Source organism: Oceanicola sp. 502str15 (genome assembly GCF_024105635.1).
GTDB lineage: Bacteria > Pseudomonadota > Alphaproteobacteria > Rhodobacterales > Rhodobacteraceae > Vannielia.
This window is the reverse complement of record NZ_WYDQ01000001.1, coordinates 1-900,832: the sequence shown is the minus strand read 5'-3', so window position 1 is coordinate 900,832 and position 900,832 is coordinate 1. Positions and strand designations below refer to the sequence as shown.

Genomic DNA, 900,832 nt, shown 5'->3' with positions numbered 1-900,832 from the left:
ACTCCGCCATCCAGGCCCGGTAGAGCTTGGCCGGCTGGGCCGAGAGGATATCGGCCCGGAACAGCCGCAGATAGTTGCGCAGCGAGGTCTTCTCGGGGCGCGAGGGCGGCTTGGGCGGCAGATGCGGGCAGGTCATTGAGCTGTCATCCTCGGGCTCGACCCGGGGATCTCTTGCCGGTGGAGATCCTCGGGTCAAGCCCGAGGATGACCTGCGCCGCGCAGCAGCTCATGCCGCCCGCGAGGTATAGCGCGAGGCGGGCGTCTCGATCCGGCTCTTCGACGGCAGCCGCTCGGCGTAGCGCGTCGCCAGCGAAAGCGGGCCAGCGGTGATGAGAAAGTAGTCGTAGTCCCCGGGCCGGTCGAAGGCGCAGAGATACTGAAAATGCAGCCGGAAGAACCGCCGCTTGATCGCCTTCCACCGCTCCGGGCTGAGGGTCTGGGTGAAGGCGGCCGAAAACACCAGCGGCCAGCGTTTGCCACTCTCCGGCGCAACCCCCGTCACCGCCACCGGATCGCAGAGCGCAAAGGCGCAGCCATCGCCCGGCGCGGTCACGTCGACCCATGTAATCTGGTCCCATTGGCACAGGTCGTGCAGATCGGCCCTGAGCCTGTCGGCCTTCGGCAGAAAGCTCACCATCGGCACCACATGCCCCAGCGTCAGAAAGCCCAGCCGCGGCCCCTCGCCCCGGCGCCACCCGCCGCGCATCAGGTCCGCCAGCACCGACACGCCGATATGCGCGCCCGAGGAATGGCCCACCACCAGCACCTCGTCCACATCGCTCGCCAGCGCCTCCTCGATCCGGGCCCGAAACGCGGCCATCCGTTCCTCCAGCTCGGGCGGGTTCGCGCCCTTGTGGCGGGCCGAATAGCTGTAATCATGCATGAGGTAATAGGCAAAAAACCGGTTGTCCCGCTTGCGAAACCAGCCGAGCACACCCCATGTGACCGCCGCAAAGAGGATCAGCCCCAGCATGGTGCCCGTCGTGCCCAGATGCACCTTCACCGGCAGCTGCAACAGCGCCCAGGCCCCCAGCCGCGCCGCGCCGTAGCCAAGCGCCAGCGCCAGCACCAGCTGCCCGAGCAGAAAGACGATCGGGTAGAGCGCCGCAATCACCGGCCCCTTCCTGAGCCGCATCAGCCGAAACAGCGCCCCCGAGGCGATATAGGTCCATGCCGTGCGCACCAGCATGGCATAGGTCGCCGGGATCGAGGGGTTCATCGAGGCCTTCACGATATCCGACCAGAGCAGCACCTCGATCTGCGCCTCCGTCTCGACCCCCTCCACCACGCTCTCGACACTCCAGGCAAAGGGCCCCTGCCCCTTCAGGGCGCTCTGGCGCATCTCGTAGCCCGAAATCGCCCCCTGCTCGGCGCTTTCCTTGCGGTAGAGTTCGCGGTAGCGGCGCGGATGAAACGGGTCGTAGCCGGGGATATAGATCACCCGGCGGCGCCTCACGTCCTGCACTGCCTGCTCGTTTGCCATGGCTCTCATCCTTGCCGTTCCGGCGCTCTTAGCAAGGGATTTTGGCGGAAATTGGGAGGGTGCGGCCTCAGCTCAGCACCCGCGGTCCCGCCGGCGTGTCGATCTCGGCGCGAAAGCGCGTTTCGGGGCCCGGCACCAGCCGCGGCGGGCGGTCGAGCTCCAGTTCCGCAAACAGGGCTTCGATGCGCGCAGGATCGGGGTGGTGCAGCTCCCATCGGGTCAGTCGCGCCCCGAGATCGGGCAGCGCAGCGATGTAGGCCGTATCGCCGCGGTGGTCGATGAGCGAGGGCGCGGCGCCGTCAAGCGGCAGGCGCCCGTCGTCGCGCAGGGTGAAGCCGAACTCGGGTGCCTCGAAGGGCAGGCCCGCGCAGGCGCCGAAGATCTCGCCGTGCTGCGCGAGGACGCGGGGGATATCGGCGCAATTGGCCACCCAGCCGCGCAGCCGACGGCCCGCCGCCCAATTCGCCGCGACCTGTGCCGCGTCGTCGAGGCCAAACCACCGGGGCCGCCCCGGCGGGAGGCCGTCCGGGTCGACCGCCACGATCTCGAGATAGACGCCCTGCCCAAGCTGCATCCGGTGATTGTGGGTGCCCATGTAGAGGTGCCGGCCGCGCTCTGGCACGGAGAGGCCGAGGCAGCCCTGCACATGGGCCAGCCCCTCCGCAAGGCTTGGTGCAATGACCGTCAGATGATCGAGCCTCAGCACCGGGCCTCTCACCCCACGGTCGCCAGCGCCGGGAAGATCTCGAGCAGCCAGTAGGAGAAATCCGAGAAGGCGCCGGTGAGCATCAGCAGCCCGACCGTCCAGAGCAGCAGCCCCATGATCCGCTCGATCTGGCCCATATGCCGCTTCATCCAGCCCATCAGCCCCTTCAGCCGCGGGAAAAAGGCCGCCACCGCGATGAACGGCAGGCCCAGTCCCAAGGCATAGACCGCCAGCAGCAGCGCGCCCCGGGCCACATCGCCCTCCATCGCCGCCATCGACAGGATCGCCCCGAGGATCGGGCCAAGGCAGGGCGTCCAGCCAAAGGCAAAGGCCAGCCCCAGCACATAGGCCCCCAGCGCCGACCCGCCCCGGTCGCCCGCGTCGATCCGCGCCTCCCGGTTCAGGAACGGCAGGGTGAAGATGCCCAGAAAATGCGCCCCGAACACCATGATCACCAGCCCCGCCGCCATGGTGAACCACTCGCGGTTCTGCAGGAACAGCCCGCCCATGGCCGAGGCCGCCGCCCCCAGCAGCAGGAACACGGTCGACAGGCCGAGCACGAAGAACCCCGCCGCCACCAGCACCCGCCGGCGCCCGCCCCGCGCGCCCTGGCCCTCCATCTCGTCCATCGAGATCCCGCCCATATAGGCAAGGTAGGGCGGCACGATGGGCAGCACGCAGGGGCTGATGAAGGAGATCAGGCCGCCCACGACGGCGATGAAGATGGCCGGCAAAAGCGCGGCGTCCATGATGTCGATGCCAAACATGCCTTCCCCTTTAAGCCCCCGGCCGCAAAGCCGGAAGCCCCCAGCCCCTCACAAGCCCGTGGCGCATCACCGCGCCCCCCTGTTCATTTTCTTGCTGCAAATATCTCCGGGGGGTGCGGGGGGCTGGCCCCCCGCTGCGCACCGCCGCCGCACGCTCCACGCCAAAGCGGCCAAAAGCCCCCTTCCGCCCGGCACGACCATCCGCTACCCCTGCCCCATGACCCACCACGCCGCCCTCGACGCCACCGGCCTGCTCTGCCCGCTCCCGGTGCTGAAAACCGCCAGGCGGCTCCGGGCGCTGGCCTCGGGCGAGGTGCTCCGGGTCGAAACCGATGATCCCGCCGCCCTGATCGACATGCCCCACTTCTGCGCCGAATCCGGGCACAGCCTTCTGTCGCAGGAAGAAACCGCCACCGGCATGATCTGGCACCTGCAAAAGAAATAGGGGCGCGCCCGGCAGGCACGCCCCCTTCATTTTCAAACCCCTGTCGCCTCAGCGACCGAGCGACCACCAGCCCTTGCGCTTGGGCTTGGACGGCTCGTCGCTGGCCTCGGCCTCGGCGGTTTCCAGCACCGGCTCCTCGGCGGCAGGTTCGGGTGCGGCCTCCGGTTCGGGGGCGGGCACAACCTCGGCTTCGGCCTCGGGGGCAACCTCGGAGGCCACTTCCGGCGCAGCCTCGGCAGGTGCCTCTTCGGCCACCACCTTCTTGCGGGTGCGGCGGCGCTTGGGCTTCTCCTCGGCTGCGGGCGCCTCTGCGGGGGCCTCCTCTGCCGGAGCCTCCTCCGTCGGGGCTGCCGCTTCGGCAGGGGCCTCGGGCGCGGCCTCTGCACCTGAGGCGTCAGCAGTTGCAGCTTCAGCCGGCGCATCCTCGGGCTTCTTGCGCGAGCGACGGCGACGGGTGCGCTTGGGCTTCTCCTCGCCAGTCTCTTCGCCCTTCTCCTCGCCAGCAGCTTCGGCCGGGGCCTCGCCAGCAGTCTCGGGCTGGGCTTCGGCCGGGGCCTCTGCGCTCTCGCCTGCCTCGGCGCTCTCGCCCTCGGCAGCCTGCGCCTCGCCGTTCTGGCTCTCCGCGCCGTTCTCCTCGCCACCGTTCTCACCGCCGCCACCGCGACGCCGACGACGCCGACGGCGCTTGCGCTTGGGCTTGTCCTCGCTGCCTTCGGCCTCGGTGGTCTCCACCTCGGCCTCGGCCTGATCTTCCTCTTCCTCGTCGAGGTCGGGCAGATCGGTGGTGTCGATCGAGATCACCGGGGCCGTCACCTCGGCGATGCTCCGGGTCGCGGTCTTGAACTTCTCCAGCGAGAAGTCGGGCGAAATCAGATGCGCATCCGCCTCCAGCCGCACCGACAGGCCATAGCGCGCCTCGATGCTGGCCACATGCTCGCGCTTCTGGTTCATCAGGAAGTTGATGATCCCCACGGGCGCCTTCAGCAGAACCTCGCGGTTCTTGCCCTTGGTGCCCTCTTCCTCGATCTGGCGCAGGATGGCGAGACCGATGCTGTCATCCGAGCGCAGCAGCCCGGTGCCATGGCACGAGGGGCACGGCTGGGTCGTGGCTTCCAGCATCCCCGGACGCAGCCGCTGGCGCGACATCTCCATCAGACCGAAGCCCGAGATCCGGCCCACCTGAATGCGGGCCCGGTCGGTCTTCAGCTTGTCCTTGAAGCGCTTCTCCACGGCGTTGTTGTTGCGCCGTTCCTCCATGTCGATGAAGTCGATCACGATGAGGCCGGCAAGGTCGCGCAGGCGCAGCTGGCGGGCCACCTCCTCGGCGGCCTCCAGGTTGGTCTTCAGCGCGGTCTCCTCGATCGAGCCTTCCTTGGTGGCCCGGCCCGAGTTCACGTCAATGGCCACAAGCGCCTCGGTCACGCCGATCACGATGTAACCGCCCGACTTCAGCTGAACCGTCGGGTTGAACATCGCCGCCAGGTAGCTTTCCACCTGGTAGCGGGCAAAGAGCGGCAGCCCCTCGCTGTATTGCTTCACGTTCTTGGAGTGGGACGGCATGATCATCTTCATGAAGTCCTTGGCAGTGCGGTAACCCGCCTCGCCTTCCACCCAGACCTCGTCGATCTCCTTGGAATAGAGATCGCGGATCGACCGCTTGATGAGGTTGCCCTCTTCGTAGATCGGCGCCGGGGCGACCGATTTCAGGGTCAGCTCGCGGATCTGCTCCCACAGCCGCTTGAGATACTCGTAGTCGCGCTTGATCTCGGTCTTGGTGCGCTTGGCACCCGCCGTGCGCACGATCAGGCCCGCGCCCTGGGGCACCTCGATCTCCGAGGCGATTTCCTTGAGCTTCTTGCGGTCGGCAGCATTGGTGATCTTGCGGGAGATGCCACCACCACGGGCGGTGTTGGGCATCAGCACGCAGTAGCGACCGGCGAGCGAGAGATAGGTGGTCAGCGCGGCACCCTTGTTGCCGCGCTCTTCCTTTACGACCTGTACCAGAAGGATCTGGCGAACCTTCACCACTTCCTGGATCTTGTAGCGCTTGGGCCGGGGCTTGCGCGGCTGGCGGATCTCTTCGTGCACGTCCTCTTCGGCAACCGACTCGATGTCTTCATCCTTGTCGGCGGCCGTGGTCTCGTCGTCGTCCTCGCCGTGATCGTCCTGATCGTCGTCGCTCTGGTCGTCGTCGGCCTGATCGCTGTCGGCGGCGTCGCTGGCGCTCTCGGCACCGGCGTCGGCCCGGGTCTCGCCCTCGGCGCCCTCTTCGTTCACCAGCGTGTCGTCGGTCTCTTCCTCACCGAGGTCGACCACGTCCATGCCGCCAATCTCGCCATCCACATCCTTGGTGGCGACGGCATCGTTGCTGTCGGACTTCTTCGAGCGCGACCGGCGGCGGCGCGACTTCTTGGGCGCCTCCTCCTCGGCGGCCTGTGCCTCGGCATAGGCCCGCTCTTCCTCCAGCAGCGCCTGACGGTCGGCCACCGGGATCTGGTAGTAGTCGGGATGAATTTCCGAGAACGCGAGGAAGCCGTGGCGGTTGCCGCCATAATCCACAAAAGCCGCCTGAAGCGAGGGCTCCACGCGGGTCACTTTGGCGAGGTAGATGTTGCCGGCTAGCTGGCGTTTGTTGACAGTCTCAAAGTCGAATTCCTCAACCTTGTTTCCGTCGACCACCACAACCCGAGTTTCCTCGGCGTGGGTGGCGTCGATAAGCATTTTCTTAGCCATATTAACTCGTTGCACGGCGTTCTTGCCCCACGCCCTGGCGGGCGGGAACTGGAAAGGCCGTGTCTGGATAGGGCGAATGCGCGGGACATGCGTGGCAGGGCGCGTGCTGTTGCAGCTTCCCTTGCCTGCTCGTCTGTCCTCACGCGTTGCATCGCGGTTTGTCTCCGACGCGTCCCGGCCTTGCGGCGGTCGCGCCCGTTTGGGGGGGCCGTGGCCTGCGTGGTGCGAGCCGGGCCAAGTGGCCCCTCAAGTTTGATCTCTCGGGGCCGGTTAACTCTGGCGGACGCATCGCGGCGGCGCTTGTTGGCTCCGCATCTGCACGTCCCTGCCAGGGAAATCGCTCCGGACCATCTCAGGGCACCCGCCCCGGACCGTCCGTGGATCGACCATAACGGAGGGGCGTGTTGAAAGACAATGCCTAAAGCGCGTGGGGCCTGAAACGATTGGGGTTAACGGCCCCGTGCCACGGCACCCTGACCCGAGGGCACCGCGCCGCAGTACCGGAGCCCGCCCGTCGCGGCCCGCTCACGCCTCGCTCTGGGACTGTTCGGCGCCCTGCCCCTCAGCGGTAGAGCAGCGACTGGCCGCCGATGAACAGATGCACCTTCGCCGGGTCCGCCGCCAGCACCACCTCGCCGCCCCGCATGTCGCGGTGCACGCCCGGCAGCTTGGCGATCACCTGCCCGTGGCCATGCTGCGGCTCGAAGTAGAGCAGCGTCACTTCTCCAAGGTTTTCAGTGTATTCCACCACGCCCTTGAAGCAGCAATCCGCATCGCTCCCCTGCCGCAGGTCTTCCGGGCGGATGCCGATGTTCACCTCGGCCCCCATGTCTCCCGCCTCGGTCGGCACCGCCGAATGGGCCACCACGCCGCTCTGCAACTCCACCGCCGTCACCGCGCCGGTCTCCACCACCTTGCCGGGGATGAGGTTCATCGCCGGGGAGCCGATGAACTGGGCGACAAACTCGTTTCGCGGGGTCTCGTACAGCTCCAGCGGCGTGCCGACCTGCGCGATCCCCTTGTTGGCCAGCACCACGATCCGGCTGGCCAGCGTCATCGCCTCCACCTGGTCGTGGGTCACATAGACCATCGTGCTCTCGGGCATCTGCTCCTTGAGCTGGGCAATCTCGATCCGGGTCGCCACCCGCAGGGCGGCATCGAGGTTCGAGAGCGGCTCGTCGAAGAGGTAGACCTTCGGGTCGCGTACGATACTGCGCCCGATCGCCACCCGCTGCCGCTGCCCGCCACTGAGCGCCTTGGGCAGCCGGTCGAGATATTCGGTGAGTTGCAGCTTGGTCGCCGCCGCATCCACCGCCGCGTCGATCTCTTCCTTGCTCTTCTTGGCCAGCTTGAGCGCAAAGCTCATGTTCTCGCGCACCGTCATATGCGGGTAGAGCGCGTAGCTCTGGAACACCATGGCGATGCCGCGCTCGGAAGGCGGCACATCGTTCACCACCTGCCCGTCGATCTCCAGCGTGCCGCCGGTGATCTTCTCGAGACCCGCGATCATCCGCAGCAGCGTGGACTTGCCGCAGCCCGAAGGCCCGACGAACACGATCAGCTCACCGGTCTCGATATCGAGGTTGATGTCGTTCAGCACGTTCACCGTGCCGCCATAGGTCTTGGCCACATCCGTCAGTTTCAGTTCCGCCATGGCGGTCTCCTCCCTGGTATTCGTTCAGCGACCCAGCAGGGCAAAGCCCCAGGCCCCCAGCGTGACGCGTTCTCCTTCAAGCGGCGCGGCGCCCAGTGCGGCAGCCTCCTCCAGCGCCGTCCATCCCGCGCCCACCTCGTGCGATACGGGGCCCTCCGCGAGGTTGAACAGCGCCAGCACCTCCCGGCCCTGCCCGGTCCGGCGGATCACCAGCAGGTCGCCCTGCGCCGCGATCTCCTGCGCCCCGCCGCGCAGCACCCCATGGGCCTTTCTCAGCGCCACCGCCCGGCGGTAATGGGCCAGCATCGAGGCGCTGTCGCCCTCCTGCTCCTCCACCGCCCGCGGCAGGTGCTCGGGCGCCACCGGCAACCATGGCCGCGCCTCGTTGCCGTGCGAAAACCCGCCATGCACCCCCGCATCCCAGACCATCGGCGTGCGGCAGCCGTCGCGGCCCTTGAACTCGGGCCAGAACTCGATGCCATAGGGGTCCTGCAAGTCCTCAAAACTCACCTCGGCCTCGGGCAGCCCCAGCTCCTCGCCCTGATACAGGCAGGCCGAGCCGCGCAGGCACATCATCAGCACCACATAGGCGCGCGCGGCGGTCTCGCTCAGACCCCAGCGGCTGATGTGGCGCGGCACGTCATGGTTGGAAAACGCCCAGCAGGCCCAGCCATCCGCCGCCACCCGCTCGACGCGGTGCATGGTCTCGGCCACATATCCGGCGGTCGGCTTGTCCTTGGCCAGCAGCTCGAAGGCGTAACACATGTTCATCATGTCATCGCCCGCCGTGTACTGGCCCAATATCTCCAGCCCAAGCTGGGCATCCCCCACCTCGCCCACGGCCGCCGCGCCATAGGGCTTCATCACCGCCCGCAGCCGCTTCAGGAAGGCCAGGTTCTCGGGCCGCGACTTGTCGTACAGGTGCTCCTGCCAGTTGTAGGGGTTCACCGCAGGCGCCGTCTGATCATTTCGCAGCGCCGGATCGAGCGCCGGGTTGTCGCGCAGCTCGGCGTCGTGAACGTAGAAGTTGATGGTATCGAGCCGAAAGCCGTCGACCCCGCGATCAAGCCAGAACTCCGCCACCCGCAGCAGCTCGTCCTGCACCGCGGGGCAATGAAAGTTGAGGTCCGGCTGCGAGGTCAGGAAGTTGTGCAGATAATACTGCATCCGCCCGCCATCCCACTGCCACGCACTCCCGCCGAAGATCGACAGCCAATTGTTCGGCGGCGCCCCGGTCGGCTTGGCATCGGCCCAAACATACCAATCCGCCTTGGGGTTGGCATGATCCTTCCGGCTCTCCTTGAACCACGCATGCTGATCCGAGGTATGCGAAAGCACCAGATCAATCAGCACCTTCAACCCCAGCTCATGCGCCCGCGCAATCAGCGCGTCGAAATCCGCGAGGCTGCCGAACATCGGATCGACCTCGCGGTAATCGCTCACATCGTAACCGAAATCCTTCATCGGGCTCTTGAAGAACGGGCTGATCCAGACCGCATCGACCCCGAGCGAGGCAATATGGTCGAGCCGCGAGGCAATGCCCGCAAGGTCGCCCACCCCGTCACCCGAACTGTCCTGAAAGCTGCGCGGATAGACCTGATAGATCACCGCCCCGCGCCACCAGTCGGGATTCTCCACACGAGCTGCAATTGCGGCCTGCACGTTGCTCATATCGTTCATTCTTTTCTCACTTCACCGAGCCGGCCAAGAGGCCGCGCACGAGGTATCGTTGCATTGCGAAAAACACCAGAAGCGGCACCGAGATGGAGACAAAGGCCGCCGTGGCCAGAATCTCCCAGTTGCCGCCCCGGGTGCCGAGGAGTTCGACGATCTGCCGGGTCATCACCGTGGTGTCGCCCGAGCTGTCGATCAGGAAGACCAGCGCCACCAGCAGGTCGTTCCATGTCCAGAGAAACTGGAAGATGGCGAAGCTGGCCAGCGCCGGAAAGGACAGCGGCAGCACGATCCGGGTGAAGATCTGGAAGTCCGTCGCCCCGTCCACCTTGGCATTCTCGATGATGTCGCGTGGCAGCCCGACCATGTAGTTGCGCAGGAGGTAGATCGCCAACGGCAGCCCGAAGCCGGTATGCGCCAGCCAGACCCCGATATAGCCCTTCCCGATCCCGATCTCGTTGTGGAACTTCAGCAGCGGGATCAGCGCCAGTTGCAGCGGCACCACCAGCAGCGCCACGATGGCCGCAATCAGCAGCGCCCGCCCCGGAAACTCCATCCACGCCAGCGCATAGGCCGCGAAGGCCGCCACCAGGATCGGGATGATGGTGGCCGGGATCGTCACCGTCAGCGTGTTGAAGAAGGCCTTGGCCATGCTGTCGGTGCGGTCGCCCGAAAACAGCACGCGCTCGTAGTTCGCCGTGGTGAACTCCGGCGGCGTGGTGGTGGTCACAAACACCCGCTGCCCCCGCCCGCTGATCTGCTCGTCGCTGCCGCGCCATGTGTAGCTGCCGTCTTCCTCCACCGTCATGCTCTCGCCATCGCCCATGTCGGCCGTCTCGCCGGGCCCGAAGGCCCCCACATCGCGCGACGACACGCCGAACGCCGAAATCTCGCCGCCCTCCTCGCCAAAGAGGTTGCCCGTCACCACAAAGCCCGCACCCTCGGCCACCCGCAGCTCGTCGGGGTCATCGGTGCGCAGCTGTACCACCTGCTCGGTCGGAAACAGCGCCTTCCACCAGCCGGTCGCGCTGATCTGGTCGGCGGTGCGGAAGGACGACACGAAGAGCCCGACCGTCGGAAAGATCCAGAGCAGCACCAGCAGCACCACCGAGATGTTCACCGCCCAGCTCAACGAAGATTTCTTGCCAGCAATGTTGTCCATGTCAGCGCATCTCCTTGCGGGCGTTGTAGACGTTCCACACGAGGATCGGCGTCACCAGCAGCATGATCACCATCGCCGCCGCCGAGCCGACGCCCCAATCGTTGGCGCGGAAAAGCTTGTCATACATGTAGTTGGCCAGAACCTGCGTCTCCCATTGGCCGTTGGTCATGGCAAAGACGATGTCGAAGATCTTCAGCACGACGATGGTGATGGTGGTCCAGACCACCACGATGGTGCCCATGATCTGCGGCACCTTGATCTTGAAGAAGATCTGGAAGGGGTTGGCCCCGTCCACGATCGCCGCCTCCACGGTTTCCTCCGGGATGCCGCGCAGGGCGGCGGAGAGGATCACCATGGCAAAGCCGGTCTGGATCCAGATCAGCACCGCCATGAGGAAGAAGTTGTTCCAGAACGGCACCGTCAGCCAGGCCGTCGGCTCGCCGCCGAGGCTCACCACGATGGCATTCAGCACCCCGATCTGCTCCTCGCCCGAGGCGCGGTAGTCGTAAACCAGCTTCCAGATCACCGCCGCCCCGACGAAGCTGATCGCCATCGGCATGAAGATGATCGACTTGGCCACCGCGCCCCATTTGATCCGGTCGGTGAGCTGCGCGGCCAGCAGGCCGAAGGCGGTGGAGAGCGCAGGCACCACGATCAGCCAGAGCATGTTGTTCAGCAGCGCCTCCATGAACTTGGGATCGTTCCACATCTGCACGTAGTTCGAGGCCCCGGCCCATTCATAGCCCCCGCCCGGCACCCGGTTGGTAAGTGAAAGCCGCAGCGTCTCGACCACCGGATAGGCAAGGTAGAGCCCCAGCGCGATGACCGCGGGCGCCAGAAACAGCCATGGCCGGATCAGGTTGGCACGGTTGATGTTGCGCCCCGCATGGGGGCCGCGCGGCGGATAGAGCACCTTGTCGAGAAACAGGTTGGAGGCCCAGAAGTAGCCCACGCAACCGCCGACCCCGACGATGATGGTGATAAGCCCTTGTAATGCCGGATGCATGGCGCCCCTCCCCGGTTGCCGTGTCCGGGCGGCCCTGTGCGGCCACCCGCAGAGTGGGCACCTCAGCCCACCGTCGTCGCGGTCACGTCGCGTGTCCCGCCCGTGGGCTGTGCCCCACCTGTCGCGCGCCGCCCCGAACCCGCGTCCGGGGCGGCGGCGCTCATCACTTCACCGCGTCCCAGCTCTGCTGGATCTCTTCGGTCACGGTGGCAACGTCCTTGCCGCCGACATAATCGACCATCCCGGTCCAGAAGCTGCCCGCGCCGACGGCGCCCGGCATCAGGTCGGAGGCGTCGAAGCGGAAGGTGGTCGCGCCCAGAAGGATCTCGTTCATCTTCTTCAGGGTCGGATCACCGAAGGCATCGGGGTTCACCCCCTTGTGCGGCGTCAGGAAGCCCTTGCGCGCCATCCAGATCTCATGCGCTTCCGGGGTCTTCAGGAACTCGATCAGCTCATGTGCCGCCGGGCTGTCGTTGGTGATCGCCCAGAGCGTGCCCGCGCCCAGCACCGGCTGGCCGAGGTCGCCCTCGCCCGAGGCCGGGAAGTAAAAGAAGTCCACGTCCTCGCCCACAACCGAGCCTTCCGGGAAGAAGCTGGGGATGAAGCTGGCCTGGTGGTGCATGTAGCACTTGGGCGGGGCGTCAAAGAGGCCCTTGGGGCTTTCGCGGAAGTCGGTGGTCGCCACCGCGCCCGCGCCGCCCGCAACCCAGTCGTCGTTCAGCGCGAACTCGCCGAAGGCCTCGATCGCGCCCACCACGGCCGGATCGGTGAAGGGGATCTCGTTGCTCACCCACTTGTCGTAGACGTCAGGCGCCTGGGTGCGCAGCATCATGTCCTCCACCCAGTCCGTCGCCGGCCAGCCCGTGGCGCCGCCCGAGCCGAGCCCGATGCACCACGGCGTCTCGCCGTCTTCCACGATCTGTGCGCTCAGAGCCTTCAGGTCTTCCAGCGTCTCCGGCACCTCGTAGCCCGCATCCTCGAAGTTCTCCGGGATGTACCAGACAAGGCTCTTCACATCGACCTTGTAGAAAAAGCCGTAGAGCGCATCGCTGCCATCCGGCCCGGCATAGGTGCCCAGATCGACCCAGCTCTGCCCGGCGGTATAGTTTTCCTTCACCCAGTCGCCGGTGCCCTCGGCCAGCGGCGTCAGGAAGCCGCGCTCGGCCATGACGGCGGCAAGCCCGGGCTGCGGAAACACCGCCACGTTGGGGGCCGATCCGGCCTCGGCGTCGATCACGATCTGCTGTTCGAAGCTGTCGGAGCCGGTGTAGCGCACGTCATGGCCCGAGGCCTCGGCAAAGGCCGCCAGCACCGCCTGCACATGATCCTCGTCGGCGCCGATCCACGGGCCCGCCACGGTGATCTGCTCGGCAAGCGCCGGAGCGCTCATCAGCGCCAGCACGGCGCAGCTCGTCTTGATGGAATGTCTCATGAAGGTATCCTCCCGGTTGTAAAGCGCGGGCTCTGCCCGGCGCTGTCGTCTCTCCCCCGCCTTGGTCACAAATCCCGTTCCGACTCGGGGCTTCTCAAAGCGCTTTGGACAGCACCACCATGACCGATCCCAGCCCACAGGTCAACCAAGCCTCATTCTACCTGCCTGTTTTAATCGTGTTTTTCGCAGTCGCAGCAATTTCACGCTGCAACTGCAATGCTTTGACGACCCCGCCCTTCCCCGCTAGTGTCTCCTCAAGTTGAAAGCGCTTTGGGAGGGTGCTGGCACAATGAACCTGAAGCAGCTCGCCGCGAATCTCGGTCTGTCGCAAACCACGGTGAGCCGTGCGCTGAACGGCTATCCCGAGGTTGCGGAGGCCACCCGCAAGCGCGTGCTCGCCGCTGCAACGCAGCACAACTATCGCCCCAACACCCGCGCCCAGAGCCTCGCCACCGGCCGCGCCATGGCGATCGGCCACGTCATCCCCATCTCCACCCGCCACGAAATGATGAACCCGGTCTTCGGCGACTTCATCGGCGGCGCCGGCGAGATCTATGCCCGCGCCGGCTACGACATGATGCTCACCGTCGTCCCCGACGATGCCGAAGGCACCGCCTACCGCTCCATGGCCCAGCGCAACTCCGTCGATGGCGCGGTGATCCACGGCCCGCGCGCCGGCGACCCGCGCATCGCCCTGCTCAAGGAGGTCGGCCTGCCCTTCGTGGTCCATGGCCGCGTGCCCGTCGACGAGTCCGACTACTCCTGGGTCGACGTGAACAACCGCCGCGCCTTCGAGCGCGCCACCCTCCACCTCGCCGACCTCGGCCACCGCCGCATCGCCCTGCTGAACGGGCTCGAAACCATGGATTTCGCGATCCGCCGCCGCGAGGGCTTCGAGGCCGCGCTCGCCGCCCGCAGCCTGCCCTTCCTCCCGGCCCTCCACCGCGCCGAGGAAATGACCGAGAGCTACGGCTACGAGGCCGCCAGCACCATGCTCTCCCTGCCCGAACCGCCCACCGCCTTCCTCGTCTCCTCGCTCATCACCGCCATGGGCGTGCGCCGGGCGATCGAGGCGCGCGGCATGGTGATGGGGCGCGACGTGTCGATCATCACCCATGACGACGATCTCGGCTACTTCAAGAACGGCGGCGAAGTGCCTGTTTTCACGGCCACCCGCAGCTCAGTGCGCGAGGCGGGCCGGATCACCGCCGAAATGCTGCTCGGCCTGATCGAGGCCCCCGACAACGGCCCCCGCCAGCACCTGCTGGAGGCCGACCTCACCCTCGGCCTCTCCACCGGCCCCGCGCCCTGAACCGCGCCCGCCCCTGGACTCGCCCGCCCTTCTTTTAAGATACATGCCCCCAACCCCGCGCCCCATCAGGATTTCGCCCCATGCTCCGCCACAGCCGCGCCGACTTTCCCGAAGGTTTCCTCTTTGGCACCGCCACCTCGGCCTATCAGATCGAGGGCCACGGCATGGGCGGCGCAGGCCGCACCCAATGGGATGATTTCGCCGCCACGCCCGGCAACGTGGCCCATGCCGAGCACGGGCAAACCGCCTGCGATCACTTCAACCGCTGGCCGCAAGACCTTGATCTGATTGCCGATGCCGGGCTCGACGTCTACCGCTTCAGCCTGTCCTGGGCGCGCGTCATGCCCGAGGGCACCGGTCCCGCCAACCCCGAGGGGCTCGACTTCTACGACCGCCTCGTCGATGGCATGCTCGAACGCGGCCTCAAGCCCGCCGCCACGCTCTACCACTGGGAACTGCCCTCGCCCCTGCTCGACAAGGGCGGCTGGCGCAACCGCGACATCGCCCGTTGGTTTGCCGATTACACCTATACCGTCATGGCCCGCCTCGGAGACCGCATCTGGTCCGCCGCGCCGATCAACGAGCCATGGTGCGTCGGTTGGCTCTCCCATTTCATGGGGCTCCACGCCCCCGGCCTGCGCGACATCCGCGCCACCGCCCGCGCCATGCACCACGTCTGCCTTGCCCATGGCGAGGCGATCGGGGCCATGCGCAGCCTCGGCATGGGCAACCTCGGCGCCGTCTTCAACTTCGAATATGCCCAGCCCGCCGACGAGAGCCCCGAGGCCGAGGCCGCCGCCCGGCGCTATGACGGCATCTACAACCGCTGGTTCCGCTCGGGCATCTTCAAGGGCGAATACCCCGCCGATGTGCTCGAGGGCCTCGGCCCCCACATGCCCGAGGGCTGGCAGCACGATTTTTCCACGATCACCGCCCCGCTCGACTGGTGCGGCCTGAATTACTACACCCGCAAGCTCATCTCCCCCGACCCGCAGGCGCCCTGGCCCCATTACATCGAGGGCGCGGGCGACCTGCCCAAAACCCAGGTCGGTTGGGAGATCTACCCCGAGGGCCTGCTGCACTTCCTCAAGGATACCGCCGCCAACTACACCGGCGACCTGCCGCTCTATGTCACCGAGAACGGCATGGCCTGGCCCGATATGCCCGGCGTCCCCGACGATACCCGCATCGCCTATCTCGACGCGCACCTCGCGGCGGTCAAACAGGCGCTGGCCGAGGGCGTGCCGGTGAAGGGCTATTATATCTGGTCGCTGATGGACAATTACGAATGGTCTCTGGGCTACGGCCCGCGCTTCGGGCTGGTCCATGTCGATTACGACAGCCTTGAGCGCACCCCCAAAGCCTCCTATGAGGCCCTGAAGGCCGCGCTCAGGAGCCCCCAAGGATGACCCACACCGCCTTGATCGCCGATATCGGCGGCACCAACACCCGGCTCGCGCTGGCCCATGGCCCCGAGCTCGATGCAGGCTCGATCATGCGGTTCCGCAATGCCGAGTTCGCCGATTTCGAGGCCGTGGTCGCGGGCTACCTGCCCCGGGTCGGCACGCCGCAGATCTCGGGGGCCTGCGTGGCGGCGGCCGGGCCCGTGGTCGATGGCGTGGCCGAGCTGACCAATATCGACTGGGTGCTCGACATTCCCACCATCGCGCGGGCCGCGGGCACCGACGAGGTCGCCCTGCTCAACGATCTCCAGGCCCCCGGCCACGCCATCGGCCGCCTCGCACCCGAAGGGCTCGAAACCATCCTCCCCGCCGCCGCGCCCCCCGCGCCCGGGGCCACCGGCCTCGTGGTCAATGTCGGCACCGGCTTCAACGCCGTGCCGGTCCATTCCACCCCCACCGGCCGCCTCGTGCCCGCCTCCGAGAGCGGCCACGTCAACCTGCCGATCCGCACCGAGGCCGACCTGCGCCTGAGCCATTACGTTGATGACAGCCACGGCTTTCCGGCGGTCGAAGAGGTGCTGTCGGGTCGCGGTCTGGAGAACGTCTATCGCTGGCACTGCGCCGAAACCGGAGCCGCGCCCGAGCTGCGCGGCAGCGAGATCATCGCCGCGGCCGAGGCAGGCCGCAGCCCGCAGGCCGGGGCCGCGGTGCAGACCTTCCTGCGCTTTCTGGGCACCGTGACGGGCAACCTCGCGCTCGAGCATCTGCCCTTCGGCGGCATCTACCTCGTCGGCGGCGTCGCCACCGGGCTTGGCGCGCTGCTGAAGACCGGCACCTTCGCCGCCGGGTTCCGCGACAAGGGCCGCTTTGCCGGGTTCATGGAGGATTTTCCCGTCACGCTGGTGCGCGATGACCGCGCCCCCCTGATCGGCTGCGCCAACCACCTGCACGAGCGCCGCACCGCCTGATCCCCCGTCTCCTGCGGGGTGGCCCCGAGGCAATGACGCTTTCCTTGCGGCGGCGTGCGATTTCCTCACGGCGTGTAAGTTAATCTTAAGACCTCTGGGGCATCTCTTCCTCATCCAACCGACCGGATGAAGGAGTCGTTTCATGCTTGTGCCCTTCGCCCCGCCGATGCGGGGGCCTGCCCGATGAGCGAAGCCAGCCAGCGCGTGCCCCTGCCCGAGCGGCTCGACCTGCCCGCCGCCGCCCCCCTGCGCGAGGCGCTGCTCGGCCATGCCGGCAGCCCCGTGGTGATCGACGCCAGCAGCTGTGAAAGCATCGGCACACCCGGCCTCCAGGTGCTGCTCGCCGCCGCGAAAAGCTGGCGCGAGGCGGGGGCCGAGCTGTCGGTCGATTCCTTGTCGCAGGAGTGCGAGGCCCAGCTTGCGCTCTTCGGCCTCTCCCCCGGCGATCTTTGCAGCAAGGAGCCAGCCGAATGAGCCTCAAGATCCTCGCGGTGGATGACAGCCGCACCATCCGCGACATGCTCAAGCTCGCCCTCGCCCAGGCCGGCTTTGCGCCCGAGGTCGCCGAAGACGGCGTTCACGGGCTGGAGGTGCTCGAAGAGATGGCACAGGACGGCACCCCGCCCGACGCGATCATCACCGACATCAACATGCCCCGGATGGACGGTTTCGGCTTCATCGACGCCGTGCGCGCCAAATCCGCCCACAGCGCCGTGCCCATCCTCGTGCTCTCCACCGAAAGTGCCGCCGAACTCAAGGCCCGCGCCCGCGCCTCCGGCGCAACCGGCTGGATCGTCAAACCCTTCGATCCGGTCAAGCTGGTCAAGGCCATCAACATGGTCGCCGGAAAAGGAGCCGCCTGATGCCCGAAACAGATCCGATGGCCGAAATCCGCGCCAGCTTCTTCATCGAATGCGAGGAGCTGCTCGAAAGCCTGCAGGACGGGCTGACAGCGATGGACGATGGCGATACCGACAGCGAAACCATCAACGTCTGCTTCCGCGCCGTGCACTCGATCAAGGGCGGCGCCGGGGCCTTCGGGCTCGAGGAGCTGGTGCGTTTCGCCCACCGCTTCGAGACCGTCATGGACGAAATCCGCAATGGCCGGCTCGATCCCACCCGCGACACCATCGCCCTGTTCTTCCGCGGCGCCGACATCCTCTACGACATCGTCCGCGCCTCCCGCGATGGCGAAACCCTCGACACCACCACCACCGAGGCCGTTCTGGGCGACCTCGAGGCGCTGGTCGGCGGCGTGATCGAGGAGGAGGTCGAGGAAGAGATCGACTTCGCCCCGATGACCCTCTCGCTCGACCCCCTCGGAGATGACGACGGCGAAAGCAGCGATGCGGCAGATGACTCGCCCCCGGGCTTCGCCATCTCCTTCCACCCCAACGCCGAGCTCTTCGCCTCCGGCAACGAACCCCGCCACCTCCTCGCCGCCCTGCAGGATCTGGGCGAGATGACCACCACCTGTGACCTCTCCAAGCTCCCCGCCCTCGAGAACCTGCACCCCGAAGAGGGCGCCATCGGCTGGCACATCGAGCTCACCACCCCCGCCCGCGAGGAAGAGGTGGCCGAGGTCTTCGAATTCGTCGACGGCCTCTGCGAGCTCACGATCAAGGCGCGCGGCAATGCCGCCCCCGGCCTGCCCGACCTCGACAGCATCGTCATTCCCGGCACCGCCGACGATGGCGACGGCCCCACCCCCGATCCGGCCCCCGCCACCGCCGAGGACGACGAGCCAGACCCGGAGCCCGAGCCAGTGAGCGCGGCCCCCCAACCCACGCCCCCCAAACCCGCGCCCACCGCCGGCGCAGGCAAGGATAGCAAACAGGCCGCCGCCGGCCCCAAGGCCACCGTCCGCGTCGACCTCGACCGGATCGAGCGGCTGGTCAACCTCGTCGGCGAGCTGGTCATCAACCAGGCCATGCTCTCCCAGAGCGTCGTCGAAGCCGGCATCCCGGCCAATTCCACCGTGTCTTCCGGGCTCGAAGAGTTTCTCCAGCTCACCCGCGACATCCAGGAAAGCGTGATGATGATCCGTGCCCAGCCGGTCAAATCCCTGTTCCAGCGGATGAGCCGGATCGTGCGCGAAAGCTCCTCCATGGTCGGCAAATCGGTCCGCTTCGTCACCGATGGCGAGGCCACCGAGATCGACAAGACCGTGATCGAACGCCTCGCCGATCCGCTCACCCACATGGTGCGCAACGCCGTCGATCACGGGCTCGAAACCACCGAGGGCCGCCTCAAGGCCGGCAAACCCTCGGAAGGCGTCGTCACCCTGACCGCCGCCCACAAATCCGGCCGCGTGGTGCTGGAAATCAAGGACGACGGGGGCGGCATCAACCGCGAAGTGGTCCGTGCCAAGGCCGAGGAGAAGGGCCTTATCCCGCCCGGCGTGCCGATGCAGGATCAGGAAATCGACAACCTCCTGTTTCTCCCCGGCTTTTCCACCGCCAAGGAGGTCTCCGACCTCTCCGGGCGTGGCGTGGGCATGGACGTCGTGCGCTCCTCCATCCAGGCCCTCGGTGGCCGCGTCACCATCACCTCCGAGCCGGGCGTGGGCACCACCTTCTCCATCTCTTTGCCCCTCACCCTCGCCGTGCTCGACGGCATGGTCGTGGAGGCGGGCGGCGAAATCCTCGTGGTGCCGCTGGGCTCCATCTCCGAAACCCTCACCCTTCAGGCCGCCGACATGGAGCAACTCGGCGCGGGCACGAAGCTCGTGCGCATCCGCGAAGAGTTCGTGCCCATCCTCGACATGGCCGTGCAGCTCGGCTTCCGCCCCGCCCTCGAAAGCTACGAGGGCTCCTCGGTCCTGCTCATCACCATGGAGGACAACACCCGCTCCGCCCTCGTGGTCGACCGGATCGTCGAACAGCGGCAGGTGGTCATCAAGGGGCTGCAAGAGAGCTATGGCCGCATCCCCGGGATCGCCGCGGCCACCATCCTCGGCAATGGCCGCATTGCCCTCATCCTAGACCCGGCCGATCTGATCGCCTCTGCCGGCAGTTCGCGCAGCTTGCAAACCTTTGACCTCGCAGGATAATGCCATGACATCCCCCAGTGAAGAAACCGCCCACGACCCCACCCGCCAGGAGCTTCTCAGCTTCCACGTCGGCACCCAGGAGTATTCGATCGACATCATCTCGGTCCGCGAGATCCGCAGCTGGACAGAGGCCACTCCCCTGCCCCATGCCCCGCCCTACGTGCGCGGCGTCATCAACCTGCGCGGCACGGTGCTGCCCATCATCGACCTCGCCAAGCGCCTCGGCATCGCCGCGGGCGAAAAGAACGACCGCAACGTCATCGTCGTGGTCCAATCGGGCGATGACACCGTCGGCCTGCTGGTCGATGCCGTCTCCGACATCTTCGCCGTCTCGGAGGCCGAGCTTCAGGCCCCGCCCGACATGTCGTCGGACGGCTCGCTCAAATGCGTCCGCGCCCTCACCATCCACGAAGAACGCATGCTGCGGGTGCTCGACCTCGCCGCCGTTCTGCCCAATGTCGATGCCGAGGCCGCGTGAACACGGCCCAGGCCATATCCCCTGCCGCGCCGCCCAAGCTCGCTGCCGCCGCCATGTCCTCTGCGCCGATGTCGCCGCAGAAGCAGGCGCAGTTCGAGGCGATCGCGCGCATGGCCCGCGAGGCCGCCGGGCTGCACATCGTGCCGGAAAAATCCGCCATGGTCTTCTCGCGCATCGGCAAGCGGCTCCGCGCCCTGAAGCTCGCCAGCGTCGATGACTACATCGCCCTGGTGCAGAGCCCCGGGTCGGGCGGTGAGCGCGAGCATCTGATCTCGGCGCTGACCACCAATGTCACCAGCTTCTTCCGCGAAAGCCACCACTTCGAGCATTTCGCCAGCGAGCTGCTGCCGGGGCTCGCCGAGCGCGCCCGCGCCGGGGGCCGCGTCCGCCTCTGGTCATCGGCCTGCTCTTCCGGCCAGGAGGCCTACAGCCTTGCCATGGTGGTGCTCGAGCACTTCCCCGAGGCCGCCCGCCACGATCTCCGCATCCTGGCCACCGACATCGACCACCAGATCCTCGCCGCCGCCCGCGCCGCCACCTATTCCTCCGAACTGGTCGCCCCGCTGGAGTCGCGCGGCTATCAAAGGTTCCTGCGCCCCGCCGAGGGTGGCGATGTGACCATTGCCGAACCCCTCCGCGCCCTCATCGCCTTCCGCCACCTCAATCTCATGGGCGACTGGCCGATGAAGGGACAGTTCGATGCCATTTTCTGCCGCAACGTGATGATCTACTTCGACCAGCCCACGCAAAACCAGCTGGTGTCCCGCTTCGCAGGCGTCTGCGCTCCCGGCGCCATGCTCTACCTCGGCCACTCCGAGCGTATCGACGCCGCCGCCAACGCGCCGTTCCACCAGGTCGCGCAAACAACATTCGCCTTCGACCCCTCCCCGAAGGCCCGAGTCACGCCGCCCCCCGGCACCCATCAGGAGTAACCCGATGTCCCTCCGCGAAAAACTCCACGTCATGGTGGTCGATGACATGTCCACCAGCCGCGGCCTGATCCTTCAGGCGCTCGATGCAATGGGCGTGACCAATGTGCGCTACACCGCCGACGGAAACGCCGCCATGGCCGAACTCGAAAAGAAGCCGGCGCATCTGGTGATCTCCGACTACAACATGCCGGGCATGGACGGGCTGCATCTGCTGAAGGCCCTGCGCACCCACGCCAAGCTCAAGGGCATCGGCTTCATCCTGATCACCGGCAAGGCCGACAAGCAGGTAATCGACACCGGCCGCGCCCTCGGGATGAACAACTTCATCAAGAAACCCTTTGAGCCCAAAGACCTGCACGCCTGCATGGAAGCCGTGGTGGGCCGCCTGTGAATGCCACCGCCTCCCCCGACACAGCCACCATGCCCGTCGCCACCGACCTCCCGATCTCGGCTCTCCTGTCGCGCCTCGCCGAAACCCTCGATGGCCTCGCCAGCCGCACCGCGCAGATGCAGGACGACCTTGGCGCCTTCCTCACCCAGGCCGGCCACCCGACCCGTGCGCAACTGCGCGAACTGCAGGGCCTCGACCTTATTCACCAGACCCTCGACGACCTTCGCGCCGCCGCACACCTGGCTTCTGACGCCGCAGTTCGCCAGGACCACATCGACATCGTCGCCCTCGCCGACCTCCTGCGCCTCGAAAGCTGCCGTATCGCCCTGCTCCAAGGCGGCGAGGCGGCCCTGCAGCAGGAAAAGCCCACCGGAGAAGTCGACTTTTTCTGAAGCCTCCGTCCGCAAAACACAGTGCGTTCAGGCTTCGCCGGCGTGGGCGACACGACCGCTCTTTACACAATAATTGCCGTCAGATTCCTGATCGGCCCTCTCCCGGCATGGTCTTCCATGCCGGGACAAGTCAGCCTCCGCCCGCGCCGGATCAGAACAACTCAAGATCATCCTCTACCGCAGCGGGGGCCGGAGCCTTCACCGGGGTGATAGGCTCCTCGAACTTCGAGATCAGCATCTGGCGCGCCCGTCCACTCTCCGGCCAGAACTGCACCCGGCGGCCCTGCGTGCCACCCAGGGACTGGCCGGAAACCGGGATATTCTCGCGCTCCAGAAACTCCAGCACGAACGCCCCGTTCCGGGCCCCGATGTCCGAGCTGGCCTTAATCATGCGCGCACCACCAAAGAGCTTGGCCTCCAGCTTGCTGCGCCGCGCGCCCGCCTTCAGCATGCCGTTGATCAGCAGCTCCATCGCGTTCGCCCCGGCGGCTGCTTCGTAGAGATCTGTGCCACCGCCCGGCAGCAGGATGTGGTTCATCCCGCCCAACCGCGTCTCGCTGTCCCAGAGGCAGACCGAAACGCAGCTGCCCAGAATCGTGGTCAGCAGCGTCTCGGGGTCGCCGGACACGCCGAACTCCCCCTGCGCCACATGCACCGTCGCCCCGTTCCCGATCATTGCACACCCTCCCTGCTGCGGCCGCAGATCTCGAGGATCCGGCCACCTATACTGCCAAGCGGCACCTGTTCCTCGGCCGCGCCGGTCTCCCAGGCCACCCGAGGCATGCCCCAGACCGTGCTGCTTTCGCGGCTCTGCGCCACGGTCCGGGCGCCCGCCGCGCGCAGCGCCAGCATCCCCTCGGCCCCGTCCCGGCCCATACCGGTGAGCAGAACGGCCAGCAGGCGCGGGGCGAGCGCCTCGAGCGAGTGGAACAGCCGGTCGACCGAGGGCCGGTGTCCCGAGACCGGCGGCCCTTCGACCAGCCGGCAGAGCGGCAGTTCGCGTGAGGACGATGCCGGTTGAAGCTCCAGATGATGCGACCCGCCGGGCGCGAAGACGACCATCCCCTGGATAAGCGGCAGCCCGTTGCGGGCCAGGGTGACCCTCGGGGCAATGAGACCGGAGAAGCGATGTGCGAGGCTCTCCATGAACTGGGGCGGCATATGCTGGACGATCACGATCGGGGGCGCGTTCGGTGGCATGGCCCCGAGAACCCGCTCCAGCGCTTCAACCCCGCCAGTGGAGGAACCGATCAGCACGATCCGCCCGTTCCAGTGAAACCGGCTGTGTTCTTCCGCGACCGGGCGTGACGCGCGCGGCTCGACCCTCGCGAGGGAGGCTTCGTAGATCCGGTCTGCCGCATCCGCGGCCCGATCGGGGCGATCGAGCCCCTGCTTGCCGAGGCAGTCGATCGCGCCGAGCGCCAGCGCCTCGACCGTGATGTCGCTCCCGGGGCCGATGCCCGACGAGAGCATCACCACCGGAAGCGGCCGCAAGGACACGATTTTTTCCAGAAAGCTCAGCCCATCCATGCGCGGCATCTCGACATCCAGGGTTATGACATGAGGCCGGGTGGCCTTGATGACCGCGCGCGCCTCGAAGGGATCTCCGGCCACGCCGGCCACGTCGAAGCGCCCGTCTTCCACCAGCAGCCGGGCGAGCATGGCGCGCATGGTGGCACTGTCATCCACGATCACCACCCGCCTCTTTTCGGCCACCCCGGGCACGCGCGGGCTCCGGGGCTCTTCCGGCGGGCTCAGAACTCTTCCCAGTCTTCATCGGCCGGGTTCACCGCGAGGGCCGTATTGCCCTGGGTCGCGGGCGCGGGGTTGCGGCCACTGCGGAAGGTCGGCTCGGGGGCCGGGGCTTCGGCAGGCTTGGCCGCCGGAGCCGCCTTGGAGGCGGCCACCGCTGCCGGGGCCGGCATTGCATCGCCCGGCGCGGTGGCGGTGTTGGCGACCACGTCCCCGATGCGGAAACGGCTCATCGTGCTCTTCAGCGTATCGGCCTCGGAGGTGAGCGACTGGCTGGCGGCATTGGTCTCTTCGAACATCGCCGCATTTTGCTGGGTCACATGGTCGAGCTGATTCATCGCCGTGTTGATCTCGTCGAGCCCACTGGCCTGCTCCTTCGCAGAGCGGGCGATTTCCGAGACATGGCCGGCAATGTTGGTCACGCTGGTGACGATCTCGCTGAGGGCGACGCCGGTCTGGCCAACCAGATCGACCCCGCGCCGCACGTGATCGCCCGAGGAGGAGATCAGCCCCGAGATCTCGCGCGCCGCATCCGAGCTGCGTTGGGCCAGCGCCCGCACCTCGGAGGCGACCACCGCGAATCCGCGCCCGGCTTCGCCCGCCCGCGCCGCCTCGACGCCGGCGTTCAGCGCCAGCAGGTTGGTCTGGAAGGCAATGTCCTCGATCACGCTGATGATCTTCGAGATCTGGTCGGAGCTCTGCGAAATCTGGCCCATCGCGGCCACCGCTTCGCTCACCACCTGGCCGCCCTGTTCGGCGTTGCCCCGCGCTTCGCTCACCATGGTGTTGGCCCGGTCCGCCCCTTCGGAGGCGGAGCGCACGCTGGAGGTCAACTCGTCAAGCGCCGCGGCGGTCTCTTCCAGCGTGGTGGCCTGGCGTTCGGTGCGGCGTGACAGGTCGTCGGCAGAAGAGGCGATCTCGCCCACCTCGCGGTGGATGACCCCGGCGTTCTCCATCACCATGGCAATCGCCTCGCGGAGCTTGCCGGCCGCCTCGTTGAAATTCAGGCGAAGCTCCTCGTATTCCTCGGCAAATTCCTCCTCCAGCAGCCGTGTCAGATCGCCCTCGGCCAGTGCCGTGAGCCCCACGCGCAGGCCGTCGACCACCTGCGCCTGCGCCTTGGCCACGCGCTGCTGCTCCTGCTCGGCGGAGACGAGCTTTTCGCGGTCTTCGGTGATGTCGGAGCCCATGAAGAGGAACATGGCGGGCTGGCCGTCGGTATCCAGAACCGGAGAGAACCCGCCTTGCAGCCAGCGGGGGCTGCCTTCGGCCCCGCGCAGGCGGAACAGGCCGAAGACGTTTTCCCCGGCTTTCAGCCGGTCGAGCACCTCGCCGCGTTCGCCGGCAAGCGCGCCATCGAACTCGAACACCTCAACCGCCGCCTTGCCCGTCAGCGCCGCGGCAGGGCAGCCCAGCACTTCGGCCATGGTGTCATTGACCTCGAAGACCTTCGCCTCGCGGTCCATCTTGATGGTGGCGAGGAACTTGTCGATCGTGCCCATCAGGGCGCGGTCCATGAAGTCGCGGGTCGCATTGGCCAGTTCGACCACCGTGCCGATGCTGCGCCCGGCCTCATCGGCCACCGCCCCGACCCGCATCGAGAACCGGGTGTCGCCGAGGCGGAAGAACAGCGTGCGGGGCAGCTCTTCGGGGGTTTCAAGCGCCCTGCGCAGGGTGTCAGGGTTGGGCATCAGCCGGTCGATCCCCTGCCCGGTCAGCGCGCCCGCGCCATCGTGGAGCCCGCTCGCGGCGTAGATCTCGCCATGCGCGTCGAAGAACTCGGCCGCCGCCGCATTGGCGTAGGAGACCTTCATGTCGCTGTCGAGCATAAGCATCGGGGCCGAACTGGCCTGAAATCCTGCACCGCGGAAGATGTTGTCCTGCTCGGCGGCGCGGGCCGCCTGCAGGGTTTCGCGCAGCTTCTCGGCGCTGCCGGCCATCTCGCCCAGCTCGTCGCCGCGGCTGCGCCCGGCGATCGGGTGGTCGTAGCTGCCCCGCGCCAGTTCCTCGAGCCCCTGTCGCATACCGTTGACCGGGCGGACGATGCCGCGCGACAGGGCGAATCCGAGCAGCGTCGACACCACCAGCAGCGCGCCGCCGCCGATGGCGCTATGGGTGATGAGCCGGTTGATCGCCCCGAAGGCCTGCGCATTGGTCATTTCCACCGAGATCGCCCAGGTGAAGGCCCCGAGGTTCACCGGCCCGTAGACTGAAAGCCCCTCTGCCCCGTCCGAAAGCACGCCCTGCAGATGCCCGCGCTCGCCCGCCAGCGCCCGGGTCAGCCCCTCGGTCTCCACCGGCTCCAGCCCGGCCTCGCCGACCCGGTTGCGCGGCATCCCATCGGGGCCGATGACAAGCGCCTTCACCCCCTCGTTGCCCTTTGAGACATTGTCCAGCAGCGGCGCGATCTGGTCGGTGGGCATCTGCACCGCCAGAACGCCGCGCAGGGTGCCGCCCTCATCGGTGATGGCGATGCCGGCGAAGCCTGCCGCCGCCCCGTGAGAGGGCCCGTAGGGGGCAAAATCCACAAACACGACCGGATCGTCGGACCCCGCCCGCGCCACCGCCCCGCGAAACGCCTCGCCCAGCCCGCTCTGCGCCCAGGGCCCGTCCATCAGGTTGGTGGCAAAATCCAGCTCCTTGAACACCGTGTAGATCAGGTTTCCATAGGGATCGAAGAGGAAAATGTCGTAATAGCCGCGGGTCTGCTGCTGGGCGCGGAAATAGCCATGAAACCGCTTGTGCGCGATCGAGTAGCCCGAGCCGTCGCGGGCGAAGTCGTACCTGTGTTTCTCCCCCAGTGGATGCGGGTTTTCCTCGATATAGTGGCGCTGCAGCTCGGCCGTCACCCCCGCACCCATCGCGCTGTAGGCGCCGGTGAACTTCTGCAGCGCCGACAGCACCGTGGCCTCCGCCGCATTCACCACCAGGTCCGAGCGGATCTGCTCGACCCAGCCCTCGACCGCCTGCCGATCCTCCTGCAGGGTGCGCTCCAGCCGGGCCAGCGCCGCCTCCTCCGCGTTTCGCCAGCCCTGCCAGGCCAGCAGGCCCAAAAAGCCGACGACCGTGAGAACCACGATGAGAGAAATCAGAAGCGGCAGTTTGATCCGCAGTTTCAGGCTGTGCAGCAGGGGCATCCGCAGGGGCATCCATAGTCTCCAGGTGCTCAAGGTGCGGCCCCGACGACAACAGGAGACCGGCACTCAAACCCGGAAATGCCCCAAGGGTGCTAAAATAGGTTTAACCCGACCCGGAAAACCTTGGCTCAGGCGGTCTGGCGCACCCGCGCCAGAACCACCCATGCCAGCGCCGCCGCCGACAGGCCGCAAGCCGCGATCGCGCCCACCATCGGCACCGCGGTGCCGTCGTGGAACGGCCCGGCAATCGCCACCGCCACGCCGCCGGCCACCATCTGCAGGGTGCCCCCGAGGCTCGAGGCCATGCCGGCGTTGTCGCCATGATCGTCCAGCGCCATCACCATGGTCGTCGGGATCACGAGGCCGAGGAAGGCGTTGCCGATGAACAGCCCCGCCATCACCACCACGAGGCTGCCGCCCCCGCTCGCCACCACCGCGAAGAGCGCCGCCGTCGCAAGGCCAAAGCCACTCGCCCCGGCCAGCACCACCCGGGTCAGCCCGAGCCGGTCGGCCAGCGGGCCGGCGGCCTGGCTGGCGCCGAAGAAACCGGCGGCATTTACGGCAAATGCCAGCGAAAAACCGGTCGGGCTGAGGCCGAACTCCTGAGTATACACATAGGGCGCCAGCGAGATGAACACGAAGAAGCTCGCCATCCCGAGCCCGCCCACAAAGGTCAGCCCCATGAACTTGCCATCGCGCACCAGCATGCCCGCCACGCGGGTCAGGGCGGCCACGTTCACCTTCACCCGGCGCTCGGGCGGAAGCGTTTCGGGCAGGGCAAAATGCATCAGCGTCACGCAGGCCAGGGCGGCCACGGCCAGCACCCAGAAGATCGCGCGCCAGCCCGCGAGGGCGGCCACGCCCGAGCCCGCCAGAGGCGCCAGCATGGGCGATACCGAGATCACCAGCATGATCAGCGCCATCATCCGCGTGGCTTCCGGGCCGGTGTGCAGATCGCGGATGATCGCGCGCGGCACCACCATCACGGCCGCCCCGCCGAGCCCCTGCACGAAGCGCCAGACCACCAGCGCCTCAAGGCTTCCCGCCATCGCCGCGCCCACCGAGCCGATCGCAAACACCCCGAGGCCGAAATACACCGGCATCCGCCGCCCGGCCTGGTCCGCCCAGGGGCCATAGACCAGCTGCGCAAGGCCGAAAGCGATGAAATAGCCAATGATCGTGGCCCCCATCGCCGCTTCGCTGACCCCGAGCGCGGCGCCGATATCGGGCATTGCCGGCAGGTACATGTCGATCGCGAAGGGGCCGACCATCGACATCAGCCCGAGTATGAGCGCAGAGCGGAAAAGTCCCTCGGCCTTTGGCATCACGTATCCTTTCAGAGTGCAGTCCGCGCAGTTTCTGCACCGCGGCGTTGCGGCATACCTAGCAAAGTGAACCGCTCCGTCCAGAGCCCTGCGGAAAAATTCTTGCGCCCGTCATGCATCTGCTGACAAATGCGCCGCATGACCACCCTTCCAGCCCCTTTCGCCAGCCATCGCATCGCCGGACACGGCGGCATCGAACTCGCCGTGTCGGAGTATGGCGCCCCCGACGGGCCGCCGCTCCTCTTCGTGCATGGCTGGTCGCAGTCGCACCTCTCCTTCGCCCGCCAGTTCGCCGCGCCCGAGCTGTCGCGGTTCCGCATGGTGGGATTCGATCTGCGCGGGCACGGCGCCTCGGGCAAGCCGACCGATGCGGCGGCCTACGAGGGCTCCGAGCCATGGGGCGGCGACATCGCGGCGGTGATCGACAGCCTCGGCCTCACCCGCCCGCTGTTGCTCGGCTGGTCGATGGGCGGCAAGGCGCTCTGCGACTACCTCGCGCTGCACGGCGATGCGGCCTTGAGCGGCACCGCGATGATCGGCACCGGGCCGACCTCGGGCAAGTTCATCCCCGAAGAGGCCCGCGCCCTGCGCGCCGGCGATTCCGCCGTCGTGGCCAGGGGCATGCTCTCGCCCGACCTGGGCGAGAACCTCACCGCCACCGAGGCCTTCCTCCACGCCTGCTTCCACCAGCAGCCCACGCCCGAGGATTTCGCCCTGATGATGGGCTTCAACATGATGTGCCCGCCCGGGATTCGCGCCGCCTCGCGCCAGCGCCACGCCGATTATCGCCCGGCCGCCCGTGCCACGGCACACCCCTGCCTCGTGGTCTGGGGCGCCCATGAACGGGTCATGCCGCGCCCGATCTTCGAGGAATGCGCCGCCGAATTCGCCCATGCCGAGCCCCATGTCTTCGAAGCCTCCGGCCACGCGCCCTTCTGGGAGGAGCCCGCCCGCTTCAACAGCCTTCTGGCCGAGTTTGCCGGCCGCCTCGATCGCTCGGGCGGATAGGTCCGGGCCGCGCATCGCCCGCTACCCCTTCACCGCCGCCTCGATCTTCGCAACGTCGATCTTTCCCATCTCCATCATCGCCGCAAAGGCCCGCTCCGCCACCGCGCCGCCCGCGGCCATGGCATCGGTCAGCACCCGTGGCGTGATCTGCCAGTTCAGGCCCCAGCGGTCCTTGCACCAGCCGCAGGCGCTCTCCTGCCCGCCATTGCCCACGATGGCCTCCCAGTAGCGGTCCGTTTCCGCCTGGTCGTCCGTCGCCACCTGAAACGAGAACGCTTCCGAATGGGTAAAGACCGGCCCGCCGTTCAGCCCGATGCAGGGAATGCCCAGCACCGTGAACTGCACCGTCAGCACCTGCCCCTTCGTGCCGCCCGGAAAGTCGCCCGGTGCCTTGTGCACCGCATCCACTGAGCTGTCGGGGAAGGTCTTGGCGTAGAAATTCGCCGCCCCCTCGGCATCACTGTCGTACCAGAGGCAGATCGTCGATTTGGCCGTGGTCATGGTGAGTCCTCCATCTATGTTGATATCAACACTCATATCTGGAGGGGGGTGAAGTCAAGCCTCTTGCGCGCCATGAGCGGGAGTTTGCAATGCAGCCGCAGCACCCGAATTCTGACTCCGCGTATGCACGGGATGTGTACGGGATGTGTACCGGATGTGCCTCAGGTATTTTGCTACCCCATTTGCAACAAGTTCGCCCGCTATCCCCCTGAAACTGCTTTGATAATCCGCCTCACCGGCAGATCGCCCCTACCATCCCGCTCTGCGCCGCAGAAACTTTGCAAACTCCACATAACCCATTGACGAAGCGCGTAAATTCTCCACACTCACCAAATATCAACGAGTTTGCCCTATCATCCACTGACCTCGCGGATAAAACGCATGAAAGGCAAAGGCGAACATCAGGTCATGCGCCACGTCCCGGCCCTTGCCATCGCGCACCCGGATATTGCCCACGTCGCGCCCCTTCGAGATCGCCGCATCGTCCAGCGCGCTGGCCTGTCCGGCCGCCCATGAAATGACCACCCCCGCCTCGCGGATCTCGCCCGCCTGCGCCACCCGCGGCAAGGGCCAGGCCCGCGTGCCCACGCGCACCACACGCACCAGCGGCGGCACCCCGTGCGGCGGCATTTCTCCATTGAAAAGAAAGGGCTTTTTCGAGCTGTCATAGCCCTCGTAGGGGTTGCGCCCATAGGGCCGATTGTGGCGCGGCTCGGCCATCACCTGCCCTTTGGGATGGCGCTGCGCAAAGCTCTCCCAGCTCTCCATCCAGCTCGGCACCTGCCGCAATTCCCGCCCCGTCAGCGCCCCGACGATCCCCACCCCCAGGGCCTGCTGCCACCAGCTCTCGGTCTGGCGGTCGTACATCACCATATCCGAGTGCCGCAGCTTGCCCGTCACGCCAAACTCCAGCACCCGCCCGCCCAGCCTGCGGTCGAAGACCAGTGCAGAATTGCAGAGCGGACAATAGGTTACGGCAATCGGCACGCCGCCCATCTCGTCGTTCACGATCTCATGCCAGATCAGGTAACGCAGCGGATAGGCCCGCGCCCTGCCCCCGATCTCCACCGTGATCACAGGCTCCCGCGCCGAAAGTCCGGCCCCTTTGACGGCCCTGAAATCCGGCCCGCTGATCGCCGGAATCCCGTCCTTCCCCGGCCCGCCCGAAAGGATCTCGACCCAGCTTTCAAGACTCGTGCGCGAAAAATCCGTGCGCGGCCACTCGTGCTTCCAGAACCCCGGATCGGCCGCTGCGCACCCGGCCCAGAAAACCGCACAAACCACTGCCCGCAAAAGAAAACCCATGGCACCCTCCCCCTCTGAGGGGACAAGGATGCCATGGGCTCCAGATCTCACAAACCCCGCTCACGCAGGGTTTATTTCACTCTTGAACGGTCACGCGCTCCATGACGTCCGGCTCATTGGTGACAACGCCGCTCCCCGGCATGCCGAGGGTGATCTGATCGACCACCTCCATCCCCTCGATGACATTGCCCACAACCGTGTAGCTCCCATCCAGATGCCCCGCCGCGGCGAAGGTGATGAAAAACTGGCTGTTGGCGCTGTTGGGCTGGGCGGTGCGGGCCATGCCCACGGTGCCGCGCTCATAGGGCGCATCGGAGAATTCCGCAGGCAGATCAGGCAGATCCGAGCCACCGGTGCCGGCGCGGCTCAGGTCAGGCCCCTTGCCGAACTGCACATCGCCGGTCTGCGCCATGAAGTCCTCGATCACCCGATGAAACACCACGCCGTCATAGGCCCCGGCCTTCGCCAGCGCCACGATCCGCTCCACATGCAGCGGCGCGAGGTCGGGGCGCAGGTCGATCACCACATCGCCCTTGCCGGCCACCGTGATCACAAGGTTCGGCCCGGCGGTGTCTTCCGCCGCCGAGGCCTCGCTCACCGTGCCGTTGGTGAACAGGAAGAAGGCCGCCAGAAAGGCCAGCCCAACGGCAAAGATGCCGCCCGCAAAGACCCGGCTGTCAGACATCTGCGGCCACCTTCACGCTCTTCATCACACCCGGGTTCGCAGGCGGCTCGCCGCGCGGGATCGCATCCACATGCTCCATCCCGTCGATCACCCGGCCATAGACCGTGTAATTGCCATTGAGGAAGTGAACATCATCAAAACAAATGAAAAACTGGCTGTTCGCGCTGTCGGGGTTCTGGCTGCGGGCGGCGCCAATGACGCCCCTGTCGAAGGGCAGCTTGTTGAACTCGGCAGGCACATTCGGCAGATCGCTGCCCCCCGTCCCGGCCCGCCGCGTGTCGCCACCGGCCTTGCCGTGGGCCACGTCGCCGGTCTGCGCCATGAAGCCTTCGATCACGCGGTGGAACACCACGTTGTCATAGGAACCGGCGCGCGCCAGCTCCTTCATCCGGGCACTGTGCTGGGGCGCCACATCGGGCAGCAGCTCGATGGTGACGGTCCCGCCCTCGAGTTCGATCAGGATGGTGTTTTCGGGGTCTTTGATCTCGGCCATGCGCGCCTCCTCATATTCAAAGTCGCGCGCACCCTATGCGGCGCGGCTTCAAAGGGAAAGGGGCGCGTTGACGCCTGCGATCAAACCGGCGAGAACGGGGCAACAGATGGAGGTGGCGATGCCCTGGAAAACCCTTGATGACATGGACCTGAAGGGCAAGCGCGTGCTGGTGCGGGTCGATATCAACGTGCCGGTCGAAGACGGCAAGGTGACGGACACCACCCGCATCGACCGCATCGTACCCACCGTGCAGGACATTCTGGCCAAGGGCGGCAAGCCGATCCTGCTGGCCCACTTCGGGCGGCCCAAGGGCAAGGTGGTGCCCGAGATGTCGCTCGAAATCGTGGTGCCCGCCCTTTCCGAAGCGCTCGGCCGCAAGGTCGCCTTCGCCGAGGGCGGCTGGGATGCCGCCGTGGCCACGCTCTCCGAGGGCCAGGTGCTTCTGCTTGAAAACATGCGCTTCTTCCCCGGCGAAGAGGCCAACGATCCGGAGTTCGCCAAGGAGCTTGCCGCCCTCGGCGACATCTACTGCAACGATGCCTTCTCCGCCGCCCACCGCGCCCACGCCTCCACCGAGGGCGTCGCCCACCTGCTGCCCTCCTGTGCCGGCCGCAACATGCAGGAAGAGCTGGAGGCGCTGGAAGGCGCGCTTGGCGACCCGATCCGCCCCGTGGCCGCCGTCGTCGGCGGGGCCAAGGTCTCTACCAAGATCACCCTGCTCTCCAACCTGCTCGACAAGGTCGATCACCTCATCATCGGCGGCGGCATGGCCAACACCTTCCTGCTCGCCCAGGGCCACGAGATCGGCCAGTCGCTGGCCGAGGCCGAGATGGCCGATACCGCGCTGGAAATTCTGGAGAAGGCCAAGGGCTCGGGCTGCACGATCCACCTGCCCGTGGATGTGGTGGTGGCCGAGGAGTTCAAGGCCCGCGCGCCCCACAAGGTCTACCCCGCTCAAGAGTGTCCGAGCGAGGGCATGATCCTCGATGCAGGCCCCAAGACCGTCGCCAACATCTGCGAAATCTTCGACAGTTGCGAAACCGTCATATGGAACGGCCCGCTCGGCGCCTTCGAAATCATGCCCTTCGGCGCGGCCACCTACGCCGCCGCGCGCCAGGCCGGGGCGCTGACCGACCGGGGCGAGCTGATCACCGTGGCCGGCGGGGGCGACACCGTGGCCGCGCTGAACAACGCCAAGGCCAGCTACCAGTTCACCTATATCTCCACCGCGGGCGGCGCCTTCCTTGAATGGATGGAAGGCAAGCCCCTGCCCGGCGTGGCGGCCCTCGACGGCTGAGGCTCTCAGCGTCATCCTCGGGCTTGACCCGAGGATCTCTGGCCGAGAGACCCTCGGGTCAAGCCCGAGGGTGACGTCCCGAAAGCGCGCCCGCGCCCTTCGTTAGCGCAACCACCTTTGCACTCCCCCGCAGCCCCGGCTATCCCTCTGCGCAACGGTCAGACCATGACTCAGACAACACGGGGAACATCATGCCGAACGCCGAGCAGAAACAGAAGATCGCCGCAGGTCAGGGCTTCATCGCCGCACTCGACCAGTCGGGCGGCTCCACCCCCAAGGCGCTCAAGCTCTATGGCATCGACGAAAGCCGCTATGCGTCCGACGAGGAGATGTTCGACCTGATCCACCAGATGCGCGCCCGCATCGCCACCTCCCCCGCCTTCACCGGCGACAAGGTGATCGGCGCGATCCTGTTCGAAAAGACCATGGACCGCGACATCTCGGGCAAGCCCTCGGCCCAGTTTCTCTGGGAAGAACGCGGCGTGGTGCCCTTCCTGAAAATCGACAAGGGGCTGGAAGAAGAGGCCAATGGCGTCCAGCTCATGAAGCCGATCCCCGGCCTCTCCGATCTGCTGACCCGCGCCGTCGAAAAGGGCGTTTTCGGTACCAAGGAGCGCTCGGTGATCCATGCCGCCAACGCCGAGGGGATCGCCGCCAACGTGGCCCAGCAGTTCGAACTCGGGGCGCAGGTGGTCGAGCACGGCCTGGTGCCGATCCTCGAGCCCGAGATCAACATCAATGCCCCCGACAAGGCCGAAGCCGAGGCCATGCTGCTGGACGAGATCACAAAGCGGCTCGATACCCTGCCCGGCACCACCGACATCATGCTCAAGCTCACGCTTCCCGAGCAGGCCAACATCTACAAGCCCCTGATCGACCATCCCCGGGTGCTCAAGGTTGTGGCGCTGTCGGGCGGCTATTCGCGCGACGAGGCCAACACCCGGCTGGCGCAGAACACCGGCATGGTCGCCAGCTTCTCCCGCGCGCTGACAGAAGGCTTGGGCGACGGGCAGTCCGACACCGCATTCAACACCACCATCGGCGAGGCCATCACCTCGATCCACGCCGCGTCGGTCGCGGGCTGAGAGCCCAAGCGCGGCGCGCCGCAGGCGACGGGCCGCGCTGTTAACGAATTTGCCACAGGATATGGGCTAATTTCCTTCTGCCGGGGCAGAAAGGGATTCACTTGGCCAACGTTTCGTGCAAAATTGTTTCGACGAGGCCCGCAAAGAGGCCCGCGCAAACGAGGCACAACAACGGCATGGCAGTTTCCCGCAGACGTCCGGCATTTGGAGTGGTGATCTATTTCGCCGTTACCCTGTCGCTCGGGCTCTATTTCACCTTCGCAGCGGTTCAGGGCGATTACGGCCTGTTCCGGCGGATCGAAATCGAGGCCGAGGCGAGCGAGCTGAAGGCCGAGCGCGAAAAGCTGAAGGTCGAGGTCGCGGTGCTGCGCAACAAGACCCACCGCATGTCGGACGACTACCTCGATCTCGACCTGCTCGACCAGCAGGCGCGCGACGTTCTGGGCCTGATCCGCGCCGACGAGATCGTCATCCGCTGACCCCACCCTCTCTGCACCGCAGCATTGCGCCCGCGCCCGCGCTCGACCGCGCGTTCTGGCGCACGCGCCGTTAACCTTCTGGTAACGAAGCAGAAACCTGCCGCCCCTCCCTGCCCTGAAATTTTCATGTGCATCCCCGCAAGGGCGGTGCTAATACATGGTTCAACGTTAAACTACTTTTCAAGACTCGGGGAGGAGAGGCTGCGATGGCGGCTCGTAAGACCACCAGAAAGACACCCGCAAAATCCAACACGTCCAAGGACGAGTTGCTCGCCTACTACCGGGACATGCTGCTCATCCGCCGGTTCGAAGAAAAGGCCGGCCAGCTTTACGGCATGGGCCTCATCGGCGGGTTCTGCCACCTCTACATCGGCCAGGAAGCCGTTGTCGTCGGGCTCGAAGCCGCCGCCGAAGAGGGCGACAAGCGCATCACCTCCTACCGCGACCACGGCCACATGCTGGCCTGCGGCATGGACCCCAAGGGTGTGATGGCCGAGCTGACGGGCCGCGAAGGCGGCTACTCCAAGGGCAAGGGCGGCTCGATGCACATGTTCTCGAAAGAGAAGCATTTCTACGGCGGCCACGGCATCGTCGGCGCGCAGGTGCCCCTCGGGGCGGGCCTCGCCTTTGCCGACAAGTACAACGAAAACGGCCGCGTCACCTTCACCTACTTCGGAGACGGCGCCGCCAACCAGGGCCAGGTCTACGAGACCTTCAACATGGCCGCCCTCTGGAAGCTGCCGGTGATCTTCGTGATCGAGAACAACCAGTACGCCATGGGCACCTCGCAGAACCGCTCCACCTCCACCGAAGACATCCACACCCGCGGCGGCCCCTTCGGCATCCCCGGCGAGATCGTCGACGGCATGGATGTGCTGGCCGTCAAGGCCGCGGGCGAAAAGGCCGTGGCGCACTGCCGCGCGGGCGAAGGCCCCTATATTCTGGAAGTGAAAACATACCGTTACCGCGGCCACTCCATGAGTGACCCGGCCAAGTATCGCACCCGCGAAGAGGTGCAGAAGATGCGCGAGGAGCGCGATCCCATCGAGCGGGTTCGCGCCATGCTGCTCGAAGGCAAGCACGCCTCCGAAGAGGACCTCAAGGCCATCGACAAGGAGACCAAGAACATCGTGAACGAGGCCGCCGAATTCTCGAAGGAGAGCCCCGAACCCGCGCTCGAAGAGCTCTGGACCGACATTTACGCCGACGTGGCGCCGCAGGAAGCCTGAGGGGGAGAACGACAATGGCAACAGAACTGCTCATGCCCGCGCTCTCCCCGACGATGGAGGAAGGCACGCTTGCAAAATGGCTGGTGAAGGAGGGCGACACCGTGTCGTCCGGCGATATCCTGGCCGAGATCGAAACCGACAAGGCGACGATGGAATTCGAAGCCGTCGATGAGGGCACCATCGGCAAGATCCTCATCGAAGAGGGCACCGAAGGGGTGAAGGTAAACACCCCTATCGCCGTGATCCTCGAAGAGGGTGAAGATGCCTCCGCCGCCGAAAGCGCCTCTGCGCCCAAGGCCGAAGAGGCCCCGGAGGCGTCTAATGCGGCCCCTGCCCCGGCAGCAGCCGCGGCCCCCAAGGCCCCCGAGGTCGACGCCTCGCCCGATTGGCCCGAGGGCACCGAGATGGTGCAGACCACCGTACGCGAAGCGCTGCGCGACGCCATGGCCGAAGAGATGCGCGCCGATGAGGGCGTCTACCTCATGGGCGAAGAGGTGGCCGAGTATCAGGGTGCCTACAAGGTATCCCAAGGCCTGCTCGACGAGTTCGGCGCCAAGCGGGTGATCGACACGCCGATCACCGAGCACGGCTTTGCCGGCATCGCCGTCGGCGCCGCCTTCGGCGGGCTTCGTCCGATCGTCGAGTTCATGACCTTCAACTTCGCCATGCAGGCGATCGACCAGATCATCAACTCGGCCGCGAAAACGCTCTACATGTCCGGCGGCCAGATGGGCGCACCCATGGTGTTCCGCGGCCCCAACGGCGCCGCCGCCCGCGTGGGCGCCCAGCACAGCCACGACTACGCGGCCTGGTATGCGCAGATCCCGGGCCTGAAGGTTGTCATGCCCTACTCCGCCGCCGACGCGAAGGGCCTGATGAAAACAGCCATCCGCGACCCCAACCCGGTGGTCTTCCTCGAGAACGAAATCCTCTACGGCCGCTCCTTCGACGTGCCCAAGCTGGACGACTTCACCATTCCCTTCGGCAAGGCAAAGATCTGGCGCGAAGGCACCGATGTGACCCTGGTCAGTTTCGGCATCGGCATGCAGTATGCGCTCGAAGCCGCTGATAAACTTGCGGAAGACGGAATTTCCGCCGAGGTGATCGACCTGCGCACCCTGCGCCCGATGGACACCGGCACCGTGATCAAATCGGTGATGAAGACCAACCGCTGCGTGACCATCGAAGAGGGTTTCCCGGTCTGCTCGATCGGCAACCACATCTCCTCGGTGCTGATGCAGGAGGCGTTCGACTATCTCGACGCGCCGGTCATCAACTGCACCGGCAAGGACGTGCCGATGCCCTATGCCGCAAATCTCGAGAAGCTCGCGCTCGTCACCACCGACGAGGTGATCGAGGCGGTGAAAAAAGTGACCTATCGCTAAGGGGGGAGTGATGAGCCAGATCGACATACTCGGAACCGGCCCCGGCGGGCTGCGGATCGGGCTTGGCCCGGCCCGCGCGCTGGTGCCCAGCGCCCTGCTCGCCCGCGAGATCAACGCCGATTACTCCGCCGCCCAGGCGGAGGAATGGGCCGCCGCGATGAGCCACGACTTGACCGAAGCCATGACTGCGCTGACCTCCGGCCAATCGCCGGACGCGCCTTACAACATGATCCAGCTTGAGAGGGAGGCCTGAGCCATGCCCACCGAAGTACTGATGCCCGCCCTCTCGCCCACCATGGAGCAAGGCACTCTTGCGAAATGGCTGGTAAAAGAGGGAGATACCGTCTCTTCCGGTGATCTGCTTGCCGAGATCGAGACCGACAAGGCCACGATGGAGTTCGAAGCCGTCGATGAAGGTGTGATCGGCAAGATCCTGATCGAGGAAGGCACTGAAGGCGTGGCTGTGAACACGCCCATCGCGGTGCTGCTCGAAGAAGGCGAAAGCGCCGATGACATCAAGGAAGGCGGCTCCGCGCCCGCCCCTGCATCTTCCGGACCCAAGGCAGAGGACAAGCCGAAGGACGCCGCTCCGGCTGCATCTGCGGCCCCTGCTGCGCCATCGAAGGACGGCGAGCGGGTCTTTGCCTCTCCGCTGGCCCGCCGGATCGCCAAGGACAAGGGCATCGACCTTGCCGCCATCAAGGGCTCCGGCCCCCATGGCCGCATCGTGAAGGCCGACGTGGAAAGCGCCAAGCCCGGTGCCGCGCCCGCTGCCGAAGCCGCCAAGGCCCCTGCCGCGGCAGCCGCCGCCGCCCCAGCCGGCCCTTCCACCGAGGCCGTCATCAAGATGTACGAGGGCCGCGAGTACGAAGAGGTCAAGCTCGACGGGATGCGCAAGACCATTGCCGCCCGCCTCACCGAGGCCAAGCAGACGATCCCGCATTTCTACCTGCGGCGTGACATCCAGCTTGATGCGCTGCTGAAGTTCCGCAGCCAGCTGAACAAGCAGCTGGAAGGCCGGGCCGTGAAGCTCAGCGTGAACGATTTCATCATCAAGGCCTGCGCGCTTGCACTTCAGGCCGTGCCGGATTGCAACGCCGTCTGGGCCGGTGACCGGGTGCTGAAGCTCAAGCCCTCGGATGTGGCCGTGGCCGTGGCGATCGAGGGCGGGCTGTTCACTCCCGTGCTCAAGGATGCCGACACCAAGTCGCTCTCGGCCCTCTCTGCCGAGATGAAGGATCTCGCGGCCCGCGCCCGTGATCGCAAGCTCGCGCCTCATGAGTACCAGGGCGGCACCTTCGCCATCTCCAACCTCGGCATGTTCGGGATCGACAACTTCGATGCCGTCATCAACCCGCCCCATGGCGCGATCCTCGCGGTCGGGGCTGGCGTGAAAAAACCAGTCGTCGGGATGGATGGCGAGCTGACCGTGGCCACGGTGATGAGTGTGACGCTTTCGGTCGACCACCGTGTGATCGACGGCGCGCTCGGGGCCGAGTTCCTCAAGGCGCTGGCCGAGAACCTCGAGAACCCGATGGTCATGCTCGCCTGAGCGTCACCGCAGAACACGAAAAGGGCCGCTCAAGAGCGGCCCTTCTTGCTTCTGATGCTGTAAGCTCTGTTAGTCAGCGCCGCCAAGAAGCTGGTTCATCGACACCGACGGCTGTGAGCAACCTGCCTTGCCAACGATCTTTGCAGGCACACCCGCCACCGTGCTCTCGGGCGGTACGTCATGCAGCACAACAGAGCCTGCGGCAATACGCGAGCAGCACCCCACCTTGATGTTGCCCAGCACCTTGGCCCCGGCCCCGATCAGCACGCCGTCGCCAATCTTGGGGTGGCGGTCTTCATCTTCCTTGCCGGTTCCGCCCAGCGTGACCGAATGCAGGATCGACACGTTATCCCCCACCACGGCGGTTTCGCCGAACACGATGGAGTGGGCATGGTCGAGGAAGATCCCCTTGCCGACCCGGCAGGCCGGGTGGATATCGACACCAAAGGTTTCCGACACCCGCATCTGGAAGAAATAGGCCATGTCCTTGCGGCCCTGCTCCCAAAGCCAATGGCCGACGCGATAGGCCTGAATGGCCTGGTAGCCCTTGAAGTACATCAAGGGCTGGATGAACCGATGGCAGGCCGGGTCGCGCTCATAGACCGCCACAAGGTCCGCACGGGCGGCCTGGCCGATCAGCGGATCGGAGGCATAGGCCTCGTCGGCAATCTCGCGCAGCAACTGTTCCGACATCTCCCCCGAAGCGAGCTTCATCGAAACGCGAAACGCCAGCGCCTGCTCCATCGACTTGTGGTGCAGAATACAGGAGTGCATGAGACCGCCCAGAAGCGGCTCGTCGGCAATTGCCTCCTCGCCTTCACGAATGATCCGATCCCAAACGGGATCAACCTCGGTCAGCTTGCTCTTGGTCTGGGCCATGGTCTTGTCCTTGCACGTGCTGCTAGCCTTTTAGCCCAGATAGGCCCCAGTGGCCAATTGCAAAGGGTCATGAAAGGTTAAAGGCATCGTGATGGATGAGGCAGGGCAACAGAAGTTTCGGGAGAGGCTGGCCGCGCGGCTGACGGATCTCGCGGAGGGCGAGGCACTGGGGCGCGACGGCAAGAAAGTTGTCACGCTCGACCAGCAGGCCGTCGGGCGTCTGAGCCGGATGGATGCTCTGCAGTCGCAAGCGATGGCACAGGCGGCCAGCCGGTTGAGGTCGGCGGAAGAACGCCGCGTCAGGGCAGCCCTCGCGCGGCTGGACGAAGGCGAGTTCGGCTATTGCACCGACTGCGGAGAAGAGATCGCGCCCGCCCGCCTAGATCAGGACCCATCCGTCGCCCTCTGCATCTCCTGCGCGAGGGGCTGACGTTCAGGGCATCAGCTCCCGGCCGGTCCTGAACCGGATCACCGCCTCAAGCACCAGCGCCCAACATTGCGCATAGTCGAAATCCTCGAAACTGCGGGCCAATGCCCGGGGCTGGCGGGCCACCGCCGCACCAAGCGTGCCGTCACCCCAGAGCCGATGCAGCCGCCCCGTCGTCTGGCGATGGCGATCCGCCGCATCGGCAAAGGCAATGAACCGCTCCACCGCCTGCGCACGCTCCTCCGGCAGCAATGGCAAGAGCACGCGCGCAACTTCGCAGATATCGCTGTGGTGAAGCGGACGCATCAGAGGTTGGGCAGGTCGATGGAGAAGAAATGCGCGGCAACCCGGATCTCGCCACCAGCAAAATCCCCTCCAGTTGCCGTGAGCTTGAGCGCATTTGCCGAATACCATGTGGTGGGCGCGCCCAGCAGGCCGGTGCAATAGGAGCCCTGCCCAAGTCCGAGCCCCGACCCAAACTGGCTTTCCGAACCACTGATGCCGAAGGTCCAGCTGCTCAAAGTGCCGGTGATCGCGGTGATGACACGCGCCGACACCGCAAAGACCATCGCATTGGCCGGCACCTGAACCGCCGTGGTGTCACTCGACCCCGCAGCAATCACATGATCGAACTCGAGCACCTGCATCTTTGACGCCGCCCCCGAAGGGCTGGCGGCCATCAGTGGCGGTTGCCAAGCAGAGCCGTCCCAAAGCGCGTCCGTCGCCGTGTCGATGATCCAGGCCCGCCAACCGACCTGCGGCGCAACAAAGACCCAGCCGCCATTGTCGCCAATGGCAACCTGTCCGCCCTGCCCGGCCCATGCGTTGACCGCACCGGAGGGCACGAACCAGCATTCACCGTCCACCACCGCACCTGGCGGCGTGGTGGTGCTCGCCGATTGCAACCTCAGCTGTGCCAGCCCGTCGAGCCGCATCAAGGCGGCATTCACCGTCACGTGCTTCTGCGCCTGGCTGGCCTGAAGCAGCGGCAGTTTCAACTGCGTGGTCTCATCCATTGATCTCACCCTTTCCAAAAAGTCCCGGCCCGAAGCGCTCGGAGATCTGCGCGACATGAAGTTCAAAGGCGCCGGTCACCCCGTCGCCCGATTGCACCGCCGCCCCATAGGTCCAGCCCGGGCTGCTCACGGTCGTTTCGCGGATCACCGCGCCGCCCTGCACCACCCGCACCACATAGGCCTCACTCGCCTCCCCAAGCGGCACCTCCGGCACATCCCATCCGTCACCGTCGATCCGCGTCCTGCGCACCCAAGTGATCTGCAGGTCGCCGGTCTCATCGCGGCGCCCGGTGATATGCACCGGCGCGTAGGGCCTAAGCCCATTGCCGTCGAAGGCCTCCTGCCGTTCCACGTAGGACGGATCGCTGAAGGCACGCCCTGCGGGGCCGATGCGATAGGTGCGGGAAAGACGGCGGGCGGCGCTGGCCAGCTCGATCTGGGTGAGGTTGCCGTCAAGCAGCACCACCTGGCTACCAACGGGCCACGCCTGCGGCATCAACCCATCCGTGCCAAGCTGCCCCCTGAGCCGCGCGCTCACCTCATAGGTGCGCTCCGCCACCAGCTCCGCCGTGGCAAACTGGAAGATCTCCCAATTGCCCGCGCTGCCATCCCCGATCGCCATCGCATTGCGCCCGGCAAACACCTGCGCCTCGCTGGCAGAGGAAAGCACGCCCGCCGCGAGCCGCACCCGCAACGGTTCCCCCCGCTCCCACTGCCCGGGGCGACCGGCAACCAACACTGTTTCCGTCTCGCCGATGGTGGCCCGCGCCGAGATCAGCCGGTTCAACTCATACTCCGCACCCGTGGCCGACGCATAAACCGCGACCGACCCGGGCCAAGGCACCGCCGAGGCGGCAACATGCGGGGCATGGGGCACCTCGTCGCCGGTCATCAACGGCAGGTCGAGGAACAGCGGGTAGACCGGCAGCGGCGGCACGAAGGGTACAAGGGTCGCCGGATCTTCTATGGCATCGCTGGGCGTGTAGACACTTGGCTCGACGCGCACCGCGTCGATGATCTGGCTGCCCGCCTGCTCCACCTTGTCCACCCGGTAATCCGCCATCCGGTCTTCCGTCGGCAGCGTGATCACATCGCCCGCCCCGATCGAGAGCATCGACGGCGGCAGGGCAAACCGCGCCGTATCCCGCGCCACCCGGCTCTCCGCAAGCCAGCGCTCTACGATGCCCTGCGCCTCCGACTTCGTGAGCGCCAGCGGCAGTTCAGACTGCGCCACCGCGTAGCTCACCTCGTCGGGAAAGATCGCTTCTGCGGCCCGCACCTCGTAGGCGCCGTTGTTCTCGACGTAGTTCAACCGCACCTTGCCCGCCGTCTCCGCCGCCGGCGCACGCAGCAGGGTAATATCGGCATCCAGATCATCGGTCACAGCAAGCGTGTCGCGGCTGATCTGCCCGCCCGTCAGCCCTGTGCGGCTGGCAAACCGCAGGGTTCCCTCCCGCTCCACGGCATCAAACCCAAAGGCCAGCATCAGCGGTTGTAGCGCCGCCCGGGCACCTTGCAGATCGCTCACCGTATAGCCGCGAACCAACCCGAAGAGCCTGCGAAGGTCGAGCGCCTCCAGCGACAGGCCCGAGCGCAAGCACAGCTCGGCCACAACGGCCGGAAGCGCCTCGCTCGTCACCCGCCCGTTCAGCCAATGCCCGCGCGCGTAGTTGTCGCCATCACTCCACACCTCGAGCGCCGCCGGAAAATAGGGAAAGGGCCGCGCATCCCAGGCCCAGACATGGGCGCGGCTCATGTCCACCATCGGCCCGCCATATGTGGCCGACACCGGATTGTTGCCTACCTCGTCGAAATGCGCCGCCACCGCCCGCAGGTATTGCGCCTGAATCAGGTCGTCGCGGGTGCCGTCCGAAAAATGCGGCAGCCCGCTTTCCGAGCTCTTCGCATCGAGGAATTTGTTGGGCTGGTTGGTGCCCTTGTCGATCGCCGCGCAGCCCAGTTCGGTAAACCAGATCGGCTTGGCCTCGGGCAACCAATCGGTCGGCGCAGCCTGTCGCTGGCCCCCGATCCGCTCGTGATGCACGTTCTGCCACCAGCTCTTCAGGTCCTTGTAGCGATAGATCCAAGGCTCGCCATGCGCCTCATCCGTGATCGGCGTGCGGATCTGGGCCTTTCGCGCGGCGTCATGGGCGTAATACCAATCATAGCCCTCGCCGCCCGCAACATTGCCCTTCAGGTAATCGAGGTCATAAATCGCCCCGGCCCCGGCGTCGGCATGGCTTTCACCATCGCGCCAGTCCGAGATCGGCATGTAGTTGTCGATCCCGATGAAATCTATGTTGGCATCGGCCCAGAGCGGATCGAGGTGAAAATAGACATTGCCCGAGCCGTCCTGCGGATGGTAGCCAAAGTATTCGCTCCAATCGGCGGCATAGCCGATCTTGCAGCCCGCCCCCAGAATGCCCCGCAACTCCGCCGCAAGCGCCCGCATTTCCGCCACCGCCGGAAAGCCGCTCGCGCCCCGGATCTGGGTCAGGCCGCGCATCTCGGAGCCAAGGCAGAAGGCCTCCACGCCCCCTGCCGCCGCGCAGAGATGCGCATAGTGCAGAATGAACCGCCGGAACGACCACTCCTCGGGGCCCCCATAGCTCACCACCCCACCAGCCACCAAAAAGTCGCCCGCCGAAGCCGTGCCGAAGAAGGCCGCCACCTCTGCCTCCGCCGCCGCCGTGCCATCGGGCGAGCCATCCCGGCCTGCGGCGATGGATTGGGTGATCCGCCCCCGCCACGGCAGTTTCGGCTGGTCGGAGGCGCCGCTCCAGGGATCGGGCAGCCCGTTCCCCTCGAGCTGGTCCATCAGAATGAACGGATAGAAGACAACCTCCTGCCCCGCCGCCTTCATCGCTGCAATCGCCTCGAGCACAGCCGCGTCCGCAGGCGTCCCGCCATAGATCGGGCGATCCTCCGCATCTCGCGGGGTCTGCCCGGCCGCACCGCGCGAGAGGCCGCTCACCCGCCAGGGCATCGGCTTGCCGTCATGGATGGCCTGCTCCACTTTGGGGCGCACTTCGCAGCTGCCACAGCGCAGGTCGCTGCCAAACCAGCTCACCACCAGCGAAACCGAACCGCAGGCGGGCAGCTCGTCGCCGAGGGTCTCCAGAGACACCGCAAAATCGGTCTTGCCACTGGGGCTGTTGACGTTGGCCGACTGGCTGTGGCCCTGCCCGAAGTCATAATGCACCGGCGTGGTGGCCAGCGCGTATTCGCCCGTGCCCGGCACCAGCGCCACCGCCTTCACCACGCGGCTCAGGCTACGGGCCTCCGGCGTGTCGACCTCGGCGCTCACCGGACGCACCACCTCGAACGACAGCTGCGGCACCCGGTTGCCGAACTCGCCCAGTTGCAGATCCTCGATCACCACATAGGCCAGCCCGCGATAAGAAGGCACCTGCCCAGCGCCTTCCACGGCCTCCATCTTGGGGTCGGGCAGCTGGTCTTCGGTGCCCGCGTAGACCCGCATGGTCAGATCATCCGGCGCAATCTCCACCCCATCGGCCCACACCCGGCCAACCCGGCTGATCTCACCTTCGCAGAGCGCCACCGCAAGGCTGATGGAGTAAGAATAGCTGCGCACCGTCGGCCCCTTGGGCGCCCCTTTCCCGCCGGTGCTCTCTTCGCTCACATGCTCCTTGAACTGGGTCGCCCAGATCACTTGGCCGCCCACACGCATCCGCCCGAAAACCTGCCCGATCGGCGCGCCCTCGCTGGCCCCGGTGACGCGAAAGCGCTCGACCTTGCCAGCCTCCACAACCTGGCTGCCCTGCCCCATCAGCCGCTGGTCGATCACCCGGCCGAGGGTCGCGCCCACGGCACGGCCGATAACCGCCCCCGACAGGCCCAGAAAGGTGCCTCCCAAGGAGGATCCAAGCGCGGCTCCCGCCGCCGAAAGTAAAATCGTCGCCATCAGCAGACCCCCTCGGGAAATTCAAATCGCGCCGCCACCCGACGCGCCCAGGGGCGGGTAAAGGCGCTTTCCACCACCCCGTGCCCCGAATAGGCGTGAATGAAACTCGCGGCCTCGCCCACCCGCGCCTGAAGGCCCAGGTGCTTGGCCACCGCGCCCTCCCGCATCCGGAAGAGCACCACATCGCCGGGCGCTTCCGGCGCCCGCAGCGGCTTTTCGCGCAGGTGTCGCCGGGCCGCCGCCCATAGCGCCTCTTCCCGCGCGGCCTCCGACCAGTCGCGGCTGTAGGCCGGCACGGCCTCCGGCTCGCGGCCCCAGAGCTCGCGCCACACTCCCCGCAACAGGCCGAGGCAATCGCAGCCCGCCCCCCTGCACGACGCCTGATGCCGATAGGGCGTGCCGATCCAGCCACGTGCCGCCGCCACGATCGCCTCTCGTCGCTGCACTTCCATCTCAGAACCACGGCAAAGCGGAAGGCGTCGCGCCATGGCGGCTCTCCCCGCTGTTGCCTTCCCCGCGCTTGGGATACTTCATCATCCAGTCCTCGCCGGGGATGTGCGGAAAACCGCGAAAATTCAGGAAGTTGTCGAACTTCAGCCGGCAGGTGGCCGCGCGCTTGTCACAGCCCGCCTCCAGCCGCACCATGTCGCCAGCCGCGATCTGCGCCGGGAGTTGCTCCCAGAGTTCCACCTCGCGGCCCTCGTTGGTGAGCCGGTCATTCTTGATCAGCCCCACCAGCCCCTCGGCCTGCCCGCTCATCACCCGCAGGCGGCCGCGCTCGAACCAGCGCAGATCGAACTCTGCCGTGTCGGCAAAGCCAAATACACGGCCCCCCTCCACCGCCTGCACCGCCACCTCGGCACTGTAGCCCGCGGCGCCCAGATCGAACCGGCACATCCCGTCGCCCAGCACCGCGCTGCATTGCGGCTGATACACCCGCCCCTGCGGCTGGTTGAGCGCCTCGGTCAGCCCCCGCAGCTCGGCCTCGAAAGCCCCGTTCGCCCGGCTCACCTCGCCGATCGTGCCGCGAAACAGCAGCAGCCGCGCGCCGGGATCGGCCCAGTTCACCATCCAGGCTTTCACCTCGGCCCCGTCATAGCGCCCGGCCAGAATGTCCGTCTCGGTGATCGCCTCGCTCATCAGCGCCCCGAGCGCCTCGGTGTTGTCGACCGAAAGCCCGGTGCCCTGCACCAGCGCCTTGGCCGTCAGCCCGGTGTTCGCCCTGAACTCCAGCCCGTCGAACGAAAGCCCGGCGTCGTGATCGGTAAAGCCCAACACCCGGCCATCGGCCCGCGTCACGCTCCAGCAGCGGCACACCGTGGTAATGCCGCCGCCCAGATGCGCATGAAGCGCCGCCGCCTCCGGCCCCGCCCCGCTCACAGGCGCAGCTCCACCACCGGCACCGTGGGCACATCGCCCGCCTTGAAGCTCGCCACCGAGGTCTGGATCCTGTCGGTGTCAAAGCGCACCGGCACGTCGAACTCAAAGCCCGCCGTCACCGCAAAGCCGATCGAGGGCGCATCCTCGAAGGTCACCGTGCCAGCAGCCAGATCGACCTCGAAATGCACCCCCTCCTGGTAATACGTCCCCTCGATCCCCGCCGTGACGCTGCCGAACACCGGCTTGGTGATGGGCCGGGTGTAGCTCGCATCGCCCGAGCGATAGGTTTTCGAAAGCTGAAACCTCTTCGTCACCCCGTCACCGGTGCCGATTACCTCGTCCTGCCAATCCGGGGTGGCGCTGGCGGCACCGGTCTTGAAGTCCGACCAGTCCTTCCAGCGAAACCCGTAGAGCTGGCCACGTCGCGCCTCGAAGAAAGCCAGCAGCGTTTCGATGTCGTCGAGCGAGCGCATCCCCAGCCCCGCGTCGTAGCGGCGGCGCGAATGGGCCCAGGGCGTGTTGCGCTCCTCAAAGCCATTGGCCAGCGTCACGATCTCGGTCCGCCGCTCCGGGCCGCCCACCGAGCCAAAGCTCAGGCTGGCCGGAAACCGCACCTCATGAAATCCCATCACGTCATCCTTCCAATTGCTGTCCTGCCCGCCTCAGCGGTTGCGCTGGCCCTGCGCCAGCACCCGGCTCATCTGCGCGGCCACCTGCGCGCGGCTGCGCTCGAAGCCCTTCACATCCGGGGTCGAGATGTTCATCACCAGGTTCACCGGCCGTCCGCCGCCCTGCGTGCGCACCCCCAGCGAGCCGTCCGCGCCCCGTGCCAGCGGCATGATCGCCTCCGGCCCCGCCTCGCCCATCAGCCCGCGCCCGCCCCGCATCGGAAACATCGTGGGCTGGCTCACCACCCCACCCTTGGCAAAGGGCTGCACCCGCCCCTGGCTGAAGGCCCCGCCCTTCTCGAAGGCGAGGCCGCCGGTGATGAAGTTTTCCAGCCCATTGCCAATCAGCCCGCCGAAATGGTCGGTGATCGGCTTCATCGCGGCGTTGTAGGTGGCATTCACCATCGCCTCCGCAACCGTGCGCAGCGCCTCCGAAAGCCGCATCCCGTCAAACACCAGCCCGTCGAAGGCCTTGCGCAGACCCCGCCCGATCTGGCTCGAAAGCTGGCCGACATTGGCCTGCGTCACCGTCAGGCTCGCCTGCATCCGCATCAACTCGCTGTCGAAAGCGGCCACCATCTGCGCCGCGCCGCCAAAGGCGGTCTCCAGCGCGTCCACCTGCGTCTCGAGGGCCTCGGCCCCGTCGTAGTCTGCCATCGGATCAATCCTTCGGTTTGTCGGGGAAGGCGGCGGCCAGTTCGGCCAGCCGCGCCCGTGTCAGCGGCGGGGCGGCCTGCTCCAGCCCCAGCATCACCATCAGTTCCACCGGGGTCAGCGCCCAGAACTCCGCCGGCTTCAGCCGCAGCTCCAGAAGGCCCCGGCGCAGCAGCCCGGCCCAGTCCATTCACGCGCCCTTGGGCAGCGCGAAGGCGCGGGCGAGCAGCTCGGCGGCCACCCGCGCGGCCTCCACGGGGCCGCCGCCGATCTCCACGGTCAGCAGGTCGGCGGCGCGGCCCTGCCAGCCCCCGCCCCTGAGCCCGGCCACCAGCAGCGCCAGCACGTCCCGCGTGCTGAACCGCCCGCCCTCGAAGCGCTCGACCAGCTCCATCAGCGTTCCCGTCTCCAGCGCCGCCTCCAGCTCGGCCAGCGCGCCGAGCGTCAGCTTGCAGCGGTGCTCGGCGCCATCGAGCACCAGCACCGCCTCCCCGGTCCATGGGTTCGCCATCCTCAGATCGCCGTGAAGCTCAGCGCACCCGCCGAAGCCAGCGCCAGCTCATAGGTCGCCTCGCCATCGTGGCTGCCCGCGTATTCGACCGAGGTAATCTGAAACGCCCCCTCCACCACGCCGAAGTCGGGGATGATGACCTGAAACTCCGGCGTCTCCCCGTCAAAGAAGATCTGCCGCGCCCGCTCGTCGCTCGCCTCGTCCCGGAACACGCCCGAGCCGCTGATATTGGCGCTCTTCACCCCCGCCCCGGCCAGCAGCTCGCGCCACCCGCCCTGGCTTTCGAGCGAGGTCACATCCACGCTCTCGGTGTTGAAACTCACCCGCGTCGCGCGCAGCCCGGCGACGGTCTCGAACAGGCCGCTGCCGGTCATGTCCATCTTTATCAAAAGGTCTTTGCCATTCTGGGCAGCCATTTGCGTTCTCCTTCAGGATGAAAGGTCAGTCGTCGATCCAGGCCGCGAAGCGCAGATCAATACGGCGTTGGTTGCCCTCGCCCACTCGGCGGGCACGGGCACGTTCGAACTTGAGGCTCACCAGCCGGCCCCGGCTGAGGGACAGATCGGCCCCCAGCATCGCGTCGCTGATGGCGCCCGCGATCTGCTTGGCGGCACCGAAGCCCGCCGCATCGCTGACAACGCTCACCGTGAACCGGTGCAGCGCGGCCTCGCCGGTGCAGTCGCAGCGCGACAGCACCTCCTCCGGCCCGAGGCTCACATAGGTTCCCGGCGGCGCGCCCGGCGGGGCGGCATCGTAGATGTCGCTGCCCACCAGCGCCGAAACGCCCGGATCCGCGGCAAGGTGCTGGTAGAGCGCGGCCTGTAGCGCCGCAGATGCTCCGTAACTCATGCCGACACCTCCTCGCGGGCATAGCAGGTCAGGTAGCGGCCCCGCGCATCGCGCTCGGCCACCGCCAGAATGCGATAGATCCGCGCCCCCTCCCTGAACCGCTGTTCCGGCCTCGGGCGGCTCGTCGCCCCCGGCGGGGCGGCGCGCACCGTGATCCGGTAGGGCACCGAAGAGACCGTCAGGAACTCGTCCGCCCGCTCCCGCCCGCTGCCCGATTTCACCTCCGCCCAAAGCTGGCCCAGCTCGGCCCAGCTCTGGCTCCACCCGCCCGAGCCATCGGGCAGGCGCTCCGGGGTTTCGAGCACCAGCTTTCGGTTCAGCACCGGCACCACGCTCATCGTCTTGCCCCGGTGATGCGGATCGAGCGCCAGCGTTCGATCAGCGCCGACACGCCGTAGGGAATGACCCCTTCGCCGGGCCGCGCCTCGTGGCGGTAGTCGTAGTAGTGCCCCGCCAGCAGCAGCACCGCCTGCGCCAGATCGGGCGGAATATCGCTCCAAGCGGCGCCAAACCCGGCCCCGAACTCGATCACGATGGTCCCGCCCTTCGGCACCGCCGGAAAGGTGGTTCCCGTGGCCCGGATGTGGGGGCGGTGGGTGTCGGGCTCCAGCCGGTACTTCGCGGGCGCCACGAGGCTCTCCCAATCCAGCAGATCCACCGTCTTCACGGAGGTGATCGCGCTCACCGGCGCCACCGGCAGCGCCATCGCATCCGTCCCGCGCCAATGCGCCAGCACCCACCGGAACTCCCGCGCCAGCAGCACCTTCCCGGTCCAGGCCTCCACCGCCGCCATCGCGGCCCGCAGCAGCGTCTCCAGCAGCCCGTCCTCCGACCCCTCGTCGGAAAATCCCGTGCCCATCCGCAGATGCGCCTTGAACTCGACCACCGGAAGCGCCGCCGCAGGCACCGTGGTCAACTCGGTCAAAATCATCAGTCAGTCTCCCGAAAACCCTCTGCCCGCCCCCGCAGAATTGCGGGTGGCCACGAGCGCACGCCCCATGCGTCACCCGGACGGAGGAGAGCAACATCGGCACCGCATGGTGCGGCCGGTTTCCCGACCGCCCCGGCGCACGCCCGTGTCCCTTTCCGGGCGGCGCACAGGGCACCACCCGGCACTCTCGGCCTCAGGAGGCCGAGAACTTCAGGAGCTTGATCGCCTCGAAGTCGCTCACATCGCCGCCGACCCGCTTGGTGGCGTAGAAGAGCACATGCGGCTTGGCGCTGAACGGGTCGCGCAGCACCCGCAGATCGGGGCGCTCGGCCACGGTGTAGCCGGCGTAGAAGTCCCCGAAGGCAATGGCATGGGCGTCCGTGGCAATGTCGGGCATGTCCTCGGCAATCAGCACCGGATAGCCCAGAAGCCGCGCCGGCTCGCCCGCCGCCAACCCGTCCGACCACATGAACCGCCCGTCCGCATCCTTCAGCTTGCGAATGGCCCCGGCGGTCTTCGAGTTCATCACGAAGGTGCCGTTGGCGCGGTATTCGGCCCCCAGCGCATAGACCAGATCCACCAGCGCATCGGCATCGCCAATGTCGCCATCGGCCCCGGTGGCGATATAGCCCAGCTCGCCCCAACTCTGGCTGCCCTCGGCCACGATGGTGTGGTCCAGAATGCCGGTCGGCTTGTCGGAGCCATCCCCGTTGATGAAGGCCGCCGCTTCCGAGCGGGCGAACTTCTTGGCGATCCGGTCGGCCAGCCAGCCGTCGATGTCGAAGGCGGTGTCGTCCAGCAGCCGCTGGCTCGCCTTGGGCAGCGCCGAAAGCTCGTGGAGCGGAATGGTGATGCGCTCGATCGTCGGGCTGTCGGTTTCCACCGAAGCCCCGGTTTCGGTCGCCCAGCCCGCGCCCAGGTCGGCACGGTCGATGAGCACGTCGAAGGAGGTCGACTCCACCGTCACCACATTGGCAATCGCCCGCAGGCTCGCGGTGCTCGACAGCACCGTCTTGATCGTGGCCGAGGTCTCCGGGTCCACGAGGTAGCCCCCGTCTCCCGCCACCGCGGTCGACAGGCCCTTGCCCTCCAGCTCCAGGCTGCGCAGCCCGTCGTCATCGCCGTTGCGCAGATAGGCGTTGAAGGCCTTCTGATGCGGCGCACCGGCCTCGGTTGCGGCCGAAAGGGCAGGACGCCCGGCGGAAATGGTCTTCTTCTGAAGCATGGTCAGTCGCTCTTCCTGTTTCTGAACGCGAGAATGAAGTTCGCTCTGGAACGATTTGAATTCGCCCAGAAAGCCCGTCAGGGCCTCGGCCACTTCGGCCACGGGGGATGCCGGTTGGGGATCGGTCGCGGGCACGCTCCGCCCGCCCCCGGACCCAGTCTCGGGAGTGCTCATCGCAACTCTTCCTTTCGTTGGGATTGCTCGACGACGGCGCTTCGGCACCGCCGCAGGTTCAGGCCGGCCTCAGCCCGCCAGCTCCCGGCGGGCCGCCTTCAGCGCCTCCGCCAGCTCTTGCCAGCCCTCGTTTGCATCCGGGGCGAGGTCGTCGCCCTTCGCGCCCGAAAGCCGTGCCTCGCGGAGCATCGGAAAGGTGACAAGCGACACCTCCCAAAGCTCCAGATCGTGCAGCAGCCTGCGCCCCTGCCCGTCCTTCTCTGCCCGCTTGGTGCGATACCCGATCGACAGCCCGTCGATGGCGCCCGCGCTGATCAGCGCCGCCGCCTCGCGGGCGCGCGCCACATCGGGCAGCAGGCGGCCCTTCACGTAGAGCCCGCGACGATCCTCGCGCACCTCGTCCCAGATCCCGATCGGCTCGCGCGGGTCATGCTGCCAGAGCATCTTCACCGCCTGCCCCCGCGCCGCCATGGCCTTCAACGAGGCCGCATAGGCCCCCGCCACAACCACGTCGCCCCCCTGGTCCGCCGCGCCGAACAGCGAGGCATAGCCCGAAATCTCGAGGTGCTCCCCCACCGCCAACCTGGCCTCGGGTGCACAGAACTTGTGCTCCAACTGCGGCCCGTAATCCTTTGCCATCGCTCGCCTTTCTCTGCTACGCATCGCCAGCCTCCAGGGGCGGCAGCCCGAGAAGCGCGCGCTTCTCCGCCGCGCTCAGGAAGGCCGCCTCGCTCACCCGCCGCCACTGCGCCTCGCGTTCCGTGGCCAGCGCCGGCACCCCGTCGAGGTCGGGCTTCAGCTCCACCGCCTCGCCGCCGAGCCCGCTCAGCCAGTCGCCAAGCGCACCGGCCACCTTGCCCACCAGCGGCAACACCGTCAGCCGGTAGAAGGCGCGGTTGGCCTCCTGGTAGTTCGCATAGGTCGCCTCGCCGGGGATGCCGAGCATCATCGGCGGCACCCCGAAGGCGGTGGCAATCTCGCGTGCCGCCGCCTCCTTGGTCTTCTGGAACTCCATGTCCGAGGGCGAAAACCCCATCGGCTTCCAGTCCAGCCCGCCTTCCAGCAGCATCGGTCGGCCCGCGTTGGCCGCGCCCTGATGATGGCTGGCCATCTCGTCGAGCAGCCGGTCGTATTGATCCGCCGAAAGCTGCCCGGCCCCGTCCGCACCGCGATAGACGATCGCACCCGAGGGCCGCGCCGCATTGTCGAGCAGCCCCTTCGACCATTTCGAGGCCGCGTTGTGCACATCCAGCGCATTGGCCGCCGCCTTCAGCGGCGACAGGCCATAATGGTCATCCTGCGGGTGGAAGGCCTTGATATGACACACGGGTTTCAGCTCGCCGCTGGCATCGAACCGATGCTTGCGCCCCGCCACCTCGTAATCATAGCCCACCGGCCAGCCATCGGCCCCCGGCACCACGCTCATGCGGTCCGAGCGCAGCACATGCAGCTCGCCCGGCAGGCCGGCCTCGCCCTGCACTGCCTCCACGTAGCCATTGCCCGAAAGCAGGATCTGCCCGAACAGCGCCTCCAGAAATTCCGCCCGCCCCTGCGCCGCATTGGGCCGACGCATCAGGTCGGCCACCGGGTGCAGCTCGTAGCGCCGCTCCGTGTCCTGGCAGATCAGCGGCACCGCCGCCGCCGCTTCGGCGATCAGCTTCACCGCCCTGAAACCCACCGGGTTGCCGGTGAACCCCGTCCGCGTGAGCGACACCGTGTCCCGCGGGCTCCACGCCACCCGGCCCGCCCCGTGATAGGCAATCACGGGGCCCGTGGCCGAGGCCTTTTGCTCGGGCACGGCGCCGCCGCCCCGCTCCCGTCTGAGGAAGTCGAAGACCATCCGTCTCTCCTTTTTCGATTGTCCGTCGCGTGGGCAAACCCACCGATCGCCCTAGAGCGTCCGCATCTTCGGGCGCTGCCATCTTGCCGCCGGAACCAGGATCAGCTCGGTCAGCGCCCAGACGAGCGCATCCACCCGGTCCGGCGAGCCGCTGCCCTGATAGCCCTGTGCCGTCATCCGGCCCATCTCGTCTTCCAGCGCGCCCAGCCCCGGCACATGGCGCACCCGGCCCTGCTCGTAGAGCGCCGCCACCGGCTCGGCCCTTGCAATCTTGCCGCGCGAGGCCCGCACCGCCCGGTAGGGCAGCGTCGGCTCAAGCTGGCGCAGCAGGGTTTCCACAAGGTCGCCGCCCTGGTTCACCTCGGCCACCACCCGCTCGGCATTGTGGCGGTTGGCGGCGTCCAGCACCGCCTGCGCCCAGACCAGCGGCGAGGCGGATTGCACCGAGGCATCCTCCAGCACCACCACCCGCCAATCCTTCGGCTCGCCGCTGCCCGCCTCGAGCCCGGCCACCACGATCCCGCAGGCGTCCGATCCCTTGTGCCCGGTCACCGGCGGGTCCACCGCCACCACCACCCGGGCCACCTCGGGCACCTCGCGCAGCCGCGCCGCCTCCAGCGCCTCATGGCTCCAGAGCGCGCCGTCGATGTCATCGAGCATCACCCCTTCCAGCTCCTGCCGCCCCAGCGAGGTGCCGCCATAGCGCGCCTTCACCTCCTCCAGAAACGACGGCGCCAGCCACGCCCGGTTGGCCTCGGTGGCGGCGCGGGTCACAACCGTGCTCCGCCGTTCCAGAAGCTCGCGCAGCAGCGCCTGCTTGCGCGGCGTCGTGGTCACGCACATCCGCGGGCTGTCGCCAAGGCGCAGGCCGAACTGCAGCATGTCCCACGCCTCCTGCGCCTTCTTCCACTTGGCCAGCTCGTCCACCCAGGCCCCGTCAAACTGCGGCCCCCGGAGCGCCTCGGGGTCGCTGGCCGAAAAGACCTGCGCCACCGCGCCGTTGGGCCACTCAAGCTGCTTGCGGCCCGCCTTCCACTCGGGGCGGCGGTCAGGCGGCGAGCAGGCCAGAATCCCGCTCTCGCCAAAGACCATCACCTCGCGCGCCTGGTCGATGGTCTCGCCCACCAGCGCCATCCGGCGGCAGCGGCCCTCGTCGAAGGGGCCGCTGCCCTCCACCTGCGCCCGCACCCACTCGGCGCCGGCCCGGGTCTTGCCCGCGCCCCGCCCGCCCAGAATGACCCAGGCCCGCCAGTCGCCCTCGGGTGCTATCTGATGGGGCAGCGCCCAGAACTCGAAGAGCCAGGGCAGCGCCGCCAGCGCCTCAGGGCTCAGGCTCTCCAGAAACGCCGTCTGCTCCGCCTGCGGCGCGCAGGCGAGCCAGGCGGCGCCCGATCTCAGCTCTTGCCGCGTCGAGGTCGAGCACGCCGCCCCCGCCCCCGCCTCCGAGCCCTCCGGCCCCTCTCTCTCCGCCCGCTCCGGAAACTCCGGCAGCGCCGCTTCGCTTCTGATGTTCCTCAACACGATCTTTCTCCTGGTAGGCTGCAAGGAGCAAACGCCGCATCCGCCGGAGATCCTCCAGCACCTCCGCGGCCCCGGCCCCCGGCCTGGCACCTCGTCTTCCAATCATCTCCGACAGCGCCCCCGCGCCCTCGGCCACAAGCTGTTCTGCCGCAGACAGCACGCCATCTGCGCCCCCGCCCCAGCGGTCGGGTCGATCATCCATGGTCATGTCTCGCTAGAAGCCGGCGTCCTGAGTGACCGGCATTAAAAAAGCGGCCCACCCCAAAGGGTTGCCGCGCCCACCTCTCTCATCATGTCACAACCTATAGAGGAGTGCGTTCGCAGAGTCAAGCCAAAACGACGAGCACCGCCCGCTAAGCGTCTGTTTCGTTAGGGTTTTCTTAACCTCTGGAGACGCGAGGCGCAGGGCGAAAATCGGCCAAGTCCCTCATTTCGGGGGCCAATTTCCCTCCTTGATCCGCTTCTTCACATCGTTGGGCTCGTAATACTGGCCCAACATGCCCTTCTCGTTCAGCAACTCGCGCACCTTCAGCAGCGCCGGAAAATCCGGGTTGCCCTCCTTCACACGGCTGGTCGCGGCCAGCCACGGCAGGGTCATACCACGCCGGTCCACCGCGCCAACGAAGGCGCCGCGCTCGATCAGGAACACCGCCATCGGCCAGCTGTCGGCCACGGCGGCCTTCAGCAGGGGCGTCGCCCCCTGAAAGCCGGGCACCTCAATGTCGCCGCCCGCATCCAGCAGCGCCTGGATCTTCTCGAACTCCTCGCGCTCGACCCACCAATGGATGATCGGCAGCCCGTCCGGGCCCTTCTCCTCGATGTCGATGGTGCTCATGTTCTCTCCAATCTCGAACGCGCCAAGGCGCATCGCGCCCCACAGCCCCGCACCGCCAAGCACGGCAACGGTCAACACCGCTCCCAGCGCCCAGCCGCTCCGGCTCATGTGCAGCCGTTGTCCTGCTGATCCTGGCGGATCTGGTTTTCCTGCGCCTTCAGCGACCGCTGCATCTCTTCGATCGAGTGAAACCGAAGCTGCTGGTTCCCCTTCTCCTGCGCCGCCTGCTTGGCATCGAGCGCGCGCTGCTCGATGAAATCGGGCACGTAGTTGTCGGGGTTGGCGATCTGGCGCGGCACCCGGTCGCTCTCCGACCAGATCTCCGTCGGCTCCATCTGGCGCCGGTTGCCGAAGGCCTGCGGGGCGAGCCCGTAGCTGTTGTCCTGCAGCCGGTTCAGCGGATCGGTGCGCAGGTAATAGGCCTGCACATCGGCATCCGGATCGCCGCCTTCCATCGAGTTCTCATGCAGCCCGGCCGCGTTGAACGTATAGGCCGGATCGCCCGAGGCCGTCGCCGCCGCGCTGGCCATGCCACCGCCCAGCGAATGGCCGGTGTAGCGCACCTTGCCCGGCTGCGAGGCGCTGGCCGTGCGGCCGATCTCGTTGGCGCGGCGGTAGTATTCGGTCTCCATCCCCGCGCCCTGGCCAAAGTTCGAGCCCCAGTCCTCCGCCGAATCCGGCGTGGTGCCCTCGAAAGCCACGGTATAGGTCTCTTCGCCCGTCACCGGGTTGGTATGCACGAAGACATCGGCGTTGAAGTCGCTGTCGGGCATCGCCGTCAGGTCGTTCTCGCCGTCATGCAGCCCCAGCGCCTCGAGGTCGGCCTGCGTGGCGCGGCGGGTGTTGGCCGGCAGCTCGCCGCCCTCCCCGTCGAGATAGGCCGCGGCAGACATCGCCGCCATGTCCTGCGCCGTCTGGTTCTCGGCCAGCTCCCGCGCCAGCGTGTTGCAGATCGGGCGCGGGTTCATCCCCGGCATCCCGCCCCCAACCCCCGGCGCCACCAGGCCCGGCATGATGCCGATCAGCACGTTGGGCTGCCCTTTGATGATCGCGCCGCCCTTGGCGGTCGGATCACCCATGCGCGCGGCGGGCTGGTTCATCACCAGCACGTTGAACGCCCCGAACACGATCGCATCGACCGCCGCCGGGGGCGGGCCGATGCAGGCGCAGAGGTCGCCCATGCGGGCTTGCGGCAGGTTGCCCGTCAGCACCGTGACGGCGCAGGGCGGAATGATGGGAAGCCCCGGCGAAAGGGCACATGCGTGGTTGTCGCCAATGCGGGCGGCTGGCTGGCTCATGAGAATGTGTCCGTCATAACAATACCTCACATGAAGGCACTCGGACGGCTCATGTCAAGGTTGCCTGCCCTTCCGAGGGGCCGAAAACGTCATCACAGCCCGCGCCGCGGCGGCGGCGAGGGCTCAGTTGTTGCCCTCGGCGCGCTCCGCCTCGATCTCGCGCCAGCGGGCCACGTTCTCGTTGTGCTCTTCCAGCGTCTCGGCAAAGGCATGACCACCGGTGCCATCGGCCACGAAAAAGATGAACGGCGTGGTGTCGGGGTTCAGCGCCGCCTCGATGCTGGCCCGTCCCGGGTTGGCAATCGGCGTGGGCGGCAGCCCGTCGATGACATAGGTGTTGTAATCGGTGCGCGCCCGCAGCTCGCTCTGGCGCAGCCCCCGGCCAAGCGACCCCCGGCCCTGGGTGACGCCATAGATCACCGTCGGGTCGGTCTGCAACTTCATCCCCTGCTCCAGTCGGTTGACGAACACGCTCGCCACCTGCCCGCGCTCCTCGGGAACACCGGTTTCCTTCTCCACGATCGAGGCCATCACCAGCGCCTCCTCGGGGCTGTCGTAGGGCAGCCCCTCGGCCCTCTCGGCCCAGGCTTCGGCAAGGATCGACTGCTGCGCAGACTGCATCCGCTCCACCAGCACGGCCATGTCCGAGCCCCGGCGCACCTCATAGCTGTCGGGCGCAAGGCTGCCCTCCGCAGGCACCTCCACCGTGCCTTCGAGGAAGCCCGCCGCCTTCAGGCTCTCGACCACCTGCCAGCTCGTCACGCCCTCGGCCAGCGTCACCCGAAAGCGCACGTCCGCACCGGCGGTGCCCGTCGCATAGGCGTCCGGCGCCTCTTCCTCGGCCGGGTTGTACTTGGCAACCTCCACGTATTCCTGCGTCGCCGGGTCCAGCTCGCGCATCACCAGCTCGGCCCGCAGAACACCCACGCGATAGTTCACCTCGGTGCCGCAGGTGCTGCGCCCGGCGGTGGTGATGCTGTCGACGATCTCCTGCATCGACGAGCCTTCAGGCACCAGGAAAGACCCCGCCTTCAGCTGCTGCGTCCGGTCGGTGTACTCCGCGCCCATCCGAAAGATCATGCCGTTGCTGACCGCGCCGCGCTCCACCAGCTCGTCACTGACCGCGCCCATGTTGGAGCCGGGCCGCACCTGCAAACAGATCGCCTCCGCCAGCGGGCCGGGCCCGGTGTACTGCTTCTGCGCCCAGGTCACGCCCACGGCGAGACCGATCATCAGAACGATGATGATTGTCAGGCCATTGGAGGCCAATGAACGCCACATCAGTCGGTAACTTTCCGCAGGATAAGGCAGGCATTGGTGCCACCGAACCCGAAGCTGTTGGACAGCGCCACATCAATCTCGCGCTCATGCTTTGCATTGGCGGCAAGGTTCAGCTTGGGCTGCACCGCCGGGTTGTCGAGGTTGATCGTCGGCGGCGCCACCTGGTCGCGGATAGCAAGCGTCGCAAAGATCGCCTCCACCGAGCCCGCCGCGCCCAGCAGGTGGCCGATCGCGCTCTTGGTCGAAGACATCGTCGCCTTGCTCGCCGCATCCCCCATCATCCGCTCCACCGCGCCAAGCTCGATGGTGTCGGCCATGGTCGAGGTGCCATGCGCGTTGATGTAGTCGATATCCTCCGGGCTGATTCCGGCCCGCTTGATCGCCGCTTCCATCGCCCGGTATCCGCCCTCGCCATCCTCGCTCGGCGCGGTGATGTGATAGGCATCGCCCGAGAGGCCATAGCCGATCACCTCGGCATAGATCTTCGCGCCCCGCGCCTTGGCGTGCTCGTATTCCTCCAGCACCACGATGCCCGCGCCCTCGCCCATGACAAAACCGTCGCGGTCCTCGTCATAGGGCCGGCTCGCCGTCTCGGGGCTGTCGCCCCGCTTGGTGGAAAGCGCCTTGCAGGCGTTGAACCCGGCAATCCCGATCTCGCTGATCGGGCTCTCGGTGCCGCCCGCCACCATCACGTCGGCATCGCCCCACTGTATCAGCCGCGCCGCATCGCCAATCGCATGGGCGCCCGTGGAACAGGCCGTCACCACCGCATGGTTCGGCCCCTTGAACCCGTACTTGATGCTCACCTGCCCGCTGACGAGGTTGATCAGCGCGCCCGGAATGAAGAACGGGCTCACCCGGCGCGGGCCACGTTCCTTGATCAGCACGGCGGTGTCGGCAATCGAGTTCAGCCCGCCAATGCCAGAGCCGATCATCACGCCGGTGCGCAGCAGGCTCTCCTCGTCCTCGGGGGTCCAGCCTGCATCCTCAACCGCCTGAATCGCGGCAGCAACGCCGTAGAGAATGAAATCATCCACCTTGCGCCGGTCCTTCGGCGCCATCCAATCATCGGGGTTGAAGGTGCCGTCCGAGCCATCGCCCAGCGGGATCTCACAGGCATAGGTGGTGGCCAGATGGCTGGCATCGAACTTCTGGATCGTCGCCGCCCCCGACTTCCCGGCCAGGATCCGGCTCCAGGTCTCTTCCACGCCACAGGCCAGCGGAGTGACCATCCCCAGCCCGGTAATCACGACACGCCGCGTGCTGTCTGCCATCTGCTCGGCCCCCTTCGACTTCAACAGTCTGTTCTCGGTTGCCCTCAATTACACGGGTTTGGCGGGGGGCGGCAAGAGAGGTCAAGCGCCGCCCTGCAGCAAACTGCCCAATTCCGCTGCTACATGAACCAGTCGCCGCTTTGCGCCCGGAGCGCGTTTCACGCTGCAATACGGGCCGGAATTGCCCCGATTGCCCCGCGCAATGGCAGCATCAGGCCAGCATGACGGGCAATGAATTGCGCGTGAGCGTCACGGAGTGAACTTCCGAAATGAAATCCATCCCCAAAAAGCAAAACGGCGCCCGAAGGCGCCGCATTAATTCGTCCTGAGGCCCTGTGGCTCAGGCGGCTTCGGAGATGAACTTCACCGCGTCGCCAAAGGTCTGGATGGTCTCGGCCGCGTCGTCCGGAATCTCGATGCCGAACTCTTCTTCGAAGGCCATGACCAGCTCGACGGTGTCGAGGCTGTCTGCGCCCAGATCGTCGATGAAGGATGCGTTCTCAGTCACCTTGGACTCTTCAACGCTCAGGTGCTCGACAACGATCTTCTTTACCCGATCAGCGATATCGCTCATGAAATCTCTCCGTCAGTTTCCGGGCTTTACTGCCCGTCCGGTGTCCCTTGCCCCAAGTGTGGAAATCCCCACCAAGGCCCTGCCTGCCAGCGCCACAAGGCCCCGGCTGCTCGAAATGTGCGCCGCCTATAGCACGGTTTCCTGCGGACGCAAACGCTTTCCCAAGGGCGCTTTTTGCGCCCTTGTGCTCAGATCATGGCCATGCCGCCATTCACGTGCAAGGTGGTGCCTGTGGTATAGCCCGCCTCGTCACTCGCAAGATATAGTGCTGCAGCCGCGATTTCAGCGGCCTCGCCCATCCGGCCAGAAGGAATCTGTCCGAGGATCGCGCCCTTCTGCTCCTCGTTCAGCTTGTCGGTCATCGCCGTGGTGATGAAGCCCGGGGCGATGCAGTTCACCGTGATGTTCCGGCTCGCCACCTCGTAGGCCAGGCTCTTGGACATGCCCACGAGGCCCGCCTTGGAGGCGGCGTAGTTCCCCTGCCCGGGGTTGCCGGTGGCACCGACCACCGAGCTGACGTTGATGATCCGGCCCCAGCGGGCCTTCATCATGCCGCGCAGCACGCCCTTGCAGAGCCGGAAGGCGGCGGTGAGGTTCACCTCGATCACCTGCGCCCATTCCTCCTCGCTCATCCGCATGAAGAGATTGTCGCGGGTGACACCGGCGTTGTTCACCAGAATGTCGAGCGCGCCCATCGCCTCGATCGCCTGCTTGGGCAGCGCGTTCACCGCCTCGGCGTCGCCAAGGTTGCAGGGCAGCACATGGGCCCACTCGCCCAGCTCACCCGCCAGCGCCTTCAGAGGCTCCTCGCGGGTGCCGCTCAGCCCCACCGTCGCGCCCGCGCCATGCAGCGCCCGGGCGATCTCGCCACCGATGCCGCCGCTCGCGCCCGTCACAAGGGCGCATTTGCCCGTCAGATCAAACATTCCTGCTCACTCCTTGTTCAGCGAGGCCGCAGCCGCCGCCACATCTTCGGGCGTGCCCACCGCAACGGTGGCCGCCTCCTTCTCGATCCGCCGGATCATGCCGCTCAGCGCCTTGCCCGCGCCGATCTCCCAAAACTCGGTGACACCCTGCTTCACCATGAACTGGACCGACTCCCGCCAGCGCACCCGGCCCGTGACCTGCTCCACCAGCAGCGAGCGGATCGTGGTCGGGCTGGTGCGGGCGCTGGCCAGCACGTTGGCCACCACCGGAACCACCGGCTCCTTCATGTCGACATTGCCGAGGGCGCGGGCCATCGCCTCTGCCGCCGGACCCATCAGCTCGCTGTGGAACGGGGCCGAGACCGGCAGCAGCATCGCCCGCTTGGCGCCGCGCTCCTTGGCCAGCTCGCAGGCCGATTCCACGCAGGCCCGCGTGCCCGAGATCACCACCTGTGCCGGGTCGTTGTCATTGGCGGCCTGGCAGATGCCGTTTTCGCTCGCATCCTTCGCCACCGCTTCCACCGCGGCAAAGTCGAGGCCCAGAATGGCCGCCATCGCGCCCTCGCCCACCGGCACCGCCGCCTGCATCGCCGCGCCCCGCGCCCGCAGCAGCCGCGCGGTGTCGGCCAGCGTGAAGGTGCCCGCCGCGCAGAGTGCCGAGTATTCGCCCAGCGAGTGCCCGGCCACATAGGCCGCATCGCTCACCTTCACGCCCTCGGCCTCCAGCGCCCGCATCGCCGCCATCGAGGTTGCCATCAGCGCGGGCTGGGCATTGGCCGTCAGCGTCAGATCCGCTGCATCGCCCTCCCAGATCAGCGCGCTGAGCTTTTCCCCCAGCGCCTCGTCGACCTCCTCGAAGACCGCCGCCGCCGCCGGATAGGCGTCGGCCAGCGCCTTGCCCATGCCGATCACCTGAGCGCCCTGCCCGGGAAATACAAATGCCCTCATGGCCCCCTCCTTCGTTGTTTTGCCCGTCCTAGCTTGTCGTGCCCGCTGCCACAAGGGAAGCCCGGACCAGAGCGCTTACGCCCCAGCCCCCCGGTTTATTCTGTGCCGCTGCGCACAAGCACCCCTCGCTCAAGCCCACTACTCCCCGGCACCGCACATGGGTATCTATGCGTCAACAACCGGAGTCACCCCAATGCCCCTCGCCAATACGCCCGCCAGCTACGGCACGATATCCAAGAGCTTCCACTGGCTCACCGTGCTGCTCATCCTCGCCCTCTGGCCGCTCGGCTGGTTCGCCAACTGGTGGCCCTACGACACGCAGGCCGCCTTCGACACCAAGTTCCTGCTGTTTTCCCTGCACAAAACCCTCGGCGTCACCCTCTTCGTCATCGCGCTGGCCCGCGTGGTCTGGACCCTCACCCAGCCCCACCCCCGCCACATCTCCGAGAACCGCGCCGAGGGCCTTGCCGCCTCCACCGTGCACTGGCTGCTCTACGGCTCCATCATCGCCCTGCCAATCACCGGCTGGATCGAGCACGCCGCCTCCGAAGGCTATGCCCCCATCCTCTGGCCGCTCGGCCAGGGCCTGCCCTTCATCCCCAAGAGCGTGCCCCTCTCGGTGGCCTTCGCCCATATGCACGTGGCGCTCACATGGGTCATCCTCGGCGCGGTCGCCCTGCACGTGGCCGGCGCGCTGAAGCACGCCCTGATCGACCGTGACGGCACCCTCGCCCGCATGTGGTTCACCCGCCGCACGCCCCCCACGCCGCCCGCCGCCAAGGGCTACGGCCCCCTGCCCGCCCTCGCCGCCGCCGCCGTGCTCGCCGCCGCCATGGCCTTCCCCTTCCTCACCGCCGAAGAGCCGCACGAAGAGAGCGCACCCGCCGTGCAAAGCGAGGCAGATGGAATCCAATCCGAACAAAGCGAGGCAACCGAGGCCCCAACACCCCAAACCGCCGAAGCCGCCCCCCCGGCCGACCAGACCACCCCCGCAGACACCCCGCTCTGGCAGGTCCAGTCCGGCACCATCGCCCTGACCATCCAGCAGATGGGCCAGGCCGTCACCGGCGCCTTCCCCGACTTCACCGCCCAGATCGCCTATGACCCGGATGCCCCCGGCCCCGAAAAAGGTCAGGCCGATGTCACCATCGACATCGCCACCCTCTCCCTCGGCTCCGTCGCCGCCCAAGCCCAGGGCCCCGACTACTTCGACTCCACCCAGCACCCCACGGCCAGCTTCTCCGGCCCGATCATCGCCGATGACGCCGGCAATCTCTCCGTCGACGGCACCCTTACCATCAAGGGCCACAGCGCCCCCGTGCCGCTCCCCTTCACACTCACCATCGAGGGCGACACCGCCACCGCCTCCGGCACAACCACCCTCGACCGGCGCAGCTTCCACGTCGGTGACACCATGACCGACGAAAGCTCCCTCGGCTTCACCGTCGAGATCACCATCAACCTCACCGCCACCCGCGCCGACTGAGCCGGCCACACGGCACACAAAAAGGGCCGCCGGATCTCTCCGGCGGCCCTCTTCATGTCTGGCGCGTCAGGCTCACTCGGCCTTGCCGGCCTCCACCGAGATCTGCACCGCAACCTCGTCGCTCACCATCGGCGCGAAGGCCCCGAGGTTGAAGTCACTGCGCAGCAGCGTGGTGGTGGCGCTGAACCCGGCCCAGGGCTTGCCCTCCATCGGGTGCGCGTCGGTCTGACCGTTCAGCGTGGCGTCCAGCACCACTTCCTTGGTCACACCGTTCACCGTCAGGTCGCCGGTGATCAGCGCGGTATCCTCGCCGGTCACTTCGATCGAGGTGGAGGCAAAGCTCACCTCTTCGCCCGCGTCCCCACCGAAGAAGTCGCCGGTCATGAAGTGCTGGGTGCGCGCATCCCAGCCGGTGATCAGGCTGTCTTCGGGGAAGGTGACGCTGACGCTCGAAGCCGCAGGATCGTCCTTGTCCCACATGATCTCGCCGCCGAAGCCGGAGAACATCGAGGTGGTGGTCGAGAAGCCGAAGTGGTCGTAGCTGAACACGATCTGGCTGTGGCTGGCGTCCAGCGCGTATTTTTCGGTGTCGGCGACAATCGGGGTGGCGGCAACCGCGATGGCGGCGCCGAGGAAGTGGGATTTCAACACGTTATGGTCCTTTCGGGAGGTCATTCACTCCCCCGACAGATCGTATGCCGCAGTGCAGAATACAACATGCACCAGCGCACAGACCCTGTGGCAGCCCGCGCATGTTGTGCAGCGTGACAGGGCTTGCATTGCCCGCGCCGCCGCGCCTCAGACCGCCCTGCGCGTCCGCAGCAGGTCGGCCCCGATCCGCCGCGCCGCGCCCCTCAGCGCCTCGGGTGCGCCGCGCAGCAGCGCCTCCTTGCGCCCGCGCGTCAGCACGAAGAGCGCCCCGCGCCCGGCCCCGCCGTCCACGTCGATGCCCTCGATCGCGTCAAAGCTCCACTGCGCCACCAGCTGCGCCTGCCCGGTCGCGGCCAGCCGCCTGCGCCGCAACAGCCGTTTGTCGAGGTCCACCTCCAACTCCATCCGCGGCGCCGGACCGGGGCGCATCGCGAAGATGCCGCCCAGAACCACCAGCCCGGCCACGATGCCGAGCTTCACCACCATCCCCACGCCCACCGGCACCGCCAGCAGGCCGAGCCCGGCGAGGATCAGGCTGAAGCCCAGAAGCCGGCCCATCGCCTGCGCCGGGGCAATCTCGCCATCCTCCGAAAAAACATATCCCCCGCGCCGCTCCGTGACCTTCAGCCCGTCACGGGGCGCGCGCAATGCGCTGCCATGGATTTCGGTCGCAACCATCGCTCTGTCTGCCTCTTGTGTCGGGGCTTTTCGCCCGCTTGGCCCCATCTTGCCGCCGATCGGCGGAAAATTAAGGGGAAATCCGGCGATCCCCCGCGCAAACCCGGCCCCCGAGTCCTTTGCGCAACAGGGCCAAACCGGGCCGAACCCTCGCACAAGGCTTGCAACCCCGCGGACGTTGTGTAAAAGGCCACATCTCTTCGCAAAGCTATCCACAGCGGAGCCACTCGTGTCCGGGCCGCGAAGAGTGCATGGCCCGGCTTTGAAGCCCGCTCGAAACAAAAGGAACTGCCACATGCCGCTCTACGAGCATGTCTTTATCTCGCGCCAGGATCTTTCCGGCACCCAGGCCGAAGGCCTGATCGAGCACTTCTCCTCCGTTCTCGGTGACAATGGCGGCAAGGTCGTCGAACACGAGTACTGGGGCGTGAAGACCATGGCCTACAAGATCAACAAGAACCGCAAGGGGCACTACGCCTACCTGCGCACCGACGCCCCCGCGCCGGCCGTGCAGGAAATGGAGCGCCTGATGCGCCTGCATGACGACGTGATGCGCGTTCTGACCATCCGGGTCGACGAGCATGGCGAGGGCCCCTCGGTCCAGATGCAAAAGCGTGACGAGCGCGAACCGCGCCGCGAGCGCCGTTGATCCATAACTTGAGAAAAGGACAGTAAGCCATGGCTACCAAACCGTTTTTCCGCCGTCGCAAAGTGTGCCCCTTCTCCGGGGACAACGCACCGGCGATCGACTACAAAGACACCCGCCTCCTGCAGCGCTACATTTCCGAGCGCGGCAAGATCGTTCCGTCCCGCATCACCGCGGTGTCGGCCAAGAAGCAGCGTGAACTGGCCCGTGCGATCAAGCGCGCCCGCTTCCTCGCCCTGCTGCCCTACGCCGTCAAGTAAGGAGAGACCGCAATGGAAATCATCCTGCTCGAACGAGTCGCGAAGCTTGGCCAGATGGGCGAAGTGGTGAACGTCAAAGAGGGTTACGCCCGCAACTACCTCCTGCCGCAAGGCAAGGCGCTGCGTGCCAACGAGGCCAACATTGCCCGCTTCGAGGGCGAGAAGGCCCAGCTCGAAGCCCGCAACCTCGAGACCAAGAAAGAGGCCGACGCCCTCGGTGAAAAGCTGGCCGGCCAGCAGTTCATCGTGATTCGCTCCGCCTCCGACGCCGGTGCGCTCTACGGCTCCGTCACCCCCCGTGACGCCGCCGATGCCGCCACCGCCGAAGGGTTCTCGGTCGACAAGCGCCAGGTCGCGCTCGCCAGCCCGATCAAGGAGCTCGGTCTGCACGAGGTGCACGTCAACCTGCACCCCGAAGTCGAGGTGACCATCACCCTCAACGTCGCCCGCTCCACCGAAGAGGCCGAGCTTCAGGCCTCCGGCAAATCCATCCAGGATCTCGCCGCCGAGGAAGAAGCCGCAGCCGAATTCGAGATCTCCGAGCTGTTCGACGACATCGGCCAGGCCGCCAACGAAGACTTCGGTGACGAGCCCTCGCCCGCCGCCGAGGCTGCCGAAGAGGCCTCCGCCGAGGACGACGACGAGAACAACTGAGTTTTCACAGGCAAGAAAATGTCAAAGGCCGCTCCATCCGGGGCGGCCTTTTTCGTGGCGGAGAGTCATCAGGCCCCTTCGGCAGACGGCCAATGCAGGGTGGGTGAAATCCGCCACCGTCCCGCCGGCACGCTCTCCCTCAATAGCCCACCATCGCGAGCATCTGCCGCATGTCCTGCGTCACAAACATCCAGCCGCCCGCGCTCGCGGCCGCCAGCCCGCCCACCGCAACGCCCTGCAGGGCGCGCAGCTTGAACCAGCCGCGCCAGGCCTCGCGCCGCCGCGCCGCCATCACGCTGCGCCCGGCCACCATCAGCCCGGTCCCCAGCACCTCCGCCGCGCGGCGCAGCTCGCCCGTCAGCACCCGGCTCGGGTGCAGCCCCGGCTGGTCGCTCACCGCCAGACCCTTCATCGGCCGCACGAAGGCCTGCGGAATCACGAAGGCCGCATCGCCATCGCTCCACCCCTCCGCCCGCGCCCGCCGCACCACCCGCCGCAGCCGGTGCCGAAAGCAGAAGGCCTCGGCCCGGGTGATCTCCAGCGCCTGCAACGTGTAAAACCCCGCCTCGAACCGCTCCACCAGCCGCTCCATCGCGCTGGCAATCCGCACATCCTCGCGCGTGCCCATCCAGACTTCGGCGTTGAAAAGGCTCCAGAAAAGCCGCACCGCGTTCGAGCGGTCCAGCTCCCGTCGGCCCACCATCCACTCCAGCGCCCGCGCCTCCGGCGTGCCCTGCTGGCCTTCCAGCCCGCGGATCACATGCGCCCAGACCTCCTGGCTCTGACCGGCCAGCCATTCCGCCAGACAGGCCCCACTGTCCGTGGGCACCTCCTTGAAAAAGGCTTCAACCGTGCCGTGCTGCCCCATGCTCATGCTCCCGTTCCGCGAGTCGTTTGAGGGGCCATCCCAGCATTCCAATTGGGGCAGAAATGGGGCATCCGCGCCCCCGGCATCGGCAATTATCCCCCCTGTCGCCCCGCTGCCTCTCGCCAAGGGGCCGCCACCCTGCCACCCTCTGCCAATGACGACTCGCCGCACAGCCCTCGCCCTCCTCGCGCTCCTGCCGCTCGCCGCCTGCGGCAGCCCCTCCGAACCGGAGCCGGCAACCCGCGGGCCCTTCAACCCGCCGCTCTACCCGCAGGAAACCCCCGAGCTGCGCGCGCTCATCAACAAATATGCCAAGATCCACGACATGCCCGCCGAGCTGATCCACCGGGTCTGCATCCGCGAAAGCACCCACAATCCCCGCGCCCGCAACGGCCCCTATTACGGGCTGATGCAGGTTCTGCCCCAGACCGCCCGCACCATGGGCTTTCGCGGCGCGCCCTCCGACCTGCTCGATGCCGAGACCAACCTCAAATACGCGGGCAAATATCTCAAGGGCGCCTGGCTGGTGTCGGGCGGCGATATCGACGCCGCCATCGGCTGGTATGCCCGCGGCTATTATTACGAAGCCAAGCGCCTCGGCCTGCTCTACGAAACCGGCCTGCGCAGCTGACACACCCCCGTTACAACGCCGGGGCACACCGGCGGTAACACCAACACGAGAGGACCGCCCCCATGCCCATCACCCTGTCACGCCGCAGCTTTCTGGCCTCCACCGCCGCCGGGGGCCTCATCGCCCTCCACCCCTTCTCGCTGCGCGCCGCCGCCGGTCAGGCCCACCTCCGCCTGATGGAAACCACCGACCTGCACGTGCACGTCTACCCCTACGACTATTACGCCGACCGCGAGGTCGATACCGTCGGCCTCTCCCGCACCGCCTCCATCGTCAACGAGATCCGCGCCGAGGCCACCAACTCGCTCCTGCTCGACAATGGCGACTTCCTGCAAGGCAACCCGATGGGCGATTACATCGCCTACGAGCGCGGCATGAAGGAGGGCGACAGCCACCCCGTCATCACCGCCATGAACACCGTCGGCATCGAGGCCTCCACGCTCGGAAACCACGAGTTCAACTACGGCTTGGAGTTCCTCACCAAGGCCCTCGCCGGCTCCGGCTTCCCCGTGGTCTGCGCCAACATCACCAAGCCCGGCAGCGCCGAAACCCTGCTTGAGCCCTACGTGATCCTTGAGCGCGAAATCACCGATGGCGCGGGCGAGTCCCACCCGATCAAGATCGGCATCATCGGCTTCGTCCCGCCCCAGGTCATGAACTGGGACCGCAAGCACCTTGAGGGCAACGTCGAGGCGCGTGACATCGTCACCACTGCCCGCGCCCTCGTCCCCGAGATGAAGGAAAAAGGCGCCGACATCGTCATCGCCCTCTCCCACTCCGGCATCGGCTCAGCCGACGAGACCGACATGATGGAAAACGCCTCCGTCCCGCTCGCCGCCGTCGACGGGATCGACTGCATCCTGACCGGCCACAGCCACCTCGTCTTCCCCTCCTCCACCTACGCCGATTTTGCCGCCGTCGATGCCCAGGCCGGCACCATCCACGGCAAGCCCGCCGCCATGGCCGGCTTCTGGGGCAGCCACCTCGGCTTGATCGACCTGATGCTGGAGCGCGACGGCTCAAGCTGGCGCGTCACCGGCCACAGCGCCGAGGCCCGCCCGATCTCCAAGCGCGAGGAAGACCGCACCATCACCGCGCTGGTCGAGGACGATGCCGCCGTGCTCGAGGCCGTGAAGGCCGAGCACGAGGCCACGCTGGAATACGTCCGCCGCGCCGTCGGCACCACCGCCGTGCCGCTGCACAGCTACTTCGCGCTGGTGGCCGACGACCCCTCGGTGCAGATCGTCTCCAACGCGCAAACCTGGTACATCGCCCAGATGATGGAGGGCACCGAATGGGAGGGCCTGCCCATCCTCTCCGCCGCCGCCCCCTTCAAGGCCGGTGGCCGTGGTGGCCCCGAGTATTACACCGATGTCGCCCCCGGCGCCGTCGCCATCAAGAACGTGGCCGACCTCTACCTCTACCCCAACACCGTCCGCGCCGTGCTGATCGACGGCGCCACGGTAAAGGACTGGCTCGAACGGAGCGCGGGCATGTTCAACCAGATCGAGCCGGGCGCGCAGGATGCCACCCTGCTCAACCCCGATTTCCCCTCCTACAACTTCGACATCATGGATGGCGTCACCTACCAGATCGACCTCTCCCAACCGTCGAAGTACGGCCCCAAGGGCGAGCTGGAAAACCCCGATGCCAACCGCATCGTGAACCTTCAGTTCGAAGGCCAGCCCATTGATCCGGCGCAAAAATTCGTCGTCGCAACCAACAACTACCGCGCCGGCGGCGGCGGCACCTTCCCCGGCGCCGACGGCTCCACAATCATCTTTGAAGGCCCCGACACCAACCGCGACGTGATCGTGCGCTACATCGTCGACAAGGGAGAGATCGCCCCCGCCGCCGATGCCAACTGGACCTTCGCACCCCTCGAAGGCACCACCGTCCTGTTCGAAACCGGCCCCAAGGCCGCCGACTATGCGGCTTCGGTCAAAGGCGTCACCATCGAGCCCGCAGGCGACGGCGCCGACGGCTTCGCCGCCTTCCGCATCACCCTCTGATCCAGCAGCGCCCCGTCTCGGCGGGGCGCTACTTCTTGCGGCTGTTCTTGACCACCTTGCGCACCATCTTGCCAAAGCTCTTGTCGCGCATCCGCCGCTCCGAAAGGCTCTCGGAGTTGAACCTCTCCTCCGCCACCAGCTTCTTCCAGCGCTTGATCCGCGCCCCATCAATCTCGCCCCGCTCCAGCGCCGCCAGCACCGCGCAGCCCGGCTCAGTCTCATGGGCGCAATCGCGAAACTTGCAGCCCTCCCCCAGATCGCGCAGATCTGAGAACAAATCGCCAATCCCCGCCTCCGCATCGGTCATCTGAAGTTCGCGCATCCCCGGCGTGTCCAGCACCGCGCAGCCGCCGGGCACAAAATGCAGCTGCCGCCGCGTGGTCGTATGCCGCCCCCGCGCATCCGCCTCACGGATCGCCTGCGTCTCGATCGCCTCATCCTTCGAAAGCGCGTTGGTCAGGGTCGATTTTCCCACCCCCGACGAGCCCATGAAGGCCACCGTCTGCCCCGGCCTGCACCACTCCGCCAGCGCCTCCGCCACGGCCTCGCCCTTGGCGTTCACAACCACCACCGGCACCCGGTCGGAAATCTTGCGCGCCTCGGCGGCAAAGCTTTCCGGGTCTTCCGCAAGGTCGGGCTTGGTCAGCACGATCACCGGCGCCACCTCCGCCTCCATCGCCAGCGCGATGTAGCGTTCCAGCCGGGCCACGTTGAAATCCTGGTTACAGGAGGTGGCGATGAAGGCCGTATCCAAGTTGGCCGCAATCATCTGCATCACCCGCTCAAGCCCCGCCGCGCGGCGCTTGATGAGGCTGGTGCGCTCCAGCACCCGGCTCTGCGCCGGGGCCTCGCGGTTCAGCATCAGCCAATCGCCCACCGTCGCCTCAGGCCCCGGCGGCACCAGCTCGTCAATCCCGTCGCCCACCACGTGCAGCCCGTTGCGATGCACCTGCGTCACCCGCACCGGCGGCGTCGCAACCATCTCGTCGGCATCGGTCTGCTGGGCAAAGAAATTGCGCCACCCCAGCCCCTGAAGCACCGAACCCGGCGTCTTGCCCGCCCCCGTCGAGGGGCTCAGAAACTGCGAATAATCCCGTGTGATCGGCCCACTCCCCGCGGCCCGCGCGCATTTCGAGCGGGATAGCCCGGTGTAGCGCCCCCGCGCGCCCCGCGCCAGTGCCTCACGCCGCGCCGAACTCTTCCAGCAGCGCCGTCACCTCCCGGTTCGGCGCACGGTAGCTGACCACGGTCACATCCACTCCGGCATTGGCATAAAGCCGGAACGCCCGCCGCATCGCCTCGGTGATCCACCATGTCTCGTTGCTAAAGGCCCTGCCCCCGAGCAGCGTCAGAAACACCGGCACCTCCAGCTTTGCGGCCAGCCCAAGCGTGATCTCATAGGCCTCTTCCAGCACAAGCCGGGCAAAAAGCTGCCACTCCCCCGCGCCGCCATAGGCCACCGGCAGCGCCGAGCAGTACACCTGATGCACCGCGTGCCCGCCGCCCTCCAGCGTCACCTCCGTGTCGCGCTGCAAACCCACCTCCAACAACCCGCGCCACTCATCGAACCGCCCCCGCAGCTTGTCCTGCACCGCCTCCAACCCGCCCGGATGGGGCAGCGCATAGCCATTGCGCATCGCCCAAAGCGCGCCGCCCTCATTGCCAAGCGCCCGCCCCAGCGGCGCAAGGCAATCAATCTGCCGCGCGCACTGGCCCGTAACCCCATCATGCTCCACAAAGTAATTCCGCCAGATCGTCCCGGCGGCACAGGCAATCGCACAGGCCGGTCCCTGCGTCGGGTCGCCCGCATAGCGGGTGATCCCCATGGCCGGCGTCACATCCGGCCCGATCATCTCCAGCAGGTTGAACTGCGAGGCCACCTGAAACAGCGCCCCCGGGTGCGCCAGATGCAACGCCTGCGCATCCCCCACCACCTGGCCAAACCGGCTCGCCCCCCGCTCCGGCACCGGCCCCAGCGCCGCGCTCGTCACCCGCTCGAGCACACCGGGCCGCATCACCCGCCCGTTCACCACCGAGCGCAGCGCGCCGCCCTCCACCACCAGCCCGCGCCGCACCTCCTGAGGCCCGCGCTCCGCAAACCCCGTCAACCGCTCGAAAAAATCCATCCCTCACCCCCCAATGCAAAAGGGCCACCCAAGCGGGCGGCCCTTCGCAATTCGGATAACCGGCAAACTCACTCGTCTTCGAGCTTGTCCACCGCCTCTTTCAGATCGTCCTTCGAAACTTCCTTCTCGGAAACCTCGGCCAGCTCGAAGATGTAATCCACAACCTTGTCTTCGAAGATCGGCGCGCGCATCTGCTGCTGCACCTGGGCGTTGTTCTTCACGAACTCGAAGAACTCGCGCTCCTGGCCCGGATACTGACGCGCCTGGCCCATGATCGCCTGGGTCATCTCGGCGTCGGTGACTTCGATCTTGTTCTTCTGGCCCATCTCGGCCAGCAGCAGGCCAAGGCGCACGCGGCGGGCGGCCAGCTTCTTGTGCTCGTCGGTGGTCTCGATCTCGGGGTGATCGTGGCCCTCGACCTCGGGATTTTCCTCGTGCCAGAGCTGATGCGCGATCTGCCCGGCCTCGGCGTCCAGCAGGCTCGGCGGAAGTTCGAAATCCACCAGCTTGTCCAGCTCGTCGAGCAGGGTGCGCTTCATCACCGCGCGGGAGGCGCCGGCATATTCGGCTTCCAGACGCTCGGAGATCTGGCCCTTCAGGGCTTCCAGGTCATCGGCCCCGAACTGCTTGGCCAGCTCGTCGTCGAGCTTGGCCTTGGCGGGCTTCTTCACCTCTTTGATCTTGCACTCGAAGACCGCGGCCTTCCCGGCCAGATGCGCAGCCTGGTATTCCTCGGGGAAGCTCACTTCCACGTTCTTTTCCTCGTCGGCCTTCACGCCCACGAGCTGCTCTTCGAAGCCGGGGATGAACTGGCCCGAGCCGAGCACAAGCGGAAAGTCCTCCGCCGCGCCGCCCTCGAAGGCCTCGCCGTCGACCTTGCCGAGGAAGTCGATCACGACCTGATCGCCATCCTTGGCCGCGCCCTTCTTGGTCTCGAAGGTCTTGGCCTGCTCGGCCAGCCCTTCCAGCGCCTCGGTCACGGCGGCGTCGTCGGCCTTCACGACCAGCTTCTCGAGCTTCACGCCCTTGAGATCCACTTCGGGGATCTCGGGCAGCGCCTCGTAGGACATGGAAACGACGACATCGTCGCCCTCTTTCCACTCGTCGTTGGTCATCTTCACTTCGGGCTGAAGCGCCGGACGGTCGCCGCTGTCTTCGAAGTGCTGGGCCATCGCACCGTCGATGGCTTCCTGCATGGCTTCGCCCAGAAGGCGCGGGCCGAACTGCTTCTTCAGAAGCGCCATCGGCACCTTGCCCTTGCGGAAGCCCTTCATCTCGACTTCGGGCCGGGCCTCTTCCAGCTTGCCATTCACCTTTTCATCCAGCTCGGAGGCCGGAATGGTGATCTCGTAGCCGCGCTTAAGGCCTTCTTTGAGGGTCTCGCTGACCTGCATCGTCTCGTTCGTCCTTTTCACTTCATGGTGCGGGTGGAGGGACTTGAACCCCCACGCCTCGCGGCGCCAGAACCTAAATCTGGTGCGTCTACCAATTCCGCCACACCCGCATACGCGAACGGGGGCCGCGGAGGCGCCCCGAAATTTCGCGCCCTTCTAACAGTGGGGCGCGGGGTTTGTAAGCCCAAAAGTAAGCACCGGCCCGGGTCGGAATTTTCTGGCCTTAAACCCTTTGTTTACGCTAGCGTGAAAGAAAAACGAGGCAGTTTCAAAAAGAGCGTCCCCATGTCTGACATGACGATGGGAGATCTGCGTCGGGCAGCGCAGGTGTTCACTCCCGATCTCGGGCCGGCGGGCATATCCGCTTCGGCCCGCATTCTCACCGCCGAGGGCGAGCGTCGCCTTGGCGAGCTGGAGCCCGGCGCGCGCATCGTGTCGCGCACCTCCGGCATGGTCCGGCTGGCGGGCCTCACCCGCTTCCGCTGCGAGGCCGTGCCCATCGCCCTCGCCCCCCACGCGCTCGGCAACGGGCGCCCTTCCGACCTCGTGCACGTGAGCCCGGCGCAAAAGCTGCTGCTGCGCGACTGGCGCGCCAAGCTGCTCTTCGGCAGCCCGGTCGCCCTGGCCCCCGCGGTCTCGCTGGTCGACAATGGCTACATCACCCGCACGCCCCGCCTGAAGGGCATGGAGATGGTGACGCTGGCCTTCGACGCCCCCGAAATCCTCTATATCGGTATGCTCGAATGCGCCTTTGAGCCCGATGAAGCCGCACAGGCCGCCTAGAACCGCCGTCATCCAAGCACCGTAATCCTCGGGCCGTCATCCAAGCACCGTCATCCTCGGGCTCGACCCGAGGACCTCCCGCCACGAGATCCCCGGGTCAAGCCCGAGGATTCCATCCCCTATCCAGCCTCCAGCCGCGCCAGCACCCGCGGCAGCACCTCCGGCAAATCCTCCGCAATCAGCCCCGGCCCGAAGTCCCGCGCGCATTCCACATGCAGCCAGGCGGCCGCTTCCGCCATCTGGTGCAACTCCGCCGAGAGCGGCGAGGCCGCCAGCCCGGCGATCAGCCCCGCCAGCACATCGCCCGCCCCCGCCGTCGCCAGCCACGGCACCTCGCGCCCCTAGGCCGCCGCATGAACACTCGCCGCGCCATCAGGCGAGGCAATCACCGTGTCGCCCCCCTTCAGCAAAACGACGCATCCCGCTCGCGCCGCCGCGGCCCGGGCGCGCTCCACCTTGGAGCCGGACCCGGGGCCAAGATCGGGAAACAGCCGCTCAAACTCCCCCTCGTGGGGCGTCAGGATGCAGCGCTCATGCAGCAGGCCGAACAGCGCCGCAGGATCGCCCTCGAAGCTCGTCAGCGCATCCGCATCCAGCACCACCACCGGCGCCCGCCAGTCGCGGTCGCTCTCGCCCCGCGCACAGGCCGCCGCCACGATCTCCCGCGTCCGCGTCCCCACGCCCAGCCCCGGCCCGATGACGAAACCGCTCACCCGCGCATCCACCACCTCATCGAACCCCGAAACCTCGCCCAGCCCGCGCAGCATCACCGCATCCAGCCGGGCCGCGTTCTCGATCAGCGCCGCCTTGGGCGCGATCACCGTCACCAGCCCGGCCCCCACCCGCAGCGCCGCCCGCGCCGCCAGCCGCGCCGCGCCGCCCCGGCCCACGCCCCCGGCAAAGACCGCCACGCTGCCATGCTCGTACTTATGCGCCCCGCCCCGATACCGGCCCGTCAGCTTCAGCGGCCAGATCCGCGCCGGCTCGGGCCGCCCCAGAAACTCCGGCACCACCAAACGCACCCGCTCGCGATCGGGCGGCAGCATGATCATCGCGCGCTCGCGGTCCCGCAGCCCGATGTCCACCACCTTCACCGCCCCGCAGAGCGACGGCCCGTGACCCAGGTAATGCCCCAACTTGGCGGCATGAAACGTCACCGTCAGCTGCGCCATGATGAGATGGCGCGGCATCTCCTCGCCCTCCGCCAGCGGGATCATCCCGTCATCAAGGTTCAGCCCGCTCGGGCCATCCACCGCCACCCGCCGGATCAGATGCCGCTGTTTCCAGCCGTCCGCCCGCTTCACATCCAGCGCCTCGGCCACCGGCTCGGGCAGTGGCCGCGTCAGCCCGGTGCCAAAGACCGCATCCACAATCAGATCAGGCCGCGCACAGCCCGACACTGCCGCCGCGCCCATCTCGGCACTCTCGCCGCCCCAAAGCGCCCGCATCCGCGCCGCATCGCCCGGCAAGGCGCCCGGATCGCCCCAGTGCAGCACGTCCACCGCCCAGCCCAGGCCCTCCAGCACCCGCGCGATCACGTAGCCATCGCCGCCGTTGTTGCCCGGCCCGCAAAGCACCAGCGCCCGATGCGCCGCGCTGCCCAGCTCCGGCCATGCCTCGAACACCGCCGCAACCACCCCGCGCCCGGCCCGCTCCATCAGCGCAAGCCCGGTCGCCTCGCCGGCTTCCATCGCCGCCGCCTCGATGCCGCGCATTTGTGCAGAAGTCAGAAGCTCCATGCGCCCCTCCGCCCGAAATCTTCGCAAACCGCCCATCCAAATAGCGACTTGCATATTTTTTCATCACACCCGAGAATTCCCCCGAGACGCAAACCTGCCCGTGCTGCGGCCCCGTTGCCGCCACTTGCGTAAAGTGTTCTCACCCCTAGCGGAATGGACATCAAGGGAGTCGGCCTGCCATGAAGAAGATCGAGGCGATCATCAAACCCTTCAAGCTGGATGACGTGAAGGAGGCCCTTCAGGAAATCGGCGTACAAGGGCTCTCGGTCATCGAGGTAAAGGGCTTCGGTCGCCAGAAGGGCCACACCGAGCTTTATCGCGGTGCCGAATATGTCGTCGATTTCCTGCCAAAGGTAAAAATCGAGGTGGTGTTGGCTGACGATCAGCTCGACGCCGCGGTCGAGGCGATCATGACGGCCGCCAAGACCGACAAGATCGGGGACGGCAAGATCTTTGTCTCCACGGTCGAACAGGCCATCCGTATCCGCACCGGCGAAGATGGTGAAGAAGCGCTCTGAGCGCGCTTCCCCCCTCGCCCGAGAAACTTTCAGCAAGGAGAAAGAGAAGTCATCATGAGCAACAAGGACGTTCTCAAGACAATCAAGGATGAAGACGTCGAGTATGTCGACATCCGCTTCACCGACCCGCGCGGCAAGCTGCAGCACGTCACGGTCATGTCCGATCAGGTCGACGAGGACTTCCTCGACGAGGGCTTCATGTTCGACGGCTCCTCCATTGCCGGCTGGAAGTCGATCGACAAGTCCGACATGAAGCTGATGCCCGATGGCTCCTCGGCCTACATGGACCCGTTCTATGCCGAGAAAACCCTCTGCATCCACTGCTCCGTGGTCGAGCCCGACACTGGCGAAGCCTACAACCGCGACCCCCGCGGCACCGCCCAGCAGGCCGAGGCCTACCTCAAGTCCTCCGGCATCGGCGACACCGCCTACATGGGCCCCGAGGCCGAGTTCTTCCTGTTCGACGACGTGCGCTTTTCCGTCGAGATGAACAAGGTGAGCTACCAGGTCGATGCGGGCGACGCCGCCTGGAACTCCGACGCCGAGTTCGACATGGGCAACATGGGCCACCGTCCCGGCATCAAGGGCGGCTACTTCCCCGTGAACCCGATCGACGACGCGCAGGACCTGCGCTCCGAGATGCTTTCGACCATGAAGCGCATGGGCATGAAGGTCGACAAGCACCACCACGAGGTGGCCTCGTGCCAGCACGAGCTTGGCCTGATCTTCGACAGCCTCACCAAGCAGGCCGACGAGCTCCAGAAGTACAAGTACGTCATCCACAACGTGGCCAACGCCTACGGCAAATCGGCCACCTTCATGCCCAAGCCCATCGCGGGCGACAACGGCACCGGGATGCACGTGAACATGTCGATCTGGAAGGACGGCAAGCCGCTCTTCGCGGGCGACAAATACGCCGATCTCTCCGATGAGGCCCTGTTCTACATCGGCGGCATCCTGAAGCACGCCAAGGCGCTGAACGCCTTCACCAACCCCTCGACCAACAGCTACAAGCGCCTGATCCCCGGCTTCGAAGCCCCGGTTCTGCGCGCCTACTCGGCCTCCAACCGCTCGGGCTGCATTCGTATCCCATGGGCCGAGTCGCCGAAAGCCAAGCGCGTCGAAGCCCGCTTCCCCGATCCCTCGTCCAACCCCTACCTCTGCTTCTCGGCCCTGCTGATGGCCGGCCTCGACGGGATCAAGAACAAGATCCACCCGGGCGAAGCCATGGACAAGGATCTCTACGACCTGCCGCCCGAAGAGCTCGCCGGCATCCCCACCGTCTGCTCCTCCCTGCGCGAGGCGCTCTCCGAGCTGGAAGCCGACATGGACTTCCTCACCGCCGGCGACGTCTTCACCAAGGACCAGATCGAGGGCTACATGGACCTCAAGTGGGAAGAGATCTACGCCTACGAGCACACCCCGCACCCGATCGAGTACAAGATGTACTACAGCTGCTGATCGCGGCAGGGACAGTGAGACACCAAAGGGGCGCTCTTCGGAGCGCCCCTTTTTGCTGATCGCTCCGTAGGGTGGGTGAAACCCACCAATCCGCCCCCGCCGCCCCCGCATAGGCCGGGGGAGCCCCAGCCCCCCAATTCTCCAACTTCGGCCTCAAAAACGGGCAAACCCGCCCCGCCACGGCGCGATTCCCCCCGAAAACCCGCCAAAACGCCCCGCCCCCGGCCAATCCCTTTGGCCCAATGCCCCCGCCGGTCGCACCCTGATCCTGACGGGCGCGCCATGGGGAGGGCCGCAGCCCGCCGGGGACCGGCCACAAGGGGGCACCGCCAATGTCAGAGCAAACCGCACTCATCTACGGGCTGGAAGACACGCCAGCCCCCGCACCCGCCGCCCTCGCGGCCTTCCAGCATATCCTCGCCTCCATCGTTGGCATCGTCACGCCCACGCTGGTCATCGGCGGGGTGCTCGGGCTCGGGCCCCTGATCCCCTACCTCATCGCCATGTCGCTCTTCATCTCCGGCATCTGCACCTTCATCCAATGCCGCACCATCGGCCCCGTCGGCTCCGGCCTGCTCTCGGTGCAGGGCACCTCCTTTGCCTTCCTCGGCCCGGTGCTGGCAGCGGGCTTCGCGGTGAAAAACGAGGGCGGCACGCCAGAGAACATGCTGGCGATGATCTTCGGCCTCTGCCTCGCGGGCTGCCTCGTCGAAATCGTGCTCTCCCAATTCATCGACAAGCTCGGCCGCATCATCACCCCCACCGTTACCGGCATCATCATCACCGTGATCGGCCTGTCGCTGGTGAAGGTCGGCTTCACCGACTTCGCAGGCGGCGCGCGCGCGGGCGAAAACCTCGGCGCCCCGGTCAACCTCGCCATGGGCGCAGTCGTTGTCATCGCCATCCTCACCATGACCTTCATCGGCAAGCCGATGCTGCGGATCTCGGCCATCATGATCGGCATCGTCGCGGGCACCGTGGTCGCCGCCGCGCTCGGACAAGTCGATTTCTCCACCGCCGGTCAGGGCGACTGGGTCGCCATCCCCCAGCCCTTCAAATACGGGATCGACTTCGACCTCGGCCTCTTCATCCCCATCGCCTTCGTCTTCCTGGTCACGGCAATCGAAACCTCGGGCGACCTCACCGCCAATTCGGTCATCGCCGGGCAGCCGGTGAAGGGCCCGCTCTACATGAAGCGGATCAAGGGCGGAATCCTTGCCGATGGCATCAACTCGGGACTGGCCGCAATCTTCAACACCTTCCCCAACACCACGTTTTCGCAGAACAACGGCGTCATCCAGATGACTGGCGTCGCCTCCCGCCACGTCGGCCTCTACATCGCCGGCATCCTCGTGGTGCTGGGCTTCTTCCCGGTCATCGGCCAGATCTTCCTGCTGGTGCCCAAGCCGGTGCTCGGCGGCGCGACCCTCGTGCTCTTCGGCACCATCGCCGTCGCCGGCATCCGCATCCTCGCCACACAGGAGATCGACCGCCGCAAGGTCTATATCATGGCCGTCAGCTTCGGCCTCGGCCTCGGCGTCACCCTCGTGCCCGACGCCACCCAGCACCTGCCGCCCTTCATCAAGCAGGTCATCGCCACGCCGATCACCCTCGCAGGCCTCTCCGCCATCATCCTGTCGCTGGTCATCCCCGACACCAGCCAAGACGCCGCCGTACCTCCCGTGCAGGACGCCCTTCAGGACAGCATCGAACAGGGCATCTGAACCGGCACTGGCCTCCCCGCCCCCGCCATGGCACCCTCGCGGCACCCAACCCCGCGAGGCCCGCCCATGCTCCACCTTCTCCTCGTCGGCTCCCGCCCCGACGTGATCGCCCAAACCTGCGCCGCCCTCGCGCCCCGCGCCCGGTGCCACCCGGCCACCACACAGGCCGAGGCCGAGGCCGCCATCGCCGCCCACCCGATCGACGCCGTCATCATGGGCGCAGGCAGCCCGATGGCCGAACGCCTCGCCATTGCCGAGGCCGCGCTCACCGCCCACAAAGGCTGCGCCGTGCACCTCAAAGACAAAGCCTCCGGCCCCGCCCGATTTACCGCATGGGTCGAGGGGCTCATCGCCTTCCACGAGGCCGCGCGCGCGTAATGCTGCCCGTCCCGGCCGCGTCCCTGCCCCCGGCGCGCCCAACTAAGGCCAGATTGCCCTGCCATCACCCGCCCCAAGCAGTGAACAAAAAGAGGCAAAACACATGCCCCTTCCGAGCCGGATCGACGCCGCCCTCCTCTACCCCGCCCCGCCGGAGGTGGATTTCGAGGCCGTGGCGCAAAGCGTCAACGCCATCATGGCCCCCTCAGGCATCGCGCTGAAAACCACCACGCTGAAGCCCGGACAGGGCGCCAAGCTGCAAGCCGAGGGCCTCACCCTCACCCTCGCCATGGCCGGCAAGAAGCTCACCCAGAGCCGTCTCACCGCCGCCATGGCCTCCGACTACACCCGCCTCACCGGACTGGACGCGCCCGCCGAGGTCGCCGCCCACGGCGCCTTCATCGCCGTGGTGGCCGAGGCCAAGGGCTTCGAGGCCGGCAGCCAGGACAGCTTCGAAACCCTGCTCGCCCTCGTCCAGATCGCCGCCAGCCACCTCGCCATGGAGGCCGAGCCTCTGGCGATCCACTGGGGCCAGTCCGACCAGCTGTTCTCGCCCGAGCGCTTTCTCGCCATGGCCGACGTGCTGTTTCCGCTGCCGCTCTTCTGCCACCCCCGGCCCTTCTCCTCGGGCCGCGTGGCCGAGGGCACGCAGGTCATCGGCTTCCGCCTCGATCACGCCGAAGAGGTGCTCGGCCGCCCGCTGATCTTCCGCGAGGCCCCGGCCCGCCTGCCCTACCTGCTCGACCGCGCCTATGCCTTCATCGACCACTGCCGCGAAACCGGCCGCATCCTCGGGGACGGCGCGCAGTTCGGCGCCTCCCCCGGCGAGGTCATCGCGGTCGCGATGAAGCCCCCCTCGCCCGAGCACCCCCAGGGCCACATCGAGCTGACCCTGCGCGAGCGCGACGGCGTGTTCCAGCTTCAGCCCGATGGAGCGCACAACCCCGAGGGCCTGGCAGACGCCCGCCCGGAAACCGCCCCCGCCGGCCCCCTGCCCACCGGCGGCAAGACCGGCAACGCGGTCGATGATTTCTTCTCCACCCCCGACAGCACCTCCCTCGCCCGCGTCAGCACGAGTGCCAGCACCGGCACCCCCGCGCTCAACGGCCTGGGTGGTGGCGGCGGCGCGGCCCTCGCCGCCCCCGGCGGCATCGACGCCCTGCGCGAGGCCTCCCGCGAGCGGCTCGACCGCGAAAAGCGCCGCTCGGACGGAAACGTAAAGAACATGCAGCTCGTCGGCTTCCTCTTCGGCGCCGGCATCCCCGGCTGGCAGAGCGCCGCCACCTCGCCGGGCCTTCAGAAGTTCATGCCCTGGCTCGCCGTGGCCGCCACCGCCATGGTTCACCCGATCGCCGCCCTCGTCATGGCGGCCATCCACCTCGCCAAGCCGCTGCCCTACTACGCCTACGGCATGCTCGCGACCGTGGTGATCTTCGGCGCCGTCCTCACCGGCGCCGACTCCAGCCTCGGCTACCTCGACCTGATGCCCCTGCTGATGGGCGACGAGATGTCGATCTTCACCAGCCAGAGCGCCTACGAGCCGACCAACTTCGTCGCCCGCGACAACGCCCTCACCCCCGACACCCAGCCCACCGGCATCGGCACCCTCCTCGGCGGCATCTTCTGACCCCCGGGGCGGACCCCGTCCCGACCCCCGGCCGCTCACCGCGACAGTACCAACACGACCCCCGCCACCATCAGCATCCCACCCGGCACCATCTGCCGTCCCGTAGGGCGGGACTTGTCCCGCCACCCCCGCTTACGTCCCGCGTCCAACGCCCCCACCGGAACAGCGCCGTCACACCCCTCACCACCATCCGAACCCGAACCGGCAACATCTACCACCCCGTAGGGCGGGACTTGTCCCGCCACCCCGGCCGCCCACCCCCTCCAGACGCCCCCCCAAGCCGCGCGCCCCTAACCGCCCACCATATCCCTCTGCTCCGGCGTCAGAGCCCCCGCCGCCACCACCGTCGTATGGATCGAAAACAACGTCGCCCCGCTTTCCGGCATCCGCAGCAACCCCTGCCGCTCGCTCCGAAAATACCGCGCCTCCGCTTCCCATTCCTTCTCCGCCACCTCGCTGCGCGGCAAGAACAGCGTCGGGTCCGAGTGAAAATGCCCGTTCGCCCGCCACAGCCCCACGCCGGGGCGCAGCGCCCCCATCATCCGCTCCACCCGCGCGTTCAGATCCGCGCCATATCCCGGCACCGGGGCGTGAATGCGCAGCATCGCCCGCCCCATCTTCTCCGCCAGCACCCAGCGCGACGGAAAGCACAGCACCGCCCCCACCAGCACCTGCGCCCCCTCGCGCGGCTCCAGCAGGCAGATGTCCTCCGCCACCAGCCGCCCCAGCGTGCCCAGCGGATCGGCCCGGTCGATCTCCACCCGGCGGTCATCGGGGCAGAGCACCGCGCCGCCCTCCGGCCGCCACGCCGCCCGCTCCGCAAGATGCGCCAGCACCATCTCCAGCGCCTCGCCCGCCAGCGCCTCGCGCCCCGGCTCCAGCGCCACCACCTCGGCCCGCCGCTCGCGCAACAGCCGCTCGCGCTCCGCCATCTGCGCCCCATAGGCGTCATCCACCACCAGCCAGCGCGCCAGATCCATCGGCGCCACCCCCGGCAGCCGCCCGAAACCGGGCGGAAGCTCCCCCAGCGCCTTCTGCAGAATCGTCCTCATCCCCGCAGGGTGGGTGAAACCCGCCACCCCCACAAGCCGCCACAACCCGGCAACAATCCGCCATGTCCGCATTGTGACTTGGCCATTCCCCGCCGCCCCTTTACCCTGTCGGAAAGTTCATTTTACCGAGATGTTACCCATGCTCAAATCCCTCCTCACATCCGCCCTCCTCGCCCTCACGCCCGCCGCGGCCATGGCCATCGGCTGCGGCAACAGCGCCAGCGGCTTCGATGCCTGGAAGGCCGATTTCGCACAGCTCGCCAAGCAGAACGGCGTCGGCCAGCGTGGCCTCCAGGCCCTGGCCCAAACCAGCTACGCGCAGCGCACCATCGCCGCCGACCGCAACCAGAAGAGCTTCAAGTACTCGCTGCAGAAGTTCATGCAGATCCGCGGCTCCAACACCATCATCGCCCAGGGCAAAAAGCGCCGCGCCCGCAATGCCAATTACTACAACGGGCTCGAGCAGCGCTTCGGCGTGCCCGCCGGCGTCATCATCGCGATCCACGGGATGGAAACCGGCTTCGGCAACTTCATGGGCGACAGCAACGTGCTCAACGCCACCGTCACGCTGGCCTACGACTGCCGCCGCCCGGCCTTCTTCCTGCCCCACGCCATCGCCGCGCTCCAGATGATCGACCGCGGGATCATGTCGCCCAATGCCATCGGCGCCAAGCACGGCGAATTGGGCCACACCCAGTTCCTGCCCGGCAACGCCCTGAAATACGGCGTCGACGGCAACGGCGACGGGCGGCTCGACCTCAACAACCCCTCCGACGCGCTGGCCTCCACCGCCAACTACCTGCGCGCCAAGGGATGGCAGCCGGGGCAGCCCTACGGCGAGGGCACCCGCAACTACCGCGTGCTGAAAGAGTGGAACGCCGCCACCGTCTACCAGCAAAGCCTCGCCATCATGGGCACCGCGATCGACGGCTGACCTGCGTAGGGCGGGACTTGTCCCGCCTTCCGCTCCCCCGGCGCGGCCTTTTCCTCGCGTCCGCCCGGGGCTAGCCTGCCCGCATGAACGCCGACACCCTCATCGCCCAGCTCGCCCTCTCGCCCCACCCCGAGGGCGGCCACTACCGCCAAACCTGGGTCGAGCAGCCCGCCTCGGGCCGTCCCGCAGGCACCTGCATCTACTTCCTGCTCAAATCCGGCGAGCGCTCGCACTGGCACCGGGTCGACGCCACCGAAATCTGGCACTTCTACGCCGGCAGCCCCCTCACCCTGCGCCTGTCGCCCTCCGAGCACGGCCCCGCCACCACCCACACCCTCGGCCCCGATCTCGCCGCAGGCCAGAGCCCCCAGATCATCGTCCCCAAGGACCACTGGCAGGCCGCGCAGGCGGCACCCGAGGGCTGGGCGCTGGTCGGCTGCACCGTCTCCCCCGGCTTTTCCTTCGAGGGCTTCACCCTCGCCCCGCCCGGCTTCGACATCCCCGGCAGCTAGGCCGCCGGGTCACGCCCGGCCCCTCATCCGCACAAAAAAACCCGGGCCCACCTCCAGCAGGTGAACCCCGGCTATGCCGCCTTCTCGCGGAGCTGCCCTCACAGCCGCCGCAGACCACTCGGGCGACATGACTGCACGCCAACGCCTCAGCGGCAGCGCTTTGCCGTGTAAACCGACTTCGCCGCATCCCGCCGCAACGCCGCATCCTTCACCACGTTGCCGCCAATCTCGGCGGCCACGCCGGCAGCCTTGCCCCGCCCGATGAGCGCGCCCACCACCTGAAGCCCGGTGCCCTTCTCGCGCTTGCCCGCCAGCTTGGCGGCCTTCGAGTATTCCCGCGCGAGCGCCTTGCAGCTCTGCCGGGCGTATTCGCCAACCAGCCGCTGGTACTTCGCCGCATCCTCGCCGCGATAGCCGTGGCTCTTTGCGCTCGCCACAGGGGCCGCGCCCGCCTCGCCGGCCAGCGTGCCGCAGGCGGCCAGCACCGCCAGAATGGTTCCAAGAACTCGCATCATCCGTCTCCTTTCGTCCAGGTCCGTTACCTTGGAAAGAGAGCTATCCGAGCGCCCCGCCCGGGGTCACGTGACGAATGCCGTCATCAATTCGGGGCCGGTCTTGCAAGGGCGTCGGCGTGCGGTCGGTTAACGACCGCTCGTCTTGCAAAAATGCCGTATGCACAGGGTGTGTACAGGATGTGCACGCGATGTGCCTGTGACATCATTGCGGTTAACGCCCCGCCGCAGCGCGGCGCAACGGCATTCATGCAAAGCCCCCCGAAGGCTCCGAAATCACCCCGCCGCCCACTGCCGCCCGCACCCCTGTTGTGCCCGGCCAGGAGGTCGGCAGACCCTTGGCCACGCGCACCGCAAGGTAGGCAAAGGCTTGAGCTTCCAGCATATCTCCGTCCAGCCCCACTGCCTCCACCGGCTCCACAGGGCAGCCCAGGCCTTCCGCGATCATTGCCATCATCACCGGGTTCTTCCGCCCGCCCCCGGTAACGAGAACCCGCGCGGGAGGGGCCGGAAAATGCTGCTGCGCCAAGGCCACCGAAGCCGCCACCGCCGCCGTCAGGGTGGCCGCCGCATCGGCATCGGAAAGCCCCGCAACCTCTTGGGAAAGCGCGGCAAAATCGTCCCGGTCCAGAGACTTCGGCGGCAGCTTGAAGAAGTAGCGATGCTCGGCAAACCGCGCCAATACCGCCTCATCCACCGCCCCCTCCGCCGCCAGTGCCCCGCCCTCGTCATAGGGCAGGCCGCGCCGTGCACCCATGAGGTCGTTCAACGGCGCATTCGCCGGCCCGGTGTCAAAGGCCAGCATCGCCTCCGGCCCTTTGCCAGGGTCGATCCAGGTCACATTGCCGACCCCCCCAAGGTTGAGGAAAACCAAGGGCTTGTCGGCCCTGATGAACCGCGCCAGCGCGTGGTGATAGGCCGGGGCCAGCGGCGCACCCTGCCCGCCCATCTCCACATCGTTGCTGCGAAAATCCCAAACCACGGGCCGGCTCAGGGCCTCCGCCAGCACCCGCCCGTCCCCAGCCTGATGCGTCCCGCGCCCGCCCGGCTCATGGGCCAGCGTCTGGCCATGAAAGCCAACGATATCAACATCCTCGATGAATTCTTCCAGCAGCACCACATGGGCGGTCTCCGCCACCTCTGCCGCCTCCGCCACGCCCGGCTCCCCCGGCCAGCGCCCCAGCGCCGCCTTCAGGCTGCGCGCTTCCGGCCCCGAGTATTCCCGGTAACCGCTTGGCCCGAAGCCAAAAATCTCCACCCCGTCGGTCTCGATCACCGCCGCGTCCACCCCGTCAAGCGAGGTGCCGCTCATCGCCCCCAGCGCCCGCACATGGCCCTTTTTCAACATGGCCTTCCCCTCTTGCCTGCCTGCCAGTATGAGGGGGGCTCACAACCCTTCGCAACATGGAAAAGAGCGATGACCTACCACCCCAAATCGGACTTCATGGCCGTGATGATAGAGCGAGGCTTCCTGGCGGATTGCACCGACTATCAAGGCCTTGACGAAGCACTGGTTGCAGGCGTGGTCCCGGGTTATATCGGCTTCGACGCCACGGCAAAATCGCTGCACGTCGGCTCGCTCATCCAGATCATGATGCTCCGTTGGCTCCAGAAGACCGGCCACCAGCCGATCACCCTCATGGGCGGCGGCACCACCAAGGTGGGCGACCCGTCTTTCCGAGCCGATGAGCGCCCCCTGCTGACGCCCGAGCAGATCGACGACAACATCGCCGGCATCAAGCAGGTGTTTGCGAAATACCTCGATTACGAGGCCGAAACTCCGGCCCTCATGCTCAACAACGCCGAATGGCTTGATGGCCTCAACTACCTGGAATTCCTGCGCGATATCGGCCGCCACTTCTCGGTCAACCGGATGCTCTCCTTCGAGAGCGTCAAGTCCCGGCTCGACCGCGAGCAAAGCCTGAGCTTCCTCGAATTCAACTACATGATCCTGCAGGCCTACGATTTCCTCGAGCTCAACCGCCGCTACGGCTGCCTCGTGCAGTTCGGCGGAAGCGACCAGTGGGGCAACATCGTCAACGGCATCGACCTCACCCGCCGCGTCATCGACCAGCAGATCTTCGGCCTCACCTCGCCCCTGCTGACCACCTCGGACGGCAAGAAAATGGGCAAATCGGCCAATGGCGCGATCTGGCTCAACGCCGACATGTGCGCGCCCTACGAGTTCTGGCAGTTCTGGCGCAACACCACCGACGCCGACGTGGGCCGCTTCCTAAAGCTCTACACGGAGCTGCCCGTTGACGAATGCGAAAGGCTCGGTGCGCTAGAAGGCTCCGAGATCAACGACGCCAAGATCCGGCTCGCCAACGAGGTCACGACCCTCTGCCACGGCGCCGATGCTGCAAGTGCAGCAGAAGCCACCGCGCGCGAGGTTTTCGAGAAGGGCGGCGTCGGCGACGACCTGCCAACCCTCACCGTCACCGCCGCCGAAGTGGCCGATGGCATCTCGGTGGTGCAGCTCATCACCCGCTCGGGCCTCGCCAAAACCGGCAAGGAAGCCAAGCGCCTGATCGCCGACAATGGCGCAAGGATCGACGACGCGCCGCTCACAGATGCGGGCCTGATGCTCGACGCCGCCGCGCTTGCCTCGCCGGTCAAGCTTTCCGCCGGCAAGAAGCGTCACGCGCTCGTGGTGCTGGAAGGCTGACAAAACAAGATGTTACGGCGCGATCCTCACCCGGTCACGCCGTTAACCCATCTGCAAGCACTTGCAATGTTATAACATCACATTTACACCACCTCCGACTCACATCGGAGACTGCCATGCGCCTTGCCCCATCCCTCCTCGCCCTCCTCGCCGCCACCCCCGCCCTCGCGGAACCCAAGGTGCTGGCAGACCTCCCGCCGGTCCATTCCCTCGTCGCCCAGGTGATGGAGGGCATCGGCGCCCCCACCCTCCTCCTCGACCGCGCCACCTCCGGCCACGACCTCTCGCTCCGCCCCTCCCAGGCCAGTGCGGCGCAAGACGCCGACCTGATCTTCTGGATCGGCCCGGCAATGTCGCCCGGCCTCGCAAAACCCTTCGAAACCCTTGGTGAAAACGCCCGCATCATCGCCCTCATGGAGCAGCCCGAAACCCTCGTCATCGACAGCGCCGAGGCCGAGGCCCACCACCATGACGGCGAGGAAGGGCACGCCGATCATGACGACCATGAAGCCCATGAAGACCGCGCCGAGGACCACCACGACCACGGCCCCGAAGACCCCCACGTCTGGCTCGACCCGGCCAACGCCCAGGCCTGGCTGCCCCTGATCGCCGCCGCCCTCTCCGAGAAAGACCCCGCAAACGCAGAGGCTTACAGCGCCAACGCCACCCGTGCCGCCGAAAGCCTCGCCACCCAGTCCGCCGAGATCACCGCCACCCTCGCCCCGTTCGAGGGTCGCGAATATCTCGCCACCCACCGCGCCTTCGCCTACTTCGAAAGCCGCTTCCACCTCACCCCCGCCCATGCCCTCACCGGCATCGACGCCACCGCCGCCGGCCCCCGCGCCATGGAAGAGGTCCGCCACGCCGCCGAAGAGGGCGTCACCTGCCTCATTACCGAGCCCGAAACCTCCGCCGCCACCGTTGCCACCCTCACCGAAGGCACCGGCCTCACCGCCCATCCACTCGACCCGCTCGGGCGCGACATCGCCCCGGGGCCCGACCACTACGGCAAACTTCTCCAAGCAATCGCAGAGACTTACGCGACCTGCCTGAAGTAAGCCAAAGCACGATTGCGCGGCAGCGGCATCCCCCCTAACCTCCCTCAAAAAGGGAGGAACCGATGCCGTTGAACATGTCCCGCGAGGTCTTCGTCACCTGCGCCCTCACCGGCGCAGGCGGCACCCAGGACCGGTCCCCGCACATCCCCCGCTCCCCGAAGCAGATCGCTGAAGCCGCCCGCGACGCCGCCCTCGCCGGAGCCGCCTGCGTCCACGTCCACGTGCGCGACCCCGAAACCGGCGTGCCCTCCCACGACCTCGCCCTCTTCCGCGAAACCGTCGAGCGCATCCGCGACCTCGAGCCCGACCTCGTGATCAACCTCACCTGCGGTTTCGGCGGCGATGTCTTCTTCGGCCCGCCCTCGCAACCCCTTCCGATCTCACAAAAATCCACCGTCCTCTCCGCCGAGGAGCGCGTCGCCCACGTGGCCGACTGCCTGCCAGAGATCTGCACCCTCGACTGCGGCACCATGAACTTTGCCGAAAACGACTACGTCATGACCAACACGCCCGGCATGCTGCGCGAAATGGCCCGCGCCATGACCGCCCTCGGCGTGAAGCCCGAGATCGAGGCCTTCGACACCGGCCACCTCTGGCTCGCCCGCCAGCTCGTCGATGAGGGCGCAATGCTCGCCCCCGCCCTCGTGCAGCTCTGCATGGGCGTGCCGTGGGGTGCCCCGAACGATCTGACCACCTTCAACGCCATGGTCGCCGGCATCCCCGAAGGCTGGACCTTTTCCGCCTTCTCGCTTGGCCGCGATCAGATGCCCTATGTCGCCGCCGCCGTGCTGGCCGGCGGCCACGTGCGCGTCGGTCTGGAAGACAACCTGATGATTTCGCGCGGAGAACTCGCCACCAACGCCCAGCTCGTCGAGCGCGCCGTCACCATTGTCGAAAGCCTCGGGGCCCGGGTGATGACGGCTGGCGAAATGCGCGATAGCCTCGGCCTGGTGAAGAGATCACCCATTTAAACCGAATTTAAACTCTTTCGGAGATATTGCTCATGACCCGCAAGTTTCCCGCGTTTGTCGCCCTCGCCTGCCTCGCCACGCCCGCCGCCGCCGAAATTCCACCATGGGCCGGTTATTGGGCCGCCGATCCGGCCTGGTGCTCGGGCACGACCGGCGAGCAGGAACAGGCGCCGATCTACCTCGCGGACACCGAGTTCATGGGCTACGAAAACGGCTGCGACATTATCTCAGCCGCACCGCTTGCCGCCGGAGACTCCTGGGATGTGAACATGTCCTGCATGGGCGAAGGCGAGGCCTACGAGATCGACGCGATCTTCATGGTCGAAAACGACACCACGCTGTTCTGGTGGGATGACGGGTTCATGACCCATTTCACCAAGTGTCCGTGAGCGACGCGCCCAAGGCGGCCATCCTCGGCACTGGCGTCATCGGCGCAGGCTGGGCCGCCCGCTTTCTGCTCGCCGGGTGGCATGTCGCCGTGCACGACCCCGCTCCCGGCGCCGAGGCCCGGCTGAGCGCCACGCTGCAGGCCGCCCGCCGCTGCCTGCCCATGCTCTCCGAGGTCGCCCTGCCGCCCGAGGGCAAGCTCGAGATGACCTCGCTCGAAGCCGCCGTCGACGGCGCGTCATGGGTGCAGGAAAGCGCCCCCGAACGCCTTGATCTCAAACATGAAATCTGGGGCCGCGTGCTCGCGAAGGCGCCCGCCGCGGCCATCCTCGCCTCCTCCACCTCCGGCTTCACCCCCACCGCGCTCAACGGCGGGCAGGGCCGCATTCTCGTCGCCCATCCCTTCAACCCGGTCTACCTGCTCCCGCTGGTCGAGCTGGTCGGACAAGATACCGCTGCCGCGGCCCGGACCCTGCGGAGCATCGGCATGTATCCCCTTGAGATCGCAGCCGAAATCGACGGCCACATCGCCGATCGCCTGCTCGAATCCCTCTGGCGCGAGGCGCTCTGGCTGGTCAAGGACGGCATCGCCACCACCGAGCAGATCGACGAGGCGATCCGCATGGGCTTCGGCCTGCGATGGGCGCAAATGGGCCTGTTTGAAACCTACCGCCTCGGCGGCGGCGATGGCGGCTTTGCCCAGTTCCTCGCCCAGTTCGGCCCGGCGCTCAAGTGGCCCTGGAGCCACCTCACCGAGGTGCCCGACCTCGACGCCGAACTGGTCGCAAAGATCGCCAACCAGTCCGACGCCCAATCCGGCCACCTCAGCACCGCCGAGCTGACCACCCAGCGCGACAACAACCTCGTCGCCCTCCTTCGTGCCCTCAAGCAACAGGGCACCGCGGCAGGCAAGCACCTGAACACGCACGATAAATCCCTAGCGCCGCCGCCTCCGCCCCCCGGCCCCGAGCCGCTCGTCACCCTGCGCCGCACCATCCCGATCGACTGGACAGACTACAACGGCCACATGAACGAAAGCCGCTACGGCCAGCTCTGGTCGGACGCGGGCGACACCATCCTCGTCGCCATCGGCATGGGCCCCGACAGCCCCGGCGCGCAGGGCGCCAGCTGGTTCACCGTCGACAATCACATCCGCTATCTGGCCGAGGTTCACGCCGGGCAGGCCTGCGAGGTGCGCACCACGGTTCTGCTGGCCGAGGGCAAGAAGCTGCGGATGCACCACGAGATGTGGGTTGGCGAAACCCTCTCCGCCACCTGCACCCAGCTCTTGCTGCACATCGACATGGCCACAAGGCGCTCCGCCCCGCCGGCCCCGCAAGTGGCGGAAAAGCTGGACGAATACGCGAAAGCACACGCGCATCTGGCCGAGGGCCGAGCACGGCCTGAAGGTCCCTAAAGCCCCGCTATCTGGCGCAGCACCCGCCGCACCACCGCCGCATCCTCCGCCGAAACCCCCTTCAGCAACCCCGCGTCATGGGTCTCGGCCAAGCCGGTCAGCACCCCAAAGGCCTCCCGCCCCTGCGCCGTGAGCGAAAGCACCTCCCGCCGCCGATCCTCCTCCACGCCTTCCCGCGTCAAAAACCGCCGCGCCTCCAAAGCGGCCACCGCCCGGCTTACCTTGGTTTTGTGAATCATCGCCCGCTCGACGATGTCGCGCGCCGACATGTCGCCATAGCGCCCGAGATGAAACAGCACCCGCCATTCGGTGCGCAGCATCCCGTAGCGGGCCTTGTATTCCCGTTGAAAATCAAGGCTCGCAGCCTCGGCGGCCTGGTTCAGCAGGTAGGGTAGAAAATTTGTCAGATCAAAGCTCATACCCCTGTGATGCCCCTTGTTAGTTACATTTTCAACTATTATCACCACGCCAAGGAGGACGCGCCATGAACGATCAATCCAAGCCCGCAGGCCTCACCCAGGCCCCGAGCCACATCGGCACCACGCCCGGCTACATGCCCGGCTTCGCCAATGATTTTGAAACCGAGGCCCTGCCCGGCGCGCTGCCGCAGGGCATGAACAGCCCGCAAAAGTGCAACTACGGCCTCTACGGCGAGCAGCTCTCCGGCACCGCCTTCACCGCCAACCCGCCTGAGCGGACGTGGACCTACCGCATTCGCCCCTCGGTCAAGCACTCCCACCGCTACGAGCGGATCGACCTGCCCTACTGGGTCTCCGCCCCCAACGTGGTCGATAACGTCACCTCCCTCGGCCAATACCGCTGGGATCCCGTGCCGCACTCAGAAGAACCGCTCACATGGCTTACCGGCATGCGCACCATGACCACGGCGGGCGACGTGAACACGCAGGTGGGCATGGCGAGCCACATCTATCTCGTCACTGCCTCCATGGAAGACGCCTATTTCTATAGCGCCGACAGCGAGCTGCTGGTCGTCCCCCAGGAGGGCAAGCTGCGCTTCGCCACCGAGCTGGGCGTGATCGACCTGGCCCCTCAGGAGATCGCCATCCTCCCCCGTGGCCTCGTCTACCGGGTCGAAGTGCTCGAAGGCCCGGCCCGCGGTTTCGTCTGCGAGAACTACGGCCAGAAGTTCGAGCTGCCCGCCCGCGGCCCGATCGGCGCCAACTGCCTCGCCAACCCGCGCGACTTCAAGGCCCCCGTGGCCGCCTTCGAAGACCGCGAAGTGCCCTCCACCCTCACCATCAAATGGTGCGGCCAGTTCCATGAGACGCAGATCAACCAAAGCCCGCTCGACGTGGTGGCCTGGCACGGCAACTACGCGCCCTACAAGTATGATCTCAAAACATATTGCCCCGTCGGCGCAGTGCTTTTCGACCACCCGGACCCGTCGATCTTCACCGTCCTGACGGCCCCCTCGGGCGTGCCCGGCACCGCCAACATCGACTTCGTCCTGTTCCGCGAGCGCTGGATGGTGGCCGAAAACACCTTCCGCCCGCCATGGTATCACAAGAACATCATGTCCGAGCTGATGGGCAACATCTACGGCCAGTATGATGCCAAGCCGCAGGGCTTCGTCCCCGGCGGCATGAGCCTGCACAACATGATGCTCCCCCACGGCCCCGACCGAGACGCCTTCGAGGGCGCCTCCAACGCCGACCTCAAGGCCCACAAGCTCGACAACACCATGAGCTTCATGTTCGAAACCCGCTTCCCCCAGCACCTCACGGCCTTTGCCGCCAATGAGGCCCCGCTGCAGGACAACTACATCGACTGCTGGGTGAGCCTGGAGAAGAAGTTCGACGGAACCCCCGGAACCAAATGAGCTAGCGTGGTTGCCACCCCACCTTGCCACAAGGAAATACAATGCCCCTGATGAAATCCTGGGTCACTTCGGCCAACGCCGAAAACCACCCCTTCCCCCTCAACAACCTGCCCTACGGCGTGTTCTCCACCGGCGATGAAGAGCCGCGCTGCGGCGTTGCCATCGGTGACATGATCCTCGACATGGCCGCCGCCGAAGAGGCCGGGCTGGTGACGCTCTCCGACGTGCCGGTCTTCGATCTGCCGTTCTGGAACGAGGTCATGGAGCTTGGCCCCAAGGCCTGGGGCGAGCTGCGCGCCGCGCTCACCGAACTGCTCGCGGAGGGCGCTGCCAAGGCCAGCGTGGTCCAGCCCCTGCTGGTTCCCATGTCCGAGGCCGAGCTTCACATGCCCTTCCTCGTCTCCGAATACACCGACTTCTATGCCGGAAAGCAGCACGCCACCAATGTCGGCACCATGTTTCGCGGCGCCGAAAACGCCCTACCGCCCAACTGGCTGCACATCCCCATCGGCTACAACGGCCGCGCCTCCACCGTGGTCGTCTCGGGCACCGACATTCACCGCCCCAACGGCCAGCTGAAAGCGCCGGATGCCGATGCACCCTCCTTCGGCCCGTGCAAACGGCTCGATATCGAGCTGGAAATGGGCGCCGTTGTCGGCACCTCCACCGAGATGGGCCAGCCCGTAACGGTCGCCGAGGCCGAGAAGATGATCTTCGGCTACGTCCTGCTCAACGACTGGTCCGCCCGCGATATCCAGGCCTGGGAATACCAACCCCTCGGCCCGTTTCAGGCCAAGGCCTTCGCCACCTCGATCAGCCCATGGATCGTGACCACCGCCGCGCTGGAGCCCTTCCGCACCTCCACGCCCCAGCGCGAGAAGCCACTGCTGCCCTACCTCGAAGAGCCGCGCCCGGGCCTCTTCGATATCAAGCTCTCGGCGGCCATCCAGCCTGAAGGCGCGGCATCGGCCACCACCTTCTCCAACACCAACTACAGCGAAATGTATTACTCCGCCGCCCAGCAGCTCGCACACCACAGCACCTCGGGCTGCGCCATGACGGCGGGTGACCTGCTCGGCTCCGGCACCATCTCGGGTGCCGACAAGTCCAGCTACGGCTCGCTGCTCGAAGTTTCCTGGGGCGGCAAGGAGCCGCTGACGCTCGACACCGGCGAGACCCGCACCTTCATCGAAGACGGCGACACGCTCACGCTGGAAGGCCACGCCGAGGGCGACGGCTATCGGATCGGTTTCGGCACCTGCACCGGCAAGATCCTCGGGGCGGTCAAGTGGCCCTAACCCGCCCCCTGCCAGGCTTTCACCGCCTCCAGCGGGTAGAGCAGCATGAGCACGTTCAGCGCCAGCCCGTCGCGGATCATCCATGTGGTGAAGGCCTCGAAGGCCAGCGCCAGCACCACGCTCGCCCAGACCGGCAACTTGCGCGCCAGCGCAAAGCCCACCCACATGGCGGCAATGTCGCTGACCGAGTTCAGCACGGAGTCGCCATAGTAATCGAGCGAGATCGTCACGCTGCGGTAATGCTCGATCACCCTGTCGGTGTTCTCCAGCAGCTCCCAGCCCGCCTCGATCGCGGTGGCAATCGCAAAGCGCCAGCCCAGCGGCAGCTTCCACGCCACCAGCCAGAGCAAGCCGTAAAACAGCAGCCCATGGATGATATGGCTCGGCGTGTACCAGTCGGTGATGTGCTGCGAGTTCTCGCTCGACACCACCGTGCCATGCCAGAGCTTCACATACCCGCACTTGCAGATCGGCTCGCGCCCCCACCACAGCAGCACCGCCGCCATCGCAACAGTGACGGCCAGCGCCACCCAATACCCGTAATGCACCCGTTTCATGGCCCGAGCAAAGCACATCCCGCCGCGCCGGTCCATCGCCCAACCACCTCATTTTCTTGCTGAAAATACTCCCGCCGGAGGCCTCGTATCTCTGGCGCAACGACCAAAGGAAACACACCATGGCCAAAGCCTTCGCCTCCGCCGGAGACATGAGCGAAAAGACAATCAGCTTCACCGAAGTCGGCGAGGGCCTCTATGCCTTCACCGCCGAGGGTGACCCGAACTCGGGCGTCATCATCGGCGACGAGAGCGTGATGATCGTCGAGGCCCAGGCCACCCCGCGCCTTGCGAACAAGGTGATCGACTGCGTGCGGAGCGTCACCGACAAGCCGATTTCCCATGTGGTGCTGACCCATTACCACGCCGTGCGCGTCCTCGGCGCTTCCGCCTTCGGGGCCGAGCAGATCATCATGTCCGACACCGCCCGCGCCATGGTGGCCGAACGCGGGCAGGAGGATTGGGACAGCGAGTTTGATCGTTTCCCCCGCCTCTTCGAGGGCCATGAGAGCATCCCCGGCCTGACCTGGCCCACCACCACTTTCACCGGCAAGATGAGCGTATTCCTCGGCAAGCGCCGGGTCGACCTGATGCAGCTCGGCCGGGCCCATACGGCAGGCGATATCGTCATCCACGTGCCCGACCAGAACGTCATGTTCACCGGCGACATCGTCGAATATCATTCCGCCTGCTACTGCGGCGACGGGCACTTCGGCGACTGGGGCAAGACCCTCGACGCCATCAAGGCCTACGATCTCGACGCCATCGCGCCGGGCCGGGGCGATGCGCTGATCGGCTCCGAGATGGTCAACGCCGCCATCGAGAACACCCGCGATTTCGTCGCCTCCACCTACGCCCCCGCCGCCAAGGTTGCCGCCCGTGGTGGCACGCTTAAGGAAGCCTGGGACGCCATACGCGCCGCCTGCGACCCCAAGTTCGCCGATTACGCGATCTACGAGCACTGCCTGCCCTTCAACGTCGCCCGCGCCTTCGACGAGGCCCAGGGCATCGACACGCCCCGCATCTGGACCGCCGAGCGCGACAAGGAGATGTGGGCGGCGCTGCAAGGCTGAGCCGCGCCGCAGGGAGGACACCATGATCCAGGATCGCTACCAACTCGCCCACCGGCTCTACCCCTATGCCCGAAGCGCCGATCAGGACGCGCCCGCCCCGGTGCGCCATCCGGTTGTCGTGATCGGCGGCGGTCCCATCGGCGTGGCCACGGCGCTTGATCTCGGGCTTCAGGGCCTGCCGGTGGTGCTGATCGACGATCACGAGGGCGTGGGACAGGGCTCTCGCGCCATCTGCTTTTCGAAGCGGACCCTCGAGATCGCTGATCGTTACGGGCTGGGCGAGACGGCGCTCGCAAAGGGTGTGGTCTGGAACCTCGGCAAGGTCTTCCATGAAGATCGCAAGGTCTTCGAGTTCAACCTGCTTCCCGAGGAGGGCCACAAGTTTCCGGCCTTCATCAACCTCCAGCAGCCCTATTTCGAGAAGTTCCTCGTGGAGCGGGTCCGCGAGGCCAATGCCGCCGGCGCTCGGATCGACCTGCGGGGCCGCAACCGGCTAGAGGGGATCACCCCGCAGGCCGGCCATGTCACCCTCGACATCGCCACGCCCGAAGGCCCCTACCAGATCGAGGCCGATTATGTCGTCGCCTGCGATGGTGCCGGCTCGCCAACCCGTAAGTTGATGGGGCTCGACTTCGAAGGCCGGGTTTTTCAGGACAGCTTCCTCATCGCCGACATCACCATGTCTGCCCCCTTCCCCACCGAGCGCTGGTTCTCCTTCGAGCCCGCCCATGGCGCCGGGGCCTCCACCCTGCTGCACAAGCAACCCGATGGTGAATGGCGCGTGGATTTCCAGATCGGCTGGGATGTGGACCGCAAGGAGGAACTGAAGGAGCAGAATGTGCGCCGCCGTCTCGACGCGATGCTCGGCCCGGAGGTTGAATATCAGATTGTCTGGACCTCGATCTACACCTTCCAATGCCGACGGATGAAGGCGTTCCGCCATGGCCGCGTGCTCTTTGCCGGGGACTCCGCCCATCAGGTCAGCCCCTTCGGCGCGCGCGGGGCGAATTCGGGGATGCAGGATGTCGACAACCTCGGCTGGAAGCTTGGCATGGTGCTGCGTGGCGAAGCGCCCGATGCCCTGCTCGACAGCTATTGCAGCGAACGCCGCCACGGGGCCGATGAGAATATCCTGAACTCCACCCGCTCGACCGACTTCATCACGCCGAAGTCGCCGGTCAGCCACATGTTCCGCAACGCCGTGCTCGACCTCGCGGAGCATCACCCTTTCGCCCGCCCCTTGGTCAACTCGGGCCGCCTGTCGCTGCCCTGCGTCTACGATGACGGCCCGCTGAACGGTGCCGACGCTTTGCCCGGCGGCCCCGAGCGCTCCCGTCCCGGGGCGCCCTGCCCCGATGCACCGCTGGGCGATGGCTATCTGCTGGAGCTTCTCGCGTCCGGGGGATTCACGCTACTCTGTATCAACTGCGAAGGGCCCGAATTGCCAGGAGACTTGCCCGATGCCATCGCGGTGCAGGCTGTCACCGCTCAAATTGGCCCCCTCGCCGAGCGATACCTCGGGAATGCCTCTCAGGCCATCTACCTCATCCGCCCGGACCAGCACGTTGCCGCCCGCTGGCACACCGCCAGCGCGGACGAGCTCCGCGCCGCCCTGCACCACGCCCTTGCGATGGAGTGATTCATGCTCAACACCGACCCGAACATTGCCGATCCCGACGGCTTCTATGCCGAGCTGATCGCCACCCATGAAGGCTGCAGTGAAGACCAGAGCGCCGCGCTCAACGCGCGGCTTGTGTTGCTGCTGGCCAATCACATCGGAGATCGGGAGGTGCTGCGCGAGGCGCTTTCGGCGGCTCGCGCAGCGATGCGCTAAGAGGCCTGCGTCACATCAACGGGCGCACACGCGGGCCTTCGTCATCGAGCTTGGCGATCTTGCGCAGTGTCGGAATGTCATGCAGCGTAAGCCGCCCGCCTCGCCACGTCGCCAATTGCCGTTCCCGCAGCTTGGCGAGGCTCTTGTTGGTGTGTACCAGCGACAGGCCGAGCGCATCCGCAAGATCCTGCTGGCGGTAGGGCATCATCATCTCGCCGTTTCGCGTCATTCCCAAGGCGTCACAGCGCTGGTGCATCTTCAGCAGCGCCCAGGCAATCGCCTCAACCGCGTTGCGTTGGCCGACACTCAGCAGGGCCTCGCCCATGAAGTGCTCCTCTTCGGCGGCAATCCAGGTCACGTCGAAGGCCCGCTCGGGGTGAGAGCGGAAGAACCCCCAAAGCGCGTTGCGATCAAAGACGCAGAGCGTCATCGCGGTGCTGGCCTCCACCGAGTGCCCCATCTCGCCCATCACGGCGGCCTGAAGGCCGAGGAAGTCGCCGGGAAAGACGAAATTCACCACCTGGCGCTCGCCGCTTTCCAGCAGCTTGTAGCGCAGGCCCATACCACGAAGTGCGGTGTAAAGCTGGGGGCTGTTGGAGCCTTCCATCAAGATCGGCGTGCCCGGCTCAACCGTCAGCTCACCGGCCTTGAACTCACTCATGAATTGCAATTCGCGGGCCGAAAGCTGTTTGAACAGGGATCTCTTGTGCAGCGGGCAATGCTCGCAATCGGTCGCCATCTGTCAGCTCCTCCGGCCTGTGTTCTGCCCCGCTTGCATTCCGAACAGGAAGGCCTGCGCCAACCCGAAGGGATCGGCCTTGGCAGGGCCGTGTGCCGGTTTGGCAGTATGGTGTGTGGCGGCATGGTGTGAGGCGGGCCGTACACGGGACAGCCCGAGCAGGATGAAGCCGAGCGCAAACCAGATCGCGCCCACAATCAGCGCCGCCGTCTGGGTGGACGTGGTTTCCACCAGAAAGATCCAGCCGGCGACTGTCAGAAAGGCCGCACCGACCAGAAAGCACAGCCCCGCGCCCAGCGAAAAGCCCGCCCGGCGCAGACCCTGCGCCAGGCTCAGTTTCAAAGCCTGCAACATGTTATTTCCGCGACGCGAAATGACCGACCAAAAAGCCCACGGCTGCCGCGATGCCCAGCGCCGTTGCCGGGCGTTCCACGACAAAGTCGTTGGCCTTGCCATAGGCGAACTCAGCGTTCTGCTTCATGTAGTCGGCGCCTTCCTGGGCCTTCGCTTTGGCGTCGGATGCCTTGGTGCGCGCGTAGGATTGGAACTCGGCACCCTTCGCGCGACCAAGGTCGGCGACAGCGCCGGTGAGCCCTGCGATATCGGCTTTCAGGGCTTCGATCTGGGCCGAGATTTCGTCGGACGGGCTGCTGGTGTCGGTCGTCTTGGCCTGTGCCATGTGACGTCTCCTTTTAAATTCCATTGTGTCATTCGACAATTCAACCGGCAGCCCTCTCAAAGGTTCCGGAGAAGTCGTGAAAATAATTCGCGGAACCGTCTCTGGGGATGGCGTGTTGTGAATGCAAGATCGGGAAACAAAGAATTCCCGACCACAGTGAACTGAAAGGAAATCAACCATGCTTGGATGGGCTCTTACCTTCCTCGTGATCGCCCTGATCGCCGCTCTGTTCGGCTTCGGTGGCATCGCAAGCGCCAGTGCCGGTATCGCGCAGGTGCTCTTCTTCGTGTTCCTCGTGCTCTTCGTGGTGGCCATGGTCGCCCGGGCAATGCGCGGACGCACGCCGTAACAGATGTGCACATCGCACGATCGAAGGGGCGCCTCAGTGGCGCCCCTTTTGCTGTTTGCACCGGTATCGCGCGTCACCCTATGAAGGATCGCCGAGGATTTTGTTTCCCGCAACGGCGGAAACATGCCGAATGGCACGGCGTTAAAGGGGCGCTCTAACGCGCAAATTGAAAAATTGTTCCACAACACTTCCGTTTATTTCGCCGGAACATTCCCCCAATTCCTCAGTTCTCTCCCCACAAGCGGCAAAGACACGAGCCGCAATTTCTGAAACCAGAAATCCGGAGAGACCAAAATGAAACGCATTCTTGCAACGACCGCTCTTACGGCGTCGCTGGCGATGCCTGTCTTCGCGCAGGACACCACGGCACCCGAGACAAACACGGCCCCCGAGAACGGTGGCTTCATCCAGACTGCAGACCCGCAGGACGTGATGGCCAGCGACTTCATCGGCAAGCGCGTCTACGCGATGTCGGAAGACGCCGCTGTCGCCGAAGAAGGTGTTGCCGAGGCAGACGCTGCCTGGGAAGACATCGGTGAAGTCAGCGACGTGATCCTCGCCCGCACGGGTGAAGTGGAAGGTGTGATCGTCGACGTAGGCGGCTTCCTCGGCATCGGCGAAAAGCCGGTTGCCCTCACCATGGACTCGCTGAACCTCGTGCCCGACAGCAACTCGCCCGGCACCTACTTCGTGACCATCTCCTCCAGCCGCGAAGCGCTGGACCAGGCCCCGGCCTTCGAAGCCACCCAACCTGCCGAGATGGAGCAGGCCGAAGCCGCTGACGGCACCGTCGCCACCCCGCTGGAAGAAACGCCCGGCGAAGAGGTCGACATGGCCGAAGGCGACGACGTGACCGCCGATCCCATGGCCGCCGATCCGAACTCCTCCGAGGAGATGACGGAGATGGCTGAAGCCGGCGACAATGCCGCCGACGAAGCCGAAGCGGAGATGAACGAAGAAGTTGCCGACGCAGAAGCCACCATGGAAGAGGCGGGTGATACCGCGTCCGAAGAAATGGCTGAAGCAGGCGACGCCATGGAAGAAGCCGGCGACGAAGCTCAGGAAGAAATGGCCGAAGCCGGTGAGACCGTCGAAGCCGCGGGCGATGAAGCCCAGGAAGAGATGGCTGAAGCTGGTGACACCGCCGATGAGTCGATGATCGCTGAAGAAGAAGTGGCCGAAGGTGACGCAGCCGAAGAGACTGTTGCTCCCGAAGCCGCAGAAACCGACATGGCCGAAGCTCCTGCCGACGACGCCGGCACCATGGAAGGCTTCACCCGTGACGGCTACTCGGAAGTGATGGTCACTGAACTGTCGTCCGAAGACCTGAGCGGCCTGCCGGTCTACGACTCCGAAGACAACCGCGTTGGCGAGATCTCCGAAGTCCTGATCTCCTCCGATGGCATGGTGACGGACGCCGTGATCGACGTTGGCGGTTTCCTCGGCATTGGCGAAAAGCCGGTTGCCATCAGCTTCGACGGCATCTCGCTGCAGAAGCAGGCTGAAGGCGACGACCTGCGTGCCTACGTCAACACCACCGAGGAGCAGCTGAAGAGCTTCCCCGAATATGAGGGTGGCTGACACCACCAAAAGCAGAAACGCTCCCTATGGGGGGCGTTTCTAGCGTGCTATATACTGCCCGGCACCGGCCAGACCGGTTGCCGGGCAGATTTCATCGTGAGCGGCCATTTCGACCCAGCCGGATCGCCAGTTATCCCTCGTTCCCTTGCCACCGAGGAGTCACCAGAACATGACAAGCTCCCGCTTCGTCACCATGCCGTTGGCGATCATCGCCGCCATTCTCACGGTCGCCGCGATGAAGGTCGCCGCGCCCCTGCTGGCGCCGATGGTGCTGGCGCTCATCACCGGGGTTATTCTGTCACCCGCCATCGCCTTTCTATTGCGCCTTGGCCTGCCGCGATCTGCCGCTGCAGGTGGGGTGCTGGCCTTCGTGCTCGTTGCTTTCACCGTTCTAGCCCTGCTGTTCGAGCCCGTCCTCTGGCGGGCACTGGAGCAGCTGCCGTTTGTCTGGCAGGAGTTGCAGGAGACCCTGCGCCAATTCCAGGATGCCCTGCGCGGCCTCAACCAGATGACGGAGGACGTGAAGGAGGCAATCAGCCCCGACGCGGTGCCCGGCATGGCCGGAGCCGACAACGGCGGCGAGAGCGCCGTCGCCCTGCCCTCGGCCATCGACGCCATCGCCCTCGCCCCGACGATCGCGGCACAGCTGATGATCTTTACCGGCGTCCTGTTCTTTTTCCTGTTCACGCGCGACAGCGTCTACACGTGGGGGGCGAAGGCCCTGGGCGGGCGTGCAGGCAGCGAGCGCGAGCGCTACAAGTCTTCGCTCATGGCCGCCGAGCATATGGTTTCGCGGTATTTCATCACCATCACCCTGATCAATGCGTGCCTTGGTGTGGCCGTGGCCGTGGCGATGACCCTGCTTGGCATGACCTCGCCCATCCTCTGGGGGGTGGCTGCCTTTGCCGTCAACTTCGTGCCCTACCTCGGCCCCGCGATCTTTGCGACGGTGCTGCTGCTGGGCGGGATCGTGTCGTTTGACGGGGTGATGGCGGTCATGCCGGTGGGGATCTACCTTTGCATGAACGTGACCGAGGGCCAGTTCGTTACGCCCTCGCTCGTCGGCAAGACGCTCAAGGTGAACCCACTGCTCATCTTCCTGTCGCTGGTGTTTTTCCTGTGGGTCTGGGGCCCGCTGGGCGGCTTTGTGGCCATTCCGGTGCTGCTCTGGCTGCTTCTGGTCGCCGATCTGATGAAGCCGGACGAAGCGCTGATGGCGGTGGCCAAGCAGCGTCAGGCCGAGGAGTTGGAACGCGAAGAGGAACACCAGCAAGCCCAAGCCGCCCGCGCCGCGGCGAGCGAATAGACGGCTGGCTCAGACCATCTCTTCGGGAATCCCCGGCACCGCCATTCCGAAACGGCGGCCGGGGCGCATGTCGTAGGGTAGCAGAAGGCCCGCCCGGTCCTCGGGCGGGCGGGCGGCGTCGTCCCTGGCGGCCCGCGCCCAGGCCTTAAAGGCGGTCTTCGGATCAACCATCTCGTCGCGCGCCGCGCCTTCGCAATCGGGATACCAATGCGAAACGACCTGAGCGCGCATGCCCGCCACGATGGCCGGCTCGGCCAGCTCCACACCGGCCTCGGTATCCCAATGCAGGCTGCGCCCGTTGAGGTTGGCGGAGGAGACGATGGCGCAGTCCTGATCGAAGATCGAGACCTTGGCGTGCACGTAGATCACCGGCGCGCCAAGCAAGACCGCGCGCCCGTGGGCACTGGCCTCTGCGGTGGAGCCGTCAGGCGCCCCCACGGCCTCTTCGCCCGCTTCCTCCTCGGCGCCCTTGGGCTGCCGACGTTGCGCCGGGGAGAGCACCATGAGCCGCTTGCCGAAGGCCTTCTTGACGATCCGCAGGCACCGGGCCTGCAGGAACTCACCGTAGCGGGCATCGCTGCCGCCGCTTGAAAAGGCTACCTCTTCCGGGGCGGAGGGCAACACGAGGATCAGGCATACCCCCGGCTCCAGCCGGGCGCGCTCGGCCAGGGCCTTGGCAAGGCGCCGGTCGCGGAAGTACTGGGTTTCGATGTAAATAAGGTGCCGCGCCTCTGCGGCCCGCGCCTTATGTGCCCGCAAAAGGCCGGTCGACAGGCTCTTTGGCGAAAAGCGCAGGGGCGCAAAGCGTGCCGGGGCCGAGAGTGTGGACAGAAACCGCCGGCTCCGCCCCTCGCTTGCCTCACCGCCCTGCCCGTCTTCAACCGGCTTCTGCCCGGCGGTCTGGGCGAGGAATGCGTTCAGATGGCGCTCGGCCACCTGCGCCAGCGCCGGGTCATGAAACAGCATCTGGGTATCGTGCCAGGTGTTTCGCGCGGGCTGGTCATGAAGCGGTCCGTCCCAGCGCCGCTCGTCCAGATCTAGCCCGCCAATATAGAGCGTTTCGCCGTCGATCACCGCCAGTTTCTGGTGATGCGTGACCGGCGTGAGCCGAAAGCGGTGGGCAAAGTCGGGCCGCACCCGGCCCTCGGGCGTATCGTCGACATGAAGGTTCGGCCTCAGGCGCGGCGCTTCGGACAGAAAGCGGCGGCGTTCGCCCGCCGGAAGCTCGTTGAGCATGCGCGCCGCCTTGCGGAGCCTGTGGGCGGCCACCGGCCAGAGCAGCGTGCCCGGAACCGAGCCGATCCGCGCGGGATGGCGGGCCGCGATCACCTCGAGATGGCCGGTTCCGGCCTCACCGGCGATTTCGCGCAGGCCGGCGCATTGCCGCATCGTGCGCCATGTGCCGCGATGCAGGTCGGGCGCGCCGAGCGGGTCGAAGTCCGCAATGACGAGGCGAATGTCGACCCCGCGCTGCAGGGCATCGGCCAGCAGGTCGGACCAGCTCTGACCCACCACCTGCGCCTCGGCGCTGTGCAGCCTGGTGCGCAGGTCGAAGATGCGGAAGCTCATGTTGATCCGCTCCCGCGCGGCGAGGATCGCCCGCTCGAAGGCCGGATAGGCCGCCGAGGCGGTAATGAGCATGCGCGGAGGATCAGCCGTTGAAGACGCCGGGGGCACGTTCTGGCCCGACGGGTTCATGCCGCGCCACCCTCCTCGGGGGAGAACGGCAGCGGGGTCGGTGGCACGGTGCGTTCGCCGGGCGCCACCTCTGCCTCGGGCGCACCTTGGGGCTGGTCTTCGATCGGGAAGGTCACGGACAGGTGGTACTGCCCATCGCGCTCTTCCACCTCAAGCTTGCCACCGAGCTGCGCGGCAAAGGCCCGGATGAGTTGGCTCCCCAGGCCGTTGCTGGAAGGTGGCGTGAAATCTCCGGTCAGCGGGCTTCCGGTGGAGTTTTCGACGGTGAGCCGGGCGCGGGAATGCAGGGCATCTTCCATCTCGTCATCGCTGTGTGGCACCGGCTCCAGTTCTTCGAGCCGGATGGTCAGCCAAGCGGTGCCGGGGCCCTCGGGATGCCCCATGTGCTTGGTTGCGTTCGTCACTGCCTCGGTCGTCAGCAGGGCGACGGGCACGGCTTGGTCGGGCGCAAGGGTCAGCCCCTCGATCTCGGTCTTCGGCCGCACGCCGGCCTCTTTCGGCAGGGCCGTTGAGAGGGTTTGCCGCAGGATCGCACCCAGCAGGGCATCGGCATGAACGATCGAGAGACGCGAGGTCTGATAGAGGCTCGAATGCACCGTGGCGAGGCCGAGCACCCGGTCGAGGATGCGGCGCAGGGTTGCGCGGGTGTCGTCGTCGCTGGCCTTGCGGATCTCCATGTTCATGATCGAGGCGATGAGCTGGAGGTTGTTCTTGACCCGGTGGTGCACTTCGCGCAGCAGCAGGTTCTTCTCGTGCAGCCCGTCTTCCAGCTCGGCCTCGTCGTGCAGGATGGTGTCGGCCATGCTGGCAAAGGTTTCGTTCATCTCGCGCAGCTCGGAGGGGGCCCGGTTGGAGATGTCGTCATTGGGCCTCATGCTGCGATGACCGGCCGCAAAGCGGATCATCCGCGCCCTCAGGCGGCGGATGTGGACCAGCACGAGGCGGTGCACGGCGATATAGGCAACCCCGAGGGAAATCAGCCACATCAGGATCGGAAAGACCGCCCCGCCATACCAGTTGATGCCGGTGGGGGACTCGTCCTGCCAGATGGCGATGGCGTGCACGAGGCCGGGGATGATCGGCACCAGCGTATAGACCCGCGCCTCGCCGCCGACGCTCTGGGACGAAAACGCCGTGACGCCGCCGCCCGCCAGGGAGCGCAGCGAGACATCGGCCGGGAGTTCGGCCGCCAGCTCGTCGCCCTCGATGTCCGACATCAGAACCTTGCCTTCGTCGGTGAAGGTGATCAGGTCGATGGGTTGAAGCTCTTCAGTGCCCTCCAGCGGCGTGTCGGCCTTGGCTTCCTGGCGCGACAGGTCCTCTTCGTCGATCGAGATCGAGACGAACCCGAGGTATATGCCGTCCTGGTAGACCGGATAGGCGAGCACCATGACCTCGGCCCCGGTAACGCGACCACGGGCCAGCAGGTCTGCCATGGGCACGCGATTGAGCGTCATCGTCTCAGAAAACTCGGAGCCGGTCAGGTCGATGGACCTGCCCTGCGAGTTGCAATTGCTCTGGTAGTTCTCGTCGACGAACATCGCGAGGGTGAAGACGACGCTCCGGTCGACAAGCTGGCGCATGAGGTCGACGCAGGCGGCAGGGTCGTTGCGCAGGCCGACGACGGAGGTGGCCAGCACGCGGGCGGAGGCAAAGCCGCCGTGCAGCAGATCGCGCATGTCCTCGGCATCGGCCACGGTGCGGCCGAACAGGGCCGAGCGGTTCAGCTCGGAGGCCTGGCGCGAGACATTGGCCGTTTGCATCAGGGCGATGATGCCGACAGGCAAGAGGGCCACCGACAGCATGACGGCGACCCTGAAGACCAGCGATTGGGTAAGAGACTTCACATGCCCCTCGCTCAACCGAGCGGGGTGATGCTGGCGGCAACAACCGCCATGGTGCTTTGATCTGTAAGCTCCAGCTTCTCGTCTTCCTTCAGATGCAGCATCTCGGCCAGGCGTGCCCGTGCCCGGTTGGCCCGGCTCTTCACGGTGCCCACGGCGCAGCCGACGGTTTCGGCGGCTTCATCGTAGGACATGCCGAGCGCGCCGACCAGCCAGAGCGTTTCGCGCTGTTCGTCCGGCAGCGTGGTAAAGGCCCTCTGGAAATCGGCAAGGGCAAGGCGACCGTCATGATCAGGCTTGGAGGCAAGGCTGCCGGCCATGACACCATCGACATCGGCGACCTCACGGCCCGATTTGCGGCGGGCGGAGTAGAAGGTGTTGCGCAGGATGGTGAAGAGCCAGGCGCGCAGGTTGGTGCCGGGTTTGAACTTGTCGAAGTTGCTCCAGGCTTTCACCACCGAATCCTGCACCAGATCGTCGGCCTGAGCGGAATTTCGGGCGAGGCTCATTGCAAAGGCCCGCATGGCAGGCAGATGCTCGACGATCTCCTCGCGGGGATCGACCTTGTTCTGTTCGTCTGAAGGGCTGTTCATTTTTTAGATCCGCCTTCACCGTCCTGAGCACGCAGGCGGTTCAGCAAATCCGTAAATCTGTCAGGCACGTCTTCTTCGACCTGCGCCTGGAACACCCGGCGCAAGTTTTCATCAATCTGCCGGCGCAGTCCGCCGTTTGTGTCTTTTTGCTGCTCTTTCATCTCTTCCGTCTTGCCTTTCCACTGCCCCGCGCTGCACCGTCGCACAGGGTATCCAAGGCCTAAACCCCCATGGCCGCGATAGGTTCCCAAAAAATTTGGAACCAAACGTTTTCCGGCGAGTTTGGTTCCGGAACGCCAATAAGAAAATGGGTAAGGCAATATGAACAGTGCACCTTCCGAAAGCTTTGCTGACGGTATCGCGCGAGAACTCCCCTATCTGCGACGCTACTCGCGTGCGCTGACAGGCAGTCAGAAATCGGGCGACGCTTATGCCGCCGCAACGCTGGAGGCGATGCTGGACGATCCGGACCTGGGCGACCGCTCCCGCAGCCCGCGGGTGGCGCTCTTTTCCGCCTTCCACGCAATCTGGACCAGCTCCGGCGCGCCGGTGGAAGCCTCCGAGGGCGACAGCTTTCTGGCCGCGCAAGCCCAACGCCACATGGCGCCGCTGACACCCGGCACCCGTGAGGCGCTGCTGCTCTATACCATCGAGCAGTTTTCCTATGCGCAGATCGGCGAGATCACCAACTGCACCGAAACGGAGGCCGAAGAGATGGTGGCCACCGCGCAGGAAGAGATGGCCAAGTCGATCAGCGGCAAGGTGATGGTGATCGAAGACGAAGCGATCATCGCCATGGATCTCGAAACCGTGGTCGGCCAGATGGGCCACCGCGTGACGGGTGTGGCCCGGACCCACAAGGGTGCGGTTCAGCTGGCTCAGCAGGAACGCCCCGACATGATCCTGGCCGACATTCAGCTGGCCGACAACAGCTCGGGCATCGAAGCGGTGAACGACATTCTGGGCGAGTTCGGCGAGATGCCGGTGATCTTCATCACCGCCTTCCCCGAGCGCCTGCTGACCGGCGAAAAGCCGGAGCCGGTGTTCCTGATCACCAAGCCCTATACCGAAGAGCAGGTGCGCCTTGCCGTCAGCCAGGCGATGTTCTTCGCCTCGACGGTGACGCTGGTCGCCTGATAGCCATCACGTTCCCTCGTGAACAGGCGGGACCGGCGCTCAGTCGGTCCCGCCTTTTTTCTGGAACAGGCGATAGATTGCCTTGCAGCGCGCGATCGGCGTGTCGCCATCCGATATAAGCGCTTGAGTAAACAGCATTTTTCCGGTCCGCTTGATCACGACCGGGGTCGCTTCGATCCAGGCGCCGGGGCGGCCCGGGCCGAGATAGTCGATATCCAGCGTGATCGTCGCCATCTTGCCCACCAGCGGCGAGGCACCGGGCCGGCCGCTGTAGGTTTCGTTGAACACGCGGGCGAGAATGTCGGCAAACGTGGCCGTAACCCCGCCGTGGCACACCCCGTTGACGTTGAGGTGCTTGTCTTCGATCCGAAAGCCCACGGTGCGCGAGCCATCGTCATTTTCGCGCACGAACCACGGCCCCATCGCCTGATCGACGGGCGAGAGCACCGCAAGAGCGTGAAAGCCGGAGGGCGGAGCGGGTGTTTGTGCACTGTCGATCATCGGCGTTACGCTGCCCCGCCCCCGGAGCGGCGTCAATACGGGGAGAATGCCCCAGAATTGCAAATGTCTCGTTAATGCCCAGTCAACCTTCCCACGGCGGGCCGGTGAACTCGGTGTCGATGGAAAAGATCACCTCGTCGGAGACGCCCATGGTGGTGCCGGGGGGCGGCAGGCCCACGTCGAACCCCACGGCGGAGCGGCTGAAGCTGCCCTCGGCGTGAAAACCGATCCTTGCGTTGGGGTCGTACTGATTGCCCTCCCAGCCGCCGAGCGCGGTGACAGTCATGGTGATTGGGGCCGATTTTCCGTTTATTGTCAGCGTTCCGGCCAGTTGCGCGTTGCGCGCCTCACCCAGGGTGATGGCGCTGCTCTGCAGCGTGATCTGCGGGTGATTTTCGGCGTCGAACCAGGGCGGGGCCATGAGCATGGCGCGAAAGCCCTCGGGCTCGGGGGTTGGAATGTCGAGCGAGGTGACGTCGATGCTGGCGGTCAGCTGGGCGGTGGCGGGGTTGGCGGGGTCCAGCTCCAGCGTGACGGTGAAGCTGTCGAAGCTGGCGCGGAAGGTGGAAATGCCGATGTGGTTCACCTCGAAAATCAGGCTCGAATGGGCCGGATCGAGGGTGTAGGTGCCAGCCTTCAGCGTGGCGAGATCGGTCTTGGTGAGGTCCATCGCCATGTCCTGCGCCGCGCCGGGGCCGGCCGCCAGAAAGGCCATGATTGCAAGCGTTTGGCGGATCATGCCACGGACCCCTCCCCCCAGGACACCAGCGGCTCGAAGCCGCCCCACATCATCCGCATTCCATCAAACGGCATCGCGGGCATCTCCTTGCCCTCCATGTCCTTCATCATCTGTTCGGCGGCCTTGTCGCAGGTGGCCTTGTCGGGCCAGACCACCCATGAAAACAGGCAAACCTCGCCCTCTTCCATCTTGGTGGCCATGGGGAAGCTGGTGACCTTGCCGTCGGGCACGTCGACTCCCCAGTTTTCCTGCAAGCCGATGCAGCCGTAGCCCTTGAACATCTCGAGCGCCTGCTCGGCCATTTCCTTGTATTTCGCCTTGTTTTCCTGCGGAACGGCGAGCAGGAAGCCCTGAATGTAAGCCATTGCATTCAACTCCATGATGACGCATTGCGGGCTCAGCTTGACATGGATTACAGTTGACATCAACATAAGGCATGATGGACCCGGACCTCCCCCTTGACGTGACCCATGAGGTCGGATGGGCCTGCCTCTGCCTGCGGGCGCAGCGGGCGGCGCGGCAGTTGGCGCGGGTATTTGATGAGGTTTTTCGGTCACTTAACCTGACCAACGGGCAGTTCAGCCTGTTGATGAGTCTCAACCGCCCTGCCCCGCCGCGCCTCACCGATCTGACCGGGCAGCTCGGAATGGACCGCACCACCCTCACCGCCGCGGTGAAGGTGCTGGAACGGCGTGGCCTGATGCGGCAGGAGCCGGACGAAAAAGACAAGCGAGCCAAGAGGTTGCTGCTCACCGACGAGGGCCGCGAGCTGCTGAAACAGGCGCTGCCGATCTGGCGCGAGACCCATGCGAAGATCGAGGCGGAGCTTGAGCGGATCACCGCTGCCCAGTTGCGCGACGGGCTGGACCAGTTGGCGGGGCGTTAACCACGAAAAACGGGAGTCACAACCCGTGCACAACCCGTACACATCCCGTGCATACATTTTTTGACATAGCGTACGCTGATAACGCCCCGTTCAGAACGAGAGGGTTGCCTTAACCGCGCGCCGCCAGCGGGCATACTTCTCTTCGCGCTCCGCCTCGGGCATCTGGGGCGCAAAGCTGCGATCGAGCGCCCAGGTTTCGGCAAAGCCGACCTGATCGGGATAGACCCCGGCCCGATGCCCGGCGAGCCATGCCGCGCCCATCGCCGTGGTCTCCAGCACCTTGGGGCGGTCGACCGGGGCACCGATGATGTCGGAGAGAAACTGCATGGCCCAATCCGACGCGCTCATGCCCCCGTCTACCCGCAACGCGGTGTCCTCCGCCCCGCTCCAGTCGGCGTGCATCGCCTCCAGCAGATCGCGGGTCTGGTAGCCCACGCTTTCCAGCGCGGCGCGGGCAAACTCCGCCGGGCCGGTCGCCCGCGTCAGGCCAAACACCGCGCCCCGGCAGTCAGCATCCCAATAGGGCGCGCCGAGGCCGGTGAAGGCGGGCACCATCACCACCCCCTGCCCCGTGTCGGCGGTTTCGGCCAGCGGCTGGGTCTCGCCCGCCTCGCGGATCAGCTTGAGGCCGTCGCGCAGCCATTGCACCACCGCCCCGGCCACGAAGATGGAGCCTTCGAGCGCATAGGTCGGCTTGCCGTCGAGCTGGTAGGCGATGGTGGTGAGCAGGCGGTTCTCGGATTTCACCGGATCGGCGCCGGTATTGAGCAGGGCAAAGCAGCCGGTTCCATAGGTGGATTTCATCATGCCGGGCTGGAAGCAGGCCTGCCCGACGGTGGCGGCCTGCTGGTCGCCCGCGACGCCGAGGATCGGGATCTCGTGGCCGCCGAAAAGGTCGGGGCGAGTGGTGCCGAAGTCTGCGGCGCAGTCCTTGACCTCGGGGAGCATCGACATGGGAATATCGAGGAGCTTGCACATCTCTTCGGACCATTCGCCACGGCGAATATCATACAGCATGGTGCGGGCGGCGTTGGTGGCGTCGGTGACATGGGCCTTGCCGCCCGTCAGGTGCCAGATGAGCCATGAATCGACGGTGCCGAAGGCCAGCTCGCCGGCCTCGGCCTTGGCGCGCGCGCCTTCGACATTGTCGAGGATCCAGCGCAGCTTGGTGCCGGAGAAATACGGGTCGAGCAGCAGGCCGGTGGCTTGCGTCACCGCGTCTTCGTGGCCCTTCTCCTTGAGATCACGGCAGAAATCGGCGGTGCGCCTGTCTTGCCAGACGATGGCGTTGTGGATGGCGCGGCCCGTGGCGCGCTCCCAGACCACGGTGGTTTCGCGCTGGTTGGTGATGCCGATGGCGGCGATGTCGGCGCTGCTCGCCCCGGCCTTCTCGATCGCGGCGCGGCAGGTGGCGGCGGTGGTGGACCAGAGGTCGGAGGCCTCGTGCTCGACCCAGCCGGAGGCCGGGAAATGCTGGGTGAACTCCTGCTGCGCGGTGGCGGCGGGGCGCAGGGCCTCGTCGAAGAGGATTGCGCGGGAGGAGGTGGTGCCCTGGTCGATGGCGAGAATGTAGGTCATGGGGGATCCTCCCTGTGGGTCAGCGCGGGGTTGGGGCCGCGTATGGGGCGCAGCTCAGCGCAGGCGCAGGCCGAGGTGTTCTGCATCGAGCGGCAGCAGAAGGAAACCGTCGAGCCACATGGCCCCGGCCTCTTCCAGCGCCTCGGGCGGCGGGCTTTCGGGCATGGCGATGGCCTCGATCACCAGCCGGTGCAGCAGCCCGCCCTCCAGTGCCACGCGCAGCACGCAGCTGAAGGCATCGGGGCGGGTTGGCGTGGCGGTGCCCATCAACCCGCGCCAGGCGCGCTCGTGGCGCGAACAGAGCATGGTGTAGGGCTTCAGCCCCGGCCCCACCGGCATGGAGACCGGATCGCCCGAGGGCGACAGCGCGGCCAGCGCGCGCCCGTCGAAGGCATGGAGCATGTCGTCGGCCATGGCCTCGCGCGGCGGGCGGGTGCGCCCGACGAAGGGCGCGGCCACGATCATGATGAGCACCACGGCCACCACCACGATTGCGGCGCGTTTCAGGAACACGTTGCGCGGCGGCGGTGCGGGGCGAATGTGCAAGGTGGGGCTCCGTCATGGCAGCTTGGCTTGCGGAGCAGGGTGACGGGTGCATTGCGGGCCTGTCAAAGCAAAAGCGGCCGGGGCCACCCTGATGGGCAGCCCCGGCCTGGGGAGGTAACTCAGTTCCAGGAGGCGATCAGCTCGTCGTAGCTGATGGTCTCCGGGGTCGGATCCTCGTTGTCGAGCTTGGCCTTGGGCGCGCCGGGCGCGTCGAGCCATTCCTGCGGGTCCTTCTCCTCGTTCAGCACCGGGCCGAGATCGCCCTGAACGCCTGCGCGCTCAAGCCGCTCCAGCACCCGCTCCTGATCGGCGCAGAGCGAGTCCAGCGCCTCCTGAGGGGATTTTGCGCCCGACATTGCGTCACCGATGTTCTGCCACCAGAGCTGTGCCAGCTTCGGGTAGTCAGGCACGTTGGTGCCGGTGGGCGACCACTGCACCCGCGCGGGCGAGCGGTAGAACTCGACCAGACCGCCCAGCTTGGGGGCGCGCTCGGTGAAGCTCTCGTCCTGGATCGTGCTTTCGCGGATGAAGGTCAGGCCGACGTGGCTTTTCTTCACGTCCACGGTCTTGGAAGTGACGAACTGGGCGTAGAGCCAGGCCGCCTTGGCACGGTCGATGGGCGTGGACTTCAGCAGCGTCCAGCTGCCGGCGTCCTGGTAGCCGATCTTGGTGCCCTCTTCCCAGTAGGCGCCATGCGGCGAGGGGGCCATGCGCCACTTGGGCGTGCCGTCCTCGTTGAGCACCGCGGAGGCACCGTCACCCACCATGTCGGCGGTGAAGGCGGTGTACCAGAACATCTGCTGGGCGATGGAGCCCTGTGCCGGCACCGGGCCGGCCTCGCCGAAGGTCATGCCGGCGGCTGCCGGGGGCGAGTACTTCTGGAGCCACTCGATGGCCTTGGTCACGGCGTAGACGGCGGCGGGGCCGTTGGTGGCGCCGCCACGGGCGGTGCAGGAGCCGACGGGTTGGGAGTTTTCGTTCACACGAATGCCCCACTCGTCGACCGGCAGGCCGTTGGGCTCACCCTTGTCGCCCATGCCGGCCATGGACATCCACGCGTCGGTGTAGCGCCAGCCGAGGGACGGGTCTTTCTTGCCGTAGTCCATGTTGCCGTAGACGCCCTCGGACGGGCCGCCGGCGTAGGACATGTCACGCCCGGTGAAGAACTCTGCGATGTCTTCATAGGCCGACCAGTTGACCGGCACGCCAAGGTCGTAGCCATAGGCTTCCTTGAAGTCTGCCTTGGTCTTCTCGTCGTTGAACCAGTCGTAGCGGAACCAGTAGAGGTTGGCGAACTGCTGGTCGGGCAGCTGGTAGACCTTGCCATCGGGGCCGGTGGTGAAGCTGAGGCCGATGAAGTCTTCAAGGTCGAGGCCGGGGTTGGTGACGTCTGCCCCCTCGCCCGCCATCCAGTCGGTCAGGTTGTGGGCCTGCTGGTAGCGCCAGTGGGTGCCGATCAGGTCGCTATCGTTGATGTAGGCATCATAGACGTTCTCGCCCGACTGCATCTGGGTTTGCAGCTTTTCAACCACGTCACCCTCGCCGATGAGGTCGTGGGTGATCTGGATGCCGGTGATCGCGGTGAAGGCCCGGGCCAGCACCTGGGCCTCGTACTCGTGGGTGGTGATGGTTTCGGAGACCACCTTGATGTCCATGCCGGCAAAGGGCTGCGCGGCATCGACGAACCACTGCATCTCGGCTTCCTGATCTTCCCGGCTAAGCGTGGAAAGATCGCCGATTTCGGCATCGAGGAACTCGCGTGCCTCGTCCATGCCTGCAAACGCCGGCATCACGGCGAGGCTGAGCGCCACCGCGAGGCCGCCGGTAAAGGCGGTGGATGATCTGAGATTGAGCTTCATGTTTTCTCCTCCCTTAAGGGTTATGAAGCGCCGCGTTGGTCGCGGCCGTTATTCCTGCGCTAGACCCAGCGGAACACCGCTGCGGCATAGATCAGGCAGAGGACCAGCGCCCAGGGTTGGGCGATGCCGGTCAATCCGAGCCAGGCCAGGTTGATGAAGGCCGAGCCGAGAAGGGTGATGAAGAGGCGGTCGCCCCTTGTGGTTTCGATCTGGAGCACGCCCTTGCGAGGGGTCTCGGGGTAGCGGATTGCCAGAACGGTGAAGGTGATCAGCAGAGTTGCGATCACGAGGAAGAATATGGCGGTGGGCCATGTCCATGCCATCCAGTCCATGTCAGCGGCTCCCTTCGGTGTGATGGTGCGCACTGCTGTCATCCTCGGGCTTGACCCGAGGATCTCTTGTGGCTGGGCGCGAGGGTTGGCGGGAGATCATCGGGTCAAGCCCGAGGATGACGGGCGTCAGGCCCGGGCGTCGGCCCCCGCCTCGGGGCAGATCTCGTACCAGAGGTCTCGCCAGTCGGGGTTGGCCTTCTCGATCAGCTCGATCTTCCATTGCCGATACCAGCGCTTGAGGGATTTCTCCCGCTGGAGCGCGGTGGTCGGCGCCGCATGCATTTCGTACCAGGCCAACTTGTCGAGGTTGTAGAGGTCGGTGAAGCCCGGCAGCGCGTGGGTGCGGTGCTGCCAGACCCGCCCGATGAGTCCTCCCGTCACGCCGATGTAGAGCGTTCCGCGCGGCTTGTTGGTCATGATGTAGACCGACATTTGCTGTTCCATCGCGCCGTTCTCCACCGTCATTCTCTGGCTTGACCAGAGAATCTCGTTGGCTGGAGATCCTCGGGTCGAGCCCGAGGATGACGGCGGGAGGGTTAACAAAACGTTGCATCACACCCTCCCCAGGGCGAAGCCCTTGGCGATGTAGTTGCGTACGAAGTAGATGACGAGGGCGCCGGGCACGATGGTGAGCACCCCTGCTGCCGCAAGCACGCCCCAGTCGAGGCCGGAGGCGGAGACGGTGCGGGTCATGGTGGCGGCGATGGGTTTGGCATCCACCGTGGTCAGGGTGCGGGAGAGCAGCAGTTCGACCCAGCTGAACATGAAGCAGAAGAAGGCGGCGACGCCGATGCCGCTGGCGATCAGGGGCATGAAGATCTTCACGAAGAAGCGGGGGAAGGAGTAGCCGTCGATATAGGCGGTTTCGTCGATCTCTTTTGGCACGCCGCGCATGAAGCCTTCGAGGATCCAGACCGCGAGGGGGACGTTGAAGAGGCAGTGTGCGAGGGCCACGGCGATATGGGTGTCGAAGAGGCCGACCGAGGAATAGAGCTGGAAGAAGGGCAGCGCGAAAACGGCGGGCGGGGCCATGCGGTTGGTCAGCAGCCAGAAGAAGAAGTGCTTGTCGCCGAGGAAGTGATAGCGGGAGAAGGCATAGGCCGCGGGAAGCGCCACGGCGACCGAGATCACCGTGTTCATCACCACGTAGATCAGCGAGTTGACGTAGCCCATGTACCAGCTCGGGTCGGTCAGGATCACCATGTAGTTGGCGAAGGTCAGATCCTGCGGGAAGAGGCTGAAGCCGCCAAGGATTTCGGCGTTGGTCTTCAGGCTCATGTTCAGCAGCCAGTAGATCGGCAGCAGCAGGAAGAGCAGGTAGAGGCCCATCACGATGGCCGAGCCCTTCACCCGCACCTTGGGCGCGCTCATGGCGGGGGCGTTTGCGGTTGCGTCCGTCATTTCGCGTCCCTTTTGTCGAGGTTGGTCATGACCGTGTAGAACACCCAGCTCACCAGCAGGATCACGAGGAAATACATGATCGAGAAGGCGGCCGCCGGGCCGAGATCAAACTGGCCGATCGCCATTTTCACGAGGTCGATGGACAGGAAGGTGGTGGCATTGCCCGGGCCGCCGCCGGTGACGACGAAGGGCTCGGTGTAGATCATGAAGCTGTCCATGAAGCGCAGCAGGATCGCGATCATCAGCACGCCCTGCATCTTGGGGAGTTCGATGAAACGGAAGACCTTCCAGCGCGAGGCCTGGTCGATCTTGGCGGCCTGGTAGAAGGCATCGGGGATCGACTGGAGGCCGGCGTAGGCCAAGAGCGCGATGAGCGAGGTCCAGTGCCAGACGTCCATGACGACCACGGTGATCCAGGCGTCGAGCACGTCGCGGGTGTAGTTGTAATCAATCCCGATGGCTTCGAGCGTGTGGCCGAGCAGGCCGATGTCGACGCGGCCGAAGATCTGCCAGATGGTGCCGACCACGTTCCACGGGATCAGCAGCGGCAGCGACATGAGGACGAGGCAGACCGAGGCCCAGACGCCCTTCTTGGGCATGTTCAGGGCAACGAAGATGCCGAGCGGAACTTCGATGGCGAGGATGATGCCGGAGAAGGCCATCTGCCGCCAGAGCGCGTTCCACATCCGGTCGGAGTGGAGCATTTCCTCGAACCATTCGAGCCCGGCCCAGAAGAACTGATTGTTGCCGAAGGTGTCCTGCACGGAATAATTGACCACGGTCATTAGCGGGATGACGGCGGAGAAGGCGACGAGGATGAGGACCGGGAGGACGAGGAACCAGGCCTTGTTGTTCTGGGTCTTTTCCATCAGGCGGCTCCTGCGGTCGTCTTGTGGGAGTCATCCTCGGGCCTGACCCGAGGATCTCTTGAAGGATGGTCCGCCCGGTTGAGGGAGATCCTCGGGTCGAGCCCGAGGATGACGGGATGGCGGGGGGAGAGTCCGTGGTGCATCATGCCGCCACCTCCGGGCTGACGCGCCAGTCGTCGGCGTAGACGTTCACATGGGCGGGGTCGAAGGCGACGCGGGTCATGTCGGCGCCGATCTCGTCCCCCTCCCCTGCGATCACGTTGATTTCGTTGCCGAAAAACTCGGCGCGCACGATCTTGTGGCGGCCCACGTCTTCCACCCGGCGGACCTTGACCGGAAGGCCCTCGGTGGCCGAGAGGCGGGCGTATTCGGGGCGGACGCCGAGGGCGACCTTGCCTTGCGGGGCGCCATAGCCGTGGGCCAGCGACAGCTCGGCGCCGTCGATATAGGCGCGGTTGCCCTCGACCTTGGCGGGGATCAGGTTCATCCCCGGGGAGCCGATGAAGTAGCCGACGAAGGTGTGTTCGGGGCGCTCGAACAGCTCTTCGGGCGTGCCGATCTGGACCACCCGGCCATCGTGCATGACCACCACCTTGTCGGCGAAGGTCAGCGCCTCTGTCTGGTCGTGGGTGACGTAGATCATCGTGTGGCCGAAATCGTGGTGAAGCTGTTTGAGCTGGGTGCGCAGCTCCCACTTCATGTGGGGGTCGATCACGGTGAGCGGCTCGTCGAAGAGCAGCGCGTTGACGTCCTTGCGGACCATGCCGCGGCCGAGGGAGATTTTCTGCTTGGCGTCGGCGGTGAGGCCGCGGGCCTTCTTTGCCAGCACCTCTTCCATGCCGATCATCCGGGCGATCTCGCCCACGCGCTCGGCGACGTAGGCCTCGTCATGGCCGCGATTTCGCAATGGAAACGCGAGGTTATCGCGCACGGTCATGGTGTCGTAGACCACCGGGAACTGGAACACCTGGGCGATGTTGCGCGCGGCGGTGGGGGCGTGGGTGACGTCCTGATCGCCGAAGAGGATACGGCCCCGGGACGGCTGGAGCAGGCCGGAGATGATGTTGAGCAGGGTGGACTTGCCGCAGCCGGAGGCGCCGAGCAGCGCGTAGGCGGCGCCGTCTTCCCAGACGTGGTTGAGCTCCTTGAGGGCAAAATCATCCTCGCTCGCCGGGTTGGCGAGGTAGGAATGGGCGAGATTGTCGAGCGTTATCTGTGCCATAAGCCCCTCTCAGGCCGCCGCCGCATAGGAGGCCGGGGCAACCAGCCCGCCCTCGGCGTCGAAGATGTAAACATGGGCGGGGTCGAGCCAGACCGTGAGGTCGGTGCCCGGCGCAAGGTCATGCACCCCGTGGATCAGCCCGACCCAGCGCTCGCCGGCGTGGTCGAGGTGCACGAAGGTTTCGGAGCCGGTCAGCTCGGTGACGGAGAGGCGGGTGTTGAAGTGCATCGCCTCGGGGGAATGTTGCTTGATTTCCAGATGGTTGGGGCGGAAGCCGGCAAGGTAGCGGCCATCGGGCAGCTCGGAGAGCTTGCCGGCGGCGGGGGCGGATTGGCCTTCGCCGAACATCAGCTTGGTGCCGGTCTTGGAGACCTGAAGGAAGTTCATCGGCGGGTCGGAGAAGACGCGGGCCGTGGTGGCATCGACAGGGCGGCGGTAAACCTCGGGCGTCGGGCCGAACTGGGTGACGCGGCCTTCCCAGAGCGTGGCGGTGTTGCCGCCGAGCAAGAGCGCCTCTTCCGGCTCGGTGGTGGCGTAGACGAAGATTGCGCCGGATTCTTCGAAAATTTTAGGGATTTCGACGCGCAGTTCCTCGCGCAGCTTGTAATCGAGGTTGGCCAGCGGCTCGTCGAGCAGCACCAGCCCTGCCCCCTTCACCAGCGCCCGCGCGAGGGCGCAACGCTGCTGCTGGCCGCCCGACAGCTCCAACGGTTTGCGTTGCAGCATGGGGGTGAGCTTCATCATGTCGGCGGTTCTGTTCACCGCCGCGTCGATGGTGGCGCGGTCCTTGCCCTGAAGGCGCAGGGGGGAGGCGATGTTGTCGTAGACGGTCATCGAGGGGTAGTTGATGAACTGCTGGTAGACCATGGCAACCTGCCGGTCCTGCACCCGCATCCCCGTGACATCCTCGCCGTTCCAGAACACCCGGCCCTCGGAGGGCGCATCGAGCCCGGCCATCAGGCGCATGAGGCTGGTCTTGCCCGAGGAGGTGGGCCCGAGCAGCACGTTCATGGTGCCGTTCTCCAGCCGCAGGTCCGTGGGGTGGATGTGCGTGTCGCGCCCCACCTGCTTGCTCACGGATTTCAGTTCCAGAACCATGCCTCTCCCCTATTCTGCCGCAGCCGGGCTTGTATCGCGCGCTTCTTTTCTGGCGCGGCTCTTCATGTATGTCTCGAGCGCCCCGGCCTGCTCGGCAGAGAGCCGCAGGCCGAGCTTGCTGCGCCGCCACAGGATGTCGTCGGCGGTGCGGGCGTATTCATGGGCCATCAGCCAGTCGACCTCGGCCCCGGTCAGCCCGGCGCCGAAGTCCTGCCCGAGATCGGCCGCGGTGGTGGCGGTGCCAAGGAAGCGGCGGGCCTCGGTGCCATAGGCGCGGATCAGGCGGGCGGCCTGGGCGGGCTGGAGGAAGGGGTAATCGGCAGCGAGCGCATCGGTGAGCGCGGAGGCGCCGTCGTGTGGGAAATCGCCGCCGGGCAGCGGGGCGGTCTCTGTCCACTTGCGGCCAAGGGTTTGGAAATGCGGCGCGATCTTTTCGAGCGCGGCCTCTGCGAGGCGGCGGTAGGTGGTGATCTTGCCGCCGAAGACGTTGAGCACGGGGGCGCCTGCGGAGGTGTCGACCTTGAGCGTGTAGTCCCGCGTGGCCGCCGTGGCGGAGGCGGCGCCCTCGTCGTAGAGCGGGCGGACGCCGGAATAGGTCCAGACGATGTCGTCGGCGGTGATCGGCGCGGCGAGGTAGCGGCCGGCGAAGTCGATCAGGTAGTCGCGCTCGGCCTCGGTGCAGCGGGGCGGCTCGTCGGGGCTGTCATGGTCGCATTCGGTGGTGCCGATCAGGGTGAAATCCTGCTCGTAGGGAATGGCAAAGATGATCCGCCCGTCCTCGCCCTGGAAGAAATAGGCCTTGTCGTGGTCGTAGAGCCGGGGCGTGATGATGTGGCTGCCGCGCACGAGGCGCACGCCCTCGGTGGAGTTGGAGCGGATGGTGTGGCTGAGGATCTCGCCCACCCAGGGGCCGCCGGCGTTGACCAGCATCCGGGCATGATGGGTAGTGATCTCGCCGCTTTCGGTATTTTGCGTTTCGACCCGCCACTGGCCGTTTTCGACCCCGGCGGAGAGCACCTTGGTGCGGGTCAGGATGCGGGCGCCGCGGGCCTCGGCATCGCGAGCGTTGAGCACCACGAGGCGGGAGTCCTCGACCCAGCAGTCGGAATACTCGTAGGCGTGCAGGAAGCGCTCCTGAAGCGGCGCGCCCTCGGGGGAGCCGGGCAGGCTGAGGGTCTTGGTGGCGGGCAGGATCTTTCTGCCGCCGAGGTGATCGTAGAGGAAGAGCCCGAGGCGGATGAGCCAGGCCGGGCGACGGCCCTTCATCCAGGGCATGGCGAGCGAAAGCAGGCGCGAGGTGGGCGTGGCCTTTTCGAAGCGCATATCCTTATGATAAGGCAGCACAAATCGCATCGGCCAGGAGATGTGGGGCATGTTGCGCAGCAGGATTTCGCGCTCCTTGAGCGCCTCGCGCACCAGCCGGAACTCGAAGAACTCGAGGTAGCGCAGCCCGCCGTGGAACAGCTTGGTGGACGACGAGGAGGTGGCCTGCGCGAGGTCGCCCATCTCGGCCAGCGCAACCGAGAGGCCACGCCCCGCCGCATCACGGGCGATGCCGCATCCGTTGATGCCGCCGCCGATGACAAACAGGTCAACAGGCTGTGCAGGTGCCCCCTCTGACACGAAATCCTCCCATGTGTCGTTGCGGCAGTTTATGCACCGAGTCGCGCCGGAACGAAAGCGAAAATGTTCGTTTCTTTTCGCTTTCGGATTTTCGCAGCACGATCATGGGCTTGCCGCAGGGCAGCAGCCCGGCGCCGCATTGCAGCGAAGCCTCTGAGCAACAACAGGAAATCACCACGAAAAGGCCCTCCCCCTGCCCTGCCGCCGCAAAATCAATTGCCCAGCTACGCGAGCCATGCGAAAAGAACCGAAAATGCGAGACCCGAATGAGTCAGGCCTTCCGCCATCCTGAAATGCTCGAAATCATCCGCCGCGACGGCAAGGTCACGGTGGACGGGCTGGCCGAACATTTTGGCGTGACGCTCCAGACCATCCGCCGCGACCTGAGCGAGCTGGCCGAGGCGGGCCAGATCGAGCGGGTGCATGGCGGCGCGATCCTCGCCTCGGGCACCCACAACATCGGCTACGAGGAACGGCGCTCGCTGAACCTTGAGGGCAAGGCCGCCATCGCCCGCGCCTGCGCCGCGCAAATCCCTGAAAACGCGAGCATCTTCCTGAACATCGGCACCAGCACGGAGGCCGTGGCCCGCGAGCTGATGCACCACCGCAACCTGCTCGTGGTGACCAACAACATGAACGTGGCCAACATCCTCGCCGCCAACTCGGACTGCGAGATCGTGGTGACGGGCGGCACGCTGCGCCGCTCGGATGGCGGGCTGGTGGGCAAGCTGGCGAGCGAGACGATCCAGCAGTTCAAGTTCGACCTCGCGGTGGTTGGCTGCTCGGCGATCGACCGGGAGGGCGACATGCTGGATTTTGACATTCAGGAGGTCGGGGTGAGCCAGGCGATCCTGGCCCAGTCCCGCCGCACCTTCCTGGTGTCGGACCACTCGAAATTTCAGCGCTCGGCCCCGGCGCGCATTGCCTCGCTCGCCGCGATCGACCGCTTTTTCACCGACGCCCCCCTGCCCCACGACCTCGCGCTGCGTTGCGTGGAATGGGGCACCGACGTGGACGTGTGCGGCTGACGCCTGCCCCTTGTGCGCCGCCGCCGATCCGGGCAGGTCTGTGCGGGAAGGGAGCCCGGATATGCAGACTGATTTTGACGTTGCCGTCATAGGCGGCGGAATCGCGGGGGTGTCGGCCGCCGCCGAAATCGCCAAGGGCGCCTCGGTGGTGCTGATCGAGGCGGAGCGGCAGCCCGGATACCACAGTTCGGGCCGCTCGGCGGCGCTGTTTGCGCCGGGCTACGGCAGCCCGGCGATGCAGGCGCTCACGGCCCTTTCGCGGCCTTTCTTCGACGCCCCGCCCGAGGGATTTGCCGAGGCGCCGCTGCTCACCCCGCGCGGGTTGATGCGCACCGCGAGCGAGGATCAGCTGGCTACGCTGGAGGCCCTGCCGGGCCACATGCGCGACCCGGAGCGGCTGATCTGGATGAGTGGCGAAGAGGCCGAGGCGCGTGCGCCGATCCTGCGGCCGGGCCATGTGAAGCGTGCCTTTCTGGACGAGGGCGCAAGCGACATTGACGTGCACGCACTGCTTCAGGGGTTCTTGCGGCAGGCGAAGGCGGCGGGTGCGCAGATGCGGATGGGCGCTCCGGTGACGGAGCTTGCGCGCGAGGGGGATGGCTGGCGCGTGAGCGTGGGTGACGACAGCCTGCGGGTGGGCGTGGTGGTGAATGCCGCCGGCGCCTGGGCCGACGATCTGGCCGCGCTGGCCGGTGTGGCCCGCGTGGGCCTTCAGCCCAAGCGGCGCACGGCGATCACCGTGGCCGCCCCCGAGGGGATCGACGTGGCCGCCCTGCCAATGATCGTGGACGCGCCGGAAGACTTTTACGTGAAGCCGGAAGCCGGGCGGCTGCTTGCTTCTCCGGCGGATGAAACGCCCTCCGCTCCCTGCGATGCCCAGCCCGAGGAGATGGACGTGGCGATTTGCGCCGACCGGCTGATGACGACCTGCGCCGTCGAGGTGCGCCGGATCGAGAGCAAATGGGCCGGGCTGCGCAGCTTTGCGCCCGATCATCTGCCGGTGGTGGGGTTTGCGCCGGGGGCTCCGGGCTTCTTCTGGCTGGCCGGACAGGGCGGCACGGGGGTGCAGACCTCTCCGGGCGCGGCCCGGCTCGCGGCGACGCTGGTGCTGGGGCGCCCGGCCGAGGAGGCGTTGGGCGACACCGGCCTCAGTGCAGAGACCATCGCCCCTGGCCGCCCCGCGCTGGCGGGCTGAGGGGGTTCAGAATTCGATCACCTGCCGGATCGCCTGCCCCGCCGCCAGCCGCTCGAAGCCTTCGTTGATGTCGTCGAGACGGATCTTGTGGGTCATCAGCTTTTCGATCGGGAGCTGGCCCTGCTGCATCATCCGGGCAAAGCGCGGAATATCGCGCTTGGGCACGCAGGAGCCGACGTAGCTGCCGCGGATCGTGGCGTCGCTAACGGTGAGCGCGGCCACCGGCACCTCGAGCACCTTGGAGGGGTGCGGAAGGCCCGCGGTGACGGTGACGCCGCCGCGGCGGGTGATCTTGCAGGCGAAGTCGAGCGCGGGCACCACGCCGGCGAGTTCTACGGCCAGGTGGACCCCGCCGCCGGTGGCTTCCTTCAGCTTTTCGACCGCGTTCGGCTCGGCCGGATCGACGGCCAGATGCGCGCCAAGCTCCAGCGCAAAGGCGCGTTTGTCTTCGGCGATGTCACAGGCCACCACGGTGCCCGCGCCCGCCGCGATGGCGCCCAGAAGCCCGGCCAGCCCGACGCCCCCCAGCCCGACGATTGCGCAGCTCTGGCCCATTTCGAGCTTGCCGCCGTTGATCACGGCGCCAACCCCGGTGAGCACGGCGCAGCCCAAGAGGGCGGCCTTGTCGAGCGGGATGTCCTTGTCGATCTTCACCGCCGAGCCTTCGGCCACCACCGCGTGTTCGGAAAAGGCGGAGACGCCGATGTGATGGTTTACCTTGGCGCCCTCGACGGAGATCTTCTTTTCGCCGCTCATCAGGGTGCCTGCCGCCGCCGCCACCGCGGCTGGCTCGCAGAGCGCGGGGCGGCCCTCGGCGCAGGGCAGGCACTGGCCGCAGGTGGGCACGAAGACCAGCACCACGTGATCGCCGGGCGCAAAGCGGGTGACGCCGGGGCCGACCTGCTGCACCACGCCGCTGGCCTCGTGGCCGAGGGCGACGGGCATCTCGCGCGGGCGGTCGGCGTTGATGGTGGAGAGGTCGGAGTGGCAGAGCCCGGCGGCGGCCATCTTGACCAGCAGCTCCCCCGGCCCCGGAGGAGCCAGTTCGGCCTCGACGATCTGGAGCGGTTTGCTTTCGGAATAGGGCCGCGCGGCCCCCATTTTGCGCAGAAGCGCCACCCGCGTTTTCATTGGCATTCCTCCCTCCCCTCGTTGCCCGCACCATTGCGCCGCGCCCCGGGGTTGTCCATCCCCGCTTGACATTCCTTTCGCGCCGCGATGAGAATGTAATCGTTTACAGGGGAGAGCCGCCGAGGGACTCGCCGCGCGATGTAAACGATTACAGAGAGCATCGGCGGCGAGAGGGAACTGCATGATCTGCACAATGCTGCCGGGAGCCTTCGGGTGAGCGGGAACTTCGAGGGCAAGCAGGTGCTGGTGATCGGCGCCAGCCGTGCCGGGATTGGCGCGGCGATTGCGCGGGCGTTTCAGGACTCGGGCGCGCAGGTGGCCATTACCGGCGTGGAAGCGGCCCCTGCCCCCGAGGATGCGGCCCGCTTTGCCTACCACCAGCTTGACGTGACCGACATGGGCGCCGTCGAGGCGCTTTCTGCCGCCATGCCCCGGCTCGACGTACTGGTGAACGGCGCGGCGATCACGGCACGGGGCGAGGAAACGGCGCCGGAGTTCTTTTCCAAGGTGCTCGACATCAACCTGACCGGCTCCATGCGCTGCGCCCTCGCCTTCCACCCGCAACTGGCGGCCGCCAAGGGCTGCCTGATCAACATTGCCTCGATGTATGCGGGCTTCGGCAGCCCGAAGAACCCGGCCTATGGCGCCTCGAAGGCCGCCGTGCAGCAGCTCACCAAATCGCTCGCCATCGCCTGGGCGGAGGACGGCATAAGGGTGAACGCGGTGGCGCCGGGCTTCATCGTTACGGCGCAATCGGCGCGGAGCCGCGAGGACGCGACCCATGTGGCCAATGTGAACGCCCGCACCCCGCTGGGGCGCTGGGGCCAGCCCGAGGACATTGCCGGGCCGGTGCTGTTTCTGGCCTCGGAGGCGGCGGCATTCATGACGGGCGCATGCATTCCGGTTGACGGGGGCTATTCGGTTGTTTGAGACTTTGACCAAGGGAGGCGCCCCGCTTTGGGGCGAAACGCGATGATGGATTTCTCGCGCATCGGCGTTGCCGTGATCGGCACCGGCTTTATCGGAACGGTCCATGTCTGGGCGCTGCGGCGGCTGGGGGTGGATCTGCGCGGGGTGCTGGGCTCTTCGCCCGAGCGCGGAGCGAAGGCGGCGGCCGGGCTGGGCCTGGCCTCGTTTGACACGCTGGAGCAGCTCTGCGCCGATGAGAGCGTGCAGGCGGTGCATGTGACCTCGCCCAACCACCTGCACTACCCGCAGGTGAAGGCGCTGATCGAAGCCGGCAAGCATGTGGTTTGCGAGAAGCCCCTGACGATGACGGCAGAGGAATCGGCGGAGCTGGTGGCGCTGGCGGAGGCCTCGGGGCTGGTGTGCGCGGTGTGCTACAACATCCGCTTTTACCCGCTGAACCAACAGGCGCGGGGCATGGTGGCAGCGGGCGAGTTGGGCGATCTGCGGCTGATCACCGGGCATTACGTGCAGGATTGGCTCGCCAAGCCGACCGACTGGAACTGGCGGCTGGAGGGCGACAAGGGCGGTGAACTGCGCGCGGTGGGTGACATCGGCACCCATTGGGCCGACCTCACCAGCTTTGTTGCGGGCGAAAAGCCGGTGGAGGTGCTGGCCGAGCTGAGCACCTTCCTGAAGGAGCGCGAGAAGCCGACGGGGCCGGTGGAAACCTTTAGCGCGGCGAGTGGAGCGACCGAGAAGGTTTCTATAACAACGGAAGATACTGCGCTGATATTGCTGCGCTATCCCTCCGGGGCGCGAGGCTCGGTGACGGTGAGCCAGGTCTCTCCGGGGCGGAAGAATTCGCTGCGCTGGGACATTGCCGGGAGCACGGCCAGCGCGGAGTGGAACTCGGAAACGCCGGATCACCTGTGGATCGGGCATCGCGACGGGCCGAACCAGATCTTGCAGCGCGATGCGGCGCTGATGAACGCCACGGGCGCGGCGGCGGCGCATTTGCCGGGCGGGCATGTGGAGGGGTTTGCCGATACCTTCTTTGCCCTGTTTTCACAGGTTTACGGCGACGTTCTGGCGGGCGGGCGACAGGCGGATTCGACCTGGGCGAGCTTTGCCGACGGGCATTTCGAGATGGAATTCTGCGAGGCGGTCCTTGCCAGTGCGCACAGCGGCGCATGGGTGAAGATCGGCGGATAAGACAAGGATAAGACACATGAAACTTGGCATTCTGACGGCCCCGTTTGAAACCGCGCCATTGATGGAGGTGGCCAGATGGGCCGCCGAGGTGGACATGGGCGTGCTGGAAGTCGCCTGCTGGCCGGCCTCGGGTGGAGAGGCGCGGCGCTATGCGGGGACCTCGCATATTGACTGCAACGGGCTGTCGGAGGGCCAGGCGCAGGAAATCACCGGCGGGCTGGCCGAACACGGGGTGACGATCTCGGCGCTGGGATACTACCCCAACCCGCTGCACGCGGAGGCCTCTCACCGCGAGGAGGTGATCGGTCATCTGAAACATGTGATCACCGCCGCCGCCACACTGTCGGTGCCGGTGGTCAACACCTTCATTGGCGGCGACAAGTCACTGAATGTGGACGGAAACTGGAAGCGGGCGCAGGAGATCCTTGCCCCCGTCGTCGCCCATGCAAAGGACGCCGGCATCAGGCTCTGCTTCGAGAACTGCCCGATGATCTTCAGCTATGACGAATGGCCGGGCGGGCACAACATTGCCTACTCCCCCAAGATCTGGCGCCGCATTTTTGAGGAATGGGGCGAGGCCGTGGGGATGAACTTTGACCCCTCGCACCTTGTCTGGCAGATGATCGACCAGGACAGATTCATCAAGGAATTCGGGCCGATGATGGCCCATGTTCATGCGAAGGACGTGATGATCGACCGCGACGGGCTCTACGAGAACGGGGTGATGAGCGCGGGCATGGGCTGGCAGGTGCCACGGATGCCCGGGCTGGGCGACGTGGACTGGCCCGGCTTCTTCTCCGGGCTCTACCGCGCCGGATACGACGGGCCGGTGATCATCGAGCATGAGGACAAGGTGTTCGAGAAGGATGACGCGGCGGTGAAACGCGGCTTCCTGCTCGCTCGTGACGTGCTGCAACCTTACATCAAGTGACACGCGTAACCATCTGAATAATAACCGATCCCAGGGAGGGAAAACCATGAAGACACTACTGAAAACCACCACTGCCGCCGCCGGGCTGACGCTTGCCCTGAGCGGGATGGCCGCAGCCGAATACACCATCGGCATTTCCAACACCGTGCAGGGCAACGGCTGGCGCGAGGAGATGGTCTGCGCGATGAAGGCGCAGGCGCTGGTGTCGGGCAAGGTCGACAGCCTCAACATCGCCCACCGCAACACCGATGCGGCGGGCCAGTCGGAGGACATCCGCAACCTGATCGAAGCGGGCGTCGATGCCATCGTGGTCAACCCCGCCAACCCCGACGGCATTGCCGACGCGGTGAAGGAAGCCACCGACAAGGGCATCGTCGTGGTCGCGGTCGATCAGGGCGTGAACGCGGATGCGGCCTATGTGCTGTCCAACAACCAGGAGGAATACGCCTACCTCGGCGCGAAGTGGCTGTTCGAGACCATCGGCGGCTCTGGCGAGGTGGTCTACATGCGCGGTGCGGCGGGGGCTGCGGCCGATGACGACCGCGACAAGGGCTTCAAGCGGGCGCTTGAGGAGTTCCCCGATGTGAAGATCGCGCAGGAGGTCTTTACCGGCTGGCAGCAGGACAAGGGCAAGCAGCAGATCCTTGACTACATCGCCACCGGCATTCCGTTTGACGGGATCTGGACGAGCGGGATCGACAACGTGATCGTCGATGCGCTGGTCGAGAGCGACGTGGATCTCGTGCCCGTGGTGGGCGCCGACAACGCCGGTTTCGTGGGCCAGCTCGCCTCGGTCGAGGGCCTCACCGGCGCGGCCGTCACAAACCCCGGCTCGATCGGCGGCGCAGGGGTGACGCTGGCGCTGCGCATCCTCGATGGCGAGACCCCCGAAGAGCGCGTGGTGCTGGTGGACCCGAGCCTCTGGGCCAACAATGACGAAGCCGGCAAGGAGCTGATCGCGGGGGCGCAGAACCCCGACCTCGACCCGGAATGGCCGGTATCGGTGCAGATCCCGGGCTGGACCGATTACTCGATGGAAGAGATCATCGCCTGCAAGGGCCCCGGCGAGTAAGCCACTCTGGCCGGGCACTTGAAGGTGCCCGGCCAACCTTCTGGAATACAAGACAGATGAGGCGATATGTCGGATGAGGCTCCGCTGCTGGATGCGAGCGGCGTAGAGAAGCGGTTTGGGGCGGTGGTGGCTTTGAAGGCTGCCGCTCTGACGATCCGCCGGGGCGAGATCGTGGCCCTGATGGGGGCCAATGGCGCGGGCAAATCGACCTTTGTAAAGATCCTCACCGGGGCGCTGAAGGCCGATGGCGGACATGTGAAGATCCGCGGGGCCGAGCGGGCCGTGGGTTCGCCCGCCGAGGCGCGCAAGAGCGGGCTGGTGCCGGTGTATCAGGAGCCTTCGCTGATCCCCGATCTGGACGTGGCCGACAACCTGCGGCTGGGCGGGACCGATCCGGCCAAGTTTAGCGCGTGGATGGGGGAGCTGGGCTTTGCGGGATTCGACCTTTCGGCGATGATCCACAGCCTGCCGCTGGCGACGCTGCGCATCATCGACCTTGCGCGTGCGCTGGCCTCAGAGCCCGACGTGCTGCTGCTCGACGAGATGACGGCCGCCCTGCCGACCGATCTGGTGGAGGCGGTGCTGAAGGTGGTGCAGCAGCAGGCCGAGGCCGGGCGCTCGGTGATCTATATTTCGCACCGCTTTGCCGAGATCGCGCAGGTCTGCCAGCGGGCCGTGGTGCTGCGCGATGGTGCCACCGTTGGCGAAGTGCCGATTGAAGAGGGCGCCGAGGAGCGGATCGTGGAGATGATGCTGGGCGAGGCGATCAAGCCCGGCGAAACCGCCGCAGAGCGGGTGGCCGCCGCGCCGCAGGGCACGCCCCGCGTGGCGGTGAAGGGGCTTGGCGCGGGCGGGCAGTTGACGGATGTGAGCTTTGCGCTCCACCCCGGCGAGGTGCTGGGCGTGGTGGCGCTGGAGGGCCAGGGGCAGGATGAGCTCTTCGAGGTGCTGGCCGGCGCGAGGAAGCCCGACCGGGGCGTGATCGAGGTGGAGGGCACGGCCCGCCGCTTCGCCCACCCTGCCGATGCCATTGCCGCCGGCCTCGCCTTCGTGCCCGGCAACCGGGCGGATGCGCTGGCGATGCAGCAATCGGTGCGCGACAACCTTGCCCTGCCCTTTTCGGCCCGTGCCCGCGCATGGGGGCCGATCTCGATGAAGCGCGAGGGCGAGGTGGTGGGCCGCACCATCGAGCGGCTTCAGATTGATACTCGCGCCCAGGGCGAGGTGGGACGCCTGAGCGGCGGGAACCAGCAGAAGGTGACCATCGGGCGCTGGCTGGCCCACGGCTGCGACACGCTGCTGCTGTTCGACCCGACGCGGGGCATCGACGTGCGCACCAAGCGCCAGATCTACCCGTTGGTGCGCGAGCTGGCGGAGGGCGGCGCTTCGGTGCTGTTCTACTCCTCGGAACTGGAGGAAATCCAACTGGCCTGCGACCGCTGCATCGTGATCTTCAATGGCCGCGTGGTCGATACCATGCCCGCCGCAGAGGCCGACGAGCCGCGCCTGATGCGCGCCGCCTACGGGCTGACGGGAGACGCGGCATGAAGGCGCTTCGCAAACACGCATGGATCACCGGGCTTGCGGTGATCCTCGCCGCCCTCTTCGTGGCGACCAAGCTCATTCAGCCCAGCTTCGGCGCTTCGGGGCTGGAAAGCCTTGCCCGCGCCGCCCTGCCCTTTGCCTTTGCCACCGTGGCGCAGGCGGTGGTGGTGATTGCCGGGGGCATCGACCTGTCGATCGCCTCGATGATGGCGGTCTGCTCGGTGACGGCGGCGGTGCTGATGGAGGGCAACGGCGGGGCGATCTCGGGCGGGATCGTGCTGCTGGTGCTGGCTATGGGGGCGGGCATGGGCGCGCTGAACGGGCTGCTCATCAACATCACCCGCGTGCCCGACATCGTGGTGACGCTGGCGATGCTCTTTGTCTGGGAGGGCGTGGCGCTGCTGATCCTCAACGCGCCGGGCGGCGATGCGGCGGACTGGCTGCGCGGGTTCATCATTGGCGGCCTGCCGATCCCCGGGCTGGGCGGCGTGCCGCGCTCGCTGGTGTTTCTGCTGGTGCTGGTGGCCATCGTCTGGCTACCGATCCGGCGCTCGCGCACCGGGCTTTCGCTTTACGCGGTGGGCTCGGATGCGCTGGCGGCCTTCCGTTCTGGGGTGAACGTGGGGCGCACCCGGATCGTGGCCTATGCGCTGGCGGGGGTCTTTGCCGCAATGGGAGGCCTCTCGCTGACGCTGTCCACCGGCATCGGAGAGCCGATCCCCGGGCCCTACCTGCTCGCCTCGGTCGCCGCCGTGGTGCTGGGCGGCGTGGTTCTGGGCGGCGGCAAGGGGGGCCTGCTCGGCCCGCTGATTGCCGTGTTCATCCTGCGGCTGGTGCGGATGGATCTGACGCTGCTCAGCGTCGATCCCAATGTTTCGGCGATCATCGAGGGCACGATCATGGTGGTTGTCGTGATGATCGGCGGGCTGCTCGCGGCACGGGGGAAGCTGTGATGGACAGGCTCAAGGCGCTGCTGCGCGATCACCCGATTATTCCGCTGCTGGTGCTGCTGGCGCTGCTTGTCGGCATCCTCGAAATCATGCGCCCCGGCATCGTCGGCGAGCGCTGGATTGCCAACACGGTGAAATTTGCCATCCCGCTCGCCATGCTCGCGGCCTGCCAGACGCTGACCATGCTCACGGGGGGCATCGACCTTTCAGCGGCCATCGTCGCCACCATCTCCAGCTTCGTCATGGCCACGCTGGTGCCCTTCTACGGCCCTGCGGGGGCGATTGCGCTCTCGCTCGTTCCGGCAGTGCTGATCGGGCTGCTGAACGGCATCGGCGTGGGCTTCTTCCGGGTGCATCCGCTGATCATCACCCTCGGCTCGGGGCTGATCGGCACCGGCTGCCTTCAAGTCTACCAGAGCACGGTGATTGCCACCGGATCGGTGGTGCCGGACGGCCTCGCGTGGCTCGGCACCGGGCGCACATGGGGTTTTCCGAACGCGCTGGTGCTGTTTGTGCCTTTCGCCGCGCTCATCCTCTTTGCCCAGCGGCGCACCGGCTTTGGCCGCCTGCTCTATGCCATGGGCGACAACGAGGGCGCGGCGCGGCTGGCCGGGGTGCGCGGCTGGCAGGTGCACCTTGCGCTCTACGCCCTTTCGGGACTGATCGCGGGGATGGCGGGGCTGGTCTACGTGGGCCTCATCAAGGCGCCTTCGCTGTCGCTCGCGGTGCCGCTGATGCTGCCCTCGGTGGCGGCGGCGGTGATCGGGGGCACCTCGATCTTCGGCGGGCGCGGCGGCTATGCGGGCACCATCGTGGGCGCGCTGATCCTCACCGTGCTCGGCACCATGCTGACCCTGCTGCACATGCCCGAGGGGGCGCGGCGCATTCTCTTCGGTGGCATCATCCTTGGCGTCGCCGCCATTCACCTGAGGCTGACCGACACGAGGTAGCGTGATGAAGATCGCCGGAATTTCCTTTGACCACATGCACATGGGCGACCTTCTGCGGATGGTTCACGAGCACCCCGAGGCGGAGATCTGCGCGCTCTACGACCCGGACCGCGCGAGAATGCAGGCGGCGGTGGATGCCTTCGGCGTGCCGGAAGAGCGCGTGTTCACCGAACTGGAGCCGGCCCTCGCCACCGCCCCCGACCTCGCAATCCTCTGCTCCTCCACCGCCAGCCACGCCGAGATGGCCGAGCGCATCGCCCCCACCGGCACCAACCTGATGGTCGAAAAGCCCTTCGCGGCCTCTGCCAGCGATGCCCGCCGGATGATCGCCGCCATGCAGGCGGGCGGCGGGCGCATGGCGATCAACTGGCCGCTGCGCTGGGTTGAGAGCCACGTGACGGCCAAGGCCCTGATCGAGGCGGGCGAGATCGGCGAGCTGCTGGAGGTGCGCAGCTACGGCGGCAACCGCGGCCCGCTGTTTCACCTCGCCGACAAGGTCGAGGTGACGCCCGAGGAGGTGGAGCGCCAGAAGCCCGGCAGCTGGTGGTACAAACGCGCCTCTGGCGGCGGCTCCCTGCTCGATTACCTCGGCTACGGCGCGACGCTGGGCACATGGTTCATGAACGGCGCGGCCCCGTTGGAGGTGACCTGCGTGGTCGACGAGACCCCGGGCATCGAGGTTGATCAACACTCCATCACCATCTGCCGCTACGCGCGCGGCCTCAGCAAGATGGAAACCCGCTGGGGCACCTTCACCGACCCCTGGATCACCCAGCCCCAGCCCGCCTGCGGCTATACCTTCATCGGCTCCGAGGGCACGCTCACCAGCCTCGATTACGCCAACCACGTGACCCTGCAAACCCGCGCCCAGCCAAAGGTGCATGCGGTGCCGGTGCAGCCGCTGGCGGAGGGCGAGCGCAACCCGGTCGAGTTCATGCTCTCGCGCCTGAAGAGCGCAGGCCCCATCGACGGCCCGCTCGACCCGGCGCTCTGCCTCACCGCCCAGCGGATCATCGACACGGCGGCGCAGTCGGCGGCCGAGAAGCGCACCCTCGCGCTGCGGCCATGAGCGCGCCCGAGGCCGACGACTACGCCTTGAAATCCACCGAGGCGGCCGAGATCCCCGCCCCCGAGCTGCCCTACCAGCCGCCCATGCCACAGACACCGCCGCCCATCGCCCTTATCGGCGCAGGCGGCATCGCGGGGGCGCATCTGGAGGCCTACCGCAGCGCCGGCTGGGAGGTGGCCGCCATCTGCAACCGCACCCTGTCGCGTGCGCAGGCCCGCGCCGATGCGTTCTTCCCCAAGGCGCGGGTGAGCGACGACTGGCAGAGCGTGCTGGCCGACCCCGCGATCAAGGTGGTCGACATCACCCCCCACCCCGCCGACCGGCTGCCGATCATCGAAGCGGCGCTGAAGGCGGGCAAACACGTGCTCTCGCAAAAGCCCTTCACCGAAAGTCTCGACGAGGCCGAGCGCCTCATCGCATTGGCCGAGGCCGAGGGCTGCCAGCTCGCCATCAACCAGAACGGACGTTGGGCGCCCCACCTCGCATGGATGCGCGAGGCCACCCTGGCGGGCCATATCGGCACCCTCACCTCGGCCCATATCCGCATGGCCTGGAACCACGGCTGGATCGCGGGCACCCCCTTCGAGCAGATGCCAGACCTCGTTCTCTACGATTTCGCCATCCACTGGTTCGACTTTCTCGCCACGCTCGTCCCCGACCGCCTGCAAAGCGTCACCGCCAGCGCCGCCCGCGCCGCCGGGCAAGGTGCAAAGGCCCCGCTGCTCGCCCAGGCCATGGTCGCGCTGGAGGGCGGGCAGGCCTCCTTCGCTTTCGACGGGACCACCGCCCATGGCCCGAACGACAGCACCCTTATCACCGGCACCGAGGGCACGCTCCATGCCACCGGCCCCGACCTCGGCCAGCAGAGCGTCACCCTCACCAACGCGCAGGGCCGCGCCACCCCAAAATTAAGTGGCACATGGTTCAACGACGGGTTTCGCGGCGCCATGGGCGAGCTGCTCTGTGCCATCGAGCAGGCCCGCCCGCCCGCAAACAGCGCAGTCAGCAACCTGCCCACCCTCGCCCTCACCTTCGCCGCCGTCGCCTCGGCGCGTGAGAACCGCGCCGTCGAGATCGGCAGCATCCGACACCTGCCGCGCTAGCCCGACCTGCTCATTTTCTTGCTATAAATATCTCCGGGGGGTGTGGGGGGCTGGCCCCCCACTCCGACACGTCCCTCAGGCGAGCCGCTGCAACAGGGAGAGCGAGGGCTCTCCCGTCACCGGCAGCCCGTTGGCCTGCTGATAGCCGCGGATCGCGGCGGCGGTCTTGTTGCCGAGCACCCCGTCGGGCGTGCCCGCATCGAAGCCCGCCCGCGTCAGCCCCTCCTGCAGGGCCATCCGCTGGCGCTGGGTCAGGCCGTAGCGGTCGGGGCCAAACTCGGCCTGCAACCCGCCGCGTCCGGCGATCCGGTCGCTGAGGTAGCCCACCGCGAGGGCGTAGTTGTCGGAGTTGTTGTAGCGCTTGATGACGTTGAAGTTGTGCCCCACCGCAAAGCGCGGGCCGCCCGGGTCGGGCTGGAGGCCGCCGCTGGTGGTTTCGCTGCCCCAGCGCTCGCCGCGCCGCCAGCCGTTCCTGGCGAGGTAGGCGGCGGTGGAGGCGAGCGCATCGGAGGGGTCGTCGCTCCAGATGTCGCGCCGCCCATCGCCGGTGAAATCCACCGCGAAGAGCTGGAAGCTGGTGGGGATGAACTGGGTGTGGCCCATCGCGCCCGCCCAGCTGCCCACCATCCGCTCGGGCGTGGTGTCGCCCGCCTGAAGGATTTTCAGCGCCGCGATCAGCTGCTTCTCGAAGAAGGCCCCGCGCCGCCCCTCATAGGCCAGCGTGGCGCAGGCCGAGATCACCGGAATATCGCCGCGCCGGGTGCCATAGGTGCTCTCGACGCCCCAGATCGCACAGCAGATCTCGGCGGGAACGCCGTATTTCGCCTCGATCGCATTGAGCCGCCCGCGCTGGGAGGCAAAGGCCGAGCGGCCCATTGCCACCTTCTTCTCGGAGGCGACCAGCGAAAGGTAATCCTCGAAGCTGCGCTTGAACTCGGCCTGGTTGCGGTCGCGCTCGATGACGCCGGGGATGAAGCCGGCCCGCGCGAAGGCGCGGTCGACCACGCCCTGGTTGATGCCCGCGCTCACCGCCCGGCCCTTGAAGCCCGAAACCCAGGCGTCAAAGCCCGCGTTGGCCACCGGGCGCATGGCCGGATCGGGGGCGGAGGGCGCGACGGCGTCAAAGCCGCCCGGTCCGCCGCAGGCGCTCAAAAGCCCCGTTGCCGCTGTGGAAATCAGGAATCCGCGCCTGTTCATTGCCGCTCGCATCATCGGGTGTCTCCCCGTTTTGTGACTGCTTCGTTACGGCAAACCTAGCCGATCTGTCGCCACTCCCCAAGGGCCATGATGCGCCCCGGCAGGCAACCGCCGCAGGCGGGGCGGCGGGCGGGTCTCAGGCCATCCATGCGGCTTTGCGCTTGGCGAAGAAGGCGGCGATGCCCTCCCCCGCCTCGGGGCTTTCCCAGCGTGTCACCAGCGCCTCGACACTCGCCTCCACCTCGGCATCCGAGGGGGCGGCGCCGAGCTTGAGGGCCAGCGCCTTGGCCTCGGCCACCGCACCGGGGGCGCAGGCGAGATAGGGTGCGACCTCGGCTTCGACGGCCGCGTCGAGCTCGGCTTCGGGCACCGTTCTGGCCACCACCCCGAGGCGCAGGGCCTCAGCGGCGTCGAAGATCCTTGCGCTCATGAAGACCCGGCGTGCCATCGCCTCGCCCATCCGCGCCAGCACGTAGGGGCCGATGGTGGCCGGGATCAGCCCGAGGCGGGTTTCGGTGAAGCCGAAGCTGGCCCCCTCCACCGCCACCGCCACGTCGCAGACGCAGGCCATCCCCACCCCGCCGCCGAATGCATTGCCATGGATGCGGCCCACCACCGGCTTGGGGCAGGCGTTGATCGCGCCGAGCATTTCGGCCAGCCGCCAGGCCTCGGACGCCCGGGTTTCGCCGTCGGCGGCCATCTGCTCCTGCATCCAGCCAAGGTCGCCGCCGGCGCAGAAGCTGCGCCCCTCGCCCGCCAGCACCACCACGCGCACGGCGGGGTCGGCCCCGAGGCGTTCGATGGCGCCGTGGATCTCGTCGATCAGTTGCGCCGAGAGGGCGTTGTGTTTTTCCGGGCGGGCCAGCCAGAGCGTGGCCACGCCGCGTGGGTCGATCTCAATTCGTGTCGTGCTCACTGCATATCCTCCTGCGCAGAAGGCCCCGGCCCGGGCACCCCCTCACTGCTGCCGCATGGCCCGCGCCATCTGCGCCGCTTCCGCGACCACATCCATATCAAGCCCGGTGTCATATCCCAGCGCCGCGAGCCGCTCCGCCACGGCCTCGGTCGCCACGTTTCCTGCCGCGCCGGGCGCATAGGGGCAGCCGCCGAGGCCGCCGACCGCCGCATCGAAGATGCGCAGGCCGCGTGCCAGCGCCACCTCGATGTTGTCCAGCGCGCGGCCGGAGGTGTCGTGGAAGTGGCCCGCGAGCTGCCCCGCGTCCACCTCGCCCAGCACCGCCGCCAGCATGGCATCGACCCGCTCGGGCAGGCCCCGCCCGAGGGTTTCGCCCAGCGAGACCTCGGTGCAGCCCATCGCGCGCAGCGCCCCGGCCACGCGCGCCACCGCGCCGGGGTCGACCTCGCCCTCGAAGGGGCAATCGGTGACCACGGAGACATAGCCGCGCACCGGCAGGCCATCGGCCCCGGCGGCCGCCATCACCGGCGCGAAGCGCTCGAGGCTTTCGGCCACGGAGCAATTGAGGTTGGCGCGGCTGAAGCCCTCGGTGGCGGCGGCGAAGACCGCCACCCCGTCGCAGCCCGCCGCCCGTGCGCGCTCGTAGCCCTTGAGGTTGGGGGTCAGCGCCCAGTAGCCGACACCGGGTGCGGGGGTGATGCCCGCCATCACCTCGCCGGAGCTGGCCATCTGGGGCACCCATTTGGGGCTCACGAAACTGGCCGCCTCGATCCGGGCGAAGCCGGCGCGGGAGAGGCAGTCGACCAGCGCCACCTTCTCGGCCACGCCGATCACCCCGGCCTCGTTCTGCAACCCGTCGCGCGGGCCGACCTCGAAGATCTCTGCCTTCACCACGGCGCGTAGAACTCCTTGCTGTAGAGCGATTGCGTGCCCTTGGGGGGCAGCGATGCGGCGAAGGCCTCGCGGGTTTCGAGCCGTGCCCACCAGTCCGATAGCGCGGGGAAGGCCTCAAGCGAGACGAAGCGCCGGCCCATGTAGACGGATTGCCCAACAGCCACGTCGGCGGCGGAGAAGCCGCTGTTCAGCAGGTAGCTCCGGTCCGAAAGCCGGGCGTCGAGCGCGGCGAAGCACTTGCCGAGGCGCGCGGCCTCGAGCTTCATCACCACCGGGCTGCGCATGGTGTCGTCGTAGAGCATGATGTGCTGCTGGGTGAGCGCGGCGATGTGCTGGCTGGCGGTTTCGGCGAAGTGCAGCCAGATCAGCCAGTCGGCCCGCTCGGCCTCGCCCGGGGCACGACCGAGGCCGGGGCCGGGGTAGCGCTCGCAGAGCAGCTCGATGATGGCGCCGGATTCGAACCAGACTTCGCCGTCGATCTCCAGCGCGGGCACCCGGCCCGCTGGGTTGAGGGCGAGGTAAGACGGGTCGCGCAGGGACTTGTCGAAGGGGTGCACCACGAGGTCGAAGTCGACGCCGAGCTCGTTGAGCAGCCAGAGCACCCGCATGGAGCGGGTCTGGTGGCAATGGTGCAGGCGGATCATGGGCGCGGCCCCCGGAGGCGGTGGCGGAGGCTGCCGCCTGCCGCGCGGGGGGCTGGGCGCGAGGCCATCATGCCTCGGCCTCGATCCGCACGATCAGCGCTCCGGCTTCGAGCTGGTCGCCTGCCGCCACGCCAAGCTCGGCCACCACACCGTCGTGGGGGGCGCGCATGACGTGCTCCATCTTCATGGCCTCCATCACGGCGAGCCGATCGCCCGCCCGGACGGTCTCGCCCTTGCGGACGTGGAGCGAGCGCACCACGCCGGGCATGGGCGCCAGCAGGGCCCCCTCGCCTGCCGCCTCGGCGCCTGCCGCCAGCGGATCGGGCAGATCGAAGACCATCGGCTCGGCGCCGAAGAGGTGCACGCGGCCCGCGATCAGCTCGGCCCCGGCCGTCATGCTGCGGCCCTCGACGCGCCAGCCGGAGGCCGCGCGCTCGGCCCGCAGGTCGGCGCCGCCGATCTCGACGCGATAGGCCCCGCCCCCGAGCGCCGAGACCCGGCCCTCGATGCGCGCCTCGCCCCGCAGCAGCGCGACCGGCCAGCCGAGCGGTTCCCAGAGCGCGAAGCCCTCGCCCGGCGCGGGCGCGTTCAGGCCCAGCGCGGCGAGGGCGGCGAGCGCGAGAAGCTCGGGCGTTTCGCAGGGCGCGGTGAGGGCTTCGAGGTCGCGTGCGATCAGGCCGGTCTCGACATCGCCGGAGCGGAAGGCGGCATGGTCGATCAGGCGCCCGAGGAAGCCGAGGTTGGTGACGACCCCGGCCACCTGCGTTGCGGCCAGCCCCTCGGCCAGCGCGGCGCGGGCCTCGGCGCGGGTGGCGCCATGGCAGGTGAGCTTGGCGATCATCGGGTCGTAATGGGGGCTGATGGTGTCGCCCTCGCGCACCCCGGTATCGACCCGGCCCGGCCCGAAGACGAGCCGTTCGAGCCGCCCGGTGGCGGGCAGGAAGCCTGCGGGCACATCCTCGGCGTAGAGGCGGGCCTCCATGGCGTGGCCGGTGATGCGCAGGTCGTTTTGCTGCGCGGGCAGAGGCTCGCCCGAGGCCACGCGGAGCTGCCATTCCACGAGGTCGATGCCGGTGATCTCTTCGCTGACGGGATGTTCGACCTGAAGGCGGGTGTTCATTTCCATGAACCAGAAGCCATCGGGCCGGAGCCCGCCTGCCCCGTCGACGATGAACTCGACCGTGCCTGCGCCCTTGTAGCCGATGGCCTCGGCGGCCTTGACCGCCGCCTCGCCCATGGCGGCGCGGACCTCCGCGGTCATGCCCGGCGCGGGGGCCTCCTCGATCACCTTCTGGTGGCGGCGTTGCAGCGAGCAGTCGCGCTCGAAGAGATGCACCGCGCGGGTGCCGTCGCCGAAGACCTGCACCTCGATGTGGCGCGGGTGCTGGATATATTTCTCGATCAGCACGTCGCCGTTGCCGAAGGCGCCCAGCGCCTCGATGCGGGCGGATTCCAGCGCTTCCTCGAAGTCGCGCGGTGCTTCGACCAGACGCATGCCGCGCCCGCCGCCGCCCGCCACCGCCTTGATCAGGACCGGGTAGCCGATCTGGGCGGCCTCGGCCTCGAGCTTGCCGGGGTCCTGGCTTTCGCCGTGGTAGCCGGGCACGACCGGCACGCCTGCCTTCACCATCCGGGCCTTGGCGGCGTCCTTCAGGCCCATCGCGCGGATTGCCTGCGCGCTCGGCCCGATGAAGGTGACGCCGGCCTTGTCGAGCGCCTCCACGAAGTCGGGGTTTTCGCTCAGGAAGCCGTAGCCCGGGTGCACTGCCTGTGCGCCGGTGTCCTGCGCGGCCTGCACCACCTTGGCGATGTCGAGATAGCTCAGCGACGAGGCCGCGGGGCCGATCAGCACCGCCTCGTCGGCCATGGCCACATGGCGGGCATCGGCATCGGCCTGAGAGTAGACCGCGACGGTTTTCACCCCGAGCCTGCGGCAGGTGTCGATCACGCGGCAGGCGATCTCGCCCCGGTTGGCGATCAGGATCTTGTCAAACATCTGCGTCTTCCTCGTCTTCTGCCAGGTAGCGGTGGCGATAGATCAGGTTCACCCGTTCGCCGGTGAGCAGGTAGAAGCCGACCACCACGGCCACCACCGCCTCGGCCAGCGACCAGACCACCATGTTGCCCTTGGCGAAATCGACCAGCACCAGCGCGCAGACCGTCAGCCCCAGCCAGGCCCCGGGCGGCAGGCGGAAGAACTGGGCCAGGCCCGCCAGCAGCGCCAGCAGCGCCTCGACGAGATACCAGAGCCCGCCGAGCTGGCTCCAGAGCGCGAGGCGGAAGGCCCCGAGCGCGGCGAAGGCCAGCACCACGGCATAGAGCGCCAGCCCCAGCCGTCCCTTGGGGTGGCCCAGCGCCATCTGGCGGCTGACATGCACCCAGCGCTGCCCGCTGACCGGATCGACCCGTCCCTGCACGAAACGGCCTTCTTGCGGCATTCCCTTCATCACGCGCTCCTCACATGCGGAAGACGCCAAAGCGCGTCTCTTCGATGGGGGCGTTTAGCGCTGCCCGGAGGGAGAGCGCCAGCACATCGCGGCTCTTGCGCGGGTCGATGATGCCATCATCCCAGAGCCGGGCGGAGGCGTAGAGCGGGTCTGACTGCACCTCGAACTGGTCGAGGACGGGCTGCTTGAAGGCGGCCTCCTCCTCCTCGCTCCAGCTGCCGCCGCCGCGTTCGATGGCGTCGCGCTTGACGGTGGCGAGCACCCCGGCGGCCTGCGCCCCGCCCATGACGGAGATGCGCGAGGTGGGCCATGTCCACAGGAAGCGGGGCGAATAGGCGCGCCCGGCCATGCCGTAGTTGCCCGCCCCGAAGGAGCCGCCGACGAGGAGGGTGATCTTGGGCACCGCGGTGGTGGCGACGGCGGTGACCAGCTTGGCGCCGTGGCGGGCGATGCCCTCGTTCTCGTATTTCCGGCCGACCATGAAGCCGGTGATGTTCTGCAGGAAGACCAGCGGAATCCGGCGCTGGGAGCAGAGCTCGACGAAATGGGCGCCCTTCACCGCGCTCTCGGAAAACAGCACGCCGTTGTTGGCGATGACGCCGCAGGGCATGCCCTCGACATGGGCAAAGCCGCAGACAAGGGTTTCGCCATAGCGGGGTTTGAACTCGTCGAAGCGGGAGCCGTCTACCACGCGGGCGATGACCTCGCGGATGTCCCAGGGCTGGCGCGGGTCTGCCGGGACGATGCCGAGGATTTCCTCGGGGTCGTAGAGCGGGGCTTCGGGTGGCTGGAGGGCGGAGGCCGCCCCGGCACCGCTGTAGCCTTCGAGCGAGCCGACCGCCTGGCGCGCCAGGGCCAGCGCGTGGGCGTCATCCTCGGCCAGCATGTCGGCCACGCCCGAGAGGCGGGTGTGCACATCGCCGCCGCCGAGCTCCTCGGCACTCACCACCTCGCCCGTTGCCGCCTTCACCAGCGGCGGGCCGGCAAGGAAGATGGTGCCCTGCTCCTTCACGATGATCGACACATCCGACATGGCCGGCACATAGGCCCCGCCTGCCGTGCAGGAGCCCATCACCACCGCGATCTGGGCGATGCCCTTGGCGCTCATCTGCGCCTGGTTGTAGAAGATCCGGCCGAAGTGGTCGCGGTCGGGAAAGACCTCGTCCTGGTTGGGCAGGTTCGCGCCGCCGCTGTCGACGAGGTAAATGCAGGGCAAGCGGCAGGCCTCGGCGATCTCCTGTGCGCGCAGGTGCTTCTTGACCGACATCGGATAGTAGGTGCCGCCCTTCACCGTGGCGTCATTGGCCAGCACCATGACCTCGCGGCCCTTCACCCGGCCGACCCCGGCGATCATGCCGGCCGCGGGCGCGGCGCCCTCGTACATGCCATGGGCCGCCGTGGCGCCGACCTCGAGGAAGGGGCTGCCCGGGTCGAGCAGCCCGGCCACCCGGTCGCGGGGCAGCATCTTGCCCCGGCCGGTGTGGCGGGCGCGGGACTTTTCGCCCCCGCCCAGAGCCGCCGCCTCCGCCGCCGCGCGGGCGCGGGCAAGGGCGGCCTCGGATGCGGCGCGGTTGGCGGTGAAATCCTCCGACTTCGCGGAGAGCTGGGATGTGATCTTCATGCGTTTTCCTCTGGAGCGGGCAGGAGCTGGCGGTGCATCAGCCAGCGCAGGCGAAAGCCGTAGCGGGCCGCCCGTGAAACGTCGGTCTGAAAGCTGGCGTTGACCCCGGCGCCGATGGCGGCGCCTGCGAGCGGCACCACCTGGGCCGCCTTGCGCTTGAGGAGGTCGGTGCCGAGGCCGCGGGCGACGCGGTCGACCACCTTGTCGACCACCCAGTCGGCGCCCTTCTCGAGCACGTAGCGCACCTCGGGGCTTTGCAGTTCGCGGGCAAGCTGGTTGACCTTGCCGAGGCTTTCCTTGCGCCCCTCGAGCCCGCGCACCGTGGCGAGTTCGAGCACCATGAGGCGGAACACCAGCTCCTCCTCGCCCTCCCCCACAAAGCCGTAGGACGCGCCGGTGGCGCGCACGGTGCGGGCGGCGAGGCTGATGGTGGCGGGGATGTCGAGGGTCATGCCGAGGCCGCCGAACCAGCCCGCGGCCCCGCCCGAGGCGGCGCCGGTGCCTGCCGACCAGCCCTGCACCCGCAGCGCGGCGGCGTCGCAGGCGGCGAGGTCGTCGGTGTCGTGGGAGACGGCGGGCAGGGTCAGCCCGGCGCCGCGATCGGCCAGAACGAGGGCGCGGCGCAGCACGCCCGAGGGCACCACCCGGCGCAGCAGCCCGCCGAGCGGGGCGGTGGCCTTCTCGGCCCCGCGCCCGAGGCGGGAGTAGCGCTTGTCCTCGTATTTCTTTTGCTCGGCCATGGCGGCCGTCAGCGCCGCCTCCATACGGCGGTCGCGGTCGGGGAGATCACCGGTGCCGCTCACAGGTTGTTTCCGTGCAGTTGCAGCCAGAGTGCCTGCCGCCCGGTCTCGTCCATCAGGCAGGAGAGCATGGCAGGCCCCTGCCCTGTGCCGCCGGTCCATTGCGCGCGGATGAAGTCGCATTTGGCATCGCGGAAGGCGATCCAGGCGCGCTGCATGTCGCGCAGGGTGTCGGCGGTGGAGAGCAGACCGTTTTCGGCGGTGGCCATGTCGGCATCGAAGGCCTTCGCCCGTGCCATGGCTTCGCGGTAATGGGCGTTAAGTCGGCCGTCCCAGTATTGCCACTCGGCCTCGAGGCAGCCGTTCATGCCCATGGTCGAGCCGCCGCCCTCGGTGTTTTCCATGCAGGCATTGGCCGCCGTGCCGATGCATTGCGCGCGCTCGGCCAGTTCGGGGCGGCCTTCCTCGCACTCCTCGATCAGAAGCGGATCGAAAGAGAGTTCCTGCGCCATGGCAGGCGGCGCCGCCAGCATCATCGCAACCGCCGCCGCCAGACCTGCCAGCCTCATGAGGTATCGCATCGGTTTTCCTTTCTCACGCATCACGCTTCACTCGCCCCGCGCCCCGTCAAGCGCCTCTCCATAGGCCCGCGCAGTGCAGGCCTCCGCCGCCAGATCCGCCATGCAGCGCTGGCCGACCGCGAGGCTGATCCGCGCCTGAAAACTCTGCGCCAGAAACCGCATGCACCCTTCGTAATCGCCTGCCTGGCCGCAGCTCTCCAGCGCCGCCTCCACGCAGCCCTCCGCGCCGCTCCGGATGCAGCCATCATATCTGCCCACGATCTTCTCGTATGTGCCCGGCTCCTTGATACCCTGCGCGCAGAGCGGCCCGCACAGCAGCACAAAGGCAATCGTGGCGCGGATCATCATGAGCGATACTCCGGGTTGTCATGGTCGATCTCCACGCCCTCGCCCAGCTCGCGCCGGTCGTTGCCCGCATTCGGAATACCGCCCGCCAGCAGCCGCGCCAGATGCAGCAGATTCCACGCCATGATCGTGGTGTTGCGCCTTGTGAAAGCGTTGTCGAAGCCCGCCCGGCTGCCATCTTCCATCTCGTCGCCATAGCTCGGCCCCGGCCCGGCCTCGCCGATCCAGCCGCAATCGGCCTGCGGCGGAATGGTCAGCCCGAGGTGGTTGAGCGCGAAGCCAACGGTCATCGCTGCGTGCTTGATGCCGTCTTCATTGCCCGTCACCACGCAGCCCCCGACCTTGCCGTAATAGATCGACTGGCCCTTGTCGTTCAGCTCGCCTGACATGGCGTAGAGCCGCTCGATCAGCACCCGGCAGACGGAGCTTTCCTCGCCCAGCCAAAGCGGCGTGCCGACCACGAGGATATTGGCCGCCTTCACCTTCTCCCAGAGCATCGGCCAGTCGTCCCGCGCCCAGCCGTGCTCGGTCATGTCCGGGTAAACCCCCGGTGGCACCTCGTGAGAGAGCAGGTGCACATGTTCCACCTCAACCCCCTCGCCCGCAAGGATGTTGCCCACCGCGTTCAGCAACAGCTTGGTGTGGCTCTCCTCGGGGTTCTTCTTGAGTGTGGTGTTGAAGATCAGCGCGCGCATCACATCGCCCCCATCAGTTCCCGCCCCACCAGCATCCGCCGGATCTCGGAGGTGCCCGCGCCGATCTCCATCAGCTTGGCATCGCGGAACAGCCGCGCCACCGGGGCATCGGCCAGAAAGCCCGCGCCGCCCATGGCCTGCACCGCCTGATGGGCCTGCACCATGGCCTGCTCGGAGGCATAGAGGCAGCAGGCCGCCGCATCGGCGCGCGTGACCTCGCCCCGGTCGCAGGCCTTGGCGACCTCGTAGACATAGGCACGCGACGAATTCAGGGCCACGTACATGTCGGCGATCTTGCCCTGCATGAGCTGGAAGCTTCCGATGGGTTTGCCGAACTGCTTGCGCTCGGCCATGTAGGGCATCACCTCGTCGAGACATGCGGCGATGATGCCGGGGCCGATGGCGGCCAGCACCACGCGCTCGTAATCGAGGCCGCTCATCAGCACGCGCACGCCCCCGCCCTCCTCGCCCAGCACGTTCTCGAAGGGCACTTCGACATCCTCGAACACCAGCTCGGCGGTGTTGGAGCCGCGCATTCCGAGCTTGTCGAAATGCTTGGAGGTGGAAAAGCCGGTCATGGTCTTTTCGATCAGGAAGGCGGTGATGCCCTTGGAGCCCGTCTCCGGGTCGGTCTTGGCATAGACCACCAGCGTGTCGGCGTCGGGGCCGTTGGTGATCCAGTACTTGTTGCCGTTGAGGCGGTAGTGATCGTTGCGCTTTTCGGCCTTGAGCTTCATCGAGACCACGTCGGAGCCTGCCCCTGCCTCGCTCATCGCCAGCGCCCCGACCTGGGTGCCGTTCACGAGGCCAGGCAGGTACCTGGCCTTCTGCTCGGGCGAGCCGTTCAGGTTGATCTGGTTCACGCAGAGGTTGGAATGTGCCCCGTAGCTGAGCGAGACCGAGGCCGAGGCGCGGGCGATCTCCTCGACCGCGACGGCATGGGCGAGATAGCCCATGTCTGCCCCGCCGAACTCTTCGGGCACGGTCACGCCGAGAAGGCCGAGATCGCCAAGCTCGCGCCACAGCGCGGGCGGAAACGCGTTCTGGGCGTCGATGTCGCCCGCCATGGGGCGGATGCGCTCCTGCGCGAAGCGATGCACCATTTCGCGCAACGCCGCCACTTCGTCGCCGAGGTCGAACTTCAACTGTCCTGCAAACATGTGCCTGCTCCTCCCTTTATTGAACAAGCGTTCAAATAGTAGAAGAGCATTGCGAGCCGGTCAACGCCCCTTGAAAAAGAAATGAGCGGTCGGCGGAGGCCCACCGCTCGGCGCGGGGACGTGCGCTTGCAGGCAGGGCGCGCGCGGGCGGGCTCAGAAGTTGATGAGCACGCGGTAGCGCTTGCCCCGCTCCAGCACCCGCGGTGCACCATCGACGAGCAGGTAGCTGGGGCTGGCCGCATCGGCGCGGTAGAAGATGACACCGCGGGACCGGGGGTTGAAATCGAGCGTGCCGGGCGAGAGCACCGGGCCCTTGGCGTTGCGGGTCATGAAGACGGTGACGGCGCCCTGCGGGTCGACGCGATAGCTGTTTGCGCCGAGCGCCCCGGTGATCTCGGCACCCCGGATGCTGGCGGCCACGTCGGACCGGCTGGTGCCGGTTGCGCCGATGACGGTGAGGCCGGTGCTTCGGCGCAGGGCGCGGGTAGAGAGAGAGCGCCGTGGGGATGGGTGCCCTTGCTGGCGGACATGGTGGAGAGGGTGCTGCGGGGAGCCTTGGGGGCGGCGCGGAGATATTTGCGGTTGACCCAGCCGAGTCTGCCGGCGCTCTGCACCCGGCACCAGCGCGGCGTGGCGCAGTCGAGCACCTCGACCGCCTGACGCGCGCGCAGCACATGGGTGACGGGCTGGCCGGTGCCGGGACCGGCGCGCATGTTGAGGCCTGTGGAGGTGACGGCCCGGTCAGCGAATGCCGGGCTTATGGAGAGGATTCCCGCGATGAGGGCTGCGGAGGTGATTTTGGAGATCATGAATCAGGTCGCTTTCACGTTGAGCAAGCTTTACAAACTGCTCCCCTCCCGGCTTCGGACGCCTGAGCGCCCTCCTCCTGTGCCTGACCTGACTGCCTCGTTTCCTGGTTATGCTTTCAGACTATCCAACCTGCGGGGGGGCACCAGTGCGACGCCTGACATCTCAGTGGGTTACACTGCGTAACGATGCCGGTTTCGCGCAATCCGGTGCCCCGGTGCACAGGGGTTCAGCGGTTGATGAACACCGTGGTCTGGGTGCCGGGCTTCAGCACCCGGGTCTTGCCGTCGATCGTGAGATAGCTGACGTCGCTGCCCGGAACGCTGTGCACGCTCACGCCGGCTTCGCTGTCGCCCAGCGCAACGCCCTGGCCATCGCGGGGGGTGTCGGGGCCGGCGCGGCGGGTCATGTAGACGGCCACGGCGTCTTCCGGGATCTCGACCAGCGGGGCGACCTCTTGAGGCGCGTCGACCAGCGTGCCGCTGACGACGGCGGCGTCGAGTTCGGCGGCGGTGGTGTCTTCATCCGGGGTGACGGTGATGGAGGGGGCGCTCACCGGGCGAAGGATGCGGGGGCTGCCGCTCAGCTGGGTGCTGTGGGCCCAGCCGGTCTGGGAGCCGACGCGCAGGCGGCACCAGTCGGTGGCGGCGATGCAGCCCTCGACATCGGCCTGCTGGCTGGCTGGCAGGGTGCCGATGACGGCGTAGTCCATGCCCGGGCCGACGCGCAGCGCGGTATCGGAGGTGGCGGTTGCGGTGGCGGCCATGGCCGGGGCGAAGGCGGTGATGCTCAGGGCGGCGACGGCGCCGGTCATAAAGGTATTCATGGAAAAGTCCTCACTCGTTGCGGGGGCGACGGAGGACATGCCCCCGTGTGCTTTGAAGACCCAACTGCGCGAGGGGCCCCGAGGTTCCCGCAAAACAAAAGGGCGACCCGCGAGGGCCGCCCTTTCCTGCCTGATCTGCCGCGCCTTAGCGGTAGATGTAGACGATCGTCCGGTCTTCACGCACCAGCACGTCCTGGCCGTTCACGTTCAGGTAGCTGTATTCGCTTTCCGGAACGGGGTAGATCGTGACGTCTTCGGGGATGCCGGCACCGAGCACGACTTCACCGTCGAGGTAGATCGGGTCCACCGGGTTTTCGGTGACATAGGTCACGGTGCGGGTTTCGGGGGCGGGCACGGCGTTGCCGCCGGCATTGGCACCGAGCACGACGCCGGCTGCGATGGCAGCGGGGCCGCCGATGATGGTACCGAGCACGGCGCCACCGGCCACGGCACCGGCAGCGGCGCCTGCACCTTCGTTGCCACCTTCACGGGTGTAGGTGACGGTACGGGTGGTGGTCACTTTGGTGGCTTCGGTCGCGGAGCCGCTGAGGTAGCTGCGGTGCGCCCAGCCGGTCTCGCCGTTGTAGCTGATCTTGCACCATGCACCTTCTTCCATGCAGCCTTCGACTTCGGCCTGCTCGAGGCCGGGGATCACGCCGACGACGGCAAATTCAGGGCCGGGGCCTTCGCGGAAGTTGAGATCGGTGGTGGCCGTCGCTTCGGCGGCCAGCATCGGGGTGGCCGCAACGCAGAGGGCAGCGGCACTGAGGGTGAGCTTCTTGAACATCGAAAGTCTCCGTTCGTCTGTTTTGGTCCGCCGGGTCTTCTGCAAGCGATCCTCGCCGCCCGGCTGGTATGGGGCCACAACAGGCGGGAGGGCAGAAAGGTTCCGCGCCTCGGCAAAACGCAACCCAGACGCGAAAAACGCTTTTATTTCAAGGGAGAACACGTTTCAGCCAGTCACGAAACGTGAAGGAACAAAAGCCTAGCGCGCCTGGAACACGGCCCCCACCTCGGCCCGGATGATGCGGGCGATCTGCTCGCAATCGCCGATGGAGAAGGTGAGTGGCAGGCGCATGTCCATCAGCCCGGAGAGCACGCCGTCAGTCCGGGCCAGCTCGGGGCTCGGGGCGTAGCGCCAATGGGCGTAGCGCGAGGTGAAGCCGGTGGGCTCGGCGCCGCCGAACCATTTGAGCTCGACGCCGCGCTTGAGGCAGCGCTCCAGCACCTCGCCCACGGCCGCCCCGCTCCAGCCCTTCAGCAGGAACTGGATCGAGGAGCCGACGAAGCTTTCTTTCGCGGGGCGTTCGACAAGGCTCAGCCCCGGGGTGCCGCGCAGCCCCTCCTCCACCACCCGGTAGCGCTCGTTCCAGCGGGCAATCTGGCGGGGCAGCTCGCGCAGCTGGGGGCGCAGGATGGCGGCGCGCAGGTTGTCCATCCGTCCCGAGATGTTGGGCGTGTCCATGCGGTGGCGGGCAAAGACCTCGGGGCCGGGTGCGGCGGTGTGGCGCTCGTAGAGCATGTAGCTGCCCGAAAGCAGAACGGCTCGGGCGGCGATATCTTCATCGTCGCTCACCAGAAGCCCGCCCTCGCCGGAGTTCATGTGCTTGTAGGTCTGGGTCGAATAGCAGGCCACGGCGCCATGCCGCCCGCTCTGCACCCCGTTCCATGTGGCGCCCATGGTGTGGGCGCAATCCTCGACCACGGTGATGCCGGCGGAGGTGCAGATCTCCATCAGCCGGTCCATGTCGGCGATATGCCCGCGCATGTGCGACAGGAGCAGCACCCGCGCCTGCCCTGCCTTGGCAGCGAGATCGTCGAGGTCGATCACGAGGCCGTCCGTGACCTCCACGAACACCGGCTCGGCCCCGAGCGCCGCAATCGCGCCGGGCACGGGGGCGAGGGTGAAGGCATTGGTCAGCACGCGGTCGCCGGGGCGAACGCCCACGGCCCTGAGCGCCACGCCGATGGCAGAGCCGCCGCTGGCCGTGGCAAGGCAGTATCTTGCGCCGGTGAAGGCGGCGAACTCCTGCTCCAGCAGGGCCACCTCGCCCACCTCGCCGGGGGTGAGGTTGTAGCGGTGCAGCCGCCCGTGGCCGAGCACCGCCATGGCGGCCTCGATCGAGGCCTGCGGCAGCGGCTCCTGCTGGGTGAAGTTTCCGGTGAATACCTCGGTCATGGCCGCACCTTGCTCTGGCCCGCCTGCCCGGTCAATCCGCCAGAAGCCGGGTGGCCAGCTCCGGCAGATCATCGAAATGATCGAGCAGCGCCTCGGGCTCCAGCGCCTCGACCTCGCGCCCGTCTGGGCCGAAGGTGACGAGCACGCAGGGAATGCCCGCGGCGCGGGCGGTTTCGCGGTCGGTCTCGGTATCGCCGATCAGGATGCCGCGCGTGCCCCCGGCCCGCTCCACGGCGGCAAAATAGGGCGCCGGATCGGGCTTGCGCACGGGCAGCGTGTCGGCCGCGACCACCGCGCCGAAAAGCTCGCGCACCCCGAGGCTCGCCAGCAGCTTCTCGGTCTGCGCCCCCGGCTTGTTGGTGCAGACCGACACCGCATAGCCCGCCCCCCGCAACGCCTCCACCGCCTCCACCGCGCCGGGATAAAGCACCGTATGCACGTGGATGTTGGCATCGTAATGGGCGAGCAGCGTGGCAAAATCCGTTTCGACCCAGGCCTCCGCCTCCGGCCCCACCCCGGCCCGCTCGAACCCGAGCGAGAGCATCCTGCGCCCGCCCCGAAACGCCCAGCGGGCATCGGCCTGCGGGTCGAGCAGCACCCCCAGCCCGCGCGCATCAAAGCAGGCATTGGCCGCCGCGATCAGGTCCTTGCTGGTGTCGGCCAGCGTTCCATCAAGGTCAAACACCACCGTTTTCATGCGCGGCTCCTGTTACAATCCGTCACCACAAGTGAGCATGGCGCCCCTTGCCGTTCGCAGCCCCTGAGGTAGAACGGGAGCCAAGATCTCCGAAGTAAATCGGAGCAGAGCAGAATAAAAGGGGCACGGGGCCATGGGAGCCAGCCTGATAATCCTCGCAGCGGGGCAAGGCACCCGGATGCAATCGGACATGCCGAAGGTGCTGCACCGCGTCGCCCATGCACCGCTGCTGGCCCATGCCATGCAGGCCGGGGCCGCGCTGGAGCCGGAGCGCGTCGTGGTGGTGGCCGGGCATGGCGCCGAGGCCGTCGAGGCCGCCGTGGCCGAGATCGACGACAGCGCGCAGGTGGTGTTTCAGGAAGACCGGCTGGGCACCGGCCACGCGGTGCTTCAGGCCCGCGCGGCCCTGGAAGGCGCCACGGGCGATGCCATCGTGCTCTATGGCGACACGCCCTTCATCCGCCCCGAGACCCTTGCCGCGATGCTCGATGCGCGCGCCGCGCACGGCGTGGTGGTGCTGGGCTTCGAGCCTGCCGATCCGGCGAGGTATGGCCGCCTGGTCATGAACGGCGAAAGCCTTGAAGAGATTGTGGAATACAAGGACGCCAGCGCCGAGCAACGCGCCATCGGGCTTTGCAATTCCGGCGTGATCTGCGCCGATGCCGCCGAGCTGTTCACCCTGCTCGACGAGGTGACGGACGACAACGCGGCGGGCGAATACTACCTCACCGACATCGTCGCCATCGCCCGCGCGCGCGGCCTCTCCTGCGGCGTGGTGCGCTGCGCCGAAGAAGAAACCATGGGCGTGAACTCCCGCGCCGATCTGGCCGCCGCCGAGGCCGCCTTTCAGGCCCGCAAACGCGCCGAGGCGCTGGAGAATGGCGTCACCCTCACCGCCCCCGAAACCGTGCATTTCGCCTGGGACACCTGGATCGGCCGCGATGCCTCGGTCGAACCCTATGTGGTGTTCGGCCCCGGCGTGACGGTCGAAACCGGCGCCGAGATCCGCGCCTTCTCGCATCTCGAAGGCTGCCACGTGTCGAGCGGCGCACAGGTCGGCCCCTATGCCCGACTGCGCCCCGGCGCGGAACTGGGCAACAACGCGAAAGTCGGCAATTTCTGCGAGGTGAAGAACGCCGAGATCGGCGAAGGCGCCAAGGTCAACCACCTGAGCTACATCGGGGATGCCACCGTGGGCGAGGCCACCAACATCGGCGCGGGCACGATCACCTGCAACTATGATGGCGTGTTCAAGCATCATACCGAAATCGGCGCGCGGGCCTTCATCGGCTCCAACACCATGCTGGTTGCCCCGGTGCGCGTGGGCGATGAGGCCATGACCGGCTCGGGCTCCGTCATCACCTCCGATGTCGAGGCGGGTGCTCTGGCACTGGGCCGCGCGAAGCAGGTGGTAAAGCCAGGCCTTGCGCGGAAAATGTTCGAAAAGTTAAAGGCGGCGAAAGCGGCCAAGGTGAAGGACAAGAGCTAAATGTGCGGAATCGTTGGCGTTCTTGGTGATCACGAAGCGGCCCCCCTTTTGGTGGAGGCCCTCAAAAGGTTGGAATATCGCGGGTATGACTCCGCCGGTATCGCCACGGTGAACGACACGGGCAATGGCGCGGCGCTCGACCGCCGCCGCGCCGTCGGCAAGCTGGTGAACCTCTCCGACCTGTTGGTCCACGCCCCCCTCGCCGGCAAGGCCGGCATCGGCCACACCCGCTGGGCCACCCATGGCGCGGCGAACGAAACCAATGCCCACCCGCACCGCTGCGGCCCAGTTGCCGTGGTACACAACGGCATCGTCGAAAACTTCCGCGAGCTGCGCGAAGAGCTGGAAGGCCACGGCCTGAAAACCGTCACCGAAACCGACACCGAGGTGGTGGCGCTGCTCACCGAGCATTACCTGAAGCAAGGCCTCGCCCCCCGCGACGCCTGCGAGCAGGTCATCGCCCGCCTCACCGGCGCCTTTGCCCTCTGCTTCCTCTTCGAGGGCGAGGACAACCTGCTCATTGCCGCCCGCAAGGGCTCGCCGCTCGCCATCGGCCATGGCGAGGGCGAGGTATTCGTCGGCTCCGACGCCATCGCGCTGGCCCCGATGACCGACCGGATCACCTATCTCGAAGATGGTGACTGGTGCGTGCTCACCCGCCAAAGCGTTGAAATCATGGACGCAAAGGGCAACCGCGCCAATCGCCCGGTGAAGACCGTCAGCATCGACGCCAGCCAGATCGACAAGGGCGGCCACAAGCACTTCATGGCCAAGGAAATCGCCGAGCAGCCCACCGTTCTGGGCGAGGCGCTGTCGTATTACCTCACGGAGACCGGCATCAAGCTGCCCGAGCCGGGCCTCGACTTCACCAAGTTCGACCGCCTCACCATGGTCGCCTGCGGCACCGCCTTCTACGCCTGCCTGACGGCCAAATACTGGTTCGAACAGATCGCCCGCCTGCCCGTCGAGGTCGATATCGCCTCCGAGTTCCGCTACCGCGAGCCTCCGATCCCGGCCCGCACGCTCGCCCTCTTTGTCAGCCAGTCGGGCGAAACCGCCGACACCCTCGCCGCCCTGCGCTACTGCGAAGACAAGGCGATGATCGCCTCCGTGGTTAACGTGCCCGAAAGCTCCATCGCCCGCGCCTCCGACATCGCTCTGCCCATCCTCGCCGGGGCCGAGATTGGCGTGGCCTCCACCAAGGCCTTCACCTGCCAGCTTACCGTGCTGTTCCTGCTTGCTCTCAAGGCCGGGCTAGACCGGGGCACGCTGACGCCCGAGGAGGCCAGCGAACACCTCACACATCTCAAGGCCCTCCCCGGCCTCTTCAACGCCGCGCTGGCCGCCTCGCCCGAAATGGCCGCCACCGCCAAGCAACTCGCCGAAGCGCGTGACATCCTCTTCCTCGGGCGCGGCCCGCTCTACCCGCTGGCCATGGAGGGCGCGCTGAAACTGAAGGAAATCAGCTACATCCACGCCGAAGGTTACGCGTCGGGCGAGCTGAAGCACGGCCCCATCGCCCTGATCGACAAGCACACGCCGGTGGTTTTCATGGCGCCCTCCGATGGGCTTTTCGACAAGACGGTGTCGAACATGCAAGAGGTCATGGCCCGCGCCGGAAAGGTCGTGCTCGTCACCGATGCACGCGGCGCGAAAACCGCCGCCGAGGGCACATGGCGCCAGATCATCCTGCCCGAGGTCTCCCCGGCCCTCGCCCCGATCCTCTACGCCCTGCCCGCGCAGCTGCTCGCCTATCACACCGCCGTTGCCAAGGGCACCGATGTCGACCAGCCCCGCAATCTCGCCAAGTCCGTGACGGTGGAATAGAGCCACCGCCCGATGACGCTGGAAGACGCCCTCGCAACCCTCCGCGCCCTCGCCGAACCCGGCCGGGCGGAGGGCATGGCTGCCTATCACAAGCAGAACCGCGAGGTTATAGGTATCCCCAACCCGGCGCTGAACGATATCACCCAGGGCTGGCGCCAAAGCCTCACCCTGCCCGAGCGCCTCACGCTGGCCAGCGACCTCTGGCAGACCGACATCTTCGAAGCCCGTATCGCCGCCGCCAAGCTGCTCACCCAGGCCCGCATCCGCCCCGATGCCGAAGCCTGGGCGCTTATCCAGAGCTGGCTGCCCGACCTCGACTCATGGGCCATTGCCGATCACGCCATGACGGCCGGTCAGAAGCGCCTCTCCGCCGATCTTTCGCGCATCGAAGCCATCGAAGGCTGGACCACATCCGAAAGCCTCTGGACCCGCCGCGCCGCCCTTGTCGCAACCCTGCCGCTGGCCAAGAAAAGCCACCCGAAGGCGGGTGAAACCGCCGCGCGCGAGCGGGTTTTGGGCTGGGCCGAAAGCTACGTGAGCGACCCGGAATGGTTCATCCAGAAGGCTGTCGCATGGTGGCTGCGCGACCTCTCCAAGCACGACCCAGCCCGGACGGCGGCCTTTCTTGACGGCCCCGGCCAGGGGCTCAAGCCCTTCGCCCGGCGCGAGGCCGGCAAATACCTCTGAACGCGGCCCGCCGCCCCGGCACATTGCCTGTCAGGGCGCGACGAGCTCCGCCACCACCCCGAAGTGATCCGACCCGAGCAGGGGCCGGATGACCACCCGCCCGCGCCACCCCTCGGGCGCAAGAACATGGTCGATCGGCAACCAGAGCTTGCCGCCGAACTGCTCGATCGACAGTCGCGCCTTGCCCACGCGCCTGCCGCCCACGGCCTCGCCCACCCGGGCCATCGCGCCCGACCAGGGCACCATGTTGAAATCGCCGCCCATGAAGACCGGCCCCTCCAGCGCGGCAAGCTCCGGCAGCGCGCGCGCAAGATGGCCGAACTGGCCGTGCGGGGCGGGCCAGTGCAGGTGCATCGACACCAGCCAGACCGGCCCCCCCGGGCGATCCACCCGCATGCCCGCCCAACCGTAGCCACAACGCGTCTCGAGCGCGGGCCACTTCGCCAGCACCGCCTGCCCGCCCACGGCGGAAAAGGCGCAGTAATGCTGGCCCGGGTAGGCCTGGGCCACAGCATCCATAACCGCCCGGTTCTCATCATCCACCTCCTGCAGGGTGATGAAATCGGGCGAAACCTCCCCGATGTCCGCGGCGAGCGGGGCCACATCGGGCATCCGGAAGTTCATGTTCTTCTGATAGAGCACCAGCGCCGCCGTGCCGTCGGGTTCGGGCGCCCACTTGGCCCAGCCCACCGGCGCAAGCGCGGCCAGCACCAGCACCCAGAGCGCCCCGACCCAGCGCCATGTCAGCGCCCCTGCAACCCCACAGAGCGCCAGCCAGACCAGCCCGCCCAACCCGACGAAGCTGCGCGCCACCGCAAGGCTGTCCCCCCAGGCCCACCAGCGCCCGGCAAAACTCGCCCCCAGCGCCGCCAGCCCCAGCAGAACCACTGCCCGCATCACAAACCGCATGCCATCCCTCTCACCCGTCCAGAAGCGCCCCTCCTTTACCCCCGGATGCGGCCGAAGACCCGCCCTGTTCTTCATCTTGGTCCAAATATCTCCGGGGGTATGGGGGCAGCGCCCCCACCCGCTCGCCACGCGCGCGCCCCCGCACTGGACTTCCCCGCCCGAGCGCCCCACTCTCCGCCCCAAAGGAGTGCCAATGCCCCCCCGCAAGATCATCATAGACACCGACCCGGGCCAGGATGATGCCGTCGCGATTCTGCTCGCCCTCGCCTCGCCCGAGCTCGAGGTGCTCGGCATCACCACGGTGGCCGGCAACATCCCGCTTTCGCTCACCTCGTTGAATGCCCGCAAGGTGGTGGAGGTCGCAGAGCGCCGTGACATCCCCATCTATGCCGGCTGCGACGCGCCGATGAAGCAGGCGCTCACCACTGCCGAACATGTGCACGGCCAGTCCGGGCTCGACGGCTACGACCTGCCCGAGCCCGCCCTGCCGCTGCAAGACACCCACGCGGTCGATTTCATCATCGACACCCTGCGCAGCGCGCCGGCGGGCACCGTCACCCTCTGCCCGCTCGCGCCGCTGACCAACATCGCCACCGCGCTGCAGAAGGCGCCTGACATCGCGCCGAGGATCGCCGAGATCGTGCTGATGGGCGGGGCCTATTTCGAAGTGGGCAACATCACCCCGGCAGCCGAGTTCAACATCTACGTCGACCCGGAAGCGGCTGAAATCGTGTTCGGATGCGGCGCGCCGATCACCGTGATGTCGCTCGACGTCACCCACAGGCTGCTCGTCACCCCGCCCCGGGTCGAGGCCATCGCGGCGCTCGGCAACCGCACCGGCGAGGTGGTCGCGGGCTGGATCGGCTTTTTCGAGCGCTTCGACACGGCGAAATACGGCTCGCAGGGCGCCCCGCTGCACGACCCCTCGACCATCGCCTACCTGCTCGACCCCACCCTCTTCACCGGGCGGCATATCAACGTCGAGATCGAAACCCGCAGCCCCCTCACCCGCGGCATGACCGTGGCCGACTGGTGGGGCGTCTCGGACCGCCCGGCCAATGCCACCTTCATGGGAGATGTCGACGCCCCGGGCTTCTTTGCCCTGCTCACCGAGCGGCTGGCGGTGCTGCCGTGAGCGCGCAGATCCACCTCGCCGGGCCGGCGGACGCCGAGCGCGTGCTTTCCATGGTGGCCCGCTTCCACGAGGAATACGAGCTGCCCCTCTCCGACGAGCACCGCGCCGCCGCCGTGCTGCCGCTGCTGGAGGGCAACCCGCTCGGCGCGATCTACCTGATCGGCCCGCGCCGCTCGCCGGTCGGTTACATCTGCATCTGTTTCGGCTGGGCCATAGAGCTTGGCGGCATCGACGGTTTCATCGACGAGTTCTGGGTGCGCCCCTCGGTCCGGGGCCGCGGAATCGGCATGGAGGCGCTGCAAAAGCTGCTGCCCGCGCTGGCCGATGCAGGGGTGCGCTGGATGCATATGGAAGTCGACCGCGACGACGAGAAGGCGCAGCGGCTCTATGCCCGCGCCGGCTTCAAGTCTCGGGAACGCTACATGCTGATGAGCAAGGAGCTCTCTACGCCGTAGCGCCGGTGGTTGGGCCGCTAGCGGGCCAGCACCAGCTCTGCCTTCAGCCCGCCGAGGGCCTCGCTGTCGCCCAGCCGCAGGGTGCCGCCGTGGCTGCGGGCGACATCGAGAGCGATGGCCAGGCCAAGCCCCACACCGCCACCGGCATCCTGATTGCGCGCCGCGTCGAGCCGGGTGAAGGCCCGCATCGCCTCTTCGCGCCGCGCCTCCGGAATGCCCGGCCCGTCATCCTCAACGGTAAATCGCACCATCCGCTCGCCGAGGTCCAAGCTTAGTTTTGCCTTCGCCCCGTAGCGCCTTGCGTTGGAGAGCAGATTGTCGAGCGCGCGTTCGACCGACAGCACCCGCAGCGCGATTTCGGCCGCCCCCTCGCCGCGCCGCTCCACCTCCACCTCGCCCCCGGCCCGGCGCGCCTTCTCGGCCACCCGCTCGGCCAGTGCCGGCGCATCGACCGGCTCCGCCGCCTCGCCCGCCTCGGAGCGCACGAAGGCGAGAAAGCCGTCGAGCATGGCCTCCATCTCGCCGACATCGCGGGCGAGATCCTCGATCTCGGCGCCATCGGCCTCGGCCAGCGAGAGGCCCAGCTTCATCCGGGTCAGTGGCGTGCGCAGGTCGTGGCTGACGCCCGAGAGCAGCATGGTGCGCTGCGCCGTCTGCCGCTCTATCCGGGCCCGCATGTCCAGGAAGGCATGGCCCGCCGAGCGCACCTCGACCGCGCCCGCGGGCTTGTAGGGCTCGATCCGCCCGCGCCCGAAGGCCTCGGAGGCCGCCGCCAGCCGGGTGATGGGCCGCAGCTGGTTGCGCAGGTAGATGAAGGCGACCAGCGCCATCACCACGCCGACGAACCCCATCAGCACAAGGAACTGGTGCGGGTTGGAGGCACTCACCCGCCGCCGGTCGAAGCTGATTCCGAGAGGCCCGTGCCGGGTGGAGACCTGCAGCAGCACCCGCCGCGAGTTTTCCGACAGGTCGACCGCCTCCACCCCGTCGAGCCCGCCCCGAAGCTCCGAGATCACCGTGGCCCCCGACACGTCGTAGAACGGCCGGCGGAAGCCGTGCATCGCCTCGGCGGGCAAGGCGAGCTCCAACCGCAGCGCCTGTGCCAGCGGGGCCACCTGCGCCAGCGCCGCCGCCGCATCGGGCGCCGCATCCACCTCGTTGGAGAGGTAGCGCAGCTCCAGCAGCAGCGAGTCGGTCATCTGCTGGGTCACATCCTCGAAGTGGCGCTGGATGAACACCACCGAGACCACGACTTGGAGCACCACGATCGGCAGAAGCAGGATCAGGGCCGCCCGGCCGTAGATCCCCTTGGGCATCGAGCGTTTCAACCACGAAAAATCCATGCCAGAAGGTTACGGGCGGCAGGCAGGGAGCGAAAGATGCAAAGCGCAGCGGGTGAGCCGGTTGAACTCGAGCCGGGTGTGGTGCGTGTCATTGCGCCCAACCCCTCGCCGATGACCCTCTGGGGCACCAACAGCTACCTTGTGGGCGAGAGCGACCTAGCCCTGATCGACCCGGGCCCCGATGACTTCGCCCATGCCGAGGCCCTGCTGGCGGCGCTGAAGCCCGGCCAGCGGATCAGCCATATCCTCTGCACCCATTCCCACCTCGACCATTCGCCCCTCGCCGCCCGGCTTTCGGCGCGGACCGGCGCGAAGGTGCACGCCTTCGGCACCCACCTCGACGGCCGCCGCCCGGTGATGGAGGCGTTGGCGCGTTCGGGCCTTGCTGGCGGTGGCGAAGGAATCGACGCAGGCTTTGCCCCCGACATCCGCCTTGCCCACGGCACGGTGGTTTCCGGGCCGGGATGGCGGCTGACCGCGCTGCACACCCCCGGCCACATCGCCAACCACCTGAGCTTTGCCCTCGATGGCCCTGAGGGCGAGGCCGTGTTCACCGGCGATCACGTGATGGGCTGGTCGAGCTCGCTCATCAGCCCGCCCGATGGCGACGTGACCGCCTTCATGGCCTCGCTGGCGCTGCTGGGCACCCGCGACAGCCGGGTCTACTACCCCGGCCACGGCGGCCCGGTCGAGGCCCCGGCCGACCGTCTGGCCTGGCTGGCCGCGCATCGCAGGCAGCGCGAATCCCAGGTTCTGAAGGCCCTTGCGGCAGGCCCCGGCACCCCTGCGGAGCTGACCGCACGGGTCTATACCGACGTCGCCCCGGCCCTCATCCCCGCCGCCACCCGCAACATGCTCGCCCAGCTCGTGGCCCTCGTCGAAACCGCCCAGGCAACCGCCACCCCCACCCTCTCCGCCACCGCGACCTACGCCCTAGCGTAAACAGCCGAACTTTTTCCGCGAAACCCTCTGGACGCCCCCCCGACCCGTTGCTACAAGCCGCGCCAGTGTTCCGGCGTAGCTCAGCGGTAGAGCAGTTGACTGTTAATCAATTGGTCGTAGGTTCGATCCCTACCGCCGGAGCCAAAATCTCTCAATAAGATCAGAGATATAGGCAATAGGTCGCATCGGGCAGCCTTTCGCCTTTTGGTCTGAATCGCCACGGAGTCGCCACGTGGTGTCACTGCTTGACGACAAGTAGCGCTTCACTTGCCAGATGCAGCGCGCCTTCTGCGCACTGCTATCAAATCAGCGACGTGATGAATCGACTGTTCTTGCGAAGGTTGCCACGCGCGCACGATCCACGGCCAGTGGGCGGCTGTAAGACGGATCGCTCCGGTCACGAGAGGTTTGCGGACCCTCCTGCATCAGCCTCTTCACCCCGTCCGGCAGGTTCTTCACGGCGGTCATGCTTGATTGGTCCAGCGAGGCCGGAATCGCCTCGAGTGGCGCCCAGTCCCGCAGGCAGACCCGATCCGCAATCGCCCACCTGCCGTTGCGTTTCTCCAGACGGTCCAGATAACGCCCGCCCGACTGTGCCAGTGGTTTGCCATCCCGGTTCATGCCGACAAACATGTAATAGCTCTCGGTATGGGCCACCTCCCCGTCCAGATCCACGGAGACGTTGAAGATGCAATGCTGGTGCGACATATGGGTTCGGCTGTGCATGTCGATCACCCAGTCAGCAAAAGCCTCCGGCCCGCCCACGAACACGCCGTGATCGTCTACCGCGTCGTCGTGATAGACCGAGAGGATCAACTCTCGGTCCAACCTGTCCACGCCGCGCGAATAGCGCATCAGGCAATCATGAATATCCTGACGGTCCTTCAGTTCGCGCAGAGTGCGTTCGAGTTCGTCGGAGGGCATCGCCAAGTCCTTCTATCTGGGGGGTGCGGCCGGATCACGCAAGCAACCCGCCATCGACCACAAGCGTCTGGCCGGTGATCATCGAGGCGCCTTCGCTGGCCAGAAAGGCAATGACGCTGGCAATCTCGGCAGGCTCCGCGATCCGGCCCAAGGGCACCTTCGCCTCGGTCTCCGCCACGCGTTTGGGATCATTGGCCAACCGGTCGATCATCGGCGTGCGCACATATCCCGGTGCAACGCCGTTGACCCGAATGCCGTACCCGGCCCATTCGATCGCCAAGGCACGGGTCAGGTTGACCACGCCGCCCTTCGAGGCCCGGTAAGAGGGGTTCGGATTGCCGCGGCCGGTCGTCGCCGCCGACAACCCGCCAACCGAGGCCACGTTCACGATCGACCCGGCCCGACCGGCCCGGATGAGCGAGCGCGCAGCCAAGCGCGATGCCAGAAACACCGCCCCAAGGTTCACGTCCAGCACCTTGCGCCAGAGATCCATATCTTGGTCGACGCTCGGGCTGGAACGGTTCAGCGCCGCACTGTTGACCAGAATGTCGATACATCCAGACCGGGCCTCGATCCGCTCGAAGGTGTCTTCGACAGCCGCGAAGTCCGCAAGGTCCACCGGCAGCGCAGTCGCCTCTCCACCGGCCTCCAACGCCGCCGCCGCGTTCTGGCTCTCGTTGGCATCGAGATAGTAGGTCGCTGCGCCGAGCTGGCAGAACATATCCGCCGCCGCCTTGCCGATTCCGCTGGCCGCGCCGGTCACAACCACCGTCTTTCCGGCAATCGGATAGAGCTGGGCGAGAAGGTCGGAAGGCTGCTGCATCTGCATATCCTGTTGCCGCCTGCGATCACATTGATCGCAGCAGAACCCGAGGCAGTCCGGGTTGTCGCGCCGAGCTTAGAGCGCCGGTTTTCGGCGTGACCACACCGCTCTTTGCAACGTTGCGTTGCAGTTGAAATCCACCCCGTCCAGAGGCGACGAAACCGGCAAAGCAGCGTTGCAGCCTTTCGCCTCCCGGCACCGCGCGCCCTGCCGCCACGGCGCGCCAATGGACTACTGAATCGCAAGCAAGCACCTGTTTTGAATATGTTTTTCAGAAACACCCGCAGAGCTTTCCGCTGCCCCGGATCCGCATATGTCTGCCTGCCGCCCCACCCCGCGCAGCCCTCGGCGCGTGATTGACAGCTCGAGGCTCAGACCCTGAAGTGAGGCCAGTTTCATAGGGCGTGAAATCGTTGAGCGAAAGGCTCCGAGCCCAAGAGGCGCTCCGCGTCTCCGCCCGTCTCCGCGCATTGAGAGGATACAAAGATCATGGCCGACACCGCAGCTCCCACCCCGGACCCAACCCTTGCGGCAGATATCGAAAGCATAGACATCGAAGCACTGCGCGCGAAATACCGCGAGGAGCGAGACCGCCGTCTGCGGAAGGACGGTCTAAAGCAGTTCGTCGAAGTCGAAGGGGCCTTTCGCAAATACGTCGAAGACCCCGATGCAACGCCGGGCGCCAGCCGGGCGCCTCTGTCCGATCATGTCGACCTACTGGTCGTCGGCGGCGGCTGGAGCGGCATGTTGGCCGCCGTTCGGGCACTACAATCGGGCATCCAGAACGTCCGGATCGCCGACAATGGCGGCGGCTTCGGCGGCACCTGGTATTGGAACCGCTACCCCGGCGTCCAATGCGACATTGAATCCTACATCTACATGCCTCTGCTGGAAGAGACCGGCTACGTCCCGAAGGAGAAATACTCATTCGGGAAGGAAATCCGCGAGCACGCCGACCGGGTGGCCAAGCACTTCGGGCTGGAGGAGCGCGCCCTGTTCCACACCCAGATCACCGGCCTGCGATGGAGCGACGAGGACGCCCGCTGGCAAGTCAGTTCGAACCACGGCGACAGCTTCACCGCCAGCCATGTGGTGCTGTCCTGCGGTAGCCTCAACCGCCCCAAACTGCCGGGCATCCCCGGCATTCTCGACTTCGAAGGCAAATCCTTCCACACCAGCCGCTGGGACTATGACTATACCGGCGGCGACACCACGGGGAACCAGCACAAGCTTTCCGACAAGCGCGTGGCCCTGATCGGCACCGGCGCAACCGGCATTCAGGTGGCGCCCTTCATCGCCAAGAGCGCAGAGCATCTCTATGTGATCCAGCGCACCCCTGTCGCTGTCGGCCCACGAGGCAACAAACCGACCGACCCGGCATGGCAAGGAAGCCTCGGCGAAGGCTGGCAGGAAGAGCGCAGATCCAACTTCCAGAAGCTCGTCTCGGGCGTTCCTCAGGAGAAGGATCTCGTCAGCGACGGCTGGACCGATCTGATGAAGATCCTCGGCGCCATCGCCTTCCGCGTCCAGAGCCACGACGACATGACCGATGAAGAGCGCGATCGGTACATGGAGATCGCCGACGCCCAGAAGATGAACGAGATCCGCTCCCGGGTCGAAGAGTTCGTGCAGTCCGAGGACACCGCCGAGGCGCTCAAGCCGTGGTATCGCTTCTTCTGCAAGCGCCCCACCTTCAACGACAACTACCTGCCCATGTTCAACCGCTCAAACGTAACCCTGCTCGACACGCAGGGCCGGGGCGTGGAGCGGATCACCGCCAAGGGCCTCGTCATCAACGGGCAGGAGGTGGAGGTGGATTGCATCATCTTCGCAACCGGATTCGAGGTCGGCACCGAGTATACCCGCCGCGCCGAGATCGAGGTCTACGGTCGTGATGGCCTGCCCCTCAGCACCCATTGGGCCGACGACTACCGCACCCTGCACGGCGTCACCTCCAACGGCTACCCGAACCTCTATTTCATGGGGCCCGCGCAGGGTCCGGGCGACGTGAACTACCTCTACCCCGCCGAGCTTCAGTCGCAATATATCGCCCGTATCCTCAAGCAGGCCAAAAGCGTCGGCGCCTCGGTCGTGGAGCCGACCGACGAGGCAGTCCAGGCCTATGTCGACCACTTCCGCGAGGTGGCGCTCGACAACATGGATTTCTACCGCGAGTGCACGCCCAGCTATTACAACAACGAGGGCGACCCGAGCAAATATCGCGGGTTCCTGTCACAACGCTACGGCGGCGGCTTCGCCAAATATCGCGAGATGGTCCTCACATGGCTCGACGAGGGCATGCCCGGCCTGAAGATGACCGCGCTGGACTGACCCACCCGAGCCGCCCAGGCCCGGGCAAGGGGGAAGCTGCAATGCTCCGTTGCGACCTACGTTGTTGGAAAAACGCCTTCCGCGACTGAGACTTGTCAGGCGAAAACCCGTCCCGGGTGGCCTCGAAAGCTCACCGAGCGTCCACCGCCCGACGTGCTCGAATACACCTTGCTCCCTGCGGGGCCGGCGACACAGCCGGAGACCGGGAGCAGGACGAATGACGAACGAAAAACAGTTTTGAATCTTGGGAGGAACAGATGCAAACGAAAATCCTAAAACGGGCCTGGAACTGGGCGGCACGGCGCTCGATGATGGCAAGCGCCGCCGCGCTCTGCTGCCTTGCTCCGGCGGCGCAGGCTGAAATCCGGTTTTCCATTCCGCAGGCCGATGCCAACGCGGTGACCAAGGCCATCGCCAAGAACATCGCCTATCTCAACGAGAACAGCGATATGGAGATCAAGCAATACGGCGAGGCGCTGCTCAAGCAGTCCGAAGTTGCCGGTGGCCTTCGAGACGGCATTGTCGGCATCGGCTTCGTGGTAACGGCCTACCTGCCGGCCGAATATTCCGAGATGAACCTGATGGCCAACCTCTCGATGCTGGCCACCTCGGGCACGCCCGCGAAATCGCCCGGCGCGGCGGCGACCGGCGCGATGATGGAATATGTCCTGCTGAACTGCCCAGAGTGCCTCGCCCAGTTCAAGGCGCAGCGACAGGTGTTTCTGTCCCCCGGCTCCACCAACCCCTACGACCTGCTCTGCGAAGGCTCGGTGACGACCCTGGAAGAGCTGAAGGGCAAGAAAATCCGCTCCGGCGCCGCAAACTTCGGCCGCTGGGCCGAGTCGGTCGGCGCCACCACGGTCTCGATCCCCTCCGGCGACGTGTTCGACGCCATGTCGCAAGGCGTGCTCGACTGCAACATGCTGAGCACCGCCGACATCGTGTCCAACGGCCTGCTCGACGTGGTGGATACCGCCCTCCTTGGGGTGCCCGGCGGCGTCTATTCCGGATTTGCCAGCAACACGGTCAACATCGACACATGGATGAGCCTGTCCGAGGAGAACCGCAAACTGCTCTTCAACACCTCGCCCGTTCTCGCGGCTGACATCAACGTGGAGCAGCACAACAACCTCGCGCAGGCCACCAAGGCTGCCACCGAGGCCGGCATCACCATCAACGAGATCGGCGAGGATCTGCGCCAGCACACTGCCGACTTCGTGCAGGCCGATCTGGCCATCATCGCCGAGCAATTCAAAAGCCAGTATGGCGTGAGCGATGTCGATCGCAAGATCGAGCTGGCCGCGTCCTTGATCGAAAAGTGGAAGGGCCTCACCAACGAGATCGACCTTATGGACCGCGACGGCTACGCCGCCCTCTATCAGCAAGAGATCTACTCCAAGATCGATCCCGCGACCTACGGCATGGACTGACCATCGCCCGCGCAAGCGATCCCCTCAAACCTGCGCCTCACTCCGAACGGACACCCCGGGGTGAGGCCCCTCTTCCGCCGAAGGCACTCCCATGACCAGCGCCCCGAAATCTTCGCTGTTGGAAACGCTCACGATCGCCGTGGCCGGCACTGTCGTGGCGGTCATGATCCTCCATATCTGCATTGACGTGATCGGCAAGTTCTACTTCGGCGCCCCTGTGGTGGGCACCATCACCATCGTCACCGAGTATTACATGCCGGTCATCACCTTCATCCCGCTCGCGCTGGTGCAGAAGTATGACCAGCACATCGCGGTCGAGGTCTTCACCGGCAACCTACCGCGGCTTTTCCAGCGCCACCTGCGGGCCTGGATCAACCTGTTTTCCTGCGTCATCTTCGCCCTGCTGGCCTACTACGGCTGGGGCGAGGCGATGACAAAGTTCCGCTCTGGCGCGTTTCTCATCGAAGGCGGCATGCGCTTTGAAACCTGGCCCGGGCGGTTCTGCCCGCCCATCGGTTTCGGCCTGATCTCGGCCTATCTGCTCGCCCAGTTCTATTGGTACATCCGCGGCACCGACAGGCCCGCCGCGGTCGAGGAGTGATCCGCCAGTGCCGCGCCCTGCCTCCTCAATCCAGCATCACAGGTAACACCAGATGAATGAAGCAATCGGGTTCATCGGCCTTGCCGCCCTCTTCGTCATGATCGCGGTCCGCGTGCCAATCGGCATCGCGCTGATCACCGCATCTTTCGGGGGGATTTGGGCGCTGATCGGGCTTCCTGCGGCCACCAGCACATTGAAGATCGCACCCTACGGCTTCGCCGCGAACTGGCAGTTGAGCTCGGTGCCGATGTTCCTCTTCATGGGCTTTCTCTGCTACCACGCAGGCATTACCCACGGGTTGTTCAACGCCGCGCGCGTCTGGCTTGTGCGGCTGCCCGGAGGGCTTGCCATCGCCAGTGTCTTCGGCTCGGCCGGCTTCGCCGCGATTACCGGCTCCTCGGTCGCCTGCGCTGCGGCCATGGGGCGCATCGCGGTGCCCGAGATGCTGCGCTCCAACTACAGCCCGAGCCTTGCCACGGGCACCGTCGCCGCCGCCGGCACGGTCGGCGCGCTGATCCCGCCCAGCATCATCTTCATCATCTTCGGCATCCTCGCCGAGCAGCCCATCGGCAAGCTGTTCCTCGGCGGCGCCATGGCGGGCCTCCTGACGGTCCTCTCTTACATGCTCGTGATCGTCATCTGGGTGCTGCTCAAGCCCTCTGCTGCCCCGCGCCTCACCGAGCAATACACCATCCGCGACCGCGTGCGGACCCTACCCTCCATCCTCCCCGCCATCGTGCTCGCGGGGGCGGTTTTCGGCGGCCTCTTCACCGGCCTGTTCACGCCCACCGAGGCCGGAGCGGTCGGATCGGGCATCTCGATCCTCGTCGCCCTCTTCATGCGCACCCTGACCTGGGTCAATTTCCGCAAATCGCTGGTCGAATCCTTCACCACCTCTGCGACCCTCTTCATCATCGCCATCGGCGCCAACATGCTGACCCGCTTCGTCTCGCTGAGCGGCGCCGACGAGGGCATCGCCGCCTTCGTCATCCAGATCAGCGGCGATCCCATGCTGCTGCTGGCCTTCATCGCCCTGATCTACCTTGTCCTCGGCATGTTCCTTGACCCGACGGGCGCGATGCTGCTCACCCTTCCCATCCTCATCCCGGTCGCGGCCAATGCCGGGTTCGATATGATCTGGTTCGGCGTGATCATCGTCAAACTGCTGGAGATCGGGATGATAACGCCCCCTGTCGGGCTCAATGTCTTCGTGATCAAGTCAGTGCTCGGCGAAGGCGTGACCCTTGGCACGATCTTCAAGGGGGTGGTCTATTTCCTAATCGCTGATGCAATCGTTCTGCTGCTGCTCATCGCCTTCCCCGACATCGTGTTGCTGCTGCCCGAGATGTTCGGCTAGCGACCCCTCTCCGGGGCCGCCACCGGCGCCCGCAGCACCTCTCAGATCCGGTAGAACCGCCGCGCCGTGCCCCCCATGAAGGCAGAGGCCTCCTCCGGGCCAAGTTGCCCGGCCAGCCGCTTCATCGCATTCACCTGGTTGGGGAGCGACATTGCCGCCTTGTCGACCGGGAAATTCGAGCCGAACATGCAGCGCTCCGGCCCGAAGGCCTCCAGACAATGTTCCGCCCATGGGGCAAACTGCGCGGCAAGGGCCACCGAGCCCGGCGCTTGCGCCCCGCCCTCCCGCGCCACCAGCCCGATACGGGTGATCGCGAAACCGCCGATCTTGATGAAGACGTTGTCAAACGCCGCCAGTTTCGAAATCCCCGCCGCCCACTGCTGCCTCACCTCCGCGCGCCGTTCGCCATACCGACCGACATGTATCGGCGCGCCGCAATGGTTCACCACGATGGGCAGGTCCGGCATCGCGCGGGCAAGCTCTGCAACCTCCGCCAACTGGGTATGGAACAGGTAGACATCCAGCGAAAGCCCGAGCCTTTGCAGCGCATCAATTGCCGCCCGGCAGTCCTTCTGCCCCAGAAATCCCGGCGGCGTGCCGCCCGGTCCGTAGGTTGCCGCCGGATCATCGTCCCAGGCGGCCCGAATGCGCACCCCGCGAAACCGCCCTGCCCCGGCCTCGATCTGGCCCTCCAACACCGGCATCACCCCATCGCCAAGTGTGGCATCCACCCAGCCGACAATGGCCGAACCAAGCCGGACCCCGCCGGACGGCTGCGCCTCCGCCTGCGCCCGCGCAAACTCGACCTCGCCAATCGGCCGTTCTGCCGCCGGGCCGGTTTCGCGATAGCCCATGGTGCATTCCACATAGACCGCCTCCGCGATCCCCGCCGCGCGGGCGTCGGCACCGTAGCTGTCGCCAAAATATGGCGGGTCGCTGAAATCCCAGAGGTGGATGTGAGAATCCACAACCTCATAGGGCACAGGCAATGGCGCTTCCACGCCCTGCGCCAGCCAGTTTGTATCGGTCGGCGGAACATGGGGCTTCTTCTTCGGGGCGAGTGCAGACATACGTCCTCCTGATGCTCAAGGTGCGGGTCGATCTGCAAGGGCGGGGTCCGGTGTTGCGGGCCGCCGGCATGACCACCACCGCCATGGCGCAAAGGTATCGGCGCACCCCGCCCCTGCGCAGCCCGAAAGCTGCAAACGATGTTTGCAGAACCGGGGTTTGAGATTCTGCCCCGCCCGCGCTTCGCTTCGCAGCAGAACCGGCGCGGAAGGGAAAAAGCACCATGTCTGAGCAAAACGTGGCCATCGTCACCGGCGGCGCGGGCGGCATCGGCCTTGCCACCGCCCGCCTGTTGGGCCGCGACGGCCATGCCGTCGCCCTCGTCGAACCCACCCGAGAGCGCGCCGAAGCCGCTGCCAGCGCCCTGAGGGAGGCGGGCATCGAAACCATGGCCCTTGGCTGCAACGTCGCCGATGCAGCAGAGGTCGAACAGATGATTTCTGAAGTGATCGGCTGGAAAGGCCGCCTCGACCTGCTGGTCAACAATGCCGGGCTGTCCCAGCACGCGGCATCGCTCAAGGTCTCGCCGCAGGAGTGGCAGCAGCTCATTTCCGTCAACCTCGAAGGCGTGTTCCTGTGCGCCCGCCACGCCCGGCCCGCCCTGCGCTCCTCCGGCCATGGGGCGATCGTCAATGTCGCCTCGGTGTCCGGCGTGCTCTCGATTCCCCAGCGCGCCGCTTACAACGCCTCCAAACACGGTGTCGTCGGCCTGACCCGCTCCTTCGCCGGAGATCTCGCGGCCGACGGGATACGGGTAAACGCCGTTGCCCCCGGCATGATCCATACGCCGATGACGGCGGGCTATCTCGATGAGCCGGAGATGCAGAGCGCGCTCGAGGCCTCTATCCCGCTGGCGCGGGCCGGACGCCCCGAAGAGATCGCCGAAGCCATCGCCTTTCTGGCCTCGCCCAAAGCCTCCTACATCACCGGCGCGGTGCTCGTGGTCGATGGCGGATTTTCCGTCGAGAAAAGTTTCGCGCCGCGCTCGGTAACAGGCTTCTCCAAATTACCCAGCGGGTGATCAGCCACCGCCTGCGGGCGCGATGGAGATCACCACCTTGCCAAAATGCCCGCCCGCCCGCATCAGCGCAAAGGCTTCCTCGGCCTGCTCCATCGCAAAGACCCGATCCACCACCGGACGCATCTTGTGTAACGCGATGGCCCGGTTCATTTCAGCGAAGCCTTCGCAACTGCCCACCGAAATCCCGATCAGCCGAATGGCGCGTCCCACGATCAGCTTCGGGTCAAGCCCCTGCCCCTCGGTCACGAAGCCCACGCAAACGATGGTGCCTCCGGTGCGCACCGAGAGCGCCGAGTTGGTGAGCGTGCCGGTGCCACCGATCTCCACCACCGCATCCACGCCATCACCGCCCGTGAGCCGCCGCACCGCCTGATGCCAGTCTGGCTCTGCGGTGTAGTCAATCACCTCATCGGCGCCAAGCTCCAGCAGACGGGCGCGCTTGGCCGGGCTGCTGGTGGTCTGGATCACCCGCAATCCCATGATCTTGGCAAATTGCAGAGCCATCACCGAAACCCCGCCCGAGCCGAGCAAAAGCACGCTCATGCCGGGCCGAAGCTGTGCCGCCTCGCACAGCGCCGTCCATGCGGTCAGCCCCGCGCAGGGCAGCGTTGCCGCCTCCTCGTCGCTCAGGTGGGGCGGCACCTCGATTGCCGCATGCGCTGGCACAACGGCATATTCCGCCAGCATGCCCGGCAGGTTCGCCCCGAACGAGCGGCCCCGCGCCGTGGCCGTGATCGCGCCGCGTTGCCAATCGGGAAAGAACGCCGCCGCAACCCGCTGGCCAATCCGCTCTTCCGGCACGTCCGGGCCGGTGGCCACGATCCGCCCCGCCCCGTCCGAAAGCGGAATCTCCCGCCCCGGCGGCGCGTTGTAGAAATTCTGCATGACCAGCAGATCGCGGTAATTCAACGATGCCGCCCCAAGGCGGATCAGCACCTCGCCCTGCCCCGGTTCGGGCGTAGGCCGCTCAACATGGTAAATCCGCCCATCCCCGGCACCGGGATCAATCTCGCAGGCGCGCATCATCGAAAGCACCGCGCGCCCCTAACCCAAATCTTTCATCGTGCCGGTGTCGGGCTTGTGGTCGATCGCCGCAAGCGCCTCAACCGCCAGCCCTGTTTCCAGCCCCTCCGCCAGCAGCCGCTTGAAGCGCTGCGTGAGAGCAACCCTTGTGTAGCGCAGGGTCAACGTCGAATGCGCTGCCATGGCGTGAGCCAGTTCCATGGCCCGGTCCATCAGCCTGTCGGCGGGCAACACCTCGGAGACGGCGCCGAATTCCAGCGCGGTCTTCGCGTCCAGCTCCTGCCCCGTCAGCAAGAAATACCGGCCCCGGTTGAAGCCAAGCAGGTTGGTCCAGACCACATGCGCCCCGTCCCCCGGCACGATCCCCGAAACGAAATGCGGCGCGTCCTGAAACATCGCCGTCTCCGAGGCCAGAACCACATCGCTCATTACCGGGATCTCCGGGTGGAAGATCGCCGGGCCGTTGACCGCGCTGATCACCGGCACCTCGATGTCCATCAGATTCTTCAGCAGACGCCGCCCCTCCCAGTAGACAACATCCCATTCCGCCGAGTTCGAGAGCTTGAAACTCGCCGCATCGATGCCGGTGCACCACGAATCTCCGGTGCCGGTCAGCACCACCACCTTGTTGGCCCGGTCCGCGCCGATATCGGTGAACAGCCAGCCCAACTCGTTGTGCACTTGCGAACTCCAGATCAGCGGGCCGCCATCGGTGTGCAACCGCACAAGCAACACGCCCGCCTCATCGCGGCTGAGTTTCACGCAGTCATACTTGTCCTTGTAGCGCTCGAATGCGGTGTCAGGGGCTGGCATGTCGGTTCTCCTCCTTGGTTACGCAAACCCTAAGCCGCCCTCCAGCGCACGGGAATGACCCGGCGCTGCAATATTGCGTTGCAAGGTTAGCGCTGCACGGCGCCCGGGCTCGCCCGATCCGAAGCGGCGCTCAGGTCGCAGCCAGCTCCCCGCCCATAGCCTTGCGCAGCTCCGATTTCAGGATCTTGGCGTAATCGCTCTTGGGCAGTTCATCCATGAAGCGATAGAGTTTGGGGCGCTTGAAGCGGGCGATGTGGTTGCAGACATGCTCATCGAGCTCCGCCTCGCCCACCTCGGCCCCGCCTGCCCTGACCACGCAGGCCACAACCGACTCGCCCCACTCCGGGTCAGGAATGCCGATCACCGCAACCTCTGCCACGGCAGGATGGGTCAACAACGCCTCTTCCACCTCACGCGGATAGATATTGGTGCCGCCGCTGATGATCATGTCCTTGGAGCGATCGACAACATGCAAGAGCCCGTCCGGATCGCAAAAGCCGAGGTCACCGGTGCACAGCCAGCCCTCGCGCAGCGCCTTGGCGGTTGCCTCCTCGTTCTTCCAGTATCCCAGCATAACCGCCTCGCCCTGCGCGCATATCTCCCCGGTCTCCCCGAACGGCAGCTCTTCGCCGCTGTCCGGATCGCAGATCCGGAAGGCATAGCCGGTGCGCGGATAACCGCAGGATGAGAGCAACCGCGCGGACTCCGGCAAATCCGTGCGATGCAGGCGCTGAGGCAATCCACTCACCGTCATCGGACTCTCGCCCTGCGCGAAAAGCTGAAACAGGCGCGCTCCGAACACACCGATCGCGCGCTCGAGGTCGGCCACATACATCGGCGCACCGCCGTAAACGATGGTCTTCACGTTCTCGAGTGGCACTTCCGATCCGCCCCATGCCGCCACCAGCCGGTTGAGAATGGTCGGCACCGCGAAGAGCGAGACCTTCTCGTTATCGCGCACCACTTGCTCCGCCTCGGCAATGTCGAAGCCCGCAGAGATGACCACATGCGCGCCCTTGAGCAACGCCGCCAGCAGGTAAAGGCCCGCCCCGTGCGAGGCCGGGGCCGCAACCAGCATCGTATCGTCCGGGCCAAGCTGGTCGATATCCGCATAATAGGCATTCGCCATCGCCAGCAGGTTGCGGTTCGAAAGCATTGCCCCCTTCGGGCGTCCGGTGGTGCCTGAGGTGTAAAACAGCCAGGCCAGATCTTCCGGTGCGGTTTCCGCCAGCGCCTTGATCGGCTCCGTGCCAAGCAGGCCCTCATAGGCCGCCCCGCCGCAAGCCACCGTCTCCACATCGCTCTCCAGATCCGGCACCCCTGCACTGGTAAAGACCAACCGGGCCTGCGAGTTCTCCAGAATATGCTCGACCTCCCGGGCATGCAGCTTCGCGTTGACCGGCACAACGACCAGCCCCGCGGCCCATGCCCCGATCAGCAGCTCGGGATATTCGCCGCAATTGTGCATCTGAAGCAGCACCCGGTCGCCGGGCAACAGCCCCCGCTCCAGCAAGCCCGCAGCAAGCCGCCGCGCCCTGTCCGCCAGCGTGCCATAGGTCACCGTGCTGCCTTGAAAGCTGATCGCCCGCGCCTCCGGCTGAGATGCGGCGGCGTTCAATATCAGAGTGCCGAAGTTCATCTTGAACTCCCCGTATTGAGGGTTTTCAGTTGCCCGAACGCTACTTCCCTTGCGCCTTTGGAACAACATCAGGACTTGACGATCCCGGCCCGGAGCTCGCAAAGCAGCATTACGTGAATCTGCCAACTCGCCCGTCCTTAGCAGGGGAAAAACTGCTAACCTCACCCTACAACCCCTCTGCCCGGACCTGCCGGGCCTGTGACTCTTGCTATTGAAGGACTGTGGATTTGAAAGCCGCCAGCGCGTTTGACCGGGAAGACCTCCGTCGCCGCCGGAAGGAAGAAGTTCTTCGAACCGCCGCGATGGCCTTCAGCAAGAACGGGTTCGCCAATACCTCGATGGGTGACGTGGCCTCCAGCCTCGGAATCTCCAAGGCGACCCTCTACCAGTATTTCGACAGCAAACAGGCCATCCTCTACGAATGCCACGTGGTCTCCATGCAGCACGGCGAGTCCGGTCTCGAAATGGCGGCCAAACACAGTGGCAACGGTCTTGAGAAATTCCTGATCTATCTGCGCCGCTACATGCAGGGCGCCTTTGGCGAACTGGGAAACCTCGCCATGCTGACCGATGTGAACTCCCTCGCCCCCGAACTGCGCGAGGTCGTGGTCAAACGGCGCGCCGCTATCAGCCATGCCACCGACGAACTGATCGAACAGGGCGTCTCCGACGGCTCGATCCGGCCCTGCGATCCCAAGATCGGCAAGCTCTTTTCCATGGGCGTCGTCAATTGGATTCCGGCTTGGTACAGCAATGACGGCGCGCGCTCAGCCGATGAATTCGTCGAAGCCTTCATCGACCTGTTCCTGCGCGGCTTTCAGGCCGATACCAGCGAAGCGCGGGCGTCCTTGCCCGAAAGCCATGCTTCCGGGCAAGCCAGCCGTCAGTAGTCGACTGCTTCGAACTCGGTCATCGGCACGAAGGCCGTATTGGCAAAGTCGTTTCGGATGATCCGAACCTTCTGATCCGAGAAGCGCACACCGGGGCCAAAGGTCGTTGGCGCCATCGCGCCGGTCTCGATGTCCTTGGCGCCCTCCAGCTTTTCGATCACGCAGGCCTGCGTCAGCTCGGCCTCGCATTGGGCCATCGCATCAAACAGCACCTTCGCCCCGGCATAGGCCGCCAGAGTCGTGCGGTTGACAGCGGCCCGCTCATCCGCGCTCAGGAACTCATCCGCCAGCTTCAGGATCGGCTGCGCGGCGCTCTCGTCCAGAACCGAGGTATATTCGGCAAAGACGGCATCCTGAGCAGGCGCGCCCATCAGGTCGCGGACGGCGTCAAGGTGGATGGTCCACATCATACCGAAGTCGATATCCAGCCCGAACTTCACCGCCTCGCGGGCAATCGAAACGTTCTCGGTCGAGATCGCGCCGGAAAACAGCGCCGTTGCCCCAGCCTGTTTGACCCGCAGCATCTCTGCCGAAAAATCCTTCTGGCCCCGGTTGTAACGGATCGTCAGCGCGGAGTCCTTGCCGAGCTGCTCCAGCGCCCGCTCGGCACCTTCGACGAGGTTGTCGCCGAAGTCGTCATTCTGCACGATGATCGCCCAAACTGCATTGGGGTCTTGGGAGTCGATGTATTTCACCGTCTGGAACGCGAGCTGCGGATAGCCCTGCCCAATTGAGAAGATGTTGTCTCGTGGAGGGGTCCAGAGGTTGGTGTTGTTGACGAAGGTGTTCATCATCACCACCGGCGCCTCGTCGATCATGTCGACCACACCGAGCGAGCCCGCGCTGCTGGAGGTGTTGAGGATCGCAAAGACCTTGTCCACGTCGATGAGCTTGCGCACCGTCTGAACCGTGCGCGACGGCACGTAGCCGTCATCTTCCTGGATCAGCCGAACAGTGCGCCCGCCGATCCCGCCATTCGCGTTGACCTCGGCCACCGCCAGCTTGGTGCCGATCGCATGGGCCAGCCCGACGCTCGCCGCCGGGCCGCTCAACGGATCGCTCTCGCCGATCACGATCTCCGTATCCGACACCCCTTGTTGCTGCGCCCATGCTCCAGACGCGGCCAGCGCCATCGCGGCACCTATCAGCAGTTCTCTCATTGGTCTTCCTCCCTTTGAAGCACCCCGCCTTGAGCGCGTGCTATTTGGCATAGGGCCACTGCGACCATATGCGTTTGGCTTCCCGCCAGATCCCGGCAAACCCATCCGGTTCGAACCTCAGGAACAGGATGATGACGAGCCCGAGGATCACGCCGCGCACCTCGAGGGCATTGGTCGAAAACACCGCCGTCAGATCGGGTCCGAAAAGTCCGAGCACGAGGCGGATGAGTTCGGGCAACAGCATCAGGATGACCACGCCCGCCACCGACCCCAGCACCGAGCCGAGCCCGCCCGCGATCACCATGGCGATGGCTTCGATCCCGATGAAGGGGCTGAAGTTGTCGACGTTCAGATAGCTCACGTAATGGGCATAAAGCCCGCCCGATATCCCGATGTAGAAGGAGCTGATGACAAAGGCGTAGAGCTTGTATTTCCACAGGTTCACGCCCATCGCGCGCGCGGCGATGTCATATTCGCGAACCGCCAGAAAGGCCCGTCCGATCCGGCTGCGCCCGAGGTTCAGCATGGTCAGCCCCGCCACCGCCGCCACCCCAAGGCAGACGTAGTAAAAGCTGCGCGTGCCGCTCAGATCCACGCCCAGAATGGTCAGGTCCGGCACCAGAATGCCCGCCGATCCGCGCGTCAGGTCGCCGCCCTCCACGATGCCGTGGTTGACGATGAAGGCAAAGGCCAGCGTGGTGATCGCCAGATAGAGCCCCTTGAGCCGCAACGATGGAATGCCGATCACCAGCCCGGCCAGCGCCGCCGCCACCCCGCCCAGCGGGATCGTCACCAACATCGGCAGGCCAAGGTCGATATGCAGGATCGTGCTGGCATAGGCCCCGATCGCCAGAAACCCCGAATACCCGAGCGAAATCAGCCCCGCATTGCCCACCAGCAGGTTGAGCCCGAGAATCCCGACCACCTGTAGGCAGATACTGGTCGCAATCGACAGCCCGTAGGCATCGACCACGAAAGGCAGGACGCAGAGCGCAACGCCGAACAGCACGCACCAGCGCCAGACAACCGCATTGTCCGTGAGTTGCACGAGCCTGCCATAGGAGGCTTGGAAATGGCCGTTTCTCATCAGACTCTCTCAATATCCTTCTGGCCGAACAGGCCCCACGGACGGATCATCAGCACCAGAATGATGATGACGAAACCGGCGATTTCCTTGATGCCCGAGCCGATGTAGCCCCCGGCGAGGTTTTCGATGACGCCGATGACGAGGCCGCCAAGGGTGGAGCCGAGCACCGAATCCAACCCACCCAAAATCGTTGCCGGAAACCCCTTGAGACCATCGGCGTAAAGGGTCGGCACCAGCGTGTAGATCGAGGCGCTCAACATGCCCGCCAGACCGGCAATCACCGTCGACATGACCCAGGCCACCGTCTGCACCCGCCGCACCCTTATGCCCATCAGCATCGCCGTGGTCTCGCGGCTGGCAGTGGCCCGCATCGCGAGCCCGAAACGGGAGTAGCGGAAGAACACGAACACTCCGGCCGAGGCCACCACGAAGAGCCCCGCCATGCAGATTTGCCCGTAAGACAGCCCGACACCAAAGACGTTGACATAGGTGTCCGGAAGCCCGGTGTTGGAAGGTCTCGGCAGGGCGCCCCAGATCAGCACCACCAGCGAGCGCAGCAGGATCGCCAGGCCGATCGTGGCCATCACGATCGAAAAGAGCGGCTCCGACTGCATCGGCCGGATCACCAGAATCTCTACGATCAGGGCAATGGCCCCGGCAATCACGATGGTGGCCAGCACCAGCGGCACAAAGCCAAGGTCGAGATACCCCTGCAATGCGAAGGCCGTGTAGGCGGTGAGCATCATCATCTCGCCGAGGGCGAAATTCACCACCCGGGTCGCCTTGTAGATCACCGCGAAGGCCATGCCGATCAGCCCGTAGAAGGCTCCGACGATCAGCCCGGGAACGATCAGATAAAGGGCAATGTCCATGCTCAGGCCGCTCCGTAGATTTCTTCGAGCTCGCGGGCAAAGCGGGTCTCGATGATATTGCGGCGCACCTTCTGGGTCGCCGTCACCTCGCCGTCATCGTGGTCAAGCTGCTTGTCGAGCAGCACGAACTTCCGGATGTTCTCGACCCGCGCAAAGCGAGCGTTGACCTCGTCCACGATCTTGCCGATCAACTCCCGCACTTCCAGTTTGCCCGCGAGATCCTTGTAATTGGTATAGGCCAGCCCCTGTTGCTGCGCCCATTTGCCGACCGTCTCGATATCGATCTGGATCAGGCCGCCCAGAAAGTTGCGCCCCTCGCCCACCACGATGGCCTCGTGAATGAACAGCGACTCCTTCAGCGCGTTCTCGATCTCGGAGGGCGCGATGTTCTTGCCGCCCGAGGTGATGATGATCGCCTTCTTGCGGTCGATCACCCGCAACTCGCCACCTTGCGAGAACTCCACGATATCGCCGGTCCTGAACCACTCGCCGTCAAACACATCCGCCGTCGCGACCTCGTCGTGCAGGTAGCCCGCGAAGACGGTCGCGGAGCGGATCAATATCTCGCCATCCTCGGCCACCCGGTATTCCACGCCCTCCAGCGGCAGGCCGGAACAGCCGTTCTCATGCCGCTCATCGGTCTGCGAAAACACGATCCCCGAGGTCTCCGTCATCCCGAAACACTGCCAAACCGGCAGGCCGATGACCGCGAAGAACCGGAGCGTCTCGGGAGAAACGGTCGCGCCGCCGCAAAACCTGTAGCGCGAGCGGCTCAGGCCCATTTCGAGCTGCACATTCCGGAACACCACCAGATGCAACAATTTGCGCAGCACCCGGATGCGCAGCGTTGCACCCGTTGTTTCCTCCTGCTCCAGCAACCGCGATCCAAGGCGGAAGGCCCAATCAAAGATCGCCGGTTGCGGCGCCCGCGCCTCCTGCAACTTGATCAAAGCCCCGGCCTGCAACTTCTCCCAGATCCGCGGCACCCCGAGAAAGACCGTCGGCGCGATCTCCCGCAGGTTTTCGTTCACTGTCTCAAGCGACTCGGCAAAATTGACCTCACCGCCGGTCAGCAGGTGAAACACGATCGAATAAACCCGCTCCGCGACATGGCACAGCGGCAGGTAGCACAGCACCTTGTAATTCGTGTTGTCGAGCCCGTAGAGCCCGACAAGAGACCGCCCCGCAGCCACCAGATTGGCCTGCGTGAGCATGGCGCCCTTCGGCTTGCCCGTCGTGCCCGAGGTGTAAACCACCACGCAAACGTCATCGGGCCGCACCTGCGCGATCATGGCGTCCAGCGTCGGTGCACCTTGGTCCTCGGCGCGAATTTTTCGACCGCGCTCAACGACTTCCTCGAAGGACTTCAAGCGCCCGTGCGGGTAGTCCCGCAACCCCCGCATGTCGATGCACAGAATATGCGTCAACTGCTCCAGCGCGCCTTCCGCCTCTTCTGCGTCCAGCACCTTGTCGACCTGCTCCTGATCGGTGCAAACGATCACCCGCGACCCGGAATGCTCCACGATATAACGCAGCTCGGGCCAAGGGTTTGTGGGATAGATTCCCACCACCTTGCCCCGGAGCGCCTGCACGGCGAGGTCGGCGACCAGCCACTCGGGCACATTCTCCCCGGCAATGGCCAGCGCATCCTGCTCCCCGAAACCGAGGTCTTTCAGGCCAAGCGCGAAGGCTTCGATCCGCTCGCGATACTCCGCCCAGGTTACCGGGTTCCAGATCCCGAAATCCTTCTCGCGCATGGCGACGGCGTCGGGGCATCTCTGCGCCCACTCCAGCATCAGGCCGGGCAGCGTCTCGGCGGTGGCGTTTGGCCGGCGCGATACCCTCATGCCGTCATCTCCTCTGCGCCGACATAGGCCTCGATCACACGCGGGTCGGCAGAAACCTCTGCCGGAGTGCCCTCGGCGAGCAAGGCGCCGAAGTTCATCACATAAACCCGGTCCGACAGGCCCATCACCATGCCAAGATCATGCTCGACCATCAGGATCGAAGTGCCAAACTCGGCCCGCGCATCCAGCAGGAAACGGGCGATATCCTCGGTTTCCTCAAGGTTCATCCCCGAAACCATCTCGTCGATCAGCAGCAACCGCGCCTCGGTTGCCAGTGCCCGGCCCAGTTCCACCCGCTTTTGCAGCCCGTAGGGCAGGCTCCCCACGACCGCATCGCGAATTTGCTCGATCTCCAGAAAATCCACGATCCGCTCCACCGCCTCGCGGTGCGCAATCTCTTCCGCCCGTGTCTTCCGGGTGTAAAAAGCCGAACCGAGCACCGAAGATTGCATCAGCCCGTGCCGCCCGACGAGGATGTTTTCCACCACCGTTCCGCTGTGAAACAACGCAAGGTTCTGAAAGGTGCGGGCAAGCCCAAGGCCGGTCACACCATGCGCAGGGCACTTGAGCAGGTCTTTCCCGGCAAATCGAATGTCTCCCTCACTGGGGCGCAAAACGCGGGAAATCAGGTTGATACAGGTCGTCTTTCCGGCGCCGTTCGGGCCGATAAGCCCCACGATCTGCCCCTCTTCGACACGCAGCGCCATGTCGGATACGGCAGTCAGCCCGCCAAAACGCTTGGTCAGCCCGGTGACCTCCAGCAGCGCGCTCATGACAGCCACCTCTTGCGGCGCTTGTAATGCTTGATGTTGCGAAAATCGCGTGACCGCCCGCCATCCGAGAGGCCAAGATAGAAATGCTTGATGTCGTCGTTCTCGAGCAGTGCGGCGGCGGTGCCATCCATCACCACGCGCCCACCTTCCACAACGTAGCCGCGGTCCGCGATGTTGAGCGCAACCCGCGCGTTCTGCTCGATCACCAGCACCGAAATGCCCTGATCCCGCCGCAGCTCCACCAGCGTTTCGAAAATCCTCGCCACGATCTGCGGCGCAAGCCCCAGCGAGGGCTCGTCCAGAACCAGCAACCGAGGCCGCGCAATCAGGGCCCGCCCGAGCGCCACCATCTGCTGCTCGCCGCCCGACAGGAACCCTGCCGCCACATTGCGCCGCTCTCGCAGCACCGGGAAGCGGTCATATATCTCTTCGACAGCGCCCCGCAGCTCGCCCTTGGGCCGCCTGTGACCGCCGACCAGCAGATTCTCGGCCACCGTCAGGTCGATGAAAAGCTGCCGCCCCTCAGGCACCTGCACCACCCCCGCCTCGACGATGGCCTCGGGTGGCAGTTCGGCAATCGAGCGGCCCTCAAGCCGGATATCCCCGCCGATGATCTTGCCGTCCTCCGGTTCAAGAACGCCAGACAATGCCTTGAGAACCGTTGATTTTCCGGCACCGTTCGGCCCCAGAAGCGCAACGATCTGATTGGCCCCGACCTCCAACGAAACATCGCGAACGCCCTGAACGGCTCTCCCGTACATCACCTGAAGGTTGCTTACCGTGAGCACAGAAACCTCGCTGTCTCAAACCTTGGCATTGGAGGTCCCGCCTTTCGCGCCCTCGGCGCGCCCGAGGATCACGGCAATCTCGTCCTGCGACAGCGAGGTCATCGCGCCAAGCACCTCGTAGGTGTCTTCACCCAGTCTGCGGCTCGGCGGAATCGTCATCGGGGTGAGCCCGTCAAAGCGCATCGGCGATTGCTGCACGATGATCTCGCCATATTCCGGGTGGTCCTGATGCTGAAGCGCACCCCGCGCGTGCATGTTCTCGTCATGCACCACCTCATCGAGGTTGCGCACCGGGGCGCCGGGCACACCGGCCTCCATCAGCGCCGCGAAAATCTCCTGCTTCGTGCGCGTCCGCGTCCATTCGCCAACGATGGCATCCACCTCGTCGATATGCGCCACCCGCGCCGCCAGATCGCCAAAGCGCGCATCCTCCTGAAGCTCGGGCTTTCCCATCAGGGTGCTCAGCCGCTGCCAATGCACCTCACCAACGCAGATGATCGCCACCCAGCCATCCGATGCGGGGTACACGTTATAGGGCGCCTCGGCCATTCCGGCATGGCGGTTTCCGGTGCGCGGCGGCGCGTCCTTGCCGCCATGCCCACCCCACCACAGCCCCAGACTGGAACTGAGCGAGGCATAAACCGCATCCTGCATCGCAACCTCCACGCGCCGGGCGGTGCCAGTCTTCTCGCGGTCAAAGAGCGCCGTCATCACTGCCGAATGCAGATGGATGCCGGCAAAGAAGTCGCAGAGCGCCGGCCCGGCCTTGACCGGCGGGCGATCGGCGAAGCCGGTGGTTTCCATAACCCCGGAAATGGCCTGCACCGTGAGGTCCATCGCCGGATATTTCTTGTAGGGGCCGGTGCTGCCGAAGCCCGAACTGGCGGCGTAGATCAACCTCGGGTTCAACGCCTTCAGCCGGTCATAGCCAAGCCCCAGCCGGTCCATCGTGCCGGGCGAGAAGTTCTCCACCAACACGTCCGCCTTGCCGATCAGCTCCAGAAAGGCCTTGCGCCCCTCTTCGCTCTTGAGATCGAGCGCGAGCGATTTCTTGGCCCCGTTCAGCATCGCAAAGGGCAGCCCGGCGCCCCCGACCACGCCGCGTCGCCGCAACGATTCCCCGCCCGGCGGTTCAATCTTGATCACCGTCGCGCCGTTCAGCGCCAACAGGTAGGTGCAATAGGGGCCGTTGTAGATCTGCGTGAGATCCACGACCAGAAGGCCCTCAAGCGGAAAGTGAGACATGGTGGCCTTCCTTTGTGGATATGTGGAGCGCGTGCATCTTCGACTCAGGACCAATGCGCCATCGGGTAGCCCGCTACCGGCACCTTCAGCGCCATGATCCCGCTCAGGCCGAGCCCCCCGATATAGAGGGTCTTCAGATCGCTGCCCCCGAAGGCGAGGCTCGAGAAGTTCGCCGCCCGCTGGCCCTTCGCCTCCACGATCATGTCGCGGGTCATGCGACCCTGCGCATGGGCCTCCGCGATCCTGTCGAAATCGGGCGATAGGTCTTCAAAGATCACCTTCCATTCGCCGTCCGGGCCGAGCCGGATCAGCCGGTTGGACACCACGCAGGCCGACCACAGCCCGCCCTCTGCATCAAAAGCCAGCCCATCGGGGAAGACCCCTTTGGGATAGTTCGTGCGATGCGGGTTCGACAGGCTGCCATCGGCGCCAAGGTCATAGCGGGTCGTCCGGCAGGCGAAGGTCTCGTTGACATACAGATGCCGCCCATCCGGCGAGATCCTCAACTCGTTGGTCCATGTCAGCCCTTCGGCCATCACCCGCACCACGCCGTCCTCCAGCAGCAGGATCTGCCCGGTGGTCTCCTCGGCGGTGAAAAAGCTGTGGTTGCGCGACGAGGCGCTCACCGTGATCCATATGCGCGCGCCGTCGATCAGCACAAAGTTCGCCGGCGGGATCGGGCGGCCCTCAACCTCGCGCGCCACGGCCACCGCCTCGCCGCGACGGCCAACGCGCCAGACGCCCCCCGCTGCGCCGAGATTGGCAAACAGAAACTCGCCCTCCCCGGTCATCGCAATGCCATTGGGTAAAAAACCCTGCCCGATCAGATCGGCCTCGATCGCGGGCGCAACCGTTCCGTCCGGCGCCACCTCGGCGATGCCCAGTGTCCAGTCACCCGAATAGAGCCTGCCATCGCTGGCCGCCAAAACGCATTCGGGCCGGTTCAACCCCGCGCCGATCACCTCGAGGTCCTCGGCAGAAAAGGGCGAAATCTCTGTCAGTGTCATACGATCATCTCCCTGTGCACCGCCCGGCCCCGGTCCGGGCGCTTCGGCGTTTTCGCCGGGGCCTGCCGCCTCGTGCATTTCGCGGGCGCGCATGCTCGCTTCTCAGGATCGGCCTCCGAGGGGGTTCACTCAAGCCCTGCAACGGCAATGCACCGTTGCAACATTATGCCTCGAAAGCCCCGGCAGGCGGTTTGCTGCGGCGCCCGAAGGCGCCGCACGCAGCCCCTAAAGGCCCATTTCCTTGGCAATGATGGTCCGCTGGATCTCCTGCGTTCCCCCGCCAACCATGCCGTGCTTGGCCTCGCGGAAGTATCGCTCCATGTCATACTCCGCCAATTGCGCGTAGCCGCCCAACGCCTGCATTCCGTTGAAGGCGATGTTGAAGGCGGTTTCGGCGGCCAGAACCTTGGCCATCGACACCTCCTTGAGCGCGTTCTCTCCCCGCGCCAGCCGGGTCGCGGCATCGTAAACCAGCAGCCGCGCCGCCGAGAGTTCCGCCTCGTTCTGCGCCATCCGGTGCTTGAGGACCTGGAAGGAGGAAAGCGGCTTGCCGAACTGGGTGCGCTCCTTGGTGTATTTGATGGTGTCATCCAACGCGGTGCGGGCGTTGCCCACATAGGAGGCCGCAAGACTCATCCGCTCGAGCTGAAGATGGCTACCGATGATCTTCCAGCCCTCGCCCTCCTTGCCCAGCGTGTTGGTGACAGGCACGCGCACATCGGTCAGGAAATATTCGGTGGTCCCGAGGCTCTTGCGCACCATCGTCGGCATCTTCTTCATGTCGATGCCCTTGGTGTCATTGGGCAGCAGGATCGTGGTCATCCCGCCATAACGGTCCTCTCCGGTGCGGGCGAGCAGAACGATGGTCGTGTTCGGATGATGCGCCCCCGAGCACCAGATCTTGTTGCCGTTGATTACCCACTCGTCGCCTTCGCGCACCGCCTTGGTGCGCACCGAGGCCGCATCCGACCCGGCTCCGGGCTCGCTGATCGACACGCTGAAACGCAGATCGCCCGCCAGAAACCCCGGCACGTATTTTTCCTTCTGTTCCTTGGTGCCATTGGTCGCGATATTCTGAAGCGTGAACATCGAGGTGATGAAACAGGCGGTAAAATCCAGACTGAACTTCGAGATCGCCTCCACGAAGATCGCATACATCACCGGGTCAAGCTCCAGCCCGCCCAGTTCTTCGGGCACGAGCAGGCCAAGCCAGCCCTGCTCCGCAACCTTGCGATAGGCCTCCTCGGGAAACTCCCGCGCAGCTTCCTTCTCGCGGGTGTATTCGCGGCCAACTTCGTTTTCCATGAAGCGGTCCAGCGTGTCGCGCCACATGCGATGCTCATCGGTGAAACGGAAATCCATTGCTCTCTCCTGACGTTTCAGCTGCCGCGTTCCGTTTCCGGACGATTGTATCGCGGTGTGCGTTTTTCGATCGCAGCGTCGACCCCCTCGCGGAAGTCGGCGCTGTATTGCAGCGTGTGGGTGGCCCAGTAGCTCATGTTCAGCGCCCCCGGCAGATCGCTCTGCCAGCTGGCGCGCAGCAGCTGCTTGGTCGCCATCAGCGCCTTGCGCGGCTTGCTCGCGAGGCGCGAGGCCAGCGCCAGAGCTTCATCCTGAAGCCTGTCATCTGGGACCACGCGGTTCACGATCCGCCACTCCAGCGCCTGTTCGGCAGTGATCAGATCGCCGGTAAAGGCCAGCTCCGCGGCAAGGGCGCTGCCCACGAGCCGAGGCAGAAACCACGCGCCACCATTGCCCGGCGCGAGACCGAGGTTGATGTAAGTCTCGCCAAACCGGGTCGAAGTGCCCGCAAGGCGCATGTCGCAGGCAAGGCTCAGGTCAAACCCGCCCGCCGTCGCAGCCCCGTTCACCGCCGCCAGCGTCGGCAGGCTCAGCCCGGCAAGCCGCTGGGTGAGCGGATGGAGCAGCCGCGCATTATAAGGCTCTTCGAGACGGGGCAGATCGTTCTCGACATAGGCCTGCATCCCAGGAAGGTCAGCCCCGGCGCAGAAGTTGCGGCCTGCGCCGGTGACGATGAGCACGCGCACCTCGGTGTCGGCCTCCACCCTGTCGAGGGCCGCCATCAGATCGCGCACAAGCTCCGGCACCACCGCGTTGCCGCGCTCCGGCCGGTTCAACGTGAGCCGGGCCACCCCCTCGGCGGGACTTTCCAGAATGGCCGTTTCCATCTCGCTGCGTTCCATCGCCCTGCCCCGCTAACCCGCTGCCAGAATTGTCGAAACGCCCACCGCATAGGTGCCGCCAATCCAGCCGCCGGCATTGGCCGCCAGCCCCACGCGCGCGCCCTCCACCTGCCGCCCGCCAGCCCGGTCCCGCAGGTGCTCGCAGATCTCGAAGAGCTGCGCGCATCCGGTGGCGCCCAGCGGATGCCCCCGGCTCATCAGCCCGCCGCTGAGGTTGACCGGGCAGCGCGCGCCAAGCTGCGTGGCACCGTCGCGGATCAGCCGGATGCCCTCACCCGGACCACAAAGCTGGAGATCCTCATATTGGATCAGCTCCGCAGGGGCGGCGGCGTCATGCAACTCGACAAGCTGCATGTCGTCCGGCCCCAGCCCGGCGGTCTCATAGGCAAGCCGTGTCGCATCGCCCAGCGGGCTGGATCCCTGCCCGCGTCCGGGCGCGATATGGCTCGCCAGCACCCTGATCCCGGCAATCCCGCGCGCCTTGGCAAATTCGGCCGAACACAGCACGAGCGCGGCCGAGCCATCGGTGATCGGCGAGCACATAGACAGCGTCAGCGGCGGCGCAATGGCGCGCGCGCCAAGCACATCCTCCATGCTCTGCGAAGTCTGGAAATGCGCCCTCGGGTTCAACTCGCCATGGCGGCGGTTCTTCACCGCAACCCGGGCAAAATCCTCCGCCGTTGCGCCGTATTCGGCCATGTAGTCGCGGCCTTCCTCGGCGTAGCACTCCATCAGTGCCGATTGTCCCGGCGCCGATGTGGCGGCGTCTTCCTCGCCGATCTCCGCAATGTCCATCGACCCACGCAACGCCTGCACCGAGCGCTCGCGGATCTCGTGCGAAAGCTGCTCCGCGCCAAGCGCCAGAACCACATCCGCCGAGCCCGCCCGGATCGCCTCGATCCCCAGCATCACCGCGCTGCTGCCCGAGGCGCAGGCATTCTCGACATTGATCACCGGCACCGCGTTCAGCGGATCATGCCGGAACGCCACCTGACCACGCACCATGTCCTGCCGCGTCACGGTCGCGCCCGCCGCATTGCCGAAGTAGATCCGGTCGATATCCGACACCTCCAACCCGGCGTCCTTCAACGCCTCGCCGGCAGAAGCTGTCGCCAGCTTCCGCAAGCCAAGGCCCGGCGTCTTGCCGAACCGGGTCATGCCGGTGCCTGCGATGATTATCTCGCGCATTGCTGCCTCTCCTCTGTCATGGGCCCGCGGCGGCCGGGCCGCCCCGGACGCATGGGGTGTTCACGTATCGGCAAGGGCGAACCATGCGACCGGACGTTCCTTGCCGCCCGCGGGGGGCTCGGGCGCAAATTCCACCGGCGCATCGCAGGCGTATTTGTCCCAGTCTCCTGTCGCGGCATCCGGCGCCAAACGGCCCATCAGCTGCACGCCTTCCTCCAGTTTCACCACGCCAAGCCCATAGGGCAGCTCGTCCTCGAAACCGGCGGGCGGCACGGCGCGCACGATGGTGAAGGTGTGCAGCACACCCTTGCCGCTCGATACCGTCCACCCAAGATCATCTGAGCCGCAGGAAATGCAGCGGTGACGGGGATACATCATATGCGTTCCGCAGGCCTGGCAGGTCTGAATGCGCAGCTCTCCCTTGCTCAGTCCCTCGCGAAATCCCTCGACGATAGCGCTCATTGAATCTCTCCCTTCTCGATCCGCTCCAGCAGAAGCACCTGGGCGTCCATGTAGCTGCCGCCCGATCCGCCGATGATGCCCCGGCGGGCGTTCTCGACCTGTCGCGGCGCATCGGCGCGATGCAGCAACTGACGGATGCCTTCGACCAGCAGCGCCATCCCGCCGCCCACGCCGGTATGACCGGCCGAGAGCAGCCCGCCGTTGGTGTTGATCGGCAGCTTGCCCCCTGGTGAGGCATGACCGGCCCGGCAAAACCGTGCCCCCTCGCCCGGCGGCACAAGGCCCAAGCCCTCGAGCCCGATCGTCGTCACCGCGGCATAGCTGTCGTAGATCTGGGCGAAATCGGCTTCTTCTGGCCCCCAGTCGGCATGGGTGTAGGCGCGGTCTGCCGCCACCTTCCAACCCAGCGTGGCCGCGTCGACTTCCTGCCCGAGGCTGTAATGGCTCACACAGCCGCCCGAGGCATTGATCCGCACCCAGCTGTCGCTGTGCTTGGCGGCATTCTCGGCGGTGGTCATCACGAAGGCCGCGCCGCCATCGGCGAGCATCGGGCACTCCTTGGCGTGCAGCGGATCGCAAACCATCTTGGAAGCGATGATCTCCTCGATCGTCAGCTTGCGGTCTCGATACATCGCGTTGGGGTTCAGATTCGCCCAGTCGCGCAGGGTCACGCAAACCGAAGCCATGTCCTCCGGCGTCGACCCCGAGACCTCCATGTAACGCTGGTGGATCATCGCGCCGATGGCGTTGAAGGTGATCCCCGAGGGCTGCTCCCACTCCTGCGGAATGCCGTTGAGCGTGAGCATCGTCACCATCTCGGTCAGATCGGCCGACCCCCAGCGCTCCGCTTGAAGCACCAGCACGTTGCGCGCATGTCCCGATGCGATCAGCCCCGAGGCGATCCGCACCGCGTTGTCGCTGGTCGAGCCGCCGGAATGGGCCATCATGCTCGCCTTCGCCTTGCGCGAAAGCCCCAACTCCTCGACCATCCGCGAAAAGATCAGATCGGCCTGATCGGCAAAGGAATGCAGACAGGGGATCAGCAGGATGGTGTCGATATCGTCCCGCGTCATCCCGGCGTCCTTGATGGCACGATGCGCCACTTCGGTCAGATCACCGATAAACGAGCGATCCGGGTAACGCCCGGACGGGATTTCTCCGACCCCGACAAACACCGGATCGTTCGGCGAACGCTTGTCGGTGGAGAGCTTGGGCAATGTCTCGGTACTCATATTTGGCTGTCTCCTCAGGCAGTTTTCTTCTTGGCGAGCATGGTCTGCAAAAAGCTCATGACCTGCTCGTCGCGTTGGTTGATGACGGCGTAGCGAACCGCGATCAGCCCCGCCTTGTCGCTCTTGCTTCCATCGGCCAGCTCCACCACCGCACGCACATGCAAGGTGTCGCCCGGCAGCACCGGGGCGGTCGCGCGAAGCTCGGAAATCTCCTTCAGCGCCACGATCGCGTCGCCGTAGTAGCCGGTCATCCCCACCAGCCCGACGGCCAACGAAAAGGTCAGCGGCCCGTGCGCGACCCGCGACTTGAAGCGCCCCTCCGCACAGGAGACGGCGTCAATATGGAGCGGGTAGAAATCGCCGGTCAGCGCGGCGAAGTTGAGGATGTCGCTCATCTCGACCGTGCGCCGCCGCGTCGTCACAACGTCGCCCTGCTGGAAGTCCTCGAAGACCTTCTCCACCGGATCGCTGAATTCTCTCGCCATAGCCAAGGGCTCCCTCTTTCCGCAGCTCCGGCGCGGACCTTCAGACAAGCATCGCCCGGCCCCGGAAACACGCGGTTGCCGGGCTCACCGAGCCAGATCGAAGCCTTCGGAAAGGTCGGACCGGCAGACATCGCTGCCCAAATCTTTCTCTCGTCCGAGGATACACTTTGCCCCCCCGGCAGAAAGATCGCACTGCGCAACGCAGCATTACGTGCCCCGCCGCCTGGCCAATCGTGCTGTCCCGGCGGCCCGAAACGCCCTTCCACGCAGGCCCGAAACGTAGGCAGTCAAGATGCGCGCTTGCTTTTTGAGTAATAAGGAGTAACTTGCAAAACCATAGGTTCTGATAGAAAACTCATCGGTTTTCTGAAGCGCGGTGCGCGGGGGCGGCTTCACCGAATTGTCTTGGGGAGAGACAGGTGAAACAGGCTCCCTGATCGTCACCGCCTGACCAGGGAGGAAGACATGGATACATTGCACAGCCTGCGTCATTTCGCAGAAGCGGTTCGAGTCGGCAGCCTGTCGGCGGCGGCGCGCGAACTGGGCATATCGCCCGCAACGGTGTCGCGCAGCATCGACAGCCTCGAGCGGCAACTCGGCTTTAACCTACTGGCCAAGACCAGCCGCAAGCTCGGTCTGACCGAGGCCGGGGAGGCCTATCTGCCCAAGGTCGAACGGATTCTCGCCGATCTCGAAGAGGCCACCGCCTACGCCAAGGGCGTGCATTCCGAGCCGAAGGGCATGCTCAAGGTCCACTCCCGCGTGGCCATCGGCAACATTTGCGTGGCCCCGCTGATCCCGCTATTCCTCAAGGAAAATCCCGAAATCTCGGTCTCCATTTCCATGACCAACGAGCATAACATCGACATGCTTAAGCACGGCATCGACGTCGACATCAGAACCGGCGTTCTTCAGGATTCCATGCTGATCGCCCGCAAGCTGGCCGACTCGCGCCGCGTTATCGTCGCCAGCCCCGAGTATCTTGCCATGCACGGCGAGCCGACCACGCCCGAAGAGTTGAAGGCGCACAACTGCATCGTCTGCAAGATGGATGCCAACCCGGTGGTCTGGCGCTTCCGCGATCCGGGCGGCGAGGAATACGTCATCGAACCCGAGGGCCAACTCACCACCGACAACGGCTCGATGATCCGGCGCTCGCTGCGAAGCCATGTCGGCATCGGCCATATGACCGACTGGTCGGTGCGCGAAGACCTCCGCAGCGGGCGGCTGGTAGAGATCCTCACCGACTTCGAAGTCACGGTCGACGACTTCAACCACGGCATCTACGCGGTCTTCATGCCCAGCCGCAGCCAGTGCAAGAAGGTCCGCACCTTCATCGACTTCATGGTGGAAAGCTTCAAGCGCCAGTCCTACTTCGATCAGCAGGCCCCGCTCGCCCTCGCCGCTGGCGAATAGTCGCCACGCAGCGGGCGGAGCGCTCAGGGCGCGCGGGCTCACCCCCGCGCGCCTTTTCTATCTGGAGCGCCGTGTCAACACGATCGAAAGCAGCACGATCGCCATCATCGAAAAGGTGACCACCGTGGCGAAGGCCGCCAGCGGCGGGAAAGACCCGTTGGTCCACAAATCGAGGATCACGAAACCCGCTACCGGATTCCGGCTGCCCGCCAGCATCGACGAGGCGGTGATGTCGCCCGCGATCAACACGAACAGCATGGTCCAGCCCGCCATCAGCCCCGGCGTCATCAGCGGCAGCGTCACGTTGAAAAAGCTGCGCCCCAGCCCGGCCCCGGCCACCAGCGAGGCTTCAATCAGGCTCGGGCCAACCTGCACAAGCGCGGCATTGCTGGTGAAGGTGCTCTGCGGCGTGTAGAGCACGATATAGGCCATGAACAGGATCGCCAGCGTGCCATGCAGGTAAAAGGGTGCTCCCGCATAGGCGGCGATGAAGGCGATCCCGATCACCAGATGCGAAAGCGCCGCCGGCAGCTTGGTCACGCCATCCACCAGCGCCGCCCGCCGCCTGCCCCGGTTGCGGTCGACCCAGTAGACAATGACCGCCGCGATGAACATGCCCACCGTCGCCCCTGCGATGCCAAGCGCAAGGCTGTTGCGCAACCCATCGGTGACAAAGCTGCTGTCGAAGAGGTCGCGGTAATTGTCGAGATCCAGCCGCGCCCAGATCACCTTCGGGGTCCAGAAGGCCTGCAGGCTGACAAGGATCAGCGCCCCCACCGGCAGGACCGAGGCGATCAGCACGTAAAGCCCCACCATGATCCGCGCCGGCCAGCGCAGCACGCCAAGCCGCACCCGCGCGACCCGCTGGCCCTTTCCGGCGATGGTCGCAAAGGCACCCCGCGCCAGCACCCGGCGCTGCACCCACCAGCACAGGCCAATGGCAGCCAGGATGACCATGCCGAGGATAAGCGCCTCCCCGGTGCGCGGCGGATAGGAGACCGTCATCAGATGCACGATCCGCACCGAAAGCACCTCGATCCCGGCCTGCCCGCCCACCACAAGCGGCACCGAAAAAAGCGCCAGCCCGGTGATCAACGCGAGGATACCCCCGGCGATCACCTGCGGCAGCACCGCCGGAAGCGTCACCGTCCGGAGCGTGGCGAAGGCCCCCGCCCCGCTAACCCGCGCCGCCTCTTCCAGCGAGGGGTCGAGATTGCGCAGCGCCGCAGTGACGGTCAGAAAAACATGCGGCACCAGATAGATGACATAAACGAAGATCAGCCCCTTCATCGAAAAGATGTCGATGATCGGCACCTCCATCGTCATGCCGAAGCGCTCCAGAAGCGCCGCCGTCCACGCGTTCACAAACCCAGACCGGGGCGCCGCCAGCAGCACCCAGCCGATGGCACCAGCAATCGGTGGCACCATCAGCGGCAACACCGGCAACGCCGCGCCGAGCGTGTTCAGACCAAGGTCGCCGCGCTCCGTGAGCCATGCAAAAAGGCTGCCGATGAACACCGCCAGCACCGAGGCCGTCCCAACCGCCAGCAGCGTATTCGCCAGCAAGCTGCCCAGCCCCGACTCCGCCACCGCCTGAAACGCCTCCACCGCAAACCGCCCGCCCGGAAAGAAGGTCGTCAGGAAGACATTTATCAGCGGATAGAGGATCATCGCCGCAATGGTCAGCGACAGCAGCCCGGCAAACAGCGTAAAGCCGCCGTGCCAGCGCCTGCGAGGGGCGGCAGTGCTGGCCGCGCCCGTCATGCAGGCTCTGCCGCAAACAGCATCGGCCCGTCCGGCTCGATCAGGCAACTCACCTCGGTGCCCACAGCAAACCGCGTGACTGCCCCGCCGCGGATCAGCAAGGTCAGCACCTCGGGACCCGCGGTTTCAAGCTGCACCACATGTTCCATCACCGGCCCCAGAAAGGCCGAAGACACCACCCGCCCATGCAGCCCCTCCGCGCCACGGGGCATGATGCGCCACTGCTCGGGGCGGCTCAGCAGGATCGCATCCCTGCCACCGCCTCCGGGCGGCGGCGCCGCAACCCTCACCTGCCCGGCCGGCGTTGTCAGCGCGCCGCCCTCGCCGATTTCCACCGGCAGCTCGTTGGCGGTGCCGATGAAACGCGCCACATCCAAGGTGGCCGGCTGCGCATAAATCTCTTCGGGAACGCCGTATTGCACCACCTGCCCGGCATCGACCACGGCAATGTGGCTGGCCAGGGCCATCGCCTCTTCCTGATCATGGGTGACGTAAAGCGCGGTAAAGCCGAACTCGCGCTGCATCGTCAGGATCTCCAGCCGCAGGTGCTCGCGCACCTTGGCATCGACGTTCGAAAGCGGCTCGTCGAACAGGATCAACGGATCGCCGCACACCAGTGCCCGCGCCAGTGCAACGCGCTGCTGCTGCCCCCCGCTGATGGCTGAAGGATAGCTCGGCCCAAGATCGCCGATATGCATCTTCTGAAGGATCTCCGAAACCCGCCGGTCCCGCTCGCCTTTCGCCACGCCGCGCATCCGCATCGGGTAAGCCACATTGCGCGCCACCGTCATGTGCGGCCAAAGCGCATAGCTCTGAAAAACCATGCCCACCTGACGCCGCTCCGGGGCCAGATCCAGCCCAGCGGCACTGTCGAACAGCGGGCCGCGCGGCACCGCAATCCGCCCCTCGTCGGGCGTTTCCAGCCCGGCCACGGCCCGCAGCAAGGTGGTCTTGCCGCAGCCGCTCGGCCCCAGCAGCACCACGAAGTCCCCCTGCCCGACCCGCAGCGACACATCGTCGATCGCCCGGACCATCCCGCCATCGGACCGGCGGAATGTCTTCCTGAGGCCAGTCACCTCCAAGGCCAGCCCGGAGGTGGCCTCTGCCATGCTTTCCTGCCGCACGTGAGATCCTATTCCAGCTTCAGAAGCCTGACGATTTCCGGCGCGTCATCCCCGATCGAGGCGATATCCGGATCGACGTAATCCCCCGGCATCGGCGCGGTCTCGTCGTAGGCCTGCTTGGGGGACACGCTGGTGAGCCCGTTGTAGGCAATCTGCCCCTCGTCCGAAAGCAGGAAGGACAGGAAACAGACCGCCGCATTCGGGCTGTCGGCGCCCTGCGAGATCATCGTCTCGAACTCGTTGCCGGTGGTCAGCTCGGGGGCCGTAAAGTCAATCGGCGCACCCTCCTCCTTGAGCACCCGCACCACGGTCATCACGTTGGGCAGCACGATCGCCACCTCTCCGGCAGCAAGCTGCTGGGTGGCGGGCACCACGCTGGGCACGAGGACCGGTTCCTGCTCGGCCAGCCGCGTGAGATAATCCTCTCCCAGCTTGTCCTTCAGAATGCGGAAAAGCGCCATGTAAGAAGGCACGTTGCGCGGATCGCCAAGGATGATCCGGCCCTTGTATTCGGGCTTCAGGATGTCCTCCCAGCTCACCGGCGCAGCGTCTCCCGCCTGATCGGTGTTATAGGCAAAACCCAACATGCTCAGGCTCGTGGTCACCGCGTTGTTCTCGAGCCACGCATCGTCGAACCCGGCCAGCGCAGGGATCTCCTCCTTGGAGAGCGGAGCAAACCACCCATCGGCGTTGCCCTGCGCGATGAACACCGGATCGGCCAGCGAGATGACATCGGCGTAGATGACGCCCGCGTCCCGCTCCGTGGCATAGCGCGTTGCCAACTTGCCGGTCGAGAGGCGGAAATGCTCGATCTCGATCTCCGGGTTGGCGGCGGTAAAGGCCTCTGCGGCGGCCTCGTTCCGGGACGGATCCTGCGAAGAATACCACACCAGCGGCGGCTCCCCTGCGGCGGCCGCGCAGGCCTCGGATGTGGCCTGCGCAAAGGCCGGCGCGGCAAGAAAGGTGGCACAGGTTGCCAGCAAGATCGGTCTCATATCGTGTCCTCCCAGACTCCGGGCGCCGCGACTTGAGGCGGCGCATCCCCGGTGAGCATTACAGTATCGGGCGATCCCGCCTCCATCACCGCCAAAGGTCGCAACGCTGGTATGCAGAGCCCGCCGCCAATCCGCCCGGCCCGGCGCTTCCCACCGGCCTGCACGGGGCTTCTCCAATGCATGCCCGGTGCCCCGCCCGGCGCTCTCTGCCGGCCCGCTCCGCCATGTCAGGAAAACTGAAATCCCCGGTAGCCGTTATCGCGCACGTCTTCGCTATACTGGCGAAACTTCGGGTTGCCACCAACAAAAAGCAGCGTCTCCCGCTTGTCGCGGCCCTCGATATTCTTGTTGATCCCGGTAAACCACGAGTTCGTCTGCCCAAGCAGCATCCGGCTCATCAGCTTGTCGCAATAGCCGGTCCAGGAGTCGATGGCCGCGCTCTCCGGCTCGATCCGGCGGATGCCCTCTGCCCTCGCGTGCTCCATCATCTCGCTCAGCCAGTCGACCACCACAGCCGAGCAGCGCGGGATGTTGCAGAAGGTCGCCGGGTTCTGCGGCCCAACCAGGGTGAAGAAGTTGGGAAAACCGCCGCATTGAAGCCCCAGATAGGTCTTCACGCCCTTGTCCCATTCGTCCTTCAGCTTCAGCCCGCCCTTGCCCCGCACATCGATGCGGTTCCACGATCCCTTGATCGCATCAAACCCGGTGGCATAGATGATCACATCGAACTCGTGCAACGCCTCGCCGGTGCGGATGCCCTCTGGCTCGATCCGCGTGATCGGTGTTTCGTTGAGATCCACGATCGACACGTTGTCTTGATTGTAAACCTCGTAATAGCGGGTCTCCAGCGGCACGCGCTTCATTCCGAAGCCGTGATCCTTGGGGATCAGCTTTTCCGCAACGGCCGGGTCTTTGACCCGCTGGCGGATCTTTTCGGCCACGAAATCGGAAACGTATTTATTGGCCTCCGGGGTCATCAGCACATCCTGATAGGCCCCGAGCCAGAGCGAGAAACCGGGGCCGTTGTAAAGCTCTTCCAGCTTGGCGTCGCGCTCCTCCTTGGGCACATCGAAAATGTCGCGCTCGATGAACTCATGGGGAAACCCGGCTATCGAACGGTCGCACTTGTCGATGAAGCTGCCGTAATCCGCCTTGATCGCCGCCATCCGCTCCGCGCTCATCGGGCCGTTTCCGAGCGGCGTGCACCAGTTGGGCGAGCGCAGGAAAACCGTCAGCTCCCCGGCGATCTTCGCCATCTCCTGTATCACCTGCACCCCGGAAGAGCCGGTGCCGATCACCGCGATCCGCTTGCCCTTCAGGTCCAGCTTGGCCGGCCCCAAGCCATCGGGATCACGTGGCCACTGGGCGGTGTGAAGGCTGGTGCCCGTGAAGGTATGCACGCCGGGCACATTGGGCATCTGCGGCGCCGAAAGCGGGCCAAGCGCCGAAAACACGAAGCGCGCGGTCAGCGGCGCCTTGCCGCCATCCTGAAAGGTGATCGTCCAGAGGCCGCTATCCTCGTCAAAAGCCGCCCCCCCGACCCGCGCGTTGAACATGTAGTCCTTTCGGATATCCATGTAGTCATTGGCGCGGTGGATGTATTTCAGCACCTCGGGCTGGGCCGCGAACCGCTCGCTCCAGTTGAACTCCTGCATCAGCTCTTCATTCCAGAAGTACCCGTATACCTCACTCTCGGAGTCGATGCGCGCGCCGGGATAGCGGTTCTGGTGCCAGACCCCACCGATATCGTCGGAGGCCTCAATGCCGCGCACGCTGTATCCCAGCTCGCGCAGGCGATATGCCATGTAAAGCCCCGTCAGGCCGGCGCCGATCACCACCGCATCGAAATCGGGCTGCTTGTCCATCTCAGTTCTCCTTCGCGCCGGTGTTGGAATACCGGCTGATCATCTACCCCGGTGTAACCCGGCACGGGCCGCCTGCTACAGGGCGCAGGCAGCCCTGAGGCGGCAACGGAGCTTTGCAGAACGCGCCGCTACGCGATCCGCTCAACCTTGTGCTCCTGCCCGACCTCGACATCCGAAAGCACCACGGTCAGCCGCCCGGTCGCCACCAGCTTGCCGTCCGACCCCGTCACCTCCACAGAAGTCGTGCAAATCCTGCGCCCCAGTTTGACGATGCGGGCGAGCGCAACCATCGTGCCATGGGCCGGCCTCAGGTAATCGACCACGAGGCTGATGGTCGAAAGCCGCCGGTTGAGGCGCGCGATCAGCACGTAACAGCCCGCCGCGTCGATCAGGCTTCCCACCGCGCCGCCATGCAGCCGCTCGACCTTCGGCGTGCCCAGAATTTCCCGCCGCTGGGGCATGCTCAGGGTCACGCTGTCCTCGCTCACCGCCTCCACCGTCAGCCCGAGCCAGCGGTCGAATTCGCAGGTGTCGATGACATCCTGAAGTTCCTTGATCGTATGGGTCATTATCTGCCTCGCCTGTTGTGAAAGAACCGGGCCGTCACAGCCCCAGCTTCTCCCGTGCATATTGCGCCAGATGCACCCGCCGCGCGCGACCGGTCGCGGTGAAGGGCACATCCTGCGCCGTCACCGGAATGACGAATTTCGGAATCTTGAACCTCGCGATCCGGTCGCGGCAAAACCCGTCCAATGAGGCGGCATCGGGGGCCGCGCCACCCTTGGCGACGATCAGCGCACAGCCAACCTCGCCCATCCGCGCATCCGGCACGCCAACCACATAGGCCGCCTCGATCGCCTCATGGGTCCGCAGAAAGTTCTCGACCTCCTCGGGCATCACCATCTCGCCGCCGCACCGATAGGATTCCTTGATCCGCCCGAGCAGCGTCACGTAGCCCTGGGCATCCACCGTCCCCACATCGCCCGTTTTCAGCCAGCCATCTGCCGTCATCGCCCGCGCGGTCTCTTCCGGCTTGCGATAATATCCCGGCGTCACGCAGTAGCCGCGTACCAGCAATTCGCCCTTCTCGCCCGGCGGCAAATCGGCGCCGGTCTGCGGGTCCACCGCCTTGTAAACCGCCAGCCGTCCGCCGAACTCGGCAAACCCCGCGCAGCCGGCCTCCTTCAGCCGCCCGTTGCTCTGGCTCAGCCACTTGCGATCGCCCTCGGGCAGGCAGCAACAGGTCGAAGCGGTGGTCTCGGTCATGCCGTAGCCGGTCAGCAACTCGCGCGGGCGAAAGCTCTCGCGGATCGCGTCCCAGATCTCCGGCGGGTTCACCCCACCCGAGTTGAAATAGGCAATCAGCGAGGGGCAATCAAAGCCGCCCCGCGCTCGCACCGCCTCCATCATCAGGTTGGTCATCACCGGCACGCAGGTGATCTCTCCCACCTGAAAACGCTCTGCCGCCTCCACCATGTCATTGGCATCGAAGATCGGGCGCGGCACGATCGCGCCGCCAAAGAACATCGCCGCGATCATGCACTCCACGTAGCCGAACACATGGTAGAGCGGCAGCGCGAACAGCAGCCGCCTGCCCTCCTCGCGCGCCATCGCGTAGTTGGAGGCGTAGGCCGTGCGCAGCACCATGTCATGGGTAATCATCGCGCCCTTGGGCTGGCCGGTGGTGCCCGAAGTGTAGAGTATGTCGCAATTGGCCTCCGGCGCGGCCTCGGCATCGGCGGCTCTGACGGCCTCTACCTGCGCCGCGCTCGGCTCCCATGCCGGGTCAATGAGCGCCCGCGCGCCGTCCCGGCCCTCGCCCTCGATCCGGCAAAGGTAGATGTTGCGCAGCTTGGGAAATTTCGCGCCGCCAGCCTGCTCCACCCAACCGGGCATGATCGCATCGAGATCGGCCAGATGATCGTGCCCGCGAAACGCATCCATCGTCACCAGCGCCACGCAGTCCGACTGCTCCAGCACATAGGCGATCTCGGTCTGCCGCAACATGAAGTTGAACGGAACCGCCACCGCACCGATCCGGGCAATGGCGAATTTCGCTATGACGAACTCCACATAGTTGGCCAGCCACAGGCCCACGTGATCGCCCCCCGAAATCCCGTCTGCCAGAAACCGTGCCGCCAGCTTGTCGGCGGCATCGCGGATCTCGCCGTAACTCCAGCTTTTCTCGTCGGTCAGGCAGAACGGGCGGTCAGCATATCGCGCGCAGGCCCGGTCCAGCGCCTGCGCAATCGTCATCGGCTCCCATGTGCCGGTGATGGCTTCAAGCGCCTTGCGGCGCTGCGCCGGTGCATCGAAAACCGGCCGGGCCGGGTCTTGGGCTTCAGGTGTCATGGCGGGTCCGATCAGCAGTTCTTTCCGCTTGAGAAGGTCCCGTGAAACATGCGGGCCTGAACGCCCGGTGCCAATGCCCCCTGCGCCCTTCGGGCAGCAATGCAGCGTTGCAGAACCAGCGTGCCCCCTGGCTTCACCCGGCCGAACATGGCGCGAAAACCTGCAACGATGCCTTGCGCGACCTGCTCTGGACGAAGCCTCCGCAGGGCCTCACCCTGTCGCAAATGAAATCCGGCAGGGGAGCCACTGCAATGGCATTACTCGACAACAAGACCGCCGTCGTCACCGGCGCGGGCCGCGGACTGGGTGCTTCGATGGCCCGGCGTTTCGCACAGGAAGGCGCCACGGTCATCGTGGTCGACATGGACGCCAGTGCCGCTCAGGAGGTGGTCGCCGAGATCGAGGCCAACGGCGGCACCGCCCGGGCCGAGGCGCTCGACATCACCTCGCGGGATGATGTGATGGCCTTCGGAAAACGCATCTCCGAGGCCTTCCCCTCCATCGACGTGCTGGTCAACAACGCCGGGATCTCGCCCCGCGTCAGCCTTGATGACCCTGACCTCATGAACAAGTGGGATCACGTCATAGACGTCAACCTGCGCGGCCAGTGGGACATGACAATCGCCTTCCTGCCCGCGCTGCGCAAGAGCAGTGCCAGCCTCATCTTCACCGCCTCCATCGCCGCCTTCACCGCGCCGCGCTCCAGTGCCGCCTACGGGGCAGCCAAGGGGGGCATCCGCTCGCTGATCCAGTATTTCGCCCAGCAACTCGGCCCCGACGGCGTGCGGGTCAACGGGCTCGCGCCGGGGCGCATGCTCACCGACATGACCTTCAAGGCCGTCAAGGGGCCCGCCGGGGCCAAGTTTCTCGAGCGGGTAGCGCTCGGGCGCAACGGCGAAGCCGACGAGATCGGCGGCCCGGCCCTGTTTCTTGCCTCCGAGATGTCCTCCTACGTCACCGGCGTCGTCATCCCGGTCGATGGCGGCTTTCTGGCAATGTGACCCGCTCGCGGGGCGCAATCCGCGCCCCGGCCCCGGTCTTTGAATCTCCCAACCATTCGAAAGGGCGTGCTGCCAATGAAGGTGCTAGTGCCTGTGAAACGGGTGATCGACTACAACGTGAAGGTCCGGGTGAAGTCGGACGGTTCCGGTGTCGATCTTGCCAACGTGAAGATGTCGATGAACCCCTTCGACGAGATCGCAGTGGAAGAGGCGATCCGGCTGAAGGAGGCGGGGACGGCCGAAGAGGTTGTCGCCGTATCCATCGGCGTGAAACAGGCGCAGGAAACGCTCCGCACCGCGCTCGCCATGGGCGCCGACCGCGCGATCCTCGTGGTGGCCGCCGATGATGTCCACCAGGACATCGAGCCGCTGGCGGTCGCCAAGATCCTCGCCAAGATCGTCGAGGAAGAGCAGCCGGGCCTCGTGCTCGCCGGCAAGCAGGCGATCGACAACGACATGAACGCCACCGGCCAGATGCTCTCGGCCCTGCTCGGCTGGTCGCAGGCCACTTTCGCCTCCGAGGTGAAGGTCGAGGGCGATCATGCCGTGGTGACCCGTGAGGTCGACGGCGGCCTGCAGACCATCAAGGTGAAGATGCCCGCCATCGTCACCGTGGACCTGCGCCTGAACGAGCCGCGCTACGCCTCGCTGCCCAACATCATGAAGGCCAAGAAGAAGCCGCTGGATGAGAAGACCGCCGCCGACTACGGCGTCGACGTCTCCCCGCGCCTCGAAGTGGTCAAGACCTCCGAGCCCGAAACCCGCCAGGCAGGCGAGATCGTGGCCGATGTCGATGCGCTGGTGGCGAAACTCAAAGAAAAGGGGGTTATCTGATGGCTGTTCTCCTTCTTGCCGAAGTGACCGATGGCGAGCTGGCGATGGACGCCACCGCCAAGGCCGTCTCCGCCGCGAAGTCGCTGGGTGATGTGACCGTGCTCTGCGCCGGGGCCTCTGCCTCTGCCGCCGGTGAGGCCGCTGCCAAGATTGACGGCGTGGCCAAGGTGCTCGTCGCCGAAGACGCTTCGCTGGGCCACCGTCTTGCCGAGCCGACCGCCGCGCTGATCGTCTCGCTTGCGGGTGACTACTCGCACATCGTCGCCCCCGCCACGACCGATGCAAAGAACGTGATGCCCCGCGTCGCCGCCCTGCTCGATGTGATGATCCTCTCGGACGTGTCCGGCGTTGTCGACGCCGATACCTTCGAGCGCCCGATTTACGCCGGGAACGCGATCCAGACCGTGAAGTCGAAAGATGAAAAGAAGGTTATCACCTTCCGAACCTCCACCTTCGACGCCGCCGGTGAGGGCGGTTCGGCCTCGGTCGAAACCGCCTCCGCAGCCGACAACCCCGGCCTCTCCGAATGGGTCGAAGACAAGGTGGCCGAGAGCGACCGCCCCGAGCTGACCTCCGCCGGCATCGTCGTCTCCGGCGGCCGCGGCGTGGGCTCGGAAGAGGACTTCGCGCTGATCGAGAAGCTCGCCGACAAGCTCGGCGCCGCCGTGGGTGCCTCGCGCGCCGCGGTCGACTCGGGCTTCGCCCCGAACGACTGGCAGGTCGGCCAGACCGGCAAGGTGGTCGCCCCCGACCTCTACGTCGCGGTCGGCATCTCCGGCGCGATCCAGCACCTCGCGGGCATGAAGGACTCCAAGGTGATCGTGGCGATCAACAAGGACGAAGAGGCCCCGATATTCCAGGTCGCCGACTACGGCCTCGTCGCAGACCTCTTCACCGCCGTCCCCGAGCTGATCGAAAAGCTCTGAAAGGCGCCCCATGATCGACTTCACGCCAAACGACGACCAAATCGCCATCCTCGAGATGACAGAAGGGTTCGCGCTCAACGAGCTGCGCCCCAAGGCTGTTGAATGGGACAGCCTGAAACACTTTCCCACCGATGTTCTTGCCCAGGCCGGAAGCCTTGGCCTCGGCGCCATCTACACCCGCGAAGATGTCGGCGGCTCCGCGCTCGGACGTGTCGATGCGGTGATGATCTTCGAAGCCCTCGCCAAGGGCTGTCCCACCATCGCCGCCTATATCTCGATCCACAACATGTGCTGCTGGATGATCGACAGGTTCGGCTCCCCCGAGCAACGCGCCCATTGGTGCCCGAAGCTGGCCACCATGGAAACGCTCGCCAGCTACTGCCTGACCGAGCCGGGCGCGGGCTCCGATGCCTCGGCCCTCTCCACAAGGGCCACCCGCGAGGGCGACGAGTTCATCCTGAATGGGCAGAAGCAGTTCATCTCCGGCGCCGGCACCTCCGATGTCTACATCATCATGGCCCGCACCGGCGCGCCGGGACCGAGCGGCATCTCCGCCTTCCTCGTGGAGCGCGACACACCGGGTCTGAGCTTTGGCGCCAACGAACAGAAAATGGGCTGGAACGCCCAGCCCACCCGTACCGTGACCATGGACAACCTGCGTATCCCGGCCAGCAACATGCTTGGCGCCGAGGGAAAGGGCTTCAACATCGCGATGGCCGGGCTGGACGGCGGGCGCCTCAACATCGCCGCCTGTTCGCTGGGCGGTGCCCAGGCCGCGCTCGACGCCAGCCAGCACTACATGCGCGATCGCAGGGCCTTCGGCAAAGCCCTCATCGACATGCCCACGCTGCAATTCCGCCTCGCCGACATGGCCACGGACGTCGAGGTCTCCCGCACCATCCTCTGGCGCGCTGCCGCTAGCCTCGATGCAAAATCCCCCCGCGCCACCACGCTCTGCGCCATGGCCAAGCAATTCGTCACCGACCATTGCTTCCGCGTCGCCAACGAGGCGCTGCAACTGCACGGCGGCTATGGCTACCTCTCGGAATACGGGATCGAAAAGATCGTGCGCGACCTGCGGGTGCACCAGATCCTCGAAGGCACCAATGAAATCATGCGGCTCATCGTGTCGCGCTCGCTCGTTCCGGGCGAATGAAGGACAGCGCCCCCATGCCCGAACCCACCGTCATCATCAGCCGCGACGGCAGCCTAGGACGGCTGCACCTGAACCGCCCGAAGGCGATCAATAGCCTGACACTGGAGATGGTTCACCTGATCAATGAGGGGCTGACACGCTTCGAGGCAGACAACACGGTCGCCGCGGTGCTCCTCACCGGCGAAGGCGAGCGCGGGCTCTGCGCGGGCGGCGACATCATCGCGCTCTACAACTCGGGCAAGGCCGGTGACGGCATGGCAGCCGAATTCTGGCGCGACGAATATCGCCTGAACGCCCGGATCGCCGAATACCCCAAACCCTATATCGCCGTCATGGATGGCATAACCATGGGCGGCGGGGTCGGCCTGTCGGCCCACGCCAGCCAACGCATCGTGACCGAGCGCACCCGGCTCGCCATGCCCGAAACCGGCATCGGCACCTTTCCCGATGTCGGCGGCACTTGGCTGCTCTCCAATGCCATCGGCGAAGCGGGCACCTATATCGGCCTCACCGGCTCGGATATCGACGCCGCCGATGCCATCCATACCGGCTTTGCCGACCACTTCCTGAGCAGCGCGCAGATCCCGGCGCTGGCCGCCAGCCTTGCCAGCCTGCCGCCCGATGCCAGCGAAGGCGCGGTCGAGCTGGCCATCCGCGCCCTCGCCGAAGTGCCACCGGCCTCCGGCATCCAGCACAATCAGGCCCTGATTGACGCAGCCTTCGCCGCCGACAGCGTGGAAGAGATCCTCGCGGCACTCTCCGCCCAGAACACCGCATTTTCCGATCACACAGCCCAAACCCTCGCGGCGAAATCGCCGACTTGCCTCAAGCTCACCCTGCGCCTGCTGCGGGCCGCCCGTGGCAGCCATGGGCTGAAGGCCTGTCTGGATCGGGAATATGCCGCCACATCCCTCATCCTGAGCTGGCCGGATTTCTATGAGGGCGTGCGGGCCGCCGTCATCGACAAGGATCGCGCGCCAAAATGGCAGCCGCAGGAGCTGCGCAGCGTCACCCTCCCGCCGCTGGAGGCTGTCCTCTCACCGCCCCGCAGCCTGTTCGAACATCAAAGCTGACCAAAGGACGCCACAATGAGCAAGACAATCGCATTCATCGGCCTCGGCAACATGGGCGGCCCGATGTCGGGCAACCTCGTGAAGGCGGGCCATGTCGTTCAGGGCTACGATCTTTCCGAAGCCGCGCGCAGGGCAGCCGAGACGCAGGGCGTCCTGACATTTCAGGATCTCAAGGAGGCCGTTCAGGGGGCCGACGCGATCATCACCATGCTGCCCAACGGCCCCCTCGTGCTGGACGTCTGGGGCCAGCTTGCCGAGATTGTCCCCGCTGGCACCATCCTGATCGACAGTTCCACCATAGATGTCGACAGCGCCATCGCAGCCCACGAGCTTCTTACAAGCAAAGGGTGCCTGACCCTAGATGCGCCGGTCTCCGGCGGCACCGGCGGGGCCGAAGCCGGCAGCCTGACCTTCATGACGGGCGGGTCCGAGGCCGCCCTCCAGTCCGGCGCCCCGCTGCTGGAGCCGATGGCCGGGCGCGTGGTGCGTTGCGGCAGCCCCGGTGCCGGACAGGCCGCCAAGATCTGCAACAACATGCTGCTGGGCATTTCGATGATCGGTGCCTGTGAAGCCTTCGCGCTTGGCGAAAAGCTCGGGCTCGAACATCAGGCCCTCTTCGATGTCATCTCCACCTCTTCCGGTCAGTGCTGGTCGGTCAACACCAATTGCCCGGTGCCCGGCCCGGTCCCGACCTCCCCTGCCAACCGCGCCTATCAACCGGGCTTCGCCGCCGCCCTGATGCTCAAGGACCTCCGCCTTGCCCAGCAGGCCGCCCTGTCGCGCGGCGCACAGACGCCCCTCGGTGCGGAAGCGGCCCAACTCTACGGCATGTATGACGCCCTCGATGAAAAAGGCTCCGACTTCTCTGGCATCATCAGCCTGCTGCGTGGCGCGGCGGACAGAGCCTCCAAACCATCCTGACGTTCGGCTACACGCGACCCTTTCGGCACAAGTTTCACGAGGCATTCCACCCAATCAAAAGGCCCGTTTCGGTGAGCTACTTCCACGTAACGAAGCATGCAGGATTACACTGAAGCAGTTGCTCGTTCTGTTAATCAATTGGTCGTAGGTTCGATCCCTACCGCCGGAGCCAATTTCCTACGAAAATCAGCGTTCTAGCTGCGGGTCAGCCATAGGCTTGCTTGTGGCTTCTTGCCGTTTTGCGACGCTTTGCAGGTGGGCGGGTCCGTAGGGCTTTGCGTTGATCGGGTGGCGGCTTGCAGCTTGGCGGAGGCGTTCGCCGGGTGCTGTGCGGCGGGCTTGCCGGGCTGGCGCGGAGGGGTTGGTGCAGAGGCGGTTTCGGGCATTTGCTGGGACGCGAAGGATTCGCTGCTGTCGCTTCCTCCAGTCTCCCCTGAGCAGAGTGCGGGCGCGGCAATGCGCGCAGCGGAAGAACAGGGTTCCTGCTCTTCCCATGCGGAAGCGAAACAATTGCCCTGCTAAGGTGCGATTGAGGGATTGTGGCGGGAATATGTTCCAAACTTGTTGATTTTCGGCAAGATTTCGCGCATAGTGGAGACCGTTCCTTTTCAAGAACCAATTTTGATCACTGGGGGGTGTCATGAATTTCTATCACGGGCGCACTGCGTCCTTACTCATCTCTGCTGTCACGCTGGCTTTCGGATCTTCGGCCCAGGCGGCCGACACGAAACGATGCACCAGCCTGACCACACTCAGCTCCGCCGAAGCTCTCTGCGGATGCGATGTCGTTACCCGCGGGTTCCTCCGGCGGGTTCAAAGAAATCCGCAATTCCCTGAACTGCTGAACTCGGTCGAAGCACTCTGCCCGAAGCTCGCGCTTGTTCTGACCGATTTTCCCACGGCGGCGATCGGTCCGGGCACGGGTGGCGATGGCGCTGGCGGTTCGGGCGGGTCGGGCGGTGGGGCCGGATCCGGTGGGTCTGGTGACACGGGCGACGACGAGGGTGACGACACCGGTGATGACGGCGGTTCCGGTGGAGACGGTGGCTCCGGCGGCGGCGGTGGCTCCGGCGGAGGCGGTGGTGCTGGTGGCGGCGGTGGTGCCGGCGGCGGCGGTGGTGCTGGTGGCGGCGGTGGTGCCGGCGGCGGCGGTGGTTCCGGTGGCGGCGGTGGTTCTGGTGGCGGCGGTGGTGCCGGTGGCGGCGGTGGTGCCGGTGGCGGCGGTGCCGGCGGTGGTGGTGGTGCCGGCGGTGGTGGTGACACTGCGAGATCCGGCAATCCCGGCAACGACAAGAACGTCGGAAAGGCTGGCGAGAATCCAGGCCCCGGCGACTTTGGCGGCGGCAGCCGGGGACGCTCGGATGGCGAGAAGTCCAACGGCGGCGGTCAGGGCAAAGGCAAGGGAAAGGGCAACTGACCCTTCATTTTCCCTCGCCCCTAAATACAGAAACGCAATTCGAAGGAAGGAGAGTCAACAGCATGTCCACAGGCCTCCCGGCCGGGTCAGGTCCAGCCGGGGAGAGACAGGGGGACAGATGCACCACATTCGTCAGCTGGTTTTTCACAGTCAGGGTGAAAACCCCGTGAAAACAGCCTCGCATTGCGTGAATTGAAGCGCTGGGGCGTGGCACTGCAGCCCGCCCCGCGCAACACTCTCACCCATTGCTTCAAATTTTTCAGACCTCAAGAAGGAGGATTTCAAATGTCTCGTTATCTGACACGCTCCACCAGGGCCCTTGTTACCGGCTTCGGCATCGCCATTCTGGCCGCCGGCTCGGCTTCGGCCCAGAAATGCACCGCAGGCTCTGCGAGCGGCATGGGCTCGGCGGCGGAACTCTGTGGATGTTCCGTTGTCACCAAGGGCTTCCTGCGGGCCGTGAGCCGCAAGGACAACTTTGGCGGCCTGCTCTCTTCGGTGCAGTCGACCTGTCCGAAACTGGGTGTTCTGCTGACCGACCTGCCCACCGCAGCGGCGACGCCGACCATTCGCAACCCGCCGAGCGGCCGGGCCGAAGTGACCACTGCAGCAGCGGCGGTTGAAGAGGAAGAGCCCTGGGATGATGGCTGCTACTACAACGACTACAACAAAGACAAGGTTGCGGTCCGCCAAGAATGAGGATCAGGACGCCCGCGCAGAGCGCCGCTTTGGTGGCGAGGCCCGCGCAAAGTGCGTCCTGAACCTGTAGGGGTTCTGCGCTAGCGCGTAGCGAACCCCGAGACCCAACGGCGCGGATCGGCCGGGTTCTGCATACGCAGGAACACGTAGCCGGTCTGCTGCCATCCGCGCAGGCTGTCTGTCTGGTTGTCGAGCACCAGATCGCCGCCGGCGCCGCGATAGATCAGAACCGCGTGGCTGCGGCGCTGCCGGTCGAGCGCGGTTGCGATGAGCAGACGCGCCGGGGCCACGCCCTGCCGGATCAGCTCGCGTTTCTTGACCAGCGCAAAATCCTCACAGTCGCCACCGCGCTTGGTGGGAAGCGCCCAATGCTCTTCGCGGGCGTATTGGCTGCGGTCCGACACCTCGCGCGTGGTGGCATTGATGGCGCGGTTCACACGCTGCACGAGGGCCACCTCGGAGGGCCGCTCGGGCCCGGAACGGGCCTGGCAGGCCCAGGCGAACTCGGCGCAGAGCCGCTTGGCGCCGCTCGGCGCCGGGGCAGAGCGCGCGGCGACCAGATAGAGGCCCGCCGCGGATGCGGGGGCCACAGGGGCCAGCGCCGCCGATGCAAACAAAAGTCCGACAATGACAGATCGTGCCATGTTCATGGGCCTACCTCATTCGTTCACGCTGCTGTTTTCAGCATTGAGACCCTGCTCGATCAGGGCTTCGGCCTCGTGGTGTACACCGTGGTTGAGACCGAATTATGGGCGTGAAGTGACGAATTTTCGGTTAAGGCGCAAGCAAAGGACACAACCTTGGCGCGATTGGGCGGAAATGCGCCCCTTGCTCAGAGCCCCTCGGGCACCACGAGGTCGGCGACGGAGCCCTCGACATGCAATGTGGCGCCGGTGACGGATTGCAGGGCCTCCATCGACAGGCCCGGCAGCCTCTCGCGGAGCACGAAGCGCCCTTCCTCAACGTCAATCACCGCCAGCGAGCTGTAGATCCGGCTCACGCAGCCCACCCCCGTCAGCGGGTTGGTGCAGCGCTCCACCAGCTTGGGCGCGCCGTGCTTGGTGACATGCTCGGTCACAACCGCCACGCGTTTTGCGCCCGTGACCATGTCCATCGCGCCGCCGACCGCGGGCACGCCGCGGGTGCCGATGCGCCAGTTGGCGAGGTCTCCGTTCTCGGCAACCTCGTAGGCCCCGAGCACCGCAAGGTCGATATGGCCGCCGCGCACCATGGCGAAGCTGTCGGCGTGGTGAAAGATGCTCGCGCCGGGGGTCAGCGTGACGGCCTTCTTGCCGGCGTTGATCACGTCCCAGTCTTCCGCGCCCGGCTCCGGTGCGGGGCCCATGCCGAGAATGCCGTTTTCGCTGTGGTAGGTCACGTGCCGGCCGGCGGGCTGGAACTGTGCCACCATCTCGGGAAAGCCGATACCGAGGTTCACATAGGCACCGTCTTCGATGTCCTGCGCCGCCCGCCAGGCGATGGCGGCGCTGCTGAGCTTGTCCATCAGAAGGCCTCCCCTGCCCGCACCAGCGCCTCTTCCTGCGCGGGTTCGGGCACCTCCACCACGCGGGCAACGAAAATGCCCGGCGTGACCACCTGCTCGGGCGCGATTGCGCCCGGAGCCACCAGCCGTGTGGCCTGGGCAATGGTCTTGCGGGCGGCCATGGCCATGATCGGGGCAAAGTTGCGCGCCGCGAGGCGGTAGGTGAGGTTGCCGAGCCTGTCGGCCAGCTCGGCCTTTACCAGCGCCACATCGGCCTTCAGCCAACGTTCGCGCAGATACATCCGGCCCTCGAACTCTTCGCAAGGCTTGCCCTCGGCCAGCTCGGTGCCGACGCCGGTTGAGGTGTAGAAGGCGGGGATGCCTGCACCACCGGCCCGGATCCGTTCGGCCAGCGTGCCCTGCGGCACCAGCTCAAGCGCCACCTCGCCCGCCTCGTAGCGCCGCGTGAAGGCCTCGGGCTGGGAGGAGCGCGGGAAGGAGCAGATGACCTTGCCCACCATCCCCGCATCGAGCATGGCGGCAATGCCCACGGCCCCCGTGCCCGCGTTGTTGTTGACCACGGTCAGATTGCCTGGATGGCCGGTGTTCCGGAAGCGCGCCACCAGCGCATGGACCAGCTCCACCGGGATTCCCGAGCCGCCGAAGCCGGCGATCATCACCACGTCGCCATCGGCGATATCGGCCACAGCCTCGGCCAGACCGGCCACGGACTTGTCCATGCACTCTCCTCCTCCCGGCCACCCTAGCGGGCGGAGGCGCGCTCAGAAATACCCCTTCTTCGGTGCGGTGCCATGGGGGGCGGGCATCAGCAGGGGCCAGGGCGAGCCATCCGAGCCGCGCGCCTGCTTCACGCAGATCAGCGCCGGTTCATCCCGCTCGATGGCCGCCTTCACCGCCACCTCCAGCGCCTCCGGCGTGTCGGCGCGCTCGGCGTGCAGGCCGAAGCTCTTTGCCATGGCCACGAAATCGGGGTTGCCCAGCTCGGCCCCCAGCCTGCGGCCCTCGAACTGCGTGTCCTGATCGCGCAGCACGTTGCCATAGGCGCCATTGTCGAAGACCACGACCACCACCCCGATCCGGTGCTGCGCCGCCGTCGCCATTTCCTGCGCGCCGAACAGGAAGCCGCCATCGCCGGTGACGGCGACCACGGCCTTGTCGGGGTTGGCCACCTTCACGCCGAGGGCGGTGTTGTAGCCGAAGCCGAGGTTTTCCTGGTAGGCGGAGGTGACATAGGTGCGCGGTTCGTAGACCGGAAAGGCAAAGCGGGCGGTAAAGCCGACCTGGCTGATCTCTTCCACGAAGAAACCGTCGCGCGGCAGGGCGGCGCGGATCGCCTTGAGGAAGCCGACCTGCGGCTGCACCTCGTCGATTTTCGCCTCTGCCGCCTGCCGCGCCGCCTCGATTGCCCCGGCCCGGTCGGGGCCCTCGTCCACGCGGGTCAGCAGCGCGGCGCAGGCCTCGGCGGCGTCTCCCAGCAGGAAGGCATCGGGCTTGAGGCGCACCGCCTCGGTCGGGTCGATGTCGATGCGCAGCACCTTCAGCCCCTCGGGCTTCCACTGCCAGCGCATGAACGGGAGTTCAAGGCGCGAACCGATGCCGATCACGAGGTCGCATTCGCGGTAAAGGTCGTAGCCCGCCACCATGTTGACGGCGAGCGGGTCATCCTCGGGGATCACCCCCTTGCCGGAGCGGTGGGCCACCACCGGCACCCCCAGCTTGCGGGCCAGCGCCAGCACCTCGGGCCCGGCATCCATCGCACCGAAGCCGACGAAGATCATCGGGTTCTCGGCCCCGGCAATCATCTCTGCCGCCTGCGCGAGCTGATCCTCGTCCAGCGGCGGCGGCAGCACGGTTTCGGGCTCAAAGCCGCCGCGCACGGTGCCCTTGGAGGCCATCACGTCCCAGGGCGCCTCGATCGCCGCCGGGCCGCCCCTGCCCCGCGCCATCTCGGCAAAGGCCCGCCCGAGCATACGGCCGGTTTCGCTGGCGTGCTCCACCCGGCCGGTCCAGCGGGTGAGGGAGCCGAGCGTGGCCAGCTGGTCGGGGAGCTCATGGAGCTGCCCCCGGCCCTGCCCGATCAGGTTGGAGAAGATGTTGCCGGTGACGCAGAGCACGGGCGTGCCCCCGGCGTAGGCCGTGCTCAGGGCCGCGCCCGCGTTGAGCACGCCGGGCCCGGGCACCACGGTGAACACGCCGGGGCGGCCGGTGGAGCGCGCATAGCCATAGGCCATGTACCCCGCCCCCTGCTCGTGGCGCGTGTGGATGAAGCGGATCCGCCCCGCCTCCCGCGCCAGCGCATCGTTGAAGGCATACATGTGCGCCCCCGGAATGCCGAAGACCACCTCTGTCCCCGCCTCTGCCAGCCCCGCGGCCAGCGCTTCCCCTGTCGTCCGTTGTGCCTCGTTGCCGCTCATCAGAGCCTCCCCAGCTTCATTACTTCACATGTTAATAACACACCTGGCCACGCCAGAACAGCCCCGCGACCTTCCTGCCACACCTCCCGGAATGGCGCCAATTCTAAGATACTTGCCCCATTTTGGTCACATTCCCGGCACCCAATATCCGAACAAAGGGGCAAAGATCCCATATCTGAGGCAGGAACCATCGCCCGGCAGAGTCCGTTGGGGTGGTAACTTTACAAGGGAATAGGGCAATGGCACCGAAGAAATCCGCCAAGCCGGAGATGAAAACCGAAGAGCGCGCCGCCACTGACAAGCGGCAGCGAGAATCAGCGTCCGACATCTGGGATATCTCTCCCGATGGCGACACCGATCAGAGGTATGTCATCACCGACTGGGCCAGCATCTGAGCGAACGAGCCGCGTAGGCCGGGACGGCGCGCGCCCCAGAGAGTGATTGCGACACCGCCCCTGACATTGCCTGTCAGCAATGCCGCCCGCGGCCCTGTCTGGCGCCGAACTTCGGCGCTAAACTGCGGTCGATATGGCCGTGAAACCCTCCCCCGTTTCCTCAATCCGCAATCTCGGCCCCGCCATGGAGGCCTCCTGCGGCCGCGCGGGCATTCATTCTGCCGAGCAGCTGGCCGAACTCGGCGCCGATGAAACCTATCGCCGCCTGCTGAAGATCGGCGTGCGCCCGCATTTCATTGCCTACTACGTCATCGAGATGGGCCTTCAGGGCCGCCCTTGGAACGATTGCAAGGGCGTCGAGAAGGAACGGCTGCGCGCCCGCTTCGATGCCATCGTGGCCGAGGCCCACGACCCCGGCCTGTCGGAGCTGGAAAAGATGCTCGACCGGATCGGCGTGCGCGCGCGGTGACGCGAAAATAATGTAAATACCCTTCACATGGGCGCATTCCCCCCCCATATGAAAGATATGACCGCCGAGAGCCCCCTTTCCGACGACCCTGCCCTGCACGGCCCGGCGATTGATGCCGAAATCGCCGCGCTGCACCGCCTTGCCCGGCGGATGGATGCGATCTTCCGCATTCCCGGCACCTCGGTGGATGTTGGGCTCGATACCTTTCTCGGCCTAATCCCGGTGGTTGGCGACACCCTCGCCGCCGCGCCCTCTGCCTATATCATCTACAAGGCCCACCGGCTCGGAGCGACGCCCGGCGCCCTGGCCTACATGGGGTTCAACATGGCGCTCGACTGGTCGATCGGCTCGATCCCGGTGATTGGCGACATCTTCGACGCCGCCTATAACGCCAACATCCGCAATGTCTCCCTGCTGGAGAAGAACCTTGCGAAGCAGGCCGCCCGCGCCCGCGATGTCTCGGCCCGCCGCCCCGAGATCCGCCTCGGCTAGATCGGGGGCCGGCGCGGTGTTTACTGTGCGGAAACTATCGCCTAGGTTGCGCCCATTCGTTCACTCTCAAGTCATTAAGGAATACCCGATGGGCACACGATTTTCCCCCAAGTACGGCTATGGAAACGGCGGCGGCGCAGATGACTTCATCCGCGAATCCTGCGTCGGCTGGGGCAACCCGGAGCTGACCTTTCCCGGCGTCTCCTCCTGCTCCACGATCACCCTGCGCGACGGTGCGGGCAACCTCTCGGCCGTGCATCTGACCAAGGCCGACAGCGTCATCACCGCCGCCCGCCTGCTCGAAACGGCCCGCGCCAACCTGCCCGGCGCGATCACCGGCATCCTTCATGTCGGCGGGCTCAATCTTGAAGGCAGCGGCTGGGTCAGCCAGCCCGATTTCGTCTGGCCGCAACGCGCCGCCACCATTCGCAGGCTGCTGCAGGTCCCCAATGCGGCCACCTACTACATCGACACCGGCCTTCATGCCTCCGATGTCAGGGTGGTCGCCAGCGCGGGCGGAGCCTTCGACGTGTCGATGAAGCCCGAAAGCCACTACCCAGCCGACTACATCAACGGCTGGAACCCCTATCTCTCGCATCGGCTGGTCTGAGCCAGCCTCCCCCAAAAGCAAAGGGGGCGCCCCTCAGGAGCGCCCCCGTCTGGCGGAACATGTCCCGCCGATGTTCTGAGCGTCAGCCCACCAGCTCGAGGCCGGAGAAGAAGTAGGCAATCTCTTCCGCCGCGGTCTCGGGGGCGTCGGAGCCGTGCACCGAGTTCTCGCCGACCGACTCGGCAAACTCGGCGCGGATGGTGCCGGGGGCGGCGTCGGCGGGGTTGGTCGCGCCCATCACTTCACGGTTCTTCAGGATGGCGCCCTCGCCTTCCAGCACCTGCACAACCACCGGCTCGGAGGCCATGAACTCGCAGAGTTCGCCGTAGAACGGGCGCTCGGCGTGTACTTCGTAGAACTTGCCGGCCTGCTCGATCGAGAGCTTGATCCGCTTCTGGGCGACGATCCGCAGACCGGCCTCTTCGAACTTGGCGTTGATCTTGCCGGTGAGGTTGCGGCGGGTGGCGTCGGGCTTGATGATCGAAAGGGTGCGTTCGGTGGCCATGAGGCGTCTCCTTGATGTGCCGGGCGCGCCGCCCGGTCCGAATTTCGCGGCTGCGGTAACATGGGGGCCCCGCATTTGAAAGCCTCCTTTTGAAAGCGCGCCTCCGCGCCCTAGCTTCGCCGCATGACCACCGCCCCCCTCCTGATCTTCGGCGCAGGCGCCATCGGCAGCGCCATGGCCGAGGCCGCGCAGGCCGCCCCCGGTGGCCCGCCCGTCCATGTCGTCAGCCGCCGCCCCGGCGCGCCCGAAGGCACCACGGCCCATATCCTCGATGCCGGCGATGCCACGGCGCTGGAAGGTCTTGCCGGTGCGCTGCCCGCGATCTCCGGCCTGCTCATCACAACCGGCACCCTCCATACCGAGCGCTACGCGCCCGAAAAGTCCCTCAAGGCGCTGGACCCCGAGGCCATGGCCGAGGTCTACCGGGTCAACACCATCCTGCCCGCGCTGATCTTCAGGCACTTCCTGCCCCGCCTGCCCCGTGACCGGCCCGCCTTCGCCGCCGCCCTCTCGGCCCGGGTCGGTTCGATCTCCGATAACGCCCTTGGCGGCTGGGTCAGCTACCGCGCCTCCAAGGCGGCGCTGAACCAGGTGATCCGCACCTTTTCCATCGAACTTGCCCGCACCCACCCGGAGGCCCGGCTCCTCGGCCTGCACCCCGGCACCGTGGCCACGCCACTCTCCAAACCCTACCGCGGCAATGCGCCCAGGGTCTTCACCCCCGCCGAATCCGCCGCGCTCCTCTGGCGGACGATCGAGGCCAGCACTCCCGAAGACAGCGGCAAACTTCTCGCCTGGGACGGGCAGGAAATCGCGCCCTGATCATTTTCTTGCTGTAAATATCTCCGGGGGGTGCGGGGGGCTGGCCCCCCGCTCCGAGGGTGCCGCCAGAACCCCGCTTCCCATGCTTCGCCAACCCTGCTACCCCCCGCCCCATGCTGCGCGTATCCGATATATCCTTTGCCATGGAGGGCCGTCCGCTCTTCGAGCACGCCTCCGCCGCCATTCCCGAGGGCCACAAGGTTGGCCTCGTCGGACGCAATGGCACGGGCAAGACAACACTCTTCCGGCTGATCCGGGGCGAGCTGGCCCTTGAGGGCGGCGATATCTCCCTGCCCTCGCGCGCGCGCATCGGCGGCGTTGCGCAGGAGGCGCCGGCCACCGACGAGTCGCTGATCTCCACGGTTCTGGCCGCCGATGTCGAACGGGCCGCGCTGATGGCAGAGGCCGAAACCGCCACCGACCCGCACCGCATTGCCGAGGTGCAGACCCGGCTGGCGGATATCGACGCCTGGTCGGCCGAGGCTCGCGCCGCCTCGATCCTTTCCGGCCTCGGCTTCTCCCATGCAGACCAGCAGCGCCCCTGCGCCGACTTTTCGGGGGGCTGGCGGATGCGCGTGGCGCTCGCCGCCGTGCTGTTCTCGCAACCCGACCTGCTGCTTCTCGACGAGCCGACCAACTACCTCGACCTCGAAGGCGCGCTCTGGCTCGAGGCTTACCTCGCCAAATACCCGCACACGGTCATCGTCATCTCCCACGACCGCGGCCTGCTGAACCGCGCCGTCGGCGGCATCCTCCATCTCGAGGACCGCAAGCTGACCTTCTACCAAGGCAATTACGACAGCTTCGCCGAAACCCGCGCCGCCCGCCTCGCCGTGGCCGATGCCGAGAATCGCAAGCAGGAGGCTCGCCGGGCCCACCTGCAAAGCTTCGTCGACCGCTTCCGTGCCAAAGCCTCCAAGGCGGTGCAGGCCCAGTCCCGCATCAAGATGCTGGCCCGCCTGAAGCCGATCAGCACGCCGCAGGAAGCCGCGCTGAAGGCCTTTACCTTCCCTGAGCCCGAAGAGCTTTCGCCCCCCATCATCAACATGGAAGGCGCCGCCGTGGGCTACGACGGCACGCCGGTGCTGCAACGCCTCTCCCTGCGGATCGACCAGGATGACCGGATCGCCCTTCTGGGCCGCAACGGACAGGGCAAATCCACGCTTTCCAAGCTGCTCGCCGGCAAGCTCGAAGCACTCTCGGGCCGCATGATCTCGGCGCGCAAGCTGCGCATCGGCTATTTCGCCCAGCACCAGCTCGACGAGCTGCGCCCCGAGGAGACCCCTCTGGAGCACCTGCGCCGGATGAAGCCCGACGAGCTGCCCGGCAAGCACCGCGCCCGCCTCGCCGGCTTCGGCGTGATGGCCGCACAGGCCGAAACCCCCGTGGGCAAGCTTTCGGGCGGGCAGAAGGCGCGGCTTTCGCTGCTGATCGCCACGCTGGACGCGCCCCACATGCTCATCCTCGACGAGCCGACCAACCACCTCGACATGGAGAGCCGCGAGGCGCTGGTCGAGGCGCTGACCGCCTACACCGGCGCCGTGGTTCTGGTGAGCCACGACATGCACCTGCTCTCCCATGTGGCCGACCGGCTCTGGCTGGTCGACGGGGGCACGGTGAAGCCCTTTGATGAGGATCTCGAAGCCTACCGCCGCCTGCTGCTCGCCGCGCCCGAGAAGGCCGGCAAGGAGAAGGAAAAGCCCAAGCCCGCCAAACGTGTCAGCCAATCCGACATCCAGGCGCTGCGCTCGGAGCTGAAGAAGGCCGAGGCGCGTGTCGCCAAGCTGGAGGAGATGCGCGACAAGCTCGCCACCAAGCTGGCGGATACCGCGCTTTACGACGATGCCCGCAAGGGCGAGCTGGCCACCTGGAACGGCAAATACGCCGAGGTGATGGAAGCCCTCGAGCGGGCCGAGGCGATCTGGCTGAGCGTGTCGGAAAAGCTGGAAGCAGCTCAGGCCGCGGCTTGAGGCAAAGCTTCAACTGATCGCCACACTGCACTGATTACAAATTGAAAAGGCCCGCACCAGATGGTGCGGGCCTGATCTTTTCGCGATGTGCGCAAGGCTCAGAGGCCGAGCGCTTCCTTCACCTTGTCCAGGGCCCCCGCAAGCGCCTCGGGGTTGTCCTTGGCGGCCTCGACGGCCTTGACCAGCGCGGTCTTCTGGAAGGTGCCGAGGTCGGAGCCCTCGATCATCTCCGTCACCTTCTCGAGGTCGAAGCCCTCTGCGGTGAGCGCGGTCAGATCCATGCCCTCGGCGGCCTCTGCACTGCCATCGGCCATGGCGGTGGCGCTGTCGGCCGCTTCACCGGCGGTGTCGGCGGTGGCGTCTGCCGTGGCGGTCGCGGTGGAGGTGGCGGTATCGCCGGCGGCCTCGACGGCCTCGGCGGCTTCGTCCATCGCCTCGGACGCGGCTTCCATCGACTCGGAGGCCGCCTGCATGGCGTCGCTGGCGGCTTCGGTTGCGCCCTCTTCGGCGGCCTCGACAGCCTCTTCGGCCTGCTCCATCGCCGCATTGGCCGCGTCGCCCGCGGCCTCGACGGCGGTTGCGGTGTCTTCCACGACCTCGTCAGCCGTTTGCGCCGCAGCATCGCCCGCATCGCCGGCAGCCTCGGCGGCCGCATCGGTTGCGCCCTCCATCGCGGCCACGGCGTCGCCGGTGGCCTCTTCGGCGGCTTCCATCGCCTCGCCCGCGGCCTCTTCGACGGCCTCGGTCATCTCTTCGGCGGCTGCGGTGGTGTCTTCCACGACGGTTTCCACGGCCTCTTCGATGGCGCTCTCACCCTCGGCGGCGGCTTCTTCGGTCGCCTCTTCGGTGGTTTCCTCGACCGCTTCCGCCTCTTCCGTCACCTCTTCGGTGGCTTCGGTGGCCTCTGCGGCGGCCTCGGCTTCGGGGGCCGGCTCGTCGCTGCTCTGGGTTGCGTAAATATATCCGCCGATTGCAAGGGCAGCTACAACAACGCCGCCGATCATCTTGTTATCCATAGGGTAATTCCTTGTCCCGCACTTGCCTTCAAAAAGGCCCGCCCTATCCTATGCCGCCTACCCGGCAAAGAAAAGCGCCATTGCGGCAGTGCGGCATTTCCGGCGCCGCCGCGCCGCATCACCCGATCTGCATCGCCCACCCCGCAATCCGCTTGAACCGCGCCTGCCCCGCGTCTATTTTGCCCGCCATTCGACCCAAGGCTGAAACAGGAGACATCCCATAGCCCGCAGACCCCACAACGCCCCGCCGGTGCGTGACACAGGCCCCCGCGTAAATGATCGCATCACCGCCAGTGAAATCCGGCTTATTGGACACGAAGGACAGAACGTGGGCGTCGTGACGCCCCAGCGTGCGATGGAGCTTGCCGAACAGGTCGGCCTCGACCTCGTCGAGATTTCGCCCAACGCCACCCCGCCCGTTTGCAAGATCATGGATTTCGGCAAGTACAAGTACGAAACCCAGAAGAAAGAGGCCGAGGCGCGGAAGAAGCAGAAGATCATCGAGATCAAGGAAATCAAGTTCCGCCCCAATACCGACACCCACGATTACGAAGTGAAGATGCGCAACGTCTTCAAATTTCTGGAGAATGGCGACAAGGTTAAGATCACCCTGCGCTTCCGGGGCCGCGAGATGGCCCACCAGGATGTGGGCCGGGCCCTGCTTCAGCGGGTGGCCGAGGACATCAAGGAAATCGGCAAGATCGAGTCGATGCCCAAGATGGAAGGCCGTCAGATGGTGATGATGATAAATCCGCTGCCCAAGTAAGCGCAGCTCCAGCAATGACGATCAGGGCGGCCAAGGGGCCGCCCTTTCTCGTTTCTCACGCCGATTTCACACCGTTCCGCGCAAAAACCCCCTATGGTCGCTGCATTCCTCCCGCTCCGGCGGCCCAGTCATTTTTGACATGTCTCGATATCAGGAGCCCGTCCGTGGCCCTCAGCACCTCAGAGATCTCCCGCGCGCTCGCGAAGGGTTCGAAAATCCAGCAGGACGACATCGCCCGCTACCTGATGATGAACGCGACCTCCGCCGACATCTCCGCGCTGGAGGCCGAAGGGGCGCTGATGCTCTACAACGCGCTGGCCTACGGCAACAGCCAGGTTGCCCAGAACCGCCATGCGCTGACCCAGATCCAGCTCTACAGCCGCTTCTCGATGCCGCAAAATCCCCCCGACGAGGCCGCCGCCGAGGTGGTGGCCAACATTCCCGGGGTGCACGCGGTGCAGGCCCATCTGACCGGCACCGCCATTTCGAACATCTACGTCGAAGAGGGCAAGCGGCTGAACTGGCTGGAGCGCAGGGGCATCGACGGCGACAGCATCGGGCGCGGCCAGCTGACCCAGAAGGCCTATGACGAGGTGCGCAACAAGGCCTTCCCCGGAAGCTACCGGGATTGGGTCGAGCGGGTGGCGGTCGGAATGCGCCTGCAGACGGGCATCTGCACGCCGGGCGCCAAGTGGGGGCCGGACTTCACCACCGTCGCTCCCCACAGCGACTATGCCGGCGTCATCAACGAGCCGCTGATCGAGGACTTCGTGGTCGGGGCCTATCTCGCCTTGCAGATCAAGTATTCCGAAAAGGCCGGGCGCGCGCCCAAGGATGCCGCCCGCTTCGGTGCGGGGCGCTACTTTGGCGCTTACGAGAGTATGAGCGAGGCGCAGGAGGGGCTTGGCAAGAACGCGCTGCACTGGCCCTTTGTCGCCTTGAAGCTGCGCATGTCGTTGAAGGGCGATATCGCGGACTACTGCGAGGGGGTCTTTCCGTGAGGTGGCTGGCGGTGGCTGCTGGCCTGCTCTTGGTGGTGGGCGGCTTGGCCTGGGCGGCCGGCGCGGCGGAGATCCTGCGCGAGTGGCTCACCCCGGCGCGCGCCACGCTCTACTTCCGCTGCCCCGACGCGCCCCCTGCCCTTGCACTGGCCGTCAGCTGGGAGGGTGGCGAGACATCGGGCAACTTTCCGGCTCTGTGCTCCGGCGGGCTGGTGCTTGAGGGCTACCCCATCGACATGCCGGTGGCTCTGACCCTCACCCTCGACGCCGCCGAGGCCCTGCCGCTCACCCTGCCCCCCGACGCCATGGAAAGCGACCCGGCAGGCCGCGTGTCGCTGCTGCGCCTCACCTTTGATCCACCGGCGCTGGTGCCAGACCGGCTGTAGCCGCTGGCGGAGGCCCTAGCGCCCTTCCCGGGGCTGCGGCCTGATCGGGATTTCCTTCAGCAGCCCGCCCACGCCCATCGCGGCGAAGTCCTCCGGCCCCGGCACCATGCCGCAGGCGACCCGTTCCAGCACCCAGTCGGCCCCGTTCAGGGCCGGCGAGCGGGCGCAGCCGGGCAGGCCGATGACCGGCACCTCGCCGAGCGCGCCGAGAAACAGCAGGTTGCCCGGGTCAACCGGCATCCCGAAGCGGTCCACCCGGCCCCCGGCATTGCGCAGGGCCTGCGGGGCTACGTCATGGGCATCGGATGTGGCGGAGCCGGTCAGGATCAAGGCGAGGTCAGCCGAGAGCCCGCCAAGGGCGCGCGCCACGGCCTCGGTGTCATGGGGCACCACCTCCACTGTCGCGGCCTCGATCCCCAGCGCCTCCAGACGCCCGACCACGGCCGCGCGGCCCTTGGTGGTGATGCTGGCCTTCTGGCCCGGCACCTCGGTCAGGACCACGGCGGCGCGGCGCATCACCACCGGGGCCAGCCGCATGGCGCCCCCGGCGACGGCGCAGGCCGCCTCCAGCGCGGCGCCCGGCACCGCATAGGGGATCACCTTGACCGTTCCGGCCAGAAGCCCCGAGGTGACGCGGGTGAGCGGGGCCAGCGTGGCCAGCGTCAGCCCCGGGTCGATGGCGTTGATGGCGCGCACCTTCTCGGCGTCGACGACGAGCACACCGGGGCGCTCGGCCTTGAAGTTCACCCGCCCGGTATGCGCCTTGGTCAGCTTCAGCCCGCTGCCCTGCACCGCTCGCGCCAAAGCCTCTGCGGCCACGTCCTCGGCCACGTCGCCCGGCTCGAGCCGCGCCACGATCACCTCGGCCAGCCCCTCGGCCTGCAATGCCGCAATCGCCTCCGCCCCCAGCACGGCGCCCTTTTTCACCACCCGGCCCGCCGCACGCACCGAATGGGCGAGCACCGCGCCTTCGGCGTCGCTCAGGGGCACCGGGCCAAACTTCACCGCTGCCCCCTGAGCACTTCGGTGACCTGCGCCAGAACCGATACGGCAATTTCCGCCGGGCTCTTGGCCCCGATATTCAGCCCCACAGGCGCGTGGATCCTTGCGATCTGGTCCGCATCGGCCCCCGCCGTCTGCAACCGCTCCACCCGCTTGGCGTGGGTGCGGGTCGAGCCGAGGGCCCCGAGGTAGAAGCACTCCGACGCCAGCGCCGCCGCGATGGCCGGATCGTCGATCTTGGGGTCGTGGGTGAGGGTCACGACGGCGGTGCGGGCATCAAGGCCCCAGGCCGCCAGCGCCTCGTCGGGCCAGTCGTGGCTGATGGTGGTGCCGGGAAAGCGCTCCGGCGTCGCGAAGGCCTCGCGCGGGTCCACCAGAAACGGGTCGTAGCCCGCCATCCGCGCCATCGGCACGAGGAACTGGGCGATGTGGACGGCGCCCACCACGGCCATGCGGAGGGGCGGATTGTGGATGCCCACGAAGGTCTTGCCGTCTTCTTCGAAGCCGGAGCGGTCGGCGCGGAAACGCTCGGCAAAGCCCTCGGGCCCCACCACCCGCGCCGCCCAGCTCTCGGTATCCACCACGTAGGCCACCGGCCGGCGCGCTTCCATGGCGCCCACCACCTCGGCCAGCGCCGCCTCGCTGATGCCCGCCCCGACGGGCTGCACCAGAATGCGGATGGTGCCGCCGCAGGCGAGGCCGACGCCGAAGGCCTCGTCATCGCTGACGCCATAGGTCAGCAGCTTGCTCTGCCCGGTTTCGAGCGCCTCGAAGGCCTCGGCCACAACCGCGCCCTCGACACAGCCGCCCGAAACCGAGCCTTCCAGCGCCCCTGCCCCGCTGATCGCCAGATGCGCGCCCACGGGCCGGGGTGCCGAGCCCCAGGTTTCAACCACGGTGGCCAGCACCGCGCCCTTGCCCTCGCGGTGCCAGGCCAATGCCACACCGGGGATGTTGTCGGAAATCTCAGCCATCATGCGGCCCTCCTCGCCGGCAGAACCTAGCACGCAGGCGGCAAATGTCTCGCCCACCTTGGTCGCAATCTCGCGCCGGGTCGGAGGGCCCGAGAGGTGGACGCCCGGCAAGGCCCCTGAGGCCTGCCCAAATAAAAGAGGCGGACCCCGAAAGGCCCGCCTCTGTACTCGTTAACGAAGGGGTTCGTTACGCTGTGGTCGGGGTCTTACGAGCCCGAGGCGATCAGCGGGGTGATCCGGCGCACGGCGGCGCGGCGGTTCGCCCGTTCATCGGTCAGCGTGCGGATCTTCAGATCGCTCTCGCCATAGCCCTGAACCACGAGGTTTTCCGGCGGCACGTCGAAGTACTCGGTCAGTGCCAGCGCCACGCTCTCGGCACGGCGGTCCGACAGTGCGAGGTTGTAGGCCGCATTGCCCACCGCATCGGTGTGACCTTCGACAAGGAACACCTCGCCGGGGTTCTGCTCCACGTAATCGCGGATCAGGTTGCCCAGCTGGCTCAGCTCTTCGGCTTCCTGCGCGTCGATCACGGCGCTGCCGGTGCGGAAGTTGATCGCGTCGAGATCAATTGCCGGGGCCAGCTTGCGCACCCGCTCGATGTTGCGCACCTGGTAGAGCGCAAAGCGGCGGTCGGCGATGCTCTTGGTCGACAGCGCGGCCCGCAGGGCCTCGGCATCGGAATTGGCATCGACCTGTTCGTACTCGACCGGATCGGGCAGCGCGGCAACGTCAACCGGGTCCACGCTGGTGGTGTCGTCGATCAGCACCGTGCGGTTGCCGTCGGCGTCGATCCGGGTGCGGCGCAGAACGCGCAGCTCGGGGTCGCGGATGGTGACGATCTGCACACCGTTCTCACGGGTCACGGTCGTGCGGGTCGACCCGTCGTTGAAGGTCTCGCGGCGCACGGTCGAGCCGGGGCGTTCGATCAGCTCGTTGTCGTCGCGGATCACCCGGTAGCGGCCATCTTCGAGCACCACCACGCGGTCATCCGACTTGGTCACGACCTGTGCCTTGTCGTTGCCTTCCAGCGCCTTGCCGACGACAACTGCGCCGAGGCCCACCAGAAGCGCCTTTTCGAGGTCGCTCAGGCCGCCATCCTTCTTGCTGCCGGCAGAGGCGGTGGCTGCACCGCTGACCTTCTGGTCGAACTCTTCGGAGCTGGAGCGCGAGGAATCTTCCGTCACGGTCTCTTCCTCGACCTCGGCCACTTCGGCGTTCTCGTCCGACGCGGCGGAGGCTTCCGGCGCTTCGTTCTCGGCCACGGCCGCCTGCTCTTCGGGGTTGGCCTCTTCGGCCGACTGGGCTTCGATCGCCTCGGTCAGCTCTTTCAGCGGGTCGGGCATGTCGGGGTTGGCCGCAGCATCCGCCTCAACCGCTGCTTCCGCTTCGGCATCGGTTTCCGTCTCGGCTTCGGCCATCGCCTCGTCCGTTTCGGTCGTTGCTTCGGCATCCGCCTCGGCTTCGGCCGTCACCTCGGCTTCCATTTCGGCTTCGCTCTCGGCTTCCGCGGCCATCTCGGCTTCGGCTTCGGCCTCTGCCTCGGTTTCGGCGGTGGCTTCGGCTTCTGCCGGCTCGTCACCGGTCAGCGCGCCAAGGGCTTCGGAAAGCGCATTGCCCTCGCCTTCGGCTTCGGCCTCCGGGGCGGCTTCTTCAGCCATCTCGGTTTCGGCTTCGGCTTCCGGTTCGGCTTCTGCGGTGATCTCCGCCTCAACCTCGGCTTCCGCTTCGGCTTCGGCAGTCGCCTCGGCTTCGGCTTCGGCTTCGGCAGGCTCATCGTTGCCGGTCACGGCATCAAGCGCGCTTTCGAGCAGGCCCTTGTCTTCGGTGTCCGCCTCGGCGGTCTCCTCGGCCTCGGCTTCAACCTCGGCTTCGGCTTCCGCCGTCGTCTCGCCGGTCATTTCAGCGTCGCTCGCCTCTGCCTCGACCGCCATGACGACATCGGCCTCGGAGGCGCCCATCTCTTCGAGCTCGGCCATGGTCATGCAAAGTTCCGGCTCGTCGCCGAAGGTGCTCACGATCACGTCATCGGTGGAGGCTTCGCCCTCAAGCGCCGCCTTCTGGGCGTCGGTCAGGGTCAGTTCCAGCTCGGAGGCCACGTCGGCAGAGATACCGATCGAGCCCGCCTCGCAGCGGTCGACCATCTGCTGCGCTGGGGCAACTGCCGGAATGGCAAGGGAAAATGCGGCCACGAGGGCCGTGGTGTTGCGGATCTTGGTGGTCATCTAGACTGCTCCTCCAATGGGATGTTCGTTGCGGCCTCAACGCCGCCCTGCCCATTGGGTTCCGCCTAGTCTTGCCCCATCATCGCCATCAGCCTCGCCTTTTCGCCCCCGCCATCGGGGCGAGAGAGCGCCTCTGCAAGGGATTCCAGCGAGGCGATGTTGTGCCCGGCCCGGAAGCTGGAGACATGGGGCAGCATCGCGGCGATACCGGCGGCCCTGGGGGCAAACCCGTCCCAGCGGAGCAAGGGATTCACCCAAATCAGGCGCCGCGCCGAAAGCCCGAGGCGCTCGGCCTCGCGCCCCAGCCGCTCGGGCTCGCCGCGATCCAGCCCGTCGGTGATGAGCAGCACCACCGCGCCCCGGCTCAGCACCCGGCGCGACCAGTCGCGGTTGAAGGCGTGAAGGCATTCGCCGATCCGCGTGCCGCCCTCCCAATCCTGCGCCTCCGCCCCGGCGGCGGCGAGGGCGGCATCCACGTCGCGGGTGGCGAGATGGCGGGTGATGTTGGTGAGCCGCGTGCCGAAGGTGAAGCCATGCACCCGCGCCCAGCCCGCCCCCTTGGTATTGGCGGCCGCGTGGAGAAAATGCAGGACGATGCGGGAATACTGGCTCATCGAGCCAGAAATATCGCAAAGCGCCACGAGGTCGGGCCAGCGCTCGCGGCGGTTTCGCCGGGCAAACTGCTGCACCTCGCCCCCCCGCCGCAGCGCCTCGCGCATGGTGGCCCGCCAGTCGGCCAGACTGCCGCGCGCGTCGGCGCGGGTCCGGCGGCTCACCAAGGGGCGCACCGGCAAGGCGATGCGGGCGATCATCCGCTTGGCCTCGGCCACCTCCGCCGTGCTCATTTGCTCGAAATCGAGGCTCTTCAGCCGCTCCTCGCCGCTCACCGTGGCGGAGGCGTCGATCTCGATCTTCTGCTCTTCCTCACTGTCGGGGATCTCGGGGGCCTCCCGCTCCACCCCGTCGAGCAGCGCCTCGGCGGCCCGCTTCTCGGCGGCCTTGGCCAGCCGCTCTTCCTGCACCCCGCGCACCGAGGGGAGCATCATGCTCATCATGTGTTCCAAGAACCGCGGATCACGCCAGTAGAGCCGGAAAACCTGTGCAAACACAGCGCGTTGCTCCGGCTTGCTGACGAAGCAGGCCTGCAACGCGTGGTAGAAGTCGGCGCGGGAGGTGAACCCGGCCGCCTCCACCGCCCGCACCGCCTCGATCACCCGGCCGGGGCCAATCGGCAGCCCGGCCTTTCTCAGCGCCCGCGCGAACCAGGTGATGTTCTCCACCAGACGCGGGTGCTCGGGGATGTCGAGCGGGGCGAGCCCTTCCATGGATTACCAGCTCATGGCCTGAACCTGGTTCATCCAGACGTAGTAGTTCACCCGCATGTTGGAGCGGTTGTTCTCGGGGATCGCCTCGATGCGGGGCTGGCGCAGGTAGGCCTCCTTCACCCGCACCGGGTCATTGCCGTAGCCGGCCACGCCCAACGCCAGAAAGCGCCGCCAGCGCGGCTCGAGGCCCAGGTCGACCGTGCGCGGCTCTTCCACGCCGATCACCAGCAGAACGCCGGTGATCGCGCCGGGCACAAGGCACTGGTCGGCGGATTCGGTGGGCGGATTGCGCAGCGTCGCCAGCACGCGCTCGCGGTGATACTGATACCACTGCTGCCGCGCCTGGTGCATCACCGCCCTGTTCATCTGGCTCTGCATGAAGCTGGCGAAGAGGTCCACCGCCCCGCCGATGCCCTTGCCGAGCCCGTCGCTTTCCAAACCCATAACTCAGTCCTTTCAATGACTTGTCCGGCGCATCGGCCGGCTCACATGTGCAAGGGATTCCACAGCCCTCAGGCAGGTGCAAGCTCGGCGCGCACTTCGTCGAGCAACCGGCTGGCCTCCGCGCCCTGCAGCTTGGCGATGTCGTCCTGATATTTGAGGATCGCGCCCAGCGTGTCGGCGATCACCTCGGGGCTGATCGTCATCACGTCGAGCGCCAGCAGGCATTTGGCCCAGTCGATGGTTTCGGCCACGCCGGGCTTCTTGAACAGGTCCTCGGTGCGCAGCTTCTGCACGAAGGCCACGATCTCGCGGCTCAATGCCTCGGCCGCCTCGGGCGCACGGGCATGCAGGATCTCGAGTTCGCGTTCGAAGGTCGGGTAATCGACCCAGTGATAGAGGCAGCGCCGCTTCAGCGCGTCATGCACCTCCCGCGTGCGGTTGGAGGTGAGGATCACGATGGGCGGCTCGGGCGCCTTGATCGTGCCAAGCTCCGGGATCGTTACCTGAAAATCGCTGAGGGCTTCCAGCAGGAAGGCCTCGAAGGGTTCATCGGTGCGGTCCAGCTCGTCGATCAGCAGCACGGGGGGGCCGCCGGGCTGGGGGCGCATGGCCTCGAGCACCGGGCGCTCGATCAGGTAATCCTCGGCAAAGAGCTCGCTCTTCAGCGCCTCCCGCTCGGCCCCGCCGCCGGCTTCGGCGGTGCGGATGGCGATCATCTGGGCGGCGAAGTTCCACTCGTACACGGCCGATCCCGCATCGAGCCCCTCGTAGCATTGCAGCCGGATCAGGCGGCGGCCCAGCGCGGCGGCCATCGCCTTGGCGATCTCGGTCTTGCCGACGCCCGCTTCACCTTCGAGAAACAGGGGCCGCCCGAGGCGAAGGCTCAGAAACACCACCGTCGCCAGCGCGCGCGAACACACGTAGCCCTGCGCGCCCAGCGCGGTCTGCACCTCGTCGATCGAATTCATGGATGTCATTCCGGCCCGTCCTCCTGCCCGCCCCATGCTGCATTTGCCGGGCGCAGGTGCAAGGGCGACCAAAGCACCACGCCGCCCCGGGGGCAGCAGCGGCGCCGCCTGCCCGCAAACGAAAGGGGGCGCGCCCAAGCGGACGCGCCCCCGATCAAGTCGATAGCCCTGGGCCGATCAGTGCGCCACGGCACTCCCGCCTTCGCCACCCTTGGCGGCGGCAGCAGCGGCAGCGGCGGCCTCTTCGGCTGCCTCATCCCACTCGATCGCCTCAGGCTCGCGCACCAGCGCGTGCTTCAGCACATCGCGCACGTGGCTGACGGGGATAATCTCCAGCCCCTCCTTCACGTTGTCGGGGATGTCGCGCAGGTCCTTCTCGTTCTCTTCCGGGATCAGCACCGTCTTGATGCCGCCCCGCAGAGCCGCGAGAAGCTTCTCCTTCAGCCCGCCGATGGCGGTGGCATTGCCGCGCAGGGTGACTTCGCCGGTCATGGCAATGTCGCGGCGCACCGGGATCTGGGTGAGCACCGACACGATGGCCGTCACCATGGCAAGGCCCGCGCTCGGCCCGTCCTTCGGGGTTGCCCCGTCCGGAACGTGCACGTGAATGTCCCACTTCTCGAACCGGGGCGGCTTCACCCCGATCTGCGGGCTGATGGAACGCACGTAGGACGATGCCGCCTCGATGCTTTCCTTCATCACGTCGCCGAGCTTGCCGGTGGTCTTCATCCGGCCCTTGCCGGGCAGCTTGAGCGCCTCGATCGAGAGCAGGTCGCCGCCCACCGAGGTCCAGGCCAGGCCGGTGACAACGCCAATCTGGTCTTCCATCTCGGCCAGCCCGTAGCGATGCCGTTTGACGCCGAGGAAATCCTCGAGGTCATCCACGCCGACATCGACCGTCTCGTCCTTCTTGCGCACGATCCGCGTCACCGCCTTGCGGGCCAGCTTGGCGATCTCTCGCTCGAGGTTCCGCACCCCCGCCTCGCGGGTGTAACGACGGATCATCTCCGTAAGTGCCTCATCGGAAAGCGAGAACTCGGCCTTCTTCAGCCCGTGGTTCTTTTTCTGCTTCTCGATCAGGTGCTGCTTGGCGATCTCGCGCTTCTCGTCCTCGGTGTACCCGGCAAGGGAGATGATCTCCATCCGGTCGAGCAGCGGCCCCGGCATGTTGTAGCTGTTGGCCGTGGTCAGGAACATCACGTTGCTGAGGTCGTATTCCACCTCGAGGTAGTGGTCGACAAAGGTGCCGTTCTGCTCGGGATCGAGCACCTCGAGCATCGCCGACGCCGGATCACCCCGGAAGTCCTGCCCCATCTTGTCGATTTCATCGAGCAAGATCAGGGGGTTGGTGGTTTTGGCCTTCTTCAGCGCCTGGATGATCTTGCCGGGCATCGAGCCGATATAGGTCCGCCGGTGGCCCCGGATCTCGGATTCGTCGCGCACACCGCCGAGCGAGATGCGAATGAACTCGCGCCCCGTTGCCTTGGCCACTGACTTGCCGAGCGAGGTCTTGCCCACGCCGGGAGGGCCGACGAGGCAGAGGATCGGCCCCTTCAGCTTCTTGCTGCGCTGCTGCACGGCAAGATACTCCACGATCCGCTCCTTGACCTTCTCGAGGCCATAGTGGTCGGCATCGAGGATCTTTTCGGCGCGGGTCAGGTCTTTCTTGACGCGAGACTTCACGCCCCACGGAATGGCCAGCATCCAGTCGAGGTAGTTGCGCACCACCGTCGCCTCGGCGCTCATCGGGCTCATGTTCTTGAGCTTCTTGATCTCGGCATCGGCCTTTTCGCGGGCTTCCTTGGACAGCTTGGTCTCGGCGACCTTCGCCTCCAGCTCGGCCACCTCGTTCTGGCCTTCTTCGCCGTCGCCCAGCTCCTTCTGAATGGCCTTCATTTGCTCATTCAGATAGTACTCGCGCTGGGTGCGCTCCATCTGGCTCTTCACCCGGGTCTTGATCTTCTTCTCGACCTGCAGAACGCTCATTTCGCCCTGCATCAGCCCGTAGACCTTCTCGAGCCGCTCGCCCACGTCGAGGGTCTCCAGAAGCTCCTGCTTCTGATGCACCTCGACGCCGAGATGGCCCGACACGAGGTCGGCCAGCTTGTCGGCGGCATCGGCCTCGGACACGGCGGCAAGCGCCTCTTCGGGGATGTTCTTCTTCACCTTGGCGTAACGCTCGAACTCGTCGGCCACCGAGCCGGTCAGGGCCAGCACGGTCTCTTCGTCGCCCGGCATCTCGGTGAGCAGCGCAGCGGAGGCCTCGAAATATTCGTCGTTATCGATGTACTCTTCGATCCGCACCCGCTTGCGGCCCTCGACCAGCACCTTCACGGTGCCGTCGGGCAGCTTCAGCAGTTGCAGGACATTGGCCAGCACCCCGGCCTTATAAATGCCATCCGTGGTCGGCTCGTCGACGCTCGGGTCGATCTGGGAGGCCAGCAGGATCTGCTTGTCGTCCCCCATCACCTCTTCCAGCGCCCGCACCGATTTTTCGCGGCCCACGAAGAGCGGGACGATCATGTGCGGAAACACCACGATGTCGCGCAGTGGCAGCACTGGGTAGGATTGGCTCAATTGCTCGTGCATGTCAGTTCCTTGTTATTGGCAAGGAGGCACCGGCCCCAGCCCTCTCGGGCATAACGCGGCAGCCACGGCCCCCTCCGGTCTGAACCATCAATTGGGGCCTCATACCCGCTTTTCAAGCACAACCGTTCCAGCACCGCCATCCTGCCCGTGCCCTCGTCGGGGCACAAGCTGAGATCTCGCCGGATTTGAGCGAAAATACCTGCTCCAGTCATGCAAAATGCCGCAGCTCGCAGGGTTTCACAGGCGTGTTATTGCCCCGCCGCGCGGCCCGGGTGCCGCGCCCGCCGCCCGAGATCGCGCCCCGGCAGCAAGGCACGAACAATCCGCCGCCCGCCGCCCGACTGTTGCTGCCGCAGGGTCAATATACCACCAAATTCCACAACACCCGCCGTCTCTTCGCCGCAATCTCCCAGCACCTTGGAGGAAACAGGAAATGTGTGGGTTCTTTCGATGCTTCTCGTTCTTTCGTCCCAGCGCCGCCGGATCGCGTATTTTGCCGTCACAATGGCCATCGGCCTGCTGCTGATCGGGCTGCTGCCGGGGCTGCGCTGGTACACCAAGGCGATCTCCTTCGTCCTTGCGCCTTTCGTCATGGCCGGGGTCGCGGCGGCGGTGCTGGCCTGGGCGCCGTCCAAACGGGGCTGGCTGGAATGCATCGGCACCGGCGTTCTGCTCGGGGGCATCCTCGGCGCCTTCACCCGCTTCGACGGGCTGATCGGCCTGCCGCTGGCCGTCCTCATCTCGGCCGGGCTGGTGATGGTGCTGCACGAAGGCTGGGCCGAGCGGCTGCCGCTCAAGCTCACCTTCTCCACCTCCGCCTCCGGCCACCTGCGGGCCGACGGGGCCGAGCTGTGGTCGGCGCTGGTGCCGGGCGCGGGCGCGGGCCTCGTGTCCGAACGGCTGATCGACGTCGAGCCCTGCCCCGACGACCCCGAGCGCAAGACCTTCTACTGCGCTTTGATGGCCTGCGGCGAGCTGGCCGAAGAGGCCACGCTGACCGTGCTCGAACGCGACAGCTCGGGCACCGCCCGCATCCATATCGAGGGCGAGGATGCCATGGGGGTGATGTCTTCGGGCATCCTGAGCCTCAAGATCACCGAGATGGACCCCGAGACCACCCACCTCGACCTGCAGGAAAGCCGCGAGGGGATGCAGGCCGGCGAGGTGATCGAACGCTGGTTCGATGATGTGCTGGGCGGCGAGCTGCGCCACCTTCAGGCCCATTTCCTCGCGCTGAACCCGCCCGAACCATCGGACCGTGATGCCGAAGACGCCGCCGCGCTGCCCCCTGCCACCGCCTCCCGCGCGGCCCCGGCGGCCGAGTCCGGCCCCTCGGGCCAGCTGCGCCCCTCCCAGCGCGGCACCGCCGCTGCCGAGGCGGCCGCCGCGCTCCATGCAAGGCCCCAGGCCAAGCAGATGAAGAACCTCGCCCGGCTGCCCGACGATCACCTGACACTGGAAGCCGTGCGCAAGGCGGTGGGCGAGTAGCCGCGTGAGCGACACCACCCCTGCCTTCCTCTCCCACGAGCAGCCCGCCGCGCCCGGCCCGCTTTCGCGCCTCTCCGCCCGGCTGATCCGCCTCAGCCACAGCCGCGGCCGCATCATCTTCGCCCTGCTGGCGGCCCTGCTGACCGGGCTGGTGATGAGCGGCCCGCTGCAGGCGGTCCTCGGCCTGCTCTGGTTCGTCACCGAAGGGTTTTCGGTCCACCCCGAACTGATCCGGCCCACCATCATGTGGTTCAGCTTCACCGTGGTCGTGGGCCTGATCTATGCCGCCCTCTGGGCAACGACGATGCTGCTCTGCCTGCCGCTGCGGGGCATGACCGAATGGGCCGCGACGCTGGTGTTCCTCCAGGCCACGCTCAAGCAATACGCCCCAGCAATGATCGAGGCGGTGCCGAACTGGGCCTTCGTGCTGCTGATGGGCACCTGGGTGGTGAACTTCCTGCTGATCAAGACCGGTCTTTCCTTTGCTCCCCTGCCCTGGCTTACCCGTCACCACCGCACCCGCTTCACCCTGCCGATGCCGCCACTGGAGGCCTACGAGCGCCTGCGCGCCCACCCGGGCCGCCCCTTCTGGGATGCCGGCTACACCGAGATCACCGAAGTCACACCGGGCGACGACAGCCACCTGAAGGTCGAGGTCCGCCGCCGCCGCGGCATCGCCTATACCCTCTGGCTGCGCTTCAGCGCCGAGGTGCCGGGCAAGAGCCTCACGATCCACGCCACCGACCGGCCGGACCGGCTGGAGGGCCCGCGGCGCCCGGCGCAGACCCTCACCCTCACGGCACAGGGGCACGGCAGCACCCTTGTCGAGGTCCGCACCCACGAGCCCCACACGCTCGCCACCCTCTCCGCAGACCCGATGGAAGACCGCGAAACCGATTACTGGGCCCATGCCGCCGCCGAAATTTCCGGCCGGCCCAACGGCACCTTCTCGGCCGCGCTCCTGCGCCCCGCCGGCAGGGCCTGAGCGCAGGCACCCCCGGTGCCTTGCGCCTCCGTTGTGGTGCTTGATCCAACCACCCACTACCGATAGACTTGAACGCAATAATAAACATGTCGACTCGTGGGATTGAGCAGCAGTGCTTTTTGGGATCGGAAGCTTGGCCTTGTTGGGTCTCCTCGGAGCCGTGGTCTCGATCGGTGTGGTCGTGCCGCCCGAGGAGGAAGACGACGCCTTCGACGATCACGCCGATGATCTCGACACGCCGCCCGAGGGCGGGCCGGAAGGGTTTGCATCAGCCTCCTTCGCCCACCCCGAAAGCCTCTGAACGCCGATGAACGCGCCCAGCCGCGGCCCCACCCCCGGCGCCCTCTCGTCACAGATCCGCAAGGCCCTCACCGCAAGCGCCCCGCCGCTCTCGGTGATCCTGCCGTTCTTCGACGAAACCGCCTTTCTGCCCACGGCCCTGCGCTCGATCCGTGCCCAGCGCATCGAGGGGGTCGAGGTGATCGTGGTCAACGACAATCCCGACCAGTTCTCCCGCGCCGAGGTGGAGGCACTGGCCGAGGCCGGATGGCCCGGCTGCACGGCCGAGGACGGGCCGGTGAAGCTGCTCTGCCATGACGCCAACCAAGGCCTCTCGGCGGCCCGCAACACCGGGCTGGAGGCGGCCTGGGGCGATATCATCGCCTTCCTCGATTCCGACGACTACTACGTGACCGACGGGCTCTCGGCCCAGCTCGACCTCGCCCGCCGCTCGGGCGCCGACATCACCCACGCGCCCTGCTTCATCTCCGAGCCGGGCAGCCCCCGGCTTTCGGTCCTGCACCGCGACGCCGCGCTGCACATGGAGGCGCGGGTGACGGACGGGCTGCGCGACGGCGAGGAGGCGCAGTTCATCGTTTCCTCGTGGTCCTCGGTCTACTCTCGCCGGTTCCTCGACGAGCACCGCCTGCGCTTCGACATCGCCCAGCCCCGCTTCGAAGACCGCCTCTTCGTGCTCCAGACCACCACCCGCGCCCGCAAGATCGCCTACCTCGGAGCGCCCGCCCGGGTCTGGCGCCGCCGCGCAGGCTCGATTTCGGTCACGCAGGTCACCCCCGAAACCCTGCGCCTACAGGTTCAGCTGCTGGAAAAATGCCTTGCCGTCGTGCGCGCGGAAGTCGCCGCCGACCACCTTCCGCCCCGCTTCGAGAAGCGCGAACTCTTCAACTGCGTCTCCCGCCTGATCTGGGACATGGAGCTGATCGAGCGGCTGGCCGATGCGCCCGAGGAGGAGACCGCCGCCCTCGGCCCCCGGGTGCAGGCGCTGCTCGGAGAGGACAGCTTCGCCAACGCCTTCTTCGAAGATCCGATGGTGCTGAAGACCTCGCGCATCGGGATGAAAACCCGGCGCGGCCGGATCACCCGGCTCGATTTCTTCGAGCTGCATCGGATGATGCGCGAAGGCGACTGGCCCGCCGCCGCCGCCCTGCTCTCCGCCCGCAGCAGGATAGCACCGGCCAACCCCGCCACGCCCTGCCCGCCCCTGCCCGGCCGCCTCGTGCTGCACCTCGGCCTGCACAAGACCGGCACCACCTTTCTGCAGCACGCACTTCTGTCGCGCCGCGAGGCGCTGGCACGGGCCGGGGTGCTGCTTCCCGAAACCGGCCTCGCCGAACCCGACGCCGCCCGGCCCCGCCCCGGCGGCTTTCCGGGCCACCAGGGGCTGCTGGCCGCGCACCGCAGCGGCGATGCTGCGACGTGGAAGGCGCTCTACCGCGAGATCATCGCCGCCGGCAGCGCCACCACGCTGATTTCCTGCGAGAACATGCTGCTGCCCACCGACCCGGCCCGCAGCGAGGTGATCGCGGCGCTGATGTCCCGGCTCTCGGGCTTCAGGGAGATCGAGCTTGTTGGCTTCGGCCGGCGCGCCGATGCCTATGCCGAGGCGCTCTACAAGGAATGGGTCACCGATGGCGGGCGGGGCGGGGCGCGCCGGATCGAGGAGTTCCTCGTCGATCACGGCGAGGCGCTCACCAACTGGCCCGCGCTCTTCGCCCCTTGGGAAGAGGCGGCCGGCACCAGGGTGAAGCTCGCCGACTTCGACGCGCTGAAGGCCGAGGGCAGGCTCTGGCGCGGCTTTGCCGAGCTGGCAGGTCTGCCCGCCGACATTCCCGCGCCCTCCGGCCTGCCCCGCTACCCCTCACCCGACCGCGAAAGCACCGAGCTGATCCGCCTCGTCAACCTTCTGACCCCGGACCGCGCCACCCGGCGCGAGATCATCCGAGGCTATTTTGCCCTGAACCCCACGCCGAACGACCGCGCCAGCCTGCTGCCCCCCACGGCCCGCGCCGCCCTCCTGTCCCGCTTTGCCGACACCAGCGCACCATGGGCCGAAACCCGAGGCTACGCCGCCGACACAGCGGCGATGGTCGCTGCACTCGAATCCCAGAGCTGGGAGCCCCTGCCCCCGCTCGATCCCACCCGCCTCGCCGACCTGCTCCACGCCGGAACCGCCAGCGCCGCCCTGCTCTCTGTGGCCCCGGCACCTGCCCCTGCGCCGAAGCGCAGCGCCAGACCCCGCACGCGCGCCGAGAAAGACCCCAAGCTGGTGATACGCCTCCGCCCCTGGGCGCGGCGGCTGCTGGCACGCTGGCTCTGAGCCCTCACCGGGGCGGGCTGTCGGTGGCCTCGCTGCGCTCGGCAGGCGGGGCCGCTGGCGTGGCGGGTTACGCCGAAAGCGGGCCAGAAGAGATTTGAGGCCTCCGGCGGGAGATATTTGGAGCAAGAAAATGAACAGGGGCGCGACCGGGCGCGGGCGTTTGGGCCTGTGTCTGCGGGCTCGCCTTCTGCTGGACGTCGCAGGATGGCGCCTCGGGCGCACCGAGCCGCGCGTGGCGGCGCGGGGTGGGCGGGTGGGAGCGCCGCTGCGCGCGGCGTCGCCATGCGCTCAGAGTTGGGGAATGTCGCCCTCGGCCCGCAGCGCGTGAAACTGCGTCTCGAACCGCTCGAACTGCCCTTCGGCAATCGCCCCCCGCATCTCGGCCATCAGCTCCTGATAGTAATGCAGGTTGTGCCAGGTCAGGAGCATCCCCGCGATCATCTCGCCGGCGCGGTAGACATGGTGCAGGTAGGCGCGCGAGTAGCTCCGGCAGGCCGGGCAGCTGCAGGCCTCGTCCAGCGGGCGCGGGTCGTCTGCGTGGCGGGCGTTCTTGAGGTTCACCTGCCCGCGACGGGTCCAGGCCTGCCCGGTGCGCCCCGAGCGCGAGGGCAGCACGCAGTCCATCATGTCCACGCCCCGCTTCACTGCGCCCACGATGTCATCGGGCTTGCCCACGCCCATCAGGTAGCGCGGCTTGTCCTCGGGCAGCTGGCCCGGGGCGTAGTCCAGCACCCCGAACATCGCCTCCTGCCCCTCGCCCACGGCCAGCCCGCCGATCGCGTAGCCATCGAAGCCGATCGCCTTCAGCGCCTCCGCCGACTCCGCCCTCAGCGCCTCGGTCACACCGCCCTGCTGGATGCCGAAGAGCGCATGCCCCGGCCTGTCGCCGAAGGCATCGCGCGACCTCTGCGCCCAGCGCATCGACAGCCGCATGCTCTCGGCCACCGCATCCTCTGTGGCGGGCAGCGCCGGGCATTCGTCAAAGCACATCACGATGTCGGAGCCGAGCAGCCGCTGGATCTCCATCGAGGTTTCCGGGCTCAGCACATGTTTGGAGCCATCGACATGGCTGCGGAAGGTCACCCCTTCCTCGGTGAGCTTGCGCAGCTCGGCGAGGCTCATCACCTGAAAGCCGCCCGAGTCGGTCAGGATCGGCTTGTCCCAGTTCATGAACCGGTGCAGCCCGCCCAGCCGCGCCACCCGCTCCGCCCCGGGCCGCAGCATCAGGTGATAGGTGTTGCCCAGCAGGATATCGGCCCCGGTGGCCGCCACGCTCTCGGGCAGCATCGCCTTCACCGTGGCGGCGGTGCCCACCGGCATGAAGGCGGGCGTGCGGATCTCGCCGCGCGGGGTGGAAATGGCCCCCAGCCGGGCCTTGCCGTCCCGCGCCGTGACCTCGAAGGTTACTCTTTCGCTCATTCCGCCCTGATTGGCGATCCGGGCGCGGAACTCAAGGGGTTTTGCGCGCCCGGCCATTCGCCGCCCCTGCGGAGGGCGCTCGCGCGGGCCGCTCGTGCGCCATCTTGCGGGATCGGGGGACGCCCTGCTGGGTCGGGGGCCGCCGATGAGGCCGAAGACACCAAAGCCGCCCGGGTGCAAGCGGCCAGCGCCCATGCCAACGCGCGGCGGCGACCTCGCGCCTGCGGCGTCCCGGCAGTGCGCGGCGGGCGCTGTGCAGCCGACCCTCGGGCCGCCCCGATCCAACCCCGTGCCGCACCTTGCCGCACCCTCCCCCATGGCCAGCGCCCCCCGCGATGGGTTACCAACGGCCCGAGCGCCGAATCCCGGACCGTCACACTCACCCCCTCCCGCCCCGCCAGCTTCAAGGACGCACGATGAGCCCATCCGAGCCCCTCGCCCCCCTCCAGTTCGGCTGGGAAGAATGGGTCGCACTGCCCGCCCTCGGCCTGCCTGCGCTGAAGGCCAAGGTCGATACCGGCGCCCGCACCTCGGCCCTCCATGCCTCCGAGATCGAAACCTTCGGCCCCCATGGCAAGCCCAAGGTCCGCTTCACCGTGCACCCGATTCCGGGCCGCGAGGATCTGACAATCCCCTGCTCCGCCACCATCCTCGACCGCCGCGAGATTACATCCTCGAACGGCGAGAAGGAGCTGCGCTACGTCATCGAAACCGCGATCGAAGTGGCCGGCCAGAGCTGGCCCATCGAAGTGACCCTCACCGACCGCTCCACCATGGCCTCGCGGATGCTGCTCGGGCGGCAAGCGCTGCGCGAGGGCATCGCCATCAACGCGACCGACCGGCTCTGCCAACCAGAGCTGGACTACGATGTCTACCACTCCCCCGCCGTGCGCACGGCCCAGCCGCCCCGGGCGCTGCGCATCGCGGTTCTCAGCCGCGAGAACAACTACTCCACCCGCCGCCTGATCGAAGAGGGCGAGAAGCGCGGCCACACGGTGGAGGTGATCGACACCACCCGCTGCTACATGGCCATCTCCACCCTCGCCCCCGAGGTGCATTACGACGGCAAGCGCCTGCCCCGCTACGATGCGATCATCCCCCGCATCGGCGCCTCCGTCACCACCTACGGCACCGCCATCGTGCGCCAGTTCGAAACCATCGGCACCTTCTCGGTGAACCCCGCCCACGGCATCACCGCCTCGCGCGACAAGCTGCACGCGCATCAGATCATGTCGCGCGCCAAGGTGCCCATGCCCGACACCGCCTTTGCCGCCTCGCCAAAGGACACCGCCAACCTCATCACCCTCGCCGGCAACGCGCCGCTGATCGTCAAGCTGCTGCAATCGACCCAGGGCAAGGGCGTGGTGCTGGCCGAAACCCGCAAGGCCGCCGAGTCGGTGATCGACGCGTTCCGTGGCCTCAACGCCAACTTCCTGGTGCAGGATTTCGTCAAGGAGGCGGCGGGCGAAGACATCCGCTGCCTCGTGATCGGCGGCAAGGTCGTGGCCTCGATGAAGCGCACCGGGGCGGAGGGCGACTTTCGCTCCAACCTGCACCGGGGCGGCACCGCCAAGACCGTGCGGATCTCGCGACTCGAGCGCGAAACCGCCACCCGCGCCGCCCGGGCCTTCGGCCTCGGCATGGCCGGGGTGGACCTGCTGCGCTCCGAAACCGGGCCCAAGGTGCTCGAGGTCAATTCCTCGCCCGGCTTCGAAGGGATCGAGGCGGCGACCGACAAGAACGTGGCGGCCAAGCTCTACGACGAAATCGAGCATCACGTCCGCCCCAAGCAGGTGCGTCGCCGCAAGTCGTAGGGCGGGACTTGTCCCGCCTTCCGGCGCCACCCCGGGCGATGCCGCGCCGCAGCACGCTTTCGCGCTTGACGCCGCCCCCCGCCCCCCGCAAAAACCGGCCCCATGGGTACCGGGCAGTTAACCATTGATCTCGACGCCATTGCGGCGAACTGGACCGCGCTTGACGCATTGTCGGGCAGCGGCACCGAAACCGGTGCCGTGGTCAAGGCAAACGGCTATGGCCTCGGCGCCGGCCGGGTGGCGCGGGCGCTGGCCCATGCCGGTGCACGGCGCTTCTTCGTGGCGCAGGCCGAAGAGGGCTCGGCGATCCGCAACGCGCTCGGGCGCGGGCCCGAAATCTACGTGTTTTCCGGGCACATGCGCGGCGACACCGACATGCTGGGCGATCTCGAGCTGATCCCGATGCTGAACTCGATCGACCAGCTCACCCGCCACCTCGAAGCCCTGCCCCAATCGCCCTTCGGCATCCAGCTCGACACCGGCATGAACCGGCTGGGCATGGAGCCCGGCGAGTGGACGGCGGTGCGCGACGTCGCCGTGCCCCGCAAACCGCGCCTGATCATGAGCCACCTTGCCTCCGCCGACGAGCCGGAGAGCCCGCAGAACAAGGCGCAGGTGCAGCTCTTCCGCGAACTCACTTCGGGCTGCGGCATTCCGCGCTCGCTCGGGGCCACCGGCGGCATCCTGCTGGGCGCTGATTATCACTTCGAACTCACCCGCCCCGGCATCGGCCTCTACGGCGGCCTGCCCTTCCGCGACGCCCGGCAGGCGGTGCAGCTCGACCTGCCGGTGATCCAGACCGGCGTGGTCCTCAAGGGCGAGTCGGTCGGCTACAACGCCACCTGGCAGGCCCCGGTCGACACCCCCACCGCCACCGTCGGCGCCGGCTATGCCGATGGCATCCTGCGCGGGCTCTCCGGCAAGCTGAGCCTCTGGGCCGATGGCGTCGAATGCCCGGTCTTGGGCCGCGTCTCGATGGACCTCGTGGTGGCCGACATCTCCGGCCTCAGCCACGAACCCCGCGTGCTCTCGCTGCTCTGCCCCGAACAGGGGATCGACGCCGTGGCCGCCGCCGCCGACACCATCGGCTACGAGATCCTCACCGCGCTCGGCCCCCGCTACGCCCGCCGCTATTCCGGCCGGGCGGGCTGAGCGGGCCTTGACGGCGCTCCTCACCCCGCTTGCCATTCTCGGCCGGGCCACCCTCGCGGCACTGGCCTCGGTCGGCCGGGTTGCTCTGTTTCTCTATGCCACCCTCAGCCACATCGTCCGCCCGCCATTCTACTTCAAGGAACTCTGGCAAGCCATTCTGAACGTAGGGTATTATTCGCTCCCCGTTGTTGGCCTCACCGCCGTGTTCACCGGCGGCGCCCTGGCCCTGCAGATCTACTCCGGCGGCTCGCGCTTCAACGCCGAGGCGGTGGTGCCCCAGATCGTCGCCATCGGCATGGTGCGCGAACTCGGGCCGGTGCTTGTGGGGCTGATGATCGCCGCCCGCGTCACCTCCTCCGTGGCCGCCGAAATTGCCACCATGAAGGTGACCGAGCAGATCGACGCGCTCGTCACCCTCTCGACCCACCCGATGAAATATCTTACCGTGCCCCGCGTGCTCGCCGCCCTCATCACCGTGCCCCTGCTCGTGGCCGTCGGCGATGTGATCGGCGTGATGGGTGGCTTCCTGGTGGCCACCGAGCGGCTCGGCTTCAACCCCACCGCCTACCTGCAGAACACCTGGAATTTTCTCGAGGCGCTCGACATGATCTCCTCGCTGGTGAAAGGGGCCGCCTTCGGCTTCATCGCGGCGCTGATGGGCTGCTACTACGGCATGAACTCCGGCCGCGGCGCCCAGGGCGTGGGCAGCGCCACCAAGTCCTCCGTCGTCGCCGCCGCGGTGCTCATCCTCGCCGCCAACTTCCTGCTCACACAGGCGTTTTTCTCCGTATGATCGAGCTGAGCAACGTTCATAAGTCCTTCGGAACCAAGGATGTTCTGCGCGGCGTCGATCTTTCGGTCGGCAAGGGCCGCTCCATGGTCATCATCGGCGGATCGGGCACCGGCAAGTCGGTGACGCTCAAGTGCATCCTCGGCCTCGTCGCCCCCGACCGGGGCAGCATCACCGTCGACGATGCCCCCGTCGCAGCCGTCAAGTCCGCCGCCGCCCGCGAGGCCTTTCTGGCGCGCTTCGGCATGCTGTTTCAGGGCGGTGCCCTGTTCGATTCGATCCCGGTCTGGCAAAACGTCGCGTTCCGCCTGCTGCGCGGCGCCCTCAAGCGCCCGAAGCCGGAAGCCCGCGAGATCGCCATCGAAAAGCTCCGCCGCGTCGGCCTCGGCCCCGAAACCGCCGACCTCTTCCCCGCCGAGCTGTCGGGCGGCATGCAAAAGCGCGTCGGCCTCGCCCGTGCCATCGCAGCCGAGCCCGAGATCATCTTCTTTGACGAGCCCACCACCGGCCTCGACCCGATCATGGCAGGGGTCATCAACGAGCTGATCCGCGAGATCGTGGTCGAGATGGGCGCCACCGCCGTGACCATCACCCACGACATGACCTCGGTGCGCGCCATCGCAGATGACGTGGCCATGCTCCACGCCGGCAAGATCCGCTGGACCGGACCAGTCAGCGAAATGGACGCCGCATCAGACCCTTACCTGACGCAGTTCATCCACGGCAGCGCCGAAGGCCCGATCGAAACCCTGCGCTGAGCCCGCGCCTCGGGCTTTCCGGCGCAAAACCTGCTAACCTCCGTCATCCGCCGCCCCCAGACCCGCAAAGGCGCGCCATGGCCCTGCTCCTGCTGATCCCGCTCCTGATCCTCGGCTTCGCGGTCAGCGCCGTGGCCATCCTTGTGCAACTCATCCGCCTGCCCCGCCGCGCCGCCCGCCTGCTCGCCCTCCTCGGCGTCCTGCTCCTCACCCTCGCCATCGCCTATTTCGCGGTCGAGGAATTCGCCTCACGCGCCTTGGGCCGCTGGCTGATCGAGCACAACTTCCGCCTCCTCGCCATCGTCAACGGCGCCGCCATCCTGCTCTGGACCATCGCCGTCATCCCGGTGCTGCACCGCGCAGGCCGGCCGCTCGGATGGGTCATCACCGCGCTCACCTGCCTTGTGTTCTCTGCCGCCATCGCCGCCACCCTGCTCAGCCTCACGGTGCCTTACTGATCGGTCGCGACCACGGTTGCGCAACTGCCCGAAAATCCGGCACGGCGCCCGTCACTGTCTCCACCGGCGAAACAATCATCCCACCCCATCAGCACTGTCCCAAGAGAAACAGATTAACCAAACGGCAATCCTCCGCTAAGCTACCCGTGCTGGGAAATTACCGTTTCGGTCCAGAGGTTTGGGCCACACGTGTGAAGGGGGATATCATGAACGCAACCAACGAGACGCCCGCAGACCGTCTGTTTCAGGCGCTGCGTGCGCTGTCACTCACCGCCATCGCGATGCTCGCCATCGGCCTCATCGGGGCGACGCTGCTTGCGGCCTTCGGGGTGCTGCCCTGGCTGGAGGCCTCCCTCACCTTCGGGGAAACCACCTACGCCAATGCCGGCATCTGGATCCAGTCCGGCCTCGCCGTCTTCGCCCTTGCGCTCTGCACCTTCCTGCCGGCCAACCGCCACATCCTCGCGCTGCAGAAGAGCCACCGCGACTTCCACCTCTCGATGGACGATATCGCCCGCGCCTACGCCGTCTGCCACGCCGCCGACCGCAACGGCGCATTCTCGATGAGCTCCGAGTTCGACGCCGTGCGCGAGCGCATGGCCTTCATGCGCCGCCACCCCGACCTGCGCGGCCTCGAGCCCGGCGTGCTCGAAGTCGCCGCCCAGATGAGCCAGGTCAGCCGCGACCTCGCCACCGTCTATTCCGACGAGAAGATGGAACGCGCCACCACCTTCCTGCGCCAACGCCAGGAAGAGATCGACGCCTTCTCCGACCGTCTGACCCTCGCCCAGAAGACCACCGACGAGATCAAGCGCTGGTCGCAGCAGATCAACGTGGAAGAGAGCATCCAGGCCACCCAGCTCGCCCAGCTCGAGAAGGACCTGCTGGAGCTTCTGCCCGAGCTTGGCTTCGACGTCGAGGAAGAGCCCCTGCCCCCGAGCGACAGCGAGGAGCGCAAGGTGGTGCCGATGGCCGCCAAGCCCCACCCCGGCAAACCCCATCCCGCCAAGCCACAACCGGCCACGGCGAGCCCCGCCGAATAGCGCGTCGCGGCCGCGGCGCGCGCGGGCCCAAGGGGCGGGAAACCTTCACATTCCGCCCCCCCGCCCCTATGTGACAGGCAACGCCCCTTGCCCTAAGGCCCGCCCTTGCAGCTCGCCCTCAAGCTCGCCAACCTCTCGCTTCTGCTGCTGTTTCCGGTCGCGTGGTTCGCGCCGCTGCTGCGCGCCGGGCTGCTGCCGCTCTTCGGCCTGTCGGAAATCTCGGTGATCTCCGGCCTGCAGGAGCTCTGGGGCAAGGACGTGTTCCTTGCCCTCCTCGTCACCGCCTTCGCCCTCTTCGCCCCCTACCTCAAAACCATCGGCCTCGCCCTGCTGCACTTCGGCCTGATGCACCGCAAGGTGCTGCCCGCCCTGCAGGTGCTGGGCAAGCTGGCGATGGCCGATATCTTCCTGATTTCGCTCTACATCGTCGTCGCCAAGGGCATCGGCGTCGGCCGCGTCGAGGTCGCCTGGGGCCTCTATCTCTTCACCGCCTGCATCCTCGCCTCGATCGCCATCTCCTGGGCCACCGAGAAGAGCCGCAAGCGCCTGCCCCCGCCGCGGCCCGCCGCCACGCTCCATCCCGCCGCGGAGCCGGTTGCCCTAAGCCCCACCGCCGAGTGACGCTTCAAGCCCCGCCGCGGTTTCCGGGCAGCGCTCGACCGCCCCGTCGGAGCTGCCGCGCTGGTACTTCCAGCCGGTGGAGATCTCCCGGCAATGGGCAAAATACTGGTCCCTCGCCCGCGCGATCCCGTTGAACTGGTAGCGCCCGACCCCATGCACATCCCAGCCAAACCAGCGCAGCGGCCCTCCGGGAACAATGCAGAACTTCTCCTTGCACAGCGCCTCGGGCACGTCCCGCATCACGTGCTGCACATGGCGCGGCGGCCCCTCCTGCTGCGCACGGCTCCGCCAGTGCCCTTGCGCCGTCACATAGCCCAGCCGGCTCTGCTCCGCCGCCTCGAAGATCGTGCGCCCGCCCCGGCTCAGGAACAGCTCGTCAATGTCGTTCACCGCCACCGCCGCGGCGCGCGGAAGGGCCCAATGCCGGGCAAGGTTCAGCGTGGCGGACTGGAAGAACAGCGCAATGTGGTGCGGCGGTTTCACCGCGGTCGGCCCGAAGGGCAGGTCCGCGCTCACGACCGTCGCGGCCTTCAGCCCGCTTGCGGCCAGCACCTCCGTCACCTCCTCGGGCGCATAGGCGGTTGAGCCGTTGTCGAACAGCACCACGCCCTCCGCGCCCTGTGCACGCACGTGGTGGCGCGCCCAGTCTGCAATCCACGCCAGATCATTGTCCTTGCTCTTGGTGGTCAGGCAGCGCAGCCCGTCAAAGACCGGGCGCCGTGTCATCACCGTGATGCGCCGCACCGCCCCGCCCGCAGCCTCCGGCAGCACAACCTCCAGAACCGGCCCCGGCTCGCCCCCCGAAATCCAGACCTCGTCATACCGCCGAAACCGCCGCATTCCGCGCCAGCGCAATGCCCCGCCCGCTCCGGCAATCCGCGCGTCCCGCAGAACCTGCGCCAGCCGCCCGAGCTTGGGGCACACCAGCACCACCCCGCCGCGCGCCCTCACCGCGCCATAGGCGAGCGTACGAAAGTCGAACATCGTATCGTAATCCGGCCCCCGCCCCTCGGTCGGGGCCAGCCGCACGCGCTCGAGCGGTGCGTCCTTCGGAAGCCTCAGCGGCTCCAATATCACTGTCTCGAACATCCCCCCGCATAGCCCGCCAGCCCGCCCCCCGACCAGCCCTGTTCATTTTCTTGCTCCAAATATCTCCCGCCGGAGGCCTCAAATCTCTTCTGCTGCCCCCTTCCCAAGCCGCGCCACAGCGGGCAAAAGGCGCCATGGCCAAAGCCCTCGCCTTCACCTGCACCGCCTGTGGTGCCTCCCATTCCAAGTGGTCGGGGCAATGCGATGCCTGCGGCGCATGGAACACCATCACCGAAGAGGCACCGCTGTCCTCCGGGCCCAAGGGCAAGGGGCTTGGCGCGCGCAAGGGCGCGACCATCCCGCTGGCCGATCTTTCCTCGCCCGAAGCCCCGCCCCCCCGCACCACCTCTGGCATCGACGAGTTCGACCGGGTGCTCGGCGGCGGCCTCGTGCCCGCCTCCGCCATCCTCGTCGGCGGCGATCCGGGCATCGGCAAGTCCACCCTCCTGCTCCAGGCCGCCGCCCGCTTTGCGCAGGCCGGGCAGAAGACCATCTACATCTCCGGCGAAGAGGCCTCGGCCCAGGTCCGGATGCGCGCCCGCCGCCTCGGGCTCGCCGATGCGCCGGTGAAGCTCGCCACCGAAACGAGCCTGCGCGACATCCTCACCACGCTCGACGCCGAGCGCCCCGACCTCTGCATCATCGATTCGATCCAGACCATGTGGAGCGACACCGTCGATTCCGCTCCCGGCTCGGTCTCTCAGGTCCGCGCCGCCTGCCACGAGCTGACCCAATTCGCCAAACGGCGGGGCACCGCCGTCATTCTCGTGGGCCATGTCACCAAGGAGGGCCAAATCGCGGGCCCCCGTGTGGTCGAGCACATGGTCGACACGGTGCTCTACTTCGAGGGCGAGCGCGGCCACCAGTTCCGCATCCTGCGCGCGGTCAAGAACCGCTTCGGCCCGGCCGACGAGATCGGCGTCTTCGAGATGACCGGCGCCGGCCTCTCCGAAGTCTCCAACCCCTCCGCCCTCTTCCTGTCGGACAACGAAAACCCCGCCCCGGGCACCGCCGTCTTTGCCGGGATCGAGGGCACGCGCCCTGTGCTGGTTGAGTTTCAGGCCCTCGTCGCCCCCGCGCCCGCCGGCCAGGCGCGGCGCTCGGTGGTGGGCTGGGACTCGGGGCGGCTGGCGATGATCCTCGCCGTGCTCGAGGCCCGCTGCGGCATCCCCTTCGCCGGAATGGATGTCTATCTCAATGTCGCCGGCGGGCTGCGCGTCAATGAACCCGCCGCCGATCTCGCCGTTGCCGCCGCCCTGCTGTCCGCCCGCGAAGACGTGGCGCTGCCCAAGGGCATGGTGATTTTCGGCGAGATCAGCCTCACCGGCGCCATCCGCCCCTCCTCGCAAACCGAAAACAGGTTGAAAGAGGCGCAAAAACTTGGTTTCTCCTGCGCAACGCTGGCAGAGGGGTCCAAGACGACCTCCAGCGGGGGCATGGACCTGCGGCGCATGGCAGACCTCACGGGCTTCGTGGGCGAGATGTTCGGCGCAGGCTGAGAGACCGGAAAGGCAAGAAGAGAGCACATGGAAGGCTTCACCATTTTTGACGCGGGCGTGGCCGTCGTCATCGTTCTGTCGGCGATCCTCGCCTACTCCCGCGGCTTCGTGCGCGAGATCCTCGCCATCGCAGGCTGGATCGGCGCCGCCGTCCTGGCCTTCCTCTTCGCGCCCCAGGCCGTGCCGCTGGTCAAGGAAATCCCGGTGGTGCAGGACTTCCTCGACAACTGCGAACTTGCAACGGGCGCGGGCTTCGTCGTGGTCTTCGCCATCGGCCTCGTGATCTTCGCCCTCTTCACCCCGCTCTTTGCCAGCCTCGTGCAGCGCTCGGCGCTCAACGCGCTCGATCAGGGCCTCGGCTTCGTCTTCGGCGCCCTGCGCGGCCTGATCCTCATCGCGATCGCCCTGGTGCTCTACGATTTCATCGCCGGAAGCGAGAGCCTCGCCTTCGTCGACGACAGCCAGACCGCCAAGCTCTTCGGCTCCGCCAAGGGGCGGATCGACGGCGAGATTGCCGACCAGGAAGGCGTGATGAACTGGTTCCGCGAGAAGTTCGAGAGCCTGACCGACCGTGCCTGCGGCGCCCCCGCAGCCGCCCCGGCAGACCCGACCGCCCTACCCGAGCAGCCCGCGTCCGAGTGACGCGCGGCCCGGGCGGCGTGCGCAACGCACCGCAACCGTGCAGCCCTTAAAAACCGGGCACCCCGCCCCCAAGGGTGCGCAATCCCCGCGCACCCCGCCGCCCCCGCGTCAATCAGGCGTCACTCATCCGTGACAAAGGGATGACAGCGCCCGCGCCAAGGGTTAAACGGGGGCCAACGCTCACATAGCCGGATTCGGAGCTGCCCCTTGCCCGACGATCAGCACGGCCAACCTGCCATGCCCCCCGCGCACCCCTTTGATGATGACAAGCTCCGCGAAGAATGCGGCGTCTTCGGCGTGATCGGCGTCGAACAGGCCGCCAACTTCGTGGCCCTCGGCCTGCACGCGCTGCAGCACCGCGGACAGGAGGCTGGCGGGATCGTCAGCCACGATCCCGAGCACGGCTTCAACTCGGCCCGCCGCTTCGGCTACGTGCGCGACAACTTCACCAAGGCCTCGCTGATGGACACGCTCCCCGGCGGGCTCTCCATCGGCCATGTGCGCTATTCCACCACCGGCTCCAAGGGCAACACCCAAATCCGCGACGTGCAGCCCTTCTTCGGCGAGTTCTCCATGGGCGGCGCGGCGATTGCCCACAACGGCAACATCACCAACGCCGGAGCCCTGCGCAAGGAGCTGATCGAACGCGGCTCGATCTTCCAGAGCTCCTCGGATTCCGAATGCATCATCCACCTGATGGCCCGCTCGCTCCAGCGTGACGTGCCCGCCCGGCTGGAAGATGCGCTGCGCCGGGTCGAAGGCGCCTTTTCCATCGTTTCCATGACCCGCACCAAGCTGATCGGCGTGCGTGACCCGCTGGGCGTGCGCCCGCTGGTGCTCGGCAAGATCGGCGACGGCTGGGCGCTGGCCTCCGAAACCTGCGCGCTCGACATCATCGGCGCCGAATTCGTCCGCGAGATCGAGCCGGGCGAGATGGTGGTGATCACCAAGGACGGCGTCGACAGCCGCCACCCCTTCCGCGCCAAGAAAAGCCGGTTCTGCATCTTCGAACATGTCTATTTCTCGCGCCCCGATTCCATCCTCGGCGGCCGCTCCGTTTACGAGACCCGCGAGGCGATTGGCCGCGAGCTGGCCAAGGAAGCCCCGGTCGATGCCGATCTGGTCTGCCCGGTGCCCGACAGCGGCACACCGGCCGCCATTGGCTTCTCGCTCGAAAGCGGCATTCCCTACGCCATGGGGATCATCCGCAATCAATACATGGGCCGCACCTTCATCGAGCCGACCGAGCAGATCCGCAACATGGGCGTGCGCCTCAAGCTCAACGTCAACCGGGCGCTGATCAAGGGCAAGCGGGTGATCCTCGTCGATGACTCGGTCGTGCGCGGCACCACCTCGCGCAAGATCAAGGAAATGATCCTCGATGCGGGCGCCGCCGAGGTCCACTTCCGCATCGCCTCGCCGCCCACCGCCTGGCCCTGCTTCTACGGGGTGGACACCCCCGAGCGCAGCAAGCTGCTGGCGGCCAACATGAGCGCCGATGAAATGGCCGACTACCTCGGTGTCGACAGCCTCAAGTTCATCTCGCTCGACGGGCTCTACCGCGCCGTGGGCGAGGCCAAGGGCCGCGACCCGAAAAGCCCGGCCTATTGCGATGCCTGTTTCTCCGGCGAATACCCGGTCGAGCCTGCCGACATGATCGAACAGGGCTTCGAGATGAAAACCGCCGCCGAGTAACGGCGTGCCGGCCACTGGCTGTCATCCTCGGGCCTGACCCGAGGATCTCCCGGCGGCCAACAAGAGATCCTCGGGTCAGGCCCGAGGATGACATCGCCCACCGGCGGGTCCGCTCCCGGCCGCTGCTAGCGCCGAAAATCCTCCGCCTTCAGCCCGTGCCGCGCCAGCTTGTCGTAGAAGGTCTTGCGCGGCAGCCCCAGCACCGCCGCCGTGGCGGTGGCATTGCCGTTCTGCCGCCCCAGCGCGGCGGCGATCAGCGACTTCTCCACCCGCGCCATCTGCTCGGCCAGCCCAAGCTCGGCGGCCTCCTGCACCTCGCCCGGCATGCCCAGCACAAAGCGCATGGCGGCGCTCATCAGCGAACGGGCATTGCCCGGCCAGTCCTGCGCCATCAGCCCGGCCAGATGTTCCTCGCTCACCTCCGGCTCCGGAATGCCCGCCTGCTCCGCCGCCTGCGCCACGTAGTGGCGAAACAGCACCGGAATATCCTCGCGCCGCTCCTCCAGCGTCGGAATCCGCACCTGCATCACATCGAGCCGATAGTAGAGATCGGCGGCAAAGCGGCCCGCCGCCATCTCGGCCAGGAGGTCGCGGGTGGTGCCCGCAATGATCCGCGCCTCCCCCGGCGCCTCCAGCCGATCCAACAAGACCAGTTGAACCGCCGCCGGCAAGGCGCTGATTTCATCCAGAAAAAGGGTGCCTGCGCCCGCCGCCTCAATGGCCGCATCCAGCCGCGCCTCATCGAGCGAGGCGGCGAGGCGCTTGACGAAAGGCTGCGGCGAGGCGGGCGACATGATGTGAATCACCTCGGCAATCTTCGCCGTCTGCGAGCCCGGTCCCCCCGTCACCATCACTTCCGCCCCGGCGCGTGCCACCGCCCGTACCTGCCGCCGCATCCCCTGCGCCTCGGCGGAATGGCCGAAGATCATCCGCGACGCCGCATCGCCCCGCTCCAGCTCCCGCTTCAGCCGCCGGTTCTCCAGCACCAGCGCCCGCGCCCGCAGCGCCTTTTCCACCGCGCCCACCAGCTCCTTGGGGCCGCAGGGCTTTTCGACAAAGTCGAAGGCCCCCTCGCCAATCCCCTTCACCGCCATCGGCACATCGCCCTCGCCGGTGAGCAAGATCACCGGCAGCTCCGCATCGCGCCGCCGCGCCTCGGCCAGCAGAAAGAACCCGTCGCGCCCCGGCATCCGGATATCGCTCACCACCACGCCGTCGAACTCCGGCCCGATGTGGTCTTTCGCCTCGATGTAGCTGCCCGCAAGGATCGGCTCGATATCGGCCAGCTCCAGCGTCTGCCCCAGCGCCTCGCGCACCGCCGCATCGTCATCCACCACCAGCACCCGCCGCGCCGCATCGCTCATGCCGCCACCTCCATGTCGGCAGGCTGAAGCTCCACCGTAAATTCCGCCCCGCCGCCTTCGCGGTTCACACCGCGGATATTGCCGCCAAAGCTCTGCACCAGCCCGTAGCTGATGGAAAGCCCCAGCCCCATGCCCTCGCTCGCCCCCACCTCCTTGGTCGAATAGAACGGGTCGAAGATCCGGTCGGGCTCGGCAATGCCGGGGCCGGTGTCGCGCACGACGAGCCGCACCGGGGTGCCGGGCATCACCGCAATGCCAAGCTGCGCGCCCTCGCGCCCGGCCATCGCATCAATCCCGTTGCTGACAAGGTTCAGCACCACCTGCTGAAGCCGCACCTCGCCGCCCCGCACCATCACCGGCGCCTCGGGCGCGGCCCAGTCCAGCGCCACGCCCAGCTGCCCCATCCGGCCCTCCACCATCTCCAACACCGTCTCCACCACCGCGCCCAGGTCGACCCGGCCGATCGGCTCGCTCTCCTGCCGGGCAAAGGCCCGCAGGTTGCGGATGATCCGGCCCATCCGGCGCGCGAGGTCGCCGATCCGGCCAAGGTTCTGCGCCGCCTTCTCCGGGCTGCCGCGCTCCAGAAAGCTCTCGGCATTCTCCGCAAAGGAGCGGATCGCCATCAGCGGCTGGTTCAGTTCGTGGCTCAGCCCGGCGCTCATCTGACCGAGCGCCGAGAGCTTGCCCGCCTGCACCAGCTCCGCTTGCGCGCGCCGCAGCGCCGCCTCCGCCTCCTTGCGCTCATGCACCTCGCCCTCGAGGCGCACATTGGCCGCCTGCAACGCCGCCGTGCGCTTCTCGACGCGCGCCTCCAGCACCGCATTGGCCCGCGCCTCCACCCCGAGCCGCTCCGCCAGCGCCCGCCGCCGCTCGCTGAGCAGAAACAGGAAGGCCCCGAACCCCAGGCAGAGCGCCGCCACCGCCGCCGCCGCCAGCGCCCCGAGCCGCAAGGCCGGCGAGAGCGAAATCAGCGCCTCGCCCCGCATCCCGATCACCGGCAGATCCTGCACCAGGTGCAGCGCCGCGCCCGGAATGTAGGGCCCGCCATCCACCCACCACAGGTCGCGCCCCTCGGCCTGCCATGGCCTGAAGCCAAAGAACGGCTTCACCTGCGCCCCCTCATGCACCGCCTCGCCCCCGGCCCCCTCGCGGCTCATGAACAGCAGCTCGGTGCGGTTGGCCACAAAGACGATCCCGTCACTGTCGGTAAAGAACACCGGAACCGGATCGCCCGCCCAGTCCAGCTCGATCAGCCGCAGATCGGCCCGCACCACCACCATCCCCATGACCGGCCCGGCCGGGGCAAAGATCGGCGCGGCGTAGGAATAGAGCCGCTTGCCGCTCGCCTGATCCACCCGATGGCTGCTGCCCAGCGCGCCCTGCCGCGCCCGCACGATCTCGGGGCCGTTCAGCAGCGCTGGCCCCTCGGCCTCGGTCGAGCCCAGCACGCGGCCCGCCTCGTCGGTCAGGTAGATGGCCGCGCTGCCGGTCATGTCGGCATGGCGCTGCAACAGGGCCGAAATCCACTCCTTCGCGCCCCGGCCCGCCACCTGCGCCCGCGGCTCGGGCCGGTCGGCCAGCGCCACGGCGAGCTCGGCATAGCTCTGCAACTGGGTCGTCAGCCGCTGCGATGTCAGCCGCAGATCGCTCTGCCCGCGCCGCTCCACCTCGTCGAGCGCCGAAACAAAGCCACCCCAGCCCGCCGCCGCACTGAGCAGCGCCGCCGCACCGAGGTAGAGAAGGATCACCAAAAGCCGTCGCGTCATCCCCAACCTTCTAGACAATTGCCGAGGCCTCTGAAAGCGTCGCCGCCATGCGCGCCCTCTCCCAATCCCCGACCGATCCGGCCTTCGTGCAGGACCCCTACCCCTTCTACCACCGCGCCCGCGCGGCCGGAGAGCTGTTCTGGTGGGAAGACTACGGCCAAGTCGCCTGCGCCGGCTACGCCACCGTGAAGCGCCTGCTGAAAGATCGCCGCTTCGGCCGCGAAATGCCGCCCGACCTCGCGCCCCCCGTGCCCGCGCGTCTGCAACCCTTCTACGATGTCGAGGCCCACTCGATGCTCGAACTGGACCCGCCCCGCCACACCCGCCTGCGCGGGCTGGTGCTGCGCGCCTTCACCTCGGCCACCGTCGAGGCCCAGCGCCCGGCGCTCGAGGCGCTCTGCGCCCGGCTGATCGAGGCCTTCCCCAGCGGCCCCTTCGATCTGATCGACGCCTTCTGCAAGCCGCTCCCGGTCATCACCATCGCCACCCTGCTCGGCGTCGACACCGCCCGTGCCCCCGACCTGCTGGCCTGGTCCAACGCCATGGTCGGCATGTATCAGGCCGGGCGCACGCGGGCGATGGAAGACGCCGCCATCGCCGCCACCCGCGCCTTCACCGCCTTCCTCGCCGACGAGATCGCCCGCCGCCGCGCGACCCCCGCCGACGACCTGATCTCCCAGCTCATCGCCGCCGAAACCGAGGGCGAGCGCCTCACCGCCGCCGAGCTGACCTCCACCGTCATCCTGCTGCTGAACGCGGGCCACGAGGCCACGGTTCACAGCCTCGGAAACGGGGTAAAACTCATTTGCGAACAGGGCCTTGAAGCCCATGCTTCATCCCCCGAGGAGGCCCCGCTTCTGTCCGAGGAAGTGCTCCGCTTCGCCCCACCCCTGCACATCTTCGAGCGCATCGCGCGCGAGGATGTCGAGATCTGCGGCCATGCCTTCAAACGCGGCGACAGGCTCTCCTGCCTCCTCGCCGCCGCCAACCGCGACCCCGAAGCCTACCCCAACCCCGACAGCTTCAACCCCGCCCGCCGCGGACCTTCCAACATGTCCTTCGGGGCCGGGCTGCACTTCTGCGTCGGCGCGCCGCTGGCCCGGCTCGAGTTGCAGGTCGCCCTGCCCGCGCTCTTCACCTCCTGCCCCCACCTCGCCCTCGCCGCGCCGCCCCGCTTCGCCCCGGTCTACCACTTCCACGGGCTGGAAAAGCTGCTCGTCACCGCCTAACCTTCCGGGCATTGTTTCAAGAGTTTTCCATGCGCAACGCCCTTCTTTGCCTCGCCCTCACCGCCCTTCCCGCCAGCGCGCAGGAGCGCGTGCTCTCCCCCGAGCGCGCCTCGGGCTACGACGGCATCCTCACCCAATGCGTCACCTTCACCCGCGCCCAATTCGCCAACGACATGTGCGCCCCACTGGCAACCTCTGTCGCCGGCATGGCCGCACAGGCGGGCCTGAAACACCGCCACCTTGGCCTGATCGAATGGGGCTTCGGCACCGACCAATACGCCCCGACCCCCGATGACCTCGCCTTCATCGCCCCGCTCAACCTCACCTTCTACATCCGCGCCACGACCGACCCCGACAGCGGCGCCGTCTGGGCCTCGCTCTACCGCGAAGTCCCCGAGGGCCGTCTGGTGATCTGGGAAGACTGGGGCATCGGCGCAGGCGAGCAATCGGTCATCCGTGACGGGCTCTCCACCGGCCTCGCCCGCAAGCTCGAACCGGTGTTCAAGGCACTTGAAGAGGCGAATTAACTACGCCCCATAACGTGTTTATTTTATTATCTTAAATCTCTCGTTGGGCGCGCGGGCTGCGCCCCCGCTCCAAACCCGCCGAAAACCGCAACGCGCCTCCGCAGCGCACCACCTCACTCCGCCCCGACAGGCAGCGCCGTGGTGCTCTTGATCTCCTCCATCGAGAGCAGCGCCGTCACGTTGTGGATCTTCACCTCCGAGATCAGCGCCTGGTAGAATTCGTCATAGGCCCGGGCATTCGTCACCTGCACCTTGAGGATGTAATCGATATCCCCAGCCAGCCGATGCGCCTCCAGCACCTCGGGGCGCACACGCAGCGCCTCGAGGAACCGTTTCTGCCAGTCCGCCTCATGCTCCGAAGTGCGGATCAGCACGAAAAAACAGGCCTCCAGCCCCAGCGCCTCGGCATTGAGCAGCACGGTGTTCTGCCGGATCACCCCGGCCTCGCGCATTTTGCGCACCCGATTCCACACCGGGGTCTTCGACGAGCCCACTTTCTTGGCAATTTCGTCGAGCGATTGCGCTGCGTCACTCTGAAGTTCCGCAAGGATTTTCCGGTCGATCCTGTCGAGGCGGACAGACATTCGCATTTCTCCCTGTTTGGTGGAATTACAGCCCATATAGGCAGATCGGTAGAACGTTTTTCCCTAACTGCCGCGAAGCACTGCCATTTACCAGAACAAAATTCTATATCCTTGGGCAAGCCACAGGAGTACGCCGCCATGCAGCATTTCCCGATCTTCCTCAACACCCGCAATGAGCGCGTGGTGCTTTCGGGCGGCGGCGAGGCGGCGCTGGCCAAGCTGCGCCTGCTTACCAAGACCGAGGCCGCGCTGCACGTCTATGCCGAGGCGCCCCACGCCGATCTCGAAACGCTGGCCGATGAGGGCGCCATCACCCTGCACCGCCGCGCCGCCCGCGCGGGCGACTTCACTGGCAGCCGCCTTGCCTATGGCGCCAACGAGGACGCCGCCGAGGATGCCCGGATCAAGGCACTGGCCGAGGCCGAGGGCGCGCTGGTCAACATCGTCGACGATCTGCACAACAGCCAGTTCATCACCCCCGCCATCGTCGACCGCGACCCGGTGACGGTGGCGATCGGCACCGAGGGCGCGGCCCCCGTGCTCGCCCGCGCCATCAAGCGCGATCTCGAAGAGCGCCTGCCCGCCTCTCTCGGCCTGCTCACCCGCATCGGCAAGAGCTTCCGCAAGGCCGCCGATGCCCTACCCATGGGCAAGAAGCGCCGCGACTTCTGGGCCGACTATTACTTCAACGAGGGCCCCAAGGCGCTGGCACAGGGCGAAGACAGCGCTCGCGCCGCGCTCGACACCCTTCTCGCCCGCCACCTCGACGAGGCCCCCGAGCCGGGCGAAGTCGCCTTCGTCGGCGCTGGCCCCGGCGACCCCGAGATGCTCACCCTCGCCGCCCGCCGCGCGCTGGATGAGGCCGAGGTCATCATGCACGACGGTCTGGTCTCCCCCGCGATCCTCGAACTCGCGCGCCGCGAGGCACTGATGATCGACGTTGCCAAGCACGGCTTCGGCAAGTCCACCCCGCAGGAGGCGATCAACGCGCTCATCGTCGGCCATGCGCTGAAGGGCGAAAAGGTCGTGCGGCTCAAGGCGGGCGATCCCGGCATTTATGGCCGCCTCGATGAGGAGATGGAGGCGCTTGCCCCCCATGGCATCGCCACCCGCATCCTTCCCGGCATCACCGCCGCCTCCGCCGCCGCGGCCTCCATCGGCCAGAGCCTCACCAAGCGGGGTCGTAACTCCGACCTGCGATTTCTGACCGGGCACGACACCAAGGGCTTCACCGAGCAGGACTGGCACGCGCTGGCCGCGCCCGGCGCTGTCGCCGCCATCTACATGGCCAAGAAGGGCGCGCGCTTCCTTCAGGGCCGCCTGATGATGCACGGCGCCTCCCCCGCCACCGATGTCACCGTGGTCGAGAACGCCTCGCGCCCCGATACCCGCATCCTGCATACCACCCTTGCCGCCCTGCCCGAGACGACCGAGGCCCTTTCCGGCCCCGCCGTCCTGCTTTATGGCCTCGCCCCGCGTGAGGCAGCCACCGAACTCAAGCTGAAAGCCGCCCAGTAATGCCCAAAGCCTTTACCCCCAAGGTCGTCACGGCCAACGCGCTCATCGAGGGCGACGTGATCTATCTCACCGAGTCCGGCAGCTGGTCGCGCAGCCACACCGATGCCCGTCTCTTCACCGAAGAGGGCCCGGCAACGGCCGCGCTCTCCGCCGCCGAGCTGCAAAGCTCCGAGATCGTCGGCGCCTACCTGGCCGATGCCGAAGCCTCGCCCAAAGGCCCCAAGCCCACCCACTTCCGCGAGGCCTTCCGCGCCACCGGCCCCTCCAACTATCCCCACGGCAAGCAGGTGGAAAATGTATAACTACACCGACTTCGACGAAGCCTTCGTCCGCTCCCGCGTCAGCCAGTTCCGTGCCCAGGTGGAGCGCCGCATCGACGGCTCGCTCACCGAGGACGAGTTCAAGCCGCTGCGCCTGATGAACGGCCTCTACCTGCAACTGCACGCCTACATGCTGCGCGTGGCGATCCCCTATGGCACCATCTCGGCCCGCCAGATGCGCCAGCTCGCCTATATCGCCGACACCTGGGACAAGGGCTACGGCCACTTCACCACCCGCCAGAACATCCAGTACAACTGGCCCGCCCTGAAGGACGTGCCCGACATGCTCGAGGCGCTGGCCGATGTGCAGATGCACGCCATCCAGACCTCCGGCAACACCATCCGCAACGTGACCTCCGACCACTTCGCCGGTGCCGCCGGTGACGAGGTGGCCGACCCGCGCCCCTATGCCGAGCTGCTGCGCCAATGGTCCACCGACCACCCCGAATTCCAGTTCCTGCCCCGCAAATTCAAGATCGCCGTGACCGGCGCCGAGGCCGACCGCGCGGTGATCCGCTCGCATGACATCGGCCTTCAGCTTCTTGAGCAGAACGGCGAACGCGGCTTCAAGGTCATCATCGGCGGCGGCCTCGGCCGGACCCCGATGATCGGCAAGGTGGTGCGCGACTTCCTCCCCGAAGCCGACCTGCTGCCCTATTGCGAGGCCATCGTCCACGTCTACAACACGCTCGGGCGTCGCGATAACAAGTACAAGGCCCGCATCAAGATCACCGTCCACGAGAACGGGATCGACACCATGCGCGAGCTGATCGAGGCCCGCTTTGCCGAGATCCGCCCCGAGTTTTCCGGCGTCGACCAGGAGCTGCTGGCCGCCATCAAGGCCCAGTTCGCCACCCCCGCCCTGCGCGAGGGCGACACGGCCGCCTACGACTCCGCCTATGCAACCGACCCGGTCTTCCGCGCCTGGGCCGACACCAACCTGGCCGCGCATCGCAAACCCGACCACGCCATTGTCACAATTTCGATAAAGGCCCACGGTAAGACCCCCGGAGATGCAACCTCCGACCAGATGCGCCTGATGGCCGAGCTGGCGGAAGAGTATGCCCACGGAGAGCTTCGCATCAGCCACGAGCAGAACGTCATCCTGCCCCACGTGCACAAGGGCGACCTGCCCGCGATCCACGCGGCGCTCTCGGCGGCTGGCCTCGGCACCGCCAACATCGGGCTGGCCTCCGACATCATCGCCTGCCCCGGCATGGACTACTGCGCGCTGGCCACCGCCCGCTCGATCCCGATCGCGCAGGAAATCGCCACCCGCGTCGACGAGCTGAAGATCGAGCACGAGGTCGGCGAGCTGAAGATCAAGATCTCCGGCTGCATCAACGCCTGCGGCCACCACCACGTGGGCCATATCGGCATCCTCGGGCTGGATCGCGCCGGCGTCGAGAACTACCAGGTCACGCTCGGCGGCGATCACACCGAAACCGCAGCCGTCGGCACCCGCATGGGCCCCGGCTTCTCCGCCGACGAGATCGTGCCTGCCATCGAACGCCTGATGCTGGCCTATCTCGACCTGCGCTCCGAGAAGTCCGAGACCTTCCTGCAAACCTTCCGACGGTTGGGGGATGCGCCCTTCAAGGCCGCCCTCTACCCAGAAAGCGAGGCTCGCAATGCCGCGTGATACCGTCACAGGCGTCACCGACGAGGTGGCCGAAGCCCGCGCGAGCGCCGAGGCCCGCGCACTGAACGAGAAGTTCGCCGGGGCCACGGCACAGGAGGTGCTGCGCCACGCCCTCACCGATCCGGCCATGGGCCGCATCGCCACCGTCAGCTCCTTCGGGGCCGAGTCGGTGGTGCTGCTGCACATGATCTCCGAAATCGACCGCGCCGCGCCGGTTCTCTTCATCGACACCCAGATGCTCTTCGAGGAAACCCTGCAATATCAAACCGATGTTGCCGAGAAACTCGGGCTGACCGGCATCGAGCAGATCCGCGCGCCCCAGGCCACCCTGGCCGAGGCCGACCCCGACGATACCCTGCACCAGCGCTCCACCGATGCCTGCTGCGACCTGCGCAAGACCGTGCCGCTCGCCAACGCCCTGCTGGCCTATGACGGCTGGGTGACGGGCCGCAAACGCTTTCAGGCCGAGGCCCGCGCCACGCTCGACTACTTCGAGAGCGAAGGCCCGCGCATCAAGATCAACCCGCTCGCAGGCTGGTCGGCCACCGACCTCAAGGCCTACATGGACGCCCACGACCTGCGCCGCCATCCGCTTGTCGCCAAGGGTTACCCCTCGATCGGCTGCTGGCCCTGCACCACGCCCGTCAAGGAGGGCGAAGACCCCCGCGCCGGCCGTTGGCGCGGCGAGGACAAGGAAGAATGCGGCATCCACTTCATCGACGGCAAGGTGGTCCGAGGCCCCCTGCCCGCGCCCGAAAGAAAGAGCGCCTGACATGACCGAGACAGCAAACACAATCGTCACCGACACCGGCTTCTCTCTCGAAGACTGGACCCACGGCTTCACCCCGCTCGAAGAGCTGGGTGAAAGCCCCGCCGCGCCCGCGCTGGCGGTCGATCTCGGCCCCGCCGACGACCCGGCCACGCTTTCGGCCCGGCTCGACCAGATCGACCTGATCCGCGTCGCCTTTCCCAGCTTCGCCGATGGCCGTGGCTTCACCCATGCCAAGGCCCTGCGCCGCATGGGCTTTGCCGGTCGCCTGCGCGCCGCCGGTCACGTGATCTCGGATCAATACGCCATGGCGCGCCGCTGTGGCTTCGACGAGGTCGAGATCTCCCCGGATCTCGCCGCCCGCCAGCCCGAGGCCGAGTGGAAATTCCGCGCCGACTGGCAGGCGAACGACTACCAGTCGCGCCTGCGCGGCTGAGACCCATCGCAGCCATCCGCCAACCCTGATACAGATCAAAGCACCAAGGAGCCGCGAGGCCGAGACTGCCCGCGACAGATGCCCATGACCGAACAGAGCCCCGTGACCCAAGCCCAAGCCCAACCCGTCAAAGCCGCCCCCGCCCTGCCCGACGCCCAGACCGTCACGCAGGTAAAGCACTACACCGATCGGCTGTTCAGCTTTCGCTGCACCCGCCCCGCCTCCATGCGCTTCCGCTCCGGCGAGTTCGTGATGATCGGCCTGATGGGCGATGCTGACCCGAAGACGGGCAAGCAGAAACCGCTGCTGCGCGCCTATTCCATCGCCTCCCCCTCCTGGGACGAGGAGCTGGAATTCTACTCGATCAAGGTGCAGGACGGCCCGCTGACCTCCAAGCTCCAGCACATCCAGCCCGGCGACGAGCTAATCCTGCGCCCCAAGCCCGTCGGCACCCTGGTGCACGACGCCCTGCTGCCCGGCAAGCGCCTCTGGTTCTTCGCCACCGGCACCGGCTTCGCGCCCTTCGCCTCGCTGCTGCGCGAGCCGCAAACCTATGAAGACTATGATGAAATCGTCATCACCCACACCTGCCGCGAGGCCGGCGAGCTGACCTATGGCCGCGAGCTGATCGAAAGCCTCAAGGATGACGAGCTGCTGAACGAGGTGATCGGCGAGGGCTTCTGGAAGAAGATCCGCTACTACCCGACGACGACCCGCGAGGAGAGCGCAAAGATGGGCCGTATCACCGACCTGATGCGCAGCGGCGAGGCCTTCACCGACCTCGAATGCACCCCGCTCAACCCCGAGACCGACCGCGCCATGATCTGCGGCAACCTCGCCTTCAACCTCGAACTGAAGGAGATGTTGGAGGGATACGGGCTCGAAGAGGGCGCCAACTCCAAGCCCGCCCATTACGTGGTCGAAAAGGCCTTTCTCGACTGAGCTTCCCGGCGCGGCGGCTCTTGCCCCGCCGCGCCTTTCGCCCTAGTCGGGGCAGATGGATACCGCCTTCCTCATCTCCGCCTTCGTCACCCTCTTCGTGGTGATCGACCCGCTCGGCCTCGCGCCCCTCTTCGCCGCCCTCACCCAGGATGACAGCCCGGCCCGCCGCCGCGCCATCGCCTTCCGCTCGGTGGCGATCGGCTTCGCCCTGCTCTGCCTCTTCGGCATCGCCGGCGAGGCGGTGCTCGGCTTCGTCGGCATCTCCATGCCCGCCTTCCGCATCGCCGGCGGCCTGCTCCTCTTCCTCACCGCGCTCGAAATGCTCTTCGAGCGCCGCACCAAGCGCCGCGAGGACCAGACCGAGGAAGACCGCCCCGATCCCTCGATCTTCCCGCTGGCCACCCCCCTCATCGCCGGACCCGGCGCCATCGCCTCGATGATCCTTCTGTCGGGCGCCCCCAACGCCACGTGGTCCTCCACCCTTCAGGTGATCGCCGTCATGGCCACGGTGCTCGCCCTCGTGCTGATCCTCTTCCTCGGCGCGGGCCTGCTCCAGCGCCTCCTCGGCAAGACCGGCATCAACGTGGCCACCCGCCTCCTCGGCATGCTGCTGGCCGCCCTCTCGGTGCAATTCGTCATCGACGGGCTGCGCGACCTGTCCCTGCTCTAGCAAACCCGCCGTTCCCGCCCTAAGTATTTGGTATGGACGGCGATACCCTCGGACGGCTCACCTATCTCATCCTGCTCGGCGTCTTCGTCGGCGGCTATTTCTTCGTGTCCGGCCGCACCAACTGGGGCCAGACCGCGCGCCACGCCGCGCTCTGGGTCTTCATCTTCCTCGGCGTGATCGTGGCCTACGGCCTCTGGGACGACGTGAAACGCGAGGTCGCCCCCCAACAATCCGTCTTCGAGGGCGATGGCCGCGTCGAAGTGCCCGTCTCCTCCGACGGCCACTACTACCTCACACTCGACATCAACGGCGCCCCCACCCGCTTCGTGGTCGACACCGGCGCCTCCGACATGGTGCTGAGCCAGGACGACGCCCGCGCCGCCGGGATCGACCCCGAAACCCTCGCCTACATGGGCCGCGCCAACACCGCCAACGGCGAGGTACGCACCTCTCTGGTGCGCCTCGACGAGGTCCGCCTCGGCGCCATCACCGACCGCAACGTCACCGCGCTGGTGAACGACGGCCAGATGAACGGCTCCCTCCTCGGCATGCGCTACCTCGAGCGCTTCGCCTCCGTCAGCTTCTCCCGCGGCGAGATGATCCTCCAGCGCTGAGCACCCCCTCGCATTTTCTATGCGCTGCGCATGTTTTCAATTGGCGAAGTTCCCGCCCCGGCCTGACGCTGAGGCAACGCGCCGGGAGGGCGCGCCAAGGGAGGAACCTTCATGACACGCACCCGCTTTACCGCGGCCGCGCTGCTGCTCGCCACCAGCCCCGGCCTCGCCACCGCCGCCCCCGATGCCAAGGGCTGCACCGCCCTGCGCGGCCTCGCCGTGCCGCCCGAGGCCATCGGCCTGCCCAGCGGCGGCGCCGACATCCACACCGCGACCTTCGTGGAAACGCCCACGCCCTACTGCCAGCTGAACGGCGCCATCGACCCGGTCGACCCGGCGGCCCCCGACATCAACTTCCAGGTCAACCTGCCCGCCGACTGGAACGGCAAGGCCCTCCACTACGGCGGCGGTGGCTACAACGGATCGCTCGTCACCGGCCTTGACCAGGCCAAGTTCAACCCCGAGAGCGAGCCCACCCCGCTCGAAAAGGGCTACGCCACATGGGGCAGCGACAGCGGCCATCAGTCCGGCTCCTCGCTCTCCGGCGAGTTCATGCTGAACGAGGAGGCCCTGCGCAACTTCGGCGGCGAACAACTGAAGAAAACCCGCGACGCCGCCATGGCCGCCCTCACCGCCTTCTACGGCGAGGAACCTTCCCGCACCTACTTCCAGGGCAGCTCCCAGGGCGGCCACGAGGCGATGATCGCCATCCAGCGCTGGCCCGATGACTACGACGGCGCCCTCGTCACCCACCCCGCCAACCCCTTCGTCGGTCTCCAGCTTTCAGGCATCCGCGCGGGCCAGGCCTTCTACGCCGAGGGCGCCTACATGTCCCCCGCCGATGTCGAACTGCTGAACGGCGCAGTTTTCGCCGCCTGCGATAGCCTCGACGGCGCAGAAGACCGGCTGATCGGCAACATCGCCGCCTGCGAAGCCGCCTTCGACGTGCAAAGCCTCGCCTGCGAAGGCGACACCGCGCAAGAAGGCCAATGCCTCACCCAAGCCCAGATCACCGCGCTCGACGTGATCGCCACCCGCACCGAAACCCCGCCCCTGCAAGGCGGCGCAACAGGCTTCTCCGGCTGGCCCATCTACCTCGCGGGCGACCTCTACGGCCTCTGGGGCATGGGCAAATCGCCCGAGCTCACCAACCCGCCCACCCCGGTCGCCAATTTCGGCCTTGCCGTGCTGGCCGACCCGATGATCCGCTACGGCGTGCTGGCCGACCCGAACGCCAACACGATCGAGTTCGACCCACAGGCCCACGCCGCCCGCCTCACCGAGCTGTCGGAAATCACCGATGCGGTCGAGGCCGACATGTCCGCCTTCGCCGCCAAGGGCGCCAAGATCCTGCTGATGCACGGCACCACCGATTTCGCCATCCCCTTCGGCAACACCGTCGACTGGTATGACCGCGTGGTGGCGGAAATGGGCGAAGACGCCACCCGCGACTTCCTGCGCTTCTGGTTGGTGCCCGGCTTCGGCCACGGCTCCGGCGAGTTCCAGATGCGCTGGTCCAGCCTCGATGCGCTCGACGCCTGGGTCGAAGAGGGCACCGCTCCCGAAAGCCTCACCATGACCGACGCGGCGCAAGCCACCGCAGGCCGCAGCCGCCCGATGTGCGAATACCCCGGATTCGCCCGGCTGAACGACGGTGCCAACGACCTCGATGCCGCCACCAGCTACAGCTGCGTCACCGAGTAGCCCGTGTCCATTTTCTTGCTGTAAATATCTCCCGCCGGAGGCCCAAATCTCTTCCGGACCTCCGGCAACCCCGGCCACCGACATGGCCGAAACTGCCCGCCCGCGCCTCAGGCGTAGGGCGGGACTTGTCCCGCCACTCCGAACAGCCGCTACCCGCCGCTCTCGGCCTTCTTCTCCCAGCGCCCGCTCTCTTCCGACCAGTATTCGGCCACGGCCCCCGCCCCGGTCAGCGCCTTCCACTGGCCCCGCGCGTGCTGCACAGCGTCGGGGTCATGGCCGTCAAACAGCACGCAGACCCGCTCCAGCGCCGCAACCTCCTCCGGCTGCACCCCGGCCCCATCCACCGCCATCAGGCAGGTGGCCCCGTTCGGCATTTCCGCGCTGGTAGTCAACAGCACCGGCTGCAAGGCATCATGCGGCCCACCGGCCCGGCCATGGGCCAGAAAGGTCTCATCCGGGCCGGCCCAGAGCTTCTCGTCCAGCCAGCCCATCCGCCCCTCGTCCCGGCCCCGCACCGCCACCCGCCAGCCTGCCGCGAGGCTGCGCTCCAGCAGCACCGGCAGGGTGGCTTCCAGCGGGCGCTGGGTCAGGTGGTAGAACATGGCCTTGCCCACGCCGGTCAGCCCTCGTAGCCATCCGCGATCAGCCGGTTCAGCGCCAGAACGCCCCAGCCCGAGGCCCCCTTCGGCCCCAGCGCGGGGGCCTCGGCGGGCTGGGCCACACCGGCAATGTCGAGGTGGATCCACGGCGTCTCGTCCTTCACGAACCGGCGCAGGAACTCCGCCGCCGTGATCGACCCGCCCCAGCGGGTGCCCACGTTCTTCACATCCGCCTTCCGGCTCTTCAGCAGCTTGGCGTAGCTCTTGCCCAGCGGCATCCGCCACGCACCCTCGCCCTCGGCGGCGGCGGCCTTCAGGAAGGCCCCGGCAAAGCTGTCATCGTTGGAGAAGACGCCCGCGTTGTCATGGCCCAGCGCCACGATGATCGCGCCCGTCAGCGTGGCAAGGTCCACCATCGCGGCAGGCTTGAACCGCTCCTGCGCGTACCACATTACGTCGGCCAGAACGAGGCGGCCCTCGGCGTCGGTGTTGATCACCTCCACCGTGTCCCCCTTCATGCTCTTCACGATGTCGCCGGGCCGTTGGGCGCGGCCATCCGGCATGTTCTCGACGAGGCCGACAAGGCCCACCACGTTGGCCTTGGCCTTGCGCGCCTTCATCAGCTGCATCACGCCGCTGACCACGCCCGCGCCGCCCATGTCCATCGTCATGTCTTCCATGCCGCCCGCAGGCTTGAGGGAGATGCCGCCGGTGTCGAAGACCACGCCCTTGCCCACCAGCGCCAGCGGCGGCTCGTCGCCACCGCCGTTCCACTGCATCACCACCACCTTGCTCGGGCTCTCCGAGCCGATGCCCACACCCAGCAGGCAGCCCATGCCGAGCTTCTCCAGCTCGTCCTCCTCCAGCACCTCCACCGTAAGGCCATCGCCCTCCAGCGCCTTCAGCCGGTCGGCGAAGCTGGTGGTGGTCAGCACGTTGGCGGGGGCGTTCACGAGGTCACGGGTAAAGGCCACGCCCTCGGCCATGGCCTGCACCACGGCCCCGTCGATCTCGTCGGGCTTGTTCACCATCACCGTGATTTCGGGCTGCGGCTTGGGCGCCTTCGAGGTCATCTCCACGTAGTCATAGGCCCCCAGCATCGCGCCGAGCAGCACCGCGTCCACCCGCTTTGCGCCCCCCGCCAGCACCAGCACCGGGCCCTCGCCCGCCGCCTTGCCGATCGCGGCACCGGCGCGCCGGGCGTCTTCCAGCGAGGGGCGGCGCGACAGCCGCACCACCTGCACCGCCTCGGCCTCGAGGCCCGCAGGCCAGGCCAGATCCTTTGCCTCGCCCTCTTCCAGCTTGGCAAAGGCCTCGCTCTCCACGAAGCGCTTCAACGCCCCCTTGGCGAGCCGATTCACCCGCCGCGCCGCCACGTCGAGCTGGCCGCTCTCCGGCACAAGCACCGCAATCCGCCCCCCTGCACCGGCAATGGCGTCGATCTCGGTTTCCTTGAGGGTAAAACGGGGCAGTTCGGTCATTGGGGCGACTCCTTTGGGTTCTGGCTGCAATAGCTAGGGCAGAAAGCGGCAAAAGGAAAAGGGGGGCCATCCGCCTGCCCCGCCATTAACGGTTTCCCCGCCGCCTCCGATCAGATAGCTTTGCCGCCAATCAGAACACCACCCCTGGGGCAGCCGGTGCCGCGATACGACCGTTACATCCTTGCGCAACTGCTGGTGCTCTTTGGCTTTTTCTCGCTGGTGCTGGTCTCGGTCTACTGGGTCAACCGGGCCGTGATCCTGTTCGACCAGCTCATTGCCGATGGCCAGTCCGCCGGGGTCTTCGTCGAATTCACCGCACTCTCGCTGCCCAACGTCATCCGACTCGTGCTGCCGATGGCGGCCTTCGTGGCCACGGTCTATGCCACCAACCGGCTCGCCTCGGAGAGCGAGCTGGTGGTGGTGCAGGCCACCGGCTTCTCGGCCTGGCGCATGGCGCGCCCGGTGCTGCTGTTCGGCATCTTCGTGGTGGTGCTGATGGCGGCGCTGGTGCATGTGCTGGTGCCCGCCTCACGCGGACAGCTCGCCGAGCGGCAGGCCGAGATCGCCAACAACATCACCGCCCGCTTCCTCACCGAGGGCCAGTTCCTGCACCCCGCCTCCGGCATCACCTTCTACATCCGCGAGATTTCCCCCGAGGGCGAGCTGCGCGACGTGTTCCTCTCCGACGCCCGCAACCCCGAAGAACGCACCACCTACACCGCCGCCCGCGCCTTCCTCGTGCGCCAGGAGACCGGGCCCAAGCTGGTGATGTTCGACGGCGCGGCCCAGACCCTCTCGGCCGAAACCGAACGCCTCTTCACCACCTCCTTCTCCGACTTCTCCTACGACATCGGCTCGCTCATCACCTCCACCGCCTACGCCCGCACCGACATTCGCCACTACCCGACGCCCGCGCTCTTTGCCCCCTCCCCCGAGCTGCTCGAGATTACCGGGCGCAGCAAGGCCGAGTTCACCTACGAGGCCAACCTGCGCATCGCCCAGCCCTTCACCGCGCTGATCGCGGCGCTGATCGGCTTCGCCACGCTGATCACCGGCGGCTTCTCGCGCTTCGGGGTCTGGCGGCAGATCCTCGTGGCGGTCGGGCTGCTGATCTTCGTGCAGGTGCTCGAAACCATGGCCGCAGGGGCCGCGCGCAAGGATGCCGCGCTCTGGCCGCTGGTCTACCTGCCGCTGTTGGTGGGGCTGGTCATATCGGCGGGGCTGCTGTGGTATGCCGACCGCCCCTTCATCTTCACCCGGCGGCGCAAACCCCGGCCGGAGGCGGCGACATGAAGCTGCATTTCTACTTCGCCCGCAAGTTCGCCCTCGCCCTCGCCGGGGTCTTCGCGGTGTTCGCCATCCTGCTGACCCTGCTCGACATCGTCGAACAGCTCCGCCGATTTTCCGATGCCGATATCACCTTCGGCGGCGCCTTCGCGCTCTCGCTGCTCTCGGTGCCCCAAACGCTCTACCGCATCCTGCCGCTCATCGTGCTGCTGGCCACGCTGGTGCTGTTTCTCGGCCTCGCCCGCAGCTCCGAGCTGGTGGTGACACGGGCCGCCGGGCGCTCAGCGCTCCGGGCGCTGGTGGCACCGGTCATGGTGGCGCTGCTCCTCGGCGCGCTGGGGATCGCGGTGATGAACCCGATCGTCGCCGCCACCCAGGTGCGCTACGAGCAGAAGGCCGCCGATCTCTCTTCGGGCGGCGGCTCAGTGCTCTCGATCTCCGGCGAAGGCCTCTGGATGCGCCAGGGCGGCCCCGAGGGGCAAACCGTCATCCGCGCCGCCCGCGCCAGCCTCGACGGCACCTCCTTCGAAGGCGTCACCTTCCTGAGCTTCGCCCCCGAAGGCGGCGCGGTGCAGGGGCCGGTGCAGCGCATCGAGGCGGCGGCGGCCCGGCTCGAACCCGGACGCTGGGTGCTGGAAGACGCAAAGGTCTGGCCCCTCGTCGGCGTGGCCAACCCCGAGGCCGCCTCCACCCGCGCCAGCGAAATGGAGCTGGCCTCCGCCCTCACCCTCGACCAGATCCGCGACAGCTTCGGCACCCCCTCCGCCATCCCGATCTGGGAGCTTCCGGGCTTCATCGCCAACCTCGAGGGCGCGGGCTTCTCGGCCCGGCTGCACCGGGTCTGGATGCAGATGGAACTCGCCCTGCCGCTCTTTCTCATGGCCATGGTGCTGGTGGGAGCCGGCTTCACCATGCGCCACACCCGCTTCGGCAAGACCGGGCTGATGGTGCTGCTGGCGCTGATGCTGGGCCTTGCCCTCTACTTCATCCGAAACTTTGCGCAGATCCTCGGCGAGAACGGCCAGATCCCGGTGCCCATGGCCGCATGGACCCCGCCGATCGCCGGCATCCTCGCCTCCCTCGCCCTGCTCTTGCACCTGGAGGACGGCTGATGCGGCGGCCCCTTTTCGCCTCTCTCATAGCGGCAGCGGGCCTCTGTGCCCTGCTCCTCGGCCCGGCCCGTGCGCAACAGGCCGATGATGCCGTGCTGCTGGCCGACCGGGTCGAGATCGCCGGCACCGACAGGCTGATCGCCACCGGCAACGTCGAGGTGCTGCAAGGCACCACCCGCCTCACCGCGCGCCAGATCATCTACGACCAGAGCACCAACATGCTGGTGATCGACGGCCCGATCGCCCTGACCGATGGCCCCGACACGGTGATCCTCGCCTCCGACGCCGCCCTCTCGACCGACCTGAGGAACGGCCTCCTGCGCTCCGCCCGCATGGTGCTGAACCAGCAGCTCCAGCTCGCGGCAGCCGAAATCAACCGGGTGAACGGGCGCTACACCCAGCTCTACAAAACCGTCGCCTCCACCTGCCAGGTCTGCGGCAAGCGCCCGGTGCCGCTCTGGCAGATCCGCGCCAAGCGGATCATCCACGACGAGCAGGAACGCCAGCTCTACTTCGACGGTGCCCGCTTCGAGGTCGCCGGCGTGCCGGTCATGTATCTGCCCCGCCTCCGCCTGCCCGACCCCACGCTCAAGCGCGCCACCGGCTTCCTGTCGCCCACCTTCCGCTCCACCGACAAGCTCGGCTTCGGGGTCAAGATCCCCTATTTCATCACGCTCGGCGATCACGCCGACCTCACCCTCACGCCCTATCTCTCCACCAATTCCACCCGCACGCTCGAGTTTCGGGCCCGCCGCGCCTTCCGCGCCGGCACTCTGAGCTTCGAAGGGGCGGTGTCGGAAGACGATATCCGCGAGGGCGAGCTGCGCTCCTACGCCTTCGTCGCGGGCCAGTTCGACGTCGGCCGCGGCTACGCGCTGAACTTTGATATCGAGACCGTCTCCGACACCGGCTACCTGCTCGACTACGGCTATTCCGACAAGGACCGGCTCGACAGCGCCGTCGAGATTGCCCGCACCCGGCGCGACGAGAACTTCCGCGCCAACATCACCGCCTACCGCTCGCTGCGCGACGGCGAAAGCAACGAGACCCAGCCCACCATCACCGCCGACCTGCACTGGGAAAAGCGCTTCACCCCTGCGCTCATCGGCGGCTCGGCGGGCTTCACCTTCGACCTGCACCACCACTACCGCCGCTCCGACCTCGCCTTCGACAGCGCCGATGCGGACCTCATCGTCGATGGACGCGATGTCACCCGCGCCTCGGCCCGGCTCGACTGGCGGCGCGACTGGCTGCTGGGCAACGGCATGATGATCGGGGCGCTCGGGGCGCTGAACTTCGACCACACCAGCATCAGCGACGATGCCGCCTACTCCGAAAGCGAGTTTGTCGTCACACCGCAGGCCGCCGTCGAGCTGCGCTGGCCCTTCATCCGCCGCTCCGCCTTCGCCACCCACATCCTCGAACCCATCGTGCAACTCGCCTGGACCCCCGAGAGCGACGTGGCCCTCCCCAACGACGAAAGCACCCTGCTCGAACTCGACGAGGGCAACCTCTTCTCGCTCGACCGCTTCCCCGGCGGCGACGTCTACGAGCGCGGGCTGCGCGCCAACCTCGGCCTGCGCTGGACCCGGTTTGACGCCGACGGCTGGACCCTCGGCGTCACCCTCGGCCGGATCATCCGCGCCGACGATCTCGGCCAGTTCACCGGCTACCCGGGGCTGGAGGGCACCAAGTCCGACTGGCTCGCCGCCGTGCAGCTCCAGCTTCCCAACCGGCTGACGCTGACCAATCGGGCGCTCTTCGATGACAACTTCTCCTTCGCCAAGAACGAGCTGCGCGCCTCCTGGTCCACCGACCGGCTCTCGCTTGCGGGCTCCTACATCTGGATGGAATCCAACCCCCTCGAAGACCGCCCCCTCGACGTGAACGAACTCACCCTCGACACCGCCTGGCAGGTCGATGACAACTGGCTGCTCTCGCTCGACTGGCGCTACGACGTCGAGCAGGACCGCGCCGCCGAGGCCACCTTCGGCATCGAGTGGCGCAACGAATGCGTCGAGGTCGATCTCGCCGTGTCCCGCCGCTTCACCTCCTCCGCCGCCGTCGACCCCACAACCGATATCGCGCTTCAGGTCTCGCTCTCCGGCTTCGGCGCGGGCCGCGCCTCCCAGCGCCATCTCGCCCGGGGCTGCCGGGGCTGACCCGCCCTTCACGGCCACCCCCGGACTCGTTATCCAGAGCCTTCTAGGGATGACAAACCTCCGCACCTTTGCGATAAGTCACCAACAATGACGAGAACAGCTTGCAGGCACCCATGATGACATCGCGTTTCCCCCATTTGCTGCGGTCGGCGTTGGCCCTCCTTCTGCTGCTCTGCCTGCCCGCCAGCGCCCAGGTCTCCTCCGCCGACCTGTTCAAGCCGGTGGTCACGATCAACGGCAAGGCCGTCACCAACTTCGAGGTGCAGCAGCGGATCGTGATGATGAAGCTGTTTCGCACCCCCGGCGATGTCGAAAGCCAGGCCCTCGACGCCCTGATCGACGACCGCCTGCGCTTCCTTGCCGCCGAAGACCTCGGGCTGTCGCTGACCGAAGAGCAGATCCAAGCCGGCGAAACCGAGTTTGCAGGCCGCGCCGAGCTCACCCGTGACGAGTTCCTCCAGGCCCTCGCCGGGGCCGGTGTCGCGCGCGAGAGCTTCCGCGATTTCGTCGCCGCCGGCCTGCTCTGGCGCGAAGTGGTCGGCCAGCGCTTCTCCGCGCAGGCCCAGGCCCAGGTCAACGAGAACGACATCCAGCACGCCATCTCCGCCACCTCCCGCCGCGGCGGCGGCGTGAAGGTGGACTTCGCCGAGATCATCCTGCCCGCCAACACCCCGGCCGCCGCCGCGCAGGCCCAGCGCATCGCCGCCGAACTCGGCGGCACCACCATGTCCGAAGCCGCGTTCTCCTCCGCCGCCCGGCGCTACTCCGCCTCGCCCTCGCGGGGCCGCGGCGGGCGCGTGCCCGAGCCGGTGCCGCTCGGCAACTTGCCCGCACCGATCGCGCAATCCTTCCTCACCCTGCCCCCCGGCGGCGTGACCGAGGCCTTCCCGATCCCCAATGCCATCGCCATCTTCCAGCTCCGCCGCCTGATCGACACCGACGATCCCGGCGAAGAGCCGATCGCGCTGGAATACGCCCGCTTCCTCATCCCCGGCGGCCGCACCGAGGACACGCTGGCCCAGGCCGCCAAGATTCGCGCCCGCGTCGACAGCTGCAACGACCTCTACGGCGTCGCCAAGGGCCTCCCGCCCGAGCGCCTGACACGTGAAACCAAGGCCCCCGCCGATGTGCCCGGCGACATTGCACTCGAGCTGGCCAAGCTCGACGCCGGCGAAAGCTCCACCGCCCTGACCTCCGGCAACGCGCTGGTCTTCCTCATGCTCTGCGGCCGAACCACCGCCACCCTCGCAGATCCCAACTCCAACGACAGTTCCGCCCCTGCCGCCACCGCCAACGCGCAGGAGGCCGCAGAAGCCCGCGCCGGCGCAGAGGCCCCCGAGGCCTCCGAAACCGCCGTCGAAGGGGTGCCCGAAGTGCGCCGCGCCGCGGTGCGCGAACGCCTCGTGAACCAGATCATCGCAGGCTACGCCGAGGGCTACCTCGCGGAGCTGAAGGCCAATGCCATCATCCTCTACCCCTGAGGTGGGCGCAGATCCCGCCTCGGACCGGGGCACACCGCGCCCCATAGCCCTCTCCTGCGGCGACCCGGCCGGCATCGGCCCCGAAATCGCGGCTAAGGCCTGGCGGCGCCTGCGCGGGGCGCGGCCCTTCGCCTATATCGGCGCCCGCCACCAGCTGCCCCCCGGCCTGCCGGTGCAGCCCGTCGCCAACACCGCCGAAGCCGCCGAGGTGGCCGCCGAGGCCCTGCCCCTGATCGAAATCGACTTCCCCGGCGCCAGCCGCCCCGGCGCCCCCGACCCCGCCGATGCCCCCGCCGTCATCGCCGCCATCGAGCGCGCCGTGCAGGAGGTGCAGCAGGGCCACGCCGCCGCCCTCACCACCTGCCCGATCTCCAAGCTGGCGCTGATCGAGGGCGCGGGCTTCGCCTTCCCCGGCCATACCGAGTTTCTGGCCCACCTCGCAGGCGGCACCCACCGCGCGGTGATGATGCTGGCCTCCGACAAGCTGCGCTGCGTGCCCGTCACCATCCACATCCCGCTCTCCGAGGTGCCCGAGGCCCTCTCCCCCGGCCTGCTCACCGACACCATCCGCATCACCGCCGCTGCCCTGCGCAGCGACTTCGGCCTGCCCGCCCCGCGCCTCGCCATCGCCGGGCTCAACCCCCACGCGGGCGAAGGCGGCAAGATCGGCACCGAAGAGCTCGACTGGATCGAGCACACCCTCGACGACCTGCGCGCCGAAGGCCTCGCCCTCGCCGGCCCGCTCCCCGCCGACACCATGTTCCACCCCGCCGCCCGCGCCCGCTACGACGTGGCGCTCTGCATGTATCACGACCAGGCCCTGATACCGGCCAAGACGCTCGCCTTCGACAGCGCCGTCAACGTCACCCTTGGCCTGCCCTTCATCCGCACCTCGCCCGACCACGGCACCGCCTACGACATCGCGGGCAAGGGCATCGCCACCCCCGCCTCGCTCTGCGCGGCGCTCGAAATGGCCGCCTCCATGGCCCGCGCCAGAGGTCTCCATGCCCCCGATTGACAGCCTCCCCCCGCTGCGCGAGGTGATCGCCACCCACGGGCTGGCGGCCAAGAAGTCGCTCGGCCAGAACTTCCTGCTCGATCTCAACCTCACCGCCCGCATCGCCCGCGTGCCCGGCGACCTCACCGGCGCCGATGTGCTCGAGGTCGGCCCCGGCCCCGGCGGCCTCACCCGCGGGCTGCTGGCCTCCGGCGCCCGCCGCGTGCTGGCGATCGAGAAAGACAGCCGCTGCCTGCCTGCCCTCGCCGAGATCTCCGCCGCCTACCCCGGTCGGCTCGAGGTGATCGAAGGCGACGCGCTCGAGATCGACGCCCGCGCCCACCTCTCCACCCCCATCCATGTCGTGGCCAACCTGCCCTACAACGTCGGCACCGAGCTGCTGATCCGCTGGCTCACTCCCGCGGCGTGGCCGCCCTACTGGCAGAGCCTCACCCTGATGTTCCAGCGCGAGGTGGCCGAGCGCATCGTGGCCCAGCCCGGCGGCAAGGCCTACGGCCGCCTCGCCGTGCTGGCGCAATGGAAGGCCGAGGCCCGCATCGCCCTGACGCTCCCGCCCGAGGCCTTCACCCCGCCCCCCAAGGTCTCCTCCGCCGTGGTCCACCTGCGCCCCCGCCCCGAGCCCGCCTTCCCCGCCGATCCGGTGATGATGGAGCGGGTCGTGGCCAAGGCCTTCAACCAGCGCCGCAAGATGCTCCGCGCCGCGCTGAAAGGCATGCACCCCGAGATCGAGGCCAAGCTCGAAGAGGCCGGCATCAAGCCCACCGACCGCGCCGAAACCGTCCCCATAAAAGGCTTCGCCGCCCTCGCCCGCGCCCTGAGCTGACCCCGCCCCACGCCTCCGCAAACCTGCCCACTGGCCCGCGCCACGCGCCAGCCCAGGCGAACCTCCAAGCCCCTCCGCCGGCCTCCCCCTCAACGCCCTCACCAGCCCCGACCCCAAGCCCATTCTCCCGCAGCAATCTCTCTCGGGGCCACGGCGAAAACACCCCCACACAAACACTCCCCACCACCCACGAGCCGCCCTGAAAAGCCGCCCTCGCCCCCCCAACCGACGCGGCACCAGAACCGCCCGGCCCCCGAACGCCCCCACTCCCCAACCCCGTCCATCCCTGCATCCTTGTTCCGAGCATCGCCACAGGCACAAAATCAGATCCCCCGCGCCTCCCCCCAAAACCACCACCAGCAGCCTCCCCCCTCCCCGAAGCCCTCCTCCCGCGCATTAACCCTAACCCCCATTAACCTTAACGCCCGCGCCGCACCCCCAACCCCAAACCCCATTTTCTTGCTGCAAATATCTCCGGGGGCGTGGGGGCAGCGCCCCACTCCAACCCCCGCCCTAGGCGCCTCCCCTCAAAACCACCACCAGCTGCCTCCCACGGCCCCAAAGCCCTCCCCCCAAACGCATTAACCCTAACCCCCCTTAACCCTAACGCCCGCGCCCCAACCCCAACCCAAAACCCCATTCTCTTGCTGCGAATATCTCCGGGGGCGTGGGGGCAGCGCCCCACTCCACCCCCCTCCCCACGCGCCACCACCAGCAACAAGCCGCCGCCCCCCGCGCCCACAACCTTCACCCAACACAGCACCCAATTCGCCCATCCCACCGAATGCTCCCGCTTCCGCCCACACCCACGCCTCATGTTCCAAGCAACACCGGGAGCACCACACCCAGAGCCCAATGACCTCCCCACCACGCCCCCGCGCACCAACCTAACTCTGCCCGCAAACCCTCCACCCCCGCATTAACCCCAACCCCCGTTAACCCTAACGCCCGCGCCGCACCCCCACCCCAAACCTCATTTTCTTGCCGCAAATATCTCCGGGGGCGTTGGGGCAGCGCCCCCACTCCCGGCCCCTCCCCACGCGCCACCACCCAAAACCCACCCCCCAAAACGCAAAACGCGCCCCAAAGGGACGCGTCTCACAAACTCTGAAAAGGCAGGCCCCTACTCGGCGGCCTTGGTCTCCGGTGCAGGACCTGCGCCCTCGCCCCCCGCATCGCCACCACCGGTATCGGCGGGCTTGCGGGTGCGCTTGCGGCGCGGCTTCTGCGGCTTGCTCTCCGGCGTCTCCACCAGCCCGCTGTCGCCGCTCTCGGCCTCCATCACGTCCATCACGTCAGAGCCGGCCCCGCCGCCCTGGTTGCCGCCACCCTGGTTGCCGCCCTGGTGTCCACCACCCTGGTTGCCACCCTGATTTCCGCCACCCTGGTTGCCACCGCCCTGGTGTCCACCCTGGCCGTTGCCACCCTCTTCGCCCTGCTGGCGGTCCTGGCCGTTGCCACCCCCCTGCTGCGCGTTGTTGTTGTTCTGGTTGTTGTTCTGCTGCTGGCGTTCCTGCTGCTCACGCATCGCCTCGCCCAGCATACGGATGTAATGCTCGGCGTGCTGCTGGAAGTTCTCCGCGGCCACCCGGTCATTGCCGAGTTGCGCATCGCGAAACAGCTGCTGGTACTTGTCAATGATCTGTTGCGGGGTGCCGCGCACCTTGCCCTCGGGCCCCGAGCTGTCGAAAACCCGGTTTACGATATTGCCCATCGAGCGCGAGCGGTTCCCCTTGGAACGCGAACGTGACTTGGAAGATCTCATGTATTAACGGTCCGCCTTGTTGCGGTTTTTGCCTGACCCGGCCGCGGCTTGCGGTCTTGAAAATTCTGGTCGGCGATTGGATGACAGCGCGAGGCGGTGCGCCCAAGCACCGCGCCTCTGCACTCTTGTTATATGTGCCTTTCGGCCCGTGACAAGTGAAAAATCGCGTGAATGCGGCACATAAGCGCCGGTTTCGGCCCCATCCCGCCGGTTTCGCCCGCGCCCCTCAGCCCCGCGCCGCCACCACCCGATCGCGCCCGTCGAGGTCGGGCAGCACCCGGATCTCGCCCAGCCCGGCCGCCGCGAAGAGGGCCGAGACCGCCGCGCTCTGGCTCGGGCCGATCTCCACCAGCACCCGCCCGCCCGGCGCCAGCCGGTCGCCCAGACCGGCGGCAATGGCGCGATAGGCACTCAGCCCGTCGCCCTCATCGGTCAGCGCCATGCGCGGCTCGTGAGACAGCTCGCGCTGCAACCCCTCCATCTCCGCCAGCGCAATATAGGGCGGGTTCGACACGATCAGGTCGAACCGCCCGCGCAGCCCGGCCCACCAGTCCGTCTCGATGAACCCGGCCCGCCCGACCAGCCCCAGCGCCGCGGCATTGGCCCGCGCCACCTCCAGCGCAGCGCCCGAAACATCGGTGCCCACGCCCCGCGCCGCCTCGCGCTCTGCCAGCAATGTCAGAAGGATACAGCCCGACCCTGATCCAAGATCGAGCACGTCGGCAAAGGGCTCCTCCAGCGCCGCGGCAATCAGAACCTCGGTCTCGGGCCGCGGGTCGAGCACCCGCGCATCCACCGCAAAGCGCCGCCCCCAGAACTCCCGCCAGCCCCGCAAATGACTCATCGGCTCCCCCGCCGCCCGCCGCGCCGCCAGCGCCATCGCCTGCGCCAGGGCCCCGTCGTCCAGCACCTCGCCGCGGCTCAGCGCCAGCCGGTCGCGTGGCAGGTCGAGCACATGGGCCAGAAGCATCGCCGCCTCCCGGCCCGCGCCCTCCACGCCCCCCTCGGCCAGCACCGCGGTCAGGGCGGCCAGCCCCGCCTCCACCGTGCTCACCCGCCAAGCTCCGCCAGCTTGCGCGCCTGGTCGTCGGCCACCAGCGCCTCCACGATCTCGCCCAGCTCGCCCTGCATCACCCGGTCGATCGCATAGAGCGTCAGGTTGATCCGATGGTCCGTCACCCGCCCCTGCGGAAAATTGTAGGTTCGGATCCGCTCGCTCCGGTCGCCAGAGCCGACCTGGCTCTTGCGCTCGGCGCTGCGCTCGCTGTCCACCCGTTGACGCTCGAGGTCATAGAGCCGCGTGCGCAGCACCTGCATGGCGATCTCGCGGTTGCGATGCTGGCTCTTCTCGCTGCTCACAACCACCACGCCGGTCGGCAGATGGGTGATCCGCACCGCCGAATCGGTGGTGTTCACATGCTGCCCGCCCGCACCGCTGGCCCGCATCGTGTCGATCCGGATATCCCCGGCCGGAATGTCGATATCCACCGCCTCCGCCTCCGGCAGCACCGCCACCGTCGCCGCGCTTGTGTGAATCCGCCCGCCGCTCTCGGTCTCGGGCACGCGCTGCACCCGATGCACCCCGCTCTCGAACTTCATCCGGGCAAAGACCCCCTCGCCCTTCACATGGGCCGTGGCTTCCTTCACCCCGCCCAGCTCGGTCTCGGCCAGCTCCAGCACCTCAAAGCCCCAGCCCTGCGCCTCAGCATAGCGCTGGTACATCCGCAGCAGATCCCCGGCAAAAAGCGAGGCCTCCTCGCCCCCGGTCCCGGGCCGTATCTCCAGAATTGCAGGGCGCGCATCGGCGGCATCCTTCGGCAGCAGCGCTAGCTGCAACGCGCCCTCGATCTCGGGGAGCCGCGCGCGCAGGCCCGGAAGCTCCTCCTGCGCCAGTTCCGCCATCTCCGGGTCGTCCAACATGGCCTCGGCCTCGGCAATATCGCCGCGCACCTGCCGCCAGGCCCCGATCTGCTCCACCACCGGCCTCAGCTCGGCATATTCGCGGCCAAGCTGCGCAATCTCCTCGCCGCTCACGCCCGCATTCATCCGCGCTTCGAGAAACTCGAACCGGGCGGTTATCTCTTCCAATCGCTGTTCCGAAACCATGGCACCCTCTCCCCCATCAACGCGCTTTGGTCAAGAGCGCCCCCGTGCTACCCTGCGGGGATGAAACGCCTTCTCGCCATGCTCGCGCTGCTGGCCACCCCCGCCGTGGCCGATGGCACCATGGGCGGAAAGACGATTGATTGCTATTGCACCGACAGCACCGGAAGCCGCGTCGAACTGGGCCAGAACATCTGCCTCACCGTCGGCGGGCGCAGCTTTACCGCGCAGTGCCAGATGTCGCTGAACGTGCCGATGTGGCGCGAGATCTCGCCCAATTGCCTCAGCTCTTCCCTGCGTCCAGGCCAGCTTCCGCAATCCACCGCTCCAGCCTCTTCCGGTTGACGCCAAGATCGCCCTTGCCGATCACCAGATGGGCATGGATGTGCAGCGCGCCCGCACCGTCACGCCAAACCCGGGTCACATCCGGAAATTGCCAGATCGCAGAGCGCGTCACATAGGTTCCGGGCGCGGGCGAGACGGTGCGCAGATCGTCCAGCGCCACCTTCTTCAGCCGCGCTTCGGCGTCTTCGGGCGCGTTGGGCAGCACCAGCTTCACCCCGCCCTCCATCGCGTGCCACCCCGGCCCCTCCGGCCCGGGCCGCGCCGCGAGCCGCTCGGCCGGGATTGGCCAGAGCCGCACCGCGAGGCCCAGCACCATCAACACGGCCCCAAAGGCGATCAACGTCCAGAACATCACAGTCACACCCCTGATTTCTCAAGCCCCCCTTACTCGGAGGGCGCTGCGCTTTCGGGCGCATCCGCAGGTGCGTCCTCTGTCTCCGGTGCCGCGTCCTCCACCGGCGCAGCCTCCGGCGCATCCGCGCTGGCAGGCGCCTCGGGCGTGGCTTCTTCGGCCCCGGCCTGCGCCGCCGAAGCCGCCGCCGAAGCCTCAAGCGCGGCCTTCAGCGCCGCAATCTGCGCATCCTGCGCCGCAATCGCCTCTTCCAGCCGGGTCACGGCCGGGCCGACCTCGTTCATCGCGGCGCCCACCGCGTCGACGTTTTCGCGCAGCACGTAGTCGGCCACCAGAAAGGCTATCACCCCGGCCCCGACCCATGTGATCGCCAGCCGCACCAACCATGCGGTTGCAGTTGCCTTGAACATCGAAATCCTCCGTAGGTCGGGATTTATCCCGACTTTTCAATAGCCTCAGCCCTTGCGCCGGCCGGCGCCCCAAAGGCAGATCAGTTCCATCGCCACATGCGCCCCGGCCACCGCCGTGATCCCGGCATGGTCGAAGGGCGGGCTCACTTCAACCACGTCGCCCCCCACCACGTTCACCCCGGCCATGCCCCGCAGGATCGCCGCCGCCTGCGCGCTGCTCAGCCCGCCCCATACCGGCGTGCCCGTGCCCGGCGCAAAGGCCGGGTCCAGCCCGTCGATGTCGAAGCTCACATAGCAGGGCGCATCGCCCACCCGCTCGCGCACCATCTGCGCCACCGCCTGCGGGCCAAGGTCATGCACCTGCGGCGCGTCGATGATCTGGATGCCCATGGTATCGGGGTTCACCGTGCGGATTCCCACCTGCACCGCCTTCTCGACGTCGATCAGCCCCTCCTTCACCGCCTTGTAGGCAAAGGTGCCATGGTCGATCCGGCTTTCGTCGTCATCCACCCATGTGTCGGTATGGGCATCGAACTGCACATAGGCCAGCGGCCCGTGCTTCTTCACATGGGCCCGCAGGATCGGCAAGGTAATCGAGTGATCGCCCCCCAGCGTGATGCAGCCCGCGCCCGCCTCGAGAATGCCCGCCACATGGGCCTCCAGCGCCGCCGGAAACTCCCAGACCTTGGCATAGTCGAAGGCCATGTCGCCGTAGTCCGCAATCGCCAGCTCCTCCAGCGGGTCATAGTCCCAGCCATAGGGCGGATCATAGGGTTGCAGCGTGCTCGCCTCGCGGATCGCGCGCGGCCCCAGCCGCGTGCCGGTGCGGTTGGTCACCGACTGGTCGAAGGGCACGCCGGTGATCGCAAGGTCATAGCCCGCCAAGTCCTTGGTGTAGCGCCGCCGCAAAAAGCTGGTGGCCCCGCCAAAGGTGTTCTCAAAGCTCGCGCCGCGCCGATCCTTGCGCGTAAACGCCTGATCTACCTGTGTCTTTGCGTCTTCCAGCGCCATGCCTCAGGCCTCCACCGGCTGCGCCCGCTCCACGAGCCGGGCAAAAAAGCTCGCCCCCACCGGCGCGACCTTGTCGTTGAAATCATATTTCGGGTGATGGAGCGAGGGCCCCTCGCCCTGCCCCAGAAACAGGAAGGCCCCGGGCCGCGCCTCCAGCATGTAGGAAAAGTCCTCCGCCCCCATCTCCGCCGTGCCCTCGCGCTCGACCCGCCCCTCGCCGCTGATCTCCTCGGCCACATCGGCGGCAAAGCCCGATTTCTCGGCATCGTTCACCGTTGCCGGGTAGCCCTCGTGATAGACCAGCTCCGCCTCCACGCCGTAAGCCGCCGCCTGCCCCTCGACGATTTCCGCAAGGCGGCGGCGCACCATCGCCCGCACGTCGGGCTGCAGCGTGCGCACCGTTCCGTTGATCCAGGCGCTGTCGGGAATGATGTTGTCCGCAGAGCCCGCATGGATCTGCGTCACGCTCACCACCAGTTCCTCCATCGCGTAGTGGTTGCGGCTGACGATGGTGTTCACCGCGCTGACGATGCCCACCGCCGCCACGATCGGATCGCGGGTCTGATGCGGCATCGCCCCATGCCCGCCCACGCCCTTCACCGTCACCTCCCAGCTGTCCACCGCCGCCAGGATCGGGCCCGGCGTCGTCAGAAACTCGCCCTCCTCCATCCCCGGCGCATTGTGGATGCCGTAAACCTCCGTAATCCCGAACCGGTCCATGATCCCGGCCTTCACCATCGCCTCGCCGCCCGCACCGCCCTCCTCGGCAGGCTGGAAGATCAGCGCCACCGACCCGCCAAAGTTACGCGTCTCGGCCAAGTATTTCGCCGCGCCCAGCAGCATCGTGGTGTGCCCGTCATGGCCGCAGGCATGCATCTTCCCCGCCACCGTGCTGGCGTGCTCCGCCCCCGTCGCCTCCTCGATCGGCAGCGCATCCATATCCGCCCGCAGCCCCAGCCGCCGCGTCGAGTCACCGCGCCCGTGGATCACCGCCACCAGCCCGCTCTCGGCAATCCCCTCGTGGATCTCGTCCACCCCGAACTCCCGCAGCTTCTCCGCCACAAAGCCGGCCGTCTCATGGCAATCGAACCCCAGCTCGGGATGCATGTGGATATGCCGCCGCCAGGCGGTCATCTCTTCGGAATATCCTGCGATCCGGTTGACGATGGGCATGGGCTGGGGTTCCTCTCTGCTGAGACGCTGCCACCAAATCCCATCCGGAGCCCCCCCGCAATGGCCGACCCGACAGACCCGCTGATTTTCGACACGCAGGAAGATGACGCCCGCCAGATGCAGCGACTTCTCGCCATCATGGCCTGCCTGCGCGACCCTCAGCGCGGCTGCCCTTGGGACATCGAGCAAACCTATTCCACCATCGCCCCCTACACCATCGAGGAGGCCCATGAGGTGGCCGATGCCATCGAGCGCCAGGCCTGGGGCGAGCTGGAAGGCGAGCTGGGCGATCTGCTGCTGCAAGCCGTCTACTTCGCCCAGATGGGCCGCGAAGACGGGCATTTCACCTTCGCCTCCATCGCCCGCAACGTCGCCGACAAGATGGTCTCCCGCCACCCCCACATCTTCGGCTCCGAATCCCGCGACAAATCGGCCGAGCAGCAAACCGCCGACTGGGAAAGGCAGAAGGCCGCCGAGCGCGCCGCCAAGGGCGAGACCCGTACGCTGGACGGCGTCGCCCTCGGCCTCCCCGCCCTCACCCGCGCCCTCAAGCTGCAAAAACGCGCCGCCCGCGTCGGCTTCGACTGGACCGATGTGAAGGACGTCCTCGCCAAGCTCCAGGAAGAGGCCGCCGAACTGGCCGAGGCCGAAGGCGACGCCGATGCGATGGAAGACGAAATGGGCGACATGCTCTTCGTCCTCACCAACCTCGCCCGCCACAAGGGCATCGACCCCGAAGCCGCCCTGCGCCGCACCAACGCCAAGTTCACCCGCCGCTTCGCCGCGATAGAAGACGCGCTCGCCGCCCGGGGCAGCACCCCGCATCAGGCCACGCTGGACGAGATGGATGCCCTCTGGACAGCCGCCAAACAGGCCGAGTAATCCCCCCCGCCCCATTTTCTTGCTGCAAATACTCTCCCCAACCCCTCCCCCCGCGCCCCCTCACCGCAGCGCCCCCGCGCATGGCAAGACGGGGTGGGCGGGCGGGCGTCTTGCCATGCGCGGCCCTCCACCCATCCCCGCCCGCAAAACCCGAGCAAAAAACTCACCCATTGACCCAAGCAAAAGAGTCAGGTTTAAGCGCCGGCGACACAAACCGGAGGACATCATGAAACCTGCCCTGCCCCTGCTTCTTACCCTCGCCGCCACCCCGGCGCTGGCCGATGAGATCAACGTCTATTCCTACCGCCAGCCCGAGCTGATCGCACCGCTGACCGAGGCCTTCACCGCCGCAACCGGCATCGACGTCAACGTCGCCTTCCTCAACAACGGCATGGTCGAGCGCCTGCAGGCCGAGGGCGACCGTTCCCCCGCCGACGTCGTGCTCACCGTCGACATCTCCCGGCTGAACGAGCTGGTCGAGGCCGGCGTCACCCAGCCGCTCTCCTCCCAGGCCCTCACCGACCACGTGCCCGCCGCGCTGCATGGCCCCGATGGCCAGTGGTGGGGCGTCACCACCCGCGCCCGCATCGTCTACGCCTCCAAGGAGCGCGTGGCCGACGGCGAGGTGACCACCTACGAAGATCTCGCCGACCCCAAGTGGAAGGGCCGCATCTGCACCCGCTCCGGCACCCACGCCTATAACGTGGCGCTGGTCTCGGCCATGCTGCACCACCACGGCGAAGACTACACAAAGACCTGGCTCGAAGGCGTGAAGGCCAACCTCGCCCGCAAGCCCGAGGGCAATGACCGCGCGCAGGTCAAGGCGATCTGGGCCGGCGAATGCGACATTTCGCTGGGCAACACCTACTACATGGGCGCCATGCTGGCCGACCCCGAGCAGGTGCCATGGGCCGAGAGCGTCCGCATCGTCTTCCCGACCTTCGAAGATGGCGGCACCCACGTGAACCTCTCCGGCGTCGCCCTCACCAAGGCCGCGCCGAACCGTGACAACGCGGTGAAGTTCATCGAGTTCCTCGCCTCCGACGACGCGCAGGAAATCTACGCCGAAAAGAACAACGAATACCCGGTCGCCCCCGGCTCCGAACCCTCCGAGCTGGTGAAAAGCTGGGGCGAGTTCACCCCCGACGACACCAACCTCGTCGACATCGCCAAGCTCCGCCCGGCGGCCATCAAGCTGATCGAAGAAGTCGACTTCGACGGCTGAGCCATCCCGTAGGGCGGGACTTGTCCCGCCCCGCCACGCGCCTTCCAAAGCCCCGCCCGGCCCCCAGCCCGGCGGGGCTTTTCCTTGCGGCAATCTCTCCCGCGAAGGCCGCCCCCGGCCCCCCGGTTTACATTCGCGCCCCCACCTGCGACCCTAGCTGCCGAAATCCGGGCACCTGCGCCGCGCAGCCCCGACAAACCCACCCTCCCCCTTCCGAAAGGACATCCCATGACCCAGGCAAAGCCCGGCGACACGCTCCATATGCACTACAAGGGCACGCTCGATGACGGCACCGTCTTCGACAGCTCCGAGGGCCGCGACCCGCTGACCTTCGAACTCGGCGCAGGCCAGATCATCCCCGGCCTCGATGCCGGCGTCACCGGCATGGCCGTTGGCGAAAAGCGCTCGGTGCGCGTCGAGCCCGCGCAGGCCTACGGCGAGCACGACGCCAGTCGCGTCCAGGCCGTCGACCGCGCCTCCGTCCCCGACAACATCCCGACCGACCCGGGCACCCAGCTCCAGGTGCAGACCGCCGAAGACCAGGTCATGCCGGTCACCGTCGTCGAGGCCACCGAAGAGCACCTCATGCTCGACACCAACCACCCCCTCGCCGGCAAGGCCCTCACCTTCGACGTGGAACTGGTCGAGATCGCCTGAGCCCCCGCGAATGGCGGGGCCCACCCACCCTACAGGCTTTCGCATCCGTTGACGCGACCTGAAGGGTGGGTGCTATCCCATCACCGCAAACACCGTTTCAATACATCGACTTGCGGTAGGCCTCCTCCAACCCAGCGTCGATCTTCTCCATCTCCCCTGCATCCTCCGGCGCCCCCGTGGTCTGCTCCAGGATCATCTTGGAAAGGCTCGGCATCTCCGAACGGTCCTGCCGCGCCGCCGGGTCCCAGAGCTTCGAGCGGCGGAACGCCTTGGCGCAGTGCAGGAACACCTCCTCAACCGCCACCACCACCGCCAGCCGCGGTTCCCGCCCGTTCACCGCCATCCGCTCCAGCAGCTCCGGCGCGCGCACCAGCCGCGCCTGCCCGTTCACCCGCAGTGTCTCGTCAAACCCCGGCACCATGAAGAGCAGCCCCACCCGCGGGTTCGCCAGAATGTTGGACAGGCTGTCGAGCCGGTTGTTCCCCGGCCGGTCCGGGATCGCCAGCAGCCGGTCGCCCAACACCTCCACAAACCCCGGTGCATCGCCCCGCGGGCTCACATCGGCCGTCCCGTCGCCCCCCTGCGTCCCGAGGCAAACAAACGGCGAGCGGGCAATGAAATCCCGCGCATGCCGGTCGAGCGCCGGCAGCGACTTCACCTGCGCCAACGGGCTCACCGGCGGAAACAGCGCCCTCAGCGCCGCCTCATCCGCAATCACATCCTGCGCGTCAAATCCATCCATGCCGCAAATCTCCTCTCTCCGCCCCACCCAACGCCCCCGCGCGCCCCGGGTCAAGAACCGCCCACGCACACACGCCCCCCTTGCCCTTGCCGCCCCCCTGAGGCACACCTTCCCCCGACACCAACAACAAAGCCCAAAGCCACATGCTCCGCCCCCTCCTCGCCCTCGCCGCCGCCCTTTCCCTCTCCGCCTGCGCCGAACTCACCGATCCCTCCGGCCTCTCGCCCGAAACCCGCGCCCTCTATGCCTCGGTGCAGGACGGCGACATCACCGTGCCCGCCGTGCCCGATGAGTACATCACCGAGGCCACCGCCCGGCAGGAGGTGAACTACTTCGCCCCCCAGGCGCCCGGCACCATCATCGTCGATCCCGGCGCCAAGCGGCTCTACCAGCTGCTGGGCAACGGCCGCGCCATGCGCTACGTCGTCGGCGTCGCCCGCGCCGGACGCGGCTTCTCCGGAAACGCCGTCGTCTCCTTCCAGCGCGACTGGCCCTACTGGACCCCCACCGCCAACATGGTCCGCCGCGACCCCGAACTCTACGGCCCCATCCGCAACGGCAAACCCGGCGGCCTCGAAAACCCCCTCGGCGCCCGCGCCCTCTACCTCTATCGGAACGGCAAGGACACGCTCTACCGCATCCACGGCACGTCAGAGCCCAAGTCCATCGGCATGCAGGCCTCCTCCGGCTGCATCCGCATGTTCAACCAGGACGCCATGCACCTCGCGGCCAATACGCCCAACGGAACGCGGGTGATCGTGCTGACCCAGGCCCAGTCCGGCCAATGGGCCGACCCCGCCGACATGCCCGCCCCCGAACCAAGCGAAGCCCTGACGGCGGGCAGCAGCCCGCTTGAGGATACGTCGACGCTGTAGGGGGTATCTTTGCCCGTAAGATAGTTGGAACCCTACATCCGCATCTGAAGAATGGGCGGGAAGCGCGCGTTCGCTGCGATTGCGAAGGTGCCTTCATTCGCGATCAAAGCAGACTTCCAAGTTCCAGTCTATTCGCCGGCATCTTCGCCCTCTGGAAATTTCCAATGGAACCCCAAGAACCAGACCATCCGCGCTTTTTCAAGGTGTCCCGCTTCTTCGGCAAGTGCTTCCAGTTTAGTCTTAACGGTCTTTGCCCAGACTACTTCCTCTAGGAAATTGTTCGGGCGGTGCCGGTCAGCCAAGGCTTTCAGCTGCCCACCGATAACTTCGAATCCACCCGAAGTCACGTAGCCAAAGACCACTTCTGCGAATTCGTCGGCATCAATCTGATTGAGAATTTCCGTTTCATAGAAACCTGAGCCACCGTTGTTCCAAGAAAACTCGCGCCCAAATGCGTCCAGATCGACGCGCAAAAGTTTCAGCAATCGCTTCGCTTCGTGCACCCGTGATTTCTCGAAGGCTTTGATTTGAGCACCCCTCATCGATTCAATGATTGGCATAGTTAGCTCGTTTGGTGTGAACCCGTATCCCCCGAACGAGAATGTGCCCAATTCATCGCTCCACCCGTAGTTCCTCCCATGTCCAGCAGGAGGAATCTTGTCATCTTTCGCAAGTTTCTCTATCTGATGCTTTATCTCATTTGCGATCTTGGAGCCATCTCCGGCCCCATTTTCAGCAATGGTAATCAGGTCATGCGCTATGTGTAGATATGGACCTGGCATAATCTCTTCGCTATCAAAGATGTAAGACTTCGCTTCTTGAGAGGCCTTTTCTAGATCGTCTCGAGACATGAGTCTCCAATTGACAAAGCGCGCCCACAAAGGAGTTTCTTCTTTTCCATCAAACTGCCCTGTGGATCGGAGAGCACTGTTTATCTTATCGGGATCTTCGTAACCGACTCCAATGAGAGAAAACCCAAGATCCAGCGGGAGAATGCTTGCAGCGTTTCCCGCATAGATCTCGGCCTCGGGGTGCTGTAGGAAGCAAGTGTACAATGGATGCGAATTTTCGCTCCCTTTCGGCCTCATAACGCACCGGTGATCGCTTCGCTCAAGCAGTTGTTGCGAGTTAACTTCGCCGGTTGCAACCGCCATTGACAGAGCAAGAAAGGTACGCACAAACCGGATCATGGATTCTGTTGAAATGCGTATCTCTTCATCCAGCACATCGATCACCCGCCCGCAATCGTGGAGGCACTGGCGCAGAACTCTCAAGTTGCTGTGCGTCGCAGACGAGAATACTTCAAGCACCAATCCTTCTTTGGAATTGAACCACTGTTTCCCATGGCCGTCAGGCATTGCTAAAATGAACTCTGGAAGCGCGCTGCGCGCATCAGCCACGATTTTGACGGTGCGACCGACAACTTTTTCTTTGCGTGATAAAAAATCGTCCCGTTTTTTCAGATTGCCATCTGCATCGTCGCGCTCGATGAACGCACAAAGCACCACGTTCTTGGATTGATGTTCAACAAACTCGTTGATCAAGCCCAATAGTTCGCCCGGCGACATTTCGCAACGTTCGACATCGTCGAAGATCAAGAGATCGGACAGATTGTTAATCAACCTATCTTCAACGGCGTCTTGGACAAAACTTCCTACATTCCCTACTTTCGCAAGCTTGCCAACGACGTCGCCGAACTTTCCAGCGGCATCCATTAGCTTTGCTTCTGACGTATTAGCGAGAAGCGCACGCCGGAACGACTTTCGATCCGAGACGCCATTCAACGTTACATAGCGCGCTTTGTCCGACGAAAGGACATCCTTGAATTCACGCTTCACCAGATAGGTCTTCCCTGCTCCCCACGGTGCCTCGATCATGAAGGCATACCGGGGTTTCTTGATCCCAGCATACTCATGGAGTGCGCTGACTGCTGCTACATTTTGATCCACATTTTCACCTTTTGCGATGACACATCGCTCTGGATAATCAACTTACGCCGCTACACCAAATCATAATCCGTTTGTCGGGAATGTAGCTAGCGACTGCTTTGGGAGAGCCGCACCGCCGCGTAGAAGCCGCCGGTGAACGCGGCTCTGGGCCGTTCGCTCTCATACCGTTAGGCCCCCCCCCCAACCTTGCCCCCTCCCCCCATCACCCTACCTCCCCCGGCATGACCCGCTGGCTCCTCCTCCCCCTCCTCCTCCTCGCCGCCTGCGCCCCCGGCGTCCCTGACAACGCCCGTATCGTCGTCGCGGGCGACTCCGTCATGGCCTGGAACCGCAGCAGCGGCGCCTCCGTCGCCCGCGCCCTCCAGGCCCGCCTGGGCGAGCCCGTGGGCGATGTCTCCCTGCCCCTCGCAAAACTCGCCGGGGGCAGCGGCTCCCTCAACATCCCCACCCAGCTCAACGGTGTCAGCGCCCCCTGGGTCGTGCTGAACGGCGGCGCCAATGACATCTCCACCAGTTGCGATTGCACCCGGTGTGGCCCCGTGCTCGACCGGCTGATCTCCACCGATGGCCGCCGTGGCGCGATCCCCGCCCTCGTCGCCTCCCTCCGCCAACGCGGCTCCCGCGTCATCTGGGCCGATTACTACACCTCGCCGCGTTTCGCCGGCACCGCCTGCGTCGCCCCCTACCGCGAGCTGGAGGCCCGCCTTGGCCGCATGGCCGCCCGCGATCCTGGCGTGTCGCTGGTCGACATGGACGATGTCTTCAGCCCCGCCGACCTCTCGCTCTTTGCCTCCGACCGCACCCACCCCTCCCCCAAGGGCTCGGCCCGCATCGCCGCCCTCGTCGCGCCCCTGCTGCGGCGCTGAGGCGATCCGCCCGCCCGATCCGTTAACCTCTCTTCGTTTTGCAGAAATGCCGTATGCACAGGCTGTGCACAGGATGTGTACGCAGTGTGCCTGTGACATTTTTGCGGTTAACGCCGGATCGCACCCCCTCGTACCTGCATTTCTGCAAAACCCGGTTTCCGGGGTCGGGTCGCCGCCTTACCCGCCTGAAATCGCAAAGAAAAAGGGGGGCCGAAGCCCCCCAGTTTCGCCGTTCAGGCTCATCGTTGATACCGCCCGGTTTATTTGCCTGCGGCCTGAACTGCGCCAGGGACGAGCGCACCCGCCCCGGAATCTTAACTATTGCACCCGCGCAAGGCTGATCCGCCCTTCCCAGATGCAGTCTCCACCCGCTTTGGCGTAGAGACCGGCGCGCGTCTCGAACGCCTCGCCGCTCTCGGCCTTGAAGTGGAACCCCTTGGGATTCATCGCGAATTCCTCGAGGTGTTCCTTGGGCACCACCAGGGCGCCCTTGGATGTTTCTCTGCCGCCCTTGAAGCAGGGTTCAAGCTCGCACTGCGCCTCGAACTCCCGCCCGGAGGGGGTTTCGACGATGCCGCAGATCACTTCCTTTGCCATCGTCCGTTAACCTCAGCTGCAGCCGCTCGTGCCGCCACAGGTGTTGCACTTCATGCAGGTCCCGTTGCGCACCAGCGTGTAGTTCCCACACTCCCCGCAAGCCTCGCCTTCATACCCCTGCATCTTCGCCTTCGCCCGGGCATCCATCCCGTTGGAAACGCTCACAGAAGCCTCCGGCACCAGGGTCTCCAGCGCCACCACCGGATCAACTCCGGCGTCCAGCGCCACGGCCCCCGAAAGGTGGCCGCCAAGCCCGCCCTGCAGCACCACCAGATCGCTCGGAAGCCGCTTGCGCAGGTAGCCCGAGGAGCTGATCTGCTTGAGCACTTCCAGCGACTTGCTCGCCGCGCTGTCGCTCACAGACGTGACGTTCGAAACGCCCTCTTCCTCGCCACGCCCCAGATCGTCGAAGGCCGCGCCTTCGGGCTTCACATGGGCCAGATCGGTCCGGTCGAGGTAGCTCACCGCCAGCTCGCGGAAGATGTAGTCGAGGATCGAGGTCGCATTCTTGATGCTGTCGTTCCCCTGCACCATCCCGGCCGGCTCGAACTTGGTGAAGGTGAAGGCGTCGACGAACTCCTCCAGCGGCACGCCGTATTGCAGGCCAACCGACACCGCGATGGCGAAGTTGTTCATCATCGCCCGGAACCCGGCGCCTTCCTTGTGCATGTCGATGAACAGCTCGCCGAGCTTGCCATCTTCATACTCGCCGGTGCGCAGATACACCTTGTGCCCGCCCACAACCGCCTTCTGGGTATAGCCCTTGCGGCGATGCGGCAGCTTCTCGCGAGCGGCCTTGGCCACCTCCTTGATGATCACCTTCTCGATGATCTTCTCGGCCAGAACCTGCGCCTTTTCGGTCGGCGCGCCGCTCTCCAGCACCTCCTGTGCCTCCTCGTCGTCCTCCACCAGCGCAGCCGCGAGAGGCTGCGAGAGCTTGGAGCCGTCGCGGTAGAGGGCGTTCGCCTTGATCCCCATCCGCCAGCTGCGCTCGTAGGCTTCCTGGCAGTCTTCGATGGTGGCGTCGTTCGGCATGTTAATGGTTTTGGAGATCGCACCTGAGATAAAGCTCTGGGCGGCGGCCATCATGTCGATGTGGGAATTGACCGACAGGAACCGCTTGCCCTTCTTGCCACAGGGGTTGGCGCAATCGAACACGCTCAGATGCTCTTCCTTCAGGTGCGGCGCACCTTCCAGCGTCATCGTTCCGCAAACATGGTCGTTGGCGGCCTCGATCTGCGCGCGGGTGAAGCCCAGCGACGAGAGCAGGTCGAAGCTCGGGTCGTTCAGCTTTGCGGCCGGAATACCCAGCACGCTCGTGCAGAACTCCTCGCCCAGCGTCCACTGGTTGAAGACGAAGCGGATGTCGAAGGCCGAGGCCAGGGCGGCTTCCACCTTGTCGATCTCGGCCTGGCCAAAGCCGTGGCCCACCAGCGCGGTGTGGTTGATGCCCGGCGCATTGCCCAGGCTGCCGTGGCCCACCGCGTAGGCGATGATCTCGGCAATCTCGGCGTCGCCGTAGCCCAGCTTGGTCAGCGAGGCGGGAACCGAGCGGTTGATGATCTTGAAGTAGCCGCCGCCGGCCAGCTTCTTGAACTTCACCAGCGCGAAGTCAGGCTCGATGCCAGTGGTGTCGCAATCCATCACCAGGCCGATGGTGCCGGTGGGGGCGATGACCGAAACCTGAGCGTTGCGGTAGCCGTGCTTCTCGCCGAGCGAAAGCGCCTCGTCCCAGGCTTCCCGGGCGAGCGCAACCAGCGTGGCGTCGGGGCAGCCGGCGTGATCGAGGGCCACCGGGTTCACGTTCATCGCCTCGTAGCCCTCGGTTTCGCTCCGGGCGGCGCGGCGGTGGTTGCGGATGACGCGCAGCATGTGCTCGGCATTCTTCTTGTAGCCCGGGAAGGCACCCAGCTCACCAGCCATCTCGGCGGAGGTGGCATAGGACACACCGGTCAGCAGCGCGGTCAGCGCGCCGCCAAGGGCCCGGCCCTCGCGGCTGTCGTAGCCGTAGCCCATGTTCATCAGCAGGCCGCCGATGTTGGCATAGCCAAGGCCCAGCGTGCGGAAGTCGTAAGAGCGCTGCGCGATTTCCTTCGACGGGAACTGCGCCATCATCACCGAGATCTCCAGCGTGATGGTCCAGAGGCGGGTGGCGTGCATGTAGTCTTCCGCCTGGAACACGCCGTCCTTCAGGAAGGTCAGCAGGTTCATCGAGGCAAGGTTGCAGGCCGTGTCGTCAAGGAACATATATTCCGAGCAGGGGTTGGAGCCCCGGATCGGGCCGTCTTCCGGGCAGGTGTGCCAGGCGTTGACGGTGTCATGGTACTGGATGCCGGGATCGGCGCAGGCCCATGCGGCATGACCGATGTCTTCCCAGAGCTCACGGGCGCTGATGGTGGCAGACACCTTGCCATCGGTCCGGTTCACCAGCTCCCACGGCAGATCATCCTTCACCGCTTTCAGGAAGGCGTCGGTGACGCGGACCGAGTTGTTGGAGTTCTGGCCGGAGACGGTGGCATAGGCCTCGCTGTCCCAGTCGGTGTCATAGGTCGGAAACTCGATCGAGGCGTAGCCCTGCCGTGCGTAATCGAGCACGCGCTTGATGTAGGTCTCGGGGATACGGGCCTTCTTGGCGTCCTTCACCGCACCCTTCAGCGCGTCGTTCGCGTTGGGGTCATAGGCCCCCTCTTCCGAGCCGTCGAAGGCCCGGATCGCGGCGAAGATCGCGTTCAGCTTCTCTTCGTGCATCTTGGAACCGGCGACGAGCGAAGCAACCTTCTGCTCCTCCTTCACCTTCCAGTTCACGTATTCCTGGATATCGGGGTGGTCGGCGTCGACGATCACCATCTTGGCGGCGCGGCGCGTGGTGCCGCCCGACTTGATCGCGCCCGCGGCCCGATCACCGATTTTGAGAAAGCCCATCAGGCCAGAGGACTTGCCCCCGCCCGACAGGCCCTCACCGGCGGCACGCAGGGAGGAAAAGTTCGTGCCGGTCCCGGAGCCGTATTTGAACAGGCGCGCCTCGCGGACCCAGAGGTCCATGATGCCGCCGTCATTCACGAGGTCATCGCTGACCGACTGGATGAAGCAGGCATGGGGCTGCGGATGTTCGTAGGAGGATTTGGACTTGGTGAGCTTGCCGGTCTTGTAGTCCACGTAGTGGTGGCCCTGTGCGGGGCCGTCGATGCCATAGGCCCAGTGCAGGCCGGTGTTGAACCACTGCGGCGAGTTCGGCGCGGCGCGCTGGGTGGCCAGCATGTGGCGCATCTCGTCGAAGTAGGCCTTCGCGTCGGCCTCGGTGGTGAAGTAGCCACCCTTCCAGCCCCAATAGGTCCAGGCGCCTGCGAGGCGATCGAACACCTGCTTGGCCGAGGTCTCGCCGCCGAAGCGCTCGTCCTCGGGCAGCTTGGCCAGCGCCTCCTCGTCGGGAACCGAGCGCCACAGGAACGAGGGAATGCCCTTTTCCTTCACCGCCTTCAGCTTCGCCGGCACGCCCGCCTTGCGGAAGTATTTCTGCGCGATCACGTCAGAGGCAACCTGGCTCCAGGCCTTGGGCACTTCGAGGTTGTCGAGCTTGAAAACAACGGAGCCGTCCGGGTTGCGGATTTCCGACGTGGTCGTCGTGAACTCCAGCCCGCCATAAGCAGCACCTTTGGACGTGGTGAACTTGCGTTCGATCTTCATTGTCACATGCCTCTTCTACGTTCGGCGCCTTGTTCCGGCGGCACCTTCTGGTTGCGTCCCGGCACGGCTCAGGCCGCGCTCGTTATTCCCGCCAACAAGGCGCAGGAGGTTGACCGCCGAACATGCGCGTTCGGGCGTGACAGGCTGTGCGCGGCCTGCCTCTCGGCTGTTTTGTGGTCAAAAGACCGTCCCTCTTGCGACCGTTCCCGCCTGCCGCCGGTTGCCCGGTGGCCGCGTCGTGTGCAGCAAGTGACAGAAGGCCGGTTGGCGCGCGCTGCGCCCTTGTGTCCCCGGTCCCGGGTTGCCCCGGGTATGCCCCCTGCCGCCTCGCCGTTGCCCCAACATCTTGTGGCGGCTCAGTCAGCCCCCACAAGAAACCCGATTGGGGGGTGCAGCGTCAACGCTAAAATCTGCACCGAATGCCATTCTTTTTTGTTGACGGATCGCGGCGGCACTGAACCGCCTCACGGCCCCGTGATTCACTCACAGCGGGAGAGCGCCCACCACCAGATGTAGGGCTTTCGGCCAACCCATACGAAATATGGTGGTTTTTTGCAATGCCGCGCCAAGGCTGACCCTAGTGGAACCCCGCCCTTCTCCACAGGCCCGCCCCCAAAGATCCCGCCCCGGGCGTCCGCTCGAGGGGTGTGCAAACAGGGCACAGTGGCAAGCCCCCGCCCACCTCCTTTCGGCCCCTTTGCCCAAATTTTGGGCGGCGCCCCAATACTACATGTTGTGGTCCCGCTCCCCACATTTTTGCAATCCACCCCGCCGCTCCCGAATCCTCCCGACCCCGCCCCGTCCCGCAGAAACCTCCTGTTGACTCGCAATAGTTTCCTAAATAATTATCAAGGTAAGTAAATTGCAGAGGGGAGGCCACCGTGACCAACAGTCAGAACTCGCAGCAGACGAGCCAAACCATCAGCGTGCCCGCAACGGATCTGGGCCTGGCCTATCAGGCCGACATCGTCGTCGTCGGCGCCGGTCCCGCAGGCTTCGCGGCGGCGCTCAAGGCGGCGCGGATGGGTGCGAAGGTGGTGGTGGTCGAAAAGCTCGACATGCCGGGAGGGGTTCACACCTCAGGGCTCCAGGGGCACGCCGCCGAAGGCATCGGCGGCATCCACTCCGAGCTGATGGACCGTTTCGCGGACCACGGCTACATCTACCGTGCCGATGCCTCGACCCATGCCGACTGGGCCGGCAACCCCCTTTCGCACTATGAGCGGCGCAAGGAGCCGGGCGACGACTTCATCCGCCTGTCCTTCAACGCCGAAGGCTCCGGAAGCGTCATGGCGCAGATGCTTCACGAGGCCGGAGTCACGGCACTCTACGACACCCGCTATGTCGCCTGCATCGTCGAGGGCGGCCCGGGCGATGCCGCGATCAGCGCCATCATCGTCGAAAACAACAGCGGCCGCTTCGCGATCTCCGGGCGCATCTTCATCGACGGGTCCGGCACGGGGATGCTCGCAGCGTCCGCCGGCGTTCCATACGTGTCGGGCGGCGGTGGCCAGCCGGAAGGCGCCGACTGGGACGGGGTGGCGCGGCCAGTGCCGGGCGGTCTGCTCTGGACCATGCACGGCGTCGACCTGCCCGCCCTGATCCGCCACCAGGAGCAGGCAAAAGACCCCCTCCTCGAAAAAGCGATCGCCGAAGCGCGCGCTGCGGGCGACATACCCGAAGGCCTCTATCGCCCCGCCATGAAGGGCAAGAACGTCTACGCCAGCATGTACATCGGCCACCCCACCCTCGACATGAGCCCGATGGCGGCGCCCGGCACATACTGCCTGTGGCAGAACGTGCCCTATGAGCTCGGGCTGCACATGGACGAAAGCGGCGAAGACAACTCCTTCGCCATGCGGCTGCTGAGAGGTTACGTCGATGCCGAAGCCCGCTTCCTCAAAAAATACGTGCCCGGTTTCGAGCGGGCCACCATCGGCAACGTGGGCCGCTATGTCGGGGTGCGCGACGGGAGGCACCCCATCGGCGAGCATATGTTCTCGCTCGAAGATGCCCGCGCGGGCCGGGTCTTCCGCGATGCCGTCACCGAACCGATGGTGAAGCCCTTCTACTGGGACGAATTCGCGCGCTACACCTTCACGGTGCCCTACCGGAGCTTCCTGCCCAAGAAGGTCGGAAACCTGCTGCTCTCGGGGGCCTCGCTCTCCTTCACCTACGAGACGATCTTCATGGTCATGCGCAATTTCCCGTGGTCCACCCTCACCGGCGAGATCGCGGGCTTTGCGGCCGCCCAATGCATCGAGAAGGGGATCGGCCCCAAGGAGCTGGAGTGGACGGTGCCCTACGGTCCGGGCGGTTGAACCGGGGAGCGGGTCAGATGGGGGTGTTTCACCGGCAGGTCGATCAGCACTTCGAGGACCTGCCCCAACTCGGGCAGAAGCTCGGCTTCGGGCGTTGCCTGAAGCTCGGCCGTCCGGGCCTCGATCAGCTTGCCCACGCGCGTCGTCGCCGCCTTCCCCTCGGGCGTGAGCGATACCTGCGCGCGCCGCTGGTCGGTGCCCGAAGCCGTGCGCGTCACGAGGCCCAGCTTGGTCAACTCGTTCAGCACCCGGCTGACATTCGGCGGCTGCATGAAAGAGCGCAGCGCAAGTTCGGAGGGTTCAAGGAACGGCTCGTCGAACAGGTTGCGAAGGACACGCCACTGGCGCTCCGAGATGTTGGCGTCGCGAAACAGCGGCCGATAGAGCTGCATGATCGCCTCGCGGGCGCGCAGCAGCCGCACCGGCAGCGCCTCTGCCAAACCGGTGGCCGGAACCCAATCCTCCGGACCACCCGCAGCACCTTCGATCTCGGTTCCCTTGGAATCTGTCGTGTTCACCGTCCGCCTCGCCAAAAAGCCTGCAAGCCACCTTACCGGACCTCTCCTGTATCATGAGCGGCTTGATCTCATCAACTTATGATAATAATTATTACGGAAAGCAAATTCCTGCCCGGCGGGGGCTTTCCCTTCACTGCGGAGGCTGTCGGCCGTGTCTCGGGGGAGCTTCATGCTGAAAGTCATCAACCTTCTCGACACCGCGTTGATGGTCATTGCCGCCGTCATGCTGGTGATGATGCTCGGGCATGTGTCGTTGGAGGTGATCCTGCGGCTGTCGGGCGTCAGCGTGCAGCTCCAGACCATCACCTACGTGTCGGCGTGGTACATGGTTGCGCTGGTCTTCTGCGCCCTGCCCTGGGCTGAGGGCCACGAGGGACATATCAGCGTTGATGCCTTCACCTCCATGCTTCCGGCTGGCGTCCGCGTGGCCATGCTGCGTGCCTTCGATGGCATCACCGCGCTCTGCCTCGGCTTCCTGACCTGGCTTTCTACGCTTCAGGCCTGGGACAAGACGATGGATGGCGAGATCTGGGAAACCTCGACTGGCTACTTCCTCGTCTGGCCGGGCCGCTGGGCAATCGTTCTCTCCTTCGCGGTGCTGACCCTGCGCTATGCGCTGCGGTGCCTCACCAACAGAGCTGCCCTCACCCCTGCCCCTGCTGGCGAGGGAGACTGAGATGGAGGGCCTCTGGATCGGCTTGGCGGGCTTTGGCGTCGTTTTGCTCCTCGTCGCGCTGCAATTTCCGGTTGGCGTGGCCCTCGGCCTGGTCGGCGCCGTCGGGATCTACCTGCAGATCGGCTATCGGCCGATGGTCGGGATCCTTGAGTCGACGCCCTTCGAGTTCACCGCAAGCTGGTCGCTCTCGGCCATTCCGCTCTTTCTGCTCATGGGAAGCGTCATCCAGCGGTCCGGCTTGGCAGGGCATATCTACACTGCGGCACGGATCTGGATGGGAAGGCTCCCCGGCGGCCTTGCGGTGGCAACCAATGTCGCCTCGGCGGGCTTTGCGGCGATGTCCGGCTCCAGCATGGCCACCTCTGCGGCCATGGCACGATTGGCGGTGCCCGAGATGCTCCGCGCCGGATACGACCGCAAGCTCGCCACGGGCTGCGTTGCCAGCGCCGGCACGCTCGGGGCGCTCATTCCGCCCAGCATCCTCATGATCCTCTATGCCATCTTCGCGGAGGTCTCGATTGCCAAGATGCTGGTGGCAGGCATCCTGCCCGGGCTGCTGACGCTGGCCGTCTACGTTGCGATGATCATGCTGCGCAGCCACCGCGACCCGACACTGGCCCCCGGGATGGTGGCACGCGCCAGCCTGCGGGAGAAATTCGCCAGCCTCGCTCCGGTCTGGCCCCTGCCCCTTATCTTCTTCGGTGTACTCGGCGGCATCTACGGCGGCATCGTCACGGCAACCGAGGCCGCCGCACTGGGCGTGCTGCTCTCGCTCTTCGCGGCCCTGCTCGCCGGCGGGTTCTCCTGGGATCTCGTGTGCGGCGCGCTGATCGAGACGCTGGGCAGCACCGCACGCATCTTCTTTGTCGCGATGGGCGCGATCATCTTTACCAAGTTTCTGGCCCTCACGGGCATCTCGACCACGCTCGCCCGAAGCTTCTCCGGCTTTGCCGACAACTACCTGCTGCTGGTGCTCGCCGCCTCGCTGCTGTTTCTCGTGCTCGGCATGTTCCTGGACCCGCTCGGCGTCATGCTCATCAGCCTCCCGATCATCCTGCCGGTCTTCAAGGCCGTGGACGCCGACCTGATCTGGCTCGGCGTGATCGTGGTCAAATACATCGAGATTGGCCTGCTCACCCCGCCGGTCGGGCTCAACGTCTACGTCGTGAAGAGCGCCCTCGGCGGCGACGTTCCCCTCGGCGACATCTTCCGCGGGGTCACGTGGTTTTTGGCCTGCGAGGTCATCATCATGGCCCTGCTCATCGGCTTTCCGGAAATTTCACTCGTCCTGGCCAACAGGCTGGGTCTCTGACGCATCTCAAGGGAGGAGACCATGCGTTTCACATCAAGAACTGCCCTCGCAACAACGCTGACGCTGGCTGTGTCGGTCACGGCCGCCACGGCCCGCGACCTTCGCTACGCGGCCTTTGTCGGCACGCAACACCCCTCGTTGAGCGTGTCGCTGGAGCCCATGTTCGAGCGTCTCCGTGAAGCAACGGATGGCGAACTGAACTTCACCACCTTTCCGCTGGGCCAGCTGCTCGGCGCCCGTGCGATCCTCGAAGGCATAGATGATGGCGTGGCCGACGGCGGCATGGTCGTGCCGCATTGGTATCCTTCCGACATTCCCTCGGTGGTGAACTACGCAAACATGGCCGTCTACGGCACCGACCCCTTCGCTATCGCGGGCGCGGTCAGCGAGGCCATGCTGCTCAACTGCCCGGAGTGCGTGGAAGAATACGCCGAGGCCGGGGCACGGATTCTCGGCGCCTACTCCACCACGCCCTTTGTGCTGCAATGCACCACCCCGGTAAGCTCGCTGGCCGATCTCGACGGGCTGCGCGTGAAGACCACCGGCATCATGGGGCCGCGCCTCGAACGGCTTTCCGCGGTGCCCTCCAACATTCCCTCTCCCGAGATGGCCGAGGGATTGCAGCGCAATCAACTCGACTGCGTGCTCGCGTCGATGGACTGGTATTCGTCCTACGGGCTGCAGGGAATTGTCACCGACGTCACCGAGGCGCCCCTGGGCACCGTGCGGGGCATGTCCCTCATGGCCTTCAGCACCGAGACCTGGGCCGAGCTCTCGGATGAGCACCGCGCCCTCATGCTGCGCGAAATCTCCTATGCGGTGGCCGACATGATGATCGGTCAGGAAGCCCTGGTACAGGATTCGCGCGAGAAGGCCGCGGCGCAGGGCGTGACCTTCCACAAGGGAGACGAAACGCTGGTTTCCGCCCTCGCCCCTTCCGCCGTGGACGAGGAACTGATCGCCGCCTACGCCGCGGACATCGGGGTCGAGAACTATGCCGAGCAGGTCGAGGCCTTCAAGACTGCTCTCTCCAAGTGGGAGGCAATCGTCGCCAATACGGGCCGCGACAGAGAGGCCTTTGCACAGGCGCTTTACGACGAGGTCTATAGCAAGCTGAAGTGACGCCGGGAGCGGGGCAATCTTTCTTGAAACGAGAAAACTGATAGTCATTTTTCTCTGCTATCAAGAAAGATTGCCGGAGGTAGCCTGATCGAACAGCCAGCATTCCTGGGGAGGAGAGATGCAGCTAACCGACACCGAAAAAGCCATGCGCGACGGGGCCAAAGGCCCTGCCGTGGCCCGTTCGATGGACCTTCTGATCCGCTATGGCGAAGCGCTCGGCGCTGAACGGCTGGTGGAAACGCGCAACGTCGCGGGGGCCTACAACGCCTCCACCCCCTCGGTGCGCAGCCTCGCCGAAGAGGGGTTCGACCGGGTGTTCTCCGAGCTGAACCTCGACAGTGACGAGGTGGTGGACGTGCCGCGCATGGCCGTCCCCACCTGCCAGCTCATCACCGGGATCGACCTCGACAATCACGAGCTTCAGGGCGCCGATCCGGCGCTGGTCGAGATGCAGAGGGCCGGAGAGAAGTACCTCGGCAAGCGCGGCGTGAACATGATGTGCACCTGCACCCCCTATCAGGTCGGCAACGTGCCGGTGCAGGGCGAGCATTGCGCCTGGATGGAAAGCTCGGCGGTGATCTACTGCAACTCCGTACTGGGTGCGCGCACCAACGTCGAGGGCAAGGAAAGCACCGGCGCCGCCGGGCTGACCGGGCGCATCCCCTACTGGGGCCTGCACCGCGCCGAAAACCGCCATGCCAACCGTCTGGTCCGCGTCGAGACCGAGGTGAACGACATGGCCAACTGGGGCGTGCTCGGCTATTTCACCGGTTTCGAGGTGGAAGAGAACAAGCCCGCCTTCGAAGGGCTGACCCACCTCCCAGACCTGATGAAGCTCAAGCACTTCGGCGCCGCGGCCGCATCTTCCGGCGGGGTCGAGATGTATCACATGCCGGGGATCACGCCCGAGGCCCCGACAATGGATGCGGCCTTCGGCGGCGCGGCCCGGCCCGAGGCGATCGTGTTTGGCGAGGCCGAGAAGCGCCGCACGTGGGCACGGCTGCAAAACGCAACCGACCGCAAGCTCGATTTCGTCATGCTGGGCTGCCCGCACAACTCCATCGAACAGATGTCGCTGGTGGCCGAACTGCTGGAGGGACGGAAGATTCACCCCGACACGGCGCTCTGGGTGCATACCCCCCGCGCCATCCGGCAAATCGCGGATCGCTCGGGCTATACCGACATCATCCGCGCCGCCGGTGGTGAGGTGATGTCCGATACCTGCCCCTCGATCTCGCGGCGGATGCCCGAGGGCGTCCGCGTGATCGCGACCGACAGCGCCAAACAGGCGCATTACCTGCCGGCCATCGGCAAGGTGCAGGGCTGGTTCGGCTCGGTGCAGCAATGCGTCGACAGCGCCGTGGCCGGCGAGTGGCTGGGGGTGGTTCAATGAACGAGGCCGCCGCGCAGCCGCGCGTCATCACTTTGCGGGGCCGCAAGGTGGTGGGCGGCAAGGCCCGCGCCGAGGCGCTGGTGACCACGCAGACTATTTCGGGCTGGGGCGGGATCAACGAGCGCGACGGCTCGGTGATCGAGCTGCACCACGAGTTGAACGGGCAGAGCTTTGCCGGAAAGGTGCTGGTCTTTCCCGGCGCCAAGGGCAGCTCGGGCTGGTCCGCCTATTTTCACATGTGCCGCCTCAACGGCACCGCCCCTGCGGCGATGATCTTCACCCGGATGACCACCAAGATAGCGCTCGGCGCAGTGGTCACCCGCGTGCCCACGGTGACCGAGCTCGACGGCGACCCGTTCGAGCTGATCGAAACCGGCGACCTCGTCGAAGTCGATGCCGACGCCGGCACCGTGACCATCACCAAGCCGCCGGGCTGACAGAGAGTGCCGGACCGGCGCGCCTGGGAGGGTGCTGCGCCGGAAGAACCGGATGAAAGGGGGCAGAACAGCCCCGCACAACAAGGAGGAGACCCAAGAGATGCTGAAACGCGCAACCAACCTGCTGGCAGGTGCCGCCCTTGCGATCGGGCTGACCACGGCAAGTGCCACCGCACAGGACTACACATGGCCCGACTACTTCTCGGTGGTCACGCCGATTGTGGGCACCGCCAATCACTCGCTCGCCGTGGCCTGGACCGCAGAGTTCTCGGCTCAGACCGCCAGCCGCGCACGGGTGCTTCCCGCGCCCAACGGCTACGCCCGCGCCGAGTGGCTGAACACCGGTGAAGGGCTCGTGGCCATGGTTCAGGCCAGCGACTACTTCGACATCATGGACGCCAACGAGGGCTATGCCACCCCCACCAGCGGCCCCGCCGACAGCCGCGTGGCGGTGATGAACATGATCACGCCCTGGGGCTACATGGTGCGGGGCGATAGCGATATCCAGAGCTTCGCCGACATCGGCCCGGGCACCCGCATCGCCTTCTCGCCGTCCTCCTCCTTCCTCGTGGCCGGCGTCGATGCGCTTCTGGCCTATCGCGGGCTGACCCGCGATGACGTGGAGCTGGTGGAAGTGGGCAACTACGGCGCCAACACCCGGATCACGGTCGAGGGCCGCGCCGACGTGACCTTCACCTCGCCGCTTTCCGGCACCAGCTACGAGGCCGAGGCAAACCCGCAGGGCATCCGCTGGCTGCCCCTGCCCAAACGCGAGGACGACCCCGAAGCCTTCGCTCGCTACCGTGCGATACAGCCCGGATACGTGCCCTCCGAGATCACCTCCGGCGTGCCCAGCTCCCAGGGGCTCTACATGGACCACGCCTATCAGGCCAACCACGTGCTGGCCGATGGCGACGAGGAGTTCGTCTACCAGCTCGCCAAGTGGCTCGACGAGCACCATGGCGACTTCGAGAAGGACTTCACCCACGCCAAGATGATGTCGATGGCAAGCCTCGAAAGCTTCCTGAACGTCGGCGCGCTCCAGCCGATCCATGCTGGCGCGATCCGCTACCTGAAGGAAAAGGGCGTGTGGACCGACGCGCATCAGGCCCGGCAGGACGCCCTCGTCGAGCTGGCCGAGGCCCGCGTGGCGCTCTGGCAGGAGACCCTGGCCGAGGCGGAGGAAAAGGGCATCGACGTCTCGCCCGACAGCGCCGAATTTGCCGAGCTCTGGACCGCCAAGCGCGACGCCGCGAGCGGCGGCAAAACCTATGGCGAGTTGGTTCTCTCGATCGAGTGAGCCCTCACCTGCCGCCCGCGTTCCCCCAGAGACGCGGGCGGCGATATCTCCAAACATTCCACCCGACATCGCGTCGAAGGGCCAGACATGAGCACCGACCAGACACCCCAATCCAGCGCTCTCACCGATAACGCCGAGGCTGCCGCAGCCGCAGCCGCAGCAGCCGTGCCGCAGAGCTTTCGCGATCAGGCCGAGGAACGCTGGCTTTCGATGCCCCGCTGGGTGCGGGCCCTCGTGTTGGCCATGTCGGCCGGCGGGGTCGCGCTTTCGGTGGCCTACATCTTCGCCATCGTCCCGATGCTGGACCTCACCTACTACTTCCTGCTGATGGCCGCCTTCCTGCCCGTGGTCTACCTGCTGCTCCCGGCATGGACGAGCGAGGACCGGGTGACCTGGGCCAGCTACCTGCCGGCCATCGCGATCTGCGGCCTGACGCTCTTCATGGCCTACCAGGCCCGCGGCCTCGTGTTCGGAACATGGGTGCCGGTCAAGGAAACCTGGCAGCTCGTCGTGGCCTCTGCCATCTTCGTGCTGATCCTCGAGGCCGCACGGCGCTCCGGCGGCTACATCTTCCTCGTCATCGTCATCGCGCTGGCGCTCTACCCGGTCTATGCCTTCTACATGCCCGGCATCCTCTGGGGGCCGCCGACCTCGCTGTCGCGCACCATCGCCTTCAACGTCTTCTCAGGCGATGCGATGCTCGGCGTCGTCACCCGGGTTGTGGGCGAGCTGATCATCGGCTTCCTGATCCTCGCGGCCCTGATGGTCGCAACCGGCGCGGCAGACTTCTTCCTCAACCTCGCGATGGCGCTGATGGGCACCTCACGGGGCGGCGCCGCCAAGGTGAGCGTGCTGGCCTCGGGCTTCTTCGGTTCGCTCTCGGGCTCGATCTTCGGCAACGTGGTCTCCACCGGCTCGGTCACGATCCCCTCGATGAAGAAGGCGGGATTTCCCAGCCACTACGCGGGCGCGCTTGAGGCCTGCGCCTCCACGGGCGGCATGCTGATGCCCCCGGTGATGGGCGCGGTGGCCTTCATCATGGCCGACTTCACCAACACCGAATACCGGGTGATCGTGCTCGCCGCGCTCATCCCCTCGCTGCTCTACTACTTCGGCCTCTACTGCCACGTCGACGGCTTTGCCGCACGCAACGGCCTGAAGGGCCTCAAGCGGGCCGACCTGCCCCGCGTTGCTGCGGTGCTCAAGGACGGCTGGCCCTTCCTTGTGGTGCTTGCCTTCCTCGTCTGGGGCCTCGTCTTCATGCGCTGGGAGCGGCTGACGCCCTTCTATGCCTCCGCCCTCCTGCTGGTGCTGACAACGCTCCACCCGCGCCTGCGCATCCGCCTGAACCGCGTCCCCGAACTGTTCTACCAGATCACCAAGCTGCTGAGCCAAACCATGGGCCTGCTGCTGCCCACCAGCTTCATCCTCGGCGGTCTCATGGCCACCGGCGTAGCGCCGGTCATTGCCGCCTCGCTCGTGCGGATGGGCGGCGACGGGCTGGTGCCGGTGCTGGCCATCGGCATCGGCGTCTGCCTGATCTTCGGGATGCTGGGCATGATCGTGGCCGCCTACCTGATGCTGGCGCTCACCCTCGCCCCGGCGCTGGAGCAGATCGCGGGCCTCAATACCCTCGCGATCCACCTCTTCATCGCCTATTACGCCTCGCTCGCCGCAATCACCCCGCCGGTGGCGCTGGCCGCCTTCCTCGCCTCGCGGATCTCCGACAGCGACCCGATAAAGACCTCGGTCCACGCCGCACGGCTCGGCATCGTGCTCTACTTCGTGCCGATCTTCTTCCTCTTCGAGCCGGCGCTGATCCTTCAGGGGCCGTTCTACCTGACGGTCATCTGGACCGCCTTCAACATCCTCGCCGTCATCACCATCGCCGCCGCCTCCGAAGGCTACGTGCCATGGCGCGGCAGGCTGGCGGGATGGGCGCGATGGCCGCTCTTCGGCTGCGGGCTGATCATCGGCTTCCCGGAATGGACCAGCACCGCCATCGGCCTCGCCCTCGCCGCCGCGCTGGTGCTGCTCGGCAGCCGCGCCGACGCACGGGACGCCCCGGCTGGAGCCACCTGACACGAAAGCGGGCCAACCGCCCGCATCACCACGAACCCAATTTCAACGGAGTCTATACGCATGTCCTACGGTCGCCCGATCAACCCCGCCACAACCGTGGTGCGCCACAACGGCGAAACCCTGCACCGCGAACTGGAGGTGGACCTCTGCGTGATCGGCGCGGGCATTTCCGGCACCACCACGGCGCTGGAAGCCGCGAAGCTGGGCAAGAAGGTCGCCATCATCGACGGCCTTCCCGCGCTCGGCGGACAGGCGGTGAACTCGATCATCGGCACCTTCTGCGGCCTCTACCAGAACGGCACCCACGGCCACCGCTACACCTTCGGCATCGCCGACGAGATGCTGGCCTACCTGGAGGCCAACGATGCCTGCTACTATCGCCACGGGCCCATGACGACCGTGGTGCATTACAACGAGGTCGCCCTCTCCCGCTGGGTCGAAACCTCGCTCGACGCGGCGGGCGTGATCCCGATCACCGGCGCGATCCTGCGCGAAGTGGAGCGTGACGGGCGGCGGATCACCGCGGCCAAGCTCGTCACCCGCTACGGAGATGTGACGGTGCGCGCCGAGGGCTTTGCCGATTGCTCCGGCGATGCGGCGCTGGCCTACCTCGCCGGCCTCGAATGCCGCGAACCCGATGAAAAGGTCTACGGCACCCAGCAATGCGTGGTCGAAGGCCTGAACATAGACCTCGAGCCGCCCGAGCGCGACGAGCTGTCGGAGCGCATCGCCCAGAAGGCCGAGGAGTATGGCCTCATCCGTCACGGCGGCATCGCCTTCTACTTTCCGGGCAAGGAGGTGGCAGTGCTGAACATGACCCACATGGAAACCCCGCTCGACCCGCTGGAGGCCTCGAAGATGGGCCAGATCGGCAAGGAGCAGGTGGACCGGGGCATCGCTCTGCTGAAGGCCGAATACCCCGACTTCTTCGGCAACATCCGCGTGCGCAGCTACGGCTTCCCCGGCATCCGCCAGACCCGCTGGATCAAGGGCGCGCATCACCTCGTGGTCGACGAGGTGGTTGAGCAGAAGAAGTTCGACGACGCCATCGGCCGCACCGCCTGGCCGATCGAGCTGCACAACGCGCCCGAGGGCTTCGTCTGGGAAACCTTCGACGAGAACCACACCCATTACATCCCCTTCGGCTCGATGATCTGCCCCGAGGCCGACAACCTCGTTGCCGTGGGCCGCTGCATCGACGGCGACCCGGCGGCACTGAGTTCCGTCCGGGTGATGGGCCCCTGCATGGCACAGGGCATGGCCGCCGCGCAGGCACTCGACCTCGCCGGCTCCGGCTCGGTTCACCAGCTCGACATGGCCGCGCTGCAAGAGCGGCTTTCCGACAACCTGACCCGCACCGACGGTGTGGCCCCGTAAGATGAGATGAGAGGAGACTGACCATGGAAACCAGACAGATCGAAGACGGCTTCGGCGTGGAGATCACCGGCGGGCTCGACGTGCTCGCGCCGCTCACGCCTGCGCAGATTGCCGAGGTGGATGCGCTGATGGATCAGCACTCCATCGTCGTCATCCGCAACCAGCCAATGAGCGTTGATGAGCAGCTCGCCTTCACCCGCCAGTTCGGCCCGCTCGACCAAGGCTTCCGCAAGATCGTCGCCAAGAAGAACACCAACACCCAGGTGACCCACGCCGAGGTTGGCGACATCTCCAACATCGGCAAGGATGGCAAGCCGGTGCCGCGCACCGACAAGCGCGTGCTCAACAACATCGCCAACCAGATGTGGCACTCCGACAGCTCGTTCCAGAAGCCGGCGGCCAAGTATTCGATGCTGCACTCGGTGCGCAATCCGAGCTGGGGCGGCGATACCGAGTTCGCCGACCTGAAGGCCGCCTACGATGCGCTGGACGACCGGATGAAGGAGTTTCTCGATGGCCGTGAGGCCGAGCACTACGCCCTGCATTCGCGCTTCCTCTTGGGCGACGACAGCTACGACGCCGAGCAGAAGGCCGCGATCGAGCCGGCGTGGTGGCCCATCGTGCGGGTGAACCCTGCGACCGGGCGCAAGCACCTCTTCATCGGCGTCCACGCCCGTCAGATCGACGGGCTGACCGTGCCCGAGGGCCGGATGATGCTGGCCGACCTGCTCGAGCACGCCACCCAGCAGCAGTTCATCTACCGTCACAAGTGGCAGACCGGCGACACGGTGATCTGGGACAACCGGGCCACCCTGCACCGGGGCCGCCACTTCGACCTCGACGAGCCGCGCGAGTTGCGCCGCACCACCACGCTCGACGATCAGGCCCCCGAGCTCTCGCTCGCCTCCTGAATCAAATCAGCGGCGGGGCGCCCGGCCCCGCCGTAACGCACCGCCTCAAAGCCGCGGCACCGGTTCGGTCTCCCAGGGAGCCTGCTCGAACTCCTTCTTCAGAAACTCCAGCAGCGCCGCCACCTCGGGCCGGTGCAGCTTGTTGTTGGGCACCATCGCCTTGAACCAGAGCTGCACCACCGGGAACTCGGGGATCACCTCCACCAGCCTGCCCTCCGCCAGATCCTCCTGCACAAGGAAGCCGGGCGCGATGCAGATGCCAAGGTGGTGGCGCGCCGCGAAATGCAGCAGGCGCGAGTCGTTGACCGTGAAGACCGGGTTCACCGTGACCGAAATCGGCCCGCCCTCGCTCTCGAAGAACCATGTCATCCCGGCGGCGACGTAGATGATGCAGCGATGCTCCACGAGGTCGCCCGGCGTGTTCGGGGTGCCATTTTCGGCAAGATACTCGGGCGTGGCCACCAGAACGCGAGGATAGTAGCAGAGCGGCGTTTCATGCACGCTGGCAAAGCTCTGCGGCAGCCCTCCAAGCGCGATGTCGAAGCCCTCTTCGAGCGGGTTCACCGCCCGGTCGATCAGCATCAGCTCGGTGGTGATGGCGGGATTCTGCGCCATGAACCGGGCGACCGACCGCCCGGCAAAGAGCGTGCCCAATGTCGTGGGCGCCTTGATCCGCACGTGACCCGCAAGCCCGGTCTCTGGCGGCGCGGCACCCTCGAGCGCATCCTCCAGCTGGCTTACGAGCATTTGCAGCCGCGGACGCAACCGGTCGGCCTCCGAGGTCATCACCAGCGCCCGCGTCGAGCGGACGAAAAGCCGGTTGCCGATGTGATCCTCCAGCCGCCCGACCCGCTTGGTCACCACCGAGGGCGCCACCCCGATTTCGCGCGCGGCGGCCGAGAAGCTGCCGGTGCGGGCAGTGGCGAGAAAGGCCTTTATGTCAACGAGAAGCGTCATGTCTCGGGCCTCGTCTGCTGTGATGCGCCGGCCTCCAACAATGACCACGAGCGCCGCGCGTTGCAACGCGCAAAGTACGAAACATCCGCCGCCTGCTTGATCATCGGCGAGTATCGGATTTTGTGCGGCGACTCATGAAAGCCCCGTGACGAAGCCGAAGGTCGGCCGACCCACGAACTGCCTGCCGGGACCGAAACAGGCCCGGCAGCCCACGCCGTGAGAGGCCCACGGTATCGTTCTTTCTGGCTTGAATGGTCGGGGCGGAGAGATTCGAACTCCCGACCCTCTGTTCCCAAAACAGATGCGCTACCAGACTGCGCTACGCCCCGACGAGGCGCGGTTTAGCCTGAGCCGCGCCGGAAGGAAAGAGGCTGCGATCATCGCGGCGTTTCCGCGGCCCGGTCACTGCCCCGCGCAGGGCCATGCCGCCGCGCTGCCGAAGGCTGGATGCAGCATCTGTGCCCCGGGCGCGATGCCGAAGGCCTTGGCCAGCCCGCCGTTGATCTCCAGCACCGCCAGAATGCCATCGCCCCCCGAAATCGGGGTTTCGTCCAGAGGCACGGCGTTGGAATGCACCCGCTGCACCACCCCGCGCGCATCCAGAAAGATCATGTCGAGGGGAATGAGCGTGTTGCGCATCCAGAAGCTCACGGGCGCAGGACGCGGATAGATGAAGAGCATCCCCGACGACCGGGCCATGCTCTTGCGATGCATGAGGCCCTGGCTCCGTTCGCCGGCGTCATCGGCAATTTCCACAGAGAACCGCGCCTGCCCGCCGTCCCAGCGCAGCCGCACTTCTCCGCTCTCGCACCCCTGCAGGGGCGCGACCAGCGCATCTCCCGCACCATCGGGCACGGCGGCAAACGGCGCGGCCTCGCGGCTGCCGCCAAGGTCGAGTTGTCCGCCGGCCTGTGCATGAAGCGCGGCCGGGGCACAGAAGCTCAGAACTGCTGCAAGGGTGAGGAAGGGCATGGCGCGCAACCGATCAGGCTGCCAGCGCCATGCCCTCAATCCTTCTTTTCCTTGAGCGCCGATTCCCATGAAAGCACCTGTGTCGCCATTCTGCCCCGTCGCCCTTCGACGACTTTCAGACAGATTGCCTCGCCCGGTTGCAGGTCTGCAAGGCCGGAGCGCCGAAGCACTTCAATGTGAACGAAAATGTCCTCCGGGCGGCGGAAGACATTGGCAAAGCCGAAGCCCTTGCCCTTGTCGAACCATTTCACCCGTGCAGGCTCCATCGGCAGCGCGGCAAGCTCCTCGGGATCGAGTGCAGCCACGTCATCGAGCGGTGGTGCGTCTCCGGGCTCGGGCGGGTCGATCGCAAAGACCTCCACCGCCTGCTGGCCCCGGTTGGTATCCTGGGTGCTGATCTCTATCCCGGCCCCGTCGGCCACCGAGCTCTGCCCGAAATTGCGCAGAACATTGGCGTGCAACAGGATGTCCGGACCACCTTCGTCGGCGATGACAAAGCCAAACCCCTTGGCAGGGTCGAACCATTTGACACGGCCCCTCACCCTGTGGTGTGCGTTGTTGTCTTCTTCTTCCATTCCAGCTCAGTACTGTCCTCATGGCACATGCCGAGCCTTGGCCCGACAGGCGCACCGCCCCACTAACAAAAGGGCATTCCCCTACCGCTTAAACAGCACCGTCCGATCCGCGAGTGTTACGGATAGAGGCGCTGTACCTGCCAGTCACGATCCGTCACGGCGGAACGAGTCCACCTGAAGCGGTCGTGAAGACGAAAAGCACCATCCGCCCAGAATTCGATCTCGAGTGGCAAGATGCGAATTCCGCCCCAGAACGGAGGGCGCTCGGGATTCTTCCCATGCTTTGCCGTCACCTTTGCAACCTCGGAAATGAGCGTCGCGCGCGATGACAGGGGCGTGCTTTGCCGTGAGGCCCAGGCGCCCAACCTGGATTTGAGGGAGCGGGAGGCAAAATACGCGTCGGCCTTCTGGCCGTCTTCCCGTTCCGTTACGCCCCGGACGCGAATCTGTCGCCTCAGGGACTTGGCGTGCCAAACGAAAGCCGCCTTTCCGTTAACGTCAACCTCTTGTGCCTTAGCGCTACCCCAGTTGGTGTAAAAGAGGAAGGCGTCTTCTTCGATTTCTTTCAGCAAAACCATTCTGGCGTTGGGCATTCCGGCCTCGTCAACCGTGGCGAGTGCAATGGCATCGGGGTCGTTGAGCTCACTGCCCTCAGCTTCCCCGAACCACCCCCGCGCCAGGGCGAAAGGGTCGTCGCCTGCAAAGATACCGCCACGTTCCGACATAGGCTGTCGTTCCTGATCGAGGCGGGCTAGCCGCCGTTCTTCTGTGCTGCAAGGGCTGTCGCGACGTCAGCGGCGGCCCCCTCACGGCGCCCTGCGGGGAGCCGTTGCATGTTTCGCGCATATCCATGCCCTGTTGCGCCGGTGCTTGCAACCTCGCCCTGCCATGTCCTAAAGGGAGCAAGGCAAGAAGCGACGGAGGGGTCGATGACTTCACAACTGATGGCGGGCAAGCGCGGGCTTATCATGGGTCTCGCCAACGACAAATCCATCGCATGGGGCGTGGCCAAGGCGCTCGCCGATGCCGGCGCCGAACTGGCGCTCACCTACCAGGGCGATGCCTTCAAGAAGCGCGTCACCCCGCTGGCCGATCAGCTCGGCTGCACCCTCATGGCCGATTGCGACGTGACCGACATGGACAGCGTCGATGCCTGTTTCGCCCAGATCGAGAAGGAATGGGGCGGGCTCGACTTCTATGTCCATGCCATCGGCTTCTCCGACAAGAACGAGCTGCGCGGCCGCTACGTGGACACCTCGCGCGAAAACTTCCGCATGAGCATGGATATCTCCGTTTACTCCTTCACCGCCTGCACCGCGCGGGCCGAGAAGCTGATGAAGAACGGCGGCTCCTGCCTCACCCTCACCTATTACGGCGCCGAAAAGGTCATGCCCCATTACAACGTGATGGGCGTCGCCAAGGCCGCGCTTGAGGCTTCGGTGCGCTACCTCGCCGAAGATCTCGGCAAGGACGGCATCCGCGTCAACGGCATCTCCGCCGGCCCGATCAAGACGCTGGCCGCGTCGGGCATCGGCGACTTCCGCTACATCCTCAAGTGGAACGAGCTGAACTCGCCCCTGCGCCGCAATGTCACCATCGACGATGTGGGCAAATCGGCGCTCTACCTGCTCTCGGATCTCGGCTCCGGCGTGACCGGCGAGATCCACCATGTCGACGCCGGCTACCACGCCGTCGGCATGAAGGCGGTGGACGCGCCCGACATCGACGTGGTGACCAAGCGCAAGGACGGCTGACCCCGCCGTGCCCGAGATCGTCCCCGTCTTCGACCCCGATGACCCCGCGGTCATCGGCGAGGACTACGTGGATCTCGCCATGTTTGACGGCCCGCCCTTCTCCGACATCCTCATCGACGCGGGCCTCGCCCCGCTCGAGGCCTACATCGGCATGTCCGAGTGGCAATTCGACGAGATGACCCAGGCCATGCCCGAGAACATGCGCCGCCCCTACGTGCCCGAGCGCGACAGCCCGTGGTTCCCGCCCGAAGCCATGCTGGAAATCTGCGCCGCCCTCCGCACCGCCCTGCGCGAGCAGCCCGAGCAGTTTACCGGCTGGCCGAAGATGGACGAGCACGTTGCCGATTTGCTCGACGAGACAGAACGCGTGTTCAAGCGTGCCGTCGAGCGAGGCGTCGCCTTCCGGCTCTCGGTCCTGCCCTAGCGCCGATTGGTGGGCTCCAGCCACCCTACAGCCAGCAACGACCCTCCGTAGGGTGGGTGCAACCCACACCATCCCTACCCCAGGTGTATCTGCCCCTCCGGATAGCGCACCCGTGGCACGCTCCGTGTCGCCAGGAAATACCCCAGTGTGAGCGGCCCCACCCGCCCGAGGAACATCACCACCTCGAACACGCCCCGGCCAAACTCGGTCAGCTCCGGCGTGTAACCCCGGCTGAGGCCGACCGTCGCAAAGCAGCTCACCACCTCGAAGGCGATATCGAGGAAATGCCCGTCATGGCTGGCCACGACCAGAAAGACCGCGACGAACACGAGGATCACGCTGATCGCCGTCAGCGCCATCACCTTCAACACCTGTTCCAGCCCGATCGAGCGCCCGAAGGCCGAAAGCTGGCTCTGGCGCCGAAAAAAGGCCACCGTCGCCAGCAGCATCACCACGAAGGTCGTCACCTTGATGCCCCCCGCCGTCGAGGTCGGCCCGCCGCCGATGAGCATGAGCGAAATGAACATCAGCGCCGTGCTGTCATGCATTCCGGCAATGTCGGTTGTGTTGAACCCCGCCGTGCGCGGGGTGACCGCCTGAAACCAGCTCACCGCCAGCCTTGCGGTGGTGGACTCCAGCGCCCCCAGCGTGGCCGGGTTGTTCCACTCCAGCACGGCGAAGGTCAGCATCGCCCAGGGGATCAGGATCGCCGTGCCCAGCAGCATGATCTTTGTGTGCAGCGTATAGTGCCGCCATCCGGCACGGCGGAACAGGTCGTCGAGCACCACGTAACCGATGCCCCCGGTGATGAAGAGCGCCGGGATCACGATGTTGATGACCGGATCGGTGGCAAAGGGCACCAGCCCCTCGGCATAGGTCGAGAACCCGGCATTGTTGAAGGCCGAAACCGAATGGAACACCGAGGTCCACAGCCCCGCCCAGACCCCCTCGTGGGGCACGAAGGTCAGCGCCAGAAACAGTGCGCCGGCCACCTCGCAAGCCAGCACCACCTTCAGGATCGTGGCCAGCAGGTGCTTGAGCCGCGCCACCGATGACTGCCCGAGGTCCTCCTGCAGGTAGGTCGAAGAGGTCAGCCCCACCGGCAGCCCCAGCAGCGACAGCACCAGCACAGCAAACACCATCAGCCCCAGCCCGCCGACCTGGATCAGCAACACCAGCACCAGCTCGCCCCAGAAGGTCAGCACCGAGCCGACGTCGAAGACCGAAAGCCCGGTCACCGTGACGGCGGAGGTGGCGGTGAAGATCGCGTCGCTCCAGCCGATCGGCTCGTGGCTGGTGAAGGGCAGCCGGAACAGCACCGCCCCGAAGGCCACGAAGAGCGCATAGCCGCAGGCAAGGATCAGCGGCGCCGGTACGCCGGTCAGGCTCTTCAGCAGCCCCTTCGCCCGCTTCCTGACCCGCCTGCGGCTCAAAGCGCGTCGCCAAAGGCGCGTAGGTCAGTGCGTTTGCCCAGCACGATCAGCCGGTCGCCCGCCGCCAGCTCCAGCGCATTGTCGTTGCAACTCATGAAGGTGGTGCCCCGCATCAGCCCGAGAAACCGCAGTTCCTCTCCCGCGATGGTGCGCAGCGCATTCAGCGGCGTCCCCTCCTTACGCTCGGGCAGGTGGATGTTGACCACCGAATACCCGTTGCGCAGGCTGGCATAGTCTTCGACCACCGGGTTGTTGAGCATCTGGCTCACCCGCTTGCCCATGTCCTGCTCGGGCAGGATCACCCGGTCGGCCCCGAGCTTGCTCAGGATGCGGTGATGGGTCCGGTTGGCCGCCTTCACCCAGATCGTCTCGACGCCCAGCATCTTCAGGTTCATCGTGGTCAGAATGCTGGCCTCGATATCCTCGCCGATCGCCACCAGCGCCACATCGTAGCGGTCCACGCCCACCTCGCGCAGCGCCGCCTCGTCGGTGGTGTCGAGGATCACCGTCGCCGCCAGCGCATCGGCATGGCGCGACACCCGCGTTTCGTCATTGTCGATGCCCAGCACGTAATTGCCGAACTGCGCCAGCTCCAGCGCCACCGAGCCGCCAAAGGCGCCAAGCCCGACCACCACGAAGCTGCGTGTTTCCTTGCCCATCTGTCCCCCTGGGTCGCTGCCCGCCCAATCTGCGCCTCAGCGCGCGGGAGGGTCAAGCTGACCCAAACGCGGCAAATTCCCTTCGGTTCCTCTCGACGACAAGGCCAAGGCAGGGCTAATAGAGGCAAAACGCTGCACGAGGGAACTGCCATGTCCGACCGCCTGCCCCACGAAAAAGGCTTTCACGTAAGCTGGGATCAGATCCACCGCGACAGCCGGGCACTGGCCTGGCGTCTTGACGGAAAGGGCCCCGACGACGGCGCATGGAAGGCGGTCGTGGCCATCACCCGTGGCGGCATGGCCCCGGCCATGATCGTGGCGCGCGAGCTCGACATCCGCACGGTCGACACGATCTCGGTCAAAAGCTACGACCATCAGGACCAGGCCGAGGCCAAGGTGCTGAAGGCCCCCGATCCTGCGATGATGGGCGATGGCACCGGCATTCTCGTGGTCGATGACCTCGTCGACACCGGCAAGACGCTGGAACTCGTCCGCAACCTCTACCCCAATGCCCATTTCGCCACCGTCTACGCCAAGCCGCAGGGCGAGCCGATGGTGCATACCTTCATCACCGGCGTCTCCCAGGACACATGGATCTTCTTTCCCTGGGACATGGCCCTGCAATACGTCGAGCCCTACCGGGGCAAGGACTGAGCGGTTTGCCGGCACGGAGCGGCCAGCTTGTCGAATGGCTCTATCGCCTGAGCCTGCTGGCCAAGGGGCTGCTCGGCCTGGCACAGATCGCGGGCAGCCTCGTGCTGCTGATACTGCCCGCCGCGACGGTGCCTGCCGCCCTGCACTGGCTCACCCGCTCCGAACTCACCGAAGACCCCGCCGATCCGATTTCGCTCGCCCTCGCCCACTGGGCGCTGCGTCTCGATCCGGCGGCCACGCATTTCTACGGCGTCTACCTCCTCAGCCACGGCGCGTTGAACCTCGGCGTGGTGGTCGGCCTCGTCCTGCGCATCCGCTATGCCACCGAGGCCTCTCTGGTGGTGCTGGCCTGCTTCGTCGCCTACCAGTCGGCGGAATGGCTGCGCACCCATGATCCCGCCCTCCTGCTGCTCACCGCCATCGACCTTGCGGTGATCGCGCTGGTGGTGCTGGAACGTCGGGGCCGCCGGGTATAGCGTCGCCCCGATCCACTTCAGCGAGCCTCCATGACCCATCAGCCCCCCACCTCCCGCACCTTCGCCTCGCCCGTCGTCGAGGCCAAAAGCTGGCTCGCGGGCCTCAGCTTCGGCCCCGATCGCCCGCTGATCGACGCCGGCCAGGCCGCGCCCGCCGAGGCCCCGCCCGAGGCGTTGCGCCGGCACATGGCCGATCTGGTGCTCACCGACACCTCCGCACATCTCTACGGCGCGGTGCTCGGGCTGGCGCCGCTGCGCGAGGCGCTGGCGGCCAACATTTCGTTCACCTACGGCGGCGCGGTGTCTCCTTCGCAGCTCGCCATCACCTCCGGGGCCAACCACGCCTTCTGCGCCGCGCTCGCCTCGCTGGCCGCGCCGGGGGATGAGGTGATGCTGCCAACGCCTTGGTATTTCAACCATAAAATGTGGCTCGACATGGCCAATGTCACCACCCTCCCGCTGCCCTGCGGCGCCAACCTCCTGCCCGACCCGGAGCAGGCCGCCGCCCTGCTCACCGATCGCACCCGCGCCATCGTGCTGGTCTCGCCCAACAACCCGACGGGGGCCGAATACCCCCCCGCCCTGCTCGACGCCTTCCGCGAGCTTGCCCGCGCCCGCGGCATCGCCCTCATCCTCGATGAAACCTACCGCGATTTCACCGCCACCCCCGGCGCCCCACACGGCCTCTTTGCCGACCCCGACTGGGACGACACGCTCATCCATATCTATTCCTTCTCCAAGACCTACCGCCTGACAGGCCACCGGGTCGGGGCGCTGGCCTGCTCGCCCTCGCGACTGGCCGAGATTGAGAAGTTCATCGACACCGTCACCATCTGCCCCACCCCGCTTGGCCAGAAGGCCGCGCTCTGGGGGCTGGAGAACCTCTCCCAGTGGGTCGCCTCCCAGCGCGACGAGGTGCTCGCCCGGCAATCCGCCATGCGCGACGCCGCCCCCCTGCTGGCCGACTCCGGCTGGCACCTGCGTGGCCTCGGCGGCTTCTTTGCCTGGATCGAGCACCCCTTCGACACCGACGCCACCAAAGTCGCCAAGGCCCTCACCCGCGAGGCCGCCGTGCTCGCCCTGCCCGGCACCTTCTTCACGCCCGACGGCGATGCCACCGGGCGCGGTGCCCTGCGCTTCGCCTTCGCCAACCTCGACGCGCCCCGCATCGGCCAAATGGCCGCCCGGCTTGCCGAATTCAAAGGCCCGTGACCGCCCCCGCTCTTGCCCCCCGGCCACGGCCCGGATAACAAATGCCAACTGCGAACCAAGCAAACGGGCGGAGCAATGGCACAGAGCGCGGGCAAGAAACTGGGCAACATCGTGATCTGGGTGCTGATGGCGCTTCTGGTCGTCGGCCTCACGGGCTTCGGCGTCACCAGTTTTGGCAGCTCCGTCAGCTCCGTGGGCGAGGTCGGTGACGAGCCGATCCCGGTCAACGACTACTTCCGCGAGGTGGTCTCCGAAATCGCCGCCGAAGAGCAGCAGCAGGGCCGCCAGATCTCGATTGCCGAGGCCGAACAGGCCGGCATCCTCACCCGCGTCCGCACCCGCCTCACCAACCGCGCCGCGCTCGACAATGAAGCCGCCCGCATGGGGCTTTCGGTGGGCGACGAGCGGGTCCGCGAGCAGGTCGTCTCCGCCCCCGCCTTCCAGGGCATCGACGGCAAGTTCGACCGCGCCGCCTACCAGGGCGTGCTGCGCAACCGGGGCATCTCCGTCACCGAATTCGAAACCGGCGTGCGCAAGGACACCGCCCGCACCATCATCCAGGGTGCCGTCGTCGGTGGCGTGCCCGCTCCCAAGGTGCAGATCGACACGCTGCTGGGCTACTTCGGCGAACGCCGCAGCTTCCGCTGGGCCACCTTCGGCCCCGACCAGCTGGCCGAGCCGCTGCCCGAGCCCTCCGAGGAGGAGCTGACCGCCTTCTACCAGGCCAACACCCCCGATTTCACGCTGCCCCAGATGAAGCGCATCACCTTCGCATGGGTGCTGCCCGAAATGATGATCGACAGCGTCGAAATCGACGAGGACGCCGCCCGCAAGCTCTACGAGAGCCGCAGCGCCGAGTTCCAGCGCCCCGAGCGACGCCTGATCGAACGGCTGATCTTCCCCACCGAGGAGGCGGCCGCCGCGGCCAAGGCCACGCTCGATGACGGCTCCGCCACCTTCCAGTCGCTGGTCGAGGCCCGCGGCCTGACCCTCGAAGACGCCGACCTTGGCGAACTGACCCAGGCCGAGCTGCCCACAGAGGCCGGCGAGGCGCTCTTCGCCCTCACCGAGCCGGGCGTCGCAGGCCCCTTCCCCACCGATCTCGGCCCCGCGCTTTTCCGGATGAACGGCATCCTCGCCGCCGTTGACACGCCCTTCGAGGAGGCCCGCGCCGAACTGACCGAAGAGCTGGCACAGGACCGCGCCCGCCGCGTGATCTCCGACATGGAAGTCGAGGTCGAGGACCGTCTGGCCGAGGGCGCCACGCTCGAAGAGCTGGCCGAAGAGAGCGACCTCGAGCTTGGCACCATCGACTGGTGGGACGCCTCCGGCGAAAGCATCGCCAGCTACGACGAGTTCCGCGACGCCGCCCTCACCCTCACCGAAGATGACTTTCCCACCGTGATCCGCCTGTCGGACGGCGGCATCTTCGCCATGCGCCTCGACGAGATCCTCGAGCCCCGCCTGCAGGAAATCTCGGAGGTCCGCACCAAGGTTCTGGCCGGCTGGGAAGCCGAGCAGACCGAGGAGCGCCTGCGCGTTCAGGCCAGCGAGCTTCAGGCCCAGGTCGAGGCCGGTGCCCCGCTCTCCTCCTCCGCCGCCCCGGTCGACGATGCCACCGGCCTCACCCGCGACGGCTTCATCGACGGCACGCCCCCTGCCCTCGTCTCCACCGCCTTCGAGCTCGAAGAGGGCGGGCTGGCCATTCTGGAGGGCTTCGGCAACGTCTACCTCGTGCAGCTCACCTCCATCGCCGCGCCCGACCCCGAAGACGAGCGCATCTCCCTGCTGACCCAGCTGCTGTCGCAACAGGCCACCCAGTCGATCTCGCTCGACCTCTACTCCGCCTTCGCAGAAGCCCTCGGCCAGACCGCAGGCGTCAGGATCGACAACAGCACGCTGGCGCAGATCCACACCCAGATCGCCACCCAGTAGACCGCCCATGAGCCGTATCGAACCCAGCTACGAAGAGTTTGCCCGCGCCTGGGAGGCCGGCGAAAACCAGGTGGTCTACACCCGCCTCGCCGCCGACCTCGACACGCCCGTCTCCCTGATGCTCAAGCTCGCAGAAGCCCGCGAAGACAGCTTCATGCTGGAATCGGTGACAGGCGGCGAGGTGCGCGGACGCTATTCGATCATCGGCCTCAAGCCCGACCTGATCTGGCAGTGCCACGGCCAGAGCGCCCGCATCAACCGCGACGCCCGCTTCGACCCCGACAGCTGGCAGCCCGAAGAGGCCGCCCCGCTCGACAGCCTGCGCGCCCTGCTGGCCGAAAGCCGCATCACCCTGCCCGCCGATCTGCCCTCGGCCGCCGCCGGGCTCTTCGGCTACCTTGGCTACGACATGATCCGCCTTGTCGAGCACCTGCCCAACATCAACCCCGACCCCCTCGGCCTGCCCGATGCGGTCATGATGCGGCCCACCGTGGTGGCCGTGCTCGACGGAGTGAAGGGCGAGGTCACGCTGGTCTCCCCCGCCTTCACCACCTCCGGCCTCACGGCGCGCGCCGCCTACGCCCAGGCCGCCGAACGGGTGATGGACGCCCTGCGCGACCTCGACCGCGGCCTCTCCAGCCAAAGCCGCGAGCTCGAAGCGGCGGATGAAACCCCCGAGCCCGTGTCCAACTTCACCCGCGAGGGCTACAAGGCCGCCGTCGAGAAGGCCAAGGACTACATCCGCGCCGGTGACATCTTCCAGGTGGTGCCCTCGCAGCGCTGGTCGCAGAAATTCACCCTGCCGCCCTTCGCGCTCTACCGCTCGCTGCGCCGCACCAACCCCTCGCCCTTCATGTTCTTCTTCAACTTCGGCGGCTTCCAGGTGATCGGCGCCTCGCCCGAGATCCTCGTGCGCCTGCGCGAAGGCGAGGTCACGATCCGCCCCATCGCCGGCACCCGCAAACGCGGCGCCAACGAGGACGAGGATCGCGCGCTCGAGGCCGATCTGCTCTCCGACGAAAAGGAACTGGCCGAACACCTCATGCTGCTCGATCTCGGGCGCAATGACGTGGGCCGCGTCGCCAAGATCGGCAGCGTCCGCCCGACCGAAGAGTTCATCGTTGAGCGCTACAGCCACGTCATGCACATCGTCTCCAACGTGGTCGGCCAGATCAACGACGGAGAAGACGCGCTCTCCGCCCTGCTCGCAGGCCTGCCCGCCGGCACCGTCTCGGGCGCACCCAAGGTGCGGGCAATGGAAATCATCGACGAGCTGGAGCCCGAAAAGCGCGGCGTCTACGGCGGCGGCCTCGGCTACTTCTCCGCCGATGGCGACATGGACATGTGCATCGCCCTGCGCACCGCCGTGCTGAAGGACGAAACCCTTTATATCCAGGCCGGTGGCGGCGTGGTCTTCGACAGCGACCCGGAAGCCGAGTTCGTCGAGACCGAGAACAAGTCGAAGGCGATCAAGGCCGCCGCCGACGACGCCGCCCGCTTCATCCGCCGCGGCAACGGCTGACCCGCCACCGGCCTATCCCGATCCTGCACATTTTCTTGCTGCAAATATCTCCGGGGGGTGTGGGGGGCTGGCCCCCCACCGCAAGACAGGTCAGCCAGACACCACGCCAAAAGGTCCGCGCAACCTCGCCACTTCCGTAGGTCGAGACTTGTTCCGACTGCCCCCCGACAAACCTCGCAAGGCGCGGCCAGCCTGGCCACCCACCCGGCCGCCTACTGCATCAGGATCGCAGAAACCGGCGCCAACGCCACGCTCTGGCCTTTGGTGCCCGCGGCCCAGTCCAGCAGGCTCGTCACCGTCTGGCTGAAGCTGTGGCCCATCACCACCACCTCGCCGTCCTGACCGGCCCGAAAGGCGGCACGGTCCAGCGTGCGCCCGATCGCGCCCGCGTTCTCGCCCTCACCGTCCAGCACCTTCCACACCAGCGTCGCAGGCAGGCCGGCGCTTTCCGCGCCCCGCTGCGCCGAGTTCAAACCGCTGTCGACAAAGACCAGCCCGTGCCCGGTGTCGCCCGCAATCGCCAGCAGCTGCCGTGTCAGCGCCGGGTTGCCGTTCACCCCTTCCTCGCCGGTGTCGAGCAGCCCCGCCGCACCGGGAAACCGCCCGAAGTGGCTTTGCAGAGTGGTTTCCATGTCCTGCGGTGTTGCGCCCCTCGGCAGACCCGACGGCAGGATCAGCACCTCGAAGCCCGCATCGCGGTAGCCCTGCGCCGTCTCGGCGGCGCCCGGGTCGGTCGGGTCCACCGCGAAGGTGACCGGAAAGTCGATCGCCTTCAGCGCCGTGCGGTCCAGCCCCTTGTCGCCCACGTCAAACAGGATCACCGAAACCAGCGGCTTGCCCTCCTCGTTGCTGAAGGGCGCGGCATTGGCCTCAAGGGCCGAAAGCTGCGGCGCGGCGTCGGCCTCGCCCTCGGCGCTTGCCCCGATCACGGGCAGCCGCGAGCCGGGCTTGTTGCGCTCGGTCAGCGGCACCACGCGCTTGCCGAAGCCCCCGCCGCTCTCGCCATTGGTGACGATCCGGCGCGGCAGGCCCTCGTTGCCGCCCGCCCCCGTGCGCGGCTGGCGCTCGGTGATCGGCACGCTGGCCGGTGGGGCAGAAGGCTCTGCCGGAAGCTCGGTTTCGCGGCGCGCACCGGGCACCTCGGCCTCGGGTGTCTGCGGGGCCTCTGCCACCTGTGCCGGGCTCTCGCGCTCGGGCCGGGCCGTGGCAACCGATGCATCCTTACCCGCGCCCTCCCGCACCGGAACCGCAGGCGTCTCCGCCACCGGAGCCTCGGATTCGGGCGCAGGCTGCACCGCAGCTTCCGGCTCGACCTCGACAATCTCCACAACCTCGGGCCCGTCTTCGGCAGCACCTGCATCAGGAGCCTCCACCTCTGCCACGGCCACCCCTTCGGGGGCCTCCGGGGCCACGGTGTCCAGCTCGGGGGCCACTTCGGCCACCGGCGCAACCGCATCGGCCTCCGGCGCGGCCTCGGCCACAGGCTCCCTGCCCGTCACCACCTCGGCCTCCGGCGCGGGCGCTGCGGCCACCTCGGCCTCGCCTGCCCGATCCGCGGTTTCGCTCCCCGCAACCCGGGCCACCTCGCCGTCGCTGGCCGGGGACACCGTCGCCACCTCCGGCGTCGCCTCGCTGCCCTCGGCCTGCACCGGCACGGTGCGCTCGGCGGCCTCGCTGGTGGCCACCTCGGCCTCCGCCACCGGGGCCACCTGACTGTCTGCCGCCACCACGGCCTCGCTGTCGCTCGCCGGGGCGGCAACATCTTCGGCGCTCACCGCCTCGGGGGTGCTGCGCGGCACATCGGGCGCGGCCTCTGCGCCCTGCGGCGCATCGCCGGTCTCGGGCTGCATCGCTGCGTCCGGGGCCTCCGCCTCTACACCGCCGGTATCGCCGCCGCCAATCACCGGCGCGCGCTCGTCGGCCACCGGGGCAATGGGCGCATCCACGCCCTCGGTCGCGGTCTCGGGCACGGCGGGCGGGGCGGTGTCAGGCGCCGGGGCCTCGGCCACGGCAACATCGGGCTGTTCGGGCACGCTCGGGGCGACCGGCTCCGCCTCGGCCTCCGGCGCGGCGGGCTCGGTATCTTCTCCGGCCCGGGCAAATTCGGAACCCGGCGGCGGGGTCAGCTCGGTCTCCGCAGTGGTTTCGGCAGGCTCGACGGGGGCGATCTCCGGCGCCTCGGGCGCGGCATCGGCCTGCGGGGCCTCAAGGCCACCGCCACTGCCCGCAACGCCCTCCGCGCCCTCTGCCGCCGCATCCGCATCGCGCAGCGCAGCCACCTCCTCGGGCAGCGGCGCCAGAACCGACGCGCCCCCAAGCACCAGCACGCTCGCCAGCGCGCCCCATGCAACACCCGACAGGAGTCCCTTGCCCATATGCCCGACCTTTCGCCTTTTATCGCCGCACGCGCCCGATTTCCAAACGCGCCCCGCATGTTACGCCCCACCGCGTGATGGGCCAGGGATGGGCTTGACCCCGGCGGCGGGCTGCGGGCAAGTATAGCGCCAACCGTGCGGCGGATCACCCCCCTTGCGCACCTTCCATGACCCGAGGGCCAAATGCTGCTCCTGATCGACAACTACGACAGCTTTACCTACAACCTCGTCCACTATCTGGGCGAGCTTGGCGCCGATGTGCAGGTGCACCGGAACGATGCGCTCGACACCCAGTCGGCAATGGCGCTGAACCCCGCCGCCATCCTGCTCTCCCCCGGCCCCTGCACCCCCAACGAGGCGGGCATCTGCCTCGATCTGGTCCACGCAGCCGCCGAGGCCCGCATCCCGCTGATGGGCGTCTGCCTCGGGCACCAGTCCATCGGGCAGGCCTTTGGCGGCAAGGTGGTGCGTGCCGGCGAGATCGTGCACGGCAAGCTCGGCGCGATCCGCCACACCGGCAAGGGCGTCTTCGCCGGGCTGCCCGACGGCGAGCTGAAGGCCACCCGCTACCACTCGCTGATCGTCGAGCGCGAGAGCCTGCCCGACTGCCTCGAAGTCACCGCAGAGCTGGAAGACGGCACCATCATGGGCCTGCGCCACCGCGAGCTGCCCATCGAAGGCGTCCAGTTTCACCCCGAGAGCATCCGCTCCGAGCACGGCCACGCCATGCTGCAAAACTTCCTCAACATGAGCGCCCTTCCCGCATGAGCGATACCATCCGCCCCCTGATCGGCACCGCCGCCGAACGCCCGCTGACCCGCGCCGAGGCCGAAGCCGCCTTTGCCGCGCTCTTCGAGGGCGAGGCCACGCCCAGCCAGATCGGCGGCTTCCTCATGGCGCTCCGGGTGCGCGGCGAAACCGTCGACGAAATCGCCGCCGCCGCCTCCGCCATGCGCGCCCGCTGCAAGCCGGTCATGGCCCCCGCCGGGGCAATGGACATCGTCGGCACCGGCGGCGACGGCAAGGGCACGCTCAACATCTCCACCGCCACCGCCTTCGTGGTCGCCGGGGCGGGCGTGGTGGTGGCCAAGCACGGCAACCGCAACCTCTCGTCCAAGTCCGGCGCCGCCGATGCGCTGGGGCAGATGGGAGTCGAGGTCATGGTCGGCCCCGAGGTGGTGAACCTCGCCATCGCGGAGGTCGGCATCGGCTTCATGATGGCGCCCATGCACCACCCCGCCACCGCCCACGTCGGCCCGACCCGCGCCGAGCTCGGCACCCGCACCCTGTTCAACATCCTCGGCCCGCTGACCAACCCCGCCGGGGTGCGCTTTCAGCTCTCCGGGGCCTTCTCGCCCGACTGGCTGCGCCCCATGGCCGAGGTGCTGCGCGATCTGGGGTCGCAAGCCGCATGGATCGTCCACGGCGGCGACGGCACCGACGAGCTGTCCATCGCCGAAGCCTCCAAGGTGGCCGCGCTCGAGGATGGCGCGATCCGCGAGTTCGAGGCCCACCCCGAGGAGTTCGGCCTGCCCGTCCACCCCTTCGAGGCGATCCTCGGCGGAAGCCCGGCCGAGAACGCCACCGCCTTCCGCGGCCTTCTGGCCGGCGAAAAGAGCGCCTACCGCGACGCCGTGCTGCTCAACGCGGCCGCCGCCCTGCTGATCGCCGGGAAGGCGTCCACCAAGTCCGAGGGCGTGGCGATGGCCGCCGAAAGCATCGACAGCGGCAAAGCCCTGGAAAAGGTGCAGAAACTGGCCCGCATCACCGCACCCAAGATCTGACGCCTCCGGGCCCTTCGCCCGCCCGCCGCGGCCTTCCATTGGCCACGCCCGGGTTGACCGCTCCCCCCTCACCCGCTTTCCTTGCCCAAGGGGAATGCGGGAGACGGCAGATGTTCAGATGGTTCAAAGGCGGCGGCTGGCTGGTGCTGCTCTGCCTCGCAATCGGGGCCATCGGCCTCTGGGTCTGGATCTCCGAGGGCGCAAGGGGCCGCGAGTTCGCCCGCTCCGGCATCGAAACCACCGCCCGCGTCGTCGAACGCGACCGGCGCGTGCGCATCGGCGGTTCCAAGACCCCGACCACCGACTATCTCGTCACCGTCACCTACACCACCGGCACCGCCCCCGATCTCACCTTCCACCGCGCCACCGAAACCGTCTCCTCCAACTTTCACGCCTCCGTCCGCGAGGGCGACAGGATCACCGTCAAGACCCTGCCCGGCCGCCCCGACGAGGTCGAGATCGAGCCCGGCGGCGTCTCCGACAATGCCTTCTGGGCCGGCATCGTCGGCACCGTGTTCGTGGCAATCGGGCTGCTCGCCGCCCTTCTCTTCCACCGCATCGGCGCCGCGGCCCGCAGCCTGCGCCGCCACGGCAATCGCACGCAGGCCGAGATCGTCGAGCTGCGCGCCGTCGGCAACCGCACCGCCCTCACCGTGCGCTACACCACCAGCACCGGCCAGCCGCAGCAGGCCGAGGTGCCCCCCTCTCCCACCAGGCTCGTGATGGGCGCGAGGCCGGGCGACCCGATCGCCATCACCTACGCCCCCGACCGCCCCGGCCATGCCTTGCTCACCGCCACCCTCGACTAAATCGCCATTGCCCTGCCCCTGCCTGCGCAATAAGTGTTCGCCATGAGCCAGACCATTCTTGACCGCATCCGCGACTACAAACTCGAAGAGATCGCCGCCGCCAAGGCCGAGCGCTCCACCGAGACCATGCTCACCGAAGCCGCCGGCGCCCCCGCCGTGCGCGGCTTCCGCGACGCCCTGATCGAACACAGCCGCCACGGCTACGCGCTCATCGCCGAGGTAAAAAAGGCAAGCCCCTCCAAGGGTTTGATCCGCGAAGACTTTGACCCCGCCGCGCTCGCAAGGGCCTATGAAGAAGGCGGCGCAGCCTGCCTCTCGGTGCTCACCGACGGCCCCAGCTTTCAGGGCGCGCCCGAGTTTCTCACCGCCGCCCGCGAGGCCACTTCCCTGCCCGCGCTGCGCAAGGATTTCATGTTCGACACCTACCAGGTGCTCGAGGCCCGCGCCTGGGGCGCCGACTGCATCCTCATCATCATGGCCGCCGTCGACGACACGCTCGCCCATGAGCTGGAGGCCGCCGCCGTCGAGCAGGGCATGGACGTGCTCGTCGAGGTCCACAACGAGGAAGAGCTGGAGCGCGCCATGCGCCTCGACTCCCGCCTTCTGGGCATCAACAACCGCGACCTGCACAGCTTCGAAACCACGCTCGACACCACCAAGCGCCTCGCCCGGCTGGCTGAGGCCAATCGGCTGCTGATCTCCGAAAGCGGCCTCGCCACCCCCGCCGACCTCGCCGAGCTGGCCCAATACGGCGCCCGCTGCTTCCTCATCGGCGAAAGCCTGATGCGGGCCGATGATGTCGCCGCGGCCACCCGCAACCTGCTGGCCGATCCGTTCTCGGCCGGCCCCTGACATGTCGCAGGACAAGGCCCTCACCCACTTCGACGCCGAGGGCAGCGCCCATATGGTCGATGTCTCCGCAAAGGCGGTCACCGACCGTGTCGCCGTTGCCGAGGGCTGGGTGAAGATGACACCGGAAACCCTTGAAATCGTTCAGCAAGGCAGCGCCAAGAAGGGCGATGTTCTGGGCGTTGCCCGGCTTGCAGGCATCATGGCCGCCAAGCGCACCCCCGATCTCATCCCGCTCTGCCACCCGCTGCCGATCACCAAGGTCGCCGTCGAGCTCGAGGCCGACCCCGACCTGCCCGGCATCCGCATCGCCGCTACGGTCAAGACCACCGGCCAGACCGGGGTGGAGATGGAGGCGCTCACCGCCGCCTCCGTGGCCGGGCTGACGGTCTACGACATGCTCAAAGCCGTTGATAAGGCGATGGAAATCGGCGGCATCCGGGTTCTGCTGAAGGATGGCGGCAAGTCGGGCCGCTATCAGGCCTCTTGATCTCGGTCGAAGACGCGCTGGCCAGGGTCTTTGCCCTCGCCACCCCTCTGCCCGCCGAGCCCGTCCCCCTGCGCGCCGCCGCAGGCCGGGTGCTCGCGGCCCCGGTCATCGCGCCGCGCGACCAGCCCCCGTTTTCCGCCTCCGCCATGGACGGGTATGCCGTGGCCGGCCCCGTCAGCCCCGGGCAGCGCTTCACCGTGATCGGTGAAAGCGCCGCCGGACGCGCCTCGGGCCTTGCGGTCGGGGCGGGACAGGCGGTCCGCATCTTTACCGGCGCGCCCTTGCCAGACGGCGCAGATCGCGTGGTAATTCAAGAGGATGTCGAGCGAAGCGAAAGTGAAATCACGCTGCGCGACAAGCTCGATGACGCCACCCACATCCGCCCCGCCGGAGGCGACTTCAAGGCCGGCGACAGGCTTGAGCCGGGCCGCATCCTCACCCCCAACGCCCTCGCCCTCGCCGCCGCCATGGGGGCCTCCAGCGTCACATGCACCCGCAAGCCCGTGGTGTCGCTCATGGCCACCGGCGACGAGCTTGTGATGCCCGGCGACACCCCCGGCCCCGACCAGATCATCGCCTCCAATTCCTTTGCCCTGGCCGCCATGTTCGAGGCCGAGGGCGCCGAATGCCGCCTGCTCCCCATCGCCCGCGACACCCGCGAGAGCCTGCGCGCCGCCTTCGCGCTTGCCGCCGGCTCGGAACTTGTGATCACAACCGGCGGGGCCTCGGTGGGCGATCATGACCTCGTGTGCGAGGTCGCCGCCGATCTCGGGATGGACCGCGCCTTCTACAAGGTCGCCATGCGCCCCGGCAAACCGCTGATGGCCGGAACGCTGAATGGCATGGCCATGGTCGGCCTGCCCGGAAACCCCGTGTCTTCAATCGTTTGCGGACATGTCTTCATCCGCCCGCTCCTGCGCAAGATGCTCGGCCTCGGCGAGGCCCCGGCGCCCCGGCGGCCCCTGCCGCTCTCCGCGCCCCTGCCGCCCAACGGCCCCAGGGCCCACTACATGCGCGCCGTGATCACATCCGGCGAGGTGGCCGCGCTCGAGCGTCAGGACTCCAGCCTGCTCACCGTGCTCGACGCCGCCAACGCCCTCATCGTCCGCCCGGTCAACGACCCCGCCCGCGCCGCCGGAGAGAGTGTTGAGGTCATCGACCTCTGATCCCCCACGATCAGAACGCTTGACACAAAACGTGAACTTTGCCAGAACATCTGCAACCGAGGCCGAGCATGGAGAGCCCGATGCTGACCAAGAAGCAGTTGGATTTGTTGAAGTTCATCGACGGGCGGATGCGCCGCGACGGTGTTCCCCCCTCCTTTGACGAGATGAAGGACGCGCTCGATCTGCGCTCCAAGTCCGGCATTCACCGCCTCATCACGGCCCTCGAGGAGCGCGGCTTCATCCGGCGGCTGGCTCACAAGGCCCGCGCTATCGAGATCGTCAAGCTGCCCGAGGCGCTCGAAAGCAAGCGCAACGCCGGTTTCCAGCCCACCGTCATCAACGGCGACCGCCCCGATGCCGCCCCGCCCCCCGGCGCCATGGCGGTGGAAGCCGCGGCCATGGAGCTGCCCGTCATGGGCCGCATCGCCGCCGGTGTACCGATCGAGGCGATCAGCCAGGTCAGCCACCACGTTGCGGTGCCCGGCTCCATGGTGGGGCGCGGCAAGCACTATGCGCTTGAAGTCAAAGGCGATTCGATGATCGACGCCGGCATCAACGACGGCGATGTGGTGGTGATCCGCGAAGGCACCACCGCCGACAACGGCGATATCGTCGTGGCGCTGGTCGAAGATCAGGAAGCCACGCTCAAGAAGTTCCGCCGCAACGGCAACTCCATCGCGCTGGAGGCCGCCAACCCGGCCTATGAAACCCGCGTGTTCCGCGACGATCAGATCAAGGTTCAGGGTCGCCTCGTCGGGTTGATCCGCACCTATTGAACGCGTCCGGGCGGGAGAGATCCCGCCCTAGGGCGCCCAGGGCCGCCGCCCCGCACGATCGGCGGCGGTCACCAGCTTTCCATCCTGCATCACCGCCAAGGCGCCGGTGTCGCGCATCCGGGAGGGGCTCCATAGGTCGCAATCGCCTTCAACCGGCGGTTTCGGCTCTACGCTCACGATCAGCAGCCCCTCGCCGCAAAGCCCGCCGGCCCTCGCCGCAGCCCCCCGCCCCGACACATGCACCACCGCGTGCCCTGCCGCCTCGAACCGCAGCACACCGCCCTCTGCCGCCGCCATCCGCGCCGCCGCCACCTCCTGCCGCGCGCCGTCACCATCATTTTCCAGCCAGACCTCGGCCGTAAAACTCTCGCCCTTCGCCTTCGAAAGCGCCCGCCCCTCCGGCCCCAGCAGCCCCACGAGCCCGCCCCGGTCGGACACCAGCAACACAGGCCGTTCGGCCCCACTCCAGAGCCACAGCGCCAGCACCAGGCCGCCCAGCCCTAGCCAGCGCCCGCCGCCGCGCCAGAGCACCAGCCACAGCCCGCCGAACGCCAGCACCGGCAGCACCCACGGCCCCGGGCTCACCACATGGGTCACCGCGCCCGAAAGCCCTGCCACCCAGGCCGCCACGCCGAGGATCCAGGCGCAGCCCCAGCCCATGATCTGCAACGGCAGCCAGCTCAACCCCAGCGGCGCCAGCACCCCCGCCACCAGCGCCCAGGGCATCACCCAGAGCCCCATCACCGGCACCGAAGCGAGGTTGGCGATCAGCCCGTAATCCGCGATCCGGTTGAAATGCGCCGCCGCAAAGGGCGCCGTCGCCGCGCCCGCCACCGCCGAGGATATCACCAGCGCCGCCACCCCCTTCAGCGGCGCCGGCCAGCGCGCGCCAAACCCGCCGCCATCGCGGATCGCCCCGAACACCGCGACCAGCGCCGTGGTGGCCGAAAAGCTCATCTGGAACCCGGGCGACAGCAGCGCCTCCGGCCTGCGCACCAGCACGATCACCGCCGCCAGCGCCACCGCCCTGAGCGAGATCGCCCGCCGCCCGATCAACACCGCGCCCAGCATCACCGCCACCATGATGAAGGCCCGTTCCGTGGCGATGTTGCCGCCCGAAAGCCCTAGGTAGCCCGCCCCCGCAACCAGCGCCACCACCGCCGCCAGCCTGCGCGTGTCGAGCCGCAGCGCCAGCCACGGGATCAGCGCCAGCAAGGCGCGGATCGCGGCAAAGATCGTGCCCGTCAGCAGCCCCATGTGCAGCCCCGAGATGGCCAGCAAATGCGCAAGGTTCGAAGCGCGAAGGTCTTCCAACGTGCGCTCCGACACCGCCGAGCGGTCGCCGGTCAGCAGCGCGGCGGCAAAGGCCCCGGGCTGGCCGCCAAGCCGCTCCCGGATCGCCGCAGACAGCGCCACCCGCGCCCGGAACATCACGAGGCCGGCGCGGCTGTTCTCTGCCGGGGCCATCGCAAAGACCGGCGTGCGCGTGTAGCCGACCGCGCCGATCCGGTCGAACCACGCCTGCCGGCGAAAGTCGTAGCCCCCCGGCTCCACCGGCCCCGGTGGCGGCGACAGGTTGGCGGTCAGCATCACCTGCAGGCCCGGCTCCGCCACCAGCCACCGTTGGTCGCCATGGAGCGATACCCGCACCCGTTCGGGCACCCGCGCGGGCGCCATGTCGCCCAGCCGCACCCGGTCCAGCGTCAGCCGCACCGCGTCGGAGGCCGAGCGGTCGATGTCCACGATCCGCCCTTCTACCGGCCCGTAGTAGCGATAGCCCAGCACCGGCGCCGCCACATCCGCCGTGCGCGCCCAGGCCAGCACCCCGCCGAAAAGCACCAGCGCCAGCGCCGCGAACACCGGGGCCAGCCCTTCGCCCGCCAGCCGTGCGAGCAGCAGCCCGGCCAGCGCGGCAGCCCCCGCCAGACCCACCTGTGCGCCCGCAGGCTCCTGTAAAAGCGAGAAATATCCGCCGATTCCCAGCCCGAGGCAGACCGGAGACCAAAGCAGCAGGTGCCCCCGTTGGGCAAGGAGCGGCAGCGCCAGCCTCCCCATAAGTGGTGGCCTTGCCCTGCCTGAGCCGATTGCATACACGTCTCCCAGCAGAGACAAATCTTCCTTTATAAAAGGTTAACGCCGCCCATGCCCTCGGACGCGCCCGCTCAAGTCGTCACTCGCATCGCTCCCTCGCCCACCGGGTACATGCACATCGGCACCGCGCGGACCGGCCTGTTCAACTGGATCTTCGCCCGCAAGATGGGCGGCAAGTTCCTCCTGCGCATCGAAGATACCGACCGGGCCCGCTCTACCCCCGAAGCCACCGACGCAATCTATCGCGGCATGCGCTGGCTCGGGCTCGACTGGGACGGCGATGCGGTCAGCCAGTTCGAGCGGGTGCCGCGCCACGCCGAGGTCGCCCGCGAGATGCTGGCCAATGGCACCGCTTACAAATGCTTCGCCACGCAGGACGAAATTGCCGCCTTCCGCGAGCAGGCCAAGGCCGAGGGCCGCTCCACGCTCTACCTGTCGCCCTGGCGCGATGCCGACCCGGCCAGCCACCCCGATGCGCCCCACGTGATCCGCCTCAAGGCCCCGCGCGAGGGCGAGACCGTCATCAACGATGCGGTGCAGGGCGACGTGACCTTCAAGAACTCCACGCTGGACGACATGATCCTGCTGCGTTCCGACGGCACGCCCACCTACATGCTCGCCGTGGTGGTCGATGACCACGACATGGGCGTGACCCACGTGATCCGCGGCGACGACCACCTCAACAACGCCGCCCGCCAGTGCCACATCTATACCGCCATGGGCTGGCCGCTCCCGGTCTACGCCCACCTGCCCCTGATCCTCGGGCCCGACGGCAAGAAGCTCTCCAAGCGCCACGGCGCGACCGGCGTGGAGGAGTACCAGAAGATGGGCTACCCCGCCCCCGCCATACGCAACTACCTCGCCCGCCTCGGCTGGAGCCACGGCGACGACGAGTTCTTCACCGACGAGCAGGCCCGCGAATGGTTCTCCCTCGACGGCATCAACAAGGCCGCCGCCCGCTTCGACTTCAAGAAGCTCGACAATCTCTCCGGCCAGCACATCGCCGCCATGGACGACATGGACCTGATGGGCGAGATCGAGGCCTATCTCACCGCCATCGAGGCAGTGGAGCTGACCGAATCTCAGAAGGACGGGTTGCTGCGGGCGATGTATTGCCTCAAACCCTCCGCTCGCACCCTGCCCCAACTGCTCGAAAAGGCCGCCTTCGTGGTCGGCACGCGGCCCTTTGTTCCCGACGAAAAAGCCGCCAAGGCGTTGGACCCGGTATCCCGTGGTATACTGTCGGAATTGACGCCGCACCTGCAAAATGCTAGCTGGAACCGCGAGGCGCTGGAGGCTGCGCTCGGAGAGTTCGCGGAGAGCAGGAACAGCAAGTTCGGACAGCTTGCAGCCCCCCTTCGCGCAGCACTTTCGGGCCGGGCGGCAACGCCGAGCGTGTTCGATATGATGCTGGTGATCGGCCGGGCTGAAACTTTGGCACGGCTGCAAGACGCGGCGACTTGAGGCCGGTTAAATCCGTGCTAACTGTGTTGCCGTAAAGAGGAACAAGATCCTCATGCGAGGCCTGTTCTACAAGGGCCTGCGTGCGCCCGTGACCACTGAAAGGGACTTTCATGGCAGACACCTCCAAGACGGCAAATCTGACATTCGACAACAAGTCGATCGAGTTGCCGATTCACACACCCACCGCTGGGCCCGATGTGATCGACATCCGCAAACTCTACGCTCAGGGTGATGTCTTCACTTACGATCCGGGGTTCACCTCCACAGCCGCTTGCGAGAGCACGATCACCTTCATCGACGGCGAGAAGGGCGAATTGCTGCACCGCGGCTATCCGATCGACCAGCTCGCCTCCAAATCGCATTATCTCGAGGTCTGCTACCTCCTGCTCTACGGCGAACTGCCCACCGCCGAGCAGCTCGAGCACTTCGAATTCACCATCACCCACCACACCATGCTGCACGAGCAGATGCAGTATTTCTTCCGCGGGTTCCGGCGCGACGCGCACCCGATGGCCGTGATGGTGGGCGTGGTCGGCGCCATGGCCGCCTTCTACCACGACAGCACCGATATTTCCGACCCCGAGCAGCGCGAGATCGCCTCGCACCGGCTGATCGCCAAGATGCCGACCATCGCCGCATGGGCCTACAAGTATTCCGTCGGCCAGCCCTTCGTCTATCCGCGCAACGACCTGAGCTATGCCGAGAACTTCCTGCACATGTGCTTTGCGGTGCCGGCAGAAGAGTACAAGGTCGACCCGATCCTGAGCCGCGCGATGGACCGGATCTTCACCCTCCACGCCGATCACGAGCAGAACGCCTCCACCTCCACGGTGCGCCTGGCCTCCTCCTCCGGCGCCAACCCCTTCGCCTGCATCGCGGCCGGTGTGGCCTGCCTCTGGGGCCCGGCCCACGGTGGCGCCAACCAGGCCTGCCTCGAGATGCTCAAGGAAATCGGCTCGCCCGAGAACATCCCCGAGTACATCGCCCGCGCCAAGGACAAGGAAGACCCCTTCCGCCTCATGGGCTTCGGCCACCGCGTCTACAAGAACTTCGATCCCCGCGCGACGGTGATGAAGCAGTCTGCCGACGAGGTGCTCGATCTGCTCGGCGTCGAGAACAATCCGATCCTGGCCACCGCCAAGGAGCTGGAAAAGCAGGCCCTCGCCGATCCCTACTTCGCCGAGAAAAAGCTGTTCCCGAACGTCGATTTCTACTCCGGCATCATCCTCGAGGCGATGGGCTTCCCCACCTCGATGTTCACGCCGATCTTCGCGCTCTCGCGCACCGTCGGCTGGGTCAGCCAGTGGAAAGAGCAGCTCGCCGATCCGACCATGCGCATCGGCCGTCCGCGCCAGCTCTACACCGGCGCGCCGTTCCGCGACTACGTCGAGGTCGAAGACCGCTGATCGCGCAACAATCCAACCTGTCAGGGGCCGCCACGTGCGGCCCTTTTCATGTCCGGCGCCCACCCCGCGCAACCCTCAGATGTATCCGGCGCGGCCCTCGGAAACAATCTCGCGCGCCTCTCGATCCCGCTATTCGGCCCCTTTGAAACATGGTAAATCCCGCCCGCCAGGGCCCCGATCGTGGTGGCCCTCCAGAGGTTGCACCATGTGGGTCTTCTTGCTTCCCATCCTGCTGTCCGCGGGCGCCATCGCCGCCCTTATCAACAACAATGACGACGACGACGATGACGCCGCGCGCGATGCCGAAGAGGGCACCGAGGGCGATGACACGGTCACCCTCACCGATGGCGCCGATTACTTCGACGGCCTCGCGGGCGACGACACCATCGACGGCGCCGCCGGCCACGACAGGTTGCTGGGCAACACTGGCAACGACACCCTGATCGGCGGGCCGGGCAAGGACACGCTCGAGGGCGGCCCCGGCAACGACCTGCTCGACGGCGGCGACTGGGACGACACCCTCTCCGGCGGGCCGGGCGACGATACCCTCCACGGCGGCCCCGGCAATGACACGCTGAACGGCGACGGCGGCCGCGACCTGCTCTTCGGCGATGCTGGCGACGACACGCTCGACGGCGGCGCGTGGCACGACGTGCTCTCCGGCGGCAGCGGCAACGACACCCTGAGCGGCGGCGCGGGCATCGACCTGCTGCTCGGCGGGGCCGGCAACGACACGCTCGATGGCGGCGACGGCGACGACCTGCTCTACGATGCGCAGGGCAGCAACACGCTCTCGGGCGGCGCCGGAAACGATGTGATCTTCTCCGCTCGCTCCAGCTTCTCCGCCGCGCTCGACACGCCGGGATACACTCTCAACGCCGAGGTGGCCGAAGATCTGCTGCAAAGCCTGCTCCAAAGCGCCGATGGCGGTGCCAATGCCGATATCGTATCGGGCGGCGCCGGCAACGACCTGCTCCTGCTCGGCGAGGGCGACACCGCAAACGGCGGGAGCGGGTTCGATGCCTTCGCTCTCGGCAAATGGATGAAGGGCGCCGCCACGATCGAGGATTTCACCCCCGGCGAAGACGACATCCTCGTGCCCTATCTCAACACCGGCACGGCCCCGGTCGTCTCCACCGCGCTCACCGCGACGGGTGCCACCCTCTCGCTCGACGGCTCGGTGGTCGCCGTCATCACCTCGCCGGGCCTCACCCTCGCCGAGCTCAACGCATCGGTGCATCTGATCCCGGCCTGACACGGCCCCCGGCACCTGCCCGCAACCGGGGCGGGTGCCACCCCCAACATGTTGTTATCAGGCCCGCCTCAACCGGCAGATGTGACTGGTAACGATATGGAAACAATGGATTTCCACAGCACGCCACATGTGGACACAATCCCTTCACATGTTAGCCTTGTTTCAGTGGGTTTCGCCAGATTCGGCGTCCAATGGGGGTTCTTTGACATGTGGATTTATATCCTTCCTACACTTCTCGGTCTCGGCCTGATCGCGGCGCTCGTCGATGACGGCAGCGACAATGACGATTCCTCGGCTGCAGAGCCGACCGATACCGAGGGGACGGAAGGCCCCGATGACGTAACGCTCACCGACGGCGCGGATTTCTTCGACGGCCTCGGCGGCAACGACCGGATCGACGGCGGCAATGGCTTCGACCGGCTGTCGGGCGGCGAGGGCAACGACATCCTGATCGGCGGCAACGGGCAGGACGTGCTCAACGGCGACGCCGGCGACGACTTCATCCAGGGCGGCGACTGGGACGACACCATCAACGGAGGTGAAGGCAACGACACGCTCGAAGGCAACAACGGCAACGACACCATCAACGGTGACGGCGGCGCCGACACCATCGCCGGCGGCCTCGGCAACGACACCATCGACGGCGGCACCGGCTGGGATACCATCCTCGGCGGCGACGGCAGCGACACCATCAACGGCGCCGGCGGCAACGACACCATCGACGGCGGCGAAGGCCCCGACACGATCTACGGCGGTGAAGGCGACGACACCATCGACGGCGGCCTGCGCGGCGACACCATCTTCGGTGAAGGCGGCAAGGACACGATCATGGGCGGCGGCGGCGCCGACACCATCGACGGCGGCGACTGGCACGACACCATCGACGGCGGCGAAGGCTTCGACACCATCTTCGGCGGCTCCGGCAACGACGTCATCACCGGCGGCCTCGGCAAGGACATGATCGACGGCGGTCTCGGCAACGACACCATCTCCGGCGGCATCTGGGACGACACCATCCTCGGTGGTGACGGTGCCGATGTGCTTTCCGGTGACGAGGGCAACGACGTGATCGACGCCGGCACCGGCGCAGACACCGTCGACGGCGGCACCGGCGCCGACATCCTGATCGGCGGCGAAGGCAACGACACCATGGACGGTGGCGCACAGGCCGACATGCTGGTCGACGGCGACGGCACCAACACGCTAAACGGCGGCGACGGCAACGACATCATCTTCTCCGAAGCCAGCGTCATCACCACTCTGCCCACCGCCTCCAACCTCGCCACCCGCGAGGCCCTGCTCGACGAGCTTCTGGGCGAGCTCGTCACCAACGGCGGCAACGGCTCGGCCGACACCGTCGATGGCGGCGAAGGCAAGGACATCCTCGTTCTGGGCGAGAACGACACCGCCACCGGCGGCGCAGGCGCAGACGATTTCTTCGTCGGCACCTGGCAGGACGGCTCCGCCGAGATCACCGATTTCGACCCGGCGGAAGACGAGATCATGGTGCACTACGAAGATGGCACCACGGCCCCCACCGTCACCACCGCGCTCTCCGCCACCGGCGGCACGGTCTCGGTCGATGGCACCGTGGTGGCCACCGTCACCTCGCCCGGCCTCACCCAGGCCCAGCTCGACGCAGCGGTCTCGCTCGTCGCGGTCTGACAGGGCCAGCCCCCAAAGCAAACGGCCGCCGGATCCTTCCGGCGGCCGTTTTCGTTTTTGCGCCCGAGAAGCGGCTCACCGCCCTTCGTAACTGGCCGGCCGCTTCTCCAGAAAGGCCATCACCCCTTCCTGGAAGTCCCGGCTCTTGCCGCACTTGCCCTGCAACTTCGCCTCCAGCGCAAGCTGTTCCTCAAGGCTGTTGTCATAGGCGCTGCGCAGCGCCCGCTTGATCTGGCGATAGGCCAGCGTCGGCCCGTTGGCGAGGTGCTGCGCCCGGCCCCACCAGTGGTCGGCAAAGCCCTCGTCGGGCACCGCCTCCCAGATCATGCCCCACTCCGCCGCGTCCTTCGCGCTCACCGGCTCGGCAAAGAGCGCCGCCCCCATCGCCCTCGGAAAGCCCACCTGGCGCGGAAGCCACCACGTGCCCCCGGCATCGGGAATGAGCCCGATCCGCGCGAAGGCCTGAAGGAACACCGCGCTCTCGGCGGCAATCACCACATCGGCGGCCAGCGCAAGGTTGGCCCCTGCCCCCGCGGCATGGCCGTTCACCGCGCTGATCGTCGGCACCCGGCACTCGTAGATCGCCTTCAGCATCGGCTCGTATTCGTCGATCAGCGTGCGCTCCATGTCGGCATCGCTGGCCGAGGCCCCTTCGCCCAGATCCTGCCCCGAGCAGAAGGCAGGCCCCGCACCGGTCATCACCAGCACGCGCGCCTCCGCCTCCGCCGCTTTCACCGCATGCAGGATCTCGGCCCGCATCTGGGTGTTGAGGCAGTTCATCTTCTTGGGGGTGTTGAGCGTGATCACCGCCACGTGGTCACGCACCGAGTAGCGGATCGCTTCATATATCATCTTGGGGCTCCCTGAATTTCTCAGGGACAAGATAGTGAACTTATCGGTTCAGAAAAGCCCAAACGGCGCGTCACATGTCTTTGCCCAAAAGCTCGTTCAGCCGGGCTTCCTCCTGCGGGTCCAGCGCATCGGGGGATTTGCCCGCATTTCTCTGCCGCTGCCGCTGCGCCCCCACCGCGACGCCAAGCCCGGCCAGCAGCAGCGCCGGCCCGGCCAGCCAGACAATCAGGTTCCAGCCTTCCTTGGGCGGGTTCATCAGCACGAAGTCCCCGTAAAGCCGCAGGAACTCCGCCTTCACCTCCGCATCGCTCGCGCCCGCGGCGATCATCTCGCGCACATGGGCGCGTGCATCGCGCGCCCAGTCGGCATTGGAAGAGGCGATGGATTCGGCCTGGCACTTCACGCAGCGCAACTCATAATCCAGCGCCCGCGCCCGCGCTTCCAGCGCCGGATCGTCGAGCATCTCCGAAGGGTCCAGCGCCAGGGCCATCCCGGCCCAGAGAGCAAGGATCAAGGCTGTGGGGGCGGCAGCCCCCGCCATGCGCCGCATCAGCCTCATTCCGCCGGCACCCCGTCTGCCCGCGCCCGGCGCGAAGCCCCCGCCGCCAGCCGGAACCGCCGGTCGGAGAGCGACAGGAAGCCGCCCAGCGCCATCAGGATCGCCCCGCCCCAGATCCAGTTGGCAAAGGGCTTGATATAGGTCCTGAGCGCCCAGCCCCCGCTGGCCTGCTCATCGCCCACCGCAAGGTAGATGTCGCGCCAGAGCCCGTTCCTGATCGCCGCTTCCGTCGTCGGCATCGCCTGCACCGGATAAACCCGCTTTTCCGGGTGCAGCACCGCAATCTGCTGGCCGCCCTGCGACACCGCCACCGCCGCCATGGTGCTGAAGTAGTTCGGCCCCTGCACCCGCTCCACGCCCTGTAGCTCGATGGTGAAGCCGGCCACCTCATAGGGCTCGCCGGGCTTGGCCACGCGAATGTCTTCCACCTGCCACGCGGTGATCGCCGCCACCCCGAGGATGGTCACGCCCAGCCCCGAATGGGCAACGAACTTGCCCCAATCGGCGCGCGGCAACCGGCCCAGCCGCGCGATGCGCCCGGCAAGCGGCCCGCGCCCGGTGCGGCTCATCATGTCCACGACACCGCCCACCACGATCCACACCGCCAGCCCAAAGCCCACAGGCGCCAGCAGGCTGCGCCCGCTCTGCACCGCCCAGACCAGCCCCAGCGCCGCCAGCGCCAACACCAGCGCCGGCATCACCGCGCGCAGGCTCCGGCCCAGCTTCGCCCGCTTCCACGGCAGCATCGCGCCAATCGGCAAGATCACCGCCAGTGCCACCATGAAAGGGGTGAAGGCGGTGTCGAAGAACGGCGCCTGTACGCTCAGCTTCTTGCCCAACGCCAGCTCCGCCACCAGCGGCCAGACCGTGCCGACAAACACCAGCAGCGAGGCCACCGAGAGCAGCACGTTGTTCAGCACCAACGCCGTCTCCCGGCTCACCGTCGCAAACAGCCCCTTGGCCTCCATCGACCCGGCCCGCAGCGCAAACAGCAAAAACGCCCCGCCCACGAAAACCCCGAGGATCACGAGGATGAACACCCCCCGCTCCGGGTCATTGGCAAAGGCATGGACACTGGTGATCACGCCCGAGCGCACGATGAAGGTGCCGATGAGCGAAAACCCGAAGGCGGTGATCGCCAGCAGGATCGTCCAGGCCTTCAGCGCCTCGCGCTTCTCCACCACGATGGCCGAGTGCAGCAGCGCGGCGGCAAAGAGCCACGGCATGAAGCTCGCATTCTCCACCGGATCCCAGAACCAGAAGCCGCCCCAGCCAAGCTCGTAATAGGCCCACCACGAGCCCAGCGCGATCCCGATGGTCAGAAACACCCATGCCGCCAGCGTCCATGGCCGCACCCAGCGCGCCCAGGCGGCATCCACCCGGCCCTCGATCAGCGCGGCCACGGCGAAGGAGAAGGCCATGCTCAGGCCAACGTATCCGAGGTAGAGAAACGGCGGATGAAAGGCGAGGCCCGGGTCTTGCAGCAGCGGGTTCAGATCCTGCCCGTTCAGCGGCGGATCCGCCAGCCGCAGGAAAGGATTGGAGGTGAAGAGGATGAAGGCATAGAAGGCCACGCCCACCGTTGCCTGCACCGCAAGCACCCGCGCCCGGAAGGTCTCGGTCAGGTTGCCGCCAAACACCGCCGCCGCCGCGCCGAAACCCGCGAGGATCAGCACCCAGAGCAGCATCGAGCCCTCGTGGTTCCCCCAGACACCGCTGATCTTGTAGAGCATCGGCTTGAGGGTGTGAGAGTTCAGCGTGACCAGCCGCAGCGAGAAATCGCTGGTGACGAAGGCCCATGTCAGCGCCGCAAAGGAAATGCCCACCAGCACGAACTGGAACACCGCCGCAGGCTCGGCCATGGCCATCCAGCCGCTCCAGCGTTTGGCAGCCCCGATCTGGGGCACCACGGCCTGCACCACCGAAAGAACGGCGGCAAGGATCAACGCAAAGTGGCCCAGTTCAGCTATCATACCCGCGGTTCTAGGCTATCCGGGTGCCGCCGCCAATTCCCTGCGCTCACCCGTCGCAGGGAAGTGACCTTGCGCCCCTACCCTACTCCAGCGCCATTTCCGCCCGATAGGCCGCCACCGCCGCCCTCGACGCCTCGCGCACCTCCGAAGACAGCTCCCCCGTCACCCCGCGCAGCGCGCGCGCTTCGTCACGCGCCCGCTTGTTCAGCGCCGCCGCGCAGGCGGCGCCGGGGGCCCCGCTCTCCTCCGCTGCCTTCATCGCCCGCAGCACCGCCATCTGCCGCTCCGTCGGATCGTTGCGCTTCACGCATTTGGCCAGTTCGAGGTAGGCATCGTAATAGACCTTGGCCACACGGCCCGCATTCAGATGCACGCAATAGCGATAGCGGGCCAGTTGCGCCTCGGTCTCCTTGATCGCATCGAGCTGGCGGCGCAGCTCCCGGGCATCCTTGGCCGGATAGTAGGTGCCCCCCGCCGCCGCCGCGATGGCTTCGAGCTGGGCGGCGGTCCCTGCGTCCACGTCAAAGCCGATGGTGTTCACCACCGTCTTCACCCCCGCCTCGTAAAGTGCCCCGGCCGCCGCCACAGGATCGCCCTCGCAGGTCTCCTCCCCGTCCGAGATCAGGTAGACCACCGGCGCAAGGTCGCCCTCCTCCTCCTTCGGCGCGGGCAGGTCGGCCACCAGCCCGGCCGAATATTCCAGAACCCCGCCCAGCGGCGTCCACCCGGTCGGGCTGAGATCGCGAATGCTCTCCTCCAGCTTGCCGCGCCGCGCCCCGAAATCATGCACCAGCTCCGAGGCCGCACAGGACTCCGCCTTGCCGTCCTCCTTGTTGTTGCCCCGGTGGCCATAGACCACCAGGCCAACCTTCACCTCCTGCGGAATGTCCTTCAGAAACGCCAGCGCCTCACGCTTGGCCGCCGCCATCTTGCTCTCCCCGCCCACCTGTCCGGCCATTGAGCCGGAGGCGTCGATCGCCAGGATCATGTGGCTGGTCGGACGGCGGGCGATCTCCGCTGCCGGCGGTGTGCACTGGTCCAACGTGGAGCTGCCGTATTGCGGCGTGCAGCTCTTCAGGTCGATCGGCGTGTCGGCGGTGATCTCGGCATAGAGCGCGTCGCAATCCACCGCCCCGTCACCACCCTCCTGCTGCGCCGTGGCACTCCCGCCGGAGGCCAGCACCAGGCAGATCCCTCTCAAGAGCCATTTCATCGCACACACCCCTCGCCAATTGTTCACCACGCCAAGCCTAGCCGCAGGCGGACGTTCTGGCAAAACCTGCGTGCCGTAGCGGCACCTTTGCGCCACCGCCATTCCGTCCCCCCCGCCTGAACAACTCTCGCCGCCCTGCCCTTGCCGCACCCGCCCCTTTCTCCTATGTAAACACTCAGGAACAGGAACCCCCTAGGAACCCAATGTCAGAGCCCACGCCTCCCCTTGAGGGCACCCCCCTCATCAAGCCCTCTTCCACCGACCACCCGCTCTACGAGCAGGTCGTCGAAGCGTGCCGCACGGTCTATGACCCTGAAATCCCTGTAAACATCTACGATCTCGGCCTCGTCTACACGCTCGACATCTCGCCCGAGAACGAGGTGAACGTGACCATGTCGCTCACCGCACCGGGCTGCCCCGTGGCCGGTGAAATGCCCGGCTGGCTGGCCGATGCCATCGAACCCATCGCCGGGGTGAAGCAGGTCGACGTCGAAATCACCTGGGAGCCACCCTGGGGCATGGAGATGATGAGCGACGAAGCCCGCCTCGAGCTCGGATTCATGTAAACGCATCAGCGACTTGCAGGACGTCACGCGACTGTCACCCAAGCGTGGCCTGCCCGTCATGGTTCGACCCTCTCTTGCGTCCATCGCAAACAAAGGAGTCGCACCAAATGCGCCATACCCCTCTTCTCGCCGCCCTGCTCCTCGCCACCGCCGCCCCGGCGCTGGCAGATGCCGCACTCACCGGCTACGGCCCCCGCCCGGCCTACCTGATCGGCAAGCTCCCCGAGGGTGAGCTGAAATCCAAGCTGCAAAGCTGCATTGGCCAACCCATTGCAAAGTCGGAGTTTTCCATCGCCCACCGCGGCGCACCGATGATGTTCCCCGAGCACACCGCCGAGAGCTACCGCGCCGGGGCCGGCATGGGCGCTGGCGTGGGCGAATGCGACGTGACCTTCACCAAGGACAAGGAACTGGTCTGCCGCCACGCGCAGAACGACCTGCACACCACCACCAACATCCTCGTGAGCGACCTCGCCGCTTCCTGCACCACCCCCTTCTCTGCCGCTGCGGGAGAGACCAAGGCCGCCGCCGAGTGCCGCACCTCCGAGCTGACCCTGGCCGAGTTCAAGTCGCTCATGCCCAAGATGGACAGCGCCGACAGCGCCGCCACCACCGCCGAAGAGTATCAGGGCGGCATCGCCGGATGGCGCACCGCGCTCTACGTTCAGGAGCCAACCATCCTCACCCACGCAGAGTCGATCGAGCTGTTCAAGGAACTCGGCGTCAAGATGACCCCCGAGCTCAAAGGCCCCTCCGTCGACATGCCCTTCGACGGCTTCACCCAGGCCGATTACGCCCAGAAGATGATCGACGAGTACAAGGCCGCCGGTGTCGACCCCTCCCAGGTCTTCCCGCAAAGCTTCAACCTTGAAGACGTGCTCTACTGGGTCGAGAACGAACCGGAATTCGGCAAGCAGGCGGTCTTCCTCGTGGAACCCGACGACAGCTTCGACGAGCAAGACCCCGAAACCTGGAAACAGGACTTCGCCGACCTCAAGGCCAAGGGCGTGCAATACCTCGCCCCCTCGCTGAACATGCTGGTCACCCCCGAAAACGGCACCTACGCCGCCTCCGCCTATGCCAAGGCCGCCAAGGACGCCGGCCTCAATCTGATCACATGGTCGCTGGAGCGCTCCGGCCCGCTCGCCTCGGGCGGCGGCTGGTACTACAACTCGACCAATGAGATCACCGACAGCGACGGCGACATCTACGAGCTGGTCGATACCCTGGCCCAGGACGTCGAAGTGGAAGGCATCTTCTCCGACTGGCCCGCCACCGTCACCTTCTACGCCAATTGCATGGGCCTCTGAGCAGGCACCACAACCACACGGGCGCCCCGCTGCAATGGGGCGCCCCCTTGAGCCATGGCCCCTCCCGGCCTACATATGCCTCAAAGGAGCACTCCACATGTTCGGCATTCCCGGCAAGCAAGCCGTCACCATCACCCCCCGCGCCGTCACCGAAATCGCTCGGCTGATGCAGCGCGACGGCCACCAGGGCCTGCGCATCGGCGTCAAGAAGGGCGGCTGTGCCGGCATGGAATACACCATGGAATACGCTGATATCGTTGACGAACACGATGAGGTGGTCGAGCAGGACGGCGCCCGCGTGATGATCGCGCCGATGGCCCAGATGTTCCTCTTCGGCACCGAGATCGACTATGAAACCTCGCTGCTGGAGTCCGGCTTCAAGTTCAACAATCCCAACGTGACCGAGGCCTGCGGCTGCGGCGAGTCGATCAAGTTCGCGGAGATGTAGGCCGGGCTTGACCCGCCCCCCGCGCGCGCCCACCCTGCCTCCATGTTCCTGCCCTTCTTCCAGACCCTCCGCAAAGCCGGAGTGCCCGTCACTCTCCGCGAGCACCTGAGCTTTCTCGATGCCGTCTCGGCCGGGCTGACCACCTACGACATCAACGCCTTCTACTACCTCGCCCGCACCTGCCTCGTGAAGGACGAGCGCCACCTCGACCGCTTCGACCAGGCCTTTTCGCAGGCCTTCAAGGGCCTCGAAAGCATCCCGCTCGAAGCCGTTCTGGAGGCCGTCGACCTGCCCGAAGACTGGCTGCGCAAACAGGCCGAAAAGCACCTCTCCCCCGAGGAAATGGCCGAGATCGAGGCCATGGGCGGCTTCGAAAAGCTGATGGAAACCCTCCGCGAGCGCCTCGCAGAGCAGGAAGGCCGCCATCAGGGCGGCAACAAGTGGATTGGGACAGCGGGCACCTCCCCCTTCGGCGCCCATGGCTACAACCCCGAAGGCGTGCGGATCGGGCAGGAGAGATCACGTCACCAACGCGCCGTAAAAGTCTGGGACAAAAGAGAATTCCGCATTCTCGACGACTCTGTCGAGCTCGGCACCCGCAACATCAAGGTCGCCCTCAAACGCCTGCGCCAATGGGCCCGCGACGGCGCCCATGAGGAGCTCGATCTCGACGGCACCATCCGCGCCACCGCCGAGCATGGCCACCTCGACGTCATCACTCGCCCCGAACGGCGCAACGCCGTGAAGGTGCTGCTGTTTCTCGACGTCGGCGGCTCGATGGACCCCCACATCAAGGTCGTCGAAGAGCTGTTCTCCGCCGCCCGCGCCGAGTTCAAGCACCTCGAATACTACTACTTCCACAACTGCCTCTACGAGGGCGTCTGGCGCGACAACCGCCGCCGCTGGTCCGAGCAGACGCCGACCTGGGAAATCATCAACAAATACGGTCCCGACTACCGTGCCATCTTCGTCGGCGACGCTTCCATGTCGCCCTACGAGGTCGCCTACCCCGGCGGCGCCAACGAGCACTGGAACGAAGAGGCGGGCAGCACATGGCTCACCCGCGCCCGCCAGCAATGGCCGCAAAACCTCTGGATCAACCCTGTCCCCGAAAAGCACTGGGGCTACACCCAATCCATCGCCATGATCCGCGAGATCTTCGAAGCCCGCATGGTCCCCATGACCCTCGAAGGCCTCACCACCGGCATGAAAAGCCTCACAAAATGAGCACCCGACCCACCGCGCCAGCACCGTCATCCTCGGGCCCGACCCGAGGATCTCTCACCAGCCAGGTCCAACTGTCCCCCTCACGGCAGACCCAAAGCCCCCTCGCCACACCCGCCCCGGCATGACCCTCCTGCGCCGCCACCCGATCCTCACCGCCGCCTTCGCCCTCGCCCTCGCCGCCACCCTCTTCTTCGGCATCCGCACCGTGCAGCGCACCCTCTACTGGATGGACCCAGCCCACCAGGCCCAGGCGCTCGAGCCCTGGATGACCCCGCGCTACATCGCCCACTCCTGGCTGGTCGACGGGCGTGACCTCGCCCGCCACCTCGGCGTCCCCCCCGACCCCAAAGAGCGCCCCACCCTCGAAACCATCGCCCAAAAGCGCGGCGTCCCCCTCGCGCAGGTCCTCACCGAAGCCGAGGCCTTCCTCGCCCTCCACGCCAAGCGCCAGGCGCAGGAGTAGCGCCCCGGTGTCGGATCTCCTCTTCGAACTCCTCGCCGCCTACGGCGTGCCCATCCTCGCCTGCATCACCTTCCTCTCCTGCCTCTGCGTGCCCGTCCCCTCCTCTCTGCTCATGCTCACCGGCGGGGCCTTCACCGCCACCGGCGACCTCTCCCTCGCCCCCGTCGCCCTCGGCGCCTTTTCCGGCGCGGTGCTGGGCGACCAGATGGGCTACCAGCTCGGCCGCGGCAGCGGCGCCTGGATCGACCGCAGGATGGCCAGCCGCCCCAAACGCCAGCACCTCTTCGCCCGCGCCCGCGACTTCACCCTCAACCGCGGCGGCCCCGGCATATTCCTCACCTGCTGGCTCTTCGCCCCGCTCGGCCCCTATGCCAACCTCGCCGCCGGGGCCAGCGGCATGCGCTGGCTCACCTTCACCCTCTGGGGCCTCGCCGGAGAGGCGGTCTGGGTCGCCATCTACGTCGGCCTCGGCCGCGCCTTCGCCCAGAACCTCGCGCTCGGCGCCCAGATCGCCGGACAGGCCCTCGGCTTCCTCGCCGCCCTCGGCCTCACCCTCTTCCTCGGCCTCTGGCTGCTCCGCCTCGCCCGCCGCAACACAGACCGCTGACCTGTCATTTTCTTGCTGAAAATATCTCCGGGGGTCCGGGGGCAGCGCCCCCGGTCCACCACCCCGTTACGTGCTGGACCCAAACCCGCGCCACACCGCCGCAACACCCGTAGGGCGGGACTTGTCCCGCCCTCCCGCAAGCCTCACCGCGCCGCCACGCGTCTCGCCGCATGGCCAAGCTCGCCCCAGGCCGTCGCCGCCATCGAGCGGAAGGTATAAAGCCGGAACCCTCCGCCAACCCGCAAAACCGCCACCGGCATATGCCCCAGCAAGCTGCGCGCCACCGCGCCCTCTGCCATTACCGCGCAATCCAGCGGCACGAGGCGCGCCAGCACCTCCGGCGCCCCCGCGCCCTCCAGCGCAAAGCCGACCCAGCCGTCCGACTGGTCGACCACCGCCGCGCCATCCACCGCGCCCGGCTCGCCGCCGATCAACATCGCCTGCCCCGCCCCCCACCAGCAAAGCCGCGCCGCCCCCTGCGCCACGCTCGCCCCCGCCGCCGGAAACTCCAAGCCACCAACTTTCACCCCGGCCCCACCCAGCGGCAGCACCGCAAACATCGCCCCCGCCTCCAGCACCGACAGGCGCAGATCCCCCGCCTCGACCACCTCCGCCGCAGAACTCTCGGCCCGCAGGGAGGGAGAACCCCACCGCCCCGCGCCCTCCACGGCCCCGCGCATCCGCTCCCCCTCGGGGTCGAAAAACACCGGATCGCAAATCTCCACCGCCGCCCGCACCCCGCGCAGGTGATCGACGAAGAGCATCCGCTCCCCATGCCGCGCCCGCCCGTCCTTAACGAAGCCCAGCGCCAGCCCGCACTCCAGCGTCGGCGACCAGCAGGCCGAGGTGGTGTAGCCCTGCGCATTCTCCCGGCCGGCCTCCGCCCCTTCCTCGAACAGAAACGCCCCGGCCGAAAGCGCCTGCACCGCCCCCACCGGGCGCAGCCCCACGAGCTGCTCGCGGTGCGGCCCGTCCGCCAGCCCCTCACGCTGCGCCATCACCTTGCCGATGCAATCCTTCGCAGGGCTCACCATGCCGCCCAGCCCCACATCGCCGGCCGTCACCCGGCCATGGATCTCGGCATGGGTCACAAAGCCCTTCTCGATGCGCAGAACGTTCAGCGCCTCCACCCCGTAAGCCCCGCCGCCCTCGCCCTCCGCCGCCGCCACCAGTGCGGCCCACAAGGCAGCCCCGAACCGCGCGGGCACCGCAATCTCCCAGCCCGCCTCGCCCGAAAAGCTGATCCTGAAGAGCCGCCCGGCCACGCCCGCCACATCCACCGCCGCACAGCCCATGAAGGGCAGCTCCGGCACCTCCTCCAGCACCGCGCCCAGCACCGCCCGCGCCCGCGGCCCGGCCACGGCAAACTGCGCCCAATGCTCGGTGGCCGAGATCATCTGCACATCCAGCTCCGGCGCCAGCACCTGCGCGGCAAAGTCCATGTGCCGCACCACCGGCCCCGCCGCCCCGGTCGTCGTCGTCACCAGAAAATGCTCGGCCCCGAGCCGCGCCACCGTGCCATCGTCCATCACGTGGCCGTCCTCGCGCAGCATCACCCCGTAGCGCACCCGGCCCTCCTTCAGCCCCGACATCCGGCCGGTGTAGAGCAGGTCCAGCAGCGCCGCCGCCCCCGGCCCCTGCACATCCACCTTGCCCAGCGTCGACACATCGCAAACCCCCACCGCGCCGCGCACCATGCGCACCTCCCGGTCGCAGGCCTCGCGCCATGTGGTCTCGCCTGCGCGCGGAAAATACGACGCCCGATACCACAGCCCCGCCTCCACCATCGGCGCGCCCGCCGCCACGGCGGCGGCATGGCTCGTGGTCTCGCGGACCGGCGCAAACCCGCGCCCGCGCCCGCCTGCCCCCATCGCGCCAATGCTCACCGGTGCGAAGGGGGGCCGATGGGTCGTCAGCCCGGTCTCCGCCAGCGTCCGCCCGGTGGCCTCCGCCAGCACCGCCATCGCCGCCTCGCCCGAAACCCGCCCCTGGTCCGGCGCCATGCCCTGCGTGGTGTAGCGCTTGGTGTGCTCGGCCCGCGCAAACCCCTCCTGCGCGGCAAGGCGGATGTCCTTCACCGTCACGTCGTTGCCCATGTCCAGAAAGGCCCTGCCCTTGAGGTCGACAAAATGCGGTGCCGCCTCGCGCGGTGCATCCTCCGCCTCCGGCAGTTCCACGCCCCCGGTCAGGCCCAGCGCCGTCACCGCCGCCTGCGCCCCCGAGGCCAGCGCCTCATGCGTGCCCGCCAACCCCGAGGCCGCCCCGGCCACGACCATCCCCGGCACCGCACCCTCGGGCGCCAGAAACATCCCGTCGCGCCAAACAGGCTTGGCCCCCAGATGGGTCGCCAGCTGCACCTGCGGCACCCATCCGCCACAGACCGCCAGCACATCCGCCCCGATCTTCTCACGCCGCCCGCCGGCCTGCACCGTGACCGAGGTCAGCCCCATCCGCCCCTGTGTCGCGGCCACCTGCCCGCCCGCGAAGAAGGGCGCATCCACCGGCGCCTCGCCGCCCGCACGGGCGTCGATCACCGCCACCGGCGGCAGCCCCACCGCCGCCAGCTCCCGCGCCGTGCGCGCCACGCCCGCGCCGCCGCCGAACACCGCCACCCGAGGCCCGGCAAGCACGCCCCAGCGGTTCAGGTAGGACCGCACCGCGCCGCCTGCCATCACCCCCGGCCGGTCGTTGCCCGGAAAGGCCACCATCCGCTCCACCGCGCCCGTCGCCAGCACGCTCGCGCCCGCCACGATCCGCCAGAAACAGCTCGCCACCAGCCCCGCGCCCGGATGCGCCAGATGCTCCCCCACCCGCTCCACCGCCGCAAAGGTTCCGTGGTCATAAACCCCGGTCACGCAGGTCCGCGCCATCACCCGCACGTTCTCCATGGCCGCAAGCTCGGCCACCACCCCTGCCGCCCAGAGATGGCCCGGCATCCCGCCCACCTCCTCGCGCTCGCCCAGCAGCCGCCCGCCAAAACCGCTCTGCTCATCGCAGAGGATCACCCGCTTGCCGGCCCGGCCCGCCGCAAGCGCCGCCATCAGCCCGGCAGGTCCGCCACCGATCACCAGCAGGTCGCAAAAGGCAAAACCCTTCTCATGGGGCGTCTCATCATGCGCCCGCGCCAGCGCCCCGATCCCGGCGGCCCGGCGGATGACGGGCTCATAGAGCTTCAGCCAGAGCTTGGGCGGCCACATGAAGGTCTTGTAGTAGAACCCGGCCCCCAGCCACGGATGCAGCATGTCATTCGCGCCCAGCAGGTCGAAGGCGAGCGAAGGCCAGCGGTTCTGGCTGGTGGCGCAAAGCCCCTCGTAAAGCTCCGCCATGGTCGCCCGCTGGTTGGGCACCGCCCCCCACGGCCCCTTCACCGTCACCAAGCCATTCGGCTCTTCCGGCCCGGCGCTGAAAATCCCCCGCGGGCGATGATACTTGAACGAGCGCGCCACCACCCGGCAGTCATTGGCCAAAAGCGCCGAAGCCAGCGTATCCCCCGGATGCCCGTGCATCAGCTTGCCATCGAAGGAAAACGGAACCGTCCGCCCCCGGTCCAGCGCATGTCCGCGCCCCTGAATCCTCATGCCAGCGCCCCGCAGAGCGGCGCCCGTCGCGCCGTGCCAAAAGCCCTCACCGCGCCGTCTCCCGGGCAAGGCTCACCGAGAGCACCTCGTGGCTCGCCGTGTCCCGCTCCACCACCAGCCAACTCGCGCAGCCCGCGCCGTGATACCAAAGCTCCCGGCTCGGCCCGCAGATATTCGCCCGGTTGTGCAGGTAATCGTCCCATGCCGCCGCCCCCGCCTCCGGCTCGGGCCGCGCCAAAAGCTCCGCCCCGCCCACCGGCGTGAACTCCCGGCTGTCGCGCGCGCCGCAGAGGGGGCAGGCAATCCTCACCCCTCGCACTCCGCTTCCGCCGTGCCATCCAGCCGGAAGGTCGTCACCGCGTAGCCACCCGCCGCGCTGCGATCCGCCAGCACCGCACCGCCATCGCAGGCCGAGGTGTTTCCATGCAGCCCCAGCCCGAAACTCCGGATCAACAGCCTGCTGTCACTCTCCTCCACGATCTGCACAAAGCCCTGATCGCAAAGGTCAAAACAAGTCTCCGCCGCCGGGTCCGCCCCCTCCACGGCAGGCCCGCCCGCCTCGCAGCGCATGTCGGAATAATACCGCTCTCCCACCTCGCCCGATGCAATGCCCTCGGCCTCGGGCGAAAGCTCCGCCCAAAGCTGCACACCCCGCCCGCCCGCGTCGAGCGGGTGAAAATGCAGCACCAACCCCTGCACGCCCTGCAACGGATTGGCCGCCATATGCGCATCCGGATAAAACCGCTGATAGCAATCCGGCCCCGCCATCGCAGGCCCGGCCCCCAGCGCCAGAAGCACCGCCGCCCGGATCATTGGCACACCCCCGGCGGCGCGCTCTCCAGCTTGTAGGTCGTCATAACATAGCGCTCCGGATTGCCCCTCATCACATCGGCCACCATTGTCGAGCCGCAGCCCTCGCCGTCGCTCACCGCCACCCCCTCGGTGCGGATCACCAGCGCCCCCGGCTCCAGCTCCGCCACCTGAAAGAACCCGCCATCGCACTCGCCCTGACAGGTCATCTTCCCGGCCTCCAGCCAGTCCGGCCAGCCTGCACCACCCTCGTGAAGACTGCACAGCAGGATGTTGGAATAGCTCCGCCCCGCCGTCCCATCCGCCTGCGTATAGGGCGTGTCGGCCATGGTCGCGCGGATCTCGGCCACCCCCGCCGTGCCCTCCCACGGCTTGAAGGCAATCCGCAGCCGCTCCACCGTCTGCTCCGGGTATTTCGCCAAGTGCTCGGCGCTGTAATCCCGCGCCCAGCACTCGCCTCCAAACTCCTGCGCCCCGGCCACTCCCGCCGCCAGAACCACGCTAATGAAGATTATGCTGCGCACCCGTCCCCTCCTCATCCATCAAGCCCCGCCCTGTCCTGAACCGATCCAGCCGGAAGCCCGCCGCATCCGGATGGGGCTGTCCCGTCGCCATCAGATGCGCCAGCGCAAAGCCCGAGCCCGGCACCGCCTTGAACCCCCCGTAACACCAGCCGCAATCCAGATAGAGCCCGTCGATCGGCGCGCGGTCGATAATCGGGCTGCCATCGGGCGTCATGTCCATGATCCCGCCCCAGGAGCGCAGCACCTTCGCCTTGCCGATCATCGGCATCAGCGTCATCCCGGCCTCCATCACATGCTCGGCCATCGGCAGGTTCCCCCGCTGGGCATAGCTCGGGTAGAAATCCAGATCGCCGCCAAACACCAGCCCACCCTTGTCGGACTGGCTGATATAGAAATGCCCCATGCCGAAGCTGATCACATGGTCGATCACCGGCTTCAGCCCCTCGGTCACGAAGGCCTGCAACACGTGGCTCTCGATCGGCAGCCGCAAACCGGCCAGCGCCGCCACCTGCCCGCTGCGCCCGGCGGTGACGATCGCCACCTTCTTCGCCCGGATCGCGCCCCGCGTGGTCTGCACGCCCGTCACTCGGCCGCCCTCCACGTCGATCCCCGTCACCTCGCAGTTCTCGATGAGGTCCACACCCCGGCTGTCGGCGCCGCGCGCATAGCCCCATGCCACCGCATCATGGCGCGCCGTGCCGCCCCTCGGATGGTAGAGCCCGCCAAAGATCGGAAACCGCCCCTGCTCGAAATCGAGATAGGGCAGATGCTTGCGCACCCCCTCCCGGTCCAGCAGCACCGCATCATCACCCTGGTTCACCATCGCATTGCCGCGCCGCGCAAAGGCATCGCGCTGCCCGTCGCTGTGGAACAGGTTGATCAGCCCGCGCTGGCTGTGCATCACGTTATAGTTCAGATCCGCACTCAGCCCCTCCCAGAGCTTGAGGCTCATCGAGTAGAACTCGGAGTTGCCGGGCAAAAAGTAATTCGCCCGCACAATCGTGGTGTTGCGCCCCACGTTGCCAAGCCCCAGCCGCCCCTTCTCCAGCACGGCAATATTCTTCAGCCCATGCTCGCGCGCGAGGTAATAGGCAGTCGAAAGCCCATGCCCGCCGCCCCCGATGATCACGATGTCATAGGCCGCCTTCGGCTCCGGCCGACGCCACGCAGGCCGCCAGCCGCGATTGCCGGTCAGCCCTTCGGTGAGGATTTTCAGTGCATTGTAGCGCAAGCGGCAGCCTCCGTTGCCCCCAGCAAACCAGCCAGCCCGCGCAAAAACAAGGCCATAAGCGACCCCTCATGTCGCTCTCCGCCCCTGCCCATTTTCTTGCTCCAAATATCTCCCGCCGGAGGCCTCAAATCTCTTCCGGCGCCACGCCCAAACCGCAGGCTCCGGGTCGATCGGCGCCGCCCCCACCGGCACAATTCCCCCATCCCGACCCAAAGGAGCCACCCCATGTCCTTCCGCATCACCGGCCTCGATCCGGCCCCCTTCCGCCCGCTCTACGGGCTCTCCGAGGCGCAGCTCGCCCAGCGCGGCGCAACCCGCATGGTCGTCACCGACCACCCCGGCTTCCCCGACCGCATCACGCTCGAAGATGTCCCGACAGGCGCAACCGTCCTGCTGCTCAACCACACCAGCATGAAGCGCGCCACGCCCTACCGCGCCACCCACGCGATCTTCGTGCGCGAAGGCGCCCTCAGGCCCTATGACAGCACAGACGAACTGCCCCCGGTGATGCAACGCCGCCTGCTCTCCCTGCGCGGCTTCGACGCAAACGGCATGATGCAGGCCGCCGAACTGGCCAGCGGCGCAGAAATCGCCCCCGCCATCGCCCGCCTCTTCGAAGGCCCCGAGATCACCGAAATCCACGCCCACAACGCCGCCCGAGGCTGCTTCTCCGCCCGCATCACCCGCGCCTGACCCACACCGCCCGCAAGCGCCCGAAGCGGCACGGGTGGGTGGGTGGGGTGACGCTTCGGGCGCCTTCCCCGCCGCCCAAGGGCCCAAGCCACGCACCCGAGCGGATCACCCGGCGCCATCGCGCCAACAAGTCCAACTCGCTCCAAAGGCACGCCGTCCCCAGGCGCCCGAAGCGGCACGGGCGGGTGGGTGGGGTGGCGCTTCGGGCGCCTCCCCGCCAGCCCTAGAGCCCCTTGGCCCGGTAGCTCGCCGCCACCTTCTGGATCGAGCAGAGATAGGCCGCCGTGCGCAGGTCGTGCACGTCTCCGCGCTCGTGCCAGACCTCGCGCATCGACTGGTAGGCCGTGCGCATCGTGTCATCGAGGCCCGAGCGCACCAGCTCCAGCTCATCGGCCCCGCGCAGGTACTTGCTCTTAAAGTCCGGCGTCATCGACCACTTGTCGCCCAGATGCGCGCTGAGCCGCTCCAGCTCGGCCACGATCAGCTCGTGGCGCGCCTCCTCCTGGCGCCGCTGCATCCGGCCAAAGCGGATGTGGCTCAGGTTCTTCACCCATTCGAAGTAACTCACCGTCACCCCGCCCGCGTTGGCATACATGTCGGGGATCATCACCACCCCCTTCTCGCGCAGCACCTCGTCGGCGCCCGCCGTGATCGGGCCGTTGGCCGCCTCGATGATGAGCGGCGCCTTGATCCGTGCGGCGTTCTCGAGGTTGATGACCCCCTCCATCGCCGCCGGAATGAGAATGTCGCACTCCTCCTCCAGCACCTTGGCCCCTTCGGCCACATGCTGCGCATCCGGGTAGCCGCTGACGCCGCCGTGCTTCACGATCCAGGCCCGCACCGCCTGCACATCCAGCCCGTTCTCGCTGTAGAGCGCCCCGTCATGCTCGATGATCCCGTCGATCCGGCAGCCGTCCTCGTTCTGCAGGAACAGCGCCGCGTGGTAGCCCACGTTGCCAAGCCCCTGCACGATCACCCGCTTGCCGTCGAGCTTGCCCTCGAGCCCGGCCTCCTTCACGTCCTCGGGGTGGCGGAAGAACTCGCGCAGCGCATATTGCACGCCCCGCCCGGTGGCCTCGGTGCGGCCCTGAATGCCGCCCGCGTTGATCGGCTTGCCGGTCACGCAGGCCGCGCCGTTGATGTCGGTGGTGTTCATCCGCTTGTACTGATCGGCAATCCACGCCATCTCGCGCTCGCCGGTGCCCATGTCGGGGGCGGGCACGTTCTGGGCCGGGTTGATGAGGTCGCGCTTGATCAGCTCGTAGGCAAAGCGCCGGGTGATCCGCTCCAGCTCGTCCTCGTCATAGTCGCGCGGATTGATGCAGAGGCCCCCCTTGGAGCCGCCGAAGGGCGCCTCGACCAGCGCGCACTTGTAGGTCATCAGCGCCGCCAGCGCCTCCACCTCGTCCTGGTTGACGCTGAGCGCATATCGAATGCCCCCTTTCACCGGCTCCATGTGTTCGGAATGCACCGAGCGGTAGCCCGTGAAGGTCTCGATCTTGCCCCGCAGTCTCACCCCGAAACGCACCGTGTAGGTGGCGTTGCACACCCGGATCTTCTCCTCCAGCCCCGGCGGCAGGTCCATCAGCGCAACGGCGCGGTTGAACATCATGTCAACGGATTGGCGGAAAGTGGGTTCGTTCTTGGGTGCCATGGCACGTCCCTCCCTTGGTATCGCGCGAGGCGCGCGCTCGCGCCCCCCGCCTGCCCGGATGCTATCGTCCCCCCGAAGCAGAAGACACAGGTTTTCTGAAATCGGCGCCAAACCCGGCGCAGCCCCGCAGACACCCCCGATTCGAGGCCGCCCGCCGGACATGGCGCAACAATAGCCACGGGATTGTAAATTGTTTCCCAAACCCCGGAGAATTCTCCGGGATTTCCGCCCACTCCGCCCGTCGCCCCCCGCGCTGTGGCCGCCCCCGCAACAATGCGCCGCGCCCCCTCGCACGTTCCGCGCGACCCATGCCATAGCCAGCGCGAACCGGGGCGTGGGGACGCACTGAACGAGAAAGAACGGCAGTTTATGTCTCTCTACAGGTGTGCCCGCCGCTTGCGGGCCCGGTCCAATGCCTTCCTCGCGGACGAGGGCGGCACGCTCATCGTCGCCTCCCTCTTCTTCCTGCTCGCCATGGTGCTCGTCACCGGGCTGGCGATCGACCTCATGCGCACCGAGCTGATGCGCACCCGCCTGCAGATCACCGCCGACAATGCCGCCATCGCCGCCGTCGGGGCGGGCCGCAGGGCCGACCCCCGGCAGGTGGTGCAGGATCACTTCGCCCGCGCCGGGCTCGGCACCAAGCTCGAGGCGGTCGAGGTGGCACGCTCCGGCCCCGAGGACCGCCGCGTCTCGGTCTCCACCGACAGCAACCTGCCCACCCTCTTCCTCGGCCTCACCGGCATCGGGCAGCTCCACGCCCGCTCCACCACCGCCGCCGTGGCCGAGGTGGAAGAGGTCGAGCTGTCCCTCGTGCTCAACATCTCCGGCTCAATGGGCGAAAACGGCAAGCTCGGCGGGCTGAAGCAGGCCACCACCTACCTGATCGACGAGCTGTTGGGGCCGGGCGCGCCCGGCGGCATCAGCATCAACCTCGTGCCCTTCTCCGATCAGGTGAGCGTCGGGCGCGGGCTGCTCGACCAGCTCGGCGTCAGCCCGCTGCACGAATTTTCCAACTGCATCGACTTCGCGCCCAACGCCTTCGGCTCCACCCGCCTCGTCGCCACGCCCGGCCTCGCCCACACCCAGCACTTCCAGCTCGCCAGCACCCTCTCCGTGCCGATCGACACGCCGCTCTGCCCCAACCGCGCCCCCGAACAGGTCGCGCCGCTCTCGCAGGACGGTGCCGCGCTGAAGGCCCAGGTCGCCGCGCTACGCCCGCGCGGCGGCAGCGCCCCGCAGATCGGCCTCAAATGGGCCACCGGCCTGCTCGACCCGGGCTTCCGCCCCATCGCCGCCAACCTCCCCCTGCCCACCCCGGCGGGCCGCCCGCTCGACTACGGCCGCGCCGCCAGCCGCAAGGTGCTGGTGCTCGTTACCGACGGCGGCCCCGAGCCCACCCGCCGCCTGCGCCCGCGCTGCTACGACTCCCTGCTCGACATCCTGCTGTGGAACCGCGTCTCCGTCCTCGCCCGCGCCCTCCTGCTCGGGCAGGATCCCGACAGCTTCCTCGAAACCCGCCAGAGCGCGGCCCAGAACGCCCGGATGTTCACCAGCCTCTGCGCCTCGGCCAAGCGGCAGGGGGTGGTGATCTACACCGTCGGCCTGCAAACCGACCCGCGCACCCGCGCCATGCTCTCCGCCTGCGCCAGCTCTCCGGCCTATCATTTCGACACCACGGGCGCGGGGCTGATTGTGTCATTTTCCACCATCGTGCAGCGGATCACGACGCTCAAACTGGTGCGGTGAGGCCAAAACAAGGCAGCGGAATCACCCGCGCCATTGCCACGCCGGAAACAGTCCGGGGCGCGGCGCGGGAATTGGTTCCGCCGCCGCGCCACAATTCGCCCTGTTTCATGGAGAAATCCGGGGTTTGAGCCGCAATTCGGGCGGATCTTCCCCTTTTTGACAAATTTCAATTGAATTAGGGCAGAAGCATGTCCTAATTAATTCCAGTCGATGGGCGGGGGCGCCTAGACAATTACGCCGGTGCCCAGCCAATGACCGAGATCACGGATACCAAAATCAAGGCCAACCGCTTCACTGCCTTCGCACGTGACGAGGACGGCGGCCTGATCATCTTCTCGCTCTTTCTCTTCGTCTGCATGATGCTCGCCGTGGGCATCTCGATCGACGTGATGCGCACCGAAATGGCCCGCACCCGCCTGCAGAACACCGCAGACGCCGCCGTGCTCGCCGCCGCCTCGATGGAAAACACCCTCTCGCCGGAAGCCGTGGTCAACGACTACTTTACCAAGGCCGGGCTCCAGAGCCAGCTCGAGAACGTCTCCGTCATCCAGGGCGTCAACCACAAGACCGTCACCGCCACCACCAACACCAAGCTGCCGATGTACTTCCTCGGCATGGTGGGCATCGACAAGATGGAAGCCAAGTCCAAGGGCAAGGCCACCGCCGGCTACACCGATGTCGAGGTCAGCCTCGTGCTCGACATCTCCGCCTCCATGGGCAGCAACAACCGCATGGCCAACCTCCAGAAGGCCGCGCGCGAGTTCGTCGACACGGTGATCGACCCGGCCCAGCCCGGCTCGGTCTCGCTCAGCCTCGTGCCCTATACCGCACAGGTCAACGCCGGCCCCGCGATCACCGACCAGCTCAACGTCAGCTACACCCACGGCTACAGCCACTGCGTCGACTTCAACTACGCCGACTTCGCCACCACCGCGATCAACCCCGGCCAGAGCTACGGGCACATGCAGCATTTCCAGCACCAGCCCGCCACCTCCAACCCGATCGACAACCCGAGCTGCCCGCAGCAGACCTACGAGCGCATCACCGCCTTCTCCGAGAACGCCGATGCCCTGAAGGCCCAGATCACCCAGCTCGTGCCGCGCCACAACACCGCCATCCACCTCGGGATGAAGTGGGGCGTCGCCCTGCTCGATCCCGCCTTCCGCCCGGTCGTCGACCAGCTCATCGCCACCGGCGAGTCCGACGCCTCCTTCAGCGGCCGCCCCTACGCCTGGAACCGCGACAACACCACCAAGGTCATCGTGCTGATGACCGATGGCGACAACGTCGACACCATGCGCATCCGCGACCAGTATTACGACAGCACCAAGGAGCGCGAGCGCTGGAACAGCCACGCGATCTACGACTACGCCCAGGCCAACGGCCAGAACTGGACCAGCTACATCACCACCAAGTACTCCGCCTCCCAGGCCGACCAGATGCTCTCCAACGTCTGCTCCGCCGCCAAGGACAAGGGCATCGTGATCTTCACCATCGGCCTCGAAGTCTCCACCCACGGCGACGGCGTGATGAAAAACTGCGCCTCCACCCCCTCGCACTACTTCGACGTCGAAGGCACCGAAATCTCCGACGCCTTCGCCGCCATCGCCCGCCAAATCAGCACCCTGCGCCTCACCAACTGAGAGCGCAGGCCCCTGGGGGGCCAAAGACCCACGCAGCCTGGGGGGGCCGCGTGGGTCTTTGTGGTTTATGGGGGGCCCGTGCCGACAGTCTTCTGGAAGACAGCCTCTCATCGCAGCAAGATCGTCCCGCTCACGCACTCGCTCCGCCCAGCTTTAAAGTGAACCGCATGAAGAGCGGCCCACGGGAGCAAACCCTCGTCCAGACCGGAAACGACCACGGGTCTATCAACGAGGGGCAGGACTGGTCTTAGCTCGAGTGCAGCCTGCCCCCCTCACCCGCAGCATCGACCACCTGATCATCCACCTCACCAGCCGCAAGTCACGGCTTGCCAAGGTGCTGACCGAGGTGAGCGAGCGGGTGCCCGGCGCGATCGAGTGGGTCGGGCTCGATCCGCAAGCCCAAGTGGCGGCCCGCGCCTAGGCCCGAGTGCCCCGCGGCGCACAGATGCGAATCGCCCCGCCGCCACATTTCAATTCAACAATTTCCGCAGGCTAATTCACTGTTTCCAATTCGCTGCCGAATGAACCGTGAATTATGGCGAAACCGCCCCATTCATGGCGCCTTTTGGTTGTTTTTCCGGCTTCCCGCCACTTTCCTTAACAAAACGTGACGCAATTAAGGCAGTATCATCTCATTACCCGGGTGGGGGCCCGAGTTTCGGCGGTGACTGCCATGACGATGAATACCAGACCAAATGCCTTTTCCCGCTTTACCCGCGACGAAGACGGCGGCCTCATCATCTTCTCTCTCTTCCTCTTCGTCTGCATGATGCTCGCCGTCGGCATCGGCATCGACGTGATGCGCACCGAAATGGCCCGCACCCGCCTGCAAAACACCGCCGACGCCGCCGTGCTCGCCGCCGCCGCCATGGAAAACGAGCTCGACCCGACCGCGGTGGTCAACGACTACTTCGAAAAGGCCGGGCTGGCGGACAAGCTCGAGGGCGTCACCGTCACCCAGGGCGTCAACTACAAGACCGTCGTGGCGCGCACCAACACCAACCTGCCGATGTTCTTCCTCGGCATGGTCGGGATCCCGAAAATGGAAGCCAAATCGGCCGGCACCGCCACGGCGGGCTATACCGATGTCGAAATCTCCCTGGTGCTCGACGTCACCGGCTCGATGGGGCGCAACAACAAGCTGCCCAACCTCAAGAATGCCGCCAGCGAGTTCGTCGATACCGTGCTCGACCCGACCCAGCCCGGCTCGCTCTCGCTCAGCCTCGTCCCCTACTCCGCACAGGTCAACATCGGCCCCGAGATGATTGGCCAGCTCAACGTGCCGCTTCAGCACAGCTATTCCCACTGCGTAGACTTCGAAGAAGCCGACTTCCGCAGCGCCGCCATCTCGCTGACCAAGCCCTACGCCCAGATGCAGCACTTCCAGTACTACAGCTCGGCCACCCTGCCGATCGACAACCCCGGCTGCGTGCAGGCAGACTTCGAGCGGGTCACGCCCTTCAGCCAGGACCGCACCGCGCTGAAGGCCCAGATCAGCCAGTTCAAGGCCCGCGCCAACACCGCCATCCACCTCGGGATGAAATGGGGCGTCGCCCTGCTCGACCCCTCGATGCAGCCCGTGGTCGCCTCCCTTGCCGCCTCCGGCAAGGCCGACAGCTCCTTTGCCGACCGTCCCTACGCCTACACCCGCCCCAACACCCAGAAGATCGTGGTGCTGATGACCGATGGCGAGAACGTCGACACCGTCCGCCTCAAGCCCGAAAACTACGACTCCGCCGACGAGATCGAGCGCTGGCGCAACTACTCCGTCACCGGCTACGCCTCGGCGCTCGGCCTGAACTGGAGGAGCTTCGTCACCACCAAGTATTCCGCCCCCAAGGCCGACACCATGCTGGCCGACATCTGCGACGCGGCCAAGAGCGCCGGGATCACCGTCTTCACCATCGGCTTCGAGGTGTCGGCCCATTCCGGCAACGTCATGCGCAACTGCGCCTCCACCCCCTCGCACTACTTCGACGTCGAGGGCACCGAGATCTCCGACGCCTTCGCCGCCATCGCCCGCCAGATCAGCACCCTGCGCCTCACCAACTGATCGCCCATGCACCCCGCCCGCGCCCTGCCCTCGCCAGGCCCGACTCACCGGGGTGCGGTTTACGCTAGGTCAGGTCGGCCTGTTGCATCCTTTCAACCAAGTTGGTTTCAGGCGGAAAGATGGCAAAGCGCAGGGTTGCCACCCCCGCCAACCCGCTGCCCCCAGCGCGGCACATCACTTTGCTCATATTCCCTTCGATCGCGCCTCAACCCCAATATCTTGGGGTGCCACACCAAAGGCGTCAATTTTCCACGAATTTGGGCAGAAGTCGGGCGAAATTATCCCGATCCTGGGCCGGGGCCCATTTTTCTGTGGTGTGAAATGCACGCAACCCTTCGCGCTCCGCGCGTACCCGCTCGCCTCGTCGCCTTCGCCCGTAACGACGAAGGCGGCCTCCTCATCTTCTCCCTCTTCCTCCTTGCCTGCATGATGCTCTCGGTCGGTCTGGCCATCGACGTCATGCGCGCCGAGATGGCCCGTACCCGCCTCCAAAACACCGCAGACACCGCCGTGCTCGCCGCGGCGGCGATGGAGCAGACCCTCGATCCCCGCACCGTGGTCGAAGACTACTTCGCCAAGGCCGGCCTCGCGAGCAACCTCGAGAGCGTCTCGATCACCTCCACCGCCAACTCCCGCACCGTCACCGCCAACACCAACGCCCGCCTGCGCACTCTGCTGCTGGGCATGGTCGGCATCCCCGTGATCGAGGCCCGCTCCACCGGCACCGCCACCGCCGGCTTCACCGATGTCGAGGTGTCGCTGGTGCTCGATATCTCCAACTCGATGTCCGAGAACGGCAAGATGGCCAACCTCCAGAGCGCCGCCCGCGAGTTCGTCGATACCGTGCTCGACCCCGACCAGCCCGGCACCATGGCCCTCTCCATCGTCCCCTACACCGCCCAGGTCGCCGCTGGCCCCTCCATCCTGAACCAGCTCAAGGTCACCTCCACCAACAGCTGGGCGAGCTGCGTCGACTTCAAGACCTCCGACTACACCGACACCGCCATCAGCCCAACCACCTCCCTCACCCAGGCCCAGCACTTCCAGCACCAGCCCGCCACCTCCAACCCGATCGACAACCCGGGCTGCCCGCAGCAGACCTACGAGCAGATCATGGCCTACTCCGGCAGCGCCACGGCGCTGAAAACCCGGATCAACCAGCTCAGGCCCCGCCACAACACCTCGATCCAGATCGGCATGAAATGGGGCGTCGCCCTGCTCGACCCGGCCTTCCAGCCCGTGGTCGCCAAGCTCGTCTCCAAGGGCGAGGCCAGCCCGCAATTCGCCGAGCGCCCCTTCGCCTACGACCGTCCCGGCACCATGAAAGTGGTGGTCCTCATGACCGATGGCGAAAACGTCGACACCTGGCGCATCAAGTCGAGCTACTACGACACCACCTCCGAGCGCAGCCGCTGGCACAGCTACGCCGTCTACGACTACGCCGCCTCGAAAAAGCAGAACTGGACCACCTACGTCCAGACCGACTACACCGCCTCCCAGGCCGACCAGATGCTGTCCAACATCTGCTCTGCGGCCAAGGCGCGCGGCATCCTGATCTTCTCGGTCGGCTTCGAAGTCACCCCCTACTCTGCCAGCGTCATGCGCAACTGCGCCACCTCCCCCTCGCATTACTTCAGCGTCGAAGGCACCCAGATCTCCGAGGCCTTCGCCGCCATCGCCCGCCAGATCTCGATGCTCCGCCTGCTCTACTGACCCCTCAACCCCGCACCGGGAGCCCTCACGATGACCGCTGCACAGCCCGCCACCACTCCACCGGCCAGCCCCCTCGGGGGCGCCGGAACACCTTGCAATCCGGTTAAGATTCCTGATTTGCGGCGGGCTTTCGCCCCATTTTCGACACCCTCATCCCGCCATATGCCCCTGCGCAAACTGCGTCCAATGAACGGCAATTCGTCGTTCACGGGGCAGGCCAGCGCCGAAATACAGAGGACAAACCGGGATGTCTCAAATGGAACGTCGGATCACCGCGGGGGCGGATACTACCAAGGCGGCAACGCCTATGGGTCAGCGCCTCAAACGCTTTTCCGAAGAGGCAGACGGCGGCCTGATTGCCTTCTCCCTGTTCCTGATCGCCTGCATGATGCTGTCGGTCGGCATTGCGATTGATGTCATGCGCTTCGAGATGACCCGCACCAAGCTGCAGAACACGCTCGACAGGGCGGTGCTTGCGGCCGCCGACATGGACCAGACCCTCGAACCCGAGGCCGTCGTGGCCGACTACTTCGAGAAGGCGGGGCTGGGCAACTTCAACGTCGACATCGACGTCGACGAGGGGCTCAACTACCGCAACGTCTCCGCCACCACCGAGGCCGAGATCCGCACCCTGCTGCTCGGCATGGTCGGCATCAAGCACTTCACCGCTCCCGCCGCCGGCACCGCCGAGGAGCGGGTGTCCAACGTCGAAATCTCGCTGGTGCTCGACATCTCCGGCTCGATGGGCTCGAACAACAAGATCAACAACCTGCGCAACGCCGCCAAGGACTTCGTGGACTCGGTCGTGGTGGATGACGCCGAAGGCCAGATCTCGCTGAGCCTCGTGCCCTACACCGCCCAGGTCAACGCCGGTCCCAGCATCTTCAACCAGCTGCGCAAGTCGTCCAACGGGCGCCACAACTACTCGCACTGCATCGACTTCGACAGCTCCGACTTCAACAGCACGACGATCTCGATGACGAAGTACTACCAGCAGATGCAGCACTTCGAGTGGTCGAGCGAAAACTACCGCCCGATCCGCAACCCGGGCTGCCCGATGCAGGACTACGAGCGCATCGTCGCCCTGAGCAAAAACACCACCGAGCTGAAGAACACCATCGGCAACTACCGTGCCCGCGCCAACACCGCGATCCACCTCGGCATGAAGTGGGGCACCGCCCTGCTCGATCCCTCGATGCGCACGATCGTCAACAACATGCGCGCCGCCGGCGAGATCGACGATGCCTTCATCGACCGTCCCGCCGACTACGACGACGAGGAAACCCTCAAGGTCGTGGTCCTCATGACCGACGGTGAGAACGTGGATACCTACCGGATCCAGGAATGGGCCTACAACTCCAACTCCGAGTACCAGCACTGGGATACCTACCCGCTCTGGTACTACCTCTACCGCTACGTCAACAGCCGGAACCGCTCGCAGTACTACTACCGCAAGTATTCCTCCGGCCAGGCCGACAACATGCTCGACAACATCTGTAGCGCCGCCAAGGGGGCCGGGATCACCGTGTTCACCATCGGCTTCGAGGTCACCAACTACTCCGCCGGCGTCATGCGCGACTGCGCATCCTCGCCCTCGCATTTCTTCCGGGTGGAGGGCACCGAGATCTCCGAAGCCTTCTCGGCGATTGCCCGGCAGATCAACCAGCTGCGCCTGATTAACTGATGGGGGAGGCAATGCAGACAGAACGATTTCCGAAGGGGCGGTTGTGGCACCTGGCCACCCGCCTCCGGCAGTTCCGCAAACGCGAAGAGGGCAACTCCACGATCGAGTTCGTGATCCTCTTCCCGATCTTCATCGTCGTGTTCATGTCCTGCTTCGAGATGGGCATGTTGATGACCCGGCAGGTCATGCTGGAGCGCGCCGTCGACCTCTCGGTGCGCGACCTGCGCCTCGGCCACTGGTCGCCGCCCACCCACGACGAGCTGAAGCGCACCATCTGCAACCGCGCCGGCATCATCCCCGATTGCATGAACTCCATGCTGATCGAGCTGCAACCGGTGAAAAAGGATACCTGGACGCCGCTGCCCAAGCAGGCGACCTGCAATGACAAGTCGGCCCCGGTCCAGCCGGTCACGGCCTTCAACGGCGGCGACGAGAACGAGATGATGATCGTGCGCGCCTGCGCCATCATGAAGCCCTGGTTCACGGCAACCGCCTACGGCCTCAAGCTGCCGCTGGTCGATGGCGAGAACTACGCCATCGTGTCCTCCTCGGCCTTCGTCAACGAACCCGGTGCAGGAGGCTGACGCCATGAAGACACTTCACCTCATCCGTGCCCGCCTCGCCGCCTTCCGCGACGACGCGCGAGGCTCGCTCTCGGTCGAGGCCGCGCTGATCCTGCCGCTGCTGTGCTGGTTCTACGTGTCCGCCTTCGTCTGGTTCGATGCCTATCGCACCCAGAACGCCAACCTGAAGGCCTCCTACACCCTCGCCGACATGCTCTCGCGCGAGACCGACCCGGTGACGGAGAGCTACCTGAAGGGGCTGAACAAGGTCTACGACTACCTGACCACCACCAATCACCCCACCTACATCCGGGTGACGACGGTCAAATGCGTGTCCAACTGCGACAACAACTCGCGGCACCTGCACGTCGACTGGTCCTATGCCACCGAGGGGCGCCCCTCGCTGACCCACGCGACGATCTCGGACTACTACGACAAGATCCCGCTGATGCCCCAGGGCGACACGGTGATCCTGCTCGAGACCTTCATGGCCTACGAGCCGCTGTTCAACGCCGGCATCCCGGCCAAGAGCTTCGAGAACTACATCGTCACCCGGCCCCGTTTCGCGCCCCAGCTGCTCTACGCCGGCGCAGGCACCTGATCGGGCGCGGGCCGCGCGGGGTCTCGCCCCGCCGCCGTCTGGCAGAAAATCATGAGCGAACGGGCCGTTTACGCGGTCCGTTTTGCATTTTTGCCGTATGCACAGGGTGTGTACGGGATGTGCACGGGATGTGACTCGCGATTTTCGTGGTTAACGAGCGTCGTCGCTTGCCGCGTCCGGGGTTTTCTGCAAAGCCGCCTCGGCCATGGTGGCCTCGATCATCTGCCCCATCGCCTTGCCTGCGGAGGGGTGCAGCACACCGCCCACCGCCACCGTCTTCCCGCGGATCCACCACAGGCCCGGAGCCCAGCCAAGCTTCTGTTTTTCCTTCATCTTCAGAACGAACCCGCCAGCCGGCTTCATCGCAAAAGCGCCGCGCTCGACCCGCGCGATCTGGTCCAGCCGCGCCAGCACCTTGCCGCTGTCGGTCTCCAGCGTCTCCGCTTTCAGCACCAGCCCGCCCTCGGTCGCCTGCCAAAGCCAGACCCCCATCGCCACGACAGCCCCCCCGAACCCCACCAAAAGCGCCCGCCCCCACAGCGGTCCGTCGCCGGAAAAACCCATCTTCAGAAGGACATAGGCCAGCAGCGCGAACATGGCGGCGGCAAAGATACGGCGCAGGAGCGAGGCCCCGATGCGGAAGTCTGGTTGCTCTGTCATGCCCTCTCATAGCAGCCCGCCCGCTCCACGCAATGGCCTGCTGATAGCTGTGCACAAATGCACTCCCGTCAGGCATCCGGCGCATATCTGCGCTTATTGATGCAAACCCTCCCGCCCCCTATCTTGGCGGGGAAAGGAGACATCCCATGTCCATCCGTCCCGTCACCGAAATCCGCCCGGCCCAGCCCACCCTCGAGGGCGCCGGCGTCAAGCTGCACCGCGCCTTCGGGTTCCATAACCCCAAGGAACTGGACCCTTTTCTGCTCTTCGACGACTTCCGCAACGAGCGCCCCGAAGACTTCATCAAGGGCTTCCCCTGGCACCCGCACCGCGGCATCGAGACCATCACCTACGTGCTTGCGGGCACCGTCGAGCACGGGGATAGCCTCGGCAATCGCGGCGTCCTCGGCCCGGGCTCGATCCAGCTCATGACCGCCGGCTCCGGCATCATGCACCAGGAAATGCCCTCCGGGAACGCCCAGGGCCAGATGCACGGCTTCCAGCTCTGGGGCAACCTGCCCGCCTCGCTGAAGATGACCGCGCCCCGCTACCAGGACATCGAAGGCACCGAACTGCCTGAAATCGTTGATGATGACGGCACCCGCATCAAGGTCGTGATCGGCGACTACCGCGGCTACAAGAGCCCGGTCGACGGCATCGCCGCCGATCCGCAGTATCTCGACATCTCGGTGCCCGCCGGCGTGAGAAAGACCTTCAAGGTCGACACCTACCGCCGCGCCTTCGCCTATGTCTTCGACGGCGACGGCCGCTTCGCCGACGCCTCCGCCCCGGGCGGCGTGTTGCTTGAAAAAGAGGTCATGGGCGAAGAGGTGAACATCCGCGACCTTTCCGGCGACCGCACCCTCGTGCGCTTCGGTTCGGGCGACGAAGTGACTGTTCAGGCAGGCGAAAAAGGCATCCGCTTCCTGCTGATCTCCGGCGCGCCGATCGAGGAGCCGGTGGCCTGGCACGGGCCGATCGTGATGAACCGGCCCGAAGAGTTGCAGCAGGCAATGGCCGATCTGCGCAACGGCACCTTCGTGAAACCGGCACACTGAGCCTTGCCGTCATCCTCGGGCCCGACCCGAGGATCTCCCACCAACGAGATCCTCGGATCAAGTCCGAGGATGACGGTCCGTCGCGCGGTTTACGCAGAATTAACCGGCGGGCTGGATACTGGCGCAACCTCGAAGAAAGGATCACGCCCCCTTCACAGCCCGCCGCACCATGTTCCAGTAAATCCGCTCGACCCGCTCCTGGCTCAGGCGTCCACCTTCCCGATACCAGGTGTTCACGCCGTTGAGCATGGCAATCACCGCCATCGTCGCCAGCCGCGTGTCCGGAATCTGGAAAACATCCTTCTCCTGACCGTCGGTCAGAACCTCCTCCACCGCATCCTCGTAGCGGCGGCGCATGGCCGAAATCACCTTGCGGTTTGCAGGCTCTAGATTGCGCAGTTCCATGTAATTGATGAACACGCCATCCTTGTGGCTGAGGTTGTAGCCGATGTGGTAGCGCACGATCCATTCAAGCCGCTCGCCCGGGCTGCCCTCGGGCATCTGCGCCATACCGGCCAGAACCTCGCTCATGTGATCATGCATCAGATCAAACAAAAGCGCTTGTTTATCAGAGGTATAGGTGTATAGCGCCCCGGCCTGCACGCCCACTTCGCGGGCAATCTGGCGCATCGACACGGCGGCATAGCCGTATTGCGCGAACAGCCGCAGCGCCGCCTCTCGCACCCTCGGGCCGGTGATTTCTGCATGTGAACCGGTTTTTCTCGCCATGCCGTCCAGCATCTAATGAACGCGTGTTCAATTCAAGCGCCGATCTCCATCGCCCCACATCCCGCTTCCCTCCCCCTGCCCCAGCCGATACCCTGCCCGCCATGACCCGCGCCGCGCTCCTCCTCTGCCTTGCCCTTTCGGGCTGCACCCAGTTCCCCGAGCTCGATGCCGTGGTGAGCGCCTCGGCCAAGTCCGCCGCCTACCCGCGCCTCCAACCGCTCGACGGCATCCTGGCGCAGGCCAACGCCTCCACCACCGACCCGGCCGCCGTGCGCGGCGATCTCTCCGCCCGCGTCGCCGCCCTGCGCGCCCGCGCCGCCCGAATGCGCGGCCCCATCGTGGAGCCGCCCGTGCGCGCCCGCATGAACGACGCGCTTCGTCGTCACGCAGGCAGCCATTCCGGTTGAGCCTCCCCGCGCAACCCGCTATGCCCGGCGCAGATTTTCGATCCACGGAGGCCCGCCATGTCTGACCCGCTTCGCCTTGGAATCGCAGGGCTCGGCACCGTCGGCACCGGCGTCGTCAAGATCATCCGCCGCCACGCCGCCCTGCTCGAGGCCCGCACCGGCCGCCAGATCACCATCTCGGCCGTGTCCGCGCGCTCCCGCGACAAGGACCGTGGCGTGCCGCTCAAGGATTATGCGTGGGAAGACAACGCCGTAGAGCTTGCCGCCCGCGATGACATCGACGTTTTCGTCGAGCTGATGGGGGGCGAGGACGGCCCCGCGAAAGCCGCCACCGAGGCCGCGCTGAAGGCCGGCAAATCGGTTGTGACCGCCAACAAGGCCATGCTCGCGATCCACGGTCAGGCGCTTGCCGAGGCCGCAGAGGCCGGCGGCATCCAGATCCGCTACGAGGCCGCCGTCGCAGGCGGCATCCCGGTGATCAAATCGCTCACCGAGGGCCTTGCCGGCAACGAGATCACCCGCGTCATGGGCGTGATGAACGGCACCTGCAACTACATCCTCACCCGTATGGAAGCCACCGGCCAGGGCTATGACGCGCTGTTCGACGAATGCGCCAAGCTCGGCTACCTCGAGGCCGATCCCGAGCTCGACGTCGGCGGCATCGACGCCGCCCACAAGCTGGCCATCCTGTCGTCCATCGCCTTCGGAACACAGGTGAATTTCGAGGGAATCGAGATCGAGGGCATCCAGCGCATCACCCTCTCCGACATTCGCCACGCCGCCGACATGGGCTTTCGGATCAAGCTGCTCGGCGTCGCCCAGATGACAGGCCGCGGCCTCGAGCAGCGCATGACTCCCTGCCTCGTTCCCTACGACTCGCCCCTCGGCCAACTCGAAGGCGGCACCAACATGGTGGTGATCGAAGGCGACGCCGTGGAGCAGATCGTGCTGCGCGGCCCCGGCGCCGGCGAGGGCCCCACCGCCTCCGCCGTCCTCTCCGACATCTGCGACATCGCCCGCGGCAGCCGCCTGCCGGTTTTCGGCAAACCCTCGAAAATGCTCGAAAAAGCCCCCGCCGCCCGCTCCGCCTCCGCCGCGCCCTACTACCTGCGGATGATGTTGCATGACAAACCCGGCGCCATGGCCAAGGTCGCCGCCGCACTCGGCGAGGCCGGCGTGTCGATCGACCGGATGCGCCAGTACGGCCATGACAACGAGGCCGCCCCGGTGCTTTTCGTCACCCACAAGACCACCCACAGCGCCCTCGCCGCCGCCCTCACCGCCATCGGCACGACCGGCGTTGTCGTCGGCGACCCGGTGGCCCTGCGGATCGAACATCTCTAGGCCCCGCGCCCGCTTGCGCTAACAACGGCCCCGAGGGTTGCGCCGCCCATGGGGTAAGGCTACCCAATCACTAAATCAGCCAGCCAAGAGGGGCACCCGATGACCAAGAAGCCTGAATTTCATGACCGGATGCTCTCGCTCGGTCTCGCCCGGGTCTCGGAAGCGGCGGCCCTGGCTTCGGCCAAGCTGATCGGGCGCGGCGACGAGAAGGCCGCCGACCAGGCCGCCGTCAACGCCATGCGCAACCAGTTGAACGCGCTCGATATTCGCGGCACCGTGGTGATCGGTGAAGGCGAGCGTGACGAAGCCCCCATGCTCTACATCGGCGAAGAGGTCGGCAGCGGCACCGGCCCCGAGGTCGACATCGCGCTCGACCCGCTCGAGGGCACCACCCTCACCGCCAAGGACATGCCAAACGCGCTGACCGTCATCGCCATGGCCCCGCGCGGCTCTATGCTCCATGCCCCTGATGTCTATATGGAAAAGCTCGCCGTCGGCCCCGGCTACCCCACCGATATCGTCAGCCTCGATCAATCCCCCGCTGAGCGCGTCCGCCTTCTGGCCGCCGCCAAGCAGGCCACGACGGCCGATATCACCGTCTGCATCCTTGAGCGCCCGCGCCACGAAGATCTGATCGCCGAAGTCCGTTCCACCGGCGCCGCGATCCGCCTCATCACCGATGGCGACGTGGCCGGGGTGATGCATTGCGCCGAGCCGCAACAGACCGGGATCGACATGTACATGGGCCTAGGCGGCGCCCCCGAGGGCGTTCTGGCCGCCGCCGCGCTCAAATGCATGGGCGGGCAGATGTGGGGCCGCCTGACCTTCCGCAACGAAGACGAGAAGGGTCGCGCCGCCAAGGCCGGGATCGAGGATCTCGACAAGATCTACAGCCGCGACGAGATGGTGCGCGCCGATGTGATCTTTGCCGCTACCGGCGTGACCGATGGCTCGATCCTCTCGGGTATCAAGCGCGAGGTGGGCTATCTCACCGCCGATACGCTGCTGATGCGCTCCAAGACCGGCTCGGTGCGGCGCATGCAGTATCGCAACCCGACCTCGGCGATGTAACGGGCTGAACGGCATGGCGGCCTACCTCGGCGTCGAAGAGTCCCTCACCGGGCGGCGCTGGGTCGGCCCCGCCGCCGAGGAGGACCGGCTGGCCGAAGCCATGGCCCAGTCCACCGGCCTCCCCGGCCCGCTGGCCCGTCTGCTGGTGCAGCGCGACGTGGCCCCGGAAGAGGCCCAAGGCTTCCTCGCGCCCTCCCTGCGCGACCTGCTCCCGGACCCGCGCAGACTGCACGACATGGAGCCCGCCGCCGCCCGGTTGAACAAGGCCGTGGCGCAGGCCGAGAAGATCGCGATCTTCGCCGATTACGACGTCGACGGCGGGGCCTCGGCGGCCCTGCTGATCCGCTGGCTCCGCACCCTCGGCCGCGAGGCCACGCTCTACGTGCCCGACCGTATCGGCGAAGGCTACGGCCCCAACGCGCCCGCAATTTCAGAGCTTTCCCAGAGCCATAGCCTGATCATCTGCGTCGATTGCGGCACCCTCTCGCATGAGGCGCTGGCAGCCGCCGGCGATGCCGAGGTTCTGGTGCTCGACCACCACCTTGGCGGCGAAACGCTCCCGCCCGCGCTGGCCGTAGTCAATCCGAACAGGCAGGACGAGAGCGGCGAGCTGGGCCACCTCTGCGCCGCCGCCGTGGTGTTTCTCTGCCTCGTCGAAGCCAACCGCCAGCGCCGCGAGGCGGGGCAGAGCCCCCTGCCCGACCTCATGGGCCTGCTCGACCTCGTGGCCCTCGCCACCGTGGCCGATGTGGCGCCCCTCATCGGGGTCAACCGCGCGCTCGTGCGACAGGGTCTCAAGATCATGGCGCATCGCGCGCACCCCGGCCTCTCCGCCCTCGCGGATGTCGCCGGGGTCGACCGTGCGCCCACGCCCTATCACCTCGGCTACCTGCTCGGCCCCAGGATCAACGCGGGCGGGCGCGTTGGCCGCGCCGACCTTGGCGCAAGACTTCTGGCCACTGATGATCCCGGCGAGGCCCGCGAGCTTGCCGAGCGGCTCGACACGCTCAACAAGGAGCGCCGCGAGATCGAATCTGCTGTGCAGCAGGCGGCGATGGCACAGGCGGAAGAGCGCGGGCTAGAGGCCCCTCTGGTCTGGGCCGCCGGCGAGGGCTGGCATCCGGGCGTGGTCGGCATCGTCGCCTCCCGCCTGAAAGAGGCCACCGGCAGGCCCGCCGTGGTGATCGGGATGGAAGGGAGCGCTGGCAAGGGGTCGGGGCGCTCGGTCAACGGTGTCGATCTGGGCGGCTGTGTGCACCGGCTCGAAGCCGAGGGCCTGATCACCCAGGGCGGCGGCCACAAGATGGCGGCCGGCCTGTCGCTCACCGTCGATCAGTTGGGGCCCGCCATGGCCCGGCTCTCCGAGCTTCTCGGTCGCCAGGGCGCCGGTGCGGGCGGCCCACGGGACTTGCGGCTCGACGGGCTGATCCTGCCCACTGCCGCCACGGTCGACCTCATCGAAGCCCTTGAACAGGCTGGCCCTTTTGGTGCCTCCGCCCCCGCGCCGCGGTTTGCGCTGCCCGAGGCAGCACTCTCCGATGCCCGCGTGGTGGGTGACGGGCATCTCAAACTGTCGATCCGCACGGCCATGGGCCAGCGGCTCGACGCCATCGGCTTCCGCCTCGCCGACACGCCGCTCGGCAAGGCGATGCTCGAGTCCCGTGGCGGGGCCTGGCACCTCGCCGGACGGCTCGAGGTGAATCACTGGCAGGGCCGTTCTCGCCCGCAACTCCGGCTGGAAGACGCGGCCCGCGCATGAGCGCGCTCGTGGTGCTGGCAGGCCTCCCGGGCAGCGGCAAGACCACCGTTTCCCGCGCCCTCGCCCGCCTCTCCGGCGCGATCCACCTGCGGATCGACACCGTGGAAACGGCAATCAGCGCCTCCGTCCTCGCTCCCGAGGACGTTGCAGATGCGGGCTACAGGGTGGCACAGGCGCAGGCGCGGGATTTTCTGGCGCAGGGGCATTCAACCATCATCGACTGCGTGAACCAGTGGCAAATGACCCGCGACTGGTTCTGCGAAATCGCCACCGGGCAGACCCGTCTGGTCACATGCGAGATCACCTGCAGCAACGAGATCACCCACCGAAAGCGCGTCGAGTCGCGCCGGGCCGACCTGCCGGGGCACAAGCTGCCCGACTGGCAGGCGGTTCTGGAGCGCGACTATAATCCCTGGGCGGGCGCGGAGCTGCACATAGACACGGCCACCGCCTCACCCGAGGCCGCGGCGGGCCTGATTTTCAAGGCGATGAGCGCGGTTTGAAAAATCGGTGCAGCAGCGCGAAGAATCTTCTTGCGCTCCCCCCACGCTTTTCCTAAACACCCCCCCACGGCTGGACCCTGCCCCGTTCGTCTATCGGTTAGGACGCCAGGTTTTCAACCTGGAAAGAGGGGTTCGATTCCCCTACGGGGTACCAGCCGTTTTACTCCCCCCAACACCCGTCCGCCGAAAGGTGATGTTGCTCGCAGGCCCAAGCCCGTAGCGCAGGCAACCCCAGATCACCGCAAGGCTCAGCACCAGCCAGAGACCGCCCCAAAGGATCGTCGCGCCGCCGAATTCTTCGGCCAGCATGCGGGCATCCGACCGCAGGGCGCTTCGGCGCAGGGTGTCGTCGAAGATGTCGTAGGGCACGTAGATCAGGCTGGTGAGGCCGATGATCCGCAGCAGCAGATCCGAGACCTGGTGCGGCAGATAGCGCGCCGCGGCGAGCATCACTGCACCGGCCGCCAGGCAGAAGACGAGCGCAAAGGGGCTGCGGATCCAGAAGGCGGCGACCACGATCAGAACCAGCCCGCACAGGGCTAGGGCGCCCCGGTCGGCACGGGTGCGCAACGCGGTGACAAGGATCAGCGCCCCGAGCAACAGCGAGCCGAGGTAGCCCGCCGAGAGGGTGACAAAGCGGTTGCCGCCCCGGATCAGCGCATGGCCACCCTCCTGTGCGGACAGCGAGATTTCAACGATGCTGCCCCCCGTCGCCAGTCCCGCGAGGCCATGCGACAGCTCATGCAGGAAGATCACGAAGATTCGCAGCGGAAACACGACCGGCGTGCGCCAGAGCGCGAAGACCAGCGCAAGGATGAGCAGCAGTTGCCAGTGGCCTTTGAGAAATGACATGCCCCATGGGGCCGCTCCATGCGGCGGAAGTCAATCGGCGCCGGCATTCTCGCCAATGGCCGGAAGGTCGGGCGAATACACTGTCACCATCCCGCGCCCGCCCCGCTTGGAGGCATAGAGCGCGGTGTCGGCATGCTGCATCATCTCCTCGGCATTGGTGACCGTGTAGAAGTCGCTCACGGTCAGGCCGATGGAGCCGGAAATGCGGCAGGTTTCACCCTCGAAGGGGATCGGCTCTTCCAGCCGCGAAATGATCCGGCGCCCGAGGGTGGCCAGCCGATCGGGGTTGGAAAGCCCGACAAAGACCAGAACAAACTCATCCCCACCGGCCCGAACGATCACATCGGCGGCGCGGGTCTCGGCGCGCAAGATATCGGCCACCTCCCGCAGCACATGATCGCCTGCTGCATGACCCAGCGTGTCATTGACCGATTTGAAGAAATCGAGATCGAGGTTCATCAGCCCGAAAGCGGTCTTGGCTTTGGTCAGCCGGGCCAGAACCTCTTCCATCGCGCGGCGGTTGGCGAGGCCGGTAAGCATGTCGGAGGAGGCCTGCTTCTCGGCCGTGGTCATCGCGCCCTGAAGCCGCTGGTTGAGCGCCTTCCACTCGCTGAGCGCGGCGGTCTTGGCCTCGACGAGGTAGAGCATTTCCACCGCCAGGTCGGTGGCGGCGAAGTCGGCGCTGGTCAGGTCATGGTTCTGCACCGCCTCGATGATGTTGAACCCGAAGGAGAGGTTGACGATCAGCCCCTGCTCGCCCGGCAGCGGCGCAACCAGCCCCACCAGCCCGGTCCTCGGTGCGTCGCGAAACGCCAGCTTCAGCCGCCCGCCCTCGGCATTGGCCATGTCCGAAACTCGGGTGGTGGCCCCCGGCCGCTTCAACTCGAAAATCTCCAGAAAACGCCGCCCCGCAATCGGTTGACCGGGCAGCAGCTTTTGCAGGCTTGGCCCCGCATGGGCGATGTGGCCGGTGGGGCGAAGTTGCAAGTGCATCGGCATCAACCGATCGAGCACGGCACAAAGGCCCGGCTCCACCAGAGCAGCGCCCTCCCCGCCCGCCGCGGCGAGCGCTTCATGTCCGATTTCGGCACTCACCCCGCGCCCTCCACCCGCTGGCCGTGGCCGCGCCCGAGGTAGAACTGCTTTGCCTCGGCAAATTCGGCATCCAGCAGGTCGATCAGGATCACTTCATGACGCCCCATGCCGCCCTGCAACTCCAGAAAGGCCAGAGCGCCGTAGTCATCGGCAAGCGCCCGCAGGATACCCGTCAGCACCGGTCCATAGCCTCCGTGGCTGGCCGTGACCTCCAGCTTGTAGCGCCCGGGCCGAACCTCGATCAGGGCAAGGGCCGGAAGCTCAAGCTCGGGCACCGCCAGCCCGGCGCGATCAGGCAGGTCGTCGAGCGAATGGAGAAGTTCGGCAAAGCTCTGGCCGCCAAAGCGGAGCAGTCGGCGGATGGCACGGGTGTTGGGGTGGGCAACGAGGTAGGTGCCAAGGTCTTCCAGAATATCCTCGACCGGCCTTTGGCGCTGATGCGACAGCTGGTCGAGCATCTCGAACGTCACGCTGTCCTCATAGGTCAACATGGCCTCGAACCCTCGGCTGCCGATGCCCATGGCAGCGCCAAGCTCGGCCCATGCCTCAGGCCCATAGATGTCGCGGACAAAGCATTGCACCGCACGATTTACCAGACCATGCATCTCTGAACCTGTTCAACCTGTGACGCAGCCTAGCGGCGGCAGGTTAACAAAGGCCAAAGTTCAGCCCCAGCCATGGCACCTCAGATCAGAAATCGGTCGGTGCGCCGCCCTCTGCCTTGCGCCGGGCCACGAAGGCCTCCAACTCCTCGCGGATAGAAGGGGCCATGGGCGGTGGCTCGAAACTGTCGATGATCCGGTGAAAGGTGGTGTGGGCCCGCTCTGCCGTCCAGACACCGCCCTTGGCCTGCCACGCCTCGAAGTTGCTCCAGTCCGAGACGATGGGCTGGTAGAAGGCGGTTTCGTAGCGGGCTTGCGTGTGCTCGATCCCGAAGAAATGGCCGTAATGTCCAACCTCGGCAATGGCGTCGACAGCAATGTCATCGGGCGACGTCGCCACGACATCGGGCTCGAAGTAGCGCTGGATCATCTGGATAACTTCGCAATCCATGATGAACTTCTCCGGCGAGGCCACCAGCCCGCCCTCCAGCCAGCCCGCCGCGTGGTAGACGATGTTCGTGCCAGACTGCACCGCCGACCAGAGCGAGTTGGAGGTTTCCCACATCGCCTGCCCGTCGGGCACATTGGCCGTGCAGGCCCCGGAGGCGCGCAGGGGCAAGCCGTAGCGACGGGCCAGCTGGCCGGTCATCTGCGTGGCGCGCATATACTCGGGCGTGCCAAAGGCCGGGGCGCCGGATTTCATGTCGACGTTGGAGGTGAAGGTGCCGATCACGCAGGGGCAGCCCGGGCGCACGTATTGAAACAGCGCGATGGCGGCCAGCGCCTCGGCGATGCTCTGGGCCACGGCCCCGGCCATTGTGACGGGCGCCATCGCCCCGGCCAGCGTAAAGGGTGACACGATCACCGCCTGCCCGCGCCGGATGCAGCGCAGGCAGCCGTCGATCATCGGCCAGTCATGCTTGAGCGGCGAGGTCGAGTTGATGTTGGTGTACATATGCGGCGCAGCTTCGAACTCCTCGTGGCTCAGCCCGGCAGCGATCCGCACCATCTCCATCACGTCTTCCACCCGCTCCGGCCCGAGCGAATAGGCGTGCGGCACCTTGTCGGTCAGGGTCAGCTTGTCGAAGAGCACATCGAGGTGGCGGGTGGCGGGGTGCAGGTCGACCGGCTCCACCGGATAGCCGCCGGCAAAGTGGATGCAGTTGAAATACTGGGTAAGCTTGAGCAGGTTGGCGCATTGCTCCCGGTTGCCGGGCACCTTGGAGCCGAGCGAAAGATCCCAGTAGTTGGGCGGCGAGGAGACATTGCCGAACAGGATCGCCTTTCCGCCGACCGGCAGGGCGCGGGCCGGGTTTCGCGGGGTGATCGTAAACTCGGAGGGGGCCTTGGCCACCATCTCCATCACCCAGTCGCGCCCCATCCGCACCACCTGATCTTCGACAATGCAGCCCGCCTCGGCAAAGATCGCGCAGGCCTCCTCGTTGAGAAAGACGATACCGATCTCTTCGAGAATGCGCATCGCGCCTTCATGGATCGCTTCCACGCCCTCCAGGCTCAGCGGCTCGATCGGCGCATCCGTGTTGATCGGAATCCGCCACGGGCTCTGCGAGATCACCTCGGGCCGATTGCGGCGCGGGTTGGCGGCGCGGCCACCCGCGCGGCGGCGTTTTGTCGGGGTGTCGTCCATGCTGCGGCTCCTGGGCTCTTCAACTCAGGTTGCGTCCGCCCGGGGCGTCGCGTTTTTCCGGATGCGACGCGAAGTGTCGCAAAAGGCCGATGGAGCGGCGAAAACATTCAGAGGCTGGCGAGCCATGCGGGCAGATGGCCGATATCCGGCAGAACGACATCGGCGTGGGGGGCCAGTTCGACGTCCGGTGCAATGCCGGTGAGCACCGCAACGCAGACCATGCCCGCCGCCCGCCCGGCGGCGAGGTCGTGCAGGCTGTCTCCGATCATGGCGCAGTCGCCCGGTGCAAGACCCGTAGCCTCTGCGAAGGCCAGGCACATGCCCGGGCCAGGCTTGGCACCGTGCCCCGAATCATAGCCCGCCACATAGCTGAAGGCCTCGGCAACCCCCGCTTGGGCGAGATGCGCCTGCGCGGCCGCTTCGGCATCATTGGTCGCGATGCCCAGCACGTGCCCGCCCGCGCGCAGCCGGTCAAACAGGAGCGTCAGATCCGTGGCTGCAACCTGTGGCGCAACCGCGGCGCCAGCGTTGATCCGATCGGTCAGAGCAGCCGCCGTCCAGCCGGGCAACAGCGGCAGGACCGGCGCAATCGCCTCCTCAGGCGTGCCGGCGACAATCGGGCTGTCTGGCGCGAAGCGGGCGGTTACCGGGTCGATCCCCATCGCTTCGGCGAGGGCCTGCGCAAGGGCGCTGTCGCCCTCGGCAAGGTCGTGGATGAAGGCCAGCGTGAAGCCGCCCCAACTCTTCTGGTAGTCGAAGAGGGTGCCGTCCTTGTCAAAGAGCAGGCCCGGCAGCACGGGGGCGCTCATGTCCAGCTCGGCAGGTCGCCGCCCGGAAGGGCCATGCGGGCGCGCATGGGCAGGGTGTAGTCCAACCCCGAGTCGTCGCAGAACCCGGTGATCCAGGCGTCATCCATGGCCAGAAAATCGAGCACCGAGGCAAGAAACTCCGGCTCGCCCGCCCGTGCGCGAACCTCTGCCTCCGAAACGCCGGTGGCGCCCAGAAATACCGGTAAAAGCTCATCATTCCCGGCCAGCCAGCCCAAGGCCCTGAGCGCAATCGTCTCGGCGCTATCACGATCCATTCGCGGCCTCGTTAACAAATCGAAAGGTTTTATTAACCAACTCCATACAGAATACGCCCCACAGGGGAAAGGCGCGGACACGCGCGGAAGGATAAGGCGATGCCAGGGAAAGTCCTGATCGTGGATGATGTGCCGACCAACCGGGTCGCGCTGAAGGTCAAGCTCGCGGCGGCCTGCTACGATGTTGTGGCCAGCAGCACCGGGCAGGACATTGTGAGCCTCGTACGCACCATCCGACCGAGGCTGGTGATGCTCGACGCCGACCGTCCGGGCGCGCCGGGACTGGCGGCCTGCCGGGCCCTACGGGCCGACGAGGAGTTGAGCGGCATTCCCATCATCGCAAGCGGCGCCCCCGCCGAAGGTGTCGCCCGCGCCGAGTTGATGCGCGCTGCGCTGGAGACCGGGGCCGATGCCTTTCTGCCGAAACCCATCGAGGAAACCCAGTTGCTCGCCCGCATTCGCAACCTGATGCGAATGCGCGAGGTCTCCGAGGAGCTGAGGCTGCGCGATACCACCAGTCGCGCTCTCGGCTTTGCCGAGGAGGCAGAGGAGTTTGCCCGCCCGGCCCGGATTGCGCTGGTGGCGCGGGACATTGCCACCGCCCAGAGCTGGCGCGATGCTTTGGCCAGTCTTCTGCCCCATCGCATCAGCGTGCTCGACCGCCACTCCGCCCTCAATGAAACAACGCCTGCGCTACAGGACATCTATGTCATTGCTGCGGATCTGCGCCACGAGGGTGACGGGTTGCACCTGATGAGCGAACTGCGATCCCGGCGCTGGTCACGCCACGCCGCGGCCCTCGTCGTCCTGAGCGGCCCCGATCCGGCGCTCGCGGCGATGGCGCTCGACCTTGGGGCCGCCGACCTGATCGAGGCGCCGGTGGATGGGCGCGAACTGGCCGTGCGGCTCACCACACTCGTCGCCCGCAAACGCGAGCACGACCGGCTCCGTCGGCGCGTGCGCGACGGGCTGAAACTGGCGGTCACGGACTCGCTCACCGGCCTCTACAACCGGCGCTACGCGCTCTCGCACCTCGCCCGGCTCAGCGACCGCGCCCGCGAAACCGGAAAGTGCTTTGCGGTCATGGTGCTGGATCTCGACCGCTTCAAGCTGGTGAACGACAGGCACGGTCATGCGGCTGGTGACATGGTGCTGCGCGCCGTGGCCAGGCGGATCTCGGACAACCTGCGCAATGTCGACATGGTGGCGCGGATCGGCGGCGAGGAGTTTCTGGTGGCAATGCCCGACACCACTGAGGAAGAGGCCCGCGCCGCAGCCCACCGCCTTTGCCGCCTGATCGACGCCGAGCCCATCGCCCTGCCCGGCTCCGCAGCTGCCGGACGTATCCGGCAGACGGTGTCCATTGGCGTGGCTGTCGGGGATGGTGCGGGCCGCACGCTGGTGTCTGGCGGAGAAGAGAGCAACTTGGCCCTGGAGGCGATGATCGACAAGGCCGACAAGGCGCTTCTGCTGTCCAAGGCACAGGGCCGCAACACGGTGACCTTGGGGCGCGATGCGGCTTAGCCTTTGGCGCTCAGTCCTGTGAGAGAGAAGCTCTGCGCCGACGCTGCCGCCGCGCCACGCCTTCGGATGTCCCGCGCCCGAACGCGCGGCGCAACGGCGTGCCCTGTTCTTGAATTGCCTTGCCAACTAACCCTCCCGACAATCGACAATGGGAAAGTTGGCGCGGCGGTTGGCGAGCCTGGTCAGAGGCCCGGAAGCCAAAGGATAAGCGCCGGAAGCGCGAGCAGCAGGGCAACATGCACCACATCGGCCAGAACGAAGGCCGCCGTGCCCCTGAACATGGTGGACAGAGGTATGTCGCGGGCCACCCCGGAGAGCACATAGACGTTCATGCCCACCGGTGGCGTGATCAGCGCGATCTCCGTCATCCGTACCACCAGCACCCCGAAGAACACCGCCTTGGCCCCCTCGCCCACCACCCAGAGGTCCAGCCCCATGATGAGCGGGAAGAAGAGCGGCACGGTCAGGGTCATCATCGCGGAGGCATCGAGGATCATGCCGAGAAAGAAATAGACCAGCAGGATCAGCAACAGGACCGCCAGAGCGGGCAGGCCTGAGCCCGTCACCCAGCCGACCACGTGGTGCGGAATGGTGGTGACGGTGACAAAGGCATTGAACACCAGCGCCCCGAAGAGGATGCCAAAGATCATGCCGGTGGTCTTCAGCGTGTCGTAGACCGCCTCTCGCACCTCCGAAAATCCGAGCCGCCCCCGCAATCCGGCGATCAACAGCGCCCCGAAGGCGCCCATGGCCCCGGCCTCCGTGGGGGTGAACCAGCCCCAGATGATCCCGCCCATGACGAGGAAAAACAGCAGGATCACATCGCCCGTGCGCTTCAGCCCGTCCCAGCGCTCGCGCCATGAAAACCGCGGCCCCGCCGGCCCTGCCGCCGGGTTGATCCGGCAGCGAATGGCGATGACGGCCATGTAGAAGAGGGCGAGCAGCACGCCGGGCACGATGCCGGCGGCAAACATGTCGCCGATCGAGGTTTCGGTCAGGATGCCGTAGATGATGAACATGCCCGAGGGTGGAATGAGCGAGCCGATCGTGCCGCCCGCCGCCACGGACCCGGCCGCCAGGGCGTTGGAATAACCGTGCTTGCGCATCTCCGGCAGCGCCACCAGCCCCATGGTGGCGGTGGTTGCGAGGGATGAGGCGTTGACCGAAGCAAACCCCGCCGAGGCGCCGATGGTGGCCATGGCCAGCCCGCCGCGACGGTGGCCCAGGCAGCGGGCGGCAAAATCGTAGAGATCGCGCCCGATGCCGCTGGCAAAGAGGATATGCGCCATGAACAGGAACAGCGGCACCGTGCCGATGGCATAGTTGGTGGACAGGTCGAAGGCGACCACCCCCACCTTGATGAGCGCGGCCTTGAAGGTGAGCAGCATGGCAAAGCCGAAGGCGCCGACCAGCCCCATGGCAAAGCCGATTGGCATACCGAGACCCAGCAGGCCGAACAGCAGGGATACGCCAAGGAAACCGGCAGCAACGGGGGTCATTCTGTGGGTTCCTGTCCGAGAGCGGCCTGAAGGGCGCGAAAGAGGAGGACGACGATCAGCAGCCCGAGGGCCACGACCATGAGCCAGCGAAACGGGGCGACGGGAATATCGAGCAGCGGCGTGACTTCGCCCTGGGCGCCATGTTTCAGAGCATCTTCATAGGCGGAAAAGGCGACGAAGCCCCAGAAACCGCAGCCAGCCGCCAGCATCAGCCCGTTGAGTGGCCCCGAGATCCGGCGCGGAAGCCGGTCTGTCAGCAGCTCCACCCTCGTATGCGCGCCACACCATGCGGCATAGGTCAGCGAGAAGGCCACAGCCGGGATCAACAGCAGCTCGGCCAGAACGTAAGTGCCCGGAAAGGCCACCGAAATGGCCCGGAACGTGACAGTTACCACCGTCAACGCCATCAGCGCGACCAGAGAGGCCACACCGATAAGCGCCGCCACGGCAACGATCCGACCCAAGATGCGTTCTGCTACCTGCATGATCTGCCTTTCCTCGGCACCGGCGGAAAGCGTGGCCTTCCGCCGGTTGCCAGCATCCTACATCGCGTCGCCGTGGGCGGCGCGGATGGCTTTGAGCACTTCGGTGCCGGGCTTGCCTTCCGCGTCGAGCTTGCCGGCCACTTCCTCCATCGCCGGGGCGAACTTGGTGGAATACTCGGTCTTCATCTCGTCCGACACGTCGTTGAACACCACGCCCTTCTCCTCGCCATAGGCCCGGCCGGCGTCCTCTGCCTCCTGCGCCAGTTCGAGGGTGCGCAGCGAGAGCCATTCGACGTTGTCCATCAGCACCTGCTGAATGTCTTCGGGCAGCTTGTCCCAGGCGGCTGTGTTGATGCCCCGGCTCGGATAGGCGCCGCGGCTGTGGGGCAGTTCGGAGTAGAACCCCACGACCTCTGCAAAGCTCAGGGATTTGAGCGCCTCATAGGGCGCGATTACCCCGTCGACCACGCCCTTTTCGAGCGCCGGATAGGTTTCTGTCATCGGCATTGTCACGCCCTCGGCGCCATAGGCCGCCAGCGGGCCGATGAAGTCGACCGCCGAGCGGATGCGCAGGCCTTTCAGGTCTTCGAGGCTTTCGACCGGCTTCTCGCGCAACAGCAGGTGCATCGGGGTGCCAACGTTGTAGCCGAGCACTTTAACATCGCCCAGTTCTTCAGCGAAAACAGGATATTCGTCCCAGAGCTTCATGTAGACATCGAGCACATCCTTGGGCTCGGTGTAGCCATAGAACATGCCCGGCACGAGGCGGTTCATGTCATAGCCGGAGCGGGCGTAGATGGGGGCGATATAGGCCATGTCGGCCACCCCGGCGGCCAGCTCATCGACCCCTTCGCGCGAGGTGATCAGCGAGCGGCCCCAGTAGGGGGTGATCTCCACCCGCCCGCCGGTCTGCTCTTCGATCCGGGCGATCCACTCGGCATCGGCCGCGCCGTAGGGGTGGGCCTCGGTGTAGGGCGAGGCGTAGGTGAGCGTGAAATCGGCCGCGAACGCAGGCAGCGCGGCCAGTGCGGCGGTCATGGCGGTGAGGGTGCTGACAAGTTTCATAAGGTTCCTCCCTTTATGTCAGGTCTTCTGCGGAGCGCCGTAAAGCGCGGTAATGGCTTTTGCATCGAGTCCGAGGCTGGCGAGCACGGTTCGGGTATCCGCGCCGGGAAGCTGTGCCGGTGTCGGCCGGGGCTCTCCACCGAGCCGGACCGGCGGGCCGAGCTGCGTGAGCGCCCCGCCCGGGGCCTCGACCTCCACCACCATGCCACGGGCGCGAAAATGCGGCTCGGCAAGGGCTTCGGCGACATCGTTGACCGGCGCAAACTGGGTTTCGGTACGCTCGAAGAGCGCGAGCCAGTGACTGCGCGGGTGGGCCGCAAAGAGCGATGCGAGCGCCTCGCGGATCTCGTCACGACGCGAGGCGTCCATCTGTGCATCGGCAAACTCCGGCGTGCCCATCGCCTCGCAGAACCGTGCCCAGTAGCGCGGCTCCATGTCGGTGGTGCAGATCCATTTGCCATCCGCGCATTTCCAAAGGCCAAGATCGGCCCGGCGGGCGCCGCGTGGCGGGGCATCGGCAGGATTTTCGTGGCGCGACAGGATGTTGGCCACCATGGTCATGGAGCAATCGGCCATCGACACATCCACATGCCGCCCCTGCCCCGTCGCCTTGGCGGCATGCCAGGCCGCCATGGCAGCAAAGGCGGCATGCGCGCCGGTGGCGATATCGGCCGCGGGGATACCGGGCAGCCCCGGAGCCTCCGGATCCTCTCCGCAGCGCGAGAGCACGCCCGACAGGGCGAGTGCCACAGGGTCATGCCCCGGTTTGCCCGCCAGCGGGCCGGTGGCCCCGGTGAGGGTGAGGCTCACGTAGACCAGTGCCTTGTTGTTTGGCGCCATGTCTTCATAACCCAGCCCGAGGCCGTCGAGCACGCCCGGGCGATAGTCTTCCACCACCATGTCACAGCTGGCCGCAAGTTGGCGCAGCGCCTTCTGGGCCGCCGGATCGCCCATATCGAGCATCACCGATTTCTTGCCGCGTGCCAGCATGTCGCGCCCGCGTTGTCGGGCCATCTGCTCGGGCGAGAGCCTGTCCCAGCCAAAGACCCTCGCCTGCTTGGCCAGCTCGCGAGGGTTTTCGACCCGGATCACCTCCGCCCCCTGATCGGCCATCAGCCACGTGCAGTAGGGGCCGGGCAGCAACCGGGAAAAGTCGAGCACACGAAGCCCAGCGAGGGTGCCTGTCATGTCGGCACCACGGGCGGATGGGTTTGAAACAGCGGGCCGGGCAGACCGTCGCGAAACAGGCCGCGCGCCTTCAGGTGCGCGCTGTCGCGAACCTCCGGCAGAGTTACAATTGTCGAAAGGCCCCAGCCCTGCTCAAGGGACCACCCCCCGAGTTCGGCCCGGGTATGGGCGGCAAAGAAGCTCGCGACGAGGGCCTGCCACCTGTCGATCGTGGCCTGCTCGGTCTCGGCCACGAGGATGCTATCCCAGTCGATACCAGAGAGTTCACCGGCTGCACCCTCGACCTCCATCTGCCGCACGACGGCCCGCATCATGCCCGGGTTGTCGACCATCGACCACGTCACGAAGCCGTCCGCACAGGGCCAGACCTGCCGCACTCCTGAGCTGCCGCGCACCAGTAGGTTGCCCTTTCGGGTGCCGATGCGACCTGTCCAATCGTACATCACCGCCTCGCGGTAATTGGCCAGAGCCGCGGATTGCAGCGCCGAAACCGTGATGCGCTGCCCCTTGCCGATGCGCCGACGTGCCGCGAGACCCATCAAAGCGGCGGTTGCCACCTGAATGCCGGTGAGCGCATAGGCCTGCTCTCCGGGCAGACGCAGCGGCGGGGCCTCCCTGGTTCCGGTTACATGCATCAGGCCGGATTCGGCCATCAGGGTCAGGTCGGTCACGGGGCGGGGGTCGCCCTGCGGAAAGCCGGTGGCGACCACATGGACAAGCGAGGGGTTTGCAGCGGCGAGGGCATCCACCTCGGGGCGGTCCGTTTCGGTGCGGCGGTCATCCAGAAGGATATCGGCCTTGGCCAGAAGGTCGGGCAGCGCCTCGTCAGCGGTTGCAAGACCCCGGCGCCACGCCAGAGCCCGCTCGTGCGTCAGCCCATCCCCCGCCTGCGCCAGCACCACCTCGGCCCCGAGCTCTGCCAGCATCCGGGCACCAAGATCCACCAGCCTGTCTGCCAGCACCACCACGCGGATCCCGTCGAGCTGGCTCATGCGATCACCCCCGCCTGCTTCAATCGGTCGACCTCGGCGCGCTCCATCCCGAGAACGCCCTCGAACACCTCCGCATTGTGCTCCCCAAGCAGCGGCGCAGGGCCGACGGCATGCGGGGTGGCCTCCATCACCATGGGTGGCGCGGGCATGGCGGAAGGTCCAAGTACCGCGTGCTCGACCTCCACAAAGTGGCCGGCCGCCCGCAACGCCTCATGTTCGGAAAGCGCCTTGCCGTCGCGTACCGGGGCGGCAGGGACGCCGGCAGATGCGAGCCTTTCGGCGAGATCGAAGGCATCGTGCTCACAGGTCTGCTCCGCGAGGTCGCCTGTGCCCAACACCGCTGTCAGCGCCGCCCGCTGCTGGTCATTTTCGCAGGCAATGGCAATCCAGCGGTCGTCGCCTCGGCAGGGAAACACCCCGTGCGGATGCATCAGCGGGTCGGCATTGGCGGGCTTGTCCGCGGGCATCCCGGCAAAGAGATCGGCAATCACATGGGCCATGGGCTCGATCTGGCTGACGTCGACCCAAGACCCCTGCCCGGTGCGCTCACGCTCTTCGAGCGCCGAGAGGATCGCCACCGTCAGGAACATGGGCGCCACCACATCGCCGTAGGCATAGGGCGGCATGTGCGGCTCCGACCCTGGCCAGCCGGTCATGTCAGCGTGGCCGGAGTGCGCGGCGGCCGAGTTGCCATAGCCGCGAAAGCCAGACATCGGGCCGGTGCGCCCGGCGACTGACACGGACGCAAGGATGATGCCCGGTTTGATCTTGCAGAGTTCCGGCCAGCTCAGGCCGATGCGCTCCATGTAGCCCGGCCCGAAATTCTCCACCACCACATCGGCCCATGCTACCAGACGCCGTGCGAGCGCCTGCCCTTCCGGTTCGGTCAGATTGATGGTGACGCTTTTTTTGGAGGTGTTGGTCTGGGCAAAGAAGGCCGAGGCATCCGGGTTGGCTCGCTCGCCCCGCGCGAAGGGTGGCGACTTGCGGCCAAGATCGAGGCGCTTGGCGCTCTCGACCTTCACGACCACGGCGCCATTGTCCGCCAGATCCTTGGTGGCGCGCGGTCCGGCCCCCACCCAGCTGAAATCGGCGATCCTGAGCCCTGTCAAAGCCTGCATGGCTGACCTCCCCTCGACCCTGACGACTCCTCCTCGCCCGGGCCACTGTTGATAGGTTGGTTCACATAGTGAACTATGTCAATCCGAGTCATAGTGCCTCCAGCGCCTCCGACACCTTTGCCTCTGCCTCGGCACGGTTCCATTTGCGCGGGTCCACCATGTCGGACCAGATCTCGACGACCTTCACGCCTGCTTCTTCCAGCGCCTTCTTCGCAAAGAGCGAGCCGTAGCCGGAAAAGCGGTCGTGCTCGGGGATCAGCATCAGCGCCACGTCGATGCGGGCACGCTTGGCTTCGCGGACCATCCAGGCATTGACCCAGGGCGGCTGATGGAGCTGTTCGTTCATCGCGCTGACGCGGGCCGCGAGCGCCCTGAGCGGGTCGCCGTGGCTGGCACGAATGTAGCCATCGGCGGCGAAGGGAAGATACATCGACCAAGCGAACACCGCCCCGTGGCTCTCTTCGAAGGCCCGGTAGAAATCCGTGTCGAACCAGAGGCCTGCGCCGATCCACATCATGCGGATGCGCTCGTTTTCACAGGGCCCTTCGCCGCGCTCGATCCGGCCTGCAACCTCGCTTTTGAAGGCACCCGCATGAGAGAGCGCCCAGTCGGTGCCGCGATGCCACTGCGGGATCATCACGTTGGGCATCTGCTCGCCGATCCCCATGGGCACGCGCGGCGCGCCTGCGATCATCTCGCTGACCTCCTCCAGAATTTTCTCCTGCCGGTCAATGGCTTCCATGTAGCGGGCGAAACCAGCCTCATCAAAGCGCCGGCCTGTGAGCTGCTCCAGCGCCACGATCAGCTCTCGCATTTCCGACACCACGAGATCCAGCCGGGCGGTGCCGTAGAAGCCCTCCCAATCGTCTCGCGCCAGGGACCACCAGTCGGGCGCAGGGTCCGGCACGGCGGGGGCCGAGATCAGGTGCAGCGGGGCGCCGGTTTCTTCGGCCCAGCGTTGAAAGATGCGGGGGTGCTCATCAGACGATGCCCGTGCGCAGAGAAGCGCAGGCGCGGGCAATCCACCCCATGGCTGACGCGACGTGTCACCCTCGATCTGCGCCATGAGGCCAAGGGAGGAGTAGCGCGGCAGATGGGCGTGAAAGCCCTCTTCCTCCATGAAATCAAAGTAATACGGCGCCTGCTGCTTGGCCGATATCACCGCGGACCACCACTGGTTTGTCACCATCGGCACGTCCATGAAGTGAAACAGCTCATGAGGCGTGTCGGCATTCACGAAGGCGAAGGGCTCGCCTGCGGTGATCTTGCCGCGCAGACCCTTGAGCCAGTCGCGTTGATAGCCGGTGGCGTCTCGGGCACAGCTCATTGCAGGGCCTCCTCGATGCGGGCGCGGGCCTTCGAAAGCCAGTCCGGGCCGGGGCGGAACGGGCGGAACCCGAGGTCGACCAGCGGCACGGCGAGGCTGCGGCGCAGGCGCGGGATTTCCCATCCGAAGCTGTCATCATTGCTGTCGACCGAGGCGATCACGAGGTCGCAGTCGGAAAGCGCGGCATCGAGCGCGGCATTGAAACGGGCGGGTGGATTGGTGCGGATGTTCAGGGGCTCTTCGGCCACCTTGCGCAGCAGGGCCGACAGGTTGGCCGGGCCCGCGTGGCAGCCGGGCCAGATCCGGCCGTAGGGCGATTGGTCAGTCACGGCGAGGCCGAGGGTATCGCAGAGCCCGTGCAGCGCAGGTGTATCGGCGGCGGTGCCGATGAGTGCTGCGCGAGGCTTCCGGGTGGGTTCGGAAGGCTCGAACGTGGACAGCAGAGCGGCGTGATGGCCCGGCTCCAGCCATCGCCCTGCATTGCGAAAGATGAAGTTATCAGAGGCGCTTGAGGCGGAACCTTCAAGCGTTGCACAAGCCTTCTGCCGCAGGCTTTCGGCCGCCATGGCCGCCTGCATCCGGTCTTCGTCCGCCTGTGGACCCAGCGCCTCGTGCAGCTCTTGCAGCGCCCGTTCGGCCTCGGCCATGTTGAAGCGATGCAGCGCCTCACCTGTGCCATGGGCAAGGTTCCATAGGATCAGCCGCGGCCCCGGTCCGACCATCCCCTGACGCCGCATTTCCAGCGCGTATTGGTAGGCCGCGAGGGCCGCCACGTCGTCTCGGCAGAAGAGGATGGCGGCGTAATTGCTGAACGCGCCGGCGGCGAAGCGGTGCAGGAAGTGGCTGGCGAAGGCATCCATGAAGGGCTCGATCACCCGGGCGATGCCGGGATCATGCGCGATCTCTCCGAGCGGCGGCGCCTTGACCTCTACGGCCCGGCCCCCTGCCCCGGCAATGAGCGCCTCCGGGCAGCCGTCACCGAAAAGGCCCACCAGCGGCACGGCGCCCGTGACCACCGCCTCGGCGCGGCCCTCGAACGCCGCAATCAGATCCTCCCTCGCGCCCACAAATCCTCCACAGGCAATTTAGTTCACTTTGGAAACCATTTGAGCGCGGCTGTCAACTCCCGAGTTTGACAGGCTTTCTTCCTGACTGTAGCTCAGGCGGGGGCTGAACAGCGGATCGAAGGGGCGGAATGAGCGACGAAATCCCGAAAGTGGAGCTGACACTGGGGCCGCTCGCCCGTGACCTGTCCTTTGCCACCCGCGCGCTGCGTGCGCATCTTCGTGGCCACAACGAGCGCGTCTTCGAGGAGCATGACGTGCCCTCGGGCGGCATTGCCGTCATCAGCCTCATCGGCCTCAACCCCGGCGTCTCGCAGAAAGACCTGGCCGGGGCCGTGGTGCTGAAGAAGTCCGCCCTGACCAAGCTGGTCAACGAACTCGAAAGCACCGGGCTCATCGAACGGCGCAAGGGCGACGGCGACAGGCGGTACAACGCGGTGCATCTGACCGCGGAGGGCCAGAAGCTCTATGACGAGGTGATGCCGGACATCACCGCGATGCAGGACGCCCTGCTTGCGCCCCTCTCGCCGGCCGAACGCGAGCTCTACTTCGACCTGACCTGGCGGCTCATCTCCCACCTCGACCAGCGGACTGCTTGACCGGCCCTGCCAAATAGTTTCTAAAATGAACTATGTGAGCCCGATCCTCTCGGGCCCGTTCAGGGATGGAGAAACACATGGCCCAACCGCTGGCCGGGCTACGGATTGCAGATTTCAGCCATGTCATCGCCGGACCACTGGCAACGCAGTTTCTGTGCCTCCTCGGCGCTGAAGTCATCAAGGTCGAGCCGCCGCAGGGCGACGCGATGCGGTTTTACACCCGCGATCCGGAGCGGCGTGGCATGGCCGAACCCTTCATTGGTGCGAATGCTGGAAAGAAATCTGTCATACTGGACTTAAAATCTGATGAAGGCCGCGAAGCGGCGCTGGCGATCATCGCGCAGTCGGATGTTTTTGTTGAAAACTTCCGCCCCGGCGTGGCCGAGCGGCTGGGCCTGGGGGCGGAGGCGCTGAGAAAGGCCAATCCGGGGCTGATCTGCTGCGCGGTTTCGGGCTTCGGCCAGGACGGGCCGATGCGCGATTTTCCGGCCATCGACCAGGTGATCCAGTCGGTCTCGGGGCTGATGACGCTGACCGGAAGCCCCGGAAATGAAAAGCCTTTGCGGGTCGGCTTCCCGATCGTCGACACCTATTGCGCCCTGCTCACCGCCTTTGCGATCCTGGCCGCCGTCACCCAGCAGCGGGCCGATCCGGAGGGCAAGGGGCAGGTCATCGACGTGTCGATGCTGGATGCGACCATGGTGATGATGAGCTCGGTCGTGGGGGCGATGCTCATCAACGGCACCCCGCCCAGCCGCAGCGGGAATCGCGGGTTTTCGGGCGCGCCGACGGCCGATACCTTTGCCTGCGCCGACGGGCAGATCACCATTGGCGCGGTGCAGCAGGTGCAGGTGGAACGGCTGATGGCGGCGCTGGGGTGCGAGGCGCTTCTGGACGACCCGCGCTTTGCCACGCCGGAGGCGCGGATGGTGCATGACGAGGCGCTTCAGGCGGCGTTACAGCCCTATTTTGCCAAGGAAAATTCCGATGCACTGGAGGCCCGCCTTGCCGCCGCGGGCGTGCCCGCGGGCAAGGTGCGCAGCGTGCTGGACGCGATGGAGCTGGAGCAGCTGGAGGGGCGCGACCTGTTTCTGGATGTGCCGGCCGATGGCGGCCGGGCAACGGTGCTCAACGCCGGGTTCCGGTTTGCCCATGACGGGCCGGGCCATGCCCGGGGCGCGCCGAAACTGGGCGAGCATACCGAGGAAGTGCTGGCCGCGCTGGAGCTGAAATCGGCGGCACAGTAGCCGCTAGGCGAGCCGGGGGCCGAGCCGTTCGAGCATGGCAAGGCATTGCTGGAGCTGCGAAATTTCAAGGTATTCGTCGGGCTTGTGGGCCTGCTCGATGGAGCCGGGGCCGCAGACGATCACGTCGATCCCGAGCTGCTGGAAGATCCCCGCCTCGGTGTTGAACGGCACAAGCGCCCCGCCGTTGGAGCCGGTGAGCGCGCAGGCGAGCGCGGCGGCCTCGCCCTCCGACATCGGCATGAGACCCGGGGTCTCTCCGACGGTTTCGGTCCAGATCGCGGCCTCGGGCGCGATGGCCTGCATCTCGGGCAGGAGCATCTCGTTGATATAACGCTGCAATTCACCGCGCACGAAGCTCGCGTCGCCCTCGGCCACCGGGCGCATCTCCCACTGCACCTCGGCCTGCGCGGGGATCACGTTATGGGCGTGCCCGCCGATCAGCGCGCCGGTGTTGATGGTGGTCCAGGGCGGCTCGAAGGGGCTGGCGGGCGGGGTGCGGGCCTTGAGGGTTTCGCGCAGCTCCATCAGGCGGGCGATGTAGCGGCTGGCGTATTCGACGGCATTGACGCCCGCGGCCGGATCGGAGCCGTGGCCGGAGCGGCCCGAGAAGCGGGTGGTGTACTCGCAGCAGCCCTTGTGGCCCTCGACGACGCGCATGGAGGTCGGCTCGCCGATGATGGCGACGGAGGGCAGGTTCTCGCGATTTTTGAGCTGGTCCGCCAAGGACTTGGCGCCGAGGCAGCCGACCTCCTCGTCATGGGTGAAGGCGAAGTGGAGGGGGCGGGAGCTGGCCTGTGCGGCGAGTTGGGGGGCCATGGCGACGCAGGCAGCGATGAAGCCCTTCATGTCGCAGGTGCCGCGCCCGTGGAGGCGACCGTTGGCCTCGGTCATGGCGAAGGGGTCGCTGCTCCAGTCCTGGCCCTCGACGGGCACCACGTCGGAATGGCCAGAGAGCAGGATGCCGCCTTTAACATCGGGGCCCAAGCTGGCGTAAAGGTTGGCTTTTTCGCCCGTCTCGTCCTTGAAGACCTCGACGCGAGCACCGGCCTTTTCGAGCCGTTCGGCCAGCATGTCGATGCAGGCAAGGTTGCTCTCGGAGGACACGGTGGGACAGGCCACCAAATCGCCCAGAAGTTCCAGCGTATGATCAAGTTCGCTCATGGAGCGACCCTAGCCCTGCGCCGCCTCTCCCGCCAGTCCAAGCGGACGCTCGCCCGCCAGAAGCGGGGCGTGGGCGGCGAAGAGGGCGGAGATGCGGCGGCTGACCTCGCGGATCTCGGGGCGGTGACGGTCATCATTATGGGTCACGAGGTGTTGCCGCTCGGTTAATTCGTCGATCAGCGGGCCTGCGCGGGTCAGGCGGGGGTCGGCGTCGGCGATGAAACAGGGCATGACGCCGATGCCGGCGCAGCCGCGCACGAGGTCGTGGAGGGTGGAGACGGAGGAGGCCCAGGCCACGACCTGCACCCTCTGGCGCAGCACCCAGCGGGCGGCGGGATGCACCGCGTGGGCCGCGTCGACGGCCACCCAGCCCGCTCCTTCCAGCTCGGGCATGTGGCGGGCGCGGAACGGGGCAAAGCGCAGGGTTTCCAGAGGCTTGGAGGCGAGGTTGCCGCTGTCGGGCGGGGCGTTGCGAATGCCGATGTCCACCTCGCGGTGGGCAATGTCGAGCCGGGCTTCGGTGGTGCAGAAAGTGATGCGGAAGGGGTCTTCGGGGCGCCAGAGCTCGGTGAAATGGTCGGCCATGAAAGCGGAGGTTGCGGTGCCGGCGGAGATCCGGACGGCGGGGCGATGGGCGGTGGCATCGCGCCATTGTTCGAGCGCGCGGAAGGCGGCGGCCATGGGGCGGGTGCGGGCCAGGAGCCCCTGCCCTTCGGGGGTTATTTCGTAGCCATTTCGGGACCTTACAAAGAGAACTTGACCCAGTTCCTGCTCCAGCGCGAGCATCCGCCGCCCGAGGGTGGCGGGGCTGGTGGCGGTTTCGCGGGCGGCGGCGGAGAGGCCGCCGGACTCGGCCACGTGGAAGAACAGGCGCAGGTCATCCCAGTTTATCATTTTTGAAAAGAAGCCTCCGATATTGGCCGATTTCACAGGCCAATCATGGCGGTATCTTTTCATTATCGCAACTCAGGAGGCCGAAATGACACCCATTCTGACCCTCTTCATCCGCCCCGATCCGCGCCGCAAGGACACGCCCGAGGAGATCGATGCCTTCTACGAGCGGCACGGCGTGCGGTGGTTCAAGCTTTTTGCAAAACGCAAAGCTGTGGCGGAGAGATCACAGGCACAAGCTGTACACAGGCTGTACACACCCCGTGCATACCCGAAATGCAAAGCCCCGGCCCCCTGAGCCGTCAACCATTCGGGACGGTGGGGCAGGACATCGTTCACGATTGCCGCAGACGGGCGGCGGCGGCGTCAGTCGTCCTCGGGCGGGTCTGTCCAGATCACGAAGAACTGGTAGACGCACCATGCCCCGGCGGCGGCGAAGAGCGCGGCCCAGGCCGGGGCGCCGGAGGCATATTCGACCCCGGCCCAGGCGAAGGCGATGGCGGTGACGGCGATGCGGCGCCAGAGCTGGCGGAAGAACGGGTGCTGGAGGTCGAACATGTTCTTCATGCCGGGCGCTCCGGGCGGGGGGCACGGCGCGGGACGCAGGCTTGGGGCGGGCGATGGACCAAGGCGGAGGGCTCCGGGTTGGGGATTGGGCAGCGTGGGGGGCATTCTTGCGGCGGCGGGGGCGAGATATCAAGCGCCGGGGACGGGCGCGGCGCGCGCAGGGTCAGCCCGCGAGAGGGGCTTCAGTTGCGGCCTGCTCCATCAGCTCGCGCCATTGCACCTTGCCGGAGGGGGAGCGCGGGAGGGACTGCACGAAGACGATCTCCTTGGGCACCTTGTAGGCGGCCATGTTGGCGCGGCACCAGCTGGTGATCTCCTCCGCCGTCACCTCGCCCTTGGGCACGATATAGGCGCGCACGCGCTCGCCGGTGCGGGGGTCGGGGCGGCCGATGATGCAGCATTCGGTGATCTGGGGGTGGGCGTGCATGAGCCCTTCGACCTCGGTGGGCCAGACCTTGAGGCCGGAGACGGAGACCATGCGCTTCACCCGGTCGACGATGTAGAAGAAGCCGGTTTCGTCGTAGCGGCCGATATCGCCGGAGCGCACGAAACGCTTGCCGTCGATCTCGATATGGGCGGCTTCGGTTTCTTCGGGGCGGTTCCAGTAGCCGAGGAAGTTTTGCGGCCCGTGCATGATGATTTCGCCCGGCTCGTTTGGGCCGAGTTCGGCGCCTGTCTCCGGGTCGATCACGCGGGAGTCCACGTCGAATATGGGGATGCCGAGGCATTGGCGGCGCGGCGCGTCGAGCGGATTGATGTGCGACGGCGCCATGGTTTCGGTCATGCCGTAGCCTTCGATGTAGTCGAGGCCGGTGAGATCCTTGAGCTTGGCCGCCACCGCCTCGGGCATGGAAGCGCCGCCGCCGCCGATGACTTCGAGGCTGGAGAGATCGTAGCTGTCGAGGTTGGGGTCGTTGACGAGGTCGATGGCCATGGTGGTGATGGAGCGCCAGCGGGCGACCTTGTGGTGCTCGATGAGGTAGGCGGCAAGGGCGCGGTCCCAGCGGGTCATCAGGATGATCGGCTCGCCCTTGAGGATCGGCGCGTTCATCGAGTTCTGCATGCCGGTGACGTGGTAGAGGGGAAGGCTCGCAAGGGTTGTGCCGTTGCCGCGCGTGGGGTTCCAGACGGTGTTGCCGATGCAGGTGCTCATGACGGTGCGGTGCGAGTGCATGCAGCCCTTGGGCTGGCCGGTGGTGCCGGAGCTGTAGGGGATGAGGGCGAGGTCATCAGGCGCGGCGGTGATCGGGCCGGGCTGGTGGCCCTGCGCGATGGCGGCGGACCATGGGGTGACGCGGGGGTCGTCGCTGGGGGTTGGGGGGGCGTTCAGCGGCTCGGGGAGCTGGAAGGGGAAGGAAGGATCGGTGTGTTCGGCGTAGGCGGCGGCGAGGATCTGGCGCAGGGGCGTGTCAGCGAGGTAGGGGAGAAGCTCTTGCCCGGCGAGCGCCACATCGGCGCCGGTGTCTTCGCAGAGGTAGGCGAGTTCGGCGGCGCGGTTCATCGGGTTGACCGGTACCACCACGGCATCGGCGCGCAGGATCGCGTAGTAGCCAGCGATGAACTGCGGGGAGTTCTGCATGTAGAGCAGCACGCGGTCGCCCTTGGCGACGCCCTGCGCGGCGAGCCAGCCTGCGAGCGCATTCACTTCGGCGGCAAGCGCGCCATAGGTGATGTGGCGCCCGTAGTAGAGGATCGCCGGGCCCTCGGGGGTGGCTTGCGCGGTGAGCGCGAGGTTCTGTGCCATGGAGCGGGCCGGGATTTCGATGTGGAGCGGCACGCCCTTGGGCCAGCTGGAGAGGTGGCGGGTGAAGGGGGCCATCAGCTTTTGCCTGCCTGCTTCGACCGCTCCCGCAGCTGGGTGACGGTGACATAGGCCGAGATCGCCTCGGCGGAGGTGGCCACGCAGAGCAGGGCCGCGCCGGGGTGGGCGAGGAAGGCGGTGACGGTGGCCTCTATGTCGTCGCCCGGGGCGAGGGAAAAGCTGGCGAGGCCGAAGCTGGCGGCCCATGCGGCGAAGTCGGGGTTGTCGAGGTCGGTGCCGGAGATGCGGGCCGGAAAGTCGCGCTCCTGATGCAGGCGGATGGTGCCATAGGTGCCGTTGTCGGCCACGACGATCTTGGGGGTCGCGCCCTTGGCCTGAGCGGTGGCGAGTTCGGCGCCGGTCATCAGGGTGCCGCCGTCGCCTGCGAAGCCGAGCACGCAACGGGTCGGGAAGCGCAGAGAGGCGGCCACCGCGCCGGGGATGCCGAGGCCCATGGCCCCGCCAACCGCGCCGACGGCAAGCTGGCTGCCGTCCCAGGGCCAGAACTGGTGGACCCAGCCGGAGAAGTTGCCCGAATCGGTGGTGACGATGGCATCGCGGGGGGCCTGCCGGGCGAGTTCGGCGGCGACCACGCCGAAATCGAGCCCGTCCTGGCGGGGTTTCGCCTGCGGGTGCAGCGCCAGCGCGGCGCCGTTGCAGCGCGCGGCCCATCCGGCGCGGTCGGGCGGCTCGGGCGCGGCCTGCGCGAGGGCGGCGGCGAAGGCCGACGGCTCGGCGGGCACGGCGAGGGTGGCGTGGTAGAGGCGGGTGAGCACGGCCGGGTCGGGCCAGACGTGGATCAGCGGCTGGGTGGGCTCGGGGGCGGCGGGGATCTTGTAGCCCTGCGTCGGCACATCGCCCAGACGGGTGCCGAGCGCAAGGATCAGGTCGGCTTCGGCGAGGGTTTTCCAGAGCGAGGGCGGCACCTTGAAGCCGAGGTTTCCGGCGTAGAGGGGCGAGAAATTATCGAACACTTCCTGATGCTTGAAGGTGGTCGCGACCGGAATCCCCTGCCCTTCGGCCAGCGCCTTGAGCGCGGCGCGGGTGGCGGGCGCGGCAAAGCCGCCGCCGGCGATGATGAGCGGGCGCTCGGCCTTGGAGAGCATCTGCGCGGCGCGGGTGATGTCGGCCTGCGAGGGGCCGGGGACGGGCACGGAGATGGGGGGGATGACGGCGGCGGTCACGTCATCGGTCAGCATGTCTTCGGGCAGGGCCAGAACCGCCGGGCCGGGGGTGCCGGATTGGGCCGCGGCCCAGGCGCGGGCGAGGGCTTCGGGGAGGCGGAAGGCATCGGTGACCTCCTCAACGTGCTTGGCGAAGCTGCCGAAGACGCGGGCGTAATCCATTTCCTGAAACGCGCCGCGGCCGCGCTCGAATCGGGCCACCTGCCCGACCAGAACCACCAGCGGCACGGCGTCCTGCTCGGCCAGATGCAGGGCGATGGCGGCGTTCATGGCGCCGGGGCCGCGTGACACCGCCAGAAGGCCGGGCTTGCCGGTGAGCTTGGCGTCGGCCACGGCGGCCATCCCTGCCCCGCCTTCGTGGCGGCAGACGACGACATCCACCGCCTCCTGCCCGTGCAGCGCATCGAGCAGCGCCAGGTAGCTTTCGCCCGGAACACAGAACAGCCGGTCGGCCCCATGGGCCAGCAGGCACTCCACCAAAAGATCGGCGGCTCGCACCATTTTGCATCTCCTCCCCTCATGGGTCTTCGGGACATGGCGACACCGCGTGTTCGCTGCCTCTCCCTTCGGGCGACCGCGAAACGCGGGGCCCGACCCCGGCGGTTTCCCGAAGACCGTAAGCGTCTTGACCGACGCCCCATCGTGATAGATGCTCCATTTGCGAAACGCAATTCCGCAGAGCGCACCGAGCGCCGGACGGGAGGCGGAAGACGCGGGAGGAGGAGACCCGGGCCAACCGGGGCTGCCCGCACCACATGGGAGGAATGAATGAAACAGACGATCGCAATGCTCGCCGGGGTGATGCTGCTGGCCACCCCCGTCGCGGCGCAGGAGACGGCGCTGCCCAAGCAGATGAGCTGGACGGCCTATGACACCGGCTCTGCGGGCTACAACCAGGCCGTCGCCATTGGCGCGGCGCTTCAGGACACCTACGGGATCAACCTGCGGGTGCTGCCCGGCAAGAACGATGTGAGCCGCACCGAGCCGCTGCGGCAGGGGCGCGTGGAGTTCAGCGCCACGGGCGTTGGCGGCAGCTTCATGTCGCAGGAAGGGGCCTTTGACTTCGGGGCCGAGAACTGGGGGCCGCAGCCCATTCGGGTGATTGCCGCCAACAACGGCGGGGCGATCAACCTGGGCGTCGGCGTGGCCGCGGATCTTGACATCAAGGAGTTCAGCGACCTCAAGGGCAAGCGCGTGGCCTATATCGTCGGCGCACCGGCGCTGAACGTGAACACCGAGGCCTACCTCGCCTATGGCGGCCTCACCTGGGACGACGTGGAAGTGGTGGAGTTCGGCGGTTTCGGCGCAAGCTGGAAGGGGCTGATCGAGGGCCAGGTGGATGCTGCCTTTGCCTCGACCAACTCGGGCCTCGCCTATGAGGCCGCCTCCAGCCCGCGCGGGCTGTTCTGGCCGCCGATCGACCCCGACAACGCCGAGGGCCTTGCCGCGATGCAGGCGATTGCGCCCTTCTTCGTGCCCAACGTGGCTTCGGTGGGCGCAACCATCGACGGCACCGACGGCTACGCGGGCGCGGGCTATGCCTACCCCGTGCTGGTGGGCACCGCCTCGACCGACGAGGAGATGGCCTATGCCATGACCAAGGCGATGGTGGATCTCTACCCGAGCTTCGAGGGCAAGGCCCCCGGCATCAACGGCTGGGCGCTGGACAAGCAGGACATGGAGTGGGTCGCCCCCTACCACGATGGCGCGATCCGCTACTACAAGGAGGCCGGCCTGTGGAATGACGCCGCGCAGGCCCACAACGACAAGCTGATCGCCCGCCAGGCCGCGCTGGCCGCCGCGTGGGAAGAGCTGAAGGCCGAGGGCGCGGACAACTGGGAAGAAGCCTGGGCCGAAAAGCGCCGTGCCGCACTGGCGGACGGCGGCTTCGAGGTTGTGTTCTGATCCGTTGACCCGGAGGTGACGAGTTCCGTCGGGGCACGTGAATGCTGCGTGCCCCGGCGCTTTTGGGCCCATCGGCCCCGACATCCCACAAGCGCCCCAGGCAGGATTTTTCCGCATGACAGCCGATCAGGCATCCGACATGAGCACCGACAGGGTCACAGACCCCGAAGCCGCCCCCGCCGCCGGGCAGAGCCGTGCCGACAAGGCGGCCCGCTGGGCCATCGGGCTGGCCACGGGGGCCGGGCTGGTGATGGTGATTCACCAGCTTTTCAACCTTCAGATCGGCGGGCTGGTGCTGATCGAAGGGCGCTATCTTTATCTGCTGGGCGGGCTGTTTCTGGCCGTGGCCTTCCTTGTCTTCCCGATGCGGGGGCTGCGGGGCGACACGCCGGGGCTGATCGACTGGCTGCTGGCCGCCGCCACGCTGGGCTGCACCGCCTACCTGACCGCCACCGCGCAGCGCAACCTGTCGGAAGGCTGGGAATACGCCGCGCCGCAGCTCGCCGTTTGGGTGAGCTATGGCTTCATCGCGCTGGTGCTGGAGGGCACGCGGCGGGCCGGGGGCACGGTGCTTTTCGTGATCGTGCTGGTCTTTGCGCTCTATCCCACCTTTGCGAGCCATGTGCCGGACCCCTTCTCGGGGTTCCAGAGCAGCTTTGGCGAGGCGGTGAGCTACCATGTTTATTCGTCCGAAAGCTCCTTTGGCATTCCGATGAAGGCCTTTGGCGGCGTTGTCATCGGGTTCATCCTGTTTGGCGCGGTGTTGCAGCGCACCGGGGGCGGGCAGTTTTTCAACGACCTCGCGCTTGGCCTCGTGGGCGGGTTTCGGGGCGGGGCGGCGAAGGTTTCGATCTTTGCGAGCGGATTCATGGGGAGCATGTCGGGCTCGGTGATCTCGAACGTGCTGACCACGGGGGCTGTGAGCATTCCGGCGATGCGGCGCACCGGCTTCTCGAAGGAGACGGCGGCGGCGACGGAGGCCTGCGCCTCGACGGGCGGCGTGCTGATGCCGCCGATCATGGGGGCGACGGCCTTCGTGATGGCCTCGTTCCTGTCGCGCCCCTATGTGGAAATCGCTATTGCGGCGGCGATCCCCTCGCTGCTGTTCTACTTCGGCCTGTTCGCGCAGATCGACGCCTATTCGGCCCGGCGCGGGCTGAAGGGCATTCCGCGCGCCGAGCTGCCGCGCCTGGGCCGCGTACTGAAGGAAGGCTGGCTTTATGTCAGCGTCTTCGCGCTGCTGATCTTCATGCTGATCGTGCTGCGGCGCGAGACCTCTGCACCCTTCTATGCCACCGCCCTGCTGCTGGTGGTGAACCAGCTGCTGCCGGGCAACCGGCTGTCGCTGCGCGGGCTTGGCCAGATGTTCGTGGGCGTGGGCGCGGGGCTGGCGGAGCTGACCGCGATCCTGCTCGGCGTCGGGCTGATCGTAGGTGCGTTTTCGGCCACCGGGCTTGCCGGGACGCTGGTGAACGAGCTGGTGTTCATTGCGGGCGACAACACGCTGGTGCTGCTGCTGATGGGGGCCGTGACCTCCTTCATCTTCGGGATGGGGATGACAGTGACGGCCTGTTACATCTTCCTGGCCGTGGTGCTGGCGCCGGCCCTCGAACAGGGCGGGCTGAACCAGCTCGCGGTGCATCTGTTCATTCTCTACTGGGGCATGGTGAGCTACATCACCCCGCCCGTGGCGCTTGGCGCCTTTGCCGCGGCCACCATGTCGGGCGCCTCGGCCATGAAGACCGGGCTTGAGGCGATGCGGCTTGGCGGGGTGATCTATGTGGCGCCCTTCTTCTTCGTGCTGAACCCGGCGCTGATCGGCGAGGCTCCGGCCCCGGAAGTTGCAGTGGCGCTGGTTTCGGCGCTGACCGGGGTGGCGCTGCTGAGCTTTGGGTTGCAGGGCTATGTGAGCTTTCTGGGGCCGATCCGGGGGATCTTCGCGATCCCGCTTCGGGTGGCGCTTTGCGCGGGCGGCGTGGCCTTTGCGATCCCCCATACAGAGGAGACCGGGCTTGGCTACGGGGCCACCGCCCTGATCGGGCTGGCGCTGGCCGCCCTGCCCCTTGCGGCTGCGGCACTGGCGGGGCAGCGTGCGGCACAGGCGGAACGGACAGGACAGACAGGGACGAGCAATGCAGGTGAATGACGTCATTTCCATCGAACGCGAGGGGCCGCTGGCGCTGATCGTGATCGACAACCCGCCGGTGAACGCCGCGGGCCATGCGGTGCGCGAGGGGCTGTGGAAGGCTGTGGAGGCCGTGGAAGCGGACGCGGGCGTGGAGGCGGTGGCGATTTACGGCAAGGGCCGGGCCTTCATTGCGGGGGCGGATATCAAGGAATTCGGCGGGCCGCGGCTGGAGCCGATCCTGACGGATGTGGCGGGCCGGATCGAGGCGTGCACCAAGCCTGTTGTCGCCGTGCTGCATGGCTCGTGCTTTGGCGGCGGGCTTGAGGTGGCGATCGGCTGCCATGCGCGGGTGGCTATACCGGGCGTGAAGGTGGGCTTTCCCGAGGTGACTCTGGGGGTGATCCCCGGCGCGGGCGGCACCCAGCGTGGGCCACGGCTGATGGGGATTGGCGCGGCGCTGTCGATCATCACCACCGGCGAGCGGCTGGGGCACGAGGATGCGCTGAGCTGCGGGCTGGTGGACCGGATCGAGGAGGGCGCGCCGCGCGATGTGGCGCTGGCGATGGCCGAGGAAGCGCGCGTGGGCACCCTGCCCTGCCGCAAGACCGGCGAGATCGAGGTGACGCCCGACGAGGTGGCGCTTGCCGACACCAAGGAAAAGCTGGAGGCCACGCAGGCGCATCTGTTTGCGCCGCACCGCGCGCTGGAAGCCGTGGCCGCCTGCACCGGCCCGCTCGATGCGGGGCTGGCGCTGGAGCGCGAGAAATTTGCCGCCTGTATCGACAGCCCGCAGCGGGCCGGGCTGATCCATGCCTTCTTTGCCGAACGCGCGGTGGAGAAGATCCCCGAGGCGGGGGCGAGCCCGCGCGATGTGGCCGTGGTGGGCGTGATCGGCGGGGGCACGATGGGCTCGGGCATTGCCACGGCCTGCCTGAATGCCGGGCTGACGGTGCGGATGAACGAGCGCGACGCGGCGGCGCTGGAGCGGGGCCGCGAGACGGTGGCAGGCAATCTTGAGGGCGCGGTGAAGCGCGGCAAGATGAGTGCGGAGGCGCGCGATGCGGCGCTGGAGCGGTTCAAGCCCTCGGTGGCGCTGGAGGATTTTGCCGATTGCGATCTGGTGATCGAAGCGGTGTTCGAGGACATGGGCGTGAAGCGCGATGTCTTCGGGCGGCTCGATGCGATCTGCAAGCCGGGCGCTGTGCTGGCCTCGAACACCTCTTACCTCGATGTGAACGAGATTGCCGCCTGCACCGCGCGCCCGCAGGATGTGGTTGGGCTGCACTTCTTCTCGCCCGCCCATATCATGCGGCTGCTGGAGGTGGTGGTGGCCAAGAAGACCGCGCCTGAGGTGGTGGCGACGGGGTTCGCGCTGGCCAAGAAGCTGCGCAAGGTGGCGGTGCGGGCGGGCGTGTGCGACGGCTTCATCGGGAACAGAATCCTCAGCCATTACAAGAAGGTGGCCGATTACCTGATGCTCGACGGCGCGGCGCCCGAGGAGGTGGACGCGGCGATGGAAGCCTTCGGCTTTGCCATGGGGCCCTTTGCGGTGAGTGACCTTGCCGGGCTTGATATTGGCTGGGCGCAGCGCAAGCGGCTGGCCCCGGAGCGGCCCGAGCAGGAGCGCTACGTGGCGGTCGCCGACCGGATCTGCGAGGCGGGCAACTATGGGCGCAAGACCGGGCGCGGATTTTACATTTACGAGGGGCGTGACAAGCGGCCCGACCCGGAGGTGGCGGCGATCATCGCGCAGGAGCGGGAGACGGCGGGGGTGACGCCGCGCAGCTTCAGCCCCGAGGCGATTCAGGCGCGGTTCATGACCGCGATGATCTCGGAGGCGACGCGGGTGCTGGAGGATGGCATCGCGCTGCGGCCCATTGATATCGACGCGGTGTTTCTCTTTGGCTACGGCTTTCCGCGCCACCGGGGCGGGCCGATGCACACCGCCGATGTGATCGGAGCCGAAGAGCTTGTGGCGCGGATCGAACGCTACGCCGAGGAAGACCCCTATTACTGGCAAGTGCCTGATCTGCTGCGTAAAATGGCGGAAGACGGCAGCACCTTTGCCGAGATGAACTGAGGACAGCCGATGGACCTGAGCTATTCGCCGCAAGAACAAGCCTTTCAGGAAGAGGTGCGCGCCTTTCTGGCCGATGAGCTGCCTGCCGAGATCGCGGAGCGGGTGAAGGCGGGCGAGGAGGTTTCCAAGGAGGATACCGAGCGCTGGCACGCGATTTTGCAATCGCGCGGCTGGCTGGCGCAGACCTGGCCCGAGGACCATGGCGGCCCCGGTTGGGGGCCGGTGGAGCGGCATATCTTCGACGAGGAGGCGGCGCGGGCCTATGCGCCGCGCATCCTGCCCTTCGGGTTGCAGATGCTGGGGCCGGTGCTGATCAAGTTCGGGAGTGACGAACAGAAGGCGCATTACCTGCCCCGGATTCTGGACGGGACCGACTGGTGGTGTCAGGGCTATTCCGAGCCGGGGGCTGGCTCGGATCTGGCGTCGCTGAAGACGAAGGCGGTGAAGGACGGCGATGAGTATGTGGTGAACGGTCAGAAGACCTGGACCACGCTGGGCCAGCACGCCGACTGGATTTTCTGCCTTGTGCGCACCGATGCGGGGGCGAAGCCGCAGGCGGGGATTTCGTTTTTGCTGATCGACATGAAGACGCCGGGCATCGAAGTGCGCCCGATCAAGCTGATCGAGGGCGGGCATGAGGTGAACGAGGTGTTCTTTACCGATGTGCGGGTGCCGGCGGAAAACCTTGTCTGGAAGGAGAACGACGGCTGGACGGTGGCGAAATACCTGCTGACCCATGAGCGCACCGGGATTGCGGGCGTGGGCTTTTCCATCGCCGCTTTCGAGCGGGTGAAGGCGCTGGCGGCGCGGACCATGCGGGGCGGCAGGCGGCTGATCGAAGATCCGCTGTTCGCGGCGCGGCTGGCCGAGGTGGAGATGGACCTTGAGGCGATGAAGATCTTCAACCTGCGGATGCTGGCGGAGGCGCAGCGGGTGGGGCATCCGGGGGTGGAAACCTCGATGCTGAAGATCCGTGGCACCGAGGTGCGGCAGGCGCTGAACGACCTTTACCGGCGCGCCCTCGGCCCGGCGGCGGCGCTGATCCCCGGCGAGGCCCCGGGCGGCAATGCCGCGCTGGTCGCGCCCGAGGATGAGGCGGCGGCGGCGAGCTATTTCAACAATCGCAAGATCTCCATTTTTGGCGGGTCGAATGAAATTCAGAAGAACATTCTGACCAAGGCCATGCTGGAGCTCTGACATGAACTTTGAAATGACAGATGACCGCCGGATGCTGGCTGACAGCCTGAGCAAGCTGCTGGGCGACCGTTACGGAATCGAACATCGCAATGCCGTGGCCTATGAAGCGCCGTTCCATGACAAGACGGGTTGGAACGCATTGGCGGAGCTGGGGATTCTCTATGCCTTCGCCCCCGAGGATGCGGGGGGCATGGGGGGCAGCGGCTTTGACCTGCTAGCAGTTTTCGAACAATTGGGCGCGGCGCTCTGCCCCGAGCCGCTGCTTGGCGCGGTGATGGCGGCCCCGCTGCTCACCGAGGCAAAAGAAGACCTCGAGCCGCTGCTTTCGGGCGAAGCGATCTATGCGCTGGCGGTGGATGAGCCGGAGGCGCCCTGGGACGCGGGGGGCGGAACCTGCGAGGGCGGCGACACGCTCACCGGGCGCAAGACGGCGATCTACGGAGCCAATGCGGCGACGCATTTTCTGGTCAGCGCCCGGCGCGAGGGCAAGCTGGCGCTTTATGAGGTGAAGGCCGAGGATGCCGCCGTTACCCCCTGGGGGATGATCGACGGCGGCGGGGCGGGCGAGCTGATGCTGGATGGCACCCCTGCCCGCTGCCTGATCCCCGATGCCGGGGAAGCGATCGACGCCGCGCTCGACCGGGGGCGGCTGGCGCTCTGTGCCGAGGCGGTGGGGGCGATGGACTGGTGCTATGCGACCACGCTCGACTACCTCAAGAGCCGCAAGCAGTTTGGCCGAGAGATCGGCAGTTTTCAGGCGCTTCAGCACCGGATGGTGGAGATGAAAACCGCCATCGAGCAGGCCCGCTCGATCACCATTCTGGCCGCCGACCGGATGGATGCCCATACAACCGCCATGGCCAAGAGCCTTGTGGGGCGCACGGCGCGGAAGGTGAGCGAGGAGGCCATCCAGCTGCATGGCGGGATCGGGATGACCTGGGAATATCCGCTGAGCCATTATGCCAAGCGGCTGGTGATGCTGGATGCGCAGCTCGGGGATGCCGATTTTCACACCGCGCGGGTGGCGGCAAGCTACGCCTGAGGCGTGCGGTAGCGGAGGACGCCGGTGGCGGTGGCGACCAGCGTGCCCTGCTCGTCCGTCAGGCGCGCCTCGGCGAAGAAGGTCTTGCGCCCGCCCCCGGTTTTGCGCCCCTCCGCGATCAGCCGGGTGCCCTGCCCCTGTCCCTGAAAGTTGACGGTCATCGAGAGGGTCATGGCCATGCGTTTCTCGCCCGGATCGCCGGTGAAGCTGCCCGCGTAGCCCATGGCCGTGTCGAGCAGCACCGAGAGCGCGCCGCCGTGGGGGATGCCGTGGCGGTTTTCGACCGGGTCCAGAGGCGAAAGCTCTACCCGCGAACAGCCCTCGCCCCAGCCGGTGATGGCAAAACCCATGAGCGACTGGAAGGGATAGGGCGGCTCGATCAGCTCCGGCGCGATGGCCGGCACCTGCGGCCAGATCATGCGCCGGCCCGGCGGCTAAGGGCGGCGGCGGTGGCAAGGAGGCGGTCGGCGTAGGCGTCGCGCAGCTCGTCGGAGGAGACCAGAAAGGCCGGGCCGCCCACGTTCATGGCAAAGATCCGGTCGCCGTTGAGCGAGACCACGGGCACCGCGATGCCGTTGATCTCGGGGCGCCAGTCGCCGTAGCCGGTGGTGTAGCCGTATTTGGCGTAATCTTCGAGCGCCTTGGCCAGCGAGGTGCGGTAGCGGGGCACATCATCGGGGCGTTCGCGCTTGGCGAGTTCGAGGATGTGGGCGTGTTCCTCCTCGGTCATGGCGGCAAGGATGGCGCGGCCGATGGCGGAGTGGAACAGCGGCAGGCGGGCGCCGACGTTCATGGTGAGCGACACGGCCTGCTGGCTGCGCTGCACGCCGACATAGACGGCCTGCAGGCGGTGGCGCTCGGCGAAGGCGGCGGTGACGTGGGGGTTGGGCCCCTCGCAGAGGGCGCGCATCGGGTCGCGGGCGCGCTCGGAGGTTTCCATGCCCGCGAGCACGCCGTAGCCCAGCGCCAGAACCCCCGGCCCCAGCCGATAGGTGCCGCCGCGCTCGGAATGCACGAGGTAGTCGAGCTTGCGCAGGGTATAGGTGAGCCGCGAGATGGTGGCCTTGGGCAGGCCGGTGCGGGCGGCGATTTCCTGATTGGTCAGCTCGGTTTCGGAGGGGCGGAAGCAGCGCAACACCTCCAGCCCACGGGCCAGCGCGGTGATGAAATTGCGGTCGTCGCTTTCGAGCGCGCCGTCGATTTGGTCAGTTGCGTCCACGTCTTCCCCTAGATCGCCGTCAGCCCGCCGTCGATGGCGAGGGCCTGCCCGGTCATGAAACTGTTTGCTGGCGCGCAGGTCCAGAGCATGGCCTGTACGACTTCGTCAACTGTGGCCACGCGGCCCATGGGCACGCGGGCGGTGATGCGGGCGCGGGCCTCGGCGGCATCTTCGCCGGTGCGGGCGCCGAACTGGTCGGCCATCTCAGCGAAGAGCGGCGTTTCGGCGAAGGCCGGGCAGAGCGCGTTGACGCGGATGCCCTTGCCGGCCAGCTCGTCGGCGGCGGCGCGGGTGAGGCCGACGACGGCGTGTTTGGCGGCGGCATAGGCCGCGAGGTGGCCCGCGCCGGTGAGGCCTGCGGCGGAAGCGATGTTGAGGATCACTCCCTGCCCGGCCGCCTGCATCGGCGGGATCTGGTGCTTCATGCCCAGAAAGACGCCGCGGGCGTTGGTGGCCATGATGCGGTCGAAGTCGGCGGCCTCGGTGCGGGCGAGCGGGGTGAAGGGCTGGCCGAGACCGGCGTTGTTGATCGCCACGTCGAGCTGACCGAACTCGGCGAGGGTGGCGGCGATCAGGGCGGCATGGGCGGCCTCGTCAGTGACATCGCCGGGCCGGGCGAGCACCTCGGTGCCTGCGGTGCGGAGCGTTGTTGCGAGGGTTTCGAGCCGGGGGGCGTCGATATCGCAGAGCACCAGCCGCGCCCCTTCGGCGGCGAAGGCGCGGGCGGCCCCTGCCCCGAAGCCCGAGGCGGCGCCGGTGATGAGCACCACGCGGGAGGGCGAAGGCTCAGGCATCTGCCGCCGCCTCCAGCCCGGCCTCTGCCAGACCGGGCACCAGCGCGCCCAGTTGCAGCCCCTTCTCGGGGTTGGAGGCGTTGCCGTCGAGCGCGCGTTTCTTGACCCCTTGCAGGATGCCCGCCATGCGGAAGTTGGCGAAGGCGAGGTAGAAGCCGAAGGCGGGGATGCCGGGCAGGCCGCGCCGGGTGCAATAGCTTTCGATGAAGGCGTCGTCGGTGGGCAGGCCATGGGCGGCGCGTTCGAGCCCGGCGAGACCCCTGCCCTCCGGCCCCGGCGGGCGCTGCCATTGCATGATGACCTGCGCGAGATCGGCATAGGGGTGGCCGAGGGTGGAAAGCTCCCAGTCGAGCACGGCGGTGATGCGGGGGGCATCCGGGGCGAAAAGCATGTTGTCGAGCCGGTAGTCGCCATGGGTGAGGCAGACCTGCCCGTCATCCTCGGGCACGTTGGCGTCGAGCCATGCGATGAGGGCATCCATCGCTTGAATCGTTTCGGTTTCGGAGGCGCGGTATTGGGTGGTCCAGCGGTCGATCTGGCGGCGGTAGTAGTTGCCGGCGCGGCCATAGTCGGCGAGGCCGGTGGCGGCGAGGTCGACCTCGTGGATGGCGGCGAGGACGCGGTTCATTTCGTCGAAGATGGGGGCGCGGTCGGAGGCGGAGAGTTTGGGCAGGTGGGGCTGGTTGAAATGGCGGCCCTCGATGTGCTCCATCAGGTAGAATTCGGAGCCGATGACTGCCGGGTCGTCGCAATAGGCGATCATCCGGGCGACGGGCACCGGGGTTGCGGCCAGCGCGCTTTGCACGCGGAACTCGCGGTCGACCGCATGGGCGGATTTCAGCAGCTTTCCCGGGGGTTTGCGCCGCAGCACAAGGCTGCCCTGCGGGGTGGTGAGGCGAAAGGTGGGGTTGGACTGGCCGGTGGCGAACTTCTCGGCTGTGACGGGGCCGGTGTGGCCGGGGGCATGGGCGTTGATCCATGCGGCGACGGCGGCGGTGTCGAGGGTTTGCGCGGTCATGAGAAGGTCAGCATATGGGCTGCCTCCGCGTCGATGTGGGGTGTTTCGTTGAAGCCGGTGAGGAAGGTTGTGTCGCCGGTGGCGAGCAGGCGGTTGACGGCGCAGTTCTTCATCTGGAGTTGCAGCTCGATCATGGTCTGCGCCGGGGCGCGGACGGCGGCGGCGAGCATCCGGCAGATTGCGCCGCCGGAGGAGACGGCGAGCACGGGGCCATTGTGGGCGGCCATGGCGGATTGCGCCTGCATGACCCGGTCGGTGAAGGCGGCGAAGCTTTCGGGGCCGTCGATCTCGCCATTCTGCCACGCCACCACGGCCTCGCGCAGGCGGCGGAAGTGGGCCTTGCGGTCGGACGGGACGCCGCCGCCGAAGGAAGCCAGCAGCGCCTTGCTGTCGAATTCATTCAGGCCCTCCTGGATGGTGGGCGCGGGCAGGTCGAGTGCGGTGGCGATGCCCTCGAGCGTTTCGCGGTGCCGCCGCATGGCGCCGCGATAGACGGCGACGGGGGCGAGGCCCTGCCGTTTGAGGGCCATGCCCAGCGCGCGGGACTGGGCATGGCCGAGGTCGGAGAGCACGTCATAATCCGCCGCCCCGAAGGAGGCCTGTGCGTGACGGATGAGGACGAGTTCGGGCACTCAGATCTTCTCGTTGGAGTATTTGCGCAGCTCGGCGCGGGCGACCTGGCGGCGGTGGACGGCATCGGGGCCGTCGACCAGCCGCAGGGTGCGCAGGTTGGTCCACATCGCGGCGAGCGGCGTGTCCTGGCTGATGCCGGTGCCGCCGTGGACCTGCATCGCCTCGTCGACGACCTTGAGGGCCATCATCGGGGCGGCGACCTTGATCTTGGAGATCCAGGGCTGGGCGGCGCGGGTGCCTTGGGTGTCCATCATCCAGGCGGCCTTCAGGCAGAGCAGCCGGGCCATTTCGATCTCCATCCGGCAGTTGGCGATGATGTCGTAGTTGGCGCCGAGGTCGACGATCTTTTTCTTGAAGGCCTCGCGGGTCATGGCGCGTTTGCAGAACAGCTCCAGCGCCTTTTCGGCCTGGCCGATGGCGCGCATGCAATGGTGAATGCGGCCCGGGCCGAGGCGGCCCTGGGCGACCTCGAAGCCACGGCCGCGACCGAGCAGCATGTCTTCGGGGGCGACTTTCACATTGGTGAAGCGGATGTGCATGTGGCCGTGGGGCGCATCATCATGGCCGAAGACATGCATGGGGCGCAGGATTTCGATGCCCCCGCTGTTGGCGGGCAGGACGAACATGGAGTGGCGGGCGTGCTTGTCGGCCTGCGGGTCGGTCTGGGCCATGAGGATGTAGACGGCGCAGCGCGGGTCGCCGGCGCCACTGATCCAGTATTTCTCGCCGTTGAGCACCCAGCCGTCATCAGTTTCCTTCGCCTCCAGCGAGATGTTGGTGGCGTCGGAGGAGGCCACGCCCGGCTCGGTCATCACGTAGGAGGAGCGGATTTCGCCGTTCAGCAGGGGTTTGAGCCAGCGTTCCTTGTGGGCCTCGGTGCCATAACGCTCGAAGACCTCCATGTTGCCGGTGTCTGGCGCGCCGCAGTTGAAGACCTCGGCGGCGATGCGGACCTTGCCCATTTCCTCGGCGAGATAGGCATACTCGACGGTGGAAAGCCCCTGCCCCTTCTCGCTGTCGGTGAGCCAGAAGTTCCACAGGCCCTTGGCGCGGGCGCTGGCCTTGAGGGTGCTCAGGATTTCGAGCTGGCGGTCGGTGAGGGCGAAGCGGTCGCCCGAGGGGTGCTGGCCGACTTCGGCCTCGAACTCGCGGTCGAGCGGCTCGATCTCTTCTTCCACCATCTGGCGCACGCGGGCGGCCAGTTCCTTGACGCGGGGGGTCATCCCGAGGTCCATCATATTCTCCCTTACAGAACTTCAAAGAGACCAGCGGCCCCCATGCCGCCACCCACGCACATGGTGGTGACGATGTATTTTGCGCCGCGGCGTTTGCCCTCGATCAGCGCGTGGCCGACCATGCGGGCGCCCGACATGCCGTAGGGGTGGCCGATGGAGATGGCCCCGCCGTTGACGTTGAGCAGCTCGTCGGGGATGCCGAGGGTATCGCGGCTGTAGATCACCTGACAGGCGAAGGCCTCGTTCAGCTCCCAGAGGCCGATATCGTCCACGGTCAGGCCATGGGCGGCGAGCAGCTTGGGCACCGCGAAAACCGGGCCGATGCCCATCACGTCGGGGGCGCATCCGGCCACCGCCATGCCGACGTAGCGGCCCAGCGGGGTGAGGCCCCGGCGCTCGGCTTCCTTGGATTCCATCAACATTGCGGCGGAAGCGCCATCGGAGAGTTGCGAGGAATTTCCGGCAGTTATGAAACGACCTTGATCTAGGTTGATGCCTTTTTCGAACACCGGGGCAAGATTGGCGAGGCTTTCGGCAGTGGTGCCGGGGCGGTTGCCTTCGTCCTGTTCCAGGGTGATTTGCCGGTCGGAGACTTCGCCGGTGTCGCGGTCTTTCACCTTCATCACGGTGGGCAGCGGCACGACCTCGTCGGAGAACCTGCCGGCCTGCTGCGCGGCGGCGGTGCGGGCCTGGCTTTGGGCGGCGTAGGCGTCCTGCGCCTCGCGGGAGATGCCGTAGCGGGCGGCGACGGTTTCTGCCGTTTCGAGCATGGTCATGTAGATTTCGGGAACGTGCTCTTGCAGCCATGGGTCAGCGTCGCGGCGCATGGCCGGGGTCTGCACGAGGGAGATGCTTTCGACCCCTGCGCCGATGGCCATATCCATGCCGTCATGCACCACCTGCTTGGCGGCGGTGGCGATGGCCATGAGGCCCGAGGCGCATTGGCGGTCGAGGCTCATGCCTGCGACGGTCTCGGGCAGCCCCGCGCGCAGGGCGCATTGGCGGGCGATGTTGCCGCCCTGAAAGCCCTGTTGCAGCGCCGCGCCGAGCACCACGTCACCGACCTCGCCCGGCTCCACCCCGGCGCGGGAGACGGCATGGGCGATGGCGTGGCCTGCCAGCGCCTGCGGCGTGGTGGCGTTGAAGGCGCCGCGATAGGCCTTGCCGATCGGCGTGCGGGCGGTGGAGACGATGAGGGCTTCGCGCATGTTTGTTCAGTCTTTCTCTGTTCCGGGCCAGTCGAGCGGCAGGCCCTGCGCTTCGGCGGCCTGTCGGGCGAAACGGCGGGTTTGCGAGAAGGCATCGGGCAGCTCTTCGGCGCCGTCCGGGTCGGTGAGCAGGGCCGCGCCCTCGGCGATGGCCTCGGGGGTGATCTCGCCGCCTGCGAGGTTGAGGCCGAGGGTTTCGGTGATCTGCGCGACGGAGAAGACCCCGCCGCCTGCGGCGAGGATGGTGCGGGTGGGGGCCTCTTCACTCACCAGCCAGAGCAGGCCCGGCGTGATGCTTTCGGGCGTCAGCAGGGCGGCGGCATCGGCGGGGAGCAGGCCTTCGGTCATGGCCGTGGCCGCCGTGGGGGCGAGGCAGTTGACGCGAATATCGTTGCGCGCGCCCTCCAGCGCGAGGGTGTTCATCAGCCCGACCATCCCGGCCTTGGCGGCGGCATAGTTGGCCTGCCCGAAGTTGCCGTAGAGCCCGGAGCCGGAGGTGGTGAAGACCACGCGGCCGTAGTTGCGCTCGCGAAAGTGGGGCCAGAGCGCGTGGGTGCAGAGCGCCGAGCCGGTGAGGTGCACGTCGATCACCTTTCGCCAATCGGCCATGTCCATCTTGGCGAAGGACTTGTCGCGCAACAGGCCGGCGTTGTTGACGAGAATGTCGACCTGGCCCCAGGCCTGCATGGCGGTGGCGACCATATCGTCCACGCAGGCCTCGTCGGAGACATCCGTGCGGGTGGCCAGCGCGGTGCCGCCTGCGGCTTCGACCTCGGCCACCACCCCTGCCCCATCGGCCATGTCGGCCACCAGCACCTTGGCCCCGCGCGCGGCGAGGCCCAGTGCATGGGCGCGGCCCAGCCCGGCGGCGGCGCCGGTGACGATTGCAACCTTGCCGTCAAAGCGGATCATGCGGCCTCCATGTATTTCTTGTTCAGCCAGCGGGCGACGACCACGGGCTTGGTGGCGCCCTCGGCCTCCATCGTCACATCCCATGCCAGCGTTACATCGCCGGGGCGCTTTTCGGTCAGCTCGGCGAGGGTGAAACGGGCGCGGATGCGGGCGCCGGAGGGCACGGGCGAGAGAAAGCGGATGCGCTCGAAGCCGTAGTTGATGCCCATGGTCTGCCCTTCTACCTCGGGCTGGCCATCGTAGGCCATGGCGGAGAGCATCGACAGGGTGAGGAAGCCGTGGGCGATGGTGGTGCCGAAGGGCGTGGCGGCGGCGCGGGCCGGGTCGGTGTGGATGAACTGGTGGTCTTCGGTGAGATCGGCGAAGGCGTCGATCCGGGGCTGGTCGATGGTGAACCAGCGCGACACGCCAAGCTCCTCGCCGATGCGGTTTTTCATGTCGTCCAGCGTCACGGTTTGCCCTCGGCGAAGATATCCGGGCCGGTCTGGACGTTGATGCCGCCGGAGACGGGGAGGATGGCGCCGGTGACGTAGCCGCCGCCGGGGCCGCAGAGGTAGAGCAGCGCGGCGGCGATATCTTCGGGGCGACCGACGCGGCCAAGGGGGACTTGCGCGCCGACGCGGCTGCGCATGCTGTCGTCGCCGGTGGCGAAGGCTGTCATCTTGGAGACGAAGGGGCCGGGCGCGAGGGCGTTGACGGTGATGCGGCTGGCGGCCAGTTCCTTGGCGAGGATTTTGGTGAGGTGGTGCACGGCGGCCTTGGAGGCGGCGTAGGAATAGGCGTCATCGCCCATCGGCACCTCGCCCATGACCGAGCCGGTGTTGACGACGCGGGCGGGGTTTTCGTCGCTCGCGGCGGCGCGCAGGAGCGGCAGCAGGCTGCGGGTGAGTTCGAAGAGGCCGGCGACGTTGAGGCTCATCACCTTGTCCCACGCGGCATGGGGGAAATCGCTCAGAGGGGCGCCCCAGCTTCGGCCAGCGTTGTTGAAGAGGATATCGAGGCGTGAGGTGCGGGCGTGAACCTCGGCGGAGAGCGCGGCGACGCCTTCGGCGGTGGAGACATCTCCGGCGAAGCCCTCGGCCTGCCCTGCCGCGCCCAGCGCGTTGAGGCGGGCGGCGACGGCCTCGCAGGCCTCGCCCCGGCGAGAGGCCAGCAGCACATGCGCCCCGGCCCGCACCAACCCTTCGGCGGCCATTTCGCCGATGCCCGAGGAGCCGCCGGTGACAAGCGCAAGCTTGCCGGTGAGGTCGAAGAGTTTCGCCGCGTCCATTGTTTCCTCCGCTGGCGCGCCTCCCCGCGCGCCCGTTTCGCAATGCAGAATACAATTCCGCACCTGCTTGACAAGCCCGCCCTGCCCCCTGTCTGCTCGCGCATGAGGAGGACGCTATGGGCGATCTGTTTGATCTTACGGGAAAGGTGGCGCTTGTCACCGGTTCGACGCGGGGCATTGGCCGGGCGATTGCCGAGGCGATGGTGGCGCGGGGGGCGCAGGTGGTGATCTCGTCGCGCAAACCCGAGGCCTGCGCGGCGGTGGCGGCGGAGATCGGCCCGGCGGCGGTGCCGATTGCCTGCAACGTTTCGGATGACGGGGCGATTGCGCAGCTGCTGGAGCAGGCGGAGGCGCGGCTGGGAGCGGTGGATATCCTCGTCTGCAACGCGGCGGTGAACCCCTATATGGGGCCGTTCCTCGATACGCCGGACGAGGCCTTCGACAAGACCATCGCGGTGAACATCCGGGCCAACATGCGGCTCTGCAAGGGGGTGATTCCGGGGATGCAGGCGAAGGGCGGCGGGGCGATCGTGATTGTCAGCTCGATTGCGGCCTTCAAGGGCTCGGAGCATCTGGGGATTTATGCGGTGACGAAGGCCGCCGATACGCAGATCGTGCGGAACCTCGCGGTGGCCTATGGGAGCGACAACATCCGGGTCAACGGGATTGCCCCGGCGGTGGTGAAGACCGATTTCGCCCGCGCGCTCTATGAAGACCCGGAGAAGGCGCGGCGCACGGCGGAGAGCTATGCGCTGAAGCGGCTCGGGGAGCCGGAGGATATTGCCGGGGTGGCGGTGATGCTGGCCGCGCCGGCGGGGGCCTGGATGAGCGGACAGACCTTGATCGTGGATGGCGGCTGGTCAGCGATGGGGTGAACGGTGCGTTGCGCAAGGCGGCTAGCGGGGGGCCCACCTTGGCAGGTGTTGCAGGGGTGGCCACGGCGCGCCTAGGCTGAGGACAAACGCGGCGGGGAGGCCGTGAAACAGGGAGGAGAGGTCATGGAAGGCCTGATGATGCACCGTCCGCTGCGGATTGCGGATATTCTGACCCATGCGGCGCAGGTCTACCCCGGGGAGGGCCTCGTTTCGGCCCGCACCGAGGGCGACATTCACCGCCAGAGCTATGCGCAGACCGCCGCGCGGGTGGCGCAGCTTGCCCATGGGCTCATCGCGGCGGGGGTGAAGCCCGGCGACCGGGTGGCGACGCTGGCGTGGAACGGCTACCGGCATTTCGAGCTTTACTACGCGATCAGCGGGATCGGGGCGGTGTGCCACACGATCAACCCGCGCCTTTCGGCGGAGCAGATGGCCTATATCGTGGGTCATGCCGAGGACAGCCTGCTGTTTTTCGACACCACCTTTTTGCCGATCATCGAGGGGCTGAGCGGGCAGTTTCCGCCCGCGCTGCGCTATGTGGCGATGGTGGATGAAGACAGGCAGCCAGAGAGCAAGGTGGAGCTGCTGAATTACGAGGCAATGCTGGCGGGGCAGCCGGAGTGCTACGACTGGCCGGAGTTCGACGAGACCACCGCCGCTGCGCTCTGCTACACCTCGGGCACCACCGGCAACCCCAAGGGCACGCTCTATTCGCACCGCTCGACGGTGCTGCACGCGCTCTGCACCGCGATCAGCCTGCCCAAGGTGCTGCGCGAAGGCAGCCGGATCCTGCCGGTGGTGCCGCTGTTTCATGTGAACGCCTGGGGCCTGCCCTATTCCGCCCCGCTCACCGGGGCGTCGCTGGTGATGCCGGGGCCGGGGCTGGACGGGCCTTCGCTGTTTGCGCTGATGGACGCGGAGAAGGTCTTTTCGGCCTGGGGCGTGCCGACGGTCTGGCTCGGGTTGCAGAAGGAGATTGCGGCGCAGGGGCGGCTGACGGAGGGGTTCGGGCACCTCGTGGTGGGCGGCTCGGCGGCGCCGCGGGCGATGATCGAGGCCTTCGAGAGCCGGGGCGTCGATGTGTGCCACGCCTGGGGCATGACCGAGATGAGCCCGATCGGCACGGTGGGCAACCTGCCCCCGTCGATGGCGGATGCGCCGCTCGCCGACAGGCTCGACGTGAAGCAGAAGCAGGGGCGGCGGGCCTTTGGCGTGGAGATGAAGATCATCGGGGAGGATGGCAGCGCCCAGCCGCAGGACGGCAAGGCGGAGGGCGAGCTTTTCGTGCGGGGCAACACCATTGCGGCGGGGTATTACAACAACCCTGAGGCCAGTGCCGAGGCGATTGACGGCGAGGGCTGGTTCGGCACCGGCGACATTGCCCGGATCACGCCGGATGGGACGCTCTCGATCACCGACCGGACGAAAGACCTCATCAAGTCGGGCGGCGAGTGGATCAGCTCGATCGACATGGAGAATGTGGTGATGGGCCACCCGGATGTGGCCAATTGCGCCGCGATTGCCGTGCCGAGCGAGAAATGGGGCGAACGGCCGATGCTGGTGGTGGTGCCCAAGGGCGAGGCGCCGGAGGCGGAGGCGCTGCGCGAGATGCTGGCGCCGCATTTTGCCAAGTGGCAGCTTCCCGATGACATCCTCTTCGTCGAAGACCTGCCGCTGACCGCGACGGGCAAGGTTTCGAAACTGACGCTGAGGCGGCAATACGCGCCCGCGGGGTGAGCCGATTTGCAGCACAAGCAGTTACGACAGCGTGAGAAAGCGCACAAAGGGCTTGGGTTTCTGCGGTGTTTTGGGCATGTTCGCCCAAAATTGCCCAAGGTTCGAGTGATATGAAGAGAAGAGACTTTCTGGCAGGCAGCGCTGCGCTGGGTGCCGGCTTTGTGGCCGGGGCCCCTGCCCTTGCCTTTGACGAAACCCTGAAGCCCTACGGGCTGCCGATCAACCTGCTGCCGCATTATGTCAATGTTTCCGAAGAGTTGCCGGCTCAGGAAATTCACGTGAGCCCGAGCCGCTTTGCGCTGTTCCTCACCCTCGGCAGCGGACGTGCCATTCGCTACACCTGCGGCATCGGCCGCCCCGGCCTGTATGAGCCCGGCACCTTCTTTGTCGGCGCGCGCAAGCAGTGGCCGGCATGGACCCCGACGCCCGACATGATCGAGCGTTCGCCCGAGCAGTACAAGAAATTCGAGGACGGGATGCCCGGTGGTCCGGCCAACCCGCTGGGCGCGCGGGCGCTCTACCTGTTCAAGCCGCAGATCGGCGATACCTTCCTGCGCATCCATGGCACCAACGATCCGCGCACCATCGGCAAGCGGGTTTCCAACGGCTGCGCGCGGCTGGTGAACAACCAGATCGTGCACCTCTACCGGCGCACCCCGATGAACGCGAAGGTGGTGCTTTACCCGGCGGCGGAGAACGGCGGCGTGGATCTGTCGGCGGAGCCGCAGGTGACGCAGGGCTGAGCCCGCAGTACCGGGAAGACCAAACCGGAAATACGACGGGTGGGGGCGTTCAGGCGCCCTGCCCTGCCACCCCGGCGGCACCCGAGCCGTCGAGGCGCGCCACCCCCTCCGGCCCGTCGGCCAGAAGCTGGGGCAGGATGACCTTCCAGGTTTCGATCATCGAGCGGAAATAGGCGGGATCGTCCTTGAGCACGGTCTGCACCCCCATGCCGCGCACGAGGCAGACGGTCATGTTGAGCGCCACCAGACGGGCCTGCGGCTGGCCCTCGGCCTGACGCTCGAACTCGATCCAGATGCTGTCGAGCGCGGCGTGAAAATCCTTGACCACCGGCATCATCCCGGCCCGCAGGTCGGCGTCGGTGCGGGCCTCGTTGATGAACTCCAGCGAGAGGTAGAAGACCCGGCCCGAGAACATCTCCCAGAGAAATTCGATGAAGTCGCCAAGGCTGACCTCGGTGAGCGCGACCTTGGCGGCGACCTCGCGGATCTCTGCGGTGGCCTCCTCCAGCAGCAGCTCCATGGCGGCGATGATGATGGCGGAGCGGGTGGGAAAGTGGTGCAGCAGCGCCCCGCGCGACACCCCGGCGGCCTCGGAAAAATCGGTGGTGGAGGCGGAGTTGTAGCCCTTTTCGAGGATCACATCGAGCGCGGCCCGCACCAGCTTGTCGCGGGTGGCGATGCTGCGGGCCTGCGCGGGCCGTTCGCCGCGTTGCCGGGTTTTCCGGGCTGCCGTCATGCCGCGTCCTCCTCCTCCTCGTGCCGAGGCGTTACAATGCAATCAATACGCGAGCGACGGCAACCAGAGCGTCAGGATCGGGAAGGCGATGAGGATCACCAGCGTCAGCATGTCCATCGCGAGGAACCATGTGATGCCGCGGAAGATCTCGGGCAGGGTCACGCGGTTGTTGAGCGCGCCGTTGATCATGTAGACGTTCAGCCCGATCGGCGGGGTGATGAGGCCGATTTCCAGCAGCTTGATGACGATGATGCCGAACCAGACCGGGTTGATGCCCGCCTCGTTCACCAGCGGCACGAGGATCGGCAGGGTCAGCAGCAGCAGGCCGATGCTGTCGATCAGCATGCCGAGCACGAGGAAGATCACGGTGACGGCGAAGAGGATCCACCAGGTTTCGGTGCTGACCGAGAGGATCGCGTCGGAGAAGGCGCGCGGAAAGCCGGAGAGCGCGAGGAAGCGGGTGAAGAACAGCGAGCCGATCAGGATGATGAAGATCGACGCGGTGGAGACCACGGCCTGCGACACCGCCTCGAACATCGCGGCGCGGGTGAGCTTGCGGCGCAGGGCAGCGATGACGAGGGCGGCGCAGGCGCCGAGCGCCCCGGCCTCGGTGGGCGAGAAGATGCCCGAGAAGATGCCGCCAAGCACCACGAGGATGAGCGTGGGCAGCGGCCAGACATCGCGGAAGGCTTCGCGCCGCTCCTCGGGGGTGGGGTTGAACTCGACATTGCCTGCGAGGCTCGGCTTCAGCTTCACCCGGATCACGATCATGGCCATGTAGATCAGCGCCGAGAGCAGGCCGGGGATGAAGCCGGCCATGAAGAGCTGGCCGACGGAGACCTGCGCATAGACCCCGTAGAGGATGAGCAGCACCGAGGGCGGGATCAGCGAGCCGAGCGTGCCGGAGGCGGCAATGGTGCCGGTGGCGAGGCCCCTGTCATAGCCGTTGTCGAGCATTTCGGGCACCGCCATGCGCGACATGGCCGAGGCGGTCGCGACCGAAGAGCCGGAGGCGGCAGCGAAGAAGGCGCAGGCCCCCACCGAGGTGATCGCCAGCCCGCCCGGCAGGCGGGCGAGGTAAAGGCGCAGGGCGAGGAAGAGGCCGCGGGTCATGTCGGTGGAGGAGCAGATGAAGCCCATAAGCAGGAACATCGGCGCCGCCGAGAGCTCCCACTGGCCGACGTAGTCGAAGGGGGTGGCCGAGATCATGCCCCAGGCCACGTTCATGTTGAACATCACGCCGATGCCGAGGATCGACACCAGGCCGAGGGCAATGCCGATGGGCACGCGGATGGCGATGAGGACGAGGGCGGCGACGACGCCGGCGATGCCGATTTCGAGGTTGCTCATTGGAAGGCCTCCGAGGGCGCGGTCGGGGATTGCATCAAAGCGCCTGCCGCCGGGTGAGCGCACGCAGGAGATTGGAGAGGACGGCCAGCAACGCCCCGGCAAAGCCGATGGGCAGCGCCCAGCGGGCGGGCCAGATCAGGAAGCGGAAGTTGCTCATGGCCTCCTCCGCGTTGCGGGTGGCGCGGAGGGCGTCGGAGAGCGACTGCCAGAACAGCATGCCGAAGAAGATCAGGCCGAGCGCGCAGGCAAAGACGTAGAGGCCGAGCTGCACGGGCTTGGGCATCATCTGGGCGAAGAGATCGACGCGGATGTTCTCGCTCTTCAGCTCGACATAGCCGAAGGCCAGGAAGACCAGCGCGACCATGTAGTAGAAGGAGACCCATTCCAGCGTGCCGACGATCTGGCCGTTGACGAAGTAGCGCACGCCCACGTCGAGGGTGATATGGGCCATCATCAGCAGCATGACGAGGCAGGCCGCCGTGACCGTGCCGATGTTGAGCCAGCGGATGACGCTGTGGAGGAGTTGCATCGAGCTTCCCGGGTTGGCGGGCGGGCCTGCGCCGAAGCACGGGCCCGCCCGGTTTGGTTCAGTTCACGCCGTAGGTGGCGGGGTCGATCTTGGAGAAGATTTCCTGCATCGCCAGGGCGGTCAATGCATCTTCGTCGGTGGGATCGACGTCGGCCAGCAGGTCGGTCCATTTCTGCATGGTGGCCTGGAAGTCGCCGATCAGCGCCTCGGGGTCGGCCACGCCGAAATCGGTGCCGGCCTTCTCGACGGCGGCGGCGGTGGTGCGGTCGCGGAACTCGGCGACGTGATCGGCCAGGTCCTGCTCGGGCTCGTAGACGTTGCCGCCGGCGGCCTTGGAAGCCTCGAGGCCGGCATCGACCTTGGAGCCGTAGGCGATGACGATGCGGGCCATGGAGCGGGCCGAGGCTTCCATCAGCACCGAGCGCTGCTCAGGCGTGAGGCTGGCCCAGAAGCCCGGGTTGTAGCCCCACTGCGGGCCGGAATAATACATGCCGGTGGAGAGCAGCGTGGTGTGCTCGGCCACTTCGAGCAGCGAGCGGTCCACAAGGTCGCTGGCGGCGTTGGTGGCGCAATCGAGGGTGCCGCGCTCGAGGCCGGTGTACATTTCGGAGGACGGCACGTTGACGGGGATGCCGCCGGCGTCCTCGACCCAGACCGACACGGCGGAGCCGGCGGTGCGGATGCGCTTGCCCTTCATCTCTTCGAGGTTGCGCACCGGGCTGGAGCACATCAGCACGTAGGCCGGGGTGGCGTAGGCGCCGAGGTAGACCACGTTCTTGTCGGCCCATTCCTGAAGCTGGACTTCGTTGTTCATCGAGAAGTCGGTGACGGCGAAGATCGCGGCGAGCGGGTCGGAATAGGCAAAGCCCAGCTCCTGCACGGCGTTGGCGACCGGCATGTCGGAGGGGGTGTAGATGGCGGCGTGGTGTGCCACCTGAACGACGTTGTCCTGAATGCCCTGAAGCGAGGCGCGGGGCGCCAGCAGCACGGTGCCGGTGAAGACCTCGGGGACGAGATCGCCATCGGAAAGCTCTTCCACCAGTTCGGCCCAGCGGATGTAGCCCTCGCCCGACATCGGCACGGCGCCGTCATAGAAGCTGTTGGCGATGAAGTTGGTTTCCGCGGTGGCGGCGCCGGTCATCAGCATGCCGGCAAGGGCGGTGTAGGAGAGAAGTTTCTTCATGTGGAGTTTCCCAGTTGGTTGAGTGGTGGGGGTGGCCGCCCGGAGTTCTGCGCAGGGGTCGGCCGGGGGTTAAGCTCAGATCTTGCCGCTTTCGTGGGCCTCGGCCATCTCCTTCATGGAGTTGAAGCGGAAGGTGTTTTCGGCCAGGTCGCCCGGGTCCATGGTGGCGCCGAAGCCCTGTTTGGCGTGGCGGCGGTAGATCCAGGCGTTGTCGAGCCCGTTGGCACGGCCGGGCACGTGGTCATGGAACATGCTTTCGGCAGTGTGCAGAAGCTCGGACTTTTTCAGACCCATGCGCGCGACCCCTGCGAGCAGGTAGTCGAAATTGCGCTGGTTGGGCTTGTAGCTGCCCACGTCTTCGGCGGTGAACACGCCGTCCCAGTCGATCTTGAGCCGCTTGGCGGAGCCCGCGAAGCTGCGGTTGTCGACATTGGAGAGCACGATCATGCGGTAGTGCTGCTTGAGGTAGGCGAGTGCCTCGGCGCTGTCTTCGAAGGCGGGCCAGTCGGGCACCGAGGCGCCGTAGCGGGCGCAGGCCTCCCAGTCGGCGGCAAGGCCCAGCTCCTCGGCGCAGCGGCGGTAGACCGTGGCGAGGATGTCGCTATAGGCCCGGCCCGGGGTTTGCGCCTGGGCAAAGCTCTCGTTGCGGGCGTGCATCTCGAGCACCGCATCGTCGGAGATTTCGGTTTCGAGTTGGTCGGTCAGCGGCTTGAGGCCGGTGAGCATGCCGCTCTCCCAGTCGATCAGCGTGCCGTAGACGTCGAAGCTGAGGGCGGTGTAATCGCGCAGGGCAGCCATCAGAGCGACGCGGCCTGCTTGACCGCCTCCCCGCCTTTGAGAATGAGCGGCATGTGTGCCCCCTGGTTCATGAGAAGATCGAGATTGTCGAGCGGGTTGCCCTCGACGGCGATGATGTCGGCATGGGCGCCGGGGGTGATCGCCCCGATCTCGCCTTCCATCCGCAGCACGCGGGCGGCATCGACGGTGGCCGAGCGGATCACCGCATCGGCGGGCAGGTAGCGCCCGCGCAGGCCGAACTCGCCGGACTGCTCGGTCTGCATGCCGCCCAGAAGGTCGGAGCCGTAGCCCATGAGCACGCCGGCCTCGTGGAACTTTTCGAGCCGCTCCAGCCCGGCCTCGCGCACATCGGAGATCTTGGCGACCGACTCGGCCGGCAGGCCGAACTCCGCGCCCGAACGGTGCAGCACGTCGTAGGTGATGTTGGTGGGCACCACCGGAATGCCCTCGCGGGCGATCCGGGTGATGGTGGCATCGCCGATCAGATTGCCGTGCTCGATGCACTCGAAGCCGCAGTCGAGCGCGCGCACGATGGCCTCGTCGGAGTAGAGGTGGCCGGTGGCATAGGTGCCGAAGCCCTTGGCGATCTCGACCATGGCCTTCAGCTCGTCGACCGAGAACACCTGGTAGCCGACCGGGTCGGAGGGCGAGGAGACGCCGCCGTCGGCCATGACCTTCACGAATTGCGCGCCGTTCTTGATCTCTTCACGCGCGGCGCGCTGGACCTCGGGGATGCCGTCGCAGACCCGGCCCATGGCGCCGAGGCTGGAGGGATACCACGACACGTCGCGGTTGCTGTAGGGGCCGCGGTAATCGGTGTGGCCGCCGGTTTGCGACAGGGCCTTGCCGCAGATCACGAGGCGCGGGCCGAGGAAGGCCCCCTCTTCGACCGCCTGCTGCAACCCGCGATCGGCGCCGCCGAGGTCGCGCACGGTGGTGAAGCCGCGCATCACCATGTCGCGCATCAGTAGGCTGGAGCGCGCGGCGATGAGGGAGGAGGGCAGCGAGGCGTTGAGGCCGAGGTTGGCGGTGGTGGCGATGACATGCACGTGGCAGTCGATCAGACCAGGCATCACGGTGAGCCCCTCGAGGTCGAGCACCTCGTCAGTGTCGGCGATGGCGCCGGGCGCGACCTCGCGGATCTTTCCGTCTTCGATGACGATGCCCATGGGCTCGGTGGGTTCGAGGCGGGTGCCATCGACGATCCGCGCGTTCTTCAGCAGTCTTACTGTCATTCTTTCCTCATTGTGTCGGACCGCGGACCTGCCGCGCCCTCTTCATTATGTCTGTGGCGGGCCCCTGCCCTGCTCAGGCGGCGGCCTGCGCCGCGTTCCAGCGGTCGAGATAGGCGAGCACGTAATCGAGATCGACCACGTCGACGTAGCGGCGGCCGAGGTCGCGCAGGTTGTCGCGGTGGGGCTGCTCCTCGATGTCGCCAACGCAATCCTCGGGCACCAGCGTGCGGTAGCGGTGGCTGAAGGAATCGATGGAGCTGGCGCGGATGCAGCCGCTGGTGTTGCAGCCGGTGACGATGACGGTATCGACCCGCTCCTTTGCGAAGTAGTCGGCCACATCGGTGTTGAAGAAGATCGACGGCCCCTTCTTGCAGACCACGAGATCATAGTCGGGGTCGTAGATGCGCGGGTCGAGCGCGGCGCTGGGGTGGTCGTGGCGGAAGGTCTCGCGGACGGCGGTGATCTTCCAGTAGGGCATTTCGCGTTCGTTCATGTAGGCGGTGTTGCAGCTGGCCACCGGCACGTTCATGGCGCGGGCCACTTTCAGCAGCTTCTCGGTGTTTTCCAGCGCCCGCATCACCAGCGGCGCCCCGCCCAGCGGGTACTGCGACTCGGTGAAGCCCTTCTGGAAATCGACCACGACGATGCCGGGCTTTGCGCCAGTTCCGACCGGAATTTCGCCGTAGCTGCGCTGCTTGTAGTCGTCTTCGCTGGTCATCTGGCCATCCCCTCTGTCAGTCAGGGGGTCAGAATGCGCCACTTAAAAAAACAGTCAAGACTGTTTGTATTGTTTTCCCGGCGGGCGCGGTGCGGCGCACAAATATTAGGCACCTCACCCGGGGGATGGGTGCGGGTTTTGTCGCTTGCAGCTTGGCGCGTGGCCCGAGGGTGGGCTCAGATCAGCGCCATCTCTTCGGTGTCGGAGAGGATTTCGCTCAGGGTGATGAGGGCGCGCACCAGCGAGTCGGTGGATCGGGCGGCGCCGAGGCACAGCCTCAGCCCGTCGCGGCCGCCGGAGGTGGCGCTGAGGGGGTTGGGCGGCACGAGGGTGACGTCGGACAGGGCGGCCTGCGCCGAAAGGCCGGAGGAGGTGCGGCCTGCGGGCATGTTCAGCCAGACGTGGAAGGCGGGAACCGAGACCTTTTGCAGGTGATGGCCGAGGATGTCCTGCGCCAGCCCGGTGCGCTCTGCCGCCGCCGCGCGCTTGCGCACGATCTGGCGGTCGAGCTCGCCCGAGCGGATCATGCGGGTGACGGCCTCGGCCATGATGGCATTGGCCATCCAGCCGGTGGAGCGGATGGCGTTGATGATGCGGTCGCGGAACTGGACGGGCGCGGTCATCGCGCCGATCCGCAGGCCGGGGGCGAGGCATTTGGCAAAGCTGACCACGTAGAAACTGCGCTCGGGCAGGAGCGAGGAGAGCGTGGGCGGAGGTGTTTCGCAGAGGAAGCCGTAGGTGTCGTCCTCGACGATCCAGGCGTCATGCCTGCGCACGATCTCGGCCACCTCGCGGCGGCGCTCGGCGCTCATGATCGCGCCGGTGGCGGCCTGAAGAGTGGGCGTGCAGTAAAGCACGGAGGCGCCGGTCTGGGAGAAGGCGGCCTCGAGCGCGGCGGGAATGAGCCCCTCCTCATCCATCGCGACGCCGGCGAGATTGTAGCCCTCCATGATCGCCAGCGAGGTCATGCCGGAGTAGGTCATGTTCTCGACCAGCACCGGCGATCCGGGCCGCGCGAGCAGGCGCATGGCGACGGAAATCGCGTGCTGGGCGCCCTGAGTGATGTAGACGCCGGTGGCGGCGGTGGGCGAGTGCACCTCGGAGAGCCAGTCGGCCACGATTGTGCGGTGGGCTTCGAGGCCCTGATGGGGGAGGTATCCCATGAGCCGCGAGAAGTTCGGGTCGGCGGCGATCTCGGAGAGGGTGGCGGCCAGCGCCTCGGATTCGCCGGTGTCGGGCGGCGCGTTCAGCGCCAGATTGACCCGCTGCGACTCGTTGGTGGCATTCTCGGACACGCCGATATCGGGGGTGGAGGGCGACACGAAGGTGCCACGCCCGACCTGCCCCGAGATCAGCCCGCCGCGCTCGGCGGCGGCATAGGCCTTGGAGACCGTGCCGACGCTCAGCCCCAGCTTTGCAGCCATTTCGCGATGAGTCGGGAGCCGCTGGCCGGAGGCGACGGCCCCGGTGGCAATGTCGTTGCGCAATGCCGCAACGATCTGCAGATAACGGGGGCCTTCGCCAAACGGCAGGGTCGGGTACCAATCCATAACAGTCCTCTTGTGTTGGCCAAGAAATAGGACAATCCGCCGATTGTCGCAACACCTTTCCAAATAAAACGCATTTTCAAGTGGTTCCGCAGGGGTTTTTGCAATGCGGCGAGGAATATTACTGCATTGCAGCACCCCAATAGGGCAAATTATCCCACCTTTTGTGTATCTTTCGATTGACCGCGCCGAATTGTCCCCCTACCCTCCGCAACGAACACGATGACAATTCCTGGGGAGGAGCCAGCCGCGTGCTGTATGAACTTCGTATCTACGAACATGTTGAAGGGTGCGCCGATCAGGTGCGCGAGCGCTTCGAAAAGGAAGTGGCGACACGCTTTCCGGACCACGGAATCGAGCTGCTGGGGGCCTTCACCGACGAAGCCACCGGGATGCTGAACTACCTCACCCGCTTTCCCGATGCCGAGGCACGGGAAAAGGCGTGGGGCTCGTTCGGCAGCGATGCCGGGTGGCTGGCGGCCAAGGCGGCCTCGGAGACCGACGGCCCCCTGATCGCGAAGCAGCACAAGTCGGTGCTGCTGCCCGTGATGCCCGACCTTCCGCTCACCTGAGTGCCGTTTAGCAAGGACTGTTGACCGCCGTGAAAGCTGCTCCGTTCTCATACTATCGCCCGTCCACACTGGCCGAAGCCTGCGAGGCCATGGCCAGTGACATGGAGGCGCGCGTGATCGCCGGAGGCCAGACGCTGGTGCCGATGCTGGCGATGCGCCTGTCGCGGCCCTCGCAGCTGGTCGACATTGCCCGGCTGTCCGAGCTGCGCGGTATCGACGACAGCGGCGCGCATGTCGCTATCGGCTCGGCCGTGCGGCAGGCGGAGGCGCTGACCAACCCGCTCATCGCGCAGCAGGTGCCCCTGCTGGCGGCCGCCCTGCCCCATGTCGGCCACCCGCCGACCCGGGCGCGCGGCACGATCGGAGGCTCGATCGCCCATGGCGACCCCTCCGCCGAGATCGCGCTGGCTGCGACAATCCTCGAGGCGCAGATCGAATTCAGGACCGAGGACGAGATGGAGACCTTCTCGCCCGAGGAGTTCTTCATCGGCCCGACCGTGACAATGGCGCCGATGGGCGGGCTGCTCACCCGGGTGCTCTTTCCCAAGCGCCCCGAGGGCGCGCTGGGGGTCGGCTTTCGCGAGATCGCGTCGCGGCGCAGCGACTATGCCTTTGCCTCGGCGGGCGCACAGATCGTGCTGGCGGAAGACGGCACCTGCACCGAGGCCCGGCTGGGCATCGGCAGTGTCGGCGATGTGCCGGTGGCGGTGGACGTTGCCGGCCTCGCGGGCAGCCGCCTGACGGGCAAGGACATTGCCGGTGCCGTCGAGGCCGCGCTGGCCGATCTGGACTGCGTGGACGACCTGCACGCCACATCAACCTACCGCCGCCGCGCCGCCGCCCGCCTTGCAGAGCAGGCGATGGTGCAGGCCCGCGACCAAGCCATTGGAGCCGCCGCATGACCCGCCCGATGAAAACCGACCTGAAGGTGAACGGCGAGCTGCGCAGTGTCACTGTCGAGCCGCGCATGACGCTGCTCGACACCCTGCGCGACGAGTTGAACCTGAAGGGCACCCACGCGGGCTGCGAGCATGGCGTCTGCGGGGCCTGCACCGTGCTGGTGGACGGCGATGCCGTGCGCTCGTGCCTGATGTTCGCCGTGCAATGCGAGGGCATGGAGATTTCGACCATCGAAAGCTCCGCCCCGACCGAGGGCGAGATGGACATCATCCAGGACAGCTTCTGCGAGACCCACGGGTTGCAGTGCGGCTACTGCACGCCCGGCATGGTGCTGGCGGCCAAGTCGCTGCTGGCCCGCGAGGCCGACCCGACCGACGAGGACATCCGCGAGGCGATCTCGGGCAATATCTGCCGCTGCACCGGCTACGGCCAGATCATCGAGGCGATCCGGCTGGCCGCCAAGCGCCTGCGCGAAAGCAACATTGCAGCCGTGCCGGAGGCGAGCCGATGAACACCCCCGCAAACCGCTTCATCTCGTCCAGCCGCCGCGTGCGCGAGGACAGGCGCTTCGTGGTCGGCAACGGCAGGTTCGTGCAGGATATCGAGCGCCCCGGAATGCTCCATGTGGCGCTGGTTGCCGCGCAGCACCCCTCTGCGAAGATCCTGAAGATCGACGCTTCCGAGGCGCTTGCGATGCCCGGCGTCGTCGACGTGGTCGACGGGGCCGAGCTGGCGGGCGCGACCAACCAGCTCATGAACGGGCTCGACACGCCGAATGTGCGCCGCTACCCGCTCGCCGTGGGGCAGAACCGCTATGCGGGCGAGTGGATTGCCGCCGTTGTCGCCGAGAGCCGGGCCGTGGCCGAGGACGCCGCCGAGAAGGTGCGCGTGGAGGTGGAGCCCCTGCCCTACGTGATCGACGCCGAGGAGGCGCTGAAGGAGACGTCGGCCCCGGTCCACCCCGATCACGGCTCCAACCTGCTGCTTGACCGCACCTTCGACTGGGGCCCGGTGGACGACGATTTTGCCGCCAGCGACGAGACCCTCAAGCTGCGCGTCACATGGGGCCGCAATTCGACCGTGCCGATCGAGACCTTCGGGGTGATTGCCGAGTGGAACGCCTGGGAGAATGTGCTCGACGTCTGGGCCTCGATCCAGATGCCCAAATACGCCGACCAGATCGCCCGCGCGATGAACCTGCGCGGCAATGATGTGCGGGTGCATTACGATGTGGACGTGGGCGGCTCTTACGGCGTGAAGCGCGGCATCAAGCACACGGTGCTGGCCGGCTACCTCGCCCGCAAGCTCTCGCGCCCGGTGCGGCTGATCGAGGACCGTCTGGAGAACATGCGGGCCGGGGATGCGCATGGGCCGGAGCGGATTTTCGACATCGAGGTGGCCTTCAACAAGGATGGCCGGGTGAACGCGATGAAGATGCGCGCGCTCGACAATGCCGGGGGCTACGCGGGGCGGGCGCCGTTCCAGCTTGGCAAGCCGATCAGCGCCATCGTGGGGCCCTATCAGATCAAGTCGGTGCAATACCGGGCAATGTCGGTCACCACCAACAAGACGGTGCAGGAGGCGGTGCGCGGCTTCGGCCAGTCGCCGACCAACTACGCCATCGAGACGATGATGGACCGGGTCGCGGCGCATCTGGGCATGGATCGCATCGAATTTCGCCGCAAGAACCTGATCCGCGCCGACCAGTTCCCTTACGAGATCCCGTCGGGCAGCAAATACGACTCCGGCGACTATCACGCGGTGATCGACAAGGTGATGGCCCATGTCGGCTATGACGCCCTTGTTGCCGAGCGCGACAAGCTGCGCGCCGAGGGGCTTTGTGCGGGCATCGGCATTGCCGCCTGCCTCGAGCCGTCGGGGGGCAACTCCTCCTTCGAGCCGCTGCTGAACCCGAAGAACCGCACTTCCACCTGGATGGAGGGCAGCCGGGTGAACGTGGATGCGCTGGGCGATGTGACGGTGTCGATCCACACCACCTCCTCGGGGCAGGGCCATGAGACGCTGGCCGCCACCGTGGTGGGCGAGGTGCTGGAGATGGACCCCGACAGCATTCGTGTGGTGCGCCCGGACTCGCTTGGCTCGCTGCCCGGCAACTCGCCGGTCGGCTCGCGCATGGCGATCATGCTCGGCGGGGCGGCGGCCAATGCGGCGCGGCAGATCAAGACGCAAGCCATTGCAATCGCGGCGAAACTGCTCGATGCGCCGGCGGACACGCTGAGCTATGCGCAGGGCACGGTGCACGCGCCCGACGGGCGGACGATTGGCTGGGACGAGATCGTGGATGTTGCCCATCGGCGGTTTCACGATCTGCCCGAGGGCACCAACCCGGGCCTCACCGCTTCCTTCATCCAGCAAGTGCCCACCGGCACGGCGCTGCCGAAGGACGACAAGGTGCAGATGTATCCCTGCTACTCCTTCGAGTTCCACCTCGTGCTCATGGTCTTCGACCCGGTGCTCGCGAAGCCCGAGCTGCGCCGTTACGTGATGGGGCATGACTGCGGCGTGGTCATCAACCCGCATATCGTGAAGGGCATGACGCTCGGGGGCATTGCCCACGGGATCGGCGCGGCCCTGCTCGAAGAGTTCGCCTATGACGGCGAGGGCCAGCTGATGACCCAGAGCTTCCTCGACTACCTCATGCCCTCGTCCCACGAGGTGCCCGAGGTGGAGATCGTGCACCATTGCACCCCCTCGCCGCTCACCGAGTTTGGCCAGAAGGGCTCGGGCGAGTCCGGCTACCTCGGCGCTCCGGCGGCGATTTCGGGCGCGATCCACGATGCCCTCAGCCCATGGGGCCTTCACCTGAACAAATTGCCCATCCGCATGAGCGCGATCAGTGACGCGATCGCCGCCGCAGAAAAGAAAGACTGACCCGTGATCATTGACGCCCACGCCCACCTTGTGCCCCCTGCCCTGCTGGAAGAGCTGCAGGACCGGAAGAGCGAATTTCCCAGCGTCGAGATGACGCCGAAGGATGGCAGCCTGAGCTTTTCCTTTGCCGGAAAGAAGGCCACGCGCCCGGTGTCGCCGGGGCTGACCAACATTGCCAAGCGGCTTGCCTGGATGGACGAGAACGGGATCGACCGCCAGGTCGTTGCCGGGTGGCTCGACATGTTCGGCAATGACCTTCCCGCCGAGGAGGGCGCGGCCTGGGCGCGGACCATCAACGCGCACATGCTGGCGGCCGAAAAGGACAATGGCGGCCGCTTCTCGGGGCTTGCCGTGGTGCCGACCCAGAGCGGAACGCTGGCCGCCGAGGTGCTGCGCGAGGCCCATGGCGCGGGCATGTCGGGCACCATGATCGGGACCCAGCCCGACAATGGCGGGGCCGAACTGGACGCCCCGGAGATGACCCCCTTCTGGGAGGCCGCGCATGAGCTGGGCAGCATCGTTGCGATCCACCCGGTGTTCGACGCCGGCGACGCGCGGGTGCGCGACTTCGGGATGCCCAACGCGCTCGGCCGCATCACCGACAGCCTGATTGCGGTGACCCGGATCATCTATTCCGGCCATGTCGAGAAGTATTCCGGCGCCAAGATCGTCATCGGGATCGGCGGCGCCGCCCTGCCCTATGTGATCGGGCGCCTGCGCCACAACCACGCGCTGCACCCCGAGGACATGGCCGACCCGGTGAAGGCCATGTCGATGCTCTACTACGACACCCTGGTGCACGAGCCCGCGGCGCTGCAGCTGCTGATCGACACCGTTGGTGCCGACCGGATCATGCTGGGCTCGGACATGCCCTTTCCGATCGGCGACCCGGTGCCGCGCGCCATTCTCGACAAGATCGAGCTTTCACCCGCCGACCGCGCCAGCATCGAGAGCGGGCTGGCCCTGAAACTGATGGGAGAAACCGCATGAAGATGGATCTTTCGGGCAGCGAGGAGATCGCCGCCTCGCGCCTGCAGCTCTGGGAAGGCCTGCAAGACCCCGATGTGCTGACCAAGTGCATTCCGGGCTGCAAGGAGATGACCGAGACCGGGCCGGATGCGTATGACGTGAAGATGCAGCTCAAGGTGGCTGCGGTCGGCGGCACCTTCGACGGCAAGGTGAAGCTGTTCGACAAGGACGCGCCCACCACCTGCCACATCACCGTCTCCGGCGGCGGATCGCTCGGCACCGGCGAGGGCCGCGCCAAGTTCACCCTCACCGAGACGGGCCCCGAGACCACCCAGCTCGACTACGAGGGCTCGGGCGAGATCGGAGGGCTGGTGGCCGGGGTTGGCCAGCGGGTGCTGGGCTCGGTTGCCAAGCACCTGACCAAGCAATTCTTCAAGGCTTTGCGAAAGCACTACGAGGACGTGAACGCGACCGCGTAGGGCAAGACCGCAAACCGCTGAAGGGGAGGACAGCGATGCACGACCAGACCAGAACAATCGAGACCGCGGGGGGCCATGCGCTGCATGTGTCACTGCGCGGGGCTGGTGGGCTGCCCGTGCTGTTCATCAATTCCGTGGCTGCGGATCACCGGATGTGGGAGGCGGTGCGCGCCCGGATGAGCCGCCTGAACGTGGCCTATGACCCGCGCGGGCATGGCCAATCGGAGGTGACACCCGGCCAGATGACCGTGGCGGGGTTTGCACAGGATGCGCTGGACGTCATGGCGGCGACCGGGCTGGAGCGCGCCGTGCTCTGTGGCCTGTCGCTCGGCGGGCTGACGGCGATGAAGGCGGCGGAGCTTGCGCCCGAGAGGGTGGCCGGGCTGGTGCTGGCCAATACCGCAACCAGCTTTCCACCGCCCAGCCTCTGGCAGGACCGGGCCGCCGCAACGCGGGCCGACGGTTGGCCGGGGCTGGTGCAACCCACGTTGGAACGCTGGCTGGGCGCGCAGTGGCGCGAGGCGAACCCGGAGGCCACCGGGGACGTGCGCGCCATGCTGGAGGCGATGCCGCCCGAAGGCTACGCCGCCGCCTGCCACGCGCTTGAAACCGGAGATACCACCGCCGCCCTTGCCGGATACCCCGGCCCCACCCTGGCGATTGCCGGACGGCACGACCTGTCGGCCCCGGTGGCGCGCAGCGAGGAGCTGATGGCGACCGCGCAGAGGGGCGAGATGGTGGTGCTCGACACCGCGCATATTGCGGCGATCGAAGATGCCGAAGGCTTTGCCGCTGCGCTCGAAGGCTTTGTGGCCGGGATCGAGGCCGCCGATGGCTGAGAAAAAGCGCGTCATCATCGGGATCACCGGCGCCTCGGGCACCCTGCTGGGCATCCGGATGCTGGAGCTGCTGCGCCCGGTGGAGGAGGTCGAGACCCATCTGGTCATGTCTCCGGCCGCGACCCGCACCATGCTGATCGAGACCGACTACACCGCCGAGCAGGTGCAGGGGCTGGCCGATGTGGTGCACAGCTTCAAGGATATCGGCGCCTCCATCGCCAGTGGCTCCTTCAAGGCGGAAGGCATGATCATCGCGCCCTGCTCGGTGAAGACGATGGGGGCCCTGGCCTCCTGCCTGACCGACGACCTGATTTCGCGCGCTGCCGACGTCTGCCTCAAGGAGCGGCGCCGGGTGGTGCTGATGTTCCGCGAGACGCCGCTGCACGCGGGCCATATCCGCGCCATGGCCGATGTGACGGCCTCGGGGGCCATCGTCATGCCCGCGGTGGTGGGCCTCTACTACAAGCCCGCCAGCGTGATGGAGATGATCGACCACCTTGCCGGCCGCGCGCTCGACCTGCTGGGCATCGACGCCGGCACTGTCAGGCGCTGGCAGGGCCAACCGGGCAAACCCTCTGAGGGAGACGTGAAATGAAAGACCAACCGGATCGCAACTACCGCGACCTGCATGACCACATCGACGCGCTGGAGGCGGCCGGGCTGCTCAACCGCATCGACCGGGTGATCGACAAGGACGCCGAGATGCACCCGCTGGTGCGCTGGCAATATGTCGGCGGGCTGAAGGAGGAGGACCGCAAGGCGTTCCTGTTCACCAACATCACCGACGGCAAGGGCCGGACATACGATATTCCGGTGATGGTCGGCGGCATGGCGGCCAACCGCGATGTCTATGCCACCGGGATGGGCTGCGATCTCGACGCGATTGCCGGGAAGTGGGCCGAGGCGATTGCCAACCCTATCAAGCCGGTCGAGGTGAGCGAGGCGCCCTGCCACGAGATCGTGGAAGAGGGTGCGTCGCTTTCGGAGGAGGGCCACGGCATCGACATCCTGCCGATCCCGGTCTCGACGCCGGGGTTCGACTCGGCCCCCACCCTTTCGGCCACCAACGTGATCACCGCCGACCCGGAAGACGGCATCCAGAACATGGGCACCTATCGCTGTGCGCTGAAGGCGCCTGACCGGATGGTGGTGCGGATGGCCACCCGCGTTGGCGGTGCCGGGGGGTATCAGCATTACCTCAAGCACCAGGCCGCCGGAGACACCGAGATGCCGGTGGCCATCGTGCTGGGCTGCCCGCCCTACGTGGCCTTCATGGGGCCGCAGAAGCTGCCGATCGGCGTGGACGAGTTCGACGTGGCCGGCGGGCTTGCCGGGGCGCCGATCAACGTGGTGCGCGCCCGCACCGTGCCGCTGATGGTGCCCGCCGAGGCCGAGGTGGTGATCGAGGGCTACATCGACGTGACCAAGGTGGAGCCCGAGGGGCCCTTCGGCGAGAGCCACGGCCATGTGGCGCTGGAAGAATACAACATGCCGATGCGGGTGACGGCGGTGACACGGCGCAGGGATGCGGTCATTCCGAGCTACATCAGCCAGGTGGCGCCTTCGGAAAGTTCTGTCATCAAACGCGTGGCTTACGAGCCGCTCTTCACCCATCACCTGAAATCCACCCTGTCGATCAAGGGGGTCAAGAAGGTGTCGCTGCACGAGCCGCTGACCGGCCTGCTGCGGGTGACGGTGGTGACGGTGGAGCCCGGCACCCCGCGCACCGAGATCTGGCGCGCGCTGCATGGCGCGGCCTTCTTCAAGGGCGACTGCGGCAAGATCTGCATCGCGGTGAACGACGATATCGACGTCGACAGCCCCGACTCGATCCTCTGGGCGATGGCCTATCGGACCAACCCGGTGGAGGACATGCAGACCATCGCCCACCGCGGCCAGGGCCACGGCCCCAAGCGCGAGCATGACGGCGAGGAGGACAGCACGCTTCTGGTCGATGCGACGATGAAATCGCCGATGCCCCCGCTCGCCCTGCCCGGGCGCGAATACATGGAGCGCGCGAGGGCGATCTGGGAAGAGATGGACATGCCGCGCCTCACGCCGCAATCGCCGTGGCACGGCTACTCGCTCGGGGCATGGCACGAGATCTGGGATGCCGCCGCCCAGCGCGCGGCCGCGGGCGACTATCTCGAGAACGGGCGGATCAGCCTTCAGCTTCAGGTGCCCGGGCTCAAGCCCGAAAGCCGCGTCGACCCCGAGGAGAGCCTGCGAAAACTGCGAAAATAGCGCAGGGCCGCCCCTCGCCCAGCCATTCCTCCCTCACGTCATGAAAGGAAACTGCCAGTGACCGAACTGCGAATTTGCTCAAGAGACGAGATACCCGATGGCGGTGTTCGCATCGTCGAGGTCGACAATCTCGAGATCGGCGTGATCCGTCAGGCGGGCAGCTTCTATGCCTATCGCAACCTCTGCCCGCATCAGGGCGGACCGGCCTGCGAGGGGGTTCGGATGGCGGGCGTGTTCGACGATGTCGATGCCGAGGGCAACTTTCATGGCCAGAAGTTCGACGAGGCGGAGATGCACATCGTCTGCCCCTGGCATGGCTACGAGTACCGGCTCGAGGACGGGGTGAACGTCTGCGATCACAAGCTCAAACTGCGCAAGTTCGATGTGACGGAAAGGGACGGCGATGTCTTCCTCACCCTCTGACCGCTTCTCCACCGCCGCCAGCGAGATCGCCGCGCTCGTGGATGACGCCGTGGCCGATGGCACCCTTGAGGCGCTCGACAACGACGCACTCGGACAGGCCCTCGCCGCGCTGACCCGGCTCTATGTCGCCAAGGCGGAAACCGGCGCCAAGCTCATGCCCTTCGGGCGCAACACTGCCGTCACGCCGACCGAGATCGCCATTGCCTCGCTTGCAATGCTGGACGCGGGCCGGATGGAGATTTTCGAGCTGGGTCTGTGGGAGCAGATGACCAACATCCGCCCGGCCCGCGCGACATCGCTGGCCGATCTTCCCGAGGAGGCCGTGGCATGAACAGGCAGATCACCGGGCAGCGCGACCTGACGAGCGAGCCCTTCGACACCCGCACCCACCTTGCCCATGCCCGACAGCAGGCGGAGGCGCGCAACTACGACGACTTCCTGATCGTCGATGTGGACAGCCACCACTACGAGAACGAGGCCAGCGCCGAGATTGCCGAATACGTCGCCAACGACGTTCTGCGCAATGAAATCAAGTATCAGGGGATCTCGCGCAAGGGCATCTCGACCGGGTTCGGCCAATACCAGGACCTCGGCGGACGGCTGGTGCGCTACCCCGAGCGCAAGGGCGAGGCGGTGCCGGAGAAGCCGCACCGCGACGTGACGCTGATGCGTCGCTGGATGGACTCGATGGGTGTGGACATTGCCTGCATGTTCCCCACCCCGCTGCTGAACCTCGGCCTCAGCCCGCGCGTCGACCTCGAGGTGGAGCTGGCGTTCGCCTACAACCGCTGGCTTTGCGAGCGGGTGCTGAGCGAGGACAGCCGGCTCAAGTCGATGCTCTACCTGCCGTTCAACGACCCGGAAGCCTGCCCGAAGATCATCGAGGAGTTCGGCGATCATCCCGGTGTCATCGGCTTCATGGTCACGACGACGCGCTACAAGGGGGTTTACGACAACGCCTATACCCGCACCTACAGGATGCTGGAGGAGCGCGGGCTGCCGCTGGGCTTTCATACCGGGCTGGGCGGGCAGGAGCCGGGGCTTTCGACCTGCAACCGCTTTCTGACGCTGCATGCGCTGGGCTTTGCGTGGCACAACATGCTGCACCTCGGGAACTGGGTCATCAACGGCCTGCCCGAGCGCTTTCCCAAGCTGAAGGTGCTGTGGATCGAGGCCGGGCTGGCGTGGATTCCCTTCATGATGCAGCGGCTCGACAACGAGTACATGATGCGCCACTCCGATGCGCCGCTGCTGAAGAAGAAGCCGTCGGAATACATGCAGGACATGTTCTACACCTCCCAGCCGATGGAGATGGTGGACAACGCCCGCGCGCTGGAACTGACCTTCGACATGATGAAGGCCGAGAGCCAGCTGCTCTACTCGTCCGATTACCCGCACTGGGACATGGACCTGCCCAGCGTGATCTACGACCTGCCGTTCCTCGATGAGAGCGCGAAGCGAGACATTCTTGGTGGCAATGCCGCCAGGCTGTTTGGCCTCGAGCACAAGCTCAGCGACTGGAAGCTGGAACGCCGGCGGCAGAAGGAGGCCGAGAAAAATCGCAGCTGATCGGGCGGTCGGTTTCCGCTTTTCGAGAGGCTGCGAAATGCACCGCGGACAACGCGGGCACCCGACGCCGGAGGCCATCATCGGCCCCCGGCCACGCAACATGAATGTGGAGGAGAACACATGAAACGGAAGACCTTTCTGACCGGCGTCGCTGCAACGGCGGCCCTGTTGATGACCGGGATCACGCCTGCCGTGGCGCAGGACTACCCCACCAAGCCGATCCAGCTTGTCGTGCCCTTCGGGCAGGGTGGCGCCACCGACCAGCTTGCCCGCATGTTCGCGCCCGCGCTGGAGGAGAAGCTCGGCCAGCCGATCGTGATCGTGAACCAGCCCGGTGCCGGTGGTGCCGTGGGTCTGGCCAACCTCGCGCTGGCGCGGCCGGATGGCTACACCATCGGCGTGGGTTCGGACTCCACCCTCGCCGCGCGCCCGATCATGGACAGCTCCGGCTATACCGGCGAGAGCTTCGACACGATTGCGCGGATGGTCTCGATCCCCTCGGGGATGGCGGTGGCCAAGGACAGCCCCTACGAGACGATCGGGGACCTCGTCGACGCGCTGAAGGCGGGTGAAACCCTGACCTGGTCGGGGTCCGGCATCGGCTCGGGTCCGCATCTCGCCATGGCGGTGTTCCTTGCGCAGAACGATCTGAGCGCGACCTACGTGAACTCCAACAGCGGCGGCGAGGCCATGGTCAAGCTGCTCTCGGGCGAGGTCGACTTTTTCTCGGGGGGCGGTTCGAACTACCCGCCGATGATCGACGATGAGGGCAACAGCGACATCCGGGTGCTGGCCCTGGCCTCCGAGGAGCGCTGGAAGTACCTGCCCGATGTGCCGACCCACACCGAGCAGGGCTTCGACTACCTGCGCTCCCAGTGGTTTGGCCTGGTTGCGCCCAAGGGCATTCCCGAGGAGGCGATCACCAAGATCTCCGCGGCGGTCGAAGAGACGCTGGCCGATCCGGGCTTTCAGGAGAGGCTGGACCAGTTCTACTTCAACCCCGCCTACCTGAACTCGCAGGACATGCGGGCCGCGATCGACGAAGAGGCCGAGGCCTTCCGTCCGATCCTCGAAGAAGCCGGGCTGGCCGAGAAGTAAGCCCGCCCCTGCCCCCGTTCTGCCCGCAGACGCCTGATCTGCGGGCAGACCCCACCGGCACCCGGTTCTGCATGAGGTTATCATGGCACTAAAACACGAAGACACTGTCGCCGGCGCTGCGCTCGCCTTCGTTGGCACCACAGCCGCCTGGTTGTCGCTGGGCATGGGCACGGGTGCTACAGGGGCCACGCTGCCGCCCAACTTCTTTCCGCTGCTCTGTGCAGGCGGCCTTCTGATCTGCGGGCTGGTCCTGCTGGTGCGCGGGTTGCGCGCTGAGAGCGGGCCAATGCCCACGCTGGTTGACAGCCGGGTGGCCGTGGTCGGTGGGCTGACGATCCTGTTCTACTGGTTCTTCGCCTATATCGACTTTCGCGTCGGGGCGATGGTGCTGGCTTTCGCGACAATGTGGATGTTCTCGATCCGCTCGGTCCCCCTTCTCATCTTCCTGCCGCTCGGACTGGCCTTCGGCCTCTACTACGCCTTCACCCGTGGCTTCAGCATGGTACTGCCGACATGGATCTGATCACACATCTCGCGGCGGGTGCCGCCGCAATCGCCGACCCGCTGGTGCTGCTCTTCCTGCTGCTCGGCGCGGTCGTGGGCATGGTCTTCGGGGCTGCGCCCGGGCTGACGGCGACCTCCGCCATCGTCCTCTTCCTGCCTGTCACCTACGCGATGGGCCCGACCACCTCGATGGCGCTGCTGCTCGGGATCTATTGCTCGGGCTACTTTGCCGGCTCGATCCCGGCGATCCTGCTCAACACGCCGGGCGCGCCGGGATCGGCGGCGACGGCGCTGGACGGATACGCCCTTGCCCAGCAGGGACAGGGGGACAAGGCGATCGTGACGGCGGTGCTCTCCTCCTTCGTCGGCGGGCTGTTCTCGCTGACCATGCTGGCCCTGCTCGCCCCCTCGCTCGCCCGCGTGGCGCTCAGTTTCACCTCTGTCGAATACTTCACCTTCGCGCTGGTCGGGATTGTCTGCGTGGCCGGCATTTCGCGCGGCTCGATGGTCAAGGGCATGGCGGCGGCCTTCATCGGCATTCTTGCCTCTACCGTGGGCCTCGACCCGGTGTCGGGGGTCGGCCGGTTCCTGTTCGGCCAGCCCAACCTGATGGGCGGCATTCCGACCACCGCCGCTCTGATCGGCCTTTTCGCCATCGCCCAGATGATGCTGCTGACGGTCAGGAAGAAGGACGACTCCGAGGTGCTGCCCGTGCAGGCGACAACGCCGATCTCGGAGATCCTCGGGACGATGGTGCGCAACAAGTGGCTGATGTTCAAATCCGCCTGCATCGGCTCGCTGATCGGTGTGCTGCCGGGCACCGGCCCCTCGATTGCCTCCTGGGTCAGCTACTCGGACGCGCTGCGCACCGCCAAGCCGGGCGACAAGTACGGGGAAGGCGAAGTGAAGGGGGTGATCTCCTGCGAGGTGGCCAACAACTCCGTCACCGGCGGGGCGCTGGTGCCGTTGCTGACGCTCGGCATTCCGGGCGACCCGGTGACCGCCGTGCTGGTGGGCGCGCTGATGATCCAGGGGTTCGAGACCGGGCCGTTCTTCATTCCGCAGAACACCGAGCTGTTCTACTCCATCCTCTGGCTGCTGCTGATCTCCAACGTCCTGATGCTGGTGCTGGGCATTGGCGGGCGCAGGCTGGCGGCGAAGGTGCTGGAAATTCCTCATGGCATCATGGTGCCCTGCATCCTCGTGGTGGCCGGGGCGGGGGCGTTCTCGCTCGCGTCCAACCCCTTCTACCTGAAGCTGGTGGTGATCTTCGGGCTGCTCGGCTTTCTGATGGTGCGCTTCCGCATCCCGACGGCGCCTGCGGTGCTGGGCATCGTGCTGGGGCCGATCCTGGAGCAGAACCTGCGCAACGCGCTGACCGCCAACCAGATGGACGCGACGATTTTCCTGACCCGGCCCATCAGCGCCGTGACGCTGGCCTTCATGTGCCTGCTGCTCTGGGTCTGGCTCAAGCCTGCCAAGGCGGAGAAAGGCACCGAGACCGAGGAGGATCTGGCCCAATGACCCTTGCCCAGCCCCCCCTCGCCGCCGCGGAAACCAACGCCAGAAGCGCCGCGCATCACCTGTTGCAGGCGCTCGTGGATTGCGAGGTCGATTACATCTTTGCCAACCTCGGGACGGATCATGCGCCGATCATCGAGGAGCTGGCCCGCTGGAAGGCGGAGGGGCGGACGCCGCCCAAGGTGATCCTCTGTCCGCATGAGAACACCGCGATGCACATGGCCCTGGGCTACGCCTTTGCCACCGGGCGCGGTCAGGCGGTTCTGGTGCATGTCGACGTGGGCACAACCAATGCAGCGACCGGGGTGCACAACGCCTGCCGCTCGCGCCTTCCGGTGCTGCTGATGGCGGGCAAGGCGCCTTACACCAGCCATGGGGAGCTGCCCGGCACGCGCGACAACTACGTGCACTTCATTCAGGAGCCGCAGGATCAGGGGGCCATCGTGCGGCCCTACGTGAAGTGGGAATACACCCTGCAAAGCCCGGTGCATGTGGGCGAGGTCGTGCGGCGGGCGCATACGGTGATGCAATCGGGCGCGCGCGGGCCGGTCTACCTGATGCTGCCGCGCGAAGCGCTGATGGCGGAGTCCGATGGGGCCGCCCTGCCCGGATTTCCGGCGACCAAGCATGGTGCTCTCACCCCCGGCACGGTGCCGGATGCGGATCTTGAGACCCTCGCCGATCGGCTCCTCGCCGCAGAGCGGCCGCTGATCGTCACCTCCTACGGCGGCCACACGCCGGGCACCTCGGAGGCGATCGAGCGGCTGTCGGAGCTGGTCGGGGCGGCGGTTGTACAGAATGCGATGGTGTCCAACGTCAATCACGAGATGGCCTGCTTTGCCGGCGGCCTGCCCGGCGAGCGGCTGCCGGCGGCGGATGTGGGGCTGATCGTCGACAGCGACGTGCCTTGGCTGCCCTCGCAGGGACAGCCCGACCCGGAGGCCTTCTGGGCGCATATCGACGTGGATGCGCTGAAGATCAGCTCGCCGATCTGGAGCTTTCCGGCGGACCTTCGGCTGGAGGGCAACAGCGCCCGGATCGTCACCCGGCTGGCCGAGATCATCGAGACCCGCCGGAGCGAGGCACAGGCCGCCGCGGCTGGCGCGCGTGTGGAGGTGCTGCGCGAAGGCGGCGCCGCACGGCGCGCCTCGGCCCGGGAGGCCGCCGAAGACCCGGGGCAGCCCGGGGCGCTGAACCCTCATCACGTGCTGCGGGCCCTCGGGGAGCGGCTGCACCCGGAAGACGTGATCTTTCATGAAGCGGTGCGCAACCAGCCGGTGATGGTGCGCCAGATCCCCCGCCCCGTGCCGGGAACGATGACCCGCACCGCTGGCGGCGGGCTGGGCGCGTCGGGCGGGATGGCGCTGGGCTACAAGCTGGCCCGGCCCGAGCGGATGCTGGTGCAGATCGTGGGCGACGGGGCGTTCTACTACAACTGCCCGGCCTCGATGCTGGCCGTTGCCCGGCAATACGAGCTGCCGGTGCTGACGGTGGTGCTCGACAATGCGGGATGGTCGGCGGTGAAGGAATCGACCCTGCGCGTCTACCCCGACGGGGCCTCCCATGCTTCGGGCGATTTTGCCTCGGATTTCAGGAATGACACGCGGTTTGCGGCCATGGCCGAGATGTTCGGCTTCAAGGGGCTGACGATGGACCAGCCGGAGAGCGTGGGCGCGACATTCGACGAGGCCATTGCCACGGTGCGCGGCGGGAACTCAGCGCTGGTCCACGTTCGCCTGCCGCGCCACTAGGACCAGCCGGGCACAGAGCGCATCGATGATCTCGAGGGCAATCGGGCTGGCAAGGATTTCGCCGTAGGCCGCGAGGTTTGCGCGCCCGGCCTCTTCGATATCTGCCTGCCGCTCCGGCGTGGCCGCCACGGCTTCGAGCAGGGTCTGCTCAACCTTCTCGGCGGAGAGTTCGACTGCTTTCACCTTGCTGCGGAAGGCTTCCAGCGCGTCGGCGTCGGCCAGCATGTCGGAGCCCTTCAACCTGCGGCGCAGACCGCGCAGCAGGGCGACGACCTCGGTGCGCCATGGGGCGACCGATGCCTCAAGCGCCTCTGCCCCGGCCCGGCCCAGCACCTTGCCCTCGCGCGCATGCCAGAGCAGGCAGAGGGCGACGTTCACATCGCCGCCGTGACTGTCCTGCAAGGCGAGGCAGGCCTCCTGCACCGGGGCATCGGCGTAGAAGCGGAGCGAGAACGGCCAGAGTCCTTCAGGCATCCCAGCTTTCCTCGCCGGCTTCGCGGCTTTCGAGCCATGTGACCGCCGCCGCGCTGACCATGCGGATGTGCTTGCCAAGGGCGTTGGCGGCGCCTTCGGCGTCGCGCGCCACGAGGCAGGCCACGATCTGGTCGAGCTCGGCGGCCCGCGCCTCGGCCCGCACCTGCTGGCCCAGCGAGCGCGACCGCAGGAAGCCGATGCGGTGGAAAAGCTGGTCGAAGACGCTGTGAATCGCCGGGTTGCCCGCATGGGTGAAGAGCACGTCGTAGAAGGCCTGTTTCACCGCCAGCCGCTCTACCAGATCGCCGGTGTCGAGGGCGGCGCGAAAGCGGGCGGCCAGCGCCTGCAACTCGGCGCAGGCGCTTTCGGGCGCGCGCGCGACGAAGAGACGGCCAGCGGCGCATTCGAGCACCTCGCGGAACTCGTAGATCTGGCGGGCCTTCACCGCCGTCATCTCGGCCACGAAGGGACGCCCGCGGGGGCCGACCTCGACGAGACCTTCAATCTCGAGCTGGCGCAGCGCCTCGCGCACCGAGGTGCGGCTCACGTCCAGCGCGTCGCAAAGCTCCTTTTCGAGCAGGCGCTGCCCGGGGCGATAGCGGCCCGCGACGATCGCCTGCCGGATCCGCGCGAGCACCCTGTCGCGCAACAGCTCCTGCGGGCGGTCCAGTGACAGGTCTTCGGGCAGCTCAGATCCCATGGGCGGGTTTCCTCAGTCCAGCGATGTGATCACCTCGACAACGGCAACCTCGCCCCTTTTCACCCGCGCCAGCGCCTCGTGCAAGGCGGGGGCAAGGGCGTCGGGGTCTTCGATCGGCCCAGAACTCCATGCGCCGAAGCCGCGCGCGATGGCGGCAAGATCGCAGATCGGATCTTCCGTGCGCTGGCCGATATGGGCGCGGGCCACGTCGCGGCCACGGTGTTTGGCGACCTCGCGCTGGTGGAGCTCGTCGTTGCCCCAGGAGCGGTTGTTCATCAGCACCAGAAGCAGGGGCGCGCCGTGGTGAACGGCGGTCCAGAGCGCGCCGGGCGCCATCATGAAGTCGCCGTCGCCGATGATTGCCACCGGCAGGGCGCCGGTATCCTTCAGCGCCAGCGCCGCCCCGACGGCTGCGCCCGGACCGTATCCGACGCCGCCGCCGCCATCGCCGCCGAGGTACGACCCGCAGCCGGGGAAGTCCCAGTAGCCATCCTGCCAGCTGCGGTGGTTGCGTACCACGAGGCGCCAGTCTTCGTCCTTCACCGCCTGATAGACCTCGTGGGTCAGGCGCTGCATCGAGACGGGGCTTTCGGCGCGCCGCTCTTCGAGCTTTGCCGCCGAGACGGCCCGGCAGGCGGCGTGGCGGTCGCCCAGCGCCGCACGGCGCGCCGCGATCCTGGTGCTGTCGCCGCCCAGCCGCTCGGCGGCCTCGGCGAGCGCTTTGAGGGCGCGCAGGGGATCGGCGGCGATCTGGTCGTCGAGCGGCGGGGTCGGCCCGCCGAAACGGGCCCAGGAATTGCCGAACCAGTCGTTGAGCGACACGTCCACCACATGGGCACCCTCGCTGCCCGCGCCGATCCCCATGATCTGGCTTCGCCCGGTGCCGTAGCCCTTGGTTGCAAGGGTCAGATCATGGACATCCAGTGCAACGATAACATCAGCTTCGGAGCGTATCTTTTTGTCGCCGTTGAGATTTTGCGGGTGGAGGGTGGGCAGGCAGACGATGCAGCGGTCGTCGAGATAGGCCGCGCCGGTGGCCTCGACCAGCCGCACGAGGGGCGCGGTTGCGCGGGGGTCGATGCCGAGCCTGCCGCAGACGATCAGCGGGCTTTCGGCCTCCAGCAGCGCGCGGGCCACGCGCTCCACCGCCTCCGGGTCGGGGGCGACGGGATGGGGCGGGCGGTAGCGCGGCAGGTCGGCGCCGGTCCCGCGGCCGGGCTCCACCACCTCTTCCTGCAGGCCCGCATCGAGCGACACGTAGACCGGCCCCGGAGGCCCCGTGCGGGCGATCCTGCCGGCGCGGAGCATCGAATCCATGGCGCCGTCGAGTGTGGCCGGCTCGTCCGTCCATTTCACGTAGGGGCGCACCAGATCGCCCTGTGTATTGGCCGAATGCGCCCAGTCGATGAAGCGCCGCTGTGCCGGGTCGGCGGGGCCCGAGCCGCCGAGGATGACCATGGGAACCTGATCGCAGAAGGCGTTGAACACCCCCATCGAGCCGTTCATCAGCCCGACGAGGTTGTGCAGGATCGCGTAACCGGTCTTGCCGCTCGCCTTGGCATAGCCGTGCGCCATCGACACCGCGATGGCCTCGTGGGTTGCGAGGGCGATCTTGGGCTTCTCGTCACCGAGGTAGTTCACCAGAGAATCATGGAGCCCGCGAAAGCTGGAGCCGGGGTTGAGAAAGACCCACTCCACCTCCTGTTCGCGCAGCGCCTGCGCCATGAGGTCGGAGCCCCACCCTATCGTCTGCTTGCCGTCGCTCATGCCGCCATCTCTCCCGTTGCGCTCTCTCATATTACGTATTACGTAATACGTATGATCTGCAAGCACATCAGGGAGCAGCGGCCATGAATCATCTCGGCGACACCTTTATCAACGGCGCCTGGCGCCCGGCCGGCGGCACGCAGCTCGATGTCATCAACCCCGCAAGCGAGGCCGTGGAGGCGACGATCACCACCGCTTCGGCGCAGGATGTGGACGATGCGGTGGCCGCGGCCCGCGCCGCCTTTGACGGCGGCTGGAGCACCAGCGACCCGCAGGAGCGCCGCGCCGCGCTGGAGCGCATTCTGGTGGAATACGACAAGCGCGCCGACGAGATGGTGGAGGCGATGACCAGCGAGATGGGGGCGCCGCTCGGGTTTTCGCGCAGCGTGCAGATCGCCATGCCGCGCGAACGCTTCGTGATGGCGGCCAAGATCCTGCAGGATTACCGCTTCGAGGAGCAGGTCGGCACCTCGCTGGTAGTGCGCGAGCCTGTCGGTGTCTGCGCCTTCATCACGCCGTGGAACTGGCCGCTGAACCAGGCGGCCTCGAAGATCGCCTATGGCCTTGCCGCCGGGTGCACGATTGTCTGGAAACCCTCCGAAGTCTCGCCGCTGAGCGCCATCGTGCTGACGGAGGCGATTGCCGCCGCCGGGCTGCCGGAGGGCGTGTTCAACATGGTGCAGGGCGACGGGCCCTCGGTCGGCGCACAGCTTTCGTCGCACGGCGACGTCGACATGGTCAGCTTCACCGGCTCCACCCGGGGCGGCATCGCCGTGGCGCAATCGGCCGCGGCCACGGTGAAGCGCGTGCATCAGGAGCTGGGCGGCAAGTCGGCCAACCTGATCCTGCCCTCCGCCGACTTCGCAAAGGCGGTGGCCGCGGGCACCAAGCTCTGCTTCCGCAACACCGGCCAATCGTGCCAGGCGCCGACGCGGATGCTGGTGGAACGCAGCCGTATGGACGAGGCCGCCGAGATTGCCGCAAGGGCGGCGGAAGAGATGAAGACCGGCGATCCGCGCGAACAGGGCACCGACCTTGGCCCGCTGGTCTCGAAGGTTCAGTGGGACCGGGTGCAGGGGCTGATCGAGAGCGGCCTTTCGGAGGGTGCGACCGCCGTGACCGGCGGACCCGGCAAACCCGAGGGGCTGGACACCGGCTACTACGTGCGCCCCACGGTGTTTCGGGACGTGACCAACGACATGAGGATTGCTCGGGAGGAGATTTTCGGGCCGGTGCTCTGCCTGCTCGGCTATGACAGCGAGGAGGAGGCCTGCGCCATCGCCAATGACACGCCCTACGGGCTGGCCACCTATGTGTCGGGCAGCGACCCGGAGGCGCTGAAGCGGGTTTCGCGGGCGATCCGGGTGGGCCGGGTCTATCTGAACTACGCGGCGGCCAAGGGCGACGTGCCCTTTGGCGGCTACCGCCAGTCGGGCAACGGGCGCGAGCAAGGGGTGCACGGGCTGGAGGACTTCACCGAGCTGAAGGCGATCCTCGGCTACGCGGCGGCATGAGGCCGGGCCACAGTGCTGGGGCGGATCGGCTGCGGGGTGATCCCCCCTCCCCGCCGGCCCTCGCCCCGCGCCTTTTCGCCAGGCCCGGCCATCGCGTTCGGGCCGACCCCCGCAGAGTGACCTCTTCGGCCCTCCCGTGATCTTCGGCATCACTCCTTTCGACGCGCTCACGCCCCTGCAGATCACCTTGCTGGTCAGTGTCTACGCGGCGGCCTTCTTCGTGAAGGGCGTCTTCGGCTACGGAGCGGTGCCGTTCCTGATCGTGGTCGGCTCCTTTCTGGTGGAGCCGCATCAGGCCGTTGTGCTCGCCGCGCTCTGCAACCTGATGCTGCACTTGCCCTACATGCCCGACGGGCTGAAGTACGGGCAGCGCGACCTGACGCTCCGGATGGGGGTGTTCCTGCTGCCGGCCATCGCCTTCGGGGTCTGGGTGTTCAGCCGGATCGACGGGGCGTCGCTGGGGATGCTTGCGGGCGGTGTCATCATGTTTTCGGTGATCGCGGATGCGCGCGGGCTGCTCGATCCGCTGGCTCCTTGGGTGCGCAGCCACAAGCGGCTCGCGGCGCCGGTCTTTGGTGTTGTGGCCGGGTTGATCTCGGGGATCATCGGGGCGGGCGCGGTGGCCTTCATCTCGCTTTTCGTGCGGATCTTCGCGCCTGACCGATACAGCTTTCGCGGCACGATCATCCTTGTGACGGCGGTGATCCTTGTATGGCGCACCACCATGCTCTCGGTCTCCGGCCATGTGACCCTGACGGTGTTCTGCGAGGCGCTGCTGCTGCTGCCCGGCGGCATGGTCTGCGGGTTCATCGGGGCGCGGGTGGCGCGAGGGATGACGGACACGCTGTTCTTTCAGGCCTACCGGGTGATGCTGGTGGTCGGGGCGGCGCTGATGTTTCTGCGCAGCGCCTTTGCCACCTAGCCGGCAACGAGCGCGCCCACCGCCCGCCACAGGAGCGCGCCCGCCGTCCAGCCCAGCACCAGCAGCACGAGACGGTCGAAGAGCACCGGGTCGACCCGGCGCGCGAGGCGATCTCCGAGATAGAGGCCGAGCGCCACCGCGGGCAGGCCGACGATGCCCACGAGGGCCTCGCTGCCGCCGAGGACGCCGGTGGCCCCCAGCATGGGGATCTGCACGAGGGTGAAGCAGAGGAACATGACGCCCGAGGCCAGAATGAACTGCGGGCGTTGCAGCCCCTGCGCATGGAAGAAGGTGATGCCGATGGGGCCGGAAATGCCGGTGGCCCCGTGCAGCATGCCCGCCGCCAGCCCGACCGGCAGCGCCCCTGCCCTCGCCCTGCGGCCGGAGAGCGCCCAGCCCGGCTGGGCCACGCGAAAGACGATATAGGCGACCAGCATCGCCGCGAGGGCCAGCTCCAGCACCACTTCTGCCACGGATACGAGGATGATCGTGCCCAACGCCGTGCCCAGCGCCCCGGCGCAGACGAAGGGCAGAAGCACCGGCCAGATGCCCTCTGTCCGGCGATAGAGCCAGACCTGCCAGAGGTTGGCGGCGGCGACAGGGATGCTGACCATGGCCAGCGCCGTGGGCAGGCCGAAGACCAGCGTCAGTCCGGGGATCGCCACCATGGGGAGGCCGATTCCGAGCAGGCCCTTGATGGTCGCCCCCGCGGTGAGAAGGCAGGAGGCAATGAGGACGGCGAGGGGATCAATCATGACTTTGCCATCTCGAAAAGTGTGACAATCTTGGATTCCAGGGCGAGGAATGCTGCAATTGCGAAAGCGCGAATTGCGGAAAACCCCTTATAATCCGCAAACCTCACACCCATGATCGCTTTCGCAGCACAGATTGTACCACAATACACACCGCACCCTCCAGATTGACACACATTTAAATTGACAATTTTGATATATTGCCCCTAAAGTGTTAGCGCAATGACCAAGATGTTCCCATCCTGATGCGCCTTGTGGCGATTGGTGACAGGGCAGGACGGTCAGCAATGGGAGGACTACATGACTCAATACAGCATAATTGCGCTGGCTGCGGCCGCGCTTTCAATCGGCGCACCTGCGATGGCGCAGGACACGCCCACCGAAGTGTCCATCGTGGTGTTCGGCCCGCCCTCGCTCGGGGCCTTCCTGCCGCCGGTGATCAAGGCGCAGGGGTTCGATACGGCCAATGGCCTCGACATCACCTTCGAGGAGCGCACACCCGACGCCTATGCGGCGCAGTTCAACTCCGGTGAGTTCAAGGTTGGTGGCAGCGCCGCCCTGCTCACCGTCGGACTGGCCGAAGCGCGCGGTGTAGAGGCGACCTACCTCTTCAACCTGTTCAACTACTGGGGCGCGGTGGTGACCACCCGCGACGACGTGCAGACCCTTGCCGACCTGCAGGGCAAGGACCTTGCCGCCGCGACCGGAACCACCAACTACCAGATGTTCCGCTGGCTCGCCGGGCAGCAGGGCGTCGACCTGTCGAAGGTGACGGCCGTGAACACCGCGCCTCCGGGCCTCGTGGGCTATGCGATGGCCGACCGCGCCGCCGCCGTCCAGCTCTGGGAGCCGGCCTTCACCTCGCTTTCGGCACAGAACCCGGCGATCCGCTCGATCGACCTCAACATCACCAGCGCCTGGGAAGACTTCGCCGGCTCCGATGATATTCCCTACCTCGGCGTGGCTGCGCATACCTCCTGGGTTGCCGAAAACCCCGAAACGGTTCAGGCGCTCTACGCCGCCTATAGCGAAGCCGCCGAGTGGGTCACCGCGAACCCCGAAGAGGCCGCGACCATCATCGCACGGGACGGCACAGAGGACGTGAAAACCAACTACGTCAACCTGATCGAGCAGAATGATCGGCTGGGGCTGAACGTGGCGATGGCGTCGGATCTCGTCGAGGAGATCAGGAGCGTCTACAAGGTTGGCGTCGAGCTGGAATACCTGCCGAAGATGCCCACCGACGCAACCATCTACTCCGGTGAGGGCAACTGATGACCGACGTTACGCCGGGACAGCACCCCTACGCCGGTCCGGCCTTCGGAGCGGCGCGGCGGATCTTCTGGATCGCCGCGCCCTTCGTGCTGATCGCCGCCGCATGGCAGATCGCTGCGGCGTTCTTTCCGCCGTTCCTGTTTCCATCGCTGATCGATGTCTTTGCCCGGGTCTGGGAGATCCTGACGACCTGGTCGCAGTTCTCCAGCGTTCTGGCCACGGCCCTGCGCATTTTGGGCGGTCTTGCCGGGGCCTTCGTGATCGGCGCGATCCTCGGCATCACGATCACCAACTTCCGCATTGCCGACAAGCTGCTGACGCCCACACTCACCTTCTTTCAGGGCATCCCTGCCCTGTCCTGGGTGGTGTTTGCGATCATCTGGTTCCACGGGGTCGAGTTTCGCATCATCTTCATCATGATCATGACCACCCTGCCCGCCTTCACCTTCCAGACGGTCGGTGCGCTGCGGGGCATGGACAAGGATCTGTCGGAGATGGTGATGAGCTTCCGGCCCGGCCGGGTGAAATACTTCACCTCGATGGTGCTGCCCGCCGTGCTGCCCGAGATGCTGACGGCCTGGAAGGTCAACCTCGGAAATGCCAGCCGCGTGGTCGTGGTGGCAGAGCTCGTCGGCTCCTCCGGCGGTGTCGGCTACCAGCTGCTCCAGCAGCAGCAGTTGTTCGACATGGCCGGTGCCCTGGCCTGGACCTTGCAGCTCGTCTTTTTCGTCCTGCTGTTCCAGTGGGTTCTTTCCCTCATCGAGCGCGCCGCTTTCCGCTACCGCGCCATTTCAGAGCGCCACTGATGGAGACCGCAATGAACATCCGCGACGCAGCCCCCACGGAAACTGCCAGCCTCGAAACCGAGATCAGCTTCACCAATGTCAGCAAGCGTTTCGGCGCGCTGACGGCGGTGGACGACCTCAGCATCGAGATCGGCAAGGGGCAGCTCGTGGCGCTGCTCGGCAAGACCGGCTGCGGCAAATCCACCATGTTCAACATGATCTCGGGGCTCACCTCGCCCACCGAAGGCACCGTCGAGGTGATGGGCCGCGCGCCCTTCGCCAACTTCGACTGGTATCGCGGCAAGATGGCGATCGTGTTTCAGAACGACAGGCTGCTGCCCTGGCGCACCGCGGTCGACAATGTCGAGCTGGGGCTGGAGATGCTGAGCATCTCCAAGGCCGAGCGGCGCGAGAAGGCGCTGTACTGGCTGCACAAGCTGGGGCTGGAGGGGCATGAGAACGACTACCCCCATGCGCTCAGCGGCGGCATGCGCCAGCGGGTCTCGATCAGCCGGGCCTTCGCGACGGATGCCCCGCTGCTGCTCTGCGACGAGCCGTTCTCGGCGCTCGACGAGATGACCTCGAAGCGGCTGCGCACCGAGTTCGCCCGGCTGGTTCGGGAGAACAACAAGACGGCGGTGTTCATCACCCATTCGATCCAGGAAGCCTTCGACATCGGCGACCGGATCGTGGTGCTCAAGCGCCCTGCCGAGATTGCGCATGACATCCGCATCTCGCGCGAGACCGCGCCGGCGGAGCTGGACGAGATCCGCGAGACGATCCTGCGGTCGCTTTCGGCCTGAGTGGCCCCCGATCTGGCGGGCAGCCCCCGCCAGATCACCGCTGCGCGCCGGGTGAAGCGTGTATTTTTCCTTACCGGCGGTGCCTGCGACAACGGCAGGGCCTGCACCGGCCCGGGCGGAAGGCCCACCTGCACGGGTTCGGAGAGCCGGAGCCGTGTCCTGAGGGCGCGGCTCTGCGGTGACTGCCGCCCTGCCCGGCCGTCTAGCCCTGCTCCTCATAGACCACGACACCGCAGCCCGTGACCGCGGGAAAGGTATGGTAGGTGTAGACTTCCGCGACCTCTTCGGAGAGCGCGGCCCGCATCGCGAACCAGATCGCCAGTTCCGAGGCCTCCGTGCCCCCCAGCCGCATGAAGTCTTCCTGCGGGGTGTCGACCAGCATCTGCGGGTCGTTTCGCAGGTGGCGCAGGAACCACCTGTCGAGGCCTTCGTTGGCGATGCCGAAGCGGGCACCGCTGATCTGGTGCGACATGCCGCCGGTGCCGACCACCACGACCCGCTCGTCGCCGGGCATCTCGCGCAACGCGGTGCCGATGGCCCGGCCCAGATCCCAGAGCCGCTGGCTGGTGGGGATCGGGTGGCGCACCATGTTCACCGCCAGCGGGCAGACCGGCACCTGCCACGGTGCATCGAGCAGGTAGGGCAGCCAGGAGTATATGCCGTGATCGACCGAGAGGTCCTGGCAGACCGTCAGGTCGAAGCCGCCGCGCACGAGGCGTTCGGTCATGTGCAGCGACATGGCGGTGTCGCCCGGCAGGTCCGGGTAGGGGCGCGGCCCCCAGCCCTCGTCGGCCTGCGGGTAGGTGTCGGAAACGCCGATAGCGAGGGTTGGACAGGCAGAGAAGTCGAAGTGGTTGAGGTGGTCGTTGTAGACGATCATCAACCGGTCCGGCGCCATTCTGTCGAGCCAGTCCTTCACCGGCCGGGTGCCGTCGAACCATGGCTTCCAATGCGGCGCCCAGTCGCCCGCGATGCCCTTGTCGAACTCCAGCCCCATCGAGGGGGTGTGCGAAATGCCGAAGCCGCCGACGATGCGCGCCATCAGCCCTCCTCCCCCGGTATGGCGCTGATCCTGCGCGGGCAAATGGCCATCAACTCCTCCACGGTCATCCCGGAGTTATGCGCGCCGATGTGCCAGAGGTTCTGCCCCACGGTCGCGGCCACCTTGAGCATGGCCTGAAGGTGGCCACCCGCCGCGATGAGCGCGGTCCAGTCGCGGGAAAGAACATGGGCGATCTCGGTGTCTGAAAGCCCGTGGCGGCCCATGTATCCCGCCTCATCGGCGAGGAAGGCCTCGCGGTTGTGCGCCCGCCTCAGCGACAGGCCGAAGGCGGTGAGCCGGTGGCCCTTCAGCGCCATCTCGGCTGTGTAGACATAGGTGCCCGGCGGATCGAGCGTGAGGTCCATCGAGTTGCTCATGGCTGGGTCTCCTCCTCTGGGGTGCCGTGGGTGGCGAGAAATTGTGCGAGGGCGGTGTTGAAGGTCTCGGGGGCTTCGAGGTTCACCATGTGGCCCGCACCTGCGATGCGCGTGAGGCGGGCCGTGGGGATCTCGCGGGCGAGCGTGGCGGCGATGTCGCGGTAGCCCTGCAGGTCGCGGTCGCCGGAGATTACCAGGGTGGGCACGGACAGGTCGGCCAGCGCACCGGCATCCGCGATCCGCGCCGCGCGACCGGGCGCGCGCCAGTGCCAGAGCGCGTAGTCCGCGACCTGCCGGTGGACCGAGGCGCGGGCTTCGGGTGCGTCGGCGAGCGAGGCAAAGAGCGGGTGGGCGAGCCAGAAGGCGCGTGCAGCCTCCGGCCCCTGGGCTTGCGCGACCTGAAGGGCTTCTTCGGGCGGGCGCGGTGCGCCGCCCCAGTCGTGCCCCGCAAGGCCGCTGGAGGCCAGGACGAGACCGGCCACGCGCTCCGGGTGGCTGGCCGCATAAGCGCGGGCCACATTGGCCCCGAGCGAAAGGCCGACGAGACTGAAGCGGTCGAGGCCGAGGGCCGCCCTCAGGGCCTCCAGATCGGCCACGTGGTCATAATCGCCCTGCGGCAGGCTGCTTTGCCCGAAGCCGCGCAGATCATAGGCGATGCAGCGGTGCCGCGCGCGGAAGGCGTTCATCTGCGGCTCCCACGACCGATGATCGAGCGAGAACCCGTGGAGGAAGACCACGGGCGCTCCGGCGCCCTGATCTTCAACCGCGAGCCAGCCGCCGGGAACCTCGATGCGCCGGGTCATTGCTGCGCCTCGCTGCCGGTCGCCACCGGAGCGGCAATCTCTGGATTGCGGAAGATGGGCGTGATGATGCGCCGGGAGATACGCCAGCCTTCGGGGGTGCGGAGGCAGTCGTCTTCCACATCGGCCACGAGAAAGGGCGTGCAGCCCGACACAGGCAGCGGCCCCGCGCCTGCGAAGGTGAGCCAGGTGCTGCGAACCCGCGCCGTGTCTGCCCCGGTGAAGGCAATGTCGAGCCCGCTCATCAGGTGGCGCGAGACCCGGCCCGCCGCCGCCCGCGCCTCGAAGAAGTCGCGCAGCGCCGCGTGGCCCTGAAGCACCCGCCCGCCGCTGCGGTAATCCACATCCTCGGTGAAGATCGCCAGAAACTGCTCCACAGTGCCGCCGTCCAGCGCGCGGGCGAATTGCAGGTTCAGCGCCTCGATCTCGTGACGGTCGAGGATTTGTTGCAGTGCGGCTTCGGTCATTCGGTTTGCCCTTCGATCTCGGAGACGCGCCCGGCCTCTTGTGCCAGCGCCTTCAGGCGGCGCACCAGCGGCAGGGGGTCCGGCACGGCGCGCAGGAAATGGGTGATGCCGAGTGTCGCCACCAGCCGCCCGCCGGAGAAAACGGGCGCGGCCAGTGTCATGGTGTCGGGTTCCAACGCAGGGTCGCGCCGGGCCACGCCGCTGGCGCGCGCCGAGGCCAGCACCGGGGCGATCTCTGCCTGCAACCGCGCCACCGGCCCGGGGTGCTGCCCCTCCGCTACCAGTTCCTCCAGCAGCGGCGCGCGCTCGGCCTCATCGCACCACGTCAGCCAGGCCCTGCCGTGGGCACGGGTGAGCAGGCTGAGGCGGCGGTTGATGGTGGAATGCTTGTGGGCGAGCGGGCTGTTGGAAATGGTCGAGAAGCGCACCACCATCGCCGTCCCCTCGCGAGTGCAGATCGAGGCCGGCCAGCGCAGCTCGGCGGTCAGCGTTTCGGCGGCGGCGCGGGCGGCGGGGAGGATCGCCGGAAGCCCGTGCAGGCCCACCGCGAGGCGCCCTGCGCGCTCGGCAAGGCAATAGCCTGCCCTGTGGGGGAGCCGCGCGGCGTAATTCATGGCGCAGAGGGTTTCGAGCACCCGCACCACCGTGGGCGCCGGGATGGCCGTGGCCTGCGCCAGCTCGCGGACCCGTCGTGCAGGGTGTCGGCTCAACTCCTCGAGGATTGCCATGGTCTTTTGCACCGACTTGAGCGGCGCATAGCACCCCGATGCCGGTGCTGCGGGGGCGGCGGGGGATTTCAACATGTGAAACGCCCCGCCGTCCCCGCCCGCGCGGGCGCCGGCCCACCTAAGCTGGGCGACGAAACCGCATGGAGGAGACCGGAATGAAACTTGCAACTGCCCATCTCGAGGGCCAGCCCAACCGCCTGTGGCGCGACATGGGCGAGGACCGCGCGCTTGATGTGACCTCCGCGCTGCCGGACGTGCCGCTGCGCGACCTCGGCGAGCTGCTGGAGGCGGCGCAGGACGACCCTGCCCTGCTGGACCGTGTCGCCGCGCTCACCGGTGAAACCGTGGCGCAAGCGGCGCTGATCTACGCGCCCCCGGTGCGGCGGCCCTCCAAGATCCTCGGTGTCGCCTTCAACAACCGCGAACTGATGAAGACCGCGCACCACGACCCGGGCGTGCCCAACTTCTTTCTCAAGCCGCCCTCCTGCCTCATCGGTCACGGCGGCACCATCGAGGTCGCCCCCGACTGGGGCCCGACCATCCCCGAGCCCGAGATCTGCGCGATCATCGGCAAGCGCGCCTCGCGGATCTCCGAGGCCGAGGCGCTCGATCATGTCTTCGGCTGGACCATCCTCAACGATGTCACGTCGCACGGGCTGAAGTTCGGCAAGGATTCCATCGCCGTCACCTATGCCCCCGACCTCGCGCATCCCGAGTTCTACAAGTGGCGCAACCTGCAAGGCCCCGAAGACCGCGATGTCTTCTACGTCTATCACACCCGCTCCAAGGGCACCGACACCTTCGGCCCCGTCGGCCCCTGGGTGACACCTGCCGCCGAGGTGCCCGACCCCAACGCGCTCGCCGTGGTGGCCGACATCGACGGCGAGGTCTTTGCCCGCGACAACACCGGCAACTACCGCTTCCGCGTCGAGACCTGCATCGCCGAGGCCAGCCGCTACTTCACACTGGAGCCGGGCGACATGATCTCCTTCGGCACCACCGGCAAGGGCGAAGGGCGCTTTCCGCGCGGACACAAGAGCCTGCTTCTGAACAAGGTAACCGGGCGCATCGGGATCACGGTCGAAGGCCTCGGACGGCTGGAAAACGATGTCTCGCATATCGCGGCTCCCTGATCGGAGAAGGATGGCGGGGCGCGGCCTGCGTCCCGCCAATGGCTCAAAGTTGCGTATCGGGCAGCGTCACCACCGCGCCCTCGGGCAGGTCGGCCACCCGTACCTGGCAGGACAGTCGGCTGGCGGCCGTGGCCTCGACGGCGGCAAACTCCAGCATGCCCTCCTCGTGCTCGTCAGCAGGCTCCAGGGCAGCCTGCGCCGCCTCGTCGACGAAGACATGGCAGGTGGCACAGGCCGCGGTGCCGCCGCATTCGGCCACGATCCCGTCGATGCCGGCATCGCGGATCGCCTCCATCAGCGAGGTCGACGGATCGGCCTCGACGGCGCGGCTTTCGCCTGCGGGGGTGATGACGGTGAGCTTGGTCATTTCGGGCTCCATATGGCTGGCAGGGAAAGCGGGCCGCGAAAGACCCAGCCCCCCATGCGGGGCGGATTTTGGGGATCGAGGCGCAGCTCCGGCAGGGCGTCGAGCAGCGCGGGCACGGCGATGTCGCCCACCATCGAGCGGGCCATCCAGGTGCCGAGGCAGAAGTGCGGGCCCGAGCCGAAGGCGAGGTGCTGCGCCTTGGGGCGGTTCATGTCAAACCGCCCGGCACTCTCGCCAAAGTGGCTTTCATCGCGGCAGGCCGAGGCGGCGCTGAGGCCGATGGCGGTGCCTGCGGGCAGCACGGTGTCGGAGAGCACGGTTTCGCGCGCCACGCGGCGCGGATACATCCCGATCGGGGCCACCCAGCGCACCGCCTCCTCGAAGGCCTTGCGGCCCAGCGCCGGATCGGCCTTCACCGCCTCGAGCTGCGCCGCATCGGACAGCAGGCCCAGCAGCACCGTGCCGATGGAATCGCGCGGCTCGTTCAGCCCGCCGCCGATGATCACCTTGATATCGGCCCGGATGCGCTCGATCGGCCAGCCCGCGGCCACCATGGCGGAAAGCGCCGAGGGGTTGGGCGCCTTTGCCCAGAGCGCGGCGTGATGGTCGATGGCGGCGTCGATCCCCTCGCTCGCGCGGGCGCAGCGCTCCCACGGCTCGGGCAGGTCGGCGTAGTTGCCGGTGGCGTCGATCAGCGCCTGGCTCCACCACAGCAGGTCGCGCCAGTCGGTTTCGGGGATGCCGATGATCTGCGCCAACGCGCGGGCCGCCATGGGCGCGGCGAAATCGGTGAAGAGGTCGCCCTGCCCCCTTGGCGCGATGTCGCCCACCAGCTCATCAGCGATCTCGCGGAACAGCGGCGACCAGTGGCTCTTGACCATCGGCGGGCTGAAGGACTTCACCAGCACCGCCCGCTCGGAAGCGTGCTCCGCGCCGTCGCGCCGCATCAGCGAGTGGCCCATCGAGCGGATCTGAAGGCTGCGCGGGTCGTTGGCGGGGAAGGTCTCGTCATCGCGCTCGATGGCGATCATGTCATCGAAGCGGGTGATCAGCGCGATATTGGCGGGCGCCAGCCACGCCACCGGCGCCTCCTGCCGCAGCCGCGCGTAGATCGGATAGGGATCGTCGTACATCTCGGCCAGCGACACGTCGTCGATCACAGGCAATGGCCTGGGCATGGTCTCCTCCCTGAAGTCTCCCTTGCCTCCGATCTGCACTGGCCTCATGTATCGAGCAATACGAAGTAGGGGATAAGAGATATGGATGATCTCGATATCATGGGGCTGGACCTCAAGGCGCTGGGCTTGCTCTGCAAGATCCACGAGGCCGGGTCGCTGACGCTCGCCGCAGAGCGGGCGGGCATTGCGCAATCCACCGCCAGCTACACGCTGGAGCGCCTGCGACGGGCCTTTGGCGACAGTCTCTTCCACCGGGCGGCGCGCGGGGTGGTGCCCACGGTGCGCTGCGATGCCATCGTTGCCGCACTGCGCCCCGCGCTCGACGATCTGCGCGAGCTGGGGTCGGAGGGCAGCTTCGACATGGCCCGCGAAACCACGCCCTACACCATCGCCGGCAACTTCTACGAACGCAGCCTGCTGCTGCCGCCGCTGCTCGCCAAGCTCCGTGCCGCCGCGCCACTGATGCCGGTGGCGATGGTGCCTGCCAGCAATGCGCCGCAGCGGATGTTGCAGGACGGGCAATGCGACGTGGCGATCTCGCCGGTGGCGCCGGGCGCGCACAAGCTGCGGGTCGAGCGGCTGTTTCGCGAGCATTACACCTGCTTCGTCGATCCGGCCTCTTCCATCGCCCGCGAGGGGCTGACGCTGGAGCGCTTTGCCACCGGCCAGCACCTGACCATCGCCTATTCCGAGGGCTGGCGGCCGTTCTGGCAGGACGAGATGCTGCGCCTCGGCATCCGCCTCACCCCCGCCGTCACGGTGCCCTCCTTCGGCGGGGCCGAGCGCCTTCTGGCCGGCTCCGACCTGATCCTGACGGCCCCCTCCGGCCTCGCCCGCCTCTTCACCCCCGCGCTGAAGGCGGTGCCCACGCCGTTCGAGTGCAGCTTCGACGTGAACATGATGTGGACCCCCCGGACCGACAACAGCGCCCGCCATCGCCGCATCCGCGAGATGATCCGCGAGGTCGCCAACGACCCGCCGCTGCCGCTGCCCTCTCCGGGCGCAGGATGAGTCAGGCCGCGGCGGAGGGGTCGCGGATTTCGGGGTCGGGCAGTGCCGCCGCGATCTCGCGCATGCGCTGGCGCAACCAGAGATGGGCCGGTGCCCGGTGCGTGCGCCCGGCCCAGGCCATGTGCACCCGGAACGGCGCCTCGAACGGCGCGCGCACGGCAACCACGCGGGGGGCATAGATGCGGGCAAAGCCCTCGGTCGCGGTCAGGATCAGATCGGTGCCGCTCACGATCCTGTCGATCTCGCCGAAGGACGACACCTCGATATGCGGGCGGATCTCCACCCCGAGGCGGGAGAGCTTGGCAAGGTAGTAAGGCCGCCAGTTGGGGGCGGGCCGCACCATGATGTGGCGGGCGCCGGAATAGAGCTGAAGGTCCAGCCCCTCCTCGGCCCAGCGGCTTTGCGGGCAGACGAAGCAGCCGTACCGCTCCGACAGCAGTTCCTCCGAGTAGAGCCCCGAGACCCGCGCTGGCACCGGCGAGATGCAGAGATCACAGTCGTTGCGCTCGAGCTGGGCCAGCCCGTCGCCCACCGCCGAGACGATGGACAGCGTGACGCCGGGCGCTTCCACCGCCAGTTGGCTTACAAGCTGCGGCAGCAGGCTCGCGCGTTCGTAGAAATTGCAGGAGATGGTGAAACGGTCGGTCGCCCGGGCCGGATCGAACCGGGTGGGCACCACCATCTCCTCGTAGTGCTGGATCAGCCGCCGCGCCTCCTCGGCCAGCCAGTCGCACCGCTCGGTGGGGCGAATCCCCCGCCCCAGCCGCACGAACAGCGGGTCCGAAAACACCTCGCGCAGCCGCTCGATGGTGTAGCTCACAGAAGATTGGCTCAGCCCGAGACTGTCAGCGCCCGCGCTGATCGAGCCTTTGTCGTGCACGGTGATCAGCACGCGCAGGCTGTGGAAATCGGCTTTGAGATGCAGGTCGCTGGTCATGGCAAGGCACAAGGTACTCGAAGGTTCAGCCGCCTTTCCATCGAATTCGTCGATACCACAATTCGGCCCCGTCCCGTTGCTCGCGGCCCCTCGCATCGCCCAGAAGGGTGCCTACGGGGCGCATGCTGGAGGGCATGCCCGCCGGCCCCCGGGGCCGGCCACCCCGCAAGGGAGGATACCAGATGACCGATTACCCGATGATCATCGGCGGCGAAACACGCATGGCCGACAGCACGTTCGACGTGACCGACCCGGCCACCGGCGACGTCGCCGGGCAGGCCCCGAACGGCACGCTCGCCGATCTCGAAGATGCCGTGGCCGCCGCCAAGGCCGCCTTTCCGGCCTACGCCGCGCTGCCCGACGAAACCCGCCGCGGCTACTGCTCGCAGATCGCGGCCGCCATCGAGGCCGAGACCGAGGCACTGGCCCAACTCATCACCCGCGAAACCGGCAAACCCCTGCAGGGGCTCGGCTCGCGCTTCGAAGTCGGCGGCGCCTGCGGTTGGGCCGGCTACGCGGCCTCGCTCTCGATGGAGCCGGAGATGATCCAGGACGACAACGAGGGCCGCGTCGCGATGCACCGCAAGCCGGTCGGCGTCGTCGGCTCCATCACGCCGTGGAACTGGCCGATGCTCATCGCCATCTGGCACATCATCCCCGCAGTCCGCTCGGGCAATACCATCGTGGTGAAGCCCTCGCCCATGGCCCCGCTCTCCACGCTGCGGCTGGTCGAGATCATCAACACCATCCTGCCTGCGGGCGTGGTCAACGTGGTCACCGGCCCCGACGAGATCGGCGCCGCCATGTCGGCGCATCCCGACATCGCCAAGATGGTCTTCACCGGCTCCTCGGCCACCGGGGTGAAGGTCATGCGCTCGGCTGCCGACACGCTGAAGAAGCTGACGCTTGAACTTGGCGGCAACGATGCGGGCATCGTCCTGCCCGACGTGGACCCGGCCGAAATCGCCGAGGGCCTCTTCTGGGGCGCCTTCATCAACACCGGCCAGACCTGCGGCGCGCTGAAACGGCTCTACGTGCATGACGATGTCTATGATGCCGTCTGCGACGAGCTGACCAAGCTCACCGCCGCCATGCCGATGGGCTCCGGGCTGGACGAGGCCAACGTGCTCGGCCCGCTGCAAAACCGGATGCAGTTCGACAAGGTCGTGGCGCTGGTCGAAGACGCCAAGGCGCAGGGCGGCCGGGTGCTGACCGGCGGCGCGCCGTCCACCGGCCCGGGCAACTTCTACCCGATCACCCTTGTGGCCGATGTCGACAACGGGGTGCCCCTCGTCGACGAAGAACAGTTCGGCCCCGCCCTGCCGATCATCCGCTACAGCGACATCGACGAGGTGATCGCCCGCGCCAATGACAACCCCAACGGGCTGGGCGGCTCGGTCTGGACCCGGGATCTCGAAAAGGGCCGCGCCCTCGCGCTCCGGCTCGAATGCGGCTCGGTCTGGATCAACGCCCACGGCGCGATCCGCCCCGACGTTCCATTCGGCGGCACCAAGCAATCCGGCCTCGGCGTCGAGTTCGGCCAGGCCGGCCTCGATGAATACTGCGACCGTCAGGTCGTCTTCGGCTGACCCGCCACTCTCCCCGACCGGGCGGCGAAAGCTTGATGCGCCGCCCGGCCCCACCCTACCCACGCCCACCCTATCTACGAAGGACCCCGCGATGAGCGAAAAATCCCCCGAAGTTCTCGGCCTCGACCTGCGCCGCCAGATGTTTGGCGTCGAAGGCGCCGAAGGCCAGACCGAAACCTGCACCGATTTCATGAAGCCCCTGCAGGATATCGTCACCCGCATCTGCTTCGGCGAAGGCTGGCAGCGTGAGGCGCTCGACCTGAAGACCCGCTCGCTGGTGACGCTGGCCATGCTCGCCGCGATGGGCCGCACCCACGAGATCAAGATCCACACCCGGGGCGCCATCGCCAACGGCGTGACCCGCGCCGAGTTTCAGGACCTCTTCCTGCACTCCTACCTCTACTGCGGCATCCCGCTGATGGTGGATGCGATGAAGGCCTGCGAAGAGATCCTCGATGAACTGGAGGTGAAATGATGGTGCGGGTCGGCTTTATCGGCCTCGGCAACATGGGCGCCCCGATGGCAAGCTGCATTGCCGCCAAGGGCTTCGAGCTTACCGTCTACGACACCGACACCGCCCGCGCCGAAGCGCTGGCCGCTAAGATCGGCGCGAAGGCCGCCGCCAGCCCCAAGGCGCTTGGCGAAGCCAGCGACGTGGTCGTCTCCATGCTGCCCACCGGCGCCATCGTCAAATCGGCGGTGCTCGAGGGCGGGCTGGCCGAGGGCCTGTCCGAAGGCGCAGTGATCGTCGACATGACAAGCTCCGTGCCCGCCGTCACCTGCGAGCTGGTCGAGGCACTGAAGCCCATGGGCATCGGCTTCATCGACGCGCCGGTCTCGGGCGCGGTGCCGCGCGCCACCGATGGCACGCTCTCGATCATGGTGGGCTGCGCCGACCCCAGGCACCTTGAAATCGCCCGCCCCGTGCTGGAAGCCATGGGCAACCGGATCTACGAGACCGGCGGACCGGGCACGGGCGATGCGATGAAGGCGCTCAACAACTACGTGGCCGCAGCCGGCTTTGCCGCTGCCTCCGAGGCGATCATCCTTGGCAAGCGCTACGGGCTCGACCCGGCCAAGATGGTGGAGATCTTCAACACCTCCACCGGGCGCAACTTCTCGACCGAGATGACCATTCCCAACGAGGTGGTCCAGGCGCGCTTTGCTTCGGGCTTCCAGCTCGGGCTGCTGGCCAAGGACGTGCACATCGCCGCCGAGCTCTCCACCGAAAGCGGCGCCAACCTGCCGCTGGTCGCCCAGACCGACAAGTGGTGGGACTCGGCGCTCTCGGCCACCGAAGGCACCCTCGATCATACCACCGCTTACCGCCACTGGGAGGAAAAGGCGGGAAGCTGAACGCAAGGGCCGCCCGGTTCGCGTCGGGCGGCATCACACCCAAGGGAGGACTACACCAATGAAACTCGTGAAATCGGGCCTCGCGGCCCTGCTCATCTCCGCCGCCGCCCTGCCGGCCGCCGCCGAGACAAACCTGCTGGTCAACAGCTGGCTGCCGCCGACCCATTCGATGAACACCGGCATCTTCGAGCCGTGGTTCGCCGCAGTCGAAGAGGCCACCGGCGGCGAGGTGAAGATGCGCTTCACCGATGCCTCGCTCGGTGCCCCGCCGCGCCAGTTCGACCTTGCCGTTGACGGCATCGTCGACATCTCCTTCGGCGTCACCGGCTACACGCCGGGCCGCTTCGCCCTGCCCGCCGTCTCCGAGCTGCCCCAGATGGGCACCAGCGGCGAGGCCCTCAGCGTGGCGCTCTGGCGCACCCACCAAGAGTACTTCGCCGAGGCCGGCGAGTTCGACGAGGTGGTTCTGCTCGGCTTCTACTGCAACGGCACCGGCCATATCCTCTCCACCGAGGGCAAGGGCGCCGTCACCTCGATGGACGACTACCGGGGCACCAAGTTCCGCGTTGGCGGCGGCATGGTGCAGGAAATCAACACCACGCTGGGCGGCGTCAACGTGGCCGCGCCCGCGGGCGAGATCTACGAGATCCTCGAACAGGGCGTGGCCGATGGCGTGCTGCTGGCACCCGATGCCTACACCTCCTTCGCCCTGAAGGACGTGATTGCCCATGACACGATCATCCCCGGCGGTTTCTACACCTCGGCCTGGTTCGTGGTGATGAATCGCGCCAGCTGGGATGGCCTCTCGCCCGAGGTGCAGGAGCAGATCATGTCGGTCTCCGGCGAGGCGCTGGCCAAGATGGCAGGCGCCCAGCAGGACGCGGGCGATGCGGCCGCCGTGGAGCAGATGAAGGCCGATGGCGTCGAGATCATCGAGGCCGACGAAGCCTTCATGACCGAGTTCCGCGACACCACCGCCCCGCTGCACGAGGCCTGGATCGCCGCCGCCACCGAGAAAGGCGTCGACGGTCAGGCCGCCTTCGACTTCTTCCGTGCCCAGACCGCGGAGCTCGAGGCGGCTGAATGAGCCACGAGGATGACACCACGCCGGCCCCGGAGCGTCTTCCGGGGCCGGTGACCTGGCTCGACACCGCGGCTGTGGTGATCGCGGGCCTTGTGCTGTTTAGCATGATGTCGATGACCTTTCTCGACGTGCTGGGCCGCTACCTGCTCAACGCCCCTCTCGGCTTTGCCTTCGAGATGACCGAGATCGGCATGGCGGTGCTGGTCTTCGCCGCCCTGCCCTCCGTCACCCTGCGCGGCGCGCATGTGACCGTCGGGCTGTTCGAAACCTTTTTCCGGGGCCGGCTCCGGCTGGTCCGCGACCTTGCCTGGCACCTGGTGATCGCCGCCTGCTTCGCGGGGGCCGCCTGGAAGCTTTCAACGCTGGCCGCCCGCTTCCTGCGCTATGGCGACCGCACCTCCGTGCTGCATCTGCCCGTGGGCTGGATCACCTGGTTCGGGGTGGTCTGCCTCGCCCTTGCGGCGCTGGCCTCTCTCACCCTCGCTGCGCTGCGCCTGCGCCGGTATCTCTCTGTGGACACATCCCCCAAATGATCGCGATCTACGGCTTCGTCGCCCTCTTCGTCCTGCTGTTCTTCGGCCTGCCGCTGGCCTTTTCGCTGAGCGTCGTGGGCTTCGTCGGCTTTGCGATGCTTACCGCGCTTCAGCCTGCGGGCGCGATCTCTGCCCAGATCGTCTGGGACACCCTCAGCTCCTACTCGCTCTCGGTGCTGCCGCTCTTCGTGCTGATGGGCAATCTCGTCAACCACGCCGGGCTGTCGCGCGATCTCTACCGCGCCTCCAACGCCGTGGTCGGACGCTTCAAGGGCGGGCTGGCGATGGCCACCGTCTTCGCCTGCGGCGGTTTTGCCGCGGTGTCCGGCTCCAGCCTTGCGACGGCGGCCACGATGTCTTCCATCGCCCTGCCCTCGATGAAGAAATACGGCTACTCCCCTGCCCTCTCCACCGGCTCCGTGGCGGCGGGCGGCACGCTGGGCATCCTCATCCCGCCCTCTGTGATCATGGTGATCTACGGCACCATGACGCAGACCGGCGTGGGCCAGCTCTTCATTGCCGGCGTGCTGCCCGGCCTGCTGGGCATCGCGCTCTACGCGCTGGCGGTGCGTGCGGTGGTCTGGCGTGTGCCGTCCGCCGGGCCTGCGGGCGAGGCGCTGCCCTTCGGCCAGACCATGCGCGAGATCGGCCGCGTTTGGCAGGTCCTGCTGCTCTTCGCGCTGGTGATCGGCGGCATCTACCTCGGCGTCTTCACCGCCACGGAGGCTGCCGGGGTCGGTGCGGCGGGCGCCTTCGTGATCGCGCTCGCCAAGCGCACCCTCGACGCCGCCGCGCTTTTCCGCATCTTCGCCGAAACCGTGCGCACCTCCGCCATGCTGATGGCGGTGCTGGTGGGGGCGCTGATCTTCTCGGGCTTCATCAACATGGCCGGTGCCCCGCGCATGATCACCGAGGCGATCCGCGCCACCGGCCTCGGCCCCACCGGCGTGCTCATGCTGCTGATCGTCTTCTACCTCATCCTCGGCTGCGTCTTCGACAGCCTCGCGATGATCCTGCTGACGGTGCCGGTGGTCTTTCCGCTGGTGCAGGAAATGGGCTACGACCCGATCTGGTTCGGCATCCTTCTGGTGGTGGTGGTCGAAATCAGCCTGATCACCCCGCCGATCGGGATGAACATCTTCATCATCCGCTCGGTGAACCCCGAAATCCCCACCACGACCATCTTCAAGGGCGTTCTGCCCTTCGTCGCGGCGGATGTGCTGCGCCTCGCCCTTATCCTGTTGTTCCCGGCGCTGGTCCTGTTCCTGCCGGAGCAGATGGCGAATTAGGCGGGGAGCGGTCGCGCGCGTTCGCTCGAAAAACGGGCGCGCCCCCGCTGCCGGGGCAATTCCAACCGAGTTGCGCTCATGCACCTAATCCCGCAAGGTCGCCGGGAATGCGACGGCAGAGATCCCCGGCCCGGGATCGGGAATGTGTCGCCGAAGGGGGACCCTTGACCAAGAGCGGCGACAACATCGGAGGTCTGGAAAAAGGGCTGGCCATCATTGAAGTGTTCTCGACCGACCGGAAACCCTTGACCATTTCTGCTGCGGCCCAGGCCACGAACACCAGTCGCGCGAGCGCAAGGCGCAGCCTGTTGACGCTGTTGAACCTAGGCTATGTGGTACAGGTGGGGTCGGCCTTCCACCCTGCCCCGCGCCTGCTGCGGCTCGGCGATGCGTACTTCCAGAACGCCTCGCTTCCGCAACTGGCGCAGGCACATCTCGAACATGCGCGGGACGAGGTGCAGGAGTCCGTTTCGCTGGCCGTGCTCGACAATTACGAACCGGTCTTCGTCGCGCGGGCGGAAGCCGAAAAGATCGTGTCGTCGCTGGCGCGTGTCGGTCGCCGGCTGGTCGGCTACTGCTCTGCCACCGGGCGCGTGCTTCTTGCCGACCTGCCTGACGACAAGCTCGACACCTACCTCGAGCAGCTCGATCCGAAGCCGCTCACGCGGCACACCGTCACCGACAAGAGCCGGCTGCGCGAGGTGATCCTGAAGGTCCGCGAAGAGCGGGTGGCGATCACCGATGAGGAGCTTGAAGACGGGATGGCCGCGCTGGCCGTTCCCGTGGTGGACCGCGACGGCAAGACGATTGCCGCAATGAGCGTGTCCGCCTCACGGGCGCGGGTGTCGGCGGCGCAGATGAAGAGCGAGCTGCTGCCGGTGTTGCGGCGCTACGCCGAGGCCCTATCCCGCAACTTCTGAGTGGCGCAGCTTGTCTGCCGCCGCGCCCCTCTTCTGCAGCATGTAGAAGGCCGCAAGCAGGACCGGCGCAGCCAGCGCGACGGCCCAGTGATACTCCACGAGGAAGATCGCGGCGAGACCGGCGGCGAGGGCCGCAGCCCGGAGCCAGGGCGCCACGGGCCGCACGAAATGGCCCACCAGCGCGAAGGAGAGCATGAACACGCCGGCAACCCCGGCAACGATGGCGGCCGCGATCTCGCCCCATGTTCCGACCAGCAGGTAGCCGGTGTTCAGCACGAAGGCGAAGGGAATGATGTAGGCCACGACCGCGAATTTGAGCGCGTGCATCGCGGTTCGCATCGGGGCCGATCCGGCGATGGCCGCCGCGACGAAGACCGATAGGCATACCGGCGGCGTAAGGAACGACAGGGTGCCGAAGTAGAAGATGAACATATGGGCCGCCAGCCGGTCGATCCCGAGTTCTTCGAGCGCGGGGCCGATCAGGATGACGAGGATGATATAGGTGGCCGTCACAGGCACCCCCATGCCCAGAACGATGCAGCCCAGCGCCGAGAACATCAGCAGCATCCAGATGCTGTTGCCCGAGATCGCCACGAGGTTCTGCGACAGGCTGGAGCCCAAGCCGGTGAGGCCGAGGCAGCCCACCACGATGCCTGCCACGGCGCACATGATTGCAATGAAAACGGCAGCCTCGCCCGCACCGGCAATGGTCTTGAGATAGCCTTTGAAGGAGCGCCGCCATTTCGGCAGGGCGAGCGAAAGCAGCACGGTGGCCAGCGCACCTGCGAAGGCTGCGGCGGCGGGGTTCCAGTTGAGGCCGAAGAGGGCATAGAGCAGCACCGCAAAGGGCACGGCGACGGGGATGATCCGGATCGAGGCGTCGCGCAGATCGGGCAGATCCTCGCCCCTTGCGCCCGACAGCCCAGCCTTGCCGGCCTCCATGTCGACCTGGAGGTAGAGGCAGAAGTAGAAGAGCAGCGCGGGCACTGCCGCCGCAAGGGCGATGGTGGCATAGGGCACGCCGAGGAACTCGGCCATCAGGAAGCCGGTGGCGGCCATCACGGGGGGCAGGACCAGCCCGCCGGTCGAGGCAACGGCCTCCACGGCAGCGGCCTTCTCGGCGCTGTAGCCCACGCGCCGCATCAGCGGGATGGTGAGGATGCCGGTTGTCGAGACGTTGGCAGAGGCGCTGCCCGAGAGCGAGCCGAACAGCGCGCTGGAGACGATGGAGACCTTGGCAGGGCCCCCGCGCCGCTTGCCCATCAGGGCCAGAGCGAAATCGGAAATCGCATCTCCCCCGCCCACCAGAAACAGCATCTGTCCGAAGATCACGAAACTGGTCACGATGGTGGCGGCGACGTAGAGCGGCGTGCCGAAGACGGCGCCGGCGTTCAGGTAGTTGTAGGTGACCAGCCTGTCCCAACGGATCACGCGGGTTTCGAACATGCCTGAAAGGTTGTGGCCGAAGAACGCATAGGCGAGCGCCAGCAGGCCGACGCTGACCATTGCCCAGCCCGCGTGCCGCCGTGCGGACTCCAGCAGCAGGACGAGGCCGATCACGCTGACGATCACCTTGTCGGTCGTGATGAGGCCGAGATTGCGGACGATGGTTTCGTATTCGATGAAGATGTAGCCGCCCACGGCCAGGGCCGCGAGGGCGCAGAGAAGGTCGATCCAGCGCAGGGCGAAGACCTCACGGCGCAGCGCCGGCTTGGTCAGAAAGGTGATCGCCACGCAGAGGGCGAGAAAGAGCGCGAGGAACTGTTCCTTGTAGATGATGATGCCCACGCGCGGCAGGAGCTGAAGCGCATAGACGACCGAAGCGAGCGGGATCAGCATGGCCAGAGCGAAGACCGCGAGTCTCCAGACTCCGGAAAGGTGACGCCTGTTGTCCATTTTACTCTCGCTTTCCTCGACGGCCACGGGTGCGCGCACTCCGGGCCGGATGGTCTGGCTGGAAGGGGGGGCCCTCCCGCCCATGGCGGAAGGGCGAATTGCGTTACTGGCCGGAGACTTCCGCGTTGCGGGCCTCGACCTCATCGGTCCAGACGCCCTGCTCCTTGTAGAAGGAGACGGCCGCCGGGTGGTAGGGCACCATGGTCTGGGTGCTGGCAAAGCGGTCCGGTGTCCAGGTCGCAAGCGACGGGTGGATGGCCTTCAGCTCTTCGTAGTGGTCCCAGACGGCCTTGAGCACGGTTGTGACCGTTTCGTCGGACAGATCGGGGCGGGCATAGAGCGTGGTGCCATAGCTCAGAACGAAGATGTCCTCATCCGCGCCCACCGGGCCCGCCTTGACCTCGAGCGGCACGAAGGCGGCGCCGATCTCGCGGGAGCGCGCCATCGCCTCGTCGGAGGGGTCGATGGAGAGGAGCTTGGCGCCTTCGGCGGCATTCAGCTGTTGCAGAATGCCACTGCCCATCGAGCCCACGGCGGCATCGGCCCTGCCCTCGATCACGGCACTTACCCCTTCGGGGTAGCTCGACACGCTGACCACCTCGACGTCATCGGCGGTAAGCCCCGCGTTGGCGAGCGCGGCTTCGGCGGTGATCGACGAGCCCGCGAAGGCGCCGTAGTCGGCCACAACGCGTTTGCCCTTCAGGTCCGCAAGGGTCTCGATGCCGGCATTGCCGCGCACCACGATCGACAGCCGGATCGGCGAGCCGATCATCAGCGTGGTCAGCGGGTAGCCCTCGCCGCCGTTGGCGCCCTCGTAGGGGCCAATGGCCCGCGCCGCGAAATCCGCCTCGATCGGGCTCGACAGGCCGATGTCGGCCTCCTGCGTCATGAACATTGGAAAGTAGACCGTGGGCGACTGCGGCAGCACATCGACACGAATGTCGGTGTGCTTGCCGATCACTGCGCCGATGGCCTGGCTCTGGGCGTAGAACAGGCTGCCCTCCGGGTTGCCGCCCATGACGACAATCTCGGCCTCGGCCCGCGGCGCGGCGACCATGGCGGCGGCTGCAAGAGCAAGGCCGGCCACCACTGGCTTGAATGTGTTGAATTTGAACATGTTTCCTCCCTGGTTTTGCGCGTTTCAACGTTCGGTTTGACTGGGTAACAACGGAAAAATCTGTGCCTGCTTCATGGCAGCACCGCCTCGATCAGGAGCGGGCCCTGCCGGGTCGCTGCACTGGCTATGAGCGTTGCCAGCCGGGCTGCGTCCTCGACGCGCTCCGCATCAACCCCGAAACCGCGGGCGATGTCGACCCAGCCGATATCGGGCCTGTCGAGACTGAGCATTCCGCGGGCCCGAGCGCCCATCTCTGCCGTAACACCGACATTTTTCAGCTCGGCATCGAGAATATTGTAGCGGCGGTTGGAGAAGATGATGGTCGTCACGTTGGCCTGTTCGCGAGCCTGCGTCCAGAGGCCCTGCACCGTGTACATCGCGCTGCCATCGCCTTCGAGGTTGATCACCGGACGATCCGGGCAGGCCAGCGCCGCGCCCAGTGCGACGGGTATGCCGTTGCCCAGCGCCCCGGCGGGCAGTTGCAGGTAGTCGTGCGGCAGAGCACCCTGCGACAGCGGAAAGAAGTTACGCCCGGCCGATATGCTCTCGTCGACGATAATGGCCTGCGGCGGCATCGCGGCAGCGACGCATTGCAGGATCGCATCGGGGGTGAGCGCGCCGTCCGGAATGGCCAGATCCTGCGCCTGCTCCACCGGCCCGTCGGCTTTGGCGCCCAGCACCTCGCAAAGCGCCTCCAGTGCGGCGGGCGCCAGCGCCGGGTCGTCGCAGAGCCTGTGGAAGGTCGTGCCCGGATCCTCCATCGCACGCGGCTTGTCGGGATAGGCGAACATCGCGGCAGGCTTCCCGGTGCCGGCGAGGATCACGTGGCGGATGCCGGCAAAGGCCTTGCGGGCCGGGTCAATGAGCGCGGGCAGCCGCTCCACCCGCACCCGCCCGGCGCCGCGTTCGAGCCTGCCGATGCCGTAGGGTGTGGCCAGCCTTGCGCTGGTGGCCGCGGCGATCCGCCCCGCGCACGCGAGCGATACGGCACGCAGGGCGCGGCCCCCGAGCACGAGCATTGTCGGCTCACCGGACATGAGCGCCTTGGCGGCGGCTGAAATGGCCTCTTCATCGATGGCGGGCTCCGGCGCGGGCGCGGGTGGGGCGGCTACGATGCCCCCCTCCGACCAGGCGGTGTCTGCGGGCAGGACCAGGGTTGCCACCTGTCCGCCGCGCGAGCGCGCCGCTGCAATGGCTTCGGTGGCATCGGAAGACACATCGGCGGCACTGCCGCTGGTCTTCACCCAGTCCGACATCGGTTTGGCCAGCGCCTCGACATCGCTCACCAGCGCCGAGCCGGAGGCGCGATGCCAGGAGGCATGATCGCCCACCACGTTCACAACCGGCGAAGGTGCCTTGCGCGCGTTGTGCAGGTTGGCCAGCCCGCCGGAGAGCCCGAAACCCAAGTGCATCAGCGTCGCAGCCGGTTTGTCGGCCATCCGTCCGTATCCGTCCGCCGCGCCGGTGGCCACGCCCTCGAACAGGCAGAGCACGGGCCGCATGTCCTCGAACCTGTCGAGCGCGGCGACGAAATGCATCTCAGACGTGCCGGGGTTGGCAAAGCAGGTGTTCACCCCGCCCGCCAGCAATGCCCGCGTCAATGCCTCCGCTCCGTTCATCCCTGCGCCTCCTCCCCGCCGCCGGTCATGCCGAGAGCGCCTCCGCATCACCCGACGGCACGAAGGCATCGGAGAAGAACATCTCCGGGTCGAGCCCTGCCTTGGCGCAGAAGTCCCGCTGCGCCGCTTCGATCATCACCGGCGCGCCGCAGGCATAAACCTCCATCCCGCCCATGTCGGGGTAGTCCTGCAGCGCGGCGTCGTGCACCAGCCCCCGGCGGCCGTTCCAGTGGGGGTCGTCGCCGGAGACGACGGGCGTAAAGGTGAACCACTCATGCCTTGCCGCCAGCGCCTCCATCTCGACGCGCTTGTAGAGATCACCCGCCGTGTTGCCGCCCCAGTAAAGATGGAGCGGGCGCGCGCTGCCGCTGCGCACCTGGTTTTCGATGATGGAGGCAATCGGGGCAAAGCCGGTTCCCGTGGCAATCAGCAGCGCCGGAGTGTCGGCCTCGGTCAGGGTGAACTCCCCATACGGCAGCTCGACCTCGAGCACGTCCTTGGGTGCCAGGCCCGACAGCACCGCTTCCGAGAACTTGCCGCCCGGAACGTGGCGGATGTGAAGCTCCAGGCCATCGTTCTTTTGCGGCGGGTTGGCCATTGAGAAGTTCCGGCTGTCTCCGTCGGGGAGGATCACCCGCAGGTATTGGCCCGCACGAAACGGCGCGCGGCGCCCGTTGGGAAAGCGCAGGTGGATCACCGCGACGTCCTCGGCAGGGTTCTCGATCTTGCGCACCTTGCCCTCCAGCACCTTGCGCGCCACCGGGTCGACCCTGCGGATGCGCGCTGGCGCGATCTCGATGTCGGTCAGTGGCCGGGCCTGGCACAGCTTCACGCCCTGCTCGGGGCCGGTCAGATGGCCCTGCCCCCGCACCTGCGCCTCTCCGGCACAAAGGCCTCCCTCGCAGGACGCGCAGACGCCTTTCCGACAGGAGTAGGGAATGGCGAAGCCGGCGCGCTCCATCGCGTCCAGCACGGTTTCGCCTTCGTCGCACTCCACGGCGATGTCTTGGCCCTGCACGGTAATGGTGTGGCTCATTGGATGCCTCCGATCAGTCGTATCGTGCGCAGGATGGCTTCCGGGTCGGCCCGGTTCTGCCCTGCGATGTCAAACCCTGCCCCGTGCCCGACACTGGAAAACAGCACGCCACCGCCCACTGCCAGCGCCGAGGCGGTGCGCCCGGCCTTCAGCTTGACCGGGATGTGCCCCTGGTCGTGGTACATGCAGACGAAGGCATCGAAGCCTTCCATCGCCAACATGGTGTCGGCCCCGGTTGGCCCTTCCACGTCGAGCCCTTTCGCACGCAGGCTCTCGCGCGCCGGGGTCACGATTACAAGGTCTTCCGGGCCGAAAAGCCCGCCTTCACTGGCGTGAGGGTTGAAGCCGAAGAGGCCGATCCGGGGGGCCGCAATACCCATCGCCTTCAGGGCATCGGCGCCCGCAAGGGTGGCGCGCTCAATCAGCTCCGGGGATAGCCTGTTGAGCGCCCCCTTCAGCCCCTCGTGCAAGGTGACGTGAATGATGCGCAGGCCGCCTCCCACCAGCATCATGAAAACCGTGTCCGGCCCAGTACCACGCAGCTCTGCGATGAGCGGCGGGTAGCCTGCAAACTTGCGCCCGGAGGCGTTGACGGCGGTTTCCGAATGCGGGCAGCCCACGATGGCACGGCCCGTGCCACCATCGACCAGCGCCAGGGCCGCCTCGACATAGGCCACGGTCGCCCGGCCCGCCTCGGCACAAACTGCGCCCGGTGTGTGATCGGCTTTCGAAAGCGCCTCCACGGGCGCCACATCGACCGCGCCCTCCGCACCCCAGGCCCCCGGCCCTTCTGCCAGTGCAAGGCCCACGGCCTGGGCCAGCGGTGCGATCACATGGGCATCGCCCACCAGCACCGGCCTGAGCGCGGGCTCGCCCGCCAGCGCGGCGGCGGCCTTCACCGCCACCTCCGGGCCGATGCCGTTCGGGTCGCCGATGGACACCAGGATACGGTCGCGGGTGAAATCCATCAGAGTGGGAAACCCAGCAGCGTGTCGATGTAGCCGCTGTCCAGCACGACGATGCGCTTGACGATGAGCGCCTGCTCGTCGGACAGCCGCCAGCGGTCGATGTAACGCCCGGTGGCAAACAGCATCGTCGGCCCTTCGCGGGTGATCCGCGCGACCATGAAAGAGCTTTCGCACTCCACCTCGTCGCCCTCGATCGAAGTGATAAAGGGCTGGCCGATCATGTGCCGGTAGCTGTGCCGCTCGTAGACGTTGGCCTCGAAGAGCGACAGGATCCGGTCGTGCAGCATGGCCTTGCTGTCGAGCCAGATGATCCCTGCCTCGAGGTTCTGTGCGAAGTTGTCGGCCGTGGTGACCATGTAGAAGCAGTCATCCACGAAGAACTCGGGCCACTCCACGCAGTTGCCATCGTCGATGGTGTGCACATAGCGGGCCTGAGCCTCGGCGATGCGGGCGGCGGTGGCGGCGGTTTGCACGTAGTCTCTCACAGGCCCGTCCTCGCGCGGTACTCCGCCCAGAACCCCCGGATCGAGGCCTCGGTGATCCGGTCGTTGCCGGACCCGATGTCATATCCGCCCATCGCAAGCACCGCCCGCTCGCCCGAGGCTGTCGCCGTGGCACGCTGAACGAAGCCGCCGATGCAGCCGTCTTCCATGGAGACATATCCCCCCGGGCCAACGAGGTTGGCCTGCTTCAGGCGGATCTTCCGCTCTTCCGGGGTATCTTCCTCGAAGCCGAAGTAGGTCCAGTGCAATTGGGTGCTGTCGGTGGCGGTCGGCTGCACCCGCCGGACGGCCAGGCTGTTCTGGATCTGCTGCAACACGAAGTTGGGGAAGACCGTGAGGATCTGCAGGGTGATATCGTCGGGGAATTCCTTGAAGCCCTGAAGCATCGAGGTGTCCTGAAGCGCGATATCCTTGTCCGAGCGGATCTTCTGCTCGGCATAGAGGCTCGCGTTTTTCTTCTTCTCCTCGGCATCGCGGTCGATCATCGAGTAGCTGACGTGGCAGCCCCCCTCCTCGCTCACGATGATCCCGCCCTTCTGGGAGAGCCGGTTCAATTCGAAGGTGGTAAAGAAGGTGTGCAGGATCGAGGCGTGGTAGCTGTCCTTGGTGTTCTCCACGTAGAGCTTCCAGTTGTTCGGCAGGATCTGGGTGAAGCGGGCCAGCACGACCGGGGTGCGCCCGTTGAAGACCCGTGCGATCCGTCCGATCAGCTCCTCCCCAAGGTAGTCCTCGAGATCGTCCACATCCTCGTCGAAGCTGCCGAAGATCATGCCTTCGACCGTCTGCACCCGCAGCTTGCGCGGGCCGTACTTCGACATGTCGAAACCTTCGGCGATGCCACCGCAGCCCTTGATGCCATCCTTGAAGGCAATGCCCACGAGGTCGCCCTGCAGGCTGTGCGTCCAGGCGTGGTAGACGCAGGTGAAGTCTTTCACGTTGCCCCGGTCTTCCAGTGCCAGAAGCGAGCCGCGATGGGCGCAGCGGTTCTCGAAGGCATAGAACTGGCCGTCCGCGTCGCGGGTGACGATCACCGGGGTCTCGCCGACATGGACAGCCACAAAGTCACCCGGGGCGACGAGTTCGCATTCGAGGCAGAGATAATTCCAGCAAGGCCCGTGGAACACCTTGTCGGTCTCCAGCCGCCGCACGTCCTCGCGCTGGAAAACCCAGTAGGGCACACGTGTGCCGCCGTCTTCTTCGGCCCAATGGGGCGTGGTTTCGGAAGTTGGCCTGGCACCATCCATCGTCGCATGTCCTCCCTTGGCAGTGGTCATCCCGCGATGTGCGATATGCGAACACTGTACCCTCTTCGCACTTTTGTGTTTACGTATGGTGCCCAGCAGTGTCAAGACACGGCATGAGCAACGCAAAAGACCAGACAAGAAGGACACCCATGCGCACCCTCCTTTTCCTTTCGGGCAGCAGCCTTCGCACCTCGCTGAACGCGCGCCTCTCCCTCGCGGCCGCGCGTTTTGCCGAGACCAGGTTCGACGGTCAAATCAATGTCCTGACGGTCGACCTCATGGAGTACGACCTGCCCCCCATTGAGCCTTCCGCCGCCGATGATCCGAGCGTCGCAGCGCTCACGAAACTCTTCGACGGGGCCGATGGCTTCTTTGTCAGCGCCGACGAGTACACCGGCGCGTTCTCCACCCAGTTTCGACTCGCCCTGAACTGGCTGATGCTCGCAAAAGCGGCTCCGCACCCCGTCCTCTCTGGCAAGCCGACCGCACTTGTCGGAGCGGCCCCGATGGGCGTTGGAGGCATGCGGGGGCTGCCCGCGCTGAAGCATCTGCTCCAGGTCGCAGGCATGGACGTGCACATGCAACAACTCCGCCCCGACACCAGCGGCGGTCCGGTTGACGGCAACGGAAACCTGACGGCCTCTGCCGAAAACCTTATGTTGGAGGGCGCATTGGGCCGCGTTGCCGAGCTGCTGCAGGCCACGAGCCAGGATCAGGGCTGACATGTGGATGCGGCTCGGGGCGCGGTCAGGCGGAGCGCCCGGCCCTCTCGCGTGCCGTTATGGCCCGCATCCCATGGCCCACTCTGCGCGACCCCGTCGCGGAGACCCTGAAAGAGAAGCAGAGATGATCGCCGCGCCGTTTTTCAAATCGCGTTCAGCGAAGGGCGACCCTAACCGATCCAGAACCCACCGTTGATATCAAGCGTCGCCCCGGTGACATAGCGCGCTTCATCCGATGCGAGATAGGCGACCAGTCCACCGATCTCAGTGGTCTGCGCCAAACGCCCCAGTGGAATGGCAGAGGTGACCTTCTCGCGCATGGCCTCGCTCATGTGCTCGCGGATCAGATCCGTATCGACAACACCCGGCGCAATCGCGTTCGCTCGGATGCCATGCTGCGCCATCTGGCGTGCAAGTGTCTTGGTGAAGGCGAGGATGGCGCCCTTCGACGCGGCATAGTGGATCCCTCCATTCATCGCACCCTGACGGGCCACGATGGAGGAGGTCGAAATGACGGAGCCGCCACCGCGCTCGATCATCGCGGGAAGGGCGGCCTTCGTGCAGAGGAAAACACTCTTGAGGTTGATCTCCATAAGGCGATCCCACTCCGCCTCCTCCATCTCCAAAATGGGCACCGCGCGATCGATGCCTGCATTGTTCACCAGAATATCAATGCCACCGAAGGTCTCGACGACTTGCGCAACCATTGCGCTGACCGCCTCCGACCGGGACACGTCGGCCTCGATCCCGATGGCGTTGGCGCCCATTTCGGACGCGGTGCCCGCAGCCGTCTCGTGATTTACATCAACCACGGCGACGCGCGAGCCGCGTGCATGAAGCGCCTTTGCGATAGCCGCGCCGATGCCGCGCCCTGCCCCCGTCACGATGGCAACCTTGCCTGCAAGGGACCCGTCCGGGCGTTCCGATAGCGTCATGTGCTTGGCTCCAGTTTCACGCGGCGGTCGTCTCGGAATCCGCAAATTCCCGATAGTCCGCTTCGCCGATCTCCACCCCGTGGCCTGCGCCTGAAGGCGGAAGCGCGCGGCCCGTCTCGTCGAAAGTGACCTGCGCGCCGAGCTGATCCCTGAGCGGGTTGGGCAGGCGATTGACCTCGAATGTCGACACGTTTCCGAGCGCTGCCGCGAGGTGCAGGCTGCAGGAAACGGCGACATTCCCCCCGACGCCGTGAGGCGCAATGGTCGCGCCTCGGCGTTGCGCCATCCCGTTCACCTCCAGCATCGCGCTGACGCCGCCAATGCGGCTCACGTTCGGCTGGATGATCCGAAGCCCCGCCTCGCCCATCAGCCGGTCCAGCGCCTCCGGTGTAAATTCGTTCTCGCCTCCGGCCAAAGGAATATCCGTGATGCGGGCGAGCTTGCGCAGCCCCTCCGTATCTTCCGGCGGCAACGGCTCTTCCAGCCATGCAATGTCGAGCCCGGCAAGCGCGCCCACCAGCTCGCGGGCGCCGTCGAAGTCGTAGCCGCAATTGGCGTCCAGCATGAGCTTCTTGTCGGGGCCTATGGCCTCTCGCACGGCGACGATGTGGGGCATATCCTCGGCCGCGCTCTTGCGCCCGATCTTCAGTTTCATACCGGCGAAGCTGGCGACCAAACGGCGCGCCGCCTCTGCCGACTGCTCAGGCGTCGGCAGGAACGGCACGGGGCTGACATAGGTCTCGATTGGCCGGGGCGCGGCCCCGAGAAGCGTGGCGAGAGGTTTGCCCGCCCGATGGGCGTCGAGATCCCAGAGTGCGATATCGACACCACTCAGCGCTTCCATGGCCGGGCCCCGGGTGTGACCGAGCGCGAGGAAAAACCGCTTGAGCGCCGCAGTCATCGCAGACGGCGTTTCGAGGGGCATGCCGATGAGGGCCGGGGCCATGACGCGATTGATGAACTCGGCCACCGGATAGGGCGTCGGCAGCCCGAAACACTCGCCTACCCCCTGTGCCCCGTCCGAGGAGGTTGCCAGCACCAAAGTGCAATATTGCCCCCTGCGCGGGATCGACTGGAAGTGGCTGGCCGGGCGCAGGATCTCCTGCGGAATACGATCCTCCCCACCGTAGATCGCAGCGAAGGATGCCGTCAGCGGCACGGCCCGGATGGTCTCAAGCTTGACGGTCATGATCTATTGTCCAACTAGATTTGGCAGGAATGTGGTGAGGGCCGGAAAGACGATGAGCAGCCCCAGCAGAATGAGCAGCGGGATATAGAGCGGCATCATCGCCACCAGCAGCCGCGACATCGAAACCTGCGCGACGTCCATCATGATGAACAGGATCATCCCGACCGGGGGCGTCGTGATGCCGATCACGACATTCACCACCACCACGACACCGAAGTGGATGGGGTCGATCCCCACGGCCTGGATCAAGGGATATACCATCGGCACCGCAATCAGCAGGATCGGCGTCGGCTCCATGACCATGCCGGCCACGAAGAGACCTGCGCTGATGATTAGCAATACGGTGAGCGGATCGGAACTGAGGGCGAGGATGCTGTCGGTCAGGATCGCCGGAAGATTGTTCACCGCGATGATCCAGCCAAACGGGATGCCCACGGCAATCATGAAGAGGATCATCCCGCAGGACACCACGGTTTCACGCAGGGCAAACTGCAGACGCCGCCAGGAGAGCGTGCGGTAGAGCAGCCCCAGCAGAAGCGCGTAGAGGCAGGTCAGCGCGCCCAGCTCCGTCGGTGTTGCCACGCCAAACAGCAAGCCGCTCACGAGCAGGACCGGCGCAGCAAGGGCAGGCAGCGCGCGCAGGAAGGCGCGCCCGATGTCGGGCACCTCGGCGCGCTTGCGCAGCGGTGCTTCGATCCGTCCGGTGACGGCCAGGATATAGACCGTAATCATCAGCGCAGCGCCCATCAGCAGGCCGGGGATGATGCCTGCGAGGAACATGTCGCTGATCGAGACCTGCGCCATGACTGCGTAAACCACCATGATGACGCTCGGTGGGATGATCGGACCGATGATGGACGAAGCGGCAGTGATGGCCGCGCTGAACTCCGCGCTGAAGCCCGCCTTCTTCATTGCCCGCACCTCGATGGCACCGAGCCCGGCAGCATCGGCAGCAGCAACGCCCGAGATTCCGGCAAAGATGATGCTCGCCATGATGTTCACATGCGCAAGGCTGCCGCGAATGTGTCCGACGAGAGACAGGGCGAAGCCGAAGATCCGCTCGGCCACTCCGGTCTGGTTCAACAGGTTGCCGGCCAGAATGAATGTCGGGATCGCGAGAAACGGAAAGCTCTCCAGCCCCGGGGCCATGCGCTGGATGATGATTGTGACCGGGAAAAGCCCGTCGATCAGCATGTAGGCCACAGAGGAGGCCAGCATTGCAAAGGCCACCGGCACCTCGAGGACGAGGAGGAGCGCGAAGAGGATCAGCATTACGACAAGGGGGCTCATGCACCATCTCCGCGCGCAGTCTGTGCATCGAAAATCGCATCCGAGAGAGACGGGTCTTCGATCGGCGCGAGAATGGGGGAGACGCCTCCCCTCGCCGCGTCCGCCGCGTAGAACAGGGCGGTGAGCGTCATGGATATGAAGGTGACGAGTGTTGGCACCGTGAAGAACCAGTGGAGCTTGATGTCGACCGGCAGGCCAACCGTGCTCTGGAGCCGCTCGGTGCGCATGGCGTCGGGGATGTAGGCGATGACGGTGAGCAGAACCGCCGCGATGATCAGGTGGATGACAACATGCGTGAGCGCTCGAACGCGCGGGCCGACAAATGTTGCGTAGGTCTGGATCGCGATGTGGCGCTTCATCTTGTAGGTGACGGAGGCCGCGACGAAGGCCAGCCAGATCAAGAGATAGGTTGCCAGTTCCTCGGCCCATATGGACGGCTGACCGAGGATGTATCGCGAGAAGACCTGGTTCAGCATGATCACGATGATGACGGACAAGGCGATGATCGCCAGCGCCACTTCAAGGCGACCAAGCAGTCGCAAGCCAGAGCGACCGAAATCTAGCAGGGCCATGAGAGGCATCTCCATGCGGTGAGCGGCACCTTGGCCGCGATAGACAGGATGTATCGCCGGCCTTTGGAATGGCCGGCGATTGAAGCGATTGGATCAGAGACCCTGAATTTTCTGCCAGAGACCGGCACTCCACAGCCCCTCGGCTTCCATCTTCTCCACGGCACCAGCGACCTTGTCCTGGAAAGGCTTGATGTCGATGTCGGAAATCGTTGCCCCGTCGGCTTCAAAGCCTTCCAGAACCGTCGTCGTTTCCTTTTCGGCCTGAGCCATGCCCCAGTCCGTCGCGGTCTCGGCGATCTCCTTCATCTTGGCGCGCTGCGCCTCGTCCAGGGTCGCCCAGGCGCGCTCGTTGATCGAGATGTGGACGGTGGAATAGAGGTGATCGGTCCGCGTTACAAAAGGTGCGGCCTTCTGGAAGTTCTGCTTGCCGGCATCGCTCGGCGGCCCCTCAGCCGCGACAACGACGCCCGTGTTGAGCGCAAGGTAGACCTCGCTCCAGGCCACCTGTGTGGGTTGTGTGCCAATGGCCGTCCAAAGCTCGAGGTAGGATTTGAGCTGCGGCACCCGCATCTTGATGTTCTGCAGATCCTCGAGGCCGTTCACCTGCTCCTTGGTGAAGAGCATGCGGGGCTGGGTCGGACGCGCGCCCAGAATGCGCACCCCCGCGGCGATCGCCTGTTCTTCCAGCGGATCGAAGAGGTCGCTCTCGATGAAGGCCACCATGTGCTGCGGGTCGCGGAACGTGAAGCCCCACCCCAAGATCTGCATGTCGGGCACGTAGTTCGCGAACCATACCAGCTCGTTGCAGAAGATATCGATCGTGCCCGAGACGTGCTGCTCCATGACCGACTTTGCCGAGCCAAGCGCCTCGCCCTGCACGAAATTCAGCCCGACATCGGGAAGCTCCTCACGGACCCCATTCACGAACTCCTGGCACATCCGATCTTTCAGCGAGCCGACCGGGTCCGCCGCAGCGACCACCAGATCACGCGCCTGCGCCGGCAAGGCCATCGCGCTCAAGACCAATGCGCACATCGTTGGTTTCAAATTTCTCATTGCATCCTCCCTAGCATGTCCATATTGTGGACACATGTTCATAATGTGAAACTAGGTTATGCAGGGCCTAGCCGCAATCCAAATTTGCGCCGGAGGAGGAAATGCAATGGCTCCCGACGAGACCAAAGGCGCTGGATCGCTTCGCAAGGCATTGAAACTGTTGAGCCTTGTGAAGCAGAAATCCGGCGGCGCAGATGTTCGCAGCCTCGTAGATCAGTCCGGCCTGACCCGCCCCACAGTCTACAGGATGATCGCCGCCCTCACCGAAGAGGGCTTCCTGAAACAAGATGATTCGACGCGCAAGGTTGCGCTGGGGCCCAAGTTTCTGGAATTGGCTCAGGAGGTCTGGAGCGACAACGACCTGCGCGGCGCCGCGCGAGCGGACCTCCAGCGGCTGGCAAGGGAAACCGGCGCGGCCGCATTGCTCATGGTGCGGTCCGGACAGGTCGCGAGCTGTGTCGAACTGGTCCAGGGGCGCCATGGCGCACACGGCTGGCACCTCGGAATGGCACGCCCGGTCGAGGACTGCGCCGGGGGCCTAGCCCTGCTGGCCTATGACGACTGGACCGACCTCGACAATGGCTCCGACAATCTCGCCTTCGAGGCACGCCGCCAGCTCAAGTCCCGCCTCGGGGTGGTGCGCTCCCGCTTCTATGCCGTCGATACCGCAGTCGGTGAGAACAGCAGCCAAGGCGTGGCCGCGCCCATCTTCGATGTCGCTGGTCGCCCGATTGGAGCGCTTTGCCTCTACGGAGACACCGGAGCCCCCCTCCACGAGTACGGCGCGGCTGTCGTTCAGGCCGCCCGCGACATTTCGAAGGCCCGCGGCGGCTACCCGTTCAGCATCTCCCTGCCCAGCACTCCTATCGACCCCTCCCCCGCCGGCGTCGACCTGCTCTCAGACTGCAATTGCCTGATAGGCGACAACCCCTGCCTTGATGGCAATCATCTCTACTGGATCGACATCCTCGGCCCTGCCCTCTACCGCTTCGATCTGGCAACCAAGACCCTCACTTGCCTGCATCAGAACGAGGTGACCGGAGCGCTTCTGCGCCTGAAGCCCGGAAGGTTTCTTCTGGCGCAGCAGACCACCCTCACGGTGCTCGATGCCGAAGGAAGAGCCTTGGAGCATCGGCAGGTATCGGGCCTGCCGCCCGGCTTCCGCTACAACGACGGCGCCGTCGACGCCGCAGGCCGTATCGTGCTCGGCGTCATGGATATGGCCGTCACACGCGGGACCGGCATGTTGCATTGCTACGAGAGCCTCAACGCAGCGCCAACCACCCTGCCCGGCTTCAGCCTCCCGAACGGCATCGCCTTTACGCCGGACGGCACCCGGATGCTCGTTGTGGACTCGATGGAAAAGTCACTGAGCACCTTCGCCTATGATCCGCTCACCGGCGCCGCGAGCCTTGAAGGGCGAACCCCGCTTCTGGACGGCCTGGAGGGCCGCCCGAGCGGCCTCACCCCCGGCCCGGATGGCACGTTTTTCATCTGCCATTGGGATGGCGGTGCCGTCCTCCAGATTGATCAAGACGCTCAGGTTCTGGCGACCCACAAGGTCCCGGTCCCGCGCCCTTCCGGGGTTCACCATGATGCGGCAAACAATCGGCTCATTGTTACCTCCGCTCGAGTACGTCTTTCCGAAGCGGATGTTGATGCCTTCCCTCATTCCGGCAGCACGATGACCTGCGCCCTCTGAGACGGCGCTGGCCTTAGCAGTAATGCGTTCTGGGCCATGCAATGTGCCGCGTGGATCTTGGGCCAGTGCGCATGCTTAAGAGCACGCCCAAGGCAGGGTAAACGCGCGCTGCGAGTGAGAAGAGCTGGATTCAGGTGATTTTCGCTGCAGCACAGTAAGCTGCGTGGGAGAAATCAGGCAACCTACTGGGATAGGCATAAGGGCCAATCTCATCAGGCCAGACAGAATAGGCGTCGCCCCCTCCCGATTGCAGGGCGATCTAAACCGAACAAAAAAACCGAAAATCCGCAATCAACCAGATTGGAAAAATGCTCTTTCATGGGGGAATTGGCGGAGGAGGTGGGATTCGAACCCACGGTACGCTTTCACGCACGCCGGTTTTCAAGACCGGTGCATTCGACCACTCTGCCACTCCTCCGGCATCGGCCTGCGCGGCCCAGAAACACGCGACCCGTAGAAAAGGCAACACCCCTCACGCCGATTTTTGCCACGGCACGATATCTCGGGTTTCCATGCGGCCCTCACCTATGTATTGTGACGTTCAAGAGCAGTTCAGCCGGAAAACCGGCGGCAAATTCAGCCACGGCGGGCAACGATCCCGACCGAAGGCGGACAAGGGGGCGAAGCATGGGCAAGGGCAAACTCCTTCATGTGGGCGTGGTATCGGTGTCGGTTCTGGCACTGGCGGCCTGTGAGGATGGCGCGGGGCTTAAGTTCGGCGGCAAGAAGGCCGGCACGGAAGTGTCTGCCGCAGCCAGTCGCCCGGCGGCCACCAAGCTGGTGGAACGCGATGTCGAGGCGCCCGAAGTCTTCTCGAAGAACGAAGCCGGTCTGTGGGACGGTCGCCCCTCTCTGGGTGGCGTCTGGATCGCCCACCCCGATGTGAAGGAGCCCGAGCGTGTCATCATCCGCAACGAGGCCAACGGCAAATTCGTGATCGGGGCGCTGTTCAAACGCGAGCGCGACAACCCGGGGCCGAAGCTCCAGGTGTCGTCCGATGCCGCCAATGCGCTCGGGCTGCTGCCCGGTGCGCCGACCAAGCTGAACGTCGTGGCGCTTGTGCGCGAGGAGGTGCCCGAGCAGGCGCCCGCCGCTGTTGCCGCCGCGCCGACCGACGCCGCAACCATCGCCAAGCCGGAAGATATCGAGCAGAAATCGCTCGATGCGCCGCTGGCCGCCGCCGAAGCCGCGATTGCCGCGGCCGAAGGGGCCGGCACGGCCGGTGCCGGGGCCGCAGATGCGGCAGTTGAAACCGCCGCCGCCACACAGGCGCAGCCGGAGAAGGCCAAGAAGGGCTTCTGGAACCGGCTGAAAGGCAAGAAATCCCAGCGCAGCAAGGCCGATGCGACGATCTCCGCCGCCGCCGATGCCGCCCCGCCCACGGCGCCGGTCGCCGTGGCCACACCCGAGATCTCCGCCGCGCCGCTGGCCCCCACGGCCGCAGCCGCCCCTGCCGCCGCGCCCAAGGCCGCGGGCCCCAAGCCCTCCGGTGGCAAGAACTATATCCAGATCGGGATCTTCTCGGTCGAAGGCAACGCCAACCGCACCGCCGCCAATATGCGCAAGGCGGGCGTGGTGCCCACGGTCTACGAACAGCAGAGCGCCGGCAAGACATTCTGGCGCGTCGTGATCGGCCCTGCGCATAGTGCCGCCGATCGCGCGGCTCTTCTCGAAAAAGTTAAGGCGATGGGCTTCCAGGACGCGTATTTTGTGAGCAACTGAGGCGGGACTCAGCCCCGGACTGACATTCGGGCCAGCCCGCCCTGCACCACCCCCGGCCCGCAGGCGCCGGGACCGGACAGGAAAGGACATCCGCCCCATGCTTCGCCTCCGCGGCTTCGCACCGCTCCTCGCCGCAGCCATCATGGCCGCCGCCACAACCGCAGCAGCCGCCTTCGAGACCCGCGCCACCTCGGCCTGGGTGGTCGACGAGACGACCGGCACGATCCTGCTCTCCAAGAACGCCGACACCTCGCTGCCGCCAGCCTCAATGTCCAAGCTGATGACGCTGAACATGCTGTTCGAGGCGCTGCGCGACGGACGGGTGACGCTGGATACGACGTTTACGGTCAGCGAGCGGGCCAAGAACATGGGCGGCTCGTCGATGTTTCTCAACACCACCGACCGGCCATCGGTCGAGCAGCTGATCCAGGGGATCGTGGTGCAGTCGGGCAATGACGCCTGCGTGGTTGTGGCCGAGGGGCTGGCGGGCACGGAAGACGGCTTTGCGCGGCTGATGAACGATCGGGCGCGGGATCTGGGCATGGAAAACTCGACCTTTGCCAATGCCTCGGGCTGGCCGAACCCGGGCCAGCGGATGTCGATGCACGACCTCGGCATCCTGGCGCTGCGGCTGATCCGGGAGTTTCCGGAGTACTACGGCTACTTCGGCATGGAGAAATTCGAGTTCGACGGGCGGGTGCCGACCAATCACAACAACCGCAACCCGCTGCTGAAACTGGGCATCGGGGCGGACGGGCTGAAGACCGGCCATACAACCGAAGCGGGCTACGGGCTCGTGGGCTCGGCCAAGCAGGGCAACCGGCGGATCGTCTTTGTCGTCACCGGCCTGCCGAGCGAGGATGCGCGCAAGCAGGAGGCGATCAACATCGTCAACTGGGCGTTCCGGCAGTTCGTGCAGAAGACCGTGGCCGATGAGGGGACGCGGGTGGCCGAGGCGCCGGTCTGGATGGGGGCCGAGGCCCGCGTGGGCCTTGTGCTGGCAAAGGATCTCGATGTGCTGATGCCAGCGCTCGCGCAGGACAGCCTGAAGGCCGAGGTGAGCTACGAAGGCCCGCTGCGCGCGCCCCTCGCCGCCGGAGACGAGGTCGCCAGCCTCACCGTGAGCCTGCCCGACATGGAGCCGATCACGGTGCCGCTGGTGGCGGAGCGCGATATTCCCAAGGGCGGCTTCCTGCCCCGGCTGAAGACCGCGGCGGGCGTGCTGATGAAGCAGTTCGCGACCCAAGCCGCGCCGCAATAGGGCTGGTCGGAGCGGCGGGACAAGTCCCGCCCTACGCCGCCGTCACGGGTCGTTGCCTGATTGCGGCGCTGTGCAAGCGGAGGCGGTGCGCGATGGCGGCAAGCCCCGTCGCCATTGGGCTCGAACCAATGGCGCCCCCCAGAGATACTTGCCGCAAGACAATGGCCAAGGCCGCCATTCTATTTCATTTTCTTGCGCAAAATATCCCCGCCGGAGGCCTCTTATCTCTTTTGGCGATCTGGTTTGCAGCCCTCCCCCGCGCGGGATAATGTCCGCCCATGTCAACCGCTCCCGGTCTCTTCATCACCTTCGAGGGCATCGACGGCGCCGGGAAATCCACCCAGGCCCGGGCGCTTGGCGCGTGGGCCGAGGCCGAGGGGCGCGAGGTGGTCTTGACCCGCGAACCCGGCGGCTCGGCGGGGGCCGAAGAGATCCGGCGGCTGCTGGTGGAAGGCACGCCGGACAGGTGGTCGGGCGAGACCGAGACGCTGCTGTTCACTGCCGCGCGGCGCGACCACCTCGAGCGGGTCATCCGCCCTGCCCTGAGCGCCGGCAAGGTGGTGATTTCCGACCGGTTTGCCGACAGCACCCGGGTCTACCAGGGCGCGGCGCGCGGTGAGCTGCGCGGCTTTGTCGACACGCTCCACGCGCTCGCCATCGGGCGCGAGCCGGATCTGACGCTCATTCTCGACATGGACCCGGAGGTGGCGCTGGCCCGCGGGCTGGCCCGGCGCTCCGGCGAGGACCGCTTCGAAGAGGAGGGGCTGGCGTTTCAGCAGAAGCTGCGGGCCGGGTTCCTTGCACTCGCCGCGTCCGACCCCGCACGCTGCCGGGTGATCGACGCCTCCCGCCGTCCCGAAGAGATCACCGCCGATGTCATCGCCACCGCGCGGGAGAAGCTGCAATGAGCGCCGCGCCCCTTGGCGTGGCCGAAGAGCTGCTCGAAGCCGACCGGCTGGGCGACTATCCGCACCCGCGCCACACCGAAACCCTCTATGGGCAGGACGAGGCCGAGGCGCGCTTTCTGGCCGCCTTCAACTCGCACCGCCTGCCCCATGCCTGGCTCATCACCGGCCCGCGCGGCATTGGCAAGGCCACCCTCGCCTGGCGCATCGCCCGCTTTCTCATCGCCCAGCCACTGGAGCAGGACGACGGGCTCTTCGGCGAACCCGAAGCGCCCCAGACCCTCGCCGTGGACCCCGCCCACCCGGTTGCCCGCCGCATTGCCGCCGGCTCGGAGGGCAACCTGATGCTGCTGCGCCGCAAGTGGATCGAAAAGCCCGCGCCCGCCCGGTTCAAGACCGTGATCGACGTGGAAAGCACCCGCGATCTCAAACGCTTCTTCGCCTATTCCGCCGCCGAGAAGGCGCGGCGCGTGGTGCTGATCGACTCGGTCGACGAGATGAACGCCTCCGCCGCCAACGCCGTGCTGAAGGTGCTGGAAGAGCCGCCGCTCAACACCGTGCTGCTGCTCATCTCCCACGCCCCCGCGTCGCTGCTGCCCACCATCCGCTCGCGCTGCTCGGTCCTGCCCTGCGCCCCGCTCTCCGAGGCCGCGCTTACCGCCGCCCTGCGCGAAGCCGGCGCCGAGCCGCCCGAGGACACCACCCACCGCGCGGCGCTCTCCGCCCTCTCCGAGGGCTCGGTGGCCACGGCGCTGCAGTTGATCGACGACGAGGGCCTGGCGCTCTATGCCAACCTCGTCACCCTGTTCCGCGACCTGCCACGCCTCGATCGCCCCGCAACCCTCGCCATGGCGGCCAAGTGCGGCGGCCGGGAGGCGCAGGATCGCTTCCGCCTGACCGTGCGCCTGATCGACACCTTCCTCGCCCGCACGGCCCGCAGCGGCGCCCTCGGCCCGCCCCCGCCGGGCACCCCCCCCGCCCCCGAAGCCGCACCCGGCGAGGCCGCCCTGCTGGCCCGCCTCGCCCCCGACACCACCCGCGCCCGCGCCTGGGCCGAACTCGCCGCCACGCTTGGCGCGCGCGCCCGCGCAGGGGCGGCAGTGAACCTTGACGCCCCGGCCCTCATCACGGATATCTGCCTCAAGATCTCCGAGGCCGCCGCCGACATGCGCCTCTGAGCCGGAGCCCCAATGCCCCCTGAGATAACCGACAGCCACTGCCACCTCGACTTTCCCGACTTCGACGGGGAGCTGCCCGATGTGCTCGCCCGCGCCAAGGCCGCCGGGGTCGGGCGGATGGTGACGATCTGCACCCGGCGGGCCGGGCTGGCCAATGTGCAAGCGATCTCGGAGGCCTATGCGGAGGTGTTCCACGCCTTCGGCATCCACCCGATGCGCGCCCATGAAGAGCCCCTGATGACGGTGAGCGAACTGGCCGAGGCCGCCGCCCATCCCAAATGCGTGGGCATCGGCGAAACCGGGCTCGATTATCACTACACCGCCGAGAGCGCCGAGGTGCAGCAACAGAGCCTGCGCATCCACATCGACGCCGCCCGCGAAACCGGCCTGCCGCTCATCATCCATGCCCGCGCCGCCGATGACGACATGGCCGCGATCCTGCGCGAAGGCTATGAGGACGGGCCCTATTCCTGCGTCATGCATTGCTTTTCCAGCTCCGCCGAGCTGGCCCGCGCCGCGCTAGACCTCGGCTTCTACCTGTCGATGTCGGGCATCGCCGCCTTCCCGAAAAGTCAGGAGCTGCGCGACATCTTCGCCGCCGCCCCGCTGGAGCGCATCCTCGTGGAAACCGACAGCCCCTACCTCGCGCCCCCGCCCCATCGCGGCAAGCGCAACGAACCGGCCTATACCGCCCATACCGCCAAGGTCGGGGCCGAGGTCTTCGGCCTCAGCTACGAAGATTTCGCCGCCGCCACCCAGGCCAATTTCGAGCGGCTCTTCTCCAAGACGGTGGCCGCCGCGTGACCTACCGCTTTACCATCCTCGGCTGCGGCTCCTCGGGCGGCGTGCCGCGCCTGCCCGACAACTGGGGAGACTGCGACCCGACCAACCCAAGGAATGCCCGCCGACGCTGCTCCATGCTGGTCGAGCGCGACGGCCCCGAGGGCACGACCCGGGTTCTGATCGACACCTCGCCGGACCTGCGCAGCCAGCTTCTCGATGCGAAGGTCGGCACCCTCGACGGGGTCGCCTTCACCCACGCCCATGCCGACCATACCCACGGCCTCGATGACCTGCGGATGGTGGTCTATAACATGCGCAACCGGGTGAAGGTCTGGGCCGATGGCGCCACCACCGACGACCTGATCGCCCGCTTCGGCTATGCCTTCGTGCAGCCGGCCGGCTCCGATTATCCGCCTATCCTCGATCTGCACCACATCGACGGCCCCTTTACCGTGGAGGGCGCGGGCGGGCCGATCACGCTCACCCCCTTCGAGGTCGAGCATGGCCGGATCGACGCGCTTGGGTTTCGCATCGAGGGGCTCGCATACCTGCCGGATGTGTCCGACATTCCCGAGGCCGCATGGCCTGCGCTGGAGGGGCTGGAGGTTTGGGTGCTGGACGCGCTGCGCCGCACACCGCACCCTTCCCATGTGCACCTGGAAAAAGCGCTGGAATGGATCGAGCGCGCCGCGCCCCGGCAGGCGGTGCTGACCAACATGCATATCGACATGGATTATGCCGCGGTCGAGGCGGAAACCCCCGCCAACGTCACCCCGGCGCATGACGGGATGATCCTGATCCTGCCATCATGAGCGCGCTCACCTCGGTCATCCTCCCCGTCTTCCTCGTCATCGGATTTGGCTACCTCGCGGTGTGGAAACTGCGGTTTCCGGCCGAGTCGAATGACATGTTGATGAGCTTCGCGCAGAACTTCTCTATTCCGATCCTGCTTTTCGCGGCGATGACCCGGCTGGATCTGGCGCAGGGCTTTCAGCCGGCGCTGCTGGTGTCGTTCTACACCGGGGCCTTCGTGAGCTTTGCGGCGGGGATTGCGGGCGCGCGGCTGATCTTCAAGCGCGAATGGGAAGATTCGATCGTGATCGGTTTTGCCTGTCTGTTCTCCAACTCGCTGCTGCTCGGCCTGCCGATCACCGAGCGGGCCTATGGCGCAGAGGCGCTGACCGGCAACTATGCGATCATCGCGCTCCATGCCCCGGTGCTGCTGACCACCGGCATCGTGGTGATGGAGCTTGCCCGCGCGCGCGGCACGCCGCTTTCGGCCCTGCCCCGGCGGGTGGCGCGCAACGTGTTTTCCAACGGGCTCATCCTTGGCATCCTCACCGGCCTTGCCGTCAACCTCACCGGCCTGCCCATGCCCGGCGTCATCATGGACGCCGCCGACCTCATCGCCCGCGCCGGCCTGCCCGCCGCGCTATTCGCGCTTGGCGGCGTGCTCTATCGCTACCGGCCCGAGGGCGACATTCGCGTGGCGCTGATGGTCTGCCTGCTGGCGCTCGGCCTGCACCCGGCGATCACCTGGACGCTGGCCCATTTCACCGGCGTCGACACGCCCGGCCTGCGCTCGGCCACCGTCACCGCCGCCATGGCCCCGGGCGTCAACGCCTATATCTTCGCCAACATGTATGACCGCGCCAAGCGCGTCGCCGCGACCGCCGTGCTCATCGCCACGGGCCTGACCATGCTCACCGCCTGGGGATGGCTCTCGCTGCTGCCCTGAGCCGTTAACCCGAAATCAAGGTTAACGCGCTCCTGTTCATTTTCTTGCTGCCAATATCTCCACGGGGGTCTGGGGGTGTGAAACCCCCAGTCCGCCCTCAGCCCGGTGACATGCCCCGAAGCCGCTCGCTGCGCCGCCGCAGCAGTTCCACTGTCGCCAGCAGGGCGATCGAGATCACCACCAGCAGGGTCGCCACGGCAAGGATGGTCGGGGAGATCTGCTCGCGCAGCCCGATGAACATTTGCCATGGCAGGGTCTTCTGCCCCGCGGAACCCACGAAGAGCACCACCACCACCTCGTCAAAGGAGGTGATGAAGGCGAAGAGCGCCCCCGAGATCACGCCGGGCAGGATCAGCGGCATCTGCACCTTGAAGAAGGTGCGCACCGGGTCCGCGCCCATGGAGGCCGCCGCCCGCGTCAGCGAGCGGTCGAAGCCCACCAGCGTGGCCGTCACGGTGATGATGACGAAGGGAATGCCCAGCGCCGCATGGGCCAGGACCACGCCGATATAGGTGCCCTGAAGCCCTACGCGGGAGTAGAAGAAGTACATCCCCGCCGCCGAGATGATCAGTGGCACGATCATCGGCGAGATCAGGATCGCCATGATCGCCCGTCGGAACGGCACATGTTCGGAGCTGAGACCGATCGCCGCCAGCGTGCCGAAGCCCACCGAGAGGATCGTCGCCACCGGGGCGATGCTCACCGAGTTGCGCAGGGCCTGCTGCCAGTCGGAGTTGGTGAAGAAATCGCGGTAGTGCTTGAGCGAATAGCCCTCGGGATCGAAGCTCAGCATTTCCGGCGTGAAGGTGAAGAAATCTTCCGCGTTGAAGCTGAGCGGGATGATCACGAGGATCGGCGCGATCAGGAAGAAGAAGATCAGCCCGCAGATCACACGGAAACTGTAATACCAGATCCGCTGGCCCGTTGTTGCATATGTCGGAATTGCCATCTGCCCTACCCCAGCTTCACGTTGTCGATGCCCACGATCTTGTCATAGGCCCAGTAGAGCAGCAGCACCGCCGCCAGCAGGATGGTGCCGAGCGCCGCGGCGAGGCCCCAGTTGAGCGAAGTCGAGATGTGGTAGGCGATCCGGTTCGAGATGAAGACCCCCTTGGTGCCGCCCACGAGTTCGGGCGTGATATAGTAGCCGATGGCAAGGATGAAGACGAGGATCGACCCCGCCCCGATGCCCGGCACCGACTGCGGAAAATAGACCCGCCAGAAGGCCACCCAGTTGGTCGCGCCAAGCGACTTGGCGGCGCGCAGGTAGGTGGGCGGGATGGTCTGCATCACCGAATACATCGGCAGGATCATGAAGGGCAGCAGGATGTGCGTCATGGCGATGATCGTGCCGGTGACGTTGTTGATCATCACCAGCCGGTTGGCATCGGAGATGATATGCGCCCAGACGAGGATGTCGTTGATTACCCCTTGGGATTGCAGCAGCACCTTCCAGGCCGAGGTCCGCACCAGAAGCGAGGTCCAGAACGGCAGCAGCACGAGGATCATCAGCAGGTTCGAGGTGCGCATCGGCAGGTTGGCCAGCAGCCAGGCCACCGGGTAGCCGAGGATGATGCAGGAGCAGGTGATGGCGAGCGACATCAGGATCGTGCGCCAGAACAGCTTGATGTAGATCCGCTGGTTCTCGTCCTGCTTCTCGATGCCCTCCGGGGTCAGTTGCAGGTCGACCGAGTTGAGGAAGTAGCCCGAGGTGAACTCGCCCGCGTAGGCCTTGATCGTGCCCCAGACCTCGATGTCTTCCCAGTCGTTATCGACATCGGCCAGCCCTTCGCGCCAGCCCTGGCTTTCAAAGCCGGGCGCGGCCGCGGCAGCGGCTTCGAGCAGGGCGGCATCTGGGCCGTCATAGGCGTCAAGCTGCACCGGGCCGGTGAGGTCGAGCCAGAGCATGGCGTAGACATAGGCCCATGGGTCTTCCTGCGCCGGATCGTCGCCGTCTTCGGTTTGGGTGAACTCGGCAAACTGGCTGTAGGCGCGCGCGGTGTTCGGCAGCGCCCCGGCGATGCCCTCGCGCAGCTCGAAGCTGGCGGAGCGATCTTCGGCGCCGAGCCAGTCGTCGGAGCCCATCAGCCGGGCCCATGTTTCGGGCTCTTCCCACGCCGGGTCGAGATCTTCGAACTGGTCCTGGTAGAGCTCGCCCATGTCTTCCACGCCGCGGCCGGTCTTGCGGAACAGCGAGGAGATGCCGGAGGTCTCGTAGTTCAGGCGCGAGCCGAGGCGGGTGTGGGTTTTGTATTCGGTGGCGACCGAGAGGTCGCGGTAGAGCGCCAGATAGGCCTCTTCGCCGGGAAGCTCGCCGGAGGAGTAATCCCATTCGCCCAGCGCCTCGACCGTTTCGGGAAGCGTGCGGGCGACGATATCGTTCTCGACCGAGCGAAACAGCATATCGGCGATTGGCGCGATGAAGGTGAGCAGGATGAACAGCAGCAGCGGCGCGATCAGCGCCAGCGCGCGCAGCTTCTGGCGGCGCAGGGCGCGGCCTAGGCTGCGCTTGAGCGGGGTGCCGTCGGCGGCAATGAGGCGGCCCTCGGCATCGGTCTCGTCGGGTTGGCCATGCACGGCGGCGGCGGGGGCATCAGACATCCGTGTGGCCTTCCACGAGGATGATCGTGCTCTCGGCGGTAGCTTTGCGGATCAGCGAGATTTCCTGATAGGCTGGGTCTTCATAGGCAGCCTTCGCAGCCTCGAAGCTGTCGAACTCGAAAACCACGTGGCGCTGGCCTTCGGGCACATCGCCCTCGGGCGCCTCGGACTTGCCGCCGCGGACAAGGAAGCGCGCGCCATGGGCCTTGAGAATGGGTGTGTCGCCGGTGACGTAGGCCTTGTAGCCTTCCGGATCGTTCACGACGATATGGCCGATGATGTAGCCCTTGGGCATGGTCGTCCCCCTTGGTGTTCTTGGTGGGGCGGCCCCCGGAAGGGACCGCCCGATCTCGTAGGGTGGGCAATCTGCCCACCGCGCGATGCGCTTACTGCGCGAGCCAGGCCTGGAACTTGGCGTCCAGGTCGTCGCGGTAGTCAGCCCACCATGTGTAGTTGTTCACAAAGGTGTTCTCGGCGTTGTTCGGATCGGTCGGCATATGGGGTGCCATCTCGATGCCGAGCTCGGCGTGCTGGCCCACGAGCGGAGCCGAAGAGGCACGGGCCGGGCCGTAGCTGATGTACTTGGCCTGATCGGCCAGACGCTGGGTGTCGGTGCCGTAGAACAGGAAGTCCTTCACACGGGCCAGACGATCTTCGGGCAGACCGGCGGGAACGACCCAGCCGTCGATGTCGAACATCTGCCAGTCCCAGGCCATGCCGATCGGCTGGTCCTGCTCGACGATGGCCGAGAACAGGCGGCCGTTGTAGGCGGACGCCATGAAGACTTCGCCGTCAGCCAGCATCTGGATCGGTTCGGCGGAGGCCGACCACCAGATGGTCTCGTCCTTGATGGTGTCGAGCTTGGCGAAAGCCTGTGCCTGGCCTTCGTCGGTTTCGAGCGTGTCGTAGACATCCTCGTAGGCAACGCCGTCGCAGAGCAGCGCCCATTCCATGTTGGCGATCGGCTGCTTGTTCAGCGCGCGCTTGCCCGGGTACTTCTCGAGGTCGAACACGTCGCAGGCGCCGGTCGGCGCGTCGGTGCCCTCGGGCACCATGTCGGTGCGGTAGCCGAAGGTGGTCGAGAACACGATCTGCGGGATGAAGCAGTCCGACACGATCATGTCGCCAAAGTCATCCTCGGCAGAGGTGCCATCGGGGGCCTCGGCCAGATCGCCGGCGTCGTATTCCATCGCCAGGCCTTCATCGCAGAGGCGGATGGCGTCGGCGGCCTCAACATCGACCAGGTCCCAGGTGATGTTGCCGGCTTCGTTCATGGCGCGCAGCTTGGCCACAGCCTCGGGCGAGCTTTCGTCCCAGGTGACGGAAACGCCGTCATTCTCGGCCAGATAGGGCTCGGTGTAGGCTTTCTGCTGAGAGGCCTGGTAGGCGCCGCCCCAGCTCACGATGGTCATGCTGTCGGCCATGTTGCCATGGCTTTCGGCAAAGGCGAGGCCGGCCGACATGGTCAGCGCGGTGGTCGCCAGAATGGTTTTCTTCATAGTCATGCAAGTGCACTCCTTGTTGTCATGCCCGTGTTATATCTGCGCCCTCCCCGCCCCGGGCAGGCGGGAGAGCGAGCCGCGCGGCTCAAGCGTCGAGCGCGCGGCAATCTTCGGGGAGCCAGCCGATCTTGACGGTCTGACCCGGTATCATCCGCGCCACATCGGGCGCGTTGCGGGTTTTCACCACGAAGTTCTCGTTGCCCGCCACCTTCAGCCGGGTGCGGAAGATATCGCCCATGTAGATGAACTCGAGCACCTCGGCGTCGAGCGTGTGGGCGTTGTCTTGCAGGCGGTCGGGGTTGGTTTCGACCCGCTCGGGGCGGATCGACACGCGGGTGCGCTCGCCCACCTTGTCGACGTTCACCGCCTTGGCCTCGATCATGGCTTCCGAGCCGTCGAGCTTGACCATGGCGATATCGCCCTTCAGCTCCTTCACCACGCCTTCCAGCGTGTTGTTCTCGCCGATGAACTGCGCCACGAAGCTGTTTTGCGGCGCCTCGTAAAGCTCGTCGGGCGGGGCAAGCTGCTGGATGCGGCCATCGTCGAACACCGCGACGCGGTCGGACATGGTGAGCGCCTCGGTCTGGTCATGGGTGACGTAGACCGTGGTGATCCCGAGGTCATGGGCCAGCCGGGTGATCTCGAACTGCATGTGCTCGCGCAGCTGCTTGTCGAGCGCGCCGAGCGGCTCGTCCATCAGCACCAGCTCCGGCTCGAACACCAGCGCGCGCGCCAGCGCGATGCGCTGCTGCTGCCCGCCCGAAAGCTGGGCCGGACGGCGTCCGCCGAACTCGCCCATCTGCACCATGTCCAGCGCGCGCTTGATCTTGGCTTCCCGCTCCGAGGCGTTCATCCCCCGCACTTCCAGCGGGAAGGCGAGGTTTTCGGCCACCGTCATATGCGGAAACAGCGCGTAATTCTGAAACACCATGCCGATGCCGCGTTTGTGCGGCGGGATGTTGTTGATCGGCTTGCCGGCAAGGCGAATGTCGCCATGGGTTGCCGTCTCGAAACCGGCCAGCATCATCAGGCAGGTTGTCTTGCCTGAACCGGACGGGCCGAGCATCGTCAGAAACTCGCCCTTTGGCATCGACAGGTTGAGGTCTTTCACGACAAGCGTTTCGCCGTCGTAGCTTTTCTGGACGCGTTCGAACTCTACGAAGGCGCCGTCGGCGGACTGATCTAGCAAGGCCGCTCCTTTGTCTGGTCATTTTCGGTTGCCTCCCCAGGCAACCGCTCCCTGTGACCCCAGACTAAAACAAGCCCTCCGCTGCATTACAATGGGCAAATGCGACTATTTTGAGCAATTTCGCGTGCTGTCGTCACAGGTCGGCGCGGCGCACAATTGAGGCGCAGGGCGGCGGCGAGTTGCACCAATCTTGCGCGCAGGCTGAACGGGGCTTTGCGGACGCCTCCTGACACAACCCTGTCACCAGTGGCCCGGTGCGCCCCTGTTCCGCCGCGTCAACGCAGGGTAGCGAAAATCTCCACGCAGCCAAGGAGAGCGCCCCATGAGCACCCCCGTCACCCGCCTCAACCCGAAAACCATGCCCGACAGCACCGCCCTCGGCTATTCCCAGATCTCGGTCGTCGAGCCCGGGCGGATGGCCTTCGTCTCCGGCCAGGTCGCCTCCCTTCCGGGCGGCGCCCCGGTGCCCGAGGGGCTACAGGCGCAGACCCGGGCCGCGGTTGCCAATTGCGCCGCCGCGCTGGAGGCGCTCGGGGCCAATCCGGCGGACATCGCGATGATGCGCCTCTATGTCGTCGGCCTCGACGAGGCCGCGATGGGCGCCTGCTACCCCGATGTGCTGGCCTTCCTCGCCGGCGCCACCCCCTCGATCACCGGCATCGGCGTGGCCGCACTGGCCGGGGCCGACCTGCTGATCGAGATCGAAATGGTCGTGCGCCTGCCCGGCTGACCCGGCGGCGGGAACGTTGACATTCGGTGCCCGCACAGCGAAGCCTCGCGGGCACCAAAGGACGCCGCCCACATGACCCTGACCCCCGCCCTCATCCGCTCCACCCACGCCGCCATCGCCCCCGACACCGTGCGCACCCCCCTCGTGCGCGCCGCCCGGCTCTCGATGCAGCTCGGCTTCGATCTCTACCTCAAGCTCGAAAACCTCCAGCACACCAATGCCTTCAAGGCCCGTGGCGCGCTGGCCAAGCTGCTGACGCTCGATGCCAACCAGCGGGCGGCGGGCGTCATCGCCTGTTCGGCCGGGAACCACGCGCAGGGCGTTGCCTATCACGCCACCCGGCTCGGCATCCCCTCGGTCATCGTCATGCCCGAGGGCACCCCCTTCAACAAGGTCAAGCGCACCGGCGATTTCGGGGCCGAGGTCGTGCTCCATGGCACCGGATTCGACGAGAGCGTCGCCTTCACCCTCGACCTCGCCGAAAAGCGCGGCCTCACCTTCATCCACCCCTTCGACGATCCGGTGGTCGCCGCCGGACAGGGCAGCGTGGCGCTGGAGATGCTGGAGCAGAACCCCGCCCTCGACGTGATCGTCGTGCCGGTGGGCGGCGGCGGGCTGATCGCGGGCATGGCCACGGCGGCGAAGGACATGAAGCCCGGCATCGAGATTGTCGGGGCGCAGGCCGAGTATTTCGACGCGGTGAAGGCCGCCTTCGACGGCACATCCCCCCACACCACCGGCACGACCTTGGCCGAAGGCATCGCCGTGCGCGCGCCCTCCCCCACCAATATCGAGATCATCCGCAACACGGTCGACCGCATCGACGAGGCCAGCGAGGCCGAGATCGAAGACGCGATCTTCGACCTGCTCTCCCACGAGAAGCTGGTGGCCGAAGGCGCGGCGGGGGCCGGCCTCGCGGTACTGAAGAACCATGCCGAACGCTATGCGGGCAAGCAGGTGGGCCTCGTGGTTTGCGGCGGCAACATCGACAGCCGGATGCTCTCTACCCTCATCTTGCGCGGCCTCGTGCGCGACGGGCGCATCACCCGGCTGATCTTCAAGCTCGACGACCGCCCCGGCCAGCTTGCGCAGATTGCAGCGATCATCGGCGAAGCCGGGGCGAATGTGGTGGAGGTGATCCACCAGCGGATGATGCAGAGCGTGGCGCTCAAGCAGGCCGAGCTCGAGGTGGTGATCGAGGCGCGGGATGCGGGCCACGTGGAGCAGATCACCGACACGCTGCGCGAGGCGGGGTTTGCCCTCAGGATTGGCTCTGAGGCGGTCTAGCGCGACACCCGGCGCAAGCCACCTCCACGATGCGGAGCACCCTCGCGTTGGGGCGGCGGGTGTTTTGCGGAGAGATGGGGGCAGCGGGCGAGTGGGGGAGAGATCCTCGGGTCAAGCCCGAGGATGACCCATCGCGGCCCTTCCCGCCTCAGCCCTTGCCGGTCATCCGCAGGATGCGCTGCACCGCCAGCTCGTAGCCCTGCGTGCCGCATCCCACGATGATGCCGTCGGCCCTCAGCGAGATGTAGCTGTGGTGCCGGAAGCTCTCGCGCTTGTGGACGTTGGAGATATGCACCTCCATCACAGGCCCCTCGAAGGTGTTGAGCGCATCCATGATCGCCACGGAGGTGTGAGTATAGGCCCCGGCATTGATGGCAATGCCCAGCCCGTCCTCGCGCGCCTCGTGGATCAGCTCCACCAGCCCGCCCTCGAAGTTGCTCTGCTCGGCCCGGATCTCCACCTCGCCCGCCACCTTGCGGCAGGCCGCGGTCACGTCCTCCAGGGTTTCATGGCCGTAGATGTCCGGCTGGCGCTTGCCCAGCAGGTTCAGGTTGGGGCCGTTCAGAATGTAGATGCGTTTTGCCATATATCCCTCATGCGGTCGTGCCCGCCTTCTCCCCTCCCCGGCGGGCAAGATCAAGCCCGCGCCGCCGAGGCGGCCTACTGGGCGTCGTCGTCGAAGCGGAAGTAGCCCAGCGCGGCGGAGGCAGCATTCTGCTCCTCGGTTCCGCGCTGGCGGATCTCGGCCTGAATGATCGGCATCAGCGAGTTCGTCGGCGTACCGGCCTGCGTGTCGGCGCTGCCGATCTTGCTGTTGGTGGCAATCGCCAGCATCAGGTAGGGCACGATCTCGCGGTCATCCGCCCCCTGCGGCCGGAGCGCCAGCGCAAAGGTCGCGGTGCCATCCTCCTGCGGCTTGAGCCGCGAGGTGAGGTTGTAGGCGCCGCCCTGGCTGTCGATCAGGAAGAGGGTCACGTTGCGCCCGTCGATCAGGTCGATCGTGCCGCGGATCGGATCGCCCGCCTTCAGCACGTCGCGGTCGAGCTTGAGGTTGGGCGGGCGGGCGTCGGAGCGTGTCAGGTTCTTGACGAAGGTGACAACCGAGCACTGGCTCTCGTCCACCAGCCGCACGCCGATCTTGGGTTCGGTGCCGAACTCGTCGCGGAACTGGGTGAGCAGCTCCCAGAACGGATCGACCGAGGTGGCATAGCCTTCGATCTCGAAGTCGTCTGGCACGGCGGAGCGGATGCCGACATGCACGCAGAGCGGGGTGGAGTAGGTGTTCACCCAGGCGATCATGCGGCCGATGGTGCCGAAGTCGATCTGCGCCGGGGTGTCGGTGCTGGCGGCGGCCTCGGCAATCACCGTGCCCTCGCCCGGATCGAGCCCATCATCCACAGCCCCGATCTCGCCGCCCGCAAGCTGCTCGGGCGGGGTGGTGGTGTTGGCGCCATCGCCGGTCTCGGTGCCTTCGGCGGTTTCGGTGCCATCGGTGGTCTCGGTGCCGTCGGTGGTTTCGGTCCCGTCGGCTGTCTCCGTGCCGTCAGCAGTCTCGGTCCCGTCCCCGGTCTCGGTACCATCGCCAGTCTCGGTCCCGTCGGCAGTCTCGGTGCCATCGGCGGTCTCGGTCCCATCCGTGGTCTCGGTCCCGTCCCCGGTCTCGGTCCCATCGGCGGCCTCGGTCCCGTCCCCGGTCTCGGTCCCATCGGCGGCCTCGGTCCCGTCCCCGGTCTCCGTGCCATCCTCGCAATCGTCGATCGGGTTGCCGTTGTCGTCAAAGCGCACGGTGGTGCCGCAACCCGTCGTGGTGTTGCTGCCATCGGCCGTGTTGGTGCCGTCGTTGCGACCCTCGGGCCCATCGGGGTCAACGGTCGGGCCGTCCTCGCCCCCCGGACCGACGCCGGGAATGAAGCCGCCGAAATAGGCCCCTGCCCCGCCGCCGCCTATCAGCACCACGGCCAGAAGCGCGGCGATGAGCCCGCCCTTGCCCTTCTTGGCGGGCTGGGGCGGAGGCAGCGTCTGCGCCGGCGGAAGCGTGGAGCCAACTCCGGTCTGCTGCGGCGGCACCGAGCCGGGGAACGGGCTGTCGGTGGCCCCCTCCTGCGGCGGCATGCTCTGCTGCGGCGGGTTGGTGAAGGCATAGGCCGGAGGCTGCGAAATCACCGTCGCCCCGCCCGCGGGCGGCATCGACTGTTGCGGCGGAATGCTGTGGGGCGGCTGCGAATACTGCGGCGGCATCGACTGCTGCGGCGGCACCGAGGTCGCGGCACCGGCCTGAAGCCCGGCGTCAATCCCGGCGGGCCATGCCGCCAGCGCGGCTGGATTGTCGATCAGCTGCAACACCTGCGACATGCTCTCGGGCCGGTTGGCAGGATCGGGAGCCAGCATCATTTCGAGCAGCGGGCGCAGCTCGTCATGGGCCCCCGAGAGGTCTGGCACGTCCATCCGGCGTTCCACCGCCTCGGCGGGGCTGTCGCCCATGTCGATCGGCTCGCCCCGGCAGGCGGCGGCGGCCACGAGGGCGAGGCTGTAGATGTCGGAGCGCCCGTCGACCACGCCCTTGAAGCGGCCAAGCTGCTCGGGGCTGACATAGCCGTATTTCCCGGCAAACTGTCCGCCCAGAAGCGTGCCGCCCCCGAAGTTGGCCGACTTGGCGATGCCGAAATCGATAATCTTGGTGTGGCTGATCAGCCCGTCCTGAATGACCACGTTGTCGGGGCTGAGGTCGCGGTGGACCACGCCGAGGTCGTGGGCCTTCTGCAGGCCCGAGGCGACGCGGCGCATCATCGTCTTCACATCCTCGACGGGCATCTTGCCCTCTTCGGCGTAGTAGTCGGCGAGAGAGCGGCCCTCGACGAACTCCATCACCAGGCAGGCGCGCTGGATGCCGGGATCGACGGTGAAGAGCATGTAGCGCACGATGGCGTCATGGTGGAGGCGGCCCAGAACGGTGGCCTCCTTCTGGAACAGGCTCAGGATCTTTTCGTCATGGGCCAGCGCGGCGAGCACGATCTTGATCGCCACCGGCTCCTCGGTGTGGATGTTGAACCCGCGATAGACCTCGCCCATGCCACCCGTGGCGATGTGCTCGGTGATCTCGAAGGTGCCCATGATCTGCGTGCCGATGGCCACGCCGGTCGGGGCCGCCGTGCTGATGACAGTCTTCTGGCTGTCGCGCTTGCCATTTTCCTGCTCGTCGCTGGCCATTCGGCTCAGATCCCTTCTTCCGGCAGATCGAAGATCGCCGTCATGGGCGTCACTTCCGTCTTGTCGAAGGCGCGCACCACCACAACCGTGGTATTGTCGGTCGCGCCGCGTTGCAAGGTCAGGTCTAGCAGCATGTCGCAGGCTTTTTGCGGCTGATGCTTCCGTGCAATTTCAAGGATTTCATGATCCTCCACGTGGGCCGTGAGCCCGTCGGAGCAGAGGATGAAGGTGTCCCGGTTCCTGAGCGTGCCATACTTGTGGTCGAGGTGCACATCGGGATGCACGCCGATGGCGCGGGTGATGACGTTCTTGCGCGGCCAGTTGGCGGCCTCCTCGGGGGTGATCGCGCCCCGGTCGAGCAGCTCGTTGGCCTCGGTGTGGTCGCGGCTGAGCTGGGTAAGCTGGCCATCGCGGATCAGGTAGACCCGGCTGTCGCCCGACCAGACGCAGGCAAAGTGCTGCTCGAACACCAGCAGCGACACCACGGTCGAGCCGATGGTCGCCCCCTGGCTCAGCGCATATTGCTGGATCTGCGCATTGGCGCGGTTGATCCGCTCCACGAAGCGGGCCTGAAGATCGGGGGCGGAGGTGGCGTGGCCCACGCTGGCAAGGTGCTGAACGATCACACCCGAGGCAAAATCTCCACCGTGGTGCCCGCCCATCCCGTCGGCCACAACCCACATCCCCCCGTCAGGGTAGGTGTATAGGTTGTCCTCGTTATGGTCGCGGGCGTAGCCGGTATGGCTGATCTCCCCGGTCTCGAACCTGAACTGCTTTGCATTCATAGCGTGGTTGCCCCGGCCCTGGGGCCCTTGAGTGTGGCGGATTTTGCCAAGTTTCCGTTACGGAGGGTCATGGGTCAATCCTTCCCGCGGCCACGCAGGGAGAAGAACCCCCTGAGTCCGGCCTTCTTTTTGCCCAAGCCCTCGTCGTCATCGTCATCGCCTGGGGTGCCGAAGGGGCTGTCTTCGCCCTCCGGCATCTCTTCTTCCGCCGTCGCAGCGGGTGCGTCTGCAAGCTCGGGCACAGGCTCGGGCTCGATCTCCCGCGCCGACAGAGGCTCTTCAGGCGCTCCGGCCGGTTCCTCTTCAGGCTCATCGGGCAGATCTCCCTCGATCGGAAAATCCGCGTCATCCACCATCGACACATCGACCACGGCGCTCAACGACGGGGCGGCCTCCCCGGCCTCCGGCTCATCGGGCAAATCTCCCTCGATCGGAAAATCCGCATCATCCACCATCGACACGTCGACAACCGCGCTCAGCCCCACCGGCGCCGCGTCTTCCGGCGACTCCTCCGCCTGCGCGACCTCGGCAACGGCCTCCGCCTCTTCCTCCGGCACGCCCTCCGGCTCGGCATCGCTCAGGCTGGCATACATGTCCTCGCCCGCGCCCTGCCCGCCGATGCCATAGGGTTCGGGTCCGGCATCGAAGAGATCGTCTTCCGCGGCCTCCTCGGGCTCCGGTTCGGGTTCGGGCTCCTGCTCCGGCGCGGCCTCCTCGGCGGGGCCGGCATCGGGAAAGTCCCAGTCCTCCTCAGGAGCATCGAAGGGGCTTTCGGCCTCGTCGCCGGTGATCGCCGCCGTCCAGGCCGGATCCTCCACCGCGCTCGACGGCGCGGCCCAGGCCAGCTCTTCCCGCGGGGCCTCCGCCCCCCAGGCGGCGGCGGCCTCGGCCTCCTCGGCGTCTCCGATCAGATCGCGCGGCGGCACGGTGGTTTCGCGCGGGCGCTGCCCGGCGGCAGCCCTCGCGCCCGCCTCGGCACCTGCCGCGCCAGCCGCAGCCACGGCGGCAGGCGGCTGGCTCACCCGGGCGGGCGGGCCGAAGCCGCGCAGCATCGCCATGAAGCCGGCCGCATCGGGCATCCCGTCGAGCGCGATCATGCCGGGGCCGACATAGTCGTTGCCCCCGGTCCACCAATAGCTGCGCTCGAAGGCGGCAAGCTGGTGATCATGGTCGCGCACATCCGCCAGCATCTGCCCCAGCCCGTGCTCGCCGTAGGCAAAGAAGGCGTTGCGCCGGTCCTCGCCAAGGGCGCAGGGCGCGGCATTCGGCTCGGGCAGCGAGGCCAGGAAGCCATCGACATCACCATCGAAATGCGCCGTCTTGGCCGCCAGCAGGGCCCGCTCCAGCGTGCCGTACCAATCTTCCATCGGGTCCGAGAGCGGCGGCACCGGATGGGCATGGCCCATCCCCGAAAGCACCAGCGTCAACGGAAACTGCCGCCCCACCTTGTCGACCGAAGCGGTCAGCGCACCGGCAATCGCATGGCCAAAGACCCCGGGACCGATCCAGAACCGCCACACCGGGCTCGCCTCGTAGACCTGTGCCCACTCCCCTGCCAGATGGTGCTTGGCCCCGCTCATCGCCTTCTCGAGCCAGTCCTCCCAGAACGACAAGACCTCGGGCGGCATGGCCCGGGTCATGAAGTCGCCCTTGGCGGGCAGTTTTCCAAAAAGGCCGAGGGGCATGATGCGGTCAGCGGCCTCCCATCACAGCCCGGTCGGGCATTTGAACTCGGTGAGTTCGTTCATGAAGAAGGGGTTCACATCGGTCGCAAGGGTCATCTTGTAGGCAATGTGGCGCCCGTCGATCGTGTAGCGCACCGCGATCGTGTTGCCCGAAACCTTGGGCCGGCCGGTGTTGAGGAACTTCAGGAAGGCCCAGCTTCCGCCCTCGCTCACGTTCGACTTGCGCCCGCGCATGTCGGGCGTGAAGACCAGCTCCACGTTGCTCCCCGACAGGCTGCCGGGCCACGTGACGTTGGCGGGCGTGTTGCCCTTGCGCCGGGTCAGAACCACCTGCCCGTTGATCGTGAGCTGCGCCGTCTCCACCGCGCCATGCAGCGAGGTCGGCACGATCTCCATGTCGACCTGCGGAATGCCGCCCCCCGTAGGGAAATAGGCATCGCGGATCGCCGCCGCTCGCTCGAACTGCTTGAGCGTCGAGGTCGAGAGCTTGCCGGCCAGCGGCCCGCTGTCCTTCCAGGTCCAGGTGGTGCCGTTGATATTGGCGAACTGGCTCAGGTTCTCGAGGAAGAAGCGGTCCATCACGCCCTGCGGCGCGAAGAGCTTGGCAAAATCCACCAGCCCCACGTCGCGGGCACTGGCCTTGGAGAACGGAAACTTGCTGTCCACCACCGCCTGGCACACCTGCGTGACCTGCTGGTTCAGCAGCTCGTTGAGGCGCGCCACCGAGGTATTGGCGGCATCGCCCTCGAAGTCGTCCACCGCCTCCTGGATCATCCGCTCCATCGGGCGCGGCAGGCGCGAGCTGGCCTGCTTGAGCGCGCCGAGCTTGGCGGGCATCTCGCGGTCGGCCACCTCGGGGAAGTCCACGGCGGTGATCAGCGTGCGCTGCATGTCGCCAAGGGTCTGCACCAGAAAGTCGATCCGGCGCTGGGGCGGATCGCCCACCATCAGGTCGTGCCAGTCGGCATAGTAGGCCTCGATCTCGGCCCCCGGCAGGCGCGTCACGCCGCCACCGCCGCCACCGCTGCTGCCGGCGCGCTCCTGGCTCTTGCGGAACACCACGTCGAGACCGATCCGGGCAAGGCCGGACTGGCGGTTGACGAACACCGCCGCGGCCCGCTTGCCGATGTCACCGGCCACGTCCCCCGCAGCGGCAGCTGCGGCATCGGTGTCCATGCCCGCGGGCGGCTCATCGTCGCCCTTGTTGTATTCGGCGGTCAGCGAGGTCTCTTCCACGATCTCCGTGGTCAGCAGCAGAATGGGCGAGGTGCGCGGCGCCGCAGCCGCGGCCAGCGACTGGTAGCTCGGCTTGTCGGCGCTCATCGGGCGCAGCTTGACGAGCCCGAGCACCCGGTCCCATTCCTCGATCCAGTCGTTGGTATAGCGCTGCAACAGCACCGGACCGAGCCCGCTGATCTGGTCCTCGATCTGCGCCTCGGCGGCGTACTCGCCCATCACCCACTGGTCCTCCAGCAGGTTCTCGGCAATCTGGCTGAGCTGCGGCAGGAAGAACTCGTGAAAGCCCGCGTAGGTGTAGAGCGGCGAAATCACCAGCTCGTCCAGCGCCTGCCCGTCGACACTCTCAAACACCAGGTCGGCATCGCGCCCACCCCGCCCCGAGATGGTGAAGGGCTCAACCCCCGAAAACTCGGCCGACGCCAGAATGAGGCTATAGGCCTGATCCTCGATGTTCATCCGCGCCAGCAGCCGCTCGCCCTGGTCGATCAGCGCGCCGTTCAGCTCGAAGCTCGGTTGCTGCGCGGCGTCCAGCTCCAGCATCGCAATCAGGTGGGTTTCCAGCGCGGCACGGGTCTCGTTGTTGGTGCCGGCATAGGTGTTGCGCCGCCAGTCATCGCGGAAATAGCCGATCACCAGTTCGTCGTCGCTCTGCGGCGCGAGGTTGCCGAGCAGCTTGTAAACCTTCAGCGTCTTGTACACCGCCAGCACCTCGCCGGTGCGGATGAAGTTCTCGAGCTGCTGCTCCAGTTGCAGGATCAGCCGCGAGCGGAACATCCGCTCCAGCGCCTGCCGGTAGGTGACCGTGGCCGCCGAGCGCACCGAGCCGCGCTGCGAGAGGCCGAACTTCTCGCTGAGCGGCGCCTCGGTCTCGGTATCGGCGTAGCCCATCGGCATGTTGCGCAGCATCTCGAGGTGCGGCAGCACCTGCAGCAGGTCGATATCCTCGACCCGGCCCGAGTTGATCTCGTCCTGCGCCGCAAGCTCGTAGTCCGCAATCGCGGCCTCGGCGGTGTCGATCAGCTGGCGGTTCTGGTAGAAGCTGAGGCCCCAGAGCCCGAGCATCCCCAGCGTGGCCAGCACGATCAGGGTGATCGTCGAATAGCGCCAGATCGCGGCACGGCGTACGGCGCGCTTGTCGGTGCTCACCCACCCGGCCTCGGCAAAGATCACCTTCTTCAGCAGATCCTGCAGAAAGAAGCTTTTCGCCTTGCCCGACATCTGCCCCTGCGCCATGCCGCCGAAGTTGCGCTGCATCGCCCCCAGCACCTGGTCGATCGGGGTGCCCTCCTGCGTGCCGGAGGTAAAGTAGAAGCCGCGCAGGTTGGCGGCCACCTTGTAGCGGGTGTGCCCGAAGACCCCGCGCATGAAGTCGCCCAGCCGGTCGCGCAGCATGGCAACCTGGCCGGGGAAGGAGAAGATGGCGATGCGGTTGATCCCGTCGGGCTCTTCCTGCAGCCGGTCCGTGACCTCCTCGGAAAGCCGGTTCACCAGCGCGTCATACTCCTCGTTGAAGCGCTCGACCGTCTGTTCCTTCTTGCTCTCGGTCTGGAAGGTATGGCCCCAGACCTTCTGGCGCCGGCTCTGGCTGAACGAGCCGAAGAATTCCATGAAACCGCTGATCAGATCGGCCTTGGTGAACATCACGTAAACCGGAAAATCGACCCGCAGCTCGTCGTTGATCTCGTTGAGACGGGCGCGGATGATCTCGGCATGGGCCTCGATCTCGGCGGGGCTGGCGGTCATCAGCTCCTGAAGGCTGATCGCCAGCATGACGCCGTTGATCGGCTGGTTGGCGCGATAGGTCTTCAGCAGCTTGAGAAAGCTCGCCCAGCTCTTGCCATCGGCCTCGGCGTCGCTGTCCTGCGTGGTGTAGCGCCCGGCGGTGTCGATCAGCACCGCCTCTTCGGAGAACCACCAGTCGCAATAGCGCGTGCCGCCCACACCGGCCACGGCCCCCTCGCCCTTCTCGGCGAGCGGAAACTTGACGCCGGAGTTCAGCAGCGCGGTGGTTTTGCCCGAGCCGGGCGGGCCGATGATCACGTACCACGGCAGGTCGTAGAGAAAGCTCTTCGATCCGCTGGACTTCTTGAGCACGGACATCGCCTCGCCCATCTTCTCGCCCAGCACCTCGCCGTCGCCGGTCACTTCCTGCTCGGTCAGCGCCTCTTCCAGCGCGCGCGCCGCGCGGCGGCGGCGGATGAACTTGATCAGGTAGACCGTGCCCACCGTCAGCCAGACCACGGCAATCAGCAGGATGCGCACCCAGATCGGCTCAAACGGGGTGGCCTCGCCAAAGCCCACCAGCGGGAAGGCGAACCACACCACCACGAACCACAGAATGAGAGAGAGGACGACCAGCGTTCCGATGATCCAGCGTTTCATCTCGCGTTCCTTCCGCCCTGGGGGCGACTAGCGTTCAAACGGCGTCCCTCGCCGTGCAATCAAATTTGTTGTTCCAGCGTCTCTTCGCGCTGGATCATGATTTCCACCCGGCGGTTCAGGGCCTTGCCCTCCGAGGTATCATTGGAGGCAATCGGCTCGTCTTCGCCGCGCCCGTCCACCTCAACCCGCTCCCCGTCCGAGAGCAGCGGTGTAATCACGCCCGCCACGCTCTTGGCGCGCGCCACCGAAAGTTCGAAATTGTTCTTGTACTTGCCCCGGCCCGAGAGCTTGTCGCTGTCGGTGTGGCCGATAAAGCGGATCGGGCCCGGCTCGGCCTCGAGCACCTGGGCAATCTCCTCACCGAGCGGAATGAAGGCTTCCTTCACATCGGCTTTGCCGGAGTCGAAGAGGATCGAGTTGTCGAGCTTGACGATGATGAAGTCGCCCTTGATCTCCACCGTGATCGCATCGTTGCCGGCAAAGGCCTCTGCCAGCCGGTCGAACTGGCTGGTGTCGGGCGGGGCCGCGGGCAACGGCGGCGGCGTCACCGGGCCTGCGGTCCGGCGCACCAGCTCGATCATCTCGCGCGGGTGCAGCTCGCGCATCTCTGTGGTCAGCTCGTTGCCCTCGGTCGTCAGCATCAGCCGCATCCCGAAGTAGCCGCCCGCAAGGATGGCCGAGGCCAGGATCGCATAGGCCCAGACCGGCACCTTGGTAAAGCTGCGCCGCGCGGCCAGCTCGATGCCCTTCCAGCGCGGGCTGATGTCGTCATCGCCGCGCGCCTTCACCCGGCGCAGCGCCTCGTAGATGCCGCGCTTGGTCTGCTGCAGCTTCACGTCGCCGCCCTGCATGGCGCGATACTGGCCCTCGAAGCCCAGTTGCAGGCAGATCAGCATCAGCTCCAGCAGGTGATACTTGTGGATCGGGTTCTGCAGCGCCTTGTCGACCTCCTGAAAGAAGCCCACACCCGCGGTCCGCTTGTTGAAGAACCGCGCCGACATCGAATATTGCAGCCAGACCGAGCGGTCGGTGCCCGGCAAGTTCTGCACCACGTCGTCGGCAAGACCGCAGACGCAGTACTTTGCAATCAGCGCATCGGTCTGGTCGACGCCGCGCTCCAGCATCCGCTCCTCGAAGGCTTCGATCTCTTCGGTCACGTGCTGCATCAGCGGCACCGCGTGCATGTCCACAACCTGGCTGCGCAGCCGCCCGAACAGCACCAGAAGCGAGGCGCAGGAAGCCACGATCGGGTTGGCATCGGCCGACATGCCCGAGGTCTTGGCACTCAGAGCCGCATCGAGGCTGATCTTCTTCACCGGAGCCCGCTGAACCGGCTCCTCCTTGCGCATCTCGGGGAAGAACCCCTCCTGCTGCGGCTTGGCGCCCATCCACTGCCCTGCGTTGGCATGGTCGTTGGGGCCGCCGAAGCCCTGGTTCTGGCCGGGGGGCGGGCCAAAGCCCCCGCCTCCGCCGCCGGGCTGGCCACCGCCAGCGCCTCCGCCACCGCCCCAAACGTCGCCGCCGCCGCTGTCATTGCCGCCAAAGCCGCTGTCCTGGCCGCCGAAGCCTCCACCCTGCCCCGGAGGGGGCGAGGCTGCGGGCGGCGGGCTTCCCCAGCCGCCCTGCGCGGGCATCGAGCCGCCGATCACGGTTTTCTGCGAGCCCGGTCCGGTGGTTTTCTGGCCACCGAAACCTCCGCCCGGCATCGGGCGAATCACGGTCTTGCCAGAGTCCTTCTCATCGCTCATCAGCTATTCTCCTGGATGCCCCAGATCTCCAGCTTGAGATCGGGCCAGTCGCCCGCAAAGTGCAGACCGATCGCCGGGGCCGTCGAGAACTCGCGCCACATCGGATTGTTCTTGTCGATGTTGAAGTAGACGTGGTTGGTGACAGACCGGATCTGCCGCGGCGGCGTGGGCATGTGCACCAGCTCCAGCCCCGGCAGGGCGCTATTCACGATAGCATTCATCTGGGTGTTTGGTCCAACCTTGCAGAGCGCCGGGAACTGCTGCTGGATCTGGGTCAGCGGCTTGTCGGCGCTGACCTCCAGCACGAAGGCGGCATCGCGGAACAGGTTGCGATCGGTGACCTTGGCCATGAAGCTGCCCGACCCGGGGCGCAGCTCTTCGACATTCAGGCGCACGGCACGGCCCACATCACGGCTCAGCAATCGCTGGATGTCGCGGGTGATCGGCTCGAATATCTCTTCGAGATTGTCCTGGTCGTAGGGCGGATACTCGATGGCAAGGCGCTTCTCGTCGAAGGTCCAGAGCTCGCCCACCAGCCGCAGGAACAGCTGATACAGCTCCTCGGGGTGGATGTACTTGCTGTTGCGATAGTGGCGCAGCAGGCCGATCTCGCGGTTCAGCACCAGGAGCATGAAGTAGTCGGTCGCCTGAAGCCCGCCGCCCGAGGAGGGGTCCGAGGCATAACGGGCAAGGCTTTCCAGCTTGGTCTCGACCCAGCCGACAACCCGCTCGATCCAGCCGGCAACGACCGGGTGCGCATGGATGGTCAGCACCGGCGGCGCGAACTTCTCGTCGAAGATCACCGTCTTGTCGCGCACCTCGACCACACGGGCCAGACGCAGGCAGTTGTAGCCCGGCTTCTCGGTCTTGCGCACATCGAACTCGACCCGCGGATGGGCCACCTCGATATCCTGCTCCAGCCGCATAGAGGCGGTGCTGTCGGCCACGGTCTCGGCCGAAAGCCGGTAGCGCGCGGCGCGGGACGCCTCGTCCTCGGTGCCCACCTCGCGCCCGTTCACCTGCACCATCGGCAGCGTCAGCCAAACGGTCTGGCCCTCCGAGCCTTCGGGGATGTCGACGGGGGGCGGCAACTGGCTGGTGCCGGGCATGTCGAAGGGGGTTCCGTCGGGAAAGATGCCGGTGGCGGAGCGCAACCCGAACTTCATCTGCTGCGCCACGTCCCGATCAATCTCGATCTGGGAAAAACCCCACGGGTATGGCGAGGCCAACCGCGTGCGGGCCTCCAGCAACTTCTCAAAATAGCGGTCGCTCTGTTGAAAGTGATGCGGCTGCAGAAACAGCCCTTCCTTCCACGCGACTTTAGAAAACCAGCTCATTCAGGGCTCGCAGCGCATTCCAATGATCGTTTCGCAATATACTGGCAGGATCGGTCCTAACCTGAAAGGCACAAATAACTGACAGGTCCGGCAAATCCTCCCGGACAATGCTCGCGCACCTTGCCAGAAAGAACCGGGGTGCCGCAAGGGCACCCCGGGAATTGTCACGTTTGGCTCACGCCCCTCCACGGGGCCGGGCCGGATCAGAACTGCAACCGGACCTGGGCGGTGAGGCTCAGCGCCTCCACATCCTCCGAGAAGCGCGCATCTGCACGCACCGAGGCGTTCAGCTGCTTGGCCTTGCCCACCTGCCCGTCGAGGATCTTGATGTAGCTCAGGCCGATCGAAAGCTCGCCGAAGTCCCCCAGCGATTCCGTGGTCACCGGCAGCGTCGCCCCACCCGAGGTATAGGTCGCCTGCTGATCATCCGAGAAGTCGCCGTAGTAGGTGGCCGTGATGAACTTGTTGGTCGCGCTGTCGCCCGCCTCGCCGATCGTGGTCTTGGCGATGGTCGCCCCGACAAAGCCGATCTTCGTGGTGTGATCCTCGAACGAAAGACGCCCGGTCTCGGTGCCGCCGGCATCGGTGAACACCAGATCGTCGGTCGACGACCGGGTGATCCCGAAGCCCGCCGTGGGCACCAGCGTCAGATCGTCGGAGAGCGGGTAGCTGTAGCTCACCGAGCCCGAGAGCGTGGTCGACTGGGTTTCGGTTTCGGCGCTGCGCAGGTCGATGCTCGGGTTGTTGAACTCGAACTGGGCATTCTCGAACCGGAGCTGCACATCGGCGGACCATGCGTCCTTGGCCATGGCCACGTAGCCGCCCACGTAGGTCTGCGAGAAGTCCGCAGTTGTGGTCGACTGGTAGGCCCCGAGCGAGGGCGGCGTGGTGCCGAAGTTGGTGGCAAACACGTCCTGCGTGGTCGAGCCGCCGTTGTAGCCGAGGATCATGCCGCCGGCGATGTCGATGGCGCCGTCACCCACGTCGAAGCAGCCGTAGTCCACACCGCCGGTGAAGCCGTAGAAATCGGCCTCCACGGTCGAGGGCAGGTTGGTCACGCCGTTGTTGGTGCGCGCCGTGCCCTTGGCCGAGCCGCCGGTGAAGCGGGCCCAGGAGCCGGTGCCGCAGTTGTCGTCGTCCTCATAGGCAAGCCCGGAGACGAAGGGCGAGGACGGCCGGTTCACGATCGTGCCGATCAGAGACTGCACGAGGCTGATGTTGCCCGCCACCGCAAGGGCACCGGAGCCGGTGTCGGTGACGATATCCACGCCCCCTACTCCGTTGTTCTGGAGCAGGTAAGTGTTGGAACCGCTGGACGTAATTACGTTTCCGCTTGCAAAGCTCAGCCCCGTCGTATCGCCATTGATGAGGTCCAGCGAAACGATACCACCGGTCGCCAGCACATCGGCACTGAACGAGAGCGCGCCGCTGAAGCTCGTCACGTTCAGAACATCCGTGGCCCCCGCACCGGAGAGATCCACATCGAACCGCAGCGTGGCGCCACCGGTGACGGCGCCATTGATGGTGAGAACGTCATCCGTGGTGCCGGTCCCGGCGCTCGCGCCATCTTCGAGATCAATGATGCCGCCCCCGCTGAAGCTCGAAGCGGCATTGCTGACCGTGATGACCGAGGCGGCACCCTGCACCGTCAAAGTACCATTGTTCACGAAGTTGCCGTCGCTGACCGTGATCATGCCACCGTTATCCAGAAGCATATCGCCGTTGGTGATATTGTTGGTGAAGTCGCCGTCGGTGAGCGTCAGCGTAAAGGCTCCGGCGTCATCGAAGGTGCTACCGGCCGCGTTGGTGAAGTTGCCGCCTGCAACACTCGTGGCAGGGGCCTGATCCGGAATGCCGTTGAGCGTCGTGTTGCCATTCAGGTTGAACCCGCCGCCGCTGTTGTTGTTGAAGTCGAGCGCATTCACAACACTGCCCGCTTGGGCGTTGAAGGTGCCGGCGTTGTTGAGCGCCGTGATCCCATGGACGATGGTGTCATCGGTGGCATCCCGTGCATCGCCGTTCTCATCGGCCCCGACCGTGCCCGCATTGGTGAAGTCGCCGGCGTTGACGATCGTCCCCGCCGCGACAAAGCCGCCCGCCTGATTGTTGACCCGAGCATCGGCCGCAACGGTCACCGTCTGGCCCGATGCCAGCAGAGTGGAACCGTTGGCAATGGTCAGATCGTCCGTCAGATCGCCAGGTGTGTCTTCATTGATAGCAACTGCACCCGTGCTCTCCAGAATGCCCCCATCATCAATGGTCAGCGGCGCATCGATGGTCACGCTGGTCGCCGTCAGCCGGTTCCCGTCAAACGTCACGGAACCTGCATCGCCGCCGGTGTTGCCCTGGGTGAAAGCACCGTCGACTTCCAGATCCCCGGTCAGGGTGATCGCGCCGCCGGCCTGGTTGGTCAGGTTGCCGTCGATGCCCTGGGTGATCCCGAGAATTCCGTCGTCACCCGCAAGGCTCATGACCCCCTCGTTGACCACGTTGCCGACGATCAGCCCGTCCGCGGCTGTGCTGTCGAGCGCAAAGTTCGCAGCGCCGCCGGTGTTGAGCACATTGGCCGTCAGCGTCCCCCCGGTGACGTTGAAATCGTCGCTATTGGTAACGCCACCGCTGGCGGTGAGCCCGCCCCCGCTGAGGTTGACCGTGCCGGTCTGGTTCAAGAGTGCCCCGCCCATGGTGAACAGCCCGTCGCTGACATTCAGCTCCGAGCCGGTGCCGGCATTGTCGTAGCTCGCCACCGTGAAGGTGCCCGTTCCCGATTGCTCGACGATCCCGACGTTGTCCAGATCTGCGGAGACGGTGAAGTTGCTCAAGGCTCCGCTGTTTTCCAGCGTGCCTTGGTTGAGGAAGGTCGAGTCGATCACGATCGTGCCGGTGCCGGTGTTCTCTATCGTGCCGAGGTTCTCGTCATCGGAGCCGGTGCTGTCCACCGAGGTGATATCCACTTGACCGCTGCCGGTGTTCGACACGCTGGAATCCGGGCCTTCCATCGTCAGTTCACCCAGCTCGGCAGAGCCGACCCCGGTGTCATCCGAGATCGTCAGGGCAACTGCATCCGCAACTTCCGTGGCAGCCGCGTCGAGCCGCCCGCCGTTCACGTCCAAAGCGGCGTCGATATCCGCGAGCGTCGCGCTGAGCGTGAAACCCGGGTCCGCAGTGGCAGGACCGTTGAAATCAACCGTGCCCGAGGTCTGGGTGAACGTCCCGTCCACACCAAGATCACCGGTCAGCACAGTGGTGCCATCGTTCTCGAAGTCGCCATTCACACCATCGGAGCCGGTGCCTGAGAGGTTGGCAGTGCCGGTATTGTCGAGATCGCCGTTGATCGCGCCGGAGCTGGTCAGGATGCCTACGTTGTCCACGTCCCCGGTCAGCGCACCGGTGTTGTTGAAGCCGTTGACCGACTGGTTGAGGATTGTCGGGGTCGCGTTGTTCGCCTGGATGAGACCATCGTTCTCGATGGCCCCGGACGTCGCGGCAAAGGTCACGGTACCACCGACGATGGAATCGCCATCGTCGAGCGTCAGCGCCTCGTTCGAGGAGTAGGTGAACAGTGCGTCGCTGGTCACAGCGCCATCGCCGGTGGAGAAGTCGAGCGTGCCGCCGCTGTAGGTCACAGCGGCGGTTGCGTCCAGACTGCCCGCCGAGACGATGGTGGTTCCGCCGGTCTGGGTCAGGGTGCCGGTAACGTCAGGATCTTGCCCGCCCGACCCCGATTGCACGTTGATCGTTCCGGTGTTCGTCACGCTACCCACGACCCGGCCACCGTTGAAGTTGAGCGTGCCGGTCGTGTTGGTCAGCGCGGCGGCGGTTGTCATGGTAATCGTGCCGTCATCGAGCTGGGTCACCGCCTCCGCCGTCGCGCCGTTCTGCAAGTAGGTGTCGGCTTGAAGGTCGCCGCCGGTCACGCTGACGAGGCCCGAGGTGTTGGTGACTGAAGAGGCGTCGAGGACGCCATTCGAAACGCTCACAGTGGCCGGAGTGTCGGGACCCGCGATATCGGCGGGGTTACCGTTGTTGACGATCGCGCCCGCCGTCAGGGTGCCAGACCCGGTCTGGTTGAGCTGGCCGTCCAAGATGTTGGTCACGTCGCCAACAGTCATCGTTGTCCCGGCGCCAGTCGAAGCGTTGGTGATCGTCCCAGAGTTATCGTCAAGATTGCCAACGGTCAGAGTGCCACCCGAGCCGGTGTTCTCGATGGTGCCGGTGTTGCCGGTCGCCGTGCCCGTGATGTCGATGCCGCCACCGGCCCCGGTCACTCGGATGATGCCGGCGTTGTTGTTTGCGGAATCCGCCGTCAGCGTGCCGCCCGCGCCCGTATGCTGGACGATACCGTCAGCGTTGTTGGTCACAACGCCCACATCCGAGGTCCCCGCCGTCATCGTGAAGGTGCCGTCGTTGGTGAGCGAGTTCGTCGTCGTTGTTCCAGCGGTGGACACTGTGGCGCCGTTCTCGATGTCGAGATCGCCCGTCCCGGCTGTCGCGGTCAGCGCGGCATTGGCGTTCACGGTCGCGGTGCCTGCGGTAACGTCGATGTCGCCGAGGGAAATCAGCTCGCTCCCCGCGACGTCGTCGATATCCAGGCTCGCGGAGATGTCCACCTCGTTGGCGGTCAGCGAGTTGCCACCGAACGTTACAGTGCCGCCGGAGTGCAGGAACACACCCCCGATAACCGCGTCATCGGTGACCGTCATCGCACTCTGGTTGTCCACATCGCCGATCACAGCGCCGGCCCCGGCCCCGTCCCCGCCAATGTTGAACGTGGCGCTGTTCGTCAGCCCGTCCACGCCGGGGCCAACGTCCAGCACGCCGGTGCCGCTGATCGACAGGGTGCCCGCGGTGTTGGTGAACGACCCGTCGCCTGCCGAAGCCGCGCCCACGTCCAACTCACCCGCCGTGATCTCGACAGTCGCGCCGTTGTTCACGACGTCATTGGTGACGTCAGTCGTCCCGCCGTCCACATCGAAGTCACCGCCCGGATCGAGTGTCAGCGTCGTGATCGTCGCGTTCGCGCTCATCGTCGCGTCGCCCGTCCCCGACACGGCCAAAGTACCCACCGTAAAGGCGGTGCCGTCGTGGTCGAGCATGCCGCCGGAGATGCTCATGATCTCGCCCGTAGCGTCGACCGTCCCGAGGTTGGTAAACGTGCCGCCGGTCTGGCTGATGATATCCGTGGTGGGTGCATCGCCCCCGACATCGGCATCGAGCGTCAGCGTGCTGCCCGCGGCGACGTCGATGTTGCCGGAGTTGATGATGGAGCCTTCGGCATTGATCGTCAGATCACCAGCCGCGTTCGTCCCGACCTGTATACCAGCGTCCGTTGCCGCATGCGCGTTGACCTCGCCGGCATCACCAGCGCTGTTGTTGAAATTGCCGCTGATGACGTTGATCGTCGCGCCGGTGGAATCCACGGTGATCAGCGCACTGTCCTGGTTGATAAAGCCATCGGTGGCATCGCTCGCATTCTCTGCATTGATCGTCGCGTTTGCCGCGTCGATATCGAAAACCCCGTCGTTCTGGTTGACGATCTGTTCGCCGCCCGGACCCGACGTTTGCACCGTGCCATTCGCGGTATCAAACTCGTAAACGCCGTATGGAGCGCCGGCAGTGGCATCGTTATTGATGTTGCCGCCAGTCTCGTCGACCAGCGCGCCAGCAACACCGCTGAGAACCACATGCATGTCGTTATTCGTGGTGTTGCCGGTGCCACGCAGCGTGCCTTCAACAGTCAGCGTGCCGGTCGAGGTGAGGTTCAATGCGCCCGCTTCCAGCGTGGCGCCCGCCTCAACGGTCAGGTTGCCATCACCACTCACCGCGAGGGTGCCCGCCGTCGTGACGGTGCCATCTCCGGACACGGTCGCATCGGCGCCGGAATCGCTGGTCACGGTTATGCCCGTCCCGCTTAGCGTCTGACCGCTGGCAACCTCGATCGAGCCGCCATTGTCCACGAGGATCGCACCGGCATCATTGACCGTACCGTTGACAATGAACGCCCCGCCATTGGTCGCCGTAAGGTCGTTGCCGTTCGCGGTGACGCCCGTGTCGAGAGTAATTTCGGTCACTTCCGGCGCCAAGTCGTTCTGCCCATCCGCGATCAAATCGTAGGTGACATTGCCCGTCACCGTGTGATCGGTCTGAGCCGTCAGCGTCGCCATGTCCGGGCCGAAGGTCAGCGTTCCGCCGTTTTGGGTTTCGCCATCGAATCCGGCGCCCAGAATAACGCTGGCCGCGTTCACGGTGAGGGTTTCACCGTTATCTTGGATGATCGCACCCGCAAGTGTGATCGTTCCGTCAGCGGCGCCGCTCAGATCGGTATCGACGGTGACGACCCGGTCCCCACCCTGGTTGTTGATCGCCGCCAGTGCAGCGCTGCCCGAGATCGAGAGGTCGCCCGTGAGCGTCACGGCGTTCGCGGCATTTGCACTGCTGTCGAAATCGCCGGTGACGATGAGGTCGCCCATAACGTCGAAAGTGCCGCCATCGGATGTGACCGAGCCGGTGATGGTGCCCTGCGCATCCACGTCCCCGCCCGTCTGGGAGACATCGGCAGTCATCGTCGAATCTGCAGCCGTCATCGAAAGCTGGCCGGAACCGCTCACCGCGATGCCGCCATTCACGCCACCACTCTGAACGGTCAGATTTGCGCCGCTTCCACTGCTGCCAAGGGCGAGCTGCCCGTCACTCAGGGCCACGGCACCCGCTGTCGCGGACTGCACATCCACCACGCCGTCAATATCCAGCGTGCCGCCGTCGATCGTGACCGCGCCCGCTCCCGTACCAGTCACATTGAGCGTGTCGCCGGACGTCACTTCGATCTCGCCGGAAGTAACGGTAACACCGCCCACCGTGGAAACACCATCGACATCGAAATCAATCTGGTTGGCACTCGCCTGTGTCAGCGTGCCGCTGATTGCGACCGCCCCGGTGATGTTCACGGTACCACCGCTGTTCGTAACGCTGCCATCGACCCCGGCTGTGGCCCCGGTGCCCGAAAGGTTGAGCACGCTTCCGGTACTGTTGACGACAGAATCCACATCCAGCAATCCGCCCGCAAGGGTCACGGTCCCGCTGTTCTGCAACGAGGAACCCTCGACTTCACCGCCGGTAATGTTGAGTCCCGGCGTATCGGCGGACGAGTTCGTAATCATTCCGGCGATATCGAGCTTACCGTCGGAAACCGTCACCGTACCATCGGTAATCTCCAGCGAGATGCCCTCCAGGGTGCCGGAGCCCGACTGGTTGAGCGTGCCGGCGCTGGTGATCGGCGCATTGACAGAGGAGGTACCGGATGTGCTGTGTTCGAAGGTAGTCGCACTGCCGATATCAAGACCAACCGGACCTCCGCCGAACACTTCAAGCGTGCCGGAGCCGCCCACGGTCGCCACCACCGAGCCGCTGAGGTCGAATGACCGCGCCTCGAAATTCCTTGTCACATCCAGAGTGCCGTCCCCATTGACCTCGACATCGGTAGCCGCTCCGAACACATCAACATCCAGAACGAGCCCGGCCAGGTAGGCACCGGTGATTAAGTCGTTATCGATGAAGATTTGGGTATCGGTGTCAAAGAGCGTGATCGGGTCACCCTGTATCGTCACCACGAGGTCGCCGACACCACCGCCCCCGTAATCGGTCGCGTCGACCCAAATGTCGTTCACGACCACGGCGCCAATCGTCGAATCCACAATCAGCGTCGGGCTGGGCGGAGAGTTTGCTTTCTCGAAAAGAGCATCCCCCGGAGAGTTCCAGGCCGAAGTCGTGCCAGTAACGCTCCAATTGAACGTGGAGTTGTTGCTCCAGATGTTCGAACCCGATCCCGTGTAGGAGTATTCGGTAACCTGTGCGGAAGCTGCGTTCCCGGCCAGCGTTAACGCGGCCGCCATGGCCGTTGTCGCCAGAAAGGCCGGCTTGCGGCGTCGGTTTGCCTGCCCCGCGGAAATTGCGGTCTTGGCTTCGCTGCGGTCGGTGCGGAAATCGCTACGCATGGGAATATGTCCTCTCGCCTTCAAATTATACGGCACGATTCACCCCCCTCCTCGGCAGGTCTCCGCGCACTTGCGCCAGACACTACTTGCCGTCCAGTCATGCGACAACGGTGAATCTGTGCCACTACCCCTTGTGCCCTTCCGCCGGGGCATGCTGCGACCGCTTTGTTGCAGGGTGGCAACAAGTTGGCAGGAAAATGGCAACTTTCGGACGCGGGCGGCACGGCACCGAGCGAGGCGCAGGGCCCGCCCCCGTCCGACCGGGCGCCCGGGCGGCCCCGCAAGGGCGGCAGATCGCGCGCCCGCAGGGTTGCCGCCCCCGCCGCCCGCGACCGGCCGGGCAGACGGACATGCACAACCTCTTGCACGGGCAACGGTCGCTGCCTACATTGGGATCACGTTATTTCAATTATTCCTTCTGGCAACCGATCCATATTTTTGGGACCGGGCCGCAAAAATCAAACTGGGAAACCCCCGAGATGAGCACCGCAAGTAATAGTCAAAGTCAGCGCCTCGGAAAGCTGCACACCGCGCTCGCCTTCAACGACCTCAGCCTGCTCCGCTTTGACGGAATGGATGCCGTGAACGAGTGCTTCGAATATCACGTCGAAGCCGTGACCAACGACGAAACCGTCGCCATCAACCTCGACGACCTGCTGGGCACGCATATGACCGTCCAGCTCGAGGACCTCTATGGCGCCCAGAAGTATTTCGACGGGATCGTCACCGAATGCGGCTGGGGCGGCGACGGCGACACCGGAAACGTCTACCGCTTCACCCTGCGGCCGTGGTTCTGGGTCATGTCCAAGCGCCGCAACAACAAGATCTACCAGAACAAGAGTTTCGAGGCGATCATCAACGAGGTCTGCTCCGACTTCGGCAATGATGCGGCCGGCGGGCTCGATGTTCAGCTCTCTGGCGCGATGCCCCTGGCCAACCAGGAGTACATCGTCCAGTACGACGAGAGCGATTTCCACTTCCTGACCCGGCTGATGGAACGCTACGGCGTCAACTACTTCTTCAAGCACGAGCAGGGCGCGCACAAGATGGTCATCACCGACATGGTGGATGGCTTCGAGCAGCTTCAGCCGACCTCGCGCGAGTACCTCATTCACGAGGGTCAGCACGTCAACGAGGCCGAGCACTTCTGGGACTGGACCCCGCACCGGCGGCTCACCACCGGCAAGGTTGCCCTGACCGACTACAACTTCAAGACCGTCAGCGCCAACATGAAGGGCGAGCAGGAGGGCGACGCCGTCCACGAGTACGGCAAGCTCGAGAGCTACGAGTATCCGGGCGTCTACCTCGACGGAAGCGAAGGCAGCGACTACGCCCGCATCCGCGCCGAGCAGTACCGCGCCCGTGACAAGCACCACACCGCCACCGGCGACTGCATCAGCCTGTCGTCCGGCATGCGCTTCACCCTCGAAGGCAACCACCAGGACGAGAGCCTGCTGGGCCAGGAGTACATCTGTACCCGCGCCATGCACAGCTTCTCGACCGGCGGCTACCGCTCGAGCGGCAGCGGCAGCGGCGGCAGCGAGCACGTCTTTGTCGGCAACTACGAGTTCGCCCCCTCCGCGGTGCCCTACGCCCCCGAACGCAAGACCCGCGAAACCCGGATGACCGGGCCGCAGACCGCAACCGTGGTGGGGGCCGGCGGCGAGGAGATCGACGTCGACGAGTTCGGCCGCATCGTCGTGCAGTTCCACTGGGACCGCCTCGGCAGCAAGGACGAGAAATCCTCCATGCGCATCCGCGTCGCCCAGCCCTGGGCCGGCGCCGGCTGGGGCACGCTCTTCATTCCGCGCATCGGCATGGAGGTGATCGTCGAGTTTCTCGAGGGCGACCCCAACAAGCCCGTCGTCACCGGCTGCGTCTACAACGGCGACAACGCGCCCCCCTACGAGCAGCCCGGCGACAAGAACTGGAACGGCATCAAGTCCAACTCCACCCTTGGCGGCGGCGGCTACAACGAGCTGGTGTTCAACGACACCAAGGGCGACGAGCTGTTCCGCCAGCACGCGCAATACGACATGGAAACCAAGGTGCTCAACGACGAGCGCCGCGAGGTCGATGTCAACCGCACCACCACCATCGGCGGCAACGAAACCCGCACCGTCCATGGCGAAGAGACCCATACGATCGACAAGGACAACACCTACCTGATCAAGGGCGACGAGAACCGGACGGTCAACAAGAACCGCGAAACCAACATCGACATCGACGAAACCCTCAACGTGGGGGGCAACCGGCTCACCGAGGTGCGGGGCACCTCCACGCTGAACGCCCAGAGCGATATCGAAATCAACTCGCTGACCAAGATCACGCTCAAGGTCGGCGGCTCTTCGATCACCATCGAACCGGCCAAGATCTCCCTGTCGTCGATCGAGATCGACGCCTCCGCCGCCGGCGCTCTCAAGACCTCGGGCGGCGGAACTGCCGAGCACAAGTCAGGTGGCATGATGACGATTCAGGCTGCACTGGTTAAGATCAACTAGGGACCGGAAGGGATTCGGCACGTGGGGGACACCACTGAAAAGACGGTCATTGCCGGCGCCATAAAACGGAAGAATCTCCGGTTTGAAGTGGCGCAAGAGCTCTACCAAGCGATCCCCGAGATCGAGGAGGACGTGACGGCGCGGCCCAACGGCCACTCGTCGATCGACTTCATCGGGGCGCTCTCCAAGGGCGACACCCCGGAAGAGGCAATCACCTACTGCGCCTATGTCCTGCCCCGCCGCTTCGCGGTGTGGTGGGGGCACGAATGCCTCAAGCGGATCGAGGAAAAGCTCGACCAGACCGACAAGGACATGCTCGAACTCGCCGCCAAGTGGGTCGGCGATCCCGATGAGGACAAGCGCTACAAGGCGCTCGATGCGGCGATGGAAGCGAAATCCAAGTCACCCGGCGTCTGGATGGCGCTCGGCGCGGGCTGGGCCTCCGGCTCCATGGCCGGCCCCGATGTGCCCCCGGTGCCGCCCCCACCCTTCCTGACCGCGCGTGCGGTGAACGCGGGGCTGCTCTCGGCCCTCGCGCGTTACGATGTGACAACCCGCGCAGAGCACCTCCAGCGCTTCGTGCGCATGGCGCTCATGCTCACCGAAGAGGGCTGAGCCGCCCCACGGGCCCCGCCGCGGGCCACCGCCCGGCACCCCCATGCACCGGCTTCACAAACTGGTTGAAGTTCGGCGGGCAAGTGCTTGATTGCAAATACACCCCGCCCCGCGTCGGGCCCGATCACAAAAGCCGCCGAAGGGCGCGCCCCAAGGCCTGCGGGCTTGCATCAACCCCATCTGGGCCGTAACCCTTGTAGCACCAGAAATTTCAACGCCCCCAGCGGGCGGCATTATCCGAGCGGCGCCGATCATGACCCTGACCCTTCGCATCGACAACTTCCCCTCCCTCTCCGATGGCGGCCCGATCGAGTATTCGACCAACCAGGGCGGCTTCGAGATTGGACGCGATCCGGCGATGGACTGGACCCTGCCCGACCCCAACCGCTTCGTCTCCTCCTGCCACGCCGAAATCCGCTACGAGAACGGGGGCTACTGGCTCTACGACGTCTCGACCAACGGCACCTTCGTCAACGGCGCCTCGATGCGGGTGAAGAGCCCCTACCAGCTGCAATCGGGCGACAAGCTCCAGGTCGGTCACTACCTCGTGGTGGCCGAGGTCGGGCAGGCGCAATCGGCGCAGGCTCCCGCCCATCAGGCGCCGCCCCCGGCCCAGTCCGGCCCCTCGCCCTTCGACGAGCCCGCCCCGCCCTCCGGCGGTGGTGGCGGCGGCGGAGACATCTGGTCTGTCGGCGGGGGTGCCCCGCCCAGCCAGGGCGAGTTTTCCTCGCGCAGCAGCGCCAGCCGCCTGTCGGACTTCGGCGACCAGCACATCGACCTGCCCGACTTCGGCGGTAGCGAAACCGGCACCCCGCCGCCGCCCGCCGCCAGCCCCTCGGGCGGCAGCGCCTCGCCCTTTGGCGAGGCCCCGCCCCCGCCCCAGTCCGCGCCTCCCGCGCCTCCGGCCCCCGAAGAGAGCGCATCGCCCTTCGGTGACGCCCCGCCGCCCGCAGCGCCCCCGCCCTCTGCGCCGCCCCCCGCCGCGCCGCCACAGGAAACCACCGGCTCGCCCTTCGGCCCCGGCCCGGACGCGGCTCCCACGCCGCCCCAGCCGGCCCCGCCCGCCGAGTCCACCGGCTCGCCCTTCGGAGCGTCGCCCCCCGCACAACCGGCACCGCCGCAGCCTGCGCCCCCCCAGCCCGCGCCGCCGCCCGCAGCGCCGCCGGCCCCGGCAGCTCCGCCCCCCGTCAGCCCCACGGCCCCCGCGGCCGAGGCCTTCGCCGCACCGCCCGTGCAGGCCCCCTCCGCGCCCCTGCCCAAGGCAGGCTCCGTCGGCGACGCCTCCGGCCTGCTGGCCGCCATCGCAGATGGTGCAGGGATCAACCCCAAGGCTTTCGAAGGCCCCGACCCCGGCGCCGTGGCCCATGAAATCGGCCGCGCCCTGCGGATCATGGTCGGCGAGCTCGGCGGGCTGCTGAAGGCCCGCGCCGCCACCAAGCAGAGCCTCAAGTCGGGTTCGCGCACCATGATCGGGGCCGATGCCAACAACCCGCTCAAGTTCATGCCCTCCGCCGAGGAGCAGCTCGAGACGATGTTCGGCACCGGCCGCCAGGGCTACATGCGCGGCTCCGAGACGGTTCAGAAAAGTTTCAATGATATCAAGATGCACCAATACGCAGTTCACGCGGCACTTCAGCCTGCGCTGGCACGGCTGCTGGAAGACATGAGCCCCGAGTCGGTCGAAGACAAGGTCGATGCCGGGCGCTTCTCCTCCAAGGACGCGCGGGCCTGGCAGATCTACGTCGAGCGCTGGGACGCCAAGACCCACCCCTACGACAATGGCATGCTCGATGTCTTCCTCGCCTACTTTTCCGAGAGCTACGATGACGTCATGGAAAAGACCGAAAATCAGTAGCTTGCATCGCGAAGCTGCAACGTGACAAAACCGTTAAATTCAAGGGCATTCCTTGACATTTCAGGCCTGTATTCATAGGTTGGGTGCACGGATTTTGACAAAACGGTGATTTACATGCGCAACCTGCTCCTCTCCTCTGCATTGGTGGCCGCCTCCGCGTTTGCTGCCTCTGCCCAATCGTCTTCTCCCTACTCCGCCGATGACGTCGCCAACTTTCTGGTCGACTCCGCGGACCTGGGCCTCAATCGCGGCATCTGCATCGGCACCGCCGAAGAATGCGCCCCGCCCAAGCCCAAGGGCATGGACATGATGATCAACTTCGAACTCGACAGCGCCGAGCTGACCGACCAGGCGAAAGAGACCCTCGCCGTCGTCGCGCAGGCCTTCGAGGACGAGCGGCTCAAGAAGGCCCGCTTCATGATCGAGGGTCATACCGATGCCCGCGGCACCGAAAACTACAACGGCAACCTCTCCGAGGATCGCGCCGCCTCCGTGCAGGCCTATCTGGTCAGCCTCGGCGTCACCGAAGAGCGGCTCTCGGCCATGGGCTTCGGCGAAAGCACGCCCCGCACCGATGATCCGATGGACCCCGAGAACCGCCGCGTCGAGCTTCGCATCGACCTGCAGTGATCACCGGGCAATTCCCCTCGGGTCATGCCCCAAGGTAAGGCACATACGCCGTCCCTCCCCCGGGGCGGCGTTTCTTTTTGGTGAATTTTCCGTTTAACAGGCCCGTGACTCAAATTTTTTGAGTGACCTCCGGGCCTTATCACGCCAGTATCGCCGCCGAATACACGAGGGCGCCCCAGAGGCCGCCCCACCGACCGGGAAGTCAAATGCGTTACGACAATCTCTTCGAGCCCATTTCCGAAGATCAGCCCTGTGGCCCCGATCTGCTGCTTGAAGACGACAACGACTACATCGAGTATTACTTCGAAGCCATCGACAAGGTGCCGATGCGCTACATTGTCAGTAGCGAAACCGGCGAAGTCTTCGACCGCAAGAACATCGACATCAAGAAAGAGACCGCCGCCATCGGCAAGCTGCTCGAAAAGAGCCGCTGCCTGCGCCTGCTGTCGCTCGAGGCGCAGTTCCAGGCGCTGGCCGGGCGGGTCATCGGCTTTTCCGAATGCGTGCAGGCCATCGAGGGCCTGCTGGAGCGCTACTGGGCCGATGTGAACCCCAAGATCGAAGAGGGCGACGCCACCGAGCGGCGCAACGCCATCGAGCTGCTCAACGAGATGGGCCAGGTCATCATGCCGCTCGAGCATGCGCCCCTGCTCGAAGACCGCCGCGCCGGGCGGTTCTCCTTCCGCGACTACCAGCTTTCCACCGGCGCCAAGGAGCCGCGCGGCACCGAGCGGGCCGCGGCCGATGCCGGGGCGATCATGACCGCCTTGCAAAGCGCCGACAACGCCGAGCAGGTCGACAAGCTCTATGCCGCGCTCACCGCCGCCCAATCCGGCTGCGCGGCGATCAAGAACACCTGCATGATGGCCGACAGCGGGGCCTTCTCGCCCCAGTTCGACAATCTCACCGAAGTGCTGCGCGACATGGTCGCCCTCTTCGCAGAGGCCCGCCCCGACCTGTCGGGCGGCACCGACGAGGCCGGCGCCGAAGGCGAGGCCGGCGAGGCCCTGCCCGGCGAAGACGGCGCGCCCGCCCCTGCCGTCGGCGGGGCCGGCACCCGCGTGTCTTCCGGCCCGCCCGTCATGGTCGGCCCGGTGCCCAACCACGCCACCGCCAAGGCCGCGCTGGAGCAGATCGAGGCCTATTTCGCCTCCGTCGAGCCCTCCGCGCCCTCGCTGCTCCTGATTCGCCAGGCGCAGGATCTCATCGGCAAGCCGCTGACCGAGGCGCTCCAGGCGCTGCTGCCCGGCATGTCCAACAACGCCATCGTCGATTTCGGCACCAAGGAGGGCTTCATGCTCGACTTCGGCAAGCTCTCGCAGCTCGCCGCCTACGAGCTGCCCGCCAACGCCACCCAGATAGATACCGGCCCCGCCGAACCCGTCGTCTGCGAGAACCGCGAGCAGGCCGCCGCGCTGATCTCGGCGGTCGAGAACTTCTTTCGCCAGACCGAGCCCTCCAGCCCGGTCCCGGTGCTGCTCTTCAAGGCGAAGACCTACCTCAACCGCGATTTTTCGTCGATACTGAGTGACCTGTTCCAACACATGGACCAACCCGGCTGACGCTCGGTCAGCCACCCCCCTTCCGTGGGGGCAAAACATTTGACAAACCTGGGGCCACGTGGCTTCAATTGCTTAAGTATTAGGGAGATTTTCACATGGCTGATTCAGCAACCCGATTCATCAAACGCAACCGCCCCCCCCGGGTTCAGATCTCCTACGAAGATCCGTACGACAGCGAAAAGAACGTCGAACTGCCCTTCGTCATGGGGGTCATGGCAGACCTGTCCGGCAACTCCTCCGCCGTCGAAAAAGACCCGATGGCCGAGCGCAAGTTCACCCAGGTCGATACCGAGAACTTCGATGACTACATGGAAGCCGTCGCACCCGGCGTCTCCTTCAACGTCGACAACAAGCTCTCCGAGGAAGAGGGCGAAAAGCTCGGCGTCTCGCTGAACTTCAAGAAGATGGCCGACCTCGATCCCGGCGAAATCGCCAAGCAGGTTCCGGCGCTCAAGCAGCTGCTCGACGCCCGCGACGAGCTGGCCAACCTCCAGCGCTACATGAACGGCAAGTCCGGCGCCCAGGACCAGCTTCGCAAGCTGCTCGACGACCCGGCGATGATGAAGCTGCTCGCCGAGAAGCGCGCCGACATCAACGACGACAACGAAGAGGGTGGCGACGACAGCGCGGGCTGACCCCCACGCATTTCGCCTGAGATTTCGAGGCCCCGGCGCTGCTGCAAGACACGCCCCGGCCCCGACGAACCAAAAGACAGGGACGATTGACATGGCAACCGAAGCCCAACAGGAAGCCGGCGCCGCAGGTGGTGAGGTCGATGAACTCGACGCCTTCTCCTCCGCGCTGAAGCAGAACTTCAAACCCCGCTCCGACACCGCCGCCACCGAGGTGGAAAACGCGGTCTCGACGCTGGTGAAAACGGCGCTGGCCGACAGCACCGTCATCAAGGAAGACATCCTCGACACCGTCGACGAGATGATCGCCGCGCTCGACTCCAAGCTGACCACGCAGGTCAACGAGATCCTCCACAGCGAGCAATACCAGCAGATCGAAAGCGCCTGGCGCGGGCTGCATCACATGGTGATGAACTCCGAGCCCGACGCCACGCTCAAGATCAAGGTGCTCAACGTCTCCAAGAAGGAGCTCGAGCGCGAGCTTCGCTCCTTCCCCGGCGCCAAGTGGGACCAGAGCCCGCTGTTCAAACAGATCTACGAGCATGAATTCGGCCAGCTCGGCGGCCAGCCCTACGGCGCGCTGATCGGCGACTACTACTTCGATCACTCCGCCGCCGACGTGCGCCTGCTGCGCGACCTCGGCAAGATCGCCGCCGCCTCCATGGCCCCCTTCATCGCCGCCGCCGACTCCGGCCTGATGAACATGGACAGCTGGAACGACCTCAACAAGCCGGCCGACCTCGGCTCGATCTTCGAGACTCCGGACTACGCCGCCTGGAAGTCGCTGCGCGAGAGCGAAAACTCCCGCTACGTGGCCCTGACCGCCCCGCGCGTTCTGGCCCGCGAGCCCTACGGGCAGAACTCGCTGCCGGTCGAGGCCTTCAACTTCGAAGAAGAGACCGACGGCCACGAAGGCAAGAAATATGCCTGGATGAACGCCTCCTACGCCATGGCGGCCAACATCGCGCGCGCCCACAAGGAGCACGGCTGGACCGTCCGCATCCGCGGCGTGCAGTCGGGCGGCGAGGTCATCAACCTGCCGACCCACACCTTCGACACCGGCGATGGCTCCATCGACCAGAAGTGCCCCACCGAGATCGCAATCTCCGACCGCCGCGAGGGCGAGCTCTCCAAGGCCGGGATCATCTCTCTGGTGCACCGCAAGAACACCGACAAGGCCGCCTTCATCGGCGCCCAGTCGCTCTACAAGCCCAAGAGCTTCGTCGATCCCGAGGCCACGGCGGCAGACAACCTCAGCTCCCGCCTGCCCTACATCTTCGCGGTGTCGCGCTTCTCGCACTACCTCAAGTGCATCGTGCGCGACCAGATCGGCTCCACCAAGGAAGAGGCCGTGCTCGAGCGCGACCTGAAGAACTGGATCGCCCAGTATATCGACGGCGACCCCAAGAACTCTTCCGAAATGGCCAAGGCCAAGCGCCCGCTCGCGGGTGCCGAAATCAAGATCGTCCCCGACGAGGAAAACCCCGGCTATTACATGGGCAAGTTCTTCCTGCGTCCGCACTTCCAGATGGAAGGCATGGACATCGGCATGTCGCTCGTGTCGCGCCTGCCCTCGGGCGGCTGATCTTTCAGAAGGTTCGGGCCCTGTATTCACAGGGCCCGTTCGGTTCCTTCACGATTTCGTAAAAAAAATTGTGGGGGGATCTTGCAACGGGAGGCCCTGCTTCCCATCTTGGTAGGGACCGGGAATTAACGGTCCTTATTCTTAAAAAACGGCAAGTTATTTTGCTTCCACTAGGTAACCACAAGGAGATCAACTAATGGCTACCGCACTTTATATGAAACTCGACGGTGTTGAAGGCGAATGCGTGGTCGCGGGCTACGAAGGCTGGATCGACCTGCTTTCCATGTCCTTCTCCGGCTCGCAGTCCGGCACCATGCACACTGGTCGCGGCGGCGGCTCCGGCAAGGTTGCCATGGGCGACCTGATGGCCACCAAGCTGACCGACAAGTGCTCCACCGACATGATGAAGAAACTCTGCATGGGCCAGCACTACGCCTCTGTCGACGTGCACGCCACCAAGGCAACCGGCGGCAAGCCGCTCCCCTACTTCACCATCAAGCTGACCCACGCCGTTGTGACGTCGCAGAGCTTCGGTGGCGCCGGCGGCGGCAGCGACCAGATGACCGAGAGCTTCTCGCTGAACTACCGTGAGATCGCTTGCGAGTACAAGATCCAGAACGAGGATGGCACCGAGACCGGCACCACCTCCGCCTCGTACAACGTCGCCTCCGGCGAAGGGGCCTGATCCTCGCTGCTGGTCGGATTTTCGAACCAGCTCGGAAAGATTGCAAAGGGGCGCAGCGATGCGCCCCTTTCGCTTTGTTTCGGGCCCTGAATTGGCTCAAAACCCCTTGCATTCAAGCACTTGCGCCTCCATTCTCAGGCCCGTTCCATCAGGTCATTTTCACGGGTCTCACGCGCTTTTCACAAATTTCTCCACCCTCTTCCCCCTTCACGCCCCGGCCCTGCCCCGCTATCGTTGACGCTGCGTCCGGTCCGGGCGCCCCGGCCCCAAAGCGAAGGCTCCGCCCATGGCACGCGAACCCCAGCAGCTCCAGATTCCGATCATGTATGCCTTCCGCGAGGCCCATATCGCCCGCGACGCCAAGATCGACGGCACCAGCTACAAGGACGGCCAGCGCGTGCTGACGGACCGCTCCGCCACCCGCCGCCGCGGTGCCAACGAGGCCCAGCTCAAGCGCAACCTCGAACTCGATCTCGTGCAGCTCGCCAACACCATCAACCTCGATGCGGTGATGGACGTCGACGACCTCGAATATGTCCAGCGCTCGGTGCTCAACTACGGCGTGGTCGACCTCTCCAACCTCACCTCCGAGGACATCCGCGTGCAGCGCGTGCCCCAGCAGCTTGCGCGGGCCCTGCTCAACCACGAGCCGCGCTTTGTCCCCTCCTCGATGGACGTGCAATTGCGCGAGGAATTCGACGACGTGAACCAGAAGCTGATGTTCGACATAAACGCCGAAATGGCCTGCAAGCCGATTGATATTCCGCTCGAATTCGTCGCGGAAATCGACGTAGGCTCCGGCAAGATGAAATTCTCAAATATAGAAGGCGCCGGATGAACCGCGAATTCCTCAACGCCTACAACCGTGAGCTGGCCATCCTCTACGAGCGGTCCAAGGAGTTTGCCGAGGAGTATCCCGGCATCGCCGAGCGGCTCGGCGGGCTGACCGAAGACAAGCTCGATCCCGGGCTCGGCGGGCTGTTCGAGGGCACCGCCTTCATGGCCGCCCGCATCCAGGTGGCCGTGCAGGGCGAGTTCGAAACCTTCACCACCGCCCTGCTCGAACAGCTCATGCCCGACTACCTCGCGCCCACGCCCTCGGCGATGATCGTGCAGGCCAAGCCGGACTATACCGAGAAGGATCTGGTCAAGGGCGAGAGCTTCAACGCCGGCGCCTATCTCGATGCCACCTATGTCGAGCGCGAGCAGCGCGTGTCGGCCCGCTTCCGCCTCGCGGCCCCGCTCACCCTCTGGCCCCTTGATCTCGATACCGCCACCTACATGCCCTCGCCGGGGCCAATGCAGGCGCTCGGGCTCGATGTCATGCGCCAGACCGCGGCCGGCCTGCGCCTGCGCCTCGTGCGCCGCACCGACAACTCCGAGCGCGACCCCGAGCTGCCCCCCAAGAAGGGCGACAAGCCCGCGCTGGTCAACGAGATCCTCGCCAACGAGCTGCCGATCTACCTCAACGGCCCCCGCGCCGACATGGTCACGCTCTACGAACAGCTCTTCGCCGACACCTGCCGCGTCACCCTGCGCTACCTCGACCGCTCCGGCGACCCGGTCTTCCTGCCCTGCCCGCCCGGCATTCTGGAGCAGGTCGGCTTCCGCGAGGACGAGCGGCTGTTTCCCGAGGAAGACAAGATCTTCGAGGGCTTCTCGCACCTGCGCGAATACTGGATCCTGCCGCAGAAGTTCCTCGGCTTCCGCCTCTGCGGCCTCAAGCGCCTCCTGGCCCGCATCCCGGCGCCGATGTTCGATGTCATCATCGAGTTCTCAAAGAGCCAGCCCAAGCTGGCGGCGCTGATCGAGCCCTCCAACTTCCGCCTCTTCGCCGCCCCCGCCGTCAACCTCTTCGAGGAACGCTGCTCCCGGGTGCGCCCCGACCCCAAGTTCAACGAATATCTCGTCGTCCCCGACTCCAGTCCCTCGGTCAATTACGAGGTCCAGCGGATCAAGGAGGTCTACGCCCACTATCCCGGCATGCGCAAAAAGGTCCGCGTCAACCGGCTCTACTCCCAGCCCGACGGCGAGGTGCGCCCGGGCGACGCGCTCTACTACAACCACACCCGCAAGCCCCGCCGCCTGACCGAGAAAGAGCGGCGCTTCGGCTTTGGCGGCGATTACGTCGGCACCGAAACATACCTCAGCATCTACGAGCCTGCCGGGCTGGATGACGAGGAGCGGGTGCAGCGCCTTCAGGTCATCGCGCTCTGCTCCAACCGCCACCTCGTGCAGCAACTGCCGATCGGCCAGAGCCAGGTCGATTTCCGCCTGACCGACGATGTGAACGTGCCGCTGGCCTGCATCTCCGGCCCCACCCCGCCGCGCGTGTCGATCGCCGACCTCGATCACAACGATCCCCGCATCGGCCACCACGGCGAGGTCATGTGGCGGCTGGTCAACCTGCTCAGCTTCAACCAGCTCGGCCTGAAGGACCGCCACTCCGACGACCCCGCCGGCGGTCTGCGCGAGCTGCTGGGCCTGTTCTCCGACATCGGCGATTCGGTCACCGAGCGCCAGATCCGCGGCATCACCGGCATCGCCTCCCGCCCCATCACCCGCTCCCTGCGCCGGGATGACGGCTACCACGCCGCCCGCGGCACCGAGGTCACGCTCAAGTTCGACGAACGCGCCTTCGAGGGCACCGGCATCATGCTGCTGGGCGCCGTGCTCGACCGCTTCTTTGCCGATTACGCCCATATGAACAGCTTCACCGAAACCGTGCTCGTCTCCGACAGTCGCGGCGAGGTCATGCGCTTCACGCCCCGCTCGGGCACCGGGCCGCTGCTGTGAGCGCGCGGGCCAGCTCCGGGGCCGACGAGGCCAAGCCGCTTCCGCTCGAAGAGGCCCGCACCCGGCGTCAGATGCTCGAAACCGAGCCCTACCGCTTCAACCTGCACGCCCTGCTGCGCGAGCTGGAGCGGATGTATCCCGACAAGCCCCGCATCGGGCGCAGCCAGGTGCTGGCGCAGGAAATCGTCAGCGTCGGCCAGGACCCGTTCCTCGATTTCCCCGCCTCCAACGTGAAGGCCTTCGAGGTCCGCGAAGACGAGGTGCCGCGCCTGCGCACCAAGTTTCTCGGCTTCTTCGGCCCCCAGGGCCCGCTGCCGATCCTCACCACCGTCGAGGCGCTGCGCTGGCAGGACGCGGGCGACGACGCCTTCGTCCGCTTCGCCGACATCTTCGCCACCCGCTTCCTCCAGCTCTTCCACCGGGTGTGGGCCGATGCCCGCCCCATCGCCCAGTTCGACCGCCCCGAGGATGACCGCTTCGCTGCCTACGTCGGCTCCACCATCGGCCTCGGCACCGCCCCCTACCGCGACCGCGACCGCGTGCCCGACATCGCCAAGCTGCCCTATGCCGGGGTCATGGGCAGCCGGGTCAAATCCGCCAAGCGCCTCCAGCAGGTGCTGGAGGGGGTGCTCGGCGTCGATGTGAAGATCCGCGAGCGCGAGGGCATCTGGCTCGAATTCGAGGCGGGCGACCTCTCCCGCATCGGCCAGACCGGCGCCGACCTCGGGCGCAACACCTACGCCGGCAGCCGGGTCTATTCGATCAACGACAAGGCCGTCATCGAGATCCGCGCCGAGCAGCTCGACGATTACGAGAGCTTCCTGCCCGGCGGAGACATGTTTGAACGGCTCGCAGATATGGTAAGGTTCTATCTGGGCGAGCAGATTGATTTCGATGTCGAGCTCGCCCTGCCCCGCAAGCTGTGCCCCAAGGCCCAGCTCGGCACCAAGGGGCGGCTGGGCTACACCACCTGGACGCCGCTGAAGTCCGACACGCCGGGGTCAGGTGAGGACGATTATGTTTCAGACGCCCGTTTCAGCCTTCATCAGGCTGTGATCGGCAACATTCAAACCGAGTAACAAGACAAGCATTTCAATAGGGACGGAACAGACATGTCAGACGTGAGCCTCGAAACAGTCGCCGGAAAGCTCAATCGCTCCGGCTACGACGCTTTCATGAAAGCCCACCGCCACGCCCGCAGCGAGGGCAACCGCAATGTCGAGGTGAGCCATTGGTTCTTCCACATGGTCGCCAACCAGAAGAGCGACATTTCGGTCGCGCTCGACAACTACGGCATCGACCGCTCCAAGGTGCTGGGCGAGCTGCAGAAAAAGATCGACGACTACCGCAAGAACGTCACCGAGATGCCCGGCTTCGCCGAGGGCGTCATCGACCTGCTCGATCGCGGCTGGCACTACGCCACCCTGCTCTTCGCAGAACCCCAGATCCGCACCGGCCACCTGCTGGTCGCCACCCTCAAGAGCAAGGAGCTGCTCCGCGCCCTCAAGGAGTGCTCCCCCACCCTCGGCGGGCTGAACGTCGAAACCATGGTCAACGACGCCCGCGGCGTCTGGGCGCTCTCCGAAGAGGAAGACCAGCGCCCGATGGACGGCTCCGGCCTCTCCTCCGGCGGCGGCGGCGAGGGCGGCGACACCGCCTCCAAGGGCACCGGCGCGCTCGATCGCTACTGCGTCGACCTCACCGCGCAGGCCTCCTCGGGCAAGATGGACCCGATCGTCGGGCGCGATGACGAGATCCGCAACATCATCGACGTGCTGATGCGCCGTCGCCAGAACAACCCGATCCTCACCGGCGAGGCCGGGGTGGGCAAAACCGCCGTGGTCGAGGGCTTTGCCCAGCGCCTTGCGAGCGGCGACGTGCCGCCCCAGCTTCAGGGCAACCGCCTGATGTCCCTCGACATGGGCCTGATGCAGGCCGGCGCCTCGATGAAGGGCGAGTTCGAGCAGCGCCTGCGCCAGCTCATCGACGAGGTGCAAGGCTCGGCCACCCCGATCATCCTCTTCATCGACGAAACCCACACCCTCATCGGTGCAGGCGGGGCCGCAGGCACCGGCGATGCCGCCAACCTGATGAAGCCCGCGCTCGCGCGCGGCACGCTCCGCACCATCGGCGCGACCACCTGGATGGAATACCAGAAGTATTTCGAGAAAGACCCGGCCCTCACCCGCCGCTTCCAGCCGATCACCGTCGATGAGCCCGATATCGAGCGCGCCTGCTACATGCTGCGCGGCATCATGACCCCGATGGAGAACCACCACAAAGTGCGCATCTCCGACGAGGCCATCGTCGCCGCCGTCCAGCTCTCCTCGCGCTACATCCCGGCCCGGCAACTGCCCGACAAGGCCGTGAGCCTGCTCGACACCGCCTCCGCCCGCGTGGCGATCTCGCAAAGCACCACCCCCGCCAAGGTGGCCGACCTGAAGGCGACGATCTCCAAGTTCGAGGCCGAGCTTCTGGGCAAGGAGCGCCAGTCCGAACTGGGCGAAACCGCCGACGAGCGCATCGCCGAGGTGCAGGAGGAGATCGAGAAGGCCAAGGCCGATCTCGCCGCCGCCGAAAAGATGTACGAGGACGAGAAGGCCATCGTGCAGGAGGTGCTCGAACTGCGCGCCCAGCTCACCGGCGTGGGCGATGGCAAGCTCGCCGTCGACAAGCCCGGCGAGGTGCCCCCCACCCCCGAAGAGGCGCATCAGGCGCAGGACGCCGCCGATGAGGCCGCCGAAGCCGGAGGCGAGGCCGCCGAGGCGCCCGCCCCCGTCGAAGTGCCCGAAGAGCACGCCGCCCCCGCCACCGGCGACGACGCCGCCAAGCTGCGCGAGGCGCTGGCCGCCAAGGTGGCCGAGCTCGACGCCCGCGATGCCGACGACCGGATGATCTACTCCCACGTCGACTATCAGGCCGTGGCTTCGGTGGTGGGCGACTGGACGGGCATCCCCGTGGGCCGCATGGTCGCCGACGAGCTGCAAGCCATCCTCACCCTCGCCGACCGCCTCAAGGAGCGCGTCTGCGGCCAGGATCACGGGCTGGAGATGATCGCCAAGCGGATCGAAACCTCCACCGCCAAGCTCGACAACCCGGGCAAACCCATCGGTGTCTTCATGCTCGCCGGCCCCTCCGGCGTGGGCAAGACCGAGACGGCGCTGGCGCTGGCCGAGGCGATCTATGGCGGCGAACAGAACGTCATCACCATCGCCATGTCCGAGTATCAGGAGGCCCACACCGTCGCCCTGCTCAAGGGCGCGCCTCCGGGCTACGTCGGCTACGGCGAAGGCGGGCGGCTCACCGAGGCCGTGCGCCGCAAGCCCTACTCCGTGGTGCTTCTCGATGAGGTCGAAAAGGCCCACCCCGACGTCCACGAACTCTTCTTCCAGGTCTTCGACAAGGGCCACATGGAAGACGGCTCGGGCCGCTCGATCGACTTCAAGAACTGTCTGATCCTGCTCACCTCCAACGCCGGCACCGATGTCATCATGGACATGTGCGCGCAAGGAGAGGCCCGCCCCGATGCCGAGGCGCTGGCCGAGGCCCTCAAGCCCTCGCTGCTCGAGGTCTTCCCCCCCGCGCTCCTGGGCCGGATCGTGACCATCCCCTACTATCCGCTCTCCAAGGATGTGCTGGCGATGATCACCAAGCTGAAGATCGGCTCGATCGTGAAGCGGGTGAAGGGCAACCACAACGCCACGATGACCTACTCCGATGCCGTCATCGAGCACATCGTGAGCCAGTGCAACGACCCGGACTCTGGTGGCCGGATGATCGACAACATCATCACCCAGACCATCCTGCCCGACCTCTCCCGCGCCATTCTCGAAAAGGCCGTGGGCGGCGACGAGCTGAAGGAGATCAAGGTCGACGTGAAAGACGAGGCCTTCGACTACCAGCTCGCCTGATCCAACCCGGCCCCTGCCTGCCCTCCGCAGGCCGGGGCCCCCTCACCCACCCCGCCGGACCCGTCCCGCCGGGTGGGTGAACCCCGCCACGCTCCCACCGCAAATCCCACGCCCCGCAAGTGACGCCACGTCACAAGCCACGGTTATGCACCCATAGCGCGAAAATGCCCTCCGCAGGTCGCGTGCATGTCGCCTTTTCGCCTCATTTCCCGCCCAGCGTCTCCCTACGGCAATCAGGGGAGCCCGTAATGGATATTCTGACCTCGATCACCATCGGACAGGTGATCTCCGCCTTCCTCGTCTGCGTGCTTCTGCGCGAGATTCTCTACACCCTGTCGCATGTCCTGCCCGACAGCATCGCCGGTCCCGGCGGCTGGCTGATCGACACCGGCTCCGAAGGGCACGAGGGCGACTAAGCCCCCCGCCCTGCCGCCGACCTGTGCGGGCATGCGCGCTCCACGCGCGATGCCCCCGCCTCACCCACGGCGAATGAGCACCTGAAGATCGGCCACATTGGTGCCGGTCCCCCCGGTGATGAGCAGATCGCCCGTCAGCTTCAGCCCGTGATAGGCATCGTTGCGCGCGAGGTAATCCGCCGGCACCTTTTCCGCCGCCGCCAGCCTTGCGCGGGTGCCATGGTCCACCATGCCCCCGGCCGCATCCGTCGGCCCGTCGCGGCCATCGGTGCCGCCGCTCAAGAACACCCACTGACCCGGCCAGTCGGCCAGCTCCGCGAGCTTCAGCGCCAGCTGCTGGTTGCGCCCGCCCGCTCCGGGGTCCGGCCCCAGCCGCACCGTGGTCTCGCCGCCAAACAGCGTGATGCCCGGCCCAGCCTCGCCCGCCGCCAGCACCACCTGCGCGGCCTCCTCCACATCGCCCTCCAGCGGCTCGGCCATCACCCGCGCCCCCGGCGCGGCCCGCGCCATCGCCGCCACGCTCACCGCGTTGGAGCCGATCACCTCGTTGCGGGCCTCGGGCAAAGGCGGCAGCGCCTCGGCGCGCGCGCCCAGATGCCCGCGCACCGACTCCGGCAAGCCCTCCCAAATCCCGAGGCTCCGGCACATCTGCGCCGCCGCCTCGCGGCTGCCGATCGGCGGGGCGGTCGGGCCGGAGGCGATGGTCGACAGGTCGTCGCCCACCACGTCCGACAGGATCAGCGCCCGCACGCTGGCCGGGGCCGCCGCCCGCAGAAAGCCGCCGCCCTTCAGCCGCGAGAGCTGCTGGCGCACCAGGTTCATCTTGTGAATATCCGCTCCCGAGGCCAGCAGCGCGGCATTCACCGCCGCCTTGTCCTCAAGGCTGACGCCCGCCACCGGTGCGGGCAGCAGCGCCGAGCCGCCGCCCGAGATCAGCGCCAGCACCCTCTCGCCCGCGCCCGCCCGGCCCAGCATCTCCAGCACCGCCTCGCCTGCCGCGAGCCCGCCCGCATCGGGCACCGGGTGGGCGGCCACCATCACCTCCGCGCCCGCCACCTCCTGCGCGTTCTCCGGGTTGGTCACGACCAGCGCCGCTTCCACCGGCCCCACCCGCTCCAACGCGGCGCGCATCATCGCCGGGGCCGCCTTGCCCACCGCAATCACGAAGCGGCCCTGCCAGCCCTCCGCCTCCAGCGCCCGTGCCACCGCCGCGCCCGGATCGGCCGCCGCCACACCGGCGCGAAAGATCAGCTCCGCCTCGGCCCGCATCGCCGCCCGCGCGGCATGTTCCGTTTCGCTTTCCTCTGCCATGCGCCCACCCTCTCCCAAGCCCGCGGCAAGCGCCAGAGCCCATTGCCCGGCCCTCGTCCCGCGGCCCGATTTCTGCTAGCGTGAATAAAGCGTGAAGCCCCCTTCTCAGCTGGCCGAACTCGGTTAACCTTACGTCATTGCCAAGGGGGAGTCCGAATGACTCAGGTCGAAGCGCAGTCAGAGACAGTCGAGGTGCGGGTCGTGTGCATCCGCCTCTTCGGGGTCTTCGCGCTGTCCTGGGAGGACGGCGACGAAATTCGCGTCCGCTCCACCAAGATCCGCGCCATGCTGGCCATGCTCGCCACCGCCCCCGAGGGCACCCGCACCCGCGCCTGGTTGCAGGACATGCTCTGGGGCCGCTCTGGCCACGAGCACGGCCGCGCCTCGCTGCGCCGCGCCCTGACCGATCTGCGCGGCCTCTTCGGCGAAGACTTCACCGAGCTCTTCGAGGTCAACAACTCCGAGGTCCGCCTCCACCTCGAACGCATCCGCATCACTGGCACCCTTGAGGATGGCGACTTTCTCGAAGGCACCGAAATCGCCGAAGACGGCTTTGCCGAATGGATCCAGTCCCAGCGCAAGAGCAACCGCACCATCCTCTCCGCCGTCGCCCGCACCCGCCCGGGGCGCGTGGCGCAGGAAATCATGAACCGCGGGATGCACCTGCATCCCTCCATCGCCATCCTGCCCTTCGCCACCGCCCGCGGCTACCAGGGGCCGGTGCAACTGGGCGACATGATCTCCGAGGAGATCTCCCGCTCGCTCTCGCGCAGCCACATGCTCGACGTCATCTCCCACCTCTCCTGCCGCACCCTCGATGCCCGCTCCGTCGCTCTGGTCGAGATCCAGGAAAAGCTCGACGCCGACTACGTGGTCGCCGGCAACTACCGCACCCAGGGCGACAAGCTCATGGTCAACGCCGATTTCATCGACACCAAGACCGGCCGCATCAGCTGGACCCGCGAGATGCAAAGCTCGCTCTCCGACTTCCTGCGCGGCGGCGAGGGGCTGGTGGCCGGGCTCGCCGGCGAGATCGGCCGCGCGGTGATGGATACCTCGCTCGACCTCGCCGCCTCCTCGCCCCTGCCCGATGTCGACAGCCACGCCCTGCTGATGGGCTCCATCACCCTGATGCACCGGCTCTCGGTGCAGAGCTTCGCCAAGTCCAAGACCTATCTCGAAGAGGTCATCGAGCGAGTGCCCGAAAGCGCCGTGCTGCACGGCTGGATGGGCAAGTGGCACGTGCTCTCGGTGGTGCAGGGCTGGTCCTCGCGGCTCGATGAAGACACCGCCACCGCCCGCGATTTCACCGCCCGCGCCCTCGACCTGCAGGCCGACAACTCCTTTGCCCTCACCATGGACGGGCTGGTCAACAACAACCTGCTCAAGCGCCACGACGTGGCCATGCGCCGCTACGACGAGGCCATCGAACTTGATCCCAACAACGCGCTGGCCTGGCTGCTCAAGGGGGTGCTGCACGCCTTCACCGACGACGGCGACCGCGCCGTCACCTTCACCAACCGCGCCCGCGCCCTCTCGCCGCTCGATCCGCAGGCCTACTACTTCGACTCGCTCTCCGCCGCCGCCCGGCTCGCCGCGCATGATTACGAGGGCGCGCTGGAGCTGGCCGAACGCTCGATGAAGGCCAACCGCCGCCATGTCTCCACCCTGCGGGCGCGGATCGTGGCGCTCTATCATCTCGACCGCATGGAAGAGGCCCGCGCCAGCGCCGAAACCCTCCTGCGCGCCGATCCCGGCTTCAACATCCGCGGCTACCTGCGCGACCACCCCGCCGCCGAATTCGGCTCCGGGCGCGACTGGGCGCGGGCATTGCGCGAGGCCGGCATCCCGAGCTGAGCGAACCGACACAGAAACAAACAGAAACAAACAGCATTCACCAACAAGGGGATAAGGGACATGTCGATTGCATCAGGAGTATCCGGGGTTTCCGGCGTCAGCGGCGTTTCGGGCGTCTCCGGCGTGTCGGGGGTAAGCGGGGTCTCGGGCGTCAGCGGGGTGTCCGGTGTCAGCGGAGTTTCCGGAGTGTCGGGCGTGTCGGGTGTCGGCGGCGGCTATTCCGGCTCGCTCTCGCTGGCCATCCTCACCTCCCGTGACGGCATCTCCGGCCCCTACCAGCCCATCGCCGCCGCCCCCGCGCAACTGCCCGCCAACGAGGTCGCCAACCTGCACCTCTGGGGCGCCGTCGAACGCGTCACCATGATCTCGGGCGAGCTCGTCGGCAGCCTCGCCGTGGCCGGCTCCGACGAGAGCGTTTCGGTCTACACCCTCGAAACCGCCGGCGGCACCGCCACCACCGCGCCCTCGGCCACCTATCACCCGCTGGTCAAGCTCACCCGCCCGACCCCGGATGATTTCCTCGCCCAAACCGCCATCGTCCACAACTACGCCGACCTGCGCCCCGACCGCGCCGGCGAGATCCTCAACCAGGTCGGCTACCCCACCGAGTTCTTCCAGCCCATCCTCGGCCTGCGCGGCGGCCTGCACAAATACACCCTCGAGCTGATCGCGCTGGTGCAGGCCATCGCCTCCAACGTGGTGCTGCAATGCAAGCACCGCCTCGCCTGCATCCGGCCCGATCGCTTCACCGCCCAGCTCATGCCGCTGATCCCCACACCCGGCCACGGGGCGCTGCCCTCCGGCCATGCCACCGAGGCCCATGTCGTCGCCCGCACCCTCGTGCACCTGATGGCCGGCAAGGCCCAGCTCCCCCGCCAGTCCGAACTGCTGCTGGCCCAGGCCGCCCGCATCGCCGTCAACCGCACCGTCGCGGGCGTGCACTTCCCGGCCGACAGCTTCGCCGGCGCGGCGCTGGGGCTGGCCCTGGCCGATTACCTCGCCCAGCGCGCCGGGGCCGCCGGGGCCGAAGCCAAGGAAACCGCCTTCAACGGGCCGGGCATCGGGGTGGAGGATTTCCACCTCTCCAAGGTCTACGACCTCGCCGCCGATGCGCCCGCCGACTTCGGCAGCCTCATCACCCGCGGCGATGCCGTGGGCGGCGTCACCGACGCGCCCCTCTTCGGCTGGCTCTGGGCCAAGGCACGGGAGGAATGGGCCGACGCGTAACTCGCGCCGCCCACCCCCTCCCCTCCCCGAAAGGCCACGCCCATGACCGACGCGCTCACATTCACCCCCGAGGACGACCCCGAAGGCGTTACCGCCATGTTCGACCCCTACTCGGCATGGTCCCTGCGCTACGCCCTCGACTTCGACCTGACGGCCACCGAAGACAGCGACGATCCGCACGACTTCCGTTACATGTTCACCGTCGACACCATGCAGGCCGGCGACATCGAAGACCTCCCCGAGCCCTTCCGGCTGGAGGGCGAAACCGACGTGGTGCTGCTCACCCGCTCGGTCAACATTGACGGCGGGGTGGAGAGCGCGCAGGCCACCTTCCAGTCCATCGCGCCCTTCGATCCGGCGGCCAACAGCTTCAGCGCGCTGGCCCCGGCAGAGGGCGGCGAAAAGCGCCTCGCCGCCGCGCCCCCGCCCGACGAGACCGCCGAAAACGAGGCCGCCGCCGCCGAAGAGGCCGAGGACGAGGCACAGAGCGGCTCGCGCGACACGCTCCGCTTCCGCGCCCCGCTGCGCCGCGTCTCGCTGCCCACCGGCGCGGCCCGCACCATGGAATACACGGCCCAAGGGCTGCCCGAGGCCACCGCCACCATCGTCGGCGTGATCGACGATGGCATAAACCCGCTCCACGATGCCCTGCGCGACAGCGCGGGCGCCACCCGCGTCGATTTCGCATGGGTGCAGGACGCCGCCGCCCCCTCCGGCACCACCACCGTCCCCTTCGGGCGCGAGGTGACGAAGGCCGAGATCGACGCCCAGCTCGCCCAAACCCCCAAGCCCGAAGCCGACCGGCTGGTGGCCCTCGGCCTTGGCGACTTCACCCGCGCCGGGGTGCATACCGTCGCCCAGCGTCTCAGCCACGGCACCCATGTCGCCTCGCTCGCGGGCGGCCACGGGCCGGACCATCTGCGCCTGCTCACCGTGCAGCTTCCCGCCGCCGTCACCATGGCCACATCGGGGGCCTTCATGTCGCCCTTCGTTCTGGCCGGCGCGGCCCATATCCTTGACCGGGCCTGGCTGATGTCGCTGGCCGAGGGCTTCCCGATCCCGGTGGTCATCAACTTCTCCTATTCGCTCTCCGGCGGGCCGCATAACGGGCTGCACTTTCTGGAGCGGGCGATAGATACGCTGGTGCAGGCGCATCTCGAGCGGCTGGCGCGGCAGTTCCCCACCAAGCCCGGCCGGGCCGAGGTGGAGGTGGTGCTGCCCACCGGCAACCGCCTGCTGGCGCGCGGCCACGGTGAGATCGAGGGTGCCCCCGAGGGCCGCACCGTCAAGACCGCGCTCACCCTGCCCTGGCGGGTGCAGCCGGGCGACGAAAGCTCCAACTTCCTTGAACTCTGGATGCCCCGCACCGCCGCCGGCGTGGAGCTTTGGCTCACCCCGCCCGGCGGCAGCCCCACCCGCGTCACCGGGTTGAGCGCGCAGCAGGCCGTGGTCATCCATCCCCAGGGCGACCCGGCCGCGGTGATCGGGCGCATCTCGCTCGACCGCCAGAAGGGCCAGAAGGCGCTCGACGGCATCGCCCGCAAGAAGCGCGTGCTCATCGCACTCGCGCCCTCCTGCATGCCCGCCTCCGTCTCCCGCCCGCCCGCACCCTCCGGGCTCTGGCAGGTGGAGCTGCGGGCGCGCATCTCTGCCGACGAACGCATCGAGGCCTGGATCCAGCGCGACGAGGCCCCGCTGGGCTACCGCCGCGCCGGGCGGCAGAGCTACTTCGACGATCCCGCCTATCACCGCTGGGATGCCATGGGCGGCGCGGCGGTCTATGACAGCGGGCCGTCGGTGGTGAAGCGCGCCGGCTCCCTCAACGGCATCGCCACCGGGCGGCGCAGCACCGTGGTCGGCCCCTCGCTCACCCGCTCCGAGCGGCTCGCCACCGGCTTTCCGCCCCTCGGCGACCTGCCCGGCGCACCCGGCTACACCCCCGCGCCCGTCGCGCCCCGCCGCACCGCCGCGCTCTACGGCGCTGCCGCCGCGCCCCACCAGCGCCAGCCCGATGCCTCCGCCGAGGGCGACCGGTCGCTGGTCGTGACCGGCGTGCTCGGGGCCGGGGCCGCCTCGGGCAGCACCGTGGCGATGAACGGCAGCTCTGTCGCCGCGCCGCAATACGCCCGCCACCTCGCCAACGGCTTTCTCGGCCTCCCCACCTCCCCCGGCCCCACCCTCTGGCCCGCCGCCACCGAGGCCGCGCATCTCTCCCGCCTCGGCCCCCGCGCCCTCGCCCCGCAGGGCAGCGGCACCGGCGGACCGGCGGATCTCCGGTAGGCCTACGTTTGATCGAGCGCCCCCCGGCATGGGGCGCCATGTGAAGGACATTGAGTTTGAGAATTTGCCTCGCCAACGGAGAGTTCGGGCCGCGCCCCGAACCTGTCGTCGACACCCTCCCCCAGGGCGCGCTGCACCCCGGGTATTTCTTCCCCGATGCCGGCTTCGAAGAGCGCCTCGGGCTCAATGCCGCGCTCGCCCGGCTCGGCGCGGCGATGGACAGCGAAGGCAAGGACGCCGCCGCGCCAGACGATGAAACCCTCGCCCTCGTCCCCCTCGCCGCCCAGGTGCTGCTCTGCTTCGTCACCACCGTCACCAGCAAGATCACCCCGCCCGACTTTGCCTCCGAGGCCCTGCTGCCGCTCGACCGCGAGACCATGGGCCACTACCTCGCCCAGGCCCACAGCTTCGCGCCCCGCCCCGACCCGGTGCTGCCGCCCCAGGCCACCAGGCTGGCCGAGGCCCTGGCGCCCCTGCCCTCGCCCGGCGCCGCGCTGCACTGGCTGCTGCTCCACCGCCTGCTGCCCCGGCTCTGCGACAGCGCCACGCTCGCCGCCGTCCGCGCCACCCGCGCGCCGCTCTTTGCCGCCATCCCCGAAGGCCCGCTGCTCCCGCTCGAGTTCGGCGTCGCCCTGCTCTCCGCCGCGCCCTTCCGCCAGCCCTCCTCGCGCCACCTCGCCCTATCTTACTGGTTCAACATCCCCACCGCCCAGGGCGTCTTCACCGCCCTGCGCCAGGCCGATGCCCCCCGCGCCGGCACCGTCCCGCTGCTGCCCCGGCTGGAGCGCGCCGACCTCAACCGCGGCGACTCCGGCGCCGTGCTGGTCGAGCACGACCTGCACAAGCGCACCCCGCTCTGGTTCTATCTCTGGCGCGAAAAGGCCCTGCTGGGCACCGAGGGCCGCCTCGGCCCCCTCGGCGCCCGCCTGCTGGCCGAAGGCATGATCGGCCTGGTCGCCGAAACCGGCAACACCGCCCTCGCCCATTCCGAAGACACACCCCCGCCCCCCGGCACGCTCGAAGCCTGGCAAGCCGCGCTCGGCTGAGGCCCGCCCTCCCCGCGCCCTAGGGCTCGTGAAAGGCGTCGCCCGCCTTGGTCAGCGGCTTGGTGAGGTAGCTCAGCACCGTCTTCTCGCCCACATGCAGCTCGACATCGGCCACGAGGCCGGGGCGCATCTCGACCCCCGCCTGCCGCGCCGTCATCGCGCTTTCGTCGATCTTCAGCACCACCTTGTAATGCGCCTCCCGCTCCGGGCGGCGCTCGTCCTTGAAGGTGTCGGCGCTGACGAAATGCACCTTGCCCTTCAGCGAGCCGTAGATGGTGTAATCATAGGCCGAGAGCTTGATCGTCGCGGGCTGGCCGGGGCGCACCGTCGCAATGTCGCGCGGCTTCACCTGCGCCTCGACGAAAAGCGCATCGCCCAGCGGCACGATCTGAAGGATCTCCTCGCCGGGGCGCACCACCCCGCCGATGGTGCTGACCGAGATCTTGTTGACGATCCCCCGCATCGGCGAGCGGATCTCGGTGCGCGCCAGCTGGTCGGCGCTCACCTTCATCTGCTGGCGCAGGCTGGCGAGCTCCTTGAGGGTATCGGCATATTCATCGGCCCGGCGCAGCTTGGCGGTGCTCACCACCTCCTCGTAGCGGGCGCGCGCGTCCGAGGCCGCCTTGCGGGTGCGGGTCACTTCGATCAGCGCCACAACCTTCTGCACCAGCATGTCTTCCATCAGCGCGTTCTCGCGCTCGGCCTGCTCCATCACCGCCCGCGCGCCCTCGGTGCGCGCGCCGGTGTCACCCTGCCGCGCCGCCAGCAGGGCGCGCTCGGACGAAACGATCTCGGGGCTGCGCTGCGCCAGCGCCTCGGGCACCGCAAAATCGCTCAGCCCCTCCATCTCGGCTTCAAGCCGCAGGCGGCGGATGTCGAGCGCGGTGATCTTGTCGCGGATGTCATCCACATTGGTCTGAAACCCGGTGCCCTGCAACCGCGCCAGCACATCCCCCGGCGCCACCGTGTCGCCCTCGCGCACCGTCAGCTCGGCCAGAATGCCGCCCTCGAGGTTCTGGATGATCTGCGGCCGCGAGGCCGACACCAGCTCCGCCGGGGCGCGCACGATCTCGTCGACCCGGGCAAACCCGGCCCAGAGCAGAAACACCACCAGCGCCGCGCCCACCGTCCAGATCAGCCGCGAGGGCCGCTCCATGCGGGTCTCCATCTGCGCATCAAAGCCCGGCTCGCCCGGGCTGCTCCAGACGCTCATGCCACACCGCCCAGCGGCAACCGCTTGGCCGCGCCGCTCTTCTTCAGATGGGCCAGCACCTCGTCCTTCGGCCCGTCCACCGCAATCCGCCCCTGCCCCAGCACCACGATCCGGCTCGACAGGCTCAGGATCGGCAGCCGATGGGTTGCAATCACCGCCGTCCGCCCCTTCAGCCACTCACTGAGCCGCGCCACGATCTGGCCCTCCAGCGCCTGGTCGAAGGCCGCCGTCGGCTCGTCGAGCAGCAGCACGCCGGGGTTCTGGAGCCAGAGCCGCGCCCAGCCCACACCCTGCCGCTGCCCCACGCTCAGCCCCTCGCCGCCATCGCGGATATCGAGATCCAGCCCCTTGGGGTGGGCGCGCACGAACTGGCCCAGCCCGGCAAAGTCCAGAGCCGCCAGCAGCCGGTCGTCGTCGCGCTCCAGCAAATGCATGTTCAGATTGTCGCGCAGCGTGCCCGCCACCAGCCGCACATCCTGCGCGAGATAGCCGATGCCGCGCCGCAGGTCGGCGGGCGCGATCTGGCCGATGTCGGTGCCATCCAGCATCACCCGCCCCTCGGTCGGGGCATAGAGGCCGGTCAGCAGCTTCATCAGGGTCGATTTGCCCGATCCGTTCGAGCCCAGCACCGCCAGCGTCTCCCCCGCGCGCACCTGAAGCGCCGAGATGTCGAGCACCGGGGCGCTCTCCTCGTCATAGGCAAAGCGGGTGCCGAGCAGCGTGTAACTGCCCTTCAGATACGCGCGGCGCAGATACTTCCGCCCCTCGGCCACATCCTGCGGCGCCTCGGCCACCGCATCGAGCCCGCTCAGCGCATGGCGCACGTTCGACCAGCGCGACATGGTGGCGGCCAGCTGCGACAGCGGCGCCAGCGTGCGGCTCGTCAGGATGCCCACGGCAATGATCGTGCCCACCGTGAACTCGCCCGCAAACACAAGGAAGGTGCCCAGCACCACCGCCGCCACATAGGTCGCCTGCTGAATGCCCTGGCTCCAGAAGGTGAGCGCGGCGGCAAGGCGGCGCTGCTCGGAGGACTTCAGCGAAGACAGCGCGTTCAGCTCCTCCCATGTCCGCATCAGCCGCTCTTCGCCGCGTTGGGTCTTGATCGTGTCGAGCTCGTAGATCGCCTCGTGCAGCACCCGCCCCGCCTTCACGTTGGCGCCCTGCGTCTCGCGGGTGAGCTGCATCATCCGCCGCTGCATGAACCAGCCGGGCAGCACCATCAGCACCCCGCCCAGGATCAGCACCCAAACGACAGGCCCCGCAATCGCCGCCACCAGCAGCAGAAACAGCCCGATGAAGGGCAAGTCGGTCAGCGTGCCGATGGTCCCGGCGGTAAAGAACTCGCGCACCGAGCCGAACTCGCGCATTGTGGCAAACAGCTCCGAAGGGCTCTGGCTCCGCTTGTCCGAGCGCATCCCGATCACCCGGCTCATCAGCAGCCGCTGCACGCTCAACTCGATCGTGCGCCCGCCCCCATCCATCAACCGCGACCGCGCCGCCTTCAACAGGCCCTCCAGCAAGATCGCCAGCCCGGCCCCCAGCGCCAGCACCCAGAGTGTCGCCATGCTCTGATGCGGGATCACCCGGTCGTAGACCTGAAGCGAAAACAGCGCGACCGAAACCGCCAGCAGGTTGGCCACGAGCGAGCCGATGGCGATCTCGGCAATGTAGCGGCGGAACTTGGGGAACTCGCCCCAGAACCAATGAGGCGTCTTGGCGCCGGTGTCATGGGAAGCCGCCACCTCGGCCAGCGTGACCTCGGCCTTCAGCACCCGACCCGCGTAATGCGGGGCAAATTCTTCCAGCGGCACCACGGCGCGGTTGTCGGCCCCGGTCTCGTCATAGATCGTCAGCTCGCCGCCCTGCTGCGAGAGCACCAGCACAAGCTGGCCGCGCTTCATCTGGGCGATGGCGGGCCATGTCGCCGCGCTCGGCTCGCCCTCGCGGCGGATCGTCACCAGCATTCCGGCCTCCGAGAGCACGCCCGCCAGCGCCTCCACCGTCACCGGCCGCCCGGCGCCGCCGCTGCGGGCAATGTCCTCGGCAAGGTCGCGCCCCAGAAGGCGCTTGCCCAGAATGCCCGCATAGGTCGCCGCCAGTGCGGCGCGGGCCTGCAATCTTTCCGCCTCGCTGCGGGCGGCGGTGTCTCCCTCCGCCTGCGCCGCCACCTGCCCGGCAACCTCCGGCGCGGCAACTTCCGGCGCGGCCATGCCCTGCCCGGGCGCCGCATCCTGCTGCGCATCCGCCGCCTCGGGGGCCGCCCCGTGCCGCCCCGCCACAACGCCGACGATCCCGGCCTGGGTCATCTTCAACTTCAGCGAGGTGCGCGGCGCGGATGTCATATGCGGCTCCCGTCCACCAGGAGCCCAAGCTCCGCGGCGATCTTCAATCTGGTCAAGGCGGCCCGATGGGTCAGGGCCACGCGCTTGGTCTCGGCATCCAGCCATGTCTCAAAGGTGTTCACCACCTCGAGCACCTTGCGCTGGCCGCCATCGTACTGCTGCTGGAAAATCTCGTAGTTGCGCCGCGCCTGCCCCGCAAGCTGCCCCTGTTCGGCGGCCTGCCGTTCTCCGGCGGCCAGCTCCTGGCGCAGCCCGGCCAGCCGCCGGGCGCTCTCTTCCTTCGCCTGCCCGAGGCGCGCCTCTGCGCCCGCCTCGGCAGCCTTGATCGCCTGCAACCGCGCCCCGGTGCCAAAACCGAGGCCGTTCTCCGCGCCCACCCGCAGGCCCGGATCACCCCCGCCATCGCCGAGGTTCGCCTGTGCCGAGACGCCGGGCAGGTATCCGGCCCGCTCGACCCGCGCCTCCGCGACCCTGCGCGCCTTGTCGGCCTCGGCCCGCAGCACGCCCAGCGCCTTCTGCGCACCTCCCGGCACGCGCGCCTCTCCGAGCCCGCGCACTTCCTGCAACGGGCGCACCGACATCGCGTTCAGCTCCGCCAGCGCGGTCGCGGCCGCCTCGGTGCCCGCCCGCATCGCGGCCTCCACCTCGGCACGCTTCTGACGCATCACGCTGAGTTCCGACAGGTCCGAGACCCCACCCGCCACGCGCTTTTCCATCACCCATTCAAAATGCTTCATCCGCTCCAGCCCCTTCGCCGCCACCCCCGCCTCGGCACGGCCCTGTTCGGCGGCAAGGTAGAGCGACAGCGCGGTGAGCACCCTTGCGTTGGTATCTTCGGCCAGCACCACGGCGGCGTGTTCCACATCGGCGGCGGCATAGGCGCGCTCGGCCTTCTTGCGGCCGCCCTGCCAGATCACCTGATCCACGATGATCGAGGTCACCAGATCGCCCAGCGACGAGAGCGACACGCTCGGCCCGATGGTGGGCAGCCAGTTCTTCTCGGCGGCAACCGAGCGCAGCCGCGCGGCGCGCAGCTCGGCCTCGGCGGCGCGGGTGTTGGCCGCCAGCACCGCATCGGCCACCCGGCCAAAGGCGCTCTCGGGGGCAATCACCGAGCGGCGGCGCAACAGGTCGGCAATCACCACGCTCCGCGACGCCTCCGCCTGCCCCAGCACCGGGGCCGCCGGATCGCTCGCGCCACGCGAGGCCGCGCCCTCGCCGCCGCCCATGCAGCCCGAAAGCACCGCCGTCACGGCACAGCCCATCCAGAAAGTTCCTCTCACGGGGCGCATCACGCCTCCTGTCCCTGCCTCTGCCCGGGCGGCGCCTCTGCCGTGCGCCGTCCCGATCTACCCATCTCTCCCGCTGGCGGGATCACACCAGCGACGGGTTCACCTGAATGTCGTGGTCGATGACAAGCGTGCCCTCGCCCAGCGTGTACACGTCGTAGCTCTCGCCCTCGATCACCCGGGTCTCGCCCGTGGCCAGCGCGCCATCGGCCCGGATGATGTCATCCTGCCCGCCATGGATCGTCAGCTCGTTGGTAAAGCTCGAAAGCGCCTTGAGCTGCGCCGGGGTGATGGTGATCTCCGCCTCCGAGGCAAACTGCAGATCGACCGCCTGAATGTCGAACTGCCCGAGCCCGGGGTTGGCGAGGTTCACCACCGAATTGCCCGGATCTTCCATCACGAAGAGCGTGCCCGCATGGTTGCCCGCCTGATCGGTCGAGGTGACGACAAGGTTCGAGCCGGTCGGGATCGCCTCGTTGAAGTCGAACACCAGCTCGCCCCACTCCTCGTCGATCTCCAGATCGTAGGCCACGGGGCTGACAGTGCCCGAGGCGTCGATCCGCTGCACCTCGGTGATGTCGTCATTGTGGTCGGTGCCGATCTCGCGCACCCCCGTGCCGCCCTGCCGGAAGCTCAGGATCACCGGCGCCTCGGGGTTCTGGGTGTCCACGTTGATCGTGCTGGTCTCGGTGCGGGTGTTGCCCGCCGCGTCGGTCGCCATCACCGTCGCGACGCCCTCGTATTCGCCGGTCGGGATCTCGCCCGAGGCAAAGGCCACCGTCCAGTTGCCCGCCGCATCGACCGTGGCCGCATGGGTGGTGCCCTCGAAGCTGACGATCACGCTCGACCCGGCCTCGACCGTGCCGGTGAAGGTCACGCCCTGGTCCTGCTCCTTGGCGTTGACGATGTCGTCCTCCGCCACCGTGTCGATGGTCAGCGGCTCGACATAGGTATCAATCCGCACCGAGTCGGTGATCGAGGCGCGGTTGCCCGCCGCATCCGTGGCCACCGCGTTGATCTGCGCAGTGTAATCGCCGTCCGGCACCTCGCCCGGCGCAAAGCTGGTGAACCATGTGCCATCGCTCAGCACCACCGCCTGATGGGTCGCGCCCGCAAGCGAGACGCTCACCGTGCTGCCCGGCTCCACCGTGCCCGAAATCTGGATGCCGGCCCCGTATTCGGCCTGGTTCACGATGTCATCCACCGCGATCGGCCCGTCGAGGGTGAGGCTCATCACCCGGTCCACCTCGATGCTGCCCGTGGCCACCGCCTGGTTGCCCGCCTGGTCCGTCGCCGTCACCGAAACGCTGGCCACCGTCTCGCCCTGCGGGATGTCGCCGGCCTGGAACGCCACCTGCCAGCTCCCGTTGCCGGCCACCGCCGCCGGGCGCGTCACGCCCGCGAAGGTCACCTGCACCACGGCCCCCGGCTCGCCGGTGCCGGTCAGCACGAACCCATCCAGCGCCTCCTCGGCGTTGATGATCCCGTCGCCCTCGACCTGCGTGTTCACGCTCACCGTGGTCTCGGTGTCGATCCGCACCACATCGCTCGCGCTCGAGATGTTGCCCGCCCGGTCGGTCGCCACCACCGTCACCGGCGCCTCGTAGGTGCCCGGCGCAATCTGGCTGCCCGCAAATGTCGCGGCCCAGCTGCCATCGCCCGCCACCACGGCGGCCACGCTGTAGCTGCCCATCTGCACCATCACGCTCGATCCCGGCTCGGTGGTGCCGGTCAGCGTCACCCCCTGCCCGGCCTCCGCCGCATTCACCACGTCATCGGCGGTGACAGGCGCGCCCGAGATCGCAACCCACCCCTGCGTGTCCACCTCCACCGTCGTCGCCGCGGTCGAGCCGTTGCCCGCCGGCGAAACCGCCGAGGCCTCCACCGTCATCTCGTATTCCCCGGCCGGAAAGCTCGAGGGCGGGAAGGTCACGATCCAATTGCCGCCCGCATCCACCACCGCAGAGTGGCTCTGCCCGTTCATCGAAACCGTCACCGCAGAACCCGGCATCGTGGTGCCGGTGAGCGACACCGGCTGCCCGGTTTCCACCGCGTTCAAAATGTCATCCGCCGTCACCGGCTGGCCCGAGAACTCGACAAACCCGAGCGTGTCCACCACCAGCGTCTCGCTCACGCTGGCCGTATTGCCCGCGCCGTCGCTCGCCAGCACCGTGATCGCGCGCGAATAGGCCCCGGTCGCAATCTGGCCCGGCGAGAGCGCCAGGCTCCACGCGCCCGCCGCCGTCACCGTGGCGGCATGGCTCGCATCGCCGATCTGCACAGTCACCGTGTTGCCCGGCTGGGTCGTGCCCCCCAGCACCAGCCCGCCCTCGCGGTCCGCCGCGTTGATGACCCCATCCGCCCCGGCAAAGCCCGGCGTCAGGGTCACGCTGGTCTGGGTGTCCACCGCCCATGTGCCGGTCGCCGTGCTCACATTGCCATGGGTGTCGGTTGCCGTGGCGGTCAGCACCGCCTCGTATTCGCCCCCCGGAAAGGCCCCGGGCGCAAAGCCCAGCGTCCAGCTTCCGTCCTCGGCCACCGTGGCCGGATAGTCGTTGCCGCCAAAGCTGATGACCACGCTCGAGCCGGGCTGCGTCGTACCGGTAAAGCTGATGCCCCCCTCGGCCTCCGCCCCGTTGATCGTGTAATCGCCGCCAAAGGCCAGATCGTCAAAGCTGACAGCCCCCACCGTATCCACCACCAGCACATCGCCATAGGTGGCCGAGTTGCCGATCGCATCCACCGCGTAAACGCTGATGTCGGCCTCATACTCGCCCTCCGGCGCGGCATCGGCACCAAGGGCAATCTCCCAGGTGCCGCTCTCGCCCACCAGAATTTCATGCCCCACACCGCCCACCGTCACGATCAGCGTCGCGCCCGGCTCGGAGGTGCCCGACACCACAACGCCCGCTGCATGGCCCTCGGCGTTGAAGGCATCGCCGGTCGAGACCACGCCCGAGGTAAAGGTCACATCCGGGGCCACCGTGTCGATCAGCACGCTCGGACCGGTCAGCACAACCTCCGCGCCGCCCTGGTCATTGGTCGTCACGCTCACCACGTAAGCGCCGTCATCGGGCAGGGTCTCGCCGCCAAACTCCGCTTCCCAGGTGCCATCCTCGCCGACGGTCACAACCTGGGTCACATCGCCCGCGCTCACCGTCACCTCTTCGCCCGGCACGCCGGTGCCGGTCACCGGAAAGGAGGGCTCGGGGTCATCATCGCCGCCCAGCACCCAATCGCCGGGATCGACCGCCACGGTATGGACCGGGCCGCCCCGCCGCCACCGCCCCCGCCGCCAGCCCCCAGCAGCGCCCCGCCACCGGCCAGCGCCGCAAGCCCGTTGCCGCCGCCCACGCCACCCAGCCCCAGAAGGCCGGTGTCGAACTGCGCCGCCATCACCTCGGGCTCGTCATAATGGATCAGGTCGTCGCTCGGGCTCCACTTCCCCCAAGCCGCCTCGTGCTGGTAGAGCGCATAGAGCTGGTCGTCCGCGCCCTGGCTCAGTTCCACCGCCGTCAGCTCGCCGCCCTTGGAAAGGTAGAGCAGGTTCTCGCCCTCGAAGTATCCCGCCAGCCGCAGCTGCGACCCGTCGGCCAGCTCGATCACCAGATCGTCGCCATCCCGCGTGTAGCCCCGCACGTCCTCGCCGGACAGAAGCAGCGAAATCTGCTGCCCGTCGCCCACCGCCAGACGGGAGCCAACGCCGTCACTTCCGAAAATTCCATTGGAAACATTGCCCGCACCATCACGGACGACAAACTCAATTGCCTGCATCGTAACCGCCATTGTTGTGCCCGGCGTCTTATGCACCAGTGCGTTTTTATTGAACCGCGCCCCACATCTTGTTGGCAGAGCGTCACTAACTACTGTGACTGCCAGATATACAGGATGATTCGAATATTCAAAGCGGAATTTCGCCGAAGGCGCGCCGGGCACCCGCTTGGGTTGAAAAATCCTTCAACCACAAGATGTTGCGCCGGGTTTTCAGGCAGTTTCGGCGGAATTCTTATGCCGCACCGCAGCGGATCTGGCGGAATTCCCCCACCGAATTGGCGCCGAATTGCGGGTCTTCACCCGAGATCACGCCACCGGGGTCAACCGGGTCCGTAGCGTCAGCCGCCCTCGCCCAGCGCCGCACGCACCTTCGCGGCGAAATCCTCGCCGCGCTTCTCGAAGCTGTCGTACTGGTCGAAGCTCGCCGCCGCAGGCGCCAGCAGCACCGTATCGCCCGGCTGCGCCTCCGCCACCGCCCGCGCCACCGCCTGCGCCATCGTGGTGCAAACCTCGGCCTCCACCTCCGGCCCCAGCCGCATCGCAAAGCCCTCCGCCTCGCGCCCGATCACATAGGCCTTCACCACCTTGCCAAGCGCGCCCTTCAGCCCGTCCAGCCCGCCCTCCTTCTCCAGCCCGCCGCAGATCCAGCGGATCGAGTCAAAGGCCGCAAGCGCCTTGGCGGCGCTGTCCACGTTGGTCGCCTTGCTGTCGTTGACGTAAAAGACGCCCCCTGCCTCGGCAATCCGCTGCGAGCGATGGGGCAGCCCCTCAAAGCTCCTGAACGCGCGTTCAATGTCCTTCGGCCCCAGCCCCAGCGTCCGGCAGGCGGCATAGGCGGCGCAGGCGTTCTGATGGTTGTGCGCCCCCGGCAGACCCGGCACATCGCGCAGGTCGATCGAGGCCACCTGCCGCCCCTTGCGCCATTCGGCGAGAAAGCCCTTGCGCACGAACACGTTCCACCCCGCACCCGCCAGCTTCTGCCCCGCGCTCACCCGGATCACCCGGTCATCGCCGGGCCCCTCGCTCATCTGCCCGGCCAGATAGCGCCCCTCCGGCTCATCCACGCCAATCACCGCCCGGTCCGGCCCGCCCTCCGCGAACAACCGCCGCTTGGCCGCGAAATAGCCGCCATAGCCACCGTGCCGGTCAAGGTGATCTGGGCTGAGGTTGGTAAACACCGCCACATCCGGCGTCAGCGCCCGCGCCAGATCGGTCTGGTAGCTCGACAGCTCCAGCACCACCACGCCGCCATCTTCCGCCGGCTCGATGTCCAGCACGCCCCGCCCGATATTGCCCGCCAGCTGGCTCGCCCGCCCCGCCTCGCTCAGGATGTGGTCGATCAGCGCCGAGGTCGTGCTCTTCCCGTTCGAGCCGGTCACCGCAACAACCTTCGGCGCCACGTCGAACCGGTCCCAGTCCTCGGTCGCAAAGCTGCGGAAGAACAGCCCGATGTCATTGTCCACCGGCACCCCGGCCTCCAGCGCGGCGGCAATCGCCGGATGCGGGGCGGGGTAGAGATGCGCAATCCCGGGCGAGGTCACAAGGCAGGCCACCCCCTCGAAGGCCCCCGCCCTGGTCAGATCCCGCAGCACGATCCCCTCGGCCTCCGCCTTGGCCCGCCCGCTCTCGCCGTCGTCCCAGCCAACCACCTCGGCCCCGCCCGCCGCCAGCGCCCGCGCCGCCGTCAGCCCCGAGCGCCCGAGCCCGAGCACCGCCACAACCGCTCCGTCAAACCCGCGCACAGGGATCATCGCACCGCCTCCAAAAGCCTTCGCCCCTGCCTACAACCAAGCGCATCCGCTCGCAATCGCGCCCGAACCCGCTGCATTTTCTTGCTGGAAATATCCCAACCCGAGGCCACCGCAGGCACACCATCCGAGCAGGCACGCAGCGGCGCAGGTCGGGCGGGGTGGCGGCGCGGGGTGGGCGGGTGGGCGCGCCGCCACCCCGCCCCTCACCAATCAATCGGCAGCTTGCGGCGAAAGAACCCGCCCGTCGGCCCATCCTCGCTCAGCGTCGCCAGCCAGATCGCCGTTTCCGCCGCCTGCTCGGGCGTGGTCGGCGCCTCCGGCCCGCCCATCCGCGTGCTCACCCAGCCGGGGCACATGGCGTTCACCTTCACGCAGTCGGGCAAATCGCGGGGCAGCACACAGGTCAGCGCATTCAGCGCCGCCTTGGCCACGCCGTAGCCGTTCGGCCCCTCCATCCCCTGCGCAAAGCTGCCCCAGCCCGACGAAACATTCACGATCCGCCCCCAGCCCCGCAGCGCCATCCCCGGCACCAACGCCCGCATCAACAGAAACGGCGCCTCCACCATCACGGCAAGCGACTCGAACAGCCCCTCGGGGTTTTCAAACAGCGACCCCTGCGGCAGCACGCCGGCATTGTTCACCAGAATGTCGAAAGGCTCGCCATCCAGCAGCGAGAGCATGTCGTCGGGCTGCGTCAGGTCCATCACGAACAGATCCGCCCCAAGCGCATCCGCCGCCCGCTCTCCCGCCGCCTCGTCACGGCAGCCGATCACCACCTCATGGCCCCGCGCAATCAGCCCCTCGGCAATGGCATAGCCGATCCCCCGGTTGCCGCCCGTCACGAGCGCCCGCCGGATGATCCCGTCATCCATCACCGGATCTTCAGCGTCGCCAGACCGATCAGCGCAAGGATCAGCGAAATGATCCAGAACCGGATCACGATCTGCGGCTCGGCCCAGCCCCGCTTTTCAAAGTGGTGGTGCACCGGCGCCATCAGGAACACCCGCTTGCCGGTGCGCTTGAAGTAGAGCACCTGAATGATCACCGAGAGCGCCTCGGCCACGAAGATGCCGCCCACGATCGCCAGCACCAGCTCGTGCTTGGTGACAACCGCAATCGCGCCCAGCGCCCCGCCCAAGGCGAGCGAGCCGGTGTCCCCCATGAACACCGCCGCAGGCGGCGCGTTGTACCACAAAAAGCCAAGGCCCCCGCCGATCAGCCCGGCGCAGAAGATCAGCAGCTCGCCCGATCCGGGCACGTAATGCACGTCGAGATATTCGGTAAAGTCGACCCGGCCCACCGCATAGGCAATCACCCCCAGTGTGCCTGCGGCAATCATCACCGGCATGATCGCAAGGCCGTCGAGCCCGTCGGTCAGGTTCACCGCATTGGCCGCCCCCACGATCACCACCATCGAGAAGGGCACGAAGAAGATGCCGAGGTTCAACAGCACATCCTTGAACACCGGCAGCGCCAGCTGCCCGGTCAGCTCTTCCGGGTGAAACCACGCCGCCGCCGTGCCCGCGCAGGCGGCGATCAGCAGGCCAAGGCCAAATCGCACCTTGCCCGACACGCCCTTGGTGTTCTGCTTGCTCACCTTGGCATAGTCGTCGGCAAAGCCGATCAGGCCAAAGCCCACCGTCACCAGCAACACGATCCAGACATAGGGGTTGTCGAGCCGCGCCCAGAGCAGGGTGGAGAGCGCCAGCGCCGAGAGGATCAGCAGCCCCCCCATCGTCGGCGTGCCCGCCTTGGTCAACATGTGGCTTTCGGGGCCGTCATCGCGGATCGGCTGTCCGCCCTTCTGGCGCTTGCGCAGCATGTTGATGAGCGGACGGCCAAAGATGAAGCCGAAGACCAGCGCGGTGAAAAACGCCGCCCCCGCCCGGAAGGTGATGTAGCGAAACAGGTTGAACGCCCCGCCCCCGTCGCCAATTTCTGCCAGCCAGTAGAGCATGCCCCTGCCCCTCTTTCTCGTTATTTCTTGTCGTTATTTCGGACCGGCTTGGCCCATTTTCCGTATCGCGTCAACAACCCGCGCCAGCCCGGTGCCCAGCGAGGCCTTTACCAGCACCACATCGCCGGCATCCACCAGTTTCGAGACCTCGCGCGCCATCGCCGCGCCGTCGGGCGCATGAAATCCGCGCTGGTCCTCCGGCAGCGCCGCGTGCAGCGCATGGGCCAGCGGGCCGACGGTATGCACCGTATGCACCTGCTCCATCGCCTCCAGCCCGGCCAGCGCCGCGTGCAGGGCCTGCTCGTCGGGGCCAAGCTCCAGCATGTCCCCGATCACCGCGATCCGCCGCCCCTTGCGCACCCGCCCGATCCCGTCACGTGGGGCGGTGGCGGCGAGCATTTCCAGCGAGGCGGCCATCGAGGCCGGGTTGGCGTTGTAGCTGTCGTCAAAGAGGGTCAGGAAGCCGCCCGCACGGGCCGGATCGGTGGTGATCTCCTCGCGCGCGCCGCGCCCCTCGTAGGGGGTCCATTTGGAAAGGTCCGCCGTGGCAAGGCCCAGATCGGCCCCCAGCGCCTCGGCCACCGCAAGGGCGCCCAGCGCGTTCATCGCAAAATGTGTGCCCGGCGTGGTCAGCTTGAACATGGCGGGCTGGTCGTGCAACCGCGCCTCCGCCACCGTCTGCCCTTCCGAGAGCATCACCGTGCCGAGCGCAAAATCTCCGTCTTTCCCGAAGGTTGCAATCCGCCCGCCCGCTGCCTCGGCGGCTTCGCGCAGGATCGGCGTGGTCTCGAGATCGGCGTTGATCACCGCCACGCCCCCCGGCTCCAGCCCCTCGAAGATGCTCGCCTTCTCCCGCGCAATCCCCTCAAGGCTGCCGAAGGCCGCCATATGGGCCGGGGCCACCGTGGTGATCATCGCCACATCGGGCCGCGCCATTCGCGCCAGCGGGGCGATCTCGCCGGGGTTGCTCATGCCGATCTCGATCACGGCAAAATCGGCCTCCACCGGCATCCGCGCCAGCGTCAGCGGCACGCCCCAATGGTTGTTGAAGCTCTTTTCGGCGGCATGAACCACGCCCTGCCGCGCAAGGATGGCCCGCAGCATCTCCTTGGTCGAGGTCTTGCCGACCGAGCCTGTGACCCCCGCCACCTTGGCGCGGGTGCGCGCCCGGCCCGCCCGGCCCAGCGCCTCCAGCCCTTCGAGCACATCGCCCACCACCAGCAGCGGCGCCTCCTCGCAGCCCTCGGGCACACGGCTGACCAGCGCCGCCGCCGCGCCCTTGGCCAGCGCATCGGCCACAAAGTCATGCCCGTCGCGCACATCGGTCAGCGCCACGAACAGCTCGCCCGGCGCAATGCTGCGGCTGTCGATCGAAAGCCCCGTGGCCGCCCAATCACCCCGCGCCTGCCCGCCCGTGGCCGCTGCCGCCTCGGCGGCCGTCCACAGAGCGCTCATGTCATCTGCCCGTCTAGTGCGGCCACGGCCACGCTGGCCTGCTCGGCATCGTCGAAGGGAAACACATCATCCCCCACGATCTGCCCGGTCTCATGGCCCTTGCCCGCGATCAGCAAGGCATCGCCCGGCCCCAGCGCATCAACCCCGCGCAGGATCGCCTCGGCCCGGTCGCCCACCTCGGTGGCCTCCGGGTCGGCTTGCAGAATTGCTGCACGGATCCGCGCCGGATCCTCCGATCTAGGGTTGTCATCTGTCACTATTCGAACATCGGCATGGTCGCGGGCCGCTTCGCCCATCAGCGGGCGCTTGCCCGTGTCGCGGTCGCCGCCCGCGCCGTAAACCACCACCAGCTTGCCCATCACATGGGGCCGCAGCGCCTGAAGCGCGGTCGCCAGCGCATCGGGCGTGTGGGCGTAGTCGACAAACACCGCCGCGCCGCTCTCGCGGGTGGCGGCAAGCTGCATCCGGCCCCGCACCGTCACCAGTTGCGGCAGCGCGTTGAACACCTCCACCGGGTCCGAGCCCGAAGCAATGCAGAGCCCGGCGGCCACCATCACGTTCTCGGCCTGAAAGCCCCCGATCAGCCCCAGCCGCACCTGCCGCGGCATCCCCTCGTGCAGAAACCGCAGATCCTGCCCGGTGGCGTCAAACCGCTGGCCCACGATGGCCAGCTCGAAACCCTCGTCATGGCCCACCCGCAGCACCGCATGGCCCGCGGCCAGCGCGACCTCGGCCATTTCCGGCCCGCGCGGGTCTTCCATGTTGATGACGGCCGGCGCATCCTCGGCCAGCACCTGGTCGAAGAGCCGGGCCTTGGCGGCGAAGTACTCCTCGAAGGTGGCATGATAATCCAGGTGATCCTGGCTGAAGTTGGTGAACCCCGCCGCCGAAAGCCGCACCCCGTCCAGCCGCCGCTGCGCCAGCCCGTGCGAGCTGGCCTCCATCGCGGCATGGGTCACGCCCTCCTCCACCGACAGCGACAATGCGCGGTGCAGCGTGATCGGCTCGGGCGTCGTGTGCTTGAGCGGATATTCCCATGCGCCCTCCACCCCGGTCGTGCCGAGGTTGACGGCGCTCAGGCCCATCGCCACCCAGATCTGGCGGGTAAAGCTGGCCACGCTGGTCTTGCCGTTGGTGCCGGTCACCGCCACCATCACGTCGGGCTGGGCGCCGAACCAGAGCGCGGCGGCCATCGCCAGTGCCCCGCGCGGATCTTCGGTCACCACCAGCGCCACGTCGAATTTCGAGAGTTCCGCCGCCGCGACCCGTGCGCCCTCGGCATCGGTCAGCACCGCCTTCGCGCCCATCCGCAGCGCATAGCCGACAAACTCGGCCCCATGCATCCGGCTGCCGGGAAGGGCGGCAAACAGATGGCCCTCCTGCACATCGCGGCTGTCCACCGAAAGGCCGGTCAGCCGCGCCTCGGCGCCATGCTGGGCGGTCAATCCCAGCTCTGCCAGCGACCTTACCCTTGCTCTATCGCTCATCGCCGGTCGCTCCGTGTGCTGCTTAGTTCGATGTCCGTATTAAAGCAGCTTCGGTGCCGGGTTCAACGCTTGGCCGCAGCCCCAGCAAAGGGGCCACCCGGCGGATCATCTCGGCGGTCACCGGCACCGCGGTCCAGCCGGCGGTGCGGCGCGGCTGCGGGCCGGTCAGCTCGACCGGCTCGTCGAGGCTCACCACCAGCACGTACTTCGGGTCATGGGCCGGAAAGATGGTGGCGAAGGTGGCAATCACCTTGTCCTTGTAATAGCCGCCCCGCGGCTTGGGCTTGTCGGCGGTGCCGGTCTTGCCGCCCACCGCGTAGCCCTCGACCTCGCCAAAGCTGGCGGTGCCCTCGGTCACCACCTTGCGCAACATGATCCGCGACCGCTCCGAGGTCCGCGCGCTCACCACCCGGGGGCCTTCCTTCTTCACGTCCTGCTTGAGGAGCGTCGGATAAACCCTTGTGCCCCCGTTCAAAAGCGAGGCGTAGCCGGTCGCCAGATGCAGCGGGCTGGCCGACAGGCCATGGCCATAGCTGATCGTCATCGTGGAGATCTCCGACCAGTTGGGCGGCAGCAGCGGCTTGCCGGTCGGGGCCTCCACCATCTCCACAGGGGTCGGCTCCAGAAAGCCGAGCTGCCCGAGAAACTCCTGCTGGCGCTGCGCGCCGATGTCCATCGCCAGCCGTGCGGTGCCGATGTTGGAAGACTTCACGATGATCTTGGTCACACTCAGCTCGTTGCCGTAGTTGTGAAAGTCCCGAATCCGGTGCTTGCCCCAGGTCAGCGGGCCCTTGGTGTTGATCACCGTATCCGGGTTCACCAGCCCCAGCTCCATCGCCTGCGCGGCGGCAAAGATCTTGAAGGTCGAGCCCAGCTCGTAGACCCCCTGCACCGACCGGTTGAACAACGGGCTGTCGGACTGGTCGCCGCTGGTCAGCGGGCGCGGACGGTTGTTGGGGTCGAAGTCGGGCAGGCTCGCCATGGCGAGGATCTCGCCGCTGTGCACATCCATCAGCACCGCCGACGCGCCCTTGGCATTCATCAGCTTCATGCCGCCATAAAGCACCTCTTCCGTCACCGCCTGCACGGTGAGGTCGATGGTCAGCTCCAGCGGCCTGCCGGCACGGGCCGGATCGCGCAGCAGCGCGTCGAACTGCTTTTCAACGCCCGCAACGCCCACCACCTCGGCACTATGCACCCCCTCGCGGCCAAAGCTCGCGCCGCCGAGGATATGCGAGGCCAGCGCCCCGTTCGGATAAAGCCGCATCTCGCGCGGGCCAAACAGCAGCCCCGGCTCGCCGATGTCATGCACCGCCTGCATCTGCTCGGGGCTGATCTTCTTCTTCACCCAGACGAACTTGCGCGCCCCGGTGAACTGGCGCTTCAGCTTCTCGGCATCGAGGTCGGGAAAGATCTTCGCCAGCTCCTCGGCGGCGCGCTCCTTCTCCACCATGAGCGGCGGCTGGGCATAGAGCGAATGGGTCGACAGGTTGGTGGCCAGCACCCGCCCCTGCCGGTCGACAATGTCGGCGCGGCTGGCGCTGATGAGCTCGGCCACATCGCCGCTCGTCGGCTCCGCCGGAACCGAGGCCGCCAGGTGCCCCATCCGCGCGCCGATCACCACGAAGGCGCAGAAGAAGCAGACACCAAGCACAAACAACCGCCCCTCGGCGCGGAAACGCAGCCTGTCGCGCTGCGCCTCATGGCGCAGGCGCAGGTTCTCGCGCTCGATCGCATCGGGGTTCTGCCCGCTCTGACGGGCGGCAATCACACGGGCCAGCGGGCGCAGCGGGGTGCGGGTCATGGGTACTGCTCTCCATCCTCGGCATCATCCTGAAGCGTGCCGCTGATTTCCACGGGGTCGGTGATCGGGGCCAGCTCCTCGGCCGGAAAGCCCACCTGGTCGACCCGGCCGAACTGCTCTGCCCCGAAGGGCAGCAGGCCAAGGCGGGTAAAGTTCAGCTCCGCCAGCTCGGTCAGCCGCTCGGGCCGGTTCAGATAGGCCCATTCCGCCCGCAGCATGGCGCGGGTGTCATAGAGATTGCGGATCTCGGCCCTCAGCTTGGCCATGTCCTTCTGCGATTTCTGGGTCTGGTAGTTCTCGTGATAGGCCCAGAAGGCCAGTCCCATGACGGCAAGCGCCGAGATGACATAGAAGAAGCCGCGCATTCTCTCTTACCCTTTCCACCAGTGTTTCGGGCCCGGCAGGCCCATCTGTGCCCTGTCAACCTCGCCCCCCGCTTCGCCAGTGCGCCGCGCCATGCGCAGCTTGGCCGAGCGGGCGCGGGGGTTGGCGGCGGTTTCCTCCTCTGTGGGGGCCACCGCCTTCTTGGTGATCGGCTCGAACGGCGCCGGCGGGGCGGCCTGTTCGGGCGCAAACCTGTTGGCGCGCGGCGCGGCGCCAGAGCGGGCCGCGAGGTAGCGCTTCACCACCCGGTCCTCCAGCGAATGAAAGGTGACCACCGCCAGCACGCCGCCCTCGGCAAGCAGCCCCTCGGCCGCCTCCAGCCCGGCAATCAGCTCGCCGAACTCGTCGTTCACCGCGATGCGGATGCCCTGAAAGCTGCGCGTCGCCGGGTGCACCTGCCCCGGGCGCGGCTTGGGCAGGCAGGACGAAACCACCTCGGCCAGCTCCAGCGTCCGGCTTAAGGGCCGCGCCTTCACGATCGCCTTGGCAATCCGCCGCGCCGCCCGCTCCTCGCCGTAAAAATGAATGATATCCGCCAGATGCGCCTCGTCGGCCTCGTTCACCAGATCGGCGGCACTCGGCCCCTCGCTGGCCATCCGCATGTCCAGCGGCCCGTCGCGCATGAACGAAAAGCCCCGCTCCGCCTGGTCGAGCTGCATCGACGAGACCCCGAGGTCGAGCACAACGCCCGCTACCGGCCCCTCCACCAGCTCGCCCATCTGCGAGAACCGCCCCGGCACCACCTCGAGCCGCGGCGCGAAGGCCTCGACCATCGCCGCCGCCCCGGTGATCGCGCTCGGGTCGCGGTCGATCCCGGTCAGCCGCTCGGCCCCCGCCGCCAGCAGACGGCGCGCATAGCCGCCCGCGCCAAAGGTGCCGTCGACCCAATGGCCCGATACCGGCGCCGCGTGTTCGATCAGCGGATCAATGAGGACAGGAACATGGGGCGCGGCCCCTTGGGACGTGTCTGGCGAAAGGCTTTCGGCCGCCGCCATCGCTCAACCCTCGCCCTGGGCGAGATCGAGCAGCTCCAGCGGGTCGAAATCCTCACCCATGTCGTCGAGCCACTCTTCGTCGTCGACCCCATGGACCTCGTTGTAGGTCTCGGGATTCCAGATCTGAAAGCTGTCGCCGGTGGCGATGAAGAAGGCCTCCTTGTCGAGCCCCACCTTCTCGCGCAGCTTGGCCGGAAGCACCAGGCGCCCGGTCTCGTCCACCTGCGTCGGCAGGGACATACCGGAATAGAGCCGCTCGAGGTAACGCCGCTGCTTGGTGCCGCGCGGCATGGCGGCGATCTTGTCGTCGATCTCGTTGATCGCGTTGACCGTATAGCATTTGAGGTGGTTCTGGCGGTGGTCGCCGTAAACGATCACCAGGTTGGCGTTGTCGCCCGTGGCGCAATCGGGGTCTTCGGCGGCCAGAACATGGCGAAACAGGGCGGGGATGCTCACCCTGCCCTTCGTGTCCACCTTGTGGTGGCCTTCGCCTCTGAACCTGCGACCCAAATCGCCGCTCCTTCACTGTCCCTCAAGCGCCCGCCCCAAACGGGCCCGGGCCCTTGCGTGTCCCCGAAAATGAAAACGGCGGATTGAGCTGCTGCCATGTGCCCAATCCGCCGCCCTCGTCCCATTTCTGGGAATGTCCGGTGCGCGCGCCACCTGGGGGGATGTCTGCTCGCTCGCGCGCCGGATCTCTTCGTTCAGATGAAAGCGGGTGCCTGTATGAAAGCCTGCCTGACTTTGGGAGTTTGCGATCTTGTGTCGCTTTGTGTTCCCGTCTTCATCTTGGGATCAGGTATGCCATGGGAAATCATGGGAGGCAACACCACATTGCCCCCAGAGCCCCAGAATCCCACCAACCAGCCGCAGCCAGTTCCCGCCGATCACGGGGTTTTCAGCACTTTCACGGAATTTCTGGTGAGACTTCGGCCCAAAGCCACTAGATATAGTGGCGCATCGAGCACGCAAAAAAGTCCCCTATTTTCCCAAAAAGCATGGCCCACAGGCCCAATTCGCCTGCCAGAGCGGGTCGTCCGGGGCCAAAATCGAGGTCAAAACCCCTAATCCACCCGGTAACGGCGCCGCGATTCAGCGCGATTCGCCGCGATTCAGCCGTGATCCCATAAAGTCCCATAGCGCGTCCCATGATCTCCCACGGGTGGGGCGCGATCCCGTCGGCGGGGGTGGGCCTCAGCCCATCCCGCCTTCCACGAGACCCTTGGCCAGGGCGGCATAGGCCTCCGCCGCGCTGCCCTCGCCCGCGGCCACCGGCACGCCCTTGTCGCCGCCCAGCCGGGTGTCCAGCTCCAGCGGCAATTGCGCCAGCAGCGGCACGTTCATCAGCTTCGCCTCCGCCGCCACGCCGCCGTGGCCGAACAGATGCGCCTCATGCCCGCAGTTCGGACATATATAAGTAGACATGTTCTCGATCAGCCCCAGCACCGGGGTCTTGAGCTTGCCGAACATGTCGATCGCCTTGCGGGCATCTATCAGCGCCACGTCCTGCGGGGTGCTCACCACCACGGCGCCGGTGATCGGGTAGCGCTGGCACAGCGTGAGCTGCACATCCCCCGTGCCCGGCGGCAAGTCGACGATCAGCACATCCAGCTCGCCCCACTCCACCTGCGTCATCATCTGCTGCAACGCGCCCATCAGCATCGGCCCGCGCCAGATCACCGCCTGCCCCTCTTCCAGCATCAGCCCGATAGACATGAAAGTGACGCCATGGGCGTGCAGCGGCACGATCCGCTCGCCGTCCGGGCTTCCGGGCCGCTTGTTGAGGCCCATCATCCGCGGCTGGCTGGGTCCGTATATATCGGCGTCCAGCAGCCCCACCTTCCGGCCCTGCCGCGCCAGCGCCACCGCGAGGTTGGCCGAGACCGTGCTCTTGCCCACGCCGCCCTTGCCCGAGCCCACCGCAATGATGCGCTCCACGCCCGCAATCTTCGTCGGCCCGGCCTGCGGCGTCGGGTGACGGCCGATCTTCAGGCTCGGCGGCGCCTGCGTGCCGCCCTGGGGCGCGGGCGCGGCGGGCTTTGCCGGGCCGCCGCTATGCGCCGTGAGAAGGGCAGAGACCGAGCTGACCCCCTCCACCGCCAGAACCGCGGCCTTTGCGGCCTCCAGAATCGGCTCCATCCGCGATGCTGCAGCTGCATCATCGGCTTCGATGACAAACTTCACATCCCCACTGTCGCCGATCTGCAACGCTCGAATCATGTCCCGAGATACAAGGTCGCCGCCGTCCGCAAGCCCGACCTTGGCCAAAGCGGTTTGAATTGCACCTTTATCTACAGGCATTTTTCGCTCTTCTCCTTGATTGGAAGGCGCCACAAGTGACGCTACGTTATTTCTTTTATTGCCTAAAACGTAGGCTTAACGCGCTGAATCTCCACCCCTTTTACCTATTCCCTCACTGCATAGCCGCGTTGCGGCGAAAGGGCTTTATGCAGGTGCAGCAATTCCCTAAGTTCATCTCAAGCAACGGGCACAGAACGGCCCACACAGGTACGACACCACTAAGGACACAGCCACCATGGCTTACGCAACCGCACAGAACACCGCGACCACCGGCATCATGGGCCGCATCGAAGCCTTCTTCGAGGCCCGCCGCGAGAACGCAGCAAAACGCCGCGTCTACCGTCAGACGCTCCGCGAACTTCAGGCCCTGAGCAACCGCGACCTCGCCGACCTCGGCATCGCGCCCTCCATGATCCGCTCGGTCGCCTTCCAGGCCGCATACGGCGCCTGACACAGGAACACTGAAGGGCCCGTCCTCCTCCCTGGGCTCTTCGTTACGGCAACGGCACCATCCTCCTCCCGGTGCCCTCGCCGCTTACCCCGCCAGAACGGCGGGGACGAGACAACGAGATCAGAACGTCCGACCTCCTCCCTGGGCGTTCTGAGATTAGGCGGCGATGCTCACCTCCTCCCGAGCATCGTCGCCGCCCAAAGTTTCGGTTTCGGAGCGCCCTCTCCTCCTCCCTGGGCCTTCGAGATCCGGCGGCAGCCCACCTCCTCCCGGGCCTGTCGCCACCCAATTCAGTTTCGGTCCGCCCGACCTCCTCCCTGGGCGCCCCGAAAATCAGGCGGCGATGCTCACCTCCTCCCGAGCATCGTCGCCGCCCAAAGTTTCGGTTTCGGAGCGCCCTCTCCTCCTCGCTGGGCTCTTCGAGATCCGGCGGCAGCCCACCTCCTCCCGGGCCTGTCGCCACCCAATTCAGTTTCGGTCCGCCCGACCTCCTCCCTGGGCGCCCCGAAAATCAGGCGGCGATGCTCACCTCCTCCCGAGCATCGCCGCCGCCCAAAGTTTCGGTTTCGGAGCGCCCTCTCCTCCTCCCTGGGCCTTCGAGATCCGGCGGCAGCCCACCTCCTCCCGGGCATGTCGCCACCCAATTCGGTTTCGGTCCGCCCGACCTCCTCCCTGGGCGCCCCGAAAATCAGGCGGCGATGCTCACCTCCTCCCGAGCATCGTCGCCGCCCAAAGTTTCGGTTTCGGAGCGCCCTCTCCTCCTCCCTGGGCCTTCGAGATCCGGCGGCAGCCCACCTCCTCCCGGGCATGTCGCCACCCAATTCGGTTTCGGACGGCCCGTCCTCCTCCCTGGGCCACCCGATATCAGGCGGGCCCCCATCCTCCTCCCGGGGTGCCCGCCGACCCAATTCGATTTCGGTGCGCCCGTCCTCCTCCCTGGGCAGCCGGAAGCATAGGGGCGGCGCCTCACCTCCTCCCGAGGCAGCCGCCCCACCCTTCCCCGGAAGGGACCGGAATTCAGGCGCCCGACCTCCTCCCTGGGCGATCTGATATTGGCGGCGATGCTCACCTCCTCCCGAGCATCGCCGCTTTTCATTTTCGGGCCCGGGCCGTCATCCTCGGGCCTGACCCGAGGATCTCTCCCTAGCCCCTCCTCTACTGTCATCCTCGGGCCTGACCCGAGGAACTCTCCCAACCAGTCCGCCTTCCGCTTTCGCACCCCGTCGCCCCCGGGTAATCTGCGCCTCAAACCAAGGAGGCCCCCATGCGCATTCTCTTCACCGGCGGCTCCGGCAAGGCCGGCCGTCACGCCACCCGCTATCTCGTCGAACAGGGCCACCGGGTGCTGAACGTCGACAAGACCCCCTCCGACGTCGAAGGCGTCTTCAACCGCATCGCCGACATCACCGATCTCGGCGCCATGCATGACGCGATGCAGGCCTGGGCCGATTTCGACGAGCTCGAGCCCGGCACCGGCGTGCCCTCCTTCGATGCCGTCGTGCATTTTGCCGCCGTCCCCCGGATCATGGTCACCGGCGATGCCGAATGCTTCCGCGTCAACACGCTGGGCACCTACAACGTCATCGACGCCGCGCTCAAAGCCGGCATCCGCAAGGTCATCTTCGCCAGCTCCGAAACCACCTACGGCGTCTGCTTCGCCAACGGCGAGCGCAAGCCCGAGTATATCCCGGTGGATGAGGCCCACCCCACCCTGCCCGAAGACAGCTACGCCATGTCCAAGGTGGTCAACGAGGCCACCGCCCGCAGCTTCCAGTGCCGCAGCGGCGCCGACATCTACGGTCTGCGCATCAACAACGTGATCGAGCCGCACGAATACGCCGAGAACTTCCCCGGCTTCATCCACGCCCCCGAAAAGCGCCGCCGCAACATCTTCGCCTATATCGACGCCCGCGATCTGGGCCATATGGTCGAGTGCTGCCTCCGCACCGACGGGCTCGGCTACGAGGTCTTCAACGTCGCCAACGACACCCACTCCGTCGCCGCCCCCACCTCCGAGCTGATCGATCGATTCTACAAGGGCGTCCCGCAGAAGCGCGAGATGGGCGAGGACGAGACCTTCTACACCACCGAAAAGGCCAAACGCCTCCTCGGATTCTCCCCCCGGCACGACTGGCGAAACGAGATCTGACCCCGGCCCTCCCGGCCCCCCCACCAATACCGTCATCCCCGGGCTCGTCGCGAGGCCCCCCTCGCCACAACCGTCATCCTCGGGCTCGACCCAAGGATCCCCCGCCACATCCGTCATCCCCGGGCCCGACCCGAGGATCCCCCGCCACCACAACCGTCATCCCCGGGCGCGTCCCGAGGCCCCCTCGCCACAACTGTCATCCTCGGGCTCGACCCGAGGATCCCCCACCACATCCATCACCCTCGGGCCGACCCGAGGATCCCCCGCCGCCGCCACCATCCCTGCGCACGGTCCGTAGATTAACGCGCGCTATGTCATTTGATGTATGCACAGCCTGTGCACGGGTTGTGCACGGGATGTGACATGCGTTTTTCGTGGTTAAACCGGCTTCGTGACCCCACCGTTCGCCCTAGAACGGCACGTCATCCGCCGCGCTCGCCGCGGGCACCACAAAGGTCGCCACGACCTTCTTCACCCCGGCCTTCTCGAACCGGATTTCCAGCTTGTCGCCTTCGATCCCGGTGATCGCCCCGTAGCCGAATTTCTGGTGAAAAACCCGCTCCCCGACGCTGTGCACAGACACCGCCTCGGCGTCGATCACCATGTTCCGGCTCTCCTTCGGCTGGCTCATCCCGCGCACCTGTGCCCGCGCCTGAAGCCGCTTCCAGCCGGGCGAGTTGTAGCCATCCGCCCGCGCCGCATCCTCTTGTAATGTCGAGCGAACTTCACCCCCGCCGCCGCCGAGCGTGTTGCCGTACAGCCCCGGCGGGGTCAGCACATCCACATGCTCGCCCGGCAGCTCGTCGATAAACCGCGACGGCAGAGCGCTCTGCCACTGGCCGTAGATCCGCCGGTTTCCGGCAAATGAAATCGTGCACAGCTCCTCGGCCCGCGTGATCCCCACATAGGCCAGCCGCCGCTCCTCCTCGAGCCCCTTCACCCCGCTTTCGTCCATGCTCCGCTGGCTCGGAAACAGCCCGTCCTCCCACCCCGGAAGGAACACCGCCGGAAACTCCAGCCCCTTCGCCGCATGCAGCGTCATGATCGAAACCTTCGGCCCCTCATCATCGCTCTCATTGTCCATGAGCAGCGCGATATGCTCCAGAAATCCCTGAAGGTTTTCAAAGCCTTCCAGCGCCTTCACCAGTTCCTTCAGGTTCTCCAGCCGCCCCGGTGCCTCGGGCGTCTTGTCGTTCTGCCACATGTCGGTATAGCCGGAGTCGTCCAGCATCCGCTCAGCCAAAAGAACGTGGTTTCCGCGAAGAATTTCAATGCAATCACCGACAAACCCTAAGCGAAGTCGGCAGTTCTCGATCTGATATTCGATCTCGGATCTCTTAGGACTGGTATCTTCCGAAGCTTCCGCACTATCAAGTTCTTCAATCTGCGTCGGAAGCGTTTCAAGCAAAGCCGTTAGCTCGCTAAACTGCACCTCAAGCTCTGTTTGCTCGTCACTCCAGCGTTCGATCTCAACCTCGTCGCCAGCATTTTGAACTAGATAACGCCAGTGCGCGAAGAGCTTGAGCAAGCCGTCGGATTGCCCCTTCGCCTTGCCCGTCAGCTCGCCCGACGCCACCAGGATCCGCGCACCTTCAAACAGCGAAACCCCGTTCGCCCGCGCCGCCCGCTGCATCTTCTGCAAAGCCTTCTCGCCCAGCCCCCGCTTGGGCACATTGACGATCCGCTCGAAAGCCAGATCATCGTCCGGCGAGACGGCCACGCGGAAGTATGCCATCGCATCGCGGATCTCCATCCGCTCGTAAAATCGCGGCCCCCCGATCACCCGGTAGGGCAGCCCGATGGTCAGAAACCGGTCTTCAAACGCCCGCATCTGGTGCGAGGCGCGCACCAGAATTGCGCATTCATTCAACCCGATAGGCCGCATCCCCCGGGTGCCGCCGCCCATCGCCTCCAGCTCGTCGCCTATCCAGCGCGCCTCTTCCTCGCCGTCCCAATGGCCGATGAGGCGCACCTTCTCGCCCTCCTCCGCCTCGGTCCAAAGCTCCTTGCCGAGCCGGCCCTTGTTGGCGGCGATCACGCCCCCGGCGGCGCCCAGAATATGCGGCGTCGAGCGATAGTTCTGCTCCAGCCGCACCACATGCGCGCCCGGAAAATCCTTTTCGAACCGCAGGATGTTGCCCACCTCGGCGCCCCGCCAGCCATAGATCGACTGATCGTCGTCACCCACGCAGCAGATGTTCTTGTGCCCCTGCGCGAGGAGGCGCAGCCACAGGTATTGGGCCACGTTGGTATCCTGGTATTCGTCGACCAGAATGTAGCGGAACCAGCGCTGATATTGTTCCAGCACGTCCTCATGGGTCTGGAAGATCGTGACCATGTGCAGCAGCAGGTCGCCGAAATCCACCGCGTTCAGCGTCTTCAGCCGCGCCTGGTATTCCCGGTAGATCGCCACGCCCTTGTGGTCGTAGGCCGCGGCGTCCGCGACCGGCACCTTGTCGGGGGTGAGCGCCTTGTTCTTCCACTGGTCGATGATCCCGGCCAGCATCCGCGCCGGCCAGCGCTTGTCGTCGATATTGGCGGCGGCGACGAGCTGTTTAAGAAGCCTTAACTGATCATCTGTATCAAGGATGGTGAAGTTGCTCTTGAGGCCGACCAGTTCGGCATGCCTCCGCAGCAGCTTCACGCAGATCGCGTGGAACGTGCCCAGCCATGGCATTCCCTCCACCGTCTGCCCCATCAGGCCCGCCACGCGGTTTTTCATCTCGCGGGCGGCCTTGTTGGTGAAGGTCACTGCGAGAATTTCATTGGGCCGCGCGCGCTGCGTCAGCAGCAGGTGCGCAATCCGCGTGGTCAGCGCCTTGGTCTTGCCGGTGCCCGCGCCGGCCAGCATCAGCACCGGCCCGTCAAGCTGCTCCACGGCCTCGCGTTGTGCCGGGTTCAGCCCTTCGAGGTAGGGCGCGGGGCGGGCGGCCACGGCCTGTTGCGACAGGCTCAGCGGGCGGTCTGGCTCGATACTGCTCATGCGCGCGACCATATCGCGTTACGCTTTTGAGGGAAAGAGCGTGTTCACCTTGCGTTCCACATCGCGGCCATACCGGCATTCCCGCAGCTTCTGCATTGCAGCATCTCCCCTTTCCCTTCCGTGAAATCTCCGTAACAATCGGGTCTGCTGCAACGCGGAATAATCGGGGAGCGCCATGGCTGAATTTCAGAAAATCCTTATCGCAAATCGGGGCGAGATCGCCATCCGGATCATGCGGGCGGCCAACGAGCTGGGCAAGAAGACGGTCGCCGTCTATGCCGAGGAAGACAAGCTGGGGCTGCATCGCTTCAAGGCCGACGAGGCCTACCGGATCGGCGAGGGGCTGGGCCCGGTGGCCGCCTATCTCTCCATCGAGGAGATGATCCGCGTCGCCAAGATGTCCGGCGCCGATGCCATCCACCCCGGCTATGGCCTGCTCTCCGAGAACCCCCAATTCGTCGATGCCTGCGAGGCCGAGGGCATCAAGTTCATCGGCCCCAAGGCCAAGACCATGCGCCAGCTCGGCGACAAGGCCTCGGCCCGCAAGGTCGCCATCGAGGCCGGCGTGCCGGTGATTCCGGCCACCGAGGTGCTGGGCGACGACATGGAGGCCATCGCCGTCGAGGCCGAGAAGATCGGCTATCCGCTCATGCTCAAGGCCAGCTGGGGCGGCGGCGGTCGCGGCATGCGCCCGATCAACAAGCCCTCGGAATTGAAGGAAAAAGTCCTCGAAGGCCGCCGCGAGGCCGAGGCCGCCTTCGGCAATGGCGAGGGGTATCTGGAAAAGATGATCACCCGCGCCCGCCATGTCGAGGTGCAGATCCTCGGTGACAGCCAGGGCAACATCTACCACCTCTGGGAGCGCGACTGCTCGGTGCAGCGCCGCAACCAGAAGGTCGTCGAGCGCGCGCCCGCCCCCTATCTCTCCGAGGCCCAGCGCGAGGAGATCTGCAACCTCGGCAAGAAGATCTGCGAGCATGTGAACTACGAATGCGCCGGCACCGTCGAGTTCCTGATGGATATGGAAACCGGCAAGTTCTACTTCATCGAGGTGAACCCCCGCGTGCAGGTCGAGCATACCGTGACCGAGGAAGTCACCGGCATCGACATCGTGCAGGCCCAGATCAAGATCGCCGAGGGCAAGTCGCTGGTCGAGGCCACCGGCACCGCATCGCAGTATGACGTGCGCCTGAACGGCCACGCGCTGCAGTGCCGCGTAACCACCGAAGATCCGCTGAACAACTTCATCCCCGACTACGGCCGCCTCACCGCCTATCGCTCCGCCACCGGCATGGGCATCCGGCTCGACGGCGGCACCGCCTATGCCGGCGGCGTCATCACCCGCTACTACGACTCGCTGCTGACGAAAGTCACCGCCTGGGCCCCCACCCCCGAGGCCGCGATTGCGCGGATGGACAGGGCGCTGCGCGAGTTTCGTATTCGGGGCGTGTCCACCAACATCGCCTTCGTCGAGAACCTGCTGAAGCACCCCACCTTCACCGGCAATACCTACCACACCAAGTTCATCGACGAGACGCCGGAACTCTTTGATTTCAAACGCCGCCGCGACCGGGCCACCAAGATCCTGCGCTACGTGGCCGACATCACCGTGAACGGCCACCCCGAGACCGCCGGCCGCCCCAAGCCCGCCGAGGCCAAGCCGCCCAAGGCCCCCGCCCGCCGCGTCGAGGTGCCCGCTCCGGGCACGCTCAACTTGCTGCAGGACAAGGGCCCCAAAGCGGTGGCCGATTGGATGAAGGCGCAAAAGCAGCTCCTCATCACCGACACCACCATGCGCGACGGCCACCAGTCGCTGCTCGCCACCCGGATGCGCTCGATCGACATGATCCGCGTCGCCCCCGCCTATGCCGCCAACCTGCCCCAGCTCTTCTCGGTCGAATGCTGGGGCGGCGCCACCTTCGACGTGGCCTACCGCTTCCTGCAGGAATGCCCCTGGCAGCGCCTCCGCGACATCCGCGCCGCCATGCCCAACATCATGACCCAGATGCTGCTGCGCGCCTCCAACGGCGTGGGCTACACCAACTACCCCGACAATGTGGTGGTCAGCTTCGTCAAGCAGGCCGCCGCCTCCGGGGTCGACGTGTTCCGCGTCTTCGACTCCCTCAACTGGGTCGAAAACATGCGCGTGGCGATGGATGCCGTGGGCGAGAGCGGCAAGATCATCGAGGGCACGGTCTGCTACACCGGCAACCTGCTCGACCCCGATCGCGCCAAGTATGACGTGAAGTACTACGTTGAAATGGCAAAGGAACTCGAGAAGGCCGGTGCCCACGTCCTTGGCCTGAAAGACATGGCTGGCCTGCTGAAGCCCTCCGCCGCCAAGGTGCTGATCCCGGCGCTCAAGGACGCGGTCGACCTGCCGATCCATTTCCACACCCACGACACCGCCGGCATCGCCTGCGGCACCATCCTCGCCGCCGCCGAGGCGGGTGTGGATGCGGTCGATTGCGCCATGGATGCGCTCTCGGGCAACACCTCGCAGGCCACGCTCGGCACCATCGTCGAGGCGCTGGAATACACCGAGCGCGACACCGGGCTCGACATCGGCGCCATCCGCGAAATCTCCGACTACTGGGAAAGCGTCCGCACCCATTACGCCGCCTTCGAGAGCGGTCTCCAGGCCCCCGCCTCCGAGGTCTACCTGCACGAAATGCCCGGCGGCCAGTTCACCAACCTCAAGGCGCAGGCCCGCTCGATGGGGCTCGAAGAGCGCTGGCACGAAGTCGCGCAGATGTATGCCGACGTGAACCAGATGTTCGGCGACATCGTGAAGGTCACCCCTTCCTCCAAGGTGGTCGGCGACATGGCACTGATGATGGTTTCCCAAGGCCTTACCCGCGCCGAGGTCGAAGACCCCAAGCGCGAGGTCTCCTTCCCCGACTCGGTCATCGACATGATGAAGGGCAACCTCGGCCTGCCCCCCGGCGGCTGGCCGGAGGGCATCCAGAAAAAAGTGCTGAAGGGCGAGAAGCCCCTCACCGAGCGCGCCGGCAAGTCGATGAAGCCGGTCGATCTGGAGGCCACCCGCAAGGAGGTTTCCGAGAAGCTCGGCTTCGAGCTGGATGACGAGGATCTGAACGGATACCTGATGTATCCCAAGGTCTTCACCGATTACGCCGCCCGCCATGAAGAATACGGCCCGGTCCGCACCCTGCCGACCGAAACCTACTTCTACGGCATGGAACCCGGCGACGAGATCTCTGTCGAGATCGACCCGGGCAAAACGCTGGAAATCCGGCTCTCCGCCGTGGGCGAAACAAACGAAGAGGGCATCGTGCGCGTCTTCTTCGAGCTCAACGGCCAGCCCCGCACCGTCCGCATCACCGACCGCCGCGTCGCCTCCGCCGTCCAGGCCCGCCCCAAGGCCGAACTCGGCAACGACAACCACATCGGCGCGCCCATGCCCGGCTCGGTCGCCTCCGTCGGCGTCAGCGCGGGCCAGAAGGTGAGCGCGGGCGACCTGCTGCTGACCATCGAGGCCATGAAGATGGAAACCGGCCTCCACGCCGAGCGCGACGCCACCGTAAAGGCCGTCCACATCCGGGCCGGCGAGCAGATCGACGCAAAGGATCTGCTGGTGGAACTGGAGTAAAGGCGCAAGCCGCCCCAATCAGCCCCCCTGCGCGCCCAACGTAACACGTTGATCCGCAGGGGGATTTGCGCTCAGATGCCACCGTTCGAGGAAGGGCTCCCCATGTTTGCCGTCACATCCATCTACGCAGGCCTGCTGACGATCTTCTTCGTCGGCCTCAGCTATTCCGTCACCGTGCGGCGGCGGACCAAGGGCATCTCGCTGGGCGACGGCGACGACAGCCGGATGCGCGCCCTCACCCGCGCCCAGGGAAACTGCGCCGAATACGCGCCGCTCGGCATCCTGCTGCTGGCCCTGTCCGAGGCACAGGGCGCCCCCGCGATTGCCCTGCACCTCCTCGGCATCGCCCTCCTCGCAGGCCGCCTGCTGCACGCACGCGCCCTGCTTGGCCCCAGAATGAGCCTGCCGTTCCGGGTATCGGGCATGGTGCTGACCTTTTCCGCCCTGCTGCTGATGGGTCTCGGGCTGCTGTTTCACGCCCTGTTCTGAGCCCCCGGAAATTTTTCGCCAATGGGGCCAAATTTCCCCTTGAACCCGCCCCTCCCCCCCGTTATTTGACCGCTACTCAACGGATGCGGGCGTAGCTCAGGGGTAGAGCATAACCTTGCCAAGGTTAGGGTCGTGAGTTCGAATCTCATCGCCCGCTCCAATGAGTAGAATGACCCGAAGGTCATTGCAGGCATTCCCCTTCACCAAAATCAAAGCTTGCTCACAAGTCCGGCTGCGAACGCCCGGCTTCGGCATAGTGAACGGACTCGGCGCTTATTTGTGAAGGCTTGGCCAGATGCTGCGAAGGCATCTACGGCAATTGGCCCTCCTCCCGAGCCACACCCGCATCGAGCTCCCGATAGTCATAATCGTAAATTGCGAATGCCTTATCAGGGACACTGAGAAGCGGCGAAACCGCGCCTGCTCTGTCGCCTCCTGACGCGACACTGGCTTCTTTCGCAGTTTCAAGAGAGTCCGCATCACCAAAGTGGCGGACCAAGAGTCGATCAAGGTTCAAGGAAGCGCTGCGCAAGCGAGCCATTTGGAACACAACAGCTCAAACCCCGCACGCGTTGCCCTTCAACCGAAACGCCGAACCACGCCAAGTGTCAGGTCAGACGGGCATTTCGGTGGTGCCCTCACCGCCGGCCCAAATCACATCGGCTGGCAGCGAGGTCTGTGCGATCAACGCGGCATTGGCGAGGTCGTTTCCCTCGGCTCGGGCGGTTGCCTCCGCCGGCGACAGGCCATGCTCGAGCCAGCGCGCCACCAGCCGCGCGCGCAATATCTCAATCTCGACGGCCACCAGAACGGACAGATCCATGTGCTGGCGCAGGTCGCGCCACAGGGGCCTGTCGAGCAGCAGGTAATTGCCTTCGACGATTACGGTTTCGCAGGCCTCGTCGACAATGCCCGCACCCGCAATGGCGATATCCCTCGTACGGTCAAAGACCGGAAAGACGATCTCGGGCTCGTCACCCAGTCGCCCGACGAGGTGCAGGAAGCCGGCCGCGTCGAAGGTTTCCGGCGCGCCCTTCCGCGCCAGCAGCCCGCGCTCGACAAGGATCGGGTTGTGCAGGTGGAAACCGTCCATCGGCACCACCTGCGCCCGCTGCCCGGCCTCGTTGAGCGCGTCGCAGAACGCGGTGGCGAGGGTCGACTTGCCGCTTGCGGGCGCCCCTGCAAGAGCAACCACCCTGCGGCGGCGCTTCATGGGGGCGTTCAGGACGGCCTGCCCCAACTCGGGCAATGACGTGACCGAGGGGGTCATGCCGCGACCGGCGGCGCCTCTTTTGCGCCCGTCATGAAGGCCACCGCGTCCGACATCGTGTAGTCGCGCGGGTCGATCACGCAGAGGCGGCGGCCCAGCCGGTGCACATGGATCCGGTCGGCCACCTCGAAGACATGGGGCATGTTGTGGCTGATCAGGATGATCGGGATGCCGCGTGATTTCACGTCCTGGATCAACTCCAGCACCCGCCGGCTCTCCTTCACGCCGAGCGCCGCCGTGGGCTCGTCGAGGATGATCACCTTGGAGCCGAAGGCCGCCGCGCGGGCCACGGCAACACCTTGCCGCTGACCGCCCGAAAGGGTTTCCACCGCCTGATTGATGTTCTGGATCGTCATCAGGCCAAGCTCGGTGAGCTTCTCACGGGCCATCCGTTCCATCGTGGGGCGGTCAAGTTGGCGCAGGAGCTTGCCCCGCCAGCCCGGGCGGCGGATTTCGCGGCCCATGAACATGTTGTCGGCAATCGACAGGGCAGGAGACATGGCGAGCGTCTGGTAGACCGTCTCGATGCCCGCCTCCCGCGCGTCGATGGGCGAGGCGAAGTTGACCTCCTTGCCCTCCAGCGTCACCGTCCCCGCATCGGGGATCACCGCCCCCGACACCGCCTTGATGAGAGAGCTCTTGCCCGCGCCGTTGTCGCCGATCACGGCAAGGATCTCGCCCGGCATCAGGTCGAAGTCGCAATTGTCGAGCGCGGTCACGCGGCCATAGCGCTTGGTCAGGCCGCGGCCCTTGAGAATGGGTTCCATCAGGCTGCCACCTTTCTGATCCACTGGTCGACGGCCACAGCCGCGATGATGAGAGTGCCGATAAGCAGGTAGGTCCACTGGGCGTCCGCCCCGGCGAGCCGCAGCCCGAGGGTGAAGACACCAACGATCAGGGCCCCGAAGAGCGTGCCGAGGATCGAGCCGCGCCCGCCGAAGAGCGAGATGCCCCCGATCACCACGGCGGTGATGCTCTCGATGTTCAGAAGCTGGCCCGAGGTGGGCGAGACAGAGCCGATCCGCCCGATCAGGGCCCATCCGGCGAAGGCGCAGATGAGGCCCGCGAGCGCATAAACCGAGATCAGCGTGCGCCGCACGTTCACGCCCGAAAGCTCCGCCGCATCCGGGTCATCGCCCACGGCATAAACATGCCTGCCCCAAGCGGTGTGCCGCAGCACATAGGCGAGGATCAGCACGAGGATCAGCATGAAAACCACGCCAACGGTAAAGACCGCGCCGCCCACGCTAAACTTGGCGCCCATGAGCTGAAGCAGGGGGGCCGCCTCGGCTATGTCCTGGCTGCGGATAGTTTCGTTGGCCGAATAGAGGAAGTTGGCCGCCAGCACGATCTGCCACATGCCGAGCGTCACGATGAAGGGCGGCAGCTTGACCCGCGCCACCAGCCAGCCGTTCAGCGCACCGATGGCGGTGCCGAGGGTGAGACCGGCGACGATGGAGAGGCCCACGGGCACACCGTAGCGAAAGGTGAACTGCCCCATGATGACCGAGGAGATCACCGCGATGGCACCCACGCTCAGGTCGATGCCCGCCGTGAGGATAACAAGGCTCTGCGCGGCGGCCACGATGCCGACGATCTGTACCTGTTGCAGGATCAGCGTGAGGGCGAAGGGCGAGAAGAACCGGGCACCGAGCGTAAGGCCGAAGACCGCGATCGACAGCACCAGCACGATGAGCGGCACGAGCGCCGGCGTGGTGTGCAACAGGTGCTGAAGCCGGTCGATCAGGTTCTTGTTGTGCCCGTCGAAGGACGCGACTTCACTGGGTGCGCTGGAGGCAGAGGCCTCGTAGTTATCAGATTGTGACATGTGTCCCCCCGGGGCAGGCGCGTGTCCTGCCGGTTTGAACAGGGCGGAAACCTCCGCCCCGTTCGTGGTTCAATCGGCTGCCTGCCGGGTCAGCCCCAGCAGAGCTCTGTGCCCTCGGCGGTGTCGATGCTCTCGACGCCCTCGGCGGGCTTGTCGGTGATGAGCGCAACGCCTGTGTCGAAGAAGTCCTTGCCGGGCGTGTTGGCCGGCTTGGTGCCGTCCTTGGCGAAGGCGACGATCGCCTCGATGCCCTTGGACGCCATCAGCAGCGGGTATTGCTGCGAGGTGGCGCCAATCACACCGTCCTTCACGTTGGCCACACCGGGGCAGCCGCCGTCAACCGACACGATCAGCACGTCGTTCTCGCGGCCAATCGCCTTGAGCGCCTCATAGGCCCCGGCAGCGGCAGGCTCGTTGATGGTGTAGACCACGTTGATCTCGGGGTCGGTGGCCAGAAGGTTTTCCATCGCCTTGCGGCCGCCCTCCTCGTTGCCGGCGGTCACGTCGTTGCCGATGATGCGCGGGTCTTCCTCGTCACCCCACTTGTTCGGGTCGCCCAGCTCGATGCCAAAGCCCTGAAGGAAGCCCTGGTCGCGCAGCACACCCACGGTGGGCTGGCTGACGGCGAGGTCGAGCATGGCGATCTTGGCATTGGCGGCCTCGTCGCCCAGCGTGGCGGCGGCCCACTGGCCGATCAGCTCACCGGCGAGGAAGTTGTCGGTGGCAAAGGTCATGTCGGCGGCGTCGATCGGCTCCAGCGGGGTGTCGAGCGCGATCACCACGAGGCCGGCGTCACGGGCCTGCTGCACGGCCGGCACGATGGAGCTGGTGTCGGATGCGGTGAGCAGGATGCCCTTGGCGCCGTTGGCGATGCAGGTCTCGATGGCGGCCACTTGGGTTTCATGGTCACCGTCAACCTTGCCGGCGTAGCTGTTGAGAGTAACGCCCAGCTCGGCGGCCTTCGCCTCGGCGCCTTCGCGCATCTTCACGAAAAACGGGTTGGTATCGGTCTTGGTGATCAGGCAGGCGCCGATGTCCTGGGCCATGGCGGTGCCGGACATGGCGCAGAGTGCGAGCGCAGTTGTTGCGACGAGTTTCTTCATGATTTCCTCCCTGGGAATCGTTGCAGTGTGGATCTCCCATTGATCCGCCCCCGACGGATGACGCCCGGGGTTGCACCGTAAAAAGCGTGATTCCGTTCACCCTGTCAATAAATAAATAAACTTGATTTATTAACGGACGGATGGCCTACTTCCTTTGGGGCGGGAATTTTCGTATGGCCAAGCCGATGGATGGCAGTGAGATCAAGGGGCTGAGCGGCGGGGTCAACCAGTCGGGCGTTCGCAACTACAACGAACGCCTTGTACTGTCGGTCCTTCAGCGGCGCGGAGCCATGGCTGGCAGCGATATTGCGCGCCTCGTGAACCTGTCTCCACAGACCATCTCGATCATCCTGCGTCGGCTCGAGGCGGACGGCATCGTGATGCGCGGCGACCCGAGCCGCGGCAAGGTGGGCAAGCCCTCGATCCCGATGCGGCTCAACCCCGACGGCGTGCTTTCGGTCGGCTTCAAGGTTGGCCGGCGCAGCGCCGACCTTGTGCTCACCGGCTTCGACGGGGTCGTGCGCCACCAGATCCAGGAGCACTACGACTATCCCTTTCCCGAGGCCGTCTTCAGCCTGCTCGAGCGCGGGCTGGCCACCTTCGTCGAGCAGCTCTCGTCCGAAGAACGCGGACGTCTCTGCGGCATCGGCATCGCCGCCCCCTTCGAGCTGTGGAAGTGGCACGACCTCGTCGGTCACACCGCGGAGCGGTTTCGTTCTTGGAAGGACATCGACTTCACCAAGGAGGTCGCCCGGTTCAGCGATCTGCCGGTCTTCATGCTGAACGATGGCACCGCCGCATGCCACGCCGAACATCTCTACGGGCGCGGCAAGGAGTTTCGCGACTATGCCTTCGTTTTCGTGAGCTCCTTCATCGGGGGCGGGGTGGTGCTGAACAACACCGTCTTCGAGGGCAACCAAGGCAATGCCGGGGCGCTGGGCTCGATGCGAACGACGGGCCCGCAGGGCGAGAGCCTGCAACTGATCGACGTGGCCTCAATCCACCTGCTGGAGGGCCGGCTGGTGGAGGCCGGGGTGGACCCGAAGCTGCTTTGGCAGAAACCGCAGGACTGGAGCATGCTGTCGCGCTACGTCGACCCGTGGATGGCCCAGACGGCGCAGGAACTCGCCAAGGCCGCGCTGTCGGTGTGCTCGGTCATCGACTTCGAAGCCATCGTCATCGACGGCGCCTTTCCGGCGGAAGTCCGGACGGACCTCGTCAACCGGGTGCGACGCTACTTGGTCAACCAGGACACGCGAGGCCTGATCGAACCCAGGATCGAGGCCGGCAGCATCGGTGAAACCGCCCGAGGCATCGGCGCCGCCAGCGCCCCGATCTTCTCGCAATTCCTGTTGAACGCCAACGCGGGCCTGACGGCGTATTGACCGGCGCGGGACGTGCGCCGAGAAATCACCGGTGCGCCTGCGCGGCCGTGAAGTTGCCGCCGGTTTCCAGTTTGAAGCTGTGCGATTTTGCGAAGGCATCGAAATTACTCCGCGATGGGCTTGCTCGAAGGCGGGCGAGACGACCCGAAGCGACAAGGGGCATGGATGCCTCCCCTCGCCACAAGAAACAAGCAATCACGGAGCAAAAACCGCCACCAACCAATCGCGCTGCCTCACAACCGCCGAACGGAGGTCCCGCCTGCGATGATCGCGTTGATCATCTCCGCGATGGATCTGTGCTCGGCCATTTCGAGGTCCGTGCCGACGGCATTCTGATGAGACGCCGCGGCGTCGCGCAGAACCCCCACGATCTCGTGCTCCGGCAGCACCCCGCGATCGTGCAAGGCAAGCAGGAGCGCCTCGCAGATCGACAGGGCCGCCTGGCCTGCATGTTCGCTTGCGGTGGACATCCGTGGTTCCTTCCTTGGCGTCATGAACCGGTGTAGGGTGAGGCTCAGATGGATCCGCACTTCTCGCAGGAAGTGGTCTATGCTGGACTGATCCAGAGCAGTGTCCGTACCGCTTTCCGCTTTTCGGGGCGCGACACACCGCGAGGCCGCATGACATCCGTCGATCAAAGCCCCCTCACCCGCAAGCTCTCGGCCTTCGTCGCCCTGTCCGATGATGAGCTGGCCGTGCTTGAGCACCTGCACCAGCGTCGCCGCTTCTTCGTCGCGGGGCGCGATATGGTGCATCAGGGCCAGTCGGCGCGGGCGGCCTATATTCTCTCGTCGGGGTGGGTCTGCTCCTACAAGCTGCAGGCCGACGGAACGCGGCAAATCGTGGATTTCCAGGTGCCTGGGGATTTTCTCGGGCTGCGGAGTGTTCTCCTGCGCGCTTCGGACCACAGCTTCGAGCCCATCGTGGACATCGAAGCCGCCGAAGTGCTGACCAGCGACCTGCTCAACGCCTTCGCCCAGACACCGCGCCTCGCGACCGCCATCCTCTGGGCGGCCTCTCGGGATGAAGCGATGGTGGTGGAACATCTCGTCGGGATCGGCCGGAGAGATGCGGACGCCCGCATGGCGCATTTTCTGCTGGAGCTGGGTGCGAGGCTTTCGCTGGTCGGCATCGGCAGCAAGGACGGATTCGACTGCCCGCTGACGCAGTACCACCTCGCCGATACCCTTGGGCTGAGCGCCGTTCATGTGAACCGCGTTCTGCGACAGCTGCGCGAGAGGGGGCTGGTGACTTTCCGGGACGGCCACGTGACCTTTCACGACCACGCCGGACTGGTGGAGCTTGCCGAGTTCGATCCCGCATATCTGGACCAGACCGGGCCACTGCTGACGTGAAAGGGCCGCCCTCCGTTGCGCGGCAGGCGACCCCGGGTATCACATCCGACGAGGGAGCATGCGCGAGGGCGTGTGTCGCCGCACTGCCCCAGATCAGTCCCGGCGGCTCCTGTGGGGCGATCGCCTCTGCGCCTCACGTCACAGCGGTTTGCTGATGGGACATCCGAAGCCATTTGTCGTCATCCTTCAGATAGCTCGAGGCGCAGAGGGCCTTGTAGGTAGGCAGGTCGGTTTTGTCCGCCGAAGCCCGGTAGGTGAGAAACGTGATATCGCCACAGCGGGTGACGCGCCGTTCGGACATGACGACGCTGCGCCAGCCCGTCCGGTCCCGTAGGTGGGTCCAGATCTGGTCCCCCTGCAGGATGCCGGGCGGATGGGGGAAGATCATGACGGCGTTGGCCGCTGTGGTGTCGCGCACATTGTCGGCGCCGTTGGTCCAGAAGTGCTGCTCCATGTCCCAGAGCACGCCCTGTTCGTGAGTAGACAGGGTGCCGGATGTGTGGGCTGCATGTGCCGGTCTCTTCGCGGTTGCGGTTGATCCTGTCATTCGCCGGACCCCGACCCGCCCACCATGAAGATCTGGAACAGCACGAAGAGGATCCCGAGCACCGGCAGGATCGCCGCGCTTTTCCCCGGGCTGCCTTCTGCGGCGGTTGTTACGGCGCGCTTGAGGCTGCCCGAGGGGCGGCTTTCGGGAAGGAGCTGGCTCAGGTGCCGGGCGATCCTCCCGTGATCGCTGGCGAGCTCGGGGACGTCGCGAAACCGGGCAAGCAGTGCCCCCAATCGCGCCCGCGCGCCGTCGCGCCCGAGGCTAACGAGGTCGGCGGTTTCATTCCAAGGGTCGAGGCCGAGCCGCGCGAGGGCGGAGAGGACCGTGACGATGTATCCGTTCCGGTCTTCGCCGACCGAGGCATACAGAAACCGCTCGAATTCGCGCGGGTGCGGGTTGAGAACAGGGGAGTCGGTCATGCTGGTTTCCATTCCTATGTTGCGGGAACGCCAATTGTCCCGCTTTCCCGCAGTCTACAGGCCCGTCCGCCCCGGCGCCCTTACACAGGTCAGTGCTGCCGATGGCTCCGGTGAAGGCAGAAATCGGCGCGGCGGGCGGGACTAACCTGTGTCAGCACGGACCGCACGATCCGGGCGTAGAACAGAAGAAATCGTTCAACCTGCCAGGCCCGCGATCCGGGGGCCCCTGCAGGGCTGCGCGTCGGATCTGCCAACATCGTGGAGACCAGAGATGAACATGCGGTCGAGCACTTCGACGGTGACGTTTTCGAACCCGTTCACGCTGCCAGGATACACCGGCGAACTGCCTGCCGGCGACTACGAGGTTCTTGTCGAAGAAGAGCTTCTGCAGGGCCTGAGCTTCGAGGCCTACAGGCGGACGGCGACCTATCTGAAGGTCCGGGGCAAGGGCGCCCAAGCAGGGCGGCGTGAGCTGCGGGCGACAACCGAGGGCGACCTCACCAAGGCGCTGCACCGGGACGCGGACGCGACCGAAGCGAACAAACATGGCGATGCGGCGCCTTCTCCGCAGGAGGACACAACATGAATACTCCCGAATGGCTCAAGCCCGGCCTCTATGGCGCCGTGATCGGCGCCGTTCTTGTCGGCGTGGTTGGCTTCACTTGGGGCGGCTGGGTGACCGGCGCCACCTCGAACGACAGGGCGATGGCGATGTCGCGTGACAACGTAGTCGCTTCCATGGTGCCCGTCTGCCTCGACATGGCGCGCTCCGACCCGGCACGGGCCGACAAGCTTGAAACGATCCGCGCCGCCTCGACATACCAGCGGCGCGACGCGCTCATGGAGGCGGGCTGGTCGACCATGCCCGGAACCGAAGCCCCGAACCGCGACATCGCGCAGGCCTGTCTCGCGGAACTCGACCTCTGATCGGGCCGGGGCACTTCACCATCATGCTGCGAAGTGCGGTGCTGGCCGGGACAGAGGCGAAAAATCGTGCGCCCGGGGTTTCAGATCCTATGGCCCGAACGGACCGTAGCGCGCCGCATCTCGTTCACCGGCAAGGCCGTTTCGTGGTGCCGGGCGCATTGCCCCGACGCGAACAGGGCCAGCGCCAGACCGATACCCATTCGAAACACATCATGCGCGCCGTGAGGCTCCTCGGAGACGCGCCCGCGCCCAAGGCGAAGGAGCCGGAAATGACCGTCAAGCAAGATACGCAACCGAAAAACAGTGGGGGACAAGTAACCTCGATGATCCGGCCAAGGCAGCCCCGCGGGGTCGAGCCGCGCGACAGGGGCGGAATCTGGAAGATGCAGGTCGATGGCAAACACCCCGGCGGCAACCACCAGGCGGGACATGCCCTTGCCGCTGCCGCCTTGCACGAGTTGGCACCGCAATGACCGTTAGCACCCATTCGGCAGCTCCCCAGGATTTCGCAATTCAGGCGGCCGAGAACGAGGGCATGCCATCCAGGCCGGCCGTCGGGGGCACCGCGCCCGCGCGCCGGCTGACCGGCACGCTCACGCTCGGACGATCGCGCGGCCGCGTGGCAACCAGCGGACTCTGGTCTGCCAAGGAGCAAGCGGCGATGAGGCGCCCTCTGGCGAGCCTGATCGCGGGCATGATCGCCATGGCCTTCGTGGTCGCGTCCCTCGCCTCCCCCGCCCTTGCGCAGGAGGCCATCGGCGCGATGCCGGAAAACCCCCAGCCACGTAGCTATGGAAGCGGCTGGAATTGCAGCGCCGGTTACCGACTGGAGGGCGCCGAATGCCTCGCCCTCGTCATCCCCGCCAATGCCTACCCGACCGGGCGCACCTACGGGACGGGTTGGGAATGCGGCCGCGGATATGAGGAGGTCGGCGGAAGAACCTGCGACCCCATCGCGATTCCCGAAAACGCCTTCCTCAAGTCTTCCGGCTACGATTGGCAATGCGAACGCGGTTACCGGCAGGAGCGCGATACTTGCGTGTCCATCGACCTGCCCGAGCACGCCTATCTGACGGAGAGCACATCGGGCACAGGATGGACCTGTGATCGCGGCTATGCGGCCGTTGCAGGGAGATGCCTGCCGATTGTCGTGCCCCCGAATGCCTACCTGACCAACGCAACCTACGGCGCCGCTTGGGCCTGCGAGAGAGGCTTCGTCGAGGTCGACGACCAGTGCAACGCCATTGTCTTGCCGGCCAACGCCTACCTCGATCAGGAGTCCTATGGGCCGGGCTGGAGCTGTGAGCGGGGATACGAGCTGCTGAGCGGCGCATGTACCCCCATAGACCTGCCCCTGAACGCCCATCTCGACCGATCCGGCAACCGTTGGCGCTGCGACCGCAGTTTCCAGATTTCGCAGGGAGTATGCACCCTTGGACAGTAACCTGAGCCCTTCTCATCGGGGCATTTCGGCCATGCGCGTCAGCATCGGGTGCCGTTTGCAATACCGCTTTCCGAAACCCACGCCGCTGATCGCATTGCTGAACGTCCATTACTCGTGTTTCAGCGTTCTGGAGCGCGCCGACCATCTCGTGACCTCGCCCAGCGTGCCGCTCGAAAGCTACCGGGACGGCTTCGGCAACTGGTGCACCCGCCTCGTGGCGCCGGCGGGCGACTTCTGCCTGTCGACGGATGGCATCTTTCAGGACACCGGCGCGCCCGACCCGGCATTTCCGGGCGCGCAGCAGCACGCGGTTCAGGATCTGCCATTCGAAACGCTCGTGTTTTTGCAGGGCAGCCGGTACTGCGATACCGACCTGCTGTCGGAAGAAGCTTGGGAGCGCTTCGCAGGCACCCAACCCGGATGGTCCCGCGTTCAGGCGATCTGCGACTTCGTCCACGGGCATGTGCAGTTCGACTACATGCAGGCAAATGCGACGCGCACCGCATCGCAGACTTTGGCCGAGGGGAAGGGTGTCTGCCGTGATTTCGCCCATCTCGCCATTGCGCTGTGTCGATGCATGAACATTCCGGCCCGCTACTGCACCGGATACCTCAGCGACATCGGCGAACCGCTTCCGCATCCGCCCGGAGACTTTGCCGCCTGGATGGAGGTGTTTCTCGCAGGCGAATGGCACATGTTCGACCCACGCAACAACAAGCCCCGGTTCGCGAGACTTCTGATCGCGCGGGGCCGCGATGCCGCCGATGTCCCTCTGACCCAGACCTTCGGGGAGAGCACCTTGACCGGTTTCGAAGTCTGGACCGATGAAATGACCTGACCGACCGCCCCTTCCCTCTCGACGGCCCATCGTAAAGCGGGCCCTGCGTCCCCATATATTCAATACCGCTGCCAGGCATCCCGGTCCGACATGGACGAGGAGCCGGCGCCGGCCAATCAAAGGATCACTGACATGTCTTTCAAGGACCTGACGGACCGCGCTGCGGCCGCAATGAAGCCGAAGCCCGCAGAGGCCGCGAAGACCCCTGCCAAGGAGAAGGCGACCGAGACCACGGGCAAGGAAGGGCCTGCGAAATCCAAGACATCTTGAGCTTCGAGCCGAGGACGCGCCCCATTCCCGAAGGGGGCGCGGACCAACGGCGACATCACCGGGGAGGACCACGCCAATGCAAGATCTGACCACCAATTCCGAAGCGATCATTTCGCCACCGTTCACGGTGTCGCCTGCGGAGGTTGACCGTGCCCGCGCCCGCGACACGCTGACCGGCAGGGCGTTTAACGACCTGTTCCTTGACGAAATGCTGGCCGATCCGCTGGTGCGTCTCGTGATGAAGGCCGATGGCGTCTCTGCGGCGCATCTGCGGCTTCTCTACGCGGGGGGCGGCGCGGCCGAGAGCGCTTCGGCTGCGCCGATCCGGACCGCCGCGAAGGACGGTAAGCCTGCCAGGCTGGCCAGGCCGGTGCCATCGCACCCACGCCAGCTTGTGAAAGAGATGTGATGGGAAAATCTGCCTCTGCCAAGGGTGCCCTGCCGGAGATTGCGACCGTGAGAGCCGTGGGTGACGTTCCACAGGTGCGCCCCTGCCTGAGGTGCGAGGCCCCGTTCTCGAGCGAAGGCTTCGGGGAGCGGATCTGTCGGCGCTGCAAGGGCCTGAACGCCTGGCGAAACGCCGTGCCCGACAGCCCCGGCGCAACTCGCCGCCGCTGAACCGCATCGGCGCACGTTCAGGCTCTCACACCCTACAGCACCTCAGGTGCGTCCTGTCTCGGCGTCAGGCCCGTCCTATCGGCGTCAGGTCGTCAAATGCGATGCCGGTGGCGTCTTCGTATTCCTTCTCGTCCCAGAAGCCGATCAAAATGCCCCCTTCGGCGGCCTTCTTCTGCCGCGCCAGAACGGCAGGGGTCGCCGTGATCCGCGTGTGATGGCGCGTGGCCCAATCCAGCAGGGCGGCTTCCATGCGGGTGCGGACGGCCTTGTGCTCTGCCGCCTCGGATGCCCCCAAGTCGGTCAGTTCATGCGGGTCAGTGTGCAGATCGAACAGAACCGGCCGGAAACCCTCACAGCGAATATACTTCCAGCGCCCGTCGAAGATCATCGTCGTATGGGCGTGTTCCTGCGGTTGGTCGAGCAGACGGGCCATGTCGGACCAGTGATAATCGTGCTGGCTGATGGCATATCGGCGCGAGAACCCGTCAGCCCCCTGCAGGATCGGCGTCAGGTCGCGCCCCTCGATCACATGCGGCTTGGCCGGGCAGCCCAGCGCGTTCATGAAGGTCGGCGCGAGGTCGATCATCTCGACAAGTGCATCCGACACCAGCCCGCGCGTGGCCTCCGCCTCGGGCCGCGGATCTGCGATGATCAGCGGCACCTTCACCGCCATCTCGTGGTAGAAATCCTTGTCGCCCATCCAGTGGTCGCCCATGTAATCGCCGTGGTCCGAGGTGACGGCGATGATGGTGTTTTCGCTCAGCCCCGCCTCGTCCATCCAGGCAAACAGCCGCCCCAGATTGTCGTCGAGCTGCTTGATCAGGCCCATGTAGGCGGGGATCACGTGTTCGCGCACCTCGTCACGGGCAAAGCTCTGGCAGACCCGCGCCTTGAGGTAGGCCTGCATCAGCGGGTGGTCGGTGTCGTGCTCCTCCGCAGAGCGGATCGGCGGCACGATATGCGACTCGTCGTACATGTCGTGGTAGGGCGCAGGCACGATGTAGGGCCAATGCGGCTTGATGTAGCTCAGGTGGCACATCCACGGCCGCCCATCCGCCTTGGCCTCCTGCATGAAGGCGATGGCGCGGTCGGTCATATAGGCGGTTTCGGAATGTTCCTCGGGGACATTCGCCGCCAGGCGGGAATTCTTCAGAAGCCAGGCCGAGAGCAGGTCACCGTCTTCTCCGACGCCCGAGTTGGCGAAGTCTTCCCAAGGGTTTTCAGACTCATAGCCCTGCGACACGAGGTAGTCGTCATAGGCGGACCAGTTCTGCCGCGCGCTGTCGGGGTGCAGCCCGTCGTCACGCTCGAACGGCTCGAAACCGCACTCGGACACCCGCACGCCGATCTCGCTCTCCGGGTCGATGCCGAGCCAGGCCATGCCCTCCGCGTCGGCGGTCATGTGTGTCTTGCCCACCAGCACAGCCCGCGCCCCGACCTCGCGCAAGTGGTCCCCCAGCGTCGGCTCGCCAACGCGCAGCGGCATCCCGTTCCACGTCGAGCCATGGCTGCGCACGTAGCGCCCGGTATAGGCGCTCATCCGCGACGGCCCGCAGACAGGCGATTGCACATAGGCGTTGGTAAAGCGCACGCCACGGGCGGCCAGCGCGTCGATATTGGGGGTATGCAGATGCGGGTGGCCGTAGCAGCTGAGATAATCGAACCGCAGCTGGTCAGCCATGATCCACAGGACGTTGGGGCGTTTGCTCATTTCTGCACTTCCTTGTCGATAATCTGCTCCACCGGAATGCGCAGGAAATCCTCGAGCCGGTCGAGGAATCCCGCGAGGGTGCGAATCTCTTCTTCCGAGAAGGTCTCCCGCAGCGCCGCCCTCCGCCGCGCCATGATCGGGGCGGCCCGCTCATAGGCCGCGCAGCCCTTGTCGGTTATCTGGACGATGGTCTGGCGCCCGTCCCGGCTGTCGCGGTGCATGGTGACATAGCCCTTGTCACGCATGTCCGGCAGCGCGCGACTGAGCAGCGAATGGTCGGACCGCTGGATGGAGGACAGGTCGCGAATCGTCATCGGCCCGGCCTCGTGCAAATCCCAGAGCGTGCGCCATTCCACGATCGAAATGCCGCCCCCGATCTGCAGGAACCGCTGCCCCTGCCTGCGCGACGCGGCATAGACCGCCGGCAGACGCGAAAAGATGTTCAGGCCCTCACGTTCCATGCGTGAGCGCACCTGCCCGGCGTCAATCTTTACCTCTGCGGCCATCGGCTTTCCTCCCATGCCCCCGATAATGCCGAAATATTTTTACGTGACAAGTCATATAAATTTTGCCAGTTTGAAAGCAGGCCCCGAGCAGGGGCAGCGCGGCTTTGGAGGAAGACGCGCGGGATCAAGGGAGGACAACATGATCAGAACAACGATTTTCGGCGCCCTGGCTGCGCTGGCACCGCTCGCCGCATCCGCTCAGGCGAATCTCACCGCAGAAACCACGGGCCCCGGCTCGACCCCGCATTACATCGACACGACGCTGGCCGCGATCCTCGACAGCACCGGCGTGGCCACCATGCAGATCACCGAAGGCGCGACGCTGACCAACTCGGTGCAGGCCGTGGCCGAAGGCCGGCTCGACATGGCCCCCGCGCCGCTGATCCTGCCCTTCCTGCTCTCGAAGGGCATCGGCCCCTACAGCGGCGTCGGCCCCGAGCAAGGCGCCGAACTGGCCTCCAACCTGCGGGTCATCTTCTGGAATTCCGGCTCCGCGCAGATGCTGGGCTACTACAACAACAACCCGATCGAAGACATCCGCAACCTCTCCGGCAAGCGCATCTGGAACGGCCCGCCCCGCGGCGCGGCGCTGACCTCCGGGCGCGCCATGATCCAGCTTCTGTCCGGCGCCAAGGACGGCGAAGACTACGAAGGCATCCAGACGCCCTGGCCCGACACCGTGTCGACCATCACCGGCGGCGGCGCCGACGCCTGGACCATCCCCGAGGGTCTTCCCTCGGGCCGCGAGATCGCCATCGCAGCGGCCGGCGGCATCACCATCCACGATGTGCCCTCCGACCTGCTTGCCAGCGAACTCGGCCAGCAGATCCTCGCCGCGCCTGGCCATGCGCCCTACTCGGTGCCGGTGGAAGACTTCCGCAAGGCCTACGAGGGCAACGACATCACCATCGTGACCGATGACGACAGCTTCGACAGCTTCGCCACCGCCTTCGGCCAGATCGTCCACGCCTCGATGGATGAGGAACTGGTGTTCCAGATCACCAAGGCCTACCTCGAAGGTGAAGATCGCTTCATCGAAGGCTCGCCGCGCGGCCCCTTCGCCAAGCTCAGCTTCGGCGACATCGACGGCACTTCCCAAGGCGCCTGCGGGGCGGTGCAGATCAAGATGCACCCCGGTGCCATTCGCGCCTTCGAAGACGCCGGCCACTCGGTTGCCGACTGCCTGCGTCCGTAAAGCCTGACCACGGAGAGGCCGGGCTTTTCGGCCTCTCCCCACGCCACGCCACGCCCCGGGGGCCCTCTCGCCATGACCACAGATCAGATCACCCTGCCGATCGGCCGGCGCATTGCGATGATCCTCGCCCTGCTGCTGGTCATCGTCGGCATGGCCAACACCATGCCCGAAATTCCGGGGCTTCAGGACTTGGCACGCGACCTCACCGGGCGTCCGTTTTTCCGGGTATCGAACTTTCCGCCCGAGTATTTCTACCCTCCGGTCTTCCTGTTGATGATGGTCATCGTGGCGCTCGATGCCAGCGTCTACCGCGCCTGGAGGCTCGACAAGCCGCACCTCGCGTGGCTCGGGCTGCTGCTGGATGCAGGGCTGCTGCTGGCCGCCTTCCTCGCCGCCTTCGGCTTTCTCGTCGAGATCGACTCGATCTGCCTGCTCGACCAGATCTCCGGCGAGCGTGCCCGACTGATCCAGGAGGCATCAGAGCGCTCGGCGGGCGTGATTCCGGGCATCTCCTTCGAGGCCGAGGTGCCCTCCTGTCAGGCCCGCTTCGGCATCTGGATCCTGCCGCTGCTGTTCACCATCATCACGCTGTTCTTTCTCTACAACATCCGCGTCTGGGGCCTGCCGCTGGTGGCGGTCGCCAGTGTCGTGGTGATCTACACCATCGGCACCGCGCTGATCTGGGTGTTCGACCTGTCCGACAACAATTTCCTGCTGACCAAGCTCGGCGCCGATGGGGGCGATGCAACGGCAGCGGCGATCCAGAAGGCCACCAACGTCTTCGTCACGCCCGACGGCTTCATGGGCCGGTTCATGGATATCGTGGTGAACCAGGTCTTCCCCTACGTCGTGCTCGGCGGCCTTTTCGGTACCTCTGCAGGGGGCACCTCGCTGATCAAGCTGGCGGTGCGTGCCACCCGCAACCTGCGCGGCGGCCCGGCCCATGCAGCCATCGTCTCCTCGGCCATGTTCGGCACCATCACCGGCGGGCCGGTCACCAACGTGCTCTCCACCGGGCGGCTGACGATCCCGATGATGCGGCGCAACGGCTTTTCGCCCCAGTTCGCCGGCGGCGTCGAGGCTGCGGCCTCCTCGGGCGGGCAGATCATGCCCCCGGTGATGGGTGTGGCCGCCTTCGTCCTCGTCGCCCTCACGGCGGTGCCCTACACCAAGGTCATCACCGCCGCCTTCCTGCCCGCGATGTTCTTCTTCTTCTCGATCTTCCTCGCCGTGATGTTCCAGGCCCGGCGCGAGCGCGTCGAAGCAATGCGCGAGGTTCCCGAAGACCTCATCATGCACCGGCAGGACTGGCTGAACCTCATCATTATCGTCGTCCCGATCCTGACGATCCTGTTCCTGCTGCTGGGCAGCAAGGATGCCATCGGCGGCGGACTGCTTGCCATGATCCTGCCCGCCGGAGTGATCCAGACCATCACCAACTCCACCGGTGATGCCGTTTCCGCCGGCTGGTGGGCGGTGGCAATCCTCCTGCCCCTGCTCTTCCTCGATCCCGAAACCCGCGCAAAACCTTCCAAGGTCCTTGTTTCGCTGGCCGATGGCGGGCTCCTGATTTCAAAGCTCTTCCTGCTGCTCTTCGCAGTCTCCATCATCTCGGCCTTCCTCAACGAAAGCGGGCTGACCGGCGAGCTGACCCGCGCCGTCACCTCCTGGCTGGAACATGCGCAGGTCATGTGGATCTTCGGCTACGAGGTGCACATCGTCGGCGGCGTCTACCTGATGCTGGCCCTCACCTGCGCGATGTTCTGCGCCATCCTGCTCGGCATGGGCATGCCCACAGTGCCGGCCTACGTCAACGTCGCCCTCCTTCTCGGCCCGCTGCTGGCCAACCTCGGCGTCAGCTTCTTCACCGCGCATATGTTCGTCTTCTACTTCGCCGTTGCCTCCGCGATCACGCCGCCGGTGGCCGTGGCCGCCTTTGCAGCCGCATCCATCACCGGGGCCGAGCCGATGCGCACGGGTGTCGCCGCCGTTCGGGTGGGCATCGTGATGTTCACGATCCCCTTCATCTTCGCATGGTATCCCGAGCTGCTCCTGATTCCCGAGGCCGTGACGATCACCGACGAAAGCGGCGGGCGAGTCCTGATCGAAGGCTATACCGGCGAGGTGGACATGGCCGCCCTCGCCTGGCTCTCCGCGCGCCTCATCCTTGCGCTCTACCTCGTGGCCTCGGCCTTGGCGCGCTTCGACCGGGGGCCGATGCGGTCATGGGAAATCGCCTGCCGTCTTGGGCTGGCCGTCCTGATCCTGTGGAAGACCGCCCCGGTCATGTGGTTCGGCATCGCGGCAGGGCTCGGCATCATTGCGTTGCATGTCGTCCTCGCAAGAAGGCAGGACGTGCGCGCCACGGCTTAAACGGGCAGCTCGTAATGGGGTGGGCCTTGGTCCGGGTTGCGCGTTGGCACCGCGCAGGCCCAACTCGACAAGGCTCTACCCCTCCGCGTGCACGTCCCCCGGCGCAAAGGCCCGGAACCTTTCTGCCGCGATTCCGGCCTCGCCCAGCGCTTCTGCCAGAAGCTGCACAGGCTCTTCGCGCGGCTCGTCGGTCAGCTGGAACGTGCCCCAGTGAATGCCGAGAGCCTGCCGCGCCTCCACGTCCTTAAAGATCTGCACCGCCTCGTCCGGGCCGACATGCTGGTTGCGCATGAACCAGCGCGGCGCATAGGCGCCGATCGGAATCAGCGCCACATCGGGTTCGCCGTGGCGGGCGCGAATATCGCGGAAAATCGCACCATCGCCATAGCCGGTGTCCCCGGCGAACCAGATCTGCCCCGCCGGAGTATCCAACCAGTGCCCGCACCACAGCGCCATCCGCCTGTCGCCCAGTCCACGGGATGACCAGTGGTTGGCCGGGGTGAGCGCCACCGAAACCTGCTCGCCGAGCGCGATCCGGTCGTGCCAGTCGCCCACCGCCACCCTTGCGCCCCTGATCGCGCGGCGCACGGTGGCATCGGTGCCCAGCGGCATCACCATCAGCGGTGCATGGGCGCGGTGGAGGCGGCGCAGGGTCGCCAGGTCGAGATGGTCATAGTGGTTGTGGCTGAGCAGCACGGCGTCGATCTCGGGCAAAGCCTCAAAGGCGATGCCCGGCGCCGTCACCCGTTTCGGCCCGGCAAAGCTGAGCGGGCTTGCCCGCTGCGACCAGACCGGATCGGTCAGCAGGTTCAGCCCGGCCACCTGGATCAGCACCGAGGCATGGCCCACCATGGTCAGCCGGGGCGCCTCGCTGCGCGCCGGCGGCACTGTCGGCGCAACCGGCACCTCTCGCGGCCACTTCGCCCGCTGCCCGCTGCGTTGCCACGCCCAGACCTCGCGCAACCCCCGGTCCGGCAGCGGTTGCCCGGGCGAGAAAAACCGCAGCCCGTCGAAATTGGCACTGACGGGGCCGGCGTAATAACGGTTCTTCGGCATGGGCGCTCTCTTGGCTCTCGGGGGCTTGCAGAAGGTGGCCTGTCCCCTGCCCCGGCACAAGGGCCGCGGGCGACGCCGCCGCGACGCGGTCGGTTTACCCATGGTTCACTATTGGTTGAAGCGTCGCCGATTTTCGCTAGGCTTGCTTCATTGATTACGCCTGAGGGAATTTGACAGATGTGGAATTTCAAGTCCTCCCTTGCCTGGGGACTGCTGAAGCAAACCGCCGCCTTCACCGGATATCGCCTCGGGGTCTTCCTCGGGATCGCGCTCTGCTATGCCCTCCTCGCCTGGATCGGGCATGTGGTCGGCATGGCAATCGTGCGCGGCGCCATGCTCAACGGGGCGGGCTTCGGCACCGTCGTGGCCCTCGCCCGCACCATGCCCCTGCTCTTCATCCTGCTCTTCTGCGGCAGCCTCGGTGCCGGCATGTGGTTCCTGCGCAAGCATCTCTACTGGTATGTCCGCGCGCCCCACATGGCGCTGATGGCCGAAATCCTCGAAGGCCGCGCCTTGCCCGGGGGCAGCCAGATCAAGGCCGGGATGGAGATCGTCACCGAGCGCTTCGGCGACATGAACCGCCTCTGGGCCCTGCGCGGCCAGATCGAACGGACGCTGTCGTCGATCAACCCTCTCCTGCCCCTGCGCCCACTTTTCGGCATGAAGCCCGAGGGCAAGGGCGTCGGCATCAACCAGCCCTATCTCTGGCTCGCCGAGCGCCCGATCGACGAGATGGTGCTGGCCCACGGGCTGCGCAAACGCGCGGTAAACCCCTATGCCTCCGCCCGCGAAGGGCTGGTGCTTCTGGCCCAGAACGGCAAGCCCGTGGTGGGCAACGCCATCACTCTGCAGGGTCTCGGCTGGGCCTATGGCATGATCGCCTTCGTCGGCTGGCTGCTGGTCCTTGCGCTGTTCATCCTGCTGGCCCCCGGTGCCGGTCTTCTGATGGTGGTGATCTCGGGCATGTTTGCCTGGGGCACCAAGGCCGGGCTGATTGATGCCTTTGCCAACGCCTGCCTGCTACAAATCTACATCGGCGCAACCCGTGGCCAGCGACCCAATCCCGATTGGGAAAGCCGCCTCGACGCGGATTCCGAGGCCTTCGCTGACCTCGGCAAAGAGGCCGCCACCCTGCCCGGCGGTGCCGACCGCACCAGCGCCACAGCCCAGAAGACCGTGATCGGCGGCGACTTGCCAGCACCCACGCCTGCCGCCGCGGCCGTGGCCCCTGCCGTGGCAACCGCCGCAGCGGCCAATCCGGTGCCGACTGCCGAGGAGCAGGCCGGAGCCTCTGCCTTCACGCCGCCCGCGGAGCTGATGCCCAGCGGGTTCGTGCCGCCACGGCCCACACCCGCCGCCGCACCGGCCCCCACGCCGCCCGCCCCCGAAGCCGCCGCGCCCGCGCCTCAGACCGAGGCCGTCGCACCCGCTCCGCCGCAACCCGCGCCACCGCCCCCTGCCACCCCCGCGCCCGTGGCCGCGCCCCCCGAACCAACCCCGGCTCCCGAACCCACTCCGGCGCCGGACCCCGCCCCCCCGTCACCGCCGGAAATCCCCGACGAGCCGCCCCGCGAGGCCCCGCAACCCACGCCGCCAGAGGTGCCCGAGCCGACTCCGCCCCAGGAGTTGCCCCCCTCCAGCCCGCCCGAGCTGCCACCGGAAACCGCAGCACCCGAGGCGGCTCCCGAGGTCACGCCGGAGCCTGTGCCCGACGCGGAGCTGCCGCCACTCACGGCGGCTGACGCCATCACCTCCACCCCGCAGGCGCTCGCCGATGCGCCCGAAACCAGCGCCACGCCGGCTGCCATCTCCGACCCGTGGAGCGCCCCCGAACCCGCCGAGCCGGAGCCCGCAGCCCCGGCCCCTGAGCCCGAACCCGAGCCAGCGCCTGTCGCAGCAGAACCCGCCCCCGAACCGGCGCCTGAACCGGCGCCCGAGACACCCGCAGAGCCACCGCGCGCCGATGTCACGCAGGCCCCGCAGGCCCTCGCCGCAGATCCCGAAACCAGCGCCACCCCGGCCGAGATCGCCGACCCTTGGGCCGCAGCCCCTGCACCCAGCTCGGCGCCCGTGCCGGCCCCGGAGCCGGCCCCCGAGCCAGCGCCGCCCGCCACCGCAGAGCCCGCCGCTGCGCCCGATCCCGCGCCCACACCTCCACCCCCTCCGGCGCCGCCCCCGCCTGCCCCTCCGGCCGCCAGCGCCAAAACGGTCATCGCCCCCCTCCCCGTCTTCGACGACGACGACAAGCCCGGCGGCTGACCCTCTGGCGCAGCCGCGCCACAGCCCCCGCCCCTCCTGCGCCCGGCCTCTTCCCTGCCCGGCGCACCGGCCCTATACCCCAGCCGACGTCACCCGGAGGCCCCGATGCGCACAGCCAGCGTTACCCGCGAAACCGCGGAAACCGCGATCACCGTCGAGATCAACCTCGACGGCACCGGAAGCTACGCCAATTCAACCGGCGTCGGCTTCTTCGATCACATGCTCGACCAGCTCGCTCGCCACGCCCTGATCGACATGAAGATCGAGGCCAAGGGCGATCTGCACATCGACGATCACCACACCGTCGAAGACGTGGGCATCACGCTGGGCAAGGCGCTGACCGAGGCCATGGGCGACAAGCGCGGCATCACCCGCTACGGCTCTTGCCTGCTGGCCATGGACGATGCTCTCGTGCGCTGTGCGCTCGATCTCTCCGGTCGCCCCTACCTGGTTTGGAACGTGGAGCTGCCCACCGCCAAGATCGGCACCTTCGACACCGAGCTGGTGCGCGAATTCTTCCAGGCTTTCTCCACCCACGGCGGCATCACCCTGCATGTCGATGCGCTGCACGGCCTCAACAGCCACCACATCGCGGAAGCGGCCTTCAAATCCGTCGCCCGCGCCCTGCGCGACGCGCTCGAGCCCGACCCGCGCAAGGCCGACGCGATCCCCTCCACCAAAGGCACGCTCTGAGCAGCCGGGCGCACCCCCGCGCCCGGCTCCCTGCCCATGGCCCTGACAACCTTCGATAACATCCTCACCGACCGAGGCTCCAAATACGCCGTCTCCGGCGGCCCCGCGGGCAGCAAGGCCGAGGCGCTGGCCCTGCTCAAAGAGCTGAAACGGCAGAAGAAATTCGCAAAGGCCACCCATAACACATGGGCCCTGATCACAGACGACGGCCCGCTGAAGAATGACGACGGCGAGGCCGGTGCGGGCATGGTGATTCTGCGCATGCTGGAGCGGGCCGGACTGACCGGCCATGTCATCATCGTCACCCGCTGGTTCGGCGGCACCCACCTCGGTGGCGACCGCTTTCGCCGGGTGCAGGATTGCGTTACCCATTATCTCGAGCAGATGGAGACCTGAGCCCATGTCCCTTTTCGGCAAACTCTTCGGCAGATCTACCGCCGCACCCGCGCCCGAGCCGCAAACCCACAAGGGCTTCTCCATCACCGCCACACCGCAAAAGACCGAGGGCGGCTACCGCATCGCGGCTGTCATCGAGAAAGAGGTCGATGGCGAGGCCAAACGCCACCAGATGATCCGCGCCGACGTGATCGGTTCGCAAGAAGAGGCCGCCACCGCCAGCCTGCGCAAGGCCCGTCAGATGATCGACGAGCAGGGCGAGGCGCTGTTCTAGGCGCGTCGCATCCCGCCGTCCGGTCTCAGGCCGGGCCCACCTGCTCCAGACGCCCGCCCTGGCGCACCTGCACCACGCGCTTGGCCAGACCGGTGCGATCATCGGTTTCCACGTAGAGCCCGCACAGCGTCGCCTCGCCCATCGCGGGCTGAAACCGCCCCTTGGCCATGCCGGTCACGAAACGGCGCATCGGCTCCTCGGTCTCCATCCCGATCACCGAATTGTAGTCACCGCACATCCCCGCATCGGCCTGAAACCCGGTGCCGCGCGGAAGCACCTGTGCATCGCCGGTGGGCACGTGGGTATGGGTGCCGACAACCACGCTCGCGCGGCCATCGCAGAAATGGCCCATGCCCATCTTCTCGCTCGTCGCCTCGCAATGCATGTCGACCAGCGAAGCCTGCACCAGCCCGCCCGGCACATGGCTCTTCAGCACCGGCTCGATGGCAGAGAACGGATCGTCATAGGGCTGTTTCATGAACACCCGGCCCAGCACTTGCGCCACCAGCACCTTGCGCCCGCCCGGCGCGTCGAACACCCGAAACCCCTTGCCCGGCGCGTCCTTGGCAATGTTGATCGGGCGCAGCACCCGCGGCTCGGAGCCGATGAAGCTGAGCATCTCGCGCTGGTCGAAGGCATGGTCGCCAAGGGTGATCACATCCGCCCCGGCCTCCAGCAACCCCTTCGCGTGGGCGGCCGAAAGCCCGGCGCCCGAAGTGGCGTTCTCGCCGTTGACCACGACAAAATCGAGCCGCCAATCCTTGCGCAGCCCGGGCAGCCGCTCGGCCACCGCCGTCCGGCCCGCCCGCCCCATCACATCGCCAAGAAAGAGTATCCGCATGACAAAGCCCTAAGCCGCAACGCCGCCCACGGCAAGCCCGCGCCCGGCTCATTTTCGCGCGGCCGGTAACTCCGTGGCTGCGGCCCCTGCTCGGCCCTTGCCACAGCCGCAAGCCCACAGCGGGGCCGCGCCGGGCGATCGGGATGAGTGGGCGGGCGATCGGCCTGCGCGGCCTCAGAGCGAGATCACCCCGGCCTCGGTCACGATCATGTCGAGCGGCGCATCGGTCGGCTCCAGCGGCAATGCCCCGGCCTCCTGCGCGCCATAGGCAAAGCCGACCGCCAGCACCGGGCCCCCGGCCCGAAGCAGCGCCAGCGTGCGGTCATAGAACCCGCCGCCATACCCGAGCCGTGCGCCCTCCCGCGTGAAGGCCACCAGCGGCACCACGACGATCTCAGGGCGCATCTCCGGCCCCCTCGGCTCGAAGGTGTTGAACGGCCCCGGCACCATCTCTGCCCCCGGCTCCCACTGGCGGAACACCAGAGGGCTGTCTTTCTTCACGATGCAGGGCAGCCCCACCGGGCCGTGGGCGGAAGCCTCCTCGAGCGCGGGCAGCGGGTCGATCTCGTCGCGGATCGCCATGTAGCCGGCCAGTGGCACACCGCGATAGCCGGCAAGCACCTCCGAAAGATGCCCGGCCGCATGGCCCGACAACGCCTCATGGGCCGCGGCCCGCCGTGCCAGCGCCGCATCCCGCGCCGCCCGCTTCTCCTCTGCCATGCTCACAGCAGCATCACCGTCGCCAACCCGAGGAAGGCGAAGAAGCCCACGACATCCGTCACCGTCGTCACGAAGGCGCCGGAGGCCAGCGCCGGGTCGATGTTGAAGCGATCCAGCAGAACAGGCACCAGAATACCCGCCAGACCAGCGACAAGCAGGTTGATGATCATCGCCAGCGCCAACACCGCGCCCAGCATCGGCGTGCCGAACCAGAACCAGCCCACCAGCCCCATCAGCGCGGCAAAGGCCAGCCCGTTCAGCAGCCCCACCGAGGCCTCCCGCCGGATCACCCGCCACACGTTCGACCCGGTAAGGTCCTTGGTCGCAATCGCGCGCACCGCCACCGTGAGCGACTGCGTGCCCGCGTTGCCGCCCATCGAGGCCACGATCGGCATCAGCACGGCGAGCGCGACAAGCTGGGTGATCACCGCCTCGAACTGGTCGATCACGAGGCTGGCAAGGATCGCGGTCACGAGGTTCACCGCCAGCCACGGAAAGCGCAGCTTGGTGGTTTCCCAAACCGAGTCCGTCACCCGGCTTTCGTCGCCCACACCCGCAAGGCGCAGAAGGTCTTCCTCCGCCTCCAGGTCCAGCACCGACATCGCGTCGTCGATGGTGATGATCCCCACCAACCGGTCGGAATGGTCGACCACGGGCACCGAGATCAGGTGATACTGGTTGAACGCATAGGCCACCTCGCCCTCGTCCTGATCCACCGGCACGGTGCGAAAACTGTCTTCCTGAATGTCGATCAGCAGGGTCGAGCGCGGGCTCGACAGGATGCGCCCGAGCGCGACATAGCCGATCGGGTGCATCTTCGGGTCGATCAGGATCACGTGGTAGAACTGCTCCGGCAGCTCCTGCCCCTCGGCCCGCATGAAGTCGATCATCTGGCCCACGTCCCAATGCTCGGGCGCGCGCACCACCTCGCGCTGCATCAGGCGACCCGCGGATTCCTCGGGCCAGGACAGCGCCTCCTCCACCGCGATCCGGTCGGCGGCAGGCAGCGCCTCGAGAATCGCCTCCTGCTGCTCCTCCTCGAGGTCTTCCACAAGGTCGACCACGTCATCGGAATCAAGCTCGCGCACCGCCTCCGTCAGCGTCTCCGGCGAGAGGGCAGCGATGATGTCCTCGCGGATGCTCTCGTCGAGTTCCGACAGGATCTCGCCGTCGATGTTCTCGCCCCAGAGCAGGATCAGCTCGCGCCGCGGCCCCTCCCCGATCTGTTCGAGAAGGTCGGCGATGTCGGCCGGGTGGAGCGGGTCGAGCAGCTCGGAAAGCGTATGGGTGTCGTCGTTGAAGGTCGCCTCGAGGACCGCCTGCACAAAGGGCGCCTGAAGCGAGTAATCCTGCTCGTCCCGCAGCTCGGGGCGTTCTTCGGGGCGGTCCTGCGTGGCGGTCTCGGTGTTCGGCTCTTCGCTCATCGTCAGGGCCTCCTTCTGGCGTTGCCGCCAACATATTGGACGCATGGCCCGGCGCAAGCCGCGCATGGGTCTTTCTCCGGGCAGCGTGAAATCGTCACAGAGGACGCCATGTGGATGCGATTCCCGCATTTACCCTCACGCGGGCGGCGCTTAACCTTTGCGCCATGACCGCTGCCGCCCCTTCCACCGCCGATGCTTCGGCGCCCGAGACCCTGCTGTTGGGGCAGATCATCGACTTTACCGACAACCCCTTTTCCGAGCCCCCCGCCGGCTCTGCCCGGCACCTGAGCCGGGGCGCCATCCTGATCCGTGGCGGCAAGATTGCCGAGATCGGCCCCGCCGCCCGACTGATCGAAACCCATGCCTCCGCCCGCCGGGTCGATTACGGCGCGGCGCTCCTGCTGCCCGGCTTCGTCGATGCCCATGTGCACTACCCGCAGACCGGCATCATCGCCTCCTGGGGCAAGCGGCTGATCGACTGGCTCGAAGGCTACACCTTTCCCGAAGAGAGCCGCTTTGGCGATGCGCTCTATGCCGCCACCATCGCCGGGCGCTACCTCGATCTCGCACTGGCCCATGGCACGACCACAGTGGCGAGCTTCTGCACCTCGCACCCCGAAAGCGTCACTGCCTTCTTTCAGGCCGCGCAGGCCCGCAGCATGGCCGTGGTCGGCGGCAAGGTGGCGATGGACCGCAACGCGCCCCCTGCCCTGCGCGACACCCCGGAGCGCGCCTATGACGAGAGCAAGGCGCTGCTGAAGCGCTGGCACCGGCAGGGCCGCGCCCGCTATGCCATCACGCCCCGCTTCACCCCCACCTCGAGCGAAGCGCAGCTCGAGGCGATGGGCACCCTCTGGGCCGAGCACCCCGATTGCGCCATGCAGACCCACCTCTCCGAGCAGGTCGAAGAGATCGCATGGGTCAAGGAGCTTTGTCCCGAGGCCGAGGATTACCTTGCAACCTACGAAAAGCACGGGCTGATCGGCCCCGGCGCCCTGTTCGGCCACGCCATCCACCTCACCGAGCGCGAAAAGGCCCGCATCGCCGAAAGCGGCTCTGCGGTGGTGCATTGCCCGACCTCCAACACCTTCATCGGCTCCGGCGTCTTCGATGCTGCCGGTCTCGCGGCAGAGGGCATCACCGTCGGGCTGGCCACCGACACCGGCGGCGGCTCCTCCTTCTCGATGCTGCGCACCATGGGCGCGGCCTATGAGATCAGCCAGCTCAACGGCGCGGTGCTGCACCCAGCCCAGCTTCTGTGGCTGGCCACCGCCGGATCGGCAAAGGCGCTGCGGATGGAAGATGAGGTCGGCACGCTGGCGCCCGGGTCGGCGGCAGACATCATCGCCCTCGACCTTGCCTCCACCCCCGCCATCGCCCAGCGGGCGGCGCGGGCGCGCGACATCTGGGAGGCGATCTTTCCCACGATGATGATGGGCGATGATCGCGCCCTGAAGGCAGTCTGGGTCAACGGCGTCAGCCGCCGCTAGGGGCAGCCGCCGGGCTCAGCAGGGCCGCGCCAGCACAAGCACCCGCACCCGCCCCGCCTGCCCTTCGCCATAGAGCGTGGCCTCCCGCAGCAGCATGTTGCGATTGTGCCCGCTGGAGCCCTTCCAGCCCGCCACCGCCTGCGCCGCGCCGGGATAGCCGAACGACAGGTTCTCGGCCACGAGGCAGGCCTGCATTCCGGCCCCCCGCACCCGTTGCATCACGCTCGAGCCCCCGCGCCCCTCGTGTCCGGTGCGGCCTGTGGCGGCGAGGTAGTCGGCCTGATCCTGCGCCGCAGCCGCCAATGCCGGGTGCGCGACCAGTGCCGCACGACCTCGCGAAACGCGGTAGGCGTTCACCGCCGGGCCAACCTCGCCCGTCCCGCCGCTCACCGGGGCCTCAATGCTCCCGCTCGTGCCCCCGGGCCCCGGCGGCGACACCGGCGCACAGGCCCCCAGCACCGCAACAAACGCCAACACCATCGCGGCCCGCACACCCCGGCTCACGCTGCAAAACGTCATCCACGCCTCCTCACAAGCAAACCTCACCCGCCATTCGCCAGCCGCTCAACCGCCGCTGCGGCCTCCTGCGCCAGCGCCCGCATGTCCACGCCAAGGAGCACCCCCGCCTGCACCACCGCCCGCCCCTCCACGAAGAGGTCGCGCACCCGCATCGGCCCGGCCAGCAGCAGCGCGGCCCTGTCCCAATTGCCCGCGGCTTCCACGCCGCTCATGTCCCACAGGGCAAGGTCCGCCCGATAGCCCGGCGCAAGCCGGCCCAGATGCCGGCCCCGCCCCAGCACCTCCGCCCCGCCTCGGGTGGCAATCGCAAGGGCCTCCCGCGCGGGCATGGCATTGGCCCCATCGCGCACCCGCGCCATCAGCAGGGCCATCCGCGCCTCTGCGGCAAGGTTTCCGGCGTCGTTGGACGCCGAACCATCCACCCCCAGCCCCACCGGCACCCCTGCATCGCGCATCGCTCTCACCGGGGCGATCCCCGAGCCGAGGCGGCAGTTGGAGCAGGGGCAATGGGCCACGCCGGTTCTGGTGTGGGCGAACAGGTCGATCTCGGCGCTGTCGAGCTTCACGCAATGGGCGTGCCACACGTCATCGCCCACCCAGCCCAGCTCCTGCGCATATTGCCCGGGACGGCAGCCGAAGTTGGCCTGCGAATAGGCGATGTCTTCCTCGTTCTCGGCCAGATGCGTGTGCAGGCGCACGCCCTTTTCTCGTGCGAGAATGGCGGCGTCGCGCATCAGCTCGCGGCTGACCGAAAACGGCGAGCAGGGCGCGATCCCCACCTGCACCATGGCCGCCTCCGAGGGGTCGTGAAACGCATCCACCACCCGGGCGCAATCCTCCAAAATGGCCGCCTCATCCTCCACCAGCGCATCGGGCGGCAACCCGCCGCTGCTTTCGCCAATGCTCATCGCCCCCCGGGTCGCCAGAAACCGGATGCCCACCTCGCCCGCGCCCTCAATGCTGTCTTCCAGCCGCGCCCCGTTGGGGAAGAGATAGAGGTGATCCGAACTCATCGAACAGCCCGACAGCGCCAGCTCGGCGCTCGCCAGCCGGGCGGAGAGCCGAATGTCCTGCGGCGTCATCCGCCCCCAGATCGGGTAGAGCGCCTTGAGCCAGCCGAAAAGCAGCGCGTCCTGCCCGGCAGGCACGGCCCGCGTGAGGCTCTGGAACATGTGGTGATGGGTGTTCACCAGCCCCGGCGTGACAAGGCAGCCCTCGGCGCCCAGCACTTGCGCATCTCCCGCCGCCAGCCCCGGCCCGATCTCTTCGATCACCCCGCCGCGTAGACGAATGTCCAGCACCCCCTCCCGGCCGGCATCATCCATGCAAAGCACGTGCCCGCCGCGGATGAGCCGATGGGTCATGCAGCCTGCTCCGCCAGCAGCGCCATCGCGGCACGGTGCAGCTCGGGCGTGGCCGCCGCCAGCGCCTGCCCGCCCTCATGCACCGGGCCGCCCTGCCAATCGGTCACGACCCCGCCCGCCGCCTCGATCACCGCAATCGGCGCGGCGATGTCGTAGCTTTGCAGCCCCGCCTCGATCACAAGGTCGATCTGCCCGAGGGCAAGCAGCGCATAGGCGTAGCAATCCAGCCCGTAGCGGGTGAGCCGCGCCTGCTGCGCCACCCGGCGGAAGGCCGCGCCCTCCGCGCCCGTGCCGACCTCGGGAAAGGTGGTGAAAAGCGTCGCCTGATCCAGCGCCACCCCCTCGCGCACCTTCAGCGGCGTCTCGCCCCGCGGCCCCACCAGCCGCGCCGCACCCAGCCCGCCCTCGAAGCGCTCGGCCATGTAGGGCTGGTCGATGATGCCGTAGAACGGGCCACGCGCATCCTGCAGGGCAATCAGCACGCCCCAGCTCGCCGTGCCGGAAATGAAGGCGCGGGTGCCGTCGATCGGATCGAGGATCCATGTCAGCCCGCTTGTGCCCTCCTGCCGCCCGAACTCCTCGCCCAGAATGGCATCCTGCGGGCGGCGTCTGGCCAGCACCGCCCGAATGGCCTCCTCCGCGGCGCGGTCGGCCACCGTCACCGGGTCGAACCCGCCCGGCCCGGCCTTGTTGTCGGGCGTCATCGCCGTGCGGAAATGCGGCAGGATCGCCGCGCGGGCGGCCTCGGCCATTTCTGCCGCGCAGGCCCGCAACTCCGCTGCCTCCTGCTCCGTGATCTCTTCGCGCATCATCTGCCGCCCCCGCTTTGCCCCAGCCTTACCCCACCCCGCCAAACGAGAAAAGCGCCCCGGCAGCGGGGCGCTTTTTTCGGACTCGCAATACTGGTCATCTCCGCGTGGTGGCGCGGCTCAGTTCACATCGCTCAGAACGCGGGCAAGGTCGAAAAGCCGGCGGCGCTGGCTTTCGGGGATGGCGTAGTAGCTGCGCACAAGCTCCAGTGCCTCGCGGTCACCCAGGATATCGCCCGGCACCGCCTCACCGTTGTCGGCGGCTTCGGATCTGGCCACTTGGGGCATGTCCTCGCTGAGACCTTCGAAGAAGAACGAGATCGGCACATCCAGGGCATGGGAAATGTCCCAGAGGCGAGAGGCGCTGACCCGGTTCATCCCGGTTTCGTATTTCTGGATCTGCTGAAACTTGATGCCGACCTTCTCGGCAAGCTGTTGCTGCGTCATCCCGACCATCCACCGGCGGTGGCGGACTCTTTTGCCCACATGAATGTCGACCGGATGTTTCATAAACGTCTCCTTGAATTTCTTCTTCTTTAAGACCTAAGTAGCAACTTCCGTGCCAAATGCGCGGCGTGGTATGGAATTCTTTACCAAGCCGTCGGATTTTTTATCATGTGCTTAGAAAACAGGGGGTTATAAATCCATTCCGGCGGGGCAACCATGGCACAATCCGCCCTCTCCGGCAAGTTTACCTGCTTTACGCGATGCAATTTGCGGTTGCATATAGTTCACTAAGCAAACCATCGCAAAATGCAATTGCAAAACGCTAATATCCACAGGATTGCGCAAGTCCAGCGCAAGTCCTACTCAAGGTGCGCAATCGGAGGGAGCATTGATGAAGGCCTATCGCGTCACACAAGCCGGCGAACGCCCACAACTTGTCGATGTATCAACACCCGCCCCGGCACCCGGAGAGGTCGCCGTTGAAATCGCCGCCTGCGGGCTCAACTTCGCCGATCTGTTGATGGTCGAAGGCACCTATCAGGACACGCCCCCCGCCCCCTTCACGCTCGGCATCGAGCTGGCGGGCACCGTCACCGCGCTTGGCGAGGGAGTCGAGAGCCTTGCGCCCGGAGACCGGATCGGGGTGTTCGGCGGGCGCGGCGGGCTGGCCGAGGCCGGATGCTTTCCCGCAGATCGCTGCCTCAAGCTGCCCGAGGCCATGCCCTTCCACATCGCCGCCGCCTTCCTCGTCGCCTATGGGACATCACACCTCGCTCTGGCGCACCGGGCACGGCTCACGGCCGGGGAGCGGCTGGTCGTGACCGGCGCGGCGGGCGGTGTCGGCCTGACGGCGGTGGAGCTCGGCGCCCGGCTCGGCGCCGAGGTGGTGGCCATTGCCCGCGGGGCCGACAAGCTCGAGGTCGCCGCCAAGGCCGGCGCCACCCACCTGATCGACGCCACCAGCGAAGACATCCGCGGCCAGCTCAAGGCGCTCGGCGGCATCGACGTGCTCTATGACACCGTGGGCGACCCGCTCTTTACCCAATGCTTCCGCGCCGCGCGGCCCGAGGCGCGGCTTCTGGCCATCGGCTTTGCCGGAGGCAAGGTGCCCCAGATCAAGGCCAATCACCTGCTCGTCAAGAACATTACCGTCATGGGCCTGTACTGGGGCGGCTACATGGGCTTTGCGCCCGAGGTGCTCACCGGCTCCCTCGCGGACCTGCTGAAGCTCTGGGAGGGGGGTGGCCTGCACCCCCATGTCTCGCACCGCCTCCCCCTGACCGGGATCGACGAGGCGATGGACCTGATCAGGACGCGGCGCTCGACCGGTAAGGTTGTTGTTGAGCCACGGCGCTGATCGCTTCGCCGATCACGCCGCTGTCGCCAACCGGCACCGGGCTCATGCCCGTCCCCGGCAGCCGGCCCGCGTAAGCGCGGCGCAGCAGTTCGGCCAGCGCCTCTTCCGCCGGGTTCTTGATCCGGTTCGCGCCATATAGGTTGATGCGGAACGAGCGCAGCTCGGGCAGCGCCCCGCCGTGGCAGATCGGCTCGGTGGTGGCCGGGTGCATCCCCTCCAGCATGGCATGAACGGCGAGGTCGGCGTTCACCGTGGCCTCGACCGTGCGCGCCGAGTTGGAGCTGACCTGCATCTGCCAGGGCACCCCGGCCTCATCCAGCGCCCGATGCACGATGGGCTTGAAGAAGCATTTGTCCTCGAAGGCGAGCGGCAGCGGGCGACGGCGCCACGCGCATCCGCCTGGGGCGCCCACCCAGATCAGCGGCACCTCCCGCAGCGTCTCCCCGCCCTCGTCAACACCGTCTTCGGTGGTCACGATCATGTCGCACTCGCCGCGCCCGTAGTCTTCCTTCAGGCTGCGGGTGAATGACGAAACCAGATGCACCCGCACCCGCGGAAACTCGGCCGCAAAGCGTTGCAGCAGGCGCGGGATGTATCCGAGCACGATATCATGGGGCACACCCAGCACGATCTGGCCCTCGAACTCTTCCGCCGTCAGCCGGGTGATGGCCTCGTCGTTCAGCGCCAGCATCCGCCGCGCATAGCTGAGAAGCTGCTCGCCCGCGGGGGTCAGCGCGATCTGGCGCTGCGACCGGTCCAGCAGCTTCTCGTCCAGCGCCTCTTCCAGCCGCTTGAGCTGCATCGACACCGCAGATTGGGTCACGTTGAGCTGCCCTGCCGCGCGGGTAACGCCGGCACAATCGGCAACGGTCACGAAGCTGCGCAGGGCCGTAAGGTCAAGGTTGCGGGGCATCATCAATCTCCGTGATGGGTCCGTTCAAGATTATTCGTTTTAAATATGCCACCCGCTACAGCATATATCAACCATCCTGATCGAACACACCGCAACGTTCACAGAAAGCAAAGGAACGGACCCATGAGCACCCACGTCTCCCCCCTCTCCTCCGGCGCACTGTCCGGATGCCACCCTGCCACCCGCAGCGGCCTGCTGGCCCGCGCTCTGGGCATGCTCGCCCTGCGCCGTCAGCGCCTGGCCCTCGCCCGGCTCGACGCCACGTTGCTCAAGGATATCGGCATTTCCGCCGAAGAGGCCCGGTCCGAATCCACCCGCCGCCTCTGGGACGTTCCCCCGGGCTGGCGGACCTGATCCCGCCAACCCCCGAGAGCGGCGCTTTCCCCCGAGGGCGCCGCTCTCGAAAACTTTGGATCGAAACAACCCGTTTCCCTGTCAGAACCTCTTGAAATGTAGGCCGTTCGTGCCGATATTTGTCCCAAAGCCGTGCACCCGATGGTGTGCAGCTGCGAACCTGTGCAATTGGAGGCATGAATGGCAGAGTATGAAACGATCCGCTCAGTAGGCGTTGGCGCCCGCTCCGCAGAGATCGATGCGGGCCTGAAAGCCCATATGAACAAGGTCTACGGGACCATGTCCGTGGGCCTTCTGCTCACCGCGGCCGTGGCCTGGGCCATCGGCAACAACGACGCGATGATCCAGCAGATCTTCGCAACCCCGCTTCGCTGGGTCGTGATGTTTGCCCCGCTCATCATGATTTTCGCCTTCGGCGCGATGGTCAACAAGATGTCTGCCGCAGCCGCGCAGCTCTTCTTCTACGCCTTCTCCGCCGTCATGGGCCTGTCGATCTCCTGGATCTTCGCCGCCTACACCGACTTCTCGATCGCCCAGACCTTCCTGGTCACCGCGATCGCCTTCGCCGGTCTGTCCCTCTGGGGCTACACCACCAAGAAGGACATCTCGGGCTGGGGCAGCTTCCTGATCATGGGTGTCATCGGCATCCTGGTGGCCTCGATCATCAACATCTGGCTGCAAAGCCCGGGCATGATGTTCGCCATCTCGATCCTCGGCGTGCTGATCTTCGCAGGCCTCACCGCCTACGACACGCAGAACATCAAGAACACCTACATCGCCCACGCGGCGCATGGGGACCAGGAATGGCTCGGCAAGGCCGCCATCATGGGCGCGCTCAGCCTCTACCTGGACTTCATCAACATGTTCATGTTCCTGCTCTCGCTGATGGGCGGCCGCGAATAAGCCAGCCTCACAGGCCAAAACAGATCAACCCGCCGGTGAGAACCGGCGGGTTTTTTCTTGCCCGGCTATTTGTTTTGCCCTGGCACTAGACGACCGGTCTATTAGCGCCTAGATGCCCCCCCATGACCGAGCCAAGCAAATCCGACCAGACCCGCGCCCGCATCCTCGCCACAGGCCGCGCCCTCGTGCTGGCGCGTGGCTTCGGCGGTGTCGGGCTGAAAGACATCCTCGCCGCCGCAGGTGTGCCCAAGGGCTCCTTCTACTACTACTTCCCCTCCAAGGAGGCCTTCGGCTGCGCCTTGCTGGATGGCTACGTGCAAGAATACCTCGCAGCCCTCGACGGGCTGATCGCCCTCCCCGAGCCCGCCGCGGCGCGGATGGCCCGCTACTTCAACGCCGCGCTTGGCACCGAAGCCGCCACCATGGCCGACCGCTGCCTCGTGGTGAAGCTCGCCGCCGAGATTGCAGACCTCTCCGAAGACATGCGCCAGATCCTCGATGCGGGCGTGGCGCAGGTCTGCGCCCGCCTTGCCCTCCTGCTGCGCGAGGGCGCCACCGATGGCTCCCTCGCCTCGCACCCCGATCCCGAGCGCAGCGGCGCCATGCTCTATGCCCAATGGCTGGGCGCGGCGATCCACGCCAAGCTCTCCCGCAGCCGCACCCCGCTTGAACAGGCGATGGAAGACACCCGCGCGCGGTTTTTTACCTGAGCCGCACCACAGCAGAAACCGAAAGACTGCGCATCCGTTGGGTGCGCAAGACAGAAAGGACTTCCCCATGAAAGCCATCACCTACACCCGCTTTGGCGAACCCGCCGATGTGCTGCAAACCTCCGATATCCCCACCCCCGAGCCCAAGGCCGGCGAGGTGCGGATCACCATGAAGCTCTCCCCGATCCACAACCACGATCTGTGGACCGCCCGTGGCACCTACGGCTACAAGCCCGAGCTGCCCGCCGTCGGCGGCACCGAGGCGCTGGGGATCATCGAAGCCCTCGGCGAGGGGGTCGACAGCGCCCTGCTTGGCAAGCGCGTGGTGGCCGCCGGGGTCCACGGGGCCTGGGCCGAGCAGTTCATCGCCCCTGCCGCCGCCGTGGTCCCCCTGCCCGATGCCATCCCCGACGCGGCCGGGGCGCAGCTTGTCGCCATGCCGATCAGCGCCCTCGCCCTGCTGGAATATCTCAAGGTGTCCGAGGGCGATTTCGTGGTTCAAACCGCCGCCAACGGCACCGTCGGCAAGATCTTCGCCGAACTGGCCAAGTCGCGCGGCATCCGCACCCTCAACCTCGTGCGCCGGGCAGAGGCGGTGGCCGAGCTGGAAGAGATGGGCATCGACAACGTGCTCACCACCTCCGACCCGGATTGGACCGCCAAGGCGCGTGACATCCTCGGCAAGACCGGCGCCCAAGCCGCGATCGACAGTGTCGGCGGCCCCATCGTGGCCGACATCGCAGACCTTCTGGGCACCGACGGCACGCTCGTTGTCTTCGGCACGGCCACCGGCGAGCCGCTTCAGCTTCGGGCCGGTTCGGTGATCTCGCGACATCTCACGGTCAAGGGGTTCTGGGGCTCCCGCGTGATGAACGAGATGGAGGGCAGCGAGAAGGCCCGCCTCATTGGCGAGCTGGTCACGCTCGCTGCCAAGGGCGCGCTTCACCTGCCCTCGGGCGGGGAGTTCTCGCTTGATGAACCGGTCGACGCCGTGAAGGCTTCGCTCACCCCCGGACGGAGCGGCAAGATCCTGCTGCGGGGCTGACCCCACGCGCATGTCGAAGAAGGGCCGGTAGCGTCACGCCGGCCCCGGCTGCGAGGTGGAGCCATCCGCGCCCTGCGGCCCCTCCTCCAGCGCCTGCCGAACAGGCGCCTCCCCTGCCCTGATACGCTCCAACCAGCCACGCACCTCGCGCCGCGAGCGCAGATGCACCACCGCAAGATGCGCGGGCGGATGCGCCACCATCTCCGCAATCCGCGCACGGGAGGTGTTCCGCGTGCGCCAGATCCAAAGCCAGAAGTCGAGCGCCCCGCGATCCAGCCGCTCCACGCAGCCCTCCGGCAGATCGGGACGCGACTTGCCAAGGTATTGCACCTGCCGCCGCATCACCCGAAACAGCCGCAGGCCGATGGGCAGGTCGAGCCACACCAGCATGTCGGCCCGCGCCATCCGCTGGGCATAGGTCCGCGAATGGTTGCCCTCGAAGATCCAGCGCGGCTTGCGATGGACCTCCTCGCTCATCCAGCTCTTCACTTCCGGCTCGCGCTGCTTCCAGCCCGGGCCGTAATGGATGTGATCCATGTGGAAGACAGGCAGACCCGTAGCCACCCCCAGCGCCCGCGCCAGGGTGGATTTGCCCGAACCGGGCCCTCCTACGATCATAACCCGTTCCATCCCTGCAATTCTGCGACGCAGCACGATTCTTCGCAAGTGCGGCGCAGATCACATTTCGCAACACATCTGGATCGCCGCAAACTCCAGCCCCGGCGTCAGCGTCACAAGGATCTCGCCCTGCTCGACAAACCCCAGCTCGGCATAAAAGCGGCGCGCAGTCAGCGTGGAGTAACACATCATCCGCCGCACCCCGGCCTCATGGGCATCAAAGAGCGTATGCTCCATGATCGCGCGGCCCACCCCGCGACGCGCGGCCTCCGGAAGCGTGGCCACGTGGCGGATGTGCCCCACCTGCCGCGGCCCGGTCGCGCCTCCACCGGGGGCATGAAAGGTCCAGCCGCCGGCCGCAAGCAGCCCCTCGCCCGTGTCGGCAAGGTAGTAGGTGCCACAGGAGAGCAGCGAGGCCCTCGGCCGCGAGATATAGGGCAAGGCGGCGGCGAGGGCCTCTGCCGGGTAGTCCGGCGCCAGCAGGGTTCCGTAGGAGGTGGCCAGCAGCTTGCCCACCGCCTGCACGTCGCCCATGCGGGCGGCGCGAATGGTAAAGGGCGGCACGGCGGGGCGCGGAATAGGTCCGGGCGTTTCGCTGTGATGGGTCTGCATGGTCTGGCCTCCTTGTGACCTGGTTCGGGGAGGAGGCTCGCGGGGTCTGCTGGCTGTGTTCGTCAAAGAAAAACCGCGCGAGCCTTGGGGCGTCGCGCGGTTTCTAAGCTTTTCCGTGGAGTGGAGGGGCTTACTTGATCTTGCCTTCCTTGTATTCCACGTGCTTGCGCGCGACCGGGTCGTATTTGCGTACGACCATCTTCTCGGTCATGGTGCGGGCGTTCTTTTTGGTCACGTAAAAGTGGCCGGTGTCGGCAGTGGAGTTCAGCCGGATCTTGATGGTGGTCGGTTTGGCCATCTTTTTCGTCCTCTTGCGGGGGGAGCGCGCACGGGGGCACTCCGCAGGTGTATCTTGGAGCCCGCCTTTTACCCGGGCGGGGGGCCGAGTCAACCTCCCCCGGCGGGGATCGGCAAAAATAATCGCGCGGATGGCCTGTAAGCCGGATTCTGTCCGCCCTTTCGGGCGGGGTGGCCATTCATCTAAGGCCGGGATCGCTCCCGGCCCTCTAGCTGCCAACCCGAGCCCCGAGGCCGAAGCGGCCCATGTGAGGCTCCTATTTGGCATTGCTCCCGGTGGGGCTTGCCGTGCCGGTCCGGTTGCCCGTCCCGCGGTGGGCTCTTACCCCACCGTTTCACCATCACCCTGCAAGCAGGGCAGTCTCTTCTCTGTGGCGCTTTCCGTCGGGTTGCCCCGCCCGGGCGTTACCCGGCACCGTCGCTTCATGGAGTCCGGACTTTCCTCGAGGGTTGCCCCCCGCAGCCACCCGGCCATCCGCGCGATCGCCCGGATAGGCGAGAAGCCGGGTCCGGTCAAGCGTAGGGCGGGACTTGTCCCGCCTTCCGCTTACACCAGCGCCGCGTCCGGGTCTGCCGGAAACCGCGCCGCAAGATCCGCGATCCGGGCACAATCCACCCCGTCGAGTTCCCCGCTCACGCCGGGACGGAACCGGTCGCGAAAGGCCCGCAGCAGCACCTCGGGCGTCACCTCCGCCGTGTAGCCGAACACCCGCGCATCCTGCATGAACCTGTCCCAACCCGCCGCGCCCGCGCCCTGCGCCTCGCTCCACACCGCAAGCCCCTGCACCGCCAGCCGTCGCCAGTCGAAGCGCGGGCCGGGGTCGATCTTGCGGCCCGGGGCAATGTCGGAATGGCCGATCACCCGGCAGGGGGGCACACCCCAGCGTGCCATGATGGCCTCGACCAGTGCTTCCACGCTGCGCATCTGCGGCGCGGCAAAGGGCTCCTTCGCGGCATTGACGATCTCGATCCCGATCGAGCGCGAATTCACATCTTCGCAGCCCCCCCAGCGCCCGGCCCCGGCATGCCAGGCCCGCAGCTCCTCATCCACCATCTGCCAGACCTCGCCCTGCGGGCTGACGACATAATGCGCCGACACCTCCGCCTCGGGGGTGGCCAGCCGTTTCAGAACGGTCTCGGTGTCGGACATGGCGGTGTAATGCAGCAGCACGATATCAGGCCGCGCGCCCTCCCGCCTCTCGCCCTGGTTTGGCGTCGGATACTGCCGGACCTTCACCAGTGGGGCCCCCGCCCCGCTCAGCCCTTGGCGGCGCGGAACGGGCGCGGATCCCAGCCACAGGCAAAGCCGTCGCCGTCCGGGTCCATCCCCAGCTTGTCCTTCTCCGGCCCACCCGCCGACAGAAACGCCTGCTGGGCAAGCGCGGCGGACGACTGGTCACGACAGGCCCGGTCATGCTTGCGCTGGCTGGTGAAGCCCCGGCGATAGATCTTCTGGCCCGGCAGGTTGGTGGTCGACAGGGCGTATTCCGCAAGGTTCGGCCCGGTGTCCTGCGGGCGCGAGGGCAGCGCCGTTACCGGCGCCTGCTCGAACTGGGCGCGCTGTTGCTGGATACGCTGGGCATCGCTGGCGATCGACTCGCGCGACGCAACGGCATCGAAGGATTGTTCGTCGGAAATCCGCGCGCTGCCACCCGTTCTGGGCGCGGCGGCGGTCTGCACGGGTGCAGGCGCCGGGGCCGCAGGGGTGATCACCGATGCGGCAGCCGTGGGCGTCCGCCCCAGCGCGGCGTCGATCTCGGCGGCACTGGGCGCTCCGGTCGCCGCGGGCGCATCTGCCGAGGGGCTGGCCGCAGCCGAAGCCACCGGCCCGCCAGCCGGCGCCGTCGCCGGGGCAACCGACGTCTGGCGCTGCGATGTCGCCAGCGCCGTGTCGCGTCTCAACTGGGCCTGGTAGCTGTCATAGTCGCCAAATCCGACGCCCGCACCACTGTCGGGAACGGCCGGATCACAGGCGGCAAGCGCCAAAACTGCACACAGGGGAAGCCATGCTCGCATGGAAAAACTCTCTGCTCTCTTTTTTGCCTCTGGACGGTGTTTTACCACCATTTGCCCGGTTTGGCCACAAATCCGGCCGCACGTTCCAGTGCGTAAGCCGTGTTCAGAAGGTCGCCCTCCTCCCACGGCCGCCCGATGAGTTGCAGCCCTAGCGGCAGCCCCTGCTTGTCGAGCCCGGTGGGCAGCGCAATGCCCGGCAGCCCGGCAAGGTTGACCGTCACGGTGAACACATCGTTGAGATACATCTGCACCGGATCCGCCGAGGCCATCTCGCCCAGCCCGAAGGCCGAGGACGGGGTGGCAGGCGTCAGGATCGCGTCGACCCCGGCGGCAAAGACCTCGTCAAAGTCCCGCTTGATCAGGGCGCGCACCTTGCGGGCGCGGTTGTAATAGGCGTCGTAATAGCCGGCGGAGAGCACATAGGTGCCCACCATCACCCGGCGTTTCACCTCGGCGCCAAAGCCCTCGGCGCGGGTCTTTTCATACATCGCCTCGATGCCATCCCCCTGCGCCAGCCTGGCCCGGTGGCCAAAGCGCACGCCGTCGTAGCGGGCGAGGTTGGAAGAGGCCTCGGCGGGCGCAATCACGTAGTAGGTCGGCAGGGCATACTTGGTGTGGGGCAGCGAAATATCGCGAATCTCCGCCCCCGCCGCCTTCAGCATCGCCGTGCCCTCGTCCCAGAGCGCGCCGATCTCCTCGGGCATTCCCTCCATTCGGTATTCCTTCGGAATCCCGATCACCTTGCCCTTGATGTCGCCGGTCAGCATGGCCTCGAAATCGGGCACGGCCAGATCGGCGGAGGTGCTGTCCTTCGGGTCATGCCCGGCCATGGCGCCGAGCATGATCGCGCAGTCGCGCACGTCCTTTGTCATCGGCCCGGCCTGATCGAGCGAGGAGGCAAAGGCGATGATGCCCCAGCGGCTCACGCGGCCATAGGTGGGCTTGAGGCCGGTGATGCCGGTGAAGGCGGCAGGCTGGCGGATCGAGCCGCCGGTGTCGGTGCCGGTCGCGGCAAGGCAGAGGTCCGCGGCCACGGCGGAGGCAGAGCCACCCGAAGAACCACCCGGCGTCAGCGCCGCCTCGTCATTGCCCCGCCGCCACGGATTGACCGCATTGCCATAGGTCGAGGTCTCGTTAGACGACCCCATGGCAAACTCGTCCATGTTCAACTTGCCCAGCATCACCGCGCCAGCCTCGAAGAGCTGGCTGGTGACGGTGCTCTCATACTCCGGCTTGAACCCACCAAGGATCGCCGAGGCGGCCTGGCTCTCCACACCCTTGGTGCAGAACAGATCCTTGATGCCCAGCGGAATCCCGCACATCGCAGGCGCATCGCCCGCCTTGATCCGCGCATCGGCGGCCTTCGCCTGCTCCAGCGCGACTTCCGGCGTGTGGTGCACAAAGGCATTCAGCGCCCCCGCCCCCTCGATGGCCGAAAGGCAGGCCTCGGTGATCTCGACAGAGGTGGTCTCTCCCGCCTTCAGCGCGTCGCGCGCCCCGGCAATGGTCAGCTTGGTCAGATCGCTCATGTTCACTCCACCACCTTCGGCACCGCAAAGAAGCCCTCGCGGGCGTCGGGGGCATTGGCCAGCACGGCCTGCGGCTGGTTGCCGTCCGTCACCACATCCTCGCGCCGCTTCAGGCGCTGCGGCGTGACCGACACCATCGGCTCCACGCCCTCCACATCCACTTCCGAGAGCTGCTCGATGAAGCCGAGGATGGCATTGAACTCTCCGGCCAGCGCGGGCAGGTCTTCTTCGGGCACCGCGATGCGGGCCAGATGCGCCACGCGGCGGGCGGTTTCGGTGTCGATCGACATGGGGCGAGACTCCTATCGTCTGTCGCCCGCCCGTTTATCGCCCGCGCCGTGAGGCTGCAAGCGGTGGCCTTCCTCTCTTCGCGCTCTGGACCTGCCGAGGGGGCCGCCCTACCTTCGCCGCGCAACAGGCAATCGGAGGCTCCACATGAAACTCACCTGGCTCGGACACGCTGGCTGGCGGCTCGAAGCGGAGGAGGCGGTCATCCTGATCGACCCCTGGCTTGACGGAAACCCGACCTTCCCGGCGGAGCGCAAGGCAGAGGCGCTCGAGGGCGCAACCCACATCCTGCTGACCCACGGCCACGGCGACCACGCAGGCGGCGTGCCCGAGATCGCAGCCGAGAAGGACATCGAGATATTCACCATGGTCGAGCTCGCCGGGCTGCTCGAGGGTGTGAAGGCGACGGGCTTCAACAAGGGCGGCACGGTCGACCTCGGCGGCGTGAAGGTCACGATGGTCCCCGCCTCTCACTCCAGCGCATACAACGGCAATCCGGCCGGGTCCGAGGTGGGCTACGTGCTCAAGGGCGACGGAAAATGCGTTTATTTCTCGGGCGACACCGGGATCATGGCCGACATGGAGTGGATCGGCGCCTATTTCGAGCCCGATATCGGCATTCTCTGCTGCGGCGGCTTCTACACCATGGACATGGAGCAGGCCGCCTGGGCCGCGAAGCGCTACTTCGACTTCGAAACCGTGATCGCCTCGCATTACAAGACCTTCCCGGCGCTGGCTCAGGATGCCGAGGCTCTAAAGAAGGGCCTGAAAGGGGTGGATGTGTTGGAGCCGGAGGTCCTGGTGGCCATCGAGCTCTGAACGCCCGGGCCGAGTCTCCCGGCTGGCCCCCTCGGACGTATTTTCAGCAAGAAAATGAACAGGGGGGATCAGCCGCGGCGGCGCGCGAAGAACGCCTTGAGCAGCGCGGCGGCCTCGTCTTCGGCAATGCCGCCGATGACCTCGGGCGCATGATGGGCCTGCGGGTGACTGAAGACCCTTGCCCCGTGATCGACCCCGCCCGACTTCGGGTCGGCTGCGCCATAGACCACGCGTGCGATCCGGGCAGCGGCGATGACGGCGGCGCACATGGCGCAGGGCTCCAGCGTGACGTAGAGCACATGGCCCGGCAGCCGCTCTGAGCCGTTGGCGGCGCAGGCGTGCCGGATCACCAGCATCTCGGCGTGGGCCGAAGGGTCTGCCATCTCGCGGGTGCGGTTTCCCGCGCGAGCCACCACCGCGCCCTCGGGCGAGACCAGCACCGCCCCCACCGGCACCTCGCCGCGCGATGCCGCCGCGCGCGCCTCCTCCAGCGCCGTTTCCATATGGCTCGTAAAGCTCATCCCCTTCCCCTGCCCCGCCCCTGCGCCCTTGGCAAGCCTTTCGCGCAGGGATAGAGCGGGGCCATGGCAGACAAACCTCCAAGCAAGACCCCCGCGGGCGACCGCATCGCCAAGGTGCTGGCCCGCGCCGGCCTCGCCTCGCGCCGGGAGGCCGAAAAGATCGTCGAAGCCGGCCGCGTGACCGTGAACGGCAAGATCATCGACAGCCCCGCGCTGAACGTGACCGAGGCCGATACCATCACCGTCGACGGCAAGCCCCTCGCCGCCCCCGAGCCGCCCCGGCTCTGGCTCTATCACAAGCCCGCCGGCCTCGTGACCACCGAGCGTGACGAGAAGGGCCGCGAGACGGTCTTCGCCAACCTGCCCGAGGACATGCCCCGCGTAGTCAGCGTGGGCCGGCTCGACCTCAACTCCGAGGGCCTGCTGCTGCTGACCAACGATGGCGATATCAAGCGGCGGCTGGAGCTGCCCTCCACCGGCTGGGTGCGCAAGTATCGCGTGCGTCTGCACGGCACACCGGAGGATGCCGATTTCGAGCCGCTGCGGCGCGGGCTCACCGTCGAGGGCGTGAAATACCAGCCGATGACCATCACCCTGGATCGCCAGCAGGGGTCCAACGCCTGGGTTACCGTCAGCCTGCGCGAAGGCAAGAATCGCGAGATTCGCCGGGCGATGGAGGCTGTGAACCTCACCGTGAACCGCCTGCTGCGGGTGTCCTACGGCCCCTTCCGGCTGGGCGACCTGAAGGCCGGCGCGGTCGAGGAGATCAAGGCCCGCGTGCTGCGCGACCAGCTCGGGCTGGACCCCGAGTTCCAACCCGCCCCCGCCCCCAAGAAAAAGCCCCAGCGCCGCCGCCGCTAGCCGCCGTCCCTTGCGGATGCACGGCGCGTGCCGATCCATGCTGGCCCGCAGAAAATCATTCGCTTATAAGCGAAGACAGGCGCCAGCTCGGCGCGGGTGGGTGAGATATGTCATCAGACGGCTTGCAGAAACTGAGCTTTGCGCTGCTCTTGGCGCTGATGCTCTACGCCGCCTTTACCGGCGGGGGGGCCTGATGGCCGAGCGCTACGGCGGAAAGTTCAGCCCGCAGGGCTCGAAGGCCGGCGAAGCGGGCGTGAAATCCGCGCCCGATGCGCCGAAGGTCTCCGCCATGGCGCCGCGCTTTGCCGGGGCCAGCCGGGCCCGCGCCGGGATGCGCTCGAACCTGATGTTCGTCGTTCCGCTGATCTTCCTCTGGCACGCCTTCACCTCCGACGCGACCGGCCTTGCGGCTTACCTCGTCGCCACCGGCCTGCTGCTCGGCGCGGCATGGCTCACCCGCGAGGGGCTGAAGGCGCAGGAAGCCTGGGAAAGCCGCAAGGTCGCCCGCCGCCCTGCGGTGCCGCGCAAGATCTTCGGCTCGCTGCTCACCGGGGCCGGGCTCGCACTGGTCGGGCTCGCCGGACACGGGGTGCTCGAGGCGGTGATCTTCGGCGTGCTCGGCACCGGGCTGCATGCCGCCGCCTTCGGGCTCGATCCGATGTCGGACAAGGGGATGGAGGGCATCGACCTTCGCGCGCAAGACCGCGTTGCCCGCGCCGTGGACGAGGGCGAGGCCCATCTGGCCGCCATGGCAGATGCGGTCAAACGCGCCGGCGACCGGGGCGTGGCCGACCGCGTGGCCCGGTTCTCCGAAACCGCCCGCACCATGTTCCGCACCGTCGAGGAAGACCCGCGCGACCTGACCGCCGCCCGCAAGTTTCTGGGCGTCTACCTGATGGGCGCCCGCGACGCGACGGTGAAGTTCGCCGACATCTACAGCCGCTCCGGCGATGCCCAGGCCAAGGCCGATTACCTCGCCCTGCTCGACGAGATGGAAACCAACTACGCCCAGCGCACCGAAAAGCTGCTGCTGGACGACAAGACAGACCTCGACATCGAAATTGAAGTGCTGCGCGACACGTTGCAGCGTGAAGGGGTGCGTTAAGCGCCGCGTAACAAGGAGATCAGGGACAATGGAACAGGAAGTTCACGCCAAGGCGAAAGAGACGCTGGCGCAGGTCGAGGAAGTCAACGCCGTGGTTCTGCCCGAGCCGGTCGAGGCCAATGCCGTGGTGCCGCTCGCCGAGGCCGACCCGGCGCTCTCTGCCGAGATCACCAAGCGCATGGGCGAGCTGGACATGTCCGACACCGGCTCCATCGTCAACTTCGGTTCCGCCGCGCAGGCCGAGTTGCAGACCATCTCCCAGGCCATGCTCTCCGATGTGAAGAACAAGGATGTCGGCCCGGCGGGCGATGGCCTGCGCAAGATGGTCACCACCATCCGCGGCTTCTCGGTCTCCGAGCTGGACGTGCGCCGCAAGCGGTCGTTCTGGGAAAAGCTGCTGGGTCGCGCCGCGCCCTTCGCCAACTTCCTGAGCCGCTTCGAAGACGTGCAGGACCAGATCGACAACATCACCACCGAGCTTCAGGGCCATGAGCACAAGCTGCTCAAGGACATCAAGTCGCTCGACGTGCTCTATGAGAAGACCCTCAGCTTCTACGACGAGCTGGCGCTCTACATCGCCGCCGGCGAGGCCAAGATCGCCGAGCTCGACGCCACCACCATCCCCGCCAAGGAGGCCGAGGTGGCCGCCGCGCCGGAGAACGAAGGCGTGATGAAGGCCCAGGAGCTGCGCGACCTGCGCGCCGCCCGCGACGACCTCGAGCGCCGGGTGCATGACCTCAAGCTGACCCGCCAGGTCACCATGCAATCGCTTCCCTCCATCCGGCTGGTGCAGGAGAACGACAAGAGCCTCGTCACCAAGATCAACTCGACCCTGGTCAACACCGTCCCCCTCTGGGAGACCCAGCTGGCACAGGCGGTGACCATCCAACGCTCCGCCGAGGCCGCCGAGGCGGTGCGCTCGGCCAATGACCTCACCAATGAGCTGCTGACCCAGAACGCCAAGAACCTGCGCGAAACCAACGCCAAGATCCGCACCGAGATGGAGCGCGGCGTGTTCGACATTGAGGCAGTGAAAACCGCCAATGCCGAGCTGGTGGCCACCATCGAGGAAAGCCTGCAAATTGCCGACGAGGGCAAGCGCAAGCGGGCCGAGGCCGAGCAGGAACTGCAGAAGATGGAACACGAGCTCAAAGAAACGCTGGCCTCCGCAAAGGCCCGCAAGACCGGACTCGGCGATGCGGCGGGCACCGCCGTTTCCGACAGCTGAAAGGGGCCGCAACTTGCGCCTGAAGACCATGCTTTCGGGGGCGGCGATGATGATCGCCGCTCTTGCCCTCACGGGCTGCGACGAGCTGCCGGGCCCTCAGCCCGAGCCCACGCCCCCCGAGTCCCCGGCGCCGCCCGCGCCGCGCCCCAAGGAGCCCTCCGAGTCCAGCCGTGCGGCGACCCGGCACTATGCCCGCGTGCAATCCGACCTGCTCGCACGCGGCCTGCTGCGCCGCGACGGCGGCGGCCCCGATACCCCCTTTTCCGACCGGCAACTGACCGAGAACTTCATCCGCATCGCGCTGTTCGATGAATACGTCTCGCGCGGCGGCACCCTCGTCGCCCAGCAGTCCGAGTCGAGCCTGCGCCGCTGGGATCAGCCGATCCGCTTCGGCCTGCGCTTCGGCGAAACCGTGCCCGAGGCCCAACGCGCCAAGGACCGCGCCAGCGTCGCCAGCTACGTGCGCCGCCTCTCCCGCGCAACCGGCCACCCGATGTCGATGGCCTCGGGCAACGGCAACTTCACTGTGCTGATGCTGAACGAGGATGAACGCGCCGCCATCGGCCCCGAGCTTCAGCGCCTCGTGCCCGGCATCGACCGTGCCGCCATCCGCACCATCGAGAACCTGCCGCGCGACACGCTCTGCCTCGTGTTCGCCACCACCACCGGCACCAGCTCGGTCTACACCCGCGCCGTGGCGATCATCCGCGCCGAGCACCCCGACCTGCTGCGCCTCTCCTGCATCCACGAGGAGCTGGCACAGGGCCTCGGCCTCGCCAACGACAGCCCCGAGGCCCGCCCGTCGATCTTCAACGACGACGAGGAGTTCGGCCTGCTGACCACGCAGGACGAGATGATGCTGAGGATCCTCTACGACAACCGCCTCCGCCCCGGCATGACGGCGCTGGAAGCCAAGCCCATCGTCAAGCAGATCGTGGCCGAGGCCATGGGCGGGCGCGTGTGATCCAAGCGGGGCAGCCCACGCGCTGCCCTGCCGCCGCAGCATCTGCCCTGATCCGCGCCACCCTCGCCGCCCTCTCCCTCACCGCCGCCCTTCCCGCATGGGCCGACACCGACTGCGAAGCCGAGGCCGCAACCCGCCTTCCCCCCGCGCTCGCCGCGCAGGCCACCGAGTGCCGGGTGCACGGGCTGCTCTCCCCCGTTCTGGGCGAGGCTACCCTCTACAGCGCCAACCCGGAGGCCCCGCGCCCGCTGACACAGGTGCCGATCGCCCGCGGCGTTGTGCTTCTGCGGAGCTTTCTGTGGCACGGCCAGCCGGTCTTTCTGCTCGGCCAGCCGCCTGAAGCACCTGCCATCCCGCGCGCCATCGGCTCCGTCCCCGAGGCCCCGGCCCTCCTGATCCTCGACACCGGCGAGATCCTCGCCACCCACCTCCAGAACCAGGGCCCCCTGCGCCCCCCCAAATCCTCCGACCCGGCACTGCTGATCGCGCCCCGCTACAAGCCGCTCGAAAGCTTTGCCGACTGGGCCACGGACCGCCTCATCGGTGAGCCCGGGCAAAGCCCCCTTGCCAGTCTCGCCCGCGAGGCCCCCGGCCCGCTGGTGCTCCTGCCCCTCGGCGCGGGCCGCGATCTGCCTTCGGCCCTTGTGCTCCTGCCCCATCCCCCGCCCGCCGGTCTGCTCACCGCCCTCGGCCTTCCCGACGCGGGCAGCGGCGCCACCTTCCTCGCGCCGCCCGCCGCGCCGCAAAACCCCTAGCCCCCGGCCCCCGCCGCGATAGGCACTGGCCAGCCCGGCGCACTCGGCTATAGTCACCGCATTAACTTTTCAGGAGGCCGCCATGGGCATTCTCGATTTTCTCTCAGGCGAATTCATCGACGTCATCCATTGGACAGACGACACCCGCGACACGATGGTCTGGCGCTTCGAGCGTTATGGGCACGAAATCAAGTATGGCGCCAAGCTGACCGTCCGCGAAGGACAGGCCGCCGTGTTCATCCACGAGGGCCAGCTGGCCGATGTGTTCTCCCCCGGCATGTACATGCTGGAAACCAACAACATGCCGATCATGACCAAGCTCCAGCACTGGGACCATGGCTTCCAGTCGCCGTTCAAGAGCGAGATCTATTTCGTCAACACCACCCGCTTCAATGACAACAAGTGGGGCACCAAGAACCCGGTCATGCTGCGCGACCCCGAGTTCGGCCCCACCCGCATCCGCGCCTTCGGCACCTATTCGGTGAAGGTCTCCGATCCGGCCCTCTTCATGCAGGAAATCGTCGGCACCGATGGCGAGTTCACCTCTGACGAGATCACCTTCCAGACCCGCAACATCATCGTGCAGGAAGCCTCCCGCGTGATGGCCGGCTCCGGCATCCCGGTGCTCGACATGGCCGCCAACACCGCCGACATGGGCAAGCTGATCTCGGCCGAAGTCTCCAAGACCCTGGCCGAATACGGCATGACCATGCCCGAACTCTATATCGAGAACATTTCCCTGCCCCCCGCCGTCGAGGAGGTGCTCGACAAGCGCACCTCCATGGGCGTGGTCGGGGATCTGGGCAAATACACCCAGTTCGCCGCCGCCGAAGCGATGAGCGCCGCCGCCGCCAACCCCTCGGGGGGCAATGGCATGGGCGCAGGGCTCGGCATGGGCATGGGCATGGCAATGGCCAACCAGATGGGTCAGGCGATGAACCCGCAGGGCTACGGCCAGCAGCCCCAGCCCGGCCCCTGGGGCACCCCGGCCCACGGCACCGCCATGCCCGGCGGCCAGCCCGGCTACGCCCCCGCGCCAACCCACGCCGCCCCGCCCCCGCCGCCGCCTCCGCCGGTCGAAAAGCTCTGGCACGTGGCCTCGGGCGGCGCGACCGAAGGCCCCTTCTCCAAGGCCCGCATGGGCCGCATGGTGCAGGAAGGCAGCCTCACCCGCGACAGCACGGTCTGGACCGCCGGGCAGGACGGCTGGCTGAAAGCCGGCGACATCCCCGAACTCGCCCAACTCTTCACCATCCTCCCCCCACCCCCGCCGCCCGGGGTGTAACGGCCGGAGGCCTTGGGCCCCGATCTCATGTGAGCATATCCGCCGCGCACCCCACCCAGGGGGCGCGGCGTCGTCCTTCAAGGAGCCCCCATGCCCCGCCCCACCAGCTACTCTCGCCTCCAGGTCATCCTCCACTGGCTCGTGGTAATCCTCATCATCGCCGCCTTCCTGCTCTCCGACCAGATGGACGACTGGGAAGACATGCCCGCCGACGCCGCCCTGCCGCTGCACGGCATCCTCGGCCTCACCGTCTTCTTCCTCATGCTCGCCCGCCTCGTGCTGCGCCTCTTTCACGGCGCCCCGCCCCCGCCCGAGGCCGACCCGGCCTGGCAGAAGCGGGTGGCCGAGGCGACCCACTGGGCGCTCTATGCGCTGGCCATCGCCACGCCGTGGTCGGGGGGCTTTGCCTTCTACCTGCGTTGGGAAGAGGCCGCCGATGTGCACGAGCTGCTGAAAACCCTGCTCCTGCTCACCGCCGCCGCCCATACCGCCGCCGCGCTCTACCACCAGTTCATCCTCCGCGACGGCCTTCTCGCCCGCATGGGCCTGCGGCGCGGATAGCCCCCTAGCCCCGCCCCGCACCTTGGCCTAACCTGCGGCCAACCCATTCCATCCCAAGCGCGATTTCCATGACCGACACCTCCGTGACCGCCAACGAAGAACACCGCTTCCCCTGCCCCGCCTGCGGCGCCGACATGCGCTTCGATCCCGCCTCGGGCGCGCTGCAATGCGACCATTGCGGCCACCGCGAGGAAGAGGCGCGCGACACGAAGGCCCCGCCCGCCATCGAGGAGCTGGACTACAAGGCCGCGCTCGCCGCACAGCTCCCCGAAGCGGAGATGGAGGAAACCCGCGTCATTCAGTGCGATAGCTGTGGCGCTCAGGTCGAGTTCGACCCCGACTCCCACGCCGCCGAATGCCCCTTCTGCGCCACCCCCATCGTCACCGACACCGGCACCCACCGCCACATCAAGCCCCGCGGCCTTTTGCCCTTCGCGCTCAAGGAGGAACAGGCCCGCGACGCGATGAACGCATGGCTCGGCAAGCTCTGGTTCGCGCCCGGCGGACTTCAGCAATACGCCCGCAAGGGCCGCCGGATGCAGGGCATCTACGTGCCCTTCTGGACCTACGACGCCGACACCAAGTCGCGCTATACCGGCATGCGCGGGGTCTATTACTACGAAACCAAAACCGTGATGCGCGACGGCAAGCGCACCCAGCAGCGGGTCCGCAAAATCGCATGGACCCCGGTGAAGGGCCGGGTCGCCCGCTGGTTCGACGATGTGCTGGTGCTCGCCTCCAAATCCCTGCCCAAGAAGTATACCGACGGCCTCCAGCCCTGGAACCTCACCGAGCTGGAACCCTACGCGCCCCATTTCCTCGCCGGTTTCCGCGCCGAGGGCTATCAGGTGGAGCTGCCCGAGGGCTTCGAGGAGGCAAAGGCGATCATGGAGGCCACCATCCGCCGCGATGTGCGCTTCGACATCGGTGGCGACCAGCAGCAGATCACCACCCTCTCCACCGAGATGCGCGACATCACCTTCAAGCACGTGCTCCTGCCGGTCTGGCTGGCGGCCTACAAGTACAAGGGCAAGAGCTACCGTTTCGTGGTCAACGGCCAGTCGGGCAAGGTGCAGGGCGAGCGGCCCTGGTCGGCCTGGAAGATCGCCTTCGCCGTTCTGCTGGGCCTGATCGTGGCCGGGGGCATCGGCTACGCCGTGGCGATGAGCCAGTAAAACCGGGGGGCGCGCGGCGCCAGTCTGCGGCCAAGGCGATTTTGCGCCGATGCCGGATGACAACCCGGCGCGCGCGGCCTAAATCCCTGTCATGACATGGCTTTCCCACCCCGACGCCGCCCTCGTCCGTGGCGCAACCGAAGTGCTCTCGTCAACCGAAGAGCTCGATGCGCTGTTTCTCGCCGGCAGCCACGGGCGCGGTTCGGCCGACGATTTCTCCGACATCGACCTGCTCGCCGTAGCCCACCCGGGCGGCGAGGCGGCGGTGGCGGCGGCGCTCGAAACCTGGCTGAAGGCCACGGCCGGGCTGGCCTACTGGCAGGCGCATTTCGGCGGCCGGCTCATCAATGCCATCACCTCCAACTGGCGCCGGATCGACCTGTCCTTCGTGGCACAGGACGCGCTCAAGGCCCGCCCCAAAAACACCCTCATCCCGCTGCACGACCCCGAGGGCCTGCACAGCCTGCTCGCCCCGCCGCGCGGCCCCGTCGCGCCCTCGCCGCAGAAGGTCACAGCGCTGACGCTCGAGTTTCTCCGCGTGCTCGGCCTGCTGCATGTGGGGGCCGGTCGCGGCGAATGGGTGCTGCTGGTCAAGGGCCTCGGCCTGTTGCGCGACATGCTGGTGGATCTGATGCTCGAAGAGGTCGCGGAGCCCGAGAAGGGCGGAATCCTCCACCTCTCGCGCCTGCTCCCCGAGGCCGACATGACCCTGCTGCTAAACCTGCCCTACCCCGGCCCCGAGCGCGCCGCCCTGTTCAAGGGCTACACCGCCATCGCCGAGGCTTTTCTGCCCCGCGCCAAGGCCCTGCATGCGCGGCTCGAACTGCCATGGCCCGCCGATTTCGAGGCCGCCACCCGCGATGTGCTGCGCCGCGAGCTGGCGCTGGAGCTTTCCTAGGGCGGGACTTGTCCCGCCATCCGCGCCATCTGCACCACCGCCCTTGCGCCCTGCCCCCGCTTTCGGCTAGAGCCGATGCAAACAAGACATTGTTAGCGGTAACACACCCCGGAGACGCCCGATGATCATCTGCGCAGGCGAAGCCCTGATCGACATGCTCCCCCGCAGCGGCAGCGCCGGCGAGTCGATGTTCCTGCCGGTCTGCGGCGGCTCGGTCTACAACACCGCCATCGCGCTGGGGCGGCTCGGCTCGGCCTCCGGGCTGGTCTCCGGCGTCTCCACCGACATGTTCGGCGCGCAACTTGTGGAGGGCCTCGCCGCCTCCAAGGTCTCCCCCGATCTGCTGATCCGCTCCGATCGCCCCACCACCCTCGCCTTTGTCCGCCTCACCGACGGGCAGGCGGAATATGCCTTCTTCGACGAGGGCAGCGCCGGGCGCATGATCCGCGTGCGCGACCTGCCCGCCCTGCCCCGCGCCGCCAAGGCGCTGTTCTTCGGCGGTATCTCCCTTGCGGTAAAGCCCTGCTGCGACACGTATTTTTCCCTCATGAAGCGCCACTCCAAGAGCAAGCTCATCATGATGGACGTGAACGTGCGCCCTGATTTCATCCCCGACGAGGCCGAGTATCGCGCCCGCACCGAGGCCATGCTCGCCCATACCGACATTCTCAAGCTCTCCGATGAAGACCTGCGCTGGATGTTCGGCGATGCCGACCCCGCCGCCCATGCCGAGGAGCTGCTGGCCAAGGGGCCAAAGATGATCTGCGTCACCGAGGGCGCCAAGGGCGTCACCGCCTACCTCGCCTCCGGGGCGCATACCGTGCTGGCCGAGCGGGTCGAGGTGGTCGATACCGTCGGCGCGGGCGACACCTTCAACGCCGGGGTGCTGGCCGGGCTCGACCGCGCCGGGGCGCTCTCCAAGAAGGCGCTGGCCGAGGGTCTGCCCAAGGAGGTGGTGATCGACGCGCTCCGCCTCGGCACCCGCGCCGCCGCCGTGACCGTGCAACGCGCCGGGGCCAACCCGCCCTGGGCCGCCGAACTGGCATGAGGGCGCTGCTGCAACGGGTGCTGGAGGCCTCCGTCACCGTCGAGGGCGAACGGATTTCCGAGATCGGGCCGGGCCTGCTGGTGCTGGTCTGCGCGATGGAGGGCGATACCGAGGCCGAGGCCGAAAAGCTGGCCGCCCGGGTCGCCAAGCTGCGGATCTTTCAGGACGAGGCGGGCAAGATGAACCGGGCGCTGACCGATGTGGGCGGCGCCGCGCTCGTCGTCAGCCAGTTCACCCTCGCCGCCGACACCCGCCGCGGCAACCGCCCCGGCTTCTCCACCGCCGCCGCCCCCGAGCAGGGCCGCGCCCTCTACGAGCACTTTGCAACCTCGCTCGCCGGGCTTGGTATCCCGGTCCAGCGTGGCCGCTTTGCCGCCGACATGAAGGTGGCCCTCGTCAATGACGGCCCCATCACCATCTGGCTCGACACCGCCGCCTGAGCCGCTGGCCGGTCATCGGCCACGGGCCACGCCACCTTGCGCCCGGTGGTGGGCCGCGCTAGAACCACAGTCTGTTATAACATAACGGCTCACCCATGTCCGACCCCACCGGCTTTGCGCCGCATGACCACCACGCCTGCGTCTCCACCGCCCTCGCCGCCGCCGAGGCCGCCTGCGCCGAACGCGGCGCCCGGCTCACGCCCCTGCGCCGCCGCGCGCTCGAGATCCTGCTCGAAAGCCACAAGGCCCTTGGCGCCTACGACCTGCTCGAACGCCTCGCCGCCGAAGGCCTGGGCGACAAGCCCCCCGTCGCCTATCGCGCCCTGAATTTCCTGACCGAACAAGGCTTTGCCCACCGCATCGAGCGCCTGAACGCCTATGTCGCCTGCGCCCATCCCGAGGCCGCCGAAGGCCATGGCGCGGCCTTCCTGATCTGCCGCGACTGCGGCCGCGTGGCCGAGGCGCTCTCCTCCGAGGCCCCGCTGGCCGATGACGCCGCCGGGGCGGGCTTTGCCGTGGAGGACGCCGTTGTCGAGGCCCGTGGCCTCTGCCCCCAGTGCCGCCCCGCCGCCACCGGGCCCGGACCGCGCCCATGAGCGCCCTCATCACCGCCGAAAACCTCAGCCTCACCCGCGACGGCCAAACCATCCTGTCCGGCGTCTCCGCCCGTTTCGTGCCCGGCGAGATCACCACCATCGTCGGCCCCAACGGCTCGGGCAAGACCAGCTTCCTGCAAGCCCTCATCGGCGAGCTGCGCCCCGCCACGGGCCGCGTCACCCGCACGCCCGGCCTGCGCATCGGCTACGTGCCCCAGAAGCTCGCGCTCGACCCGACTCTGCCGATCACCGTCGCCCGCTTTCTGTCGCTGCCCCGCCGGATCGCCGCCGAGGCCCGCACACGGGCGCTCGAGCACACCGGCGTCGCCCACCTGCAGGGCCGCCAGCTTGCCAACCTCTCCGGCGGCCAGCTCCAGCGCGTGCTGCTCGCCCGCGCCCTGCTCTGCGAGCCCCAGATCCTCCTGCTCGACGAGCCGACCCAAGGCCTCGACCAGCCCGGACAGGCCGCCTTCTACCGCCAGATCGAAGAGCTGCGCGACACCATCGGCTGCGCCGTCGTCATGGTCAGCCACGAGCTGCACGTGGTCATGAGCGCCTCAGACCGGGTGATCTGCCTCAACGGCCATGTCTGCTGCGAAGGCACCCCCGAGGTGGTGCGCAACTCCGCCGAATACCGCGCCCTCTTCGGAGACGGCACCGGCGGCGCGCTGGCGCTCTACCGCCACGAGCACGACCACGCCCACCACCACCATGATCATGATCACCATGATCACCAAGATCACTCCGGGCATGACCACGCCGGGCATGATCCCCACGCCCACACCCCCGCCACAGCCCCGCAAGACCGCGAAAATGCTCGATGATTTCTTGATCCGCGCCGCCCTCGCCGGGCTCGGAGTGGCGCTTGTCGCCGCCCTGCTGGGCTGCTTCGTCCTCTGGCGCCGCATGGCCTACTTCGGCGATGCCACCGCCCACTCGGCCCTGCTCGGCGTTGCCCTGTCGCTGGGATTCGAGGTGTCCATCCTCGTCGGCGTCACCGCCACCACCCTCGCCATGGGCCTCGCGATCACCACCCTCTCCGGGCGGCGCACCGGCACCGACACCCTGCTCGGCGCCCTCGCCCATTCGGCCCTTGCCGCCGGCCTGCTGGCGGTGTCGCTCATCCCCGGCGGGGCGCGGCTCGACCTCGAGGCCTATCTCTTCGGCGACATCCTCTCAGTCTCGCGCATGGATGTCGGCCTCATCTGGGCCGGAGCCGCGCTTGTCTCTGCGGCGCTGCTCTGGCGCTGGCAGGCGCTGCTGCTGTCGATCATCTCGCCCGACCTCGCCCGCGCTTCCGGCCTCAACCCGCGCCGCGAGAACCTCGTGCTCGTCTTCGCCCTCGCACTCACCGTGGCCGTGGCCATCAAGGTCGTCGGGGCGCTGCTCATCACCGCACTGCTGATCCTGCCCGCCGCCGCCGCCCGCCCGCTGACCCGCACACCCGAGGCCATGGCCGCCCTCGCCGTCGTCTTCGCCGCGATCTCCGCCCTCGGCGGACTGCGCCTCTCCTACGCGTGGGACAGCCCGACCGGCCCGACGATCGTGTGCACCGCAGCGGTGATCTTTGCCCTTACCGCGCTCTTCCGCCGTCTGCTAGAAAAGGCAGCATGACAGCGCATTTCACCCCCGCCCCCGAAGCCCGCCTCTTCGGCCTCGCCAGCGCCCCGGTTCCGCTGTCTCCGCCCGCCCCGCTCCCGGCCCCCGGCAAACGCTCCGAAACCGACCTGATCCGCGCCGCCCTCGCCGCGGCCCCCTCCGCCACCTTCCGCCTCTCCCCGCCCGATCTGCACCTCGGGCCGGCCCAGAGGGAGCCCAGCTTCGAAACCCTCACCGGCGGCACCACCGGCACGCCCCGCGCCATCCGCCGCACACAGGCGAGCTGGATCGCGAGCTTCGAGTCCAACCGCGCCGCATGGTCGCTCGGCCCCGAAACCCGCATCGCCACGCTCGGCAGCCTCGTGCACTCGCTCGCCCTCTACGGTGCCTTCGAGGCGCTTCACGTCGGCGCCGAGGCCCACCTGCTGCACGGCATGCGCCCCGACCGGCAGACCGAGGCCTTCGCGCTTCGCAGCATCACCATGATCTGGGCCACCCCCTCGCAGCTCCGCCTGCTCTCCGGCGATCCGGCCCCCTCCGTCACCCGTCTGCTCATTGGCGGCGGGGCCTTCGATGCCGCCACCCGCGACCACGCCCGCGCGCTCTTTCCCAACGCCGAGATCCACGGCTTCTACGGTTCCGCCGAAACCAGCTTCATCTCCTTCGATGACCGCCCCTGCAACGGGGTCGAGATCGAGATTCGCAATTTCGATGAAAGCGGCACAGGCGAGGTCTGGGTGCGCTCGCCCTACCTTTTCCAGGGCTATGCCGACACCCCCGACCCCCGCCGCGACGATCGCGGCTTCACCACCGTGGGCGAGCGCGGCCGCATGTCGGGCGGCCTGCTCCACCTTGCGGGCCGGGCCGACCGCGCGGTGCGCATCGCCGAGCAGACCGTGCAGATAGAAGAAGTCGAAGCCGCCCTTCTCGCCATGCCCGGCGTCACCGAGGCCGCCGTGCTCCCCATGCCCGACCCGCGGCGCGGCACCCGCCTCATCGCCGCCTACACCGGCCCCGCCGCGCCCGAGACCTTGCCGCTCTACGCCCTGCCGCCGCTGGCCCGCCCGCGCCCGATCACCCGCATCCCGCCCGAGGCCTGGCCCCGCAGCCCCTCGGGCAAGACCAACCTCACCGCCCTCGCCTCGATGCTGGCCGAGACGCCCGGCGGCGAGCCCGCGCCCTGATGCCACCCACCGCCGCCCGCCGGGCCGCCGGGGCACCCCGGCGCTCTACCCGCACGGCCCGCCGCCCTCTCCCCGGGCCTCCGGCCCGCAACCGCAGCGACGAGCCCGCCCCCTGATGCCCCGCGCCGTCCTCATCGCTGCCCGCCGCACCCCGGTCGCACCCCGCGGCGGCGCCCTCGCCCGCATCGACGCGCCCGAGCTGGCCGCACACGCCGCCCGCGCCTGCCTCGCCGATGCCGCCCTGCCCGCCGACGCCGTCGACGAGCTGATCCTCGCCAATGCCCTCGGCGCCGGCGGTAACCCCGCCCGCCTCGCCGCCCTTGCCGCAGGCCTGCCCGAGCGCGTCGGCGGCCTCACCATCGACCGGCAGTGCACTGGCGGCCTCGATGCCCTCCTCCTCGCCGCCGCCCTCGTCGAGACCGGGCGCGCCACCACCATCCTCGCGGGCGGGGCCGAAAGTTTCTCGCGCCGCCCCCTCCGCCTCGCGACCGACCCCGACGGCGGCGCGCCCAAACCCTACCTGCGCCCCCGCTTTTCCCCCGATCCCGCCCGTGACCCCGAGATGCACGAGGCCGCCAACGCCCTCGGCCAGCCCCGTGCCGCGCAGGATGCCTATACCGCCGCCTCCCACGCCCGCGCCCTCGCCGCGCCGCCGCTCCCCGAGATCGCCCCGCTCGAGGGCCTCGCCGCCGACCCCTACGCCCGCGCCCTCTCGCCCGCGCTGCTCGCCCGCGCCAAGCCCCTCGCGGGCGATGTCACCGCCGCCAATACCGCGCCCGAGGCCGATGCCGCCGCGCTCCTTCTCGTCACCACCGAAGACCACGCCCGTGCCCTTGGCCGCCCCGCGCTCGCCATCGGCCCCTCCGCCATGCTCGGCGGCGACCCGGCCCAACCCGGCCTTGCTCCGGTCGCCGCCATCCGCGCCGTGCTCGCCAAGGCCAGCCTCGCGCCCGACATGCTGGGCCAGGTCGAACTGATGGAAGCCTTCGCCGCGCAGGCCCTCGCCACGCTGGAGGCCACCGGCCTGCCTGCCACGCGCACCAACCCCCAGGGCGGGGCGCTGGCCCGGGGCCACCCGATCGGCGCCTCCGGGGCCGTGCTCGCCTGCCGCCTCTTCCACGCGCTCACCGCGTCCGGCATTTCCGGCGAAGGCCCAACCACCGGTCTCGCCGCCATCGCCGCTGCGGGCGGCCTCGGCACGGCGGCGCTCTTCACCCGCCTCTGACCCCGCCGCGCCCCGCGCTTGCCACCCCGCCCCCCGCCGGGGTATCGCTCCGCCACCCCTTCAGGCCACCCGGACCCGCCTTGCCGCTCTACCGCCTCCTCCTCAGCCTCGCCGCCCCGCTGCTCGCCGTGCTCTTCGCCCTGCGTCTGCTGCGCCGTGCCGAAACGGCGGAAGACCTGCGCCAGCGCCTCGCCACCACCGACGAGCCGCCCCTGCCCGGGCCCCGGCTCTGGCTCCACGGCGCTTCCAACGGCGAGCTGGCCGCCGCCCGCGGGCTGATCGACGGCCTGCTTGCCGACCACCCCGGCCTGCACCTCACCATCACCGCCAACACCACCACCGGGCGCGACATGGCCAGCGCCTGGGACCTGCCGCGCACCACCGCCCGCCTCGCGCCGGTCGACCTGCGCGCCGTGCTGCACCGCTTCCTCGCCGCGCATCGCCCGGCGGCGCTCATCGTCATCGAAAACGAGCTCTGGCCCAACCGCCTCTCGCTCGCCCGCGCCGCGCAGATCCCGGTCATCGTCACCTCCGCCCGGCTCTCAGCCCGCTCCGCCAAACGCTGGGCGCTGCTGCCCGGGCTGGCCCGCGACGTGCTCTCCGCCATCACCCTGCTCTCCGCGCAGGACAGCGCCTCCGCCGATCGGTTCATCGCGCTTGGCCTGCCCAGCCTCGCCCGCGCCGCGCCCCTCGCCCTCAAGACAACCACGCCGCCGCCGCCCGTCGACCCCGAGGCCCTCGCCCCCCTCGCCGCGCAGCTCTCCCGCCCCGACACCCTGCTCGCCGCCTCCACCCACCCGGGCGAGGAGGAGCAGGTGCTCGCCGCCTTCTCGCAGGCCCGCGCAACCCGCCCCGGCCTGCGCCTCATCCTCGCCCCCCGCCACGCCCGGCGCGGGGCCGAGGTGGCCGCCCTCATCGCCCGCGCGAGCCTGCCCTTCGCCACCCGCTCGGCCGGCGATGAACCGGGCGACGCGGCGGTCTATCTCGCCGATACCATGGGAGAAATGGGCCTCTGGTATGCGCTCTCCGGCCTCTGCTTCACCGGCGGCTCGCTGGTCGAAAAAGGCGGCCATACTCCATGGGAGCCGGTCCACTTCGGCTGCGCCCTGCTCCACGGCCCCTCCTGCTTCAACCAGGCCGAAGCCTTTGCAGCACTCGATGCCGCCGGCGCCGCCCTCCCCGTGGCCGATGCCACCGCCCTCGCCGCCGCCCTCACCCGGCTCGACCCGGCAGAACAGGCCCGCATGGCCGCCGCCGCCTCGGCCCTCGCAAAGGCCCGCCAGCCCGACCTCGCGCCGCTGCTGCAACGCATCGCCAGCACCGCCAACCTCCCCCGCGGCTGACCCGCTCCGACCCGCCCCAATGCGACCAATCCGTGACGCTTGCGTGAAAATGCTGGTTGCACAGCTAGGCGGATCATCCTCACATGTTACGATCCAGCAAGTGAGCAAAGAGTGACTCGGCGCATGAGCCAACTGAAACCCATCCACGTCCCCGTCCGGCTTGCCGGGCGCTCCAAACGTGGGCTGCGCACGCAGTTCGGGGCGCTCTGCTACCGGGTGGTCGAGGGCAAGACCGAGGTGCTGCTCATCACCTCACGCACCCGCAAACGCTGGATCATCCCCAAGGGCTGGCCGATGGATGGCCGCTCCGGCGCACAGGCCGCCGCCCGCGAGGCCTGGGAAGAGGCCGGGGCCACCGGCTCCGCCCTGCCGCGCTGCCTCGGGGTCTACAGCTACGCCAAGGTGTCCGGCCCCCGCAAAGGCCTGCCCTGCCTCGTCGCGGTCTTCCCCCTCGCGGTCAAGAAGCTCCACGCCAACTACCCCGAGCGCAAGCAACGCAAGCGCAAGTGGTTCTCGCTGGAGAAGGCCGCGCAAAAGGTGGCCGAACCCGAGCTGCGCGCCATCCTCGCCGCCTTCACCCACGAGCACCTGCCCGCCCCGCACCCCGCCGGTGACGACGGCGCGGGCGGCTAGATGGGCAGGCCGGGTAATTGAAACTTCACCCCTGCAGGGCTAGATAGTCCCGAATGATAAAGTACAGCCTGCGATGCCGCGATGGACACCGCTTTGAAAGCTGGTTTGCCGACGCCGATGCCTACGACGCGCTCGCCCGCGCCGGTCACCTGTCCTGCGCCGTCTGCGGCGTTGCGAAGGTCGAAAAGTCGGTGATGGCCCCGCGCATCGGCACGGGCGCAACCACCAGCGCCGGTCCCGAGGCGCGCATCGCCCCCGAGGGCAAGTCACGCCCGCTGGCCACCCCCTCCACCCCGCAGGAAAAGGCGCTGGCCGAGCTTCGCAGCAAGGTCGAGCGCGAGAGCGAATATGTCGGCGGCGAGTTCGCCCGGGTCGCCCGCGCCATCCACGAGGGTGACGAGCCCCACCGCTCGGTCCATGGCGAGGCCAAGCTGGCCGAAGCAAAGGCCCTGCTGGAAGACGGCGTGCCGATCATGCCCCTGCCCTTCGCCTCCCCCCGTAAGACCAACTGAAAAGACCCGCCCGAATGTCCTCGCAAAAGCCCCCCGTCGCCGCCCTCCTCACCGGCGCCAGCCGCGGCATCGGCCTGTCGCTGGCGCAGCGCCTCACCGCCCACGGCCCCGTCATCGGCACCTGCCGCGGCACCCCGCCCGAGGCCGACGGCATCCGCTGGGCCGGGCTGGAGGTGTCCGACCCCGAGGCCATCGCCTGCCTCCCCGAGCAGCTCGACGGCGCCCCGCTCGAGCGTCTGGTTTGCAACGCCGGCATCTACCCCGACAAGGGCCAGACCCTCGCCACGGGCTACCCGGCCTCCATGTGGGCCGAAGGGTTTGCCGTCAATTGCACCGCCGCCTTCCTCACCGTTCAGGCCCTGCTGCCCAACCTGCGCGCCGGCGCCACTCCCCGGATCGCGCTGATTTCGTCGCAGATGGCCTCCGACACCCGCGCGCCCGGCGGCAGCTACATCTACCGCGCCTCCAAGGCCGCCCTGCTGAACCTCGGGCGCAATCTCGCGGCAGACCTGAAGGCCGAGGGGATCTCTGTGGGCATCTACCACCCGGGCTGGGTGCGCACCGACATGGGCGGCAGCGGCGCCGACATCTCGGTGGAGGAGGCCGCCGAAGGGCTCGCGGCGCGCATCGAAGAGCTGTCCCCCGAGACGACAGGCGCCTTCCTCACATGGGATGGCCGCCCGCACGCCTTCTGACCCGCCCCGCCTGCGCTAGAACTTGGTTTCCCCCGAAACCGGCGTCACCTTCCGGCGGCTGACCACCGCCTCGCGCCATGTGATGAAGCTGATCGCGGCGATGATCACCAGACCGCCGAGGATCACCCAGCTGTCCAGCCCCTCGTCGAACATGAAGTAACCCAGCGCCACCGCCCAGATCAGCTGCAGGAACGTCACCGGCTGCGTCACCGTCACCGGGGCGCATTTGAAGGCCACGCCCATGCTGTAATGCGCGCAGGTCGCAAAGGCTGCGGTGAGGAACAGGATCGCAAGGTCATTCCAGCTCACCGGCACCCAGACCGCCCAGGCAAAGGGCGCCAGCCCGATCGCCACCGTCACCGACAGCATCGCCACCAGCGTCGCCGCGCTCACCCGGCCCGAAAGCTGCTTGGCCACGATGTAGCTGCCCGCAAGGCACAGCGCCGCGCCCACCATCGCCCAATGCCCCGGCTCAAGCTCCCGGAACCCCGGCCGCAGAATGATGATCGCCCCCACCATGGCCACCGCCACCGCAAGGATCCGCCGCAGCGCCATCTTCTCGCCGAGGAACACCACCGCCCCCAGCGTCACGTAGATCGGCGACATGTAGTTGAGCGCCGTCACCTCCGCGATGGTGATCGTGCTCATCCCGTAAAACCACAGCATCACCCCAACCGTGTGCCCCGCCCCGCGCATCGCAAAGATCTTCAGCTCGCGCAGGCCAAGATGGTCGGCCCGGATCGCCGGGATCATCGGAAGGATGAAGACCAGCCCCAGCGCATAGCGCAGAAACGCCGCCTGCGGCGCAGGCACCCGCCCGCCGGTGAGCTTGACCGAGGCGGTCACGGCAACGAACAGAACGCCGGTCACAACCATCCAGAGCACACCCGCAACCGGACGGCTCGGGGCCTGAGATGAGGACATATCGGTTGACATGTGAACTATGTGCGCGAGGCATGGATAAAGGTCAACCAGCCTTCACCCCGTCCCTCCCGTCGCGGCTCACCCCAGGATCAGCCCCGCCGCAATCGCCCACATCACCACGCCGATCACCACGTCCAGCACCCGCCAGGCACCGGGCCGGGCAAAGAGCGGGGCCAGCAGCCTTGCGCCATAGGCCAGCGCGAAGAAGAAGGTGAAGGAGGCGATCACCGCCCCGATGCCGAAGGCCAGTTCCTGTGGCGCGTAGCGGGTCGAGATCGAGCCGACCAGCGCCACCGTGTCGAGGTAAACGTGCGGGTTCAGCCAGGTCAGCGCCAGACAGGTCGCCAGCACCGCCATCCGCGAGCCACTGCCTCCGCCGCCGTTGCCCTTCGCCTCCAGCGCCTCGCCCCCCTTCCACGCGGCCCAGAAGCTGCGCGCCCCGTACACGATCAGAAAGGCCGCGCCGCCCCAGCGGAAGATCGGCAGCAGCCGGGGCATGACATCGGCCAGCGTGGCAAACCCCGCCACCCCCGCCGCAATCAGCAGCGCGTCCGAAATCGCGCAGGCCAGCGCCACCTCCAGCACGAAGGCCCGCCGCAGCCCCTGCCGCAGCACAAAGGCGTTCTGCGCGCCGATTGCCACGATCAGGCTCAAACCCAGTGAAAACCCCGCGAGGGCCGCATCGAACATCATCCGTTTCCTTCCTTGCCTCGCCGGGCTATCCGCCCGCGCCGGATAAGCCTAGTGAAACCTTCTGTTCTGAGATAAGCATTGCTTATGTTCACAGACCCCGCCCTGCTCGCCCTCCACGCCGTGTTGCGCACCGGCAGCTTCGAGGCGGCCGCCGCCGCGCTCGGTGTCACCCCGCCTGCGATTTCCCAGCGCATCCGCAAGCTCGAAGAGCAGATGGGCACCCCCCTGATCCGCCGCACCACGCCTTGCGAACCCACCCGCACCGGCGCGCGCCTCTACCGCCATGCCGAGGAGATGGGGCTTCTGGCCCGCGCCCTCGCCGCCGACCTCGGCCAGCCCGCCGCCCCCGCCACCCTGCGCCTCGCGATCAACGCCGACAGCCTCGCCACATGGTTCATCGAGGCCATGGCCGGGGTCGAGGGCATCAGCTTCGATCTGGTGGTGGATGACGAGGATCACTCCGCCGACTGGCTCCGCCGCGGCGAGGTTCTGGCCGCCATATCGGCCCAGCCCGGCCCGGTGCAGGGCTGCGACGTGCTCCCCCTCGGCGCCCTGCGCTACCACGCCACCTGCGCCCCCGGCTTCGCAGACCGCCACTTTCCCCGGGGCGTCACGGCAGAGGCGCTGGCCCGCGCCCCCTGCCTCACCTTCTCCATCAAGGATCGCCTGCAAATTCAGTGGATGGAGGCCGCCACAGGCACCACGCCCGCCCCGCCGCTGCACATCCTGCCCGCCACAACCGCCTTCATCGACGCCGCCCGCGCCGGCCTCGGCTGGGGCATGAACCCGGCCCCCCTCGCCGCGCCCCACCTCGCCAACGGGTCGCTCACCGAGCCGAAACCCGGCCTGACGATTGATCGCCCCCTGTTCTGGCTCACCTCCCGCCTCGCCGCCCCCGCGCTCTCCGACCTGACAGCCTCGGTCAAACGCGCCGCCGCCCGCCACCTCGTCCCGCCCCCGCAGGAGGGGTGAAGCCCAGCAGGGCTAGAGCGGCCAGAAAATCAGGATCAGCGGTATCGACACCGCCACCACCAGAATCTCCAGCGGCAGCCCCATCCGCCAGTAATCCCCGAAGGAGTAGCCCCCGGGGCCAAGGATCAGCGTGTTGTTCTTGTGCCCGATCGGCGTGAGAAAGGCCGAAGAGGCCGCAACCGCCACGGCCATCAGGAAGGGGTCGGGCGACACGTCGAGCGAATTGGCCATCTGTATCCCGATCGGCGCGGCCACAATCGCCGTGGCGGTGTTGTTCAACACGTCCGACAGCGTCATCGTCACCACCATCAGCACCGTCAGAATGGCCCAGGCCGGCAGGCCCGCCGTCACATCCACCAGCGCCCCCGCAATCAGCTCCGTGCCGCCCGAGGAGTCCAAAGCCGCCCCCAGGGGAATCATCGAGCCCAGCAGCACGACAACCGGCCATTCGATGTGGTCGTAAAGCTCGTTCAGCGTGAGGATCTTAGTCAGCACGTAGCCCACCACCACCAGCCCGAGAGCAACCGGCAGGTAGATCAGCCCGAAGGAGGCGGCAGCCACGGCGGCGGCAAACAGGCCGATGGCCAGCCATGTCTTGCTGTCCTGCGTCACTGCCAGCCCCCGGTCGGCCAGCGGCAACGCGCCGATCCACGCGGTCACTTCCGCGGCCCGGTCGTTGGGCGCCAGAAGCAGCAGAATATCGCCCGGCTTCACCTCTTCCTTGCGCACCTGGCTGGTGATCTTGCGGCCCTGCCGCGAGATGCCCATCAGGATCGTGCGCTGCCGCCAGCTCAGGCCGATCCCCTGCGCCGAGCGCCCGGCGATCCGCGAATCCTCGGGCACCACCACCTCGATCAGCCCCAGCCCCTCGCCGCCCTCGGCCAGCAGCTCGCGCCGCTTTTCGTCGGAGAAGACAAGGCCGTGGCTGGCGCGAAACTCGTCCAGCGCATCCGGCACCGCCTCCAGCACCAGCGCATCCTCCGCCTCGATCTTGGTCAGCCGCTGCGCCCCGTAAAGCCGCTTGCCGCCTCGCACCAGCCCCAGCACGCCCGCATCCGCCTTGTCGGCCAGCTCCTCGATCTCGCGCACACGCTTGCCGATGAGCTTGCTGCCCTCGGGCACCGTCAGCTCGGCAATGTAGTTCTTCATCTCCCCCGGCTTCACCGCGCCCGCCGCCTCGCCGGTCGAGGGGATCAGCCGCCAGCCGACAAGCGCCACGAAGGCAAGTCCGACAAGCGCGGTCAGCCCGCCCACCGGGGCAAAGTCGAACATGCGAAACGGCTCGCCCAGCGTGTCGCCGCGCACGGCGGCGATGATGATGTTGGGCGGCGTACCGATCAGCGTGGCCATGCCGCCGAGGATGGTGGCAAAGCTCAGCGGCATCAGGCTCAGCCCGGGCGCCCGCCCCGCCTTGCGCGCGGTCTGGATGTCGACCGGCATCAGCAGCGCCAGCGCCGCCACGTTGTTCATGAAGGCGCTGAGCACACCGCCCACCCCGCCCATCAGCGCGATATGCCCGCCAAGCCCGCGGGCCGAGCTGACCAGCGTGCGGGTGATCAGCAGAACGGCGCCCGAGTTCACGAGGCCCGCCGAGACCACCAGCACCAGCGCCACCACCAGAGTCGCCGGATGGCCGAAGCCCGCAAAGGCCTCGTCCGCCGGCACCACCCCCAGCACCACCGCGGCCATCAGGGCCGCGAAGGCAACAAGGTCATAGCGAAAGCGCCCCCAGAGCAGCAGGCAAAAGACCATGCCGAAGAGGACGAAAAGCGTAATCTGGTCGCCGGTCAAATCTGGGCACTCCCTGTGGCGCAGTTGAAAAGAACCCAAGGATTTCCCGAGGTTGAACTTCCCAAGCGGCGGTGAGCGGCCACAGTAATCCGATGTCGGGCGAACACAAGTTCCCCACCGCCCCGCGCCCGGCCCCGAACACGCCCCGTTGATGGCGCCCCCCTCGACTCCGCTTGCCCCCTCCCCGGCCTCTGCCCTATACAGCCCGCCAGAACCGGCAATCGACATTACGGAGGCACCCATGGCGGGCCATTCCAAATGGGCAAACATCCAGCACCGCAAGGGCCGTCAGGATGCCGCCCGCTCCAAGCTCTTCTCCAAGCTCGCCAAGGAAATCACCGTGGCGGCCAAGATGGGCGATCCCGACCCCGACAATAACCCCCGCCTGCGCCTCGCGGTGAAGGAAGCCAAGTCGCAATCCGTCCCCAAGGACGTGATCCAGCGCGCGATCGACAAGAGCCAAGCCGCCGGCGGCGACGACTACAAGGAAATCCGCTACGAGGGCTACGGCCCCGGCGGCGTGGCGGTGATCGTCGAGGCGATGACCGACAACCTCAACCGCACCGCTTCGACCGTCCGCTCGACCTTCGGCAAGCACGGCGGCAACCTCGGCGAGACCGGCTCGGTCGGCTTCATGTTCGAGCGCAAGGGCCAAGTGACATACCCGGCCTCCGTGGGCGACGAGGACACGGTGATGATGGCCGCGATCGAAGCCGGGGCGGAAGACGCCGAAAGCTCGGAAGAGGGCCACGTGATCTGGTGCGCCGACACCGAACTCAACGAGGTCAGCACCGCGCTCGAGGCCGAACTTGGCGAAAGCGAAACCGCCAAGCTGGTCTGGCGCCCCACCACCACCACCGAGCTCGACCTCGAGGGCATGCAGAAGCTGATGCGCCTCATCGAAGTGCTGGAAGACGACGACGACGTGCAACGCGTCACCGCCAACTTCGAGGTCTCCGACGAGGTGATGGAGCAGCTCGACGCCTGACCGGCCTTCGCCGCGCCTGCGCGCGTCGACCCGCGCGCCTCGCTGCGCTCGGCGCGGTCCCGTGGCATCCGGGCCACGCCATTGCACTCCCTGCGGTGGCGGCCCGGTTGGTCCAGAAAAGATATGGGCCTCCGGCGGGAGATATTTGGAGCAAGAAAATGGACAATTCGATTCAGATTGTCCCCGGCCCGCTTCATCTTCTTGCCGCGAATATCTCGACAAGGGGCGCCATTGTGGTGCCATTGGTTCAAGCCCAATGGCGACGGGGTGGGAACCCCCCACCGCGTGACACCGCCCCGTGCGACGCGTCCCCGAAAGAGCGCGCCCTCGCCACGCCACAGGTCGGGATTTATCCCGACGCCACTCAGAAAAAGCTCAGCGGATCCACATCCACCTGCACCCGCACCCGGCTGGGCCAGTCGAACTGCGCCAGCCAGGCCGTCACCGCCGCCTGCACCGGCGCGCTCTTCTCGGCCTTCACCAGCAGCCGCACCCTGTGGCGCGCCCGAATGCGCGCAATCGGTGCTGGCGCCGGGCCGAAAACCTGCGCCCCGATCGCCCGCAACGGCTCCGCCCGCCGCGCCATCGCCATGCCCAGCGCGTTCACATCCTCGATCTCGGGAGAAGACAGCACGATCCCCACCAGCCGGCCATAGGGCGGCACCCCCGCCGCCTTTCGCTCCTCCGCCTCCGCCCGCCAAAACGCCTCTTCATCCCCGCTCAGGATCGCCCGGATCACCGGATGCTCGGGCTGATAGCTTTGCAGCACCGCCAGCCCCGGCGCCTCTGCCCGCCCGGCCCGCCCGGCCACCTGCCGCATCAGCTGAAAGGTCTTCTCCGCCGCCCGCAGGTCACTGCCCTGCAACCCCAGGTCGGCGTCGATCACCCCGACCAGCGTCAGCAGCGGAAAGTTGTGCCCCTTCGCCACCATCTGGGTGCCGATGACGATATCCGCCGCCCCCCCGGCGATGCCCTCCACCGCCGCCTTCAACGCCCGCGCCGACCCGAACAGGTCGGAGGACAGCACCGCCACCCGCGCCTCCGGAAACAGCTCCTTCACCTCCTCGGCCAGCCGCTCCACCCCCGGCCCCACCGGCGCCAGCTTGCCCTCCACCTCGCAGCTCGGGCAGGCCTCGGGCACCGGCTCCGTGTGCCCGCACTGGTGGCACATCAGCTGCTTCAGAAACCGGTGCTCCACCATCCGCGCATCGCAGTCCGGGCAGGCCACCTGATGTCCGCAGGCCCGGCAGATCGTCACCGGCGCATAGCCCCGCCGGTTGAGGAAGAGCAGCGCCTGCTCCCCCTTCTCCATCCGCGCGCGCACCAGCCCCTGCAGCGTGGGGGAAACCCACCGCGTCGCCGGCAGCCCCTCGACCCGCATGTCGATCGACCGCATCTCCGGCAGCACCGCCGTGCCAAAGCGCGAGGTCAGCTCCACCCGGGCATATTTCCCGGCCTCCGCATTGGCCCAGCTCTCCAGCGAGGGCGTGGCCGAGGCCAGCACCATCTGCGCCCCCTCGATGCTCGCCCGCAGCACCCCCATGTCGCGGGCCGAATAGGTCACCCCATCCTCCTGCTTGTAGGAACCGTCATGCTCCTCGTCGATCACGATCAGCCCCAGCTCGCGGAAGGGCAGAAACAGCGCCGAACGCGCGCCCACCACCAGCGAGGCCCCGCCCTCGCCCACCATCTTCCAGCAGCGCCGCCGCTCGGTAACCGTCACCCCATGGTGCCACTCGGCCGGCTTGGCGCCAAACCGCGCCTCGACGCGGGCCAGAAACTCCTGCGTCAGCGCAATCTCGGGCAGCAACACCAGCGCCTGCCGCCCCTGCGCAAGGCACTCCGCCACCGCCTCCAGGTACACCTCGGTCTTGCCCGATCCCGTCACCCCCTTCAGCAGCGTCGTGCCATACTCGCGCGAGGCCACGCCGGCCCGCAGCGCCGCCGCCGCCGCCGCCTGCTCCTCGTTCAGCGCCTTTCCGCCGTGGCCCGGGTCCAGCGTCGGATAGGGCACATCGCGCGGCGCCAGCTCCTCGCTCACCGCGCCGAGCTTCACCAGCCCCTTCACCACGCCACTGGACACCCCGGCAATCTCCGCCAGCTCCCCAAGGGTGAAGGACAGCCCCCCATGCTCCTCCAGCACGCCAAGCACCCGCTCCCGCGCCGGCGTCATCCGGTCCACCTCGCCCTGCCCGGGCCGGTAGACCTTGCGCATCCCCGGCGGCGTCGCCAGCCCCGGTGCGCGGGTGGCCATGCGCAGCATCTGGTGCATGTCGGTCAGCGTATAGGCCCCGGCGCGGGTCAGAAACTCGCGCATCCCCGCCCCCATTGGCGCCACGTCCAGCACCTCGCCCACGCGGCGCAACTTGGCCCGGTCGAACCCGCCCTCGCCCGGCCCCCAGACCACGCCCATCACCCGGCGCGGCCCCAGCGGCACCACCACAAAGGCCCCCTCGGCCACGCCGCCCGCGGGCGCGGCATAATCCAGCGTGCCGCCCAGCGGCTGGGTCGTCAGCACCGCAACCGGCTCGCCCTCGTTGAAATGACCGTTAGCGCTCACATCTCCGCCATTCTCGGGTTTCAGTGCCTCCTGTCCTGCGGTATGAGAGGCGCAACCGCAAGTCTGCCCGAGGAGGCCGCCCATGAAATTCTTCGTAGATACCGCCGAGATCGACGCCATCGCCGAGCTGAACGACCTTGGCATGGTCGACGGCGTCACCACAAACCCGTCGCTGATCCTGAAGTCGGGCCGCGACATCCTCGAAGTGACCAAGGAAATCTGCGACCTGGTCTCCGGCCCGGTCTCCGCCGAAGTGGTGGCGACAGATGCCGAAACCATGCTCGAAGAAGGCAAGAAGCTCGCCGGCATCGCCGAGAACATCGCCGTGAAGGTGCCGCTCACCTGGGCCGGTCTGAAAACCTGCAAGGCGCTTTCCGACGCGGGCACCATGGTCAACGTCACGCTCTGCTTCTCCGCCAACCAGGCGCTGCTCGCCGCCAAGGCCGGGGCCACCTACATCTCCCCTTTCATCGGGCGGCTCGATGATCTCAACCTCGACGGCATGGACCTGATCGGCGACATCCGCACGATCTACGACAACTACGCCTTCGACACCCAGATCCTCGCCGCCTCGATCCGCTCGGCCAACCACATGAAGGACGCCGCCCTGATCGGCGCCGACGTCGCCACCGCGCCTCCGGGTGTCATCAAGGCGATGGCCAACCACGTCCTCACCGACAAGGGCCTCGCCCAATTCGTCAAGGACGCCGCCGAGGCCAAGATCACCATCCTCTGACCCGCAGTGATCGGCGACAATTCGTCTAGATTTGTCGCCTTCCTGCCCATTCTCTTGGTGCAAATATCTCCGTGCGGCGCCCTTGTGGCGCCCCCGGTTCGCGCCCGGTGGCGAGGGGGCAACGCCCCGCTCCACCCCTGTGACTCAACCGCCACCCTCACGGCCGCTCCCCCCACCTCACCGACAAAACCCTTGCCCGCCCACGCTCCGGTTTGAAACAAATGGGGCAACCAAGAACAACGCATGGGGTATCATCCACCCATGACGGAGAAAGAGGCAGATATGAGCGAAGCGGCGGAGCAGCTGATCGGGCTGCGATCCATGATCATTTCCGAACCCGACATGATCCTTGAGGATCGCGACATCATGCATGCGCTGATCGCGGCCAACGAAAAGTCGCTCGGCGGCAACATCGTCGACCTGCGCGGCATCGCCATGGAGCGGCTCGAAGCCCGTCTCGACCGGCTCGAAGACACCCACCGCTCGGTCATCGCCGCCGCCTATGAAAACCTCGCCGGCACCAATCAAGTGCACCGCGCGGTGCTCACCATGCTCGAACCCGGCGATTTCGAGGAGTTCCTGCGCAACCTCGGCACCGAGGTCGCCAACATCCTGCGGGTCGATTGCCTGCGCCTCGTGCTCGAAAGCGTGCAGGAGGGCGAGGACCCGGCGGTCAAGAAGCTCGGAGACGTGCTCCATGTCGCCCCCCCGGGCTTCGTGAACGACTATCTCACCATGGGCCGCGACAAGCCGGTGCGCCCCGTCACCCTGCGCCAGACCCGGCCGCAATTCTCGGTGATCTACGGCGAGGCCGCCCCCAACATCCATTCCGAGGCCTGCCTCAAGCTCGAACTGGGCGAGGGCCGCCTGCCCGGGCTGCTGGTCATGGGCGCCGAAGATCCCCACCAGTTCCGCCCCTCCCAGGGCACCGACCTGCTCGGCTTCTTCGCCGGCGTCTTCGAGCGCCAGATGCGGCGCTTCCTGGGATGATCCCGCTCTCTCCGGCGCTGCAACAGGCGCTGGAGCTCTGGCTGTCGCAGTTGCGCGCCATCGACGGGCGCGCCGAGAACACGCTCGAGGCCTACCGCCGCGATGTCACCGGCTTCCTGTGCTTTCTGCCCGGCCACCTGGGCGAAAGCCTCGGCCTCGCCCGCCTCGGCACGCTCACCCTGCCCGACATGCGCGCCTGGATGGCCCATGAGCGCGCCGGCGGCGTCGGCGCGCGCTCGCTGGCGCGGCAGCTCTCGGCGGTGAAGGGCTTCCTCGGCTGGATCGCCGAGCGCGAAGGGCTCGAAATGTCCGCCCCCCTCTCGGTCCGCGCCCCCAAGTACCAGCGCAAACTGCCCCGCCCCGTCGGGCGCGGCGCGGCGCGCGACCTGATCGAAACCGTCTCGCTCCAGCACCCCGAACCCTGGGTCGCCACCCGCGACGTCGCTGTGGTGACCCTGCTCTACGGCTGCGGGCTGCGGATCTCCGAGGCCCTCGCCCTCACCGGGGCCGACGCGCCGCTGGCCGAGGTGCTGCGCATCACCGGCAAGGGCGGGCGCGAACGGATCGTGCCGGTCCTCCCCGTCGCCCGCGCCGCGGTCGAGGACTACCGCCGCGACTGCCCCCACCAGCTCGACCCGTCGGGCCCGCTGTTCCGCTCGATCCGCGGCAAACCGCTCTCGCGGCGCGCCGTCGCCAAGGTGACAGAGGCCGCCCGGATGCAGCTCGGCCTGCCCTCCAGCTGCACCCCCCACGCCCTGCGCCACAGCTTCGCCACCCACCTGATGGAAGCCGGGGGCGACCTGCGCACCATCCAGGAGCTGCTCGGCCACGCCTCGCTCTCCACCACCCAGGCCTATACCGCAGTCGATACCGCCCGGCTGATGGATGTCTACAACCGCGCCCACCCCCAGGGCCGCAACCGCGCCTGACCCCGGCCCCCGCCACGCGGCGCGCGGGCCACAGCCGGGCACGGCCTTGTCGGGCATTTCTCCGCTCAAGGGAATTTAGATTGCCGCGCCGCCCCCGGCCCGGTAACCCTTCGCCCCATGTCTGATCGGTTCAAGGCCTATGGGGTCCATCTCTTCACTGCCACCGGCGCGGCGCTTGCGATGCTGGCGATGCTGGCCGCCGTGCAGGGCGACTGGCCGGTGATGTTCCTCTGGCTGCTGGCCGCCTTCGCCGTCGACGGCATAGATGGTCCGCTGGCCCGCAAGTACGACGTGACCAACCACGCCCCCATCATCGACGGCGCCCTGCTCGACCTGATCATCGACTTCCTGACCTACGTCTTCATCCCCGCCTTCGCGCTCTACGGCTCCGGCCTGCTGCCCAACCCATGGGCCGCGCTCTGCGCGCTCGGCATCTGCTTTTCCTCTGTGCTCTACTTCTCCGACACAAGGATGAAGCTGACCGACAAGAGCTTTCGCGGCTTTCCGGGCTGCTGGAACCTCGCCGTGCTGGTGCTCATGGCCATGCAGCCCGCGCCCTGGGTCACCGTGGTCACGAGCATCGTGCTGGCGGCTGCCATGTTCCTGCCGCTGAAGTTCGTGCACCCCACCCGCACCAAGCGCTGGCGCAATCTCACCCTGCCGGTCTCGGTGATCTGGGTGGCACTGGCGGTGATCGCGGCCTGGCAGAGCTTCGAGCAATCGCCCTGGCTGTCCTGGTCGCTTGGCGTCACCTCGCTCTACCTGCTGGTCGCCGGCATCGTGCAGCAGCTCATCCCCGAGCGCTGAGACTTCACGCAAACGTGCCGCCCCGGCAGATGCGCGAACGGGCGATCCGGGCTATCCTCACGGGCATCCGCCGCCGTTCCGGGAGACAGCCATGCCCCTCCAAAGCCGCCGCAGCTTTCTTGCAACCGCCAGCGCCAGCCTCACCGCCGCCGCGCTGATGCCCCTGCCCTTCACGGTGCCCGCCTCCGCCGCCACCCTCGCCCCCACCCGCTCGATGCGGGGCGGAGCCAACAACTACCGCCCCGGCGCCCCGCTGGTCGAGAGCCTCGGGCGCGGCTTCATCGTCCATGGCAAGGTGCTGCGCGCGGGCGACGGCAAGCCGCTCGACGGGCTGCGCATCCAGATCTGGGCCGCCACCACGCTCGGCGGCGAGCGCGAGCCGCGCAACCACGGCTCCACCCTCACCCGCGCCGATGGCAGCTTTGCCCTCGAGATGGAGCAGATCCTGCCCAACTTCGGCCAGCCCCACGCCCACCTCGCCTATGACGACGGCGCGTTTCAAACCGTGTTCCTGCGCCCGGTCATGTCCAGCCCCGCCGACACCTCGGTCGCGGGCAATTTCGTGCTGGCCCCCGCCTGATCCGCGCCTGAACCCTTGCGCAAGGCGCTCCCCTGGCTGGCCCTCGCCGCCCTCACCGCAGGGCCGCTGACCCTCGCCGCCCTCAACCCCTGGCTCGCCTATCGCGGCTTCGCCTATATCACCGGCGGCTTCGCGGGCATCCTCGCGCTTTGCCTGCTGCTGGCCCAGCCGCTGCTCGCCGCCGGATACCTCCCCGGCCTGCGTGGCCCCACGGGGCGCCGCTGGCACCGCCGCGCAGGCATCGCCCTCCTCGTCCTCACCCTGCTCCACATAGCCGGCCTCTACATCACCAGCCCGCCCGACACGGTTGATGCGCTCCTGCTGCGCGCGCCCACCGGGTTCTCGGTCTGGGGCGTCATCGCGCTCTGGGGGATCGTCGCCACCGCCCTCCTCGTGGCCCTGCGCCGCCGCCTCGCGCCCCGTCGCTGGCGATGGGCGCATAACGCGTTGGCTGCCCTCGTGGTGCTGGCCACCGTGCTCCACGCGGTCCAGATCGAAGGCGCAATGGAGCTGATATCAAAGTGGGTGCTCTGCCTCGCCACCCTCGCCGCCACCGCCGCCGCGCTGGTCGACTTGCGCCTCCTGCGCCGCTAGATCAGCAGGCTCGCCGCGCCCTCGTGCCTGAGCAGCGCCACCTTGGTCTCCACCCCCACCCCGCCCGAAAACCCGCCAAGCCCACTGGCCCCAAGCACCCGATGGCACGGGATGATGAGCGGAATCGGATTGGCCCCGCAGGCCCCGCCAACCGACTGGGCCGAAAACCCGAGCATCTTGGAAATTGCCCCATAGGTGGTGGTCTCGCCAAAGGGGATCTTGCGCATCTGCGCGCAGACCAGCTTCACCACGCCCGAGGCCTCCACCCGCAGCGGCAGGTCAAACGCGGTCCGATCCCCGGCAAAATAGGCCTCAACCTGCCGCGCCGCCTCACGCAAAAGCGGCGAGCCCTCGCCCGCCGCCTCTTCGCTCCATGCAACGCGGGTGATCGCCCCGTCCTCCTCGGTCAGCACCATGCGGCCAACCGGGGTGGGCAGGGCGAGGCTCGTCACCCCAGCGCCTCGTCGCAGCGCCCGCAAACCGCCTCATGGCTGTGCGTCCCCACATCCGGCAGGATCTTCCAGCAGCGCTGGCACTTCTCGCCCTCCGCCTTCTCGAAGACCACGCCAACGCCCTCGACCTCGGGCAGCCGGAAGGCCTCCGCCGGGGCCGGATCGCCCGAGAGCGACACCGCCGAGGTGATGCAGACATCCTCGAAGGCCACGCTCTTCAACGCGGCCAGCACGCCGGCATCCTCCACATGCACCACCGGCGCGGCCTCCAGCGACGCGCCGATGACCTTCTCGCGCCGCTGCACCTCCAGCGCCGCCGTCACCACGCGCCGCACCCGGCGCACGCCCGCCCATTTGGCCGCCAGCGCCTCGTCGCGCCAGGCCGCCGGGGTTTCGGGGAAATCGACCAGATGCACCGACGATCCCTCGCCGCCAAACCGCTCGAGCCAGACCTCTTCCATCGTAAACACCAGCACCGGCGCCAGCCACGTGGTCAGCCGGTGATAGAGAATATCCAGCACCGTCAGCGCCGCCTTCTGCCGCGCCGAGCCGCCATCGCAGTAGAGCGCATCCTTGCGCACATCGAAATAGAAGCTCGAAAGCTCGACCGTCGCAAAGTTGAACACCGCCTGGAACACGCCCTGGAAGTTGTAGGCCGAATAGCCCTCGCGCACCTGCACATCCAACTCCGCCAGCCGGTGCAGCACCCAGCGCTCCAACTCGGGCATGTCGGCCGGCGCCACCGCATCCGCAGCGTCAAACCCGCCGAGCGAGCCCAGCATGAAGCGCATGGTGTTGCGCAGCCGCCGGTAGCTGTCGGCCACGCCCTTCAGGATCTCCGGGCCGATCCGCTGGTCGGCGGTATAGTCGGTCTGCGCCACCCAGAGCCGCAGGATGTCGGCGCCATACTGCTTCACCACCTCCTCGGGCACGATGGTGTTGCCGAGCGACTTGGACATCTTGTTGCCCTTCTCGTCCAGCGTGAACCCATGGGTCAGCACCCCGCGATAAGGCGCAACCCCACGCGTGCCGACCGATTGCAGCAGCGAAGAGTGGAACCACCCGCGATGCTGGTCGGTGCCCTCAAGGTAAAGGTCGGCCACCCCGTCAGGGCTGCCATCCTCGCGGTCCCGCAGCACGAAGGCATGGGTCGAGCCGGAGTCGAACCACACGTCGAGCACGTCGAAGACCTGCTCGTAGTCTTCGGCGTTGTAATCGTTGCCAAGAAAGCGCTCCTTGGCCCCCTCGGCATACCACGCATCCGCGCCCTCGGCCTCGAAGGCCTCGATCACCCGCGCATTCACCGCCGCGTCGCGCAGCAGGAAATCCTCCGCATCGGGCAGCGCGCCCTTCTTCACGAAGGCGGTCAGCGGCACACCCCAGGCCCGCTGGCGCGACAGCACCCAGTCGGGCCGGCTTTCCATCATCGAATGGAGCCGGTTGCGCCCGCTCTGCGGGGTCCATTTCACCTGGTCGATCGCGGTCAGCGCACGTGCGCGGATCGTGGTGCCAAGGCTGTCCTGCCCGTCGCCCAGATCCTTGTCGATCGCGGCAAACCACTGCGGCGTGTTGCGATAGATCAGCGGCGCCTTCGAGCGCCAGCTGTGCGGGTAGCTGTGGGTGATCCGGCCCCGGGCAATCAGCATCCCCCGGTCGGCCAGCTTGTCGATCACCGCCTTGTTGGCCCCGCCCTCCTTGCCGTTCGGCTTGATGATGAGCTCGCCGCCAAAGAACGGCAGATCGGGCCGGAAGGAGCCATCTTCCAGCACGTTGTAGGTCATCGGCAGGTCGTACTTGCGGCCGATCTGGTAGTCGTCATCGCCGTGGCTCGGCGCGGTATGAACAAAGCCGGTGCCGGCCTCGGCGGTCACATGATCGCCCGGCAGCATCGGCACGTCGTAATCCCACTCGCCCTCCGAGCCGGTGGACTTGTAGAGCGGATGCACCGTCTTCATCGCGCCCAGCTCCGCCGCGCTCGCACCGCGCACCCGCTCGTAGCTCTCCACCCGCGACTGCGCCATCACCGCCTCGGCCAGATCGTCGGCCAGCAGGTACTTGTCGCCCACCTTGGCCCAATTGTCCTCGGCGGCCCCGGTCACGCGATAGAGCCCGTAGGAGATGTCGGGGCTGAAGCAGACGGCCCGGTTCTGCGGGATGGTCCAGGGCGTGGTGGTCCAGATGATCACCGAGGTCTCGGCAAAATCCTCGGCCATGGCGTTCACCGCCGCCATCACCGCATCCTGCCCCTTGTGGCCCTCGGCCTCGAAATGGGCGATCAGTTCGGGCGTGCCCTTGAACCCGCCGATGCGGAACTTCACCCAGATCGTGTGGCTCTGGTGGTCGTGGTACTCCACCTCCGCCTCGGCCAGCGCCGTCTTCTCGACGGGCGACCACATGACAGGCTTGGAGCCCTGGTAGAGCGCGCCGTTCATCAGAAACTTCTGGAACTCCGCGGCAATCGTCGCCTCGGCGTGGAAATCCATCGTCAGGTAAGGATCGGCCCAGTTGCCGGTGATCCCGAGCCGCTTGAACTCCTCGCGCTGGATATCCACCCAGCTCTCGGCAAAGGCCCGGCACTCCTGGCGCAGCTCGACGATCGGCACATCGTCCTTGTCCTTGCCCTTCTGGCGATACTGCTCCTCGATCTTCCACTCGATCGGCAGCCCGTGGCAGTCCCATCCGGGGATGTAGCGCGCATCACGGCCCATCATCTGCTGCGAGCGCACAACCATGTCCTTTAGGATCTTGTTGAGGCCGTGGCCGATGTGCAGGTGGCCGTTGGCATAGGGCGGGCCGTCATGCAGCGTGAAGGGCGCGCGGCCCTCCTTCTCGCGCAGGCGGTCGTAAACCCCGATCTCGGCCCAGCGGGCCAGCCACTCGGGCTCGCGCTTGGGCAGACCCGCCCGCATCGGAAACTCGGTCTGGGGCAGGTTCAGCGTGTCTTTGTAGTCAGGCGTGTCGGCGCACATGGGGGGCGTCCTTGGCGTAGTCTTCTGGGATGTTCGATGAGGGGCGGCGCGGCAGGCCATGCGCCTTGTCCCGGCGGCTCATCTCTCAGAGCGCCGGGCCGCTAATTCGAATGATGGCGAGGCCCGCGAATATCATGGGGAGGCTTATAGGCAGGGGCGCGGCCAAGGTCCAGCGCGTAGGGCGGGACTTGTCCCGCCGCGGCTCAGGGCCCGTCCGGGGGCGGCATGTCAGGGTCCTCCGGCCCCTCTTCGCCCTCCCCGGCCCGCTCCGCCGCCTCCTGCGCCGCCCAGCGGTTCAGCCAGGCCAGCCCGGCCAGCGACAGGCCGAGCGCAAGGAAGGAAAACACCCGGAAAAGCCCGGTCAGCCCGCGCGCGTCGATCAGGAACACCTTCACCACCGCCACCCCGATCACCACCAGCGCGGCGCGGCGCAGCAGCGTGGAGCCCTTGGCAATCGCCTGCCAGAGCAGACCGGCGCCGAGCGCGATCAGCACCACCGTGTAGGTGTAAAGCTCGCCATCCAGCCAGCCATTGCCCACCCAGATCGCATCCCCCCACCAGAACCGCCGGATCAGCAGGAACAGCCAGAACGCCGCCAGCGCCCCCGCCGTGCCCAGGCCGCCAAGCCGCCACCAGCGCCCGCCGATCCGCGCCAGCAGCACAAGCACCAGCGCCGGGCCGAGATAGGCCACCGCCAGCGTGTCAAACAGCAGCGCCCCGTGAATGGTGGTGTCGGGCATCGAGTATCCGCCCGGCGACAGGAAGGGATTGCTGATGGTCAGCCCCACCAGCAGGAACACGCCCGCCGCCGTGGTATAGAGCCCGGCCAGCACGATCCGAAGCCACCGCAACCGCCCGCCCAGCCGCATCCGGTACACCTGCGCGGCGGCACAGAGCAGCCAGACCATCGCACTTAACCCCATGGTCCAATGGCTGGCCAGCGCCTCGCCATCGACCCGCTCGTCGATGAACCGCCAGAGCGCCGTGGTCACGAAGATCCCGCCGATCATCAGCAGCCCGCTCTCCAGAAAGGCCCGCCCCGTGAGGCGGCCCTCTTCCGGCATCACCCGCCATGCCGCCGCCATCGCGCCCAGCGCGGCGGCAAAGCCGAGCAGGAACGCGCCCCAGCTCGCCTGCACCGACCAGACCACGCCCGGATCGACCACCACCCGCCAGCCCAGCACCACCACGCCCAGCGCGATGAAATACTGCATCTCCCGCAACCGGAACCGCCGGTCGAGCGCGGCGGCCACCACCAGCAGCACCGCCAGCGCCACCGTCAGCGCCGCCTTGGTGAGCAGCACGAAGAGCGCCAACGCAATGAGCGCCGAGGCCGAAAGCACGGCCCAGGCCGTCCGCCGCCCCGGCCCGCCCTCGACCTTCGCAAAGCGCACCGCAATCGCCACCATCAGCGCCGCCAGCGCCAGCACATGCGCCGCCCAGCCGAAGCTGCCGGGGCTGCGCGGCGACAGCCAGAACAGCTCCAGCCCCAGCGGCACCAGCGGGGCAAAGAGCGCCGCGAACAGGCCCCAGAACAGCGCGCCGCGCCCCACGCCCGCCGCGCCGCGCCCGTCGACGATGCTGCGCCATGCCGCAACCACCGTGCCATGGGCCGCCATCACCAGCACGAGGCTCGCCTCCAGCGGCAGCGCGGGCACCGGCACCCCGGTGGCATCCAGCCGCACCGCCTCGCGCATCAGCACCCCGCCCATCAGGCTCTCGAGCGGGATCACCGCGAGGAAGCCGATGGCCGGAAACAGCACCAGCTCGCTCAACGCCTTCGCCTGCCACGCCCAGAGCGCAACCGCGAGGATCAGCACCGTGAACAGCCCCTCGATCAGCAGGAACTCCGCCGCCCCCTCGCGCGGCAGCAGCAGCAGAACGAAGCAGGCCGCCGCCATCGCGCCCCATGCGATCCACAGGTCAAAACCGCCCCGGCCCCCGTCCCTGTCGAGCAGCCAGCGCAGCGGCGCGCCGCCTTCGTGGGTCGGGCCGATCTCGCGGCGCGGAAAGGCCATCGAGGCCAGCACCATCACCGTCAGCAGCACCGCAAATCCCGGCATCTCGCCCGATCCGGCAAAGCAGGCCAGGCCGCCCAGCCCGGCCACGGCGAGCGCCAGCACCGAAACCCAGCGCCACTGCCGCCAGGCGTCGATCGCCAGGCCGGCAAGCCCGAGGCAGCCGTAGTAGACATAGAAGATCGTCGCGCTCTCGGCCTCGCCGCCCACCAGAAAGGGCGCCGCCCCCGCGCCGATCAGCCCGAAGGCCGCCAGCACCGGGCCGTTGAGCCAGCCGAGCAGCATCGCCCCCATCGATACCGCAACCAGCGCCAGCATCGCCGGGCCGGGGCCGATCAGGTCGTAGAGGCCCCGCGCCGCCAGCACCGCGCCATAGAGAGAAACGAGGCCCGCCGCGCTGAAGGTATCGGGCAGATAGGTGGTCGCATCGCCCGCGCTCTGACGGCGGCGAATCCACTCGCCCCCCGCGATCAGCGCCGCGCCCAGCGCCAGCGCCGCCGCAACGCGCATCACCGGGGTCAGATAGCCCTGCTCGATCCCGTATTGCACAAGGAACAGCCCGGCCAGCGCCAGCGACAGGGCCGAAACCGCATAGAACCAGTTGGCCTGAAGCCAGGCCACCAGCCGCTCGCCCGCATTCGGGCCCACCGGCGCGGCAGGCTGCTGCGCTGTGTCGGCACCATCTGCATCCGCATCCGCCCCGGCGATCGACTGGCCCTGGTAGCCCGCTTCCCACGGCAATTTCGGCAGGGGCCGGGCCGGCTCGGGCGCCTCGGCAGGCGGCACATTGCCCGGATCGAGCAGCTCGCGCGCCGTCTTGCGCGCCCCCTCCTGCGCCCCCGCCTGCGCCGGCTCCTGTGCCGCCGTGGCCGGCGGGCGCGGCGCGCCCTCGGCGGCCCGCTTCAGGCTCTCGATCTCGCGCATCGCCCTCTCGAGGTTGCGCGACAGCCGCCCCAGCCCCGATTGCACCGCAATCAGCCAGACGAGCAGACCGACGACCCCAAGGGCCGACAACACCACCAATACTTCCACGATCCGCCCTCACTGTCGCCAATCACGAAACAGTAACCGCCTGAAACGAAACAGTGAAGCGATTGCGGACCCGCGCCGCTCCCCGCACGGCGGGACAAGTCGCGCCCTACGACTGCGCGCGGTCCTCGCGCCCGAACAGCCCGGTCAGCGCCCGCCGGACCAGCCCGGTCACGCTGGGCCGGCGCCCCTCGCCGAAGGGCAGCGGGCGGCAGACCTCCATCGCGGCCACCCCGACCCGCGCCGTCAGCGCGCCGTTGATGACCCCCTCGCCAAAGCGGCGCGACAGCTTGCTGAGCACGCCCCCGCCCGCCACCGAGCCGATCAGGTCGTCGCCCACCGCCACCGCGCCCGTGGCCACCAGATGCGCCAGCACGCTGCGGGTCAGCCGCCAGCTTCCCAGCACCCCGGCGCGCCCGCCGTAGATCTCGGCGATCCGCCGGATCATCCGCATGTTCGACGTGAGCGCGGTGAAGACATCGGCCAGCGCCAGCGGCACGATCGCGGTGACGGTCGCAACCTGCCGCGCCGCCGCCTCCACCTCGGCTTGGGCCAGCGCATCCAGCGGCACCAGCAGCTCGCGCTCGGCCAGCGAAAGCAGCGCATCGGCGTCAAAGGCATCGCCGCGCCGCTCGGCCATCCGCTCGCGGCCCCAGCGGGTGTCGTCCCGCGTGGCATAGAGCCGCTCCAGCCGGTCCACCACGCCCCGCGCCGCGCCGAGGTCGCCGCTTGTCAGCGCCCCGGCGGCGGCCTTCTGCAGCCCGTCGAGCCGCGCCAGCCGGGCAAAGGCGGCCAGCTCGCGCAGCGCCATGAGTGCCAGCGCAAGCAACGTCACCGCAATCAGCACCGTGGCCACCCAGCCCAGCACCGGGCTGCGCTCCAGCAGCCGCATCACGAAATCCCATGCCGCAACCGAAACCACGAGGCTCACCACCCCCGCCAGCCCGGCCCAGAACAGCCGCGCAATCCGGCTACCGGGGCGCGCCGAAGACACCGCCAGCCGCTGCATCGCCGCCGGGCCGGTGGCGATCTCGGGCACCGGCGGGGCCTTGTCCGGCCCCGGCGCGTCGTCTTCCACCTCGAAGACCAGAGGCGTGTTCTTCTCGCTCATCGCAGCCGATCCCCGATCAGAAATTCCGCCGCCCGGTCCAGCCGGATGTGCGGCGGCCCCTCGCCGGGGCTGAGGCTCACCTGCGCCGGGGCGAATTTCATCACCGCATAATCGCCATCGAGCCATGCCTCTCGCCCGCCCCGCGCCGCGCCCAGCAGCCGCCCCGGATCTTCCGGCAGCGCACCGGGATACATCGCCGCCTTTTTGCCCGTCTCCATCAGCGTGCCGCGCACAAGGTCGATCTCGCGGCCCTCATGGCTGCGTGTCTCCTCGGTGGTCGCCCTGAGCGCGGCAATGCTCATCGCCTGCGTCTTCGCCCCGGCAAAATCCGCCCGGTCCTTGGCCTCGCGCACCAGCGCCTCGGTGATCGAGGTCAGCGCCCCATGCTGCCTGTGATGCAGATGGTCGGCCTTGGTGGCGGCAAACAGGATCTTCTCCACCCGATGCCCGCCCAGCAGCCGCGTCAGCCAACCGTTCCGCCCGGGCTTGAACGCCCCGAGGATGTCGGCCATCGCCTGCCGCAGATCCTCCAGCGCGCGCGGCCCGGCATGGATCGCGCCAAGCACATCCACCAACACCACCTGCCGGTCGATCTCGGCGAAATGCTCCTTGAAGAAGGGCTTCACCACCGCCCGCTTGTAGGCCTCGAACCGCCGCGCCAGCTCGCGCCGCAGGCTGCCCCGCGGCGCCTCGCCCGGGGGCAGCGGCGCGAAGGTCAGCGCAGGGCTGCCCTCCAGCTCGCCGGGCAGCAGGAACCGCCCCGGCGTGCAATCCGAAAAGCCCGCCTCCCGCGCCGCCTTCAGATACTCCGCAAAGGCCTCCGAAAGCCGCTTGGCCTCCGGCTCCTCCAGCCTGCCCGCCCCGTCAACGGCATCCAGCGCCGCCACGAACTCCGCCCCCTGTTCGCGCCCCCGCGCCTTCTCCAGCGCCTGCACGGCCCAGTCGTCATAGCTCATGTCGAGCAAGCCGAGATCGAGCAGCCACTCGCCCGGGTAATCCACGATATCCAGATGCACCACCTGCGGCCCGCGCAAACCGCCCAGCAACCCGCCGGGCTGCACCTTCAGGCTCAACCGCAGCTCGCTCACCGCCCGCGTGCTCTCGGGCCAATGCGGCTCGGGGCCGACCATGGCGGCAAGGTGATCCTCATAGGCAAAGCGCGGCACGGTGTCGTCGGGCTGGGGCTGGAGATAGGCCGCCCTGATCGCCCCGTCGGCGGCGGCCCTGAGCCCGCCCATCCGCGCGCGATCCATCAGGTTGGCCACCAGCGAGGTGATGAACACGGTCTTGCCCGCCCGGCTCAACCCGGTCACCCCAAGGCGAATGCGCGGCTCCAGAAAGCTGCCACTCACCACATGGCCCACGCTCTCCACGCCCCGCGTCACCCCGTCAACGATGGTGGAAACTACCACGCCTGCCCCTTCCTTCGGTTCCTCAGATACTTAGGGCGCCCCCGGAGCAATGTGTAGGGCGGGCGACAACCCCACAATCCGCGCCTCAGATCCGCCCGCTCGACGCAAGCCACCAGATCACCAGCCCGGCCACCAGCAGAAAGTTGAACGCCAGCCAGCCCAGAATGCCCAGCACGATCCCCTTGCGCCGATCCACCGGATCGACGGTCTCGAGAAAATTGCGCACCACCTTCTCGGCCTTCTCCACCCGCGCCGCATCGTACTGAAAGGCAAACTTCGGCACCTCCATCCGGGCCTCCGCCTCTGCAATGAAGGCCGCCTCCCGCCGCACCTTGCGCGGCAACAACCGCCTGCCACGGCGCAGCTTATCAGCCAGCGTCTCGCCGCGCCGAATGCCCAGCCGCTCGCCCATCATCTGCGCCAGCCCGTCGGCCACCTGTTTCACCGGATGTTCCATGCCGAGGCTTCTAGCCGCCCGCGCGTGCGCCGAAAACCCCGCTTGAGCATGGCCCTCCCGCGCGCTACCTCCTCCCCATGCTGGCCATGACCCATTACGACGGCGACACCGCCGCCCCCGCCCTCCTCATCGCCCACGGCCTCTTCGGCTCTGCGCGCAACTGGAACGTCATCGCCAAGCGCCTCTCCGGCCCCCGGCGGGTGGTGACGGTCGACATGCGCAACCACGGCCAATCGCCCTGGTTCGACAGCCACAGCTACCCAGACCTCGCCAGCGATCTGGCCGAGGTGATCGAGGCCGAGGGCGCTCCGATGGACCTGCTCGGCCACTCCATGGGCGGCAAGGCCTCTATGGTGCTGGCCCTCACCCGCCCCGAGCTGATCCGCCGCCTCGTGGTGGCCGATATCGCGCCCGTCGCCTACAGCCACACCCAGGGCCACCTGATCGACGCCATGCGCGCGCTCGACGTCACCGGCCTGTCGTCGCGCTTGGAAGCCGACAAGCGCCTCGCCGCCCATGTCGAAGACGCCGGCACCCGCGCCTTCCTGCTGCAATCGCTCGACCTCAAATCCGACCCGCCACGCTGGCGCTTCAACCTCGACGCGCTGGAGGCGGAAATGTCCAAAATCGTCGGCTGGCCCGGCCCCACGGGCGAATTCTCCGGCCCCGCCCTCTTCCTCACCGGCGCCGAAAGCGACTACGTCACGCCCGAGGCCCGCCCCGAGATCAAGGCCCGCTTTCCCCACGCCCGGTTTGCAAAAATTCCCGGCGCCGGCCACTGGCTCCACGCCGACAAGCCGCGCGCGTTCGAGGCCACACTCGAGGCCTACCTCACCGCCTGAAGCCGCCCCTCACGGGCAGCTCATCTTGCCTTTCGTCAGGTTGAAATCCCCGGTCAGCGAGCCAAGCGCCACCTCGCAGCCCGTCGCCTGCCGCACCGCCATGGCCACGGCCACCGGGTAGGTCCGCGCGTTCGGCCGCCCGAGGTTGGTCCGCACCGCCTGAAACTCCGGGTCGGCGGCAAAGATGTTGAACGTATAGCCCATCGCCTGCACCCGATGCGCCGAATGGCCCGGCAGGTCATCCTTGACCGTGTTGCAGCCCGCAAGGGCAAGAGGGAGGCACAGCAAAAGGCGCATGGCCGAAACCCTGCGCCTTCATGGTTAATAAAGCCCTAACGGCTCAGACCTCCCGAACCTCCCGGCTCTCCGGCGCCTCCTTGCGCCCGCCCCACCAGGCCCCCAGCGCGACCAGCAGCGCGAGCACAAAGGCAATGCCCGCCAGCCACGCCAGCCCGGTGAAAAGCAAGAACAGCGCGCCCGCCACGGCCATCACCGCAAGGGCATAAAGGATCATTTTCGCACGGCTGGGCATCTCGCTCTCCTTCGAAAGGTTCCAAGCCAAACGCCCCGCTCCTCGCCCGGTTCCGCCGGCTGGGGGCAAACATCGCCCTTGCGCCCTGCCCAAAAACGCAGAAGGCGCCCCGGCAGAGGTCTCCCCCCGACGCAGCGCCTTCCTGAACAGGCCGGCCTCGCGGCCTTTCCGTTCGCATGCCCGTGGCCTCACGGCCCCTGCATGAAGCGGGATCAACCCTTCCGGGCCGTCCCCCCAAGCCGGCAAGGGCTTGCACCCCCTCCGACCAACGCGATCCCTCGCCCGCCGCCTTCCCGTTCGAGCTTCAGAGAAACCCTCCCGTTTCGACCAGCGCGCAGCTCTTGCAAGCCCGTTGCTCTCACCACGACCCGGCCTTGAGACGCCCTCACGAGCCCCCGTCGCCCCAGCCGCTCCAGCCCCGAAGGCCACCGCGCCCCGCTCCGGGTCTTGCGACCCCTTGCGTTAACAAAACCGTCACACTCTGGGGGTGAGTCGGGCAAGACAAAATTAGGTCCGATGCGGATTTTTCTGGGGATAAGATATTGGAAAGGCGTGTGAATAACCTGTGGAGCACGCCGAATTGCACCACAATCCCAACACCTTGCACCACAAACCCCCACCAGGAATTTTCCGCCCCGGATTCCCACGCCCAAACCGAAGTGCTACCCTCCCGAAAAACAGACCCTCCGGAGCCCCCCCATGACCCGCATCACTCTTGCCCTCCTTGTCCTCACCCTCCTCTCCGCCTGCGAAACCGTGAAGGGGGTCGGGAGGGATGTGACGAACACGGCGGATGCTGTGCAGAACGCGTTTTGAGGGCTTGCTACTTCTTCTCGGATGTTGACGGCTTGCTCGGGCGACTAGGAGGTGACGGCTTACTTGGCGGTTTTTGTGTTGAACCGTCCTTGTAAGTCCCGTTTAATTGACCTCTAGTGGGAGGTGGTCTCTTGGGACTTTTCGTCATTGTGTCCTCTTTGCGTTAGTCTGGTTGGCCCATGAGCTTTCACGACAATAAAAAGCGTAGCGCCAAAGACGCAGAACAGCAACGGCGCAACAAAGAGCGAATAGCCATCGAAGCGCTCCGACAAACCGAAACCTACTTAGAAGAATTGAATGATATCGCTGCTTCCGCCGATGCGAGAGCGATGGCTTTCACTGGTTTCGCCGGCGTGATGGCAACGCTTTTTCTTACATTAGCCCCGGATGCGCCTAGCCCCGTTTTTGCCTACATCGGAGCAATTTCGGTCATTCTTGGCGGAATCAAAACTGCAAGCTCGGGGAGTCCTCGTGGTTTCTATTCCGCTGGAGCATTCTATGCGGATTGGGAAGAACACATAGCCGACGATGACGCTTTCTTAGAAGTGATTATCTCGCAAGCAAAGGAGAACGACGAAAGGATTGAGCACAACAACGGCCTCCTAGAAGAAAGAGCATCTTCATTTCAGTCCGGGGTCACTTTGGTCATATTTGCTACATTGGTCACGATGCTGATCCAGTTGGCCAGCGAACTTCAAAACTCTGGAATTTGATTCCATCAGCCGCAACTCCCGGCACATCCTTCACGAGCAGCCCGGGCACCGAGATATCCTCGTCCAGCCCTCCCCAGTGCAACCCGAACGGCGAAATCTCCACCGCCGCCCGCTCCTCCGCACTCGCCCCGAGCAACCGCGGAAACCACGCCAAGGGCACCCCAATGGTGCGCCCGTCCTCCAGCGCCACCCACATCGCGTCGTCGTCGAAGTTTACAGAAGTTGCATGGGCCATGTCTGTAGGGTGGGTGAAACCCACCGCCCGGTCAATGGGAGGCGTATCACCCGATGCACTCCAATTGCACCGTGTGGGCACGCAGTTTTCTATCGAAAACCGCTTCCGCCCACCCGCCTCGAAAATGGCCAGCTTCAGCTGTCCATTTTCAAGGCGCTAATAAACGCCTCCTGCGGGATATCCACCTTCCCGAACTGGCGCATCTTCTTCTTACCCGCCTTCTGCTTCTCCAGCAGCTTCTTCTTCCGCGTCGCGTCCCCACCGTAACACTTCGCCGTCACGTCCTTGCGCAACGCGCTCAACGTCTCCCGCGCAATCACCTTCCCGCCAATCGCCGCCTGGATCGGGATCTTGAACATGTGGCGCGGGATCAGGTCCTTGAGCTTCTCGCACATCGCCCGGCCCCGCATCTCCGCCCGGTCCCGATGCACCATCATCGACAAGGCATCCACCGGCTCGTCATTCACCAGCACCGACATCTTCACCAGATTGTCCTGCCGATACCCCACCATCTGGTAGTCGAACGACGCATAGCCCTTGGTGATGCTCTTCAGCCGGTCGTAGAAATCGAACACCACCTCGTTCAGCGGCAGGTCATAGACCACCATCGCCCGCCCACCCACATAGGTCAGGTCCAGCTGAATGCCCCGCCGCTCCTGGCAAAGCTTCAGCACGTCGCCGAGGTAGTCGTCGGGCACGAGGATCGTCGCCTTGATCCGCGGCTCCTCCACGTGGTCCACGTAAGTAAGGTCGGGCATGTCGGCGGGGTTGTGAAGCTCCTTCATCTCCCCGTCCTTCATGTAGAGATGATACACCACCGACGGCGCCGTGGTGATGAGGTCGATGTCATATTCCCGCTCGATCCGGTCGCGGATCACCTCGAGGTGCAAGAGCCCGAGGAAGCCGCAGCGAAAGCCGAAGCCCAGCGCCGCGCTCGTCTCCATCTCGTAGGAAAAGCTCGCATCGTTCAGCGCCAGCTTCTCGATCGCATCACGCAGGTCTTCAAACTCGGCCGAATCCACCGGAAACAGCCCGCAGAACACCACCGGCACCGAGGGCTTGAAGCCCGGCAGCGGCTTGTCGGTGCCCTTCTTCTCGGTGGTGATCGTATCGCCCACCCGCGTGTCGCGCACCTGCTTGATCGAGGCGGTCAGAAAGCCGATCTCCCCCGGCCCCAGCTCGTCGACCGGCAGCAGCGCGGGCTTGAACACGCCGAGCCGCTCCACCGGATAGACCGCATTGGTGCTCATCATCCGGATGCGGTCGCCCTTCTTCAGCACGCCGTCCTTGATCCGCACCAGCACGATGACGCCGAGGTAGGCGTCATACCAGCTGTCCACCAGCATCGCCTTCAACGGCGCGTCGCGCTCGCCCTGCGGGGCGGGCAGCAGCTTCACGATCGCCTCCAGCGTCTCGTGAATGCCCACGCCGGTCTTGGCGCTCACCCGGATCGCGCCGCTCGCGTCGATCCCGATCACATCCTCGATCTGCTCGGCCACCCGGTCGCAATCGGTGGCGGGCAGGTCGATCTTGTTCAACACCGGCACGATCTCGTGGTCGGCATCAATCGCCTGATACACGTTCGCCAGCGTCTGCGCCTCGACCCCTTGCGTCGAGTCGACCACCAGCAGCGAGCCCTCGACGGCTCGCATCGAACGGCTCACCTCATAGGCAAAGTCCACATGCCCGGGCGTGTCGATCAGGTTCAGCACATATTTCTCACCGTCATCAGCGACATAGTCGATCCGCACGGTCTGCGCCTTGATGGTGATGCCCCGCTCCCGCTCGATATCCATCGAGTCCAGAAGCTGCTCCTTCATGTCGCGGTCCTGCACCGTGCCGGTCGACTGGATGAGCCGGTCGGCGAGGGTGGATTTTCCGTGGTCGATATGGGCGACGATGGAGAAATTGCGGATATGTTTGAGGTCGGTCATCCGGCTCATATGCTGGGGTTTCAGGCCCCCGTCAAGCGGGCGCGAAACGCGGTTAACCCGGTCTTGACCCTTCCTGCGTTACCAAGCCGACGCCCGCAACCACAGGCCGTGCCGCCCAATGCCGCCCCATGCCCATGCCACCGCCCAGATCCCCCGCCGCCCCCGCGCCGCGCAGGACCAGCAGGCCCCGTGGAGCGCGCTGTTCTTTCTCTCCGGCGGGCTGCCCCTGATCGGCCTGCTCTGGTCGCCGCCCCAGCCCACCGCGCTGTTCTACACCGCCTACGTGGCGCTCTGTGCGCTGCGCTGGGTGCCGCTGCGGGGCGCGGGCGGCTTCATCTTTGCGGCCCTGCTGACCGGCGCGCTGATCGAAAGCCTGAACTGGCTGGGCCTCTACCTGCGCTGCGCCCCGCAGGGCCACCTCGCCCACCCGCAACTGCTGGCCCAACTCACCCTCGGCTTCGGTTTCTACCTCGGCGGGGCGCTGGCCTGGGCCTGGCTGTTCCGGCGCTACGGGTTTTCCACCTCCGAGGCCTTCGTGATTCACGGCATCATGGGCATCTCAGTGGCGCAGAACGGCGAAATCCTGCTCGAGGGGCTGCGCACCCTGCCCGCCGGGGCGCTGGTCTGGCTCTTCGTCTATGCGCTCTACGGCTGCACCGTGGCCCTGCCCCGCCGCCTCTCCACGCCCTGCGGGGCGCGGGTGGCGCGGCTCTGGTGGCACTACCCGGCGGCGCTGGCGGTCTGCACCACGGGCGCGCTCGGCGGGCGCTACGGCTGGGGCTGGCTGGCGGCGACTCTGGGCGCCCTGCCCGCACCGCGCCCGATCTGCACCGCGCCCTTCTGGTGAGCGGCGGCAGCGCCGCGCTCACGCCGCCTCACCGGGATTGGAGCGCTCTGTTTCCGCGCCGTGCACAATCTATTGGCCCCGCGCGGGGCTTCACCACAAAACATGCCTAATTGAATTTTAACTGTTTTCGAGTCATCTTCGATGGATCACGACCCCGTGCAGCCGGGGGCACATCCGGCGGCGGACCACGCGACAACGAGGCATCAGCAGATGAAAACGCTTTCTTCCATCGTCCTGTGCGCGGCCATGGCTCTGCCTGCCGCCACCACCTTCTCCACCCCCGCCGAAGCCAAGGTGCTGGAGCGGGCCTGCAACAAGTCCGACCGGGGCGCCTCGCGCTCGCTGTGTTCCTGCATCCAGCGGGTGGCCGATTTCGAGCTGTCCCGTTCCGAGCAGAAGAAGGGCGCGAAGTTCTTCAAGGAGCCGCAGCTCGCGCAGGATACCCGCCAGTCCGACCATCCGGGCAACGAGGTGTTCTGGAAGAAATGGAAGAAGTTCGGCGTCACCGCCGCCGCCTCCTGCTCCTGATCAGCGCGCGCCGCTGATCTCGCGCACCAGCGCGTCGCAGGTCTGCGCCACCATCTCCACCACCGCATCGAACCCGCCCTCGTAATAGGGGTCGGGCACCTCGTCGCGCCCACTCGGGCCGTGGCTCAGAAACAGCGTCACCGGCGTGGTGTTGCCCGCCGGGCGGAGCGCCTCGATGTCGGCAAGGTTCTGGCGGTCCATGGCATGGATCGCGTCGAACCGGTCGAAGTCGGCGGCCACGAACTTCTGCGCCCGCAGATGGCTCAGGTCATAGCCCGCCGCCTTCGCCGCCGCCTGCATCCGCGCATCGGGCGGGTGGCCCACATGCCAGCCCCCGGTGCCTGCGCCCTCCACCACCACATCCAGCCCCGCCTCCCGGGCCTTGGCCTCGAAGATGCCGTGGGCGGTGGGGGAGCGGCAGATGTTGCCGAGGCAGACAAAGATCACGCGATGGGTCATGCTGGCGAGGTTAACCGAGACAGCGAGCCCATGCGACCCATCACCATCCTCACCGGCGCCGGCATCTCCGCTGAGAGCGGAATCGCCACCTTCCGCGACCCCGGCGGCATCTGGGCGCAATATGACATCGAAGATGTCGCCACGCCGCAGGCCTTCGCCCGCAATCCCGAGCTGGTGCTCGATTTCTACAACATGCGCCGCGAAAAAGTGAGGAGCGCCAAGCCCAACGCCGCGCATCATGCGCTCGCAATGTTGCAAAAGTCCTGGCCCGGCGAGGTCCATATCATCACCCAGAACGTCGATGACCTGCACGAGAAGGGTGGCGCCGAGGTGATTCACATGCACGGGGCGCATCACAGCGCCCTCTGCGCCGCCTGCGGCGCCCGCTGGCTTGCGCCCCCCGCCATGGCGCTGCACGACCCCTGCCCCGCGTGCCGCCAGCCCGCCACCCGCCCCGATGTGGTCTGGTTCGGCGAGACGCCCTATCACATGGAGCGCATCGGCGAGATCCTGTCCCGCACCGCCCTCTTCGTCTCCATCGGCACCTCCGGCGCGGTCTACCCGGCGGCCGGCTTCATCCGCCTCGCCCGCAGCGCCGGGGCCGAGACGCTGGAGCTCAATCTCGAACCCTCCGAGATCACCCCCCTCTTCGACGAGGCCCGCCACGGCCCCGCCACCGAGCTTGTGCCCGCCTGGGTCGACGAGCTCCTGTAGGGCGGGACTTGTCCCGCCTTCCCGCCGCGGTCAAACTCCGCCCCAAGGAGGCCCCCAATGTTCGCCAAAGACCAACTCGATTTCGAGCCGATCCCCCTGCCCGACCGCGCCGACCTGAGCGATGCGCAAAGCCTCGCCGCCGCCCGCGCCTTCCTCGCCAGCATGGAACAGCGCCACACCGTGCGCGACTTCTCCCCCCGCCCCGTCGCCCGCGAGGTGATCGAGGCCGCCGTCGCGACCGCCGGGCGCGCGCCCTCGGGCGCCAACCACCAGCCCTGGCACTTCGCCGCGATCAGCGGGCCGAAGGCCAAGGCCGCCATCCGCGCAGCCGCCGAAAAGGAGGAGGAGGCCTTCTATGCCGGCGGCGGCGGTGACGAATGGCTGAAGGCGCTCGAGCCCATGGGCACCGATCCCGCCAAGCCCCACCTCGAGGTCGCGCCCTGGCTCATCGTCATCTTCGCCCAGCGCTGGGGCGAGTTCTCCGATGGCACCCGGTACAAGAACTACTACGTCCCCGAGTCGGTCGGCATCGCCACCGGCTTCCTCATCGCCGCGCTGCACCAGGCCGGGCTGGTGGCCCTCACGCACACCCCCAACCCGATGAAATTTCTCAATGATCTGCTCGGGCGGCCCGCTTCGGAAAAGCCGGTGATGATCCTCGCCGTCGGTCACCCCGCCGAGGAGGCCACCGTGCCCAGGGCGGCCAAGATCAAAAAGCCGCTCTCCGAGATCATGTCGGTGATCGAGGACTGAGCGCCCTCAGTGGCCCATCTTCGAGTGGTCCATGGCCTCCGGCGCGCGCTCGTTGTCCACCGGCACCTCGACCACCACCTCGCCCGCCTTCTCGAAGGTGAGCGTCAGCCTCACCGTGGCGCCCTGCTCCAGCGGCCCGGTGAGCCCCATCATCATCACGTGGTCACCGCCCCGCGCCAGCAGGTGGTGGCCCCCGGCGGGCACCGCAAAGCCCTCTTCCACGTGGCGCATCTTCATCACGCCCTCGCCGGCCGACTCATGGGTGTGCAGCTGCACCCGCGCCGCCGCCTCCGAGGCAACCCCCACCAGCCGGTCGTCCTCCGTGCCGCCGTTCACGATCTCCATGAAGGCCGCGCCCGACTTGGCCGCCGGGCTGGCGGCACGGGCATAGGCATCCACGATCCGGATCTCCGCCATCGCGGGCGAACCCGCCATCAGGGCGGCAAGGGCAAGGAACTTCAGGGTCATCTCGGGGCCTCATCGGTCGTCAACGCATCGCGTCGCACCCTACGCCCTCGCCGGCCCCCTGCAAGGGGCCAGAATGAAGCAGCCCCGCGCGGTGTCTCCACCGGCGGGGCGCAATCTTTTCGGACCCTCGAAAGGATCAGGCCACCTGGGCCTTCTCGATGTCTTTCTTGATCTTCTGCGCCTTGGGCGAAAGATCGTCGGCCTTGGCCTTGTTCAGAAAGGCGTCGAGTCCGCCGCGATGGTCCACCGTGCGCAGCGCATGGTTGGAGATCCGCAGCTTGAAGGGGCGGCCCAAAACGTCGGAAATCAGGGTCACGTCCTGCAGGTTGGGCAGGAAGCGACGGCGGGTCCTGTTTTTGGCATGGCTGACGTTGTTGCCAGTCATCGGGCCCTTGCCGGTCAGTTCGCAGACGCGAGACATGGTTTCATCCTCGTGCTCAAATGAGAGGGGCGCGGCCCAATGCCGGGCGCGCCCCGAATTTCGTTTCGTGCGTTTAGGGGCAAAGCAAACAGGCGTCAAGCCCTCCTCAGCGGGAGTCGGGGCCACAATCGCCGGTTTCATGGTGCTTTTCCACAGAAGGCCCCGGTCCGCCAGAGGCAGGGTCGGCCATCAGCGGCGCATCCGGGCGGGCGGTGGGGTGATAGGATTCGCTCGGATCCTCCATGATCACCCGCGCCTGACGCGACAGAAACAGCTTGCCCCAGCCCATGAACCGCCCCACCGAGGGGGCCGAAACATCCTGCGGAAACTCCGCCGCCCAGCCCTCTGGCAGCGGCAACCCGCAGTCCGCCAGCCGCCCCAGCATCCAGACCAGCGCGATATTGGCCAGCGGTCGGGCCTTCAGAAAGGGCGTCACATGGCCGCCCACGTCGCCATGCGCGCCGCGAAACCACACCTGCTCCAGCCGCTCGCCCGGCCAGCCCTCCCGCGTGACCCACATCACCGGCGCATAGGCCAGCCGGGTCTCGTCGAGCGCCAGCGCATGAAAGCCGTTCTTCACCGCCGCCCCGAGGTTGTGGTTGTGGAAGGCATGGGTGTCGTTGGCGAACCGCCAGAGCACCGGCAGCCGCACGCCGAGGCTCTTCACCGTATCCCAGCAGCCCACCGCCTCGATGCGCACGTCGTTGTGGCAATAGGCCAGCCGAAACCGCAGCGCCGCCTCACTGCTCCCGCCCGCGCGGTAGTGCCGCCAGACCTGCCGGATGCCCCGCACCGTCGCGTGCTTGCCCTGTAGCAGCCCCACCGTGTCGATGCACCCCGCCAGCGAGCGCACCGCATAGGCCCCGCGCGAGTAGCCGATCAGAAAGATCCGGTCGCCGGGCCGGTAGCGGCTGGCCAGAAAGCCGTAGGCCCGCTGGATCTGCCGGTTTATGCCCCGGCCCACCACCACGTCGCCGGTCGATTTCCAGTCACGCCACTGGATGCCCGGCTGATAATGCACCGAAAGCCGCGCCCGCGACCCGGCGCGCTGCAACAGCTTGAAGGTGATTCCGGCATGGGTTTCGTGCTTGTTGCGCAGGCTCGACATGGTGCCGTCCAGCACGACCACATGGGTCACGGGCTCCCGCGTGGCCAGGCGCGGCGTGGTCTTGTCACGCCGCCCCGGCCAGAAGGTGCCTAGTAGCTCACGAAGCGTCACCTTCCGCCTCTTTCAGCAGTGCCCAGACCCGCTGTGGGGTAAAGGGCACCTGCGCATTGCGCACGCCCTTCTCCCAGAGCGCGTCGATCACCGCGTTGGTCACGGCCGCCATGGCGCCAACCGTGCCGGCCTCGCCGCAGCCCTTCATGCCCAGCGGGTTCTGGATTGAGGGCACCGGATGGGCCGCAAAGCCGTAGAACGGCAGATCCATCGCGCGCGGCATGGCATAATCCATGAAGGAGCCGGTCAGAAGCTGGCCATCCGCGTCGTAAACGGCGTTCTCCATCAGGATCTGCCCCACGCCCTGCGCCACGCCCCCATGCACCTGCCCCTCGGCCAGCGTCGGGTTCACGAGGTTGCCGAAGTCGTCGACCACCGTGTAGCGCTTCAGCTCCACCTGCCCGGTCTCCGGGTCCACCTCGACCTCGCAGAAATGCCCGCCGTTGGGGTAGCTGCGCCCGTCGAGCGTGGCCTTGGCCTCGTGGCGCAGCAAATCTTCGCGGCCCTTCTCGCGGGCCATCTCGGCGGCGTCGATCAGCGTCGGGCGGCGGTTGGAGCCCGGCGCGCCAAAGCTGCCATCCTCGAACTCCACCTCATCCACGCCCAGCTCCTCGGCCACGAAGGGCGCGAAGGCCTCAACCATCACGTTGACGGCGGCAATCGTGGCATTGGTCTGGTTGGTCACCGAGCGCGACCCGCCGGTGCCGCCGCCCGTGGCGATCCGGTCGGAGTCGCCCTGAATCACCCGGATCTTCTCCACCGGAATGCCACTGCGCTCTTCGAGGAAGGCGGCATAAACGGTTTCATGCCCCTGCCCGTTCGACTGGGTGCCCACCATCAGGTCCACAAAGCCATCATCGGCAAATTCCACCGTCGCGCCCTCGGTCGGATCGCCGAGGATGGATTCGATGTAATAGGCCAGCCCGTAGCCGCGCAGCTTGCCATTGGCCTCGCTCTCGGCCTTGCGCGCCTTGTAGCCCTCAAGGTCGGCGGCCTTTTCCACATCGGCCAGCACCGCATGAAAATCGCCCACGTCGTAAAGCTCGCCCACCACGGTCTTGTAGGGAAACTTGTCACCGGGGATGAAGTTCTTGCGCCGCAGCTCCCAGGGGCTCACCCCAAGCTGCCGCGCCGCCTCGTCCATCATCCGCTCGAGCACAAAGATCGCCTCGGGCCGCCCCGCGCCGCGATAGGCGTCCATCTGCGCGGTGTTGGTGTAATAGCCCTTCGAGCCAAGAAACGCGGTCTGAATGTCATAGGTGCCGGGAAAGACCTTGGCAAAGAGCGCCGACTGGATGAACTGCCCGAAGCCCGAGTTGTAGGCCCCCATGTTCGAGCGGTTCTCGCACTTGTAGGCGGTGATCTTCAGATCCTCGTCAAACCCCAGCTCGGCGGTGCTCACCAGATCGCGCCCGCCATGGTCGCTCTGCAAGCCCTCGCCCCGGTCGCTCATCCAGCGCACCGGATGGTCAAGGTGCTTGGCCGCCCAAGCCACCACCAGATGCTCCGGAAACTCCTGCCCCTTCAGGCCAAAGCCGCCGCCCACATCGGGATGCGTCACGCGAATGCTCTCCGCCGGCAGGCCCATCTGGCGCACCAGCGAGTCCTTCTGCCCCCACACGCCCTGCCCGCTGAAACAAAGGTGAATCCGCCCCTCGCCCCACTCGGCCCAGCAGCCGCGCGGCTCCATCGACACGATCATCACCCGGTTGTCGACGATATCCAGCTTCACCCGATGCTTGGAGGCCGCAAGCGCCTTGTCGGTCGCCTCCTCGTCGCCCTGCGCCCAATCGAAGGCCATATTGTCGGGGGCCGCCTCATGCAGCGGCTCGCCGCCCGGCGCGAGCTCCATGTGCACGGGCAGATCGTCGAAATCCAGCTCGATCGCCTCCGCCGCATCCTTCGCCTGCTCCAGCGTCTCGGCAATCACCACCGCCACCGGATCGCCCACAAAGCGCATCCGGTCTTCCACCAGCACCGGGCGGCGCGAATTGGCGCCCTTGGAGCCATCGCGGTTCGGCACCCGCCCCCCCGGCATGTCGATGTCGATCCCGTCGGCCAGCATCTCCTTGGCGCCCGCCACCAGTTTCACCCCCGGCATCTGGCGCGCATCCTCAAGGCCCAGTGCCGTCAGCTTGGCATGGGCCACCGGCGAGCGCAGAAAGTAGGCATGCAGCGCGCCCTCGGGCGGCGTGTCATCCACATACTGCCCGTGTCCGGTGAGAAAACGCTGGTCCTCCACCCGTTTGAGAGACTGGCTTTTTCCGAAAGCGTTCATGCGGCTGACTCCTCTTCGCTGGCCCGTGAGACACTAGCCCTCGTGGCCGCACTGTCCAGAGCCAGCGCGGGCTTTCCCTCGCCCGCCCGATTGGGTATCCCCTCCCCCTGAGCAAGACCCCGAGCCGGAGAGCCGACATGGCAATGGAAAAGACGTTCGACGCAAGCGAAGCCGAAGGCCGCATCTACGCGGCATGGGAGAAGGCGGGCGCCTTCGCCGCCGGTGTCGCCGCGCGCCGCCCCGAGACCTATTCCATCATGATCCCGCCCCCCAACGTGACCGGCTCGCTCCACATGGGCCACGCCTTCAACAACACGTTGCAGGATATCCTGATCCGCTGGCACCGGATGCGCGGCTTCGACACGCTCTGGCAGCCCGGCACCGACCACGCCGGCATCGCAACGCAAATGGTGACCGAGCGCGAAATGGCCGCCAACGGCGAGCCGACCCGCGCCGAGATGGGCCGCGAAGCCTTCCTCGAGCGCGTCTGGCAGCAAAAGGTCAAATCCCGCGGCACCATCATCGGCCAGCTCAAGCGCCTCGGCGCAAGCTGCGACTGGTCCCGCGAGGCCTTCACCATGGGCGGCGCGGCGGGCGACCCCGAGGCCGGCAACGGCCCCAACTTCCACGATGCCGTCATCAAGGTCTTCGTCGACATGTACGAAAAGGGCCTGATCTATCGCGGCAAGCGGCTGGTCAACTGGGACCCGCACTTCGAAACCGCGATCTCCGATCTCGAGGTCGAAAACATCGAAACGCCCGGCCACATGTGGCACTTCAAATACCCGCTCGCCGGCGGCGAAACCTACGAATACGTCGAGAAGGACGAAGACGGAAACGTCACCCTCCACGAGACCCGCGATTACATCTCCATCGCCACCACCCGGCCCGAAACCATGCTGGGCGACGGTGCCGTCGCAGTTCATCCATCGGATGAACGTTACGCCCCAATCGTCGGAAAACTCTGCGAAATCCCGGTCGGCCCCAAAGAGCACCGCCGCCTGATCCCGATCATCACCGACGAGTACCCCGATGCCACCTTCGGCTCCGGCGCGGTCAAGATCACCGGCGCCCACGACTTCAACGACTACGGCGTCGCCACCCGCAACAACATCCCGCTCTACCGTCTGATGGACACCAAGGCGAACATGCGTGACGACGGCGAGCCCTACGCCACCTGCGCCGCCCGCGCCCAGGCCATCGCCAATGGCGCGAGCTTCTCCGAAGCCGAAGTCGATACCCTCAACCTCGTCCCCGACGAGCTGCGCGGCCTCGACCGCTTCGAGGCCCGCAAGAAGGTCGTCGACCAGATCACCGACGAAGGCCTCGCCGTCATGGTCCCCGCCCCGCCGAACGACGAAGGCGAAACCTGCTTCGACGGCGGCATGATGCCCTACGTCGAGAACAAGCCGATCATGCAGCCCTTCGGCGACCGCTCCAAGGTCGTCATCGAGCCCATGCTCACCGACCAATGGTTCGTCGATGCCGAAAAGATCGTCGGCCCCGCGCTGGACGCCGTCCGCAACGGCGAGGTCAAAATCCTCCCCGAGTCCGGCGAAAAGACCTACTACCACTGGCTCGACAACATCGAACCCTGGTGCATCTCCCGCCAGCTCTGGTGGGGCCACCAGATCCCGGTGTGGTATGGCCTCGACCTCTCCGCCCCCGACTTCAAGGACGACGAGAACGACGGTGCGCTCGACCACGTCGAACTCATGCGCCTGCTCACCGAGGGCATGGTCCACACTGGCACCGTGCACCACTGCGCCGCCGACATCGCCACCGTCACCCACAAGTTCAAGGGCGAGCTGGCCGACACGCCCACCCCCATCAGCAACGCCCGCATCGTCGAAGTCGCCTCCCGCGCCGAGGCGATCGACACGCTGGCCGCCTCGCTGGCCGAGTATAACCTCAGCCAGGACCCCACCGTCCTGACCTACCCCGTCTGGCGCGACCCCGATGTTCTCGACACATGGTTCTCCTCCGGCCTCTGGCCCATCGGCACCCTCGGCTGGCCCGAACAGACGCCCGAACTCGCCAAGTATTTCCCCACCTCCACCCTCGTCACCGGGCAGGACATTCTCTTCTTCTGGGTCGCCCGGATGATGATGATGCAGCTCGCCGTGGTCGGCCAAGTCCCCTTCACCGAGGTCTATCTCCACGGCCTCGTCCGCGACGCCAAGGGCAAGAAGATGTCCAAGTCGGTCGGCAACGTCATCGACCCGCTCGAAATCATCGACGAGTTCGGCTGCGACGCCCTGCGCTTCTCCTCCGCCGCCATGGCCGCCCTCGGCGGCGTGCTCAAGCTCGACACGAGCCGCATCGCCGGCTACCGCAACTTCGGAACCAAGCTCTGGAACGCCGCCCGCTTCGCCGAGATGAACGGCGTCTTCGAGGCCCGGCCCGAAGGCATTCCCCAGCCCCAATCCACCGTCAACCGCTGGATCATCGGCGAACTCGCCAAGACCCGCGCCGCCGTCGACGAAGCAATGGAAAACTACCGCTTCAACGAGGCCGCGCAGGCCCTCTACAGCTTCACCTGGGGCACCTTCTGCGACTGGTACATCGAGTTCTCCAAGCCGCTGTTCGACACCGAGGCCGCCGACGAAACCCGCCAAACCATGTCCTGGGCGCTCGACCAGGTGCTGATCCTCCTGCACCCCATCATGCCCTTCATCACCGAGGAGCTCTGGACCGAAAAAGGCCACGACGGCTTCGTCATGCACGCCGAATGGCCCACCTACGGCCCCGAGCTGATCGACGCCGGCGCCGATACCGAGATGAACTGGGTCATCTCCCTGATCGACGCCATCCGCTCCGCCCGCGCCCAGATGCACGTCCCCGCCGGCCTCCACGTCCCGCTGATCCAGGTCGCCCTCACCCCCGAGGGCGAGGCCGCCTACGCCAACAACGAGGCCCTCATCAAGCGCCTCGCCCGCGTCGAGAGCCTCACGAAGGCCGACGAGATGCCCAAAGGCGCCATCACCATCGCCGTCTCCGGCGGCACCTTCGGCCTCCCCGTCGCCGACCTCATCGACATCGACGAAGAGAAAGCCCGGCTGGAGAAGACCCTCGGCAAGCTCGCCAAGGAAATCGGCGGGCTTCAGGGCCGCCTGAAAAACCCCAAGTTCGCCGAAAACGCCCCCCCCGAGGTGGTCGAGGAGGCTCAGGCCAACCTCGCCGAACGGCAGGAAGAAGAAGCCAAGTTGAAAGAGGCGCTGGCCCGCCTCGCAGAGATCGGTTGAGCAGATGGCACAGGTATCCCCCCAGATCAAAACCCACTTCGCCGAGGCCCAGCAGGCGCAGGCGAGCGGCAGGTATGACGTCGCCAAGGCGCTCTACACCAAGATCCTGCGCCTCAACGAACGGCTCCCCGAGGTGCACTTTCACCTCGGACGGCTCGAAATGCAGCGTGGCGCGCCCAAGAAGGCGATCAAGCCCCTCCGCCGCGCCCTCGAGCTCAAGCCGACAGAACCCATGGTCTGGCGCCTCCTGCTCGACGCGCTGATCGCCTCGGGCGACAGCTCCGGCGCCGACACCCTCGTCCGCGCCGCCCAATCCGCGCCCCTCCCGCCCCAGACCGCCCGCGAGCTGGCCATCAAGGCCCGCACAGGCAATCGCTCCGGCGAGGCCCAGCTTGGCGGCGCCGATCCCGTCGCCTTCCAGCAGGCGGTGCAGCTCTTCGAGTCCGGCCAACACGCCGAGGCCGCGCAGGCCGCCGAGGCCCTGCACCACCGCCACCCCGCCGTCGCCCCCATCCTCGCCGTCCTCGGCGCCGCCCGCGCCGCCCTGGGCGAGATCGACGCCGCAGAATTCGCCTACCGCGAAGCCATCGCACGCGATGACAGCTACGCTGAAGCTCACCTGCAACTCGGCCAGATCCTCTACGTTCGCGGCAACTACGAGTCCGCCACCGCCCCGCTCGAACGCGCCTACGAGCTCACCCCCGACAACCCCCTCGTCGCCCGCTTCCTTGGCCTCACCCTCCTCCAGCGCGACCGCTACGCCATGGCCCTGCCCTTGCTCGAAAAGGCCGCCAAGGCACTGCCCGACGACGCCAGCCTCACCTTCGGCCACGCCCGCGCCCTCCAAACTCTCGGCCGTCACGACGAGGCCCGCACCCTTGTCGCCCCTCTCGTCGACGCCCCCGATGCGCCGCCGAGCCACCTCTGCCTGATGGGCGAAATCCTCTCCAGCCTCGAAGAGCAGGACGCCGCCCGTGCGCAATTCGACCGTGCACTTGCCACAAGGCCCGGCTTCGGGCCGGCCATTTCCGGCCTCGCCTGGATCGCCCAACAGCAGGGCAAGTTCGACCTCTCTGCCGAGTATTTCACTCAGGCCAGCGCCGACGGCACCATCGACGGGCGCCTCGCGCGCGCCTATGCATCCGGGCGCAAGATGCTTGCCGATGACCCGCTCCTGCCCGGGATCCAGGCCGCCTACGACGAGGGCACAGAGCTTCCCGGCAGCCGTGCCGACCTGACATTCGCGCTGGCCAAGGCCGCCGAAGATCAGGGCAAGACCGCAGAAGCCTTCGAAAAGATCTCCCTCGCCAATGCCCTCCTCAACGAGCGCTTTCCGATCCGCAGCCGCATGGTGCGCGACCTCTACCAGCGGGGCACCACGACCTGGAACGCCGCGCTCACGCCGGTCGCCCCCCAGGATGGCCCGCGCATGGTCTTCGTCACCGGCATGCCGCGCTCCGGCACGACGCTGGTCGAGCAGATCATCTCCAGCCACTCCACCGTCACCGGCGGCGGCGAGATCGGGCTGCTGAGCCGCGCCCTCGGCGACCGCCAGCGCCTCGCCATGGCCGAAGAGCGCAGCGTCTCGCCCTCCCAGCTTCAGGCCGCAGCCGGCGAGGTGGCAGAACAGGCCACCGCCCTCGCCTCAGGCGCCCCCGTGCTCACCGACAAGGCAATCCTCACCAGCTCCAACGCCGGTTTCGTGCCCCTTGTCTGCCCCGGCAGCCGCCTCATCGTGGTGCGCCGCGACCCGCGCGACAACTGCCTGTCGATGTTCAAGAACCGCTTCCGCGATGGCACCCACCGCTACACCACCGACCTCGAGGAACTGGCGCACAACTATCTCGCCCACCTCGAAGGCCTCGCCTTCTGGCGCAAACACACCCCCGATGCCTTCCTCGAAGTCCGCTACGAAGACCTCATCGCCGACCCCGAAGCCGGGGCCCGCGCGCTGGTCGACTATGCCGGGCTGGAGTGGGAAGACGCCTGCCTGCGCTTCTATGAAAACACCAGAACGGTCAAAACCCTCTCCGCCTTCCAGGTCCGCCAGCCGATCTATTCTTCCTCGGTCGGCGCGTGGCGAAAGTTCGAAAAGGAACTCGCCCCCCTGATCGACATCCTGCGCAAGGGCGGCGCCCTTGAGGAGTGGGAGGCCTAGGGCAGCGCCCCCAACGGCTCAAACCTCCTTCAACCGCCAGGCCAGCGCCGCGCCGCCAAGCGCCACCACGGCAAAGACCGCCAGCACCACGCCCGGCCCGGTCACCGCCGCCAGCGCGCCAAAGGCCCCGCCGCCCAGCAGCGCCACGCCCACCGTGGTGTTGGCGACCGCCGTGTAGCTCGCCCGGCGCTCCTCGGGCGCAAGGTTCACGAGGTAGGTCGAGCGCCCCACCCGCACCCCGCGATAGCTCACCATCAGGCCAAACAGCACAACCGGCGCGGCCCAGGCGGTGCCCATCGCGCCCTGCAACACCACCGCCGCCGCCAGAAATCCTGCCGCCACCGCGCCCGAAATCGCCAGCACCAGCCGCGACGAACGGTCCGCCAGCCGCCCCCAGATCCAGCCCGATACCAGCCCGGCCAAGGCCGATGCCGCCAGCATCGCGCCCAAGGCGCCCCAGCGGTCATCGCCCGCATCCCCGGCCAGCATCACCAGATAGGGCGGGGCCAGCGCCGTCGGCAAAAGCAGCACCCGCGCCAGCACGAAGCGCCGCAGATCCGCCACCTCGCGCAGCAAGCGCAACTGCCCCAATCCGGTCGCCTCGCCCTCGGCATCGCCCGGGCGGTCCTCCTCGCGGATCGTCGCAAAGACGAAGGCCGCCGCAAGCCAGCCCACGCCCGCCAGCGCAATCGCGCCCGCCACCAGCTGAAACCGCTCCACCAGCCCCAGCATGAGCACACCGGCAAAGACCAGCACTCCCGCCGCCGCCACGCTGGCCGCAAGCCCCGTCACCGTGCCCCGGCGCGGCTTGTCCACGGTCTTGCCCAGCACATCCTTGTAGCTCACCGAACACACGCTCCGCGCTACCGCCAGCACCGCCAGCGCAGCCACGATCACGAGGCCCGCCGCCCAGCCTTCCAGCAGCAGCGCCGCCGCGAGGATCACCAGAGCCGAAAGCCCCTGCCCCGCCGCGCCACCAGCCCAGGCCCATTTGCGCTGCCCCATGCCTCGGATCCGCGCCGCGGTGAACAGCTGCGGCACCAGCGCCCCGGCCTCGCGCACCGGCACCAGAAGCCCGGTCAGCACCGCCGGTGCCCCGAGCGCGCCCATCAGCCAGCTCAGCACCAGTTTCGGATCAATCAACCCGTCCGCCAGCTTGGAAAGCGACAGCGCAGCCCCATGGCGCAGAAAATTCCCCGCCTCGGCCTCCCGCGCGGCTTCGGTGATATCCTCCGCCTCGGCGCGGCTCTCTTCGGTCAGCGCATCGAAGGCGCTCTCTGCAACAGTCATGCAACCTATACGCCCTAACGCCGCCCCGGTTCATTTTCTTGCCAAAAATACTCAATCCCGCCCGCGCCATCGGCCCGACAGTTGACACCGCCCGCCCCGCCCGCCAAAGAACCCTCACGACATAACCCGCAACCGGGCGTTCCGTGGGCGCCAAACCGACGAGGAGAGCCGCAATGGCCCAGATCTCTCTCACCTTCCCCGATGGCAATGCACGCAGCTTCGAAGCCGGGATCACCCCCGCCGAGGTCGCCGCCTCCATCTCCAAATCCCTCGCCAAATCCGCCATCTCGGCCATGGTCGACGGCAAGCACCATGATCTCGCCTGGCCGATCGAGGCCGATGCCCAGATCGCCATCAACACCATGAAGGACGACGCCCCCGCGCTGGAGCTGATCCGCCACGACTTCGCCCATGTCATGGCCCGCGCCGTGCAGTCCCTCTGGCCCGACGTCAAGGTCACCATCGGCCCGGTGATCGAGAACGGCTGGTACTACGACTTCGACCGCGCAGAGCCCTTCACCCCCGAAGATCTCGGTGAGATCGAAAAGAAGATGAAGGAAATCATCAACAAGCGCGACGAGGTCCGCACCGAGGTCTGGCCGCGCGACAAGGCCGTGGCCCATTACGAGGCCAACAACGAGCCCTACAAGGTCGAGCTGATCGAGGCGATCCCGGGCGACGAGCCGCTGCGGATGTACTGGCACGGCGACTGGCAGGATCTCTGCCGCGGTCCCCACCTCCAGCACACCGGCCAGCTTCCGGCGGATGCCTTCAAGCTGATGTCCGTCGCCGGGGCCTACTGGCGCGGCGATTCCAGCCGCCAGATGCTCCAGCGCATCTACGGTGTCGCCTTCAAGAACCGCGAAGACCTGAAGGCCCACCTCACCTTCCTCGAAGAGGCCGAAAAGCGCGACCACCGTCGCTTGGGTCGCGAGATGGACCTCTTCCACATGCAGGAAGAGGCCCCCGGCCAGGTCTTCTGGCACCCCAACGGCTGGACGATCTACACCGCCCTGCAAGACTACATGCGCCGCAAGCAGCGCGCCGGCGGCTACCGCGAGATCAACACGCCCCAGGTCGTCGACCGCAAGCTCTGGGAGGCCTCCGGCCACTGGGACAAATACCAGCACCACATGTTCATCGTGGAGGTCGACGAAAGCCGCGACGGCGAGAACGACGATGCGACCAAGGCCAAGAACAAGGACCAGACCCGCATCAACGCCCTGAAGCCCATGAACTGCCCCTGCCACGTTCAGGTCTTCAACCAGGGCCTCAAAAGCTACCGCGACCTGCCCCTCCGCCTCGCCGAATTCGGCTCCTGCTCGCGCTTCGAGCCCTCCGGCGCGCTGCATGGCATCATGCGCGTGCGCGGCTTCACCCAGGACGACGCCCACATCTTCTGCACCGAGGACCAGATCGAAGCCGAATGCGCCCGCTTCATCGACTTCCTCGCCAACATCTACGAAGAACTCGGCTTCCCCGAATTCGAGATCAAGTTCGCCACCCGCCCCGAAAAGCGCGTCGGCGCCGAGGAGTCGTGGGACTACGTCGAAAACGCCCTCGAATCCGCCATCAAGGCCGTGGGCCGCGACTATACGCTCGAGCCGGGCGACGGCGCCTTCTACGGCCCCAAGCTCGATTTCTACCTGACCGACGCCATCGGCCGGGTCTGGCAGTGCGGCACCTTCCAGGTCGATCCCAACCTGCCCGAGCGCCTCGGCGCCAGCTACATCGGGCAGGACGGCGACAAGCACCGCCCCTTCATGCTGCACCGCGCCACGCTGGGCAGCTTCGAGCGCTTCGTCGGCATCCTGATCGAGAACTGGGAAGGCAAACTGCCCTTCTGGCTCGCCCCCCGTCAGGTCGTCGTCGCCTCGATCACGTCGGAGGCCGATGATTACGTCAACGAGGTCGTCGCCGCCCTCACCGCCAAGGGCATCCGCGCCGAGGCCGACATTCGCAACGAAAAGATCAACTACAAGGTCCGCGAGCACTCGGTCGGCAAGGTGCCCGTCATCCTCGCCTGCGGGGGCCGCGAGGTCGAAGAGCGCACCGTCTCCGTCCGCCGCCTCGGCGAAAAGCAGACCGCGGTGCAGAGCCTCGACGAGATCGTCGCCACCCTCGCCGAAGAGGCCACCCCGCCTGATCTGCGTTGAAGCTGCCGTAACATCCCTGACAGCCACGTGAGCGCCGCCCTGCACCCCGCCGGGCGGCGCTTTCATTTTGTAACCATATGTCGGCCCCTCACGGCTTCGTGGGGGCAAATGTTACAAAACAAAGCAACAAGCTCACGAGAAAAGCCAAACCTTTTCAGCGACTTGCTCATTTACCTCAAGTTTTCTGCACCGCAAAAACCACGCCCCGTCATAACGCCCGCGTGTGTTCACAGGCCTGTCAATGGCGCGTGAGCGCCCCCGGCAACTAGCTTTTTGACATCCCCGGATGGATGACCCGGGGCCAAGACAAACCGAAATAAACCAACCAACCCAAGGGGATACTCATGTCCAACACTGTGAAGACTCTCGCCGTCGCCGCTTCTGTCGCCGCTGCAATGGCCGCCGCCGGCACCGCCTCGGCCCAGAGCCAGGAGAAGTGCTTCGGCGTTTCCATGGCTGGCGAAAATGATTGCGCCGCCGGTCCCGGCACCACCTGCAAAGGCACCTCCACCGTCGACTACCAGGGCAACGCCTGGACTCTGGTGACCGCCGGCACCTGCGCCGACATCGAGCTGCCCGCCATGGCCGACGGTTCGGCCCGCATGGGCTCGCTCGAAGCCCTCGAGCGCGACCTGCCCGCCTCCTGAGCCCTTTGCGCCCGGCCTTCCGGGGCCGGGCGCACCCCTTCCAGCAACGGAGCGAGCGAATGTCCGGCGCAGCATCCGATTTCCGCCTCCCCGCCGGGGTGGGCGTGGGCTACAAGGCCCAGCATTTCAATGACTTGGTGAGCGATCCGGGCTGCGTGTCCTGGCTCGAAATCCACGCCGAGAACTACATGGGCGACGGCGGCCGCCCCCTTGCCCAGCTTCGCCACCTTTCCGAGCGCTTCCCGATTTCCGTCCATGGCGTCGGCCTCTCCATCGGCGGCGAGGCCCCGCTGGACCCCGACCACCTCGCCCGCCTCAAGCACCTCTGCACCTGGCTCCAGCCCGCCTCCTTCTCCGAACACCTCGCATGGTCCACCCACGAGGGCGCCTTCCTGAACGACCTGCTGCCCCTGCCCTACACCGAGGCCACCCTCACCCGCGTCTGCGAGCACATCGACCAACTGCAAGCCACAATCGGCCGCGCCATGATGCTCGAAAACCCCTCCACCTACCTCGCCTTCACCTGTTCCGAGATGGAAGAAACCGACTTTCTGGCCGAAATCGCCCGCCGCACGGGCTGCGGATTGCTGCTTGATGTCAACAACGTATACGTCGCTTCTACCAACCAGCAGCGCGCGCCGCTTGACTATATCGAACATTTCCCGCTTTCCGCCGTCCACGAGATCCACCTCGGCGGCCATGACGAGCAGGCCGACGAGCATGGCGACCGTCTGCTGATCGACAGCCACGATGCCCATGTCGTCGATCCGGTCTGGCAGCTCTACCGCGACACCATCCGCCGCGCCGGTCCCCGCCCCACGCTCATCGAATGGGATGCCGACATTCCCCCCTTCCCCGAGCTGGAGGCCGAGGCCGCCCGCGCCGCCGCCATCCTCGCCCCCGAGCACAGCAGCGTGCCGGCATGACCCAATCGGCCTTTCACACTTCCCTCCTCGCGCCAGAAGCCCCGGTCCCCCAGGGCCTTGTCGACCCAAAAGGCCGCCCTGCCGGCAAGCGTTTCGACGTCTACCGCAACAACGTCGTCGTCTCGCTTTCCGAAGCCCTGGCAGAGGCCTTCCCCGTGACGCAAGCCATTGTCGGGGCCGAGTTTTTCACCGCCATGGCAGGCCACTACGTGCGCCAGCACCCGCCCCGTGACCCGCGCATCGCCACATGGGGCGCCAGCTTCGCGCCCTTCCTCGAAAGCTTCCCCCCGGTCGCCCACCTGCCCTACCTCCCCGATGTCGCCCGGCTCGAACAGGCCCTGCGCGAGAGCTACCACGCCGCCGACAGCACCCCCGTCGCGCCTTCCCGCATCACCCCGCAGGCCCGCTTCGCCCTCGCCCCCACCGTCCGCCTCGTGCAGTCGCCCTACCCGATCCACGCCGTCTGGGCCTTCACCCGCGGCGAGGGGCCCAAGCCCGAGCCGCAGGCGCAATCGGTGCTCGTCACCCGCCCCGGCTTCGATCCGCAGCTCACCCTGCTCGCGCCGCAGGCCCCCGCCTTCCTCGCCGGTCTTGCCGCCGGTGAAACCCTTGAAGAGGCCACGCCCGACGGCTTCGACATCACCGCAACCCTCACCGCCCTGCTGACCGGCGGCGCACTCACGGAGCCCCAGCCATGATCCGCCTCCTCCGCCTCTACGACACCGCCACCGCCCAGCTCGAAGCCGCCGCGCCATGGCTCCTGCCCTCCCTCGCCCGCCTCGTCTTCACCGGGGTGCTGATGGTCTATTACCTCAACTCCGGGCTGGCGAAATTCGGCGAGGGCGTGCTCGGCCTCTTCCGCCCCGACGCCGGGGCCTATGTCACCATCTTCCCCAAGGCGATGGAGGCGGTCGGCTACGACATCTCGCAGCTCACCCTCTTCCACTGGGCCGTCACCCTCGCCGGAACCTGGGCCGAGGTGCTGCTGCCCCTCGCCATCGTCCTCGGCCTCTTCACCCGGCTGGCCGCGCTGGGGATGATCGGCTTCGTCTTCGTCCAGAGCGTGGTCGACGTTTACGGCCACGGCGTCACCGGCGACGACATCGGCCGCTGGTTCGATGCGCCGTCCAATGCGCTGCTGCTCGATCAGCGTGCCTTCTGGGTTCTCACCCTCGGGGTTCTCGTGCTGCGCGGCGCCGGCCCGGTCTCGCTCGACCGGGCGCTCACCACCTTCCGCCCCGCCAGTCCTGCGCCGGTGTAGGCGCGCGGTGGGTTAACCCCGCGCCGTCTTGCAAAAATGCCGTATGCACAGGGTGTGCACAGGATGTGTACGCAATGTGCCTGTGACATTTTTGCGGTTAACGCCGCTCCGGCGCCCGCGTCCCGGCATTCATGCAAAGCCAAGTTCGGCCCGCACCTCCGGCCCCCAGCCGAGCCAGAGCTGCCCGTCCCTTTCCACCACCGGGCGCTTCATCAGCGTCGGGTGCTCCGCCAGAAGCGCCAGCGGCTCACCCGCCCGTTCCGCCTCCGACAACCCCCGCCAGGTGGTCGACTTCCGGTTCACCAGCGCCTCCCCGAAGGCCGCCCAGAACCGCTCCAGCTCGGCAGCCGTAAGCGGATTTTCGCGCACGTCCACAAGCGCCGCCCCGCTGGTTTTAACTGCTTTTCGGCAGGTATCGCAGGTTTTTAACCCGTATATTTTCATCGCATTCGCCTCTTTTTCGGCCAAGCCCCGCGAGAATCCCCCAAGGGCCATTGCTTTGTCTTGCGTTTTTTACATCGCACCACAATCCTCAAGACACGGAGACTTCACGACCGATACTGCCTCAGATGCGGACCGGAAGATTGAAGACCGGACTGCATACGGCCCGCAGGTTAAGGGCCGGGATTGAAGAGGGAGAAACGGAATGCCCACCGGCACCGTGAAATGGTTCAATACGACAAAGGGTTACGGGTTTATTGCGCCCGATGGCGGCGGCAATGATGTGTTCGTTCACATCTCCGCCGTAGAGCGGGCAGGCCTCACCGGCCTTGCCGATAATCAGAAGATCAGCTTCGAGATGGTCCCCGGCCGCGACGGCCGCGAAAGTGCGGGCGACCTCAAGCTGCTCTAGGAGCACACCGGGGCCAAGCCCCCGGAACTGAACATGAAAAGGCCGCCGGGGTCACCCCGTCGGCCTGGTCTCTCTCGCCCCGAAGTCGGGTTCACTCGTCGGGCGCAACGCCCTTGCCGCCGTGCCAGACGTAACCGTCACGCCCCGCCGCCTTCCGGCGCACCACCGTCTTGCGCCGCACCGGCGCCGGGGTGGCCTTCATCGAGGCATAGCTCACTTTCTGGTTCGGGGTGCCGCAGCAGATCACGCCGCTGATGGTGATCGGCTGAAGCCCCGCAGGGCAGAAATTCTCGCCCGGATAGGCATAGATCCGAGGCGCATCCGGCGCCCCCTGGGCAAAGGCCGCGCCCGCTCCAAGGATAAGCCCCGCCGTCGCCATCAAAACACTTCTGCGCATAAAAACCCCCATTGCCCGCCCTATTGCGTGGCCGGAAAAAGCCAATTCCGCCACAGTGTTACCGCGTTCTCGCCACAATTCAATTTCCGGAATGGAAACAGTGCGTTCACGCAGGCTCAGGCCACGCTCTCCGGCGCGACCGAAACCGCCTTCAGCACGGCAAAGACCTCGCGCCCCGGCGCCAGCTTCAGCGCCTCGGCAGAGCGGCGGGTGATCCGTGCCAGCAGAACCTGCCCGCCCGCATCGAGCCGCGCAATCGCGCCGGGGCCGGTGCCCATCCGCAGGTCGGTCACCACCGCCGGCCAGACGTTGAGCGCCGAGATCCCGCGCGGCGCCTCGGTGGCCAGCATCACGTCCGCCGCCTGGATGTGAACCCGCAAAACCGAGCCTTCCCAATGGCTTACCGCCGGAAGATAAAGTGTCAGCCCGCCCGCCTCCAGCTCGCTCAGCCCGTCAGAATGATGCGCGACCACACGCGCCTCCAGCACCGTGCCCGCCGCCCTCGGGCCCAGCGGCATCACCTGAGGGTCGCCCAGCACATCCGCCGCCGGCCCCTGCCGCACGGCCTTTCCGCCGTCCAGTGCCACCACCGTCGTCGCCAGCCGCGCCACTTCCGCAGGGGCGTGGGACACGTAGAGCACCGGCACCCCCATCTCGTCCCTAAGCCGCTCGAAATAGGGCAAAATCTCCGCCTTCCGGGCCTCGTCCAGCGCGGCAAGCGGCTCGTCGGCCAGCAGCATCCGCGGCCCCGCCATCAGCGCTCGACCGATCGCCACCCGCTGCCGCTCGCCGCCCGAAAGCGCCCCCGGCCGACGCCCCAGCAGAGGCCCGATCCCGAGCATCTCCACCACCCGCGCCTCCTCAGGCCCGGTCTTCGAAAACCAGCGCCCATAGCGCAGGTTCTGCGCCACGGTGAGATGCGGAAACAGCCGCGCATCCTGAAAGATACAGCCCATCCGGCGCCTGTGCGGCGGCAGGTTCACCCCAAGCGCGCTGTCAAACAGCACCTCGCCATCCACCGCAATCCGCCCCGCCGCTGGGCGAGAAAGCCCGGCCACCGCGTTGATAATGCTCGTCTTCCCGGCCCCCGAGCGGCCATAGAGCACGGTGATCCCCTGCGGCGCGGCAAACTCCACCTCCAGCGCAAAGCTCCCCTGCGCCACCCTGATCGCCACCTCCAGCGTCATCGCCCGGCCACCCGCGCAGCAACCCGCCGCGCCAGCCATTCGCTCAAGAGCAGCGCCCCCATCGCCACCACCAGCGACACCACCACCAGCCGCCAGGCCGAGGCCTCCGCGCCCGGCACCTGCATGAAGTTGTGCACCGCCAGCGGCAGGGTCTGGGTTTCGCCGGGGATGTTGGACACGAATGTGATGGTCGCGCCGAACTCGCCCATCGCCTTGGCGAAGGCCAGCACCCCGCCGGCGATCACGCCGGGCAGGATCAGCGGCAGCGTGACCGTGGTGAAGACCCAGAACCGCGAGGCCCCCAGTGTCGCCGCCGCCTGCTCCAGCTTCGGGTCCACCGCTTCAACCGAGAGCCGTATCGCCCTGACCAACAACGGGAATCCCATGATCCCCGCCGCCAGCGCCGCGCCCGTCCAGCGGAAGGCAAAGACCACGCCGATCTCCGCCAGCGCCCCGCCCAGCCAGCCCCGCGTGCCGAAGGTCAGCAGCAGCAGGTAGCCGGTAACGACCGGCGGCAAGACCAGTGGCAAATGCACCAACCCGTTCACGATCTCGCGCCCCGGAAAGCGCCACCGCGCCAGCGCCACGGCCACCAAGATCCCCGGCGGCAGGGCAAAGAGCGTCGCCCAGAACGCCACCTTCAGCGAGAGTGCCACCGCCGCCCATTCCTGCGGGCCGAGCCAGCTCACTTCGCCACGACCCCAAAGCCATGGCGAGCAAAGATTTCCGCCGCATCAGGGGTTTGCAGAAATTCCATCAACGGCGCGCCCGCCTCGGAAAGCGCCGCCGCCGGGTAGAGGATCGGCGGGTGGCTCCCGGCCGGAAACCCGGCCACCACCGCCACCCCCGGCTCCGCCAGCGCGTCGGTCGCGTAGACGATCCCGAGCGGCGCCTCCCCCAGCGCCACCAGCGCCAGCGCCGCGCGCACGTTGTCGGCCTGCACAACGCGCGGCGCCACAGCCTCCCACAGCCCAAGACTCTCCAACGCCGCCTTGCCGTAGATCCCCGCCGGCACCGCATCGACCAGTGCCATCGCCACCCGCTCCGAGCCCTTGAGCTGGTCGAGCCCCGTCCGCGGGTCATCCGCGCGCGAGATCAACACCATGGAATTGCTCAGCAAATCGACGCGCTCCAAGGCCACGCCCTGCGCCTCCAGCCAGTCCACCCAGTCCGGGTTGGCCGAGATGAACAGATCCGCAGGCGCCCCCGCCCCGATCTGGCGGGCCAGCGCCGACGACCCGGCATAGGAGATCCGCACCTCCCCGCCGTCCCATGCCGCGACCACCTCATCGAGCGCGCCCTTCAACGAGGCCGCGGCAAACACCGTCACCTCCTGCGCAAGGGCAGGCAGGGCCAGAAGCCAGAGGATCGAAGCCAGAAAAACCCGTTTCATGCCGCGACCTTACCCCCGCCGTGCCAGCCCGGCAATCGACCCGGGCGTGCCACCTTCGTCGGGCGCGGCAAAGCCCGCCGGGCCGGAGACCTTAGCGCCGCAGCCACTCCCTGAGCACGCAGCGCGGCGCATCCTCGCGCAGTACCGTCTCCCCGGCCAGCCGCCAGTCTGCCGCGTCGAAATCGGGCATGAAGGCATCCGCGCCCTCCACCTCAAGCTCGACCTCGGTGATCAGCAGCCGGTCGGCCTGAGGCATGAAGGCCGTGAAAATCCCTTCGCCGCCAATGCCATAGACCCGACGGTAGCCCAGCTCATAGGCATAGTTCACGGCCACGTCGGGGCGGTGGAAGGTGTCCACCCCCAGATCGGTGCGCGACGAGACCACAAGGTTCAGCCGGTCCACCAGCGGCCGCACCGGAAGGCTCTCCCAGGTCTTGCGCCCCATTACCACCGCGCCGCCCAGCGTCTCGCGCTTGAAAAACCGCAAATCATCCGGCGCCCGCCACGGAATGTCGCCATCCTTGCCGATCGCCCCGTTCCGGTCGCGTGCAACGATCAGGCTCAGCATCAGACCGCCACCGGGGCCTTGATCGCCGGAGCCGGGTCATACCCCTCGATCACGAAATCCTCGAAGCGGAAGTCGAACAGGCTCTTAACATCCCGCGCCAGCCGCAGCTTCGGGGCCTCCCGCGGGGTGCGCGAAAGCTGCTCCTGCACCTGTTCCATATGGTTGGAATAGATATGCGCGTCCCCGATCGAATGCACGAACTCCCCCGGCTCATAACCCGTCACATGGGCCAGCATCACCGCCAGCAGGCCGTAGCTGGCGATGTTGAAGGGCACGCCCAGGAACATGTCGGCAGAGCGCTGATAGAGCTGCAAATGAAGCTTCCCGCCCAGCACCCGCACCTGCCAGAGCGTATGGCAGGGCGGCAGCGCCATCTCGTCCACCTCGCCGGGGTTCCATGCGCTCACGATCAGGCGGCGCGAGTCCGGCGTGGCCCTGATCCGCTCCACCAGCGTCGCGATCTGGTCCACCGAGCGGCGCTCGTAAAGCCGCTGCCCGTTCGCCACCGCATCGGTCGCCACGAGCTGCGGAAAATCGCGCCACTGGCGGCCATAGACCGGGCCGAGATCGCCGTTTTCATCGGCCCACTCGTCCCAGATGCTCACCCCGTTTTCCTTCAGATACCGGATGTTGGTATCGCCCGACAGAAACCACAGCAGCTCGTGGATGATCGAGCGCAGGTGCAGCTTCTTGGTCGTCACCAGCGGGAAGGAGTTGGAGAGGTCATAGCGCGTCTGCAGCCCGAAGGCGCTCACGGTGCCGGTGCCGGTGCGGTCGCTCGACAGCTCGCCGCGCTCCAGCACTTCCCTCAGGGCGTCCAGATATTGCTTCACCGATTCCCCCTACCTGCTGCCTGCGAGGCTCCTACCATATCTCGCGGCCCAACGAAAAGCGCCCGCTGTATATGGATGCCACCGTCCCAGGGCGATGGATCGGCAACGCTTTCCGCTTTCCCGGCCACATTACCTCACAAAACGTTGACACTTCCCCTGCACACGGGGAAATTACCGGCCAACAAAGAGCAGTCACCAATAAAGAACGAGATCGCCATGCGCTCCAGCCTTTCCGCCATTGCCCTCCTCGCCTTTCTCTCTGCCTGCGGCGGCGGGGGTGACGGAAACCCGGTGACGGGCGGCCCCGTACAGCCGGGCGAAGACAACGACTCCGGCACCGACAACGACTCGGCGATCACGACCGGATCCGATGTGCAACGCCTCGCCGGTAACGTGAAAGGGGTAACGCACTTCCCCCCCGACGCAACTCACCCCAACGGCTACATCGTGGTAGACAACCTGCCGTTCGACGGCCCGGAAGGTTCGGGCCTCGAGCGCTACACGCCCATGGGCTTCGCCCTCGTCAGTGGCTTCACCGCCTACGAAAGCGGCGATCCGACTGCCGAGACGAACCAGGTCAAATATTTCGCGGTCTACGGTGAAGGCGCCTATGCCACCGCCGCCGCCGTCGGCACCGGTGATTATCAGGACTTCGGCTACGGTGGCGCCCAATACACGCGCAACCAGGCTGGCACCCCGGTTGACTCCGGAGGACTCGGTGAAGCCGTCTACAACGGCAGCTACGCAGGCGTGCGCGTGTCCAACCACGGCAACTCGGCCGGCGACGTCAGCTTCACCACGGGCAACGCCACCATCGTCGTCGACTTTCTGGACTTCGAAACCACCGGCGCGATCCAGGGCAGCATCACCAACCGCCAGGTCTTCGCATCCGACGGAACGTCAAACGGAGAAGACCTCCCCGTCATCCAGCTCTCCGTTGCCTTTTCCGATAGCGCCGGCTTCATCACAAATGGCTCCGCCTCCTCGCAGGACCGGACCGGCACCAACGCTGGCAACACATTCGAGACCGGATCCTGGGAAGGTGCCTTCGCAGGCCCCAACTCCGAAGAGGTCGTCGGCCTGATCGTCATCACCGGACCTGCCACCGAAACCGGGCGCGACGTCAACGGCAACCCCGACGAGAATGTGGTCGATGAGTTCCGTGCGCAGGAAACCGGCGTTTTCATCGCCACGAACCCGTAAGCCATGGGCCCGGCCCGTGGCCTCTGCCTCCTGATCGGGCGCGTCCTGCTGGCCTGCCTGCTGTGCGCCGGACCGGTTGCTTCCCAGCCCGTAGCCCTCGACCCTGCCGAGGCGCGGCAAGTCGCGGCGCGCGCCGTGATCGCCGGCAAACCGGCCTTCGGCCTCGACGTGGCACAAGCCCTCCTCGCCCTCGATCCCCGCGACGTGGCCGCCGCCACCACAGCCTCCCGCGCCGCCCGCAGCCTGGGCCGCTACGACCAGGCGCAGGCCTTTGCCCGCCAGGCTTGGGAGGCCGCCGAAACCGAGAAAGAGCGCTACCACGCCTCCGTTGCCATGGCGCAGGCGCTGGCCTCCGACGGCAAGCGCACCCGCGCCCAGTTCTGGCTGCGCCGCGCCGCCGAGTTCGCCCCCACCGAAACCGCCCGCACCGCCGCCCAGCGCGACTTCACCTACGTGCGCGGCCGCAACCCCTGGCGCACCAACGTCACCCTCTCGCTGACGCCCTCCTCCAACATCAACAACGGCGCCGCCACCGACCGGATCGAGATCGGCGGCCTCGGCTTTCAGCTCTCCGGCGATGCGCAGGCGCTCTCGGGCACCGAACTCGCGCTCGGCGCCTCGACCGAATATCGCCTCCGCTCCGGCCGTCGCACCATCCTGCGCTTCGGCGGCTCGATCGAGGCCAAGCGCTACTGGCTCTCCGGCGATGCCAAGGAGCAGGCCCCCACGGCCGATGCCGACGATTACGCCTATACCTCCGCCGAACTCTCCTTCGGGGTCATGCGCGCGCCCAAGGCCCGTAAACCCGGTGCCAAGGGGCCCGCCTTCGGCCTGTTCGATGCCGAGCTGGCCATCGGCAAAAGCTGGTATGGCGGCGACCCGCTGCTCACCTACACCCGCGCCCGCGTCGGCCAGAGCTTCCGCCTCGCACCGCGCACCACCGGCTGGGCCGCGGCCCTTGGCGAGTGGCAGGACCGGATCGACAACCCCCGGAACTCGCTCACCTCCACCGAGCTGCAACTCGGCGTGTCGCACCGCTTCGACGCCGGCCGCCTCACCGTGATCGCCTCCGCCAAGGACGTGCAGTCCGACAGCACCCTCACCGCCCATTCCGCCACGCAGCTCACCGCCGCCTACCAGCTCGCCAAGTCGGTCTTCACCGCCCAGACCACGCTGTCTGCCGCCTTCGAGCACCGCGACTACGACGGCTCGCTCTTTGGCGAAGAGCGGCGCGATGACCGTGCGCGGCTGGGGGTGAAATTCTTCTTCTTCGAGGCCGACTACTACGGCTTCGCCCCCGAAGTCGGCGTGAGCTGGGAGCAGAACACCAGCACCGTCGACCTCTACAGCACCGAGACCTTCGGCATCACCTTCGGGCTGAAATCCACCTTCTGATGGACCCGCGCATCCACATAGATGGCGGCACCCGGCGGCTCGAGCGGGGCATGGGCGATTGGGCCCGCCGCCGCCTGCCGGGCTGGCTGGCCGATCTGGTCATGTTCACCCTCAAGCAGGGCTGGGCCGCGCTCTTCGGCGGGCTGCTGCTGGTGGCGATCCTCGCCACCAAGGCAATCTGGCAACCGGGCTGGGCCCTGGCGCGCTACGATTTTCTGGTGATCTTCGCGCTCTGCACCCAGGCCCTCTTCCTCTGGGCCCGGCTGGAAACATGGGAAGAGGCCAAGGTCATCGCGCTCTTCCACCTCACCGGCACCGCCATGGAGTTCTTCAAGGTGCAGGCCGGCAGCTGGGCCTACCCGGAGGTCGGCGTGCTGAAGATCCTCGGCGTGCCGATGTTCTCGGGCTTCATGTATGCCGCCATCGGCAGCTACATCGCCCGCGTCGCCCGGATCTTCGAAATGCGTTTTGCGCCCTACCCGCCGTTCTGGATGACGGTGGTGCTGGCCGTGGCGATCTACGTCAACTTCTTCGCCCACCACTTCCTGCCCGACATCCGCCTCGCCCTCTTCGCCGCCACGGTGCTGCTCTTCGCCCGCACCCGCGTCTGGTTCTACGTCGGCGAGCGCCCGCTCTGGATGCCGCTACCGCTCACGGCCTTTTTGGTGGCGCTGATGGTCTGGGTGGCCGAAAATATCGGCACGGTCACCGGCACATGGGCCTATCCGGGCCAGCACTGGACCGAAATGGTGAGTTTTTCCAAGATGGGGTCATGGTATCTGCTGCTCTTCGTCGCCTTCGTCACCGTCACGCTGGTGATGCGCGATTTCCTCTACCGCGCGCCCCAGAGCCCGCCGCGTCGGCCCCTGCCACACCTCGGAGACGAGGAGCCGGCGGTGTGAGGGCGCTGGCCCTGCTCGCCCTTCTGGCCGGGCCCGCCGCTGCCGATCCCGGCACCGATCTCGCCGCGGCCGCCCAGGCCCAGGTCGGCGTCACCACCATCTACGATCCCGCCTATGTCGGCCTCGCCTTTCCGGGCGGCGACCTGCCGCGCGAGCGCGGGGTCTGCACCGATGTGGTGATCCGCGCCCTGCGCGACGCTTGGGGGCTCGACCTTCAGGCGGCGGTGAATGCGGATATGAAGGCCGCCTTCGCCGCCTATCCCAAGATCTGGGGCCTGTCCTCGACCGACCGCAACATCGACCATCGCCGCGTGCCCAACCTCGAAACCCTCTTCACCCGCGCCGGGGCCGGGCTGCCGCTCGTCACCGATCCGTCCGCCTTCCGGCCCGGCGACGTGGTGAGCTTCCGCCTGACCGGCTCGGGCCTGCCCCACATCGGCATCATCTCGTCCAACTCCGCGCCCGACGGCACGCCGCTGGTCACTCATAACATCGGCGCGGGCGCCCGGACCGAAGACATGCTGTTCGATCATCCGATGAGCGGCCATTTCCGCCTCGGCGAGAGCGCCCGCACCTGGCTCGCGGCCCGATGATCTCTCTCGCTTCGCCTTCGCTCCTGTCGGGACTGCGCCGCAAGGCGCGCGCGGCAGGCCGCCTGCTCGGCACGCTCTCCGCCTGCGCCTTGCTCGCCCTTCCGGCTAAGGCGCAGGACAGCTGCCGCCAGTCCCTCGCCCTTGGTCTCGATGTGTCCGGCTCGGTGGATCTGCGCGAATACCGGCTTCAGCTCGACGGGCTGGCCGAGGCGCTCTCCGATCCCGAGGTCGCCGCCGCCCTGCTCACCGGCACCGACAGGCCGGTGATCCTCGCGGTCTATGAATGGTCCGACGAGAGCTTCCAGCGGCTCCTCATCGACTGGATCGCCATCACCTCGCCCGAAACCCTTGCGGGCGTGGCCCAGCGCCTGCGCGACACCCCGCGCCAACCTGCGCCGCATACAACCGCCATCGGTGCCGCCATGCTCTACGGCGCGGCGCTTCTGGCCCGCGCGCCCGCCTGCCCCAAGCGCACCATCGACCTTTCCGGCGATGGCAAGAGCAACACCGGCCAGCGCCCGCAGGACGTGCGCACCACCCCGCCCCTGGCCGGGATCGTGGTGAACGGATTGACCATCGGCGGCGAACCGGCAGACCACGCCGACCCGTCGCTGGCCGAGCTTTCGGCCTACTACAAGGCGCAGGTGATCCATGGGCCGGGCGCTTTCGTGATGACGGCGGAGAGCTTCGAGAGCTACGCCGAAGCCATGGCGCGCAAGCTCCTGAAAGAGCTGGAAGGTGCGCCGTTCGCCGCGCACTCGCCACAAGACAGGCACCTCGCCGCAAACCCCTAGCCGACCGCTACCGCACGCCGGCTTTTCGCTGACCTTCAGCCGCTTTCGCTGCCTTCCAGTGGCTTTCGATCCCTTCCGGCGGATTCCCGATGCCCTCCGGTGGCTTCCCGATGCCCTCCGGCAGGTTCCCGATGCCCTCCGGTGGCTTCCCGGTGCCTTTCGGTGGCTTCCCGATCCCTCCCGGTGACTTCCCGAAGCCTTCCGGCGGCTTCCCAATCCCCTCCGGTGGCTTCCCGATCCGTTCCGGTGGCTTACCGATGCCTTGCGGTGGCTTCCCGGCGCCTTCCGGCGTCTTCCCGGCGGCTTCCGACTGCTCCCCGATGCCTCCAGATGCCTTTCGGTGGCTGTAGATACCTTCCCTAAGCATTCGGTGGCCCCAACGGAGCGCAAGAGCCGGTCTGCGTGCAGCACAGCGCCGCAGAAATCTCGGCACAGCGGCATCAGGTCCACCCGTTCCGGCGGGCTCACCCCCCGAAACAGGCCGGCCTTCCGGCCCCGGCCTAGTAGATGTAGCGGATCTGCTCGCCCCAGTAGCGCTCCATGCGCCGCAGGGCGGCGGTGATCACCTCCAACCCGTCGAGGTCGATGACACCGCTGGTCTGCAGCCCCTCGGCATGGCGCTCGAACAGCTCGGCCACGAGGTCGCGAATGTGGCGCCCGCGTTCGGTGAGCCGCACCCGGACCGAGCGCCTGTCGATCTCGCAGCGCTGATGATGCATGAACCCCAGTTCCACCAGCTTCTTGAGGTTGTAGCTCACGTTGGAGCCCTGGTAGTAGCCGCGCGACTTGAGCTCGCCCGCCGTCACCTCATGGTCGCCCACGTTGAACAGCAGCAGGGCCTGCACCGCGTTGATCTCCAGCACGCCGACGCGCTCGAACTCGTCCTTGATGACATCGAGCAGCAGGCGGTGGAGCCGCTCCACCAGCGCCAGTGTTTCGAGATAGCCGCCCATGAAACCCTGCCTCAGGCTGGGGGCGACAGGGGAATGGATGCTCATGGCATTCTCCGCCAGTTCTTGTCTGGCACCCCTTGTGCGTTCGAAACCCTTAGAACTCGTTAAGTCCGATCAATTTTTCTGCAGTTCATCGGAGCTTGTGAGGCGATGTTCGGGAAAATTGTCCGTTGGCAGGGCCGTTGAACACCGAGAAACGCGACGGAGTCTGCACGCGAAGGCCGGCCAATCCGACCGGGCCTCCAGCGGATTACCTTCAAAAAGGCGCCTCCGGCCGCCGCCTTTCAGCAACGCGCCTCCGGCAAATCCTTCAAAGACGCGCCTCCGGCGCGATTCTCCTCAGCATCGCCACATGCACCTCCGGCGGCGCCTCAAGCCCCGTCACCCAGCGCAGCAGGTCCTGATCGGCCTCCTCCATCAGCGCCTCCAGCGCATCCAGCTCGCTGTCGGCCAGCCCCGCCATCTCGCTGTCGGCAAAGCCGCCCAGCAGCAGATCCATCTCCTTGATCCCGCGCCGCCAGGCCCGGATCTTCAGCCGCTTCAGCCGCACCTCGCGCGGCTCGGTCCCAGCCTCGCTCACCGGCTCGCCTCCAGCGCCGCCTCGAGACGGACCTCCAGCCGCTCCAGCCGCTCGGCCTGCGCCGACATCTCGCCGCGCACGGCCCGAATCTCGGCCAGCAGACCGGCCAGCTCGGCCGGGGCCGTCGCCGGCACCACGCCCTCTGGCAGCGGTGCATCAATTCCGGGGCCCTCGCCCGAGAGCAGCCAGCGCATCGACACGCCGAGCATCCCGGCCAGCATCTGTAGCTTGTTGGCCCGCGGCTCGCTGGCATCGCCTTCCCAGCCCCGCACTGTCTTGGCCTTCACGCCAAGCCGCTCCGCCAGCTCCTTCTGGCTCCATCCCATCGATTCCCGCGCGCCGGCGACCCTGTCTCCAAAGGTTGCCGTCTCGGCGTCAAACCAGCCGCCTGTCTCGCTTTCCATCTCAAGTCCTCTCCGCCCCGGACCGCTTTGGCGCTTGAACGCCACACCGCCGGGGCCTACTAACGGCCCCGTCTGCATACAGCCCGGAGCCCATCATGGCATTCCTCTCCGACACGCTCTCGCGCGTGAAGCCTTCGCCCACAATCGCCGTCTCCAACCTCGCCGCCGAGCTGAAAGCCGCGGGCAAGGATGTGATCGGACTGGGCGCGGGCGAGCCCGATTTCGATACGCCCGACAACATCAAGCAGGCGGGCATCAAGGCTATAACAGAGGGTCGCACCAAATATACAGCCGTTGACGGCATTCCCGAGCTGAAAGCGGCAATCTGCGCCAAGCTGAAGCGCGACAACGGGCTGGACTACGAGCCCGCACAGGTCTCTGTCGGGACCGGCGGCAAGCAGATCCTCTACAACGCGCTGATGGCCACGCTGAACCCCGGCGACGAGGTGGTGATTCCCGCGCCCTACTGGGTCTCCTACCCCGACATGACCCTGCTCGCGGGCGGCACCCCCGTCACGGCCGAGGCCACCGCCGAGACCAACTTCAAGCTCACCCCCGAGCAGCTCGAAGCCGCGATCACCCCCAAGACCAAGTGGCTCATCTTCAACTCGCCCTCCAACCCCACCGGGGCCGGCTACACATGGGACGAGCTGAAGGCGCTGACCGACGTGCTGCTGAAGCATCCCCACGTCTGGGTGATGACCGACGACATGTACGAGCACCTCGTCTACGACGACTTCGAGTTCTGCACCCCGGCACAGGTCGAGCCCAAGCTCTACGAACGCACCCTCACGGTGAACGGCGTCTCCAAGGCCTATGCCATGACCGGCTGGCGCATCGGCTATGCCGCGGGGCCCAAGGAGCTGATCGGCGCCATGCGCAAGATCCAGAGCCAGAGCACCTCCAACCCCTGCTCGGTCTCGCAATGGGCCGCGGTCGAGGCCCTGAACGGCCCGCAGGACTTTCTGGCGCCCAACAATGCCACCTTCAAGCGGCGGCGTGACCTTGTGGTTGCCATGCTCAACGAGGCCGAGGGCATCACCTGCGCCACGCCGGAAGGCGCCTTCTACGTCTACCCCGACGTGGCCGGCTGCATCGGCAAGACCACCGAGGGCGGCAAGAAGATCGAGAACGACGAAGATTTCTGCACCGCCCTGCTCGAGGAAAAGGGCGTTGCCGCGGTGTTCGGCGCGGCCTTCGGCCTCTCGCCGAACTTCCGCGTGAGCTACGCCACCTCCGACGAGAACCTCAAGGAGGCCTGCACCCGCATTCAGGCCTTCTGCGCCGGACTGTCGTAAACCAACCCATGCCGCCCGGCTTCCGCTGAGGGAGCCGGGCCGGTCCCCAAGCGCAAGACCAGAGCGCGCTTCCCGGCACAGCGCCCGCCCCACGCGAACCGGCCCGCGCGCCGGCGCCAACCGGCCCCCGCGCCCCAGCGCCGCACCCCACTTCCCTTCCGGCCCTGCGCAATACATCCTCCCCGTCATGCTTCTTGCCGCCAAGGATCTCCACAAGGCCTTCCCCCTCCCCTCCGGCGGCCAGCAACCCGTGCTCTCGGGCATCTCCCTCACCCTCGCCGCGGGCGAAACCCTCGCCCTCACCGGCGAGAGCGGCTCCGGCAAGTCGACCCTTCTGCACCTGCTCGCCGGGCTGGACCGCCCCGACAGCGGCACAGTCACCCTCAACGACCTGCCGCTCTCGGCCCTCCCCGATGCCGCCCGCGCCGAGGCCCGGCGCAGCCACATCGGCCTCGTGTTCCAACAGTTCAACCTGATCCCATCGCTCGACGTGGCCGCCAACCTCGCCTTTCAGGCCCGCCTCGCAGGGCGCCACGATGCGCGCTGGTGCGCCACCCTCGCCGAGCGCCTCGGCCTCGCGCCCCACCTCTCGGCCTGGCCCGAAACCCTCTCGGGCGGACAGCAGCAGCGCCTCGCCATCGGCCGGGCGCTGGCGGCCCGCCCGCCGCTGATCCTTGCCGACGAACCCACCGGAAACCTCGACGAGGAGAACGCAGAGGCCGTGCTTGCCCTCATGCTCGAGCTCGCCGCCGAAACCTCCGCCGCCCTCGTCATCGTCACCCACTCGCCCCGCGTCGCCGCCGCGATGTCGCGCCGCCTGCACCTGTCGCGCGGCCAGCTCGCATGACCCCGCAGGGCCCATCCCGCGCCCCCGGGCAAAGCCGCCCGAACCGGCGCACCCCCCCGCGCCGATCGGCCCGCATCTCCCCGAGCCGCCAGCCCGCAGCCCGCCCCCAAGCCCGCCACCGTGGCACGCTGCCATGACCCGCGCCGCCCTCGCCGCCCTGCTCTCCCACTGGCGCCGCCACCCCGGCCAGCTCGCCACGCTCCTGCTCGGCATCGCCCTGGCCACCGCCCTCTTCTCCGCCGTGCAGGCGATCAACGCCGAGGCCCGCGCCTCCTATGCCGCCTCCGAGGCCACCCTCTCCCCCGACACCCCAGACCAGCTGACCGCCCCGGCAGGCCGCATCCCGATGCAGACATTCCTCGACCTCCGCCGCGCGGGCTGGCAGGTCTCCCCGGTCTGGGAGGGCACCACGCCCGAGGGCCTCACCGTCAAGGGCTACGATTTCCTGACCCTCCCCATGGGCAGCCTCCCCGCGCTGGCGCCCACCCTCGCGCAGATGCCGCCCGCCGCCCTCATCACCCTGCCGCCCCCCGCATGGGCCGCGCCCGAAACCCTTGCCCGCGCGCCAAAGGCAACCCCGGCCCCCGGCCTGCCCCCGGACACCCTCATCACCACCATCGACGGCGCCATGGCCCGTGCCCCCTCCGGCGCCATCACCCACCTGCTGATCGCCGCCGACACGGCCCAGCCCCTCACCCGCCCGAAGCTCGAAACCATCGCCCCCGGCCTCACCCGCACCCGCCCGCAGGGCGGGGCCGAGATCGCCCGGCTCACCCGCAGCTTCCACCTCAACCTCACCGCCTTCGGGATGCTCTCCTTCGCCGTCGGCCTCTTCATCGCCTACGGCGCCATCGGGCTGGCCTTCGAGCAGCGCCGCCCGATGTTCCGCACCCTGCGCGCCCTCGGGCTCTCCACCCGCCTGCTCGCCGCGCTCACGCTGGCCGAGCTGACCGCCTTCGCCCTCGTCGCGGGCAGCGCGGGCCTCGCCCTCGGCCATGTCACCGCTGCCGCGCTGCTGCCCGACGTCTCCGCCTCCCTGCGCGGCCTCTACGGCGCAGCGCTGCCCGGCCAGCTCGCCTTCCGCCCGGCCTGGGCGGCCACCGGGCTGGCCATCGCCCTCGCAGGCACCCTCGCGGCCGGCACCGGCTCGCTGCTCGCGCTCGCCCGCCTGCCCATCCTCGCCTCCGCCAAGCCCCGCGCCTGGGCCCGCGCCTCCTCCCGCAACCTCGCGCTACAGGCCGCCGCAGGCGTTGCACTGGCCGCAGCAGGCGCCGCCGCCGTGCCGCTGGTCGGTGGCCTGCCCGGCGGCTTCGCCCTGCTCGGCGGCCTGCTGCTCGGCGCCGCCCTCGCCCTGCCCGCCCTGCTCGCCGCGCTCCTCGCCGCCGCCCAAGGCCTTGCCCGCCGCCCGCTCTCGCAATGGCTCTGGGCCGACGCCCGCCAGCAGCTCCCCGGCCTCCGCCTCGCACTGATGGCCCTGCTTCTGGCACTCGCCACCAACATCGGCGTGGGCACCATGGTCAGCTCCTTCCGCCTCACCTTCACCGGCTTCCTCGACCAGCGCCTCGTCTCCGAGCTCTACGTCACCGCCCGCTCGGAAGAGGAAGCCACCCGCCTGCGCACCTTCCTCGACACCCGCCCCGAGGTGCAGGCCACCCTGCCGATCTGGCACGTCGACATCCCGCTGGCCGATCAGGGCACCGGCGAGCTCTACGGCGTGGCCGATCACGCAACCTACCGCAACAACTGGCCCCTCCTCACCGCCGTCCCAGACGCGTGGAACAGGCTCGCCACCGGCGATGCGGTGATGATCAACGAACAACTCGCCCGCCGCGCCGCCCTCGCCCCGGGTGACACCTTCCAGCTCGCACCCGACTGGCGCGCCGAGATCGTCGCCACCTATTCCGACTACGGAAACCCAGCGCCCCAAGCCATCACCTCCACCGAGGCCCTCACCGCCCGCTTTCCCAACGTGCCCAAACTCCGCTATGGCCTGCGCGTCGCGCCCTCCGATGTCCCGGCCCTCACCGCCGCCCTCACCGACACTTTCGGCCTGCCCCCCACCGCCCTCGTGCCCAACGCCGAGATCAAGGCCTACTCGCTGGCCATCTTCGAGCGCACCTTCGCCGTGACGGCGGCGCTGAACGCCCTCACCCTCGGCGTCGCGGCACTGGCGATCCTGACGGCCATGCTCACCCTCTCCACCATGCGCCTGCCCCAGATCGCCCCGGTTTGGGCCATGGGCACCACCCGCGCCCGCCTTGCCGCGCTGGAGGCGCTGCGCACCCTCGCCCTCGCCGCCTTCACGGCCCTGTTTGCCCTGCCCCTCGGCCTCGCGCTGGCCTGGGCGCTGCTTGCGGTCGTCAACACCGAAGCCTTCGGCTGGCGCCTGCCGATGTTCCTCTTCCCCGGCCAATGGGCGCTGCTCTTCGCCACCGCCATAGCCGCCGCCGCCCTCGCCTGCGCCTGGCCGGTGATCAAGCTCCGCCGCACCCAGCCCTCCGCCTTCCTCAAGACCTTCGCGAGCGAAAGATGAGCCACATCCGTAAGGCGGGACTTGTCCCGCCGCGCCCCCGCAACCAACCGCAGCTCACCCGGCGTAGGGCGGGACTTGTCCCGCCATCGCCCAACGCCCGCCTTTCCCGCCTCGCCACGGTCGCCGGGCTCTCCGCCCACGTCGCCCGCACTTGCGCCGCGCCGGTGATCAAGCTTCACCGCCCTCAAGACTTCCGGGAGCGAAAGATGAACTACAACCGCAGGGCAGAACTTGTCCCGCCGCTCCCGAGCACCCAACCGAAGCTCACCCAGCGTAGGGCGGGACTAGTCCCGCCATCGCCCAACGCCCGCCTCTCCCACCGCACCCCGCGCACCGGGCTCTCCGCCCACGCCACCCGCACTTGCGCCGCGCCGGTGATCAACCTCCACCGCACCCAGCCCTCCGCCGTCCTCAAAACCTCCGCGAGCGAAAGATGAACCACACCCGTAGGGCGGGACTTGTCCCGCCGCGCCCCCGCAACCAACCGCAGCTCACCCAGCGTAGGGCGGGACTTGTCCCGCCGCGCCCCAGCCCCCAACCGCAGCTTGCCCAGCGTAGGGCGGGACTTGTCCCGCCATCGCCCAACGCCCCCCTCTCCCGCCGCGCCCTGCTCGCCGGGCTCTCCACCCTCGCCGCCGCGCCCCTCACCGCCACGGCCCAAGGCTTCGCCGGCCTCGGCACCGATGCCTCCGGCTTCGCCCTGCCCTCCCCCGACACCCGCCTGCAATTCCCCGCCGACCACGGCCCCCACCCCGATTTCCGCATCGAGTGGTGGTATCTCACCGCCACCCTCACCGGCCCCGACGGCACCCCCTACGGCATCCAGTGGACGCTGTTCCGCTCCGCCCTCGCCCCCGCAGAAGCCGAAGGCTGGTCCTCGCCGCAGATCTGGATGGCCCACGCCGCCCTCACCACGCCAAACGCCCATTATTCCACCGAGCGCCGGGCGCGGGGCGGCATCGGGCAGGCCGGCGTCACCGCCGCCCCCTTCGCCGCCTGGATCGACGACTGGCACATGGTCGCCAACGGCTCCGGCACCGGCGACGAGCTCGACGCGCTGAGCCTCACCGCCTCCGCCCCCGATTTCGCCTATAAGCTGCAACTGCAAGCCACCGGCCCGCTCGTGCTTCAGGGCGACAAGGGCTACTCGGTCAAATCCCCAAGCGGTCAGGCCAGCCACTACTACTCGCAACCCTTCTACGAGGTGACCGGCGCCCTCACCCTCCCCAGCGGCGAGATCCCCGTCACCGGCAATGCCTGGCTCGACCGCGAATGGTCCTCCCAGCCCCTCGCCGAGAACCAGGCCGGATGGGACTGGATCTCGCTCACCTTCACCACCGGCGCCCGCCTCATGGGCTTTGCCCTGCGCGCCACCGACGCCACCACCTTCACCTCCGCCACATGGATCGCCCCCGACGGCACCCCCATCCCCTACGGCGATGGCGCGCTGCGCCTGACCCCGCTGGAGGGCAGCGCGCCGCCCACCCGCTGGCGCGTCGAGCTGCCGGCCCAATCTCTCGACGTCGAAATCGACGCCCTGCGCGATGACGCCTGGATGGAGGTCTCCTTCCCCTACTGGGAAGGCCCGGTCGCCATCACCGGCAGCCACCAGGGCCGCGGCTACCTCGAAATGACCGGCTACACCGCGCCGCAGGGCGGATGAGGCCCGCCGCCACCGCGCACGAAAAACGGGCCGCCAGTTTCCTGACGGCCCGCCTTTCATTGCGCCGATCCGAGATCACTCGAAGGCGGAGGCCGGGTAGAAGGTGTCATCCACCCAGGCGCCATCGACCGCCTTCTTGACCATGTAGGCCCCGGCCGGCGTGCCGCTCTCGTCCAGCGTCAGCGGGCCGGACGCGCCCTCGTAGTCCACGTCCTTGCCAGCCGCGATCGCCTCCTTGGCCGCCGCGAAGGTCGAAACCTTCTCGCCGCCCTCGGTCACATCCCGCAGCACCGCATTCAGCGCCTCGCCGGTGCAGCCCTCGGCCGCTTCCAGCGAGATCGCGGTCAGCATGGCCATGTCGTAGGAGTTGGCGGCAAAGGGGCCTGGGGCCTCACCGGTCTTCTCCATGGTCAGCTCCGAGAAGGCCTTGAACTCGGGCAGCGAGCCGTCGGCCTCGGCAATCTCGACATAGGCCTTGTCGTTCAGGATCCGCGGATCGACCGAGGTGAAGACCTCCGGCACCGCCAGATCCGCAGTCAGCAGCCACTCGCCCTCGAACCCGCCCGAAGCGGCCTCCTTGAGCACCGTCACGCCAGATTCCTGCCCGCCCGCGAGGTAGATCGCATCGGGGTTGTTGGCGAGCACCGAGATCAGCTCGGCCTGGTAGGAGGGCTGACCGGGGTTGTAGATGATGAAGTCGGTCAGCTCGATCCCGGCCGCCTCCACGGCCTCCTTGGCCACCTGGGCCGGGGAGATGGTGGATTCCTCGTTCTGCACCAGGAAGGCCACGCGCTGATACCCCTTCTCGGTCAGCCACAGGCCCGAGGCCGCGCCGTCGCCAAGATCCGAAGACACGGTGCGATACACGTAATCGCCGCCGATCTCGTTCAGCGTGATGGTCCCGGCATAGGGCGACATCATCGGCGTCATCTTCCGCTTGGCCAGATCGACCAGCGCCACCATCTCGCCCGACGCCGGCCCGAGAATGGCAACGGCGCCCTCGGTGTCGATCATCTTGGTGGCCTCGCGGATCGCCTGCTCGGCGCTGCCGCCGGTATCTGCCACGGCAATGGTCAGCGGGCCGCACTTGGTGCCACCGGCCGCGTTGATCTCGTCAACGCCGAGCTGCACGGCATCGGCCACGATCTTGCCGAACTCGCCAAGCTCGCCGGTGAGCGGCACGAGCACGCCCACGGTCACACCCTCGCCCTCGGCAAAGGCAGGGGCAGCGGCGCCGAAGGCCACCGAAAGCGCCGTCACGGCGGTCATTGTCTTGCTGAAAGTCATCTCTGGTCTCTCCTTGCTGGTTTTGGCTTTTGTTCAAGGTGCCCGCCCGGCCTGCCGGACGGACGGGTTTGCATCTCGGCTCAGTGCTCCTGCAGAAGCATGGCCTCCAGCCGCCCCGGTTCGAGCAGTGCCTCGCTCGGGAGGGTTTCGCGGTTGCGCCCGGCGTCGAGCATCCAGGTGGTCCGCGATATCTTCAGAATTTTCTCGGGGTTCTGCTCGACCACCCAGATCACGCTCATGCCGCCCGCCGAGAGCTCGCAGATCCAGTCCACGATGCGGTCGACGAAGATCGGCGCGAGCCCGGCGGTGGGTTCGTCGAGGATCAGAAGTCTGGGCGAGGCCAGCAGCGCATTGGCAATCGCCAGCGTCTGCCGCTCGCCGCCCGAAAGGGTCGAGGCCTGCTGCCGCGCCCGCTCCTTCAGGATCGGAAAGCGCCGGTAGGTCTCTTCGATCAGCGCCTCGCTGCCCGGAAACGACAGGCCGGAGGCGAGCAGGTTGTCGCGCACCGTCATCTCGCCAAAGGTGTTGTGCTCCTGCGCGACATAGCCGATGCCCGCGCGGATCGCCTTCAGCGCTGTCAGCCCGCCCTGCGGCGCGCCCTCGATGGCGATCTCTCCCGCGCTGGCAGGCAGATGGCCCGCGATGGTCTTCATCAGGGTCGATTTGCCGGCGCCGTTGGGGCCCAGCACGCAGGTGATCTCTCCCGGCTCGGCCACCAGATCGACGCCATGCAGGATCGTCACCTTGCCATAGCCGCTGTGCAGCCCGTTCACTTCAAGCTTCATGGTCGGCTCCCAGGTAGGCGGCAATCACTTCGGGGTCGCTGCGGATCTCGTCGGGGGTGCCCTTTGCCAGAAGCGCCCCGTTCTGCAGCACGACGATGCTGTCGGCCAGCTGCATCAGGAAGCCGAGGTTGTGCTCGACCACGATCAGCGTGGTGCCGGTAGCGTGCAGCTCTGCGAGAATGGCGGAGAGCTTGCCCTGAAGGGTCGGGTCGACCCCGGCCGTCGGCTCGTCGAGCAGCAGGATCTGCGGCTCGCGCACAAGCTGGCGCGCCACCTCCAGCATCCGCAGCTCGCCGCCCGACAGGTTGGACACGCTGTCGTTGCGCCGCGCCATCAGCCCGACCCGCTCCAGCGCCGCCTCCGCCTTGCCGGTCAGCGCCTTCTCGGCCTGGGTCCAGCGGCCCAGAAGCGCCGCCAGCGGCCCCTCCGCCTCATGCTCCAGCCCGACCATCACATTGTCGATCACGCTGAGGCTTTCGAAGGCGCGGGGCGTCTGAAAGGTGCGCCCGAGGCCGAGCGCGGCGGTTTCGGCGATCGAGAGCGCCGAGAGGTCGGTGCCGTCGAAGGTCACCTTGCCCATGGTCGGGGTGAGAACGCCCGAGATCAGGTTGAAGGTGGTCGACTTGCCCGCGCCGTTCGGCCCGATCAGGCCGAGAAAGCCGCCGCGCTTCAGATCGAAGGTCAGCCCGGCCTCGCCGCCCACGGCGCGGAAGCCGTTGAACTCCTTCACCACGCCGTCAAGTTGCAGGATCGTATCGCTCATGCCTCGGCCCTCCGCGAAAGTTTTTCCCAGGGCTGCCAGCGCAACACGATGATGAAGAGAATGCCGGTGATGACCTCCTCCACCGAGGCGGCAATCTGCGCCGAGCGCACTGTCTCGAAGGGGATCATCCGCACCGCCTCCTGAAAGAACACCAGCGCCAGCGTGCCGAGGATCGCGCCAAGGATGGTGCGCTCCCCTCCCAGCGCGAGGGCGATCCAGACGAAAAAGGTGATCTCCGCGGTGAACAGCGCCGGCGCAACCAGCGTGGTGATCATCGCGTAGAGCGCCCCGGCAAAGCCGATCGGGATCGCCGAGATCACGAAGATCTGCAACCGCACCCGCGCCGTCTGCTTGCCCACGCTCTCGGCGGCCACTTCGTCGTCGCGGGTGGCGTCGACAAGGCGGCCATAGGGCGAGGAGAGCAGGCGATGAAAGATCCATGCCGTCAGCAGCAGCAGCAGGCAGGCGGCAATCGCATAGGCCAGCGTGTCGTCGAGCCCGATCACCGAGGGGTCGGGCCGCTCGACATTGGCCATGCCGACGCTGCCGTTGCCGATGCGGCGCTCGTTCAGCAGCACCGAATGCAGCACCTCGGCAAAGGCGAAGGTGGTGAGCGCAAGGTATTCCCCGCGCAGCCGCAGCGTCGGCCAGCCGGTGATGAGCGCAAAGAGCATCGCCGCCAGCCCGGCCACGAGAAAGCCGACCCACCATGGCGCGTTCAGCCCCACCGCATACTGGTCGAGCCCCGAAGGCGGCTCCTGGGTGACGATGGCATAGGCATAGGCGCCGGCCGCAAAGTAGGCCACCGTGCCGAAGTTGATCATGCCGCCGCGGGCATACTGAAGGTTCAGCGAGACGGTCAGCACCGAGAACATGGCGCCGAACATCAGGGTCGAGAGGACAAGCGAGTAGATCATTTGGCAGACGCGCTCCCTGCAAGGCCCTGCGGCCGGACCAGAAGAACAAGGATCACCACCGCAAAGGCGATCAGCGGGCGGTAGCCCGCCGGGATCCAGAACACCGAGACATCCATCGCCACGCCCACGATCAGCCCCGAGAGGATGACCGCATAGAGCGAGCCCAGCCCGGCAAGGATCGCCACGGCGAGGATCTGGAGGATCTGGTGAAAGGCGATGTCGGTGGAGAGCGTGGCGATGACGCCAAGCATCACCCCCGCGATCCCCGCCATCCCCGAGGAGATGAGCCATGTCGCCCGGCTGGTCTTGCGCACGTCGATGCCGCGCGAGGCTGCAAGGTCGGGATTGGCCGACATCGCCCGGATCGCAAGGCCGGTGCTCGTCTTGTTGAGGAAAATCGCCAGCGAGGCGCTGGCCAGAATGGCGAGCACCACCACGAGGATCTGGTAGTCGGTGATCCGCAGCCCCCAGAAGCGGTAGCTCGAGGCCAGCGGAATATCGAGCGTCCGGATCCCCGTGCCGATCAGCGCATCCACCGTCCCGCCGATCGCATAGGCCACGCCGACGGAGGTGATGAGCATGACCGAGGGGCCGAACCGCCGGATCGGATCATAAACCACCCGCCCGATCACCAGCCCCACGCAGGCGGTAAAGACGATGGCCACGATCGCGGCAACGAAGATGTTCACCCCCAGCGGCTTGTTCAGCGCCCATGTGGTGAAGGCCGACACGCCGAGCAGCTCCGCGTGGGCAATGTTCAAAAAGCCCTCGACCCGGCGGGTGAAGGAAAAGCCGATGGTGGCGAGGATCAGGAAGCAGCCGGTCACGATGCCGGTCAGAAAGAATTGGGCAAAGAGCGTCATGTCGGCGCCCCTGCCCGCTCGGCCTGCAAGTCGCGCCGGACACAGGGGGTCTTCTGTCCCTGCCTCCAGACGTTCGTCTGTGGGTAAGTCATCATATCTCCGTTCGCGTTTTACGGAGTATGCTTCGTTATTTTTGATCCTCAAAGGGTGAATTTCACCCAACCGCCCGAGATTTCCACAACTGCCTGAAAAATAATCGCATTATTATTCAGTATGCCCCCTATTACGGCGCCGAACACGCCTCTCGGGGGGCGGTCAGGCCGGGTGAAGCGGGGCAAAATCCCCGCGCCCGGCCCGCCCGGTTCACTTCATCGGCGCCCGCGACGCACTATTGTTGGCCTCGATCAGCTTGCGCAGAATCCCCATGAAGACCTCGCACTCCTCGGTCGAGATCGGGGCAATGAACTTGTCCTGCGCCTCCTCCATCATCGGGCGCACCCGGCGCACGAATTCGCGGCCCTCCTCGGTGATCTTCACCACCCGCGCCCGGCGGTCCGCTTCGGAGGGGGTGCGCGTGGCAAGACCCCGGCGCACCAGCCGCTTGATCACGTCCGCCCCGCTGGTCCGGTCGATTCCCACCGCCTTCGACAGCGACAGCTGGTCAAACTCGTCGCCCCCGTACAGCACGGAAAGCATGGCATATTGCACCGCCGTCAGATCCAGTCCGGCGCAGGCCTCGGCAAACAAACCAATGTGAATCTGGTGCAGACGCCGCACCAGGTATCCCGGGCGCCCCCAGAGATCGTCATACCTCTTCTGCCCGAACGGGCTATCCTGCTCACCACCGGGCTCGCCTGTCTCTGCCGAATTAACTGTCATATTACTCCTTTCTGGAGTGCACTTCTTATTGGGTCATAAAACACCATGAACTGGCCTCCGAGAAGTCCGGACTTGCCGGACCTACTTTACGACGTATACTCCCCATAATATCGCACCCACCCCCCGGCACAAGGCGGCACGGGTGCAAAGCCAGCCAAACGGAGCGCGCAACATGCAATCAGGGACCGGAGCGGGAATCGGGGCGCGGGCACCGCGCAAGGAAGACGCAAGGCACCTCAAGGGGCGGGCGCAATTCGTGGGCGATATCAAGCTCGCAGGGGGCTGGGAGGCCGCCTTCGTGCGCAGCCCGCTGGCCCATGCGCGGATCACCTCCATCACCAAGCCCGAAGGCGCCGAGGGGCGGGTCTTCACCGCCGCCGACATGGCTGACCTCAAGCCCATCCGCTGCGAATCCACCCTGCCCAGCTACAAGGTCTCCGACTACCCGGCGCTGGCGCAGGGCAAGGTGCGCTACGTGGGCGAATGCATCGCCATCTGCATCGCCCCCACCCGCGCCGAGGCCGAGGATCTGGCCGAGGCGGTGCTGGTCGATCTCGATCCCCTGCCCCCCATCCCCAACGTGCAGACCGCCCTGGCCGAAGGCGCCGCCCTGCTGCACGAGGACTGGGGCGACAATCTCTTTCTCACCACCCGCCACGACGGCGACCTTGCCGAGGCCCGGGCCAAGGCCAGCGTGGTGATCGAACGCGAGTATGAAACCGCGCGCCAGGCGATGAACCCAATGGAGGGCAAGGGCGTGCTGGCCCATTGGGACCACAAGGCCGACCAGCTCGTGGTCTACACCTCCACCCAGGTCCCCCACCTGATCCGCACCGGCCTGTCCGAATGCCTCGCCCTCGACCAATCCGAGGTGCGGGTGATCGCCCCCGATGTCGGCGGCGGATTCGGCTACAAATGCGTCCTCCAGCCCGAGGAGCTTTCGGTCGCATGGGTCGCCCGAAAGGTCGACCGCCCGATCCGCTGGACGGAGGATCGCCGCGAGCATCTCACCGCCGGGGCCAACACCCGCCAGCACAGCTACAAGATCACCGCCTACGCCGATGACGAGGGCCGTCTTCTGGGCCTCGATGCCGATATCTGGGTCGATATCGGCGCCTACTCAGTCTGGCCCTTCACCGCATGCCTCGAAGCGGCGCAGGCGGGCGGCAACCTGCCGGGGCCCTATGACATTGGTGCCTACTCCTGCCGCACCTATTCGGTCGCCACCAACAAACCCGGCTTCACCCCCTATCGCGGTGTCGCCCGGCCCGGCGTCTGCTTCGCCATGGAGCTGACGATGGATGCCATCGCCCGCGCCGTGGGCCGTGACCCGCTCGAGGTGCGCTGCCTCAATCTCGTGCAGGGCGGCGCGATGCCCTACACCAACATCACCGGCAAGTATTACGACAGCGGCGACTACCCCGCCGCCGCCCGCGAGGCCGCCCGGCTGATCGACGTGCCCGCCGTGCGCGCCCGCCAGAAGGCCGCCAGCGCCGAAGGCCGCTATCTCGGCCTCGGCTTTGCCAGCTTCACCGAGCAATCGGCCCATGGCACCAAGGTCTTCGCCTCATGGGGCCTGCCGCTGGTGCCGGGCTACGAGCAGGCCAGCGTCAAGCTCACCCCCTCGGGCACGCTCGAGGTGCGCTCGGGCAACCACTCTTTCGGGCAGGGGCTTGAAACCACGATCGCGCAGGTTGCCTGCGAGTGGCTCACCACCTCGCTCGATCAGGTCAAGGTCACCATGGGCGACACCGGCCTCACCCCCTATTCCACCGGCGCCTATGCCTCACGCGGCATGGTCATGGCCGGCGGGGCGGTCTCCAAGGCCGCCGAGGAACTGGCCCGCCGGGTCAGGGTCCACGGCGCCCACCTGCTGCAATGCGCCCCCGAAGAGGTCGAGATCCGCGAAGGCGCCGTCACCAACGGCCTCGCCTCCGCCTCCTTCGCCGAGATCGCCTCGGCCTGGTATCTCCATCCCGACCGCCTGCCCGATGACGTGAACACCGCCGGGCTGGAGGTGACAGAAGGCTACAAGCCCGACATCGACACCGGCGTCTTCACCTATGCCACCCATGCCGCACTGGTCGAGGTCGACCCGGCCACCGGGCGCACCGAGATCCTCGATTACGTGATCTTCGAGGACTGCGGCCGCCGGGTGAACCCGCTCATCCTCGACGGCCAGAGCTACGGCGGCGCGGCGCAGGGCATCGGCACCGCGCTCTTCGAGGAGGCGCTCTACGATGCCTCCGCCCAGCCCCTCACCTCCACCCTCGCCGACTACATCCTGCCCGGCCCGGCGGAGCTGCCGCACTTCCGCCTCGGCCATGCCGAAACCCTCTCGCCCCACACCCGCCACGGGATCAAGGGCGTGGGCGAAGGCGCGGCCATCGCGCCCGCCGGGGCCATCGTGAACGCCATCAACGATGCGCTCTCCCCGCTCGGCGTGGAACTCACGCAAATTCCGGCCACCCCGCACCGGGTGCTCTCGGCCATCCTCGACGCCCGCACCGCCAAGGAGGCAAGCGCATGAAACCGGCCCCCTTCTCCCACATCCGCCCCGACACCGCGGCCGCCGTCAGCGCCGGGCTCTCAGGCGAGAGTGCCAAGATCATCGCCGGCGGCCAGTCCCTCGGGCCGATGCTCAACCTGCGCCTCGCCCGCCCGGCCAAGCTCGTCGGCCTGGCGGCCCTTCCCGGGCAAGCGGAGATTTCCGAAGAGGGCGGCGCGCTGGTGATCGGCGCAGGCGTCATCCACGCCCGCATCGAGGATGGCGACAGCCCGGTCGAGCTGCCCGCGATGATGCGCCACGTCGCCCGCGGCATCGCCTATCGCGCCGTGCGCAATCGCGGCACCCTCGGCGGCTCGCTGGCCCATGCCGACCCGGCAGCCGATTGGGTCACCACCATGACCGCACTTGACGCCACCCTGCGCCTGCAAGGCGCGAGCGGCGCGCGCGCAACGCCGATGCGCGGCTTCATGCAGGGCGCCTACCGCACCGCCCTCGCGCCCGGCGAGTTCATCACCGCCGTCGAGATCGCCGCGCCCCTGCGCGCGCCGCTCTGGGGCTACCACAAGATCTGCCGCAAGGTCGGCGAGTTTGCCGACGCCATCGGCGCGGTGGTGATCGAGCCCGCCAGCGGCTACGCCCGCATTGTCGCCGGAGCCACCGGCGCCGCGCCGCTGCTCCTGCCCGAGCTGGCCGCCGATCTGGCCCGCAGCGCCACCGCCCCCGCGCCCGCCCGCATCACCGAGGCGCTCGCCGCCGCGCTGCCCGGCGCCGACCGGGTCAAGCTGCACCAGCTCACCACCTCCCTCGCCCGCGCCATCGACAAGGTCATCGCCCAATGAACAAGCCGCTTTCCCCCACAGATGTCGCCGCCCCCGAGGCCCCCCTCGCCCTGCGCCTCACCGTCAACGGCGAAGCCGCCGACGTGCTGGCCACGCCCCGCACCCAGCTTGCCGAGATCCTGCGCGACAAGCTCGACCTCACCGCCACCCACCTCGCCTGCGAACAGGGCGTCTGCGGGGCCTGCACCGTCATGGTCAACGGCAGGCCCACCCGCTCCTGCATCACCTTCGCCGCCGATTGCGACGGCGCCGAGGTGCAGACCCTCGAAGGCTGGCAGGGCGATGCGCTGATGGACAGGCTCCGCGCCGCCTTCACCCGCAACCACGCCCTGCAATGCGGCTTCTGCACCCCCGGAATGCTCGCCACCGCCCGCGATCTGGTCGAGCGCCTGCCCGCGCCCGACGAGACCCGCATCCGCAACGAACTCTCCGGCAACCTCTGCCGCTGCACCGGCTACGTCGGCATCGTCGCCTCCATCGCTCAGGTGATCGAAGAGCGCGACGCCGCCGGCATCCCGCCCCTGCCCCAACCGCCCGATGCCACGCCGCCCGCCCGCGGCTTCACCCCCTTCGAGCCGCGCGCCGAGGCCGCTGCCGTGGCCGAGGCCCCCACCGGCTCCGCCACCGTCGAGGACGGCTGGACCGTGGTACGCCGCCAGGTCGCCCTCGCCCACCCCACGGCCGATGTCTGGGCCCTCTTCTCCGACCTCCCCGCCGTCGCCCGCTGCCTTCCCGGCGCCGAGCTGGCCGAAACCGATGGAAAGTCCTTCACCGGCCACGTCGGCGTGCGCTTCGGCCCGATCTCGGCCCGCTTCGAGGGCCAGGGCGATTTCACCGCCGACGACCCGGCCCGCGAAGGCCGCGTCACCGGGCGCGGCAAGGACCGGGGCGGGCAGAGCAACGTCGAAGGCGCGCTGAGCTTCAAGGTGGCCGAAGCCGCCGCCGACACCTCGACAGTCGACGTCGCCTTCCGCTTCCGCATCGAGGGGATGCTCGGCCAGTTCAACCGTCCCGAGCTGGTGAACGGCCTCGTCGATTACATTCTCGGCGAATTCGTCGCCAACTGCGACGCCGTGCTCTCGGGCGGCGAGGCCCGCGAAAGCAAGGGCGTCAGCGCCTGGGCCGTGATGAAGGCCGTGGTGAAGGGCTGGTTCCGCAAGCGCTGAACCCACCCGCAAAGCAAAAGGGGCGGCCCCGCACCGGAGCCGCCCCTTTTTGTTTGCTCTCCGACGCCCGCCTACACCGGCAGCACCAGCGCATTGGGCACCAGCAGCGTGTCGTAGACGGCAATCCGCGACGAAAGCAGCAGGCTCCCGTCCTCCTGCCGCCGGAACCGGTCAATCATCCGCCCGGCCTGGTGCAACCGCCCCTCGGGCAGCTCGGCCAGCGTTTCGATCAGGATGTAGTTCACCTCGGCGCAGATCGTGCCATCCGCCTCGATGCCCGTGACGCGGGTGTTGGTCATGTAGTGGCGCAGATAGCGCGGCCCGAACATCGAAGTCTTCGAGATCGCCAGCGCCCGGTCCTTCAGCATCGCCTTGCTCTCGCAATAGACAAGCCCCACCGGGCGGCCATGGTCGAAGTTCTCGCGGCTGGTGATGTTGTAAAAGGCGTCCTCGGTAAAGAACTCGGGCCAGTCCTCGAGATCGCCATCGTCGAGCACGGCGCAGTACTCTGCGTTGAACTCCTCGATATCGAGCCGCGCCACGCGGCGCTGGTCGGCCTCCTCGGGGGTCGGTTTGGCTGCCATGTTCACAGGCCCATCTCCTGTCTCCAGTGCTTGTACATCGCCCGGATCGCCGCTTCGGAAATCAGGGTTTCCGAGGTGCCGGCAGGCACATCCGGGTCGAGCACCACGAGGTGCTCGCCGCCGGTCGAGTTCAGCATCCCGTCCTGCACGAACTTGATCGCCTCGTTGTCCTCCAGCCCGAGAAAGCCCGCAGGCCCCATCAGGTTGCCCTGCCGCAGCCGGTGGCGCTCCATTTCCTCGTCGTCGTCCTCGTAGCCGAACATCGTCCAGACCATCGTGAACTCGTTGGGGCCGTTGGGCACGATCTGGCGCACGCCCAGCGTGTTCATCTCGCGCTGCACGATCAGCCCCGGCCAGACCACCTGCATCGTCACCGACCAGGGGCTGTCGAACTCGGGGATGAAATCCATCAGCCGCGGGTCTTCCAGCGTCAGCCCGTCACGATAGGCCCGCATCTCGGCCTTGTTCTCCTCCGACACCGCATTGTCGCTCTTGGCCGAGGCCATGGTCGAATGCCGCCCGCGCGGATCGACGATCATGGCCGACTTGTTGCCGGCCACCAGCAACCCGAAGGTCACGAGGAAGGTGTGCAGCAGGGTGGCGTGGTAAGGGTCCTTCAGGTTCTCGGGGTAGAGCTTCCAGTTGCCCATCAGGGTGTGGCGGTAGTGGCCCAACACCTTCAGCTTGCGGCCCGAAAAGACGGTGTCGAAATCGGTCAGCATCTCCTCGCCCAGGTATTCCTCGAAGCTCTCCACATCGGGGCTGAACGAGGCAAAGACCGCGCCGTTGCGCTGGGTGGTGTAGAGCTTCTTCACCCCGTGGTTCTCGGGGCGGAAGTCGGGGCCCATGCCCCCCTGCCCGTTCACGCCCCGCCGGAACGGCACGCCCGCAAGGTTGCCCTTCAGGTCGTAGCTCCACTGGTGATAGGGGCAAACGAACTCCTCGGTATTGCCCCGCAGCTCGCGGCAGAACTCCGCCGCCCGGTGCGAGCAGCGGTTCTCGAACACGTTGATCCCGCCCTCCTCGTCGCGCACCATCACCACCGGCGTCGGCCCGACGTAGGAGCGTACGAAGTCCCCCGAATTGGGCACCTCGGCCTCGAGCCCCACGTAATTCCAAGTCTTGCCGTGGAAAATGCGCTCGATCTCGCGGTCGTAGATTTCCTTGTTGGTATAGGCCCAGTCGGGCACCCGGCCGAGGCCCTCGGCAGGCCAGGCAAACCGCTTCTCGATCGGCAGCATCTTCATCTCGTCATCCTCCAGCTCGGAAAGGTTGGTTGCGGGGTCGGCCAGAACATCGGGATCAACCGGCTGGCCGCCTTCAATCAGGGCGCGCGCGGCGCGCAGGGTTTCGGCGTCGCCAAAGTCGATGGCCGCCACCACGCGGCTCTCGCCGTCAAGACACAGGAACACCGGCGCCTCGCCATCGCGGCGGATGCAGGTCAGCTCCGGGCCGATGGCGCCGTAGATCTGAAGCGTGCCGCCAAAAAGATCCGACCAGAACCACGGCATCTCGGGCCGCGCCTGCGGCGTCCCGGCAATGGCGCGGGCGGTGCGCGCGGCGGAGAGGTTGGCGTGCTGCCAGCTTTCCACCCGGCTCTCGGCGCTCGACAGCTCGTCGCGGATCACCGCCACATCGCCGACCGCGTAGATCGCCGCATCGGAGGTGCGGTTCTGCGCATCCACCAGCACGCCGCCGCGGTCCGAAACCGCCAGCCCGGCCGCGCGGGCCAGCGCGTCGCGTGGCACCGCCCCGACGCCGACCACGATGCAATCGGCCTCGACCATGCTGCCATCGGCCAGCGTCACCCCCTCGGGGCCAACCGCGCCCACGCCCGCACCAAGGCGCAGGTCCACTTCGTTCTGCTCCGCCACCCAGCCAAGGAACTCGGCCGCCTCGGCGGGCAGCAGGCGTTTCAGCAGCCTGTCCTGCGCCTCGATCACCGTGGCCTTCAGGCCCAGCGCGCGGGCGGCGGAGGCCAGTTCCAGCCCGATGAAGCCGCCACCGATCACGGCAACGGATCTGGCGGTCTTCAGCGCGCGTCCCAGTGCCTCGGCATGGGCAAGGTCGCGCAGGTAGTGCAGCGTCACCGCCTCCGCGCCCGGCAGCGCAATCTCGCGGGCCGCCGCGCCGGTGGCGATCACCAGCATGTCGTAGGGCAGCGTCTCGCCGCTCTCCAGCACCACGTTGCGCGCCGCGCGGTCGATCCCGGCCACCGGCGTGTCGAGCCGCATGTCCAGCTCCAGCGCCTCCGCCTCGCCCGGCTCGAACACATGCGCCTCCGCCAGCGTCGACTTGCCCAGCAGCAGATCCTTCGACAGCGGCGGGCGCTCGTAGGGCGGGTGCGGCTCGTCGCCCAACAGGGTGATCGCCCCGGCAAACCCCTCGGCCCGCGCCCCGCGCGCCGCCTCGGCCCCGGCCTGCCCGGCGCCCACGATCACGAGGCGGCGAAAATCCTTCGCCGGCCCCTTCGCCGCGCCCGCGCCAGCCGCGCCCTCCACCTCCTTCGGCTCGGTATCGACCCAGATGATCCCCTCGTCGATCTTCACCGCATAGGTGGCGATGTCCTTGGTCACCGGCGTGCCCTGCGCCTTGCCCGAGCGGATGTCGAACAGCCCCTGGTGCAGCGGGCACTCCACGCAGCCGTTCTCCACATGCCCGTCGGTCAGCAGGGCAAAGGCATGGGTGCAGATGTTGCCGGTCGCATAAATTTCGCCATCCAGCGAAAACAGCGCCAGCCGCAGCCCGTCGACCTCCACCGCCATCGAGCCCTCGGCATGAACCTGCCCCGCCGGGATATTGGTGAACTGAAAGCTCATGACCCGGCCCCGATCAGCGGCAGCCCCATCAGCGCGGCGGCGGTGTCGTGGCAGACAAGCCGGCGCGTCGCCTCGTCCAGCGGCGCGGTCTCGATGAACTCCACCGCCGCCTCCGTGTCCTCATAGGGGTAGTCGACCGAAAACATCACACCCTCCGCCCCCATCTCGCCCAGCGCCCCCATCAGCGAGGGGTGCGAGCAGACGCCCGAGGTGGTGATGACGATGTTGCGGGTGAAATACTGCGACGGCGGCAGCGCCAGCTCCACGCCCATCGGATAGGCGCCAAAGCGCGAATCGTAGCGCCAGCGCAGGAAGGGCAGCGCCTCGCCCATGTGGCCGAGCACGATCTTCACGCCCGGAAAGCGGTCGAACACCCCGGCAAAGAGCAGCCGCAGCGCATGGCTGCCCGTCTCTACGCCCCAGCCCCATGTGGCGCCATGCAGCACCGGCATGCCCTCGAGCACATAGGGGGTGGCATAGGCATTGGTCGGATGCAGGTAGAAGGGCACGCCCAGCCGCTCCAGCTCGGCCCAGAACAAATCGTATTCCGGCGCGTCGTAATAGGTGCCATGGGTGTGGCCGTTCACCAGACAGCCCAGAAAGCCAAGCTCCTTCACCGCCCGCTGCAACTCGGCCACCGCCGCCTCCGGGTCGTGCATCGGCAGGCTGGCAAGCCCCGAAAGCCGCTCGGGCCGCATCGCCACCTTGGCGGCAAGAAAGTCGTTCGCCTGTCGCGCCGCCTCCACCGCCGTCTCGGCAGGCTCGCCCTGCGCCCCCGGCCCGGTGAGCGACAGCACCGTGCGCACGATCCCGCCCCTGTCCATCAGCTCGATCCGCTCGCCGTCAAAATCGCCCAGCCGCTGCATCAGCCGCTCGGCCTGCACCTTGGGGATCAGCTTGAGAAAGGCGGCCGAATGCTTCTCGAAGCCCGGCGCCATGAAGTGCTCTTCAAAGGTGATCTTGGGGGTCATCTGGCCTTCCTGTTCTCTGTCGTCGGGTGGGCGTGTCATAATATGCAGTATACTTCTCTTTTTCGCGCAGCAAGGTTTTTCTCAGCCTTTCCGGCTACAGGATCAGGTCGGGCACGAGGGTTGCGATGCCGGGCACGTAGGTGATCAGCAGCAGCACCAGCAGGTTGACGATGATGAAGGGCCATATGCCCGCAATGATCTCGGCCACCGGCTTCTGCAGGGTCGAGGAGGCCACGAACAGGTCCAGCCCGAAGGGCGGCGTGACCATGCCGAGGGTCACGTTGACGGCGACGATCATGCCAAAATGCACCGGGTCGATCCCCAGGCTCTGCGCCACCGGAAACAGCGCCGGCACAAGGATGAGCTGAATCGAATTGGGGTCCACGAACATCCCGGCAATGATGAAGGCCACGTTGGCCACCATCAGAAACAGGATCGGCCCGGCATTGGCATCCGTCACCAGCGCCACCAGCATGTTGGGAATCTGGAGCAGCGTGATGAAATAGGAGAGCAGCGTGCCCAGCGCCAGCAGCAGAAAGATCACCGCGTTCTGGATCGCCGCCTTCTCGGCCACCTCGATCATCCCGCGCAGATCGAGGCTGCGGTAAACGAACATCTCCACCACGATAGCGTAAACCACGCTCACCACGGCGGCCTCGGTCGGGGTGAAGATCCCGCCATAGATGCCGCCGAGGATCAGCGCCGGCATCCCCAGCGCCCAGCCCGCCCCGGCCAGCGCCTGCCCTATCTCGCCCAGCGTGGCGCGCGGATCGCCCTGCACCCCGGTGCGGCGGGCCTCGATGGCGGTGAGCACGGCAAAGGCCAGCCCCATCACCACACCCACCGAAAGCCCGGCGGCAAAGAGCGCGGTGATCGAGGTGCCGGTGATCCAGCCGTAGACGATGAGGGTGATCGAGGGCGGAATCAGCAGCGCCGTCTCGGCCGACGACACGATCAGCCCGAGCGAGAACTTGTCCCTGAACTTCGCGCGGCGCAGCTCGGGGTAGAGGATATGCCCCATCGCCGCCACCGTGGCCGGCGCCGAGCCCGAAACCGAGCCGAAGCCCATCGCCCCGCCGATGGTGGTATAGCCGATCCCGCCCCGCGCATGGCCCACCAGCGCGCGCACCAGCCCGGTGAGCCGCCCGGCAATCTGCCCCCGCCCCATCAGCTCGGCAGCGAACAGAAAGAACGGAATCGCCAGCAGCAAAGACTGGTTGATCCCGCCCGTCACCTTCTGCGCGATGATCAGGTCCGGCATCCCCGGAAAGAACCCCGCCTTCAGCGCCAGCGTCGGGATCGCCAGCACCATCAGCATCTCGAAACCCGCAATCAGCAGGATCACCGCCAGCAGGGCAATGGCGACGCCGGGGATCATTCGGGCAGCTCCCCACTCGGCGCATAGCGGTCGATCACCCCGAACAGGCTCGCCCCGTAACGCAGCGCCAGCAGGATGAACCCGGCACAGGGCGCCACGTAGATCCAGCCGATCGGCATTGGCAAGGTCGCGCTCTGCTGCCCGCTGGCAAAGACGAAAGCAGCCGTATTCCCCGCCAGCCAGGCCATGTAGAGCGCAAACAGCGCCCCCACCCCGTCGATGATCCGGCGCAGCGGCAGGCCGGACCGCGCGGCAATCCGGTCGCGCCAGCTATCGACCGCCACCTGCTTGCCCCGCTCCAGCGCCAACCCGGCGGCGAGGAACACGAGGAAGATGTTCATCACCCGCACCACCTCGTCGATCCAGTGAAACGAGGCGGCCAGCGAGCCGCCAAGCTCGCGGACCAGCACGTTGAAGGCAAACAGGGCGGTCATGCCGAGAAGCAGTGCAACAAGGGTTGTCCGCTCCAGAAGGCGAAGCAGGTCCAGGGCTTTTGACATAATGCTGCCTCTCGGTGGCCTGTCCTGCCGCTCAGTTCATCACGGCGTCATAGGCGGCCTGATAGGCCTCGAAGAGCTTGGCCCCCTCCTCGCCCGAGCGCGCCAGAAAGGCATCGCGGGCAGCGGGGAACATCTTTTCGCGCAGCGCCGCGATTTCCTCTGCCGAAGGCTCGATCACCGTCACCTCCGCCGCGCGGATCGCCTCCAGCGAGGTTTCGCCCGCTGCCGCCTTATGCGCCATCATTTCGGGAATGATCTCCTGCAGGGAGGAGCTGATCGCCTCGCGGTGGCTCTCGTCGAGGCCGGTCCACACCATCGGGCTGAACAGCACCACGTTCTCGATGGCCCCGTGGTTGGACAGCGCAAGATAGTCCTGCACCTCGAAGAATTTCATGTTGAAGATCGTATCCAGCGGGTTCTCCTCGCCATCCACCACGCCGGTCTGCAACGCGGTGTAAAGTTCGCCGAAGGGAATCGGCACGCCCTTCACCCCGATCGCCCCCATCGATTCGACCAGCACCGCCGATTCCATCACCCGAAAGCTCTGCCCCTCGAACTCGGCCACCGTCTCGATCGGCTTGCTGGAGGTGAACTGCTTGGTGCCATTGGGATAATGCGACACACAGGTCACGCCCCGGCTGTTGAAGCTCTCGCAGAAGGCATCGCTGAAACCGCTCTCGCGGATCGCCTGCGCCTTCTCCGGGTCCGCCGGATAGAGGAACGGAATGTCCATGATCGAGGCCACCGGGTTGAACCCGCCCATGAAGGCAACCGGCCCCGCCGTTGCGTCAAGCGCCCCGAACTGCACCGCCTCGGTCATTTCGCGCTGGCTCCCCAACTGGCTTTGCGGGAAGATCTGCAGCGCCACCGCGCCATCGGTCTTTTCCGAGACCATTTCAGCCACCTTTTCCAGCATCACATGGGTGGTCGAGGCCGGGGCCTCCACATGTCCGAGGCGCAATGTCACCTCCTGGGCGGCACTGGCAGAGGCGGCTACGGCAAGGGCTGCCGAGGCGAGGGCAAGGCGGAGTGGTGCTGTCATGATCACAGGTCCCTGTTCGGTGGGTGGCGTTTCGCTCAATTTATGCAGCATACCCCATATTTGAAGAATTTTCCATCCCCACCCTTCAAACCCGCCTCATTTGCACAATAATCAGGCAAAAACCGGCAGTAACGCCCATTCCGTCAGCCATTTCACCCGATCCCGAGCGGACAGACGGGATAAAGGGAGTATACATCATATTTTGCTTGCAACCCCGCCCCACCGCTTTCATCCTAGGCGCGACCAATTGAGGAGCATACTTCATGAAGCCCATCCGCATCGGCCAGATCGTGCCGTCGTCCAACGTCACGATGGAAACCGAGATCCCCGCCCTCCTGCGGGCGCGCGAGACGGTGGCGCCCGAGCGCTTCACCTTCCACTCCTCGCGGATGCGCATGAAGAAGGTCACCAAGGAGGAGCTGGCGGCCATGGATGCCGACAGCGACCGCTGCGCCCTCGAACTCTCCGACGCCAAGGTCGACGTGATGGGCTACGCCTGCCTCGTCGCCATCATGTCCATGGGCCACGGCTACCACCGCACCTCGCAGGAACGCCTCCACGCGGTAACGCAAGGCAACGACGCCCCCGCCCCCGTCGTCACCTCCGCCGGCGCGCTGGTCGAGGGGATCAAGGCCATCGGTGCCAAACGGGTCGCCGTCGTCGCCCCCTACATGAAACCCCTCACCGAGATGGTGGTCGACTACATCCGCAACGAGGGCATCGAGGTCGTCACATGGCGGGCGCTCGAGATCGCCGACAACCTCGCCGTCGCCGCCCACGACCCGATGAACCTGCCCGGCATCGTCGCCGAGATGGACACCTCCGAGGTCGACGCCGTGGTGCTCTCCGCCTGCGTTCAGATGCCCTCGCTCCCCGCCGTCTCCACCGTCGAGGCCCGCGTCGGCAAGCCCGTGCTCACCGCCGCCATCGCCACCACCTGGCAGATGCTGAAGGCGCTCGACCTCGACACCCGCGTTCCGGGCGGCGGCACGCTGCTCTCGGGCGCCTACTGAAAGGCCCGCCATGACCCAAGGCTACAACCTCCACGCCAACGGCATCCGCCAGCACCTGATCCGCTACGCCGGTCCCGAAGGCGCGCCCGAGATGCTGCTGATCCCCGGCATCACCTCCCCCGCCATCACCTGGGGCTTCGTGGCCGAACGGCTGGCCGAGCGCTTTGATGTGCACGTGCTCGACGTGCGCGGGCGCGGCCTCTCGCAATCCGGCGACCTCGACTACACCCTCGATGCCATGGCCGATGACGCCATCGCCATCGCCCAAACCATGAACAGCCCCATCGTGCTCGGCCACTCCATGGGCGCCCGCACCGCGATCCGCGCCAACGCCCGCAACGCCGATGCCTTCTCGGGCTACATCCTCGTCGACCCGCCCACCTCCGGCCCGAACCGCCGCGCCTACCCCTCCAAATGGCCGTGGTATGGCGACAGCATCGTGATGGCCGCGAAGGGCTGCTCGGCCGAGGACATGCGCGCCTTCTGCCCGACCTGGACCGACGAGCAACTCGCGCTCCGCGCCGAATGGCTGCACACCTGCCACTGGGGCGCCATCCGCATCGCCTTCGACGGCTTCCACACCGATGACATCCACGCCGATCTCCCCGCCATCACCAAACCCGCCCGGCTGGTGATCGCGGGCGGCGCAACCGTGGTCGACGCCGACGATCAGGCCGAAATCGCGCGCCTCAACCCCGCCATCGAGCAGCGCACCGTTGCCGGGGCGGGCCACATGATCCCCTGGGACGACCTCGAAGGCTTCCTCGGCGCGGTCATGGACTTCCCCGCCTGACACCAAACGCCACCCAACCCCGGAGACCCCAATGGATCAAGCCAGCTTCACCGAGATCTGCCTGCACCAGCTGAAGATGTCGGGCGTGCACGAGGGCGAAAAGCTCGTCGTGCTCACACAGGGCAGCGACCGGCTCGACTACGCCGATGCCTTCATGGCCGCAGGCCAGCGCCTCGGCGCCAAGATGTATCACATGCGCCTGCCCGCCCCCCTGCCCACCGGCGGCTGGAACGTGGGCGTCACCGGCCTCGCAGCCCTGCCCGATGCGGTCGAGGCGCTGAAGAACTGCGACATGCTGATCGACTGCGTCTTCCTGCTGTTCTCCCCCGAGCAGTTCGCCATCCAGGATGCCGGCACCCGCATCCTCACCGCCGTCGAGCCGCCCGAGCTGCTGGCCCGGATGATGCCCTACCCCGAACTGCGCGAGAAGGTCGAGATCGCCGGCGAGATGCTCGGCAAGGCCAAGGTCATGCGCATCACCTCGCCCCACGGCACCGATGTCACCTACAAGCTCAACACCTACCCCGCCGTCACCGAATACGCCTGCACCGACGAGCCCGGCCGCTGGGACCACTGGCCCTCCGGCTTCGTCTTCACCGGCGGCGACGACGATGGCGTCGACGGGCAGATCGTGGTGGCGCCGGGCGATATCCTGCTGCCCCAGAACATGTATGTCAGCTCGCCCATCACCTACACCATCGAGAAGGGCTGGATCACCGACATGCGCGGCGACCTCGATTGCGAGCTGGTCAAATCCTACATGGACGCCTTCAACGACGAGCGCGGCAAGGGCATGAGCCACGTCGGCTGGGGCATGAACCCCCACGCCAAGTGGCACGGCATGACCCCGGGCGAGTTCCCCGGCGGCATGGGCATGGAGCCGCGCAGCTTCTACGGCAACGTCATGTTCTCCACCGGCCCCAACAACGAGCTCGGCGGCCCCAACGACACCCCCTGCCACCTCGATATCCCGATGCGCAACTGCTCGCTCTTCCTCGATGACGAGCCCATCGTGATCGACGGCGACATCGTGGTGAAAGAGATCCAGCTCGCGGCCCGCTGAGCCGCGCGGCCCGAACAAGGGAAATCCCATGTCACAAGAACAGGTCTATGCCGCGGCGGGCTTCGGCCAGCCGGTCCCGCGCGGCACCCGCCCCGCGATCGTGGTGGTCGACTTCTCCTACGGCTTCACCGACCCCACCTACCCCACCGGCGCCGACATGTCGGCCCAGATGGCCGCCACCCGGCGCCTCACCGACCTCGCCCGCGAGATGGGCCTGCCGGTGATCTACACCACCATCGCCTACCAGCCCCGCGAGCGCGACACCCTCGCATGGCTGAGGAAAGCCGCCGGCATGGCCGACCTCCTCGTCGGCTCCCGCCTCGTCGAGATAGATGCCGCCACAGGCATCCAGCCCTCCGATCCGGTGCTGGTGAAACACGGCGCCTCCGCCTTCTTCGGCACCAACCTCGCCGCCCTGCTCACCTCCGCGCAGGTCGACACCCTCATCGTCACCGGCGCCACCACCTCCGGCTGCGTGCGCGCCTCCGTGGTCGATGCGGTGCAATCGGGCTTCAACGTGCTGGTGCCAGAGGACTGCTGCGCCGACCGCGCCGAAGCCCCGCACAAGGCCAACCTCTACGACATGGGCCAGAAATACGCCGACGTGATCACCGCCGCCGAGGCCGAAACCTACCTGCTGTCCCTGAAACCCGCCTGAAGGGAAGGCCCCGTCGGCCGGTCAATCTGGTGCCCGCGGCCGGACTCGAACCGGCACGGCATAAAGCCAAGAGATTTTAAGTCTCCAGTGTCTACCATTCCACCACGCGGGCACGGGGGCGGTTGCGCGGCGAACATACCCGGCCCCGCGCCGGGCGCAAACCCGAAGCTCGGCCCTGTCGCCCCGCCCGCCACCGGCCCGCCACCGGCCCTGCCCGCCCCCGGTCTTCGGACGCTCGGGGGGGGGAGCGCACGGTGCATTGGTTAATGCCCGCCTGCCGATTTTCGTATGTACGGGGTGTGCACGGGATGTGTACCGGATGTGACATCCGTTTTCGTGGTTAATCGCGACCGGTAAAGGCCCCGCACGTCCCTGTCACGGACCCGGCCCTAGGGCCGTGAGTCGGCGCGTGGTCGGGCGCTCAGATGTCCTGGTTCTTCAGCATGTCCATCAACCCGCGCTCGGGGAGCCAGGGGTTGAACTCCAGCGCCTGCTCCAGCGCCGTCTTCGCCTCGCCGTTGCGCCCCAGCCCCATCAGGGTCAGCGCCTTTCCGGCGATGGCGGCGTAATGGTCGGGGGCGCGGGCAATGGCGGCGTCCAGATCGGTCAGCGCCGGGGCATAATCCTGCTGCATGAAGCGGATGAAGGCGCGTTGGTTGTAGCCCTCCGCATAGCCGGGGCAATAGGCAACCAGAGCGTCGAAGGCCTTGATCGCGCCCACAAAATCCCGCACGTCCCGCCGGTCCATGCCTTCGTCGAGCAGCTGCTGGGCATGGGCATCGGGGGCGGTGGCCCAGATGTCCCACATCGCGTTGGAGCGCATCCGTGCCTCCTCGGCGTTGCCGGCCTCGCGCACCGCCTTAAGCACCTCGGCCCGCTTTTCCGGCTCCACGAGATCCGCCATCCCGCTCATGTCGCAGGTCTCTGCGCTGGCAGGGAAGGCCGCGAGCGCGGCGGCCATCAGGGCGGGGATCAACCGTTTGCTAACCATGTCCCAGCCTCGCCTGCCGGGGGCTTCCCGGTCAACGCCCCACACGAAAACATGATTAACACCGCCCCGCCCCCGCCCTCCGGGCGCCGGGGCGTGGTGTTGATAATCTCCTAACCGCCCGCACGCATCTTGACCCCCCCGCTCCACCCGGGCACAGATCGCCCCATGTTCCCGTTCCGAGATCACAACCCCTCCCGCACCACCCCATGGGTCACGCTCGGGCTGATCGTGGCAAACATCGCCGTCTACCTGCTGATGACCCTGCCGCTCAACGACCTGCAACTCATTGCATTCTATCAGGAATACGGCCTCACCCCGGCCCGCCCGGAAGCGTCCGACTACCTGACGGCCATGTTCCTCCACGGCGGGGTGATGCACCTCGCGGGCAACATGCTGTTCCTGTGGATCTACGGCGACAACCTCGAGGACGAGATGGGTCACCTGCCGTTCCTCGGCTTCTACCTGGCCACCGGCGTCGTCGCCTCCTTTCTCCACGTCACCACTTCCCCCGGCAGCCCGGTGCCGCTGGTCGGCGCTTCCGGCGCCATCGCCGGGGTCATGGGCGGCTACCTTCTGCTGTTCCCCAAGGCCAAGATAGATGTGCTCTTCATCATTGTAATCATTCCCAAAATCTGGCCCATCCCGGCCTGGATCGTGCTCGCGATCTGGTTTGCGCTACAGCTGGTCAACGGCGCCGCCAGTCCCGCCGCAGGCGGCGGCGTGGCCTATTGGGCCCACGTCGGCGGCTTCCTCGCGGGCGTCATCGGCACCCTCCCCTGGTTCCTCAAGGAAGGCGCCGCCCGCTGGTGGCAAAGAACCGACGGCCACCCGCCCCACCCCGACGCCCACTACGGCCAGCTGTCCAACACCTCGATCCCAACCGTGCGGAGACGAAAATGAGCGAAGCCCCCCGCCGCGCCACCTGCCACTGCGGCGCGGTCGAACTCGAAGTCACCCTGGTGCCCGAAGGCATGGGCTCGCTGCGACGCTGCGATTGCTCCTTCTGCCGCCGCCGCGGCGCCGCGCCGGTCTCGGTGAAGCTGGCCGATCTGCGGGTGGTGAAGGGAGAGGAAAAACTGACGCTTTACACCTGGGGCACCCGCACCGCGAAGCACTGGTTCTGCGCCACCTGCGGCATCTACACCCATCACCAGCGCCGCTCGGACCCCACCCAATACGGGGTGAACGCCGGCTGTCTCGAGGGCGTCAACCCCCGCGACTTCGAGCCGATCCCCTGGTCAGACGGCGTGAACCACCCCAGCGATCGCGCCTGAAACCCCTGTTCCGTATGGATATTTTCAGCAAGAAAATGCAATGGGCCAGCGCGCCCACGCGGGGCCTTGCGCCCTGTGGAACGGCCCGAGGCTCAAGGCCCCGGCGGCCGCTTGTCAGCCCCGAACGAGCTTTGCGAACTTGCCGAAGATCTCGGTGTTGGCGGCGATGATCGAACCGCTTTCCAGCACCCGCTCGCCCGCGTCCATCGCCTCGACGAAGCCACCGGCTTCGCGCACGATCAGCTCGCCCGCGGCAATGTCCCACGGGTTCAGGCGGCGTTCCCAGTAACCGTCGAGCCGTCCGGCGGCGACATAGGCGAGGTCCAGCGCGGCGGCCCCCCAGCGGCGCACACCGGCGCAGGTGGGCAGCAGGCGGCCGCAGGCCTTGAGGGTTTCGGGCAACTCGGGGCGGCCACCGAAGGGCAGGCCGGTGGCAAAGATGCTTTCGATCAGCTTGTCGCGGCCCGACACCCGAAGGCGGGTCTCGTTCATCCAGGCGCCGGCGCCCTTTTCGGCCCAGAAGCACTCGTCCTTGGCCGGGTCGTAGACCACGCCCGCCACGACTTCGCCCTTGTGTTCCAGCGCGATCGACACCGCCCAATGGGGCAGCCCGTGCAGAAAGTTGGTGGTGCCGTCCAGCGGGTCCACGATCCAGCGGCGCGTCGGGTCTTCGCCATCCTCGCCGCCGCCTTCCTCGCCCAGCCAGCCATAGGTCGGCCGTGCGCCCATCAGCTCGTCCTTGACGATCTCTTCCGCCCGCATATCGGCCCGCGACACGAAATCGCCCGGCCCCTTGGAGCTGACCTGCAGGTTCTCCACCTCGTGAAAGTCTTTCACCAGCGAACGGCCGGCCTTGCGGGCGGCCTTGATCATGGTGTTGAGGTTAGCACTGCCCGTCATCATCCGGCTCCTTTGGCACTCAAGGCCGCGCGTATAGGCCGGAATGGCCCCGCTGCCAAGGGCTACCCCGCGCGTTGCAGCTTCAGCGGCTCGGTCCGCGCCAACCGCAGGAAATGGGCCATGTAGGGCTTGCTCGCCTCCTCGCTGCGGGTGGCGGCATAGAGGCGGCGGGTCAGGCCGGTTTCGGTGAGCGGGCGGGTGATGTAGTCGTCGCTCTTCAGCGTAGCCCGCAGCACCCAGTCGGGCAGCACGCTCACGCCGCGCCCCGAGGCCACCAGCAGCAGGATCACCGCCGTCAGCTCGCTCTGGCGAACCTGCCTCGGCTGCACCTTGGCCGGCGTCAGAAACTGCGAGAACACATCGAGCCGCGCCTGGTCGACCGGATAGGTGATGAGCACCTCGTCGCGCAGATCCTCCGGCGAGATCCAGGCCTTCTCGGCCAGCGGATGCGAGGCGGCGGCCACGAAGGTGGGCTGATAGTCGAACAGCGGCGCAAAGCCGATGCCGGGCAGATCCTCGGGGTCGGAAGACACTACGAGGTCGACCTCCTCGCGGTTCAGCGCCGGAAGCGCATCGAAGGCGAGGCCCGGGCGCACGTCCACATCCACATCCGGCCAGGCCCGGCGAAACTGCTCCAGCACCGGAAACAGCCACTCGAAACAGGCGTGGCACTCGATGGCAATGTGCAGCCGCCCGGTCTTGCCCGAGCGCAGCGCCTTGAAGTCCTGCTCCAGCGCCTCGATCTCCGGCAGGATCTTCTCGGCCAGCTTCAGCAGCCGGTGCCCGGCGGCAGAAAGCTTCAGCGGCTTGGAGCGGCGCACGAACAGCTCGACCCCCGCCTGGTCCTCCAGCCCCTTGATCTGATGGGACAGTGCCGATTGGGTGATGTTGAGCATATCGGCCGCGCGCGCCAGCCCTCCGGCCTGGTGGATCGCGCGGACACTGCGCAGGTGGCGGAATTCGATATGCATATGAAACTCATGATGGTGTTGAGAGTTATGAGCTTGTTTCACATCCACGCAAATGCGACAACCAAAACCGACCTAATACATATGAGACCCGTCATGCCCGCCGCTCCTTCTGTTTCTTTCGAGTTCTTCCCGCCGCAGAGTCTCGAGGCCTCTTTCCGCCTCTGGGACACGGTGAACGTGCTCGCTCCGCTGAACCCCTCTTTCGTTTCCGTCACTTACGGCGCCGGCGGCACCACCCGCGAGCTGACCCGCGAGGCGGTGGCAACGCTGCACAAGTCGTCGGGCCTCAACGTGGCCGCGCATCTCACCTGCGTCGACGCGACTCGCGACGAAACGCTGGGAATCGCCCGCGGCTTCCACGAGGCCGGCGTGCGCGAGATCGTGGCGCTGCGGGGCGATCCGCCCAAGGGCTCGACCGGCTTCGAGCCGCACCCAGAGGGCTTTGCCAACGCCTGCGAGCTGATCACCGCGCTCAAGGACACCGGCGACTTCAAGATCCGCGTCGGCGCCTACCCCGATCCGCACCCCGAGGCCAAGGGCGACGGGGCCGATGTGTCCTGGCTCAAGCAGAAGTTCGAGGCCGGGGCCGATGAGGCGATCACCCAGTTCTTCTTCGAGGCCGAGACGTTCCTGCGCTTCCGCGACGCCTGCGCCGCGGCGGGCATCGACAAGCCGGTGATCCCCGGCGTGCTGCCGATCGAGAACTTCAAGAACACCGCCCGCTTCGCGGCCCGCTGCGGCGCCCATGTGCCCCAGTGGATGGTGGATGCCTTCGAGGCCGCCGAGCGCGACGGGCGCGAGGAGCTTCTGGCCACCGCGCTGGCCACCGAGCTCTGCACCGAGCTGCTGGATGAAGGCGTGGAGCACCTCCACTTCTACACCCTCAACCGCCCCGGCCTGACCCGCGACGTCTGCCGCGCCATCGGCGTGCAGCCCGCGCAGGCACTGGAAAACGTGGCCTGACCTCGCCACCCCGTAGGGCGGGACTTGTCCCGCCTTACCTGCCCCCCTCAGGGTCTCCGAAGGTCAGGTAGTCCCACATCCGCTCCATGATCCGCCCGCCCCAGGTGTCGCGCTGCGCCGCCTCCTCGGGCGTCACCAGCAAGCCCTCGTGCCCGCTCGCCAGCACCTCCAGCTCGATCCGCGCCGCATCCTCGGCATACCAGGCCAGCACCACCGCCTCCTCAATGCTTTCGCCCACCGTCACCAACCCGTTGCCGCGCATCACGCCGGCCCGCATTCCTGCCATCTGCGCCGCCAACGCCTCGGCGCTCGCATCGTCCCGTATCAGCAGCGGCGAATCCCAAAGCGCCATCCCGGCTCTGAAATAGGCCCCCATCCCGTGCCGCATCTGCGGCACCAGCCCCAGCGTCGAAAGCGCCATGATCTTCGGCGGCATGCTCCGGGTGATCCCACCCGCCTCGGGGCGCGCCTTGTAGAGCTGCTGATGTATCCGCACCTCGCCCAGCACCCCTTCCGGCAGCGGGCCGTGCACCGGCACCACCGTGCCAGCCGCGCCGACAGGCACCTGCCCCATCGGCACCGGCGCGCAAACCAGAAACTCCTCTGCTGAAAGCCGCAGCGAGCAATGCCCATAGGCATGGGCCAGCCCGGCCCGCCCCAGCGCACGGGCCGCCATCCTGAGCTTCACCTCACGCACGGCTTCAGTCGTCATCGTCACGGAACTCGGCAATATCGGGCTTGGCGCCCCACTTGCAAAACCCCTTCGGCTCCGCCGGAAACTGCCGCTCGCGCCAGAGCAACTCATCGGCGATCTCGGCCACACCGGAGGAATATTCAAACACCATCCCGTCCGGCCCCTCGAAGTAGAGAAACTTCGCCGTCGACGTCGGATGCCGCCCCGGCCCGAAGACCATCCGCACATCCCGCTCGACCAGAAAGTTGAAACTGCGCTGAATGTCATCCGCGCTTTCAACCTGATGATTTATATGCTGAATCCCCTTCCGCTGCGCCGGAAACAGCGCAATCGTATGATGCACCTCGTCGATCCGCAGCAAGGGCGCATCGCCGATCCGGTCGCTCACCCGCGCGTTGCACACCTTGGTCCAAAAGGCCTCGTCCCGCGCCAGATCGGTCGAGCACAGGCCCACATGGCTGAACCCGGTAATCCCCGCATCCCGCGTGCCATGATACCGCTGCCCGCTCATCTCGGGCCGCACGGCCAGTTCAATCCGGTTGCCGGTCGGGTCATCGAACCCGATGAAGGCCCGCACCTGCCGCAGCCCCGCCTCCTCGGGCGTGCCCAGATGCACCCCATGGCCCAAGGCCTCCAACGCGGCGGCGGCCTCTTCCAGCTCGCCCTCGCTCGCCACCTCGAAGCCGACCGCGTGGTCACTCGGGTCGCCGTCGAAGTAGCACAGCGTATGCGCCCGCGCGTCGCTCTTGAAATAGGCCGCCCCGCGCCGCCGTTCGGCCACCTCCAGCCCGAGGTAGTCGCGGGCAAAAAATTCCGCCCCCTCAAGGTCGCGCGTGCCCATTCGGACATAGCTCACATCGCGTAGAGAAATCATGGCTCCCCCCCGTATTCCGGCACCGAACTCCGGCTCCCCCAGGCGCAAAAACTGCCCGGAGCCTGCGCAAACTGCCGCGCCAGCCGATCCTCCCGCGCCGCGCCCTCGGCGACATAGCCAAACAGCATTTCGTCAGGCCCGCGAAAGCCGATGAACAGCTCCCCCGAGGCAGGCCGCCGCCCCGGCCCCGCCACCACCGGCACCTGATGGGCTTGCATGAAGTATCCGGCCTGCATCACCTGATCCATGCCCTCCACTTCAAACTGCATTTCCAGCAGCCCGTCCCGCCCGCTCGGCAGGATCGTCACCCGGTGGTGCGCGCCGTCGATCGCCAGATAGGCCCCCTCGCCTATGTAATCCGTCACCTGCGCCCCCAGCACCTCGCACCAAAGCGCGATATCCGCCTCAACCTCGGTGCTGGCAATCACCACCCCGGCAAAGCCGCATATCCCGGCGTCTCGCGGCCCGTGATAGCGCCATCCGCTGCTAAGCGGACGAACCACCAGCTCCAGCGCCAGCCCGCCGCGCAGCCGCACGCCCGCCATCTCCCGGCACCGTCTCTCGGCGCAATCGCCCGCGCTGCCGCGCCACACCTTGTGTCCCCGCGCCACCAGCCGCTCGACGACCGCCGCCATCGCCGCCTCGTCGCGCAGCTCCAGCCCAAGCGAAGCGCCCTCGCCATCGCCCCCGGCCCGCTGCACCAGTGCCAGCGCGTGATCGCGGAAGTCCGAGCGAAACAGCGCCAGCCCCTCCTCCGTCGCCGCCACCGGCTCCAGCCCGACGATCCGCTCAGCAAACTCCGCCGAGCGCGCCAGGTCGGCCACGCCGAGCCGCACATAGCTTAGCTTCTCGATCACGATTGCAGCCTCCCGCGTTCAGAGCTTCACGCAGATATTGCGCGTCTCGGTATAAAACTCCAACCCATGCACCCCGCCCTCGCGGCCAATGCCCGAATGCTTCATACCGCCAAAGGCAGTGCGCAGATCGCGCACGAACCACGAGTTCACCCATGTGATCCCCGCCTCAAGCCGCGCCGCAACCCGATGCGCCCGGCTCACGTCCTGCGTCCAGAGCATCGAGGCAAGGCCATAGGGCGTGTCATTGGCCCGCGCGATCACCTCCTCCTCCTCGTCGAAGGGCGCGATATGCACGCAAGGCCCGAAGATCTCTTCGCGCACCACAGGGCTGTCATCGCCCAGCCCGGTCCATATCGTCGGCTGCACCCAGTTGCCCCCCGCCAGCGCGCCCGACATCTCCAGCCGCCCGCCACCGGTGATCACCTCGGCGCCGCCAGCGGCTGCCTTTTGGTAATACCCCAGCACCTTCGCCGGATGATCGCTTGGGATGAGCGGCCCAAAACTGGTGCCCTTGTCAAACGGATCGCCCGCCACCAGCGCCTCGGCCTTCGCCTTCAGCCCCGCCACAAACTGCTCGAACACCGGCCGCTGCACGTAAAGCCGCTCGGTCTGCAAGCACACCTGCCCGCCGTTCATGAACACCGCCCGCGCGCTCTGCTCCAGCGCCGCCTCCATATCGGCATCGGCAAAGATCACCCCCGCGTTCTTGCCACCCAACTCGAAGCTCACCGGCCGCACACCCTTCGCCGCCGCACACATGATCGCCTCGCCCGTGCGGGTCTCGCCGGTAAAGGTGATGCCATCGACGCCCGGATGCTCCGTCAGCCATTGCCCGGCGGCATTCGGCCCCTTGCCCTGCACCACGTTGTAAACGCCCTCCGGAATGCCCGCATCGCGGATCACCTCGGCCAGCAGCGCCGCCGTAGCGGGGGTTTCCTCCGAGGGCTTCACCACCACCGTGTTGCCGCAGGCCAGCGCCGGGCCGACCTTCCATGTCATCAACAGCAGCGGCAGGTTCCACGGGCAGATCACCGCGATCACCCCGCGCGGGCCGCGCAGGGAGTAATTCAGCGCATCCCGCCCGTCCGGTGCCACGAAGGGAAACGCCTCGCCCGGCGTGTGCTTGAGCACCTCCGCAAAGGCGCGAAAGTTGGCCGCCCCGCGCGGAATATCGAGATGCGAGGCCATGCTCACCGGCTTGCCGGTATCGAGGATCTCCGCCCGCAGAAACTCCTCCGCCCGCGCGTCGATCCCGTCGGCAATCGCGTGCATCGCCTTGGCCCGCTGATCCACCGTCATCCCGCCCCAGGGCCCTTTCAGCGCCGCCCGCGCCGCCGCCACCGCCTCATCCACCTGCGCCGCGCTGGCCGCCTGCACCAGCGCCACAACCTCGCCCGTCGCCGGATTGATGTCTTCAAACAGCTCCCCGGCCTCGGGCACCGCCCTGCCTCCGATGAAGCTTGAAATCCGCGCTGCGCTGCCGCCGTCCATGGCCTGCCTCCCTGAGTTTGCGCCAGCCTAGGTCTACGCCAATTCGCGGTCAATGAAATTATCGACGATTTCAATATCACCGATAAAAACACAGGTAGTTAACACGTTATCTCTTGGCAAACCGCCGCCACCATGGCTACAACACTCCAAACGGAGGACACCCAATGCTGACCGAAGACCAACGCGCCAAGGCCGTCGCCTCGCTGCTCGAAAGCCACCGCACCAAGATCCAAGGCGAGCGCCCCTCGGCCATGTTCCCCGAGATCGCGCTGGAAGACAGCTACGCCATCTCCTCCGCCGTCGCCGAAGCGCGGGTGAAAGAGGGCCACACCATCGTCGGCCACAAGATCGGCCTCACCTCCAAGGCGATGCAGGCGGCGAGCAAGATCGACGAGCCCGACTTCGGCTATCTCTTCTCCGACCAGCTCCTCGCCGATGGCGCCAAGGTGCCCTTCGAGTCCTTCTGCAAACCCCGCGTCGAGCCCGAACTCACCTTCGTCCTGCACTCCCCCCTCAAGGGCCCCGGCGTGCAACTGATCGACGTGCTCCGCGCCACCGAATGGGTGATCCCCTCCATCGAGATCATCGACGCCCGCGTGACCGAACCCCGCAAGATCTTCGACACCGTGGCCGACAACGGCGCCGGCGCCGGCATCGTCCTCGGCGGCCGCCCGATCAAACCCGACGCGATGGACCTGCGCACCATCGGCGCCATCTTCTACCGCAACTCCGAAATCGAGGAGACCGGCCTTGCCGCAGGCGTCCTCGGCCATCCGGCCATGGCCATCGCATGGCTCGCAAACAAGCTCGGCCCCTACGGCACCGAGCTGAAACCGGGCGACTACATGCTTTCGGGCAGCTTCACCCGCCCGGTCCACGCGCAGAAGGGCGACACGCTCCACGCCGACTTCGGCCCCCTCGGCTCGGTGGCGGTGCAGTTCACGTAGGGCGGGACTTGTCCCGCCATGCCAACGGCAACACCCCGGCAAGCCGCGCCGGGGTGACAATGAGCCCGCCTTAGCGCCAAGATCGCCCCCGGCCCGCCGCTGCCCTTGCGCCCCGTTCCCTCACGGGCAATATGGGGCCGCAACACGACAAGGGGCAAAATGGCACTTCCCGTCCGCGATCAGGCCAAATACTGGACCGTCGCCGCGCTGATCTTCTTCGCGGCCCTCTACCTGCTGGGCGATGTGATCCTGCCCTTCCTGCTCGGCGGCGCGGTGGCCTATTGCCTCGATCCGGTGGCAGATCGGCTCGAGCGCCTCGGCCTCCACCGCATCCTCGCGGTCATCCTCATCTCGGTCGTCGCCCTGCTGATCTTCGTCCTCGGGGCGCTGCTGATCCTGCCCACGCTGGTCGAACAGTCGATCTCGCTGTTCAAGGCCGCCCCGCAGATCTTCTCCGACCTGCGCAACTTTCTGAACACCAGCTTTCCTTCCTTGATGGATGGCGAAAGCACGGTGTCAAAGTCGCTCTCCACCCTGGGCGAAACCATCCAGTCCCGCGGCGGCGAGCTTGTGACCTCGCTGGTCGCCTCGGTCTCCGGCATCGTCAACGTGCTGGTGCTGCTGGTCCTGGTGCCCATCGTCGCCTTCTATCTGCTGCTCGACTGGGACCGCATGGTGGCCAAGGTCGATGACCTGCTGCCCCGCGACCACGCCCCCACCGTCCGCCACCTCGCCGGCGAGATCGACAAGACGCTCGCCGCCTTCATCCGCGGCCAGGGCACCGTCTGCCTCGTGCTGGGCATCTTCTACGCCGTCGCGCTCATGGCCGTGGGCCTCAACTTCGGCCTCGTCGTCGGGGCCGTGGCCGGGGCGCTCACCTTCATCCCCTACGTCGGGGCGCTGGTCGGCGGGGCGCTGGCCATCGGGCTCGCTTTCTTCCAGTTCTGGGGCGAATGGTGGTGGATCGGGGCTGTGGCCGTGATCTTCTTCGTCGGCCAGTTCCTCGAGGGCAACGTGCTCACCCCCAACCTCGTCGGCCAATCCGTCGGCCTGCACCCGGTCTGGCTGATCTTCGCGCTCTCCGCCTTCGGCGCGCTCTTCGGTTTCACCGGCATGCTGGTGGCCGTGCCCGTGGCAGCCTCGCTCGGGGTCATCGCCCGCTGGGGGATCCAGCAATACAAACAGGGCCGCCTCTACCGCGGCACCGAAGAGGCCCCGCCGGCCACCGTCGCGGTCTCCCACGCCGACACCCCCGACAGCGAGTAGGCCCATGCCCCGCCAGCTCCCGATAGACCTCCCGGTGATCGAAGCCACCGGGCGCGATGCCTTCTTTGTTGCCCCCGCCAACGCCGATGCCGTGGCGCTGATCGACGACAGCGGCAACTGGCCGGGCGGGCGGCTCCTGCTGAGCGGGCCGGAGGGCTCGGGCAAGAGCCACCTCGCCGCGATCTGGGCCGCCGATACCGGGGCCACCGCGCTCGCCGCCGAAGATATCGCCAGCCTCGCCCCGCCTGCCCCGGGCGCGGCCCTGCTGGTGGAGGACATCCACCTGCTGATGGGCAGCCGCAGCCGCGAAGAGCCGCTCTTCCATCTGCTGAACCGCGCCGCCGACGCCCGCGCCCGCCTGCTGCTGACCGCCCGCGAGCCGCTGCCCGCCCCGGTCCTGCCCGATCTCGCCACCCGGCTCTCGGCCACGCCCCGCGCCCGCCTGCACGCCCCCGACGACGCCCTGCTCACCGCCCTGCTGGTGAAGCTCTTCGACGACCGACAGCTTGCCCCCACCCCCAAGCTCATCGCCTACCTGCTGGTCCACATGGAGCGCTCCTCCGCCGCCGCCCGCCGCACCGTGGCCGCGCTCGACCGGCATCAACTCGCCACCGGGCGCAAGCTCACCCGAAAACTGGCCCGCGAGGTCTTGGATGGAGAGGTAAACTCGGGCACATAAGAGCATGAAAAGCGTCATATAATCGTGACCTTGCGCGCCTAAACCCCAGCCATGACAAAATCCGACTTCCTCACCGCCCCCTATCCCGCCCCGGTCGACCTTCCCGAGGTCGACATCACCGGGCCCTCGCGCTTCTACAATCGCGAGCTGTCCTGGCTCGGGTTCAACTGGCGGGTGCTCGAAGAGGCCGAGAATCCGCGCGTTCCCCTGCTCGAACGCATCCGCTTCGTGTCGATCTCGGCCACCAACCTCGACGAGTTCTACACCGTCCGCGTCGCCGGCCTGCGCGAGCTGGCCAATGCCGGCAACACCACGCCGGGGGCCGATGGTCTCAGCCCCGCCGAGCAGCTCGTGATGATCAACGCCGACGCCCGCAAGCTGATGGCTCGCCAGCAGGAAACATGGGCCGCCCTGCGCGGCGAGATGGAAGCCAACGACATCTCCCTGCTCGACGCCAAGAGCCTCACCAAGTCCGACCACGCTTTTCTGTCCGAGTATTTCCTCGCCCAGGTCTTCCCCGTGCTCTCGCCGCTCGCCATCGACCCGGCGCACCCGTTTCCCTTCATCGCCAACACCGGCTTCTGCCTCGCCCTGCAGCTCGAAAGCGAGCACTCCGGGCGCAAGCTCGATGCCATCCTGCCGATCCCCCATCAGGTCGACCGCTTCATCGCCCTGCCCGCGACCGAGGGCAAAACCCGCTTCCTCCCGCTCGAGGTGCTGCTGCGCCTGCACATCGGCTCGCTGTTTCCGGGCTACAAGGAAAAGGGCTCCTGCACCTTCAGGGTGCTGCGCGACAGCGATCTCGAACTCGAGGAAGAGGCCGAGGATCTGGTGCGCGAGTTCGAAACCGCGCTCAAGCGGCGCCGTCGCGGCGAGGTCGTGCGCCTCAACATGTCCGCCGGGGCACCCCGGGCTCTGAAGGCGCTGATCATGCGCGAGTTGGAGGTCGATGACGAAGAGGTCATCGAGACCGATGGCATCCTCGGCGTGGCCGACCTCAAGGAGCTGGTCATCGACACCCGCCCCGATCTGCTCTGGCCCAACTTCACCCCCCGGGTCCCCGAGCGGGTGCAGGACCACGAGGGCGACATGTTCGCCGCGATCCGCCAGAAGGACATGCTGCTCCACCACCCCTACGAGACCTTCGACATGGTGGTGCGCTTTCTCCAGCAGGCCGCGCGCGACCCCGACGTGGTGGCCATCAAGCAAACCCTCTACCGCACCTCCAAGAACTCCCCCATCGTCGAGGCGCTCTGCGAGGCGGCCGAGGATGGCAAGTCGGTCACCGCGCTGGTCGAGCTGAAGGCGCGCTTCGACGAGGCCGCCAACATCCGCCAGTCGCGGCGTCTGGAGCGGGCCGGGGCGCATGTGGTCTACGGCTTCATGCACTACAAGACCCATGCCAAGATCAGCACGGTGGTGCGCCGCGAGGGCAGCGAGCTGGTGACCTACACCCACTACGGCACCGGCAACTACCACCCGATCACCGCCCGCATCTACACCGACATGTCGCTGTTCACCTGCGACAAGGCGCTGGGCCGAGACGCGGGCAAGGTCTTCAACTACCTCTCGGGCTATGCCCAGCCCGGCGCGCTCGAAAACCTCTCGATCTCCCCGATCTCGCTCAAGCCCACCCTGCTCAAGATGATCGCCGCCGAGGCCGAGCACGCCCGCGCCGGCAAGCCGGCCGAGATATGGGCCAAGATGAACTCGCTGATCGAACCCGACGTGATCGACGCGCTCTACGCCGCCTCCCAGGCCGGGGTGAAGATCAGCCTCGTGATCCGCGGCATCTGCGGCGTGCGCCCCGGCATCAAGGGCCTCTCCGAGAATATCCGCGTCAAGTCGATCGTCGGGCGCTACCTCGAACACTCCCGCATCGTCTGCTTCGGCAACGGCCACGGGCTTCCGGCCAAGAAATCGCGGGTCTACATCTCCTCCGCCGACTGGATGGGCCGCAATCTGATCCGCCGGGTCGAAACCCTCGTGGAGTGCACCAACCCCACCGTGAAGGCACAGATCACCGAGCAGGTCATGGCCGCCAACATGGCCGACACCGCGCAGAGCTGGGTGATGAATCCCGATGGCAGCTTCTTCCGCCCCGAGATCGACAAGGGCACCCAGCCCTTCAACTGCCACCGCTTCTTCATGGAAAATCCGTCGCTTTCGGGCCGCGGCTCGGCGGGGGCCAGCGACGTTCCCGAGCTGACGCACTCCAAAGATTGACCTTTGCCGCTCGCGCCCTCTATCACAAAAGAGCGTTAATCGCCCCGGGGAGACAACATGGACGGATCTGGCGAACAGCAGCGTGGCTGGGGCCCTTTCGGACGCCCGATTTTCGACCACCCCGACGCCCAGGCGCTGTCGCGCGTCGGTGTGATCGACATCGGCTCGAACTCCGTGCGTATGGTCATCTTCGACGGCGCGGCCCGCTCTCCGGCCTATTTCTTCAATGAAAAGGTGATGTGCGGGCTGGGTGAAGGCATGGGCGAAACCGGCCGCCTCAATCCCGAGGGCCGGGTGCGCGCCCTCGCCGCCATCCGCCGCTTCCACGTTCTGGCACGCGGCATGGGCATCCCGCCCCTCACCGCCTGCGCCACCGCCGCCGTGCGCAATGCCGATGACGGCAAGGCCTTCTGCGAGGAGGTCGAGGCCGCCACCGGCCTCAAGGTCTATGTGGTCGACGGCGAGGAAGAGGCGCGTCTTTCCGCGCAGGGCGTGCTCGTCGGCTGGCCCGGCGCCACCGGTCTGGCCTGCGACATCGGCGGTTCCTCCATGGAGCTCGCGCTGCTCGAAGACGGCGGCGTGGGGGCACGCGCCTCCACCTCCCTCGGCCCGCTGCGGCTGAACACCATCAAGGGCGGGCGCAAGGCCCGGCGCGCCGAGATCGACCAGGTGCTGAACCGGCTGTCCGAGCGGATGCCCCAGCATAAGCGCCTCTACCTCGTCGGCGGCTCCTGGCGGGCCATCGCCAAGATCGACATCCTGCGCCGCGGCTACCCGCTGCACGTGCTGCACGACTATCACGCCACCCCCGCCCAGCTGCGCAAGACCCTCGACTGGCTGCGCGGCCGCGACCTCGAGGAGGTCCGCTCCGAGGCCGGCCTCTCCTCCGCCCGTATCGCGCTGGTGCCGATCGCGGGCGAGGTGCTGCGACGGCTGATGAAGACCTTCGGCACCAAGGAAGTCTGGATCTCGGCCTACGGCATTCGCGAGGGCATGCTCTACGAGCAGATGTCCGACCTGATCCGCGCCCGCGACCCGCTGATCGAGGCCGCCCGCTTCGACGAGGTGCAAAACGCCCGCGTCCCCGGCTTCGGCCGCACCCTCTACGATTTCGTGGCGCCCCTGTTCCGCTCGGTGCGCCCCGAAAAGCAGCGCCTGATCAAGACCGCCTGCCTGCTGCACGACGTGTCATGGCGGGCGCACCCCGACTACCGGGGCGAGGTCTGCTTCGACAATGCCACCCGCTCCAACCTCGGCGGCATCGACCATCAGGGCCGCGTCTTCGTCGGCCTCGCCCTGCTGCACCGCTACCGCAACGCCGCGCCCGGCTCCCACCTCGCCCCCATGGTCGAGCTGCTCTCCGACAAGGACCGGCAGATGGCGGTGGTGCTGGGCAAGGCCATGCGCTTCGGCGCCATGTTCTCGGGCAACAACCCAGAAGCCATGTGCCGCCTCGACTATCGACCCAAGAAGAAAGAGCTCAACCTCGTGCTCCCCCGCGCCGCCGCCGATCTCTACGGCGAGGTGGCCGAAGCCCGGTTCAAATCCCTCGCCACCGAGCTCGGCTGCAATTTCGAGGTGCGCCTTGCTGGCGACTGACCGGATGAAAACCCCATGACAGACTGGCCCACCACCCTGCGCCTGCCCTACTTCGACGGGGCCGAGGTGCCCTTCGAGGTCACGCCCGAGGCCGCCGCCCATGGCACCGAGACCGTCACCCGCGCCATCGCCGCCTTCACCGGCCTCACCGCCGCCGACCGCCTGGCCGATAGCCTGCACGTCTACAACTACTACCGCGACTTCCACGCCGCCGTCGGTGGCGAAGACTGGCTCGACGCCGAAATGGGCGTGCCCGAAAGCCCCTCCGAGATCTGGCCCCACGTCACGCCGGGCCCCCTTCAGCTCACCGTCGACCATTACGCCGAGGGCAAGCCGCTCTACATGGTCATGGAGGCCGAATGCGCCTGGGAAGAAGAGCACGGGCTGATGATGGTCTGGAAGGGCGGCGCGCAGCTCACCAAGACCGGCGGCTACGATGGCCACGTGAGCAATGCCAACGCCTACGCCAACGATAAACTCGCCGGTGTCGTCTATTCCGCGAGCAATCCCGCGCTCACCACGCGCCGCGACTAGGCCGCTGGGCAGCCCCCACCGCCCCTAAAGCTCGATCTCGCCCTCCGGGTCGAAATCGGGCGCCGGCCGTCCCGGCGCGCGCTCCATCTCTTCCGGCGTCTTGCGCCGGATGATGATATCGCCGTTCGCCAGCTTCTCGGGCGGGTGATACTGATCGAACTCGCCAATCATTTCAGCCAGTTCCGCCATCTTCGGACCCAGCGTCTCCGCCAGGTCGCGCATCATCGGCTCCATCTCCCGCGCCATGTCTTCCAGCGCGGGCTCCATCTCTTCGGCAAGGCCGCGGAAGAAGAGCATCATCCCCTCTTCCACGAGGTTGAAGCCCTCATCCATGTCGCCACGAGGCCGCTCTTCGGCCTCCTGCGCCATGGCCGGGCCGAGGGCGAGCAGGCTCGCAAGGGTCAAGGCAGCTAGGTGTTTCATGGCGCCAATATAGGCGCTGGCGCGTCACATTTCAAAGTCAGAGCGCCAGATCGACACTCACCGGAAAGTGGTCGGAGGCCGTCACCAGCGCCTCGCGCAGCTCCGGCAGGGCATAAATCGCAGGGTCGTCAAAGGGATGCCAGATCCGCCAGCCCTTCGCCTTCTCCGCCAGCCCGGGCGAGAGCATCAGGTAATCGAGCAGCGCACTCAGGTAGCGGCCCTCCTCGCGCAGGTAGAACCGCGCCGAGGTGTCATGCGCCTGCATCACGCCCCCCGCCATCGCCAGCCGCGCATGCGGGTCGACCAGACGCCGGGCTTCGGGTTGATCCGCGCCCAGCACGATCTCCATCCCCGAGCGCCCGAACAAGGCTTCGTATTCATCCAGCCCCGGCCCGTCGTTGAAATCCCCCGCCACCACCAGCGCCTCGCCCCGCGCCAGATGGTGCTCCACCCGGCGCCGCAGCCAGATCGACTGCGCCAGCTGCTTGCGTCGGTTGGCAATGGAAATCCGCGTCGCATCGGCCTCCGAGCGCGCGCCATGGGGCGCCTTGCTCTTGATATGCACGCCAATCAGCCGCACCGGCTCGGCCAGCCCCTTCAGTCGCAGCTCCGCCTCAAGCGGCGGCTTGGAAAACCGCACGAGGTCTTCGCGCGCGTCGATATCAAGGTCGATCCGGAACACCCCGTCAAAGCGCGGCGCGCCCTCATGCCCCTTCTTGCCGGTCTCCTCGCCCACCGGATCATGGCGCGCCTCCACCGTGTCCGGGTCATAAAGCAGCGCCAGCTCCTGCTGGGTGTCATTGGCAAAGCCCACCAGCGCCTTGCGCGCCCTCAGCCCGAAGGCCTGCGCAAACCCCTCCAGCGCCGCCTCGGTCCGGCGCGGCGCCTTCCAGTCCGGCGCCTCCACCACCAGCACCGCATCGGCATCCAGCGCCGTGAAGACCACGCCCAACGCCTCGAGCTGCGCCGCGCGGGTCACGTTCCAGCGGGCCGACCACTCGCCATCGGCCAGCGGCGCGCCCGCCTCGTCGAACAGCGCGTTGAACCATTCCACGTTGTAGGTCGCCAGCCTCACGGCGCGTTGATCTCTTCCCAGGCCCGGTTCACCGCGATCATCCGCTTCTCGGCCATCCGCACAGCCTCCTCGGGCACGCCCCGCGCCATCATCACGTCCGGATGGCTCTCGCGCACCTGTCGCTTCCATGCGGCGCGAATCTCGTCCTTCGGCGCATCAGGCGACACCCCCAGCACCGCGTAGGGGTCCGGCTCGGCATCGGGCACAAACCGCGCCCTGAGCGAGCGAAACTCCCGCTCGCTCACCCGAAAGATCGCCGCCACCCGCGCCAGAAAGTCATCTTCCTTGGGATGATACTCGCCATCCGCCATGGCGATATGAAACAGCCCCTCCAGCAGGTCGGCCAGCACCCCGTGGCGGTCGTCGAACATCCGCGCAATCCGCGCCGCATATTCCTCGAACCCCGCCACATCCTGCCGCGCAAGGTTGAAGACCCGCGCCGCATTGGCCTCCTCGGCGGGCGGAATGCTGAAAACCTCCCGAAAGGCCGTCACCTCGTCCTTGGTCACCTGCCCGTCGGCCTTGGCCATCTTGGCCCCCAGCGCGATGACGGCGATGGTAAAGCCCACGCTGCGCTCCGGCGCGGTGCGCAGCTTGTCGAACACCGCCGAAAGCCCCTCGCCAGCGGCAAGGGCCGAAATTGCATCACCTATCCGGGTCCAGATCGACATGGGGGTCACCTTAGCGGCCCGCGCCGGGCGGGTCACAAGAATTTCTGCATCAGCACAAGGTCATGCCAGCGGTCGAACTTGCGCCCCACCTCGCGCAGCCGCGCCACCTCTGCAAAGCCCAGCGCCGCATGAAAGGCCAGGCCCGCGCCATTCTCGCCGCTCACCCCCGCAAAAACCGAGTGCACCCCCGCCGCCTTCGCATCATCGCACAGCGCCGCCATCAGCGCCCGCCCCGCGCCCTGCCCCTGCGCGGCCTCCACCAGCGCGATCGAGTGCTCCACGGTGTGCCGGTAGCCCACCCCGCCCCGGAACGGCCCATAGCTGGCATAGCCCAGCACCGCGCCGCCCGCCTCGGCCACCCAGAAGGGCTGCCCCGCCGCCATCTGCGCGGCAATCTCTCCGGGCGTCTTCTCCACCGAGTTGAAGGTCACGACAGTCTCGCGGATCACATGGTTGACGATCTCGCAGATCGCCGCCGCATCCCCCGGCCCCGCCCGCCTTACCTCAGCCACTTCGGCCCTTCGGGCGTGTCGATCTGCGCCGCCAGCCCGGTGTCGCCCGCCGTCAGCATCACCCGTGCGTCCTCCAGCCCCAGCGCGTCCAGCGCCGCCACCTCGGGATGGGCCACCACCAGCCGCTTCAGCGTCAGCCCCCGGTCCGGCAGCTTGGGCGCCGGATGCGGTCCCTGCCACTCGATCAGCGCCGGATGCAGGTTGTCCAGCGGCAGCACCCCATCCTGCGGCACCGCCATCGCCCAGCGATAGGCGCCGCGCTGCAAGGCCATCGGCACCCCGGCGCCGGGAAGCGCCGCCACCGCCGCGTCAAGATCGTCCACCCGGCACACCCAGCGCCCCAGCACCGGCGGACCGGAAAACCGGTCGAGGTCAAACCACCGCGCCCGCCCCGGCGCGGCTCCCTCCGGATCAATCGCGATCACCTCCAGGTATTCCTCGCCGCCCAGCGACAGCAGCGCATTATGCGTCCCAAAGGCCTCATGCACCCCGCCCGGGTCACAGGTCACGCCCAATGCATCCCGCACATGCGCCACCCCCTCCTCCAGCCGCGTGCAAAGCACCGCGATATGGTCGAATGCGATTCCCAGCTTCATTTTCTTGCTCCAAATACTCTCCCCGACCCTGCCGCGCGCGCGCCGCCGGACGCAAGGTACAACGCCGGCCAAGGGCCGGGGGGCGGCGCGGGGTGGGCGGGCGGGCGCGCCGCCCCCCGGTGCCCTACCCGCGCGCCTCGCGGATCAGTTTCAGCACATCCTGCGCCGCATTCGGAATGTTCGTGCCCGGCCCGAAAATCGCCTTTACCCCGGATTTGTAAAGAAAATCATAGTCCTGCTGCGGAATGACCCCGCCACAGATCACAATGATATCCTCCGCCCCGGCCGCCGTCAGCGCCTGCACCAGCTTGGGCGCCAGCGTCTTGTGCCCCGCCGCCTGGCTCGAAATCCCGATCACATGCACGTCGTTGTCCACCGCGTCCTGCGCGGCTTCCTCCGGCGTCTGAAACAGCGGGCCCACGTCCACGTCAAAGCCGATATCGGCAAAGGCGGTGGCAATCACCTTGGCACCCCGGTCGTGGCCGTCCTGCCCCATCTTCACCACCAGCATACGGGGCCGGCGGCCCTCGTCTTCGGCGAAGGCCTCCACCGAGGCCTGGATCGCCGCAAACCCCTCGTCGCCGTCATAGGCCGCGCCGTAAACACCCGCCAAAGTCTTCACCTCGGCCCGATGACGGCCGAACACCTTTTCCATCGCCATGCTGATCTCTCCCACGCTGGCCCTCGCCCGGGCCGCCTCCACCGCCGCTTCCAACAGGTTGCCGCCTTCCCTCGCCCGCCGCTCAAGCTCACCCAGCGCCGCATCGCAAGCCGCGCCATCGCGCTCGGCGCGGATCTTCTCCAGCCGCGCCACCTGCGCCTCGCGCACCTTCACATTGTCGACGTCCAGAATGTCGATCGGGTCTTCCTTGTCCTTCCGGTACTTGTTGACCCCGACGATCACCTCCTCGCCCCGGTCGATCATCGCCTGCCGCCGCGCCGCCGACTCCTCGATCCTGAGCTTGGGCATCCCCGACGCAACCGCCTTGGTCATCCCGCCAAGGCTCTCCACCTCTTCCATCAGCTCCCAGGCCTTCTGGATCAGCTCGTCGGTCAGGCTCTCCACGTAGTAGGAGCCCGCCAGCGGGTCGACCACCCGCGTCACCTGCGTCTCCTCCTGAAGCACCAACTGCGTGTTCCGCGCAATCCGGGCCGAAAACTCGGTGGGCAGGGCAATCGCCTCGTCGAGCGCGTTGGTGTGCAGGCTCTGCGTGCCCCCAAGCACCGCACTCATCGCCTCATATGCGGTGCGGATGACGTTGTTGTAGGGGTCCTGCTCCTGAAGGCTCACGCCCGAGGTCTGGCAATGGGTCCGCAGCATCTTGCTCCGCTCACTCTTCGCGCCAAACTCCGTCATGATCCGGTGCCACAGCGTCCGCGCGGCGCGCAGCTTGGCGATCTCCATGAAAAAGTTCATCCCGATGGCGAAGAAAAAGCTCAGCCGCCCGGCAAACTTGTCCACGTCCATGCCTGCATCCATCGCCGCACGCACATACTCGCGCCCGTCCGCCAGCGTATAGGCCAGCTCCTGCACCAGGTTCGCGCCCGCCTCCTGCATGTGGTAGCCCGAGATCGAGATCGAGTTGAATTTCGGCATCTCGTTGCTGGTATATTCGATGATATCCGAGATGATCCGCATCGAGGGCTCTGGCGGATACACATAGGTATTCCGCACCATGAACTCCTTCAGAATGTCATTCTGGATCGTCCCGGAAAGCAGGCTGCGGTCATGCCCCTGCTCCTCGCCGGTCACGATGAAACTGGCCAGAATCGGAATCACCGCCCCGTTCATCGTCATGCTCACCGACACCTGATCCAGCGGAATCCCGTCGAACAGGATCTTCATGTCCTCGACGGAATCGATCGCCACCCCGGCCTTGCCGACATCGCCCTCCACCCGCTCGTGATCGCTGTCATAGCCCCGGTGCGTGGCCAGATCGAAGGCCACCGAAACCCCCTGCTGCCCGGCATCCAAAGCCTTGCGATAAAACGCATTGCTCTCCTCGGCGGTCGAAAACCCCGCATATTGCCGAATGGTCCATGGCCGCCCGGCATACATCGTCGCCTTGGGGCCGCGGGTAAACGGCGCCTCGCCCGGGATCGAGCCCATATGGCCCAGCCCCTCTACATCTTCCTCGGTGTAGAGCGGCTTGACGCGGATGCCTTCCAGCGTCTCCCAATCAAGGCTCTCCAGCGGTTTGCCCCGCAGTTCCTTCTCGGCAATCGCCTTCCAGTCGTCACTCTTGCTCATCGGAGGCTCCTTTTCGGGTCCGGTTCATGTCTCACGTTCTCAACAGGCCGCGCCGCAGCCTCTTCGCATTCGGCGCGGCCGCGCCTATATCCTTGGCAACAGGAGGATTTCATGCGGCTCACCCCCATCGCTCTGGCACTCACCCTCGCCGCGCCCGCCTTCGCGCAGGAAACCGGCCCGGCCGTCATCTCCGAAGGCGCGGCCGAAGAGGCGGTCGAGGCGCTGGCCGCCGAAGTCGCCGGCGATGCCGACACGCTCCAGATCCTCGCGGCCTCCGAGGTCACGCTGGCCGATTTTCTCTGGCTCCGCCGCCCGGTGGTGATCTTTGCCGACACGCCCGCCGACCCGCGCTTCATCGAGCAGCTCGAGCTTCTCACTGCCCGCCCCGGCCCGATGATGGAGCGCGACGCCGTGGTGATCACCGACACTGACCCTTCCACCCTCTCCCCGGTGCGCAAGCAGCTCCGCCCACGCGGCTTCCAGCTCGTGCTCATCGGCAAGGACGGCGAGGTGAAACTGCGCAAACCCTTCCCCTGGGACGTGCGCGAAATCACCCGCAGCATCGACAAATGGCCGCTCCGGCGTGACGAATTGCGCCAGAAGTGAGCGCCACGGCGCTTGAGAAAAGCCGCGTAAGCCCCTATATGTAAGGCGCAAGCCCCGGATGGTCCGGGCACTTCAGGAGCGGACATGACAGCGGCAATGGACAAGCGCAGCGACATTCCCTTCACTCCGATCCCGGTAACGGGCCGGACGGGGCCTCAGCCGGGGTATTGAACTCCAGCCGCACACGTTCCGCGGCCTCCCGTCCCCCCTTGCCGAAAGCGTCGATCACCGCATTGGCATAGCGCCCGAAACTGAGCGCCTGTTTCTTCATTTCGATATAATCGTGATACATGGCGATCCGCCGGGTCTGCGCCATGGACTTGAAGCTCTCGCCCCGCATGTCATCCACCAGCGCCGCAATGCTCTTGAGCTGGCTGTAATAGGCCACGATCGGGTCGATGGTCTGGCGCGGCAGCACGTGGATGTCGGGCAGCAGCACGTCGAACACCGTGTCGTTGTGCTCGCGCGGAATCAGCGGCACGAACTGCGGGTCGCCCTGCATCCGCTCCACGATCCCCTCGGCATAGCTCTCGATGCGCTCGTCGTCCCAGAGGTTGGCAAGGTTGTTGCCGATCTCGGCATAGAGCGCACGGTGCATGTCGCGCAGCTTCTCGCGCCGCAGCGCCGCCGCCTCCCGACGGTTCAGCAGCCCGTTCACAAACCACCCCGCACCCAGAAACAGGCCGGCGATCACCGCCTGCCAGATCCTCGGATCAAGGGTGGCCAGCCATTCCATCACCCCTCCGTCACCCGCTTGCTGCTGGCCCAGCCGCCCAGCGCAAAGAGCAGGAAGAGCACGAGGGTCAGCGCCTCGATCGGGGCAAATATGCCCTGCGCACTCAGCCCCACGCCCACCGCCAGCAGCCCCACGGCGCAGGCCACCGCCAGCGCCCACCAGCGCGGGCCGGGGCGAAATTTCAGCATCGCGCCCACCAGCGCCACCCAGACCAGCGCGCCAAAGGCCATGGCCGCCGCGGCCAGCCCCAGCAGCGCCGTGCCGCCGGTGGCATCGGGCGCGCCGATGCCGATCAGGCCGCCAAAGATACGGATCACTCCGTAGGCCGCCGCCACCCCCATCGGGAAGGCGACCGCATGGGCGATGAAGGCTCTCACTGCAGGTGTCATTCGAACTCCATGATCACATCGTCCACCGCCAGGCTGTCACCCGGCCCGGCGTTGATCTTTGCCACGCGGCCGGTCTTCTCGGCCCGCAGGATGTTTTCCATCTTCATCGCCTCGACGGTGCACAGCGCCTGCCCCTCCTGCACCTCGTCGCCCTCGGCCACATCGACCTTCACGATCAGGCCGGGCATCGGGCAAAGCAGCATCTTCGAGGTGTCGGGCGGCAGCCGCTCGGGCATCAGCGCGGCAAGCTCCGCCTGCCGCGGTGTCCACACCTTCACCGGCACATCCGCGCCCCGGAACCGGATGCGGAACCCGCTGACGATCTTGCCCACCTTCAGCACCATCAGCCTGCCGTCGATCTCCACGCGGGCAAGGCTGTCACCCGGCGTCCAGTCCGAAGACACCCGATGCGTGCTGCCATCCGAAAACGCCACGGTCGCCCCGCCCCGGTCGGCGGCGATCTCCGTCACCAGCGTCTCGCCGGCCACGCTCACCACCCAGTCCGAGCCGACCTTGCGCTCGTGGTTGTCCATCCGCCCCGACACCCGCGACCGGCGGATCTCGGCCAGCCGATACATCGCCGCCGCCGCCGCCGCGACCCGGCGCTTGTCGGTGCCGCTCAGCTCCACGCCCTCAAACCCCTCGGGATATTCCTCGGCAATGAAGGCCGTGGTGATATTGCCCGAAACGAACTTGGGATGGTCCATCACCGCCGCGAGGAAAGGGATGTTATGGCCGATCCCCTCCAGCTCGAAACTGTCGAGCGCCACCCGCATCTCCTCGATCGCCTCGCCCCGCGTCGGCGCCCAGGTGCAGAGCTTGGCGATCATCGGGTCGTAATACATGCTGATCTCGCCACCCTCGTAGACGCCGGTATCGTTGCGCACCGCGCGGGCGGGCTCCGAAACCTCCGCCGGGGGCCTGTAGGCCACCAGCCGCCCGATCGAGGGCAGGAAGTTGCGATAGGGGTCCTCGGCATAGATCCGGCTCTCCATCGCCCAGCCGTTCAGCTTCACATCGTCCTGCGTCATGCTCAGCGGCTCGCCATTGGCCACCCGGATCATCTGCTCCACCAGATCGACCCCGGTGATCAGCTCGGTCACCGGATGCTCCACCTGAAGCCGCGTGTTCATCTCGAGGAAGTAAAAGTTCTTCTCCCCGTCGACGATGAACTCCACCGTCCCGGCGCTGGTGTAGCCCACCGCCAGCGCCAGCGCGACGGCCTGCTCCCCCATGGCCCGGCGCGTCTCCTCATCCAGGAAGGGGCTCGGCGCCTCCTCAATCACCTTCTGGTTCCGCCGCTGGATCGAGCACTCCCGCTCGCCAAGGTAAATCCCGTTGCCATGCGCGTCGCAGAGCACCTGAATTTCAATGTGGCGCGGCTGGGTCACGAACTTCTCGATGAAGATCCGGTCATCGCCAAACGACGCCGCCGCCTCGTTCTTGCTGCTCTGAAAGCCCTCGCGTGCCTCCTGGTCATTCCAGGCAATCCGCATGCCCTTGCCGCCGCCGCCCGCGCTGGCCTTGATCATCACCGGATAGCCGACCTCCCCGGCGATCTTCACCGCCTCCTCGGCATCCTCGATCAACCCCATGTAGCCGGGCACCGTGGAAACCCCGGCCTCCTGCGCGATCTTCTTCGAGGTGATCTTGTCGCCCATCGCCTCGATCGCCCCCACCGGCGGGCCGATGAAGGCCACGCCCTCGGCCTCCAGCGCCTCGGCGAACTTGGGGTTCTCGGACAGAAAGCCATAGCCCGGATGCACAGCCTGCGCGCCGGTGGCGCGGATCGCCTCCATCACCCTGTCGATGACAATGTAGCTCTGGTTCGCCGGGGGCGGGCCGATGTGCACCGCCTCATCAGCCATCTCCACGTGCAGCGCGTTGCGGTCGGCGTCGGAATACACCGCCACCGTGCTGATCCCCATCCTGCGGGCCGTCTTGATCACGCGGCAGGCAATTTCGCCCCGGTTGGCGATCAGGATCTTGTCGAACATCTTCACTGTCCCTCTTGTGCTTGGCGACCGGCGGGGCCGGAAATGCAAAAGGCGCTCCCCGGGCGGTGGGCCCGGAGAACGCCTTGGTGATGTCGTCGGGCGGGGCGCAGGCCCCGCGCGGTAAAGTCAGAGATCGTCGGAAATGGCGCCAACGCCCGCGCCGACGGCCGCACCGACCACCGGGTTGTTGCCGGTCGCTTCAGCGGCCACGGCGCCAACACCGGCGCCCACTGCGGCGCGTTCGATGTCGTTGTCGCAGCCAGCGACGAGCAGGATTGCGGGAAGGGTGGCGCCCAGAATGATCTTGCGCATGTTTCTTTGCCTCTCAAGCACTTGGCCCGACGCCGCTGGGGCGCGCGGGGCGATTTCAGGTCTGAGAGAGAAACGGGGAGCCCGCCGGGCCGGTTCCATGGCCCGGCGGTATCTTGCTTGCCTCGGGCTGCCTCAGAAGGCGTCCGCGATGTCGTCCGACAGGGCGCCGACACCGGCACCGACTGCCGCACCGATGAGGGGGTCGTTGTCGGTGGCGCTGGCGGCAACGGCACCGATACCGGCACCAACCGCCGCACGCTGCACGTCGTTGTCCAGGCACCCGGAAAGGGCGAACACGAAAGGAAGGGCTGCCGCCCAGATGAGTTTCTGCATGATGTACTGCCTCGAAGTTTATTGTTTATGGGCAGCATTTTACCGCAACTCGCGGCGTCGGCATAGAGAAATTCGTCACATGACATGTCGGCCTGCGCCGCACAGGCGGGCTTCCGCCACGTCAAAAAAGGGTGTGGCCTGACCCGCGAGGGGCCAGACCACATAGAAGGGGAAGGGTAACGGTTTTGACTTATTAAGGCCGACGCAAGCTTGCTGGAGAACGCCGGACCATGGCTGACATTTGCAGCCGCGGCGCAGGCAAACAACCCTGGCGTGCCGTGGGGGCAAGAATGAGCCGGTTCCTGCCGGAAAGCGGGGAGGCTCGGCAAGATCACGCCCAATCCTCCTCGTCATCACCCGCCTCGAAGCCGCCGTCCGCCGCATCGAAAACCTCTGGAAAGGCCGCGCGCGCCCGCGCTTCGTCGACTCGCAGCAGCGCCTCGTAATCGGCCGGATCGAAGGGGTCTTCCGCCGGCACCACCTCGCGGCCGAACAGCCAGCTCAGGCGCCCTGCGTCGAGGTTGCCCCGCTCGAAGGGCTCATCGCCGAAATGCGCCCAGAGCGCCGCCATGAAGCCCGCATCGGCCCGGCGATCGGCCGGCCGGCGATCGGCATAGCGTTCGCGCGCCTTGATCGGCGTTGCGCCAGCCTTGGAGGGCCGTCGGATGGTGAATTGAAAATCAGTTCCGGGGAGTCGGCCGGGAAAGCCGCGATGTTTTATCATGCGCCATGCTCCCGGATGAGCAGGCGGGGGGTTGGGGCAGGCCCGAAGGCCTGCCCCAATGTAGAATCAGTACTTCGAGTAGGTCGGCTCTTCGACCACAACTTCTTCCACAACAACTTCGTCCTGCTGGGCGCAGGCAGCCACGAAGGCAACGAGGCTGATGGCGAGAAGGGTTTTGATGCTCTTCGACATCTCTGTCTCCTAATAATCTGTGAGGTGCGCAGAAAGCAGTGACACTCCCCAGGTCCCTCATTCGAGTTCACAGCCAAATAGGTCTGGCCAAGCGTGAGGTTAATGCAATTATTAGAGGAAAAACAGGCCCCTCCTTGCACATGAATGCCCTGTGGCGGGATTGCATCAAACCCACCCGGAACGGCGATGAAACGCCTTGTTTTATTAGGGTTCCCTAAAATCATTGCCACTCGCACCCAGCCTCTGTCACCAGGTAGGAGGCAATAAACTGCGTGGCCTCCGGGTCTGGCTGACCCCTTTCCACCACCCGGTCCATCAATGCGATGACGATTTGGTCGATGGGTGATTCATGTGCCTTGGCGGTGGCGAGGGCCTCGCCGTTGCACAGCGCGTCCATCTCTGCGGCCACGTCCTCGTAGCCCAGTGTGCCGCCCTGCCGGGCGATCTGCGGGGCAAGGTAGCGCATCACCAGCCAGCGTTCATCCTCACCGTCGCGAATGCCCAGATGCCGCTCCACAAGGGCATCGTGGAACACGGCCCAACCTTCGGGCAGCTCACCGGCAAGGACTGGCGTGGATGTGGAGGCCAAAAGCGCTGTCGCCAAAAAGGCTCCGCGCCAGGGCCTCCCCTCCCTGGCGCGGAACGACCGAACGCGGACGTTCGGCAAATGGTCGTGCGCCCGGAACCGGGCAATCAATCGACCAAAAAAGAATGCAACACACCCCGCCGAGCGCGATACAACGCCGCACCCGGATCTCGAATGTATGCATGAAACATTCACGTTGACCATAACCTTGAACCCTTTGCGACTGGCAAGCGGAATTTCGCTCAGAGCGGGATGTTGTCGTGTTTCTTCCATGGGTTGGTCAGCTTCTTGTTCCGAAGTGACGCAAAGGCACGTGCCACCCTCTTGCGGGTCGACCGCGGCTGGATCACCTCGTCGATGAAGCCCTTCTCGGCAGCCACGAAGGGGTTGGCAAAACGGTCCTCGTAATCCTTCGTGCGGGCCGCGATCTTCTCGGAATCGCCAAGCTCGCTCCGATACAGGATTTCCGTTGCTCCCTTGGCTCCCATCACCGCAATCTCGGCCGTGGGCCAGGCATAATTGAAGTCACCGCGCAGGTGCTTCGAGGACATCACGTCATAGGCCCCGCCATAGGCCTTGCGGGTGATCACCGTCACCTTCGGCACCGTCGCCTCGCCATAGGCGAACAGCAGCTTCGCACCGTGCTTGATGACCCCGCCATACTCCTGGCTGGTGCCCGGCAGAAAGCCCGGCACGTCCACCAGCGTCAGGATCGGAATTTCGAAGGCATCGCAGAACCTTACGAATCGCGCCGCCTTTCGCGACGAATCGATGTCGAGGCACCCGGCCAGCACCATCGGCTGATTCGCCACCACGCCCACGCTCTGCCCCTCCAGCCGGATGAACCCGGTGATGATGTTCTTGGCGTAGTCTTCCTGGATCTCGTAAAAATCCCCCTCGTCCGCGACCTTATGGATCAGCTCCTTCATGTCGTAGGGGGTGTTGGCGTTTTCCGGCACCAGCGTGTCCAGGCTCGTCTCCACCCGCGCCACATCGTCGAAGAACGGGCGCACCGGCGGCTTCTCGCGGTTGTTCAGCGGCAGAAAATCGACCAGCCGGCGCACCTCGGTCAGCGCCTCCACGTCGTTCTCAAAGGCACCGTCGGCCACGCTCGACTTCTTCGTGTGGGTCGAAGCCCCGCCCAGTTCCTCTGCCGTCACCTGCTCGTTGGTCACCGTCTTCACCACGTCGGGGCCGGTGACGAACATGTAGGACGACTCCTTCACCATGAAGATGAAGTCGGTCATCGCCGGGCTGTAGACCGCGCCCCCCGCGCAGGGGCCCATGATCACGCTGATCTGAGGCACCACGCCCGAGGCCATGACGTTGCGCTGGAACACCTCGGCATAGCCCGCAAGGCTGGCCACCCCTTCCTGAATCCGCGCCCCGCCCGAGTCGTTCAGCCCGATCACCGGCGCGCCGTTCTGCATCGCCATGTCCATGATCTTGCAGATCTTCTGGGCGTGGGTCTCGCTGAGCGAGCCGCCGAACACGGTAAAGTCCTGGCTGAACACATAGACCATCCGGCCATTGATCGTGCCCCATCCCGTCACCACCCCGTCGCCCGCCGGGCGCTGCTCCTGCATCCCGAAGTCGGTGCAGCGGTGGGCCACGAACATGTCGAACTCCTCGAACGAGCCCTCATCCAGCAGCAAGTCGATCCGCTCGCGGGCCGTCAGCTTGCCCTTGGCATGCTGCGAGGCGATCCGCTTGGCACCGCCGCCCTCGCGGGCTTCGGCCCGACGCGCTTCGAGTTGCTCCAGAATGTCCTTCATGGCCATCTCCCAGGGATTATTTTGCCGAGCTATAGGGTCTCACGGACGCGGAACAAAGGGAAATTCGGAAAATTTGCAAAGCATTGGCAACACTCAGGTTGCAAACTGCAAACCAGCAAATTCCCATGAGTCCCGCATATTTTTGCGCAGCTCATAGTAGACAAACTACATCACCCCGCCTAACTCCGCGCAATGAGTTACTCAAGTACGGTCCGTTTTGCCGACCGCTCAACCCCGCCGCATGTTTTCACGTTGGTTCTGGTCGCATCGATCACGGCGCTGACGATGAACGTGTTCCTGCCCTCGCTCCCGGCGATGGCAGCGCACTTCAACACCGAATACCGGGTCATCGGCCTGGCCGTTTCGCTGTTTCTCGCGGTCAACGCGGTGCTGCAAATCTTCGTCGGCCCGCTCTCCGACTGGTTCGGCCGCCGGGTGATGCTGATCGTCTCCATCTCCATCTTCCTCGTCGCCACGCTGGGCTGCATCTACGCGCCCACGGTCGAGGTCTTCCTGTTCTTCCGCATGGTGCAGGCGGTGGTGGCCACGGGCATGGTGCTGTCGCGCGCGATCGTGCGCGACGTGGTGCCGATGAACCAGGCCGCCTCAATGATCGGCTATGTCACCATGGGTATGTCGCTGGTGCCCATGGTCGCCCCGGCCATCGGCGGCAAGCTCGACGAGTGGTTCGGCTGGCAGGCCAACTTCTGGCTGATGTTCGGCTTCGGGGTGCTGCTCCTCGGCCTCGTCCTCACCGATCTGGGCGAAACGCTGCACACCCGCAAGGCGCGCTTTTCCGAGCAGTTCCGGGCCTACCCGGCCCTGCTCACCTCCTACCGCTTCTGGGGCTACGCGCTGGCCGCGGCCTTCGCCTCGGGCGCCTTCTTCGCCTACCTCGGCGGCGCGCCCTTCCTTGCCACCGAATACTTCGGCCTGCCGCCCTCGAAGATGGGCCTCTACTTCGGCTTTCCCGCCGTCGGATACCTGCTCGGCAATGCCTTCACCGGCCGCTTTGCAAGCCGCTTCGGGATCAACCGGCTGATCTTCTGGGGCTGCGTGCTGACGGTCGCGGGCATCGTGCTGCATCTGGCGATCTACCTCGCCGGCCTGCGCGAACCCTTCCTGTTCTTCGCCCTCTTCACCTTCGTCGGGCTGGGCAACGGGCTGGTCATGCCCAACGGCGTCGCCGGGCTGGTTTCGGTGCGCCCCGACCTCGCCGGCTCGGCCTCCGGCCTCGGCGGCTCGATCCAGATCGCGGGCGGCGCGGCGCTCTCAGCACTGTCTGCCGCCCTTCTTGGGCCGGGCTCGACCCCGGTGCCGCTGCTGCTGCTCATGCTGGCAACCGCCGTGGGCAGCCTCGGCGCGATCATCGTGGTGATCCTGCGCGAGCGCCAGCTTGGCCTCGCGGCCGAAGCGCCCTGACTTTGCAAACACTGGCGCGGGCCATGCGAATCTGCAAAATACCCGCAGCATGCCAACGCAAAAGCTATATGCCGGCGCCAAACTGCGCGAGATCCGCACGCGGCTGACCCTCACCCAGAAGGCCTTCGCCGCCAAGCTGGGGGTGTCGCTGCCCTATCTCAACCAGATGGAAAACAACAACCGCCCGGTCTCGGCCCGGGTGGTTCTGGCGCTGGCGCAGGAGTTCGGGCAGGACGTCACTGAGCTGTCGTCGGGCGACACCGAGCGGCTGGTGACCGACATGCGCGAAGCCTTCGCCGACCCGGTCTTCTCCGACACGCCCCCGCTGGCCGACTTGCGTCTCACCGCCTCCAACGCCCCCGCCCTCGCCCGCGCCTTCCTCGAGCTGCACCGCGCCCACCGGCAGGGGCAGGACAGGCTCGCGCTGCTCGACGAGGCCATGGGCACCGGCGGCCCGGCCCCGATCTCGCCCTGGGAAGAGGTCCGCGACTTCTTTCACTATTGCGACAATTACCTCGATGCCATCGACCGCGCCGCCGAGCGCTTCGGTGCCCCGGGCAAGGGCCCCGACGCCGCGGCCAGCCAACTTGAAGCAGCCGGCGTAACCCTCTCGCTCACCGACGATACCGCCCTGCGCCATTTCGATGCCCAGGCCCGCCGCCTCACCCTGCCCGCCCGCGCCTCCGCCGCCACCCGGCGCTTCCAGATCTTCCACCAGCTTGCACTAATCACGCAAAACGATCTGCTCGAAGCCACGCTCGATCTCGCCCGGTTTCAAACCGACGAGGCCCGCGCCATCGCCAAGATCGGGCTGGCCAACTACTTCGCCGGGGCCGCGCTCATGCCCTATCGCAGCTTCCTCGACGCCGCCCGCGACACCCGCCACGACCTCGAGCGCCTCGCCGACCGCTTCGGCGCCTCCATCGAGCAGGTCGCCCACCGCCTCTCCACCCTTCAGCGCCCCGGGGCCAAGGGCATCCCCTTCTTCTTCGTGCGGGTCGATCAGGCCGGCACCATCACCAAGCGCCACTCCGCGACGCGCCTGCAATTCGCGCGTTTCGGCGGCGCCTGCCCGCTCTGGAACGTGCACCGCGCCTTCGAAACCCCGGGCCGCTTCCTGCGCCAGCTTGCCGAAACCCCCGATGGCGTGCGCTACATCTCCCTCGCCTGTGATGTCTCCAAACCCGGCGGCAGCTTCCGCGCCCCCGTGCGCCGCTACGCCATCGCCCTCGGCTGCGAGGTGGCCCACGCCCCCGACCTGATCTACGCCGACGATCTCGACACCTCCCAGCCCGCCGCCTTCGAACCCATCGGCATTTCCTGCCGCATCTGCGAGCGGCCCCAGTGCCACCAGCGGTCCGTGCCCCCGCTCGAGCGCCGCCTCACCGTCAACCCCGACGCCCGCGGGGTGCTGCCCTACGAGATCGCTCCGTAGGGCGGGACTTGTCCCGCCGTGCCGGCAACTTCGCAGCGCCTCCCCACTTGCGCTTTTCCCCGCCGTCACCTATCCCGCGCCGAACGTTTCAAGAGACTGCACCATGCCCCTTCTGGTGATGAAATTCGGCGGCACCTCTGTCGCCACCCTCGACCGCATCCGCCGCGCCGCAAAGCGCGTGGGCCGCGAGGTTGCGGCGGGCTATGACGTGATCGTCATCGTCTCGGCCATGTCCGGCGAGACCAACAAGCTCGTCGGCTATGTCGAGGAAACCTCCCAGCTCTATGACGCCCGCGAATATGATGCCGTGGTCAGCTCCGGCGAGCAGGTCACCGCCGGCCTCATGGCGCTCACCCTGCAGGAAATGGACGTCCCCGCCCGCTCCTGGCAGGGCTGGCAGGTGCCGCTCAAGACCACCAACGCCCACGCCGCCGCCCGCATCGTCGAGATCCCGACCGACAACATCATGGCCAAGTTCGGCGAGGGCATGAAGGTCGCCGTGGTCGCGGGTTTCCAGGGGCTGGGCCCCGATGGCCGCGTCACCACGCTGGGCCGTGGCGGCTCCGACACCACCGCCGTGGCGTTTGCGGCCGCCTTCGAGGCCGAGCGCTGCGATATCTACACCGACGTCGACGGCGTCTACACAACCGACCCCCGGATCACCGACAAGGCCCGCAAGCTCGATCGCATCGCCTTCGAGGAAATGCTCGAGCTGGCCTCGCTCGGGGCCAAGGTGCTGCAAACCCGCTCCGTCGAGCTGGCAATGCGCTACAATGTGCGCCTGCGGGTGCTGTCGAGTTTCGAAGAACAATCCGATGAAGCGGGCACCCTGATCTGTGCCGAGGAGGATATCGTGGAAAGCAAAGCCGTGAACGGCGTGGCCGCAAGCCGCGAAGAAGCCAAGATGACCCTGATTTCCGTGGCCGACCGCCCCGGCATCGCCGCCGCCATCTTCGGCCCGCTCTCCGAGGCGGGTGTGAACGTCGACATGATCGTTCAGAACATCTCCGAGGAGGGTCGCACCGACATGACCTTCTCCTGCCCGATCAACCAGGTCGCCCGCGCCGAGAAGGCGCTGGGAGAGGCGAAATCCGCCGGAGACCTGAACTTCCGCGAAATCCTCGCCGACACCAACGTCGCCAAGATCTCGGTCGTCGGCATCGGCATGCGCTCGCAGTCGGGCGTCGCCGCCAAGATGTTCAAGACGCTGTCGGACGAGGGCGTGAACATCAAGGTCATCGCCACCTCCGAAATCAAGATCTCGGTGCTGATCGACCGCAAGTACACCGAGCTGGCCGTGCAGGCCCTGCACGACGCCTTCGAGCTGGAGAAGGCCTGACGCCCGGCAGGGCCCGGCCCCGACACGATGTGAATACCGGCGCAGCACCTGCCTTTCCGGCAGGGAGTCGTGCGCCAATGCACCGCCCATTCGCCGCCCGGGCCGCCCCACCGGTCAAAACACGTTTCGCAACTCCCCCGCGATGGTCTATACCCTCTTTTCGGAACGGTCCCCGCGCCGGGCCGCAAACCATGGGGCAGAATGCCAGACACGAACCAACCCGGCAGCCGGCGGCTTCTGAAGCGCCTGCGCGAGACCCTCTCCGAAGCCGGAGAGGGCCAGGAGCGGCTTGACAAGATCACCACCCTGATCGCCGCCGAGATGAGCACCGATGTCTGCTCGATCTACCTGTTCCGCGACGCCGACACGCTCGAACTCTGCGCCACCGAAGGCCTCAAGGCCGAGGCCGTGCACCAGACCCGGATGCGCCTTGGCGAGGGGCTCGTGGGCCGTGTCGCCCTGCGCACCACCCCGATCAACACCGCCGATGCAACCGCCGAACGGGGCTTCCGCTACATGCCCGAAACCGGCGAAGAACGGTATTCCGCCTTCCTCGGCGTGCCGATCCAGCGGCTGGGCGAGCGCCTCGGCGTGCTCGTGGTGCAGAGCCGCGAGGCCCGCGCCTATTCCGACGATGATGTCTACGGCCTCGAAGTGGTGGCCATGGTGCTGGCCGAAATGGCCGAGCTGGGCATGTTCCAATCCTCCGCCGACGGGCTGAACGCGCGCCACACCCACCCCGTGCTGTTTCGGGGCGGCACCGGGCAGGAGGGCGCCGCCGAGGGCCGGGTCTACCTGCACGAACCCCGCGTGCTGGTGCTCAACCCCATCGCCGACGATGCCGAGGCCGAGGTGCTGCGCCTGCGCGACGCGGTCGACCAGCTCCGCTACTCGGTCGACGAGCTGCTCTCCGCCGCGCCGCTCGGCGAAGGCGACCAGCGACAGGTGCTCGAAGCCTACCGCATGTTCGCCAACTCCAAGGGCTGGCTGAAGCGGATGGAAGAAGACATAGGCCGCGGCCTCTCCGCCGAAGCGGCGGTGGAAAAGGAACAATCCGCCGCCCGTGCCCGCATGGAACAGGTGCCCGACGCCTACCTGCGCGAGCGCCTGCACGACCTCGACGACCTCTCCAACCGCCTGCTCCGCCTGCTCACCGGCCAGGGGCAGGACGACGGCTCCGAAATGCCCGCCCATCCGGTGCTGGTGGCCCGCAACATCGGCCCCGGCGAGCTTCTGGCCTACGGCCGCAAGCTGCGCGGCATCGTGCTCGAAGAGGGCTCCGTCGGCTCCCACGCCGCCATCGTCGCCCGCGCGCTGGCGATCCCGCTGGTGATCCACGCCTCCCGCATCACCACCGAAGCGCTCAACGGCGACCAGATCCTCGTCGACGGCGATCAGGGCATTGTGCACCTGCGCCCCGAAGACAGCGTCTCCGCCGCCTTCCGCGACAAGATCGCCATGCGCGCCAAGGCGGTCGAACGCTACGCCTCGATCCGCGACCTGCCCGCCACCGACCGCTCCGGCACCACCGTTGCCCTGCACATGAACGCCGGCCTCATGGCCGACCTGCCTTCCCTGCCCTCCTCCGGGGCCGAGGGCGTGGGCCTCTTCCGCACCGAGCTGCAATTCCTCGTCCGCAATCAGGTGCCACGCCGGGGCGAGCTGGCCGCGCTCTATTCCCGCGTGCTCGAAGCCGCCCAGGGCAAGCGGGTCGCCTTCCGCACGCTCGACATCGGCTCCGACAAGGTACTGCCCTACATGAAGCCGCAGGACGAGCCCAACCCGGCGATGGGCTGGCGCGCCATCCGCGTCGGGCTCGACAAGGCGGGCGTGATGCGAATGCAGCTCCAGGCCCTGATCCGCGCCTCCTGCGGGCGGCCGCTGTCGGTGATGTTCCCCTTCGTGGCGCAGCTCTCCGAGTTCACCGAGGCGCGCGACCACCTGATGCGCGAACTCGACCGCGAAGACAGGCTGGGCCACACCCTGCCCGAGAGCGTCGAGGTCGGTGCCATGCTGGAAACGCCCTCGCTCGCCTACGCCCCGCAGAAGTTCTTCGAGCTGGCCGATTTCATCTCGATCGGCGGCAATGACCTGAAGCAGTTCTTCTTCGCCGCCGACCGCGAGAACGAGCGCGTCCGGCACCGCTACGATTGCCTGAACGTATCGTTCCTTTCGTTCCTCGAATGGATCGTCATGCGCTGCGACGCCACCGAAACCCCGGTGAGCTTCTGCGGCGAGGACGCGGGCCGCCCGCTCGAGGCCGCCTGCTTCTCCGCCATCGGCCTGCGCTCGCTCTCGATGCGCCCGGCCTCCATCGGCGCGGTCAAGTCGCTGCTCCGCCGCATCGACCTGTCGGAGCTGAAGAAGGTGATCGAAACCGCCCGCACCGAGGGCGAGCAATCGGTGCGCGCGCGGGTCGAAACCTGGCTGCTCGACAACACCGACCCGGAGTGATCGCCCCGGGCGGTGGGTTTCACCCACCCTACAGCCTGCCCGCGCCACGCCCCCCGCGCCGGCCCGGCCCGCTCACCGATACCGGCTCACCTCCAGCCCGCTGCCCACCGGCAGCGTCACGCTCGCCATCCCCGGCACGCTGCGCACCGCGCGGACGTAGTGCGCCAGCAGCTCCCGCTCCGGGCGCACATTGTCGGCCACCACGATCGCGCCCGCGTTGAGCCGGGGCACGAAAGCCTCAAGGCAGGGCACGTAGAGATCCTTCCACAGGTCGAGCAGCACGAAATCAACGCGCTCCTCCATCGCCGCGATCATCTCCACCGCATCCCCGACCCGAAACTCCACATGCTCCGCCAGCCCGGCCCGTCGGGCCATTTCGGCGGCATGGGCCGACTTCTCCGGGCTGATCTCCATCGTGATGAGCCGCCCGCCGGTCGCCTGCGCCGCCGCTCCCAGCCAGATGCCCGAATAGCCATAGGAGGTGCCGATCTCGAGGATCGTCGGGGCCTTGAGGCTCCGGGCCAGAATGTTCAGGAGCTGCCCGGTCTCGGGCCCCACGGCCAGCAACCGCTGGTCGAGATCGAGGCTGCCCTTCGGCTGGGCGCGCTCATCGCGGATGCGGGCATGGTAGTGGTCGAGAACTGCGGTGATGTCCGGGGTCATGGGCGCCTCATGGGTGATCCTGTCGCCCTTCAACGCGCCGCGCCCGGGTTTCCGTTGCTTGCCCCGCCTGAGCCGGGCCTGTCGGCGTCAGAGCCATTTCTCCACATCGCCCGTCACCCCGGCCCAGTCACCCAGGCCAAGCACCCGCTCGGGGTTGGTCGGCGGGGGCATCACCACGCCGGAGAGCTTTTCAAAGCCGAACCGCGCATAATAGGGCGCATCGCCCACCAGCATCACCCGCGCCCGACCCTGCGCCCGCGCCCGCTCGAGGCTCTCGGTCATCAGCCACGCGCCAAGCCCCTCGCCCTGCCGCGTCGGGTGCACGGCCACCGGGCCCAGCAGCAACGCCTCGGCGCCCCCCACCCGCACCGGCCAGAAGCGGATCGCTCCCGCAACAATCCCCAGCCCGTCGCGCGCCACAAGGCACAGACCGGCCACCGGGGCGACCCCGTCGCGCAGACGGTAGGACGACAGCGCCTCGCGCCCCGGCGCAAAGCAGGTGTCATAGAGGGCTTCCACCTCCCAACGGTCCTCCGCCCTCTCCTCGCTGAGCACGTATCCGATCACGCCTGCCGCCCCTTCCGCTCTGGCCGCCCCCTAGCACGTGCGCTACCTTCCCGCAAACGCCCCAAGGAGCCCGGATGTTCTACACCCCACAAGATGGCCACGGCCTGCCGCACAACCCCTTCAACGCCATCGTCTCGCCCCGCCCGATCGGCTGGATCTCGTCGCGCGGTGCCGAAGGGCACGACAACCTCGCGCCCTATTCCTTCTTCAACGCCATCGCCTACGTCCCGCCGCAGGTGATGTTCTGCTCCACCGGCACCAAGGATTCGCTGATGAACATCCGCGAAACCGGGGTGTTTTGCGTCAACATCGTCGAAACTGCCGCCCAGGACGCGATGAACGCCACCTCCAGCGCGATGCTGCCGCAGGTGGACGAGTTCGAGAAGGCGGGCATCGCAAAGGCCGAGTGCGAAACCGTGGTCTGCCCCCGCGTGGCCGACGCCCCGGCCAACCTCGAATGCCGCGCCATCAAGTTCATCCAGCTCGAGGGGGCCGACAATCACATGGTCATCGGCGAGGTCACGGGCATCCACATCCGCGACAATTGCCTGAAGAACGGCCGGTTCGACGTGACCACCTTCCACCCCCTCTCCCGCCTCGGCTACCGCGACTATGCCTCCGTGCAAGAGGTCTTCGAACTGAAGCGCCCTGACGACTGAGGGCGCACCAGAAGAGATTCGAGGCCTCCGGCGGGAGATATTTGGAGCAAGAAAATGGGCAGGGTGCGCCTGCCATGGCGCGTGCGGTGGCGGGAACAATTCTAGATAAGTTTGCGCCGTTTCGGGCATCCGCCCCGAGGGACGCCAATCGTTGCAGCCTCGGCGCTTAGCCGCCAGAGCGCGCCCGATGGCCCGCGTTGCAATTGCCTGCAACTCGATTCAAATGCCGCATACCAGCGACCACGCGCCCCGGGGCCAACAGCGAGGCGCGCAAGCACCAGCCCGGCACATAGCAAGCCGACTCCAGCACCCGGACGCAAAAGCGAGAACCCCGCCGCCAACCGGTTGAAGAACCAGCGACGACGGGGCATTTCCTTGCACGGTCATCGGCTCTCCAGCCTGTACCGTGGCCCCATCATGGCGCGTTAAGGTTAACCGAGCGTTACCAGCAGCCCCATGTTCTTGCTGAAAATATCTCCGGGGGTCGCCGTTGTGGCGCCATTGGTTCGAGCCCAATGGCGACGGGGGGCTGCCCCCCCATTCAGACGCTCACGTCACCGCGCCCCGCTCGGCAAACCGCGGCTCGCGCCACTCACCGCTGTCCAGCACCTCGCGCAGCGCCAGCACCGCCCGTGCCACCTCCTCGAAGCTCAGGTAGAGCGGCGCGAAGCCGAAGCGCAGAACATCGGGGGCGCGGAAATCCCCGATCACGCCCCGTGCGATCAGCGCCTGCATGATCTCGTAGCCGTTTGGGTGGCGAAACGACACCTGGCTGCCCCGCGCCTCCGCCGCCCGTGGAGAGCCCAGCTCCAGCCCCGGGCACAGCGCCTCGACCCAGCCCACGAAGGCCTCGGTCAACGCCCGGCTCTTGGCCCGCACCGCCGCCATCTCCACGCCCTCCCAGTCGTCCAGCGCCCCCGCCAGCGTGCGCATCGACAGCACCGGCTGCGTGCCTGCCAGAAAGGCCTTCACCCCCTCTGCGGGCGCATAGCCCGGCTCGAAGGCGAAGGGCCGGGCGTGGCCCCACCAGCCGCTCACCGGCTGGCGGATCTGCCCGTGGTGGCGCGCGGCGGCAAACACGAAGCCCGGCGCGCCCGGCCCTCCGTTCAGGTACTTGTAGGTGCAGCCCACGGCAAAATCGGCCCCATCCCGCTCCAGCGCCACCTCCAGCGCCCCGGCGGAATGCGACAGGTCCCAGACCGCCAGCGCGCCCGCCTGCTGCGCCAGCGCGCTGAGCCGCGCCATGTCGCGCAGCGCGCCCGTTCGATAGTCGACGTGGTTCACCAGCATCGCCGCCACCTCCGGCCCCAGGCCCGCCTCCACCGGCCCCTCGGCCAGCACCAACCGCGCCCCCGCCGCCGCGCAGACCCCTTCGGCGATGTAGAGGTCGGTCGGAAAGCTCGTCGCCTCCGCCAGGATCACCCGCCGGTCCGGGCGCAGTGCCAAGCAAGCATGCAGCACCTTGTAGAGGTTCACCGAGATCGTGTCACAGCAGGCCACCGAGCCGGCGGCCGCCCCGATCAGCCGCCCCAGCCGGTCGCCCAGCGCCATCGGCATCTCGAACCAGCCCGCCGCGTTCCACGAGCGGATCAGCCCTTCGGCCCACTCCGCCCGCGCCGCCACGTCGAGCGCGGCCAGCGCCGCATGGCTGGCAGGCCCGAGCGAATTTCCATCAAGGTAGATGACCCCCTCAGGGATCAGGTAACGCGCCCGCCTCTCAGCGAGCGCATCGGCGGCGTCGAGCGCGCGGGCGTCAGCAATCAGGTCCATCCGCCGAGCCTCGCACGGCCCCGCGCGGCCCGCCAGCCTAATGCGCGTCGCCGAAAAGCCCGGTCTGCACCGGGTAGTTGGCGGCCACCTGATACTCCGGGTCGTCCTCGCTCTTCTCCACGATCAGCCCGGTCTGGCTCAGCAGCTTCCGGCAATCGCGCGACAGGTGCCGCAGGTGCAGCTCCTTGTCTTCCTCCAGGTACTTCTTCGCCATCCCCTCGATCGCAGAAAGCGCGGTCTGGTCCGCCACCCGGCTCTCGGCGAAATCGACGATCACCACCTTCGGGTCCCCCTTGGGATCGAACAGCTCCAGGAACCCGTCTGCCGAGCCAAAGAACAGCGGCCCCACGACCTGATACACCTTCGCCCCCTCGGGCGTGGTGTAGCTCTTGGCCGTGATCCGCTTCGCATTCTGCCAGGCGTAATGCAGCGCCGAAACGATCACCCCGACCACCACGGCAATCGCGAGGTCTTCCAGCACCGTCACAACCGTCACGAGGATGGTCACGAAGCTGGCGAACTTGGTGGAGACCCGCATGATGCGGAAGGTGTTCCAGGCGAAGGTGCCGATCACCACCATGAACATCACCCCCACCAGCGCGGCCAGCGGGATCTGCTCGATCAGCGGGCTGGCGAAGAGGATGAACGACAGCAGGAACAGCGCCGCCGCGATCCCCGCCAGCCGCGTCCGCCCGCCCGATTTCACGTTGATCATCGACTGCCCGATCATCGCGCAGCCGCCCATGCCGCCAAAGAAGCCGGTCACCGTATTGGCCGCGCCCTGCGCGATGCATTCCTTGGAGGCCCCGCCGCGCTGGTCGGTCATCTGGTTGACGAGGTTCAGCGTCAGCAGGCTTTCGATCAGGCCGATGGCCGCGAGGATCAGCGCATAGGGAAAGATGATGTAGAGCGTCTCGAGGTTGAACGGCGCCAGCGCCGTGCCATAGAGCCCCTCGCCCTCCCCGAACGGAATATGAAACGGCGGCAGCCCGCCCGCGATCGAGGCCATGTCGCCCACCCGCGGCACCGGGATGTTGAAGACGATCACCACGATGGCGACAATCCCGATCCCGGCCAGCGGCGCCGGAATCGCATTGGTCAGCTTCGGCAGGCCCCAGATGATCACCATGGTCAGCGCCACCAGCCCCAGCATCAGCATCAGCGACCATCCCCCGAGCCACTGGCCATCGCCGCCGGGCACCTTGAACTGGCTGAGCTGCGCAAGGAAAATCACGATCGCCAGCCCGTTCACGAAGCCCAGCATCACCGCATGGGGCACCAGCCGGATGAACCGCCCGAGATGGAAGACCCCGGCGGCAATCTGCATGATCCCCATCAGGATCACCGTGGCAAAGAGGTATTCCACCCCATGCTCCACCACCAGCGCCACCATCACCACCGCCAGCGCGCCGGTCGCGCCCGAGATCATGCCGGGCCGCCCACCGAAGACCGCCGTGATCAGCCCCACGATGAAGGCCGCGTAAAGCCCCACCAGCGGGTGCACATGGGCGACAAAAGCAAAGGCCACCGCCTCGGGCACCAGCGCCAGCGCCACCGTCAGCCCCGAGAGCACCTCGGTCTTGACCCGCGCCGCCATCGGCTCGTCGCCCTGCCGGAAGTCTCCCATCAGCCCCTTGGCAAAGGCAAAATACGGGCTCTTGCCCGCTTGTGGCGTTTCACTCATGTCATATCTTCCGGCTGGCTGGCGGTTGCTGCGCCGCCGCTAGCATGTTTGCGCTAGCGGCAAAAGCCCCGCACGCCGCCTTCGGGCGCGGTTAACCAAAAGACTTGCAGCTTTGCCTCTGAAAAGGCTCCATCGGGGCGCAGGCAACGGAGAACAGCCATATGACTCGCATGATCGGCATTATCGGCGGCTCCGGCCTCTATGACATCGACGGGCTCGAAGATGCCCGCTGGCTCACCCTCGACACGCCATGGGGCGCGCCCTCCGATGCGATCTTCACCGGCACCCTCAACGGCGTGCCCCTCGCCTTCCTGCCCCGCCACGGGCGCGGCCATGTCCACACGCCCTCCACCGTCCCCTACCGCGCCAATATCGCGGCGCTGAAATCGCTCGGCGTCACCGATGTGGTCTCCATCTCCGCCTGCGGCTCCTTCCGCGAAGAAATGGCGCCGGGCGATTTCGTGCTGGTCGACCAGTTCATCGACCGCACCATCGCCCGCGAAAAGACCTTCTTCACCACCGGCTGCGTCGCCCATGTCAGCATGGCCCACCCCACCTGCGCCACCCTCGGGGCCGAGGTGGCCGAGGCTGCCCGCGCCGCCGGGGCCAAGGTGCACGATGGCGGCACCTATCTGGCCATGGAGGGCCCGCAGTTCTCGTCGATGGCGGAGTCGAAGATGTATCGCGAGAGCTGGGGCGCCGATGTGATCGGCATGACCAACATGCCCGAGGCAAAGCTCGCCCGCGAGGCCGAGCTTTGCTACGCCTCGCTGGCGATGATCACCGATTACGACAGCTGGCACCCCGAGCACGGCTCGGTCGACATCACCGCCATCCTCGCCACGCTGCACGGCAATTCCGCCCGCGCCAAGGCCACCGTCGCGGGCCTGCCCGCCCGGCTCGGTGCCACCCGCGCGCCCTGCCCCCACGGCTGCGACAGCGCGCTCGAACACGCCATCATGACCGCCCCCGAAGCCCGCGCCCCGGCGCTGGTCGAGAAGCTCAAGAGCATCGCCGCCCGCGTCCTCTGACCGCAGACCCCGCGCCGCACCCCGGTTTGTTAACCATTTTCGGGCAAACCCTCCGCACAACCCACGAATCCGGCCCCCCTGCTGGCCGGGAGTGCTGCGGAGCGCCATTGCATGGCCACGATATTCGATCTCGTCGAGGTCACGGATCTCACCGGTCACACCACCTATTCCGACGCGAATGGCAACATTCTCGGCGTCGTCGACGGGATGACCTCGGCCGACCTCAATGACGGCGAGTTCGACGAGGGCGACAGCGTCAGCATCGGCGGCGTCACCTACACCGTCTCCCACATCCAGGAGCCCGATACCCCCGGCCACTTCGAGCTGCGCGGCGGGGTGATCGAGGGGTTCGCCCACGCTTCCGAGAGCAATCTCAACGTGATGTTCCTCACCCTCACCAACGGGGCGGAAAGCCGGCATTTCATCCTGCCGAACGACAGTTACGGCGATATGGAGATCGTCTCCATCACCACCGGCGCCCTCAAGGATGTCACCGGCAGCGACGCGGCGGTGATCGGCACGGCCGACCATGCGGTGGGCATCATCTGCTTTGCCGCCGGCACCATGATCGAGGGCGGCTGCGGCGCGTCGCGCCCGGTCGAGCAGCTCCGCCCGGGCGACGTGATCCGCACCGCCGACCACGGGCTGCAACCGCTGCGCTGGCGCGGGCACTGCCACCTCGGCGCGGCGCGGCTGCGGCGCTGCCCGCACCTCGCCCCCATCCGCATCGCGCCCGGCGCCCTGGGCGAAGGCCGGCCCAACCGGCCCCTGCTCGTCTCGCCCCAGCACCGCCTCCTGATGCGCTCGCGCATCGCGGGGCGGATGTTCGGGGTCGAGGAGGTGCTTGTCGCCGCCCGCCGCCTGCTGCCCCTGCCCGGCATCTCGCAGGTCTCCGACATGGTCGAGGTGGATTATTTCCACCTCCTGTTCGACCGGCACGAAGTGATCTTCGCCAATGGCGCCCCGGCCGAGAGCCTCTTCACAGGCCCCGCGGCCCTCAAGGCGCTGGAGCCCGCCGCCCATGCCGAGGTGCTCGCCCTCTTTCCCGCGCTCGCCACGCTCGGCCAGCCGCCCCCGCCGGGCCGCCCCATCGTCGAAGGCAAGCGCAGCAGAAGCCTCATCGCCCGCCACCTCAAGAACCGCAAACCGCCCCTGCGCCGCCCCCCGGGCTGACCACACCCGCCCGCCATCTGGCGCCGCGCCGCGCCGCCTGCTATCCATCTGCAAACAAGCGGGGAAAGAGGCCGATGGCAGGCGACTTGCCGGACTATTACTTCAGGGTGCGGGAAAACGGCGCCATGGCCTTTCGGGTCGATACCGAAAACCGCCAGCGCCGCATCGAGATGGACCAGATCGCGGTCATCAACATCAAGAACGGCGAGGTCAAACCCCACGGCGACCGCCAGCTCACCGAGGCCGACATCGCCGCCATCACCGAATGGATGACCGAGCGCACCGCCCTCCTCGCCCGCCGCGACATCGACGACATCCACCGCGCGGTCGACTACCTCAACATCACCACCCAATGGGTCCAGTCCAAGGCCGAGGACGACCAGCTCGAAGAAGTGACCGACGCCCTCCTCCTCGCCATGCACGACCTCCGCTCGGTGCTCGTGCGCAAAAAGGCCGACCGCCTGATCCGCGCCAAGGAAGGCGGCTGAGGGGGGCGGCTGCCTCTTCGGCTCAAAGCGACGCGGCTCGTTCAAGCAGCAGAGTTTCGTGTTCATCGTCTGCGCGGTGGCAAATGCCATCATGCTGCTGTTCTCGACGAACTTTCTCAAACCCGTCACCCGCCTCCCCCCGGGCTGAGCCGGAAACCGCGCCGCATTTCACCGATGCAGCAGCGGGCACGGCCTGTTGCCTGCCCCCGGCTTTCCTGCCAATCTGCCGCCATGCATCGTTAATCACTTTGAAAGGGACATCCATGATCCGCAAAACCCTGCCTCTCCTGCTCGTCCTGGCCCTCGCCGCCTGCGTGCAGCCCGCGCCCGAAGCCGAGCCCGAGCCCGTGCTCGACCAGAACGGCGTCGAGGTGCTGCCCACCGATGATGTCATCACCGAAGACGAGCTGCTCTCCTGAGCGCCGTTTACCCTTGTGGATTTTCCGGGCGGCGGTCGTAAGCCTGCCGCCCGATCTGCCCCTTGCGGGGCCGCTGCGGCCAGGCCTTGCCCGGCACGCGCCCCCCCGCCCCGCGAGGCCGGCGCCGCGCCCTACTTGGCGAAGCCCAACTCCATCTCCGCCCGCCACAGCCGTTCCTCGGCACTGGCATCGGGCATCTTCAGCGCCTCCAGCACCTTCTCGTGGCCCTTGGCCAGCTCGAACTTCGCACCCCAGCGGCTGTCGAGGTGGATGAACTCCCAGATCTGGTCCAGCGTCATGCAGCCAAAGCTCTCGGCCCGGTCATAGGCCGCCGCCACCCGCGCCTCGCGCTCCTCGGCGGTGCGCCCCGGCATGGCATCGCTCAGCTCCAGCACCGCGCGACGGCGCAGGCCCCGGCCGTGCTGCCCGGCCAGCTCGTCGTATTGCGCGCTCCGCAGCCGCAGGCGGCCGAAGCCCGGCGGGGCGTTGTGGCTGGGGTTGGCGGTGTGGGTCACCTCGCGGCCCGGCGGCTGCATCGCCACCGAGAGCGCCGCGCCAAAGAGCTGGCCCCGCTGCTCCTCGTCGAGCACCGGAATGAGCAGCGACATCACGTTGGGGTCGCCATGGCGAAACAGCACCGTCTCCCAGCCCGCGCCCCGGTCGACCGCGCCCACCTGCCGGCGGCCCACGATCGGCTCGGCCCGGTTGGCCGGGATCTCCACAAGGTTCAGGCGGCGCAGGTGGGCATAGATGTTGCCCGCCGTCTTCTCGCCCTGATCGGGCCAGTCCCACCACACCACCGCAGGCACCCCGGCGCAGACATCGGTGACCTGCTCGACCGCAAAGAGGTTCGGACAGGCCACCAGATGCGGCCCCCGCCCCAGCGCCGGCAGGTCGATCTCGTCGGTGAAGAGCGGCAGCGCCTCGAGGCCCACATCGCGGATCCGGCCCGGCAGGTCGTCAAAATGCGCCCCGTCGATCACGGCAAAGATCTGCCCCGGCAGGCGGCGCAGCAGGCTGCCCAACTGGTCCTTCGGTGCGCTGTCACTCATCACGGGGCCTCCCTTTCAGGTTGCGCCCATGCCTAGCACCGCTTTCCGAAGGGCGGAAGAGGGCCGGCCCATCGCGGGGCTCAGGCCAGCGCGGCGGCCCCCGCCTGGCCCGCGCCAATCCGCACTGAGCGGCCCCAGAACCGCCAGAGCAGCAGCACGCCTGCCACAGCCAGCCCCATCGCAAGGCCGAACCACACGCCCATGCCGCCCCAGCCGGCCGGAAAGCCCAGTGCCCAGGCCAGCGGCGCGCCCACCCCCCAGTAGGACACGGCGGCAATCCACATCGGCACCCGCATGTCCTGCACGCCGCGCAACAGGCCCATCGCCGTCACCTGCGCCCCGTCGAAAAGCTGGAACAGCGCCGCCATCGCCATCAGCCCCACGCCCGTTGCCAGAATTGCATCGCGCGCCGGTTCCGCCGGATCCACGAAGAGGCCGACGAGGAAGGCCGGGAAGACGAGGTATGCCACCATCGTCGCCAGCGCCCAGCCGATCGACAGCGTGATCGACACCGCAGCCCCGCGCCGCAGCCCCGGCTCGTCGGCGCGCCCCAGCGCCTTCCCGGCGCGGATCGTGGCGGCGTTGGAGAGGCCGAGATGCACCATGAAGGTCGCGCTGGCGATCTGGATGGCAATGCCATGGGCGGCCAGCGCGATGGTCCCGATCCAGCCCATCAGCAGCGAGGAGAAGGCAAAGAGGCCAACCTCCGCCAGCAGCGTCAGCCCAATCGGCCAGCCGAGCCGGGCCACCTGCGCCAGCGCCTCGCCATCGCCCCGCCACAGACGGTGGAAGATGCCATGCTCAGGGAAGATCCGCACCGCGTAGAGCCCCAGCAGCAGGGCCGAAAGCAGGTGGCCCGTCAGCGAGGCCCATGCCGCGCCCACCAGCCCGAGTTCCGGCGCGCCCAGCTTGCCGAAGATCAGCACCCAGTTGAGGAAAACATTCACCACCGCCGCCAAAATCGCGATCCACAGCAGCACCGTCGTGCGCTCCAGCGCCGAGAGGTAGCTTTTCATCACCATGGTCAGCAGCGCCGGCAGCAGCGCGAGCCCGGCAATCCGCAGGTAGCCCTCGGCCATCGCGGCCAGCTCCGGGTCTTGCCCCAGCGCCACGAGGATCGGCCCCGAGTACCAGAATGCAGGCTGAAACGCCGCCCATGAGAAGGCCGAAAGCCAGAAGCCCATCCGGGTAACGCGCCTGAGCCGCCGCACCCCCTCCTCGCCCCGCTCGCTGGCTTCGGCCACCAGCGGCAGCACCGCCTGGCTGAACCCGATCGAGAAGATGAAGGCGACGATCCAGAAGGTGCCCGCCAGCACCATCGCGGCCAGACCGGGGACCGAATACCACCCCATCATCAGCGTGTCGGTGATCTGAATCGCCATCTGCGCCAGATGCCCGCCGACCAGCGGCAGCCCAAGGAGCAGAATCGCCTTCGCGTGCCCCGCATATGTCATCTGATGGTCCATGGCCCCTGCTAGGGCTTCGGATCGCCTGAGGCAAGACCCGTGCTGTCAGCAGGCTTTCGGTGGCCTCGCTCCGCTCGGCAGGGCGGCGGGACAAGTCCCGCCCTACGCCCTGCCGCGCCCGATCAAATGCGCGGCCCCGTCCCGCCGGAAAGACCCGGCACCATGCATCGCGCGGGCGCGCCACCCCGGCCCGCCCGCGCCCGGGCCTATCGGCCCTTCTTCTCGCCCAGCGAGATCGGCTTTGCCGCGCCGAAGTTGGCCGTGGCCAGCACCTTCGGCTTCTCCTGCTTGGGTTTCTTCACTTCCTTGTTGCCGCGCTTGTTGTTGCCTTTTCCCATGTCGTCCTCACGGTTGGAGTGCCGCTCCGGCGTCATGCCGGGCGGGGCCGATCCTCAGGAAAATCAGGGTTGCCTGTTCGAACCAGGGCGATGACTTAGATGAGTTGCGGACTTGTCGGAGTCGGAGCCTTTCCGGGCCCGTGCCGCAAAGTAAATCTAGGCGTTCTCGGCTGCGTTCACAAGGCGCGCAACAGCAACTGCCCGGCCACCAGCACCACCACCGCTCCCGCCGCCAGCTCCAGCACCGGCCCGGCAATGCGCAGCGCCCCGCCCCGCCCTTCCAGCGCGCTCCAGGTGCCCTCGCGCAGGGTCACTGCCATGATCGCCACCGCGATGGTCACCAGCGCCGTGCCCAGCCCCATGGCAAAGGCCCCGGCCACCCCGGCGGCGGCCAGATCGAGCCGCCAGGTGATGACCAGAAGGAACAGCGCCCCGGTGCAGGGCCGGATGGCAATGCCGCCGATCAGCAGCAGGATGTCGCGCAGGCTGCCCGCGCTTTCCACCTGCGCCAGCGTCGGCCCATGGGCATGTCCGCAGGTGTCGCACACCGCGCCATCGCCGCTGTGGGAATGGTCATGGTGGTCGTGGTGATGTTCGTGGTGATGATGACCCTGCCCCTCATCCCCCCGATCCTCCCGCACCCGGCGCATCAACCCGCGCAGCCCGCGCCACGCCAGCCAGGCCCCGATCAGCAGGATCGCCCCGTAGCTCGCCGGGGCCAGCACCCGCTCGGTCAGCCCCTCCACCCGCTCGCCGCCCCAGCCGAGCAGCGCAATCGCGCCGTAAACCAACGCCACCGCCGCGCCCGCCTGCGCCAGCGAGGAGGCCAGCGCCACCGCCGAAAGCTTCACCAACGGCACCCGCCGCCCCAGCCCGTAACCGCCGATCAGCACCTTGCCATGCCCCGGCCCGGCGGCATGGACAACGCCATAGGCAAAGCTCAGGCCCACCAGCCCCCAGATCGCCGCCGGCTGGCCCGCCTTCAGCGCCCGGATCGCCCCGGCCATGCTGCCCTGAAATTCTCTCTGCGCGCCCGCCGCCCAGCGCCCCAGTGCCTCCACCGCGCCGCTCGCCCAGAGCCCCGCCAGCACCAGCGCCAGCAGAACCGCCGCCGTCACGAGGGCGCGTCGCACGCCACCCGAACCTCCTGCGCAAACATGTCGCCCACCGGCGGAAACTCCGCCTCGTCCAGCCCCTGCGCCTGCGCGCTGCCCTGAAGCTCGTCGAGCGCGGCCTGCAACTGCTCGGCGGCGGCATCGTAATCGGGCACCCAAAGCTCGGCGCGGCAGGCCTCGCGGCCGGTCAGCACCGTCTCCGTGACCACCTCATAGGCCGAGTAGTAGGTCGGGTCATAGGGCGAGAGCACCACCACCTTTTCCGGGTCCACCGGCGAGGCCAGCCGCCGCAGATGGCTCGAAGACACCTTGCCGCCCGCAAACCCCGCGCCGATCTCCTCGGGCGGGCCGAGCGGCACCTTCACGCCGTCCACCGTCAGATGGGTGTCGCCCTCGAAATCCTGCGGCCAGTCCATGTCGAAGCCCGTCAACTCCTCCAGCTCGGCCGCGCTGGCCTCGCCGTCAAAGTCGCTGTCGACCCCGCGCTCCTCGGTGATGTAGAGCGAGGTCAGCTCGTCGTAGGTCCAGCTCACCCGCACCGCCTCGATCAGCCCGGCCTCGTCGAAGATCACCTCGAAGCCGGTCTCGACGAAAACATGCGGATGCGCCCCGGCCATGCCGGGCACCGCGAACACCATTGCTGCAAGCCAGTTTCTCATGGGCGCGACCCTATAGCGGCCCCCCGCCCGCCTCAAGCAGGAGCGCAGGCCCTCGGCAAGTTGTGACCCGCGCCACCCGTGGCACGCCTGCGCCCCATTCCGCTTGAAATTATGCCCATCAGAATGTATATTCTACCGCACATTCAGGAGCACACCCGATGAACCGCATCTTCGCCAGCCAGAGCTGCACCATGACCGAGCTGCGCGAGCCCCAGAAGGTGCTCGACCGCGCCAACGGCAAGCCCGTCGCCATCATGAAGAACTCCCGCGTCGTCGGATACCTCGTCCCCGAGGCCGCCACCCCCGAGGAGGAGCCGCGCGTGGCGACGATGGAGGAGCTGAACGCCGCCTTCGAAGAGACCCGCGAACAGGCCCAGCCCGTGCTCGACTACCTGAAGGATAAATGACCTACCTCCTCCTGTCGGCCGAGCAGGTCGAAACGCTCCACGACCGGGTCCTCAACCCCGGCGAGCTTCCGGGCCGCGCCCTCGACAAATCCCTCGAAGGCGCGCTCGCCCGTGTCGATAACCGCATCTACTACGGCATGATCGAGGACGTCTTCGACCTCGCCGCCGCCTATGCCCAGGCCATCGCCTGCGGCCATTGCTTCAACGACGCCAACAAGCGCACCGCCTACCGGGCGATGCTCGTATGCCTCCGCCTCAATGGCGTGACCATCACCCACGCCACCGAGGAAGCCGGCGACAGGATCATCGCCCTCGCTCAACGCAAACTCGACGACATCGACCTCGCCCGCTGGCTCCGCGAGAAATCCCGCCCATGACCTCCCCCCTCACCCGGCTCCTCCCCGCGCTCCTCGCCCTCGCCGCCACCCCGGCCCTTTCCGACACCTACGCCTGCACCGTCGACGCCTTCACCACCTTCTCCACCGACGACACCCGCTTCATCGAAGCCAACCACCGCAAGACCTACAACCTCACCATCACCCCCAAAACCATCACCCTCACCATGCACTCCCCCGACTTCGAGGGCGGCACCTCCACCTATGCCGTCACCCGCCGCGACCTGCTCACCACCTACGCCCAGCGCACCGACCGCCAGAGCCTCGACATCCTCGCCCTCCCGCCCCGCCCGGCGGCACAGATCGAGCGCAAGGGCGCATTCAATGCCACCCTCACCGTCCTCTCCAACTTCTACACCAACAGCTGGCTGCTCACCTGCACCACGGCCTGACCGCCCCGCGCGGCCCCGTCCCGCACCACCCCAACGCCGCTTCCCCCCACCGCCCCCATCCGTTACACTCCGGGCCAACCAAAAGCCGATAAAGAGCAGCAGCACATGGCCGACGATCTCCTTTCCCCGCAGGAAACTTCCACCTACGACGCCTCCTCGATCCAGGTGCTGGAAGACATGGAGCACGTCCGCCTGCGCCCCGGCATGTATATCGGCGGCAAGGACGACCGGGCGCTGCACCACATGGTCGCCGAGATCATCGACAACTCGATGGACGAGGCCGTCGCAGGCCACGCCACCTGGATCGAGGTCGAGCTGCACGAGAACGGCCATGTCTCGGTGGTCGACAACGGCCGCGGCATCCCCATCGGCGCCCACCCCAAAGACCCGTCGAAAACCGCGCTCGAAATCATCTTCTGTACCTTGAACGCGGGCGGCAAATTCTCGGGCGACAGCTATGAAACATCCGGCGGCCTCCACGGCGTCGGCTCCTCCGTGGTCAACGCCCTCTCCGACCACCTGCGCGTGGAAGTCGCCCAGAACCGCGAACTCTACGCCATGGAATTCTCCCGCGGCGTCCCCCAGGGCAAGCTCGAAAAGATCGGCGCCGCCCCCAACCGCCGCGGCACCTCCGTCACCTTCCACCCCGATCCCGAGATCTTCGGCTCCCTCAAGCTCAAGCCCCATCGCCTGTTCAAGATGGCCCGCTCCAAGGCCTACCTCTTCTCGGGCGTCGAGATCCGCTGGAAATCCGCCATCCCCGATGGCGACACCCCGATGGAGGCCAAGTTCCACTTTCCCGGCGGGCTGGCCGATTATCTCTCCGAAACCCTCGGCGACAGCTCCACCTACGCCGAGGCCCCCTTCGCCGGGACCGTGTCGTTCGAAAAGTTCAACGCGCCCGGCAAGGTCGAATGGGCCATCAACTGGACCCCCTCGCGCGACGGCTTCATCCAGTCCTACTGCAACACCGTGCCCACCCCCGAGGGCGGCACCCACGAGGCCGGCTTCTGGGCCGCGATCCTCAAGGGCATCAAGGCCTACGGCGAGCTGGTGAACAACAAGAAGGCCACCACCATCACCCGCGAAGACCTGATTACAGGCGCGGGCGCGCTGGTGTCCTGCTTCATCCGCGAGCCCGAATTCGTCGGCCAAACCAAGGACCGCCTCGCCACCACCGAAGCCCAGCGCATGGTCGAAAACTCCGTGCGCGACCACTTCGACAACTGGCTGGCCTCCAACACCAAATCCGCCGGCGCCATCCTCGATTTCCTCGTGCTGCGCGCCGAGGAGCGCCTGCGCCGCCGGCAGGAAAAGGAAACCGCCCGCAAGACCGCCACCAAAAAGCTCCGCCTCCCCGGCAAGCTGGTCGACTGCTCCGCCACCAACCGCGACGGCACCGAGCTGTTCATCGTCGAGGGCGATTCTGCGGGCGGCTCCGCCAAGATGGCCCGCGACCGCAAGACCCAGGCCCTCCTGCCCCTGCGCGGCAAGGTGCTCAACGTGCTCGGCGCCGCCTCCTCCAAGATCACCACCAACGCCGAGATCAACGACCTCGCCCAAGCCCTCGGCGTCGGCCTCGGCACCAAGTTCAACATCGACGACCTGCGCTACGACAAGATCATCATCATGACCGACGCCGACGTCGACGGCGCCCACATCGCCTCCCTGCTGATGACCTTCTTCTTCACCCAGATGCGCCCGATGATCGACACCGGCCACCTCTACCTCGCCTGCCCCCCCCTGTTCCGCCTGACCCAGGGCGCCAAGCGCGTCTACTGCATCGACGAGGCCGAGCGCGACGAATGGATGGAAAAGGGCATCGGCGGAAAGGGCAAGATCGACGTGTCCCGCTTCAAGGGCCTCGGCGAAATGGACGCCAAGGACCTGAAAGAGACGACGATGGACCCGAAGTCACGCCAGCTGATCCGCGTGACCATCGACGAGGACGATCCGGGCGAGACAGGCGATCTGGTGGAACGGCTGATGGGCAAGAAGCCTGAATTGCGGTTTCAGTATATTCAGGAGAACGCGCGGTTTGTTGAGGAGTTGGATGTGTAGGGTGGGTGAAACCCACCGACTTTGACGTACAACCTCTATCCGTCAATATCAGGGAATAGTTCCTCCAGTTTCTCCTTAAGCGTCAGATGAATTAATGCAGTTGTAAACCCAGCATCTGGCCCCATTTCCGAACCCTCGAAACCCTGCAACGCACGCGAAAGCTCTGGTGCCATTTCTCTAGCCTTGACAACGATGGGGTCAGCTTCACTCTGTGGGATAAGCCCAAAATAGGCCCCAAAAACCAGTTCACCGTGTCTTAGCCCGGTCTCATACTCCGGCTGACCTTTCGCTCCGGCGGATCGTTGAAGAAAGTCCTGAAACCTCGACTGACTACCCGCGCCACAAAAGCTATCAAACGCCGCAAATGAGAATTCGCCAATTTTCCTGGGTGGCCACGATTTTCCACCGCAAACCATCACTCGGAAAAGTTGAGTGAGCATATTATAGACGCCCATTACGTACGGTTCTTTTAGAAATTCCGCAGTTGGCTGAAATGGTCGTCCGAAATCATACAGGCTTGTACTCATCGCAACAGATGCAAAAGAATTCCTTACAGCGATGCCGGTTTCTGCACCCCTTCGTTTATGCGACCCGAACATCACAAGCCCCTATTTTAGATGTGTTCTCAGAACTCATATCTGAGGAGTTGTTACCGTCAAGCACCGACCCGGTGACGGGCTTGCAGCACGTAGGGTGGGTGAAACCCACCACGTCCCGCGATTGGTGGGTTTCACCCACCCTACACAAATCGCAAAACCTACTCCCCGAACTCCCCGTCCGGCACGGCCCATTCCGGCGGCACCCGCCCGGCCCGCATGTCGCGGTGGATCGACGATGCCTCCCAGTCAACCGCCCGTGCCACCAAGCCGTGCTTGACCGGGTTGCCCCAGCAATAGGCAAGATGTGCAGCCATGTCCGTCCGGTCTCGGATGACATGCTCCCAGAACCGCCGCTGCCACACGCCCACTTCACCCTTCGCCTGCTTGCTCGCGCTCCGGGGCCGCCGAACGCCGAGGCGCTTCGAAAACCCGGCCTTGATCTCCTTCCACCGCGTCGAGAAATCCGAGTCCCCCTCCGGCAATCGCCAGATCGCATGAAGATGGTCGGGCAACACCACGATGGCCTCGGTTGCAAAGGGCCGCGCCCCTGCCGTATCTGCGTAGGCCTCCCGCAAGAGGTCGATATGTTCGATGAGGTCGCGCCTGCCCCGGTCCGCCAAGGCGACCGTGAAGAAGAATGTTCCGCCCGGAACAGATGCGCGACGATAGTCCGACATTCCGCGAGCCTGCCGGAATATGGTTACCCGCCGGTGAACGTGCTCGGTCGTGCCCGCCCTTATCAAAAATTCGGGTTTGGCAAAGGTATGTCCGGGTGGTGGGTTGGCACCCACCCTACACATCAACCGACCGTCGCTGCCGACTGTAGGGTGGGTGAAACCCACCGCATATTGCCCAACCCACAAAAAAGCCCCCCACGCTCTCGCGCAGGGGGCACACTCTTCACAAAACCTCTTGGCTCAGGCTGCCTTCAGCCCGGCGCGCCAGTCGTCGACCTGTTTCTCGGCTTCTTCCCGAGCGTAGCCGTACTTCTGCTGCACCAAGCCCACGAGCTGTTCGCGCTCGCCCTTGGCCTCGGCCAGTTCGTTGTCGGTCAGCTCGCCCCACTTCTCGCGGGCAGAGCCTTTCCATTCTTTCCAGTTGCCTTGGATGATATCCCAGTTCATGTCGGTCCTCCTTTCAAGGTATGCCTCAACAACGCCGCTTGACGGCCGCAAGTTCCGGCTTCCGGCGGGGCAATCCGGGGGACGCGCGTGGCGTCCGTTCCGTTAACGGGCGAACGCTATGTCAAAAAATGTATGCACGGGTTGTGTACGGGTTGTGCACCGGATGTGACTCCCGATTTTCGTGGTTAATCCGCCACTTGCCGCCCCCGCAACACCCGCTAAACTCGCCCGGATGCGCCTCGTTTTCCTCCTCTGTCTGGCCCTTTTCGCCGCCTCCTGCGGGCGCCCTCTTACCGAGGCCGAGAAGGGATTCCTCAAGGAAATTCATGGGGATGGCACCGACCTCTCCCGTGTCCGCCTCACCACCTATTCCACCGTCGGGTCGATCGAGCGCACCTACCTCGCCCGCCCCCGCACCACCTGCCGCGAGCTGATCCTGCCCCCGATTGAGCAGAAAAGCTTCAAGTCCCGCACCGCCGGCCTGGTCCTCTCAAACCGGATTTTTCTCAATCCTGACTGGTACTTGGAAGAATACCTCGAAGGCTGGCCGGAGCAGTTGAACCTCGTTGCGGCGATGTTTCTGGCCCATGAAATCACACATGTCTGGCAATGGCAGAACCGGGCGGTCACCGGCTATCATCCGCTCAAGGCCGCCGCCGAGCACAAGCTGCACGTCGACCCCTATCTGTTTGATCCCGCCAGCAAAACGCGGTTTCTCGATTACCCCTATGAGCAGCAGGCCTCGCTGGTCGAGGAGTTCGTCTGCTGTCGTGCGCTGGATCCCGCCGGCTCCCGCACCGCCCGCCTGCGCGCCCTGCTCTCCCAGGCCATGAACCCCGCCCCGCTGGAGCTGTCGCGCCCGGTTTCCAACGTGATGATCCCCTGGGAAGACGCTGAAATTGAAGGGATCTGTTCCTGAGCCGGTGCGGTTAAGGGAAGCTTCATCAATTTGAGGCACATTGCCCCCGTTGCCCCCGGCCCACCCGCGCCTTAGCGTCGCACTGCAGCCAAATGGAGATCTGCCGATGGGTTACACCGCCTCCGCCGCCATCATGCTTGCAGCAGGTGTCGGCATCCCGATCCTCGCCGCGCTCAACGCGAGCCTCGGGCGGCATGTCGGCTCGCCTGCTTCGGCGACGGTCGTGTTGTTCCTCGTGGCCTTCATTCTGGCCCTCACAACGGCGCTGATCACCGGTCCAGCGCCCCTGTCCCGCTTTGCCACCGCCCCGCGCGAGAGCTTCTTCGCCGGCTTCTTCGTGGCCTTCTACGTGCTCTCGATCACATGGGTCGCACCCCATTTCGGGGTCGGAAACGCGGTGATCTTCGTGCTGCTGGGCCAGATGGTGTCATTCGCCACGATCGACCACTTCGGCCTGTTCGGCGCCACGCAGCATTCGCTGTCACTGGCGCGCGCGGGCGGAATCGGGCTGATGGCCCTGGGGGTCGTCCTTACGCTGAAGGGCTAGGCTCGACGCCCACAACCGCATCCGGCGGCAGTTCGCTCACCCCGGGCAGAAGCGCCTGCTGATCGCCCATCCGCACCAGCAGACCATCTTCGGTCTGCTCCATCTCGGGCTCCGCCTCGGCGGCACCCGGCCCCTCAAAGACCAACACATCCTCCTCGGGGTCAAAGTCCTCAACCACCTCGGGCCCATCCTCCCCGCCGCCCTCCTCCTCCGGCTCGACAGGCTCGATATCGGGTGCGGCGACTGCGGCAGAAGACTGAACGGGTTCAACCACTTGCTCGGTTTCCGGCGCAGGCTCCTCCTCAGCAACCTCCTCCTCGGGCACCTCGGGTTCCGGCGCATCCTCCTGCACCGCCTCCTCGGCCATGAAGGCCGCCAGATCCTCGTCGAACGCACCACGCGAGGCCGCGGCATCAAGCTCCGCGTCCCTGGCATCTGCCTGGCTCAACCCCTCGTCTTCATCATCGTCCCGACTGATCGCGTCGCCGATGAAGCCCATCAGAAGCATGAGCGGCATCGAAAGTACGATGGCCCAGTCCATGCGCAAAGGTTAACCGGTAATTGCGGCAAGTGTGGCGCTAACCTGCGGTTGCATGGGAAACAGCCGGTTTCTCCAGCAGAAACAGTGGCCTGCCTAGACCAGCAGGCCACCGTCCAGCCGCACCGTCCGGTCCATCCGGGCGGCCAGTTCGAGGTTGTGGGTGGCGATCAGCGCGGCGAGGCCGGTTTCGCGCACCAGCGTCATCAGCGCCTGAAACACTGTGTCGGACGTGCCCGGATCGAGGTTGCCGGTCGGCTCGTCGGCCAGCAGCAACGCCGGACCATTTGCCAGCGCCCGGCAGAAGGCCACCCGCTGTTGCTCGCCGCCCGAAAGCTCGGCGGGCCGGTGGCTGGCGCGATCCTGAAGGCCGACCGTGCCCAGCAGCTCCACCGCCCGCTCGCGGGCTTCGCCCGGCTCCACCGCATTGGCAAGCTGGGGCAGTGTGATGTTTTCCAGCGCGGTGAACTCGGGCAGCAAGTGGTGGAATTGATAGACAAATCCCACCTGCGCCCGCCGCGCCTCGGTGCGCCTGCCATCCCCGAGCGCGCCCATGTCCTCGCCAAGCAGCCGCACCGCTCCGGAGGTGGGGGTGTCGAGCAGGCCGGCGATATGCAGCAAGGTCGATTTGCCAGAGCCGGAGGGCGCCACCAGCGCCACCACCTCGCCCGCGGCAACCTCCAGCGAGGCCCCGCGCAGCACGTTGATCTCGTTCGGCTTTCCGGCGTTGTAGGTCTTGCTGATCCCGTCCAGCCCCAGAACCTCACTCATAGCGCAGCGCCTCCACCGGATCGAGCCGCGCAGCGCGGCGGGCGGGGATGATCGTGGCCCCCCAGGACAGCGCCAGCGCGAGGGCCACCGCAAAGGCCACATCGCCCGATTGCAACTCGCTCGGCACCCGGTAGATGCCGCGAATGGAGGCGTCCCACACCTCCTGCCCGCTCACCCAGTTGATGAAGCCGACGATGTTGTTCACGTTCAGCGCAAACAGGCAGCCCAGCACCGTACCCAGTGCCGTTGCCACCGTGCCGATCAACGCCCCGCAGAGGAAGAACACCCGCAGGATCGCCCCCCGGGTCAGCCCCATGGTGCGCAGGATGCCGATGTCACGGCCCTTGTTCTTCACCAGCATGATCAGGCCCGAAATGATGTTGAGCGCCGCGATCAGCACCAGGATCGACATGATGATGATCATCATGATGTCTTCGATCACCAGCGCCCGCAGGAAGTTGCCCCAGGCGTCCTTCCAGCTCCAGAGCACCGCCCTGTCACCGGCGGCCTGCAGCAGCGGAACGTCCCATTCTTCAATGTTTTCCGGGTCATCGACCATCACCTCGATCTCGCTCGCAGCGCCGTCGAAGTTGAAGAAGCTCTGCGCCTCGGCAAAGGGCAGATACACCCGCGTCCGGTCGATGTCCCAGCGCCCGGCCTGGAAGATATAGACCACCTCATAGGCGTTCACCCGCGGCGTCACCCCCATCGGGGAGCGGGTGCCATTGGGGTTGATGATGCGGATCCTGTCGCCCACCGTCGCACCCAGCTCCTGCGCCACGCCCCAGCCGATGGCGACGCCCTCCTCGAAGCGGGCAATGTCGCCCTGGCTCTGCTCCGGCGCGGCGATGCGGGGCAGGTTCATCAGGTCTTCGGCGCGGATGCCGTACACCTCGACGCCCGCATTGGCCGCCCTCAGGTTGGCCAGCACCTGCCCCTTCACCAGCGGCGCAACCGAGGTCACGCCGGGCACGGCTTCAAGCCGGGCCGCCCAGTCGTCATAGTCGGTGATCTGGCGGCTGGTGGCGCCGTTTTCGTCAACGTAAACAGCGGCCCGCACCGAGGTATGGGCATTGGCGCCGATGATCGTATCGACAAAATCGGTCCGAAACCCCGAGCGCACAGCCATCACCACGATCAGCGCAAAGACCGAGAGCGTGATGCCCCCCAGCGCGATCCAGCTCAGGATCGAAACCCCGCCATCGGAGCGCTGTGAGCGCAGGTAGCGCCATGCGATCATCCACTCGTAGCGAGAGAAGGGAGCCGTCTTGCCTGCTTTATTGGCCACGGTTCGGCCTCCTGCTTGATTGCGCCGGAAGATGCGCAGGGATCGGGCGGGGGTCAAGCACCCAAGGGGCCGCATCACTCATCGGTGTTGCTCCGCGCCACCCGCAGATTGGGCATGCCCCGGGTGTCGCCATCGCGGGGGATGACGGGCGCGCCGAACTCGCCGTTGTATTTGCCCCCCACCGCACGTTCGCGCTCGTGGAGCGCGCGCAGGGCACGGCGCAGGGCGAGGTAGGGGTCTTCGCCCTCCTGCGTCAGCGGTGCCACCAGCGCAGTCCAGTCCCAGGTCTCGCGGGTGTCGGCGTGATATTGCAGCCAGGGCGTGAAATGGCGCGCCTGCCACCCTGCCCGCGCGCGCGGCGAGGCTTTTTCCCAGCCTTTCAGGTAGATCTGGAGCGCGCCCACAGAGCCGTCTCCGGGCCGGGTCTTGGGCTTTTCGATGAACCCGGTGATGATTTCGTCAAGCGACGGGTCCGGCTCGGGCGGCGGTGGCACCGGGCGTGGCGCCTGATCGGGCACACCGGGCGCGGCCTCTCTGCGCACCTTGCCCGGGCCGTAACTGCTTTTCTCTGCCAGCCGTTCCCGGGCCTGCTTCGCCGGGCCGAACTTCTCGAAGAGTTCGAAGAACAGCGACACCCCTTCCCGGTCGCCGCCGCCCTTTTCCGCCACGATATCGTCCCAGCTCTTCAGCCCCGCCTCCGGGTAGCTTTCACGCACGAAGTTCTGGAAATGGCTGAAGAAATAGCCGCCCTCCGGATCATGGCCGCCGCCATGCATCCGGTGGCTCTCCCACCCGTCGATCCAGGCCCGCAACTCCCGCAGGCCGCCGTGCCGCTCCATCCGGCTTTTCAGCAGCAGGAGATGCTCGGCAAATCCTTCGGGCGGGATCACCTAGAGGTGCCCCTCGTAGAGCGAGGCCAGTTTCGCCGCAGCCGCTTCCGGGCTGAGTTCTTCGCTCTCGCCGGTCCGGCGGCTGGTCAGCTCGACCACGCCGTTCTTCAGCCCGCGCGGCCCCACGGTGATCCGCCAAGGCAGGCCGATCAGGTCCTGGGTGGCAAACTTGGCGCCCGCGCGCTCGTCGGTGTCATCCAACAGCGGGTCGAGGCCCAGCGTTTTCAGCGTGTTGTAGAGCGCCTCCGAAGTCCGGTCGCAGGCCTCGTCGCCCACCCGCATGTTGACGATCCCCACGTGGAAGGGCGTCACCCCCTCCGGCCAGACGATGCCCTTGTCGTCGTGGCTCGCCTCGATGATCGCCCCGACAAGGCGCGAAACCCCGATCCCGTGGCTGCCCATATGCACCGGCACCTTGGCCCCGTCCGGCCCCTGCACCGTTGCACCCATCGGCTCGCTGTACTTGGTCCCGAAGTAGAAGATCTGCCCCACCTCGATGCCCTTGCCCGCGCGGCGGCGATCTTCGGGGATGGCGTCGTAGAGAGCCGCGTCGTGGGTTTCGTCCGTGCGGGCGTAAAGGCTTGTGAACTCGTCGCAGACCCCCTTCACCTGCGCCATGTCGGCATAGTCGATCTCACGGTCGCCCAGCTTCAGCTCGGTCACGCCGGCATCGTAGAACACGTCGCTCTCGCCGGTCGGGGCGAGCACGAGGAACTCGTGCGTGTCGTCCCCGCCGATCGGTCCGCTGTCGGCCCGCATCGGGATCGCCGTCAGCCCCATCCGCTCGTAGGTGCGCAGATACGTCACCATGTGGCGGTTGTAGGCGTGCAGCGCGTCCTCCTTGGTGAGGTCGAAGTTGTAGCCGTCCTTCATATAGAACTCGCGCCCCCGCATCACGCCGAAGCGCGGGCGGATCTCGTCGCGGAACTTCCACTGGATATGGTAGAGCGTCAGCGGCAGGCTCTTGTAGCTGGCGACATGGGCGCGGAAGATGTCGGTGATCATCTCCTCGTTTGTCGGGCCGAAGAGCATGTCGCGCTCGTGGCGGTCGCGGATGCGCAGCATCTCCGGGCCATAGGCATCGTAGCGCCCGCTCTCCTGCCACAGGTCGGCCGGCTGGATCGTGGGCATCAGCAGCGGGATATGCCCGGCGCGCTGCTGCTCCTCATGCACGATCTGCTCGATCCGCTTGAGCACCTTGAAGCCCAGCGGCAGCCACGAATAGATCCCGGCGGCCTGCTGGCGGATCATGCCGGCACGCAGCATGTAGCGGTGCGAGGCGATCTGCGCGTCGGCGGGGGTTTCTTTCAGAACGGGTAGAAAGTAGCGGCTGAGGCGCATCGGATGGTCCTTTGGGGCATGGCGTCTTGCCCCGAGGCTCTAGCCCATCCGGGCGGGGCTCACAAGATTTTGGACTTCGGAGCGGGAGGGCTCTGCGGCTCCGGCAGCTTGGCCTCCGTCGCCGGTTCGCGCGGTTCGCGCCAGCACAGAGTCTCTCGGGGATGATCAGGCACCGGCGGTGCGAGGTCGGAGAGTTTCAGATACTGGGTCATCGGTCGGCTAACCTCGTTGTGTGCGAGGCCGAAGATGTCGGGTGCCGCCCGGTCAAGCAATCACGCTGCCCGTTGAATCACGGCTTATTCACAGGGGTTGCACGGAGCCGGTGCAAAACCGCATCGGCGTTAACAGGGCATAAACCGTCTGGTTATAGAGAAGGGGCACCGCAACCCGTCGGAGCCCTCGTTTGCTGAGCAAATTCGCCATCCCCCTGGCCTTCATGGCAAGCCTTCTCACCGCGCCTGCGGCGGTGCTGTTGGGCACCCCGCCGGGCGAGGGGCCGGTGCTGGTGATCGTTCCGCCATGGTCGGATGCTCCGGCCATTCTGGCTGCGTCCGGTGGGCGGCCACTGGGGCCGGTTCGCGCGCCCTTTGCCGTCCTTGCCGCCTTCCCCAGCCCCGAATCCGCCACGCAGGCCCGCGCCCATGGTGCCTGGGCCGTTCTGGGCGGGGCCGCGCTGGCCGCACTCTGTGGAGTATCCGATGCCCGAACATGAGCCCCTGCTGCTGACCGCCGACCAGGCGCTCGATCCCTCGGTCGATCACGCGCTTGAAGCCGCACGCGCCAGTGCCGTGAGGATGCTGTCGCGGATCACGCCCCTGCTCTGGCTTCTGGCGGTCGCGGCCGAATGGCTGATGGGCGGCAACATCATGGTCATGGGGCTCGCCGGCGGGGCCTTCACCCTGCTCGGCCTCGCCGCGCCGCGCCTTGCCCCTCAGGCCGCCCGCATTCTCGTGGCACAGGCCCTCACCGGGCTGACGATCTCGCTCAACGCCGCGCTTGCCGGCCATCCGATGCAGATCGACAGTCACATGGCCTATTTTGCCGTGCTCGCCATGCTGGTTGCCCTGGCCGATATCAAGCCGCTGCTGATCGCCGCAGGCACCATCGCGCTGCACCACCTCGCGCTCACCTTCGCCCTGCCCGCGCTCGTCTACCCCTCCACCGATCTGATCTTCAACATCGGCCGCACGGTGTTTCATGCGGTGATCGTCGTGGCCGAAACCTCGGTTCTGACCCTGACCATCCTCAACCGCATCTCCCTGTCACGGGAGGCTTCGGACAAGGCCAACGAGAGCCTCGCCGCCACCGCCCTCGCCGAAGAGAGCGGCGCCAAGGCCCGGCAGGAGGCCATGCGCGCCAACGAGGCCCTTGCGCGGGCCGAAGCACAGTCGCAAGAGGCGGCCAAGGCGCGGGCCGAAGCCGAGCAGGCCCTGAACGAGGTGGAACAGCGCGCAACCGAGGCGGCAGAGGCAGAAGCCCGCGAGGCCACGGCAGCGGCAGAGCGCACCGAGGCGCTGGCCACCCTCCTCGAGGTGTTCCGCCAGAAACTCGCGCGCCTGTCCGAGGGCGACCTGTCCGTTCGGGTGACGGAAGATCTCGGCGAAGATTTTGCCGACCTCGCAGATCATTTCAACGGCGCGGGCGAGCGGCTTTGCGGCGCAATGAACGCCGTCATTTCGCAGGCCGCGTCGATCAACGAGCAATCCCGCGAACTCACCGCCTCAGCCACCGATCTCTCCACCCGAACCGAAAAACAGGCCGGCACCCTCGCCCAGATCGCCGCCACCCTGAAGGAGCTGACCCGCACGATCGAAGTGGTCGCCAACGAGTCGCGCGACGCCCGCAAGCAGGCCGAGAACACCTCGAGCGAGGCCTCCGAAGGCACCGGCATCATGTCGGAAGCCGTCGAAGCGATGAACCGGATCGAAGGCAGCTCGCGCGAGATCTTCAAGATCACCAGCGTGATCGACGACATCGCCTTCCAGACCAATCTCCTCGCGCTCAACGCAGGTGTCGAGGCCGCCCGGGCCGGCGAGGCAGGCCGTGGCTTTGCCGTGGTGGCCTCCGAAGTGCGGGCGCTGGCCCAGCGCAGCTCCGATGCCGCACGCGAGATCAACGGGCTGATCTCGAACTCGGTCAGCGAAATTTCCGGTGGCGCGGCTCTGGTAAAGAACACCGGGACCGCGCTGGAAGGCATCCAGTCCTCGGTCACCGGCATCGTCGAACGTTTGCGTTCCATTGCCGAAGCGACAACAGACCAGTCCCGCGGCCTCAGCGAGGTCAACGAGGCTGTCTCCAATCTCGAACGGGTCACGCAGCAGAACGCCGGAATGTTCGAAGAAACGACCGCGGCCAACGCAATGCTCTCGGGCAGCGCTGACGAGTTGAATGCGCTGATGAAAGGGTTCACTCTGGGCCAGGGAGATGAGCCCCCGCAAGCCATCCCGGTCATGCCGCACCTTCGGGCAGCATCGTGATCTTGCGGGTTCTGCGCACCGCCCTGCGGGCGTCTGCAAACTCGTTATCTGGTTGAATTGTTATAAGAGATAAGCAAATCTCCACCCACAGCGGGACGACTCGCGCCCGCATGCTATAACCGCGCCGCAAAGGGGAGAGGAGCCCCGGCGCTTAGGGAGGAGAAAATCCATGAATTTCAAGGCTCTGCTTGCAGGAACGGCGCTTGCCGCCCTGACCACCGCATCCGCATCCGCGCAAGAGGTCACACTGCGCCTCGCCCATTGGCTGCCGCCCACGCACCCGGTTCAGACCCTTGGCATCGAGCCCTGGATCGAGTCGATCAAGGAAGCCTCGGGCGGCCGGATCGACTTTCAGATCTTCCCGGCCCAGCAGCTTGGCGCCGCACCCGATCACTACGACATGGCCCGCGACGGCATTGCCGACATCACCTACACCAACCCCGGCTACCAGGCCGGGCGCTTTCCGATCTATTCGCTGATCGAGATCCCCTTTCACATGGACAATGCCTCCCGCGGCGCGAAGGCCATGCACGAGTGGTATGCGCCCATCGCCGAAACCGAGATGTCGGACGTGATGTTCTGCATGGCCAACCCGCATGATCCGGGCACCTTCCACTCCAAGAACCCGATCCTCGAGCCCGGCGACGTGAACGGCCTCAACGTACGCCCGGCACATGCCACCATGGCGCGCTTCGTCTCCATGCTCGGCGGCGGCCCGGTTCAGGTGCCCGCCCCCGAGGCGCGCGAGGCCATTGCCAACGGCGCGGCCGATGCGATGACCTTCCCGTGGAACTCGATCTGGATCTTCGGCATCGACAGCGAGCTCAAGCAGCACCTCGACATGCCCTTCTACGTCTCCGCCCAGCTCATGCTCATCAACAAGAGCACCTACGACGGCATGGCCGACGACCTTAAGAAGGTGATGGACGATCACTGCACCCCCGAGTGGAGCCAGAAGTTCTCTACCGGCTGGGCCGAGAACGAGGCCTCGGGCCGCGACAAGGCTCTCGCCGAAGGGTCGGGCCACACCGTCAACGTGCCCACCGAGGAGCAGGTGCAGATGTGGAAGGACGCCGCCGCACCGCTGGTGGAGACCTGGAAATCCGAAGCTGGCGACGACGCCGAGGCCATCTACCAGGGCTACCTCGACGCGCTCGACGCCAACGACGCCCGCTTCTGAGCGAAACCGGGCGGCGCTGCACCGGCGCCGCCCGACTGATCCCATGCGAAAGCTGCAACGCGCCCTCGAGCGCTTCTCCCACTGGGTCGAAACCGTCGCGGGCCTCATGATGGGCGCGATAACCCTGCTCGTGGTGGTCTCCGCCGTGACCCGCTACCTGTTTGCCTGGCCCCTGCCCGATGCCTTCGACCTCTCGCGCTACCTGCTCGGGGCCGCGATCATGTGGGGCTTTGCCTGTGTCGGCTTCCGCGGCTCGCACATCAAGGTCGACCTGCTAGCCGAGGCCCTGCCCGCCCCGATCCGCCGCTGGGTCGACGCCTTCGCCTGGGCGGTGCTGCTGTTCTTCACAGTGCTGCTGGCCTGGAAGCTGCTGGGCCGCGTCACCTCCGCGGCAGGCTCCGGCGAGGCCACGATGGACCTGCGCCTGCCCGCCTGGCCGCTGATGGCCCTGATCTGGGCCGGTGTCGCCGTGGCCATCCTGACCATCACCGCCCGCCTGCTCATCATCCTCTTCGGCAACGGCTCGCTCGATGCCTTCGACAGCGCCGAAGAGCACGCCGAATGACCCGTAGGCAGGCCCCACGCCCGCCGACCGCTGGAAAGCCCTGACCGAATGACCCCCGATCTGATCGCCATAGCAGGCTTCGCCGCCCTCTTCGCCATGATCCTCCTGCGCGTGCCGATCGGCGTGGCCATGGGTCTCGTCGGGGTGTTCGGCTTTGCCGGCATCACCGGCCCCGGCCCCGCGCTCAACCTGTTGGCGCAATCCCCGATCCGGGTGGTGACCGATTTCAACCTCACCCTCATCCCCTTCTTCGTGTTGATGGGGGTGCTGGCGACCAACTCGGGCATGTCCTCCGAGCTGTTCCGCGCCGGGCAGAAGTGGCTCGGCCAGTTCCGCGGCGGCATGGCGCTGTCAACCATCGGCGCCTGCGCCGGCTTTGCCGCGATCTGCGGCAGCTCGGTCGCAACGGCGGCGACGATGACCAAGATCGCCCTGCCCGAAATGCGCCGTGAGAACTACCCCGACCACGTCTCCACCGGGGTCATCGCGGCGGGCGGAACCCTCGGCATCCTGATCCCACCCTCCGTGGTGCTGGCCGTCTACGGCTTCATCACCGAGCAGGACGTCGGCAAGCTCTTCATCGCGGGCATCGTCCCCGGCTTCCTCGCCGTGCTGATGTACATGCTGACCGTCCGCCTCGCTTACGGCCGCATCCTGCCCGCCTCCGGCACCTTCAACCTGCGTGCAGCCCTCGGTGCACTCAAGGGCGTCTGGGCCGTGCTACTGCTCTTCGTGGCCATCATCGGCTCGATCTACATGGGCGTGGCCACCGCCACCGAAGCCGCCGCCGTCGGCTCGCTGCTCACGGCGCTCATCGGAATTTTCCGCGGCAAGCTCTCGTTCCGCGCCCTTCTGTCGTCGCTGATCGAGGCCCTGCGCACCTCGGTCGCCATCTACACCATCCTCATCGGCGCGATCCTGTTCGGCTATTTCCTCGCCGTCACCCGCGCACCACAGAAGGTGACCGAATGGCTGGTGAGCCTCGATATCGGCGCCTACGGCACCCTCGCCCTGATCCTCGTGGCCTTCGTGCTGCTCGGCTGCATCCTCGACGCGATGGCGATGATCATCCTGATGGTCCCCATCGTCTTCCCGGTGGTCACGGCCATGCAGTTCGACCCGATCTGGTTCGGCGTCATCATTGTGATGACGGTCGAACTGGGCCTCATCACGCCCCCCGTGGGGATGAACGTGTTCGTGATCAACTCGATCGCGCGAGAGGTGCCGCTGACCAAGATCTTCCGGGGCGTCACCCCCTTCGTGCTGATGGACCTCGTGCGCCTTGCAATGCTGGTGGCCTTCCCGGCGCTGGTGCTCTGGCTGCCGGAAACCATGCGCTAGCTGCGGCAGGTAGGGCGGGACTTGTCCCGCCGCACCGCCTACTCCGAGACAGACGCCAGCAAGGCCGCATTGCCGCCCGCCGCCGTGGTGTCCACGCACAGATGCCGCTCGTGCATCACGTGGCCCACGTCCGGCTGGCCGGTCACCAGCGCCGCCACGGGGCCGTCCCGCTCCGCCAGCGCCACCGCAAGCTCTCGCGCCTCCGCCTCGCCGCCCCACCAGAGCAGGGCCGACAGATCTTCCATCGCCAGCGCCTCCTCGCGCGCGGCCACCAGGGCCCGCCCGCCGAGCGCCTCGATCGCGGCCACCTGCGCAGCTGTATCCGGCCCGCAGCACACCACCCCGCCCCGGGGCACCATCCGCAAGCGGTTCGCCTCGCCTGTCGGCCCCGGCATCTCGATCATTTCCGCCGGTCGCGCCACAGGCCCGCCCTCGCGGAACCGCTGCAAGTAATGCGGCCCGCCCGCCTTCGGCCCGGTGCCCGAGAGCCCCTCGCCTCCAAACGGTTGGCTCCCGACAATCGCGCCGATCTGGTTGCGGTTCACGTAGATGTTCCCCGCCTCCACCATGTCCGAAATCACCTGAACCCGGGTATCGATCCGCGTGTGCAGGCCAAAGGTCAGCCCGTAGCCGGTGGCGTTGATATCGCGCACCACCTGCCGGATCTTGCCCGCCTTGAAGGTCGCCACATGCAGCACCGGCCCGAACACCTCACGCCCGCCAAGATCGGCAATGCCGCCCACCTCGATCAGCGCAGGCCCCACGAAATTGCCCTCCGGCGCATCGAGCTGTTTCACCAGCCGCCCCTCGGCGCGGGCCGCCTCCACATAGGCGCGGATCTCGCCCGCCGCCTCGGCGTCAATTACCGGCCCAACGTCCGTTTCAAGCCGCCCCGGATCGCCGACCGCAAGCGCATCCATCGCGCCCTTCAGCATCTCGATGAAGCTCTCCGCCACGTCTTCCTGCACGTAGAGGCAGCGCAGGGCCGAGCAGCGCTGACCGGCGGACTGAAAGGCAGAGGCCACGACATCGCGCACCGCCTGCTGCGGCAGGGCCGTGCTGTCGACGATCATCGCGTTCAGCCCGCCGGTTTCGGCAATGAGCGGGGCACCGGGGGCCATGCCCTTGGCCATGGCACGGGCGATCGCCTTGGCCGTCGCCGTCGAGCCGGTGAAGGCCACGCCGCTCACCCGGGAGTCGCTGGTGATCGCCGCGCCCACCACCGCGCCATCGCCGGGCACCAACTGAAGCACCTCACGCGGCACCCCGGCCTCGTGGAGCAGCGCCACGGCGGCAGCAGCAATCCGGGGGGTCTGCTCGGCAGGCTTGGCCAGCACCCCGTTGCCGCAGGCCAGCGCCGCCGCCACCTGCCCGGTGAAGATCGCCAGCGGAAAGTTCCACGGGCTGATGCAGGCGAAGACGCCCCGCGCTGCCGTCGATCCGGGGGCCTTCGCCGCCTCGCCTGCGTAAAACCGCAGAAAATCGACCGCCTCGCGCAGCTCGCCCACCGCATCCGGCAGCGTCTTGCCCGCCTCCGCGATGAGCACCGCAAAGAGCAGCCCGAAGTCGCGCTCATAAAGCTCCGCCGCGCGTCGCAGCACCTCGGCCCGCTCCGCAACCGACACATCCCATGCCCGCGCCGCGCTAAGCGCCGCCTCGACATCCGCCGCGCTGGCATCCGCAACCGGCCCCTGCGGCGCTGACTGCGCCACTGCCGCGCTGATGGCCTCCAGCTCGCCCAGATCGCTCAGGTCGAACCCGCGAGAGTTCACCCGCCCCGGAAACACCTCCGGCCCGGTCGGAATGCTGGCAGGCCCGCGCCATGCCTCGAACGGGCAGGCCGCCACATGCTCAGGCGGTACGCTCTCGTCGACGATCTGGTTCACAAAGGACGAGTTCGCGCCGTTCTCGAGCAGCCGCCGCACCAGGTAGGCCAGCAGATCCTTGTGGGTGCCCACGGGCGCATAGATCCGGCAACGGGTGCCATGATCGGCCAGCACGAGGTCGTGCAGCCGCTCGCCCATGCCGTGGAGGCGCTGAAATTCATAGGCTCCGCGCGGCAAGTCGCGCCCCATGTGCAGCACGGCGGCCACCGTGTGGGCGTTATGGGTGGCGAATTGCGGATAGATCCGGTCGGTCATGCCCAGAAGCTTGCGGGCGCAGGCGATGTAGCTGATGTCGGTCGCCGGTTTGGCGGTGAACACCGGAAAGTCCTCCAGCCCCTCCACCTGCGCATGCTTGATCTCGCTGTCCCAATAGGCGCCTTTCACCAGCCGCACCGTGATGCGGCGGCCCAGCCGCCCGGCCAGCGCGTGCAGCCAGTCGAGCACCGCGCCGCAGCGGCGGCCATAGGCCTGCACCACCACGCCGAAGCCGTCCCATCCGGCAAGCGCCTCATCGGCCAGAACCGCCTCGATCACCTTGAGCGAAAGCACCAGCCGGTCGGCCTCTTCGGCGTCGATTGCAAAGTTCATGCCCGCTTCGGCGGCCTGCCGGGCGAGGCGCGCAACCACCGGCACCAGCTCGGCCAGCACCTGCTCCTGCTTGGCCACCTCGTAGCGCGGATGCAGCGCCGAGAGCTTGACCGATATGCCGGGGTTTTCTGCCATCGCGCCGTTGCAGCCTGCCGAAATGGCGGTGATCGCATCGGCGTAGGCCTTGGCATAGCCTTGCGCATCCGCCTCCGTCATCGCCGCCTCGCCCAGCATGTCGTAGGAATAGGTGTAGCCCTTGGCCTCCATCCCCGCCGCCCGTTTCATCGCCGCACCGATGCTCTCGCCCAGCACAAACTGCCGCCCCATCTCGCGCATCGCTCGGCCCACGGCGGCGCGGATCACCGGCTCGCCCAGCCGCTTGACCGCGCCACGCAGGCGGGTCGCAATGCCGGGGCGCTCATCGAGCACCTTGCCGGTCAGGAACAGGCCCCAGGTCGAGGCATTGACCAGCGGCGAGGCGCTCTTGCCGATGTGCTTGCCCCAGTCGGAGGGGGCGATCTTGTCTTCGATCAGATCGTCGATGGTTTCGGAATCCGGCACCCTGAGCAGCGCCTCGGCCAGGCACATGAGCGCCACGCCTTCATCGGTCGATAACCCGTATTCGGCGAGGAACACTTCCATCAGCCCGGGCCGGGCATCGGCCCGGATACGCCGCACGAGGTCGGCCCCCGTGGCCGAAATCCCGGCCCGCGCCTCCGCTCCAAGCGCAGCCTCCCCGATGAGCCGCTCCACGAGAGCGGTTTCGGGCTGATGCTTCAGCGCGTCGATCTGCCGAAGCTCGGCACTGGTGGCGGGGGGCGTGGGATAGGTGCTCATGAGTCGAGTATCCCTTCTTTCGCGCAGACGATGTGTCTATATTTCTGAAACACGCAGACCGGTTGGAATAAAATGATGCAGAAAATTGGCCGAAATACAGTGATTGAGCTCGACGCGCTGGACGAATCCATCATCCAGCATCTCAGCCGCGACGCCCGCCTCTCGATGACCGAACTCGCCCGCCGCGTGGGCCTGAGCAAAACCCCGGTACTGGCCCGCGTGCGCCGGCTCGAGGAGGCGGGGCTCATCACCGGCTACCACGCCACCCTGTCATGGCCCAAGCTTGGGCTCGGCTGCGTGACCTTCGTGCAGGTCCGTTTGACCGATACCCGCGAGAAGGCATTGAAGGCCTTCAACGCGGCCGTTGTCGGGCTGCCGGAGGTGGAAGAATGCCACATGATCGCTTCGGGCTTCGACTACCTGCTGAAGGTGCGCACCCGCGACGTGGCCAGCTATCGTGAGGTGATGGGCGAAAAGCTTTCCGAGCTGCCTCATGTGGCCTCCACCTCCTCCTATGTTGCACTCGAAGTGGTCAAGGAGAGCTGACCCCGCAGCATCCGGCGCTGGACAGTCCGCCAGCACGCCCTAGGGTCTGAATGACCAAATACGGAGGAGACCCATGGCCCAGCCCCCCGCCTGCGACTTCGGCACCCCGGCCGCCGATTTTGCCCTGCCCGCCACTGACGGAAAGACCTGGACGCTGGCCGATGTGTCCGGCGAGAAGGGCACGCTGATCATGTTCATCTGCAACCACTGCCCCTACGTGAAAGGCATCATCGACCGCCTCGTCACCGATGCGCAGACCCTCCAGACCGCAGGCATCGGCGTTGCCGCGATCTGCGCCAACGATGCGCAGAGCCACCCGGCCGACAGCTTCGAGAACATGGTGAAGTGGGCCGAGGAAAAGGCCTTTCCCTTCCCCTACCTGCAGGACGAGAGCCAGGAGGTTGCGCGGGCCTATGGCGCGGTCTGCACACCGGACTTTTTCGGGTTCAACGCGGCGGGCGAATTGCAGTATCGCGGGCGGCTAGATGCCTTCGGAAAGAACGAGGCCCCGGCCGATGCGCCGCGCGAACTGGTGGAAGCCATGATGCAGGTGGCGACCACCGGCAGAGGCCCCGAAGAACAGGTCCCTTCGATGGGCTGCTCGATCAAATGGCGGGCCGCTTGAGCCCCCGAGACCGGTCGCCCGGCGGCAAGGTCGGGCAGCGAGGGGCCAGCCCCTCGCGCTCCCCGGGAATATTTTCAGCAAGAAAACGAAAAGGTTAGGTATTTTTATCCCCATGGAGCGAAACTCTTTTGACCGGCCCCCCGTGTCTTTCTGTGCAGGCTGGTCGTGCGGCGCCAAGCTGGGAGGCGCAGCCGCCGTCTGCATGACGAGTGTGAAGGGTAGAGGCGTTCGCGGTCGGCAAGGACCGCGGGCGCCTCGCTATCGTTTGAAGACGCTGCTAGGGTCGGTGCCATGGTGACGCCGGAGGAGATCGAGGGGATGATTGCGCGCTGTGGTCTTGGCGACCGCACGGCGTTTTCCGAACTCTATCAGGCCACCAGTTCGAAACTTTTCGGCATCTGCCTCCGTATCCTTAAGGAACGCTCCGAAGCGGAAGACGCGCTGCAGGAGGTTTACCTGAGGATCTGGCGCAAGGCGGAGAGCTACGTGGCCGGAGGGCCCTCGCCGATGGCATGGCTGTCGACGGTAGCCCGCAACCTGGCGATCGACCGTCTGCGGGCCAAGGCGCCCCCGGCGGACGAGCTGTCGGATGCGCCGGAGCTGGTGGCCAGGGGCCCGACGCCCGAGCAGTCGGCGGTGGCGGCTGGCGAGGCGGCCCGGATCGGGGCTTGCCTCGGCGAGCTGGAGCCGGATCGCGCGGGTGCCGTTCGCGGTGCCTACCTCGAGGGGGCGACATATGACGAGCTGGCAGGCCGCTTCGGCGTGCCGCTCAACACAATGAGAACTTGGCTGCGTCGCAGCCTGATAAAACTGAAAGAGTGCCTTGAGAGATGAGCGAGCAGGCCACATACGACGAAGACGACATCGCCCTTGCGGGTGAGTATGTCTTGCGTCTGCTGGGGGCCGGAGACGTGGCGGGGTTCGAGTCCCGGCTGACCTCCGAGCCCGCCCTGCGCGAGCTTGTGACCGAGTGGCAGGAGGGCCTGTCGTCGCTTGCCGACGAGGTTGCCGAAACGCCGCCCGCCGCGCTCTGGCGCCGGATCGAGGCCGCGGCTCATGGCCCCGAGGTGCGCTCGCGCCCGTCGCTCTGGCGCTGGCTCGCCGGCGGCGCGGTGGCGGCGCTGCTTGCGCTCGCCGTCTTCGTGGTCCTTCCGCCCGGCCCCGGCGCCGCGCCGACCCATCAAGCCCAGATCGCGGCCGAGGACGGCTCGCTCGTTGTCAGGGCCGCGCTTGAGCCCGAGGGCGAGCTGCTGCTCACCCGCGAAGCAGGCGGCCCCCGTCCGGGCCGCGCGCTTGAGCTCTGGCTGATCGCCGAGGGCGCGGATGCGCCGGTCTCGCTCGGGGTTCTGCCCGAAAGCGCCGAAGCCCGGCTGATCGTGCCCGAAGAGCTGCGCGCAGCCTTCACCGGCGGCACGCTGGCAATCTCCGACGAGCCCCCCGGCGGCTCGCCCACCGGCGCGCCCACGGGCGATGTGCTGGCTGCGGCTCCCGTCGAGCTGCTCTGAGCCGTTTCAACAATCTTTTCAGGGTTTTCAGGGTGCTGGAATAATTCTTCCAGCTATTTTGAAACCAATCGCCGTGGCGCTCCGTATCTCCTGCATAACCCCGGCCATACCGGTGGGGGGAGGAAGACCAACCAGGAGAGACACCAACATGACTTTCGCCAAAACACTCGCCGCAACCGCCGCCGCCGCCCTTCTTGCCGGCACTGCCTTTGCCGCAAACCCCGAAGTGGGCGGTGCACCGATGTTCGAAGACAAGAACATCGTCGAGAACGCCGTGAACTCCGCCGACCACACCACGCTGGTCGCCGCCGTTCAGGCCGCCGGTCTCGTGGAAACGCTGCAGGGTGAAGGCCCCTTCACCGTGTTCGCCCCGACCAACGCCGCGTTCGAAAAGCTGCCCGAGGGCACCGTGGAGAACCTGCTGAAGCCTGAGAACAAGGACATGCTGACCAAGGTTCTGACCTGCCACGTGGTGGCTGCCGATGCGATGTCGGCCGCGATCAACCAGATGATCATCGACGATGATGGCGCACACGACGTCAGCACCGTTGGCGGCTGCGTGTTCACCGCCCGCATGAACGGCAACGACATCCAGATCGAAGACGAGATGGGCAACACCGCCACCGTCACCATCGCCGATGTCAAGCAGTCCAACGGCGTGATCCACGTGATCGACACCGTGCTTCTGCCGAAGATGTAAGCTGCTACCGCCCCGGCCAGGCCAGACTTGCCCGGCCGGGGCACCCCACCACAGACGATGCGACCGCAACGAAACCCAAGGGAGACCGCCATGAACCGCCGAAATTTTCTTTCCGCCTGCGCCGCGACCCTGCCAGTGGCGCTCGTTCTCAGCCCGCGCCTGCTCGAGGCCGCCGAGGGCAACTTTGAAATCACCCGCAGCAAGGCCGAGTGGAAGGCCATGCTGACCGACACCGAATACGCCGTGATGCGCGAAGAAGAGACCGAACGCGCCGGCACCAGCCCGCTGAACGACGAGAAACGCGCCGGCACCTTTGCCTGCAAGGGCTGCGACCTGCCGCTCTATTCCTCCGAAGCCAAGTACGACAGCGGCACCGGCTGGCCGTCGTTCTGGCAGTCGCTGCCAGATGCCATCGGCACCAAGGAAGATCGCAAGCTGTTTTCGGTGCGCACCGAGTGCCATTGCCGTCGCTGCGGCTCGCATCTGGGCCATATCTTCGATGATGGTCCCGCGCCCACCGGCAAACGTCATTGCCTCAACGGGGTGAGCCTCAAGTTCTTCGCAGCCTGAGACGACCCGTTTGAAGCACGGCCCCCGGCTCCTCCGTCCGGGTAGGCCCCCGCCCGCCCCACGTCATCCCTCGTTGGGGCGGGCGCCCTTTTCAGGGCATCTGAAAGCAGCCGGGGCACATCGCCCCTTCCCCCTTTCAGAACCCGCGCATCTCCGCAAACACCTCAAGCGGCTCGCGCGCCGTGCGCACCGCATTGGCCGGATGGTCTGTGTCGGCCCGCCCCAGCGCAATGCCGCAGACCACGATCTCGTCTTCCGGCAGGTCCAGCGCCTCGTGCACAACGTCGCCGTAATGCGCCAGTGCGCCGAGCCCGCAGGTCGCCAGCCCGCGCCCTTCCGCACTTGCCAGCAGCGCCATGATTGCCATGCCAAGGTCCATGAAGCAGCCCTTGCCCATCGCCTTGTCGATCGTCACCACGATCCCGACCGGAGCGTCGAAGAAGCGGTAGTTGCGGTCGAACTGGCGCCGCCGCCCGTCGAGGTCGCGCTTCTCGATGCCAAGCGCCTCGTAGAGCGCATAGCCCGCGGCCCGCTGCCGGGCCTTCAGCTCGGGCGGCATCTTCTTGGGGAAGTAGGAGTATTGCGCCACCTGCGGCCGCCCGTCGGCAATTGCTTCGGCGAGCGCGTCCGAAAGCGCCTTCAGCGGGCTGCCGGTGAGGGCCACGAAGCGTCCGGGCTGAAGGTTGGCGCCCGAAGGGGCCCGGCGGGCATCGGTGAGGATCGCCTCTACCGTGTCTCGCGTTACCGGCTCGGGCAGAAACCCGCGCACCGAGCGCCGTTGTGCCAGCGCCTCGCTGACACTGGGTGCCCGGTGGCCGCTGGCCTCCATCGGCTCAGCCCCGGCTCGGAAGCGCGCCCGGTCGTGCCTTGGCCAGCGCCTGCGTGATCAGGGCCGCCAGAACGCATTTGATGATGTCGCCGGGGATGAACGGAAGCGCCGCCACCGCAACAGCCTCGCCCAGCCCAGCCGGCTTGGCGATCATGTACCAGGCCAGCGCCACCGCGTAGAGCGCCGCGATTCCGCCGATCGCGGCCCCGGTGGCCGCGCCCGCCGCCACCGGCAGGCTGCGCATCCGCTCCATCACCAGCCCCGCCACGAAGGCGGCCACCGGAAAGCCCACGAAGAAGCCGGCCCAGGGTGTCATCAGCACGCCCAGCCCGCCCCGGCCCCCGGCCAGAAGCGGCAGGCCGATCAGCGTCAGAAGGCAGAACAGCGCCGCCGCCGCCGCGCCGCGCCACGCGCCCAGCACCGTGCCGCAGAGCATGATCCCGAGGGTCTGCGCCGTGATCGGAATGCCCGAAGCCAGCGTCAGCTTGGGGATCAGCCCCAACACAGCGATCAGCGCCGCAAACAGCGCGATCATCACAACATCCCGTTCGGAAACTCTGCTCATTCTCTTGCCCCTTCGCTCAATCCGCCCCGCGCCCGCAGCGCTTCGGCCACCCGTTCTGCATCGTCCAGCGCAAGGCCCGCAAGTGGCGCGGCGATGCGCCATCCGGGCCGTTTGCGCGCAGACCGCGCCCTGTAGCTTTCGGCCAGGGCCGCGCCCTTGGCACTTAAGACCGGGATAAACCGGATGACCAGTGAAATGGCAAGCTCCAGCGGCCGGGTTCGGATGCCGAGCCAACGCAGCGGCGTGGTGATCCAGTGCAGCACCGCGAGCATGTCGGCCAGCCGCGTCGTCATCGTCACCAGATTGGCCAGCGCCACCGCGCTCACCAGCCGCAGCACGATCACCGCGCCTTCGGCCAGCGTGCCCGTGGCAATGTGCCAGACCGCGATCAACGCCACGAAAAGCGCCACCGGGCGCAACGCGGCGGCGCCGGCCCTGGCAAACCCTGCGCCCGGAGCGGCGTAGAGCGCAGCGACGACAGCGAGCGCGGCGAACTGCCCCCAAAGGGAGCCCAGCGCGAACAACCCCGTGGTCGCCACGCAAAGCAGACCCAGCTTCAGCCCGGCGGGCAGCCGGTGATAGGGCGTCTCAACCGGCGAGGTCAGTGAGATCATCGCTCGCCCCCTCCATCGCCGCGCCAAACCGCGCCAGCACCGCCTCTGCCGGTCCATCGGCCTCCACCGCGCCACCTTCGAGCCAGATCACCCGGTCGAAGCCTGCCAACGCGGCCGGGTCGTGCGAGATCAGCACCACCTTCTGCTCCAGTGCTGCAATACGGCGGTGCAGCGCCCGCGTGGTCGGAATGTCGAGCCCGGCGAAGGGCTCGTCGAGGATCAGCCAGTCGGGCGCCATCGCCAGCACCGCGATGAGGCACAGCAAGTGGCGCTGCCCACCGCTGAGGCTGCCCACCGGACGGTCCCACCAATGCGCCTTGTCGAACTCCGCCAACGCGGCGCGCGCGGCGCGCTCGGCATCCTTGCGGCCCTGTTGCGCGAGGCCAAAGGCCACCTCCTCGCCGCAGGTCGGAAAGATGATCTGGTGATCGGGGTTCTGAAACAGGATGCCCACCCGCGCCAGCGCCGCCCTGCGGTCGGCAAACAGGTCATCGCCCGCAACGCGCACCGTGCCCCGGCTCGGGGCGATCAGCCCGGCCAGCAGCCGCGCCAGCGTGCTCTTGCCCGACCCGTTGCGCCCCACGATGCCCACCCGCCGTTCGCTCAGCACAAGGTTCATCGGCGCAAGAATCTCGCGCCCCGCCACCTCGTAGCCCGCATTCTCCAGTCGGATCTCGCCCATCTCACCCCGCTTCGCTCCGCCCGCCCTAGCCCGAAACGCCCCGTAATTGAAGGGCCTCGCGGCGCAGATTTGTCCGACTAAAATTATCGGAATTGACTTACCCTAGCAATTCACTCAGAATTAACCCGACTCCCAGCCACCCCGCCCGAGGGACAGCCCGGAAACGTCGCCAGACCGGAGACACCAACAAAAGGCGGACCCATGAGAAACGCGCTACCAAGTGACCCGTATTCGACCCTCCTCCAAAGCTTCTTCTGCCGCCACTACGGCGCGGGTGAAGCCCGGCTTTTTCGCCGGATCGTCGCGGAGATCCGGGCATGAACGCACATGTGAGCACCCCCTCGGCCACCGCGCTGCCCCTGCACGACGCGCGCTCGCTGACCCAGGGCGGCATCCAGGCCATGATCGAACTCGACGGGCAAACCTATTTCCTGCGCATCACCCGCGCCGGAAAGCTGATCCTGACCAAATGAAGCGCGCCGATTTCTCTCAGGCCCATCCGGCGCCCCGCCCGCCTCGCGGCGGGGCACCTGTTGGCCGGGTCGAAGAACTCACGCCCGCAGAACTGGCCGCCATCGCCTACCTGCGCATGACCCTCACCGGCAACCAGCGTGCCGTGGCCGAGGATTTCACGCTGCTGCTCGGCACCGATGATGGTGCCGAGGCCCATGCCGCCTTCCACCGGCTGGCCGCCGCGCTTTCCACCCGCAGCCGGATCTTTCCGCATCACGCGCCGGGCTGCACCTGCTACGGCGGCGACGAAAGTGCCTTCGCCGGCCTGCTCGGCGCTGCCGCAGAGGGCGATGAAGAGGCCGCCATGGGCTTTGCCCTCCATCTCTTTTCCGGCCACCCGCCGCTCGGGCTTCTGACCGCCGCCGCCCGCGCCGGGCTGGCGCTTTCGCATATGGCAGGGCTGCTCTCGGCAGCGCCCCGCGCCGTTCACTGAACCCAAGAAACCAACTCCAACAGGACAGTAAAGACCCATGACTTCCAAGCTCAAAGCCACGCTCCTCGCCACGGCCTTCGCCGCGCCCCTTCCGGCGCTCGCCGGCCCCGCCGAGGTGCTCGCCAACTATGCCGACATCGCTCAGGCAGGCTATGAAGACAGCCTCTCCACGGCCCAGACCCTCGCCGCGGCCGTCGATGCCCTCATCGCCGAGCCCTCCGATGTCACCTTGGAAGCCGCCAAGCACGCATGGCTCGCCGCCCGCGTCCCCTACCAGCAGACCGAGGTGTTCCGCTTCGGCAACGCGGTGGTCGACGACTGGGAAGGCAAGGTCAACGCATGGCCGCTCGACGAGGGGCTGATCGACTATGTCGAAGGCGGCGGCGCAACGGATGAAAACCCGCTCGCCGGGCTGAACGTGGTCGCCAACCCCACGCTCACCATCTCCGGCGAAGAGATCGACGCCAGCGAGATCACCCCGGCCCTGCTGTCCGACACGCTGCACGAGGCCGATGAGGTCGAGGCCAACGTGGCCACCGGCTACCACGCCATCGAATTCCTGCTCTGGGGCCAGGACCTGAACGGCACCGAGCACGGCGCGGGCGCTCGCCCCTACACCGATTACGCCAGCGGTGACGCCTGCACCGGCGGCAACTGCGACCGCCGCGCCGCCTATCTCAAGGCCGCAACCGAGCTGCTGATCACGGACCTCGAAGAAATGGTCGCCGCATGGGGCGAAGGTGGCGAAGGCCGCAGCGCCGTGACGGCGGATGAAACCGCCGGCCTCACCGCCATCCTCACCGGCATGGGCTCGCTCTCCTACGGCGAGCAGGCCGGCGAGCGGATGAAGCTCGGCGTCATGCTGCACGACCCCGAGGAAGAGCATGACTGCTTCTCCGACAACACCCACAACTCGCACTACTACGACGGGCTGGGCATCCAGAACGTCTATCTGGGCGAGTATCAGCGGGTCGATGGATCGGTGGTTAAAGGCGAAAGCCTGGCCTCCCTCGTGGCCGCCGCCGATCCGTCGCTGGACGCAGAGCTGACTGCCGCGCTGGCGCACACCATGCGCGAACTCGGCCAGATCAAGACCGCCGCCGAAGCGGGCTATTCCTATGACCAGATGCTCGCCGCCGGGAACGCCGAAGGCGAGGCGCTGGTGATGGGCGCGGTCGACGGGCTTGTGGCCCAGACCCGCTCGATCGAGCGCGCAGTCACGGCGCTCGGCCTCGACGGGCTGGACGTGGAAGGCTCCGACAGCCTCGACAACCCCGACGCGGTCTTCCAGTAACCCGCGCCCCTCAGGCGGGTGCGCCAAAACCGCCCACCTGAAACCCTCAACACCCTCCGGGGCGCCCCCCGCGCCCCGGACCCTCCAAGACCGAAGCCAGCCAAGGGCCTGCCGAAATGATCGTCTGCCACTGCCAAAGCATCAACGACCGCGATATCCACGCCGCCATCGACTGGATGCGCGCCGCCGACCCGAAAACGATCATCACCCCCGGCAAGATCTACCACGCGCTTGGCAAACGCGCCGACTGCGGCGGCTGTATGCCCCTGTTTCTCTCCACAATGCGTGCTAATACCAATCTGGAGGTTCCGCCCGAGTTGCGCGGCCTCAGAACGCATCGCAGGAGAGGAAAGAGCGCATGAAAGGCGACGAAAAGGTAATCGAATACCTCAACGCAGCACTCCGGTCGGAACTGACCGCCGTCAGCCAGTATTGGCTGCACTACCGGATGCAGGACGACATGGGCCTGAAGGGCCTTGCCGACAAGTCGCGCGAGGAAAGCATCGAAGAGATGCACCACGCCGACAAGCTGATCACCCGCATCCTCTTTCTTGAAGGCCACCCCAACCTGCAAAAGCTCGACCCGCTGCGCATTGGCGAGACTCCCAAGGAAATGCTCGAGGCCGATCTGGCCGCCGAGCACGAGGCCCGTACGCTCTACAAGGAAGCCCGCGACCACTGCGAAAGCGTGGGCGATTACGTGTCCAAGAACCTGTTTGAAGAGCTGATGACCGACGAGGAAGGTCACATCGACTTCCTCGAAACCCAGCTCGATCTGCACGACCGCGTGGGCGAGCAGAACTACGCCCAGATCAACGCCTCCACCGCCGCCGACGCCGAGTAACCCGGGCTGCAAAAAACACCGTCATCCCCGGGACTGACCCGGGGATCTCGCGCCACCGGAGATCCTCGGGTCGAGCCCGAGGATGACACCCGCAAACGGCGCTAGCCGAATAATCCGGGGGCCTCGCGCGTATCCCCCGTGAAGCACCTTCCCGCATCCCCAAGGGGGTGCGCCCACAAACCGACTGCGCCCGCCCATGCCCCTCCGCCTCTCCCTCCTCCTCACGCTGCTGGCCGCCCCCCTCGCTGCGCAGAACCTGACCGACGACCATCTCGCCGTGACGCCGCGCACCAAGGCCGAAGCCGCCCGCATCGCGGCTGTCACCGCCCCCGCCACAGCCTTCACCGCGCCCGAGGCCTTCGAGCAAAACCCTGGTGGCGCGGCCACCGTGCGCCGTCGCGACAATGCCGATGCCTTCTCCCAGCCCTCCGGCAACATCGACTTCGCCCGCGAACTCGATTTCAAGCTGGGCAACGGCCTGTTCCGAAAGCTCTGGGTCTCCGCCCCCTCCTCTACCCTCGCGTCTGACGGTCTCGGCCCGCTCTACAACGCCCGTTCCTGCCAGCGCTGCCACCTCAAAGACGGGCGCGGTCACCCGCCCGAGTCGGGCGAGAACGATGGCACCACCATGTTCCTGCGCGTCTCCGTCCCCGGAGGCCCCAAGGACGGGATCGACGAGATCGCCGATTACATCGCCACCCTCCCCGAACCCACCTACGGCGGCCAGATGCAGGACCACTCCCTGCCCGGCATCCCGGCCGAATACCGCCTCGGCATCACCTATGAGGAAATCCCGGTGCCGCTCTCGGGCGGCGAAACCGCCTCGCTCCGCGCCCCCACCTACACGGCTGAAAACCTCGGCTGGGGCCCGCTCGCGCCGGACGCCATGCTCTCCCCCCGCGTCGCGCCGCAAATGATCGGCCTCGGGCTGATCGAGGCGATCCCGGCGGCGGACATCCTCGCAAATGCTGACCCCGACGACACCAACGGCGACGGCATCTCGGGCCGCGCCAACATCGTCTGGTCGCTGGAATACGACAAACCCATGCTGGGCCGCTTCGGCCTCAAGGCCGGAATGCCCACCATCCGCGAACAATCGGCAGCCGCCTTCGCCGGTGACATCGGCATCTCCTCACCCCTCCACCCCGACGGCTTTGGCGATTGCGCCCTCGCTCAGGCCGCCTGCCAGCAAGCCCCCCACGGCGATCAGGATGCGCGCGGCTTCGAAATCGCCGATGACGGGCTCGACCTGGTCACATTCTACTCCCGCAACCTCGCCGTCCCGGCCCGCGTTGCGGCGGAGGATCCGCAGGTGCTGCGCGGCAAGCAACTGTTCTACGAAACCGGCTGCATCGCCTGCCACACCCCCAAGTTCGTCACCCACCGCCTGCCCGAGCAGCCCGAACAGAGCTTCCAGCTGATCTGGCCCTATTCCGACTTCCTGCTACACGACATGGGCGAGGGCCTGGCCGACCACCGCCCCGAGGCCCGCGCCACGGGGCGCGAATGGCGCACCGCCCCGCTCTGGGGCATCGGCCTCACAAGCCAGGTCTCCGGCCACACGCAGCTTCTGCACGATGGCCGCGCAAGAAACCTCCTCGAAGCCATCCTCTGGCACGGCGGCGAGGCGCAATCCCAGCGCGACGCCGTTGTCGACATGCCCCCGCCCGACCGCGCCGCCCTGCTCCGCTACCTCGAAAGCCTCTGATCCCTTGCCCCCCGGCCCCGTCAGGCGTAGGGCGGGACTTGTCCCGCCGACCTCGAAAGGACTCGCCATGCGCAGCCTCTTCGCCCTCACATTCCTCCTCGCCGCCCCGCTCCACGCCGGCGTGCCGGAGGCCATCGAGGGCCACATCCTCCCCCGCCACGCCGCCTTCGCCGAAGCCGCCACCGCGCTCGACACCTCAGCGCAGGCCGATTGCACCGCCGAGGCGTTGAAACCGGCCTATAACGGGGCCTTCGACGGCTGGATCGGCATTCAGCACCTCGCCCTCGGCCCCCTGCAGGAGATCGGCGGCCCGCTGGCGCTGCAATTCTGGCCCGACGCCAAGGGCTTCACCGCCCGCCAGCTCTCCATGCTGACCGGGGCCGCCGACCCGTCCACCACCACGCCGGACGGCTTTGCCGCGCAATCCGTGGCGGTGCAGGGCTTCATGGCGCTGGAGCGGATGCTCTATGACGAGGCCTTCTCCGATTACGCCGCCGGCAGCTACTCCTGCGCGCTGGTGCAGGCCATCGCCCACGACATCGCCAGCAAGGCCGGTGCGCTGAACGAGGGCTGGCCCGCCGCCGCCCAAGCCCTGCGCACTGCAGGCGAGGCCGGCAATGCCACCTACCTTGCCCCCTCCGAAGCCGCGCAGGCGCTCTTCACCGCGCTCATCGCCGGTATCGAATACAACGACGACGCCCGCCTCGCCCGCCCGCTGGGCTCCTTCGAGCGCCCCCGCCCCACCCGCGCCGAGGCCTGGCGTTCTGATCGAAGCCAGCGCAACCTCGCGCTGTCACTGGCGGCGCTCGAAGAATTCGCCCGTCTGCTGGCAGACGGTCATGCCTCGGAGTCCCAGGCCCTCTTCGATGACGCCGAAGCCTGGCTTGCCGATCTCGACGAACCCCGCTTCGAAGGCGTGGCCGAGCCAACCGCCCGGATGGGGATCGAAAGCCTCACCTCCTACCTCGGCCTGCTGAAAGAAACCGCCGCCGCCGAAGTGGGCGATCACCTGAACGTCGGTCAGGGCTTCAACGCGCTCGACGGCGACTGATCCGACACCACAGGAGACACCCCCATGCTCCCCCGCCGCCACTTCCTCGCCGGCCTCGCCGCCGCCGCCTCCCTGCCCTCCGCCTCATGGGCCGATGCCGGTGCGCCCGCCTATCTCGCCGCCGCGCGCACCCCCGATGGCAGCTATGCACTCTGCGGCCTCTCCCCCGCCGGGGCCGAGCGCTTTCGCCTCCCGCTGCCTGATCGCGGCCACGCCGCCGCGGCCCATCCCTCGCGCCCCGAAGCCGTCGCCTTCGCCCGCCGCCCGGGCCGCTTCGCGCTGGTGATCGACTGCGCCTCTGGCCGCCAGACCGCGCGGCTCGACGCCCCCGAAGGGCGGCACTTCTATGGCCACGGCGCCTTCCTGCACGGCGGCAAGGTGCTGGCCACCTCGGAAAACGACTATGAGGCCGGGCGCGGGGTGATCGGCCTCTGGGCTCCCGACGAGGGCTACGAACGCATCGGCGAGGTGCCTTCCGGCGGCATCGGCCCGCATGAGATCCTGACCCTGCCCGATGACGCCTCCCTGCTGGTCGCCAACGGCGGGCTGCAAACCCACCCCGACCGGGCGCGCGAGGTGCTGAACCTCGCCACCATGCGACCCAACCTCGCCGTCGTCTCGCCCGACAGCGGCCCGCTGGATGTGTCCGAACTGCCGCCCGAACTCCGGTCCAACTCCATCCGCCACCTCGCCCTGCGCCCCGACGGGCTGGCCGGTTTCGCGATGCAATGGCAGGGCGACCTGTTGGAGCCGGTGCCGCTGCTGGGTCTCTGGAAGGCCAGCGCGGGGCTCCGGCTCTGCGAGGCACCGCCGGCACGGGCCATGGCGATGCAGGGCTATGCCGGCTCGGTCGCCTTCTCGGGGGATGGTGCCGGCGTGGCAATCACCTCTCCGCGCGGCGGCGAGGTGCAGGTGTTCGGCAGCGAAAGCGCCCGGCTCGAGGCCCATTGGCAACGCCCCGACATCTGCGGCCTTGCGCCGCTGGGCGATGGGTTCTTGGCGTCGGACGGCATGGGCGGTCTGTTCTCGGTGTCTCGCGGCGGCGAGGCTGTGCCGCTGGCCCGGCATGAGGCGAGCTGGGACAATCACCTCGTGCCGGTGCGCGGGGTGTGAAGGCTCCCGGAGATATTTGCAGCAAGAAAATGAACAGGGCCCGGCGCAGGTTTACAGAACAAAGCATGAACAATATGCTTGCGCCATGCCCCGTGACCCGCTCTCCCACATGCCCCACCGCCCGCGCCGTACCTGCGTGGTGGCGGGAGAGTTTGCGCTGGCCACAGGGCGGGTGCACGAGCTTTGCGGCCCGTCACGGCAGGGGCTGGCGCTCGCGGTGGCCGGGCGGCTTTCCGGCGCGGCGGGGGCTTCCCTGATCTGGATCACGCGCACCAGCGAGCAGGCGGCCCTCTGCGGAGCGGGGATAAGCCAGTGGGTGGATCCGGGGCGGATGCTGCTGGTGCAGGCGGGCCGGACCGACGAAGTGCTCTGGTGCATGGAGGAGGCGCTGCGGTCGGGGGCATCCCCGCTGGTGGTGGCCGAGCTGGGCGCGCCCCCTGGCATGGTGCCGGTGCGGCGGCTGCATCTGGCCGCAGGGGTGCCGGAGGGCACCGCGCCGCTGGGGCTGATCCTCACTCCCGGCGAAGGCGGGGCACCGGGGGTGGAAAGCCGCTGGCATGCCGCCCCCGCCCATGGCCCCGGCCTCACCCGCTGGCACCTGCAGCGGCTGCGGGCCCGGATGGCGCCCCCCGCCGCATGGCATTTCACCCTGTCCGCGCCCCGCGCCGCGCCTGCCCTCTCTCCGCTGCCCGCGCTGGAACAAAGCGCCTAGGCCCTGCCCGGCCCGCGCCAAGGCGCCTGAGTTACAGGATGCCGATATCCGCCAGTTTCGCCCGCAGCTCGGGCGGCAGGTCGGTGTCGCCTTCGCGCCGTTCGGCCAGATCGGGCGGCGCGTCTTCGGGCTTGAGGTAACGCCAGCCCTGAAACGGGCGGCGCACCGCCGGGGCCACGCGGATCAACTCCGGCGCCAGAATGATCCCGCAGCGCCGAATCCCGTCGCCGCCGATCACTTCATCAAGCCGCACCACCCGCTGACGCGCCTGAATCACCCCCTTGATCACCCAATAGAGCGAGCCGCCGTTCAGCAGCGCCTCCTCCTGCTTCGGCCACATACGCGTCACATGCCGCGACGTCGCCTCGCCACTCTCGCGCCGCCGCTGCGCGCGCCATGCCTCAAGCTGCTCCAACGAGTCCACGCCGACGCAGAGCTTCACAAGATGTATGGTGTTCTTTTTCTGTTCGCCCATATGTGGTAGTGTAATTTCCCTGCACCGATTCTGCCAGATTCCCCGCGCCCTGCCTTTGCCCTGCCGGTGTGGCGGGCTACACTCCGGTCTCGCACAGCGCCAAGGACACCGCCATGACTGCCTTCACCGCCCCGATCGCCGAAGCCATCTGGGACATGAAATACCGTTTCAAACAGGCAGATGGCACGCCCATCGACGAGTCGGTGGAGGACAGCTGGCGCCGCGTCGCCCGCGCGCTGGCCGAGGGCGAATCCGATGCCCCGGCACGCGAGCAGGAATTCTACGAAGCCCTCTCCGATTTCAAATACCTCCCCGCTGGCCGCATCCTCGCAGGCGCAGGCACCGCCCGCGCCGTTACCCTGTTCAACTGCTTCGTCATGGGCACGGTTCCCGACTCGATGGGCGGCATCTTCGACATGCTGAAGGAGGCCGCGCTGACCATGCAGCAGGGCGGCGGCATCGGCTATGATTTCTCCACCATCCGCCCCAAGGGCGCCGCCGTCTCGGGCGTGGCCGCCGATGCCTCCGGGCCTCTCTCCTTCATGGATGTCTGGGACGCGATGTGCCGCACCATCATGTCCGCCGGCTCCCGGCGCGGCGCGATGATGGCCACCATGCGCTGCGACCACCCCGATATCGAGGCCTTCATCGCCGCCAAGTCCGACCCGGCGCGCCTGCGCATGTTCAACCTCTCGGTGCTGGTGAGCGATGCCTTCATGGAAGCCGTCAAGGCCGATGGCCCCTGGGAGCTGACCTTCGGCGGCAAGGTCTTCCACACCCTTCAGGCCCGCGACCTCTGGAACCGCATCATGCGCTCCACCTACGATTACGCCGAGCCGGGCGTGATCTTCATCGACCGCATCAACGCGATGAACAACCTCAATTACGTCGAGCAGATCGCCGCCACCAACCCCTGCGGCGAGCAGCCCCTGCCGCCCTATGGCGCCTGCCTGCTCGGCTCGATCAACCTCGCCAAGCTGGTCACCGATCCTTTCGAGGCGGGCGCGAAAATCGACATCGACGCGCTCACCAAGCTCACCACCACCGCCATCCGGATGATGGACAACGTGGTCGACGCCTCCCGCTTTCCCCTTCCGGCACAGCAGGCCGAGGCCCAGGCCAAGCGCCGCATCGGCCTCGGCGTCACCGGGCTGGCCGACGCGCTGCTGATGACAGGCCTGCGCTACGGCTCCGACGAGGCCGCCGCGCAAACCGAGGCCTGGCTCAAGGCCATCGCCCGCGCCAGCTACCTCGCCTCCGTCGAACTGGCCAAGGAGAAAGGCCCCTTCCCCCTGTTTGACGCCGAGCCCTACCTCGCCTCCGGCACCATGCAGGCGATGGACGAGGACGTGCGCGAGGCGATCCGCGCCCACGGCATCCGCAATGCGCTGGTCACCTCCATCGCCCCCACCGGCACCATCTCGCTCTACGCCGGCAACGTCTCCAGCGGCATCGAGCCCGTCTTCGCCTATGCCTACACCCGCAAGGTGCTCCAGCCCGACGGCTCCCGCATTGAAGAGGAAGTGGTTGATTACGCAGTGCAAATGTGGCGCGACCTGAAGGGAGACGCCCCCCTCCCCGACCACTTCACCAACGCCCAGACCCTGCCGCCCTCCGAGCACGTCAAGATGCAGGCGGCGGCGCAGAAATGGATCGACAGCTCGATCTCCAAAACCATCAACTGCCCCGAAGACATCGACTTCGAGTCCTTCAAGGACATCTACCTGCAAGCCTATGAAACCGGCTGCAAGGGCTGCACCACCTATCGCCCGAACGACGTGACAGGCTCGGTGCTTTCCGTCTCCGAAAAGACCGAGGAGGAAGCCAAACCCGATCAGGATGGCGAGGTGATCTACATCTCCGAGCCGCTAGACCGGCCCCAGGCGCTTGAAGGCAACACCTACAAGCTCAAGTGGCCCGACAGCGAGCACGCCATCTACATCACCATCAACGACGTGGTGGTCGGCTCCCAGCGCCGCCCCTTCGAGGTCTTCATCAATTCCAAGAACATGGAGCACTTCGCCTGGACGGTCGCCCTCACCCGGATGATCTCCGCCGTGTTCCGGCGCGGCGGAGATGTCTCTTTCGTGGTCGAGGAGCTGAAGGCCGTGTTCGACCCGCGCGGCGGTGCCTGGATGCAGGGCAAATACGTGCCCTCGATCCTTGCCGCCATCGGCGGGGTGATCGAGCGCCACCTTATCGCCATCGGCTTCATCGCGGGCGAGGGCATGGGCCTCAAGTCCGACCCCCAGGCCGAAGTGGTCTCCATCGGCGCGCCCCGCGGCAAGTCCTGCCCCTCCTGCGGCCAGTTCACCATGCAGATGGTCGAAGGCTGCATGACCTGCGCCTCCTGCGGCCATTCCAAATGCGGTTGATGCTCACCGGGCATTAACCATTCGCTCCTATACCCGGCGCCAGCAACAACGCGGGCCCGGGCATGGCGCTTCACACAGTCCACGTCTACGACAAGAGCTATATCTCCACCGACGAGCCCGACTTTTCGTGGCCCGACGCGGGGCAGTACAGCTATGGCACCAGCACCATTACCATCCAGCCCGGCGCCACCAGCCAGCCGGTCACGGTGGACGACCCGAATGATACCTCCTTCGATGATGACGACCCGGAGCCGCAAACCCTGGGCGGCGGGCCCTATACCATCAACGGCACCTCCTATGGGCCCGGCACGGTAATCGAGGCCGAGTATCTGCTCCAGGTGCAGGACAGCCTCGGCACCAGCTACTACATCGCCGCCGTCTCGCTCACCGGCGATCCCTACAACATTCAGGGCTTCACGGTGCACGGGCCGCTGCCACCGATGGGCGAGCCGCTGACCGTCGTTGCCGGGTGGGAGGGCTATCTGAACGCGGTGCCCTACACCAGTTCGACCCCCTCCTGCTTCGAGGCGCGCACCCGCATCGCCGTTCCCGGCGGATGGCGCGAGGCGCGCGCACTGCGGCCCGGGGATCGCGTTTCGCTCGCCAGGGGCAGCAGCGCCGAGGTGGCCCTCGTGCTGCACCAGCAAGCCCGCGCCGGGCCGGAGCGGGAGGCGCGCCCGGTGCGGCTTCGGGCCGATGCGCTGGGGCGCGGCCAGCCCGAGCGCGACCTCACGCTCTCGCCCCAGCACCGGGTCTGGGTCGAGGCGCTGGGGGCGCTCGTGCCCGCCCGCGCCCTCATCCGCCTGCCCCGCATCGGCCTCCTGCAGGGGCGGCGCCTCATCGACTACGTGCACATCGTCCTGCCCCAGCACGCCCTGCTGCTGGCAGAGGGGTGCCCGGCCGAGAGTTTCTGGCCCGGTCCCGTTGCGCTCGCCGGCCTCCCCCCACGCACCCGTGGCCGCATCCGCGCCATCATGGGCCCCGCACCCTGCCCCTGCGCCCCGATGCTCGCCATGCGCCCCGCCGAGCGGGCGCTCACCGCCCTGCCCCCGCTCACGGCCCGTTAACCTCGTTGCGCTAAACCCCTGCCTGCGCAGCACAAGGCCCGCTCATGGCAGAGTATACCCTCCCCGTCTTCTCACTCTCCGATATCTCCACCAGCGACCCCGACGGCTTTTCCGACAATGGCGGCTACCAGTTCGCCATCGGCACCGACACCGTCACCATCTCGCCCAGCGCCACCAGCCAGGACGTGACCATCACCGACTGGGAAGAGAACTTCTTCGATGATGACGCCGGCGGCGCGCAGGTGCTCACCACGCCCACCACGATCAACGGCACCCCCTACGGCGCGGGCACCAATATCGAGGCCGAATACCTGCTGATCGTTCAGGACAGTGTCGGCACCCAATACACGCTCCAGTTCGTCTCCATGAACAATGACGCTTGGAACATCGAGGGTTTCACCGTGCACGGCGCCCTGCCGCCCGCGGGCGAGGCGCTCACCATCGTGGCCCGTGGCGATGCGATCAACGATGCCCTCACCTACGCCTCCGCCCTGCCCTCCTGCTTCGCGGCCGCCACCCGCATCGCCACGCCGGACGGCTGGCGCGAGGTGCGGCACCTGCGGGCCGGCGACAGGGTCAGCCTCGCCTACGGCGGCACCGAAGCGCTGGCCATGGTCCTGAAAAGTCGTGAGAAAATCGGCGGCAAACGGCGGCGCAAGCCGGTGCGCCTGCGGGCCGGGTCGCTCGGGCCGAACTGCCCCGCGCAGGATCTCACCCTGTCGCCCCAGCACCGGGTGTTTCTGCCCGCCCTCGGGGCGCTGGTGCCCGCACGCGCGCTCACCGAACTGCCCCGCATTGGGCTGGTCCACACCCTCAGTAGCATCGACTACGTGCACCTCGTCCTGCGCCGCCATGCCATCCTGCTGGCCGAAGGGTGCCCGGCCGAGAGCTTCTGGCCCGGGGCCATGTCGCTCGCCGGCCTCAGCCCCGCGAGGCGCTTGCGCATCCGCGCCATGATGGGCTCCAACCCGCAGCCCGCCGCACCGTTCCTCTCGATGAAGGAGGCCAGGGCCTGGCTGCGCGAGAGCCCGCTGCGCCGCGCGGGTTAACCCTCGTCGTCGCCCTTGGCCATGGCCGCCAGCGCCGCGAAGGAGCGCATGGCCTCTTCCGGGTCGGCGCCCGCCGCCACGCCAAAAATCCCCGCCGGCGGCGCGGGCGCTTTCGGGGCGCCCGGAAGGTCCAGCGAGTCGGGGTCGTCCCCCGCCCGGATCGTGAAACCGCCGCCACCGCCCGCACGCAGCGCGCCGAAGTCCAAGGTTTCATGGGGCGAGGGGATCTTGCGCCACCCCTCGGTGACAAAGACCTGCGCCGTGCCGCACCCCGGCCAATGCTTGCCGGTATGGCCCACCATCACCACCGGCACCCCGTCATAGACGATATCGCCATCGCCCACCTCGATCTCGCCGGTCACGAAATGCGGACAGCAGGCGTTGCCCAGATCGACCTTCGGGATGCGATAGGGTGCGCCCACCGTGGCAATCCGGCGGCCTTGGTAGCTTGGGCCAAAGTGCAGCGGCACCGCGATATGGCCAATGCCCCCTTCGCTCACAACCTGCGCCCCCTCGAAGGCCACATAGACATTGCGCCGCGCCAGCCACTCCAGCAGCAGGCCAATCTCTTCCTCGAACATGCCTTTGAGGTCTATCATCTGCCGCCGCCCTGTTTCCGCCGGGGCAATGCTATGCCCCGCAGCCCCCGAGCGCAAACGCCGGATCAGAGCCCAAGCCGGTCCTTCAGCGCATTCAGCCGCGTCCGGTCTTCCTCCGACCAATCCGCGCCCCGCGCCCGAAACAGCGTTGCCTGGCTGCGATGAACCGTCCCATCCGTCAGCACTTTCAGATGGTTGGCCCGCATCGTCTCGCCCGAAGAGGTGATGTCGGCAATCGCTTCCGCCGTTTCGTTCTTCACTGTGCCCTCGGTGGCGCCCTGGCTGTCGATCAGCGCGTAGTCGGCCACGCCTTCCTGCCGCAAAAACTCGCGCACCAGCCGGTGGTACTTGGTGGCGATCCGCAGCCGGTGGCCATGGACGGCCCGAAAGGCGGCGGCGGCGGCGTCGAGGTCATCCAGCGTATCGACATCTACCCAGAAGGCCGGCACCGCGATGACAAGGTTGGCATGGCCAAAGCCCAGCGGCTCCAACTCTTCGATCCGCTGCTCCCAGCTCGCCACCTTTTCGCGGACAAGATCAGTGCCGGTAACCCCCAGATGAATCCGTCCCTCCGCCAGCGCCGCCGGAATTTCGCCCGCGCTCAGCAGATGCAGCTCGCACCCCTCCACGCCCTCCACGGCGCCCGCATATTCGCGCTCGCTGCCGGTGCGTTTGAGGCCCACGCCCCGCGCGCCGAACCAGTCGAACGTCTTTTCCATCAACCGGCCCTTGGAGGGCACACCGAGTTTCAGCATCACCCCGCCTCCCCGATCTCGCTCAGCAGCGCCGGGCGGATCACCGCGCCCACGGCCGGAATTTCGCGGCCCTGCCCCAACACGCGGCACAGCGCATCGTAGCGCCCGCCGCTGGCAACCGCGGGCAGGTCGGGGCGTTGCGGGGCGAAGAAGCCGAAGACGAAGCCATCGTAATATTCCAGCAGCGTCCGCCCGAAGGAGCCTTCGAACTCGAGCGCCGACAGGTCCACCCCGGCATCGGCCAGCGCGTCGAGCCGGGCGGCAAAGGTGTCGAGCGCCGGGGTCAGCGCGGGCATGTCCACCGCCAGGTCGCGCAGGTGCTCCAGCGCATCCACCGGCGCGGCGCGCACGCCCAGCAGGTCGTCGAGCAGGCCCAGCTCGGCCTCCGGAATCGGCGGCTCCTGTGCATCGGCCTGCAGCGCCGCAACCCGCGCCAGAACCTCCTCCGCCCGCCGCAGCCCGATGTCGGGGCCGGCCCCCGCCAGCACCTTTTCAGCAGGCTCGCCCGCCAGACGCGCCAGCAGCGCGGCCCGGCTCGGCGGAACCTCCGCCCGCCCGCCGTAGCGGTCGAGCAGCGCCCGAAACCGGCGCGGCCGCCAGAGGTGCCGCATCAGCGCGGCGCGGCGCTTTTCGCTGGTCGAAAGGCCCGCCACCGCCGCGCTCAACACCCCGATATCGCCAATCGCCGCCCGCAGGCCGCGCCCGGCAAGGCATTGGGACATAAGCGCAAAAATCTCCGCATCGGCGCGGGCGCGGTCGCCCCTGTCGAACAGCTCAAAGCCCACCTGCTCAAACTCCGAGGGCCGCCCGCTGTCGTGCTCCTGCATCCGAAACACGGTGCCCGCGTAGCAATAGCGCGCCGGCTCCTGCCCCTGCGCCATATGCGCCTGCACCACCGGCACCGTGAAGTCGGGCCGCAGCATCAGCTCGCCGCGCAGCGGGTCGTGGGTCACATAGGCGCGGGCCCGGATTTCTTCGCCATAGAGGTCCAGCAGCGTGTCTGCGGGTTGCAGCACATCGGCCCCCACGCGCAGCGCGCCCGCCGCCTCGAAGAGGCCGATGAGGCGCGCAACCTCCTCGCGCGGCACGTCCTTGAGCATCAGCTACGATCCAGCATCTTGCGGACTTCGGCCACGAGGCTGTCGCGGGCCACCTCCACCTGCGCCGGTTGCTCGGCCCATTCCTCGCGGGTCAGCCCCTCGGCCAGCTTGGCGCCCAGCACCAGATCCTTCAGCTGCACCACGCCCCGCTCGGCCTCGTCGCCGCCCTGGATCACCGCCACGGGGGAGGCGCGTTTGTCGGCGTATTTCAACTGGTTGCCAAAGTTCTTCGGGTTGCCAAGGTAAACCTCGGCGCGAATGCCCGCGCCGCGAAGCTCGCCCACCATCGCCTGATAGTCGCCCATCCGGTCCCGGTCCATCACCGTCACCACCACGGGCCCGGCCGCGGCGCCAGAGGTCCGCCCCTTCGCCCGCAGCGCTGCCAGCAGCCGGTCGACCCCGATCGAAACGCCGGTCGCCGGAACCGCCTGCCCGGTGAACCGCTTCACCAGGTCATCATAGCGCCCGCCGCCCGCCACCGAGCCAAACTGGCGCGGACGGCCCTTCTCGTCGGTGATTTCAAAGGTAAGCTCCGCCTCGAACACCGCACCGGTGTAATAGCCAAGGCCGCGCACCACCGAAGGATCAACCTCGATCCGGTCCGGCCCGTAGCCCTGCGCCGCGAGCAGCGCCGCGATCTGCTCCAGCTCCGCAATGCCCTCGGCCCCGATGGCGCACTCCCCCACGGCGGCGCGCAAATTCGCGAATGTCTCTTCCGCGGCCTCTGCCTTCGAGGTCAGAAACGCCACCACCGGATCGGCCTGGGCCGGCTCCAGCCCGACCCCGTCGATGAAGGCCCCGCTGTCATCCTTCCGGCCCTTGCCCAGAAGCTCGCGCACGCCCGCTTCGCCCACCTTGTCGAACTTGTCGATGGTGCGCAAAACCGCCGCGCGCTGGCCCTCTTCCTCAAGGCCCATGCACTCCAGCACGCCGTTCAGAACCTTCCGGTTATTGACCCGCACGAGGTAATCCCCGCGCTCGATCCCCACCGCCTCCAGCGTGTCGGCCAGCATCGCGCAAATCTCGGCATCCGCCGCAGGCGAGGCCGAGCCAACCGTATCCGCATCGCACTGATAGAACTGCCGAAACCGCCCCGGCCCCGGCTTCTCGTTGCGCCAGACCGGCCCCATCGCATAGCGGCGATAAGGCGAAGGCAGGTCATTGCGATACTGCGCCGCCACCCGCGCCAGCGGCGCCGTCAGGTCATAGCGCAGCGCCACCCAGCCAGAATCCTCTTCCTGCCAGGCAAACACCCCCTCGTTGGGCCGGTCGACATCGGGCAGGAACTTGCCCAGCGCCTCCACCGTCTCCACCCCGCTCGTCTCCAGCGGATCGAAGCCGTAAAGCGCGTAGACGCGGGCAATCTCGGCCAGCATGGCGTTGCGCTCGTCCACCTCCGCGCCAAAATAGTCGCGGAAGCCCTTGGGCGTCTCGGCCTTGGGCCGGGGCTGCTTCTTTACCTTTGCCATGTCTCGGAGGCCTCGCTCACCAGTCGCGCGGGGCATAGCGCAGAGGGGCCGGATCGGCAAGCAAGGGCTGGCCCCGGAGGCCCCGCCGGGATATGCAGTCGCATGACCGATCGCCTCGAAGAAGAACTCGCCCATATCACCCGTGCCGTCGAAGACCTGCACGAAATGGTGCTCACCCAGGGCAAGCGTCTCGATACCATGGAGCGCCGGGTGGGGCTGTTGATGAAACGCGCCGCCGAGAGCGAGGCCGACAATGCAGGTGGCGTGGTCATGGGCGACGAGCGCCCGCCCCACTACTGAGCACCGCCTTCGCGGCTACTTGATCGCCGCAGCCACCAGCTTGCGATTGTGCATCAGCATCTCGAGGCTCTGGCGCGACCCCGGCGTCGGATAAACGCTCACAAAGGCCGTCGAGCGCGAAAGCCGCTTCAGCTTGCTCTCGCTGCACGGGCCCTTGCCGCAGCCCCGCAGGCTGGCATAGGCCGCATCGGTCGTGCCGCGCAGCTCGCCGCCACCGCCGCCGTAGTGCATCAGCTCGTAAAGCCCAAGGTCGCCGAACAGCGCCACCGCCCCCGTCACCTTGCGCGCGCAGCCATCCTTGAAGCCGGTGACGAAAAAGTTGCGCGGGCCGACCGCGCCGGGGCGGGTGTCGTAGAGCTTCCACTTGCCGTTCTTCTCGATCAGCTGGCCCAGCGCCTTGCCCTTTGCCGCACAGCTCTCTTCCACCTCGCCAAAAGGCAGCGTCGCTTGCGGCGATTTGGAAGAGGCATGCCCGGTCGGCCCCTGAACGGAGGCACAGGCAGAAAGCAGCGCAGCAAGCGCGGTCAGGATTAGAATGTTCTTCATGGCAGCTTAGATATCTTCGACAGTCACAACGCCGCCCAGAGACTTCAGGGCGCTTTTGATCTGCGGATTTACCGGAAAATCCCCTTGCAGCTCAAGGTGGACCTCCCCCGGCAGATCGGCCGCCATCAGGCAAAGGCTCACCGCGCCCCGGCTTTTCGAGGCGCCATCGGCCTCGGCCCGGTCGAGCAGGGACTTCACAGCGGGGGCGGCGGCGATATCGTCAAGGTAGAGCATGATGTCGCTGCGCCCGGCCTGCGCCGCCACCGCGTCGATGGGGGCCACCGAGCGGCCAAGCAGCTTGAGCTGGTCGGCCTCCATGGTGGCCTCGCAGGTCACCACCACATTGGCGCCGGTCTCCAGAAAGTCGCGTGATTTCTCCAGCGCTTCCGAGAACAGGGTCACCTCGTAAAGGCCAGTCGGATCAGAGAGTTGCACAAAGGCAAAGCGGTTGCCCCGTGCCGATTTCCGCTCCTGCCGCCCGGCCACCGAGCCGGCCAGCTTCACCAGCGCCGGCGAGCGCTGCACGTCGAGCGAAACCTGCTCCAGCGTCTTCACACCCTGCTTCTTCAGCGGGCCCATATAATCGTCCAGCGGATGCCCGGATAGGTAGAAACCGATCGCCCGGTGTTCCTCCCCCAGCCGCTCGCCCACCATCCAGTCATCGACGCTCGGCAGGCGCGGCTCGGGCAGGTCGTCACCGGCCTCGCCGAACAGCGAAACCTGAGCGGATGCCCGCTGATCGTGGATCGCGGCAGAGTAGTTCACCAGCGGATCGAGGGCGGCAAAGACCCTGTGCCGATTCGGGTCGAGCAGGTCGAACGCCCCGGCGCGTGCCAGCATTTCGAGCGGGCGCTTGCCGATCTTCTTCAGGTCCACGCGGCGGGCAAAATCGAAGAGCGAAACAAACTCGCGCCCGTCCCGCGCCTCCACGATCAGCCGCATCGCATCCGCGCCCACGTTCTTCAGCGCGCCCAGCGCGTAAACGACCTTGCCCTCCACCACAGAGAAGGTTTCCAGCGAGCGGTTCACGCAGGGCGGCACGATCTCGATATCCAGCCCCCGCCGCACCTCCTCGGCATAGACGGCGAGCTTGTCGGTCAGGTGGATATCGCAGTTCATCACCGCGGCCATGAACTCCACCGGATGGTTCGCCTTCAGCCATGCGGTCTGGTAGCTCACCACCGCATAGGCCGCAGCGTGCGACTTGTTGAACCCGTAGTTGGCGAACTTCTCCAGGAGGTCGAAGACCTCGCTGGCCTTCTTCTTCTCCACCCCGTTCTCCGCCGCGCCCTTTTCGAACTTGGGCCGCTCGGCGTCCATTGCCTCCTTGATCTTCTTGCCCATGGCCCGGCGCAGCAGGTCGGCGCCGCCAAGGGAGTAGCCCGCCATCACCTGGGCAATCTGCATCACCTGTTCCTGGTAAACGATGATGCCCTGGGTCTCTTCGAGGATATGGTCGATCAGCGGATGGACCGACTCGATCTCGCGCTGCCCGTTCTTCACCTCGCAATAGGTCGGAATATTCTCCATCGGGCCGGGCCGGTAGAGCGCCACCAGCGCCACGATATCTTCGATGCAGTCGGGCTTCATGCGCCGCAGCGCATCCATCATCCCCGAGCTTTCCACCTGAAACACAGCAACCGTCTTGGCGGAGGCGTAGAGCTTGTAGCTGCGTTCATCATCCAGCGGGATCGCGTTGATCTCGTTCACCGCCCCCTCGGGCGGCTCGTAAAGCTCGGTGCCATCCGGCGCGATATGAATGTCGCGCCCCCCGCCGTTGATCAGATCAACCGCGTTCTGGATCACCGTCAGCGTCTTAAGGCCGAGAAAGTCGAATTTCACCAGCCCGGCCTGCTCGACCCATTTCATGTTGAACTGGGTCGCCGGCATGTCGGAGCGCGGGTCCTGATAGAGCGGCACCAGCTCATCAAGCGGGCGGTCGCCAATCACCACACCCGCCGCGTGGGTCGAGGCGTTGCGCAGCAGCCCCTCCACTTGCTGTCCATAGGTCAGCAGCCGGTCAACAACCTCCTCCGCCCGAGCCTCCTCGCGCAGCCGTTCCTCGGTCGCCAAAGCCTTCTCGATGGAAACCGGCTTTACGCCCTCCACCGGGATCATCTTGCTCAGCCGGTCCACCTGCCCATAGGGCATTTGCAGCACACGGCCCACGTCGCGCACCGCCGCCTTGGAGAGCAGCGCCCCGAAGGTGATGATCTGCCCCACCCGGTCGCGCCCGTATTTCTCCTGCACATAGCGGATCGTCTCTTCCCGTCGGTCCATGCAGAAGTCGATATCGAAGTCGGGCATGCTCACCCGCTCGGGGTTCAGGAACCGCTCGAACAGCAGCGCATAGCGCAGCGGATCGAGGTCGGTGATCGTCAGCGCATAGGCCACGAGGCTGCCCGCGCCCGAACCCCGCCCGGGGCCAATCGGAATGCCGTTGTCCTTCGACCACTTGATGAAGTCGGCCACGATCAGGAAGTAGCCGGGAAAGCCCATGCCCTCGATGATGTCGAGCTCAAAGTCGAGCCGCTCCTGATATTCCTCCACGCTCGCCGCATGCGGGATCACCGCCAGCCTTGCCTGCAACCCCTCGTTGGCCTGCCGCCGCAACTCCGCCACCTCGTTCTCGGCGAACTTGGGCAGGATAGGGTCGCGCCGATAGGCCATGAAGGCGCAACGCTTCGCAATTTCCACCGTATTCTCAAGCGCTTCCGGCAGGTCGGCAAAGAGGGTCGCCATCTCGGAGGCGCTCTTGAAATAGTGCTGCGCCGTCAGCCGCCGCCGGTCTTCCTGCTGGTCCACATAGGCGCCCTCGGCGATGCAGATCAGCGCGTCATGGGCCTCGTAGATCTCGGGCTTGGGGAAATACACGTCATTCGTCGCCACCAGCGGAATGCCCTTGGCATAGGCCATTTCCACATGGCCCCGCTCGCTCGCCTGCTCGGCCTCGGGCAGCCCGTCCTCGCCCGGATGCCGCTGCAACTCGATGTAGAGCCGGTCGCCGTAAATCCGCGCCAGCCCGTCCACCAGCAAATCCGCCTTCGCCCGCTGCCCGGCCCTCAGCAGCCGCCCCACCGGCCCGTCCGGCCCGCCGCTGAGACAGATCACATCCGCAGAATGTGCCTCCAGATCTTCCAGCGTCACATGCGGCAGGCTCCCGTCGCCGCGCAGATAGAGGCACGAGTTGATCTTCATCAACGCCTCGTAGCCGCGCTCGCTCTGGGCCAGCAGCACCACGGGCGCCGGGGCAATCGGCTTCCCGCCCGGCGCGGGCTGCTCATATTCCAGGTCCACCTGGCAGCCCATGATCGGCTGCACCCCCGCGCCCGAAAGCGTCACGCTCGCCTCCAGCGCCGCGAACATGTTGTTGGTGTCGGTCACCGCAACCGCAGGCATCTCGGCCTTCTCGCAGAGCCCCGCGAGCTTTTTCACCGGCACCGCCCCCTCCAGCAGAGAGTATTCGGTATGAACGCGCAGATGGATGAATCGGGGAGTGGCCATGGCCCTACCCTATGGCGGCCCTGCGCCAGTTTGAAGTAGCCTCGCGCCCATGAACCTGCCCGATCTCCTCGCGCGCCTCGACGCGCACGCCCATGCCGCCGCCGACTGGGGGCAGGTCGCCACCTATATCCCCGAACTGGCGCAGGTCGATCCGGCGCAGTTTGCCATTTCGGTCGTGCTCGCCGACGGCACCCTGCATTCGGCGGGCCAGTCGCAAACCCGCTTTTCCATCCAGTCCGTCTCCAAGGTCTTCACGCTGGCCTGCGTGCTCTCGCGCATCGGCGAGTCGCTCTGGGCGCGTGTGGGCCGCGAGCCCTCGGGCGATCGGTTCGATTCCATGCTGCTGCTCGAGCAGGAGCAGGGCCGCCCGCGCAATCCCTTCATCAACGCCGGCGCGCTGGTGACAACCGATGAGCTCCTCGCAGGCCGCGCCCCGCGCGATGCCCTCTCCGAGATCCTCGGCTTCATCCGCGCCGCCTCCGGCGATGATGACATCCACATCGATTCCGAGGTCGCCCATTCTGAGGCCACCACCGGCTTTCGTAACGTGGCGCTCGCCAACTACCTCAAAAGCTACGACAACCTGAAGAACATGCCCGAGATGGTGCTCGGCACCTACTTCCACCAATGCGCCATCGAGATGACCACCGAGCAACTCGCCCGCGCCGGGCGCGGCATCGCCGGGCTGCCGGGCGCGCCGCTTCTGCTCTCCGCGGTCAAACGCCGCCGCATCGCCGCGCTGATGATGACCTGCGGCCATTATGACGGCTCGGGCGACTTTGCCTTCCGCACCGGCCTGCCCGGCAAATCCGGGGTCGGCGGCGGCATCCTCGTAGCGGTGCCGGGCGTCGCCTCCGTCGCCGTCTGGTCGCCCGGCCTCAACGCCTGGGGCAACTCCAAGGTCGGCACCGAGGCCATCGAGGCGCTGGCGCAGGAAACCGGCTGGTCGGTCTTCGGATAAGCGCTCCGTCATCCTCGGGCTCGACCCGAGGACCTCCCCCACTCCTCCTCGTCATCCTCGGGCTCGACCCGAGGACCTCCCACCAAGAGATCCTCGGGTCGAGCCCGAGCAAAACCCGCCAATACCTAGCCACCAAGCTAACCATCTTGACACCACCCCGCGACTCCCATTACCTAGCCACATGGCTAACCAACTCGACAGCTTCTTCAGCGCCATCGCAGACCCCACCCGCAGGGCCGTGATCGAGCGCCTCACCCGTGGCCCCGCCGCCGTCTCCGAGCTGCACGCGCCGCACAACATCGCCCTGCCCACCTTTCTCAAGCACCTGAAAGTGCTCGAAAATGCCGGACTGGTTCATTCCACCAAACAGGGCCGCGTGCGCACCGTCCATATCGAGGCGGAACCGCTGGCCGAGGCCGAGCATTGGCTCACCACCCAACGCACACTCTGGGAAGGCCGTCTCAACCGCCTCTCCGCCCTTGCAGAACGGCTCGAAAAAGGAGGCGACGCATGACCGCCCTCAAGCACGACACCCTCACCCTGACCCGCAGCATTGCGGCGCCGCCCGCACGCCTCTTCCCGCTGATGACCCAGCCCGAATTCCGCGCTGAATGGGGCGCCCCCACCGAGAACACCCGGCTCGATATCCTCGAAGCCGACATTCGCCCCGGCGGCCGCGAGCTTTCTCGCTGCGGCCCCGCCGACAACCCCGAGTTCGAAGTCACCACCGACTTCCACCACCTCGACGCCCCCACGCTGTTGATCTTCACCGAAACCATCCGCATTGAGGGCGCCCCCATCTCCTGCGGCCTCTGCTCCATCGAGATCACCCCCGAGGGCGCCGGAAGCCACCTCACCGTCACCGCCCAGCTCGCCAGCCTCATCGGCGACGAAATGGCCGAGGGCTACACCCAAGGCTGGACCGCCGCCCTCACCAACCTTGCCCAGCTCGCAGAAAGACAAACCGCATGACCCCCGCGATAAACCCCGAAGTCGACCTCACCCTCACGCGCCAGATCAAGGCCTCCCCCGCCACGCTCTGGAAATGCTTCATCACCCCCGAGCTGCTCTGCGAATGGTTCGTCCCCGCGCCGTGGAAATGCGCCGACGCGGTGATCGAGCCCCACCCCGGCGGCCGCTTCTTCAGCCTCTTCAAAGGCCCGGAGGGCGAGGAAATGGCCAACGAGGGGGCCGTCCTGCTGGCCGAACCCGAGCACCGCCTCGTCTTCACCGACTTCTTCAAGGCAGGCTTCGTGCCCAACGAAACCCCCTTCATGCTCGCCGACATCACCCTCACCCCCAAGGACGGCGGCACCGAGTACAAGGCCATCGTGCGCCACCGCACGCCGGAAGATTGCCAGAAACACGCCGACATGGGCTTCGATCAAGGCTGGGGCGCCGCAGCCGACCAGCTGGCTACCCTCGCGGAGAATCTCTGACCAACGGGATGGCGGGTGGGGTGTCGCGCCAAGGGCGCGCACGTCACCCCCATCCACCGCCCAAAAACCGTGCAAATCCTGCCCGCTGCCGCGCAAACGGGCAGATTCCCCCTTGCCACCCCCGCACCCGCCCCGCCAAACTCCCCCCGGAGGCCCGCTTTCTACGCCGCATCGAAGGCCGGGCCTCGGGGACGCATTCGGTAACGCGGCGGGTAACTCCATGGACATCACGTTTCTTCTCAACGGAGAGACCGTGGACCTGCGCGGCGCAGACCCCACAACCACCGTGCTCGACTACCTGCGCGAAACGCGCGGGCTGAAGGGCACCAAGGAAGGCTGCAACGAGGGCGACTGCGGCGCCTGCACCATCATGACCCGCGACCCCGCTGGATCATGGGCCGCCCAGAACGCCTGCATCATGCTCCTGCCCCACCTGCACGGGCGCGAGGTCCGCACCGTCGAAGGCGTCGCCGCCCCCGATGGCACCCTGCACCCGGTGCAATCCGCCATGGTCGCGCAGCACGGCTCGCAATGCGGCTTCTGCACGCCGGGCTTCATCACCTCCATGGCCGCCGCCCACGCGGCCGGCGCGCAGGATTTCAACGACAAGTTGGCCGGCAACCTCTGCCGCTGCACCGGCTACGCCCCCATCGTCCGCGCCGCCGTGGCCGCCGCGCAAGCGCCCGTCCCGCCTCATCTCGCCGCCCCCTCTTCGCTCGAAACCCCTCCGCAACCGACCATCCCCGAAACCGCCGATGCGCTGGCCGCATGGTATGCCGCCCACCCGCAGGCCACGCTCATCGCAGGCGCCACCGATGTCGGCCTTTGGGTCACAAAGCGGCTGGCGGAGTTGAAGGAGGTCGCCTTCCTCCACCGCGTTGCCGACCTGAACTACGTGGAGGTGACCGAGGCCGAAATCCGCATCGGCGCCACCACCCCCATCGCCAAGCTGCGCGAGGTCATCGCACCCTATCACCCGAGCCTCGCCGAACTCTTCCGCCGCTACGGCTCCGAGCAGGTCCGCCAGGCCGCCACCCTCGGCGGCAATATCGCCAACGGCTCCCCCATCGGCGACAGCCCCCCTGCCCTCATCGCGCTCGGCGCGACCCTCCACCTGCGCCACGGCGACAAACGCCGCAGCCTGCCGCTCGAAGAGTTCTTCATCGACTACGGCAAGCAAGACCGCGCGCCCGGCGAATTTGTCGAGGCCGTCAGCCTGCCGCGCCAGCCCGACACCCTGCGCTGCTACAAGCTCTCCAAACGCTTCGATCAAGACATTTCCGCCGTCTGCGGCTGCCTTGCGATCACCGTCGAAGATGGCACCGTCATCCGCGCCCGCATCGCCTTCGGCGGCATGGCCGGAACGCCCAAACGCGCCGCCGCCGCCGAGGCCGTGCTCACCGGCCAGCCTTGGAGCGAAGCCACCGTCACCGACGCGATGACCGCCCTGCTGGCCGATTTTCAGCCGCTCTCCGACATGCGCGCCTCCGCCGCCTACCGCATGGAAGCGGCGCAGAACATGCTGCGCCGCTACTGGCTGGAAACCACCGGCGCCGCCACCTCGGTGCTGGAGGTGCAGCCATGAGCGTTGCCAAGCCGCTCCCGCATGATGCCGCCCCCCTGCATGTCACCGGCGCGGCCCGCTATGTCGATGACATCCCGGTGCCCGCCAACACGCTCCACCTCGCCTTCGGCACCTCTGCCAAGGCCCGCGCCAGCGTCACCGCGCTCGACCTCACGAAGGTTCGCGCCGCCCCCGGCGTGGTCGCCGTTCTGACAGCGGATGACCTCCCCGCCGCCAATGATGTATCCCCCTCCGCCCATGACGAGCCCCTGCTCGCCGAGGGCGAGGTCTATTACATCGGCCAGCCGATCTTCCTCGTGGTCGCCACCAGCCACCTCGCCGCCCGCAAGGCCGCCCGGCTCGCCGAGATCACCTATGCCGAGCACCCTGCCCTCTTGACCATCGACGACGCGCTCGCCGCAGGCAGCCGCTTCGAGGAAGGCCCGCGCGAATACGCCCGCGGCGACCTTGCGGCGGGTTTCGCCGCCGCCGCGACCGTGGTGGAGGGCACGCTGGAAATGGGCGGGCAGGAGCACTTCTACCTCGAAGGCCAGGCCGCGCTAGCCCTGCCGCAGGAGGGCGGCGACATGGTGGTGCACAGCTCCACCCAGCACCCCACCGAAATTCAGCACAAGGTCGCCGAGGCCCTAGGCGTGGCGATGAACGCCGTGCGGGTCGAGATCCGCCGCATGGGCGGCGGCTTCGGCGGCAAGGAAAGCCAGGGCAACGCGCTCGCCTGCGCCTGCGCCGTGGTCGCTGCGCAAACCGGCCGCCCCGCGAAAATGCGCTATGACCGCGACGACGACATGATGATCACCGGCAAGCGCCACGATTTCCGCATCACCTACCGCGCCGGGGTCGACGCCGAGGGCAAGCTGACGGCGGTCGACTTCACCCAATACGCCCGCTGCGGCTGGGCGCAGGACCTCTCCCTGCCCGTGGCCGACCGGGCGATGCTGCACGCCGACAACGCCTATTTCATCCCCAACGTGCGGATCGTGTCGCACCGGCTGAAAACCCACACCCAGAGCGCCACCGCCTACCGCGGCTTTGGCGGCCCGCAGGGGATGCTGGGGATCGAGCGGGTGATGGACCATCTCGCCGTGGCTGTCGGCTGTGATCCTTTGGCGCTGCGCCAGAAGAACTTTTATGCCTCCGGCGGGAGATATTTGGAGCAAGAAAATGAACCGGTGGTGCCTTCTACGGCAGGGGTCGAGGAGGATCTGACCTCGCGGGGGGCCGTGGCGACGGGCGAGCCCGACAGGGTTGTGGCGGTGCCTGTTGGCGCGCAGACCACACCCTATGGCCAGCCGGTGGTGGATTCGGTGTGCCGCGAGTTGGTGGCGGCCCTGTGCGAGAAGGCCGATTACGCCGGGCGGCGGGCGGCGGTGGCGGCTTGGAACGCCGAAAACCCGGTGCTCAAGCGCGGGCTGGCGCTGACGCCGGTGAAGTTCGGCATCTCCTTCACCCTCACCCATCTCAATCAGGCCGGCGCGCTGGTGCATGTCTATCAGGACGGCTCGATCCACATGAACCACGGCGGCACCGAGATGGGGCAAGGGCTGTTCCAGAAGGTGGCGCAGGTGGCGGCCTCGCGCTTCGGGGTGCCTCTGAGCCGGGTCAAGATCACCGCCACTGACACCGGCAAGGTGCCCAACACCTCCGCCACGGCGGCCAGTTCCGGCAGCGATCTCAACGGCATGGCCGTCGCCGCCGCCTGCGACGAGCTGAAGGCGCGGATCGGGGCCTTTCTGGCCGAGGTGCATCAGGCCGACCCCGCCGAGGTGCGTTTTGAGGGCGATGCGGTGCATGTGGGCGCCGATGTGCTCCCTTGGGAAAAGGCGATTGCCGAGGCCTATGTGGGCCGCGTTTCGCTTTCCGCCACGGGCTATTACAAGACGCCCTCGATCAGCTGGGACCGCATCAAGGGCCAAGGCCGCCCGTTCTTCTACTTCGCCTATGGCGCGGCGCTCACCGAGGTGGTCATCGACACGCTCACCGGCGAAAACCGGATGCTGCGCGTCGACATCCTGCATGACGCCGGAAGCTCGCTGAACCCCGCGCTCGACATCGGGCAGGTCGAGGGCGGCTTCATTCAGGGCGCGGGCTGGCTCACCACCGAAGAGCTGGTCTGGGACGCCAAGGGCCGCCTCACCACCCACGCCCCCTCCACCTACAAGATCCCCGCCTGCTCCGACCGCCCCCCGGTGTTCAACGTCGCCCTCTGGCCGAACGAAAACCGCGAGGCCACGATCTACCGCTCCAAGGCGGTGGGCGAGCCGCCCTTCATGCTCGGGATTTCAGCCCTCATGGCGCTGTCAGACGCCTGCGCCGCCTGCGGGCCGCACTACCCCGGCCTCGAAGCGCCCGCGACCGCCGAGCATGTGCTCGAGGCCATCGGCAGGGCGCGTGCGGGGGGCAATGGATGAGCTTTGATCGCGTCTCCCTCGCGCAGGCCATCGCCGCCCATGGCCCGGTGGTGCGCGTGGTTGTGGTCAGCGCCCAAGGCTCCACCCCGCGCGGGCCGGGCACCGCCATGTTGGTCTGGCAAGGCGGGCAGCAGGGCACCATCGGCGGCGGCGCGCTGGAATGGGAGGCCTGCGCCATGGCCCGCGCCCGGCTCGGGCAGGCCCCTGTCACCGTCACCCTGCCGCTCGGCCCGGCGATGAACCAATGTTGCGGCGGCACCGTCACGCTGGCGCTCGAAAGCTTTGCCGAGGCCCCGCCCGGGGGGGCCGCCTATGCCCGCCCGGTGGCCGAATCCGCCCCGCCCGCACCGCCCCTCGCCATCGCCCGCGCGCTTTCGGCCTTCCGCAACGGCTCGCAAACCGCTGACATCACACATGAAAACGGCTGGCTGCTGGAGCCGCTCACCGCCCCGCGCACCCCCGTCTGGATCTGGGGCGCCGGCCACGTCGGCCGCGCATTGGCCGCCACCCTCGCCCCGCTCGATCACCTCGCCCTCACCTGGGCCGACACCAGCGCCGACCGCTTTCCACCAAATCCGCCCGCCCCCCCCACCCCGGGCGACCTCCCCACCCTCGCCGCCACCGCCCCCGCATCGGCGCATCACATCATCCTCACATACTCTCACAGCCTCGATTTCGCCCTCTGCGACACCCTGCTGAAACGCCCCGCCGCCTCGATCGGCCTGATCGGCTCAGCCACCAAATGGGCCCGCTTTCGCACCCGTCTCGCCGCCGCAGGCCACATAGCTGCACAAATTTCGCGCATCACCTGCCCAATCGGCGACCCCTCCTTGGGTAAACACCCGCAGGCCATTGCGATTTCCACCGCCGCGCAGCTACTCTCCATGCTCGAAAAGCAGGCAAACGCCGCCAGCAAGGGGGACATGACCGGATGACAGAGCTCTTTGCCGCCCATGGGCTGCGCAAGGCCTATCCCGGTGTCGTGGCCAACGACGACGTGTCCTTTGCCATCGACGAAGGCGAAATTCACGCGCTGCTGGGCGAGAACGGCGCCGGCAAATCCACCCTCGTCAAGATGATCTATGGCCTCGTCAAACCCGACGAGGGCCACATGGCCTTCCGCGGCGCGCCCTTCACCCCGGCCGAGCCCCGGGCCGCCCGCGCCGCCGGGGTGGCGATGGTGTTTCAGCACTTCTCGCTCTTCGACGCCCTCACCGTGGCCGAAAACGTGGCCCTCGGCATGGAAAACCCGCCCAAACCGGCCAGCCTTGCGGCCCGGATCACCGAGGTCTCCAACGAATACGGCCTGCCGCTCGACCCGCACCGCACCGTGGGCGACCTGTCGGCGGGCGAGCGGCAGCGGGTCGAGATCATCCGTTGCCTGCTGCAAGATCCGCGCCTGCTCATCATGGACGAGCCGACCTCGGTGCTCACGCCCCAAGAGGTCGAAATCCTCTTTGCCACGCTCGAAAAGCTGCGCACCGAGGGCACCTCGATCCTCTATATCTCGCACAAGCTCGAAGAGATTCGCGCGCTCTGCGACCGCGCCACCATCCTGCGCCTCGGCAAGGTGGTCGGCCACGCCGTGCCGCGTGAAAATTCCGCTGCCGAGCTGGCCGAGATGATGGTGGGCACCGCGCTCCACCGCCCCGAGCGCGAGCTGACCCCCTCGGGCGAGATCGCGCTCGAGGTCACGAACCTCTCGGTGAAATCCGCCAACCCCTTCGGCACCTCCCTCAAGGACGTCTCGCTGATGGTGCGCAAGGGCGAGGTGCTGGGCATCGGCGGGGTCGCCGGAAACGGGCAGGACGAACTGCTGGCCGCCCTCTCGGGCGAGGCCATCGCCGCACCCGAGGCCGTCAGTCTGCACGGGCAACCCATCGGAAAGCTCGCGCCCCCGGCGCGCCGAAAGCTCGGCCTGCTCTCCGCCCCCGAAGAGCGCCTTGGCCACGCCGCCGCGCCGGAAATGTCGCTCACCGAAAACGCCCTGCTCTCCGCCCGCATCCGCAAGGGGCTGACAAAGCACGACTTTATCAACTGGAAGGCCACCCAAGCCTACGCCGAAGAGGTCATCAAGGCCTTCGATGTCCGCACCCCCGGCGCCCATGTCGCCGCCCGCTCGCTTTCGGGCGGCAACCTGCAGAAGTTCGTCATGGGCCGCGAGATCGAGCAGGCCCCCGAGGTGCTGGTCGTCAACCAGCCCACATGGGGGGTCGATGCCTCCGCCGCCGCCGCCATCCGCCAGGCCCTGCTGGACCTCGCGGCGGGCGGCGCGGCCATCGTCGTCATCTCGCAGGATCTCGACGAGCTGATGGAAATCTCCACCAGCTTCGCCGCGCTGAACGGCGGCCGCCTCTCGGCCCCGGTGCCGGTCGAGGGCCTCACCATGGAGCGCATCGGCCTGATGATGGGCGGCGCGCATGACATGGAAGTGGCCCACGAAGCCGCGGAGGCCCCGGCATGATCCGCCTCGAAAAGCGCCCCAACCCCTCCAAAGCCTGGAGTTATTCCACCCCGCTGCTCGCCGTGTTGCTCACCATGGTCTTCGGCGGCCTGCTCTTCGCCGCCCTCGGCAAGCCCCCGCTCGAGGCGATCCGCACCATCTTCTACGACCCGCTCTTCGGCCAGCACGCCTTCTTCTACCGCCCGCAACTGCTGGTCAAAGCCGCGCCGCTGGTGCTCATCGCCATCGGCCTTTCGCTCGGCTTCCGCGCCGGCATCTGGAACATCGGTGCAGAGGGGCAATACATCATCGGCGCGCTCTGTGGCGCCGGGGTCGGCCTCGCCTTCTATCCCACTGAGTCCTTTATCATCTTTCCGCTCATGGTCATCGCCGGCGCTCTGGGCGGCTGGGCTTGGGCGATGATCCCGGCCATCCTCAAGACCCGCTTCGGCACCAACGAAATCCTGGTGTCCCTGATGCTCGTCTACGTGGCCGAGAACCTGCTTCGCGGCATGGCCGTCGGGCTGATGAAGAACCCCGAGGGCTTCGGGTTTCCCGGCTCGCGCAACCTTGCGCAGTACCCCTCGGCCACCTCCTGGATCAACCAGAACGCAGGCCTGCACTGGGGCGTCGCCTTCGCCCTCATCGCAGTGATCTTCGCCTACGTCCTGCTCACCCGTCACATGCTCGGCTTCAACATCCGCCTCGCAGGGCAGGCCCCCCGCGCCGCCCGCTTCTCCGGGGTCAGCCCCACCCGGCTGGTGCTGTTCTGCCTCGGTATTTCGGGCGCCCTCGCGGGCCTCGCCGGGCTGTTCGAAGTCTCCGGTCCGGCGGGCCAGATCACCACCGATTTCAACGTCGGCTACGGCTTCACAGCCATCATCGTCGCCTTCCTCGGGCGGCTGCACCCGGTCGGCATCCTGCTCGCGGGGCTGCTGATGGCGCTCACCTACATCGGCGGCGAAATCGCCCAGTCGCAGCTGCAATTGCCCGCCGCCGCAATCCAGCTCTTCCAAGGCATGCTGCTGTTTTTCCTGCTGGCGGTCGACGTGCTGACGAACTATCGCATCCGCCTCAAACAGGGAGCTGCCGCATGACCCGCCACGCCCTCCTGCCCGTCGCGATGGGCTGCGCCATGGGCGCGATGATGCTCATGCTGCTCCATGGCATGCTCACCGGCCAAAGCTCCGGCGCCGGGCTGGCGGCTTTCCTCGCAGCCCATGTTGTAGCCGTCACCCTTGCCGCCTTCTTCGCCGCCCGCCTCTCGCCCCGACTGCGTCGCGCCCTTTCGCGGCACCACCAGCCCGGCCTGCGCCATCTGGCACCGATGCTGGCCACCGCGGGCCTCACCGCGGGCGCGATCCACCTCACCCTGCACGGGCTCACCTGATGGACCTTTCCTCGATCAACTGGCTTCTCCTGCTGGCCTCGCTCATGGTCGCCGCCACCCCGATCCTGCTCGCGGGCATCGGCGAGCTGGTGGTGGAAAAGGCCGGCGTGCTGAACCTCGGCGTCGAAGGCATGATGATCACCGGCGCCATCGCAGGCTTTGCCGCGGCCGTCGAAACCGGCTCGCCCGCGCTCGGCTTCCTCGGCGCGGCGGCGGCGGGGGCGCTGCTCTCCATGCTCTTCGCCGTACTCACCCAGTTTGCGCTCGCCAACCAGGTCGCTTCCGGCCTCGCGCTCACACTTTTCGGGCTTGGCCTCTCGTCGCTGATGGGTCAGGGCTACGTCGGCCTCAAGCCGCCCTCCACCCCCAAGCTCGACATCCCCCTCCTGTCCGAAATCCCGGTGCTCGGCCCCGTGCTCTTCAGCCATGACCTCATGGTCTACGTCGCCATTGCCATCGTCGCCGGCACCTGGGCCGTCCTCAAATACACCCGCACCGGCCTCACCCTGCGCGCGGTGGGCGAAAACCACGAGGCCGCCCACGCCCTCGGCTACAAGGTTATCGCGATTCGTTGCGCCGCCATCGCCTTCGGCGGGGCCTGCGCGGGGCTCGGCGGGGCCTACCTGTCGCTCGTCCGCGTGCCGCAATGGACCGAGGGGATGACCTCTGGCGCGGGCTGGATCGCGCTCGCCCTTGTCGTCTTCGCCTCTTGGAAGCCCTGGCGCGTTCTGATTGGGGCCTATCTCTTCGGCGGCATTACCGTGCTTCAGCTCAACCTTCAGGCCGCCGGCCTCAAGGTGCCGGTCGAGTACTTGTCCATGTCGCCCTATATCATCACCATCGTCGTGCTGGTGGTCATGTCTTCCGGCCGCGGCCGGGGTGCACTGGGTGCACCCGCCTCGCTCGGCAGAACCTTCCACGCCACCGGATAGAAAATCCGGGGCTTCACCAACAACCAACAGGGAGAAATCCAGATGAAGAAAAGAACCCTCCTCAAAGGCGCCGTCGCCGCGCTGGCGCTCGCCGCCAGCCCGGCACTGGCCGAAAGCCATTCCGAAAAGACCAAGGTCGGCTTTGTCTACGTCGGCCCCGTCGGCGACGGCGGCTGGACCTACGAGCACGATCAGGGCCGCAAGGCCGTCGAGGCCGAGTTCGGCGATGCGGTCGAAACCGTCTATGTCGAGAACGTCCCCGAAGGCCCGGATGCCGAGCGGGTCATCACCCAGATGGCGCTCGACGGCGCCGACCTGATCTTCACCACGTCCTTCGGCTACATGGACCCCACTATTAACGTGGCTGCCAAGTTTCCCGACGTGAAGTTCGAGCATGCCACCGGCTACAAGACCGCGCCCAACGTCTCGGTTTATTCCGCCCGTTTCTACGAGGGCCGCGCCGTGCAGGGCACGATTGCCGGGCGCATGACCGAGAGCAACGTGATCGGCTACATCGGCTCGGTGCCGATCCCCGAGGTGGTGCGCGGCATCAACTCCGCCTTCATTCACGCCAGGAAGGTCAACCCCGACGTCCAGTTCAAGATCGTCTGGGTCTACGAGTGGTTCAACCCGGCGAAAGAGGCGGATGCCGCCAAGGTGCTTATCGAGCAGGGCGCCGACGTGATCCTTCAGCACACCGACTCCACCGCACCCCTCGCGGCGGCCGCCGAGGCGGGCAACGTGATCGGCTTCGGCCAGGCCTCCGACATGGCCGAATATGCCGATGGCCCCCGCGTGTCCTCGATCATCGACAATTGGGCTCCCTACTACATCGCCCGCACCAAGGCGGTGATGGACGGAACCTGGGAATCGACCAACACCTGGGACGGCATCGGTCCAGGCATGGTCGGCATCGGCGAGATCACCGACAAGGTCCCCGCCGAGGTGAAGGCCGAAGCCCTCGCCCTCAAGGACGCAATCGCGTCGGGCGAGTATCAGCCCTTCACCGGACCGCTGAAAAAGCAGGACGGAAGCGACTGGCTGGCAGAGGGAGAAACCGCCGACGATGGCACTCTGGCGGGCATGAACTTCTACGTTGAAGGTCTCGAAGGCGAGATCCCGCAGTAAGCCACGCCTCACCGCGCGTCTTGCATGCCGAGACAACCAAGGCCCCGCCCTCCGAGCGGGGCCTTTCCATGTGCCGACCGCGCGCCTGTTTACTGCCCGGTTAAGTCCCGTCCGGCGGAGGCCCCAAGATTGATGGCAGCGTCGAGGCGCCCGAAGGCCACCATCCGTCAGCGCCGCCGCGCACCCAATCCGCCGGCACCCCATCACACCGACCTGCTGCATCACCCTGCCTGCGCCACCTTCGGAGCAACAGGCGCCTCATTGCCACCGAACCTGAACTGCCGGGTGCTGCCCGACAGGGTTTCAGCCTCCTGCTCCAAGGCCTGTGTTGCCGCACTTGTCTCTTCGAACATGGCCGCGTTCTGCTGGGTGCCACGGTCAAGCTCGTTCACCGCGCTGTTGATCTCTTCCAGTCCAACCGATTGTTCCTGCGAAGAGGTGGCAAGGCTTGCCACCTTGCTCCGGATGTCCTGCACGTAGCCTGCGATCTGTTCCAGCGCAGAGCCGCTGTCATCCACCAGCGTCACGCCGGATTGGATGCGCTCGAAGGTGGAGGCAACGAGCTGGGCAATCTCACGCGAGCTGTCGGACGAGCGCTGCGCGAGTTGGCGCACTTCCGAGGCCACCACGGCAAAGCCGCGGCCGCTCTCTCCCGCCCGCGCCGCCTCGACGCCGGCGTTCAATGCCAGAAGGTTGGTCTGAAAGGCGATTTCGTCGATCACGCTGGTGATGTTCGAAACCTGCTCCGAACTGGCCGCGATCTCCTTCATCGCTTCCACCGCCTTGCGCGACATCTCCAGCCCGCTCGCCGTGCTTTCCTCTGCCGCACTGGCGGTGCGCGCCGCGTCCTCGGCATTGCCCGCCGCGCCCCGCACCGAAGAGGTCATCTCGTCGAGCGCGGCGGCGGTTTCCTCAAGCGCGGCCGCCTGCTTTTCGGTGCGCACACTCAGATCCCGGGCCGCGGCCGAGATCTGCCCCGTTTCGGTCAGGATCGCATCGGCGCGCCCCGAAATCCCCGAGATCACCTCCGACAGCGCCTGTACCGACAGGTTGAACTCTTCCTTCAGCCGGCCGAACTCTTCGGGCACCTCGACCGTGATCTGAACCGTCAGATCGTGGCTGGCCAAGCGCGACACCGCGTCCTGAAACGCCTGTATCGTCGTTTTCTGCGCGGTGATGTCAGTCGCGAATTTCACCACCTTCGCCACCTTTCCATCGGTATCGAGGATCGGGTTGTAACTCGCCTCAATCCAGATCTCGCGCCCTCCCTTCGTGATGCGCCGAAACTGCCCCGCCTTGAAGGTGCCGCCAGCCAGCGCGGCCCAAAAGGCTTCATAGCCGGGCGTCGCAGCCTCTATCGGATCCACGAACAGGCGGTGGTGCTTGCCCGTCACCTCCTCGGCGCTGTAGCCCGTCGCTGCGAGAAAGTTCTCGTTTGCTGTCAGTATCGTGCCATCGGGCCTGAACTCGATCACCGCCTGGCTTCGGCTGAGCGCGTCGAGCTGGCCGGCGGAGTCGATGGCCTGGGTGCGCGTGTCGGTGATATCGGCGGCGAATTTCACCACCTTCACCACCTTGCCCCGCCCGTCGATGATGGGGTTGTAGGTGGCCTCCAGCCACATCTCGCGTCCGTCCTTGGCAAAGCGCCTGAACTTCCCGAGCTTGGGTTTTCCCGCCGCAAGATCGCTCCAGAAACAGCTGTACTCCGGGGTCTTGCGCAGATCTTCGCGCAGGAAAATGCTGTGATGCTTGCCCCTGATCTCCTCCAGCTCGTAACCGACCGCTGCAAGGAAATTCCGATTTGCCGTAACAATCGTTCCGTCAGGTTCGAACTCGATCACCGCTTGCGATTTATCCAGGGCCGTCAGCCGACTCTTCGCCTTGATGGCCTCAAACTCCCGCTCGGTCACATCGGTCGCGAACTTCACAACCTTTTCCACCTCACCGGCGGCGTTGCGCAGCGGCACGTAAGCAGCCTCGATCCAGATATTGCGGTCGCCATTTGCAATGCGCGGAAAGGTGGCCGTAAAGCTCTCGCCCCGGCCGAGCCGGTCCCAGAACGCCTTGTATTCCTCGCTCGCAGCAAAACCACGCTGTACGAACATCTTGTGATGCTGCCCGACAACCTCGTCGCGTGCATAGCCCGTCGCGGTGCAAAAATTGTCATTCGCATCCAGGATCACGCCCTCGGGGGTGAACCAGATCACCGCATAGGTTGCCTGAACCGCCGCGCCCAATTGCGTCATCGGATCAATACCGACCGCGCGGGGGCGCCCGAAGCCTGCAAAACCCATGATCGTCTCCTGCTCAGTGTCACCGGCAGGTCTGACAGATCGACGTTAAAAAACCGTTGCCGAGATTCAGGCGCTTTCTGCGGCGGCCCGGATCGCCCGAATATTCGCGCCGTAAGGCTCTGGATTCGCAACAGAACCGCCCTTGAACACCGCCGACCCGGCCACCAGCACATCGGCACCGGCCGCCGCAACGAGGGGCGCGGTTTTCGGGTCCACCCCGCCGTCGATCTCGATGTGAATCTCCCGGTCGCCAATCATGTCACGCAGGGCGCGAATCTTGTCGCCCATATCGATGAACTTTTGCCCGCCGAAGCCCGGGTTCACCGTCATCACGCAGATCAGGTCGGTGAGATCCAGCACATCACGCACTGCCTCGGCCGGAGTGCCGGGGTTGAGCGCCACGCCCGGGCGCATGCCGGCCCCGCGGATCGCCTGAAGCGTGCGGTGAATATGCGGGCCAGCCTCCACATGAGCGGTCAGCACATCGGCACCGGCCTCGGCGAAGGCATCGATATAGGGGTCGACCGGAGCGATCATCAGGTGCACGTCCATCACGCCCTTGATATGGGGGCGCAAAGCCTTGCACATGGCGGGCCCGAAGGTGAGGTTCGGCACGAAATGCCCATCCATCACGTCCACGTGGATCCAGTCGGCGCCCTGCGCTTCCGCGGCCTCGCACTCCGCGCCAAAGGCGGCGAAATCGGCGGCAAGAATGGAGGGGGCGATCTTGATGGCGCGGTCAAAAGACATGGGCGAGCTCCGGGTTTGGTCCGGCATCGGGTTACCCGCCTGCCCCGGATGACGCAAGCCATGCCCCTTCAAGGGCTGTCTCATGCAGCTATGTCATTCTCTGGCGCCCCTCTTGCTTCATATTTGACCATCCGGTAAAATTCATGCCGTTGCCAAGCCCATCGCCCCATGCCACGCTTTCCGCTGAGGAGGCCCGCCCGTGACCACCAAGACCGAAGCACCCGCCGCCACGGCCCAGCTGCCGCAGGTGGCGCTTGCCCGCAATGCGGGCATGGAGCTCGATATGGACTGGGTCATGCGCGCCCAGGCCAATACCTCTGCAATCGAGCGCCGCGCCGCCTCCTTGCCGGGTCGCCGCTCGGTCAAAAAGGCCTTTCAGGCCGCGTGGCTCTGCAAGGCCATCACACTGATCGACCTCACCACCCTCGCAGGCGATGACACTGCCGGCCGAGTCCGCCGCCTCTGTGCCAAGGCCCGTCAGCCGGTGCATCCGGATATCCTCAAGGCGCTCGGCATGGAGGGCCTGACCACAGGCGCGATCTGCGTCTACCACGACATGGTGCCCGTCGCCGTCGAGGCCCTGCGTGGCACAGGCATCCCCGTGGCCGCCGTTTCCACCGGCTTTCCCGCCGGCCTTTCTCCTTTCCATCTCCGCCTCGCCGAGATCGAGGAGAGCGTGAAGGCGGGGGCAGACGAGATCGACATCGTGATCTCCCGCCGCCATGTGCTGACCGGCAACTGGCAGGCGCTCTATGACGAGATGAAAGCCTTCCGCGCCGCCTGCGGCCCGGCGCATGTAAAGGCAATCCTCGCCACGGGCGAACTCGGAACCCTGCAGAATGTGGCCCGCGCCAGCCTTGTCTGCATGATGGCCGGCGCTGACTTCATCAAAACATCAACCGGTAAAGAAAGCGTCAACGCCACCCTGCCCGTGAGCCTCGTCATGATCCGCGCCATCCGCGACTACTTCGAGGCCACCGGCACCCGCGTCGGCTACAAGCCTGCGGGGGGCATCTCCAAGGCCAAGGACGCCCTGCTCTACCTCGCCCTCCTGAAGGACGAACTCGGCCCCCGCTGGGTCCAGCCCGACCTCTTCCGCTTCGGCGCCTCCTCCCTGCTGGGCGACATCGAACGCCAGCTCGAACACCACGTCACCGGCGCCTATTCGGCCTCTTTTCGGCACGCGATGGGATGAGCGCCCGCGAGCCACAGGATCGCCCGCCCGAGGCCGCAACCTGCCTCCGTGATTTCGCCCACGGTCGCTTCGACGGAGGGGCCCGGTATCCGATCCACACGGTATGGCGCAAAGTCGCGCCCGACCTCGAAACATTCGACAGAGACAGGCGCTCCGGCGCCCCTACCGTCTGAGAGAAACGCGCCATGAACGTCCCCGAAATCTTCGATTCCCTCGCCTATGGCCCCGCCCCCGAGTCCGCCGCCGAGGCGCAGGCCTGGCTCGAGAAGCACAAGGCCAAGTTCGGCCACTTCATCGACGGCGCCTTTACAAAGCCCGCCAAGGGCTTCCCCACGAAGAACCCCGCCAATGGCGCGCACCTGGCGGCCATCTCTCAGGGCACCGATAAGGACGTCACCGCCGCCGTCAAAGCCGCCCGCAAGGCCCAGCCTAAATGGGCCGCGCTGACCGGCCATCAGCGCGCCAGGTATCTCTACGCCCTCGCCCGGCTCCTGCAAAAGCACGCCCGCCTCTTCGCCGTGCTCGAGACGCTCGACAACGGCAAGCCGATCCGCGAATCCCGCGATATCGACATCCCCCTCGCGCAGCGCCACTTCTACTACCACGCCGGCATGGCCCAGCTCGCCCCAACGGAGTTGCCAGACCGCGCACCCCTCGGCGTCGCCGGCCAGATCATTCCGTGGAACTTCCCGCTCCTGATGCTGGCCTGGAAGGTCGCCCCCGCGCTTGCGATGGGCAACACTGTGGTTCTCAAACCCGCCGAATACACATCGCTTACCGCGCTCCTTTTCGCGGAAATCACTCAGGAGGCCGGCCTGCCTGCGGGCGTCTTCAACATCGTCACCGGCGACGGTGCCACCGGTGAGGCCCTCGTGGGGGCCGAGGTCGACAAGCTCGCCTTCACCGGCTCCACCGCCGTCGGCCGCCGCATCCGCGAGGCCACCGCAGGTCGCTCCATCCCGCTGACGCTCGAACTGGGCGGCAAAAGCCCCTACATCGTCTTCGAGGACGCCGACATCGACTCCGCCGTCGAAGGCCTCGTCGATGCGATCTGGTTCAACCAGGGCCAGGTCTGCTGCGCGGGCTCCCGCCTTCTGGTGCAGGAGGGCATTGCCGACACCTTCCACACCAAGCTCAAGGCCCGGATGGACGGCCTGCGCATCGGTGATCCGCTCGACAAGTGCATCGACGTGGGCGCCATAGTCGATCCGGCCCAGCTCAAGACCATCACCGATATGGTCGCAAACAACACCGAAGGCGAAACCTACCAGCCCGCCACGACACTCCCCGAGGGCTGCTTTTATCCGCCAACCCTCATCACCGGCCTCGCCCCATCGGCAAGGCTGATGCAGGAAGAAATCTTCGGCCCCGTGCTGGTATCCTGCACCTTCCGCACGCCCGAAGAAGCCATCGCGCTGGCCAATAACACCCGCTACGGGCTTGCCGCAACCCTATGGTCTGAAAACATAAATCTGGCTCTCCATGTTGCTCCTCAACTGGCTGCCGGCGTCGTCTGGGTGAACGGCACCAACATGTTCGACGCCGCCGCAGGTTTCGGCGGCGTCCGCGAAAGCGGCTTTGGCCGCGAAGGCGGTTGGGAAGGCCTGCTCGCCTACTCCAGACCCGCCAAACCGGCGAAACCCGGCAAGACGCCCGCACCCTTCGAGGGCGATGGCGGCCCCGCCGATCCCCTCGACCGTACCGCCAAAATGTTTATCGGCGGTAAACAAGCGCGGCCCGATTCCGGATATTCCACCGCTATCCACGGCCCCAAGGGCGACCTCCTCGGCCACGTCGGCACTGGCTCCCGCAAGGACATCCGCAATGCCGTCGAAGCTGCGGCCAAGGCAACCGGATGGGCAAAATCCTCCGCCCATCTCCGCGCCCAGATCCTCTTCTACCTGGCCGAGAATCTCTCTGCCCGCGCCGATGAATTTGCCAACCGTATCAAGGCCCTGACCGGAAAATCCGGCGCATCCGAAGTTGAGGCCAGCATCTCCCGCCTGTTCGCCTACGCCGCCTGGGCCGACAAGCTCGACGGTGCTGCCAAGCCAGTGCCGATGCGCGGCACCGCGCTCGCCCTCAACGAGCCCTGCGGCGTCATCGGCGCGCTCTGTTCCCCCGCCCAGCCGCTCCTCGGCCTGGTCAGCGCCATCGGCCCCGCCGTGGCCATGGGCAACCGCATCGTCGCCTGCCCCTCCGAGCCGTTTCCCCTAATTGCGACCGATTTCTATCAAATTCTCGACACTTCGGATGTGCCCCCCGGCGTGGTCAACATCGTCACCGGCCCCCATGCCGATCTGGCAAAGACCCTGTCCGAGCACATGGAGGTCGACAGCCTCTGGAACTTCTCCAGCCCCGATCTGACCGCGCCCATCGAGAAGGCCGCGGCGGGCAACCTCAAGCGCACCCTCTCGCTCTTCCCCGACTGGACGGACCCGGCCACAGAGGGGCGCGAGATGCTGGCCGCCGCGACCGAGATCAAGACGGTCTGGATTCCCTACGGCGTTTAGCGCGATGGCACGGCGCACGGGCCGTTAACCTTTCGTCGTTTTGAATTTTTGCCGTATGTACAGGTTGTGCACGGGTTGTGTACCACTTGTGACATGAAGAAAATCACGGTTAACGCCGTTTCACCCTCGCCATACCGACAAAAATGCATGACCGATCCAACCGCCTTCGACAACGCCCCGTTCATCCCTGACGCCGCCGCCTATCCCGAGCGCTGGTCGGAGGCTGCCCGCGAGCATCGGTCGATCGAAGCCGCCTTGGGGCGGGCCCGTCTGAATCAGAGCTACGGTCCGCATCCATCTGAAAAATATGATCTCTTCTACCCCGCCTCGGCCCAGCCCAAGGGCACGGTGATATTCATTCACGGTGGGTTCTGGCGGGCGTTTTCCCGGTCGGACTGGTCGCATCTAGCGCGTGGAGCAACCGAAAGAGGCTGGGCTGTCGCCATGCCCTCCTATCCGCTCTGCCCCGAGGTGAAAATCAGCGACATCACCGGCAGCATCGCCCGCGCAACTGCCGCCATTGCTCTGAAAACACAAGGAAAAATCTCCCTGACCGGCCATTCCGCCGGCGGCCATCTCGCTCTGCGTATGCTCGATCCGGCGCTCGACATCGGCGAGGCGCGGAGCCGCATCACCCGATGCCTGCCGATTTCTCCCCTCACGGACCTCGCTCCCCTGCGCGACACGCACCTCAACGACACCCTGCAACTCACTGACTCGGAGGCAAAATCCGAAAGCCCGGTGCATCAGCAGGCGCCGTTAACCCCTGTGCATGTCCTTATCGGGGCGGCCGAACGGCCTTCGTTCATTGCCCAGGCCAAGGCCCTGCCATGGCCCGGCGTCCGGGTGAGCGAAGCCGCAAAGCTCCATCATTTCAACGTGATCGACTTTCTTCTTGAAGCGGATCACCCGCTCACGCAGTGGCTGACAGATGAAGGGGCCGAGCCTCCCACCAGGCCCGACCCCTCCGCTTGAAACCGCCTCTTCGCGAAGTCGGTTCGCCAGCGCTCAGCCCTCTCCCGGCACGGTATCTATCTCGAACTGCAGGATCACCGGCTCGGGGCCTTTCTTCATGCCACCGAGGGGCAGCGCGGCCCTTGTTTTCTGGCCAAAACCCGCCTCGTCCAGCAGCCCCCTGAAGCCCTCGCCACCGGTGCCGATGGCCCGCGTGCGCACCAGCGGATCCTGCTGCAGAAAGCTCAGGTCTTCTACGTCGCTCTGCTCCGCGACGGGCGAGAGGATCACCACCAGACGATCTCGGCCGAAATATTCATCCGATATTAAGGAAAGGTCTTCATTGTAGATTCCACCAGGCTGCATCCGCGCCTTGTCCATGAACGTGATGGAGTAATCGGCACCAACATAAAGCACGTTGATGTCCAGCGGTTCGTCGGTGGTGTTCTGCGCCCACACACCGATGGTATCGCCGGGGATCAACCGGGGCACGTTGCCTGCATCCATTGCGGCACGGCTACCTTCGACGATGGCCCCGGCATCAAGGTCGAACCGGGCGCGATGCAGCTCGACGGGCACACTCAGCCCGTTGCCGCCACTGGCCGCGCCGATGCGCAGCACGTTGAGCGCCTTGCCGATATGGGCAAATTGCTCGGTGAGCACCTTGGCAAGGTCGTCCGCGCTCTTGTCGCCGGTCGAAACGCTGGGCAGGCTGGAGAAGTTGAGCACAGGCGCCTCCCCCGGCGTCTGCTCCGAGCGGTCCGCCACCGGCACTTCGCCGGTGCCGTCGAGGATCCATATCGCATCGGGGCGCGGGCTCTCGGCGATCACGGCAAGGCGAATATCGGCCTCTTCGCCCGGCGCGACAAAGGAGAACCTGCCGCCAAGTTGGCCATTTCCTTCAATGGCTTGCGCGGCAACTTTCATGGCTTCATGCACCGCCCCTTCGCCCTCGGGCAGGGCAACCCGCAGGGTCAGGTCCACGCCGGTATCGACCTTGCGCAGAAAGGCACCGCGCGGCACGTCGTCCAGCGTCTTGCCGTCTTCCAGAACCGCCGTGGCGCCGAAGGTGGTTGCGCTGTCCACGGTCGCGTAGCCGATTGCATCGGCCGTGGAATCCGCCGGAGAGCCAAGCACCGCGAGCCGCTCACCACTGGCCAGACCATGGAGCGTGCCCGCCCGAAGCCGCAGCTTGGTTTCGCCCTTCTCGGCGGGCCATTGCCGCACATCGACCGTCTCGCCGGAGCCAAACACCACCCCGTCCAGATCGCCCTCGAACAGCGGCGTCGAGCGGGCGAGGTTCTTCACCGAATACTTGCGCAACACCTCCTGCCCAAGCTGGCGATAGGTGATCCCGGGGCGCTCCGCCAACGTCTCGAAGAGCGTATAGGTGAACACCCCCTGCAGCCGGTCCTTCGTCGACCGGGGCATCAGCTTTTCTGGCGTGGTTTCATTGGTTTGCGCGGCAAAGAAAGCAACAAAGGTCCCCTCTCCCTCCTTGCGTTCCTCCTCCTCCGCCACCGGCGCATCGGCCCGGTCGCGGGGGCTTTCCAACCCGCGCGAGGCACCCTCTGCATCGGTGATCGCCGCCTGCGGAACACCCAGCGCGCCGGGCTCCAGCTTGCGCATCTTCTCATCGTCCTCGCCGTTGGGCGCAGCCCGGGTGACGGTGCCCGAATGGCAACTGTCAAACACCGCCCACACGTCCGCGCCCTTCGCCCGGAGCATCCCGATCAACTCGCCGATCTCGTCATCGACCAGCGCATTCTCGACCTCGCCCACCGAGTCGTTCCACGGCCCGATATCCACTGGCAGAAACAGCTCATCCAGACCGTCGAGTTCGCTGTCGGGGTCTTTGGCCGGGGCCTGCGACCCGTGGCCAGAGAAGTGCAGATACACAAAATCACCTGGCTGCACACGCTCGGCCAGCGCCTTGAAGGCATCCCGGATCGCCTGAAGCGTGGGCGCCTGCTTGCCCTCGATCCCGTCCGCCAGCACCGTGACATGGGCCGCCTCGAAGGGGATCGAGTCGTTGGTCAGCAGGTAGGTCTGCACCAGATCGATGTCGTTCGCGGGGCCTTTCAGCCAGAACCGCTCCTCGAGGGCCGGGTAGGTCGAGGCCCCGATGAGCAGCGCGTGATTGTCGCGTGCGAGTGCCGGAAGGGCGGCCATGGCGGCCACGCCGGCAAGAAGCAAAGCCTTGAGTTTCATTGCAAATCCTCAGTTCGTCATCAGGGAATAGCGGTTCGTGCCGGCGCCCTTGTTCTCGACCTTCACGGTGAACTTCTCGCTCGTCGCCGGGCGCCAGCCGCAATAGGCAACGTCCGAAATGTCGGTGTCCGAGCACACCAGCCGGCCCTTGGCATCGTAGACATAGAGGTTGAGGTCGGAGTCGCCCCCGCCCTCCACATAGACCTCGGCATATTTGCCGCCGTCATAGGGGAGTGGCGGGTAAGTATCTGTTTTCTTGGCGGCAAGCCGGGAGATGGAATAGACCGGCCCGGTCGAGACCCCCTTGGTCCCCGCCACCCGGATATCTTCGATCACCGACAGCATCGCCTCGTCGTCGCCAGCCGCGTCCCGGGCCGCGTCGAGCATGGCTTCCCATCCCATCGGCGCCTCGCCCGAAATCGCCTCGCCCTCCCCGCCGCTGCGCGCGACCTCTTCGAGCGAAACCCCTTTCCGCAACTGGGCCGCGGCGGCCATCATCAGCGGATCCCGCGATGCCTGGCCCGCCGCGAATAACTGGCGCGACATCTCCATGGCACGGAGCGGGGGCAGCTCGTCGGCGGCCATTACGGGCGCGGCCGAGAACGAGAGGGAAAGGGCCAAAAGGCTTGCACGCAACATGAGTCTGATCTCCAGCAAGAGCAATGTTTTCGAGCCTCAGATTGCCCCGGAGCCCGGCGCCAATCAACTGCCCGAAACCGAATAACCCTTTGATGACTGGACTTGTCACGTGGCTTGGCGCGGGGCCGCTGCTAGCCATGAGGAAAGTCGAACACACCTGAAGGACCATCCAAATGCGCGCCCTCTTCCTCCCTCTCTTCCTCATCGTCATGGTCGCCCTCCCCGTCTCAGTGCGGGCCGGCGAGCTGGACCGGGCGATGGATGCCACGCTCATCGTAAAGTCCGCCGACGGGCATGACCGTTTCCTCGGCTCCGCCTTCATCTGGCGTGACGGCACTTGGGCCGTGACCAACGCCCATGTCGTCGGACGCGCCCGCGAGGTGGTGCTGGTCAGCGCCACCGGCGAACGCCGCAAGGTGAAGGTGCTGGCCCGCGACGCGGTCCGCGACGTCGCCATTCTGGCAGTCGACGGCAGCTTCGGCCCCGGGTTGGAGCCCGCCGCCGCCCCTGCCGGGCTCGGCACGCAGGTCTATGCCCTCGGCGCACCGTTGGGGATCGAGTTCACGCTCACACGCGGAATCATCTCGGCCATGGCCCGCCAGGTCGAGGCCGCCGTGCCGATCCGCCTCGTGCAGCACGATGCCGCCGTGAACCCCGGCAGCTCCGGCGGCCCGCTGGTGAACGCTCAGGGGCAACTGCTTGGAATGAACAGCCAAATTGCAGACGGCTCGCGGCATTACATCGGCGTCGCCTACGCCATCTCCGCCTCCGACCTCGCCCGCATCGTGCCCCAGCTCATCGCCGGCACCCTCAAGGAAATGCCGGCCCTCGGGCTTCAGGTGCGCCCGATCGACGAGGCGCTGGCTCAGGCTCTCGGCGTACCGGCCAAGGGCGTTCTGGTCGATAGCGTGGCAGAGGCCTCCCCGGCCGACCGTGCGGGCATCCGCCCCGGCGACGTGATCGTGTCGGTCGCGGGCCGGGAGGTGGCGGCGCCGGGCGATGTGGCCTTTGCCGTCGAGGCCGTGCTGGGCTCCGACGGGATCGCGGTGCAGCTCCTGCGGGCGGGTGAAACCGTGCTGGCCACCATGCCGCTCGATCGGGGCGAGCATATCGAAACCGCCGGGATCGACCGCGCCACCCTGCCCACGGCCCGCCCGGCCTTCACCTTCTCGAGGCTCGGCGTCCGACTTTCCGGCGCGGAAGTCACCCATATTTCCGAGAACTCCCCCGCCTACCTCGCCGGTCTCAGCCGCGGCGACGAGGTGCTGGCCGTCAACGGCAAGCCCCTCAACGAGATCGACGGCGGGCTTGCCGCCCTTCGCATCACCGAGCCCATGGTGCTCCTCGTGCGCCATGCAGAGGGTCGCACCGAGCACATCTATCTGGACCCGTGGGACAAAACTCCGCGTTTGCGCCCGGTCGGCGGTGGCAACGTGCTTGACCCCGACGTGGTGGTGCTCTGAGATGCTGGCCATGGAACAGACCGCTCCCGAGATGACCGAAACCGAAGCCACCCCGCGAATCCTCATCGTCGAGGACGACCGCGCCACCGCCGAAACCATCTGCGAGGCCGTGACCTCGCTGGGCTGCGAGCCGGTGGTGATGCGAGATTGGGAGAGCGGGTTGAAGGCCGCCCAGCTCGCGGATTTCGCCGTCATCGTGATGGACAGGATGCTGCCCGGCGGTGATGGGGTCGATGCCATCGCCAAGATGCGCGGGTTCGGCTCGCAGGCCCTGGTGCTGGTGGTCTCGGCGCTCGGCACATCGGGGGCCAAGATCGAGGGGCTGGAGAAGGGGGCCGACGATTACCTTGCAAAGCCCTTCGACGGCGACGAGCTGAAGGCCCGCCTCCGCGCGCTGTTGCGGCGCAACCAGATGGTGGTCCTCGACAATGACCTGATGGCCTTCGGCGATGTTGAAATAAGGCTCAAGGCCCGCACCGTGCACATCGGCCAGACCCACGTTTCGGTCAGCCCGAAAGAGTTTGAGCTGATTACCTTTTTCGCCCGCAATGCCGGGGAAACCGTGACCCGGATGCAGTTGCTCGAAAATGTCTGGAATCTGCACTTCGACCCGCAGACAAACGTGGTCGATGTGCATGTCGGCCGGCTGCGCCGCAAGCTCGAAACCGCGGCCGGACGTCCGATCATCCTGACCGCGCGGGGCGAGGGCTACGTGTTCTCGCCAGAGGCCTGAGCCGCCCGTGCGCAGACCTCGCGGCAAGGCCTCCCTCCGTCTCGCCCTCGGCCTCTCGGCCCTGCTGATCGTCTTTTCGCTCGGGGCCATGGCGTTGCAGTACCGGGCAACCGCTGCCGAGCTGGAGCGGCGCGAGCGGGTTCTGCTGACCGCAGACCTGGCCGGGCTGGCCGCGCTCTATGATCAACGCCGGATCATCGCGCTGCGGCAGGCGATGGAGTTCCGCTCCGTCGCCGCCCCCGAGACCGGCATGCTCTACCTGCTCGAAGGCAAGGACGGCGCGAAGCTGGCCGGCAACATCGAGACCTGGCCCGAGGGCCTGACCCCCACCACCGGCCCTATTGACGCAACCGAGCCGGTGACCTTCACGCTCGACGCAACCGGCACCCCGCAGGCCTACATCGGTGTCGCCCGCGAGCTGCGAGGCGGGTTTCCCATGCTGGTCGCCCGCTCCCGTGCACCGACCGAAGACGCGCTTGCGGCGACCCGCGCGCAGATCTTCGTCACCGCCATCGTGCTGATCGGCCTGTCGCTCGCTGCGGGCTGGCTCGCCTCGCGCTTTGTCATGCGCCGGATCGACAGGCTCAACAAGCTGGCCGATCAGGTTGCCGCCGGCGATCTTTCCGCCCGCCTACCCGGCCCCCGCGCCGATGATGAGTTTGGTGCGCTGGAGCGGCACATTCACACCATGCTCGACCGCATCGGTCACCTGACCCGCGCCCACGGGCGCCTTTCGGACACCATCGCCCACGAGCTGCGCACCCCGCTCAACCGCATTCAGGGCAAGCTGGAGCGGCTGGAGGGCGACCCCGAGGCCGTGGCCGCCGTATCCTCCGAAATCCGCGGCACCGTGCGGATCTTCGACAGCCTGCTCGAGATTTCCTCGGCCGAGGCGGCCAGTGGCGGGGGCACCGGGCTGGTGCCGGTTTCCCTCAGCAAGATCACCCGCGAAGTGGCCGAGCTCTACGAGCCGCTCGCTGAAGAAAAGGCGCTGGATTACGGCGCGGTCCTGCAGGATCCCTGCATGGTGCTGGGCGACCGCAACCTGATCGCGCAGCTCCTCTCCAACCTCGTCGACAACGCCATCAAGTTCTGCCGCGAAGGCGATGCCATCACCCTGTCGCTGGAAGAAGGCGCGGACCGGCACGTGCTGAACATCTCCGACACGGGCCCCGGCGTGCCCGAAGAGGCCCGCGAGGCCGTTTTCGAGCGCTTCGCCCGCGCCGAACGCGACCGAGAGGTTGCGGGGCACGGTCTGGGTCTGGCGCTGGTGCGGGCCATTGCCACACGCCACGGCGCCAAACTGCGGGTGCTCGACGTCAAAAAGGGTTTCTCGATCGAGATATCCTGGCCTAAGCTGCCTGCCGACATGGGGTAGAACGGGTTAGGCTCGGGGGGAAGCAACGTGCAATTACAGGCACTTGTCAAATGACGTTCGCAAAGCTTGCTGCAATCTTCGCGGCCATCAGCCTCGCCGCCTGTTCGGCCGTGAACAAACCGCTCAACCAGCCGCTCGGGGCCGATGGCAACCCGTCCCTGATCGACGAAAGCGTGATCCCCGGCGACGGTACCACCTTCATCGGCCTCGCCTTCTCGGGCGGCGGCACACGCGCCTCGGCCTTCAGCTACGGCATGCTCGAAGCCCTGCGCGACGCCACCGCCAGCCCTGGCGACCCCGATGGCATTCTCTCCGACGTGCGTCTCGTCACCGGCGTGTCGGGCGGCTCGGTCACGGCGGCCTGGTATGGCTACGCGGGCCCCGGCGGCATGGCGAAGTTTCGCGCCTATCTCGACAAGAACGGCGAGAAATACATGGCCAATTCGCCGCTCAACCCGGTGACTCTCGTGCGCGGGCTCTCGGGCGGCGCGAACGGGCGCAAGACCTTCGGGCGGTTTCTCGACGAAGAGCTGTTTCGCGGCGCCACCTTCGGAGACCTGCGCCGCAAGAGCCACGTGAAGACCTGGATCAATGCCTCCGATGTGGCCAACAACGTCACCTTCCTGTTCTCACCCGAAACCTTCGACGCGCTCTGCTCCGACCTCATGAAGCTGCCGCTTTCCGAGGCGGTCTCGGCCTCTGCCGCCTTTCCGCTGGTGTTCTCGCCCATCGTGCTGGAGGCGCACCAGAAGGGCTGCGCGTATGACGAGCCCGACTGGCTCACCGCCGCCCGCCACAACCCCGAGGCCAGCGAGGCGATGAAGGCCCACGCCCGGGCGCTCGAAAGCTACACCAACCCCGAAGAGGCGCGTTTCGTGAAGCTGCTCGATGGCGGGATCACCGACAATTTCGGCACCACCGGCCTGAACGTCGAGCGGGCCCGGGCGCAAAATGCCTATGCCCCGCTGACCGTCGAAGAGGCGGTGAAGCTGGAACGCATGCTGTTTCTTGTCGCCAACGCGGGTGTGCGGACCGATTACGGCTGGACCCAGAAACTCCCCGGCCCGGGCGGCGTGCAGCTTGCCATGTCGATCGCGACCAGCTCCATGTCGGCGGCCACGCGCACCGGCTATGACGCCATGCGCCTCACGCTCGACCGCTGGCAGGAGGCCCTCGTGGAGTTTCGCTGCGACCTTCCCGCCTCGGAAGTGCGCCGCATTCGGGGCAGTACGGCAGGTTGGGATTGCCGCGATGTGAAGCTCTTTGTCGGGCAGGTCAGCTTCGAAGGGTTGCCACCAGAGATGCAGAAGGAGCTTGATGGCATTCCCACACGGCTGCGCCTCAAGCCCGAGCAGGTTGCACTGACCATCGAGGCGGCGCGGCTCTCGACCCGGCAGAACCCCGAGTTCAACGGCTTCCTGCGGGCGAAGGAAGGCTTTTCCGGCCCGCCCGAAGGTGCCACGCCAATCGCGCCGCGCCGGATATCTCCGATTTCCAACTGATTGACGTGCAGAGAGGCGCTCACTCCCCCCGGTCGAAGCCCGACAGAACCTCTTCCGCCGCTTCGGCCGGCGTGCGCTGCCCAGTCGTCACGGCCTCTCGCAACGCGGCCATCTTCTCGGCCAGCGACGTGTTTTCCGTCAGCCGCCGCAGCAGCCCGTGGCGCACCTCCTCCTCGAACCAGTGCCGCGCCTGCTCGGCCCGCGTGGCCTCCCACAGCCCGTGATCGCGCCGCCAGCCCGACAGCGTTTCCATCTCGGCCCAGGCCTGCTCGAGCCCCGCACCCTCCACAGCCGAGACCATCAGCGCCTTCGGAAAACCCTCGGGGTCTTGCGCACGCTTGCGCAGCAGTCGCAGGGCGCCGGAATAATCGGCGCAGGTGCGGCGGGCGACGTCGAGCAGCGCGCCGTCGGCCTTGTTGACCAGCAGGATATCGGCGATCTCCATGATCCCGCGCTTCACCCCCTGCAACTCGTCACCACCCGCGGGCGCCAGCAGCAGCAGGAAGAGGTCGACCATCTCGGCCACCATGGTTTCCGACTGGCCCACGCCCACGGTTTCCACCAGCACCACGTCAAACCCCGCGCCCTCGCACAGGGCAACCGCCTCGCGTGACCGGCGGGCCACGCCGCCAAGTTGGGTCTGGCTCGGAGAGGGGCGGATGAAGGCCGAAGGATGGCGCGAAAGCCGCTCCATCCGGGTCTTGTCGCCCAGTATCGAGCCCCCCGAACGTGCCGAAGAGGGATCAACCGCCAGCACGGCCACCTTCAGGCCGCGCTCGACGAGGAAAAGACCGAAGGCCTCGATGAAGGTGCTCTTGCCCACACCCGGCGTGCCCGAAAGGCCGATGCGCAGCGCCTGCCTGCCGGCCTTGGCGACTTCGCCAACCAGCGCCGCCGCATCGGCGCGATGATCTGCACGGGCGCTCTCGACCAGGGTGATCGCCCGCGCCAGCGCCCGCCGCTCGCCCGCCATCACCCGCTGTGCCAGATCGCCCGTATCCACGCCGCTGCCCTTTCGTTTTGTCATGGTTTGCCCCGGCGCGGCGGGCTATGTCCAGCCCATGCGGAAGGTTGACGACCCCTTTGCCATTCGCCTGCCGATCGAGGAGGTGCTGCCCGAGCTTGTCGATGCGCTGTCTTCGGGCGGGCAGGCCGTGCTTCAGGCCCCGCCCGGCGCGGGCAAGACAACCGGCGTTCCTGTGGCGCTCTTCGAGGCCGGAATGGCCGACACCGGGCGCATCCTCATGCTGGAGCCCCGCCGCCTCGCCACCCGCGCCGCCGCCGAGCGGATCGCCCAGACCCTCGGGACCAAGGTGGGCGAGGGCGTGGGCTACCGGGTGCGGGGCGAGGCAAAGGTTGGCAAGGCCACCCGGATCGAGGTGGTGACAGAGGGCATCCTGACCCGGATGATCCAGAACGACCCCGAGCTTTCTGGGGTGTCGACGCTGATCTTCGACGAGTTCCACGAGCGTTCCCTTCAGGCCGACCTTGGCCTTGCGCTGGCACTGGAGGCCCGCGAGGCGCTGCGCCCCGACCTGCGCCTGCTGGTCATGTCGGCCACGCTGGACGCCGAGCCCGTGGCGGCGCTCATGGGCCGGGCGCCGGTGATCACCAGCGAGGGCCGCAGCTTTCCGGTCGAGGAGCACTGGGCAGAGGCCCCCCTGTCCGCCGGCGCCCGCCTCGAAGCACCGATGGCCGATCTGATCGCCCGCGCCATGGACGAAACCACGGGCGACATGCTGGCATTCCTCCCCGGCGAAGGCGAAATCCGCCGCCTCACCTCCGCGCTGCGCCTGCCTGACACGGTGGTGGTGATGCCGCTCTACGGCGCCCTGCCCTTTGCCGATCAACGCGCGGTCATGCAGCCCCTGCGCCCCGGAGGCAAGCAGATCCGCAAGCTGGTTCTGGCCACCTCGATTGCTGAAACCTCCCTGACCATTCCGGGCATCCGCACGGTCATCGATTCCGGCCGCGCGCGGCGGGCGCGCTTTGATCCGGGCACCGGAATGTCGCGGCTCGTGACCGAGGCCGTCAGTCGCGCAGAGGCCACCCAGCGGGCGGGCCGGGCCGGACGGATCGAGGCGGGCCGGGTGTATCGGCTCTGGACCCGGGGCGGCCATGGAGCCTTGCCGGCCTTCCCCCCCGCCGAGATCGAAGCCGCCGACCTGACCGGCCTCGCGCTCGAACTGGCCCTTTGGGGCGGCGGCGACGGGCTGAAGTTCCTGACCCCGCCGCCCGAGGGGGCGATGGCCTCCGCCCAGCGGTTGCTGCAGGATCTCGGCGCGCTCGAGGAGGGGCGGATCACCGATCACGGCAAGACCCTCTCCGCCCTGCCCGTGCACCCGCGCCTTGGCCACATGCTGGCCCTCGCCGGCCCCGGCGCCGCCCCCCTCGCCGCCCTGCTCAACGAGCGCGATCCGCTGCGCAACGCCGGGGCGGACCTGTCCAAACGCCTGAAAGCCCTGCGCAATCCCGGCACCGCGCCGGAGCCCGCTCGCCCTGCCTTCAAGCGCATCACCCAGGAGGCCAAACGCCTTGCCCGCCTCGCCGGGCCGGCCTCGGACCTTACCGAAGCCCAGGCCCTCGCACTCGCCTATCCCGACCGCATCGGCCTTCGCCGTCCCGGCGATGCGCCGCGGTTTCTGCTCTCGGGCGGGCGTGGGGCGCAGATGGGGGCCGAGGATGACCTCGCCGGGCAACGTCTGATCGTGGTGGCCGATATCGAGGGCGAGGGCCGCGATGCCCGCATTCGTCTCGCCCTGCCGATCAGCGAAAGCGAGCTGAGAACAACGCCCGGCGTGGAGCCCACCTGGCACGATGTGGCGGAGTGGTCGAAACGCGAGCGCCGCGTGGTCGCCCGTCAACAGGAGCGGCTCGGCGCGTTGGTGCTGGATGACCGGCATTGGAAGGACACCCCCGACGAGGCCCTCGCCCTCGCCGCGCTGGAGGGCATCCGCGACCTCGGCCTGCCGGTCAGCACCAAGGCGCGCCGCCTGCTCGCTCGCATTGCCCTCGTGGGCGACATGCCCGATTGCTCGCAGGAGACCCTGCTGGCCGAGGCCGAAACCTGGTTGCTCCCCTACCTTGGCCGCATCCGAACCGCCGCCGACATTGCCGCGCTCGACATCACCGAACCGCTCAAGGCCCGCGTCGGCTGGGACGGCATGCAGGCCCTCGATCGCGCCACGCCCCCCTCCTTCACCACGCCGCTCGGCCGCGCCATCGCCATCGACTACTCCGGCGAGGCCCCCGAAATTTCGCTGCGTCTGCAGGAGATGTTCGGCCAGACCACCCACCCCACGGTCGCCGGCCAGCCGCTGCGCGTCACCCTGCTCTCTCCGGCGGGCCGCCCGGTGCAAACGACCATGGACATCCCCGGCTTCTGGGCCAGTTCCTATGCCGATGTGCGCAAGGATATGCGGGGCCGCTACCCGCGGCACCCCTGGCCAGAAGACCCCACTGTGGCCGACCCGACCCTTCGCGCCAAACCGCGCAAATGATTGCGCCTCACCCCACGCCACCGTAAACCGCCGAAATGCCCCGCTACGCCCTGAAAATCGAATACAACGGCGCCCCCTATGCAGGCTGGCAGCGCCAGGCTGACCTGCCCTCGGTTCAGGGGGCAATCGAGGCGGCGTTGGCAAAGCTGGAGCCGGGGCCGCATACGATTGCTGCAGCAGGGCGCACCGATACCGGGGTGCATGGGCTCGGCCAGGTGGCGCATTGCGACATGACCAAGGATTGGGACGCCTTCCGGCTGTCGGAAGCCCTCAACTTCCACCTCAAGCCGGAGCCTGTGGCGGTGGTTGGATGTGCCGTGGTGGATGACGCCTGGCACGCGCGTTTCTCGGCACAGGCCCGACACTACCTGTTCCGCCTCGTGGTGCGCCGCGCGCCCCTGACCCATGACGCAGGGTTGGCTTGGCGGGTGATGCAGCCGCTTTCGCTGGAGGCCATGCAGATTGCGGCCAACCACCTGCTCGGGCAGCATGATTTTACAACCTTCCGCGCCTCGGAGTGTCAGGCGAAGTCGCCTGTAAAGACCCTCGACAGGCTCGATATCGAAGAGCTGGAGTATCCCGGCGGCCGCGAGTTCAGGTTTCACCTCTCGGCCCGCAGCTTTCTGCACAATCAGGTGCGCAGCTTCGTCGGCACGCTGGAACGGGTCGGGGCGGGTGCATGGGCACCTGATGATGTGAAGCTGGCGCTCGAGGCCCGCGATCGTGCCAAATGCGGGCCGGTCTGCCCGCCCTACGGGCTTTACTTACGGGCGGTGGACTATCCGGCGGACCCTTTTTCCTGAAAGGCGGCATGGCCCGGCAGAAAATGTGCCCTAGAGCCTTGCAGGCTTGAGGCGCGCCACGTCGTAGCCGGCCCACCCAAGGATTTCGCGGGCGGCCTTCAACCTGTCCGCTCCGATCTCGCCCCGGTCGAGTACGGCGCCAAACTCGCCCGATGGCGTGCCGATCACCAATGTCCGATAGTCGGCGTCGACCCAGAGCACCCACCAGGGTTCGCCCAGCCGCCCTTTCAGCCCCACCGGCGCCATCCGTCCCGGACCTGCCGGCTTGAGCATCGCCCGACCTGGCCCGCTCTCCATCGCGAGGCCCTCTGCGCCGGCCGAAAACCGGGCACGGCAGATAAGGCAGGCGCCGCTGTCGCGGAACGAGGCAACCTCGCGCCACTCGCCCTCCAGCCGGGAGGCATCGAAAAGGGCAATTGAACTGATCGGGGCCGAGGCGTCGCGGTAGGCCGTGGTCACGGGCGCAGCGGTGCAGCCTGCCAGAAGAAGCGCCGGGATCACTCGGTGCATATGTTCACCACGCGCCCGTTCTCCAAAGCATCGTAGCAGCCAAACAGCGGTGTGGCCGGGGCGCAGGTGCGTGACTTGGCAAAGCAGATGCCCTCGCAGTCCGAGCCGTCATCGCATCGCTTGTTGGCGTCCCGCGTGGGCTGAACACAGACGAAGGTGCCACCATCACCGCGCCGCACAAAGCGGCCTTTCTTCTTGGTGCATTGCGCTGCCTGCCCGGTGAGGGCGGCCGGCACCGGCGGGGGTTCAGGGGGCTGATAGATCTTGTCGGGAAGGGTCGGTGCCGGCGTTTCATCGGCGGCCTCGGGCGCCTCCTCGGCCTGCGGCAGCAGATCGTCCTCGGCGTCCGGAGTGCGGGCGGCCGAGGGCGGCTCAAGGGCCGACGATGCGGCGGGCGCAGTCTGGGCCGGCGGCGGTGCAGCGCCCTCCGGCTCGGAGCCCGGACGCGGCTTTGGGCGCGGGTCGTCCGGCCCCGCCTGCGCGGCATCGGCCGGCCCATCGGGCGCGCTGCCGCCAGGCGGGACGCATGCCGCCAAGGCGAGGCACAGTGCCAGCCCCACCGCTCCGATCCACGCCTTCTTCACTGCTGGCAGCCTCCTCGCAAGTCGCGGGGAGCCTGCCAGATATGCGTCAAAAGTCCAGCCGGAACCGCTAGATATTGGGAGCTGACGGCAAAGTGATGCTCAATAGGGCAAGGGATGATCGCGGTAGGTGCTGGCGATCCCGTCACGCAGCTCGTCGGTCAGTTTGAACTCCATGCCCGAAAGAATGTGCTGAAGCTGCGGCATCGTCGTCGCGCCAAAAATGACAGAACCCATGAACGGCCGCTCCGCCGCCCAGGCCAGCGCCATATGCACCGGATCGACCCCATGCTCCGCGGCCAGCGCTATATAGGCCTCGGTCGCGGCTTCGGCACGCGGGGTGATCCGCCCGCCCAGATCGCCGTTGATCGACGCACGACTGCCCTCGGGCCGGGCGCCGTCCGCGTATTTGCCCGTCAGCAACCCGGCCGCCAGCGGCGAGTAGGCCAGCAGCGACACCTCTTCCTGGTGCGACATCTCGGCCATGTCGGTGTCATACATCCGGCAAAGCAGGCTGTACTCGTTCTGCACGGTTTCCATCCGCGGCCCGCCCGTTTCGGCGGCGAGCTGGTTCCAGCGGGTCATGCCCCATGCGCTCTCGTTGGAGGTGCCGAAGTGGCGGACCTTGCCGGCATCGCGGATACGCGCCATCTCGGCCATGACTTCTTCCATGTTGGCCTGCGTAGCCGCGCGATCCTGCTCTTCGGGGGCAAAGGTCCAGTGCTGGCGAAAGTGGTAGGAGCCGCGTTGGGGCCAATGAAGCTGAAACAGGTCGATCACGTCGGTCTGGAGACGACGCAGGGAGCAGTCGACCGCTTCGCGCAGGGTCTCGGCATCAATGCCGCGCCCGTCGCGGGCGAGCTGGCTTGGACCGACGATCTTGGTGGCGATCAGCACATCGTTCCGGCGGCCCGATTTGGCGACCCAGTTGCCGATGATCTCTTCGGTGCCCCCCACCGTTTCGGCCTTTGCCGGGTTCACCGGGTACATCTCGGCGGTGTCCATGAACGTCAGCCCCGCGTCCAGCGCCGCGTCAATCTGGGCGTGGCCATCGGCCTCCGGGGTCTGGTTGCCGAATGTCATGGTGCCGAGGCACCAGATCGGCACTTCGAGGTCACTCTTGCCGAGCTTTTCCAGTTTCATGTGGTGGCTGTCCCTTGTGGTATTTTTTCAGGACAGCAGCCTAGTGCCCGGATGGCGGGGGGCAAGTGCGCAGCAGAGCAGAAAGTGCCGGTGCCGGAGGAGGGGCCCAACGAGTGCCCCGATCATCAGCCGGTCTTGGCGGACTCGACAGGTGCAATCGGGGTGCGTCGCGATCCGTAGGGAATGGCGTAGACAAGCCAGATTGCGCCCAGACCAAGAATGCTGCCGACGGAATAAGCGGGGATCAGCAGCAGCCAGTGAGGCACACCGATAACTGCCGCAAGCGCGGCCGTGCCGAAACCGAAAACAAGCAGGATCGCTATGTTCAAGAGCTGCACTTCAGTCTCCAGGTAGGTGCATCTGGGCAAGGCTAGCATCGAATTCGTTAAAACCGGGTTAGAGGGACACAATCCACAGGGGCATTCCATGCAGAAGTCATGGAAAACACTGGAAGAATACGCGCCGGATATCATTTTCCCAAGCACTTGATCCGCCGCGCCGCAGCACATTTTTCGGCAGAAACTCATCTTTCCATGCAATTGCGCACAGGCAATCGGGCGGTGGCCAATGCGGGCGCGACCCGCTAGGGTTTTGTCAGATGTCCAACGAATCCACACTGTTGCGCCCCGAACTGATCGTCTTCACCGATCTCGACGGCACCCTCCTCGACCACCGGGACTACAGCTTTGCTGCGGCGCAGAGTGCGCTGGAGTGCATGGCGAAAAAAAACCTGCCACTGGTGCTCGCAAGCAGCAAAACCTCGTCGGAGATGAAAGAACTGGCACAAAATCTGCCCTGCGAGCCCGCTGCGCTGATCGTCGAAAACGGTGCGGGCGTGGTCTGGCCGGGCGAAGAGGGCATCGCTGCGCCGCGCCACACGGAAATTCTGGCAGCCCTGGCCGGTCTGCCCGCTGCGCTGAGGTCGGGGTTCGAAGGGTTCTCTGATTGGGGCACAGAGGGCATCGCGCACCAGACCGGCCTTGCGCTGCGTGAGGCCGAACTGGCCGCGCGCCGGGAGTTCTCCGAACCCGGACTCTGGCGCGGCAGCGACGGCCAACGCGACGAATTTCTGGCCGCGCTGGAGGAGGCCGGTATCACCGCACGACAGGGCGGGCGCTACCTGACCCTCTCCTTCGGCGCCGACAAGGCCGACCGACTGCGCGAGGTCGCATCCCGACTGGCGCCCACGGCCCATGTCCTCGCCCTCGGAGATGCGCCCAATGACATCGGCATGCTCGAAGCCGCCGACACCGGCGTGATCGTGGCCAACCCTCATGGCGCCGGAATTGCTACACTGCCCGGCGAATCCACCGGAAAGATCCGGCGCACCACCCTGCCCGGCCCCGAAGGATGGAACGCAGCGGTGCTTGAAACCATTGTCACAGTGACCTCCGCCCACGGGCGGGCTTGATACAGGGAAGACAGAGACTTGGCCGATTTTCATCAGAGCGGCAGCGTCGCCACATTGCACAACCTGCGGACCCTCGACCCGGCCGCCATGGCCCGCGAGCTTGAGACCATCTCGGTCACGCGCAAGATCGTGCTGGTTCTGCCTTCGCTCTACTCCGAGCTGGAGGGAGAGGCCCTGCCCGCCATCATCGACGAGCTTTCCAAGGTGCGCTTCATCAGCCGCATCATCATCGGGCTGGACCGCGCCAACGAGCAGCAATACCGCGACGCGAAGAAGTTCTTCTCCCGGCTTCCGCAGGAGCACATGGTGCTCTGGAACGACGGCCCCCGCCTCACCGCCATCGACGAACGGCTTCAGGCGCTGAAACTGTCACCGCAGGAGCCCGGCAAGGGGCGCAACGTATGGTTCTGCATGGGCTATGCGCTGGCCCAGGGGGACAGTGCGGTTGTTGCGCTGCATGACTGCGATATCCTCACCTACGATACCGCCATGCTGGCCCGCCTCGTCTACCCGGTCGCCAACCCCAACTTTCCCTACCAGCTCTGCAAGGGCTTCTACCCCCGGATCGCGGACGGAAAGCTGAATGGCCGCGTCAGCCGCCTGCTGGTGAGCCCGATGCTGGTGGCCCTCAAGAAGGTGATCGGCGACCACGACTACCTCGATTACCTGCGCGGCTTCCGCTACCCGCTGGCCGGCGAATTCGCCATGCGCACCGGCATCCTGCCCGACATGCGCATCCCCTCCGATTGGGGGCTGGAAATCGGCGTTCTGTCCGAAGCCTGGCGCAACCTCAGCCCCAAGGCCGTCTGCCAGGCCGAAATCTCCGACCGTTACGACCACAAGCACCAGCCGGTGAGCGAGGATGATGCCTCCACCGGCCTCAGCCGCATGTCGATCGACATCTGCAAGGCGCTCTACCGCAAGCTCGCCACCGACGGCACGGTTTTTACCCCCAACGTCTTCCGCACGTTGAAGGCCACCTACTACCGGACCGCCCTCGACATGATCGAGATCTACGCCCACGACGCATGGATGAACGGCCTCTCGGTGGACCGGCACAAGGAGGAGACCACCGTCGAGCTTTTTGCCCGCAACATCGTGGAAGCCGGGCACATCTTCCTCGAGAACCCGATGGAGACCCCCTTCATTCCCAACTGGAGCCGGGTCTATTCGGCCGACCCGGACCTGATGCGCGACATGTCGGCGGCGATCCGCGAGGACAACGCCGAGTTCGCAACCTGATCGAGGCTCCCGGCGGCCCCGTGCCCCCGGGTGGCGCGTGATGAACCGCTCGCGGCTAATGCCGGTTGGTGATCCACCGGCACTGGTACGGCGCGAGGTCAATCTCGCCACGGGCCGCGTCGATCAGCTCGTCCGACAGCAAGTCGATCCAATCTTCTCCACCGATCAGGTTGATCGAGAAGACAGGCAGGGTGATGGTTTCGTCGGTCAGGTTGTGCAGCGCGAAGATCGACTGCGACCGATCGAGGCTCTGGCGCCAGACGCCGAAGATCCCCTCGCCCAGTTGCAGCGTGAACTGGGTGGCATTGGGGTGGAAGGCGGGCTGGCGGGTGCGGATGGAGATGCGTCGCTTGAGGCGCGTCAGCACCTGGGAATGCACGGTTGAGGGATCGTCCAGCGCCTTGCGCAGCTCGGGGTAATCCCAGCGGTGGCGGTTGATCGCCCGGTTCACGCCGGTCTTCTCCACCCCATCATGGTCGTTCGGCGTGGCCAGCAGCGAGTGGATGTAGAAGGCCGGGATCCCTTCGAGCGAGAGCACGATGGTCTGCGAACACAGGAACCGCTCGATCTGGTGTTCGTCGGGCCCCTTCACGGTGCCCTTGAGCGCCTCGAAATAGGTGATGTTCAGCTCGTAGGGCTTTTCGCCCCCGCCGGGCAGCGCGCGCATCGAGAGCAGGCCGCCATGGGCCTTCACCGCGCCGATGACCTGCTCGATATCCTCTTCCGAAAGCAGCCCTTCGGCAGGGCGCATGCCGATGCCGTCATGACTGGCGGTGAAGTTGAGGTAGGCGCAGCCGAGCTGGGCGGGCGGCATGGCCATGAGCCATTGGTTCAGCGGCCGCGAGGTGCCGGTAAGCAGGGCGTGCAGGATTAGCGGCGGCAGCGAGAAATTGTAGATCGCATGGGCTTCGTTGCGGTTGCCGAAGTAGCTCAGGTTTTCGGCGTTGGGCACGTTGGTTTCGGTCAGCAGGATCACCGGCTCGGTGGCGTAGTCGAACAGCATCCGCATCAGCCGGACGATGGCATGGGTCTGCGGCAGGTGGATGCAGTTGGTGCCGATCTCCTTCCACAGGAAGGCAACCGCATCCAGCCGGATCACCCGCACGCCGTTGTCGATATGCAGACGGATGATGCGCAGGAACTCGAGCAGAACCTCGGGGTTGGCAAAGTTCAGATCGACCTGGTCGTGGGAGAAGGTGCACCAGACGTGCTTGGGCCCTTCAGGCGTTTGCACCTCGCGCAGCAGCGACGATGTGCGCGGCCGCACGACCTGGCTGATGTCATCCTCGGGCGAGGCCTCGAAGAAGAACTTGTCGTAGGGCTCATGGCCTTGCAGGTAGTCGTGAAACCACTTGGAAAAGCTCGACACATGGTTGAGCACCAGGTCCGACATGAGTTTGAACTCTTCCGCGATGCGGTTGATGTCGGGCCAGTCGCCCACCTGCGGGTTGACCGCGCGGTAATCGACCACCGCAAAGCCATCGTCGGAGGTGAACGGAAAGAAGGGCAGGATGTGAACCCCCGAGATCACCCCCTGAAGGTAGTGGGTGAGAAAGTCACGCAGCAGGTCGAGCGGCTTGTGGTGCCCGTCCACCAGCGAGTTTGCATAGGTGATAACGAGCGTATCGGCCTCGCTCCACAGGTTGTTGCCCGCCGTGCGCGCCCGCGAGCGGGCATGGGCGCCCTCGGGCCAGAACGCCTCTTGCACCCGCGCGGCCAGATCGGCGGCGTCGTGATCGGGATAGATCTGTTCCAGCAGGCTCGCAGTTCTGGATTTGACCGAGGGAGAGGTTTTTTGCATCAGAGAGGTCCGGGTGGGAGGCATGCGTTCAGGTAAAGCATCAAAGCCAAAGCGCTTTCAAGGCGCGGGGCCCATGCATTTTGCCATGATCGGGCAGATGCCTCTTTGCTGTGCACTCCCGGGCCGGATTCCCGGATTTCCGAGGGAACTGCGCGGTGTTCGGCGGGAAAATGGGGCTGGGTGCGGGCGTTGGCAGCTCAGCCGACGGCCGCAAGGCGGGCGGGTGGCGTTGCGGCGAGCGGTTCGATCCGCGTCTTGGGGTAGCGCACGAAGATGATCGCCGGGTTGCTGACCTCCTGTTCCGCGATGGTTGCGGCCAATGCCCCGAGCCGGCAGGCGACGTGGCGCTCCTGAGGGGTCGAGACCGAGCAGACGATCTCGACCTCCGATGCCGCAGGCACCCCGGCGGCGAGCAGGCTATGCTGGATCTCGCAGGCCTTGCGCACCCCCATGTAGAGCGCCAGCGTTGTGCCCGGAATGCAGATGGTGCCCCAGTCCGGCGCGGCATCGCCATCGCGGCAGGTGCCTGTGGCCAGCACGAGGCGATCGGTCTCGCCGCGCTCGGTGAGCGAGCGGCCCATGGCGGCCCCGGCGGCAGAAGCGGCGGTGACGCCCGGCACGATTTCGACGGTGAGGCCATGTGCACGGGCAGCGGCCAGTTCCTCGGTTGCGCGCCCGAACACGCCGGGATCGCCGGACTTGAGCCGCACCACCCGCTGCCCCTTGCGGGCGGCGGCGACGATGACCGCGTCGATCCGTTCCTGCGGCCATGCGCAGGCCCCGACTTCCTTGCCGACAAAGACCCGCTCGGCGTCGCGCCGGGCCAGCTCAAGTACATCCGGGTCGACAAGGCGGTCGTAGAAGATCACATCGGCCTCCTGCAACCGCTGCACCGCGCGAAGAGTCAGCAGATCGCGCGCGCCGGGGCCCGCGCCAACGAGGCTGATCAGCCCTTCGCCGCGCTCGCCGGGCGCCCCGCCCTCTGCGATGGCCTGCTTCAGCACCTTCGCCGCCTCTCGCTCTGCCCCGGTGGCATGCAGACGGCGGGGCGCATCGGAAAAGGCCCAGCGCCAGAAGGCGCGGCGCGCGCGCGCGGGCACCTGACGGGCCACGGCCTCGCGCATCCGCCCGGCCATGGCGACAAACTCACCCAGACACGGCTCCAGCATTTCTTCCATGCGGGTTTTCACCTGCCGCGCCAGAACCGGGGCCGCGCCCTCGGTGCCGATGGCCACCACCAGCGGGTCGCGGTCGACGATGGAGGGGGTGAAGGCATCGCAAAGCTCGGGCTGGTCGACCACGTTGACAACCGCGCCCGCCGCACGGGCCATGGCGGCGAGCGCCGCGTCACGCTCGGTGCAGCCAGTGGCGATGAAAACGAGCGCGGCCCCGGCAAAGCTCTCGGGTGTGGGCGTGCCCTCGTCCTGCTCGGCCCGGCCTGCCACGACCAGCGCGGAAAGCTCATCGTCCAGCGCCTCGGCCAAGAGCACCAGCCGCGCCTCGGTTTTCAGCACCAGCCGGGCCTTCTGGGCGGCCTGCTCGCCGCCGCCCGCGATCACCACGCGGCGCCCGGCCATGCGCAGGAACATCGGAAAGGTCTTCATCGCATCTCTCCCGGTCAGGCCGCGCGGGCCGTGTTTCGGTTGGTCCAGAGGTCTTGCGCCATGGCTGCGGGAAGGCCGCAGGTTTCCAGCGCAAGTTCGGCGGTGCCCAGCACGATGGCGCTGGCGAAGGGGTCATCGAGTTCGCCGGTCCAGAGACGGGCGAGGTCATCGGGGTCGGGGGCTGCATCGGCGAGGCGGCGGTGGTCGTCTTCCAGCGCGGCGGCGGAGGCCTCCCAGCGGGTGCCATTCCTCGTGCCGTAAAGGGCGATGTCCTTGGACGGGTGCCGCTCGAACTCGCCGCCGCCGCCCTTGAGCACGGTCATCGCGGGCTGGCCGAGCAGGTCGCAGGCATCGGCCTGAAGCTCGCGGTAGGGCGGGTGAAACACCCCCTGCACGGCGGCAGGGGCACGGGAGGGGTTGAGCACGCGCAGCACGGTGTTGACCGCCGAACGCAGGCCGAGCACATCGCGCAGCCGCAGCAGCTCCAGCAGGCGCGGCGCGAAGGCTTCGAGCGGCAGGTAAGCGATGCCCTCGCGGGCGATCAGATCGGCGGCTTGCTCCATCGAAGCAGCCTCGGCAATGCCCGCGGCGGGAAGCGCCGAGCGCACCGAGGCGGCAGCGCGCTGGTGCGAGTTCCAGCCATGCAGCAGTACCGGCGCCCCGGCCCGGGCGACAAGCCGCGCCGAGAGAAGGAACCACGGCAGGCCACGGGTCCGCCCGGCTGCGTAGCTGGGCCAGTCCAGCATCGGCGTGGCTCCGGGCCAGGGCGGCAGCATGTCTCGCGCGGCCTCGACGAAACCGGCCACCTCGCCCGCCGTTTCGCCGCGAAAGCGCATCAGCATCAGCAGCGCGCCGATGGCCTCCGGCGCGGCCTCTCCGGAGAGGATCAGCGCCATGGCCTCGCGGGCTTCCTCGCGGGTGAGCGAGCGCGAGCGGCCCGGGCCACGCCCGAGGATGCGGACATAGGGGGCGAGGCTCATTCGGCGGCCTCCCGGCGGGTGGCACCGGCCAGCAGCGCGGCCAGTTCGGGACGGCAGGAGCCGCAGTTGGTGCCGGCCTGAAGCGCGGCGCCGATGGCTTCGACCGAGGCGAGCTGCCGGGTTTCGATCGCCGCGAGTATGGTGTTTACCCCCACGTCGAAACAGGCGCAGACCGTTGCGCCGGGATCGGGCCTGTCCTGCCCCGGCTGACCGGAGAGATGCGCGGGCAAGGGTGCCGCGCCAAGCTCGCCTGCCATGAAGCTGCGTGACACCGCCACCGGCTCCGCGGCGACGAAAAGCGCGGCGACAAGCTGCCCCTCGGCAACAAACGCGAGCCGAGCGCCGCCCCGAGCGCTGTCGGTCACAACGAGCGCCTCCACCTCCGGGCCGAGGCCGAAGACCATGCGGCCATAGGCCTCCCAATCTTCCGGAGCCTCCGCCCCCGCAAGCTCCAGCCGCCAGCCTTCGCGGGCGCGGGCCAGCGCCCAGTAGGGTGCATCCGGTCGCGGCTTGGAGGCACTTACGGCGAAGCCGAACCATGCGGCGGGATAGGCCGAAAGGCCCACCACCGCGCCCTTGCTGTCGGGCTGGCCCGAGACCGGATCGACCACCGAGGCCACCAGCGCATCGGCCCGGCCCAGCGCCGCCGTCTCCGCCGTCCAGTGCATCGGCACGAAAACCTCACCCGGGCGCTGCCTGTCGGTCACGATCACCCGGCAGAGCACCCGCCCGCTGGGGCTTTCGACATCGGCGATCCCGGCAGGGCGCAGCCCGAGGCGGGAGGCGTCGTCGGGGTGCACCTCGATGTAGGGCTCGGCCATGTGCTGGCTGAGGCGGGGCGATTTGGCGGTGCGGGTCATGGTGTGCCAATGGTCGCGCACGCGCCCGGTGTTGAGGCGGAAGGGGTAGCGCCGGTCGGTGGCGCTGGCAGGGGCGGCACTGCGGACCGGCAGCATCCGCCCGCGCCCGTCCGGGGTGAAAAACATGCCGTCACCAAAGAACCGCCCGCCGGTGCGGGTGGGGCTGACCGGCCATTGCACCGGGGCCAGCGCGGCATAGTCGGCATCGGATATCGCGGCGAGGCCGGAAATGTCGAAGTCCTTGCCCAGCCCGGCGGCGATGCCCGAAAGCGTGGCGTGCTCGCGGAAGATCTCGGCGGGGGAAGAATAGTCGAAGGACTTGGCCCAGCCCATCGCGGCGGCGACATCGCAGATGATCTGCCAGTCGTGCCGCGCCGCGCCCGGCGCGGGCAGCGCCGCCCGCTGGCGGCTGATCCGGCGCTCTGAATTGGTGACGGTGCCCTCCTTCTCGCCCCAGCCGGTTGCGGGCAGCAACACGTGGGCAAGGCGGGCGGTGTCGGTGGCGGCGGTGATGTCGGAGACCACCACGAACTCGCAGCCCGCGATCGCCGCGCGCACCCGGTCGGCCTCGGGCATGGAGACGGCGGGGTTGGTGGCCATGACCCAGAGCGCCTTGATCTGGCCGCGCTCGATGGCGTCGAACATGTCGACCGCCTTGAGCCCCGCTGCCTCTGGCATGGTGGGCGATTGCCAGAACTCGCGCACGGCGATGCGGTGGGCGGCGTTTTCGATATCGAGGTGGCAGGCCAGCATGTTGGCCAGCCCCCCCACCTCGCGCCCGCCCATCGCGTTGGGCTGCCCGGTGACCGAAAACGGCCCCATCCCCGGCCGTCCGATGCGCCCCGTGGCGAGGTGGCAGTTGAGGATCGCGTTGACCTTGTCGGTGCCTTGGGCCGACTGGTTTACCCCCTGCGAATAGACCGTGACCACCTTCTCGGTGCGCAGCCAGAGATCGTAAAAGCGGCGCAGCAGGTCATCCGACAGGCCGGTGGCTTCGCTGGTTTCCGAGGAGGCGGCGGCGATGGCGGCATCGAAGCCGTCGACATGCGCGCGCACGAAGGCCCCATCGGTGGCGCCCATGTCGCGGATGCGGCGCAGCAGGCCGTTGAACAGGGCCACATCGCCGCCGGAGGCCACCGGCAGGTGCATGTCGGCGGCGTCGCAGGTGGCGGTGCGGCGCGGGTCGATCACCACGACCTGCATGGCCGGCCGCGCCGCCTTGGCCGCCACGAGGCGCTGGTAGAGAACCGGGTGGCACCAGGCGAGGTTGGAGCCCACCAGCACCACCAGATCGGCCTCTTCGAGGTCTTCGTAGGTGCCCGGCACGGTATCGGTGCCGAAGGCGCGTTTGTGGCCCGCGACGGAGGAGGCCATGCAGAGGCGGGAGTTGGTATCTATGTTGGCCGAGCCGATGAAGCCTTTCATCAGCTTGTTGGCCACGTAGTAGTCTTCGGTCAGCAACTGGCCGGAGACGTAGAAGGCCACCGAATCCGGGCCGTGCCGGGCGATGGTCTGGGAGAAACGCTGTGCGACCTCGCCCGCCGCGTCTTGCCAGCTCGCCTCCTTGCCGTAGAGGCGCGGGGCGAGCAGCCTGTCTTCCAGCCCCACCGTCTCACCCAGCGCCGAGCCCTTGGAGCAGAGCCGCCCGAAGTTGGCCGGGTGGGTCTTGTCGCCCTCGATGGCAAGGCCCCCTGCCCCGTCGGGCGTGGCCCGCACGCCGCAGCCGACCCCGCAGTAGGGACATGTGGTGCAGACCGTGGCGCGGGGGCTTTCCATCAGGCGGCGTCCCGAGCGGCAGTGACGGCCTCGGCATCAAGAAGCACGCGGCCCGCCTCGATCTGGACCGGATAAGTGGCGATCTGCCCCTCGTCAGCTCCCTGCGCCTCGCCGGTTTCCAGGCTCCAGACCCAGTTGTGCAGCGGGCAGGTTACCGAGCGGCCATGCACGATCCCCTCGGCCAGCGGGCCGCCCTTGTGGGCGCAGGTGTTGGAGGTGGCAAAGACCTCCTGCGGCCCGGTGCGGAACACGGCCACGCAACCCGCCTTTGTCTTGACGATACGCGCCCCGCGCTCGGGGATCTCTTCGACGGCACAGATATCAATCCAGCTCATTCGGCTGCCTCCAGGGTCAGATCGGCCACAGGCTGGAAGCCCTGCGCCTTTTCGGGGGTTGCGTGTTGGGCCCATGGGTCCTTGCGGTAGACCGACTGGGAAATCTCGAAACGCTCGTTCAGCGCCGCACGCTCGGCGTCATCGGCCAGCACCGCTTTCACCCAGTCGAGCCCTACCTTGGCGACCCATTTGTAGGGCCGGTCCAGATACTTGGCGTTCTCGCGGTAGAGCTGGATGAAGGCGGTGGACCATTCGATGGCCTCCTCCTCGGTGCGGGCATCATGCAAGCGCTCGGTTTCCTTCACATCCATGCCCGCCGCCCCGCCGACGCCGATCTGGTAGCCGCTGTCGACGCAGATGATGCCCACGTCCTTGCAGGTCGCCTCGGCGCAATTGCGCGGACAGCCCGAGACGGCGAGCTTGACCTTGTGCGGGGTCCAACTGCCCCAGAGCTTCTTTTCGAGCTTGATGCCAAGGCCGGTGCTGTCCTGCGTGCCGAAGCGGCACCAGTCGGAGCCGACGCAGGTTTTGACCGTGCGCAAGCCCTTGGAATAGGCGTGGCCAGAGACCATGCCGGCCTGGTTCAGATCGTACCAGATGGCGGGCAGATCCTCTTTCTTCACACCCAGCAGGTCGATCCGCTGGCCGCCCGTCACCTTGACCGCCGCGTCATATTTTTCGGCGGCATCGGCAATGGCGCGAAGCTCCTTGGCATCGGTCATCCCGCCCCACATCCGGGGCATGACGGAATAGGTGCCGTCCTTCTGGATGTTGGCGTGGTTGCGCTCGTTCACGAAACGGCTCTGCGGGTCGTCGCGATACTCCAGCGGCCAGTCGGCCAGCAGGTAGAAGTTGATCGCCGGACGGCAGACATGGCAGCCGTTTGGGGTTTTCCAGCCCAGCTCCTGCCAGACGGCGGGCTGGCTTTTCAGCTCGCTCGACTTGATGAGGCGGCGCACGTCTTCGTGGGAGAGGTCGGTGCAGTTGCAGATGTTCTGCGCCGCCGGAATCTTGAAGTCGTCCCCGAGGGTTACGGCCAGAACCTGCTCGACCAGCCCGGTGCAGGTGCCGCAGGAGGCGCTGGCCTTGGTGGAGGCCTTGATGTCGCCCAGCGAGGTGGCCCCGCCCTCGATCGCCTCCACGATCTGGCCCTTGCATACGCCGTTGCAGCCGCAGATTTCTGCGTCAGCCGGTAAGGCTGCAACGGCCGCCATAGGGTCCACGGAGGCGCCCCCCTGGAAGGCCGGTCCGAAGATGAGCGTGTCGCGCATCTCGTCGACTTCGGTGCCCTCCTTGATGAGCCCGAAGAACCAGTTGCTGTCGGCGGTATCGCCATACATCACCGCGCCGACGAGCTTGTCGTCCTCGATGACGAGGCGCTTGTAGATGCCCCGCGCCGGATCGCGGAAGATGATGTCTTCGCGCCCCTCCCCCTCGGCAAAATCGCCCGCGCTGAACAGATCGCAGCCCGTGACCTTAAGCTTGGTCGACAGCTCCTTGGGAACAAAGGCATCTTCGCCCCCGATGAGGGTCTGCGCCAGCACCTTGGCCTGATCGTAGAGCGGCGCGACAAGGCCGAAAAGCTGGCCGTTGAACTCGACGCATTCGCCCACGGCAAAGATGTTGGGATCGGAGGTGCGCATCTGCGCATCGACCTTTACCGCGCGGCCCATCTCCAGCCCCGCCTCGGCGGCGACGGCGACGGCGGGGCGGATGCCCACGGCCATGACGACGATATCGGCTCCGAGCACGGTGCCATCTTCAAGCACCACCTTCTCGACCTTGCCCTCGCCCTGAATGGCCTTGGTGGAGGCATTCGTGAGCACGCTGATGCCGCGTCGCTCGAGATCCTTTTGCAAAAGGTAGCCTGCGCTCTCGTCAAGCTGGCGCTCCATCAGGTGGCCGGCGAGATGCAGCACCGTCACCTCCATGCCGCGCAGACGCAGGGCCGCGGCCGCCTCGAGGCCCAGAAGGCCGCCGCCGATCACCACGGCGCGGGCACCCTGCCCGCTAGACGCCTCGAGCATCGCGGTGGTGTCTTCGAGGTCGCGGAAGGCCACCACGCCGGGCAGGTCATGGCCCGGACAGGGGATGATGAAGGCGGAGGAGCCGGTGCCGAGCACGAGCTTGTCGTAGGGCACCTCTTCGCCGCCGGGGGCGATCACCACCCGGCGCTCCCGGTCGATCGACTCGACCCGCTCGCCAAAGCGGCAGGTCACGCCGTGGGCCTCGTACCAGGCCGCATCATGGGTGACGATCTCGTCATAGCTCTTCTCGCCCGAGAGCACGGGGGAGAGCATGATGCGGTTGTAGTTGCCGCGCGGCTCGGCGTTGAAGAGGGTTACATCGAAGGCATCGGGGGCGAGTTCGAAGAGGTTTTCGAGCATCCGGCCGGAGGCCATGCCTGCGCCGATTACCACAAGTTTCTCAGTCATTTGCGGGCTCCCTTGGTGGGGTGCTTGGCTTGGCTCCGCACCGGCACGGGCGCGAATTGCGGAACGACGAAGAGATCGAAGACAAATTGGATCATGGCGCTTTCCTCACACGTACCAGGCGACGATGTGGGCGAGCTCTCCGCCCAGATAGATCGGCAGGGCGACCATCGAGCCGTAGCCCGCCGCCAGCCCGGGTTTGCCGCTTTCCACCACCGGCAGGCCTGAGCCGAGCACCTTGCCGATGCTCCCCTGCCAGGCCTCGGCGCGGCGCTCTTTGCCGGCATTCTCCGGATCCCAGAGCGCGCCTTCACGGGCGCAGATGCCATCGACCAGCGCGGCCCCGCCGCCCTTGCCGACCTTGGCGGCACGGGCGTCCCACAGCTCGAACCGCCGGGCGATGGGGGTGCCGAGGGCCGAGAGCAGGGTGAGCACATAGGCGCTCTTGCCGGGCACCGGCACGGGCAGGCCGAGGCCGGTGGTGAGCCCGGCCTTGCCCGCCGCATCGGCGCGGATGAAGCGGTAGCCGGAGCCGAGATCGCGCATCAGGATCGGCGTCTGCGAGGCCCAGATGCCGCCCGGAAGCCCCTGACCGGCTGGAAAATGCGTGTGCTGGCTGACCCATTCGAAGTGCTTGGCGGCGCCGTAGTAGCCGTCTTCCAGCATCAGCAACTGGTCCTTCTCGGCCCAGACCTCGATGGCACCGGTGCGGTTTTCATCGTCGCCGCAGAGCACCACGAGCACCGCCTTGAGGGTCTTTCCGGCAAAGACCGGGATCGCCACGGCGGAGGTGAGCCCGGCCTCGGCGGCGGCCTCTATCCGCTTGAAATTGCTGCCATCGAACCCCTTCAGCACGACCGGGCGGGCCTCCTCCCACGCCCGGCCCGGAAGGCCTTCGCCCTTGGGGAAGCTCGCGCGGCGCGACGCCTCCTCGAAGGCGGCCAGATCGCCGTAGCTGCCGCCGCCGTGAACCAGGGTCTCGCCCTCGGGCACCCAGATTTCAGCGACCTGTATGAAGGTCTTGGTTGGTGTATCGACTGCGACATCCATGATGTCGTCTCCCTCTGTCTGCGTGGACGCGCCCAGCAGGCCGCCCGGAATGACTGTGAAGTGAGTGCTCATCGCGCTCAGGCCGCCTTCTTGGCTCCTGTTTTCGCCTTCTCACTTTCGGATTTTCCCTTTGCCCCATGCTCGTATTCCTCAAGGAAATTAAGCACTTGCTCGCGGTAGAGATAATAATCGGGATGCTCGAGCAGGGCCTTGCGGCTGCGCGGGCGCGGCAGGTCTACGTCGACGATCTTGCCGATGGTGGCCTGCGGGCCGTTGGTCATCATCACCACGCGATCGGCCAGAAGGATCGCCTCGTCGACATCGTGGGTGACGCAGATGGCGGTGACCTTGGTGCGGTCCCAGACCTCCATCAGCACCTCTTGCAGCTCCCAGCGGGTGAGGCTGTCGAGCATGCCGAAGGGCTCGTCGAGCAGGAGGAGCTTGGGGGAGAGGGCGAAGGCGCGGGCGATGCCGACGCGCTGCTTCATGCCGTTGGACATGTCGGCGGCGCCACGGTCCATCGCATCGGCGAGGCCGACACGTTCGAGGTAGTATTCAACCACCTCCTGCCGCTCGGCCTGGGAGGCGTTGGGGTAGACCTTGTCGACCCCGATGGCGCAATTTTCCCGCGCGGTGAGCCACGGAAAGAGGTTGGGCGATTGGAACACGACGGCGCGCTCGGGGTCTGCCCCCATGACGTGCCGCCCGTCGAGCTTGATCGCGCCCTTGCTGATTTCGTTGAGACCGGCCGCCATGGTGAGCACGGTGGACTTGCCACAGCCCGAATGGCCGATCAGCGAGATGAACTCGCCACGGTCCATCTTGAGGTTGAAGTCTTCAACAACCGTTAACGGCCCCTTCGGCGTGGGATAGATCTTGTGGAGTTGGGAGAAATCGAGAAAGCGATCGTCGATCATCCCCTCCTGCGCCTTGGCCTGCGCCGCCGGAAGCCCGTGAATCGGGGTGACTTGCGGCAGGTTGCGGATGCCCTCGGCCTTGGCCTCGATGCCCACATCCATCAGGTAGGTCGTGACCTTGGCGCGCAGCTTCTTGAAGGTCTCGTCGTGGTTCATCTCGCCCCGGTCGCGGGGGCGCGGGATGCTCACCTTGAACTCTTCGCCAAGGGTGCCGTCGGGGTTAAGCGCGATGATCCGGTCAGCGAGAATGATGGCCTCGTCGACATCGTTGGTGATGAGCACGCAGGTCTGCTTTTCTTCCTGCCAGATCGCCTCGATCTCGTCGGCGAGGTTGGCGCGGGTCAGCGCATCGAGCGCGCTAAGCGGTTCATCCAGCAGCAGAACTTCTGGGTTCATCGCCAGTGCCCGGGCCACGTTGACCCGCTGGCGCATGCCGCCCGAAAGCTCGGCGGGGCGGCGGGCGGTGGCGTGGGAAAGGCCCACCATCTTGACGTAATGCGCCACCTTCTCGGCCTTCTCGGCCCTGCTCAGACCGGGGAAAACCGTGTCGACCGCGAGGCCCACGTTGCCCGCCACGGTGAGCCAGGGCATGAGCGAGTAGCTCTGGAAGATCACGCCGCGCTCGGGGGAGGGCTCGGTGATCTTTGCGCCCTTGTAGGTGACGCTGCCCTTGGTGGGTGCATCGAGCCCGGCGAGCAGGTTGATGAGGGTGGTCTTGCCGGAGCCGGAGAAGCCGAGCAGCACGAGGAATTCGCCCTCCTGCACCTCCAAGTCGATGTTTTGCAGCACCGGGGTCTCGTGCAGCCCCTCGCCGTAGCTCTTTGAAACGTCTTGCAATTTCAGGATGGCCATGGGGATCACCGATTGTTGGAGAAGGTGAAGAGGGACTGGAGGGCGAACATGACGCGATCCAGCAGGAAACCGATGATGCCGATGGTGAAGACGGCGACCATGATCTTGGCCAGCGAGCTGGAGGAGCCGTTCTGGAACTCGTCCCAGACGAACTTGCCCAGTCCCGGGTTCTGCGCCAGCATCTCGGCGGCAATCAGCACCATCCAGCCGACCCCGAGAGAGAGCCGCAGCCCGGTGAAGATGAGCGGCAGGGCGGAGGGGAGCACCAGCTTGGTGATCTTGGTATAGGTGTTCATTTTCAACACCTTGGAGACGTTCACCAGATCCTTGTCGATGCTCGCGACCCCCAGCGAGGTGTTGATCAGCGTGGGCCAGAGCGAGCAGAGAGTGACGGTGATGGCGGAGACGAGGAAGGACTTGGAGAACAGCCCGTCGTTGGTGGCGTAGACGGCGGAGACGATCATGGTGACGATCGGCAGCCAGGCCAGCGGGGAGACCGGTTTGAATATTTGAATCAAAGGGTTGAGGGCGGCGTTCGCGGTGGCCGAGAGGCCGGCGGCGATGCCGAGGGGGATGGCAACCAGCGAGGCGATCAGGAAGCCGAAGAACACGGTTTTGATCGAGGTCCAGATCTGCTGGTAGTAGCTGGGCGAGCCGGTGTAAGCGACTGATTTTACCTGATCTTCCTTGCCTTCCGCGATGAGCTTCTCATTGCGCTTGGCCACCATGGCCTCGAACTTGGCGCGCTTCGCGGCGGTGGCGACGGCATCCTGGTGGAGGTTGACCGCCTCTTCCCAGACCTGCGCCGGGCCGGGCACCGCGCCGAGCGAGGTTTGCACCCGGGGCGCGAGGGTGCCCCAGAGCAGGAGGAAGGCTGCGATGGCGAGCAGGGGCACGCCGAGAAGTTTCCAGATTTCAGAGGCTTGCGCGCGCGGGTTGTCTCCGGCGGCGGCCTTCAGCATGGGGGTGATCCAGGCGAGGCCAAGCACGGAAAACCATTTGTCGGCCTTGTTGATCCGGGTGAAAAGCCGGGCGCGGCGGGCCTCTTTGGCGGCGGCTGCGGCGTCCAGCGATTGAGGGTCGATAGCGGTCATTTCGGGTCTCTTTGCTATGTGCGTTTTTGCTGAGGCCACGCCGTTGCAGCCGGGTTAACTATGAAAACTTCAGAGGCACATCCGGTACACAACCTGTGCACAACCTGTGCAGACGTCATCCGACATACCGGGCACCTGTAAACGGGGGGCACGCACCCGGACGGGCGGGAACGTGCGGTGATGCGGGATGGCGGGTGGGGCGATGCGCGGCAGCGCGAGCGTCACCCGCCATCGGGGGTTATCCCTGCACCTCGTTGCCGACGACCTTCTGCGCACCTTTCAGGCCGATCGGCAGGCTCTCGAGGTAGGCGTTGGGCGCCTTCCCGTCGTAGGGGATGCCGTCGATGATGTCGGTGGCCGGAGTGGGCGCCTTGTAGCCATCGCTGTCCCAGGGGAAGTCGGCCTCGTTGGCGAGCCCTTCATCGACCAGCAGGCGGGCGGCTTCGAGGTAGATGTCGGGGCGGTAGACCGAGGCTGCGGTTTCGGCATACCAGGCGTCCGGCTTCTCCTCGGGGATCTGGCCCCAGCGGCGCATCTGGGTGAGATACCAGATGGCGTCGGAGTAGAACGGGTAGGTCGCGTTGTAGCGGAAGAACACGTTGAAGTCGGGCACGGCGCGCTTGTCGCCCTTCTCGTATTCGAATGTGCCGGTCATCGAGTTGGCGATCACCTCGGCGTCGGCGCCCACGTATTCGGAGCGCGACAGGATCTCGACCGCCTCGGCGCGGTTGGCGTTGTCGTTCTCGTCAAGCCAGATGGCGGCGCGGATCAGCGCCTTGACCACGGCCTTGGTGGTGTTGGGGTTCTCCTCGGCGAAGGCGGCGGTGATGCCGAAGACCTTCTCGGGGTTGTTCTTCCACAGTTCGTAGTCGGTGATCACCGGCACGCCGATGCCCTTGAACACGGCGGCCTGGTTCCAGGGCTCGCCCACGCAGTAGCCATAGATGGTGCCGGCCTCGAGGGTGGCGGGCATCTGCGGCGGCGGGGTGACGGAGAGCAGCACATCGGCGGCAATCTGGCCCGAGATGTTTTCGGGCGAGTAGAAGCCCGGGTGCAGCCCGCCCGCCGCAAGCCAGTAGCGCAGCTCGTAATTGTGGGTGGAGACCGGGAAGACCATGCCCATGTTGAAGGGCTTTCCCTCCGATTTGTACTGCTCGACCACCGGCGCCATGGCGGAGGCGGAGATCGGGTGCACGGGCTTGCCGTCTTCCTGCGGGATATTCGGCTTCATCAGCTCCCAGACCTCGTTGGACACGGTGATGCCGTTTCCGTTCAGGTCCATCGAGAAGGGGGTGATGATATGGGCCTCGGTGCCGTAGCCGATGGTGGCGGCAAGCGGCTGACCGGCGAGCATGTGGGCACCGTCGAGCTGGCCGCCGATGACGCCGTCAAGCAGCACCTTCCAGTTGGCCTGCGCTTCCAGCGTGACGAAGAGCCCTTCGTCGAGGAAGTAGCCCTGCTCGTAGGCCACCGCGAGGGGGGCCATGTCGGTGAGCTTGATGAAGCCGAAGGTCAGCTCGTCCTTTTCCAGGTCCAGCGACTGGGCGGTCGCGGTGCCGGTGAGGAAGGCGCCGGTCAGAAGGGTCGCCGTGGTGGCGACGATTCCGAAGAGGTTTTTCATCTGTTCATTCGTCCCTTGGTTTGGGCCCGTACGGGCCCGCAAAAACAAAAAAGCCGCTGACCGACATCGCGCGTTTTCGGCGCAATGGGTCGAGCGGCTGTGCTCGGGTGTACCCGCATCATCGAGGGTGAATTCGTCGGATGAGACGCCCTTGCCTCATCTGAGGGTTGTTTTGCGCTGCTGCTCCCCGTCGGTCAAGCGAGGGGGGCGAAATTGGCGCAAACCGGGCGGCGGGCGTGCCGCAGTGCAGCATTGCTGCACAAGAATTCAGCGCTTCCGGGCGCTTGGATCAAAAATGTAGCCGTCGAAGAAGGAATCAGCCGGCAGGGTCAGCCGGCCCGAGGGGGAGGCCGCGGGGGTGTCTTCGCGCAGCGCGCCCTCCAGCCGCTCGGAGGCGCCGGGCATGTCGGCGGTGGTGCGGGCGAGGTGCTGGCGGTAGAGGTCGGAGCGGAAGACCCGGCGGCCCTCGGCCTGGGCGGCGGGCCTGTCGAGCCCGGTGCGCCCGGCGATCCGGTCGGCAATCAGCGCCCCGGCGGAGCGCCAGGGGAAGGTGGCGGCGCCTGCGAAGAACTCGAGGTAGCGCGGCACAGTGCGCATGTCGCCGCGCTGGCTGACGATGAGCCGCCCCGAGAGCGCCCGCTCGATCAGCTCGGCGGAGGTGTCGAGCCAGGGCTTGCGGGCGAGGATCTCGGCCGCGGTCATCCGGTTCTGCGGCTGCCCGAGCCAGCGGCTGGCGCGCCAGATCGCGCGCATCAGGCGGCCTGTGAGGTCGGGCTCGGTCTCGGCCCAGTCGTGGCGCACGGCGAGCACCTTCTCGGGCGCGAAGCGGCGGATCGCGGTGCCCGGCAGCAGCAGTTCGCCCGAGCCCTCCTCCACCGCCAGCGAGCCCCAGGGCGCGCCGACGCAGAAGGCGTCGATCTCGCCGGCGGCGAGGGCATCGGCCATGAGGGCGGGCGGAATGGTGTGCACCGAGAGCGCCTGCGGCGCGGCAAAGCCCAGCGCCCCGAGCCAGTGGTAGAGCAGTTCGGCATGGCCGGAGAAGGGAAAGGGCACGCCGATGCGCAGCCCCTCGGGCTTGGCGGCCATGAGCGCGTGCCCGGCGGCGGCGGCATCTACGAAGTCGAAGGGGTGGCCAGCCTCGCGCATCCGCGCGGCAAGCTGGGTCGACACCCCGATGGCATTGCCGTTGACCGAGAGCACCTGCAGCACGTCGAGCCTTGTGCCCGCCCCGCCGAGCCCCAGCGCCATGGCCACCGGCACCGGGGCGAGCATATGCGCGGCCTCGACCTGCCCCAGCGAGACCATGTCGCGCAGCGTGGCCCAGGAGGCGGCCGGGCGCAGGTCCAGCGCCAGCCCCTCCTCCTCGGCAAAGCCGATTTCGCGGGCGATCACCAGCGGGGCGGCGTCGACCAGCGGGATGAACCCGGCGGAAAGCGGCGCGCTCACGAGAGCAGCCCGGCCGCGGTGACGAGGCTTTGGGCCACGTCGGCCAGCTTCACGCCCTGATCCATCGCCGCCTTGCGCAGCAGGGCATAGGCGGCGTCTTCGTCCAGCCCCTTGGCCTTCATCAGCAGGCCCTTGGCGCGGTCGATGATCTTGCGTTCCTCCAGCGCCTGCCGGGTGGCTTTCAGCTCGGCGCGCATCTGCGAGAACATGTGGAAGCGGGCGATGGCGGCATCCATGATCGGCTTGATCCGGTCGGGTCGCAGCCCGTCGACCACATAGGCCGAGACCCCGGCCTCGATGGCGGCGCGGGTCATGCCGCCTTCGTCTCGGTCCACAAAGAGCGCCACGGGCCGGTCCATCGGGCCGGAGGCGAGGGTCAGCTCCTCGAGCATGTCGCGTGAGGGCGAGGCGACATCGACCAGCACCATGTCGGGGTTCATCTCCGAGATCCGCCGCGAGAGGCCGGTGACCTCGGAGATCACCGACACGTCGAAATCGCCCGCCTCGCGCAGGCTGTCGACGATGAGCAGCGCGCGCTCGCGGTCGGCTTCGACGACGATGATGGAGAGCTTGTCGGACATTCGCAGGGCTTCCGGTCTGGCAAGGGGCCGATTTGGCCGCCCCTGCCTAGGCCGGGCCGGGAGGGGCAGCAAGCGGATGCGGTGGCGGGCGCTGCGCGCGCGAGGAGCGCCCCCGGAGCTGCCCAAAGAATAGGCGGCACGCCTGCATTTCAAGCGGGCCGGGAGGCCGGGCGCCCCCCTGCCCCATTTTCTTGCTGCAAATACTCAATCCCCCGCCCGCCAAGGGCGCTGCGGGTTCAGCGGATCGCGCCGAGCGAGCTGTCGAGCAGGTGCTGGGTGTAGGGGTGGCTGGCCTGGAGCTTGCGCATCTCGGCCACGCCCAGCGTTTCGACGATTTCGCCCTGCTGCATCACCGCGATCTGGCCGCACATATGGCCGACCACGCCAAGGTCGTGGCTGACCATCAGGTAGGTGAGGCCCATCTCGCTGCGCAGGTCGGAGAGCAGGTTGAGGATTTCGGCCTGCACCGACACGTCGAGCGCCGAGGTCGGCTCGTCGAGCAGCAGGATGCGGGGTTCGGGCGCAAGGGCGCGGGCGATGGCGACGCGCTGACGCTGGCCGCCGGAAAGCTGGTGGGGGTAGCGGAAGCGGAAGCCGGTGCCGAGGCCGACGCTTTCCAGCAGGCGGGTGATGCGGGCGTCGATCTCGGAAAAGCCATGCAGTTGCAGGGTCTCGCCCAGCACCCGGTCCACCGTATGGCGCGGGTGGAGCGAGGCGTAGGGGTCCTGAAACACCATCTGCACGGTCTTGTAGAAGGCCTTCGAGCGGCCCTTGGGGCGCAGGCTTTCGCCGGCGACGGAAATCGAGCCGTCCCAGCTTTCGACCAGCCCGGCAAGCGCGCGCAGCACGGTGGACTTGCCCGAGCCGCTTTCGCCCACGAGGCCGAAGCTCTCGCCCTCCTGCACGGCGAGGTCCACGCCCTTCACCGCCATGTTGCGGGCCGAACCCTCGCCGAACCAGACGTGGAGATTGCGGATGTCGAGGGCGGTGTTCATCGGGTTTGCGGTGTTCATCGGGCGCTCACCGAGGGTGCCTCGCGCCAGGCCGGGTCGCGGGCCAGAACCTCCAGCCGCTCGCGCGGGTGTTCGAGGTTGGGCACGGCGTTGAGCAGCCCGCGGGTGTAGGGGTGCTGGGCGTCGTTCAGCTTGCCGGCCTCGCAGACCTCCACGATCCGTCCGGCATACATCACCGCGACACGGTCGCAGAAATTGGCGACGAGGTTCAGGTCGTGGCTGATGAAGATCAGCCCCATGCCGCGCTCCTTCACCAGCTTGTCCATGATCTCCAGCACCTGAAGCTGCACCGAGACGTCGAGCGCCGAGGTCGGCTCGTCGGCGATGAGGATTTCGGGGTCGGGGATCAGCATCATGGCGATCATGATGCGCTGGCCCATGCCGCCCGAAACCTCGTGCGGGTAGAGCTTGAGCACCCGTTCCGGCTCGCGGATCGCCACCGCATCGAGCATTTCCAGCGCGCGGGCGCGAGCCTGACGGCGGCTCACCCGCTCATGGGTGGTCAGCGCCTCGACCATCTGCGCCTCGATGCTCATGACCGGGTTCAGCGAGAACTTGGGGTCTTGCATGATCATGGCGGCGCGGCGGCCCCGGATGGCGCGCATGTCGCGCTCTGAGGCGGTGATGAGGTCGGTGTCGCCCATCTGCATCCGGTCGGCCTCGACGAAGCCGGGCTTGCGGATGAGCTTCAGGAGCGCGCGCCCGGTCATCGACTTGCCCGAGCCGCTCTCGCCCACGATGCCGAGCCGCTCGCGCCCGAGCTTGAAGGAGATGCCGCGCACCGCGTCGAAGATGCCGTTGCGGGTGGGGAACTTGACCCAGAGGTTCTCGACGTCGAGGAGGGTATCGCTCACGACTTGCTCTCCTTGGGGTCCAGCACATCGCGCAGACCGTCGCCCAGCAGGTTGAAGGCCAGCGAGATGGCAAAGATGGCGAGGCCGGGGATGGTGGCGACCCACCAGTGATCGAGGATGTACTTGCGCCCTTCGGAGACCATCGCGCCCCATTCCGGCGAGGGCGGCTGCGCGCCGAGGCCGAGAAAGCCGAGGCCGGCGGCGGTGAGGATGATGCCGGCCATGTCGAGGGTGACGCGGATCACGAGGCTGGAAATGCAGAGCGGCCAGACGTGGCGGGTGATGATGCGGATTGCCCCCGCGCCTTGCAGGCGGATGGCGTGGATATAGTCGGAGTTGCGGATCGTGAGGGTTTCGGCCCGCGCGATCCTTGCATAGGGCGGCCATGCGGTGAGGGAGATCGCCAGCACCGCGTTTTCGATGCCCGCGCCCAGCGCCGCGACGAAGGCGAGCGCGAGGATGAGGCGGGGGAAGGCGAGGAAGATATCGGTGAAGCGCATCAGCGCCACGTCGACCCAGCCGCCCATGTAGCCCGCCAGCGTGCCGATGATCAGCCCGAGGAGCGGGGCGACGAGCGCCACCAGTGCGACGATGTAGAGCGAGATGCGCGCGCCGTAGAGCAGGCGGGAATAGATGTCGCGCCCGAGGCTGTCGGTGCCGAGGATGTAGCCCTCGGAGCCGGGCGGCAGCAGGCGCGCGCCGAGATCCTGCGCGAAGGGGTTGTGGCTGGCCAGCAGCGGGGCGAAGGCGGCGCAGAGGATCAGCGCCAGCAGCACCAGCAGGCCGAACATGGCGAGCGTGTTGCCGCGCAGGTTGGTCCAGCCCGCATACCACGCCGCCGCCCGGGCCTGCGCCCGCGAGCCGGGGGCATCGGTCAGGAGCCATTCGCGCCATGTGGGCTTGGGGGCCGGGTTTGGCAGTTCGGTCATTTGGCCCTCGGGTCGAAGAAGCGGTAGAGCAGGTCGGAGAAGATGTTGAGCCCGACGAAGATGGTGCCGATCACGACCGTTCCGCCGAGCACGGAGTTCATGTCATTGGCGAGGAGCGAGGTGGTGATGTAGCTGCCGAGGCCCGGCCAGGCGAAGATGATCTCGGTGAGCACCGAGCCTTCGAGCAGGTTGGCATAGGCCAGCGCGATCACGGTGATGAGCTGTATGCGGATGTTGCGGAAGGCGTGGCGCCAGATGACCTTGCGCTCGGAGAGGCCCTTGACCCGCGCGGTGGTGACATACTCGGAGTTGAGCTGTTCGAGCATGAACGAACGGGTCATCCGGCTGATGTAGGCCAGCGAATAGTAGCCCAGCAGGCAGGCGGGCAGGATGATGTGGCCGAAGGCGTTCTTGAACACGGTCCAGTCGCCCGCGATGGCCGAGTCGACCAGCAGGAGGCCGGTGCGCTCGGGCACGATGCCTTGATAGAACACGCCGAGGCGGCCCGGGCCTTCGACCCAATCCAATATGCCGTAGAAGATCAGCAGGCCGACGAGGCCGAGCCAGAAGATCGGCATGGAGTAACCGATGAGGCCGATGAGGCGGGCGATCTGGTCGATCCACGAGCCGCGATAGACGGCGGCCATGACCCCGAGCGGCACGCCGAGCACGATGCCGATGATGGTGCCGAGGGAGGCCAGCTCCAGCGTGGCGGGGAAGACGCGGGCAATGTCGGTGGTGACCTGCTGCCCGGTGCGGATCGACTTGCCGAAATCGCCCTGCAACACGTCGCCGAGGTAGATCAGGAACTGCTGGAACACCGATTTGTCGAGGCCGAGTTCAAGATAGGCGGCCTCGTATTGCGCCTGCGTGGCCCGCTCGCCGATGACGGCGAGCACCGGGTCGATCGGCATGACGCGGCCGATCATGAAGGTGACGAAGAGAAGTCCCAACAAGGTGACGGCCACGGTCAGCAGCGTGGCGGTCAGCTTCTTGAGCCATGGGGGGAAGACCGGCCCGCGCCGGTCCTCCCGATGTTGCGAAATATCTGCCACTTACTTGGTCACGACCCAGTAGGAGACAGCGGTGGTTGCGCCACCGACGACCCAGTTCTCGACGCTGTCGCGCAGGCCCGACTGCTCGATGCGCTGGAACATGATGCCGAAGGGGGCCTCCTGCTGGAACTTGGCCTGGCTGTCGAGATACATCTGCTTGCGCGCCTCGGTGTCGTTTTCGACCACGGCGGCGAGGGTATCGTCGTTGAAGCCGGCCGCATCCCAGGCGTTGCGCCATGCGAGGTAGCCGGTGTTGCCGGCCTCATCGGCGTTGTCGGGGTTGGCGGCGAAGGTGCCGGCGTTGGTGTTGGGGTCGGGGTAGTCCGGGCCCCAGGCGCCGAGGTAGATATCGTGCTCGCGGGCACGATAGCGATCGAGCGTCTGCGCCCCGGTGCCGACGATCAGCTCGATGTCGCAGCCGAGCTGGCCCCAGGTGTTTTGCAGGGACTGGGCGATATCCAGACGTTCCTGCGCCTCGCGCACGGAGATCTTGATCGGGCCGCAATCGGGGTGGCCGCTTTCGGCCAGCGCCGCCTTGGCCTTGTCGAGATCGAAGCCGAAGGGCTTGTCTTCGAGCGCGCCGAGGAAGGTGAGCGGCAGGTAGGCCTGATGGGTGATCCACTGACCCTTGAGGAAGGAGCCTTCCATGCCCGCGTAGTCGGTGGCCCACTTCAGGGCTTCCAGAACCTTGGGATCGGAGAGCATCTCGTTCTTCTGGTTGGCCGACCAATACATGATCTGGCCGCGCTGCTCGTCGAGCACCTTCACGCCGTCGACTTCCATGGCGCCGGTGACATCCTCGGGGGAGAGGTTGCGGGCCACGTCGATGTCGCCGCGCTCGAGCTGGAGGCGCTGGGTGGCGCTCTCCTGGATGTGCTGGACGATCACCCGCTCCATCGCCGGTTTGTCACCGTGATAGTTGGGGTTGAGGTCCATCAGCACCGACTCGTTGGGCTTCCACTCCACCACCTTGTAGGGGCCGGAGCCGGCGGTGTTGGTGCGCAGCCACTCGTTGCCCATGTCGCCATCGACCTCGTTGGCCATGGCGGTTTCCATGTCGACCACGCCGCCGATGGTGGCGGTGAGGCAGTTGAGCACGAAGGACAGGGCGTATTGCTTGTCGAGGGTGATCGAGAGGGTCATGTCATCGACCACCTTGATCATCTCGTCCACGTTGTCGGCGGTGAAGCCGAACTGGGTGAGGATGAAGGAGGGCGTCTTGTCGAGCTTGACGGCGCGCTGGAGCGAGAAGGCGGCGTCCTTGGCCGTCACCGGGTTGCCGGAGGAGAACACGTGGCCCTCGGCGATCTTGAAGGTGATGGTCTTGCCGTCCTCGGAGATCTCCCAGCTTTCGGCCAGCGAGGGCTGGTAGCCGGCGTCGAGGTCCATCGGGTCGAAGTTGACCAGCTTCTCGTAGACGTTGCGCGACACGTCGGCCCCGGCGAACTCGAAGCTCTCTTGCGGGTCGAAGGTTTTGATGTCGTCAATGCGGTTGGCGATCACCAGCATGTTGGGCGGGGTCTCGGCCAGAGCGGGCGCTGCCACACCGCCCATGAGGGCGGCGACGAGCGCGGTGGTTCGCATGAGTTTGCGGTGTGTCATTGTGTAGGAACTCCCTGTTGTTGATGCGGTCATTTGCCTGCCGCCTCATTTCTTTGTGGGGTCACTCTCCCCATGTCGCGCGCAGGACGCGCAACCAGTTACCATGGGCAAGCTTCTGCATTAGCGCGTCATCCACCCCATGTTTGCGCAGGGCGGCCCGAAGATTGACCATGCCTGCACAATCCTTGATCTCTTCGGGAACCAGCGCACCGTCGAAATCGCTTCCGAAGCCGACGCCGTCTTCCCCCAGAAATTTTATCAGATGGTCAAGGTGACGCATCATGAGGTCAAGGGAAAAGTCGGAAAGCATCTTGCCGTCGGGGCGCAGGAAGGCGGAGGCGTAGTTGATGCCAACCATGCCGCCGCGCTCCGCGATCTGCGAAAGCTGGCGGTCGGTGAGGTTGCGCGAGTGCGGCGTGACGGCATGGGCGTTGGAGTGGGTGGCGACCAGTGGCGCATCGGAGAGCGCGGCGATGTCATCTACGCCTTTCTCGTTCAAGTGGCTGAGATCAAGCATGATTTTCAGCCGGTTGCACTCGGAGACCAGCCGCTTGCCGGCCTCGGTCAGCCCGCCGCCGATGTCGCCGGTGGAGGGGTAGCGGAAGGGCACGCCCTCGCCGAAGACGGTCGGGCGCGACCAGACCGGGCCGAGCGAGCGAAGGCCGCGCGCGTAAAGCGGCTCAAGCTCGGCGCAGCTTTCGGAAATCGCCTCGGCGCCCTCGATATGGGCGACGGCGGCCATGGTTTCGCCGCCCAGCGCGGCCTCGATCTCGGCTGCGGTGCGGCAGATGGTGACGGCCCCCGCCGCCTCAAGCGCCTCGAGCGCGGCAAACTCGCGAGTGATGAAATCATGGGCATCGGACTGCGACAGCCGGGGCGGCAGCGGCAGGTCGTAGGGCGGATTTTCCATCACCTCGTAGCGCAGGGCCTTGTCGGCGGGGCTGGGCACGAACATGGCGAAGAAGCCGCCGCCGAAGCCGCCCGCCCGGGCGCGGGGCAGGTCGATGTGGCCGTCGGGCAGGCCATCGGCCACGTCCTGCGGCGTGATCTGGCCGTTCATGATGCGCAGGAGCGTGTCGTTGTGTCCGTCGAAGATGCGGGGGCTGGGCCAGGCTGTCATGGAGGTATCCGATGTGAGTTTTGCAAAAAGCCTGACATCGGCAAGCATTGGACGCAAGGGGGGCCTTTTCGGCTGCGCCTTATTGGCTGAAGAGACGGGAGCCGGGGTGGCGGGACAAGTCCCGCCCTACGCTTCGGGATACATGCCGGGCACGACCTGATCGAAGTCGATGCACGCGCCGGTCATCACCCCGGCGTTCTCGCTCAGGAGGTAGCTGGCGAGATGGGCGACGTGGGGCGTCTTGACCAGCATCCCGAAGGGGGTCTTTGCCTCGGCCTTCTCCAGCCAGTCGTCGCCGCCGTCGTGATACTTGCGCTGGATCTCGTCTTCGCCGGGCGTATCCATCCAGCCGCAGTTGATGCCGTTCACCCGGATGCGGTTGTGGCTGAGGGTGCTGGCGGCGTTCTTGGTGACATTGACCATGAGCGCCTTGGAGGCCGCGTAGGGCGACAGGAACGACTGGCCGCCGTGCACCACGATGGAGAGGATGTTGACCACCGAGGCCGGGTGGCCCGCCTCGATGGCGAGCTGGGCGAAACGTTGTAGGGCAAAGTAGGGCGAGCGGGCGTTGGCGGTCATCAGCCGGTCCCAGAGCGCGGGGGAGGTGTCGAGCACGGTGCCGCGATCCGTCAGCGCGGCGGAGTTCACCAGCGCGTCGAGGCGGCCCATATGGGCGGCGGCCTTTTCGACCAGCGCCACGGTGGCCTCGGTGTCGAGCAGGTCGACGGGCAGGAAGGTGGCGCCGATCTCGGCGGCCACGGCCTCGCCGCGGGGCACGTTGCGCGAGGCGATGACGAGGTTGGTGCAGCCCTCGGCCACGAGCTGCTCGGCGATGGCGCGGCCGAGGCCCTGGGTGCCGCCGATGACGAGGGCGTGGGTGTTGGCGTGGGTCTTGGTCATGGGGGCCTCCGGCATGGTTTGGCGGGAGCCTATGCCGGGGCGGTCGCGGGGGCCAGAGGGCGGCGCCCCACGCCCTGCCCCCTTTTTGAATGGGCGTTGCGGAAATTGTATTGGATACATATGCCTGCGCATCATCTAGCATGGCACGCCCGGGGCCGCTCGCCTGTTGGCCCCCAGCGGAACATGACGAAAAAGAACATATGACGGGAGGGTCATCATGATTAAGCACATCGGCCTCGCAGCCGCAGTCCTTGGAGCCACCGCCTTTGGCGCGGTGGCGCAGGAGCGGGTATCAATCGGCACCGGCGGCACCGGCGGGGTGTTCTATGCCGTGGGCGCGGGGATGGCGGACCTGCTGACCCGCAAGCTCGACGGCGTGAGCGCCAATGCCGAGGTGACCGGCGCCTCGATCGAGAACATCCGCCGGGTTTCGGGCGGCGAGATGACCATTGGCTTCTCGTCGGCCTCGACGCTCTACGAGGCGAAGAACGGGACCGGAGCCTTTGACGGCGACGCGCAGAACGTGGCGGCGATCGCCTATCTCTACCCCGCGGTGCTGCAGATTGCGGCGACCGAGGCGAGCGGCGCCGCCGGCGTGAAGGATCTGGCCGATCTGAAGATCTCGGTCGGCCCTCCGGGCTCCAACTCCTCGGTCTTCGCCGAGCGGCTGCTGACGGCGGAAGATGCGTTCAACATCGGCAACGTCAGCTTTCTGAGCTATGGCGAGGCGACCGGCGCGATCAAAAACGGGCAGCTCGACGGCTCGATCATTCTGGCCGGCACCCCGGCCTCGGCCTTCATCGAGCTGTTCACCACCGAAGACGTGAAGCTGGTGCCGGTGGTGGCCGATGACGTGAGCGGGCTGATCGAGGAATTCCCGTTCTACGAGGTGGTCGAGATTCCGGGCGGCACCTACGAGGGCGAAGACGCCGCCGTGGTGGCGGTGGGCGATCCGGCGATCCTGTTTGCCGCCGCAGACGCCGACCCGGCGCTGATCCAGAGCATCACCGCCACGCTGTTCGACAACCTCGAAGAGCTGGGCGCGGTGCACCCGGCGGCCAAGAAGATCACCAAGGAGCGGGCCACGGCCACGCCGATTGATCTGCATCCGGGCTCGCAGGCCTATTTCGACGGGCAGTAAGCCCCGATGGCGGGGCTGAAAGGCCCCGCCCAACCCGCCCGCGCGGCGGATGGATCACAGATGACCTCATTGACAGATATTCTCCCCGGCACCGCCCTGCCCCGCTGGGAACGCCTTGCCGCCACCGCCGCCCTTGCGGTGCTGTCGGCGCTCGTGACCGCGCTCTGCGTCTGGTCGGCGTGGTTTGGCGACATCACGGCGCTGGTGCTGCGCTCGACCTTCTTTTCGCTGATGGTCTCGGCCGGGCTGATCGTGGTGGCGGCGCAGCGGGCGGCATGGTTGCGCCCGGTGGTCTACGCGCTGGCCGCGGCGGTGCTGGTGCCCGGGCCCTACCTGTGGGTGAACTACCTGTCGATCGTCCGCTCGGGCGGGATTGCCAGCGACATCGACGTGGGGCTGTTCGTGATCTGCACCGCCGCCGTGCTGGTGCTGGCGCGCTACCTGATCGGCTGGGTGATGGTTGGCCTCGGCGTGGTGGCGCTGGGATATGCCTTCTTCGGCGACCTGATCCCCGGCACCTATGGGCACAACGGCTATTCGCTCTCCCGCGTGACCTCCAACCTCTTCCTGCGCACCGAGGGGCTGTTCGGCCTGCCGATGGGGGTGGCGGTGCAGTATATCCTGCTGTTCTCGCTGCTCGGCACGCTGCTGCTGAAGACCGGGTTGGGGCAGGTCTTCGTGGACCTCGCCCATGCCGCCACCGGCCGCGTGCAGGGCGGGCCGGCGCTGACGGCGGTGGTGTCCTCCACCATGTTCTCCTCGATCAACGGCTCGGCGGTGGCGGGCGTTGTGACCACCGGCACCTTCACCATTCCGCTGATGAAGCGCACCGGCTACCGGCCCAAGGTGGCGGGGGCGATCGAGGCGGCGGCCTCCTCGGCGGGGCAGATCATGCCCCCCGTCATGGGCGCCGCGGCCTTCCTCATGGCCGAGATCACCCAGACGCCCTATGCCACCATCGCCGCCGCCGCGCTGATCCCGGCGCTGCTCTATGTTTTCGCCCTGCTGGTGGGCGTGCGCGAGGAGGCCGGGAAATTCGACCTCGGGCGCGCCGATCCGAGCGAGATCCCGGCGCTGAAGGACGTGCTGCTGAAGCGCGGGCACCTGCTGATTCCGCTGGTCGGGCTCGTGGTGTTCCTCGCCATGGGCTACACGCCCTCGGCGGCGGCGGTGCTGTGCCTCGGCACGACGCTGGTGGTTTCTGTCTTCACCCGGGAAACCCGGATCGGCCCGGTGGGCCTGCTGAAGGTGATGATGGAGACGGTGCGCAACGTGCTGCCGATCGTCGCCGCCGTGGGCATTGCGGGCATGCTGATCGGGGTGCTTACCCTGACCGGCATGGCGCTGAAGCTCTCGTCGCTGATCCTGACCGCGGGCGCGGGGTCGCTGCTGCTGACGCTGCTGCTGACCATGGTGGCGAGCTTCGTGCTGGGCCTCGGGATGCCGACCTCGGCGGCGTACCTGCTGCTGGCGATCCTGATTGCCCCGGCGCTGGAGCAGTTCGGCCTGCCGGTGATCGCGGCGCATATGTTCATCTTCTACTACGGGCTGCTCTCGGCCATCACGCCACCAGTCGCGCTGGCGGCCTATGCCGGGGCCTCGATTGCCGGGGCGGAGCCGAACGAGACGGCGATGGAGAGCATCCGGCTGGGCTTTGTGAAGGTGGTCGCGCCCTTCCTCTTTGTCTATGCGCCGGAGCTTCTGCTGATCGGGACGCCGGTGAACATCGCGCTGGCGACGGTGGCGGCCTTTGCGGGCACCTTCGCGGCGGGCACGGCGCTGACGGGATGGATGATCCGCCCGCTGACGGCGGTTCACCGCGCCGGGTTCATTGCCGTGGCGGCGCTGGAGACGGTGGCGCTGGTCTGGCCGGTGGGCGGGGCGGTGAGCCTTGGGGCCGAGGTGGCCGGGCTGGCGCTGCTTGGTGCCCTCGTGATGGCGCTGCGCGCGCCACGCCCGGCGGGGGCGTGACGCATAAGGGCGTGACGGGCGGGCGCTGTCAGGCGACGGGCCTCAGGGCAGCCATTCGGCAACCTCGGGCTGGCTGAGGAAGGCCGCCACCTTGGCCTCTGCCCCCGCGCCGCGCAGCGCCATGGGCCGCCGCGAGGGGCCGACATCGACCCCGATGTGGGCAAAGCCCGCCTTCATCCCCGGCATGACGCCGACATCGAGCAACACCTCGACGAAGCGGGCGGAGATATCTTGCAGGGCGCGGGCCCTGGCGACGTTTGACTCCGCCAGCGCGGCTTCGAGCGCGACGTAGAGCTTGCCGAGGAGGTTGTAGGTTGTGCCGATGCCGCCATCGGCCCCGATCAGCGCCGCCCCGCCCCAGATTTCATCGGAGCCGAAATAGAAGGTCTTGTCGGGCCGCGCCCGGCGCAGGGCGCCGAACTTGAAGAGGTCGGAGGAGGAAAACTTGAGCCCTGCCACGCCCGGCAGGTCGAGAATGTCGAGCAGGAGGGCGGTGGGCAGCGGGCGGCCGGTGCGCACCGGGATCTCGTAGCCGATGAGCGGCAGGGAGGTGGCGGCGGCGAGCGCCTTGTAGAACGCGAGGATCTCGGCGTCGGAAAACGGGTAGGCGTGGGGCGGCAGGGCGGAGATGGCATGGTAGCCGAGCCGCTCGGCCTCGCGCGCCAGCCGCAGGGTCGGCTCCAGCGCGGGCTGGCCGACATGGGCGATGAGCGTGGCGCCGGACGCGCGGGCGTCTTCGGCCACCACGGCCAGCAGCGCGGCCAGCTCGGCGCTTTCCATCAGCCCGCTCTCGCCGGAACTGCCCGCCACGTAGAGCCCGGCGAGCCCCTGCCCCAGCACGCAGGCATCGAGCCCGCGCTGCCGTTCGGGCGAAAAGCCGCCGTCCTCATCCATCGCGGTCATCAGCGCGGCGTACATTCCCCCAAGCGATTTTGTCATTCTGCCCTCCAACGGCTCCTGCCCCTTTCCTGCCAAACCGTCAGTGGTTTGACAAGAATCGAATCTGGTATTACCAAACCCGAGACGATTAGGAAACCGACACCATCGAGGGAGGGCCGCGTGCTGGCCGCTGGATCATCGGACGACAGGCAGGCGCCGCAGATGATTGCGCAGACGCTGATCGGAGAGATCCGGGCCGGCGTGATTGCCGCCGATTCCCCCCTGCCCACCGAGCGCAGCCTGTGCAGCCGGTTCGAAACCTCGCGCCCCACCGTGCGGGAGGCGCTCGCGCTGATGCAGATGCGCGGCTACATTTCGGGCGGCGGCGGGCGGCGGCCACGGGCCACCCTGCCCTCGCTGCTGGCGGTGCTACAGGGCGCGGGCGGGATGATCCGCGAGATCCTCGGTGACGACGAGAGCGGCGCCCATATCGAGCAGATGCGCAACTTCATCGAGACCGGCGCCGTGCGCGAGGCGGCCACCCGCGCCGACCCGTTGCAGGCGGCCAAGATCCGCGCCGCGCTGGAGGCGAACTTCGGCGCCATCGGCACCCCCGATTTTGCCGCCACCGACATTGCCTTTCATCGCGCCATCGTGGCCGGGATCGGCAACCCGGTGATGCTGACGCTGCACGACATGTTCCTGTCGGAGATGCTCGCCGCGCGCCCGCCCGAGACCGACCGCAGCGCCCATGACCGCGTGGTCTACGAGGAGCATCGGGGCATCTACGAGGCGGTTCTGGCCGGCGATCCGGCGGCTGCCACCGAGGTGATGGAAAAGCATCTCTACCGGTCATGGCGCTCGCGCCTTGCCGATCCGAAACCGGCCAATCCGCCGGACTGATACGAAAGACACCCAGGGAGGACTACCAAAATGCTGATGAAACACCTGTTCGCCGGGGCCGCCGCCTTGGCGCTGCTCTCGGGCACCGCAGAGGCCCGCGAGCTGACCTTCGGCACCCAGAACAACGAGACCTCGAACCTCTACAAGGGGATGGACGCCTTCAAGACCAAGCTCGAGGAAATCTCGGGCGGGGAGCTGACGGTGACGCTCTTTCCCAACGCCCAGCTCGGCGACTTCAAGGCCATGGTGGCGATGCTGCAGGCCGGCGAGCTCGACATGGCCGCGACCGGCTATCCCGACATGTCCTACGTGATCCCCGAGCTGACCCTGATCGGCGCCCCCTACGTGGTGGAGGATTTCGCCGATCTCGAACGCATCGTCGCCGGGCCGTGGGGCCAGGAGATGGAGCAGAAGTTCGAGGCCGAGGGCGTGAAGGTGGTGGACCTGTGGTACTACGGCACCCGGCAGACCTCGGCCAACAAGCCGATCGAAAGCATGGAAGACCTCAAGGGCCTGCGGATGCGCACCCCGGGCGTGCCCTTCCTGATCGCCTATGCCGAGGCGGTGGGCGCCACCCCCGCGCCGGTGGCCTTTACCGAGGTCTACCTCGCGCTTCAGACCAACCAGGTGGACGCGCAGGAAAACCCGCTGCCCACCATCGAGGACATGAAGTTTTACGAGGTGCAGTCGTCGATCGCGATGACCAACCACTTCGTGGCCAGCCAGGCGATCCAGATCTCGATGCAGACCTGGGACAGCCTTTCGGACCAGGAGAAGGCCTGGGTCGAGGAGGCGGCGCTTGCGGGCGGCGATGTGAACGACGCGGCCAACGTGGAGGCCGAGGCCGCGCTGGTGGAGAAGTTCGAGGCCGCCGGGCTGACCGTGACCAAGCCCGACCTCGCCCCCTTCCGCGCCGCGATGAAGGGCTATTACAGCGAGCTCGAGAAGGAGTTCGGTGAGGGCGCCATTGCCCGGGTTCAGGGCAACTGAGCCGCAGAGCGATGCGCCGCCGTGCCCGCTATTCGCCCGAAGGCGTCTTTTCGACGCTGATCTTCTGCGGGCTGATCGTGGTGATCCTGATCCAGATTCTGGGCCGGACCCCGTTGTTCACGGGGCCGGTCTGGACCGAGGAGCTGGCCCGCTGGCTCTGGGTGTGGATGGTGTTCATCGGGATCGGAGAGGCGGAGCGGACCAATGCTCAGCTGCGGATGGACCTGCTCGGCGGGCTGTTGAAGGAGCGCGGACGGATGATCCTGTTCACGGCGATCGACCTCGTCTACTTCGGGGTCGCCTGCCACCTCGTGTGGATCGGCTGGAAGACGGTGGAGCGCACCTGGCGCAACGCCTCCGTCACCCTGCCCGCCCCGGATGGGGCAATGTACCTGGCCGCCTTCCTCGGCATGATCCTCGTGGTCTGGCGGATTGGGGCGCGGCTGCTCGGCAAGGCCGGGCGCGACGGTGACGGGGTGGTGCTTTGACGCTCTTTCTGGTGGCCTTCGGATGGCTGATGATGGTGCTGATCGGGGTGCCGATCGGCGTGGCGATGATTCTCGTGGCGATGGCCTATTTCCACTACACCGGCATGGGGCTTTCCTTCGCGGTGCAGCGCATGGCCGACGGGCTGAACAGCTTTCCGCTGCTGGCGGTGCCGCTGTTTCTGCTGGCGGCCTCGATCCTGAACTCGGCGGGCATCTCGAACCACCTCTTTGGCTTTGCCCGCGCGCTGGTGGGCCATATCCGGGGCGGGCTGGGGCACGTTAACGTGCTGGCATCGCTGTTCTTTTCCGGCATGTCCGGCTCGGCCATGGCCGATGCGGGCGGCTTGGGGAAGATGGAGATCGACGCCATGCGGGAGGCCGGCTACGACGAGGAATTCGCCGGTGCCATCACCGCCGCCTCCTCGATGATCGGCCCGCTGGTGCCGCCCTCGATCACCATGGTGCTCTACGGGGTGATCTCGGGCACCTCGATCGGGGCGCTGTTTCTGGGCGGCGTGGTGCCCGGCGTGCTCTGCGCCTTTGCCCTGATGGTGATGGTCTGGATCTATGCCGGCAAGCGCGGCTACCCGGTGGACCCGCGCCAGACGGCCGGTGAGATCGGCCGGCGCTTTCTGCACTCGCTCCCGGCCCTGATGACCCCTGCCGTCATCATCGGCGGCATCTTCTCGGGCTATTTCTCGCCCACCGAGGCGGCTGCGGTGACGGTGGCCTATGCCATTGCCATCGACCTGATCTTCTACCGCGAACTCACCTTCCGCCGCCTGTGGGACGCGCTCTATTCCACCGCCGCCACCTCGGCCGCCATCGGCACGATCATCGCCGGGGTGAGCCTGATGGGCTACGTGCTGGCCCGCGAGCAGGCCCCGCAGCAGATCGCGGCGCTCTTCCTCGGGCTGACCGACGGGCCGGTGAGCTTTTTGATCGCGGTGAACGTGATGATCTTCGTGCTCGGGGCCTTCATCGAGAGCCTCGTGATCCTGCTGATCGTGGTGCCGATCCTGGTGCCGATCGCGCTTGGATACGGGATCGACCCGGTGCACTTCGGCATCATCATCGTGCTGAACCTGATGATCTCGATCCTGACGCCGCCGATGGGCATGGCGCTGTTCATCGTGGCGCAGGTGGGCAACATCCCGTTCCAGAAACTGGCCTTCGCCATCCTGCCCTGGCTGATCCCGCCGGTGGTGGTGCTGATCCTGGTCTGCGCCTTCCCGATCCTCTCCACCGGGCTGCCGGGGTTGATGCGGTGAGCGGGCGCGGGATGTTCAGTGCGGTTTGGGGGGCTCTTCCTCGCCGGTGAGGCGGAAGGCTTCCTCGATATCCTCTGGGTCGTCGGAGGGCACCGCGTAGGCGCCTGTCAGCCATTTGCCAAGGTCGAGGTCGGCGCAGCGGGCGGAGCAGAAGGGACGATACTTGGGCTGGGCTTCCTTCGAGCAGATCGGGCAGCTCACTTGACCTCCTTCGGCAGCGTGAGGGCGAGCGGGAGGCGCTCGCGTTTCCTTTGCATCTCATACTGGCCAAGGGGCGTCCAGCCGGCCAGCACGGTCTCGATCGGGTCGGCGCGGAAGGCGGCCTTGAGCGACTGCTCGAGCTGCTTGCGCTGGCCCTTGGGCATGGGCGCGAAATCGACCACCACCCGCCCGCCGAGGCCTCGCAGGCGCAGGGCGCGGGGCAGGGCCTTTGCGGCGGCAAGGTTGGCCTTGAGCGCCGCCGCGGGAGACATGTCGCCCGCGGTGTTCACATCGACCGCGACAAGCGCGCGGGTCGGCTCGACATAGAGGGTGGCCTCCCCGGCCCGCTCGCGCGGGCCCTGAAGCGCGGCCAGCGCATCGAGCACGCCGTGGCTCTCGAAGCTGCCGGGCTCCGTCACCACCTCGGCGGGCTGGGTCCACTCGCGCCATGCGGTGATGTGGGGGCCGTCGCCGGGGTGGATCTCGCCCGGGGCGCCCTCGGAAAGCGCCTCCTCGGCGGTGGCGATCATGGCGGCGATGTCGTCTGCGATCTCGTCCTCGGCGGCGCCGACGCAGGAGGAGCGCAGGATGAGGCCCCAGTCGCGGCCCTCCAGCGCCTCGAGCGCGGCGAGCTTGAGGCGGTCGCGCTCGTCTTCGTCGCGGATCGAGCGGGCGACGTTGACGCCGGGCGCATCGGGGGTGACGATCACGTAGCGCGACTTGAAAGTGAGGGCGCGGGTGACGGGCGGGGCCTTTTCGACCTCGGCATAGCCGGTGACCTGCACCACCAGCGGCTCGCCGGGCGCAATGCCCTTGGCCTGACGGAACCAGAAGCGCTGGCCCTCGGCGGCCAGAAAGATGCCCCCCTGCCCCTTTGCCTGACGCTCGGCCCTGGCGCGCCAGATCGCGCCGGGGCGCAGGGTGCCGGGGGCGTCGATCAGCAGGTCGTCGAGCCGTCCGTCGACCATGAACGCGGCGGCCTCGCGGCCTGCCACGTGGTCGAGAATGATCTGGGTGCCCTTCATGTCGCGGCTCCGTAAAGCGGGTAGCCCGCCGCCACCAGAAGGCTGGCGGTTTCGGCCACCGGCAGCCCCATGACGGCGGAGTAACTGCCTGATATCCATGGAATGAACGCGCCCGCCGGCCCCTGGATGGCATAGCCGCCGGCCTTGCCCTGCCAGTCGCCGGTTTCGAGGTAGGCGAAGATCTCGCTCTGCGAGAGGCGCTTCATCTTGACCGAAGTGACCACGTCGCGCTGCCACATCCCGGCCTCGCTGCGCACCGCCAGCGCGGTGATGACGCGATGCCTGCGGCCCGAGAGCGCGCGAAGGAACTCGCCGGCCTGCGCCCGCCCCTCGGGCTTGCCGAGGATGCGGCGGCCCAGCGCCACGGTGGTATCTGCGGTGAGCACGATCTCGCCCGCGCCGGGCGGAAGGGCCTGGGCCTTTTCCACCGCCATGCGGGTGCAATAGGGGCGCGGAAGCTCCCCCTTGGCCGGGCTTTCATCGATGTCGGCGGCGCGGATTTCGTCGGGGGTGATCCCGAGCTGGCCCAGCAGCTCGCGACGACGCGGGCTGCCGGATCCGAGGATGAGTCGCATCTTACCGGAAGCGGTAGTTGATGCGGCCCTTGGTCAGGTCATAGGGCGTCATCTCAACCTGCACCTTGTCGCCGGTGAGGACGCGAATCCGGTTCTTGCGAAGTTTTCCTGCCGTATGCGCGATGATCTCATGGCCGTTTTCCAGCTCGACCCTGAACGTCGCATTGGGCAGGAGCTCCTTCACGACACCGGGAAATTCGAGCAGTTCTTCCTTGGCCATGGTCACTCCGTTGTTGCATACACGCCGCACTGTGGCGGACGCGGCACTAGATGCGCCCAAGTGCGCATGAAATCAAGCAGAAATACCGGCCAATCGCCGCGATGTGACCTTTTTGATCGACGCCGGGGCCGTGGCGCTGTCAGCCCTTGGTGGGTGGGCCGAAGCGCTGCTTCATGCGGGCGAGCAGCTGGTCGCGGACCTGCCGGTAGACGCCCATCTTGGCCTCGCGGGTCTCGCCGAGGCCGGAGGGGTCCATGATAGGCCAATACTCGACGTCGAGATGGAAAACGCGTGTCATTTCAAGCGCCTGGCGCTGGGAGGCGGGCGAGAGGGCGACGATGAGGTCGAAGCCGGAGAGGTCATCGCCCCATTGCTGCATCTCCTCGAAGCTGCGGGAGCGATGGCGGTGCAGCTCGACCCCGATCTCGTCGCAGACGGCGATGGCGAAACCGTCGACGTCGAGATCGTTGTAGACCCCGGCCGACTGCACGTAGGCATCGTGGCCGTAGAGCTTTTTCATCAGGCCTTCCGCCATGGGCGAGCGCACGGCGTTGTGGTCGCAGCAGAACAGTACCGAGGAGGGGAAGTCCTTGCCCAAGCCTAGCTCCCGAAGTGCAGCACGCAGATGAGCGTGAACAGCCGGCGGGCGGTATCGGTATCGACCTCGGCCTTGCCCTCGAGCCGCTCCTGAAGCACCCGCGCGCCCTCGTTGTGGATACCCCGGCGGGCCATGTCGATGGCCTCGATCTGGTGCGGCGGCAGCTTCTTGACCGCGTCGTAATAGCTTTCGCAGATCTGCCAGTAGTCTTTCACGACCTGCTTGAAGGGCGAGAGCGACAGGTGGAAGGCCCCGACTTCATTGGCATTTTCGTCGGAGATGTCGAAGACCAGCCGGCGCTCGCGGATGCACAGATGCAGGCGGTAGGGGCCCGGGGGAAGCTCGACGCCCTCCCGCCCGTCGGGGATGAAGCTGTTGTCCTCGAGCAGATCGAAAATCGCCACCTTCCGCTCCTGCTCGATCTCGGGCGTGGGCGGGGGCAGGTTGGCGTCGTCGATCTCTATATGGCAGATGCGGCTCATTCGCTCGTCTCCGTGGCTGCTGAAAGCTAGCCTGCGGGCGCGGATACTGCAATGCAGCGAAAGCCTAGCGGTTGAGCTTGTCGAGGCGGGCGCGGATGGAGAGGCCGTGGGCTTGCAGGCTCTCGGAGGTTGCGAGGGTTTCTGCGGCGGGGCCGATGGCGCGGAGGGACTCGGGGGTCATCTTGGCGAGGGTGGTGCGCTTGAGGAAATCAAGCACCGAGAGGCCCGAGGAAAACCGGGCGGAGCGGGCGGTGGGGAGCACGTGGTTGGGGCCGCCGATGTAGTCGCCGATCGCCTCGGGGGTCCACTGGCCAAGGAAGATCGCCCCGGCGTGGTGAATTTTTTCGCTGAGTTTCTCGGGGTTTGCGACGCAGAGCTCGAGGTGCTCGGGGGCGATGCGGTCGGAGAGCTCGGCGGCCTCGTCGAGCGAGCGGACGGTGATGACGGCGCCGTTATCGCGCCAGCTGGCCCCGGCGATCTCGGCGCGTTCGAGGGTTTGCAGGCGGGTGTCGATGGCCTGCGATACGGCCTCGCCGAAAGCGGCGTCGGTGGTGATGAGGATGGACTGGGCGGAGGCGTCGTGCTCGGCCTGGGAGAGCAGGTCGAGGGCGAGGAAATCGGGGTCGTTCTCGGGGTCGGCGATAACCAGGATTTCGGAGGGACCGGCAATCATGTCGATGCCGACCTTGCCGAAGACCCGGCGCTTGGCGGCGGCGACAAAGGCATTGCCGGGACCGGTGATTTTATCAACCGGGGCAATGGTTTGCGTGCCATAGGCCAGGGCCGCCACGGCCTGCGCGCCGCCGATCCGGTAGACGGTTTTCACCCCCGCCAGGCGGGCGGCGTAGAGCACGAGGGGGTTGGCTTCGCCGCCCGGGGTGGGGCAGGCGATAACGAGGCGTTCGACCCCTGCGACATGGGCGGGAACGGCGTTCATCAGCACCGAGGAGGGGTAGCTGGCGAGGCCGCCGGGCACGTAGAGACCGGCGGCGGACACAGGGCCCCAGCGCCAGCCGAGGGTGGCCCCGTCGGGGTCTGTCCACTCGGCATTTTCGGGCATCTGGCGCACGTGGTAGGCGCGGATGCGCTCGGCGGCCAGCTCCAGCGCGGCGGCCTCGGCGGGGGGCACGCGGGCGCAGTGCTCGTCGATCTCGGCCTCGGAAAAGGCAAGGGTTTCAGGGGTTAGCGAGAGACGGTCGAACTTTTCGGTCAGCTCGATGACGGCGGCATCGCCGCGCTCGCGCACGTCGGAGATGATCCGGGCCACGGCCTCGTCGACATCGGGCGAGTCCTCGCGCTTGGCGCTGAGGAGGGCCAGGAAGCGGGCTTCGAAATCGGCGTCGCGGGTATCGAGAAAGACGGGCATGGGCTCTCCTTTGGCCGCCTCTTACCCGCCTGCCCCGCCGCCCTCAAGCGGATCGAGCAGGCGCAGCATGTGGAGTTCGTCGTGGTAACACCCGTTAACGCAGAGCGCGCGGGGGCTGCGGCCGACCTCGGCAAAGCCTTCGCGCAGGTAAAAGGCGCGGGCACGGGGGGCGGCGGAGGAGACGTAGAGCTCGACCTGCCCGACCCCGGTTTCCGCGGCCAGCGCCACGGCGGCCCCGAGCAGCGCGGAGGCAAGCCCCGAGCCCCGGTGAGCGGGTTGCAGATAGACCGACATGACAAAGGCGCGGTGGCCGATCTTGGGCCCTTCCTCGCGCATATAGAGCAGGATGCCGACCAGTTCGCCGCCCGCGAAGGCACCGAAATTATCGCCCATTTCCAGACGGTTGGCATAGTCGAGATCGGTCTTCTGGCGGGCCTGCTCGAGATCTTCGCCAAAGGCATCCGGCGCCTCCTCCAGTGCCTCCAGACGCAGGGCGCGAAAGGCCTCGGCATCCTGCGGCCCGAGGCGGCGGATGCTCACCCTTCTGGGTGCTCCGGGGCCTTGCGGGAGGGGGCGACATAGGGGCGGGTGACATCCTTGAGCACCACGTCGAGGCACTCGACCTCGAGCCGGATCGCCCCGTCGCCCGCGAGGGTCAGGGTGAGCGCGCCGGCGCCCTCTTCGCCCTCTTCCCAGGTCATTGCCAGCAGGGAGAGGATGGTATCGGCGTCGGAGCGGTCGATTCCCATGGTGGCGACGCCCATCACGTCGCCCACCCGCAGCACCGATTGCACCCGCTCGTAGGGCCGGCCACGGGCCTCGGCGCGGGCCTTGTCTTCCCAGCGGAAGCGGTTGAGCAGCAAGGCAAATTCGCGTGCTTTGCGGTCAAACTTCATCTCGGTGATCGGAAAGACGGCATCCTGCACCAGCGAGGAGACGATGGGCAGCGAGCCATCGTCCATGGCGGCGATGTAGATCGGGCGGTCCGACCCGTCTTCGAACTTGGCGTCTTCAGACACAGGTTGCCTCCGAGGCGCGGATGTTTGGCGTTTTTCCCATTGCAGGAATGACATAGGGGTTTCGGCCCGCGCTCACAAGCGCAGGTTGCCGTGAGGGCATGGCGCGGCGGCGGGGCACCGTACAGGCGGGTTAAAGGCGGGGCGGCTGTTAACCTTGGTTAAATGTCACATCCCGTGCACAGCCGGTACACAAGCTGTGCATACGCGGTTTTTGCAGGTCTGGCGCGGGTTGCGGCACCGTTCGCGCGGGAGCGCACAGCGGGGCGGCGGGAGTGGCGAGCTGTCAGTCGCCCTCTTGCAGACGCTCGATATGGGCGCCGACGCCGGAGAGCTTGCGCACCACATGCTCGTAACCGCGATCGAGGTGATAGACCCGGCTGACCACGGTTTCGCCCTCGGCGGCCAGACCGGCGAGGATAAGCGAGACGGAGGCGCGCAGGTCGGTCGCCATGACGGGCGCACCCTTGAGCTTGTCGACGCCGGTGACGGTGGCATGGCCGCCGTGCACGTCGATTTTGGCGCCCATGCGCATCAGTTCGGGGGCGTGCATGAAGCGGTTCTCGAAGATCTTCTCTTCGAGCACAGAGGTGCCCTCGGCGGTGCACATCAGGGCCATCATCTGGGCCTGAAGGTCGGTCGGGAAGCCGGGGAACGGCTCGGTGACGACATCGACGGCGCGCACGCGGCCGTTCTTGCGCTTCACCTTCAGGCCGCGGTTGGTTTGGGTGACCTCGATCTCGGCCTCTTCGAGCTTGTCGGCAAAGGCCCCGACCAGCTCACGCTGGCCGCCCAGCAGCTCGACCTCGCCGCCGGCGATGGCGGGGGCGAGCATGTAGGTGCCCAGCTCGATCCGGTCGGTGACGACGGGGTGGGTGGCGCCGTGCAGGCTGTCGACCCCCTGGATGGTGATGGTGCCGGTTTCGGCCCCCTCGATCTGCGCGCCCATCTTGTTGAGGCAGTTCGCAAGGTCGACGATTTCGGGCTCGCGGGCGGCGTTCTTGAGGACGGTTGTGCCCTTGGCGAGCACGGCGGCGAGCAGGGCGTTTTCGGTGGCGCCGACGGAGACGAGGGGGAAGGTGAATTCGGCCCCCTTGAGGCGGCCGCCGATGGCCTTGGCGTGGACGTAGCCGTCGCGCAGATCGAGCTCGGCGCCCATGGCTTCGAGCGCCTTCAGGTGCAGGTCGACGGGGCGGGCGCCGATGGCGCAGCCGCCGGGCAGCGAGACCACGGCGTGGCCGTCGCGCGCCAGCATGGGCCCGAGCACGAGGATGGAGGCGCGCATCTTGCGGACGATGTCGTAATCGGCCTTGTGGTTGTTGATGTCATGCGACGACATGGTGAGCACCTTGCCGTCTTGCAGCGAGGTGACCTCGCAGCCGAGCGATTGCAGCAGGGCCGTCATGGTGCGGATGTCGGAGAGGCGCGGCGCGTTGGTGAGCGTCAGCGGCTCTTCGGAGAGCAGGGTTGCCGGCATCAGGGTGAGACAGGCGTTCTTTGCGCCCGAGATCGGAATGTCTCCCGAGAGGGCGCCGTTGCCCTTGACCACGATTCTATCCATTTTCGCCCTCTTTACCGCTCGATACTGCCGTTTCGTTTGTTGTCTTGCCGGCGCGCGCTTTTGCCTGTGCCTTGCGGCGGGCCATGTTGGCCTTGAGCGCCTGCTTCAGCCGCTCCTCGCGCGATGCGCCGGGTTTGCCGCTTTTGGTCATGAAAGAGCTTTAGGGGAAGGGCGGCGCGGCGTCCATACCCTCAGGCGGCGATCCAGTTGCGGGCATTGCGCAGGATGGTCTCGCCGGTGGGGGAGAGCAGGCCGTGGGCCTCGATCACGCCGTTGCCGGCGTGGAAATTGGCGCGGTCTGAGCGGGCGGCGGCGAGGGCCTGCTGGTGCTCTTCGGGGGAGAGCAGGCCGGAGGCGGCGAGCCCTTCCATCGCCCAGGCCATGCGGGCGGAGACGAAGGTGGCGTGGTAGATGCCGTCCATCGGGCGCGGATCGGCGCGCAGGGGCGAGGCGAAAAGCGCGCCCTCGGCGTTGAGCACGAGGGGGTCGTCGATGGTGAGGCCGAAGAGGAGGGAGTGGGCGCTTTCATGGGCCAGCACCTCGGCGATGGCGAGGCGGGTGGTGTGGAAGCGCGGGTTGAGCAGCAGGAGGCCCCAGAACTGGTAGTGGGAGGCGCCGTCGAACTGCATCGTCGCGTCGTCGGGCGCGGTGGCGGCGACGACGTGGTGGGTGATGGTGGTGATCTCGGCGTGGAGCGCGGGAAGCCCGGCGCACAGCAGGTCGAGGCCGGTGTCGAGGAGGGTGGCGAAGGTGGCGGCGGTCTCGGGTGCGACCGGGGCGAAGCAGGCGGCTTCCTCGCCCATCTGCCGGTCCATCAGCCCGTCGAGTTCCCCTGCCCCGCCGCGCGGCGAGACCCGGAAGGGGGCGCGGCCGGCGCGGACATCGGCCAGCAGCGCGACGGCATCGGCCTCCACCTCGGCCTCGCGGCCCTCAAGCAGCGCCGTGCCGATGAGGAAGTAGCGCGCGAAGGCCTCGGGCCCGACCCGCTGGTTTTGCAGCAGGCGGGCGGCTTCGGCCAGGGGCGTTGCGGCGGGATGATGCGCCTCGGCGCAGGCCTCGGCGAGATGCGCGAGGCTGGCCGAAAGCTCGCGGTGCATCCGCGAGTCGAGAAATCCCGCCCGATCGGCATCGGGCGGGAAAGCCAGCAGATTTTCGGGTGTCATGAGGTGAGAGGCCGCCCGGGCTCAGCCTGCGGGCGGCTTTACACCGCCCTTGGTCCCCATCTTGATGCTCATCGGGCCGGTGACCTTGCCGCCGACGGCGCCGCCGCCCTTGCCACCCATCTTGAGGCCGCCTGCGCCCTTGCCTTCCAGCCGGAAGCCGAGGAGCTTTTCTGCATCAATCTTAACGGACATCGAATGTTCCTTTGAAAAATCCTGTGGGGCCGATTAACCTTTACATCTCTCAGCCTGTCAAGGCGCCGTTCCGAGCCTTTTCATGCCTGGCCTGCCCCGACTTGTCATCTATGCCACCACCCGGCGGCTGAACACCTTTCGCGAGATCCGGGCGAAGGCCCCGAAGGCCGGTTTTCGGGTGAAACTGATCGGCTACGAGGCGGCGGCCCGGCGGATGCGGCTGCCGGCGGGCAGCGCGATCTTTACCGACTTCGAACGCATGTCGCCGCCCTGGCTGGAGGTGGCCGCCGCGCTGCGCGCCCGTGCCGCGGGCAGCGGCGCCCCGGTGCTGAACGATCCGTCGCGCTTTCTGCCCCGGGGGGCGCTGCTGCGGGCGCTCGGACGGGCGGGCATAAACCGATTCGGCTGCTGGCTGCCGGTGCTGGGGGAACGCCCCGAGCGGTTCCCCTGCTTCTTGCGCACCGGCTGGGCCCATCGCGGCGTGATCGGAGACCTGCTGCACAGCGCCGAAGCGGCACAGGCCGCGCTGGAGGCAGCGCTGGAGGCCGGGCACACGCTGAGCGACCTGCTGTTCGTGGAATACGCCGGGCTGGCGCGGGAGGACGGGATCTTTCGGAAGCGGGCCGCCTACGGGCTGCGGGACGAGGTGATTCCGGCGCTGACGGTGAGCCAGCGGCACTGGGTGGCGAAATCGGGCGAGGTCGGCCTTGCCAGCGCGGCGCAATATGGCGCCGATGCGGGCGAGATGACCGACTATCCCCACGCCGACACCGTTCGCCGGGTGATGGCGCTGGCGGGCCAGAGCTTTGGCCGGGTGGACTTTGGCCTGACCGCGGAGGGGGTGGCCGTATTCGAGCTGAACACCAATCCCTACATCCGTTTCGGCACCGGCCACCCCGACCCGCAGAGGGCCGGGACGCAGCGGGAGATCGAGGCAAGGCTGATGGCAAGCCTCGCCCGGCTGGCCGCAGAAGGCACCGGCGCCGAAGCTCCGCGACTGGCCGGCGCATTCGGCTGGCGCGGACGCCTGCGATTGACCCCGAAAATGCCGTGACAGGGGGCTTGCATGTGAGCGCGACTGATGTAAAAGGCCCCTCACGCTGCGCCCGCCGAGTTTGACCGGCCGGGTCGCAGGATGAGAATGCTGTGGTAGCTCAGTGGTAGAGCACACCCTTGGTAAGGGTGAGGTCGAGAGTTCAATCCTCTCTCACAGCACCATCTCTCTCCCCGGATTGATTTAGCGACCGCCCTGCCCTGTCGTGGGGCTCGACCGACGCGGGTCGCTGGCGCGACCCACTGGGACGAGAGGTCTAGCCTCTCTCACAGCACCATCTCTCTGCCCGAATTGTTTTATTGACCGCCCTGCCCTGTCGTCGGGTTCGACCGGCGCGGGTCGCTACGCGCCCCCGGGTTTTGAGGGCGCGTTGGCGTGGGGGATCAGCCGTTGACGAAATAGTCCATGACCCAGCCGAATTCTTCGCGAATGGAGCCGTTCATGGCGAGGGGGCCTGCGATGGCTTTCCAGCCGGGGCGGACGGTGTCGCCGTTGTTGGAGATGAAGGTCGTGCCGCCGCCGCCGCCGGGGCCGCCGCTGAAGGCGAGCATGGTCACGCCCATGCGGATGTCGCCGCCCACGTTCGGGCGCGGGCCGCCGTGGATGTTGGAGAGCCGCATGTGCAGGTGCGGGTGGTCGGTGGTGCGGGCGCCGTTGTAGTAGAGGTCGCCTCCGGCGCCGGATTTCCAGCCGCGGCGCAGGAAGGCATCCTGCACTTCGTAGGGCATCATCTTTGTCATCTGGCAGGCTCCCCTGTGGTGTGGGAGCACCGTATTGACGTTGGGTCAATCTGTCTACTGGTGGCAGCGATGCTTGGGGTGGAAAGCGGTGTTTGCCCTCCCCGATACTGGCGAGTTTCGGCGCGGGGGCACTCCGCGCTAGGTTGAAGACGTCGGAACTCCCTCCCGCACCGCGGATCAGCCGACAGCGCCCGTCTTTCCCCTGAGGCGGGCGCGATCCGTTTGGGGCCGTGAGTGGGGGATGGGGCGGCCTGGGGGCCAGCCCTGTCGCCCTTGGGCTCGGACCGATGGCGACCCCCGGAGGTATTCTCAGGAGAATGACGGGGGGAACTTTAGGCCAATTGTTCTGATTGCGGGCGCTCAGGTGGCGGCGCGGATGCGGGCGGCGGCGAATTTGAACTCGGGGATCTTTCCGTAGGGGTCGAGTTGTGGGTTCGTGAGGAAGTTGGCCGGGGCGTCGCGGAAGCAGAAGGCGATGAAGAGCATGCCCTGGGTCACGTCGCGGTCTGCCCGCAGGGTGAGGGTGATGTCGCCGCGGCGGGTCTCCACCGTCACCTGCTGGCCGCGGGTGAAGCCCATGCGGCCGATGTCGCGGGGGTGCATGGAGACGACGGGCTCGGGCTCTTGCGCATTCAGCGCGTGGCTGGTGCGGGTCATGGCGCCGGTGTGCCAGTGCTCCAGCATCCGGCCGGTGGTGAGGACGAGGGGGAACTCGTCATCAGGCATTTCATCCGGCGGGACGAGATCGGTGGGGACGATGCGGGCGCGGCCGTCTTCGGTGGGGAAGCCGGTGTCGAAGATCACCTCCTGCCCCGGCTCGTCGGGGGCGTTGGCCGGGTAGGTGACGGAGCCTTCGGCCTCGATCCGCTCCCATGAGATGTTGTCGAGCGAGGGCATGAAGCCGGCCATCTCGGTGTAGATCTCGGAGGGATCGGTGTAGGTCCAGCCGCAGCCGATGCCGTTGGCGACCTGCATGATGAGTTCCCAGTCCTGCCGGGCTTCGCCGGGTGGGTCGAGCACCGGGCGGCCGATTTGGACCTGCCGGTTGGAGTTGGTGTAGGTGCCGAGCTTTTCGGCCTGCGAGGAGGCCGGCAGGATCACATCGGCGTGCCATGCGGTTTCGGTGAAGAAGATATCCTGCACCACGAGGTGTTCGAGCGAGGCGAGCGCGGCGCGGGCGTGGTGCTGGTCGGGGTCGGACATGGCGGGGTTTTCGCCCTGCACATACATGCCCTTGATCTCGCCCGCGTGGATGGCGTGCATGATTTCGACCACGGTGAGGCCGCGGGCCGGATCGAGGGTACGGCCCCATGCGTCCTGATACTGGGTGATGAGGTCGGCGCTCTCGACCGATTTGTAATCGGGGTAGAACATGGGGATCAGCCCGGCGTCGGAGGCGCCCTGCACGTTGTTCTGGCCGCGAAGGGGGTGGAGGCCGGTGCCGGGGCGGCCGACGTGGCCGGTGATGAGCGAGAGCGCGATCAGGCAGCGAGAGTTGTCGGTGCCGTGGACGTGCTGGGAGATGCCCATGCCCCAGAAGATGATGCCGCGCTCGGCCTTGGCGAAGGCGCGGGCGATGGCCTTGATCTCATCGGCAGGGACGCCGCAGATCGGGGCCATTTCCTCGGGGGTGAAGCCTTTGACCTTTTCGGTGAGGGCCTCGAAGCCGGAGGTATTGGCCTGGATATATTGGGTGTCGGTCAGGCCCTCGTCGATGATGGTGTGGATCATGGCGTTCAGCAGCGCCACATCGCGGCCCGGCTCGAAGACCACGGAATGGGTGGCGTGGCGCATCAGGCCCTGGCGGCGCGGGTCCATCACGATGAGGGTGGCGCCGTTTTTGGCGGCCTGTTTGAAGTAGGTCGCGGCGACCGGGTGGTTCTGCTCGGGGCGGGCGCCGATGATGATGATGCAGTCTGACTTCTCGGCATCGGTGAAGGGGGCGGAGACGGCGCCGGAGCCGACGCCTTCCATGAGGGCGGCCACGGAGGAGGCGTGGCAGAGGCGGGTGCAGTGATCAACGTTGTTGGTGCCGAAGCCTTGGCGGACGAGCTTTTGGAAGAGGTAGGCCTCTTCGTTGGTGCCCTTGGCGGAGCCGAAGCCGGCGAGGGCCTGGCCGCCGTCACGGGTGATGATGGTTTTCAGGCCGCCGGAGGCTTTTTCGAGCGCCTCCTCCCAAGTGGCCTCGCGGAAGACCTCGTGGATGCGGTCGGTGGAGAGCTTGGCGTGGGCGTCTTTCGGGGCGTCGTCGCGGCGGATCAGGGGCTTGGTCAGGCGCTCGGGGGAGAGCACGTAGTCATAGCCGAAGCGGCCCTTGATGCAGAGCTTGCCGCGGTTGGCGGGGCCTTTGCGGCCTTCGACCTGGATGATCTTGTTGTCCTTGACGGAGAGTTCGGTCTGGCAGCCGACGCCGCAGAAGGGGCAGACGGACTCCACCTTTTTCTCGGCGTATTCGGTGCGTTTGGTGGCCTCTTCGTTGAGGAGGGTCTTTTCCATCAGCGCGCCGGTGGGGCAGGCCTGCACGCATTCGCCGCAGGCGACGCAGGAGGAGAGGCCCATCGGGTCGTTCTGGTCGAAAACCGGCAGGTTATGGGTGCCGCGGGCGGCCATGCCGATCACGTCATTGACCTGCACGTCGCGGCAGGCGCGCTCGCAGAGGGTGCAGGAGATGCAGGCGTCGAGGTTGACGGCGATGGAGGGGTGGGAGGCATCGCGGAAGATGGAGTCGACCGGGATTTCCTTGCGCGCGCCGGGACGGGTGGAAGGGAAGTGAGTTTCGGCGAGGCCAGCGAGTTCGGCCTGATGCCAGAAGCGGGCGTCCGGGTCGGGCGAGGTTTCGCGGGCGGGCATGTCGGAGGCGAGCAGGTCGAAGACGAGGCGGCGGTTGGTGGTGACGCGGTCGGTGGCGGTTTGGACCTTGAGGCCTTCGGAGACGCGGCGCTTGCAGGAGGCGGCCAGCACGCGCTCGCCCTCGATTTCCACCATGCAGGCGCGGCAGTTGCCGTCGGAGCGGTACTCGGGGTCGTCCTTGTAGCAGAGGTGCGGGATGGCGGTGCCTTCGCGCTTGGCGACCTGCCAGATGGTTTCGTGGGCCTCGGCGGTGACGTCCTTGCCATCGAGCTGGAAGGTGACGGTGGTGGGGAGGTCTTTCATCGGGCGGTCTCCGAGGGGAGGGTGTTCAGGGTGCGTGTGGTGCCGGCCCGGTGCGCGCCGTAAGGCGCCGGGCAGCGCCGGCCCGCCCCCCGGGTCGGCGCTTCGGAGAGGTTGGGCGATACCACTGCGGGAAGATGACCACGGCACCATAAAGTGCCATGCACCAACCTTGGTGCGCCAACCCGCGGACCGGCGCTGCCCGGCTGGCGTGGCGCTGGGTGGCGGGCCGGGCTGGTGGGCAGACTGCCCACCCTACGGGGAGTGCTCATGCCAACTCCTCCGGGAAGTAGCGCAGCAGGTGGCGGATCGGGTTGCCCGCGGCCTGGCCGAGACCGCAGATGGAACTGTCGGTCATGACGGTGATGAGATCGTTCAGCAGGTCGCTCGAGGGGGTCTCGCCCGAGAGGATCGCGGCGGCCTTGGCGGTGCCCGAGCGGCAGGGGGTGCACTGGCCGCAGCTCTCGTGCTCGAAGAAGCGGATCATGTTCAGCGCGGCATCCTTAACCGAATCTTCATGGCTGAGAATCATCACGGCGTGGGAGCCGATGAAGCCCTGGTCCTTCTCGAACTCTCCGAAATCCATGGCGCGGTGGGCTTCGGAGGCGGGGAAGATGCCGCCCGATGCGCCGCCGGGCAGGAAGGCCTTGAAGCTGTGGCCGGGGGCCATGCCGCCGCAGTGCTGGTCGATCAGCTCCTGCAGCGGAATGCCGGCGGGCGCGAGCTTGACGCCGGGGCTGGCGACGCGGCCCGAGACGGAATAGGAGCGCAGGCCGTTGTGGTCTGGGCCATAGCCTTGAGAGGAGAACCAGCCTGCGCCGTTGCGCAGGATATCAGGCACCCAGGAGAGGGTTTCGACATTGTGGTTGAGCGTGGGGCGGCCGAACAGGCCGACCTCGGCGATGTAGGGCGGGCGATGGCGCGGCAGGCCGCGTTTGCCCTCGATGCTCTCGATCATCGCGCTCTCTTCGCCGCAGATATAGGCCCCGGCCCCGCGCCGGATCTCGATCGGCACATGAGCGAGGCCCGCGTGCTCGAGCGCCTCGACCTCGGCCTTGAGGATGGCGAGCACCGCCGGGTATTCGTCGCGCATGTAGATATAGATGCGCTCGCAGCCGACGACATGGGCGGCGATCAGCGCGCCCTCCAGCATGCGGTGGGGTTTGCGCTCGAGCCACCAGCGGTCCTTGAAGGTGCCGGGCTCGCCCTCGTCGCCGTTCACGGTCATCAGGCGGGGGGCCTCATAGCCACGCACGAAGCCCCACTTCTTGCCCGCCGGAAAGCCCGCGCCGCCAAGGCCGCGCAGCCCGGCATCCGACATGGTCTCGATGGCCGCCTCGGGGGTGATCTCGCCGGCGCGGATCTGCTCGTAGATGTCGTAGCCGCCCGCCTCGCGGTAGCTTTCCAGCCCCTCGTAGTCGGGGATCACCGGGGCGAGCGGGCCGGTGGCGGCCTCGGTCAGCGAGGCGGGCGTGGCGTGGTCGACGGCCAGCTTGCCGACCTGCGCGGCAGGCGCACGGTCGCAGGCGCCGATGCAGGGCACCGGCTGGATGCGGATGCGCTCGGGGTCGGTGATGCCCTTGAGGGTCTCGATCAGGCCTTCGGCGCCCGCGAGCGCACAGGTGAGGCTTTCGCAGACCCGGATGGTGACCGGCGCGGGCGCGGCCTCGCCCTCCTTCACCACGTCGAAATGGTGATAGAAGGTGGCCACCTCGTAAACCTCGGCCTGGGCCATGCGGAACAGCTCGGCCAGCGCGGCCAGATGCGCCGCCGACAGATGGCCCCTCGCGTCCTGCAGGCGATGCAGCGCCTCGATCAGCAGGTCGGCACGGCGCGGCATGTCGCCGAGCAGCCGTGTGACCTCCTCGAGCGCCGCCTCCTCCACCTGCCGCCCCTTGGGCTGGCTGGCATCGCGGCGGGCAAAATCCTTGGCTATCCGGTTCATCGCGGCTGGCTCTCCTCCTGCTCTTGCCGATCTTATGGCACGCCTCCCGGGCAGGCAAAACGCCCGCGACGACCATGAAGGCGGCGGAAGCGTCACCCTTCGCGCCCCGATCGGAAACCCATGGCGCGGGCCGGAAACACTTGCGCGGTGCCGGGGCCGGGTCAATGCAGCCGATGGTAGGGGGCGGCCCAGGGGCGGGCGCAACGTTTTGTTAACCAAGGCATGGCAGAAGGGAGTCGCGGTACAGGCTGGGAAGCCGATGACCGCGCAAGGAAATGCCCCGCTGCCGCTGGTCCCAGACCGTCCCGGTGGCGGGGTTCGCCTGTCGCGGGTCACCGACCGCCCAACGCCGCGCATTTGACTAAAATTTTACCCAAGCCCCCGCGCGCGCCCCGCCGGACGCGCCGCCCGCCGCAACCGCCGCCCTCCGGCCCGCCCTGCCCCCGGCGCAGCGCCCGCCGTCGACGCGCCAACCTGTTGCATTTTCTTGCTGCAAATATCCAATCCCGCCCGTGCAGCCGGGCCGAAGGCCGGGAATCGGCGCACCACCCTGCCAATCTTCACCATCTGGGCCGCACCCCCTTGCCCTCGCCCGCCCCATCCCTATAACCCACGACAATTTGCGCCGCCCCGGGGATGACCATGCCAAAAAGAACCGACATCAATTCCATCATGATCATCGGTGCAGGCCCCATCGTCATCGGACAGGCCTGCGAGTTCGATTACTCCGGCGCACAGGCCTGCAAGGCCCTGCGCGAAGAGGGCTATCGGGTGATCCTGGTGAACTCCAACCCGGCCACCATCATGACCGACCCGGAACTGGCCGATGCCACCTACATCGAGCCGATCACCCCCGAGGTCGTCGCCAAGATCATCGAGAAGGAGCGCCCCGACGCGCTGCTGCCCACCATGGGCGGCCAGACCGGGCTAAACACCTCGCTCAAGCTCGAAGAGATGGGCGTGCTCGACAAGTTCGGCGTCGAGATGATCGGCGCCAAGCGCGAAGCCATTGAAATGGCGGAAGATCGCGCGCTCTTCCGCGAGGCGATGGACCGGATCGGGCTGGAAAACCCCAAGGCCACCATCGTCACCGCGCCCAAGCGCGAGAACGGCAGCCGCGATCTGGAGGCCGGGGTGCAGATTGCCCTTGGCGAGCTGGAAGAGATCGGCCTGCCCGCCATCATCCGCCCCGCCTTCACCCTCGGCGGCACCGGCGGCGGCGTGGCCTACAACCGCGAGGACTACATCCACTACTGCCGCACCGGCATGGACGCCTCGCCGGTCGGCCAGATCCTCGTCGACGAATCCCTCCTCGGCTGGAAGGAATTCGAGATGGAGGTGGTCCGCGACAAGGCCGACAACGCCATCATCATCTGCTCGATCGAGAACGTCGATCCGATGGGCGTGCACACCGGTGACAGCATCACCGTGGCCCCTGCCCTCACCCTGACCGACAAGGAATACCAGATCATGCGCAACGGCTCGATTGCCGTGCTGCGCGAGATCGGCGTCGAGACCGGCGGCTCCAACGTGCAATGGGCGGTGAACCCCGCCGATGGCCGGATGGTCGTGATCGAGATGAACCCGCGGGTCAGCCGGAGTTCGGCGCTGGCCTCCAAGGCCACCGGCTTCCCGATCGCCAAGATCGCCGCCAAGCTCGCCGTCGGCTACACGCTGGACGAGCTGGACAATGACATCACCAAGGTGACGCCCGCGAGCTTCGAGCCGACCATCGACTACGTGGTCACCAAGATCCCGCGCTTCGCCTTCGAGAAGTTCCCCGGCGCCAAGCCCGAGCTGACCACCGCGATGAAGTCGGTCGGCGAGGCCATGAGCATTGGCCGCACCATCCATGAATCCATGCAGAAGGCGCTGGCCAGCATGGAAACCGGCCTCACCGGCTTTGACGAGATCGAGATCGAGGGCGCCCCCGATGCGGCCGCCGTCACCAAGGCGCTCTCGCAGCAGACCCCGGACCGGATCCGGGTGATCGCCCAGGCCATGCGCCACGGGCTTTCGGACGATGCGATCCAGGCCGCCACGGCGTTTGATCCGTGGTTCCTCGCCCGCATCCGCGAGATCGTGGAGGCCGAGGCCGAGCTGCGCCGGAACGGTCTGCCGATGGACGAGGCCGGGCTGCGCCACGTCAAGATGATGGGCTTCACCGATGCCCGGCTCGCCAAGCTGACGGGCCGGGACGAGGCCAACATCCGCCGCGCCCGCCTGAACCTCGGCGTTGTCGCCAGCTTCAAGCGGATCGACACCTGCGCCGCCGAGTTCGAGGCGCAGACGCCCTACATGTATTCCACCTACGAGCACCCGGCGATGGGCGAGGTGGAATGCGAGGCGCGGCCTTCGAATGCCAAGAAGGTGGTGATTCTGGGCGGCGGACCCAACCGGATCGGCCAGGGCATCGAGTTTGATTACTGCTGCTGCCACGCCTGTTTTGCCCTGACCGGGCAGGGCTACGAGACGATCATGGTCAACTGCAACCCGGAGACGGTGAGCACCGACTATGACACCTCGGACCGGCTCTACTTCGAGCCGCTGACCTTCGAGCATGTCATGGAGATCCTGCGGGTGGAGCAGGAGGCGGGCACGCTGCATGGCGTCATCGTGCAGTTCGGCGGGCAGACCCCGCTGAAGCTGGCCAACGCGCTGGAGGCCGAGGGCATCCCGATTCTCGGGACCACGCCGGATGCCATCGACCTTGCCGAGGACCGTGAGCGGTTTCAGGATCTGGTCAACCGGCTGGGCCTCAAGCAGCCCAAGAATGGCATTGCCCATTCCGACGCCGAGGCGCTGGGCATTGCCGCCGACATCGGCTTTCCGCTGGTGATCCGACCGAGCTACGTGCTGGGCGGGCGGGCCATGGAGATCGTGCGCGATCAGGCCCAGCTCGAGCGCTACATCAAGGAAGCCGTGGTGGTGTCGGGCGACAGCCCTGTGCTGCTCGACAACTACCTGTCGGGCGCGGTCGAGGTGGATGTGGATGCGCTCTGCGATGGCACCGATGTGCATGTCGCCGGCATCATGCAGCACATCGAGGAGGCCGGGGTGCACTCGGGCGACTCGGCCTGCTCGCTGCCGCCCCACACCCTGAGCGAAGACATCATCGCCCGCCTCACCGAGCAGACCCGCGCGCTTGCGCTGGCGCTGCATGTGGTCGGGCTGATGAACGTGCAGTTCGCGGTGAAGGCCAATGCGGCGGGCGAGGAGGAGATCTTCCTCATCGAGGTGAACCCGCGGGCCTCGCGCACCGTGCCCTTCGTCGCCAAGGCGACCGACAGCGCCATTGCCTCCATCGCCGCCCGGCTGATGGCGGGCGAGAAGCTGGCCGATTTCCCGGTGGCCGCGCCGCACAAGCCGGTGGACGAGAACACCCCGATCCCGATGGGCGACCCGCTGAGCCTCGCCGATTTCCGCACGCCGTGGTTCTCGGTCAAGGAAGCGGTGCTGCCCTTCGGCCGCTTCCCTGGCGTCGACACGCTGCTCGGGCCGGAAATGCGCTCGACCGGCGAGGTCATGGGCTGGGACCGCAGCTTTGCCCGCGCCTTCCTGAAGGCCCAGCTCGGCGCCGGCACACTGCTGCCGCAGCCGGGGGCGGGCAAGGTCTTCCTGTCGATCAAGGAAGACGACAAGGGCGCGCAGCTGGTGGAAACCGCGCAGGTGCTCACCGCGCTCGGCTTCCCGCTGATCGCGACGCGGGGCACGGCGGCCTACCTCGCCGAACACGGGATCACCGCGGAAGTGGTGAACAAGGCCTACGAGGGCCGCCCGCACGTGGTGGACGCGATGAAGAACGGCGACATCTGCCTGGTGATGAACTCGACCGAGGGCGCGCAATCGGTGGAAGATTCGCGGAGCATGCGGGCAGTCTGCCTGAGCGACCGGATCCCCTATTTCACCACGCTGGCCGCCAGCCATGCGGCGGCGCTGGCCATGAAGTCGCGCGACGAGGGCGAGCTGGTGGTGCGGTCGTTGCAGCAGGCGTGACGCGATCCAGATGAGCGCCTGCGGCGCACGCTATCTATTTGGTTTGCCTCCGGCGGGAGTATTTGGCGCAAGAAAATGAACGGGGTCCGCTGCATTTTCTTGCTGAAAATATCTCCCGCCGGAGGCTCGAAAGTGAAAGCGCATCGCCTCGAGTGGCGCCAGCTTGGCGAAGGCGCGCCTTCGTTGCCACAGTCGTAGGTCGGGACTTGTCCCGACACTCTGGCCGATGAGGCGCAGCCGAAGAGGCCCCCCTAGCCTTCCTCCCCGCTCTCCCCGAATTCCACCCGCCGGCGGGTCTTGAAGGCCAGTTGCTCGGGGCGCAGGACGTAGTCGTTCACGTCGGGACCCTCGATCACCTTGGCCAGCCGCATGTGCATGAAGGCGCGCAGGACGCGGTTGATGCGGGGTTGGTAGCCGGGGCCCATGGCGCGGAAGAACTTGAGGACATCGCTGTCGAGCCGCAGGGTGACGCGCTCGCGTTTGGGGTCGCGGCGGTCGTCGTCGCGCCAGATGTCGTGCCAGTCGGGGGGGCAGCCCCTGAGATCCCAGAGGCGGTCGTGGATGTCGTGCTCGATCATCCGCAGGGCGTCGACGCCATACATGAAGTTCTGGCGTTCGGTCTTGGTCATCTTCGACGGATCGACGGGCATGGGGCACTCCTGGCAGGGTGCGGGCAGTTTGCGCAGAAAGGGTTAACCGGGCGCGGATGGGCCGTGCGCAGGATCGGCCGGGGGTGCGCGGGGCGGTTGCGCTGGCGGGGCGGATTTGCTCTATCCGGCGCTGATCGCGCAGGCAGCCGGGGACAGGGGGCGCATGGCCAAGCTCTATTTTCACTATTCGACGATGAACGCGGGCAAGAGCACCATTCTGCTGCAGGCCTCGCACAACTACCGCGAACGCGGGATGCAGACCTACCTGCTGAACGTCGCCTTCGATGACCGCGCCGGGGCGGGCACCATCGGCAGCCGGATCGGGCTGGAGGCGGAGGCCGATACCTTCACCAGCAGCGAGGACCTGTTTGCCAAGATCGACGCCCGCCGCCGGGCCGGGCCCTGCGCCTGCGTGTTCATCGACGAGGCGCAGTTTCTGACCAAGGAGCAGGTCTGGCAGCTTGTGCGGGTTGTCGATGACCTGAAGGTGCCGGTGATGTGCTACGGGCTCCGGGTGGATTTTCGGGGCGAGCTGTTTCCGGGGTCGGCGGCGCTGCTGGCGCTGGCCGACGAGATGCGCGAGGTGCGCACCATCTGCCACTGCGGCAAGAAGGCGACGATGGTGGTGCGGATGGACGAGCAGGGCGAGGTGCTGCGCGACGGGGCGCAGGTGCAGATCGGCGGCAACGAGACCTATCTCAGCCTGTGCCGCCGCCATTGGCGCAAGGCCATGGGCCAGTAAGGGCTGGCCGGGGGGCTTGGGTCGGGCACCGGGGATGACTGTGGTGCGGAGGGGAGAGATCCTCGGGTCGAGCCCGAGGATGACAGTGGTGGGGGGGGAGAGGTCCTCGGGTCGAGCCCGAGGACGACGGCAGGATTCCGTCAGAACATCCGCCCGCCGATGGGCACGTCCTGTCCCGGGCCGAGCAGCACCACTTCGCCGTTCTCGTCGGGGATGCCGAGCACGAGGGCCTCGGACATGAAGGGGCCGATCTGGCGGGGCGGGAAGTTGACCACGCCCATCACCTGCCGCCCGACCAGCTCTTCGAGCGTGTAGTGCACGGTGATCTGGGCCGAGGATTTCTTGACGCCGATCTCCTCGCCGTAGTCGACCCAGAGCTTGTAGGCGGGTTTGCGGGCCTCGGGGAAGGGCTCGGCCTTCACCACCGTGCCGACGCGGATATCGACCTTCAGGAAGTCGTCGAAGGTGATTTCGCTCATGATTTCAGTTCCTTTGCGCGGTTGGTTGCAGCCTCGACCGTGCGGCGCATCAGGTCGGGCAGGTCGGGCATGAGCACCTCGAGCCCGGCCTGGGTGGTGCCATTGGCAGAGGTGACGTTGATGCGGAGTTGTTCGGCGGAGGTTTCGGCGTCGCTATGGGCCAGTTCCCCTGCCCCGCAGACGGTGGCGCGGGCGAGCTTCATGGCGAGCTCGGGGGCAAGGCCCACGGCCTCGCCCGCGGCGGCCAGCGCCTCGATCATGTGGAACACATAGGCCGGGCCGGAGCCGCTGACGCCGGTGACGGCATCTATCTGGTCTTCGGTGTCGAGCCGCACCACCTCGCCCACGGCTTGCAGCAGGGCGCAGGCCATGTCGAGCTGGGCAGGCGTGACGGCCCCGTTGCCGATGACGGCGGAGATGCCCCGGCCCACGGCGGCGGGGGTGTTGGGCATGGCGCGCACCACGGGCACATCGCCCAGCGCGGCCTCGAAGGCGGCGATGGGGGTGCCTGCGGCGATGGAGATGAAGGTGGTGGCGGCGCCCAGCGCGCGCAGGGAGGGCAGCGCATCACCCATCATCTGCGGTTTCACGGCGATGATCGCGACGGCGGGGCTTTCGGGCAGCGGCGCGTTTATGCGCACGCCGGTCTGGGCCTTGAGCCAGTCGGAGGGGTTCGGGTCGAGCACGGTGACGGCTGTGGGGGAGAGCCCCTCGGCCAGCCATCCGGCGAGCATGGCCCCGCCCATCTTGCCGCAGCCCAGAAGCACCAGCCCGCGTGCGTTGAGTTCATCCATCATGTTCCGGCCTCGCTGATTTGTGGCGCGAGACTACGGCTCAGCGGCGGGGGTGCAACCCGAATTGGGGGTGAATGGGGCGGGCAAACGAAAACGGCGGGTGCCGCTCGGGACACCCGCCGTTGTGAAACTTCGATGCGTCCGGGATCAGGCCCGGCCGTAGGCCTCTGCGATGGCCACCTGCATGGCGTCCTTGGCGGTGCGGTCGCCCCAGACCACCAGCTGCATCGCCGGGTAGAAGCGCTCGGCGGCCGAGACGGCGGCGCCGATCAGCTTGTCGATCTGCTCGGGGTGGGCCATCTGGCCGCCGCCCATGACGAGGCCGTAGCGGTAGACCATGAGCTTCTGCTCGGCCCAGTAGGTGAAGGCCCCGGCCCAGCACATGTCGTTGATGGAGTTCAGAACCTCGAAGAGAGGCCCGTGCTTTTCTTCGGGCGGCTCCATCTCGAAGGTGCAGATGAGGCGGAGGGTCTCGTCGTAGCCGGACCATGCGAGGGTGATCGAATAGGTGCGCCACTGTCCTTCGACCGCCATCGCGATCTGGTCATCCGCGATGCGGTCGAAATCCCACGAGTGATGCTCTGCCAGCGTTTCGACGATGTCGATCGGGTGAAGATCCTCGGATTCGATGTAAGATTCGGAAAGTGACATGCCCGGCCCCTTTGTTGCTCGTTCCGCTGGCTCTGCGGCCGCCAGAACTTGTTGCCTGCTCTAGGAACGGTGGGTTTTCCATCCGCCCTTACCACATATCGTGCGCGTGATGGGTTGCGTGTGTAAAGCCAAATCTTGCAGCACACCGCAATAAGTTGTGGAGAAAGAAGAGGCAGCCACGAAATCCGGCAGGGGATGGGCGGGGGCGCGGGGGCGGCGTGCTCAAAAGCCAACGCCCGGGCAAAAACCCGGGCGCTTCGGCGGGACTGTCACGGGGACTTCAGGATTTTTTGGCAGGCTTCGCCGCGGCGGCTTCCAGCGCGTCGAGCCGGGCCTTGAGAGCCTCGTTCTCTTCGCGGGCCTTCTGGGCCATGGTGCGCACCGCGTCGAACTCTTCGCGGGTCACGAAGTCGCGGTCGACAAGCCAGCGGTCCATCCAGCCGCGCATCGCCGTTTCGGCCTCGTCCTTTGCGCCCTGGGCCACGCCCATGGCGTTGGTCATGAGCTGGGAAAGGTCGTCGAAAATCTTGTTGCGGGACTGCATGGGGCCTCCGATTGCGGATGGGTCGCACTTGCAGGCTCATATGGGGCTTTGCGGGTGAATGTGCAAGGTTGACACCGCCCCCCCTGCGCGGCCAATTGCGCCCATGCAGGCGCTTATCCCCTTTCCCGAGATCGACCCGGCGATCTTTACCATCGGCCTTTTCGGCATGGAGTTTTCGCTGCGCTGGTATGCGCTGGCCTATATCGCGGGGATCATCGCGGGCTGGCGCATTGGCGTGACGCTGGCGGGCCGCGCCGGGCTGTGGCCGGGCAACAGGGTGCCGATGAGCCGCGAGCAGGGCGACGACATGCTCACTTGGATCGTGCTCGGCATCATCCTGGGCGGGCGGCTGGGCTACGTGCTGTTCTACAAGCCGATGTATTACTGGGAGAACCCGGCGGAGATCATCCGGGTCTGGGATGGCGGCATGGCCTTTCATGGCGGGCTGCTCGGGGTGATCATCGGGGTGTGGATCTTTTGCGCCCGCAACGCGATTGCCAAGATGAACATTGCCGATCTGCTGGCGGTCTGCGTGCCGCCGGGGCTGTTCTTCGGGCGGATCGCCAACTTCATCAACGCCGAGCTTTATGGCCGCCCGACCGATGTGGCCTGGGGCGTGAAGTTTCCGTCGATGTGCTTCGACCCGGTGCGGCAGGGCTGCGAGGTGGCGGGCGAATGGTTTTACTACGGGAGCGAGGTGGCGCGGCATCCGAGTCAGCTTTACGAGGCCGGGCTGGAGGGGCTGCTGCTGGGCACGGTGGTGCTGGTGATGGCGCTCAAGGGCAGCTTCAAGGTGCCGGGGCTGACGGTGGGGGTGTTCTTTGCAGGCTACGGGCTGTCGCGCTTTGTGGTCGAGTTCTACCGGCTGGCGGATGAGCAGTTCATGAGCGCCGACAACCCGGCGGGCTACGTGATGCGGATTGGCGAATGGGGCATCACCAAGGGGCAGCAACTGAGCCTGCCGATGATCGCGCTGGGGATCGGCCTTATCATCTACGCGCTGCTGCGCAGGCGCCGCGCCGCCCCGGCATGACGCCGCTGGCAGAGAGGCTGCGCGCGCGGATCGAGGCGGAGGGGCCGCTGGGGGTGGATGCCTTCATGGCGGCCTGCCTGACCGACCCGGACCACGGCTATTACACCACGCGCGACCCGCTGGGCGCGGGCGGCGACTTTATCACCGCGCCCGAGATCAGCCAGATGTTCGGAGAGCTTGTCGGGCTCTGGCTCGCGCAGGTCTGGGTGGATCACGGCGCGCCGGGGGCTTTCGTGCTGGCCGAGCTGGGGCCGGGGCGGGGCACGCTGATGGCCGATGCGCTGCGGGCGGCGGGCAAGGTGCCGGGCTTCGCGCAGGCTGCCCAACTGGTGCTGGTGGAGGCTTCGGCCCCGCTGCGGGCGATGCAGGCCGAGGCGCTGGAGGGCCACGCGCCGCGCTGGGTGGACAGCCCGGAGGCGCTGCCCGATCTGCCGCTGTTCCTTGTGGCCAACGAGTTCTTCGACGCGCTGCCGGTGCGCCAGTTCATCCGCGCGGGCGAGGGCTGGCACGAGCGCTGCGTGGGGATCGAGGGCGCGGGGCTTGGCTTTACCACCCGGCCCGCGCAGGTGCCCGAGCTGGGCTATCGGCTGGGCGACACGGAACCGGGCGAGATGGTGGAAACCTGCGCCCCGGCCACGGCGATTCTGGGCGAGATCGGCCGGCGGCTGGCGCGGCACCGCGCCGGCGCGGCGCTGGTGATCGACTATGGCGCGGCGATCTCGCGGGGCGACACGCTTCAGGCGCTGAAGGCGCATGAGATGGTCGACCCGCTCGCCACACCGGGCGAGGCGGACCTGACGGCGCATGTGGATTTCGGCGCGCTCGCCGCCGCCCGTGGCCCGGCAGAGGCCGCGCCGCTCACCCCGCAGGGGGTGTTTCTGGAGCGGCTCGGAATCACCCAACGCGCACAGGCCCTGGCCGGGGGGCTGGAAGGCGCGGCGCTGGAAAGCCATATTGCCGCCCATCGCCGCTTGACCCACCCCGAGGAAATGGGGAGGCTCTTCAAGTGTCTTGCCCTCCATCCGGCCAGCACGGCCACACCCCCCGGTTTTTGAGCCCTTGACCCTGGATATCATCACCTCCCCGGCCCTCGCCCCCGCCACCCACGGGTTCTTCACCCGCAAGGGTGGGGCCTCTTCGGGGGTGTTCGAAGGGCTGAACTGCGGCGGCGGCTCCTCGGACCTGTCGGACGCGGTGGAGGTGAACCGGGCGCGGGTGGCCGGGGCGATGGCGGTGGCGCCGGAGAAGCTGGTGACGGTACATCAGGTGCATTCGCCCGATGTGGTCACGGTGACGGCGCCGCTCGAGGGCAAGCCCAAGGCCGACGCGCTGGTGACGGCGACGCCGGGGCTGGCGATTGCGATTCTGACCGCCGATTGCCAGCCGGTGCTCTTTGCCGACGCGGAGGCGGGCGTGGTGGGTGCGGCGCATGCCGGATGGCGCGGGGCGCTCTCGGGGGTGCTTGCGGCCACGGTGGAGGCGATGGAGGCGCTGGGGGCGCGGCGCGAGAGGATCGCCGCCGTGATCGGCCCCTCGATCAGCCAGCGGGCCTATGAGGTTGGCCCCGAGTTCTTTGAGGACTTCATGGCCGAAGACCCGGAGTTCAGCCGCTTCTTTGCCGGGGGCGCGGGCGACCGGATGCAGTTTGACCTGCCCGCCTTCGGGCTGCACATGCTGCGCGAGGCGGGCGTGAGCCGCGCCGAATGGACCGGGCATTGCACCTATTCGGACCCGGCGCGATTCTATTCCTACCGGCGCACCACCCATCGGGGCGAGGCCGACTACGGGCGACTGATCTCGGTGATCCGGCTCTAGGGGGGGGGCCGATCGGGGCAGGAATGGGGCGCGCCCTGCCCGCCTGCTGCCCCATTGCCTGCCAGAAACAATGCCGACTCCGCCGCCGGACTGTTTCCGCCTCATTCCGGGTGCCTTGTTTTGCTGGCCTCTCGGCTTCGGCACGGTCTTGCCGCAATTCGTCCGGCATCCTCTTCAAGTTTTCTTAAATTTCTTGCCGTATGCCAAAACAGCGCCGCGTTCGGAGGCGAGATTGTTTGCGAAGGGGCAACAAGCCCGGCCAAAGAGCACACGAGCAGGAGCTAGAGAGATGAAGACGCGCTGGATCAAGACCACCATCGAAACCGCGGAAGCCGCGAAGGTGGAAATGCCATGGGCCCGGGGCCGCCGCCGCGAGGCGATGATTGCCCGGCGCGAGGCGCGCATGGCGGCGTTGAATCTCCTGTCGGCCTGAGCCGCAGCACGACTTTCCCTCGCCGGGGATGTACCCCCCCGGCATATCACAGCAGCCCGCCGGTCCTCCCCCGGCGGGCTGTCTGCTTTTGCGCCCGGCGCAGGAGCGAAAAGCGGGGCCGACGGGGGCCTGCGGGAATCAGAATGTGGCAGGGCGGGCCACGATCGCGAAACAGTTTTGCGCGAAACCGCCGGATTGGCGTGGCAGCCGGGTGAAATCGGCCGCGAACTTTGACAGACCCGGCATCGCGCCGCCATTTTCTTCCTCAAGACAAATCCTTCTGCGCTCTTTGGTGGGGGCCAAGCAGATGTGATCGAACCGAAAGGTGGTATCGCATGGTGTACCCTCGCCATCCCGTCGCTGGCCTCGCGACGGACGCTATTCGCCCTCAGGGTCAAACCCCGGGGCAAACCTCCTGGACGTCCCGCTCGGACGTTCGCTCGAAACCTCGGCGGGTGATGCCTCTCACCCGCCGCTTCGAGGTTTCCTATCTCGCTTCCAATGGTGACATTGATGAGTTTCAGCGGGTGGCTCCGGCCACCCCGCTGTTTGAGGAAGCCTTCTCGGCCCTGGGCCGGGGGGCTCTCATTTCTACCGTCGACGGCCTCACGGCGGTGGAAGACATCCTGCCCGGCACCCTCGTGGAAACGGCCAACGGCCCGAAACCGCTGCTGTGGATCGGCTCGATGACGGTGTTTCCCGAAAGCGGCGAATTGGCCGCACGGGCGCCGGGGCGCGAGCCGCAGAAGATGTTGCGGATTGCCACCGACGCCTTCGGCTTCGGCCGTCCGGCCCCCGACCTGATGCTCGGCCCCAAGGCGCGGCTGCTCTATCGCTCCGCCGCCTGCACCGAGGCCGTGGGGGCGGAGGAAGCCTTTGCCCCGGCGCGGGCCTTCATCGA

850 protein-coding genes, 8 tRNA genes, 1 other RNA gene and 2 pseudogenes (1 of these 861 cut by a window edge) are annotated in these 900,832 nt (G+C 67.0%); 421 read left to right on the top strand and 440 right to left on the bottom strand.

From position 1 onward, the window contains the following. From GTH22_RS04310 to GTH22_RS04295, 4 genes are all read right to left on the bottom strand, one after another. Window positions 1–136 carry the start of a cytochrome P450 gene (locus tag GTH22_RS04310; RefSeq protein ID WP_252943476.1) on the bottom strand. 1,226 nt of this gene lie to the left of the window's left edge, so the window shows 136 of its 1,362 coding nt (coding positions 1–136); its start codon is at window positions 134–136; its stop codon lies beyond the left edge, outside the window. Between the two features lie 90 nt (window positions 137–226). Next, entirely contained in the window at window positions 227–1,483 is a 1,257-nt protein-coding gene (locus GTH22_RS04305) for a hypothetical protein (RefSeq protein ID WP_252943474.1), read from the bottom strand. A 67-nt stretch (window positions 1,484–1,550) separates the two neighbouring features. Continuing rightward, window positions 1,551–2,189, bottom strand: a complete 639-nt coding sequence (locus tag GTH22_RS04300; protein WP_252943473.1) for a VOC family protein — start codon at window positions 2,187–2,189, stop codon at window positions 1,551–1,553. 8 nt (window positions 2,190–2,197) lie between these two features. Next, window positions 2,198–2,956 (bottom strand): cytochrome c biogenesis CcdA family protein, encoded by a 759-nt coding sequence (locus tag GTH22_RS04295; protein WP_252943472.1) that lies wholly within the window; start codon window positions 2,954–2,956, stop codon window positions 2,198–2,200. A 217-nt stretch (window positions 2,957–3,173) separates the two neighbouring features. On the opposite strand from GTH22_RS04295, the gene GTH22_RS04290 reads away from it, so the two are divergent. Continuing rightward, complete coding sequence (locus GTH22_RS04290) at window positions 3,174–3,401, top strand: sulfurtransferase TusA family protein (RefSeq protein ID WP_252943470.1); 228 nt, start codon at window positions 3,174–3,176, stop codon at window positions 3,399–3,401. Window positions 3,402–3,449: 48 nt separating this feature from the next. On the opposite strand, the gene GTH22_RS04285 is transcribed toward GTH22_RS04290, so the two are convergent. From GTH22_RS04285 to GTH22_RS04260, 6 genes are all read right to left on the bottom strand, one after another. Next, window positions 3,450–6,134: a ribonuclease E/G gene (locus GTH22_RS04285; protein WP_252943468.1), complete on the bottom strand. Its 2,685-nt coding sequence runs from the start codon at window positions 6,132–6,134 to the stop codon at window positions 3,450–3,452. A gap of 562 nt (window positions 6,135–6,696) precedes the next feature. Continuing rightward, window positions 6,697–7,788 (bottom strand): ABC transporter ATP-binding protein, encoded by a 1,092-nt coding sequence (locus GTH22_RS04280; RefSeq protein WP_252943466.1) that lies wholly within the window; start codon window positions 7,786–7,788, stop codon window positions 6,697–6,699. Between the two features lie 24 nt (window positions 7,789–7,812). Continuing rightward, window positions 7,813–9,468, bottom strand: a complete 1,656-nt coding sequence (locus GTH22_RS04275) for an alpha-amylase family glycosyl hydrolase (protein ID WP_371928314.1) — start codon at window positions 9,466–9,468, stop codon at window positions 7,813–7,815. Window positions 9,469–9,475: 7 nt separating this feature from the next. Further along, window positions 9,476–10,624 carry a carbohydrate ABC transporter permease gene (locus GTH22_RS04270; RefSeq protein WP_252943464.1) on the bottom strand — a complete coding sequence of 383 codons (1,149 nt, stop codon included), beginning with the start codon at window positions 10,622–10,624 and terminating at the stop codon, window positions 9,476–9,478. Between the two features lies 1 nt (window position 10,625). Further along, complete coding sequence (locus GTH22_RS04265) at window positions 10,626–11,630, bottom strand: carbohydrate ABC transporter permease (protein ID WP_252943462.1); 1,005 nt, start codon at window positions 11,628–11,630, stop codon at window positions 10,626–10,628. A 163-nt stretch (window positions 11,631–11,793) separates the two neighbouring features. Continuing rightward, on the bottom strand, window positions 11,794–13,020 hold the full coding sequence (locus tag GTH22_RS04260; protein ID WP_371928382.1) for an ABC transporter substrate-binding protein: 1,227 nt from the start codon (window positions 13,018–13,020) through the stop codon (window positions 11,794–11,796). Window positions 13,021–13,351: 331 nt separating this feature from the next. On the opposite strand from GTH22_RS04260, the gene GTH22_RS04255 reads away from it, so the two are divergent. The 10 genes from GTH22_RS04255 (at window position 13,352) to GTH22_RS04210 (ending at window position 21,990) form a co-directional block, all read left to right on the top strand. After that, window positions 13,352–14,374, top strand: a complete 1,023-nt coding sequence (locus GTH22_RS04255) for a LacI family DNA-binding transcriptional regulator (RefSeq protein ID WP_252943457.1) — start codon at window positions 13,352–13,354, stop codon at window positions 14,372–14,374. Window positions 14,375–14,454: 80 nt separating this feature from the next. Beyond that, the gene (locus GTH22_RS04250; RefSeq protein ID WP_252943455.1) at window positions 14,455–15,783 is read left to right on the top strand and encodes a GH1 family beta-glucosidase; all 1,329 of its coding nucleotides are present in this window, start codon (window positions 14,455–14,457) and stop codon (window positions 15,781–15,783) included. Further along, window positions 15,780–16,745: a glucokinase gene (locus tag GTH22_RS04245; protein ID WP_252943454.1), complete on the top strand. Its 966-nt coding sequence runs from the start codon at window positions 15,780–15,782 to the stop codon at window positions 16,743–16,745. Before GTH22_RS04250 ends, GTH22_RS04245 begins: the two co-directional genes overlap by 4 nt. A 183-nt stretch (window positions 16,746–16,928) precedes the next feature. Beyond that, the gene (locus GTH22_RS04240; RefSeq protein WP_252943453.1) at window positions 16,929–17,219 is read left to right on the top strand and encodes an STAS domain-containing protein; all 291 of its coding nucleotides are present in this window, start codon (window positions 16,929–16,931) and stop codon (window positions 17,217–17,219) included. Beyond that, entirely contained in the window at window positions 17,216–17,608 is a 393-nt protein-coding gene (locus tag GTH22_RS04235; protein ID WP_252943452.1) for a response regulator, read from the top strand. The genes GTH22_RS04240 and GTH22_RS04235 overlap by 4 nt, the downstream gene beginning before the upstream one ends. Continuing rightward, window positions 17,608–19,797 carry a chemotaxis protein CheA gene (locus GTH22_RS04230; RefSeq protein WP_252943450.1) on the top strand — a complete coding sequence of 730 codons (2,190 nt, stop codon included), beginning with the start codon at window positions 17,608–17,610 and terminating at the stop codon, window positions 19,795–19,797. The genes GTH22_RS04235 and GTH22_RS04230 overlap by 1 nt, the downstream gene beginning before the upstream one ends. Before the next feature lie 4 nt (window positions 19,798–19,801). Then, window positions 19,802–20,275 carry a chemotaxis protein CheW gene (locus tag GTH22_RS04225; protein ID WP_252943448.1) on the top strand — a complete coding sequence of 158 codons (474 nt, stop codon included), beginning with the start codon at window positions 19,802–19,804 and terminating at the stop codon, window positions 20,273–20,275. Beyond that, window positions 20,272–21,207 (top strand): protein-glutamate O-methyltransferase, encoded by a 936-nt coding sequence (locus tag GTH22_RS04220; RefSeq protein ID WP_252943445.1) that lies wholly within the window; start codon window positions 20,272–20,274, stop codon window positions 21,205–21,207. The genes GTH22_RS04225 and GTH22_RS04220 overlap by 4 nt, the downstream gene beginning before the upstream one ends. A gap of 4 nt (window positions 21,208–21,211) precedes the next feature. Further along, window positions 21,212–21,598: a response regulator gene (locus GTH22_RS04215; protein ID WP_252943443.1), complete on the top strand. Its 387-nt coding sequence runs from the start codon at window positions 21,212–21,214 to the stop codon at window positions 21,596–21,598. A gap of 29 nt (window positions 21,599–21,627) precedes the next feature. Continuing rightward, window positions 21,628–21,990, top strand: a complete 363-nt coding sequence (locus tag GTH22_RS04210) for a hypothetical protein (protein WP_252943441.1) — start codon at window positions 21,628–21,630, stop codon at window positions 21,988–21,990. 151 nt (window positions 21,991–22,141) lie between these two features. Here GTH22_RS04210 and GTH22_RS04205 read toward each other — a convergent pair whose 3' ends face one another. The 4 genes from GTH22_RS04205 to GTH22_RS04190 all read right to left on the bottom strand — a co-directional run bounded on the left by GTH22_RS04205 (window position 22,142) and on the right by GTH22_RS04190 (window position 28,204). Next, window positions 22,142–22,666: a chemotaxis protein CheD gene (locus GTH22_RS04205; protein ID WP_252943439.1), complete on the bottom strand. Its 525-nt coding sequence runs from the start codon at window positions 22,664–22,666 to the stop codon at window positions 22,142–22,144. Next, on the bottom strand, window positions 22,663–23,715 hold the full coding sequence (cheB, locus tag GTH22_RS04200) for a chemotaxis-specific protein-glutamate methyltransferase CheB (protein ID WP_252943437.1): 1,053 nt from the start codon (window positions 23,713–23,715) through the stop codon (window positions 22,663–22,665). Before cheB ends, GTH22_RS04205 begins: the two co-directional genes overlap by 4 nt. 29 nt (window positions 23,716–23,744) lie before the next feature. Beyond that, window positions 23,745–26,891 carry a methyl-accepting chemotaxis protein gene (locus GTH22_RS04195; protein WP_252943435.1) on the bottom strand — a complete coding sequence of 1,049 codons (3,147 nt, stop codon included), beginning with the start codon at window positions 26,889–26,891 and terminating at the stop codon, window positions 23,745–23,747. 116 nt (window positions 26,892–27,007) lie between these two features. After that, on the bottom strand, window positions 27,008–28,204 hold the full coding sequence (locus GTH22_RS04190) for a multidrug effflux MFS transporter (protein ID WP_252943434.1): 1,197 nt from the start codon (window positions 28,202–28,204) through the stop codon (window positions 27,008–27,010). A gap of 138 nt (window positions 28,205–28,342) precedes the next feature. Between GTH22_RS04190 and GTH22_RS04185 the strand changes: the two genes are divergently transcribed. Further along, window positions 28,343–29,212, top strand: a complete 870-nt coding sequence (locus GTH22_RS04185) for an alpha/beta fold hydrolase (RefSeq protein WP_252943433.1) — start codon at window positions 28,343–28,345, stop codon at window positions 29,210–29,212. Window positions 29,213–29,233: 21 nt separating this feature from the next. Here the strand turns inward: GTH22_RS04185 and GTH22_RS04180 are convergent, their stop codons facing one another. The 4 genes from GTH22_RS04180 to GTH22_RS04165 form a co-directional block, all read right to left on the bottom strand. Next, on the bottom strand, window positions 29,234–29,713 hold the full coding sequence (locus tag GTH22_RS04180; RefSeq protein WP_252943432.1) for a VOC family protein: 480 nt from the start codon (window positions 29,711–29,713) through the stop codon (window positions 29,234–29,236). Window positions 29,714–30,049: 336 nt separating this feature from the next. Beyond that, the gene (locus GTH22_RS04175) at window positions 30,050–31,018 is read right to left on the bottom strand and encodes a DUF3179 domain-containing protein (RefSeq protein WP_252943431.1); all 969 of its coding nucleotides are present in this window, start codon (window positions 31,016–31,018) and stop codon (window positions 30,050–30,052) included. A gap of 76 nt (window positions 31,019–31,094) precedes the next feature. Further along, window positions 31,095–31,703: a peptidylprolyl isomerase gene (locus tag GTH22_RS04170; protein WP_252943430.1), complete on the bottom strand. Its 609-nt coding sequence runs from the start codon at window positions 31,701–31,703 to the stop codon at window positions 31,095–31,097. After that, a complete protein-coding gene (locus GTH22_RS04165) occupies window positions 31,696–32,196 on the bottom strand; it encodes a peptidylprolyl isomerase (protein ID WP_252943429.1) in 501 nt (166 codons plus the stop codon). Before GTH22_RS04165 ends, GTH22_RS04170 begins: the two co-directional genes overlap by 8 nt. Before the next feature lie 118 nt (window positions 32,197–32,314). Here GTH22_RS04165 and pgk point away from each other — a divergent pair, with 118 nt between their 5' ends. The 7 genes from pgk to GTH22_RS04130 all read left to right on the top strand — a co-directional run bounded on the left by pgk (window position 32,315) and on the right by GTH22_RS04130 (window position 39,223). Further along, the gene (gene pgk / locus GTH22_RS04160) at window positions 32,315–33,493 is read left to right on the top strand and encodes a phosphoglycerate kinase (RefSeq protein ID WP_252943427.1); all 1,179 of its coding nucleotides are present in this window, start codon (window positions 32,315–32,317) and stop codon (window positions 33,491–33,493) included. A gap of 191 nt (window positions 33,494–33,684) precedes the next feature. Beyond that, the gene (locus GTH22_RS04155; protein ID WP_252943425.1) at window positions 33,685–34,578 is read left to right on the top strand and encodes a fructose bisphosphate aldolase; all 894 of its coding nucleotides are present in this window, start codon (window positions 33,685–33,687) and stop codon (window positions 34,576–34,578) included. Window positions 34,579–34,754: 176 nt separating this feature from the next. After that, window positions 34,755–35,057, top strand: coding sequence for a septum formation initiator family protein (locus GTH22_RS04150; protein ID WP_252943422.1), 303 nt, complete (start codon window positions 34,755–34,757; stop codon window positions 35,055–35,057). A gap of 206 nt (window positions 35,058–35,263) precedes the next feature. Beyond that, window positions 35,264–36,286, top strand: coding sequence for a pyruvate dehydrogenase (acetyl-transferring) E1 component subunit alpha (gene pdhA, locus GTH22_RS04145; protein ID WP_252943420.1), 1,023 nt, complete (start codon window positions 35,264–35,266; stop codon window positions 36,284–36,286). Window positions 36,287–36,300: 14 nt separating this feature from the next. Beyond that, window positions 36,301–37,671 carry a pyruvate dehydrogenase complex E1 component subunit beta gene (locus GTH22_RS04140; protein WP_252943418.1) on the top strand — a complete coding sequence of 457 codons (1,371 nt, stop codon included), beginning with the start codon at window positions 36,301–36,303 and terminating at the stop codon, window positions 37,669–37,671. Between the two features lie 10 nt (window positions 37,672–37,681). Then, the gene (locus GTH22_RS04135; RefSeq protein ID WP_252943416.1) at window positions 37,682–37,924 is read left to right on the top strand and encodes a hypothetical protein; all 243 of its coding nucleotides are present in this window, start codon (window positions 37,682–37,684) and stop codon (window positions 37,922–37,924) included. Between the two features lie 3 nt (window positions 37,925–37,927). After that, window positions 37,928–39,223, top strand: coding sequence for a pyruvate dehydrogenase complex dihydrolipoamide acetyltransferase (locus GTH22_RS04130; RefSeq protein WP_252943413.1), 1,296 nt, complete (start codon window positions 37,928–37,930; stop codon window positions 39,221–39,223). 69 nt (window positions 39,224–39,292) lie between these two features. Here the strand turns inward: GTH22_RS04130 and cysE are convergent, their stop codons facing one another. Beyond that, complete coding sequence (cysE, locus tag GTH22_RS04125; RefSeq protein WP_252943411.1) at window positions 39,293–40,102, bottom strand: serine O-acetyltransferase; 810 nt, start codon at window positions 40,100–40,102, stop codon at window positions 39,293–39,295. Between the two features lie 91 nt (window positions 40,103–40,193). On the opposite strand from cysE, the gene GTH22_RS04120 reads away from it, so the two are divergent. Beyond that, the gene (locus tag GTH22_RS04120; RefSeq protein WP_252943409.1) at window positions 40,194–40,532 is read left to right on the top strand and encodes a TraR/DksA C4-type zinc finger protein; all 339 of its coding nucleotides are present in this window, start codon (window positions 40,194–40,196) and stop codon (window positions 40,530–40,532) included. Between the two features lie 3 nt (window positions 40,533–40,535). On the opposite strand, the gene GTH22_RS04115 is transcribed toward GTH22_RS04120, so the two are convergent. The 24 genes from GTH22_RS04115 to fabD all read right to left on the bottom strand — a co-directional run bounded on the left by GTH22_RS04115 (window position 40,536) and on the right by fabD (window position 62,359). Beyond that, a complete protein-coding gene (locus GTH22_RS04115; protein ID WP_252943406.1) occupies window positions 40,536–40,835 on the bottom strand; it encodes a hypothetical protein in 300 nt (99 codons plus the stop codon). After that, on the bottom strand, window positions 40,835–41,545 hold the full coding sequence (locus tag GTH22_RS04110; RefSeq protein WP_252943404.1) for a DUF2793 domain-containing protein: 711 nt from the start codon (window positions 41,543–41,545) through the stop codon (window positions 40,835–40,837). The genes GTH22_RS04115 and GTH22_RS04110 overlap by 1 nt, the downstream gene beginning before the upstream one ends. Then, entirely contained in the window at window positions 41,538–45,470 is a 3,933-nt protein-coding gene (locus GTH22_RS04105) for a glycoside hydrolase/phage tail family protein (protein ID WP_252943401.1), read from the bottom strand. Before GTH22_RS04105 ends, GTH22_RS04110 begins: the two co-directional genes overlap by 8 nt. Then, window positions 45,470–45,922, bottom strand: coding sequence for an NlpC/P60 family protein (locus GTH22_RS04100; RefSeq protein ID WP_252943399.1), 453 nt, complete (start codon window positions 45,920–45,922; stop codon window positions 45,470–45,472). The genes GTH22_RS04105 and GTH22_RS04100 overlap by 1 nt, the downstream gene beginning before the upstream one ends. Before the next feature lies 1 nt (window position 45,923). Next, window positions 45,924–46,850, bottom strand: a complete 927-nt coding sequence (locus GTH22_RS04095; RefSeq protein ID WP_252943396.1) for a DUF2163 domain-containing protein — start codon at window positions 46,848–46,850, stop codon at window positions 45,924–45,926. Next, window positions 46,847–47,479, bottom strand: coding sequence for a DUF2460 domain-containing protein (locus tag GTH22_RS04090; protein ID WP_252943394.1), 633 nt, complete (start codon window positions 47,477–47,479; stop codon window positions 46,847–46,849). Before GTH22_RS04090 ends, GTH22_RS04095 begins: the two co-directional genes overlap by 4 nt. A gap of 33 nt (window positions 47,480–47,512) precedes the next feature. After that, window positions 47,513–48,175, bottom strand: coding sequence for a phage tail tape measure protein (locus GTH22_RS04085; RefSeq protein ID WP_252943392.1), 663 nt, complete (start codon window positions 48,173–48,175; stop codon window positions 47,513–47,515). Between the two features lie 4 nt (window positions 48,176–48,179). Then, on the bottom strand, window positions 48,180–48,362 hold the full coding sequence (locus GTH22_RS04080) for a phage tail assembly chaperone (RefSeq protein WP_252943391.1): 183 nt from the start codon (window positions 48,360–48,362) through the stop codon (window positions 48,180–48,182). Then, window positions 48,363–48,683 carry a gene transfer agent family protein gene (locus tag GTH22_RS04075; protein WP_252943389.1) on the bottom strand — a complete coding sequence of 107 codons (321 nt, stop codon included), beginning with the start codon at window positions 48,681–48,683 and terminating at the stop codon, window positions 48,363–48,365. Window positions 48,684–48,685: 2 nt separating this feature from the next. Continuing rightward, window positions 48,686–49,099: a phage major tail protein, TP901-1 family gene (locus GTH22_RS04070; protein WP_252943386.1), complete on the bottom strand. Its 414-nt coding sequence runs from the start codon at window positions 49,097–49,099 to the stop codon at window positions 48,686–48,688. Between the two features lie 25 nt (window positions 49,100–49,124). After that, window positions 49,125–49,532 carry a DUF3168 domain-containing protein gene (locus GTH22_RS04065; protein ID WP_252943383.1) on the bottom strand — a complete coding sequence of 136 codons (408 nt, stop codon included), beginning with the start codon at window positions 49,530–49,532 and terminating at the stop codon, window positions 49,125–49,127. Beyond that, window positions 49,529–49,870, bottom strand: coding sequence for a head-tail adaptor protein (locus GTH22_RS04060; protein WP_252943381.1), 342 nt, complete (start codon window positions 49,868–49,870; stop codon window positions 49,529–49,531). The genes GTH22_RS04065 and GTH22_RS04060 overlap by 4 nt, the downstream gene beginning before the upstream one ends. Further along, window positions 49,867–50,463, bottom strand: coding sequence for a hypothetical protein (locus GTH22_RS04055; protein WP_252943379.1), 597 nt, complete (start codon window positions 50,461–50,463; stop codon window positions 49,867–49,869). Before GTH22_RS04055 ends, GTH22_RS04060 begins: the two co-directional genes overlap by 4 nt. A 193-nt stretch (window positions 50,464–50,656) precedes the next feature. Next, window positions 50,657–51,862 (bottom strand): phage major capsid protein, encoded by a 1,206-nt coding sequence (locus GTH22_RS04050; RefSeq protein WP_252943377.1) that lies wholly within the window; start codon window positions 51,860–51,862, stop codon window positions 50,657–50,659. A 69-nt stretch (window positions 51,863–51,931) separates the two neighbouring features. Further along, entirely contained in the window at window positions 51,932–52,501 is a 570-nt protein-coding gene (locus GTH22_RS04045) for an HK97 family phage prohead protease (RefSeq protein WP_252943374.1), read from the bottom strand. A gap of 16 nt (window positions 52,502–52,517) precedes the next feature. Beyond that, the gene (locus tag GTH22_RS04040; protein WP_252943372.1) at window positions 52,518–53,702 is read right to left on the bottom strand and encodes a phage portal protein; all 1,185 of its coding nucleotides are present in this window, start codon (window positions 53,700–53,702) and stop codon (window positions 52,518–52,520) included. A gap of 51 nt (window positions 53,703–53,753) precedes the next feature. Further along, window positions 53,754–55,100, bottom strand: a complete 1,347-nt coding sequence (locus tag GTH22_RS04035) for a DNA-packaging protein (protein ID WP_252947564.1) — start codon at window positions 55,098–55,100, stop codon at window positions 53,754–53,756. Between the two features lie 550 nt (window positions 55,101–55,650). Continuing rightward, a complete protein-coding gene (locus GTH22_RS04030; RefSeq protein ID WP_252943371.1) occupies window positions 55,651–56,166 on the bottom strand; it encodes an ankyrin repeat domain-containing protein in 516 nt (171 codons plus the stop codon). Continuing rightward, entirely contained in the window at window positions 56,163–57,356 is a 1,194-nt protein-coding gene (locus GTH22_RS04025; RefSeq protein ID WP_252943370.1) for a PAAR domain-containing protein, read from the bottom strand. Before GTH22_RS04025 ends, GTH22_RS04030 begins: the two co-directional genes overlap by 4 nt. A 123-nt stretch (window positions 57,357–57,479) precedes the next feature. Beyond that, on the bottom strand, window positions 57,480–58,637 hold the full coding sequence (gene mltG / locus GTH22_RS04020; RefSeq protein ID WP_252943368.1) for an endolytic transglycosylase MltG: 1,158 nt from the start codon (window positions 58,635–58,637) through the stop codon (window positions 57,480–57,482). Next, complete coding sequence (gene fabF, locus GTH22_RS04015) at window positions 58,637–59,911, bottom strand: beta-ketoacyl-ACP synthase II (RefSeq protein ID WP_252943367.1); 1,275 nt, start codon at window positions 59,909–59,911, stop codon at window positions 58,637–58,639. The genes mltG and fabF overlap by 1 nt, the downstream gene beginning before the upstream one ends. Window positions 59,912–60,251: 340 nt before the next feature. After that, window positions 60,252–60,485, bottom strand: a complete 234-nt coding sequence (locus GTH22_RS04010; protein WP_074255369.1) for an acyl carrier protein — start codon at window positions 60,483–60,485, stop codon at window positions 60,252–60,254. Between the two features lie 188 nt (window positions 60,486–60,673). Then, window positions 60,674–61,411 (bottom strand): 3-oxoacyl-[acyl-carrier-protein] reductase, encoded by a 738-nt coding sequence (gene fabG, locus GTH22_RS04005; RefSeq protein WP_252943366.1) that lies wholly within the window; start codon window positions 61,409–61,411, stop codon window positions 60,674–60,676. A 6-nt stretch (window positions 61,412–61,417) separates the two neighbouring features. Then, window positions 61,418–62,359 carry an ACP S-malonyltransferase gene (fabD, locus tag GTH22_RS04000; protein WP_252943365.1) on the bottom strand — a complete coding sequence of 314 codons (942 nt, stop codon included), beginning with the start codon at window positions 62,357–62,359 and terminating at the stop codon, window positions 61,418–61,420. Between the two features lie 193 nt (window positions 62,360–62,552). On the opposite strand from fabD, the gene GTH22_RS22040 reads away from it, so the two are divergent. Then, window positions 62,553–63,845, top strand: coding sequence for a cytochrome b/b6 domain-containing protein (locus GTH22_RS22040; protein ID WP_256471550.1), 1,293 nt, complete (start codon window positions 62,553–62,555; stop codon window positions 63,843–63,845). A 72-nt stretch (window positions 63,846–63,917) separates the two neighbouring features. Here the strand turns inward: GTH22_RS22040 and GTH22_RS03985 are convergent, their stop codons facing one another. Continuing rightward, entirely contained in the window at window positions 63,918–64,493 is a 576-nt protein-coding gene (locus GTH22_RS03985) for a YceI family protein (RefSeq protein ID WP_252947562.1), read from the bottom strand. 150 nt (window positions 64,494–64,643) lie between these two features. After that, complete coding sequence (locus tag GTH22_RS03980; protein WP_252943364.1) at window positions 64,644–65,174, bottom strand: hypothetical protein; 531 nt, start codon at window positions 65,172–65,174, stop codon at window positions 64,644–64,646. 295 nt (window positions 65,175–65,469) lie between these two features. Between GTH22_RS03980 and rpsF the strand changes: the two genes are divergently transcribed. Genes rpsF through rplI form a run of 3 tightly spaced genes read left to right on the top strand, consistent with a single transcriptional unit; the run spans window position 65,470 to window position 66,734 of the window. Beyond that, window positions 65,470–65,823: a 30S ribosomal protein S6 gene (gene rpsF, locus GTH22_RS03975; RefSeq protein WP_252943363.1), complete on the top strand. Its 354-nt coding sequence runs from the start codon at window positions 65,470–65,472 to the stop codon at window positions 65,821–65,823. A 29-nt stretch (window positions 65,824–65,852) separates the two neighbouring features. Then, window positions 65,853–66,080 carry a 30S ribosomal protein S18 gene (gene rpsR, locus GTH22_RS03970; protein ID WP_025061827.1) on the top strand — a complete coding sequence of 76 codons (228 nt, stop codon included), beginning with the start codon at window positions 65,853–65,855 and terminating at the stop codon, window positions 66,078–66,080. Between the two features lie 12 nt (window positions 66,081–66,092). Then, window positions 66,093–66,734: a 50S ribosomal protein L9 gene (gene rplI / locus GTH22_RS03965; protein WP_252943362.1), complete on the top strand. Its 642-nt coding sequence runs from the start codon at window positions 66,093–66,095 to the stop codon at window positions 66,732–66,734. Window positions 66,735–66,873: 139 nt separating this feature from the next. Here rplI and GTH22_RS03960 read toward each other — a convergent pair whose 3' ends face one another. Further along, the gene (locus tag GTH22_RS03960) at window positions 66,874–67,608 is read right to left on the bottom strand and encodes a hypothetical protein (protein ID WP_252943360.1); all 735 of its coding nucleotides are present in this window, start codon (window positions 67,606–67,608) and stop codon (window positions 66,874–66,876) included. A 148-nt stretch (window positions 67,609–67,756) separates the two neighbouring features. Here GTH22_RS03960 and GTH22_RS03955 point away from each other — a divergent pair, with 148 nt between their 5' ends. Beyond that, window positions 67,757–68,233, top strand: a complete 477-nt coding sequence (locus tag GTH22_RS03955) for a lytic transglycosylase domain-containing protein (protein ID WP_252943357.1) — start codon at window positions 67,757–67,759, stop codon at window positions 68,231–68,233. Window positions 68,234–68,295: 62 nt separating this feature from the next. Next, window positions 68,296–70,245, top strand: a complete 1,950-nt coding sequence (locus GTH22_RS03950) for a bifunctional 2',3'-cyclic-nucleotide 2'-phosphodiesterase/3'-nucleotidase (protein ID WP_252943355.1) — start codon at window positions 68,296–68,298, stop codon at window positions 70,243–70,245. A gap of 28 nt (window positions 70,246–70,273) precedes the next feature. Here GTH22_RS03950 and rsgA read toward each other — a convergent pair whose 3' ends face one another. From rsgA to GTH22_RS03930, 4 genes are all read right to left on the bottom strand, one after another. Next, window positions 70,274–71,284: a ribosome small subunit-dependent GTPase A gene (gene rsgA, locus GTH22_RS03945; protein ID WP_371928313.1), complete on the bottom strand. Its 1,011-nt coding sequence runs from the start codon at window positions 71,282–71,284 to the stop codon at window positions 70,274–70,276. 142 nt (window positions 71,285–71,426) lie between these two features. Then, on the bottom strand, window positions 71,427–72,371 hold the full coding sequence (locus GTH22_RS03940; RefSeq protein ID WP_252943353.1) for a hypothetical protein: 945 nt from the start codon (window positions 72,369–72,371) through the stop codon (window positions 71,427–71,429). 68 nt (window positions 72,372–72,439) lie between these two features. Beyond that, window positions 72,440–73,765: a trigger factor gene (tig, locus tag GTH22_RS03935; RefSeq protein ID WP_252943350.1), complete on the bottom strand. Its 1,326-nt coding sequence runs from the start codon at window positions 73,763–73,765 to the stop codon at window positions 72,440–72,442. Between the two features lie 25 nt (window positions 73,766–73,790). Beyond that, a tRNA-Leu gene (locus tag GTH22_RS03930) sits at window positions 73,791–73,875 on the bottom strand. Window positions 73,876–74,050: 175 nt separating this feature from the next. On the opposite strand from GTH22_RS03930, the gene GTH22_RS03925 reads away from it, so the two are divergent. Then, window positions 74,051–74,548 carry a Hint domain-containing protein gene (locus tag GTH22_RS03925; RefSeq protein ID WP_252943348.1) on the top strand — a complete coding sequence of 166 codons (498 nt, stop codon included), beginning with the start codon at window positions 74,051–74,053 and terminating at the stop codon, window positions 74,546–74,548. Between the two features lie 119 nt (window positions 74,549–74,667). Here GTH22_RS03925 and GTH22_RS03920 read toward each other — a convergent pair. After that, window positions 74,668–76,263 (bottom strand): annotated as a pseudogene (locus GTH22_RS03920) (NAD(P)H-hydrate dehydratase). Window positions 76,264–76,466: 203 nt separating this feature from the next. On the opposite strand from GTH22_RS03920, the gene GTH22_RS03915 reads away from it, so the two are divergent. The 5 genes from GTH22_RS03915 to GTH22_RS03895 all read left to right on the top strand — a co-directional run bounded on the left by GTH22_RS03915 (window position 76,467) and on the right by GTH22_RS03895 (window position 81,995). Further along, window positions 76,467–76,805: a P-II family nitrogen regulator gene (locus tag GTH22_RS03915; protein WP_252943345.1), complete on the top strand. Its 339-nt coding sequence runs from the start codon at window positions 76,467–76,469 to the stop codon at window positions 76,803–76,805. 54 nt (window positions 76,806–76,859) lie between these two features. Further along, entirely contained in the window at window positions 76,860–78,266 is a 1,407-nt protein-coding gene (glnA, locus tag GTH22_RS03910; protein WP_252943343.1) for a type I glutamate--ammonia ligase, read from the top strand. A gap of 332 nt (window positions 78,267–78,598) precedes the next feature. Beyond that, window positions 78,599–79,990 (top strand): nucleobase:cation symporter-2 family protein, encoded by a 1,392-nt coding sequence (locus GTH22_RS03905; protein WP_252943341.1) that lies wholly within the window; start codon window positions 78,599–78,601, stop codon window positions 79,988–79,990. Between the two features lie 66 nt (window positions 79,991–80,056). Next, window positions 80,057–80,368 carry a hypothetical protein gene (locus GTH22_RS03900; RefSeq protein ID WP_252943339.1) on the top strand — a complete coding sequence of 104 codons (312 nt, stop codon included), beginning with the start codon at window positions 80,057–80,059 and terminating at the stop codon, window positions 80,366–80,368. A 103-nt stretch (window positions 80,369–80,471) separates the two neighbouring features. Then, complete coding sequence (locus GTH22_RS03895; RefSeq protein ID WP_252943337.1) at window positions 80,472–81,995, top strand: hypothetical protein; 1,524 nt, start codon at window positions 80,472–80,474, stop codon at window positions 81,993–81,995. Window positions 81,996–82,285: 290 nt separating this feature from the next. Here GTH22_RS03895 and GTH22_RS03890 read toward each other — a convergent pair whose 3' ends face one another. Further along, window positions 82,286–83,047 carry a DUF3445 domain-containing protein gene (locus GTH22_RS03890; RefSeq protein ID WP_252943332.1) on the bottom strand — a complete coding sequence of 254 codons (762 nt, stop codon included), beginning with the start codon at window positions 83,045–83,047 and terminating at the stop codon, window positions 82,286–82,288. A 139-nt stretch (window positions 83,048–83,186) separates the two neighbouring features. Between GTH22_RS03890 and GTH22_RS03885 the strand changes: the two genes are divergently transcribed. Both GTH22_RS03885 and GTH22_RS03880 read left to right on the top strand, forming a co-directional pair. Further along, a complete protein-coding gene (locus GTH22_RS03885; protein WP_252943330.1) occupies window positions 83,187–83,981 on the top strand; it encodes a lytic transglycosylase domain-containing protein in 795 nt (264 codons plus the stop codon). Between the two features lie 83 nt (window positions 83,982–84,064). Beyond that, window positions 84,065–84,493, top strand: coding sequence for a cupin domain-containing protein (locus GTH22_RS03880; protein WP_252943328.1), 429 nt, complete (start codon window positions 84,065–84,067; stop codon window positions 84,491–84,493). A gap of 146 nt (window positions 84,494–84,639) precedes the next feature. On the opposite strand, the gene GTH22_RS03875 is transcribed toward GTH22_RS03880, so the two are convergent. Together GTH22_RS03875 and GTH22_RS03870 are read right to left on the bottom strand one after the other, a co-directional pair. Then, window positions 84,640–85,005, bottom strand: a complete 366-nt coding sequence (locus tag GTH22_RS03875; protein WP_252943326.1) for a hypothetical protein — start codon at window positions 85,003–85,005, stop codon at window positions 84,640–84,642. Between the two features lie 247 nt (window positions 85,006–85,252). Then, on the bottom strand, window positions 85,253–86,353 hold the full coding sequence (locus GTH22_RS03870) for an anhydro-N-acetylmuramic acid kinase (RefSeq protein ID WP_252943324.1): 1,101 nt from the start codon (window positions 86,351–86,353) through the stop codon (window positions 85,253–85,255). Window positions 86,354–86,422: 69 nt separating this feature from the next. Between GTH22_RS03870 and tyrS the strand changes: the two genes are divergently transcribed. The 5 genes from tyrS (at window position 86,423) to GTH22_RS03845 (ending at window position 91,506) form a co-directional block, all read left to right on the top strand. Beyond that, the gene (gene tyrS, locus GTH22_RS03865; protein WP_252943323.1) at window positions 86,423–87,673 is read left to right on the top strand and encodes a tyrosine--tRNA ligase; all 1,251 of its coding nucleotides are present in this window, start codon (window positions 86,423–86,425) and stop codon (window positions 87,671–87,673) included. A 116-nt stretch (window positions 87,674–87,789) separates the two neighbouring features. Then, complete coding sequence (locus GTH22_RS03860) at window positions 87,790–88,731, top strand: zinc ABC transporter substrate-binding protein (protein ID WP_252943321.1); 942 nt, start codon at window positions 87,790–87,792, stop codon at window positions 88,729–88,731. A 62-nt stretch (window positions 88,732–88,793) separates the two neighbouring features. Further along, window positions 88,794–89,702 carry a 3-keto-5-aminohexanoate cleavage protein gene (locus GTH22_RS03855; RefSeq protein WP_252943319.1) on the top strand — a complete coding sequence of 303 codons (909 nt, stop codon included), beginning with the start codon at window positions 88,794–88,796 and terminating at the stop codon, window positions 89,700–89,702. A 32-nt stretch (window positions 89,703–89,734) separates the two neighbouring features. Beyond that, window positions 89,735–90,091: a hypothetical protein gene (locus GTH22_RS03850; RefSeq protein WP_252943318.1), complete on the top strand. Its 357-nt coding sequence runs from the start codon at window positions 89,735–89,737 to the stop codon at window positions 90,089–90,091. Beyond that, on the top strand, window positions 90,088–91,506 hold the full coding sequence (locus GTH22_RS03845) for a 3-hydroxyacyl-CoA dehydrogenase NAD-binding domain-containing protein (protein ID WP_252943317.1): 1,419 nt from the start codon (window positions 90,088–90,090) through the stop codon (window positions 91,504–91,506). Before GTH22_RS03850 ends, GTH22_RS03845 begins: the two co-directional genes overlap by 4 nt. Here the strand turns inward: GTH22_RS03845 and GTH22_RS03840 are convergent. Beyond that, window positions 91,503–91,925 (bottom strand): MarR family winged helix-turn-helix transcriptional regulator, encoded by a 423-nt coding sequence (locus GTH22_RS03840; protein WP_252943316.1) that lies wholly within the window; start codon window positions 91,923–91,925, stop codon window positions 91,503–91,505. The genes GTH22_RS03845 and GTH22_RS03840 overlap by 4 nt on opposite strands. Before the next feature lie 65 nt (window positions 91,926–91,990). Between GTH22_RS03840 and hmgA the strand changes: the two genes are divergently transcribed. Further along, window positions 91,991–93,346, top strand: a complete 1,356-nt coding sequence (gene hmgA, locus GTH22_RS03835) for a homogentisate 1,2-dioxygenase (RefSeq protein WP_252943315.1) — start codon at window positions 91,991–91,993, stop codon at window positions 93,344–93,346. 41 nt (window positions 93,347–93,387) lie between these two features. Then, window positions 93,388–94,644: a fumarylacetoacetase gene (fahA, locus tag GTH22_RS03830; RefSeq protein ID WP_252943314.1), complete on the top strand. Its 1,257-nt coding sequence runs from the start codon at window positions 93,388–93,390 to the stop codon at window positions 94,642–94,644. On the opposite strand, the gene GTH22_RS03825 is transcribed toward fahA, so the two are convergent. Beyond that, entirely contained in the window at window positions 94,641–95,201 is a 561-nt protein-coding gene (locus tag GTH22_RS03825) for a DUF2585 domain-containing protein (RefSeq protein ID WP_252943313.1), read from the bottom strand. The two genes, fahA and GTH22_RS03825, sit on opposite strands and share 4 nt — an antisense overlap. Before the next feature lie 119 nt (window positions 95,202–95,320). Here GTH22_RS03825 and GTH22_RS03820 point away from each other — a divergent pair, with 119 nt between their 5' ends. The 3 genes from GTH22_RS03820 to GTH22_RS03810 are packed head-to-tail and all read left to right on the top strand — an operon-like array spanning window position 95,321 to window position 98,105. Beyond that, window positions 95,321–96,271, top strand: coding sequence for an MBL fold metallo-hydrolase (locus GTH22_RS03820; protein ID WP_252943312.1), 951 nt, complete (start codon window positions 95,321–95,323; stop codon window positions 96,269–96,271). Window positions 96,272–96,293: 22 nt separating this feature from the next. Next, window positions 96,294–97,910 carry an FAD-dependent oxidoreductase gene (locus GTH22_RS03815; protein WP_252943311.1) on the top strand — a complete coding sequence of 539 codons (1,617 nt, stop codon included), beginning with the start codon at window positions 96,294–96,296 and terminating at the stop codon, window positions 97,908–97,910. A 3-nt stretch (window positions 97,911–97,913) separates the two neighbouring features. Continuing rightward, on the top strand, window positions 97,914–98,105 hold the full coding sequence (locus GTH22_RS03810) for a DUF2783 domain-containing protein (protein ID WP_252943309.1): 192 nt from the start codon (window positions 97,914–97,916) through the stop codon (window positions 98,103–98,105). A gap of 10 nt (window positions 98,106–98,115) precedes the next feature. Here GTH22_RS03810 and GTH22_RS03805 read toward each other — a convergent pair whose 3' ends face one another. Genes GTH22_RS03805 through GTH22_RS03795 form a run of 3 tightly spaced genes read right to left on the bottom strand, consistent with a single transcriptional unit; the run spans window position 98,116 to window position 99,523 of the window. Further along, on the bottom strand, window positions 98,116–98,844 hold the full coding sequence (locus GTH22_RS03805) for a Crp/Fnr family transcriptional regulator (protein WP_252943308.1): 729 nt from the start codon (window positions 98,842–98,844) through the stop codon (window positions 98,116–98,118). A 3-nt stretch (window positions 98,845–98,847) separates the two neighbouring features. Then, a complete protein-coding gene (locus GTH22_RS03800; protein ID WP_252943307.1) occupies window positions 98,848–99,198 on the bottom strand; it encodes a phage holin family protein in 351 nt (116 codons plus the stop codon). Between the two features lies 1 nt (window position 99,199). After that, a complete protein-coding gene (locus GTH22_RS03795) occupies window positions 99,200–99,523 on the bottom strand; it encodes a YqjD family protein (protein ID WP_252943306.1) in 324 nt (107 codons plus the stop codon). A gap of 178 nt (window positions 99,524–99,701) precedes the next feature. Between GTH22_RS03795 and GTH22_RS03790 the strand changes: the two genes are divergently transcribed. The 3 genes from GTH22_RS03790 to GTH22_RS03780 all read left to right on the top strand — a co-directional run bounded on the left by GTH22_RS03790 (window position 99,702) and on the right by GTH22_RS03780 (window position 102,759). Beyond that, window positions 99,702–99,872 carry a DUF1328 domain-containing protein gene (locus tag GTH22_RS03790; protein ID WP_222468961.1) on the top strand — a complete coding sequence of 57 codons (171 nt, stop codon included), beginning with the start codon at window positions 99,702–99,704 and terminating at the stop codon, window positions 99,870–99,872. 294 nt (window positions 99,873–100,166) lie between these two features. Continuing rightward, complete coding sequence (locus GTH22_RS03785; protein ID WP_252943305.1) at window positions 100,167–101,453, top strand: PRC-barrel domain-containing protein; 1,287 nt, start codon at window positions 100,167–100,169, stop codon at window positions 101,451–101,453. Between the two features lie 169 nt (window positions 101,454–101,622). Beyond that, entirely contained in the window at window positions 101,623–102,759 is a 1,137-nt protein-coding gene (locus tag GTH22_RS03780; protein ID WP_252943304.1) for an AI-2E family transporter, read from the top strand. Window positions 102,760–102,768: 9 nt separating this feature from the next. Here the strand turns inward: GTH22_RS03780 and GTH22_RS03775 are convergent, their stop codons facing one another. Genes GTH22_RS03775 through GTH22_RS03760 form a run of 4 tightly spaced genes read right to left on the bottom strand, consistent with a single transcriptional unit; the run spans window position 102,769 to window position 107,055 of the window. Further along, entirely contained in the window at window positions 102,769–104,400 is a 1,632-nt protein-coding gene (locus GTH22_RS03775; RefSeq protein WP_252943303.1) for a phosphatidylserine/phosphatidylglycerophosphate/cardiolipin synthase family protein, read from the bottom strand. Between the two features lie 53 nt (window positions 104,401–104,453). Beyond that, window positions 104,454–106,304, bottom strand: coding sequence for a sensor histidine kinase (locus GTH22_RS22240; protein ID WP_252943302.1), 1,851 nt, complete (start codon window positions 106,302–106,304; stop codon window positions 104,454–104,456). Between the two features lie 11 nt (window positions 106,305–106,315). Beyond that, on the bottom strand, window positions 106,316–106,894 hold the full coding sequence (locus tag GTH22_RS03765) for an RNA polymerase sigma factor (RefSeq protein ID WP_252943301.1): 579 nt from the start codon (window positions 106,892–106,894) through the stop codon (window positions 106,316–106,318). Continuing rightward, entirely contained in the window at window positions 106,891–107,055 is a 165-nt protein-coding gene (locus tag GTH22_RS03760) for a NepR family anti-sigma factor (RefSeq protein ID WP_252943300.1), read from the bottom strand. The genes GTH22_RS03765 and GTH22_RS03760 overlap by 4 nt, the downstream gene beginning before the upstream one ends. A 160-nt stretch (window positions 107,056–107,215) precedes the next feature. Between GTH22_RS03760 and GTH22_RS03755 the strand changes: the two genes are divergently transcribed. After that, the gene (locus GTH22_RS03755) at window positions 107,216–108,031 is read left to right on the top strand and encodes a response regulator (RefSeq protein ID WP_252943299.1); all 816 of its coding nucleotides are present in this window, start codon (window positions 107,216–107,218) and stop codon (window positions 108,029–108,031) included. Between the two features lie 39 nt (window positions 108,032–108,070). On the opposite strand, the gene GTH22_RS03750 is transcribed toward GTH22_RS03755, so the two are convergent. From GTH22_RS03750 to GTH22_RS03740, 3 genes are all read right to left on the bottom strand, one after another. Beyond that, window positions 108,071–108,532 (bottom strand): PaaI family thioesterase, encoded by a 462-nt coding sequence (locus GTH22_RS03750; RefSeq protein WP_252943298.1) that lies wholly within the window; start codon window positions 108,530–108,532, stop codon window positions 108,071–108,073. A gap of 82 nt (window positions 108,533–108,614) precedes the next feature. Next, the gene (locus tag GTH22_RS03745; RefSeq protein WP_252943297.1) at window positions 108,615–109,271 is read right to left on the bottom strand and encodes a YceI family protein; all 657 of its coding nucleotides are present in this window, start codon (window positions 109,269–109,271) and stop codon (window positions 108,615–108,617) included. After that, entirely contained in the window at window positions 109,268–109,636 is a 369-nt protein-coding gene (locus GTH22_RS03740; protein WP_252943296.1) for a DUF1428 domain-containing protein, read from the bottom strand. The genes GTH22_RS03745 and GTH22_RS03740 overlap by 4 nt, the downstream gene beginning before the upstream one ends. Before the next feature lie 71 nt (window positions 109,637–109,707). Between GTH22_RS03740 and GTH22_RS03735 the strand changes: the two genes are divergently transcribed. After that, complete coding sequence (locus tag GTH22_RS03735; RefSeq protein WP_252943295.1) at window positions 109,708–110,157, top strand: MarR family winged helix-turn-helix transcriptional regulator; 450 nt, start codon at window positions 109,708–109,710, stop codon at window positions 110,155–110,157. A 90-nt stretch (window positions 110,158–110,247) separates the two neighbouring features. Here the strand turns inward: GTH22_RS03735 and glpK are convergent, their stop codons facing one another. The 10 genes from glpK to glpD form a co-directional block, all read right to left on the bottom strand. Further along, window positions 110,248–111,735 (bottom strand): glycerol kinase GlpK, encoded by a 1,488-nt coding sequence (glpK, locus tag GTH22_RS03730; protein WP_252943294.1) that lies wholly within the window; start codon window positions 111,733–111,735, stop codon window positions 110,248–110,250. Window positions 111,736–111,789: 54 nt separating this feature from the next. Then, window positions 111,790–112,281: a hypothetical protein gene (locus tag GTH22_RS03725; protein ID WP_252943293.1), complete on the bottom strand. Its 492-nt coding sequence runs from the start codon at window positions 112,279–112,281 to the stop codon at window positions 111,790–111,792. A 119-nt stretch (window positions 112,282–112,400) separates the two neighbouring features. Beyond that, window positions 112,401–114,140 carry an ABC transporter substrate-binding protein gene (locus GTH22_RS03720; protein WP_252943292.1) on the bottom strand — a complete coding sequence of 580 codons (1,740 nt, stop codon included), beginning with the start codon at window positions 114,138–114,140 and terminating at the stop codon, window positions 112,401–112,403. 59 nt (window positions 114,141–114,199) lie between these two features. Beyond that, complete coding sequence (locus tag GTH22_RS03715) at window positions 114,200–114,472, bottom strand: DUF2160 domain-containing protein (RefSeq protein WP_252943291.1); 273 nt, start codon at window positions 114,470–114,472, stop codon at window positions 114,200–114,202. Between the two features lie 126 nt (window positions 114,473–114,598). Then, window positions 114,599–114,937 (bottom strand): GIY-YIG nuclease family protein, encoded by a 339-nt coding sequence (locus tag GTH22_RS03710; protein WP_252943289.1) that lies wholly within the window; start codon window positions 114,935–114,937, stop codon window positions 114,599–114,601. An 87-nt stretch (window positions 114,938–115,024) separates the two neighbouring features. Further along, window positions 115,025–115,873: a carbohydrate ABC transporter permease gene (locus GTH22_RS03705; RefSeq protein ID WP_371928312.1), complete on the bottom strand. Its 849-nt coding sequence runs from the start codon at window positions 115,871–115,873 to the stop codon at window positions 115,025–115,027. Beyond that, complete coding sequence (locus tag GTH22_RS03700; protein WP_252943286.1) at window positions 115,870–116,742, bottom strand: carbohydrate ABC transporter permease; 873 nt, start codon at window positions 116,740–116,742, stop codon at window positions 115,870–115,872. Before GTH22_RS03700 ends, GTH22_RS03705 begins: the two co-directional genes overlap by 4 nt. A gap of 142 nt (window positions 116,743–116,884) precedes the next feature. Beyond that, on the bottom strand, window positions 116,885–117,964 hold the full coding sequence (locus tag GTH22_RS03695) for an ABC transporter ATP-binding protein (RefSeq protein WP_252943285.1): 1,080 nt from the start codon (window positions 117,962–117,964) through the stop codon (window positions 116,885–116,887). A 9-nt stretch (window positions 117,965–117,973) separates the two neighbouring features. Further along, the gene (locus tag GTH22_RS03690) at window positions 117,974–119,062 is read right to left on the bottom strand and encodes an ABC transporter ATP-binding protein (RefSeq protein ID WP_252943282.1); all 1,089 of its coding nucleotides are present in this window, start codon (window positions 119,060–119,062) and stop codon (window positions 117,974–117,976) included. A gap of 9 nt (window positions 119,063–119,071) precedes the next feature. Beyond that, window positions 119,072–120,685 (bottom strand): glycerol-3-phosphate dehydrogenase, encoded by a 1,614-nt coding sequence (gene glpD, locus GTH22_RS03685; RefSeq protein WP_252943280.1) that lies wholly within the window; start codon window positions 120,683–120,685, stop codon window positions 119,072–119,074. Between the two features lie 266 nt (window positions 120,686–120,951). On the opposite strand from glpD, the gene GTH22_RS03680 reads away from it, so the two are divergent. Together GTH22_RS03680 and GTH22_RS03675 are read left to right on the top strand one after the other, a co-directional pair. Then, window positions 120,952–121,713, top strand: coding sequence for a DeoR/GlpR family DNA-binding transcription regulator (locus tag GTH22_RS03680; RefSeq protein WP_252943278.1), 762 nt, complete (start codon window positions 120,952–120,954; stop codon window positions 121,711–121,713). A 61-nt stretch (window positions 121,714–121,774) separates the two neighbouring features. Then, window positions 121,775–122,908, top strand: coding sequence for an FAD-binding oxidoreductase (locus GTH22_RS03675; protein ID WP_252943276.1), 1,134 nt, complete (start codon window positions 121,775–121,777; stop codon window positions 122,906–122,908). A 6-nt stretch (window positions 122,909–122,914) separates the two neighbouring features. Here the strand turns inward: GTH22_RS03675 and GTH22_RS03670 are convergent, their stop codons facing one another. Then, the gene (locus GTH22_RS03670; RefSeq protein ID WP_252943273.1) at window positions 122,915–124,039 is read right to left on the bottom strand and encodes a zinc-dependent alcohol dehydrogenase family protein; all 1,125 of its coding nucleotides are present in this window, start codon (window positions 124,037–124,039) and stop codon (window positions 122,915–122,917) included. Window positions 124,040–124,252: 213 nt separating this feature from the next. Here GTH22_RS03670 and GTH22_RS03665 point away from each other — a divergent pair, with 213 nt between their 5' ends. The 9 genes from GTH22_RS03665 to GTH22_RS03625 all read left to right on the top strand — a co-directional run bounded on the left by GTH22_RS03665 (window position 124,253) and on the right by GTH22_RS03625 (window position 133,780). Further along, a complete protein-coding gene (locus GTH22_RS03665) occupies window positions 124,253–124,969 on the top strand; it encodes an SDR family oxidoreductase (RefSeq protein ID WP_252943271.1) in 717 nt (238 codons plus the stop codon). A 42-nt stretch (window positions 124,970–125,011) separates the two neighbouring features. Next, window positions 125,012–126,160, top strand: a complete 1,149-nt coding sequence (locus tag GTH22_RS03660) for a Gfo/Idh/MocA family protein (RefSeq protein WP_252943269.1) — start codon at window positions 125,012–125,014, stop codon at window positions 126,158–126,160. A gap of 16 nt (window positions 126,161–126,176) precedes the next feature. Continuing rightward, the gene (locus GTH22_RS03655) at window positions 126,177–127,091 is read left to right on the top strand and encodes a sugar phosphate isomerase/epimerase (protein ID WP_252943267.1); all 915 of its coding nucleotides are present in this window, start codon (window positions 126,177–126,179) and stop codon (window positions 127,089–127,091) included. 46 nt (window positions 127,092–127,137) lie between these two features. Then, complete coding sequence (locus GTH22_RS03650) at window positions 127,138–128,163, top strand: substrate-binding domain-containing protein (protein ID WP_252943266.1); 1,026 nt, start codon at window positions 127,138–127,140, stop codon at window positions 128,161–128,163. A 66-nt stretch (window positions 128,164–128,229) separates the two neighbouring features. Continuing rightward, window positions 128,230–129,711 (top strand): sugar ABC transporter ATP-binding protein, encoded by a 1,482-nt coding sequence (locus tag GTH22_RS03645; RefSeq protein WP_252943264.1) that lies wholly within the window; start codon window positions 128,230–128,232, stop codon window positions 129,709–129,711. After that, window positions 129,708–130,661: an ABC transporter permease gene (locus tag GTH22_RS03640; protein ID WP_252943263.1), complete on the top strand. Its 954-nt coding sequence runs from the start codon at window positions 129,708–129,710 to the stop codon at window positions 130,659–130,661. Before GTH22_RS03645 ends, GTH22_RS03640 begins: the two co-directional genes overlap by 4 nt. After that, the gene (locus GTH22_RS03635; protein WP_252943262.1) at window positions 130,661–131,608 is read left to right on the top strand and encodes an ABC transporter permease; all 948 of its coding nucleotides are present in this window, start codon (window positions 130,661–130,663) and stop codon (window positions 131,606–131,608) included. Before GTH22_RS03640 ends, GTH22_RS03635 begins: the two co-directional genes overlap by 1 nt. Window positions 131,609–131,612: 4 nt before the next feature. Continuing rightward, window positions 131,613–132,677 carry a Gfo/Idh/MocA family protein gene (locus GTH22_RS03630; RefSeq protein ID WP_252943261.1) on the top strand — a complete coding sequence of 355 codons (1,065 nt, stop codon included), beginning with the start codon at window positions 131,613–131,615 and terminating at the stop codon, window positions 132,675–132,677. Then, the gene (locus GTH22_RS03625; RefSeq protein WP_252943260.1) at window positions 132,674–133,780 is read left to right on the top strand and encodes a Gfo/Idh/MocA family protein; all 1,107 of its coding nucleotides are present in this window, start codon (window positions 132,674–132,676) and stop codon (window positions 133,778–133,780) included. Before GTH22_RS03630 ends, GTH22_RS03625 begins: the two co-directional genes overlap by 4 nt. Before the next feature lie 75 nt (window positions 133,781–133,855). Here the strand turns inward: GTH22_RS03625 and GTH22_RS03620 are convergent, their stop codons facing one another. From GTH22_RS03620 to GTH22_RS03540, 18 genes are all read right to left on the bottom strand, one after another. Beyond that, window positions 133,856–134,977: a lytic murein transglycosylase gene (locus GTH22_RS03620; RefSeq protein WP_252943259.1), complete on the bottom strand. Its 1,122-nt coding sequence runs from the start codon at window positions 134,975–134,977 to the stop codon at window positions 133,856–133,858. A gap of 136 nt (window positions 134,978–135,113) precedes the next feature. Beyond that, complete coding sequence (locus GTH22_RS03615; RefSeq protein ID WP_252943258.1) at window positions 135,114–135,893, bottom strand: crotonase/enoyl-CoA hydratase family protein; 780 nt, start codon at window positions 135,891–135,893, stop codon at window positions 135,114–135,116. A gap of 42 nt (window positions 135,894–135,935) precedes the next feature. Further along, window positions 135,936–136,787 carry a hydroxymethylglutaryl-CoA lyase gene (locus GTH22_RS03610; protein ID WP_252943257.1) on the bottom strand — a complete coding sequence of 284 codons (852 nt, stop codon included), beginning with the start codon at window positions 136,785–136,787 and terminating at the stop codon, window positions 135,936–135,938. After that, complete coding sequence (locus GTH22_RS03605; protein ID WP_252943255.1) at window positions 136,781–137,431, bottom strand: glutathione S-transferase family protein; 651 nt, start codon at window positions 137,429–137,431, stop codon at window positions 136,781–136,783. The genes GTH22_RS03610 and GTH22_RS03605 overlap by 7 nt, the downstream gene beginning before the upstream one ends. 67 nt (window positions 137,432–137,498) lie before the next feature. Continuing rightward, a complete protein-coding gene (locus tag GTH22_RS03600) occupies window positions 137,499–139,427 on the bottom strand; it encodes an acetyl/propionyl/methylcrotonyl-CoA carboxylase subunit alpha (RefSeq protein WP_252943253.1) in 1,929 nt (642 codons plus the stop codon). Then, the gene (locus tag GTH22_RS03595) at window positions 139,420–139,878 is read right to left on the bottom strand and encodes a hypothetical protein (RefSeq protein ID WP_252943251.1); all 459 of its coding nucleotides are present in this window, start codon (window positions 139,876–139,878) and stop codon (window positions 139,420–139,422) included. The genes GTH22_RS03600 and GTH22_RS03595 overlap by 8 nt, the downstream gene beginning before the upstream one ends. 10 nt (window positions 139,879–139,888) lie before the next feature. After that, window positions 139,889–141,499 (bottom strand): carboxyl transferase domain-containing protein, encoded by a 1,611-nt coding sequence (locus GTH22_RS03590; RefSeq protein WP_252943249.1) that lies wholly within the window; start codon window positions 141,497–141,499, stop codon window positions 139,889–139,891. Next, the gene (locus tag GTH22_RS03585) at window positions 141,496–142,302 is read right to left on the bottom strand and encodes an EcsC family protein (RefSeq protein ID WP_252943248.1); all 807 of its coding nucleotides are present in this window, start codon (window positions 142,300–142,302) and stop codon (window positions 141,496–141,498) included. Before GTH22_RS03585 ends, GTH22_RS03590 begins: the two co-directional genes overlap by 4 nt. Next, a complete protein-coding gene (locus GTH22_RS03580) occupies window positions 142,299–142,820 on the bottom strand; it encodes a lysozyme inhibitor LprI family protein (RefSeq protein WP_252943246.1) in 522 nt (173 codons plus the stop codon). The genes GTH22_RS03585 and GTH22_RS03580 overlap by 4 nt, the downstream gene beginning before the upstream one ends. 27 nt (window positions 142,821–142,847) lie before the next feature. After that, the gene (locus GTH22_RS03575; RefSeq protein ID WP_252943245.1) at window positions 142,848–143,168 is read right to left on the bottom strand and encodes a hypothetical protein; all 321 of its coding nucleotides are present in this window, start codon (window positions 143,166–143,168) and stop codon (window positions 142,848–142,850) included. Beyond that, entirely contained in the window at window positions 143,165–143,860 is a 696-nt protein-coding gene (locus GTH22_RS03570; RefSeq protein ID WP_252943243.1) for a flavodoxin family protein, read from the bottom strand. The genes GTH22_RS03575 and GTH22_RS03570 overlap by 4 nt, the downstream gene beginning before the upstream one ends. Next, window positions 143,860–145,020, bottom strand: coding sequence for an acyl-CoA dehydrogenase family protein (locus tag GTH22_RS03565; RefSeq protein ID WP_252943241.1), 1,161 nt, complete (start codon window positions 145,018–145,020; stop codon window positions 143,860–143,862). Before GTH22_RS03565 ends, GTH22_RS03570 begins: the two co-directional genes overlap by 1 nt. Before the next feature lie 153 nt (window positions 145,021–145,173). Beyond that, complete coding sequence (locus tag GTH22_RS03560; RefSeq protein WP_252943239.1) at window positions 145,174–145,440, bottom strand: hypothetical protein; 267 nt, start codon at window positions 145,438–145,440, stop codon at window positions 145,174–145,176. Then, window positions 145,347–145,733: an SH3 domain-containing protein gene (locus GTH22_RS22235; RefSeq protein WP_371928381.1), complete on the bottom strand. Its 387-nt coding sequence runs from the start codon at window positions 145,731–145,733 to the stop codon at window positions 145,347–145,349. The genes GTH22_RS03560 and GTH22_RS22235 overlap by 94 nt, the downstream gene beginning before the upstream one ends. 323 nt (window positions 145,734–146,056) lie before the next feature. Next, entirely contained in the window at window positions 146,057–146,653 is a 597-nt protein-coding gene (locus tag GTH22_RS03555; RefSeq protein ID WP_252943237.1) for an SH3 domain-containing protein, read from the bottom strand. A 145-nt stretch (window positions 146,654–146,798) separates the two neighbouring features. After that, window positions 146,799–147,440 carry an SH3 domain-containing protein gene (locus tag GTH22_RS03550; RefSeq protein ID WP_252943236.1) on the bottom strand — a complete coding sequence of 214 codons (642 nt, stop codon included), beginning with the start codon at window positions 147,438–147,440 and terminating at the stop codon, window positions 146,799–146,801. 198 nt (window positions 147,441–147,638) lie between these two features. Continuing rightward, on the bottom strand, window positions 147,639–148,832 hold the full coding sequence (locus GTH22_RS03545; protein ID WP_252943233.1) for a DegT/DnrJ/EryC1/StrS aminotransferase family protein: 1,194 nt from the start codon (window positions 148,830–148,832) through the stop codon (window positions 147,639–147,641). Between the two features lie 31 nt (window positions 148,833–148,863). Then, complete coding sequence (locus tag GTH22_RS03540; RefSeq protein ID WP_252943231.1) at window positions 148,864–149,529, bottom strand: HAD-IA family hydrolase; 666 nt, start codon at window positions 149,527–149,529, stop codon at window positions 148,864–148,866. A gap of 133 nt (window positions 149,530–149,662) precedes the next feature. Between GTH22_RS03540 and glmU the strand changes: the two genes are divergently transcribed. Genes glmU through GTH22_RS03525 form a run of 3 tightly spaced genes read left to right on the top strand, consistent with a single transcriptional unit; the run spans window position 149,663 to window position 153,532 of the window. Then, the gene (gene glmU, locus GTH22_RS03535; RefSeq protein ID WP_252943229.1) at window positions 149,663–151,018 is read left to right on the top strand and encodes a bifunctional UDP-N-acetylglucosamine diphosphorylase/glucosamine-1-phosphate N-acetyltransferase GlmU; all 1,356 of its coding nucleotides are present in this window, start codon (window positions 149,663–149,665) and stop codon (window positions 151,016–151,018) included. Continuing rightward, on the top strand, window positions 151,019–152,845 hold the full coding sequence (glmS, locus tag GTH22_RS03530; protein WP_252943227.1) for a glutamine--fructose-6-phosphate transaminase (isomerizing): 1,827 nt from the start codon (window positions 151,019–151,021) through the stop codon (window positions 152,843–152,845). It abuts the gene before it with no gap. Window positions 152,846–152,857: 12 nt separating this feature from the next. Beyond that, window positions 152,858–153,532 carry a DNA alkylation repair protein gene (locus GTH22_RS03525; RefSeq protein ID WP_252943226.1) on the top strand — a complete coding sequence of 225 codons (675 nt, stop codon included), beginning with the start codon at window positions 152,858–152,860 and terminating at the stop codon, window positions 153,530–153,532. A 30-nt stretch (window positions 153,533–153,562) separates the two neighbouring features. Here GTH22_RS03525 and GTH22_RS03520 read toward each other — a convergent pair whose 3' ends face one another. Continuing rightward, window positions 153,563–154,441 carry an endonuclease/exonuclease/phosphatase family protein gene (locus tag GTH22_RS03520; RefSeq protein ID WP_252943224.1) on the bottom strand — a complete coding sequence of 293 codons (879 nt, stop codon included), beginning with the start codon at window positions 154,439–154,441 and terminating at the stop codon, window positions 153,563–153,565. A 193-nt stretch (window positions 154,442–154,634) separates the two neighbouring features. Here GTH22_RS03520 and GTH22_RS03515 point away from each other — a divergent pair, with 193 nt between their 5' ends. Then, window positions 154,635–155,576 (top strand): nucleoside hydrolase, encoded by a 942-nt coding sequence (locus GTH22_RS03515; protein WP_252943222.1) that lies wholly within the window; start codon window positions 154,635–154,637, stop codon window positions 155,574–155,576. After that, a complete protein-coding gene (locus tag GTH22_RS03510) occupies window positions 155,573–156,031 on the top strand; it encodes a GNAT family N-acetyltransferase (RefSeq protein ID WP_252943220.1) in 459 nt (152 codons plus the stop codon). The genes GTH22_RS03515 and GTH22_RS03510 overlap by 4 nt, the downstream gene beginning before the upstream one ends. Window positions 156,032–156,048: 17 nt before the next feature. Here GTH22_RS03510 and GTH22_RS03505 read toward each other — a convergent pair whose 3' ends face one another. Beyond that, on the bottom strand, window positions 156,049–157,374 hold the full coding sequence (locus tag GTH22_RS03505) for an ATP-binding protein (RefSeq protein WP_252943218.1): 1,326 nt from the start codon (window positions 157,372–157,374) through the stop codon (window positions 156,049–156,051). A gap of 36 nt (window positions 157,375–157,410) precedes the next feature. Here GTH22_RS03505 and GTH22_RS03500 point away from each other — a divergent pair, with 36 nt between their 5' ends. Next, the gene (locus GTH22_RS03500; RefSeq protein WP_252943216.1) at window positions 157,411–158,316 is read left to right on the top strand and encodes an MBL fold metallo-hydrolase; all 906 of its coding nucleotides are present in this window, start codon (window positions 157,411–157,413) and stop codon (window positions 158,314–158,316) included. Window positions 158,317–158,385: 69 nt separating this feature from the next. Continuing rightward, window positions 158,386–158,460 (top strand) — tRNA-Asn (locus GTH22_RS03495). 162 nt (window positions 158,461–158,622) lie between these two features. Here the strand turns inward: GTH22_RS03495 and GTH22_RS03490 are convergent. Further along, window positions 158,623–159,240 (bottom strand): nuclear transport factor 2 family protein, encoded by a 618-nt coding sequence (locus GTH22_RS03490; RefSeq protein WP_252943215.1) that lies wholly within the window; start codon window positions 159,238–159,240, stop codon window positions 158,623–158,625. A gap of 34 nt (window positions 159,241–159,274) precedes the next feature. Next, window positions 159,275–160,063: an SDR family NAD(P)-dependent oxidoreductase gene (locus GTH22_RS03485; RefSeq protein WP_252943214.1), complete on the bottom strand. Its 789-nt coding sequence runs from the start codon at window positions 160,061–160,063 to the stop codon at window positions 159,275–159,277. A gap of 489 nt (window positions 160,064–160,552) precedes the next feature. Here GTH22_RS03485 and GTH22_RS03480 point away from each other — a divergent pair, with 489 nt between their 5' ends. The 4 genes from GTH22_RS03480 to GTH22_RS03465 all read left to right on the top strand — a co-directional run bounded on the left by GTH22_RS03480 (window position 160,553) and on the right by GTH22_RS03465 (window position 165,782). Then, window positions 160,553–162,394 carry an NAD(P)/FAD-dependent oxidoreductase gene (locus GTH22_RS03480; protein WP_252943213.1) on the top strand — a complete coding sequence of 614 codons (1,842 nt, stop codon included), beginning with the start codon at window positions 160,553–160,555 and terminating at the stop codon, window positions 162,392–162,394. A 257-nt stretch (window positions 162,395–162,651) separates the two neighbouring features. Then, window positions 162,652–163,824, top strand: coding sequence for a C4-dicarboxylate TRAP transporter substrate-binding protein (locus GTH22_RS03475; RefSeq protein WP_252943212.1), 1,173 nt, complete (start codon window positions 162,652–162,654; stop codon window positions 163,822–163,824). Between the two features lie 91 nt (window positions 163,825–163,915). Beyond that, window positions 163,916–164,425, top strand: coding sequence for a TRAP transporter small permease (locus GTH22_RS03470; protein WP_252943211.1), 510 nt, complete (start codon window positions 163,916–163,918; stop codon window positions 164,423–164,425). 52 nt (window positions 164,426–164,477) lie between these two features. Beyond that, a complete protein-coding gene (locus GTH22_RS03465) occupies window positions 164,478–165,782 on the top strand; it encodes a TRAP transporter large permease (RefSeq protein WP_252943210.1) in 1,305 nt (434 codons plus the stop codon). A 41-nt stretch (window positions 165,783–165,823) separates the two neighbouring features. Here GTH22_RS03465 and GTH22_RS03460 read toward each other — a convergent pair whose 3' ends face one another. Beyond that, window positions 165,824–166,852, bottom strand: coding sequence for an amidohydrolase (locus GTH22_RS03460; protein WP_252943209.1), 1,029 nt, complete (start codon window positions 166,850–166,852; stop codon window positions 165,824–165,826). A gap of 221 nt (window positions 166,853–167,073) precedes the next feature. On the opposite strand from GTH22_RS03460, the gene GTH22_RS03455 reads away from it, so the two are divergent. Beyond that, on the top strand, window positions 167,074–167,871 hold the full coding sequence (locus GTH22_RS03455) for an SDR family NAD(P)-dependent oxidoreductase (protein ID WP_252943208.1): 798 nt from the start codon (window positions 167,074–167,076) through the stop codon (window positions 167,869–167,871). On the opposite strand, the gene GTH22_RS03450 is transcribed toward GTH22_RS03455, so the two are convergent. From GTH22_RS03450 to GTH22_RS03440, 3 genes are all read right to left on the bottom strand, one after another. Next, the gene (locus GTH22_RS03450) at window positions 167,872–168,897 is read right to left on the bottom strand and encodes an NAD(P)-dependent alcohol dehydrogenase (RefSeq protein WP_252947559.1); all 1,026 of its coding nucleotides are present in this window, start codon (window positions 168,895–168,897) and stop codon (window positions 167,872–167,874) included. 18 nt (window positions 168,898–168,915) lie between these two features. Further along, window positions 168,916–169,707: an enoyl-CoA hydratase/isomerase family protein gene (locus tag GTH22_RS03445; RefSeq protein WP_252943206.1), complete on the bottom strand. Its 792-nt coding sequence runs from the start codon at window positions 169,705–169,707 to the stop codon at window positions 168,916–168,918. Window positions 169,708–169,837: 130 nt separating this feature from the next. Then, window positions 169,838–171,346, bottom strand: a complete 1,509-nt coding sequence (locus GTH22_RS03440) for a class I adenylate-forming enzyme family protein (RefSeq protein WP_252943205.1) — start codon at window positions 171,344–171,346, stop codon at window positions 169,838–169,840. Between the two features lie 227 nt (window positions 171,347–171,573). Here GTH22_RS03440 and GTH22_RS03435 point away from each other — a divergent pair, with 227 nt between their 5' ends. Beyond that, window positions 171,574–172,236, top strand: coding sequence for a TetR/AcrR family transcriptional regulator (locus GTH22_RS03435; RefSeq protein WP_252943204.1), 663 nt, complete (start codon window positions 171,574–171,576; stop codon window positions 172,234–172,236). Here GTH22_RS03435 and GTH22_RS03430 read toward each other — a convergent pair. From GTH22_RS03430 to GTH22_RS03365, 14 genes are all read right to left on the bottom strand, one after another. Further along, entirely contained in the window at window positions 172,230–173,396 is a 1,167-nt protein-coding gene (locus tag GTH22_RS03430) for an ABC transporter substrate-binding protein (protein WP_252943203.1), read from the bottom strand. The genes GTH22_RS03435 and GTH22_RS03430 overlap by 7 nt on opposite strands. A 40-nt stretch (window positions 173,397–173,436) precedes the next feature. Beyond that, window positions 173,437–174,483: a branched-chain amino acid ABC transporter permease gene (locus GTH22_RS03425; RefSeq protein ID WP_252943202.1), complete on the bottom strand. Its 1,047-nt coding sequence runs from the start codon at window positions 174,481–174,483 to the stop codon at window positions 173,437–173,439. After that, on the bottom strand, window positions 174,483–175,355 hold the full coding sequence (locus tag GTH22_RS03420; RefSeq protein ID WP_252943201.1) for a branched-chain amino acid ABC transporter permease: 873 nt from the start codon (window positions 175,353–175,355) through the stop codon (window positions 174,483–174,485). Before GTH22_RS03420 ends, GTH22_RS03425 begins: the two co-directional genes overlap by 1 nt. A gap of 2 nt (window positions 175,356–175,357) precedes the next feature. Next, window positions 175,358–177,202 (bottom strand): long-chain fatty acid--CoA ligase, encoded by a 1,845-nt coding sequence (locus GTH22_RS03415; RefSeq protein WP_252943200.1) that lies wholly within the window; start codon window positions 177,200–177,202, stop codon window positions 175,358–175,360. Then, the gene (locus tag GTH22_RS03410) at window positions 177,199–177,975 is read right to left on the bottom strand and encodes an ABC transporter ATP-binding protein (RefSeq protein WP_252943199.1); all 777 of its coding nucleotides are present in this window, start codon (window positions 177,973–177,975) and stop codon (window positions 177,199–177,201) included. The genes GTH22_RS03415 and GTH22_RS03410 overlap by 4 nt, the downstream gene beginning before the upstream one ends. Further along, window positions 177,972–178,736: an ABC transporter ATP-binding protein gene (locus tag GTH22_RS03405; RefSeq protein ID WP_252943198.1), complete on the bottom strand. Its 765-nt coding sequence runs from the start codon at window positions 178,734–178,736 to the stop codon at window positions 177,972–177,974. Before GTH22_RS03405 ends, GTH22_RS03410 begins: the two co-directional genes overlap by 4 nt. Window positions 178,737–178,778: 42 nt before the next feature. Further along, window positions 178,779–180,008 carry a CaiB/BaiF CoA-transferase family protein gene (locus GTH22_RS03400; RefSeq protein WP_252943196.1) on the bottom strand — a complete coding sequence of 410 codons (1,230 nt, stop codon included), beginning with the start codon at window positions 180,006–180,008 and terminating at the stop codon, window positions 178,779–178,781. A gap of 44 nt (window positions 180,009–180,052) precedes the next feature. Further along, window positions 180,053–181,015, bottom strand: coding sequence for an SMP-30/gluconolactonase/LRE family protein (locus GTH22_RS03395; RefSeq protein WP_252943194.1), 963 nt, complete (start codon window positions 181,013–181,015; stop codon window positions 180,053–180,055). Between the two features lie 225 nt (window positions 181,016–181,240). Further along, window positions 181,241–182,377, bottom strand: coding sequence for an acyl-CoA dehydrogenase family protein (locus tag GTH22_RS03390; protein WP_252943192.1), 1,137 nt, complete (start codon window positions 182,375–182,377; stop codon window positions 181,241–181,243). A 17-nt stretch (window positions 182,378–182,394) separates the two neighbouring features. Further along, the gene (locus tag GTH22_RS03385) at window positions 182,395–183,219 is read right to left on the bottom strand and encodes an enoyl-CoA hydratase/isomerase family protein (protein ID WP_252943190.1); all 825 of its coding nucleotides are present in this window, start codon (window positions 183,217–183,219) and stop codon (window positions 182,395–182,397) included. 12 nt (window positions 183,220–183,231) lie between these two features. Beyond that, window positions 183,232–184,407 carry a thiolase family protein gene (locus GTH22_RS03380; protein WP_252943188.1) on the bottom strand — a complete coding sequence of 392 codons (1,176 nt, stop codon included), beginning with the start codon at window positions 184,405–184,407 and terminating at the stop codon, window positions 183,232–183,234. Window positions 184,408–184,467: 60 nt separating this feature from the next. Next, window positions 184,468–184,869 carry a Zn-ribbon domain-containing OB-fold protein gene (locus tag GTH22_RS03375; RefSeq protein WP_252943187.1) on the bottom strand — a complete coding sequence of 134 codons (402 nt, stop codon included), beginning with the start codon at window positions 184,867–184,869 and terminating at the stop codon, window positions 184,468–184,470. Continuing rightward, the gene (locus tag GTH22_RS03370) at window positions 184,866–186,101 is read right to left on the bottom strand and encodes a thiolase family protein (RefSeq protein WP_252943186.1); all 1,236 of its coding nucleotides are present in this window, start codon (window positions 186,099–186,101) and stop codon (window positions 184,866–184,868) included. Before GTH22_RS03370 ends, GTH22_RS03375 begins: the two co-directional genes overlap by 4 nt. A gap of 14 nt (window positions 186,102–186,115) precedes the next feature. Continuing rightward, on the bottom strand, window positions 186,116–186,586 hold the full coding sequence (locus tag GTH22_RS03365) for a MaoC/PaaZ C-terminal domain-containing protein (RefSeq protein WP_252943185.1): 471 nt from the start codon (window positions 186,584–186,586) through the stop codon (window positions 186,116–186,118). A 465-nt stretch (window positions 186,587–187,051) separates the two neighbouring features. Here GTH22_RS03365 and GTH22_RS03360 point away from each other — a divergent pair, with 465 nt between their 5' ends. Then, complete coding sequence (locus GTH22_RS03360) at window positions 187,052–188,002, top strand: LysR family transcriptional regulator (protein WP_252943184.1); 951 nt, start codon at window positions 187,052–187,054, stop codon at window positions 188,000–188,002. Between the two features lie 57 nt (window positions 188,003–188,059). Here GTH22_RS03360 and GTH22_RS03355 read toward each other — a convergent pair whose 3' ends face one another. The 6 genes from GTH22_RS03355 to GTH22_RS03330 all read right to left on the bottom strand — a co-directional run bounded on the left by GTH22_RS03355 (window position 188,060) and on the right by GTH22_RS03330 (window position 196,102). Continuing rightward, on the bottom strand, window positions 188,060–189,766 hold the full coding sequence (locus GTH22_RS03355) for an iron ABC transporter permease (protein WP_252943183.1): 1,707 nt from the start codon (window positions 189,764–189,766) through the stop codon (window positions 188,060–188,062). Continuing rightward, window positions 189,763–190,875, bottom strand: a complete 1,113-nt coding sequence (locus GTH22_RS03350) for an ABC transporter ATP-binding protein (protein WP_252943182.1) — start codon at window positions 190,873–190,875, stop codon at window positions 189,763–189,765. The genes GTH22_RS03355 and GTH22_RS03350 overlap by 4 nt, the downstream gene beginning before the upstream one ends. A gap of 23 nt (window positions 190,876–190,898) precedes the next feature. Next, window positions 190,899–191,885, bottom strand: coding sequence for an extracellular solute-binding protein (locus tag GTH22_RS03345; protein WP_252943181.1), 987 nt, complete (start codon window positions 191,883–191,885; stop codon window positions 190,899–190,901). A gap of 227 nt (window positions 191,886–192,112) precedes the next feature. Further along, window positions 192,113–193,750, bottom strand: a complete 1,638-nt coding sequence (locus GTH22_RS03340; RefSeq protein ID WP_252943180.1) for an NAD(P)/FAD-dependent oxidoreductase — start codon at window positions 193,748–193,750, stop codon at window positions 192,113–192,115. 128 nt (window positions 193,751–193,878) lie between these two features. Beyond that, window positions 193,879–194,319 carry a PaaI family thioesterase gene (locus GTH22_RS03335; RefSeq protein ID WP_252943179.1) on the bottom strand — a complete coding sequence of 147 codons (441 nt, stop codon included), beginning with the start codon at window positions 194,317–194,319 and terminating at the stop codon, window positions 193,879–193,881. 34 nt (window positions 194,320–194,353) lie between these two features. Then, complete coding sequence (locus tag GTH22_RS03330; protein WP_252943177.1) at window positions 194,354–196,102, bottom strand: class I adenylate-forming enzyme family protein; 1,749 nt, start codon at window positions 196,100–196,102, stop codon at window positions 194,354–194,356. A gap of 251 nt (window positions 196,103–196,353) precedes the next feature. Here GTH22_RS03330 and GTH22_RS03325 point away from each other — a divergent pair, with 251 nt between their 5' ends. The 8 genes from GTH22_RS03325 (at window position 196,354) to GTH22_RS03290 (ending at window position 204,129) form a co-directional block, all read left to right on the top strand. Then, the gene (locus GTH22_RS03325) at window positions 196,354–197,103 is read left to right on the top strand and encodes an SDR family NAD(P)-dependent oxidoreductase (protein ID WP_252943176.1); all 750 of its coding nucleotides are present in this window, start codon (window positions 196,354–196,356) and stop codon (window positions 197,101–197,103) included. 75 nt (window positions 197,104–197,178) lie between these two features. Continuing rightward, window positions 197,179–197,937, top strand: a complete 759-nt coding sequence (locus GTH22_RS03320; RefSeq protein ID WP_252943174.1) for an electron transfer flavoprotein subunit beta/FixA family protein — start codon at window positions 197,179–197,181, stop codon at window positions 197,935–197,937. Further along, window positions 197,937–198,863 (top strand): electron transfer flavoprotein subunit alpha/FixB family protein, encoded by a 927-nt coding sequence (locus GTH22_RS03315; protein ID WP_252943173.1) that lies wholly within the window; start codon window positions 197,937–197,939, stop codon window positions 198,861–198,863. The genes GTH22_RS03320 and GTH22_RS03315 overlap by 1 nt, the downstream gene beginning before the upstream one ends. A 10-nt stretch (window positions 198,864–198,873) precedes the next feature. After that, window positions 198,874–200,019 carry an acyl-CoA dehydrogenase family protein gene (locus tag GTH22_RS03310; RefSeq protein ID WP_256471548.1) on the top strand — a complete coding sequence of 382 codons (1,146 nt, stop codon included), beginning with the start codon at window positions 198,874–198,876 and terminating at the stop codon, window positions 200,017–200,019. A gap of 14 nt (window positions 200,020–200,033) precedes the next feature. Then, on the top strand, window positions 200,034–201,092 hold the full coding sequence (locus GTH22_RS03305; RefSeq protein ID WP_252943172.1) for an enoyl-CoA hydratase/isomerase family protein: 1,059 nt from the start codon (window positions 200,034–200,036) through the stop codon (window positions 201,090–201,092). Between the two features lie 15 nt (window positions 201,093–201,107). After that, the gene (mmsB, locus tag GTH22_RS03300; protein WP_252943171.1) at window positions 201,108–202,013 is read left to right on the top strand and encodes a 3-hydroxyisobutyrate dehydrogenase; all 906 of its coding nucleotides are present in this window, start codon (window positions 201,108–201,110) and stop codon (window positions 202,011–202,013) included. Between the two features lie 640 nt (window positions 202,014–202,653). After that, window positions 202,654–203,430 carry a hypothetical protein gene (locus tag GTH22_RS03295; RefSeq protein ID WP_252943170.1) on the top strand — a complete coding sequence of 259 codons (777 nt, stop codon included), beginning with the start codon at window positions 202,654–202,656 and terminating at the stop codon, window positions 203,428–203,430. A 285-nt stretch (window positions 203,431–203,715) separates the two neighbouring features. Then, a complete protein-coding gene (locus GTH22_RS03290) occupies window positions 203,716–204,129 on the top strand; it encodes a hypothetical protein (RefSeq protein WP_252943169.1) in 414 nt (137 codons plus the stop codon). 80 nt (window positions 204,130–204,209) lie between these two features. Here the strand turns inward: GTH22_RS03290 and GTH22_RS03285 are convergent, their stop codons facing one another. The 4 genes from GTH22_RS03285 to GTH22_RS03270 all read right to left on the bottom strand — a co-directional run bounded on the left by GTH22_RS03285 (window position 204,210) and on the right by GTH22_RS03270 (window position 208,047). Continuing rightward, a complete protein-coding gene (locus tag GTH22_RS03285; protein ID WP_252943168.1) occupies window positions 204,210–204,779 on the bottom strand; it encodes a transglutaminase-like cysteine peptidase in 570 nt (189 codons plus the stop codon). Window positions 204,780–204,961: 182 nt separating this feature from the next. Beyond that, window positions 204,962–205,633 (bottom strand): 3-oxoacid CoA-transferase subunit B, encoded by a 672-nt coding sequence (locus GTH22_RS03280; protein ID WP_252943167.1) that lies wholly within the window; start codon window positions 205,631–205,633, stop codon window positions 204,962–204,964. After that, on the bottom strand, window positions 205,633–206,352 hold the full coding sequence (locus GTH22_RS03275) for a 3-oxoacid CoA-transferase subunit A (protein WP_252943165.1): 720 nt from the start codon (window positions 206,350–206,352) through the stop codon (window positions 205,633–205,635). Before GTH22_RS03275 ends, GTH22_RS03280 begins: the two co-directional genes overlap by 1 nt. Window positions 206,353–206,394: 42 nt before the next feature. Continuing rightward, a complete protein-coding gene (locus tag GTH22_RS03270; RefSeq protein WP_252943163.1) occupies window positions 206,395–208,047 on the bottom strand; it encodes a thiamine pyrophosphate-dependent enzyme in 1,653 nt (550 codons plus the stop codon). Window positions 208,048–208,286: 239 nt separating this feature from the next. Here GTH22_RS03270 and GTH22_RS03265 point away from each other — a divergent pair, with 239 nt between their 5' ends. From GTH22_RS03265 to GTH22_RS03250, 4 genes are all read left to right on the top strand, one after another. After that, window positions 208,287–208,442 (top strand): hypothetical protein, encoded by a 156-nt coding sequence (locus GTH22_RS03265; RefSeq protein ID WP_252943161.1) that lies wholly within the window; start codon window positions 208,287–208,289, stop codon window positions 208,440–208,442. A 133-nt stretch (window positions 208,443–208,575) separates the two neighbouring features. Further along, window positions 208,576–208,911 carry a TfoX/Sxy family DNA transformation protein gene (locus tag GTH22_RS03260; protein ID WP_252943159.1) on the top strand — a complete coding sequence of 112 codons (336 nt, stop codon included), beginning with the start codon at window positions 208,576–208,578 and terminating at the stop codon, window positions 208,909–208,911. A gap of 48 nt (window positions 208,912–208,959) precedes the next feature. After that, window positions 208,960–209,403 carry a DUF4112 domain-containing protein gene (locus GTH22_RS03255; RefSeq protein WP_252943158.1) on the top strand — a complete coding sequence of 148 codons (444 nt, stop codon included), beginning with the start codon at window positions 208,960–208,962 and terminating at the stop codon, window positions 209,401–209,403. An 88-nt stretch (window positions 209,404–209,491) separates the two neighbouring features. Beyond that, window positions 209,492–210,013 carry a hypothetical protein gene (locus GTH22_RS03250; protein WP_252943157.1) on the top strand — a complete coding sequence of 174 codons (522 nt, stop codon included), beginning with the start codon at window positions 209,492–209,494 and terminating at the stop codon, window positions 210,011–210,013. 82 nt (window positions 210,014–210,095) lie between these two features. Here GTH22_RS03250 and ndk read toward each other — a convergent pair whose 3' ends face one another. Further along, window positions 210,096–210,518 carry a nucleoside-diphosphate kinase gene (ndk, locus tag GTH22_RS03245; RefSeq protein WP_252943156.1) on the bottom strand — a complete coding sequence of 141 codons (423 nt, stop codon included), beginning with the start codon at window positions 210,516–210,518 and terminating at the stop codon, window positions 210,096–210,098. 123 nt (window positions 210,519–210,641) lie between these two features. On the opposite strand from ndk, the gene GTH22_RS03240 reads away from it, so the two are divergent. Next, the gene (locus tag GTH22_RS03240; protein ID WP_252943155.1) at window positions 210,642–211,340 is read left to right on the top strand and encodes an SDR family NAD(P)-dependent oxidoreductase; all 699 of its coding nucleotides are present in this window, start codon (window positions 210,642–210,644) and stop codon (window positions 211,338–211,340) included. Window positions 211,341–211,453: 113 nt separating this feature from the next. Further along, complete coding sequence (locus tag GTH22_RS03235; protein WP_252943154.1) at window positions 211,454–213,310, top strand: ABC-F family ATP-binding cassette domain-containing protein; 1,857 nt, start codon at window positions 211,454–211,456, stop codon at window positions 213,308–213,310. Between the two features lie 98 nt (window positions 213,311–213,408). Here the strand turns inward: GTH22_RS03235 and GTH22_RS03230 are convergent, their stop codons facing one another. Next, window positions 213,409–214,326 carry a translation initiation factor 3 gene (locus GTH22_RS03230; protein WP_252943153.1) on the bottom strand — a complete coding sequence of 306 codons (918 nt, stop codon included), beginning with the start codon at window positions 214,324–214,326 and terminating at the stop codon, window positions 213,409–213,411. Between the two features lie 250 nt (window positions 214,327–214,576). On the opposite strand from GTH22_RS03230, the gene infC reads away from it, so the two are divergent. The 3 genes from infC (at window position 214,577) to GTH22_RS03215 (ending at window position 216,479) form a co-directional block, all read left to right on the top strand. Then, window positions 214,577–215,092 (top strand): translation initiation factor IF-3, encoded by a 516-nt coding sequence (gene infC / locus GTH22_RS03225; RefSeq protein WP_252943152.1) that lies wholly within the window; start codon window positions 214,577–214,579, stop codon window positions 215,090–215,092. 164 nt (window positions 215,093–215,256) lie between these two features. Next, complete coding sequence (locus GTH22_RS03220) at window positions 215,257–216,093, top strand: hypothetical protein (protein ID WP_252943151.1); 837 nt, start codon at window positions 215,257–215,259, stop codon at window positions 216,091–216,093. After that, on the top strand, window positions 216,090–216,479 hold the full coding sequence (locus tag GTH22_RS03215) for a hypothetical protein (RefSeq protein WP_252943150.1): 390 nt from the start codon (window positions 216,090–216,092) through the stop codon (window positions 216,477–216,479). Before GTH22_RS03220 ends, GTH22_RS03215 begins: the two co-directional genes overlap by 4 nt. A 15-nt stretch (window positions 216,480–216,494) precedes the next feature. On the opposite strand, the gene GTH22_RS03210 is transcribed toward GTH22_RS03215, so the two are convergent. The 7 genes from GTH22_RS03210 to lon all read right to left on the bottom strand — a co-directional run bounded on the left by GTH22_RS03210 (window position 216,495) and on the right by lon (window position 226,003). Beyond that, on the bottom strand, window positions 216,495–217,484 hold the full coding sequence (locus GTH22_RS03210; protein WP_252943149.1) for a molybdopterin-binding protein: 990 nt from the start codon (window positions 217,482–217,484) through the stop codon (window positions 216,495–216,497). Next, window positions 217,481–218,455, bottom strand: a complete 975-nt coding sequence (locus GTH22_RS03205) for an XdhC family protein (protein ID WP_371928311.1) — start codon at window positions 218,453–218,455, stop codon at window positions 217,481–217,483. The genes GTH22_RS03210 and GTH22_RS03205 overlap by 4 nt, the downstream gene beginning before the upstream one ends. Window positions 218,456–218,661: 206 nt before the next feature. Further along, the gene (locus tag GTH22_RS03200; RefSeq protein ID WP_252943146.1) at window positions 218,662–220,677 is read right to left on the bottom strand and encodes an OmpA family protein; all 2,016 of its coding nucleotides are present in this window, start codon (window positions 220,675–220,677) and stop codon (window positions 218,662–218,664) included. Between the two features lie 65 nt (window positions 220,678–220,742). Then, window positions 220,743–222,002, bottom strand: a complete 1,260-nt coding sequence (locus GTH22_RS03195) for a VWA domain-containing protein (protein WP_252943144.1) — start codon at window positions 222,000–222,002, stop codon at window positions 220,743–220,745. 3 nt (window positions 222,003–222,005) lie between these two features. After that, on the bottom strand, window positions 222,006–222,446 hold the full coding sequence (locus tag GTH22_RS03190; protein ID WP_252943142.1) for a hypothetical protein: 441 nt from the start codon (window positions 222,444–222,446) through the stop codon (window positions 222,006–222,008). Between the two features lie 68 nt (window positions 222,447–222,514). Continuing rightward, window positions 222,515–223,423, bottom strand: a complete 909-nt coding sequence (locus tag GTH22_RS03185; RefSeq protein WP_252943141.1) for a MoxR family ATPase — start codon at window positions 223,421–223,423, stop codon at window positions 222,515–222,517. A 168-nt stretch (window positions 223,424–223,591) separates the two neighbouring features. Continuing rightward, the gene (lon, locus tag GTH22_RS03180; protein WP_252943139.1) at window positions 223,592–226,003 is read right to left on the bottom strand and encodes an endopeptidase La; all 2,412 of its coding nucleotides are present in this window, start codon (window positions 226,001–226,003) and stop codon (window positions 223,592–223,594) included. A gap of 450 nt (window positions 226,004–226,453) precedes the next feature. On the opposite strand from lon, the gene GTH22_RS03175 reads away from it, so the two are divergent. The 4 genes from GTH22_RS03175 (at window position 226,454) to GTH22_RS03160 (ending at window position 231,093) form a co-directional block, all read left to right on the top strand. Continuing rightward, entirely contained in the window at window positions 226,454–227,491 is a 1,038-nt protein-coding gene (locus GTH22_RS03175; RefSeq protein WP_252943136.1) for a hypothetical protein, read from the top strand. Between the two features lie 4 nt (window positions 227,492–227,495). Next, the gene (locus tag GTH22_RS03170; RefSeq protein ID WP_252943134.1) at window positions 227,496–228,476 is read left to right on the top strand and encodes a hypothetical protein; all 981 of its coding nucleotides are present in this window, start codon (window positions 227,496–227,498) and stop codon (window positions 228,474–228,476) included. Between the two features lie 139 nt (window positions 228,477–228,615). Further along, a complete protein-coding gene (locus GTH22_RS03165; RefSeq protein ID WP_252943131.1) occupies window positions 228,616–228,777 on the top strand; it encodes a hypothetical protein in 162 nt (53 codons plus the stop codon). 6 nt (window positions 228,778–228,783) lie between these two features. Further along, window positions 228,784–231,093, top strand: coding sequence for a glycosyltransferase family 2 protein (locus GTH22_RS03160; RefSeq protein ID WP_252943130.1), 2,310 nt, complete (start codon window positions 228,784–228,786; stop codon window positions 231,091–231,093). A 288-nt stretch (window positions 231,094–231,381) separates the two neighbouring features. Here the strand turns inward: GTH22_RS03160 and tgt are convergent, their stop codons facing one another. Then, window positions 231,382–232,512 (bottom strand): tRNA guanosine(34) transglycosylase Tgt, encoded by a 1,131-nt coding sequence (tgt, locus tag GTH22_RS03155; protein ID WP_252943129.1) that lies wholly within the window; start codon window positions 232,510–232,512, stop codon window positions 231,382–231,384. A 416-nt stretch (window positions 232,513–232,928) separates the two neighbouring features. On the opposite strand from tgt, the gene rimK reads away from it, so the two are divergent. The 7 genes from rimK (at window position 232,929) to GTH22_RS03120 (ending at window position 239,148) form a co-directional block, all read left to right on the top strand. Further along, a complete protein-coding gene (rimK, locus tag GTH22_RS03150) occupies window positions 232,929–234,326 on the top strand; it encodes a 30S ribosomal protein S6--L-glutamate ligase (RefSeq protein ID WP_252943128.1) in 1,398 nt (465 codons plus the stop codon). A 102-nt stretch (window positions 234,327–234,428) separates the two neighbouring features. Next, window positions 234,429–235,478 carry an alanine racemase gene (gene alr / locus GTH22_RS03145; RefSeq protein WP_252943127.1) on the top strand — a complete coding sequence of 350 codons (1,050 nt, stop codon included), beginning with the start codon at window positions 234,429–234,431 and terminating at the stop codon, window positions 235,476–235,478. A 7-nt stretch (window positions 235,479–235,485) separates the two neighbouring features. Further along, on the top strand, window positions 235,486–236,271 hold the full coding sequence (locus tag GTH22_RS03140) for an ABC transporter permease (RefSeq protein WP_252943126.1): 786 nt from the start codon (window positions 235,486–235,488) through the stop codon (window positions 236,269–236,271). Further along, window positions 236,268–237,026 carry an ABC transporter ATP-binding protein gene (locus GTH22_RS03135; RefSeq protein WP_252943125.1) on the top strand — a complete coding sequence of 253 codons (759 nt, stop codon included), beginning with the start codon at window positions 236,268–236,270 and terminating at the stop codon, window positions 237,024–237,026. The genes GTH22_RS03140 and GTH22_RS03135 overlap by 4 nt, the downstream gene beginning before the upstream one ends. A 77-nt stretch (window positions 237,027–237,103) precedes the next feature. Further along, window positions 237,104–237,484, top strand: a complete 381-nt coding sequence (locus tag GTH22_RS03130) for a hypothetical protein (protein ID WP_252943124.1) — start codon at window positions 237,104–237,106, stop codon at window positions 237,482–237,484. A 206-nt stretch (window positions 237,485–237,690) separates the two neighbouring features. Further along, the gene (locus GTH22_RS03125; RefSeq protein ID WP_252943123.1) at window positions 237,691–238,527 is read left to right on the top strand and encodes a DNA repair protein; all 837 of its coding nucleotides are present in this window, start codon (window positions 237,691–237,693) and stop codon (window positions 238,525–238,527) included. A 105-nt stretch (window positions 238,528–238,632) separates the two neighbouring features. After that, entirely contained in the window at window positions 238,633–239,148 is a 516-nt protein-coding gene (locus GTH22_RS03120; RefSeq protein ID WP_252943122.1) for a paraquat-inducible protein A, read from the top strand. Here GTH22_RS03120 and GTH22_RS03115 read toward each other — a convergent pair. Next, entirely contained in the window at window positions 239,128–240,237 is a 1,110-nt protein-coding gene (locus tag GTH22_RS03115; RefSeq protein ID WP_252943120.1) for a hypothetical protein, read from the bottom strand. The genes GTH22_RS03120 and GTH22_RS03115 overlap by 21 nt on opposite strands. Window positions 240,238–240,371: 134 nt before the next feature. On the opposite strand from GTH22_RS03115, the gene radA reads away from it, so the two are divergent. The 3 genes from radA to purF all read left to right on the top strand — a co-directional run bounded on the left by radA (window position 240,372) and on the right by purF (window position 244,073). Beyond that, entirely contained in the window at window positions 240,372–241,736 is a 1,365-nt protein-coding gene (radA, locus tag GTH22_RS03110) for a DNA repair protein RadA (protein WP_252943118.1), read from the top strand. Between the two features lie 27 nt (window positions 241,737–241,763). After that, window positions 241,764–242,378 carry a CvpA family protein gene (locus GTH22_RS03105; protein ID WP_252943116.1) on the top strand — a complete coding sequence of 205 codons (615 nt, stop codon included), beginning with the start codon at window positions 241,764–241,766 and terminating at the stop codon, window positions 242,376–242,378. A 237-nt stretch (window positions 242,379–242,615) separates the two neighbouring features. Continuing rightward, entirely contained in the window at window positions 242,616–244,073 is a 1,458-nt protein-coding gene (purF, locus tag GTH22_RS03100) for an amidophosphoribosyltransferase (RefSeq protein ID WP_252943114.1), read from the top strand. A gap of 125 nt (window positions 244,074–244,198) precedes the next feature. Here purF and GTH22_RS03095 read toward each other — a convergent pair whose 3' ends face one another. Together GTH22_RS03095 and GTH22_RS03090 are read right to left on the bottom strand one after the other, a co-directional pair. Then, entirely contained in the window at window positions 244,199–245,437 is a 1,239-nt protein-coding gene (locus tag GTH22_RS03095) for a sigma-54 dependent transcriptional regulator (RefSeq protein WP_252943112.1), read from the bottom strand. Then, window positions 245,434–247,203 (bottom strand): ATP-binding protein, encoded by a 1,770-nt coding sequence (locus GTH22_RS03090; RefSeq protein WP_252943111.1) that lies wholly within the window; start codon window positions 247,201–247,203, stop codon window positions 245,434–245,436. Before GTH22_RS03090 ends, GTH22_RS03095 begins: the two co-directional genes overlap by 4 nt. 47 nt (window positions 247,204–247,250) lie before the next feature. Between GTH22_RS03090 and GTH22_RS03085 the strand changes: the two genes are divergently transcribed. Both GTH22_RS03085 and GTH22_RS03080 read left to right on the top strand, forming a co-directional pair. Next, window positions 247,251–248,432 (top strand): cytochrome P450, encoded by a 1,182-nt coding sequence (locus GTH22_RS03085; RefSeq protein WP_252943109.1) that lies wholly within the window; start codon window positions 247,251–247,253, stop codon window positions 248,430–248,432. A 29-nt stretch (window positions 248,433–248,461) separates the two neighbouring features. Continuing rightward, window positions 248,462–248,959 (top strand): hypothetical protein, encoded by a 498-nt coding sequence (locus GTH22_RS03080; RefSeq protein WP_252943107.1) that lies wholly within the window; start codon window positions 248,462–248,464, stop codon window positions 248,957–248,959. 113 nt (window positions 248,960–249,072) lie between these two features. Here the strand turns inward: GTH22_RS03080 and GTH22_RS03075 are convergent, their stop codons facing one another. Beyond that, the gene (locus GTH22_RS03075) at window positions 249,073–249,543 is read right to left on the bottom strand and encodes an Lrp/AsnC family transcriptional regulator (RefSeq protein WP_252943105.1); all 471 of its coding nucleotides are present in this window, start codon (window positions 249,541–249,543) and stop codon (window positions 249,073–249,075) included. 138 nt (window positions 249,544–249,681) lie between these two features. Between GTH22_RS03075 and cysG (GTH22_RS03070) the strand changes: the two genes are divergently transcribed. The 9 genes from cysG (GTH22_RS03070) to GTH22_RS03030 all read left to right on the top strand — a co-directional run bounded on the left by cysG (GTH22_RS03070) (window position 249,682) and on the right by GTH22_RS03030 (window position 258,158). Beyond that, window positions 249,682–251,061: a siroheme synthase CysG gene (gene cysG, locus GTH22_RS03070; RefSeq protein WP_252943103.1), complete on the top strand. Its 1,380-nt coding sequence runs from the start codon at window positions 249,682–249,684 to the stop codon at window positions 251,059–251,061. Beyond that, the gene (locus GTH22_RS03065; RefSeq protein WP_252943102.1) at window positions 251,061–251,363 is read left to right on the top strand and encodes a DUF2849 domain-containing protein; all 303 of its coding nucleotides are present in this window, start codon (window positions 251,061–251,063) and stop codon (window positions 251,361–251,363) included. The genes cysG (GTH22_RS03070) and GTH22_RS03065 overlap by 1 nt, the downstream gene beginning before the upstream one ends. Next, the gene (locus tag GTH22_RS03060) at window positions 251,356–253,023 is read left to right on the top strand and encodes a nitrite/sulfite reductase (protein WP_252943100.1); all 1,668 of its coding nucleotides are present in this window, start codon (window positions 251,356–251,358) and stop codon (window positions 253,021–253,023) included. Before GTH22_RS03065 ends, GTH22_RS03060 begins: the two co-directional genes overlap by 8 nt. Further along, on the top strand, window positions 253,013–253,795 hold the full coding sequence (locus tag GTH22_RS03055; RefSeq protein WP_252943098.1) for a phosphoadenylyl-sulfate reductase: 783 nt from the start codon (window positions 253,013–253,015) through the stop codon (window positions 253,793–253,795). Before GTH22_RS03060 ends, GTH22_RS03055 begins: the two co-directional genes overlap by 11 nt. Before the next feature lies 1 nt (window position 253,796). After that, window positions 253,797–254,228, top strand: coding sequence for a DUF934 domain-containing protein (locus GTH22_RS03050; RefSeq protein ID WP_252943097.1), 432 nt, complete (start codon window positions 253,797–253,799; stop codon window positions 254,226–254,228). An 84-nt stretch (window positions 254,229–254,312) separates the two neighbouring features. Beyond that, complete coding sequence (locus tag GTH22_RS03045) at window positions 254,313–255,170, top strand: ferredoxin--NADP reductase (RefSeq protein ID WP_252943096.1); 858 nt, start codon at window positions 254,313–254,315, stop codon at window positions 255,168–255,170. Window positions 255,171–255,225: 55 nt separating this feature from the next. Next, a complete protein-coding gene (locus GTH22_RS03040) occupies window positions 255,226–255,840 on the top strand; it encodes a MarC family protein (RefSeq protein ID WP_252943095.1) in 615 nt (204 codons plus the stop codon). 32 nt (window positions 255,841–255,872) lie between these two features. Then, window positions 255,873–256,454 carry a TIGR02281 family clan AA aspartic protease gene (locus tag GTH22_RS03035; protein ID WP_252943094.1) on the top strand — a complete coding sequence of 194 codons (582 nt, stop codon included), beginning with the start codon at window positions 255,873–255,875 and terminating at the stop codon, window positions 256,452–256,454. A gap of 111 nt (window positions 256,455–256,565) precedes the next feature. Then, complete coding sequence (locus tag GTH22_RS03030; protein WP_252943093.1) at window positions 256,566–258,158, top strand: tannase/feruloyl esterase family alpha/beta hydrolase; 1,593 nt, start codon at window positions 256,566–256,568, stop codon at window positions 258,156–258,158. A 149-nt stretch (window positions 258,159–258,307) separates the two neighbouring features. Here GTH22_RS03030 and GTH22_RS03025 read toward each other — a convergent pair whose 3' ends face one another. Next, complete coding sequence (locus GTH22_RS03025) at window positions 258,308–258,772, bottom strand: DNA polymerase III subunit chi (protein ID WP_252943092.1); 465 nt, start codon at window positions 258,770–258,772, stop codon at window positions 258,308–258,310. A 5-nt stretch (window positions 258,773–258,777) separates the two neighbouring features. Then, window positions 258,778–260,238 carry a leucyl aminopeptidase gene (locus tag GTH22_RS03020; protein ID WP_252943091.1) on the bottom strand — a complete coding sequence of 487 codons (1,461 nt, stop codon included), beginning with the start codon at window positions 260,236–260,238 and terminating at the stop codon, window positions 258,778–258,780. Between the two features lie 156 nt (window positions 260,239–260,394). On the opposite strand from GTH22_RS03020, the gene lptF reads away from it, so the two are divergent. From lptF to rsmA, 6 genes are all read left to right on the top strand, one after another. Further along, window positions 260,395–261,531, top strand: coding sequence for an LPS export ABC transporter permease LptF (gene lptF, locus GTH22_RS03015; protein WP_252943090.1), 1,137 nt, complete (start codon window positions 260,395–260,397; stop codon window positions 261,529–261,531). Beyond that, the gene (gene lptG / locus GTH22_RS03010) at window positions 261,528–262,637 is read left to right on the top strand and encodes an LPS export ABC transporter permease LptG (RefSeq protein WP_252943089.1); all 1,110 of its coding nucleotides are present in this window, start codon (window positions 261,528–261,530) and stop codon (window positions 262,635–262,637) included. Before lptF ends, lptG begins: the two co-directional genes overlap by 4 nt. Then, complete coding sequence (locus GTH22_RS03005) at window positions 262,637–264,799, top strand: LPS-assembly protein LptD (protein ID WP_252943087.1); 2,163 nt, start codon at window positions 262,637–262,639, stop codon at window positions 264,797–264,799. The genes lptG and GTH22_RS03005 overlap by 1 nt, the downstream gene beginning before the upstream one ends. 152 nt (window positions 264,800–264,951) lie before the next feature. Continuing rightward, a complete protein-coding gene (locus GTH22_RS22025) occupies window positions 264,952–266,280 on the top strand; it encodes a peptidylprolyl isomerase (RefSeq protein ID WP_256471547.1) in 1,329 nt (442 codons plus the stop codon). Then, window positions 266,258–267,298 (top strand): 4-hydroxythreonine-4-phosphate dehydrogenase PdxA, encoded by a 1,041-nt coding sequence (pdxA, locus tag GTH22_RS02990; protein WP_252943084.1) that lies wholly within the window; start codon window positions 266,258–266,260, stop codon window positions 267,296–267,298. The genes GTH22_RS22025 and pdxA overlap by 23 nt, the downstream gene beginning before the upstream one ends. Then, window positions 267,285–268,121 (top strand): 16S rRNA (adenine(1518)-N(6)/adenine(1519)-N(6))-dimethyltransferase RsmA, encoded by an 837-nt coding sequence (rsmA, locus tag GTH22_RS02985; RefSeq protein WP_252943083.1) that lies wholly within the window; start codon window positions 267,285–267,287, stop codon window positions 268,119–268,121. The genes pdxA and rsmA overlap by 14 nt, the downstream gene beginning before the upstream one ends. 1,123 nt (window positions 268,122–269,244) lie before the next feature. Here the strand turns inward: rsmA and GTH22_RS02980 are convergent. The 3 genes from GTH22_RS02980 to prfA form a co-directional block, all read right to left on the bottom strand. Further along, on the bottom strand, window positions 269,245–269,886 hold the full coding sequence (locus GTH22_RS02980; protein WP_252943082.1) for a DUF4167 domain-containing protein: 642 nt from the start codon (window positions 269,884–269,886) through the stop codon (window positions 269,245–269,247). Between the two features lie 226 nt (window positions 269,887–270,112). Further along, a complete protein-coding gene (prmC, locus tag GTH22_RS02975) occupies window positions 270,113–270,940 on the bottom strand; it encodes a peptide chain release factor N(5)-glutamine methyltransferase (RefSeq protein ID WP_252943081.1) in 828 nt (275 codons plus the stop codon). Further along, complete coding sequence (gene prfA / locus GTH22_RS02970; protein ID WP_252943080.1) at window positions 270,937–271,992, bottom strand: peptide chain release factor 1; 1,056 nt, start codon at window positions 271,990–271,992, stop codon at window positions 270,937–270,939. The genes prmC and prfA overlap by 4 nt, the downstream gene beginning before the upstream one ends. A 60-nt stretch (window positions 271,993–272,052) precedes the next feature. Between prfA and GTH22_RS02965 the strand changes: the two genes are divergently transcribed. Further along, complete coding sequence (locus tag GTH22_RS02965; protein ID WP_252943079.1) at window positions 272,053–272,334, top strand: hypothetical protein; 282 nt, start codon at window positions 272,053–272,055, stop codon at window positions 272,332–272,334. On the opposite strand, the gene GTH22_RS02960 is transcribed toward GTH22_RS02965, so the two are convergent. Genes GTH22_RS02960 through GTH22_RS02945 form a run of 4 tightly spaced genes read right to left on the bottom strand, consistent with a single transcriptional unit; the run spans window position 272,273 to window position 275,280 of the window. Beyond that, a complete protein-coding gene (locus GTH22_RS02960) occupies window positions 272,273–272,686 on the bottom strand; it encodes a DUF1499 domain-containing protein (RefSeq protein WP_252943078.1) in 414 nt (137 codons plus the stop codon). The genes GTH22_RS02965 and GTH22_RS02960 overlap by 62 nt on opposite strands. Window positions 272,687–272,718: 32 nt before the next feature. After that, entirely contained in the window at window positions 272,719–273,096 is a 378-nt protein-coding gene (locus tag GTH22_RS02955) for a hypothetical protein (protein WP_252943077.1), read from the bottom strand. A gap of 45 nt (window positions 273,097–273,141) precedes the next feature. Beyond that, window positions 273,142–274,107, bottom strand: a complete 966-nt coding sequence (speB, locus tag GTH22_RS02950; protein ID WP_252943076.1) for an agmatinase — start codon at window positions 274,105–274,107, stop codon at window positions 273,142–273,144. Window positions 274,108–274,110: 3 nt separating this feature from the next. Next, window positions 274,111–275,280 carry a M20 aminoacylase family protein gene (locus tag GTH22_RS02945; RefSeq protein WP_252943075.1) on the bottom strand — a complete coding sequence of 390 codons (1,170 nt, stop codon included), beginning with the start codon at window positions 275,278–275,280 and terminating at the stop codon, window positions 274,111–274,113. Between the two features lie 60 nt (window positions 275,281–275,340). Here GTH22_RS02945 and mazG point away from each other — a divergent pair, with 60 nt between their 5' ends. The 3 genes from mazG (at window position 275,341) to GTH22_RS02930 (ending at window position 278,044) form a co-directional block, all read left to right on the top strand. Next, the gene (mazG, locus tag GTH22_RS02940; protein WP_252943074.1) at window positions 275,341–276,162 is read left to right on the top strand and encodes a nucleoside triphosphate pyrophosphohydrolase; all 822 of its coding nucleotides are present in this window, start codon (window positions 275,341–275,343) and stop codon (window positions 276,160–276,162) included. A 226-nt stretch (window positions 276,163–276,388) separates the two neighbouring features. Next, a complete protein-coding gene (locus tag GTH22_RS02935) occupies window positions 276,389–277,387 on the top strand; it encodes a Fe(3+) ABC transporter substrate-binding protein (protein WP_252943073.1) in 999 nt (332 codons plus the stop codon). A gap of 228 nt (window positions 277,388–277,615) precedes the next feature. Further along, the gene (locus GTH22_RS02930) at window positions 277,616–278,044 is read left to right on the top strand and encodes a peptidylprolyl isomerase (RefSeq protein WP_252943072.1); all 429 of its coding nucleotides are present in this window, start codon (window positions 277,616–277,618) and stop codon (window positions 278,042–278,044) included. Window positions 278,045–278,141: 97 nt separating this feature from the next. Here the strand turns inward: GTH22_RS02930 and GTH22_RS02925 are convergent, their stop codons facing one another. Next, window positions 278,142–278,786, bottom strand: coding sequence for a pyridoxamine 5'-phosphate oxidase family protein (locus GTH22_RS02925; protein ID WP_252943071.1), 645 nt, complete (start codon window positions 278,784–278,786; stop codon window positions 278,142–278,144). Between the two features lie 143 nt (window positions 278,787–278,929). Between GTH22_RS02925 and GTH22_RS02920 the strand changes: the two genes are divergently transcribed. Continuing rightward, entirely contained in the window at window positions 278,930–279,661 is a 732-nt protein-coding gene (locus GTH22_RS02920) for a L,D-transpeptidase (protein ID WP_252943070.1), read from the top strand. A gap of 128 nt (window positions 279,662–279,789) precedes the next feature. On the opposite strand, the gene GTH22_RS02915 is transcribed toward GTH22_RS02920, so the two are convergent. Next, a complete protein-coding gene (locus GTH22_RS02915) occupies window positions 279,790–281,538 on the bottom strand; it encodes a hypothetical protein (protein ID WP_252943069.1) in 1,749 nt (582 codons plus the stop codon). 293 nt (window positions 281,539–281,831) lie between these two features. On the opposite strand from GTH22_RS02915, the gene GTH22_RS02910 reads away from it, so the two are divergent. Continuing rightward, window positions 281,832–282,476, top strand: a complete 645-nt coding sequence (locus tag GTH22_RS02910; protein WP_252943068.1) for an SGNH/GDSL hydrolase family protein — start codon at window positions 281,832–281,834, stop codon at window positions 282,474–282,476. Between the two features lie 318 nt (window positions 282,477–282,794). On the opposite strand, the gene GTH22_RS02905 is transcribed toward GTH22_RS02910, so the two are convergent. Next, window positions 282,795–283,073, bottom strand: a complete 279-nt coding sequence (locus GTH22_RS02905) for a hypothetical protein (protein WP_252943067.1) — start codon at window positions 283,071–283,073, stop codon at window positions 282,795–282,797. A 12-nt stretch (window positions 283,074–283,085) separates the two neighbouring features. Continuing rightward, window positions 283,086–286,757, bottom strand: a complete 3,672-nt coding sequence (locus GTH22_RS02900) for a vitamin B12-dependent ribonucleotide reductase (RefSeq protein WP_252943066.1) — start codon at window positions 286,755–286,757, stop codon at window positions 283,086–283,088. Between the two features lie 881 nt (window positions 286,758–287,638). Between GTH22_RS02900 and GTH22_RS02895 the strand changes: the two genes are divergently transcribed. After that, the gene (locus GTH22_RS02895; protein WP_252943065.1) at window positions 287,639–289,078 is read left to right on the top strand and encodes an FAD-dependent oxidoreductase; all 1,440 of its coding nucleotides are present in this window, start codon (window positions 287,639–287,641) and stop codon (window positions 289,076–289,078) included. On the opposite strand, the gene GTH22_RS02890 is transcribed toward GTH22_RS02895, so the two are convergent. Next, window positions 289,060–289,596: a MarR family transcriptional regulator gene (locus GTH22_RS02890; RefSeq protein WP_252943064.1), complete on the bottom strand. Its 537-nt coding sequence runs from the start codon at window positions 289,594–289,596 to the stop codon at window positions 289,060–289,062. The genes GTH22_RS02895 and GTH22_RS02890 overlap by 19 nt on opposite strands. Before the next feature lie 169 nt (window positions 289,597–289,765). Here GTH22_RS02890 and GTH22_RS02885 point away from each other — a divergent pair, with 169 nt between their 5' ends. From GTH22_RS02885 to GTH22_RS02845, 9 genes are all read left to right on the top strand, one after another. Further along, a complete protein-coding gene (locus tag GTH22_RS02885; RefSeq protein ID WP_252943063.1) occupies window positions 289,766–290,272 on the top strand; it encodes a TRAP transporter small permease in 507 nt (168 codons plus the stop codon). Between the two features lies 1 nt (window position 290,273). Then, window positions 290,274–291,584 carry a TRAP transporter large permease gene (locus GTH22_RS02880; RefSeq protein ID WP_252943062.1) on the top strand — a complete coding sequence of 437 codons (1,311 nt, stop codon included), beginning with the start codon at window positions 290,274–290,276 and terminating at the stop codon, window positions 291,582–291,584. A gap of 21 nt (window positions 291,585–291,605) precedes the next feature. Continuing rightward, entirely contained in the window at window positions 291,606–292,706 is a 1,101-nt protein-coding gene (gene dctP, locus GTH22_RS02875) for a TRAP transporter substrate-binding protein DctP (RefSeq protein ID WP_252943061.1), read from the top strand. A gap of 118 nt (window positions 292,707–292,824) precedes the next feature. Continuing rightward, on the top strand, window positions 292,825–294,099 hold the full coding sequence (locus GTH22_RS02870) for an aconitase X catalytic domain-containing protein (RefSeq protein ID WP_252943059.1): 1,275 nt from the start codon (window positions 292,825–292,827) through the stop codon (window positions 294,097–294,099). Beyond that, window positions 294,096–294,536, top strand: coding sequence for an aconitase X swivel domain-containing protein (locus GTH22_RS02865; RefSeq protein WP_252943058.1), 441 nt, complete (start codon window positions 294,096–294,098; stop codon window positions 294,534–294,536). Before GTH22_RS02870 ends, GTH22_RS02865 begins: the two co-directional genes overlap by 4 nt. 100 nt (window positions 294,537–294,636) lie before the next feature. Next, window positions 294,637–295,836 (top strand): TAXI family TRAP transporter solute-binding subunit, encoded by a 1,200-nt coding sequence (locus tag GTH22_RS02860; RefSeq protein ID WP_252943056.1) that lies wholly within the window; start codon window positions 294,637–294,639, stop codon window positions 295,834–295,836. Between the two features lie 87 nt (window positions 295,837–295,923). Beyond that, entirely contained in the window at window positions 295,924–297,918 is a 1,995-nt protein-coding gene (locus tag GTH22_RS02855) for a TRAP transporter fused permease subunit (protein ID WP_252943054.1), read from the top strand. Between the two features lie 60 nt (window positions 297,919–297,978). After that, a complete protein-coding gene (locus GTH22_RS02850) occupies window positions 297,979–299,295 on the top strand; it encodes an FAD-dependent oxidoreductase (RefSeq protein WP_252943052.1) in 1,317 nt (438 codons plus the stop codon). Window positions 299,296–299,318: 23 nt separating this feature from the next. Further along, a complete protein-coding gene (locus GTH22_RS02845; protein WP_252943050.1) occupies window positions 299,319–300,206 on the top strand; it encodes a TauD/TfdA family dioxygenase in 888 nt (295 codons plus the stop codon). Between the two features lie 45 nt (window positions 300,207–300,251). Here GTH22_RS02845 and GTH22_RS02840 read toward each other — a convergent pair whose 3' ends face one another. The 5 genes from GTH22_RS02840 to pdxH all read right to left on the bottom strand — a co-directional run bounded on the left by GTH22_RS02840 (window position 300,252) and on the right by pdxH (window position 303,435). Then, window positions 300,252–301,163 (bottom strand): LysR family transcriptional regulator, encoded by a 912-nt coding sequence (locus GTH22_RS02840; protein ID WP_252943049.1) that lies wholly within the window; start codon window positions 301,161–301,163, stop codon window positions 300,252–300,254. A gap of 252 nt (window positions 301,164–301,415) precedes the next feature. Next, window positions 301,416–301,492: transfer RNA gene (locus tag GTH22_RS02835), tRNA-Pro, on the bottom strand. A gap of 73 nt (window positions 301,493–301,565) precedes the next feature. Next, window positions 301,566–302,174 carry a DUF192 domain-containing protein gene (locus GTH22_RS02830; RefSeq protein WP_371928310.1) on the bottom strand — a complete coding sequence of 203 codons (609 nt, stop codon included), beginning with the start codon at window positions 302,172–302,174 and terminating at the stop codon, window positions 301,566–301,568. After that, window positions 302,171–302,710 (bottom strand): cold-shock protein, encoded by a 540-nt coding sequence (locus GTH22_RS02825; RefSeq protein ID WP_252943048.1) that lies wholly within the window; start codon window positions 302,708–302,710, stop codon window positions 302,171–302,173. The genes GTH22_RS02830 and GTH22_RS02825 overlap by 4 nt, the downstream gene beginning before the upstream one ends. 116 nt (window positions 302,711–302,826) lie before the next feature. Continuing rightward, window positions 302,827–303,435, bottom strand: coding sequence for a pyridoxamine 5'-phosphate oxidase (gene pdxH, locus GTH22_RS02820; RefSeq protein ID WP_252943047.1), 609 nt, complete (start codon window positions 303,433–303,435; stop codon window positions 302,827–302,829). A gap of 204 nt (window positions 303,436–303,639) precedes the next feature. On the opposite strand from pdxH, the gene fabI reads away from it, so the two are divergent. Then, entirely contained in the window at window positions 303,640–304,464 is an 825-nt protein-coding gene (gene fabI, locus GTH22_RS02815; protein ID WP_252943046.1) for an enoyl-ACP reductase FabI, read from the top strand. Window positions 304,465–304,471: 7 nt separating this feature from the next. Beyond that, window positions 304,472–304,888: a hypothetical protein gene (locus GTH22_RS02810; RefSeq protein WP_252943045.1), complete on the top strand. Its 417-nt coding sequence runs from the start codon at window positions 304,472–304,474 to the stop codon at window positions 304,886–304,888. A gap of 74 nt (window positions 304,889–304,962) precedes the next feature. Here the strand turns inward: GTH22_RS02810 and GTH22_RS02805 are convergent, their stop codons facing one another. Beyond that, window positions 304,963–306,321, bottom strand: a complete 1,359-nt coding sequence (locus GTH22_RS02805; RefSeq protein WP_252943044.1) for a TrkH family potassium uptake protein — start codon at window positions 306,319–306,321, stop codon at window positions 304,963–304,965. Further along, on the bottom strand, window positions 306,318–306,980 hold the full coding sequence (locus GTH22_RS02800) for a TrkA family potassium uptake protein (protein ID WP_252943043.1): 663 nt from the start codon (window positions 306,978–306,980) through the stop codon (window positions 306,318–306,320). The genes GTH22_RS02805 and GTH22_RS02800 overlap by 4 nt, the downstream gene beginning before the upstream one ends. 150 nt (window positions 306,981–307,130) lie before the next feature. On the opposite strand from GTH22_RS02800, the gene gpt reads away from it, so the two are divergent. The 5 genes from gpt to trpE all read left to right on the top strand — a co-directional run bounded on the left by gpt (window position 307,131) and on the right by trpE (window position 312,779). Further along, entirely contained in the window at window positions 307,131–307,634 is a 504-nt protein-coding gene (gene gpt / locus GTH22_RS02795; RefSeq protein ID WP_252943042.1) for a xanthine phosphoribosyltransferase, read from the top strand. 5 nt (window positions 307,635–307,639) lie between these two features. Then, window positions 307,640–308,110 carry a DUF2127 domain-containing protein gene (locus tag GTH22_RS02790; RefSeq protein ID WP_252943041.1) on the top strand — a complete coding sequence of 157 codons (471 nt, stop codon included), beginning with the start codon at window positions 307,640–307,642 and terminating at the stop codon, window positions 308,108–308,110. A gap of 30 nt (window positions 308,111–308,140) precedes the next feature. Next, the gene (locus GTH22_RS02785; protein ID WP_252943040.1) at window positions 308,141–309,322 is read left to right on the top strand and encodes an aminotransferase; all 1,182 of its coding nucleotides are present in this window, start codon (window positions 308,141–308,143) and stop codon (window positions 309,320–309,322) included. 75 nt (window positions 309,323–309,397) lie between these two features. Then, window positions 309,398–311,257, top strand: a complete 1,860-nt coding sequence (locus GTH22_RS02780) for a peptidyl-prolyl cis-trans isomerase (RefSeq protein WP_252943039.1) — start codon at window positions 309,398–309,400, stop codon at window positions 311,255–311,257. A 7-nt stretch (window positions 311,258–311,264) separates the two neighbouring features. Continuing rightward, complete coding sequence (gene trpE / locus GTH22_RS02775; protein ID WP_252943038.1) at window positions 311,265–312,779, top strand: anthranilate synthase component I; 1,515 nt, start codon at window positions 311,265–311,267, stop codon at window positions 312,777–312,779. Between the two features lie 212 nt (window positions 312,780–312,991). Here trpE and GTH22_RS02770 read toward each other — a convergent pair whose 3' ends face one another. Next, complete coding sequence (locus GTH22_RS02770) at window positions 312,992–315,154, bottom strand: divergent polysaccharide deacteylase family protein (RefSeq protein WP_252943037.1); 2,163 nt, start codon at window positions 315,152–315,154, stop codon at window positions 312,992–312,994. A gap of 183 nt (window positions 315,155–315,337) precedes the next feature. Here GTH22_RS02770 and GTH22_RS02765 point away from each other — a divergent pair, with 183 nt between their 5' ends. The 7 genes from GTH22_RS02765 to lexA all read left to right on the top strand — a co-directional run bounded on the left by GTH22_RS02765 (window position 315,338) and on the right by lexA (window position 321,028). After that, a complete protein-coding gene (locus tag GTH22_RS02765; RefSeq protein ID WP_252943036.1) occupies window positions 315,338–315,922 on the top strand; it encodes an aminodeoxychorismate/anthranilate synthase component II in 585 nt (194 codons plus the stop codon). Then, window positions 315,919–316,938 (top strand): anthranilate phosphoribosyltransferase, encoded by a 1,020-nt coding sequence (trpD, locus tag GTH22_RS02760; protein WP_252943034.1) that lies wholly within the window; start codon window positions 315,919–315,921, stop codon window positions 316,936–316,938. The genes GTH22_RS02765 and trpD overlap by 4 nt, the downstream gene beginning before the upstream one ends. Window positions 316,939–317,048: 110 nt before the next feature. Further along, a complete protein-coding gene (locus tag GTH22_RS02755; protein WP_252943033.1) occupies window positions 317,049–317,747 on the top strand; it encodes a DUF3592 domain-containing protein in 699 nt (232 codons plus the stop codon). Between the two features lie 42 nt (window positions 317,748–317,789). Continuing rightward, window positions 317,790–318,599 (top strand): indole-3-glycerol phosphate synthase TrpC, encoded by an 810-nt coding sequence (trpC, locus tag GTH22_RS02750; RefSeq protein WP_252943032.1) that lies wholly within the window; start codon window positions 317,790–317,792, stop codon window positions 318,597–318,599. A gap of 1 nt (window position 318,600) precedes the next feature. Beyond that, window positions 318,601–319,086 carry a cyclic pyranopterin monophosphate synthase MoaC gene (gene moaC, locus GTH22_RS02745; RefSeq protein ID WP_252943031.1) on the top strand — a complete coding sequence of 162 codons (486 nt, stop codon included), beginning with the start codon at window positions 318,601–318,603 and terminating at the stop codon, window positions 319,084–319,086. Then, a complete protein-coding gene (gene glp / locus GTH22_RS02740) occupies window positions 319,083–320,252 on the top strand; it encodes a gephyrin-like molybdotransferase Glp (protein WP_252943030.1) in 1,170 nt (389 codons plus the stop codon). The genes moaC and glp overlap by 4 nt, the downstream gene beginning before the upstream one ends. Window positions 320,253–320,332: 80 nt before the next feature. Then, the gene (gene lexA, locus GTH22_RS02735; RefSeq protein ID WP_252943029.1) at window positions 320,333–321,028 is read left to right on the top strand and encodes a transcriptional repressor LexA; all 696 of its coding nucleotides are present in this window, start codon (window positions 320,333–320,335) and stop codon (window positions 321,026–321,028) included. A gap of 27 nt (window positions 321,029–321,055) precedes the next feature. Here the strand turns inward: lexA and GTH22_RS02730 are convergent, their stop codons facing one another. Beyond that, the gene (locus tag GTH22_RS02730; RefSeq protein WP_252943028.1) at window positions 321,056–323,083 is read right to left on the bottom strand and encodes a ComEC/Rec2 family competence protein; all 2,028 of its coding nucleotides are present in this window, start codon (window positions 323,081–323,083) and stop codon (window positions 321,056–321,058) included. Window positions 323,084–323,170: 87 nt separating this feature from the next. Between GTH22_RS02730 and gltX the strand changes: the two genes are divergently transcribed. From gltX to GTH22_RS02700, 4 genes are all read left to right on the top strand, one after another. Beyond that, complete coding sequence (gene gltX, locus GTH22_RS02725) at window positions 323,171–324,583, top strand: glutamate--tRNA ligase (RefSeq protein WP_256471546.1); 1,413 nt, start codon at window positions 323,171–323,173, stop codon at window positions 324,581–324,583. Between the two features lie 110 nt (window positions 324,584–324,693). Next, window positions 324,694–325,989 carry a citrate synthase gene (gene gltA, locus GTH22_RS02720; RefSeq protein WP_252943025.1) on the top strand — a complete coding sequence of 432 codons (1,296 nt, stop codon included), beginning with the start codon at window positions 324,694–324,696 and terminating at the stop codon, window positions 325,987–325,989. A 205-nt stretch (window positions 325,990–326,194) separates the two neighbouring features. Continuing rightward, window positions 326,195–327,244 carry a calcium-binding protein gene (locus tag GTH22_RS22185; protein WP_305884651.1) on the top strand — a complete coding sequence of 350 codons (1,050 nt, stop codon included), beginning with the start codon at window positions 326,195–326,197 and terminating at the stop codon, window positions 327,242–327,244. 207 nt (window positions 327,245–327,451) lie between these two features. Next, the gene (locus GTH22_RS02700; RefSeq protein WP_252943023.1) at window positions 327,452–328,909 is read left to right on the top strand and encodes a calcium-binding protein; all 1,458 of its coding nucleotides are present in this window, start codon (window positions 327,452–327,454) and stop codon (window positions 328,907–328,909) included. A gap of 75 nt (window positions 328,910–328,984) precedes the next feature. On the opposite strand, the gene GTH22_RS02695 is transcribed toward GTH22_RS02700, so the two are convergent. The 4 genes from GTH22_RS02695 to GTH22_RS02680 form a co-directional block, all read right to left on the bottom strand. Beyond that, on the bottom strand, window positions 328,985–329,761 hold the full coding sequence (locus GTH22_RS02695; protein WP_252943022.1) for an enoyl-CoA hydratase-related protein: 777 nt from the start codon (window positions 329,759–329,761) through the stop codon (window positions 328,985–328,987). 70 nt (window positions 329,762–329,831) lie between these two features. After that, window positions 329,832–330,275, bottom strand: coding sequence for a cytochrome c-type biogenesis protein (locus GTH22_RS02690; protein WP_252943021.1), 444 nt, complete (start codon window positions 330,273–330,275; stop codon window positions 329,832–329,834). A gap of 41 nt (window positions 330,276–330,316) precedes the next feature. Then, the gene (locus GTH22_RS02685) at window positions 330,317–332,293 is read right to left on the bottom strand and encodes a heme lyase CcmF/NrfE family subunit (RefSeq protein ID WP_252943020.1); all 1,977 of its coding nucleotides are present in this window, start codon (window positions 332,291–332,293) and stop codon (window positions 330,317–330,319) included. A gap of 82 nt (window positions 332,294–332,375) precedes the next feature. Continuing rightward, window positions 332,376–333,506: a VWA domain-containing protein gene (locus GTH22_RS02680; protein ID WP_252943019.1), complete on the bottom strand. Its 1,131-nt coding sequence runs from the start codon at window positions 333,504–333,506 to the stop codon at window positions 332,376–332,378. 203 nt (window positions 333,507–333,709) lie between these two features. Between GTH22_RS02680 and GTH22_RS02675 the strand changes: the two genes are divergently transcribed. The 6 genes from GTH22_RS02675 to GTH22_RS02650 all read left to right on the top strand — a co-directional run bounded on the left by GTH22_RS02675 (window position 333,710) and on the right by GTH22_RS02650 (window position 338,127). Continuing rightward, on the top strand, window positions 333,710–334,072 hold the full coding sequence (locus GTH22_RS02675; protein WP_252943018.1) for an SUF system Fe-S cluster assembly protein: 363 nt from the start codon (window positions 333,710–333,712) through the stop codon (window positions 334,070–334,072). Window positions 334,073–334,179: 107 nt separating this feature from the next. After that, window positions 334,180–335,382, top strand: coding sequence for a glycerophosphodiester phosphodiesterase family protein (locus GTH22_RS02670; RefSeq protein WP_252943017.1), 1,203 nt, complete (start codon window positions 334,180–334,182; stop codon window positions 335,380–335,382). A gap of 97 nt (window positions 335,383–335,479) precedes the next feature. Continuing rightward, entirely contained in the window at window positions 335,480–335,830 is a 351-nt protein-coding gene (locus tag GTH22_RS02665) for an iron-sulfur cluster assembly accessory protein (RefSeq protein ID WP_252943016.1), read from the top strand. A 42-nt stretch (window positions 335,831–335,872) separates the two neighbouring features. Next, window positions 335,873–337,057, top strand: a complete 1,185-nt coding sequence (locus tag GTH22_RS02660; RefSeq protein ID WP_252943015.1) for a VWA domain-containing protein — start codon at window positions 335,873–335,875, stop codon at window positions 337,055–337,057. Between the two features lie 121 nt (window positions 337,058–337,178). Next, window positions 337,179–337,520: a hypothetical protein gene (locus tag GTH22_RS02655; protein ID WP_252943013.1), complete on the top strand. Its 342-nt coding sequence runs from the start codon at window positions 337,179–337,181 to the stop codon at window positions 337,518–337,520. A 7-nt stretch (window positions 337,521–337,527) separates the two neighbouring features. Then, entirely contained in the window at window positions 337,528–338,127 is a 600-nt protein-coding gene (locus GTH22_RS02650) for a VTT domain-containing protein (protein ID WP_252943011.1), read from the top strand. A 143-nt stretch (window positions 338,128–338,270) separates the two neighbouring features. Here the strand turns inward: GTH22_RS02650 and GTH22_RS02645 are convergent, their stop codons facing one another. Genes GTH22_RS02645 through GTH22_RS02625 form a run of 5 tightly spaced genes read right to left on the bottom strand, consistent with a single transcriptional unit; the run spans window position 338,271 to window position 344,270 of the window. Then, complete coding sequence (locus tag GTH22_RS02645; protein WP_371928309.1) at window positions 338,271–341,705, bottom strand: 2Fe-2S iron-sulfur cluster-binding protein; 3,435 nt, start codon at window positions 341,703–341,705, stop codon at window positions 338,271–338,273. 46 nt (window positions 341,706–341,751) lie between these two features. Beyond that, the gene (locus tag GTH22_RS02640) at window positions 341,752–342,015 is read right to left on the bottom strand and encodes a sarcosine oxidase subunit delta (RefSeq protein WP_252943009.1); all 264 of its coding nucleotides are present in this window, start codon (window positions 342,013–342,015) and stop codon (window positions 341,752–341,754) included. Further along, the gene (locus GTH22_RS02635; protein ID WP_252943007.1) at window positions 342,012–342,518 is read right to left on the bottom strand and encodes a hypothetical protein; all 507 of its coding nucleotides are present in this window, start codon (window positions 342,516–342,518) and stop codon (window positions 342,012–342,014) included. Before GTH22_RS02635 ends, GTH22_RS02640 begins: the two co-directional genes overlap by 4 nt. Next, on the bottom strand, window positions 342,515–343,039 hold the full coding sequence (locus tag GTH22_RS02630) for a hypothetical protein (protein WP_252943005.1): 525 nt from the start codon (window positions 343,037–343,039) through the stop codon (window positions 342,515–342,517). Before GTH22_RS02630 ends, GTH22_RS02635 begins: the two co-directional genes overlap by 4 nt. After that, a complete protein-coding gene (locus GTH22_RS02625) occupies window positions 343,017–344,270 on the bottom strand; it encodes a sarcosine oxidase subunit beta family protein (protein WP_252943003.1) in 1,254 nt (417 codons plus the stop codon). The genes GTH22_RS02630 and GTH22_RS02625 overlap by 23 nt, the downstream gene beginning before the upstream one ends. 225 nt (window positions 344,271–344,495) lie before the next feature. Here GTH22_RS02625 and GTH22_RS02620 point away from each other — a divergent pair, with 225 nt between their 5' ends. Beyond that, window positions 344,496–344,963, top strand: a complete 468-nt coding sequence (locus tag GTH22_RS02620; RefSeq protein WP_252943001.1) for a DUF1203 domain-containing protein — start codon at window positions 344,496–344,498, stop codon at window positions 344,961–344,963. A gap of 223 nt (window positions 344,964–345,186) precedes the next feature. Here GTH22_RS02620 and GTH22_RS02615 read toward each other — a convergent pair whose 3' ends face one another. Continuing rightward, window positions 345,187–346,617: a Glu/Leu/Phe/Val dehydrogenase gene (locus GTH22_RS02615; protein WP_252942999.1), complete on the bottom strand. Its 1,431-nt coding sequence runs from the start codon at window positions 346,615–346,617 to the stop codon at window positions 345,187–345,189. A gap of 369 nt (window positions 346,618–346,986) precedes the next feature. Between GTH22_RS02615 and GTH22_RS22180 the strand changes: the two genes are divergently transcribed. From GTH22_RS22180 to GTH22_RS02580, 8 genes are all read left to right on the top strand, one after another. After that, the gene (locus GTH22_RS22180; RefSeq protein WP_305884650.1) at window positions 346,987–348,366 is read left to right on the top strand and encodes a Tad domain-containing protein; all 1,380 of its coding nucleotides are present in this window, start codon (window positions 346,987–346,989) and stop codon (window positions 348,364–348,366) included. A 251-nt stretch (window positions 348,367–348,617) separates the two neighbouring features. Further along, complete coding sequence (locus GTH22_RS02610) at window positions 348,618–350,009, top strand: Tad domain-containing protein (protein WP_252942997.1); 1,392 nt, start codon at window positions 348,618–348,620, stop codon at window positions 350,007–350,009. Between the two features lie 256 nt (window positions 350,010–350,265). Continuing rightward, window positions 350,266–350,430, top strand: coding sequence for a hypothetical protein (locus tag GTH22_RS02605; protein ID WP_252942995.1), 165 nt, complete (start codon window positions 350,266–350,268; stop codon window positions 350,428–350,430). A 252-nt stretch (window positions 350,431–350,682) separates the two neighbouring features. After that, entirely contained in the window at window positions 350,683–352,062 is a 1,380-nt protein-coding gene (locus tag GTH22_RS02600; RefSeq protein WP_252942992.1) for a Tad domain-containing protein, read from the top strand. 321 nt (window positions 352,063–352,383) lie between these two features. Further along, window positions 352,384–353,775, top strand: a complete 1,392-nt coding sequence (locus tag GTH22_RS02595) for a Tad domain-containing protein (RefSeq protein ID WP_252942991.1) — start codon at window positions 352,384–352,386, stop codon at window positions 353,773–353,775. Window positions 353,776–354,031: 256 nt separating this feature from the next. Further along, window positions 354,032–355,459 carry a Tad domain-containing protein gene (locus GTH22_RS02590; protein WP_252942989.1) on the top strand — a complete coding sequence of 476 codons (1,428 nt, stop codon included), beginning with the start codon at window positions 354,032–354,034 and terminating at the stop codon, window positions 355,457–355,459. An 11-nt stretch (window positions 355,460–355,470) separates the two neighbouring features. Continuing rightward, on the top strand, window positions 355,471–356,043 hold the full coding sequence (locus tag GTH22_RS02585) for a TadE/TadG family type IV pilus assembly protein (protein WP_252942987.1): 573 nt from the start codon (window positions 355,471–355,473) through the stop codon (window positions 356,041–356,043). Between the two features lie 4 nt (window positions 356,044–356,047). Further along, window positions 356,048–356,623, top strand: coding sequence for a TadE/TadG family type IV pilus assembly protein (locus GTH22_RS02580; protein ID WP_252942986.1), 576 nt, complete (start codon window positions 356,048–356,050; stop codon window positions 356,621–356,623). 150 nt (window positions 356,624–356,773) lie between these two features. On the opposite strand, the gene GTH22_RS02575 is transcribed toward GTH22_RS02580, so the two are convergent. Further along, the gene (locus GTH22_RS02575) at window positions 356,774–357,283 is read right to left on the bottom strand and encodes a hypothetical protein (RefSeq protein WP_252942985.1); all 510 of its coding nucleotides are present in this window, start codon (window positions 357,281–357,283) and stop codon (window positions 356,774–356,776) included. Window positions 357,284–357,429: 146 nt separating this feature from the next. Here GTH22_RS02575 and GTH22_RS02570 point away from each other — a divergent pair, with 146 nt between their 5' ends. Then, window positions 357,430–358,341 (top strand): pirin family protein, encoded by a 912-nt coding sequence (locus tag GTH22_RS02570; RefSeq protein WP_252942984.1) that lies wholly within the window; start codon window positions 357,430–357,432, stop codon window positions 358,339–358,341. Window positions 358,342–358,482: 141 nt separating this feature from the next. Here the strand turns inward: GTH22_RS02570 and GTH22_RS02565 are convergent, their stop codons facing one another. Next, on the bottom strand, window positions 358,483–359,070 hold the full coding sequence (locus GTH22_RS02565; RefSeq protein ID WP_252947553.1) for a TetR/AcrR family transcriptional regulator: 588 nt from the start codon (window positions 359,068–359,070) through the stop codon (window positions 358,483–358,485). Between the two features lie 101 nt (window positions 359,071–359,171). Here GTH22_RS02565 and GTH22_RS02560 point away from each other — a divergent pair, with 101 nt between their 5' ends. The 6 genes from GTH22_RS02560 (at window position 359,172) to GTH22_RS02535 (ending at window position 364,308) form a co-directional block, all read left to right on the top strand. Then, window positions 359,172–359,477: a hypothetical protein gene (locus GTH22_RS02560; RefSeq protein WP_252942983.1), complete on the top strand. Its 306-nt coding sequence runs from the start codon at window positions 359,172–359,174 to the stop codon at window positions 359,475–359,477. 57 nt (window positions 359,478–359,534) lie between these two features. Beyond that, window positions 359,535–360,821, top strand: coding sequence for a homoserine dehydrogenase (locus GTH22_RS02555; RefSeq protein ID WP_252942982.1), 1,287 nt, complete (start codon window positions 359,535–359,537; stop codon window positions 360,819–360,821). Window positions 360,822–360,920: 99 nt separating this feature from the next. Continuing rightward, window positions 360,921–361,892: a class II fructose-bisphosphatase gene (gene glpX / locus GTH22_RS02550; protein WP_252942981.1), complete on the top strand. Its 972-nt coding sequence runs from the start codon at window positions 360,921–360,923 to the stop codon at window positions 361,890–361,892. 13 nt (window positions 361,893–361,905) lie between these two features. Next, window positions 361,906–363,651, top strand: coding sequence for a single-stranded-DNA-specific exonuclease RecJ (gene recJ, locus GTH22_RS02545; protein WP_252942980.1), 1,746 nt, complete (start codon window positions 361,906–361,908; stop codon window positions 363,649–363,651). Continuing rightward, a complete protein-coding gene (locus GTH22_RS02540; RefSeq protein ID WP_252942979.1) occupies window positions 363,648–364,154 on the top strand; it encodes an AAA family ATPase in 507 nt (168 codons plus the stop codon). Before recJ ends, GTH22_RS02540 begins: the two co-directional genes overlap by 4 nt. A 79-nt stretch (window positions 364,155–364,233) precedes the next feature. Then, window positions 364,234–364,308: transfer RNA gene (locus GTH22_RS02535), tRNA-Glu, on the top strand. Here the strand turns inward: GTH22_RS02535 and GTH22_RS02530 are convergent. The 6 genes from GTH22_RS02530 to GTH22_RS02505 form a co-directional block, all read right to left on the bottom strand. Next, window positions 364,296–365,006 (bottom strand): M50 family metallopeptidase, encoded by a 711-nt coding sequence (locus GTH22_RS02530; protein ID WP_252942978.1) that lies wholly within the window; start codon window positions 365,004–365,006, stop codon window positions 364,296–364,298. The two genes, GTH22_RS02535 and GTH22_RS02530, sit on opposite strands and share 13 nt — an antisense overlap. A gap of 30 nt (window positions 365,007–365,036) precedes the next feature. Beyond that, the gene (locus GTH22_RS02525) at window positions 365,037–366,101 is read right to left on the bottom strand and encodes a diguanylate cyclase domain-containing protein (protein WP_252942976.1); all 1,065 of its coding nucleotides are present in this window, start codon (window positions 366,099–366,101) and stop codon (window positions 365,037–365,039) included. Then, complete coding sequence (locus tag GTH22_RS02520) at window positions 366,098–366,706, bottom strand: heme NO-binding domain-containing protein (protein ID WP_252942975.1); 609 nt, start codon at window positions 366,704–366,706, stop codon at window positions 366,098–366,100. Before GTH22_RS02520 ends, GTH22_RS02525 begins: the two co-directional genes overlap by 4 nt. Window positions 366,707–366,791: 85 nt before the next feature. Continuing rightward, window positions 366,792–368,351, bottom strand: a complete 1,560-nt coding sequence (locus GTH22_RS02515; protein WP_252942974.1) for a trimethylamine methyltransferase family protein — start codon at window positions 368,349–368,351, stop codon at window positions 366,792–366,794. A 107-nt stretch (window positions 368,352–368,458) separates the two neighbouring features. Next, window positions 368,459–369,160 (bottom strand): HAD family hydrolase, encoded by a 702-nt coding sequence (locus GTH22_RS02510; RefSeq protein ID WP_252942973.1) that lies wholly within the window; start codon window positions 369,158–369,160, stop codon window positions 368,459–368,461. Beyond that, window positions 369,157–369,435 (bottom strand): DUF3572 domain-containing protein, encoded by a 279-nt coding sequence (locus GTH22_RS02505; protein WP_252942972.1) that lies wholly within the window; start codon window positions 369,433–369,435, stop codon window positions 369,157–369,159. Before GTH22_RS02505 ends, GTH22_RS02510 begins: the two co-directional genes overlap by 4 nt. Window positions 369,436–369,534: 99 nt before the next feature. Here GTH22_RS02505 and GTH22_RS02500 point away from each other — a divergent pair, with 99 nt between their 5' ends. After that, window positions 369,535–370,959 (top strand): diguanylate cyclase, encoded by a 1,425-nt coding sequence (locus tag GTH22_RS02500; protein WP_252942971.1) that lies wholly within the window; start codon window positions 369,535–369,537, stop codon window positions 370,957–370,959. Between the two features lie 182 nt (window positions 370,960–371,141). On the opposite strand, the gene GTH22_RS02495 is transcribed toward GTH22_RS02500, so the two are convergent. The 8 genes from GTH22_RS02495 to GTH22_RS02460 form a co-directional block, all read right to left on the bottom strand. Next, window positions 371,142–372,458: a TRAP transporter large permease gene (locus GTH22_RS02495; protein ID WP_252942970.1), complete on the bottom strand. Its 1,317-nt coding sequence runs from the start codon at window positions 372,456–372,458 to the stop codon at window positions 371,142–371,144. Beyond that, entirely contained in the window at window positions 372,455–372,943 is a 489-nt protein-coding gene (locus GTH22_RS02490) for a TRAP transporter small permease (protein WP_252942969.1), read from the bottom strand. The genes GTH22_RS02495 and GTH22_RS02490 overlap by 4 nt, the downstream gene beginning before the upstream one ends. 57 nt (window positions 372,944–373,000) lie before the next feature. Beyond that, on the bottom strand, window positions 373,001–374,008 hold the full coding sequence (locus GTH22_RS02485; protein ID WP_252942968.1) for a TRAP transporter substrate-binding protein: 1,008 nt from the start codon (window positions 374,006–374,008) through the stop codon (window positions 373,001–373,003). Window positions 374,009–374,026: 18 nt separating this feature from the next. Further along, window positions 374,027–375,196: a CaiB/BaiF CoA-transferase family protein gene (locus GTH22_RS02480; RefSeq protein WP_252942967.1), complete on the bottom strand. Its 1,170-nt coding sequence runs from the start codon at window positions 375,194–375,196 to the stop codon at window positions 374,027–374,029. Beyond that, entirely contained in the window at window positions 375,193–376,188 is a 996-nt protein-coding gene (locus GTH22_RS02475) for a CoA transferase (protein WP_252942966.1), read from the bottom strand. Before GTH22_RS02475 ends, GTH22_RS02480 begins: the two co-directional genes overlap by 4 nt. After that, window positions 376,185–377,309 carry a CaiB/BaiF CoA-transferase family protein gene (locus tag GTH22_RS02470; RefSeq protein WP_252942965.1) on the bottom strand — a complete coding sequence of 375 codons (1,125 nt, stop codon included), beginning with the start codon at window positions 377,307–377,309 and terminating at the stop codon, window positions 376,185–376,187. The genes GTH22_RS02475 and GTH22_RS02470 overlap by 4 nt, the downstream gene beginning before the upstream one ends. 88 nt (window positions 377,310–377,397) lie before the next feature. Further along, the gene (locus GTH22_RS02465) at window positions 377,398–378,636 is read right to left on the bottom strand and encodes a 2-hydroxyacyl-CoA dehydratase family protein (RefSeq protein ID WP_252942964.1); all 1,239 of its coding nucleotides are present in this window, start codon (window positions 378,634–378,636) and stop codon (window positions 377,398–377,400) included. Next, on the bottom strand, window positions 378,633–379,703 hold the full coding sequence (locus GTH22_RS02460) for a hypothetical protein (protein ID WP_252942963.1): 1,071 nt from the start codon (window positions 379,701–379,703) through the stop codon (window positions 378,633–378,635). Before GTH22_RS02460 ends, GTH22_RS02465 begins: the two co-directional genes overlap by 4 nt. A gap of 128 nt (window positions 379,704–379,831) precedes the next feature. On the opposite strand from GTH22_RS02460, the gene GTH22_RS02455 reads away from it, so the two are divergent. Both GTH22_RS02455 and GTH22_RS02450 read left to right on the top strand, forming a co-directional pair. Then, a complete protein-coding gene (locus tag GTH22_RS02455; RefSeq protein ID WP_252942962.1) occupies window positions 379,832–380,299 on the top strand; it encodes a MarR family winged helix-turn-helix transcriptional regulator in 468 nt (155 codons plus the stop codon). A gap of 77 nt (window positions 380,300–380,376) precedes the next feature. Further along, a complete protein-coding gene (locus GTH22_RS02450; RefSeq protein ID WP_252942961.1) occupies window positions 380,377–381,546 on the top strand; it encodes a CaiB/BaiF CoA-transferase family protein in 1,170 nt (389 codons plus the stop codon). 3 nt (window positions 381,547–381,549) lie between these two features. Here the strand turns inward: GTH22_RS02450 and argE are convergent, their stop codons facing one another. Next, window positions 381,550–382,707, bottom strand: coding sequence for an acetylornithine deacetylase (argE, locus tag GTH22_RS02445; RefSeq protein ID WP_252942960.1), 1,158 nt, complete (start codon window positions 382,705–382,707; stop codon window positions 381,550–381,552). 9 nt (window positions 382,708–382,716) lie between these two features. Further along, on the bottom strand, window positions 382,717–383,601 hold the full coding sequence (locus tag GTH22_RS02440) for a LysR family transcriptional regulator (RefSeq protein WP_252942959.1): 885 nt from the start codon (window positions 383,599–383,601) through the stop codon (window positions 382,717–382,719). A gap of 85 nt (window positions 383,602–383,686) precedes the next feature. Here GTH22_RS02440 and GTH22_RS02435 point away from each other — a divergent pair, with 85 nt between their 5' ends. Continuing rightward, a complete protein-coding gene (locus GTH22_RS02435) occupies window positions 383,687–383,896 on the top strand; it encodes a hypothetical protein (protein WP_252942958.1) in 210 nt (69 codons plus the stop codon). Between the two features lie 68 nt (window positions 383,897–383,964). Here the strand turns inward: GTH22_RS02435 and GTH22_RS02430 are convergent, their stop codons facing one another. The 3 genes from GTH22_RS02430 to GTH22_RS02420 all read right to left on the bottom strand — a co-directional run bounded on the left by GTH22_RS02430 (window position 383,965) and on the right by GTH22_RS02420 (window position 387,651). Next, window positions 383,965–384,165 (bottom strand): hypothetical protein, encoded by a 201-nt coding sequence (locus GTH22_RS02430; protein ID WP_252942957.1) that lies wholly within the window; start codon window positions 384,163–384,165, stop codon window positions 383,965–383,967. A gap of 163 nt (window positions 384,166–384,328) precedes the next feature. Next, window positions 384,329–385,984, bottom strand: a complete 1,656-nt coding sequence (locus tag GTH22_RS02425) for a long-chain-fatty-acid--CoA ligase (RefSeq protein ID WP_252942956.1) — start codon at window positions 385,982–385,984, stop codon at window positions 384,329–384,331. Then, window positions 385,984–387,651, bottom strand: coding sequence for a thiamine pyrophosphate-binding protein (locus GTH22_RS02420; protein ID WP_252942955.1), 1,668 nt, complete (start codon window positions 387,649–387,651; stop codon window positions 385,984–385,986). The genes GTH22_RS02425 and GTH22_RS02420 overlap by 1 nt, the downstream gene beginning before the upstream one ends. 267 nt (window positions 387,652–387,918) lie before the next feature. On the opposite strand from GTH22_RS02420, the gene GTH22_RS02415 reads away from it, so the two are divergent. The 5 genes from GTH22_RS02415 to GTH22_RS02395 all read left to right on the top strand — a co-directional run bounded on the left by GTH22_RS02415 (window position 387,919) and on the right by GTH22_RS02395 (window position 395,502). Further along, window positions 387,919–389,055 carry a TAXI family TRAP transporter solute-binding subunit gene (locus tag GTH22_RS02415; protein ID WP_252942954.1) on the top strand — a complete coding sequence of 379 codons (1,137 nt, stop codon included), beginning with the start codon at window positions 387,919–387,921 and terminating at the stop codon, window positions 389,053–389,055. A 115-nt stretch (window positions 389,056–389,170) separates the two neighbouring features. Further along, entirely contained in the window at window positions 389,171–391,201 is a 2,031-nt protein-coding gene (locus GTH22_RS02410) for a TRAP transporter fused permease subunit (protein WP_252942953.1), read from the top strand. Continuing rightward, window positions 391,188–393,263, top strand: coding sequence for a 3-hydroxyacyl-CoA dehydrogenase NAD-binding domain-containing protein (locus GTH22_RS02405; RefSeq protein ID WP_252942952.1), 2,076 nt, complete (start codon window positions 391,188–391,190; stop codon window positions 393,261–393,263). Before GTH22_RS02410 ends, GTH22_RS02405 begins: the two co-directional genes overlap by 14 nt. A 9-nt stretch (window positions 393,264–393,272) precedes the next feature. Then, window positions 393,273–394,460 carry an acyl-CoA dehydrogenase family protein gene (locus GTH22_RS02400; protein WP_252942951.1) on the top strand — a complete coding sequence of 396 codons (1,188 nt, stop codon included), beginning with the start codon at window positions 393,273–393,275 and terminating at the stop codon, window positions 394,458–394,460. A 1-nt stretch (window position 394,461) separates the two neighbouring features. Continuing rightward, entirely contained in the window at window positions 394,462–395,502 is a 1,041-nt protein-coding gene (locus GTH22_RS02395; protein WP_252942950.1) for an acyl-CoA dehydrogenase family protein, read from the top strand. Here the strand turns inward: GTH22_RS02395 and GTH22_RS02390 are convergent. Genes GTH22_RS02390 through GTH22_RS02345 form a run of 10 tightly spaced genes read right to left on the bottom strand, consistent with a single transcriptional unit; the run spans window position 395,493 to window position 403,791 of the window. After that, window positions 395,493–395,921, bottom strand: a complete 429-nt coding sequence (locus GTH22_RS02390; protein WP_252942949.1) for a PaaI family thioesterase — start codon at window positions 395,919–395,921, stop codon at window positions 395,493–395,495. The genes GTH22_RS02395 and GTH22_RS02390 overlap by 10 nt on opposite strands. Further along, window positions 395,918–396,721, bottom strand: a complete 804-nt coding sequence (locus tag GTH22_RS02385; protein ID WP_252942948.1) for a helix-turn-helix domain-containing protein — start codon at window positions 396,719–396,721, stop codon at window positions 395,918–395,920. Before GTH22_RS02385 ends, GTH22_RS02390 begins: the two co-directional genes overlap by 4 nt. Before the next feature lie 8 nt (window positions 396,722–396,729). Next, window positions 396,730–397,515 carry an SDR family NAD(P)-dependent oxidoreductase gene (locus tag GTH22_RS02380; RefSeq protein ID WP_252942947.1) on the bottom strand — a complete coding sequence of 262 codons (786 nt, stop codon included), beginning with the start codon at window positions 397,513–397,515 and terminating at the stop codon, window positions 396,730–396,732. Next, window positions 397,508–398,533, bottom strand: a complete 1,026-nt coding sequence (locus GTH22_RS02375) for a phosphotransferase family protein (RefSeq protein ID WP_252942946.1) — start codon at window positions 398,531–398,533, stop codon at window positions 397,508–397,510. Before GTH22_RS02375 ends, GTH22_RS02380 begins: the two co-directional genes overlap by 8 nt. Further along, entirely contained in the window at window positions 398,530–399,165 is a 636-nt protein-coding gene (locus GTH22_RS02370) for a histidine phosphatase family protein (RefSeq protein ID WP_252942945.1), read from the bottom strand. Before GTH22_RS02370 ends, GTH22_RS02375 begins: the two co-directional genes overlap by 4 nt. Further along, the gene (locus tag GTH22_RS02365; RefSeq protein ID WP_252942944.1) at window positions 399,166–400,401 is read right to left on the bottom strand and encodes an acyl-CoA dehydrogenase family protein; all 1,236 of its coding nucleotides are present in this window, start codon (window positions 400,399–400,401) and stop codon (window positions 399,166–399,168) included. It abuts the gene before it with no gap. An 11-nt stretch (window positions 400,402–400,412) separates the two neighbouring features. Continuing rightward, on the bottom strand, window positions 400,413–401,609 hold the full coding sequence (locus tag GTH22_RS02360) for an acetyl-CoA C-acyltransferase (RefSeq protein WP_252942943.1): 1,197 nt from the start codon (window positions 401,607–401,609) through the stop codon (window positions 400,413–400,415). 6 nt (window positions 401,610–401,615) lie between these two features. Further along, on the bottom strand, window positions 401,616–402,521 hold the full coding sequence (locus tag GTH22_RS02355) for an SDR family NAD(P)-dependent oxidoreductase (protein WP_252942942.1): 906 nt from the start codon (window positions 402,519–402,521) through the stop codon (window positions 401,616–401,618). Beyond that, window positions 402,518–402,958, bottom strand: a complete 441-nt coding sequence (locus GTH22_RS02350; protein WP_252942941.1) for a MaoC family dehydratase — start codon at window positions 402,956–402,958, stop codon at window positions 402,518–402,520. The genes GTH22_RS02355 and GTH22_RS02350 overlap by 4 nt, the downstream gene beginning before the upstream one ends. An 11-nt stretch (window positions 402,959–402,969) precedes the next feature. After that, on the bottom strand, window positions 402,970–403,791 hold the full coding sequence (locus tag GTH22_RS02345; RefSeq protein ID WP_252942940.1) for an SDR family oxidoreductase: 822 nt from the start codon (window positions 403,789–403,791) through the stop codon (window positions 402,970–402,972). A 116-nt stretch (window positions 403,792–403,907) separates the two neighbouring features. On the opposite strand from GTH22_RS02345, the gene GTH22_RS02340 reads away from it, so the two are divergent. The 3 genes from GTH22_RS02340 to GTH22_RS02330 all read left to right on the top strand — a co-directional run bounded on the left by GTH22_RS02340 (window position 403,908) and on the right by GTH22_RS02330 (window position 407,146). Next, complete coding sequence (locus GTH22_RS02340; RefSeq protein ID WP_252942939.1) at window positions 403,908–404,666, top strand: SDR family NAD(P)-dependent oxidoreductase; 759 nt, start codon at window positions 403,908–403,910, stop codon at window positions 404,664–404,666. A 123-nt stretch (window positions 404,667–404,789) separates the two neighbouring features. Then, window positions 404,790–406,403, top strand: coding sequence for a long-chain fatty acid--CoA ligase (locus GTH22_RS02335; protein WP_252942938.1), 1,614 nt, complete (start codon window positions 404,790–404,792; stop codon window positions 406,401–406,403). Window positions 406,404–406,513: 110 nt separating this feature from the next. After that, window positions 406,514–407,146 (top strand): L,D-transpeptidase family protein, encoded by a 633-nt coding sequence (locus GTH22_RS02330; RefSeq protein ID WP_252942937.1) that lies wholly within the window; start codon window positions 406,514–406,516, stop codon window positions 407,144–407,146. A 49-nt stretch (window positions 407,147–407,195) separates the two neighbouring features. On the opposite strand, the gene GTH22_RS02325 is transcribed toward GTH22_RS02330, so the two are convergent. The 8 genes from GTH22_RS02325 to GTH22_RS02290 all read right to left on the bottom strand — a co-directional run bounded on the left by GTH22_RS02325 (window position 407,196) and on the right by GTH22_RS02290 (window position 415,245). Continuing rightward, entirely contained in the window at window positions 407,196–407,882 is a 687-nt protein-coding gene (locus GTH22_RS02325) for a TetR/AcrR family transcriptional regulator (protein ID WP_252942936.1), read from the bottom strand. 42 nt (window positions 407,883–407,924) lie between these two features. Next, window positions 407,925–409,232 carry a TRAP transporter large permease gene (locus tag GTH22_RS02320; protein ID WP_252942935.1) on the bottom strand — a complete coding sequence of 436 codons (1,308 nt, stop codon included), beginning with the start codon at window positions 409,230–409,232 and terminating at the stop codon, window positions 407,925–407,927. Window positions 409,233–409,266: 34 nt separating this feature from the next. Further along, complete coding sequence (locus tag GTH22_RS02315; RefSeq protein ID WP_252942934.1) at window positions 409,267–409,761, bottom strand: TRAP transporter small permease subunit; 495 nt, start codon at window positions 409,759–409,761, stop codon at window positions 409,267–409,269. A gap of 58 nt (window positions 409,762–409,819) precedes the next feature. Next, window positions 409,820–410,944, bottom strand: coding sequence for a C4-dicarboxylate TRAP transporter substrate-binding protein (locus tag GTH22_RS02310; RefSeq protein ID WP_252942933.1), 1,125 nt, complete (start codon window positions 410,942–410,944; stop codon window positions 409,820–409,822). Window positions 410,945–411,019: 75 nt separating this feature from the next. Then, a complete protein-coding gene (locus GTH22_RS02305) occupies window positions 411,020–411,742 on the bottom strand; it encodes a haloacid dehalogenase type II (RefSeq protein ID WP_252942932.1) in 723 nt (240 codons plus the stop codon). Beyond that, window positions 411,742–412,977 (bottom strand): amidohydrolase family protein, encoded by a 1,236-nt coding sequence (locus GTH22_RS02300; RefSeq protein WP_252942931.1) that lies wholly within the window; start codon window positions 412,975–412,977, stop codon window positions 411,742–411,744. Before GTH22_RS02300 ends, GTH22_RS02305 begins: the two co-directional genes overlap by 1 nt. 73 nt (window positions 412,978–413,050) lie before the next feature. Beyond that, window positions 413,051–413,695: an isochorismatase family protein gene (locus GTH22_RS02295; protein WP_252942930.1), complete on the bottom strand. Its 645-nt coding sequence runs from the start codon at window positions 413,693–413,695 to the stop codon at window positions 413,051–413,053. 176 nt (window positions 413,696–413,871) lie between these two features. Then, window positions 413,872–415,245, bottom strand: coding sequence for a PLP-dependent aminotransferase family protein (locus GTH22_RS02290; protein WP_252942929.1), 1,374 nt, complete (start codon window positions 415,243–415,245; stop codon window positions 413,872–413,874). 248 nt (window positions 415,246–415,493) lie between these two features. Here GTH22_RS02290 and GTH22_RS02285 point away from each other — a divergent pair, with 248 nt between their 5' ends. The 16 genes from GTH22_RS02285 to GTH22_RS02210 all read left to right on the top strand — a co-directional run bounded on the left by GTH22_RS02285 (window position 415,494) and on the right by GTH22_RS02210 (window position 431,003). Then, entirely contained in the window at window positions 415,494–415,814 is a 321-nt protein-coding gene (locus tag GTH22_RS02285; protein WP_252942928.1) for an NIPSNAP family protein, read from the top strand. A 29-nt stretch (window positions 415,815–415,843) separates the two neighbouring features. After that, the gene (locus tag GTH22_RS02280; RefSeq protein WP_252942927.1) at window positions 415,844–416,716 is read left to right on the top strand and encodes an FAD binding domain-containing protein; all 873 of its coding nucleotides are present in this window, start codon (window positions 415,844–415,846) and stop codon (window positions 416,714–416,716) included. Continuing rightward, window positions 416,713–417,225 (top strand): (2Fe-2S)-binding protein, encoded by a 513-nt coding sequence (locus tag GTH22_RS02275; protein ID WP_252942926.1) that lies wholly within the window; start codon window positions 416,713–416,715, stop codon window positions 417,223–417,225. Before GTH22_RS02280 ends, GTH22_RS02275 begins: the two co-directional genes overlap by 4 nt. Continuing rightward, entirely contained in the window at window positions 417,222–419,606 is a 2,385-nt protein-coding gene (locus GTH22_RS02270) for a xanthine dehydrogenase family protein molybdopterin-binding subunit (protein WP_252942925.1), read from the top strand. The genes GTH22_RS02275 and GTH22_RS02270 overlap by 4 nt, the downstream gene beginning before the upstream one ends. Window positions 419,607–419,609: 3 nt before the next feature. Next, window positions 419,610–420,596, top strand: coding sequence for an amidohydrolase family protein (locus GTH22_RS02265; RefSeq protein WP_252942924.1), 987 nt, complete (start codon window positions 419,610–419,612; stop codon window positions 420,594–420,596). Beyond that, entirely contained in the window at window positions 420,593–421,054 is a 462-nt protein-coding gene (locus tag GTH22_RS02260; RefSeq protein ID WP_252942923.1) for a carbon monoxide dehydrogenase subunit G, read from the top strand. Before GTH22_RS02265 ends, GTH22_RS02260 begins: the two co-directional genes overlap by 4 nt. A gap of 35 nt (window positions 421,055–421,089) precedes the next feature. Next, entirely contained in the window at window positions 421,090–421,893 is an 804-nt protein-coding gene (locus GTH22_RS02255; RefSeq protein WP_252942922.1) for an alpha/beta fold hydrolase, read from the top strand. Beyond that, a complete protein-coding gene (locus tag GTH22_RS02250) occupies window positions 421,886–422,488 on the top strand; it encodes a UbiX family flavin prenyltransferase (RefSeq protein ID WP_252942921.1) in 603 nt (200 codons plus the stop codon). The genes GTH22_RS02255 and GTH22_RS02250 overlap by 8 nt, the downstream gene beginning before the upstream one ends. Next, a complete protein-coding gene (locus GTH22_RS02245; protein ID WP_252942920.1) occupies window positions 422,485–424,137 on the top strand; it encodes a UbiD family decarboxylase in 1,653 nt (550 codons plus the stop codon). Before GTH22_RS02250 ends, GTH22_RS02245 begins: the two co-directional genes overlap by 4 nt. 57 nt (window positions 424,138–424,194) lie before the next feature. Further along, a complete protein-coding gene (locus tag GTH22_RS02240; protein WP_252942919.1) occupies window positions 424,195–424,560 on the top strand; it encodes a Rieske 2Fe-2S domain-containing protein in 366 nt (121 codons plus the stop codon). Beyond that, window positions 424,541–424,891 (top strand): hypothetical protein, encoded by a 351-nt coding sequence (locus tag GTH22_RS02235; protein WP_252942918.1) that lies wholly within the window; start codon window positions 424,541–424,543, stop codon window positions 424,889–424,891. Before GTH22_RS02240 ends, GTH22_RS02235 begins: the two co-directional genes overlap by 20 nt. Further along, window positions 424,888–426,129: an amidohydrolase family protein gene (locus GTH22_RS02230; RefSeq protein ID WP_252942917.1), complete on the top strand. Its 1,242-nt coding sequence runs from the start codon at window positions 424,888–424,890 to the stop codon at window positions 426,127–426,129. The genes GTH22_RS02235 and GTH22_RS02230 overlap by 4 nt, the downstream gene beginning before the upstream one ends. 120 nt (window positions 426,130–426,249) lie before the next feature. Continuing rightward, window positions 426,250–427,227, top strand: a complete 978-nt coding sequence (locus tag GTH22_RS02225) for a tripartite tricarboxylate transporter substrate binding protein (protein ID WP_252942916.1) — start codon at window positions 426,250–426,252, stop codon at window positions 427,225–427,227. Window positions 427,228–427,309: 82 nt separating this feature from the next. Next, complete coding sequence (locus tag GTH22_RS02220; RefSeq protein WP_252942915.1) at window positions 427,310–427,750, top strand: tripartite tricarboxylate transporter TctB family protein; 441 nt, start codon at window positions 427,310–427,312, stop codon at window positions 427,748–427,750. Further along, window positions 427,741–429,255, top strand: a complete 1,515-nt coding sequence (locus GTH22_RS02215) for a tripartite tricarboxylate transporter permease (protein ID WP_252942914.1) — start codon at window positions 427,741–427,743, stop codon at window positions 429,253–429,255. Before GTH22_RS02220 ends, GTH22_RS02215 begins: the two co-directional genes overlap by 10 nt. Beyond that, window positions 429,252–431,003, top strand: coding sequence for a thiamine pyrophosphate-requiring protein (locus GTH22_RS02210; RefSeq protein ID WP_252942913.1), 1,752 nt, complete (start codon window positions 429,252–429,254; stop codon window positions 431,001–431,003). The genes GTH22_RS02215 and GTH22_RS02210 overlap by 4 nt, the downstream gene beginning before the upstream one ends. On the opposite strand, the gene GTH22_RS02205 is transcribed toward GTH22_RS02210, so the two are convergent. The 3 genes from GTH22_RS02205 to GTH22_RS02195 are packed head-to-tail and all read right to left on the bottom strand — an operon-like array spanning window position 430,968 to window position 433,944. Next, the gene (locus GTH22_RS02205) at window positions 430,968–431,477 is read right to left on the bottom strand and encodes a TIGR02444 family protein (RefSeq protein WP_252942912.1); all 510 of its coding nucleotides are present in this window, start codon (window positions 431,475–431,477) and stop codon (window positions 430,968–430,970) included. The two genes, GTH22_RS02210 and GTH22_RS02205, sit on opposite strands and share 36 nt — an antisense overlap. Continuing rightward, entirely contained in the window at window positions 431,470–432,177 is a 708-nt protein-coding gene (locus GTH22_RS02200) for a GntR family transcriptional regulator (RefSeq protein ID WP_252942911.1), read from the bottom strand. The genes GTH22_RS02205 and GTH22_RS02200 overlap by 8 nt, the downstream gene beginning before the upstream one ends. Window positions 432,178–432,189: 12 nt before the next feature. Next, on the bottom strand, window positions 432,190–433,944 hold the full coding sequence (locus GTH22_RS02195; RefSeq protein WP_252942910.1) for a thiamine pyrophosphate-binding protein: 1,755 nt from the start codon (window positions 433,942–433,944) through the stop codon (window positions 432,190–432,192). An 83-nt stretch (window positions 433,945–434,027) separates the two neighbouring features. Here GTH22_RS02195 and GTH22_RS02190 point away from each other — a divergent pair, with 83 nt between their 5' ends. Both GTH22_RS02190 and GTH22_RS02185 read left to right on the top strand, forming a co-directional pair. Then, window positions 434,028–435,458, top strand: a complete 1,431-nt coding sequence (locus GTH22_RS02190; RefSeq protein WP_252942909.1) for an aldehyde dehydrogenase family protein — start codon at window positions 434,028–434,030, stop codon at window positions 435,456–435,458. A gap of 136 nt (window positions 435,459–435,594) precedes the next feature. Next, complete coding sequence (locus GTH22_RS02185) at window positions 435,595–436,380, top strand: TSUP family transporter (RefSeq protein WP_252942908.1); 786 nt, start codon at window positions 435,595–435,597, stop codon at window positions 436,378–436,380. On the opposite strand, the gene GTH22_RS02180 is transcribed toward GTH22_RS02185, so the two are convergent. Continuing rightward, on the bottom strand, window positions 436,377–437,135 hold the full coding sequence (locus tag GTH22_RS02180; protein WP_252942907.1) for a sulfite exporter TauE/SafE family protein: 759 nt from the start codon (window positions 437,133–437,135) through the stop codon (window positions 436,377–436,379). The two genes, GTH22_RS02185 and GTH22_RS02180, sit on opposite strands and share 4 nt — an antisense overlap. A 297-nt stretch (window positions 437,136–437,432) precedes the next feature. Here GTH22_RS02180 and GTH22_RS02175 point away from each other — a divergent pair, with 297 nt between their 5' ends. The 3 genes from GTH22_RS02175 to GTH22_RS02165 are packed head-to-tail and all read left to right on the top strand — an operon-like array spanning window position 437,433 to window position 439,995. Continuing rightward, window positions 437,433–438,407 carry an ABC transporter substrate-binding protein gene (locus GTH22_RS02175; RefSeq protein WP_252942906.1) on the top strand — a complete coding sequence of 325 codons (975 nt, stop codon included), beginning with the start codon at window positions 437,433–437,435 and terminating at the stop codon, window positions 438,405–438,407. Next, window positions 438,407–439,213, top strand: coding sequence for an ABC transporter permease (locus GTH22_RS02170; RefSeq protein ID WP_252942905.1), 807 nt, complete (start codon window positions 438,407–438,409; stop codon window positions 439,211–439,213). The genes GTH22_RS02175 and GTH22_RS02170 overlap by 1 nt, the downstream gene beginning before the upstream one ends. An 11-nt stretch (window positions 439,214–439,224) precedes the next feature. Then, window positions 439,225–439,995, top strand: coding sequence for an ABC transporter ATP-binding protein (locus GTH22_RS02165; protein WP_252942904.1), 771 nt, complete (start codon window positions 439,225–439,227; stop codon window positions 439,993–439,995). 202 nt (window positions 439,996–440,197) lie between these two features. Here the strand turns inward: GTH22_RS02165 and GTH22_RS02160 are convergent, their stop codons facing one another. Genes GTH22_RS02160 through GTH22_RS02140 form a run of 5 tightly spaced genes read right to left on the bottom strand, consistent with a single transcriptional unit; the run spans window position 440,198 to window position 443,484 of the window. Beyond that, the gene (locus GTH22_RS02160) at window positions 440,198–441,037 is read right to left on the bottom strand and encodes a protocatechuate 3,4-dioxygenase (protein WP_252942903.1); all 840 of its coding nucleotides are present in this window, start codon (window positions 441,035–441,037) and stop codon (window positions 440,198–440,200) included. Then, window positions 441,037–441,414, bottom strand: coding sequence for a hypothetical protein (locus GTH22_RS02155; protein WP_252942902.1), 378 nt, complete (start codon window positions 441,412–441,414; stop codon window positions 441,037–441,039). Before GTH22_RS02155 ends, GTH22_RS02160 begins: the two co-directional genes overlap by 1 nt. Then, window positions 441,411–442,217: an alpha/beta fold hydrolase gene (locus tag GTH22_RS02150; RefSeq protein ID WP_252942901.1), complete on the bottom strand. Its 807-nt coding sequence runs from the start codon at window positions 442,215–442,217 to the stop codon at window positions 441,411–441,413. Before GTH22_RS02150 ends, GTH22_RS02155 begins: the two co-directional genes overlap by 4 nt. Further along, window positions 442,214–442,681, bottom strand: a complete 468-nt coding sequence (locus GTH22_RS02145; protein WP_252942900.1) for a nuclear transport factor 2 family protein — start codon at window positions 442,679–442,681, stop codon at window positions 442,214–442,216. Before GTH22_RS02145 ends, GTH22_RS02150 begins: the two co-directional genes overlap by 4 nt. Beyond that, window positions 442,678–443,484, bottom strand: a complete 807-nt coding sequence (locus tag GTH22_RS02140) for a helix-turn-helix domain-containing protein (RefSeq protein ID WP_252942899.1) — start codon at window positions 443,482–443,484, stop codon at window positions 442,678–442,680. The genes GTH22_RS02145 and GTH22_RS02140 overlap by 4 nt, the downstream gene beginning before the upstream one ends. Window positions 443,485–443,564: 80 nt before the next feature. On the opposite strand from GTH22_RS02140, the gene GTH22_RS02135 reads away from it, so the two are divergent. Then, window positions 443,565–444,542, top strand: a complete 978-nt coding sequence (locus GTH22_RS02135) for a fumarylacetoacetate hydrolase family protein (protein WP_252942898.1) — start codon at window positions 443,565–443,567, stop codon at window positions 444,540–444,542. A gap of 43 nt (window positions 444,543–444,585) precedes the next feature. Here the strand turns inward: GTH22_RS02135 and GTH22_RS02130 are convergent, their stop codons facing one another. Both GTH22_RS02130 and GTH22_RS02125 read right to left on the bottom strand, forming a co-directional pair. Next, entirely contained in the window at window positions 444,586–444,909 is a 324-nt protein-coding gene (locus tag GTH22_RS02130) for a 2Fe-2S iron-sulfur cluster-binding protein (protein ID WP_252942897.1), read from the bottom strand. After that, complete coding sequence (locus GTH22_RS02125; protein ID WP_252942896.1) at window positions 444,906–446,087, bottom strand: cytochrome P450; 1,182 nt, start codon at window positions 446,085–446,087, stop codon at window positions 444,906–444,908. Before GTH22_RS02125 ends, GTH22_RS02130 begins: the two co-directional genes overlap by 4 nt. Window positions 446,088–446,168: 81 nt before the next feature. Here GTH22_RS02125 and GTH22_RS02120 point away from each other — a divergent pair, with 81 nt between their 5' ends. After that, window positions 446,169–447,098 carry a LysR family transcriptional regulator gene (locus GTH22_RS02120; protein WP_252942895.1) on the top strand — a complete coding sequence of 310 codons (930 nt, stop codon included), beginning with the start codon at window positions 446,169–446,171 and terminating at the stop codon, window positions 447,096–447,098. A 1-nt stretch (window position 447,099) separates the two neighbouring features. On the opposite strand, the gene GTH22_RS02115 is transcribed toward GTH22_RS02120, so the two are convergent. Further along, window positions 447,100–448,035 (bottom strand): LysR family transcriptional regulator, encoded by a 936-nt coding sequence (locus tag GTH22_RS02115; RefSeq protein WP_252942894.1) that lies wholly within the window; start codon window positions 448,033–448,035, stop codon window positions 447,100–447,102. Between the two features lie 182 nt (window positions 448,036–448,217). Here GTH22_RS02115 and GTH22_RS02110 point away from each other — a divergent pair, with 182 nt between their 5' ends. The 7 genes from GTH22_RS02110 to GTH22_RS02075 all read left to right on the top strand — a co-directional run bounded on the left by GTH22_RS02110 (window position 448,218) and on the right by GTH22_RS02075 (window position 454,806). Continuing rightward, entirely contained in the window at window positions 448,218–449,624 is a 1,407-nt protein-coding gene (locus tag GTH22_RS02110; protein ID WP_252942893.1) for an aldehyde dehydrogenase family protein, read from the top strand. 91 nt (window positions 449,625–449,715) lie between these two features. Then, window positions 449,716–450,099: a carboxymuconolactone decarboxylase family protein gene (locus tag GTH22_RS02105; RefSeq protein WP_252942892.1), complete on the top strand. Its 384-nt coding sequence runs from the start codon at window positions 449,716–449,718 to the stop codon at window positions 450,097–450,099. Continuing rightward, window positions 450,096–450,980 (top strand): NAD(P)-dependent oxidoreductase, encoded by an 885-nt coding sequence (locus tag GTH22_RS02100; protein WP_252942891.1) that lies wholly within the window; start codon window positions 450,096–450,098, stop codon window positions 450,978–450,980. Before GTH22_RS02105 ends, GTH22_RS02100 begins: the two co-directional genes overlap by 4 nt. A gap of 58 nt (window positions 450,981–451,038) precedes the next feature. After that, window positions 451,039–452,067, top strand: coding sequence for a TRAP transporter substrate-binding protein (locus GTH22_RS02095; protein WP_252942890.1), 1,029 nt, complete (start codon window positions 451,039–451,041; stop codon window positions 452,065–452,067). Then, window positions 452,064–452,597: a TRAP transporter small permease gene (locus GTH22_RS02090; protein WP_252942889.1), complete on the top strand. Its 534-nt coding sequence runs from the start codon at window positions 452,064–452,066 to the stop codon at window positions 452,595–452,597. The genes GTH22_RS02095 and GTH22_RS02090 overlap by 4 nt, the downstream gene beginning before the upstream one ends. Then, window positions 452,594–453,886: a TRAP transporter large permease gene (locus tag GTH22_RS02085; RefSeq protein WP_252942888.1), complete on the top strand. Its 1,293-nt coding sequence runs from the start codon at window positions 452,594–452,596 to the stop codon at window positions 453,884–453,886. The genes GTH22_RS02090 and GTH22_RS02085 overlap by 4 nt, the downstream gene beginning before the upstream one ends. Before the next feature lie 107 nt (window positions 453,887–453,993). Then, on the top strand, window positions 453,994–454,806 hold the full coding sequence (locus GTH22_RS02075; RefSeq protein ID WP_256471544.1) for an IclR family transcriptional regulator C-terminal domain-containing protein: 813 nt from the start codon (window positions 453,994–453,996) through the stop codon (window positions 454,804–454,806). Here the strand turns inward: GTH22_RS02075 and GTH22_RS02070 are convergent. From GTH22_RS02070 to GTH22_RS02040, 7 genes are all read right to left on the bottom strand, one after another. Continuing rightward, window positions 454,789–456,702, bottom strand: coding sequence for a TRAP transporter fused permease subunit (locus GTH22_RS02070; RefSeq protein ID WP_256471543.1), 1,914 nt, complete (start codon window positions 456,700–456,702; stop codon window positions 454,789–454,791). The genes GTH22_RS02075 and GTH22_RS02070 overlap by 18 nt on opposite strands. 103 nt (window positions 456,703–456,805) lie before the next feature. Further along, a complete protein-coding gene (locus GTH22_RS02065) occupies window positions 456,806–457,819 on the bottom strand; it encodes a TAXI family TRAP transporter solute-binding subunit (protein WP_252942886.1) in 1,014 nt (337 codons plus the stop codon). Window positions 457,820–457,890: 71 nt separating this feature from the next. After that, entirely contained in the window at window positions 457,891–459,438 is a 1,548-nt protein-coding gene (locus GTH22_RS02060) for an acetolactate synthase large subunit (protein ID WP_252942885.1), read from the bottom strand. 25 nt (window positions 459,439–459,463) lie between these two features. Continuing rightward, window positions 459,464–460,474, bottom strand: a complete 1,011-nt coding sequence (locus GTH22_RS02055) for a 2Fe-2S iron-sulfur cluster-binding protein (RefSeq protein WP_252942884.1) — start codon at window positions 460,472–460,474, stop codon at window positions 459,464–459,466. Beyond that, entirely contained in the window at window positions 460,471–461,442 is a 972-nt protein-coding gene (locus GTH22_RS02050; protein WP_252942883.1) for a PdxA family protein, read from the bottom strand. The genes GTH22_RS02055 and GTH22_RS02050 overlap by 4 nt, the downstream gene beginning before the upstream one ends. Continuing rightward, window positions 461,442–461,927 carry an aromatic-ring-hydroxylating dioxygenase subunit beta gene (locus GTH22_RS02045; protein WP_252942882.1) on the bottom strand — a complete coding sequence of 162 codons (486 nt, stop codon included), beginning with the start codon at window positions 461,925–461,927 and terminating at the stop codon, window positions 461,442–461,444. Before GTH22_RS02045 ends, GTH22_RS02050 begins: the two co-directional genes overlap by 1 nt. Next, a complete protein-coding gene (locus tag GTH22_RS02040) occupies window positions 461,924–463,219 on the bottom strand; it encodes a Rieske 2Fe-2S domain-containing protein (protein ID WP_252942881.1) in 1,296 nt (431 codons plus the stop codon). The genes GTH22_RS02045 and GTH22_RS02040 overlap by 4 nt, the downstream gene beginning before the upstream one ends. 119 nt (window positions 463,220–463,338) lie before the next feature. Here GTH22_RS02040 and GTH22_RS02035 point away from each other — a divergent pair, with 119 nt between their 5' ends. Then, window positions 463,339–463,911 carry an NADPH-dependent FMN reductase gene (locus GTH22_RS02035; RefSeq protein ID WP_252942880.1) on the top strand — a complete coding sequence of 191 codons (573 nt, stop codon included), beginning with the start codon at window positions 463,339–463,341 and terminating at the stop codon, window positions 463,909–463,911. A gap of 170 nt (window positions 463,912–464,081) precedes the next feature. Here GTH22_RS02035 and GTH22_RS02030 read toward each other — a convergent pair whose 3' ends face one another. From GTH22_RS02030 to GTH22_RS02010, 5 genes are all read right to left on the bottom strand, one after another. Then, window positions 464,082–464,846 (bottom strand): SDR family NAD(P)-dependent oxidoreductase, encoded by a 765-nt coding sequence (locus GTH22_RS02030; RefSeq protein ID WP_252942879.1) that lies wholly within the window; start codon window positions 464,844–464,846, stop codon window positions 464,082–464,084. Window positions 464,847–464,862: 16 nt separating this feature from the next. Next, complete coding sequence (locus tag GTH22_RS02025; RefSeq protein WP_252942878.1) at window positions 464,863–466,035, bottom strand: mandelate racemase/muconate lactonizing enzyme family protein; 1,173 nt, start codon at window positions 466,033–466,035, stop codon at window positions 464,863–464,865. A gap of 3 nt (window positions 466,036–466,038) precedes the next feature. Beyond that, window positions 466,039–467,325: a TRAP transporter large permease gene (locus GTH22_RS02020; RefSeq protein ID WP_252942877.1), complete on the bottom strand. Its 1,287-nt coding sequence runs from the start codon at window positions 467,323–467,325 to the stop codon at window positions 466,039–466,041. Further along, window positions 467,322–467,897, bottom strand: coding sequence for a TRAP transporter small permease (locus GTH22_RS02015; protein ID WP_252942876.1), 576 nt, complete (start codon window positions 467,895–467,897; stop codon window positions 467,322–467,324). The genes GTH22_RS02020 and GTH22_RS02015 overlap by 4 nt, the downstream gene beginning before the upstream one ends. A 93-nt stretch (window positions 467,898–467,990) precedes the next feature. After that, window positions 467,991–468,908, bottom strand: coding sequence for a TRAP transporter substrate-binding protein (locus GTH22_RS02010; protein WP_252942875.1), 918 nt, complete (start codon window positions 468,906–468,908; stop codon window positions 467,991–467,993). Window positions 468,909–469,059: 151 nt separating this feature from the next. Here GTH22_RS02010 and GTH22_RS02005 point away from each other — a divergent pair, with 151 nt between their 5' ends. Further along, window positions 469,060–470,655 carry an SMP-30/gluconolactonase/LRE family protein gene (locus tag GTH22_RS02005; protein WP_252942874.1) on the top strand — a complete coding sequence of 532 codons (1,596 nt, stop codon included), beginning with the start codon at window positions 469,060–469,062 and terminating at the stop codon, window positions 470,653–470,655. 328 nt (window positions 470,656–470,983) lie between these two features. Here GTH22_RS02005 and GTH22_RS02000 read toward each other — a convergent pair. Continuing rightward, window positions 470,984–471,073 (bottom strand) — tRNA-Ser (locus tag GTH22_RS02000). A 209-nt stretch (window positions 471,074–471,282) separates the two neighbouring features. Between GTH22_RS02000 and GTH22_RS01995 the strand changes: the two genes are divergently transcribed. The 7 genes from GTH22_RS01995 to GTH22_RS01965 all read left to right on the top strand — a co-directional run bounded on the left by GTH22_RS01995 (window position 471,283) and on the right by GTH22_RS01965 (window position 478,242). Further along, window positions 471,283–472,377: an SPOR domain-containing protein gene (locus GTH22_RS01995; protein WP_252942873.1), complete on the top strand. Its 1,095-nt coding sequence runs from the start codon at window positions 471,283–471,285 to the stop codon at window positions 472,375–472,377. 97 nt (window positions 472,378–472,474) lie between these two features. Beyond that, window positions 472,475–473,638 (top strand): D-alanyl-D-alanine carboxypeptidase family protein, encoded by a 1,164-nt coding sequence (locus tag GTH22_RS01990; RefSeq protein WP_252942872.1) that lies wholly within the window; start codon window positions 472,475–472,477, stop codon window positions 473,636–473,638. A 278-nt stretch (window positions 473,639–473,916) separates the two neighbouring features. Then, window positions 473,917–474,546 (top strand): dTMP kinase, encoded by a 630-nt coding sequence (gene tmk, locus GTH22_RS01985; RefSeq protein WP_252942871.1) that lies wholly within the window; start codon window positions 473,917–473,919, stop codon window positions 474,544–474,546. Continuing rightward, on the top strand, window positions 474,543–475,721 hold the full coding sequence (locus tag GTH22_RS01980; RefSeq protein WP_252942870.1) for a DNA polymerase III subunit delta': 1,179 nt from the start codon (window positions 474,543–474,545) through the stop codon (window positions 475,719–475,721). The genes tmk and GTH22_RS01980 overlap by 4 nt, the downstream gene beginning before the upstream one ends. A 12-nt stretch (window positions 475,722–475,733) precedes the next feature. Then, window positions 475,734–476,525: a TatD family hydrolase gene (locus GTH22_RS01975; protein ID WP_252942869.1), complete on the top strand. Its 792-nt coding sequence runs from the start codon at window positions 475,734–475,736 to the stop codon at window positions 476,523–476,525. Continuing rightward, window positions 476,522–477,316 (top strand): MBL fold metallo-hydrolase, encoded by a 795-nt coding sequence (locus GTH22_RS01970; RefSeq protein WP_252942868.1) that lies wholly within the window; start codon window positions 476,522–476,524, stop codon window positions 477,314–477,316. Before GTH22_RS01975 ends, GTH22_RS01970 begins: the two co-directional genes overlap by 4 nt. Continuing rightward, entirely contained in the window at window positions 477,313–478,242 is a 930-nt protein-coding gene (locus GTH22_RS01965) for an AEC family transporter (protein ID WP_252942867.1), read from the top strand. Before GTH22_RS01970 ends, GTH22_RS01965 begins: the two co-directional genes overlap by 4 nt. Window positions 478,243–478,339: 97 nt before the next feature. On the opposite strand, the pseudogene GTH22_RS01960 reads toward GTH22_RS01965, so the two are convergent. The 5 genes and pseudogenes from GTH22_RS01960 to GTH22_RS01940 all read right to left on the bottom strand — a co-directional run. Continuing rightward, window positions 478,340–479,176 (bottom strand): annotated as a pseudogene (locus GTH22_RS01960) (ABC transporter permease); the annotation flags it as partial. Window positions 479,177–479,196: 20 nt separating this feature from the next. Next, window positions 479,197–480,843, bottom strand: coding sequence for an ABC transporter permease (locus tag GTH22_RS01955; RefSeq protein ID WP_252942865.1), 1,647 nt, complete (start codon window positions 480,841–480,843; stop codon window positions 479,197–479,199). Then, a complete protein-coding gene (locus tag GTH22_RS01950; RefSeq protein WP_074256164.1) occupies window positions 480,836–481,138 on the bottom strand; it encodes a DUF1330 domain-containing protein in 303 nt (100 codons plus the stop codon). The genes GTH22_RS01955 and GTH22_RS01950 overlap by 8 nt, the downstream gene beginning before the upstream one ends. Window positions 481,139–481,229: 91 nt before the next feature. Continuing rightward, on the bottom strand, window positions 481,230–482,348 hold the full coding sequence (locus tag GTH22_RS01945; protein WP_252942864.1) for an extracellular solute-binding protein: 1,119 nt from the start codon (window positions 482,346–482,348) through the stop codon (window positions 481,230–481,232). An 82-nt stretch (window positions 482,349–482,430) separates the two neighbouring features. After that, entirely contained in the window at window positions 482,431–483,534 is a 1,104-nt protein-coding gene (locus GTH22_RS01940) for an ABC transporter ATP-binding protein (RefSeq protein ID WP_252942863.1), read from the bottom strand. 322 nt (window positions 483,535–483,856) lie between these two features. Between GTH22_RS01940 and GTH22_RS01935 the strand changes: the two genes are divergently transcribed. After that, a complete protein-coding gene (locus GTH22_RS01935) occupies window positions 483,857–484,264 on the top strand; it encodes a RidA family protein (RefSeq protein WP_252942862.1) in 408 nt (135 codons plus the stop codon). Window positions 484,265–484,336: 72 nt separating this feature from the next. Continuing rightward, window positions 484,337–485,551 carry a threonine ammonia-lyase gene (locus tag GTH22_RS01930; RefSeq protein WP_252942861.1) on the top strand — a complete coding sequence of 405 codons (1,215 nt, stop codon included), beginning with the start codon at window positions 484,337–484,339 and terminating at the stop codon, window positions 485,549–485,551. Between the two features lie 148 nt (window positions 485,552–485,699). On the opposite strand, the gene aroQ is transcribed toward GTH22_RS01930, so the two are convergent. The 8 genes from aroQ to GTH22_RS01890 all read right to left on the bottom strand — a co-directional run bounded on the left by aroQ (window position 485,700) and on the right by GTH22_RS01890 (window position 505,925). After that, complete coding sequence (gene aroQ, locus GTH22_RS01925; RefSeq protein ID WP_252942860.1) at window positions 485,700–486,137, bottom strand: type II 3-dehydroquinate dehydratase; 438 nt, start codon at window positions 486,135–486,137, stop codon at window positions 485,700–485,702. 74 nt (window positions 486,138–486,211) lie between these two features. Then, a complete protein-coding gene (locus tag GTH22_RS01920; RefSeq protein ID WP_252942859.1) occupies window positions 486,212–488,758 on the bottom strand; it encodes a protein kinase in 2,547 nt (848 codons plus the stop codon). Between the two features lie 5 nt (window positions 488,759–488,763). After that, entirely contained in the window at window positions 488,764–489,543 is a 780-nt protein-coding gene (locus GTH22_RS01915) for a PP2C family serine/threonine-protein phosphatase (protein ID WP_252942858.1), read from the bottom strand. A 74-nt stretch (window positions 489,544–489,617) separates the two neighbouring features. Continuing rightward, on the bottom strand, window positions 489,618–491,228 hold the full coding sequence (gene tagF, locus GTH22_RS01910) for a type VI secretion system-associated protein TagF (RefSeq protein WP_252942857.1): 1,611 nt from the start codon (window positions 491,226–491,228) through the stop codon (window positions 489,618–489,620). Window positions 491,229–491,249: 21 nt separating this feature from the next. Continuing rightward, a complete protein-coding gene (gene tssM / locus GTH22_RS01905; RefSeq protein ID WP_252942856.1) occupies window positions 491,250–494,849 on the bottom strand; it encodes a type VI secretion system membrane subunit TssM in 3,600 nt (1,199 codons plus the stop codon). Between the two features lie 59 nt (window positions 494,850–494,908). Beyond that, window positions 494,909–496,597: a type IVB secretion system protein IcmH/DotU gene (gene icmH / locus GTH22_RS01900; RefSeq protein ID WP_252942855.1), complete on the bottom strand. Its 1,689-nt coding sequence runs from the start codon at window positions 496,595–496,597 to the stop codon at window positions 494,909–494,911. Beyond that, window positions 496,597–497,934, bottom strand: a complete 1,338-nt coding sequence (gene tssK / locus GTH22_RS01895) for a type VI secretion system baseplate subunit TssK (protein ID WP_252942854.1) — start codon at window positions 497,932–497,934, stop codon at window positions 496,597–496,599. Before tssK ends, icmH begins: the two co-directional genes overlap by 1 nt. 203 nt (window positions 497,935–498,137) lie before the next feature. Beyond that, window positions 498,138–505,925, bottom strand: a complete 7,788-nt coding sequence (locus tag GTH22_RS01890) for a hypothetical protein (RefSeq protein ID WP_252942853.1) — start codon at window positions 505,923–505,925, stop codon at window positions 498,138–498,140. A gap of 479 nt (window positions 505,926–506,404) precedes the next feature. On the opposite strand from GTH22_RS01890, the gene GTH22_RS01885 reads away from it, so the two are divergent. The 13 genes from GTH22_RS01885 (at window position 506,405) to GTH22_RS01825 (ending at window position 523,113) form a co-directional block, all read left to right on the top strand. Next, window positions 506,405–508,426, top strand: coding sequence for a type VI secretion system Vgr family protein (locus tag GTH22_RS01885; RefSeq protein WP_252942852.1), 2,022 nt, complete (start codon window positions 506,405–506,407; stop codon window positions 508,424–508,426). Window positions 508,427–508,513: 87 nt separating this feature from the next. After that, window positions 508,514–509,041, top strand: a complete 528-nt coding sequence (locus tag GTH22_RS01880; protein ID WP_252942851.1) for a hypothetical protein — start codon at window positions 508,514–508,516, stop codon at window positions 509,039–509,041. 253 nt (window positions 509,042–509,294) lie between these two features. Next, window positions 509,295–510,896, top strand: a complete 1,602-nt coding sequence (gene tagH / locus GTH22_RS01875; protein WP_252942850.1) for a type VI secretion system-associated FHA domain protein TagH — start codon at window positions 509,295–509,297, stop codon at window positions 510,894–510,896. A 114-nt stretch (window positions 510,897–511,010) separates the two neighbouring features. Then, window positions 511,011–511,526: an OmpA family protein gene (locus GTH22_RS01870; RefSeq protein WP_252942849.1), complete on the top strand. Its 516-nt coding sequence runs from the start codon at window positions 511,011–511,013 to the stop codon at window positions 511,524–511,526. A 206-nt stretch (window positions 511,527–511,732) separates the two neighbouring features. Continuing rightward, complete coding sequence (locus GTH22_RS01865) at window positions 511,733–513,088, top strand: ImpA family type VI secretion system protein (protein ID WP_252942848.1); 1,356 nt, start codon at window positions 511,733–511,735, stop codon at window positions 513,086–513,088. 95 nt (window positions 513,089–513,183) lie between these two features. After that, the gene (tssB, locus tag GTH22_RS01860; protein WP_252942847.1) at window positions 513,184–513,723 is read left to right on the top strand and encodes a type VI secretion system contractile sheath small subunit; all 540 of its coding nucleotides are present in this window, start codon (window positions 513,184–513,186) and stop codon (window positions 513,721–513,723) included. Window positions 513,724–513,814: 91 nt separating this feature from the next. Next, window positions 513,815–515,305, top strand: a complete 1,491-nt coding sequence (gene tssC / locus GTH22_RS01855) for a type VI secretion system contractile sheath large subunit (protein WP_252942846.1) — start codon at window positions 513,815–513,817, stop codon at window positions 515,303–515,305. A 196-nt stretch (window positions 515,306–515,501) separates the two neighbouring features. After that, entirely contained in the window at window positions 515,502–515,990 is a 489-nt protein-coding gene (locus GTH22_RS01850; RefSeq protein WP_252942845.1) for a type VI secretion system tube protein Hcp, read from the top strand. A gap of 286 nt (window positions 515,991–516,276) precedes the next feature. After that, a complete protein-coding gene (locus tag GTH22_RS01845; RefSeq protein WP_252942844.1) occupies window positions 516,277–516,828 on the top strand; it encodes a type VI secretion system baseplate subunit TssE in 552 nt (183 codons plus the stop codon). Then, window positions 516,825–518,786, top strand: a complete 1,962-nt coding sequence (tssF, locus tag GTH22_RS01840) for a type VI secretion system baseplate subunit TssF (protein ID WP_252942843.1) — start codon at window positions 516,825–516,827, stop codon at window positions 518,784–518,786. The genes GTH22_RS01845 and tssF overlap by 4 nt, the downstream gene beginning before the upstream one ends. Then, window positions 518,783–519,865 (top strand): type VI secretion system baseplate subunit TssG, encoded by a 1,083-nt coding sequence (tssG, locus tag GTH22_RS01835; RefSeq protein WP_252942842.1) that lies wholly within the window; start codon window positions 518,783–518,785, stop codon window positions 519,863–519,865. Before tssF ends, tssG begins: the two co-directional genes overlap by 4 nt. Before the next feature lie 33 nt (window positions 519,866–519,898). After that, entirely contained in the window at window positions 519,899–522,697 is a 2,799-nt protein-coding gene (gene tssH, locus GTH22_RS01830) for a type VI secretion system ATPase TssH (protein ID WP_252942841.1), read from the top strand. Window positions 522,698–522,945: 248 nt separating this feature from the next. Further along, window positions 522,946–523,113 carry a hypothetical protein gene (locus tag GTH22_RS01825; RefSeq protein WP_252942840.1) on the top strand — a complete coding sequence of 56 codons (168 nt, stop codon included), beginning with the start codon at window positions 522,946–522,948 and terminating at the stop codon, window positions 523,111–523,113. A 60-nt stretch (window positions 523,114–523,173) separates the two neighbouring features. Here GTH22_RS01825 and GTH22_RS01820 read toward each other — a convergent pair whose 3' ends face one another. After that, window positions 523,174–524,424: a glycerate kinase gene (locus GTH22_RS01820; RefSeq protein ID WP_252942839.1), complete on the bottom strand. Its 1,251-nt coding sequence runs from the start codon at window positions 524,422–524,424 to the stop codon at window positions 523,174–523,176. 156 nt (window positions 524,425–524,580) lie between these two features. Between GTH22_RS01820 and GTH22_RS01815 the strand changes: the two genes are divergently transcribed. From GTH22_RS01815 to GTH22_RS01800, 4 genes are read left to right on the top strand one after another with little or no spacing between them, the layout of a single operon-like run. Further along, window positions 524,581–526,281 carry a FlgO family outer membrane protein gene (locus GTH22_RS01815; RefSeq protein ID WP_252942838.1) on the top strand — a complete coding sequence of 567 codons (1,701 nt, stop codon included), beginning with the start codon at window positions 524,581–524,583 and terminating at the stop codon, window positions 526,279–526,281. Between the two features lie 60 nt (window positions 526,282–526,341). Beyond that, entirely contained in the window at window positions 526,342–527,508 is a 1,167-nt protein-coding gene (locus GTH22_RS01810) for a phosphatase PAP2 family protein (protein WP_252942837.1), read from the top strand. Window positions 527,509–527,550: 42 nt separating this feature from the next. Continuing rightward, window positions 527,551–529,788 (top strand): hypothetical protein, encoded by a 2,238-nt coding sequence (locus GTH22_RS01805; protein WP_252942836.1) that lies wholly within the window; start codon window positions 527,551–527,553, stop codon window positions 529,786–529,788. A gap of 56 nt (window positions 529,789–529,844) precedes the next feature. After that, entirely contained in the window at window positions 529,845–530,834 is a 990-nt protein-coding gene (locus GTH22_RS01800; protein WP_252942835.1) for a hypothetical protein, read from the top strand. A gap of 19 nt (window positions 530,835–530,853) precedes the next feature. Here GTH22_RS01800 and GTH22_RS01795 read toward each other — a convergent pair whose 3' ends face one another. The 15 genes from GTH22_RS01795 to GTH22_RS01725 form a co-directional block, all read right to left on the bottom strand. After that, window positions 530,854–532,047 (bottom strand): HlyD family efflux transporter periplasmic adaptor subunit, encoded by a 1,194-nt coding sequence (locus GTH22_RS01795; RefSeq protein ID WP_252942834.1) that lies wholly within the window; start codon window positions 532,045–532,047, stop codon window positions 530,854–530,856. After that, window positions 532,044–534,260 (bottom strand): ATP-binding cassette domain-containing protein, encoded by a 2,217-nt coding sequence (locus GTH22_RS01790; RefSeq protein ID WP_252947551.1) that lies wholly within the window; start codon window positions 534,258–534,260, stop codon window positions 532,044–532,046. The genes GTH22_RS01795 and GTH22_RS01790 overlap by 4 nt, the downstream gene beginning before the upstream one ends. Before the next feature lie 128 nt (window positions 534,261–534,388). Continuing rightward, window positions 534,389–535,684 carry a TolC family protein gene (locus GTH22_RS01785; protein WP_252942833.1) on the bottom strand — a complete coding sequence of 432 codons (1,296 nt, stop codon included), beginning with the start codon at window positions 535,682–535,684 and terminating at the stop codon, window positions 534,389–534,391. A gap of 82 nt (window positions 535,685–535,766) precedes the next feature. Beyond that, window positions 535,767–538,937: an Ig-like domain-containing protein gene (locus GTH22_RS01780; RefSeq protein WP_252942832.1), complete on the bottom strand. Its 3,171-nt coding sequence runs from the start codon at window positions 538,935–538,937 to the stop codon at window positions 535,767–535,769. Then, window positions 538,871–539,455, bottom strand: coding sequence for a BapA prefix-like domain-containing protein (locus tag GTH22_RS01775; RefSeq protein WP_252942831.1), 585 nt, complete (start codon window positions 539,453–539,455; stop codon window positions 538,871–538,873). The genes GTH22_RS01780 and GTH22_RS01775 overlap by 67 nt, the downstream gene beginning before the upstream one ends. Window positions 539,456–539,793: 338 nt before the next feature. Continuing rightward, window positions 539,794–541,206 carry a UDP-N-acetylmuramoyl-L-alanine--D-glutamate ligase gene (gene murD, locus GTH22_RS01770; protein ID WP_252942830.1) on the bottom strand — a complete coding sequence of 471 codons (1,413 nt, stop codon included), beginning with the start codon at window positions 541,204–541,206 and terminating at the stop codon, window positions 539,794–539,796. A 203-nt stretch (window positions 541,207–541,409) separates the two neighbouring features. Next, the gene (locus GTH22_RS01765; RefSeq protein WP_252942829.1) at window positions 541,410–542,078 is read right to left on the bottom strand and encodes an SDR family NAD(P)-dependent oxidoreductase; all 669 of its coding nucleotides are present in this window, start codon (window positions 542,076–542,078) and stop codon (window positions 541,410–541,412) included. Continuing rightward, window positions 542,078–543,163 (bottom strand): phospho-N-acetylmuramoyl-pentapeptide-transferase, encoded by a 1,086-nt coding sequence (gene mraY, locus GTH22_RS01760; RefSeq protein ID WP_252942828.1) that lies wholly within the window; start codon window positions 543,161–543,163, stop codon window positions 542,078–542,080. The genes GTH22_RS01765 and mraY overlap by 1 nt, the downstream gene beginning before the upstream one ends. Window positions 543,164–543,196: 33 nt before the next feature. Beyond that, entirely contained in the window at window positions 543,197–544,618 is a 1,422-nt protein-coding gene (gene murF, locus GTH22_RS01755) for a UDP-N-acetylmuramoyl-tripeptide--D-alanyl-D-alanine ligase (RefSeq protein ID WP_252942827.1), read from the bottom strand. Then, window positions 544,615–546,105: a UDP-N-acetylmuramoyl-L-alanyl-D-glutamate--2,6-diaminopimelate ligase gene (locus GTH22_RS01750; RefSeq protein WP_252942826.1), complete on the bottom strand. Its 1,491-nt coding sequence runs from the start codon at window positions 546,103–546,105 to the stop codon at window positions 544,615–544,617. The genes murF and GTH22_RS01750 overlap by 4 nt, the downstream gene beginning before the upstream one ends. A gap of 22 nt (window positions 546,106–546,127) precedes the next feature. Continuing rightward, on the bottom strand, window positions 546,128–547,909 hold the full coding sequence (locus GTH22_RS01745; protein WP_252942825.1) for a penicillin-binding protein 2: 1,782 nt from the start codon (window positions 547,907–547,909) through the stop codon (window positions 546,128–546,130). Beyond that, entirely contained in the window at window positions 547,906–548,274 is a 369-nt protein-coding gene (locus GTH22_RS01740; RefSeq protein WP_252942824.1) for a cell division protein FtsL, read from the bottom strand. Before GTH22_RS01740 ends, GTH22_RS01745 begins: the two co-directional genes overlap by 4 nt. 6 nt (window positions 548,275–548,280) lie before the next feature. Then, window positions 548,281–549,288 carry a 16S rRNA (cytosine(1402)-N(4))-methyltransferase RsmH gene (gene rsmH, locus GTH22_RS01735; RefSeq protein ID WP_252942823.1) on the bottom strand — a complete coding sequence of 336 codons (1,008 nt, stop codon included), beginning with the start codon at window positions 549,286–549,288 and terminating at the stop codon, window positions 548,281–548,283. A gap of 3 nt (window positions 549,289–549,291) precedes the next feature. After that, window positions 549,292–549,798, bottom strand: coding sequence for a division/cell wall cluster transcriptional repressor MraZ (gene mraZ / locus GTH22_RS01730; protein WP_252942822.1), 507 nt, complete (start codon window positions 549,796–549,798; stop codon window positions 549,292–549,294). A 684-nt stretch (window positions 549,799–550,482) separates the two neighbouring features. Beyond that, entirely contained in the window at window positions 550,483–551,589 is a 1,107-nt protein-coding gene (locus GTH22_RS01725) for an Mrp/NBP35 family ATP-binding protein (protein ID WP_252942821.1), read from the bottom strand. Between the two features lie 235 nt (window positions 551,590–551,824). Here GTH22_RS01725 and GTH22_RS01720 point away from each other — a divergent pair, with 235 nt between their 5' ends. Together GTH22_RS01720 and GTH22_RS01715 are read left to right on the top strand one after the other, a co-directional pair. Then, a complete protein-coding gene (locus tag GTH22_RS01720; RefSeq protein WP_252942820.1) occupies window positions 551,825–552,040 on the top strand; it encodes a DUF1127 domain-containing protein in 216 nt (71 codons plus the stop codon). Window positions 552,041–553,304: 1,264 nt separating this feature from the next. Then, window positions 553,305–554,189 carry an NAD(P)-dependent oxidoreductase gene (locus tag GTH22_RS01715; RefSeq protein WP_252942819.1) on the top strand — a complete coding sequence of 295 codons (885 nt, stop codon included), beginning with the start codon at window positions 553,305–553,307 and terminating at the stop codon, window positions 554,187–554,189. Window positions 554,190–554,598: 409 nt separating this feature from the next. On the opposite strand, the gene GTH22_RS01710 is transcribed toward GTH22_RS01715, so the two are convergent. Continuing rightward, complete coding sequence (locus GTH22_RS01710) at window positions 554,599–557,172, bottom strand: ATP-dependent helicase (RefSeq protein ID WP_252942818.1); 2,574 nt, start codon at window positions 557,170–557,172, stop codon at window positions 554,599–554,601. Between the two features lie 175 nt (window positions 557,173–557,347). Between GTH22_RS01710 and GTH22_RS01705 the strand changes: the two genes are divergently transcribed. The 3 genes from GTH22_RS01705 (at window position 557,348) to GTH22_RS01695 (ending at window position 561,434) form a co-directional block, all read left to right on the top strand. Continuing rightward, window positions 557,348–560,785, top strand: coding sequence for a pyruvate carboxylase (locus tag GTH22_RS01705; RefSeq protein WP_252942817.1), 3,438 nt, complete (start codon window positions 557,348–557,350; stop codon window positions 560,783–560,785). Window positions 560,786–560,887: 102 nt separating this feature from the next. Then, window positions 560,888–561,274: an MAPEG family protein gene (locus tag GTH22_RS01700; protein WP_252942816.1), complete on the top strand. Its 387-nt coding sequence runs from the start codon at window positions 560,888–560,890 to the stop codon at window positions 561,272–561,274. An 85-nt stretch (window positions 561,275–561,359) separates the two neighbouring features. After that, a tRNA-Gly gene (locus tag GTH22_RS01695) sits at window positions 561,360–561,434 on the top strand. A gap of 453 nt (window positions 561,435–561,887) precedes the next feature. Here the strand turns inward: GTH22_RS01695 and GTH22_RS01690 are convergent. From GTH22_RS01690 to GTH22_RS01675, 4 genes are all read right to left on the bottom strand, one after another. Continuing rightward, window positions 561,888–562,544 (bottom strand): nucleoside/nucleotide kinase family protein, encoded by a 657-nt coding sequence (locus GTH22_RS01690; RefSeq protein ID WP_252942815.1) that lies wholly within the window; start codon window positions 562,542–562,544, stop codon window positions 561,888–561,890. After that, window positions 562,541–563,311, bottom strand: coding sequence for an ATP-binding cassette domain-containing protein (locus tag GTH22_RS01685; RefSeq protein ID WP_252942814.1), 771 nt, complete (start codon window positions 563,309–563,311; stop codon window positions 562,541–562,543). Before GTH22_RS01685 ends, GTH22_RS01690 begins: the two co-directional genes overlap by 4 nt. Continuing rightward, window positions 563,311–564,372, bottom strand: coding sequence for an ABC transporter permease (locus GTH22_RS01680; protein WP_252942813.1), 1,062 nt, complete (start codon window positions 564,370–564,372; stop codon window positions 563,311–563,313). The genes GTH22_RS01685 and GTH22_RS01680 overlap by 1 nt, the downstream gene beginning before the upstream one ends. A gap of 89 nt (window positions 564,373–564,461) precedes the next feature. After that, a complete protein-coding gene (locus GTH22_RS01675) occupies window positions 564,462–565,475 on the bottom strand; it encodes a sugar ABC transporter substrate-binding protein (RefSeq protein WP_252942812.1) in 1,014 nt (337 codons plus the stop codon). Window positions 565,476–565,660: 185 nt separating this feature from the next. Between GTH22_RS01675 and GTH22_RS01670 the strand changes: the two genes are divergently transcribed. Then, a complete protein-coding gene (locus tag GTH22_RS01670; protein WP_252947550.1) occupies window positions 565,661–566,860 on the top strand; it encodes an ROK family transcriptional regulator in 1,200 nt (399 codons plus the stop codon). 233 nt (window positions 566,861–567,093) lie between these two features. Here GTH22_RS01670 and GTH22_RS01665 read toward each other — a convergent pair whose 3' ends face one another. Continuing rightward, window positions 567,094–567,330, bottom strand: a complete 237-nt coding sequence (locus tag GTH22_RS01665; RefSeq protein ID WP_252942811.1) for a hypothetical protein — start codon at window positions 567,328–567,330, stop codon at window positions 567,094–567,096. Between the two features lie 150 nt (window positions 567,331–567,480). Between GTH22_RS01665 and GTH22_RS01660 the strand changes: the two genes are divergently transcribed. Beyond that, entirely contained in the window at window positions 567,481–568,215 is a 735-nt protein-coding gene (locus GTH22_RS01660) for a Crp/Fnr family transcriptional regulator (RefSeq protein ID WP_252942810.1), read from the top strand. Between the two features lie 133 nt (window positions 568,216–568,348). Here the strand turns inward: GTH22_RS01660 and GTH22_RS01655 are convergent, their stop codons facing one another. Further along, window positions 568,349–568,669, bottom strand: coding sequence for a hypothetical protein (locus GTH22_RS01655; RefSeq protein ID WP_252942809.1), 321 nt, complete (start codon window positions 568,667–568,669; stop codon window positions 568,349–568,351). 89 nt (window positions 568,670–568,758) lie between these two features. Beyond that, a complete protein-coding gene (locus tag GTH22_RS01650; protein WP_252942808.1) occupies window positions 568,759–569,184 on the bottom strand; it encodes a hypothetical protein in 426 nt (141 codons plus the stop codon). A 271-nt stretch (window positions 569,185–569,455) separates the two neighbouring features. Between GTH22_RS01650 and GTH22_RS01645 the strand changes: the two genes are divergently transcribed. From GTH22_RS01645 to GTH22_RS01615, 7 genes are all read left to right on the top strand, one after another. Then, window positions 569,456–569,770, top strand: a complete 315-nt coding sequence (locus GTH22_RS01645) for a hypothetical protein (RefSeq protein WP_252942807.1) — start codon at window positions 569,456–569,458, stop codon at window positions 569,768–569,770. Then, window positions 569,767–570,111: a hypothetical protein gene (locus GTH22_RS01640; RefSeq protein WP_252942806.1), complete on the top strand. Its 345-nt coding sequence runs from the start codon at window positions 569,767–569,769 to the stop codon at window positions 570,109–570,111. Before GTH22_RS01645 ends, GTH22_RS01640 begins: the two co-directional genes overlap by 4 nt. A gap of 89 nt (window positions 570,112–570,200) precedes the next feature. Next, the gene (locus tag GTH22_RS01635) at window positions 570,201–570,584 is read left to right on the top strand and encodes a hypothetical protein (protein WP_252942805.1); all 384 of its coding nucleotides are present in this window, start codon (window positions 570,201–570,203) and stop codon (window positions 570,582–570,584) included. A gap of 188 nt (window positions 570,585–570,772) precedes the next feature. After that, the gene (locus GTH22_RS01630) at window positions 570,773–571,555 is read left to right on the top strand and encodes a hypothetical protein (RefSeq protein WP_252942804.1); all 783 of its coding nucleotides are present in this window, start codon (window positions 570,773–570,775) and stop codon (window positions 571,553–571,555) included. A gap of 31 nt (window positions 571,556–571,586) precedes the next feature. Further along, on the top strand, window positions 571,587–572,393 hold the full coding sequence (locus GTH22_RS01625; protein ID WP_252942803.1) for a transglutaminase family protein: 807 nt from the start codon (window positions 571,587–571,589) through the stop codon (window positions 572,391–572,393). Between the two features lie 132 nt (window positions 572,394–572,525). After that, entirely contained in the window at window positions 572,526–572,663 is a 138-nt protein-coding gene (locus tag GTH22_RS01620; protein WP_252942802.1) for a hypothetical protein, read from the top strand. Between the two features lie 76 nt (window positions 572,664–572,739). After that, entirely contained in the window at window positions 572,740–573,072 is a 333-nt protein-coding gene (locus tag GTH22_RS01615; protein WP_252942801.1) for a hypothetical protein, read from the top strand. Window positions 573,073–573,345: 273 nt separating this feature from the next. Here GTH22_RS01615 and GTH22_RS01610 read toward each other — a convergent pair whose 3' ends face one another. Further along, window positions 573,346–574,992: a sulfatase-like hydrolase/transferase gene (locus GTH22_RS01610; protein ID WP_252942800.1), complete on the bottom strand. Its 1,647-nt coding sequence runs from the start codon at window positions 574,990–574,992 to the stop codon at window positions 573,346–573,348. Beyond that, window positions 574,989–575,498: a MarR family winged helix-turn-helix transcriptional regulator gene (locus GTH22_RS01605; protein ID WP_252942799.1), complete on the bottom strand. Its 510-nt coding sequence runs from the start codon at window positions 575,496–575,498 to the stop codon at window positions 574,989–574,991. Before GTH22_RS01605 ends, GTH22_RS01610 begins: the two co-directional genes overlap by 4 nt. A gap of 139 nt (window positions 575,499–575,637) precedes the next feature. Here GTH22_RS01605 and GTH22_RS01600 point away from each other — a divergent pair, with 139 nt between their 5' ends. Both GTH22_RS01600 and GTH22_RS01595 read left to right on the top strand, forming a co-directional pair. Further along, the gene (locus tag GTH22_RS01600; RefSeq protein WP_252942798.1) at window positions 575,638–576,693 is read left to right on the top strand and encodes a TAXI family TRAP transporter solute-binding subunit; all 1,056 of its coding nucleotides are present in this window, start codon (window positions 575,638–575,640) and stop codon (window positions 576,691–576,693) included. Window positions 576,694–576,765: 72 nt separating this feature from the next. After that, the gene (locus tag GTH22_RS01595) at window positions 576,766–579,066 is read left to right on the top strand and encodes a TRAP transporter fused permease subunit (RefSeq protein WP_252942797.1); all 2,301 of its coding nucleotides are present in this window, start codon (window positions 576,766–576,768) and stop codon (window positions 579,064–579,066) included. Between the two features lie 75 nt (window positions 579,067–579,141). Here GTH22_RS01595 and GTH22_RS01590 read toward each other — a convergent pair whose 3' ends face one another. Next, complete coding sequence (locus tag GTH22_RS01590; protein WP_252942796.1) at window positions 579,142–580,122, bottom strand: MBL fold metallo-hydrolase; 981 nt, start codon at window positions 580,120–580,122, stop codon at window positions 579,142–579,144. A gap of 177 nt (window positions 580,123–580,299) precedes the next feature. On the opposite strand from GTH22_RS01590, the gene GTH22_RS01585 reads away from it, so the two are divergent. The 4 genes from GTH22_RS01585 (at window position 580,300) to GTH22_RS01570 (ending at window position 583,744) form a co-directional block, all read left to right on the top strand. Further along, window positions 580,300–582,381, top strand: a complete 2,082-nt coding sequence (locus tag GTH22_RS01585) for a hypothetical protein (protein WP_252942795.1) — start codon at window positions 580,300–580,302, stop codon at window positions 582,379–582,381. A gap of 105 nt (window positions 582,382–582,486) precedes the next feature. After that, window positions 582,487–583,074 (top strand): imidazoleglycerol-phosphate dehydratase HisB, encoded by a 588-nt coding sequence (hisB, locus tag GTH22_RS01580; RefSeq protein ID WP_252942794.1) that lies wholly within the window; start codon window positions 582,487–582,489, stop codon window positions 583,072–583,074. A gap of 36 nt (window positions 583,075–583,110) precedes the next feature. Next, window positions 583,111–583,470, top strand: coding sequence for a YigZ family protein (locus GTH22_RS01575; RefSeq protein ID WP_371928308.1), 360 nt, complete (start codon window positions 583,111–583,113; stop codon window positions 583,468–583,470). 4 nt (window positions 583,471–583,474) lie between these two features. Then, window positions 583,475–583,744, top strand: coding sequence for an HlyU family transcriptional regulator (locus GTH22_RS01570; RefSeq protein WP_252942793.1), 270 nt, complete (start codon window positions 583,475–583,477; stop codon window positions 583,742–583,744). 25 nt (window positions 583,745–583,769) lie between these two features. Here GTH22_RS01570 and GTH22_RS01565 read toward each other — a convergent pair whose 3' ends face one another. The 3 genes from GTH22_RS01565 to mgtE form a co-directional block, all read right to left on the bottom strand. Continuing rightward, a complete protein-coding gene (locus GTH22_RS01565) occupies window positions 583,770–584,585 on the bottom strand; it encodes a TIGR00282 family metallophosphoesterase (protein ID WP_252942792.1) in 816 nt (271 codons plus the stop codon). 174 nt (window positions 584,586–584,759) lie between these two features. Beyond that, on the bottom strand, window positions 584,760–585,305 hold the full coding sequence (locus GTH22_RS01560) for a 5-formyltetrahydrofolate cyclo-ligase (RefSeq protein WP_252942791.1): 546 nt from the start codon (window positions 585,303–585,305) through the stop codon (window positions 584,760–584,762). 2 nt (window positions 585,306–585,307) lie between these two features. Continuing rightward, complete coding sequence (gene mgtE, locus GTH22_RS01555) at window positions 585,308–586,729, bottom strand: magnesium transporter (protein WP_252942790.1); 1,422 nt, start codon at window positions 586,727–586,729, stop codon at window positions 585,308–585,310. Between the two features lie 164 nt (window positions 586,730–586,893). On the opposite strand from mgtE, the gene guaD reads away from it, so the two are divergent. Then, on the top strand, window positions 586,894–588,219 hold the full coding sequence (gene guaD, locus GTH22_RS01550) for a guanine deaminase (protein ID WP_252942789.1): 1,326 nt from the start codon (window positions 586,894–586,896) through the stop codon (window positions 588,217–588,219). A 15-nt stretch (window positions 588,220–588,234) separates the two neighbouring features. Here the strand turns inward: guaD and GTH22_RS01545 are convergent, their stop codons facing one another. The 4 genes from GTH22_RS01545 to GTH22_RS01530 all read right to left on the bottom strand — a co-directional run bounded on the left by GTH22_RS01545 (window position 588,235) and on the right by GTH22_RS01530 (window position 591,421). Beyond that, window positions 588,235–588,738 carry a CAP domain-containing protein gene (locus GTH22_RS01545; protein ID WP_252942788.1) on the bottom strand — a complete coding sequence of 168 codons (504 nt, stop codon included), beginning with the start codon at window positions 588,736–588,738 and terminating at the stop codon, window positions 588,235–588,237. A 23-nt stretch (window positions 588,739–588,761) separates the two neighbouring features. Continuing rightward, entirely contained in the window at window positions 588,762–590,102 is a 1,341-nt protein-coding gene (locus tag GTH22_RS01540; RefSeq protein WP_252942787.1) for an 8-oxoguanine deaminase, read from the bottom strand. After that, window positions 590,099–590,911: a histidinol-phosphatase gene (gene hisN / locus GTH22_RS01535; protein WP_252942786.1), complete on the bottom strand. Its 813-nt coding sequence runs from the start codon at window positions 590,909–590,911 to the stop codon at window positions 590,099–590,101. The genes GTH22_RS01540 and hisN overlap by 4 nt, the downstream gene beginning before the upstream one ends. Before the next feature lie 120 nt (window positions 590,912–591,031). After that, entirely contained in the window at window positions 591,032–591,421 is a 390-nt protein-coding gene (locus GTH22_RS01530; protein ID WP_252942785.1) for a helix-turn-helix domain-containing protein, read from the bottom strand. Window positions 591,422–591,749: 328 nt separating this feature from the next. On the opposite strand from GTH22_RS01530, the gene GTH22_RS01525 reads away from it, so the two are divergent. Continuing rightward, the gene (locus GTH22_RS01525; protein ID WP_252942784.1) at window positions 591,750–592,715 is read left to right on the top strand and encodes an NADPH:quinone oxidoreductase family protein; all 966 of its coding nucleotides are present in this window, start codon (window positions 591,750–591,752) and stop codon (window positions 592,713–592,715) included. On the opposite strand, the gene GTH22_RS01520 is transcribed toward GTH22_RS01525, so the two are convergent. Next, window positions 592,666–593,628: a LysR family transcriptional regulator gene (locus GTH22_RS01520; RefSeq protein ID WP_252942783.1), complete on the bottom strand. Its 963-nt coding sequence runs from the start codon at window positions 593,626–593,628 to the stop codon at window positions 592,666–592,668. The two genes, GTH22_RS01525 and GTH22_RS01520, sit on opposite strands and share 50 nt — an antisense overlap. A 123-nt stretch (window positions 593,629–593,751) precedes the next feature. Here GTH22_RS01520 and GTH22_RS01515 point away from each other — a divergent pair, with 123 nt between their 5' ends. The 4 genes from GTH22_RS01515 (at window position 593,752) to GTH22_RS01500 (ending at window position 596,640) form a co-directional block, all read left to right on the top strand. Then, window positions 593,752–593,982 (top strand): DUF1127 domain-containing protein, encoded by a 231-nt coding sequence (locus GTH22_RS01515; protein WP_252942782.1) that lies wholly within the window; start codon window positions 593,752–593,754, stop codon window positions 593,980–593,982. A 180-nt stretch (window positions 593,983–594,162) separates the two neighbouring features. Continuing rightward, window positions 594,163–594,885: a Bax inhibitor-1/YccA family protein gene (locus GTH22_RS01510; protein ID WP_252942781.1), complete on the top strand. Its 723-nt coding sequence runs from the start codon at window positions 594,163–594,165 to the stop codon at window positions 594,883–594,885. Window positions 594,886–595,007: 122 nt separating this feature from the next. After that, a complete protein-coding gene (locus GTH22_RS01505) occupies window positions 595,008–595,595 on the top strand; it encodes a TetR/AcrR family transcriptional regulator (RefSeq protein WP_252942780.1) in 588 nt (195 codons plus the stop codon). Between the two features lie 67 nt (window positions 595,596–595,662). Beyond that, window positions 595,663–596,640, top strand: a complete 978-nt coding sequence (locus GTH22_RS01500; protein WP_252942779.1) for a zinc-binding dehydrogenase — start codon at window positions 595,663–595,665, stop codon at window positions 596,638–596,640. Between the two features lie 33 nt (window positions 596,641–596,673). Here GTH22_RS01500 and GTH22_RS01495 read toward each other — a convergent pair whose 3' ends face one another. The 8 genes from GTH22_RS01495 to gatC all read right to left on the bottom strand — a co-directional run bounded on the left by GTH22_RS01495 (window position 596,674) and on the right by gatC (window position 602,002). Further along, window positions 596,674–597,270 carry an AAA family ATPase gene (locus GTH22_RS01495; protein WP_252942778.1) on the bottom strand — a complete coding sequence of 199 codons (597 nt, stop codon included), beginning with the start codon at window positions 597,268–597,270 and terminating at the stop codon, window positions 596,674–596,676. Window positions 597,271–597,318: 48 nt separating this feature from the next. Next, complete coding sequence (locus tag GTH22_RS01490; protein ID WP_252942777.1) at window positions 597,319–597,870, bottom strand: GNAT family N-acetyltransferase; 552 nt, start codon at window positions 597,868–597,870, stop codon at window positions 597,319–597,321. Window positions 597,871–598,000: 130 nt separating this feature from the next. Continuing rightward, the gene (rpmG, locus tag GTH22_RS01485; RefSeq protein WP_012179442.1) at window positions 598,001–598,168 is read right to left on the bottom strand and encodes a 50S ribosomal protein L33; all 168 of its coding nucleotides are present in this window, start codon (window positions 598,166–598,168) and stop codon (window positions 598,001–598,003) included. Window positions 598,169–598,290: 122 nt separating this feature from the next. Next, window positions 598,291–598,646, bottom strand: an RNA gene (rnpB, locus tag GTH22_RS01480) — RNase P RNA component class A. A 68-nt stretch (window positions 598,647–598,714) separates the two neighbouring features. After that, complete coding sequence (locus GTH22_RS01475) at window positions 598,715–599,404, bottom strand: N-acetylmuramoyl-L-alanine amidase (RefSeq protein ID WP_252942776.1); 690 nt, start codon at window positions 599,402–599,404, stop codon at window positions 598,715–598,717. A gap of 20 nt (window positions 599,405–599,424) precedes the next feature. Then, complete coding sequence (locus GTH22_RS01470) at window positions 599,425–600,153, bottom strand: hypothetical protein (RefSeq protein ID WP_252942775.1); 729 nt, start codon at window positions 600,151–600,153, stop codon at window positions 599,425–599,427. A gap of 71 nt (window positions 600,154–600,224) precedes the next feature. Further along, on the bottom strand, window positions 600,225–601,712 hold the full coding sequence (gatA, locus tag GTH22_RS01465; RefSeq protein WP_252942774.1) for an Asp-tRNA(Asn)/Glu-tRNA(Gln) amidotransferase subunit GatA: 1,488 nt from the start codon (window positions 601,710–601,712) through the stop codon (window positions 600,225–600,227). A 2-nt stretch (window positions 601,713–601,714) separates the two neighbouring features. Further along, complete coding sequence (gene gatC / locus GTH22_RS01460; protein WP_252942773.1) at window positions 601,715–602,002, bottom strand: Asp-tRNA(Asn)/Glu-tRNA(Gln) amidotransferase subunit GatC; 288 nt, start codon at window positions 602,000–602,002, stop codon at window positions 601,715–601,717. 145 nt (window positions 602,003–602,147) lie between these two features. Between gatC and GTH22_RS01455 the strand changes: the two genes are divergently transcribed. Further along, window positions 602,148–602,819, top strand: a complete 672-nt coding sequence (locus GTH22_RS01455) for a metal-dependent hydrolase (RefSeq protein WP_252942772.1) — start codon at window positions 602,148–602,150, stop codon at window positions 602,817–602,819. Between the two features lie 68 nt (window positions 602,820–602,887). Here the strand turns inward: GTH22_RS01455 and GTH22_RS01450 are convergent, their stop codons facing one another. Continuing rightward, window positions 602,888–603,340 carry a nucleoside deaminase gene (locus GTH22_RS01450; protein WP_252942771.1) on the bottom strand — a complete coding sequence of 151 codons (453 nt, stop codon included), beginning with the start codon at window positions 603,338–603,340 and terminating at the stop codon, window positions 602,888–602,890. A gap of 63 nt (window positions 603,341–603,403) precedes the next feature. Here GTH22_RS01450 and GTH22_RS01445 point away from each other — a divergent pair, with 63 nt between their 5' ends. From GTH22_RS01445 to GTH22_RS01350, 20 genes are all read left to right on the top strand, one after another. Beyond that, window positions 603,404–604,201, top strand: coding sequence for a pseudouridine synthase (locus tag GTH22_RS01445; protein ID WP_252942770.1), 798 nt, complete (start codon window positions 603,404–603,406; stop codon window positions 604,199–604,201). Between the two features lie 193 nt (window positions 604,202–604,394). Next, window positions 604,395–605,306: a 5-bromo-4-chloroindolyl phosphate hydrolysis family protein gene (locus GTH22_RS01440; protein ID WP_252942769.1), complete on the top strand. Its 912-nt coding sequence runs from the start codon at window positions 604,395–604,397 to the stop codon at window positions 605,304–605,306. A 28-nt stretch (window positions 605,307–605,334) separates the two neighbouring features. After that, window positions 605,335–606,534, top strand: coding sequence for a toxic anion resistance protein (locus GTH22_RS01435; RefSeq protein ID WP_252942768.1), 1,200 nt, complete (start codon window positions 605,335–605,337; stop codon window positions 606,532–606,534). Between the two features lie 46 nt (window positions 606,535–606,580). Then, a complete protein-coding gene (locus GTH22_RS01430) occupies window positions 606,581–607,498 on the top strand; it encodes a DUF2927 domain-containing protein (protein ID WP_371928380.1) in 918 nt (305 codons plus the stop codon). Further along, complete coding sequence (locus tag GTH22_RS01425; RefSeq protein ID WP_252942766.1) at window positions 607,495–608,253, top strand: hypothetical protein; 759 nt, start codon at window positions 607,495–607,497, stop codon at window positions 608,251–608,253. The genes GTH22_RS01430 and GTH22_RS01425 overlap by 4 nt, the downstream gene beginning before the upstream one ends. Window positions 608,254–608,335: 82 nt before the next feature. Then, window positions 608,336–609,538 carry an SPFH domain-containing protein gene (locus tag GTH22_RS01420; RefSeq protein WP_252942765.1) on the top strand — a complete coding sequence of 401 codons (1,203 nt, stop codon included), beginning with the start codon at window positions 608,336–608,338 and terminating at the stop codon, window positions 609,536–609,538. Window positions 609,539–609,628: 90 nt separating this feature from the next. Beyond that, window positions 609,629–610,099, top strand: a complete 471-nt coding sequence (locus tag GTH22_RS01415; protein WP_252942764.1) for a cytochrome b — start codon at window positions 609,629–609,631, stop codon at window positions 610,097–610,099. A 68-nt stretch (window positions 610,100–610,167) separates the two neighbouring features. Beyond that, window positions 610,168–611,274, top strand: a complete 1,107-nt coding sequence (locus GTH22_RS01410) for a TFIIB-type zinc finger domain-containing protein (RefSeq protein ID WP_252942763.1) — start codon at window positions 610,168–610,170, stop codon at window positions 611,272–611,274. 91 nt (window positions 611,275–611,365) lie between these two features. Next, window positions 611,366–612,172 carry a nucleotidyltransferase domain-containing protein gene (locus GTH22_RS01405; RefSeq protein ID WP_252942762.1) on the top strand — a complete coding sequence of 269 codons (807 nt, stop codon included), beginning with the start codon at window positions 611,366–611,368 and terminating at the stop codon, window positions 612,170–612,172. 121 nt (window positions 612,173–612,293) lie between these two features. Next, on the top strand, window positions 612,294–613,220 hold the full coding sequence (locus GTH22_RS01400) for a carbohydrate kinase (protein WP_252942761.1): 927 nt from the start codon (window positions 612,294–612,296) through the stop codon (window positions 613,218–613,220). Continuing rightward, window positions 613,217–613,660 carry a D-aminoacyl-tRNA deacylase gene (dtd, locus tag GTH22_RS01395; RefSeq protein WP_252942760.1) on the top strand — a complete coding sequence of 148 codons (444 nt, stop codon included), beginning with the start codon at window positions 613,217–613,219 and terminating at the stop codon, window positions 613,658–613,660. Before GTH22_RS01400 ends, dtd begins: the two co-directional genes overlap by 4 nt. 95 nt (window positions 613,661–613,755) lie before the next feature. Next, a complete protein-coding gene (locus GTH22_RS01390) occupies window positions 613,756–614,256 on the top strand; it encodes a Fur family transcriptional regulator (protein ID WP_252942759.1) in 501 nt (166 codons plus the stop codon). Beyond that, complete coding sequence (locus GTH22_RS01385) at window positions 614,253–615,080, top strand: metal ABC transporter ATP-binding protein (protein WP_252942758.1); 828 nt, start codon at window positions 614,253–614,255, stop codon at window positions 615,078–615,080. Before GTH22_RS01390 ends, GTH22_RS01385 begins: the two co-directional genes overlap by 4 nt. Beyond that, window positions 615,070–615,870 (top strand): metal ABC transporter permease, encoded by an 801-nt coding sequence (locus GTH22_RS01380; protein WP_252947548.1) that lies wholly within the window; start codon window positions 615,070–615,072, stop codon window positions 615,868–615,870. The genes GTH22_RS01385 and GTH22_RS01380 overlap by 11 nt, the downstream gene beginning before the upstream one ends. Further along, complete coding sequence (locus tag GTH22_RS01375) at window positions 615,867–617,039, top strand: AMP-binding protein (protein WP_252942757.1); 1,173 nt, start codon at window positions 615,867–615,869, stop codon at window positions 617,037–617,039. Before GTH22_RS01380 ends, GTH22_RS01375 begins: the two co-directional genes overlap by 4 nt. Window positions 617,040–617,154: 115 nt before the next feature. Then, window positions 617,155–618,264, top strand: a complete 1,110-nt coding sequence (locus GTH22_RS01370; protein ID WP_252942756.1) for a thiolase family protein — start codon at window positions 617,155–617,157, stop codon at window positions 618,262–618,264. Window positions 618,265–618,344: 80 nt separating this feature from the next. Beyond that, window positions 618,345–619,607 carry a 3-deoxy-D-manno-octulosonic acid transferase gene (locus tag GTH22_RS01365; protein WP_252942755.1) on the top strand — a complete coding sequence of 421 codons (1,263 nt, stop codon included), beginning with the start codon at window positions 618,345–618,347 and terminating at the stop codon, window positions 619,605–619,607. Window positions 619,608–619,730: 123 nt separating this feature from the next. Beyond that, window positions 619,731–620,240 carry an NUDIX hydrolase gene (locus GTH22_RS01360; protein ID WP_252942754.1) on the top strand — a complete coding sequence of 170 codons (510 nt, stop codon included), beginning with the start codon at window positions 619,731–619,733 and terminating at the stop codon, window positions 620,238–620,240. A gap of 53 nt (window positions 620,241–620,293) precedes the next feature. Beyond that, window positions 620,294–620,752 (top strand): DUF1178 family protein, encoded by a 459-nt coding sequence (locus GTH22_RS01355; protein ID WP_252942753.1) that lies wholly within the window; start codon window positions 620,294–620,296, stop codon window positions 620,750–620,752. 14 nt (window positions 620,753–620,766) lie between these two features. After that, on the top strand, window positions 620,767–621,447 hold the full coding sequence (locus tag GTH22_RS01350) for an SDR family oxidoreductase (protein WP_252942752.1): 681 nt from the start codon (window positions 620,767–620,769) through the stop codon (window positions 621,445–621,447). Between the two features lie 15 nt (window positions 621,448–621,462). Here the strand turns inward: GTH22_RS01350 and GTH22_RS01345 are convergent, their stop codons facing one another. Then, window positions 621,463–622,383: a DMT family transporter gene (locus GTH22_RS01345; protein ID WP_252942751.1), complete on the bottom strand. Its 921-nt coding sequence runs from the start codon at window positions 622,381–622,383 to the stop codon at window positions 621,463–621,465. A 66-nt stretch (window positions 622,384–622,449) separates the two neighbouring features. Beyond that, window positions 622,450–623,061: a LysE/ArgO family amino acid transporter gene (locus GTH22_RS01340; RefSeq protein WP_252942750.1), complete on the bottom strand. Its 612-nt coding sequence runs from the start codon at window positions 623,059–623,061 to the stop codon at window positions 622,450–622,452. Window positions 623,062–623,148: 87 nt separating this feature from the next. On the opposite strand from GTH22_RS01340, the gene GTH22_RS01335 reads away from it, so the two are divergent. Continuing rightward, window positions 623,149–624,036, top strand: a complete 888-nt coding sequence (locus GTH22_RS01335) for a LysR family transcriptional regulator ArgP (RefSeq protein WP_252942749.1) — start codon at window positions 623,149–623,151, stop codon at window positions 624,034–624,036. Between the two features lie 12 nt (window positions 624,037–624,048). On the opposite strand, the gene GTH22_RS01330 is transcribed toward GTH22_RS01335, so the two are convergent. Continuing rightward, the gene (locus GTH22_RS01330; protein WP_252942748.1) at window positions 624,049–625,827 is read right to left on the bottom strand and encodes an SLC13 family permease; all 1,779 of its coding nucleotides are present in this window, start codon (window positions 625,825–625,827) and stop codon (window positions 624,049–624,051) included. Between the two features lie 241 nt (window positions 625,828–626,068). On the opposite strand from GTH22_RS01330, the gene GTH22_RS01325 reads away from it, so the two are divergent. After that, the gene (locus tag GTH22_RS01325; RefSeq protein ID WP_252942747.1) at window positions 626,069–626,815 is read left to right on the top strand and encodes a YebC/PmpR family DNA-binding transcriptional regulator; all 747 of its coding nucleotides are present in this window, start codon (window positions 626,069–626,071) and stop codon (window positions 626,813–626,815) included. A gap of 364 nt (window positions 626,816–627,179) precedes the next feature. On the opposite strand, the gene GTH22_RS01320 is transcribed toward GTH22_RS01325, so the two are convergent. Then, a complete protein-coding gene (locus GTH22_RS01320) occupies window positions 627,180–629,459 on the bottom strand; it encodes a primosomal protein N' (protein WP_252942746.1) in 2,280 nt (759 codons plus the stop codon). On the opposite strand from GTH22_RS01320, the gene fsa reads away from it, so the two are divergent. The 6 genes from fsa (at window position 629,458) to GTH22_RS01290 (ending at window position 634,011) form a co-directional block, all read left to right on the top strand. Then, a complete protein-coding gene (fsa, locus tag GTH22_RS01315) occupies window positions 629,458–630,111 on the top strand; it encodes a fructose-6-phosphate aldolase (RefSeq protein WP_252942745.1) in 654 nt (217 codons plus the stop codon). The genes GTH22_RS01320 and fsa overlap by 2 nt on opposite strands. A 282-nt stretch (window positions 630,112–630,393) precedes the next feature. Then, a complete protein-coding gene (locus GTH22_RS01310) occupies window positions 630,394–631,101 on the top strand; it encodes a DUF484 family protein (RefSeq protein ID WP_252942744.1) in 708 nt (235 codons plus the stop codon). Further along, window positions 631,098–632,030 (top strand): tyrosine recombinase XerC, encoded by a 933-nt coding sequence (locus tag GTH22_RS01305; protein WP_252942743.1) that lies wholly within the window; start codon window positions 631,098–631,100, stop codon window positions 632,028–632,030. The genes GTH22_RS01310 and GTH22_RS01305 overlap by 4 nt, the downstream gene beginning before the upstream one ends. Before the next feature lie 117 nt (window positions 632,031–632,147). After that, complete coding sequence (locus GTH22_RS01300; protein WP_252942742.1) at window positions 632,148–632,837, top strand: phosphatidylcholine/phosphatidylserine synthase; 690 nt, start codon at window positions 632,148–632,150, stop codon at window positions 632,835–632,837. Between the two features lie 91 nt (window positions 632,838–632,928). Then, window positions 632,929–633,417 (top strand): twin-arginine translocation pathway signal, encoded by a 489-nt coding sequence (locus GTH22_RS01295; protein WP_252942741.1) that lies wholly within the window; start codon window positions 632,929–632,931, stop codon window positions 633,415–633,417. Between the two features lie 15 nt (window positions 633,418–633,432). After that, complete coding sequence (locus tag GTH22_RS01290) at window positions 633,433–634,011, top strand: ferric reductase-like transmembrane domain-containing protein (protein WP_252942740.1); 579 nt, start codon at window positions 633,433–633,435, stop codon at window positions 634,009–634,011. On the opposite strand, the gene GTH22_RS01285 is transcribed toward GTH22_RS01290, so the two are convergent. From GTH22_RS01285 to GTH22_RS01260, 6 genes are all read right to left on the bottom strand, one after another. Continuing rightward, window positions 634,008–634,463, bottom strand: a complete 456-nt coding sequence (locus tag GTH22_RS01285; protein WP_252942739.1) for a methylated-DNA--[protein]-cysteine S-methyltransferase — start codon at window positions 634,461–634,463, stop codon at window positions 634,008–634,010. The two genes, GTH22_RS01290 and GTH22_RS01285, sit on opposite strands and share 4 nt — an antisense overlap. Then, the gene (ileS, locus tag GTH22_RS01280) at window positions 634,460–637,432 is read right to left on the bottom strand and encodes an isoleucine--tRNA ligase (protein ID WP_252942738.1); all 2,973 of its coding nucleotides are present in this window, start codon (window positions 637,430–637,432) and stop codon (window positions 634,460–634,462) included. The genes GTH22_RS01285 and ileS overlap by 4 nt, the downstream gene beginning before the upstream one ends. Window positions 637,433–637,635: 203 nt before the next feature. Then, window positions 637,636–640,482 carry a DUF2339 domain-containing protein gene (locus GTH22_RS01275; RefSeq protein ID WP_252942737.1) on the bottom strand — a complete coding sequence of 949 codons (2,847 nt, stop codon included), beginning with the start codon at window positions 640,480–640,482 and terminating at the stop codon, window positions 637,636–637,638. Window positions 640,483–640,588: 106 nt separating this feature from the next. Then, window positions 640,589–641,590 carry a YcjF family protein gene (locus GTH22_RS01270; protein WP_252942736.1) on the bottom strand — a complete coding sequence of 334 codons (1,002 nt, stop codon included), beginning with the start codon at window positions 641,588–641,590 and terminating at the stop codon, window positions 640,589–640,591. Beyond that, window positions 641,587–643,002, bottom strand: a complete 1,416-nt coding sequence (locus GTH22_RS01265) for a YcjX family protein (protein WP_252942735.1) — start codon at window positions 643,000–643,002, stop codon at window positions 641,587–641,589. The genes GTH22_RS01270 and GTH22_RS01265 overlap by 4 nt, the downstream gene beginning before the upstream one ends. Window positions 643,003–643,087: 85 nt before the next feature. Then, window positions 643,088–643,459 (bottom strand): hypothetical protein, encoded by a 372-nt coding sequence (locus GTH22_RS01260; RefSeq protein ID WP_252942734.1) that lies wholly within the window; start codon window positions 643,457–643,459, stop codon window positions 643,088–643,090. Window positions 643,460–643,536: 77 nt separating this feature from the next. Here GTH22_RS01260 and GTH22_RS01255 point away from each other — a divergent pair, with 77 nt between their 5' ends. Beyond that, on the top strand, window positions 643,537–644,301 hold the full coding sequence (locus GTH22_RS01255) for an alpha/beta fold hydrolase (RefSeq protein WP_252942733.1): 765 nt from the start codon (window positions 643,537–643,539) through the stop codon (window positions 644,299–644,301). Window positions 644,302–644,310: 9 nt separating this feature from the next. On the opposite strand, the gene GTH22_RS01250 is transcribed toward GTH22_RS01255, so the two are convergent. Next, window positions 644,311–644,598 carry a hypothetical protein gene (locus tag GTH22_RS01250; protein ID WP_252942732.1) on the bottom strand — a complete coding sequence of 96 codons (288 nt, stop codon included), beginning with the start codon at window positions 644,596–644,598 and terminating at the stop codon, window positions 644,311–644,313. A 43-nt stretch (window positions 644,599–644,641) separates the two neighbouring features. Beyond that, window positions 644,642–644,815: a hypothetical protein gene (locus tag GTH22_RS01245; RefSeq protein WP_252942731.1), complete on the bottom strand. Its 174-nt coding sequence runs from the start codon at window positions 644,813–644,815 to the stop codon at window positions 644,642–644,644. Window positions 644,816–645,532: 717 nt separating this feature from the next. Between GTH22_RS01245 and GTH22_RS01240 the strand changes: the two genes are divergently transcribed. Together GTH22_RS01240 and GTH22_RS01235 are read left to right on the top strand one after the other, a co-directional pair. Next, window positions 645,533–645,649, top strand: coding sequence for an entericidin, EcnA/B family (locus GTH22_RS01240; protein ID WP_252942730.1), 117 nt, complete (start codon window positions 645,533–645,535; stop codon window positions 645,647–645,649). Window positions 645,650–645,828: 179 nt separating this feature from the next. Continuing rightward, complete coding sequence (locus GTH22_RS01235; RefSeq protein ID WP_252942729.1) at window positions 645,829–646,362, top strand: hypothetical protein; 534 nt, start codon at window positions 645,829–645,831, stop codon at window positions 646,360–646,362. On the opposite strand, the gene GTH22_RS01230 is transcribed toward GTH22_RS01235, so the two are convergent. Both GTH22_RS01230 and lepA read right to left on the bottom strand, forming a co-directional pair. Continuing rightward, window positions 646,313–646,597 (bottom strand): DUF2442 domain-containing protein, encoded by a 285-nt coding sequence (locus GTH22_RS01230; RefSeq protein WP_252942728.1) that lies wholly within the window; start codon window positions 646,595–646,597, stop codon window positions 646,313–646,315. The genes GTH22_RS01235 and GTH22_RS01230 overlap by 50 nt on opposite strands. Before the next feature lie 134 nt (window positions 646,598–646,731). Further along, window positions 646,732–648,531, bottom strand: a complete 1,800-nt coding sequence (gene lepA / locus GTH22_RS01225; protein ID WP_252942727.1) for a translation elongation factor 4 — start codon at window positions 648,529–648,531, stop codon at window positions 646,732–646,734. 118 nt (window positions 648,532–648,649) lie between these two features. Here lepA and GTH22_RS01220 point away from each other — a divergent pair, with 118 nt between their 5' ends. Beyond that, complete coding sequence (locus GTH22_RS01220) at window positions 648,650–649,378, top strand: hypothetical protein (RefSeq protein ID WP_252942726.1); 729 nt, start codon at window positions 648,650–648,652, stop codon at window positions 649,376–649,378. A gap of 210 nt (window positions 649,379–649,588) precedes the next feature. Then, window positions 649,589–649,906, top strand: a complete 318-nt coding sequence (locus GTH22_RS01215; RefSeq protein WP_252942725.1) for a hypothetical protein — start codon at window positions 649,589–649,591, stop codon at window positions 649,904–649,906. Here the strand turns inward: GTH22_RS01215 and GTH22_RS01210 are convergent, their stop codons facing one another. Continuing rightward, complete coding sequence (locus tag GTH22_RS01210) at window positions 649,907–650,365, bottom strand: low molecular weight protein-tyrosine-phosphatase (RefSeq protein ID WP_252942724.1); 459 nt, start codon at window positions 650,363–650,365, stop codon at window positions 649,907–649,909. Between the two features lie 30 nt (window positions 650,366–650,395). Between GTH22_RS01210 and GTH22_RS01205 the strand changes: the two genes are divergently transcribed. Together GTH22_RS01205 and GTH22_RS01200 are read left to right on the top strand one after the other, a co-directional pair. Next, entirely contained in the window at window positions 650,396–651,079 is a 684-nt protein-coding gene (locus tag GTH22_RS01205; RefSeq protein ID WP_252942723.1) for an NAD-dependent deacylase, read from the top strand. A 57-nt stretch (window positions 651,080–651,136) separates the two neighbouring features. Further along, window positions 651,137–651,832 (top strand): nitroreductase family protein, encoded by a 696-nt coding sequence (locus GTH22_RS01200; protein ID WP_252942722.1) that lies wholly within the window; start codon window positions 651,137–651,139, stop codon window positions 651,830–651,832. A gap of 6 nt (window positions 651,833–651,838) precedes the next feature. Here GTH22_RS01200 and GTH22_RS01195 read toward each other — a convergent pair whose 3' ends face one another. From GTH22_RS01195 to GTH22_RS01180, 4 genes are all read right to left on the bottom strand, one after another. Further along, window positions 651,839–652,300 (bottom strand): copper chaperone PCu(A)C, encoded by a 462-nt coding sequence (locus GTH22_RS01195; RefSeq protein WP_252942721.1) that lies wholly within the window; start codon window positions 652,298–652,300, stop codon window positions 651,839–651,841. Window positions 652,301–652,436: 136 nt separating this feature from the next. Further along, on the bottom strand, window positions 652,437–652,721 hold the full coding sequence (gene rpmB, locus GTH22_RS01190) for a 50S ribosomal protein L28 (protein WP_252942720.1): 285 nt from the start codon (window positions 652,719–652,721) through the stop codon (window positions 652,437–652,439). Window positions 652,722–652,827: 106 nt separating this feature from the next. After that, on the bottom strand, window positions 652,828–653,940 hold the full coding sequence (locus GTH22_RS01185) for a DUF2235 domain-containing protein (protein ID WP_371928307.1): 1,113 nt from the start codon (window positions 653,938–653,940) through the stop codon (window positions 652,828–652,830). After that, complete coding sequence (locus GTH22_RS01180; protein ID WP_252942719.1) at window positions 653,927–656,218, bottom strand: xanthine dehydrogenase family protein molybdopterin-binding subunit; 2,292 nt, start codon at window positions 656,216–656,218, stop codon at window positions 653,927–653,929. Before GTH22_RS01180 ends, GTH22_RS01185 begins: the two co-directional genes overlap by 14 nt. Window positions 656,219–656,355: 137 nt before the next feature. On the opposite strand from GTH22_RS01180, the gene GTH22_RS01175 reads away from it, so the two are divergent. Further along, window positions 656,356–659,463: a valine--tRNA ligase gene (locus tag GTH22_RS01175; RefSeq protein ID WP_252942718.1), complete on the top strand. Its 3,108-nt coding sequence runs from the start codon at window positions 656,356–656,358 to the stop codon at window positions 659,461–659,463. Window positions 659,464–659,467: 4 nt separating this feature from the next. Further along, window positions 659,468–661,621 carry a tetratricopeptide repeat-containing sulfotransferase family protein gene (locus GTH22_RS01170; protein ID WP_252942717.1) on the top strand — a complete coding sequence of 718 codons (2,154 nt, stop codon included), beginning with the start codon at window positions 659,468–659,470 and terminating at the stop codon, window positions 661,619–661,621. Between the two features lie 18 nt (window positions 661,622–661,639). Here GTH22_RS01170 and GTH22_RS01165 read toward each other — a convergent pair whose 3' ends face one another. Further along, window positions 661,640–662,911: an MFS transporter gene (locus tag GTH22_RS01165; RefSeq protein ID WP_252942716.1), complete on the bottom strand. Its 1,272-nt coding sequence runs from the start codon at window positions 662,909–662,911 to the stop codon at window positions 661,640–661,642. 173 nt (window positions 662,912–663,084) lie between these two features. Between GTH22_RS01165 and thrS the strand changes: the two genes are divergently transcribed. The 5 genes from thrS to GTH22_RS01140 all read left to right on the top strand — a co-directional run bounded on the left by thrS (window position 663,085) and on the right by GTH22_RS01140 (window position 667,901). Further along, window positions 663,085–665,067, top strand: coding sequence for a threonine--tRNA ligase (gene thrS / locus GTH22_RS01160; RefSeq protein WP_252942715.1), 1,983 nt, complete (start codon window positions 663,085–663,087; stop codon window positions 665,065–665,067). Window positions 665,068–665,411: 344 nt separating this feature from the next. Further along, complete coding sequence (locus GTH22_RS01155) at window positions 665,412–665,714, top strand: DUF2282 domain-containing protein (RefSeq protein ID WP_252942714.1); 303 nt, start codon at window positions 665,412–665,414, stop codon at window positions 665,712–665,714. 59 nt (window positions 665,715–665,773) lie between these two features. Further along, window positions 665,774–666,640: a DUF692 domain-containing protein gene (locus tag GTH22_RS01150; RefSeq protein ID WP_252942713.1), complete on the top strand. Its 867-nt coding sequence runs from the start codon at window positions 665,774–665,776 to the stop codon at window positions 666,638–666,640. Next, complete coding sequence (locus tag GTH22_RS01145) at window positions 666,637–667,338, top strand: DUF2063 domain-containing protein (RefSeq protein WP_252942712.1); 702 nt, start codon at window positions 666,637–666,639, stop codon at window positions 667,336–667,338. The genes GTH22_RS01150 and GTH22_RS01145 overlap by 4 nt, the downstream gene beginning before the upstream one ends. Beyond that, complete coding sequence (locus tag GTH22_RS01140) at window positions 667,335–667,901, top strand: DoxX family protein (RefSeq protein ID WP_252942711.1); 567 nt, start codon at window positions 667,335–667,337, stop codon at window positions 667,899–667,901. The genes GTH22_RS01145 and GTH22_RS01140 overlap by 4 nt, the downstream gene beginning before the upstream one ends. A gap of 129 nt (window positions 667,902–668,030) precedes the next feature. Here the strand turns inward: GTH22_RS01140 and GTH22_RS01135 are convergent, their stop codons facing one another. Continuing rightward, the gene (locus tag GTH22_RS01135; protein WP_252942710.1) at window positions 668,031–668,345 is read right to left on the bottom strand and encodes an arsenate reductase family protein; all 315 of its coding nucleotides are present in this window, start codon (window positions 668,343–668,345) and stop codon (window positions 668,031–668,033) included. Window positions 668,346–668,547: 202 nt separating this feature from the next. Between GTH22_RS01135 and GTH22_RS01130 the strand changes: the two genes are divergently transcribed. Continuing rightward, window positions 668,548–668,754, top strand: coding sequence for a cold-shock protein (locus tag GTH22_RS01130; protein ID WP_252942709.1), 207 nt, complete (start codon window positions 668,548–668,550; stop codon window positions 668,752–668,754). A 91-nt stretch (window positions 668,755–668,845) separates the two neighbouring features. On the opposite strand, the gene GTH22_RS01125 is transcribed toward GTH22_RS01130, so the two are convergent. The 6 genes from GTH22_RS01125 to GTH22_RS01100 form a co-directional block, all read right to left on the bottom strand. Next, window positions 668,846–669,151 carry a hypothetical protein gene (locus tag GTH22_RS01125; RefSeq protein ID WP_252942708.1) on the bottom strand — a complete coding sequence of 102 codons (306 nt, stop codon included), beginning with the start codon at window positions 669,149–669,151 and terminating at the stop codon, window positions 668,846–668,848. Between the two features lie 116 nt (window positions 669,152–669,267). After that, complete coding sequence (modC, locus tag GTH22_RS01120) at window positions 669,268–670,338, bottom strand: molybdenum ABC transporter ATP-binding protein (RefSeq protein WP_252942707.1); 1,071 nt, start codon at window positions 670,336–670,338, stop codon at window positions 669,268–669,270. Further along, window positions 670,335–671,027, bottom strand: coding sequence for a molybdate ABC transporter permease subunit (gene modB, locus GTH22_RS01115; RefSeq protein WP_252942706.1), 693 nt, complete (start codon window positions 671,025–671,027; stop codon window positions 670,335–670,337). The genes modC and modB overlap by 4 nt, the downstream gene beginning before the upstream one ends. Next, the gene (modA, locus tag GTH22_RS01110) at window positions 671,024–671,731 is read right to left on the bottom strand and encodes a molybdate ABC transporter substrate-binding protein (RefSeq protein WP_252942705.1); all 708 of its coding nucleotides are present in this window, start codon (window positions 671,729–671,731) and stop codon (window positions 671,024–671,026) included. Before modA ends, modB begins: the two co-directional genes overlap by 4 nt. Before the next feature lie 91 nt (window positions 671,732–671,822). After that, window positions 671,823–672,299, bottom strand: a complete 477-nt coding sequence (locus GTH22_RS01105; protein WP_252942704.1) for a dihydrofolate reductase — start codon at window positions 672,297–672,299, stop codon at window positions 671,823–671,825. Next, a complete protein-coding gene (locus GTH22_RS01100; protein ID WP_252942703.1) occupies window positions 672,299–673,132 on the bottom strand; it encodes a thymidylate synthase in 834 nt (277 codons plus the stop codon). Before GTH22_RS01100 ends, GTH22_RS01105 begins: the two co-directional genes overlap by 1 nt. A gap of 216 nt (window positions 673,133–673,348) precedes the next feature. On the opposite strand from GTH22_RS01100, the gene GTH22_RS01095 reads away from it, so the two are divergent. The 5 genes from GTH22_RS01095 to GTH22_RS01075 are packed head-to-tail and all read left to right on the top strand — an operon-like array spanning window position 673,349 to window position 678,019. Beyond that, window positions 673,349–674,335, top strand: a complete 987-nt coding sequence (locus GTH22_RS01095) for a hypothetical protein (protein ID WP_252942702.1) — start codon at window positions 673,349–673,351, stop codon at window positions 674,333–674,335. A gap of 3 nt (window positions 674,336–674,338) precedes the next feature. Then, window positions 674,339–675,730: a hypothetical protein gene (locus GTH22_RS01090; RefSeq protein WP_252942701.1), complete on the top strand. Its 1,392-nt coding sequence runs from the start codon at window positions 674,339–674,341 to the stop codon at window positions 675,728–675,730. Further along, window positions 675,730–676,632 carry a DUF817 domain-containing protein gene (locus GTH22_RS01085; RefSeq protein ID WP_371928306.1) on the top strand — a complete coding sequence of 301 codons (903 nt, stop codon included), beginning with the start codon at window positions 675,730–675,732 and terminating at the stop codon, window positions 676,630–676,632. The genes GTH22_RS01090 and GTH22_RS01085 overlap by 1 nt, the downstream gene beginning before the upstream one ends. Next, on the top strand, window positions 676,629–677,225 hold the full coding sequence (locus GTH22_RS01080; protein WP_252942700.1) for a DUF1287 domain-containing protein: 597 nt from the start codon (window positions 676,629–676,631) through the stop codon (window positions 677,223–677,225). The genes GTH22_RS01085 and GTH22_RS01080 overlap by 4 nt, the downstream gene beginning before the upstream one ends. Beyond that, the gene (locus GTH22_RS01075; protein ID WP_252942699.1) at window positions 677,222–678,019 is read left to right on the top strand and encodes a DUF1194 domain-containing protein; all 798 of its coding nucleotides are present in this window, start codon (window positions 677,222–677,224) and stop codon (window positions 678,017–678,019) included. The genes GTH22_RS01080 and GTH22_RS01075 overlap by 4 nt, the downstream gene beginning before the upstream one ends. Window positions 678,020–678,026: 7 nt before the next feature. Here the strand turns inward: GTH22_RS01075 and GTH22_RS01070 are convergent, their stop codons facing one another. From GTH22_RS01070 to GTH22_RS01055, 4 genes are all read right to left on the bottom strand, one after another. Continuing rightward, window positions 678,027–678,386, bottom strand: coding sequence for a hypothetical protein (locus GTH22_RS01070; protein ID WP_252942698.1), 360 nt, complete (start codon window positions 678,384–678,386; stop codon window positions 678,027–678,029). Window positions 678,387–678,519: 133 nt separating this feature from the next. Further along, window positions 678,520–679,017 carry a MarR family winged helix-turn-helix transcriptional regulator gene (locus GTH22_RS01065; RefSeq protein ID WP_252942697.1) on the bottom strand — a complete coding sequence of 166 codons (498 nt, stop codon included), beginning with the start codon at window positions 679,015–679,017 and terminating at the stop codon, window positions 678,520–678,522. Between the two features lie 265 nt (window positions 679,018–679,282). Then, window positions 679,283–679,552: a succinate dehydrogenase assembly factor 2 gene (locus GTH22_RS01060; RefSeq protein ID WP_252942696.1), complete on the bottom strand. Its 270-nt coding sequence runs from the start codon at window positions 679,550–679,552 to the stop codon at window positions 679,283–679,285. Continuing rightward, window positions 679,549–679,956, bottom strand: coding sequence for a helix-turn-helix domain-containing protein (locus GTH22_RS01055; protein WP_252942695.1), 408 nt, complete (start codon window positions 679,954–679,956; stop codon window positions 679,549–679,551). Before GTH22_RS01055 ends, GTH22_RS01060 begins: the two co-directional genes overlap by 4 nt. A gap of 95 nt (window positions 679,957–680,051) precedes the next feature. Between GTH22_RS01055 and GTH22_RS01050 the strand changes: the two genes are divergently transcribed. The 4 genes from GTH22_RS01050 (at window position 680,052) to GTH22_RS01035 (ending at window position 686,297) form a co-directional block, all read left to right on the top strand. Then, window positions 680,052–681,254 carry a pyridoxal phosphate-dependent aminotransferase gene (locus GTH22_RS01050; protein WP_252942694.1) on the top strand — a complete coding sequence of 401 codons (1,203 nt, stop codon included), beginning with the start codon at window positions 680,052–680,054 and terminating at the stop codon, window positions 681,252–681,254. A gap of 187 nt (window positions 681,255–681,441) precedes the next feature. Continuing rightward, window positions 681,442–682,101 (top strand): ABC transporter ATP-binding protein, encoded by a 660-nt coding sequence (locus GTH22_RS01045; protein WP_252942693.1) that lies wholly within the window; start codon window positions 681,442–681,444, stop codon window positions 682,099–682,101. A gap of 133 nt (window positions 682,102–682,234) precedes the next feature. Then, on the top strand, window positions 682,235–684,634 hold the full coding sequence (locus GTH22_RS01040) for an FtsX-like permease family protein (RefSeq protein ID WP_252942692.1): 2,400 nt from the start codon (window positions 682,235–682,237) through the stop codon (window positions 684,632–684,634). A gap of 433 nt (window positions 684,635–685,067) precedes the next feature. Then, entirely contained in the window at window positions 685,068–686,297 is a 1,230-nt protein-coding gene (locus GTH22_RS01035; protein ID WP_252942691.1) for a lipocalin-like domain-containing protein, read from the top strand. 75 nt (window positions 686,298–686,372) lie between these two features. Here GTH22_RS01035 and GTH22_RS01030 read toward each other — a convergent pair whose 3' ends face one another. The 6 genes from GTH22_RS01030 to GTH22_RS01005 form a co-directional block, all read right to left on the bottom strand. Next, the gene (locus tag GTH22_RS01030) at window positions 686,373–687,584 is read right to left on the bottom strand and encodes an ABC transporter substrate-binding protein (RefSeq protein ID WP_252942690.1); all 1,212 of its coding nucleotides are present in this window, start codon (window positions 687,582–687,584) and stop codon (window positions 686,373–686,375) included. Between the two features lie 80 nt (window positions 687,585–687,664). Beyond that, on the bottom strand, window positions 687,665–688,369 hold the full coding sequence (locus GTH22_RS01025) for an ABC transporter ATP-binding protein (protein ID WP_252942689.1): 705 nt from the start codon (window positions 688,367–688,369) through the stop codon (window positions 687,665–687,667). After that, complete coding sequence (locus GTH22_RS01020; protein WP_252942688.1) at window positions 688,359–689,132, bottom strand: ABC transporter ATP-binding protein; 774 nt, start codon at window positions 689,130–689,132, stop codon at window positions 688,359–688,361. The genes GTH22_RS01025 and GTH22_RS01020 overlap by 11 nt, the downstream gene beginning before the upstream one ends. Beyond that, on the bottom strand, window positions 689,129–690,049 hold the full coding sequence (locus GTH22_RS01015) for a branched-chain amino acid ABC transporter permease (RefSeq protein ID WP_252942687.1): 921 nt from the start codon (window positions 690,047–690,049) through the stop codon (window positions 689,129–689,131). Before GTH22_RS01015 ends, GTH22_RS01020 begins: the two co-directional genes overlap by 4 nt. Then, window positions 690,046–690,912 (bottom strand): branched-chain amino acid ABC transporter permease, encoded by an 867-nt coding sequence (locus GTH22_RS01010; RefSeq protein ID WP_252942686.1) that lies wholly within the window; start codon window positions 690,910–690,912, stop codon window positions 690,046–690,048. Before GTH22_RS01010 ends, GTH22_RS01015 begins: the two co-directional genes overlap by 4 nt. A 303-nt stretch (window positions 690,913–691,215) precedes the next feature. After that, window positions 691,216–691,731 carry a MarR family winged helix-turn-helix transcriptional regulator gene (locus GTH22_RS01005; RefSeq protein WP_252942685.1) on the bottom strand — a complete coding sequence of 172 codons (516 nt, stop codon included), beginning with the start codon at window positions 691,729–691,731 and terminating at the stop codon, window positions 691,216–691,218. Between the two features lie 172 nt (window positions 691,732–691,903). On the opposite strand from GTH22_RS01005, the gene GTH22_RS01000 reads away from it, so the two are divergent. From GTH22_RS01000 to GTH22_RS00990, 3 genes are read left to right on the top strand one after another with little or no spacing between them, the layout of a single operon-like run. Further along, the gene (locus tag GTH22_RS01000) at window positions 691,904–694,261 is read left to right on the top strand and encodes a xanthine dehydrogenase family protein molybdopterin-binding subunit (protein WP_252942684.1); all 2,358 of its coding nucleotides are present in this window, start codon (window positions 691,904–691,906) and stop codon (window positions 694,259–694,261) included. Further along, a complete protein-coding gene (locus GTH22_RS00995; protein WP_252942683.1) occupies window positions 694,258–695,079 on the top strand; it encodes a xanthine dehydrogenase family protein subunit M in 822 nt (273 codons plus the stop codon). Before GTH22_RS01000 ends, GTH22_RS00995 begins: the two co-directional genes overlap by 4 nt. After that, window positions 695,076–696,245: a 2Fe-2S iron-sulfur cluster-binding protein gene (locus tag GTH22_RS00990; RefSeq protein WP_252942682.1), complete on the top strand. Its 1,170-nt coding sequence runs from the start codon at window positions 695,076–695,078 to the stop codon at window positions 696,243–696,245. Before GTH22_RS00995 ends, GTH22_RS00990 begins: the two co-directional genes overlap by 4 nt. A 71-nt stretch (window positions 696,246–696,316) precedes the next feature. Here GTH22_RS00990 and GTH22_RS00985 read toward each other — a convergent pair whose 3' ends face one another. The 6 genes from GTH22_RS00985 to GTH22_RS00960 all read right to left on the bottom strand — a co-directional run bounded on the left by GTH22_RS00985 (window position 696,317) and on the right by GTH22_RS00960 (window position 703,539). After that, a complete protein-coding gene (locus GTH22_RS00985; protein ID WP_252942681.1) occupies window positions 696,317–696,829 on the bottom strand; it encodes an aromatic-ring-hydroxylating dioxygenase subunit beta in 513 nt (170 codons plus the stop codon). Between the two features lie 2 nt (window positions 696,830–696,831). Then, window positions 696,832–699,648, bottom strand: a complete 2,817-nt coding sequence (locus GTH22_RS00980) for an FAD-dependent oxidoreductase (RefSeq protein ID WP_252942680.1) — start codon at window positions 699,646–699,648, stop codon at window positions 696,832–696,834. After that, the gene (locus tag GTH22_RS00975) at window positions 699,645–700,619 is read right to left on the bottom strand and encodes an amidohydrolase family protein (RefSeq protein WP_252942679.1); all 975 of its coding nucleotides are present in this window, start codon (window positions 700,617–700,619) and stop codon (window positions 699,645–699,647) included. The genes GTH22_RS00980 and GTH22_RS00975 overlap by 4 nt, the downstream gene beginning before the upstream one ends. Before the next feature lie 94 nt (window positions 700,620–700,713). Then, window positions 700,714–701,997 (bottom strand): TRAP transporter large permease, encoded by a 1,284-nt coding sequence (locus GTH22_RS00970; RefSeq protein ID WP_252942678.1) that lies wholly within the window; start codon window positions 701,995–701,997, stop codon window positions 700,714–700,716. Continuing rightward, complete coding sequence (locus tag GTH22_RS00965; RefSeq protein ID WP_252942677.1) at window positions 701,994–702,431, bottom strand: TRAP transporter small permease; 438 nt, start codon at window positions 702,429–702,431, stop codon at window positions 701,994–701,996. Before GTH22_RS00965 ends, GTH22_RS00970 begins: the two co-directional genes overlap by 4 nt. A gap of 97 nt (window positions 702,432–702,528) precedes the next feature. Then, window positions 702,529–703,539 (bottom strand): TRAP transporter substrate-binding protein, encoded by a 1,011-nt coding sequence (locus GTH22_RS00960; protein ID WP_252942676.1) that lies wholly within the window; start codon window positions 703,537–703,539, stop codon window positions 702,529–702,531. Window positions 703,540–703,850: 311 nt separating this feature from the next. Between GTH22_RS00960 and ndpH the strand changes: the two genes are divergently transcribed. Genes ndpH through GTH22_RS00940 form a run of 4 tightly spaced genes read left to right on the top strand, consistent with a single transcriptional unit; the run spans window position 703,851 to window position 707,066 of the window. Beyond that, window positions 703,851–704,552, top strand: coding sequence for a maleate isomerase (gene ndpH, locus GTH22_RS00955; protein ID WP_252947545.1), 702 nt, complete (start codon window positions 703,851–703,853; stop codon window positions 704,550–704,552). Between the two features lie 10 nt (window positions 704,553–704,562). Beyond that, window positions 704,563–705,345, top strand: a complete 783-nt coding sequence (locus GTH22_RS00950; RefSeq protein ID WP_252942675.1) for an alpha/beta fold hydrolase — start codon at window positions 704,563–704,565, stop codon at window positions 705,343–705,345. A 31-nt stretch (window positions 705,346–705,376) separates the two neighbouring features. Next, window positions 705,377–706,408, top strand: a complete 1,032-nt coding sequence (locus GTH22_RS00945; RefSeq protein WP_252942674.1) for a leucyl aminopeptidase — start codon at window positions 705,377–705,379, stop codon at window positions 706,406–706,408. 28 nt (window positions 706,409–706,436) lie between these two features. Further along, window positions 706,437–707,066, top strand: a complete 630-nt coding sequence (locus tag GTH22_RS00940) for an isochorismatase family protein (RefSeq protein ID WP_252942673.1) — start codon at window positions 706,437–706,439, stop codon at window positions 707,064–707,066. A 27-nt stretch (window positions 707,067–707,093) separates the two neighbouring features. Here GTH22_RS00940 and GTH22_RS00935 read toward each other — a convergent pair. Both GTH22_RS00935 and GTH22_RS00930 read right to left on the bottom strand, forming a co-directional pair. Continuing rightward, window positions 707,094–707,178 (bottom strand) — tRNA-Leu (locus GTH22_RS00935). 309 nt (window positions 707,179–707,487) lie between these two features. After that, window positions 707,488–708,057: a tetratricopeptide repeat protein gene (locus tag GTH22_RS00930; protein ID WP_252942672.1), complete on the bottom strand. Its 570-nt coding sequence runs from the start codon at window positions 708,055–708,057 to the stop codon at window positions 707,488–707,490. Window positions 708,058–708,222: 165 nt separating this feature from the next. On the opposite strand from GTH22_RS00930, the gene GTH22_RS00925 reads away from it, so the two are divergent. Both GTH22_RS00925 and GTH22_RS00920 read left to right on the top strand, forming a co-directional pair. Continuing rightward, on the top strand, window positions 708,223–708,957 hold the full coding sequence (locus GTH22_RS00925; RefSeq protein ID WP_252942671.1) for a rhomboid family intramembrane serine protease: 735 nt from the start codon (window positions 708,223–708,225) through the stop codon (window positions 708,955–708,957). Continuing rightward, entirely contained in the window at window positions 708,954–709,331 is a 378-nt protein-coding gene (locus tag GTH22_RS00920; protein ID WP_252942670.1) for a GFA family protein, read from the top strand. The genes GTH22_RS00925 and GTH22_RS00920 overlap by 4 nt, the downstream gene beginning before the upstream one ends. A 114-nt stretch (window positions 709,332–709,445) precedes the next feature. Here GTH22_RS00920 and GTH22_RS00915 read toward each other — a convergent pair whose 3' ends face one another. Next, window positions 709,446–710,231, bottom strand: coding sequence for an inositol monophosphatase family protein (locus GTH22_RS00915; RefSeq protein ID WP_252942669.1), 786 nt, complete (start codon window positions 710,229–710,231; stop codon window positions 709,446–709,448). Window positions 710,232–710,293: 62 nt separating this feature from the next. Continuing rightward, window positions 710,294–711,202: a LysR family transcriptional regulator gene (locus GTH22_RS00910; RefSeq protein WP_252942668.1), complete on the bottom strand. Its 909-nt coding sequence runs from the start codon at window positions 711,200–711,202 to the stop codon at window positions 710,294–710,296. Between the two features lie 93 nt (window positions 711,203–711,295). On the opposite strand from GTH22_RS00910, the gene metF reads away from it, so the two are divergent. Continuing rightward, on the top strand, window positions 711,296–712,165 hold the full coding sequence (metF, locus tag GTH22_RS00905) for a methylenetetrahydrofolate reductase [NAD(P)H] (protein ID WP_252942667.1): 870 nt from the start codon (window positions 711,296–711,298) through the stop codon (window positions 712,163–712,165). A gap of 34 nt (window positions 712,166–712,199) precedes the next feature. On the opposite strand, the gene GTH22_RS00900 is transcribed toward metF, so the two are convergent. The 4 genes from GTH22_RS00900 to GTH22_RS00885 are packed head-to-tail and all read right to left on the bottom strand — an operon-like array spanning window position 712,200 to window position 716,081. Continuing rightward, window positions 712,200–712,877: a class II aldolase/adducin family protein gene (locus GTH22_RS00900; RefSeq protein ID WP_252942666.1), complete on the bottom strand. Its 678-nt coding sequence runs from the start codon at window positions 712,875–712,877 to the stop codon at window positions 712,200–712,202. Further along, window positions 712,867–713,733: a VOC family protein gene (locus GTH22_RS00895; RefSeq protein ID WP_252942665.1), complete on the bottom strand. Its 867-nt coding sequence runs from the start codon at window positions 713,731–713,733 to the stop codon at window positions 712,867–712,869. The genes GTH22_RS00900 and GTH22_RS00895 overlap by 11 nt, the downstream gene beginning before the upstream one ends. Then, complete coding sequence (locus GTH22_RS22230; RefSeq protein WP_252942664.1) at window positions 713,730–714,590, bottom strand: VOC family protein; 861 nt, start codon at window positions 714,588–714,590, stop codon at window positions 713,730–713,732. The genes GTH22_RS00895 and GTH22_RS22230 overlap by 4 nt, the downstream gene beginning before the upstream one ends. Before the next feature lie 18 nt (window positions 714,591–714,608). After that, a complete protein-coding gene (locus tag GTH22_RS00885; protein ID WP_252942663.1) occupies window positions 714,609–716,081 on the bottom strand; it encodes a 2-hydroxymuconic semialdehyde dehydrogenase in 1,473 nt (490 codons plus the stop codon). A gap of 164 nt (window positions 716,082–716,245) precedes the next feature. Between GTH22_RS00885 and GTH22_RS00880 the strand changes: the two genes are divergently transcribed. From GTH22_RS00880 to GTH22_RS00855, 6 genes are all read left to right on the top strand, one after another. Further along, on the top strand, window positions 716,246–717,028 hold the full coding sequence (locus tag GTH22_RS00880; RefSeq protein ID WP_252942662.1) for a fumarylacetoacetate hydrolase family protein: 783 nt from the start codon (window positions 716,246–716,248) through the stop codon (window positions 717,026–717,028). A gap of 159 nt (window positions 717,029–717,187) precedes the next feature. After that, window positions 717,188–718,294, top strand: coding sequence for an AI-2E family transporter (locus tag GTH22_RS00875; protein ID WP_252942661.1), 1,107 nt, complete (start codon window positions 717,188–717,190; stop codon window positions 718,292–718,294). A 4-nt stretch (window positions 718,295–718,298) separates the two neighbouring features. Beyond that, entirely contained in the window at window positions 718,299–718,973 is a 675-nt protein-coding gene (locus tag GTH22_RS00870) for a DnaA/Hda family protein (RefSeq protein ID WP_252942660.1), read from the top strand. 51 nt (window positions 718,974–719,024) lie between these two features. Continuing rightward, entirely contained in the window at window positions 719,025–721,199 is a 2,175-nt protein-coding gene (locus GTH22_RS00865) for an RNA degradosome polyphosphate kinase (RefSeq protein WP_252942659.1), read from the top strand. Between the two features lie 57 nt (window positions 721,200–721,256). Next, entirely contained in the window at window positions 721,257–722,798 is a 1,542-nt protein-coding gene (locus GTH22_RS00860) for a Ppx/GppA family phosphatase (RefSeq protein WP_252942658.1), read from the top strand. 15 nt (window positions 722,799–722,813) lie between these two features. Continuing rightward, window positions 722,814–723,332 (top strand): hypothetical protein, encoded by a 519-nt coding sequence (locus GTH22_RS00855; RefSeq protein WP_252942657.1) that lies wholly within the window; start codon window positions 722,814–722,816, stop codon window positions 723,330–723,332. Window positions 723,333–723,356: 24 nt separating this feature from the next. Here the strand turns inward: GTH22_RS00855 and GTH22_RS00850 are convergent, their stop codons facing one another. From GTH22_RS00850 to scpA, 6 genes are all read right to left on the bottom strand, one after another. Further along, window positions 723,357–723,755 (bottom strand): hypothetical protein, encoded by a 399-nt coding sequence (locus tag GTH22_RS00850; protein WP_252942656.1) that lies wholly within the window; start codon window positions 723,753–723,755, stop codon window positions 723,357–723,359. Between the two features lie 37 nt (window positions 723,756–723,792). Continuing rightward, complete coding sequence (locus tag GTH22_RS00845; protein WP_252942655.1) at window positions 723,793–724,830, bottom strand: endonuclease/exonuclease/phosphatase family protein; 1,038 nt, start codon at window positions 724,828–724,830, stop codon at window positions 723,793–723,795. Then, entirely contained in the window at window positions 724,827–725,501 is a 675-nt protein-coding gene (locus GTH22_RS00840) for a molecular chaperone DjiA (protein ID WP_252942654.1), read from the bottom strand. Before GTH22_RS00840 ends, GTH22_RS00845 begins: the two co-directional genes overlap by 4 nt. Before the next feature lie 32 nt (window positions 725,502–725,533). Further along, window positions 725,534–726,013 carry a GNAT family N-acetyltransferase gene (locus GTH22_RS00835; RefSeq protein ID WP_252942653.1) on the bottom strand — a complete coding sequence of 160 codons (480 nt, stop codon included), beginning with the start codon at window positions 726,011–726,013 and terminating at the stop codon, window positions 725,534–725,536. Next, entirely contained in the window at window positions 726,001–726,609 is a 609-nt protein-coding gene (locus GTH22_RS00830; RefSeq protein WP_252942652.1) for a VOC family protein, read from the bottom strand. Before GTH22_RS00830 ends, GTH22_RS00835 begins: the two co-directional genes overlap by 13 nt. A gap of 124 nt (window positions 726,610–726,733) precedes the next feature. After that, window positions 726,734–728,860: a methylmalonyl-CoA mutase gene (scpA, locus tag GTH22_RS00825; protein ID WP_252942651.1), complete on the bottom strand. Its 2,127-nt coding sequence runs from the start codon at window positions 728,858–728,860 to the stop codon at window positions 726,734–726,736. Window positions 728,861–728,971: 111 nt separating this feature from the next. Between scpA and GTH22_RS00820 the strand changes: the two genes are divergently transcribed. Further along, the gene (locus GTH22_RS00820) at window positions 728,972–729,466 is read left to right on the top strand and encodes a DUF4174 domain-containing protein (protein WP_252942650.1); all 495 of its coding nucleotides are present in this window, start codon (window positions 728,972–728,974) and stop codon (window positions 729,464–729,466) included. A gap of 121 nt (window positions 729,467–729,587) precedes the next feature. On the opposite strand, the gene GTH22_RS00815 is transcribed toward GTH22_RS00820, so the two are convergent. The 9 genes from GTH22_RS00815 to GTH22_RS00780 all read right to left on the bottom strand — a co-directional run bounded on the left by GTH22_RS00815 (window position 729,588) and on the right by GTH22_RS00780 (window position 736,510). Next, window positions 729,588–730,202 carry a hypothetical protein gene (locus tag GTH22_RS00815; protein ID WP_252942649.1) on the bottom strand — a complete coding sequence of 205 codons (615 nt, stop codon included), beginning with the start codon at window positions 730,200–730,202 and terminating at the stop codon, window positions 729,588–729,590. Continuing rightward, complete coding sequence (locus GTH22_RS00810) at window positions 730,202–730,591, bottom strand: hypothetical protein (protein WP_252942648.1); 390 nt, start codon at window positions 730,589–730,591, stop codon at window positions 730,202–730,204. Before GTH22_RS00810 ends, GTH22_RS00815 begins: the two co-directional genes overlap by 1 nt. Continuing rightward, window positions 730,588–732,588, bottom strand: a complete 2,001-nt coding sequence (locus GTH22_RS00805; RefSeq protein ID WP_252942647.1) for an acetyl/propionyl/methylcrotonyl-CoA carboxylase subunit alpha — start codon at window positions 732,586–732,588, stop codon at window positions 730,588–730,590. Before GTH22_RS00805 ends, GTH22_RS00810 begins: the two co-directional genes overlap by 4 nt. 126 nt (window positions 732,589–732,714) lie before the next feature. After that, window positions 732,715–732,900, bottom strand: a complete 186-nt coding sequence (locus GTH22_RS00800; RefSeq protein ID WP_222471109.1) for a YMGG-like glycine zipper-containing protein — start codon at window positions 732,898–732,900, stop codon at window positions 732,715–732,717. 132 nt (window positions 732,901–733,032) lie between these two features. Beyond that, window positions 733,033–733,233 (bottom strand): YMGG-like glycine zipper-containing protein, encoded by a 201-nt coding sequence (locus tag GTH22_RS00795; protein ID WP_252942646.1) that lies wholly within the window; start codon window positions 733,231–733,233, stop codon window positions 733,033–733,035. A gap of 331 nt (window positions 733,234–733,564) precedes the next feature. Further along, window positions 733,565–733,957, bottom strand: a complete 393-nt coding sequence (locus GTH22_RS00790) for a hypothetical protein (RefSeq protein ID WP_252942645.1) — start codon at window positions 733,955–733,957, stop codon at window positions 733,565–733,567. Window positions 733,958–734,023: 66 nt separating this feature from the next. After that, window positions 734,024–734,149: a hypothetical protein gene (locus GTH22_RS22010; protein WP_256377575.1), complete on the bottom strand. Its 126-nt coding sequence runs from the start codon at window positions 734,147–734,149 to the stop codon at window positions 734,024–734,026. Window positions 734,150–734,369: 220 nt separating this feature from the next. Beyond that, a complete protein-coding gene (locus tag GTH22_RS00785; protein WP_252942644.1) occupies window positions 734,370–734,753 on the bottom strand; it encodes a DUF6497 family protein in 384 nt (127 codons plus the stop codon). A gap of 224 nt (window positions 734,754–734,977) precedes the next feature. Beyond that, the gene (locus tag GTH22_RS00780; protein ID WP_252942643.1) at window positions 734,978–736,510 is read right to left on the bottom strand and encodes an acyl-CoA carboxylase subunit beta; all 1,533 of its coding nucleotides are present in this window, start codon (window positions 736,508–736,510) and stop codon (window positions 734,978–734,980) included. Window positions 736,511–736,762: 252 nt separating this feature from the next. Between GTH22_RS00780 and GTH22_RS00775 the strand changes: the two genes are divergently transcribed. The 4 genes from GTH22_RS00775 to ptsP all read left to right on the top strand — a co-directional run bounded on the left by GTH22_RS00775 (window position 736,763) and on the right by ptsP (window position 743,160). Continuing rightward, window positions 736,763–737,932, top strand: a complete 1,170-nt coding sequence (locus GTH22_RS00775; RefSeq protein ID WP_371928305.1) for a multidrug effflux MFS transporter — start codon at window positions 736,763–736,765, stop codon at window positions 737,930–737,932. Window positions 737,933–737,981: 49 nt separating this feature from the next. Beyond that, window positions 737,982–739,367, top strand: coding sequence for a short-chain fatty acyl-CoA regulator family protein (locus tag GTH22_RS00770; RefSeq protein WP_252942641.1), 1,386 nt, complete (start codon window positions 737,982–737,984; stop codon window positions 739,365–739,367). Window positions 739,368–739,470: 103 nt separating this feature from the next. Beyond that, window positions 739,471–740,706, top strand: a complete 1,236-nt coding sequence (locus tag GTH22_RS00765; protein WP_252942640.1) for an aspartate kinase — start codon at window positions 739,471–739,473, stop codon at window positions 740,704–740,706. Window positions 740,707–740,907: 201 nt separating this feature from the next. Beyond that, window positions 740,908–743,160 carry a phosphoenolpyruvate--protein phosphotransferase gene (gene ptsP, locus GTH22_RS00760; protein ID WP_252942639.1) on the top strand — a complete coding sequence of 751 codons (2,253 nt, stop codon included), beginning with the start codon at window positions 740,908–740,910 and terminating at the stop codon, window positions 743,158–743,160. A 72-nt stretch (window positions 743,161–743,232) separates the two neighbouring features. Here ptsP and GTH22_RS00755 read toward each other — a convergent pair whose 3' ends face one another. Together GTH22_RS00755 and GTH22_RS00750 are read right to left on the bottom strand one after the other, a co-directional pair. Continuing rightward, window positions 743,233–743,823 (bottom strand): O-methyltransferase, encoded by a 591-nt coding sequence (locus GTH22_RS00755; protein WP_252942638.1) that lies wholly within the window; start codon window positions 743,821–743,823, stop codon window positions 743,233–743,235. An 87-nt stretch (window positions 743,824–743,910) separates the two neighbouring features. Continuing rightward, window positions 743,911–744,390 carry a GNAT family N-acetyltransferase gene (locus GTH22_RS00750; RefSeq protein WP_252942637.1) on the bottom strand — a complete coding sequence of 160 codons (480 nt, stop codon included), beginning with the start codon at window positions 744,388–744,390 and terminating at the stop codon, window positions 743,911–743,913. A 74-nt stretch (window positions 744,391–744,464) separates the two neighbouring features. Between GTH22_RS00750 and GTH22_RS00745 the strand changes: the two genes are divergently transcribed. Further along, complete coding sequence (locus tag GTH22_RS00745; protein ID WP_252942636.1) at window positions 744,465–745,049, top strand: flavin reductase family protein; 585 nt, start codon at window positions 744,465–744,467, stop codon at window positions 745,047–745,049. A gap of 549 nt (window positions 745,050–745,598) precedes the next feature. Here the strand turns inward: GTH22_RS00745 and kynU are convergent. Then, entirely contained in the window at window positions 745,599–746,819 is a 1,221-nt protein-coding gene (gene kynU, locus GTH22_RS00740; protein ID WP_252942635.1) for a kynureninase, read from the bottom strand. A gap of 37 nt (window positions 746,820–746,856) precedes the next feature. Beyond that, the gene (locus tag GTH22_RS00735) at window positions 746,857–748,446 is read right to left on the bottom strand and encodes a SulP family inorganic anion transporter (protein ID WP_252947544.1); all 1,590 of its coding nucleotides are present in this window, start codon (window positions 748,444–748,446) and stop codon (window positions 746,857–746,859) included. 218 nt (window positions 748,447–748,664) lie between these two features. Here GTH22_RS00735 and GTH22_RS00730 point away from each other — a divergent pair, with 218 nt between their 5' ends. From GTH22_RS00730 to GTH22_RS00715, 4 genes are all read left to right on the top strand, one after another. After that, window positions 748,665–749,534, top strand: a complete 870-nt coding sequence (locus tag GTH22_RS00730; RefSeq protein WP_252942634.1) for an S-methyl-5'-thioadenosine phosphorylase — start codon at window positions 748,665–748,667, stop codon at window positions 749,532–749,534. A gap of 111 nt (window positions 749,535–749,645) precedes the next feature. Beyond that, a complete protein-coding gene (locus GTH22_RS00725; RefSeq protein ID WP_252942633.1) occupies window positions 749,646–750,707 on the top strand; it encodes a Hint domain-containing protein in 1,062 nt (353 codons plus the stop codon). Window positions 750,708–750,781: 74 nt separating this feature from the next. Then, window positions 750,782–751,195, top strand: a complete 414-nt coding sequence (locus GTH22_RS00720; protein ID WP_252942632.1) for a hypothetical protein — start codon at window positions 750,782–750,784, stop codon at window positions 751,193–751,195. A gap of 263 nt (window positions 751,196–751,458) precedes the next feature. Beyond that, a complete protein-coding gene (locus GTH22_RS00715) occupies window positions 751,459–751,614 on the top strand; it encodes a hypothetical protein (RefSeq protein WP_252942631.1) in 156 nt (51 codons plus the stop codon). A 131-nt stretch (window positions 751,615–751,745) separates the two neighbouring features. Here GTH22_RS00715 and GTH22_RS00710 read toward each other — a convergent pair whose 3' ends face one another. The 5 genes from GTH22_RS00710 to GTH22_RS00695 all read right to left on the bottom strand — a co-directional run bounded on the left by GTH22_RS00710 (window position 751,746) and on the right by GTH22_RS00695 (window position 756,244). Beyond that, the gene (locus tag GTH22_RS00710) at window positions 751,746–752,666 is read right to left on the bottom strand and encodes a DUF4123 domain-containing protein (RefSeq protein ID WP_252942630.1); all 921 of its coding nucleotides are present in this window, start codon (window positions 752,664–752,666) and stop codon (window positions 751,746–751,748) included. Window positions 752,667–752,746: 80 nt separating this feature from the next. After that, entirely contained in the window at window positions 752,747–754,132 is a 1,386-nt protein-coding gene (locus GTH22_RS00705) for an MATE family efflux transporter (RefSeq protein WP_252942629.1), read from the bottom strand. Window positions 754,133–754,338: 206 nt separating this feature from the next. Continuing rightward, entirely contained in the window at window positions 754,339–754,470 is a 132-nt protein-coding gene (locus GTH22_RS22005) for a hypothetical protein (RefSeq protein ID WP_256471542.1), read from the bottom strand. 176 nt (window positions 754,471–754,646) lie between these two features. Next, window positions 754,647–755,603 (bottom strand): hypothetical protein, encoded by a 957-nt coding sequence (locus GTH22_RS00700; protein WP_252942628.1) that lies wholly within the window; start codon window positions 755,601–755,603, stop codon window positions 754,647–754,649. After that, complete coding sequence (locus GTH22_RS00695) at window positions 755,585–756,244, bottom strand: DUF1007 family protein (RefSeq protein WP_252942627.1); 660 nt, start codon at window positions 756,242–756,244, stop codon at window positions 755,585–755,587. Before GTH22_RS00695 ends, GTH22_RS00700 begins: the two co-directional genes overlap by 19 nt. Before the next feature lie 158 nt (window positions 756,245–756,402). On the opposite strand from GTH22_RS00695, the gene GTH22_RS00690 reads away from it, so the two are divergent. From GTH22_RS00690 to parE, 4 genes are all read left to right on the top strand, one after another. Then, a complete protein-coding gene (locus GTH22_RS00690; protein WP_252942626.1) occupies window positions 756,403–756,651 on the top strand; it encodes a hypothetical protein in 249 nt (82 codons plus the stop codon). After that, the gene (locus GTH22_RS00685; protein ID WP_252942625.1) at window positions 756,648–757,028 is read left to right on the top strand and encodes a type II toxin-antitoxin system death-on-curing family toxin; all 381 of its coding nucleotides are present in this window, start codon (window positions 756,648–756,650) and stop codon (window positions 757,026–757,028) included. The genes GTH22_RS00690 and GTH22_RS00685 overlap by 4 nt, the downstream gene beginning before the upstream one ends. Further along, window positions 757,025–757,438, top strand: coding sequence for a hypothetical protein (locus GTH22_RS00680; protein ID WP_252942624.1), 414 nt, complete (start codon window positions 757,025–757,027; stop codon window positions 757,436–757,438). Before GTH22_RS00685 ends, GTH22_RS00680 begins: the two co-directional genes overlap by 4 nt. 105 nt (window positions 757,439–757,543) lie before the next feature. Next, a complete protein-coding gene (parE, locus tag GTH22_RS00675) occupies window positions 757,544–759,499 on the top strand; it encodes a DNA topoisomerase IV subunit B (RefSeq protein ID WP_252942623.1) in 1,956 nt (651 codons plus the stop codon). Between the two features lie 35 nt (window positions 759,500–759,534). Here the strand turns inward: parE and GTH22_RS00670 are convergent, their stop codons facing one another. The 3 genes from GTH22_RS00670 to GTH22_RS00660 form a co-directional block, all read right to left on the bottom strand. After that, window positions 759,535–760,098 carry a hypothetical protein gene (locus GTH22_RS00670; RefSeq protein ID WP_252942622.1) on the bottom strand — a complete coding sequence of 188 codons (564 nt, stop codon included), beginning with the start codon at window positions 760,096–760,098 and terminating at the stop codon, window positions 759,535–759,537. 158 nt (window positions 760,099–760,256) lie between these two features. Continuing rightward, window positions 760,257–760,775, bottom strand: coding sequence for a transposase (locus GTH22_RS00665; RefSeq protein ID WP_252942621.1), 519 nt, complete (start codon window positions 760,773–760,775; stop codon window positions 760,257–760,259). Window positions 760,776–761,015: 240 nt separating this feature from the next. Further along, window positions 761,016–761,222 carry a CsbD family protein gene (locus GTH22_RS00660; protein ID WP_252942620.1) on the bottom strand — a complete coding sequence of 69 codons (207 nt, stop codon included), beginning with the start codon at window positions 761,220–761,222 and terminating at the stop codon, window positions 761,016–761,018. Window positions 761,223–761,454: 232 nt separating this feature from the next. Between GTH22_RS00660 and GTH22_RS00655 the strand changes: the two genes are divergently transcribed. Both GTH22_RS00655 and GTH22_RS00650 read left to right on the top strand, forming a co-directional pair. Then, on the top strand, window positions 761,455–762,141 hold the full coding sequence (locus GTH22_RS00655; protein WP_252942619.1) for a hypothetical protein: 687 nt from the start codon (window positions 761,455–761,457) through the stop codon (window positions 762,139–762,141). Between the two features lie 106 nt (window positions 762,142–762,247). Then, on the top strand, window positions 762,248–762,688 hold the full coding sequence (locus GTH22_RS00650) for a DMT family transporter (RefSeq protein WP_252942618.1): 441 nt from the start codon (window positions 762,248–762,250) through the stop codon (window positions 762,686–762,688). Here the strand turns inward: GTH22_RS00650 and GTH22_RS00645 are convergent. From GTH22_RS00645 to proS, 5 genes are all read right to left on the bottom strand, one after another. Next, a complete protein-coding gene (locus GTH22_RS00645; protein ID WP_252942617.1) occupies window positions 762,672–763,229 on the bottom strand; it encodes a hypothetical protein in 558 nt (185 codons plus the stop codon). The two genes, GTH22_RS00650 and GTH22_RS00645, sit on opposite strands and share 17 nt — an antisense overlap. A 93-nt stretch (window positions 763,230–763,322) precedes the next feature. Beyond that, on the bottom strand, window positions 763,323–763,997 hold the full coding sequence (locus tag GTH22_RS00640; RefSeq protein WP_252942616.1) for an ABC transporter ATP-binding protein: 675 nt from the start codon (window positions 763,995–763,997) through the stop codon (window positions 763,323–763,325). Further along, window positions 763,990–765,237: an ABC transporter permease gene (locus tag GTH22_RS00635; RefSeq protein ID WP_252947543.1), complete on the bottom strand. Its 1,248-nt coding sequence runs from the start codon at window positions 765,235–765,237 to the stop codon at window positions 763,990–763,992. The genes GTH22_RS00640 and GTH22_RS00635 overlap by 8 nt, the downstream gene beginning before the upstream one ends. Before the next feature lie 122 nt (window positions 765,238–765,359). Further along, a complete protein-coding gene (locus tag GTH22_RS00630) occupies window positions 765,360–766,175 on the bottom strand; it encodes a hypothetical protein (RefSeq protein ID WP_252942615.1) in 816 nt (271 codons plus the stop codon). Then, on the bottom strand, window positions 766,176–767,516 hold the full coding sequence (gene proS / locus GTH22_RS00625) for a proline--tRNA ligase (RefSeq protein WP_252942614.1): 1,341 nt from the start codon (window positions 767,514–767,516) through the stop codon (window positions 766,176–766,178). It abuts the gene before it with no gap. 436 nt (window positions 767,517–767,952) lie between these two features. On the opposite strand from proS, the gene GTH22_RS00620 reads away from it, so the two are divergent. The 5 genes from GTH22_RS00620 to GTH22_RS00600 all read left to right on the top strand — a co-directional run bounded on the left by GTH22_RS00620 (window position 767,953) and on the right by GTH22_RS00600 (window position 773,079). Beyond that, window positions 767,953–768,228 (top strand): hypothetical protein, encoded by a 276-nt coding sequence (locus GTH22_RS00620; RefSeq protein WP_252942613.1) that lies wholly within the window; start codon window positions 767,953–767,955, stop codon window positions 768,226–768,228. Beyond that, window positions 768,215–769,993: a methyl-accepting chemotaxis protein gene (locus tag GTH22_RS00615; RefSeq protein WP_252942612.1), complete on the top strand. Its 1,779-nt coding sequence runs from the start codon at window positions 768,215–768,217 to the stop codon at window positions 769,991–769,993. Before GTH22_RS00620 ends, GTH22_RS00615 begins: the two co-directional genes overlap by 14 nt. Window positions 769,994–770,162: 169 nt before the next feature. Continuing rightward, complete coding sequence (locus GTH22_RS00610; RefSeq protein ID WP_252942611.1) at window positions 770,163–771,173, top strand: TRAP transporter substrate-binding protein; 1,011 nt, start codon at window positions 770,163–770,165, stop codon at window positions 771,171–771,173. A 43-nt stretch (window positions 771,174–771,216) separates the two neighbouring features. Continuing rightward, window positions 771,217–771,738 (top strand): TRAP transporter small permease, encoded by a 522-nt coding sequence (locus GTH22_RS00605; RefSeq protein WP_252942610.1) that lies wholly within the window; start codon window positions 771,217–771,219, stop codon window positions 771,736–771,738. A gap of 48 nt (window positions 771,739–771,786) precedes the next feature. Continuing rightward, window positions 771,787–773,079: a TRAP transporter large permease gene (locus tag GTH22_RS00600; RefSeq protein ID WP_252942609.1), complete on the top strand. Its 1,293-nt coding sequence runs from the start codon at window positions 771,787–771,789 to the stop codon at window positions 773,077–773,079. Between the two features lie 38 nt (window positions 773,080–773,117). Here GTH22_RS00600 and GTH22_RS00595 read toward each other — a convergent pair whose 3' ends face one another. Next, complete coding sequence (locus GTH22_RS00595; protein ID WP_252942608.1) at window positions 773,118–776,390, bottom strand: L-glutamate gamma-semialdehyde dehydrogenase; 3,273 nt, start codon at window positions 776,388–776,390, stop codon at window positions 773,118–773,120. 75 nt (window positions 776,391–776,465) lie between these two features. Here GTH22_RS00595 and GTH22_RS00590 point away from each other — a divergent pair, with 75 nt between their 5' ends. The 6 genes from GTH22_RS00590 to msrB all read left to right on the top strand — a co-directional run bounded on the left by GTH22_RS00590 (window position 776,466) and on the right by msrB (window position 780,336). After that, window positions 776,466–776,936 (top strand): Lrp/AsnC family transcriptional regulator, encoded by a 471-nt coding sequence (locus GTH22_RS00590; RefSeq protein ID WP_371928379.1) that lies wholly within the window; start codon window positions 776,466–776,468, stop codon window positions 776,934–776,936. Between the two features lie 73 nt (window positions 776,937–777,009). Beyond that, a complete protein-coding gene (locus tag GTH22_RS00585) occupies window positions 777,010–777,561 on the top strand; it encodes a thioredoxin family protein (RefSeq protein ID WP_252942606.1) in 552 nt (183 codons plus the stop codon). Window positions 777,562–777,852: 291 nt separating this feature from the next. Next, window positions 777,853–778,395 (top strand): sigma-70 family RNA polymerase sigma factor, encoded by a 543-nt coding sequence (locus GTH22_RS00580; RefSeq protein WP_252942605.1) that lies wholly within the window; start codon window positions 777,853–777,855, stop codon window positions 778,393–778,395. Then, window positions 778,392–779,066, top strand: coding sequence for an anti-sigma factor domain-containing protein (locus GTH22_RS00575; RefSeq protein WP_252942604.1), 675 nt, complete (start codon window positions 778,392–778,394; stop codon window positions 779,064–779,066). The genes GTH22_RS00580 and GTH22_RS00575 overlap by 4 nt, the downstream gene beginning before the upstream one ends. A 148-nt stretch (window positions 779,067–779,214) precedes the next feature. Continuing rightward, on the top strand, window positions 779,215–779,766 hold the full coding sequence (locus GTH22_RS00570; RefSeq protein ID WP_252942603.1) for a fasciclin domain-containing protein: 552 nt from the start codon (window positions 779,215–779,217) through the stop codon (window positions 779,764–779,766). Between the two features lie 90 nt (window positions 779,767–779,856). Then, on the top strand, window positions 779,857–780,336 hold the full coding sequence (msrB, locus tag GTH22_RS00565; RefSeq protein WP_252942602.1) for a peptide-methionine (R)-S-oxide reductase MsrB: 480 nt from the start codon (window positions 779,857–779,859) through the stop codon (window positions 780,334–780,336). A gap of 136 nt (window positions 780,337–780,472) precedes the next feature. On the opposite strand, the gene GTH22_RS00560 is transcribed toward msrB, so the two are convergent. Genes GTH22_RS00560 through GTH22_RS00545 form a run of 4 tightly spaced genes read right to left on the bottom strand, consistent with a single transcriptional unit; the run spans window position 780,473 to window position 783,026 of the window. Then, the gene (locus tag GTH22_RS00560; RefSeq protein WP_252942601.1) at window positions 780,473–781,165 is read right to left on the bottom strand and encodes a nitroreductase; all 693 of its coding nucleotides are present in this window, start codon (window positions 781,163–781,165) and stop codon (window positions 780,473–780,475) included. A 4-nt stretch (window positions 781,166–781,169) separates the two neighbouring features. Beyond that, entirely contained in the window at window positions 781,170–781,730 is a 561-nt protein-coding gene (locus GTH22_RS00555) for a biotin transporter BioY (protein WP_252942600.1), read from the bottom strand. Continuing rightward, window positions 781,727–782,344: an energy-coupling factor transporter transmembrane component T gene (locus GTH22_RS00550; RefSeq protein WP_252942599.1), complete on the bottom strand. Its 618-nt coding sequence runs from the start codon at window positions 782,342–782,344 to the stop codon at window positions 781,727–781,729. The genes GTH22_RS00555 and GTH22_RS00550 overlap by 4 nt, the downstream gene beginning before the upstream one ends. Beyond that, window positions 782,319–783,026 carry an energy-coupling factor ABC transporter ATP-binding protein gene (locus GTH22_RS00545; protein WP_252942598.1) on the bottom strand — a complete coding sequence of 236 codons (708 nt, stop codon included), beginning with the start codon at window positions 783,024–783,026 and terminating at the stop codon, window positions 782,319–782,321. Before GTH22_RS00545 ends, GTH22_RS00550 begins: the two co-directional genes overlap by 26 nt. Window positions 783,027–783,343: 317 nt before the next feature. Between GTH22_RS00545 and hemP the strand changes: the two genes are divergently transcribed. The 9 genes from hemP (at window position 783,344) to GTH22_RS00500 (ending at window position 790,694) form a co-directional block, all read left to right on the top strand. Continuing rightward, entirely contained in the window at window positions 783,344–783,499 is a 156-nt protein-coding gene (gene hemP / locus GTH22_RS00540; RefSeq protein WP_252942597.1) for a hemin uptake protein HemP, read from the top strand. Beyond that, on the top strand, window positions 783,496–783,972 hold the full coding sequence (locus tag GTH22_RS00535; protein WP_252942596.1) for a hypothetical protein: 477 nt from the start codon (window positions 783,496–783,498) through the stop codon (window positions 783,970–783,972). Before hemP ends, GTH22_RS00535 begins: the two co-directional genes overlap by 4 nt. A 37-nt stretch (window positions 783,973–784,009) precedes the next feature. Continuing rightward, window positions 784,010–785,266 (top strand): imelysin family protein, encoded by a 1,257-nt coding sequence (locus GTH22_RS00530; protein ID WP_252942595.1) that lies wholly within the window; start codon window positions 784,010–784,012, stop codon window positions 785,264–785,266. A 116-nt stretch (window positions 785,267–785,382) separates the two neighbouring features. Then, window positions 785,383–785,628, top strand: coding sequence for a bacterioferritin-associated ferredoxin (locus tag GTH22_RS00525; RefSeq protein WP_371928304.1), 246 nt, complete (start codon window positions 785,383–785,385; stop codon window positions 785,626–785,628). Further along, window positions 785,625–786,110, top strand: a complete 486-nt coding sequence (gene bfr / locus GTH22_RS00520) for a bacterioferritin (protein WP_252942594.1) — start codon at window positions 785,625–785,627, stop codon at window positions 786,108–786,110. The genes GTH22_RS00525 and bfr overlap by 4 nt, the downstream gene beginning before the upstream one ends. Window positions 786,111–786,306: 196 nt before the next feature. Then, window positions 786,307–787,818, top strand: coding sequence for a di-heme oxidoredictase family protein (locus tag GTH22_RS00515; RefSeq protein ID WP_252942593.1), 1,512 nt, complete (start codon window positions 786,307–786,309; stop codon window positions 787,816–787,818). Between the two features lie 67 nt (window positions 787,819–787,885). Next, window positions 787,886–788,869, top strand: a complete 984-nt coding sequence (locus GTH22_RS00510) for an imelysin family protein (protein WP_252942592.1) — start codon at window positions 787,886–787,888, stop codon at window positions 788,867–788,869. 24 nt (window positions 788,870–788,893) lie between these two features. Next, window positions 788,894–789,982 carry a DUF1513 domain-containing protein gene (locus GTH22_RS00505; protein WP_252942591.1) on the top strand — a complete coding sequence of 363 codons (1,089 nt, stop codon included), beginning with the start codon at window positions 788,894–788,896 and terminating at the stop codon, window positions 789,980–789,982. Window positions 789,983–790,067: 85 nt separating this feature from the next. Further along, on the top strand, window positions 790,068–790,694 hold the full coding sequence (locus GTH22_RS00500; protein ID WP_252942590.1) for an ImuA family protein: 627 nt from the start codon (window positions 790,068–790,070) through the stop codon (window positions 790,692–790,694). 31 nt (window positions 790,695–790,725) lie between these two features. Here GTH22_RS00500 and GTH22_RS00495 read toward each other — a convergent pair whose 3' ends face one another. Continuing rightward, entirely contained in the window at window positions 790,726–791,169 is a 444-nt protein-coding gene (locus GTH22_RS00495; RefSeq protein ID WP_252942589.1) for a DUF1489 family protein, read from the bottom strand. A gap of 113 nt (window positions 791,170–791,282) precedes the next feature. On the opposite strand from GTH22_RS00495, the gene GTH22_RS00490 reads away from it, so the two are divergent. The 3 genes from GTH22_RS00490 (at window position 791,283) to GTH22_RS00480 (ending at window position 795,660) form a co-directional block, all read left to right on the top strand. Further along, window positions 791,283–793,544 (top strand): adenosylcobalamin-dependent ribonucleoside-diphosphate reductase, encoded by a 2,262-nt coding sequence (locus GTH22_RS00490; RefSeq protein WP_252942588.1) that lies wholly within the window; start codon window positions 791,283–791,285, stop codon window positions 793,542–793,544. A gap of 62 nt (window positions 793,545–793,606) precedes the next feature. Continuing rightward, on the top strand, window positions 793,607–794,611 hold the full coding sequence (locus GTH22_RS00485; RefSeq protein WP_252942587.1) for a Hint domain-containing protein: 1,005 nt from the start codon (window positions 793,607–793,609) through the stop codon (window positions 794,609–794,611). 44 nt (window positions 794,612–794,655) lie between these two features. Next, a complete protein-coding gene (locus GTH22_RS00480; RefSeq protein WP_252942586.1) occupies window positions 794,656–795,660 on the top strand; it encodes a Hint domain-containing protein in 1,005 nt (334 codons plus the stop codon). Here the strand turns inward: GTH22_RS00480 and GTH22_RS00475 are convergent. The 4 genes from GTH22_RS00475 to hisS form a co-directional block, all read right to left on the bottom strand. Beyond that, a complete protein-coding gene (locus GTH22_RS00475) occupies window positions 795,657–796,259 on the bottom strand; it encodes a hypothetical protein (protein ID WP_252942585.1) in 603 nt (200 codons plus the stop codon). The genes GTH22_RS00480 and GTH22_RS00475 overlap by 4 nt on opposite strands. 65 nt (window positions 796,260–796,324) lie before the next feature. Then, on the bottom strand, window positions 796,325–797,017 hold the full coding sequence (gene hisG, locus GTH22_RS00470; RefSeq protein ID WP_252942584.1) for an ATP phosphoribosyltransferase: 693 nt from the start codon (window positions 797,015–797,017) through the stop codon (window positions 796,325–796,327). Further along, window positions 797,014–798,114, bottom strand: coding sequence for an ATP phosphoribosyltransferase regulatory subunit (locus GTH22_RS00465; protein ID WP_252942583.1), 1,101 nt, complete (start codon window positions 798,112–798,114; stop codon window positions 797,014–797,016). Before GTH22_RS00465 ends, hisG begins: the two co-directional genes overlap by 4 nt. Next, window positions 798,114–799,583, bottom strand: coding sequence for a histidine--tRNA ligase (hisS, locus tag GTH22_RS00460; RefSeq protein WP_252942582.1), 1,470 nt, complete (start codon window positions 799,581–799,583; stop codon window positions 798,114–798,116). The genes GTH22_RS00465 and hisS overlap by 1 nt, the downstream gene beginning before the upstream one ends. A 102-nt stretch (window positions 799,584–799,685) precedes the next feature. Between hisS and GTH22_RS00455 the strand changes: the two genes are divergently transcribed. After that, window positions 799,686–799,883 carry a SlyX family protein gene (locus tag GTH22_RS00455; protein ID WP_252942581.1) on the top strand — a complete coding sequence of 66 codons (198 nt, stop codon included), beginning with the start codon at window positions 799,686–799,688 and terminating at the stop codon, window positions 799,881–799,883. A 15-nt stretch (window positions 799,884–799,898) separates the two neighbouring features. On the opposite strand, the gene GTH22_RS00450 is transcribed toward GTH22_RS00455, so the two are convergent. Together GTH22_RS00450 and dnaE are read right to left on the bottom strand one after the other, a co-directional pair. Beyond that, window positions 799,899–800,429: a hypothetical protein gene (locus GTH22_RS00450; RefSeq protein ID WP_252942580.1), complete on the bottom strand. Its 531-nt coding sequence runs from the start codon at window positions 800,427–800,429 to the stop codon at window positions 799,899–799,901. Window positions 800,430–800,435: 6 nt separating this feature from the next. After that, the gene (gene dnaE / locus GTH22_RS00445) at window positions 800,436–803,933 is read right to left on the bottom strand and encodes a DNA polymerase III subunit alpha (RefSeq protein ID WP_252942579.1); all 3,498 of its coding nucleotides are present in this window, start codon (window positions 803,931–803,933) and stop codon (window positions 800,436–800,438) included. Window positions 803,934–803,982: 49 nt separating this feature from the next. Here dnaE and GTH22_RS00440 point away from each other — a divergent pair, with 49 nt between their 5' ends. The 12 genes from GTH22_RS00440 (at window position 803,983) to GTH22_RS00385 (ending at window position 816,219) form a co-directional block, all read left to right on the top strand. After that, window positions 803,983–804,894 carry a glutaminase gene (locus GTH22_RS00440; protein WP_252942578.1) on the top strand — a complete coding sequence of 304 codons (912 nt, stop codon included), beginning with the start codon at window positions 803,983–803,985 and terminating at the stop codon, window positions 804,892–804,894. Between the two features lie 181 nt (window positions 804,895–805,075). After that, window positions 805,076–805,408: a metalloregulator ArsR/SmtB family transcription factor gene (locus GTH22_RS00435; protein ID WP_252942577.1), complete on the top strand. Its 333-nt coding sequence runs from the start codon at window positions 805,076–805,078 to the stop codon at window positions 805,406–805,408. Further along, window positions 805,405–805,866, top strand: a complete 462-nt coding sequence (locus GTH22_RS00430) for an SRPBCC domain-containing protein (RefSeq protein ID WP_252942576.1) — start codon at window positions 805,405–805,407, stop codon at window positions 805,864–805,866. The genes GTH22_RS00435 and GTH22_RS00430 overlap by 4 nt, the downstream gene beginning before the upstream one ends. After that, a complete protein-coding gene (locus GTH22_RS00425) occupies window positions 805,863–806,333 on the top strand; it encodes an SRPBCC family protein (protein WP_252942575.1) in 471 nt (156 codons plus the stop codon). The genes GTH22_RS00430 and GTH22_RS00425 overlap by 4 nt, the downstream gene beginning before the upstream one ends. A 220-nt stretch (window positions 806,334–806,553) precedes the next feature. After that, window positions 806,554–807,918, top strand: coding sequence for a xanthine dehydrogenase small subunit (xdhA, locus tag GTH22_RS00420; RefSeq protein WP_252942574.1), 1,365 nt, complete (start codon window positions 806,554–806,556; stop codon window positions 807,916–807,918). After that, complete coding sequence (xdhB, locus tag GTH22_RS00415; RefSeq protein WP_252942573.1) at window positions 807,915–810,326, top strand: xanthine dehydrogenase molybdopterin binding subunit; 2,412 nt, start codon at window positions 807,915–807,917, stop codon at window positions 810,324–810,326. Before xdhA ends, xdhB begins: the two co-directional genes overlap by 4 nt. Then, a complete protein-coding gene (gene xdhC / locus GTH22_RS00410) occupies window positions 810,323–811,261 on the top strand; it encodes a xanthine dehydrogenase accessory protein XdhC (protein ID WP_252942572.1) in 939 nt (312 codons plus the stop codon). Before xdhB ends, xdhC begins: the two co-directional genes overlap by 4 nt. Continuing rightward, window positions 811,258–812,790 carry an ABC transporter ATP-binding protein gene (locus tag GTH22_RS00405; RefSeq protein WP_252942571.1) on the top strand — a complete coding sequence of 511 codons (1,533 nt, stop codon included), beginning with the start codon at window positions 811,258–811,260 and terminating at the stop codon, window positions 812,788–812,790. The genes xdhC and GTH22_RS00405 overlap by 4 nt, the downstream gene beginning before the upstream one ends. Continuing rightward, complete coding sequence (locus tag GTH22_RS00400) at window positions 812,787–813,866, top strand: ABC transporter permease (protein WP_252942570.1); 1,080 nt, start codon at window positions 812,787–812,789, stop codon at window positions 813,864–813,866. Before GTH22_RS00405 ends, GTH22_RS00400 begins: the two co-directional genes overlap by 4 nt. Continuing rightward, a complete protein-coding gene (locus GTH22_RS00395) occupies window positions 813,863–814,159 on the top strand; it encodes a hypothetical protein (RefSeq protein ID WP_252942569.1) in 297 nt (98 codons plus the stop codon). Before GTH22_RS00400 ends, GTH22_RS00395 begins: the two co-directional genes overlap by 4 nt. After that, window positions 814,159–815,091, top strand: coding sequence for an ABC transporter permease (locus GTH22_RS00390; protein ID WP_252942568.1), 933 nt, complete (start codon window positions 814,159–814,161; stop codon window positions 815,089–815,091). The genes GTH22_RS00395 and GTH22_RS00390 overlap by 1 nt, the downstream gene beginning before the upstream one ends. 42 nt (window positions 815,092–815,133) lie before the next feature. Then, window positions 815,134–816,219 (top strand): BMP family ABC transporter substrate-binding protein, encoded by a 1,086-nt coding sequence (locus GTH22_RS00385; protein WP_252942567.1) that lies wholly within the window; start codon window positions 815,134–815,136, stop codon window positions 816,217–816,219. Between the two features lie 221 nt (window positions 816,220–816,440). Here the strand turns inward: GTH22_RS00385 and GTH22_RS00380 are convergent, their stop codons facing one another. Continuing rightward, complete coding sequence (locus tag GTH22_RS00380) at window positions 816,441–818,513, bottom strand: PAS domain S-box protein (protein ID WP_252942566.1); 2,073 nt, start codon at window positions 818,511–818,513, stop codon at window positions 816,441–816,443. A 66-nt stretch (window positions 818,514–818,579) separates the two neighbouring features. Continuing rightward, entirely contained in the window at window positions 818,580–819,263 is a 684-nt protein-coding gene (gene rpe, locus GTH22_RS00375; RefSeq protein ID WP_252942565.1) for a ribulose-phosphate 3-epimerase, read from the bottom strand. Between the two features lie 199 nt (window positions 819,264–819,462). On the opposite strand from rpe, the gene deoC reads away from it, so the two are divergent. The 3 genes from deoC to GTH22_RS00360 all read left to right on the top strand — a co-directional run bounded on the left by deoC (window position 819,463) and on the right by GTH22_RS00360 (window position 823,946). Beyond that, window positions 819,463–820,458 carry a deoxyribose-phosphate aldolase gene (deoC, locus tag GTH22_RS00370; protein ID WP_252942564.1) on the top strand — a complete coding sequence of 332 codons (996 nt, stop codon included), beginning with the start codon at window positions 819,463–819,465 and terminating at the stop codon, window positions 820,456–820,458. A gap of 185 nt (window positions 820,459–820,643) precedes the next feature. Next, window positions 820,644–822,971, top strand: coding sequence for an aldehyde dehydrogenase family protein (locus GTH22_RS00365; protein WP_252942563.1), 2,328 nt, complete (start codon window positions 820,644–820,646; stop codon window positions 822,969–822,971). Window positions 822,972–823,064: 93 nt separating this feature from the next. Then, window positions 823,065–823,946, top strand: a complete 882-nt coding sequence (locus GTH22_RS00360; protein WP_252942562.1) for an alpha/beta hydrolase — start codon at window positions 823,065–823,067, stop codon at window positions 823,944–823,946. 33 nt (window positions 823,947–823,979) lie between these two features. Here the strand turns inward: GTH22_RS00360 and GTH22_RS00355 are convergent, their stop codons facing one another. Both GTH22_RS00355 and GTH22_RS00350 read right to left on the bottom strand, forming a co-directional pair. Continuing rightward, the gene (locus tag GTH22_RS00355; protein ID WP_252942561.1) at window positions 823,980–826,136 is read right to left on the bottom strand and encodes a caspase family protein; all 2,157 of its coding nucleotides are present in this window, start codon (window positions 826,134–826,136) and stop codon (window positions 823,980–823,982) included. A 9-nt stretch (window positions 826,137–826,145) separates the two neighbouring features. After that, window positions 826,146–826,721 (bottom strand): hypothetical protein, encoded by a 576-nt coding sequence (locus GTH22_RS00350; protein WP_252942560.1) that lies wholly within the window; start codon window positions 826,719–826,721, stop codon window positions 826,146–826,148. 227 nt (window positions 826,722–826,948) lie between these two features. Between GTH22_RS00350 and GTH22_RS00345 the strand changes: the two genes are divergently transcribed. From GTH22_RS00345 to GTH22_RS00330, 4 genes are read left to right on the top strand one after another with little or no spacing between them, the layout of a single operon-like run. After that, window positions 826,949–828,238: a S1C family serine protease gene (locus GTH22_RS00345; RefSeq protein WP_252942559.1), complete on the top strand. Its 1,290-nt coding sequence runs from the start codon at window positions 826,949–826,951 to the stop codon at window positions 828,236–828,238. A gap of 10 nt (window positions 828,239–828,248) precedes the next feature. Further along, window positions 828,249–828,971: a response regulator transcription factor gene (locus GTH22_RS00340; RefSeq protein ID WP_252942558.1), complete on the top strand. Its 723-nt coding sequence runs from the start codon at window positions 828,249–828,251 to the stop codon at window positions 828,969–828,971. A 7-nt stretch (window positions 828,972–828,978) separates the two neighbouring features. Next, on the top strand, window positions 828,979–830,349 hold the full coding sequence (locus GTH22_RS00335) for an ATP-binding protein (protein WP_252942557.1): 1,371 nt from the start codon (window positions 828,979–828,981) through the stop codon (window positions 830,347–830,349). A 50-nt stretch (window positions 830,350–830,399) separates the two neighbouring features. Beyond that, window positions 830,400–831,851, top strand: a complete 1,452-nt coding sequence (locus GTH22_RS00330) for a patatin-like phospholipase family protein (protein ID WP_252942556.1) — start codon at window positions 830,400–830,402, stop codon at window positions 831,849–831,851. A 19-nt stretch (window positions 831,852–831,870) separates the two neighbouring features. Here the strand turns inward: GTH22_RS00330 and meaB are convergent, their stop codons facing one another. Continuing rightward, window positions 831,871–832,854, bottom strand: a complete 984-nt coding sequence (gene meaB, locus GTH22_RS00325; protein ID WP_252947542.1) for a methylmalonyl Co-A mutase-associated GTPase MeaB — start codon at window positions 832,852–832,854, stop codon at window positions 831,871–831,873. Window positions 832,855–832,912: 58 nt separating this feature from the next. On the opposite strand from meaB, the gene hrpB reads away from it, so the two are divergent. Further along, window positions 832,913–835,351 carry an ATP-dependent helicase HrpB gene (gene hrpB, locus GTH22_RS00320; protein WP_252942555.1) on the top strand — a complete coding sequence of 813 codons (2,439 nt, stop codon included), beginning with the start codon at window positions 832,913–832,915 and terminating at the stop codon, window positions 835,349–835,351. 35 nt (window positions 835,352–835,386) lie between these two features. After that, on the top strand, window positions 835,387–836,154 hold the full coding sequence (gene truA / locus GTH22_RS00315) for a tRNA pseudouridine(38-40) synthase TruA (RefSeq protein WP_252942554.1): 768 nt from the start codon (window positions 835,387–835,389) through the stop codon (window positions 836,152–836,154). 30 nt (window positions 836,155–836,184) lie between these two features. Here truA and GTH22_RS00310 read toward each other — a convergent pair whose 3' ends face one another. From GTH22_RS00310 to GTH22_RS00295, 4 genes are all read right to left on the bottom strand, one after another. Further along, window positions 836,185–836,664, bottom strand: coding sequence for a lipocalin (locus GTH22_RS00310; protein WP_252942553.1), 480 nt, complete (start codon window positions 836,662–836,664; stop codon window positions 836,185–836,187). Then, window positions 836,652–837,248, bottom strand: a complete 597-nt coding sequence (locus GTH22_RS00305) for a hypothetical protein (RefSeq protein ID WP_252942552.1) — start codon at window positions 837,246–837,248, stop codon at window positions 836,652–836,654. Before GTH22_RS00305 ends, GTH22_RS00310 begins: the two co-directional genes overlap by 13 nt. A 99-nt stretch (window positions 837,249–837,347) precedes the next feature. Next, window positions 837,348–838,388, bottom strand: coding sequence for an aldo/keto reductase (locus GTH22_RS00300; protein ID WP_252942551.1), 1,041 nt, complete (start codon window positions 838,386–838,388; stop codon window positions 837,348–837,350). A 125-nt stretch (window positions 838,389–838,513) separates the two neighbouring features. Then, window positions 838,514–838,915 (bottom strand): hypothetical protein, encoded by a 402-nt coding sequence (locus GTH22_RS00295; RefSeq protein ID WP_252942550.1) that lies wholly within the window; start codon window positions 838,913–838,915, stop codon window positions 838,514–838,516. Between the two features lie 71 nt (window positions 838,916–838,986). On the opposite strand from GTH22_RS00295, the gene GTH22_RS00290 reads away from it, so the two are divergent. Both GTH22_RS00290 and GTH22_RS00285 read left to right on the top strand, forming a co-directional pair. Then, window positions 838,987–839,799 (top strand): mannosyl-3-phosphoglycerate phosphatase, encoded by an 813-nt coding sequence (locus GTH22_RS00290; protein ID WP_252942549.1) that lies wholly within the window; start codon window positions 838,987–838,989, stop codon window positions 839,797–839,799. 18 nt (window positions 839,800–839,817) lie between these two features. Further along, a complete protein-coding gene (locus GTH22_RS00285; protein WP_252942548.1) occupies window positions 839,818–841,041 on the top strand; it encodes a glycosyl transferase in 1,224 nt (407 codons plus the stop codon). Between the two features lie 55 nt (window positions 841,042–841,096). Here GTH22_RS00285 and GTH22_RS00280 read toward each other — a convergent pair whose 3' ends face one another. The 19 genes from GTH22_RS00280 to GTH22_RS00190 form a co-directional block, all read right to left on the bottom strand. Beyond that, window positions 841,097–842,842: a sugar phosphorylase gene (locus GTH22_RS00280; RefSeq protein WP_252942547.1), complete on the bottom strand. Its 1,746-nt coding sequence runs from the start codon at window positions 842,840–842,842 to the stop codon at window positions 841,097–841,099. Between the two features lie 197 nt (window positions 842,843–843,039). After that, the gene (cysG, locus tag GTH22_RS00275; RefSeq protein WP_252942546.1) at window positions 843,040–844,446 is read right to left on the bottom strand and encodes a siroheme synthase CysG; all 1,407 of its coding nucleotides are present in this window, start codon (window positions 844,444–844,446) and stop codon (window positions 843,040–843,042) included. Window positions 844,447–844,460: 14 nt separating this feature from the next. Further along, entirely contained in the window at window positions 844,461–845,426 is a 966-nt protein-coding gene (locus GTH22_RS00270; protein WP_252942545.1) for a glycosyl transferase family protein, read from the bottom strand. Further along, on the bottom strand, window positions 845,423–848,062 hold the full coding sequence (locus tag GTH22_RS00265; RefSeq protein ID WP_252942544.1) for a nitrate reductase: 2,640 nt from the start codon (window positions 848,060–848,062) through the stop codon (window positions 845,423–845,425). The genes GTH22_RS00270 and GTH22_RS00265 overlap by 4 nt, the downstream gene beginning before the upstream one ends. Beyond that, window positions 848,062–848,397: a nitrite reductase small subunit NirD gene (gene nirD, locus GTH22_RS00260; protein ID WP_252942543.1), complete on the bottom strand. Its 336-nt coding sequence runs from the start codon at window positions 848,395–848,397 to the stop codon at window positions 848,062–848,064. Before nirD ends, GTH22_RS00265 begins: the two co-directional genes overlap by 1 nt. After that, window positions 848,394–850,832 carry a nitrite reductase large subunit NirB gene (gene nirB, locus GTH22_RS00255; protein ID WP_252942542.1) on the bottom strand — a complete coding sequence of 813 codons (2,439 nt, stop codon included), beginning with the start codon at window positions 850,830–850,832 and terminating at the stop codon, window positions 848,394–848,396. The genes nirD and nirB overlap by 4 nt, the downstream gene beginning before the upstream one ends. 105 nt (window positions 850,833–850,937) lie before the next feature. Further along, the gene (locus GTH22_RS00250; protein WP_252942541.1) at window positions 850,938–851,951 is read right to left on the bottom strand and encodes a GAF domain-containing protein; all 1,014 of its coding nucleotides are present in this window, start codon (window positions 851,949–851,951) and stop codon (window positions 850,938–850,940) included. 5 nt (window positions 851,952–851,956) lie between these two features. Beyond that, on the bottom strand, window positions 851,957–853,648 hold the full coding sequence (locus GTH22_RS00245) for an ABC transporter ATP-binding protein (RefSeq protein WP_252942540.1): 1,692 nt from the start codon (window positions 853,646–853,648) through the stop codon (window positions 851,957–851,959). 5 nt (window positions 853,649–853,653) lie between these two features. After that, window positions 853,654–854,742: an ABC transporter permease gene (locus GTH22_RS00240; RefSeq protein WP_252942539.1), complete on the bottom strand. Its 1,089-nt coding sequence runs from the start codon at window positions 854,740–854,742 to the stop codon at window positions 853,654–853,656. Between the two features lie 238 nt (window positions 854,743–854,980). Then, on the bottom strand, window positions 854,981–856,363 hold the full coding sequence (locus GTH22_RS00235; protein ID WP_252942538.1) for a CmpA/NrtA family ABC transporter substrate-binding protein: 1,383 nt from the start codon (window positions 856,361–856,363) through the stop codon (window positions 854,981–854,983). Window positions 856,364–856,630: 267 nt separating this feature from the next. Next, complete coding sequence (locus GTH22_RS00230) at window positions 856,631–857,809, bottom strand: ABC transporter substrate-binding protein (RefSeq protein WP_252942537.1); 1,179 nt, start codon at window positions 857,807–857,809, stop codon at window positions 856,631–856,633. Then, the gene (locus GTH22_RS00225) at window positions 857,806–858,390 is read right to left on the bottom strand and encodes an ANTAR domain-containing response regulator (protein ID WP_252942536.1); all 585 of its coding nucleotides are present in this window, start codon (window positions 858,388–858,390) and stop codon (window positions 857,806–857,808) included. The genes GTH22_RS00230 and GTH22_RS00225 overlap by 4 nt, the downstream gene beginning before the upstream one ends. A gap of 236 nt (window positions 858,391–858,626) precedes the next feature. After that, window positions 858,627–859,385 (bottom strand): ABC transporter ATP-binding protein, encoded by a 759-nt coding sequence (locus tag GTH22_RS00220; RefSeq protein WP_252947541.1) that lies wholly within the window; start codon window positions 859,383–859,385, stop codon window positions 858,627–858,629. Window positions 859,386–859,399: 14 nt separating this feature from the next. After that, complete coding sequence (locus tag GTH22_RS00215) at window positions 859,400–860,257, bottom strand: ATP-binding cassette domain-containing protein (protein ID WP_252942535.1); 858 nt, start codon at window positions 860,255–860,257, stop codon at window positions 859,400–859,402. Further along, window positions 860,254–861,186, bottom strand: coding sequence for an ABC transporter permease (locus GTH22_RS00210; protein ID WP_252942534.1), 933 nt, complete (start codon window positions 861,184–861,186; stop codon window positions 860,254–860,256). The genes GTH22_RS00215 and GTH22_RS00210 overlap by 4 nt, the downstream gene beginning before the upstream one ends. Further along, window positions 861,183–862,241 carry an ABC transporter permease gene (locus tag GTH22_RS00205; RefSeq protein WP_371928303.1) on the bottom strand — a complete coding sequence of 353 codons (1,059 nt, stop codon included), beginning with the start codon at window positions 862,239–862,241 and terminating at the stop codon, window positions 861,183–861,185. The genes GTH22_RS00210 and GTH22_RS00205 overlap by 4 nt, the downstream gene beginning before the upstream one ends. Beyond that, window positions 862,242–863,843: an ABC transporter substrate-binding protein gene (locus GTH22_RS00200; RefSeq protein WP_252942533.1), complete on the bottom strand. Its 1,602-nt coding sequence runs from the start codon at window positions 863,841–863,843 to the stop codon at window positions 862,242–862,244. A 61-nt stretch (window positions 863,844–863,904) separates the two neighbouring features. Continuing rightward, window positions 863,905–864,963, bottom strand: coding sequence for a dipeptidase (locus GTH22_RS00195; protein ID WP_252942532.1), 1,059 nt, complete (start codon window positions 864,961–864,963; stop codon window positions 863,905–863,907). 126 nt (window positions 864,964–865,089) lie between these two features. Beyond that, window positions 865,090–865,863, bottom strand: a complete 774-nt coding sequence (locus GTH22_RS00190; RefSeq protein WP_252942531.1) for an SDR family oxidoreductase — start codon at window positions 865,861–865,863, stop codon at window positions 865,090–865,092. A 217-nt stretch (window positions 865,864–866,080) separates the two neighbouring features. Between GTH22_RS00190 and GTH22_RS00185 the strand changes: the two genes are divergently transcribed. Both GTH22_RS00185 and GTH22_RS00180 read left to right on the top strand, forming a co-directional pair. Continuing rightward, the gene (locus GTH22_RS00185) at window positions 866,081–867,004 is read left to right on the top strand and encodes a TAXI family TRAP transporter solute-binding subunit (protein ID WP_252942530.1); all 924 of its coding nucleotides are present in this window, start codon (window positions 866,081–866,083) and stop codon (window positions 867,002–867,004) included. Window positions 867,005–867,064: 60 nt separating this feature from the next. Next, window positions 867,065–868,975, top strand: a complete 1,911-nt coding sequence (locus tag GTH22_RS00180; RefSeq protein WP_252942529.1) for a TRAP transporter fused permease subunit — start codon at window positions 867,065–867,067, stop codon at window positions 868,973–868,975. 42 nt (window positions 868,976–869,017) lie between these two features. On the opposite strand, the gene GTH22_RS00175 is transcribed toward GTH22_RS00180, so the two are convergent. Next, entirely contained in the window at window positions 869,018–869,914 is an 897-nt protein-coding gene (locus GTH22_RS00175; protein WP_252942528.1) for a dihydrodipicolinate synthase family protein, read from the bottom strand. A gap of 120 nt (window positions 869,915–870,034) precedes the next feature. Between GTH22_RS00175 and GTH22_RS00170 the strand changes: the two genes are divergently transcribed. Genes GTH22_RS00170 through GTH22_RS00155 form a run of 4 tightly spaced genes read left to right on the top strand, consistent with a single transcriptional unit; the run spans window position 870,035 to window position 873,506 of the window. Next, window positions 870,035–870,757 (top strand): FCD domain-containing protein, encoded by a 723-nt coding sequence (locus GTH22_RS00170; RefSeq protein WP_252942527.1) that lies wholly within the window; start codon window positions 870,035–870,037, stop codon window positions 870,755–870,757. Between the two features lie 36 nt (window positions 870,758–870,793). Then, entirely contained in the window at window positions 870,794–871,747 is a 954-nt protein-coding gene (locus tag GTH22_RS00165; protein ID WP_252942526.1) for a sialic acid TRAP transporter substrate-binding protein SiaP, read from the top strand. Between the two features lie 11 nt (window positions 871,748–871,758). Further along, window positions 871,759–872,235, top strand: coding sequence for a TRAP transporter small permease (locus GTH22_RS00160; RefSeq protein WP_252942525.1), 477 nt, complete (start codon window positions 871,759–871,761; stop codon window positions 872,233–872,235). Then, window positions 872,232–873,506 (top strand): TRAP transporter large permease, encoded by a 1,275-nt coding sequence (locus GTH22_RS00155; RefSeq protein WP_252942524.1) that lies wholly within the window; start codon window positions 872,232–872,234, stop codon window positions 873,504–873,506. Before GTH22_RS00160 ends, GTH22_RS00155 begins: the two co-directional genes overlap by 4 nt. Before the next feature lie 15 nt (window positions 873,507–873,521). Here the strand turns inward: GTH22_RS00155 and GTH22_RS00150 are convergent, their stop codons facing one another. From GTH22_RS00150 to GTH22_RS00090, 13 genes are all read right to left on the bottom strand, one after another. Beyond that, window positions 873,522–873,707: a DNA gyrase inhibitor YacG gene (locus GTH22_RS00150; protein WP_252942523.1), complete on the bottom strand. Its 186-nt coding sequence runs from the start codon at window positions 873,705–873,707 to the stop codon at window positions 873,522–873,524. Next, window positions 873,704–874,732, bottom strand: a complete 1,029-nt coding sequence (locus tag GTH22_RS00145) for a ribonuclease E/G (protein ID WP_252942522.1) — start codon at window positions 874,730–874,732, stop codon at window positions 873,704–873,706. The genes GTH22_RS00150 and GTH22_RS00145 overlap by 4 nt, the downstream gene beginning before the upstream one ends. Continuing rightward, a complete protein-coding gene (locus GTH22_RS00140) occupies window positions 874,729–875,307 on the bottom strand; it encodes a nucleoside triphosphate pyrophosphatase (RefSeq protein ID WP_252942521.1) in 579 nt (192 codons plus the stop codon). The genes GTH22_RS00145 and GTH22_RS00140 overlap by 4 nt, the downstream gene beginning before the upstream one ends. A 1-nt stretch (window position 875,308) precedes the next feature. Then, window positions 875,309–875,527, bottom strand: a complete 219-nt coding sequence (infA, locus tag GTH22_RS00135) for a translation initiation factor IF-1 (RefSeq protein ID WP_074254530.1) — start codon at window positions 875,525–875,527, stop codon at window positions 875,309–875,311. Window positions 875,528–875,666: 139 nt separating this feature from the next. Next, a complete protein-coding gene (locus GTH22_RS00130; RefSeq protein ID WP_252947539.1) occupies window positions 875,667–876,062 on the bottom strand; it encodes a low molecular weight phosphatase family protein in 396 nt (131 codons plus the stop codon). Between the two features lie 65 nt (window positions 876,063–876,127). Continuing rightward, window positions 876,128–876,607 (bottom strand): UPF0262 family protein, encoded by a 480-nt coding sequence (locus tag GTH22_RS00125; protein ID WP_252942520.1) that lies wholly within the window; start codon window positions 876,605–876,607, stop codon window positions 876,128–876,130. A 64-nt stretch (window positions 876,608–876,671) separates the two neighbouring features. After that, window positions 876,672–877,973 carry a histidinol dehydrogenase gene (hisD, locus tag GTH22_RS00120; protein ID WP_252942519.1) on the bottom strand — a complete coding sequence of 434 codons (1,302 nt, stop codon included), beginning with the start codon at window positions 877,971–877,973 and terminating at the stop codon, window positions 876,672–876,674. Window positions 877,974–877,994: 21 nt separating this feature from the next. Continuing rightward, entirely contained in the window at window positions 877,995–878,513 is a 519-nt protein-coding gene (locus GTH22_RS00115; RefSeq protein ID WP_252942518.1) for a GNAT family N-acetyltransferase, read from the bottom strand. Further along, complete coding sequence (locus GTH22_RS00110; RefSeq protein ID WP_252942517.1) at window positions 878,510–878,992, bottom strand: DUF2948 family protein; 483 nt, start codon at window positions 878,990–878,992, stop codon at window positions 878,510–878,512. Before GTH22_RS00110 ends, GTH22_RS00115 begins: the two co-directional genes overlap by 4 nt. A 283-nt stretch (window positions 878,993–879,275) precedes the next feature. Further along, a complete protein-coding gene (gene murA, locus GTH22_RS00105) occupies window positions 879,276–880,550 on the bottom strand; it encodes a UDP-N-acetylglucosamine 1-carboxyvinyltransferase (RefSeq protein ID WP_252942516.1) in 1,275 nt (424 codons plus the stop codon). Continuing rightward, complete coding sequence (locus GTH22_RS00100; protein ID WP_252942515.1) at window positions 880,543–880,701, bottom strand: hypothetical protein; 159 nt, start codon at window positions 880,699–880,701, stop codon at window positions 880,543–880,545. The genes murA and GTH22_RS00100 overlap by 8 nt, the downstream gene beginning before the upstream one ends. A gap of 40 nt (window positions 880,702–880,741) precedes the next feature. Then, window positions 880,742–881,713, bottom strand: coding sequence for an HEXXH motif-containing putative peptide modification protein (locus GTH22_RS00095; protein WP_252942514.1), 972 nt, complete (start codon window positions 881,711–881,713; stop codon window positions 880,742–880,744). A 21-nt stretch (window positions 881,714–881,734) separates the two neighbouring features. Beyond that, window positions 881,735–881,905, bottom strand: a complete 171-nt coding sequence (locus tag GTH22_RS00090) for a hypothetical protein (protein ID WP_252942513.1) — start codon at window positions 881,903–881,905, stop codon at window positions 881,735–881,737. A gap of 82 nt (window positions 881,906–881,987) precedes the next feature. Between GTH22_RS00090 and GTH22_RS00085 the strand changes: the two genes are divergently transcribed. Then, window positions 881,988–882,959 carry a hypothetical protein gene (locus tag GTH22_RS00085; protein WP_252942512.1) on the top strand — a complete coding sequence of 324 codons (972 nt, stop codon included), beginning with the start codon at window positions 881,988–881,990 and terminating at the stop codon, window positions 882,957–882,959. Window positions 882,960–883,048: 89 nt separating this feature from the next. Then, window positions 883,049–883,123: transfer RNA gene (locus GTH22_RS00080), tRNA-Thr, on the top strand. A gap of 219 nt (window positions 883,124–883,342) precedes the next feature. Here the strand turns inward: GTH22_RS00080 and GTH22_RS00075 are convergent. The 3 genes from GTH22_RS00075 to GTH22_RS00065 form a co-directional block, all read right to left on the bottom strand. Further along, window positions 883,343–883,699 carry a hypothetical protein gene (locus GTH22_RS00075; RefSeq protein WP_252942511.1) on the bottom strand — a complete coding sequence of 119 codons (357 nt, stop codon included), beginning with the start codon at window positions 883,697–883,699 and terminating at the stop codon, window positions 883,343–883,345. A 360-nt stretch (window positions 883,700–884,059) separates the two neighbouring features. Then, the gene (gene fdhF, locus GTH22_RS00070) at window positions 884,060–886,852 is read right to left on the bottom strand and encodes a formate dehydrogenase subunit alpha (protein ID WP_252942510.1); all 2,793 of its coding nucleotides are present in this window, start codon (window positions 886,850–886,852) and stop codon (window positions 884,060–884,062) included. A 265-nt stretch (window positions 886,853–887,117) separates the two neighbouring features. After that, window positions 887,118–888,794, bottom strand: coding sequence for an NAD(P)H-dependent oxidoreductase subunit E (locus GTH22_RS00065; RefSeq protein ID WP_252942509.1), 1,677 nt, complete (start codon window positions 888,792–888,794; stop codon window positions 887,118–887,120). A gap of 642 nt (window positions 888,795–889,436) precedes the next feature. Between GTH22_RS00065 and carB the strand changes: the two genes are divergently transcribed. Then, window positions 889,437–892,790, top strand: coding sequence for a carbamoyl-phosphate synthase large subunit (gene carB / locus GTH22_RS00060; RefSeq protein WP_252942508.1), 3,354 nt, complete (start codon window positions 889,437–889,439; stop codon window positions 892,788–892,790). 251 nt (window positions 892,791–893,041) lie between these two features. Here carB and GTH22_RS00055 read toward each other — a convergent pair whose 3' ends face one another. After that, entirely contained in the window at window positions 893,042–893,440 is a 399-nt protein-coding gene (locus GTH22_RS00055; RefSeq protein WP_252942507.1) for a BrnA antitoxin family protein, read from the bottom strand. 163 nt (window positions 893,441–893,603) lie between these two features. On the opposite strand from GTH22_RS00055, the gene GTH22_RS00050 reads away from it, so the two are divergent. After that, on the top strand, window positions 893,604–894,182 hold the full coding sequence (locus tag GTH22_RS00050; RefSeq protein ID WP_252942506.1) for a thymidine kinase: 579 nt from the start codon (window positions 893,604–893,606) through the stop codon (window positions 894,180–894,182). A 140-nt stretch (window positions 894,183–894,322) separates the two neighbouring features. On the opposite strand, the gene GTH22_RS00045 is transcribed toward GTH22_RS00050, so the two are convergent. From GTH22_RS00045 to GTH22_RS00030, 4 genes are all read right to left on the bottom strand, one after another. Continuing rightward, window positions 894,323–894,661, bottom strand: coding sequence for a tRNA-binding protein (locus GTH22_RS00045; RefSeq protein ID WP_252942505.1), 339 nt, complete (start codon window positions 894,659–894,661; stop codon window positions 894,323–894,325). Continuing rightward, on the bottom strand, window positions 894,658–895,458 hold the full coding sequence (proC, locus tag GTH22_RS00040; RefSeq protein ID WP_252942504.1) for a pyrroline-5-carboxylate reductase: 801 nt from the start codon (window positions 895,456–895,458) through the stop codon (window positions 894,658–894,660). The genes GTH22_RS00045 and proC overlap by 4 nt, the downstream gene beginning before the upstream one ends. A gap of 144 nt (window positions 895,459–895,602) precedes the next feature. Continuing rightward, the gene (locus tag GTH22_RS00035) at window positions 895,603–896,106 is read right to left on the bottom strand and encodes a YbjN domain-containing protein (protein ID WP_252942503.1); all 504 of its coding nucleotides are present in this window, start codon (window positions 896,104–896,106) and stop codon (window positions 895,603–895,605) included. A 280-nt stretch (window positions 896,107–896,386) separates the two neighbouring features. Then, on the bottom strand, window positions 896,387–896,650 hold the full coding sequence (locus GTH22_RS00030; protein ID WP_252942502.1) for an accessory factor UbiK family protein: 264 nt from the start codon (window positions 896,648–896,650) through the stop codon (window positions 896,387–896,389). Between the two features lie 103 nt (window positions 896,651–896,753). On the opposite strand from GTH22_RS00030, the gene lgt reads away from it, so the two are divergent. The 5 genes from lgt to GTH22_RS00005 all read left to right on the top strand — a co-directional run. Beyond that, on the top strand, window positions 896,754–897,683 hold the full coding sequence (gene lgt / locus GTH22_RS00025) for a prolipoprotein diacylglyceryl transferase (protein WP_252942501.1): 930 nt from the start codon (window positions 896,754–896,756) through the stop codon (window positions 897,681–897,683). Next, complete coding sequence (locus tag GTH22_RS00020; protein WP_252942500.1) at window positions 897,680–898,738, top strand: class I SAM-dependent methyltransferase; 1,059 nt, start codon at window positions 897,680–897,682, stop codon at window positions 898,736–898,738. Before lgt ends, GTH22_RS00020 begins: the two co-directional genes overlap by 4 nt. 4 nt (window positions 898,739–898,742) lie before the next feature. Beyond that, window positions 898,743–899,498 (top strand): peptidoglycan editing factor PgeF, encoded by a 756-nt coding sequence (gene pgeF, locus GTH22_RS00015; RefSeq protein WP_252942499.1) that lies wholly within the window; start codon window positions 898,743–898,745, stop codon window positions 899,496–899,498. A 289-nt stretch (window positions 899,499–899,787) separates the two neighbouring features. After that, the gene (locus GTH22_RS00010) at window positions 899,788–899,931 is read left to right on the top strand and encodes a hypothetical protein (RefSeq protein ID WP_252942498.1); all 144 of its coding nucleotides are present in this window, start codon (window positions 899,788–899,790) and stop codon (window positions 899,929–899,931) included. A gap of 458 nt (window positions 899,932–900,389) precedes the next feature. Continuing rightward, window positions 900,390–900,832: Hint domain-containing protein (locus GTH22_RS00005; RefSeq protein WP_252942497.1), on the top strand; the 443-nt coding region annotated here is incomplete at its 3' end.

Excerpts from the sequence above, each read along its gene's own strand:
- GTH22_RS04305 (WP_252943474.1), bottom strand. The coding sequence starts at position 1,483 with ATGGCAAACGAGCAGGCAGTGCAGGACGTGAGGCGCCGCCGGGTGATC.
- GTH22_RS04295 (WP_252943472.1), bottom strand. The coding sequence starts at position 2,956 with ATGTTTGGCATCGACATCATGGACGCCGCGCTTTTGCCGGCCATCTTC.
- GTH22_RS04290 (WP_252943470.1), top strand. The coding sequence starts at position 3,174 with ATGACCCACCACGCCGCCCTCGACGCCACCGGCCTGCTCTGCCCGCTC.
- GTH22_RS04285 (WP_252943468.1), bottom strand. The coding sequence starts at position 6,134 with ATGGCTAAGAAAATGCTTATCGACGCCACCCACGCCGAGGAAACTCGG.
- GTH22_RS04280 (WP_252943466.1), bottom strand. The coding sequence starts at position 7,788 with ATGGCGGAACTGAAACTGACGGATGTGGCCAAGACCTATGGCGGCACG.
- GTH22_RS04275 (WP_371928314.1), bottom strand. The coding sequence starts at position 9,468 with ATGAACGATATGAGCAACGTGCAGGCCGCAATTGCAGCTCGTGTGGAG.
- GTH22_RS04270 (WP_252943464.1), bottom strand. The coding sequence starts at position 10,624 with ATGGACAACATTGCTGGCAAGAAATCTTCGTTGAGCTGGGCGGTGAAC.
- GTH22_RS04265 (WP_252943462.1), bottom strand. The coding sequence starts at position 11,630 with ATGCATCCGGCATTACAAGGGCTTATCACCATCATCGTCGGGGTCGGC.
- GTH22_RS04260 (WP_371928382.1), bottom strand. The coding sequence starts at position 13,020 with ATGAGCGCTCCGGCGCTTGCCGAGCAGATCACCGTGGCGGGCCCGTGG.
- GTH22_RS04255 (WP_252943457.1), top strand. The coding sequence starts at position 13,352 with ATGAACCTGAAGCAGCTCGCCGCGAATCTCGGTCTGTCGCAAACCACG.
- GTH22_RS04250 (WP_252943455.1), top strand. The coding sequence starts at position 14,455 with ATGCTCCGCCACAGCCGCGCCGACTTTCCCGAAGGTTTCCTCTTTGGC.
- GTH22_RS04245 (WP_252943454.1), top strand. The coding sequence starts at position 15,780 with ATGACCCACACCGCCTTGATCGCCGATATCGGCGGCACCAACACCCGG.
- GTH22_RS04240 (WP_252943453.1), top strand. The coding sequence starts at position 16,929 with ATGAGCGAAGCCAGCCAGCGCGTGCCCCTGCCCGAGCGGCTCGACCTG.
- GTH22_RS04235 (WP_252943452.1), top strand. The coding sequence starts at position 17,216 with ATGAGCCTCAAGATCCTCGCGGTGGATGACAGCCGCACCATCCGCGAC.
- GTH22_RS04230 (WP_252943450.1), top strand. The coding sequence starts at position 17,608 with ATGCCCGAAACAGATCCGATGGCCGAAATCCGCGCCAGCTTCTTCATC.
- GTH22_RS04225 (WP_252943448.1), top strand. The coding sequence starts at position 19,802 with ATGACATCCCCCAGTGAAGAAACCGCCCACGACCCCACCCGCCAGGAG.
- GTH22_RS04215 (WP_252943443.1), top strand. The coding sequence starts at position 21,212 with ATGTCCCTCCGCGAAAAACTCCACGTCATGGTGGTCGATGACATGTCC.
- GTH22_RS04210 (WP_252943441.1), top strand. The coding sequence starts at position 21,628 with ATGCCCGTCGCCACCGACCTCCCGATCTCGGCTCTCCTGTCGCGCCTC.
- GTH22_RS04205 (WP_252943439.1), bottom strand. The coding sequence starts at position 22,666 with ATGATCGGGAACGGGGCGACGGTGCATGTGGCGCAGGGGGAGTTCGGC.
- GTH22_RS04195 (WP_252943435.1), bottom strand. The coding sequence starts at position 26,891 with ATGCCCCTGCGGATGCCCCTGCTGCACAGCCTGAAACTGCGGATCAAA.
- GTH22_RS04190 (WP_252943434.1), bottom strand. The coding sequence starts at position 28,204 with ATGCCAAAGGCCGAGGGACTTTTCCGCTCTGCGCTCATACTCGGGCTG.
- GTH22_RS04185 (WP_252943433.1), top strand. The coding sequence starts at position 28,343 with ATGACCACCCTTCCAGCCCCTTTCGCCAGCCATCGCATCGCCGGACAC.
- GTH22_RS04180 (WP_252943432.1), bottom strand. The coding sequence starts at position 29,713 with ATGACCACGGCCAAATCGACGATCTGCCTCTGGTACGACAGTGATGCC.
- GTH22_RS04175 (WP_252943431.1), bottom strand. The coding sequence starts at position 31,018 with ATGGGTTTTCTTTTGCGGGCAGTGGTTTGTGCGGTTTTCTGGGCCGGG.
- GTH22_RS04170 (WP_252943430.1), bottom strand. The coding sequence starts at position 31,703 with ATGTCTGACAGCCGGGTCTTTGCGGGCGGCATCTTTGCCGTTGGGCTG.
- GTH22_RS04165 (WP_252943429.1), bottom strand. The coding sequence starts at position 32,196 with ATGGCCGAGATCAAAGACCCCGAAAACACCATCCTGATCGAACTCGAG.
- pgk (WP_252943427.1), top strand. The coding sequence starts at position 32,315 with ATGCCCTGGAAAACCCTTGATGACATGGACCTGAAGGGCAAGCGCGTG.
- GTH22_RS04155 (WP_252943425.1), top strand. The coding sequence starts at position 33,685 with ATGCCGAACGCCGAGCAGAAACAGAAGATCGCCGCAGGTCAGGGCTTC.
- GTH22_RS04150 (WP_252943422.1), top strand. The coding sequence starts at position 34,755 with ATGGCAGTTTCCCGCAGACGTCCGGCATTTGGAGTGGTGATCTATTTC.
- pdhA (WP_252943420.1), top strand. The coding sequence starts at position 35,264 with ATGGCGGCTCGTAAGACCACCAGAAAGACACCCGCAAAATCCAACACG.
- GTH22_RS04140 (WP_252943418.1), top strand. The coding sequence starts at position 36,301 with ATGGCAACAGAACTGCTCATGCCCGCGCTCTCCCCGACGATGGAGGAA.
- GTH22_RS04135 (WP_252943416.1), top strand. The coding sequence starts at position 37,682 with ATGAGCCAGATCGACATACTCGGAACCGGCCCCGGCGGGCTGCGGATC.
- GTH22_RS04130 (WP_252943413.1), top strand. The coding sequence starts at position 37,928 with ATGCCCACCGAAGTACTGATGCCCGCCCTCTCGCCCACCATGGAGCAA.
- cysE (WP_252943411.1), bottom strand. The coding sequence starts at position 40,102 with ATGGCCCAGACCAAGAGCAAGCTGACCGAGGTTGATCCCGTTTGGGAT.
- GTH22_RS04120 (WP_252943409.1), top strand. The coding sequence starts at position 40,194 with ATGGATGAGGCAGGGCAACAGAAGTTTCGGGAGAGGCTGGCCGCGCGG.
- GTH22_RS04115 (WP_252943406.1), bottom strand. The coding sequence starts at position 40,835 with ATGCGTCCGCTTCACCACAGCGATATCTGCGAAGTTGCGCGCGTGCTC.
- GTH22_RS04110 (WP_252943404.1), bottom strand. The coding sequence starts at position 41,545 with ATGGATGAGACCACGCAGTTGAAACTGCCGCTGCTTCAGGCCAGCCAG.
- GTH22_RS04105 (WP_252943401.1), bottom strand. The coding sequence starts at position 45,470 with ATGGCGACGATTTTACTTTCGGCGGCGGGAGCCGCGCTTGGATCCTCC.
- GTH22_RS04100 (WP_252943399.1), bottom strand. The coding sequence starts at position 45,922 with ATGGAAGTGCAGCGACGAGAGGCGATCGTGGCGGCGGCACGTGGCTGG.
- GTH22_RS04090 (WP_252943394.1), bottom strand. The coding sequence starts at position 47,479 with ATGGGATTTCATGAGGTGCGGTTTCCGGCCAGCCTGAGCTTTGGCTCG.
- GTH22_RS04085 (WP_252943392.1), bottom strand. The coding sequence starts at position 48,175 with ATGGCAGACTACGACGGGGCCGAGGCCCTCGAGACGCAGGTGGACGCG.
- GTH22_RS04080 (WP_252943391.1), bottom strand. The coding sequence starts at position 48,362 with ATGGACTGGGCCGGGCTGCTGCGCCGGGGCCTTCTGGAGCTGCGGCTG.
- GTH22_RS04075 (WP_252943389.1), bottom strand. The coding sequence starts at position 48,683 with ATGGCGAACCCATGGACCGGGGAGGCGGTGCTGGTGCTCGATGGCGCC.
- GTH22_RS04070 (WP_252943386.1), bottom strand. The coding sequence starts at position 49,099 with ATGGCTGCCCAGAATGGCAAAGACCTTTTGATAAAGATGGACATGACC.
- GTH22_RS04065 (WP_252943383.1), bottom strand. The coding sequence starts at position 49,532 with ATGAGTTACGGAGCATCTGCGGCGCTACAGGCCGCGCTCTACCAGCAC.
- GTH22_RS04060 (WP_252943381.1), bottom strand. The coding sequence starts at position 49,870 with ATGAGCGTGGTGCCGGTGCTGAACCGAAAGCTGGTGCTCGAAACCCCG.
- GTH22_RS04055 (WP_252943379.1), bottom strand. The coding sequence starts at position 50,463 with ATGATTTTGACCGAGTTGACCACGGTGCCTGCGGCGGCGCTTCCGGTG.
- GTH22_RS04050 (WP_252943377.1), bottom strand. The coding sequence starts at position 51,862 with ATGAGCACTCCCGAGACTGGGTCCGGGGGCGGGCGGAGCGTGCCCGCG.
- GTH22_RS04045 (WP_252943374.1), bottom strand. The coding sequence starts at position 52,501 with ATGGCAAAGGATTACGGGCCGCAGTTGGAGCACAAGTTCTGTGCACCC.
- GTH22_RS04040 (WP_252943372.1), bottom strand. The coding sequence starts at position 53,702 with ATGGTCTTCGACTTCCTCAGACGGGAGCGGGGCGGCGGCGCCGTGCCC.
- GTH22_RS04030 (WP_252943371.1), bottom strand. The coding sequence starts at position 56,166 with ATGAGCCGGAGCGGCTGGGCGCTGGGAGCGGTGTTGACCGTTGCCGTG.
- GTH22_RS04025 (WP_252943370.1), bottom strand. The coding sequence starts at position 57,356 with ATGAGCCAGCCAGCCGCCCGCATTGGCGACAACCACGCATGTGCCCTT.
- mltG (WP_252943368.1), bottom strand. The coding sequence starts at position 58,637 with ATGTGGCGTTCATTGGCCTCCAATGGCCTGACAATCATCATCGTTCTG.
- fabF (WP_252943367.1), bottom strand. The coding sequence starts at position 59,911 with ATGGCAGACAGCACGCGGCGTGTCGTGATTACCGGGCTGGGGATGGTC.
- GTH22_RS04010 (WP_074255369.1), bottom strand. The coding sequence starts at position 60,485 with ATGAGCGATATCGCTGATCGGGTAAAGAAGATCGTTGTCGAGCACCTG.
- fabG (WP_252943366.1), bottom strand. The coding sequence starts at position 61,411 with ATGTTTGATCTGACGGGCAAATGCGCCCTTGTGACGGGCGCGAGCGGC.
- fabD (WP_252943365.1), bottom strand. The coding sequence starts at position 62,359 with ATGAGGGCATTTGTATTTCCCGGGCAGGGCGCTCAGGTGATCGGCATG.
- GTH22_RS22040 (WP_256471550.1), top strand. The coding sequence starts at position 62,553 with ATGCCCCTCGCCAATACGCCCGCCAGCTACGGCACGATATCCAAGAGC.
- GTH22_RS03980 (WP_252943364.1), bottom strand. The coding sequence starts at position 65,174 with ATGGTTGCGACCGAAATCCATGGCAGCGCATTGCGCGCGCCCCGTGAC.
- rpsF (WP_252943363.1), top strand. The coding sequence starts at position 65,470 with ATGCCGCTCTACGAGCATGTCTTTATCTCGCGCCAGGATCTTTCCGGC.
- rpsR (WP_025061827.1), top strand. The coding sequence starts at position 65,853 with ATGGCTACCAAACCGTTTTTCCGCCGTCGCAAAGTGTGCCCCTTCTCC.
- rplI (WP_252943362.1), top strand. The coding sequence starts at position 66,093 with ATGGAAATCATCCTGCTCGAACGAGTCGCGAAGCTTGGCCAGATGGGC.
- GTH22_RS03960 (WP_252943360.1), bottom strand. The coding sequence starts at position 67,608 with ATGAGCATGGGGCAGCACGGCACGGTTGAAGCCTTTTTCAAGGAGGTG.
- GTH22_RS03955 (WP_252943357.1), top strand. The coding sequence starts at position 67,757 with ATGACGACTCGCCGCACAGCCCTCGCCCTCCTCGCGCTCCTGCCGCTC.
- GTH22_RS03950 (WP_252943355.1), top strand. The coding sequence starts at position 68,296 with ATGCCCATCACCCTGTCACGCCGCAGCTTTCTGGCCTCCACCGCCGCC.
- GTH22_RS03940 (WP_252943353.1), bottom strand. The coding sequence starts at position 72,371 with ATGGATTTTTTCGAGCGGTTGACGGGGTTTGCGGAGCGCGGGCCTCAG.
- tig (WP_252943350.1), bottom strand. The coding sequence starts at position 73,765 with ATGCAGGTCAGCGAGACCCTCAAAGAAGGCCTTAAGCGCGGCTACGAG.
- GTH22_RS03925 (WP_252943348.1), top strand. The coding sequence starts at position 74,051 with ATGTCTGACATGACGATGGGAGATCTGCGTCGGGCAGCGCAGGTGTTC.
- GTH22_RS03915 (WP_252943345.1), top strand. The coding sequence starts at position 76,467 with ATGAAGAAGATCGAGGCGATCATCAAACCCTTCAAGCTGGATGACGTG.
- glnA (WP_252943343.1), top strand. The coding sequence starts at position 76,860 with ATGAGCAACAAGGACGTTCTCAAGACAATCAAGGATGAAGACGTCGAG.
- GTH22_RS03905 (WP_252943341.1), top strand. The coding sequence starts at position 78,599 with ATGTCAGAGCAAACCGCACTCATCTACGGGCTGGAAGACACGCCAGCC.
- GTH22_RS03900 (WP_252943339.1), top strand. The coding sequence starts at position 80,057 with ATGCTCCACCTTCTCCTCGTCGGCTCCCGCCCCGACGTGATCGCCCAA.
- GTH22_RS03895 (WP_252943337.1), top strand. The coding sequence starts at position 80,472 with ATGCCCCTTCCGAGCCGGATCGACGCCGCCCTCCTCTACCCCGCCCCG.
- GTH22_RS03890 (WP_252943332.1), bottom strand. The coding sequence starts at position 83,047 with ATGAGGACGATTCTGCAGAAGGCGCTGGGGGAGCTTCCGCCCGGTTTC.
- GTH22_RS03885 (WP_252943330.1), top strand. The coding sequence starts at position 83,187 with ATGCTCAAATCCCTCCTCACATCCGCCCTCCTCGCCCTCACGCCCGCC.
- GTH22_RS03880 (WP_252943328.1), top strand. The coding sequence starts at position 84,065 with ATGAACGCCGACACCCTCATCGCCCAGCTCGCCCTCTCGCCCCACCCC.
- GTH22_RS03875 (WP_252943326.1), bottom strand. The coding sequence starts at position 85,005 with ATGCGAGTTCTTGGAACCATTCTGGCGGTGCTGGCCGCCTGCGGCACG.
- GTH22_RS03870 (WP_252943324.1), bottom strand. The coding sequence starts at position 86,353 with ATGTTGAAAAAGGGCCATGTGCGGGCGCTGGGGGCGATGAGCGGCACC.
- tyrS (WP_252943323.1), top strand. The coding sequence starts at position 86,423 with ATGACCTACCACCCCAAATCGGACTTCATGGCCGTGATGATAGAGCGA.
- GTH22_RS03860 (WP_252943321.1), top strand. The coding sequence starts at position 87,790 with ATGCGCCTTGCCCCATCCCTCCTCGCCCTCCTCGCCGCCACCCCCGCC.
- GTH22_RS03855 (WP_252943319.1), top strand. The coding sequence starts at position 88,794 with ATGCCGTTGAACATGTCCCGCGAGGTCTTCGTCACCTGCGCCCTCACC.
- GTH22_RS03850 (WP_252943318.1), top strand. The coding sequence starts at position 89,735 with ATGACCCGCAAGTTTCCCGCGTTTGTCGCCCTCGCCTGCCTCGCCACG.
- GTH22_RS03840 (WP_252943316.1), bottom strand. The coding sequence starts at position 91,925 with ATGAGCTTTGATCTGACAAATTTTCTACCCTACCTGCTGAACCAGGCC.
- hmgA (WP_252943315.1), top strand. The coding sequence starts at position 91,991 with ATGAACGATCAATCCAAGCCCGCAGGCCTCACCCAGGCCCCGAGCCAC.
- fahA (WP_252943314.1), top strand. The coding sequence starts at position 93,388 with ATGCCCCTGATGAAATCCTGGGTCACTTCGGCCAACGCCGAAAACCAC.
- GTH22_RS03825 (WP_252943313.1), bottom strand. The coding sequence starts at position 95,201 with ATGAAACGGGTGCATTACGGGTATTGGGTGGCGCTGGCCGTCACTGTT.
- GTH22_RS03820 (WP_252943312.1), top strand. The coding sequence starts at position 95,321 with ATGGCCAAAGCCTTCGCCTCCGCCGGAGACATGAGCGAAAAGACAATC.
- GTH22_RS03815 (WP_252943311.1), top strand. The coding sequence starts at position 96,294 with ATGATCCAGGATCGCTACCAACTCGCCCACCGGCTCTACCCCTATGCC.
- GTH22_RS03810 (WP_252943309.1), top strand. The coding sequence starts at position 97,914 with ATGCTCAACACCGACCCGAACATTGCCGATCCCGACGGCTTCTATGCC.
- GTH22_RS03805 (WP_252943308.1), bottom strand. The coding sequence starts at position 98,844 with ATGGCGACCGATTGCGAGCATTGCCCGCTGCACAAGAGATCCCTGTTC.
- GTH22_RS03800 (WP_252943307.1), bottom strand. The coding sequence starts at position 99,198 with ATGTTGCAGGCTTTGAAACTGAGCCTGGCGCAGGGTCTGCGCCGGGCG.
- GTH22_RS03795 (WP_252943306.1), bottom strand. The coding sequence starts at position 99,523 with ATGGCACAGGCCAAGACGACCGACACCAGCAGCCCGTCCGACGAAATC.
- GTH22_RS03790 (WP_222468961.1), top strand. The coding sequence starts at position 99,702 with ATGCTTGGATGGGCTCTTACCTTCCTCGTGATCGCCCTGATCGCCGCT.
- GTH22_RS03785 (WP_252943305.1), top strand. The coding sequence starts at position 100,167 with ATGAAACGCATTCTTGCAACGACCGCTCTTACGGCGTCGCTGGCGATG.
- GTH22_RS03780 (WP_252943304.1), top strand. The coding sequence starts at position 101,623 with ATGACAAGCTCCCGCTTCGTCACCATGCCGTTGGCGATCATCGCCGCC.
- GTH22_RS03775 (WP_252943303.1), bottom strand. The coding sequence starts at position 104,400 with ATGCTCATTACCGCCTCGGCGGCCTATCCGGCCTTCGAGCGGGCGATC.
- GTH22_RS03765 (WP_252943301.1), bottom strand. The coding sequence starts at position 106,894 with ATGAACAGCCCTTCAGACGAACAGAACAAGGTCGATCCCCGCGAGGAG.
- GTH22_RS03760 (WP_252943300.1), bottom strand. The coding sequence starts at position 107,055 with ATGAAAGAGCAGCAAAAAGACACAAACGGCGGACTGCGCCGGCAGATT.
- GTH22_RS03755 (WP_252943299.1), top strand. The coding sequence starts at position 107,216 with ATGAACAGTGCACCTTCCGAAAGCTTTGCTGACGGTATCGCGCGAGAA.
- GTH22_RS03750 (WP_252943298.1), bottom strand. The coding sequence starts at position 108,532 with ATGATCGACAGTGCACAAACACCCGCTCCGCCCTCCGGCTTTCACGCT.
- GTH22_RS03745 (WP_252943297.1), bottom strand. The coding sequence starts at position 109,271 with ATGATCCGCCAAACGCTTGCAATCATGGCCTTTCTGGCGGCCGGCCCC.
- GTH22_RS03740 (WP_252943296.1), bottom strand. The coding sequence starts at position 109,636 with ATGGCTTACATTCAGGGCTTCCTGCTCGCCGTTCCGCAGGAAAACAAG.
- GTH22_RS03735 (WP_252943295.1), top strand. The coding sequence starts at position 109,708 with ATGATGGACCCGGACCTCCCCCTTGACGTGACCCATGAGGTCGGATGG.
- glpK (WP_252943294.1), bottom strand. The coding sequence starts at position 111,735 with ATGACCTACATTCTCGCCATCGACCAGGGCACCACCTCCTCCCGCGCA.
- GTH22_RS03720 (WP_252943292.1), bottom strand. The coding sequence starts at position 114,140 with ATGAAGCTCAATCTCAGATCATCCACCGCCTTTACCGGCGGCCTCGCG.
- GTH22_RS03715 (WP_252943291.1), bottom strand. The coding sequence starts at position 114,472 with ATGGACTGGATGGCATGGACATGGCCCACCGCCATATTCTTCCTCGTG.
- GTH22_RS03710 (WP_252943289.1), bottom strand. The coding sequence starts at position 114,937 with ATGACGGTGGAGAACGGCGCGATGGAACAGCAAATGTCGGTCTACATC.
- GTH22_RS03705 (WP_371928312.1), bottom strand. The coding sequence starts at position 115,873 with ATGACGGACGCAACCGCAAACGCCCCCGCCATGAGCGCGCCCAAGGTG.
- GTH22_RS03700 (WP_252943286.1), bottom strand. The coding sequence starts at position 116,742 with ATGGAAAAGACCCAGAACAACAAGGCCTGGTTCCTCGTCCTCCCGGTC.
- GTH22_RS03695 (WP_252943285.1), bottom strand. The coding sequence starts at position 117,964 with ATGGCACAGATAACGCTCGACAATCTCGCCCATTCCTACCTCGCCAAC.
- GTH22_RS03690 (WP_252943282.1), bottom strand. The coding sequence starts at position 119,062 with ATGGTTCTGGAACTGAAATCCGTGAGCAAGCAGGTGGGGCGCGACACG.
- GTH22_RS03680 (WP_252943278.1), top strand. The coding sequence starts at position 120,952 with ATGAGTCAGGCCTTCCGCCATCCTGAAATGCTCGAAATCATCCGCCGC.
- GTH22_RS03675 (WP_252943276.1), top strand. The coding sequence starts at position 121,775 with ATGCAGACTGATTTTGACGTTGCCGTCATAGGCGGCGGAATCGCGGGG.
- GTH22_RS03670 (WP_252943273.1), bottom strand. The coding sequence starts at position 124,039 with ATGAAAACGCGGGTGGCGCTTCTGCGCAAAATGGGGGCCGCGCGGCCC.
- GTH22_RS03660 (WP_252943269.1), top strand. The coding sequence starts at position 125,012 with ATGATGGATTTCTCGCGCATCGGCGTTGCCGTGATCGGCACCGGCTTT.
- GTH22_RS03655 (WP_252943267.1), top strand. The coding sequence starts at position 126,177 with ATGAAACTTGGCATTCTGACGGCCCCGTTTGAAACCGCGCCATTGATG.
- GTH22_RS03650 (WP_252943266.1), top strand. The coding sequence starts at position 127,138 with ATGAAGACACTACTGAAAACCACCACTGCCGCCGCCGGGCTGACGCTT.
- GTH22_RS03645 (WP_252943264.1), top strand. The coding sequence starts at position 128,230 with ATGTCGGATGAGGCTCCGCTGCTGGATGCGAGCGGCGTAGAGAAGCGG.
- GTH22_RS03640 (WP_252943263.1), top strand. The coding sequence starts at position 129,708 with ATGAAGGCGCTTCGCAAACACGCATGGATCACCGGGCTTGCGGTGATC.
- GTH22_RS03635 (WP_252943262.1), top strand. The coding sequence starts at position 130,661 with ATGGACAGGCTCAAGGCGCTGCTGCGCGATCACCCGATTATTCCGCTG.
- GTH22_RS03630 (WP_252943261.1), top strand. The coding sequence starts at position 131,613 with ATGAAGATCGCCGGAATTTCCTTTGACCACATGCACATGGGCGACCTT.
- GTH22_RS03625 (WP_252943260.1), top strand. The coding sequence starts at position 132,674 with ATGAGCGCGCCCGAGGCCGACGACTACGCCTTGAAATCCACCGAGGCG.
- GTH22_RS03620 (WP_252943259.1), bottom strand. The coding sequence starts at position 134,977 with ATGAACAGGCGCGGATTCCTGATTTCCACAGCGGCAACGGGGCTTTTG.
- GTH22_RS03605 (WP_252943255.1), bottom strand. The coding sequence starts at position 137,431 with ATGATCCGCCTGCACCATTGCCACCAGACCCGCTCCATGCGGGTGCTC.
- GTH22_RS03600 (WP_252943253.1), bottom strand. The coding sequence starts at position 139,427 with ATGTTTGACAAGATCCTGATCGCCAACCGGGGCGAGATCGCCTGCCGC.
- GTH22_RS03595 (WP_252943251.1), bottom strand. The coding sequence starts at position 139,878 with ATGAAGGGAATGCCGCAAGAAGGCCGTTTCGTGCAGGGACGGGTCGAT.
- GTH22_RS03590 (WP_252943249.1), bottom strand. The coding sequence starts at position 141,499 with ATGAAGATCACATCCCAGCTCTCCGCGAAGTCGGAGGATTTCACCGCC.
- GTH22_RS03580 (WP_252943246.1), bottom strand. The coding sequence starts at position 142,820 with ATGCGATACCTCATGAGGCTGGCAGGTCTGGCGGCGGCGGTTGCGATG.
- GTH22_RS03575 (WP_252943245.1), bottom strand. The coding sequence starts at position 143,168 with ATGATGATCCGCGCCACGATTGCCTTTGTGCTGCTGTGCGGGCCGCTC.
- GTH22_RS03570 (WP_252943243.1), bottom strand. The coding sequence starts at position 143,860 with ATGCGCGCGCTGATCTTCAACACCACACTCAAGAAGAACCCCGAGGAG.
- GTH22_RS03565 (WP_252943241.1), bottom strand. The coding sequence starts at position 145,020 with ATGTTTGCAGGACAGTTGAAGTTCGACCTCGGCGACGAAGTGGCGGCG.
- GTH22_RS22235 (WP_371928381.1), bottom strand. The coding sequence starts at position 145,733 with ATGCGCGCCGGTCCCGGCACCGGCCAGCCCGTCACCCATGTGCTGCGC.
- GTH22_RS03555 (WP_252943237.1), bottom strand. The coding sequence starts at position 146,653 with ATGAATACCTTTATGACCGGCGCCGTCGCCGCCCTGAGCATCACCGCC.
- GTH22_RS03550 (WP_252943236.1), bottom strand. The coding sequence starts at position 147,440 with ATGTTCAAGAAGCTCACCCTCAGTGCCGCTGCCCTCTGCGTTGCGGCC.
- GTH22_RS03545 (WP_252943233.1), bottom strand. The coding sequence starts at position 148,832 with ATGACCGAGGTATTCACCGGAAACTTCACCCAGCAGGAGCCGCTGCCG.
- GTH22_RS03540 (WP_252943231.1), bottom strand. The coding sequence starts at position 149,529 with ATGAAAACGGTGGTGTTTGACCTTGATGGAACGCTGGCCGACACCAGC.
- glmU (WP_252943229.1), top strand. The coding sequence starts at position 149,663 with ATGGGAGCCAGCCTGATAATCCTCGCAGCGGGGCAAGGCACCCGGATG.
- glmS (WP_252943227.1), top strand. The coding sequence starts at position 151,019 with ATGTGCGGAATCGTTGGCGTTCTTGGTGATCACGAAGCGGCCCCCCTT.
- GTH22_RS03525 (WP_252943226.1), top strand. The coding sequence starts at position 152,858 with ATGACGCTGGAAGACGCCCTCGCAACCCTCCGCGCCCTCGCCGAACCC.
- GTH22_RS03520 (WP_252943224.1), bottom strand. The coding sequence starts at position 154,441 with ATGCGGTTTGTGATGCGGGCAGTGGTTCTGCTGGGGCTGGCGGCGCTG.
- GTH22_RS03515 (WP_252943222.1), top strand. The coding sequence starts at position 154,635 with ATGCCCCCCCGCAAGATCATCATAGACACCGACCCGGGCCAGGATGAT.
- GTH22_RS03505 (WP_252943218.1), bottom strand. The coding sequence starts at position 157,374 with ATGGATTTTTCGTGGTTGAAACGCTCGATGCCCAAGGGGATCTACGGC.
- GTH22_RS03500 (WP_252943216.1), top strand. The coding sequence starts at position 157,411 with ATGCAAAGCGCAGCGGGTGAGCCGGTTGAACTCGAGCCGGGTGTGGTG.
- GTH22_RS03490 (WP_252943215.1), bottom strand. The coding sequence starts at position 159,240 with ATGCCCTCCGACGAACTCGAACGCACTCTGCGCGAACTGAAGGACCGT.
- GTH22_RS03485 (WP_252943214.1), bottom strand. The coding sequence starts at position 160,063 with ATGCAGCAGCCTTCCGACCTTCTCGCCCAGCTCTATCCGATTGCCGGA.
- GTH22_RS03480 (WP_252943213.1), top strand. The coding sequence starts at position 160,553 with ATGGCCGACACCGCAGCTCCCACCCCGGACCCAACCCTTGCGGCAGAT.
- GTH22_RS03475 (WP_252943212.1), top strand. The coding sequence starts at position 162,652 with ATGCAAACGAAAATCCTAAAACGGGCCTGGAACTGGGCGGCACGGCGC.
- GTH22_RS03470 (WP_252943211.1), top strand. The coding sequence starts at position 163,916 with ATGACCAGCGCCCCGAAATCTTCGCTGTTGGAAACGCTCACGATCGCC.
- GTH22_RS03465 (WP_252943210.1), top strand. The coding sequence starts at position 164,478 with ATGAATGAAGCAATCGGGTTCATCGGCCTTGCCGCCCTCTTCGTCATG.
- GTH22_RS03460 (WP_252943209.1), bottom strand. The coding sequence starts at position 166,852 with ATGTCTGCACTCGCCCCGAAGAAGAAGCCCCATGTTCCGCCGACCGAT.
- GTH22_RS03455 (WP_252943208.1), top strand. The coding sequence starts at position 167,074 with ATGTCTGAGCAAAACGTGGCCATCGTCACCGGCGGCGCGGGCGGCATC.
- GTH22_RS03450 (WP_252947559.1), bottom strand. The coding sequence starts at position 168,897 with ATGATGCGCGCCTGCGAGATTGATCCCGGTGCCGGGGATGGGCGGATT.
- GTH22_RS03445 (WP_252943206.1), bottom strand. The coding sequence starts at position 169,707 with ATGCCAGCCCCTGACACCGCATTCGAGCGCTACAAGGACAAGTATGAC.
- GTH22_RS03440 (WP_252943205.1), bottom strand. The coding sequence starts at position 171,346 with ATGAACTTCGGCACTCTGATATTGAACGCCGCCGCATCTCAGCCGGAG.
- GTH22_RS03430 (WP_252943203.1), bottom strand. The coding sequence starts at position 173,396 with ATGAGAGAACTGCTGATAGGTGCCGCGATGGCGCTGGCCGCGTCTGGA.
- GTH22_RS03425 (WP_252943202.1), bottom strand. The coding sequence starts at position 174,483 with ATGAGAAACGGCCATTTCCAAGCCTCCTATGGCAGGCTCGTGCAACTC.
- GTH22_RS03420 (WP_252943201.1), bottom strand. The coding sequence starts at position 175,355 with ATGGACATTGCCCTTTATCTGATCGTTCCCGGGCTGATCGTCGGAGCC.
- GTH22_RS03415 (WP_252943200.1), bottom strand. The coding sequence starts at position 177,202 with ATGAGGGTATCGCGCCGGCCAAACGCCACCGCCGAGACGCTGCCCGGC.
- GTH22_RS03410 (WP_252943199.1), bottom strand. The coding sequence starts at position 177,975 with ATGAGCGCGCTGCTGGAGGTCACCGGGCTGACCAAGCGTTTTGGCGGG.
- GTH22_RS03405 (WP_252943198.1), bottom strand. The coding sequence starts at position 178,736 with ATGTACGGGAGAGCCGTTCAGGGCGTTCGCGATGTTTCGTTGGAGGTC.
- GTH22_RS03400 (WP_252943196.1), bottom strand. The coding sequence starts at position 180,008 with ATGTCTCACTTTCCGCTTGAGGGCCTTCTGGTCGTGGATCTCACGCAG.
- GTH22_RS03395 (WP_252943194.1), bottom strand. The coding sequence starts at position 181,015 with ATGACACTGACAGAGATTTCGCCCTTTTCTGCCGAGGACCTCGAGGTG.
- GTH22_RS03390 (WP_252943192.1), bottom strand. The coding sequence starts at position 182,377 with ATGGATTTCCGTTTCACCGATGAGCATCGCATGTGGCGCGACACGCTG.
- GTH22_RS03385 (WP_252943190.1), bottom strand. The coding sequence starts at position 183,219 with ATGGAACGCAGCGAGATGGAAACGGCCATTCTGGAAAGTCCCGCCGAG.
- GTH22_RS03380 (WP_252943188.1), bottom strand. The coding sequence starts at position 184,407 with ATGCGCGAGATAATCATCGCAGGCACCGGCATGACCCGGTTCGGCAAG.
- GTH22_RS03375 (WP_252943187.1), bottom strand. The coding sequence starts at position 184,869 with ATGAGCGCTATCGTCGAGGGATTTCGCGAGGGACTGAGCAAGGGAGAG.
- GTH22_RS03370 (WP_252943186.1), bottom strand. The coding sequence starts at position 186,101 with ATGAGTACCGAGACATTGCCCAAGCTCTCCACCGACAAGCGTTCGCCG.
- GTH22_RS03365 (WP_252943185.1), bottom strand. The coding sequence starts at position 186,586 with ATGGCGAGAGAATTCAGCGATCCGGTGGAGAAGGTCTTCGAGGACTTC.
- GTH22_RS03360 (WP_252943184.1), top strand. The coding sequence starts at position 187,052 with ATGGATACATTGCACAGCCTGCGTCATTTCGCAGAAGCGGTTCGAGTC.
- GTH22_RS03355 (WP_252943183.1), bottom strand. The coding sequence starts at position 189,766 with ATGACGGGCGCGGCCAGCACTGCCGCCCCTCGCAGGCGCTGGCACGGC.
- GTH22_RS03350 (WP_252943182.1), bottom strand. The coding sequence starts at position 190,875 with ATGGCAGAGGCCACCTCCGGGCTGGCCTTGGAGGTGACTGGCCTCAGG.
- GTH22_RS03345 (WP_252943181.1), bottom strand. The coding sequence starts at position 191,885 with ATGAGACCGATCTTGCTGGCAACCTGTGCCACCTTTCTTGCCGCGCCG.
- GTH22_RS03340 (WP_252943180.1), bottom strand. The coding sequence starts at position 193,750 with ATGGACAAGCAGCCCGATTTCGATGCGGTGGTGATCGGCGCCGGCCTG.
- GTH22_RS03335 (WP_252943179.1), bottom strand. The coding sequence starts at position 194,319 with ATGACCCATACGATCAAGGAACTTCAGGATGTCATCGACACCTGCGAA.
- GTH22_RS03330 (WP_252943177.1), bottom strand. The coding sequence starts at position 196,102 with ATGACACCTGAAGCCCAAGACCCGGCCCGGCCGGTTTTCGATGCACCG.
- GTH22_RS03325 (WP_252943176.1), top strand. The coding sequence starts at position 196,354 with ATGGCATTACTCGACAACAAGACCGCCGTCGTCACCGGCGCGGGCCGC.
- GTH22_RS03320 (WP_252943174.1), top strand. The coding sequence starts at position 197,179 with ATGAAGGTGCTAGTGCCTGTGAAACGGGTGATCGACTACAACGTGAAG.
- GTH22_RS03315 (WP_252943173.1), top strand. The coding sequence starts at position 197,937 with ATGGCTGTTCTCCTTCTTGCCGAAGTGACCGATGGCGAGCTGGCGATG.
- GTH22_RS03310 (WP_256471548.1), top strand. The coding sequence starts at position 198,874 with ATGATCGACTTCACGCCAAACGACGACCAAATCGCCATCCTCGAGATG.
- GTH22_RS03305 (WP_252943172.1), top strand. The coding sequence starts at position 200,034 with ATGCCCGAACCCACCGTCATCATCAGCCGCGACGGCAGCCTAGGACGG.
- mmsB (WP_252943171.1), top strand. The coding sequence starts at position 201,108 with ATGAGCAAGACAATCGCATTCATCGGCCTCGGCAACATGGGCGGCCCG.
- GTH22_RS03295 (WP_252943170.1), top strand. The coding sequence starts at position 202,654 with ATGAATTTCTATCACGGGCGCACTGCGTCCTTACTCATCTCTGCTGTC.
- GTH22_RS03290 (WP_252943169.1), top strand. The coding sequence starts at position 203,716 with ATGTCTCGTTATCTGACACGCTCCACCAGGGCCCTTGTTACCGGCTTC.
- GTH22_RS03285 (WP_252943168.1), bottom strand. The coding sequence starts at position 204,779 with ATGAACATGGCACGATCTGTCATTGTCGGACTTTTGTTTGCATCGGCG.
- GTH22_RS03280 (WP_252943167.1), bottom strand. The coding sequence starts at position 205,633 with ATGGACAAGCTCAGCAGCGCCGCCATCGCCTGGCGGGCGGCGCAGGAC.
- GTH22_RS03275 (WP_252943165.1), bottom strand. The coding sequence starts at position 206,352 with ATGGACAAGTCCGTGGCCGGTCTGGCCGAGGCTGTGGCCGATATCGCC.
- GTH22_RS03270 (WP_252943163.1), bottom strand. The coding sequence starts at position 208,047 with ATGAGCGGCAACGAGGCACAACGGACGACAGGGGAAGCGCTGGCCGCG.
- GTH22_RS03265 (WP_252943161.1), top strand. The coding sequence starts at position 208,287 with ATGGCACCGAAGAAATCCGCCAAGCCGGAGATGAAAACCGAAGAGCGC.
- GTH22_RS03260 (WP_252943159.1), top strand. The coding sequence starts at position 208,576 with ATGGCCGTGAAACCCTCCCCCGTTTCCTCAATCCGCAATCTCGGCCCC.
- GTH22_RS03255 (WP_252943158.1), top strand. The coding sequence starts at position 208,960 with ATGAAAGATATGACCGCCGAGAGCCCCCTTTCCGACGACCCTGCCCTG.
- GTH22_RS03250 (WP_252943157.1), top strand. The coding sequence starts at position 209,492 with ATGGGCACACGATTTTCCCCCAAGTACGGCTATGGAAACGGCGGCGGC.
- ndk (WP_252943156.1), bottom strand. The coding sequence starts at position 210,518 with ATGGCCACCGAACGCACCCTTTCGATCATCAAGCCCGACGCCACCCGC.
- GTH22_RS03240 (WP_252943155.1), top strand. The coding sequence starts at position 210,642 with ATGACCACCGCCCCCCTCCTGATCTTCGGCGCAGGCGCCATCGGCAGC.
- GTH22_RS03235 (WP_252943154.1), top strand. The coding sequence starts at position 211,454 with ATGCTGCGCGTATCCGATATATCCTTTGCCATGGAGGGCCGTCCGCTC.
- GTH22_RS03230 (WP_252943153.1), bottom strand. The coding sequence starts at position 214,326 with ATGGATAACAAGATGATCGGCGGCGTTGTTGTAGCTGCCCTTGCAATC.
- GTH22_RS03205 (WP_371928311.1), bottom strand. The coding sequence starts at position 218,455 with ATGGCTGAGATTTCCGACAACATCCCCGGTGTGGCATTGGCCTGGCAC.
- GTH22_RS03200 (WP_252943146.1), bottom strand. The coding sequence starts at position 220,677 with ATGACCACCAAGATCCGCAACACCACGGCCCTCGTGGCCGCATTTTCC.
- GTH22_RS03195 (WP_252943144.1), bottom strand. The coding sequence starts at position 222,002 with ATGGAAGGGCTCGCCCCGCTCGACATCCCCGAGCACCCGCGTCTGGTG.
- GTH22_RS03190 (WP_252943142.1), bottom strand. The coding sequence starts at position 222,446 with ATGGGTTTGGAAAGCGACGGGCTCGGCAAGGGCATCGGCGGGGCGGTG.
- GTH22_RS03185 (WP_252943141.1), bottom strand. The coding sequence starts at position 223,423 with ATGACATCCATGAATTCGATCGACGAGGTGCAGACCGCGCTGGGCGCG.
- lon (WP_252943139.1), bottom strand. The coding sequence starts at position 226,003 with ATGCACGAGCAATTGAGCCAATCCTACCCAGTGCTGCCACTGCGCGAC.
- GTH22_RS03175 (WP_252943136.1), top strand. The coding sequence starts at position 226,454 with ATGCTTCTCGTTCTTTCGTCCCAGCGCCGCCGGATCGCGTATTTTGCC.
- GTH22_RS03160 (WP_252943130.1), top strand. The coding sequence starts at position 228,784 with ATGAACGCGCCCAGCCGCGGCCCCACCCCCGGCGCCCTCTCGTCACAG.
- tgt (WP_252943129.1), bottom strand. The coding sequence starts at position 232,512 with ATGAGCGAAAGAGTAACCTTCGAGGTCACGGCGCGGGACGGCAAGGCC.
- rimK (WP_252943128.1), top strand. The coding sequence starts at position 232,929 with ATGAGCCCATCCGAGCCCCTCGCCCCCCTCCAGTTCGGCTGGGAAGAA.
- alr (WP_252943127.1), top strand. The coding sequence starts at position 234,429 with ATGGGTACCGGGCAGTTAACCATTGATCTCGACGCCATTGCGGCGAAC.
- GTH22_RS03135 (WP_252943125.1), top strand. The coding sequence starts at position 236,268 with ATGATCGAGCTGAGCAACGTTCATAAGTCCTTCGGAACCAAGGATGTT.
- GTH22_RS03130 (WP_252943124.1), top strand. The coding sequence starts at position 237,104 with ATGGCCCTGCTCCTGCTGATCCCGCTCCTGATCCTCGGCTTCGCGGTC.
- GTH22_RS03125 (WP_252943123.1), top strand. The coding sequence starts at position 237,691 with ATGAACGCAACCAACGAGACGCCCGCAGACCGTCTGTTTCAGGCGCTG.
- GTH22_RS03115 (WP_252943120.1), bottom strand. The coding sequence starts at position 240,237 with ATGTTCGAGACAGTGATATTGGAGCCGCTGAGGCTTCCGAAGGACGCA.
- radA (WP_252943118.1), top strand. The coding sequence starts at position 240,372 with ATGGCCAAAGCCCTCGCCTTCACCTGCACCGCCTGTGGTGCCTCCCAT.
- GTH22_RS03105 (WP_252943116.1), top strand. The coding sequence starts at position 241,764 with ATGGAAGGCTTCACCATTTTTGACGCGGGCGTGGCCGTCGTCATCGTT.
- purF (WP_252943114.1), top strand. The coding sequence starts at position 242,616 with ATGCCCCCCGCGCACCCCTTTGATGATGACAAGCTCCGCGAAGAATGC.
- GTH22_RS03095 (WP_252943112.1), bottom strand. The coding sequence starts at position 245,437 with ATGAGCGATGCGGCGCGGCGGGTGCTGGTGGTGGATGACGATGCGGCG.
- GTH22_RS03090 (WP_252943111.1), bottom strand. The coding sequence starts at position 247,203 with ATGACGCGACGGCTTTTGGTGATCCTTCTCTACCTCGGTGCGGCGGCG.
- GTH22_RS03085 (WP_252943109.1), top strand. The coding sequence starts at position 247,251 with ATGCGCGCCCTCTCCCAATCCCCGACCGATCCGGCCTTCGTGCAGGAC.
- GTH22_RS03080 (WP_252943107.1), top strand. The coding sequence starts at position 248,462 with ATGCGCAACGCCCTTCTTTGCCTCGCCCTCACCGCCCTTCCCGCCAGC.
- GTH22_RS03075 (WP_252943105.1), bottom strand. The coding sequence starts at position 249,543 with ATGTCTGTCCGCCTCGACAGGATCGACCGGAAAATCCTTGCGGAACTT.
- cysG (WP_252943103.1), top strand. The coding sequence starts at position 249,682 with ATGCAGCATTTCCCGATCTTCCTCAACACCCGCAATGAGCGCGTGGTG.
- GTH22_RS03065 (WP_252943102.1), top strand. The coding sequence starts at position 251,061 with ATGCCCAAAGCCTTTACCCCCAAGGTCGTCACGGCCAACGCGCTCATC.
- GTH22_RS03060 (WP_252943100.1), top strand. The coding sequence starts at position 251,356 with ATGTATAACTACACCGACTTCGACGAAGCCTTCGTCCGCTCCCGCGTC.
- GTH22_RS03055 (WP_252943098.1), top strand. The coding sequence starts at position 253,013 with ATGCCGCGTGATACCGTCACAGGCGTCACCGACGAGGTGGCCGAAGCC.
- GTH22_RS03050 (WP_252943097.1), top strand. The coding sequence starts at position 253,797 with ATGACCGAGACAGCAAACACAATCGTCACCGACACCGGCTTCTCTCTC.
- GTH22_RS03045 (WP_252943096.1), top strand. The coding sequence starts at position 254,313 with ATGACCGAACAGAGCCCCGTGACCCAAGCCCAAGCCCAACCCGTCAAA.
- GTH22_RS03040 (WP_252943095.1), top strand. The coding sequence starts at position 255,226 with ATGGATACCGCCTTCCTCATCTCCGCCTTCGTCACCCTCTTCGTGGTG.
- GTH22_RS03035 (WP_252943094.1), top strand. The coding sequence starts at position 255,873 with ATGGACGGCGATACCCTCGGACGGCTCACCTATCTCATCCTGCTCGGC.
- GTH22_RS03030 (WP_252943093.1), top strand. The coding sequence starts at position 256,566 with ATGACACGCACCCGCTTTACCGCGGCCGCGCTGCTGCTCGCCACCAGC.
- GTH22_RS03020 (WP_252943091.1), bottom strand. The coding sequence starts at position 260,238 with ATGACCGAACTGCCCCGTTTTACCCTCAAGGAAACCGAGATCGACGCC.
- lptG (WP_252943089.1), top strand. The coding sequence starts at position 261,528 with ATGAAGCTGCATTTCTACTTCGCCCGCAAGTTCGCCCTCGCCCTCGCC.
- GTH22_RS03005 (WP_252943087.1), top strand. The coding sequence starts at position 262,637 with ATGCGGCGGCCCCTTTTCGCCTCTCTCATAGCGGCAGCGGGCCTCTGT.
- pdxA (WP_252943084.1), top strand. The coding sequence starts at position 266,258 with ATGCCATCATCCTCTACCCCTGAGGTGGGCGCAGATCCCGCCTCGGAC.
- rsmA (WP_252943083.1), top strand. The coding sequence starts at position 267,285 with ATGCCCCCGATTGACAGCCTCCCCCCGCTGCGCGAGGTGATCGCCACC.
- GTH22_RS02980 (WP_252943082.1), bottom strand. The coding sequence starts at position 269,886 with ATGAGATCTTCCAAGTCACGTTCGCGTTCCAAGGGGAACCGCTCGCGC.
- prfA (WP_252943080.1), bottom strand. The coding sequence starts at position 271,992 with ATGGTTTCGGAACAGCGATTGGAAGAGATAACCGCCCGGTTCGAGTTT.
- GTH22_RS02965 (WP_252943079.1), top strand. The coding sequence starts at position 272,053 with ATGAAACGCCTTCTCGCCATGCTCGCGCTGCTGGCCACCCCCGCCGTG.
- GTH22_RS02960 (WP_252943078.1), bottom strand. The coding sequence starts at position 272,686 with ATGTTCTGGACGTTGATCGCCTTTGGGGCCGTGTTGATGGTGCTGGGC.
- GTH22_RS02955 (WP_252943077.1), bottom strand. The coding sequence starts at position 273,096 with ATGTTCAAGGCAACTGCAACCGCATGGTTGGTGCGGCTGGCGATCACA.
- speB (WP_252943076.1), bottom strand. The coding sequence starts at position 274,107 with ATGGCGCTGGAAGACGCAAAGACACAGGTAGATCAGGCGTTTACGCGC.
- GTH22_RS02945 (WP_252943075.1), bottom strand. The coding sequence starts at position 275,280 with ATGCCCATCGTCAACCGGATCGCAGGATATTCCGAAGAGATGACCGCC.
- mazG (WP_252943074.1), top strand. The coding sequence starts at position 275,341 with ATGGCCGACCCGACAGACCCGCTGATTTTCGACACGCAGGAAGATGAC.
- GTH22_RS02935 (WP_252943073.1), top strand. The coding sequence starts at position 276,389 with ATGAAACCTGCCCTGCCCCTGCTTCTTACCCTCGCCGCCACCCCGGCG.
- GTH22_RS02930 (WP_252943072.1), top strand. The coding sequence starts at position 277,616 with ATGACCCAGGCAAAGCCCGGCGACACGCTCCATATGCACTACAAGGGC.
- GTH22_RS02925 (WP_252943071.1), bottom strand. The coding sequence starts at position 278,786 with ATGGATGGATTTGACGCGCAGGATGTGATTGCGGATGAGGCGGCGCTG.
- GTH22_RS02920 (WP_252943070.1), top strand. The coding sequence starts at position 278,930 with ATGCTCCGCCCCCTCCTCGCCCTCGCCGCCGCCCTTTCCCTCTCCGCC.
- GTH22_RS02915 (WP_252943069.1), bottom strand. The coding sequence starts at position 281,538 with ATGATCGAGGCACCGTGGGGAGCAGGGAAGACCTATCTGGTGAAGCGT.
- GTH22_RS02910 (WP_252943068.1), top strand. The coding sequence starts at position 281,832 with ATGACCCGCTGGCTCCTCCTCCCCCTCCTCCTCCTCGCCGCCTGCGCC.
- GTH22_RS02905 (WP_252943067.1), bottom strand. The coding sequence starts at position 283,073 with ATGGCAAAGGAAGTGATCTGCGGCATCGTCGAAACCCCCTCCGGGCGG.
- GTH22_RS02900 (WP_252943066.1), bottom strand. The coding sequence starts at position 286,757 with ATGAAGATCGAACGCAAGTTCACCACGTCCAAAGGTGCTGCTTATGGC.
- GTH22_RS02885 (WP_252943063.1), top strand. The coding sequence starts at position 289,766 with ATGCTGAAAGTCATCAACCTTCTCGACACCGCGTTGATGGTCATTGCC.
- GTH22_RS02880 (WP_252943062.1), top strand. The coding sequence starts at position 290,274 with ATGGAGGGCCTCTGGATCGGCTTGGCGGGCTTTGGCGTCGTTTTGCTC.
- dctP (WP_252943061.1), top strand. The coding sequence starts at position 291,606 with ATGCGTTTCACATCAAGAACTGCCCTCGCAACAACGCTGACGCTGGCT.
- GTH22_RS02870 (WP_252943059.1), top strand. The coding sequence starts at position 292,825 with ATGCAGCTAACCGACACCGAAAAAGCCATGCGCGACGGGGCCAAAGGC.
- GTH22_RS02865 (WP_252943058.1), top strand. The coding sequence starts at position 294,096 with ATGAACGAGGCCGCCGCGCAGCCGCGCGTCATCACTTTGCGGGGCCGC.
- GTH22_RS02860 (WP_252943056.1), top strand. The coding sequence starts at position 294,637 with ATGCTGAAACGCGCAACCAACCTGCTGGCAGGTGCCGCCCTTGCGATC.
- GTH22_RS02855 (WP_252943054.1), top strand. The coding sequence starts at position 295,924 with ATGAGCACCGACCAGACACCCCAATCCAGCGCTCTCACCGATAACGCC.
- GTH22_RS02850 (WP_252943052.1), top strand. The coding sequence starts at position 297,979 with ATGTCCTACGGTCGCCCGATCAACCCCGCCACAACCGTGGTGCGCCAC.
- GTH22_RS02845 (WP_252943050.1), top strand. The coding sequence starts at position 299,319 with ATGGAAACCAGACAGATCGAAGACGGCTTCGGCGTGGAGATCACCGGC.
- GTH22_RS02840 (WP_252943049.1), bottom strand. The coding sequence starts at position 301,163 with ATGACGCTTCTCGTTGACATAAAGGCCTTTCTCGCCACTGCCCGCACC.
- GTH22_RS02825 (WP_252943048.1), bottom strand. The coding sequence starts at position 302,710 with ATGGAAGAAGAAGACAACAACGCACACCACAGGGTGAGGGGCCGTGTC.
- pdxH (WP_252943047.1), bottom strand. The coding sequence starts at position 303,435 with ATGTCGGAACGTGGCGGTATCTTTGCAGGCGACGACCCTTTCGCCCTG.
- fabI (WP_252943046.1), top strand. The coding sequence starts at position 303,640 with ATGACTTCACAACTGATGGCGGGCAAGCGCGGGCTTATCATGGGTCTC.
- GTH22_RS02800 (WP_252943043.1), bottom strand. The coding sequence starts at position 306,980 with ATGGGCAAGGAAACACGCAGCTTCGTGGTGGTCGGGCTTGGCGCCTTT.
- gpt (WP_252943042.1), top strand. The coding sequence starts at position 307,131 with ATGTCCGACCGCCTGCCCCACGAAAAAGGCTTTCACGTAAGCTGGGAT.
- GTH22_RS02785 (WP_252943040.1), top strand. The coding sequence starts at position 308,141 with ATGACCCATCAGCCCCCCACCTCCCGCACCTTCGCCTCGCCCGTCGTC.
- GTH22_RS02780 (WP_252943039.1), top strand. The coding sequence starts at position 309,398 with ATGGCACAGAGCGCGGGCAAGAAACTGGGCAACATCGTGATCTGGGTG.
- trpE (WP_252943038.1), top strand. The coding sequence starts at position 311,265 with ATGAGCCGTATCGAACCCAGCTACGAAGAGTTTGCCCGCGCCTGGGAG.
- GTH22_RS02770 (WP_252943037.1), bottom strand. The coding sequence starts at position 315,154 with ATGGGCAAGGGACTCCTGTCGGGTGTTGCATGGGGCGCGCTGGCGAGC.
- GTH22_RS02765 (WP_252943036.1), top strand. The coding sequence starts at position 315,338 with ATGCTGCTCCTGATCGACAACTACGACAGCTTTACCTACAACCTCGTC.
- trpD (WP_252943034.1), top strand. The coding sequence starts at position 315,919 with ATGAGCGATACCATCCGCCCCCTGATCGGCACCGCCGCCGAACGCCCG.
- GTH22_RS02755 (WP_252943033.1), top strand. The coding sequence starts at position 317,049 with ATGTTCAGATGGTTCAAAGGCGGCGGCTGGCTGGTGCTGCTCTGCCTC.
- trpC (WP_252943032.1), top strand. The coding sequence starts at position 317,790 with ATGAGCCAGACCATTCTTGACCGCATCCGCGACTACAAACTCGAAGAG.
- moaC (WP_252943031.1), top strand. The coding sequence starts at position 318,601 with ATGTCGCAGGACAAGGCCCTCACCCACTTCGACGCCGAGGGCAGCGCC.
- lexA (WP_252943029.1), top strand. The coding sequence starts at position 320,333 with ATGCTGACCAAGAAGCAGTTGGATTTGTTGAAGTTCATCGACGGGCGG.
- GTH22_RS02730 (WP_252943028.1), bottom strand. The coding sequence starts at position 323,083 with ATGGGGAGGCTGGCGCTGCCGCTCCTTGCCCAACGGGGGCACCTGCTG.
- gltX (WP_256471546.1), top strand. The coding sequence starts at position 323,171 with ATGCCCTCGGACGCGCCCGCTCAAGTCGTCACTCGCATCGCTCCCTCG.
- gltA (WP_252943025.1), top strand. The coding sequence starts at position 324,694 with ATGGCAGACACCTCCAAGACGGCAAATCTGACATTCGACAACAAGTCG.
- GTH22_RS22185 (WP_305884651.1), top strand. The coding sequence starts at position 326,195 with ATGTGGGTCTTCTTGCTTCCCATCCTGCTGTCCGCGGGCGCCATCGCC.
- GTH22_RS02700 (WP_252943023.1), top strand. The coding sequence starts at position 327,452 with ATGTGGATTTATATCCTTCCTACACTTCTCGGTCTCGGCCTGATCGCG.
- GTH22_RS02695 (WP_252943022.1), bottom strand. The coding sequence starts at position 329,761 with ATGATATATGAAGCGATCCGCTACTCGGTGCGTGACCACGTGGCGGTG.
- GTH22_RS02685 (WP_252943020.1), bottom strand. The coding sequence starts at position 332,293 with ATGATAGCTGAACTGGGCCACTTTGCGTTGATCCTTGCCGCCGTTCTT.
- GTH22_RS02680 (WP_252943019.1), bottom strand. The coding sequence starts at position 333,506 with ATGAAATGGCTCTTGAGAGGGATCTGCCTGGTGCTGGCCTCCGGCGGG.
- GTH22_RS02675 (WP_252943018.1), top strand. The coding sequence starts at position 333,710 with ATGTCAGAGCCCACGCCTCCCCTTGAGGGCACCCCCCTCATCAAGCCC.
- GTH22_RS02670 (WP_252943017.1), top strand. The coding sequence starts at position 334,180 with ATGCGCCATACCCCTCTTCTCGCCGCCCTGCTCCTCGCCACCGCCGCC.
- GTH22_RS02665 (WP_252943016.1), top strand. The coding sequence starts at position 335,480 with ATGTTCGGCATTCCCGGCAAGCAAGCCGTCACCATCACCCCCCGCGCC.
- GTH22_RS02660 (WP_252943015.1), top strand. The coding sequence starts at position 335,873 with ATGTTCCTGCCCTTCTTCCAGACCCTCCGCAAAGCCGGAGTGCCCGTC.
- GTH22_RS02655 (WP_252943013.1), top strand. The coding sequence starts at position 337,179 with ATGACCCTCCTGCGCCGCCACCCGATCCTCACCGCCGCCTTCGCCCTC.
- GTH22_RS02645 (WP_371928309.1), bottom strand. The coding sequence starts at position 341,705 with ATGAGGATTCAGGGGCGCGGACATGCGCTGGACCGGGGGCGGACGGTT.
- GTH22_RS02635 (WP_252943007.1), bottom strand. The coding sequence starts at position 342,518 with ATGATCCGGGCGGCGGTGCTTCTGGCGCTGGGGGCCGGGCCTGCGATG.
- GTH22_RS02620 (WP_252943001.1), top strand. The coding sequence starts at position 344,496 with ATGTCCTTCCGCATCACCGGCCTCGATCCGGCCCCCTTCCGCCCGCTC.
- GTH22_RS02615 (WP_252942999.1), bottom strand. The coding sequence starts at position 346,617 with ATGGCACCCAAGAACGAACCCACTTTCCGCCAATCCGTTGACATGATG.
- GTH22_RS22180 (WP_305884650.1), top strand. The coding sequence starts at position 346,987 with ATGTCTCTCTACAGGTGTGCCCGCCGCTTGCGGGCCCGGTCCAATGCC.
- GTH22_RS02610 (WP_252942997.1), top strand. The coding sequence starts at position 348,618 with ATGACCGAGATCACGGATACCAAAATCAAGGCCAACCGCTTCACTGCC.
- GTH22_RS02600 (WP_252942992.1), top strand. The coding sequence starts at position 350,683 with ATGACGATGAATACCAGACCAAATGCCTTTTCCCGCTTTACCCGCGAC.
- GTH22_RS02595 (WP_252942991.1), top strand. The coding sequence starts at position 352,384 with ATGCACGCAACCCTTCGCGCTCCGCGCGTACCCGCTCGCCTCGTCGCC.
- GTH22_RS02590 (WP_252942989.1), top strand. The coding sequence starts at position 354,032 with ATGGAACGTCGGATCACCGCGGGGGCGGATACTACCAAGGCGGCAACG.
- GTH22_RS02585 (WP_252942987.1), top strand. The coding sequence starts at position 355,471 with ATGCAGACAGAACGATTTCCGAAGGGGCGGTTGTGGCACCTGGCCACC.
- GTH22_RS02580 (WP_252942986.1), top strand. The coding sequence starts at position 356,048 with ATGAAGACACTTCACCTCATCCGTGCCCGCCTCGCCGCCTTCCGCGAC.
- GTH22_RS02575 (WP_252942985.1), bottom strand. The coding sequence starts at position 357,283 with ATGACAGAGCAACCAGACTTCCGCATCGGGGCCTCGCTCCTGCGCCGT.
- GTH22_RS02570 (WP_252942984.1), top strand. The coding sequence starts at position 357,430 with ATGTCCATCCGTCCCGTCACCGAAATCCGCCCGGCCCAGCCCACCCTC.
- GTH22_RS02565 (WP_252947553.1), bottom strand. The coding sequence starts at position 359,070 with ATGGCGAGAAAAACCGGTTCACATGCAGAAATCACCGGCCCGAGGGTG.
- GTH22_RS02560 (WP_252942983.1), top strand. The coding sequence starts at position 359,172 with ATGACCCGCGCCGCGCTCCTCCTCTGCCTTGCCCTTTCGGGCTGCACC.
- GTH22_RS02555 (WP_252942982.1), top strand. The coding sequence starts at position 359,535 with ATGTCTGACCCGCTTCGCCTTGGAATCGCAGGGCTCGGCACCGTCGGC.
- glpX (WP_252942981.1), top strand. The coding sequence starts at position 360,921 with ATGACCAAGAAGCCTGAATTTCATGACCGGATGCTCTCGCTCGGTCTC.
- recJ (WP_252942980.1), top strand. The coding sequence starts at position 361,906 with ATGGCGGCCTACCTCGGCGTCGAAGAGTCCCTCACCGGGCGGCGCTGG.
- GTH22_RS02540 (WP_252942979.1), top strand. The coding sequence starts at position 363,648 with ATGAGCGCGCTCGTGGTGCTGGCAGGCCTCCCGGGCAGCGGCAAGACC.
- GTH22_RS02530 (WP_252942978.1), bottom strand. The coding sequence starts at position 365,006 with ATGTCATTTCTCAAAGGCCACTGGCAACTGCTGCTCATCCTTGCGCTG.
- GTH22_RS02520 (WP_252942975.1), bottom strand. The coding sequence starts at position 366,706 with ATGCATGGTCTGGTAAATCGTGCGGTGCAATGCTTTGTCCGCGACATC.
- GTH22_RS02515 (WP_252942974.1), bottom strand. The coding sequence starts at position 368,351 with ATGGACGACACCCCGACAAAACGCCGCCGCGCGGGTGGCCGCGCCGCC.
- GTH22_RS02510 (WP_252942973.1), bottom strand. The coding sequence starts at position 369,160 with ATGAGCGCCCCCGTGCTGCCGGGCCTGCTCTTTGACAAGGACGGCACC.
- GTH22_RS02505 (WP_252942972.1), bottom strand. The coding sequence starts at position 369,435 with ATGGATCGTGATAGCGCCGAGACGATTGCGCTCAGGGCCTTGGGCTGG.
- GTH22_RS02500 (WP_252942971.1), top strand. The coding sequence starts at position 369,535 with ATGCCAGGGAAAGTCCTGATCGTGGATGATGTGCCGACCAACCGGGTC.
- GTH22_RS02495 (WP_252942970.1), bottom strand. The coding sequence starts at position 372,458 with ATGACCCCCGTTGCTGCCGGTTTCCTTGGCGTATCCCTGCTGTTCGGC.
- GTH22_RS02490 (WP_252942969.1), bottom strand. The coding sequence starts at position 372,943 with ATGCAGGTAGCAGAACGCATCTTGGGTCGGATCGTTGCCGTGGCGGCG.
- GTH22_RS02485 (WP_252942968.1), bottom strand. The coding sequence starts at position 374,008 with ATGAAACTTGTCAGCACCCTCACCGCCATGACCGCCGCACTGGCCGCG.
- GTH22_RS02480 (WP_252942967.1), bottom strand. The coding sequence starts at position 375,196 with ATGACAGGCACCCTCGCTGGGCTTCGTGTGCTCGACTTTTCCCGGTTG.
- GTH22_RS02475 (WP_252942966.1), bottom strand. The coding sequence starts at position 376,188 with ATGAGCCAGCTCGACGGGATCCGCGTGGTGGTGCTGGCAGACAGGCTG.
- GTH22_RS02470 (WP_252942965.1), bottom strand. The coding sequence starts at position 377,309 with ATGCAGGCTTTGACAGGGCTCAGGATCGCCGATTTCAGCTGGGTGGGG.
- GTH22_RS02465 (WP_252942964.1), bottom strand. The coding sequence starts at position 378,636 with ATGAGCTGTGCCCGAGACGCCACCGGCTATCAACGCGACTGGCTCAAG.
- GTH22_RS02455 (WP_252942962.1), top strand. The coding sequence starts at position 379,832 with ATGAGCGACGAAATCCCGAAAGTGGAGCTGACACTGGGGCCGCTCGCC.
- GTH22_RS02450 (WP_252942961.1), top strand. The coding sequence starts at position 380,377 with ATGGCCCAACCGCTGGCCGGGCTACGGATTGCAGATTTCAGCCATGTC.
- argE (WP_252942960.1), bottom strand. The coding sequence starts at position 382,707 with ATGAGCGAACTTGATCATACGCTGGAACTTCTGGGCGATTTGGTGGCC.
- GTH22_RS02440 (WP_252942959.1), bottom strand. The coding sequence starts at position 383,601 with ATGATAAACTGGGATGACCTGCGCCTGTTCTTCCACGTGGCCGAGTCC.
- GTH22_RS02435 (WP_252942958.1), top strand. The coding sequence starts at position 383,687 with ATGACACCCATTCTGACCCTCTTCATCCGCCCCGATCCGCGCCGCAAG.
- GTH22_RS02430 (WP_252942957.1), bottom strand. The coding sequence starts at position 384,165 with ATGAAGAACATGTTCGACCTCCAGCACCCGTTCTTCCGCCAGCTCTGG.
- GTH22_RS02425 (WP_252942956.1), bottom strand. The coding sequence starts at position 385,984 with ATGGCCCCCTTCACCCGCCACCTCTCCAGCTGGCCCAAGGGCGTGCCG.
- GTH22_RS02420 (WP_252942955.1), bottom strand. The coding sequence starts at position 387,651 with ATGGTGCGAGCCGCCGATCTTTTGGTGGAGTGCCTGCTGGCCCATGGG.
- GTH22_RS02415 (WP_252942954.1), top strand. The coding sequence starts at position 387,919 with ATGAAACAGACGATCGCAATGCTCGCCGGGGTGATGCTGCTGGCCACC.
- GTH22_RS02410 (WP_252942953.1), top strand. The coding sequence starts at position 389,171 with ATGACAGCCGATCAGGCATCCGACATGAGCACCGACAGGGTCACAGAC.
- GTH22_RS02405 (WP_252942952.1), top strand. The coding sequence starts at position 391,188 with ATGCAGGTGAATGACGTCATTTCCATCGAACGCGAGGGGCCGCTGGCG.
- GTH22_RS02400 (WP_252942951.1), top strand. The coding sequence starts at position 393,273 with ATGGACCTGAGCTATTCGCCGCAAGAACAAGCCTTTCAGGAAGAGGTG.
- GTH22_RS02395 (WP_252942950.1), top strand. The coding sequence starts at position 394,462 with ATGAACTTTGAAATGACAGATGACCGCCGGATGCTGGCTGACAGCCTG.
- GTH22_RS02390 (WP_252942949.1), bottom strand. The coding sequence starts at position 395,921 with ATGATCTGGCCGCAGGTGCCGGCCATCGCGCCGGAGCTGATCGAGCCG.
- GTH22_RS02380 (WP_252942947.1), bottom strand. The coding sequence starts at position 397,515 with ATGCCTGAGCCTTCGCCCTCCCGCGTGGTGCTCATCACCGGCGCCGCC.
- GTH22_RS02375 (WP_252942946.1), bottom strand. The coding sequence starts at position 398,533 with ATGACCGCGCAAACCCTCGACACCGCCGCCGTCGCCGCATGGATCAAC.
- GTH22_RS02365 (WP_252942944.1), bottom strand. The coding sequence starts at position 400,401 with ATGGACCTCGGGATGACCCCCCGCGTCAAGGAACTGGCCGCCCGCGTG.
- GTH22_RS02360 (WP_252942943.1), bottom strand. The coding sequence starts at position 401,609 with ATGCGCGAAGCCCTCATCGTCTCCACCGCCCGCACGCCGATCGGCAAG.
- GTH22_RS02355 (WP_252942942.1), bottom strand. The coding sequence starts at position 402,521 with ATGATCCGCTTTGACGGCAAGGTTGCAATCGTCACCGGCGCCGCCGCC.
- GTH22_RS02350 (WP_252942941.1), bottom strand. The coding sequence starts at position 402,958 with ATGAAAAACCGCATCGGCGAGGAGCTTGGCGTGTCGCGCTGGTTCACC.
- GTH22_RS02345 (WP_252942940.1), bottom strand. The coding sequence starts at position 403,791 with ATGGACGCGGCGAAACTCTTCGACCTCACCGGCAAGCTTGCGCTTGTC.
- GTH22_RS02340 (WP_252942939.1), top strand. The coding sequence starts at position 403,908 with ATGGGCGATCTGTTTGATCTTACGGGAAAGGTGGCGCTTGTCACCGGT.
- GTH22_RS02335 (WP_252942938.1), top strand. The coding sequence starts at position 404,790 with ATGGAAGGCCTGATGATGCACCGTCCGCTGCGGATTGCGGATATTCTG.
- GTH22_RS02330 (WP_252942937.1), top strand. The coding sequence starts at position 406,514 with ATGAAGAGAAGAGACTTTCTGGCAGGCAGCGCTGCGCTGGGTGCCGGC.
- GTH22_RS02325 (WP_252942936.1), bottom strand. The coding sequence starts at position 407,882 with ATGACGGCAGCCCGGAAAACCCGGCAACGCGGCGAACGGCCCGCGCAG.
- GTH22_RS02320 (WP_252942935.1), bottom strand. The coding sequence starts at position 409,232 with ATGAGCAACCTCGAAATCGGCATCGCCGGCGTCGTCGCCGCCCTCGTC.
- GTH22_RS02315 (WP_252942934.1), bottom strand. The coding sequence starts at position 409,761 with ATGCAACTCCTCCACAGCGTCATCCGCTGGCTCAACATCGGCACGGTC.
- GTH22_RS02310 (WP_252942933.1), bottom strand. The coding sequence starts at position 410,944 with ATGAAGAAACTTCTCTCCTACACCGCCCTTGCCGGCATGCTGATGACC.
- GTH22_RS02305 (WP_252942932.1), bottom strand. The coding sequence starts at position 411,742 with ATGGCTGCCCTGCGCGATTACACCGCCCTCAGCTTCGACGTCTACGGC.
- GTH22_RS02300 (WP_252942931.1), bottom strand. The coding sequence starts at position 412,977 with ATGACAGTAAGACTGCTGAAGAACGCGCGGATCGTCGATGGCACCCGC.
- GTH22_RS02295 (WP_252942930.1), bottom strand. The coding sequence starts at position 413,695 with ATGACCAGCGAAGACGACTACAAGCAGCGCAGCTACGGCGAAATTCCG.
- GTH22_RS02290 (WP_252942929.1), bottom strand. The coding sequence starts at position 415,245 with ATGGATTGGTACCCGACCCTGCCGTTTGGCGAAGGCCCCCGTTATCTG.
- GTH22_RS02275 (WP_252942926.1), top strand. The coding sequence starts at position 416,713 with ATGACCCGCCCGATGAAAACCGACCTGAAGGTGAACGGCGAGCTGCGC.
- GTH22_RS02270 (WP_252942925.1), top strand. The coding sequence starts at position 417,222 with ATGAACACCCCCGCAAACCGCTTCATCTCGTCCAGCCGCCGCGTGCGC.
- GTH22_RS02260 (WP_252942923.1), top strand. The coding sequence starts at position 420,593 with ATGAAGATGGATCTTTCGGGCAGCGAGGAGATCGCCGCCTCGCGCCTG.
- GTH22_RS02255 (WP_252942922.1), top strand. The coding sequence starts at position 421,090 with ATGCACGACCAGACCAGAACAATCGAGACCGCGGGGGGCCATGCGCTG.
- GTH22_RS02250 (WP_252942921.1), top strand. The coding sequence starts at position 421,886 with ATGGCTGAGAAAAAGCGCGTCATCATCGGGATCACCGGCGCCTCGGGC.
- GTH22_RS02245 (WP_252942920.1), top strand. The coding sequence starts at position 422,485 with ATGAAAGACCAACCGGATCGCAACTACCGCGACCTGCATGACCACATC.
- GTH22_RS02235 (WP_252942918.1), top strand. The coding sequence starts at position 424,541 with ATGTCTTCCTCACCCTCTGACCGCTTCTCCACCGCCGCCAGCGAGATC.
- GTH22_RS02230 (WP_252942917.1), top strand. The coding sequence starts at position 424,888 with ATGAACAGGCAGATCACCGGGCAGCGCGACCTGACGAGCGAGCCCTTC.
- GTH22_RS02225 (WP_252942916.1), top strand. The coding sequence starts at position 426,250 with ATGAAACGGAAGACCTTTCTGACCGGCGTCGCTGCAACGGCGGCCCTG.
- GTH22_RS02220 (WP_252942915.1), top strand. The coding sequence starts at position 427,310 with ATGGCACTAAAACACGAAGACACTGTCGCCGGCGCTGCGCTCGCCTTC.
- GTH22_RS02215 (WP_252942914.1), top strand. The coding sequence starts at position 427,741 with ATGGATCTGATCACACATCTCGCGGCGGGTGCCGCCGCAATCGCCGAC.
- GTH22_RS02210 (WP_252942913.1), top strand. The coding sequence starts at position 429,252 with ATGACCCTTGCCCAGCCCCCCCTCGCCGCCGCGGAAACCAACGCCAGA.
- GTH22_RS02205 (WP_252942912.1), bottom strand. The coding sequence starts at position 431,477 with ATGCCTGAAGGACTCTGGCCGTTCTCGCTCCGCTTCTACGCCGATGCC.
- GTH22_RS02200 (WP_252942911.1), bottom strand. The coding sequence starts at position 432,177 with ATGGGATCTGAGCTGCCCGAAGACCTGTCACTGGACCGCCCGCAGGAG.
- GTH22_RS02195 (WP_252942910.1), bottom strand. The coding sequence starts at position 433,944 with ATGAGCGACGGCAAGCAGACGATAGGGTGGGGCTCCGACCTCATGGCG.
- GTH22_RS02190 (WP_252942909.1), top strand. The coding sequence starts at position 434,028 with ATGAATCATCTCGGCGACACCTTTATCAACGGCGCCTGGCGCCCGGCC.
- GTH22_RS02180 (WP_252942907.1), bottom strand. The coding sequence starts at position 437,135 with ATGATTGATCCCCTCGCCGTCCTCATTGCCTCCTGCCTTCTCACCGCG.
- GTH22_RS02175 (WP_252942906.1), top strand. The coding sequence starts at position 437,433 with ATGACTCAATACAGCATAATTGCGCTGGCTGCGGCCGCGCTTTCAATC.
- GTH22_RS02170 (WP_252942905.1), top strand. The coding sequence starts at position 438,407 with ATGACCGACGTTACGCCGGGACAGCACCCCTACGCCGGTCCGGCCTTC.
- GTH22_RS02165 (WP_252942904.1), top strand. The coding sequence starts at position 439,225 with ATGAACATCCGCGACGCAGCCCCCACGGAAACTGCCAGCCTCGAAACC.
- GTH22_RS02160 (WP_252942903.1), bottom strand. The coding sequence starts at position 441,037 with ATGGCGCGCATCGTCGGCGGCTTCGGCATTTCGCACACCCCCTCGATG.
- GTH22_RS02155 (WP_252942902.1), bottom strand. The coding sequence starts at position 441,414 with ATGAGCAACTCGATGGACCTCACGCTCGATCCGCCGGGCACCTATGTC.
- GTH22_RS02150 (WP_252942901.1), bottom strand. The coding sequence starts at position 442,217 with ATGACCCGGCGCATCGAGGTTCCCGGCGGCTGGCTCGCGGTTGAAGAT.
- GTH22_RS02145 (WP_252942900.1), bottom strand. The coding sequence starts at position 442,681 with ATGACCGAAGCCGCACTGCAACAAATCCTCGACCGTCACGAGATCGAG.
- GTH22_RS02140 (WP_252942899.1), bottom strand. The coding sequence starts at position 443,484 with ATGTTGAAATCCCCCGCCGCCCCCGCAGCACCGGCATCGGGGTGCTAT.
- GTH22_RS02135 (WP_252942898.1), top strand. The coding sequence starts at position 443,565 with ATGAAACTTGCAACTGCCCATCTCGAGGGCCAGCCCAACCGCCTGTGG.
- GTH22_RS02130 (WP_252942897.1), bottom strand. The coding sequence starts at position 444,909 with ATGACCAAGCTCACCGTCATCACCCCCGCAGGCGAAAGCCGCGCCGTC.
- GTH22_RS02125 (WP_252942896.1), bottom strand. The coding sequence starts at position 446,087 with ATGCCCAGGCCATTGCCTGTGATCGACGACGTGTCGCTGGCCGAGATG.
- GTH22_RS02120 (WP_252942895.1), top strand. The coding sequence starts at position 446,169 with ATGGATGATCTCGATATCATGGGGCTGGACCTCAAGGCGCTGGGCTTG.
- GTH22_RS02115 (WP_252942894.1), bottom strand. The coding sequence starts at position 448,035 with ATGACCAGCGACCTGCATCTCAAAGCCGATTTCCACAGCCTGCGCGTG.
- GTH22_RS02110 (WP_252942893.1), top strand. The coding sequence starts at position 448,218 with ATGACCGATTACCCGATGATCATCGGCGGCGAAACACGCATGGCCGAC.
- GTH22_RS02105 (WP_252942892.1), top strand. The coding sequence starts at position 449,716 with ATGAGCGAAAAATCCCCCGAAGTTCTCGGCCTCGACCTGCGCCGCCAG.
- GTH22_RS02100 (WP_252942891.1), top strand. The coding sequence starts at position 450,096 with ATGATGGTGCGGGTCGGCTTTATCGGCCTCGGCAACATGGGCGCCCCG.
- GTH22_RS02095 (WP_252942890.1), top strand. The coding sequence starts at position 451,039 with ATGAAACTCGTGAAATCGGGCCTCGCGGCCCTGCTCATCTCCGCCGCC.
- GTH22_RS02090 (WP_252942889.1), top strand. The coding sequence starts at position 452,064 with ATGAGCCACGAGGATGACACCACGCCGGCCCCGGAGCGTCTTCCGGGG.
- GTH22_RS02085 (WP_252942888.1), top strand. The coding sequence starts at position 452,594 with ATGATCGCGATCTACGGCTTCGTCGCCCTCTTCGTCCTGCTGTTCTTC.
- GTH22_RS02075 (WP_256471544.1), top strand. The coding sequence starts at position 453,994 with ATGCGACGGCAGAGATCCCCGGCCCGGGATCGGGAATGTGTCGCCGAA.
- GTH22_RS02070 (WP_256471543.1), bottom strand. The coding sequence starts at position 456,702 with ATGGACAACAGGCGTCACCTTTCCGGAGTCTGGAGACTCGCGGTCTTC.
- GTH22_RS02065 (WP_252942886.1), bottom strand. The coding sequence starts at position 457,819 with ATGTTCAAATTCAACACATTCAAGCCAGTGGTGGCCGGCCTTGCTCTT.
- GTH22_RS02060 (WP_252942885.1), bottom strand. The coding sequence starts at position 459,438 with ATGAACGGAGCGGAGGCATTGACGCGGGCATTGCTGGCGGGCGGGGTG.
- GTH22_RS02055 (WP_252942884.1), bottom strand. The coding sequence starts at position 460,474 with ATGAGCCACACCATTACCGTGCAGGGCCAAGACATCGCCGTGGAGTGC.
- GTH22_RS02050 (WP_252942883.1), bottom strand. The coding sequence starts at position 461,442 with ATGGATTTCACCCGCGACCGTATCCTGGTGTCCATCGGCGACCCGAAC.
- GTH22_RS02040 (WP_252942881.1), bottom strand. The coding sequence starts at position 463,219 with ATGACCACTGCCAAGGGAGGACATGCGACGATGGATGGTGCCAGGCCA.
- GTH22_RS02035 (WP_252942880.1), top strand. The coding sequence starts at position 463,339 with ATGCGCACCCTCCTTTTCCTTTCGGGCAGCAGCCTTCGCACCTCGCTG.
- GTH22_RS02030 (WP_252942879.1), bottom strand. The coding sequence starts at position 464,846 with ATGACGCTATCGGAACGCCCGGACGGGTCCCTTGCAGGCAAGGTTGCC.
- GTH22_RS02025 (WP_252942878.1), bottom strand. The coding sequence starts at position 466,035 with ATGACCGTCAAGCTTGAGACCATCCGGGCCGTGCCGCTGACGGCATCC.
- GTH22_RS02020 (WP_252942877.1), bottom strand. The coding sequence starts at position 467,325 with ATGAGCCCCCTTGTCGTAATGCTGATCCTCTTCGCGCTCCTCCTCGTC.
- GTH22_RS02015 (WP_252942876.1), bottom strand. The coding sequence starts at position 467,897 with ATGGCCCTGCTAGATTTCGGTCGCTCTGGCTTGCGACTGCTTGGTCGC.
- GTH22_RS02010 (WP_252942875.1), bottom strand. The coding sequence starts at position 468,908 with ATGGCCTTGCCGGCGCAGGCGCGTGATCTGGTGGTCGCTGCGGCGGAC.
- GTH22_RS02005 (WP_252942874.1), top strand. The coding sequence starts at position 469,060 with ATGGCTCCCGACGAGACCAAAGGCGCTGGATCGCTTCGCAAGGCATTG.
- GTH22_RS01995 (WP_252942873.1), top strand. The coding sequence starts at position 471,283 with ATGGGCAAGGGCAAACTCCTTCATGTGGGCGTGGTATCGGTGTCGGTT.
- GTH22_RS01990 (WP_252942872.1), top strand. The coding sequence starts at position 472,475 with ATGCTTCGCCTCCGCGGCTTCGCACCGCTCCTCGCCGCAGCCATCATG.
- tmk (WP_252942871.1), top strand. The coding sequence starts at position 473,917 with ATGTCAACCGCTCCCGGTCTCTTCATCACCTTCGAGGGCATCGACGGC.
- GTH22_RS01980 (WP_252942870.1), top strand. The coding sequence starts at position 474,543 with ATGAGCGCCGCGCCCCTTGGCGTGGCCGAAGAGCTGCTCGAAGCCGAC.
- GTH22_RS01975 (WP_252942869.1), top strand. The coding sequence starts at position 475,734 with ATGCCCCCTGAGATAACCGACAGCCACTGCCACCTCGACTTTCCCGAC.
- GTH22_RS01965 (WP_252942867.1), top strand. The coding sequence starts at position 477,313 with ATGAGCGCGCTCACCTCGGTCATCCTCCCCGTCTTCCTCGTCATCGGA.
- GTH22_RS01955 (WP_252942865.1), bottom strand. The coding sequence starts at position 480,843 with ATGTCTGATGCCCCCGCCGCCGCCGTGCATGGCCAACCCGACGAGACC.
- GTH22_RS01950 (WP_074256164.1), bottom strand. The coding sequence starts at position 481,138 with ATGCCCAAGGGCTACATCATCGGCCATATCGTCGTGAACGATCCGGAA.
- GTH22_RS01945 (WP_252942864.1), bottom strand. The coding sequence starts at position 482,348 with ATGACTATGAAGAAAACCATTCTGGCGACCACCGCGCTGACCATGTCG.
- GTH22_RS01935 (WP_252942862.1), top strand. The coding sequence starts at position 483,857 with ATGAGCACCCCCGTCACCCGCCTCAACCCGAAAACCATGCCCGACAGC.
- GTH22_RS01930 (WP_252942861.1), top strand. The coding sequence starts at position 484,337 with ATGACCCTGACCCCCGCCCTCATCCGCTCCACCCACGCCGCCATCGCC.
- aroQ (WP_252942860.1), bottom strand. The coding sequence starts at position 486,137 with ATGGCAAAACGCATCTACATTCTGAACGGCCCCAACCTGAACCTGCTG.
- GTH22_RS01920 (WP_252942859.1), bottom strand. The coding sequence starts at position 488,758 with ATGGCCAGCGACGAGCAGGAAAATGGCAAGCGCGACAGCCAGAAGACT.
- GTH22_RS01915 (WP_252942858.1), bottom strand. The coding sequence starts at position 489,543 with ATGAATGCAAAGCAGTTCAGGTTCGAGACCGGGGAGATCAGCCATACC.
- tagF (WP_252942857.1), bottom strand. The coding sequence starts at position 491,228 with ATGCCCCTCGGCCTTTTTGGAAAACTGCCCGCCAAGGGCGACTTCATG.
- tssM (WP_252942856.1), bottom strand. The coding sequence starts at position 494,849 with ATGAAACGCTGGATCATCGGAACGCTGGTCGTCCTCTCTCTCATTCTG.
- icmH (WP_252942855.1), bottom strand. The coding sequence starts at position 496,597 with ATGAGCGATGAGAAGGACTCTGGCAAGACCGTGATTCGCCCGATGCCG.
- tssK (WP_252942854.1), bottom strand. The coding sequence starts at position 497,934 with ATGAGCTGGTTTTCTAAAGTCGCGTGGAAGGAAGGGCTGTTTCTGCAG.
- GTH22_RS01890 (WP_252942853.1), bottom strand. The coding sequence starts at position 505,925 with ATGCGTAGCGATTTCCGCACCGACCGCAGCGAAGCCAAGACCGCAATT.
- GTH22_RS01885 (WP_252942852.1), top strand. The coding sequence starts at position 506,405 with ATGAGCACCGCAAGTAATAGTCAAAGTCAGCGCCTCGGAAAGCTGCAC.
- tagH (WP_252942850.1), top strand. The coding sequence starts at position 509,295 with ATGACCCTGACCCTTCGCATCGACAACTTCCCCTCCCTCTCCGATGGC.
- GTH22_RS01870 (WP_252942849.1), top strand. The coding sequence starts at position 511,011 with ATGCGCAACCTGCTCCTCTCCTCTGCATTGGTGGCCGCCTCCGCGTTT.
- GTH22_RS01865 (WP_252942848.1), top strand. The coding sequence starts at position 511,733 with ATGCGTTACGACAATCTCTTCGAGCCCATTTCCGAAGATCAGCCCTGT.
- tssB (WP_252942847.1), top strand. The coding sequence starts at position 513,184 with ATGGCTGATTCAGCAACCCGATTCATCAAACGCAACCGCCCCCCCCGG.
- tssC (WP_252942846.1), top strand. The coding sequence starts at position 513,815 with ATGGCAACCGAAGCCCAACAGGAAGCCGGCGCCGCAGGTGGTGAGGTC.
- GTH22_RS01850 (WP_252942845.1), top strand. The coding sequence starts at position 515,502 with ATGGCTACCGCACTTTATATGAAACTCGACGGTGTTGAAGGCGAATGC.
- GTH22_RS01845 (WP_252942844.1), top strand. The coding sequence starts at position 516,277 with ATGGCACGCGAACCCCAGCAGCTCCAGATTCCGATCATGTATGCCTTC.
- tssF (WP_252942843.1), top strand. The coding sequence starts at position 516,825 with ATGAACCGCGAATTCCTCAACGCCTACAACCGTGAGCTGGCCATCCTC.
- tssH (WP_252942841.1), top strand. The coding sequence starts at position 519,899 with ATGTCAGACGTGAGCCTCGAAACAGTCGCCGGAAAGCTCAATCGCTCC.
- GTH22_RS01825 (WP_252942840.1), top strand. The coding sequence starts at position 522,946 with ATGGATATTCTGACCTCGATCACCATCGGACAGGTGATCTCCGCCTTC.
- GTH22_RS01820 (WP_252942839.1), bottom strand. The coding sequence starts at position 524,424 with ATGGCAGAGGAAAGCGAAACGGAACATGCCGCGCGGGCGGCGATGCGG.
- GTH22_RS01815 (WP_252942838.1), top strand. The coding sequence starts at position 524,581 with ATGACTCAGGTCGAAGCGCAGTCAGAGACAGTCGAGGTGCGGGTCGTG.
- GTH22_RS01810 (WP_252942837.1), top strand. The coding sequence starts at position 526,342 with ATGTCGATTGCATCAGGAGTATCCGGGGTTTCCGGCGTCAGCGGCGTT.
- GTH22_RS01805 (WP_252942836.1), top strand. The coding sequence starts at position 527,551 with ATGACCGACGCGCTCACATTCACCCCCGAGGACGACCCCGAAGGCGTT.
- GTH22_RS01795 (WP_252942834.1), bottom strand. The coding sequence starts at position 532,047 with ATGAGCGTCTGGAGCAGCCCGGGCGAGCCGGGCTTTGATGCGCAGATG.
- GTH22_RS01790 (WP_252947551.1), bottom strand. The coding sequence starts at position 534,260 with ATGGCCGCGCCGGAAGTTGCCGCGCCGGAGGTTGCCGGGCAGGTGGCG.
- GTH22_RS01785 (WP_252942833.1), bottom strand. The coding sequence starts at position 535,684 with ATGCGCCCCGTGAGAGGAACTTTCTGGATGGGCTGTGCCGTGACGGCG.
- GTH22_RS01775 (WP_252942831.1), bottom strand. The coding sequence starts at position 539,455 with ATGCAGGCAATTGAGTTTGTCGTCCGTGATGGTGCGGGCAATGTTTCC.
- murD (WP_252942830.1), bottom strand. The coding sequence starts at position 541,206 with ATGATCCCTGTGCGCGGGTTTGACGGAGCGGTTGTGGCGGTGCTCGGG.
- GTH22_RS01765 (WP_252942829.1), bottom strand. The coding sequence starts at position 542,078 with ATGGATGACGGGATCATCCGGCGGGCGCTCGTGACGGGCGGCAACCGG.
- mraY (WP_252942828.1), bottom strand. The coding sequence starts at position 543,163 with ATGCTCTACTGGCTGGCAGAAATTGGCGACGGGGGCGGGGCGTTCAAC.
- murF (WP_252942827.1), bottom strand. The coding sequence starts at position 544,618 with ATGAGCGCTCTGTGGACGGCCGCCGAGGCGGCAGCGGCCACGGGCGGG.
- GTH22_RS01750 (WP_252942826.1), bottom strand. The coding sequence starts at position 546,105 with ATGAGCGATAGAGCAAGGGTAAGGTCGCTGGCAGAGCTGGGATTGACC.
- GTH22_RS01745 (WP_252942825.1), bottom strand. The coding sequence starts at position 547,909 with ATGACCCGCACCCCGCTGCGCCCGCTGGCCCGTGTGATTGCCGCCCGT.
- GTH22_RS01740 (WP_252942824.1), bottom strand. The coding sequence starts at position 548,274 with ATGCGCGGCTTCTTCTATGTCATCTCGGCGCTTGCCGTCATGGGACTG.
- rsmH (WP_252942823.1), bottom strand. The coding sequence starts at position 549,288 with ATGGCGGCGGCCGAAAGCCTTTCGCCAGACACGTCCCAAGGGGCCGCG.
- GTH22_RS01725 (WP_252942821.1), bottom strand. The coding sequence starts at position 551,589 with ATGCCTGTAGATAAAGGTGCAATTCAAACCGCTTTGGCCAAGGTCGGG.
- GTH22_RS01720 (WP_252942820.1), top strand. The coding sequence starts at position 551,825 with ATGGCTTACGCAACCGCACAGAACACCGCGACCACCGGCATCATGGGC.
- GTH22_RS01715 (WP_252942819.1), top strand. The coding sequence starts at position 553,305 with ATGCGCATTCTCTTCACCGGCGGCTCCGGCAAGGCCGGCCGTCACGCC.
- GTH22_RS01710 (WP_252942818.1), bottom strand. The coding sequence starts at position 557,172 with ATGAGCAGTATCGAGCCAGACCGCCCGCTGAGCCTGTCGCAACAGGCC.
- GTH22_RS01705 (WP_252942817.1), top strand. The coding sequence starts at position 557,348 with ATGGCTGAATTTCAGAAAATCCTTATCGCAAATCGGGGCGAGATCGCC.
- GTH22_RS01700 (WP_252942816.1), top strand. The coding sequence starts at position 560,888 with ATGTTTGCCGTCACATCCATCTACGCAGGCCTGCTGACGATCTTCTTC.
- GTH22_RS01690 (WP_252942815.1), bottom strand. The coding sequence starts at position 562,544 with ATGACCCCCTCGGTCACGTCATTGCCCGAGTTGGGGCAGGCCGTCCTG.
- GTH22_RS01685 (WP_252942814.1), bottom strand. The coding sequence starts at position 563,311 with ATGGAACCCATTCTCAAGGGCCGCGGCCTGACCAAGCGCTATGGCCGC.
- GTH22_RS01680 (WP_252942813.1), bottom strand. The coding sequence starts at position 564,372 with ATGTCACAATCTGATAACTACGAGGCCTCTGCCTCCAGCGCACCCAGT.
- GTH22_RS01675 (WP_252942812.1), bottom strand. The coding sequence starts at position 565,475 with ATGAAGAAACTCGTCGCAACAACTGCGCTCGCACTCTGCGCCATGTCC.
- GTH22_RS01670 (WP_252947550.1), top strand. The coding sequence starts at position 565,661 with ATGGATGGCAGTGAGATCAAGGGGCTGAGCGGCGGGGTCAACCAGTCG.
- GTH22_RS01665 (WP_252942811.1), bottom strand. The coding sequence starts at position 567,330 with ATGTCCACCGCAAGCGAACATGCAGGCCAGGCGGCCCTGTCGATCTGC.
- GTH22_RS01660 (WP_252942810.1), top strand. The coding sequence starts at position 567,481 with ATGACATCCGTCGATCAAAGCCCCCTCACCCGCAAGCTCTCGGCCTTC.
- GTH22_RS01655 (WP_252942809.1), bottom strand. The coding sequence starts at position 568,669 with ATGGAGCAGCACTTCTGGACCAACGGCGCCGACAATGTGCGCGACACC.
- GTH22_RS01650 (WP_252942808.1), bottom strand. The coding sequence starts at position 569,184 with ATGACCGACTCCCCTGTTCTCAACCCGCACCCGCGCGAATTCGAGCGG.
- GTH22_RS01645 (WP_252942807.1), top strand. The coding sequence starts at position 569,456 with ATGAACATGCGGTCGAGCACTTCGACGGTGACGTTTTCGAACCCGTTC.
- GTH22_RS01640 (WP_252942806.1), top strand. The coding sequence starts at position 569,767 with ATGAATACTCCCGAATGGCTCAAGCCCGGCCTCTATGGCGCCGTGATC.
- GTH22_RS01635 (WP_252942805.1), top strand. The coding sequence starts at position 570,201 with ATGGCCCGAACGGACCGTAGCGCGCCGCATCTCGTTCACCGGCAAGGC.
- GTH22_RS01630 (WP_252942804.1), top strand. The coding sequence starts at position 570,773 with ATGAGGCGCCCTCTGGCGAGCCTGATCGCGGGCATGATCGCCATGGCC.
- GTH22_RS01625 (WP_252942803.1), top strand. The coding sequence starts at position 571,587 with ATGCGCGTCAGCATCGGGTGCCGTTTGCAATACCGCTTTCCGAAACCC.
- GTH22_RS01620 (WP_252942802.1), top strand. The coding sequence starts at position 572,526 with ATGTCTTTCAAGGACCTGACGGACCGCGCTGCGGCCGCAATGAAGCCG.
- GTH22_RS01615 (WP_252942801.1), top strand. The coding sequence starts at position 572,740 with ATGCAAGATCTGACCACCAATTCCGAAGCGATCATTTCGCCACCGTTC.
- GTH22_RS01610 (WP_252942800.1), bottom strand. The coding sequence starts at position 574,992 with ATGAGCAAACGCCCCAACGTCCTGTGGATCATGGCTGACCAGCTGCGG.
- GTH22_RS01605 (WP_252942799.1), bottom strand. The coding sequence starts at position 575,498 with ATGGCCGCAGAGGTAAAGATTGACGCCGGGCAGGTGCGCTCACGCATG.
- GTH22_RS01600 (WP_252942798.1), top strand. The coding sequence starts at position 575,638 with ATGATCAGAACAACGATTTTCGGCGCCCTGGCTGCGCTGGCACCGCTC.
- GTH22_RS01595 (WP_252942797.1), top strand. The coding sequence starts at position 576,766 with ATGACCACAGATCAGATCACCCTGCCGATCGGCCGGCGCATTGCGATG.
- GTH22_RS01590 (WP_252942796.1), bottom strand. The coding sequence starts at position 580,122 with ATGCCGAAGAACCGTTATTACGCCGGCCCCGTCAGTGCCAATTTCGAC.
- GTH22_RS01585 (WP_252942795.1), top strand. The coding sequence starts at position 580,300 with ATGTGGAATTTCAAGTCCTCCCTTGCCTGGGGACTGCTGAAGCAAACC.
- hisB (WP_252942794.1), top strand. The coding sequence starts at position 582,487 with ATGCGCACAGCCAGCGTTACCCGCGAAACCGCGGAAACCGCGATCACC.
- GTH22_RS01575 (WP_371928308.1), top strand. The coding sequence starts at position 583,111 with ATGGCCCTGACAACCTTCGATAACATCCTCACCGACCGAGGCTCCAAA.
- GTH22_RS01570 (WP_252942793.1), top strand. The coding sequence starts at position 583,475 with ATGTCCCTTTTCGGCAAACTCTTCGGCAGATCTACCGCCGCACCCGCG.
- GTH22_RS01565 (WP_252942792.1), bottom strand. The coding sequence starts at position 584,585 with ATGCGGATACTCTTTCTTGGCGATGTGATGGGGCGGGCGGGCCGGACG.
- GTH22_RS01560 (WP_252942791.1), bottom strand. The coding sequence starts at position 585,305 with ATGGCAGAGGAGAAGCGGGCGGCGCGGGATGCGGCGCTGGCACGGCGG.
- mgtE (WP_252942790.1), bottom strand. The coding sequence starts at position 586,729 with ATGAGCGAAGAGCCGAACACCGAGACCGCCACGCAGGACCGCCCCGAA.
- guaD (WP_252942789.1), top strand. The coding sequence starts at position 586,894 with ATGACCGCTGCCGCCCCTTCCACCGCCGATGCTTCGGCGCCCGAGACC.
- GTH22_RS01545 (WP_252942788.1), bottom strand. The coding sequence starts at position 588,738 with ATGACGTTTTGCAGCGTGAGCCGGGGTGTGCGGGCCGCGATGGTGTTG.
- GTH22_RS01540 (WP_252942787.1), bottom strand. The coding sequence starts at position 590,102 with ATGACCCATCGGCTCATCCGCGGCGGGCACGTGCTTTGCATGGATGAT.
- hisN (WP_252942786.1), bottom strand. The coding sequence starts at position 590,911 with ATGCGCGAAGAGATCACGGAGCAGGAGGCAGCGGAGTTGCGGGCCTGC.
- GTH22_RS01530 (WP_252942785.1), bottom strand. The coding sequence starts at position 591,421 with ATGAAACATCCGGTCGACATTCATGTGGGCAAAAGAGTCCGCCACCGC.
- GTH22_RS01525 (WP_252942784.1), top strand. The coding sequence starts at position 591,750 with ATGAAGGCCTATCGCGTCACACAAGCCGGCGAACGCCCACAACTTGTC.
- GTH22_RS01520 (WP_252942783.1), bottom strand. The coding sequence starts at position 593,628 with ATGCCCCGCAACCTTGACCTTACGGCCCTGCGCAGCTTCGTGACCGTT.
- GTH22_RS01515 (WP_252942782.1), top strand. The coding sequence starts at position 593,752 with ATGAGCACCCACGTCTCCCCCCTCTCCTCCGGCGCACTGTCCGGATGC.
- GTH22_RS01510 (WP_252942781.1), top strand. The coding sequence starts at position 594,163 with ATGGCAGAGTATGAAACGATCCGCTCAGTAGGCGTTGGCGCCCGCTCC.
- GTH22_RS01505 (WP_252942780.1), top strand. The coding sequence starts at position 595,008 with ATGACCGAGCCAAGCAAATCCGACCAGACCCGCGCCCGCATCCTCGCC.
- GTH22_RS01500 (WP_252942779.1), top strand. The coding sequence starts at position 595,663 with ATGAAAGCCATCACCTACACCCGCTTTGGCGAACCCGCCGATGTGCTG.
- GTH22_RS01495 (WP_252942778.1), bottom strand. The coding sequence starts at position 597,270 with ATGGAACGGGTTATGATCGTAGGAGGGCCCGGTTCGGGCAAATCCACC.
- GTH22_RS01490 (WP_252942777.1), bottom strand. The coding sequence starts at position 597,870 with ATGCAGACCCATCACAGCGAAACGCCCGGACCTATTCCGCGCCCCGCC.
- rpmG (WP_012179442.1), bottom strand. The coding sequence starts at position 598,168 with ATGGCCAAACCGACCACCATCAAGATCCGGCTGAACTCCACTGCCGAC.
- gatA (WP_252942774.1), bottom strand. The coding sequence starts at position 601,712 with ATGAGCGATCTGACCAAGCTGACCATTGCCGGGGCGCGCGACGCGCTG.
- gatC (WP_252942773.1), bottom strand. The coding sequence starts at position 602,002 with ATGTCGATCGACACCGAAACCGCCCGCCGCGTGGCGCATCTGGCCCGC.
- GTH22_RS01455 (WP_252942772.1), top strand. The coding sequence starts at position 602,148 with ATGAAACTCACCTGGCTCGGACACGCTGGCTGGCGGCTCGAAGCGGAG.
- GTH22_RS01450 (WP_252942771.1), bottom strand. The coding sequence starts at position 603,340 with ATGAGCTTTACGAGCCATATGGAAACGGCGCTGGAGGAGGCGCGCGCG.
- GTH22_RS01445 (WP_252942770.1), top strand. The coding sequence starts at position 603,404 with ATGGCAGACAAACCTCCAAGCAAGACCCCCGCGGGCGACCGCATCGCC.
- GTH22_RS01440 (WP_252942769.1), top strand. The coding sequence starts at position 604,395 with ATGGCCGAGCGCTACGGCGGAAAGTTCAGCCCGCAGGGCTCGAAGGCC.
- GTH22_RS01435 (WP_252942768.1), top strand. The coding sequence starts at position 605,335 with ATGGAACAGGAAGTTCACGCCAAGGCGAAAGAGACGCTGGCGCAGGTC.
- GTH22_RS01430 (WP_371928380.1), top strand. The coding sequence starts at position 606,581 with ATGATGATCGCCGCTCTTGCCCTCACGGGCTGCGACGAGCTGCCGGGC.
- GTH22_RS01420 (WP_252942765.1), top strand. The coding sequence starts at position 608,336 with ATGGGCATTCTCGATTTTCTCTCAGGCGAATTCATCGACGTCATCCAT.
- GTH22_RS01415 (WP_252942764.1), top strand. The coding sequence starts at position 609,629 with ATGCCCCGCCCCACCAGCTACTCTCGCCTCCAGGTCATCCTCCACTGG.
- GTH22_RS01410 (WP_252942763.1), top strand. The coding sequence starts at position 610,168 with ATGACCGACACCTCCGTGACCGCCAACGAAGAACACCGCTTCCCCTGC.
- GTH22_RS01405 (WP_252942762.1), top strand. The coding sequence starts at position 611,366 with ATGACATGGCTTTCCCACCCCGACGCCGCCCTCGTCCGTGGCGCAACC.
- GTH22_RS01400 (WP_252942761.1), top strand. The coding sequence starts at position 612,294 with ATGATCATCTGCGCAGGCGAAGCCCTGATCGACATGCTCCCCCGCAGC.
- dtd (WP_252942760.1), top strand. The coding sequence starts at position 613,217 with ATGAGGGCGCTGCTGCAACGGGTGCTGGAGGCCTCCGTCACCGTCGAG.
- GTH22_RS01390 (WP_252942759.1), top strand. The coding sequence starts at position 613,756 with ATGTCCGACCCCACCGGCTTTGCGCCGCATGACCACCACGCCTGCGTC.
- GTH22_RS01385 (WP_252942758.1), top strand. The coding sequence starts at position 614,253 with ATGAGCGCCCTCATCACCGCCGAAAACCTCAGCCTCACCCGCGACGGC.
- GTH22_RS01380 (WP_252947548.1), top strand. The coding sequence starts at position 615,070 with ATGCTCGATGATTTCTTGATCCGCGCCGCCCTCGCCGGGCTCGGAGTG.
- GTH22_RS01375 (WP_252942757.1), top strand. The coding sequence starts at position 615,867 with ATGACAGCGCATTTCACCCCCGCCCCCGAAGCCCGCCTCTTCGGCCTC.
- GTH22_RS01370 (WP_252942756.1), top strand. The coding sequence starts at position 617,155 with ATGCCCCGCGCCGTCCTCATCGCTGCCCGCCGCACCCCGGTCGCACCC.
- GTH22_RS01360 (WP_252942754.1), top strand. The coding sequence starts at position 619,731 with ATGAGCCAACTGAAACCCATCCACGTCCCCGTCCGGCTTGCCGGGCGC.
- GTH22_RS01355 (WP_252942753.1), top strand. The coding sequence starts at position 620,294 with ATGATAAAGTACAGCCTGCGATGCCGCGATGGACACCGCTTTGAAAGC.
- GTH22_RS01350 (WP_252942752.1), top strand. The coding sequence starts at position 620,767 with ATGTCCTCGCAAAAGCCCCCCGTCGCCGCCCTCCTCACCGGCGCCAGC.
- GTH22_RS01345 (WP_252942751.1), bottom strand. The coding sequence starts at position 622,383 with ATGTCAACCGATATGTCCTCATCTCAGGCCCCGAGCCGTCCGGTTGCG.
- GTH22_RS01340 (WP_252942750.1), bottom strand. The coding sequence starts at position 623,061 with ATGTTCGATGCGGCCCTCGCGGGGTTTTCACTGGGTTTGAGCCTGATC.
- GTH22_RS01335 (WP_252942749.1), top strand. The coding sequence starts at position 623,149 with ATGTTCACAGACCCCGCCCTGCTCGCCCTCCACGCCGTGTTGCGCACC.
- GTH22_RS01325 (WP_252942747.1), top strand. The coding sequence starts at position 626,069 with ATGGCGGGCCATTCCAAATGGGCAAACATCCAGCACCGCAAGGGCCGT.
- fsa (WP_252942745.1), top strand. The coding sequence starts at position 629,458 with ATGAAATTCTTCGTAGATACCGCCGAGATCGACGCCATCGCCGAGCTG.
- GTH22_RS01320 (WP_252942746.1), bottom strand. The coding sequence starts at position 629,459 with ATGGGCGGCCTCCTCGGGCAGACTTGCGGTTGCGCCTCTCATACCGCA.
- GTH22_RS01310 (WP_252942744.1), top strand. The coding sequence starts at position 630,394 with ATGAGCGAAGCGGCGGAGCAGCTGATCGGGCTGCGATCCATGATCATT.
- GTH22_RS01305 (WP_252942743.1), top strand. The coding sequence starts at position 631,098 with ATGATCCCGCTCTCTCCGGCGCTGCAACAGGCGCTGGAGCTCTGGCTG.
- GTH22_RS01300 (WP_252942742.1), top strand. The coding sequence starts at position 632,148 with ATGTCTGATCGGTTCAAGGCCTATGGGGTCCATCTCTTCACTGCCACC.
- GTH22_RS01295 (WP_252942741.1), top strand. The coding sequence starts at position 632,929 with ATGCCCCTCCAAAGCCGCCGCAGCTTTCTTGCAACCGCCAGCGCCAGC.
- ileS (WP_252942738.1), bottom strand. The coding sequence starts at position 637,432 with ATGTGCGCCGACACGCCTGACTACAAAGACACGCTGAACCTGCCCCAG.
- GTH22_RS01270 (WP_252942736.1), bottom strand. The coding sequence starts at position 641,590 with ATGAGCGAGAAGAACACGCCTCTGGTCTTCGAGGTGGAAGACGACGCG.
- GTH22_RS01260 (WP_252942734.1), bottom strand. The coding sequence starts at position 643,459 with ATGGAACATCCGGTGAAACAGGTGGCCGACGGGCTGGCGCAGATGATG.
- GTH22_RS01255 (WP_252942733.1), top strand. The coding sequence starts at position 643,537 with ATGCTGGCCATGACCCATTACGACGGCGACACCGCCGCCCCCGCCCTC.
- GTH22_RS01250 (WP_252942732.1), bottom strand. The coding sequence starts at position 644,598 with ATGCGCCTTTTGCTGTGCCTCCCTCTTGCCCTTGCGGGCTGCAACACG.
- GTH22_RS01245 (WP_252942731.1), bottom strand. The coding sequence starts at position 644,815 with ATGATCCTTTATGCCCTTGCGGTGATGGCCGTGGCGGGCGCGCTGTTC.
- GTH22_RS01240 (WP_252942730.1), top strand. The coding sequence starts at position 645,533 with ATGACCCGCATCACTCTTGCCCTCCTTGTCCTCACCCTCCTCTCCGCC.
- GTH22_RS01235 (WP_252942729.1), top strand. The coding sequence starts at position 645,829 with ATGAGCTTTCACGACAATAAAAAGCGTAGCGCCAAAGACGCAGAACAG.
- GTH22_RS01230 (WP_252942728.1), bottom strand. The coding sequence starts at position 646,597 with ATGGCCCATGCAACTTCTGTAAACTTCGACGACGACGCGATGTGGGTG.
- lepA (WP_252942727.1), bottom strand. The coding sequence starts at position 648,531 with ATGACCGACCTCAAACATATCCGCAATTTCTCCATCGTCGCCCATATC.
- GTH22_RS01220 (WP_252942726.1), top strand. The coding sequence starts at position 648,650 with ATGCCGCCCCATGCCCATGCCACCGCCCAGATCCCCCGCCGCCCCCGC.
- GTH22_RS01215 (WP_252942725.1), top strand. The coding sequence starts at position 649,589 with ATGAAAACGCTTTCTTCCATCGTCCTGTGCGCGGCCATGGCTCTGCCT.
- GTH22_RS01210 (WP_252942724.1), bottom strand. The coding sequence starts at position 650,365 with ATGACCCATCGCGTGATCTTTGTCTGCCTCGGCAACATCTGCCGCTCC.
- GTH22_RS01205 (WP_252942723.1), top strand. The coding sequence starts at position 650,396 with ATGCGACCCATCACCATCCTCACCGGCGCCGGCATCTCCGCTGAGAGC.
- GTH22_RS01200 (WP_252942722.1), top strand. The coding sequence starts at position 651,137 with ATGTTCGCCAAAGACCAACTCGATTTCGAGCCGATCCCCCTGCCCGAC.
- GTH22_RS01195 (WP_252942721.1), bottom strand. The coding sequence starts at position 652,300 with ATGACCCTGAAGTTCCTTGCCCTTGCCGCCCTGATGGCGGGTTCGCCC.
- rpmB (WP_252942720.1), bottom strand. The coding sequence starts at position 652,721 with ATGTCTCGCGTCTGCGAACTGACCGGCAAGGGCCCGATGACTGGCAAC.
- GTH22_RS01180 (WP_252942719.1), bottom strand. The coding sequence starts at position 656,218 with ATGAACGCTTTCGGAAAAAGCCAGTCTCTCAAACGGGTGGAGGACCAG.
- GTH22_RS01175 (WP_252942718.1), top strand. The coding sequence starts at position 656,356 with ATGGCAATGGAAAAGACGTTCGACGCAAGCGAAGCCGAAGGCCGCATC.
- GTH22_RS01170 (WP_252942717.1), top strand. The coding sequence starts at position 659,468 with ATGGCACAGGTATCCCCCCAGATCAAAACCCACTTCGCCGAGGCCCAG.
- GTH22_RS01165 (WP_252942716.1), bottom strand. The coding sequence starts at position 662,911 with ATGACTGTTGCAGAGAGCGCCTTCGATGCGCTGACCGAAGAGAGCCGC.
- thrS (WP_252942715.1), top strand. The coding sequence starts at position 663,085 with ATGGCCCAGATCTCTCTCACCTTCCCCGATGGCAATGCACGCAGCTTC.
- GTH22_RS01155 (WP_252942714.1), top strand. The coding sequence starts at position 665,412 with ATGTCCAACACTGTGAAGACTCTCGCCGTCGCCGCTTCTGTCGCCGCT.
- GTH22_RS01150 (WP_252942713.1), top strand. The coding sequence starts at position 665,774 with ATGTCCGGCGCAGCATCCGATTTCCGCCTCCCCGCCGGGGTGGGCGTG.
- GTH22_RS01145 (WP_252942712.1), top strand. The coding sequence starts at position 666,637 with ATGACCCAATCGGCCTTTCACACTTCCCTCCTCGCGCCAGAAGCCCCG.
- GTH22_RS01140 (WP_252942711.1), top strand. The coding sequence starts at position 667,335 with ATGATCCGCCTCCTCCGCCTCTACGACACCGCCACCGCCCAGCTCGAA.
- GTH22_RS01135 (WP_252942710.1), bottom strand. The coding sequence starts at position 668,345 with ATGAAAATATACGGGTTAAAAACCTGCGATACCTGCCGAAAAGCAGTT.
- GTH22_RS01130 (WP_252942709.1), top strand. The coding sequence starts at position 668,548 with ATGCCCACCGGCACCGTGAAATGGTTCAATACGACAAAGGGTTACGGG.
- GTH22_RS01125 (WP_252942708.1), bottom strand. The coding sequence starts at position 669,151 with ATGCGCAGAAGTGTTTTGATGGCGACGGCGGGGCTTATCCTTGGAGCG.
- modC (WP_252942707.1), bottom strand. The coding sequence starts at position 670,338 with ATGACGCTGGAGGTGGCGATCAGGGTGGCGCAGGGGAGCTTTGCGCTG.
- modA (WP_252942705.1), bottom strand. The coding sequence starts at position 671,731 with ATGAAACGGGTTTTTCTGGCTTCGATCCTCTGGCTTCTGGCCCTGCCT.
- GTH22_RS01105 (WP_252942704.1), bottom strand. The coding sequence starts at position 672,299 with ATGCTGAGCCTGATCGTTGCACGCGACCGGAACGGGGCGATCGGCAAG.
- GTH22_RS01095 (WP_252942702.1), top strand. The coding sequence starts at position 673,349 with ATGCGCTCCAGCCTTTCCGCCATTGCCCTCCTCGCCTTTCTCTCTGCC.
- GTH22_RS01090 (WP_252942701.1), top strand. The coding sequence starts at position 674,339 with ATGGGCCCGGCCCGTGGCCTCTGCCTCCTGATCGGGCGCGTCCTGCTG.
- GTH22_RS01085 (WP_371928306.1), top strand. The coding sequence starts at position 675,730 with ATGGACCCGCGCATCCACATAGATGGCGGCACCCGGCGGCTCGAGCGG.
- GTH22_RS01075 (WP_252942699.1), top strand. The coding sequence starts at position 677,222 with ATGATCTCTCTCGCTTCGCCTTCGCTCCTGTCGGGACTGCGCCGCAAG.
- GTH22_RS01070 (WP_252942698.1), bottom strand. The coding sequence starts at position 678,386 with ATGCTTAGGGAAGGTATCTACAGCCACCGAAAGGCATCTGGAGGCATC.
- GTH22_RS01065 (WP_252942697.1), bottom strand. The coding sequence starts at position 679,017 with ATGAGCATCCATTCCCCTGTCGCCCCCAGCCTGAGGCAGGGTTTCATG.
- GTH22_RS01055 (WP_252942695.1), bottom strand. The coding sequence starts at position 679,956 with ATGGAAAGCGAGACAGGCGGCTGGTTTGACGCCGAGACGGCAACCTTT.
- GTH22_RS01050 (WP_252942694.1), top strand. The coding sequence starts at position 680,052 with ATGGCATTCCTCTCCGACACGCTCTCGCGCGTGAAGCCTTCGCCCACA.
- GTH22_RS01045 (WP_252942693.1), top strand. The coding sequence starts at position 681,442 with ATGCTTCTTGCCGCCAAGGATCTCCACAAGGCCTTCCCCCTCCCCTCC.
- GTH22_RS01040 (WP_252942692.1), top strand. The coding sequence starts at position 682,235 with ATGACCCGCGCCGCCCTCGCCGCCCTGCTCTCCCACTGGCGCCGCCAC.
- GTH22_RS01035 (WP_252942691.1), top strand. The coding sequence starts at position 685,068 with ATGAACCACACCCGTAGGGCGGGACTTGTCCCGCCGCGCCCCCGCAAC.
- GTH22_RS01030 (WP_252942690.1), bottom strand. The coding sequence starts at position 687,584 with ATGACTTTCAGCAAGACAATGACCGCCGTGACGGCGCTTTCGGTGGCC.
- GTH22_RS01025 (WP_252942689.1), bottom strand. The coding sequence starts at position 688,369 with ATGAAGCTTGAAGTGAACGGGCTGCACAGCGGCTATGGCAAGGTGACG.
- GTH22_RS01020 (WP_252942688.1), bottom strand. The coding sequence starts at position 689,132 with ATGAGCGATACGATCCTGCAACTTGACGGCGTGGTGAAGGAGTTCAAC.
- GTH22_RS01015 (WP_252942687.1), bottom strand. The coding sequence starts at position 690,049 with ATGATCTACTCGCTTGTCCTCTCGACCCTGATGTTCGGCGCCATGTTC.
- GTH22_RS01010 (WP_252942686.1), bottom strand. The coding sequence starts at position 690,912 with ATGACGCTCTTTGCCCAATTCTTTCTGACCGGCATCGTGACCGGCTGC.
- GTH22_RS01005 (WP_252942685.1), bottom strand. The coding sequence starts at position 691,731 with ATGACAGTTAATTCGGCAGAGACAGGCGAGCCCGGTGGTGAGCAGGAT.
- GTH22_RS01000 (WP_252942684.1), top strand. The coding sequence starts at position 691,904 with ATGCAATCAGGGACCGGAGCGGGAATCGGGGCGCGGGCACCGCGCAAG.
- GTH22_RS00995 (WP_252942683.1), top strand. The coding sequence starts at position 694,258 with ATGAAACCGGCCCCCTTCTCCCACATCCGCCCCGACACCGCGGCCGCC.
- GTH22_RS00990 (WP_252942682.1), top strand. The coding sequence starts at position 695,076 with ATGAACAAGCCGCTTTCCCCCACAGATGTCGCCGCCCCCGAGGCCCCC.
- GTH22_RS00985 (WP_252942681.1), bottom strand. The coding sequence starts at position 696,829 with ATGGCAGCCAAACCGACCCCCGAGGAGGCCGACCAGCGCCGCGTGGCG.
- GTH22_RS00980 (WP_252942680.1), bottom strand. The coding sequence starts at position 699,648 with ATGAGCTTTCAGTTCACCAATATCCCGGCGGGGCAGGTTCATGCCGAG.
- GTH22_RS00975 (WP_252942679.1), bottom strand. The coding sequence starts at position 700,619 with ATGACCCCCAAGATCACCTTTGAAGAGCACTTCATGGCGCCGGGCTTC.
- GTH22_RS00970 (WP_252942678.1), bottom strand. The coding sequence starts at position 701,997 with ATGATCCCCGGCGTCGCCATTGCCCTGCTGGCGGTGATCCTGCTGATT.
- GTH22_RS00965 (WP_252942677.1), bottom strand. The coding sequence starts at position 702,431 with ATGACCGCCCTGTTTGCCTTCAACGTGCTGGTCCGCGAGCTTGGCGGC.
- GTH22_RS00960 (WP_252942676.1), bottom strand. The coding sequence starts at position 703,539 with ATGACAGCACCACTCCGCCTTGCCCTCGCCTCGGCAGCCCTTGCCGTA.
- ndpH (WP_252947545.1), top strand. The coding sequence starts at position 703,851 with ATGGAAACCGAGATCCCCGCCCTCCTGCGGGCGCGCGAGACGGTGGCG.
- GTH22_RS00950 (WP_252942675.1), top strand. The coding sequence starts at position 704,563 with ATGACCCAAGGCTACAACCTCCACGCCAACGGCATCCGCCAGCACCTG.
- GTH22_RS00945 (WP_252942674.1), top strand. The coding sequence starts at position 705,377 with ATGGATCAAGCCAGCTTCACCGAGATCTGCCTGCACCAGCTGAAGATG.
- GTH22_RS00940 (WP_252942673.1), top strand. The coding sequence starts at position 706,437 with ATGTCACAAGAACAGGTCTATGCCGCGGCGGGCTTCGGCCAGCCGGTC.
- GTH22_RS00930 (WP_252942672.1), bottom strand. The coding sequence starts at position 708,057 with ATGGTTAGCAAACGGTTGATCCCCGCCCTGATGGCCGCCGCGCTCGCG.
- GTH22_RS00925 (WP_252942671.1), top strand. The coding sequence starts at position 708,223 with ATGTTCCCGTTCCGAGATCACAACCCCTCCCGCACCACCCCATGGGTC.
- GTH22_RS00920 (WP_252942670.1), top strand. The coding sequence starts at position 708,954 with ATGAGCGAAGCCCCCCGCCGCGCCACCTGCCACTGCGGCGCGGTCGAA.
- GTH22_RS00915 (WP_252942669.1), bottom strand. The coding sequence starts at position 710,231 with ATGACGGGCAGTGCTAACCTCAACACCATGATCAAGGCCGCCCGCAAG.
- GTH22_RS00910 (WP_252942668.1), bottom strand. The coding sequence starts at position 711,202 with ATGCATATCGAATTCCGCCACCTGCGCAGTGTCCGCGCGATCCACCAG.
- metF (WP_252942667.1), top strand. The coding sequence starts at position 711,296 with ATGCCCGCCGCTCCTTCTGTTTCTTTCGAGTTCTTCCCGCCGCAGAGT.
- GTH22_RS00900 (WP_252942666.1), bottom strand. The coding sequence starts at position 712,877 with ATGACGACTGAAGCCGTGCGTGAGGTGAAGCTCAGGATGGCGGCCCGT.
- GTH22_RS00895 (WP_252942665.1), bottom strand. The coding sequence starts at position 713,733 with ATGATTTCTCTACGCGATGTGAGCTATGTCCGAATGGGCACGCGCGAC.
- GTH22_RS00885 (WP_252942663.1), bottom strand. The coding sequence starts at position 716,081 with ATGGACGGCGGCAGCGCAGCGCGGATTTCAAGCTTCATCGGAGGCAGG.
- GTH22_RS00880 (WP_252942662.1), top strand. The coding sequence starts at position 716,246 with ATGCTGACCGAAGACCAACGCGCCAAGGCCGTCGCCTCGCTGCTCGAA.
- GTH22_RS00875 (WP_252942661.1), top strand. The coding sequence starts at position 717,188 with ATGGCACTTCCCGTCCGCGATCAGGCCAAATACTGGACCGTCGCCGCG.
- GTH22_RS00870 (WP_252942660.1), top strand. The coding sequence starts at position 718,299 with ATGCCCCGCCAGCTCCCGATAGACCTCCCGGTGATCGAAGCCACCGGG.
- GTH22_RS00865 (WP_252942659.1), top strand. The coding sequence starts at position 719,025 with ATGACAAAATCCGACTTCCTCACCGCCCCCTATCCCGCCCCGGTCGAC.
- GTH22_RS00860 (WP_252942658.1), top strand. The coding sequence starts at position 721,257 with ATGGACGGATCTGGCGAACAGCAGCGTGGCTGGGGCCCTTTCGGACGC.
- GTH22_RS00855 (WP_252942657.1), top strand. The coding sequence starts at position 722,814 with ATGACAGACTGGCCCACCACCCTGCGCCTGCCCTACTTCGACGGGGCC.
- GTH22_RS00850 (WP_252942656.1), bottom strand. The coding sequence starts at position 723,755 with ATGAAACACCTAGCTGCCTTGACCCTTGCGAGCCTGCTCGCCCTCGGC.
- GTH22_RS00840 (WP_252942654.1), bottom strand. The coding sequence starts at position 725,501 with ATGTCGATCTGGACCCGGATAGGTGATGCAATTTCGGCCCTTGCCGCT.
- GTH22_RS00830 (WP_252942652.1), bottom strand. The coding sequence starts at position 726,609 with ATGAAGCTGGGAATCGCATTCGACCATATCGCGGTGCTTTGCACGCGG.
- scpA (WP_252942651.1), bottom strand. The coding sequence starts at position 728,860 with ATGAGCAAGAGTGACGACTGGAAGGCGATTGCCGAGAAGGAACTGCGG.
- GTH22_RS00820 (WP_252942650.1), top strand. The coding sequence starts at position 728,972 with ATGCGGCTCACCCCCATCGCTCTGGCACTCACCCTCGCCGCGCCCGCC.
- GTH22_RS00815 (WP_252942649.1), bottom strand. The coding sequence starts at position 730,202 with ATGGAATGGCTGGCCACCCTTGATCCGAGGATCTGGCAGGCGGTGATC.
- GTH22_RS00810 (WP_252942648.1), bottom strand. The coding sequence starts at position 730,591 with ATGACACCTGCAGTGAGAGCCTTCATCGCCCATGCGGTCGCCTTCCCG.
- GTH22_RS00805 (WP_252942647.1), bottom strand. The coding sequence starts at position 732,588 with ATGTTCGACAAGATCCTGATCGCCAACCGGGGCGAAATTGCCTGCCGC.
- GTH22_RS00800 (WP_222471109.1), bottom strand. The coding sequence starts at position 732,900 with ATGCGCAAGATCATTCTGGGCGCCACCCTTCCCGCAATCCTGCTCGTC.
- GTH22_RS00795 (WP_252942646.1), bottom strand. The coding sequence starts at position 733,233 with ATGCAGAAACTCATCTGGGCGGCAGCCCTTCCTTTCGTGTTCGCCCTT.
- GTH22_RS00790 (WP_252942645.1), bottom strand. The coding sequence starts at position 733,957 with ATGATAAAACATCGCGGCTTTCCCGGCCGACTCCCCGGAACTGATTTT.
- GTH22_RS22010 (WP_256377575.1), bottom strand. The coding sequence starts at position 734,149 with ATGTCGAAGAGCATCAAAACCCTTCTCGCCATCAGCCTCGTTGCCTTC.
- GTH22_RS00780 (WP_252942643.1), bottom strand. The coding sequence starts at position 736,510 with ATGAAGGACATTCTGGAGCAACTCGAAGCGCGTCGGGCCGAAGCCCGC.
- GTH22_RS00770 (WP_252942641.1), top strand. The coding sequence starts at position 737,982 with ATGCCAACGCAAAAGCTATATGCCGGCGCCAAACTGCGCGAGATCCGC.
- GTH22_RS00765 (WP_252942640.1), top strand. The coding sequence starts at position 739,471 with ATGCCCCTTCTGGTGATGAAATTCGGCGGCACCTCTGTCGCCACCCTC.
- ptsP (WP_252942639.1), top strand. The coding sequence starts at position 740,908 with ATGCCAGACACGAACCAACCCGGCAGCCGGCGGCTTCTGAAGCGCCTG.
- GTH22_RS00755 (WP_252942638.1), bottom strand. The coding sequence starts at position 743,823 with ATGACCCCGGACATCACCGCAGTTCTCGACCACTACCATGCCCGCATC.
- GTH22_RS00745 (WP_252942636.1), top strand. The coding sequence starts at position 744,465 with ATGTTCTACACCCCACAAGATGGCCACGGCCTGCCGCACAACCCCTTC.
- kynU (WP_252942635.1), bottom strand. The coding sequence starts at position 746,819 with ATGGACCTGATTGCTGACGCCCGCGCGCTCGACGCCGCCGATGCGCTC.
- GTH22_RS00735 (WP_252947544.1), bottom strand. The coding sequence starts at position 748,446 with ATGGGAGACTTCCGGCAGGGCGACGAGCCGATGGCGGCGCGGGTCAAG.
- GTH22_RS00730 (WP_252942634.1), top strand. The coding sequence starts at position 748,665 with ATGACTCGCATGATCGGCATTATCGGCGGCTCCGGCCTCTATGACATC.
- GTH22_RS00725 (WP_252942633.1), top strand. The coding sequence starts at position 749,646 with ATGGCCACGATATTCGATCTCGTCGAGGTCACGGATCTCACCGGTCAC.
- GTH22_RS00720 (WP_252942632.1), top strand. The coding sequence starts at position 750,782 with ATGGCAGGCGACTTGCCGGACTATTACTTCAGGGTGCGGGAAAACGGC.
- GTH22_RS00715 (WP_252942631.1), top strand. The coding sequence starts at position 751,459 with ATGATCCGCAAAACCCTGCCTCTCCTGCTCGTCCTGGCCCTCGCCGCC.
- GTH22_RS00710 (WP_252942630.1), bottom strand. The coding sequence starts at position 752,666 with ATGAGTGACAGCGCACCGAAGGACCAGTTGGGCAGCCTGCTGCGCCGC.
- GTH22_RS00705 (WP_252942629.1), bottom strand. The coding sequence starts at position 754,132 with ATGGACCATCAGATGACATATGCGGGGCACGCGAAGGCGATTCTGCTC.
- GTH22_RS22005 (WP_256471542.1), bottom strand. The coding sequence starts at position 754,470 with ATGGGAAAAGGCAACAACAAGCGCGGCAACAAGGAAGTGAAGAAACCC.
- GTH22_RS00695 (WP_252942627.1), bottom strand. The coding sequence starts at position 756,244 with ATGAGAAACTGGCTTGCAGCAATGGTGTTCGCGGTGCCCGGCATGGCC.
- GTH22_RS00690 (WP_252942626.1), top strand. The coding sequence starts at position 756,403 with ATGAACCGCATCTTCGCCAGCCAGAGCTGCACCATGACCGAGCTGCGC.
- GTH22_RS00685 (WP_252942625.1), top strand. The coding sequence starts at position 756,648 with ATGACCTACCTCCTCCTGTCGGCCGAGCAGGTCGAAACGCTCCACGAC.
- GTH22_RS00680 (WP_252942624.1), top strand. The coding sequence starts at position 757,025 with ATGACCTCCCCCCTCACCCGGCTCCTCCCCGCGCTCCTCGCCCTCGCC.
- parE (WP_252942623.1), top strand. The coding sequence starts at position 757,544 with ATGGCCGACGATCTCCTTTCCCCGCAGGAAACTTCCACCTACGACGCC.
- GTH22_RS00670 (WP_252942622.1), bottom strand. The coding sequence starts at position 760,098 with ATGTTCGGGTCGCATAAACGAAGGGGTGCAGAAACCGGCATCGCTGTA.
- GTH22_RS00665 (WP_252942621.1), bottom strand. The coding sequence starts at position 760,775 with ATGTCGGACTATCGTCGCGCATCTGTTCCGGGCGGAACATTCTTCTTC.
- GTH22_RS00660 (WP_252942620.1), bottom strand. The coding sequence starts at position 761,222 with ATGAACTGGGATATCATCCAAGGCAACTGGAAAGAATGGAAAGGCTCT.
- GTH22_RS00655 (WP_252942619.1), top strand. The coding sequence starts at position 761,455 with ATGCGCCTCGTTTTCCTCCTCTGTCTGGCCCTTTTCGCCGCCTCCTGC.
- GTH22_RS00650 (WP_252942618.1), top strand. The coding sequence starts at position 762,248 with ATGGGTTACACCGCCTCCGCCGCCATCATGCTTGCAGCAGGTGTCGGC.
- GTH22_RS00645 (WP_252942617.1), bottom strand. The coding sequence starts at position 763,229 with ATGGACTGGGCCATCGTACTTTCGATGCCGCTCATGCTTCTGATGGGC.
- GTH22_RS00640 (WP_252942616.1), bottom strand. The coding sequence starts at position 763,997 with ATGAGTGAGGTTCTGGGGCTGGACGGGATCAGCAAGACCTACAACGCC.
- GTH22_RS00635 (WP_252947543.1), bottom strand. The coding sequence starts at position 765,237 with ATGATCGCATGGCGCTACCTGCGCTCACAGCGCTCCGATGGCGGGGTT.
- proS (WP_252942614.1), bottom strand. The coding sequence starts at position 767,516 with ATGCGCCTCAGCCGCTACTTTCTACCCGTTCTGAAAGAAACCCCCGCC.
- GTH22_RS00620 (WP_252942613.1), top strand. The coding sequence starts at position 767,953 with ATGGCAAGCCTTCTCACCGCGCCTGCGGCGGTGCTGTTGGGCACCCCG.
- GTH22_RS00615 (WP_252942612.1), top strand. The coding sequence starts at position 768,215 with ATGCCCGAACATGAGCCCCTGCTGCTGACCGCCGACCAGGCGCTCGAT.
- GTH22_RS00610 (WP_252942611.1), top strand. The coding sequence starts at position 770,163 with ATGAATTTCAAGGCTCTGCTTGCAGGAACGGCGCTTGCCGCCCTGACC.
- GTH22_RS00605 (WP_252942610.1), top strand. The coding sequence starts at position 771,217 with ATGCGAAAGCTGCAACGCGCCCTCGAGCGCTTCTCCCACTGGGTCGAA.
- GTH22_RS00600 (WP_252942609.1), top strand. The coding sequence starts at position 771,787 with ATGACCCCCGATCTGATCGCCATAGCAGGCTTCGCCGCCCTCTTCGCC.
- GTH22_RS00595 (WP_252942608.1), bottom strand. The coding sequence starts at position 776,390 with ATGAGCACCTATCCCACGCCCCCCGCCACCAGTGCCGAGCTTCGGCAG.
- GTH22_RS00590 (WP_371928379.1), top strand. The coding sequence starts at position 776,466 with ATGCAGAAAATTGGCCGAAATACAGTGATTGAGCTCGACGCGCTGGAC.
- GTH22_RS00585 (WP_252942606.1), top strand. The coding sequence starts at position 777,010 with ATGGCCCAGCCCCCCGCCTGCGACTTCGGCACCCCGGCCGCCGATTTT.
- GTH22_RS00580 (WP_252942605.1), top strand. The coding sequence starts at position 777,853 with ATGGTGACGCCGGAGGAGATCGAGGGGATGATTGCGCGCTGTGGTCTT.
- GTH22_RS00575 (WP_252942604.1), top strand. The coding sequence starts at position 778,392 with ATGAGCGAGCAGGCCACATACGACGAAGACGACATCGCCCTTGCGGGT.
- GTH22_RS00570 (WP_252942603.1), top strand. The coding sequence starts at position 779,215 with ATGACTTTCGCCAAAACACTCGCCGCAACCGCCGCCGCCGCCCTTCTT.
- msrB (WP_252942602.1), top strand. The coding sequence starts at position 779,857 with ATGAACCGCCGAAATTTTCTTTCCGCCTGCGCCGCGACCCTGCCAGTG.
- GTH22_RS00560 (WP_252942601.1), bottom strand. The coding sequence starts at position 781,165 with ATGGAGGCCAGCGGCCACCGGGCACCCAGTGTCAGCGAGGCGCTGGCA.
- GTH22_RS00555 (WP_252942600.1), bottom strand. The coding sequence starts at position 781,730 with ATGAGCAGAGTTTCCGAACGGGATGTTGTGATGATCGCGCTGTTTGCG.
- GTH22_RS00550 (WP_252942599.1), bottom strand. The coding sequence starts at position 782,344 with ATGATCTCACTGACCTCGCCGGTTGAGACGCCCTATCACCGGCTGCCC.
- GTH22_RS00545 (WP_252942598.1), bottom strand. The coding sequence starts at position 783,026 with ATGGGCGAGATCCGACTGGAGAATGCGGGCTACGAGGTGGCGGGGCGC.
- hemP (WP_252942597.1), top strand. The coding sequence starts at position 783,344 with ATGAACGCACATGTGAGCACCCCCTCGGCCACCGCGCTGCCCCTGCAC.
- GTH22_RS00535 (WP_252942596.1), top strand. The coding sequence starts at position 783,496 with ATGAAGCGCGCCGATTTCTCTCAGGCCCATCCGGCGCCCCGCCCGCCT.
- GTH22_RS00530 (WP_252942595.1), top strand. The coding sequence starts at position 784,010 with ATGACTTCCAAGCTCAAAGCCACGCTCCTCGCCACGGCCTTCGCCGCG.
- GTH22_RS00525 (WP_371928304.1), top strand. The coding sequence starts at position 785,383 with ATGATCGTCTGCCACTGCCAAAGCATCAACGACCGCGATATCCACGCC.
- bfr (WP_252942594.1), top strand. The coding sequence starts at position 785,625 with ATGAAAGGCGACGAAAAGGTAATCGAATACCTCAACGCAGCACTCCGG.
- GTH22_RS00515 (WP_252942593.1), top strand. The coding sequence starts at position 786,307 with ATGCCCCTCCGCCTCTCCCTCCTCCTCACGCTGCTGGCCGCCCCCCTC.
- GTH22_RS00510 (WP_252942592.1), top strand. The coding sequence starts at position 787,886 with ATGCGCAGCCTCTTCGCCCTCACATTCCTCCTCGCCGCCCCGCTCCAC.
- GTH22_RS00505 (WP_252942591.1), top strand. The coding sequence starts at position 788,894 with ATGCTCCCCCGCCGCCACTTCCTCGCCGGCCTCGCCGCCGCCGCCTCC.
- GTH22_RS00500 (WP_252942590.1), top strand. The coding sequence starts at position 790,068 with ATGCCCCGTGACCCGCTCTCCCACATGCCCCACCGCCCGCGCCGTACC.
- GTH22_RS00495 (WP_252942589.1), bottom strand. The coding sequence starts at position 791,169 with ATGGGCGAACAGAAAAAGAACACCATACATCTTGTGAAGCTCTGCGTC.
- GTH22_RS00490 (WP_252942588.1), top strand. The coding sequence starts at position 791,283 with ATGACTGCCTTCACCGCCCCGATCGCCGAAGCCATCTGGGACATGAAA.
- GTH22_RS00485 (WP_252942587.1), top strand. The coding sequence starts at position 793,607 with ATGGCGCTTCACACAGTCCACGTCTACGACAAGAGCTATATCTCCACC.
- GTH22_RS00480 (WP_252942586.1), top strand. The coding sequence starts at position 794,656 with ATGGCAGAGTATACCCTCCCCGTCTTCTCACTCTCCGATATCTCCACC.
- GTH22_RS00475 (WP_252942585.1), bottom strand. The coding sequence starts at position 796,259 with ATGATAGACCTCAAAGGCATGTTCGAGGAAGAGATTGGCCTGCTGCTG.
- GTH22_RS00465 (WP_252942583.1), bottom strand. The coding sequence starts at position 798,114 with ATGCTCAAGGACGTGCCGCGCGAGGAGGTTGCGCGCCTCATCGGCCTC.
- hisS (WP_252942582.1), bottom strand. The coding sequence starts at position 799,583 with ATGGCAAAGGTAAAGAAGCAGCCCCGGCCCAAGGCCGAGACGCCCAAG.
- GTH22_RS00455 (WP_252942581.1), top strand. The coding sequence starts at position 799,686 with ATGACCGATCGCCTCGAAGAAGAACTCGCCCATATCACCCGTGCCGTC.
- GTH22_RS00450 (WP_252942580.1), bottom strand. The coding sequence starts at position 800,429 with ATGAAGAACATTCTAATCCTGACCGCGCTTGCTGCGCTGCTTTCTGCC.
- dnaE (WP_252942579.1), bottom strand. The coding sequence starts at position 803,933 with ATGGCCACTCCCCGATTCATCCATCTGCGCGTTCATACCGAATACTCT.
- GTH22_RS00440 (WP_252942578.1), top strand. The coding sequence starts at position 803,983 with ATGAACCTGCCCGATCTCCTCGCGCGCCTCGACGCGCACGCCCATGCC.
- GTH22_RS00435 (WP_252942577.1), top strand. The coding sequence starts at position 805,076 with ATGGCTAACCAACTCGACAGCTTCTTCAGCGCCATCGCAGACCCCACC.
- GTH22_RS00430 (WP_252942576.1), top strand. The coding sequence starts at position 805,405 with ATGACCGCCCTCAAGCACGACACCCTCACCCTGACCCGCAGCATTGCG.
- GTH22_RS00425 (WP_252942575.1), top strand. The coding sequence starts at position 805,863 with ATGACCCCCGCGATAAACCCCGAAGTCGACCTCACCCTCACGCGCCAG.
- xdhA (WP_252942574.1), top strand. The coding sequence starts at position 806,554 with ATGGACATCACGTTTCTTCTCAACGGAGAGACCGTGGACCTGCGCGGC.
- xdhB (WP_252942573.1), top strand. The coding sequence starts at position 807,915 with ATGAGCGTTGCCAAGCCGCTCCCGCATGATGCCGCCCCCCTGCATGTC.
- xdhC (WP_252942572.1), top strand. The coding sequence starts at position 810,323 with ATGAGCTTTGATCGCGTCTCCCTCGCGCAGGCCATCGCCGCCCATGGC.
- GTH22_RS00405 (WP_252942571.1), top strand. The coding sequence starts at position 811,258 with ATGACAGAGCTCTTTGCCGCCCATGGGCTGCGCAAGGCCTATCCCGGT.
- GTH22_RS00400 (WP_252942570.1), top strand. The coding sequence starts at position 812,787 with ATGATCCGCCTCGAAAAGCGCCCCAACCCCTCCAAAGCCTGGAGTTAT.
- GTH22_RS00395 (WP_252942569.1), top strand. The coding sequence starts at position 813,863 with ATGACCCGCCACGCCCTCCTGCCCGTCGCGATGGGCTGCGCCATGGGC.
- GTH22_RS00390 (WP_252942568.1), top strand. The coding sequence starts at position 814,159 with ATGGACCTTTCCTCGATCAACTGGCTTCTCCTGCTGGCCTCGCTCATG.
- GTH22_RS00385 (WP_252942567.1), top strand. The coding sequence starts at position 815,134 with ATGAAGAAAAGAACCCTCCTCAAAGGCGCCGTCGCCGCGCTGGCGCTC.
- GTH22_RS00380 (WP_252942566.1), bottom strand. The coding sequence starts at position 818,513 with ATGGGTTTTGCAGGCTTCGGGCGCCCCCGCGCGGTCGGTATTGATCCG.
- rpe (WP_252942565.1), bottom strand. The coding sequence starts at position 819,263 with ATGTCTTTTGACCGCGCCATCAAGATCGCCCCCTCCATTCTTGCCGCC.
- GTH22_RS00365 (WP_252942563.1), top strand. The coding sequence starts at position 820,644 with ATGAACGTCCCCGAAATCTTCGATTCCCTCGCCTATGGCCCCGCCCCC.
- GTH22_RS00360 (WP_252942562.1), top strand. The coding sequence starts at position 823,065 with ATGAAGAAAATCACGGTTAACGCCGTTTCACCCTCGCCATACCGACAA.
- GTH22_RS00355 (WP_252942561.1), bottom strand. The coding sequence starts at position 826,136 with ATGAAACTCAAGGCTTTGCTTCTTGCCGGCGTGGCCGCCATGGCCGCC.
- GTH22_RS00350 (WP_252942560.1), bottom strand. The coding sequence starts at position 826,721 with ATGGCCGCCGACGAGCTGCCCCCGCTCCGTGCCATGGAGATGTCGCGC.
- GTH22_RS00345 (WP_252942559.1), top strand. The coding sequence starts at position 826,949 with ATGCGCGCCCTCTTCCTCCCTCTCTTCCTCATCGTCATGGTCGCCCTC.
- GTH22_RS00340 (WP_252942558.1), top strand. The coding sequence starts at position 828,249 with ATGGAACAGACCGCTCCCGAGATGACCGAAACCGAAGCCACCCCGCGA.
- GTH22_RS00330 (WP_252942556.1), top strand. The coding sequence starts at position 830,400 with ATGACGTTCGCAAAGCTTGCTGCAATCTTCGCGGCCATCAGCCTCGCC.
- hrpB (WP_252942555.1), top strand. The coding sequence starts at position 832,913 with ATGCGGAAGGTTGACGACCCCTTTGCCATTCGCCTGCCGATCGAGGAG.
- truA (WP_252942554.1), top strand. The coding sequence starts at position 835,387 with ATGCCCCGCTACGCCCTGAAAATCGAATACAACGGCGCCCCCTATGCA.
- GTH22_RS00310 (WP_252942553.1), bottom strand. The coding sequence starts at position 836,664 with ATGCACCGAGTGATCCCGGCGCTTCTTCTGGCAGGCTGCACCGCTGCG.
- GTH22_RS00300 (WP_252942551.1), bottom strand. The coding sequence starts at position 838,388 with ATGAAACTGGAAAAGCTCGGCAAGAGTGACCTCGAAGTGCCGATCTGG.
- GTH22_RS00295 (WP_252942550.1), bottom strand. The coding sequence starts at position 838,915 with ATGAGTTTCTGCCGAAAAATGTGCTGCGGCGCGGCGGATCAAGTGCTT.
- GTH22_RS00290 (WP_252942549.1), top strand. The coding sequence starts at position 838,987 with ATGTCCAACGAATCCACACTGTTGCGCCCCGAACTGATCGTCTTCACC.
- GTH22_RS00280 (WP_252942547.1), bottom strand. The coding sequence starts at position 842,842 with ATGCAAAAAACCTCTCCCTCGGTCAAATCCAGAACTGCGAGCCTGCTG.
- cysG (WP_252942546.1), bottom strand. The coding sequence starts at position 844,446 with ATGAAGACCTTTCCGATGTTCCTGCGCATGGCCGGGCGCCGCGTGGTG.
- GTH22_RS00270 (WP_252942545.1), bottom strand. The coding sequence starts at position 845,426 with ATGAGCCTCGCCCCCTATGTCCGCATCCTCGGGCGTGGCCCGGGCCGC.
- GTH22_RS00265 (WP_252942544.1), bottom strand. The coding sequence starts at position 848,062 with ATGGAAAGCCCCCGCGCCACGGTCTGCACCACATGTCCCTACTGCGGG.
- nirD (WP_252942543.1), bottom strand. The coding sequence starts at position 848,397 with ATGAGCTGGATTGATATCTGTGCCGTCGAAGAGATCCCCGAGCGCGGG.
- nirB (WP_252942542.1), bottom strand. The coding sequence starts at position 850,832 with ATGACTGAGAAACTTGTGGTAATCGGCGCAGGCATGGCCTCCGGCCGG.
- GTH22_RS00250 (WP_252942541.1), bottom strand. The coding sequence starts at position 851,951 with ATGAGCACTCACTTCACAGTCATTCCGGGCGGCCTGCTGGGCGCGTCC.
- GTH22_RS00245 (WP_252942540.1), bottom strand. The coding sequence starts at position 853,648 with ATGGCCATCCTGAAATTGCAAGACGTTTCAAAGAGCTACGGCGAGGGG.
- GTH22_RS00240 (WP_252942539.1), bottom strand. The coding sequence starts at position 854,742 with ATGACCGCTATCGACCCTCAATCGCTGGACGCCGCAGCCGCCGCCAAA.
- GTH22_RS00235 (WP_252942538.1), bottom strand. The coding sequence starts at position 856,363 with ATGAAAAACCTCTTCGGAATCGTCGCCACCACGGCGACCCTTCTGACC.
- GTH22_RS00225 (WP_252942536.1), bottom strand. The coding sequence starts at position 858,390 with ATGTCCGACAAGCTCTCCATCATCGTCGTCGAAGCCGACCGCGAGCGC.
- GTH22_RS00220 (WP_252947541.1), bottom strand. The coding sequence starts at position 859,385 with ATGAACACCGCCCTCGACATCCGCAATCTCCACGTCTGGTTCGGCGAG.
- GTH22_RS00210 (WP_252942534.1), bottom strand. The coding sequence starts at position 861,186 with ATGACCGAACTGCCAAACCCGGCCCCCAAGCCCACATGGCGCGAATGG.
- GTH22_RS00200 (WP_252942533.1), bottom strand. The coding sequence starts at position 863,843 with ATGACACACCGCAAACTCATGCGAACCACCGCGCTCGTCGCCGCCCTC.
- GTH22_RS00195 (WP_252942532.1), bottom strand. The coding sequence starts at position 864,963 with ATGACAGCCTGGCCCAGCCCCCGCATCTTCGACGGACACAACGACACG.
- GTH22_RS00190 (WP_252942531.1), bottom strand. The coding sequence starts at position 865,863 with ATGACCAAGACCCACGCCAACACCCACGCCCTCGTCATCGGCGGCACC.
- GTH22_RS00185 (WP_252942530.1), top strand. The coding sequence starts at position 866,081 with ATGATTAAGCACATCGGCCTCGCAGCCGCAGTCCTTGGAGCCACCGCC.
- GTH22_RS00180 (WP_252942529.1), top strand. The coding sequence starts at position 867,065 with ATGACCTCATTGACAGATATTCTCCCCGGCACCGCCCTGCCCCGCTGG.
- GTH22_RS00175 (WP_252942528.1), bottom strand. The coding sequence starts at position 869,914 with ATGACAAAATCGCTTGGGGGAATGTACGCCGCGCTGATGACCGCGATG.
- GTH22_RS00165 (WP_252942526.1), top strand. The coding sequence starts at position 870,794 with ATGAAACACCTGTTCGCCGGGGCCGCCGCCTTGGCGCTGCTCTCGGGC.
- GTH22_RS00160 (WP_252942525.1), top strand. The coding sequence starts at position 871,759 with ATGCGCCGCCGTGCCCGCTATTCGCCCGAAGGCGTCTTTTCGACGCTG.
- GTH22_RS00145 (WP_252942522.1), bottom strand. The coding sequence starts at position 874,732 with ATGAAGGGCACCCAGATCATTCTCGACCACGTGGCAGGCCGCGAGGCC.
- GTH22_RS00140 (WP_252942521.1), bottom strand. The coding sequence starts at position 875,307 with ATGCGACTCATCCTCGGATCCGGCAGCCCGCGTCGTCGCGAGCTGCTG.
- infA (WP_074254530.1), bottom strand. The coding sequence starts at position 875,527 with ATGGCCAAGGAAGAACTGCTCGAATTTCCCGGTGTCGTGAAGGAGCTC.
- GTH22_RS00130 (WP_252947539.1), bottom strand. The coding sequence starts at position 876,062 with ATGGCGGAAGGCCTGATGAAAAAGCTCTACGGCCACGATGCCTACGTG.
- GTH22_RS00125 (WP_252942520.1), bottom strand. The coding sequence starts at position 876,607 with ATGAGCCGCATCTGCCATATAGAGATCGACGACGCCAACCTGCCCCCG.
- hisD (WP_252942519.1), bottom strand. The coding sequence starts at position 877,973 with ATGCCCGTCTTTCTCGATACCCGCGACGCCGATTTCGAAGCCCGCTTC.
- murA (WP_252942516.1), bottom strand. The coding sequence starts at position 880,550 with ATGGATAGAATCGTGGTCAAGGGCAACGGCGCCCTCTCGGGAGACATT.
- GTH22_RS00100 (WP_252942515.1), bottom strand. The coding sequence starts at position 880,701 with ATGACCAAAAGCGGCAAACCCGGCGCATCGCGCGAGGAGCGGCTGAAG.
- GTH22_RS00095 (WP_252942514.1), bottom strand. The coding sequence starts at position 881,713 with ATGACACCCGAAAATCTGCTGGCTTTCCCGCCCGATGCCGATCGGGCG.
- GTH22_RS00090 (WP_252942513.1), bottom strand. The coding sequence starts at position 881,905 with ATGTCCGTTAAGATTGATGCAGAAAAGCTCCTCGGCTTCCGGCTGGAA.
- GTH22_RS00085 (WP_252942512.1), top strand. The coding sequence starts at position 881,988 with ATGCCTGGCCTGCCCCGACTTGTCATCTATGCCACCACCCGGCGGCTG.
- GTH22_RS00075 (WP_252942511.1), bottom strand. The coding sequence starts at position 883,699 with ATGACAAAGATGATGCCCTACGAAGTGCAGGATGCCTTCCTGCGCCGC.
- fdhF (WP_252942510.1), bottom strand. The coding sequence starts at position 886,852 with ATGAAAGACCTCCCCACCACCGTCACCTTCCAGCTCGATGGCAAGGAC.
- GTH22_RS00065 (WP_252942509.1), bottom strand. The coding sequence starts at position 888,794 with ATGAACCGGATAGCCAAGGATTTTGCCCGCCGCGATGCCAGCCAGCCC.
- carB (WP_252942508.1), top strand. The coding sequence starts at position 889,437 with ATGCCAAAAAGAACCGACATCAATTCCATCATGATCATCGGTGCAGGC.
- GTH22_RS00055 (WP_252942507.1), bottom strand. The coding sequence starts at position 893,440 with ATGCCCGTCGATCCGTCGAAGATGACCAAGACCGAACGCCAGAACTTC.
- GTH22_RS00050 (WP_252942506.1), top strand. The coding sequence starts at position 893,604 with ATGGCCAAGCTCTATTTTCACTATTCGACGATGAACGCGGGCAAGAGC.
- GTH22_RS00045 (WP_252942505.1), bottom strand. The coding sequence starts at position 894,661 with ATGAGCGAAATCACCTTCGACGACTTCCTGAAGGTCGATATCCGCGTC.
- proC (WP_252942504.1), bottom strand. The coding sequence starts at position 895,458 with ATGATGGATGAACTCAACGCACGCGGGCTGGTGCTTCTGGGCTGCGGC.
- GTH22_RS00035 (WP_252942503.1), bottom strand. The coding sequence starts at position 896,106 with ATGTCACTTTCCGAATCTTACATCGAATCCGAGGATCTTCACCCGATC.
- GTH22_RS00030 (WP_252942502.1), bottom strand. The coding sequence starts at position 896,650 with ATGCAGTCCCGCAACAAGATTTTCGACGACCTTTCCCAGCTCATGACC.
- lgt (WP_252942501.1), top strand. The coding sequence starts at position 896,754 with ATGCAGGCGCTTATCCCCTTTCCCGAGATCGACCCGGCGATCTTTACC.
- GTH22_RS00020 (WP_252942500.1), top strand. The coding sequence starts at position 897,680 with ATGACGCCGCTGGCAGAGAGGCTGCGCGCGCGGATCGAGGCGGAGGGG.
- GTH22_RS00010 (WP_252942498.1), top strand. The coding sequence starts at position 899,788 with ATGAAGACGCGCTGGATCAAGACCACCATCGAAACCGCGGAAGCCGCG.